Origin of the sequence: Streptomyces sp. NBC_00872, from assembly GCF_045161915.1 — a bacterium.
Lineage (GTDB): Bacteria > Actinomycetota > Actinomycetes > Streptomycetales > Streptomycetaceae > Streptomyces.
The window spans coordinates 3,906,988-4,829,733 of record NZ_CP108806.1 but is presented as its reverse complement, the minus strand read 5'-3'; the positions used below and the strand labels follow the sequence as shown (position 1 = coordinate 4,829,733).

Here is a 922,746-nt window from a genome sequence, read left to right as displayed (position 1 = left end):
ATGGCGGTGGTGAGCCAGGCGTCCTCGCACCAGGCCCCGGTGGGCGTGAGCGCCCCCTCGAAACCCAGTTGCTCGGCCGCCCTGGCGATCTGGGTGAGATAGCCGAGGGTGGCGGGCCGCTGGCCCCCGGCCGCGCCGGCCGGGAGACCGTGACCGCCGCCCACGACATGCCGGCTGTCGCCGTAGGTGGGCAGGAACCAGTGAAAGGTGAGGTTCACGAGTGTCTCCGATGGTGGGGATGACCAGATGGGGAGGGTGCGGACAGAGGCGGTGACCGAACAGGCGAGGGGCCGGGGAAGAGAAACAGGACAGAGGAGCGGGACAGAGGAGCGAGACAGGGGAGCGGGAGCCGGGGAGCGGGAGCCGGGCGGACCGGCCGCCGACGCGGTCGGCTCAGAGCAGCCCGTGGCGCGGTGGCCGTGTGCCGCTCAGCACATACCGTCCGATGTGCTGCACCTTCCAGCGGACCGGATCGTGCAGCGTGTGCGTACGCGCGTCACGCCAGTGCCGGTTCAGATTGAGGCTGTCCAGGGCCGCGCGCGTGCCCGCCACCTCGAACAGGGCGCTGCTCGTCCCGACCGCCGCCTCGGCCGCCTGGACCTTCGCCGCGGCGACCGCGATCGACGCCTCCGCGGCACTGTCGTCGGTGAGATCGGCGGACGCCGCGTCCACCGCGTCCGCAGCGGCGTTGAGCAGCGCCTCCGCCGCCCGTACCCGAAGGGCGAGTTCACCGAACCGCTGGATCAGCAGCGGGTCCTCGGCGGCCGTCTCGTAACCGCTCTCGAACCACGGCCGGCTCTTCGTACGGACGAACGCGACGGCCTCCGCGAGCGCCCCCGACGCGATGCCGACGTCGATCGCCGCGTGCAGGAGCTGCGCCACGGCCCCGTGCAACTGCGGACCCTGGAAGGTGAGATGGTGCGGTACGACCCGGTCGGCCGGGACCACCACATCCGCCAGCCGGACGGTCCCGCTGGCGGTGGTGCGCTGCCCCATGCCGTCCCAGTCGTCGAGGACCGTCACCCCCGGGGCGTCGCGCGGTACGTACGCGACATGCAGCGCCTCGTCCTCGGCGCGGGCCAGGACGGGGATCCAGTCGGCGAACAGCGCGCCGGTGGAGTAGTGCTTCTCACCGCTGAGCAGGTACGAACCGGTCCCGCCCGCGTCGCCCGCCCTCGCTCCGCCCGCCGCGTCCGCCGCGCCCGACCCGTCCGCCGCGCCCGCCCCGTCCCGCAGCGGCGTCAGACGCGTACGGATGTCCTGGACGTGTTTCGTGCCCGCCTCCGACTGCGCGTTGCCGAACCGGCGCCCGGCCAGCACCTCCCCGAAGAAGAACTCCCGCTGCGCCGGGCTGCCCTGGCGCCGCAGCACACTGACGTACACGAAGTGGCTCTGCGGTATCTGCGCCAGACTCGCGTCACCGGTGGCCAGGAGACGGAAGATCTCGGCGAGCGTGCGCGCGGAGACATCCGCGCCGCCATGGGCGCGCGGCACGGTGACCCCGAGCAGACCGCTGGCGGAAAGCCGGTCGAGCTCGGCGCGGGGCAGCCTGCGCTCCCTGTCCCGCTCGGCGGCCTCCGCCCTGAACTCGTCGGCCAGTTCGCGGGCCAGGGCGAGCGCCTCCGCGTCGTCGGCCACCGTACGGACGGTACGGGCAGGTGCGGCGGTCATGGCAAGGCCTCCAGGAGGTACGGGCCGGCACACCTCGGCCGGAGACGGCCCCGGCACACCGGACGGATGGTTCGGACGACCACGAATACCGGATGGGGCCTCGGCGGAATCCACCGTGGAAGCCGTGGACGCCGTGAAATCCGTGGAATCGGCCGCGTATTGACATATGGCCATTCCGTGAAATCAGGAAGACCGGGAAGGCCGGAAAAACCGCGAGAGCCACGAGGACCGCGAGAGCCACGAGGACCGAGGCGCGCGGATCACCGTGAGGAGGGAATCCGCGGCGTGAATCCCGGCATTCGGATCGGTCACGCCGTCACCCTCGGGCGGCACCCGCACAACGGGCGCCAGACCATCGCTGACCTGGGAGTATTCTCAGCGTCCCGGCCGACAGAGGGCGCTGGAAACGCGTACGAGATCGACGTGCCGACGCCGGGTGAGATCTTGCTGCCCTGGCCTCAAGACGTCACCCCTTCCGAACGGTCGTCGCCGTACCGGCGGCTCTTTCGTCGCCACCCTACCGGCGGCCTCCTCCACGCGTCCATCAGGCATCTTCGAGCCGGTGATAGGGTTTCCCTTCCATCGGGTACAGAACGAGTACCGAACGAAATTCAGCGGGATCTCCGTGCGAATCGAGCAGCTCGAATACATCGCGGCCGTCACCCGCCTCGGCTCCCTGCGCAGGGCCGCCGAATCACTGCATCTGTCGCAGCCGGCCCTGAGCGAGACGATCCGCAATCTGGAGCGCGAACTGGGCGTGGACATACTGGACCGCAGACGGTCCGGCGCCAAGGTCAGCGACGAGGGCCGCGAACTGCTGCCGCACATCATCGGAGTCCTCGACGCCGTCGACAAACTGCGCCGCGCGGCCGACGACCAGCACCACACCAGCCGGATGATCAGGCTCGGTACGGTCAACGCCGCGACCGTACCGCTGCTCGTCCCCACCATCCGGGAGTTCCGCGCCTCCCACCCGGAGACCCAGGTCGAGGTCGTCGCGGCGCAGCAGGAGCGGATTCACCGCGAGCTGATGGAGGGCGGACTCGATCTCGGGCTCGTCAACTATCTCCAGGGCGACGACCGGCCACCGGGCTTCCACTCCACCGAGCTGCTGCGCGGCCGTCCCGTGGTCTGTGTACGCGCGGACAGCCCGCTGACGGCGCTGCCGGCGGTCGGTGTGGACGATCTGCTCGCCGAGTCGCTGATCATCATGCGCTCCGGCTATGTCATGCACCGGTTCGTCCACCGCATCCTCGAAGGCCGCAACCCCGCCTTCTCGTACTCGACCGACGGAGCGGAGATGGGCAAGCTGATGGTGGCCGAGGGCCTCGGCGCCACGGTCCTGCCCGACTTCAGCGTGATCGGCGATCCGCTGGAGCGGTGCGGCGCGATCACCTACCGGCCGCTGGCCGGCGACAGCACCGAGGTCCTTCTGCTGCTGCAACGGCCCTCGGCGAACTCCGTGCCCCGGGCCACACAGGACCTGTACCAGACCTTCGTACGGAGCGCCGACGCCTACCGCGCCACGCACGCGACCGGCTGAGACACGCCGGGACGCGCCGGGACGCGCCGGGACGCGCCGGGACATGCGAAAAACAAATATCCGAAAAATCTTCCGCGCGGTGTCGAGAACCCTTCACCGGCTCCGACGTCCCCTGTGAGAGTTGCCCACGAGGGGCACGACGCGACGGAGGAACGACATCATGAAGTATCTGGTGATGGTGCAGGGCTCCCAGGCCGACTACGACGGGATGGCCGGCAAGGCCTCCGCGCACAGCCCGGCCTGGAGCGAGAAGGACCTCCAGGCGATGTACGTCTATATGGGGGAGATCAACAACGATCTGGCCGAGACGGGTGAGCTGGTGGAGGGCAACGGGCTGGCGGAGCCCGCCCTGACCCGGCATGTGAGCCTGGACGGCGACGGCCGCCCGGTGATCACGGACGGCCCGTACGGCGAGACCAAGGAACTGCTCGCCGGATACTGGGTGCTGGACTGCGAGAGCCTGGAGCGGGTCACCGAGATCGCCGTGCGCGTCGCGCGGTGCCCCGAGCCCGCGGGCGTCCCCGCCTACCCCGTGATCATCCGCCCCATCCCCGACGCCGGCGGAGGCGATGTGTGAGAGGCACGACCGGGATCGAGGACCTGCTGCGCCTGCACGCGCCGCAGGTCCTCGGGGCCCTCGTACGGCGGTACGGGCACTTCGGCGCCGCCGAGGACTCCGTACAGGAGGCGCTGCTCGCCGCCGCCGGGCAGTGGCCGGAGCGGGGCGTCCCCGACAATCCGCGCGGCTGGCTGATCAAGGTGGCCTCCCGCCGTCTCATGGACCAGTTGCGGGCGGACACGGCACGGCGCGGGCGTGAGGAGACGGCCGCCGCGCTGCTGCCCCGGGACGCCTTCGTGACGCCGCCGCCCGGGGAGAGCCGTGCCCCGTCCGAGGACGACACGCTCACCCTGCTCTTCCTGTGCTGTCACCCCGGGCTGACGCCGGCGGCGCAGATCGCACTCACCCTGCGGGCGGTCGGAGGTCTGACCACGGCCGAGATCGCCCGCGCGCATCTGGTGCCGGAGGCGACGATGGCGCAGCGCATCAGCAGGGCGAAACAGAAGGTCAGGGGTGTGCCCTTCGGACAGCCGGGGCCCGAGGACCGCGACCGGCGGCTGGCCGTCGTCCTCCAGGTGCTCTATCTGATCTTCAACGAGGGGTATACGGCGACCTCCGGCAGCGATCTGCACCGCGCCGATCTCGCCGCCGAGGCGATCCGGCTGACCCGTGCGGTACGCCGGCTCCTGCCCCGGGAGGGCGCGGTGACCGGGCTGCTGGCGCTGATGCTGCTCACCGACGCCCGCAGCGCGGCGCGCACCGGGCCGCACGGCGAGCTGATCCCGCTCGACGAGCAGGACCGCGCCCGCTGGGACCGGCGCGCGATCGCCGAGGGCACCGCCCTGGTGGAGGAGGCCCTCACCCAGGGGCCGGCCGGTCCGTACCAGGTGCAGGCGGCGATCGCGGCGCTGCACGACGAGGCGGCGCGCGCCGAGGACACCGACTGGCCGCAGATCCTCGCGCTGTACGACAATCTCGTACGCCGCGCGCCCGAGCCGATGGCCGAACTGGGCAGGGCCGTCGCGGTCGCCATGGTGCGCGGCCCCCGGGCGGGGCTCGCCGAAGTGGCGGGGCTGGCGGACCGGTTGGCGGGCCATCACCGGCTCGACGCGGTCCGGGCCCACCTCCTGGAGCGGACGGGGGACACCGAAGGCGCGCGAGCCGCCTACCAGTTGGCGGCCCAGCGCACACTCAGCGTGCCGGAGGCGCACTATCTCAGAACGCGCGCCGCGCGGCTGGCGCGCTGAGTCCCCACGCGCTGAGCCCCGTCCCCGGCTCATACGTTTCGACTCATACGTTTCGACAGCTTCGACAGCTTCGACAGTTTCGAAAGCGGAGTCCGCTCCGCCCACGAAGTCCATGGAACGGAGACACATGGGACAGCTCGACAACAAGACGGCGCTCGTGACCGGCGGTTCCGCCGGTATCGGTCTCGCCGTCGCCGACCGCTTCGCCGCCGAGGGCGCGACGGTGTACGTCACCGGCCGCCGCAAGCCCGAACTGGACGCGGCCGTGGACGCGGTCAACGGCCGGGCGGGCGGTGAGCGGGCCATCGGCATACCGGGCGATGTCTCGGACCTGGACGATCTCGACCGGCTCTACGCGACGATCAGGGAACGCAGCGGCCGGCTGGACGTCCTCGTCGCCAACGCGGGCGGCGGTGAGTTCGCCCGGCTCGGGGAGATCACCGAGGAACACTACGACCGCACCTTCGACATCAACGTCAAGGGACTGGTCTTCACCGCCCAGAAGGCGCTGCCGCTGTTACCCGACGGCGCCTCGGTGATCCTGCTCTCCTCCACCAACGGCTCGCGCGGCGTGGAGGCGATGAGCGTCTACAGCGCCACCAAGGCCGCGATCCGCAGTCTGGCCCGCAGCTGGGCGGCCGAACTGGCCGGGCGGGGCATACGGGTGAACGCGATCAGCCCCGGTCCCGTCGAGACGCCCGGTATCGACGGGCTGGCCGACCGCGGCCCCCGGCTCCGGCGACGGCTGAAGGACAGCTTCGCGGCGGGGATACCGCTGGGCAGGATGGGCCGGCCGGAGGAGGTCGCCGCCATGGCCCTCTTCCTCGCCTCCGACCAGAGCTCGTTCACCACCGGAGCCGAACTCTTCGTCGACGGCGGCCTGGCCCAGACCTGACGCTGCGGCCGCGCCTGCGACTGACGCTGCCGCTGGCGCTGGCGCCGCGCCCGGCACCGGCCGGACCGCTCGCGAGCGCCGCTCAGATCTGCTCCCGCGTGCCGTCCAGGCGGCGCCGCAGACCGTACGGGTTCTCGTCGGAGAGGGCGGGGGGCAGCAGATCGGCGGGTACGTCCTGGTAGCAGACGGGGCGCAGGAAGCGGCGGACGGCCAGGGTGCCCACCGAGGTGGAGCGGCTGTCCGAGGCGGCGGGGAACGGGCCGCCGTGCACCATGGCGTGCCCGACCTCGACCCCCGTGGGCCAGCCGTCGAAGACGATCCGTCCGGCCTTGGTCTCCAGGATCGGCAGCAGCGCGCGGACGGTGTCCAGATCACCCGTACGCCCTTCCCCGGCGCGCCCTTCGCCCGCGCGCCCTTCCGCCGTACGCCCTTCGCCCGTACGCGCTTCCCCCGCACGCGGCTCTCCCGTACGCGGTTCCCCCGGGCGCGCTTCCCCCGCGCCGTGGTGGACCGTGGCCGTGAGCTGCCCCCGCAACGCCCGCGCGACCTCGACGAGCCGGCCGGGATCGCGGCAGACCACCACCGTCGCGGCGGCGCCGAACACGTCGTCGTGCAGCCCCGGCCGCGCGAGGAACAACTCGGCCGGGGCGGTGAACAGCCGGGCCACACAGGTGTTGGCGCCCTCGCCCGGCCGGCCGGCGGCCCTCTCCCGTACGCCCTCGACCGCCGCGAGCGCCGCCACGGCGCGTTCGTAGGCGTCATGGACACCACGGCTGAGCATCGTCTCGCCGGTGTACGCGGACACCTCCTCGCCCGCGGCCGTCAGGAACTCCGTCAGCTCCGGCCCCTCGACGGCCACCAGCAGCCCCGGTTTCGTACGGAGCTGCCCCGCCCCCGTCGTCAGCGACGCGACGAAGCCCCGGGCGAGCGCGGCGGCCCGGTCGCGCAGCGCGGAGGGGAGCAGAAAGACCGGATTGACGCTGCCCATCTCGGCGTACACCGGGATCGGTACGGGCCGGGCGGCGGCCGTACGCAGCAGCGCCGTGCCGCCCGCCCGCGAGCCGGTGAAGCCGACCGCCCGGATGCGCGGATCGGCGACCAGCGCCCTGCCGATCTCGACGGCGGAGCCGAAGAGCAGCGAGAAGACTCCTGCGGGCAGCTCGCTCTCGCGTACGGCGGCGGCCACCGCCGAGCCGACCAGTTCCGAGGTGCCCAGATCGGCGCTGTGCGCCTTGACCACCACGGGACAGCCCGCGGCGAGCGCCGCCGCCGTGTCACCGCCCGCGACCGAGAAGGCGAGCGGGAAGTTGCTCGCGCCGAACACCGCCACCGGCCCCAGCCCCACCTGACGGGCCCTCAGATCGGGGCGGGGGCGCGGCGTGCGGTACGGCAGCGCCCGGTCGATCCGTGCCTCCACCCAGCCGCCGTCCCGTACCTCGGCCGCCAGGAGCCGCAGCTGATCGGTCGTACGGTCCCGTTCGGCGCGGATACGGCCGGACGGGAGGCCGCTCTCCGCCATGGCCCGGACGGTCAGCTCCTCGCCGAGCGCCTCCACCCGGTCCGCGACCCGCTCCAGGAAGGTCGCGCGGCGCTCGGGGGAGGTCGCCCGGTACGCCGGAGCGGCCTCTTCCGCCAGCTCGCAGGCGCGGGCGACGTCCTCGGGGGCCGCGGAGCCGTAACCGGGTTCCAGCACCGTGTCCGTACGGGGGTCGACCGAGGCGATGACCGGCTCCCGGCCGGTGCGCCGCTCGGCGCCGAGGAACATCGCTCCTGTGAGGGGCATGGCTCGCTTCCTTCATGGACTCCCCCGGCTCTCCCCGGGCTTTCCGCTCCCCCGTATCCCTTCTCCCCTTTCTTCTTTGCCCCCTTTCCCTCCTTTCCCTCCTTGGTGGTCTCCTTCGCCTTCTTCGCCTTCTTCACCAGCTCCGACGTCCCGCCTCCAACGACCTCCTTCCTGTCTCCAGCGGCCCGCCTTCTCCCCCGGCACAAGCCGCTCCACCACCTCGCCCAGCGCGTCACAGGCCTGCTCGATCCTCAGCCGGACGTTCCGCTGCTCGGTGATGATCGCCGCCAGCAGCAGCGAGGTCAGCGCCGCGGACCCGTTGAGCGCCTGAAGGCCGATCATCCGCTCGATGAGGTTGTGATGGGCGAACCCGCCGACCGGATCGGTCGACTCGGAGATCGTCAGTACGGAGACGAACAGCACATACGGCGCGCTCCCGGGCAGCTCGAAGCGGAGAGCCGCCCAGATCAGCACCGGGAAGACCAGGAACAGCAGGGTCAGCGAACTCATGATGGCCAGGGGTGTGAGCACGGCGGCGGTGATCACCAGAGCCGTCACCTCGGGCCAGCGGTGGGTCGGTACGGGCAGCCGGAACCTGCGCAGCGCGAGCAGGAAGGGAGCGACCACCAGCACCCCCATGGCGTCGCCCGCCCACCACGCCGACCAGATGGCCCAGAAGTCCCCCGGGGCCAGTCTGCCGGCGAGGACCATCGCCCCCGCGCCCGCCGTCGCGCTGATCAGCATCCCCACCAGGGCGCCCAGGAACACCAGGGCGACCCCGTCCCGCAGCCGGTCCAGCTCCGGACGGAACCCCACGCGCCGCAGCATCAGACAGGCGCAGACCGGGGCGAGGGTGTTCCCCGCCAGGATCGCCACATCGGCGGGCACGAAGGGGCCGAGCGTCACGATGCTGAAGAGGGTGCCCAGAGTGATCCCCGGCCAGACGTCGAGACCGAGCAGGAGCAGAGCGGTCAGGGCGATACCGGTGGCCGGCCAGAGGGGGGTGACGGTCGCGCCCTCGATCCGTACCTGCTTCAGCAGCCCGAGCTGCCCGCCCGCGTAGTAGGCGACGGCCACGCCGAGGATCCGCAGAACGGTCAGGGACAGCCGTCGGAACGCCTCACCGCTCGCTACAGCAGCCATCGGACAGTGCCTCCCGCCCGGGTCGGCCGTGCCCCGCACCGCCGGCGCGGCACGTCACCCGGTCCTGTGCGCGGTGGCGCCGTCGGGCAGCGGCGCGTCCGGGACGACGGTGTGCGGTCCGGCCGCGTCCGGCGACCCGCGGGACGGGACGGCCGTCCGGGCGGCCCGGGAACCGGTCCCGACCGGCGATGTACAGGTCTCGACCGGTGACGTACAGGTCTCGACCGGTGACGTACAGGTATCGACCGGTGACGTACAGGTCTCGACCGGTGACGTACGGGTATCGACCGGTGACGTACGGGTATCGACCGGTGATGTACGGGGTGCGCGGGGCGGCCCGTCATGGCGCAGGACGAGGACGGCGGCGTCGTCCGTGTGACCTGTCAGCTCGGCCACCTTCATCACCTCGGCCGCCAGCTCGCCGGGATCGGCGCCGGCCCCGGCGGCGACCACCTTGGCCACCCGGGCCAGCCCCTCCTCGACCGGGAAGGTGGGCCCCTCGATGACACCGTCCGTGAGCAGGACGTAGGCTCCCGCGCTCGTCAGACCGCGGCGGGTCACGGGGTACCTCTCGCCCGCCACGATGCCCAGCGGGGGACCTCCCGCGTCCTCGGCGTATCCGGACCAGCCGTCGACCGTCGCCCACACCGAGGCGACATGGCCGGCGCGAGCGCTCCGGATCTCCCATCGCACCGGATCGAAGCGGAGGAACGTACAGGTCGCGAAGAGGCTGGAGTCCGCCGACAGCAGCAGATCGTTCGCCAGGCTCAGCACCTCGCCCGGGTCCCGCGCGGTGGTGGCGACCGCCCGCAGTCCGATCCGGACCTGTCCCATGAACGCCGCCGCCTCGACATCGTGGCCCTGCACATCGCCGACGCAGAACGCCAGCGATCCGTCGGAGAGCGGGAAGCCGTCATACCAGTCACCGCCGATGTCCAGGCCGTCGCGGGAGGGCGCGTACCGGGCGGCGGTCCGCAGCCCCGGCACCGCGGGCAGCCGGGCGGGCAGCATGTCCCGCTGCAACGCCTCGGCCAGCTCCACCCGGGCGTGCTGGAGCTCCGCCCCCTCCCGCGCCTGGGCGGTGAGGCGCCCAAGTGTGCTCAGCAGATCCTCGGCGCTCGTCGAGCGCGGGGGACGACGCCGGGTCATGCACCGCCTCGCTACGGAGTAGCCATGTGTGGCCTTGTGGCCCCTGGGGTCCGTGCGGCTGCACAAACCCCGCATTCATCATATTTCCGGTACGGGACTCGTGCCGGACAGCGGATGCGGAACCGTCGGAGCCGTCGGAGCCGTCGGACGACTCGTACTGTCCGCCGCGCCTCCCGCGCCCAGCAGCGTCGCGGGTGCGTCGGCGGCCCGTGGTTCGAGCACCGGCATATGCGCGCGGGTATGGCGGACCACGAGGGAGGGAAGGGCGGTGCGCGCGAACCGGGCCGCCCGCAGCCACGGCTGCCCGTAGACATTGCGGGCACGGCGCTCGACCCCCGCCGCGAGCCGGTCCACCGCGGGGCCCAGCGGATAGGTGCGCCCGGCCGGCCAGGGCAGCCGGGAGCGCAGCTCACGCAGCGCGGCCACCTGCTCGCCGCCCCTGACCATGTCGGTGTCGGTCCAGCTCAGATAGCCGACCCCGATCCGTACGCCATGGTGCGCGACCTCGGTCCGCAGGGTGTGCGCGAAGGCCTCCACCCCGGCCTTCGACGCGCAGTACGCCGTCATCATCGGCGCGGGGGCGAGGGCCGCGAGCGAGGCGATCTGGAGGTAGTAGCCGCGTGAGTCCAGCAGCGCCGGGAGAAAGGCGTGGGCGGTGTTGGCGCTGCCGATGAGATTGACCTCGATGACACGCCGCCACACGTCGGGGTCGCGGTGGCGGAAGAGACCGCTCGCCGCGACCCCGGCGTTGGCGACCACCACATCGATCGTGCCAAAACGTTCCTGGACGCTCCGCGCCGTACGGACCATGGCGTCCGCGTCGGTCACATCCGTGTGCCAGTGCGCCGCCTCGCCGGTCAACGACGCCGCGACACGGGCGAGTTCGGCCTCCTCCAGACCGACGAGGGCCAGTCGCGCGCCACGCGCGGAGAGGGTGCGGGCGAGCTGCTCGCCGACACCGCGCGCGGCGCCGGTGACGACGGCGGTACGGCCGAGAAGCGGCGGGTGTCCGCGCATGGGTGAGCGTTCTCCAGTCGGGGTCGGTGGACCCGTCGGGTCGGTGGACCGCCCCCCGGCGCCGGGGGACCGGTGGTGGGGGACGGCGTTCCGTGCGGGGGCACGACGGCGGTCACGACGGCGGTACGGGGCGCCCCGTACGACGACGGCGGCGATCCGTGCGGCGGATCGGCGATCCGTACCGCGTGCGGCGGGTCGGCGATCCGTACCGCGTGCGAGGACAGCGGATCCGTACCGCGCACGAAGGGATTCCGTACCGCGGTGGGATTCCGTACCGCGGTACGGGGAAACGGTCAGGCGCGTCGCAGCGCCAGGACCGCGTTGTGACCGCCGAAGCCGAAGGAGTGGCTGACGGCCCGGTCGATCCGCTGGCGCAGCGGCCGCTTGGTCACACAGTCGATGTCGAACCCGGCCGCCGGCGCGTCCAGATTGGCGATCGGCGGGATCACCCCGTGCTGGAGCGTCAGCACGGTCAGCCCCGCCTCGATCGCGCCGGCCGCGCCCATGCAGTGCCCCAGCACGCCCTTGGGAGCGGTGACGGAGGGCCGGTGCGGGAAGACCCGGCTGATCAGGGCGGCCTCGGTCGCGTCGTTGAGCGGCGTCGACGTGCCGTGCGCGTTGACGTGCTCGACCTCGCCGGCGTGCCATCCCGCGTCCCGCAGCGCCGCCTCGACCGCCCGCTGCGCGACGGCGCCCGAGGGATGCGGGCTCGTGGGGTGATGGGCGTCGGTGGTGGCCCCGGCGCCCGCCAGCAGCGCCCGTGGCCTCGCGCCGCGCGCCCGCGCGTCCCTCTCCCGCTCCAGCACCATGATCGCGGCGCCCTCGCCCATGACCAGCCCGGCGCGGTCCGCCGCGAAGGGCCGGCACAGCTGGGCGGGGTCGACCCCGGGACCGGCCAGGGCGGCCACGCCCGAGCGGGCGAACCCGGTCATCGCGAGCGGGCAGATCATCGCCTCGGTGGCGCCCGCCACCGCGATGTCGCACTGCCCCGCGGCCAGCAGATCACGTGCCACGGAGAGCGCCGTCACCCCCGAGGAGCAGGCCGTGCACGGCGCCATGCTCGGCCCGGTGGCCCGCATCCTGACGGCGATCTCGGCCGCCGGCATATTGGGGATCGTGAGCAGGACACCCGCCGGCGAGGTGGCCTCGGGACCGCGCCGGTCGAGCGCCACGGCCTGTTCCGCCACGCTCGCGGAGCCCCCGCTGCTGGTCCCGACCACGACGGCGACCCGCGTGCCGTCCCAGGACTCCGGGTCGAGCCCGGCGTCCGCGACCGCCTCGGCCGCGGCGATCAGCGCGAGTTTCACATATCTGCCCATACGGAAGGCCGTACGCCCGCCGACCGCGGCGGCGAGATCGATACCGTCGACCGTACAGGCGAAGTCGACGGCACAGCCCCGCAGTTCCGGGAGCGTACGGGCCGACGAGACCCCGGCGCACACCCCGTTCCAGGTGGACTCGGTGTCGTTCCCGACCGGCGTGATCATGCCCAGACCGGTGACGGCGACGGCGGTTCCGGTCATCGGCCGGCGGGCGGGTCCGCTCATCGGCCGACGCTCACGGCCGCATCGTCGAGGAACGCGGTGATCTCGGCCAGGGTGGCGCCCTTGAGGAGCGTGTCCGAGTCCGTGTCGATACCCAGCGTCTCCTTGATGATCACGGCGAACTCGGCGACGGCGAGAGAGTCCATCTCCAGGCTGTCCATGGTGGCCCCGGGGACGATCTCGGCGGCGGGCACCTTGAAGGTCTCGGTGAGTACCTCGTTGATCCGCGGGTGGATCTCGCTCATGGCGTGTCCTTGCGTTGTTGGTGGGAGGGATCGGTTCTGGAGGTCGGTGGATTCAAGCGGGTACGGAGTGCCAGGCGGCCTGCGCGTCGTCGTACGCGTCGACGTAACGGGCCCCGGCGATGGGCCAGTCGGCGAGCATCTCCTCGGGCAGGGCGAAGGCTTCGACCAGGGTGGGCGCGTGACCGGCCAGTTCGGCGATGAGCCGTTCGACGGCCTCGGGAAGCCCGTCGACATGGCGTGGGGCCAGCCGGCCCGCGGCCAGCAGATCGCCGCTGTTCCGGTCGATCCACTGGAGCGCGAAGAGCCGGTGCAGCGAACGCAGCAGATCATGGGCGGCGGTGCCGGGCGCCAGCTCGGCCGCCGCCGCGGCGAAGGCCTCGCCCGCGCGGCGGTGGGCATGGGCCTCGACGGCCCGCAGCGCGGCACCGGAGGCGGTGTTCCAGCGCGCCAGCGAATCGCCGCGCGGTGCCTGGCTCATCCGGCGGCGGGCACGCGCCAGCCACACCTCCTCGACCCCGGCGAGAAGAGCGCCCAGGAAGCGGGGGTCGGAGAGTTCGCGGGTGGCCACCGGTCCGTCCTCGTCGGCGCCGTCCGCGCCGCCGTACTCACCGGGGCCACGGCGCCCGGGACCGCCACGTCCTGATCCGTCACGTCCTGATCCGTCACGTCCCGGGACGCCGTAACCCGAGCCGCCCTGCCCGGAGCTACCGTGCCCTGGGCCGCCGTGCCCGGAGCCACCGTGCCCTGGGCCGCCGTGCCCGGAGCCGTCCGACTCCGGTGACCCGGCCGCGAACAGGATCTCGGCCGCCGCCTTCGCGTAGATCGCGAGATTGTCGCCCTCCGCCGTGATGGCGCCCTCGGCCCCGGCCATCAGCTCGGCCAGACCGTTGCTCTCCAACAGCCCCTGCGCGCCGCACCGTTCCCGGCACTCCAGGATGACCGCGCGCGCCTGCCAGGTGATCCAGCCCTTGGCGACGGCGACCGTCCGCTCCGTCTCGCCCTTGCTCTCCTCGGTGTGCGCCACCCACGCGTCCAGGGCGGCGCGGTGCAGCAGGCTCATCGCGTAGACCGTGGCCAGGGCCGAGACCAGCGGGCCGTGGTGGCTGCGGTGGGCGAACACCGGTACGCGGTCCACCGCCCTGGCACCCGAGATCAGCCGGTGTCCGCCGTACCGCACGGCGAGCGCCAGGGCGACCCGCGCCCCGCCGAGGGCGCCCGCGCTCATCGAGAGCTTGCCCGTGGTGACCCGGCCGATCGAGGTCAGAAAGCGCCGCCGGCGGTTGCTCTGCTCACTGGTGAACACGCCGTCCGCGCCGAGCCGGCCCTGCGCGCCGCCCAGCAGCGCGTCCCGTGCCACGAAGACCCGGTCGAACGAGGTCAGGGAGTGGTCGACCGGGCTGCCGAAGAGGGCGGGCAGTCCGCGCACCCGTACCCCGGGGAGTGCGCGCTCGCCGTCGGTCAGCGGGGTCAGGAAGAGAAAGACACCGTGGTCGGCGCCGTCCACGAGCAGCCGGGCCGCCACCACACCCGACTTGGGGCCGCCGACCGGGCTGGTGTTGGGCATGAACTTCTGCGCCCCCGCGTGCGGGGTGTGCAGGACGAAGCCGTCCCTGTCGCGGTCGTAGACGGCCGTCGTCTCCAGGGCCGCCGCGTCGTTGCCGTGCGCCACCTCCGTACAGAGGAAGGTGCCCACCCTGCGCAGCGCCAGGAAGTCCGCCAGATCCCGGGCCGGTTCCTGGTCCCGTCCGTCCGCGCCGGCCGGGGTGGCGTGATCGAGCAGACTGCCGAGAAAGAGGTTGTAGTGAATGCCGGCCACGGTCGTGAGGCAGGAGTCGACCGGGCCCAGCCACTCGTACAGCGCCGCCAGCCGGCGGGGGTCGGCCGCCAGCGCGAGCGGGCTGTCGAGCGAGTCGTTGAGCGTACGCAGCCGCGCGTACGCCAGGGCGACCCGCGCCCGGGGAGAGGCGTCCGCCGGGCGGCGGAACGGTTCCGCCGCCACCAGCCGTCGCCAGGGTCCGTGCACGCGGGAGAACTCCTCTCCGAACAGCACACGCGTCAGCCGGGCCGCCGTGGTGTCCATCGAGTCCGCCGGGGCCGTCGGGTCCACGGCGCCCGTGGACTCCACACCGTCATGGTCGATCAGTACGCTCACGCGAAAAGAACGATCAAGGAGTGGCGAAGAAACGACTCTTCCCCACCCCGAACCTCAAAACATTCATTCGAAAGGCCCCCCTGGGGCGCCTTCGCCGTCCTCATGCGCGGCAGAACGCCAGGGCCACGTTGTGCCCGCCGAAGCCGAAGGAGTGGCTGATCGCGGTCTCCACACAGTGCCGCCGGCATTCCTTGGTCACACAGTCGAGATCGAACCCGACATCGGGCGCGTCCAGATTGGCGACCGGTGGAATCACGCCGTGTTCGAGGGTCAGCACCGTCGCCACCGCCTCGATCGCCCCCGCGGCCCCCAGCGTGTGCCCCACCACCCCCTTGGGCGCGGTGACCGGTGGCCGGTGCGGATAGACCCGCTCGATCAGCGTCGCCTCCATGGCGTCGTTGAGGTGGGTGGACGTCCCGTGCGCGTTGACGTGCTGGACGTCGCAGGCGCTCCACCCCGCGTCGCGCAGCGCCGCCTCGACCGCCGCCTGCGCGCCCCTGCCGTGCGGTTCCGGCGCCGTGGGGTGGTACGCGTCCGTGCTGGCGCCCGCCCCGGCCAGCAGCGCGCGCGGCGCCCGGCCCCGGGCCCGCGCGTCCGTCTCCCGTTCCAGTACGACCATCGCGGCGCCCTCACCGAGGACGAAGCCGTCCCGGTCCGCGGCGAACGGCCGGGACGCCGAGGCGGGGTCGTCCGTACGTGTCGACAGCGCGCCCATCCGCGCGAAGGCCGTCACCACCAGGGGCGTCAGTACGGATTCGGCTCCGCCCGCCACCACCACGTCGCACTGTCCGCCGGTCAGCAGATCGCGTCCCAGCGCGATCGCCGTGGCACCGGAGGCGCAGGCGGTCACCGGCGCCAGGCTCGGCCCCCGCGCCTTGAGCGCGATGGCGACCTCCCCGGCGGCGGCGTTCGGGATCATCATCGGCACCAGCAGCGGGGAGACCGACTGCGGTCCCTGCTCGCGCAGTTTCAGCGCGCCGTCGACGAGTACGGAGACCCCGCCGACCCCCACCCCGAGCACCACGCCCACCCGGCCGGGCTCCCAGGCCGCGGGGTCGAGTCCGGCGTCCGCCACCGCCTGCCGGGCGGCGATCAGCGCCAGCTTCACGAACCTCGCCATCCGCCATACCGAGCGCCCGCCCACCGCGGCGTCCACATCCAGATCGTCGACCGCGCAGGCGAAGTCGACCGGGATGCCCGCCAGTTCCTCCCGCCGCCGGGCGACGGACCGCCCGGCGCGGAGCCCCGCCCAGAAGGCCCGCTCGTCGCCGCCGGCCGGGGTCACCACCCCCAGTCCGGTCACCGCCACCGGGCCGGCGCCCTGTCCGGGCTCCCGGCCGAGGGCCGTCCCGTTCCGCTGCGTCATGATTCGTTCCTTCCGTCGTGGGCCGCGGCCCGTGGAGTACCGGGCCAGCGGAGCGCCGCCGTGCCCCAGGTGAGACCGCCGCCGAAGGCGGTGAGCAGCACGCGGTCGCCCGCGCGCAGGCGCCCCCGGGCCTGTGCGTCGGCCAGGGCCAGCGGGATGGAGGCCGCGCCGGTGTTGCCCACCCGGTCGAGATGTATGACACAGCGGTCCGCGCCGATCCCCACCCGCCCGGCGACCGCCCGCAGGATCCGCGCGTTGGCCTGGTGCGGTACGAAGTGGTCGACCTGGGCCGCGTCCCAGCCCACGGTGGTCAGCAGGGAGCGGCAGGAAGCGGTCATCCGCTCGACCGCGTGCTGGTAGACGGCCCGGCCCCGCATCCGGAAGAACTCGTCCCCGTCGGCGGGCGGCCGGTCCGCGGCACGGGCCCGTGACCCGCCCCCGGCCACGGTGATCAGGTCGTATCCGGCGCCGTCGCTGCCCAGGTCGAAGGCGAGCAGTTCGCCGGGGGCGCCCGCCCGGCCCGCGCCGATGAGCGCGGCCCCCGCGCCGTCGCCGAAGACCACGCCCGACGCGCGGTCCCGGGGGTCCAGCCAGGTCGAGTACACATCGGCGCCGACGAGCAGCACCCGGTCGTACAGTCCGGACACCACCAGGCCCCGGCAGACCGCGAGACCGTAGACGAAGCCGCTGCACACCGCGCCGATGTCGAACGCGGGCACCGGCCCGAGACCCAGCCGCGCCGCCAGCGCGGGGGCCGTGCCGGGACAGGGATGGTCCGGTGTGGCCGTGGCCAGCACCACGGCGTCCACATCCACCGCGGGACCGGCGGCGGCGCCGGTCACCGGCCCGGCACCTGGCCCGGCACCCGGTCCAGGCCCGGGACCGGTCACCCGCCCGGTCCCGGAGCCCGTCCCGGGACTTATCGCGGGACCGGTTCCCGGCCCGCCCGCCGGCCCGGAGTCCGCCCCCGGCTCCGTCACCGCCCCCGGCCGCGCGACGCCGAGCAGCCGCCGGGCCGCCTCGTACGCGAGATCCCCCGTCGACACCCCGGTGCCCGCCCGGTGCCGACTCGCGATACCGGTGCGCGTACGCACCCACGCGTCGTCGACCCCCCAGGCGGCGGGCAGCGCCTCATTGGGGACCGGTTCCCCGGGAACCCATCCGGCGACGCCCTCCAGCACCGCCGTACGCACCCGCTGGGCCTCCCGGGGCTCCGGGGCGCGCGGCGCCAGCCGCTCCGCGCGCCCGTACAGTGCGTATCCGCTCGCCACCCTCGGCCCCCATCCGGTAGACACTCACATTGACCGGATGCCAAACGCCGTGGTGCACAAGCGAGTTACTGCACCATATGGGGGACCAGTCGCACAGATTCCCAGCCGGGCAGGGAAATCCGCGCCGCCGAGGTGCCGATCCCATTCGGCACGGGCGGGATCCACCGGGTGATACCGGCCCGGTCGTGGAGCAGGTCCGACTCCTTGTACCGATGACAGTCCCGGTGCCATACGAGAATGCCCGAGAGCCAGTTCTCCAGCTCCTTCACATAACCGTCGAGCACCCGTCGCGCGTCGTCGTCGAGGTCGAAGTCGTCATACAGCACGGGCAGTTCATCGGCGACGACATGCTGGAACTGGCTCATCCGCGACTTCATCAAATCGTCGACGACGGCGAGAGCGGTCGGGTAGTCGCAGTCGAAGAAGTTCTGCACGACGAGGACACCATTGTGGATCTCGCCCTCGAACTCGATCTCCTTCTGGTACGAGAAGACATCGTTCATGAGGCAGGCGTAATCCTGCGCCGCGTTCTCCAGGGACCTCATCGGCCCGGTGCGGTAGATCTCCGGCGGCACCACCCGGCCATGGCTGAGCCGGGACAGACTCATCGTCATGTTCGAGCCGAAGGTCTGCCGCCGCATCTCCATGTAGTCGACGGGGTCGGGGATCCGGTGCTGCACCTGGTTGACCAGCTCCCAGTGCCAGCTCGCGATCATCTCCTCGACGGCGTCACGGAAGGTGCGCCGGGCCGCCGTGTCCATCGGACCGGCCGTACGGATCCAGAGATCCGCCAGTCCCCGCTCCAGACCGGTCGTCGGCACCGGCACCTCGTCGGTCTCCACCGGCATGAAGAGCAGCAGCCGCTCGTTGCAGGCCTTCGCGCCCGCCACATCGCGGGCATTGCCGTAGACCACCGGGTAGTAGTCGTCGCCGTACGTCCCCCAGGTCAGCCAGTCCGAGGTCAGATCGAGCGCCTCCGGCGCGGCGTCCGGATGGATGCCGGCGGCGCAGAGCGGCAGATCGATACGGCGCAGCCGCTCCTCGTCCCAGACGTCCGAGCCCGGGATACCGGGCTGCGCCTCCAGGATCCCCATCCGGTGGGACCACTCGACGACATGCTCGCGCGAGTGGTCGAGGTGCGGGCTCAGGGAGGCCTCGAACGGCATATGGAAGTCGGGCAGCCTGGACGGTCCGACCTTCTGGAACAGCCGATGGCTGTAGCCGCGCAGCCGCGCCGGGGTGCCCGCGCCGATCGTTCTCGCGATATCGGCCGCGGCCGTGCCGAGACCGACCGGGGTCATCGAGAACGACGCGCCGGGCGACGGGACGCCACCGGGCAGGGGGTCCCCCGGTCCGGCACCGCCGCCGTTCATATAGCGGCTGGAGCGCATGTGCCACTCATGGCCGCCCGACTGCCAGTCCTGAAGGCCCTTCACATAGGCCAGGGTGTCCGCGCACAGCTCCGGGGCCAGGCCCTTCTCCGCGAAGAGCGGCCCCAGTTCGGTCAGCGCGGTGTGCTCGAACTGCTGGACGCGCGAGGTGAGCAGATCGTTGACGGCCTCGGCCGCCTCCTGGGTCGTACAGCCGAGGAAGGTCTCCAGGACGAGCACGCCATTGCTCAGCTCGCCCTCCTCCTCGATCTCCCGCTGGTACGAGAAGAGGTCGTTGCGCAGATGGACGCCGTCGGAGAACGTGTCCTTGAGGACGCGCAGGGGACGGGAGCCGGCGATCTCCGCGGGCACCTCGGCGCCCGCCGCGTACTCGATGAGCCCCGCCGACCACGGCGCTCCGCCGACCTTGCGGCGCATCTCGATGTACTCGACGGGGTTGGCGATCCGCTCCGCGTTGATGTTCGCGAGCTCCCAGTCGGACTCGTTGAGCAGATTCTCGGTGCTCTCCGCGAACCGCTCACGCCATCCCATGGACATGCTGGGGACCGTACGGGCCCAGAGATCCGCGAGCCCCGCCTCGACCGGATTGGTCGGCTCGGGGAATCCGGCGGAGAGATCCATCGGCATGAAGGCGGCCAGCCGCTCCAGATACGCCTTGCCGCCGGCCCGGTCCTGGGGCCGTTTGTAGACCTCCAGGAAATGGTCGTCGAAGAAGAACACCCACACATACCAGTCGGTGACCAGGGAAAGCGCCGGACCGTCGCAGTCCGGATGGGTGTACGAGCAGAGCAGGGCGTAGTCGTGGGAATCGAGGTCGTGCTCCTCCCAGATCCCCGACCCCTCCAGCATCCCCATGTCCCTGGCCCATTTCTTGGAGTGCTCCCTGGCCTCCTCCAGATGGGGATTGAGCCGGGCCGGATAGGCCATATAGAAATCCGGCAGTTCAAAGGGCTGTGTCACGGGCGAGCGGCCTTTCCCGAAGGTTCCGGAATATGTCCCTGCACCGGAATGAGCCGGTCAGGAACGCCGACACCACGTGGACCGCCCCCCTGTCCTGTCACCCGGTCGGCCCAGATCTACCCGTCCTCCGGTTGCGCCATCCGCACCACAAATTAGTCATATGAACACACTGGCCGTGTGCGGTGTACGTGCGTCACGCCCGGGACAGGGTGATCATCGGGGAATGAGCACCACAATCCGGCTCGCACAACAGCCCGAGGCCGACGAGCTGCTCGGCCGCAGTCCGCTGGCCGCGCTGATCGGCATGCTGCTGGACCAGCAGGTTCCCATGGAGTGGGCGTTCTCCGGCCCCCGCACCATCGCCGTACGCATGGGCGGTGACGATCTCGACGCGCGGCAGATCGCCGCGTACGACCCCGAGGCCTTCGTGGCGCTGCTCTCGGAGAAGCCCGCCGTACACCGTTATCCGGGGTCCATGGCCGGACGCGTACAGCAGCTCTGCCAGTACCTGGTCGAGCACTACGACGGCGACGCCACCGCGATCTGGCGTGATGTCGCCACCGGCACGGAGGTACGGGAGCGGCTCAACGCGCTGCCCGGCTTCGGGACCCAGAAGTCCCAGATCTTTCTGGCCCTGCTGGGCAAGCAGTACGGCGTACGGCCGGAGGGCTGGCGGGAGGCCGCGGGCGCGTACGGCGACGAGGGCTCCTACCGCTCGGCGGCGGACATCACCGGACCCGAATCGCTGGCCAAGGTCAGGGCGTTCAAACAGGAGGCCAAGCGGGCCGCGAAGGCGGCGAAGAGCCCCGGTCCCCCGGACAAACGCTGAGCCCCGCGGCCCTCGACCGGTCACGGTCCGCCCCTCCCCATCCGGTGTGACCTGCGACACATCAGTTCACAGACGGCGCGTCGCTCGCTAATTTTCCTCACGCTCGCTCACATCCGTTCTCGCCGGAAGGACCCTTGTGAAGGCAACTCCCCGCAGTCTCGTGGCTGTTGCGGCCGTCACCGCGCTGGCCGCGCCGCTTCTGCTCACCGCCTCCCCCGCCGTCGCACGAGCTCACCACCCGGGCAAGGAGGCCGCGAAACTCTCCAAGAAGCTGGTGCGTGAGTCGTCCGCCAAGGACGCCTACAAGCACCTCAAGGCGTTCCAGGCCATCGCGGACTCCGCCGACGGCCACAGAGCCGCCGGCACCCCCGGCCACGACGCCTCGGCCGCCTATGTCCACGACAAGCTCAAGAAGGCGGGCTACCGCGTCTCCTACGACACCTTCGACATCACCTATATCGAGACGCTCGCCGAGAAACTCTCGGTCACGACACCGACGCCCCGCGATGTCGCCATAGTGGCCATGTCGTACACGAAGTCCACCCCGGAGGGCGGCACCCGGGCGGCCCTCGCCGCCGTACCGGTCGACGCGACCACGGGCTGCGAGCCCGCCGACTACGCCGCCGGGGCCTTCACCGGCAAGATCGCGCTGATCCAGCGCGGCGGCTGCGACTTCGCCACCAAGCAGCGGGAGGCCGGGGCGGCCGGCGCGGCCGGCGCGGTCATCTACAACAACACCGCGGGCTCGCTCAACGGCACGCTCGGCGGCCCCGACGCCGGGGTGATCCCCACCGGCGGTATCACCCAGGCCGAGGGCGAGGCGCTCGCCGCCGAGGCCGGGGCCGGCCCGGTGACCATCTCGCTGGAGCTCCGGCAGCTCCAGGAGGAGCGCACCACCCGCAATGTGATCGCCGAGACCAAGGGCGGCGACGCCGACCGTACGGTCATGCTCGGCGCGCATCTCGACTCGGTCACCGAGGGCGCCGGTATCAACGACAACGGCACGGGCTCCGCCGGGCTGCTGGAGGTGGCCCTCGAACTCGCCGAGACCCATGACAGGCCCACCAACAAGGTGCGCTTCGCCTGGTGGTCGGCGGAGGAGCTGGGGCTGCTCGGCGCCGAGTCCTATGTCACCCGGCTCACCCCGGAACAGCGCGCGGACATCGCGCTGTATCTGAACTTCGACATGATCGGCTCGCCCAACGCCGCCCAGTTCGTCTACGACGGCGACGACTCGGACGCCACGGGAGCAGGACCGGGCCCCGAGGGCTCCGCCCAGCTGGAGAAGGGCATCAACGACTTCCTCGACCGCCGGGGCGTCCCGCACGAGGGCACGGACTTCGACGGCCGCTCCGACTACGGCCCCTTCATGGAGGCGGGCATCGCCTCCGGCGGCACCTTCACCGGCGCCGAGGGCATCAAGAGCGAGGCCCAGGCCAGGAAGTACGGCGGCGAGGCCGGGGTGGCGTTCGACAAGTGCTACCACTCCGCCTGCGACAACCTGTCCAACATCAATATGAAGTACTTCGGCGCCAACATCGGTGTCATCGCCAACGCCGTCGGCACCTACGCGCACGACCTGAGCTCCCTCTCCGCCCCGGCGCGGAAGGAGTCCGCCCCGGCGCGCGGCAAGGCCGAGAGCGCCCCTGCCGAGCACCGCACCCACGGCCGCGGCCACGCGCCCACGTCGTGACGGAGCACTGAACAGCCCGGCATGGCGCACTGAACTGCCCGGCGCGGCGCACCGACACGGCGCACCGAACTGCCGACACGGCGCGTCTACGCCGTGGGCGTGGAGCCTCCGCGCCCACGGCGTTCCGCTTCCGAGCACGCCGCCGCGTCACCGGATCGGCCGCGTCAGCCGCGGCCGATCCGCGGAGACCGGGCGGACGAATGGGTTCCGCTCACACTTTGCTCCCGCTACGACACGGATTGCCACCTTTGTACTCCGACGCCATGGCTGCGCCCGGAGCCGGTCGCCCGGTAGGCTTTCCGTGTGATCTTCAAGCGCATCGGTAACGGGCGGCCGTATCCCGACCACGGCCGGGAAAGCACCCGGCAGTGGGCGGATGTCGCGCCGCGCCCGGTCCGCCTCGATCAGCTCGTGACCACCAAGGGCCAACTGGACCTGGAGACGCTGCTCGCCGAGGACTCCACCTTCTACGGAGACCTGTTCGCGCATGTCGTGAAGTGGCAGGGCGATCTCTATCTGGAGGACGGGCTGCACCGCGCCGTCCGCGCCGCGCTGCAGCAGCGCCAGGTGCTGCACGCGCGTGTGCTGGAGCTGGATCTGGGCTGACGGCGGGGCCGTACGGGTGATGACTGCGCCTTTCAGGGCCTTTCACACCCCGGACAGCTCAACCCGTTGATCATTTAGTAGGACCTGGTCATTGGTGCGCACTACGCTGCGCACATGAGCATGCTCACTCCCCCCGGCCTGGGCGGTAAGTACCGCATCACGGGTGACAAGTACCCACGGATGAGCCGCCCCCGGCACCGCCGCAGGCTGGTACTCGCGGGCACCTCCGCAATCGTCGCCCTCGGCCTGGCCGGCTGGGGGACCATGCAGCTCATCGATGTCTTCTCGGGCGAAGCGGGCAAGAAACTCACCGCCGCGGGCCGGAAGCAGAGCTGCAGTGCCTCCACGGCATCGGCCCTGGCCCTGCCCAAACCGGGCCAGATCAAGGTCAACGTCTACAACGCGACGCCACGCGCCGGTCTGGCCAAGACCACGGCCGACGAGCTGAAGAAGCGCGGCTTCCTCATCGGCAAGGTGGGCAACGCCCCGGCCAAGTACGACAAGAAGATCCCGGGCGCCGGGATACTGCTGGGCTCGAAGTCCTCCTGGAACAAAGAGCTCACCGTGCTCGGCACCCAGCTGAAGGGCGCCACGACGAAGACCGACGCGCGCAAGAGGACGGACGTCGATCTGCTCCTCGGAGCGACCTTCACCAGCCTGAACGTCCAGAAGGACGCGGAGGAGGCGCTGGCCACGCTGGTCAGCACGACGGCAAAGGACTCCGGCTGCGCCGCGGACCCGGCCCAACAACCCCGCAACTCGGTACCCCAACCCCAGAAACACTGAGCCCGCCCCCTTTCTTGGGGGCTCGGTTCGCCTCCGGGCGCTTGCTGTGTCCATCAGCGGCCTCCGGCCGCGGGCGATGCCGACGGTCGACCGTGCTCGGTCCGCTCGTACCTCACGGACCTGCGCGCGCTCTCCCTTTCGACACCGACGCGCCCCTTCGGCTCACACACCTTCTTTTTCGGGGCTCGGTTCGCCTCCGGGGCGCTCTTTGTCGATGCCGACGGTCGACCGTGCTCGGTCCGCTCGTACCTCACGGACCTGCGCGCGCTCTCCCTTTCGGCACCGACGCGCCCCTTCGGCTCACTCGCCGGCGGCCGTGCGTAGCCGGTACGTCTTCGCGCCCAGGGCGGACGGGGTGACCGGGGCGGACAGGGTGCGCGCGCCCCGGAGACGAACCGAGCCCTAGAAAGAGGCAGTCCCGTAGAGGCGGTCGCCCGCGTCGCCGAGGCCCGGGACGATGTAGCCGTGCTCGTTGAGCCGCTCGTCGACCGCCGCGGTCACGACCGTCACCGGCGTGCCCGTCAGTTCCCGTTCCATCACCTCGACGCCCTCGGGCGCCGCGAGCAGCACCACGGCCGTCACATCGTCCGCGCCGCGCTTGATCAGCTCTCGTATCGCCGCCACCAGCGTGCCGCCCGTCGCCAGCATCGGGTCCAGGACATACACCTGGCGGCCCGAGAGGTCCTCGGGCATCCGGCTCGCGTAGGTGGACGCCTGGAGCGTCTCCTCGTTGCGGATCATCCCGAGGAAGCCCACCTCGGCGGACGGCAGCAGCCGCACCATCCCGTCGAGCATGCCGAGGCCCGCCCGGAGGATCGGCACCACCAGGGGGCGCGGGTAGGAGAGCTTCACACCCGTCGTGGCCGTCACCGGGGTCTCGATGTCGACCTGCTCGGTCCGTACCTCCCGCGTGGCCTCGTACGCCAGCAGGGTGACCAGTTCGTCGGCGAGCCGCCGGAAGGTCGCTGAGTCGGTGCGCCGATCGCGCAGCGTGGTGAGTTTGTGCGCCACCAGCGGGTGGTCGACGACATGAATCCGCATGGCGACACAGTAACCGGGGGCCAAGGCCGTACGCGCTGCCACCAAGGCCTGGGCATCAACCCCCGCTCACGAGGGAAGGAGCTGAGGACCAAGCCTGGGGCGGGGAGGCGTCGATGCCGGACCGGAATCAGCGGGAGCAGGGTCAAGAACAGGAAAAAGACCAGGAACGGGGGGTCCCGCGGGATGAGGACGAGGACGAGGCGGCGGAGCGCCGTCGGCGGCGCGCGCAGTTCCTGCGGGAGCTGAATGAGGCCAAGGCCCTGCGCGAGCGCGTGAAGCCCCGCCGGGCCCGCGCCGCGCGGATGCGCCAGCAGATGCGGATGCGCACCTTCCGCTGGTAGCCACGCCGGTCCGCGGAGGGGATGTGCGGGCGGCGCGCGGGCGCGATGTGCGGGCCGAGTGCAGGGGGCCGAACAGGGTCCTAATAAAATGGCCTGACGACGCAACGGTGGAAGACCTCTCGCGAAGCGCTCGTTTCTGCCACGATTCCGAGTAGGCGGGGCAGAGCAGCGCACCGCCGGATCGTCACACCTCTGACCAGTGGGAGAGTCACGGTGTACTTCGCCGCACTGCTCGCGCGCACCGAAGACGGGTGGGAAGCGAGCGATACAGAGCTCGACGATGTGGAGACCCTGTCGGACCTGACCGACCTGGCCCGTGAGGCCTCGGTTGACGAGGACACGGTGCTCGTCTTCATCGAACAGGAGGATGCGTGGTTCGGCATTCTCCGTGTGGAGGGCGAGGAAGACCCTCGTATCTATGTCTCCGACGCGGCCGCGGCCGCACGCTCCTCGTACGGGGAGATCCTCATTGATGAACTGCTCGGCAGGGATGACGACGACCCCGCCGACGACCTCGACGCGCTGGACCTCGACGGTACGGAGGACGGCGAGCCGGACGAGAACGACGAGGAGGACGACGACAACGACAGCCCCGTGAACGACGGGGAGACCGTGCCGGCGGGAGCCGTCGGCGACCGTGAGATTCTCAGCGACCTCGGGCTGTCCGAGGCGGATCTGCTGGCGCTCGACACCGATGCGATGGCCGAGATCGCGGAGGCTCTGGGAGCCGCCGAGGTGCTGGAGACCGTCCGCTAGTGATCGGGTACGACCCGGTGCCGGAACCCGGCCCGGTACGCGATCCCGTGCGCGATCCGTGGCGGGCGTCCATGCGCCTCGCCCTGGACGAGGCGGCACGGGCGGCCCGCTCCGGTGATGTGCCGGTGGGCGCCGTCGTGCTGTCACCCAACGGCACGGTGCTCGCCACGGGCCACAACGAACGCGAGGCGACCGGCGACCCGACCGGCCATGCGGAGATCCTGGCGATCCGCAGGGCGGCCGGGAAGGTCGGTGCCTGGCGGCTGACGGGCTGCACGCTGGTGGTGACCCTGGAGCCGTGCACGATGTGCGCGGGAGCGCTCGTACTGTCCCGGGTGGACCGGGTGGTGTTCGGCGCGCTCGACGAGAAGGCCGGCGCGGTCGGCTCACTCTGGGACGTCGTACGGGACAGACGGCTCAACCACCGGCCCGAGGTGATCCAGGGAGTGCTCGCGGACGAGTGCTCCGCACTGCTGACGGCGTTCTTCCGCGAGCGCTGACCCGACGGTCCGTCCGGACTTCCGCGGACCCGGATTCCACCGGCCGGCTCCCCGTCGGCCGTCCCCGACTCCCCTCCCCCGCCCCATCGATCGCCGCGGCGCGATACCGATTTCGGTCCACGGCCCACTGTGGGCTAAGCTCTCTCCCGGTAGCGTGTCCGAGCGGCCGAAGGAGCTCGCCTCGAAAGCGAGTGTGGGGAAACTCACCGAGGGTTCAAATCCCTCCGCTACCGCTCTCACACCCTCCCGACCTGCGGAAACGCGGCCGGGAGGGTGTTTTGCATACGGCACGGCAGCCAACAGAAGCACAACTGCCCCGCACACGAGGCGCATTGCACCTCCCCAAGACGATCCCCGGGCCCGACCACGTCGCCGACGATCCAGTCCGCCATCATGACGAGCCACCTCAGGTACAGCCGCACCGCCCGCGCGGGGAACCCGCACGGCTCCACCCGGGCCAAGTCACCAAAGACCACCCTCGTCAGTTCAGCCATGTGATGTGATGGCCCAAATGCCAGCGCCAGCCATGCGAGGGATCGACCACATTGTTCTTTCCGGCCGCCTGTCAACAGAGCCTCGATCAACGTCTCGGGCCGATCCCACTAACTGAAACCAAGGCCCCCCGCAGATAAAAGCCCAGTTCAACAAGTGTCGGCCCCGCGCCTGCGGGGGTGTTCCTGCGGCGCCGGCCAGGTAGGCGCCTCCGGCGATGTCGGCCCCGCGCCTGCGGGGGTGTTCCACCCTCCAGGCAACAATCGAGACGGCCCAGGGCGTCGGCCCCGCGCCTGCGGGGGTGTTCCTGGGTCACCCTCAACCGGTACGCCCGCGGAGAAGTCGGCCCCGCGCCTGCGGGGGTGTTCCCTCCGTCGCGGATTCGGTGGACTGGTCGTGCGGGTCGGCCCCGCGCCTGCGGGGGTGTTCCACCGCTGCTGGCCGGGCTCTCGCCTTACGTGGTGTCGGCCCCGCGCCTGCGGGGGTGTTCCCTCCCAACGCGCCACCGCAACGCGCTTCACGCCGTCGGCCCCGCGCCTGCGGGGGTGTTCCGCACGCGGTCGCCTGGAGGTTGGCGCGTACGTCGTCGGCCCCGCGCCTGCGAGGGTGTTCCGAATCAGGGCCTGGCAGACCCGGATCGAGAAGGTCGGCCCCGCGTTCCGACCGAGCCGCTGCTCACGGTGTGGATACGTCCGTACCAGTCCCGGCAGAGGCCGATCAAGAAGGACTCAACGGGTTGGAAACGGTGCGGTATGTCCGCTTCTCGGGAGAGCCGCGTAGGTGAAACGGGTCGCAGAAGCGGGCTCACATCCCTCCCACTACCACTCCCACCACCCTTCCGACCTGTGAAAACGCAACCAGGAGCCCTTTCCTTCGCTTCACGGGAGTGCCGGCTTCACGGCAGAGGGACCCAGAGGAGGCTGCCGGAAGGTCGGCGCCCGACTGGACAGAAGTCCTACTCCTAGTGGGATAATGCCTGGTATGGCTATCGAGCATGCGCCTCCGGACGAGACCACCGTCAAGAAGTCCGTCACTATCCCCAGATCGCTTGCCCGCCAAGTAGAAGCCCGCACCGGCGCCCGGGGTTTCTCGCGCTTCGTCTCCGACGCCGTCGAACACGCCCTCGCCCTGACCAAAACCAGGGAAATCGTCGAGGCGTACGAGGACGAGCACGGCTCCTTCACTCCCGAGGAGATCGAGGAGGCCCGCCGGACATGGCACGGCGAGTAGCCGCGGCGTTCCCCCGCGCCCTCCTCGTGCTCGATGCACAGCCACTGTCCCTCCTGGCCGACCAGGATCGCAAAATGGCGCTGATGCTCAAGGTCGCAGAAGCCGAGGGATACGCGGCCGCCATCTCCACGGTCAGCATCGCCGAAGTCCGCCGCACCGGACAGGCCGCGAACCACCTGCACTGGCTCCGCTCCCGGCTCACCGTCATCCCCGCAACCGAGACCATCGCCGACCGCGCGGCAGAACTGCTGGAGGACGCCGGCCTGGACGGTCACGAAAACGTCGTAGACGCGCTCGTCGTCGCCACAGCAGCCTGCTCGGAGGGCCCGATGAAGGTCGCCTCCACCGACGGTTCCCACATTCCGAAGCTCTGCCACGCGGCATCCCTAGGCCGCAGGAACCCCGTGGAATGGGTCCGTGTCTGACCGGTCCGACCTTGCCCGCGCCACGAAGGGTGCGACGCGCCGCTCCCCGTAGGCGGAGCACCGCGCGTGCGGCAAGAACACAACCAAGTCACACCCCTGACGCATCGCCCCCTCCCGGGTGGGGATCCACCCCTTCGGCCCTTTCGAGGCCCACCGCGTGGACAGATGGCAGCGATCAGTCAGAGGTGCCGCTGAGCCCAGACAGCGAGGTGCGGACGGCCTTCGCGTCATAAAGTGCCCCCCGCCACTGCGAGGCCAGAACCCATGCGACATGGCACGCCCAGTCGTCAGGCCAGGGCAATCCCCGCGCATGCAGGGCAACAAGAACCTGCTGGACACCGACGAAATCTCACCGAGAGACTACGCCGGGCATCAAACCGAAGGCGACTGCGTGCCTGCGAACCGCACGGCGATCCGGTCATCGGCGGTTGCGGGCCGAGAGGATCAGTCCATCGAAGTCAACCGGCCGCCAGCGGTCTCGGCCAGCTGTCCGGACCGCCCAGCCCTGTTCGTTGGAGGCCGGTTCGACGAGGACTGCTTGGCCGTCGCCGATGCGGGTGGCGAGGAGTTCCCAGAGGCGGTCACGGATACGGCGGCTCGGGTTGCCGACGAAGACGCCGGCGTTGACTTCGACCATCCAGCGGGTGAGGTGGCCGCGGAGCCCGTCGGGGGCGGCGATCAGGACAATGACGGTCATGAGGTCTGCTCCGGAGGCTCCGGTGACTTCGGCGGCTCCGGTGAAGGTGGTTCCTCGAACTCCGGTCCGATGATGGCGATGTGCTGCTCGCCCATACCGGCCTCGGTCAGGTCCACCGGGGCGGGCCCATCCAGTTTCGCCTCGGCGGGTTCGATGGGAGGCGAGGCATCCGCCGAGCCGTGCGGTGCGTCGGCGGCCCAGTTGACTCCTGCGGCGACCGATCCGAGGCGTTCGTCCCACAGTTCGCTGGTTTCCGGAGTGTCGAAATCGATGCCCGGTGGATTCAGCAGTGCTTTGACGTCGTGCACGATGCGGCCCAGGAGCTTGGTTTCGGCGATCTGGTCGCGGAGGCCGATACGGGCATCCCGTTCGTCTGTGAGGCCTTGGGCGGTGAGGTCGAAAGCGAGAGGGATGGTGTATTCGGCCTTGTAGAGATCGGCGATGTCGAGGACGAAGGAGATCGCGGAGCCGGTGTGCACGAAGCCGAGGCCGGGGCCGGCTCCGAGGCCGACGATGACGGCGTGGCAGATACCGTAGAGCGCGGCGTTCGCGGCGGACAGGAGACGGTTCAGGTCGTCGCCCGCGGCGAAGGCGTCTCCGGCCTTGTAGACACGGCCGTCCCAGGGGACGCCGCTGCGACGTGAGTGCTCCTGGTAGAGCTTGCGGAAACGGGCACCTTCGCGGCCCCGGAGCTGCTGCATGGTGGCCTTGGAGACGTCCTCGCCCGGGAACCGCATGCCGTACATGGCACGGGCGACGTTGAGGCGTTCCTTGGGCCGGGTGACGAGCCATGCCTGGCGGTGGAGAAGGCCGGCGCTGCGGCTGGGGCCGAGCCCGGCCGCGTACATCCGTACGCCCTGTTCGCCGACCCAGCAGACCGCCGTGCCGGAGTCGGCGAGGAGACGGATCGCGCCGTGGGTGACGCGGGTGCCGGGACCGAGCAGCATGACGGCGATCATGGCGGCCGGTACCCGTACGGTCTCGCGTTTGTTGACGATGACGACGGCGTTCTCGTCGCGGTCGAGGTGGCTTCGCTCGACGTAGACGCTGGATACGCGGTCCACGATGCGGTGGAGGTCGTGCGGGTCGGCCTTCCACCAGGGTTCGGCCATGGTTCAGCCCTTCTCTGCGGGGACGGGAGCAAGGGTGAGGAGGCCGCAGCCGTATGCCTTGGAGGGGCCGATCCCCTCCAGGAGGCGGGCGGTGAACGCCGTCGGATCGGTGACGCGAAGGCGGCCCTCGAAGGTGGCGCTGCGAAAGGTGACGCGGGGGCCTTTGCCGCTCTTGGTGAAGGAATGGCGTTGCCGGTCGGTGATACGGACCTCACGGAATGGATTGATGTTCTGGGATGCCGCCACAGGCGTACCTTCCGGGGTGCGCGGGTCGAGACCTGGAGCGGCGGGGTCGGTGCGTGAGGCGGGGATGTCGAAGCCCCAGCGCTCGGTGCGGTCGAGGAACCAGCCGAGCTGAGCGGCGACGGTGCGGTGCCCCAGGCGGAAGCCGCGTGCGCGCTTGCTGTCGATACGGGCGGCCAGGCGGGCGGCCTGAGCGGGGGTGGGAGTGTTCGGCATCTGGGTGTTCTGGACGGGGCTGGCAGTCAGGCGGAAGGCGAACTCACGTCCGGCGGCGATCTGCCGCAGCAGGGGGGCGTAGTCACGGACGGCGGCATGCTCCCCGTCCGCGTCGGGCCAGCCGGCCTGTTCGATCACGTGCGTCCAGTCGGGCTTGGAACGGGTGAGGACGAACAGATGGGGGCGGCGGGGGTCGTCGGCATCCAGTCGCCACAGGACGCGTTCACTGCCCGCTGGGCCCGGGATGCCGCCCGTGACAGCGCCGTGCATGACACGTGGATTGGAAAGCAGTCGGCGACTTCCCGCGCGGAGCGGGTTGATGCGGATACGCGAGAGATAGGTCATGGCGGTCACCAGCCCAGCAGGGCGAAGGGGTCGTGTCCGGCGTCGTCGTTCGCGCCGTCGGAGGTGTCATCGTCCGTTCGCGGGAACCCCGTGGGAATGCTCAGCCAGTCGTGCCGTACGCGCCGGCTGGTGAAGGTGCGGGCCTGCGGGTGGAAGGAGACGGGGGCGTCGTGCAGGACGTCGTCACCGTGCGGATCCTCGACGGTGACGGAACGGTCCACCCGAGCTGGGTAGAGGGAGCGGCCCAGGTTGCGCTCACGGCCCCGTTGGGCGGCGTACTGTTCGCGGGCTCGTCGGGACGCTTGCCAGGGCTCCTCCCGCAGCACGTCCTCGATGCTTCCGTCGCGCAGGCCGCAGGAGACCGGCTGGGTGGGCGGGCACGAGCGGCGGCCCAGCGCGAGCGGGTACGCGGGTGCGCGTACTGCCACGTCGAGTGCGGTGAGCAGGGTACGGGGGCCCGCCACGGCGGCGAGGAACACCGCGTCCTGGAGGTAGTAGCGGGTGGTCACGTGGGTGTTCTTGGCGGGCGAGGTCGGCTTTTGGATCCCCTTGGCGCTCACACCCGCCTGGGGCAACGGGCGGCCCCGGTAGTCGCTGACGGTGTGGTAGTCGCGCAGCAGGGCTCCGGGCTGGTCGACCCGGATCCCCAGGCGCAGGGGCAGGAGTGCGTCGAGGGGATCCTCGCGGGCGAGTCCGGAGGCTGCCGCGAGCAGGCCGATCACTCCGGACTTGGTGGGTTCGGGGCCGGTCTCGCGACGGTTGAAGGCGCTGCGTGAGCCCCATGACTGAAGCGGTCCTGCGAGGCGGAGCAGCAGTACCGCCTGCCCGCCGCTCTGACGGACGGAGGGTGCCCCGGGGGTGAGGGACGTCATCGGGCGGCCTGCTTGAGGGGGTCGGTGAGATGGGCTCGCAGGTCGCCGAGGAGCCGAGGGAAGGAGAGGGCTTCGCCGAAGGTGTGCTCGAGCAGCTTCGCGGTGTCGCCGGTGGTGTCGAAGGTGTGGCACACGGCGGTGAAGTCGGGCGTGTCGCCCCAGCAACTGGCAGCCCTGGCGTGCTCGTGGGCCAGCCGGCTCGCGGAGGCCGCCGCGATTCCTGTGGAGCCGGTGACCGGTTCCTCGAAGGCGGAGACGAGGTTGACGGGCTGGTCGGAGCGTACGGTGACGGCGACGAGGCTGGGCAGGGTGCGGTGCGCGAAGGAGTTTCCGTATCCCGAGGGAATGGAGCGTGCGAAGGAGGTCATGAACTCCTCGACCGCGGTCACTGCCGCTTCCTGGTCCGTGAGATTGTCCACGAGCTGGTGCAGGCCGACGGATGCGTAGCGGTAGAGGGTGGCGGAGTTGAAGCCGATGGTGCCGATCATGCCGGCGCCGGTCTCCTCGCCTTTTTCCTGTTCGTCGTCCACTGCGGTGAAGTAGTCGAACTCCAGCTCCACCGCGTGAGTGGAGAGGGCGTGGGCGACCTGGGTGGCCGCGTCCACGTTGAGCGCCGGGATGTCGGCGACCATGCGTCCGAAGAGGGCGACATCCATGGGGTGCCCGGTACTGAACTCCTTCTGGACGGAGAGCTGTTTGATCTCGGCAGTCAGTTCCTCCTCGTCCAGGGCTACCAGCTCGGTGGCCCTGTCCCCGACCAGGGCCGCGACGGCGTCGAGTTGACGGCGGCCGTAGAAGAACAGGTAGGCGGTGTCGCCCTCCTTCTTGCCGGCGCTGATCTTCAAGGGCGCCAGGAGCGCGCCCGCCAGACGGCTCGCCGCCTCCGCATCCAGGTCGGTCATGGCAGCGATCCGCTTGGCGAGCGCGCCGCCGATCCGCCGGGTACGGGTCGCGAGGTCCTGCGCGGGAAGGCGCTCGGTGAAGTGGGTGCGGGTGGCGCGCTTCCATGCCTGGGAGGAGACGCGCGAGCGGCGTACCCCGCCGAAGTACGCCTCCTTGGGGTTGCCCTGGTCGTCGCGGTTCAGATTGGCCGGCGGCACGGTCTGCAAGATGTGAACGTCGACGTAGGTGCGGGGTGCGGGCAGCGCCATGAAGTCCTCCATCAGTTGGTCGGTGGGTACGGCAAACGGGCGGTCCGTATGGACCGCTACGGGTGAGGCCCATACGGGCAAGCGATACGGACACCAAAGCCCGGAAGCTGAAGCCGGATGTCAGCTCTGTCCGGTCAGCGGGCTTTCGCTGGAGTCCCTGCCCACTCGGGCACTCCACTCGTGGTAGGCGAGGCCCCAGTCGCGGCGGACTCCCTGCCGGGATTCGGCGTAGTGCCAGCGCCTGATGTCCTGGAGCAGGCGGTCGTAGTCGAGCGGCTGCTCCACAGCTCGGAGCTGAGTGACCAGTCCGCGCAGCCGGTAGACCAGGGCGGCCACGGACGAGGTGTGGACGGCAGCGGCGACGCGGCGGTCAACAGCCTCCTCGCTGAAGCGTTCGCTGCGGTGCAGGGTCCGCAGAGCGGTCCCTAGGTGGATGCCGGGCTTGTGCATGGGCCGGCTCTGGCTCTGCTGGTGCAGTCCGTAGAGCGACAGAGCCGCGTGTTCCGCTTCCAGCTCGGGTGTCACCTCCCCGTCGACGGGGCTGGTGTAGAAACGCCAGAGTGCGGGGACGGTACCGGCCGGCCGTCCCAGGCCGGAGCGGAGAGCCGCCAGGTCCTCACCGGGCGCGTCCATGGGCACCTTGGTTCTGTGATCGGTGCGCCAGGCACCTTTGTCGTTCACGCGCTGGGCCCAGTAACGACGAGCGGGAGGAACCGGGACACGGGCAGTGCTGGTCTGCGGAGTGGTGGACACAGCGGTCCCCCTTCGGTCGGAAGGCCATCAGGCGGAAATGGGGCCAGGAGTACTCAGCGCTGCGGCTCACTCGTCCTTGCACTGAGCTGCCGACGGGTGAGGATCGCGTCTACGCGGGCGCGGAAGCCGCGCTCTGCGCTGCTGAGCCGGTACACGTACTCCTTGCCGTCCCTGCTCACCGTCCGGCCGACGAACAGTGCGGGTGTGGCCGTGGCGAAGACCTGCTCAGCCACCTTCAATGTGGCGACTCCGGCCTGCCGCTCCCACGCTTCAAGCCCGCGCTCGGACTGGTCGAAGTCCTCTCCGGTCTTTCGCAGGCCGGCCAGCAAGCGCCGGACGACCGGGTCGAGGGCGTGCAGCAAGGTATCGCCGGGGCGCTGTCCCTTGTCCCAGGGAATCGGTTCACTGCCGGCGGCCCGCCGCAGGTCCGCAGAGAGGTTGTTGACCGCTCCGGCCAGCTTCTCCGCCTGGTCCACCGCTTCCAAGAGGGTGCCGTAGATGACGCCGTCCGGATCCAGCGCGGTCAGCGGCAGCGGGATCTCGTCGAAGAAGACGTCCTCGATGACGGCGGACTGGTTGCCGTAGGTGACACCGGTCAGCTCGATCTGGAGCGGGTAGGTCTGCGGCATCCGGTCCATCACCTCGCCGAGGCGGCTGAGGAGCAGGCTGGTGTGAAACCCTGCACGGGTGGAAGTCGTTTCACGGCTTTCGGTGACACCACCGACGGCCAGTAGCGCTTCAAGCCCGCGCCAGCCCGCTCGTCCCGGCTGATGCCGACGCGGCCGGTAGGCCGGGGCCGCCGTGATCTTGCCGGACTTCCTGGTACGGGAAGCGGCGCGGTCGGTGATCCAGGTGGTGTGCGGCTCATCGGCGGGGGTGGGCGTGAGTCGATCGCCTGCGGCGACGACGACCCGGGTGACCCGCAGCCCTGCCGGAGTCTCCTCGGGGACCATCCGGATACGGCGCGACTGCCAGGTCCACAGGTCCAACAGCCCGCGGGCGGAGCGCGTCTGCCAGGTGGGCGTGCCACAGGAGAGGGTGTCTTCGATTCTGCCTTCTCCTGCGCGCCGGAGCCACTGGGGCAGATCGTCCGACAAAGGCACCCGCCCGAAGGGGATGTTCAGCAGGAGGGTCTCGTACAGAGTCCTTCCCCTGGGCATGACGACGCCCAACTGCCCAAGGGGCCCGGTCGGGTTGCCTGTCGTCTTCCCGGATTTCGCCTGCGGGTCTCCCACAACGCCGGTCTTGATGGCCGCCGTGTCCCAGCAGTGCGTATGTACGAGCCAGCGAGCGGCCTGCGCCGGCGTCAGCTCAAGGAGATCACTTTCCGTACGAGAGGAGAACAGGGGCACATTGTTCCCGGTCGCCGCCGTCGCGACCAGCAGTGCCGATCCCTTGGTCTCCCCCTTCACCGTACGCAGTCCGGCCACCTGCCCGAAGGGGGCAACGGGATCGAACAGGTCGAAGAGATGGCGATTTTCGTCCAGATACCCGGCCAGCTTCTGCCGCTGCTCGGGAGTGAAGGCCCCGGACCGGAACATGACCGTCCACGTGGCGGCATCCGCAGGCCATCCAAGAGCGTGCACCACGACAGGCAGCAGCAACTGGCGGAAGATCGCTGGCTTCTGGGTCGGCAGATCGACCACGAGGTCCTGTAACCGGTCCGCCTCCAAGAGGAGGCGCCTGAGACCGACATCCTCAACCGGGCCAAGACTCGGCGCGCTTGAATCCGCGGAACCGTCCGCGACCCGTACGGACAACCATGGCTCGTCCAGCAAATTGAACAATCCGGTTCCCCCAAGCCCTTTCTCATCTCGCGACGCAGCAGCAACTTTACACATTCGAATACGACTTGAGAGGAAAAAGGGGAAGTTACCGAATCATTGGCCAAAGGTCTATATGGTTCCGTGAACAGCCAGGCAGATTCTCTTACCGCCCGGCTGAGGTGCCGTCCCCGAAAGGACGTTCTCGTGCGAGGCGGGCACGGAGGGTCCTTTCCCTCACACGTTCTTATCCTCTGGTCCCCGGGACCGCGCCTTCCTCCACCAGTCCCAAGTCCCTCTCGTAGCGCACTCCCCGGTCGGCGAGAACAGTCCGGCGCTGGGCGTCGAGGACGAGCGCCGGGCTGTAGCAGAACCGGGGATGACCGAGCCAACCGGGCAGCGGGGCCAGTTCCTGGGCCACTGCCGCCGTGTAGCGCGGGGGAAGCCGTACCGTCCCGCCAAGAACGTCGTCCAGCAGAGCGTCCGGCACATCTCCGTTCATCGTCAGGGGACGTCCTGAGAGCGTCCGGTACGTCTCACCGTCCTTGAGCACCACGATGACCTCCGCGCCGGCCTCACCGTCACGAACGACGGCGTCGAGATCGGTATCACGGCCCGCGCCTGGCACCGAGGCGTAATGCAGGCCCGACAAGGTGCCCCCTTCTCTGTCGCCGCGCCGGGTCAGGAGATATCCGGCCGCCGCCTCGATGCGCTTACGCTGCTCGTCCTCCCACCGCAGACGAGCCGCTTCCACATCCCCCCGCCACGCCGGCGGCACTCCCTCCTCGCCGGCCCCGTAACCGGCTGCGACCAGTTCGGGCACCTGCCCCGGAATGCTCCACCCGTTCGCGCCGTCCGCGGCAGTGAACAGGTGCGCGGCCGTACGGAGTAGCAGATGTCGTCCGTAGATGAACTCGGACCCTCCCAGAAACCGCGGCGCAGGACGGTCGAGTGCCACGGCGATGTTCTCGGAGCCGGCCATCTCCGGCGTGCCGTCCGCACCGGCGAAACCGGTGATCACCACGCGTGGCTCGGCCAGTCGGCCGCCGCGCTCGGTCCCCTGGTGCCGATGCAGGCGGCCAACACGCTGGAGGAGCAAGTCGATCGGGGCGAGATCAGTGATGAGGAGGTCCGCGTCGACATCGAAGGACTGCTCGGCGATTTGAGTGGCGACCACAATCAGCCGCGCCGGTCGGGCCGATGGCTGGTCCTTCTTCTGTGCGCCGAGCAAGCGCAGGCATTCAGCCGTCCGATCGGCGCGCGGACCGACCGCGATGCGCCCATGCAGCAGGAGCACATCATCACCGAAGCTCTTACGGAGTTCGGAGTAGAAAGACTGCGCACGGTCGACGGTGTTACGGATCACCAACGCGCAGCCACCGTCGGCAAGCGCGCGGCCGAGGTACGTGGCGACCGCTGCATTGGCCTCCGCCATTGCCGCTTCCCGCTGTTCAGGTACTGCTCTCGGGCCGGGGACCGTCTCCGCCATGAGTTCGACCGTGATGTGCAGGTCGTCACGCCAGCCCTCGCATGTATCGACGTCGAAGCGCGGACCGGAGCCGTCCTGTGCCATCCAGGTAGCACTGACCGAGGGATAGCCACGCGGCTCGGGCAGCCCGTCGGCCGTGAACTCCTCACGGGACGCGGCACCGGACAGATAGGCATCGATCAAATCGCGACGCTGCTGAGGAGGGAGAGTTGCGGACAGCAGGACCACGGGTACCTCCGCCTGGCCAAGCCATCGAAGGCCCTCCATGAGGAACTGCGACATGTAGATGTCCGAGGCATGGACCTCGTCCAGCACGACGACCTTCCCGGCCAGCCCCGCCATACGCAGCATCACGTGTTTGGTCCGGGTCGCCGCGAACAGCAACTGGTCGATGGTCCCCACTACGAACGGGCACAGCAGTCCGCGCTTGGCACCCAGAAACCACTCCGCGGGCCCCCGTTGCGACGACCGCACCGGGTGCCCTCGCTGCGTGGCCACGCCCTCCCCGTACAGATCGTCGTCCCCGCACTCGCCGTACTCGTCGATCCCGCCGAACCTGCTCTCGGGACCCTCCGTCCCTCCGTCCAGCAGGTCCCGCCATTCCTTGTTGAACATCCGCTTGCCATGAAGCAGGGCGACCTGTGAAGCCAGCTCTTCGTCCACAGCGGCGGCCCACGTTCTGACCTGCCCGAACATCGGATCGCTCGTGGACTGTGTCGGCATGCCGACGAACACGCCGTCCGCGCCAAACTTCGCCGCCAGGATCTCAGCCGCCATCAGCGCGGCCTTCGTCTTCCCCTCCCCCATCGGCGCCTCGACGACCAGCAGGCCAGGGGCCTGCATCCGCCGCGCCGCCTCCATGACCATCGTCTGAGAGACGCGCGGCCCCTCCCCGAACCGGTCCTTGAATGCCTCCGGCCCCGGCTCAGCCAGGCGACCCCAGCCACCGCGGAGACGCAGCGCGACCCAGGCGCGACCCGCTCGGTCCCGCGCACGGTCGATGGTCACCCTCGCCAACGTGTCAACACCTCTGAAGTGCTTCTCGTCGCTGGCGATCCAGTCCGCCATCACGATGAGCCCGCTCACATGCAACTGCGCCGCTCTCGAAGGCACGCATGACGGCTCGACATCAGCGAGGTCACGAAAGCCCAGTTCCTGGGTGAAGCGCTGGACCAGGGCCGCCTGCGCCTCGGGCCAACGCCCGCCGCCGGCCAACTGCCCCCGTGCCCTGGGCGTCGGCTTCGTGGTGGTCCAGTCGGGGAAGGCACCGTGATGACCCGCCGCCAACGGCCATACCCAGTCCACATGTTCATCGCGCCAGTCGGCACTCGACAGCAGTCCTCGCAGCAGATATCCGCCCGCCCGGTCATGCCGCCACGTGCATCGCGAGATCGCGGAATCAGACCATCCCAGTCCGGCCGCCCGTACCGCCTCAGCCCCCTTGGGCCACATCCGTTGGAAAGCGGGCGTCGCCTTCCCACAGTCATGAACCCCGCACAACCAGGCAAACAGCCGCCGCCCCCGACCCACCCCACCGGCGATCCCATCCAGGTTGCGCCTGGTGGACGGTGCGAGAAATCCGTCCCACATGCGCTCGGCGACCGCCGCCGTGTCCAGAAGATGCGACAGGAGGAGGTTCATCGTCCCGCCGGCTTTCTCCTCAGACTTCCCCCACAGCACACCGAGGAGGTCGTCGCAGCCCCTACCCGATTCCAAGTCCTCTCCGGACACCGCTCCCCCTCTGCTCAGTAAGCTGGTTGGGCAGCCTAGGTGCCAATACTGACAATGGGTGGGGATTGACCGCGTTTGCTCCCTTCTGCTCGCTACCGACACAACGCCAACCGACGCCTCCGCAAAACCCCACTGAATGAAACTGGCGCCCCCTCCGAATAAAGACGCAGGTCAGCAAGCGTCGGCCCCGCACCCGCGGGGGTGTTCCCGGGATTGCCGCCGAGACCATGTGGAACGTCTGGTCGGCCCCGCACCCGCGGGGGTGTTCCGGCGCGGGAGGCCCGGCGGCAGAGCGGGAGTACGTCGGCCCCGCACCCGCGGGGGTGTTCCGTACGACGTGTTCTGGCTCGTCGGCGACCCGGCGTCGGCCCCGCACCCGCGGGGGTGTTCCTCCCCTTCCGGCCCTTGGCGTGTGCACGCTAAAGTCGGCCCCGCACCCGCGGGGGTGTTCCGCCGAACGACCTTCGGTACGCGTTCCTCTTCGAGTCGGCCCCGCACCCGCGGGGGTGTTCCCCCCCGCCGGGTGCCCGCCGATTCGGCCGGCACGTCGGCCCCGCACCCGCGGGGGTGTTCCTCTCTGCGTCCGTCAACGGCCTTTGCTCACTCAGTCGGCCCCGCACCCGCGGGGGTGTTCCCTCCCCCGCACCGCCGCCGACCAGTACCGTGCCGTCGGCCCCGCACCTGCGGCGGTGTTCCTTCGACCGGCTGCACCACCATTGCGCACTGCGCGTCGGCCCCGCACCCGCGGGGGTGTTCCTCCCGTACGCGGTCTGCCCGCCCTCGCAACGCGGTCGGCCCCGCACCCGCGGGGGTGTTCCGGCACGCCACGCCTCGGTCTCCTCCACGTCGTGGTCGGCCCCGCACCCGCGGGAGTGTTCCTTGTGAAGAGCCGCTGTACCTCCCCGGCGAGGAGTCGGCCGGCACCCGCGGGGTGTTCCCGCTGGCACGTGGACCAAAGTCACCCAGGCAGCGTCGGCCCCGCACCCGCGGGGTTGGTCCTCGCCTCCGCGACGAGGCACTGCGTGTCCGGCGGTAGTCCGCGCAGGGTGTTCCCCACCTACAGACCAGAGTGGTAGTGACGTCGGGTCGGCCCCGTGCCCGAAGGGACATCCCCCGCGACGTGCCCGAGATGCCCGAGATGCTGCCGCCAGCTTCGCGCGTACACGGTTGACTCCACCGAACCCCTCGGCCCGGCTGATATATCGATGACGCCAAGACCGAGCCACCCGAGCCGGCCCGCCACTGATCCGAGGGCCCGGGAATAGCCATCAAGCAATGGGGCAAGTCCAGGCCCTCAGCCCGCGTCACCCCACACATCAGTTACACAGTGCGACCATCCGTGAGGATCGATCCACACCCATCAAAAGCAATATGGAGGAGCCTCCAGCGGTATCAGGGGTACAGAAGCGACGGCCGTCACCCAGCCGGATCAACCGCCGGGAACGCAGGCGAAAGACGCCGACGGAGCCATACACGCCGTGCGGCAGGCACGTGTCGCGTGGGAAGCGGCAGAGGTCGGTTGCGCAGGGCGCGGCAGGTCGCGGCGGGACAGAGACCGGGTGGTATGTCCCGCCCTCGGGGAAAATCGCAGGTGAAACGGGTCACGTGAGCGGGTCGAATCCCTCCGCTGCTGGTCTTGGGAGGGGCCCGGTGCAGTGCGTCGGGGGGCTTTCGGTATACGTACGGGTACGGCCTCCGAGCATTGGCGTTCATACGGTTAGACTCTCGCGCGATTGCACTGGGGACGGCAGGGGAGGAAGCGACCCATGGGGCAAGTGAGAAAAATCGTGCTCTACGCGCTCGCCGTGTTCGTGCTGTACACGATCATCACGTCCCCGGCTCGGGCCGCCGATCTCGTCCAGGTAGGGTTCGAGGGCATTTCGAGCGCCGCCCAGGGCGTCGGTGAGTTCATGTCCGAACTCATCAAGTAGCCGAAGAACGGCCGGAAGACGGCTGTACGAACCTGCAACCCCCGCGCCGCACGAAAGCGGCCGTACGGGAGCACCCTGCGGCCAGGCCCGTCCCCCAAGGAGTGCCCCTTGATCCGCCACCTGGTCCTCTTCAAGCTCAACGAGGGCGTCTCACGTGACGAGCCCCGGGTGATCGCCGGCGCGCAGGCCTTCGAGAAGCTCGGTGAGCAGATCCCCGAGCTGGAGTTCTGGGAGTGCGCCTGGAACATCAGCGATCGGCCGATCGCCTATGACTTCGCCATCAACTCGGCGGTCTCCGACCAGGATGCGCTCCAGCGCTATCTGGGCCACCCGGCCCATCAGGCGGGCGTCGGCCAGTGGCGGGAGTTCGCCACCTGGGTGATCGCCGACTACGAGTTCTGAGCCCTCCGCCTCCCCTGCCCCACACCTTTTCGGTGTGGGGTTTTTGGCTATTTCGCCTCAACTTGCCGTCAACACGGTTTTAACCGGTGCTTGCGCATAGCGGACATGTCTTGTGATGCTATGACCGCTTTTGACGGATGAGTTGACGTAGTCGACCACAAAGGGGTGGCGTGACCGTGCCGGCCAGTACAGCGCCTCAAGTGCCGCCCCAGATCGAGACCGAGCCACGCCCCGCCGCGCAGAGCCGGGGCGCGGACACCAGGGCGCTGACCCAGGTGCTCTTCGCCCAGCTCAAGGACCTGGAACCGGGCAGCGAGGAACACACCCGGGTGCGGGGGGCGCTCATCGAGGCCAATCTGCCGCTGGTCCGCTACGCCGCCGCCCGGTTCCGCAGCCGCAACGAGCCCATGGAGGATGTCGTCCAGGTCGGCACGATCGGTCTGATCAACGCGATCGACCGGTTCGATCCGGACCGCGGTGTGCAGTTCCCGACCTTCGCGATGCCGACGGTCGTCGGTGAGATCAAACGGTACTTCCGCGACAACGTACGGACCGTCCATGTGCCGCGCCGCCTCCATGAGCTGTGGGTCCAGGTCACCGGCGCCACCGAGGACCTGACGACGGCCCACGGCCGCTCTCCCACGACCGCCGAGATCGCCGAGCGGCTGAAGATCTCCGAGGACGAGGTACTGGCCTGTATCGAGGCGGGACGCTCATACCACGCGACCTCGCTGGAGGCCGCCCAGGAGGGCGACGGACTGCCCGGCCTGCTGGACCGCCTCGGGTACGAGGACCCCGCGCTCGCCGGCGTCGAGCACCGCGATCTGGTCCGCCATCTCCTCGTACAACTGCCCGAGCGGGAACAGCGCATTCTGATGCTGCGTTACTACAACAATCTGACGCAGTCGCAGATCAGCCAGGAGCTGGGCGTCTCACAGATGCATGTGTCAAGACTGCTGGCCAGAAGCTTCGCCCGGCTCCGATCCGCAAATCGGATCGAGGCGTAACCCGGGCGGCTGGACCGCTCGACACCCCCTCCCCGGCCCAAAAGCTGTAAACCCTCCCTTTCCCGGGCAGATCCGGTCCCTACTTGTCGACAAGTCACTACAGCGTGTTGCCGACATGTGACATTCTGCTGGAACCGCGTTTGCCGCAGTCCCGCCGCCGGTATTCAGGTGGAGGCTGCGTTCCACCGACGGGAGCGGCCGACGCGACCGTCCGCGACCTCAAGGGGGTGGCATGTCCGTAGAACAGGGCAGCTCGAAGGTGCTCACGCTCACGAAGAGCGCTCCCGCGCCCGATGCTCTCGACCATGTGGCGCAGCCGCGTGTGTCCCAGCCGGAAGCCATCGACACCCGCACTCTGTCCCGCTCCCTGTTCCTGCGGCTCGCCGTGCTCGACCAGGACAGCCCGGAGCGCACTTACGTACGTGACACCCTCATCGAGCTGAATCTGCCGCTGGTGCGGTACGCGGCGGCGCGGTTCCGCAGCCGCAACGAGCCGATGGAGGACATCGTCCAGGTCGGCACGATCGGCCTGATCAAGGCGATCGACCGGTTCGACTGCGAACGCGGCGTGGAATTCCCGACGTTCGCGATGCCGACGGTCGTCGGCGAGATCAAGCGCTTCTTCCGGGACACCTCGTGGTCGGTGCGGGTGCCGCGCCGGCTCCAGGAGCTGCGTCTCGCGCTGACCAAGGCCAGCGACGAACTGGCACAGAAGCTCGACCGCTCGCCGACCGTTCCCGAACTCGCCTCCGTACTGGGCGTGTCGGAGGAGGACGTCGTCGACGGCCTCGCCGTGGGCAACGCGTACACGGCGTCCTCGCTGGACTCGCCCTCGCCCGAGGACGACGGCGGGGAGGGCTCGCTCGCGGACCGGCTCGGCTACGAGGACATGGCGCTGGAAGGCGTCGAGTACCGCGAGTCGCTCAAGCCGCTGCTCGCCAAACTCCCGCCCCGCGAGCGGCAGATCATCATGCTCCGGTTCTTCGCGAACATGACGCAGTCACAGATCGGCGAAGAGGTCGGCATCTCGCAGATGCATGTCTCGCGTCTGCTGACCCGTACGCTCTCGCAGTTGCGTGAAGGGCTCATCTCGGACTGAGGCCCGGGGACCCCGCCCTTCGTCCGGTGGGCCGGACGAAGCTCCGGAGAGTTTTCCGGACAACGCTCCGGGCGGGGTTCCGAATCGACGATCCGTCCGTCGAACCGCCGGCGGACCATCGGCCGACGCGACGAACCGCCGACAGATCATCGGTCGGCGCGAACGATCGGCGCGAATGGCCCACGTGCACGGCCGGTGCGAACGATCAGCGTGAACGGCCGACGTGAACGATCAGCGTGAACGGCCCACGTGCACGGCCGACGCGAACGGTCGTAACGGCTCAGCCGAGGGCCAGCCAGCCCACGACGGCCAGGACCACGACCACCGCGACGATGCCGACGATCAGTCCGACCTTCGGCCCGCCCTGCTGCTGAGGCGGCTGCCTGCGCTGCGGCTCGCCGTCGTCGACGAACGCACGGAACATCTGGGTGCTGCCCGCGGGGTCGGGAGTGCCCTCGGGGCCCTGTGGGGCATGGGGGTTGTGTGCCATACGGCAGGACCCTAGCGAACACCGGGACCCGGCCCAACCCCGGGCCCGCCGCCAACTGCCCCGTATTCCGCGCCGGACGCGCCACTCGGACACCGAACGCCCGTTAAGTCCTCGAACGCCCGTTCATGGATTCCCGGACGCCGCCGCCTCGACCTCGGATGCCGCTGCCTCGACCTCGGACGCCCCGCCCCAACCCGGACGCCACCACCTCGCCCCGGACGCCTCCGCCTCGACCTCGGACGCCTCCGCCTCGATCCCGGACGCCCCTCCTCCCCGTCGAGGACCGCTTTTCCCAGGCCGGGAGCCGCCGCGCCGGGCATTGACCCGCGCCATGCGAAGCCTTTTGGGTTCCTTTACTCCACTCGGCCCGATTTCATTTGCCTGTAGCAACCAATGGCTTCTATGGTTCTATGGTTGCCCCAAGCAACAAGATGTCGGGAGGGTCCCATGGCCGCACAGAGTCAGTACGCGGAGCTGGCCCGTCAGCTCAGTGCCGTCAGCGCTGTCAAACGGAGTCTGGCGCGCATCCTGCCCGCCGACTGCCCGGGAGGCTCGGCCGCCGTACTGACCCTGCTGGAGCGGCACGGCGAGATGCGGATGAGCCGCCTCTCGGAGCTGCTGGCCGTCGACATGTCGGTGACCAGCAGGCATGTCGCCCATGCCGCGCAGCGCGGCTGGCTCGAACGGTCCGCGGACCCCGCCGACAAGCGCTCGCGCATCCTGCGGCTGACACCCGCGGGACAGGACCTGCTCGACGAGCTGGCCCGGCGGACGACCGAGATGTTCGCGCGCACGCTCGACGACTGGACCGACGACGAGGTGGGGCAGCTCAACGCGCTGCTGGAACGGCTGTGCCGAAGCTTCGGCGACGGCCGGGACCGGCGCCTCGACGTTCCGTACACCCGTACACCCATGCGGCGGGAAACGCCCGTACGGCACCACACCTAAGACGACGCAGGACTAAGGAAACCAATGGCTACGACCACACCAGCGGGTGTGCGGGGCGGCCACGCCAAGCATGGAGGCGGCCCCACCGTCACCCCCGGCACGCCGATGACACACCGCCAGATCATGGAGGCCCTCTCCGGGCTGCTCCTGGGCATGTTCGTGGCGATCCTCTCGTCGACGATCGTCTCCAACGCGCTGCCCGAGATAATCTCCGACCTCGGCGGCGGGCAGAGCGCCTACACCTGGGTGGTGACCGCGTCGCTGCTGGCGATGACGGCGACCACTCCCCTCTGGGGCAAGCTCGCCGACCTCTTCAGCAAGAAGCTCCTGGTCCAGATAGCCCTGATCATCTATGTCGGGGGATCGGTCGTGGCCGGCCTCTCGCACAACACCGGGATGCTGATCGCCTGCCGGGTGGTCCAGGGCGTCGGTGTCGGCGGTCTCTCCGCCCTCGCCCAGATCGTCATGGCCGCGATGATCGCCCCGCGCGAACGGGGCCGCTACAGCGGCTACCTCGGCGCGACCTTCGCCGTAGCCACCGTCGGCGGCCCGCTGCTCGGCGGTGTCATCACCGACACCTCGTGGCTGGGCTGGCGCTGGTGCTTCTACGTCGGCGTCCCGTTCGCCATGATCGCGCTGGTGGTGCTCCAGAAGACGCTGAAGCTCCCCGTCGTCAAGCGTCAGGTCAAGGTCGACTGGTCCGGTGCCTTCCTCATCAGCGCGGCCGTCTCGCTGCTGCTGGTCTGGGTCACCTTCGCGGGCAACAAGTACGACTGGATCTCGTGGCAGACCTACGCCATGCTCGGCGGCTCGGTCGCGCTCGTCGGGCTCTTCGTCCTCGTCGAGTCCAAGGCCCACGAGCCGATCATCCCGCTGCGTCTCTTCCGCAACCGTACGATCACGCTGGCCTCGCTGGCCTCGCTCTTCGTCGGTATCGCGATGTTCGCCGGCACGGTCTTCTTCAGCCAGTACTTCCAGCTCGCGCGCGACAAGTCGCCGACGATGTCCGGTGTGATGACCATCCCGATGATCGGTGGTCTGTTCCTCTCGTCCACCGTCTCCGGCCAGATCATCACCAAGACGGGCCGCTGGAAGATCTGGCTGGTCAGCGGTGGTGTGCTGGTGACGGCGGGGCTCGGAATGCTCGGTACGCTCCGGGTGGACACCCCGTACTGGCACATGGCCGTCTATATGGCTCTGATGGGCCTCGGCGTCGGCATGATGATGCAGAACCTGGTCCTGTGCACCCAGAACCAGGTCTCCCCGAAGGACCTCGGGGCCGCCAGCTCCACCGTCACCTTCTTCCGCTCCCTGGGCGGTGCGATCGGTGTCTCGGCGCTGGGCGCGGTGCTCGGCAACCGGGTCACCCACTACGTCAAGGACGGACTGGCCGACCTCGGCCCGCAGGGTGCGGCGCTGGGCCACGCCGGAACGGGCGGCGGCGCCATCCCCGACCTGGACACGCTGCCCGTCCCGCTGCGTGGGGTCATGGAGGCGGCGTACGGCCACGGTGTCGGCGACGTCTTCCTCTACTCGGCTCCGGCGGCTCTGGTCGCCCTGCTGCTGACCCTGTTCATCAAGGAGGTCGCGCTGAGGACGCGCTCCGGTGGTGAGGCGTCGGAGGCGGGTGCCGCGGCCGCGGTCTCCGAGGCGGCCGGCGACGGCGCGGTCTCCGAGGCGGCGGGCTCCGAGGCTGCGGGCGGCGGGGTCTCCGAGGCGGCCGGCGACGGCGCGGTCGAGGCGCCCGTGCCTGTCGGGGCCGTCGCGGCACCCGTGGCCGCCGCCGTCGAGGCGCCCGCCGCGGTCGCCGGGACACCCGGGATACCCGGGATACCCGCCCAGAGCACCGGTCCGGCCGAGGCCATGACCGCGTCGCTGTACGGCACCGCCGTACGGGGTGTGGTGCGTACCGCCGAGGGCGCCTCGGTGCCCGGCGCGGCCGTCACCCTGATCTCCCTGGCCGGACGCCAGCTCGCCCGCTCGGTCGCCCAGCCGGACGGCGGCTATGTCCTGGACGCCCCGGGATCGGGCTCGTACGTCCTGATCGCCTCCGCCGACGGATTCCAGCCGCAGGCGTCCACGGTGGTCGTCGGTGACGAACCGGTCGGGTACGACATCCTGCTCTCCGGTACGAGCGGTCTGGCCGGGACCGTGCGCGCGGCGGCCGGCGGGCTGCCGATCGAGGGCGCGATGGTGATCGTGACCGATGTGCGCGGCGATGTGCTGGCCACCGGGAAGTCCGTCGAGCAGGGCGAGTTCTCCTTCGGGGAGCTGGTCCCCGGATCGGTGACCGTCGCGGTGAACGCGACCGGCTTCCGGCCGCTGGCGCTGCCGGTGGAGATCGGCGGCCAGGGAGTGACCCGGATCGAGGCGCTCCTCCGGTCGGGCGCGACGGTCCAGGGCATCGTCAGGGCGGGCGCCGCCCGACGGCCCGCGCCGGACGCCCGTGTGACGCTGGTCGACGCGGCCGGGAACGTGGTCGCCACCGCGACGACCGGGGACGACGGGGCGTACGCCTTCGCCGACCTGGACGCGGGCGAGTACACGGTCATCGCGACGGGATACCCGCCGGTGGCCGGCGCGCTGACGGTGACCGGGCGCGGTGCCGACGGGCACGACATCGAACTCGCCCACCCCGGCGAGTAGCTCCGTCACGAACGGGCCGGACGGAACGGACGGGCTCCGGTGGCGGGGTGGCGGGGTGGCGGGGTGGCGGGCAAGGTACGGCCCGCTCCCGCGCCCACCGGGGCCCGGTGTTCGTTACCAGTGAGCCAGTGAAAAAGAGCAGGGAGGGAAGCGGGATGGGGCTTCGCGGACAGGTGAGGACACGGGACGGCTGGGCCGTCCAGCACGCGATCGTGACCATGACCGATATGACCGGCGCGCAGGTGCTGCGGGCCGGGGCCCGGGAGGACGGCTCGGTACGGGCCGACGTGGCGCTGGCGCCGGGCCCGTACACCGTCGTCGTGACGGCCGTCGGATATACGCCCGTCGCCTCCACCGCACTGGTGACGGCGGGCGGACGGGCCGAGGTCGGCACGGTGGTGCTGGCCAGGCAGGGCGGGGCCGAACTGCCGCCGCCCGGCATCTGGAGCATCGACCCCGCGCACTCGTCGGTGAGCGCGGTGGCGCAGCATCTCGGGATCTCCAGCGTGCACGGACGGTTCAAGGAGTTCGGCGGACGGCTCGATATCGGCGACCCGGCCGACGGCGGGGGCGCGGGCGGAGAAGGCGCAGCCCAAGCAGGCGGAGAAGGCGGGATCGGGGCAGGCGGGGTAGGCGGGATCGGGGCAGGCGGCGGGCATGAGCACGCGCGGGTCGACGCGGTCATCGCCGCGGCGAGCATCGACACCGGCAACGCGCTGCGCGACAAGCACCTCAAGTCCCCCGACCTCCTGGACGTCGAGCGCTTCCCCGAGATCACGTACAGCAGTACGGGACTGACCCCGGCGGGCCCCGACCGCTGGACGGTCCACGGCCGGCTGTCGCTGCACGGAGTCGTACGCGAGGTGGACCTGGATCTGAACTATCTGGGCACCGGGCCCGACCCGTGGGGAGGCGTACGGGCGGCCTTCCGCGCGACCACGGAGCTGAGCCGTGAGGACTTCGCCATGAACTACAACCAGGTGGTGCGGGCCGGTATCTCGGCGATCGGGGCGACGCTGCGGGTGGAGCTGGACATCCAGGCCGTACAGGGCGAGAGCCTGCCGGTGGCGTAGGCCGGGCCCCGGCGGCCGGACATCGTAGGCTGCGGACCATGGCACCCAACATCGCAACCAACACCGCCGTGGACCGCGACGAACTGCTGGAGTTCGTACGCCCCCGGCACCGGGCGATCCTGCTGACCACCCGCTCCGACGGCCGCCCCCAGGGCTCCCCGCTCACCTGTGGCGTCGACGACTCGGGCCGTATCGTCGTCTCCACGTACCCCGAGCGCGCCAAGACGCGCAACGCCAAGCGGGACGAGCGGGTGAGCCTGATCGTCCTGTCGGACGAGTGGGACGGTCCGTGGGTACAGATCGACGGCACCGCGGAGGTGATCGACTCTCCGGAGTCGGTCGAGCCGCTGGTCGAGTACTACCGGAACATCGCGGGCGAGCACCCCGACTGGGACGAGTACCGCGGGGCGATGGTGAAGCAGGGGAAGTCCATCATCCGTGTCACGCCCGAACGCTGGGGCCCGCTCGCGACCGGCGGCTTCCCGGCCAGGCTGGCCCCGCAGTAGCCGCAGGCGGGCAGCCGCCGACGCGGTGGAGGGACTCCTCTCGGGAGGGGTCTCGCTCTCGGGTCGAGGTCCCTGTCGGGAGGGGTCTCAGGCGCGGGCGCGCATCGCCTCGATGCCCGCGACGAGGAGTTCGAGCGCGAACGTGAAGTCCCGTTCGCGCATCTCCGCCACCGTGTCGCCGCCCCGCGCCGCCATGATCTCGTCCGCGTCCTCGAACGACGTCCTGAACCGTGGCTGTTCGCTGATGGCCCCCATCGCCTGCCGGAAGTACTCGTCCTGGCTCAGGCCCGCGTCGGTAGAGCGCTGTACGAAGTGGCCCTCGATCGTGCCGAATCCGTACACGAACTGGAAGACCGCGGACAGGGCGCCCATCTGACCGTGCAGGGCCAGGCCCGTACGGCGCATGACCGACTGGACGGCGGCGGAGAAGGCCGTCGAATGCGGGCCGATGTTCAGATACCTGCCGATGAGCGGGGAGACCCAGGCGTGACGGACCAGCACCGTCCGGTAGCTGACGGCCAGTTCGCGCAGCTGGTCGCGCCAATCGGCGCTCTCGTCCGTCAGATCCGGCACCTGGACCTCGCCGAAGACGGAGTCCAGGGCGAGTTCGAGGAGATCGTCCTTGGTGTCCACGTACCAGTAGAGGGACATGGCGGTCACACCCAGCTCCGCGGCCAGCCGCCGCATGGAGAACTTCGCCGGCCCCTCCGCGTCGAGCAGCCGTACGGAGACGGCGGTGATGCGGTCACGGTCGAGTCCGGCGGGCTGCCCCGTCGACGGGCCGGGTGACGGGTCGGCCGACGGATCCGTGGAGGGCCCGGCGGTTGGCGGGTCCGTGGGCCGGGCGGCCGAGCGTTCGCTCCTGCGGCCGCGGCCCGCGGGCTTACCCTCCAGCCACACGCTGATACGGGTCGGCCGCTTGGCTCGATCGGCTTCCGACACCATGGGTGAGCCTCCTCGGTTCCCTCCGGCCGGACATGACCGGACTCCTGCTGCTGCCCGGCCCCGACCAGGACCGGCTCCGGTGGCCCGGTGACGGGTCGGCCCGCCACCGGGAACCGGAAGCCGGAATCCGGAAGTCCGGCCGGAGTCGATGCTATGCCGCCCCTGAGGGAGAGTCTGCCCGCGCTGCCCCGTTTGTCCACCCGGCCTGCTTCACCTAGCGCGGCAGCTGCGCGTGCGGCCCGGCAGACAGTCCAACTGGCCGCCGGACGTGGCGAGTCCGGCGGCCGGTGAGCCGACGATGAACAGGGCGAGACCCGCGATCAGCGGTTTCTCGCGGCCGTAGCTGTCGGCGGTGGACTTGAGGTCAGGTCGTCTTCTGTGTGAGGTCGTAGAGAGTCGTGCCGTCCACGGTGACCTCCTTGAAGGTGGCCTCGACCCAGGCGGTGACGGCGGAGTTGCCGCCGCCGGGACCGCCGCCCCCGGGGAGGAAGTAGTGGATCTTCCCGTCGGTGACGTACTGCTTGAACTGGGCGAGGGTCGGGGACGGATCGCTGCCGTTGAAGCCGCCGATCGCCATGACCGGTTTCTCGGTGGCGAGTTGGTAGCTCGCGGCGTTCTGGGAGCCGATGGTGGCGGCTACCCAGGTGTAGGCCGAGGCGTTCCGGGTGAGGGCGGCCTCGACCTCGGAGCTGACGTTCTGGCCGTTGAGCAGACCGGCCATACCGCCACCGCGACCTCCCGCGCCGCCGCCGAATCCTTGTGGCATGGCGCTCCGTTGGCCGTTCTGGAGCTGACCGTTCCGGGACTGGCCGTTCTGCTGGGGCGGTTGGGCCTGCCGGCCGCCGGCCGCCGGGGGCTGACCCTGGCCTTGGCCCGTTGCCTGGCCGGGCCCCTGCTGTCCGGGAGCACGCGTACCGCCGCCGGGACCATCGCCCCAGGCGCCTCCACCTCCGCCACCGCCACCACGAGCACCGCCACCGCCACCGCCGAATCCGCCGCGCGCCGAGGCGGGACCCGCGGTGACGATCGAGCCCGCGTGCGGGGTGTTCACCGTGGTCAGCGTGTACGCCAGTGGCCCGGCCAGCGAGGCCGCGGCCCCGAGTCCGGCCGCCGCGAGCGCGAGCCGCCGTCCGAGCCGTACCGCGCAGAGCAGTCCCACCGCGGCCGCCAGACCGCCGATGAGCACCGCCCAGCGCAGCCAGGGCAGATAGTCCGGGGTCCGGCCGAGCAGGACGTACGCCCAGACCGCCGTTCCCGCCGCCGTCACCGCCAGCGTCACCGCCGCCTGCGGCCTGGCCCGTTCCTCCCACAGCACCGTCACACCCATACCGACGAGCGCCGCGACATACGGTGCCAGCGCCACGGTGTAGTACTCGTGGAAGATCCCGGCCATGAAGCTGAAGACCCCGACGGTCATCAGCAGCGAGCCGCCCCAGACGAGGAACGCCGAGCGTGCCGTGTCCGTACGGGCGGTCCGCCGGGTGATGACGAGTCCGGCGACGAGCAGCAGCAGCGCGGCGGGCAGCAGCCAGGAGATCTGGCCGCCGACACTCTCGTTGAACATCCGGCCGATACCGGTCTCCCCCCAGCCCCGGCCGCCTCCTCCGCCACCGCCACCCGCGCCGCCGCCGGGCGCTCCGCCACCGCCGACGCTCCCGGTCTCATTGCCGTTGATCCGGCCGAGGCCGTTGTAGCCGAAGGTCAGCTCAAGGAACGAATTCGTCTGCGAGCCGCCGATGTACGGGCGTGAGGACGCGGGCCACAGCTCCACGATCGCGACCCACCAGCCGCCGGAGACGATCACCGCGAGCCCGGCGAGCGCGAGCTGTCCCAGCCTGCGGCGCAGGGACGCGGGCGCGCACACCGCGTACACCAGCGCGAGCGGCGGCAGGATCAGAAACGCCTGGAGCGTCTTCGTCAGAAACGCGAAGCCGACCGCGACCCCCGCCCACACCAGCCACTTGGTCCGCCCGGCCTCCAGGGCGCGCAGTACGCAGTAGAGGGTGACGGTCATCAGCAGGGCGAGCAGCGCGTCCGGGTTGTTGAAGCGGAACATCAGCGCGGCGACGGGGGTGAGCGCCAGCGCCACGGCGGCGATCAGTCCGGCGGTGGCGCTGAAGCGGCGGCGTACGGCCGCGTACAGCACCGCCACCGTGCCGACGCCCATCAGCACCTCGGGTACGAGGATCTGCCAGGACCCGAGTCCGAAGAGCCGTACGGACAGGGCCATCGGCCAGAGCGCGGCCGGGGGCTTGTCCACGGTGATCGAGTTCGCGGCGTCGGAGGAGCCGAAGAAGAAGGCCTTCCAGCTCTCGCCGCCGGCCTGGACGGCGGCGGAGTAGAAGGAGTTGGCGTAGCCGGAGGCGCTCAGATCCCAGAGCTGGAGGAGCGCGGTGGCCAGGAGGACGGCGAGCAGGACCGGGCGTACCCAGCCGGCGTCCTCGGGCCTGCCCCGCCAGAAGCGGGCCGTGTGGCCGGAGCGGCGGTGATGGCGTCCGTCCGCTGCCGCCGACGACGACGGGAGGCCGTCGGGCTGAAGAGTCATGGTCATCGTGCGTCCCTCGGATCGAGAGCGGCGGGCCGGTCGGAGGAGGAGGCGGCGGCGGAGGAGGACTGGTCGTAGCGGGTGGGCCGGACGTTCGCCGTGGGCCGGTCCGTTCCCGATACCTGGTCCGCTTCGGATGGCCGGTCCGCTGCGGGTGGCTGGTCGGTGCGGCGGTCGGGGAAGACCCAGGCGCGCAGCAGCAGGAAGCGCAGCACCGTCGCCGCGAGATTGGCGGCGATCAGCACGGCGAGCTCGGTGGAGTGCGAGGGGGCACCGGAGGCCGCGTCCAGGGCCGCCAGCGAGCCGCTGGTCAGCGTGAGTCCGATCGCGAAGACGACCAGGCCCTGGGCCTGATGACGGACGGCGCGCTCCCGGCCCCGTACCCCGAAGGTGAGCCTCCGGTTGGCGGCGGTGTTGGCGACCGCGGAGACCAGCAGAGCGATGGCGTTGGCGAGTTGTGGACTCGCCATGGTGCGGAAGAGGGAGTAGAGCAGAAGATAGAAGAGCGTGGAGAGGGCGCCCACGACACAGAAGCCGACCAGTTGCCTGGCGAGCCCGCCGGGAACCCCCCTGATCCGGCGATCCCTCGGGTCATCCCCGAAGGGCCTTGCCAGCCGGTCCAAAGGCAGCGCGCCCACCGCCAGTGCCCGCCCCACCCGCCAGACCCCCTTGAGATCCTCGACCGCCGTGCTGACGATGTGCACGCGGCTGTCGGGGTCGTCCACCCAATCCACGGGCACCTCGTGGATCCGCAGTCCTGCGCGTTCGGCGAGCACGAGCATCTCGGTGTCGAAGAACCATCCGGTGTCCTCGACCATCGGCAGCAGCCGTTCGGCGACCTCACGCCGTATGGCCTTGAAACCACACTGCGCGTCACTGAAACGCGCGGAGAGGGAGGACTTGAGAATGAGGTTGTACGCCCGCGAGATGAACTCGCGCTTGGGTCCGCGCACCACGCGCGACGAGCGGGCCAGTCGGGACCCGATCGCCAGATCGGAGTGCCCGGAGATCAGCGGGGCGACGAGCGGGAGCAGCGCGTTCAGGTCGGTGGACAGGTCCACGTCCATATAGGCGAGGACGGGCGCGTCGGAGTGCGACCAGACGGTACGGAGCGCCCGGCCACGGCCCTTCTCCTCCAGGCGGTACGCCCGCACTTCGGGAATGGTCGCGTCGAGCCGGGCCGCCACCTCGGGCGTGCGGTCGGTGCTCGCGTTGTCGGCGACGGTGATGCGGAAGCTGTAGGGAAAAGTGCGGACGAGATGGGCGTGCAGGCGTCGCACACAGGGTTCGAGGTCCTGCTCCTCGTTATGGACGGGAATGGTCACATCGAGCACGGGAGCATCGGTCACCTCGACCGGGAGATGCTCCCGGGCCGGCAGCGTGCTCCGTGGGGGGTCGGTTCGCATGGCGTCGACACTCGCCGCGGGCGCTGTCACGCCTGTGTGGTGAGGCTGTGCCCTGTCTGTGAGTCGTGGGGGGACTGCCGGAATCCGTACGGGGAGGGCCCCAACCACGCCTGCGGGCAGGGCTGTTGAGCGGGCTGATACCGCGCGGGGGAAGCCGGAAGGCATACGGCGAAGACGGTCCGGCCGGGCACGCTCCGTACGTCCACGGTCCCGCCGTGCGCGGTGACGACCGCCTGGACGATCGCGAGCCCGAGACCGGTGGAGCCGGCCGCGCGGGAGCGTGAGGCGTCGCCGCGCGCGAAGCGTTCGAAGACATGGGGGAGCAGCGCGGGCGGGATGCCGGGACCGTCGTCCTGTACTTCGAGGACGACGGAGGAGCGCTCTGCCAGGAAGCACCCTGCCAGGGAGTTCCCTGCCAGGCCCGGACGGACCAGGCCCGGACGGACCAGGCCCGGACGAGCCAGGGCCGGACGAGCCAGGGCCGGACGGGCCAGGGCCGGTCCTGCGTCGCTTCTGCGGACGCGCGCGGTGACAGTCGTACCGGGAGGTGTGTGCGTACGGGCGTTGGCGAGCAGATTGACCAGCACCTGATGGAGCCGGGAGGCATCGACCTGCACAGTGGCGGCGGGCGCGTCCGGTTCCGGCAGTTCAAGGCGCCAGTGGTGGTCCTGTCCGGCGGCCCGTGCGTCACTGACCGCGTCCACGACAAGAAGGGAGAGATCGGTGTTCTCGTACGAGAGGGGGCGTCCGGCGTCGAGCCGCGCCAGCAGCAGCAGATCCTCGACCAGTCCGGTCATCCGTTCCGCCTCGGACTCGATACGTCCGAGCGCGTGCCGGGTGTCGGGGCCCGGCCGCTCGCGACCGCGCCGGGTCAGTTCGGCGTAGCCCCGGATCGAGGCCAGTGGTGTCCGCAGTTCATGACCGGCGTCGGCGACGAACTGCCGTACGCGCATCTCGCTCTCCTGCCGGGCGGCGAGCGCGGATCCGACATGGCCCAGCATCCGATTGAGCGCGGCACCGACCTGCCCGACCTCGGTGCGGGGGTCGGCCTCGGCGGCCGGGACCCGTTCGAGAGGCGCCACCTCACCGCTGTGCAGGGGGAGTTCGGAGACCCGGGTGGCGGTGGTGGCGACCCGTCGCAGCGGTCGCAGCGCGATACCGACCAGGACGCCGCCCGCGATCCCGGCGGCGAACAGCCCGGCCACGGTGACGCAGATCTCCACGACCACCAGGGTGTTGAGGGTGTTCTGCACTTCGGTGAGCGGTATGCCGACGAGGAAGTCGCCGTTCTCTCCGGTGACGTACTCGATCCGGTAGTCGCCCCGGCCGGGCAGCATGACGGTGTGCGGGTCCTCGTCGCGCGGGACGGTGGCGAGGGCGGCGGTCTCCGCCCGGGTGAGCGGTCGGTCCGCGATCGGCGGCCAGGACTCGTCGGATTCCTGGAGAAAGCTGACCACGGCCCGGCTGATGGTTCCGTCGGCCGCCACCACCGCGCCGACGGTCCCGACGGGCGCACCGCCGCCGCTGACGATCCTCAGCGGGTCCTTGCCACCGAGGACGGCTCCGCCCGGCCCGTCACCACTCGGCAGCCCGTCACCGACCGGCAGCCCGTCACCGCTCGTCGGCACACCCCCGCTGACCTGGCCTTTACCGTTCACCGGACCATCACCGACCGGACCGTCACCGACCGGACCCGCCTTCGGCGGCCCTGAGGCCCGTCTCGCGATGGAGGTCACCTGCGAGTCCAACTGGTCGTACAGATACGAGCGGAACGCGATCGTCGTCACCGCCCCGATGACCGCCGCCACCACCGCGATCAGCGCGACGGCCGAAACCACGAGCCGGGTCCGCAGGGACCAGCGCCGTCGGGGCGCGCCTCTCCTGGCCCCCGCGCCCGTACCTCTCCCGGCCCACGCACCCTTCCCGGCCCACGCGCCCAGGCCTTCCCGGACGCCCGCGCCCTTCCCGGTCCGCGCGCCCTTCCCGGCCCGCGTCCTCGTACTCATCGGGGTGCGTCGGCGGGCTCACCGGGCTTGATCAGATATCCCGCCCCACGCCGGGTATGGATCATCGGCGGACGTCCGGCGTCGATCTTCCGCCGCAGATAGGAGATATACAGTTCGACGACATTGGCCTGACCGCCGAAGTCGTAGGACCAGACGCGGTCGAGGATCTGCGCCTTGCTCAGCACCCGGCGCGGATTACGCATCAGATAGCGCAGCAGCTCGAACTCGGTCGCCGTGAGATGGATGGACTCCCCGGCACGGCTGACGTCATGACTGTCCTCGTCCAGCGCCAGATCGCCGACGACCAGCAGCGACTCACTGCGGACGGCCGCCGCGCCGGACCGCCGGATCAGTCCCCGCAGCCGGGCCACGACCTCCTCCAGACTGAACGGCTTGGTGACATAGTCGTCGCCACCCGCGGTCAGTCCGGCGATCCGGTCCTCCACGGCGTCCTTGGCGGTGAGGAAGAGCACGGGGACCTGGGGCAGTTCACGCCGTAGCCGCCCCAGTACGGCCAGCCCGTCCATGTCGGGCAGCATCACATCCAGCACCACCGCGTCGGGCCGGAAGTCCCGCGCGGAACGCACCGCGCCCGCGCCGTCGGCGGCGCTGCGCACCTCCCAGCCCTCGTACCGCAGGGCCATGGAGAGCAGCTCGGTGAGCGAGGTCTCGTCGTCGACGACAAGGACACGGACAGGACTGCCGTCCGGCCTGAGCATTTCGGTGCGCCCGCGGGGCGAGGTGATGGTCATGCTGGTCAACCCTGCGGAGTGCCTCTGAGAGCCCTCTTTCCGAACCCTGTGAATTCCCTGAGAAAGGTGGGTACGGGCGCCAGGGCGACGCGCACGGCCAGGGCGACGCGTACGGGCGGGGCGTCAGAGAGAGTGGCCAGAACTGTCCGGCCCGGAATCATCCAGCCCGAAGAGCCTGACTCCATTTCCGTGACAGACCGCGCGCAGCCACTCCTCCCCCAGCTCCAGCCGCTCCAGGGCCTCCAGTTGGTGGAGATACGGATACGGAATGTTCGGGAAGTCGGTCCCCAGCAGGATCCGGTCCCCCAGATCCGCCAGCCGTCCCCGCGCCTCGCCGGGAAAGGGCGCGAAGCGCTCGCTGAAGTCCGTGAACGCCATGGTCGTGTCCAGTCTGACCTGTTCGTACCGCTCGGCGAGGGCCAGGAAGTCCGAGTACTCCGGCATCCCGAGATGCGCGACGATCAGCGGCAGCGCGGGGTGGCGTGCCAGCAGCCGCGCCACCGGTTCCGGCCCGGTGTGCTTGCCGGGCGCGGGTCCCGAGCCGCAGTGCACGACCACCGGGACCGCGGCCTCGGCGAGCAGTCCCCAGACCGGGTCGAGCCGCTCGTCGTTCGGGTCGTACGCCCCCACCTGGAGGTGCGCCTTGAAGATCCGCGTGCCGCCTTCGACAGCCTCGCGTACGTACGACTCGACGCCCTCCTCCGGGAAGAACGTGGCCGTGCGCAGACAGTCGGGCGTACGGGCGGCGAACTCGGCGGCCCAGCCGTTCAGCCACCGCGCCATGCCCGGCTTGTGGGGGTAGAGCATCGAGGTGTACGCCCGTACGCCGAACGCCCGCAGCAGCGCGACGCGTTCGTCCTCCTCGTGCCGGTAGGTGATGGGCCACTCCCTACCGGTGAGCGGCCCGGCGGCGTCGAAGTAGGCCCACACCTTCCTGAGCACGCGCTCCGGCATGAAGTGCGTATGGACGTCGACGAGGCCCGGCAGTCCGGCCCGCGCCAGAAACGCCCGTACGCCCGCGCTCTCGTGATCATCCATCCCGGCAACTCCCCTTCCCGCGACCCGACGAGCTCGGACCACCCGACGAGCTCAGAACAGCCCATCCTGCACATCCCCGCCGGACAGCCCGCGCACGGGTACGGTGATCGCGCCCCCGCTGCCCTCCGTACCGCCTCCCTCCCCCGGACCGACGAGCTCCCAGCCGGTCATCAGCCGGGTGTCGAGGACCACGAGCCCGCCGTCCGCCGTGGCGAGATGCAGATCGGGCCCGGCGGCGGCGACCAGCCGCCCCACGACCTGCCCGCCCTCCACCAGTTCACTCACCACACCGGTCGCCGGGGGCAGCCCGTCCAGCCCGAACACCCCGGCGTGGTCCACCGCCGTGAACGCCACCCGCTCCAGCGACTGCGGCCACCCCTCCAGCGCGACGGCCCGCCCGTACAACTCCTCGATCTCGGCGGCCCGTTCCGCCCGCGGCGGCAGCGCGGACCGTACGGCCCGCTTCCGCGCGTACGGGATACGGTCCGGCACCCCCAGTGCCGTACGCAGCAGCTCCTCGGTCCGCCGTGCCGCCATCAGCGGCCCCCGCCCGAGCCAGCCGAACACCACGGCCCCCTGCTCCAGCAGCCGCGCCGGCCCCCGCTCCTCGGCGGTGATCCCGACCTTGACCATCCCCGGCCCGAACCACGCGAGATAGACGCGATAGGTCCGCGGATCATCGGCGACGGTATCGGCGGCCACGGAATGGGCCCGGTCCAGCCGCGCGCACTCGGCACACAACCCGCCGGTACTCCGTCCCCCGATCACCGCTCCCAACGGACACACATTCCCCCGGGCCCCCGGACATCCGCGCACCCCGACGACCCGGAACCCCAGCTCAAGCCCCCGCTCCAGCCCCCTTACCCGCCGCTCGCTCCCCCGCCCCCACACCAGCCCGGCCCCGTCCCCGCCCCACCGGATCCCCCGGCAGACCCAGCCCCCACGACGTCGCTCACTCACCACCACAACGCTCCACACACAAGACGCACGCCGGCCGGCCCCGATCAGTCGCCGGAAGCACCCCAGAAGTAGATCTCCCGCGGCTCCCCCCGCTCATCGTGCAGCACCGCGCACCGCCCCCGCCAACGCGCGTACGCGAAGGCATCGAACTCCGGCACATGGGCACGCGTGGGCTTCGACGTACCCAGAACCCGGAGCGCCTCCTCCTCGGTCACCGGTTCCAGCGTGTTGTAGTCCGCGTACTCGCCGGGACCGAGGATCCGGAAGACATCCAGGATCGAATGCGTCCCGGCCTCCTGCACGATCTCGTCCGCCCACAACTCCTCGAAGCTCTCCGGCCACGGATCACTTCCATGCACCCAGTAGTAGTCCCGCTCCTCGAACACCTTGCGCCGCAGATCCTCGAACGCCGCTTCCAGATCCTCCTGATAAGGCACGGTGTAGTCCCACCCCGACGCACCCAAAACAAGCCCCTCCTCATCCCCACGAACCGAACAAGAAGGACGCTAACAACCCCCACTGACAACGCCCCCGCCCCTTCGCCGGTGTACGGGGCAACGCGAGGCCCCCCGGACTTCTCAGGACGCCGACAGCGCGCGCCACGCTCGTACGGCCACCCCGCGAGCCGCCTCTTGTACCTCTCACCTGCCGCGGTGGTCCGCCCTGCCGCAGTGGTCCGCCGGTGGGCCGTGCGCGTATCGGTCAGAAGGGAGGTTCGAGATCGCCACGGCCATCGCTATGTGGCCCCCAGTCCCAGGGCTCCTCCCGGAAAGACTCAGGGCCGGGGACGTCGTGGCCCCATGCTTCGAGTGCCTTCCGGGCAACACGCCGGTTGGGGTCGTCGCTGCTGGTGTCCAGGATGGCGCGCGCGTGCACGGCGAGGTGATCGCGGTGCTCGGCGAGCGCGGGGTGCTCGGCGAGGATGAGCGCGGCGACAACGGCGGCTTCGCGCACGTCCTCGTGGCTGTCTCGGAGGAAGGGCGCGACGGCCCGGTAAAGCATCGGGCGCAGGTCCCGGAAGGCCGCCACGATGGTGCCGGGGGTGAGGAAGCCAGGGAAGTACTGCTCCGTGCGGCCCACAATCTCGTCGGAGGCGTCGTAGGCCGTGGAAACCAACCAGTTCAACAGCGTCGCGCGGACGGGGACGTTGCGATAGGGCCGGAGGGTCATGGCCGCCGGGTGGGTGAGGATGCCGGCGACATACATGGCGACGGGGGCGGTGGCCTCGTAGATGGTGTTCTGGTGGCCGACCAGCTCACCCAGCTCCGACAAAGCGGAGACCTGAACCTTGGGATCGGGCTCCAACAGCCGTGCCAGAACCCCGGGAAGGTCCTCACCGCTCCCGAAAGCCGTCTGGAGCGAATCCCAATCAGTCTCCGCCAGGACTACCTGGTAGGGCGGCAAGTCAGGCTCGTGGGGCGCCCCAGCGTTGGGAAGGCCGTGGTTCACAGGCCAAACCTAGACCAGACTTCTGACACGATCCCGTCCGGGAGCTCCCCGCGCACGCCACTACGCGCCCGCAGTCGGCGACGGCGCCCCCTCCATTCCCGGTGCCGGCCGATCCCCCCGCCGGAGGCATTGCCTTGACCGCGGGCCGCTCTACGCGGTGTTCGCCTCATGGCCTCCAGGCCCTATCCACGTGTGGACGCGCGCCGGGCCTCGGGTCATCCCGTTGCGGAATACTCGCCACACATGCGGCTCGCTCTTGGCCGCCCTGAAGGTGCACCCGAAGGTGGCGCGACGCATCCTGCGGCATTCGCAGATCGCCATGACGATGGAGGTCTACGCCGAAGCGAGCGAAGAGGAAGTGCGCGCCGCGATCGGCAAGCTGTCCGACGCCATGGGCGGTACCGGCTGACGCGGTTGCTGTACTTCACTGCTGTACGGCACGACAAAGCCCCCTCCGGAATGATCCCGAGGGGGCTTCGACCTGCTGTGCACTCGGCAGGATTCGAACCTGCAACCTTCTGATCCGTAGTCAGATGCTCTATCCGTTAAGCTACGAGTGCTCGGCGTTCCGGGCTTTTCTTCCCGGTCGGCGTTGCGGGAACAACATTACATGACCCGTGGCGCCAGGTGAAATCCATTGTCCATACCCACCCTGACCTGCGGAAATGACCCGAATCGACATCGGTGGCGGGCGCGGGGCGAGGGCTGGAACGGCCGAAGCCCCGTCCTGGTGGACGGGGCTTCGGTGATCTTGCGCGGAGGCGGAGGGATTTGAACCCTCGATGGGCTTTAAGGCCCAAACCGCATTAGCAGTGCGGCGCCATAGACCGGACTAGGCGACGCCTCCAGCACACCCGCGCGGGCGCGAGTGGTGCGTGCAGATGATGACACAGCCAGGTGGGGTGTCACCAATCGCTCCTCACGGTACTAGGCGGGTGGGGCACAGAGCAAAGCCCTTACGGGTGCGCAACGCCGGAGCTTGACGCGCGTTAGAGATGCCGGGACGCCGTCCCCGGATCCGTAACCCGTTCAGGAGCTGAGCTTCCATGCCGCGTCGCCTCGTCCTCACCGCCGCCGCCTCCGTGGCCGCGTCCGCCGCCGCGCTGGGCGCCCTAGCGCCCGCCGCCTTCGCCGGCCCCTCCGACCGCGCCTCCGCCGCCGTACCGGCCTCCTCCTCCCCGCGGCTCACGCCGGCTCCGCTGCCGCCGCTGAAGGCGCCCTCCGACCGGATCACGATCACCGTGTCGGACACCGGGACCGCGGCGGCCGACGGGACGTTCAAACTGACGTGCGGGCCGACGGGCGGGACACATCCCCGGGCGCGGGCCGCCTGCGACCGGCTGGCCAAACTCTCCGGCGAAGGGCGGGACCCGTTCGCGCCGGTGGCCCCCGGCGCCATGTGCACCATGCAGCACGGCGGCGACGCCACCGCCCGTATCGCCGGGACCTGGCGCGGCCACCGCGTCAACGCCGCCTTCAACCGGAAGAACGGCTGCGAGATCGCCCGCTGGCGCACGCTGGAGCCGGTCCTCCCGAACGCCAAGTTCTAGACCTCCGCTGCTGGCCGGCGTCCTGTGTTGGCCTGTGTGTTGGCCTGTGCCCTGTGTCGGCCGTGTCCTGGAACGGCTACGGCGGGTCGCGGATCGCAGCTCACAAGTCGCAGGTCGCGGGTCGCCCGTTCTCTCTCGGGTCGCCCGTTCGCGGGTCGCCCGTCGCCCCCGGTCCCGGCCGTCCCGACCGTCCCCGCCCCGGAGCCGGCCCGGAATCACCCGGTCCCGTGAGTGGCCGATGACACTCAGCTAGGACCAGCCCCGGCCGAGCCCGTTCCGGGATCATTCCGGGGTCATTCGCACACAACCCTCATCAAGCTCCGACTCATCCGCCGCCGCGGTCACCTCCCCAGCCCTTAGACTCCCTCCAGTGACATGCCGGGACCCGAGAGGCAAGATGGGTGCGGCCGTCAGCAAGGTGCAGTGGGTCAGGGAGGAAGCGTCGTCGTGAGCAGCAGGCCATCCCGAGGCGCTGCTCGCCTCGCGGCGATACTCGACGCACTCCCCGACGGCTTGGTGCTCGTCAACGCCAACGGCACGGTCGTCAACGCCAACACCATCGCGCTCGAAATGTTCGAGACCCCCGGCACGGCGCTCGTCGGCCGCGGGCTGCTCGATCTGCTGCCCGAGTTCGACTCCAAGCTGATCCCCGGCTCGATGCGCCGCCCCGACGCGGCGGACGCGCGCGGCCGTACGAAGCCGACGCGCATGGTCGCGCGACGTACGGACGGCAGCGAGTTCCCGGCCGAGGTCACCAGCGCGAGCCTGGAGGACGGCAGGGACGCGTACAACGACTCGCACAGCTACACCGGCGACGAGCTGCTGATGCTGGTCGTACGGGATCTCTCCGGCACCATGGACACCGAGGCCGAGCTGGCCCGCTCCCAGCGCCAGACGGAGATGATCCTGCGCGCCGCCTCGGAGGGCGTCGTCGGTACGGACACCGATGGCCGGGTCGTTCTCGTCAACCCCGCCGCCGCGCAGATCCTCGGCTTCCGCGCCAGCGATCTCGGCGGCCATCAGCTCCATCCGCTGATCCTGCACTCGCGCGCGGACGGCGAGCCGTTCCCGTACGAGGACTCACCGCTCGCCGACACGCTCAGGTCGGGACGGAAGCACCGGGTGCGCGGCCAGGTCCTGTGGGCGAAGAACGGCAAGCAGGTCCCGGTCGATCTGACGACCGCGCCGGTACGGGACGGCGACCAGCTCGTCGGCGCCGTGATGACCTTCACCGACCGCCGTCCCTTCGACGACCTCACCAAGCAGCACGCCACCGAGCTGACGGAGGCGACGGAACGGCACACGGCCGAGCTGACCGCCACGACCGACCGCCTCACCGCCGAGCTGACCGGTACGACGGACCGTCTCACCACCGAACTGGCGGAGGCGAACGAACGGCACGCGGCCGAGCTGGCGGACCGCAGCGACCGGTACGCCGCCGAGATCGAGGAGCTGACGGAGCGGTACGGGGAGCTGGCCGGCCGGCACTCCCAGCTCACCGCCGTACTCGGCGAGTCGCTGCGCGGCCCGCTGGAGGAGCTGCGCGGCGAACTGGGCACGCTCGCCGCCGACCCCGCCGGCCAGCTCTGGCCCGAGGCGAACCAGATCCTGCACCACCTGGCCGCCGGATACGCCCGGATGACGACGCTCGTGGACAACGTCCTCGGCTATCAGCGGCTCGACGCCGGCACGGAACAGCTCGCCAAGACGAACGCCCTGCTCGACGGGGTCGTCGCGGCCGGTGTGGAGGGCGCGATCGAGCTGATCGGGCCGGGCCGGGCGCAGTTCGCGGTGCACGCGCCGCCGATCGAGGCCGAGGTGGACGCGCCGCGGCTGGCGACGGCCCTGGCGCATCTCGTCGCCGATGTGGCCGGGGTCGACTCGACCGGCCGGGCCCGGCTGGTGCCGGGCGGTGGCTATGTCGACTCGACGATCGTGGTGGCCGCCGCGCAGCGCGGTGATGTCGTACGGATCGAGGTACGGGGACCGTTCGCCGGTGGCGATCCGGTACATGAGCCGATTGTCCGCGGGATCGTACGAGCACACGGTGGCGTGTTGCAGACGCACGAGATGCCGGGCCTGGGCGGCAGCGCGTACGTACTGGAGCTGCCGCTGGGTGAGGGCGCCGGTACGGTTCCGCCGCCCGCGCCGGTGTCGGCGGGCGCCCAGCCCGCGCTGCCCGCGCAGCAGGGTCCCGGAACACAGCAGCAGGGTCCTGGAACGCAGCAGGCTCCCGGGACCTCGGGCGGCGGCAGGCGGCGCGCGCGGCGGGCGTCCACGGACGCGTTCCTGGAAGGTCCGGGCGAGGACGCCGGGGAGCCCACGGGACGACGGCGGGCGCGCGCGGCCGAGAACGGCCCCGGTGGCACCGGTGCCACCAGTGGCTCCGCCGTGGAAGCACACTCCGCCGTGGACGCACAGCAGGGATCGCAAGGGCAGCAGGGACAGCGAGGGCAGCAGGGTCCGGGGCTGATCCCGGCACAGAATGCCGGCGCGACCGGAGCCGGCTCCGAGGCCGGAACCGGTGGCGGGGGCGGAACCAGTGGCGGGGGCGGTGGTACGGGGCGTCGACGCGGGCGGCCCAGCCCGGCCGAGGACACCTCGGCCGGTGGCGCCGCTGGCGCGGTGCCCACCGCCGGACCGGATACGGCGCCGGGCACCGGGCCGGCCGTCGGGTCGGCCGTGGCGCTGCCCGCCGCCTCGCCCTCCGAAGGGTCGGTCGTCACCGCCGCCGAGGGCGCCCGTCCGACGGGCCGGGCGGCGCTGGGCCAGGCCGTACCGCCGCAGGGTGTGCCGGTGGACGCCGCTGCCGCGGGTACGGGACGCCGGGCGCGGCACGGCGGGCAGAGGGCGCTTCCCGCGCTCCCCTCCGGCCCCTCCGCCGCCGGCCCCTCCGCTGCCGGCGGCTCCGGGCAGGGGGCACCCGCGCCCGCGCCCGCGCCCGCGGTCGGCCCGGGGGAGTCCATGGCGTATCCGACGGCGCCTTCCGCGCCGTTCGCGCCGCCCGCACCACCCGCGCAGATCGCGCCCCCCGTACCGCCCGGACAGTCCGTGCCGGCCGGACAGTCCGTACCGCCCGCGCCGTCCATGCCGGTCGCACCGGCGGCGCCGGGCGCGCCTGCGGCCCAGGTCCCGGGCCCGGTACCGCCTCCGGCGCCCGCCGCGATGCCCGCGCCGCTGCCCCCTGTCCAGCAGGTCCCCGGGCAGTCGGTTCCCGGACACCAGGTCCCCGGACACCAGATTCCCGGTCACCAGGTCCCCGCCGGCGCCTCCGGCGCGCAGCAGCCCGCCGGACGCCGTGCCCGCCGGGCGCTGGCCCCCGCGCAGGAACGGCATCCCGAACGGCCCGCGCCCGCGGAGTCCGAAGGCGCCCGCAGCGCGTTCGCCCTGCCGCCCGCCGCCGCCGACCGCGCTCCGTCGCACGCCCCCTCCCCGGCCATGCCGGGCAGGCCGGGCACGCGTGCTCAGGACGCCTCGCTTCCGGGCCGCCACGATGCCGTACGTACCGAACCGGACGCCGACCACACCCCGCCGCAGGCGCACCCGCTGCCCTCGGGGCGGCGCCGCGGCGCCATGGACACCCAGCACCCCGCGCCGCCCACCTGGCCCGAGAGCGCCGGAGGCGCCGGGAACGGCGGAGGCACCGAGGGCGCGGATCTTCGTACGAGCAGCGGCACCGGTGCCATGCCCGTCGACCCGAACGGCTGGGGGAACCCCGGCCTCGCCGTTCCCGTTCCCGGACAGAACGCGCCTGGACAAGCGGCGCCCGGCCAGGCAGTCCCGGGGCACGCGGTCCCGGGCCATGAGGTCCCGGGGCAGGCGGTCCCCGGCCAGGCGGTTCCCGGTCAGGGCGCGGACCCCGTCTCGAACGGGCCGGGAATGCCCACCACTTCGGGCTTCGGCATGATGACCGGACCGCCGGGATGGCCCGACGAGCCCCGTACGTCCGCGAGCGCGGACGGCCGTACCAGCGGTGACACGGGCAGCATGCCGTCCGCTCAGGCACCCCCGGCAGCCCAGGCCCCGGGCGTTCCGACCACCCCGGGGGCTCCCGTTCCGGGCACTCCTGGTGCTCCGGGCGACTCCGCCGTCACGGATCCTCGGCGTGGCGCTCATCAACCGCTGCCGCCCGCGCTTCCTCTCCCCGAGGAGACCCCGTTCTCCCCGGACTCCACCCAGGGCCGTGCCTTCAGCGTGCGTACCCTCGGCCAGGGCGTGCCCTTCGCACACCAGCCGCCACAGCCGTCACAGCCTCACCAGGCCCCGCAGCCCCACCAGCCACAGGGCCAGAATCCTCAGGGCCAGCATCCGAACCAGGGCCAAGTTCACGGCCAGGGCCAGGGCCAAGGCCAGAGTCAAGGCCAGGGTCAGTCCCTCGGTTCGGGCCAGTCCCTGGGCTCGGGACGACGCCGCAAGCTCGGTACGCCGCCCGCCGACAGCGACGACCGCGCCGAGGCGAACGCCCTGCCTCACTCCCACTCGCCGTCCCACCCCCAGGCCCATCCGCAGCACCAACCGCAGCCGCAGTCACCGGGCCGGCCCCACCACTCCGGCGCGCAGAACCCGCCGCACTCGCCGAACGCTCCCCAGCCCGGCTCCCCCCAGGGCGGCTCCCGGCTGCCCTCCGCCCACGCCGAGGGCCGGTCGTACGCGATCGGCGCCCCCGACGAGGGCGCCGAGGGTCCCGAGCCGCTGGACGGACCCGGCGGCGCGGTCGAGGTCGCCAACCGCCCCCAGCCCCGGCCCGTCGACGACGAACTCCCCCCGGAGCCGCTCGACAACCCCCGTCGACTGCTGGTCTGGCCCGCGCCGGACGTCTCCACCCAGCAGGCGCTCAGCGACCGTGGCTACCGACCGGTGGTCGTGCACTCCCGCGAGGAGGTCGACGCCCAGATCGCCGCCTTCCCCGCGGCGCTCTTCGTCGACCCGCTGACCGGACCGATCACCCGTACCGCCCTCCAGTCGCTGCGCCAGGCCGCGGTCGCCGCCGAGGTCCCCGTACTGGTGACGGCGGGTCTGGGCCAGGCGACCCGGGAAGCGGCGTACGGCGCCGACCCGGCCGTACTCCTCAAGGCCCTGGCCCCGCGCGACAGCGAACAGCATCCGTCACGCGTGCTGTTGATCGAGGAGCACGTGGAGATCGCGCTCGCGCTGACGGCCACCCTGGAGCGGCGCGGTATGCAGGTCGCGCGCGCGGGCACCGACGACGAGGCGGTCGCCCTCGCCTCCCAGATGCGGCCGAACCTCGTGGTCATGGACCTGATGCAGGTACGGCGGCAACGCGCGGGGATCATCGACTGGCTGCGCGCGAACGGCCAGTTGAACCGGACCCCCCTGGTCATATACACCTCGGCGGGAATCGACCGCGCGGAACTGCCCCGGCTCGCCTCGGGGGAGACCGTGCTGTTCCTCGCGGAGCGCTCGACCAGCACCGAGGTCCAGTCCCGAATCGTCGACCTCCTCGCGAAGATCGGTACGAACTGAAGATCGGTACGAACTAGCTCCTGCCCCGTCAGACCAGGCGATGGATGGTCACCTTCCCGGTGTCCGTCCCGGCGGCCAGGAGAGCGCTCCCGTCGGGCAGGGACACAGCGGAGGCATACGATCCGGCGAACGTCTCTTCGAACGGTTCGCCGGACAGCAGGTCCCACTGGCGCACCACGTCCTGGTCCGCGGTGAACAGCCGCATCCGGCCCGACACGGTCGCCGTCGCGATCCGCACGGATTCCCCCGCGGTCGGAATCGGCGGGCCGATCTCTTCTCCGGTCTCGGCGTCCCAGCGGCAGACGACCTCGCCCTCCTCCACCACACCGACGATCAGTGGTCGCCCGTCCTCGGTGTAGGCCGTGGTCAGCATGTTGATGTGGGGAGCGTCGATCTCCGCACCGAACTGCAACTCGCAGAGGTCCCCCTGCCAGCGCCGTACTCCTTCGTAGTCCCCCGTCACGATCAACGTGGGGCCGCCGCGCAATGTCGCCAGGGTCACGACAACCGCATCTCCCACATGCTCCAGCGGAGGGGCCAGGGGGGCGGCCGTGACCGGGTCCCACAGATGCAGGCCGTTCACCCCCATGCCGGCCAGCAGAGGCCGCCCACCGCTCGTCGGTCCTCCGGCGACATCGTAGATCCGGTCCTTCCCGACCACGTCGGCCAGAAGCCGCCCGCTCGCTCCGTTCCACAGGCAGAGCCCGTTCTCGTCCCCGGCCGCGATACGCACGCGCCCGCCCTTGAGCACCAGCGCTTCCAATTCGAATGTTTCGGTGGAAGCGTCCTCGGGGACCTGGAATTCGCGCGTCGGACGGCCGGACCCGACATCCCACCGGGTCAGTCGCCCTGCCGCAGCGGTCACCAACTCCGCCCCACCCGCGGGTGAACGGTAGACCAACGGGAAGACCGGCCCCTCGAAACCGGCGATCTCGATCCCGGACCCGACCCTTTTCGAACGCATCCCATCCTCATCGACGCCCCACGGCTTCGGTCGAGTCGAGCCGCTCCACACCCCCGGATCAACAATCCTGGGGTGATCCAACCGAGGGTGATCCAACCGATCCAACCACCTCAAAGATCAGTTCGTCAGGAGTTCTCGACCCGGGTGACGTCCAGTTCCCCGTCGGCGTACTGCCTGCGGATCACCTTCTTGTCGAACTTCCCGACGCTCGTCTTCGGCACCGCCGCCACCACCGCCCACCGCTCCGGAAGCTGCCACTTCGCGATCTTCCCGGCGAGAAACTCCCTCAGCGCCGCGTAGTCCGCCGTCGCGCCGTCCCTGAGGACGATCGTCGCGAGGGGCCGCTCGCCCCACCTCGCGTCCGGTACGGCCACGACCGCCGCCTCCGTCACCTCCGGGTGAGCCATCAGCGCGTTCTCCAGCTCCACGCTGGAGATCCATTCGCCGCCGGACTTGATGACGTCCTTGGCGCGGTCGGTGAGCGTGAGGTAGCCGTCGGGGCTGATGACCCCGACATCGCCCGTGCGCAGCCAGCCGTCGGGGCTGAACTTGTCCTCGGGCCTGATCGGTTCGCTGCCCGCGCCGCCGTAGTAGGCACCCGCGATCCATGGGCCGCGTACCTCCAGCTCACCGGCCGACTCCCCGTCCCAGGGCAGGAAGTCGCCACTGGGCCCGGCGAGACGGGCCTCGACACCGGCCGGGAAACGGCCCTGGGTGATGCGGTACGGCCACTCCTCGTCGGCGGTGAGACCGGCGGGCGGGTCGGACATCGTGCCGAGCGGCGACGTCTCCGTCATGCCCCAGGCGTGACAGAGCCGTACACCGAGCTTGTCGTACGCCTCCATCAGCGACGGCGGACAGGCCGAACCGCCAATGGTGACACGGGCCATGGAGGTGAGATCGCGGGGGCGCGCGGTGACCTCGGCGAGCAGTCCCTGCCAGATGGTGGGGACTGCGGCGGCGTGCGTGGGCCGCTCGCGTTCGATCATCTCGGCGAGCGGGCCGGGCTGGAGGAAACGGTCGGGCATCAGCATGTTCACGCCGGTCATAAAGGTGGCGTGGGGCAGGCCCCAGGCGTTCACATGGAACTGCGGTACGACGATCAGGGTGGTGTCCCTGTCCGACAGCCCCATCGACTCCGCCATATTGACCTGCATGGAGTGCAGATAGATCGAGCGGTGCGAGTAGACGACACCCTTGGGGTCCCCGGTGGTGCCGGAGGTGTAGCACATGGCCGCGGCGGACCGCTCGTCCAGCTCGGGCCAGTCGAACGTGGTGGGACGGCCGGCGATCAGCTCCTCGTACTCGTGCACCCGCGCGGACGCCCCGTCGAGCGGCGCGCGGTCGCCGGGACCGGAGACGACGACATGCTCGACGGTCGGCAGATGGGGGAGGAGCGGGGCGAGGAGCGGCAGCAGCGAACCGTTCGCGAACACCACGCGGTCGGCGGCGTGATTGACGATCCAGACGAGCTGCTCGGGCGGGAGCCGGAGATTGAGGGTGTGGAGGATCGCGCCCATGGAGGGGATCGCGAGATACGCCTCGACATGTTCGGCGTTGTTCCACATCAGCGTGGCAAGACGCTCGTCGGGGCCGACGCCGAGTTCATCGCGCAGGGCGTTGGCGAGCCGTGTCGCGCGCTCCCCGACCTCGGCGAAGCTGCGGCGCTCCGGCTCGTGCCCGCCGGTCCAGGTGGTGACCTGTGACGCTCCATGGATGGTCATCCCGTGGTGCAAGATGCGGCTCACAGTCAGCGGTACGTCCTGCATGGTGCTCAGCACGGCGTCCTCCCGGTAGGCGCTAGCGCTCCGTCGCGCTATGGGTTGCGGAGATTCTGCGCACGTACCGCGCGGTATGTCACTAGCCGGGAGTAGAAACGGCGAGGTCTGTGGGTATCCAGGGCTGCGCGTCTGCGGGGCTGCGGGTCTGTTGTCGGTGAACGGTTGTCGGTGAACGGATCTCGGGTGAACGGACAGGCGGGGGCGTACGCGGTGGCATAGGCGTACGCGGTGGCGTAGACGGACGGGGCGTCAGCGGACCGGGGAGAGATCCGGGTCCTCGCGGAGCTTGCCGAGCGCACGGGACACCGCGCTCTTGACCGTACCGATCGAGACCCCGAGCACCTCGGCGGTCTGGGCCTCGCTGAGATCCTCGTAGTAACGGAGGACGACCATCGCGCGCTGACGGTCGGGCAGTTTCATCACCGCGCGCCACATCGCGTCGTGCAGCACCTGCTGGTCGGCGGGGTCCGGCTCCGGCAGGCCCTCGGGCTCGGGCAGTTCCTCGCAGGCGAACTCGTCGATCTTGCGCTTGCGCCACTGCGAGGTACGGGTGTTCAACAGAGCGCGGCGGACATAACCGTCCAGGGCGCGATGGTCCTCGATCCGGTCCCAGGCGACATACGTCTTGGTGAGGGCCGTCTGCAACAGGTCCTCGGCGTCGCACGGGTTGGAGGTGAGGGAACGGGCGGCCCTCAGCAGCACGGGCCCCCGCGCCCGTACGTACGAGGAGAACGATGCGTAGGCCGGGCGGGCCGGGTGAGCCTGGTAGGTCGGGTGAGCCTGATGGGGCAAGTGAGCCTGATGAGTTGGATGGGCCTGATGGGTCGGATGGGTCGGATGGACGGGACGCGGCGCGGCCGACGCGTACGGTGCGGGCGGCGCGTGCTGTACGTAGGGCTCGTACGGCGCGTACGGCGCGGGCGGAACCGGCTTGGCGGCCGTCGAGGCGCTCGTGCAGACAGGCGTGGTCATGGCTCCACGCTAGAAGTGAGCCCCACCTCGGGGGATCGGCCCCAGGTCCCGAAGAGATGTCCGCCTCAGGGTGTAGGGGTGGTGCCGGCTCCACCTCCTGTAGGTGGAGAAGGGATGAGGGAGGCCATCAGGGTCGACCCGGGCCACGAGCCGTACGGCCACGGCGCGGGCACCTGCCCAGGCACCGCACAGACACCCGCACAGACACCCGCGCGGACAGCCGCGCGGACAGCCGCCGGGCACCGCCCAGGCACCGCCCAGGCACCCGTACAGCCGGGCGCTCCCGCCCACACGACGGACTGCGCGACGGCACCGAAGTGCCGCCGCGCAGAACACCGTTCACCCCTCAGTCACGCCCCCCGTCGGGCCGTATGTCACCAGTGGCTGGCGAAGTTCACCGCGATGTTCTCGTTGGACTGGTCGATGGTCGTGAAGCCCGCACCGATCACGTTGGCCGTGTTGTTCTGGTTGGACGCGCCGGCTCCGGTCGCCACCTGCTGCGTGGTGGTCGAGTTGCCGAAGTTGTGGCCACCCACGCCACCGCCGGCCAGCGTCGCGACGCTCGCGTTCCACTCGTTGTCGGAGAAGGCGTCGTCGTCGGCCTGGGCCACACCGGTGAAGAGCGCGGCGGCGAGGGGCAGCGCGGCGACAGCGGCGAAGGCACGAGCGGTACGGAAGCTTGCCATGTCAGTTCCTCCAGGAACGAAGTACGGGTGTTTCCAAGGCAGTTGGCCGACCACCTCGGCGTTGTGACGACGTCGCGACCTCAGAATTGCCCACCGCATCCCTCGCGAACCACCCCGGAGTCACTGATTCCCTCGCAAGCGTGAGGACAAGTCGATAAACCCCTATGCGCCCCCAAAACCGCAGTTCACCCCTCAAGGTATCGACAAGTCCCCACAGCAAGGAGAAGAAGAGCGGCCCCGCAAGCTGGTCCTGGAGGAGGTGAATCGTTTCACCGTCACCCTCACCGACGGTACGGACGGCCCATCCCCCCTTCCCTTCTTCGAACGCTTGTACGAACATAGAAACATGGCCACTACCGCCCGGCACCCCGCCACCCTGGCCCTCGCTCATGCGCTGTCCGCCGCCGAACGTGGGCTTCCCGTCATCCCCCTGTCCCCCACCAAGCTCCCGGCCCTGCGCTCCCCCCACCGGGACGAGCCCGAACGGATCCGCTGCCGTGGCGAGTGCGGGCTGCTGGGCCATGGCGTCCACGACGCCACCACCGACCCCACCGGCGTACGCGCTCTCTTCGCCGCCGCACCCTGGGCGACCGGTTACGGCATCGCCTGCGGGCGTCCACCGCACCAGCTCATCGGCATCGATCTCGACGTGAGCCCGCAGAGGGGGACGGGATCGGCACCGGAACGGACACCAGGACCGGCGTTCGACTCGACGCCGGGCATACCCCCGGACCTGCCGCCGGCCCCAGGCCTGACGCCGGGCATGCCCCCGGACCTGCCGCCGGCCCTGACGCCGGACCTGCACGGGGGCAGGTCCGCGGACCTGCCCCCAGGCCCCATCCCGAGCCCCACCCCGGACGCGCCTCCGGACCCCATCCCGAGCCCCACCCCGGACTCGATGGCCGCGCTCCAGCAGTTGGCCCTCCAGCATCTGTTCACGCTGCCGGAGACCGTGGTCGTTCTGACACCCAGCGGTGGCCGGCACATCTGGCTGACGGGCCCGCCGAACGTCGTCGTGCCCAACTCCGCCGGCCGGCTCGCCCCCGGCATCGACGTACGCGGCGCGGGCGGCTATCTGGTGGGACCCGGCTCGGTCACGGCCCGCGGCGCCTATCGGCCGGCCCCGGGTACGGAGGGCCTCGCACCCGCGCCCTGCCCCCGCGCGCTGCTGCGTCTGCTCACACCTCCGGCCCGCGCGCACCACCGCCGGGACCAGCCCGCGCGGGGCGACGGCCTGGTGCAGTTCGTACGAGCGGCACACGAGGGTCAGCGCAACACCCGGCTCTTCTGGGCCGCCTGCCGCGCCTACGAACACGGTTTCGGCGACGCACTCGTGGAACCGCTCGTCGACGCCGCCGTACGAACGGGTCTGGCCGAACACGAAGCGCGCGCCACCATCGCCTCAGCGGCCCGCCTCACGACCCGCCCATGACGCTGCCGTCGCTGCCGTCGCTGTCGGCGCTGAGATCAGCGACGAGATCAGCGACCTCACGGGCGGTCCACGAGCCGGCCGCGCCGGGGCACGCGGCGAGATAGCGCGCGACGGCCGGCATGTCCCAGGCGCCCGCCTCCAGCAGTCCGCGCGACAGGACCCTGAGGTAGGAGGCGGAAGGCCTGTTCCAGCTCAGATCGTGCACACCCCATGGAGCGGTGAACGTGAGCATCGGCACCCCGTCCATCGTTCCCGGGCATACGAGGGTTTCGTACCGCCCGGTCCCGAGCTCCGCCCTGCCCCGGCTCAGCGCCTCCGACAGATCCAGCTCGGCCCCCGGCCGCCGGTACATCTCCTGTGCGGCGATGTCCGAGAACTGCTCGGCGGACACCAGGTGCGCCCTGGCGAAGACCCGCCCCGAAGCCCCGGGGTCGTAGAACGCCCTTCCCCCCGTCCACACGGACGACTCGGTCGCGAAGTACACGACTCCCTTGAGCTCTACCGGCACCGAGGCCATGGGCAATCTCCGGTCCCGACAGCCCGGATACTCCCGAGCCGCCCCCGCCGGCCGACCGCCGGCGATATAGCAGGAGAGCCGTTCAAGATCCATATTGGATCCGTACGCCACGTACCAGACCCGCTCCGCCAAACCCTCACCACTTTCAAGCCCCTGAACACCGACATAGGGACCGACCACAGCCCCGCCCATCAACCCACAACCCCACCCATCGAACACCTCGCCCCCCTCCACACGCCCCCAAACCCGGAGGGCGCGCCTCCATCCCGGAGGCGCGCCCTCTGACCAGCTACTTCTACTTCTACTTCTCTGACGTGGTCCACCTCAGGCCCAGATCCTGAGGATCTGACCGGATACGGGCCACATCAGCCGGCTGAATCAGCCCGCGCGACGCGTCTTGACGCCGTCGACCTCGAAGTCGTAGATGTTGTGATTGATCCGGAGCCCGTCGACAGCGCCGATCCACATGAAGTCGCGGCCCTTGCCGACCGCGGCGGTGTAGATGGTCGGCTTGGCGCCGCCGTCGTTGAGCGAGGCCTTCACCTGCGCGAAGGTGCACTGGGCGGCCTGAGTACAGGCGGTCTCGTTGCCCGTGAGGTACCAGAAGCCGGTCGAGGTGGCATCGAGGAACGGGCTCCAACGGTCCGTCACCGGCGACGCGTCCGGCACCCACACCAGCGTGGAGTAGTTGTCGGCCGGATGCGCGCTCACATTCGGATCGATCTCGAACCGGATGTTCGGCATGTTCTCCGCGCCCCCGTAGCCGACGTTCTCGCCGGTCTGGAAGACGCGGAACCCGACCTTCTTCAGGCCCAGCACCGGATCGCCGAAGAAGTCGACCTCGTTGCCGAAGTCGACCTTCTCACTCGGAGGAGTCAGCGAGGTGGAGTCGTCCGCCACCTCGATTCCCAGGCTGCCCCGTCCATAGGGCGGCCTGGCGGAGGGTCCCTGCACGCCGAACGAGCCGAACGGGCCGTCCCTCAGAGCGGCGACGGGAGAGCCGATCGTGTTACGGGTGATCACACCCCAGTGTTCTGAGCGCGATCGATTTCCGTCTCCGGCAGCAGACGCCGATCCTGGGACGGTCGAGGCGACGATCGCGGCCAGCGCTGCAACCACAAGCGCCTTTGTCCGACTCACGCCAAAGCGAGCGTTCACACTCACTCCTTCCGAGCAATTGAAGGGCCAGACACACGCCGACACCCGGCCGACGCGACGGACGCCACCGTATCTGACCCTCAGTAGCCACAGCAGCCGCGACATACTCATACATATAGGATTATTTAACCCCCCAACGCACTGACCAGCTCGAAGATACATAACTCTCAGTGCCGAAACACTCCGTCAAACAACCCAGCCCGCCACCCCGGACGGCCACCTCTTCCACGCGACCCGCGGCGAACGCGTCCGCTCCACCAGGTACTGCGAGATCCACAAAGAGGCCCACGAACAGGCACACACGCCGGAATCACCCTCGGGATCAAGGCCGGAGTCGAACCCCCGAAGCAGCGACGGGTTGCCCTCTACGCCTCATCTTCTTCCAGACCGAAGCTCTCCGGCAGGTCCCTCATAGCGGCGCGCACATCAGGTCGCGACTCATGCTCCGCCACTTCCCGGAAGAGCGCCGCCAGTCTCACACGGTCGGCCGGTGGAAGTTGATCAAACGCGTAGGCAAGATCCTCAAACCATCCGGTGGCAAGGTCGGGGTCCACTTCTTCGTCACTCGTCATGTCGATGCTGGTGATCAGCCGGGCCAGGACGGTGGCGAGCGTGGTCAACAGTCCGTCATTCACTGCCCGTACCCCTCCTGCGGTTCGACGAGCGCAGCGTACAGAGGCGCCGGCGCGGGCAGTGGAAGCGATCGGCCTTGGGAAGCTGCGATCATTTGCGGCCGGTTTGGACGCGTGATTCTCCGCATGCTCGATCACGGCTTCTGGGGGACGACTGGGGGACGAACACTGATCCAAAGCGGTCCACAGGGAAGAAGCAGTAGGACAGGACTCAACGCAAAAGAGGTATCTCCCAGTCGGAGACACCCCTTCTGACCAGCATCTACGCTGACATGCGCGGTGGGTGTGGGATTTGAACCCACGGTGACATCACTGCCACGACGGTTTTCAAGACCGTTCCCTTAGGCCGCTCGGGCAACCCACCTCGGCCCCGTCCACCAGGGGCGGAGCGCCTACAGCCTACCGGCTGCCGGATCTCGCCGTGCCGCACTGGCCAGAGGATGGCCACGCCCCACGGATCTCACGTACGAGTCTCACTGTCACGCCGAGCCGAGGGCAACAGAAGGTCCCGCTCGGGATGGTTGTCACCGGTGACCTTCCCCTGCACTCCGAGATCCACCCGAGCGGCCTCATGGAACTGGTTGATCTCCCGGAAGACGACACGATTGCGCTCGCGCCACTCCTCCAAGGCGCCCACCGTCTTCCCGGTCGCCTGCCAGTCGACGGCAAGGGCAGCAGCATTCAACTCATGCGCGGCCTCCACCACCTCGTCCCCGCCGAGCAACATGATCTGCTCGAACGACCGCCCGCGGTGGCGCTCAGCCTCAGCCAACTCCGCGACCATCTCCACCTCGGAGTGTTCACTCCGTCGAAGCCCTTCCCTGTGCTCATAGAGCCGCACAGCAAGGAAGATCCCCGCCCGGACCCGGTCTACATAGCCGCTGTAGGCGTCAAGCTTGCGGTCGTCTCACCGCGTAAGCAGCCCCCGCCGATGCCAGCCACGCTCCACCACGTAGTTGGTGCGGTGCGTCGTCAGCGTGCCCAACAGCACGACTGCGTCGGTTACGAGTTGCTCCGGGTCCCCAACCCATCCCCCAACCAACAGACTCATCGTCTCCTTCAAGGCCTCCTGGAACTTGACGAGCCGCGCGGCGGACGTCGTATCCGCGAGAAAAGCGTGGCGCCCCGCTGTCCCTGTTGAACAGCGACAGCGGGGCGCCAACTCGCAGGTGCTCGTGGCGCACGATGATGCGGGTGCCGACCGGACAGCCTCCCGGGCTGGATGCTGGGCCTGCTCGGTCAGGGCTCGAGTCGCGTGACCGGTTGCGCATTCTTCCCAATGGCTACCGATCGAGCATTCAACCTCTCAGGATCGAGAGGCCGAAACTCGCTAGCTACCGCCATCGTTTCGGAATATTGGCGATCTGAGAAAGCAGATCCCAGTCCATCGGCTTGGCCTTCGGGTCCTGCCAATGAGCTCCATTGGCAACCCACAGAGCTCTGTAGTTTCGAGCCTTCTCCAGATCTTCATCCTCGAGCCCTGACTCCATTCCGCAACAGTTACAGATCACGCTTTGAGGAAAGATGTCCACCCACGTTGACACATCCTCAAAGTCGTATCCGCACACACGGCAGAAATATTCACTCCCGCCATTCATCGCCACTCCTGTGAAATATTGGAAATCTGCAACAGCAGATCCCAATTCGCTGGCCTTTCATGGCGGATGTGCCACTTAGCGCCGCCACCAAGCCAATATCCCCGGTACTCCCGAATGCTCGATACAATCACATCCGATATATCCGATTCATTTCCGCAGCAAGGACAGACGGCTGCCGTCGGCCACCCTCTCTCCCAGAAAATCTCGTCGTCAAATCCGCAGACGCGGCAGACGGATTCCTCTTCAGGGCCTGGCGGCTGTCCCCATGCCGGTGCCTCTTCTGTCATTTCCCTCACCCCACCCCGTCCCCCGCATGCGAACCAGCGTTCCCTTTGCTCCTGGGCCCTCAGGTAACCCTCGAGTGTTGGCTACCTCCCCGTGTCAAACCCCCGCAGGTTATTCGGGCTCTTGGGCGCCGGCCTATTCATGCTCTTCGGCAGACCCCCTCCATCGTATGCCACGAGGGTATTTCTTCTCACTTCGCAAACAACGTAGCCGTTCGCATTTCCACTCCTATCCAGGCGATCCCAGATGCGATATCCCTGGGGAGGTTGAGGGAGAGTTGCGGGCCCCCTCAGCAGATGTGCGTGTTCCACGTACTCTCATGGGGTTTTCAGCTCGGGGAACTCGGTTTTGTGAAGCGACCAGTGGTACGCCGCGTTCGTAGCGTTTCCGCGCCTTCTGCTCGCAGCCCAGATATGACCGACTTCACCTGAAGCGCGCTGAGTCTTGATGAACGCTTCGACAGCATGTGCGCCATTCTTTCCTCATTTTCCGGCGGTGGCTCCCCACTCGACGACGGGGATGGCAGCGGCGCAGGAAAGCCCGCTGTTCCAGGCGTCTCCTTCGGCTCCGTACCAGCCGCAGTGATCAGGCCGGCCCATTCGCCGCTCACGGGAACGAGGCCGACCACGTCGAGAGTGAAGTGTCCGGCCCCGCTAAGGATGTCCCAGAAGCTGATGTCGCCCTCGGCTACGGCGTCCGCGAACGCGTCCTCATCTCATGGAGTTCAGCCGGGTCTACGGCGAGAGCGAGACGGGGGTGGTTTCCGTTGGCTCGGTCCATCTGGACCATTCCGAGTCGGCGCACCGGGTCCGTCCACTTCTGCTGAGGCGGGACGTCCGGCTGCCGACCGGAATCGGACAGGATTCATGTTCCGTCTCTGTCGATCCGGTCCCTGTCTCAGACCGCGTTTGAGATCTGCCGTGTCCCTTTGTTGGAGGGGTCGTTGAGCACGCTGTGAGCGGTGCTGGGGGTGGGTATCCGTCGGACTTGACGGATGAGCATTGGGCGTTGGTGGAGCCGTTGCTGCCGCCAGCAAGGGTAGGGCCGAAGGGCGGACGGCGGGAGAAGCATCCGCGGCGGCCGTTCGTGGACGCGTTCTTCTACGTCGTGCGGACCGGCTGCGCTTGGCGGCAATTGCCGAAGGATTTCGCGCCGTGGCCGACCGCCTACTGGTACTTCACGTGGTGGCACGACGACGGAACGGTCGAACGCATCCACAACGCACTGCGCGGCCAGACCGCGCCCGCTTGTGCGGCAGCCGCCCTCGTATGCAACGCGATCACACCGGCCCGACCGCCGCAGCATCTACCGAGCCAGGAAACGCGCGACCTCCTGATTCAAGGACGGCGGCAGATCGCTCAGTTCCGAGACGATCACTCCCAGCTTCTGGCCGAGCTCGGGCCTCTCTTTCCAAACGGCTGGACTTCTCGTCAGAACAGCGGACAGCAGGTCGCCCTCGTACATGTCGCCCTCGGTCATCGGATCGTCCCGCAGCACTTCCAGCGCGAGCGGCAGAAGAAGGGCGAGCCCCACGTCCTGCCCGATCAACAGCCGCATGTCCTCGACGGTCAGCTCGCCGATCGGCCGACTCCGAAGGGCATGCACCATTGCCACAAGTCGGCTCGCATCGGTCGGCGGGGCCGGCCAGGGATCGCGCTCAAGCGCCTCCAGGGAGCAGTCACGTTCTACGAGTCGAGTCACCGGTCGATCGTCCCACGCCGCAGATCTCAAACGCGGTCTCAAAGAGCGTTTTGTCCCGACAGGGGTGCTTTATTGCGATTCAGGAAGCGGACAGCTTGGGTTCGGCTGAGGTAGTGGGCGTCTGGTGTGGCAGGTGGGGTGGTTGGAGCCCTTCGATGGTCCGCTTCCGTACCTTCGCTCCTGTCTGATCCCAACACGCCCCCGGTCAAACCTGTTTGCGCCCTGTGACGGGACGGCGGGCACCGCTACTACAGAAACATGCCTCGCAGACAGCGGCCGTATCCGAGTGACCTGTCCGATGCCCGTTGGGGACTGCTGGAACCGACTCTGACAGCCTGGCGGACCGAACGGAGAGGGAAGGGCCTGGACATCGGCCGGCCGCCCGAGCATGACCTGCGCCGGATCATGGAAGCGATCCTCTACGTCGACCGGACCGGGATCCCGTGGAGGTATCTGCCGCACGACTTCGCCCCGTGGGAAACCGTCTACGGATACTTCGCCGCCTGGCAGAAGGACGGCGTCTTCGACCAGCTCAACGGACTCCTGCGACGGCTGGTTCGGGAGGCAGAAGGCCGCGACGCCGAGCCCAGCGCCTGCATCGTCGATGCCCAGAGCATCAAGACCTCAGCCAACGTGCCCGCGGCCGGCCAGGGCATCGACGCGGGCAAGAAGATCGCAGGCCGCAAACGTCACATCGGCGTCGACACACTCGGCCTCCTGCTGGCCGTGCTGGTCACAGCCGCCAGCGTCTCCGACAACGCCGGCGGCATCCACGTGCTCTCGAATATCGCCGCCGCCCACCCCCGCATCACCAAGGCCTGGGCCGACACCGGCTACCGCACCAGGGTCATCGACCACGGCGCCCGCCTCGGGATCGACGTCGAGGTCACCCGCCGCGACCCTGCCCAGAAGGGTTTCAAGGTGATTCCGCGACGCTGGGTCATCGAGCGAACCTTCGGCTGGCTCATGCACCACCGTCGCCTCGCCCGCGACTACGAGACCCACCCGCACCGCTCCGAAGCCATGATCAAGGTGGCCATGGTCGACCTAATAAGCCGACGGCTCACCCGCGAATCGACCCCGAACTGGCGCGACACCTGAGCACACCAAGTCAGGAGGCGGGGCCCTGAGCAGGGCACTGCCAGTCGGCCGAGTCGATTGCGCTCCCCTCCGCGTTGCTGAGGTGGAAGCAGTTGCCATTGACCCACACCGTGACCGATTCGGGCCGATGATCGACCCGGAAAGGTTCGTCCCCACGCAGAGTCCCGGACCATGAACCATCCGCTGCAGGCGAGTGGGTGACAACGACCCATGTCTCCTTCGGGAGAATCTGGTGCGTCTCCGCCCAGGGCTCCACGGTCAGCTCCAGTGCTGCCTCACCACCATTGCTGATCAGCAGTCGAGCTGTTCCCCCCACTGCCCATTCCCGGCATCCCTCCTTGCCCCTACGGGCGATCCCGCACGCAATCACAGACCCTACGGACCCACGCGACCCGATCGTCACACAAGCACGATCACCTGAAGCCGCCTGGCCGCCCGAACTATCAAACAGCCTTGCCAGGACAAAACGCTCTCTCAGGCGGTTCGGTCCGATTCACTCACTGCGCCGGACGATCCCGTTTCCCGCGAGCAGTGGACAAAGCCGTTGGACAGAGATCACGCGAGCGGCAGACTTGCCACATGACCGCATCGGATCCCAAGGCTGACCTTCGCTTTTACCTGCAGTCCGCCCGCGATGCCCTGCTGTGGAAGCTCGAAGGGCTCTCGGAGTACGACGTCCGCCGCCCGCTGACGCCTACGGGCACCAACCTCTTGGGTCTGGTGAAACACGCCGCCGGCGTGGAGCTGGGGTACCTCGGTGAGACCTTCGGACGGCCGTCCGGCGAAGTGCTCCCCTGGCTCGAATCCGATAGTGAGCCCAACGCGGACATGTGGGCCACCGCCGACGAGTCACGAAGGCACATCGTGGAGCTCTACCGCCGAGCGTGGGCGCACGCGGACGCGACGCTCGACGCGCTGGCGCTGGACACGGTCGGCAGAGTGCCATGGTGGCCGGGCGGCAGGGACGAGGTGACGTTGCATCATGCCGTGGTGCGTGTGATCGCTGACACGCACCGGCACGCGGGGCACGCCGATATCGTCCGGGAACTCGTCGACGGTGCCGTGGGGATGAACAAGGGCAACGACGGCATGGCGCCGGGCGACTCGGCGTGGTGGGAGAACTATCGGAGCCGACTGGAGCGTGCGGCTCAGGAAGCCGGCCGAGACACGTAACCTCGGACCGGTCACCCGCGGCAGCGTCCGGCATCCACCCGTCGGATCGTAGGTCCGGCTCGGGACCAGCTCATTCGGACGGGCAGTGACGGCGACTCGCTCACCAGTCCCGCCACTGGTCCGTGAGTTCGTACCGACCAAGTCCACGTCTGGCGGTCAGGGCGACGACATCAACGCCCTGCTCGGTGAGGGCCTTATCGATGTAGGCACACAACCGCTCGCGCTCATCGGTCTCGAAGGCGCAGCCGTCGTGCGACTCGTTCACCGCGTTCAGGGCCAGGACGACGCGCTCCACTACGCCGAAGACCTGTGCGTCGTCCGCTTCGGCGAGCGTGGGCAACTCGGCCTCGAACGTGTCGAGGACGGCGTCGGTCGCCGACAGAAGCTCATCGGGGAACAACTCGGCCATGCCCGCGCAGCCGGGATCCAAGGTGCCCGCCGCAAGCTCCGCGGCCTCCTCGGCCATGCCCCTGCGCCAGTTCGTCGTCGGTCTCTCAGCCATGGAACGGGACCGTACAGCGCGGGTCTGACAACGCTTACCGGGCGCCGGGGACGGCCTTGCCCCGCGCTTCAAGGTGAACTCCACGGTCGGCACACTCAAACGCCCTTTACGGTCTCTTCCCAGCATCCGCACAACCAACCCCCGGTGTCAGCTGTCTTGATCTCCGGCGCCCGCTCGTACGGCGTCGACGACACAAGGACCGAGGGAACGAAATGAGACCTGCTCGGCGCTTCGCGCCCACGCTGGCCACCACTGTGGTGCTCGCCACGACCGGCGGTCTGCTCGCCGTGGCCGCTCAGGCTTCCGCGGCCACGACCTGCGCGTCCCCGGTCTTCAAGCGGCAGTTCTTCGCGAACACCAGCTTCTCCGGCACGGCCAGGAAGACGGACTGCGACAGCGCGATCGACCAGAACTGGGGCACCGGCGCGCCCGCTTCCGGGCTGCCGAAGGACAACTTCGGTGTCCGCTGGTCCGTCACCCGCGACTTCGGATCCGGCGGCCCCTTCGCCCTGCCCGTCGCCACCCAGGACGGCATCCGCGTCTACCTCGACGGGACCCGCAAGGTCGATCTCTGGAAGAACGTCTCCACCACCCAGAAGAAGACCGTCAACATCACCATCCCCTCCGGCAAGCACTCCCTCCGCGTCGACTTCGTCAACTGGACCGGAGGCGCCGCCGTCAAGTTCGCCTACCAGCCCCGGACAACGGCCACCGTCGACAAGGTCAAACCCCTCGTGCCGACGGGACCGGCGCTCTCGTACGACGCCGTGACCGGCAAGGCCAAGCCGACCTGGGCGAAGAACAAGGAGATGGATCTCGCGGGCTACCGCGTCTACCGCCGTCTCAAGGGCGCCTCGTTCGGCGGCAAGCCCCTGGCGACGACCACCTCCACGTCCTACACCGACTCCACCGTTCCGAAGACCGGGGACGTGTACTACTACGAGGTACGGGCCTACGACAAGGCCGGCAACGAGTCGGCGGGCACGGCCGACAAGGGCGTCACCACCGTCGACCGCACGGCACCGGCGCGGGTCGCCGGCCTGTCCGCGCTGGGGACCACCGCCGGCAACGCGCTCACCTGGCAGCCCTCTTCGAAGGACGTCGACCACTACGAGGTGTGGGCCGCGCCCGCGGGGCGGCAGGACCCGGACGGACCCCAGCCGGTCTTCGGTACGTCCTACACGGATCCCGTCGCGGACGCGGGAACGCCCTACACGTACACCCTTCACGCCGTCGACTCCTCCGGGAACATCTCCCCCGCCTCCGAGCCCGTGACGGTCACCCGCCCCGCGGCGTCCGCGGTGTCCGCTCCTTCCGCGCTCCGGGGCGAGCCCGTCGACGCCTTCACCCGTCTCACCTGGACCCCGGCGGACGGTCCGGACACGACGGTCACCGGGTTCCACGTCTACCGTCGCACCACCCCCACCGGTGCCTGGGCCCTCGTGGGCAGTGCCGGGGCGTCCGCCACGTCGTACGACGACCGCTCCGCCCCGAAGGGGAGCGCGTACTACTACGTCGCCGCCGTCGGCCAGGAGGGCGGCGAGTCGGTGCCCTCCGCGCAGACCGTCGTCGACCGCCTCACCCCGGCCACCACGACCGGGCCGCTCGCGCCACAACTGACGGTGATCTCGACGGGGTCCACCCGTTCCCCCATCACCATCGGGATCAAGCCCGGGGCGGGTGACGAGGGACGGCTGCTGAGCGGCTACTCCTGGGACATCTCCGGCGCCTGCGGCGACAGCGGTCCGGGCCGGATGACGAAGACGTCCACCATCACCTGGACCCCTCCGTACAACGGGCCGTGCATGGTCACCGTCTTCGCCGTGGACGTCTACGGACGCATGGGCGAGTACGGCTCCTGGAAGGAGTTCATGGTCGGCCGCTGACCCTTCCGTCGAAGGGCACAAACAGGGAGGCGGGGTACCGGATTCGGTCCGGTACCCCGCCTCACCTCTGCTTCACGTGAGCTGCCTCACCTCTGCTTCACGTGTGCTGGTGGTCAGCTCTCGCCCTTGCGCTCGCCCAGGGTGACTTGGGCCGTGGACTCCTTGCCGTCGCGGATATAGGTGAGCGTGACCTTGTCGCCGGGCTTGTGGGTCCAGATCTGGCCGATCAGGGTGGGGCCGCTGTCGATCGGGGTGTCGTTGAACTTGGTGATGATGTCGCCCGCCTTGAGGCCGGCCTTGGCGGCCGGACCGTTGGGGGTGATGGCCGGGGTGCCGCCCTCGCCCTGCGGGGAGATGGTGGCGCCCTCGCCGCCCTCGGTCATCGTGACCGTGGCACCGATCAGCGGGTAGACCGGCTGGCCCGTCTCGATGAGCTGTTCGGCGACATTCTTCGCCTGGTTGATCGGGATGGCGAAGCCGAGGCCGATGGAGCCCGCCTGGGACTGGCCCAGGCCGCCGCTGCCCGCCGACTGGATGGCCGAGTTGATGCCGATGACCGCGCCGCGGGAGTCCAGCAGGGGGCCGCCGGAGTTGCCCGGGTTGATGGAGGCGTCGGTCTGGAGGGCGCTCATGTACGAGTTGCTGGCGCCGGAACCGTCACCTGAGGCGACCGGGCGGTTCTTGGCGCTGATGATGCCCGTGGTCACCGTGTTGGAGAGGCCGAACGGGGCACCGATGGCGATCGTCGAGTCGCCGACCGCGACCTGGTCAGAATTGGCGAGCGGGAGCGGGGTCAGACCGGGGGGCGCCTTCTTCAGCTTCACCACCGCCACGTCGTACCCCTCGGCCCGGCCGACGACCTCGGCGTCGTACTTGTCGCCGTTCGAGAATGTCGCGGTCAGGTCACCGCCGTTCGCCGCGGAGGCCACCACATGGTTGTTGGTGAGGATGTGGCCTTCCTTGTCGTAGACGAAGCCGGTGCCCGTGCCGCCCTCGCCGTTGCCGCCCTGCGCCTCGATGGTGACCACACTCGGCAGCGACTTCTTGGCCACCGCCGCGACCGTGCCCGGCTCGCGCTTGATGTCGTTGGGAGCGTCCGCCGCAGTGACCGTCGTCGAACCGGCCCCGTTCTCGTCGTTGCGCTCCGCGCCCCAGTAGCCGACCCCGCCGCCGATACCGCCCGCGATCAGCGCGGCGGCCAGCACTGCGGTGATCAGTCCGCCCTGGCGCCTGCGCGGCCGCCGGGGCTCCTGGCCGGGCATGGGGGCACCCCACTGCGGGCCGTCGCCACCGCCTCCGGAACCATCGCCACCGCCTCCGTAGGAGGAACCGTCGCCGCCTCCGTAGGCGGCGTACGAGGGGATCACGGGCGGGGGCGGGGGCCAGCCGGCGTCCGCCGCGTGCCCCGGCTCGGGAGCGCCCTTCGGGGCGCCCGCGGGGGCACCGCCCGGTGTCCCGTCCGGATGGTCAGCCTGAGCGGCCGCGGGCGGCCGCGTGTCTACGGGCGCCTGTGCGTCCGCGCCAGGCTGTCCCACACCAGGCTGTCCCACACCGGGCTGTCCCACACCGGGCTGTCCCACACCGGGCTCGCCAGGCTGGGTCGCGCCAGGCTGTGCGCCCGCGTGCTGTCCGTCCCCGTACGCGCCCCCCTGCGAGCCTGTCCGCGGGTCCGTCTGCGCCGTCGGCTCCTGCCACGCCTCTCGCGGACCGGACGCGGGTGTGCCCTGGGGAGCGGCATCCGGCACGGGAGGTACGGACGGGCCGCCGGGGGCCGCAGTGCCCTCGTTCTCAGTGCTCACAGCTCTTTCTCCTCGGTTCCACATCAGTCTTCGGCAAGAGTTCCGCAGAGTTCCGCCGTGCGAGTCAGTTCCGCCGTGCAAGTTTCCGTGATTGCGCAAGTATCTGCGGTCAGCTTTTCCCACGGCACGTCAGACCACTGTAAGCAGGACCTGTGTGTCTGTCCGCCATCCTTTATTTCGGACAAAACGATCGCACCTTGATCCGACCGGCCGGAGAACCGCATCCGTTCACCTACCTACCCCGCCACGATGACACCATGACGCGGTGACCCAAGCACGACAGCACAGCATCCAGGTCGTCGCCCACCGCGGAGCCTCGGAGGACGCGCCGGAGCACACCCTGGCCGCGTACACCAAGGCCATCGAGGACGGCGCCGACGCACTGGAGTGCGATGTACGGCTCACCGCCGACGGGCATCTCGTCTGTGTCCACGACCGCCGGGTGAACCGCACCTCCAACGGACGCGGTGCCGTCTCCGCCCTGGAGCTGGCCGATCTCGCGGCGCTCGACTTCGGCTCCTGGAAGGACAGCGAGGAGAGCCCGGACTGGCGGGACCGCGAATTCACCTCCGTACTGACGCTGGAGCGGCTGCTCGGACTGATCGCGGACGCCGGCCGGCCCGTCGAGCTGGCCATCGAGACCAAACATCCCACCCGCTGGGCCGGACAGGTGGAGGAGCGGCTGTTGCACCTGCTCAGGCGCTTCGGTCTGCACGATCCGGCACCGGACGACTCGGCCGTACGGATCATGAGCTTCTCCGCCCGCTCGCTGCACCGGATCGCGGATGCCGCGCCCGCGCTGCCGACCGTCTATCTGATGCAGTTCCTCTCGCCCCGGCTGCGCGACGGACGGCTGCCCGCCGGCTCCCGGATCGCGGGTCCCGGGATGCGGATCGTCCGTAACCACCCCGGCTACATCGAGCGGCTGCACAAGGCGGGCCACCGTGTCCATGTCTGGACGGTGAATGAGCCGGAAGACGTCGATCTCTGTGTGCGTCTCGGCGTCGAAGCGATCATCACCAATCGCCCCAAACAGGTTCTGTCCCAGCTCGGCCGACTTTCCTGACACCCGGTACACACCGCCCAGGCACGCCGTCCGCGCGCCGTGCACATCGGCTGACAAATCCATCCGACTCGGACGTGCCGAACAGTGACGGGTGGTGCACGGGGAGTGCACCGGCGCGTTCGATGCGTATTCGAGCGTTACGAGTGCGTCAACGGCCCTCGCTTGGCCGGTTTCCGGTCCAGGCCAATGGGGCATCCACACCGTGGCGTGGGGCGAAGGAGGTCTCGGGGGTGGCGTTTGTGGTGGCACAAGAAGTGCCCACGTCGTCGTGCATGGCCGTTCCCCATGGCCCTGCGGGCGTGGGGGAAGCACGACACCGGATGCGGGAGCAGTTGAGCCGCAGCGGGGTGTCGGCGGCGGTGGTCGACGATGCCGTACTGATCCTTTCCGAACTGGTCAGCAACGCGTGCCGGCACGGCAGACCGCTGGGGCATGAGCAGATCGGCGACGGCGACATCCGTGCGGAGTGGCGCGTCGACAAGGCGGGACGGCTGATCGTCGAGGTGACGGACGGCGGTGGCCCGACGCGGCCCATTCCCGCGACCCCCTCGGTCACGGCCCGCGGCGGACGCGGACTCAACATCATCTCGGCGCTCGCCCAGGAGTGGGGCGTACGGGACAGCGAGTCCGGAGAAGTCACCGTGTGGGTAGTCGTCGCGGCCGTGCACCGGCGCAATGATTACGCTACGCGCGTCACAGGCCCGGACACAGGCGTCAACGCGAGCGCCGGCGCAAGCGCGAGTGCGAGTGCGAGTGCGGGCGCCGGTGGCAGCGCGGGCGTGAGTGCGGGCGCGGGGCGCGACAGACTGGGCGAGTTGGACGGGCTCGACGGCCTTGAGGGGCTGGACGGCCTGGACGGGCTCGCCTTCGCGGATCCCTACGACGACGCGAGCTGATGAGTGGCTGATGAGTGACCGGGGCGGCCGGATGTGATCCGGCTCGGTGAGCGGACGGTATGAGCCGCCTGAGCTGACGGTGTGAGCCGCCCCGGAGCGGGAGCGCGGGTACGGGAAGGGTGCCGCGCCAAGCCTTCGCGCGTCGCGTCGCGCCCCCCGCGCTGTCCGTCCGTACGGCTAGGCTCGCGCCGACATCGCACCGCCGCTACGGGAGAAAGCCACACCATGGCCAAGAAGCGCCCCCAGACGAAGGCCGCCACGGCGCAGCTCAAGGACGGACCGATCCCGGTGGTGGGGGCCCGCGAGCCCTGCCCGTGCGGCTCGGGCCGCCGCTACAAGGCCTGCCACGGCCGGGCCGCCGCGCACGCCGTGACCGAGCTGGTCCAGCGTCCCTTCGAGGGCCTGGCCGGTGAGTGCGACTGGGTCGCGCTGCGCGAGCTGGTGCCCGCCGCGACCGCCGGACTGACCCTCAAGGACGGGCTGCCCGAGGGCGTACCGTCCGTGACGCTCGCGACCGTACTGCCGATGGCCTGGCCTGCGCTGCGCCGCGACGACGGCTCCGTGCTGCTCGCGCTCCAGAACGACACCTCCTCCGGCGATCTGAGCCGCGATCTCGCCGACACGCTCCGGCGCGCGCTGACGGCGGAGCCCGGCAATCCCGTGGCCGCGCAGCGGGTGCCCGCCGACGGGCCGCGGCTTCAGGATCTGCTCGACCCCGAGGCCGCTTTCACGCCTGTCGTGCACGCCGGGTTCGAGTTCTGGGTGCCGGACGCCGAGAACGCCTCGGCCGAGGTGAACGCCTCCCTGGAGCGCGCCAACGCCGCCGCGATCCCGACCGTACGGCTCTCGGGCACGGACGCCGCGTACTGGTGCGAGACGCCCGAGAAGAACCACCTCCGCTGGGTCATGCCGTATCCCGAGGAGCGGTTGCTGGACGGGCTCGCCCGGCTGCATGTCGCGGGCACGTCGAGCCTCGGTGAGGGAACCCGCCTGGTCGGCTCCTTCCGGGCGCACGGGCTGACGGTGCCGGTGTGGGACCTGCCGAGCGCGATGGGCGCGGAGGAGTGCGAGAAGCCGGCGACGGAGTTCGCCGAGCGGCTGTCGGCGGCGCTGGCCGTCGACACACCGCTGACGGGGGACGAGCGACGGGCGCGCGGCGGGCTCACCAACCGCCAGGTGACGCTGAGCTGACCAGCGAATCACCGCCCGATCGCGGGACGGTCGAAGTGCCGGATCGCTGCCGGATCGCTGCCGGATCAGTGCAGAACCACTGCCGGACCACTGCCGGACCACTGACAGTGTCTTCGGCGGTGAAGGGCTCCCGGCGGAGCGGTGACACCAGTCACACCATCCGTCACACCGTCCCGTACCGGCAGGTAATTCATTGTCCGAATACACCGGATCGAATTTGCTAACTGCCGATCTCTTGTTACCGTTCTAGAAGCCCGGTCGCTGGTGCATCCCCCGTCGCCAGCGACCGGGCGTCCGCGTTCTCGGGGCCGACCGGTACGTCAACGGTCCACCGTGGCCCACGAGTTGCTCCCCGACCTCGGCAGCAGAGGTCCGGACTCCCCGCCATTGCACCCGCCGGACGGCTTCGGTGAGGCCGCCAACTCCACGATCACCGTGTATTCCGCACGAGTTCCCCGGGACCGCTCACGGGGCGTCCGGCAGGTCGCGAGCTCATCCGCGGCCCCGGCCACGCAGTGTGTATGTACGGTGCGTCCGCGCCCCATCAGGCTGAGCACGGCGCGCAGTTCACCGCCGGACGCGTTGCGGTATCCGGTGCGGGCCCATGTGTCGCGTCCCTCGGTCAGTACACATGTCCGCGCCTCGATCCCTTCGGGAGAGGCGACTTCAGGCCCATATCGCTCGGCCGTACACACCACCGCGTGCCCGCCGGGAGTATCGCCCGCCATATCGCCGGATACCGCCAGCCGTATCGCCCGCCACAGGCGTCCCGTCCGTCACGGAGCCCGCCGCGGCAGACCCCTCGGTTCCGGACACAGTCGGAAGGGCCGGGGTCCGGCGGAAGGGCCGCGGTCCGGCTCGCACCCGTAGGCCCGGCTCGCACCCGTACGGGTGACAGCGGGCGCCGGCGCCGTACCGCTTCGGACGCGGCGGCCCTGACCCGGGAACCCGGAACCCGGGAAGCTCGGCACCGTACGGGCCGGGCTGAAGTACCCGGCGCGACGCGCCCCGGGACGGGACGCGTCGACCGCCGTCAGTACGCGAGCCTGCTGCCGCCGTCCGGCGCGCTCGTGCTCGCCTCGACGAGCGCGTCCACGACCGCCTTCACATCGGGCAGCCAGGGCGCCGCCGAGCCCGCCAGAGGCGCCCGTTCCCAGCGGACCTGTCCGCCCGCCGCCTCCGACGGAGGCAGCGCCAGATAGCCGCCCTCGCCGTGGAACCGCAGCGAACTGGGCACCCACGCCTTGGCGTAGAGCAGCTCACCGAGCTGTTCGAGGGTGTACGGAGCCACCAGCAGCGACCAGCGCGTGGGGGTCGCGACGACCGGTCCGAGCCGGATGTCCATCCGGTCCAGCTCCACGAGCGCCCGCGCGCCCGCGACGGCCGGCAGGCTCACCGCGCAGGGCGCGCTGCCGCCGGTGGCCAGCACGATCGGGGCCGTGGGCCGGTTCCGCCACCACCAGCGCACCATGCGCTCGTCGGTGGTCGCCGCGAGCAGACCGGGATCGAAGGGGTGTGCGCCGGGTACGACGCAATCGGGGTCGGGGCAGGAGCAGCCGAGTCCGCGTGTCCCGCGTCCGCCGACCGCCGTGAGACCGGCGCCGGGGAGTACGGGCCATCTCCACGCGGTGGCGCAGATGAGCGCCGCGTCGAGTTGGGCAGGCCCACCCTTGCGCCGGAGCCTGCGTCGCCTTCCGAGGATCTCGCGCATGAGCGCTCGTTCCTTTCCGTTGAACGCCGAGGTCCACATGACACTGACACCATGTGTGTGCATCACTTCACCGTGCGTATCACTGTGCGTAGTCACCGCGCGCACTTTCGACGCATGGCCGCCCCGTACCTGAGGCACGCACGGTCCCTCCCCGCCCGCCGGCGCATCACGCCATTCCTGGGCCGGGCACGGACCGTCTTCGTCGAGCATGTGGCGAGGGGTGGCGTGCGCATGGCGCTTACTGTCCCGCTCTGTCCCGCTGTACTTTTCTCGCCACTCCGGGGGATGAGGTGTGACCTACGGCGGTTAAGACGCCCGGTCCCGCCGACAGGTTCCGGGGCGGTCCCAACTGCCCCTGTCCGTCACCGTTTACGTACCCACCACGTTCGGAATGACGCTCCACTCGGGCCGAACTCGAACTCGTCCCTGAAGGACCCCCTGTTGAGCGCCCTCAGTCGATCGCAAAACCTGGTCAGGGGGGTCATTTTTTTGCCAACTTGAACGTCTCAGGACACCGGCCATTCCACCGGGACAATGCTGGACATTGCCTAAGTTGTACGTGTACATGTGGATACATGGGTAGCCGCGCGGAATGACCTAGGGGTTTGCGATGCTATTGAGTGAAACGCACCCGTCGGAAAGCCGACTGTCATGAGCGCCCCGAACATGCCGAAAGTGGCTGGAATCGATTCCACGGTTCCGGCCCCCGCGCACACTGGCCCGCCCCTGGATGACCTTCCCTCCGCGCCCGGCGCGCTGATCCGGGACCGGCTGGCCGGCTGGGTCTCCGATCTGACCACCCTGCACGAACTCACCGAACGTCTGGCCGGAACCAGCTCACTCGACAGCGCGCTCAAGGAACTGCTGCGCGCCGGAGCCGCCCTCGTCGGCGCACGCCGAGGGCTGGTCGTACTCGAACCGGCCGACGGTCTGGGCCCCGGTACCACCCTCGGACTCGGACTCACCCGCGCGGATCTCGGCCATCTGGAGACCGTGCCGCGCCGGGCCTCCTCGTACGGCAGGCTCCTGGACGGCCCCGCCGCACGGACCGAACCGGTGGCCGTTCCCGATCTGTTCCGTGACACGGAGGTGGACCCGCGCCAGCGCGAGGTCGCGGTACGGCTCGGCTACGGCGCGAGCTACGCCGTACCGCTGGTCGCCGGCACGGGAGCCGGCGCCGTGTCCGGGCGGCTCGGGGCCGTCGTCTGGCTGTACGACGAACCCGCCGAACCGGTGGAACGGCAGCGCCATCTCGTCGGTCTCTACACGCGGTACGCGAGCGCGCATCTCGCCCGGCTGCTGGAGCTGGAGCGGGCCCGTACCCGCGCGGCCACCATCGCCGAGGAACTGCTCCCCAGCCGGCTCCCCCGGATCCCCGGCATCCAGCTCGCCGCGCGCCACCGCACAGGCCCGTACGGCGGCGGCGACTGGTACGACGCTCTCCCGCTGCCCGAGGGCGCCGTGAGCCTGTCCGTCGGCTCGGTCAGCGGCTCCGGGCCCGGCGCGGTGGCCGCGATGGGACGGCTGCGCGCCTCGACGCGCGCGTACGCCGTCATGGAGGGCGAGGACCCCGTCGCCGTGCTCTCCGATCTGGAGCTGCTGCTGCGGCTGACCGAGCCCGCGCGTACGGCCACCGCCCTGTTCGCGTACGCCGAACCGGCCCAGGGCAAGATCCTGCTGGCGGGGGCCGGGCACGCGCCGCCGCTGATCGTCGGGGACCGGCGTACCGAGTTCGTCGAGACGTCGCTGTCCGCCCCGCTCGGCATGCTCGCCTGCTGGGAGGCGCCCAGCGTGGAGGTGTGGCCCGCGCCCGGCGAAACGGTGCTGCTCTACACGGACGGGCTGCTGCGGCGCACCGGCGATCCCATGGACCGGGCCTACGCGCGGCTGCACGGGGCGGCGGCGAGCGTCCCGCCGTCCGCCAGGAACGATCCGGGAGCGGTCGCCGACCATGTACTGCGGACCGTGCTCCCGGGCGGGCCGGACACCGGGAACGCCAGGGGCGCGGGGAATCCCGACAGCGTGGAGGACGTGGTCCTGCTCGCCGCGCGGTTCGACTGATCTCGTCGGGGTCTCACCCCGTCTCGCCCCATCTCGCCCCGTCTCATCCGGTCTCATCGGGTCTCATCGGGTCTCATCCGGTGCTGATGGATTCCTCACAGGGTCACCGGGCGGTCTTCCCCCCGCACATACGATGGAAAAGATGGTCTGGATTCATAGCCTTATGAGGAGAAGACGTGGCTGACGAGCTCACCCAGGAGACCCCGGCAACCCCGGAACCGGAGACTCCGGAAACCCCGGAGGCCGAAGAAGAACCGATCAAGACGAGGAAGAACGGTTTGACCCCGGGCGTGTCCGACGAGCTCGCAGAAATCATGAAGTCCGGCTGGGCCGACACCGAGTTGCACGGCCTGGAGCCGATCGCACAGGCGTCCCACACCGCCGCGCGCCGCGCCGCGCTCTCCGCGCGCTTCCCCGGCGAGCGCCTGGTGATCCCCGCCGGCAATCTCAGGACCCGGTCCAACGACACCGAGTACGCCTTCCGCGCCTCCACCGAGTACACGTACCTGACCGGCGACCAGACCCACGACGGCGTTCTCGTACTGGAGCCGAAGGACGACGGGCACGACGCGACGGTCTATCTGCTGCCGCGCTCCAACCGGGAGAACGGCGAGTTCTGGCTCGACGGCCAGGGCGAGCTGTGGGTCGGCCGCCGGCACTCACTCGCCGAGGCCGAGCAGTTGCTGGGCATCCCCGCCAAGGACGTACGCAAAGTGGCCGCCGCCCTCAAGGAGGCGACGGGCCCGGTCCGTAACGTCCGTGGGCACGACGCCTCCGTGGAGGCCGCGCTGACCGACAAGGTGACGGCTGAGCGCGACGAGGAGCTGCGCGTCTACCTCTCCGAGGCGCGCGCCGTGAAGGACGACTTCGAGATCGGCGAACTCCAGAAGGCCGTCGACTCCACCGTGCGCGGCTTCGAGGACGTCGTGAAGATCCTCGACAAGGCGGAGGCGACCAGCGAGCGCTACATCGAGGGAACGTTCTTCCTGCGCGCCCGCGTCGAGGGGAACGACATCGGTTACGGCTCGATCTGCGCGGCGGGACCGCACGCCACCACCCTGCACTGGGTGCGCAACGACGGCGACGTACGCTCCGGCGATCTGCTGCTGCTCGACGCCGGTGTGGAGACGCACACCCTCTACACGGCCGATGTCACGCGCACGCTGCCGGTCAACGGCCGCTACAGCGAGCTTCAGCGGAAGATCTACGACGCGGTGTACGAGTCCCAGGAGGCCGGTATCGCGGCGGTGAAGCCCGGTGCGAAGTACCGCGACTTCCACGACGCCTCGCAGCGTGTCCTCGCCGAGAAGCTCGTGGCGTGGGGTCTGCTCGAAGGGCCGGTCGAGAAGGTCCTGGAGCTGGGCCTCCAGCGCCGCTGGACGCTGCACGGCACGGGGCACATGCTCGGTCTGGACGTGCACGACTGCGCTGCCGCGCGCAGGGAGGTGTACGTGGACGGAACGCTGGAGCCGGGGATGTGCCTCACCGTCGAGCCGGGGCTCTACTTCCAGGCCGATGATCTGACCGTGCCCGAGGAGTACCGCGGTATCGGTGTCCGGATCGAGGACGACATCCTCGTCACGGAGGACGGGAACCGCAATCTGTCGGCGGGGCTGCCGCGCCGGGCCGACGAGGTGGAGGCCTGGATGGCGGGCCTCAAGCAGGCCTGACGGCTGAAGCGGATGCGACGGACCTGACGGACTCGACGGACCGGACGGACCCGGCGGACTCGACGGACCGGACGGACTCGACGGCCGGGCACGGAGGGCGCGCTGCTCGGGCTCACATGGCTCTGAGCAGGGCGTCCTCCCGCCATTTGAGGATCTTGTCGAAGCTGACCACCGCGCCGTGCCCCGGTTTATTGCGGAAATGCACATGATCAGCGAGTTGTTCGATCAGGCCCAGTCCTCTGCCGCTCTCGGCGGTGGGGGCGGGCGGGGGCGCGGGGCGGCGGACCACCCGTCGGGCAGGGAAACCGGGGCCGGAATCGGCCACTTCGATACGGCATCGCTCGCCGTCCAGATACGCGGTCACCCGGTATGCCCCGGGTGCCCCGGTGAAACGTCCGTCCTCGTCGTCCCCGCTGTCCTCACCCGTACCGCCGTGCTCGACGGCGTTCGCACAGGCTTCGCTGAGGGCGACCGAGAGATCGAAGGAGATGTCGGGGTCGACCCCCGCGGTCTCCATGGCACCGAGCAGAAGGTGACGGGCGAGCGGAACGCTCGCGGCTTCGCGCCGCAAGTGGAGAGACCACCAGATGCTCATGCTCCAGCCTTTCTGGCTGCGGCTCGACATACCGATACGTATTGCCCCCCTTGGGGGGTCGTAAGCACGCGGTTGACGTGATAGCCCCCATTCGGCGGACGCGAACGTGGCGCATGGCGGTGTATGGGACAGAGGACGACCTTCCGGACCTGCCCTATGGCACCCGGAGGCGCAGTGCGATGATGGCCCGGCCATGTCTGCTCGTCTCGTACGCGCCGGAGCCGCTCCGCGGCTGCTGAGGGCCGCGGTGTTCACCGCGGTCTGTGTCGTGCTGTCGGCGACCGGACATGTACTGGCCTCCTGTGCCCCCGTCCCCTGGTGGACCCTGCTCCTCGGCTTCCTCGCCGTCTTCGCCGTCGCGGCGCCACTGGCCGGACGCGCGCGTTCGACACCCTCCATCGTGCTGGCCCTGACGGTCGGACAGCTCGCTCTGCACAGCGTGTTCGGCCTCGGTCAGCGGCATCTCACGGTGCCGGCGGGGACCGACGACACGTTGATCAGACTGGCCGCGAAACTGGTCTGCGGCGCGGGCCCGGCCTCGCTGAGCGCTGTCGACGCACAGCGGATCGTGGCCAACGCGGGGCTCAACCCGGCGGGTTCGGGCATGGGCATGGGCACGGCAGCCGACGCGGGCACGGCAGCGGGCGCGGCCACGGTCACGGGTTCCGGGGCGATGGCGGGGGCCCATCAGCATCTGATGGCCGCGATCGGGGCAGCGGGCTCTTCCTCGGCCACCGGTTCGGCCGCCGGGCACTCCGCCGACGGGTTGCTTCCCTCCCTGCCGATGGTGCTCGGGCATCTGCTGGCCGCCCTCGCGACCGGCTGGGTGCTGCGCCGCGGGGATCTCGCGCTGGTCCGGCTCACACGGCTCTCGGCGCACGGGATCAGCGAGATGACGGAGAGTGCCTCACTGCGCGCCCTGCGTGCGGCCCTGGCGCTCGTACGGGCCCTGCGCGCCGGGCTGTCCGGCGCGCACGCACCGAAGGCACGCGCTCCCCGTACCTCGTACGCCGCTCCTCCGGTGCCCGCCGGGGCGACACTCCAGCACACGGTGATCAGGCGCGGCCCTCCCACGGCCCTCGCTCTCGCAGCCTGACGCGACGTATCTCTCCCTCCCTCACGTCCACAGGCCTCACGCGCGCTCACGTACCCAAGTGCTCACGCCGCCGCGTCCGCAGGGACACGGCCCGTACGCACAGGTGCGTGTCCGCATGACGGCCGTGGCGGACGGGGGTGAGGTCGCGCCGCCGTCGCGCGTCCGCGCCACGGCGCATCTGCCCGATCACCTTCTCCCCACACCGTGGAGTGTTCCGTGTTCTCAACGTTCTCCGCCTTCTCCTCAGGGTCCGCGGCCAAGAACCTCACTCGTCTCTCCGTCGCCGGTGGCGTCGCCGCGACCGCTCTTCTGCTGCTGGCGGGCCCCGCCTCCGCTCATGTCAGCGTCCAGCCGCAGGGCCCGGCCGCCAAGGGCGGCTACGCCACGATCAACTTCAAGGTCCCCAACGAGCGCGACGACGCCTCCACCACCAAGCTCGAAGTGAACTTCCCCACCGACCACCCGCTGGCGTCCGTGATGCCGCAGCCGGTGCCCGGCTGGAAGATCGACGTCACCAAGAGCAAGCTCGCCAAGCCGCTGGAGCTGCACGGCAACACGATCACCGAGGCGGTCTCCAAGGTCACCTGGACCGCCGACGGCGGCAAGATCGGCCCCGGACAGTTCCAGCAGTTCCCCCTCTCCGTCGGACAGCTTCCCGAGGACGCCGACCAACTGGTGTTCAAAGCCCTCCAGACGTACGACAACAAGGAGGTCGTCCGCTGGATCGAGGAGCCCAAGGAAGGCGCGGCGGAGCCCGAGAGCCCCGCGCCCGTACTGAAGCTCACCGCGGCCACGGGCGACGAGCACGGCGCGGCGGCGGACCAGGCCGGCACCGGGGCGGCCTCGGATCACGACGACACGAAGACCGCGGACGCGCCCCATGACGTGACGACCGACGTGACGACCGGGACGGCCTCCGCCGACAGCAGCGACACCACCGCCCGGGTGCTGGGCATCGTCGGCATCGGCGTCGGTGTCGCCGGGGTGGCCTTCGGTGTCCTGGCCGGCCGGCGTCGTACCTCCTGACGCGCCGCCCGACCCGCTGGCCGATCCGCTGCCCGATCCGCTGCCCAATCAGTTGCCCAATCAGTTGCCTGATCCGTTGCCCGACCGCGCTTTTCCGGCATACGCCTGACGTACGGCCGCCCTGCGGCTGACGCGTGAGGCTCCATGTAACCGAGGCGCCCGAGGCACGCGGGGCCGGAACTTCCCGGCCCCGCGTGCCCGGTGCCCGTACTCCCCGACCAGGAACTCCCTTCATGCGCAAGAAAACCCTGCCCTCGGCCGCCGCCCTGGCGGTGGCCGCCGCACTCGCCCTGACCGCCTGCGGCAGCGGCGACGACTCCCCGAAGTCGATCGCCGATGTCTCCGTCCAGCAGAAGACCGAAGCGGCGACGGTGCTGGACCAGCCCTTCGAGAAGCCGAACCTCGTCCTCAAGGACACCAAGGGCGAGGACTACGACTTCCGCGAGCGGACCAAGGGCAAGCCGACACTGATCTACTTCGGCTACACCAACTGCCCGGACGTCTGCCCGCTGACGATGAGCAACATCGCCATCGCCAGAAAGTCGCTCCCCAAGGCCGACCAGGACAAGCTCCAGGTGGTCTTCGTCACCACCGACCCCGAGCGTGACACCTCCGCCGAACTCGCCAAGTGGCTCCCCAGCGCGGGCGATCCCTCCTTCGTCGGACTCACCGGTGACTTCCCCACGATCCAGGCGGGCGCCCGTCAACTGGGGATCGGTATCGACCCGGCGAAGAAGGAGAAGGACGGCAGCGTGGTCTCCATGCACGGCGCGCAGGTCATCGCCTTCTCCCCGAAGACCGACGCCGGTTATCTCCTCTACGGCGAGGACGCCTCCGCGGACGACTACGCCAAGGATCTGCCGAAGATCGTCAAGGGCGAGACCCCGTGAACCGCCGTACTCCGCTCGCACTCGCCCTCGGCCTCACGGCCACGCTCACACTGGCCGGCTGTTCCTCCGACGGCGGTTCGTCCGGGCCGCCCGAACTCTCCGTCAGCAGCGGCTATATGCCCCAGCCCGTCAGTGACCTCGCGGCCGGATTTCTCACCATCACCAACAGCGGCGGCGCCGCCGACAAGCTCACCTCCGTCACCGGCGACCTCTCCGACGACATCACCATCCACAAGACCGAGAACCAGAAAATGATGAAGGTGGCGTCCTTCGACATCCCGGCCGACGGCGAGTTGGATCTCGAACGCGGGGGCAACCACATCATGTTCATGGATATCAAGCACCGTCCCCGGCAAGGGGAGAACGTCAGCATCGAACTGCACTTCGAGAAGGCCGACCCCATCACGGTCGAACTTCCCGTGAAGGAGACCACCTACAACCCGGCCCAGCAGTGAGGGACTGAGACGTCATGACAGCCACCGCCCCGCGCCTCGGGCAAGCACCCGGGCAAGCGATCCTGACGCGACTGCTGCTCGTCACCACGGTGCTGCTCGGCACCGTCTTCACCGTGCTCTCCGGCACGGCGTCGGCGCATGCCGCGCTGACCGGGAGCAGCCCCGAGGACGGGGCGGTGGTCGCCTCCGCTCCCAAGGACATCACCCTCACCTTCTCCGAACAGATCGCCATGGGCGACAACTCCATCCGTGTACTCGATCCCGGCAACAAGCGCGCGGACACGGGCAAGATCCGCGATCTGAGCGACACGGGCAGCGTGCGCTACGGCGTCGGCCTGCGGACCGGACTGCCCGACGGCACCTACACCGTCGCCTGGCAGGCCGTCTCCGCCGACAGCCATCCCGTCTCCGGCGCCTTCACCTTCTCCATCGGAGCGCCCTCCGAGACCACCGCCACCGTGCCCGCCGAGGAGGCGGGCGGCGGACTCGTCGGCACGCTGTACGGCGCGGCGCGCTATGTCTCGTACGCCGGATTCATCCTGCTCGTCGGCGGCGCCGCCTTCGTACTCGGCTGCTGGCAGCGCGGTGCGTCCGTACGGCCGCTGCAACGGCTCGTCGTCCAGGGCTGGCTCGCCCTCACCGCCGCCACACTCGTCCTGCTGCTCCTGCGCAATCCGTACACCGGCTCCGGCGAACTGGGCGACGCGTTCGATCTCGACGGACTCCAGGACGTCCTCGCGACCAAGACCGGTGCGGCGCTCGTCTCCCGGCTGCTGCTCCTCGGCGCGGCGGCGCTCTTCGTCGCCGTCCTCTTCGGCGCGTACGCCAAGAGGGAGTCGCCCCGTGACGAGGAGGAGCGCAAGGAGAGAAAGGACCTCACCTTCGGGCTCGCCATGGGCGGCACGGTCGTCGCGGCCGGAATCGCCGCCACCTGGGCGCTGTCCGAGCACGCCTCGACCGGGATACAGACCGGTCTCGCCATGCCGGTGGACGTCCTGCACCTGCTGGCCGTGGCGGTCTGGCTCGGCGGGCTCACGGCGCTTCTCGTCGCCCTCTACCGGGCACCCTTCATCGACAGCGCGGCCGTACGACGCTTCTCCCGCACCGCCTTTCTCAGCGTCGTGGTGCTCGCCGCGACCGGGCTCTACCAGTCCTGGCGTCAGGTCGGATCATGGTCGGCGCTCGGGGAAACGGCATACGGACAGCTCCTGTTGGTCAAGGTCGGACTCGTGGCCGTGCTGGTCGGAATCGCTTGGTTCTCACGGCGGTGGACGGGGCGGCTGGCGGAGGTGGAGGCGGGCACCGAGAACGCGGCGGAGGTGGAGGCGGACACAGAGCTCGGGGCGAAGGCCGGGGCAGAGGTCGGGGCAGACATTGAGGCTGAGGTCGAGGCGGAGGCGGAGGCGAAGACCGGGGGGAGGACCGGCTCCGACACCGTCACCGCGACGGCCGTGGTCGGTGACAGTCAGAGAGCTACCCAACTGGCCCGGCAGCGAGCCGCGCTGGCGAGCGCACGCCAGAAGCGCGTCCGCGACGCCGATCCCGCGCGGACCGGACTGCGCCGTTCCGTACTGGCAGAGGCGGGGATCGCCGTGGTGCTCCTCGCCGTCACGACCGTGCTGACGTCCACCGAGCCGGGCCGTACCGCCGAGCTGGAAGCGGGCCGCACGGGCGGCACCGTGGCCGACGCCGCCGCGAGCGCGGAGCCCGTCGATGTCCGTATGCCCTTCGACACCGGCGGCCAGAACGGCAAGGGCACCATCCGGCTGACCCTGGACCCGGGCCGCTCCGGCGCCAATGTGATGCACATCTATGTGGACGGCGCCGACGGGAAGCCCCTGGACGTGCCGGAGGTGAAGGCCGCCTTCACACTCACGGCGGAGCGGATCGGCCCGCTGCCGATCGTCCCCGACCGATTCGCTCCCGGACACTGGAGCGCGGACAGCGTGCAGATCCCGATGCCCGGTGACTGGCGGCTTCAGGTGACCGTACGGACCTCCGACATCGACCAGACGACCGTCGACAAGAACGTGAAGATCGGCTGACCCATCGTGAGCGAGACCCGACAGGACCAAGACAAGCGGAACGACCGGGACCCCCGGGACACCTCCGGCGGCCGGGACGCCCGGGACGACCGGGACCTCGGCGAGGACGGCCGGGACACCGGGGGCGACGGCCGAGGGCGGACGGACGGCCCGGCGGACGGCCCGGCGCGCGCCGGTATCTCCCGGCGGCGGCTGATCGGCACCGCGAGCGCCGCCGGGGCCGCCGGACTCGCGCTCGGAGCGGCGGGCGGGGCCGGTGCGTACGCGGCGACCCGCCCCGAGCCGGCGACGGCGCTGACCACGCTCGGCGCGGAATCCGTCCCCTTCCACGGCGCGCACCAGCCCGGTATCACCACCCCGATGCACGCCCGAGGCCATCTCATCGCCTTCGATCTGGCCCCGGGAGCCGGCCGGAAGGAGGCCGCAGCGCTGCTGCGCCGCTGGTCGGAGTCGGCGCGCGCGCTGATGGCCGGCGAGCCGGCCGGGGGGCGGGGCGCCGACGGCGACACCGGTATCGCCCTGAACGCGGGGCCTTCCTCGCTCACCGTGACCTTCGGTTTCGGCCGTACCTTCTTCGACCGTACGGGGCTGGCCGACCGGCGTCCCACCGCCCTGGACCCGCTGCCCGCCTTCTCCTCGGACCAGCTCGACGCCCGGCGGAGCAACGGCGATCTCTGGATCCAGATCGGTTCGGACGACGCCCTCGTCGCCTTCCACGCCCTGCGGACGCTCCAGAAGGACGCGGGCGGGGCGGCGCGGGTGCGCTGGCAGATGAACGGTTTCAACCGTTCGCCCGGCGCGACCCCGCATCCGATGACCAGCCGCAATCTGATGGGCCAGATCGACGGCACGGGCAACCCCAAGCCGTCCGAGCCGGACTTCGACCGGCGGATCTTCGTCCCGGCGGCCCCGGCGGCCGGCACCCCGGCCTGGATGGCGGGCGGCTCGTACGCCGTCGTACGGCGTATCCGTATGCTCCTCGACGACTGGGAGAAGCTCCCGCTCGGCAAGCAGGAGCAGGTCATCGGCCGCCGCAAGTCCGACGGCGCCCCGCTCACGGGCGGTACGGAGACGACGGAGCCGGACCTCGACCGGCTGGGAGCCGACGGCAAGCCCGTCATACCCGCCAACGCGCACGCCAGGATCTCGACGCCGGAGGCGAACGGCGGGGCCGCGATGCTGCGCCGCCCCTTCTCCTTCCACGACGGGATCGGCGCGGACGGGACCCCTGACGCGGGGCTGCTCTTCGTCTGCTGGCAGGCCGATCCGCTCAAGGGGTTCGTACCCGTGCAGCGCAAGCTCGACCGGGGGGACGCGCTGTCGGCGTTCATCCGCCACGAGGCGAGCGGACTGTTCGCGGTGCCCGGGGGCGCGCGGCAGGGGGAGTACGTGGGCCAGCGGCTGCTGGAGTCCTGAGCGGGCGGCCGGAATCCGCCGAGGAGCCGTGAGCCGCGTCGGGCCATTAGGGTGACCGTATGTCGGCCACGCGCTACACGTATCTGGGCCCCGAGGGCACCTTCACGGAGGCCGCCCTCCGTACGCTCCCGGAAGCCGCCACCCGCGAGCTCGTCCCCATGGTGTCCGTACCGACGGCTCTCGACGCCGTACGGAACGGCGATGCCGCGGCGGCACTCGTACCGATCGAGAACTCGGTGGAGGGCGGTGTCACGGCCACGCTCGACGAGCTGGCTTCCGGCGCGCCCCTGATGATCTACCGCGAGGTGCTGCTGCCGATCACGTTCGCCCTGCTCGTACGGCCCGGGACCGCACTCTCCGACGTGAAGACGGTGACCGGTCACCCGGTCGCCCAGCCGCAGGTGCGCAACTGGCTGCGGAACCAGCTTCCGGACGCGGTGTGGGAGTCGGCCGCGTCGAACGCGGACGGGGCGCGGCTGGTGCAGGAGGGCCGCTTCGACGCGGCCTTCGCGGGTGAGTTCGCGGCGTCCACGTACGGTCTGGAACCGCTGGTCACCGAGATCCACGACGCGGAGAACGCGGAGACGCGCTTCGTCCTGGTGGGCCGGCCCGCGCGCCCCTCGGCGCCGACCGGCGCGGACAAGACCTCGGTGGTCATCTGGATGGGCGACGACCACCCGGGCGCGCTGCTCGAACTGCTCCAGGAGTTCGCCGTACGCGGGGTCAACCTGATGCTGATCCAGTCGCGGCCGACCGGCGCGGGGATCGGTAATTACTGCTTCGCCGTGGACGCCGAGGGACATATCTCGGACCGGCGGGTGGGCGAGGCGCTGATGGGACTGAAGCGGATCTGTCCCAAGGTGCGCTTCCTCGGCTCGTATCCGCGGGCGGGGGTGTCGGCGGCCGATGTGTCGACACTGCGACCGGGGACCTCGGACACGGAGTTCATCGAAGCGGCGGAGTGGCTGGCACGCAGCCAGGACGGCCGCGCCTGACGGCGGGGTGCCTGACCGCAGGGCGCCGACAACAGGGCGCCTGACGGCGGGGTGCCTCGGGGTGCCCGTGCGCCTGTGGACACAGTCCAGAGTTATCCACAGGCATGCTTCTCGACCTGGGGACAAGTCGACAACCGCAGCCGCCCGGGTCGACAAATCGCTCCGGTCACCGATGTCCGTCCACAGGGGTCACCAGGGCCCGCGTCAGCCCAACTCCAGCGATCAACTCGTTGGGGCGGGCAATTCCCACCCGAATGAGTGTGTGAAGCGGGTTTACGAGGGAATTCCGCACCGCATCCCCGGCCCACAGAACGCCTATTTCCGCAATCCACAGACCACCCACACAGCCTGTGGATAACTTGCGTGACCCTGTGTACCTCTGTGGACAACGCTCGGCGTCCGGCACTCAAGTCACCTTCGCCGTAAGGGAAGTGGGTCAAGCGGACGAGCACCGAGTGCCTCGTTCCGGCGAATTGAACCTTCTTTATTGACGAACGACGGGCAACCGGCGCGGGATTTTCCGACAGGTTTCTCAATTGCGGCAATTCAGACAAAGAGCTACGCCTGTTGATATCGGGTGGGGCGGTGTCGGCGCGCACCGGTAGCCTGGTGGGGTGATTGACCTTCGCCTGCTCCGTGAGGACCCCGACCGTGTTCGCGCCTCCCAGCGCGCCCGTGGAGAGGACGTCGGCCTTGTCGACGCCCTGCTCTCCGCCGACGAGCGGCGCAGGTCGTCCGGCGTCCGCTTCGACGAGCTGCGCTCCGAGCAGAAGTCCCTCGGCAAGCTGATCCCCAAGGCGTCCGCCGAGGAGAAGGCCGAGCTGCTCAGGAAGGCGGAGCAGCTCAAGGCCGATGTCAGGGCGGCCGACGCCGAGCAGCACGACGCCGACGAGGAGGCGAGGCGCCTGCTCCTCCAGCTCGGCAATATCGTCCACCCCGACGTCCCGGTGGGCGGCGAGGAGGACTTCGTCGTCCTGGAGACGCACGGCACGATCCGGGACTTCGCGGCGGAGGGTTTCGAGCCCAAGGACCATCTGGAGCTGGGCGAGTCGCTGGGCGCCATCGATGTCGAGCGGGGCGCCAAGGTCTCCGGCTCGCGGTTCTACTATCTGACAGGCGTCGGCGCGCTGCTGGAGCTTGCCCTCGTCAACGCGGCGATCGGGCAGGCCACGGAGGCCGGCTTCATCCCCATGCTGACGCCGGCGCTGGTCCGCCCGCGCGCCATGGAGGGCACGGGCTTCCTGGGCCAGGCCGCGGAGAACGTGTACCACCTGGAGAAGGACGACTTCTACCTGGTCGGTACGTCGGAGGTGCCGCTCGCCGCGTACCACATGGACGAGATCATCGAGGCCGACAAGCTTCCCCTGCGGTACGCGGGCTTCTCGCCGTGCTTCCGCCGCGAGGCCGGTACGTACGGCAAGGACACCCGGGGCATTTTCCGGGTCCACCAGTTCGACAAGGTCGAGATGTTCTCGTACATCGACCCGGCGGACGCGCAGTCCGAGCATCAGCGGCTGCTGGAGTGGGAGAAGCAGTGGCTGACCGCTCTGGGGCTGCCTTTCCAGGTGATCGATGTGGCGACCGGTGATCTGGGCGCCTCGGCCTCGCGCAAGTTCGACTGCGAGGCGTGGATCCCGACGCAGGGCAAGTACCGCGAGCTGACCTCCGCGTCGAACTGCGACGGTTTCCAGGCCCGCCGGCTCTCCGTCCGGATGCGTGACGGCAAGCAGATCAAGCCGCTGGCCACGCTGAACGGCACGCTCTGCGCCGTACCGCGCACGATCGTGGCGCTCCTGGAGAACCACCAGCAGGCCGATGGTTCGGTGTGGGTGCCCGAGGTGCTCCGTCCGTATCTCGGCGGCCGTGAGGTGCTGGAGCCGATCGCCAAGTGAGCACCGGCCCCGACTCCGCGTCGGCGACGGCGCCGCTTCCGTCGTCTTCGCCGCCCTCTTTCCCGTACAGACTGGTCGCGACCGACCTCGACGGCACATTGCTGCGTGCCGACGACACGGTGTCCGTACGCACCCGCGAGGCGCTCGCCGCGGTCACGGCGGCGGGAGCCGCGCACATCATCGTCACCGGGCGTGCCGTGCCCTGGACGCGGCACATCCTGGACGACCTGGGTTACGAGGGCCTCGCGGTGTGCGGCCAGGGAGCGCAGCTCTACCACGCGGGTGAGCACCGGCTGCTGACGTCGGTGACGCTGGACCGGCAGCTGGCCGGGCTGGCCCTGTCCAAGATCGAGGCGGAGACCGGCCCGCTGGCGCTCGCCGCGAGCCGGGACGGTCTCGACGGCGAGGTCCTGATCGGCCCCGGTTACCGGGTGCTGGACGACGAGCTTCCCGCGGTCTTCGTCGACGACCCGGCGGAGATGTGGGCCGCGCCGCTCAACAAGGTGTACATCCAGCACCCGGAGCTGGACGACGACGCCTTGGCGCGGGTCGCGCGGGCGACGGCCGGCACTCTGGTGGATGTGGTGATGGCGGGGGCCGGAGTGGTGGAGATCCTGCCGCTGGGTCTGAACAAGGCCACCGGACTCTCGCTGGCGGCGCGCCGCCTCGGCGTCACGGCGGCGGACACGATCGCCTTTGGCGACATGCCCAACGACATCCCGATGTTCGCGTGGGCGCGGCACGGTGTGGCGATGGCGAACGCCCACGAGGAACTGAAGGCAGTGGCGGACGAGATCACTGCGTCGAACGGCGACGACGGTATCGCGGTGGTGCTGGAGAGACTGCTGCTCGGCTAGGTCCTGTCCGGTCGATCTTCGTGGATCAGCCCGGGGCGTCTGGCGCGGTGCATCGCAAGGCGGAGGATCGCCCGTGTACTGGATGTACTCGGGTGACTCCGACAACGCGGCGAGGTGCCGTGCCAGGCGTTCCGGGCCCACGAAGATCGACCGGACAGGACCTAGGCCCCGTCTGACACATCCCGCAGATCCCGCCCGAACACAGGCTGGTTCACGGGTCAGCCGTACGGGTCACGGGTCACTTGCCGTACGGACGGCTCGGTCAATCCTCCGGGAGGGGCGGCCCGCGCGGATGCGCGCTCGAAGCGGCCGCCCCTGGGCAGCGCGCCGGCGGCAGCACGGAGCAGTGATGGCTACTCCGGTGCCTGCGCGGTGCTGCCCTGCTGGGAACTCGACGGACTCGGAATCCCAGTCGTCGCCGTGTTCCGCTCCCGGTCCTGGAGGTGTGTTCCGACAGAACCACCGCCAGAACCACTGTGCCCCGGGCGGCGATCCGCCGCCACCGAATATCGGCGATGTGGACCACGTCCGCCCGCGGGGGTACAGCGGGAAATACAGCGGACGGACGTGGACCACGGCGATGGATCAGCGAGGGACGGCGCTGAATCAGCGGCGGCTACGGCTCCGGCGCAGATCCCTCAACTGGTGGACGACATCGTCCATCCGGGCGTCCACCCGGTTGATGTCCGCGGACATCTCGCACAGCCGGTTGCTGATGGCTCCGACCACCTGGTTGGTGGCATCGAGCCGTCGGTCGAGGCTGTCGAGCCGGTACGACATCCGGTTCAGCACCGGCCCCAGTTCCTGAAGCGCGACACCGACCCCGCCGAGGCACGACTCGGCATCGGTCACACGCCGGTCGAGGCTCGCGTACCCCTTGCGCAGATCGTCCTCGGCGTCGAGGAGATACATACGGACGCACCGGGCGATGTCGCTGTCGCGAAGAAGCATCGCGATGTTGAGCACGGCGCGGCGGGTGTAGAGGGTGAGGCTGGAGCGCCGCTGTGGATAACTTTTGGCCTCCCCGGATGAGAGTGACATCTTGTCACTCTGATATTCGCGCAGGTCAGAGCCTCGCACCACATGCATTCCATTCGCGGACAGCTCCTCGCGATGCCGCGCGGTCAACTGCCTGATGACGCCTGTGGATACTTCGAAGTAGCGCGCCACGCCCTCCGTCGTGATGTGTACGCCGTCCGGCAGCAGCCGCAACGCCTTGACCTTGTCGAGCGCCTCGACCCGCCCCATGACGCTGTCGCGCATCGAGCGCGATTCGAGCAGGGCACCTTCTGGTGGCATGTTCATGCCTTCCATGTGTGAACCGATGATGGCGGCCCTCTCCCCGGGCTTCAGGGGCGGAGGTCGGCTCACAGTGGCTACTCACTCAATGACCGGTGCGGCTTTCGATCCGGCACCGGCAATCCCCGGCTTCACGAACGCTCGACGTCACGGACTCCAGTTGCCTCCACGCACGCTGAACAACGAGCCGATAAACGTACCGTTACGCGGCCGAGTCACGAGCACGAGGCGGCGGCAGCTCCTGTCCGCCGGGCAAGGGCCCGCCGGGCAGGGGCTGCCGCCGCCGGTGCGGCTCCCGCCTACTCCTCGCCCGCGAGCTTCAGTGTCCGGAGCTTCTGGCCCGCGTACCAGGTCGCCACCACCGAGACCCCCGCCAACAGGCCCACCGCCAGCGGCAGGCCGACGTCCGAGGTGACCGTGCCCTCACCGGCGATCCGCTGGGCGAGCGCGAGCGCCCACTGCTGAACGCTGAGCGTCCGCGCGCCCGCCACCAGGCTGCCGAAGAGCGTCTCCCAGACCAGGGCGTAGACGAGTCCGATGACCACCGCGTGGCGGCTGACCGTACCCAGCAGCAGGAAGAGCGCGCTGTACGCGATCGAGGCGACGAGCGCCGCGACCGTGTACGCGACCGCGATCTGCTGGCCGTTGCCGTTGAGCACGTATCCGGCGATGAAGGTGGGGACCGCGGAGAACGCCATGGTCACGGCTATCGCCACGATCAGCTTGGTGAAGATGATCGACGACCGCTTCACCGGCTTGGAGAGCAGATAGACGATCGATCCGTCGTCGATCTCGGGTCCGATCGAGCCGGTCCCCGCGATGACACCGATCAGCGGCACCATCGTGGCGAGCGCGAAACCGCCCAGCACATCCACCGCGACCTGGTCGTCCGCGCCGTTGAGCATCCGGACCGCCGCCGCGATCAGGATCAGCAGCGCGGGCAGTACGAAGAGGATCGCGGCCCGGCGCCTGCCGAGCAGGGCCCGGTAGGTGAGCCGGGCGACTGTGGGGTTGTACATGACGTCACAGCTCCTTTCAGGCCGCTCAGGCCGCTACGAGATAGGAGAAGACCGACTCGAGGGACTCGTCCGAGGGCGAGACCGTGAGCAGCCTGATGGAGTGCTCCCGGGCGACCCTCGGCAGCAGTTCGGTGAACCGGCCGAAGTCGACCGCCTGGATGCGCAGTGCGCCTTCGGCGAGGTCCACCTCGATACCGGCCGTCGACGGGTCGGCGATCAGTGCGGCGGCGAGCGCGCGGTCGTCACTGGACCGTACGAGGTAGCGGTGCGGCCGGTCGGTCATGAGACGGCGGATCTTGCGGAAGTCCCCGGAGGCGGCATGGCGCCCGGCCACGATCACCTCGATGTGCGAGGCGAGCTGCTCGACCTCCTCCAAGATATGGGAGGAGAAGAGAACGGTGCGGCCCGTGGCGCCCATACGCCGCAGCAGATCCATGAGCTGCATCCGCTGACGCGGGTCCATCCCGTTGAACGGCTCGTCCAGAAGCAGTACGGACGGGTCGTGGACCAGCGCGGACGCCATCTTCACCCGCTGGCGCATGCCCTTGCTGTAGGTGGCGATCCGGCGGTCCTGCGCGTACTCCATCTCGACCGTGGCGAGCGCCGCACGCGCCTCTTTCGCACCCAGCCCGTGCAGTTCCGCGTTGGCCACGACGAAGTCGAAGCCGGTGAGGAAGTCGTACATCGCCTCCCGCTCCGGCACGATGCCGATCTCCCGGTAGACGGACTCGTTGCGCCAGATCGGCTGCCCGTCGAGGGTGACGGTGCCCGTGGACGGCGCGAGGAAGCCCGCCATCATATTGATGAGGGTGGACTTGCCGGCGCCGTTGGGGCCCAGCAGTCCGGTGACCCCGGGGCCGATCGTCATGGTGACGTCGTTGACGGCCACCACATTGCCGAACCAGCGCGAGGTGTGCTCGATATCGATGGTGGTCACAGCCCGACCTTCCGGTAACGGCGCATGAGAACGGCGTACGAGCCGAGCACGAGCGCGAGGACGACCAGCAGATAGACCACGCCCACGCCGGCCGAGGGGCCCGCCTCGCCGGGGAAGGCGGAGGTGGCGCCCAGGAAGGCGGTCTGTACGCCGTCGATGAGCGTGACCGGCGAGAAGAGGCCGAGCCACTTGACGGCGCCGGTCGCGTCCGAATTCCATGCGATCGCCTGGAGGGTGGAGACCGCGCCGTACGAGATGGTCAGGGTGGCTATCACGGCGGCGACGCCGAAGCCGCGGCGCGGTGTGAGAGCGGCCAGCACCAGCCCGAGTCCGCCGAAGAGCAGGGAGAGCAGCGCCACCGATACCAGCCCCTGACCGAATCCCTTGCTCTGGTCCGCGAAGTCCATCTTGGCCAGCAGCGAACCGGCGTAGAGGATGACGAGCGGCGCCCCCGTCAGCACGAAGAGGGCGGAGGCCATCGCCCCGTACTTCGCGAGCACGTAGTCGACGCGCTCGATCGGACGGGAGAAGTAGAGCGGCACGGTCTTGAAGCGCAGATCGCGGGAGACGGACTGCGGGGCCTGGGAGGCCAGATAGAGACCGATGACGGCCTGGGTGAAGATCGCGTAGCGGGTGTAGTCGAGGGGCAGGGTCTTGAGATTGGTCGCGATGGCGACCGCGACGATGATCGCCGCGGGCAGGCACATCACCGCGAAGAGGATCATCGGCAGGACCTTGGACTTGGCCGAGCGGCCGAGTCCGTACGCGCCGCGCAGGGACTGCGAGTAGAGGGAGCGGCGGGCGTAGGCGCGGCCGAGGCGCGGCCCGTCGTAGTTGCGGTATCCGATGTTGTGGATCCGGGTCGTCCCGGCTCCGGCCCCGGCCGCGGAGCCAGCCGCGGAGCCGGACCCGGCCGCCGTACCGTTCTCGGTCTCAGTGCTCATCGTGGGCGCCTCCCTTCACCGATGTGTGCTCCGTCTCGTGCCCGGCCGGCTGTGCGGCCTGCTGGGGGCGGAAGACCTCCGCTATGTGATGGCGCCGCTGTTCCATCCGTACGAGCCCCAGCCCGAGTCCGGCGACCGTGTCGCGGACGACGTCGTACGTCTCCTCGCCCTTGGCCTCGATCAGCAGGATGTGGCCCGCGCCGGGAAGCCCCTCCTCCATGCCCGCGTGGAGGGTCAGCCCGGCCGTGGTCAGGGCCTCGCGCAGCGCCAGCGTGCCGTCGGGGTGCGCGTCCGTGTCCGTGACCTCGACCGCGAGGGTCGTGGTGATCTGCGTGAAGTCACTGGTGGAACTGGAGCGGAGCAGCGTTCCGCCGTCGATCACGACGACATGGTCACAGGTGCGTTCGAGCTCGCCCAGGAGGTGCGATGTGACCAGGACGGAGATACCGAAGTCCGTGTGGACTCGGCGGATCAGACCGAGCATCTCGTCGCGGCCGACCGGGTCGAGGCCGTTGGTCGGCTCGTCCAGAAGGACGAGCTGGGGGTCGTGGACCAGCGCCTGAGCGAGCTTGACGCGCTGCTTCATACCGGTCGAGTAGCCGCCGATGGGGCGGTACCGCTCCTCGTAGAGGCCGACATGGCGCAGGGTGTCCGCGGTGCGCTCACGGGCCGCGGTCGGTGGGAGTCCGGACATGCGCGCCATATGGACGACGAACTCGGTGGCCGAGACGTCCGGCGGCAGGCAGTCGTGCTCGGGCATGTATCCGACACGCTCGCGGATGGCGCTGCCGCTGGTGGCGACATCGAGCCCGAGCACCGTGGCCCGGCCTTCCGTGGCGGGGGAAAGACCCAGCAGGATCTTGATCATGGTGGACTTGCCGGCCCCGTTGGCGCCCACCAGACCGGTCACACCGGGTCCGATGTCCAAGGAGAGCCGGTCAAGCGCGGTTACCCGGGGGAACCGCTTACTCAGGCCTTCTGTCGCGATCACAGTCACGGTCCGACCGTAGTGGCGAAGGCAACAGGGGGCGTCAGACCTGGCGGCTGTATCGGTGTCCGTCTCCAGATGTAGGGACCCGTAAGGGGGACGTAAGGGCAACGGGTGCGGGACGTAAGGGCAGCGGGTGCGCCGGCCGGTCGTCCGCGCCGATCCGCGGTCGGTCCGCCGCTGATCCACAGCCGATCGGCGGCCCGTCCACAGGCTGTTCGCGTCGGTCCACAGGCTGTTCGCGTCGGTCCACACCTGGGTCCACAGCGGTTGTCCACAGGTAGGACCCGGCGCTTGACGCCGTCGTCGGCCATGGTCACATTCATCACTGTGGCATTCATCTGTGTCACGTTGCGAACACGTACCGCACACAGCCTGGTGGGAGGCGATGCAGTGACGGATCGACGGACCGCGGAGCTGCGGGGATTCAGGGACGTCCAGCGTCTGGCGTACGAGTGCGCGGAGGCCGTCTCCGCACGGCTCGGGCCGGGGGTGACGGAGCGCGGGGCCGCGCGGATGCAGCGTGCGTGGCTGCGCGCCCGTGGGGTGCGCGACTGGTTCCATCTGCCCTTCGCCTGGTTCGGGGACCGTACGGCGTTCGTCGGCTTCCGGATACCGCTCCAGTTCTTTCCCACCGGCCGCCGGCTGGAAGAGGGGATGCCGTACATCCTGGATCTCGCGCCCATCCACCGGGGCTTCACGGCGGATGTCGGCTACTCGGGCTGTCTCGGTCCCAACCCCCTGCACGACCGGCTGCTCGCCGATCTGCGGACGCACCGCGAGCTGATCCTGCGGGAGGTGCGCGAGCGGCGGACGCTGCGCGAGATCTACGAGGACGTGGACCGGCTCATGATGCGGCAGGGCTATGCCAACCGGCATCGGGCCTACCCCTTCGGTGTCATCGCCCACAAGGTCGACCGGGTGAAGGAGCGCCGCTGGTCACCGCATGTCCTCGGGTTCGGCACCCAGTCGCTCAAGGGGCTGGCGGGCGACGCGCTGCGTGGTCACCGGGACGGCTGGTCGCCGCTGTGGAGCCCGTACAGATTCTCCGACCACCCGCCCACGCCGGGGCTGTGGGCGGTCGAACCCCACCTCGGATTCCGGGGTACGGGCGCGAAGTTCGAGGAGATCCTGGTGGTCACCGACTCCCGGGATCCGGAGCAGAGCGCGTTCTGGCTGGATGACGATCTGCCGCATGTGCGGCGCTGGGCGGAGGCCGTATGAGTACGGGACCGAAGGGGGCGCGGGAGCGCCGGGTGCGGACCGGCGGGGTGGAGCTGTGCGTCGCCGAGCTGGGCGATCCGGCCCGGCCGGCCGTGCTGCTCGTGCATGGCTATCCCGACAGCAAGGAGGTCTGGTCCGAGGTCGCGGGGCGGCTCGCCGAGAACTTCCATGTGGTGCTGTACGACGTACGCGGACACGGCGGATCGACGGCACCCGCGCCCCTGCGCGGCGGCTTCACGCTGGAGAAGCTGACGGACGACTTCCTGGCGGTGGCCGACGCGGTGAGCCCGGACCGGCCGGTCCATCTGGTCGGCCACGACTGGGGTTCCGTACAGGCCTGGGAGTTCGTGACCGTGGCGCGGACCGAGGGGCGGATCGCCTCGTTCACCTCGATGTCGGGACCTTCGCTGGACCACCTGGGGCACTGGATCAAGCGGCGGGCGAAGCGGCCCACGCCACGTGGGGTGGCTCAGCTGCTCGGCCAGGGAGCCAAGTCCTGGTACGTCTACGCGCTGCATACGCCCGTGCTGCCCGAGCTGGCCTGGCGGGGGCCTCTCGGCAGGCGGTGGCCGGCGATCCTGCGACGGGCCGAGAAGCTCCCCGGTACGTCCTATCCGACGTCCTCCCTGCCGAGGGACGCCGCGCACGGTGCGTGGCTCTACCGGGACAATGTCCGCGCCCGGCTGAGCAGGCCGCGTACCGACGCCTACGCGCACGCGCCCGTCCAGCTCATCACTCCGACCGGCGACGCCTTCCTGTCGGAACGGCTCTACGACGATCTGGAGCGGTGGGCCCCGGGGCTGGTACGGCGCACACTGCCCGCCAGGCACTGGGTGCCCCGCACCAGACCGGACCAACTGGCCTCCTGGATCGCCGGCTTCGTCCTGGCCCACGAGAACGGCGGGCACCGGCCCGGGAGTACGGACGGCGGGGGCGGTGCGGGCGGTACGGGCGCGCGTACGGGTGCCGGTACGGGAGCGGCGCCGGGCGGAGCGTACGAACAGCGTTTCGGGGGACAGCTCGTCCTGGTCACGGGTGCGGCCGGCGGTATCGGGCGGGCGACCGTCTTCGCGTTCGCCGAGGCGGGCGCGCGGATCGTGGCCGTCGACCTCGACAGGGAGGGAGCGGCCAGAACGGCGGAGCTGGCCCGGCTGATCGGAGCCCCGGAGGCCTGGGCCGAGCAGACCGACGTCGGTGACGGGCAGGCCATGGAGAAGCTCGCGGAGAAGGTCGCCACCGAGTACGGCATCGTCGATGTCCTGGTCAACAACGCGGGGATCGGGCTGTCGGGTGCCTTCCTCGACACCACCGCCGAGGACTGGAAGAAGGTCCTGGACGTCAATCTGTGGGGCGTCATCCATGGCTGCCGCGTCTTCGGCAAGCAGATGGCCAGGCGCGGCCAGGGCGGCCATATCGTCAACACCGCGTCGGCTGCGGCCTATCAGCCCTCGAAGGCGCTGCCCGCGTACAGCACGTCCAAGGCGGCGGTGCTGATGCTCAGCGAGTGTCTGCGGGCCGAACTGGCCGGGCAGGGCATCGGGGTCTCCGCGATCTGTCCCGGTTTCGTCAACACGGGCATCACCTCCACCGCGCGCTTCACCGGCGTCTCCGCCGAGGAGCAGGAGCGGCGCAGAAGGAAGACCGCGCGGCTGTACGGGCTGCGCAACTATCCGCCGGAGAAGGTCGCCGACGCCGTGCTGCGGGCTGTCGTACGGAACCAGGCCGTCGTGCCGGTCACCCCCGAGGCCCGGGGAGCCCGCCTGCTGTCCCGCCTCGCGCCCGGGGCGCTGCGCGCGATCGCCCGCGTGGAGCCGCCGCTGTGAGCGCCGGGAAGCGAGCGGGGCGGAGGAGGTACGAGTCCGGCGAGGAGAGCGAGGAAGGCAGGGAGGCCGTGAAGACCGGGAAGAACGGGGTGGCCGGGAAGGCGGCCGGGAAGGCGGGGACGGCCGGGGAGGCGGCCGGGGAAGCCCGCGAGGCAGGAGAAGCCGGGGAAGCTCCGGAAGCCGGGACGGCCGGGGAGCACTACGCCATCGTTCCGCGCCGGGTGTCGTTCGACTGGCACGGGACTCCCCTCCACTGGATACCGGACGAGCCCACGGCCACCCATGTCATCAATGTGCTCCATCTGCTGCTGCCGGCGGGCGAGCGGTGGTTCGTGAAGGTCTTCAAGGAGGGGCTGCCGCTGGTCACCGACCCCGAACTGCTCAAGGACGTCAAGGGGTTCATGGGGCAGGAGGCCACGCACAGCGTGCAGCACTCCTCCGTACTGGACCATCTGACCGAGCAGAAGCTGAGCACCGAGGCGTTCACACGGCGCGTCGACTTCCTCTTCGAGAGGCTCCTCGGTGAGAAGCCGCCGTGGGGGATCCCCTTCCCCGCCGGGAAATGGCTGCTCTACCGGCTGGCGTTCGTCGCCGCGATAGAGCAGTTCACAGCGGTGCTCGGTGACTGGGTGCTGCGCGCGGAGGGGCTGGACCGGGCGGGGGCCGACGAGGTCATGCTCGATCTGCTGCGCTGGCACGGCGCGGAGGAGGTCGAGCACCGTGCCGTGGCCTTCGACATGTACGAGCACTGCGGCGGCCCGGCTCCCGCTCGCTACGCCCGCCGTGTCGGCACCATGTGCATCACCGCGCCCGTACTGCTGTGGCTGTGGATCTGGGGCGCCGCGTATCTGATCCGGCACGACCCCGGGCTCGCCGGACGGCCGCGCTATTCGCCACGTGAGCACAACAAGGCGATCGACAAGGGGCTGCTGCCCCCCTGGCGTGACCTGGGCGCGGCGATACCCCGCTACCTCCGCCGGTCGTACCACCCCTCGCGGGAGGGTTCACTGCGCAGGGCCGTCGAGTACCTCGCGCATTCCCCCGCGGCCCGTGCGGCGGCGGGCGCGGCGGGCCGGTCGGCGGCGGGGCGGAGGCGATGAGAACATCGCGGCCTTCATCACGGCGGCCACCGAACGGGAGCTCCATACAAGGACCTTGGACGCGTCCTCACCTCAACCGACGGACAAGGCGGCCATATTGATCAAATAGGTTAAGCGGTCGGCTCATTGTCCACAGGATCAGCAAATCCCCTGTGGATAACCTGAGTTGGCTGTGGATCAAACCTGTGAACCACGGCTACTTGGAAATAAGTGGCGGTGTGCCGACACCACGGCCACGCTGTCCGTATGAACGGAGTACCCGACGAACGACGCACGGTGAAGGTGTCGAAGTATCTCTCCAAGCATCTGCGCCATCAGCCCGAGCGGATCGGTATCGCCCTGGACGCGAACGGCTGGGTGGCGGTCGACGAACTGATCCGCGCGGCCGGCGAGCACGGCTTCCGTATCACCCGCGCCGAACTCGACCATGTCGTGGCCGTCAATGACAAGCGGCGCTTCACGGTCGACGGCGACCGCATCCGCGCCAATCAGGGCCACACCGTCACGGTCGACCTGGAACTGCCCCCGGCGGAGCCGCCCGCGTACCTCTACCACGGGACGGTCGCCCGCCATCTGGACGCGATCCGGGCCGAGGGGCTGCGCCCCATGTTCCGCCACCATGTGCATCTGTCGCCCGACCGCGAGACCGCGACCCGGGTCGGCGCCCGCCGCGGCAGGCCCGTGGTCCTGTCGGTGGACGCGGGGGCGATGCACCACGACGGGCTGGTCTTCCATGTCAGCGCCAATGGCGTCTGGCTCACCGACGCCGTACCACCGCGCTATCTGCGCTTCCCCGGCTGACGGCCGACCCACTGACCGGCCGACCGGCCGACCGACACCGGCTGACCGTGGGACGCCCGGCCCGACCGCTCCCGCCCCTCCCCGGACCCTTGCGGGCACGGCTGATTGAAGTCCCGGACGATCGCCGCCGACCCCAGCTGGTCCGGCACCGAACAGGTACGGGACATCACGCTCAGCGGCGACGGCCTCGTGCTCGGCCGGACCTGGGCGGTGGACGGCCGTACCATGCGCGCCCGGCTGGAGTGGCACCGCCGCTGAGGCGGGCGGAACGCCGGACAGAACGCCGGACGGAACGGGTGGGGCGGCGGGCTGCCGGAGAGCGCCGAGGCCGTAGCGGGCTGCCGGATAGCGCCGAGGTCCGGGGCCGGGTGCCCCGGACCTCTCAGCCGGTCAGCTCCGCGTCACGCGGCGAGACGGGTGGCCAGCGCCTTGGCCTTGGCCTCGGCCTCGGCGAAGGCCTTCGTGCGGGACTCCTCGAAGAGCGGGACGAGGTCCTTCATCGAGTCGTAGGCCGGGGCGAGGGTCAGCTCGGGAATGATGAATTCGACGTCCAGGCCGAGCTTGTCGCGCAGGACCAGCTCCAGATACGGCTGCGCGTAGTCGTTGCCGTGCTCGGGGGTGCCCGGCGCGTAGGAGCCGCCGCGGCTGGAGACGACGACCACGGGCTTGCCTGCGAGGGTCGGCTGCTCGGTCAGAACGTTGCGGCCGATGGTGATGATGTGGTCGAGCCACGCCTTCAGGCCGGAGGTGACGCCGTAGTTGTACAGCGGCGCGCCGATCACGATCGCGTCGGCGGCCTCGCTCTCCGCCAGCAGCTCCTCGCGCAGGGCGAAGGCCGCGCTCTGCTCGGGGGTGCGCTCGGCGGGGTCGACGAACGACGCGTAGTACGTGAGGGCGTCGAGGTGGGGCACCGGGTTCGCGGCGAGGTCACGGTAGATGACCTTGCCCTCCGGGTGCTGGTCCTCCCATGCCTTGCGGAACGCGGCGGTGACCTTGCGGGAGTGCGAGCCTTCGCCGTTCAGGGAGGAGTCGATGTGCAGCAGTGTCGCCATAGTGATAACCGATCCGATCGGAGGTTTAGTAAGCAGGTTCTCTTTTACCGGAAAACCCTTGATAGCACAGTCGCTTACCTTACTGCAGCTCCGTATCCCGAACGGGTACCATGGCCCCATGACAGAGCCTCGGGACGTGACGGTGGAAGGCCCGGCGCAGGGCTCTGGGTGCACCGAGCCCGAAGCGGGGATCACCCGGGTCTTCCAGATGCTGGGCAAGCGCTGGTCCGGGCTGATCATCGCCGCGCTGATGAACGGGCCGGGACACTTCGTCGAGCTGCGCCGCGCGGTCCCCGGCATCAGCGAGCGGATGCTGTCGGACCGGCTGGCCGAGCTGGCCGCGCTGGATCTGGTGATCCGCGAGGTGGACCCCGGCCCGCCGCTGCGCGTCAGCTACCGCTTGGCGGCGGCCGGCCTCGCCCTGCGGCCCGCGATGAGCGAGCTGACGCAATGGGCGAACGCCCATCTGCCGGATGAGGGATCCAACTGCCCCAAGGAGTTCCAGGGCTGAGGAATTCCTGGGCCAAGGAGTTCCAGGGCTGAGGACCGCCCGCGCACGGCCGCGGTCCCGCGATCCGTGCGCGTTGCGGCCCGTGTGCCGCCTGTGCGCGTCGCGTCATCCGGCCGCCGTGTCCACGGTCACTTGACCGCCGTGCTGAGGTGGTCGGTCGTCCCGGTCAGCGGCTGCACCCGGCAGTCGCGGAAACCCGCGTCCTTGAGCCGGCCGAAGCACTCCTCCGTCGTGCAGCCCTTTCCGCCGCGTTGGTCCACCAGCATGTGGAGGCTGACGATCAGGGCGCCGACGCTGTCCCGCCGGTCCTCGCCGACCAGCGTGTCGTAGATCAGCACCGCCCCGCCCTCCGGCAGCGCCTCGTACGCCTTGGCCAGCAGCATGCGGCCCACCTCGACATCCCAGTCGATCATGACGTGCCCGAAGACGACGGCGTCGGCGGCCGGGAAGCCGGACGTACGGAAGTCGCCGCCCGCGAACGAGAGCCGGTCGTCGAGGCCGCCGCGGGCCACCGCCTTCTCGAAGGCCGGCCCGGACGTGGGCAGGTCGAAGCCGATCCCGGTGAGGTGCGGTTGCGCGCGCAGCAGACGGATGGAGCCGGACGGCAGGACGTGGACGACAGTGGCGTCCAGGGTGCCGAGGAAGGCCAGGCGGTCGTCGTCCAGGAGTTCGCCCGGGGGACGAGCGTGATCAGGCTGAAGCCATGGCCGACGACCTCGTCGTAGCGGCCCGTAACCCCCTCCCACGCGGCGCCCTCTCCCGTGGCGCTCGGCCGGGTGACCCTGCCCTGCGGGAAGAGGTGTCCCGTGGCGCCGTCTCCCGGGCGGTGCCGCAGGCCGTCGGTCAGCGGTCTGATCTCCAGCACCAGACCGTCCGAGCCGCCCACCGCGGTGCTGTCGGCGGGCACCGCCCGTCAGGTGGACACCTCGGGGGCCGTCCTGCTGGCGGCCCCGTCCGGGGTGACCGCGCAGCTCACCTTCGGTCTTGAGCACGCCTATATGTCGGCGTACCAGGTGCGCGGCAGTGAGGGCCACATCACCGTGGACCGGGCCTTCACCCCTCCCGCCGACCGTGTCCCGGTGCTGCGGCCGGCGCGCGGGTCCGAGGTGGAGGAGCTCCGGCTCTCCCCCGACGACCAGGTCGGCAACACCGTGGACGTGTTCGCGGAGGCGGTACGGGCCGGGGTCCACCACGACCCCGACTGCCTCCGGCAGGCGCGGTTGCCGGAGACGGTCCGTGAGACGGCGGACGGGGTGCGGGCGGGAAGATCAGGTCTTGACCTCAACTCAACTTGAGGTCCTAGGGTTCCGTTGCCCAGCGTCCGATGACAACGCAAGGAGATTCCTTTGAGTTCCGGCGTCGGTACGGCGGCGGCACCGCGGGCGACCCGAAAAGAATGGCTGGGGCTGGCGGTCCTCGCGCTTCCCACCATGCTCATCGCCATGGACCTGACCGTGCTGCATCTGGCACTGCCCACCCTCACCGCCGATCTGCGGCCCGGCAACACCCAGTTGCTGTGGATCGTGGACATCTACGGCTTCCTCATCGCCGGCTTCCTCATCCCCATGGGCGCGATCGGCGACAGGATCGGCCGCAGGCGGCTGCTGCTGATCGGCGCGGTCGCGTTCGGAGTGGCCTCGGTGCTCTCGGCGTTCGCGGTCAACGCGGCGATGCTCATCGCCGCCCGCGCGCTGCTGGGCATCGCGGGCTCCACTCTGATGCCTTCCACCCTCTCCCTGATCCGGATCATGTTCCACGATCCCAAGCAGCAGGGTGCCGCGATCGGGGCCTGGACCGGCTTCTTCGGCCTCGGCACGGTGATCGGACCGCTGGTCGGCGGAACGTTCCTGGAGCTGTTCTGGTGGGGCTCGGTCTTCCTTCTCGGCGTCCCGGTCATGGTGCTGCTGCTCGTGTTAGGCCCGATCCTGCTCCCGGAGTACCGGGACAAGGCGGTCGCCCGTCCGGACCTGATCAGCGCGCTCATGTCCATCGTCGGGATCCTCGCCCTGATCTACAGTCTCAAACGGATCGCCGCGGACGGCCTGAGCGTCGAGTCGGGCATCGCTCTCGTCGTCGGCGTGGTGCTGGCGGCGTTCTTCATCGTGCGCCAGCGCCGGCTCACACAGCCCCTGGTCGACCTCGCGCTCTTCCGCAACAGCCTGTTCGGCACCGCCCTCGGCATGCTCGTACTGGCCACCCTGCTCTCCGCGGGCTCGCAGTTCTTCGTCCTCCAGTACCTCCAGCTGGTGCGCGGGCTGACCCCGCTCCAGGCCGGGCTCTGGTCGCTGCCCACCACCGTCGCGATCATGATCGGTGCCATGGGGGCGCCCGCCCTCGCGAGCCGCGTGAAGCTGAGCACGCTGCTCGCCGGCGGTCTGGTGGTCACCGCGGCCGGCATGGTGGTGCTGACCCTGGTCAGCGGTCCCTCCGACCTGTATCTCGCGGTGGCGGGGGCGGCCGTCATCGGCCTCGGGCTCGGGCCGATGGTCTCGCTGGGCACCGGACTGATCGTAGGAGCGGCCCCACCCGAGCGGGCCGGTGCCGCGTCCGCGACGGCCTCGACCGGCACCGAGCTCGGCAGCGCGCTGGGCGTCGCCGTGATCGGCAGCGTCGGCTTCGCGGTGTACCGGGCGAACCTGACCGACACGCTCCCCGAGGGGCTGCCCGCCGGCGTCGGCGAGGCGGCCAAGGACACGCTCGCCGCCGCGGTGGAAGTCGCCGGGAAGCTGCCGGCCGCCGATGGCTCCCGGCTGTTGTCGGTGGCCCGTGACGCGTTCGTACAGGGTCTGCAGACGACCGCGATCGTCGGTGCGGCGCTCTCCGTCGTACTGGCCGTGGCGTCCGCGGCCATGCTGCGCAACGCCCGGATGCCGGGCCCTCCGCCGGTCGCGGAGACGGACGACACCGCGAAGTCCTTCGAGAAGGCGGACAACTGACATGCTGGAAACGAACTCCGCGGCCGACGCGGTGCGGACCCCCGTGGGTGTCTGGACCGGTCGGGCGCACCACGGCGCCCAGGCCGACCCCGCCTTCACCATATCGTTCGCGCCCGATGGCACGGTCGCGCTGCGCACCCCCGCCAGTGTGGGCACCGGGGTCTGGAGCGCGGGAGAGCCCGGCCGGTTCTCCTACGAGCTCACCGAGATCTTCACTCCGGCCGCCGGCCGGTCGGACCGTGTGCGGATCCAGGTCGAGGCCCACCTCGACGGCGGATACCGCGGGACCGGCACCGCCGAGACGTACACCTCGGACGGCGTGCCGGTGGACACCACCGCCTCGGCCGAGTTCACCGGCGACCGCCTCGCCGACGGGCCGGCGGCCTGGCACGACGTGATAAGCCTGGGCGCGCGGATCCGCGGGCGCACCCTCTACCCCGGTGACGAAGGATACGAGGAGGCCGGCTCCGGCTGGTTGCTGACGGTCCGGCACCGGCCGGCGGTGGTCGTGGTCGCCGCCGACGCCGATGATGTGGCCGCCGCCGTCCGGTTCGCGGCGGAGGCGGGACGTCCGGTCGCGGTGCAGTCGACCGGGCACGGCAAGTCGGTGCCCTCGGACGGCGCCGTGTTCATCGCCACCGGGGAGCTGCGCGAGCTGTCGGTGGACCCGGGTAAGAGCACCGCCAGGATCGGAGCCGGGCTGCGGTGGGGTGCGGTGGTCGCCGCGGCGGCCGAGCACGGACTCGCGCCGCTGTGCGGCTCGTCCGCGCAGGTCGGCGTGATGGGCTATCTGACCGGCGGCGGGCTTCCGCTGGCCTGCCGCACCTACGGCTTCGCCGCCGACTACGTCCGCTCGCTCGACGTCGTCACCGCCGACGGCCTGCTCCGCACCGTCTCGCCCGACCAGGAGCCCGACCTGTTCTGGGCCGTGCGGGGCGGCAAGAGCAACTTCGGTGTCGTGGTCGCGGCCGAGATCGAACTGCTGCCGCTGCGCACCGTCTACGGCGGTGAGCTCTCCTACGCGGGCGAGGACTCCCGGCACGCAGCCAAGGTGTTCGGCGCCTACCTCGCCTGGCTCAAGGAGCAGCCGGACGAGATGTCGTCCTCCGTGTCGCTGCTGCGCTTCCCCGATCTGCCGCAGATGCCCGACGACGTCCGCGGCCGTTCGCTCGTGCAGTTCCGGGTGGTCTACACGGGGGACGAGGAGCAGGGCGCGCGGCTGTTGGAGCCGTTGCGCGCGCTCGGCCCGGAGAAGGACACCTGCCGTGCCATGCCGTACCCGGAGATCGACGAGATCTACCCGGACCCCAAGAACCCGGTCATGGCGCACATGCGCGGCGCGCTGCTGCACGAACTGGACGACGAGGCCGTGAAGGAGCTGGTCTCGTTCATCGACCCGTCGGCGCCCGGGGGCCCGTTCCCCGGCCTTGAGATACGCCACCTGGGCGGGGCGCTGGACCGGTCGCCCCGCCGCTCGCACGCGGCCGGCACCCAGGGCGCGGCCTTCAGTGTGTGGACGCGGATGCCGGCTCCGCCCGAGCGGGCCGACGCGGTGCGCGAGATCTCCGACGGGGTGCTCGAACGGCTCCGGAAGTGGGACACCGGCGCCGTGCTCCCGGGGTTCCTGTTCGACCACGACTCGACTCCCGAGCGGGTCAGGCGGGCCTACACCGAGGCCGACTACCGGCGGCTGGCCGAGCTGAAGGCGGAGTACGACCCGAACCGCCTTTTCCGTATCAACCACACCATCCTTCCGGTCGGCGACGGTGACCTCACCCGGTCCTGAAACGGCGCGGGCAACCTCGCCAACCTGGCGCCGGTGGACGGGCGGTTCACCTTCGTGCACGGCGACATCGGCGATTCCGCTCTGCTGGACCGGGTGGTGCCGGGGCACGACGTGGTGGTGAACTTCGCGGCCGAGTCCCATGTGGACCGCTCGATCGGGGGGGCCGGCGACTTCATGCGCACCAACGTGCTCGGTGTGCAGCGGCTCTTCGACGCCTGTCTGAAGGCCGGGGTCGGGCCGCCCGCCTCCTGGGCTGGGCGCCGAAAACCTCTGTCCGGCAGTCACTGCGAGACATGTGGGAGGCCGCCACCGAACACTGACGGTCCGGTCCCCCGCTTTCCCGGCCCGGTGCCGAAGCACCGGCTGAGTCCTGGCCCCCGATCGAAGCGACGTAGGCTCACCGCCATGGGCCTACGTCTCAGTACCGTGATCCTCCCCGTCGACCGCTGGCACGCGGGAGGCCGTTCGAAGTGGCAGACGGCCGAGGACCTCGGTTTCCACGCCGCCTACACCTACGACCACCTGTCCTGGCGGGTGCCGTTCCGGGACGGGCCCTGGTTCGGCGCCCTGCCCACACTCACCGCCGCCGCCGCTGCCACCCGGCGGCTGGGCCTGGGCACCCTCGTCACCTCAGTCAAGCCCCCTTCACCCATCACGTACTGACCTGCGGAAAAGCGGCAAGGGTGCAGGAAGTGCTGACGCAGGCGCTCAGATCGGCTCGACGGCGATACGAAGGTGGCAGAGTCGGCGCAGGTCATCGGTGTCGCTCGTGATGACAGTGACGTCGCCGTGCTCAAAGTGAGCCGTGGCCGCGAGCATCGCATCGATGGCGTATTTGTGGCCGTGCAGGCTTTCGGCGGCGAGCAGCTTGCCGGCCGCACGTGCGATCTCCTCTGTGACAGGGCGCACCTTGGTCAGGGAGACCGCATGGTCGAACGCCGCCTGCGGCACCTTCGGGTCACGTGCCTCCACCAGCGTGGCGGCGCTCGTCACGACGAGCAGGTCCAGACTGCGGGCGACGTCCAGCCACACGGTCATGTCGCGGTGTCGCCGGGAGAGCTTGGAGAGGGCCTCGCTGTCGAGAACGAGAGTCCCACTCACGCGGCGTCCGCTGGAGCGGAGTCACCCCGGTGAGCGGCGTGGTGGGCGCGGATGCGCTCGGCCTTGGCCGACACCTCGGCCGGGTCGACAGGGCCGTGCTCCGCTTCAGCGACAGCGATGTACTCGTCGATGGCTTCGCGCTGGAGTTGCCGCTGCACCGCCTCCTCGATATAGGAGGAGACGCCTTGTTTACCGGCGCGCGCGCGAATCGCCTCCAAGGTCTCGGCGCGCAGGGAGACGCTGGTGACTCGGGTCTTGCCAGGGCGTGGCGTATCCATAGGTGAAGTGTAGTACATGGCCTATTAACTTGCTGGTGCTCGGTTGGCGTGACGGCCGTTCCGTGCCCTTGTGAGATCGCTACCGGCGGCCGGCGGCAAGCCCGCTGAGGCGGTCGCCGATCACGGAGACGCCCGGACGGGGCTCGTTCTCGTAGTACCAGGGCTTGCGTCGGCGCAGCAGTGCCTCGCCGTGCTCGCTCCAGGTGAAGCCGGGCTTCCGCAGGAGCTTCCGGAACACCACGTCGGTTGTCTCCGGGTGGGCGGCGGCCAGTCGGCGGATCGGCAGTGGCGTGATCGACTCCTCGCGCAGGTACGTGCGGAGCAGGTCCTGGTGCTGCCTGCTGCCCGCGAGGGCCGGGTCCGCGAAGAGGTCACGCAGCATCCCGTAGTCCGCGTAGAAGTTCAGGCCGTCGACCTCGTCGTAGATGACGCCGACGGTGTCCGAGTCCGCCAGTTCTCGTGGCAGTTCGAAGAAGGGCAGGTCCAGGCGGGGGAGACGCCTGCTCCGGGCAGGGCCGGGCTCTCCGGCGACGGCGGCCTCCTGGCGGTGGCGGTAGTAGGCGTTGAGGCGGTCCTCGGCTTCGGCAGGCGGAAGGACCAGCTCGTCGCCGCCGCAGAACTCGATGAACGCGGCCCGGTCCTCTCGCATCCGCTGCCATCCCTGCTCGATCTTCTCGGGGTTGCGGAAGACAAGCTCGGGCCGACCGGTGGCCAGTTCGATCGCCGCCCGGGCGATCTCGGTGGCGCTGGACCTGGGGTAGTACGACATAGCCCCGGATACCAGCCATGCCCCCTCGGCCGAGTGAACGGGTACCAGGCAGGTGTGGAGGAATCCTCCCTTGGACACTCCACGGAACGCCGCCCGCCCGACATTGGAGTACGTGCGGTACTCCAGGTCGTCGACCAGGTTCAGCAGGACAGCGGCATCCCCTTCCTTGCGCTGTATCTTGAAGATGCCCTCGACCGGGTCACGCCAGCCGAGCAGTATCTCCCGGTCGGCCGCGGTCAAGTCCTTCCGCCCGGCGACGAACCGGTCCACCACGGTCGAACCGTCCGGCAGGCGGTACTGCAGAATGAAGTGGTCGGTGATCCGGATCGCCGCGCCCTCGTCCAACCGCCGCTCAGGCCCGGCGGCCTCCAGCAACAGGGGCGTCAACCACCGGTCGAAGCGGGCGCTCTGCGCGAAGGCGACCAGCTGCCCTTTCAACTCGGCACTGCGCTCGATGAGGTCGGTGAGCGACGGTTCACCGGCGCCCCGATCCGCGCCCTGTACGGCGTCAGCCACGTTCAGCCCCTCCAAACAGGCCAGTTCCGTGTGAAGTGTCGTGAAGTGTGAGGCGCCCGGTCTCATCCGGCCCAGTGACGGTACGCCTCGATCCACTCCGCCCTCGGGGGCTGGACGGGGCAACTCCAGCTCCAGGATCCCGATCGACTGCCGCATACCACCGCGAGAGCACACGGCGACGATCCTGCCGTCCGGCGTGAGGTCGACGCCCCGCACGGTCACCTTGACGCCGAGCACAGCGGTCGTGAAGGGCACGACGAGGTGCTCCTCAAGCATGGTGAACAGACCGGTGAGCTGCTCGTCCTCGTTGTAGGCGTCGACCGTCGCCTCTTCGATCATCGCGTCGAGTTCGGCCTCGCCCAACGTGCCCATGGATCAACACTAGCGACGACCGGGGCGACGCCGGGCTGCTTCCAGCACCTTTCCCCCGGGACCGCCGTGGTGCCGACAGCCCGCGTATCGTCTGCGGCATGCGTCTGAGTACGGTGATCCTCCCCATCCACCGGTGGGGCGAAGGGCAGAAGATCTGGCGGCGGGCCGAAGATCTCGGGTTTCACGCCGCGTACACCTACGACCATCTGTCCTGGCGGAGCTTCCGGGACAAGCCGTGGTTCGGGGCGCTGCCCACGTTGACCGCCGCCGTGACAGTGACCGAGCGCATCCGGCTTGGCACCCTGGTCACCTCAGTCAAGCCTCGTTCAGGCATCACGGGCTGACGTGCAGGTTCGCTCGGGGCGTTGGCGTTTGCAGACGGGGTGCCCTGTCACGGACTAGCGAGTTGCTGTCGCAAAGAATTGCGTCTCATTCAGTCTGGCCCACGCGGCGGAGGCATCCTCTGCAGGGAAAAGCCGTCGCTTCCGTGGACTCCACGCGGCGAGGTCACGCGCCACGTCGGTCGGGTTGCGGGGAGGGCCACCTCCTCGGGTCGCCAGGAAGTGCACGCTGGCCAGCAACTCCATACCCTCGGGATACTCGTAGCCGACGAACGCCTGGCTGAGCTGAGCCCATGCCTGCTCGAACTCGCTGTCCCCGTCCACGGCCTCCTCGGCCTCCTCGGCCGCGCCTGGTCGCAGGCCGATGTCAGCACGTGCCCCGCCGGTTCCATCGCCGAAGCCGATGACTTGATGGCCTTCCAGCGCTGCGATCGCTCGATCCAGGCCGCTGGAGTAAGGGCCGTAATGTCCGGCTTCGAATTGCAGGCCGAGATTGATCCCAGCGCCTTGCAGGAGATAAGCAATCTTGTGAAACTCCAGCAGCGATGCCTTGGGCACCTCGGTGATGCCTGCGGCCCAAGCGCTGGCGATGTACCGCCGCACTGCTGTCAGAAACCTGGCTCGCTGCTGATTCAGCTCCGGGACGGATGTCGCGGTAGGCATATCCTCGGCAGGCGGAGTACCAAGACCGTAGAGGCGGATATCTGCATCGAGCCCCTGAAGCTTGTCGATGATCAGGGCTCGCACCTCGGGCCACGGCAAGCCGCCGTTCCCGCAGCCGAGTGGGGGCACCGCAACGCTTGTGATCTTCAGCTCACCGACCACACGGACCAGATCGTCCAAGCCGGCGCGGATGTCCTCCATGCGTGACGGTTGGCGCCAGTGCCTCTTGGTGGGGAAGTTCAGCACCCAACGTCCGCCCGGCAGAGCGACAGGCTGGACGATGCCCGGTCGGACTTCGCCCGCCTTGCAGGCGGCAGCGTAGGCGTCGAAGACTTCGGGGAAGGCGCGCTTGAACTGCAAGGCGATGCCCTTGCCCATCACACCTACGGTGTTGACGGTGTTTACCAAAGCCTGTGCATCGTCGCGGAGCAAATTCCCGTGAGTCTCGGTGATCATTGCTGTTGCCTCCCCTCATCCATCTTCCAGGATGGCAGGTAGTGCTGTCGTGTCAGGTCTAGAAGTACCACTCGGGTACGACAGCGATCTGTGGTCTGTGGTCGGCGGGCGCGATGATCGCCGTGACCTTTGCTGCCATGGCTGATGTCAGGACCACTATGCCCACGACTGCGGTCCAGGGGAGGGCCCGGTGGACCAGAAACTCCGCCATCCGACGCTCGCGCCGCGACCCGTCTGTAGGGGTGTTTTTCCAGATGAGAGCCGCCATGACCTCCCAGTCGATATGTGAGGGGAGCAAGAGTGCCCGGTCCGTGTATTTGGCCGTCGTGAGGGCAGCGTTGCGGTCCGTGGCAGCCCAGGCAAGGTGGTGCCGCTGGACTTGTGACACACGGGACACCAAGTAGACGAGCTCATCCTGCCGACCCGAGTAGGTCTCCACCCCGCCTTTGTAGATGCGGTACAGCATCGGCGACCGCGGTGCGAAGTAGAAGGGCGCGTAGTCGGCGACCACGCCGCCGGGTCCGGCTGGCACGGCCTGACTGCGGCGGCGCTCCTTGATGCTCAAGTCGGCGCACTCGACTGTTCCGGTGGGTTTGTGCTGGTCTGCAACAAGCCCGGAGGCCGCGATCCCCGCAAGGTTCTCCACATGGGTGAAGTGCAGGATGCGGGGGTCGGCGGTGTCAATCATGGGGTCGTCATCTTAGTGCTCACGCCCGATACGTGGCCTGAGGGTACCGGCCTCTCGTATTGTCGGCCTCATGCGTCTGAGCACTGTGATTCTGCCGGTCTACCGCTGGTCTGAGGGTCGGGAGGTGTGGCGGCGGGCCGAGGAGCTCGGCTTTGACAGCGCGTACACCTACGACCACCTGTCGTGGCGAGCCTTTCGGGACCGGCCATGGTTCGGGGCAGTCCCGACACTGACGGCTGCCGCGGCGGTTACCGAGCGGCTGCGGCTGGGGACGCTTGTCACCTCGCCGAATTTCCGGCATCCCGTGACCCTCGCCAAGGACCTGATCTCCCTCGACGACATCTCGGACGGGCGGATCACGCTGGGGATCGGCGCCGGCGGCACCGGCTTCGACGCCACGGCGCTCGGCCAGGAACCATGGAGCCCGGCTGAGCGCGCCAACCGCTTCGGCGAGTTCGTCACGCTGCTCGACCGCCTCCTGACCGAGGACTCCGTCTCCTACGAGGGCGACTACTACTCGGCGCGCGAGGCCCGTACCATCCCCGGCTGCGTCCAGCGCCCCCGGCTGCCCTTCGCGGTGGCCGCCACAGGACCGCGCGGACTCGGTCTCGCCGCGCGGCACGGACAGGCGTGGGTGACCACCGGCGACCCGAAGCTGTACGAGACGGGCACCCCCGAACAGTCCGTGCGGGCCCTGCGCGACCAGATCGACCGGCTCGCGGACGCCTGCGCCGGGACCGGCAGGGACGTGGAAGCACTCGACAAGATCCTGCTCACCGGATTCACCCCGGACCGAAGCCGTCCGCTGGAGTCCGTCGACGCCTTCGTGGACTTCGCGGGCCGCCATATCGCGCTGGGCTTCACCGAGATCGTGATCCACTGGCCGATCCCCGGCTCGGACTTCGCCGCCGACCAGGGCGTCTTCGAGAAGATCGCCACCGAAGGCGCCGCGCAACTCGGCTGAAGACAACTCGGCTGAAGACAACTCGGCTGAAGACAACTCGGCTGAACGCCGGCCCGAAGCGGCGCGGTCACGCAGCGCCCAACACGCCCTCCCCCGGAAGAGGTTCGGCGGCCGGCCTCTCAGATGTGCGCCCCTCCGCACGCCCGTGCGCGACCGTACGGGAGAATGGCGCGGTGACCTCCCCTGCTGACTCCCCGCTGCCCGCCCGGCCCCGGCTGATCGCCACCGATCTCGACGGCACCCTGCTGCGCGACGACAAGTCCGTCTCGGACCGTACGATCGCCGCGCTCAAGGGCGCCGAGGACGCGGGCATCGAGGTCTTCTTCGTCACCGGGCGCCCGGCCCGCTGGATGGGGGTCGTCAGCGAGCATGTGCACGGCCACGGCATGGCCATCTGTGCCAACGGCGCCGCGGTGGTCGATCTGCGCGCCGACGGAGAACTGCTGAAGGTCCGTCCGCTGGACCGGGAGACGGCGCTGGACGTCGTACAGACCCTGCGCGACGCCGCCCCGGGGACGGCGTTCGCGGTCGAGATGACCAACGGGATCAACTACGAGCCGACGTACCCGCCCTTCCTGGAGGACCCGGGCGCGACCGTGGCCACCGCGGAGAAGCTCCTCCGCGAGGCGTACGAGAAGATCGCGGGCCCGGTCGTCAAGCTGCTCGCCCACCACCCTGACCTGACACCCGACGGTTTTCTCACCCTGGCCCGTACGGCGGCGGGGGACCGGGCCACCATCACCCGGTCGAGCCCCACCGCCCTGCTGGAGATAAGCGCCCTGGGGGTGAGCAAGGCCAGCACGCTCGCGCTCTGCTGCGCCGAGCGCGGTGTCTCGTCCGACGAGGTCGTCGCCTTCGGAGACATGCCCAACGATCTGGAGATGCTGACCTGGGCCGGGACCTCGTACGCGATGGGCAACGCCCATCCGGACGTGCTGGCCGCCGCCTCCGGACATACGGCCACGAACAACGAGGACGGCGTCGCGATCGTCATCGAGCGGATTCTCGCGCGGCTCTAGGTCCTCTCCGGCAACCTCTGCCCCCGTCGCGGCACCGGGGCCGGCGACGGGCCGTGTCAACCGCGGGACCCGGCGCCGCCCATCGCCGCCCATCGCCCGGCGCCGCCCATCGCCGCCCATCGCCCGGCGCCGCCCATCGCCCGTCGCCGCCGCGTCACAGGGGCGCCTCCCAGATCACCGTCGTACCCGCCCTGCCCTCCCCGATCCCCGGCTCGCACGTGCTCGATCCGCCCAGCGACTCGGCCCGTCGCGCGAGGTTGCGCAGCCCGCTGCGCCGTCCTCCGTCCGGGATGCCCACACCGTCGTCAGCGACCGACAGCCGCACCGCCGCCCTGCCGTCGGGAAGCCGGGCGGCGGCGTCGACGACCACTTCGATACGGGTGGCCCGCGCGTGCCGGAAGGCGTTGGACAGGGCCTCGCGGAGCGCGGCGATCAGATTCCGCCCGGCCAGTTCGCCGACCGCCGAGTCGACCTGTCCGACAAAGCGGTGGGTAGGCCGGAAGCCCAGCGGCACGGCGGCCATATTGATCTCCCGCAGAACGCGCGTCCGCACACCGGCCGGTGCCTCGGCCGGTCCCTGCTGAAGCGCGAAGATGGCCGTACGGATCTCCTGAATGGTCACATCCAGCTCGTCGACCGCCTTGTCGATGCCCTGGTGCACCTCGGGAGCGACCGTTCCGCGCTGGGCGCTCGCCAGCGTCATCCCGGTCGCGAACAGCCGCTGGATGACCAGGTCATGGAGATCCCGCGCGATCCGGTCCCGGTCCTCCAGGACGGCCAGCCGCTCGCGGTCATGCTGCGCGTCGGCCATCATCAGCGCCAGCGCCGACTGGGCCGCGAACTGGTCGGCCAAGGTGTGCTCCCGCTCCCCGAAACGGCGCGCGCCCCGTGCGCGCGGCATCACCAGGGCGCCGAGCACCCTCCCGTCGGCCCGCAGCGGCAGCAGCATGCCGGGGCCGAAATCCCCGGCCAGACCCGGTGTCACACGCGGGTCGGTGGCGAGGTCGTCCACGAAGAGCGGCTCGCCGGACAGGAGCGTCCTGGCGACGAGGTTCTCGGGCGGAACGACATAGTTCCGCTTGACGGTCGGATGGGCGTCGGAGACGGCCACGACCTCCAGTCCGCCGTCCTCCGTGCGCAGCAGCACCACACCGATGACCGAATCCGCCAGCCTGCGGATCTGTTCGGCGACCACGGAGAGCGCGTCCGCCGCGTCACCACTGGTGAGCAGGGCGGTGGTGACGGCGACCGAACCCTCGATCCACCGCTCGCGCTGTCTGGCCGCCTCGTACAGCCGGGCGTTGCCGATGGCGTTGCCCGCCTCGGTGGCGAGGACGCGCACCATGTGCAGGTCGTAGTCGCTGAACTCACCGCCGCCGGGCTTCTCGGCCAGATAGAAGTTGCCGAGGGTCTCGCCCTGGGCGCGGATGGGAACACCGAGGAACGTCCGCATCGGCGGATGTCCCGGGGGAAGTCCGGCCGCGCGCGGATCGACGGTGAGATCGGCGAGCCGGATCGGCTCCTTCCCTCTCATCAGCACGCCGGGAAGGCCGGTGCGTCCGTCGGGCGTGTGACCGATCAGCCGGGCCACGTCATCGCCGACGCCATAGGTCACGAAGTCGGAGAGGCTGTCGCCCGTCTCGTCGAGGACTCCGATGGCGGCGAAGCGGGCCCCGGCCAGTTCGGCCGCGGTCTCACAGATCCGGGCGAGCGTGGTGCGCAGTCCGTGGCCCGTACCCACGGAACACATCGCCTCCAGCAGCTGCGGCACTCGCGCGGTGTTCTCGACGGACAGGCCCTCCAGGCTGCTGGCGGCGCGGGTGACCGCGTCAAGAGGGCCCAGTGGCTCGGGCACTTTCATAAGCCAGAGCGTAGTAACTCCTATTTGATAGGGAAAGTCCACTTACGCGCGCCACTCCTGACCACGGCGACCGGCTGGACACCATCGACAGGCTGGACAACGGCGACCGGCCGGGCCTCCGCCTCCCCGTCCGCGATCAGCCGGTCATGAGCCGGTCACCGGCCCGCTCACGCTCCAGCATCCGCCGCAGCGGACCCTCCTCGGCCGCCAGCTCGGCGTAGGGGCCCCGCTGTACGGGACGGCCCCCGTCGAGGACGATCACCTCGTCGACCCCGTCGAGCCCTCGCAGACGGTGGGTGATCAGCAGGGTCGTACGGCCCTCCGTCGCCTCCAGCAGATCGGCGGTGAGCGCGTCCGCCGTGGCGAGGTCCAGATGTTCGGCGGGCTCGTCCAGGACCAGTACCGGGAAATCGGCGAGAAGGGCGCGGGCCAGCGCCAGACGCTGCCGCTGTCCGCCGGAGAGCCGGGCGCCGTGCTCGCCCACCAGGGTGTCGAGCCCGGCGGGCAGGGCATCGACCCAGTCGAGCAGCCGGGCCCGGCGCAGGGCCTCGCGCAGCTCGCCCTCGGTCGCGTCGGTACGGGCGAGCCTCAGGTTCTCCCGTACGGAACTGTCGAAGAGATGCGCGTCCTGCGCGCACAGCCCGACCATGCCCCGGACCGTGTCCCCGTCGAGCGCGGCCAGATCCGTGCCGCCGAGTCGGCAGTCTCCCTCACGCGCGTCCAGGAAACGCAGCAGCACCTGCGCGAGCGTCGTCTTGCCCGATCCGGAAGGCCCGACGACGGCGACCCGCTTCCCGGCGGTCAGCGTCAGATCGAAGCCGCTGAGCGCGTCCCGCCGCTGCCCCGCGTACCGCGCGGACAGTCCCCGTACCTCCAGCGGGAACGGCGATACGGGAGCGACGGCCGGCCGCTCCGGCTCCTGTACGGGGACGGGGGCGTCCAGCACCTCGCACACCCGCTCCGCACCGCGCCTGGCCCGTTGCCGGTGGCGCACGGCGAGCGGCAGCCCGGTCACCGCCTCGAACGCGGCGAGCGGGGTCAGGACGACCACGGCCAGTTCCACGCCGTCGAGGCGTCCGTCGCGTACCGCCTGAACGCCCACGAGCGCCGCCGCGGCCACGGTCAGTCCGCAGACCACCGCGGAGAGTCCGCCGCCGAGCGCGTTGGCGCCGGCGCCGCGTGCGGCGATGGCCGTCAGTGTTCCGTCCGCCTCGCGTACCCGCCGCATACGGCTCCGCAGTGCCCCCGCGACGGTCAGCTCGGCGGTGCCCCGGAGCAGATCGGTGACTCTGGTGGCCAGCACTCCCCGTGCCGGGGCCAGCCGCCGTTCGGCCCGCCGGGCGCCCGCGCCGGTCACCAGCGGCACGCCGACCCCGGCGGCGAGCAGCCCGGCGGCCAGTACGGCACCCGCCTCCGGCAGCAGCCACGCGGTGAATCCGACGGCCCCCACCCCGACGAGCAGCGCGGTCCCGACGGGGAGCAGCCACCGGAGCCAGTAGTCCTGGAGTTCGTCCACGTCCGCGACCAGCCGGGACAGCAGATCCCCGCGGCGGGTCCGGCGCAGCCCGGCGGGTGCGATGCGCTCCAGCCGCCGGTACACCGAGACCCTGAGGTCGGCGAGCATCCTGAGTACGGCGTCGTGCGACACGAGGCGCTCGGCGTACCGGAAGACGGCCCGGCCGATGCCGAAGGCGCGGGTCGCCGTCACCGCGACCATCAGATAGAGGACGGGGGGCTGCTCGGAGGCGCGGGAGATGAGCCAGCCGGACACCGCCATGAGTCCGACGGCGGAGCCGAGGGCGCAACTGCCGAGGACCAGCGCCAGTACGAAACGCCCGCGCAGCGCCCCGGCGGCGGCCCTCATCCGCGCGAGCGGATCCCCGGACGCCCCGGCTCCCCCACCGGTCGTACCGGCCCCGCCCGCCGTACCGGAATCGGCGGGTACGGCATGTCCACCGACGGCGTAGCCCCAGGCCTCTTCCCCGACTCCCCCGACTCCCCTGGCTTCCCGGGCTTCCCCGGCTTCCACATCGGCCTGTTCGTCGACGGAAGCCGCTGGCGCCGGCACAGAACCAAGACCGCCGCGTTCCCCCGCCGATCCGCCTTCCCCCTCCGATCCGGCCTCCGCCGCCGATCCGGCCTCCGCCGCCGATCCGGCTTCCGCCGCCCCCCGATCCGGCAGCGCGACCACCCGGTCGGCCACCGCGAGCAGCGCCGGTCTGTGGACGACGAGCAGCACCGTACGGCCCACAGCCAGCCGCCGTACCGCCTCGACGATGCCCGACTCCGTCCCGCCGTCGAGCGCCGCCGTGGGTTCGTCCAGCAACAGCAGCGGTCGGTCGGCGAGAAAGGCCCTGGCCAGCGCGAGCCGTTGCCGCTGACCGGCCGAGAGCCCGGAACCGTCCTCGCCGAGCAGGGTGTGCGTGCCCTGCGGCAGCGCCGCCACGAACCCGTACGCGCCCGCCTCCCGCAGCGCGTCATTGACCGCCGCGTCGTCCGCGTCCGGCCGGGCCAGCCGTACGTTCTCCGCGATCGTGCCCGCGAAGAGATACGGCTGCTGCGGAACCCACGCGATCCGCTCCCGCCAGCGGTCCGGATCGAGGGACGACAGATCGCGGCCGTCCACCCGCACCCGGCCCTCGTCCGGTGCGGTGAAGCCGAGCACCACCTGGAGCAGCGTGGACTTCCCGACACCGCTCGGGCCGACCAGGGCGACGGTCTCCCCCGGCTCGACCGTCAGCGAGGCCGCGTCGAGCGAGGGTTCCGTACGGCCCTGATGGCGGACGGTCACACCGTCCAGCTCCAGCCGTGGCGCACCCGTGCCGTGCGCCTCCCCCGTACCGCCCGCCGGCGGCCCGGTCTCCAGGACCGTGAAGATCTCCTCGGCGGCCGACAGTCCCTCGGCCGCCGCGTGATACTGCGCGCCCACCTGACGGATCGGCAGATAGGCCTCCGGCGCCAGGATCAGCACCACCAGCCCCGTGTACAGATCCAGATCGCCGTGCACGAGCCGCATCCCGATCCCCACCGCGACCAGAGCCACCGACAGCGTCGAGAGCAGTTCCAGCGCGAAGGACGACAGGAAGGCGATACGGAGCGTACGGAGGGTGGCCCGCCGGTACTCCGAGGTGATCGCGCGGATCGACTCGGCCTGGGCCTTGGCCCGGCCGAAGACCTTGAGGGTCGGCAGGCCGGCGACCACATCCAGGAAGTGGCCCGACAGCCGGGAGAGCAGCCGCCACTGCCGGTCCATCCGGGCCTGGGTGGCCCAGCCGATCAGCACCATGAAGAGCGGAATCAGCGGCAGAGTCAGCACAATGACCGCCGCGGAGACCCAGTCCTCGGTGACGATCCTCGCCAGGACCGCCACCGGCACCACCACGGCCAGCCCCAGTTGTGGCAGATAGCGCGCGAAGTAGTCGTCCAGAGCGTCCACACCGCGGGTGGCGAGCGCGACCAGTGAACCGGTGCGCTGTCCGCTCAGCCACCCGGGACCCAGTGCGGTCGCCCGCTCCAGCAGCCGTCCGCGCAGTTCCGACTTGACCGCGGCGCTCGCCCGATGGGCCGCCAGCTCGGTCAGCCAGGAGACCAGAGCGCGCCCGATGGCGACCGCGGCCAGCAGAAGCAGGGGAGTGCGCAGCTCGGAAGTGCCGAGTCCGCGCTGGAACGCCCCGACCACCACCTCGGCGATCAGCATCGCCTGGGCGATCACCAGCCCCGCACCGGCCACCCCCAGCGCCACCATGGCGATCAGAAAGAAGCGGGTGGCACGGGCATACCGCAGCAGACGCGAATCGATTGGTTTCACGTGAAACACCCACCCCAGCGCATCGGACTCAGCCCTCGTACGTATCGGCGGTTACGCATCGGCTATGTGCTGCGTTCCGATCCGCTTCCGGAACACCCAGTAGGTCCATCCCTGGTAGAGCAGCACCACCGGAGTCGCGATACCCGCGCACCAGGTCATGATCTTCAAGGTGTACGGGGTGGACGACGCGTTCGTCACCGTGAGATTCCATGCCGGGTCCAGCGAGGACGGCATGACATTCGGGAAGAGCGTCAGAAAGAGCATCGCCACCACGGCCACGATCGTCACGCCGGAGAGCGCGAACGACCAGCCCTCGCGCCCCGCCGCGATCGCCACGATCGCGGCGACCAGCGCCACCACGGCCACGCCCAGCGCGACCAGACTCTTGCCGTCGCCCTTGTCCGCCTGGGTCCAGAGCAGAAAACCGAGCGCCAGCACGGCGGTCAGTACCCCGAGTACGACCGCCAGCCTCCTGGCCCGGACCCGGATGTCCCCCACGGTCTTGAGCGCGGCGAACACCGTGCCATGGAAGGTGAAGAGAGCCAGGGTGACCAGACCGCCCAGGATCGCGTACGGATTGAGCAGATCCCCGACGTCACCGATGTACTCCTTGTGCGCGTCGATCTTGACGCCCCGCACGATATTGCCGAACGCGACACCCCACAGCACGGCGGGGAGCAACGACGTCCAGAAGATCGCGTGTTCCCAGTTGCGCTGCCAGTTCTCCTCGGGCCGCTTGGCCCGGTACTCGAAGGCGACACCGCGCACGATCAGACAGACCAGGATGAGCAGCAGCGGCAGATAGAAGCCGGAGAAGAGTGTGGCGTACCACTCGGGAAAGGCCGCGAAGGTCGCCCCGCCGGCACTGAGCAGCCAGACCTCGTTGCCGTCCCAGACGGGCCCGATGGTGTTGATGAGGACCCGCCGTTCCTTACGGTCGCGGGCCAGCAGCTTGGTGAGGACTCCGATGCCGAAGTCGAACCCTTCGAGGAAGAAGTAGCCGGTCCAGAGGACGGCGATCAGGACGAACCAGACGTCGTGGAGTTCCATAGCCCTAGCTCCTCAAGTCCTCAGTACGAGAAGGCCATCGGCCGGTCGGCGTCCGTGGGGTCGCCGCCGATCTTCGTGGGGGGATTGAGGTCGGCGTCCGTCAGCTCCGGCGGGCCGGCCTTGACGTACTTGACCAGCAGCTTGACCTCGATGACCGCGAGCACCGCGTAGAGCAGGGTGAAGACGGTCATCGAGGTGAGCACCTCGCCCTGGGAGACACCGGGGGAGACCGCGTCGGCCGTGCGCAGCACTCCGTACACGACCCATGGCTGGCGTCCCGTCTCGGTGAAGATCCAGCCCCACGCGTTGGCTATCAGCGGGAAGAGCAGGGTCCAGAGGGCGACGATCCAGTACCACTTGGCGAGCTTCGGGCTGAGCGCCTTCTTCCGGAAGAGCACAAGGTTCGGCACCTCGTCCTCGCCCGTCCGCAGGGCGGGTGGCAGCAGGAACTTCCTCCGGGTCAGCCAGAGACCGAGCAGACCGATGGCGAAGGATGCCATTCCGAAGCCGATCATCCAGCGGAAGCCCCAGTAGGCGACCGGGATATTGGGCCGGTAGTCGCCGGGACCGTACTTCTCCTGCTCGGCCCTGTTGACGTCGTTGATGCCGGGGACATGCGAGCTGAAGTTGTTGTTGGCGAGGAAGGACAGCAGCCCGGGGATCTCGACGGCCACGGTGTTGTGGCCCTTCTCGACGTCTCCGTAGGCGAACAGCGAGAAGGGCGCGGGCGACTCGCCCTCCCACAGGGCCTCCGCCGCCGCCATCTTCATCGGCTGCTGCTTGAACATGACCTTGCCGAGCGAGTCACCGCTCACGGCGGTGAGCATCCCGGCGATCGCGACGGTGACAAGGCCGAGGCGGAGCGAGGTCCGCATCACGGGTATGTGCTTCCCACGCGCGAGATGGAAGGCCGCGATGCCGACCATAAAGGCGCCGCCGACCAGGAAAGCGGCCGTCAGGGTGTGGAAGAACTGGGTGAGCGCGGTGTCCTGGGTCAGCACTTTCCAGAAGTCGGTGAGTTCCGCCCGCCCGGCTTCCTTGTTGATGCGATAGCCGACCGGGTGCTGCATCCAGGAGTTGGCCGCCAGGATGAAGTACGCGGAGAGAACCGTGCCGATCGAGACCATCCATATACAGGCCAGATGGATCTTCTTCGGCAGTTTGTCCCAGCCGAAGATCCACAGTCCGATGAAGGTCGACTCGAAGAAGAAGGCGATCAGCGCCTCGAAGGCGAGCGGAGCGCCGAAGATGTCACCGACGAATCGCGAGTAGTCGGACCAGTTCATCCCGAACTGGAACTCCTGCACGATGCCGGTGACGACACCCATCGCGATATTGATCAGAAAGAGCTTGCCCCAGAACTTCGTGGCCTTGAGGTACTTCGGATTCTCCGTGCGGACCCACGCGGTCTCCAGGCCGGCGGTGAGCGCGGCGAGCGAGATCGTCAGCGGGACGAAGAGGAAGTGATAGACGGTGGTGATGCCGAACTGCCATCGCGCCAGGGTCTCCGGCGCCAGAGCGAGGTCCACGTCGTCTTCTCCTAACATCGCCGTGGTCACAGCGGCAGCTTGTCCCGTTCGCCCTGGACATACCGCGAGGAAACGGGACACGCTTGTGAACGCGTTCACATTCACAAGCATTATGTCGCACATGCTTCCGGACCTTCGCAGGGGGGGTCGGCATGCGTAGGGGCGGCCTCGAAGAGACCGCCCCGGACCGGCAGCACCGCACCGGCTACAGCAACATCACCTCGGCTACAGCTCCTTGCGGAACGCCTCCGCCGCCTGGAGGAAGATGTCATTGGCCTCGTGCTCGCCGATCGTGACCCGTACCCCTTCGCCCGCGAAGGGCCGTACTACCACACCGGCCGCCTCACAGGCCGCCGCGAAGCCGAGCGTGTGCTCGCCGAGCCGGAGCCAGATGAAATTGGCCTGGGTCTCGGGCACGGTCCAGCCCTGGTCGACCAGGCCCTTGTAGACCCGCGCACGCTCGGCGACCAGCGCGCCGACCCGGCCCAGCAGTTCGTCCTCGGCACGCAGGGAGGCGATCGCCGCCTCCTGCGCGATCTGGCTCACACCGAAGGGGACGGCGGTCTTCCGGAGGGCGGCGGCCACCGGTTCCCGGGCGATCGCGAAGCCGACGCGCAGACCGGCCAGCCCGTACGCCTTGGAGAACGTACGCAGCACGGCCACATTCGGGCGCTCGCGGTAGATCTCCACACCGTCCGGCACCTCGCTGTCCCGGATGAACTCGCGGTAGGCCTCGTCGAGCACCACCAGCACATCGCCGGGAACACGGTCGAGGAACCGTTCCAGCTCGGCGCGGCGCACCACCGTGCCGGTCGGATTGTTGGGGTTGCAGACGAAGATCAGCCGGGTCCGCTCGGTGATCGCGTCGGCCATGGCGTCCAGATCGTGCACCTCGCCGGAGGTCAGCGGCACCTCTATGGAGGCCGCGCCGGAGATCCGGCTGATGATCGGATACGCCTCGAAGGAGCGCCAGGCGTAGATGATCTCGTCACCGGGGCCCGAGGTGGCCTGGACAAGCTGCTGAGCCACACCGACCGAACCGGTGCCGGTCGCGAGATGCGTGACGGGCACGGCGAAGCGGTCCGCCAGCTCGTCCATCAGACCGGTGCAGGCCATGTCCGGGTAGCGGTTGAAGACGCCCGCGGCCGAGATCGCCCGCTCCATCACGCCCGGCAGCGGCGGATACGGGTTCTCGTTGGAGGACAGCTTGTACGCGGCGGGCCCTCCGCCGGACGCGGCCGGCTTGCCCGGCTTGTAGGTGGGGATGCCGTCCAGCTCGGCGCGCAGCTTGGGGCTCGTCTCACTCACCGCAGGTCCTCCTCGGCCGTTCACGGGTCCGTACAACTTCTATGACGACTTCAACGACGACTTCAATGCTGTTCACCTTATGAGGATTCGCGGCTCCTGCGAACCGCGTCCGCCGGACCGCCTCCCGGACCGCCGCAGGACCGCCGTGAGACCGCCGTGAGACCGCCGCAGAAGAGGGGGCGCACTCGCTTCCCTGGCGCGCGCCGGTGGCTCGCTCCGTGGCGCGCGTCCCCCGTAGAGGTGAGTTGAGACCTCTTCGAAACATGGGCCCTACGACAGGCCCATGCGGCTCGTTGCATGGCAGAACATCGCTAGACCTGTTAACTCCCTTATGTTCCAAGGCCATCAACCATCTTCAACCATGCAAAAACGTGCCTGCCCATAGGTGATTGTGCGACCGGACCCACCGCCCGCCCGAGCCCTACTATCGGCTCGCCATGACAGCAGCAGGGAAACACCAGGTGAGCCGGACGGACACATCCCGCCGGGGAAGCCGGCAAGGTCGGGCGGGCATCCGGGATGTGGCCGCCGCAGCCGGTGTCTCCATCACGACTGTCTCGGACGCGCTCAACGGCAAGGGACGCTTACCCGACGCCACACGACGCCATGTCCGGGAGGTCGCAGAACGCCTCGGCTATCGACCGTCCGCCGCCGCCCGAACCCTCCGTACCGGCAAGTCGGGCCTCATCGGCCTGACGGTCACGACGTACGGGGATGAACCTTTCACCTTCACCGAGTTCGCCTACTTCGCCGAGATGGCCAGGGCCGCCACCTCCGCGGCGCTCGCCCGCGGTTACGCCCTCGTCATCCTCCCCGCCACCTCCCGCCATGACGTCTGGGCGAATGTCGCTCTCGACGGCACCGTCGTCATCGATCCCTCCGACCACGATCCGGTCGTCACCGAACTCGTCCGCCAGGGTCTTCCCGTCGTCTCCGACGGCCGGCCCGCGGGCACCCTTCCCGTCACCGCCTGGGTCGACAACGACCACGAGGCGGCCGTCCTCGATCTGCTCGACCATCTCGCCGCGGCCGGCGCACGCCGGATCGGTCTGCTCACCGGCACCACCACGGACACCTACACCCGGCTCTCCACCACCGCCTATCTGCACTGGTGCGAACGCGTCGGCCAGGACCCGGTCTACGAGTCCTATCCCGCCCACGACCCGTGCGCCGGGGCCGTCGCCGCCGACCGGCTGCTGGCCCGCCCCGACCGGCCCGACGCCGTCTACGGGCTCTTCGATCCCAACGGCACCGATCTGCTCGCCGCCGCACGGCGGTACGGACTGCGTGTACCGGACGATCTCCTGCTCGTCTGCTGCAGCGAGTCCACCGTGTACGCCTCGACGGAACCGCCCATCACGACGCTCTCGCTCAAGCCGCGCCGTATCGGCACCGCCGTCGTCCAGCTCCTCATCGACGCCATCGAGGGGCTGGAGACGGACCGGCCGGTCGAGCAGGTCATACCGACCGAACTGATCGTCCGCACCTCCTCCCAGCGACGCCCTCCGCGCACCACGGTCAGCGCGCCCCGCTCTCCCGCGGGCGACTGACCGGTGGCGCTGCCCGGTGAAGGCCCGGACCGTTCGCATTTCGGGCGATCAGCGCGAAACCCGCCGCTGAACCCGAGGTGCGATCGGATTCACCACCCCTGGTGCGTCACACAGGACGACCTGCATTCCTATGATGGGCGCACGACACCACGGACCTTCCCTCACCACCGGCGGGCTCACCGCCACCGGACGGACGGCCCGAGAGGTGTACGGCGGTACGACGGCGGTGGAGGGGTCGATGACACAGGGGGCCGGCCAGGGACCCGTGGTGCGGACGGCGACATTGCGCGACTTCCGCGTACCGCCGTACGCACAGGTCCCCGTGCAGTCCGGACTGCCCGGACAGCCCGGCCCCACGGCCGGAGCCATGTCCGGGCACCCCGGTAACGCCGTCCCCGACGACGAGCCGCCGGAGGGCTACACCCCCACCGAGCGCGACCTCCCGGTGATCAACCGGGGGGACACGGTGCAGGTACAGCTGGCCCCCGCCGCCGAGTTCCCGGGGGACGGCCTCGGCCCGCTCTATGTCGTCGGCGATGTCCACGGCTATCTCGACGAACTCCTCGCCGCCCTCGCCGAACAGGGGCTGATCGACGCCGACGGCCACTGGAGCGCGGGCAGCGCCCGCCTCTGGTTCCTCGGAGACTTCACCGACCGCGGTCCGGACGGCATCGGTGTCATCGATCTCGTCATGCGGCTCTCCGCGGAGGCGGCGGCGGCGGGCGGCTACTGCAAGGCGCTGATGGGCAATCACGAACTGCTGCTCATCGGTGCCAGGCGGTTCGGCGACACCCATGTCAACTCCGGTGCGGGTACGGCCACCTTCCAGGCCGCCTGGCTGCTCAACGGTGGTCAGCGCACCGATATGGAACGCCTCCAGGACGTCCATCTCCAGTGGATGTCCCGGCTCGACGCGGTGGTCGAGGAGGAGGGGCATCTGCTGGTGCACTCCGACACGACGGCCTATCTGGACTACGGATCCACGATCGAGGACGTCAACGACACCATTCATCAGATCCTCACCCGCAATGACGCGGACGAATGCTGGGATCTGTTCCGCAAGCTCACGAAACGCTTCGCGTTCCGCGACGAAGGCGGCCCGCAGGCCGTCCAGGAACTGCTCTCCAAGTACGGCGGTCAGCGCATCGTCCATGGCCACAGCCCCATTCCCTATCTGCTGGGCGAAGTCGGCACCGAAGATGTCTCGGACGGCGGGACGGACAGCGGTCCGGTGGTGGAAGGGCCACATGTATATGCCGATGGACTTGCCATCGCGATGGACGGCGGAGTGACCATGGCGGGAAAGCTGCTGGTCGTCAGGCTTCCCCTGAAAAACTGAAACACCGTCGCGCGGGTGATTTCCGCAAACCCCCTGTCATCGCGCGCCGGAAGAGCTCTACCATCGGTTTATCCGTAGCAGGCTCTCCTCCGTTTTCGCCAACTGCCCGTTCCACGCGGGCGAACCGGCCCTACGGAGCATCGGGGGATGCACATGAACAGCGCTCCGCACCTGCTGAGCGAGGATCGCGCGGATTTCGAGCGGATCCTCGACGATGTGCTGCGCAACGCGCACGACCGGCCGGATCTCACCTCGGTCGGGGAGCGGCTCAACACCGAGCAGCTACGCACCATGGCCCTGAACGCCACGGCGCCGATCACCACGGCGGCCGCGGCCGAGTACGAGCACTACAGAAAGATCCGCGAGGAGTCACGTTCGCCGGGGCCCTCCGTCCCGGTCCGCGATTCCGTGCTGGAGCCCGACGCGAGCGGGCCGACGGGATCCGGTGCGGGGCTGACGGCTGTCGTCACCGTGCTGCTGCCGGTGCTCGGGGGCACGGCCGCGGTGATCTTCCTGCTCGTCGGCTATCTCCTCAAAGCGCTCAGCCGGCCACCCGCGTTCGCCGACAGCCTGGTCGCCGTGGGCTGGTTCTTCGGCGCCGTCACCGCGATAGGCATCCTGGCCGCCGCGACCGGCCTGCTGATCACGGCCCTGCGCAACAGTTCGACGCAGCTTCCGGCCGAGGAGCCGACGGGCGGTGAGCTGCCCGACGAAGTGGCCCGTGCGCGGGAGGCCTGGCGCCATGCCCTGCTGGAGCGCGGCCTTCTGCCCTTCCTGCGCGCCGCACTGGCCGACCCGAGCACGGATCCGGCCGCCCCACCACCCAGGTCGATCAAGCACCTGCCCAAGATCGGCTACAGCCGGCCGGACTTCACCAGCCCGGACGAAGGCGCCACCACCGGCCAGCGTCCGAGCTTCACCAGCCCGGACTTCACCAGCCCCGACTTCGGCGGCCCGGACCATCCCCCGGAGTGAACCCGCCCGAGCGGCGGGGGCCCAGAAGACCGCCCCCGCCGCTCACGCGAACCGCGGGGGTCAGTCGGCCAGCGGCAGATACACCCTGTTGCCGCTTGCCGCGAACTCCTTGGACTTCTGTGCCATACCCGCCTCGATCTCCGCGGTTCCGATCGCGCCGTCCTCCGTAGCGGCGTCCGTCACCCCGGTGCCCGCCATATCACCGCCGTGTCGCTGCCTGATGTCCTGCGAGATCTTCATCGAGCAGAACTTGGGGCCGCACATCGAGCAGAAGTGGGCCGTCTTCGCCGGTTCGGCCGGGAGGGTCTCGTCGTGGAACTCCCGGGCGGTGTCCGGGTCGAGGGCCAGATTGAACTGGTCCTCCCAGCGGAACTCGAACCGGGCGTCGGAGAGGGCATCGTCCCAGTCCTGCGCCCCCGGGTGCCCCTTGGCGAGGTCCGCCGCATGGGCCGCGATCTTGTAGGTGATGACACCGGTCTTGACGTCGTCCCGGTTCGGCAGACCGAGATGTTCCTTCGGGGTGACGTAGCAGAGCATCGCCGTCCCCCACCAGGCGATCATCGCCGCACCGATCCCGGAGGTGATGTGGTCGTACGCCGGAGCCACATCGGTCGTCAGCGGGCCGAGCGTGTAGAACGGCGCCTCCTCGCAGATCTCCTGCTGAAGGTCGATGTTCTCCTTGATCTTGTGCATCGGGACATGGCCCGGCCCCTCGATCATCGTCTGTACGCCCAGCCGCTTCGCGGTCGAGTTCAGCTCCCCGAGCGTACGCAACTCGGCGAACTGGGCCTCGTCGTTGGCGTCCGCGATGGACCCCGGCCGCAGACCGTCGCCCAGGGAGTACGTCACGTCGTACGCCGCGAGGATCTCGCAGAGCTCCTCGAAGTTCTCGTACAGGAACGACTCCTTGTGGTGCGCCAGACACCAGGCCGCCATGATCGAACCGCCCCGCGAGACGATGCCCGTCTTACGGCGCGCCGTCAGCGGCACATACCGCAGCAGCACCCCGGCATGGACCGTCATGTAGTCGACGCCCTGCTCGGCCTGCTCGATGACCGTGTCCTTGTAGATCTCCCAGGTCAGCTCCTCGGCCCTGCCGTCGACCTTCTCCAGCGCCTGGTAGAGCGGCACGGTGCCGATGGGCACGGGGGAGTTGCGCAGCACCCACTCACGCGTGGTGTGGATATTGCGGCCGGTGGAGAGGTCCATCACCGTGTCGGCGCCCCAGCGCGTCGCCCAGGTCATCTTCTCCACCTCCTCCTCGATGGAGGAAGTGACCGCGGAATTGCCGATATTGGCGTTGACCTTCACCAGGAACCGCTTGCCGATGATCATCGGCTCGATCTCCGGATGATTGACATTGGCCGGCAGTACGGCGCGGCCCGCCGCGATCTCCTCGCGGACGACCTCCGGGGACACGTTCTCGCGGATCGCGACATACTCCATCTCCGGGGTGATGTCCCCGCGACGGGCGTACGCGAGCTGCGTCACCACCTGCCCGCTCCGGCCCCGGCGCGGCTGACGCGGCCGGCCCGGGAAGACCGCGTCGAGATTACGCAGTCCCCCGCGCGGCGCCGTGTGCTTGAGTCCGTCGTCCTCGGGGCGGACCGGCCGGCCGGCGTACTCCTCCGTGTCGCCCCGCCCGATGATCCAGTTCTCCCGCAGCGGCGCGAGACCCCGGCGTACATCCGTCGTGACGGTGGGATCGGTGTACGGCCCCGACGTGTCGTACAGCGTCACGTCCTGGCCATTGGTGAGATGCACCCGGCGGACCGGCACCTGAAGGTCGGGGCGTGAACCCTGGACATATCCCTTGTGCCAGCCGATGGACCTCTGAGCCTCGTTCGGATCTCCCGAATCGGAGGCAGGCGTGTGTGCGTCCTGAACGGTCATGAGACCTACTCCCTACGCCGGCATTACCCGGTAACAGGTTCAGCGGTCGGCGCAGCTCAGGGGTCTCGGGGATGCTCCCCGGGACTACACAGTCAGCGCCCTCTCAGCCCGGTGCTCCGAGCTCCCGCGTGTGCAAAAGGTGACACCACGCTAGCGTCATATCCGGCGTGCTGAACAGAGGGCCTCTCGCTTCTTGCGATGATCGGAGGGTGACCTCACCCCAGCAGACCCACGAATCACATGGACACTCGCACAGCCATGGCCCCGCCGCGCCGGTCTCCCAGCACCTCCGCAAGGTCATCGCCGCGGTCCTGATTCCGTTCGCGACCGCGGTGGTCGTCGGGCTGGCTGTTCTCTGGCCGGGTGGTACGCCGGCGCATGAGCGCACCGGTGTGGGCTTCGACCGGCAGACCGAGCAGGGTCAGGTGGTGCAGATCGAGCGGGTGGACTGCAAGGACGTGAACGCCGCCCAGATCCCGTCCACCGGCGACATCTCAAAACCCCAGGGGCGCGAGGCGGAGCGGGCGGAGAACGGTGACTGCGCCAAGGCGACGATCGAGGTCACCAGCGGCAAGGAGAAGGGGCACACCTTTATCGAGGTTGTCCAGCCGGACGCGCCGCGACAGTTTCACGTGAAACAGGGCGTAGTGGTCGCCTACGCACCCGACGCGCCCCGCGATCTCCAGTACTCCGTGACGGATGTGAACCGCAAATTCCCCATGGCTCTGCTGGCGGGGATCTTCGCCCTGGCGGTGGTCGTGGTGGGGCGGCTACGCGGTGTCATGGCCCTGGTCGCACTCGCCGTCTCATTCGCCGTGCTGACGCTGTTTATCCTGCCCGCGATCCTTCAGGGCTCGAATCCACTGGTCGTGGCAGTGGTCGGAGCCAGCGCGATCATGCTGCTCGCGCTCTATATGTGCCACGGTCTGACAGCCCGTACCTCGGTCGCGGTCCTCGGCACGCTGATCTCGCTGCTGCTGATCGGACTGCTGGGATCGCTCTTCATCGGCTGGGCGAGCCTGACCGGTAATACCGATGACAACACCGGACTGATCCATGGCCTCTATCCCGAAATCGATATGAGCGGTCTGCTGCTGGCGGGCGTCATCATCGGCTCACTCGGAGTCCTCGACGATGTGACCGTCACCCAGACCTCAGCGGTCTGGGAGCTGCACCAGGCGGATCCGTCGATGGGACCACGTGCCCTCTACCGGGCGGGTATCCGGATCGGGCGGGACCATATCGCCTCGGTGGTCAATACGCTCGTCCTCGCCTACGCGGGCGCCGCGCTGCCCCTGCTGCTGCTCTTCTCGATCGCGCAGTCAGGGGTGGGGACGGTCGCGAACAGTGAACTGGTGGCGGAGGAGATCGTCAGAACCCTGGTGGGCTCGATCGGTCTGGTCGCATCCGTACCGGTGACCACGGCGCTGGCGGCGCTGGTGGTCTCCGCCGACCGCGCGGGGGCGAAGGGCTCGCCCCTGGCCCCGCCGAGGGCCCCCGTGGAGGCCCTGCCTTCCGTAACGCCGTACCCGGCGGCTGGTGGGACAGCGGGCGCCCGGTCGGCGGGTCCGGCGGGCCCGGCGGGTCCGGCACACCCGACAGCCCTGACAGGCCCGGTGGGCGCCTCGGATCCCGAGGGCCCGGAAGCGGCGCCCTCGCTGCCCGTACAGAGCGCATCGGCGCGCAAACTGGGCGGCGGCAAGGGCCGACGCCGTAAGAAGTAGTCCCTCGGCCGTCCCGGCCCGGAAAACGCCGTCCCGTCCGGATATTCGTTCGGCGGGAAAGGATCACCCGGACGGCCCCGTTCCATCCGGCTCAGCCGGCGTTCTCCTCAGCCAGAATGCGGCCGAGCGCCTCCTCGAGATTGCCCTCGAAGTCACCGAGCGTGCGCTCCTGACCGAGCGGAACCAGTCGATCCGTACGGTCCAGGAAGGCCACCAGCGGCGCGGCACTGACCCGGAAGAGCGCGTGATCGTCTCCGACCTGGAGCCGGATATGGACATCGGAGAGGTCCTCGGGCTCCGTGGGCGCGATATGCACATCGCCGTCACCGCTGGGCGTATTGATCCCGTCGAGCAGCAGCTCACGGCCGAAGGTCCAGGTGACAGGCGCGTCGCCGGGCAGATGGAATGTCATGCGCACGGCGTAGGGATCTCTCATCTCGTAGTGGAGTTCCACCGGGATCCGGAACGCCAGCTCCTCGGAGACGAGGAAGCTCATCAGGACCTCGGCCTGCACCGACTCGCGCATCGTGTACTCCGGAGTAGATGAAACAGTGGCTGGGAATGATCCCCGTTGACCCTCTTGACGCAATCGTCCTGTAAGCGCTAGCAGATCACAAGGAGTAAGTTTTCAGATACAGACAGAGAAGGCGAGCGGACTGAGCAACAATCCGGTCTCTCTGTGTAATCACTCGACCGTCGAGAGCTGTTGCTTCCGTTCGCGGAGTGGCACAGAAGCAGCCACGATCGCCTCCGTGATCCGAAACGGACGGGCGCGTCGAGCGTGTCGCGCCGACGGCCGATCGAGTCGGTGATCTTGCACCGGTCGCTGAACCGCCCCGCCGGGGAGAGAACACTCCGATACGTGGCGGGCAGCGGGAGCGCGGTCTCACGCGTGAGCGGTTTCGCGGGCGCTCCGTCCGGATGCGGAAGGGAGCCTGTCGGCCCGAGCGGGCGCGTCGGCCGAAGCGGCGCGGCGCGCGAGGCACCGGACCGATCAGGGTCGGAGCTGCGCGTCTTGTAGCCGTGGCCAAGGTCACCCCCAGGCATGCCGTCGGGCGAGGGCCCGCCCGCGGGGGCCGCCCCCGCGCGCCCGCCGCACCCCTGAGGGGGACCGGGGAACGGTGGGATTTGTCACTCTAGGGGCAGGCCGCTCACCGGGATGGTTTCCGGTTCACCTTTCCCTCGCGCGAGTTAACGGCCGTACGCGCGGTCTGGCCTGCCGGTCGCCGCCGGCTCCTACCAGTCACCCCGTGAGGACGAGGAGGACATGAACTTCCGTACGACATAGATGAGTCCGCCGACGAGTGCCACAAAGATCAGCAGCTTGAAGAGCACTCCGATCACGAACGTGACCACACTCATGATCAGTCCGCCGAACACCACGAGGGCGATCACAGGCACCGCGATCCACTTCACCCACCAGGGCAACCCCGTGAGTAGCTCCCGAACCGCCATCGTCCTTACCTCGCTTCACCGAGTGACTCGCGTACCTGCTGTGCACCATCGATGCTAGAGCCGCGGGGACCGCGGCGGAGCCCGCGCGGCCCCCGCTCTCCCCTGATGCGACCCTGAGGCGGCCCTGAGAAGACCGGTCGGTTCCTGGGGAGGACAGGGCCGGTTCCCGGGGAGGACAGGCGGGTTCCCGGGCGGTCCGGTCAGCCCTCGGGGGGTGAGAACACCACCATCACCCGCAGGTCCTCCGTGATGTGGTGGAACTTGTGCGCGACTCCGGCCGGCACGTACACGACGCTGCCCCGGCCGACCTGGGTCGTCTCCATTCCGACGGTGATCGAGGCCCGGCCGCTCACGACGAAGTACACCTCGTCCTGCCGGTGCGGCAGCTGCGGGTCGATCTCACCGGCGTCCAGGGCGTAGAGACCCACTGACATGTTGCGCTCCCGCAGAAACTGCAGATACGCCCCGTCGTTGGCGGCACGCTCCGCCTCCAGCTCATCCAGTCGGAATGCCTTCATGCCACGATCAGACACATGAAGAATTTCGTAGTCAAGACGATCGCCAACGCGGCCGCTCTCGCGGTGGCGATCTGGCTGGTCAAGGACATCACTCTGACCGGTGACAACACCGGCAAGCAGGCCCTGACACTGGTGCTCGTCGCCCTGGTCTTCGGGCTTGTGAACTTCATAGTCAAGCCGGTGGTGAAGCTGCTGACGCTGCCGCTGTTCATCCTCACCCTCGGGCTGATCACGCTGGTGGTCAACGCCCTGATGCTGCTGCTGACCTCGTGGCTCGCGGACAAGCTGGATCTCAGCTTCCATGTCGACGGCTTCTGGACCGCCGTGCTCGGCGGGCTGATCATCTCGATCGTGTCGTGGGCGCTGCACATGGTGCTCCCCGACGACAATGACTGACCGCCCCCTGACCGGCCCGGCCGGTTCCACCGAGGCCACCGCCGGCCCCGCCGCCGAGCTCGCCGCCGATGCCACCGCCGGCGCCACGACCGGCCCCAACGCCAGCTCCGCCGTCGGCGCCACGGCCGGCGCCACGGCTTCTCCGTACCGCGTCTGTTTCGTCTGCACCGGCAACATCTGCCGCTCCCCCATAGCGGAGGCCGTCTTCCGCGCGCGGCTGACCGAGGCCGGTCTCGACGGGCTGGTCGAGGCGGACAGCGCCGGAACCGGCGGCTGGCACGAAGGGGACGGCGCCGATCCGCGCGCCGTGGCCGTACTGGACGCGCACGGCTATGAGAACGATCACACCGCACGGCAGTTCCATGCCTCGTGGTTCTCCCGTCTCGACCTGGTGATCGCGCTGGACGAAGGCCATCTGCGCGAGCTGCGCCGGCTCGCCCCCACCCCAGCCGACGCCGCGAAGGTACGGCTGCTGCGCTCGTACGACGCCGCCGCCGAGCCGACCGGCGATCTGGGCGTGCCCGATCCGTACTACGGCGACATCACAGGCTTCGAGGAGTGTCTGGAGCTGGTGGAGGCGGCGAGCGAAGGGCTGCTCGCCGCCGTACAGGACACGATCGAGGAGGCTGCCGCATGAGCGGGAACGGAGTGAGCGACGTGAGCGGCGGGGACGGCGTGGCCGCCGGGGACAGTGTGTCCCGTGGGAACAGCCCGGCCCTCGGGGACGGCACACGGGCGGTGCGGGCGGGGCTGCCCGACCCGGTGACCTACGAACCGACCCTGCCGGGACCGGTCTTCGCCGCTCACTACCATCTGCCCGGCGAACCGACCGGCCCGTACACCTACGGCCGGGACGACAATCCGACCTGGACCCATCTGGAACGCGCCATCGGTGAGTTGGAGGCGCCGGGGGAGCCGGTCGAGACAGTCGTCTTCGCCTCCGGGATGGCCGCGATCTCCGCGGTGCTCTTCTCACAGCTGCGGGCCGGCGACACGGTCGTGCTGCCGAACGACGGCTATCAGGCGCTGCCGTTGCTGCGCGAGCGCCTTGAGGCGTACGGCGTGACGGTGCGGACGGCGCCGACCGCCGGCGACGCCCAGCTCGGTGTTCTCGACGGTGCCCGGCTGCTCTGGATCGAGACCCCGTCCAACCCCGGCCTCGATGTCTGCGACATACGGCGGCTGGTGCGGGAGGCGCATGGAGCCGGTGTGCTGGTCGCCGTCGACAACACGCTCGCCACCCCGCTCGGCCAGCGGCCCCTGGAACTGGGCGCGGACTTCTCGGTGGCCAGTGACACCAAGGGCATGACGGGCCATGGCGACATCCTGCTCGGCCATGTGACCAGCGCCGATCCGGAGCTGGCGGCGGGAGTACGGCGCTGGCGCAAGGTCGTCGGGGCGATCCCGGGGCCGATGGAGGCCTGGCTCGCGCATCGTTCGCTGGCCACGCTCCAGCTCCGGGTCGACCGCCAGTGCGCGAGCGCGCTGATAGTGGCGCAGGCGCTGCTGGAACGTTCCGAGGTGAGCGGGCTGCGCTATCCCGGGCTGCCGAGCGACCCGTCGTACCCCGTCGCCTCACGGCAGATGCGGCGTTTCGGCTCCGTGGTCTCGTTCGTGCTGCCCGACCGGGAGTGGGCCGAGCGCTTTCTCGCCGGGCTGCGGCTGGTGGACGACGCGACCAGCTTCGGCGGCGTACGGTCCACGGCCGAGCGGCGCGGCCGGTGGGGCGGCGACGCCGTACCGGAAGGCTTCATCCGGTTCTCCGTGGGGGCCGAGGATCCCGAGGACCTGGTCGCGGATGTGCTGCGTGCCCTCGACGAGGCGACCCGCTGACGTCCGCGGCGCGTTCGCGGAGGGCGTTCGCGGAGGGCGTTCGCCGGATACGGAGCCGGAGCCGGAGCTGGGTACGGACGCCGGATACGGACGGGGAACGGGGATACGGGGGCGGGGATACGGGCGGGCCGGGGCGGGTACCAGGACAGGTGTCGTGGCGGGTGCCCGCACGGGGGCCCGAGGAGTGTCCCGTTCGAACAGACGGTCCGAGCCTCCCCCCTCATGGCTCGGACCGTCCCAGGTTCCACGCGCGGAGAACCAGTTCCACAAGGCTAGTTGACTCTGCGTCAGTGTCCAATCACAGTAACGACAGCAACCTATCGACTTATTTATAGTTGCGGTCCGAAGACGCTGCGGGGGCGCGGTACGAGACGGGAGTGCGGGACATGGACCTGGCCCTGCTGCGTACCTTCGTCACCGTGCACCGCGCCGGCTCCTTCACCCGCGCCGCGGCGCTGCTCGGTCTCTCCCAGCCCGCGGTGACCAGCCAGATCAGAGCTCTCGAACGGCAGCTCGGCCGCCCGCTCTTTCTGCGCCAGGCCCGCGGCGTGACCCCCACGACGATCGGCGACGAACTCGCCCACCGCGCGGCGCCGCATCTGGACGCGCTGATCGAGATCGCCGAGACCGGGCTCGACGAGGAGTCCGGCGTACGGACGCTCCATCTGGCGGGGCCGCCGGAGTTCATGTCCGTGCGCGCGCTGCCGGCGCTCACCCCGCTCACCGCCCATGGCCTCACACTGCGCATCTCGTTCTGCGCCAACGCCGAGGAGACCCTGGAGGGGCTGGCCGCCGGACACCACGATCTGGCCATCACCACGGCCCGGCCCCGAGGCGAACTGCTGACATCGACTCCGCTCTGCGACGAGGAGCATGTGCTGGTCGCGGCGCCCCGCTGGGCGGCACGGCTGGGTCATACGGTCCTGCGCGAGGGCCATGTGGTGCTGGAGCGGCTCCCGGTGGTGGAGGTGCATGAGTCGCTGCCGCTCGTGTCCCGCTACTGGGCGTCCGTCTTCGACTCCCCGCCGGCCGCCGCGGGCACGGTGATCGCGCCCGATCTGCGAGCCGTGCTGGAGTGCGCGGCGGCGGGCGCGGGACTGGCCGTACTGCCCCGCTATCTCTGCGAGGGCGCGCTGGAGCGGGGAGAGGTGGTCGCGCTCCTCGATCCGCCGGTGCCCCCGCTGCGCACCTATTTCCTGGTCGTGCGCACGGGCACACTCGCGCTGCCCCCGGTCTCGCGGGCGCACGAGTGGCTGCTGCGTGCCGCGGTGGACTGGTGACAGCGTGGCCGGCGGGAGTTTCAGAACGGGTGCCACGGGCGAACCTCTTCCCATGACCGAACGGCCCGTGGTCAAGCGCACCGCACGCGCCATCCTGCTCGACGGCGACGACCTGATCCTGATCAAACGCACCAAGCCAGGGGTTGATCCCTACTGGATCACACCCGGCGGCGGGGTCGAGACGACGGACGACACCGTCGTCGAGGCGCTCCACCGTGAAGTCCACGAAGAACTGGGCGCCAAGATCATCGATGTGGTGCCGTGCTTCGTCGACACCGTGGAACACATCGCCGACGGCGGCGTGACCGGCGTCAAGGTGCAGCACTTCTTCGTCTGCCGGCTGGAGTCGATGGACATCTCGCTGCGGCACGGTCCCGAGATGGACGAGCCCTGCGGGGAGTACGAGATCGTCCGGGTGCCCTTCAGCCGGGTCGGGATCGCCGCCGTCCATCTCGTACCGCTCTCGCTGCGGCACTATCTCGACGGCAACATTGAGGGCGTGCGCGCGATGCACGCCCCCGACCTCGGCTGAGGATTCCGGTCCCGGCCCGCCTGGGCGCCGACCCGCCTGGCGCCGGCTCCCGCCCCCTGGCTCCGGCTCCCGGCGCCGACTCCCGACGGAGCGCTGCCAGCGTGCGGTCGGCGTGCGGGTCCGGGGCGGGTCCGGCCGGACTCAGTTGGCGGCGGCCACCAGCTCTTCCAGGGAGTCGTGGCGGATCCGCTCGGACGGGATCCCGGCGCCCTTGAGCGCGTCGAGGCCGCTGCGGATCATCCCCGGCGGACCGGACAGATACGCGTCGTACTCATGCCAGGGACCATGCTCACGCACCGCCTCGGGGAGCTGTCCCGTCAGACCCAGGGTGGGTCCCTCGGCGACCACCGGGCGCACGGAGAGCCAGGAATGCTCACTCTCCAGTCGCAGCATCGTCTCGATGTCGTACAGATCCTGATCGCTGCGCGCGCCGTAGAAGACCTCGACCGGGCGCCGGTGGCCATGCTCGGCGACATCCTCGACAAGCGCCTTGATGGGCGCGATACCGGTGCCTCCGCCCAGACAGAGCAGCCCGTTGTGGCTGCTGTGGTCGACGGTCATCGAGCCGGCCGGCGGGCCGAGACGGAGCACATCGCCGGGACCGGCGCGATGGACCAGGGCGTTGGAGACCCAGCCCGCCGGGACGGCCTTGACATGGAAGGAGAGCAGTCCGTCCGGGCGCGGTGCCGAGGCGAAGGAGTAGTGCCGCCAGACCCGGGGCCACCACGGCGTCTCCAGGCTGGTGTACTGCCCCGCGAGAAAGGGGTACGGCTGGTCGGGCCGGACGGTGACGACGGCGATGTCGGCGGTGCGCAGCTCGTGCGAGACCACTTCGGCCTGCCACCAGGCCGGGGCGTGCAGCTCGTTCTCGGCGGCGGCGTCGATCATGATCTGCGAGATGGTCGTGTACGTCCTGACCCAGGCGCCCTCGGTCTCTTCGTCCCAGATGGCGGACGCGTAGCGGGTCAGCGCGCCGATCAGGGCCTCTCCCACGGCCGGATAGTGCGTCGGCTGGGTGCCGTACTTGCGGTGTCCGCGGCCCAACTGGCGCAGATAGCCGGTCAGGACATCAGGGGTGTCCATGTGCTCGGCGGCGGTGAGCAGCGCCTTGAGCAGGCGGTCGCGCTGGGCGTCCATGGCCGCGGGGAACAGATTGCGCAGATCGGGGTGGCGGACGAAGAGCAGCGCGTAGAAGTAGGAGGTGAGCTGGTCGGCTACGGGCGCGACCTCCTCCAGGGTGCGACGGATGAGGATCGCGTCGGGGGACGCGTTGCGGTCCTCCGGGAAGAGAGAGGCCGCGGGCGCCGCCACGGACGGCTGCGTGGCGGGCGCCACGACAGACGGCTGTGCGGCAGGCGCGGTGACGGACGGCTGTGTGGCGGGCGCGACCGGAACCTCGGGAGGCAGCGCGGCCGATACCGGGACCTCCTGCGGCAGCGGAGCGGCGACCCGGGGCCCGGTGGCACCGGTCTCGGCACGGCCGGTCTCGACGGGCTCCGGCTGAGCGGCAGAGGTCTTGACGGCCTCCGGTTCGGAAGCGCGCGACTCCGTGTCCGGATGCCCGTCCGGCTCCCGCCGCATCGGATCGGCGGGCGGAGCTGTGTTCTCCTGTGCGGCCGTGGGGCGTGCCGGGGGAGGCCCTACGGGCTCCGGCCGGCCGACGGCGGACCGTACGGCGGCCTCCGCGGCCGCCTGAGAGACGGGCCCTCTCTCACTGCCCGGCTCGGCCGCGGTGACGGGGCCCTCCGGGACCGGCGGATGCGCGGCCGGTCCGTCACCGCCGTGGGACCCCTTGGCACGCGGGCGAAAGGCGGCGGGGACATCGTCCACCGGCGCCGGCGGGCGGGGGACGGTATCCGTACGCGCGTCACGCCCTGCGGGGCCTTCGTGCGGCGGGCGCGCGGGACGCGTCGCCCCGGAACCGACCGGGCGTATGGAGGCGAGTGAGCGGCTCGGCATGCGTATTCGCTCCCGGCCGGCCGGCTGTGCCGCACCGCCGGCCGCGCCGCTTGCCGGGCCGGAGTCACCGCGGCCGTCGGCGCTCGGCGCCCTGCGGGGGGCGAACCAACCGCCCTTTCCGCCCTCTCCGGAAGTGCCGTTGTCGGCCGACGTGGTGGTCGGAGCGTCCATGGTGTGCCTCGCCTCGAACATCTTTCGGTCGGTCTGCGCACTTCCGCTGGTCCGGAATACGCTAGCAATTCCCCGCTCGACTAGGACTGTTGGCTTCCCACATTAGCCTCCGCCACGCTCCTGGTCCCTGCCGTCGCAGCATGACAGGGAACAGCGACGGAGGGGACAAAGAGCGTGAAGTCCGGCCATCCACACCGGATTTACCGTTATGCTGCTTTGCTCCCGTGCCCATTCGCGGTTTCCAGCCGTGCTTCCCGCAGCCCCCCGGGGTCAGCGTATTACTGTCGGCGGCACGCGAGTCACCGCGTAGGGCATACCAGTTCATAGGCCTCGCGCAGATCGCCTCCGCTGTACGTGTGCGTGGCAAGCCCCGACAGATGGTGGTCCGCATTCACCGCCACCGCCCTGGGCACCGCCGCAAAGATCTCGGCGTCCGACATGGAATCACCGTACGCAACGCAGTCGTCCAGGCTTACCCCGAACTCTGCACAGAGCCGGTCCGCGATCTTCACTTTGGCCGCCGGGTTGAGAATGCCCGCCCGGTCGATCGGCTCGGTGAAAGGCAGAACCGGCCAGCGTGAACCATGGGCGGCATGCGCGCCCCAACCCAGCAGCCGTGTGACAAAGAAGTCGGGCGAGAGGGAGATAACGGCACAGTAATCTCCTTGCCTTCGGATATCCGCCCAGACCTCACGTATTCCGGTCAGCCAGGGCGCACCCTCGAAGGCCGCCGATACCTGCTCCGTGGTCAGATCGGCCCATAGCTCCCGCGCCCGTACCGCGAACTCGTCCGGCGCCATCCCCCGTGAGAGAAAATCGCTCTCCAGCCTGGCGATCTCGACGCTCAGCCCGAGCTGCCGGGAGATCTCCACAGCCGCGGCCGAACCGCGGATGAGTGTGCCATCGAGGTCGAAGAGATGCAGTCTGCGTACGCTCGCCATGTACGCCGAGGTTAGTACGTGCGGTTACTCCCCTCGTCAGACGCCCTTCTGCCGACCGGACGGCACCGTGTTTCACGTGAAACACCTCAAACGCCCCCTCCGCCGGGCCCTCCTTGTCATCCATGTCGCTACGTCCGTGGGCTGGCTGGGGCTCACGCTCGGTCTGCTGACACTCGGCGTGACCGCCTTCATCACCAACGACCCGGCCACCACCCGGACCGCTTACCGGGCCATGAAGATCCTGGTCGACCGGCCGGTCATTCCGGTGGCGTTGCTCGCCCTGATCAGCGGACTGGTGCTCTCACTCGGTACGCCCTGGGGTCTGGTCCGGTACTGGTGGGTGTGGATCAAGTTCTGGCTCACGCTGATCACCTTCGGTGCGACGGTCTTCGCCCTGCGGCCGGTCATCCATGAAGCGGCGGCTACCGGAGTACCCGACAGCAGCCTGGTCGCCGCGCCGTCGGTGGCCACCTCCGCCTATCTCCTGATGACCGCGATCTCGGTACTCAAGCCGTGGGGGCTGACCCGGCACGGGCGACGCCTGCGGGCTCTGCCGACTTCCCGCAAACCGGTGGACGAACGATCATCGGCTCCGACAGCCTGATCCCCATGCCGACATCACTCTCCGTTCTGCCCATCCGCCGTCTGACCTTGGGCGACCTCATCTCCTGTGCGGATCTCGCCGAGGACCGTGGCTGGGCCCGGGAGGAGCACAGATGGGGCCTGCTGCTGGCAGCGGGCACCGGATACGGCATCGATGATCCCGAGGGCAAGGGCCTGGCGGCCGTCTGTGTGATCACCTCGTACGACCCCTCGGGCGCGGGCCGGGGTCTCGCGGCCATCGGCATGATGCTTGTCGCCGGACGCCATACCCGGCAGGGGCTCGGACGGCGGCTGATGACCCATGTGCTGGGTGAGGCCGCGGACACCCCGCTGATGCTGCATGCCACGGAGTACGGCCGACCGCTCTATCAGCAGCTCGGCTTCACGGACATCGGCGCGACCGAGACGGTCGTCGGGCGCTTCCGGTCTCCGGAGACCGCGCCCTCGGTGAAGACACGGCCCGCTGCCGCCGGCGATCTGCCGGCGATCGTTCGCCTGGACACCGAGGTCTTCGGAGCCGACCGCACCCATGTGATCGCGCGCCTGCCCGCCTTCGCGGACCGGCTCAGAGTCGCGGAGGACAGCTCCGGGCTCATCGGCTACGCGGCGGCCTGGCCCACTCCGGAGGCGCATGTGATCGGCCCGCTGGTCGCCGCGGACACGGTGACCGCGAAGTCGCTGATCTGCTCACTGGTGTCCTCACTGACCGCCGCCCCCGACCGGCCAGTACGTACGATGATCGATGTACGCCATGAAGAGCTGCTGGCCTGGGTGAAGGAGCACGGTCTGGAGCAGGCGGCCCGCACCACGACGATGGTCCATGGCATCCCGGATCTGCCCGGTGACTGGACCAGGCGGTTCGCACCGCTGAACCTGGCCACAGGCTGAGTCACGTGTCGGTCCGCCTTCGGCCCTCGCTCCCCCTCCGGTCCGGATTCCGGTCGGTATTGCGATGGGATTCCGGTGGGGACCATCGAAAAGCCCCAGCCTCACGCCCTGCCCTCCGGCGTAATCTGCGGATCATGAGCGACCTGGAGATACGGCCCGCGGCCCCCGACGACCTCCCCGCCATCGTGGCGATGCTCGCGGACGACCCGCTGGGCGCCCAGCGCGAGTCCCCGGACGACCTCACCCCGTATATCGCGGCCTACGAGCGCCTGGCCCGCGACCCGAACCAGCGGCTGATGGTGGCCGCGCGCGAGAGCCGGGTGGTCGGGACGCTCCAGCTCACCATCGTTCCCGGACTCTCCCGACGCGGTGCTCTCCGCTCGATCATCGAGGGCGTACGTGTCCATGCTGACGAACGCGGCAGCGGACTCGGCACTCGGTTCATCGAGTGGGCGATCGATGAATCCCGCCGCCAGGGCTGTCAGCTGGTCCAGCTCACCTCCGACGCGAGCCGCACCGATGCCCACCGCTTCTACGAGCGGCTGGGCTTCAGCGCCTCCCATGTGGGCTTCAAACTCCAGCTCTGACGGACGGCACCAAGGAGCGGGAGGGCTCGATCGTCCAAGGAGTCCGCCATACACCGGAACGGCCGCCCTCGCCTGTTTCACGTGAAACATCCGGCTTGTTTCACGGCGTCATACCGCGTCACGGCGTCATACCGCGCCAGCCTCCCTTGTCCACGCCGCCGGGCACATCCGCCTCGGGGTCATACGGCTGACGGGTAAAGACAAACGAACCGAGGTCGAGATGGTCCGCCGAACCATCCGCCCGACGCACCACCCGCAGGGTCTCCCCCGCGTAATAGCCGTCGAGCCCCATCCAGGTGCCGTCCGGCTGTACGACAAAACGTGAGCCTCTTCCACTGCCGCGCAGCGGATGCAGCTCCACGCCTCGCTCCGCCGCCAGCTTCAGCCCGAAGGCATGGGTACCCCAGTACCACGGACCGGTCAGCTCCAGCAGCCCCTGATCGGCCTCCGGCAGCGGGCGCCAGGGCTCGGGGATCCGTGGCTCGGCATCCGCCACGATCCCGATGAGATCCGCCGCGACCATCCCGGTCAGCGGTCCCGAGGTGGCATTGGCGAGCACCACCGCCGCCACCCCGTCCTCCACACCGACCCAGAGGGCGGCGAGAAAGCCGGGCAGCGAGCCCATATGCCCAGCCAAGCCACGACCGCCCTGGCGGGCCAACTGCATACCGAGCCCATAGCCGCCGTCCCACTGACCGGCCTCCGGTGGGGCGGACGGTGTCCGCATCTCCCGTACGGACTCCGGACTCAGGACCTTCGCATCACCCTCGGCGAGGAACCCCGCGAAGCGGCAGAGATCGGCCGCGGTCGACCAGAGCTGACCGGCCGGAGCCATCAACCCGAGATCCATGGCGGGCTCGGGAAGCATCACATCCGCCCACGGATGCACGGCCCAGCCTCCGGCGTGCGGGGCGACAGGCTGTGTGGTCGTACGGTCCATGCCCAGCGGCTCCAGAATCTCCCGCCGCAGCACCTCCTCCCAGGACGCGCCCCGCACCGCCTCGATCAGCGAACCGAGCAGGGTGTAGCCCGGGTTGGAGTAGTGGTGACGGCGCCCCGCAGGGTGGAGTACGGGCCGCTCGCCCAGGACATCGGAGAGTTCCGGGCGTCCCGTGCCCGGTGTCCGCTCCCACCAGGGCGCCGGGCTTTCGGCGGCCAGTCCCGCGGTGTGGTCGAGAAGCTGGGCGATGGTGACCTCTCCCACGCGGGTGCCCCTACCGGTGCCCACACCGGCTCCCCTACCGCTGCCCGTGCCGGCTCCCGTACCGCTGCCCGTGGACGTGTCCGTGCTGATGCCGGCGCCCGCATCCGGGAGGTGCTTCTCCAGGGGGTCATGGAGATCGAGCAGTCCCTCGTCGCGCAGCCGCAGCACCAGAACGGCGGTGAAGGTCTTGGTGATCGATCCGACGCGGTACTGGGTGTCCGCGTCCGGGGCGTGCCCGTCCACACAGCTACGGGAACCCGACCAGACCATCCGTCCCTCGCGTGCCACCGCCGCGACCAGTGAGGGCGCGCGCCCCTCGGTCTGTGCGAGGGCGATGCGGTGCAGCAGGGCTCGCCGGGTGCCGGGCAGCAGCTCTTCGAAGGGTGATGTCATGCACCACATCTACCGGTGCCGTCCGACGGAGTCGACTTCATTTCACACGGCGTCGAAGCGCCCTCCGCCCGCCCCCGAAGAGCCGATACCGGACGAGTCGACGCGCGTTGCGCGGGGCTTGCGGGCCGGCCCGTATACGTACTCCTACGTACGTCCGAGTCGTACGTCCAAGTCGTATGCCCGGGGAAGGCTGACCGTGGATCTTCGCTACTGGCTGCCGCGCGCGGTGGATGTGGCCGAGCAATGGGGCGAGCGGTTCGGTCCCTTCGAGGCGCACACCGCGCACCAGGTCGGTGACGAGGCGTTCGCCGACGCGTTCGAGCGGTTCGCCAAGCGGATGGAGGACAACTACCCGTTCTTCCATCCCCGTTACGCCGGGCAGATGGTGAAGCCGCCGCATCCCGCCGCCGTCGTCGGCTATCTCACGGCGATGCTGTTCAACCCCAACAACCACGCGGCGGAGGGCGGCCCCGCGACCACGGAGATGGAGCGCGAGTGCGTCGCCGCGCTGGCCGGGATGTTCGGTCTGCCCGCGCATGTCGGGCATCTGACGACGAGCGGCACGATGGCGAATCTCGAAGCGCTGTACGTGGCCCGCAGACTGCATCCGGACCGCGGGGTGGCCTACAGCTCGGAGTGCCACTACACGCATGAGCGGATGTGCGAGGTACTGGGCGTCGAGGGCCACCGGGTGGCGGTCGACACGTACGGCCGCATCGATCTGGACGCCCTGGAGAGCCTGCTGAAGACGGGCCGGGTCGGCACGGTGGTGGTGACGACGGGCACCACGGGGCTGGGGGCCGTGGACCCGGTGCACGAGGTGCTGCCCCTGGCCCGGCAATACGGGGCCCGGGTGCATGTCGACGCGGCGTACGGCGGCTTCTACGCGCTGCTCGGACGGGCGGACGAGCCCGAAGGGATCGACCCGAGGCCCTGGCGGGCGCTGGCGGAGTGCGACTCGATCGTGGTGGACCCGCACAAGCACGGGCTTCAGCCCTATGGCTGCGGGGCGGTGCTGTTCCCCGACCCCCGCGCCGGCCGGCACTTCGCGCACGACTCGCCGTACACCTACTTCACCGACGCCGAGGTGCATCTGGGCGAGATCAGCCTGGAGTGCTCACGGGCCGGAGCCGCCGCCGCGGGACTGTGGCTGACCCTTCAGCTCCTCCCGCTGACCCCGGACGGATTCGGGGCGATCCTCGCGGCCAACCGTCGCGCGGCGCTGCGGTGGGCGGATCTGCTGGAGGCGTCGGACGCCCTGGAGCTGTACCAGCGGCCCGATCTCGACATCGTCACCTACTTCCCGGCGACCCGGCCGGCCTCCCTGTCCGCCGTCGACGCGGCGTCCGGACGACTGCTGCAAGGCGGCATGACCGCTCACAAGGAGCCGGTCTTCCTGAGTGTGCTCCGTACGGACGCCGAGGCGTTCGTACGCCGGCATCCGCGGATCATCCGCGACGCCGATGCGGCACGGGTAATGCGCAGTGTCCTGATCAAGCCGGAGGCCGAGCACTATCTCGACCGCCTGCACACCCGGGTGGAGCAACTCGCCGTCCGCGGCGAGGAGCGGTAGCGCACGGCCCCCGCACCGCCTTCCGGAGGGAATCGTTGTCCACGTTCGAAAGTCCGCCGCGTGGTGTCCTGCGCCGTCCTGCCAGGCCGGACACCGATGAGCTGGCCGCGTTGCTGGCCGCGGCCTTCCACGACGATCCGCTGACCCGCTGGATCATTCCGGACAGCCGGACCCGGGCGGAACTGCTGCCCGGCCTGTTCCGTGTCTTCGTCGACGTCTCGCACGACTACGACGGAGTGGCCCTCTCCCCCTGCGGCGACGCGGTGATGCTGTTTCTGCCGCCAGGGGCCTCGAAGGAGGTGGACGCGCGCGGGGACGAGCTGGAACAGCGGTTCACCGACGCCCTCGGTGAGTACGCCGAGGCGCTGGGGACCATCGTCGGGCTCCAGGCCGAGCGCCATCCGGCCGGCCCCCCGCACTACTACGCGTCGTTCGGGGCGGTCCGCCCCGAACGGCAGCGGAACGGCCTGCTCTCCGTTCTGCTCCAGGAGCTCATCGACCGCGCCGACCGGGAGGGCCACCCGGCGTACGCGGAGGCCAGTTCACCCGGTGGCGAGGCGCTCTGCCTCCGGCAGGGTTTCGTTCCGCTCGGCGGCGACATCACGCTGCCGAACGGCGGTCCGTCGCTGCGTCCGCTGTGGCGGGACCCGCGGTGAGGGGCGACAGGCACATCCACTTCTGGACCGCGGCCGAGGTGGCGCGCGGCGAGGTGCCGCGGCGGCATCTTCCGCATCTGCGGGCGGTCCTGGAGTGGAGCGGCGACTTCCTGGTGTCCGGCCATCCCGAGCTGGGCCGGAGCGGCCCGGTGTGCCCGTACACCCAGCCGTCGCTGCGCAAGCAGCTCTTCCATCTCGCGGTGCCGGCCGGGGCGGAGGGCGCGGATCTGTCCTCGGCCGTCGGCTCGCTGCGTGCCTGGTACGAGAAGCTCTCGGCCGACCTGGACGAGGAGGACCAGGAGCTGCTGACCCTGCTGCTGGTGCTGCCGGGCTTCGACCCGACGGACTCGGGCGAACTGGACGAGCTCCAGCGCAAGGCCAAGGACGAGTTCGTGGCCGACGGCCTGATGATCGGGCAGTTCCATCCGGTGTGCGAGGAACCGGGCCTGTGGAACTCCCTGTTCCGTCCCCTGCGGGCTCCCGTGCCGCTGCTCGCGGTCCGTAAGCTCCTCGTCTTCGACCTGCCCTTCCTGCTCGGCGACGATACGCACATGGACCACTATCTGCGCCGGTTCGCCCCGGACATCCCGGCCCGGGTCCGCGGCCAGTTGGTCAGCCGCGTGGTGTCCTGAGCAACGCCCCCCACCCCTCACCACCCGCCCACCACGCACCCGGAAAGCCCGACGCCCGTCCCCAGCTCCTGGGGACGGGCGTCCTCCGCCGGCAGCGCGCCCACCGCGCAGCGGCCCGCACCGGTTCAGAGGACGCTCCGGTTCGGAGGCCGGTGCGGTTCGGAGGCCGGTGCGGTTCGGAGGCCGGTGCGGCTGATACCGGCCCCGCGAACTCCCTGTCACAGGCGGCTCAAGAATTCACCGGCCTCACGTACAACCCCCGCGCCTGGGTGACGGTCTCCTGATCGCTGGCTCCCTCCGCGTACCGCGGGAGTACCCGCACACAGCAGCGCCTACGATCCGCTCCGCCCTCGTAGGGGCCACACCCGCCACACCCTCCGTACCCGGCGCACCCTCGCCGCCCCTGCCTGGAGCCCCCTTGCGCAGAAGCACCCTCCTGCTGGCCGCCACCCTCACCACCGGTCTGCTCACCGCCCTGCCCGGCACCGCGACCGCCGCCCCCTCCGGGCCGGCCAGTGACTTCAACGGCGACGGCTACCGCGATGTCGCCATCGGCGCGTTCGCCGCCCAGGTCGGCTCCGTACCGAACGCCGGGGCCGTCGTCGTCCTGTACGGCTCGCGCTCCGGCGTCTCGGCCGCCAAGAAGACCGTGATCACCCAGAACTCCGTCGGCGTCCCCGGCACCGCCAGGGACGGCGACCGCTTCGGCAGCAGCCTCGCCGCCGGCGACCTGAACGCCGACGGTTACGCGGACCTCGTCGTCGGCGCCCAGTTCGAGAGCGTCGGCGACCGCGCTGGCGTCGGCTCCGCCACGGTCATCTGGGGCGGCAAGTCCGGTCTGACCGGTGGCTCGGCCCTGCCGTCGCCCTCCGGCCTCACCGAGTGGGGCGGCTACTCCTCCGGCGTCGCGACCGGCGACTTCGACGGCGACGGCAGGACGGACGTCACCATCACCGGCCAGAGCCGCACCGGTCTGTACAGGGGCCCCTTCGCCCGCAACGGCAAGCCCGTGAGCCTGACCGTCGTGGACGAGCTCGGCTCGACGTACGAGGTGATCGCGGGCAACCTGAACGGCGACCGCGCGGCCGAGCGTGTCTACCCGTTCGCCGTCGACGGTGACGAGGGCGGCGACATCCGCTACTTCAGCCACGACCCGGGCGACGAGTCCCACCCCGGGTCGGACTACGCCCAGACCCGGCTGCCCGGGGCCGATGGGCACCAGGGCGCCGTCGGCGACATCAACGGCGACGGCTACGGCGACCTCGTCCTCGGCGACCACGAGGACCCGCGCAGCGCCAAGAAGGCCGGTCACAAGGGCGGCCAGATCACCGTCTGGTACGGCGGCGCGAACGGTCCCGCCCCGACGCAGAAGCCGACCGTCGTCCACCAGGACACGGCGGGCGTGCCCGGCACCGGCGAGACCGAGGACCTCTTCGGCTCGGCGCTGGCCGTCGGCGACATCAACGGCGACAAGTACGCCGACGTCGCCGTGGGCGTCCTCGGCGAGGACAACGGCAAGGCCAGGGACTCGGGTTCCGTGACGATCCTGTTCGGCTCGGCCACCGGACTCAAGGGCTCGGGCGCCAAGACGTACACACAGAACACCGCGGGCGTCCCCGGCACCGACGAGTCCAACGACGCCTTCGGCCAGTCGGTCCGCCTGACCGACCTCGACAAGGACGGCAAGGCCGATCTGATCGTCGGCGCCGGCGGGGAGAACGGCTACGGCGCGGTCACCGTCCTGCGCGGCAGCGCCTCGGGCCTCACCACCACCGGCGCCAAGTCCTTCACCGCGCGCGATGTCGCCCTCAAGGGGGGCGCCGACTTCGGCTGGGTGATCGCCCAGTGACATACCGCCGGCTGGCCGTCCTGCTCGCGGCCTCCCTCACCGCCCCCGCCGCACAGGCGGCCACACCCGCGAAGCCGTACGACTTCAACGGCGACGGCCGGGCCGACCTCGTCGTCGGCGCGTCCGCCACGACGACCGGCTCGGTCACCGTCCTGTACGGCTCGGCCGCCGGCCTCACCACCAAGGGTGCCACGCCGTACACCCAGAACACGGCGGGCATCCCGGACACCGAGGAGAAGTCCGACCGCTTCGGTGGCCGCACGTCCCTGCTGGACCACTCCGGCGACCGGCGTGCCGAGCTGTCCGTGTAGGCCCGGATGAGAACTCGGGCGACGGCGCGGTGTGGTCGCTGCGCGCCACGCCCACCGGCCCGGCACCCACCGGCGCGGCGAGCTTCGGCCCGTCGTCCACCGGCATCACGACCTCCGGCACACCGGGCTACGGATCCCCACTCGGCGGCTGACCCCGCCCCACCCGCCTTGCCAACCACCACCGTCACCCCGGCGGCGGTGACCGGCAAGGGCGGCCAGGCACCGGACGCCATCACTCGCGGTCGTGTCCGAGACCGTCGTGCCTGAGACCGTGAAGCCGCAAATGAGATCCCGCGAACTCGTGTAGCTTCTCGCGTCTCATGTCACGACACAGCCCGCTGACCTGGTGCCGTGCGACCTGTCTCACCGTGCGGCATGGCAGATTCGTCTCACGAGACGTGGCCATTTCCTCAGCGCAGACGGCAGACTCCGGCGGTGACCTCGAACTCCCCGCGCCCCGTTCCACACGAAGCAACTCCCGCCGACCCTGTTCTCTATCCGGATCTTGCGGCTGCCGGCAGTCTGGCCGTGGCCTTGGCACTGACTGCTGCCGAGCAGGGGCTGGACCTGGATACGGTGCTGAGCGACGATTCGGATCCGCTGCGGACAGCCGGCGTGACCAGCACAGCTCCTGACCGGGAACCGTGCTGGATCCTCATCGGGTCGGAGAGCCGTTGGTTCAACATCAATGGCCTGCGTCAAGGCGTTCAACTGCTCTCGGGCTCGACCTCCGATCTGGAAGAGCTGGCCCGAGCCGCAGCAGGTTGGCGAAACGGGGCCCGGCTCCGCGAGATCGAGAAGGCTGCTCCCTTCATCAAGGTGAGCGAACTGGCCGAAGCTCATGAACGCGGTCCAGCCGAAGCGGTCACCGTGCAGTGGCGGCTCCTCTTGGAGGACTTGCACCAGGAGGCCGATCGTCTCGACCTCGCCCGCCAGACACTTGCGCTCGCCGAGACGGCGTCGGCCAAACCGAAGCTGCGGCGGTTGTATCCGTTCACCAGCCACTGGTCACTTCACTTCACGACCTGCACCGGGTTCCCGTACTCATGGGACGTGCCGTTTGTCGATCCACTGAGCGGCGGACGCTATCGCGTCTGCGGTCCCTCCCGGGGGATAGTGATCGGCGAGGCAGACACGGCTGAGCACGCGATTTCCTTGGTGATAGGCGGTCTGCCGACCGACTGCGGTCCGGCTGTCGCTGGCACCGCCAACGATCTACGTCATCAGCGGTTGGGCTGATCAGATCACCCGTCCGGGAGCCGCCCGCCCTCTGTCTGAATCCATCCGTGGATGCCCTCGATGGCGTTGAGGAGATCCTGGAAGGTGCGGAGATCACGATGCTGTTGTCGGACCTGGCCAGTTGCCACGTCCCCGTACTCAAGTTCAGTTTCACCGCTACTCCAGACGATGAGCACGGCGATGTCGTCATCCCTTTCGAGCGTCATCCAGGTACTGGTCTTGGTTCGGCCATCTGCGGGCGACTGCTGGACGTCACCTGTGATCCCGCAAAGAGTCCATCTGGCAGGCAGAGGGCTGCGACATGGCTTTCGCGGAAGGCTTGCCGGTAGAAGGTCAGCTCAGCCGTTCTGCTCGTCGGTCAGGCCGCCCGTAGTCGCCCAGAGACGGTGCTGTGGTTGGTGGTGGCGCTTCCTCGGACAGCAGGCTCCAACCGAGATGCGCCGTGAGGAACGTGGCGATCTCATCCGCACCGGCGGACTCCGCAGGCAGGTCATCCGGCCGGGGCCGGTAGAACCCAATCAGTTCATCCCGCAGCCGAGCAGTAGGGGGGTCCTGGGTTCCGAGGGTGGTGTAGCTCCGGGCGAATCGTCGGCCCAGCTCCGCTGCCGTCGCGAGCCGCTGCCCCGGGCACCGACTTCCGCAGCCCACCACCAGCCCCGTCAACCCACTCGACCTCGACCAGATCCAGGTCCACCAAGACGAACGAGACCGAGTGAGAATCCGCCGGCTTCAGTGCGCCAGGACATCTGGCCAGTCTCACGGTGATGTCGTATCCGACATCCATCCGACATCGACTATGAGATTCCAATATGGGAGATGAGGTCCTACAAACTCTGTAGGATCTCGCCGCGCGTGTCATAAGGCAGTGCTCTGACCAGCGGCCCCTGAGCTGTCTCAGCTCCGGCCCGCGTGCAGGAGTCTCAGCTTCGCGGCATTTCCTCAGGACCCATCCGTCTGACCACTCGCGCTGAGTCACGGCTTGCTCGATGCGGCTGGCGATGTCCTTCGTCGAGGCCGCGTCCAGGGGCTTCGGAAGTCTGCCGAAGGTGCCAGGAGGGGCGTCGAGCGAGCAACGACGCCAGTTGGTGCACTCGCCTCAGCGAATCGCGGCCTCGAACCGTACTGGTCCAAGTCAGTGCAAGAGACGGACCGTGGGGGCCTCGACGCTGGTGGCCATCATGGCGTCACAGTGACGGCAACCCAAGCCAACAGGGCGAACCATGTTGCTCTGGATCGACGTTTCGCCGGACTCACCGTGTTCGCCGCAGTATGAGCCCAGATGAAGTCGCACCCACGGCGCCCGCGTCAAGGCTATCGACGGGCGGTCGTGCTTGGAGTCCCTAAAAGGAGTCCACCAGAAATCGATGATCGCTCTCAACCTCAACCGCTCGTCCTCGATCGTGGAATCAAACGCCGCGATTCGGGCTGCGGTGAAGTGCTTTCCGTGCTGATCGTCGGACGAACAGACGGCCCGTTCCTCAGCGCGTTCGAGGAAGGTCGTGCGATCGGTCCGCTCGCAGATGAAACAGTCCAAGTTCACGGCGAGCCTGCCCTGCCAGTGCACATTATGAAACCCGTCGCCACGGCTGAGGCCGACGAGCTCCGCGGTGACCTCAATGCTCCTCAACATCGCGCGATCGTCCCACGCCTCTGAGTCCTGCCGTTCACCAGCCCCAGGCGGGGCCACCCGCAGGGCCAAGGGGTCAGCGAGGCCGGGCCGCGATCTGCCGGCGTGCGGCTCTCCAGTGATCCTCGAACTCCTCCGAAGTCAGCAGCTCCGGATCGTGCCCCTCCCACTCTGAGATGGGCAGTTCAGCTGTGATCCCAAACCTGCTGTCGTACTCATCGAGTCGGCCTGCGTCATAGGCCCGCTGCCACTCGGCGAGGGAGGCAGCCGCGATCGGGGTCAGCTCGGGCCCTTCGAGTTCGACCTGCCGGATCACCCAGCTTTCGGCGTCGACCTCGAAGTAGAACCAGGTGTCTTCCTCGTCCCAGTAGCAGCGCATCCATGTGGTCACCGGCCCATGATGGCGAAGATCTGTGCCTGCTCGCTGGGGCAATGTCAGAGCCATGTTGGAGGATCGGGCCATGCTGATTGCAACTGATGAGGCGGGGCAGGTGGTGAAGAAGCCCACGAAGCCGGCGATAGGCCGGATGGTGGCCAACCTCCAGCGCGGGAACGCGCATCTGGTCCTGGAGCGCGTGGAGGAGGACATGGAGGGCAGTTGGTATGTCCAGGTGCTGCTGCGCGACGACAACACGTACCAACTCGAATTCCGGGACGGCATAGCGGCCGAGCACTATCAGACGCGAACCATCTCCCAGGAGAAGGTGCTGACCGCCATGCTCAGCTGGGCGGCCAACAAGACGGACTGGAAAGACGGCTTCATGTGGAACAACATCGGCTCGCAGTTCGCAGCGGATGACGCTCAGCATCAAGGCTGATTCAACCTCGTGCAGACGGCCCCCATGACCTTCTTGCCGAAGGGGGTCAGTTTCATGGCCCGGCCACGTTCCGCACGTTCCAACAGCGTCTTCCCGAGGTCACGTTCAAGGCGATTGATCTGAATCACCAGGGCCGACGGGTGGATGCTCAGGGCCTTGGCCGCCTCACCGATCGTGGGGTAGGACGACGCGGCCGCGAACCGTTCGAGTCGCTGCCAGGCGAAGGCGCCGGTGAGGGCCTTGCGCAGAATTGCGGGGGTGCTGGCCGCCTGCGCGGTCACCTGCAGGGCAGTCTTGTGGCTTCCGCCGCCGCGGGGGCGAAGAGGGATCTTGTGGATGTGGGCCCAGCGGGCCATGTTCGCAGTGCTCATGCCGGTCTCGCGGGCAAGGTCGGGCAGAGTGCGTCGCCGAACGACGTACTGCTCGATGAGCCACGCCCGTTCGATGGTTCCGCGACGCTTGTAGTCCTGGGGGCCATCGCGGATCGGGATGCCGTACTCGCGGGCGAGAGCTGTCAGCATCTGGCGGGAGAAGCCGGTGTGTTCGGCGATCTGCTGAAGCGAGCGGTGTTCATCCAGGTAGAGGCTGGTGAAGGTCTCCTTCGGTACTTCTTGGCGTGCTTTGAAACGGATGAGGCCGGTCGCCTTGGCGGTGGCCTCGGTCGGTGGGAGAGCCGGGGCAGGTTGTTCATCCAACATGAGGCGGATGACCTCGATGCTGGTGCCGAAGGTCTCAGCCGCCTGCCGGACGGGACTCTTGTGCTGCCGGACGAACTGGTGCAACTTGGCCACGTCGATGCGGTCCAGATCAGGTCCAGGAAGAGCGAGTCCGCTCAGCAAGGTCAGGGGCGGCTGCCAGGTCGCCGGCTCTTCATGAATGCCGTGGGCAGCCAAGAAGGTGCGGGCCTCCTCGTTCAACACGTCGGCCAGATAAGGAGTTTGGATGGTGGCGAAGCGGGCGGCCTCGGCCCTGAACCGTGCCTCGTTGATGCTGGAGTGGTCGGGGGCGGCTTCAGCGGGAAGGCCGCTGATGCGCTGAAACAGCTGGCAGCGGACGACGCGCTCACGGAGTCCGTTTCCGGGAAGTGCGCCGGTGCGGCGGCAGATGTCCCGCCAATGCTCATGCGGCAATAGCTGGGCGTAGTCCAGGCTCCGCCGCCGCTGGTAGTCGATGGGAACCTCGGTCGCATCGAGGTGATCGGAGAGTCGGACCAATGCGGCAACGGAGTCCGCCCAATGCGGCTGGTCGTCCAGCATCTGCAGGATGCGGGAAATACCGATGCCGTCGGTGACCGAACCGAGGTGCTCAGCGGCATCCTCCAGGCGGACCTTGCTGTCGATGACCAGCAGGGAGGCGGCCAGGACCGGAGCGAGGATGCGGGGATAGACGCCGTCGGGAGGGGTGAGCCGGACCGTCCAGGACGGCCAGAACATGCTGGGCATCTTCCGTGCCCGATCTTCGATCTCCCGGACCGTCCTCTTCGGGAGCCGGGGCATGTCAGTGGGGGTGCGGTAGCGGAGGTGTTCGCTGGGTCGGAGCGATGGGGCGAGGGCGGACAGATTCACCGCGCTCAGGACGGGACTCAGGCCACGACCCCAGCTGTCGATGCTGGTGGCGCTGATCTGCCAGAGCTCCTCACGCATCGCCTCCAGCAGGCCACGCAACTCGGTCCCCGCCCGGTGGACATCGGGCTGTCCGAGAACGTGCAGGGCGATGCTCACCGCGACGGCTGTACTCACGGCTCGCGGCGGGGCCATGAAGCCGGGCCGTTCCACTGCTCTCAGGGCGAGTTGGGAGCCGGGATCGACGGTGAAGTAGTCCTCGGCGAGGTCCGCCGGCACCAGATTCCTGAGGTCGTGTGCGGGCAGGTCTGCCAGTACCCGCCCGCCGATCGCCCGGACGTCGGCCAATGCTGCCCGGGACGGCTGCGGGTCGAGTGCGTAGGGACCGAAGTCTGCGATGTCCGTCTCGATGACGTTCATCAGCAGCTCCTGGGCCCTGAGGACGGGATGCGCCGCAGGCAGTCGGAGCGTACGGGTCTGTGAAAGATCGAAGCCGCAGCCACCGGTGACGGGGTTGCCGGTATGGGCGGCTGGGTTGCCGCAGCCTCCCGGGTGGGGAACAACCTGCCCGGAGCGGGGCCGCTGACGGGGGACGCGCTCGCACTGAGGGCAGCAGTCCGCCAGCAGCCGGCCGTGCCGAGGACAGGCGAAAGCCCAGCCCAGACGCCAGAACAATTGCCAGCGGCCACCGGTCTCCCGCAGGCAGTCGGGGCAGAACCGCGAGCCCCCGCCGCGGCCCCAGAGGACACGGCGATTCACGTACCGCTGCTCGAAATTGATACTCACGGCCCGTGAGTCGAAATGGGCGAGCGTCATGCCCCTGACGATCTGTTCGTCCAGCCCGCTCGCGTGCGTGATGGCCGCGATCTGTTGCTCGTTGAGCAGAATCGTCCAGTCCGAGGGAATGCCCCGCAGGTGATTCCCCGACCGGTCCCTGACCGGGAGTCCCAGGTGCCGCAGCACCTCGCCGAGCTGCGCATCCAGTCTCCCTGCCAGTGCCTCCAGCCAGGAATCGAGTGCCTCGCCTGCCAGGGGCCGCATCCGAATCGGCAGGGTCCGGACGGTGTCGTTCATGCCGCCGGGCGGCGCTGGGATCGCGGCCGGCTCGTCAGGTGTCGTTTCTCCAACGCCGCTTCGAGCTCTTTGCGGGCCGCCTCGGATGCCTCATCGTTCTTCACTCCGTCGAGCAAGTCACGACTGAGGCGCTCGGCGCCACTGCGGACCGCCCGCTGGCAGCCCCGGTTGATCAGTGTCATGAGGGAGCCGATGTGTCCAGTGCTGCGGGCGAAGAGGTAGTCGGAGAGGTCGTCCGCGAGCATCCCAGGATGCTTGTCGGCCAGGACGACGCGCTGTTCGAGGGCCAGCAGCATCTGCCGCCATTCCCGCCGGCCGGCCTCGGACTCGATCGTGAAGGGCCGCATGCCCAGCCGGGTGGTGCGGCGCCCAGTCTGAGCCAGTGCCGTATTCCGCCGGGAGTCGCCCTCGCTGAACAGGCCCTTGCCGGCGAGGCCCACGCCGATCATCACAAGCGTCACGGGGAACTCGTTGGCGATCCATTTGAGGTGGTTGCTGACCTCGATGCCGTTCTTCTGATTCCACTTCAGGAAGTGCAGGTCATCAAGAGCGAGCAGACGGACCTCGCAGGACACCACGCAGTCCAGGGCCCGCTGGCCGAACTGGGCGGTGGTCCCGCGGTTGCGCCCGGGATGGCCGAAGAACTCCAGCAGGGACCGGTTGAGATCCTTCATCCCGGTGTTGCCGGTCAGCCCGACCCGGCAGACCGGGAGGCGCTCATTCCCCGCCGCGGTGAAGGCGCCCCGCTCGGCGATCTCCCTACGATGGAACTCGCCAAGGAAGGCCAGCACCGAGGTGGTCTTCCCGAGTCCGGGGAATGCGTCGACCGCCACGGCGCCCTTCGCCTTGTCGCCGTCCTGCACGTTGCTGTCGACGATGTCCCACAAGTCGTCGTGCAGTTCCGCCAGCTGAGGCGTCTTGATCGGCCCCAGGTTCGCATGCCACTCCCGCAGCAGCCGATCACGCTCAACTCTCGCCTCCTCGCCCAGGGCCTTCACCTGGCGGCGAGTCAGTTGTTCGGGCTGGATCCGGCGCGGGGTCTCGGCGAACGCCTTCCAGTCCTCCTTGCGCGACAGGGCCAGATTGCCCAGGCCCGGCGGGGAGTCCGTACTCACACATCCTCCAGAGCGTCGGCGTAGAAGTCGTCCTCAGCGGCGAGATCTTCCAGATCGGCCTCGTCGTCATCGCCCATCTCGACGCTCTCCGGCAGCGGTTCCCCCGCCGGCTTCTCCAGAACTTCGGCCTGCCCGAGGGCTCTGCGTACGGAGGGAAGCGAGACGACCGTCTCCTCCTCGGTCGGAGGCAGCTCGATGGCGGCCTGCTCACGCGAGAGCCGCAGGACCATGCGCCGCTCTGCGAGGGTGGTGCCCAGCCCAAGGTTCCACCGCTCCAACAGATCAGCCACGGCGAGCCGGTCATCAGGGAAGCGGTACTTCCCAGCGGCCAGCTGCCGGGCGAAAATCAGTGAGTCCTCACTCAGCGGCATCCGCGCCGACGGCGCGTGTTCCCACGTCAGGGTGTGCCACTCGCGGGTCGAAGGGTTGCGGAAGTAGATCCGGGTGATGTCGTCCGGGTCGACCTGGAACGGCCAGCCGTTCTTCACCGGGCCGTCGTAGGGGCTGCGGATACCCGCCTCCGGAAGGCCCGGCCCGCTGTAGCGTCGGCGGCCGATCTCGACGCCATAGTGCTGGACCGTGCGCCACTTCGTCTGCAGGAACTCGAAGCCAAGGTCCCGGTCACGGGGGACCTCGATGTAGCCGGCCCTGGCCATGCCGTGCTCGAACATCTTCGCCGGGGACATCCTCAGCCCAGGCACCCCAGGATCGACCAGACCCGCGTGCGGCCGGCAGTGATAGACCGTCGCCGTCCACTCCCGGACGATGGCTTCCAGCTCGTCGAGGAAGAAGAACGCGTCGTCCTCCGGGCTCTCGCCCCGGGAGTGGATGTCAGGGCCCTTGTAGCCGGGCAGTATCTGCAACAGCCCCTCGCGCAGGGTGCGGAAGTAGCGCTCAACCGGCCCTTTGTCCCGTCCCGTTCGCAACCGTGCGGGCTGGATCGAGATGCCCATCCGACGGCAGACGCTGGTCAGATGTTCCGAGACGTAGACCTTGCCGTGATCGACAACCAGCGTCTCGGGAACCAGCGGAGGAGACGCGAGCCCCGGACCGACGGCCCCATCGACGTCGACCAGGACGGTCCGGGGGATGCCGTGCTCGGGCCAGACCGCGTGCCGTGGCCAGTCCCGCCCCGCAGGCCGCGGGCGGAATGACTGGAAGAGCACCGCGCTGACGTCCACCGCCTTCGTGGAGACTGGCGTGACCCGGATCCCGGTGAGGCAGCGGGTGTACCAGTCCATCGCGACCGTCAGCTCGGCCTGGACCCACTTGAGTGTGAACGGGTCGAACGCGAACACATCCAGCCGAGTGGAGTCCATCAGCAGATACTCACCTGGCCGCGTCGGCCGCAGCTTCCCGTAGACGCCCTCCGGCCGACCAGCGATGTCCCGGTTGCGTTTCGTACTCAGCCGGAATAGTGGATGTCGCCGTTCCAGCTCCTCCAGCAGTCGAAACGCCGTCGCCCGGCTCGGCATCTTCACCGCATCTGGTCCGAACCGCGCGATCACCCGTGCCCGGGTCCGCTCGATCACCAACGTGCGCGACGGCTTCGACTGATCTGTGTGCTCGACCATGACTTCCAACGCGGTCTCCACCCACCGCTCATCGGCCGCGATCTCCGACCTCCGAGCCGGTCCCTTCTTGGGGGCAAGCCCAGCCTCTCCGTGCTCCCGGAATTCGGCGATCCAGCGCTTCAAGGTGCGGAGGCCCATTCCGAGTTCGGCGATCTTCGACGCGTATCTGGCCTCCAACGGCCTCTCCGGCGAGTACTCGGGGCGAGGTTCGTCAGCACGCGCGAGTTCTGGGCTGCCGGACCGGTAACCCGTCAGCACCTCGCGGACATGCTCAGCCCGATCAAGGACCTTCCTCTTCTCCGCCTCGTCAAGCTGCGCGAGGACTACGGAGGCGATCTCACCCTCGTCGTCTGCCGACGGTCCCGGACCGTCGGGACTGATGGCGGCGCGGTCTGAGAACAGCAGCTCCTTGAGCGACAGCCGCAGAAGTCGCCCGTGGGCGTCCTTCAAGACCACTTCGTTGCCCGCTGTGGTCGCGGCCATCTCCACCACCTCGACGGTCTCTCCGTCGTAGCAGAAGCGCGTACCGACCCCGACCCGAGCCCCCGCCCTGCTCATGCCACCCACCTCAGAACATGGGAAGGGCTGAGCGGTCGATCGAGATCGGTAACGAGAGACTGCGTCCAGAGCAAATGATGGACAGCAGAACGCACTTGAGGCTCCGGGCGATCCGGCAGACAGCACGTAGCCTGCCCCAAAGAGACACCATCGAGGTCAGCTCCCCGCAGCTCATCCAGAACCTTGGGGCTGAACAGCCAGTCCCTTCGATAGCCCGCCAGGAACCGGATGTTTTCCAGCTCCACGGTCGGATGCTCGCTCCAGACTTCGTACTTCCATCCCCGCGACTCCACCGCTCGCCGAGTCCAGCCAAAGGTGAACTCCACCTCCGGCTTGGACAACCGGTGCAGCGGCTTGACGTCGACGACCACCGGGACCTGCCCGGTGAGCAGGAGATAGTCCGGGATGTGCTTCCGGACCCTCCCCTCCAGCACCGTCTTCAGCAAGAAGGGCTGGGCCACGATGCCGCGTACGGACCGATCGAAATCAGCGAAGAGCAACCGCGACAGCTCCAGTCGCGACTCGTAGATCACGTGATCGCGCATAGTCGCCGACCAGTAGGTGCCCGAGTAGTGCTTCTGGCCCTTGTACCAACGGAACGTCCGCCAGGGCTGAGCCGACTGCAGGAGGCCGATGGGCGCCAAGTCCCACTCTTCGTCCTCGGTGGGAGGGCCATCTGGCCGACGAACGCTCACCGTCACAGCCGCACTGTCCACCCCACACCCCCAGCCCACGGGCAATAGCCCATGTAGCCAAGGGTGTCAGCGCCGCATCGTCGGGCGGAATGCTCCAGAGCCTCCGTCACTCGAAAAGGTGACGGCCTCGACCAGCAAGTCTCACGGAGACGGCATAAGTGCCGCCGATATGCCATCGGAGCTGAGATTGTGCCGCGAAATTTGAGACCCTACAAAACTCGGGCGTCAGGTCTGCGCCATGTCCACGAAGCGGGAGTAGTGGCCCTGGAAGGCCACGGTGATCGTGGCTGTCGGGCCGTTACGGTGCTTGGCCACGATCAGGTCGGCCTCGCCCGCGCGGGGGGACTCCTTCTCGTAGGCGTCCTCGCGGTGCAGCAGGATCACCATGTCCGCGTCCTGCTCGATGGAGCCCGATTCACGCAGGTCGGAGACCATCGGTTTCTTGTCCGTGCGCTGCTCGGGGCCACGGTTGAGCTGTGACAGCGCGATGACCGGCAGCTCCAGCTCCTTGGCGAGGAGCTTGAGGTTTCGCGACATGTCCGAGACCTCCTGCTGGCGGCTCTCGGCGCGCTTCGAGCCACCGGACTGCATGAGCTGGAGATAGTCGATGACCACCAGCTTGAGGTCGTTGCGCTGCTTGAGGCGACGGCACTTGGCCCGGATCTCCATCATCGAGAGATTCGGCGAGTCGTCGATGTAGAGCGGGGCCTGGGACACGTCCGGCATACGGCGGGCCAGTCTGGTCCAGTCCTCGTCCGTCATCGTGCCGGAGCGCATATGGTGCAGCGCCACTCGGGCCTCCGCCGACAGCAGACGCATCGCGATCTCGTTGCGGCCCATTTCGAGCGAGAAGATCACGCTGGGCAGATTGTTCTTGATGGACGCGGCACGGGCGAAGTCCAGCGCGAGCGTGGACTTGCCCATCGCGGGACGGGCGGCGATGACGATCATCTGGCCGGGATGCAGGCCGTTGGTGAGGGAGTCGAAGTCCGTGAAGCCCGTCGGCACACCCGTCATCTCCCCGCTGCGGGAACCGATGGCCTCGATCTCGTCGAGCGCGCCCTCCATGATGTCGCCGAGCGGCAGATAGTCCTCGCTGGTCCGCTGCTCGGTGACGGCATAGATCTCGGCCTGGGCGGAGTTGACGATCTCGTCGACGTCGCCGTCGGCCGCGTATCCCATCTGCGTGATCTTGGTGCCCGCCTCGACCAGCCGGCGCAGCACCGCCCGCTCATGGACGATCTCCGCGTAGTACGACGCGTTGGCCGCGGTCGGCACCGACTGGACGAGTGTGTGCAGATACGAGGCCCCGCCGACGCGGGTGATCTCCCCGCGTCGGGTCAGCTCGGCCGCCACCGTGATCGGGTCGGCCGGCTCGCCCTTCGCGTAGAGGTCGAGGACGGCCTGGAAGACGGTCTCGTGCGCGGGGCGGTAGAAGTCATGCCCCTTGATGATCTCCACGACATCGGCGATGGCGTCCTTGGACAGCAGCATGCCGCCGAGGACGGACTGCTCGGCGTCGAGATCCTGCGGCGGAACCCGCTCGAAACCCGTGGATCCGCCGTCCCAGACCCCGGTGTCACGCCCACGCTCATGCTGCTCGTCGCGGCCTCGGCCCTCACCACGGCGCTGCCGGGAGACAGGCAGACGGTCACTGGGACCGGCATCGGTCCAAGGGTCGTCCAATGGCTCGGGAATGCTCACCGGCCACCTCCTCACGTCCGCGCCGCGGACCTCGCCGTGCCACTGTTTCTACGGCACGACACTGACAAAACGAGAGGCCTGACTCCGGTTCCGGCGCGTCGGACGCCGGTCCACGGTAGGCCCGTCTGCACCGTCAGCCAATCTGGTTATCCACAGGCCATGTGGACGACGGATCAGATGCTGTGGAGAACCCCCGCGAACCTGTGCACGGACCGGGGGACAGCACTGTGGACAAAGTCATAGCGACCTCATCGCACCCCACTTGAGCTGGCCTTTTTCCATCCACCGGCTGTGGGGGAGAAAAACTTTCCCGACTGGACCAAGATCAGAACAAACAGCGCACAGCAGAGCCCTCACCGAGGAGACAAGTAAGGACTGCAAGTTGATTGCGCCGCTTACCTGTGGAAGATTAGATTGACCGCATGACACAGGCCCCCGCGGGATCCAGAACCCTACGGCGACGGCACGATCGCGAGATCCTCGCACTCGCCGTTCCCGCCTTCGGCGCTCTTGTCGCCGAGCCGCTCTTCGTGATGGTGGACAGTGCGATCGTCGGCCATCTCGGCACCCCGCAACTGGCCGGGCTGGGCATCGCTGCCGCTCTCCTCACCACCGCGGTGAGCGTCTTCGTCTTCCTCGCCTACGCCACCACCGCGGCCGTCGCCCGTCGCGTCGGCGCCGGCGATCTCCCGGGCGCCATCCGTCAGGGCATGGACGGTATCTGGCTGGCCCTGCTTCTCGGCGCCGCTGTCATCGCCGCCACCCTGCCCGCCGCACCCTGGCTCATCGGCCTCTTCGGGGCTTCGGACACCGCCGCCCCATACGCCATCACCTATCTGCGGATCTCCAGCCTGGGTATCCCGGCCATGCTGGTTGTACTGGCTGCGACCGGCATACTGCGCGGGCTCCAGGACACCCGGACCCCGCTCTATGTCGCCATCGGCGGATTCGGCGCCAACGCTGCGCTCAACGCCGTCCTTGTCTATGGTGCCGGTCTCGGTATCGCGGGCTCGGCCTGGGGCACGGTCATCGCCCAGTGCGCGATGGCCGCCGTCTATCTGGTGGTTGTCGTACGAGGAGCGCGCCGGCATGGCGCCTCGCTGCGCCCGGACTCCGCGGGGATACGGGCCAGTGCCCAGGCCGGCGTGCCCCTGCTGGTCCGTACGCTCTCGCTGCGCGCGGTACTGATGATCGCCACCGCGGTCGCGGCACGCCTGGGCGACGCTGACGTGGCCGCCCACCAGATCATCCTGTCGCTGTGGAGTCTGATGGCCTTCGCGCTCGACGCGATAGCGATCGCGGGCCAGGCGATCATAGGTCGCTATCTCGGGGCCGACGACATCAAGGGCGCCCAAGAGGCCTGCCGTCGCATGGTGCAGTGGGGAATCGTCTCCGGTGTGCTGCTCGGCGCTCTGATTGTGCTCGCCCGCCCGCTGTTCATCCCGCTCTTCACCGGCGACCAGGTGGTCCGGGACACCCTGTTGCCTGCCCTGCTGGTCGTGGCCGTCTCCCAGCCGGTCGCGGGCATTGTCTTCGTACTGGACGGCGTACTGATGGGCGCGGGGGACGGCCCCTATCTGGCCGGGGCGATGTTGGTGACACTGGCGGTCTTCGCACCGGTCGCTCTACTCGTCCCCGCTCTGGGCGGTGGTCTGACAGCACTCTGGTGGGCGATGGGACTGATGATGGCGGTCCGCATGCTGACGCTCTGGCTGCGCACACGCTCCAGCCGTTGGCTCGTCACGGGTGCTACACGCTGACGCGGTGCACCAGCGCTGGTCGCCGTTTCACGTGAAACATTCAGGAGCGAGCCATCCAGGGTGCCCGTTTCACGTGAAACATCAGCGACAACAACAGCGACAACAGCGAGAGGGCCGCACCCCTGACGGGATGCGGCCCTCTCCATGCTCTGCCGAGCGCAGCGCTTACGCGGCGATGACCTCGATGCCGAGCTTCGCGGCGACCTCGGGGTGCAGACGCACAGACACCTGGTGCGAGCCCAGGGTCTTGATCGGCGAACCCAGCTCGATACGGCGCTTGTCGACCTCCGGGCCACCGGCGGACTTGATCGCGGAAGCGAGGTCGGCCGGAGTGACGGAACCGAAGAGACGACCGGCGTCGCCAGAGCGAACAGCCAGCCGCACCTTGACGGCTTCGAGACGGGCCTTGATCTCGTTGGCCTGCTCGATGGTCGCGATCTCGTGGATCTTGCGGGCGCGGCGGATCTGCGCCACGTCCTTCTCGCCACCCTTGGTCCAGCGGATCGCGAAACCGCGCGGGACCAGGTAGTTGCGAGCGTAGCCGTCCTTGACGTCGACGACGTCACCGGCGGCACCGAGGCCTGAGACCTCATGGGTGAGGATGATCTTCATGAGTCGGTCACCCTTCCCTTATCGCGCGGTGGACGTGTAGGGCAGCAGCGCCATCTCACGGCTGTTCTTGACGGCCGTGGCGACATCACGCTGGTGCTGCGTGCAGTTGCCGGTGACGCGGCGGGCACGGATCTTGCCGCGGTCGGAAATGAACTTCCGCAGCATGTTCGTGTCCTTGTAGTCCACGTACTGGGTCTTGTCCTTGCAGAAAGCGCAGACCTTCTTCTTAGGCTTGCGCACAGGCGGCTTCGCCATGGTGTTTCTCCTGTGTGATCAAGAAGTGGGGTACGAGCCCGCCCTAGAAGGGAGGCTCGTCCGAGTAGCCGCCGCCGGAGCTTCCGCCCCAGCCGCCTCCATTGCCCCCGCCGCTCTGCGGCTGCTGGCCGCCGCCGGCCGGCGCGCTGGTGGCCCACGGGTCGTCGGCGGGAGCACCGCCACCGCCCTGCTGGCCTCCACCACCGGGGCCGCCGCCCCAGTTGCCGCCGCCGCCCTGGCCGCCGCCGTAGCCGCCCTGGCCACCACGGCCGGTGGTCTTGGTGACCTTGGCCGTGGCGTTCTTGAGGCTGGGGCCGACTTCCTCGACATCCAGCTCGTAGACCGTGCGCTTGACGCCCTCGCGGTCCTCGTACGACCGCTGCTTCAGCCGGCCCTGCACGACGACGCGCATGCCTCGCTGAAGCGACTCGGCGACGTTCTCCGCCGCCTGACGCCAGACCGAGCAGGTCAGGAACAGGCTCTCGCCGTCCTTCCACTCATTGGTCTGACGGTCGAAGGTGCGAGGAGTGGACGCGACGCGGAACTTCGCGACCGCCGCACCGGACGGGGTGAAGCGCAGCTCGGGGTCGTCGACGAGATTGCCGACGACCGTGATGACGGTCTCGCCTGCCATGGGTGAACCTCTCGGCGGGGATTGCTTCTGGCTGCTTGCTGCTACTCGGACCCGATGACCTCTGAGCTAGATGCTCAGTGGGTCTCGGGACGGAGGACCTTGGTCCGGAGGACCGACTCGTTCAGGTTCATCTGTCGGTCGAGCTCCTTGACGACCGCAGGCTCGGCCTGAAGGTCGATGACCGAGTAGATGCCCTCGGGCTTCTTCTTGATCTCGTAAGAGAGACGACGACGGCCCCAGGTGTCGACCTTCTCGACCTTTCCGTTGCCCTCACGGACGACGGAGAGGAAGTTCTCGATCAGCGGGGAGACAGCGCGCTCCTCGAGATCGGGGTCGAGGATGACCATCACCTCGTAGTGACGCATGTGGAACCCACCTCCTTTGGACTCAGCGGCCACGGTCGTTCCGTGGCAGGAGGGTCGTGATGCGTGAGCAACGGTATCGGCCGCCACTGACAATCCGGCTCGCGGTACGAGGGATTGTGTGCTGGCCTGGGCAGACACCGGTGCAGACCGTACAGACTACCCGCACTGCGGCTTCCGCTTGAAATCCGGCCGCCCCCGGCCGCAATCTGTACACATCGGGTGTGTGCGACGCTACGATGCGCCGCCTTCCGGCTATGGCCAGGAGGTGCCACATGGCACAGGCAATGCGACCGAACTCCGCCACCTCCCTCTTCTCCACGGACGGCAAGCGTCATCCCCGCCAGGACGCGCTGGTCGCGGTGACGCTGACACTGGGACTTCTCGCTTTTTTCTCGGCCTTCTTCTACAACCTGCATCTGCTCAGCTCATGGGCCGGACTGATCGGGATCCTGACGGGTGCGTACGGGCAGTTCATCTCCGTCACGACCCGTGAACGCTTCCTCAACATCCTCGGGCTGGGAGCCTCCGCGGTCGGCTTCTTCCTCGGAATGTCACACGGCGGACTGTTCGGCGGAGTCATCGGCTGACGGCCGCTCCGTACACGGCCAGACCGGGCGCTCCATCGGCGCAGTAGGCTTCGGCGCGAGAGCCGGAGCCCCTGTATCCATGGGGACACACCTGCCGAGGAGCGCCCCGCATGAGCCTTACCCTGAGGACCATCAGCCGAGAGCAGCATCTGGCGTACATCCAGAGCCTGCCCGCGGCGAGTCATTGCCAGGTCCCGGCATGGGCTGACGTCAAGACGGAGTGGCGCTCCGAGAACCTGGGCTGGTTCGACAAGAACGACCAGCTCGTCGGCGCCGGACTGGTGCTCTACCGTCAGCTCCCCAAGATCAAGCGGTATCTGGCGTATCTGCCCGAGGGCCCGGTGCTCAACTGGTACGCCCCCAACCTGGACGACTGGCTCCAGCCGATGCTGGCGCACCTCAAGCACCAGGGCGCCTTCTCCGTGAAGATGGGCCCCCCGGTCGTCATCCGCCGCTGGGACGCGGGCGCCATCAAGTCCGGCATCCAGGACCCGGACGTCAAGCGCCTGCGCGATGTCGAGGCCACACACATCGAGCCCCGCGCCTTCGAGGTGTCCGACCGGCTGCGCAAGATGGGCTGGCAGCAGGGCGAGGACGGCGGCGCCGGCTTCGGGGACGTACAACCGCGCTATGTCTTCCAGGTGCCCCTGGCCAACCGCTCGCTGGACGATGTCCTCAAGGGCTTCAACCAGCTCTGGCGGCGCAACATCAAGAAGGCGGAGAAGGCCGGCGTCGATGTCGTCCAGGGCGGCTACGACGACCTCGCCGAGTGGCAGCGGCTCTACGAGATCACGGCCGAACGTGACCACTTCCGGCCGCGCCCGCTCTCGTACTTCCAGCGGATGTGGTCCGTGCTGAACGCCGAGGACCCCAACCGTATGCGTCTGTACTTCGCCCAGCACGAGGGCGAGAACGTCGCGGCGGCGACGATGCTGATCGTCGGCGGCCATGTCTGGTACTCCTACGGCGCGTCCGCCAACCACAAGCGCGAGGTCCGGCCCTCGAACGCGATGCAGTGGCGGATGCTGCGCGACGCCTACGCGATGGGCGCCACCGTCTACGACCTTCGCGGTATCTCCGACTCGCTCGACGAGACCGACCATCTCTTCGGTCTGATCCAGTTCAAGGTGGGCACCGGCGGCGAGGCCGTCGAGTACATCGGCGAGTGGGACTTCCCGCTCAACAAACTGCTCCACAAGGCGCTCGACATCTACATGTCGCGCCGTTAACCGCGATGATGGGCCGCGGACACGTGCGGTGGACATTTCCGTAAAGCCCTCAAGAACCCCAAGACCACTCATACCCTTCATACACCGCAGCCCCGAGAAAGGTTCCGGACCGGCATGGCGCTCTCCCTCTACGTCGACACCGCGCGCTGGCGGGCGCACCAGAAGTCGGTCATCGAGCAATTCCCGGGGCTTGTCCCGGTCTGCAAGGGCAACGGCTACGGCTTCGGCCATGAGCGCCTCGCCGACGAGACCACACGCTTCGGCTCCGACACGCTGGCCGTGGGCACCATCTACGAGGCCGCCCGGATCAAGGACTGGTTCAGCGGTGACCTCCTTGTGCTCACCCCCTTCAGGCGGGGCGAGGAGCCGGTTCCGCTGCCCGACCGCGTCATCCGCTCCGTCTCGTCCGTCGACGGGGTCTTCGCGCTGGTCGGCGCCCGTGTCGTCATCGAGTGCATGTCCTCCATGAAGCGCCATGGCGTGAAGGAGGAAGAGCTGGGCCAGCTCCACGCCGCCATCGAGGACGTACGTCTGGAGGGCTTCGCCCTGCACCTTCCGCTCGACCGTACGGACGGCTCCGACGCGGTCGAGGAGGTCATCGGCTGGATGGACCGGCTGCGCGCGGCACGGCTCCCGCTGCACACCATGTTCGTCAGCCATCTGCGCTCCAGTGAGCTGGCCCGGTTGCAGCAGCAGTTCCCGCAGACCCGTTTCCGCGCCCGTATCGGAACCCGGCTCTGGCTCGGCGACCACGAGGCCACCGAGTACCGCGGCTCCGTCCTGGACGTCACCCGGGTCGTCAAGGGCGACCGGTTCGGCTACCGGCAGCAGAAGGCCGCCTCGGACGGCTGGCTGGTGGTTGTCGCGGGAGGTACGTCCCACGGCGTCGGCCTGGAGGCACCCAAGGCCCTGCATGGCGTGATGCCCCGCGCCAAGGGCGTCGCCCGCGCCGGTCTGGCCACGGTCAACCGCAATCTCTCCCCGTTCGTCTGGGCCGGGAAGCAGCGCTGGTTCGCCGAGCCCCCGCACATGCAGGTCTCGATCCTGTTCGTGCCCTCGGAGGCCGACGAGCCCAAGGTCGGCGACGAACTGGTGGCCCATCTGCGCCACACGACAACCCAGTTCGACCGCCTCGTCGACCGCTGACGCCAGGCCCGCCCGCGGCCCCCGGCGCCCTCGCAGCACCGCCCCTCGCGGCACCGCGCTCAGAGCGCCCTCACAAGCGCTCTGAGCGTCTCAGTGGAGTCCGGAGCGCCAGGAAGCCTTCGGAAAGGCGCAGGGGAGCCCGGAGGAGCCGGAGCCTGGGAAGCGCGCGGCAAGCCCGCACCGAGCCGCTCTCAGGCCGCTCCGGGCGGCCGCATCCCCCACTCGACGCGCGGTGCCTCCACCGTCTGAGCCGTCTGCTCCGTCGAGCGGCGGGCCTGTCCGAGTACGAACACGTCCTTCGCGCCGTCCAGCACACCGCCCGAAGGGTCGTCCGTACCGTCCGTCCGTACACCGTCCCGCTCGGGCAGCAGGGCGTCCCGTACGACCAGCGCGCACAGATACAGCGTCCCCGCCAGATGCAGGGCGATGGCGAGCTGGTATCCCTCCGTGGGCAGGCCCTTGTGGGCGTCACCGCTCGTCGTGTACGCGAGGTACATCCAGATGCCCAGGTAGTACATGACCTCGCAGGCCTGCCAGATCAGGAAGTCCCGCCAGCGCGGCCGTGCCAGGGCGGCCAGCGGAATCAGCCACAGTACGTACTGCGGCGAGTAGACCTTGTTGGTGAGGATGAACGCGGCGACGACAAGGAAGGCGAGCTGCGCGAAACGCGGCCGGCGCGGGGCCGTCAGGGCCAGCAGCCCGATGCCCGCGCACGCCAGCACCATCAGCACCATCGCATAGGTGTTGACGGTGTCGACCTCCAGTGACTTGCCCGTGCGCTGTGTGATGATCAGCCAGAAGGACCCGAAGTCCACCTGCCGCTCCTGGCTGAAGGTGTAGAACTTCTTCCACCCCTCGGGTGCGAGCACCATCACCGGCAGATTCACCGCCAGCCACGCGCCCGCCGTGCCCAGCAGGGCCGTGCCGTACTCCCGGAACCTCCCGGCCCGCCAGCACAGCACGAACAGCGGTCCCATCAGCAGAACGGGATAGAGCTTGGCGGCGGTCGCGAGCCCGATGAGGATGCCGAAGGCCAGCGTCCGGCCGCGGGACCACATCAGCATCGCCGCGGCGGTGAGCGCCACGGCCAGCAGATCCCAGTTGATGGTGGCGGTGAGCGCGAAAGCGGGCGCCAGAGCGACCAGCAGGGCGTCCCAGGGGCGGCGCCGGTGGGTGCGTGCGACACAGACCGCGATGACCGCGGCGCAGATCATCAGCATCCCCGCGTTGACCATCCAGTACATCTGCTCGCGGTACTGGATGGAGCCGCCCGGCGTGAGCCAGGAGGCGACCTCCATGAAGAGGCCGGTCAGTACGGGGTACTCCAGATACGGCATGTCGCCGTTCAGCCGGTCGAAGTACGGCACCAGGTTGTCGGCGAAGCCACGCCCCAGATAGAGGTGCGGAATGTCCGAGTAGCAGGCGTGGGTGTACTGCGAGCTGGCGCCCCGGAACCAGGCCCATTCGTAACAGGGCATCTTCTGTGCCATGCCCAGCGCAAACATTCCGATCGCCACCAATGCGACGACACGTACGGGCGTGAGCCGGCTGCTGCCGAGCCAGGCCCAGCGCCCGATCGGGCCCCCGATCAGCTCACTGCCGGCCGCGGCGATCTCGTCCCGCCGGGTGGGGGACACGACCGGCCGGTCCTGGTGCACGGTTGTCTCTTCTGCGCTGGGCATGGCGCCCATCCTGCCGTACGGGGCCGTGAACGCGACGAGGGCCGCCGCACGGTACGCACAGTGGGTCTGTGCGTAACCGGTGCGACGGCCCTCGATCAGGCACGTCGGACGCTGCCAGGGGCAGGATCGTCGGTCGGGCCGAGCGGCTGTCCTCCCGCCGCCCCCGGCCGGCTAACCCCCCGAGCCTCCGAAGAAGCCACCGCTGCCGTCCTGGCCGCCCGGATCGGCGCCGGTCGCCGGCGGTGATGAACTCGGTCCGCCGTTGCCGCCGCCGTTGTCACCGCCCTGATTGCCGCCTTGATTGCCGCCGCCGTTGTCGCCGCCCTGATTGCCTCCGCCGTTGTCGCCACAGCCGAAGATCTGCTCACAGGTGTCGCTCGGGCTGGGCGGGGCCGAGGACGGCGTCTCGGACGGCGTCTCGGAGGGGGTCTCCGACGGCGTCTCGGACGGGGTCTCGCTCGGCGTCGGGGTCGGGCTGGCGGCGCCGCCGCCGTACCAGCTGCCGCCGATGGGCTCGGGCTTGGGGAAGGCCTTGGCGGGCACGTTCTTCAGCGCCTCCGCCATGTAGTCGTGCCAGATCTCGGAGGGGAACGACGCACCGTGGATCGATTCCTGATCACCGGTGCCGTACATCTCCAGGAACTCGCGCTTCTTGTTGTTCGCGTCGTCGTCCATCCGGTACATGTCGATGGCGGTCGAGAGCTGCGGGGTGTAACCCACGAACCAGGCGGACTTGTTGCCGTCGGTGGTACCGGTCTTGCCGGCCACCTCACGCCCCTCCAGCCGGGCGTTCTTGCCCGTTCCGTCCTCCACCACGGTCTTCAGGACATCCGTGACATTGTCCGCCACCGCGGCGGAGAACGCCGTCTTCGCCCCCTTGTCGTGCTGGTAGACGGTCCCGCCGCCCTTCTTCACCTCGGTGACGGAGTACGGGTCGCGCTGCTTGCCGCTGGACGCGAAGGTGGCGTAGGAGGCCGCCATGCGGATGGCGCTGGGGTCGGAGATACCGATCGAGAACGACGGCACGTCGGACTTGTTGAGAGAGCTTTCCAGCAGGCCCGCCCGGATCGCGTAGTCCCGCACCACCGGGATGCCCACGTCCATGCCGAGCTGGACGAAGGGGGAGTTGGCTGATTCCCGCATCGCCTCACGCAGATCGATGTCGCCGTACGACTCATCCCCGTCGTTGGTCTGGAGCCACTCCTTCCCTTCCTCGTTGGTCCAGATCGAACCGTCGTAGTTCTTGATCTTCAGCTTGTTGTCGCCGTTGTAGATCGTCTTGTCCGGCGAGACGGGAGTGCGCTGGTCCGGGCCCTGGTCCAGGCCTCCCTGCGGATCACGCACACCCTTGTCCATCGCGGCGGCCAGCACATACGGCTTGAAGGTCGATCCGACCTGCGCGCCCGTCTGGTCGGCGTTGTTGGTGAAGTGCTTGACCGCGTCCTGGCCGCCGTAGATGGCGACGATCTTCCCGGTCGCGGGCTCGACGGAGGCACCGCCGAACTGGACGTGCGTGTCGGTCTTCGGCCGCTTCTTGGGGTCGATATTGGCGTCGTAGACCTTCTCGACCGCCTTCTGGAGCTGCTGGACCTTCTTCTTGTTGAAGGTCGTGTGGATCTCGTAGCCGCCCGTGGCCAGCTGTTCGGCCGTGGTGCCCTGGTCGTTGTTGTTGACGAAGTAGGCCTTCGCCAGGTCCACCAGATAGCCGATCTGTCCGCTGAGCTCGCCGTTCTTCTTCGGCGGGTCCGGCATCGGGAAGCTTGTGTACTTGGCACGCTCTGCCGCGTCGAGGCGCTTGTCCCTGACCATCTCGTCGAGAATCCACGACCAGCGCTCCGTAGCCCGCTCGGTGTTCTTGGCGGCGGTGGCCTCCGGGTCGATCTCGGACTGTCCGGCGGGGTCGTAGAGCGTCGGACCCTTGAGGAGCGCGGCGAGGAAGGCGCACTCGCTCGCGTTCAGCTCCTTGGCGTCCTTGCCGTAGTACGTACGGGCCGCGGCCTGGATGCCGCTGGCACCGCGTCCGTAGTACGAGGTGTTCAGATAGCCCGCCAGAATCTCGGGCTTGTCCATGTCCGTGCCGACCTTCATGGAGATGAACAGCTCTTTGAACTTACGGCTGAACGTCTGGCTCTGGTCTCCGAGGCGGGCGTTCTTGACGTACTGCTGGGTGATGGTCGAGCCACCCTGCGTGTCACCGCCCATGGCCATGTTGAACAGCGCCCGGCCCATGCCCATGACATCGATACCGGGGTCTTCGTAGAACGACTTGTTCTCGGCGGAGACGACCGCCCACTGCATCGCCTTGGGGATGCTCTCGATCCCGATGATCTGCCGGTTGACCTCACCACCGGTGGCGACCATCTGCGTGCCGTCGTCCCAGTAGTAGACGTTGTTCTCGGCCTTCGACGCCTTGTTGTCGTCGGGGACCTGGACCACGGCGTACGCGATCGTCCCCGCGGCGAGGACGGAGCCGAGGAAACCGATGGAGAGGGCGGTGGTCTGCTTCCAGGACGGCACCCATCGGTGCCAGCCGTATTTGCCGTAGCGCGGATAGTCGATCAGCCGTTTCTTGCCCGGCTGGCCACCGCGGCCGGGCCCTTCGGCCCCTCCGCCCCCGCCACGCCGGCCACCGCCGGGTCCACCACGGCCCGGCCCCCCGGCATCCGGCGCACGTCGGCGGCCGCCCCGCTGGGCGGCACGCCTGGCGGCGGCACGCCCGCCGTAGGCGGTCTCCTCCTCGTACGAATCGGAGTGCGAAGCCGAAACGGTTTCCTGGGAAGGGGCAGCGCGGCGGCCTGATGGCTGCTGGGCCGCACGCCTGGCCGCGGCACGTCCGCCACCCTGCGGCTGCGGTTGTTTGCGACGGTGCTCGCTCATCGAACGACTACTCCTCGGGCAGGCGCGGACGCCTGGAAGCGGCAGTTGAGTTCCGGTCCCCCCGAAATGAATACGGACCAGCCCGGTTGGGAGCTCATCCGGCAGACAGCCGGTAAGCCGACAGTCTTGACGCTCAGCCGCGTCGTTCGGTTCCCAGTGGTCTGCATGCCGCACAGACTACGCACGGCCAAAACCTTCCGAGAGCCGAAGTTCGTCTCAAATCAGGCAAGTTGCTTCCTGAGAATTGTCAATGTGACGCCGTTCACCTTGACCCCACTTGTCCCAACTGCATCTCCGTTCTATCGTCAGGATGTATCGAGTCGATACATCAGAACGCCATAAGGGTCCCGGACGGTGGAGGAGGCGAAGGGTGAGCAGACGCTCGGGCATCCTTGAGTTCGCTGTCCTCGGTCTGCTCCGCGAGTCCCCCATGCACGGCTATGAGCTGCGAAAACGGCTCAATACCTCGCTGGGGATCTTCCGGGCCTTCAGTTACGGGACGCTCTATCCCTGCCTCAAGACGCTGGTCGCCAACGGCTGGTTGATCGAGGAGCCGGGCAGCGCCCCCGAGGAAGCACTCGCCGCCTCACTGGCGGGGCGCCGCGCCAAGATCGTCTATCGGCTGACGGCGGAAGGTAAGGAGCACTTCGAGGAACTCCTGTCGCACACCGGTCCCGATGCCTGGGAGGACGAGCACTTCGCTGCTCGGTTCGCCTTCTTCGGCCAGACGGAGCGCGAGGTGCGGATGCGGGTGCTGGAGGGGCGGCGCAGCAGGCTGGAGGAGCGTCTGGACAAGATGCGCGCCTCCCTGGCCCGTACGCGTGAGCGCCTCGACGACTACACGCTTGAGCTCCAGCGCCACGGAATGGAGTCCGTGGAGCGCGAAGTGCGCTGGCTGAACGAGCTCATCGAGAGCGAGCGGGCGGGACGGGACCAGCGACGGTCCGGCCCCGAGGGTCCCGCCGCACAGGAAGACACACCGGGGAAAGCGGATGGCCTGCCCCGGCACCTGGACGCCGCGTCTCCCGGGGGCATGTCCCCGGGGCATCCAGGACCGCCGGATCCGTCCGCGGACACCACCAAGTGAGGTCCTGCACCTCCGCAGGGTCTCATCATGAACACTGAGATCGAACAGGGAGCAACCGGAATGGGTTCGGTTCGCGTAGCCATCGTCGGCGTGGGCAACTGCGCCGCCTCGCTGGTGCAGGGCGTCGAGTACTACAAGGACGCCGACCCGGCGGGCAAGGTACCGGGTCTGATGCACGTCCAGTTCGGCGAGTACCACGTGCGGGACATCGAGTTCGTGGCCGCCTTCGACGTCGACGCGAAGAAGGTCGGCCTCGACCTCGCGAACGCCATCGGCGCCAGCGAGAACAACACCATCAAGATCTGTGATGTGCCGACCACGGGCATCACCGTCCAGCGCGGCCACACTCTCGACGGTCTGGGCAAGTACTACCGCCAGACGATCGAGGAGTCCCCCGAGGCACCCGTGGACATCGTCCAGACCCTCAAGGACAAGCAGGTCGACGTCCTCGTCTGCTATCTGCCCGTGGGGTCCGAGGCCGCCGCGAAGTACTACGCGCAGTGCGCCATCGACGCCAAGGTCGCCTTCGTCAACGCCCTTCCGGTCTTCATCGCCGGCACGAAGGAGTGGGCGGACAAGTTCACCGAGGCCGGGGTCCCGATCGTCGGTGACGACATCAAGTCCCAGGTCGGCGCGACCATCACGCACCGCGTCATGGCGAAGCTCTTCGAGGACCGGGGCGTCGTCCTGGACCGCACGATGCAGCTCAACGTCGGCGGCAACATGGACTTCAAGAACATGCTCGAGCGTGAGCGTCTGGAGTCCAAGAAGATCTCCAAGACGCAGGCCGTCACCTCCCAGATCCCCGACCGTGACCTGGGTGCGGACAATGTCCACATCGGCCCGTCGGACTATGTCGCCTGGCTCGACGACCGCAAGTGGGCGTACGTCCGCCTCGAAGGCCGCGCCTTCGGCGATGTCCCGCTGAACCTGGAGTACAAGCTCGAGGTCTGGGACTCCCCGAACTCCGCGGGCGTCATCATCGACGCCGTGCGTGCCGCGAAGATCGCCAAGGACCGCGGCATCGGCGGCCCGATCCTGTCGGCGTCCTCGTACTTCATGAAGTCGCCGCCGGTCCAGTACTTCGACGACCAGGCGCGCGAGAACGTCGAGAAGTTCATCAGGGGCGAGGTCGACCGCTAGCGGTCGCTTTCCCGTACGAGCCACGCGCTGTACGCGGAGCCATATGAGAGGGGTCACCGGACGGCTGTCCGGTGACCCCTCTCATGTGTCCCGTCCAGGCGTCCCGCCGAAGTGCCCCACGGAGGCGTGTGTGACGCTGACTCACATGCCTGTCCGACGTGATCTGCGTGTACTCCTGCGCGTCAGCGCTTTCCGTCGGCTGCTCGCGGTCCGTCTGCTGTCCCAGGGCGCCGACGGAGTCTTCCAGGTCGCGCTCGCCGCCTATGTCGTCTTCTCGCCGGACAAGCAGACCTCGCCCGCCGCGATCGCCTCCGCCATGGCGGTCCTGCTGCTGCCGTACTCACTGGTCGGCCCGTTCGCCGGTGTGCTGCTCGACCGCTGGCAGCGCCGCCAGGTCTTTCTGTACGGCAATCTGCTGCGGGCCCTTCTGGCGAGCTGTACGGCGCTGCTGATCCTGGCCGCCGTGCCCGACTGGTGCTTCTATGTCTCGGCGCTGTCCGTGACCGCCGTCAACCGGTTCGTTCTCGCAGGCCTTTCGGCCGCCCTGCCTCAGGTCGTCGACAAAGACCGTCTCGTCCTCGCCAACTCCCTCTCCCCGACCGCCGGCACGCTTGCCGCCACCGCGGGAGGCGGGCTCGCCTTCGCCGTACGGCTGACCGTCTCGGACTCCGACGCCGCCGTGATGCTGCTGGGCGCCGTCCTCTATCTCTGTGCCGCGCTCACCTCGCTGCTGCTGGCACGCGAACTCCTCGGTCCCGAGCAGTCGGTCATACCGACACGTCTGGGCGCCGCCCTGGCCTCCACCGCACGCGGACTCGCGGGCGGACTCCGGCATCTCAGGGAACGGCGGGCCGCAGCCGGCGCACTGGCCGCCATGACGGTGATGCGCTTCTGCTACGGGGCGCTCACCGTGATGGTGCTGATGCTCTGCCGGTACGCCTGGACCGACCGGGACTCCGACGGGCTGGCGCTGCTCGGACTCGCTGTCGCTGTTTCCGGAGCGGGCTTCTTCGTCGCCGCGGTGCTGACCCCGTGGACGGCGGGCCGACTCGGACCGTATGGCTGGATGGCGGTGTGCTCGGGCGCGGCCGCCCTTCTCGAACCCGCCCTGGGACTGCCCTTCGCTCCCGTGCCCACACTCGTGGCCGCGTTCGTTCTCGGTCTGATCACGCAGGGAGCGAAGATCGCCACAGATACGGTGGTGCAGACCGCGGTGGACGACGCCTTCCGGGGCCGGATCTTCTCGCTCTACGACGTCCTCTTCAATGTGGCCTTCGTCGGCGCCGCAGCGGTCGCCGCACTGATGCTGCCCCCGGACGGCCGGTCGGTACCGCTCGTGCTGACAGTCGCGATTCTCTATGCGGCCGTCGCCGTGGCCCTGACGCGCGGAAGGCGATGTTTCACGTGAAACATCGCCCCCCAAGCACACGCGGCGCGGGTCATGTTTCACGTGAAACATGACCCGCGCCGCGTTGGCGGCGGCTCATCACACCGCCCAGCCCGCATCCTCTACTTCTGGGTCGCTTTCTGGGTCGCCCACCACTCCTTGAGGGCGGCGACAGCCGCGTCGTGCTCCATCGGCCCGTTCTCCAACCGCAGCTCCAGCAGGAAGGTATAGGCCGCACCGATCACCGGACCTGGACCCACACCCAGAATCTCCATGATCTGGTTGCCGTCCAGATCGGGCCTGATCGCATCCAGCTCCTCCTGCTCCTGAAGCTCGGCGATGCGCTCCTCCAGACCGTCGTACGCACGGGAGAGCGCGCTCGCCTTGCGCTTGTTACGCGTCGTGCAGTCCGAGCGGGTCAGTTTATGGAGCCTGTCCAGCAGCGGACCCGCGTCGCGCACATACCGCCGCACCGCCGAATCGGTCCACTCACCCGTCCCATAGCCGTGGAAGCGCAGATGCAGCTCCACCAATCGCGAGATGTCCTTCACCAGATCGTTGGAGTACTTGAGCGCGGTCAGCCGCTTCTTGACCATCTTCGCGCCCACGACCTCATGGTGGTGGAAGGAGACCCGGCCGTCCTTCTCGAAGCGCCGCGTTCTGGGCTTGCCGATGTCATGCAGCAGAGCGGCCAGTCGCAGTACCAGATCCGGCCCGTTCTTCTCCAGGTCGATGGCCTGCTCAAGAACGGTCAGCGAGTGCTCGTACACATCCTTGTGCCGATGGTGCTCATCGCTCTCCAGCCGCAGGGCCGGCAGCTCCGGCAGCACCCGGTCGGCGAGCCCGGTGTCGACGAGCAGCGCCAGCCCCTTGCGCGGATACGCGGAGAGAACCAGCTTGTTCAGTTCGTCACGCACCCGCTCGGCGGAGACGATCTCGATCCGGCCGGACATCGCCGTCATCGCCGTGACCACATCCGGGGCCACCTCGAAGTCCAGCTGCGCGGCGAACCGCGCGGCCCTGAGCATCCGCAGCGGATCGTCGGAGAAGGACTCCTCGGGGGTACTGGGGGTACGCAGCACCCGCGCGGAGAGATCCTCCAGCCCGCCGTGAGGATCGATGAACTCCTTCTGCGGCAGCGCGACGGCCATCGCGTTCACCGTGAAGTCCCGGCGTACGAGGTCTTCCTCGATGGAGTGCCCGTACGACACCTCAGGTTTGCGCGACGTCCGGTCGTAGGCCTCCGAACGGTAGGTCGTCACCTCGATCTGGAAGCGTTGATCGACGCCCTCGACACGGGCGTCCTTCTGGACGCCGACCGTGCCGAAGGCGATCCCGACCTCCCAGACCGCGTCCGCCCATGGCCTGACGATCTTCAGAACGTCCTCGGGCCGGGCATCGGTGGTGAAGTCCAGATCGTTGCCGAGCCGGCCGAGAAGGGCGTCCCTGACCGAACCGCCGACCAGAGCGAGACCGAATCCGGCATCCTGGAATCGGCGCGCCAGATCATCGGCGACGGGGGAAACCCGCAGCAGTTCACTGACCGCGCGGCGCTGCACCTGGCTGAGTGCACTGGGACTGACTTCATTGGCGTTCGGCACAACAGAAAAGGGTACGTGCCGTGGCTGCCGCGAGCGGCCCAGTTTCGGGCTCCCCGGCCTCCGATGCGGGGGATTCCGGCTGCGCATGAGATTCTTCCGATCATGTGGAGCAGTCCCCAGCACTTCGCCACAGCGCACATCGTTACCATGCGTGGACGCAGGAATCGACAAACCACCGACGGCAGCAAACGATGACGAGGGACGGGCGAGCGCGTGGCGGAGGCGGCAGACTTCCAGGGGATGGTTCACTCTCCTGCCCGCCGGTGGCTGCGGCGCACAGCCTCCCTGATCGCCGGAGCGCCGCTTCTGGCGGGCCTGGTGGCCGGTACAGCGGCTCCCGCGGCCCACGCGGACGCCGGCGCGACGGCAGCCGATGGTGCCCGTACAGTCGCTGTGGCGCTCAACACGCTGACCCCCGGCGCGCCGGTGCAGGGCGACACCCTCACGATCTCCGGCACGGTCACCAACAAGGGCAAGGGGACCATCACCGACGCCCAGGTGGATCTCCGGGTGGGTTCGCGGATCTTCGGCAGGACCGCGATCGACGACGCCTCGGCCCGCTCCGCCGGCACCACGGCTGACACGGCCCCGATCGACGGCAAGTACAAGGTCACCGTCCCGAAACTCATCTCCGGGATCCCCCAGGACTTCACCCTCTCCGTACCGGTCAACAAGCTCGGGCTCGACGACGAGGGCGTCTACCAGCTCGGTGTCTCACTGACCGGTCAGACCTCCTCCGCTCCGTACGCGCACCTCCTGGGCATCCAGCGCACCTTCCTGCCCTGGCAGCCCGAGGCCACCGAGAAGAGGACCGAGCTCACCTATCTCTGGCCGCTGATCTCGTCGACGCACCTCTCCGCGGAGACCGGCTCGGACGATCAGCAAACGCCGGTCTTCGAGAACGACGACCTCGCCGAGGAGCTGGCCCCCGGCGGCCGGCTGGAGCAGATGGTCTCCCTCGGTAACCAGCTTCCCGTCACCTGGGTCATCGACCCCGATCTGCTCGCGACCGCCGACGCGATGACCCGGAACTACCGCGTCAGAAGCGGGAGCACCACCGTCCCGGGCACCAACCAGGCGATGGCCCTCAAGTGGCTCAACGACCTGGAGAAGGCCGTACAGGGCCGTAAAGTCGTCGCCCTGCCGTTCGGGGATCCGGATCTGGCGTCGCTGGCCCACCGCGGCAAGGACGTCTCCGGCGCGCTCAGCCATCTCCAGCCCGCCACCGATGTGGCCGGTAAGACCGTGGAGACCGTCCTCCATGTGAAGCCGTCCGTCGACTTCGCCTGGCCCGTGGACGGAGCGATCGACCCTTCGATCGTCGATGTCGCGACCTCCGCGGGCGCCCACCACGTCATCACCCGCGGCGACAGCCTTCAGGACAACCTCTCGTACACCGCCAGCGCCGCACGGCCCATCGGTGGCGGGACGACGGCCGTGGTCGCCGACACCCGGCTCTCCACCGCCTTCCAGGGCGATATGACGGTGACGGGCAGCTCGACACTGGCGGTGCAGAAGTTCCTCGCGCAGTCGCTGGCCCTGACCCTTCAGGAGCCCGACGACCAGCGCAGCATCGTGGTCGCCCCGCAGCGGATGCCGACGGCGGCCCAGGCCCAGTCGATGGCGCGTGCGCTGCGCGGCCTGGACACCGAGCGCTGGACGGAACCGTCCGATCTGATCACCGCGGCGGCGGCCACGCCCGACGACGACGCCACCACCAAGGTCCCCGCCTCCGGTCGGTACCCGAAGAAGCTGCGCGACCAGGAGCTGCCCACGCAGGCGTTCCTCGACATCCAGAGGACACAGAGCCGGCTGGACAACTTCAAGGCCATCCTGAGCTCACCGGACCGGGTGGCCGCCCCCTTCGGCAACGCGATCGGCCGTGCGGTGTCGACGTCGTGGCGTGGTGACCGGGACTCGGCGCAGCAGTACCGCGGCACGGTGGAGCGCTATCTGCTGGGCCTCACCGACGAGGTGCAGCTCATCCCGAAGTCGGTCCTCACCTTGTCCGGCCGCAGCGCGACCATCCCGGTGACCGTGCAGAACAAGCTGGTGCAGGGCGTCCAGAACCTGACGCTGCGCCTCACGTCCGAGAAGCCGACGCGCCTCAAGCTCGACGGCGGCGCGCGGATGGCGGAGCGGCCCATCAAGATCGACGGCGGGCACAGCCAGTCGGTGAAGTTCACCGGAGCGGGCAACGCCAACGGCCCGGTCCTGGTGACCGCGCAGCTCTACACGGAGGACGGCAAGCTCTACGGCGGGCCCATGACCTTCCAGGTCAGGGTCTCCGAGATCACGCCCACCGTGATGCTCGTCATCGCCGGCGGTGTGCTGCTGCTGGTTCTCGCCGGTGTCAAGATGTACAGCCAGCGCAAGCGGGCGGTGGCCCGTAAGGCCGCCGCCGGGCCCATGGACGACGGCACCGGCACCGCCGACGGAGCCGCTGCCGACTCCACGGTGGGTCCGCGCGACACGAAGGACACGGACGCCGCACGGGCCGTGGAGGACACGGAACCCGAGCAGCCGAGTGACCCGACACCGGACACCGCACCAGAAAGCGCGGACGCGTCGGGCCCGGGTGAGAAAGTGGACCGTTGAGCGATGTCGTGGCCGGTCGGCCGGGGACGATGAGGTGGGGTAACCATGAACGCGCCGTACGACGGTGACCGCGGACAGGGCGCGGGCGGCGATCCGGCAGGCCAGGTTCCGCCTTCCGCGCCGCCTGCCCAGGATCCCTATGTCCAGGACGCCTACAACCAGGACCCCTACTGGGCGCAGGACCTCTCCGCGCAGGATCCGGTGACCGAGGCGCTGTACGACCGCGCCTCGCACCCGCCTCCGCCCCCGGGCACCTATCCGGATCCGCAGGCGCTGTACCAGCAGCCGCCCGCGCAGCAGTACGCCCCCGACCCCCGTATCTGGGCGCAGACCCCGCCGCCCGAGCCCTCCGGCCCCTCCCGCCGTCTGCCCTACGGGGACGACCCGAGGACCACCCAGTACACGGGCGTCGACGACCTCGTCTCCTGGGCCGGTGACGAGATTCCGGAGCAGGACGCGTTCGCGCATCTCTACCGCGACCAGCAGGGCACGGGACAGACGCTCACCGAGCCGGAGCCGGTGGCCGCGCCCGCCCCGCCCCCCGCCAAGAAGCAGGGCAAGGCCGCGGGTCTGCTCAAGTCGAGTGCGGTGATGGCCGCCGGCACGCTGGTGTCCCGGCTGACCGGCTTCGTACGGAGCCTGGTGATCACCGCCGCCCTGGGCGCCGCGCTGCTCGGTGACTCCTTCACCGTCGCCTACACCCTGCCGACGATGATCTACATCCTCACCGTCGGCGGCGGTCTCAACTCCGTCTTCGTACCGCAGCTCGTACGGGCGATGAAGAACGACAAGGACGGTGGCGTCGCCTACGCGAACCGGCTGCTGACCCTCGTCATGGTGGCGCTCGGGGCGATCGTGGCCCTCGCCGTGTACGGGGCACCGGTGCTCGTCCGGCTGATGTCGGACACGATCGCCGGCGATCCCGCCGCCAACAACGTGGCCGTCACCTTCGCCCGTTACTGCCTGCCCACGATCTTCTTCATGGGTGTGCATGTGGTGATGGGCCAGATCCTGAACGCCCGGGGGAAGTTCGGCGCGATGATGTGGACTCCGGTCCTCAACAACATCGTCATGATCGCCACGTTCGGTCTCTTCATCTGGGTGTACGGCACCGCCGCCGACTCGGACATGACGGTCAAGAGCATCCCGGCGGACGGGGTGCGGCTACTGGGCATCGGTACGCTGCTCGGCCTCACCGTCCAGGCCCTGGCGATGATTCCCTACCTCCGTGAGACCGGGTTCCGGTTCCGCCCCCGCTTCGACTGGAAGGGCCACGGCCTGGGCAAGACGGTCAAGCTGGCCAAGTGGACCGTTCTGTTCGTCCTCGCCAACCAGGCCGGCGTGCTCGTCGTCACCCAGCTCGCCACCGCCGCCGGCGAAGCCTCCGGCAAGGACGGCACCGGCATCCTGGCCTACAGCAACGCCCAGTTGATCTGGGGCATGCCGCAGGCCATCATCACCGTCTCGGTCATGGCCGCGCTGCTGCCCCGTATCTCCCGCGCCGCCCACGACGGCGACCCGGGCGCGGTGCGCGACGACATCTCCCAGGGGCTGCGCAATTCGGCGGTCGCGATCGTCCCGATCGCCTTCGCGTTCCTCTCGCTCGGCGTCCCTATCTCCGTCCTGATGTTCTCGTCCAGCGGTCTGGAATCGGCGCGGTCCATGGGCTTCATCCTGATGGCGTTCGCCCTCGGGCTGATCCCCTACTCCGTGCAGTACGTGGTCCTGCGAGGCTTCTACGCCTACGAGGACACCCGGACCCCCTTCTACAACACCGTCATCGTCGCCGTGGTCAACGCCGCGGCATCGGCCGGCTGCTACGTGGTGCTGCCGTCCCGCTGGGCCGTGGTCGGCATGGCCGCCTCGTACGGTCTGGCCTACACGGTCGGTGTCGGTATCGCCTGGCGCAGGCTGCGGAACCGGCTGGGCGGGGATCTGGACGGCGGCCGCGTCCTGCGTACGTACGCCCGGCTCTGCCTGGCGTCCGTTCCCGGAGCCCTCGCGGCCGGTGGGCTCGCCTATGTCGTCCTCAACGCTCTCGGCGGTGGCGCTATGGCCTCGCTGGTGGCACTGATCGGCGGTGGCATCGTCCTGCTGGGCATCTTCTTCGTCGCCGCGAAGAAGATGCGGATCGAAGAGCTGAACTCCATGGTCGGTATGGTGCGCGGACGCCTCGGCCGGTAGAACGGCGCGGCCGAGCACAACCATCGTCGGCTGCCGCGTGTCGTGCATAGCGTCCGACTGTGGGCACAATTGGCTTGGCTGTTGGATAGCGCGCAACGGATGGGGAGGCAGGAGCGACGGTGGCGGAACGTAGCACGGCTGCCGTCGACGTGGCCGACAACAGCGGTGATGAGCCGCTGACCGCCAAGGCGGACAAGGCCACGGCCGACGGGGTGGCGAAAGCCCAGGACACTGCGGAGAAGTCCGCACCGGACACGGGCAGCGAGCAGCGGAGCACCGTGCCGGGCATCGCGACGCCCGAGCTGCACAGCGGCCACAAACTCGCCAGACGCTACCGCCTGGAGGAGTGCGTCACCCGTCTGGACGGTTTCAGCAGCTGGCGTGCCGTGGACGAGAAGCTGCGCCGGGCCGTCGGCGTACATCTCCTCCCCGCCGACCATCCGCGGGCCCGTTCCGTGCTCGCCGCGGCCCGCTCCGCCGCACTGCTCGGTGATCCGCGCTTCGTCCAGGTCCTGGACGCCGTCGAGGAGAACGACCTCGTCTATGTCGTCCACGAGTGGCTGCCGGACGCCGTGGAACTCACCGCCCTCCTCGCCTCGGGCCCCATGGAGGCCCATGACGCCTACCAGCTGGTGAGCCAGGTCTCCCAGGCCATGGCGGCCGCCCACCGTGAGGGTCTCGCCCATCTGCGGCTGACCCCAGGAGCGGTCCTGCGGACATCCACCGGCCAGTACCGGATCCGCGGTCTCGCCGTGAACGCCGCGCTGCGCGGGATCCGCGCCGACCGGCCGCAGCGCACCGACACGGAGGCCATCGGCGCGCTTCTCTACGCCGCGCTGACACAGCGCTGGCCGTACGAGACCGATGCCTACGGTCTCTCCGGCCTTCCCAAGGGCGTCGGGCTGATCGCCCCCGACCAGGTACGGGCGGGAGTCCACCGCGGTCTCTCCGAACTCGCCATGCGGGCCCTCATCAACGACGGCGCCACCGCGTCCCGCCAGGAACCGCCGTGCACCACCCCGGACGAGCTGGCCGCCGCGGTCGCGGAGATGCCCCGTATCCGGCGGCCGGAGCCCACCTTCACCGCCCCGCCCGAATACCAGCGCACCACCTACCAGCAGGGCACCTACGGGCGTACCCAGGCAGGCATGGGAACGGCACCCACCCCGCCGGTGACACTCCCGCCGCCCCCGCTCCAGGGACGTACCGGCAAGGCCCTCAAATGGACCGTCGCGGCGCTCCTCATCGCCGCCCTGGGCCTCGGAAGCTGGCAGGTCGCCGACCGTCTGCTGGACGGGGGCAACACGGGGAACGACGCCCCTCCCACCGAGACCACCACCGGAGACGGGGACAAGGCGGCCAAGCCCGTAAAGCCGCTCCGGATCGCCGGCGCGACCGAGTTCATGCCGAGCGGGGCCGGGATAAAGCCCGAACTCGTACCGAACGCCATCGACGGGAAACCCGCCACCTCCTGGGTCACGCTCCAGTACAGGGGCTACGCCAACTTCGGCAATCTCCCGAATCGCAAGGACGGCAGCGGGATAATCGTTGATCTCGGCAGGGTGCAGGACGTGTCCGGCATCGACCTCGACATGTACCGCGCCGGTCATACGGCGGAAGTACTCGCCGCCGGCCCGGACGCATCGGCTCCGACCGGCCTCTCGGACTTCCCCCAGCGGCTCACCAAGCTGGAGTCGGTCGGAAAGACCCTGAAGCGCGCGCTCGACAAGCCCGTGCGAACCCGATACGTATTGATCCACATCACCGAACTGCCCAGCGACGGATCCGCTTCTCTCTTCCGGGGCGGTATCTCGGAGATCAAGATCACCGGCTGACCGGACCAGGGGAGCCGACCGGACCAGGGGAGGGGGCTCACCGTTGGACGACGTCGCACTCGGCGATACAAGTGACCAGGACCTGCTGAGCGCTCATGTCGCAGGCGACCCTCATGCCTTCGGTGAACTGGTACGGCGCCACCGCGACCGGCTCTGGGCCGTCGCCATACGGACGCTCGGCGACCGGGAGGAAGCGGCGGACGCGGTGCAGGACGCTCTGGTCTCCGCCTTCCGGGCGGCCCATACCTTCCGCGGTCAGTCCGCGGTGACCACATGGCTGCACCGGATCACCGTCAATGCCTGTCTCGACCGGGCCCGCAAGGCCGCCTCCCGCAAGACCTCTCCGATGGACGACACCGAGCGGCTGGAGCAGCTCCTGGAGCCGCATGAGTCGGCGGAGGCCCCTGCCGAGCGCCAGGACCTCCACCGTGAGCTGCTGACAGCGCTGGCCAAACTCCCCGTCGACCAGCAGGCGGCTCTGGTGCTGGTCGATATGCAGGGCTACCCGGTGGCGGAGGCCGCCGCGATCCTGGGTGTCCCCACCGGAACGGTGAAGAGCCGCTGCGCCCGCGGCCGGGCCAGACTGCTCCCCATGCTCACCCATCTCCGAGGAGACACCGGGCATAACAGCGATCTCGGCAGGGGAAGGAACCGGACGCCAGGGGGATCCGTCCCACCGGCATCGGCACCAAGGGATTCAGGACCAAGTGATCCCGCCGGAGTGAAGGGCGGAGGTGGGCGCGCATGACATCGACGACCGATATGGCTCAGCACCCGGATGTCTCGGAGATCTCCGATCTGACGGAAGGCCTGCTCCCGCCGTCCCGTGCCGCCGCTATAAGGGATCATCTCGACGGCTGCGCGCTCTGCGCCGATGTCCATGACTCACTCGAAGAGATCAGGGGACTCCTCGGAACCCTGCCCGGACCGCCCCGGATGCCCACCGATGTCGCGGAGCGCATCGATGCCGCACTGGCGGCGGAGGCACTCCTGAGCGCCACCGCGCCCGACGAAGCCGCGCATGCCGCGCATGTTTCACGTGAAACATCGCGCCCTTCCGAGGCCCACGCCGCGCCGGACGCTTCTTCCACATCGGACGCCTCCTCCACATCAGTGGAGATCTCGGCCCCGGACGCCCCGCAGGCCGAGGCCGCACGGACAGACCGCCCTGCGGGACGCCCGAGGGCGGCCACCGGCCCCGGCCGTACCGCTCCGACCCGCCGTCGCCGCCGTACCGTCGTTCTGGGGGCTGTCTTCGGTACAGCCGCCGTGGGTGTGAGTGTTCTGCTGCTCCAGTCGCTGAATTCGGGCACCGACAGCATCGATAAACAGACCAGCGCAGGGATCAGCTCCACAAAGAGCGATGACCGGGAGTTCACCGAGGAGCGGCTCCAGAACAGCGTGGACGCCCTGCTGGCCTCCGGCTCGGCAGCGGACCCGGGAAAGAGGCGGCCGGGAAACCAACAGGATGGTTCCCCGGCTGAGCGGAACGCCTCGAACTTCCCTCTGCTCCACCCCACGCCCGAGGTGCCGTCCTGTGTTCAGCAGGGCATCGGCCGTACCGAGCCCGTCCTCGCCGCCCAGGAGGGCAGGTATCAGGGCAGCCGTGCCTATCTCGTCGTCCTGTCCCACTCCACCGACATCAGCCAGATCCAGGCGTATGTGGTCGATGCCACCTGTGTGGACAAGCCTTCCTCGGTCAAGGGGAAGGTCCTGCTGACGCACGCCTACCCGCGCCGCTGACGACACCTGCCGTGCTGCGGGGAGCCTCGGGAATGCGGGACCCGTAGGATCCGTTGGATGGGGTGCAAGTCGTTGATCCGGCCCCAGTAGGCAGTCTGCAGAGACGAGGAAGAATCCCGTGAGCGACGTCCGCAATGTGATCATTATCGGCTCCGGGCCCGCCGGCTATACGGCCGCGCTGTACACCGCGCGTGCATCGCTGAAGCCGCTGGTCTTCGAGGGCGCCGTCACCGCTGGTGGTGCGCTGATGAACACCACCGATGTGGAGAACTTCCCGGGGTTCCGCGACGGCATCATGGGCCCGGACCTGATGGACAACATGCGGGCACAGGCGGAGCGCTTCGGTGCCGAGCTCGTCCCGGACGATGTCATCTCCGTCGACCTCACCGGTGACATCAAGACGGTCACCGACACGGCGGGTGCGGTACACCGGGCGAAGGCCGTGATCGTCACGACCGGCTCCCAGCACCGCAAGCTCGGCCTGGCCAACGAGGACACTCTCTCCGGTCGCGGCGTCTCCTGGTGTGCCACCTGCGACGGCTTCTTCTTCAAGGATCAGGACATCGCCGTGGTGGGCGGTGGCGACACCGCGATGGAGGAAGCCACCTTCCTTTCGCGCTTCGCCAAGTCCGTCACGATCGTCCACCGCCGGGACAGTCTGCGTGCCTCCAAGGCCATGCAGGACCGCGCCTTCTCCGACCCCAAGATCAAGTTCGCCTGGGACAGCGAGGTCGCGGAGATCCACGGCGATCAGAAGCTCTCCGGTCTGACCCTCCGCAACACCAAGACCGGCGAGCTCTCGGCTCTCCCGGTGACCGGTCTGTTTATCGCGGTGGGCCATGACCCGCGGACCGAGCTGTTCAAGGGCCAGCTCGATCTGGACAGCGAGGGCTACCTCACCGTCGACGCTCCGTCGACACGGACCAACCTGTCCGGTGTCTTCGGCGCCGGTGATGTCGTGGACCACACCTACCGTCAGGCGATCACTGCCGCAGGCACCGGCTGCTCCGCGGCTCTCGACGCCGAGCGCTTCCTCGCCGCGCTGAGCGACAGCGAGCACGCCGAGCCGGAGAAGACCGCCACCGTCTGAACCTCTGTACCGACCCACACCCCACAAACCGAAGGAGGCCGCCGTGGCCGGCGACCTGAAGCATGTGACCGACGAGTCGTTCGAGCAGGATGTCCTCAAGAGCGACAAGCCCGTACTGGTGGACTTCTGGGCCGCCTGGTGCGGACCCTGCCGCCAGATCGCGCCGTCCCTCGAGGCCATCGCCGCGGAGCACGGTGACAAGATCGAGATCGTCAAGCTCAACATCGACGAGAACCCGGCCACCGCAGCCAAGTACGGCGTCATGTCCATCCCGACGCTGAACGTCTACCAGAACGGCGAGGTCGCCAAGACCATCGTCGGTGCCAAGCCCAAGGCCGCCCTGGTGCGCGACCTGGAGAGCTTCATCGGCGAGTAAGCGGCGCCGGCCGACGGCCGGCTCCAATGTTTCACGTGAAACGGGCCCGTTCCCCCGACTGGGGGAACGGGCCCGTTTCCGTTCCGCTCGGAGCGTTCAGAGCGGGCGGAGCGCCGGTTCCTTCTTCACCGCGCCCAGCAGCCGGTCCAGCGCCAGCTCCACATCCTCTTTCCAGGAGAGCGTCGTACGCAGCTCCAGCCTCAGCCGAGGATGTCGTGGATGGGGACGTACGGTCTTGAAGCCCACCGCCAGCAGATGATCCGCGGGCAGCACACAGGCCGGCTCTTTCCAGCGGGCATCGCCGAACGCCTCGATCGCCTTGAACTCTCGCCGCAGCAGATCCTTGGCCACGGTCTGCACCAGCACCCGGCCGAGCCCTTGCCCCTGATAGCCCGGCTTGATCCAGGCGGTCATGAGCTGAGCCGCGTCCGGAGAGACAGGACTCGTCGGAAAGGCCATCGAGCGCGGCACATATGCCGGGGGTGCGTAGAGCACAAAGCCCACCGGCAGATCGTCGACATAGACGACACGGCCACAGGATCCCCACTCCAGCAGGACAGCCGAGATCCAGGCCTCTTTCTCCGTCTCCGATCTGCCGGCTCTTACCGCGGCTTCTCCGCTGACCGGATCGAGCTCCCAGAAGACACACGCACGACAGCGCTTGGGGAGATCCGGAAGGTTGTCCAGCGTGAGCGGTACGAGCCGACGCCCCATGAAGGCTGTTCTCCACTTCCTTCGCCTGCCGAGCCACGGGCGGCTGTCAGTGCACTCCACTCCCGAAGCAGGCCACCGGCGAAGCCGCCGATCACCCCAAGGCTCAACCCTGCTGACACCAGTTGACTGCGACTCACCGATCGCATGGCCCTCGTTCTCCTTCTGAGGTGATCAAGGTGGATGCGCCATACCAGAACGCATCGTATCCACCCAGAGCTACCTGGCACACCGAGGGACAGCAAAGGGCGGGCTGTGTTCCGGTAAGCATGGAACACGGCCCGCCCGACAGCAGCGCGAGAACCTCAGCTCTCGTCGTCGTCCTCCCCGGTGTCCCCGGAGAGTCCCTTGTCCAGGACGCGCCCTTCGCCGGGAGCGAGGGTGCCGAGAATCCGTTCCAGATCGTCCATCGAGGCGAACTCGACAACGATCTTTCCCTTCTTCTGCCCCAGATCGACCTTCACCCTGGTCTCGAAGCGGTCCGAGAGACGCGATGCCAGATCGGTGAGCGCCGGCGACAGCCGGGCACCAGCCCTCGGTCCCTTCGCCTTGGGCGTGCTCTGCGGACGCGAGCCCATCAGCGTCACGATCTCTTCGACAGCACGCACCGAGAGCCCCTCGGCCACAATGCGATGCGCCAGCCGGTCCTGCTCCTCGGAGTCGTCCACCGACAGGAGAGCCCGCGCATGACCGGCCGACAGCACTCCGGCCGCGACCCTGCGCTGCACGGGGGGAGAGAGCCGGAGCAGCCGCAGCGTATTGGAGACCTGCGGACGGGAGCGCCCGATCCGGTCGGCGAGCTGATCATGCGTGCAGTTGAAGTCCTTGAGCAACTGGTCGTACGCCGCGGCCTCTTCCAGCGGGTTGAGCTGGGCGCGGTGCAGATTCTCCAGCAGCGCGTCGAGCAACAGCTTCTCGTCGTCCGTCGCACGGACGATCGCCGGAATACGCTCCAGACCCGCCTCCCGGCAGGCCCGCCAGCGCCGCTCACCCATGATGAGCTCATAGCGCTCCGGTCCCACCTGCCGTACGACGACGGGCTGGAGAAGACCCACCTCCTTGATGGAGGTGACCAGCTCGGCCAGGGCGTCCTCATCGAACACCTCACGCGGCTGACGGGGGTTCGGCGTGATGGAGCCGATCGGCACCTCGGCGAAGTGCGCCCCGGCGCTCGCTACGGGCTCGGGCGCCTCCTCGGACTCCTGTATGACCCTCTCGGCCTCCGGTGCCATGGCGGCCTGCGGCAGTGAGGTCACCTTGGCGGCGGCCACACCACGGTCCGCGGTCAGTACCGGAGCCGCTCCGGGAGGCGCCTGGGCCACTCCTGGAGCGGGCACCTGCTTCTCCTGCGGAGCGGCAGGGATCAGCGCACCGAGCCCACGCCCCAACCCTCTACGTCGCTCGCTCACTGGATCCCCTCCGACATACTCTGCTGACTGTTCTGGCTGCCCACATGGGCCTGCTGGGCGTCATAGTGCACCCCGACCCCCCTCAGTGCGATTTCGCGGGCGGCTTCGAGATAGGACAGGGATCCACTGGATCCCGGATCGTACGTCAGCACCGTCTGGCCATAGCTCGGTGCCTCCGAGATACGTACGGACCGAGGGATGCTCGTCCGCAGCACCTCCTTGCCGAAGTGACTCCGTACCTCTTCCGCCACCTGTGAGGCGAGCCGTGTCCTGCCGTCGTACATGGTGAGCAGGATCGTCGACACATGCAGCGTGGGGTTGAGATGCCCCCGCACCAGGTCGACGTTCCGCAATAGCTGACCCAGCCCCTCCAGCGCGTAGTACTCGCACTGAATGGGGATCAGCACCTCTGCACCGGCGACCATCGCATTGACGGTCAGCAGACCGAGAGAGGGCGGGCAGTCGATCAGGATGTAATCCAACGGCTGCTCATACGCCTCGATCGCCCGCTGAAGTCGGCTCTCCCGTGCCACCAGCGACACCAGCTCGATCTCCGCACCGGCGAGATCGATGGTGGCGGGGGCACAGAAGAGACCTTCGACGTCCGGGACCGGCTGGACCACCTCGGAGAGTGGCTTGCTCTCCACCAGGACGTCATAGATCGAGGGGACCTCGGCATGATGGTCGATACCGAGCGCCGTGGAGGCGTTGCCCTGAGGATCGAGGTCGATCACCAGCACGCGCGCGCCATGGAGCGCTAGAGAAGCGGCAAGGTTGACCGTGGTGGTGGTCTTCCCAACGCCGCCCTTCTGATTGGCAACGACCATGACACGCGTCTGCTCAGGACGGGGCAGACCCTCGCCGGCTCGGCCCAGTGCCTCTACCGCCAGCTGGGCAGCGCGACCAATGGGGGTGTCGTCCATCGGGGGCGGTGTTTCACGTGAAACATCCTCCCCCGCCGACTCGGTGCGGGGACCGGGGACCGGATCGGTCATCGGTCCCGCGATGTTGGCGTCGGACCGCAAGGATTCACTCTCCTCGACTTCAGACTCGCAATGAAGAGAGCCTGCCATGCTTTCGGGGTCGCGAACCAGCGAGGCCCGTGGTTCTGTGGATGAATCCACATCTGTGGACAACCCCGTGCCCCTTACGAGGGGCTTTCGTCCGCGTGGAGTGGAAGCCTCGCGGCCACGGCCGATGATTCCCTGCAGCAGTGAGCGACGTTTCACGTGAAACACGATGCACGCGCCGCAGGTCCAGATCGTCACGACACTCCGCACTGCATAGGCAGGGCAGCTTGTATGGAGCACCACCGGTAGACGGCGCAGACCGGTACGGCTCAGCGGCGTCGCCGCACACGACCTGCTCGGGCGGCCTTGGCCCGCTTCGTCGCGAACCTCACCCCACCGGGACTCTCCCCGACCTCGACCCGCACCACGGTGGCCAGCGGATCGACGATACCCTCTCCGACCTGGAGCACCGAGGTCTCCACGACACCGAGCTTGCTCAATGCCGCGCGGGCTCCCTTGATCTCCTCCTCGGCCGTGTCGCCCTTGAGCGCCAGCATCTCGCCGTACGGACGGAGCAGCGGCACCCCCCAGCCCGCCAGACGGTCCAGCGGAGCCACCGCACGCGCGGTCACCACATGCACCGGCTGAAGCGTGCCGAGGACCTCCTCGGCACGGCCACGCACCACGGTCACATGGTCCAGGCCCAGCAGCTCGACCACTTCCTGAAGAAAGTTGGTCCGCCGCAGCAGCGGCTCCAGCAGCGTGATCTTCAGATCCGGCCGCACCAGGGCCAGTGGAATCCCAGGAAGGCCCGCCCCCGAACCGACGTCGCAGACCATCACGCCCTCGGGCACCACCTCGGAGAGCACCGCGCAGTTCAGCAGATGCCGCTCCCACAGCCGAGGTACCTCACGTGGACCGATCAGACCGCGCTTGACCCCCGCGTCCGCCAGCAGCTCCGCATAGCGCACGGCCTCGGGAAAGAACTCACCGAAAACCGTACGCGCCGCGTCCGGTGCAGGGGGAAGCTCTGCTGCCTCCGTCACGGGAACCGTCCTTCCATACCGAACCACCGACCGGTGGCTGACTATCAGGCTGGCAAAAATCGGCCCCGCCTGCGGAACAGACGGGGCCGGAAAGCGATGGACCGATCAGGCCGGGAGCACCACGACGAAGCGCTGGGGCTCCTCGCCCTCGGATTCGCTGCGCAGACCCGCGGCGGCGACCGCGTCATGCACAACCTTCCGCTCGAAGGGTGTCATGGGGTTCAGCTTCACCGGCTCGCCGGTGCTCTTCACCTCGTCCGCGGCCTTGGCACCCAGCTCGGCCAGCTCGGTGCGCTTCTTGGCCCGGAAGCCCGCGATATCCAGCATCAGCCGGCTGCGGTCCCCGGTCTCCCGGTGGACCGCGAGCCGTGTCAGCTCCTGAAGCGCCTCCAGCACTTCACCGTCACGTCCCACCAGCTTCTGCAGATCCCGGCCGCCCGAGTCGCTGATGATCGAGACCGCGGCCCGATCGGCCTCGACGTCCATGTCGATATCGCCGTCGAGATCAGCGATATCGAGCAGACCTTCGAGGTAGTCGGCCGCGATCTCCCCTTCCTGCTCCAGGCGGGTCAGGGTGTCGCCCCCCTCGGCGGCGGAGATGGTGCCTTCCGTCACGGATGGACTCCTTCTTACTTCTTGGACGGGTGCTTGGGCCGCTGCTGGCCCTTATTGCGCTGCCCCGACTTGGCTTGGCGTGCGGAACCGGCGGCAGGCTTGCCCGTCGGCTTGGACTTGGTGTCCTGCGGCTCGTCCTTCTTCTGCAACGAGGTCTTCGCCACGTCGTCGGCGGCCTCGGAGTCCTTGGCCTCGGCCGGCTTCTCCATACCCGGGTGGGCAGCGGCGGCGGCCTGTCGCTGTGCCTTGGTCTGGCGCTTGGGCTGCCGCCTCGCCGCAGCACCGGACTCGGCCTCGGCGGAGGTGGTCTCGCTCTTGATCACGGTGCCGTCGGCCTGGACCGCCAGACCCACCTTGGCCAGGCCCGTGACGAACTTGCGCTCGTTGTCGTTGCGGTCGGGCCCCTTGGCCACGATGGCCTTCACGACATTGCGCTTTCGACGGGACCGGACCTCGCTGTGGGAGGTGATGCTCTTGAGCAGCCGCTGGAGGTACTGGTCCTGCGCCTTGCTGCCCGGCGTCGGGTTCTGGTTGATCACATACATCTGCTGGCCCATGGTCCACACGTTGGTGGTCAGCCAGTAGACGAGCACACCAACGGGGAAGTTGATACCGGTGACGGCGAAGATCAGCGGGAAGATGTACATGAGCATCTTCTGCTGCTGCATGTACGGCGTCTTGACCGTCAGGTCGACGTTCTTGGTCATCAGCTGGCGCTGGGTGTAGAACTGCGATGCCGACATCAGAACGATCATGATCGCGGTGACCACACGCACATCGGTCAGCGAGGCGCTCAGGGACGCGACCTTGTCACTGCTGTCGGTGAACTTGGCGGCCAGCGGGGCGCCGAAGATATGCGCCTGACGCGCGCTGTCCAGCAGCGACTGGTTGATGACACCGATCGTCTTGCCGCTCGCGATGCTGGAGAGCACGTGGTACAGGGCGAAGAAGAACGGTGACTGCGCCAGGATGGGAAGACATGAGGAGAGCGGATTGGTACCCGTCTCCTTGTACAGCTTCATCATCTCTTCGGACTGACGCTGTTTGTCGTTTTTGTAGCGCTCCTGGATCGCCTTCATCTTCGGCTGGAGCACCTGCATATTCCGGGTCGACTTGATCTGCTTCACAAAGAGCGGAATCAGACAGATCCGGATCAGCACCACCAGGGACACGATGGACAGTCCCCAGGCCCAGCCCGTGTCAGGGCCGAAGATCGTCCCGTACAGCGCGTGGAACTGGACAATGACCCATGAAACAGGTGTGGTGATAAAACTGAAGAGACTGGCAATCGTGTCCACTAATCAGGCTCCTTGAGCTTTGGGCGAGGTCTCTGCGGCTGGACTGGGAGTTTCGGGGGCCGATCCCCCGGAAGGCACGCCAGCGGCGGAGTGCCCGCCCCTACTGCCGCGCCACGCATTGCGCAGCAGTTCGTGCCACCGTGGGCGCTTGCGCGATGGGACATGGTCCACACCGCCCGGCGACCACGGATTGCACCGCAGAATGCGCCAAGCGGTCAGCGCCGTGCCTTTCACCGCGCCATGCCGGTCGATGGCCGTATATCCGTAGTGCGAACACGACGGGTAGTACCGGCAGACGGGCCCCAGCAGCGGGCTGATCGTCCACTGGTACAGCTTGATAAGAGCCAGCAGCGGGTACTTCATCGCGTGCCCCCTCCCAGCAGCCGCCGGAGAGCGGCATCCAGGTCTCGGGCCAGTTGTGCATGGTCGGCGTCACCCGCTCCGGGCAGCGCCCGTACGACAACCAGGCTACCGGGGGGCAGCTCGGGCAGTCGTTCGCGTATCAGATGACGAAGTCTGCGCTTCACCTGGTTACGTACGACGGCACCGCCCACGGCCTTGCTTACGACGAAACCCGCACGCGTCGGGGAGGCGCTCTCCCCAGGCGCGTGCGGGTCCATTGCACCGCTACGTAGATGGACGACAAGAAGCGGGCGTCCGGCCCGGCGTCCTCGGCGTACCGCGGTCGCGAACTCCTCGCGCCGCCTCAGCCGATTCTCGGTAGGCAGCACGTCATGACCTGACGGCGATCAGGCGGACAGACGGGCGCGACCCTTGCCACGGCGGGACGCGAGAATCGCGCGGCCGGCACGGGTACGCATCCGCAGCCGGAAGCCGTGGGTCTTGGCGCGACGACGGTTGTTCGGCTGGAAGGTGCGCTTGCTCACTCGGGGGCTCCAGAGATGATGGGTGTGATGGCGGGACATCGCCTGGCTGTCACCGTGCGCCCACGATTAGCTCGCGTTTACGCCCGAGTGCACCGCTTCACAACCACAGATCGTGATCTTTGCCCATCGGAGGCAGGCGGCAGCAGCCATCGACAACTCGACCTGGTCACGGTACGCGCGGCTACGCCATCCGGTCAAACCAGCTCCATGCCGGGCTCCATTGTGCACAGGCTGTGGACAACAACTTGAACCGCGTGGGCCGCCGTGACTACCGTGGCTGAACTCCGGCTTCATTTCCTGCCGGTCTTCCCACCCCGTCCCGAGAACCACACATTCGTGGGACCTGCGAGAGAGCGTGCCTTGTGGCTGATGTACCTGCCGATCTTGCCGCAGTGTGGCCACGAGTGCTGGAGCAACTCCTCAGGGAGGGCCAGCAGGGCGTCGAGCCCAAGGACAAGCAGTGGATCGAACGCTGCCAGCCTCTGGCACTCGTCGCCGACACCGCGCTGCTCGCCGTCCCCAATGAATGGGGAAAGCGCGTCCTGGAGGGGCGGCTCGCCCCGCTCATCAGCGAGACCCTGAGCCATGAGTGCGGCCGGCCCATCCGGATCGCCATCACCGTCGACGACTCGGCGGCCGAGCCCACGCCACCGGCCCCGGCCGTACCTCAGCAGCACCGGTACCAGGGGCCGCTCCACGACGAGCAGCGGCAGGGCGATACATACGACTCCTACGGGCACCGCCCGTCGGACGACGGCATGCCCTCGGTGCGCCCCGCCTACCCGGACTACCAGCAGCAGCGCCCCGACCCCGGCGCCTGGCCGCGTACCCAGGAGGACCTGTCCTGGCAGCAGCCCCGGCTCGGCGGCTACCAGGAGCACGATCCGTACGCCACCGTGCGCCCGCAGCAGCCGCACGACTACCGGCAGCCCCAGGGGCTCGATCCCTCGCCGTACGAACAGCGTCCCGACCGGCGTGATCTCCAGGAGCCGCCATCACCACGCCACGGCGGCGGACCCGGCGGCGGACCCGGGGGAGGGCCCGGCGGTGGTCCGCACGGCGGTCCCCGCGGTGGAGCGCCGGGACCGCTCGGCGCCCAGCCCGCCCCGGCGCCGGGCCCCGGCGAGCCGCATGCCCGGCTCAACCCGAAGTACCTCTTCGACACCTTTGTGATCGGCGCGTCCAACCGGTTCGCGCACGCGGCGGCGGTCGCCGTCGCCGAGGCGCCGGCGAAGGCGTACAACCCGCTCTTCATCTACGGGGAGTCCGGGCTCGGCAAGACGCATCTGCTCCATGCCATCGGGCACTACGCACGCAGCCTCTACCCGGGCACCCGCGTCAGATATGTCAGCTCGGAGGAGTTCACGAACGAGTTCATCAACTCGATCCGTGACGGCAAGGGCGACACCTTCCGCAAGCGCTACCGCGATGTCGACATCCTCCTGGTCGACGACATCCAGTTCCTGGCGAGCAAGGAGTCGACGCAGGAGGAGTTCTTCCACACCTTCAACACGCTCCACAACGCCAACAAGCAGATCGTGCTGTCCTCGGACCGGCCGCCCAAGCAGCTCATCACCCTCGAGGACCGGCTGCGCAACCGCTTCGAGTGGGGGCTGACCACCGATGTGCAGCCGCCCGAGCTGGAGACGCGTATCGCGATCCTCCGTAAGAAGGCGGTGCAGGAGCAGCTCAACGCGCCTCCGGAGGTGCTGGAGTTCATCGCCTCCCGGATCTCGCGCAATATCCGCGAGCTGGAGGGCGCGCTCATCCGGGTCACCGCGTTCGCCTCGCTCAACCGGCAGCCGGTGGATCTGGGTCTCACCGAGATCGTGCTCAAGGATCTGATCCCGGGCGGTGAGGACTCCTCCCCGGAGATCACCGCCGCGGCCATCATGGCGGCGACCGCCGACTACTTCGGTCTGACGGTGGAGGACCTCTGCGGCTCCTCCCGGAGCCGGGTGCTGGTGACGGCCCGCCAGATCGCGATGTACCTCTGCCGGGAGCTGACCGATCTGTCGCTGCCCAAGATCGGTGCGCAGTTCGGCGGCCGTGACCATACGACGGTGATGCACGCGGACCGGAAGATCCGGGCGCTGATGGCCGAGCGCCGCTCCATCTACAACCAGGTCACCGAGCTCACGAACCGCATCAAGAACGGCTGAGGACGGCCGCCGCGACCGACGCCTGACACGCCTGACACGCCTGACACGCCTGACACTCCTCACCGCCTTACACGCCTGACAGGGCTGGCTCAGCCGCCGCGCCGCCCGCCGGCGAAGGGCGCCCGGGACACCGTCCGAGACGGTCCCGGGCGCCCTTTGTCATGCCCCGAGGCACCGCCGCGGGCCCCTCGCGTCCTGTCCCGAGCCTCCTGGCGACCTCGCCGGCGCGTCGGTCTCGCTCCAGGGCTGTTCGAATCAGCGCCGGCCCGAGGGTCTTCTCCACAGATCGGGGAGCGATCTTCCGTCCACAGCCTGGGGACCACGAAGTTGTTCAGACTGTGTCCACAGGCTCCGCCATCGGAGAACCATCAGGCCAGGTCAGGCCCCTGTGGAATTGTGGCTGACGCCGCTCCACAGACTGTGGACGAAAAAATCTTCCACAGGGCGCGGCCGCGGTTGTCCACCGGCGGCCCACAGGCAGGCGCCCGTTGCCCACAGCCTGTCCACATCCCTGTCCACTGTTCGGCAACGAAACGCCCGGGATCGCTGAGTCGAGTGAAAGGCGTCACACCAAGGAGGCGGATTGGGCTGTGGGGAACCTGGGTAAAGCTGGGGACGGGTCTGGGGAGAAGTCCCTGTGTCCTGTGCATCGAATGTGCAGAACTTTCGCGCGTCCACAGAATCACTGAGTTGTCCACCGTGCGCGCCCACAGGGTCGGTGGACAAAAAAGTAGGCCTGACCTGCGGAAACGACGTTATCCACGGTTTCCACAGGCCCTACTACTACTCCCACTTAGAGTTACCGGGGAATCTGCTTGGAAGCGGGTCCTGTGCACAACTCGGCCCCCGAGCCTCCGGCGCCCGTCGCCTCGACTTGACCCGCAGCAGCGCCGAGTGTCGGCGCCGTACGTCAGACTGGTCCCCGGCATCACAGCCGACGACGAAGGCCAGCAGGGCGAGCCAGCAACAGCAGGAGGCGGTTCCGGTGAAGATCCGGGTGGAGCGCGATGTACTCGCGGAGGCGGTGGCCTGGGTGGCCCGCAGCCTCCCGGCCCGTCCGCCGGCGCCCGTACTTGCGGGCCTTCTGCTGAGGGCGGAGGACGGCGCTCTCAGCTTCTCCAGCTTCGACTACGAGGTCTCGGCACGGGTCTCGGTGGACGCCGAGGTCGAGGAGGACGGCACCGTCCTCGTCTCCGGCCGGCTCCTCGCCGACATCTGCCGCGCCCTGCCCAACCGCCCCGTGGAGATCTCCACGGACGGTGTCCGGGCGACCGTGGTCTGCGGCTCCTCCCGCTTCACGCTCCACACACTTCCTGTGGACGAGTACCCGGCGCTGCCGCAGATGCCCACGGCCACCGGCACCGTCCCTGGCGAGATCTTCGCCTCGGCCGCCTCCCAGGTCGCCATCGCCGCGGGCCGTGACGACACGCTGCCGGTGCTGACCGGCGTACGGATCGAGATCGAGGGCGACACGGTCACCCTGGCCTCGACCGACCGCTACCGCTTCGCGGTCCGTGAGTTCCTCTGGAAGCCGGAGTCCCCGGAGATCTCCGCGGTCGCCCTGGTGCCCGCCAAGACGCTGCTGGACACCGCCAAGGCGCTCACCAACGGCGACACGGTCACCCTGGCGCTCTCCGGGTCCGGTGCCGGTGAGGGGCTGATCGGTTTCGAGGGCGCCGGGCGGCGCACCACCACCCGGCTGCTCGAAGGCGATCTCCCGAAGTACCGCACGCTGTTCCCCACCGAGTTCAACTCGGTCGCGGTGATCGAGACCGCCCCGTTCGTCGAGGCCGTCAAGCGCGTGGCCCTGGTCGCCGAGCGGAACACCCCGGTGCGGCTCAGCTTCGAACAGGGCGTGCTGATCCTGGAGGCCGGTTCCAGCGACGACGCACAGGCTGTGGAGAGGGTCGACGCGCAGCTGGAGGGCGACGACATCTCGATCGCCTTCAACCCGACCTTCCTGCTGGACGGTCTGAGCGCGATCGACTCCCCGGTGGCTCAGCTCTCGTTCACCACCTCCACCAAGCCGGCGCTGCTCAGCGGCCGGCCGGCCGTCGACGCCGAGGCGGACGAGGCGTACAAGTACCTGATCATGCCGGTACGCCTGAGCGGCTGACCCCACAGGTGAGTGGCCGGGTCCGGGCGTAGGCTCGGATCCGGGTACGCAATCGCCTCAACGCTTAAGGAATCCCTGATGGAGCTCGGTCTCATCGGTCTCGGCAAGATGGGCGGCAATATGCGCGAGCGCATCCGCCGCGCGGGCCACACCGTCATCGGATACGACCGCAATCCGGACCTTGCCGATGTGCACAGCCTTCAGGAGCTGGTGAGCAAGCTCAAGGGTCCTCGGGCCATCTGGGTGATGGTGCCGGCCGGTGCCCCGACCCAGGCGACCATAGACGAACTGGCCGCGCTGCTGTCCCCCGGCGATGTCGTGGTCGACGGCGGCAACTCCCGCTGGACGGACGACGAGAAGCACGCCGTCGAGCTCGGTATCAAGGGCATCGGCTTTGTCGACTGCGGTGTCTCCGGCGGTGTCTGGGGCCTGGAGAACGGCTACGCGCTGATGTACGGCGGTACCCCGGAGCATGTGGCGCAGGTGCAGCCGATCCTCGACGCGCTCAAGCCCGAGGGCGACTTCGGCTCCGTGCACGCCGGCAAGGTCGGCGCGGGCCACTTCGCCAAGATGGTCCACAACGGCATCGAGTACGCCATGATGCAGGCCTATGCCGAGGGCTGGGAGCTGCTGGAGAAGGTCGACTCGGTCACCGATGTCCGGGAGGTCTTCCGCTCCTGGCAGGAGGGCACGGTCATCCGTTCCTGGCTGCTGGACCTGGCGGTCAACGCCCTGGACGCGGACGAGCATCTGGACCGGCTGCGTGGCTTCGCGGAGGACTCCGGCGAGGGCCGGTGGACGGTCGAGGCGGCCATCAACCACGCGGTGCCGCTGCCCGCGATCACCGCGTCGCTGTTCGCGCGGTTCGCCTCCCGGCAGGACGACTCGCCGCAGATGAAGATGGTCGCGGCGCTGCGCAACCAGTTCGGCGGTCATTCGGTCGAGTCGAACGAACCGACGAAGTAGCGGAAAAGCGGAAAAGCGGAAGAAGCAGAGCACCGAGCCGGGGGAGGCCGACGCACACCCATGCATGTCACGCACCTGTCGCTGGCCGACTTCCGCTCCTACGCCCGGGTCGAGGTCCCGCTCGATCCGGGCGTGACCTCTTTCGTGGGGGCGAACGGGCAGGGGAAGACCAATCTGGTCGAGGCCGTCGGCTATCTGGCCAGCCTCGGCAGCCACCGGGTGTCGTCCGACGCCCCGCTGGTGCGGATGGGTGCGGAGCGCGCGGTGATCAGGGCCGCGGTCACCCAGGGCGAGCGTTCGCAGCTGATCGAGCTCGAACTGAATCCCGGCCGCGCCAACCGCGCCCGTATCAATCGGTCCTCGCAGGTCAGACCGCGTGATGTGCTGGGGATAGTACGGTCCGTGCTGTTCGCGCCGGAGGATCTGGCGCTGGTGAAGGGCGATCCGGGCGAGCGCCGCCGGTTCCTCGACGAACTGATCACGGCGCGCTCTCCCCGGATGGCTGGGGTGCGCTCCGACTACGAGCGGGTGCTCCGACAGCGCAACACCCTGCTGAAATCGGCGGCGATGGCGCGGCGGCACGGCGGGCGTGGCATGGATCTCTCCACGCTGGACGTATGGGACCAGCATCTCGCGCGCGCGGGGGCGGAGTTGCTGGCGCAGCGGGTCGATCTGATCGCGACCCTTCAGCCGCTCACGGACAAGGCGTACGAGCAACTGGCGCCCGGGGGCGGTCCGGTGGCGCTGGAGTACCGTTCCTCCGCCCTGGACGCCGTCGCCCTCGACGCCACCGCGGCCGGCCTCGCGGCCTCCGGCGCGGACCCGGTCCCGGGCGTGGACATCGGCGTGGGTGTGGACACGCGCGCCGCCGCCGCGTCCGCGCATACGCGCGACGAGCTGTACGCCCAGCTTCTGGCCGCCCTGGCCGGAGTGCGCAAGCAGGAGATCGAGCGCGGAGTGACGCTGGTCGGTCCGCACCGCGACGACCTGGTGCTGAATCTGGGCCGCATGCCCGCGAAGGGATACGCCAGCCATGGCGAGTCCTGGTCGTACGCGCTGGCGCTGCGGCTGGCCTCGTACGATCTGCTGCGCGCCGAGGGCAATGAGCCGGTGCTGGTGCTGGACGACGTGTTCGCCGAGCTGGACGCGCGGCGGCGGGAGCGGCTCGCGGAACTGGTGGTTCCGGGTGAGCAGGTGCTGGTGACCGCGGCGGTGGACGACGATGTCCCCGGGGTGCTGGCGGGCGCCCGCTTCCTGGTGGCCGATGGCGCGGTGGAGCGCGTATGACCGGCCTCGGAGGCTCGGAACCGCCCATGGAGCTGCCCACCGGGCCGCCCGGCACGGCGCGGCCGCCGGTGCCCGAGTCCTCCGGTGTGGACCTGGCGCGGGTCGCGCTGCGCGCGGCCAAGGAGCAGGCGCGGGCGCGCGGAGCCGCCGTACAGCAGAAGAAGCAGGCCCGGTGGGGCGGCGGGCTGCGGTCGGGCGCCGGGGCCGACGGACGCGATCCCCTGCCGCTCGGCGCGGCGATCAACCGGCTGATCACGGAGCGGGGCTGGGAGACACCGGCCGCCGTGGGCGGGGTGATGGGCCGCTGGCCGCAGATCGTCGGCGAGGACGTGGCGAAGCACTGTGTGCCGCAGCGGTACGACGAGGGCAAGGACGAGCGGGTCCTGACGGTCCAGTGCGATTCGACGGCCTGGGCGACGCAGCTGCGGCTGCTGGCGCCCCGGCTGGTGGCCCGGCTGAACGAGGATCTGGGCCATGGCACCGTACGGATGATCAAGGTGCTGGGGCCCGGCGGCCCGCCGCAGCGGTACGGACGCCTGCGCGCGCCGGGCAGCAAGGGACCGGGCGACACCTACGGCTGATCGCCGCCCCAAGGGCCGGCCGCACCGGCCGACCGCACGGACCGGATGTCCGGCCGCACGAACCGGCCGCATGGATCGGTTGCGAGGACCGGCTGTCGAGGACCGGCGCAGGGACCGAGCCCGGGTCGGCCGCCCTGCCGCGCTGTGGGGCCGACGCCCAGGGCTTCCGGGCCGCCCGCACGGCTTCCCGCCCGCACGGCCTCCCGTCGTACGACCTGCCTCCCGCCGTACGCCGTACGCCCTGCTGAGAGCCGCCGCGCGCGGCCTTACCCGTACGGGTGAGTGAGTGAGTGGATCAGCTTTGACGTGAGGAGGGGAACCCTTCCTGACGTGGGACAAATCCCGTCCCCCTTCGGCCTCTTTCCGGCCCCCCGCCCCGCTCCCGTCCGGCCCCGCCGACCTGCGAGAGCGCCCGGGGAAACCGCAGTGTCCCTCACCGTAGTGGGAGGTTGACAGCCCGAAGCGCCCTATGCCCGTGTGAGCCTCTTGGAGCCCCTTCCCGAATATGGGGAGTCGGCGGGCGCTCATTCAGGGCGGCACATGCGGACTCAGGTACCGGCAAACCCCCATTCGGGTCGGCGCTACCGGTAGACTGATGGGAAATCCCGCTGCGCTTGCGGGAACCGTCAACAGATGCTGACACAAGCCGAACGACGCAGCCGGTCCCCGCTTGCTCGGAGAACGGCCTGTGCTGTGCCAGAAAGGGCGCTTCGTGGCCGATTCCGGCAACCCCAATGAGAAGACTCCGTCCATCGCCACTGGTGAGAACGGCGAGGTCACCGCCTCGTACGACGGCAGTGCCATCACCGTGCTGGAGGGCCTCGACGCGGTCCGCAAGCGGCCCGGTATGTACATCGGCTCGACCGGTGAGCGTGGACTGCATCACTTGGTGTACGAGGTCGTCGACAACTCCGTCGACGAGGCCCTGGCGGGGCACGCGGACACCATCGACGTCACCATCCTCGCCGACGGCGGGGTGCGCGTGATCGACAACGGCCGCGGTATCCCGGTGGACATCGTTCCGTCCGAGAACAAGCCGGCCATCGAGGTCGTGCTCACGGTGCTGCACGCGGGCGGCAAGTTCGGCGGCGGCGGCTACGCCGTCTCCGGCGGTCTGCACGGCGTCGGTGTCTCGGTCGTCAACGCCCTGTCGTCGAAGGTCGCGGTCGAGGTCAAGCGCGACGGTTACCGGTGGACGCAGGATTACAAGCTCGGTGTGCCGACGGCCCCGCTGCTCCGCAACGAGGAGACGGGCGACTCGGGTACGTCGGTCACCTTCTGGGCAGATTCGGACATCTTCGAAACGACGGAGTACTCCTTCGAGACGCTGTCCCGCCGTTTTCAGGAGATGGCCTTCCTCAACAAGGGCCTGACCCTGACCCTGACGGACGAGCGCGAGTCGGCCAAGGCCGTCGTCGGCGCCGACGTCGCGGGCACGGACGTCGCCGAGGGCACGGCGGAGGAGCCGGCCCGTACGGTCAAGTACTACTACGAGGGCGGCATCGTCGACTTCGTGAAGTACCTCAACTCGCGCAAGGGCGAGCTGATCCACCCGACGGTCATCGACGTGGAGGCCGAGGACAAGGAGCGGCTGCTCTCCGTCGAGATCGCGATGCAGTGGAACGCGCAGTACAGCGAGGGCGTCTACTCGTTCGCGAACACCATCCACACGCATGAGGGCGGTACGCACGAAGAGGGGTTCCGGGCCGCTCTGACGGGCCTGGTCAACCGGTACGCGCGCGAGAAGAAGTTCCTGCGCGAGAAGGATGACAATCTCACCGGTGAGGACATCCGCGAGGGTCTGACGGCGATCATCTCGGTGAAGCTGGGCGAGCCCCAGTTCGAGGGCCAGACGAAGACCAAGCTGGGCAACACCGAGGCGAAGACCTTCGTCCAGAAGGTCGTCCACGAGCATCTGACGGACTGGTTCGACCGCAATCCGAACGAGGCGGCGGACATCATCCGCAAGTCGATCCAGGCCGCCACGGCCCGGGTCGCCGCCCGTAAGGCGCGCGACCTCACCCGTCGCAAGGGCCTGCTGGAGAGCGCGTCGCTGCCCGGCAAGCTGAGCGACTGCCAGTCCAACGACCCGTCCAAGTGCGAGATCTTCATCGTCGAGGGTGACTCCGCCGGCGGTTCCGCGAAATCCGGCCGCAACCCGATGTACCAGGCGATCCTGCCGATCCGCGGCAAGATCCTGAACGTCGAGAAGGCGCGGATCGACAAGATCCTCCAGAACACCGAGGTGCAGGCGCTGATCTCGGCGTTCGGCACGGGTGTGCACGAGGACTTCGACATCGAGAAGCTCCGCTATCACAAGATCATCCTGATGGCGGACGCCGATGTCGACGGACAGCACATCAACACGCTGCTGCTGACGTTCCTGTTCCGCTTCATGCGGCCGCTGGTCGAGGCCGGGCACGTGTATCTGTCGCGTCCGCCGCTCTACAAGATCAAGTGGGGCCGGGACGACTTCGAGTACGCGTACTCCGACCGCGAGCGCGACGCCCTGGTCGAGCTGGGCAAGCAGAACGGCAAGCGCATCCGCGAGGACTCGATCCAGCGCTTCAAGGGTCTGGGCGAGATGAACGCCGAGGAGCTGCGGGTCACCACCATGGACATCGACCACCGCGTGCTCGGCCAGGTCACCCTGGACGACGCCGCCCAGGCCGACGATCTGTTCTCGGTGCTGATGGGCGAGGACGTCGAGGCGCGGCGCTCCTTCATCCAGCGCAACGCCAAGGACGTCCGCTTCCTCGACATCTGAGTCGGTCACAGCCGACGGATCTCAGCTCACGGATTCGAAAAGGCCGAAAGGAACACTGACCAGCAATGGCCGACGAGAACACCCCTGACACCCCTGACACACCCGCCGTCCCCGATCCCGGCGCCCCGGAGACCGCCACCGCCGTGGAGGGCCTGACCGTCCGCGTCGAGCCGGTCGGGCTCGAGACGGAGATGCAGCGCTCGTATCTCGACTACGCGATGTCCGTCATCGTGTCGCGCGCGCTGCCGGACGTACGGGACGGGCTCAAGCCCGTCCACCGGCGGGTGCTGTACGCGATGTACGACGGCGGCTACCGGCCCGAGAAGGGCTTCTACAAGTGCGCCCGTGTCGTCGGTGACGTCATGGGTACGTACCACCCGCACGGCGACTCCTCGATCTACGACGCGCTGGTCCGGCTGGCGCAGCCGTGGTCGATGCGGATGCCGCTGGTGGACTCCAACGGCAACTTCGGTTCTCCGGGCAACGACCCGGCCGCGGCCATGCGGTACACCGAGTGCAAGATGATGCCGCTGTCGATGGAGATGCTCCGGGACATCGACGAGGAGACCGTCGACTTCACGGACAACTACGACGGCCGTAACCAGGAGCCGACGGTCCTGCCGGCGCGGTTCCCGAATCTGCTGATCAACGGCTCGGCCGGCATCGCGGTCGGTATGGCCACGAACATCCCGCCGCACAATCTGCGCGAGGTCGCGGCCGGTGCCCAGTGGGCGCTGGAGCACCCCGAGGCCACGCACGAGGAACTGCTCGACGCGCTGATCGAGCGGATCAAGGGCCCGGACTTCCCGACCGGCGCGCTGGTGGTGGGCCGCAAGGGCATCGAGGACGCGTACCGCACGGGCCGCGGTTCGATCACGATGCGCGCGGTGGTCGAGGTCGAGGAGATCCAGAACCGCCAGTGCCTGGTGGTCACGGAGCTTCCGTACCAGACCAATCCGGACAATCTCGCGCAGAAGATCGCCGATCTCGTCAAGGACGGAAAGATCGGCGGCATCGCGGATGTCCGCGACGAGACGTCCTCGCGTACGGGCCAGCGGCTGGTCGTCGTCCTGAAGCGGGACGCGGTCGCCAAGGTCGTACTGAACAATCTGTACAAGCACACCGATCTTCAGACCAACTTCGGCGCGAACATGCTGGCGCTGGTCGACGGCGTGCCGCGCACGCTCTCCCTGGACGCGTTCATCCGCCACTGGGTGACGCACCAGATCGAGGTCATCGTCCGCAGGACGAAGTTCCGGCTGCGCAAGGCCGAGGAGCGGGCGCACATCCTGCGCGGTCTGCTCAAGGCGCTCGACGCGATCGACGAGGTCATCGCGCTGATCCGGCGCAGTGACACGGTCGAGACCGCGCGTACGGGCCTGATGGGGCTGCTCGCGATCGACGAGATCCAGGCGAACGCGATCCTGGAGATGCAGCTCCGCCGGCTGGCGGCCCTGGAGCGGCAGAAGATCGTCGCGGAGCACGACGAGCTCCAGCTGAAGATCAACGAGTACAACGCGATCCTGGCCTCGCCGGAGAAGCAGCGTCAGATCGTCAGCGAGGAACTGGCCGTCATCGTCGACAAATTCGGCGACGACCGGCGTTCGAAGCTGGTGCCCTTCGACGGTGACATGTCCATCGAGGACCTGATCGCCGAGGAGGACATCGTCGTCACCATCACGCGTGGCGGCTATGTGAAGCGTACGAAGACCGACGACTACCGCTCGCAGAAGCGCGGCGGCAAGGGCGTACGGGGCACGAAGCTGAAGGAAGACGACATCGTCGACCACTTCTTCGTCTCGACGACCCACCACTGGCTGCTGTTCTTCACGAACAAGGGCCGGGTCTACCGCGCGAAGGCGTACGAGCTGCCGGACGCGGGCCGGGACGCCCGGGGTCAGCATGTGGCCAATCTTCTCGCCTTCCAGCCGGACGAGCGGATCGCCGAGATCCTGGCCATCCGGGACTACGACGCGGTGCCGTATCTGGTCCTGGCGACCAAGGCGGGTCTGGTGAAGAAGACCCCCCTGAAGGACTACGACTCGCCCCGTTCGGGCGGTGTCATCGCGATCAACCTCCGGGAGACCGAGGCGGGCGCCGACGACGAGCTGATCGGCGCCGAACTGGTCTCGGCCGAGGACGATCTGCTGCTCATCAGCAGGAAGGCCCAGTCGATCCGGTTCACCGCTACGGACGATGCCCTGCGTCCGATGGGGCGAGCCACATCGGGTGTCAAGGGGATGAGTTTCCGCGAAGGCGACGAACTGCTGTCGATGAATGTCGTCAGGCCCGGTACGTTCGTCTTCACCGCCACAGATGGCGGGTACGCGAAGCGAACCGCCGTGGACGAGTATCGCGTCCAAGGTCGTGGTGGACTCGGAATCAAGGCCGCCAAGATCGTGGAGGACCGCGGATCGCTCGTCGGCGCGCTGGTGGTGGAGGAAACGGATGAGATCCTTGCCATCACCCTCGGCGGCGGTGTGATTCGCACGCGAGTCAACGAAGTCAGGGAGACGGGCCGTGACACCATGGGCGTCCAACTGATCAATCTGGGCAAGCGCGATGCCGTCGTCGGGATCGCGCGTAATGCCGAGGCCGGCCGCGAGGCGGAAGAGGTCGACGGGACCGATGACCCGGGGACCGATGAGGCGGGTACGGCCGAGGTCGTCGCCGAGGACAATCCGTCCTCGGCCGGGGAGCACGAGGAGTAGAGCGTGAGTGGAGCCACGGGCGCCGGATCGGCCGCTTCCGGAGCGAACGTTGCCCGTGGCCCTGCCACGGACTCCCAGGGGGTAACGGTGACCGATACCCGGGGGCACAAGCCTCCGTACGAAACCTATGGCGCTGAGCAGTCGCAGCCGACCGCGCAGCCCTATCACCCGCCGCAGGCGTATCCCTCGCCCGGCGGGGGAACGCAGGGCGGACAGCAGGGGCCGCCGCAGGGCATGGCAGGGGCGTCCGCGCCCCTGGCCGGTGGTACGGCCGCGACCACGGCCGTACGCCGTCCGAGGACGGGCGCGCGGACGACTCCGCGGACGCGCAAGGCCCGGCTGCGGGTGGCGAAGGCAGATCCGTGGTCGGTGATGAAGGTGAGCTTCCTGCTCTCCATCGCACTGGGCGTCTGCACCGTCGTCGCCTCCGCGGTGCTGTGGATGGTCATGGACGCGATGGGCGTCTTCTCGACGGTCGGCGGAACGATCAGCGAGGCCACGGGCTCGAACGAGAGCAACGGCTTCGATCTCCAGTCGTTCCTGTCGCTGCCGCGGGTGCTCATCTTCACGTCGGTCATCGCGGTGATCGACGTGGTCCTGGCGACGGCGCTGGCGACGCTCGGCGCCTTCATCTACAACCTGTCGGCCGGCTTCGTGGGCGGTGTCGAGCTCACGCTCGCCGAGGACGAGTGAGCGACGGGTATCGATTTTGGGGCTGGCCCTGGAGTGCGCTAATCTTCAGGGGCAGCGCGGGGCTATAGCTCAGTTGGTTAGAGCGCATCCCTGATAAGGATGAGGCCACAGGTTCAAATCCTGTTAGCCCCACCGCGACAATCGGGTCCGTACGGAACGCCTCCGTATGGGCCCGATTGCATTTCGTAGTTCTTCCGATCGACTGCGATTTCCGCCTGATGAAGGCTGGAGTGGGGTCGCGGACAGGTCACCGATCGGTATCGGTCGGTGTGTATAGTCGGGCGCCAGAAGTCCCCTACGTCAAGGAAAGACGAGGTCGCGCGGTGAAGAAGCTTCTCCTGATCGCACTGGCCGCCATTGGCGGGCTCCTCGTGTACCGCCAGATCCAGGCGGATCGCGCCGAGCAGGATCTGTGGACGGAGGCGACCGACTCCGTGCCCGCAGGTTCGGGTGTGTGAGACCAACAGTCCTGATATGGGAGCCCCGGCCGCCGAGCGGCCGGGGCTTCGTGCTGCCGGGGGCTTTGCGCGGCCGGGGCTTCGTGCTGCCGGGGGTTCGGGCGAGGGGCTTTGTGGTTCCGGGAGCTGAGTGCCGGGAGCCGCGTATCAGGGCTATGTATCAGGGCTTCGTATCGGGGCTTCGTATCAGGGCTTTTCGCGGGTGGGGCTTTGTGCTGATGCGTTCACTGGCGTGAATCCTTCGCTTGCGTGAGCAAAGCGTGTGGGTGGGCCGGTGTGGGGGGACAGCGGCGGGAACGCCGGGGCAGGATGGACGCGCGTCGCGCCCGCCGCGGCGCGCGAAGGCCGAGAGGGCGAGGGGAAGCGCGTGAAGTGGCAGCGCAGCAGGGGCCGGGTGGCGTCGGCCGGGGCGGCGGTGATGTGCGCGGCGGCGGCGGTCTGCGCCGTGATGGCGCTGCCGGGGCAGTCCTGGGCGGCGGTCGGCGAGCCGAGCCCGTATGTCTTCGATCCCGGGGCACGGCGGATCGAGGGAGCGGCGACCACGAGCGACGCGCGGCCGCTGGACCCGGGCGCCACCTACCGGGACTCGATCCTGCCCGGCGGCAAGCTCGTCTACCGGCTGAATCTCGACGCTACGACGAACGCCTATGTTTCGGCGGTGGCCGTGCCCCAGCTCGGTACGACGGTCGCCTACGGGGACAGGATCAAGGTTTCGCTCCAGGACCGCCGGGGCGGTGACTGCAGCTCCAACGACGCGCAGTTCGGCTCGGCCGGCCGGTTCCCCAGGCCGCTCGCGGCCTATGCCTACCGGATGATCGAGGCGGGCGCGTACTCCTGCCAGGAGGCCGGTCCTTACTACGTCGTCATCGAGCGGACCAGCGATGACACCTCCACGCCCGAGCCGTGGGAGCTGGAGATCCGCCATGTCTCCGAGCCGGGGCTCACGACGGCGGGTGGCCCCTCCGAGGCGCCTTCGGAGTGGCCGAGCGCCTCTCCCGGTCCGGCTGAGGGCGCGCCGAGGGAGCGGGAGGGCGGTACCAGCTTCTTCGACGCGCAGGGGCTGGCCGACGGCGAGTGGACGACACGGATCGAGCCGGGCGAATCGCTCTTCTACAAGGTGCCGGTGGACTGGGGACAGCAGCTCTTCGCCGGCGCCGATCTGGGCAGCTCCGACGGCAGAGGCTTTGTGACAGGCGCTCTGACCATGTCCCTCTACAACCCGGCGCGGGGACTCGTCGACAGCACCGGCGCGATGTCGTACAACGGCAAGCAGAAGACCACCGCGCTCGATCCGCTGCCGCCGGTGGCGTACGAGAACCGCTTCGGCTCCCGTACGGGGGACAAGGAGATGCGGTTCGCCGGCTGGTACTACCTGAGGGTCAGTCTCAATCCCCAGGTGGGCGAGGAGTTCGGGGACAAGCCGTACGGGCTGACGGTGCAGGTGAACATCGAGGGCCGGGCCACCGCCGGACCGGGGTACGACGGGCCCGCGGGCGACTTCGCGCTGGACGGCGGCGGCGGGGCGGGCGGTCCTGGCGGCGCGAGGAGCGACGGCACGATGGTGCTGGTCGCGGTCGGCGGGATCGGCGCGGGCACGGTGCTGGTGCTGGGGCTCGGGGTCTGGACGCTGCTCGCGCGGCGGCGCGCGGGCCGGGGGCCCGGCCAGGGCCCGGGGGCGGGCACGGTGGAGATGCCGGCGCAGCACACGCTGCCCACCCAGCCGGCGCCGCCTGCGCAGTCGACGCCGCCTACGCAGTCGTACGGGCCGCCGTCGGCCTGGTAGCGGGAAACCCGGCAGCGGGAAACCCGGCGGCGGGAAACTCGGCGGTGAGAAGAACGGCCGCCGGTCAGATCTGGATCTGGGTCAGCGCCCAGAAGCCGACGGCGAAGCAGGCCAGCGCCACCAGCAGTACCGGGACCGTCACCTTCGGGGGCGGTCCCGGCCGTTTCCTGGGGGCATGGTGGGCCGGAGCGCGCACTGCCGCGTGCTCGTGCGGAACTGGCTGCGGCTGAAGTGGAACCTGCGGGCTCTGAGCGGTGTATGGACGAGTGTGAGCTTGTTCGTGCCAGACCGCCGCCGTCCGAGCCTGAGAGAGGTCGGGCGGCGCCGGGTGAAGGGGGGAGACCTGATGCGCCGGCATGGAGGTGGGGGGAGTGGGCGGCTGCGCCGGGTGCTGCGGTTGCGGGTACGGGGGCGCGGGAGCCTGCTGCCGCGGCTCGGGCGGCCGCGGCTGAGCCGGTGGCTGCCGCTGTGGCTGTTCCTGGGGCAGTTCCTGGCTGCGGTCGGGCGGTGGGGGGAGATGGAAGCTGCCGGTCTCCGACATGGAGGTGGGGGTCGGAGTGACGGGCGTGGAGGGAGGAGGGAGCGAGGGCGACCGCTGTACGGACGCCTGCCCGCCGGTCCGATGGGCCGCACGGGGGTCGGTGTACGGATCGGCGGCGTGCGGGCCTGTGTGCGGGCCGGACTGGGGACCGGACTGGGGGTCCGTGTGGGGAGCCGCCGGCCGCCGGGCCTCCGGCAGGACGAGCGGCGGAGGCTCCATGACAGGCCCGTCGGGGCCGAACGCGGAGGGGAGCGGTCCGATCTGGTCGAAGACCTCGACCAGTTCGTCGTCGATGTCCGGCTCGGGCAGCAGTTCCACGGCCGACGTCAGCGCCTTGCGCGCCCCCGTGGCCGTACGGAACCGCGCGTGCGGGTCGGGCTGGAGCAGGCCGGCCAGGACCTGCCACAGCGGCTCGGGGATGCCCTGGGGCGCCCCCGGGGTCCCATGGGCCAGGAAGAGCTCGACCAGGGCCTTGGAGTCCGGCTTCTGTCCTTGCAGCAGATAGAGCGCGACGAGACCGACGGCGAAGAGATCGGCGGGGAAATCGGGCTCGGCGCCCGTCAACTGCTCAGGAGCGAAGTAACCGGGCGTGCCGACCACATAGTTGGTCTCCGTCAGGCGCGGCTCTCCCTTGCGCATGGAGATGCCGAAGTCGGAGAGCCGCAGATGCGGCCGGGCCGTACCGGTCGCTTCCAGCAGGACGTTGGCCGGCTTGATGTCGCGATGCACGACCCCCTCCGCGTGCACCGCGGCCAGCCCGGACAGCAGTTGGTCGAGCAGGGTGCAGACGAAGCGGGGCGGCAGCGGTCCGTAGTCGCCGATGAGATGCGCCAGCGATCCGCCGCTCACCAGATCCATGGTGAACAGCACCTTGTCGTCGTCGGCGGCCCAGCTCGCCGGGGCGAGGACATGGGGATGATCGATTCTGAGCGCCTGTTCCCGGACGAAGCGCAGAAGGGTGTGCGCGTCGCTCTGCTGGAGGACCTTCGCCGCCACATAGCGCCGGCGCCGGTGGTCCCAGGCACGCCAGACGGCGCCGACACCACCGCGTCCGACCGGGTCGATCAGCTCGTACCGCCCCGCGAAGACCTCACCCATTGCGCCGCGCTCGCTCCCAGTCGTCTCGTCCGGCGGCCCGCCGCCCCCGGCCCCGCTCCGGTTCTAGCTCTGATGTGCCTCGTAGTGGGCGACCGCCTCGGCGGTGCGCCCGGCGCCGTAGACCCTGAGGAACTCTGCCAGTTCGGGCTGGGTCGGGGCGAGGGAGTCCGCCGCGTCTATGATGTCGCCGGCCGCCGCGACCGACCGCAGCAGGGACTGGATCTCGCGGACCACCCGGCGCACGGTCGGCGCGCCCGAGCTGTTCGTCGTCTGGCTGGTACCGGTGAGGACCGAGCCGCCCTGCGACTTCTTGATCTCTTCCATCCGGTCGGTGGCCTCCCCCGCGCTGACGCTTCCGTCCGCGACCTGACCGGCCAGATCCTGCAATGCCTGGACGCGTTGGACCACCGCCGGATTGCCGATCTTCGCGCGTTGACCGCTCATCAACTGGGAGAGCATCGGCGCGGACAGCCCGAGGACGGCGGCGAGCCTGGCCTGGTTCAGGCCAAGATCGTCGATGAGCCGGCGGAAGAGCGCCCCCAGTGGCTCTCCGTACCAGCTTCTCTGGAGTTCTCTGGCTCTCGCGGTCGTTTCCTGCTGTGCGGCGTCCATGTGCGTCTCCCCATCGCTTCCCCATCGCAGCGGCTTCGCTGCTGCGAACCTCGTGGGGCATCTTACGGAGCGTGGTCGCGCACGGGGAGTCCCAATCCTTTTGCGGGATCCCGGGGAACACCCGGTACTCTGGTCCCGGTGCTGGACGAGCCACGCGCCACCGCTCGTCCGTACCCGACCCGTCCCGGGGCCTTAGCTCAGTTGGTAGAGCGCTGTCTTTGCATGGCAGATGTCAGGGGTTCGACTCCCCTAGGCTCCACTTCTTTTACCCCCTCTGACCTGCGGAAACGCAGTCGAGGGGGTCTTTTTGTCCCCATTTTCCGTACTGACGTGCCGACGCGGTGATGCTCGGTGAGGGGACCGCGGAGGCGATCCGGGGCCGGGTCGGTACGCGGGGCGACGGGCGGCCGCCGCGCTGTCGCCGCAAAAGCTGGCGACTTCTTTTGCGGAAGGTCAAGATGTCTTGAACGCTGCGGCAGCAGCATGGGGGTTCCTCCCTCCCATGACATGACCATGGAGTGGTGCTGGTGGAAGCGCGTGAAATGAGGGTCCTCGGGCTGTCCGCCGCCGAGGAGCACGTCTACCGGCACCTGCTGCGCAATCCCGGCGCTCAACTGGACGACGTTCACATCCTGTTGCGGCACAGCGTGGACACCGTGCGGGCGGCAGTGGACCGTCTGCGCGCGTTACAGATCATCAGGGAGGACGGCGGCGCGGCGTGGGCCGGTGAGCCGCAACTCGTCGTCGCCAGGCTCGCGGACCAGCGCCTGGAGGATCTTTACGGGGAGATACGCGTCCTCACCCATCTCGGGCCGATCATCGATGCCCTGACGCGCGACATGCCCGTCACGGCGGCTCCGGAGACCGTACCCACGGTTGAACGGATCTCCGATCTGAAGGAGATCCGCACCCGCCTCGACGAACTCTCCTTCTTCGCCCGCACCGAAGTGCTCTCCGCCGAGCCCTATGACGCGCTCAGCGTCGAGAACATCGAGCACGCACGGCCCCTGGACATGCGATGCCTGCGACGCGGCGTCATCATCCGCAATCTGGTACGGCCCGCCGCACTGGAGGACCCGCCGACCGCCGCGTATCTCACCGAGCTCGCCGCGGCCGGCGCTCGGATCCGGGTGTCGGGCGAGCTGACCGAACTGATGCTGGTGTACGACCAGCACACGGCGCTGGTGCCGATCGATCCCAAGGACACGTCGAAGGGCGCGCTGTGCGCCCGGGAGACGGGGCTCGTCACCACCATCATCCGGCATTTCGAACGTCTCTGGGACTCCGCCGACGAGTTCAGCTCCCTGACCGGTCCCGCCGAGCCCGCGGGCGCGGAACTCTCGGAGACCCAGCGGAAAGTGCTCGTGTCCATGTGCTCGGTCGGTACGGACGAGGCCGGAGCCCGTGCCAGCGGGATGGCTCTGCGTACCTACCGGCGTCATATCTCCGCCCTGATGCAGATGCTGGGTGCGGGGAACCGGGCGCACGCCGCCCTCCTCGCACGCGAACGCGGCTGGATCTGACGCCGGTCCGCGAAGCGCCACCGCCCCTCCGGGCCGTACCGCCCCACGCTTGAGGTCCGCTCATGGAACCGGCGACGGCCTGTCGGCCGCCGCCGGTCAGCGAGGACTTCGGTCCAGTTACTCGGAGCACTCCCTCGACGGCCCGCCTCCGTCACCCTGCCAGCCGTTCGCCGGGCCCTTGCAGTCGTCTCCCAACGGCGGGCTGTCAGCGACAACGCTCACCCCGGCCGGTCCGCCGGCCTGCCCCAGCGCCAAGGACACCCCGGTCATGGCCAGCGCGGCGACGGCCGCTCCCGCGAGCGCTCTGCGCGCCGCTCCAGCGATCATCCTCACAACGTCCCCCTCGTCGTCCGAACGGCTTCTCGCTCCGGCCACGCTGTGCCCCGGTGGACCAGCCTTGCCGCAGCAGCAACACGGAGTCTGGCATGCGGCAAGGCCGCCGGACGCGCTTGTCCCAGGCAGCCTCCTGCCAGTCGCGCGGCAGCATCCTGCCCGCCGCTTCCTGCGAAGGACCGGCCTCGGGGTGCCGGGGCAGCCGCTGGCTCAGCAGTAGACGTCCGCGGTCTCGGCGAAACGCTTGAACGCGGCCTTGGTCCCGGCTCCGGGGATTCCGTCGATCGGGCCGGTGTAGTCCCATGCCCTCGCCAGCACTCGCTGCAGCGCCATCACCGTGCCCGGACCGACGATGCCGTCGATCTCGCCCTCGTATCCCCAGCGCGTGAGGTACCGCTGCATCGCCTTCCAGCTCTCCGTGCCCAACGCTCCGTCGATGGCGCCGTTGTAGTCCCAGCCGTATTCGAGGAAGCACTGCACCTTCTTGGCCTCCGCGGTGGTCAGCCCGAGGTTCACCACGGCGAGCGGGGCGATCTCCGAGGCTGTCGACTGCTGCTGCCGCGCGATGGGTACGGTCGCCGCGAAGCTCTCACCACCCAGGCCTCCGGCGGTGAGTCCGAGAACCGCGGTGGCGGTGACGAGAGCTCTCGACATGGCATTGGGTCGCATTCGTCGATCCTTTCCTGCGCACATCCGTGGCCGGCCGTAGGCGTCATGAAGGTGCGCGCGTCTGTGGACGGTTGATCCGGAAGTCGCGGGTCCGGTGCCGCGGCGGGCACGTGTCCGTACGAGACGGTCACGTGCGGCGGCAGCGGCGGCACCCTGTTTCCGGACTCAGGAGTGGAGTGGCAGCTCGGCCGCTGCCGTTCCGGTCGGGAGGGTGGCATCGACCGGCCGCGGGCCGGAAGGTGTTCAACGGCCGTGACCGCAGCGGGCGTTCGCGATCCGCTCGTGGCACCGGGCTCTCCGGCGACCAGGTCTCTCGGCCACCGGCGTTCAAGCGTTGACCGGCAGCGGTCGAACCCGTCCGTCCGGCCGTCCGACCGTCCGACCGGCAGCGGTCGACCCCGTCGGCCGACGCGTCCCGCCCCAGCCACCGCCCCACCCACCGTGCGACCCGGAGTCGGGGGGCCGCCTCGTTTGGACACCTTTGACACGCCCAAGAAGGCGGAAGCACTCTGCCCCCGGCTCACCCGCGGAACTCCGCGGGATCCGACACCGGAAAGGACCGCCATGCGGAAAAAGAGGCGTCTCAGAGCATTCGCCGCCACAGGAGCCCTGGTCACAGCTCTTCTCGGAACGGGAGTCGCCGTCGCGCCGAGCGCCTCCGCCGCGCTCTACACCTGCACCAAGGCCGGCAACATCGTCTACCCGTCGTACTACCTCAGGATGCCCGTCAACTCCGGTGGAGCCGGTGAGGTGGACTGTCTCCTTCCCGTGGGCAGCACCGGACCGGCCGTGGCGGCCCTGCAGCGCACACTCAACCGGTGCTATTCCGCCGGCCTGGAGGTGGACGGCGTGTACGGAGCGCTGACGAAGGCTGCCGTGGCGAAGGCCCAGCGCGGTGCGGGGGTGACCGCGGACGGGGTGTACGGGCCGTACACCGCCGCGAACATCAGGCACGCCACCTGGTCGAGGGACGTGCCGGACCACTTCCTGGGCTGCCGTCAGTACAGCCTGAGCTGATCACTTGCCACCGCCCGGCCGTGCACCGGAGTCTCCTCATCCGACGGGACTCCGGTGCACGGGCCGGCGGTCCGACACCGTCGTACCGACTCACTGGAGAAGACATGACCATGTCGAAAAGGCTGAAGAGCGCAAGGGCGTTCGCTGCGGCGGGGGCCCTGTGAGTACGGTCCCGAGACGCGCGGGAAGATGTCGTGGGGCTGGTACAGCATCGAGACCGGCGCACGCGTCAAGTGCGCCCGCCTCTGAACGAGCCCCTGCCCCTGACCGCTGACCGCTGACCCCTGACCCCTGACCCCTGAGCGCTGAGCGCTGAGCGACGGATCCCCGCCCCCTTGGCCGACGGACCGGCCCGGACGTCACCGGGGCCGCGTGGCCGGTATCCGGTGCTCGCGCAGGTTCCGGGTGAACTGCTTGGGCGTGGACCGCCCCGCGAAGAGGTCTCCGACCTCGCTCCGCAGGGCCGTGCGCCAGGACGGGTGGACGGCCTGTTCCCAGTTCAGGCCGAACGCCGGTGCCGCACGGACCAGTTCGTACTGGAAGCGGGTGAACTCGGGGTGGGGCGACGCCCCGAGTCGTCGCGCGGCGTCAGCCGTGACGGGAACTTCGCCGGCCTTCAGAAGGGCGTCGGTGTGATCCGGGGCCGAGAAGCTCTTCAGGAAGTCGAGGGCTCCACCACGGTGGGCTCCACCGCGGTGGGCTCCACCGCGGTGGGCTCCACCACGGTGGGCCTCACCGCTGCGGCCGGTGAGGTCGCTGACCGAGAGATAACCGGCCGGAGTGCCGACCAGGTTCTTCGGGTCGCCTCTGCCGTCCTCGACGGCCGGGAACGGGAACCAGCCCAGATGCCGTCCGGCGAACTCGGGGAACCGTTCGACGAGGGCGGCGTGCTCGCGTGAGTCCATCAGGTGCATGGCCGCCCGCCCCCGGGCGAACCGGGCGGTGGCCGTTCCCTCGGTGTAGGAGACGGTGGCGAAGTCATCGCCGAAGGCCCCGGCGTCGGCCAGGGACGTCACCTCCTGCGCGGCCCGCAGGACCACGGGGTCGCCCCAGCGGGTGTGGTCGCCCGCCTGGATCCGGCGGAAGACGTCGGGGCCGCCGAGGCGTTCCACCAGGTACGCCAGCCACATCACCTCCGTCCAGGTGTCCGAGCCGCCCAGTGCGAACGGCGTGATGCCCGCCCTCGTGATACGGGAGGCCACCAGCCGGAGCGTGCTCCAGGCGGACGGCGGACGCAGGCCGAGACCGGCGAAGAGCGCCTTGTTGTAGAAGAGCAGCACGGGCCGGGTGCCGCGCACAGGGACGCCGAACGGACGCTCGTTGACGTAACTGCCCGTCAGGGCCGAGGGAAGGAAGCTCGGCCCGAGCTCCGGGTTGTCCAGCATGATGTCGTACAGGTCGGTCAACTGGTACTCCTCCGCCGCGGTACGGATGGCTCCGCTGCCCCAGTGGAAGAGGAGATCGGGGCCCTCGGCGCTGCCCAGCGAGGCACGCAGTTCGGCCTCGTAGGCGTCGGCCGGTATCCGGCGGAGTTTCACGGAGGTGCCGGAGGACTTCGCCGCGGCGGACCTCCCGAAGCGCTCGGCGGCTGCTTCGAGGACGGCGGTGGCACCGTCTTCGGGAACGAGGACCGTGAGCGCGTCCGAGTCGGCCGACGGCCCGTCCGCGCCGCAGCCGGCGAGACCGGTGGAGACCAGGGCGGCGGCGCCGGTGCGGAGGAACCGCCGCCTGTTGGGAGACAGCATGGGCGCAGTGCCTTTCCACGAGGGCTGTTCGAGGGCTGTTCGCCGCGCCGGAGCCCGTACGCGGCGATGCCCGGTCCGGGCGTACGCGGTGGGACGGACGGGACGACGGGACCGGGCGACGGGTAGGGACGGGGCCCGGCGCCGGCAGCGCGACACCGGGCCCCGCAGGTTCACCGGGAACGGGAACGAGAACAGGAACGTGAACGGGAGCGGTCAGAAGCCGTAGGACGCACAGCCCGGGGCACTCCAGTACGGCGACGGGTCGTGGGCCAGGTGGGTGTGGTCGTTGTGACCCTCGTATCCCTGGCCGAGGATCTCCGAGAAACCGGAGGTCTTGCCCTTCACCGCGAAGGCGCAGCGAGCGGCGACGGTGCCGGCCGTGAGGTCCGCGGCGTCACCGTAACGGTGGCGGCTGGTGGGCTCGCTGTCCGGCGGCTGGCAGGCGTCGGAGCGGAATCCGCTGCTGACGGTGATGGGATTGTCGCCCAGCTTGTGCCGGATGGCCTCCAGCTTCCACATGGTCCTCAGCGCGTTGCTCTTGGCGGTGGCCGCGGTGACGGCTCCGCCCGCCCAGGTGGTGTTGCACCGGTTGAGCTCGGAGTAGGCGAAGTGGATGGGGGTGCAGTCGCTGTCCGACAGCTGGTTGATCTTGGTGATCGTCTGGGTGCCGGCGACTCCGTCCGCGGCCAGGTTGTAGGCCTCCTGGAATCTGCGGACGGCCGCCTCCGTGCGTGCCCCGTAGACGCCGTCGTACGACAGGCGTTCGCCGGAGGTCACCCAGCCCGCGACGCGGATCTGAAGCTGTCTGACGTCCTCGTTCGACTCGCCCGGCTGGAGGGGCAGGTTGGACCATGTCCGGCACGCGACCGCGTGCGCGGTGCCGGCGGTGGCGCCGACACCCACGATGATTCCCGTCATGAGCATGACAGTGGCGAGTAGAGAGTGCAGAGCTCTCCTGAGCATGCCGATCTCCTCGGTCGATGGATTCGTACGGGCCCAAGGCCCTGATTGGCGGGGCCAAACATAGGCAAGGGCCGGATATCGGGAAACCGGCGGACTGAACACGGTCGGACTGCTGTGGCACGTCGCCACATGCGTGCCTGCCGACCCGGGCCAGGCCCTGTCCGGCGGATCTTCGTGGGCCCGGAACGCCTGGCACGGCACCTCGCCGCGTTGTCGGAGTCGTCCAAGTACGTCCGGACCGGCAGGAGGTTGGCAGGATCTTGCCACTGCCCTGCAAGCTCCTGCCTCGTGCGACCGGCGCCTCTCCGCCCGTACGGGAGCAGACTCCTAGTGACGCCGGCCGGCCGAGGCATCACCGCCGGCCTGCCCTTCCGCGAGCAGCCTCTCGCCCTTCCCTCTATTCATCTGGAGAGCTCTATGTTTTTCACCCGTCCTCGGCACGTCCTGCGCGGGACCGTGCCCGTGGCTCTGGCCTCCCTCATGGCCCTCGGGCTCAACGTCGCCGTGACCACGCCCGCCTCGGCCAACATCAACGACGGCTACATCTCGGGATCCGGGGCCTTCGCGGACGACTGGGACGACGAAGGCACCCTGGCCAGGGGGTACCCCGGCACGTACTCCAACGCCACCTGCCTGTGGCAGAAGGTCCTGTACGCCGACGGTTACCTGCTCAACTCCGAGGTCGACGGGGTCTTCGGCACCACCACGGAAGCGGCCACCTACAACTGGCAGCGCGCCCGCGGACTGGAGGCCGACGGCATCGTCGGGAAGCTCACGTTCGCCAAGGCGGGCGACAAACTCCGCGATCAGACCGGCGACGGCAAGGTGGAGACATACGACGGGACCAAGCTCGACATCACCGTCGTTCGTAACTCCAGCGGACGCTACGAGTTCTCGGAAGGCATCTCGACCCACGTCGCCTCCTACACGAATCGGACGTGCGCCTGAGCTGCCCGTCCGGCCATTCGGCGGACCGTTCGTCCGAGTCCGCGAACACCGACCGCCTCAAGCACCGCGCCGCCGGAGCCCGCTTTCGGGCTCCGGCGGCGCGGTGCTGGGCACGGACGATCGTGAACGTCCACAGGCACGGGGCGAGGCCCGTCACACAGCGATCCCCGGAGCGTCCTGCCCGGGATTCCCGTCGGCGACCTGCGCCCCAAAGCGCTGCCAGCCCTCCGCACAGGCACGGGCCACCAGTTGAAGCGACTCCCGAGAGTGGCTCGCGGCCGCCTGCGCGATCGAGTCAGGCCGTTCCATGAACGCCAGAGTCGAGGTCGCCAGGCGCAGCAGTGTCCGGCCCTGATCGTTGTACCGGAGGGACGGATCCCGCAGCAGCTGCTCCAACCGGGGCCGCAGGATGTCGGCCGACGCCGCGGCCGGAGCGTCCTTCGGCTCCGCCGCGAGCCTGCGGCGTACATCCAGTGCCGTCCCCACGGAGATGCCCGCCCGGCGGGCGACGGCCCGCAGGCTCGCCTGCGGCTCGCGCACCATGATCTCCTGGGCCCGCTCCCGCCCCGCCCGGGCCGAGAGCGGACGGCGCCGTCCGTCCCGGCCGATGCGGAAGCCGGCCGCGGTCGTCCCCTCGGGGGCCGTCCGCGCGCGCAGCGCGGCGACGGTTCGCGGCGCGACGCCGCACACCGACGCTATCCACCGGTCGGACCGCTCCTGATGTGAGGCGAGGATGCGTTGTACGGCGGCGGCGCGCTCGTGTCCGGCCAGGGGCAGTCCGTGCGAGGCGTTGAGGCGTACGGCGGCCACGAAGGCCTCGTCGTCGGATCCCTCGAACCACCGCACGGGGACATGCTCCAGGCCGTGTGACCGTGCCGCGGCCACACGGTGCCGACCGTCGACCACCCGCATGGTCGCCCTGTGGATCAGAACGGGCGGCAGTACGTCCAAGCGCTCGGCGAGCAACCGGACGTGTGCCATGTCCAGGCCTCCCAGCCGCGGTGAGTCTCCCTCGGCCAGGGCGGTGATCGCGACCGTTGCCACACCATGGTCCGTCATCGCCGAAGCCCCGCCCGCGCCGCGGGCGTCATGGTGCGGATCGCTGATGTCGCGCGTTGTCATCGGGCTCCCCCAAGAGACCTCGGCCGTTCGGACAGGCGTGAAGTCGAACCCTTAGGAACCCTGCCAGCCGCAGGTGCCCGGTTGAAGCGGCGCGGGTGGCAGCTTGCAGCCACCCGCCGACAGCCTCTTGCCACATCCCTCCGGAGGAAACGGCCCACCGGCCCCGCCGGGTCACCGCCTACTCGGCAGTGCCGCGCTGCCTGCGCAACGGCCCGGCGACCCGCTTCCGCGGGGCGCGGGTGACGTTCGCGCACCGGGACGCGCGGGCCGTCGGTGAGCGGCAGGCGAGCCTGGTGTACGGGGTGTTCCTCCATACGCACCGGCAGTACCGGCTGACGGCCGATCATCTGGTGGCGCACTTCGCCCGGTGGCCCGCCGATGAGCCGGCCGGGCTCATGGTGGGAGCTTTCTCCGCCTGTGGGGACGCCGCCTACCGCGCGCACGGCGATGCTCTGGTGGAGCGGCAGGCCGCGCTGGCCGGCCCGGAGAGCTGGCCCTGGCTGAGCTGGCTGGCCTCGACCAGGGCGGAACAGGGCCGGGTACGGGAGGCGCACGAACTGGCGGGACGGGCCTTGGCCCTGTATCCCCGCTCGGGTTCGGCCGCGCACGCCCTCGCGCACGCCGAGCATGAGCTGGGCACCGGCCACGCGTCCGTCGAATTCCTGGACCGGTGGCTCGCGGTCGACCCGCAGGCGGTGCAGTTACGGCATCTGAACTGGCACGCCGCGCTGCAGTCGATCGCCTGTGGCGACTTCCCGGACGCGCGCCGGCGCGCGGACGCGGCGCTGGCGCGTACGGATGTCGGCATGCGGGCCGCGACGAACTGGCGTCTGCTGCTGGCCGGGCAGACACCGGCCGGTCAAAGCGATCCGGAGCATGTACGGGAACTGCTCGCGGCGCCGGGCGGGATGGCGGAGATCTTCCACACCTTCAACCTCGCCCTGGCCCTGGCCGTGGAGGCCGCGACCGAGGACCTGCACATCCTGGCCCGCCGGGCCGCCGCCGACGAACGCCCCGACTACCGCGAAGTCCTGGCCCCCGTGGTCCAGGCGCTGGCGGAGGTCACCGCGGGCCGCCCCCGTGCGGCGGTGGACCTGCTGAGCGGTCTGGGCGAGAAGGCGGAGCGGATCGGCGGAGTGCGGGTGGAGCGGGAGATCATCCAGGACACCCTCGCCCGTGCCCTCGTCGACGCGGGCGAGCACGCCCGCGCGGCCGGTCTGCTGCACCACCGCACCGCCACCCGCCGCCACCACACCTACGAGGACCTCCTCCTCACCGCTGCCGCGCCGGCCACGGCGGCCGGGCCCCGCTGATCTCCCACCGCCGGGTCAGTGCACGGTGGGGCTGCGGCGTTCGAGGAGGACGACGTCGCGCCACCGGCCGTGGTGGCGGCTGACGCGCTCACGGGTGCCGATGACACGGAACCCGGCGCGGCGGTGCAGGGCGAGGCTGGCGGTGTTCTCCGGGAAGATGCCGGACTGGACGGTCCAGACGCCGGCGGCGTCGGTGGAGGCGAGCAGAGCGTCCAGCAGCGCCGCGCCCACCCCGTGGCCGCGGGCGCCGGGGTGGACATAGACGGAGTGCTCGACCACCCCGGAGTACGCGCGCCGGTCGGAGACCGGCGCCACGGCGGTCCAGCCGAGCACCCGCCCGCGGTCGCCGAGGGCGACCAGCCGGTGCTCCGGAAGCTTGGCGGCGTCGAATTCCGCCCAGGTGGGCGCGGCGGTCTCGAACGTGGCGTTCCCCTCGTCGATGCCGAGCTGATAGATCGTCAGGACCTGCTCGGCGTGTTCGGGCCGCAGGGCCGCGATGCGCATCTGTGTCGTCGCGGTTGTCGCGGTCACGCTGCCGCCTCGGTGCCGAGGCCGGCGAGTAGGCCGCCGACGCGCCGCTCGGAGCCGACCGGACCTGCCTTACGCGGCGCTTTCAGCGGCGGTCGCGCCAGGGACACCAGCCGGATTGGCCGAGCGGGCGCGATCCGGCGTGACCGAACGTCCCGTATCCGCGTGCCCGGGTTTGACGGCCTGGGGGCGTCCCGGCCTGTTGACGCAGGTCGGGACGGACTTTCCGCTGTTCCGCCGTGGTGGTCGCGGTCGTGCTTTCGCGGGGGTGTCAGGGGACGCGGTTGGACCGTACGAGTGGTGTTCATCCGAAGAGCTGCGCGAGAACGGCGTCGCTCCGTGGATTTTCGAGATGCGTACACATCATGAGGAAGGTATGTAGATCGCCCAACCCGAAAGCGAGGGGTCATGGCCGCCTTCAAGGTCAAGAAACTGTGGACCGTCTTCATCACCGCCTTCTTCGCGGTGCTCGCCTCCCTGGGGCTGACCAGCCCCGCCGCCGCTGCCGGCAGCGCCGTACAGCAGCCGGTCGAGCAGCCCGTGCCGGCGCCGGTCGCCGCGCAGTCCGTCGAGCAGGGTGAGGCGGCACCCGTACGGGCAACCGTACCCAGGCCGGCCGCGCCGTCACGCGACCGGTCGCTGCCGCCCACGATCAAGCAGCGGATCAACGCCGAGGCGCACGGGTCGTCGCCGTCGGTCCGCCAGCTGCCCGCGGACACGACGGGCGCGGTCGACTCCGAAGCGGCCCGTGCGAACGCCCATGCCGCGGACGCGGCACTCGTCGCCGCGTGACCGGGCCGAGTTTCCGCGTACACGCGGTGCGCGCCGGACACGGCAGACCCGCCAGGCACGGCAGAACCGTCAGACCCGTCAGACCCGGCAGACCCGAACAGCGCATGGACCCGCAGCGTCATCAGGCGCAACGTCATCAAGGGCAGCGTCATCAGGCACGGCGTGATCAGGGACGGTCGCCCCGGCGACGTGCCTCCTCCTCCGCCTGGCGAGCCTTCGCCTGTACCTCGGGATCGAGCGGATCGACCACATGGCTGCCGTCGACGGACGTCAGCGGGCCGCGCTCCGAGACCTCGGTAGCGGCGGGAGGTTCCACCAGCCAGTCCGGGTTCGCCTGCTTGTCCCACCACTTCCACGCGGCGAAGGCGCCACCGGCCAGCACACCGAGAGCCGCCAGGCCCTTGGCCAGCCGTCCGGCCCTGGCCCGCCGCTCATGCTTCCTCACCAGCTTCTGGATGTCCTTCGCCGTGATCTGTCCGCGCAGAGCGGCCAGGGCTGCCGCCGAACGCGCCGCGGCCTGCTCCGCGACCGGCTGCGCGGTGGCCATCGCATGCCCGACCTTCGGCACCGTGTAGTCCGCCGCCTGACGGGCGGCCTGGCGAGTGCGCAAGGCGGCACGGTGAGCCGCCACATCGACCTTTGGGGGCACCCTGGGCGCCACATGGGCGCCGTACTGAATACGAGCCTGCTGAGCGGCCTTGGTCATTGTCGGGGCGAGCCTCACGCGCGCCTCATGTGCGTACAGAGCGGCCTGCTCCTTGGCCGTACCGGCATAGGGGGCCACCGCTTCCGCGGCGTGCTGCACGCTCTCCTTCGCCGAACCGGTAGCGGTGCGCACGCTGTCCATGCGGGTCACAGGATCATCCTCCTCGGTGGCGTTCCGTATTTCGCCTATCCACCCTTTTCGAGATCATGCCTGCTGGACTCCGTCTCGGCATGCGATGCGGGCATCCGGGTCATGGAGGACGACGCGCGTGCGATTCCCCAGACGTGTGGGCGGTCGAGCCACGCGCGGCTTCGGCATGTTCCCCTCCGGGCCTGACCCTTCCCGGCCTGACCTTCCCGGCCTGACCTTCCCGGCGTGACTTCGCCGCCGGGCCTTCCGCGCGCCGTGCTTCCGGCGCGGTTCCGCCGTGTCTGCCGCGGTTCCGCCGGACTGTCGTCGTGTCTTCCATGGCGCCTTCCTCCATCGTGCCTCCATCCGGCCCCGAAATCGCCCCAAGACGGGCGCAAACCCCCGTCAAGGGCAGCGGCCGGGCATCCCAGGTGTCTTCCGTGCGAGGATCGTGAGAGTCAGAGCAGACTTACGGAAGGCAGATCGTGGCCGAGCAGCTTTACGCCACCCTGAAGACCAACCACGGCGACATCGAGATCCGGCTTCTGCCGAACCACGCGCCGAAGACGGTCAAGAACTTCGTCGAACTCGCGCAGGGCGAGCGGGAGTGGACCCACCCGGAGACCGGTAAGAAGACCACGGACCGGCTGTACGACGGCACCGTCTTCCACCGTGTGATCAGCGGTTTCATGATCCAGGGCGGGGACCCGCTGGGTAACGGCACCGGCGGCCCCGGCTATGAGTTCGGGGACGAGTTCCACCCGGACCTGGCCTTCGACAAGCCGTACCTGCTGGCCATGGCGAACGCCGGCCCGGGGACGAACGGCTCGCAGTTCTTCATCACGGTGGCGCCGACCGCCTGGCTGACCCGGAAGCACACCATCTTCGGCGAGGTCAGCACCGAGGCCGGCAAGAAGGTCGTGGACTCCATCATCGGCACCCAGACCAACCCGCGCACCGACCGTCCGGTGCAGGACGTGGTGATCGAGTCGGTCGTCGTCGAGACGCGCTGACCGCTCACGGACTGCTCGGTTCCCGGGTTCCCGGGAACCATCCCGCCCTGCCCGTCCGTAGTGGTTACATACCGGACGGGCGGGGCGGTGCGCTGTGCACCGCGCGCCGACCCGCCGTACGCCGTCACGAGGACCGAGGGGATCGATGGACCACCCGCCAGGCGGCCATGGAGGCCAGGATCAGCCCGCCGTCAGTGAGGGCCTGCCCGACTGCTACCGGCATCCGGGCCGGGAGACGGGTATACGGTGCACCCGCTGCGAGCGTCCCATCTGTCCCGAGTGCATGGTCGACGCCTCCGTGGGGTTCCAGTGCCCGGAGTGCGTCAGGCAGGGCTCGGGTTCCGGGCGCGGTCCGGCGCCGCATCAGCCGCGTACGCTCGCCGGCGGCACGATAGCGGCCGATCCCCGGCTGATCACCAAGATTCTGCTGGGTCTCAATGTCGCGGTCTTCGTCGCCGTGCTCGCCGTGGGCGATCAGTACCGGCTCGTCGAGGACCTCGATCTCGTGGGCAGTGTCTACGATCCCGCGGCCGACCAGTTCGTCGGTGTCGCGGACGGTCAGTGGTACCGCTTGCTGACCTCGGTCTTCCTGCATCAAGAGGTATGGCACATCGCCTTCAACATGCTGAGCCTGTGGTGGCTCGGCGGGCCGCTGGAGGCGGCGCTCGGCCGGGCCCGCTTTCTGGCGCTCTATCTGCTCTCCGGACTCGCGGGAAGCGCCCTCACCTATCTCGTCGTCGCGCCGAACCAGGGCTCGCTCGGCGCCTCGGGCGCCATCTTCGGACTGCTCGGCGCCACCGCCGTACTGATGCGCCGGCTCAAGTACGACATGCGACCGGTCTTCGCGCTGCTCGTGCTGAACCTGGTGCTCACCTTCACCTGGCCCAATATCGCCAAGGAAGCGCATCTCGGCGGCCTGGTGGCGGGCACGGTGATCGCCATCGCCATGGTGCACGCGCCCCGTGAGCGCCGGGCGCTGGTGCAGTACGGCACCTGTGCGCTGGTGCTGGTGGCGACGGTCGTGATGGTCGTGGTCAGGACCGCCACGCTGCCCGTGGTGCTCTCGCTCTGATCCCGGCCTTCGGAAGGGCCCCGGCGGCCTCCGGAAGGCGACCGCCGCCGGTGCCGAGGGACCGCTGTGTTCCGAGCGTGACGCCTTGGGGACTGCCCGTACTCCACAGTTGTCCACAGTGTGTGTCGAATCTTGTGCATCCTGTGGGGAACATGCGTACCCCTTGTCGCCGGTGTGGGTTTGACCAGCGGAGACAAGGGGTGAGCACGTCATCAGAATGGGCGATGTGATCACACCGGTGTCAACGGCCCGTGGAGTTATCCACAGATCGTCTGACCTTTTCCCCTGCTGTGGACAACGCTGTGGATAAGTCAGGGCAGAGCTTGACGGCCGGGTGGTGGACCCGCTACTTCCACTGGGTCGAGACACCGAAGCCGGCGGCGATGAAGCCGAACCCGACCACGATGTTCCAGTTTCCGAAGCTCTCCAGCGGGAGATCGCCCTCGGTCACATAGAAGACCACGATCCAGGCGAGCCCGATCAGGAACATGGCCAGCATGACCGGGGCCACCCAGCTCCGGTTGGTCAGCCTTATGGCGGTCGCCTGCTTCGCGGCCGGAGGCGGCGTGAAGTCGGCCTTCTTGCGGATACGTGACTTCGGCACGAGGGACTCTCCTGTCGATGCGCTGCGTGACCGCGCAGGGAACTGTAACGGGCTGCCGGGGCGGAGAGCAGGGGGAACACCACCGCCCCCGGGCGTCCGTTAGCGTAGTGCTTCCGCGGCGCCTAAGGAGATAAGGGTACGTTGAGCAATTCTGCCGACTCTCCCCCAGGGCCGGTCCGCCGTCCGGCACGGCGGCCCGTCCGGCTGCTCACGGCTGCCGTCTTCGCGCTCGCGGGGCTCATCTTCGTCACCAGTTTCAACACGGCCAAGGGCACCAACATCCGTACGGACGCCTCGCTGTTGAAGCTCTCCGACCTGATCCACGAGCGCGACCGCAAGAACGCCGAACTGGGCGACACCACGGCGGCGGTACGGCGCGAGATCGATGTGCTCGTCGGCCGTGACGACGGTTCCACCGAGGCCGGGAACGCCAGGGTGCGGGCGCTGGAGAAGGCCGCAGGCACCGAGAAGCTCACCGGCCGGGCCCTCACCGTCACCCTCGACGACGCCCCGCCGAACGCCACGGCCAACCCCGGCTACCCCGAGCCCCAGCCCAATGACCTCGTCATCCATCAGCAGGACCTCCAGGCCGTCGTCAACGCTCTGTGGCAGGGCGGCGCGGAGGGCATCCGCGTGATGGACCAGCGGCTGATCTCCACCAGCGCGGTGCGGTGCGTGGGCAACACGCTGATCCTCCAGGGCCGTGTCTACTCCCCGCCGTACAAGATCACCGCCATCGGTGACCAGGACAGGCTCCGCAAGGCCCTCACCGACGCGCCGGCTATCCAGAACTACCAGCTCTACGTGAAGGCGTACGGACTCGGCTGGAAGATCGACGAGCACGGCGAGGAGACGCTGCCCGGCTACACGGGCACGGTGGATCTGCACTACGCGGACCCGGTCGAGTAGCCCCTCGGGGACGGTTCGGTCCGGCGGGGCGGGCGGGGCGGGGCGTGTGGCGTCCGCGGCCGGGGTCTGTGACCAAGAGCAACCCCGAACCTGTGTGCACCTGCCTCATGCGCCGCCCATGTGTCCCTGCCGCCCTTTAGTCTGGTGCCGTACCGCCTCGGGGCGGCGGCGAACGGAAGGGACAGCATGTACGGCTGGATCTGGCGGCATCTGCCGGGCAACGCGTGGCTGCGTGCGGCGATCTCGCTCGTATTGGCGCTGGCGGTCGTCTATGTGCTGTTCCAGTACGTCTTCCCCTGGGCGGAGCCGCTGCTGCCCTTCAACGATGTGACGGTCGACGGATCGGGGGCGGCCGGATGAGCGCGCGGATTCTCGTCGTCGACAACTACGACAGCTTCGTCTTCAACCTCGTGCAGTACCTGTACCAGCTCGGCGCCGAGTGCGAGGTGCTGCGGAACGACGAGGTGACCACCTCCCACGCCCAGGACGGCTTCGACGGCGTTCTGCTCTCCCCGGGACCCGGCACCCCCGAACAGGCCGGTATCTGTGTCGAGATGGTGCGCCACTGCGCCGCGACCGGAGTGCCCGTCTTCGGCGTCTGCCTCGGGATGCAGTCGATGGCCGTGGCGTACGGCGGTGTCGTGGACAGGGCCCCCGAGCTGCTGCACGGAAAGACGTCCCTCGTCACGCACGAGGGCAAGGGCGTGTTCGCCGGGCTGCCTTCCCCGTTCACCGCGACCCGCTACCACTCGCTCGCCGCGGAACCGTCGGAGCTGCCGGCCGAGCTGGAGGTGACGGCGCGGACGGCGGACGGGATCATCATGGGCGTACGCCACCGTGAACTGCCCGTCGAGGGTGTGCAGTTCCACCCGGAGTCCGTCCTCACCGAGCACGGCCATCTGATGCTGGCCAACTGGCTGGCGCGATGCGGTGATCCGGGGGCGGTGGACCGGTCGGCGGGTCTCGCGCCGGTGGTGGGCAAGGCGCTCGCGTGACCGCACTCCGCCCTGAGCACGAGGCCGGTCACGGAGGCTCGTACGAGCAGGGAGCGTACGAGGACTCCGGCGCGTTCGAGGCGGCGGTGGAGGGACTGGCGGACCCGCTGAGCGATCCTCTTCCGGGACAGCGGGCTCCGGAGCCGACGCCGACTCCGGTGTCGACTCCGGTGCCGGGGCCGGGGTCAGGACGTCGTCGGCGGGGGCAGGCCCCGAGCCGGACCGCCGGGAACGGTGGCGTACCCGGGCCCGTACCGGGGCAGGGGGCCGCCACCGCGTCTGTACCGGGACAGGGGGGTGCGCCCGGGTCCGTACCGGGGCAGGGCGGTGCCCCCGAGCCGGCGGCGGGGCAGACGCCGGGGCCGCGGCACTCGCGGCGGGTCCCCGCCGAGGAAGCCGCCGCCGATCCTGAGTCGGAGTGGTCGGGCGACTACTACCGCCAGTACGCGGCCGAGACCCCGTCGGGGGCCCCGGGAGCGGGCGGGGAGTGGTCCGGCACCCCTGCCACCCCCGCGCACTACACGGACGGCAGGACGGCCTCCGGGCCACTGTCTCCGCCGTCCCCCGCGCTGTCCCCCGCGCCGTCGCCCTCCCCCGCACCTTCGCCGGTCCCAGCTCCGGCCCCTGCCGCGTCTCCCTCGTCGCCTCCGCTACCGCCGTCGGCATCGGCGTCGGCGTCGATACCCGGGGACGCTCCCGGTGCGGTACGGGACGACGAGACGGTCGCTCTCCGTACGGCGGACACGCGTCGCGCGGTCGAGCCGGGGCCCGGGGCGGATGAGGCCGCCACGGCCGTGATCCCGGTGGTGGTGGCACCGCAGGCGGAACCACAGGCGGAACCGTCGGTGGAACCCGTACTCCCTACGGGCGGCCGTGCGGAGCGCCGTAAGGCCGCCGCGAAGGGCGGTCGGGGCCGTAAGCGCCCCGAACCGGTGCCGGCGGGGTCCGGGGCCGGGGCGGGGCCCGAGCAGGGCTCCGGCGCGGCGACATCCGCCCGGCCGCTCTCCCGGGTCGAGGCACGCCGGGCCGCGCGCGCCGCCAAGGACAGTCTGGCCGTCGTCGCCAGCCGTGCGGTCGGTGAGCTGTTCATCACCTTCGGCGTGCTGATGCTGCTGTTCGTCACGTACCAGCTCTGGTGGACGAACATCCGGGCCGATGTCTACGCCGGCAAGGAGACCAGCAAGATCCAGGAGAGCTTTGCCACGGACCGGCAGCCCGGGGCCTTCGAGCCGGGGCAGGGGTTCGCCATCATGCACATCCCCAAGCTGGATGTCGTGGTCCCGATCGCCGAGGGCATCAGCAAGGCGAAGGTCCTCGACCACGGCATGGTCGGGCACTACGCGGAGGGCAGCCTGAAGACGGCGATGCCCTCCGACAAGCAGGGCAACTTCGCGGTGGCGGGTCACCGCAACACCCACGGCGAACCGTTCCGCTATATCAACCAGCTCCAGCCCGGCGACGAGATCATCGTCGAGACGCGGGACGCCTATTACACGTACGACATGACCAGCATCCTGCCGCAGACCGCACCGTCGAATGTGAGCGTGATCGGTCCGGTGCCGCCCGGTTCCGGTTTCACGGGCCCTGGGCGTTACATCACGCTGACGACCTGCACCCCGGAATTCACCAGTACCTACCGGATGATCGTGTGGGGCAAGATGGTGGAGGAACGGCCACGCAGCGAGGGCAAGCCCGACGCTCTCGTCGGCTGAGGCCGACCGGGATCGCCACAGGGACAGACAAGGCCGGGCAACAGGGACGGGGACGGGGCGCGGTGGCTGCGAGTACCGACAACGGGGAACAGACGGGAAGACCGCCGCTGCCGGACCGGGAGCAGGCGTCGGACGGCGTCCCGGAGGCGGACAGGCTCCCGGCCACGGCCACGGCTCCGCGCCGCCGGTTCCGTAGCCCTCTCGCGGCCGTGGTCAGCGTCTGCGGCGAACTGCTCATCACCGCCGGGGTCGTGCTCGGCCTCTTCGTCGTCTACTCGCTGTGGTGGACGAATGTCCTCGCCGACCGGGAGGCCGCCCGCCAGGGCGACGACGTACGCCACAACTGGGCCCGGGAGGGCACCGAGAGCGGCAGCCCCCGGGCGTTCGACTCCGAGGACGGGATCGGCTTCCTCCACGTTCCGTCGATGGGCGGCGGGGAGATCCTGGTCAAGAAGGGCACGGGCACCTCGCTGCTGAACGACGGTGTCGCGGGCTACTACACCGAACCGGTCAAGTCCGCCCTCCCCTGGGACAAGAAGGGCAACTTCACGCTGGCCGCGCACAGGGACGGCCATGGCGCGAGGTTCCACAACATCCACAAGATCAAGACCGGTGATCCGGTCGTCTTCGAGACGCGTGACACCTGGTACGTCTACAAGGTCTACAAGGAGCTGCCGAAGACCTCCAAGTACAACGTGGAGGTGCTCAGCCCCGTCCCCAAGGAATCGGGGAAGACCAAGCCGGGCCGCTATCTCACGCTGACGACCTGCACGCCCATCTACACCTCGGACTACCGCTACATCGTCTGGGCCGAGCTTGTCCGTACGGACAAGGTGGACAAGAACCGGACGCTCCCGCCGGAGCTGCGCTGACCGTCGCTCAGCGCCGAACGACGCGCTGAGAGTCGGCCTCAGCACTCCGGTGCGGCGGCGTGACAGGCCCTCCCGGGCCCTCCGGGACAGCAGAGAGCCCCGGCACCCTCCAACGGGTGCCGGGGCTCTCTGCTGGGCTCTGCGCCCCTGTGGCTATCCGCCGGAGGGGCCGCCGAAGAAGCCTCCGTTGTCGCCGCCTCCGTTGTTGTTGCCCTGCCCGTTCGTGTTGACGTTGACCGGGGTGTTCTTGGGCACCTGCTGTCCCGCCTGCTGTTCCTGGCCGAAGATCCGCGCGTTGTCGTCGTTCGGACCCTGGACATTGCCCAGTTGCAGACCGGCGCCCTGAAGGATCTGCTTGGCCTCGCCGATCGTCTTGAAGCGCAGATCCGGCACGGCGGTGAGCTCCGGCTGCGGCGGGCCCTTGGAGACATCCAGGGTGACCGTGGAGCTCTTGTCCGCCTTGCTGTTCTCCTGCGGGTCCTGCTTGACGACCGTGCCCGCCGGCTGGGTCGAGTCCACGTCGTTCCGCTCGACGACGAAGCCGAGGCCTTCGAGCTGGAGCTTCGCCGCGTCGAACTGCGTGCCGACCACCGGAGCCACGGTGTTCTGGGTCGTCTTGGCGATCTTCAGCGTGACCGTGGCGCCCTTCTCGGTCTTCGAGCCGCCCTCCGGGTCCTGTTCGAGGACCGTACCGGGGTCCTCGTCCGACTCGACCTGCTCGGTCTCGACGTTGAAGTTGTCGTCCTCAAGTATGGAGGTCGCGTTCTCGACGTCCTTCTGGGTGACGTCGGGGACCTTGACCTGCGGTGCGCCCGCCGAGACGACGACCTGGATGGTCTCGCCCTGGTCCATCTTGCCGTTCGCCGGGTTCTGGCTGCAGATGGAGCCCTTGGGCACCTCGCACCGCTCGGAGCCGGACTGGGCGACCTTCACGCTCGCGTTGTCCGCGAGTGTCTCGGCCTCCTGGAGCGTCTTGCCGATGAGCTGCGGGACCGGCACCTGAGTGGTGTCGTCGTTGCCGCTGAAGAACGCCCTGCCGATCAGTATCGCGCCGATCAGCACCAGGACGCCCGCCACCACCAGCAGTATCGTCGAGGTGTTCGATTTCTTCTGGCGGCGCCGGTCCGGGCGGTCGTCGTATCCGCCGCCGTATCCGCCCTCGTCCGGGCTCATGGGCGGCAGCATGGTCGTCTGGCCGGCCGGGTCGTTCTGGCGCAGCGCGGTCGTCTGCTGGCCGTCATGGCCGCCGTAACCGCCGCCGTAGCCCACCGAGCCCATGGCGGCCGTGGCGGCGACGGGCTGCCCGTCGAGGCAGGCCTCGATGTCCGCGCGCATCTCGTCGGCGGACTGGTAGCGGTAGTCCGGGTCCTTGACGAGGGCCTTGAGCACGATCGCGTCCATCTCGGGCGTGATCTCGGGATCGAAGACGCTGGGCGTCTGCGGCTCTTCCCGTACGTGCTGATAGGCGACGGCGACCGGGGAGTCCCCGATGAAGGGCGGCCGGACCGTCAGCAGCTCGTAGAGCAGACAGCCGGTCGAGTAGAGGTCGGAGCGCGCGTCGACCTGTTCGCCCTTGGCCTGCTCGGGCGAGAGGTACTGGGCGGTGCCGATGACGGCGGACGTCTGGGTCATCGTCATACCGGAGTCGCCCATGGCGCGGGCGATACCGAAGTCCATCACCTTGACCTGGCCGGTGCGCGTCAGCATGACGTTGGCCGGCTTGATGTCGCGGTGGACGATCCCGTTGCGGTGCGAGTACTCCAGCGCCTGGAGGATCCCGATGGTCATCTCCAGCGTGCGCTCGGGCAGCAGCCGCCGTCCGGAGTGCAGCAGTTCGCGCAGGGTCGAACCGTCGACGTACTCCATCACGATGTACGGGATGGAGACCCCGTCGACATAGTCCTCGCCGGTGTCGTAGACCGCGACGATCGCCGGGTGGTTGAGCGAGGCGGCCGACTGGGCCTCTCGGCGGAACCGGGCCTGGAAGGACGGGTCGCGGGCGAGATCGGCCCGCAGCGTCTTCACGGCGACGGTGCGGCCGAGCCGGGTGTCATGCGCGAGGTAGACCTCCGCCATGCCACCACGGCCGAGCACCGAGCCCAGCTCGTACCGGCCGCCGAGGCGACGCGGCTCTTCCATAACTGTTCCAGCCCTCTCCGTCAGTCCCGACCGCACCGGTGTGTGGTCCGGCGGTGTGCTGTTCGCGCCTACGCTACCGGGCACGCCGTATGTGATTGACCCATAGCGGTGACCTGATATACGACCGGTATCGCAAAGTGCGTCTACGGGACGTGAGCCGTGACCGGCGTCACTTCCTGCTGTCGATGACCGCCTTCATCACGTTCTTCGCGATGGGCGCCGCGAGACCGCCGCCGGAGATGTCGTCCCGGCTGGCGTTGCTGTCCTCGACGACGACCGCGACGGCGACGGGGGAGCCGCTGTCCGTCTTGGCGTATGAGATGAACCACGCGTACGGGTTCTTGCTGTTGTTCTCGCCGTGCTGCGCGGTACCGGTCTTGCCGCCGACCGTCACGTTCGGGATCTGGGCGTTCTTTCCGGTGCCCTCGTTGACGACCGTCTCCATCATGGTCTGGAGCATCTGCGCGTGCTCCTGGGTGAGGGGGCGGCTCATCTCCTCGGGCTCGGTCTTGCTGAGCACGTCCAGATTGGGGGCGCGCAGCTGGTCGATCATGTACGGCTTCATCAGCTTGCCGTCATTGGCGACCGCGGCGGCGACCATGGCCATCTGGAGCGGGGTGGCGCGGGTGTCGAACTGGCCGATGGAGGAGAGGGCGGTCTGCGACTCGTTCATCTCCTCGGGGAAGAACGAGGCGTTGGAGCGGACCGGGGTGAACTGCTCGGCGTTGAATCCGAACTTCTTCGCGGTGTCCAGCATCTTGTCCTTGCCGATGTCGGCGCCGAGCTTGCCGAAGACGCTGTTGCAGGAAACACGCAGCGCCTCCCGGAGGGTGGCGTCCTTGCAGGGGATGTTGCCCTCGTTCTCAAGCGGCGTCGTGGTCCCCGGCATGATCCAGGGGAGCGGGGAGTCGGTCGGCTCGTCTATGTCCGTGACCTTGCCGTGCTCCAGCGCGGCGGCGGCGGTGACCACCTTGAAGGTGGAGCCGGGCGGGTAGGTCTCGCGCAGCGCCCGGTTCTGCATCGGGTCGTCGGGATTGTTCTTCTTGTCCAGGGCGACCCAGGCCTCGGTGTCCTTGTCGCTGTTGCCCGCGAACTTCGACGGGTCGTAGCTGGGCGTGGAGGCCAGCGCCAGGATCTTGCCCGTCTGCGGGTCGATGGCCGCCACGGCGCCCTTGGCGTCCCCGAGGCCGTCGTAGGCGGCCTTCTGGGCGGCGCCGCTGAGGGTGGTGACGACATCACCGCCCTTCTTCTTCTTGCCCGTGAACATGGCCATGGTGCGGTCGAAGAAGAGCCGGTCGTCGTTGCCGGTGAGTATGCCGTCCTCAAGCTTCTCGATCTGGTTGGCGTCGAACGCCTGCGAGGCGAAGCCGGTGACGGGGGCCCACATGGGGCCGTCGACATAGGTGCGCTTGTAGGCGAAGTCGCTGTCGTCCGTCTTGACGGAGCCGGTGATGGCCTTGCCGTCGACGATGATGTTGCCGCGCTCGTTGCTGTAGCGCTCGATGAGCACACGGCGGTTGAACCGGTGCGAGTTCAGCTCGTCCGCGCGGACGTACTGGAGCCAGTTGTCCCGGATCAGCAGGGCGAGCACGAGAAGCCCGCAGAAGATCGCGATGCGTCGCAGCGGCTTGTTCACGGTCGGACCACCTGGGTCATCTCGGCGTCGGGTGACGGGGCGGGGGCCGGCGCGGGCCGGCGCGCGGTGTCGCTGATGCGGATCAGGATGCCGATCAGCGCCCAGTTGGCGAGCACGGAGGAGCCGCCGTACGCGACGAACGGCATGGTCATACCGGTCAGCGGGATGAGGCCCATGACCCCGCCCGCGACGACGAAGACCTGGATGGCGAAGGCGCCGGAGAGACCGATGGCGAGGAGCTTGCCGAAGGGGTCACGGGCGGCGAGGGCGGTCCGTACGCCACGCTCCACGATCAGCCCGTAGATCAGCAGGAACGCCATCGTGCCGGCCAGTCCGAACTCCTCGCCCACCGTGGTGAGGATGAAGTCGGCGTTGGCGGCGAAGCCGATCAGGTCGGAGTTGCCCTGGCCGAGTCCGGTGCCGAGCGTGCCGCCGGAGCCGAAGGACAGCAGGGCGTCGCCGATCTGCTGGCAGGCGCCGGTGGGGTCCGTCTGGTAGCAGTCGAAGGGGTCGAGCCAGGCGTTGACGCGGGACTGGACGTGCGGTTCGAAGGAGGCCACGCCGACCGCTCCCGCGACCGACATCAGCAGACCGAAGACGATCCAGCTCGTCCGCTCGGTGGCGACGTACAGCATGATCACGAAGAGACCGAAGAAGAGCAGCGAGGTGCCGAGGTCGGTCTCGAAGACCAGGATCAGGATCGACATCGCCCAGATGGCGAGGATGGGGCCCAGGTCACGGCCGCGGGGCAGATACATCCCCATGAAGCGCCTGCTGGCCAGGGCCAGCGCGTCGCGCTTCACCATCAGATAGCCGGAGAAGAAGATCGCGATGATGATCTTCGCGAACTCACCGGGCTGGATGGTGAAGCCGCCGATGCTGATCCAGATCTTGGCGCCGTTCACGGCGGGGAAGAACATCGGCAGGATCAGCAGCACCAGGGCCGCGGCCATCGAGATGTACGTGTAGCGCTGAAGGATGCGGTGATCCTTGAGGACCATCAGTACGGCGACGAACAGCGCGATGGCGATGGCCGAGTACATGAGCTGCTTGGGCGCGTCCGGGCTGTAGGAGCCGAAGAGCGCCTCCGCCCGGCGGATCAGCCGGGGCGACTGGTCCAGCCGCCAGATCAGTACCAGCCCGAGCCCGTTGAGCAGGGTGGCCAGCGGCAGCAGCAGCGGATCGGCGTACGGGGCGAACTTGCGCACCGCGAGATGCGCGATCCCGGCGAGCAGGGCGACGCCGAACCCGTAGCCGAGCATCCCGGCCGGTACCTTGCCGTCGAGGGCTAGCCCCACGTTCAGATACGCGAACACCGGGATGACGACGGCGAAGGCGAGCAGTCCGAGCTCGGTGTTGCGGCGGCTCGGTGCTTCGATCGCGCCGATGGTGGTCGTGTTGGTGACAACGCTCATGGTGGTGAAAGGCCCCCTACGGCCGGCTACTGCTGCTTTCCGCAGTTCGAGGCCACTTTCTGCTCCTCCTCCGAGAGGCTGGGGCCCGGAGTGGGAGTCGCGGCTTTCGGCTTGATGGTGGTGGTCCGGCCGGAGGTGTTCGTACCGGTCGTGCCGCCGGCCTGGCCTTCGCCGGTGACCACATTGGCCTCGCGGTCGGCCTGACGGCGCTGCTCGTCCTTCTTGCAGGCCGACGCCTGGGTGGCGAGTTCCTGGATCTTGTCCCGCCCGTTGGCCAGGCTGCCTTCCGCGATGGTCTCCTCGACCTGCTTGCGCTGGTAGGGCGGGAGGTACTTGAGTTCGATCTCGGGGTGGTCCTTCTCGATCTCCGAGAGGGAGAGCCAGGCGAGATCCTGGCTGATGCCCCGGTAGAGCGCCACATGCTCGGCGTTGGAGCCCACGTAGTACTGGGTCTGCGTCCAGCGGTAGCCGCCGTACAGACCGCCGCCGACGACCGCCAGCGCGAGCACGGAGTAGAAGGACCTCTTGAGCCACTTGCGGCTGCCGCGCGGCTTGGCGAAGTCCTCGTCGCTGTACGCGCCGAAGCCACCCTCGGGGGGCATGCCCCCGTAGCCGGCGTCCTGGCCGCTGCCGGGCGGGCCGAAGCCGCCGCCCGCGGTCTGCGGGGGTACGGAGCGGCCGAGACCGGCGGCGCGGCCCGCGGGGGTCTGCATCGCGGCGGCGTTCTCCGCGGAGCTCAGCGGGAGCTGGTTCTCGGCGACCGCGCCGACGACGACCGGGGTGTCGCTGAGCCGGCCGGCCAGGGTGTCGTTGGACTCGACGTCCAGGACGTCGGCCACGATGCAGGTGATGTTGTCGGGGCCGCCGCCGCGCAGCGCGAGCTGGATGAGCGCCTGTACGGTCTCCTGCGGGCCCTGGTAGCTCGCGAGGGTCTCCTCCATCGTCTGGTGGGAGACGACGCCGGAGAGGCCGTCGGAGCAGATCAGATAGCGGTCGCCGGCGCGGACCTCACGGATGGAGAGATCCGGCTCGACATGGTCGCCGCTGCCCAGCGCGCGCATCAGCAGGGAGCGCTGCGGATGGGTGGTGGCCTCTTCCTCGGTGATCCGGCCCTCGTCGACCAGCCGCTGCACCCAGGTGTGGTCCTGGGTGATCTGGGTCAGGACGCCGTCGCGCAGCAGATAGGCGCGGGAGTCGCCGACATGGACGAGCCCGAGCCGCTGGCCGGTCCAGAGGAGAGCGGTGAGCGTCGTCCCCATGCCTTCGAGCTGGGGATCCTCCTCGACCATCACCCGGAGCTGGTCGTTGGCGCGCTGCACCGCCGTGCCGAGCGAGGTGAGGAGGTCGGAGCCGGGCACGTCGTCGTCGAGCTGGACGAGGGTCGAGATCACCTCGGAGGACGCGACCTCACCGGCGGCCTGGCCGCCCATGCCGTCGGCGATGGCAAGCAGCCGGGGTCCGGCGTAGCCGGAGTCCTCGTTGCCCTCCCGGATCATGCCTTTGTGCGATCCGGCGGCGAAGCGCAGAGACAGACTCATGCGCACCTCGCCCGTCGGCTCGCCGGTCGACTGTCGCGCCAGCCGGTCTCGAGCCACACTGCCCACCCTCCGGTCGGGAGCCTGCTCCGGTCCGCTGTCGGGACCGCCGCGGCTCGCTCGCTCCGCTCGCTCATTGTCGTACTACTTCCGCAGCTCGATGACGGTCTTGCCGATGCGGATAGGAGCGCCCAGCGCGATCGGTGTCGGTGTCGTGAGCCGGGTCCGGTCGAGATACGTGCCGTTGGTGGATCCGAGGTCCTCGACGATCCACTGGCCGTCGCGGTCCGGATAGATCCTGGCATGCCTGCTGGACGCGTAGTCGTCGTCCAGCACGATCGTCGAGTCGTGCGCGCGGCCAAGGGTGATGGTCTGCCCCTGGAGAGCCACCGTGGTGCCGGTGAGGCTGCCCTCGGAGACGACCAGCTTGGTGGGCGCGCCGCGGCGCTGCCTGCCCCCCTGCTGCTGGCGCTGCTGGGGCGGCGCCGCCGGCTGGCGGGCCTGCTGCGGGCGGGCGTCGCCGCTGCGGCGTGAGCCGCGCTGTGTGACGCGCGTGCCGAACAGATCACTGCGGATGACCTGGACGGCCACGATCACGAACAGCCACAGAACGGCCAGAAAACCTAGCCGCATGACCGTCAGGGTCAGCTCTGACATTGCCCCCGCTTCACCCTTCGGCTTGCCTGTAAACGATGGTGGTGTTGCCCACGACGATCCGCGAGCCGTCGCGGAGCGTAGCGCGGGTGGTGTGCTGTCCGTCTACCACGATGCCGTTGGTGGACCCGAGGTCCTGGATCGTCGAGGGCGTACCGGTCCGGATCTCGCAGTGCCGGCGGGAGACGCCCGGATCGTCGATCCGGACGTCGGCGTCGGTGCTGCGGCCCAGCACGAGCGTGGCGCGGGAGATCTGATGGCGGGTGCCGTTGATCTCGATCCAGCGCCGTACCTGGCCGTGCGGCAGCGCGCCGGGACCGGCCCCGGGGGAACGGCCCGCGGCGGGCGCGTGGCCGCCGGGCGGCGGCGCGGCCGGCATGGGAGGTGCGGCGGCGGGCGGATAGCCGTAGCCGCCGGCGGCGCGGCCAGGAGGGGCCGCGGGCGCGGCGTAGCCGACGGGTCCGCCGAGCGGGCCGGGGCCGCCAGGCGCGCCGCCGGGCGGCTGCGACTGTGACGTACTCGACGCCAGCGTGCGGCTGCGTACCCGGTACAGACCGGTGTCGAGGTCCTCGGCCTTCTCCAGATGGACCTTGATCGGGCCCATGAAGGTGTAACGCTGCTGCTTCGCGTAGTCGCGGACCAGCCCGGACAGTTCGTCACCGAGCTGTCCGGAGTAGGGGCTCAGACGCTCGTAGTCGGGCGCGCTGAGCTCCACGATGAAGTCATTGGGGACGACCGTCCGTTCACGGTTCCAGATCGTCGCGTTGTTGTCGCACTCGCGTTGGAGGGCACCCGCGATCTCGACGGGCTGGACCTCGGACTTGAACACCTTCGCGAAGGTGCCGTTGACCAAACCTTCGAGACGCTGTTCGAAACGCTTCATGACTCCCATGGGGCACCTCCTCCGTCGTTGCCGTCCTGGTACTGCTTACTGATCGTATCCACGCGTCGGGAAATCGGCTGGTTCCCCTTGTCTGCCCCGTCGATGAGTGTCACCTCTCACACGGATCGTAGAGGCGGCCTCATGACAGTGTCCCGCACCCGGGGTGCTCTCAGGAGGAGTGGGGGGCGACCGCTGTTCGTTCCCTGTTCCAGGGGCGCGATGCCCAAACAAACGGATGTGAACCCACCCTCTCCACCGTGCTAATCTTCTGCATGTCGCCAGGGGCGCACACCAGCAGGTGAGGCACCGGACGGCACACCCAATGCGCGGGTGGCGGAATAGGCAGACGCGCTGGATTCAGGTTCCAGTGCCCGAAAGGGCGTGGGGGTTCAACTCCCCCCTCGCGCACCACAGAACCCCCGCTCCGGAGAGATCCGGAGCGGGGGTTCTTCGTTGTCCGGCGTGTCTGGGTCTGTCGGGCCGTGTCCGGGCTTGTTCGGGCTTGTCTGGGCTCGTGAGGGAGCCGGCCTCCGCCGCTGTGAGGTGGGTTACTTTCGCGGCTCGTGTCCTGCCGGGGCTGTGCTCAGGCGGCGTGGCGGGCGGCGAGGGCCTTGGCCCTCCGGGTGGCCTGCTCGGTGGCCCTGGCGCGGGACGCCTCGGCCAGCGGGACGAGTTCGGCCATCTCCGGCCTTGAGGAGGCGAGGGTCAGCTCCGGGACGATGAAGTCGATCTCGGTGGCGCCGAACATTCCGGTCAGCACCTTCTCCAGATAGGTCTGGACGAACTCGAAGTCCTCGCGCGGGGTGCCGGGGGCGTACGAGCCACCGCGGCTGGCGACGATGGTGAACGGCGTGTCCGTCACCGTGCTGTCGGGGCCCGAGTTGTGGCCGACGATGATCACCTGGTCCAGCCACGCCTTCAGGGTGGACGGGATCGTGAAGTTGTACATCGGCGCGCCGATGAGGACGGCGTCCGCCTCGGCCAGTTCGGCGGCCAGTTCGGCGCGCAGGGCGTCCCCCGCGCCCGCCGACACGGCGGCCACGTCCAGGTGGGGCAGCGGGGTGGCGGCCAGATCGCGGTAGACGACCTTGCCCTCCGGGTGCTGCTCCAGCCAGGACTTGACGAAGGTGGCGGTGAGGTCGCGCGAGGCGGAGCCTTCGGGGAAGACGGCGGAGTCGATGTGCAGAAGCGTGGCCATGACGTTCTCCAGGTGGTGCCGTACAGATGAGTAGCGATCGGAAATTCCGTTCGCACCTATGAATAACACAGTCGCTTACTTTTTTTCATCACGTCTCGGTAAAACCGTACGCGGGACGCGGGGCGTATGGCGTGGCGAGCGCTCCGGTGGCGTGGCGAGCGCTCCGGCTCTTTCCGGGACGGTCCCGCTCCCTGCCCGCTCCCGTGCGGGAGTACCGTCATCCGCGGTTCATCTCATATGACTGCGTATGACTGCGGCGGGTACGGCGAGTACCGGGCAGGGCGAGTACGGGGGAGGCGGCACGCCATGGGCGATGTCGGGTCGGCGGGGGTTTCCGGGAACGGCTTCGGGAACGGTTCCGGGGGCGGCTTCGGGGACGGTTCCGGGGACGGGCGCGCTCAGGTGGGCCGTATACCGGTGGTACCGGGTTTCGCGACGCGTACGGCGACAGGCGCCGGAGAGGGCGCGCACGGCGCGCGGGAGCGGACGCCCAAGGAAGTCGGCAAGTCGCTGCGGACCCGGGTGCCGCGGTCCTCGCACGATTCCGTCGTGTTCGCCGCGGGGCGGCCCGACGCGGTGCGCGCCGTGGAGGAGTCGAGCCGCGGCCGGGTGCCCGGACTGACGCCACTGCGGGTCGGCCGGATGGCCGCCACCCCCTTCGCCTTTCTGCGCGGCGCCGCCGGACTGATGGCCCAGGATCTGGTGGGCACCCCGGTCACCGGGGTCGGCGCGCAGATCTGCGGGGACGCGCACGCGGCCAACTTCGGTCTGTACGGGGACGCGCGCGGCCGGCTGGTCATCGACCTCAACGACTTCGACGAGACCGTGTTCGGACCCTGGGAGTGGGACGTCAAGCGGCTCGCCACCTCGCTGGTGCTGGCGGGCCGCGCGGCGGGCGCGGACGAGGACACCTGTCGCCGCGCGGCGTACGACACGGTGGGCGCCTACCGGCGCACGATGCGGCTGCTGGCGAAGCTCCCGGCGCTCGACGCGTGGAACGCGATCGCCGACGAGGAACTCGTCTCGCACGCGGACGCGCGCGATCTCGTCGGCACGCTGGAGCGTGTCTCGGAGAAGGCCCGCAACAACACCAGCGCGCGGTTCGCGGCCAGGTCGACCGAGGCCGTCCCCGACGGGAGCGGGTCCGTCGGCGCCGCCTCGCCGCGGAGGTTCGTCGACGCGCCGCCCGTGCTGAGGCGAGTGCCCGACGAGGAGGCCGCGGCGGTGGCCGCCGCGCTGGAGGAGTATCTCGGCACGCTGCCGGAGGACCGGCTGCCGCTGCTCGCGCGGTACGCGATCCACGACGTGGCGTTCCGGGTGGTCGGCACCGGCAGCGTCGGGACACGCTCGTACGTGGTGCTGCTCATGGACCACCGGGGCGAGCCGCTGGTGCTCCAGGTGAAGGAGGCACGGCCCTCCGCCCTGCTGCCGTATCTGCCGGTCGTCGGGTTCGAGGCGACGGAGGTCGCGCACGAGGGGCGCCGGGTGGTGCTCGGACAGAAGCGGATGCAGGTCGTGAGCGACAATCTGCTGGGGTGGACGACCGTACAGGGCAGGCCTTTTCAGGTACGGCAGTTCAGGAACCGCAAGGGGAGCGTCGACCCGGCGGCGCTGTCGGCCGACCAGATGGACGACTACGGACGGATGACCGGCGCGCTGCTGGCCAGGGCCCACGCGCACAGCGTGGACCCGCGGCTGATCGCCGCCTACTGCGGCAAGAACGAGGAGCTGGACGCGGCGGTCGCGGCCTTCGCCGTGGTGTACGCGGACCGCACGGAGGCGGACCACGCCGACCTGCTGGCGGCCATCAGGAACGGGCGCGTGGCCGCCGAGCCGGGTGTGTGACGGCCCGGCGGGGCGTGTGACGGCCGGGGACGGCGCGGGGGCCCCGCGGATCGCCCGTACGCTGGGCGGGTGATACAGGTCCGGTGATACAGGTGGCCGGGTGATGCGGGACGCCCCTGGGGAGCCGACGATCCGTAACGACGACGAACGGGATGTACGAGACGTGCCGGATGCGACGGAATCCACGGTGGCAGCGGGCGGGAGCGACGCGGCGGGAGCGCCGGCGGCCGGGCCGGACCCGGCGGAGGCCGCGGGGACGGAGCCGACGGGCGCGGCGGATCCGGAGACGGGTGCCATGGGCGCGGCGGACGCCGGGGCGGACGCGGACGCCGCTCGGCCCGAGGCGCGGCTGGAGAAGGCCGTACGCGCCGCCGAACAGGCGCTCATCGAGTTCGAGATCGCGCTGGAGACCTTCCGGATCGAGGTGGAGAACTTCTCCCGGCTGCACCACCAGCGGCTCGGTCCCATGTACGCCCGGCTGGACGAGCTGGACGCGATGATCGCCGAGGCCCGCGCCGCCAGGACCGGCGACCCCGAGGATCTGCGCAAGGCGCGCGAGGCCCGCGCGATGGTGCAGCCGATGCCGGGGGTCGAGGAACTGTTCCACGACTGGATCGACTCCGACGGTCTGTCGGCCGAGGCGGCGGCGATGCTGACCGAACAGCCCGTACGGCCGCCCAAGCGGGTCCGGCCGAGCGACGAGGCCCGCAAGCTCTACCGCGATCTGGTGCGCAAGGCCCACCCCGATCTCGCCCGGGACGACCGCGAGCGCGCCCGCCGTGAGGAGTTCCTCACCCGCGTGAACGCCGCCTACGGGCGCGGGGACGAGCCGTTGCTGCGGGAACTGGTCGAGGAGTGGGCGGCGGGACCCGCGCCCAAGGCGCCGCCGCTGAGCGAGAGCGAGGAGCTCTACGCCCGGCTGGACTGGCTGTCGCACCGCAAGGAAATGCTGACGCTGGTCGCCAAGGAGCTGGAGGAGAGCGCGATCGGGGCGATGCTCAGGATGGCGCCCGACGACCCGGACCGGCTGCTGGAGGAGATCGCCGAGCAGTTGCTCGCGGAGGTCTCCGGGCGTGAGACGGAACTCGCCAGGCTGGTGCAGTAGGTTTTTCGGAGGCCTGTGGCCGTGGTCCGTGGCCCATCGCCCACGACCCACCGCCCAGGTCCGTCACTCACGGCCCATGGCTCACGGCGCATGGGCCGGCTCACGGATCCTGTCCCGGTCCCCGTCCCGTACGAGAGAAGGCACCATCCATGAATTTCGCCTCACTGCCCTCGGTCGATGTCGCGGCGGTCCCGTCCGACGGACTGGTGCTGGACGTCCGGGAGGACGACGAGTGGGCGGCCGGCCATGTCGAGGGCGCGCTGCATGTGCCGATGAGTGACTTCGTGGCGCGCTTCGGCGAGGTGACCGAGGCGGTGGCCGAGGGCCGGAAGGCCTATGTGATGTGCCGGGTCGGCGGTCGCTCCGCACAGGTCACCCAGTATCTGGTGCAGCAGGGCGTCGACGCGGTGAACGTGGACGGCGGGATGCTCGCCTGGGACGGCGCCGGGCGTCCGATGGTCACGGAGAACGGCACCCCGGCGTTCGTGCTCTGAGCCAGGCCATCTGCCTGAGCTCGGTCTGAGCTCGGTCTGAGCTCTGTCTACGAGTGGCCATCCGACCGGGAGCCGCTGGGGAAACCCCGTTCGAGACCAGACCCGCGGGCCCGGCCCGTAGGGTGTCAACCCTGTGGGTGACTGACCGGTGGGCGGGATCGGGGCGGGATGGATTCGTACGACGACAAGGGCGGGACAGCCGGGCAGCCGCCCGGCGCCGGGATAGCCGGCCTCTCCCTTCCCGGCCAGCTGGCGGCGGTCGTGGTGCTCGTGCTCGTCGGGCTGCTGGCCTGCACCCATCTGGCCATGATCTTTCTTCATGTCGCCCCGTCCAACACGATCACCAAGCAGCACGGCAAGGCCGTCGACGAGTGGGTCTATCCGGAGTTCGAGCAGAACTGGAAGCTCTTCGCGCCCAACCCGCTCCAGCAGAACGTCGCCGTCCAGGTAAGGGCCGAGGTCACCAAGGCCGACGGCGCGCGGACGACCACCGGTTGGATCGACCTCTCCGCCGAGGACGGCGAGGCGATCCGCGGCAATCCCCTTCCCAGCCATGTCGAGCAGAACGAACTGCGCCGCGGCTGGGACTTCTTCGTCGGATCGCACGACGACAAGAACCGCCCCAACGGTCTGCGCGGACAGCTCTCCGAGAGCTATGTCCGCCGCATCGTGATGCTGCGTCTTGAGGACGATGACCTGGGCGGTCCGGTGGAGCGTATCCAGATCAGGTCCGCCGCGAGCGCGGTGGCGGCGCCCCCGTGGAGCACCGAGAAGATCAATACGCGACCGGTCTACCGGCTTCTTCCCTGGTGGACGGTGAACGCCACCGACCTTCCCCTAGGCGTACGCAACGGCCGTACGGAGGCGGGGCAGTGAGCGAGGGGCAGGGCGAGGGGCAGAACGAGGGGCGGAGCGAGCGTCTCGTCGAGGGGCAGGACGGGCGCCTTGAGGACCCGCCCGGCGTGCGGGAGGACCGGCCCGGCGTGCGGGCGGCGAGCAGGCCTCTGCTCGCCTGGGGGGCCGCCACCCGCGCGGTCCAGCGCGTCACCGCCTCCTCCCTCGGCCCGTACCAGAGCGCGGTCGTCCGGATCGGGTTCGCCGGCGCCTGGCTGCTGTTCCTGCTGTGGGAGCTGCCCAACCGCCGCGAGCTGTACGGTCCCGACAGCCCGTGGAGCTGGGACATGGCCCAGCAGCTCATCGCGCGGAACGGCGCCTTCACCGGGCTGATGTGGTCGGACAGCACGGTCTGGTTCGAGATCGTCTTCGCCGTCGCCGTGCTGTCCAGCGCGCTGCTGCTGGTCGGCTGGCGCACCCGCACCATGTCCGTGATCTTCATGTTCGGTGTGCTGTCGCTCCAGAACCGCAGCATCTTCATGGGCGACGGCGGGGACAACGTCATCCATCTGATGGCGATCTATCTGGTGCTGACCCGCTGCGGTCAGGTCTGGTCGCTGGACGCCAGGCGCGCGGCGCGTACGGCGGCCGGGGCGGCAGCCGGTGCCGTGTCGGGGGCCGGGGCTGTGGCGGGAGCCGGGGCCGGGGCGAGGGCCGGGGCCGGGGCCGTACGGGACCGGGTCGGGCCGCTTCTCTGGGGCTGTCTCGGGGTCTTCCTGCTCATCGGCACGGTGACGGACCGGGTCCAGGGCGCCGTGTGGCTGCTGGTCCTCTTCTGGGGTGTGTGGATCGCGCAGGCTCTGTGGTGGGCGGTGAACCGCTACGAGCCGAACGGCGAGCCGCGCGCCCTGCTGGACGTCCTCGCCAATCTCGTCCACAACGCCGCACTCGTCGTGATCATGGCCGAGGTCTGTCTCGTCTACGCCACGGCCGGCTGGTACAAGATCCAGGGCTCACGTTGGCAGGACGGCACCGCGCTCTACTACCCGCTCAAGCTGCACTACTTCGCGCCCTGGCCGGAGCTCTCCGGACTGCTCGCGTCCAGCGGTGTGATCGTGATGCTGCTGACGTACGGCACGGTCGCCGTGCAGGTCGCCTTTCCGTTCGCGGTCTTCAACCGGCGCGTCAAGAACGTGCTGCTGGTCGCGATGATGCTGGAGCATGCGGGCATCGCCGTACTGCTGGGACTGCCGTTCTTCTCGCTGGCGATGATCGCCGCCGACGCGGTCTTCCTGCCGACGAACTTCCTGAGATGGCTCGGTGACCGGCTCACGGGACTGTGGTACCGGCTGTTCTCCCGGCCCCGGGAGCGGGACGGGGGGCGGAAGCACCTGCCGGAGCAGCGACGCGACAGCCCGGAGCAGCAGCCCCGTACTCTCGTCGGGTGAGCAGTGAGACGGCGGCGGACCTGGAACCGGCTCGGACCGAGGACCTGGAGCCCGTTCAGTACGACGAGGGCTTCGGCCCGGAGATCGGCGTCGGGCCGCATCCCGGGCCCTGGCCGCGGGACGAGCGGTACGACCCGGCACTGCTGGCGGCCGGGGACCGGCGCAATGTGGTGGACCGCTACCGGTACTGGACGCGCGAGGCGGTCGTCGCCGATCTCGACACCCGGCGCCATGACTTCCATGTGGCGGTGGAGAACTGGACCCATGACTTCAATATCGGCTCCGTGGTCCGTACCGCCAACGCCTTCCTCGCGAAGGAGATCCATATCGTCGGGCGGCGGCGCTGGAACCGGCGCGGCGCGATGGTCACCGACCGGTACCAGCATGTGCGCCATCACTCCGGCGCCGCCGAGCTGACGGCGTGGGCGGCGGCCGGGGGACTGCCGATCATCGGGATCGACAATCTGCCGGGGTCCGTACCGCTGGAGCGGACCGAGTTGCCGCGCCGCTGTGTGCTGCTCTTCGGCCAGGAGGGCCCCGGTCTGACCGAGGAGGCCCGCGAACACGCCGCGATGGTCTGCTCGATCGCGCAGTTCGGCTCGACCCGCTCGATCAACGCCGGAGCCGCCGCGGCGATCGCCATGCACGCCTGGATCCAGCGGCACGCGGGCATTCCGGACGCCGGCGTCTCCGACGCCGGCACGCCGGGGGCGGCCGGACCGCCCGCCCTCTGAGGGGCGGGCGGACGGTCACCGGTGGGGGCTGGTCACCGGTGCGGGGTCAGGCCTGGCGCCTGACCTCCACCACCCGGAAGCGGTTGGCCACGAAGGCCGCGTCGCACAGCGCCGCGTTCGCCGCGGGGTTGCCCCCGGAGCCATGGAAGTCCGAGAAGGCCGCTGTCTGGTTCACATACACCCCTCCCGTGAGATTCAGCGAGAGCTGTGCGGACTCCTCCAGACAGACCTCCTCGACCGCGCGCTCCGTCTCCGGCGAGGTCGTGTACGCGCCGACCGTCATCGCGCCCTTCTCGCGCACCGTGCGCCGCAGCAGCTCCAGCGCGTCGTCCGTCGAGTCCATGGCGACCGCGAAGGACACCGGGCCGAAGCACTCGGCGAGATACGGAACCTCGGCGTCCGCCTCGGGTCCGCCCTCTCCGGCCTTCTCCCAGGACTTGCGGGCGCCGTCGGCCTTCACGATCGCGGGCGTACGGACCACCGCGTCCGGGAAGTCGGGATGGGCGATCTCCCGGGAGGCGAGCGCGATGTCGCCCAGCGAGGCGGCCGCCTCCAGACGCGCCTTCACATCGGGGTTGACCAGGGCGCCCAGCAGCGCGTTGGCACGGGCGTCGTCGCCCAGCAGACCGCTCACCGAGGCCGCGAGATCGGCCACCACCTCGTCGTACGACTTCTCGCCCGCGTCCGTCGTGATGCCGTCCCGGGGGATCAGCAGATTCTGCGGGGTGGTGCACATCTGGCCGCTGTAGAGGGAGAGCGAGAAGGCCAGATTGGAGAGCATCCCCTTGTAGTCGTCGGTGGAGTCCACGAGGACGGTGTTGACGCCGGCCTTCTCCGTGTAGACCTGCGCCTGGCGGGCGTGGGTCTCCAGCCAGTCGCCGAACGCGGTCGACCCGGTGTAGTCGATGATCCGGATCTCCGGGCGCACGGCCAGCGACTTGGCGATGCCCTCGCCCGGCCGCTCCACGGCCAGCGCGACCAGATTCGGGTCGAACCCGGCCTCGGCGAGCACCTCGCGGGCCACCCGTACCGTCAGGGCGAGCGGCAGCACCGCGCGCGGATGGGGCTTGACCAGCACCGGATTGCCCGTGGCCAGGGACGCGAACAGGCCCGGATAGCCGTTCCACGTCGGGAAGGTGTTGCAGCCGATCAGCAGCGCGATGCCGCGCGGGGCCGCGGTGAAGGTCTTGCTCAGCGCGAGAGGGTCGCGCTTGCCCTGCGGCTTGGACCAGTCGGCGGCGGCCGGGGTCCGGGTCTGCTCCGCGTACGCGTACGCCACGGCCTCCAGGCCGCGGTCCTGGGCATGCGGCCCGCCCGCCTGGAACGCCATCAGGAAGGCCTGCCCGCTGGTGTGCATCACCGCCTGGGCGAACTCGTGCGTGCGGGCGCTGATCCGCGCCAGGATCTCCAGACAGACCAGGGCGCGGGTCTCGGGCCCCGCCTCGCGCCAGGCGCCCATGCCCGCGCGCATGGCGGGCAGCAGGACGTCCGGGTCCGCGTGCGGATACTCGACCTCCAGCGCCGGTCCGTACGGCGAGATCTCGCCGCCCGTCCAGCCGTCCGTGCCCGGCTGATCCAGCTCGAAGCGGGTGCCGCGCAGGGCCTGGAAGGCGGCGAGACCCTCGGCCGGCGCGCTCTCGCCGTACGCCTTGGGGTGCTCGGGGTGCGGGGACCAGTAGGCGCGGCTGCGGATCGCGTCAAGGGCCTGGTCGAGCGTGGACCGGTGCTTGTCTGAGAGCTGCTGGGGGCTGAGCTGGGCGGCCATGACGGACCCACTCCTCGGTCGGGCGATGCGGTCGGGACAGGGACATGAAGGGACAGACAGAGTTAGAGTAACCGAACGATCGGTCGGGACAAGAGGGCCCGGCGAACCTGTGGACAACTCACCTGCGGAGAACCCCATGGCCCTTTCGAGGCCCGCTCATACGGGAGGATTGCTTCCATGACAGCAATCGAGCCCGGCCGCGTCGTCGCGGTCGTCGGCACCGGCACGATGGGGCAGGGCATAGCCCAGGTGGCCCTGCTCGCCGGCCATCCCGTACGGCTCTACGACGCCGTGCCGGGCCGTGCGGAACAGGCCGCCGCGTCCCTCTCCGGGCGTCTGGACCGGCTGGTCGAGAAGGGCGGGCTCGACGCCGCGGCGCGCGACGCCGCGACCGCCCGGCTCCGTCCGGCCGTGGAGATCACCGAGCTGGCCGACGCCGCTCTGGTCGTCGAGGCCGTTCTGGAAGAGCTCTCCGTCAAGAAGGAACTGTTCGCGGCCCTGGAGGACATCGTCGCCGACGACTGTCTGCTCGCCACGAACACCTCCTCCCTCTCCGTCACGTCCGTCGCCGGTGAGCTGCGCCGCCCCGGCCGTCTGGTCGGGCTCCACTTCTTCAATCCCGCCCCCCTTCTGCCGCTCGTGGAGGTCGTCAGCGGGTTCGCGACGGACGACCACTGCGCGCGGCGCGCGTTCGAGACAGCACGCGCGTGGGGCAAGACTCCGGTGCGCTGCGCGGACACCCCGGGCTTCATCGTCAACCGCGTCGCCCGCCCCTACTACGCCGAGGCGTTCCGGGTGTACGAGGAGGGGGCCGCCGACCCCGCCACGATCGACGCGGTGCTGCGTGAGTCCGGCGGCTTCCGGATGGGCCCCTTCGAACTGACCGATCTGATCGGCCAGGACGTCAACGAGGCCGTCACCCGGTCCGTATGGGAGTCCTTCTTCCAGGACGCGCGGTTCACGCCCTCGCTCGCGCAGCGCAGGCTGGTGGAGTCGGGGCGGCTGGGCCGCAAGTCGGGCCGGGGCTGGTTCCCGTACGGCGAGGACGCCGCACCGCGCGCCGGGGCGCGGACGGAAGGGCCCGCACCGGCGCCCGTGTCCGTCGCCGTGCACGGCGGACTCTTCGCGGCCGACGCGCTCCCCGGTCTGATCGAGGAGGCCGGTATCGAGGTCCTCCGTAAGGACGACGCCGTCCCGGGCTTTCCGGGCTGGATCGAGCTCTCCGGCGGTACGCGGCTGTTCCTGGCGGACGGTTCGGCCGCCGACGAGGCCGGGATGCCCGTCATCCACTTCGATCTCGCGCTGGACTACCGCGCCGCGACCCGGATCGCCCTGGCACCCGCCGCCGGGGTCGATGGGGCGGCCCTGAGCGAGGCCGTCGGCCTCTTCCAGGCCCTCGGCAAGGACGTCAGCGTGATCGCGGACATCCCGGGCATGATCGTGACCCGTACGGTCGCGATGCTCGTGGACCTCGCGCTCGACGCGGCGGCGCGCGGGGTGGCCGCCCCGGACGACATCGACACCGCGATGCGACTGGGCGTCAACTATCCGCGCGGCCCGCTGGACTGGGGGGCCGGACTCGGCGCGTGGTGGGTCCTGGAGACGCTGGAGTCGCTGCACGAGGAGTACCCCACCGGCCGTTACGCCCCCTCCCAGGCACTGCGCCGCCTGGCCGCCGCACAGGAGGAGGACGACGCGTCATGACGACCGCCAAACGCGACACCTACACGCCCGAGACCCTGCTGACGGTCGCGGTCCGCGTCTTCAACGAGCGCGGTTACGACGGCACGTCCATGGAGCATCTCTCCAAGGCCGCCGGGATCTCGAAGTCCTCGATATACCACCATGTCGTGGGCAAGGAGGAACTGCTGCGCCGTGCCGTCAGCCGCGCCCTGGACGGGCTCTTCGGGATTCTCGACGAGGACGGGGCGGTCCAGGGACGGGCGATCGCGCGGGTGGAGTACGTGACCCGCCGTACGGTCGAGGTGCTGATGGCCGAACTGCCCTATGTGACGCTGCTGCTGCGGGTCAGGGGCAATACGCAGACCGAGCGCTGGGCGATGGAGCGGCGCCGGGAGTTCGACCAGCGGGTGGCCGATCTGCTCAAGGCCGCCGCCGCGGACGGGGATCTGCGGGCCGACATGGACATCAGGCTGGCGACCCGGCTGCTCTTCGGCATGGTCAACTCCCTGGTGGAGTGGTACCGGCCGCACGCGGTCGGGGGCCATGGCCCTGACGAGGTGGCGGAGGCGGTCGTACGGATGGCCTTCGACGGACTGCGCACGGAGCCCGCGGACACACGCAGCGGCGAGTAGACCGACCCTAGGTCCTGTCCGCCGGACAGGGCCTAGAGCGTCGGGCCGGTGGCCGTTCCCGGTCCGAGGTCCGTTTCCTCGAACACCAGCAGGGTGCGGGTGGACAGCACCTCCGGGATGGACTGGAGCCTGGTCAGGACCAGTTCGCGCAGGGACCGGTTGTCCGGCGCGTGCACCAGCAGCAGTACGTCGAAGTCACCGCTGACCAGGGCGATGTGCGCGGCCCCCGGCAGCTCTTCGAGCTGTTCGCGCACGGTGCGCCAGGAGTTCTGCACGATCTTCAGGGTGATGTACGCGGAGGCGCCCTGACCCGCGCGTTCATGGTCGACCCGGGCGCTGAAACCGCGTATCACCCCGTCGTCGATCAGCCGGTTGATCCGGGCGTACGCGTTGGCCCGTGAGACATGGACCCGCTCGGCCACGGACCGTATCGAGGCGCGGCCGTCCGTCTGGAGGATCCGGAGGATGTCGTGGTCGATGGCGTCGAGCGGGCGCGGCGGCACAGGGGGCGGCGGAGAGGGCTGCTTCTTGCCGCCGCCCCGGCCGGCGTCGGCGGGGGCGCGTCCGGCCGTGTCGGGTCCGGTCTCGTCGGCGCCTTGGTCCGTGCCGTCGGCCATTTGTTCAGCTGCCATGTCCCCCCACCTCTCCGCCATGGACGACCTGTGACCATCCCAGGCTGTGGAGAACCGTTTGTCCACAGGCTGAAGCCGCCTGTAGCCAAAATGCCTCAACGACCGAACAATCGGTAGGTGAGGCGTGCCACACCGGGCACCCCGTCGCCCGCCCGCTCTCACGAGGAGGTGCACGCGTGAAGAAGAGCAGTACGGTCCAGGAACTGCCTGCCGCGGCCCACCGGCCCACCCCGCCCCCGGCGTGGCAGCCGCGTACCGACCCCGCACCCCTGCTCCCCGATGCCGAGCCGTATCGCGCGCTGGGCACGGACGCCGTGGCCGGGGCCGATCCCGGACTGCTGCTGCGGCTCCATGCCGAGTTGGTCAGTGGCCGCAGGTTCAACACCCAGGCCACGGCCCTCACCAAGCAGGGCAGGCTGGCGGTCTATCCGTCGAGCACCGGCCAGGAGGCCTGCGAGGTCGCCGCCGCGCTCGTGCTGCGCGAGCAGGACTGGCTCTTTCCGAGTTACCGCGACACCCTCGCGGCCGTGGCGCGCGGACTCGACCCGGTCGAGGTGCTGACGCTGCTCCGGGGCGACTGGCACACCGGTTACGACCCGTACGAGCACCGGGTCGCGCCGCTGTCCACCCCGCTCGCCACCCAGCTCCCGCATGCCGTCGGTCTCGCGCACGCCGCCCGGCTCAAGGGGGACGATCTGGTCGCGCTGGCCCTGGTGGGCGACGGCGGCACCAGTGAGGGCGACTTCCACGAGGCGCTGAACTTCGCGGCCGTATGGCGAGCCCCGGTCGTCTTCCTCGTACAGAACAACGGCTTCGCGATCTCCGTGCCGCTCGCCAAGCAGAGCGCGGCGCCGTCCCTCGCCCACAAGGCCGTCGGGTACGGAATGCCGGGCCGGCTGGTGGACGGGAATGACGCGCTGGCGGTGCACACGGTGCTCGCCGAGGCCATGGCCCGTGCCAGGAGGGGTGAGGGACCGACGCTCGTGGAGGCCGTGACATACCGCGTCGAGGCTCATACGAACGCCGATGACGCGACCCGCTACCGCCCCGACGACGAGGTCGAGACCTGGCGCGCGCACGACCCGGTCCGTCTGCTGGAGCGTGAGCTGACCGCGCGCGGGATCCTCGACGAGGACGGCGTCCGGCGGGCCGCCGAGGCCGCGGAGGCGATGGCCGCGCGGTTGCGCGACCGGATGAACGCAGAGCCGGTGCTCGACCCGATGGATCTCTTCGCGCATGTCTACGCGGACCAGACCTCCCAGCTCCGCGAGCAGGCGGCCCAGCTCCGCGCCGAGCTGGCGGCGTCGGCCGAGGAAGGACAGGGTGAGGCGCGATGACCACGGTCGCGGTGAAGCCCGCCACGATGGCGCAGGCCCTGCGGCGCGCGCTGCGCGACGCGATGGCCGAGGACCCGTCCGTCCATGTGCTCGGGGAGGACGTCGGCACGCTCGGCGGGGTCTTCCGGATCACCGACGGGCTGGCCGCGGAGTTCGGGGACGACCGCTGTACGGACACTCCGCTGGCAGAGGCGGGCATCCTGGGGGCGGCCGTCGGGATGGCGATGTACGGACTGCGGCCGGTCGTGGAGATGCAGTTCGACGCCTTCGCGTATCCGTCGTTCGAGCAACTGATCAGCCATGTGGCGAAGATGCGCAACCGCACGCGCGGTGCCATGCCGCTGCCGATCACCGTGCGGGTGCCCTACGGCGGCGGGATCGGCGGGGTCGAGCACCACAGCGACTCCTCCGAGGCGTATTACATGGCGACGCCCGGCCTCCATGTCGTCACCCCCGCGACGGTGGACGACGCGTACGGACTGCTGCGGGCCGCGATCGCCTCCGACGATCCGGTCGTCTTCCTGGAGCCGAAGCGGCTCTACTGGTCGAAGGCCGCGTGGTCGCCCGACGAGCCGGCGGCGGTCGAGCCGGTCGGCCGGGCCGTGGTCAGACGCCGGGGCAGCAGCGCCACCCTCATCACCTACGGCCCGTCCCTGCCGGTCTGTCTGGAGGCGGCCGAGGCGGCCCGCGCCGAGGGCTGGGATCTGGAAGTGGTCGATCTGCGCTCCCTGGTGCCGTTCGACGACGAGACGGTGGCCGAATCCGTACGGCGTACGGGCCGGGCGGTGGTCGTCCACGAGTCCACCGGATTCGGCGGCCCCGGCGGGGAGATCGCCGCCCGGATCACCGAGCGTTGCTTCCACCATCTGGAGGCGCCGGTGCTGCGGGTGGCGGGATTCGATATTCCGTATCCGCCGCCGATGCTGGAGAGGCACCATCTTCCGGGAGTGGACCGGGTGCTGGACGCGGTCGCGCGGCTCCAGTGGGAGACGGAGAGCTGATGGCCCAGGTGCTGGAATTCAAACTGCCTGACCTCGGTGAAGGGCTGACCGAGGCGGAGATCGTCCGCTGGCTGGTGTCGGTGGGGGATGTCGTCGCCATCGACCAGCCGGTGGTCGAGGTCGAGACGGCCAAGGCGATGGTCGAGGTGCCCTGCCCCTACGGAGGCGTGGTCACGGCGCGCTACGGCGAGGAGGGCACGGAGCTGCCGGTCGGGGCTCCGCTGCTGACGGTGGCGGTGGGCGCCTCGGAGCCGGGTGATGTGGACCCGGCGGCCCAGATGCGGCCGGTCGCCCCGTCCGCGCCCGTCGTGGCACCGCCCGCCGTGGACCCGGCCGTACAGCCTGCCACCCCCAGGGCAGCGGGCTCGGCCGGCTCGACGGGCCAGTCGTCCGGTGACGCGTCGGGCAATGTGCTGGTCGGATACGGCACGGGAGCGCCGGTGGCGCGCAGGCGCCGGGTCCGTCCGGTCCGGAGCACGGCGCCCGCCGCGCTTTGTCCCCCCGGCGGCGCCCGGACCGCCCCCGCCGCCGGTCCGGTCAACGGCGCGGCGGGACCGGTCCCGGTCGTCTCCCCGCTGGTGCGGCGGCTGGCCCGTGAGCACGGCGTCGATCTGCGGGCGCTGACGGGCTCGGGACGGGACGGACTGATCCTGCGGTCCGATGTCGAGCAGGCGATCCGGCACGGTGTCGCACAGCCGCGGACCCTGCCGGAGCTCCAGCCCCAGCTCCAGCCCCAGCCGCAATCGCGGGAGCGGGCGCAGGCGTCATCCGTGACGGCCGCTCCGGTGGCGGCCTCCCGGCAGTCGCCGGTGTCCGCCCAGGACGGAGCGGTCCGGGTGCCGCTGCGCGGGGTGAGGGGCGCGGTCGCGGACAAGCTCAGCCGCAGCCGGCATGAGATCCCGGACGCGACCTGCTGGGTCGACGCGGACGCCACGGAACTGATGGCGGCCCGTACGGCGATGAACGCCGCCGGGGGCCCGAAGATCTCCCTGCTCGCGCTGCTGGGCCGGATCTGCACGGCGGCCCTCGCCCGTCATCCCGAGCTGAACTCCACCGTGGACATGGCAGCCCGGGAGATCGTGCGCCTGCCCGCGGTGCATCTCGGCTTCGCCGCGCAGACCGACCGCGGGCTGGTCGTCCCCGTCGTACGGGACGCGCACACGCGCTCCGCCGAATCGCTGAGCGCCGAATTCGCGCGGCTGACGGAGGCGGGCCGGGCGGGCACCCTGACACCGGGCGATCTGACGGGCGGGACCTTCACGCTCAACAACTACGGGGTGTTCGGCGTCGACGGTTCCACGCCGATCCTCAACCACCCCGAGGCCGCCATGCTCGGGGTCGGCCGGATCGTGCCCAAGCCCTGGGTCCACCAAGGGGAGTTGGCCGTGCGCCAGGTGGTGCAGCTCTCGCTCACCTTCGACCACCGGGTCTGCGACGGCGGCACGGCGGGCGGCTTCCTGCGCTATGTGGCGGACTGCGTCGAGCGGCCGGCGACGCTGCTGCGCACCCTGTAGTCCCTTTGGGCAGCCCCTCCAGCGGGACATTCCGGGTGGCGGAGACCGGCACGCGCCGAAAACCCTGAGAACTTCGGCCTTCGTGCGGAGGCCATGAGCTTCGAACGGGTGATCGCGGCTCATACTTCTGCCATGACCGCCTATGACGCCATCGTGCTCGCCGGAGGAGCCGCCAAGCGGCTCGGCGGGGCCGACAAGCCAGGGGTACGGGTCGGGGGCCGGGCACTCCTCGACCGTGTGCTGGCCGCGTGTGACGAGGCCGCCCGGACCGTGGTCGTGGGCGGCAGACGGCCCACCGCGCGGCCGGTGCGCTGGGCGCGTGAGGAGCCGCCCGGCGGTGGCCCCCTGGCCGCGCTCGACGCGGGGGTGCGGTGCGTCGAGGCCGGCACCGTGCTCGTACTCTCCGCGGATCTGCCGTTCCTCGGAAAACCGACCGTGCGCAGACTGGTCGAGACGCTGGACACCAGCGGCCGGGAGGCGGCTCTGCTCACCGATGCCGACGGCCGTGACCAGCCACTGGTCGCCGCCTACCGCGCGGAGCCGCTCCGTCGTGAACTCGCCCTGCTCGCGACCGAGTACGGCAGTCTCCGCGGGCTTCCGCTGCGTCTGCTGCCGGACGAACTCGAACTCGCCCGCGTCGACGGCGATCCCCTCGCCTCCTTCGACTGCGACACCTGGGAAGACATCTCCACGGCTCGGGCCCGGATCAGGGAGCATGGAACCGTGCTGGACGAATGGATCACCGCAGTCAAGGACGAACTCGGCATCGAGCTGGACGTGGACATCGGTGTCCTGCTCGATCTCGCCCGCGACGCCGCGCATGGCGTCGCCCGGCCCGCCGCGCCGCTGACGACCTTCCTGGTCGGCTATGCGGCGGCCAGGGCCGGTGGAGACGGTCCCGAAGCCGTCGCGGAGGCCGCGCGCAAGGCCACGGCGCTCGCTCTGCGCTGGGCGGAGGAGGCGGAGGGCGGCGACGGACCGGAGGCCAAGGGGGCCGACGCCGGATGACCGCCCGGGACCGCGAGGCCGACGGAATCGACGGAATCGACGGGATCGACGAAGCCCTGGCACTGGTCGCCGGGGACCCGCCCGCGCCGTATGGCGCGGGCGGGTACACCGGCTCGACGCGTGGTGCGGCCCGGGGCGGCGCCCCACACCGGGGCGGCGGTACGGACGGGGATCATGGACCGGGCCGGCCCGAGGGCACGGATCAGGAGCGGGGGGAGCCCGGCGCCGCTTCCGGAGCCCCGGCTGTGACACCGGGCGCGGCATCGGCGTCGGCCGCGGCGGCCGGTCCTGCCCGCGCCGCCGCCCCCGGCAGCCGGGCCGCGTCGGACCGGCACCGGGCCGAGCCATGGGAGGCGGCCCGCGCGATCGCCGTACGGTCAGGACGCTCGGCGCGCGGGGCGTCGTCCGCCCCGGCCCACCGTGTACCGCTCGACCTGGCCCTGGGCGGGGCACTGGCCGAACCGCTGACCGCCCTCACCGATCTGCCGTCCTTCGACACCTCGGCGATGGACGGCTGGGCGGTGGCGGGACCGGGGCCCTGGACCGTACGGAGCGCACACGGCGCGTCCGAGCAGAGCACCTCCGACGGCCCCGTCAAGGACCACGGCATTCTCGCCGGACAGGGAGAGGCGGCGGCGCTTCCCGACGGGGCAGCGGTACGGATCGCCACCGGCGCCCGGATCCCGCCCGAGGCGACCGCGGTGGTGCGCAGCGAAGACGCCCGGATCGACAGCGGTGGTCATCTCCATGCCGAGCGCGAGGTGGTCCCCGGCCAGGACATCAGGCCACGCGGCCAGGAGTGCCGCTCCGGCGACCGGCTGCTGCCCGCCGGTTCTCTGGTGACCCCCGCCGTACTGGGTCTGGCCGCGGCGGCCGGATACGACGAGCTGCTCACCGTTCCACGGCCCCGGGTCGAAATACTGGTCCTCGGCGACGAACTGCTCATCGAGGGGCTGCCCCACGACGGACTGATCCGCGACGCCCTGGGCCCGATGCTCGCGCCCTGGCTCCGCTCTCTCGGCGCCGAGGTTCTCGCCACCCGCCGGATCGGCGATGACGCCGACGCGCTGTGCCAGGCGATCACCGGCTCCGACGCCGATCTCGTCATCACCACCGGCGGCACGGCCGGAGGGCCGGTCGATCATGTCCATCCGGTGCTCCGGAAAACGGGCGCCGAGCTGCTGGTCGACGGTGTCGCCGTACGGCCCGGCCACCCCATGCTGCTGGCCCGGCTGGCATCGGGACACCATCTGGTGGGCCTGCCCGGTAATCCGCTCGCCGCGGTCTCCGGGCTGCTGACCCTCGCCGAACCCCTGCTGCGGTCGCTGGCGGGACGGGCGCCCCGGACTCCGTACCGCGCACCGCTGCGTGATCCGGTGCAGGGTCATCCGCACGACACCCGTCTGGTGCCCGTCGTCCACCGCGACGAGGGGCTCGTACCGCTTCACTTCAACGGTCCGGCCATGCTGCGCGGAATCGCCGCCGCCGATGGGCTCGTGGTCGTACCACCGGGTGGCGCCCCGACAGGTCAGGAGCTGGAAGTGCTGGACCTGCCATGGACGGCCGGCGCCGATGGAGGGTGTTTCACGTGAAACTTCCCGGTCATGATGCGATGGCCAGGCAGGCCGACGAGCATCTGGTCACCGCCCGGGTGAAGCTTCCGCGCCGTACGGTCGTCCGCCCGCTGCTCCAGGTCAGCCGACGGCTGCTGATGGCGCTGTTCGTGCTGGCTCTGACGGTCTTCATCGTCTATATCGACCGGCAGGGCTATCACGACAATTCCGATGAATCAGTCGATTTGCTGGATGCCGTCTACTACGCGACCGTGACGCTCTCCACGACGGGTTACGGGGACATCGTCCCGTACAGCGACAGCGCGCGGCTGGTGAATGTGCTGCTGGTGACCCCGCTGCGCGTGGTCTTTCTCATCATCCTGGTCGGTACCACTCTTGAGGTCCTCACGGAGCGCACCCGGGAAGAGTGGCGGCTGAACCGCTGGAGGTCCAACGTGCGTGACCACACCATCATCGTCGGCTATGGCACCAAGGGGCGGTCGGCGATCCAGACGCTCTGTGCCACCGGGCTGAAGAAGGATCAGATCGTCATTGTCGACCCGTCGAACAAGGTGATCGAGGCGGCCAACGCGGAAGGGTTCGTCGGGATCGTCGGCGATGCGACCCGCAGCGATGTGCTGTTGCGCGCTGAACTCCAGCGCGCCCGCCAGATAGTTATCGCCACTCAGCGCGATGACACAGCGGTGCTCGTCGCGCTGACGGCACGCCAGCTCAACCGCGGGGCGAAGATCGTGGCCGCCGTGCGGGAGGAGGAGAACGCACCGCTGCTGCGCCAGTCCGGCGCCGACGCCGTCATCACCAGCGCCAGTGCCGCCGGCCGGCTGCTCGGGCTCTCCGTGCTCAGCCCCAGCGCCGGCACGGTGATGGAGGATCTGATCCAGCAGGGCAGTGGCCTCGATCTCATCGAACGCCCCGTCATAAAGTCCGAAGTGGGCCGGAGCGTAAGGGAGACGGACGACCTGGTGGTGAGCGTGCTGCGTGGCCACCGTCTGCTCGGCTACGACGATCCGGCCGCCAGTCCGCTCCAGCTCACGGACCGTCTGATCACCATCGTCCGGGCCCAGAGCCCCACGGCCCAGGACAACTCCCACCCGTCGTAGCGTCAGTTCGCCTACGGGACAGCTCTTGGTTGCGAATCGTCGTTCCCACGTGTCTCAGGACTCTCAGGACCGGCCGGGGCGGCGGGGCGGGAGTAGCCTCGCGCTCATGTATGCGATCACGATTCCGGAACCCGGTGGTCCTGAGGCGCTTGTCTGGGCCGAGGTGCCCGATCCCGTACCCGGCGAGGGCGAGGTCCTCGTCGAGGTCGTGGCGAGCGCCGTCAACCGCGCCGATCTTCTGCAACGGCAGGGCTTCTACGATCCGCCGCCCGGCTCCTCCCCCTACCCCGGTCTGGAGTGCGCGGGGCGGATCAGCGCGCTCGGTCCGGGGGTCGCGGGCTGGGCCGTCGGCGACGAGGTGTGTGCGCTTCTGTCCGGCGGCGGGTACGCGGAGAAGGTCGCCGTACCCGTCGGTCAGCTTCTTCCCGTACCGAAGGGCCTGGACCTGGCGACGGCCGCGGTGCTTCCCGAGGTGACCTGCACCGTCTGGTCGAACGTCTTTATGATCTCGCATCTGCGGCCCGGCGAGACGCTGCTGGTGCACGGCGGGGCGAGCGGTATCGGCACCATGTCCATCCAGCTCGCCAAGGCGGTGGGCGCGCGGGTCGCGGTCACGGCGGGCGGTCCCGAGAAGCTGGAGCGCTGCGCCGAACTGGGCGCGGACATCCTGATCGACTACCGCGAGCAGGACTTCGTCGCGGAGATCCGCAAGGCCACGGACGGCGCCGGCGCGGATGTCATCCTCGACATCGTCGGCGCGAAGTATCTGGACCGGAATGTGAAGGCCCTGGCGGTGAACGGCCGGCTCGCGGTGATCGGTCTCCAGGGCGGAGTGAAGGGCGAACTCAATCTGGCCGCCCTGCTGCACAAGCGCGGTGCGATCACGGCGACCTCGCTGCGGGCCCGTCCCCAGTCCGAGAAGGCGGCGATCGTCGCGGCCGTACGGGAGCATGTCTGGCCGCTGATCGCCAACGGTGACATCCGTCCGATCGTGTACCGGACGCTGACGATGCCGGAGGCGGCGGAGGCACACCGCCTGCTGGATTCCGGCACCCATATCGGCAAGGTGCTGCTGCTCGCGCCGACCGCCGGCTGACCGCCACCTCGGGCTGACCGCCACCTCGGCCTAGGCGACCTCGGCCGACCGCCACCGGGAGATCGCTGCCCCGGGGCCGGCGGGCCGGCTGTCACCCCCGGCCCGACGAGCTCGGCCCACGGGCCGCGTCCCGTCCCGGCCCGGTGCGCCTTCGGTGTACCGGGCCGTGAGGGCCGGGGACCGGCCGGGGTCTACAGATACGGACCGGAGCGGAGCGCGCCGTGTCCCTGCTCGCCGTCGTCGTCCTGGACCGAGCCCGGCGGCAGCGCGCGCCGCATCTGTTCGAGCTGAGCCCTGGCGGCCATCTGCTGGGCGAACAGCGCCGTCTGGATGCCGTGGAAGAGACCCTCCAGCCAGCCCACCAACTGGGCCTGCGCGATACGCAGCTCCGCCTCGGAGGGGATCGCGTCATCCGTGAAGGGGAGCGAGAGCCGCTCCAACTCGTCGACCAGCTCGGGGGCGAGCCCGTCCTCCAGCTCCTTCACGGAGCCGGCGTGGATCTCCTTGAGCCTGACCCGGCTCGCCTCGTCCAGGGGAGCCGCCCGCACCTCCTCCAGGAGCTGCTTGATCATGCTGCCGATGCGCATGACCTTGGCCGGCTGTTCGACCATCTCCGTCACGGGAATCTCGCGCCCCTCGTCGGCACCGCCACCACCGCCGCCGCCGAGTGCCATTCCGTCCTGTCCCACCACGAGGACATGGGGGCTCTCCTGCGACCGTTCGTTACTCGGCATCTCCATACGGCCCATTGTCTCGCACATGTGCGTCACCACATGGTGTGCCCCCGTACGAAGACCATCCACCTTCGTACGGGGGCACGATTTCACCGGGTGCGCCGCTCCGGGCCGGCCGGTTGTGCGGCTATGTGGCGGCCCGGCGACCCAGTGTCCGGTGCGAGCGGGTGACCAGCGCCGCCAGGATCGCGGCACCCAGCGGGACGGCGATCAGCAGGGCGGCCAGCGTCGCCCAGGGGATGACGACGGGTACATAGGGCGCCGTGACGACTCCCCAGCCCTCGTCGAGCGACTGCTGGTACCACTTCAGTTCACCGCGGCGCTCCGTGAGCCGCAGTCCGATCGCGGGGAGGACCCCGGCGGCCGAGCCGAGCAGCACACCCATCGCCGCCACCACCGCGCACTGGAATCCGCTGAGCGTCCTGCGGACCCGCGCCGGGGCTCCGACCGCGGCGAGCGTCTTGAGATCGGCCTCGGCGTCCGCCTGGGCGAGACCGGTGGCGATACCGGCCGCACCGATGGTGACCAGCCCGGCGAAGACCGTCAGCGCCAGCAGCACGATGCTGTTCTCGCTGGTGAACCCGGACTCGATATGGAGATTCACCTGGCTGCCGGTCTTGGCCAGCTCGGCGTCCAGCTTCTGCTTCTGGGTGTCGCTCGGCAGGACGCTGGACGAGTAGTACGCGCCGAGCGGGACGGTGCTGATTCCCGCGGCCTTCGCCGTGGCCGGGGTCATGATCACCGCGAGGCCGTACGCGTTCGGATTCCCCTTCACCTGGTGCGCGGGGATCGACTTGACGGTGCCGGGCAGCGGCAGGCCCTTCCCGCGGGCCGTCTCCGCCGCCTCGGTGTCCGTGATCAGCAGGATGTCGATCTTCCCGGCCGCGTTGACGTTCCGCTTGTCGAACGAGACGACCCGGCCGTCCGCCAGCGCCTTCTCCGCCCCCGGATCCTTGATACCGAGGATCTTGAGCAGAGTGGTGTCACCGATCAGCACTCCGGCTTCGACACCGCCGTAGACCGTGTCCTGTTCGCAGCGCCAGTCCTTGGCGAGCTTGCGCCGCTCGGCCTTGCTGAACTTCTCCGAAGGGTCGTCCGGCCCCGTGGACCAGAGCGGACACTGCTGGGCCTTGGGGACGACCAGTTCGTACCGTCCGCAGCCGTCGTCGCCGCCGTACATCGAGCAACTCGGCTTTCCGATGGAGATACGGTCCACATCGGCCCGCAGATCGACGGGCAGATTCTTCTGGACGGCCGTGCGCACGGCCGGAACGTCCCGGCCGCCCTCCTCGTCGATCATCACCGAGATCGCGCCACGGGGGAGCTGCGGTTCGTACGCGGCCCGGTTCTGGGCATCGCTGCTCGCGGCATATGTGGAGACCGCCACCGTGCCCGCGACCGCGGCCAGCACCGCCGCCACGGCGGGCGCCGTGCGGCCCCTGTTCCGTACGGCGTCCCGCAGCGCCAGCCGCGGCGAGAGCGGGAGCCAGCGGCCGAGCCGGCCGAACAGACCGACCAGGGCCGGAGTCAGCGCGACCACGCCCAGCTCGGCGATGGCGCTGCCGCCCGCGACGATCGCGAACTGGTCGGTCATCGTCGAGCCGTACAGCGCGATCACCGCTCCCAGCGCGACCGCGATCAGCCCGAGAACCGGCAGGACCCTGCTGCTTCCTCGCACTCCGCGCCGGCCGGTGAGCGAGGCCAGCACGGTCTGCCGGGAGGCGGTCACGGCCGGGACGATCGCCGCGAGGAGACCGGTGAGCACGGCGAGCAGCGCGATACCGAGCAGTTCCAGCGGCCGGATGTCGAAGCCGCCGAAGCGCTGGCCCAGGTAGTCCTCAAGGACGGGACGCAGCACATAGGTGAGGCCCAGACCGAGGGCCGTACCGATGACGGCCGAGGCGACACCGATCACCAGACCGCCGCCGAGAACGATGGCCCGGATATGGCGCCGGTCACCGCCGTTGGCACCGACCAGACCGAGCTGACGGCGCGAGCGCCGGGCACCGACCGCGAAGGCCGGGCCCGCCAGCAGACAGATCTCCAGCATGGCGAGTCCGACGATGGTGCCGATCGCGGCCAGTTCCGTGGCGTTGGCGACCGCGCTCTCCGCGTACCGTTGCTGGTCGTCCTGCTGATACAGCGGCACATCCGCGTCGGCGGGCGGGTTGAGGGCCACGGCACGGGAGGTCACCAGAACGCCATGGGTATTGGCCTCCTTCACCATGTTCCACGTGAAACCACCCGGAACGCGTACGAGTTGGGTGGTGCTCGGGTTCGACCCCGGCAGCCCGTCGGCCTGGAGCGCCTTGTCGAGCGGGGCCAGAAACGCCCCGGGGAGCGCGTTGACCTGGTCGGTCTCCAGGGAGTCGGGCAGTTCGTACGCGCCGACGATCCGGTACACGTTGCCAAGTCCACGGGCGGTGAGCTCCGAACCCACCCGTAGCCCGCTGACCTCCAGGAAGTGGCTGGTCGCCGCGACCTCGCCGGCCCGCTCGGGGAAGCGGCCCTCGTTGAGGCGCATGATGCCGTCGGCGATCGGGTCGGCCGCCTTCAGTTCGCGGATCTCGGTCTGGAGCAGTCCGTGCGTGGTACGGAGCTTTCCGACTCCCGTCGTGTCCTCAAGGACCGTGGCGCCCGCCGGAACGGCCTTGGAGATATCGCCGGGGCCATCGGGCCAGGGCCCGTTCTGGTGGTCGGCGACCGGTGTGTAACTGTCGGCCTCGGGGTTCTGGTAGAGCGGGTCTCCGCCGAACCCCGGGTCGGCGATCTGGGCATCGGCCTGGCCGAGCGTGCGGTCGAGCTGCTCCTGGGTGGACAGTTCGGCACTGCGCAGGGTCAGATCGAAGGCGCTCACCCCGAGGATGGGCAGCGCGATCATGGACAGGACGAGAAAGCTGCGTCCCTTGGAGCGCCAGGCGTCGCGACGGGCGATCCGCAGCGCCGCGCGCCAGGAGTGGTACCAGGTCTTCACAGTTCGGCCGCCTGGCCCGTGAGCAGCGAGTCCGCCTGGCTGCGGAGGGTCTGGTCGACCACCGAGCCGTCCCGCAGGAAGACCACCCGGTCCGCCCAGGCCGCGAAGCGCGGTTCATGGGTGACCAGAACCCCGGCGGCGCCCGCGTCGCAGCGCGTACGCAGCAGGGCGAGCACGGACTCACCCGTCTCGGAGTCCAGCGCGCCCGTCGGCTCGTCGGCGAGGACAAGGCGCCGGTCGCCGACGAGCGCGCGGGCTATCGCCACCCGCTGCTGCTGGCCGCCGGACATCTCGTCAGGGAACCGGTCGGCGAGCTGCTCAAGACCCATCTCCGCCAGTGCGGCCACGGCCTCGGTGCGCGCCTTGCGCGCGGAGGTTCCGTCGAGCTCACGGGGCAGCGAGATGTTCTCGGCGGCGGTGAGGGCGGGGATGAGGTTGTAGTCCTGGAAGACATAGCCGATGCTGCGGCGGCGCAGGGCCGCGAGCTGCTTGCGGCCGACGGTGGTGATGTCGGTGCCCTCGACGATGACACGGCCCGAGCTGGGGGTGTCCAGGCCGCCCGCGATGGTCAGCAGCGTGGATTTTCCGGAGCCCGAGGGGCCCATGACGGCGACCAGTTCGCCGGGGAACACATCGAGGTTGATACCGCGCAGGGCCTGGACCTCGGTGGCGCCGCTGCCATGGACGCGGGTCAGCTCCTGGAGTCGCAGCACGGGCTGCTGTGACGGTTGTGCGTTTTCGGGCATGAAGGATCCCCCTAGGGCGGTACACGCACATACGCGTGTGGGGTATGTGGGTCGGGTGAGGTCGAGTGAGGTCGAGTGAGAAGGGTGAGGAGAGTGAGGCGTGGCGGGAGGTACGGCGGCGGGCCGGGCCGGGGCCGAGTCGTCCCCCGGTCGGATCGGCGCCTGCCGGGGCGTCCGCCCGCCGGGTCTACTGCCTGTCGGCGATCACCCGGCTGCCGGCATCGAGTGAGCCGTCGTCAGGGCCGCCCGCAGGGCTGCTCGTGGAACTGCCCGCAGAGCTGCTCGTGGAGCTGCCCGCAGGGCCGTTCGCGGGGCTGCCCGCAGAGCTGACCGCGGGGCCGTTCGAAACGTCGGCCGACGGGCTGTCCGACGGCCGGCTGTCGGGTTCCGGCAGCAGCGCGAGCCGGATCAGCCGGGCTTCACAGTGGTCGAGCCAGCGGGCCTCGGCCTCGGTCAGGAAGATGAGCTGTTCCAGGACGAGCAGCCAGGCCACTTCGTGCCGGTCGGCCGGGACGGCTTCCAGGGCCTGGGCCTTGAGCCGGGTGTAGTCCTGCATCGCCTGAATGGTGTGGCGGCGCTGCGACTGGATGACTTCCCGGATGTCGACCCCGGGCACACCCACCGCCATGGCGAGCTTGATCGCCAGCTCGTCACGGGGCGGGCTGGTGCGGTCGACCGGTGTACGGAACCAGGCCTTCAGCTCCGCGCGGCCCGCGTCGGTGATCACATAGAGCGCGTGGCCCGCACGGTCCTCGCCGTCCTGGGTGACCATGCCGTCGCGCTCCAGACGGCTCAGGGTCGTATAGACCTGGCCGACGTTGAGCGGCCAGGTGGCACCTGTGCGGGACTCGAACTCCGTACGGAGCTGAGAGCCGTAGCGAGGGCCGCGTTCCAGGAGGGCGAGAAGCCCATGGCGAATCGACATACTCAGTATGTATACCGGGTATGGCGTAGCTCGCAAGCGACCTGAGGCGGACCAGGTGAGTACGCCATAAGGATGATGCGGACCGATGCGGACGTGGACGCGGGGGCGCGGGCAGGGGCGGGGACAGGGGCGGGAGAGGGGCTCAGCGGCGGCGGAGCCGCAGTCCCAGAAAGCCCAGTCCCAGGCCGATCAGAGTGATTCCCGTGCCCAGGGTCAGTACGGGAACCGTCCGCGCGGCGGGGTCGGCGACGGTCCGGTTGGCGGATTCACGGGCGGCCGCGGGCGGGCGGCGCCGGGGCGCCTCGGAGTCCTCCGGCGGATGGACGAACTCCTCCAGCGGCTCGTCCGCCGCGTGTCCGTCCGTCCTCGGGTCGGTCTGGTCGTCCGTCCCGTCCGTACCCTCCTTGCCCCCGCCCGGCTCGGTCTCCTCGTTCCCCTCGCTCTCGCCGCGCTGGGAGGGTGACGCGGGCTCGGACGGCGTGGTGCGGGGGCGGGTGGCAGACGGTGAGGCGGGGGTCCGGGGCGGACGGCTGGGGTGCGCGGAAGGGGCGGGGTCCGATTCAGTCTCCGGATCGCCGTACGCCTCCGCCTCCCCGTCCGCCTCCGGGTCCGTCTCCCACCCGGTCCCGGGATCGGCCTCCGGGGCGCCGTCGTCCGTGTGCGGGCTTCCGTCGCCCGGTGGCACCGCCTCGGCTTCCTGCGGTCTCCCGGGGCGTGGCCGTCCCTCCCCGGCCGGACGGCCGGCCAGTGCGACGGCCGACTCGCCGGAGACCGTCGGTCCTGTCCCGGGCGGGGCGGACTCCTCGGCGTACGCGCCGGGCGCGGCCATCAGCAGCGACGCGACCGCGATCGCGCAGGGGGTGCGGAGCGTAGGAGTCACCGACTCAGCGTCACATGTAATGACAAATCCGGCATCTCGAAACGTTCCCGCGATGGAACGAGGCGGAGGCGACGCCGGGCAAGAGTCGAACGCGACACGAGCGAGGCCCGGTACGCGTGTCGTACCGGGCCTCGGCCTTCGGTCTGTGCGGATCCTGTGCGGGTCCGGTCCCCCGAACCGGCCCGCGCGGCCCGCGACTACCCCGCGTACCCCGTGGAGATCGTCAGTTCGAACTCCTGGCCGTCGGGCGGCACTGCGGCCCCCGGCCTCGGGTACTGGTCGATCACGATGTCCTTCGCCCAGGACCCGTCGTTGTCCGTCTTCACCGGCGCCCACGACCAGCCCGCCTCACGGAGGCAGTCCTTCACCGAGAGGATGTCCTTGTACCGCAGATCGGGGGCCGTCACCTTTGACGGATCCAGTCCGTCCTCCGAGGCGTCCGTGCACTCCGACACGTCGATGGTGCGGTTGCGCTCCGGGCCCCGGTACCCCTCCTGGGTGGAGGCGCCGCTGCCGGTGTCCCCCGTGCCGTCGCCGGTGCCCGTGCCGTCACCCTGGTTGAGCGAAAGTGCCGCTATCAGACCGCCGATGGCCAGCAGCGCGACCACGATCGCACCCACGATGACCGGCATGTTCCGTCTGCCGCCACCGCCACTGCCATGGCCGCCGCCGTGACCACCGCCATGGCCGGCGCCGTGCGCACCGTGGCCCCCACGCCCACCGGGCGCGGTCGAGGGCTGGGACGACATCATGTACGGCGGCGGGGTCTGCGCCATCGGCTGCCCCGGCCGAGGGGCCGGATACGCCGGGACCGACTGCGGATAGCCGTAGCCCGGACCGGGCGCCTGCGGCGCCGACGGCGGGGCGGGCGTCGGCGGCCCGTACGACCCCTGGTTGTACGGCGTCCGCACGCCCTGCGGCGGCGGTGGCGGCGCCTGGCCCGACTGGTCCACCGGCGGGAAGACCGCCGAGCCCACGCCCGAGCCCGAGCCGCTGCTCTGCGGAGCGCCCGGCACGATCACCGGAGTGCCCGACTGGCCGGCGGTCAGCACACGCGCGCACTCGTCACCCATCGCCGACGCGCTCGGGAAGCGCTCGTTCGGGTTCTTCTTCAGCGCCCGCGCGACCAGCGCGTCCATCGCCGGAGTGACCGAACGGTTGATGGTGGACGGAGCGACCGGCTCCTCCTGCACATGGGCGTACGCGATCGCCAGCGGCGAGTCCGCGTCGAACGGCAGCCGACCGGTCAGAAGCTGGAAGAGCATGATGCCGACCGAGTACAGATCGGAGCGGGCGTCGACGGCGCGCCCCAGCGCCTGTTCGGGCGAGAGGTACTGCGGTGTTCCGACGACCATGCCCGTCTGCGTCATCGAGGTGACCCCCGACTGCATGGCGCGCGCGATACCGAAGTCCATCACCTTGACGACGCCGCGCTTGGTCATCATCACATTGCCCGGCTTGATGTCCCGGTGCACCAGGCCCATCTCATGGCTGGCCTCCAGCGCGGCCAGCACATCGGCCGTCACCTTGAGCGCCTTGTCGGCCGGCATCGCGCCGTACTGCGCGATGTCCCGCTGGAGCACGGAGCCGAGCGGATGCCCCTCGACGTACTCCATGACGATGTACGGCATCAGCGCGCCGGCCAGTTCGTCCTCGCCCGTGTCGAACACGGAGACGACATTGGTGTGCGACAGCTTGGCCACGGCCTGGGCCTCGCGCCGGAACCGCTCGCGGAAGGACTGCTCGCGCCCCAGTTCCGTGTGGAGGGTCTTGATGGCGACCTGGCGGTCGAGCGCCGTGTCGTACGCGAGGTATACGGACGCCATCCCGCCTTCGCCGAGCAGGTCGCGAAGCTGGTAACGGCCGCCCGCGACCGAACCGCCCGCGTGACGGCCCCGTGCGCCATGCTGGCTCATGACTGTGCTTCCCCCTCCGGCGCGCGGACGCGGTCCGCAAGAAGTGGACGCGATGGTGCTCACGCGGTGATCCCGTTATTACGCGCCAAGTCTGCCCGAGGGCGGAGACACGTCAAGCCGGGTGCCCGTTCCGTGACCGTACGCACAACAAGCGTCTCGGAAGCGTTACCGGAAATGGGTGGAACAAGGATGGAATTTGCGTGGGTATCGCGTGGCCCGGTTTCATGGCCGGTCCACCGTGGACCGGCGTGTCATACGGAGGCTGTAGCGTGATGTGGCATAGCCACCCCTGAGACACCCACCCCCGAGAAACACCCTGAGAAACACAGGCATACCGCGGACCGCGCACGTGGTCGTGAAGCGGACAGAAACGACGGCGAGGACTGATGGCACCCGAACCCGAAGCAGGCGGCGGAGTGTCGGATGCCGCGGACTCCTGGGGCGATGGCGGCCTGGTCGGAGGGCTGGTCGGCGACGGCCGCTACCGGATGACCCACCGTCTCGGCCGTGGCGGCATGGCCGAGGTGTTCGCGGCGGAGGACGTACGGCTCGGGCGCACCGTGGCCGTCAAGCTGCTCCGCGCCGATCTCGCGGAGGACCCGGTCTCCAAGGCCCGGTTCACCCGTGAGGCGCAGTCGGTCGCCGGGCTGAACCACCACGCGGTGGTGGCGGTGTACGACTCCGGCGAGGACACGGTCAACGGACAGACCGTGCCGTACATCGTGATGGAGCTGGTCGAGGGCCGCACCATCCGCGATCTGCTGGTCAGCGCCGAGGCCCCGCCGCCCGAGCAGGCGCTGATCATCGTCTCCGGAGTGCTGGAGGCGCTCGCCTACTCGCACCAGCACGGCATCGTGCACCGCGACATCAAGCCGGCCAATGTGATCATCACCGACGCCGGCGCGGTGAAGGTGATGGACTTCGGCATCGCGCGCGCCCTGCACGGCGCGCAGTCGACGATGACCCAGACCGGCATGGTCATGGGCACCCCGCAGTACCTCTCCCCCGAGCAGGCGCTCGGCAAGGCCGTCGACCACCGCAGCGATCTGTACGCCACGGGCTGCCTGCTCTACGAACTCCTCGCGCTGCGGCCCCCGTTCACCGGTGAGACCCCGCTCTCCGTCGTCTATCAGCATGTCCAGGACATCCCGGTGCCGCCCTCCGAGGTCTCGGACGCGGCGCCGCCGGAGCTGGACGGCCTGGTGATGCGCTCGCTCGCGAAGGAGCCGGACGACCGGTTCCAGAGCGCCGAGGAGATGCGCGGGCTGGTCCAGTACGGCTTGCAGATGCTCCAGCAGCAGGGGAGCCACACGGGCACCTGGAACACCGGCGCGTTCGACGCGCACATCGGCGGCAGCACCCCGGCGATGGGCATGGCCGCGACGACCGCGATGGGGCACCCGCCGCACGGCGACACCTCGCAGAGCCCGATCCTGCCGCCGATGAATCCGCACGACGGCGGGTATGACGGCGGGCACCACGGCGGGGGCGGCCGGGGCAAGATGTGGCTCTTCGTCGCGCTCGCGGTGATCGCGATCGTGGCGGGGGTGGCCTATGCCGTCAACGGCATGAGCGACACGGGCAATGGGACCAAGTCGGACAAGACCACGACCACCCCGACCCAGGAGACACCGAGCGACGAGGGTCCCACGCCGTCGGACGAGCCGAGCGAGACCCAGGAGACGGACGACTCGTCGGGTGGCGGCGATGGGTCGAACTGGCCGGTGCCCGAGGAGCCGAAGCCCAGTCTGACCCCGTCCGACAAGCCGACGGACACCCCGTCGAGCAGCGATACGGGTACGACGGACGGTGGCGGCGGCACGAGCGACGGCGGGACGACCGGCGAACCGCCGTCCGAGCCGGCTCAGTCCCCGCCGCCGGAGGGCGGCGACGGAGAGCCGGGTGGCGGGACGCCGGGCGGCGGCGGGACCCCGGGCGGTACCGACACCGGAGCGGACAGCGGCGGTCCGCTCGGCGCCACCACCGGCGGCTGAGGCACCCGTAGCTGAGGCACTGTCAGCTGAGGCAGCGACGGCTGAGGCGCACCGGTTGAGACACCGGTAGCTGAGGCAGGACGGGCCGAGGCACCTGTAGTTGAGACGCTGTCAGCTGAGGCGCCATCAACGGCTGATCACTCTTCCGGGGCGCCCCGGGATCCCGGCCCCGGGGTCCCGGGGCGCCCCGCGTCGCGTCCGCCGGTCCCGGGGCGGGCGGGGCGGGGCGTCATTCCGCGAAGGCCTCGCAGACCGCGTCGTACTCCCTCGTCCACCACACCGCGAGGGCCGACACCGCCGCGAACAGCGGGTCGGCCCTCCGGTCGTCGAGCTGATAGCGCCAGCGCAGCACCCAGAAGTCGTTGAGCCGTTCCCACCACACCCGGTGGACGGCAGCGGCCAGTTCGGAGGCGGCGGCTCCGGCCGCGCGGCGGTAGGCGCGCGCGTAGGCACGTACCTTCGGCAGCTCCAGCTCGCCCGTCGGCCGTACGAAGAAGATCGCCGCGGCCCTTACGGCCTCCTCGGCCCGTGGCTGTACGCCGAGCCGGTCCCAGTCGACGATCGCGGCCGGCTCCTCGCCCCGGTAGAGCACATTCAGCGGATGGAAGTCGCCGTGCACCCAGCCCGTGGCCGGTTCGGCTCCCGGGCGCGGACGGCGGTGGGCATGACGTTCCAGCAGGTCGCGGCGTTCGACGAGACGGTGCTCGGCGAGGGCGTCGAAGGTGTCCCGGGGGGTACGGCCACGGGCCAGCGCCAGCAGTTCGTCGATCAGCTCGAAGGTGTCGGCGGGGTCCGGGCTGTCGTAGAGGCTGTCGTACGCGAGCGGCGCCGGGTCCGGCTCCATCACCCGCTCCAGACAGGTGTGCACACGGCCGAGGAGCCCGCCGAGGTGCCGTGATTCGTCGGCCGTGAGCTGGGTGCCGTCGCGATGGCGCCCCTCGACCCAGGGGTGCAGGGCGTAGCAGCGGCCCTTGATGACCGAGACGGTGTCGCCGTCGGCGTTCTCGACGGGCGGCGCGACGGGCACGCCGAGCGCCTGGAGCCGCTGGGTGGCGCGGTGCTGGCGGGTGATGGCCGGGTGATCGCCGTCGAGATGGTGCTTGAGGAAGTAGGAGCCGTGCGTGGTGCGGACCCGGTAGCCGTGGTTGAGCAGCCCTTGGGCGACGGGTTCGCAGGACAGCGGCTCGCCCGTGTTCCGGTAGCGGCGGAGCAGCGCACGGACGGGGGGAGCGGTGTCTCCGGCGCGGGCGCCCGGGATCGCGGGAGCCGGAGGTAACGCGGGGCTTACGGGCACTGCGGGCACTGCGGGGCTTACGGGGATTGCGGGGATTGCGGGGCTTACGGGGATTGCGGGAACAGGGCTTGCATGGCTGGCACGAGCGGCAACGGGCTGAGGGATGACAACGGTCGCAGCAGGCGCAGCGATTTCATATGAGCGCGGCACTTGTCAGATGTTAGATCACGCAGCGTGTTGGCTATGTCGCTCTCGGGAGTAGTCGAGCGTATGTACGGTGACAAACTGCGGTACAAGCCGCATATACACCGGATCGAACGGTTCTCCGTCCACCCGGTGCGGGCCCCCGCCGAACAGTTCCAGCTCCGGAGCCGTCGGCTGGATGATCTCGGCCGTACCGGTGAACTGCACCGACCAGCGGTCCGGCTCGTCGCTGCTGAAGTTGTCCGCGCCGTACGCCACCACTCCGCCGCCGCAGGCCCGGTGGTAGCCGTGACCGGCGTGCATACGCAGCAGGACCGAGTTGCCCGTCACCACATGGCGAGCGGGGGCCACGAACGGCATGGCCCGCATACTCGTCGCGACGCGTCCGTACGACACGCGGTTGAGCAGCTCTATGGCGCGGATTTCCTCGGTGGACATGTTGTCCACTCTCCGTCACGGAACTGCCTCGTCAACAGAGGACGCGGCCCTTCAACCGAGGGACGTTGGTCCCGGTTGGGACAGGGTCCGACGCGGTAACCCCCACCGGACGGGCGACCCCGTCGCCCCGCCGGCCCCGTCGTACGGCCGGCCCCGTCGTACGGCCGGCCCCGTCGTACGGCCGGCCCCGTCGTACGGCCGGCCCCGTCGTACGGCCGACCCCGTCGTACGGCCAGCCCCGTCTCGCGGGCGACCCCGCCGCACCGCAGGCCCCGCACCGCCGGCTCTGTTCGGCTCAGTTCTTCTCGGCCTGGAGGCGCGCCACATACGCCGCCGCCTGCGACCGCCGCTCCATCCCCAGCTTGGAGAGCAGGCTGGAGACATAGTTCTTGATCGTCTTCTCGGCGAGGTGCAGCCGTTCCCCGATCGCGCGGTTCGTCATGCCCTCGCCTATCAGATCCAGGATCCTGCGTTCCTGGTCGGTGAGCGAGGCCAGCTTGTCGTCGCCCTTGGGGCCGCTGCCGTTGCGCAGCCGCTCCAGCACCCGGGCCGTGGCCACCGGGTCGAGCAGCGAGCGCCCCGCCGCCACGTCCCGTACGGCCGTCAGCAGCTCGTTCCCGCGTATCGCCTTGAGTACATAACCCGAGGCCCCGGCCATGATCGCGTCGAACAGCGCCTCGTCGTCGGCGAACGAGGTGAGCATCAGGCACTTGATGCTCTCGTCCCGCGAGCGGACCTCGCGGCAGACCTCCACCCCACTGCCGTCCGGCAGCCGTACGTCCAGCACGGCCACATCCGGGCGCGTCGCCGGGATCCTGGCCATGGCGTCCGCCGCCGTGCCCGCTTCCCCTACGACCTCTATGTCGTCCTCGACGGAGAGAAGTTCGTAGACCCCTCGGCGGACGACTTCATGGTCATCAACGAGAAATACAGTGATTTTTCCTTCTTGGTGCACAGAATTCAGTCTCACACACTCACCCCTTCCCTGCCGCAGATCAGCGGGATAACGTGCCGTTGTTCCGGCGGCCTGCAAGGCTGTGACCAGTGGTTGTTCCAGACTTTGTCGATTTACTTGGAAATCCAAGCAAAATTGCAGGTCAGATGGGGTTTCGCAGTAATGCGGCCCACTGGGTAACGTGCCTGTGACAGAGCGCTCGCCGGGGCACCTGTCACGCCTGTCCCGACCGCGTCGCACCCACCCCGTGCCCGTGGCGGGTCCAGGCGAGCCGCACTGGTTCCCGGCGGATCCCGGGGGCCGGACAGACGGAGGAGCACGCACGTGACCGTGGAGAGCACTGCCGCGCGCAAACCGCGACGCAGCAGCGGCACCAAGCGCGCCAGCGCGAAGAGGACGCCGCAGCCACAGAGTTCCGAGCCCCCGCTCGTACAGCTGCTCAGCCCCGAGGGCGAGCGCGTCGAGCACCCGGACTACCAGATCGACCTGACCCCGGACGAGCTGCGCGGGCTGTACCGGGACATGGTCCTGACCCGCCGTTTCGACGCGGAGGCCACGGCGCTCCAGCGCCAGGGCGAGCTGGGACTGTGGGCATCACTGCTGGGCCAGGAGGCCGCGCAGATCGGGTCGGGCCGCGCGCTGCGCGACGACGACTATGTCTTCCCGACCTACCGTGAGCACGGTGTCGCCTGGTGCCGGGGGGTCGACCCCACCAATCTGCTGGGCATGTTCCGCGGTGTGAACCACGGCGGCTGGGACCCCAGCACCAACAATTTCCATCTCTACACGATCGTGATCGGCGCGCAGACGCTGCACGCCACGGGCTATGCCATGGGCGTCGCCAAGGACGGCGCGGACTCCGCCGTGATCGCCTACTTCGGGGACGGCGCCTCCAGCCAGGGCGATGTCGCCGAGTCGTTCACCTTCTCCGCGGTCTACAACGCGCCGGTCGTGTTCTTCTGCCAGAACAACCAGTGGGCGATCTCCGAGCCGACCGAGAAGCAGACCCGGGTGCCGCTCTACCAGCGCGCGCAGGGCTACGGCTTCCCGGGCGTCCGGGTCGACGGCAATGACGTACTCGCCTGTCTGGCCGTGACCCGCTCCGCGCTGGAGCGGGCCCGCCGGGGCGAGGGGCCCACGCTGGTCGAGGCCTTCACGTACCGCATGGGCGCTCACACCACCTCCGACGACCCGACCAAGTACCGCGCGGACGAGGAGCGCGAGGCCTGGGAGGCCAAGGACCCGATCCTGCGGCTGCGCCGGTATCTGGAGGGGGAGGGCCAGGCGGACGAGGCGTTCTTCACGGCCCTGGACGAGGAGAGCGAGACGCTCGGGAAGCGGGTACGAGAAGCGGTACGGGCGATGCCCGACCCGGACCCCATGGCGATCTTCGACCATGTCTACGCCGACGGGCACACGCTGGTCGACGAGGAGCGTGCGCAGTTCGCCGCGTACCAGGCGTCGTTCGTGGACGCCGACCCGGCCGCCGACGCCGCGATCGCCGCGGCGGGTGTCACCGGTGCCGCGGGTGTCACGGGTGCCGCGGGTGCCGCGGGTGTTCGAGAAGGGGGTCGCTGATCATGGCCGTACAGAAGCTTCCGATCGCCAAGGCGATCAACGAGTCGCTCCGCAAAGCCCTCGACACCGACCCCAAGGTCCTGATCATGGGTGAGGACGTCGGCAAGCTCGGCGGTGTCTTCCGGGTCACGGACGGGCTCCAGAAGGACTTCGGCGAGGGCCGGGTCATCGACACCCCGCTCGCCGAGTCGGGCATCGTCGGCACGGCCATCGGTCTGGCACTGCGCGGTTACCGCCCGGTGGTGGAGATCCAGTTCGACGGTTTCGTGTTCCCCGCGTACGACCAGATCGTCACGCAGCTCGCGAAGATGCACGCCCGCGCGCTGGGCAAGATCAAGCTGCCCGTGGTGATCCGTATCCCGTACGGGGGCGGCATCGGCGCGGTCGAGCACCACAGCGAGTCGCCCGAGGCGCTCTTCGCGCATGTGGCGGGTCTGAAGATCGTCTCGCCGTCCACGGCGTCGGACGCGTACTGGATGATGCAGCAGGCCATCCAGACCGATGATCCGGTGATCTTCTTCGAGCCGAAGCGGCGCTACTGGGACAAGGGCGAGGTCAACACCGAGGCCATCCCGGGCCCGCTGCACGGGGCGCGGGTGGCGCGTGAGGGCTCGGATCTCACGCTCGCGGCGTACGGTCCGATGGTGAAGGTCTGTCTCGAAGCCGCCGCGGCGGCCGAGGAGGAGGGCAAGTCGCTGGAGATCGTCGATCTCCGCTCGATGTCCCCGATCGACTTCGACACGATCCAGACGTCGGTGGAGAAGACGCGCCGGCTGGTCGTGGTGCACGAGGCGCCCGTCTTCTACGGCTCGGGAGCGGAGATCGCCGCCCGGATCACGGAGCGGTGCTTCTACCATCTTGAAGCACCGGTGCTGCGGGTCGGCGGCTATCACGCGCCGTATCCGCCGGCCCGGCTGGAGGACGAGTACCTCCCGGGCCTGGACCGGGTGCTCGACGCCGTCGACCGCTCGCTCGCGTACTGAGGAGTGCCGTGACCATGACTGCTGATACTTCCACCGGCCCATCGGCTGCCGGCGCCCCGGACCGCTACCGCGAGTTCAGGATGCCCGATGTGGGCGAGGGCCTGACCGAGGCCGAGATCCTCAAGTGGTACGTACAGCCGGGCGACGCGGTGACCGACGGCCAGGTGGTGTGCGAGGTCGAGACGGCGAAGGCGGCCGTCGAACTGCCCATTCCGTACGACGGGGTGGTGCACGAGCTGCGTTTCGAGGAGGGCACGACGGTCGATGTCGGCGTGTCCATCATCACGGTGGACGTGGCGCCGGGGAGCGGTGAGCCCGCTCCGGCGGCGGCGCCCGAGCCGTCGCCGCCCGCGGCTGTGACGGCTGCCCCGGCCGCTACGCCCGCTACGGCCGCTACGGAGCCGACGGGCCGTCAGCCGGTGCTGGTCGGCTACGGAGTGGCCGAGTCGTCGACGAAGCGCCGCCCGCGCAGGGGTGCTTCCGTACCGGGGCAGACCACGGGAGGCGCGGCCGCCGCGGCGGTCCAGGCGGAGCTGAACGGCCGTGCGACACCGGTCGTGGGCGCGCCCGCCGCCGGACGGCCGCTGGCCAAACCGCCCGTGCGCAAGCTCGCCAAGGATCTCGGAGTGGATCTGGCGACGGTCACGCCGTCGGGCCAGGACGGGATCATCACCCGCGAGGACGTGTACGCGGCGATCGCGCCGACGGAGCTGGTGGGCGAACCGCTGGCGCCGACGGCACCGGCTGTGGCACCGGCGCCGACGGTGGTACCGGCACCCGTGGCACCGGCCGGCACCGGCCGGGAGACCCGTATCCCCATCAAGGGCGTACGGAAGGCCACGGCGGCGGCCATGGTGGGCAGCGCGTTCACCGCGCCGCATGTCACGGAGTTCGTCACCGTCGACGTGACCCGCACGATGAAGCTGGTCGAGGAGCTGAAGTCCGACAAGGACATGGCCGGACTGCGGGTCAATCCGCTGCTCCTCATCGCCAAGGCGCTGCTGGTCGCCATCAAGCGCAACCCCGAGGTCAACGCCGCCTGGGACGAGGCCAACCAGGAGATCGTGGTCAAGCACTACGTCAACCTGGGTATCGCGGCCGCCACCCCGCGCGGACTGATCGTGCCGAACGTCAAGGACGCGCACGACAAGACCCTGCCCCAACTGGCCGTGGCGCTGGGCGAACTGGTCTCCACGGCCCGTGAGGGCAGGACCACGCCGGTGGCCATGCAGGGCGGCACGGTGACCATCACCAATGTCGGCGTCTTCGGCGTCGACACGGGCACGCCCATCCTCAACCCGGGCGAGTCCGCGATCCTGGCGATCGGCGCGATCAAGCTCCAGCCCTGGGTCCACAAGGGCAAGGTCAAGCCCCGCCAGGTCACCACCCTCGCGCTCTCCTTCGACCACCGCCTGATCGACGGCGAACTGGGCTCCAGGTTCCTCGCGGACACGGCGGCGATCCTGGAACAGCCGAAGCGCCTGATCACCTGGGCCTGACCCGCCCACCCCGCGACACCACCGTCCGGCCCCGAACCCCCCACCACGGGTTCCGGGGCCGGACCCGCGCGCGCAGTACGGGCCCCGGCCACAACCTCGTATGCACGGGGACCTCTGGGTCGACCAGGCAATCTGACGAGCCTGCCCAGCTCCGGAACTCGCCCGAAGGGCTCCGGCTAACGGCCTACGAGAACCTCGCCCAGCCGGGTACGGGCCGCACCGGAGAGTGCGTGGTGCAGGGCTTCGGCCCGGGATTGGACCAGTCCGCCTCGGTATGCCTCCGGCAGTCGCTGCCAGACGTCCACGGCCATGTCGGCTGCCGCCGTGGAGTCTCCGTCCGCTTGGAGGCAGGTTGCGGTGTCCATGGCAAGCAGGGCGCGGGTCATGACGGACTGGGAGCGGCTGAGAGCCAGGGAGGCTTCCTGCTCGGTGTACGCCTCAAGTGTCCTGCCCATGAGGGTGAACGCCTGGGAGAGATGGACGTGGTGCTTCTGCCGGGGATAGCCGAACCAGGTGTCGGCCGACTGCGCGGTGTCGAGGTTCTCGGCGATGCCGCGCGCGTCGGCCACGGCCCGGAGCGCGGCCTTGTGGTCACCAGCGGCGGCGAGTGCTCGCGCGGAGACCGCGGCGGCCAGCGCCGCGGCGGCGGTCGGCGTCCGGCCGGCTTCGACACGGGCCCGGGTGGCCAGCGCGGCGGCGGCATCTGGCGCCCCATAGTTGAGGGGGACCATCGCGTGCCGGGCCAGGACCCAGGCGAGCATGTGACGGTCACCGGACTCGCGGGCCGCTCGTGCGGCGGTGGTGAACCAGCCGTGGGAGTCGCGCTGGTCGCCTCTGTCGTGCTGGATGATCGCGACCAGGCCGGTGATTCCGGCGGTGGTACGGGCCAGTGCCGCGCGGGCGTCGGCGGGGTGAGGGCGGCCGAGGACCTCGCGCAGGAGATTCAGGTCGTCGCGCATTCGTGCGAGCACAGCGCTCGGCGGACGCCCCTGGTAGCCGCTCCGATGGCGCTCGAACGCCTCATTGAGGTAGGCGAGGTCACCGGCGTCGGAACCGGACAGCCCGACGTCGATGCCTCGACGTGCTTCCGCGATACCGGGCAGAGCGACGCTCCCTGTCGCCAGCCCCGCCGCGCCCAGAAACTTCCTTCGGTTCACCGCCGTACCCTCCTCTCCCTCATCGCCGGCCGCCCGGCGCTCAAGCCTGCGTCGGCGCCTGGAAGCCGCTACTGCCCGGACGATCTCTTCCACCGGCCGCCCGTATCCGTCTGCCAGCAGTTGGTGCCACCTCGGGACGGGCAGACGCCGTTCGGTCTCCCAGCGTTTCAAGTTCTCCGGGTCGAACCACTTGCCGTCCTGGGCCTTCTGCAAGACCAAGGCCTGTTCCTCGCGGGTGAGATCTGCCGCCTCGCGAAGTCCTCTCAGCATGGCGCCGATGCCATCTGGTGCCATCATGCCCGCCCCCCAAGCGTCTGACCGTCCACTGTCCGATCCTGGCACCCCTGGGCGGCCCCGCACGGAAAACGCACCCGCTTGCGGCACCAGAGATGGCGTATCGGGGGCGAGTTGACTGTGCACGTGCATGCGGGCGATCGGACGACATCGCATTCTTCCCACCGTGCGGTACCCCCATGCTCCGCGTCTCCGGCTGCTCCGCGTCTCCGGCCCGACCGGTCCTCGGACAGCCCCTTCCGCAGTCTTGTTCTGGAGAGAGGAATCACCATGAACGACGGGAACCGTACGGAAACCAGCGGCGAGGACGAACTGCTGCCGGTGGAACTCGGCGATGTCGTCGAGCTGACCGAAGGCCAAGGCCGCGGGCAGAGCGAGGACAAGCGCCGCGCCTACAACTGCTGACGTCCCCGGTGCCCGGCCTCGGGAACCCGGTGCCGGGCACCGTACTCAACGTGTTCCCCAGGGAGACCTCATGACCTTCGGTGGTTTCAGCAGCACCGGGGACGACTGCCCTCGACCTGAAGGTGCCGTGCCCATCAGTGCCGGATCCTCCGTCTGGAGGCTCGGCGACGCTCCGGCTCGTTCCGCCACGGCACGCGGCGGGTACCGGCGTGTCCTGCTTCTGGGCTGGTGCGGTGCCACGCCCGCCGAACTGCGCCGCCTGGCCGATACCGCGCTGCCGGCCGACATCGCCTGGCGGTGGCCCGGTGCGTACACAGTTGTCGAAGAGACCCCGGCCGGAGTGGTACTGCACACGGATCCCGCCGCCGCTCTGCCCCTCTACGCGACCGCCTGGCGGGACGGTTGGGCCTGGTCCACCTCCGCCCGCGTGCTCGCCCGTCTCATCTCGGCGCCCGTGGACGCCCGGCGGCTCGTCTGCTCCATCCTCACGCCGTCGGTACCGGCGGTGGCAGACCGGCGCACCTTCTTCGACGCTGTGGAGCAACTGGCACCGGGCAGCCGGATCGAACTGCCTGTTGACGGCGGCAGCCCGCGGTGCACTGTCCGATGGCGTCCTGATCCTGTTCCCGGCCCCCCGCACCATCGCCTTCGAGAAGTTCTGTCGGCGGCGGTGACCCTGCGGACGGAAGCCGGCCACGACGTGTCCTGTGACCTGTCCGGCGGCCTGGACTCCACCACGGTCGCGGTCCTCGCCGCGACGTCCCTGCCGGGTGAGCGCCGCCTCGACGCCGTCACCGTCCATCCCGAAGGTGACGAGAGCGGAGCGGATCTCCACTACGCCCGGCTCGCGTCCGCCGCGTATCCGGACCGCATCGCCCACCATCTCCTCCCGCTGGCCGCCGAGCATCTGCCCTACACCCGGATCACCGCCGTACCGGCCACCGACGAACCCGCCCCCTCGACCCTCACCCATGCCCGGCTGACGGGTCAGTTCCGCTGGATGCGCCGGCGTCTCGGCAGCCGGACCCATCTGACCGGCGACGGCGGTGACAGCGTCCTGTTCCAGCCGCCCGCCCACCTCGCCGATCTCGTCCGCCACGGCGAATGGCCCCGGGCGGTGCGTGAGGCCTTCGGCTGGGCCCGTCTACGCCACTGCCCGGTCGCACCGCTCCTGCGCGATGCCGCGGCCATGGCCCGGATCAGCCGCCAGGATGCCCTGACCGATCTCGCCGTATCACTCGCCGATCTCGCCGACACCCCGGCCTCCCGGGTCCGGCCCACCGCCGACCGCGGCGATGTCCGCTGGTTCACGCTCCTGCCGATGCCTGACTGGGCCGATCCCGCGGCCCTGCGGCTTCTGGCCGACGCTGCCGGCGGGGCGGCCGACACAGAAGACACCCTGACCGGTCTGGACGCCTCGGTCCGGATCCTCGTGGACGAGGTACGCGAGGTCGCCCGTACCGCCGTCTCCGATGTCGGGCTTGCCGCCACCTGCGGCATCGAACTGCACAATCCCTTTCTCGACCCGCGCGTGATGGACACGGTTCTGCGGACCCCGATCGAACACCGTCCACCGGTCCACGGATACAAACCGCTCCTCGGCCGTGCGATGCGGCACCTGCTGCCGCCCGCGGTCGCCGGCCGTACCACGAAAGGCAGCTTCGACGCCGATCACTACGCGGGACTGCGCGTCAATCTGCCCGAACTCCTCAGTCTTGCGGACGGTCACCTCGCCCACCTCGGGCTCATCGACCCGGGCCGGATGCGTCGGCATCTGCGTGAGGCCGCCGCGGGCATCCCGATGCCGCTGGCGACGCTCGAACAGGCGCTGAGCGCCGAAGCGTGGCTACGTGCGCACCACGAGAACCCCGGACCGGTATGGAGCGATACGCCGACGAGGAGCACGCATGACTGATCTGCCCTGCTTCGCCACCTCCCCGAACCATGTCCGTGCCGTGGATTTCGGTCATGTCCTGGTCCTCATCGACTACCGGACCGGTCGCGCCCGGTGCCTCCTGCCCGCCGCCACAGCCCTGTGGCAGAGCGCCGCCCGCACCGGACGCCTGGACGTCATGGCTCCCGCGCTGGCCGCACGGCTGCTCGCCGACGGTCTGCTGGTGCCTACGCCGGGTCCGACGCCATGGCCCGCCCCGGTCACCGCCCGCTCCGCTCCCGCGAGTTGGGGAAGTGCAGAACACCCGGCCGGAATCAGCCGTCCTCCGCGTGCTCACCATCGGTCGGGCGTCGCCGCGGCTACCGCTTTGGCGTCCGTCCTCGCCGTCAGGAGGGCGGGACCCGCGGCGACGGCCATGCACCGCGTCATGGCAACGCTCGCAGCGGCCGCGTCAATCTGCCACCGCGCCGCCACCACTGCCCAGGTGAACGCGGCGGTCCTCGACGTTCGGCACATCGGCTGGTACTCCCCGGGCCGTACCGCCTGCTTGGAGGAGTCCGCCGCCGCCGTCCTGCTGCTGGCCTCACGGCGGCTCGCTGTCACGTGGTGCCATGGCGTCGCGCCCGACCCCGTACGTCTGCATGCCTGGGTACAGACTGTGGACGGTATTCCTGTCGGCGAACCGCGCTCGACGTTCGCCTGTACGCCAGTTCTCACCATCGGAGGCCGTCATCAGCGCCAGCCCTGACCCGATCCTGTGGATCGGCAACGAGATCTGTGCACTCGGCCCCTACCGTGCCGACCTGGTCGAGACCTACTGGCGCTGGGAGCAGGACCCGGCTCTTCTCGTCGGTTACGGACGCCAAGGACCCGAGTCCCTGGAAGCCCGTACCGAGGGCATGGTTCATCAACTCCGCGGTGACAACATCCGGTTCACCGTCTACGACCTGACGTCCGGGAGCCCGGTCCCGTCGGGTGTCACCACGCTCCTGCCCGATCACGCCGTACGGACCGCCGAATACGTGATCATGCTGGCTCCCGAGGCGCGGGGACACGGTCTCGGCACTCGGGCGACCCGGCTCACCCTCGACTACGCCTTCCACATCACCAATCTCCGGATGGTCTGGCTCAAGGTCCTCGCGCCGAACACGGCGGGTGTCCGCGCCTACCAGAAGGCCGGCTTCCGCACGGCGGGAACGCTCCGCGAGGCCGGATACTGGCTCGGGCAGGTCTGCGACGAGATCATCATGGACGCCCTCGCGAAGGACTGGGGCGGCCCCTCCGTCGTCGTGCCGCTGCTGCCCGAGTAGTCCCGTGGTCCCGGCGGCGCAGGTCCAGCACCGCTTCCAGCACCAGCTCCAGGGCCGGGTGAACGCGGTGGTGTTATTTCTTGCGGATCGCTGCCGCCAGGGCCGGGGAGTGGTATGCCGTCGAGCGGCCCGAGAGCCAGGACTCCAGGTCGGGGGGCTGGGGGCGGGCGCCGCCCAGGAGGTAGAGGACGACCAGGAGCAGCGCGCCGGTCACCGTGATCGCCAGCATGATCGTCACGGTGAGATGGAAGCCCCGCGCGAGCCCGGTCGTCAGGGCGGCGTGCAGCAGGACGGGGCCGACCAGGAACGCCGCCTCCGAGCGGAGCAGTTCGACCAGGGCGAAGGTCGGGCCGATCTGTGCCGACGGTACGGAGAAGCCCGCCAGGAACAGCCCCGGCGTCACGCCCGCGCCCGCGCCGAAGCCCAGGAAGAGCGCGGCGACGGGGACGACGGCCGACGCGTTCGAGGTGGACGCGGCCAGCAGCACGGCGGCGCCGATGGCCACGCCGACCGTCCCCGACAGTGCCAGATACGGTGTCCAGCGGGTCGCCACCAGCCGCCGGAACAGCACCGCCGCGACGAACACCCCGACGATCTGCGGTGTGACGAGCATGCCGACGCGCAGCGGCGAGTAGTGCGCCTCGTCGGTCAGGTAGGCCTCGGTCAGCTCCAGCAGAGTGGTGAAGCACGCCCCGACGAGCATCGCGTTGACCGTCCCGACGACCGGCAGCGTGTTGCTGATGGGCCGTACGGGCATCAGCGGATTGGCCTTCCTGTACTGACCCCCCACCAGAAAGAGCCCGCAGATCAGTCCGCAGACGACCGGCAGATAGAACTCGGGGTCAGCGAACGAGCCCCGCGTCAGCCAGGAGACCCCGAAGAACGGCAGCGCCGTGGTGCCGAACGCCAGCGGAATGGCCAGCCAGTCGAACCGCGCCCGGCGCGCCGGCGGCTCGTTGGCCTCGAACGACAGAGCGCCCACGGTCAGTCCGATCGCCGCCAGCGCGGCGAGCCCCGCGAACAGGGGCCGCCAGCCGCCCAGGCTGCCGACCAGCCCGCCCACCAGCGGCCCGAAGGCCACCATCCCGAACAGGCCGAGGCTGACCACGGCCGCCGTCGTCGCCAGTCTCCCGATCGGGTGACCCGTGACCAGCGGTGGCAGCGCGCAGACCAGCAGCATCCCCGTACAGAGCCCCTGGACGATCACCCCGGTCGCGAACAGCCCGATCCCCGGGGCACTGAGCGCCAGCACGGAACTCACCACGAAGCCGGCCTCGCAGATGAGATAGACATGTCGGCGCGCCACCCGCTGTACGAGATCCGCGGCGGCCACCGCGCCGAACGCGTACGCCGCGTTGGACATACCGCTGGTGAGCTGCAACTCGAACCGTGTCGCGCCGAGTTCCCGCAGAAGCCGCGGTTCGATCAGGGTCGTGGCCGTGGTGAGGATCAGAAACGGGCTCAGCGCCAGCAGCACGAGGGCGACGGCGGCGGGATAGCGCCCGGCCAGCGGGACCCGGTCGAACAGATGCGGTGGGGATGGGCTGGACCGCAAGGACGCCTCCGGGGCCGGGGTGGTGAGGGCCGCGAACCCGGTCGGACCCGGGCACCGGCGCCGGGCCGTCCCTGTCCCGTCTCTTGTGCCGTCCCTGGGGCCCTGGGGTGCGACGCCGTCCTCGTGGCGGGACGCTGTCCTCGTGGCGCGAGGCCCGAGGTCTCGCGACGCCCGAGGTCCCCCGGGCCGCCGCCTCAGCGTACGGCCGTACGCTCCGCCGCCCGGACTGACACGCCCGCCCCGCGTGGTCCGTACCGTCCCCCCGCGTGGTCCGTACCGTCCCCCCGCGTGGTCCGTACCGTCCCCCCGCGTGGTCCGTACCGTCCCCCCGCGTGGTCCGTACCGTCCCCCCGCGTGGTCCGTACCGCTCCCCCCTGCGCGGTTACGCGACCGTCGCGTGCGGGGCCACCCCCGTGAGCCGCTCCGACTCGGCCCACAGCCGCGCGTTGGCCGCGGTGTCCAGTGCCCTGCGGGTCGTACGGGCCGTTGCCGTGGGGCCGACCAGTCCGAACCGTCCGCTCGGACCGTAGTAACCGCCCGCCACCGCATCGGCGCTGGTCGCGGCGTACAGCAGCGGTTCCGTCCCCTGTTCCGGCGCCTGCGACGGCAGGAAGTTGAGGGCCGACAGCAGCCCCTGCCCGCGCGACGGCTTGTCGCGGCCGAGGTTCGGACCCGTCGTCTGGAGATTGGTGAGGGTGTAGCCCGGGTGCGCCCCGGTGCTCAGCAGCGGCCAGCCGCGCTCGGCGGCGATCACGGCGAGCTGCTGGGTGAGCATCAGATCCGCGAGCTTGGACTGCGCGTAGGAGAGGCTGGGGCTGTAGCGGCGGCGCTCCCACTGGAGGTCGTCGAAGTGGATCCGTCCGTAGTTGGCCGTGCCGCTGCTCATGGTGGCCACGCGCGGCGCCGGGGCGGCGAGCAGCAGCGGCAGCAGCCGTACGGTCAGCGCGAAGGGGCCGAGATAGTTGGTGCCCATCTGGAGCTCGAAGCCGTCGGCGGTCGTCATCCGGGTGGGCGGCGCCATCACCCCCGCGTTGTTGACCAGCAGGTCGAGCGGTGTGCCGTCGGCGATGAGCCCGTCCGCGAACTCCTTCACCGAGGCCAGGTCCGCCAGATCGATCCGGCGCACTTCGAGCTGGGCGTGCGGGTGCTCGGCGAGGATCTCGGCGCGGGCCTGCTCGCCCTTGGCGACGGTACGTACGCCCATGACGACACGCGCACCGGCGGCGCCGAGACGGCGTACGGCTTCCTTGCCGGTGCCGCTGTTGGCGCCGGTGACGACGGTGAGCTTCCCGGTCTGGTCGGGGACGACATACATGGTGGCTCCAGGGTGAGGTCAGTGAGGTCAGTGAGGTCAGTGAGGTCACTGAGGTCAGTGAGGTCAGGTGAGGGGAGGGGCGGGGCCGGGTCAGGGCTCCGAGTAGACCGGCGGTCTGTTGTCAGCGAAGCTATCAGACCGCTGGTTCGATAACAACAGACCGGGGGTCTGTAGTCTGGGGTCATGACCATGCCCTTCCAGCGCGCCCGCAGTGACGAGCAGCGCGCCGCGCGCAGACAGGCGATCCTCGACACGGCGACCGCGATGCTCGGTGAGATGTCCGTGGCGCAGGTGAGCCTCAATGAGCTGAGCCGGCGCGTCTGCCTCGCCAAATCCAATGTGCTGCGCTACTTCGAGTCCCGGGAGGCCGTGCTGCTCGAACTGCTCGATGTCGCCTCGCGCGAATGGCTGGAGCATCTGGACGGCGCGCTCCCCGCCCTGGTCGACGCCGCCGCCCCGCTCCCCGGGCGTGCCGACCGGCTCGCAGCCGCGCTCGCGGCCTCGCTGGCGGACCGTCCCGTCCTCTGCGACCTGGTCAGCGCGCAGGCCGCGGTGCTCGAACGCAATGTCTCCCCCCAGGTCGCCGCGGAGTACAAGCGCGCCGCGCTCGCGAACATCGGTGTCCTGGTCCGGCTCCTGCGCGTCCATCTGCCCGAACTGAGCGAGCCCGACGCGGTGCGGTTCGGCGGCGCGGTCATGCTGACGACCGGCGCGGTATGGACGCACACCCAGCCCTCGGCGGCGATGCTGGCCGCGTACGAGGCCGACCCCTCGCTCGCGACCATGCGGTTCGACTTCACCGAGACGCTGCGCGAGATGTTCGAGGTGCTGCTCACGGGCCTGCTGGTACGAGCCTCACGCTGACCCGCCGGCGGTGACATCGACCGCCGCCGCGCCCACGGTCGGCCGGTCCGGGCGCCCGGCCCGCGGTTCGCCCGCGTCGGCGTGAGCGCAGGCATGAGGGCCGGCGTGAGGGCCGGCGTGAGCGAAGGCGTGAGGGCCGCGCCGGAGTGCTGCTTCCGTGGCGCGGCCCTCGTCCCCCCGGACGCCGGAGGTCGGTCGCCGGAGATCAGTCGCGCTGCGCGTCCGCCGGGAGCGTACGCAGCTTCATCGTCTTCGCCGTCGACGAGCCGAAGCCGTAGTCGAGCAGCTTGGCGGCGTCCTTGTAACGGTCCGCGCCGTTCAGGACGACGCCGACGAGGGTCTTGCTCCCGCGCGTGGCGGCGAACACCAGGCAGGGGCCCGCGGCGGTGCCGGTGCCGGTCTTGATGCCGATCGCGCCCTTGTACGAGCCGAGCAGCTTGTTGGTGTTGTACCAGGTGTACGTGCGCTTGCCGCCCGTGCTGGTCGGCGCGGTGCTCTTGTACGAGGTGGCCTTGACGACCGCGCGGAAGTTCGCGTTCTTCATGGCGTACTGCGCGATCTTCGCGAGGTCGCGCGGGGTGGTGTAGTTCTTCCCGCTCTGCGAGATGCCGTCGAAGGAGTCGAACTTGGTGTTCTTGAGCTTGAGCGAGGTGGCCTTCGCGTTCATCTTCGCGATGAACGACTTGGTGCGCGCGGCGGTCGTCGAGCCGGTGCCGAAGGTGTCGGCGAGCGCGTACGCGGCGTCGCAGCCGGAGGGCAGCATCGTCCCGTACACCAGCTGGCGCACGGTGACCTTGTCGCCGGTACGCAGATCCGCCGTGCTGGCGCCCTGCTTGGCGACGTAGTCGCGGTAGGCCTTCTTGACGGTCACCTTGCGGTTGAGGTCGACGCCCTTGGTGGTGAGCACCACCGCGGCCGTCATGATCTTCGTCGTGCTCGCCATCTGGCGCCGGGTGTCGGCGGCCTTGCCGTAGACCGTGGCGCCGGTCGCGTTGTTGAGCACGAACCCGCCCTTGCCTCCGATGGACGGGGCGGCGGCGGCCTGCGCGGGCGCGGCCAGGGACGAGACGGACAGCAGCGCGCCGGCGGTGAGGGTGACCGTGACCACAGCGGCTCTGCGTGCGCCCAGGAGGGTGGACATCAAAAGAAACGCTCCGAATCCGCGAATGCGTTGAAATGCGCCAGAACGGGACCACTTTGAGAGAAGCGCCCCGTCTTGAGACTCACGAGCACCCCGGATGGATGCACGCGAATGCCATGGAACGCGCCGTCGGACGCGCCCCTTTCGCCCCGTCCGTATCCCGGACGCGCCTGCCCGTGCGTTTCTGTTGTATCTAAGCTGTGCGCATGCCTTCCGCCGCTGCCGCTCCCGCCGTTCCCGTGAAGCGACCGCCCGCCGCAGACCGTGTCTACAGCCATATCAAGGAAGCCGTACTCGACCGCCGTTACGAAGGCGGCACCCTGCTGACGGAAGGGGAGCTGGCCGAGGCCGTCGGGGTGTCCCGGACGCCGGTGCGCGAGGCTCTTCTCAAGCTGGAGGTCGAGGGGCTGATCAAGCTCTACCCCAAGAAGGGCGCCCTGGTGCTCGCCGTCTCGGCGCAGGAGATCGCCGATGTCGTCGAAACCCGGCTGCTGGTCGAGGAGTTCGCCGTACGGAAGGCCGTGCCGGCCTCCGCGCGGCTGATCGAGCGGCTGGAGGAACTGCTCGACGAGCAGCGGCAGCGCGCCGTGGACGGGGATCTCGCCGCCGTCGCCGCCACCGACCGCTGCTTCCACGCCGAGATCGTGCGGCACGCGGGGAACCAGATCCTCTCCCGGCTCTACGACCAGCTCAGGGACCGGCAGTTGCGGATGGGCGTCGCCGTCATGGAGGCGCACCCCGACCGTATCGCCAAGAACATCACCGAACACGCGGACATGCTCGACGCCATCAGGACCGGTGACGCCGACGGCGCCGCCGCCTGTCTGCGCCGTCACATCAGCCGGGTCAAGGTGCTGGTCAGGGGTGAGGCACGGTGAGTGCTGCCGCGGGCTCCCCCGCCCTCACCCTCCCGGGCGACCCGCCCGGCGGCCGTCGCGCCGCCTGGGTCTGGGGCATCGGTGTCGCCGTCTACTTCGTCGCCGTCATCTTCCGTACCAGTCTGGGCGTGGCCGGCCTCGACGCCGCCGACCGCTTCGACGTCAACGCCTCCGCGCTCTCGACGTTCTCCATACTCCAGCTTCTCGTCTACGCGGGCATGCAGATACCCGTCGGCCTGATGGTCGACCGGCTCGGCACCAAGAAGGTGCTGACCATCGGCGTGGTGCTGTTCACCGTCGGACAGCTCGGCTTCGCGCTCGCCCCCTCGTACGGCACGGCCCTCGCCGCCCGCGCCCTGCTCGGCTGCGGTGACGCGATGACGTTCATCAGCGTGCTGCGTCTCGGCACCCGCTGGTTCCCGGCCCGGCGCGGGCCGATGATCGGACAGGTCGCCGCGCTCTTCGGCATGGCGGGCAATCTCGTCTCCACCGTCTTCATCTCCCGGACCCTGCACGGTCTCGGCTGGACCACCACCTTCGCGGGCAGCGCGCTGGCGGGTGTGTTCGTCCTCGTCCTGCTTCTGCTCTTCCTCAAGGACCACCCGGAGGGCCATGAGCCGCCCCCGGCCGAGCACGCGGGCGCCGCCTACGTGCGGAAGCAGATCGCCGAGTCATGGCGTGAGCCCGGCACCCGGCTGGGGCTGTGGGTGCACTTCACCACGCAGTTCCCGGCGATGATGTTCCTGCTGCTGTGGGGCATGCCGTTCCTGGTCGAGGCACAGGGACTGTCCCGGGCCGTCGCGGGCGAACTGCTCACCCTCGTCGTTCTCTCCAACATGGCCGTGGGCCTGGTGTACGGGCAGGTCATCGCCCGCCACCACCGGGCCAGGGCCCCGCTGGTCCTGGGTACGGTCGGGGCGACGGCGCTGTTCTGGGCCACGACGATCACGTACCCCGGCGACCATGCCCCGACCGGCCTGCTGATCACGCTCTGCGTGGTCCTCGGCGCCTGCGGGCCCGCGTCGATGATCGGCTTCGACTTCGCCCGGCCCGCGAACCCGCCGGAGCGTCAGGGCACGGCCTCCGGAATCGTCAACATGGGCGGTTTCGTTGCCTCGATGACGACGCTCTTCGCGGTCGGCGTCCTGCTGGACGCGACCGACGGGAACTTCCGGATCGCGTTCTCGTCCGTCTTCGTCCTCGAAACGCTCGGGATCGTGCAGATCCTGCGGCTGCGGGCGCGGACGGCCCGGCGGGAGCGGGAACGACTGGTGGCGAGCCGGGTGGAGGCCGTGCACGTACCGGCGTGAGGACGGTCCGGACCGGTTCGGGACGGTCGGGTCCCGGTCGGATCCGGCGTCCGTGTGACGCGTCCGGTGTCCGTGTGACGGCCCGGTGCCCGTGTGACGTGAGGGCGGCGGGTACGTACGGCGTGCGGGCCGGTACGTACGGCGACGGCCGGCGGACGCGGCCCGCCTCACGGCGATCGGTGTCCGGTGTCCCGGCCCAGGGTCCCGGGTCCGGAGTCCGGTGCCGGTACGGCGGCGGCGCCGCGACGCGTCCGACGCCCACTCGCACCCGACACGCCCGGCGGCCCACCGCGACCCGAGGCGCCAACGCCCCGGCGGGTCACAGCCTCAACGCCCCAGTGCCCCAGTGCCCCGGCGGGTCACCGCGTCAACGCGTCACCGCGAACTCGCGCAGGATCGCCGCCGCCAGTTCGTCATCGCCGTCGATCTTGATCCGGTCCGCGACCGCCGAGGCGCGCACCCGGCCGCACGCCAGCCGGAAGTACGTCTCCCAGTCCATCGCCAGCGTCACCAGCGGGCCGAGCGAGGGCGAGCCGTCGATCGAACCGCGGCCGTCCGCGTTCACCCGGACCGTGCGCAGGAACTCCACCGGACCGCTCACATCGATGACGACCGCCGAGTTCGGCGGCGCGCCCGCGTCCTTGGCGACCACCTTCGGCAGCGCGGCCAGCAGCGCGTCCCGGGCGATCAGGGCGCCGGGCGAGTCGAGATTGCCGGGCTTGTTGAGCGTCGTCCGCAGATCCTGCTCATGCACCCAGACGTCGAACGCCCGGCCCCGCCAGGCCGTTTCGAGGGTCTGCTCCTTGCCGAGGGGCGCCCGGACCATGGTGTCGGGGGAGCGGCTCTCGTTCCGGATCTGCCGGTTGCGGCGGATGATCGTGTACTCCAGCTCGGAGGTCATCTCCGGTGCGGTGTGGTGCCGCCGCACATCGACCTGCATCTCCATGTAGCGGGCGAACTCGCTCTGCACATGGTAGAGATCGCGCGGCAGTGAGTGGATCGGCCGCGGGTCCCCGAGCAACTCGTTCTCCATGCCGATGACATGCGAGACGATGTCTCGTACGGACCAGCCGGGACACGGCGTGCGCCAACTCCACTCGCCCTCGACGAGCGGCTGCACCAGCTCGGCTATGGCCTCGATGGAGTGGGTCCAGGCATCGGCGTAGTTTTGAAGGCTGGGATGTACGGTCACGGGACCCCTCGGCGGTTCTGCGGTACGCGGGCTGGCTTGCTGGGCTGGCTGCGGGCTGCGTGGGAGGTTCGGCAGCTAAGTTACGCTGCCCGATGGCACCCCGGCAGTGCTTTCGTGTGACGATCGTAGGCCCGTGTTGACGGCTCGAATGCCAGGACGGTGGTACTGTGCGCGCCTCGCTCATCCAGATCGCAGTAGATCCGTACGAATCGGTCGACTCGCGCAGACAGCGCGCCGCGGCCCTGGTACGCCAGCAGCGGGGCACCGCTGACCTGGTGGTCCTTCCCGAACTGTGGCCGGTCGGCGCCTTCGCGTACGAGTCCTTCGAGCGGGAGGCGGAGCCGGTGGACGGACCCACCTTCTGGGCGATGTCGAAGGCGGCGAGCGACGCGGGGGTCTGGCTGCACGCCGGCTCCTTCGTGGAACGGGACGCCGAGGGCGCGCTCTACAACACCTCGCTCGTGCTCTCGCCCGCCGGTGAGCCGGTCCGTACGTACCGCAAGATCCACCGTTTCGGCTTCGACAAGGGCGAGGCGACGATGATGAGCGCGGGCGAGGAACTGGTCACCGTGCCGCTCACGCTCCCCGGTGCCGGACAGGACGGGCGTGACGGCGGTGCCGGACAGGGCGCGGAGGAGACCACGCTCGGCCTGGCCACCTGCTACGACCTGCGCTTTCCCGAGCTGTTCCGGGGGCTGGTCGACGCGGGCGCGCGGCTGCTCGTCATCCCGGCCGGCTGGCCGGCCCGGCGCCGCGAGCACTGGACGCTGCTGGCGCGGGCGCGGGCGGTGGAGAACCAGTCGTACGTCCTGGCCTGCGCCACCGCCGGGACGCACGCGGGGGTGGAGCAGTCGGGGCACAGCATCGTCGTGGACCCCTGGGGCGAGGTACTGGCGGAGGCGGGCGCGGACGAGGAGATCGTGACGGTCGACCTCGATCTGACGCGCGTGGCGACGACACGCGAACAGTTCCCGGCCCTCAAGGACCGTCGCCTGGGCCTCACGCCCCCGCCCCGCCCGCGCGCCTGACGCGGACCAGCGCCTGACGCGGACCGCACGCACGCATGCACGGGCGGGCGGGCGGTCCGGTCCGGTCCGGTCCGCACGGGCGATCCGGTTCGGTCCGGGCCGGTCCGCCCGCCCGCACGCGGGGACGGCTTCGTAAGGCCGTGATCCGGCGTTCATCCGGGGATGGCACCCTATGTTCCATGAACGACGCGACCCCCGCCCCGGCCTCCGCCACCGCCCCGGCCCCGTCCCGCCGCGCTCGCGTGCGGGCCCCCGAGCTGATCGGCAAGGGCGGCTGGCTCAATACGGGCGACACCTCGTACACCCTCGCCGACCTGCGGGGACGCATCGTCATTCTCGATTTCTGGACCTTCTGCTGCATCAACTGTCTGCACGTTCTCGACGAACTGCGGGAGCTGGAGGAGAAGCACCGGGACACCGTGGTGATCATCGGTGTCCACTCGCCTAAGTTCGTCCACGAGGCCGAGCACCAGGCCGTGGTCGACGCCGTCGAGCGGTACGAGGTCCACCACCCCGTGCTGGACGATCCCGAGCTGGCGACCTGGAAGCAGTACGCCGTACGGGCCTGGCCCACGCTGGTGGTTGTCGATCCCGAGGGGTATGTCGTCGCCCAGCACGCGGGTGAGGGGCACGCGCACGCCATCGCGCGGCTGGTCGAGGAGCTGGAGGCCGAGCACGCCGCGAAGGGGACGCTGCGGCGGGGGGACGGGCCCTACGTGCCCCCGGAGCCGGTCGCGACCGATCTGCGGTTCCCCGGGAAGGCGCTGGTGCTGCCCGGCGGGAATCTCCTCGTCTCCGACTCCACCCGCCATCAGCTCGTCGAGCTGGCGCCGGACGGCGAGACGGTCGTGCGGCGGATCGGCAACGGCGAGCGCGGCTTCGGACCGGACTCGTTCAGCGAACCGCAGGGGCTCGCCCTGCTGCCCGACGGCAGGGTGATCGTCGCGGACACCGTGAACCACGCGCTGCGCGCCTACGACCCGGCCACCGGCGCGATCGAGACCGTCGCGGGGACCGGCAGGCAGTGGATGCAGGGCTCACCGTCCGCCGGGCCCGCCCTGGAGGTGGCTCTCTCCTCGCCGTGGGACGTCGCCTGGTGGGCCGGGCGCGTGTGGATCGCCATGGCCGGGGTCCATCAGCTCTGGACGTACGACCCGGCCACCGGGACCGTCGAGGTCGCGGCCGGTACCACCAACGAGGGGCTGGTGGACGGGCCGGCCGCCGAGGCGTGGTTCGCCCAGCCGTCGGGGCTCGCGGCGACTGAGGACCGGCTGTGGATCGCCGACTCGGAGACCAGCGCCCTGCGCTATGTCGAGCGTGAGGAGGGTGAGGAGCGTGAGGAGGGTGAGGGCGGTGCGGACGGGGGCGGTGCGGACGGCGGGTTCGTGATCCGTACGGCCGTCGGCACCGGACTCTTCGACTTCGGACACCGGGACGGCGCCGCCGCACAGGCGCTGCTCCAGCACCCGCTGGGCGTCACCGCGCTGCCCGACGGCTCCGTCGCCGTCTCGGACACGTACAACCACGCCCTGCGCCGTTACGACCCGTCGACGGGCGAGGTGACCACGCTGGCGACGGATCTCCGTGAGCCCAGTGACGCGGTGCTCGTCGGTGAGGACATCGTCGTCGTCGAGTCCGCCCGGCACCGGCTGACCCGGCTGCGGCTGCCCGACGAGGCGGTACGTGTGGAGGCCGTCGCCCATCGCACGCGGCGGGCGGCCACCGATGTCGCCCCGGGCGCGCTCCTGCTGGACGTGGTCTTCACCGCGCCGGGCGGCCAGAAGCTCGACACGCGCTACGGTCCCTCGACCCGGCTGCTGGTCTCCGCCACCCCGCCCGAACTGCTGGCGGACGGCGGCGGTGCCGGTACGGATCTCAGCCGTGAACTGGTACTGGCCGAGGGCGTCACGGAGGGCGTGCTGCATGTCTCCGCGATGGCGGCGTCCTGCGACGACGACCCCGCCAACGAGTACCCGGCCTGCCATGTCCATCAGCAGGACTGGGGTGTTCCCGTCCGTGTCACGGAGTCGGGAACGTCCCGTCTGGGTCTCGTACTGGCCGGGCTCGACGCGTAGGTCCGCACAGGCCTGGACGGGGCCGGGTGACCGGGCCGGCGAACCGGCGGTCCGGCGGTCCGGTCCGGGTCCGGCGGCCCGGCCGGTCAGTAACCGGTGCGGTGGTCGTCCCGCTCCACGACGGTCGGGGCGACCGGCGGTATGACGGCCCGCCGACGGCGGGCGATGCTGGTGAAGGTGGCGATACCGATCAGGCCGACCGCCATCATGATCAGACCGACCAGATCGAGGTTGACGCTGTCGACCTCCCAGTCGGTCGCGAAGGTGAGGATCGCTCCCACCGCGAGCAGAACGATGCATCCGCCTAGGCCCATGAATCCCGCCTCCTGTGTGAGTGGTGGTCCTTCCGGGCCATGTGCGGGTACCCCGGTTCGGCACCACCATGCGGGAGCCGTCCGTCAGCCGTCCGTCAGCCGTCCGTCGGCGGCGAACCGTCAGCGGTGCCCGTCAGCCCTCCAGGAACGCCACCAGCGCGTTCGCCAGCAGATACGGGTCGTCCGCGCCGCAGAGCTCGCGCGCGCTGTGCATGGAGAGGATCGCCACTCCGATGTCGACGGTCTGGATTCCGTGCCGGGCCGCGGTGATCGGGCCGATCGTCGTACCGCAGGGCATCGAGTTGTTGGAGACGAACGACTGCCAGGGCACACCCGCCTTCTCGCAGGCCGCGGCGAACACGCCCCGGCCGCTGCCGTCCGTCGCGTACCGCATGTTGACGTTGACCTTGAGGATCGGGCCGCCGTTCGCGCGTGGCTGGTGCGTCGGGTCGTGGCGCTCGGCGTAGTTGGGGTGCACGGCGTGGCCGGTGTCCGACGACAGACAGACCGTGCCGGCGAAGGCCCGCGCCCTGTCCTCGTACGTACCGCCGCGGGCGAGCACCGAGCGCTCCAGCACCGTGCCGAGCAGGGGGCCGTCGGCGCCGGTGTCCGACTGCGAGCCGTTCTCCTCGTGGTCGAAGGCGGCGAGGACGGGGATGTACGGGAGCGACGGTGTGCCGGAGCTACCGTCCCCGCCCGCCCCGGACGCCCCGGGCGTTCCGGCTCCCGCGGATCCGCCGGAGCCGGTGGCGACGGCCGCCAGCGCCGCCGTACCCGCGTGCACCGACAGCAGATTGTCCATCCTGGGCCCGGCGACCAGCTCGCGGTCGCGCCCGAGATAGGCGGGCGGCTCTATGGCGTGCGGCATCAGGTCCCAGCCCGTGATGTCCTCGGCGGCGACCCCGGCCTCCTCGGCCACGAAGCGGATCAGATCGCCCTCCTCGGGCTCCCCGAGGCCCCAGATCGGCTGCATGTGCCGCTGCCGGTCCAGCTTGAGACCGTCGGTGTTGACCGAGCGGTCGAGATGGACGGCGAGCTGCGGTACGCGCAGCAGGGCGCGGTCGATGTTGACCAGCCGGTGCGAGCCGTCCCGCAGGGTGAGCCGGCCCGCGAGCCCCAGATCCCGGTCCAGCCAGGTGTTGAGCAGTGTCCCGCCGTAGATCTCGACCGCGATCTGCCGCCAGCCGTACGAACCGGTGTCGGGCAGTGGCTTCACCCGCAGATTGGGAGAGTCCGTGTGGGCGCCGACGATCCGGAAGGGGGTGTGCGGCGGGGCGCCTTCCGGTACGAACCAGGCGATGATCGCCCCGCCCCGGAGCACGAACCGCCCGCCCGCGGACCCGTCCCAGGCGTCCGTCTCCAGCACCTGCCGGAAGCCGGCCTTCTCCAGGCGCTCCGCGGCATTGGCCACCGCGTGGTACGGCGACGGGCTGGCCGCGAGGAAGGACATGAGGTCGTCGGTGTGGCCGCGGTCGAAGCGGGCGGAAGTGCTCATGGGGTTCACCATAACGACGGCCCAGGACACCGGGCCCGTCACCGGCTGCAACGGCCTCCGCCGGGGCGGGACAAGCTCCGCACATGGGGAGAACCGGCACGGACGAAGGGCCGACGGGGGGTCGAAGGACGGTCGAGAGACGGTCGAACGACGGGCGGGGGAAGGAGGTGCCGACGGAAGGGAGCGGCCCGAGCGGACCACTCGCGCGGCGCCTTCCGTGCCGGGACCGGGCGTCCGGTACGGAAGGCGCCGTAACCGGTCGTCCGGTACGGAAAGGGGGCACTCCTCCCGGGAGAGGGTGCCCCCTTCGCGCCGCGCCGCCCACGGGGCCCCGCCCCGCGGACGGCCGGCGCTACTTCCGCGCCACGCCCTGGACTCCCTAGAACGCCGCCTCGTCCAGCTCCATGAGCGAGTCGTCCACGGACTCGGCCAGCGCGCGCTGCGTCGAGACGTCCGGCAGGACGTTCGCCGCGAAGAACTTCGCCGCCGCTATCTTGCCCTGGTAGAACGCCACATCCTTCGTGGCGGCCGTCTCCAGCTTCTCCGAGGCCACGGCCGCGCCGCGCAGCAGCAGATAGGCGACGACCACATCGCCCGAAGCCATCAGCAGCCGCGTCGTGTTGAGCCCGACCTTGTAGATGTTCTTGACGTCCTCGCCGGTGGCGGTGAGATCCGTCAGCATCCGGCCGACGATCGCCTCCAGATCGGCGGCGGCCTTCGCGAGCGCTTCGCGGGCCGGGGCCAGTTCCGTACCGCCGGTGCCGACGGCGAGGAACTTCTTGATCTCCTCGGCCAGCGAGTTCAGCGCCTGGCCCTGGTCCCGGACGATCTTCCGGAAGAAGAAGTCCTGCCCCTGGATCGCCGTGGTGCCCTCGTAGAGGGTGTCGATCTTGGCGTCCCGGATGTACTGCTCGACGGGGTACTCCTGGAGATATCCCGAGCCGCCGAAGATCTGGAGGGACTGCGCGAGCTGTTCGTACGAGCGCTCCGAGCCGTATCCCTTCACGATCGGCAGCAGCAGGTCGTTGAGCCCGTGCAGCGCCTTGGCGTTCTCGCCCTCGGCCTCCTTGACGGCGATCTCGTCCTGGACGGAGGCGGTGTACATGACGAGGGCGCGCATGCCCTCCGCGTACGCCTTCTGCGTCATCAGCGAGCGGCGCACATCGGGGTGGTGCGTGATGGTGACCTTGGGCGCGGCCTTGTCCATGAACTGGGCCAGATCGGGGCCCTGGACGCGCTCCTTGGCGTACTCCAGCGCGTTGAGATAGCCGGTGGAGAGGGTGGCGATGGCCTTCGTGCCGACCATCATCCGGGCGAACTCGATGATGCGGAACATCTGGCGGATGCCCTCGTGCTTGTCACCGATCAGCCAGCCCTTGGCGGGGTGGCGGTCGCCGAAGGTCAGCTCGCAGGTGTTGGAGACCTTGAGGCCCATCTTGTGCTCGACGTTCGTGGCGTAGACGCCGTTGCGCTCGCCCAGCTCGCCGGTCTCCGGGTCGAACTCGTACTTCGGCACGAGGAAGAGGGACAGGCCCTTGGTGCCGGGTCCCGCGCCCTCGGGGCGGGCGAGCACGTAATGCAGGATGTTCTCCGACATGTCGTGCTCACCCGAGGTGATGAAGCGCTTCACGCCCTCGATGTGCCAGCTGCCGTCCTCCTGCGGAACGGCCTTCGTGCGGCCCGCGCCGACATCCGATCCCGCGTCCGGCTCGGTGAGGACCATGGTGGAGCCCCACTGCTTCTCCACGGCGATCGCGGCGGCCTTCTTCTGCGTCTCGTTGCCCTCCTCGAAGAGGATGCCGGCGAAGGCGGGGCCCGACGCGTACATCCACACGGCGGGGTTGGCGCCGAGGAGCAGCTCCGCGTAGGCCCAGATCAGGGAGCGGGGCGAGGTGGTGCCGCCGATCTCCTCGGGCAGGCCGAGACGCCAGTACTCGGAGTCCATATAGGCCTGGTAGCTCTTCCGGAAGGCCGCGGGCACCGGTGCCGTGCCGGTCTCCGGGTCGAAGACCGGAGGGGTGCGGTCCCCTTCCACGAACGACTCCGCGAGATCGTTCTCCGCGAGGCGTACGACCTCTTCGAGGATGCTCCTGGCGGTCTCCACGTCCATGTCCGCGAACGGTCCCGTGCCGTACAGCTTGTCGCGCCCGAGCACCTCGAAGAGGTTGAACTCGATGTCGCGGAGATTCGACTTGTAGTGCCCCATGGCGACGACTCCGTAGGTGAGGATCGGTGAGGAAGGACGAGGAGGCCGGGGGCGTGGTCGCCTGCGGATTCCCCGTATACACGCGTACCGGTAAGTAGCTCCGATGATGCTACCCATCGGTAATAAGATGCAACCCCGATCGGGTTTCTGTGACGAGGTCGACGGGGCTTCCCGGGGCGGTATTCCTCAGTACTCTTGCGGTCATGTACGGCTACGACCAGACTCCGGGCGCTCAGCAGCAGTACGTGCACCCGCCGCAGCAGCCGCCACCGCAGCAGCATCAGCAGATGGGCGGTGCCGGCGCGGGCATCGGTGGGTACGGCGAGCAGCCGCTCTATCCGGAACCGTCACCTCCGTCGCTCGGTGACGCGGTGCGCGCGTTCACCACGGGGTCGCTGTCGGCCGAGGACTTCCAGCAGATCTTCGCGACGTCGAAGGTGTACTGCCCGCGGGGGGACAACCCCGGGTTCCTGGCGCTGCACAACACGCAGCAGCCGGTGATCCCGATGTTCAGCACGCTCAAGGAGCTGCGGCGGTACGCGGGCAAGGAGTCGAAGTACTTCGTGATCACGGGCGCGGAGGTGATCGATCTGCTGCCGACGGGGTACGGATTCGTGCTCGACATGGAGGGTGACCACCGGATGGTGTTCGACGCGAAGGCGGTCGAGCAGATGGTGGACTTCGCGATGCGCCGTATGTACGGCTGAGCCGTATGCGCGCCTGAGCCGTATGCGCGGCTGATCCACGCGGCCGGCCGCCGCTCCGTCCGACGCCTGCTTCGAGGCCCGTACCGATCCGGTACGGGCCTCAGTCGTGCCCGGGGGCGGTACTGGGAGGCGGCCGGGGCCGGGCGGGAATGAAGGGAGCCTTGTCAGATGTTCACTGTTCAACTAAATTGGGACAGGACAAACCGAGGAGGCCCCCATGCCCGCTGTGACCGTCGAAAACCCGCTGACCCTGCCCCGGGTGGCGGCTCCGGCCGACGCCGTGGCCCGTCCCGTGCTCACCGTCACGACCGCGCCCGGTGGGTTCGAGGGCGAGGGCTTCCCGGTGCGCCGCGCGTTCGCGGGGATCAACTACCAGCACCTCGACCCGTTCATCATGATGGACCAGATGGGTGAGGTGGATTACGCGCCGGGCGAGCCCAAGGGCACGCCGTGGCACCCGCACCGCGGCTTCGAGACCGTCACGTATCTGATCGACGGGACCTTCATCCACCAGGACAGCAACGGTGGCGGCGGTACCATCCAGAACGGTGACACGCAGTGGATGACGGCGGGCTCGGGGCTGCTGCACATCGAGGCTCCGCCGGAGTCGCTGGTGATGTCCGGCGGGCTCTTCCACGGGCTCCAGCTCTGGGTGAACCTTCCGGCGTCCGACAAGATGATGGACCCCCGGTACCAGGACATCCGCGGCGGTCAGGTCCAGCTCCTGACCTCGCACGACGGCGGCGCGCTGCTGCGGGTGATCGCGGGTGAGCTGGACGGACACCAGGGTCCCGGCATCACGCACACACCGATCACGATGATCCACGCGACGCTGCGGCCGGGTGCGGAGGTGACGCTGCCGTGGCGGGAGGAGTTCAACGGTCTCGCGTACGTCCTGGCGGGCCGCGGCTCGGTCGGCACGGACCGGCGGCCGGTCCGCATGGGACAGACGGCGGTCTTCGGCGCGGGCGGCTCGCTGACGGTGAGGGCCGACGAGTCGCAGGACTCCCACACCCCCGACCTGGAGATCGTGCTGCTGGGCGGCCGGCCGATCCGTGAGCCGATGGCGCACTACGGTCCGTTCGTGATGAACAGTCACGCGGAGCTCCAGCAGGCCTTCGAGGACTTCCAGGCGGGCCGCCTGGGCACGGTCCCGGCGTCCAACGCGTAACTCCCGGGGGGCGCCCGCCCCCACCCCCTCCGCCGTGCGGCAGCACCACACCGCACGGCGGAGGTGTGCCTGCGGCTGGCTTTCTTCGCCTGAGCTGTGGATATAACTTGCAGGATATAGCTCACGCGAAGCATAATTTCTGAGTGAGCTGGGAAATCATCCTGTGTAAAGAAGTCCACGACTGGTACCTGGACCTCGCTGAGAAGGAGCCCGAGTCCGCGCATCTGGTGGAACAGGCAATCGACCTGCTCGCCGAAAGGGGCCCGACGCTCGGTCGGCCCCTGGTCGACCGGGTCAGCCGCTCCCGGCACCACAATATGAAGGAATTGCGTCCCGGCTCCGTCGGCAGCTCGGAGATCCGCATGCTGTTCGCCTTCGACCCCGCTAGACAGGCCCTGATCATGGTCGCCGGAGACAAGAACGGCTCGTGGAACACCTGGTACGACCGCAACATCCCCGTCGCGGACGAACGGTTCGACCAGCACCTGGACGATCTGGACAGCATCGGCGGCGTGAACGGCTGAGAGCCGACAATCGAAGAACGACCGCATATGTACGCGTGAGCAGCTGGAGAGGACTGATCATGCACAACTGGAAGGACACCAAGGCCGAAGCCGCTGCCGTTCACGAGGCGAACGGCACCCGGATCAGCGATGAGCGGAAGGCCGCGATCCGTGCGGAGATGGAGAACCGGATCCGTGCCTACCGTCTCGCCGAGATCCGTGAGGAGCAGGCGCTGACACAGACCGATGTCGCCAAGGCCATGGGTACGACCCAGTCCAACGTCTCCCGCTTCGAGCGGGGCGAGCTGGGACGCTCGGAGCTGGCGACGATCGCCGCGTACGTCGAAGCCCTTGGCGGCACGCTCCGGCTGGTCGCCGACTTCGGTGACCGCCAACTGCGCGTCGGCTGACACGCGTCCGATCCGCGACGGTCCGCCGGATTCAGCGCCTTTCGACGACCACCGGTCCACACGGCCGGGGCGGGCCCGGTGGGCGCCTGCGCCGAACAGAGCATTCGCGGGGGACAGGGGGGTGGGGGCGTGGTCGGGTAGGGGGGTGGAGATGTTTTCGCCGTCCGTCCTCCCCGAGAGCGCCCGGCGCCTCGCCGCGTGGTGTGCGGTGGCGCTGGTGGTCTCCGGGGTGGGGGCCGTGGGGATCTGGCTGACCATCACCTTCAAGACCGCCGTCACGCCCGTACTGCTCGCCATCCTCGGTACCGCGCTGCTCGGGCCGTTCTACCGGCGGCTGCTCGCGATGCGGCTCAACCGGTCGCTGGCCGCCGGGCTGACCTGTGTCGCTGTCGTGGCCGTGGTCGGCGGGGCGGGGTACATCGTCGTCAGCGCGCTCGTGGACAGCGGTGACCAGATCGTCTCCTCGCTCAAGCAGGCCGGGAAGGACCTCAGCAAGCACTTCGGCGCGGCCGGCACCTCGCTGGACGATGTGGTCGGCAACGCCAAGACCCTGCTCGGGAAGTTCGGCGCCACCGCCGCCTCCGGGGTGCTCACCGGTATCAGCGTCGTCGGCGAGCTGATCGCCACCGCCGTGCTCGCGCTGCTGCTGATGTTCTTCTTCCTGCGGGACTCCGACAAGGTGGCCGACTCCCTGCGCTCGCTCGCGCCGAGCGAGACCGGGGAGACCCTCGAAGCCATGGCGCGACGCGCGTTCGGGGCCGTCGAGGGCTTTATGCGCGGCACCACCGTCATCGCCCTGATCGACGCGGTCTGCATCACCGTCGGTCTGCTGTTCCTGGAGGTGCCCGGCGCCGTCGGGCTGGGCGCGCTGGTCTTCGTCGGCGCGTACATCCCGTATCTCGGCGCCTTCCTCTCCGGCACCGTCGCCGTGCTGGTCGCCCTCGCGGACCGCGGCTGGGTGACCGGGCTCTGGGCGCTCGGGGTGGTCCTCGCCGTACAGGTGCTGGAGGGGCATGTGCTCCAGCCGATGATCCAGAGCCGTACGGTCCAGATGCATCCGGCCGTGGTCATACTGGCCATCACGGCGGGCGCCAGTGTCGCCGGGATTCTGGGGATACTGCTCGCCGTACCGCTGACGGCCGCCGCGTTCGGGGTGTTCTCCGAGCTGCGGACCCGCTACGGCCCCGCCTCGTAGGTCCCGGACACCCCCGCCTTTCCTTCGGCCGCCGCCTCCAGGGCCTCGTTCCCGCACTCGTACAGCTCGAACCAGATCGACTTGCCGTCGCCGCGCGGGTCCACCCCCCACGCGTCCGCCAGCATCTCCATCAGCACCAGCCCACGCCCGCTGGACGCCAGCTCCCCCGGCCGTCTGCGGTGCGGCAGATCGTCGCTGGTGTCCGCGACCTCGACCCGCAGCCGGCGGTTCCCCTGCTCGCCGACCGCCTCGGCGAGCAGCAGCGCGTCGTTGTCCGTGTGGACCAGCACATTGGTGAGCATCTCGGAGACCATCAGTTCGGCGGAGTCGATCTGCTCCCCGGACGTCCAGTCGTGCAGCAGATCGCGCACCTGCCTGCGCGCGCCCGCGATCCGCTCCGGTTCGGCCTGCGCGACGGTCAGCGCGGTCCGCCGTGTCGTCCTGTGGACCCCACGGGCCGGCGCCCGGTCCCGGGAGAGCAGCAGCAGCGCGATGTCGTCCTCGCGGCGGTCCGCGAGCGGTCCGGTCGTGTAGTGCGAGGTGGGGCCGTGCACGGCCTGGACGAGCGCGTCGGCGAGCTTCTCCAGCGACTCGCCGCTGTGCTCCTCCAGGACGGGCCGCAGCCGCGCCCAGCCGGTCGCCAGATCATGTCCGCCGGTCTCGATCAGCCCGTCCGTGCAGAGCATCAGCGTCTCGCCGGGCTCCAGACCGAGCCGGGTCGTCGGATAGTCCGAGTCCACCTCGATCCCGAGCGGCAGTCCGCCCGCCGTCTGCCGTACGACCGCCGTCCCGTCGGACGTGCGGATCACCGGGTCCGGATGGCCCGCGCGGGCGATGTCGAGGGTGCCGGCCTCCGGGTCGACCTCCAGATAGAGACAGGTCGCGAAGCGCGGACCGGCCAGTGAGTACTCGTCCTCGCTCAGCTCCGCCGGCGCGCCGCCGGTGCTCCCGCCCGGCCCCGGATAGTGCTGGAGCCCGGCGAGGAAGCGCGAGGCGCGGGAGAGCACCGCGTCCGGCCGGTGTCCCTCGGAGGCATAGGCGCGCAGGGCCACCCGGAGCTGCCCCATCAGCCCGGCCGCCCGTACGTCGTGCCCCTGGACGTCCCCGATGACCAGCGCGAACCGGCCGCCGCTCCAGCCCTCGGCGCCCCGTCCGCCTCCCCCCGGGCCCCGGCCGCCTCCGCCGGAGCCGCGTCCGCCACCCCCGTCGGGCCCCGCCGTCCCGCCCGGCAGCGGGATCATGTCGTACCAGTCGCCGCCGATCTGGAGCCCGCCGCCGGTCGGCACATACCGCGCCGCCACCGTCATCCCCGGGATCTCCGGCCCGACCGTCGGCATCATCGTGCGCTGGAGGCCCAGCGACAGCTCACGCTCGGTCTCGGCGAGGCTGGCGCGGGCCAGCGCCTGTGCCAGCATCCGCGCCACCGTCGTCAGCACGGACCGCTCGTCGGGCGAGAAGGCGACCCGGTGCTTGAACGCGGCCATCCAGCACCCCAGCGTGCGCCCCGACACGACCAGCGGGAGATACGCCCAGGAGCGCCGCCCGAAGCGGCGCACATAGTGCCAGGTGGCGGGGTAGCGGCTCGCGTACGCCTCCGGTGACGGCAGATAGATGGCCCGCCCGCTCCGTACGGCCTCGGCCGCCGGATAGTCCGTGTCCAGCGTCATGTCCTCGAAGGGCGCCGCGACCCCGGGGTCGTGCCCGTGGTGGCCGATGATCGTCAGCCGCTCGCCGGAGACGCCGAAGACCGCCAGCCCGTCCGGTGAGAAGCCCGGCATGGACAGGGAGGCGGCGACCCGCAGCACCTCGGCGGTCGAACGGGCCTCGGCCAGCGCGCGGCCCGCGTCGAGCAGGAAGGCCTCGCGGGAACGGCGCCAGTCGCCGGTGACCGAGCCGCCCTCGACGGCGGTCCCCGGGCGCACCTCCGCGACCTCCTGGATCGTGCCGTACAGCTCGACGTACGGCGGACCCTCCGGCTCCCGTCTGACGACCGTCTTGGCCCGGGACCGTACGGTGCGGAGCACGTTGCCCTTCGCGTCCATGATCCGCAGCCTGGCCTCGGCGAGCGTGTGCTCGGCGATCGCGAGATGCACGATGCTGTTGATCTCGTTCCAGTCGACGGGGTGGAACCGGGCACGTGCCGCCGCCAGCGTGAGCACCACGGGCTCCGCGGGCAGCCCGAGCAGCCGGGCGGCCTCCGCGTCGAAGGTGACCGTCCCGGAGGCGTTGTCCCAGCGCCACAGACCGGTCGCGAGCGCGGACAGGACATCCTCGGTGCGCATTGTCCCACTTTATGAATATCCGAGGAGCGAACGCCACCGAGGGGCGGAGCGGCCGGGCGGTAACCTGTTGTGCGGTACGGCTTCGTCCTGTTGTGCTGTACCGCGGATCACACCGGCCGCCGGAGTCCGGCGAGGCCGGCCCCGGTCCGCAGCACCTGACGCACCGCAGCACCTGACGCACCCGACGTGCCAACGCCGGACGTACCAACCCCGACGTGCCAAGACCCGACTTGCTAAGACTGGATGAAACGACGATGCATCGGTACAGGTCCCACACCTGCGGCGAGCTCCGCGCCTCTGACGTCGGCACCGACGTCCGGCTGAGCGGCTGGCTGCACAATCGCCGAGACCTGGGCGGCATCCTCTTCATCGATCTCCGCGACCACTACGGTCTGGTCCAGCTCGTCGCCCGGCCCGGTACGGCCGCCAACGAGGAGTTGTCCAAGCTCACCAAGGAGACCGTCGTCCGGATCGACGGCACGGTCTCCGCGCGCGGTGCGGAGAACGTCAACCCGGAGCTGCCGACCGGCGAGATCGAGATCGAGGTCTCCGAGGTCGAGATCCTCGGCGCGGCGGGCCCGCTGCCGTTCACGATCAACACCGAGGACGGCGTCAACGAGGAGCGGCGCCTGGAGTACCGCTTCCTCGATCTGCGCCGCGAGCGCATGCACCGCAACATCATGCTGCGGACGGCCGTGATCTCCGCCATCCGGCACAAGATGACCGCGCTCGGCTTCAACGAGATGGCCACCCCGATCCTCACCGCGACCTCCCCCGAGGGCGCCCGTGACTTCGTGGTGCCCTCCCGGCTGAACCCCGGCAGGTTCTACGCGCTGCCGCAGGCCCCGCAGCAGTTCAAGCAGCTGCTGATGATCTCGGGCTTCGACCGCTACTTCCAGATCGCGCCGTGCTTCCGCGACGAGGACGCCCGCGCCGACCGCTCGCCGGGCGAGTTCTACCAGCTCGATGTCGAGATGAGCTTCGTCGAGCAGGAGGATGTCTTCCGCCCGATCGAGAGGCTGATGACCGAGCTGTTCGAGGAGTTCGGCGGCGGCCGTCATGTCACCTCCCCGTTCCCCCGGATCCCGTTCCGCGAGTCGATGCTGAAGTACGGCAACGACAAGCCGGACCTGCGGGCGCGGCTGGAGCTGGTCGACATCTCGGACGTCTTCGAGGGCTCCGAGTTCAAGGCGTTCGCGGACAAGCACGTGCGCGCGCTGCCGGTCCCGGACACCGCCGACCGGCCGCGCAAGTTCTTCGACGGGCTCGGTGAGTACGCCGTCGAGCACGGCGCGAAGGGCCTGGCCTGGGTGCGGGTCGGCGAGGACGGCTCGCTGAGCGGCCCGATCGCCAAGTTCCTCACCGAGGAGAACGTCAAGGTCCTCACCGAGCGCCTCGGTCTCACCCCCGGCCACGCCGTCTTCTTCGGCGCGGGCGAGTTCGACGAGGTCTCCAAGATCATGAGCGCCGTCCGGGTCGAGGCGGCCAAGCGCTCCGGGCACTTCGAGGAGGGCGTCTTCCGGTTCTGCTGGATCGTCGACTTCCCGATGTACGAGAAGGACGAGGAGACCGGGAAGATCGACTTCTCGCACAACCCGTTCTCGATGCCCCAGGGCGGTCTGGCCGATCTGGAGACCAAGGACCCGCTGGACATCCTCGCCTGGCAGTACGACATCGTCTGCAACGGCATCGAGCTCTCCTCCGGCGCGATCCGGAACCATGAGCCCGACGTCATGATCAAGGCCTTCGAGATCGCGGGCTACGACCGCGAGACCGTCGAGCACGAGTTCGCGGGCATGCTCCGCGCCTTCCGTCTCGGCGCCCCGCCGCACGGCGGTATCGCCCCGGGCGTGGACCGTATCGTCATGCTGCTGGCCGACGAGCCGAACATCCGCGAGACGATCGCCTTCCCGCTCAACGGCAACGCCCAGGACCTGATGATGGGCGCCCCGACGGAGCTGGCGGAGTCGCGTCTGCGCGAACTGAACATCGCCCTGCGCAAGCCGGCCGCCAAGTCCGGCGAGTAGGCCCTGTCCGGCGGGTAACCCCGCGAGCGCGGGCGGTATACGGACGCCGGCGGTATACGGAGAAGTGGCGAGAGGCCCGGCACCGAAAGGTCCCGGGCCTCTTCCCGTACCTGGACCCGTTCTCCCGCCGATGCAACCCGATCGGTGCGCCGAGGCGTTTCACAGGCGTGGGAAACCGAACAGGACGGCGGGGGCGCGACGATGGATCCGGGCGAGGGCGACTTCGAGGCGTTCGTCGCCGCCCGGGGACCGCGACTGCTGCGGGTGGCGTGGCTGCTGACCGGGGACGCGCATCTGGCGGAGGACCTGCTCCAGAGCACCCTGGCGAAGGTGTGGCCGAAGTGGTCCCGTATCGCCGGGGACCGGCCGGAGGCCTATGTGCGCAAGGCGCTGGTGCATCTGCACGCGTCCTGGTGGCGGCGGCGGTGGCGCGGCGAGCTGCCTTACGGGGAGCTGCCGGAGACGGCCGGGGCAGTCGACGCGTACGAGCATGTGGATCTGGAGCAGTCGCTGGCGGCGGCGGTACGGGCGCTGCCCGTGCGGCAGCGCGCGGTCGTCGTCCTGCGGTACTTCGAGGATCTGAGCGTCGAGGACACCGCCGAGACCCTGGGCTGTTCCCCCGGCACCGTGAAGAGCCAGTCGGCGCGGGCGCTGCGTTCCCTGCGGGCGTCGCTGCCCGCGTCGGTGGCGGGCGGTGAGCGCCATGGGTGAGCCCGGGGCCGGTACCGAGCCCGGATACGGCGACGGGGACGGGGAGGAGCGCGAGCAGGAGCAGGAGCTGAGGATTCTGCTGGAACGGGCCGTGCCCAGGCTGCCCGCCCCCGAGGAGCGGCTGCGCCGGGTACGGGAGCGGGTCCGCCGGGCCCGGCGCCGGCGCCGTACGGGGGGAGCCGCGGCGGCGGCCGTGACCGGGCTCGTACTGGCCGGAACGTTCCTACCGGGTGTCCTGCGCGGTGGCCCGCAGCCGCAGCCGCAGCCGCTGCCGCCCGCCGCCCCCGGGCCCTCGGTGACCGAATGGCGGGATTCGGCCGGGCAGGACCCGACCGGACGGCCGGACCGGGCCGCGAGCCAGGACCCCACCGCGAGCCCGACCCCGACCCCGACCCCGACCCAGGAGCCGCCCGCCCCCGGGGACCGGTACCGGTTCGAGCCCGTCGCCGGTCTGATCCTGCGGCTGCCCGAGCACTGGCAGGCGCTGGACATGCCGGAGGACGGCGCGCTCAAGCTGACGGCCCTGGGCTATGTCTCGTCCGAGCCGCTGACCGCGTACGGACGGCCCTGCGTGCGGAAGTCGAAGGACGCGTGTCTGCCGGTGCGGTCGCTCCGGCCCGGCGGCGCCCTGGTCACCTTCGAACCGCTGAACGGGCTCGCGACGCCGGCCAAGGTCCAGCGGCCCCCGGTGCTCCACGCGTCGGACGACCCGTCCCCGGACTGTCGCGTCATCGGCGGCACCCGGCAGTTCACCGGTCTGCTCGGCGACAAGGCCGTCCCCGCCACGGCCGTCGCCGTCACCCTCTGTGTCTCCGGCGACGCGCCGGGAACCGCCGAGGACGTCAGCGCGATGGTCACCGGCGCAGACTTCGGCAAGGGAACCGGGACGGCCTCCCCGCCGACCCGACCGCCCAGCTTCCCCTGAACGAGAAATGAGAGGCCCGTCTATGTCCGTCCGCTCTCTCCGTCCCGCTCGCAGAGGACCGCGGCCGGTCGCCGCGGTGCCGGTCGCCGCGCTGCTCGTCACCGGTCTGCTGCTCACCGGCTGCGCGGGCACCGCGGACACCGCCGACAACGTCGGGTCCGCGCCGGGCGGGACGGCCACGGGGAGCCCGGACACCGCCGCCTCCGAAAGCCCCGCCGGCGCCTCCGCGCCCGAGCCGCAGACCGTCGAGCCGCAGGAGATCTCCGGCCTCGGTCCCGAGACCCGCGCCCGGATCCCCGAGACGACCGGTCAGGCCGTGGTGGTGCGGGGCGCCGACATGGACTCGGACAGTTCCGTCGTCATGGTCTACGAGCGGGACCCGGTCACCGGCTGGCGGCGGATCTCCGACCGGTGGCCCGCGCACAACGCCCGGGAGGGCTGGACCGACGACCATGTCGAGGGGGATCTGCGTTCGCCCATCGGAGTGTTCGATCTGACCGACGCGGGCGGCAAACTGCCCGACCCGGGCTCGAAGCTCCCCTATGACCGGGGGCGCGCCTTCGAGGCGGAGGGCACCGGGTTCGAGGGCGAGTCGCTCGAAGGGACCTTCGACTATGTGATCGCGATCAACTACAACCGGGTGCCCGGCACCACCCCGCTCGACTGGACCCGGCCGCTCGGCCAGGAGAAGGGCGGCGGTATCTGGCTCCATGTGGACCACGGCGGCCCCACCCAGGGCTGTGTCGCCCTGCCGCGCTGGCGCATGAGGGAACTGCTGCGCACGCTCGACCCGGCGAAGCGGCCGGTGGTGGTGATGGGCGACGCGGCCTCGCTGAGCCTGTGACGCCCGTGACGCCCGTGACGCCTGTGCCGCCTCTGATGCCTGTGACGCCGATGGGGCCGGCGGGCGGGGTGCCGGCGCTGCTCGGCCTACTGCTCCGAGGGTGCCGGAGCCGCCGGCTCCTCGCCGCCGAAGCGCTCCTTGTACGCCGCCAGGTCCTCATCGGTGATCTTGGCGAAGAGCACCGGCGGCACGGTGAACGCCGTACCGGCCGGGACCGCCGTCAGGGACCGCGCCTCCTCGGCCGTCACCCAGCTCGCGGTGTCACCGGTCAGCGCGAACGCCTCGCGCATGGCCCTGGCGGACGCCGGGATGAACGGCTCGGAGACGACCGCGTAGAGATGGATCAGATTCATCGCCGTACGGAGCGTGAGCGCGGCGCCCTCCTCGTCCGTCTTGATCTCCAGCCAGGGGGCCTTCTCCTCCAGATACGAGTTGCCCGCGGACCACAGGGCGCGCAGCGCCGCCGCCGCCTTGCGGAACTGGAGCGACTCCATGTGGCCCTCGTACTCCGCGAGCAGCCGCGCGATCTCCTGGCCGAGCTTCTCCTCCGCCTCGCCGGCCGCCTTCCCGGCGGGCACGGCGTCGCCGAAGCGCTTGCGCGAGAAGGACAGGACGCGGTTGACGAAATTGCCGAGGGTGTCGGCGAGGTCCTTGTTGACCGTGGAGGTGAAGTGCTCCCAGGAGAAGGACGTGTCGTCCGACTCGGGCGCGTTGGCGATCAGGAAGTAGCGCCAGTAGTCGGCGGGCAGCAGATCCAGCGCGGCATCGGTGAAGACGCCCCGCTTCTGCGAGGTGGAGAACTTGCCGCCGTAGTAGTTCAGCCAGTTGAAGGCCTTGACGTAGTCGACCTTCTTCCAGGGCTCACGGGTGCCGAGCTGGGTGGCCGGGAACATCACCGTGTGGAACGGGACATTGTCCTTGGCCATGAACTCGGTGTACCGGACGGTGTCGTCGGCCTCGTACCACCACGACTTCCAGTCGCGGGTCTCGCCGTCCCGAGCGGCGTCCGCCCACTCCTTCGTCGCGCCGATGTACTCGATCGGGGCGTCGAACCAGACGTAGAAGACCTTGCCCTCGGCGGCCAGCTCCGGCCAGGTGTCGGCCGGGACCGGTACGCCCCAGTCCAGGTCACGGGTGATCGCGCGGTCGTGCAGGCCCTCGGTCAGCCACTTGCGCGCGATGGACGAGGCGAGCTGCGGCCACTCCGCGCCGTTCTCGTCGATCCAGGCCTCGACCTCGCCCGCCAGCTTCGACTGGAGCAGGAAGAGATGCGTGGTCTCACGGATCTCCAGCTCGCTGCTGCCGCTGATCACCGAGCGGGGCTCGATCAGATCGGTCGGGTCGAGGACCCGGGTGCAGTTCTCGCACTGGTCGCCGCGCGCCTTGTCGTAACCGCAGTGCGGGCAGGTGCCGACGATATAGCGGTCCGGGAGGAAGCGGTCGTCGGCGATCGAGAAGACCTGGCGGATCGCCCGCTCCTCGATGAAGCCGTTCTCCTTGAGCCTGCGCGCGAAGTGCTGGGTGATCTCGCGGTTCTCCGCGGACGAGCTGCGGCCGAAGTAGTCGAAGTTCAGCTCGAAGCCGTCGTAGACCGCCTTCTGGGCGTCGTGCTGCTCGGCGCAGAAGACATCGACCGGGACCCCCGCCTCCTTCGCGGCCAGCTCGGCGGGGGTGCCGTGCTCGTCGGTGGCGCAGATGAAGAGGACGTCGTGGTCACGCTGGCGGAGGTACCTGGCGTACACGTCCGCCGGGAGCATGGACCCCACCATGTTGCCCAGGTGCTTGATCCCGTTGATATACGGAAGGGCGCTGGTGATGAGGTGTCGAGCCATTGCAGGCTGCTCCCAATTCGCTACACGGAGTGACCAATTGGTCTACGGAATGTCAATATCGTATCCGACCCTCCGGACCCGGGTCGCCCGGCTTATGGGGGTGGGGGCGGGGGCGGCGGCCGGGGAGAGCTTTGCGAAACACCCCGTGGCATAGACAGGCCCATCCTGGGAGGAGAAGGGCATCATGCGCGAGGCGGGGCACGAGGCACGCGAGGCGGGGCACGAGGCGAGGGACGACAGCATGCGGGTACTGGTCGCCGAGGACGAGGAGGTCCTCGCCGAACTGGTGGCGACCGGACTGCGGCGCGCGGGATTCGCCGTCGACACCGTGTACAGCGGGGACGCGGCCCTCGCCTATCTCGGACTGCACGACTACGACGTCGTCGTCCTCGACCGCGATCTGCCCCGCGTCCACGGTGACGATGTCGCGCGCAAGCTGGTCGCCGAGTCGTCCCGTACGCGCATTCTGATGCTCACCGCGTCCGCCTCCATGGAGGACCGGGTCGAGGGGCTCGATCTCGGCGCCGACGACTATCTGGGCAAGCCCTTCGACTTCCCCGAGCTGGTCTCCCGGGTGCGCGCCCTGCGGCGGCGCAGCGCCAGGCCCGTACCGCCGCTGCTGGAGCGGCACGGCGTACGGCTCGACTCCGTACGGCGGACGGTCTCGCGGGACGGGCGGGCGCTGGATCTGTCGCCCAAGGAGTTCTCGGTGCTCCAGATCCTGCTGGAGGCGGACGGCGCGCCGGTCTCGGCCGAGGAACTGCTGGAGCGGGCCTGGGACGCGCACGCTGACCCCTTCACCGGGGCGGTACGGGTCTGTCTGAGCAAGCTGCGGGCCAAACTCGGCGAACCTCCCCTCATCCGCACGGTGCAGGGTGTGGGATACGCGCTGTGAAGACGACCGCGCTCGCCCTGGCCCCCCGTTCCACCATCCGCACCCGGATAGCGCTCGTCTACGGCGGGGTCTTCGTCGTCCTGGGCGGCTGTCTGCTGACCGTCGTCAATCTGCTCGCGGGCGCGGGCACCCAGAACGAGGCCCAGGAGATGGTCGCCCGGGTGGTGCCCGCCCAGGTGGGGCCCGCGCTGCCGGTCTCCTCGGTGCGCGGACTGATCAGCGAGCAGCGGATCGCGCCCCTCACCGTCTACCGGCTCACCGACAATGTCACCGACGCGGCCTCCGACGAGATGCTCTTCTGGTCGGTCGCCGCGCTGCTGGTGATGGCGGCGTGCGCGGTGGTGGTCGGCTGGTGGACGGCGGGGCGGGTGCTGCGGCCGGTGCACACGATGACGGCGAAGGCCCGCCGGCTCTCCGAGCACAATCTCCATGAGCGGATCGGGGCGAGCGGTCCCGACGACGAGCTGAAGGAACTGGGCGACACGCTGGACGCGCTGCTGGCGCGGCTGGAGAAGGCCTTCGACAGCCAGCGCCGGTTCATCGCCAACGCCTCGCACGAGCTGCGGACCCCGCTGGCGACCCAGCGGACCGCGATCCAGGTCGGTCTCGACGACATGTGCTCGCCGGACGAGCTGGCCCGTACGAAACAGACCCTGCTGGACAACAACCGGCGCAGCGAACAGCTCATCGAGGGGCTGCTGGTGCTGGCGCGCAGCGAGCGCGAGGTGGACGACCAGGAGCTGGTCGATCTGGGGGAGGCGGTGACCGAGGAGGCGGCCCGCTTCGGCCTGGACCGGGTCGTGTCGGTCATCGGCGGCGGGACGGTACGGGGGAACCGGCTGCTGCTCGGGCAGCTCGTGGGCAATCTGCTGGCCAACGCCGTGACGTACAACGTGCCGGACGGGACGGTGGACGTCGAGGTCGACGGCACGGCGCTGGTGGTGCGGAACACCGGGCCCGTGGTGGCGGAGGACGGCATCCCGGCGCTGTTCGAACCGTTCCGGCGCGGGGAGGGCCGGGACCGGATGGGCCGGGGCGCGGGGCTGGGGCTGTCCATCGTGCGCTCGATCGCGGTGGCGCACGGAGGGAAGGTCACGGCGGTACCGGGCGGCTCCGGCGGCGGTCTGGAGGTCACCGTGACACTGCCGCCGGCCGCGTCGGGGTGACGCGGGCCGACGGCAGCGGGGGCGCGGTCAGCTCCGTACGGGCGGCTGCGCGTGCTTGCGCGTGCTTGTACGGGCGGCTTGTGCGGGTTTGTGCGTGTTCGTACGGGCGGCTTGTGCGGGCTCGTACGGGCGGTCTGCCGGGGGATCAGTTTGTGCGGGCCGCCTGCCAGGCGGTGAGCAGCTCGCCGTAGAACGTGGCGTCGGGCAGCTCGCTCGGAACGGGGCCCGCGTGCAGGAACCCGACGTTCCCGGTGGCCGCGTCCGCGCCGAGCCTGCGCGCGAAGTCGAAACCCTTGGCGTCCTCCTCGCCGAAGGCCACGATCTGCCAGAAGAGCGGCAGTCCGGCGGCGTCGGCGAAGGCCTGCTCGGCGGCGCGTACGGCGTTGGGCGGGCCGTCGGTCTGGAAGATCACCAGCGCGGGCCCGGTGGAGCCGGACTTCTCGTGGAGCGCCACGACCTCCTCGACGGCGCGGTCGTAGTGCGTGCGTCCCATCCGGCCGAGGGCGCCGTGCAGTTCGGTGACCTTGCCCTCGTACGAGTCGAGGCCGATCTCGCCGGTCCCGTCGATCTCGGTGGAGAAGAAGACGACGGGCACGGTCGCGTTGTCGTCGAGGTGCGCGGAGAGCGCGAGTGCCTGTTCGCCGAGGTGCTGGGCGCTGCCGTCCTTGTAGTACGGACGCATCGACCCGGACCGGTCGAGGACCAGATACACGGTGGCCCGCTCGCCGTTGAGACCGAGCTTCTTGAGGGCGGCACCGGCGGCCTTGTAGTGCTCGGTGAGCCCGGGGGCACGGGACTTGACGCGGGCGAGCGAGAAGGCGGCGCGCCCGTCGCCGGAGGCGGAGGCGGCGGTCGCGGCTGTGTTCACGGTGGTGGTCGCGGCGACGGTCTCGGCCCCGGAGACGGCTTCCTCGGCGGCCTCGGGCGTGGGGACGGGCTCCGTCTCGGCCACGGCCACGGCCGCGAGCAGGGGCTCCGGCTCGGTCACGGCCGGAACCTCCGCCGCCGGGGCGGGTGTTGCCTCGGGCCTGGGCTCCGGTGCCGGTACGGCCGTGGGCTCCGGTGTCGCCTTGGGCTCGGCCTCGGTCTCGGCCGCGAGCGTCGGAGCGGCGGTCTCGGCCGCGACGGCCGTCACTTCGGCTTCCGGTGCGAGCAGGGGCTCCGGCTCGGTCACGGCCGGAACCTCCGCCGCCGGGGCGGGTGTTGCCTCGGGCTCGGGCTCGGGCGCGAGTGTCATGGGGTCCGGTTCCGCCGACGACTGCGCCGGGACCGTCACCGTGACCGGGGGCTTCGGGGGCTCCGGGGCCTCGGGCGTGTGCGCGCGGGACACCTGGGACGGCACGCTCGCATCCGGTTCAGGCGCGCGGGGGTTGTCGAACGCCGCGGCCACCAGGTCCGCCGCCGCTGCCTCGACCGACGGCGCCGGTACGGTCGCGCCCTTGTCCGCCGAGGCGGTCGTCGCGGTCGCGGCCGTGGCGGTCGTCGCGGCTGCGGCCGTAGCGGTCGTCTTCGCCGTCACATCGGCCGCGTTGGCCGGGTCGGCCGTGTCCGCCACGTCGGCCGTGCCGGTCCCGTGGGCCGCTTCCGCCGCCTCCGTACCGCCTCCGGCCTGCGACGGCACCGAGGCCGTCGACTCGTTACGCTCCTCCGCACGGTCGCGTCCGAACACCTTGCGCAGCAAGCTCCGAATGCCCATGGGCGAGGCCTTTCAGATCAGTTGGGTGCGGTGTCCGCCGCCGGGGAATAAGGCGCATCCCTGGCCAGGGCGGATACGTAAGGTTAGCGGCCGCCCCGATGATCTACGGCAGGGGCGGCCTTCGCGGGCCGCGCGGGCCCACGTATGGGGGAGGACGGTACCGGCCTCCCGTCGCGCCCGGCGCCCTCTTCCGCGCCCTCTGCCGTCGTCCGGCCCGCACCCCGCCCGTATCCGCCCCGTACGCGGCGGGCCATTACCCTCCCCAGACCACGCGGTCGTTCCCCGTTCATGTTTCGTTCATCGTGAGGCCGCCGTCGTGCTGTGCGTCCCCCCTACCGTCACGGCCGAGACATCCCGACAGCCTGTCGGCCATGTCGGCGCGGGGCGCGCGCCGAATCACCACACCCACGGAGGCGAAAGTGCGCAAACTGCTGCCCTTGCTGAACTCACACCCGGGCGGTCGGTCCGCTCTGACCTGCCGTTACCGCTGCGGCGACGCGTGTTTCCACGAGGTCCCCAACACGAGCGACAACGAGTACGCGGGCGACATCATCGCCGGTGCCCTGTCGAGACGTTCGATGATGCGCACCGCCGCCGTCGTGACCGTCGCCGCCGCCGCGGGCACCGCGGTCGTCGTCGGCGGCCCCGGTGAGTCCGTCGCCAACGCGACCCCGCTGGGCGGCAAGGGCCATGGCCACACCCCCGCCCCGGACGGCGCCCGCGGCCTCCGCTTCGCCCCCGTCGCGCCCAATGTCGCCGACCAGGTGACGATCCCCGCCGGCCACAGCCAGAGCGTGCTCATCCGCTGGGGCGACCCGATCCTGCGCGGTGCCCCGGCCTTCGACCCGGACAGGCAGACCGCCAAGGCGCAGGCCGGCCAGTTCGGTTACAACAACGACTTCCTGAGCCTGCTGCCGCTGAAGGGCGAGCGCGGACGTCAGGTACTCGTGGCCAACCACGAGTACACGGACGAGATCCTGATGTTCAAGGGGTACAGCGCGGCGGCCCCGACCCGCGAGCAGGTGGAGATCGCGTGGGCCGCCCACGGCATCTCCGTCGTCGTGGTCGAGGAGGACCGCAGGAGCGGCAAGCTCACCGCCGTCACCCGTCATGAGCTGAACCGCCGTCTCACCGCCACCAGCAAGTTCGAGCTGACGGGCCCGGCCGCGGGGAGCGAGCTGCTGCGCACCTCCACCGACCGTACGGGCAGCCGCGTCCTCGGCACGCTCAACAACTGCGCGGGCGGCACCACCCCCTGGGGCACCACGCTCCACGGCGAGGAGAACTTCAACCAGTACTTCGCCAACGCCTCCAGCCCCACCGATCTGCGGTACGGCATCGGCACCGGCGCCACCGAGCGCAAGTGGGAGCTGTTCGACAAGCGCTTCGACCTCAAGCAGGAGCCCAACGAGGTCCACCGCCACGGCTGGGTCGTCGAGCTCGACCCGTACGACCCGGACTCGACGCCCAAGAAGCGCACCGCCCTCGGCCGCTTCAAGCACGAGGCCGCGCAGCCCCGTCTCACCGCCGACGGCCGCCCCGTCGTCTACATGGGCGACGACGAGCGCTTCGACTACCTGTACAAGTTCGTCTCGTCGAAGCGGATGAAGCAGGGCAGCAGCCGCGCCGCCCACCAGCACAACCTGACGCTGCTCGACGAGGGCACGCTGTATGTCGCCAAGCTGACCGGTGACAGCCCGGCGGGCGAGTTCGACGGCACGGGCAAGCTCCCGAACGACGGCGAGTTCGACGGTTCCGGCGTCTGGATCCCGCTGGCCACCGGCGATGTCTCGCACGTGCCCGGCATGACCGCCGACGAGGTGTACGTGTTCACGCGCCTCGCGGGTGACAAGGTCGGCGCCACCAAGATGGACCGTCCCGAGGACGTCGAGCCGTCGCCGCGCACCGGCCGTGTCTATGTCGCGCTGACGAACAACACCGACCGCGGCAAGGCCGGCAAGGCGGGCGCCGACGAGGCCAACCCCCGTAACGCCAACAAGCACGGGCATGTCCTGGAGCTGGCGGAGAACTGGGACGACCCGGCGGCGGACGGCTTCGCCTGGCGGCTCTTCCTGGTCGCGGGCGACCCGAAGGACCCGTCCACCTACTTCGCGGGCTTCCCCAAGGAGAAGGTCAGCCCCATCTCCTGCCCCGACAATGTCGCCTTCGACCCGCACGGCAACCTGTGGATCTCGACGGACGGCAACGCGCTCGGCACGCACGACGGTCTGTTCGGTGTCGCGACGCAGGGCGAGCGGCGCGGTGAGCTGAAGCAGTTCATGACCATGCCGAACGGCGCCGAGACCTGTGGCCCGGTCATCCAGGACCGCCGTGTCCTGGTCGCCGTGCAGCACCCGGGCGAGATCGACGGCGCGACCGTCGAGAAGCCCGCGAGCGCCTGGCCGGACGGACCGGGCAAGATCGTCCGTCCGTCGGTCGTGGTGGTCTGGCGCAAGGACGGCGGCGACATCGGCGTCTGACCGACGCCCGCCGTTCGACTCCGTTTGACTCGGTACGGCTACGTACGACGCGGTACGGCTACGCACGACTCGGTACGGCTACGTACGGCTACGTACGCGTCCTGAGCCGTACGGTTCGCGTACGACTCCGTACGGCCCCTGAGCCGTACGGCCTCTGAACCCGTCCGGCAAGTCGCGGGGTGGCGCCGTCTCGGACCGGCGTCACCCCGCCTGCCAGGTGCCGCGGCGGAACGCCGTGAACTGCTCCGCGGGATCACCGGTGTACGACCACGGCACCAGCGCCGCCCGCGACCCCAGCAGTCCGAAGAGCCGGCCCGCCTCCTCGTCCAGCCCGGCCAGACAGGCCGCGTGCGTCAGATAGTTCAGCTCCCCGATCTCCTCGGGGAGGACCGGACCGTCCGGCCGCCCCCCGATCCACCGGTCGAAGGTGCGCCGTACCTCCGTCACCGCCAGCTCATGGTGCCAGTGCTGCCCGAAGTCCCGTACCGGTCTGCGTCCCCCGACGCGCTCCGTGACATAGCGGTACTCCTCCACGCGCGCGATCTGCACCAGCACCGGCAGCGGGGAGCCGGGCGGCGCCGCGCCCGCCGCGTCCCTGGCGAAGTCGTACATCCGGCCGTGCGTGCCGTGCCAGCGCGCCGAGAGGTAGCGCAGCAACTGCGTGTGCCCTTCGGTGTTGTACGGGTCGCGTCGGCGCAACTCGTCCCACCAGCGCCGCAGTTCGCCCCTGCTCACCCCGTCGTCGTACAGCCGGGCGACGGTCAGCAGCGATATCCAGGGCAGCGGATCGACGGGACGGATCTCGGCCGCCCGGAGACAGATCAGCACCGTGGCGTCGAGCCGCCCCCGGTCGATGCCGACGCCGCGCCCGGCGGCGATGGCCAGGCTGAAGGCCCGTACCACCTCGGTCGCCGCCCGGAGCACCGCCATGTCCGGGTCGTCGGGCTCCGCCGTACGCCAGTTCTCCACGGCCGAACTGCCCGCCGCCGCGTGCGCGAGCAGCCGCACCCGGTGCGTGCGGCGCGGCCAGTCGTCACCGGTGGCGCGCAGCAGATCGCGGACGCCCTGCCAGCGGCCGATGACGATGTCGTGCCGTGCCTCGGTCAGCGGCCGGTCGCCGAAGTCCGGATCGAAGTCCGGCGCGCTCTCCTTGCCCGCGGGCTTCCCCGTGGGCTTTCCCGGTGACGTGCCCCCGGACTTGCCCGGAGGGTTCCCCGGCGACCGGCGCCTGGTGGCCCGGTGACGGTGTTCCGCCATGCCTGTGCTCCCCCGTTTCCTGGTCCCGCTTCTCGGTCCCGCTTCCCGGTCCCGCCGCTCAGAAGTCCGTCGCCAGTGCGCCGCCGGCCTGCACGGGCTGCTCCGCGCCCGAGCCGGGGTACGGCCCGTCGTCGTCCGGCGCGCGTGAGGCGTCCAGCCGCGCGGGTCGGTAGTACGAGCTGCCCCGGTGCCAGTACCAGACCATCGGCACCAGGCCCACGGCCAGCCCGCCGACCCCGATCGTGACCGCCACCGTGGTCAGCTCGCTCAGCGACTCGTAGAACATCCAGAACATGAACAGCGCGCCGAGCAGCGGCCAGAGCCCGGCGAGGAGGAAGTCCCGTACCGAGCGCAGCAGCGTCTTGCGGTACGCGACGACGGCCGCGATGCCCGCCAGCCCGTAGTACACACAGATCTGGAGCGAGATCGCGGTGACGGCGTCGGAGATGATCTCGGTGACCGAGCCGAGCGCGGAGGCCGCCGCCAGCATCCCGAGCGCGACGGCGCCGACCACCGCGATCGCCACCCAGGGGGTGTTCCAGGTGCGGTGCACCGTGCCGAGCACGCGCGGCATCGTACGGTCGCGGCCCATCGCGAACAGCGAGCGCGTCACCTGGATGAGAGTGGTCTCCAGGGTCGCGACGGTGGACATCATCACCGCCACGATCAGCAGCTTGCCGCCGACGCCCGGCCAGATCTCCTCGCCCAGCACCGCCAGTACGTTGGCGCTGCCGCCCTGGATCTGCTCGGCGGAGAGGATCACGTTCACGGCGATGGTGAACGCCTCGAAGACCAGGAAGACGATGCCCATCCCGACGAGGGCGGCGAGCCCGGCGGTCCTGCGGCTGTTGCGGGTCTCCTCGCTGAGATTGCTGGTGACGTCCCAGCCCCAGTAGTAGAACGCGGCGACGAGCGCGCCGGAGGCGAAGCCGGACGGCCCGTCGAAGTGACTGAACCCCAGCCAGGACCAGTCGAAGGCGCGGGCGGCGCCGTTGTGGGCGACGGCCGCCACGACGAAGAGCAGAAGGACGGCCAACTCCACGCCGGTGAGCAGGAGCTGGGCCCGTACGGTGAGCCGGGCACCGCCCAGCACCACCAGCAGCATGATCAGGAACCAGCCCGCTCCGACCAGCAGCGCGAGTCCGGTGTCATGGGCGAGAGCCGGGTCGAAGACCGCGAGCGTCATGGCGCCGGCTGGCAGCGAGCCGGCCACCATGAAGATCGTCGCGGAGACGACCAGCGCCCAGCCGGAGAGAAAGCCGAGCGCGGGGTGGAGCGTACGGCCGACCCAGGAGTAGGCGGCGCCCGCGTTGGCGTCGAGCCGGCCGAGTCTGCTGTAGGCGAGGACGATGCCGAGCATGGGTATCGCGCAGTAGAGCAGTGCCGCCGGACTGGCCAGGCCGACGGCGCCGACGAGTACGGCGGTGGTGGCGGCGAGCGAATAGGCCGGCGCGCTGCCCGCGACCGCCATGACCACTGTGTCGAACGTGCCGAGGACATTGGGCTGGAGCCCTCTGCCGGGGTTGCTGCGCATGGCGTTCACTGCTTCCGTAAGGGAAATCGAGCGCATCGTAGTCGCCGGTATGCGGGGTGATGCCACGATTGGGTTGCGGAGTTGTTTCGTTGGAGGAGGGTCGGCGGCGGTATGGCGCCTACTCTCGATGTATGGCTTCTGTGGCTTCTGAGGTACCGGGCGAGGGGACGACCGGAGGGACCGTACGGGTCGACAGCTGGATCTGGTCCGTACGGCTCACCAAGACGCGCTCCCAGGCCGCCGCCGCCTGCCGGGCGGGTCATGTGCGGGTCAACGGCGAGCGGGTGAAACCCGCGTACGCCGTCAGGACGGGCGACGAGATCCGGCTGCGGCACGCGGGGCGCGAGCGGATCGTGGTGGTGTCACGGACCGTACGGAAGCGGGTGGGCGCCCCGGTGGCGGTGGAGTGCTACGTGGACAACAGCCCGCCGCCCCCGCCCCGCGAACTGGTGGTGCCGGTGGCCCTGCGCGACCGGGGAGCGGGCCGGCCGACCAAGCGCGACCGCAGGGATCTGGACCGGTTGCAGGGACACTGAGCGGCCTCGGGCGGCGCGGGCGCCGCAGTCGGGAGCTGCCGGATTCCGGTGTGTTTGCGGACCGGAGACGAATTCCTGAGGACGTCGTTCTCCTAACGCCCCTTGCCCCCAAGGCCGTTGTGGGATTCGTCCAACTCCCCGCCCGACTCCTTTGAGTCATCACCGTTGCACGGAAAGTAAAATCCGTACTTCAGGGAAGGTCCTTCCCATGAACCTCGACGGTGAGCAGCTCGACCAGTACGACCATCGCAACCGGCACGACCAGCACCTGACGTTCCGCCTCCCCAGCCACCCGCGCAGTGTGGGCCGCGCGCGCGAGACTCTGCACGCGCACTTCGACCTGCCCGAGGAGCCCGGCGCGACCGCCGCCCTCCTTTTGTCGGAACTCGTCACCAACGCGCTGCGCCATGGCAGCCCGCCCGGCCGGGAGATCGCCGTCACCCTGCGCCGCGGGGACGGGCTGCTGAGAATGGAGGTCGAGGACGCCGGGGATCTGCTGCCACGGCCACGCGATCCGGGCCTGGACGACGAGTGCGGACGGGGGCTCGCGCTGGTCGCCGCGCTCGCCGACGACTGGGGGGTGGCGCCCCGGCAGGGGCCGGGGAAGCGGGTCTGGCTGACGCTCAAAGTGCCCGATCGGTGAGTGCCGTCCATGACCGGGGGGAGGCGGTCGCGCGCGCCGCCGTCACCTCATGACGCGGCGGCGGCGAGTGCGGCGGGGGGCGAGTGCGGCAGGGGGCGAGCGCGGCAGGGGGGCGAGCGCGGCGGGGGCGAGCCCACCCTTCGCGTCCCCCGCCGGCCGGGCGGCCGCCGGCGGGGTCAGCCCTGGTATCCCTCGACCTCACTCGGCGGACGGACCGCCGCCTCGTCGGGGTTCTCGCCGAACTCCGACTTGGCGCGGCGCTGACGCAGCAGATCCCAGCACTGGTCGAGCTGTACCTCGACGGCGCGCAGCCGCTCCTGGTCCTCGTCGCCGAGCCCGAGGTTCCGTGTCGAACGGTCGCGCAAGGAGCGCTCCTCGGTGACGAGGGAGCCGATGGTGTCGAGGATCTTGTCGTTCTTGCCGCCCGCGTTCATAGTTCCGATCCTCCCGCCGTATCGGGCCCCTCGCACCTTCGGCGGGCACCGTCACCGTCGCGGTCGCGGTCACCGTCGCGCGGGGGCGCGCAGATCGAGTTCGACGAGCAGGGCCCGGTGGTCCGTGTCCGCCAGATCCAGGAAGCGGGCCCGCCGTACGGAGAAGTCCTCGCTGATCAGTACATGGTCGATCTGCGCGCCCAGGGGCCGGGGAACGGCGGCGGGCCAGGACGGGGTGCGGCCCGCGCCCGCCAGAGCGGCGCCGTCCCGCAGCTCGCCGTCGTCGAGGACGGCGCGGAAGGCGGCATGGTCCCGGGTGGCGTTGAAGTCGCCCGCCAGGATGAGGGGAGCGTCCCGGTGCGCGGCGGCGTAGGTACGGATACGGCCCAGCTCCCGGCGCCATGAGCCGACCCCGCCGGGGATGGGCGGCAGCGGGTGGACGAGCTGGAGCTGTACGGCACGGCCACCGATGACGGCTTCCGAACCGGGCATGGAGAGCGTTCCCTCGATGCCTTCGGTGTCGGTGAGCGGGAGAGCGGACAGGATCGCCGAGCCCTCCGCGTGGCCGGCCTTGACGATATGGCGGTACGGATAGTCCGCCCGCGGAATACGGGTGTTGAGGAGCTGGGCGCAGATGTACTCGCACTCCTGGACGAAGACCAGGTCCGGTCTCTCGCGGCGGACCGTCTCGATCAGCCCGAGCGTCGCCTGTCCGAACTCGACGTTGGAGGTGAGCACTTCGATCCGGGCGACGGCCGCCTGTTCCGGTCCTGAGGCCAAGGCCGAGGCGCTGGCCTTGTCGCCCGCCCCGGCCTGGGAACCGTACGGCAGTCCGTACCACCCCGCCACGGCGAGCACCACCAGCGCCCAGACCAGCCCGCCGCGCCAGCGGAGCAGGGCGGTGAACACGGCCGCCACGCCGATGGGGAGGAGCGACCAGGGCAGGAACGCGAGGAGCTGGGGGACGGGGGTGACACCGTCGACGCCGATCGCGCGACAGCCGACGAGCGCGGTGGCCGCGGCGAGGGAGAGGCCCGTCGCCCAGATCAGCAGCCGTTCGGGGGCGGGGCGCGCGAGGGGCGGGGGCGGGTCGTCGAGCGGGTCGCGTGCGACGGTTCTGCTGCTCGCGGTGTCCAAGGGCCCGGCCTCTCGCTCGCACGATCTCCTCCGCCCTGGCACGCGGGGCGTCACGCTCAGCGTACGGATGCGTACGGATGCGTACGGACGCGTACGGACGCGTACGGACGCGTACGGACGCGTACGGACGCGTACGGACGCGTACGCGCGTACGGGGACAGTGACCGTGGCCACTGTTCCCGTACGCGCGTACGTGGTTTGGGGGATGGGGCGTTGGAGCGTTGGGGCGTTGACGTCAGCGGACCGTTGGATCGCGGACCGTCAGGTCGTGGACCGCCAGGTCGCTGATGGTCAGGTCACGGAGGGTCAGGTTCTGCCGGTCGATCCGGTGCCGGCTCCGCCGGCTCCCGTGCCCGGCGCGGCGCCGAACGGGCCGCGGTCCGTGGCCAGCGCCCAGATGATCCACGCGGCCAGGGCCATGCCCACGACCGCCCAGACGGGCTGGTACGGCAGATACATGAACTGCGAGACGAGGATCAGCGAGGCGACCGCTATACCGGCGTACCGCGCCGGCCGGATACGCATCAGAATCGCCAGTCCCACGAGGGCGACCAGGATTCCGAGGGCTATGTGCAGCCAGCCCCATGAACTGAGGTTGAACCCGTAGGCGTAGCCGGAGACGCTGTTGAGGATCCGGTCCCTTCTGACCGCGGCTGCCCCTTGCAGAATGGCTGTCGCTCCCATGACCACCATGAGCACACCGGCGAAGAAACTGCCGCCGACGGCATAGGCGGCCCTTCGTTCGGTATGGGCGCCGGTCCCCGCGCCGTATCCGGTGCCGGTCCCCGTGCCCATTCCTGTGCTTGCGCCTGTGCCCATGCCCGTGGTGGGGGGCCTCTGTGCTGTGTTCTGGCTCATAAGCCCATGGTGCTCCAAATGGAGCAAAAGGGACATTTGGGTGGGGGTGATCGGTATAAAGATTCAGTAAAGCCCAGATTGGACGAGGTCAGGGGCGGGACAGGTCAGGGGCGAGACAGGAGGGACAGGCGTGACAGGCGGGCGTGACAGGGGAGTCGGGACAACGTCAGGGGCGGGACCGGGGCGGGGACACCGTCAGGGGCGGTCCGGTGTCCCCGCCCCCACCGGTACGGGCGTGCGCCCAGGGGGAACCGGCGGCGCTCGCCTGCGTCGGCCCATGAGCCAGCCGATCGCGGCCAGGGCGAGCCCGGCCGCGAGGATCCACCAGGCCGCCGTACGGAGGGAGGCGGTCAGTGCGTCGTAGATGGCGGCGGCGGCCGAACGGTCACCGTTGTCCGGCAGATTCCCCAGACTGGTCGTACGGGCCACCGCCACGACGACGCCCAGGACCACCGCGCCCGCCGCGAACGCGAGACCGACGCCGATCAGCGCCCGGTGCCGGCGCCGGCGTACGGAGAGCAGCAGGGCCGCCGCGGCGAGCACGACCGTCGCCACGGCCGGCCGGACCCCCGCCGCCTTGAGCCCCTGGGCCACATCGCGCCAGACGCCGAGCCCGTTGGCCTTCAGGACGGTGATCTCGCTGTGCCGTACGGGGATCCGGTCGGCGTACGGCACCCGGTCGGCCATCAACTGCCGTTTCACCTGTTGGGTGACGGGCGCCAGATCGATGGACACGGCATCGCCGCCGCCGCTGGCCAGGACCTGCTGCGCGGTGGTGTGCGCGGCGCGGGCGGCCGTCGTCCACGCGTTCTTGAAGGCCTCGGTGGTGGAGAACGACAGCACGGCCTCGTGCAGCAGCTCGCGTACGCCCGACTGGAGCGGGCCCACGTCGATCTGCGTCATGACCTGGTCGGTCACCCGGTCGGCGACGGCGCCCTGCACGGCCGGGTCGGAGGCGAGCGGCGCCATCGTCGAGACGAAGCGGCCCGTGTCGCCGATCTCCAGATCGGCCCAGGCCGCGATCGCGCTCAGCGGGGTGAGGACCGCGAGCAGGACGATCAGCGCCGTGGAGAGATAGCTCCGCACTCCTCAAGGGAACGCGGCGCGGGCGCCCGGCGCGAGCGGTGCGCCGCCGACCCGGTGAGCGCCGGGGGTGACGGGGGTGACGGGGGGACGACGACGCCGGGTTGACGGGTACGACGGGCGGGTGTGCGCTGGAGGGGTGGGGGCGCGGGGAAAGGCAGGGGGCGCCGGGGGATTCCGGGGGATTCCGGCGGGGGGTGAAGCGGGGGGACGTGAAGCCGGGGGACGAGGGAAGGAGCGCCCTGTCATGGCCACTCAGGCACCGACGCGGCCGACGCGCCGCCGTGTCTCCCCACTGGAGCGGTTCCAGCTGTCTCCGCACATCCTGGGGATACCGCTTCTCCTGGGCATCATCTACGGCGCGTACGCCGCGTACATCGCGCGCGGCGGCGGACCGGCCACCTACGGACAGCTCGCTCTGGCGCTGATATCCGGCGCGCTGCTCGCCCTGCTGATCTTCGGTCTCCTCCGGGTGCAGCACGCCCTGATGCGGGAGGTGCGCGCCGCGGCCTGGGGCGTGCTGGTCGGCGGGTCGATGGGCTTCCTGTACAGCCTGACCGGGCACAGCGTGCTGCTGTCGTCGGGGATCGGGCTCGCACTCGCCGCGGGGACGGTCATCATCACGTTCTACGCGTTCTATATGCGAGAACCCTGACCTCATGCGAGAACCCTGACCTCTTCCCTCTTCCTTGTTCCACCGCGCGGCCCGCCAGATCTGATCTGGCGGGCCGCGCGGTCGTGTCTCGCGCCTGAGGGGTGGGACGGAGACGGGGGACACAGAGACGGGGGACGGAGACGGGGGACGGAGACATGACAGAGACGTGGGAGACGTGCGGCGGGAGGCCGGGGAGGGAGGTGTCCCGTGCGGCGGTCCGTACATCGCGCGCAGGAGGCGCTGCGCGTGGCGGTGATCATCGGCAGCACGCGCGAGGGACGGGTCGGTGACGCGATCGGCCAGTGGTTCATGGAGCGGGCGGCCCGGTGCGACGAGCTGGAGCTCTCGGTCGTCGATCTGGTCGACTTCGACTTTCCCGCGCGCTATCCCGACCGGCCCACCGCGCGGATGGCGGAGTTCACGCGGGAGGTCGGCCGGGCGGACGCGTTCGTGGTGGTCACCCCGGAGTACAACCGCTCGTTCCCGGCGTCCCTGAAGCAGGCCATCGACTTCGCGTACGACGAGTGGCGCACCAAGCCGGTCGCGTTCGTGAGTTACGGCCATGGCTCGGGCGGGCTCTACGCGGTCGAGCAGCTGCGTTCGGTCTTCACCGAGCTGCACACCGTGACCTTGCGCAACGGCGTGACCATCGACCTCTCCGAGGACTCGCCCGACGGCGAGCGGCGGGACCGGGCGGCGGGTCTGATGCTCGACCAGCTCGGCTGGTGGGGCCTGGCGTTACGGGAGGCCCGCGCCCAGCGCCCGTACGCGTCCTAGAGCTTTCCCCACCGCGCGACCACACGCACCGCACGACCACACGCACGGCACGACCACACGCACGGCACGACGACAGGCAGGACGACAGGGAAGATGATGACGAGTACTGATCTCGCGATCGAGACCGCAGGGCTGGTGAAGGTCTTCGGAGAGAACCGCGCCGTGGACGGGGTCGATCTCGCCGTGCCGGCGGGCACGGTCTACGGCGTTCTCGGTCCGAACGGCGCGGGCAAGACGACCGTGGTGCGGATGCTCGCCACGCTGCTGCGCCCGGACGGCGGCGAGGCCCGCGTCTTCGGCAAGGACGTACGGAAGGAAGCCGACGCGGTACGGAGCAGGGTCAGCCTCACCGGTCAGTACGCCTCGGTGGACGAGGATCTGACCGGCACCGAGAATCTGATGCTGCTCGGCAGGCTCCTGGGGCATACGAAGACGGCCGCGCGGGTGCGCGCGGAGCAGTTGCTGGCGGCGTTCGGCCTGGTCGAGGCGGCGGGCCGGCAGGTCAAGAACTACTCGGGGGGTATGCGGCGCCGTATCGACATCGCCGCGTCCATTCTGAACACACCGGATCTGCTCTTCCTGGACGAGCCGACGACGGGCCTCGATCCGCGCAGCCGCAATCAGGTGTGGGACATCGTGCGGGCGGTGGTCGCTCAGGGCACGACGGTCCTGCTGACGACGCAGTATCTCGACGAGGCGGACCAGCTGGCGTCCCGTATCGCCGTCATCGACCACGGCAAGGTGATCGCGGAGGGTACGAAGGGCGAGCTGAAGGCATCGGTGGGCGCCGGTTCCGTGCATCTGCGGCTGCGGGACGCCGAACAGCGGCCGGAGGCCGAGCGGGTACTGGCACGCGCGCTCGACGCGTCCGTGCAACTGGACCCGGATCCCGTCGCCCTGACCGCCACGGTCGACGGCCGGGGCACCGAGCGCGGTGCGGCGGAGCAGGCCGGGCGGGCCCTGGCCGAGCTGGCCCGCTCCGGAATCACCGTGGACACCTTCTCGCTGGGTCAGCCCAGCCTGGACGAGGTGTTCCTGGCCCTCACCGACAAGAAGCAGCGGCGCGACGAGACGCGTGACGAGAAGCGTGACGAGAAGGAGGGGGCGGCGGCATGACCACCGTGGCCACGAAGTCCACCGAAGGCGATTCCGGCGATCTCGGTCTGGCGGCCCCCAGGGCGGAGGATCTCGCCGCTCTGCTGGTGAGCAAGGACCGCCCGCCACGGCCCACCGCGCTCTCCGCCTCGCTCACCTTCGGGTGGCGGGCCATGCTCAAGATCAAGCATGTGCCGGAGCAGCTCTTCGATGTCACCGCCTTCCCGATCATGATGGTGCTGATGTACGCGTACCTCTTCGGAGGGGCGCTGGCCGGTTCGGTCTCCGCGTACATCCAGTTCCTGCTGCCGGGCATCCTGGTGATGAGCGTCGTGATGATCACGATGTACACGGGAGTCGCGGTCAACACCGATATCGGCAAAGGCGTCTTCGACCGCTTCCGTACCCTCCCGATATGGCGGCCCGCGCCGATGGTGGGCTATCTCCTCGGCGATGTGGTCCGCTATGTGATCGCCTCGCTGGTGATGCTCGCGGTCGGCATGATCATCGGCTACCGCCCGCACGGCGGGGTGGCCGGTGTCGCGGCGGGCCTGCTGGTGCTGCTGGCCTTCGCGTTCTCGTTCTCGTGGATCTGGACCATGTTCGGTCTGATGCTGCGCAGCGAGAAGTCCGTGATGGGCGTCAGCATGATGGTGATCTTCCCGCTGACGTTCCTGAGCAATGTCTTCGTCGACCCGAAGACGATGCCGGGCTGGCTCCAGGCCTTCGTCAACAACAGCCCGGTGAGCCATGTGGCCACGGCGGTGCGCGAGCTGATGGAGGGCGACTGGCCGACGGAGGCCATCGCGTGGTCACTGGGCTGGGCGGTGGCACTGGTGGTCGTGTTCGGCTCGATCACGATGCGCCTGTACAACCGAAAGTAGAAACCCCCACGCCCACACCCACACCCACACCCACACCCGCGCCCACGGCCGGACGAGGGCCGGGCGGGCGGTTGAGTTCGGCCGGGGGCGGTCAGAGGTGCCAGGTGATGGGGGTGGGGGTGCGGGTGGGGTGGTAGGTGCAGGTGGCGCCGGTGGAGATGGTGGCTCTGAGGTGGGCGGCGAGTTCGGGGTGGAGCGTGTCGAGTTTGCGGAGGGTGTCGCGGATACGGGCGGTGACCGTTTTGCGGGCGCGCTCGGCCTCGTCGCCCAGGCGGCGGGTGCGTCCGCCGAGGCCGGCGGCCCGGCGTAGTTCGTCGAGGAGCGCCTGACGTTCCCGTTCGCCCGTGGCGGCCCCCGTTCTGTCTCCACGGGCGTCCGCGCGGTCTATCTCGGCGTCGAGTGCCTCAAGACGCCGTCTGTACGCGGCCTTGGCCTGCTCGTCGAGCACCGGATCCCCGCCGAGACGGCGCGCTTCCACGGCCGCCCGGCCCGCCTCGGGAGCCAGCAGTTCCACGGCGGGAAGGTCGCTGCCCGGCCGGCCGAGCAGCGTATGCAGATCGCGCAGGCCTTTGGCGTCCGCCACATGGATACGCCGGCCCGCCAGGGCCAGTGCCCATACGGTGCCGTCCCGCCGGAACTCGCCCTGTCCGACGGGCGGGGCGGGCGGGGCGGATGGGGCGGGCGGGGTGGGCAGGGCTGTGGTCCCGGGGGCGGGCTCCCGGTTCGCGCGTAACGGGTCCGTCCCCGGGCCGGTGCCGGTCACCGCCGCGCGCGTCGGTGACCGGACGGTCAGCCCCAGCGCCTCCGCGTCGCGGGCGGCCCGCGCGTCCAGCGTCGCCGCTCTCGCCGCGTCGCCCTCTCCGGCGCGGCCCCGCAGCGCCCGCGCCAGTGCGGTCCGCGCGCGCAGGGACCACGGTCTGGCCTGGAGACGCTCGGCCGAGTCGAGGGCCGCCGTGAGCGCCGTCACCGCCTCGTCCCACCGCCCGCCCGCCAGGGCCAGCGTGCCGAGCCAGAGATCGACGGGACCGCCGAGGTCGCAGCCGTACAGCGAGACCACCCACTGCCCCGCGTACGGAGCGAGCGCCTCCCGCGCGCCCGCGATCAGCGCCGCGTCGCCCGACGCGGCGGCCGTCTGGGCGCGGAAGCGCAGCCACAGCGGCGTGTAGACACGGGGAAAGGGCTCGGGACCGTCGGAACCGGCCGCCGCCTCCAGCTCACGCAGCACCCGCAGCGCCTCCGCCGTGTCCCCGCGCTCCACCGCCGTCAGCCCCGCCAGCAGCCCCGGATACGGATAACCCGCCTCCCCCAGCGTGCCGACCACGCCCTCCGCCTCGTCGAACCGCTCCCGCAGCAGCTTGAGCGCCCAGTCGAGATGCGCGGCGAGAAAGCCGAAGGGCGTGTGCTGGTGCCGCATCTCCAGCGCCTCCGCGAGATGCTCCTCCGCTTCGTCGAAACGGCCGGTGAGCCCGGCGACCAGACTCCGGTCGACGGCCTTGCCGAACTGGAAGCGGCGCAGCCCGGTCCGCTCCGACAGGGCGGCGAACGTACGCAACTGGTCCAGGTAGCGCGGATCGCCCAGCTCCAGCAGCGTCACCCAGCGCATCGCGGTCGCGTGCAGCTCCATGTCGACGTTCCCCGTACGCCGGGCGACCGCGGCCATCTCGTCGGTGAGCGCGAGCCGTTCCTCGGAGGTGCCGAGCCCCCAGATCGTGTCGTGCCGCGCCCAGAGGGAGAAGGCGAGCGCGTCGTCGTCCTCGTCGTCCCGGGCCAGGGCCGTGGACCGTACGGCCAGCTCCTGCGCGAGCCGCTCGGGTGTCAGCTCCGCGGGATCGCCACCGCCGTCGATCAGCACGCGATAGGCCTCCCTGAGCAGTTCGGCCGTATGCCGCTCGCGCCCGGGAACGCTGCCCTGCTGATGCAGGGTGATCGCCACCCGGGCCAGCAGCTCGGCGTCCCCCAGCGCGCGGGCCGGCGCCACCGCCCGTTCGAGATACCGCCAGCCCTCCTCCTCGTCCCCGCCGTGCCGCAGCTCGCCCCCCAGCTCCAGCGCGATCAGCACGGCGCGGCGCGGATCGCCCGCCCCGGGGCGCGGATCGCCCTCCCCCGCCGTCTCCGCGATCTCCAGCGCACGCCGGTAGTGGACGAGGGCCTCCTCGCCCGCCAGTCTGCTGGAGGCGTCCCGCGCCGCCGCCAGCAGAAGATCGACACGGCGGTCCCGCGCCAGCGTGTCGCCCGCCAGATACGCGTGCCGGGCCAGATCGGCGGGGAAGACCTTCTCGCCGAACGCCGAACCCCCGAGCGCCCCTCCGCCGGGGCCCCGGCCGTTAAGCCCCGGACCGCCGAACCCCGGACCGCCGCCCGCTGGACCGCCAAGCCCCGGACCGCCAAGCCCCGGACCGCCAGGCCCTGGACCACCAGGCCCTGGACCACCAGGCCCTGGACCGGCGACCGTTGGACCGGCGGGTGCGGGACCGCCGCCCGCTTGACCGCCGGGTGCGGGACCGCCGAACCCCGGACCACCACCCCCCGGACCACCGAAGCCGGGACCGCCGAAGCCGGGACCGCCGAACGCCGGACCGCCGAGTCCCGGGCCTCCGGGCGCCGGACCGCCCAGTCCCGGACCTCCGGGCGCCGGACCCGGACCGCCCGGTGGCGGATCCCCGTCCAGCGCCCGGACCACCGCCCCGTGCCGCCGCCGCGCGTCCGCCTCGTCCAGCGATTCGTACAGCGTCTCCCGGACGAGATCGTGCGCGAAGGCGAACCGCCCCGCGCGCCGCGCCACCACCAGCCGGGCCGTCACCGCGCGGTCCAGCAGCCGGTCCACATGCGGTACGGGCGCGGCCGTGGCCGCCGCGAGCACCTGCCGGTGGAACTCCCTGCCCAGCACCGCCGCCGCCGTCAGCAGCTCGCTCACCGGCTCCGGCAGCAGCGCGAGCCGCCGCCGCACCGCCTCCCTGACCCCCGGCGCCATGGCGCTCACCGGCCCGCCACCGCGCCAGAGGCGGGCCGTCTGCTCCACGAAGAACGGATTGCCGCCCGTGCGCCGGTGCACCTCGTCGACCACGGCGGGCTCGGGCTCGCGCCCAGCCGTGTACGCCAGCAGCGCGCCCACCTCGTCCCGGTCGAGCCCGGTGAGCGTCACCGTGGCCGTCGCCCGCGCGACCAGCGGCAGGATCAGCCGGTGGAGCGGATGGTCCGCCGCCTCCACCTCGGCGTCCCGATACGTCCCGACCAGCAGCAGCCGCTCGAACCAGGCGTGCTGCGCGGCGAATTCGAGCAGCTTGAGCGAGGCGGTGTCCGCCCAGTGCAGATCGTCCAGGACGACCACCACGGGCCGGTCCTGCGAGACGGTCACCAGCGCGGTCGTCACCGCGTCGTACACCGGGAACGCGTCCTTGGCCCCAAGGGCCGCGAGGGATCCGTTGGCACCGCCCGCGCCGGGGCCACCGCCTGCGCCGCCCGCGCCACCACCCGCGCCCGCGCCACCGCCCGCACCGGGGCCACCGCCCGCGCCGATTCCACCACCCGCTCCGGTGGCACCGCTCGCGCCCTCGTCCTCGCCCGGTGCCTCGCCGAGCAGCACCGTCAGCCGCCCGCCCGCGGCCTTCTCGGCCTCCGCCCACTCCTCCTCGCCGGTCCCGCGCCGCAGCCCGCGCACGACCTGCACCCATGGCCAGTACCCGGGCGCGCTGTCCGAGTCCCAGCACGAGCCGCCGACCACCAGCGCCCCGCGCCGCCGCGCCTCCTGGGCCGCGTGCGTGACGAGCGTGGTCTTGCCGATCCCGGGCTCGCCCGTGACCAGCACAAGGCCCCCACGGCTGTCCGTCGCCCGGTCGATCTCCGCCCGGAGGACGCCTGCGGGGTGGTCACGCCCGATGAACGCAGGGGTCATAAGGAAACAATAGGAGGCACCACTGACAACGCCCCCTGAGCTGCGAGGGCGTGGGCGTCTGCCGACCGACCGACGGGCCCGGACGTGCTCGTCCGGGCCCGGGGCCCTACATGAGTTTCCCGAGAAGCTGCTCGAAGGGCACGACGTCATCGAGGTCGTCCAACTCGCCCGCGCCGCCCCTCTCGCCCGCCCCGTCCAACTCGCCCCTCTCGCCGTCGCCGTCCGCCCCGTCCGCCCCGGTGTCTCCTCCCCGTACCGGCACGACCGTCCCCAGCAGCCGGGCGAACTCGCCGCCCGCCCGCTCGATCCGGGCCGGCAGCCCGCCCGCGTAGGCGTCGGCCCCGGCACCCCAGTCGTCGGTCGCCGCGAAGACCGCCGTCGGCAGGGTCAGCGCGTGCAGGTACGTGAAGAGCGGGCGCAGCGCGTGCTCCACCACGAGCGAGTGCCGCGCGGTGCCGCCGGTCGCCGCGAGGAGTACGGGGGTTCCGGCGAGCGCGTCCGGTTCGACCAGGTCGAAGAACGACTTGAACAGCCCGCTGTAGGAGGCGGCGAAGACCGGCGTCACCACGATCAGACCGTCCGCCCCGGTCACCCGGTCCAGCGCCGCGCGCAGCGTGGCCGACGGGAACCCGGTGACCAGGTTGTTCGCGATGTCGACGGCCAGCTCGCGCAGTTCCACGACCTCGACCTCCGCCTTGCGGTCGGCGGCGGCCAGTTCGCGCGCGGTCGCCTCCGCCAGCCGGTCGGCCAGCAGCCGGGTGGACGACGGCTTGCTCAGCCCGGCCGAGACGGCGACGAGCTTCAACGCCCCCATGGTCAGACCTCCTTGGCAGTACGTTCAGTGCGTTCAGTGCGTTCAGTGCGTTCAGTGCGGTCAGTGCCGGCGGTGTCGTCGGCGCCGTCGGTACGGTCGGCACGGGCGGCGACCGCCGGGTGGACGGGTCCGTCCGGGACCCCCGCCGCCCGCAGGCTCGCGAACTCCTTGCGCAGTACGGGTACGACCTCCTCGCCCAGCAGGTCGAGCTGTTCCAGCACGGTCTTCAGCGGCAGGCCCGCGTGGTCCATCAGGAACAACTGGCGCTGGTAGTCGCCGAAGGAGTCACGGAAGGACAGCGTCTTCTCGATGACCTCCTGCGGGCTGCCGACGACCAGCGGGGTCTGCTCGGTGAACTCCTCCAGGGAGGGCCCGTGCCCGTACACCGGCGCGTTGTCGAAGTACGGCCGGAACTCCCGTACCGCGTCCTGCGAGTTCCTCCGGATGAACGCCTGGCCGCCGAGGCCCACGATGGCCTGTTCCGGGGTGCCGTGCCCGTAGTGGGCGTACCGCTTGCGGTAGAGCCGGATCAGCTTCTGGAAGTGCTCCTTGGGCCAGAAGATGTTGTTGGCGAAGAAGCCGTCTCCGTAGTAGGCGGCCTGCTCGGCGATCTCGGGCGAGCGGATCGAGCCGTGCCAGACGAACGGCGGGGTGCCGTCCAGCGGGCGGGGCGTCGAGGTGAAGCCCTGGAGAGGGGTACGGAACTTGCCCTCCCAGTCCACGACGTCCTCGCGCCACAGCTTGTGCAGCAGCGCGTACTTCTCGATCGCGAGCGGAATGCCCTGGCGGATGTCCTCACCGAACCACGGATAGACCGGACCGGTGTTCCCGCGCCCCATCATCAGATCGACGCGCCCGTCGGCCAGGTGCTGGAGCATCGCGAAGTCCTCGGCGATCTTCACCGGGTCGTTGGTGGTGATCAGGGTGGTGGAGGTGGAGAGGATCAGCCGCTCGGTGGTGGCGGCGATATGGCCGAGCATCGTCGTGGGCGAGGAGGGGACGAAGGGCGGGTTGTGGTGCTCGCCCGTGGCGAAGACATCGAGCCCCACCTCCTCGGCCTTCCGCGCGATGGCGACCATCGCCTTGATCCGCTCGTGTTCGGTCGGCGTACGTCCCGTGGTCGGGTCGGCCGTGACATCGCCGACCGTGAAGATCCCGAACTGCATCGCGCTTACCTCTCGCCTCTCGAAGGGTGGATTGGTTGAATCTTAAACTGCCACCTGTAACGACTACCCCCCGCCCCCTATTCCGCCCGGCAGCGCTCGGGGGGCGCCATCGGTGCGCCGGAGGCGGGTCGGCGCGCTCATGCGGATGCCCCCGGGCGGGCGGGGGCTCAGGTGAGGCGGTACGGCAAGGGCGGTACGGCAAGGCGGTACGGCCCGGCCGGCAAGGTGGTGCTCAGGGCGGGGGCTGGGATGTGCGGTGGCGGCGCCGCAGGCCAGCCGCAAGCGGCCGTCGCAGGTCAGCCTGAAGCGGCCGTCTCAGGGCAGCCGAAAACGGCCGTCACCGGCGGCGTGGCGGGTGTGGCCGTACGCTGGAGCCGGTGACGGCCGTGCCTGTGTCGCGTGCCCGACCGCGTTCCCGTACCGGGCCGAACCCCGGAAGTGCCCCGGCAGGAGGTCTGTGATGAGCGACAGCGACAGCGACGACAACGAGAGCTGGAAGGAGCGCGGAGTCGCCCTCCGCGTCTTCTTCTACATCTTCGGGACGCACCTCTTCGCCGGGTTCATCTGGCTGCTTTTCTACGTCGGTGAGCACGCCCAGAAATGAGGTCGCTCAGCCCGTCGGGCCAGTGACGGCCAGCGTGACGGCCCGCGTCCCGGTGGGTGGCTCGCTCCGGGCGCTCGGGCCGCTCCGACCGCTCGGGGCCGGGGGCAGGCGCAGGCGCGGGCGCGGCGGCGGACGGAGGGGTAGCAGCGGGCGGAGGGGCCGGGGGCTCCTCCGCCGGGGGCGCCGCCCGCTTCTGCGGATTCCAGAGGGACCGGCCGAAACTGTATGTCGCGATTCGTTCCCTGTGCTGTCCGTTGAGCAGGTGAATCACTGCGAATCCCACCGCGATCAGGCCCAGGATCACTACCACGCTGATCCAGTTGCTCATGACGCGTTCGCCTCCTCCAGTCAAACGTACTCCCGCGAAGGTCGCGCGGCCGTTCAGGAGGCTTGGTACCCTCTCAGGCGGCGATTAGGTTAGGCTCGCCTAAGTGTCATTTGGGCTGAATCCACCGGATCCGCTGAGTCCGTCGCGGGAGTTCCAACGAGTCCCAACAAGGTGGTTGGTGGCGCGACCCGCCCCGCAGGCGTTTGGCGCGCGTCCACTCCATCCGGACCATTCAGTCTGTTCGTCGCGTTCCGTTCCGTCCGTCCCGCCCCCCACCCCGAGGTAGAGCAAGCCGTGTCCGTCCCGTACCCGCTCTCCGCAGCGCCCCGGTCCGCCGATCCGGCCGACTTACCGCCCGCTCCGGAGGGCGTGTCGGAGGGCATGCCGGAGGGCGCGTCAGAGGGGGAGACGTCTTGCCATGTCACCCGGTCTGGTGAACTGGCCATACGACACATACCACTTGCCAGGGTGAAGGCCGCACTCGAATCGGGCCGGTTCCTTGGCACAGCCCATATGGGCGGCTACGGCCAGGAGTTCGCGATGCGCGCGTTCGTCCGTCGGCTGTGAGCCGGACGGGCGGTGCGGCGTGCCCGCCCGTCCGTCCGGTTTCCTCCCCTCGCTCTCCCCCTCGTCGTTCCCTCCCGAGACCCCGGAGCCGTGTCATGACCGTGCCCCACACCACCCTGCCCGCCGAGGGGCGTTCCGCCGCCGACGGGCGCTCCGCCGAGGGGCGCTCCGCCGTCGACGCGAGCGCCGTCGACGCGAGCGCCGTCCTGGGGCGGCAGCGCGCCCGGGAATCCGCGGCCCGTACGTACGCCCGCTCGTTCCCGATCGTCCCCGTCCGCGCCAAGGGCCTGACGGTCGAGGGGACCGACGGCCGCCGCTATCTCGACTGCCTCTCCGGCGCGGGGACACTCGCCCTCGGCCACAACCATCCCGTTGTGCTGGAGGCCATCCGCCGCACGGTGGACAGCGGGGCACCGCTGCATGTCCTCGATCTGGCGACGCCGGAGAAGGACGACTTCACCGACGCGCTCTTCGCCACCCTGCCGGGCGCCTTCGCGGACCGCGCGCGGATCCATTTCTGCGGGCCGGCCGGTACGGACGCGGTCGAGGCGGCGCTGAAGCTGACGCAGACGGCGACCGGGCGGACCGGGGTGCTCGCGTTCACCGGCGCGTACCACGGGATGACGGCGGGCGCGCTCGCCGCGACCGGCAGTGTCGCGGTCAAGGAGCGGGTCGCGGGCGGCGGGGCGGAGGTGACCCGGCTGCCGTATCCGTACGCGTACCGCTGTCCGTTCGGGATCGGCGGCGAGCGCGGCGCGGAGCTGTCGGCGACGTATACGGAACGGCTGCTCGACGACCCGGCGGGCGGTGTCGTACCGCCCGCCGCGATGATCCTCGAAGTGGTCCAGGGCGAGGGCGGCGCGGTGCCGGCGCCGGACGGCTGGCTGCGGGAGATGCGGCGGATCACGTCCGAGCGGGAGATCCCGCTGATCGTGGACGAGGTGCAGACGGGGGTCGGCCGCACCGGCGCGTTCTGGGCGGTGGAGCACAGCGGGATCGTGCCGGACGTGATGGTGATGTCGAAGGCGATCGGCGGGAGTCTGCCGCTGGCCGTGATCGTGTACGACGAGCGGTACGACGGCTGGCTGCCGGGCGCCCACACCGGGACGTTCCGGGGGAACACGCTGGCGATGGCCACGGGCGCGGCGACGCTGCGGTATGTGGCGCGGGAGGGTCTGGTCGAGCGTGCGGCGACGGTGGGCGCGCGGATGACGGCACGGCTGGAGGGGCTGCGCCCGGAGCTGCCGGTGATCGGTGACGTACGGGGACGCGGTCTGATGATCGGTATCGAACTGGTCGACCCGGAGGGGCCGTTGGACTCCTGCGGGGCGCGTCCGGCCGCGCCGGAAGTGGCGGAACGGGTTCGCGCGGCGTGTCTCGACCGTGGCCTGATCGTCGAGTTGGGCGGACGGTTCGGCTCCACGGTACGGCTGCTGCCGCCGCTCGTGATCACGGACGAGCAGACGGAGGCGGTGCTGGACCGACTGACGGACGCGATCGCGGCGGCGTCGGGGGCGGGGGCGGTGTCGGGGGCCGGGGCCGGGTCCGGGGCTGTGCCCGCGCCCGCGCCCGTGCCCGCGCCGGTGTCGGCGCCGGTGCCGGTGCGGCGGGGGCGGCGCTCGTGACGACGGACGGGGGGCGGGTGGACGTGGCGGTACCGGAGGTCCCCGCGCCCGGAGCGGGGCGGGACGCGGGGCCGGGTGAGGACCCGGATGCGCGGCCGGGTGGGGAGCCGGGTGAGGACCCGGGCGCCGCACTTGGTGCCGGGTTCATGCCGGGTGTCGGTGTCGTGGACGACTTCGTACGTGCGGTGGGGCGGCCGGGTGGCGCGGGCGGTCCGTTCGGCGCGGGCGGTCCGGTCGGCGCCGGGGATACGGCCCTGTCGGGCGGAGTAGGCGGCGCCGAGGCGCTGGGGCCGCTCCTGGACACCGTCCTGAACGCCCTGGCCGAGGGCGCGCGTCGCCGAGGCGGACCGATCGCGGCGGGGCGGCCGGGGGAGATGGCGGAGGCGGTGGCGGAGGCGTTCGGGGAGGGGGCGGGGGTGTCTTTCCCCCACCCCGCCCCTTCCCGTAACCAGGGGCTCCGCCCCTGGACCCCGGAGCCGGGGCCGACAGGCGGTGCGGCCGTGCTGCCGCAGGCGTCCGGGGCCGGGCCTGCGGGGCTTCAGCCCTCCGCGCCCGCAGGCGGGGCCGACGCCCCACCGCAGCAGGTTCCCGGGACCGGGCTCCCGGCCGCGTCGGGGCTGGGACCCGAGGGCCTCGGCCCGGCGGGCGGGGCGGCCGTGGTGCCGCAGGCGGCAGGGGCCGAGCCTCCGGCCCCGGCTTCGGGGCCGAAGCGGCCCCAGCTCCCCGCCCCGGCGGGCGGGGCAGTCGTGCTGCCGCAGGCGGCCGGGGCCGAGCCCCCGGCGGCGTCGGGGCCCAGGCCCGAAGGTCCCGGCCCCGCAGGCGGGGCGGCCGTGGTGCCGCAGGCGCCCGGTACCGGGCTTCCGGCCGCGTCGGGGCCGGGGCCTCAGCCCCTTGCCTCGGCAGGCGGGGTCGTCGTGGTGCCGCAGGCGGCAGGGGCCGAGCCTGCGGGGCTTCAGCCCTCCGCGCCCGCAGGCGGCGCCGACGCCCCACCGCCGCAGGTTCCCGGGATCGGGCTTCCGGTCGCGTCGGGGCCGGGACCCGAGGGTCCCGCGTCCCAGCTTCCCGCTCCGGCGGCAGGGGCCGAGCCCCCGGCCCCTGCCCCGGGGGCCCAACCCCCCGCCCCCGCCGCCGGGGCGGCCGTGGTGTCGCAGGCCTCGGTCTCGTCCGGGTTGGGGGCCGGGGGCTCCGCGCTCGTGTCCGGCGGCGGCGTCGTCGGGGAGTGGTCGGTGCTCGCGCGGCTTACCGCGTTGCTTGCCGAAGGGAGCGCCGATCCCGCCGACCCCGCCTGCGCCGCCCATCTGCACTGCCCGCCCCTCGCCGTCGCCGTCGCCGCCGATCTCGCCGTCTCCGCGCTCAATCCCTCCCAGGACTCGTGGGACCAGGCGCCCGCCGCGACCGCCCTGGAGACCTTGCTGCTTAAGGAGTTGGCGCGGCTCGTCGGGTATGACCCGGAGCAGGCCGCCGGGGTGCTGACCTCCGGGGGTACGGAGTCCAACCTCATGGGGCTGATGCTCGCCCGGGACCGGATCCTCGGCGCCGCCACCGGGCGCCAGGTGGAGATGACCGGGGTGCCGGACCTCGCCCCCGGTCCTGCCCCCGGTCACGCCCCCGCCCCCGGCAACGCCCCCAGCCCCGCCCCCCGGCCCCGCATCCTCGCCTCCACCGCCGCGCACTTCTCCGTACAGCGCGCCGCCGCCCTCCTCGGTCTCGGTGAGGACGCCGTGCTGCCCGTCCCGGTCGATCGTCAACTCCGTATGGATACGGACGCGTTGGCCGCCTCCCTCGACGGCTGCGTCCGGCGCGGCGAACTGCCGGTCGCGGTCGTGGCGACCGCCGGGACCACCGACACCGGCGCCGTCGACCCGCTCCGCGCCTGCGCCGCGCTCGCCGCCGCGCATGGCGCGTGGCTGCATGTGGACGCCGCGTACGGCGGCGGCGCCCTGCTGTCCGACCGGCTCGCGCCGCTGCTGGACGGTCTCGCCCTCGCCGACTCCGTCTCGCTCGACTGGCACAAGCTCGGCTGGCAGCCCGCCGCAGCCGGGGTCTTCCTCGTCCGGAGGTCCGAGACATACGCGTCGCTCGCGCGCCGTGCCGTCTATCTCAACCCGGCCGACGACGAAGAGGCCGGCTACCCGAGCCTGCTCGGGCTCTCGCTGCGTACGACCCGCCGCGCCGACGCGTTCAAGATCGCCGTGACGCTGCGGACGCTCGGCAGGGAGGGACTCGGCCGACTGGTCGACGCCTGCCACGATCTGGCGGTGGCGGGGGCCAGGACCGTACGGGCCCACCCCCGGCTCGATCTGCACGCCGAACCGGTGCTGACCGCCTTCCTCTTCCGCTACCTGCCGTCCGACGCGGCCGACGCGGCCGACGCGTCCAACACCGCCGACGCCACCGACGCCGCCTACGAGACGGAAGTCGACGCGATCAACGCCTCGCTCCGCCGCCGCCTCCTGCGCGAGGGCCGGGCCGTCGTCGGCCGTACGGAGCTTCCCGGGGAGGGCCCCGGCCGCGTACGCCTCAAGCTCACCCTGCTCAATCCGCACACCACCCCCGCCCAGGTGGACCGACTCCTGCACGCCGTCGTGGCGGCGGGCCGCGCCGAGGAGGACGCGCGGCGCTGAACCCGCCCCCCGGTCACTGAACGACCTGTCCGAACGACCCGTCCACATCGGAGGCCCACGATGACGAACGACCACGCCCGCACCGCGTCCATACGTACCGACCCGACCGTGTACGACCTGCTCGGCATCGGCATCGGCCCGTTCAATCTGTCGCTCGCCGCGCTCTGCGACGGCGCCCCGGACCTGCGTACGCTCTTTCTCGACGCCAAGCCCGCCTTCTCCTGGCACCCCGGGCTGCTCATGGAAGGCACGGTCCTCCAAGTCCCCTTCCTCGCCGACCTGGTGACGATGGCGGACCCGACCAGCCCCTGGTCCTATCTGAACTATCTGCGCGAGCACGACCGGATGTTCCCGTTCTTCTTCTCCGAGCGGTTCCACATACCGCGCCGCGAGTACGACCACTACTGCCGCTGGGTCGCCGGGCGCCTGCCGTCCTGCCGCTTCGACGCGCGCGTCACGGAGCTGGACTGGGAGGAGGGGGAGGGCGCGGGCGCGGGGGTGTTCGCCGTCACGCACCGCTCGGCGGACGGTTCGCTCTCGCGGGTACGGGCGCGGCAGGTGGTGCTCGGCGTCGGTACGCAGCCGGTCGTCCCGGAACCGCTCCGCCCACTGCTCACCGCCCCCTCGTCCACGCCGCCCGGGGCGCCCACGGCGACCGCGCCGACCGTGCCGTCCGTGCCGTCCCCGACCGGGCAGACCGCGCCGTCCGCGCCGACCGGGACACCCGCGCACGACAGACTCGTACTGCACAGCGCCGACTACCGCACCCACCGGACACGGCTCGCCGGACTTGACGACGTCACTGTCATCGGCGCCGGTCAGTCCGGCGCCGAGGTCGTGCTCGACCTTCTGCGTCAGCAGGACGGCGACGGCCGGGGCGGTCCGTTCGTCCGCTGGATCGCCCGTACCCCCGCCTTCGCGCCGATGGAGTACTCCAAGATCGGCCTTGAGCACTTCACGCCCGACTACATCCGCTACTTCCGCGCCCTGCCGGAACAGCGCCGGGACCAGCTCGTACGGGAACAGTGGCAGCTCTACAAGGGCGTCAGCGAGGAGACGCTCGCCGAGATACACGACGAGCTGTACGAGCGGACCATCGGCGGTACGCAACCGCGCGCCGCGCTGCACCCGGGCGTCACGGTCGAGAACGCGGAGGCCCTGCCGGGACCGAGGTCGGAGGGGGGACCGGGACCCGAGGGCACGACCGGCCCGGCGGACGGCGGCGGCTATCTGCTGACGTGCCGGCACACCGAGCAGGACGAGGTCTTCGAGGTGCGCACCTCGGCGGTCGTGTCGGCCACGGGATACGCGGCGGCGCGCCCGGACTTCCTGGACACGCTGGCGAAGCTGGTGGTCTGGGACGAGAAGGGCCGCTACCGGATCGACGGCGAGTACCGGGTGGCGCTCGACCCACGCGTGACCGGCGCGCTGTACGTCCAGAACGCCGAGCTGCACACGCACGGTGTCGGCGCCCCCGATCTCACCCTCGGCGCGTGGCGGGCGGCGACGATCCTGAACGCGGCGGCGGGCCGCACGGTGCTACGGGTCCCCGAACGCGCCGCCTGGACGACGTTCGGAGTACCGACAGCACCCGGAGCCCCCGGGACACCGTGAGGACCCCGAACACCCGGAACGCCCGGAGCACCGCCAGCACCCGGAACGCCCGGAGCATCGCCAGCCCCCGGAACACCGAGCGCGGCCAACGCCCCACCGCGCCAACGCCCCCCGCGCCCCCCGCGCCACCGCGCCCCGCGCCACCCAACTACCGGGCGGCCGAGGCGAAGCTCTTCTCCATCGCGTCCAGGATCTGGCCCGCGCCGGTGTAACCGATGCCCAGCATCCACAAGTTGTCGTCGACCTCGAAGGCCATGTTCTTCTTCACCGCGTCGAGGTTCTTCCACAGCGGACCGCCCACGGTGTCCGTCTCCTTGGCCTTCTCCGGGTCGCCGTAGGTGGAGTGGAAGATGACATCGGCGTCGGCCTTGTCGATCTGCTCGGGGCTGACGTCGAGCGAGAAGCCGGTGGTGTCCTGGTTGGCGGGCCGGCCGACCTGGAGGTCCTTGAGGAGCGAGCCGACAAAGGTGTCGTTGAGATAGAGACGGGTGTCCGCGCCCTCCACGAACCGCACGAAGCCGACCTTCGTCTCCTTCGCCTTCGCCGCCCCGCCCAGCGTCTCCGTCAGCCGCTTGACATGCGCCTCGTAGTCCGCGACCACCGCCGCCGCCTCGTTCGTCCTGCCGAGCGCGTCCGCGTGGAGCTGGAAGTTCTCCCGCCAGGTCGGCCCGGTGGTGTCGGTGAAGACGGTCGGGGCGATCTTCGAGAGCGAGGCGTAGTTCTTCTCGTCGCGGACCTTGCTGCTCAGGATCAGGTCCGGCTTCAGCGCGGCGATCGCCTCAAGGTTGGGCTCGGCGATCAGACCGACCGGCTTGATGTCCTTGAGCCGGTCGGCCGGGAGGTACGTCGAGAAGGGCGCCTTGGCCACGGCGCTGGTGGCGCCGACCGGCGTCACCCCGAGCGTGACCGCCGAGTCGAGCGCGTCGGTGTCCAGCACGACGACCCGCTCCGGCGCGTGAGCGATCTTCACCTCGCCCATCACCGTCTTGACGGAGTGCGTGTCGCCTCCCTTGCCGGTGTCGGGCGCCGTGCCGGTGCCGGACGCGTCCTGGTCGCCGGCACCGCCGACACCGCCGTCACCACCACCATCACCGCCGCCGCACGCGCTGAGCGATACGGCGAACGCGAGGGCGGCGGCCGCGACGGTGATACGGCGGCGGGCAAGGGCCGTTCGGGACACGGTGGACACGATGAGGAGGCCTCCCTGGCAGTGGCAGAAGTAAGGGCAACCTAACCCTAGCGGGCCCCTGACCCCTCGTCACGGTCGCACCACGGCGTGCAGCGGTCGTACCACGGGTGTACAGCGGTCGCACCACGGACGTACAGGGGTACGCGTACAGCGATGCCAAGGGCGGCCCGGTCAGACGGAGTTGACGAGACCGAGCAGCGTGCGGGACAGCTCTTCCGGCCGGGTGAAGAGCGCTTCGTGGCTCCCCGGAGTCCGCACGACGGGTACGTCCCCCAGCCGCTCGGGAAAGCGCGGAACCCATCCGTACTCCCCGGGCGGCAGCGAGTGATCGTCCGCGCCCACCACATAGGCGCTCGGGACATCGACACCGCTGGGCGTCATGTCGGCGGTCGGCGCGTCCGTCACGGTCCGGTAGGGGTGCGGGCGGAGCAGCTGGTGCACGACACGTGCCGTCGCCTTGTCCGCGTCCTGCATCAGGCTCGACGCGAAGAACTCGAACGAGGGGGTGACCGTATTGTCCCCCGACGCACGGCTCAACTCGTCGAAGACGGCCCGGTGCTCCGGCGGCAGGGCATCCCGGAGCGACTCGCCCGCCCGGGGCACGAACGCGCTGTAGAAGATGACCTGTTTCAGTCTCCTGACGAGCCGCCGCTCCGCTCCGCCGATGACGTAACCGCCCCAGCTGTGGGCCACGACCGTCACATCCGTCAGGTCCCGGCGCTCGACCTGGTCGACCAGCGCGTCGGCGCAGTCGGCGAGCGTCACACCGCGCGGGTCGTCGTCGATGCCGAGCCCGGGGCTCGTCGGCGCCAGTACGCGGTGACCGGCCGCCCGCAGCCGCGCGGCCACCGGCTCCCAGGCCCAGCCGCCGTGCCACGCCCCATGGACCAGCACAAATGTCTCGGACATCACTTTCGAGGCTAACAGCCCCATTTCATCCCACACTGCCGTACGGAAAGCGACGGAATCGTCACACCGCGCGTCCCGCCCGCCCCGGCGTGAAAAGTTTCCGCCCGACCCGCAACCTCCGCGTGGGACGGACGTCTGTCGGGGTGGAGGCGCCTCCACCCGTCCGTCCATCTGCCTGTCAGATGTCCGTCCACCGCCGAGATGATTCGAGGAACGGTATGTCCGCACGTCACACCGCTGTACGCAGCGCCTTCCAGGGCCGGTTGAAGCTGGTCCTGGGTACGTCCGTGGCGGTCGTCGCGCTGGCTGTCGGCGGAGTCGTGACCGCCGCCCAGGCCGACTCGCCCAAGCCTGTGCCGAGCAAGCCCGCGCCCGTGAAGCCTGTGCCCGCCCCGGCCAAGCCCGCTCCGGCCAAGCCCGCGCCCGTGAAGCCTGTACCGGCCCCGGCCCCGGCCAAGCCCGCGCCCGCCAAGCCGGTACCGGCCTCCGCACAGCCCACCCCCGTACCGAGCACGCCCGCGAAGCCTGTTCCCGCTCCCGCCCCGGCGAAGCCCGTACCGGGCAAGCCCAAGCCCGTGCCGGCCCCCGCGAAGCCCGTACCGGGCAAGGCCACCCAGCCGTCCCCGGTTCCCTCCCCGGTGAAGTAGCACTTCCCCGTGGAGTAGCACTTCCCTCAGGGGCCGCCGGGTGACGACCCGGCGGCCCCACCGGCTCGTTCCCCGTCCAGGAGACCCATGAGGACTGCGATAGCGACTGCGACTGCGATAGCGACCGCGACTGCGACCGCGACGTACCCGGCGCCCTCCGCCGCCGCTCCCAAGGCGGACGGCGCGCTGCGCCGGGCCTGGCGCCTGCTGCTGCGCAGCCTCTCCGAGAGACGCGACCTGCCGACCGCCCTCACCGGACCGCCCTGGACGACGGCCGCGATCGACGACCTGTACCACCACCGCCGGCTCCAGCTCGTCCGGCTGGCACTGCTTCTCGTGGACGACCTCCCCACGGCGGAGGACGTCGTCCAGGACGCGTTCGCCGCGCTCTTCCGGCGGTACGGCGAACGCCTCACGGGCCTGGACGACCCGGAGGCGTACGTCCGTACCTCCGTCGTCAACGGCGCGCGCTCCGTCCTGCGCCGCCGCAGGACCGTACGCGCGTACATACCGGAACGGGAGAGCCACGCGCCCCCGGCCGAGGAGGACGTACTGCTCCGCGAGGAGCACCGGGAAGTGCTCGTGGCGCTGCGCCGCCTCACCAGGCGCCAGCGCGAAGTGCTCGTGCTGCGGTACTGGTCCAACCTCACCGAGGCGCAGATCGCGGACACCCTCGGGGTCTCCCGCGGCACGGTCAAGTCCACCGCGAGCAGGGCGCTCGACGCCCTCGGCAGAGAGCTGGAGTTGAGGGCCCGATGAGCGACCAGGACCTGTTGGAACGGCGCCTGCGGGACGCCCTGGAGGCCAGATCCCGTACGGTCGGCCTCCCCGACCTGCGCCGCCCGGCCCCGCCGTCGGCCGGTGCGGCCCGCCGGCCGCCGGTCAGGGCCGCCGCGTTGACGCTGCTCGCGCTGGCGGCGGCCGTGGCGTGCGTCCTGCTCGTCCTGCCGGGGGAGCGCCCCCAGGAGGGCCCGGCCGGCCCCGTGCCCCCGCCGGTGTCTCCCACCGCCACCGACCCGGCGCCCGTGCCCCGTACGGCCGAGCCCCGGTCCCAGCCCTCACCGGAGCCCGGCACCGACGGAAGGCCCGCCGGTCAGCCGGCCAAGGGGCAGCCGGCCAAACCGGCCAATCCGGCCAAAGGCCAGCCGGTCACAGGTCAGCCGGTCACGGATCAGCCGGGCACAGGTCAGCCTGTCGCGGGGCAGCCGGTCAGGGCACCGGGGAGCGGGTGACGGTGATCCGGAGGAACGGGACGGACCCCTGTGGTCAGCCCTGGTCGCCCGGCACCAGCAGACCGACCATTCCCGCGAAGCCCTCCGCGCCATGACCGTCCTCGACCCGGCGCTTCATCAGCTCGAAGTACGGCGTCAGCAGCTCCGGGCTGACCCCCTGCTCGTGCGCCGTGCCCACAAAGGTCTTGATCCCCGCGACCTGCATGGCCAGGCTGGAGACGACATCCGAGGTGTAGTCGCCGCTCTCCAACTGCCCGGCGATCTGCTCGACGGACGCGGCCATCGCCGTCAGCCAGCCGGAGAGCAGCGGCGCGAACTCCTTCAGTGAGATCTCCTCCTCCCCGAGCACCAGGGCGAAGGCGTGCGTGACACCCGCGAGCGTGCCGTACATCCCGCTCAGCAGCGCCACGTCCTGAAGCGCCGCGTGTCCGGCGTCCGTACCGACGAAACGCGTACCGACCGGCACCGCCAGGGCCGCCCGGTGAGCCCCGAACACCTCGTGCGACCCGCTGTAGAAGACATAACCGCCCGCCTCCGGAACCCCGATCATCGGCGGTACGGCCATGATTCCGCCGCTCAGGAACCGGGCCCCGCGCTTCTCGGCCCACGCACCGCGCGCCCGCGCCTGAGCGGGGGTCCCGGTGGTGATGTCCACCAGGTCCTTGCCGGACAGATCGACGCCCTCCAGCGTCGCGCCGACCGAGGCGTCGTCCAGCAGACAGGTCACGACCAGCGTGTTCGCCGCCACCGCCTCGGCGGCGCTCGCCGCGAGCGTGGCCCCCTCGGCCACCAGGGGCTCGGCCCGGCTCGCCGTACGGTTCCAGACGGTGACGGAGTACCCGGCGGCGAGCCAGGCACGAGCAAAGGCGGAACCCATGTCGCCGAGGCCGAGAAGCGTGAGGGAGGGGAGGGAGGGGAGGGCGCGGGAAGCGGAAGCAACGTCAGAAGTGTTGTGCGTCATGGCGATTAAGCTCGCCAATAACGCGGGGACCAGCAAGTACGCACTTCGAAGTGGGCGCTTTCCCCGAGGTATGTGACCAGGTCGGACCGGGAGAGGAGCGGATGGGCACGATGGTGACTGTCGGCAGGCCGGGCGCGCCCGACGCGTATCACTGCGGGATCGACGCGGCCATGGACGTGATCGGCGGCAAGTGGAAGGTCCTGATCCTCTGGGCGCTGGACGAAAGCCCGCGCCGCTTCGGCGAGTTGCGCCGGATGCTCCCCGGCGTGACGGAGAAGGTCCTCACCACCCAGCTCCGTGAGCTGGAGACGCACGGAATCGTGTCCCGTGAGGTGTACGACGAGGTGCCTCCACGCGTCGAGTACGCGCTGACCGAATCCGGCGTCGCCCTTGGGTCCGCGCTCCAGCCCCTCAGCCTGTGGGGGCGGGAGCACGTCCTCGGAAAGGTCCGGTGAGTCCGTGACATCACCGGACCTTGGTCAGCCGGTCAGGGCCTCGGCCTTGACGGCGGCGATGAACGACGACCAGTCGGTGGGCCGGAAGAGCAGCGTGGGCCCGGTGGGGTTCTTGGAGTCGCGGACCGGGATGTCGGCGTACCCGTCCGCGACTTCAAGGCATTCGCCCTGCTGGCCCGAGCTGTAGCTGGACTTGCGCCATCCGATGAAACGGTCGCTGCTGTTCATGCCTGAAGGCTTTCGGCTTTCACCGACTCGATGAACGACGACCAGTTGGTGGGTTGGAAGAGCAGCGTGGGCCCGGTCGGGTTCTTCGAGTCACGGACGGGGATGCTGGCGTATCCGTCCGCTACTTCGAGACAGTTGTCGTTGTTGCCCGAGCTGTAGCTGGACTTGCGCCATCCGACGAACTGCTCACTGCTGCTCATTTTCGTATTCCTTCGCTATGGCCCTGACCAAGGCCAGGGACTCCTTGTGAGGCAAAGCATCACCCAGGGCCAGGCTGTAGGACACCTGACACCTGTTCACCAACGCAGGATCATCCATCAAGTACCCCGTGTGGTAGCCCTCGACATAGGCAACCGGTGCGGCATCTTTGAAGCTCATCAGGTAGACCAGGCCAGCCTGTAGGGCGTGCTCTCCCGCCCCGAACGGCAGCACATGCAGCCGCAGCCGCCCCACCTCCGCCATGTCTGCGATTTTGCGGAGTTGTTCGGCCATGACCTGCGCGCCGCCGACCTTCCGCCGGAGGCATGCCTCGTCCAGCAGGGTCCACACTACGGGGGCCAGCGGGCCGTCGAAGAGCTGAGCGCGACCCTTGCGAGCGACTACCTTCTCGTCAAGATCTTTGGCCCGAGGGTTCGGGTCGTAGACGCTGAACACCGCCCGCGCGTAGGCCTCCGTTTGAAGCAGGCCAGGGATGAGTGTGGAGCCGTACTCCCTGATTTCCGTCGCCTGTTGCTCCAACTCCGCCACCACGGCGAAGTAATCCGCGTACTTGGGGTCCAGATCCTTCAGCCACCGCGCGAAGAACCCGTCCGTACCCAGCGCCGCGTCGATGCGCTTCGCGTCGTCGGGGTTCGGCAGGCGACGTCCTGCCTCGAAGTGGCTGATCAGCGTGGCCGAACACACCACGATCTCGCTCAACATCTCCTGGGTCATGTCCGCTGCTATCCGACGCAGCTTCAGCTCCTCGCCGTACTTCTGCCGAGGGGTACGCGGCTTGCTGGCTTCCGCCATGCCATCAACTCCTTCATCTGATGCGACCGTTGTCAACCCCCCACGGCTAGCCAGCGTAGCGCCAGACCTACCACTCTGTGAGTAATTCGTCACAGAAAGCGAAACCGGCAGGTGGCAAGCGGGTGGAGGAAGCGTTGACATGAGGGTGAATCGGCAACGGAATCAAACGGACGACGCCGTTGTGCTGCGGTGGAGCAGTCATCCGAGGTGCGTCGCCCTCGCGCGGCTGGAGTTGCGCAAGGCACTGGCCGACTGGGGGTTGGCGGCGTTGGAGGACTCGGCCCTCCTCGTGTTGTCCGAGCTGCTCACGAATGCCGGGCGGCACGCCCAGGTCGTACCGGAGCAGACCATCGAGACGCACTACTTCCGCAGGCCGGCCGGTCTGCGGATCGAGGTGCACGACGCGTCGCCGGAGCTTCCGCGCAGGCGTACGCCCGAGGCGGACGCGTCCGACGGGCGCGGGCTGGTGCTGGTGAGCGCGCTCGCGGACGAGTGGGGGGTCGCAGAACGCTGCGGCCCGGGAAAGATGGTGTGGGCGGCCTTGTCGCTCCCGGCGCCGGGCGAGGGCGAGGGGGCTTGCGAGCGTGAGTGAGCGAGGCGGCATGGGCGTGGGGACGGAACGGTCTGCGGAACGGCCTCCCCTGGGGGTGTTCGCGCGGCCGGATGTGGTGCCGTACATCACGCGGTGGTCGTCGGAACGGATCCTGCCCGCCGTGGTCCTGGCCGATGACCGGGGCATCCGTTACGCGGACGAACTGCCGCACGACCGGGACGCGCGCGGGATCCTGTGGAAACGGGTCGGACTGAGCCCGGGGAAGGGCCGGCCGGTGTTCGGGGACGTCCACTTCCTGCGGCAGCGGCGGGCGATGCGGAAGCTGCTGTGCCAGGTCTGCGGGGGTCCGGCGGACCGTACCGAGGACGGGACCCTGTGGCTGGTGGGGGAGGACGCGGACGACCGGGAGACATGGTCGGCCGAGTTCATCACCGGGCATCCGCCGCTCTGTGTGCCGTGCGCGGTGACATCGGTACGGGCCTGTCCGCATCTGCGCCAACGCTATGTGGCGTTACGGGTGCGGGCGTTCGAACTGGGCGGGGTGCAGGGGGCGTTGTACCGCCTGCACGGTCATCTGCCCGTGGCGTACTCCGCCGACGGCGTGCCGTTCGACAGCTGGCGTGTTCACTGGGTGCTGGCCGCGCAACTGATCATGAGGCTGCGCGCGTACACGCTGGTGGACCTGGCGGCGGAGCACGCGGCGCATATGAGACGGACGGTGCGGCCCCGGACGTAGGGGTTGTCGACGCAGGCCGGCAGCTTGTCCATATCGCCTCGAAGAGCCGTGTGTTCCACGTGTGTTCTATGTGACGCGTATGGCTTCAGAAATGAGGGGACTCTCTCAGGGCCGTAATCATCCGGATCCGTTGGCCGGGACCAGCAGTTGGGTCCCGGCTGATGCGGATCTGCCGACCGTGAAGGGTTTCACCTCGTGGCTGACCTGTTTCGTAAGCTCCTCGTACCCGGCCTTCTCGCTCTGGCGTCCTCCGTGCTGCCGTCGACCGCTGTGGCGGCCGCCGCACCCGCCGATGTGGCCCCGGGCCCGGCCGTCGGCACCATGTGTCTGGCCAGTGACTACCCGAGAACTCGCATAGTCAACGTGGAGTCGTGCAACTCCTCCGGGCCTCGCCAGCACTGGACCATCAGCGGCGAATCGATCTCGCAGTCCCAGTACCCCGATATGTGTCTGGCCAGCAACTACCCGAAAACCCGCATAATCAACGTGGAGCCGTGCAACTCCTCCGGGCCCCGCCAGCACTGGACCGTCAACGGCGAATCGATCTCGCAGTCCCAGTACCCCGAAATGTGCCTGGCCAGTGACTACCCGAAAACCCGCCTGACCAACGTGGAGCCGTGCAACCCTTCCGGGCTCCGCCAGCACTGGACCGTGCAGGGAGAGCAGATCAGCATGACCTTAGTGTGACCTTCTGATCCACTTCAGCGGCCTCCCGCCCCCGCCGGCAGGCGCCGCCCCGCCGATGCGCGCGGCGGCGCCACCGCGAACGAGATCAGGTACCGCGTCATGCATGGCTCCCGTGGTCGTCGGCCTCCATCGGCCGCCTCTCACCTAGGGCGAACGCCTCCCTGGGCAAGCCTGATCCGGGCGAGGTGGAGAGGATCGTGCAAGAGCTCGCGCGGATCGGTCTACTGTGCGCCGGCATCTGGCGCTTCGATGGAAGTGAGCATTTCCGAGACCGTTCCGACACGCATGGGAGCACGCTGATGCCGCTCGACCACTACGTCACGCTCGGCCGATCGGGGCTGCGGGTCAGCCCGCTCGCCCTCGGCGCGATGACCTTCGGAGAGGATCCCGGAGGCGCCGGATGCGGCGTCGAGGAGTCGGAGAGGATCCTGGCGACCTATCTGGACCGCGGGGGCAACTTCATCGACACCGCGAACTTCTACACCAACACCCATTCGGAGAAGATCCTCGGTGACTGGTTCGCGGCCCGTCCCGGGCGGCGCGACCGCGTGGTCCTGGCGTCGAAGTTCTTCGCCAATCTCTTCCCCGGGGACCCCAACGGCGGCGGTGCCGGCCGCCGCTCGATCATCGCCCAGCTCGACGAGTCCCTGCGCCGGATGCGGACCGACCATCTGGACCTGTACTGGCTGCACAACTGGGACCGGCACACACCGATCGAGGAGACGCTGCGCACCCTGGACGACCTCGTGCGGGCCGGCAAGATCCGCTACGTCGGCTTCTCCAACACCCCGGCCTGGGTGACCGCGCAGGCGCAGACCACGGCGCTGCTGAAGGACTGGACCCCGCTGATCGCGCTCCAGGTCGAGTACTCGCTGCTGGCGCGCACCGTCGAGGGTGAACTCGCGCCGCTCGCGCGTGATCAGGGCATGGCGCTGGTCCCCTGGAGCCCGCTGAAGAACGGCTTCCTGTCGGGCAAGTACCGGCGGGGACACGAGGTCACCGACTCCGCCCGTACGGCCTTCGTGGGCGGTCCCGACGAGGACGAGTACGTGGTCATCGACGCGGTCGCGGCGGTCGCCGACGAGCTCGGGACGACGTCCGCGGCGGTCGCGCTGGCGTGGCTGCGTGCGCGTGAGGGCACCGTCGTACCGATCGTCGGCGCGCGGCGCGTGGACCATCTGGAGAGCAACCTCGCCTCCCTGGAGGTGACCCTCACCGCCGAACAGCTCCACCGGCTGGACGAGGTCTCGGCCCCGGCCCTGAACTACCCGGCGCCGATGCACGGGGCGCAGCGGACCATGCTCCAGTTCGCGGGGACCACCGTCGACGGCGAGACGTCCACCGTGTATCCGCCACTGCTCCAGAGCGCCGTCCGCTACTGAGCGACGTCCCCGACTGAGCGACGTCCGCTACTGAGGCCGCGCGAGGGCGCGGGCGCGGGTCATCTGGTCGGGGTCGGTGAGGGTGAGGCGGCCGACGTGGAGACGGGTGTGGCCGTACATGACGACGCCCAGGTCAACAGTGCGGTCGACGTCCAGGGTCCAGACGGCGTGCGGGAGTTCGAGCGTGCCGGGCTTGGGGACGGTGCGGGCGCTCCACCCGACGGAGATGAGCCAGCAGGCCTCGGCGAACCCTTCGGTACCGGTCGACCCGTACATCAGGTCCGGCCGGTGCCGGGCGGCCACGTCCATCAGACTCAGACCGGGCACACCGGGGACGGGCACATCACCGACGAGGGCGGTCTCCCCGTACCGGCCGCTGGTCGTATAGCCGACGACGCCGTACCGGTCGGGCCACCGGTGCAGCAGCCGCACCACCGTCACCCGCCCCTCACCACCCACACTCCACGCCACACCCGCGCTCCCGTCACCCGTCCTCGATACCGGTGAGATCGGAGCTGCCGGGGTCGCCCTGAAGGTGTGTGTCCGGTTTCCAAGTCACCATGAACCAGGACATCAGGGACATCGGCGGTACGCCCGGTGAGCGATTGCGCGCCGAGGGGCCGGGCCACGGTCGTTTGCGCGGGCTGCGTGAGCGGCGAGAGCTGCGTGGGCTGCGCGGGTCGGATCAGGGGAGGGTCGGATCGGCGGCGCGTCGGATTGAGGGCGCGTCGGATTGGGGACGCGTCAGATCACCGGGGGGCGGCCCAGGGCCGTCATGCGGCCCACTGTGCGCCAGCGGATCGGGCGGCGGGTGCCGCAGGCGGTGCGTACGCCTTCGAAGAAGCCGCCGAACCAGGCGCGCAGGCCGCTTGCCGAGCGGGTGCGGGCCAGGGTGAGCAGGATCCATGTGCCGAGATACAGCGGGATGAGCAGCGCGGGCAGATGGCGGCGGGCCAGCCAGACGCGGTTGCGGGCGGTCATCCGGTAGAACTCCGCGTGCCGGGAGGGCGCGGTGCGCGGGTGCTGGAGCACCAGCTCCGGTTCGTACCGGATCGTCCAGCCCGCGTCCAGCGCACGCCACGCGAGATCGGTCTCCTCGTGCGTGAAGAAGAACTCGTCGGGCCAGCCGCCGGTCTCGTCCAGCATCGCCATGGACAGCGCGTGACCGCCGCCCAGGAACGTGGTCACCTCCCCGCCCCGCATCGGGTCGTCCACCCGCAGCCTGGGCACATGCCGGCGCGCGGTGAAGCCGGTCTCGTCCGCGATACGGAAGCTGATGATGCCGAGCCGCGAATCCGCCTCGTAGAGATCGGCGACGCGGGAGATCACATCGGCCTCGATCAGCAGACCGTCGTCGTCCAGATCCACCAGTACGTCGATGTCCCCGCTCTCGCGGAGCTTACGCAGAGCGACATTGCGACCACCCGAGACGCCGAGATTTCGCTCCAGTTCCACCCCGACCACCCCGTCGGGCAACTCGGGCAGCGGGGCGCCGTTGCCGACGACGACGATCCGGGCGGCGGGCTCGCGCTGCTTGGCGACGGAGTCCAGCAGGGCACGCAGCTCGACGGGCCGGGTTCCCATGGTCAGCACGGCCACACCCACACGTGGTCGGGACACGTCCAGATCACCCCAGCTCTCGGTAACGGCGGAACTCGATGCTAACCGTCGGGGGCCATCCCACGGCTACTGCAAGGTATCCCTCTCGACGCCATTAGTTCATCTTTACTCTCGGTGGTCGCCTGTTCCCGTCATGCGTTCCTGTGATCGGCCCCCCGGTCTGTCACTCCGTGTGATGGGCGCGCTTCGTTGTGTGCGGGGTTCGGGAGCGCTGGTGTGTGCCTCCGCCGGCCGCCCCCGCCCGGTAACTCCCGTATGCCGTAAGCCCGTAGGGCCCTCGTCACATCCGTCGTACCGCCATGTCCTTGATCAGGCCGCTGTGGGAGACTTCCCGCATGGCGGTGGTGGTCGGTGGTGGAGGGTGAGCGAGCCGCGTTCCGCGCCTACCATCGGACAGCTCGTCCTCAGCAAGCAGCTCCAGTCCCTCCGCGAGAGCGCGGGGCTCAGCCGTGACGAGGCCGGCAAGCTGCTGCGTGTCACCGCCGCGACCATACGGCGCATGGAGATGTCCGAGGTCGCGCTCAAGATCCCGTACGTCGAGATACTGCTGTCCGCGTACGGTCTCCCCGACGACGAGCGCGCCACCTTCCTCGAACTGACCGAGGAGGCCGTCAAGCCCGGCTGGTGGCAGCGGTTCCACGATGTGCTGCCCGACTGGTTCGGCGGCTATGTGAGCCTTGAGGGCGCGGCCAAGACCATCCGCTGCTACGAGCCGCACTTCGTGCCAGGACTGCTCCAGACCGAGGACTACGCGCGTTCCGTCATGGCCTTCGGCGAGGTCGGCAAGTCCGATCCGGAGCGGATCGAGCGCCGGGTCGCGCTGCGGATGGAGCGGCAGAAGCTGCTTACGCGCGCGGAGGCCCCGCCGGTCTTCTGGGTTGTCATGGACGAGACGGTCTTACGGAGACCCGTCGGTTCCGCCGCCGTCATGCGGACCCAGATCGACCGGCTCCTCGACGTGTCCGAACTGCCCAATGTGACGCTCCAGATAGCCGAGTTCGCCTCGGGCCACCACCCGGGTACGTACAGCCCGTTCGTCCTGTTCCGTTTCTCGATACCCGAGCTGCCGGACATCGTCTACATCGAGTATCTGACCGGCGCGCTCTATCTCGACAACGCCCGTGAGCTCTCCGAGCACAAGGAGGCGATGGACCGCATGGTCGCCCACGCGGAGTCCGCCCGCCGGACCAAGGAGATACTCACCGACTTCCGCAAGGAGCTGTGAGGCCCGGCCCGGCTCCCCTTCCCCTTTCTTCTGTCTTGTGCGTTCGCCACGCGCGGTGCGCACGAGGTGCGCGCGAGGTGCTGCGAGGTGCGCGCGACGGATGTGACAGATGCGACAGGCGTGACAGACATGACGCACGCGACAGGCGTGACGCACGCGACACACGCCCCCACAGGCTCAGACTCACCACCACGGAGTTAACGGAGTTCCGATGACGGCAGGCACCCCCAAGCCCCAGGTCGACACCAGCAAGCCCCACCCGGCGCGCGTGTACGACTATCTGCTCGGCGGCAAGGACAACTACACGGTCGACCAGGAGATAGGGAAGAAGCTCCCCGATGCCTCGAAGCAGGACGCGCGGCTGAACCGGGCCTTCATGCACCGCGCCGCCGCCTGGGTCGCCCGCAGCGGTGTCGACCAGTACCTCGACATCGGTACGGGCATCCCCACCGAGCCCAATCTCCACCAGATCGTCCAGGAGGCGGTCCCGGCGTCCCGGGTCGTCTACACCGACAACGACCCGATCGTGCTGCGTCACGCGGAAGCGCTGCTGATCAGCACGCCCGAGGGGGCCACCGACTACATCCAGGCCGATGTGCGCAGGCCGCTGGAGATCCTCGACCACGCGCGCGGTGTCCTGGACTTCGGCCGGCCCATCGCCCTGTCCCTGATCGCGCTGATGCACTTCATCCCGGACGAGGACGACCCGTACGGCATCACCCGCACCCTGGTGGACGCCATGCCGGCGGGCAGCCTGTTCCTGTTCTCGCACGGTACGGCCGACTTCCAGCCGGAGAAGCTGGTGGGCCATGTCAACGACACGTACGGGAAGGGCGGTATCTCGCTGCGGCTGCGCACCCGCGCCGAGGTCGAGCGGTTCTTCGACGGGCTCGACATGGTGGAACCCGGGCTGGTGACGGCGCCGCGCTGGTACAAGGACACGGCGGCGCCCGAGGACGCGCACAGCTCGTTCTATGTGGGGGTGGCCCGTATCGGCTGACGGAGGTCAGTCGTGGCGTCGCTGTCGGTGGCGTCGCCGACAGTGAGGCCGCCGACAGCGACGCCGCCGATCCAGACGCTGGTGATCGCGCTGATGTAGCGCGCCCCGCAGCGGTCCGAGGGCACCACGAGCTGGCTTCCCGCCGACTCCAGGCTCTGTCCGTCCATGGTGGTGGCCAGCAGGATCGGCACGTTCCCGAAGTCGGCGTCCATCTCCGCCCAGGAGAGCACCGTATGGTGCCCGTCCCCGCCGGTGACGGCGAGCAGGAAGCGTGAACGGTCCTTGCGCCGTCGGGCGTCGAAGGCCGGTTTCGCCGAGTCGACCACTTCGCGGAGCAGCGGCCCCTCGAAGGTGTGGTGCCGTGGTCCGGCGCTCGCGCAGTGGAAGACGACATCGGCGCGGTGCTGCTGCCACCGCTCGCGCAGATCCGCGACGGTCAGTGAGACGGGACGCTCGACCTCTCCCCTGAGCAGCAGGGAGACGGTGCGGGGTGGTGGGGTGACGGCGCCGGTACCGGAATTGGTGTCGGTGCCGGTGCCGGTACTTCGACTGGTGCCGGTACTGGGACTGGTGCCGGTGCTGACGCTGGGTCGGCTCATCGGATTCCCCCTCGGGAGGCGGCTGCCACAGTTGGTGTGCCCAGCTGCCGGTAGGGGGAATCTCGGATACGAGCCAACAGTGCTTCTTTGCCTCGCTGATGTGAGCTGGGAGAGCGGGTTGGGGTGGCAGACGCGATCAGGCGTCACGCGTCAGGCGTCAGGTGTGAGGTCTCCCGTGTCACGCATTGCGTTGGTGCGGTCTGTCGACATGGACGTGGGTCGACTTCACCCGGGCCGTGACGGACGCCCCCACCTGGATGTCCAGTTCCTCGACGGCCTCGCGGGTCACGAGCGACACCAGCCGGTGCGGTCCGGACTGGATCTCCACCTGGGCGACCACATCGTCGAGCGTCACCGCCGTCACGATCCCGGCGAACGCGTTGCGGACCGAGGTCAGCGGTTCATCGGGGACCGGATGCAGCCCCACCGCCCGCTCCTTGGCGAACGCGGCCAGGCCCACCCCGTCGATCACCCGGTTTCCCGAACTGTCCCGCTCCATGGCCACTTGACCGCTGTCGGCCCAGCGGCGGACGGTCTCCGAACTCACGCCCAGCAGTCCCGCTGCCTGGCCAATGCTGTACGACGGCATTCCGGCACTCTAAGCCGTGGCGTGGTGGACGCGGCGGGACGCGGAAGGGCCCGGCCGGTTTTCCCCCGTCGGCCGGGCCCTCCACGCGCCGCTCCACGGCGCTTCCCCCGTTCCCCCGTGTCCCCCCGTGTCCCCCCGTGTCCCCCCGTGTCCCCCCGTGTCCCCCCGTGTCCCCCGTTCCCCTACACCGGTGTCACGGCGTCACGGCGTCGGTGCGTGTCAGTCCGTGACCTCGATGCGTCCGTTGGCCTCGGTGGTCCTGGCGGGGACCTGGGCCGGGACCGCGCCCGCGCCCGTTCCGCCGGGCCCGCCCGTCCTGCCCGCCGCCAGGCCCTTCAGCAGCTCCGCGAGGTCGACCCCCGTGGTGGCGCTGAGGAGTTCGACGCCCTGGGCCACGTTGTCGGCGACCGTACGCGCGAGCTGCCCGGCGCCGTCCGTCGAGATCACCGTCATCTTGTCGACCGCGCTGAGCGGCTCGGACGCCTTCGCGACCACCGAGGGCAGCACCTCGACCAGCATCTGGAGGACGGCCGCGTCGCCGTACCGTGCGAACGCCTCCGCCTTCTTGTGCATGGCCTCCGCTTCCGCCGCGCCCTTGGCGCCGATCGCGGCGGCCTCCGCCTCACCCTCGATCCGTACGGCGGCGGCGAGCGCGGCGCGGTGCGCCTTCTCGCCCTCACCGGTGAGACGTGAGCGTTCGGCGTCGGCCTCGGCCTCCTTGACCAGGGCGATACGACGCGCCTCGGCCTCCTGTTCGGCCTGGTAGCGGGCCGCGTCGGCGGGCTTACGGACCTTGGTGTCGAGTTCGCGGTCGGTCAGCGCGGCCTGGCGCTGGGCGACCTTCTCCTGCTCGGCGAGCACGTCCTGCTCGCGCGCCGCCTGGGCCAGCGGGCCCGCCGCCGCCGCGCGCGCCGCCGCCTCGTCCGTCTCGGCCTTGATCTCGGCCTGCTTCAGATAGAACGTCCGCTGCGCGATCGCGATCTCTTCCTCGGCCTTCAGCCTGGCCTGCTCGGCGGCCCGGCGCGCCACGGCCTCCGCGATATCGGCCTCCTGCTTGGCGCGGGCGGCCTCGGGACGGCCGAGGTCCTCCAGATACGAGCCCTCGGTGGTGATGTCCTGGATCTGGAACGCGTCGAGCATCAGCCCCTGCCCGGACAGGCTCGCCTCGGCCTCCTCCGCGACCTGCCCGGCGAAGGCCGCCCGGTCCCGGATGATGTCCTCCACCGACATCCGGCCGACGATGGAGCGCAGCGCGCCGGAGAGCACCTCCTGCGTGAAGCCGACGATGCCGCCCTGCTGTCGCAGGAAGCGCTGCGCCGCGGCTCTGATCGAGTCCTCGGTGCCGCCGACCTTGACGATGGCGACACCGTCGAGGTTGGCCTTCACCCCGCGCAGGGTGACGGCGCCGCGCACGGCGACCGGGATGTGCCGGCTGGACAGGTCGAGCGTGAACTTCTGCTGGACGAACGGCACGACGAACACTCCGCCGCCGACCACGACCTTCTGGCCGCTGGTGTCCATGGACACCCGGCCGGTGGCCGGGTCGGTCGACTGCTTGCCGCGGCGGCCGGTGACGATGAACGCCTGGCTGGGCCCCGCGACCTTGTACCGCGTGATGACGGCCAGTGCCAGCAGGGCGACGAGTACGACGACCCCCAGCACGGCGATGACGACTGGACTCATGGTGGCCTCTCCCTTGCCCCCCGAGGGACAGCAGTTCTGACAGCGGTTCGAATCGGTGCGCGTGGAACGGTCCACGCGCCGCGTTGGTGCACGGGGGTGTTGGCCGGCCCGGCCGCGGTGGGTGCGGTGGTCGGCGCGGGCGGTGTGGTTGGTGTGCTCGGTGTGGCTGGCGTCACCGGCACGGTGGCCGCCGTCGGACCGGGTGACGACCCGTCACCCCGGCGGACGGCCGATCATCTGGCGACCGGTCACCCTGGCGGACGGCCGCTTGGTAGCGACGCGTGGTCCGGCCCGCCCGGTAGCGACGCGCGGTCCGGCCCGACCGGCCGTGACGCCCGGATCAGCGGTCGACCGGACGTACGGAGACGGAACTCGACGAGAGCGTCGCCTCCACCCAGATCTCCGCCCCGTACGCCACCGGTTGCTCGCTCTTGGCGGAGTACTTCACCGTCTGGCCGCCGAGCCGCAGCAGCACCTCGCCGTACCCGGTGGCCGGGATCGCGGTGACGACCGTGCCCGCGGTGCCCACGAGATCGTCGCCCCGAGGGGTCGCCACGGTCTGGTCACGCATCAGCGCCTTGCTGAACCGCCAGGTCAGCCATCCCGCCCCGGCACCGGCCGCCGCCCCCGCGACGGCGGCCGGTACCGTGCCGAGATCCGTGGTGCCCTGGACGATCGCGCCGCCGAAACCGAGCATCGAGACGAACCCGGCGATGACCGGCAGCGACAGCAGCCCGTCGAAGAGGCCGTTGAGCATCCCGACCCCGCCGAAGAGCCCTTCCAGAATCCCGTCGAAGATCAACGAAAGGACGAGCAGTACGATCCCCGCGATGCCGAGACCCAGAAACAAGGTCATCGGATCCCCCCTCCCCCACTGCCCCGGATCCCCCGCGGTTTCCCTCGGGCAGGGCGCCATGTTCCCATCCATGGACGTCTGTGCGCATTGCCGTATTCCGGCAGTCTTAACGCGTTCTTAATGCCGACTGCCGACTGCCGACTGCCGACCGCCCGCCGCCGAGTGCCGACCGTGACCACACACCTGTACTCACGCCCGCGGACTCAGAATGGTTTCGCCGGCCAGTCGAGCAGTCTCGCCCCGATGACGGCCGTCTGGAGGGTGTAGCGGTGCATGGGATCGGCGGGATCGGCGCCGGTGAGCTTGTGGATCCGCGCCAGTCGGTAGGTCAGGGCCCGGACGCTCAGCGACAGCCGGCGCGCGGCCTCCGCCGCCACACATCCCGCGTCGAAGTAGACGGCGAGGGTCTCGATGAGCGGCTGGGCCCCGCCCCGGGCGGACTCCAGCGGACCGAGGGTGCCGAGGACGAGTTCGGTCATGGCCTGCCGGTCGCGGGTGAGGACCGGATAGACGAGCAGATCGGCGGCGTGCAGGACGGGGGCGTCCAGGGCGAGCCGGGCGGCGAGGTCGAGGACGTTCAGGGCCTCCTCGTACGACTGGACCACCCCGCCCACCCCGGGCTGCGGACGGCCGATGGCGACCCGTCCGCCGTCCGTCGCCGCGAAGGCCTGCTTGGCGAAGTAGGTCAGGACCTCCCCCTGGTCGCCGGGCGCGACACAGACCAGCCGGCCGGCCTTGGTGGTGAGCAGCACGCTGCGGTCACCGAACCGGCCGATCAGGGCCTCCTCGACGGCGCGCGGGACGGGTTCCTCCTCGTCGTACGGGACGGCGCCCTCGGCGACCGCGACGGCGTGCGCGTACGAGAGCCGGAGCCCGAACCGCTCGGCGCGTTCCGCCAGACGCCCCAGATCGCTGCGTCCGTACAGCAGGTCGTCGACGAACTCCCGGCGCGCGGCGGCCTCCTGCCGTATGGCGAGCCGCTGGGCCCGTTCGTACCCTTCGGCGAACGCGTCGACGGCCTGCTCGACGGCGGCGAGGACACTGTCGACGGTGCCGCGGGCGGAGACCGAGCCGGAGCCGGGGGCGGAGCCGTAGCCGTAGCCGGGGGCGGGAACTGAGCTGTGGCCCGGGGAGGAGCCGTGGCCCGGGGTGGAGCCGCGGTCCGAGGCTGAGCCGGCGGCCGTATCCGGGCCGGTAGCCGTATCCGGGCCGTTGAACGTATCCGGGCCGGTGACCGACGCGGCGGGCGACCCGGTGACCGACCCGGTGACCGACCCGGCGGCCGGACTTGGGCCGGTGGCCGAGGGTGCGCCGGGGCCCGTGGCTGTGCCGGGGCCCGAGGTGGCGGCGGGGCCCGAGGTGGCGGCGGTGGCGGGCCAGTGGGCGCGGGCCTCGGCGAGATGGGCGACGACGAGGGCGCGCAGCCCGAATCCGGCTTCGGCGGCCTGCCGTCCCAGCTCCCGGCGGGCCAGCAGTTCGTCCCGGGTGAGCCGGCGGCCTGTCGAGGCGACGGCCGCGAGGAGCTTCGCGTACCCCGTCAGATACTCGTCGGGTACCGCCGTCTGTCCCGTCACATCCACTCCCGTCCTGACCGTTCGCATCTGTCCGAGCCCCCCGTTCGCGCCCGTCGCGGTCGCCGCCGTGGTCGCCGTCGCGGTTGCCCTCGTGGCCGCCGTCGCCCGCCGGGGCGGGTCGCCGTCGCCTCGCCTTTCTAACCCATGGCGTCCGAGGCGCCCATGGCGCGCCGGTGCCGCTGACGTGCCGGACGGGTGCGCGAGGGGAGGATGGCGGGACACTTCGGGAGGTAAGTGACCATGTCGGCGATCGGTCGTGCGCTGTCCATCGCGGGGTCGATGGCCTGGGAGATCACCTGGGCGCTGATCCTCGGCTTCGCGCTCTCGGCGGTGGTGCAGGCGGTGGTGCGCCGCTCGACCGTCGTACGGCTGCTGGGCGACGACCGTCCCCGTACGCTCACCCTGGCCACGGGCCTGGGCGTGGCCTCGTCGTCGTGCTCGTACGCCGCCGTCGCGCTGGCGCGCTCGCTCTTCCGCCAGGGCGCGAACTTCACCGCCGCCATGGCCTTCGAGATCGCCTCCACCAATCTGGTGGTCGAACTGGGCGTGATCCTGGCCCTGTTGCTGGGCTGGCAGTTCACTCTGGCGGAGTTCGTGGGCGGGCCGGTGATGATCGTGATCATGGCGGTGCTGTTCCGGGTCTTCCTGCGCGAACGGCTTCTCGCGCGGGCACGGGCCCAGGCCGGGCGGGGCCTCACCGGCTCCATGGAGGGCCACGCGGAGATGGACTCGTCCGTACAGCGCGAAGGATCCTTCGCCCGGCGGCTCCTCTCCCCCGAGGGCTGTACGGCGGTGGCGCACGTCTTCGTCATGGAGTGGGCCGCGATCCTGCGCGATCTGGTGCTGGGCCTGCTCATCGCGGGCGCGATCGCCGCCTGGGTCCCGGACTCCTTCTGGAGCGCCTTCTTCCTCGAAGACCACCCCCTGGCCGCGAAACTGACGGGCCCCCTGATCGGCCCGCTCGTGGCGATCGCCTCGTTCGTCTGCTCCATCGGCAATGTGCCGCTGGCCGTGGTCCTGTGGAAGGGAGGCATCAGCTTCGGGGGCGTGATCGCCTTCCTCTACGCCGACCTCCTGATCCTCCCGATCCTCAACATCTACCGGAAGTACTACGGCCCGCGCATGACGGCCCTCATCCTCGCCGTCTTCTTCACGGCGATGGCGGCGGCGGGCTACGCGGTCGAGTTCCTCTTCGGCGCCCTGGACCTCGTCCCGGACCACTCCCACGCCAGAGTCCCGGACGAGGGCGTCTCCTGGAACTACACCACCGCCCTCAACATCGTCTTCCTCCTCCTCGCCGCGACCCTGATCCACCGCTTCCTCCGCACGGGCGGCCCGGCGATGCTCCGCGCGATGAACAAATGACGCGCTGGACACGTGACGCGCTGGACACGTGACGCGCTGGACACGTGACGCGCTGGACACGTGACGCGCTGGATAAAAGACGCGCTGGACAAGCGACCAGGCCGCCCGCGCGACGGCAGACCGGAATCGGGAGGCGGCGAGGACTCCGACGCGATTACGGTGCACGCCATGAGCGTGGGCGGGGTGTCATCGCGGCCGTTGCTGCTGGTCGATGTGGACGGGCCGTTGAATCCGTACGCCGCGAAGCCGCACCGGCGGCCCGAGGGCTATCGGACGCACCGTCTGATGACTCCGCGCTGGGAGGCGGCCGAGCGGCGACGGCTTTCCGCGTGGGGGAGGCCGGACCAGCGGCCCAAGCCGTTGCGTGTGTGGCTCAACCCCGGCCACGGTCCTGCCCTGGCGGCCCTCCCCTTCGAGCTGGTGTGGGCGACGACCTGGGAGGAGGAGGCCAACCGCTATGTCTCACCGGTCCTGGGGCTGCCCGCTCTTCCGGTCATCGCCTGGTCCTCACCCCGGCCGGAACCGGGCGGCGGTGTGTTCTGGAAGACTCCGGAGATCGTCGCCTGGGCGACGGGACGGCCGTTCGCCTGGCTGGACGACGAGATCACCGACGCGGACCGCGACTGGGTGGCCGCTCATCATGCCGGGCCGGCCCTGCTGCGGCGGATCGATCCGAGGGTGGGACTGCTGCCGGAGGATTTCACCATGCTGGAGGAGTGGGCCCGGTCCTTCGGGGCCCCGCCCGTCGGGGCTCCGGACCTTCGGGGCCCGGATCTTCGCCGTTGTGGCGCCGCGGGCGGGGGGTCAGCCGGCCAGGCGGCCGCCGAAGTCGCTGTACGTGGTCGGGCGGGACAGGGCGGCGGGGCCGAAGGCGGTTGAGCCCGTGGCGGGGAAGGACGCGGACGGGGCGCCCCGGAGGTAGGTGACGGCTCCCGCGTCGTTGTCCTCCTGGGACGCGACGACGGAGAGATCCGCGTATCCGTCCCGGTTGATGTCCGTGGCGAGGAGGCGCGCGCCGAAGCTGTCGATGCCCTCGGTGGTGCCGGGGACGCCCGGGGTGTCCTGGGAGAGCGCGCGGGCGCCCGTGCCGGTGATGCCCTTCGCCGAGCCGCGCAGCAGGATCACCTCACCCGCGTACAGCTTCCGGTCGGGGTCGGCGCCGAAGGACTGGCCGGGAACGCCCGCCGCGAGATCTCCGTAGCCGTTCTTGTCGAAGTCGCCGATGGCCACCGAGGCGCCGAAGGCGTCCCCGTACTCACTCACGCCGGGGACGCCCGCGCTGTTCTCGGTGAGGGTCGTGCGGCGGGTGGAACTGGGGCCCGAGGCGGCGCCGTAGACGACCGAGACCTCGCCGCCCTTGGAGCCGCTGGGCTCGTTGACGGGCTCGTCGGGATTGCCGATGGCGATGTCCCCGTAACCGTCCTTGTCCAGATCGCCGATGGCCGCGTTGGTGCCGGCCGGCAGGGTGCCTCCCTTGACCAGTCCGGTGCTGGAGCCCTTGTAGAAGACGGAAGGGCCCAGGATGTACTTGTCGAACTTCCGGCCCTGGACGACGAGATCGGCGGCGGAGTCCTTGGTGACCCGGCCCGCCGTGAGGAAGGGGTTGTCGACGGGGGAGGAGTAGGTGGTCAGCTTCCCGCGGGCGCCGGACTTGGCGAACGGTCCCCGTACGAGACGGATCTTCCAGGACGGGCTGGTGTCGCCCTGCGCGCCGATCGCGAGATCGGGCTTGCCGTCTCCGGTGAAGTCGGCCGCCGCGATGCTTGCCCCGAAGTAACTCCCGTACAGCGGCTGCGGGTTCGGTACGGTCGTGGCGCCGCTGAGGCCCTTCGCACCGCCCCAGACGATCACGACCGTACCGGCGGCCTGCCCCTCGGCGGTGTCCTCCTCGGGTGCCGAGACGGCCAGATCGCTGTATCCGTCGCGGTTGAGGTCGGCGGCGGCGAGGGCGTTGCCGAAGTAGTCACCCTTCTCGGCGCTGCCGGGGACGCCCGCGCTGTCCTGGCTGATGATCGTACGGCGGGTGGGGTCGAGCCCCTTCGACGTGCCGTACACCACGGCGACATACCCCGCGGCCGCCTGGGTGCCGACCTTGCCCATGGCCGCGGCGATCGCGAGGTCGCGGTAGCCGTCGCCGTTGAAGTCGCCCTGGAGCCCGGAGGGCGCGGCGGAGGCGCTGCTGGCGCCCGCGACCAGTGTTCCGGCGGCCAGCGTCGCGGCGGCCAGCGCGGTCGTCGCGGCTGTGGCGAGGGTGGTGCGGAAGGTTCTGGTGCTGGGCATGAGGTCGTCGTCTCCTACACGGCATACGGGGTGCGTGCGGGGGCGGGAGCCGCCCGACGGCACCCGGAGCTGAAAGGGAGACTTCCGATGGGGCGGGATGGTTGTACGGGCCCGTCGGTGCGGGCGTCGGTGCGGGCTGCCGTCGGTCCGGGCGTCGGTGCGGGCCGTCCGTGCGGGCTGCCGTCGGTCCGGGCTGTGGGTCCGGGCTGTCCGGGCGGGCCGTTGGTTCGGCCGGTCGTTGGTCGGGACTGTCGGTCCGGGCGGGCCGACGGGGTCGTCGCGCTGTGCGGCACGGCGGCGGGCCGGCCGTCGGTTCGGGCAGCCGTCGGTTCAGGCCGTCGGCTCAGCCGGTCGGTCCGGCGGGCCGTCCGTTCGGGCCGTCGGTTCAGCGGGTGCGGTGGGGGCCGAGGTCCCTCAGGACCGTACCGAGTTCGTCGCGGGTCAGGGCCGGTGCGGGGAGCCCGCCGGCCGGTTCCGTCCGCAGGCCGTCGAGGCTGAGGCGGAGATAGCGGCGCCAGGCGTCGGGGGCGGTGGCCGCCAGCGCGGGTACCGTACGGCCCAGCGCGGCCAGGACGAAGAGCACATCCTCGGTGGTGATGTCGTCGCGCATCGTGCCCTGCCGCTGGGCGCGTTCCACCAGCAGCCGGACGGTCTCGCGGTTCTGCTCGTGGAGGGCCTCCAGCGAGGGCACGCCCGGGATCCCGGTGGTCATCAGGTCGTTGGCCCCGCGGTCGTCGGCCAGGCCCGCGAAGATGGAGACGAAGTACGTGGTGAGGCCCGTCCAGGCGTCCTCGCACTCCCGCGCCTTCTCACCGGCGCGGAACGTCTCGGCGAGCGTCTCGTGGAAGACGGCCTCTACGAGCGCCCCCCGGTCGGGGAAGTGACGGTACAGCGTGGCGTTGCCGACCCCGGCCCTGCGGGCGATCTCGTCCAGGGACGCGTCCAGACCCTGCTCGGCGAAGACCTCCCGGGCGGCCTCGGTCAGCAGGACGCGATTGCGCCGGGCGTCGCGCCGCAGCGGCGCCGCGGGCTTCCGCTCGCTCGCTCCCGTCACCGGCTCACCGCCTCCCAGAGATCCGTACCGCCCGTGCGTACCGCCTGCGCGTACCGCCAGCGCGTCCCGTCTGTGCGTACCGTCCGGGCGTCCCGCTGGTCGGTTCGGTGGTCGGTCCGCTGGTCGGTCCGGTGGTCGCCGATGCTACCCGCGGGCGGGCGGTCAGGGATTCCTCCCTGACCGCCCGGATGTCCACGGGGAGCGCCTGAGCGCCTGAGCGCAGGACGGCGGACGTCAGCCGCCGGATCTCAGCCGCCGGACGTCAGCCGCACGCACCCGAGTTGAGAGTGAAGGCGGTAGGTGGCGGATTGCTGCCGGTGAAGGTGGCCTGCAAGCCGAAGCTCACCGAGCCGCCGGGGGCGATCGCCTTGTTCCAGCCCGCGTCCTTGGCGGTGACGGCGGAGCCGCTCTGGGAGACCGTGGCGTTCCAGGCGTTGGTCACCCGCTGGCCGCCCGCGTACGTCCAGTTCAGCGTCCAGCCGTCGATCGCGGCCGTGGAGGTGTTCTTCACGGTCACGGTGGCGGTGAAGCCGTTGTTCCAGGCGCTGTCGATCCCGTACGTGACCGCGCAGCCGGAGGCCGGATCGCCGCCGTCACCGCCATCGCCGCCGTCACCGCCATCGCCTCCGTCTCCGCCTTCGGGGGTTTCGGCGGCGAACTGGGTGAGCCAGGCCAGCGGCGCGTTCCAGTTGACCGCCACTTCATTGGTGGAGTACGAGCCGATGTCGTCGATGTAGCAGGCGGCGGGGTCGCAGCCGGACAGTTCCTCCTGTGCGACCGGGTCCTGGAGCGCGGCGTTGGGGCCGCCCGCGATGGACCCGGCGGGCGGGTTGGGCAGCGAGGCGTCGTACTGGTTGGCCCAGAAGCGGTGGTGCTGGTTGCGGGACGGCTGCTCGCCGTAGCCGCTGACGTACGACTGCCCGAGGGTGTTGCGGCCGAGCAGGTAGTCCAGCGCCTCAATGCTTCCGGCGCGGTACCGCTGCTGTCCTGTCAGCCCGTACGCGACGGCCATGACGATGCCGTTGTTGGCCACCTGGCCGTTGGAGCCCCAGACGTACGCGGTCGGGGGGAGCGGTACCGCGTACCCCTGGCCGGACATGGTGGCCAGGTGCGCGTCGGCGGCGGTGGTGACGGAGGAGCGGATACGGGCGGTCTCGGCGGCGGGCAGTCCGGTGGGGACGGTGGCCAGGACGATCCGGCCGAGGGCGGCGGTGTCGGCCCAGCCGAAGCCGAAGGAGCTGAAGGCGCCGGGGGAGGTGTGCCAGGGGGAGGCGGTGACGGCGTCGCGGTACGCGGCCTCGCCGGTCGTCGCGTACAGTTCCGCGCCCGCCCAGTAGAACTCGTCGCTGACCGTGGCGTCGCCGTACGCTCCGCCGCCGTTGCCGTCGGAGTCCGGCGCGATCAGACTCGGGTTGGCGCGGGCGGCCGACCAGGCGCGGCGGGCGGAGTCGAGACAACGGGTGGCGAAGGCCGCGTCGTACGGTGCGTAGACGCGGGCGCACTGGGCGGCGGTGGCGGCGAGGTTGAGGGTCGCGGCGGTGGAGGGGCGGTGCAACTCGCGCTGTTCGGCGTCCAGTTCGGGGCGGGTGGGCAGGCCCGTCCAGTTGGCGTCGTGGATCTTGTGGAATGCCATGCCGGCGAGCGGTTTGCCCTCCGGGACCTGCATCCGCATCAGGAAGTCCAGCTCCCAGCGCGCCTCGTCCAGGACGTCGGGTACGCCGTTGCCGCGCTCCGGGACGCGGAGGGTGGAGTCGCCGAGCGCGGCGTCGGTGCCGGCGCGGTCGGCGCGCTCGAAGGAGTTGACCAGCAGCCAGGCGGAGAGCCCGCCGTTGACGACGTACTTGCCCTGGTCGCCCGCGTCGTACCAGCCGCCCCGTACATCACGGCTGTAGTCGCAGACGCCCGCCTGGCACGGCACGCTGGTGTCCCCCTTGTTGGGCGCCACCCCGAGATGCCCGGCGGGACGGGCGTAGGCGGCGCCGCCGGCGAGCGACGCCTCGATCGCGATGCCGCTGCGCTGCTGGTAGAAGAACGACATGGCGTCCGAGCGCAGACCGTTGTAAAGCCCGGCGCGGATGTCGAAGGGGTGGCTGGTCTGCCCGTCGACGAGGAGGGTGTATCCGGTGCCGGTGCCGGTGTACGAGGAGAAGTCGACGAGGTGGGTCGAGTCCCCGGAGGCGGTGTCGCCGCCGCGTACGGTGGTCGTTCCGGAGGCGACGGTGGCGCCGGTCGCGCCGCGTAACTCCCAGGCGGTGGGGGCGGATGCGGTGGTGACGACGGTGGCGCGCTTGGGCCCGTCGGGGAGATAACCGAGCTGATTGACCCGCACGGCGATAGCGGCGGCGGCTTCCACGTCCGCGCCGGGCGGTGCGGCTTGGGCGGGCGTGGCCACGAGCGCGGCGGCGGCCAGGACGACGGACAACACCCCGACGAGCCCGCGCCGCAGGGCGGACGGCGGGGACGGGCGCGTGAGCACAGGCATGACGATGGTCACCTTTCGTGTGCGGGCGAAGGGCGGAACGTGATGGGAGCGCTCCCAATCCGGAGACTTACATGCACACGTCACCCCGTCAATGCTTTACGCGGGGGTGGGGGTGGCGGCGGGGGGCGGGCGCGGCGCAGGGCGGCGACGCCGGGCGGTGGCGCGGCGGACGCGCCGGGCACGGTGGCGGGACGCGTCGGCCTGAGGGCGTCCGGGGGTCAACCCCGCAGGCGCGGGGACCACAAGTCCTACGCGAAGTGGCAGAAGAAGCGCGGGGGACCAACCCCGCAGGCGCGGGGACCATACTTCTTGAGCTGGGCTTTTATCCTGCCGATGGGCTGGCTTTGCTTAGTTTCGGGGAAACCGGCATAGCCGCTGTTTCTCCTCGAACCGGGCAGTCATTCCGCTTGGCCTCCGCTCATTCTTTCACCCGGTGCCGGATGTCCGGTGATTGCCTCGGTCGTACGGGCGCCGCCTGTCGCGCCGCCTGGCCTTTTCGCCGCCCTGCGACCGTTTCGGTGGCCGCGCCTGCGTCTAGGCGGCGCTGGCCGCCGCCTCCACCGCCGTCAGGGCCGCCGCCCAGGGGTATGGCTTTTTCTCGCCCGGTTGGTTCGGTACGAAGGCGCCCGGTCCGTACAGCACGGTCACGCCGGCGCTCCTCAGTGTCTCTATCGACCGCTCGAACTGCGGGTGTTGTACGTAGGCCGCGTTCACGCAGGGCATCGTCACCAGCGGGATCCGTTTGCCGATCCCCTCTGCTACGACGCCCACCACGAACTTCTCCGTCAGTCCGAGCGCCCACTGATTGATCGTGTTGAGCGTGGCGGGCGCCAGGAGGATGGCGTCTGCCGGCGGCCATACGTCCGGCTCGCCCGGAAGCTTGTACTCCGATCGGACGGGGGCGCCCGTCAGCTCCTCCAGCTCCGGAAGGCTCGTGGCCAGCCATCGGGCTGCGGTGGGTGTCAGCCCCAACCGCACGTCCCATCCCCGGGAGTGCGCGTCTCTGATCACGGAAGCGATGTCCAGCACGGGCGGTGCGGCGCTGCCGAAGAGGTACAGCGTCCTCGTACTCGTCATGCCGTCCAGTCGACCACATACGAACGCCCCGGAACCGGACGGATGCGGGGGCGGACGTGAGTACCGTTCCAGATGACGAGTCAGGAACGGAGACCACTATGCCCTCGCTCGACGACGACCACACAGGCGCGCGCATCAAGCGTGAGCGGAAACTGGCCCACCTCACCCAGCGCCAACTCGCCGCCCGCATTCCGTTCTCGTACAGCCTCCTCAACCAAGTCGAGTGCGGGGCCCGCCCCGCGTCCCCCGACTTCGTCGCGGCGGTGGCACACGCCCTGAGAGTCGACGTCACCGCGTTGACGGGTCAGCCCTACGTGACCGAACTGCAGCAAGACCGCCTTGCCGAGCTGGTCCGCCCGATCCGCGAGGCCTTGGACCTCTACGACCTCGGGGTCGATGACACGATCACCGTCCGTCCCGTTCCGCAACTCCTGGCGGCGGCGGACGACCTCTGCGCTCAGGTCCGTGCCACTCGTCTGCGTAACGCGGCCCGCGCGCTGCCGGCCGTCATTGCCGAACTCACCTCCACGGCGTGGCTCACGCCGTCCACCGAACTGTGGCAGGCACTGGCCTCCACCTACCGGACCGCGCACGACGTATCGGTGAAACTCGGCTACTACGACCTGTCCACGGTCGCTCTGGACCGTATGGACTGGGCAGCTCAGCGGGCCTCGGACCCGTGCCTCGCAGCCATCCGCCAGTACATGCGCGCTCTCGTCTACTTCCGGGAGGGCGAGTACACCATCGGTCAGCGCCTTATCTCAGTCGGCCACCACGTCCTTGCCCAGGCCGGTGACGCCCGTGAGGCGCAGGCCGTGGCAGGCCAACTCCACCTGGGTGCCACGGTCATCGCCGCGAGAGCCCGGAACAAGTCCGCGCTCGCTTCGCACATCGGCCAGGCCGCAGAAATCGCCGATCGGATCGGAGACGCTTCGGATGTCCACTGGCTGTCGTTCGGGCCCACCAACGTGGCCTTGCACAAAATGAGTGCGGCGGTCGAGATGCGTCACTACGAGGATGCGCTTGGCCAAGCGGGTGGCATTCACCTGCCGGCCGATCTGGCGACATCGCGGCGGGCCCACTTCCTGATCGACCGGGCGCGATCGGAAATGGAGACGGGCCGGGCGGAGGCAGCGCTCGACACCATCGTCAAGGCGCGCCGCGCTGCTCCGGAGCAGACCCGATATCACCCTGGGGCGCGGGAGACGATCTCCGGTCTTGTGCACCACTCGCGCCGCACGCCCGACACGCTCACGAACCTTGCCTCGTGGGTTGGCCTGTAGTGCTCACAGCGCTCACAAATCTGTGAGCGTTGGGCCATCGCACGGCGGTCACCCTGGACTCATCCGATCACCGATGAGCCGGGGACGGACATTGAGGACGCGCTGCTCGACGCGGCCACCGCCCGCATTCAGCTCTCGCGTCCCCCATGAGTCCCGGCGGCCGTCCCGACGGCCCCGGGCGGCCAACGCGCGAGGAGCGTCGACATGCCTGAATCCACAGCCGGAACAACCGCGCCCGATGCCGAATCCCGACCGCTCGATTTCACCACGACGGTGAAGACCGCGCGGCCTGTGGTCGACTCGGATGCTCACTTGCCGGGCGAGGACGTGGAGACGGCGGTCCTCCGGTGGAGTCGTCACCCGAGATGCGTGGCGCTGGCGCGGCTGGAGTTGCGGAAGTCGCTGGCGGGCTGGGGGCTGTCCGAGCTGGAGGATTCGGCGGTCCTGATCGTGTCCGAGCTGCTCAGCAATGCCGGACTGCACGCGGGGGTGTCGCGGGGACAGGGCATCGAGACGCGCTACGTGCGTAGTTCGGGGGGTTTGCGGATCGAGGTGCACGACGGTTCGCCCGTGCGTCCCCAGCCTCGTACACCGGACCCGGAGTCGTGCGACGGGCGTGGGTTGTTGCTGGTGGATGCCTTGGCGGATGAGTGGGGGGTGGCTGACCGGGATGGGCCGGGGAAGGTGGTCTGGGCGGAGTTGGCGCTCCCGGTCGGGCAGTCTGGTGAGGGTGGTTGCTGGTGATGCCACCGGTGGACAGGCCTCCGGTCGGGGCGTTCCCTCAGCCTGATGTCGTGCCGTATATCGCGTGCTGGTCTTCGGAGCACCGGCCCGGGGGTGTGGTGATTGCCAGAGGTGCGGGGATCGCCTATGCGGATGAGGGGCCGTATGACCGTGACTCGATGGGTGTCCTGTGGCGACGGATCGGGTTGAGTCCGGGGAAGGGGCGACCGGAGTTCGGGAAGGTGCATTTCCTACGGCAGCGCCGGGCGATGCGGAAGCTGCTGTGCCAGGTCTGTGGTGGCCCGTCGGACCGTACGCGTGAGGGGACGCTGTGGCTGGTGGGGGAGGACGTGGACGGCCCGGAGTTGTGGGAGCCCGGCTATGTCACCACCCATCCGCCGGTGTGTGTGCCGTGCGCGGTGATGTCGGTGGGGGTGTGTCCGCACTTGCGTGAGCGGTATGTGGCACTGCGGGTACGGACGTTCGCGGCGCGGGGCGTGCACGGGGCGCTGTACCGGCCGGGTGGGGCGTTTCCGGAGGCGTACGACGCGGACGGGGTCACGTTCGAGGACTGGCGGCTCGGGTGGGTGCTGGCCGCTCAACTGATCATGGAGTTTCACGAGTTCACGGTGGTCGACCTGGACGTGGAACACGCGGCGTACCTCAAACGGACGCAGGCGCGATGCGGTTTCTCCGACGACCGCCGCCGATCCTGACAGCGGACGCCCCAGTTCCTGACGCGCTCCTATCGCTGTTTTTTGCGGTCGCGGTAGAGACCGCCTGATAAGCCGACGACCGATCCGTCGGCCGTGTCGTTTCGAGAGTGGTACGTGCGCGCTGTCGGGTACGCCGTTGGCATTGAACGCGACGAAAATGGTGGGGTGAAACGGACCACGCCACCGACCTGCGTCCGAAGGTCGGTCAAGGTCAACCAACCGAGGTCGGACAGCCGCGTGCGGGAGCAACGAGTGGCGGCCGTCGGCCACCCGGTGCCGGAGGGCCCACCCCGGCTTGCGCGGGGACCACACGATGGAGCGGATCGCCCGGGGCATCGCGAAGGGACCACTCCCGCCTGCGCGGGGACCACAGGAGGCCGTGGCTCTCCGCGTCGATATGACCCTTGCGCAGTACAACCGAATCGAGAAGGCGCACGCCAGCCCGTTGCTTGACACGCTGGTCCGTGTCGCCGACGCGATCGGTGTACCGCTCAGTCTCCTGGTGCGTGAGGAGTTCCGGCCGGGCACTGGGAGCGCGGACCGGCCGGGCCGGTAGGGCAGATCGGGAGCCGACGACTCCCGACCTTTTGTCGGAGTGTCCGGCTACGACGATCCGTCGCCGCAGCGTAGGCACGGGATGGTGACGGGCCCGTTGCTGGTGACCATCACGGTGGGCCCCGGACCCGGGCACTGGCGGCGCCCGGACCGGCGAGCCCTGATGGTGCGCCATAGGCGTCGGCACTCGCGGACCGCGGCCATCTGCTGGTCGCGTTCAGATGCGCTCATACCAGCACCATAGGGTCCAGCCGGGTCAGTTCGGGCCCGATTCGCACTCCACCTCACAGTCGTTGTCCCCGCAGGACGGCACGTGCTGGCAGTCGGCTCCGGCCACGGCCTTCGGGCCGACCTGCCACAGCTCGGCATCCACTGCGAAACCCGCCAGCTCGATCGCGGCCTGGGTGGACGCCAGGATGCCGGGGACGCCGACATGCGTCGGGCTCGGCGGCTGGGGGATGTGATGGACGAAGCGCCCGCCGAGCCGGGCGTTCAGCTCGGCATAGACGCGGGTGTGGAGGATCAGGGCATGCCAGCCCTCATCGACCACGGGCGACGGCGCCATACGGCGCCCAGTCCGTCCAGCGGCGGTGGCTACGAACTTAAGGGCCTCCAGCGTGATGCGCTCGGCGAGGGGCTGTTCCATGCCGGGGTTGGCGCGCAGCACGGTGGAGACGACGCCCGTGAACTCCTCGGGTGTCAGCAGGGCTCGGGCGTCCCGTGTGGCGGGTGCCTGGCTGGTGATACTCATGGTTGCGTGCCTCCTGTTTTCGGATGGGTGGTGGAACCCGCCCCGGCCGGGGTTTCCTGGCCGGATGCGTCCGGCCGGGGCGGGGGTCAGTGGGGGCCGGCTGGTCTGTGTGGCACCAGCAGCCGCAGCGGAGGGTCAGCGCTGCCGGAGCCGGGGGCGGCGGCTGCTCGATGCGGATCTCTCCGGGCCCGTAGCACCGTTCTGTACGTCCCCTCGGCACTCCGGCGTGGTGTAGTGCGTTGTGCGCGGCGCAGGGCTGGTCACTGGAGTGCCTCCAGTTCGGCGGGTGCGGTGAGTTGCGCCCACAGGCCGAAGCCGTCCACGGACACGCCGGATGACTCGGTAAGGCGGCTGATGATGAGGGCGCCGGGGCCGTGGACCTGGAGGATGGGCAGCGGGTGCTGGCCGGTGGCGGTGATCCGGATGCGGCGCCCGGCGGTGGAGATGGTCATTTCTATGACGTCGGGGCGGCGGGCGGTGAGGCTGCCGAGGACGGCGACAAAGAGTTCGTTGGCGATGAGGGGGGCGTCGTCGTGGTCGAGGCGGCTGCGGATCCAGTCGCGGACCTGCGCGGCTTCTGAGGGATGACCCTTGTAGGCCTGCCGCCAGGTATGCCCCGATTCGGACATGACTGTCCCCCGGATTTCGTCGCTATCTGAGTACGGATACTGTCTTTCTGTACTCAGATTGTCGCCAGAGTTGGCGCAGGTCAAGCGGATCGCGAGAGTATGTGTACTCAGATTGACTCGACCATTTGGAAGGTGGTGCGGTGGTGGCACAGCCCGAGTACCTGCGGATCGCCGCTGACCTGCGGCGCCGCATCTCCAGCGGCGAGTTCGGGCCGGGCGACCAGCTGCCGACCCTCCCCGCCCTGTGCGAGGAGTACCGCGTCTCCGACACCACGATCCGCAACGCGATGCGGCTCCTCGGCAACGAGGGCCTCATCGAGACCCGCGCCCGCGCGGGCACACGCGTCCGGCCCCGGCCGCCCGTACACCGCATGGCCGCCGACCGCTACCGGACCACACCCGGCGCCAAGGCGACCCCGTACACCCGGGACCAGGGCATCGCCTGGTCCGAGTACCGGCTCGACAAGCGGTTCGAGAAGACCGAGGCCACTGCGGAGCTGGCCGGGCTCTTCGAATGCGAGCCCGGCGAACGGCTGTTGGCCCGGCACTTCGTGTTCTACGACAACGACCAGCCCACCCAGATGAGCACCAGCTACGTCCGCTGGTCCGACGTCGCGGGCACCCCGATCTCCGACCCCATCAACGAGCCTTGGCCCGGCGGCACCCGGGCGCAGATGCTCAGCCTCGGCATCACGGTCACCCGGATCACCGAGTCGTTCACCGCCGCAATGCCCACGGACCTGGAGGCCCGGACGTTGCGCATCGGCGCGGGCGTGCCCGTCCTGCGCTACACGCGCCGGCACATCGCGGACACCGGACGGATCGTCGAAGTCGCCCACCCGATCGTGCGCCGCGGCGATACGACCGTCGTGGACTTCGCGATCGACCTGGACGAGTAGCCCCGGACATGCGAAAGCGCCCCGCCCTCCCGGAGGAGAGCGGTGCGCCGCGCGTTTGTCAGGCACCCGTGCGCATGTGGTCGCGCACCAGATCGTGCACGTCCTCTTCCGCCGGCGGGATCCTCGCGTGCTCCATCCGACGCATCGGCCGGTCCACGGTCCACGAGTACGCCCGCACCAGCCCGCGCAGCCCCGTCAGCTCGCTGCGGATCTCATTGTTCTCCCGATCCAGGCGCTCCGTGGTTTTCTCCAGGATTGCCAGATCAACCTGCCGCTGAGCCGGGGCCGCGGCCACACGCTGCGCCTCGCGCTGATCGGCCGCCGTACGGCGCGCGGCCCGCGCGGGCGCGGACCATCCCCGCCTGCGCGGGGACCACGTGCAGCCGTCCCGATCGGCGTCCGTCCATTGCGGACCACCCCCGCCTGCGCGGCGGCGGCCTGGTCGGCGAGGGCCGGACCACCCCCGCCTGCGCGGGGACCACATGAGGGTGGCGGGCATGTGCACGCAGTCGCACGGACCACCCCCGCCTGCGCGGGGACCACTACGCGCCGTCGTACTCGTGGAGCGTCACGTCCGGACCACCCCCGCCTGCGCGGGGACCACCCTTTCTGAGCTGCGGTGTTAGAGGGGCTTTGCCGTTGCTTGACCAAAGCTCGTCCGCATAGCTCCATGGTGTCAGAGCCGTGTGGTGAAGTCCCATCACCAGGGAAATGCGCTGGCGAGGTGGAACGGTGCTTCCGCGTGGCCAGGGGCTGGACCGAGCGCCTGCCTGGTCGCGCGATAGCCGGCCGGCGCGGTCGGGAAGTTCATTGGCTGGGGCCGCTGCCGGTCCCAGGGTCTGGCGATTATGAAAAGGAAGAGCCCCGGCCGCGTGTGCGGTCAGGGCTCCTCTCTCACCGCGTCAGTCCTTCGGCGGGACGATGAAGCCTCGCAAGGGGCGCGGTTCGTCGTCGGCGTCGGACTGCTCCGCTTCGGCCCGCTTCATGGCCGCCACGAGTTCCGCGTACCGCGGGTCGATCCACTCCATGGCGTGCTCCTTCCGTCGGGCACGGAGCCTACGCGCCTGATGGCTTGTCGGGCTTCGGCTTCTTGGGGATGAGCGCGATCGGGCCGCAGCCGCCCGGCCGGGTGTGCCAGGTCCGCGCGCCGATCGTGATCCGGTTGTCGTCCGGTCCCCGCCACAGTTCCTCGTCGGGCTCGTATCCGGCCTCGGCCATCATGTCGACCGCACGTCCCGTCCCCGGGAGTGCGCGTCCCTGATCACGGAAGCGATGTCCAGCACGGGCGGTGCGGCGCTGCCGAAGAGGTACAGCGTCCTCGTACTCGTCATGCCGTCCAGTCGACCACATACGGATTGCCCTGAACCAAGTTGAACCGTGGAGGAGTCCCCGCTTCTTGGTAGGGTCGGGGCTACTAGAAACGGGGAAGTGTCCCCAGTTCTTGAGGAGGCTCCATGCGCGCTGACCAGATCGTTGAACTGACCTCCGCTGCCCCCGACTTCTTCGCCGATCCCTATCCCGCCTACCGGGTGCTGCGCACCCAGGCGCCTGTGCGGCGGTTGCGGATGCCCGGTGGGGAGGCCGTGTGGATGGTGCTCGGGTACGACGCCGTCCGGGCCGCACTCGCGGATCCCCGGTTGCGCAACGACATCCGGCACTCGGCCGAGTTCGAGAGCGACGGCGGGTACGCGATCGGCCGCAACATGCTCCAGGTCGACCCGCCCGACCACACCCGGCTGCGCGCCCTCGTCTCGCGTCAGTTCACCGCGCGCCGGATCGCCGCACTACGTCCGCGTATCGAGCGGATCTCCGCCCGGCTCCTCGACGCCATGGCCGCGGCGGCCGGTCCCGACGGACCCGTGGAACCCGTGGGAACTGCCGGACCCGGTGGACCCGGCGGTCCCGTCGATCTCGTCGGCGCCTACGCCTTTCCGCTCCCGATCACCGTCATCTGCGAACTCCTCGGGGTGCCGGTCGCGGACCGGGACGCGTTTCACGACTGGTCCGGCAAAGTCGTCGCGTTCGACGACGCGGAGGGCGCCGCCGCTGCCGCCGCCTCGATGACCGCCTATTTCACCGGGCTCATCGAGGAGAAGCGGAGCCTCGACACCGGGGCGGACGGCGGGGAGGACACCCAGGGCGGGGAAGACACCCAGGGCTCGGAGGACACCGACCTTCTGCACGCCCTCGTCCGTACCCACGACGAGAACGGTGACCACCTCTCCCCCGACGAACTCCTCGGCATGGCCTTCCTGTTGCTCGTCGCGGGCCATGAGACGACCGTCAACCTCATCTCCAGCGCCGTCCGCCTCCTCCTGACGCACCCGGACCAACTCGCCGCCCTGCGCGCGGATCCCGGGCTGCTGGAAGGCGCGATCGAGGAGACGCTCCGCTACGAACCGCCCGTACAGATCGCCGCCTACCGCTACACCGCCGAGCCCCTGACCCTGGCCGGCACCCCCATACCCAAGGGCGAGCGGGTGGTCATCTCCCTCGCCGCCGCCCATCGTGATCCGGCGCGCTTCACCGACCCCGACCGCTTCGACATCCGTCGCGACCCGGCGGCCAACCGCGCCCAACTCGCCTTCAGTCATGGGATCCACCACTGCCTCGGCGCCCCGCTCGCCCGCCTCGAAGCCGCGGTCGCGCTGCCCGCGCTGCTGGACCGCTTCCCGCGGCTCGCCCTCGCCGACGCCTCCGCCGCCTCCGAGTGGCGCCCGAGCCTCCTGCGCGGACTGCGCCGGCTTCCGGTGCGCTGGTAGCGCGTAGCGCGCCCCGCGGCAGCGCGCGCCCCGCCGCGCCGGAGAGGAGGAAAAAACCGCACACAGGAGAGCGGGAAAAAAACCGCACATTGGCGGCCCTCTCCCTGGGACTATGACAACTCCGTTGACTGACAGTAGAGTTGGCGACTTATCAGGGGCTTATCTGGGACGCCGGATTCAGGGTTGGTGTCGGGGGGACACAATGACAGCGGGAAAAGTGGTGTGTGAACCGGTCTTAAGGCCCGCGGCCTGGGCGTTCCCACTGAAGGCGTTCCCACTGAAATGATCATATCCAACGAGATAGGCGCGTCTCGTGCCGTGGGTGCCAGGGATCAGGAGAGCTTCGCGGCGGGGCGTACGTCCGTGGCCGCCCACACCGGGGGCAATCCGCACACCGAAGAGCACGCGATCGTCATAGACGCCGTGGCGAAGGCGGCCATCGCGCGGATCGTCCCGCGCGTCCCCGTCCGGAATCTGCCCGCCGCGGCGACGGAGGAACTGGTCGGCCGCGGCGACGCTCTCGCACGGATCCGTGAGGCACTGGACTCCGGTGCGGGAGCGGGTGTCATCACCCAAGTCGCCACGCTGCGCGCGCTCGGCGGGGTGGGCAAGACATCGCTCGCCCTGCACTACGCCAAGAGCCGCCTCGACGAGTACGACGTGGTCTGGTGGATCGCCGCCGAGACCGAGGAGCAGACCAGTTCCGCGCTCGCCGATCTGGCCGTCTATCTCCATCCGGGCTGGGCTCTGGGAGCCCTGCCCAAGGAGCGCACCGAGTGGGCGCTGCGCTGGCTGCACCATCACTCCGGCCGCTGGCTGCTCGTCTACGACAACGCCGAGAACCCGATATCCCTCAACCCCTCCATCGGCCGGCTGCTCGGCCGCGGCCATCAGCTGGTGACCAGCCGGACGGCGACCGGCTGGCACGCGCGGGCCCGGGTGATCGGCCTGGACGTGCTGGACCGGACGGACTCCGTCGATCTGCTCTGCCGGGTCGCCCTGCCCGACCGCCCGGCCGACGCCGAGGAACGGCGGCAGGCGGGCGGGCTCGCCGACGATCTGGGACATCTGCCGCTGGCGCTGGCACAGGCTGCGGCCTATCTGCGGCAGACCAGGATCACCTTCGCCGACTACCGGTCGAGGCTCAGTACGACGCCGGACGCCCTGTGGCAGGCACAGGCGGTCGACAGCGAGGTCGCCGAGACCATCCGCCGTATCTGGCAGACGAGCCTCCCGTCGATCCGCAGCCGTAAGCCGTTCGCCGTGGAACTGCTGAACACGCTGGTCTGGTACGCGCCGGAGGCGCTGCCCCTGGACGTTCTGCGGCCGCTCGAAGCCGACGGCCACCCCGTGCCGGACGCGCTGGCCGTGCTCGCCGGCTACGGCCTGATCACGCTGGGCCCGGAGACGGTCACCGTGCACCGGCTGCTCCAGGCGGCGTTACGGGCCGGGGTCCCCGACGCGGGATCGTGCGAACAGGCCAAGCTGGTCATGGCGCGGGCACTCACCGAAGAGACGCGGGCACTCGCCGAAGAGACCTCGACGGGTGCGCCGGACACGCAGACCGGATCCGAGGACACGGATACGAAGGCGGCATCCGAGCAGTCGGATACGGAGACCGGGTCCGGGGCGCCGGACACACAGACCAGTTCCGAGGCGCCGGACACGGAGACCCGGTCCGAGGAGACTCAGCGGCGCTGGCTCGCCCTGCTTCCGCACATCCGGTCGCTGGCGGCCACCGACCCCTCCCCGGTGCCCGAGCCCCGTGTCATCGAGATGTACCGGCGCGCGGCAGGCGAACTCGTCGCCCGCGAACAGAAAGTGCTCGCCCTCCCGCTTCTGGAGGCCGTGGTCGACGGGCGGACCCGCTTGCTGGGGGTCGACCATCCCGAGACCCTCGACAGCCGCGACAGCCTGGCCGAGATCCACAGCAAGGCGGGCGACCCGGCTCGGGCGGTCATGCTCTGCCAGGACGTCTGGCTGGACCGCGTCCGTATCTTCGGCGCGCTCGATCCGTCGACGCTCACCAGCCGCAACAACCTGGCCTATGCCTACCGCAAGGCGGACGACCCCATTCGTTCGGTGCGGGAGTTCGAGGCCGTGGCCGCGCAGCGTGCCGAGGTTCTGGGACCCGACGACCCCGCCGTCCTCGCGAGCCGTAACGCACTCGCCTACGCGCGCCAGACCGCGGGACAGCACAAGGACGCCGTGCGGGAGTTCGAGGCCGTCGTCGGGGACCGCTCACGTGTGCTGGGGGAGGACCACCGCGACACTCTGGCCAGCAGGAACAATCTCGCGTACGCCCATCTGGAGGCGGGCCACCACGCTCTGGCACTGGAGCTGTACGCGCAGGCCGTCGAGGACCGCACCCGGGTCCTCGGCCCGGACCACCCGGACACCCTGACCGGCAGGGGCTGGCTCGCCGACGCCTACAGCGAGGCGGGCGACGGCCGGCGCGCGCTCGAACTGTACGAGTCCGTGACGGCGGACCGTACCCGGGTCCAGGGCGCCGACCACCCCGTCACCCTGAAGAGCCGGAAAGATCTGATCTACGCGCTGAACAGGGCCAAGGGCCCGGCGGCGGCACTGCCTGAGGCCAAGGCGCTGCTGGCCGACTGCGTCAGAGCCATGGGCCCGGACCACCCCGACACCCTGGACGTCCGTGACGACCTGGCATTCGTCCACCGGGAGGCGGGCAACTACCGCGAGGCCCTCTCCCTGTACACACGACTTGCCGCGGACTACATCCGGGTCAGGGGCGCGGAACATTCCGAGACCCTGCGCGCGCGGAGTGTGCTCGCCTACGCGCGCCTGCTGTCGGGCGACAGCCGACAGGCCATCAGGGACTACGAACTGCTGCTCGCCGACCGTCGACGGGTGCAGGGCGCGGATCATCCGTCCACGCTCGCCGCCTGCTCAAGCCTGGTGAGGGCCCACTGGTGGATCAGCGACTACCGGCAGGCCATATCCCTGTGCGAGACGCTGATCGCCGACCGGATCCGGGTGCTGGGGCCGGCCCACCCCGATGTGTTCGGCAGCCGGAGACAGCTCGCGCTCTCACGCGTCATGGCAGGCGATCACCGCACGGCGGTGAGTGAGTTCGTGACCGTGGTCGCCGATCTCACCGAGGCTTACGGCCCCGAGCACCCGGATGTGCTCTCCGCCCGGTACTCCCTCGGCTGGGCCCACGAGAACGCGGGGAACCACCGGGAGGCCATCGGACTCCTGACGGCCCTCGTCGAGGACTGCGTACGAGTACAGGGCCCTGACCACTCCGGTGTGCTGGGTGCCAAGCAGGCTCTCTGCGAGAACCTCCGGCTGGCAGGACAGCCACGGGAGGCGATCGGTCTCCTGGAGGAACTGCTGGCACAGCGGACACGGGTGCAGGGCCCCGATCACCCCGATGTGCTGGACACCCGGAGCGAGCTCGGCCACGCCATCAGATCGGCGGGCGACCACCGGCGGGCGCTGTCGTGCTACGAGGAGCTGGTCACCGACCGCACCCGGGTCCAGGGCGCCGGTCATCCCGACACGCTCGACAGCCGGAACAGCCTGGCCTATACGTACCAGCTCGCAGGCGACCACGGACGAGCCATCACCGGGTTCGAGTCCCTGCTCGACGACCGTGTCCGTCTCCAGGGCAGTGACCATCCGGCCGTTCTCGTCGCCCGCGAGAACCTGGCGTACGCCTGCGTGGACAGCGGACACCACCAGCGCAGCTTTTCGCTCTACGAGCGGTCCGTCCAGGACAGGACGCGGATCCAGGGTCCGCGCCATCCCGGCACACTGGGCGTACGGAACGCTCTGGCGAACGCGTACCGAAGGGCGGGAGAGTTCCGACGGGCCGTCGTCGAGCTGGAGTCGGTGGTCGCCGATCTGCTGGAGGCGCAGGGCGCGGATCATCCGGCGACTCTCTCGGCACGTCAGGATCTGGCCACCACCCACCGCAACGCGGGCGATCACCAGAAGGCCGTCTCGCTCTACGGACAGCTCGCGGCCGATCACGCCCGTATCCAGGGCGCCGATCACCAGAACACGCTGGGCGTCCGTACCTGGCTGGCCTTCACCCACCAGCTCGGGAAGGACTACGAGCGGGCGACCGCCGAGTACGAGGCGCTCGTCGACGACTACCGCAGAGTCCAGGGCGCGGATCATCCGGCCACTCTCACCGCCCGCGAGAATCTGGCCTTCGGCTGCCGTATGGCTCGTGAGTACAAGCGAGCCATCTCCCTGGAGAGAGAACTCGTCGAGGACTACGGCCGGATCTTCGGCCCCGATCATCCCGACACGCTCGACGCCCGGAAGTACCTCGCCTACAGCCTCCAGTCGTCCATGGATCTCAGCGGCGCGATCGACGTACTCGAATCCCTGCTGGCGGACCGAATACGGATCCTGGGCGAGGAACACGGGGAGACACTGGACGCGCGGGCCGATCTGGCCGATGCCCGCTGGGACGCGGGTGACTATCCACGGACGGTCGAGGCCATCGAGGGTCTGCTGGCGGACCGGACCCGGCTGCACGGCGCCGACCACCCCGACACCCTCTATGTCCGGAGCCAGCTGGGCTACGCCTACCGCGCGGCGGGGCAGTACGGCCGCTCGGCCGAGTTCCAGGCGGAAGTGGTCGCCGACCGGGTCCGGGTCCACGGGCCGGACCATCCCGCCGCACTGAACAGCCGTGCGGCGCGGACCCGTGTGCTCGGGCTGACAGGCCGGTACCGGACCGCGATCGGCGAACTCACCGAGCTGGTCGACATCCGTACCAGGATCAACGGCGCGGACCATACCGACACCCTGGACACCAGGACCGAGCTCGCCTTCTGCTTCGGTCAGGCCGGTGACCTCCGCAAGGCGGTGGAACTGCTGACGGACGTGGTCTCCGTCTGCCGCCGTACGTTCGGGAACACGCACCGAGAGACCCTGCGTGCCCTTGGCCGGCTCGCGCTCGTTCACACACAGACCGGTCGGCCGGGTCGGTCCGTGGAGATCTGTGAGCGACTGGTGGACGACTACACCCGGCTGCTCGGACCCGACCATCTGGATGTGCTGGACAGCCGTGAAGCCCTGGCGTACGCACTCCTGCAGAACGGTGAGCCGGAGCGGGCCGCGACGCTGCACGAGGCGGTCGTCGCCGACCGCTCGCGCGTCCTCGGCCTGGGGTATCCGGGCACCGTGGACGCCCTGGCCCGGATCCACCGGGAGGGGGACGGGGAGACGGACGGCGGTTTCATCACCACGGTCGTCGCCTCCGTGAACCGGCCGCGCGACGGGTTTCCCACCACGGTCGAGTGCCTCGCGCGTGCCTACGGCGAAGCGGGCGACTGGGCCAAGGCCATCGGTCTGCTGGAGGCCGTCTGCGCGGGCCGCGCGCGGTTGTTCGGCGCCGGTCATCCCGACACGCTGGAGAGCCGGACCGAACTGGCCGTCCTCCGGGCGCGGTCGGGCGAGGACGGTATGGGACCGGTCTTCGAGGAACTGCTGACGGCCTGGGAACGGGTGCTGGGGTCCGACCACCCCCGGCTCGGCACTCTGCGGCTCCAGTTCGCCCAGCTGAGCCCCGCCTGGGTCCCCAGGGTCACGCTGCTCGCCGAGGCGCGCGTCGGGCATCCCGCCCCGATCGAGATGCGGCTGGAAAGGCCCGGGGACACGACGGCCGGGGAAGGGCGCTCGTCCGCCCCCGCCACCGCCCCCGACGATGAGGCCGACGCCCCCGCCGACGCCGACGGAACAGGCGCCGACGCGGAAGCGGACGAAGGGGTGGAGACGGGCGAAGGGGCGGAAGCGCAAGGTCTGCCGCCCCTGCTGCTGGTGGTGGGAGTCGAGTCGCAGGCGACGGTCGAACCCCCGGTCGCGGAGTATCTGCCGGGCTCGGCGCCGCCCCGCTTCGACTTCACGGCCGCCGAACCGGGAGCCCACCGTATCCGCTTCACCGTGTACGACCTGGAGTACGGGGTCGTACTCCAGGACCTGGAAGCGAACTTCGACGTTCCCGCCGCTCCGTAGTATCCGGGCACCCCAGGAAGAGACCGCCGGTATGCCTCAAGACGCCACCATCGAGATACGGCACAATCCCTCGCTGCACTACGCGGCGCTGCCGCCGCGCCGCCACGGCCGGGGCCGGCCTACGCGCGGCAAGGATCCACTCGATCTCAATGTGACGCTGCGTCATAACCGGCTGGCCGACGAGCTGCTCCTAACGGCGTGGATGTCGGGCGAGCGCACTCCCAGGACCGGGACCCATCACGCCGTTCTGCCGATGACCGGCCAGGCCGCACTGCGCGGAGCCGCGAGACTCCGGACCGTCTGGCAGAAGCGACTGGTGCGCTATCAGCCCGCCGTGTACGACACCGACGGGTACGACAGCGCTCCTGTCGGCGGCTTCCCGCTCGCCGACTCGGCCGATCTCTCCGGCCTGGCGTCCGTGACCGGGCCCCTGACCGACGAACTGGCCGCGGAGGGCTTCGACCTGTTCGACCGTCTCCTGGACGGCACCAGTCCCGAACTCAACTCGCTCCGGGCCTTTCTGACGGATGTGCTCGGCGGTGAGAGATCGCTGCGCGTCAGTTTCGACTCCGACATCTATCTCCCCTGGCCCATGCTGGCCATCGACCCGGAGACGGGTGACAACCCGTGGCAGGCGTTTCTGGGCCACCGGCACCAGGTCGAGCAGACCGGACACTCGTATGTGGCGTCCCAGAAGCAGTGGAAGCGCCGGGTGCCGCAGCCGGTCACCAGCCTTCACACCGACTCCACCCTGGAATCGGTGGGCCGGGCGCCCGAAGTCCGCAAACTTCTCGAAGAGCGTTCCAGCCTGACGGTGTGCACCGAGTCCGGGCCGTTCCTGGAGGCTCTCAGCGGAGCCGTCCTGGACGACGACGTGATGTATTTCTGGTGTCACGGCCACTTCGTGTCCAACGGCTCGGCCCATCCGCATCTGGCTGTCAGGCTCTCGGACGACCGTGACATCGACGCCGAACTCGTCAAGCGGCACCGCCGTCGCCATCGGGAGGGCACCGGGCGCTTCGCGCCGTTCATCCTGCTCAACGCCTGCCACACCGGGCAGGCGGCGGACGCGCCCGAGCTGGAGCACCTCGGCAAGGCGTTCGTCAGTCTGGGGGCGGAGGGTGTGCTCGGACCGCAGATCGAGATCCCCCAGGTGTTCGCGACGGAGTACGCGTACGCGTTCCTGGAGCTCTATCTGACGGGCGAGCACACCGCCGGTGAGATCACACGGACGCTCGTGCACCGCTTCGCCGAAGAGTTCCACAATCCGCTGGCCCTCGCCTACTCGCTGCACTGCGGCATCGACAGCACCCTGGAGATGGCCTCTTGAGACGGACAGCCGTCACGCCACGGACAGCCGCCAGGCCACAGACACAGAGACGGCCACGGACAAAGGCACGGCCACGGACACCGGCACCGGCACCGGTGCGCCCGGTGGAGGTGGATCTCGACGAACGCGGCAGGCTCCTGGTCCCGGGCACCGGCACCATCGTGGCCGCCAACCGCGTCGGCGAGTATCTGGCGCGGAACCTCCGGATCCCGGAGCGCGCCACCGACATCTATGTGTATGTGCACGGCTGGCAGACCGCGCCCGGGACGGCTTCGCGTACGGCGGCGCGTCTCGTCCAGCAGGCACAGGCGCTGCGCGCGGCCGGCCGGGAACGGTATCCGGGCGTCGCCCGGGGATTCCGGCCCTGGGTCGTGGTGGTGCGCTGGCCGTCGTCCAGCGTCTCCACGCTCGGCGGATTCCGGCGGATCCGCGAGCGGGCGCACGCCATGAGCGCCCTCGGGACCGGCCACGCGCCCTTTGTGCTCGCCCATCTGCTGGGCTATCTCGACGTACACCGCGCCCATCCCGAGAACCCCGCCGTGCTCACCAACCGCTCCGGCCAGTATCTGCACCTGGTCGGCCACTCGTTCGGCGGCAGGTTCCTGTGCGAGGCCGTGCAATGGGCCACGGAACGGCCCGTACAGCCGCGTGTCCTCGGCTGGAGCACGCCCGTCGATCCCCGCCGGCCGTTCACCGTCGACAGCGCGCTGATCTTCCAGATGGCCGCGCCGCGCGACGCCTTCGTCCGTCACTTCGCGGCGCTGTTCCCCTCGGGCGGCGCGCCGGGGGCGCCGCTGCGCGGTCCGCTCGTACTGACCCACTCCCGCTGGGACCGGGCCACCGGCTTCTGGCATCTGCGGGCGGAGGGAGAACCGGGGATCGGCCACTCGGGCACCGGAGCGACACCGGTCCCCCAGTCCACGATCCGGATGCTCACCACGCGCACCGCGTACGCGCGGCGGGCACTCGACCACCGGATCGTGAACGTGGACGCCGGCTGGCTCTACCGCGGTGGCTGGAAGAACAAGCTGTCGCCCTCGGGGGCGCACTCGGACTTCCAGCACCCGGAATCCGCCCATCTGCTGCTGACGCTCGCCTCCCTCTCGCGCTGACGCTCGCCTCCCTCTCGCGCTGACGGGCCACCGGCCGCCAGGCCGCCGACGGGCGGGCCGCCTCCGGTGTTCAGCAGAGGCGGCGTCAGTAGAGGCGGCCGTCAGCAGAGGCAGCCCATGCCGTTCGGGCGGGGGTCGTGCCAGGCGTGGTGGCGGGTGGTTTCCCGGGAGACCAGGGTGGGGGCCGTCGGGTTGGGGGCGGGGTCGCCGTCCTTCGCGGGGGTGGCGGTGAAGGGGGCCAGGAGTGCGGGGACCGTGTGCGGTGTGCCCGCTGTCACCACCGTCCGTACCGCCGCCGCGGCCCTGATGTCCTGGAGCGGGTTCCCCTCGACGAAGACCAGGTCGGCGAGCATTCCGGGGGCGAGTGTGCCGAGTTCGGAGGAGACGCCCATGCGCCGCGCCGGGTTGGCCGTGGCGGTGCGGAGGGCCTCGTGGGGGGTGAAGCCGCCCAGGACCAGGGCGCGCAGATTCTGGTGGAGGGAGAGGGCCGGGTCGTCGAGCGGGGCGTCCGAACCGGCGATGACGGTACCGCCCGCGCGGTGGATACGCAGGAGCATGTCCACGCCGCCCGCCAGCAGGGCCCGGTTCAGTTCGGCGGTCGGGCCGCCCGCCGCGTCGGCCTTGGCCACCAGGGCCGTGTAGTCCCACGGGGGCAGGAGCCGCCGGGTGCGTTCGTCGGTGACGAGTGAGCGGTCGTCGGCGAGCAGGACGGAGGAGTTCAGAAGCGTGGAGGTGACGGGCATCCCGGCGGCGGTCAGTACGGCGACGGCGTCCTGGTACGCCCGGCCCAGCCGGGTCTGGGTCTGCGAGTAGCCGACGCGGTTGCCGCCGCCCGTGTGCTCCATGGCGTCCATGCCGTAGCCCGCCTGCGGGTAGGCGTAGTGCGAGGTGACCGGCAGACCGCGCTCGTGGGCCTGCCGGGTGACGGCTCTCTCCAGCGGCGCGGGCAGCCGGATATAGGTCTTGACGAGATCGTAGGAGAGCCCCGTGACGCGTGCCATCTCCAGCCGTAGCTGCTCGGCGTCGACGACGGGCCGGACGTTGTTGTAGAAGACCCGGGCCCCGTCCAGGGCCTCCCCCGTACCGAAGAGACGCGGACCGACGCGCGCGCCCGACGCGAGGGCCTCCCTCGTCTCCACCATCTGATAGGCGGGGTCGGCCGGCGACAGGACGGTGGTGATGCCGTACGACAGCAGCAGGCGCCCGGTGCGGTCGCCCCACTGCCGGCCGCGCATGTGCCAGTGCACATGCGAGTCGATCAGACCCGGCATCGCGGTCAGGCCCGAGAGGTCCACGATCTCGTCGCCGCGGCCCCGGCCCGCCGGGCGGATCTCGGCGATCCGGTCGCCCCTGACGACGATGTCCACCTTCTCGCGCAGCCGGTCACCGCGGCCGTCCCAGAGGGCCCCCGCCCGCAGCACCACGGTGCGGGTGCCGATGGGACGGCGGTAGGTGAGCGGTACGGATACGGTCCGCGGGGTCCCGCCGGAGACCGGGACGCTCCGCGGCGTGCCGTTGCTCAGATAGTGGAGCCGGCCGCGCGCGTCCACCGAGAGCGAGTCGGTGACCTCCGTGGTGATCTGCTCGGGCGCGCCGGTGATCTTTCCCGTGGTGTCGACGGGCACCCGCCAGGCCGTGCTCTCCATGGCGAAGACGAAGTGTCTTCCGTCGGGGGTCCACACGGGCCCGTCGTCGCCCCGGGTCGCGATCGACCGGTGGGGCGCCACGGGCTCCGAACGGGTCGTACCGGTGGTGAGGTCCACGGAGAGGATCTCGCTCATCCCGGCCCGGTTGCGGCGGGAGTACGGCTTGTTCGCGGCGACGGCGAGCCGCGTGCTGTCCGGGGACCAGGTGGGGCGGCCGGGCTGGAAGACGACGGGCAGCACCTGCCGTACGGTTCCGGAGGCCACCTCCAGCACCCAGGTGCCGCCGTTCTCGTCCTGGTAGGCGATCCTCGTACCGTCGGGGGACCAGCGCGGGGTCAGCTGCGCGCCCGCCAGCCGGGTCAGCCGTACCGGCTCGCCTCCGGAGAGATCCTGGCGCCACAGGGCGGCGGTGCCCGAACGGTCGCTCGCGTAGACGACGGCCGTGCCGTCGGGCGACCAGTCCGGGTCGGAGTTGAAGAAGCCGTCGTCCACCAGCTTGACGGGGGAGCCGGAGGCCGCGCCGGTGCCCGTCGCCGCCACCCAGAGCGCGTTCAGCGCGCGGAAGACGATCCGCTTCCCGTCGGGGGAGACGACCGGACTCGCGATTCCCTTGACCCGCTGGGGAGTTGTCGAGGTGAAGTCTCTGACCCGGTGGTGCCAGGACGGCCGGGAGAGGGTGACCTTCGCGGTGAAGTCCACCGTACGAGGAGTGCCCCCGCCGCTCAGCCGCAGCCGCTGTATCCGCCCGTTCGCCGTGTAGAGCACTTCGTCGGCCGAGATCCAGGAGGTGCGCAGGGCATGGACGTCGGCGCCGGTCACGACGGCCCGGCCGTCGACCATCAGCTCGGCGCGGGCGCCCGCGATCTGTACGTAACTCAGCCGGCGGCCGTCCGGGCTCAGCGCCGGACCGAAGATCTTGGCGTCGCCGCTCGCGGTGACCAGCCGGGTGCGTGCCCCGGTCGCGATGTCCACGGAGTCGACGGCCGTGTCGTTGACCGTGCAGACGACCCGGGTGCCGTCGGACGACCAGGAGGGCGTTCCCTCCTCGTCGTCGCCGGAGGTGAGCCGGGTCAGTCCGCCGGTGGCCGGGTCGAGCAGCCACAGGTCGTTGCTGCCCGACCGGTCGGAGGCGAAGACGATACGGCCGCCGTCGGGCGAGTACCGCGGCTCGCGGTTGTCGTAGGCGTCGTCGGTGAGCCGGGTGAGCCCGGTGCCGTCGGGCCGTACGGACCAGAGCTGGTAGCTCCCGTCACGGAAGGAGTGGAAGACGATGGCGCGCCCGTCCGGGGCCCAGTGCGGCTGGGTGGCGTCCTGGAGGTCACCGGTGAGCCGGACGGCCTCGCCGCCGTCGACCGGCACCACCCAGATCGCGCTGACCAGGTCGATGGCGAGACGGGTGCCGTCGGGGGAGAGCGCGGCGGCCATGTTCGTGCCCTCGAAGAGGGTGAGCGTACGGGTCGCCCGGCCGGCTCCGTCCCCCGCCGCGTCGCCGTCCCCGTCGCCCTCGCCGTCCTGGTGCGGTCCCGGGGCCGCGGCGGTCGCCAGGCCCGTGCCCGCTCCCGTGGCGGCCAGCGCTCCGGCGGCCAGGACACCGCCTCCCACCAGGACGCGGCGCCTGCTCGGGCGCGCGGAGGCGGGGCGGCCGGCGGTCGGGGAGCCGTCCGCCTCGGTGTCCGCCACGGTCTCCGCCTCGGTCTCCGCCTCGGTGTGCGCCTCGGTCTCCGCGTCGGTGTCCGGGCCGCTGTCTGGACCGCTGTCCGGGCCGGTGTCTGGGCTGATGTCGTCCATGACGTCCTTCGGATTCTCTTCGGGGAACAGGGCCTACGCCTACGGGCACACGGCGTGCAGGAAGCGCGTCAGCCGGACGATGCCTTCCTCGATCGTGTCCGGGTCCAGATAGCTGCACGCGAGGCGGAGTTGACGGTCACCGCCGTCGCCCAGATAGAAGTGCGACATCGGCGTCCACAGCACACCGAACTCCCGGGCCGACCGTTCGAGCAGCCGCTCGTCCGCCGCGACGGGCAGCCGGACCCGTACGAAGAAGCCGCCCCGCGGGCGGTTCCAGGACACCCCGGCGGGCGCGCCCGTGCCCGGACCGAGCCCGCGGTCCAGCGCGTCCAGCAGCAGGCGCAGATTCCGCTGGTACAGCTCCGCCTTGGCGCGGACGACCGAGGCCAGCGATCCGCCGTGCTCCAGCAGGATGCCGCCGATGACGGCCTGCGAGAGCGGCGAGGTGTTGACGGTCACCATGCTCTTGAGCGTGGCGAGTTCATCGGCGAGCAGTCCCGTACGGCCCGAGGCGTCGCGTACGGGCTGGTCGGCGACGACGTATCCGACCCGGGCCCCCGGCATGCACACCTTGGCGAACGTACCGAGATGGACGACCCGTTCGCCGCCGGGCAGCGCCTTGAGCGGAGGCAGCGCGCCCGGCTGCTCCGCCGTGAACGCGTAGGCGTTGTCCTCCAGTACGAGGAAGTCCTCGCGCTCGGCGACGGCGAGCAGCCGGTGGCGGGCCTCCAGACTCATGAAGCCGCCGGACGGGTTGGAGAAGTCGGGCGCGGCGTACAGCGCCCGGATACGGCGTCCCGCGCGCCGGGCGGCCCGGCACACCTCGTCCAGCTGGGCGAAGTCGATCCCGCCCTCGGTGCCGCCGCCGGTGCCGCCGGTGCCGTCGGCGCCGCCGGTGTCCTCCTCCGTGTCGTCGACCGGCACCAGGTCCACACCGAGCACCGAGGCCGCCCCGGAGAGCCCGACGAAGCAGGGATTGACGACCGCGACGAGATCCGCCGGCGACGCGACGAGCGCCCGGAGCGCCAGCAGCATCGCCTCCTGGCAGCCGACCGTGATGACCAGGGACTCCGGCGGTACGTCGATGCCCTGGTCGGTACGGAGGGCGTCGGCCACCAGACCGTTGATCAGGCCCCGGCTTGGCCCGTACTGGTAGAGCAGCCGCTCGGCCTGCTCGGGTTTCAGCCCCCGCTCCTCCTCCAGATGGCGCAGATAGCGGGCGGTGTGGCGGGCGGTGTCGATCTCGGCGAAGAAGCTGGTGTGCGGGGCGCCCGGGGCGAAGGAGATCGCGTCGGGGAAGCGGCCCATCACCTCGTTGAGGAAGTTGATCGACCCCATGGCGGGGGAACCGAGCGAGCCGTGCAGGGCGTCACGGCGCAGTACGGCTCCCGCTCCGGCGGCGGCTCCCGCTCCGACTCCCGCCCCCGCCGCGGCTGGCGCTCCGGCTCCGGTCGCGGGCCTGGTCCCGTTCGCCTTCTCGTTCGCGGTACCCGTCCGGATGGTCACCGTACGGCCTCCTTCGCGGCCGACGGTCCCGTCGTGAACCGGCCCACCTTGTCGAGCACGTCCTCCCCGTACAGCCGCTGCGCCTGCGCGAGCGAGAACTCCGCCATATACGAACGGAACGCGTCGACGGGCTCCTCCGAGAGACGCAGCATCCGCCGGTTGGCGAGCACGGCGGGCGCCGCGAGCCGCGCCACCGCCTCTTCCACCGCGCGGTCCATCGCCCTGGGGTCGACGACCTCGTCCACCAGCAGCCGCGCGTCCGGCTCACCGGCCCAGATCTTCCGGCCGCCCAGCACCAACTGACGGGCGACCCGGGCACCGGTCAGCCGGCCCAGCCGGAAGTTCGCCGCGCCAGGCACGATGCCCTCCTGGGCCGCGGGCAGACTGAGATACGAGTCGGCGGCGGCGATCACCTGGTCCATCACCAGCAGCAGCTGGGCCCCGCCGCCGATCGCGAAGGTGTCGACCGCCGCCACCCAGGGCTTCTCCGTGCCATGGGCCGGGAAGGTGTCGGGCCGCCCCTCGGTCGAGAGGCCCCGGTACATCTTGCTGATGTAGCCCAGCTCGCGCTGGAGCAGGAAACCGGTGAACGAGATACGGCCGTGGTGGAGATCGGCGAGATTGACGCCCGCGCTGAAGATCCGGCGGCCCTGGTACCGCGGATGGGTCATGGGCCCGCCGCGCAGCACTCCCACCCGGATGCCGTCGTCCAGGAGCACGAGGTCGACGGCGATCTCGAACTGGGCGATCAGCTCGTTGTCCTCGGCGTTGAGACAGGACTCGTTGTGGAAGGTCACATGGCCCGCGTCACCGCGCCGCTCCACGGTGACCTTGCCCAGTTCGGCCCGGCCGGTGGCGCGGAAGTCCGGCAGCAGTCCGCGTGCCCGGGGTGTCGGGTCGCGCAGGACGTCGACGAGATGCCCGCCCGCTTCCGGCAGCCGCAGGATCTCCCGGAAGAAGATGCCCTGGTCGATCTCCCGGCCTTCCTTCTCCGCCTGGGTGTGGCGCAGTTCCTCGTCCAGCTCGGCGCGGGTGGGCACCAGACCGGGGAACGCCTCGGCCGCCGCCTCGGCCAGCGCGGTGAGCCCGAGCCGCCTGGTACGTCCCGCGGTCAGCCGGTCGTAGACCCCGGCGGCATGCGTACGGAGGAAGGAGGCGCGCAGTCCACGGCAGACGCGGTGGATCGCGGCGGCCCGGCCCTGCTCGTCCTCGGAGCGTCCGGAGCGCGACGGGAGGGCGGCGAGCGGGGCCTCACGGGTACGGATCTCCACGGCCAGGGCCTGGGCGGCGGCGGTGAGGCCGTCGCCGCTCACCGGGCCCCCGTCCCGACCGGGTCGCGGCGGCGCAGGCTGCGGTCGCAGGCGGCCAGATGCGCGCCCAGCGCCTCCTCGTAGCTGAGGGTGGCGTCGAACAGCAGCCTGCGCCGGATCGACCATTCGCGTCCGGGCACGGCCGACAGCTCCTCGGACACCACCGCCGCGCGCTCCAGGGCTTCCTGGGGATCCGTCACCGTCTCGTCCACCAGATCCAGTCCGGCCGCCAGCTCCGCGTCCAGCCAGGGGCGCCGCAGCAGCAGCCGCCGGGCCCTGGCCGTACCGATCTGCTGGGCCAGCCGGTGTACGGCGGTGCTCGGCCAGGCGCCGTCCTCGCCGCCCGCGAGCCGCAGCCGTACGGTGCCGTCGGCGATCCGGTGGTCGGCGATGAGCAGGGTCTCCAGCGCGGGTCCCGTGCAGACGCCCGTCACCAGGGCCAGCGTGGGGCGGTCGGCCGTCTCCAGCCGTCGCAGTGCGCGCTCCCAGGTGTTGACGAGATGGATACCCGTACCGACGGGCGAGCCGCCCGCGACAGGCGAGACTTCCGCCCGCCCGCCGGAGCCGCCCGCGACAGGCGAGCCGCCCGCCCGCTCGCCGGAGTCCGTACCGTCCCCCCGGTCACCCGGGCCGTAGCCGCTGCCCGTGCCCGTGCTGGTGCCCGTGCCGGTGCCCAGCAGGAGCAGCACCACTCCGCTGTCGGCGCCCTCCGCCTCCTCGGCCACGGCCTTCACCCTGGCCACCAGTGCGGGAGTCAGCTCCTCGTCCCCGCCGACCGTCAGGACCGCGGCGGCCCGGTCGCGTATGCCGGACACAGTCATGGTTCCTTCATCCTTCGCGTAAGGGGTCACCACTGGACCAACGCCGTCTCGATCGTGGAGCCGGGGCCCATCGTCATCAGCACGCCGTAGTCACCGCGGCGCACCCGGCCCTCCTCCATCAGCCGCTCGTAGGAGAAGAGAAAGGATCCGCTCGACAGATTCCCGTAGTCGCGCAGCACCCCGGTGGTGTGGCGCACGGCGTGGGGGCTCAGCCCCAGATTGACCTTGACCGAGTCGATGACCTTCTTGCCGCCCGAGTGCACCAGCCAGTGGGCGATGTCGGGGCGCCTCAGACCGGTGCCGGCGAGCAGCCGGCCGACCACCTCCTCGGCGTGCGCGCCGACGACATAGGGGACGTCGCGGTCCAGGAAGAAGCTGAACTTGCCGTGCGTGTCGTCCCAGTCGTAGCGCATCGCCTCCACCGCGTCGGGGATGATCCGGCTGGCGAACTTCAGCAGCGTGCCGGTCGGCGGGGCGTCCTCCTCGGGAGGATCCACGGCCGCCGGGTCGGTGACCATCGCGATCGCCGCGGCACCGTCCCCGAAGAGGCTGTTGACGACGGCGGTCCGCATGGTGCCGTCGAAGACGTACGCGGCGGAGCAGACCTCCGCGCAGACCATGACCGCGGCCTGCCCGGGGTTGGCCGCCGACCAGGACGCGACGGCGTTGAGCGCGTTGAGCCCGGCGTTGCAGCCCATGCCCACGACATCGAGTCTGCTCGCCGAGACCGGCAGCCCCAACTCCTTGATCAGCAGGGCCGAGAAGCCCGGGGTGAGCAGTCCCGTGGTGGTCACACAGCACAGATAGCCCACGTCGGCGAGGCAGAGACCGGCCCGTTTGAGGGCCGTCTCCAGCGCGTGGGCGGCGATCCGTACCCCCTGCTCCTTGTGCTTGGCGAGCAGTTCGCCCTGGGTCTCGGTGGCGCGGGTGCCGTCCGCGAGTTCGGGCGGCAGCGTCAGATAGCGCCGTTCTATCGCGCTGTTGAGGAAGACGGACCGGATGCGGGGGTCCTCGATCCGGAAGAGTTCCAGCATCTCCCGCTGGGTGTACGAGTTGGCGGGGGTGGCGGTGCCGAAGCCGACGACGGCGGGCCGGGGCCCGGCGTTCGCCGTACTCAGCCGCGCGCCTTCCGTACTCAGCCGCGCGCCTTCCGCCGCTGTGGGCGAAGCGCCCGTCGCGGCCGTGGGCGAAGCGCCCGTCGCGGCCGTACGTGAGCCTTCCGCCGCGCGCGCGGTCCCCGTCGTCACGCCCCCACCCCCAGCTCGTTGGTGGCCAGTTCGATCTGTTCGGCGGTGTGCAGGGCGGAGACGGCCATCCTGATCAGACCGCTGCCCTTCGCCACGGTGGGGAAGAACGCCGGGGTCACGATGATGCCCGCCTTGCGCAGCCGCCCCGCCGCCAGCAGCGCGTCCTCCTCGTTCTCGAAGAACGCCCCGCGAATGGGGGAGCGGGTGCCCGCGTTGAACAGCGCGCCGCCGGTGCGGGAGTCGAAGAGTTCCGTGTTGCGCCACAGGTCCCGCTGGAGCCGCGCGACCGTACCGTCGAGATGCAGCTCCGCCGAGACCCGGCAGGCGCTGACGACGGGCAGGGCGATGGGGCCGCCGAAGATCAGCGGATTGCCGAACTTGCGGAGCTGTACGGAGTCCTCCTCGCTGTTCAGCACCACGAAGCCGCCGTTGCTCCCGCCGAAGGCCTTGGCGAGGGAGCCGACGAGCACCACCGACGCGGGCAGTCCGCCCGGCAGGCCGCGGAACTCCTCGTACGCGAAGCCCGCCCCCCGCGCCCCCGTGATCGACACCCCGTGCGCGTCGTCCACGTAGAGATATCCCCCGGCCGCCGCGCACAGGCCGTACAGCCCGCGTACGTCGATCAGACCGCCCATGGATCCGACGCCGTCGACGAGCACGATCGGGGTGCGCCCGGCCTCCTGGACCGCCGCCAGCCTGGCCGCCAGCTCCTCCGGCCGCTCGCAGTCGAACCGGTCGACGGTGCCGATCTGTTCGAGTACACCGCGCAGCACCTGGAGGGAGGCGTGCGCGGTCCGCTCGATGAGGAACGCGGCGCCGTTCCTCGCGATCGGGTAGCTGGGCAGCACACCGCTGCCCAGCAGCGGCAGTACGCCGAGATGGACACTGCCGACGGCGGTGAAACAGGTGGCGTGGCGGTCGCCGTAGATGGCGCCGAGCAGGCTCTCCAGGGCCTCCAGATCCTCGTAGCGCATCCGGGTGCGTGACGAGGAGAACTGCACCCCGACCCGGCGGAGTGTGGTGACGGCGGCCTCCACCAGCGCCGGGTGGGTGTCGAGGCCGAGATAGGAGCAGGAGATGAACTCGACGGCGCGTGAGCCGTCGGCGAGGATCACCTCCTTGCCCTCCCGGGCGGCGAAGACATGGCTGGTCAGATCGGCGGCGATGGCCCGGGTCAGCGCGTCCGACGTCTTGTCGACGCGCGTTGATACCCAGTTGCTTCGTTCGGTCGTACGCGGCATCGGATATCTCCAGTGCTATCTGGGGATGGTGCTGAGGGCGTCACGCCACCCGGTCCGCGCGGTCGCTCCGTCGCGTCCTCGCGGTGGTCCGACGGCGTATCCGTCGGCCGACGGCGGTCAGCCGGCGGACCGCTCCACGAAGAACGGTGTCTTGCCTCGTGCGGTGTGGTGGAACGCCGAGCCGTCGACCCGCTCCAGCGTCAGGCCGCGGTAGGAGGGCGCGGTGAAGACCCTCCCCATGTGGTATGCGCCGTGCAGGGCGGCGACGGCGTCCTCGGCCGTGACCCCCGCCGGCGTACGGTCGGAGAGCAGCAGCCTGATCGAGAAGCCGGGATCGTGCTGGACCACCTGGAACTGGCAGTCGGCGGGGTCGGTGATACCCAGCGTCCCGAGCCGTTCCATCACGAGGTCGCGGGAGATGGTGGTGCTGTCCACGTTCATGGACTGGCCGACGCGTCCCGTGAGGGTCAGCTGCCGGGCGGCGCTGCCGCACAGGCAGGGCTCGGTCTCGATGTACCCCTCGTCACCGACCTGGTAGCGCAGCAACGGCATCCCGGAGTCGGTGAGCGTCGTGACGACGACCTCGCCGACGCGTCCGTCCGGCTGGATCCGCTCGGCGTCCGTGTCGATGACCTCGACGACGAGGACGTCCTCGTGGAGATGGTGGGTCGAGCCGCTCTGATAGGCGCACTGGTAGCCGATGGGACCGGTCTCGCTGGTGGAGTAGGAGAACGAGCGGACCGTCAGATCGGGCCGGATCTCGTCCAGCCGGCGCTCCCTGCTCTCCCCGAGGATCTCCCCGATGTAGAGGAAGTTGGTGACACAGCGCAGGAGTTCACGGGTGGTGTCGCCGGTCAGGAGCTGGGTGCCGGCGGAGGGCGAGCAGATGACGGTGTCGACCCGGTGGTCGCGCAGCACCTCGGGCGTCTCGGGGGAGGCGAGGGCGCTGCTGCCCATCGGGAAGGCCATCGCGGGCAGCAGCTCGGTGACTTCCTGCGCGAAGCCGAACGCGCCGTTCAGCTCGGCGGGATAGAGGAAGTTGGCGACGCGCCGGGGACGCGGCCTGAGCGCGGCGCGTACACCGCGGGCGCCGAGACAGGAGACCCGCCGGCTGAACTGCCAGGAGTGGTAGATCATCTTGCGGAGTCCGGACGTCCCGCTGGAGCGCAGGACGAGCCCGGAGGAGGCGTTACCGAGGACGAGGTTCTCCGAGGCGGGCGGACAGGTCTCCTGGAGATCGGCGGGGGAGAACAGCGGCAGCTTGAGCAGATCGCGGGCCACCCGGAGATCGAGCGCTCCCGGCCAGCTCGCGGCCACCCGCGGATTCTCCCGGAGGGCGTTCACGGTCACCGCGAGATTGCGCTGCTGGATTTCTTCGAGCCGGGCCCGTGACAGGGTGTCGAGATTCTCGGCCAGTTCGATTCCGGACGGTCCGCTGGACGGGCCGCCGGGGACCATGTCATGGAATCTCTTTGATGGATCGGTCTCCCGCAGCATATTCTCCCCCGCGCGATCGGTTATTTCGGAAACAGCCGCCCCGGTCAGGGGCGGCTGTCGATTGCCGTGCGATATCCGGGCCAGTCCGGCGTGCGTCTGTCGTTGAAGGCCGCGACGCCCTCGGCCCAGTCGGCCGAGAGCGCGACGGTGTGCCAGGCGGCGTCCTCGGCGTCGAGGCCCGCCGCGAGGTCCTTGCCGTGTCCCAGCCGCAGGGCACGCTTGGCCGCCCGGAGCGCCACGGGTGAGTTGGCGGCGTAGGTACGGGCGAGGTCGAGCGCCCTGGCACGGGCCTGGCCCGCGGGCGCCAGGAAGTCCACCAGCCCCAGGTCGTAGGCCTCGGCGGCGGGCACCCGGCGTCCGCTGAAGACGAGATGCGCCGCGGTGGCCGCGCCCACCCGCCGGGGCAGGAGCTGGGTGCCGCCGCCGCCGGGAATGACCCCGACGGTGGTCTCGGGCAGACCCACGGTCGCGCCGGGGTCCGCCACGATGACGTCGCAGGAGAGCGCGATCTCGTAGCCGCCGCCCAGCGCGTAGCCCGCGACCGCGGCGATGACCGGCATCGGAAGCGCCAGTACACCCGCGTAGACCGCGCGGCTGCCGGGGCGGGCGGCGGTCCGGTCCGCCTCGCTGTAGTCGCGGCGTTCCTTGAGGTCGGCGCCCACGCAGAAGGCGCGTTCACTGCTGGAGGTGATCACGGTGACGCCGACGGACGGGTCGTCCGCGAGATCCGCGGTGGCGGCGGCCAGGGAGGCCCCCAGCTCGGCGGAGACCGCGTTCATCCTGTCGGGACGGTTCAGTACGAGCTCCGCCACTCGGCCACTGTCGAGCCGGTGAACGAGGATGTACTCTCCGTAGCGGAGCCCGGACATCAGCCCCAGCCCAGATCGTCGCCGGAGCCCGGATCGCCGGAACTCGGACCGGCGGAGTCCAGATGGTCGGAACGGAGGCCCCACCCGAGAATTCCGGCCCGCGCGGGACCACTGGCGGAACGGTTCGCGGAATGACTCGCGGAATGACTGGTCACGCGCTGCACGATTTAATTCCCCCCTAAACCCATCAGTGCCTACGCATCGTAAATGTGCCAGGTGGTGCGGGACGCCTCCAGCGTGGCGACATGTCGCATCGCCGCCAGGCGGAAATATGTTGGGTGGAAAGTACATCCAATCGCCCAAATGGATATGATTCGGATTGTTCGGATGTGAGGTAGCGAGATGATGGAGCCACTGCAACCGGCCGACAGCTCCCCGTTTCCCGGCGACGACAGGATCACCGAGGCGTACGAATATGTTTGCGGTTCCGGGAATGCTTCCTTAACGGGACTCGCCGAGGCTCTCGATGTCGGAGAGGCCGAGGCGGCACGGCTGGCCGACCGCCTCGCGGAGTTACGACTGCTCCGGCCGACCGACGACGGGACCTACGCCCCGGGGTCACCGCGGATAGCCGGAGCCTGGCTCATCGCGCCTGCCGTACGGCAGTTGGAGGACCGTCAGCGCCGGATCATACGGCTGATGACGGAGTTGGACACGCTCACCAGGATCTATGAACAGAGCCCCGCGGAGCGGCGGAGCCGCCCGCAGATAGAGGTTCTGCCGGAGGTCGCGGCCGTACGGAAAGCGCTGACGGAGCTTTCCGCGGGAGCGCGGCAGGAAATCCTCACCTCACAGCCGGGCGGCGCGCGGCCGGCCGATGTACTGGACGAAGCGCTGGAGCGCACGGAATCGGTGCTGCGACGGGGAATCTCGATGCGCACGATCTATCAGCACACCGCTCAGTTCAGCAAGGTCACGGTCGACTATGTGAAACATGTGACGCCGCTCGGGGTCGATGTCCGTATGCTCAGCGACGCGCTGATGCGAATGATCGTATTCGACCGGGAAATCGCGGTCCTCCCGTTGCACGGCGATCAGGACGGAGCCGTGGTCGTCGGTGAGCTGAGCATCGTGGATTTCGTGGTCCACACGTTCGAACGGGCCTGGCCCGCGGCCCGTCCGTTTCCTGTCTCCTACGACCGGGGGCAGGTCAAGGGGACGTCCGTGGAAATCCAGCTCTCCATTTCGCGGTTGCTGGTCGAAGGCCTTGAGGACAAGGTGATCGCCCGCCGCATGGGTATGTCGCTGCGGACGTGTCAGCGCCATATATCGGAGATCATGTCGCGGATCGGTGCCCGTAACCGTATGCACGCCGGATATCTGCTGGGCCGGGTCATAGACGGCCATGACTGAACACCGGCGTGATGCCGGAATCCCTCGCGACGACGGAATCCCTCGCGACGACGGGATCTCCCGCGGCGTCAGGACTTCTGCCCCTCTGGCCGCGGCGGGGCGCCCGCCGGTGTGATGGACCGGATGAGGGCGATACCGCCGACGAGCAGCACCACCCCTGCCAGCAGACCGACCGCCATACCGGAGTGCGCGGGCCTGGGGAGCCAGGACAGCGAGGTGCTGACCGCGAGCCCCGCCGCCATGTTGCCGACGATCTCACCGACCGCCGTGACCACACTGACCAGGGCGAAGACATCGGTGAGCTGACTCTGGGGCACGGTCTCGGCCGCCTCCACCTGGATCTTGGGAAAGGCCAGGGACTCCGCGATCGCGAACAGCGTCAGTCCCGCGAGGACCAGCGGCAGACTGGCGGTGAACGACAGCACCAGCCCCGCGCCGCCCGCCAGCGCGACGGCCGGATACAGCGCGCCGCGCCCCAGCTTGGCGAAGAACGGCAGCAGGGCGAGCTGGATGGCGATGATGGCCAGCGGCTGATAGCTCAGGAACAGCGTGCGGTGCTCGGCCAGTTCGGGGTTGACCACCTCGTACAGCAGCACCATCGAGTAGAGGAAGCCCATCGCGAAGTAGATCGCGAAGGTGTAGCCGAGGACCACCGACGCGGCGGGGTTCCTGAGGACCGCCAGCCGTCTGCGCATCCCTCCCGGACCCCGGGGCGGGAGCGCGAAGTCCAGCCCGCGGGCGAGCAGTCCGACCGTGAGCCCGACGCCCACCTCCACGGCGGCCAGCGCGAACAGCGCGGGAACGCCCGTCCTGCCGATCGGTCCTGCCGCGAGCGGGGCCAGCACATAGGCGGTGTTCAGCAGGATGAAGAAGATCTGGAAGACCTGGGCACGGCGGTTCTCACCGGCCGCGCTCATCAGGAGCGAACGCACCGCGGGGCGTGAGATGCCCACCCCGAGGCCGGCCAGCACCGCGAAGAGATAGAGGGCCGGGGCCGTGGTGCCGATCGCGACCGTGGCCACACCGGCGGCCTTCAGCGTGGACGCGATCGTCAGGATCCAGCCCGGATGGACCCGGCTGAACACGACCGGCGTGAGCACCGCGCCCACCAGCGCCGACCCGACATGGACGGAGAGCGCGAAGGAGAAGACGGACGGGACGATCCGGCCGCCGTGCAGCACCGTCACCGGAAGCAGTGTCAGGACGATCGCCAGACCGAGGTTGGAGAACAGGCTGAAGCCCAGGCCCGCTCCGACGGCGGGCGGATGCGAGGCCGCCTCCGACGCGTCCGCCTCTGTCGTGGTCTTCGTCATTCTCACTGTCCTCGACGGGTCACTTCGTGGGTCACGGCGGGCGCCGCGGTCCCGGACAGCAGCCGGCCGACCCAGGGGAAGAAGGCATCGGCGAGCTGGGACCTGGCGGGTTCGGGCATGGAGGAGAACTCGGCCATGGCGGTGCCCCACTCGCCGAGTACGGGACCATCCTCGGTCAGCAGCCAGTCGACACAGAGATAACCGGCCTGGAGATCCGCCACGATCCGCTCCACATCGCCCAGTACGGCGGCGACGTCGGGGTTGGCGCTCGCGTTCCCGCCCTGGGTGAGATTGGCGAGATAGGCACCCTCGGCGGGTCTGCGCAGCATGCTGGCGGCGAACTTCCCCTCGACCATCGCCACCCGCAGATCCCCCGTGTTGGGCAGATACTCCTGCACGATGTAGCTCTGTCCCGTCTGGGAGACGATGTCGACCGCGGCGCGGAGCTGCTCGTAACTGTCCAGCTTGAGCACCCCGAAACCGATGCCCATCTCGCGGGCCTTGAGGATGTACGGGCCCTCGCCGATCTCCTTGCGGATGACGTCCAGACCCTTGCGCGCGTACCGGCCGAAGGGCAGCGCCACCGTGCGGGGCGTCCGGATCCCGAGCGTCGCCGCCCGCGCCAGAATGGCCAGTTTGTCCCGCTCCAGGCACTCGGGCCCGAGGAGCGACCGGTTGAGCAGGACGGAGTCGCTCGCGTCGATCGTGCGGTAGATCCCCCGCAGGAAGTGCGTGGCCTGCGGGTCACCGCTGACGTCGTCGACGATGTACGCCTGCCGGGTCTCCAGCAGATCCACCCCCGCGTGCCACAGCCGCGGCCGGTCCGCGCTCGCGGGCACCAGTTCGTTGGCCGCGATGAACCGGAAGGCGAAGCCGTGCCGGGCGCAGGGTTCCGCCCAGCGCTCCGTCATCTGTGCGGTGATCTTGTCCACATACTCCGGCAGATAGTCGTCGGGGTGGCAGATCCAGGTCACCAGGCGCTCGGTCGGCACGATCGCATACTCCTACGGGAGACCTCATGGACTGATCGCGGCGGCGGTGCGCCCCCGCCGGGGACGCGGCACAGCGGCCCCTCACTCTCGCAGCAATCCCCGGGCGCGCTCCCGTGGTCAGGGGCTCGGATCTTCGCCTTGCGCCGATACGACAGGGGTGGGCCGGGGACAACTTCCGGTCCGGAACCGTGCGTTCCGCCCTTTGTTTCGCGTTTTACGAAAGCGCAGGTCAGAGCTGACGGGCGACATATCCGACGCGTCAGCGTTCAACCCGTTTTCGATGACGTAGAGATCAAAAATATGAAACTTCTGAGTTTCATTACCCAATAAAGATGGTTGAGATGTGAACGTTTGCCCGGCTCTCGATCAATCGATGCATCGCGTCCTCGGACGCGCCGCGTGCGGACGGCTGTCGTCCGTACGCTCGAAAGTGAGGTCAGGCACTCGTGGACATACCAAGACCCACGCGGACGCGTCTGCGTCCGCTCGCCGCCGGCGTCGCGGGACTGGTGGCGCTGAGCGCGCTGTCGGTGCTCGGGGCTCCGGTCGCCTCCGCCGCGACGGACTCGGACTCCCCCGTGGTCCGGTCGGGCGACGGATGGACCGTTTCCCGGGCGGCCGGCGGATATGTCGTGTCCCTCGAACTGGACACTCCGCTCCCCGTCAAGGGTGACGCGCCCGAACTCGTCGCGGACGGAACGGACTTGGGTCCGGCCGCGGAGTCCGCGGACGGGCACACCCTGACGGTCACGACCGCCGACGACTCGGTGGCCGCGGCCAAGGAGATCACCTGGCAGTGGTCCAGCGGCGGCGACAGCACCGCCACCGGACCCACCAGTCTGCTGTCGCCGTCGGCCCAGGCCAAGGCACAGCGGCTCACCGAGTCCAAGGCGCTCGTGGAGGACCCGGGGCCGGACACGTCGGCCGACGATCCCACCACCATCGGCAAGGGCTCGTACACGATCGCCGACTACGACTTCGGCGCGCAGTCGATCGCGCTCACCGATATCGGCGGTATCCGCGGTGAGTTCCAGGGGCGCGTCTATCTGCCGACCGACGGCAAGCCCCACCCGGTCGCGGTCTTCCTGCACGGCCGCCACAGCTCCTGCTACAACCTCACGACCCTGCGCGGCGCGAGCGGCTGGCCCTGCGCGCCCGGCACGGCGCCGATCCTCAGCTACGCCGGTTACGACGCCGCCGCCGAGGCGCTGGCGGCCGACGGTGTGACGGTGGTGTCGATCTCGGCGAACGCCATCAACGCCAACGACAACCAGCTCTCGCCGGACAACGGCGCGGCCAGCCGCGGCCAGCTCGTCCTCGACACCCTGACCATGCTCAAGAAGGCCAACGCGGGCGAGCCCGTCGTCCAGCACGACGCGGTGACCGACAAGGACGTCACGCTGGAGCAGGCGCTGACCGCGGGGAAGACCACCTACCCCGGCGGCACGGTGACCGCCGCCCAGCTCGTCGGCTCCATGGACTTCAGCTCGATCGGGCTGATGGGCCACTCGCGCGGCGGCGAGGGCGTCGTCTCGGCGGGAGCCCTCAACGCGGCCCTGCCGGACCCGTGGCAGATCAAGTCCGTACTGCCGCTGGCGCCGGTCGACTTCACCCGCACCACGCTGCCGGACGTGGTCACCACCACGCTGCTGCCGTACTGCGACGGCGATGTCTCCGACCAGCAGGGGCAGCACTTCTACGCGGACTCGCGGAGCGCGTTCTCCGACGATGTGCTGCGCTCCAACTTCTGGGTCATGGGCGCCGACCACAACTTCTTCAACTCGCAGTGGACGCCGCCCTCCCCGGGCGGTTCCGACGACTGGTCGAACACCGCGGACCCGGTGTGCGGTACGAGCGCCGCGGCCCTGGCCTCCGGCAAGAACATCCGGATCACGGCCGAGCAGCAGTACAAGCTGGGCGCCGCGTACATATCCGGGTTCTTCGAGGCGACGCTGCGCGGCCGGACCCAGTTCCGGGGCTACTTCGACGGCTCGCAGCTCACCCCGCCGTCGGTGGCCGCCTTCGCGGACGTCCGTACGGTGGCGCAGCAGCCGTCCTCGGCCCGCCGTGACATCACCTCCTTCAAGACCACCAGCCCGCTGACCGGCACCACCTCGACGGCCACGGCCGTGATCTGCGCCAGCAAGTCGGGGCGTACCGTTCCGCAGCCCTACCCGCTCTGCACCAACCCGGGCAGCACCCTCAGCAACCAGCAGCTGCCGCACTGGACTCCGGCCTCGTTCGCACCGAACGTGCCGCTGAACGTGATGACGCATCTGACCTGGACGGCGACGACCGGCGCACTCGGGGTGACCCTTCCGTCCGCCCAGCAGAACGTGTCGGGCTACGACGAGATGACCGTGCACATGTCGCCCGACGAGAGCGTCGTCACGGGCACCGACATGACGCTGAGTGTCACCGACTCCGCCGGGCACAGCTGGAGCAGCCCGGTCTCCGCCCTCAACCCGTGGGGCGTCACCAAGATGCCGGCCAGCGGGGCGACCCAGCTCGGCAAGATCGTCCTCCAGCAGGTGGCGGTCCCGACCGCGACCCTGGCCGGGGCCGGTCTCGATCTGAAGCACATCACCAAGGTCACCTTCACCGGTGCGACCGGCGCCGACGCCACCGCGGCCGGCGGTGTCTATCTCTCGGATCTCGTCTTCGAGAACAAGAGCCTCGGCAAGCCGAGCCCGCAGGGCCGTCCCGCCGTCAACATCGCGTCGACCAGGACCGAGGAGGGCAACGGCCCGGGTGCCGCCCAGGCCGCGGTCTATCTGTCGCGGGCCGCCGCCACCCCGGTCTCCGCCTATGTCACGGTGGTCGGTTCGGCGACCGGCAAGGTCGGACTCGCCATGCAGAAGGTCACCTTCGCGCCCGGTACGACCTGCCAGGTGGTCGACATCCCGGCGTCGGGCGACACCGCCGCCGGAGCGACCCCCTCCACCGCCTACAAGATCGGGGTCTCCAACTCCACCAACGCCGTCCTCGGCAGCGGGGACTTCGGCACCATCACGGTCCGCGAGGACGACGGACTGACCGGGACGGCCACCCCCGCGCCCGTGGTCGGTGCCCAGGGCGACGTCTGTGCCGAGTACACGGCCCTCTCCCGGCCGGGCGCGCTGAGCGTCAGTGACACGAAGCCCGAGCCGGGCGCCACGGTCACGGTCACCGGGAGCGGCTACCGCGACGGCGAGAGCGTGGCGTTCACGCTCGGTTCCGCCGTACTCGGCAGCGCGGTCGCCGCGGCCGACGGCACGGTGTCCTTCCAGGGCGCCGTCCCCGCGGACCAGCCCTACGGAAGCGCGAAGGTCAGCGCGGTCGGCGCGGGCTCCGGCTATACGGCGACGGCGAGTGTGGAGGTCCTCGCGACCACCACGACGGCGCTCGCCCTCAGCCCGGCCGCACCGGGGATCAGCCAGGCGGTCACGCTGACGGCGAAGGTCACCGGCACCGGATCCGACGGCGGCACGGTCACCTTCCGGGACGGCACCACCGTTCTCGGCACGGCCGCGGCCACCGGCGGCACGGCGTCCCTGCGGATTCCGGCCGGCTTCAAGGCCGGGACCCACACCTTCACCGCCGCCTTCGGCGGTACCGCCTCGGCCGACACCTCGGCGTCGGACGCGGTGCAGCTCGTCCTGACCAAGGGCCGCAGCGCCATCGCCATGGCGCTGACGGTCAAGTCGGTCAGCTACGGTCACGCGGTCTCGGGAGTCTTCTCGGTGGCCGGCGCGACCAACGGCTCGGTGAAGGTCTCGTACGGGACCGGCTCACTGACGGCGAAGGTCGGATCGTCCGGAGCGGGCACCTTCAAGCTGCCCGCCTCGCTCACCGTCGGCGCGCACACGGTGTCCGTGCAGTACCTGGGCACCGACTTCGTGGAGCCCAGCGGGGTCGCCTCGCAGAAGCTCACGGTCGTGAAGCAGAAGACGGCGACATCGCTGACGCTCTCCAAGACCAAGCTGGCGCACGGCAAGTCCGAGTCGGTCAAGGTGTCGGTGAGCGGCCACAGCGCCGCGGCCTATCCGACCGGCACGATCACGGTGACCGCCAAGGTGGGCGGCAAGTCGACCACCACCAAGGTCTCTCTGACGGCCGCCAAGAAGGGCGTGATCAGCTTCACGGTCAAGCTGCCGAACGTGAAGGGCACGGCCACGGTCACGGCCGTCTACGCGGGGGACAAGAACTTCTCCGCCAGCACCTCGGCCAAGAAGCAGGTGAAGCTGACCTGAGCCGAGCGGACCGGCCCGGCCTGACGCCCGCCCCGACAGGGTCCGGCTGACGGCGTAGGGGACGAGTGGGGGGAGGAGCCGGCCGGCGCCTCCCCCCGCTTCCGCGTCGATGCCCGGTACTTCCGCGTCCATGCCCGCTGCCGGCCGGAGGGCCCCGGCGCCGGGCACTGTTGCCCACCCCCGTGGGGCAGCGGCGCCCAGCGCCCGTGATGCCGGGCGCGGCCGGGGAACGGCCTCGATGTGCTGCGCCAGCGTTCTCGATCCTGCTCCCTGCGCCGCGCATAAGTCAACTAAAGTTGATTGCCCGGTGGACAGTTGACGGCGATTCACCGTCCGACGCGCGTGATTACCCGCTCACTCGCCACGATCGTTTAATTCTGTACGACGGCAAGATCCCCGCTGACGGCCGAAGAGTCCTATGATCCGGGCCATGGCCACCGATTCTCCACGCTCAAGGGCGTCGGCTCTTCGACCAGGCGAAGGGGAGGAGCCGACGGGCTCCCTGGACTTCGCGGCTCGCTTCCGGCGTGTGATCTCGGTGATCTACCCGAAGGATCTGGGCCGTCCCTGGCGCGACTCGGAGATCGCCGAGGGAACCGGCCTGAGCGGCACCTATATCGGGAATCTCCGCAAGGGCACCCAGAAGCCCAGCCTGGAGAACGCGGTGAAGATCGCCAAGTTCTTCGGTGTTCCGCTGAACTACTTCAGCGACTCCGCCACCGCCCAGGCCGTGGAGCGGGATCTGCGGAAGATAGAGGCGCTGCGGGACGCCCGGGTGGAGCGCATCGCGATGCGGGCGGCCGGGCTGCCCCCCGAGATGCAGGACGCCGCCCTCACGGTGGTGGAGCAGCTGCGCAAGGCGGTCGGACTGCCGGAGACCCCCGACGCCTCCGGGCCTTCCGGGGCCCCCGGGGGTTCCGAAGCCTCCGAGGCCCCGGAAGCGTGACCGAGTACCAGCAAACGCCGTTGGGGCACTGGCGGCCGGCTGATGGGAACGACGTGCGAGATCTTGGACGTACCCGCCGTCGGATGCGGGCCATGGTCAGACAGCTGGATCTGCCGGAGATGAGCACGGTGGAGGAACTCTGCGCGGCGGTCGCGGAACGGGCGGGGCGTCCCGTACGGCTGGTGCCGCGGCGGATGCGGCTGGGCGAGCCGTCCGGGTTCGTCGAACGCCGCGCGGACGCCGATGTGATCCATTTCGAGCAGGAGACCTCGGGGCTGCACCAGGCCCACATCATCTGCCATGAACTCGCGCATCTGCTGTGCGGGCATCTCGCCGAGCCCCCGGACCCGGACGAGAGCACGGCCGAGGTCGAACTGCCCACCATCGACGCCGACATGATCCGGCTGGTGCTCGGCCGCTCGCACTACGACGGCGCGGCGGAGGAGGAAGCGGAGATCCTGGGGGCCGAGTTGACCCGTACCCTCGTACTGGCGCCCGGCGCCGGGACCACATCCCAACTGGCGCCCGCGCTGGAGCACCGTAAAGGGCAGCATGTCTGACATATCTGTCGTAACAGGATTATCCGCCGCCTCCGTATGGCCCGCCTCCGTACTGCCCGCCGCCACCGGTGTGTCCGGCACCTCCGGTGTATCCGGCCTGGCCGAGGCGTCGTTCGTGTCCGAGACACCGTTCAACATCGTCTATCTCGGTATCGGCACGGCGGCCTGGGCCGTGGCCGGGCTGAAGATACGGGCCTGGCGGCGGGACCCGTCCCCGGGGCTGCTCGTCGTCGCCCTGACGATCGCGGCCCCCGCGACCGCGTTCGTGGTGGCCGCCCCGGTGCTGTACCGGCTGATCGACCGGATCGCGCACCGCGGCAATCTGGCGACCCTGCTGGTCTATCTCGGCATCACCTGTTTCTCCGCGGGCGCCGTGGTGCTGGCCCGTATGTGGACGCCCCCGAAGGAGCGCGCCGACGACCGGGTGTGGGACGCGGCGGGCGCGGCCACCTGGCGCCAGGTGCGTACGCGGCTCGCGGTGTTCGCCGTGCTGGTGCCGGTGATGACCGTCCTCTTCCTCACCGGGGGAGCCGACGGGCCGGAGACCCCGCTCACCTTCGACACCACCTTCGCGACGATCCCGGAGATCGCGCTCTTCCTCGTCCTCTACCAGGCCCTGTTCGGCTTCGCCCTGCTCGACATCAGCCGGGTCTGTCTCGGACACGCCTCCCGGCTGCCGCTCGGCCCGCTGCGCAAGGGCATCCGGCTGATCGCCGTCGGCGGGCTCGTCGCCTGCGGCTATGTCGTGTGCAAACTGATCGCGATCGGAGCGGCCTTCGCGGAGACCGGCGGGGCGGAGTGGCTGAGCACGGCCCTCGGTCCCGTGTTCGCCGCGCTCGGGGCCGTGCTCATCACCGCCGGCTTCGCCGGGCCCGCCGTCGCCGCCTGGAGGCACCGGCGCCGCGACTACCAGGCGCTGCGTCCGCTGTGGGACCTGGCGTACCGGGCGGACGAGCGGCTCGCCCTGGAGGAGCCCGCGTCGCCCTGGACCGAGCGGCTGGCCTTCCGGGATCTGGAGTGGCGTACCGCCCGGCGCGGACTGGAGATCCGCGACGGTCAGCTGACGCTGCGCCCCTGGGTCGATCCGGTGGTGGTCACCGCCGCCACCGCCACGGCGGAACGGGCCGGGCTGGACGACGCCGACCGCGCGGCCCTGATCGTCGCCACCGCGCTGCGGTTCGCCGTCGACGCGCTGAACGCCGGGGCTCCGCCGCGTCCGCGCGAGGACCAGGTGCCCCTGCCAGGACTGGACGCGGAACCGGCCGAGGAACGGGCCCATCTCGTACGGGTCGCCCGCCATCTGCACGCGCCCCTGACCGGCGAGGCGCTGGCCGTCGCCACCGCGGCCCGATGACGGCGGAGACGCGTGGCGCGCACCACGCCCGTACCGCCTACGCGCGGCTCGTCCTGGAGACGATGCCCGAGGAGTCACGCCTCGGACTCACCCTGGGCTTCATCCGTACCTTCGGCATCCCGGAGATCGCCCGTGTGCTGTACGGCACGGGCCGGATGACCAGCGAACCGCGCGCCCGCGCCAAGGCGACCGGGGTCGCCATGTTCACCCTGATCGGACAGGGGCTGAACAGCCCGGAGGGGCGCGGGACCGTCGAGGCGCTGCGCCGGATCCACGACCGGCCGGACATCACGCCCGAGCTGATGCACTACGTCCTGGCCTGCTTCACCGTGTGCCCGCTCCGTTTCATCGACACCCACGGGCAGCGGGCGGTCACGGACGCGGAACGGGAGGCGGCGTACGGCTTCCATCTCGGCCTGTCGGACGCCCTGGGCCTGTCCGAGCCCCCGGGCGGCGGCCATCGGGACGGGGTGCGTCTGGACGGGGTGGAGGAGTGGATGCGCGGCTACGAGGCCGACCGCTTCGCCCCCACCGAGGAGGCCCGCGCGCTCTGGCGGTCCGCCAGCCGGGGCCTGCTGGCGGCGCGGCTCCCGGCCCCCCTGGCGGCGCTCGCCCCGACGGTGGCCGCGTCCCTGCTGGACGCCCCGCTGGGCAGGGCCCTCCAGGTGCGCCGCCCGCCCGCCCCGGTCCGCGCCCTGGTGATCCGCGCCCTGCGGTCCAGGGCGCGGGGCCGTGTCGCCGGGGGCGGCGGGTGATCCCGGGCCCGGGGCGGGTGTGCTCCGGGCCGGATGCACCGGAAACGTGAGGTGCCCGGAACCGACCGGTTCCGGGCACCCGCGCAACAGGTGAGCCGCGCCTCAGATCGTCGCGGTGTCGATCACGAAGCGGTACCGGACATCGCTCTCCAGGACCCGCTCGTACGCGTCGTTGATCTCGCTCGCCCCGATCAGCTCGATCTCCGCGCCCAGTCCGTGCTCGGCGCAGAAGTCCAGCATCTCCTGGGTCTCCCGTATTCCGCCGATGCCCGAACCCGCGAGGGTCTTGCGTCCGCCGAGGAGGGAGAACAGGTTGAGCGAGACGGGCTCCTCGGGAGCGCCCACGTTCACCAGCGCGCCGTCCGTCCTGAGCAGCGAGAGGAACGCGTCGAACTGGAGGGGCGCGGAGACCGTGGAGAGGATGAGGTCGAAGGTGCCCCTCAGCTTCTCGAAGGTCGCCGCGTCACCGGTCGCGTAGTAGTGGTCCGCGCCCAGCCGCAGACCGTCGTCCTGCTTGCGCAGCGACTGGCTGAGCACGGTCACCTCGGCGCCGAGCGCGTGCGCGATCTTGACAGCCATATGGCCGAGACCGCCCATACCGAGGACCGCGACCTTCTTGCCGGGACCGGCGTTCCAGTGCCGCAGCGGTGAGTACGTCGTGATGCCCGCGCACAGCAGGGGCGCCGCGACATCGAGGGAGAGGCCGTCCGGGATGCGGAGGGTGAAGTTCTCGTCGACGACGACCTGCGAGGAGTAGCCGCCGTAGGTGGGCTCGCCGTTCTTGTCGAGCCCGTTGTACGTGGCGACATTGCCGTCGAGGCAGTACTGCTCAAGACCCGCCCGGCAGTTCTCGCACTCGCGGCAGGAGTCGACCATGCAGCCGACTCCTACACGGTCGCCGACGGCGAACTTGGTGACGCCGGGGCCGACCTCGGCGACGACACCGGCGATCTCATGGCCCGGGACCATCGGGAAGATGCTCCCGCCCCAGCCGTCCCGGGCCTGGTGGATGTCGGAGTGGCAGATCCCGGCGAACTTGATGTCGATCAGGACGTCGAATTCGCCCACCGGGCGGCGTTCGATGGTGGTGCGCTCCAGCGGAGCCTTGGCGGCGGGAGCGGCGTATGCGGCAACGGTGGTCATGCCTGGGTCTCCTGGAAAGTCTTGCGTACCCGCAACCGTGTTGTCCGGGCACGCTCACCAGCCTGGACCGCGGGCTCCCGATTACCCAGGTCACCGCTTTACGTACGTCCAGTGTTCGTACTACCGGTGGGATCAGGCTGATATGCGTACGACCAGGAATACTGGAGGCATGGACGATCAGACGGTCCCCTCCCGGTCCCCCCTGGCGGGGCCCCTCGACCGGCGGGCGGAGCTGGCCGAATTCCTCCGCACCAGACGGGCCAGGCTCAAGCCGGAGGACGTGGGGCTGCCCGACATCGGCCGGCACCGGCGCGTACCGGGCCTGCGGCGCGAGGAGCTGGCCCAGCTCGCCGGGGTGTCGGTGGCGTACTACATCCGCCTTGAGCAGGGCAACGGGCGCAATGTGTCGAGCGAGGTGCTCGACGCGATCGCCCGCGCCCTGCGGCTCACGGACGCGGAGCACGCCCATCTCGTCCATCTCGCGAGCCCCAAGCCCCAGAAGAAGCGGCAGGCGTCCACGCGGCCCCAGCACGTCCGGGGCGCTCTGTGCCAGCTCCTGGAGTCGATCGAGGGCGTCCCCGCCTATATCGGCGGCCGGCGCTCCGAGATCCTCGCCTGGAACCGGATGGCCGCCGCGCTCTTCGGGGACTGGGGGGAGCTGCCGGTCCGGGAGCGCAACTGGGCGCGGCTGGTCTTCCTCTCGCCCGCCTACCACGATCTGTTCGTGGACTGGGACACCAAGGCCACCGACATGGTCAGCTATCTGCGGCTGTACGCGGGCTGCCATCCGGACGACCCCGAGCTGTCGGCGCTGGTCGGGGAGCTGTCCGTGAAGAGCGAGGTGTTCCGGCGGCTGTGGGCCACGCACGACGTGAAGGAGAAGAGCCACGGCGTGAAGCGCATGCGGCACCCCCTGGTCGGCGAGCTGACGCTCTCGTACGAGGCCCTGACCCTGCCGGACGACCCGGAACAGTCCCTGGTCGTCTACCACGCCGAACCGGGCTCCCCCTCCGCCGAGACCCTGCGCCTCCTCGCGAGCTGGGGCCCCGACCCCACCCACCCGGAACCCGCCACCCGCACCTGACCGTGCCGTGTCCGCTCGCCCCTTTTTCAGCGGGCGGCGGCGGCCAGGGAGAGGAGGAGGTGGGCCGACTCGGGGTGGAAGTAGTCCGAGTGGGCCCCCGCGACGGGGAGCGTGCTGCGGTAGAGGCGGCTGGCGTTCACATTGATGATCCTGGCCGGGGGATCGGGGAACTCGTACGGGACGGTCGTGGGCCGCAGCAGTGTCGTGTGGATCGGGCCGGCCGCCTCGGTCGCGCCACGGAAGCCCACGGCGTTCGCGCCCTTCTCGCCGATCCGGTGCCATCGGCCCAGCGCGCGGTCCCGCGGGGTGAACGTCAACGCGATCGGCGCGTTGAGCATGTTCCGCTCCAGGAGGGCCGAGAACGGCGGATGGGCGAAGGCGTCGGCCGGGACCGCCATCTGGAAGACCGTGAGGCTGTCCACCGTCCACGGGTAGTTGTCGTCCTGCCAGGGCCAGGACAGTGTGTCCGGGCCGTCCAGCAGACGTTCGCTCGTCTCCATGACGGCGGTGGTGAGGAGTCTGCCGCCGAAGGAGTGGCCGACACAGTGCAGATACTGCCCGTGGATGTTCCGCAGGATGTCCGGGCCGGGATCGGGCAGCGTACGGCGGTCGTTGAGATACCCCAGCAGCCCCGCGAGCACCCGGCCGGCCCGACCCTCGCGTGATATGGCGGCGGCCCGGTCCCTGACGGTGCTGTAGCCGCCGAACGAGGGCCACCGTACGCAGATGTAGTGCGGCCGGAATCCGTCGAGTTCCGGATACCGCGCGGGCTGTCTCTCGTACAGCTCCGTGAGAAGTTCGAAGAGCCGCCTGGCGGATTTCCGGGACTTCCTCTTCGAGGTGCGCCAACCGTGCACGTACACGAAGATGTCCGTCGCGCCCTCGTCCAGGTGAAGGCGCTCCTCCAGTACGGCGCCGATGTCGTCACGCGGCACCGCTGACTTTCCGTCGGGGGCCAGCAGATTCCCCTGTGCGTCCAGATCCAGCAGATCCACCAGGGGTCTGGTCGGTCTCGCCGGTCTTCCGGGTCTCGCCGGTCTGACCGGTCTGGTCGGTCTCATCGATTCCCCGCCTTCACCGGAGCGGCGTCCTCGGGAACGGCCGCTATATGGTTGTCCATCCCGCGGAGGAGCGTGAACGCCAGTCCGAGCGGTGTCGCCTGTTCGTCGAGATAGCGCCGCGCGAGATCCCGTGCAATCGGGGCGACGCGGGTGCCCGGCCTGAAGAACGCCTCGAAGAAGCGGCAGGCGTAATGGCTCGCGAACTTTCTGGGAATGTCGACCTGCGGTCCGACAAGACAGCCGACCCCCAGATTCAGCAGCGCCAGCCCCAGCCCCTCGTGCAGCGCCGGTGCCGCTCTGCCGCCCGCGCAGACCATCATGAAGCAGAGCGGGCTGGCCATGCGCTCGCTCCGCTCGCTGCGCCAGTACTCGAAATCGGAGGAGCGGATGGGTTCGTCGTCGGTGAGGACGACACGCGCCTCCGCCGGGCCGTTCGCCCCGAAGGTGAGCGCGCTGCCGTGCGCGGCGAAGAGCAGGACGTGCTCGTTCACCCCCGGATCGCAGAAGGCCTCGGCCACCTCGTCCTTGCGGGTGCGCAGCGCGATCTCGGAGTGCCGCTCCATCAGGCCCCGGACGTTGTCGATGACCGGCGGGGTGTCCCCGGCCTTCTGGATACGGGTGTCGAAGTGCAGCCCCGAAAGCAGCGCGCCCCCCTCCTCGTTGATCACATGGTGGTATCCCTCGGCCCGCCCGATGCTGTGCTCGATCAGATGCGTGTAGCCGAGAAACCCGCTGGGCTCCCACTTCGCGTCCCTGCCGTTGAGTCTCGTCGCCGGATCCGGTGGAAGGTAGAGCATTCCCCAGGGGATGAAGACGTCCGCGGAGTGGACCGTGATGACCTGTTCCCCCTGCCGCAAGGCGCCTTTCAGGGATTCCCACAGTCTCTTCAGGCCGTCGTCGCCCTCGGTGAAGAGGAATTGCAGCAGCTTGTGGCCGGCCCTGGCCAGTTTGAGACCGACGGGCCGCAGCAGTTCCTGGGCGAACGCGGCGCCGAAGGAGTCGACCGGAAGGCTGTCGTAGTAGTACTCCTTGCGGGTTTCCGGGATCCGGTACCGCACCACGTCGTCGAACCAGCAGGAGAGCGCGGTCTGCACCGCCACGGCGATCTCCGAGGGCTTACGGCGCATGATCCCCCGCCATTCGCCGTTCCCGTCGTAGGGGACGGCGTCACCGTGCATACGCACGGTGAAGGAGTCGGGCGCGCTGGTGCGCTGTTCGAAGAACAGATGGATGGTCCGGTGGGCCACCCCGCCGTTGTCTCTCGGTACTTCGTGGAAATTGTCGAACCTGTCGAATTCGGTGGTGAAGGATATGTCCCGCGTCATCGTGAGGGTTCCAGGTCCTCCGCGTCGAGGGCGGGCAGTTCGGCCGTGAGTTCCTGGATCACGGCACCGTCGGCACGGCGCAGGACATCGATGAACAGCTTGACCGGTCCGGCGGAGGTGGGGGTGATACGGAAGTCACCCGGCGCGGTCCCCCGCGCGTCCGTGAGACGCAGATGCATCAGCGAGGGGCTCACCTCGGCCGACGAGGCGTCCATGCGGACGGTGATGTCCAAGGGGCGTTCGTCCGTCGCGTCCGTGGCCGGATCAGGCTCCCAGGGCTCGTCGAGCGGCTGGAGAAGGAAGGTCAGGGTGATCGCCGCGCCGGGACGGGTGGGCAGCGCGCCGTCGGGGACCCGCAATCGGGCCCGATGCCCGCGTTTGCGGGGACGGTTGGCGCCGGGGGGACGGCGGGTGCCGGAGGGGGTGCCGCCGTCCGAGGGGGTTCCGGCGCCGGCGCCGGAAGAGCTGTCGGCTGGTCGGCGTCCGGGGGCGCGGACTCGGCCGCGCCGGAGGCCGGAGCGGACGGCGATGACCGCTCGGGCGGCGACGGTAACCGCGAGAACTCCAGCGCCGACGGTGTCGGCGGCAACTGTTCCATCCGCGACCAGTCCAGGGCCCGCTCCGTGAGCGGCCCCCGGGAGAGGATCTCCGGAGCGGTGAGCTGGAGCAGCGCGCTCCAGGGGCTGAGCGGGCCCGAACGGTCGAGGGCGTACACCTGTCTGCCGGGCGAGGAGAACGCCCACAGGCGCGAGGCCGCGGCGACCCTGCCACCGGCGAGCGGAGAGTCCAGGAACAGGCCCGACCGTCTTGGAGCGCTGAGCATCGCGAGGTGCGGTTCACCGCTGAGCGCCACCGCGTCCGGCGCCGTGACCGGCAGACCGCCGGCCGAGTTGCGCCAGGTGATGTCGAGGCAGCTCAGCCCGGAACGCCGACGCCACTGCGGAAAACCGCCGCTGCCGCCGGCGGCCCTGCCCTGCCCGGTGGTCTGCTCGGCGGCGTCGGTACGGCAGAGATCGACCATGAGGGTGACGGATTCCGCCAGGGAACGGCTCAGTTCACCGACCACTTCGCTCAGGGGCACGGTCGCCCCCGGTGAGAGGGTCAGCAGCAGATCGAGCCCGCCGTCGCCCATCCGGGCTACCCCGTGCGCGGCGATATAGACGAGCAGCATGTTGTCGCTCTCGTCCACGACCGTTCTGAGGTTGTTCCGTACGTCCTCCCAGGAGCCGGGCTCCTGGAGCAGATGGGTGCTCGACCGCGAGAAACCGCAACCGCTGCGCAGCAAGGCGTTGTAGAACGTACCGGCGTCGTCCGACGGGCGGACCGGTTTGAAGCCGCGCCCTGGCGGAGTGACACCGGCCGCCGGGCCGGGGCCGGGTGTGGAGCCTGGCATGGTGCCGGGTCCGGGTCCGGGGTCGAGGTAGGGCGCCGCGAGTCCGAGAGCGAGGGCATGCCGCTGGGTGCTCTCCCTGCGCAGGGATACGGCGGCCAGCCGCGCGGGCAGATAGGTGGACTCCTGCTCGTTCAGGGCCCTGTTCAGTACGAGGGAGGGCCGGTAGCCGGCGGCGTTGCGCAGACAGGCGCCGTGGTAGCCGCCGCTGCGCAGCATGGACGCCAACTGGCGGTGCAGGGAACCGAGATGGAGCGCCCGCTCCCCGGAGTTCATACCCGCGCGCAGCAGTGTCACCAGATGGCTGGTGAAGACGGAGGTCGAGTACGTGTTGACCGCGTAGCCCAGCGCGCTCGTCCCGACGGCGGAGAGGACGGCGATTCCCTCCCGGGCCAGCCGGTCCAGAGCGCGTCTGATGCCACGGGGACGCACCTGGCCGGGCTTGGGCCCGGAGGAGAAGCAGACATCGAGAATGAGCAGACGGTCGGCCCGGCCCGGCGACGGCGACGACGCCATACGGTCGGCGACATCGAGAGCCGAGATCCAGGTGCCGAGGTCGGTACCGTCGGAGTTCCGGTCGGCGAGGAACAACTCGCCGTCCGTCAGGGCCCCGTGACCGGTCCAGTAGACGATGAGGGGGCCGTCCTCCGCCGCCGCCCCGGCGACCCGGTCGAGCACCTCGTCACCGTTGTCCGAGAACACCACATCACAGTTCTCGGGATCGATCGCGCCGATCAGCGGGTCCGCGAGGACGTCCCGTACCTCGGCGACATTTCTGCGTATACCCGGTGGCAGCGACAAGGAGGGGTCGTTGTACGACGCCCCCTCGACTAAAACCGCCCGTGCCGATGCCGATGCCGTTGCCACGTCGCCCCCCAGAACCCCGTCGCGGCAGAGTAACGCTCGCCGGGCGGACGCGTGGCCGATCCCTCGGAATCGGTCAGCGGGTCGGGGATTCGGGCCTGACCGAGGAGTACAGCAGCTTCCCTTTGCCGAGCGGCTGTTCCTTGACCTCGCCTCTCCACAGCAGCAGGCCGTGCCGCCGCTCCCAGCGGGCCGCCACACCGGCCCGTACCAGCCACTCCGCGGACAGCGGCAGCGGATACAGCGCCACCCACGGGGACCAGAAAAGGGCACCGAGCAGCGACGGCACGAAAAACAGAAGGAGGGACGACCGGTCGACGAGGTGGTGCCGCACGGTGTCGTCGCCGGGCAGGACCGCTTCGGGATCGTTCAGCGGCACTGCCGTCTCGAAGGTCCGCACCTCGCTGATCGGTGTGAACCGGGTGGCCCCGACGAGCGCCCCGCAGACGCAGGCGCTGAGCAGGAAGAGGAAGCCCAGCCGCCCGGAGGTGTCGTCCGCCGCCGGAATCCCGCGCACGCCGAAGGCCACCGGTGCGCTGATGACTGAGGCGCACACCGCCATCGTGACGCCCATCAGCTGATGGTGGACATATCTGACCATCGATTTCCCCCCCGTGGCCCCGACGCGGAGGGTCGCCCCGCCCCGGCATCCCCCGTCCCGCACCGCGACCGCCGGTCCGGGCCCCGTGCCCCTACCGGTCCCGGTGAGGGTTGGCCGCGCCGTGGACCGTACCGCCCGCCCGTGCCGGACGCCGTCAACCGTAGTTCGGGGCCGTCCGGCCCGGCCACCCGCCGATCTGAACGGTCGGTGAATGCCGGGAGGCCCGGGTGGGATCGGAGGGCCCTCCGCGTCACGCGCCCCGGGCCGCCGTGTCCCGTCCGCGGGCGGGGTGGTCAGCCGACGCAGAGGACGAGCAGGCAGATCCGGTCCGGTGACTCCGTCGAGGGCGCGGGGTTCGGGGGCGGTGTGTCCGCCGTGGGGTTGTCGGTGGGGGAGGACGGTTCGGCGGGCGGCGGCGTGGTCGTCCGCGGGGGCGCGGGGTTGGTGGTGGGTGTGCCGGCGGTCGCCGCGGGTGTGGTGCGCGGCTTCGGGTTCGTCGTCGCGGTGGGGCGGGTGGCGGTGGTCCCGCGCGGGCTCTTCGTCGTGGTGCTGGCCAGCACGGTGGTGGTCCTGCGCGGTGGGCCGGTGATCGCGGACGGGTGATCGCCTGTGCCGGAATCGCGCGGATCGCGGGCGCGGGGCCGTACGGATGACGAGTCGGTGTCGGTGGCGTCCGCCAGGGTCGTGGCCGTGGCTTTCGGCTCCGGCGTCGAGGACGCCTGCGCGTCGTGGCCGGTGGAAGGGCGGGACGGCAGCACGGCGAGGGTCAGACCGCCCCCGACGAGTGCGACGGTGGACGCGACCGCGGCCCGGCGCCGCTGTTTCTTCCAGCGTGCCAGTTGGCGGCGCCGGGCGGCGCGGCCCTCCGTCGCGGGGGCGGTGTGCTCGGAGCCGCTCGGCGGCCCGGCGTCCGACACGGCCGGCACACCCTCCGTCGCGGTCTCGGACACATTGCCGGGGCCTGTCTGTCCCGCTTCGAGGTGAGGCGAGTCGTCATACCCCGTCAGGGCCGGGATCAGGGCCGAGGCCGGGACCGGGGCGGGGGGCTCCGGTGTGCGCCATGTCTCCGCCGGCGTCACGGTCGTCAGCGCCGTGTCGCGGTGGAGTTGATGGCCGGGAGGGGCGATGTCCGGGGCGTACGCGCCGCACCCGGGGCACACGAGAGCACCGTTGAGCGTCCGACGGCACGAGGAGCAGTAGTCCATCCGCGATCTTCCTGTGCTGGCTGCGCCACCAGGGACTCCGGCGACCTGTTCACGTTCGCACTCAGGATCGAACGGGCAACAACGTAACGGCACCTGCGGGAGGTCGTGCGTCGACCGTGTGTTGCTCTCGCGAAGATTGTTCGCCGGCACCCGTGTCCGGCGCCCGCGCGGTCGCCGTTCACCACCTGGCCCGATGCCGCCCTCGCTACGATCGTCGGCGTGTGCGCGAACATCATGGTCGCCGAAGACGACGTGAAGCAGGCCGAACTGGTGCGCCGCTATCTGGAGCACGAGGGACACACGGTCACGGTCGTCGAGGACGGCCGTGCGGCTCTTGAGGAGGTCCGGCACAGAGAACCCGACCTGCTCGTCCTCGATGTGATGATGCCCCGGGCCGACGGCCTCGACGTGGTGCGGATCCTGCGTGCCGAGTGCCGGGAGGTGCTGGTGCTGATGCTGACGGCCCGCAGCACCGAGGACGATCTGCTGCTCGGCCTGGATCTCGGCGCCGACGACTACATGACCAAGCCGTTCAGCCCTCGTGAGCTGATGGCCCGGGTACGTACGCTGCTGCGCCGCAACCGGCGTCCCGCCGGTCCCGCTTCCGGCGGACCCATATCCGCCCCCGCCCCCGTCCCCGCCCCCGGCGCCGTCCCCGCCTCCCGTCCCGCGCCCGCCGCCGTCGAGGACGAGGTGCTGTCGGTGGGCACACTCACGGTCGATCCGGCCCGGCACGAGATATCGGTCGGAGGGCTGCCGGTGGTGTGCACGCCCGGCGAGTTCCGCATCCTCGCCGCGATGGCGGCGGAGCCCGACCGGGTCTTCACCCGGCAGCGCCTCCTGGAGGAACTGCACGGCTTCGACAAGTACATCAGCGATCGCACCGTCGATGTGCACATCATGCATCTGCGCAAGAAGATCGAGCGCGCACCGAGACGGCCGGTCCGGCTGCTCACCGTGTTCGGCGTCGGCTACAAGCTGACCGACCCCGCGAAGGGCGCACGCCATGCTCCGTCCTGACGAGCGGACACGGCCGCCGCTCCGTAAGAGCCTGCTCGGCCGGCTGCTGACCGTATCGGCGCTGGTGGCCTCGTGCTCGGTAGCCGCCACCGCCTGGCTCGCGGTGCAGACGACCTCCGGCGCGATCCGCCAGGAGCAGGGGCAGAACCTCAGCTCCGACGCCAAGATCTACAACACCCTGCTGGGGTACGCGGCCACCCACCCCGGCTGGGAGGGCGTCGACGGCACCGTGCGGGAACTGGCCCGGCAGTCCCAGCGCCGGATCGCGCTGACCACCCAGGACCGGCGGACGCTCTTCGACTCCGCCGACGACCCGTCGGCCGGCGCTTCCGCCGGAGCCTCTTCCCGGAGCTCTTCCGGGAGTTCTGCCGGGACCTCCTCCGGTCCTTCGTCCGCCGCCCCGCTGCCGGCGCAGGCCTCGGCGGTCGTCGACCCGCTGTCCGTCGACACCCTCCTGGTGCCCGATGCCCCCTCCGCCGGCGCGGACCGCGTAGATCCGCGTGCTGTGGGGCCGTTCCTGCTGCCCGCGAAGGAACGTGCCGGCCTGCGGCAGGCCATGGCCAGGAGCGTGGGGTGTCTCAACAGGGTGGGTATCGCCGCGGATGTGGTCGAGAGCCCGAGCGGGCGGCCCCATGTCCAGTTCGTGAGCAACGACACCGACCGCTCCATGGAACTCAAATGCCTGTCGGTCGAGTCGAGCGGTCCCACCACGACCGAGAAGAAGGCCCTCCACTCGCTCAATCAACTGGCCGACGCCTGTCTGAAGCGCCAGGGACGTACGGGCGTGAAACTGAATCTGGACCTGTCCTGGGACCGGGGATACGGACAGGACGTCGCGGACCCAGGCCTACCGGTCGCGCGCCCCGCGTCCGGGGGCGCGATCAGCGGGGGAGCCGTCAGCGAGAGCGTCCTCGGCGAGGCCGGCATCAGCAAGGAGGCGGCGGCCGAGCGGCAGGCGGCCGAAAGAAGAGCGGCCACGGCACGAGCGTACGAGGACAAGCTGGCGGCGGCTGCCCGGGGCACGCGCACGGGCCCCGTACCCGTGCCCGTGGCCCGCGACAGCGGGTACGACCGGGCCATCGCCTCCTGCGTCGGCAGCGCCCGCCGCGAACAGCTCACGGCCTATGTCGCCGCGCCCGCACTGCTGTTCATCGACGACCCCGGCGCCGCCGGTGTGCCCGGGTTCGATCTCTCACCGGCGAACACCGCTCGTATCGTCGGGGTCACGGCCCTCGTCCTCGCCCTCACCGTCGGCGCCTCGGTGATCGCCGGAGCCCGGCTCGTACGCCCGCTGCACGCGCTCACCGGCGCCGCGCAGCGGATGCGGGACGGCCTGGACTCGGCGCCCGTGCCGGTCGGCCCGGACAACGAGATCGGACGGCTGGCGGCGGCCTTCAACGACATGGCCGTACACCGCGCCAGGCTTGAGGAGCAGCGCAAGGTGATGGTCAGTGATGTCGCGCACGAGCTGCGTACCCCGCTGAGCAATATCCGCGGCTGGCTGGAGGCGGCCCAGGACGGTCTGGCCGAGCCGGATCCGGCGTTCGTCTCCTCGCTCCTGGAGGAAGCGGTGCAGCTTCAGCACATCATCGACGATCTCCAGGACCTGGGGGCGGCGGACGCGGGTGCGCTGCGCCTGCATCTGGAGCCGGTGTACGTCTCGGATCTCCTCGGCCAGGTCGCCGCGGCACACCAGGGTCTGGCCGAGACCGCGGGCGTCACACTGACGGTCTCCGGGACGACGCCCGGTCCCCTCCGCCCGTCGCCCGATCCCGTTCGCCCGTTGCCCGGTCCCGTTCAGCCGTCGCCCGGTTCCGTTCAAGCGCCGCTGCACGCCGACCCGGTCCGGCTGCGCCAGGCCGTCAGCAATCTGGTGTCCAACGCGGTACGCCACACTCCGCCCGGTGGCACGGTGACGCTGCGCTCGTACGTCACCGGCTCCGGCGACGAGGTGGCCCTGGAGGTGTCCGACACCGGCAGCGGTATCCCGGCGGAGGACGTCCCCCATGTGTTCGACCGCTTCTGGCGGGCCGAGAAGTCCCGCAACCGGAGCACCGGCGGCAGCGGCCTCGGCCTGGCGATCGTCCTCAAGCTGGCCGAGGCCCACGGCGGCACGGCGAGTGTGGAGAGCACCGAGGGGCGTGGCTCGGTCTTCACCGTGCGGCTGCCGGCCGGGCCCCCCGGCCCTGATGCGATGACCATGACGTCCTGACAGCTTCTTCACAAGTGGTCGCCAGTCTTGAGTCCTGCCCGGAACCTGGTGCGACTCGGCATCCAGGTATCACCAAGGCCGGGCTGGAACTGGAGCCTTACATGCCCCGCCACAACCGCCTGCGTTCCGCTGTCCTGACCGCCGTCGCGGCCGGCGCGCTGCTCGTCCCGGTCTCCGCTGCCGTCGCCTCCGACAAGACCCCGGCGCCGTCGGCGTCGGCGTCGGTGACCGAACGGCCGACCACGGCCGACAAGGACGCCGAACGGAAGAGGGCCGAGGCCGCGAAGGCCGAGGCCGCCAGGGCCGAAGCCGCCAAGAGGACCGGGACCTCGAAGGACCTCTCGCCCGAGGAGATCAGGAAGGCCGAAGCCGCGAAGGCCGCGTCCGTCGGCAATGCCCCGCGGGGTGGTGTCGACGCGGGCGAGGCCCCGGCCGCCGGCAGCACCGGCGTCACCACCCTCGTCGGCTCGGCCGCGGGCGCTCTGCTGCTCGCGGGCGCCGGCACCTTCGTACTGCGCCGCCGCTCCGCCGAGCGACGTGAGGTCTGACCGGCACAGCGTCTGACCCGGCACAACGGTGGCGCCGTCCTTCGCCGGGCGGCGCCACCGCGTATTCACCAAGTCCGATCCGGCCCAGCCCAGCCCAGCCCAGCCCTGCTCCGGAGCCCGCTGTGTCCCCTGCGCACCACCCGGTACGGCGCTTCGGCACCCCGCCGGCCCTTTCCCCTCTCGCCCTCGTCGTACCCGTGGTCCTCACCGTGCTCGCCGTGCTCACCGGCTGCTCGGCGGCCCCCGATCCGGCTGTCCCGGCCTCCGCCCCCGCAGTCGGCACCGCCTCGCCCGGCGCTCCGGAGACCGAGCGGCCCGCGGCTCCCACCGAGGTCGCCATCCCCTCGATCGGGGTCACCAGTTCGCTGATGGAGCTCGGTCTCAACGCGGACCGAACCGTCGAGGTACCGCCGGCCGAGAAGGGCATGACCGCGGGCTGGTACACCGGCGGTGCCGTGCCCGGTGAGGCCGGTGCGGCCGTCATCATCGGCCACAACGACACCCGCTACGGCAAGGCCGTCTTCCACGACCTCAAGAAGATCGCCAAGGGCGCGGACATCACCGTCACCAACGACCGGGGAGAATCGGCGCACTTCACCGTCACGGGCACCGAGAGCGTCGGCAAGGACTCCTTCCCCACCGAGAGGGTCTACGGCCCGACCGGGGATCACGCCCTGCGGCTGATCACCTGCGACGGCGACTTCGACGCCCAGGGGCACCCGGTGAACAACCTCATCGTCTACGCGACGCTGGACTGACTCCTCAGCGGGAGCTGTCGTCCGGCGGGGCCGCGGCGCGGCGGAATTCGGCGTTGATGCGCTGGGCCTCTTCGAGCTGGTCCTCAAGGATGACGATGCGGCAGGCGGCCTCGACGGGGGTGCCCTGATCGACGAGTTCCCGCGCACGGGCCGCGATCCGCAACTGGTAGCGGGAATAGCGGCGATGACCGCCCTCGGAGCGGAGCGGGGTGATCAGACGGGCCTCTCCGATGGCACGGAGGAAACCGGGCGTGGTGCCGAGCAACTCGGCCGCCCGGCCCATCGTGTAGGCGGGGTAGTCATCGTCGTCCAGCCGGCCGCCGAGTGAATCATCCGCTGTCATCCGCACCTCTTCCCGGGAACGCGTCGAGGGGCCCGGCGCCGTACAGCACCAGGGCCCCGAAGGAAATTGAACACCATCGACATTCGGGCACACGCGATGAGGGCCCGACCGGCGCGCGCCGGTCGGGCCCTCATCGCTGTTCTGGTGTCGGCCTACGGTCTCTCCGACAGGCCCTACAGGCCCTTGTCGCCCGCCCCGGGGTCAGACGGGACCGGCGCCGAGCATCGCGGACGCCTTCTGGAGCGAGGTGAGAGGGCGCGCGGGTGCGGCGGCCTGGGGAAGACCGCGGCAGGTGAAGCCGAGGAGCGTCATGGCCCGGATGACTTCGCCGGCGCTGAAGTCACGGCGGTCCTGGCGGGTGATGACCTGGCCCACCTGCATGGCGGGGTACTGACGGCGGCCGATGATCACGGACTCGCCCACCACCGGCTCGGGCTTGACGGTCCTCATCGATTCCAGCACCCCGCTCTTGGTCAGATCGAACGGGAATCGGGCGATGACACAGCGCATGATGCCTCACAGGGAGCAGCAGGGAGAAGCACGGAGAAGCAGGGGGAAGAGGGGTGTTCCAGGTCCTGTCCGGACAGGACCTTAGGCCGCCGCGTTGACGGTGGACCGGCGCTCGGGCGCGCGCCGCGCGGAACCGCCGCGGCGCCGGCCCCGGGAGGTTCCGGCGCTCCGCTTGGGGCGTTCGACCACCGGGGAGGTGATGACGACCGGGACGCCCGACGGGGTCCGGGCGCCGGTGATGCGGGTCAGGGCCTCTTCGCCCGAGCGCACCTGGGTGATCTGCGGGCGGATCCCCGCGTCCGCCATGAGGCGGTCCATGTCACGGCGCTGGTTCGGGGTGACCAGGGTGACGACGCTGCCGGACTCCCCGGCCCGCGCGGTACGGCCGCCGCGGTGGAGGTAGTCCTTGTGGTCGGTGGGCGGGTCCACATTGACGACGAGTTCCAGGTTGTCGACGTGGATGCCGCGCGCCGCGACGTTGGTGGCCACCAGCACGGTCACGTGCCCGGTCTTGAACCGCGTCAGGGTACGGGTGCGCTGCGGCTGGGACTTGCCGCCGTGCAGGGCGGCCGCCCGTACACCATTGCTCAGCAGATGCTCGGTCAGCCGGTCGACGGCGTGCTTGGTGTCGAGGAACATGATCACCCGGCCGTCGCGGGCGGCGATCTCGGTCGTCGTCCGCAGTTTGTCGGCGCCGTGGACGTGGAGTACGTGGTGTTCCATCGTGGTGACCGCGCCCGCGGACGGGTCGACGGAGTGGACCACCGGGTCGGTCAGATAGCGGCGCACCAGCAGATCGACATTGCGGTCCAGGGTGGCGGAGAACAGCATCCGCTGCCCTCCGGGACGTACCTGGTCGAGCAGCGCGGTGACCTGGGGCATGAAGCCCATGTCGGCCATCTGGTCGGCCTCGTCGAGGACGGTGATGGCGACCTCGTTCAGCCGGCAGTCGCCGCGGTCGATGAGGTCCTTGAGCCGGCCCGGGGTCGCGACGACGACCTCGGCCCCGGCGCGCAGCGCCCCGGCCTGCCTGCCGATCGACATCCCGCCCACGACCGTGGCCAGCCGGAGCTTCACCGAGCGGGCGTACGGGGCGAGGGCGTCGGTGACCTGCTGCGCCAGCTCGCGCGTCGGCACGAGGACCAGGGCCAGGGGCTGACGCGGTTCGGCGCGCTGTCCCGCCGTACGGGCGAGCAGCGCGAGACCGAAGGCGAGCGTCTTGCCGGAGCCGGTCCGTCCGCGGCCGAGGGCGTCCCGGCCCGCGAGGGTGTTCGGCAGGGTCGCGCCCTGGATCGGGAACGGTACGGTCACGCCTTCGGCCTTCAGCGCGGCCAGCAACTGCGCGGGCATGCCGAGATCGGCGAACGCCTCGACGGCGGGCAGCGCGGGCGTGATCGTCACGGGCAGGGCGAACTCCCCCTGCAACGCGGCGGGTCGGCGGCCGGAACCGCCCGAACGGCTCGGGCCGCCCGAACGGTTCGGAGCACCGGAACGGCTCGGGGCACCGGAACGGCTCGGAGCGCCGAAGCGGCTACCGCCCTTTCCGGAGCCGGAGCCGGAGCCAGAGCCGGAACCGAAGCCGGAGCCGCCTTTACGGGTGCGGGCGAAGCGGTCGTTCGTGCGTGTGCGGTTCATACGGAACCTTCCTCGACGCGGCACGTATCAAGGAATTCCCGGAGCGATGAACAGCACGGAGAATTGCGAGAATGAGCCGGGTGAAATGCGAAATCGAATCTGACCGGTGAAAATCCTGGGAGCCGGGTGAAGAGGCGGCGGCACGTCGGCCGCGCCGGCTCTGAACGGACTCGCGTCCGGAGCGTGGGGCGGAATATCCGCCCGAAGAGGGAGGGCGTCCGGATCCCCGCCGGGAAATGATGATCGGCGAGGCGGAGCGGCGCCACCCTGAAATGCGCGCGGCCGGGGCCCGCACCCCCAAGGATGCGGGCCCCGGCTGCGAAGTGCGCGTACGGGGTACGCGCCACGGTCGGCGTCAGGCGAGAACGATGTTCTCGGCCGTCGGGCCCTTCTGGCCCTGCGCGATGTCGAAGGTCACCTTCTGGCCTTCGAGCAGCTCGCGGAAGCCCTGGGCCGCGATGTTCGAGTAGTGGGCGAACACGTCCGCGCCGCCGTCCTCCTGCTCGATGAAGCCGAAGCCCTTTTCCGCGTTGAACCACTTGACGGTTCCAGCAGCCATGTCGAATCTCCTTTGGGGCAGTTCGCCGGAATCCGCACCGTGCGGACTCCGCGTCGCCGCGATGATCGCCCCACCCGGAAATGGCCGGAAATACAAAAGTGCTCTCACCGGCATGGACACCGGGTGAGGGCACTTGAAGTTTTGGGAACCACAACTGCAACTGGGTTCGACAGTAGCACGCTGAGATCGGCGCCGCGTGGCCGATTGTTCGGCTCTGCCTCTTGTATGAGATACCCTCACCCCGCCTTGCGCCGATTTCTCATCTCGCCGTCACAGATATTGGCTCGCCCCGGGTGAAGTGTTTTTGCGGGCCGCGCACACGGAAGTACCGGAGGGGCGGCGGTCCCGATTCCGGCCGGGCGGCGTCGATGATCTTCGTCGGCTGTTCATCCGGACGCCGTTCCGTGCTCGCTCGCAGGTGGGACGATCCTGCCTCGACACACTGTCGTGCAACGGAGAAAAGATGCCCCCGAAGAGAACCTACGCCGTGCTCGTAGCCGTAGCTGTCGCCGCCGGCACGCTGGCCGGCACGGGCGCGGCGAGCGCGCACCAGGACTGGCGGCGGCCGGTCGCCTTCGACCGCACCGCCACCTACCCGGTCTTCCAGAACCGGCCCGTCGGCGAGGACCCGGCCACCCCGACCGTCGCCGAGATCTCGGCGACCAGCGAGGACGGCCGGACCCTGGTCTACACCGACGCGTTGGCCCGGCGGATCGGCTTCCTCGACATCAGCAAGCCCGACAAGCCGCGCGGGCTCGGAACGCTGTCGCTGGCCGAACTCGGCGACGCCGAGGACGAGCCGACCTCGGTGGCCGTGGTCGGCCAGTACGTCCTGGTGGTGGTCAACACCAGCCCCGGCTACACCGACCCGTCCGGCCGGCTCGACGTCATCTCGCTGCGCGACCGCCGGCGGGTGGCGACCTACGACCTCGGCGGCCAGCCCGACTCCATCGCGATCAGCAAGGACAAGCGGTACGCCGCCATCGCGATCGAGAACGAGCGCGACGAGGAGGCGACCCCGCCCGGAGGCGAGGAGGGCGACCTGCCCCAGCTTCCGGCCGGCTTCGTGCAGATCGTCGACCTCAAGGGCGACTCGCCGAAGCAGTGGCGTACCCGGGCCGTGCCGCTGACCCAGGCGGACGGGAAGGCGCTGCCCGCCCTGGTCGCCGCCGGGATCACCGAGCCGACCGACCCGGAGCCGGAGTACGTCTCCGTCAACAGCCGCGACCAGCTCGTGGTGACCCTCCAGGAGAACAACGGCGTCGTCGTGCTGGATCTGCCCACGGGCAGGATCACCAAGGCCTTCAGCGCCGGTACGGCGTCGGTCGACGGCATCGACACCGTCGAGGACGGCACGATCTCCCTGACCGGCTCGATCACCGACGTACCGCGCGAGCCCGACTCGGTCGGCTGGATCGACGACCGCTACGTGGCGACCGCCAACGAGGGCGACTGGCGCGGCGGCACCCGCGGCTGGTCCATCTTCGACAGCCGGACCGGCAAGGTCGTCTGGGACGCGGGCAACAGCTTCGAGAGGCTCGCCGTACGGTACGGGCTGCACAACGAGGACCGCGCCGAGAACAAGGGCACCGAGCCGGAAGGCCTGGCGATCGCCGAGTTCGACGGGGTGCGCTACGCCTTCGTCGGCTCGGAGCGGTCCAACTTCGTCGCCGTCTACGACCTGAGCCGGCCCACCGCCCCGGTCTTCCGCCAGGTGCTGGCCACCACCAACGGCCCCGAGGGGCTGCTGCCGATCCCGTCCCGCGACCTGCTCGCCGTCTCCAGCGAGGAGGACGACGCCTCGGCCAATGTGCGGGCCTCGGTGAGCCTCTTCCGTCTGGGCAAGGACACCCCCGCGTTCCCGAGCGTCGTCTCGGCACCGGACGCCACCGGCGCGCCGATCGGCTGGGGCGCGCTCGGCGCGCTCTCCGCCGTACCCGGCAAGTCGCACCAGCTCTACAGCGTCACCGACGCGGCGTACTCCGACACCCGGATCCTGACCATCGACACGGCGCGGCAGCCGGCGGTCATCACCCGCTCGCTGACCGTCAAGGGGACCGACGGCCGGCCGACCGGCTATGACGCGGAGGGCGTCTACGCCCGGCCGCAGGGCGGCTTCTGGCTCGCGGTGGAGGGTACGACCGGCGCGGGCAACAAGCTGGTCCGGCTCGACGGGAGCGGCAGGACCCAGCAGGTCGTCCCGCTGCCGGCGGACGTCGCCGCGGGCCTCGCGGGACAGGGCTTCGAGGGGGTCACCGCGACCACCGACCGCCGCGGCCACGAGGTCGTCTGGGCCACGCTCCAGCGTGAGGTCAAGACCGACCCGGCCGGGATCGTCCGGCTCGGCCGCTACGACGTCGAGGCCGGCACCTGGAGCTGGTACGGCTACCGCATCGGCAGCACCACCACCCCGGGCGACTGGATCGGCCTCTCCGAGATCACCGTGGTCGGCGACAAGCTCGCCGTCATCGAGCGGGACAAGCTGAACGGCCCGTCCGCCAAGATCAAGCGCGTGTACACGGTCGACCTGCCGAAGTCCGCGGCGCCGTCGGGTCCGCTGCGCGTACTGCCGAAGAAGCTCGCCCACGACGTGCTGCCCGACCTGCGCGCGACGAACGGCTGGACCCAGGAGAAGCTGGAGGGGCTGACCGTGGCCGGTGACGGCGGGGTCTACGCCGTGACCGACAACGACGGTCTCGACAACGCCACCGGTGAGACGGTCCTGCTGCGCCTCGGCTCCAGCAAGAAGATCTTCGGGCGCCACTGATCCGCCACTTATCCACCGCTGATCGAACACATCGAATACATCGAACGTATCGATCACTGATCCACCGCGGCGCTCATCGGCGCCGCCTCGGACGACGGAACACCGAACGGCCGCCGGCGGATCGCCGGCGGCCGTTCGCACACCCCGGGCCCGGCCCGGCTACGGCGACGCCACCGGCTCGGCCGGCACGTCGGCGTCCGTGTGGGCACCGGGGTGGGCATCGGGGTGGGCGAGGCCGAGGTGGTCCCGCAGGGTGGTGCCCTCGTACTCGGTGCGGAACACACCGCGCTCCTGGAGCAGCGGGACCACGGTGTCGGCGAAGACGTCCAGCCCGCCGGGGGTGATGTGCGGGACGAGGATGAACCCGTCGGCGGCGTCGGTCTGCACGAAGGAGTTGATGGTCTCGGCGACCGTGGCCGGGGAGCCGACGAAGGACTGGCGACTGCCGGTCTCGATGACCAGGTCCCGGATCGACCACTTGTTCGCGGCCGCCAGCTCCCGCCACTCCCGGGCGGTCGCCAGCGGGTCGCGGTACATCCGCACCTGGGCGCGACCGCGGGCGATGGTGTGCTCGCCGAGGTCCGGGTCGATCTCGGGGAGCGGGCCCTCCGGGTCGTACGCGGACAGATCGCGGTTCCAGACGAATTCCAGATGCTTGATCGCGGTGGCGCCGCTGACCTGCTGGCGGCGTACCTCGCGGGCCAGCTCCTCCGCCTCGGCGTCCGTGTCGCCGAGCACGAAGGTCGCCGCGGGCAGGATCAGCAGCTGGTCGTGGGTGCGGCCATGGCCGGCGAGACGCCTCTTGACGTCCGTGTAGAACGCCTGCCCTTCGTCGAGAGTGCTGTAACGGCTGAAGATCGCGTCCGCGCTCGACGCCGCGAACTCGCGCCCTTCCTCGGAGTCGCCGGCCTGGAAGATGACCGGGCGTCCCTGCGGGCTGCGCGGCACGTTGAACTGTCCGGCGATGTCGAAGTGGGGGCCCTTGTGCACGAAGGCTCCCGCCCGCGCGTCCCGCAGGAAGGTGCCGGACTCCTGGTCGGCGGCTGTCTCGTCGCCCCGCCAGGAGTCGAACAGCTCGGTGGTGGTGCTCAGGAACTCCTTGGCCCGCGAGTAGCGCTCGTTCTGCGGCAGGAAGCCCCCGCGGCGGAAGTTCTCGCCGGTGAAGGCGTCCCACGAGGTGACGACGTTCCAGGCGGCGCGGCCGTTCGACAGATGGTCGAGGCTGGCGAACTGGCGCGCCACCTCGTAGGGCTCGTTGAAGGTGGAGTTGATCGTGCCCGTCAGGCCGAGACGTTCGGTGACGGCGGCGAGGGCGCTCAGGACGGTGAAGGTGTCGGGCCGCCCGACGACGTCCAAGTCGTAGATCCGGCCGCCCTGTTCCCGCAGCCGCAGTCCCTCGGCGAGAAAGAGGAAGTCGAACTTGGCGCGCTCGGCGGTCCGCGCGAAGTGGACGAACGAGCTGAACTCGACGTGGCTGCCGGCCTGCGGGTCGCTCCATACGGTGGTGTTGTTGACGCCGGGGAAATGCGCGGCGAGGTGGATCTGCTTCAGCGGCTTGGCGGGCTTGCTCATTGCTCGTACGGTCCTTCCGGCTCAGACGGCGGCGTAGCGGTTGGCGGGGCGGGGCAGTCCGAGCAGTCCGCGCAGCGTGCTCGCCTCGTACCCGGTACGGAAGGCGCCGCGGCGCTGGAGTTCGGGCACCAGGCGGCGGGTGATCTGCTCCAGGTCGTACGGAAGGGCGCCGGGGCGCAGCCGGAAGCCGGTCAGCCCGGCGTCCCGCCATTCCTCCAGCAGGTCCGCGAGCTGCGCGGGCGACCCGGTGAAGACGCGGGCGTCGCTGCCGTACTCGGCGCCGGCGCGTTCGTCCAGACGGGCCTTGCGGCCGGCGGCGGCACCGGGGTCCTCGTCGAGGAAGACCACCAGGTCGCCGAAGACGTGCACGGTCTCGTCGGCGCGGCCGGCGGAGGCCTGCGCCGCGCGGATCTCGGCCAGGACGGCGCGGGCGTCATCGGCGTCGCCCGGGGTGACGAATCCGAGGTCGGCCGAGCGTGCGACCAGTTCGTACGGGACGGTCGCGTGCGCCAGCGCGGTGACGAGCGGCTGCCCCTGGGGCGGGCGCGGGGTGATCGAGGGGCCCTTCACGCTGAAGTGCGCGCCCTCGAAGTCGATGTAGTGCAGCTTGTCGCGGTCGATGAACCGTCCGGTGGCGACATCGCGGATCTCCGCGTCGTCCTCCCAGCTGTCCCAGAGCCGGCGCAGCACCTCGACGTAGTCGGCGGCCTCGTCGAACAGCTCCTTCACCCAGGGCCTGCCCGCCGCCCCGGCCAGGTCCTCGGTCCGCAGGCCCGGGACCGTACGGCGGCCGAAGTGCGCGGCCTCGTCGGCGCGTCCGGACACCCTGACCTGGATTCCGGCCCGTCCGGTGCTCACATAGTCGAGGGTGGCGATCGCCTTCGAGAGATGGAAGGGCTCGGTGTGGGTGACCACGGCGGTCGGGACCACGCCGATGTTCCGGGTCAGCGGCGCCACCCGGGCGGCGGTCAGCACCGCGTCGAGACGGCCCCGTACCTGGTCGGTGCGCTCGTCGGGCTCGACCTGACGGGAGGTCTGGAGGCTGAGTGAGTCATCGATGGTCACGAAGTCCAGCAGCCCCCGCTCGGCCTCGGTGACCAGGTCGGTCCAGTAGCGCGCGGTGAGCAGTTCGGCGGGCCGGGCTTCGGGCTCCCGCCAGGCCGCGGGATGCCAGCCGGCGCCGTCGAGGGCGACGGCCAGGTGGAGGGGTGCGTGTGCTGCTCGGGGCATGGGCGTACCGCTTCCTGTGAGCATGCCGAAGGACGTCCGCGCCCGTGCTCGGTCGGGGTGGAGGATCGGCGAAAGGGGAGGTCGGCGAGAGGGGAGGATCGGCGAAAGGCGAGGGAAGAAGGCCGGGCGTTCCGGGCCCGCGAAGACCGGCCGGACGGGGCCTGGCCGGACAGGGCCTGGACGGACAGGCCTAGACGGTGAAGTGCCGCGCGGCGGCCGGTTCGTACGCCGGACAGAGCGCGGCGGCGACGCGCTGGAGATCGATGTGCCGCCGCGAGTACATGGCGGTGGTGACCAAGGGCCGCTGAGGAGTTCCCCGCACTGCCGTCACCTCCATCCCGTCCGTCCCGGCCGGCTCGCGCCGTCCCGGGCCCGCTCGCGGAACCGTCTTCGGCTCCGCCGGGCCGTCACCCGGAGCGCTCCGCCGTGTGGCGGGGGCGCCGGTCAGCAAGCCAGGGCCTGACGCCGGCACTCATGACCCGCCGGCACCGTAACCCGGCTCCGGTCTCCGGCTCCGGCACAGTCCTTCAGGGTGGAACACACTTCCTCACCGCTGTGTTCCCGCTTTCCCGCCGCACGCGGAATTTCCTGGAAGGCCGGATGGGTACCCAGCCGCCGTACGTACGACCAGAGGCGGTCACCGGCGGAGACGCGCCGCAGGGCGTCGACGTCCAGGTGGACGAGCGCGACCCACAGATCCACATCCGCCGCCGTCAGCGTCTCGCCCAACAGGTAAGGGCGGGAGGCCAGTCGGCGCCCCAGGAGATCCAGCGCCGGGCCCTGGGCGAGGCCCTCACCGAGGCCCCCGCCCAGGCCGCCACCGAGGCCCTCACCGAGGCCCTCACCGAGGCCCTCACCGAGGAGTTCGCGGACGGCGTCGATGTCGGCGGCCAGGGCGGCGGGCCGCAGGCGGGGCAGACGCGCGTCGTCCTGGTCGGTGAAGTGGACGGCGAGGTCGTCGAGGATGTCGGGGGTGTGGTTGCTCACCACCCGTCCGCTCCACAGGTCGCACAGCGCGGGCACGGTCAGCGGACCGTCGTAGTGGTGCCGGGTGGTCTCGTAGGCCGTGCGCAGCGCCGTGAGCGCGTCGGAGCCGTCGGACCGGGACGGAGAGCCGCCGGACCGGGACGGAAGGAGTGTGGTGCTGATCGAGTCCTTGAGCCCGAGCAGACCGAGGGTGATCGAGACGCGCAGTGAAAGCGGACAGCCCAGCGAGAGATACAGATGGTAGCGGTGCGCGACCGGGTAGTAACCACCGCCGGGACCGGCGCCGATACGGTCGCGGAAACGCGGGGGTGTGCCGGGGTGGGGATCGCGAAGTGCCGACGGGAAGGACGTCTGTACAGAGGTCTCGGACATGGCTCTCTCCATGGATGCGGTGGAGCCCCGGTGGCTTCTTCGGCGCCGGTGGCCGTACGGAAGGAGGGTCCGGCGGCGCGCGGCAGCACACAACGCCCGGACCCGGGAAGGCGATCGGGAACGGTTCGGCTAGGACGGGGGCATACGGCCGACTCGCCCGCCCGGCCAGCCGGCCAGCCGGCCAGTCAGCCGGCTCAGGCGACCGGGCATGCGGTCGGCTAGGACGGCCGGAGCGCGGCCGGCTCAGACAGCCGGCACGCAGCCGTTGCGGAGCCGCAGCAGATCGATATGGCGACGCCTGGTCAGCAGGCGCGGACGCGGCAGCGGCACCGACCGGAAGGTCCGACAGACGCTCTTGCTCTTCTTCGCTGTCCTGCGCATCTCCGCCGGTCCCGTCCTCGGGCCTCGCGGAACAAGCGAGACCGCACTTGCCCCACCGCCCGGGTGGGACCTGGTCGTCACCCGGGGCACCCCGTCGCGGTGGAAGGGTTGCCTGCCAGCGGGCCGGGGCCGGTGACCCACCCGAACAGGGACTCCGCGCGGGTGAGCGCTGACAATCGTGACCGTCGCCAAACAGTCTGAGCGCGCTCCGTTGGACCGTCAAGGAGTCAGAACAAGGCAGAACGGCCAGATTTGGGCGGCCGGCCGGGCCCGTCGGGCGGTCCGGAGAACAGGGAAACCTCGGCCGCCGGTCCGGGACCCGGGACGCCCGTCCACATTTCACGGAACACCCGCCGCGCACCGGGGGAATCAGTACTCAAACCCTCAATCGCCGCATTGGCGCTCTAGGGGTGTGCATCACACGCTAAGGTTCACTTCGCACATGGGGAGTGTGCCGTGGATCACATCGCACGATCGGTCGGCCCGTGTAGCGGGCCCGGCGCGGTCGCATGGCTGGGGGGCCGCATGCTGGAGATGGTCAAGGGTGGCAATGTCGGACTGGACGCCCTGAGCGAGGACATCAGTTCAGTGGTCCTGAGCTTGGCATGGCGCAGCGCGACAGGGGACGGGGACGCTGATGTCTCCCTGCTGCTGGTGGGTGGGGACGGGAAGGTGCGCAGTGACGCGGACTTCTTCTTCTACAACAACCCGGCATCGGCCGACGGCAGCGTGCAGTTGCTCGGCAAGACACCGACGGCCGACGGCAGCGAGGACCGGATCACCCTCGATCTGAGCGCCATGTCGTCGGGTGTGGAACGCGTCGTCCTGGCGGCCAGCAGGTATGGCGGCGCGCGGTTCGGTGATCTGGACGAGCTGCGCGTCACACTCGCCGACCGTACCGGCGGGCCCCTTCTCACGTTCTCCATCGATGACGCGGGGGTGGAGAGCGCCTTCATCTTCGGTGAGCTGTACCGGCGAGGGGAGGGGTGGAAGTTCCGGGCCGTCGGCCAGGGGTACGAGAGCGGTCTGGCGGGTCTGGCAACGGATTTCGGCATCGATGTGGACGACGCGTCCGAGGAGGAACCCGAAGCGCCGGTGGAGGACGCCGCCCCGGTGCCTTCCGCCGCCGTGCTGGACACTCCGGCCACGGAGCTTCCCGCGACGCCGCCCGCGCCGCTGACGGCCCCCGAAGTCGCCGGTTTACCCGAAGCCGCCGGTGTACCCGCGCCTCGGCGTCCCCGTACCGCCAAGAAGAAGGTCGTACTTCCCAGGACGGGCGGGAAGTCACTCGCCGAGAATGACGCGTGGCGACGTGCCCGGCTCTTCCCCGTCCCGTCCCTCAAGAGCGACCGGGAAAGGGAGACGCGGGCGACATCCGTCCTTCTCTCGGTGATGGCCCAGGTGCCGGAGTTCGGGCGCAGGCTCACCGCCGCGTTCGGCGCTCCCGCCGGCCGCACGGAGACCTTCACGGAGGTCTCGCTGCCGCATGGGGACACGCCCAAGCGCCCCGATGGCGTCATTCGCGTCGAGCGTGCCGGGAAGTTGTGGACCGCCTTGGTGGAGACGAAGACCAACGGCAACGCGCTCAAGACCGCACAGGTGCAGGACTACATGGACATCGCGTCGAGGCGCGGCTACGACGCCGTGATCACCTTGTCGAACGACGTGGCTCTGGACGGCAGGCCCTTGGTGGACGTCAAGGTGGACGGCCGGCGCAAGCACAAGGTGGCGCTGTGGCACCTGTCCTGGGCGGAGGTCGCTCACCAGGCGCAGATGCTGATCCGCCACGAAGGCGTCGGCAACGCCGCGCACGCGTGGCTCCTCCTCGAACTCCTGCACTATCTCCAGCACGAGAACTCCGGCTGTCACGGTTTCCAGAACATGGGGCCCGCCTGGGTACCCGTACGCAAGGGAATCGACGAGGAGACACTCTGTCAGGGCGACCCGCACGCCATCCAGGTGGTCGAGAGCTGGGAACGCCTCGTCCGCCAGGTCTGTCTGCGGCTCGGCGGTGAACTGGGCCAGAAGGTTCTGCCCGTACAGCGGGCCAAACGCGGCACCGACCCGCATACCCGCCGTGTCACTCTGGCCGACCGGCTCTGCGAGGACGGCCGTCTGCACGCCGAACTCCGTATCGACGGCACGCCGGCTTCCCTGTCCGTCGCCGCGGACCTGCGCACCGGCAAGCTGCGTACCTCCATCGACATCCCTGCCCCGGAACAGGGCTATCCCCTCACCTGGGTCAAGCGCCTGGTCCGCCAACTCGCCGAAGCGCCGGCCGACCTGCACATCGAGACGCTCATCGAGGGCCAGGGCGCGGGCCCGCGCGGCACCTTGGAACGGCTCCGCCCCGAGCCGGCGGACATCCTCCCGCGAGACGGCGCGCAGATCACCGGCTTCCGGTTGTCCCTCTTGAAAGGCATGGGCAGCACTCGCGGCAACACCGACTCCGGTTTCATCCGAAGCGTCGACGATGCCGTGGACCGCTTCTACACCGGCGTTGTCGCCCATCTTGAACGCCGCCCGGCCAAACGCCCCCAACTCGCTGAAACCACCGCTGGATGACCAACGTGTCGGCGACTCCCACCCATTGGTTCGGAGCGACGAGGCTACGGCCGGTGCGGCGCTGACATCGTCTAGCGCCGCGGAACCCACGGCGCCGGAGTTCATGCCGCCGTCACACCCGACCCTTGTCGCCCGCTCGGACCGTCGTTCATGATCTGCGGCATGCCAGCGGACATCCGTGCGAACCACGAACCGGTCCCGCGTCTGCCACGCCCGGTCCCGCGACTGCCACGACGGGTACGTATCGGATACGGGCTCGGCTCCCTGTGCACCGGCACCTTCGCCACCGTGCCGGGTCTGATCCTGCTCTACTACCTCACCAACGTCCTCGCCGTGCCCGCGGCCGTCGCGGGGGCGGCGGTCTTTCTGCCGAAGGCCTGGGACGTCCTGATCAATCCGCTGGTCGGAGCGGTGTCCGACCGCAGCGGGCTGCGCGGCGGGCCGCGCCGTCCGTTCCTGCTCATCGGCGCCTGCACCCTCCCTCCGCTCTTCGCGCTGATCTTCGCCGCGCCCCCGCTGCGGGAGGCGGCCGCGGCCGGATATGTGGCGGTGCTGTTCCTGCTGGCCGCCACCGCGTACGCCGTCTTCCAGGTGCCGTACGTGACGATGCCCGCCGAGATGACCGAGGATCCGGCCGAACGCGCACGGGTCCTGGGCTGGCGAGTGGGCTTCCTCGGTGTCGCGATCCTGCTGTCCGGGGCGCTCGCCCCGGCGATCGCCCACGCCGACGGCGACAGTCCGGCGAGCTACCGGACGATGGGGGTCGCCGTCGCGATCCTGCTCGCCGTGGGCATGTTCGGCGCGTGGTTCACCACCCGGTGGGCCCCGGCGGCGGCCCGCAGCGAGGCCGAGCCGTCGCTCCGCGCCCAGTTGGCCGCCGCCCGCTCCCACCGGCCGTTCCTGTTCCTGGCCGGCATGTGGAGCCTCCAGGCCCTGGCCATCGGCGTGATGCTCGCGGGCGTCCAGTACTTCGCCACGTACACCCTCGGCTCGCCGGGCGCCGTCACCCCGCTCTTCGCCTGTCTGATCGGTCCGCTCGCCCTCGTCACACCGCTGTGGAACCGGCTCGGCCGCCTGCGCGGAGTGAAGGAGGCCCAGTGGTGCGCGTCCCTGCTCTTCCTCGCCGGAGCCATGCTCCTCGCTCTGACTCCGGCGGTCGGACCCGCGGCAGGCTACGGGGCGGTCGCGGTCATCGGTGTCGCCTACGCCGGGCTCCAGTTGCTGCCGCTGACCATGCTCGCGGACACCCTCGCCGCCGATGTCGTCCGTACCGGCAAGCGGCGGGCCGCGACATTCACCGGGCTGTGGACGGCCGCGGAGACCCTGGCCTTCGCGCTGGGCGCCGGGGTGTTCGCCCTGGTCCTCGCGGTGACGGGGTTCCGCTCCTCCGACGCGGACCACCGCGTGGACCAGCCCGAGGCCGCCCTGACCGGTATCACCGCGGGGATGAGCGCACTGCCCGCCGTGCTCGCCGCGGCGAGCCTCTGGCTGCTGCACCGCTACCGCGAGGACGGAACGGAGTCCGTGTCTCCGGAGAGCGAGTCCGCGCCCGTGCACGGCGATTCCGCGCCCCCGGAGCCGGAGTCCGCGCCCCCGGAGCCGGAGTCCGCGTTCCCGCAGACCGAGCCGGCGTCCCGGCACACCGAATCCGCGCCCCCGCACACCGAATCCGCATCCCCGCACAAGGAGACCGGCCGTGCCGACTGAACCCGCCCGTGCCCTGCCCACCGGCCGTTCCGCGGCCGAGGTGCTCGCCGAGCTGCGCGTCCTGCGCGAAGCCGACGCGCCCACCCGGGGCGGGCGCACCTTCGCCTACGTCTACGACGCGGGCCTCGACGGCCTCGACGAGCTGGCCGCCTCCGCGTACACGGAGTACGCGGCCGTCAACGGCCTCGACCCGACCGTCTTCCCCAGCGTGGCCCGGCTGGAGAACGACCTGGTGGGCGCGGTCGCGACGCTCCTTGGCGCACCCGGCGCCCAGGGCACCTTCACCAGCGGCGGGACGGAGAGCATCCTGCTCGCCGTCAAAACGGCCCGGGACCACGCGCGTTCGGTACGAGGGGTCACCGCGCCGCAACTGGTCCTCCCGTCCACCGCGCACGCCGCCTTCCACAAGGCCGCCCACTATCTGAGCCTGGAGACGGTCGTCGTCCCCGTCGACCCGGTCACCTTCCGCGCCGACGCCGCCGCCGTGGCCGCGGCACTCACCGACCGCACCGCGCTCGTGGTCGCCTCGTCACCCTCGTACGCGCACGGGGTGATCGACCCGGTGGCCGAGATCGCCGGGGCCGCCGCCCGGCGCGGGGTGCTCTGCCACGTCGACGCCTGTATCGGCGGCTGGCTCCTGCCCTATCTGCGGCGCGCGGGACGTGAGGTGCCGCCGTTCGACCTGTCGGTTCCCGGGGTCACCTCGCTCTCCGTGGACCTGCACAAATACGCGTACGCCGACAAGGGCGCCTCGGTCGTCCTCTACCGGGACGCCGGACTGCGCCGGTACCAGTACTTCGCCCACGCGGGCTGGCCCGGCTACCCGGTCGTCAACCCGACGGTCCAGGGCACGAAGTCCGGGGGCCTGCTGGCCCAGGCGTGGGCAGTTCTCCAGCATGTCGGTGACGACGGCTACACCGCGCTGGCGGGGCGGGTCGCCGAGGCTTCGGACCGGCTGCTGGCGGGCCTGCGCGGGACCGACGGCGTACGGGTACTGGGGGAACCGGCCGCGGGACTCGTCGCGTTCACGGTTCTCGGCGGGCCTGCGGACGGTGACCCCGACCTGAGCCTGCTGCTCCACCTCGCCGACGAGATGCGCGAGCGCGGCTGGTATCTACAGCCTCAGCTCTCCTTCGACGGGCTGCCGCCCAGTCTCCATCTCACCCTGACCCCGGCCACCGCCGGCCAGGTGGACGCGCTGGTGGAGGACCTCGCGGCCGCACTCCGCACGGCCCGTACGCTGCCCCCGGTCACCGTGGACCCGGGCCTCGCCGACCTCGCCGCGGGACTCGACCCGGCGGCACTCGGCCCGGACGAGATCGCCACGGTCCTGGCCTTCGCCGGACTCGGCGGCGACTCGCGACTCCCCGGCCGGATGGCCCCGGTCCTGGTGCTGCTCGACGCGCTTCCGAGGCCGCTCAAGGAGCGGCTCCTCACGGAGTTCATCGGCTCCGTCTTCCACACAACTCCGGTCCGGGGCCCGGACCGGGGCTGACTCGGTCGGAACACCGTTCCCCCCAAGCCGCGCTGCCTCAAAGGTGTTGGCCGCGCCCCGCCGATCCGGGATGATCCGCGTGTCCGGAGGCGGGAGGCGAGAGGCCGGAGGCGGGGGAGGACCGATGGGCGATGTGTTCGCGTGTGCGGGGTGCGGCGCCGTGCTGACCGCCACCCTGTCGCGGGTCGCGCTTCCCGTCCACGCCCACCACAGGTACGGGCACGAGATGCTCCCCGCCCTGATGGAACCGGGGACGTACGCGGTCGACCCGGAGCCCTTCGGGCCGCCATGGCGGCCGTGGAGCGAGGTCGGGGCGGATGAAGCGGAAGCCCGCGGTGTCTTCGCGCCGGTTCACTCCCTTTCCTTCGGTGCGCCCGGGGGGATTGTCGTCGCGCCGGGCGACACGCGCGGCACCGACCTGTTGCCGGAGCGGTGTGACGGCTGCTGCATGGGGGTGGACGGGAGGGACGGCCCGAATCTGGCGTGTGTGCGATGCGGGCGGCCGGTGGCGACCCGTATCGACGACTGTTCGCTGTGGCAGGCGGTGCGGCTCGCGCCGGAGTCCGTGCGCCGGCTTCCCGCCGAGGATCCGGCCGGCCGGACCGTCGACCGGGAGGCGCCGGCGGAGGAGTGGCGGGGTACGCCGCCGATCGAGCCGCCCGGCAGGTGGAGCCCACGGTGGGAGGCGGCGGCCGGGGCCGCTCTGGCCCATCTGCTGGCGGTCTCGGCGGGCACACCCGTGGTCGTCCCCGACGGTCTTGTCACGGATATGTTCGGCCGCGCGCTCGAAACGCTGCTCCCGCCGGGACCGTCCAGGCCACCGGCGAAGAGAGCGGCTCTGGCCGGACCGGGCCTGCCCGCCCCGGACCCCGCTCCCGACATCGCCCTCGTCCCGCGACATCCACGGACGGGGAAGGCGTGGCAGCCGCCCGGCACCGCGGCAACCGTGCCGCTGGCCGCCGACGTATGGACCCATCTGGCCTTCCACCGCGAACGGTTGCTCGTTCCCGTGTCAGGCGGAATGCCCGACGGTGTCTTCCGCGACGATCCCCTGCCGCCGTACCCGAACCAGTTGTTCCGGCCGGACTGGGACGTGTTCCTCCACACGCTGGCACGGCTGCCCGCCGTCCGTCAGCCGTGGCTGCGCGGGATCTACGACCGTTCAGCCTTCCTGAGCAGGTCGAGTCATGGATCCTGACTCAGGACGAAGCCGTCGGCTCACGGACGCGGTGGGTCAAGCGGAGTGTGCTGTCGACCATGACGATCTACTGGCTGCACGGCGACCACGCCCTGACCTTCCAGTCGTGTTACGCGGCGGCCGAACTGCGCCGGTGAACGCGGGGTCGGCGTCGCGGGCCGGCGTCGCGGGGTCGGCGTCGCGGGGTCGAAGTCGCGGATCGCCGGGCGCGGTCGCCGAGTTGGCGGCCAAGCGGCCGAGCGGCCCAACCTGCCAACCCGCCCGAAACGCCTGATGGCGACAACGCCGCGGCCGGCTCTCAGCCGCGGCGTTGTCGCCGGGCGGCTCTGGTGCGCCGCCCTTGTCGATCAGCTTGATCAGCCTCGGGCCGAGGTGACCTGGGGCGACGCGGCAGTGACGGCCTGGTGCGAGCCAGGGGCCGTCTGAACGGGCGGGTCCGTCCGGCGATCGCGCTGCGTGGCGAGCAGGATGATCGCGAGAACGACCTGGACCGCCAGGATGAACGCCTGCGTGACGGGCGACTCGACGGTCAGTACGGCCATGGTCGCGTTGAAACCGAGGTGAACCGCGATGGACGCCGCGACTCCGGCACGCTCGTAGGCGTAACCGGCCAGCAGCGCCACCGGGAGGACGCTGAGCGAGAACATCAGGCCACTCCAGCCGAACAGACCGAACTCGGCCTGGACGGTTCCTTCGATGAAGAACAGCGGCAGATGCCATACCGCCCAGACGGCACCCAGCAGGAGGCCGGCCTGAAGACGGTTCATGGACGCGCGCAGGCGCGGATATGCCGTGCCGCGCCAGCCGGGCTCCTCGGACAGCGGACCGGCGATCAGCATGCTGACGAAGAACGGGACGATTCCGCCGACGGTCGAGATCAGTTCCCTGCCCTCGGTCAGGCTCACCCCGGCACCGCCCAGGAAGTCCGCGAGCAGCGCGCCCGCCACCACGGTCGCCGATGCCAGCGCCAGCAGGGGCAGCGCCCACAACAGCCGTGCGCCCTGCCGGAACTTCACCGTACGAGCCGGTACGGGTTCCCCGCGGCGGGTGCGGCGGACGCGGACCGCGATCGCGCCGAACACCGGGCCGAAGCCACCGAGCAGATAGGGGACGGCGGTGGGGGAGCTCGTCGGCGATCCGCCGAGTGCGATCGCGATCAGCCAGAAGGTCCAGGTCGTCGCGAAGGTGACGGCGAAGAAGAGAGCGAGACCGCTTTGCCGGCCGCTGATGTCGCCGGCCCCGGCCTGCCGCAGCTCTTCGCCGCTTCCGGTGGGTCCGGTCCCGCTCTTCCGCTGGAACATGTCCGCCGCCCTTTCCGCCGAGGCGCTCTCTGCGCCATGTCCATGACGCTACGGACGGCGGGAGCGCGGCACATTGGGCGTACGGCCCAGCTGGGGGGTGGTGTTGGGTACACCCCCGCTGACCGGTCAGGACCCGCTCTCGCCGACTGGTGTCAGAGGCGTGCGGTTGGATGAGGGCGTGACTGCGTACGACGTCGCTCGACGACTTCCCGCCATCGATGACCTGCGGAACCTGTGCCGTTCCTTGGCGGTGCTCGACGCGGTCCTCAGCCCTGACCGCGAGTACCGGTACCGGTACTACTCCTTCGACTCCGCCTGGGCCGACGGTGAGACCGCGACGCCGGAAATGGTGTCGTCGTTGAACGCTCAGACCGATCTGTCCGACTTGGCTGGGGAAATCCATGAGATCGGCTGTCCGGCGCCGGTTCGCGATTCGGCATGACCGTTTCACGCATCCGCCGGAAGTCCTTGCCCAAGATGCGTCGGCTCCAGGCAGCCCCGGCTTCTTGTTACCATTCGGCCAAGTCCGCTCGCATTCCACTTGACGAATGACTTCGTTACCGAAAACACTACCGGGTTGCCGAAAACGCTACCGGAGCGGGTAGGTCATCTCTTGCCCCTCGCCGCATTTATCTGCGAGTGCTGCAGAAATTATCGAAGGGTTGACCAGCACTGCCGTGAGCGCGGAGACATGTGTAACGGGAACTGGCTGGTCGTTTTCATGATAGAGTCTTGATGAATTCACAGGACGCCACGAAAAAAGGGGAATGGCGTGAATACCGAGAAGGTTACGGCTCGACGTCTTACGGCCGGGGAGGTTTCAGAGTTGGGCCTCCAGGACGGCATCTTCGTCTCGGCAGAGACGGATGGCCTTCCTCTCGACTGCTACGCCCCGGCTTTCCTTACGGAGCCGGGTAAGAATTTCGAGGGAGGGTCCTTCACGGCGAGGACGGTCTTCGGTGAGGAAATCCACGTTCTCGCGGACAATGCCGAAGAGCGCGGGATCTGGGTCGCCGACGAGGCGGGGGAGGAGATCGAGGTTCTCCAGAGCGCCGGCGTCCTCCTGAATCTCGCCCTCTTCGTGCCCAACGGGAACAAGGAATCCCTGGATTCGCTCTACACCGCCGCGCGGGACGCGTTCGGCGTGGGGATCGTTCAGCGCTGGAGCGAGGAAGTCGTCGCGGTGCCGGACGTCAAGGTCGACCTGTACGAGGAGCCGACCCGGGGGCGTAAGAACACCAGCAGTCAGAACCGCGACCGCCGCGCCCTGGACATCTACCCGACCCGAGTGCGGTTCCTGGAGCCCAGCGAAGGCTGGAAGTTCATTGTCGAACCGCACAAGGAAGTCGTCGACGAAACACCGACGATCTGACCTGTCGGCAGCCTGGAGGCCACGCCGGCGGCATAAAACCCCCTCTCGGTGGCGAATTCAAGGGGGCGTAGCAATCCCTGGTCGAGCGGCTGTTGTCAGCGGCTCAACTGTTGTCGGTGGCTCAACCGGACGCTCGGCCGGGTCTCCCGGCCGAGCGTTCACATGCGCGGGGAGGGGCCGGGGCGTCGGCTCCTCCCCGCCGCCGTATCCGCGCCCTCCATCCACGGGATGACATGGATCACCAAATTGATCCGTACAGGGAGCACAACTATCCCTCTATGGGGCAATTGTCCGCCGCGTGAGAGTGGTGCGCCGCACCGGTCGCCTTCCTAATGCGTTTCCGACGACGGTGTTTCCGGTCATACGATCACCGGCGAAGCCCTGCGTGGTCGCTGCCGCAGCGGCTGCCTCAACACTCTCTGGAACCCGCTTTTCGAACCTGCTTTTCGAACCCGCTTTTCGGACCCGCGAAGGACTCCGTTGAAGATTCGCCGCATACTCGCCACGGCCGTCGCCGCGGCCGTGACCACCCCCGTCGTCCTGCTCTCCGTCACCCCCGCGCTCGCCGACGCCAAGCCGTCCGCCGCCTCGCGGGCGCAGCAGCAGGATGAGCGGGCGAAGCCTTCCATCGAGGAACTCGAGAAGGCCGCCGAGAAGGCGCAGAAGGAGTACGACGACGCCGTGGCCGCGGTCGACGCCGCGCTGGTCGTCCTCGAAGCCGCCATCTCCCAGGACGCGCCCCTCTTCGTCGCCGCGAAGAACGCCAGGAAGGAGGCGGCGGACGCCGCCACCGCCCTGCAGAACGCCGACAAGGCGCTCACCGACGCCGAGGCCGCACTCGCCGCGCTGCCCGGGACCGCCACCGCCGAGGAGAAGGCGGCCGCGGAGAAGGCCGTCGCCGACGCCGAGGCCGCCGCCCTGTCCGCACAGGACGCGAAGACCGCCGCCGACGAGAAGGCCGCGGCGGCCGGCGAGGCCTCCGACGACGCCCGCGTCGCCGCCGTTCGGGAGTACTCCAAGATCCAGGGTGCCAGGGACAAGGCCCTTGAGGCGAAGAAGGCCGCCGACAAGGCGCTCGCCGACGCCAGGGACGAGGCGGAGCCGGACGAGCCGGAGTGCGTCTTCGAGGGCAAGCTCAAGACGGTCGTCACCGGCCTGCCGTCCAAGATCGTCGCGGGCTCGACGACCGACTTCTCACTCCGTGTGACCAACGGTACGGACAAGACGCTGGACAAGGTCTCCCCGCGCGTCTACTTCCACGCGACGGACAAGAGCGGCTACAACGTCATCGACGACGCCTTCCACCTCCAGTGGTCGACCGCCGCGTCCCCGGCCTGGAAGAACGTGGAAGAAGGCAGCGGCGCCGGCTCCATCAGTCCGCTGAAGGCCGGCGCCCACGCCGAGGTGAAGCTGCGCCTGAAGGTCGACGCCAAGGCTCCGGCCGGGGACGGCCTCGCCTTCGTCGCCGGTGACTACGTGAACGACGACGAGTCCTGTGGCGGCAACCTCTCCACCGAGTACGCCTTCGAACTCCTCGCCGCCGGCAGCTCCGCCGGTGACGTCGACGACGCCGAGCCCGGCAAGACGGCGCCGCAGACCCCGGACAACAAGCCGCAGGGCGTCACGTCCACCACCCCGGTGAACTCCGGCGACTCCGTCGCCAACGGTTCCCTCGCCAGCACCGGCTCCCCCTCGGCCCTCCCGCGGATCGCCGCGGCGGCCGGCGCGGCGATGGCCCTCGGCGCCGTCGTGGTCTTCGTCGGCCGCCGCCAGAAGGCCGGCTCCGCCTCCTGACGCTCCGTCAGGACTGTCGGGACCGTCAGGACCGTCAGGACCGTCTGACGCGGCCTCATCCGGCCGCGCCATGAGAAAGGGCGCCCCCTTCCCAGGGGGCGCCCTTTTCCGGCGGTGCCCCTCTCCGGCGGCGCCCTTTCCGGCGGTGCGGGCCAGGACCGCGGCCGGTCGGCGGATCAGATGAGGCCGGCGCGTATGGCGTAGGAGACGGCGTGGGCGCGGTTGCGCAGCCGCATGCGCTTCATCAGGCCGTAGAGGATGTACTTGACGGTGCGTTCGGAGTAGGACAGCCTCGTCGCGATCTCGTAGAGCTCCTTGCCCTCGGCGACCAGACGCAGTACGTCCACCTCACGAGGGCTGACTCCGGACGCCGTCAGGCCCCGTGGGGCGAGGACCTCCCGCTGGGTCCGCCTGACCTGTTCCATCAGGGTGCCCTGGAGGGTGGGCGGGAGGCTCCCACCGCCGTCCGCGATGGTGAGCAGGGTCTGGATGAAGGCCGCCGGGCTGAAGGAGTCGTGCCACAGTACGGCGCGGACCCCGCGGTCGACCGCGGTCGAGACATCGGCCTGCCACTGCTTTCCCACCACCATGGCGAAGCGCGCGTCGGGCTTGTCGCACAGGCCGCCCAGCAGGTCCAGGGAAGAGGCGTCGGCGATGTCCACGGCGACCACGATGACATCGGCTTCCTGGACAGGAGCCCCGACAGGACCCAGTGGGACCTCGCGGGTGCGGCGGTCGTTCCGAAGGCAGCTGACCAGCCCCGCGCGGACGATGGCGTCGGATGAGTGAATGGCCACGCGCACCGTGTCCGTGAGTACCTGTTGAGGCATTCGCCCTCTCCATCTGGGACTCAAGTGGTTCATGCGCTTCAGGAGGCGATGGTGCCATGTGTGGTTGCGCCGATCCGCTGCCCTGGGGCGCCGGTCCGTTAAGGACAGGGAAATCTGTCACCAGCGGGATCGGCCGGGGCCGGGGCCGCGGCCGGGTTCTTGAAACAGGGCCCCGGCGACCCGGACCCGCACGGCTCCGCGGGGCCGAGGCGCGGTCAGCGGCCGTCCGCGGTCAGCGGACCGCCGGCGAGTACGGCCGTCACGACCTCGGTGCGGGACCGCATACCGGTGCGTGCGAACAACCGGGACAGCCGGTTCGCGACCGCGTCCTCGCTCAGCCGCAGTACGGTGGCGATCTGGCGGTTGGTGAGGCCCTCGGCGAGCAGGGTGGCCAGCAGGTGCTCGTTCTCCGCCGTGGCCCGCTTGCGACCGGGCACGACCAGCCCGGTCTCGCGCATCGCGGCCCTGGTGCGGAAACGCCACAGCGCGGCGCCGGTCTCGCCGAACAGTTCGTACGCCTCGTGCAGCAGCGCCGCCGGGCCCGCGTTCGCGCGCGCGGCGGCTGTGAGCGTCACCGCCGTTTCGAATATCTGGCCGCGTTCACGGGCCAGTCCGACCGCTTCGAGCAGACGCCCGCGGGAGTCCGGGAGGTCCGGCCGCAGGACCCGGACGGACGTCAGCAGGTACAGCAGCCGTGTCCGTCCGCTGTCCATCCGCTCGACCAGCCGCTCAAGGCGCTCCAGGCAGGCCACCGCCTCACGGGTGTGTCCCGCTTCCGCGTGCACCTCGGCGAGGGAGGCCCACAGCTCGTCGGTGCCGTAGACGGATCCGCGGTCGTCCGCCGCGCCCAGCCCGCGCCGCAGTGTCTCCTCGGCGCGGCCGAGGTCGCCGACGGTCCGCAGCACCTCGGCGTCGGTGTGGTCCAGGATGTGTTCGAGAGGCCCGTCCACCTGGCCGCGCGCGCTGCCGATCAGGCGGCCGGCGCTGGTGACGCGACCCCTCGCGAGGAGAACGGCCGCCGTTCTGGCGGGGATCAGATGGTGCCCGGGGATCACGTTCAGCAGCCCGTCGTCGACCAGGAGCCGACGTGCCAGCGGGAGCGCCTCGTCCCACCGGCCCTCAAGGTGCCGCAGGAGGAACAGGCTGCAGGGAGGGAGCAGTTCCACCGCCAGGCCCCGGGCGGCAAGCAGGGCCGTCGCCCGCCGCAGGTCGCCGGTGCCGAGCAGCACGTCGAGTTGGGCGATGACCATCGCGAACGCCTTGCTGTGCGGCAGGTCCGGCACCTCCGGCGTGGTCAGTACGCGCATGAACCGGTCCGGCCGGCCCAGCACCAACTCCGCGACTCCGCCGAACAGTTCCAGCAGCGCGTGGCTGTCGGGGGTGGTCTGCCATATCGGCTCGGTCTGCGAGAGCAGGGTCAGCGCCTCCCGCCATTTCTCCAACTGCCACAGTGCCTGGACGCGGCCGGACACGGTGGCCACGGCGGGCAGCGGCAGTCCGTCCCACCAGGACGCGGCGCCCATCCGGGACAGCGCCGGCCAGTCCTTCTCCGCGCCTGCCGACGCCACCAGCAGGGTGGCCGCCTCGTAGAGGGTCAGCGGGTCGAGGCCCTCGGCCGGGGCGGACACGATCCCCTCGGCCGCCGCCCGAGCCGTGGGGTAGTCACCGCAACCGTAGGCGGCCTGACCGCACCGCAGTACCGTCAGATCACGGGCGGACGGCTCCTCGATGAGGCGCACGGCCCCCAGGTACCACCGCAGCATCCCCCGGCGGTCGAGGTCGGGGTACAGCGCTCTCGCGGCTGCCGTCAGTTCCGCCACCGCGCGTTCGGGGTCGACCAGGATTCCCGCTTCGGCGATCCGGTCCGGGAGATAGGTCTCCGCGTCCGCCTCGTCGAGGATCGCCGCTGCCGGTGTGTCGTCGTGCGCGGCTCCGGTGGCCGCCGCTCCTCCGCCCGCCGCTCCTCCGCCCGCCGCTCCTCCGCCCGCCGCTCCTCCGCCCGCCCAGAGCGCTCCCACCGCGGCGGCGGACAGCCGGCTGCGCTCCAGCGGCCCCAGCCGCTCCCGGACGGCGTGTGCCAGCAGCGGTACGCGGAACGTCCACCCCCGGGACGCGGCTCCGTCCTGTCCGGGCAGTTCGTCCACGATGCCCTCGTCCACCAGACCGCGGATGCCGTGCCCGACAGCCGTGGCGGACAGCCCCGTCGTTGCCGCGAGCAGCGCGGCGGCGGGCCGGCCGAGCGGCCACAGCACGCTCAGCGCCGAGGCCACCGTCCAGCAGGGCTCGCCCAGCGACCGCAGGGCCAGGACGTACCTGTCGCCGTCCGGCAGCACCGGCGCCGGTGTTCCCGCGCCCAGGAAGGCGTGCCCGTCGGCCATGCGTATCGCGCCCTGGCCCGCCCATTCGACGAGCAGGGCGTCGACCGCCCCGGGAATTCCACCGCTCAGCCGGTGCACCCGCCGTACCAGTCCGGCGTCGGGCACCGCCCGCAACCGCCGCGCCACCAGGGCGGTGACGTCCTCCGGTCCGAGGCGCGGCAGAACGATGGTGTGTGCCGCCCGGTTGCGGGCCAGCCGCTCCACGGCCAGGTCGGCCAGGTCGGCCCGGTTGCTCCGGTCGGCCCGGTTGCTCCGGTCGGCCCGGTTGCTCCGGTCGGCCAGGTCGGTCCGGTCGCTCCAGTTGGCCCGGTCGGTCCGGTCGGTCGGGGAGGGCCGCGGGGGTCGGGACGTACTGTCCGACGCGGTGTGCCGCACCGCCGTGACCAGCAGCCGGGTACGGGGCAGAACCCGCTCGAAGTCGACTCCGCCGAGCAGGGCGAGGGATTCGGCGTCGGCGTGCTGAGCGTCGTCGACGACCACGGCCGTGCGCGTCGGCTGCGCCAGAGCGGCGGCGAGCGCCTCGGCCATCGCCGTGCTGTCGCCCTCCTGCACCGCGGGCAGCGCCGCCACCGCCGGTTTGGGTGCCTGCCGATGCCTCGCCGTGGCGGTCCGGTGCTCCTCCAGAGCCATGACCAGTCGCAGTGCCAGGAGCAGCGGCCGCTCGCCGTCATCGGGAACGCAGGTCACCGACAGGACCGCGACCCCTTCGGCACGCAGCCGCTCGGCGGCGGCGCGCACGAACGCGCTGCGCCCGACGCCCCGTTCCCCCCGGACGAGCACCAGGCCCGGCCCGGTCGGATCGCGGAGACCGTCGTCGACTTCCCGCGACTCGCTCTCCCGGCCGAGCAGGCCCTCGCCCGTTCCGTGGAAACGCGCGGACGTGCCGCCGAAGACCAACTCGGTGTCTCTCCGGGCAGCCACTGACTCCACCGTATCCTCGATCGACACACGTACCCGGCGGGCGGCCCGCTTCGGCCCGGCCCGGCCGACCGGCCCCCGTCCAGGATCTTGCCATCATGACCAACGTGCCGGAAAAGACGGTGGCTTGTTCGGGAAGTCCCCGCGAACCCGCGGTCGGTCCAGTGCGAACCCGCGGTCCCGTCGGCGAACCCGCGGTCGGTCCAGTGCGAGCCCGCGGTCCCGCCAAGCCGTTCGACGTGAAGAACGGGGGCAAACGAGGAGTCGTCGTGGAGCGGTACCGTTCACCTCTTGTCGCCAGGCAAGGCGAAGTCGAGGACGTGGCGGACGTGTTGCGTTCCGCCGGTGCCGTGGCGCGGACCCTGCTGATCACCGGCGGGGCCGGCACCGGTAAGACCGCCGTGCTGGGCGAGGCGTGGCGGGCGGCGGCCGAGGAGGGCGCCAAGGTCCTGCGGCTCGGCTGGGAGGACGCGCGGGGCCCGGCGGGTACGGCCGCCCTCGCGGACGCCGTCTGCGGCGTACTGGCCAAGATCCAGGACGGTCGCCACCTGGTACGCGTCACCGTGGTGCGCCGGGCGCGATCGCGGACCGTCGGCCGTGGCGGCGAGGTGGCCCTGCTCTCCACCCTGGGCGAGATGCTGGCGGACGCGGCTCAGCACGTCCCGTTCGCCCTGATCGTCGACGACATCCATCGGATGCCGGATCCGACGGCCTCCGCTCTGGGGCTGCTGCTGCGCGCGTTCCGCCCGGCGGGTGTGCCGGTGGTGATGGCCGGCAGGCCGACGGGCCCGGGGCGGGCCGGCGGTGCGCGGCTGCCCGCGACGGCCGACCGGGTGCGCGCCGCGGCCGACCGGGTGCTCGAACTGCCGCCGCTGTCCTCGGCCGAGGCCGGCGAGCTGATCGCGCGGCGGCTGGGCCGCCCCGTCGAGCCCGACCTGGTGACGGCGGTGCTGCGTTCGCTGGGCCCGCTGGCGGGGAGCCCGGCGGCCGTACTGTCGGTGCTCGCCTCGCTGGAGGAGCGTGGCGGCCTGCTCGAACTCGACGGCCGGATATGCCTGATGGTGCCGGAGGGCGGGCTGCTCCTCACCGCGGACGCCAGGAAGCTGGACGCCAGGAAGCTGGGCGCCATGGAGCTGGGCGCCATGGAGCTGGGCCGGCTCGGCTGGCCGGACGCGTCACCGAATGCCGGGACGGTCGGGATGGCGGCCGTACTCGCCCGTCTGGCCGAGCGGGCCGAAGTGCGGCTCGACGACCTGCACCGGGTGCGGCCGCTGGGCGGGCTGCCCGAAGCCGTCGGCCGTGCGCTGGACGACCTGGTCAGGGACCGGGTGGTGACCGTGGACCGGGACGGCGCGATAGCGTTCGCCGTTCCGGCGCTCGCGGCGGCGCTGCTGACGCTGCCCGACCACCGGGACGTGCGGTCGCTGCACGCCGCGATCACCAGATCGGTGACCGATCGGCTGGGCGCCGCCGCGACGGGTGCCGCCCACCCGCGGCTGGCCGGCCATGCGGCGGCGGCGGGGCCGGCGCTCGACGCCGCGCTCGCGGTGCCGCTGATGCTGGCCGCGGCCCGCAGCGGCGCGAGGCCCGACAGCTCCTGGGCGGCCCGCGGTTACCACTCGGCGTTGCGGCACCTGCCGCCGCACGACACCAGAACGACCGGCGTGCTGCGCGAGTCCGCGGCGCTGGGCCTGCGGTACGGCGACCATCTCGGCGTACTCGAACTCGGCGGGCCGCTGCTGGCCTGCCTCGACGGGCCGCACGGCGGGGACCGGGGCGGTCTGGAGTGGGTCACCCGGGCATGGGCCCTGTCGGCGCTGCACGAGCATCGGTCCCCGCACACCGACGATGCCGACCCCCGATACGGCGCGGCGCTCGGACGGGTGCCCGCCGCCGCCGTGCTGGCGGGGCTCGGCGGACTGTACGGGATCGGCCCGCTCACGCCGACGACATTCCGGCCGGGTCCGGCGTACGGCCGCGCCCCGGACGCCGACCGAGTCCCGGGCGCAGACTGCGTCCCGGGCGCCGGCCGAGTCCCGGACGCCGACCGGGTCCCGGACACCGACCGCATCCCGGACGCCAGCTGCGTCCCGGGCGCCGGCCGAGTCCCGGACGCCGACCAGGAGTCCGGGTCCGGGGCGGTCCCGTCGCCCGCTGAAGTGCGGCTGCTGGCAGCCGCCGTGGGCGGCGGCGCCGAGTTCGAGCGTGCCCGGCGGGATCTGCCGCGGGACGCCCTGGGCGAGGCGGTCCTGGGCGAGGCGGCCTTGGGCGAGGCGGCCCTGGACCGGCTGCGGAACGCCGCCGCGTACGGGGACCTGGCCGGTGCTCTTGAGGCCGTGCTCGGTGAACGTTACGTCGGGGCGGGGCAGAGCACCGCCGTCCAGTACCACGCCATGGTGTCCGCGTACCTGGCGGGGCACTGGGACAGCGCGCTGTCAGGCGCCCGTCGGATCGAGACGCGGGGCCGAACCGACGGCGCGGCCGGCGTCGGACAGCTGGCCCGCGCGCTCGCGGCCGAGATCCAGCTCGTGCGCGGGGAGTTCGGACGCGCCCGCGAGTGGCTGGACCTGATCCCGGAATCCGTCGTCCATCCGCTGGTGGCCCGCGCGCGACTGGGTGTCGGGTACTGGTCGGGGCAGGGGGACGAGGCTCTGGAAGAGGCCTGGCGCGATGTGCGGCGGGCGCGTGAGAGCGGACTGCTCGCGGGCGTCGACAGAGTGTTGCTGCGGATCCTGTCGATCACACTTGAGGGGAACGACCCGGCGGCGGTGCGACGGACCATGGAGGAAATGGAGACACTGCACGAGGAGTCGGCCTCGCCCATGACACGCGAGGTGGTGCTCCTCGGACGCGGCATGGCGCACGGCGACGCGGACAGCGCGCTGGCCGCGTACCGGTTGACGCGGCAGCGGGTCGACGTGCTCCTGCGGGTGGACTGCTGCGGGTGCTTGGCGGAAGTCGGCGACGACCCCCAGTCGTGGCTGGCCGAGGCGACGCGGAGCGGGCACGCGCTGGGCATGGGGCGGCCCATCCGTAGCCGGCTCGGCGCGGCGGCGCGCCGACGGAATGTTTCCCTCCCCAGGCGCCGGGCGGCCCGGGAAGGGCGGAGCGAGCGGGACGCGCGGCTGATCGCCATGGTGAGCGAGGGGTCCACCAACCGGCAGATCGCCGCCCGGCTGGCGTGCAGCGAGAAGACGGTGGAGCAGCGGCTCACGCGGCTGTTCCAGCGGACCGGGTGCCGTTCCCGGGTGGAGCTGGCCGCGGCCTGGCTGGACGGCAGTCTTGCCCGGCAGGGGCTGGTGCCCGATGCCGGGCCACGCCGGCACGGCGGGGACGGGACGGCGCTCCCGACCGGCTGAGCCGCGGACGACCGGCCCAGCCGCGGACGACCGGCCCAGCCGCGGACGACCGGTCGAGTCGTGGACGACCGGCCCAGTCGCGGACGAACCGGTCGAGTCGTGGACGGCACGGGCGCCGAACCGGGGAGCGCGGCGCGCGGACGGCCTCAGTGGGGCGGTCAGGGCTCGGGCTCGGGCTCGTCCTCGGCGATGCGCGGCCTGCGCAAGTGCACGGTGTCGAAGGCTCCCGCCCCGTGATACGTGAACCTGACCGTTGGGCTTTCGTGGTATCTGGCCCAGTCCACTCTGGGGTCGCGTTCGGCGCCGTGGCGGAACGTCAGGTGCCCCGGTGCGGGAAGGGGACGGGGGGTGTAGGGGGCATGGGCCGGGTACGGCGGTATCTCCGGGCGGTACGCCCCTTGCCGCGCCGCGGCCCCTTCCGCGCTGCCGCTCGTCAGCACGATGGTGACGCCGACGATGATCAGCAGGAGCCCGGGTACGGTCGCGGGCTTGATGTGCTGTCCCATCAGCCACCACGCGGTGAGCGCGGCCACGGGGGTCTCCAGCAGGAGCAGGATGCTCATGGTCGTCGCCGATGTCCTGCCGAGCGCGAAGTTCAGCGCGCCGAGCCCCAGCAGCTGGGGGAGGACGAGCAGCCCGAGCAGCGACCACTGTGTCGCTCTGTCGAAACCCGTCAGCGAGATGTCGGCCAGCCAGCAGACCACGAGGAGTTCCACACCGCAGACCAGCGAGGTGAACGTCGAATACAGCGGTGTGCTCACATCCGCGCGCGACCGTTCGCTCAGCGCGGTGTACCCGGCCTGAGCGAGGGCCCCGGCCAGGGCGAGCAGGTCGCCCAGCAGCGCCGTACCGCCGGACTCGATGTCGAGACCGGCGGCCGCGGCCGCTCCGACCACGGAGAGCGCGAGACCCGCCCATGTTCTGCGAGATGTCCGGGCGCCCTGACCCGCGGCGATGAGGGCCTGCCAGACGGGCTGGGTGGCGACGAGGGCGGTGGACATGGCGACCGAGGTCAGCCGGGTGCTCGTCATGAACGCCGCGAAGTGGAGAGCGAGCGCCGTGGCCGCGAGGAAGCCGAAGACCAAGGGCCGCCACTGCTCCCGGCGCAGCAGGGCGCGCTCGCCGCGCGCGACACGTACCACCTCGCGACGGCGCAGCAACAGGAGGAAGGGCCCGAGTACGGCGAAGCCCAGGCAGTTGCGCCAGAAGGCCATGGCGAGCGGCGAGGCGGAACCGGCGGCGGTCAGCGGGGCGGTGGCCGAGATGGAGACGACGGTGACCACCATCGCCACGACGGACAGCGGGTCGATCTTGGTTTTCACGCTCTCGTACCGCCGTGCGCGGTCGGCCGGACCGCCGCGGTTGCCGGGTCGGCCGGGCGATCGGTCATGAGAGGTGGCCGAGCGAGATGAAAGCGTAGTTGCGGGAACTGGTGGCCGAACCCGGACAGTCCTTCGGAACGCACATGGAGATCCCGGTATCCGTTCCCCGGGCGGTGGATTCCGCCCGATGTCTTTTCATTGCCGATCGAGAACTCCAACCGCCCGTGAATACGGGGTGACGTGCGGTCGCGGGATCGGCCGGTGCTTTCCGAGTCTTCCATCGCCGCATTGACTCCGATTGAGCGTGGTTGGTTCGGGCCTGACGGTGTTCGTCAGAGGGAGGGGAGGGAGCCTTCGGTGAGGCTTCTTGATCGAACGAGATCGTAAGTGACAGTTGATGTGCGACCTGCACGGTTCAACGGCCTTCCAGCGCACACGTGATGGGCGGCGGAAGCTCCAGCTCCGGACGGCGATCAAACCGAACCCCGTTGGTTCGCCGAGGGCGCGTGGTGCCGGGCGTCCGCCGTTTTTCCTGCTCAGAAGCCCATTTCCCGGAGCGGCTGATTGAGGTCCGACCCGTCACCGGTGTGGAGAACAGTCACCGTCGAAGCCGGAAGCCGGCGATTTCTCCGACCGCGCTTCGCGGCTACGCCGGTCCGAACTCGGCCCGTCTGTACAGCGTGCTGTGGACGGACGGGCAATTGATATTCCGTGAGATGGTGCTCGACAGCTCGACAGCTCGACAGCTCGACAGCTCGACAGCTCGACGGCTCGACGGCTCGACACCGGGCAATGGACTCCGGCCTACTGGGAAACGTTCGCCGCGTCGAATACCGGTAGGCCTCGGTGGTCATTTCCACGCACGGTTCACCGCTGACGTCACTGCTTCGAGTGATGCCCAGGTCGCACTGGCATCGATGCCGATGCCCCACAGCACCTGGCCTTCGACGGCACATTCGACGTACGAGGCGGCCTGGGCGCGGGCGCCTTCGGTCATCGCGTGCTCGCTGTAGTCCAGCACGCGGACGCCGATGCCGATGCCGGCCAGAGCGTCGACGAAGGCGGAGATCGGGCCGTTGCCCTTGCCGGTCAGGATGACGCGCTCACCGTCGACGATTGCCGCGACGGTGAGCGCGTCCGTGCCGTCGGTGGAGATCGAGGCCGGGGCGGAGCGCAGCACGAGGCGTCTCCGGGTGTTCGGCGAAGTGTGCAGGTATTCGTCCTGGAAGACGGACCAGATCTGGCCGGGTGTGACCTCGCCGCCCTCGGCGTCGGTCTTGGCCTGGATGATGCGGGAGAACTCGATCTGCATCCGGCGCGGCAGGTCCAGCTTGTGCTCGTTCTTCAGGACGTACGCGATACCGCCCTTGCCGGACTGCGAGTTGACCCGGATGACCGCCTCGTAGGAACGCCCCACGTCCTTCGGGTCGATCGGCAGATACGGCACCGCCCACTCGACCCCGTCGACCGCGACACCCCGCGCGGCCGCCTCCGCCTCCCGCGCGTCGAAACCCTTCTTGATGGCATCCTGATGAGAACCCGAGAACGCCGTATAGACCAGATCACCCGCATACGGGTGGCGCGGATGGATCTCCATCTGATTGCAGTACTCACTGGTCCGGCGGACCTCGTCGATCTGCGAGAAATCGATCTGCGGATCCACACCCTGCGAGAAGAGATTCATCCCCAGCGTCACCAGATCGACATTCCCCGTCCGCTCCCCCTGCCCGAACAGACACCCCTCCACCCGGTCCGCCCCGGCCATCAGCGCCAGCTCCGCCGCCGCCACCGCCGTACCCCGGTCATTGTGCGGATGCACCGACAGGCACACGAACCCACGCCGCGACAGATGACGCGACATCCACTCGAAACGGTCCGCATGCGTCGACGGCGTCGAACGCTCCACAGTCGCCGGCAGATTCAGAATGATCTCCCGCCCCGCCTCCGGCTGCCACACATCCATCACGCCCTCACACACCTCCAGAGCGAAATCCAGCTCGGTGTCCGTGAAAATCTCCGGACTGTACTGATAACCGAACACCGTCTCCGGACCCAGGATCTTCTCCGCGTACTCCATCACCAGCCGCGTACCGTCCACAGCGATCTGCCGGACCTGCCCCCGCGTCCCCCGGAACACCACACGCCGGAACGTCGGAGCCGTCGCATTGTAGAGATGCACCGTCGCACGATGAGCACCACGCAACGACTCGACCGTACGCTCGATCAACTCCTCCCGCGCCTGCGTCAGCACCGAGATCGTCACATCCTCCGGAACCGCACCCTCCTCGATGACCGACCGCACAAAAGCGAAATCCGTCTCCCCCGACGAGGGGAAACCGACCTCGATCTCCTTGTAGCCCATACGCACCAGCAGATCGAACATCTCCCGCTTACGCACCGGCGACATCGGATCGATCAACGCCTGATTACCATCACGCAGATCCGTCGAAAGCCAACGCGGAGCAACGGTGACCCGCTTGTCGGGCCAGGTCCGGTCCGGGATGTCCACAGCCTCATACCGGCCGTACTTATGAACAGGCATCCCCGACGGACGCTGAGTATGCGTCGCGTTCGTCACGGGCGTGGCGCCCCGGACGGACGCGAAGGAAGGATCGGACATGCGTGTGGAACTCCTGGTGTGCTCGTCGGCGGTGGTGAACGGTCTGAGCCGCGCGGACGGGATGTCCGGCCGCGGACGGGATTGTCCGGCCAGGACGGGGCCCGGCAGTACCGCACTCGGACGCGGACGGGGTGGGGTGCCCCGGGATCACACGCGACCCGTCGGTCAATTCTGAGACGGGGCCGCATCCGCGAGGAACGGCGCGCGCCTTCGTTGCCTTCCGGTACAGGGCCCTGTGCCCTCGCGTCCTTGCCGAGACCGCCGTGCCCCCTTGTCTGTCGCGGAAATCCCGCGTTTGTCGTCGGCCCCCTGCGGATTCGTCCGTGATCAGTAACAGCGGGTCTTGTACGGGCGTTCGTATGTCTTCATGGGTGCACGGCATCGGCGGAGACAGCAAAGGGGCGGGCGGACATGGCAAGGCACAAGGGAAGGGGATGGCACGGCCGGCTTCTCGCGGCGGCGCTCGGAGTGACAACGCTGGCGGCCGCCACCTCGGTGTGGACCGCGCAGGCCAACCCCGTCGGAGGGCGGCAGCCGCAAGCGCGTGTCTCAGCGCCGGACGCCGGGCCCCAGGACCGGAAAGTGGCCAAGGTGGCGGCGGACATCGCGCACGCCTCGGACCGCGGCGCCCGGGGCGTCAACATCACCATCGACGACGGACCGGACCCGGTCTGGACGCCGCAGGTGCTGCGACTGCTGAAGGACAGCGGTACGAAGGCCACGTTCTGCATGGTGGGCACGCAGGCCGAGGCGTACCCGGACCTGGTCAAGGCGGTCGTGGCGGCCGGGCACCGGCTGTGCAACCACACGGTCTCGCACGACACCACCATGGACAAGCGGTCCGAGGCCTACCAGTCCCAGCAAATCCTCGATGCCGAACGCATGATCACCAAGGCGTCCGGAGGCGTCCGGCCGCAGTACTACCGGGCCCCGGGCGGTGCCTTCACCCCGTACAGCCGGCAGCTCGCCGCGTCCCGGGGGATGCGCCCGCTGGGCTGGAACGTCGACTCCAGAGACTTCGAGCGCCCCGGCGTGGACACCATGGTCGCCACCGTCAAGAAGGAGATCTCCGACGGGCCGACCGTCCTCTTCCACGACGCGGGAGGCGATCGCTCCCAGACCGTGGCCGCCCTGCGCGAGGTGCTGCCCTGGCTGAAGGAACAGGGGTACTCCTTCGGCTTCCCCGTCCGGTAGGTAAGGCTCACCGGTACCGACATCCACCCCGGACCCCCGCCACCAGCCCGGTTCGCCCTTCGCCGACCCGCCCTTCGTCGGCATCGCCATCATCTCGGCTCATGCCCATGCCCATGCCCCACGCCGCGCGGTGGGCGCTACCGGTCGTGCAGGACGGTGGGGCGGGTGACGGGTACGAGGGTGAGGAGGCCGTCGAGGCCCTTGTAGTCGTCGGGGTTGGTGGTGAAGAGGGGCAGTTCTTCGGCGATGGCGATGGCGGCGATCATGAGGTCGGCGACCCTGCGCCGCGGCTTGCGGCCGGTGCTGATCACGGCTGCGCAGACTCTGCCGTAGAGGCGGGCGGCCTCGGCGTCGAAGGGGATCGGATCGAACTCGTTCTCGGCGCGTTGCAGGATGTCGAGGCGGCGGGCGCGTTCCGCGTGCTCGTCGTAGTCGCCCTGGTCCTCGTTCCTGCGTACCTCGTGGGGGCCCGCGGAGAGTTCGGCCAGGGTGATGGCGCTGATCGCGACCTCGGCAGGGAGTTCCCCGGGATCGAGCCACTTGCGCAGGATCACGATGTTGGTGTCGAGGAGGCCCTGCGCGTATTCAGCGGCCATAGGGGTCGTCCGTCTCCTGCTCGGCCGTGGCGTCCTGATCGGATCGGAACGCCTCCAGGGAGACGTCCGACGCGGTGCGGGACATGGCGGCGAACTCCGAACGCGGCACGAACCGCCGGCGCCTGCGCAAGGGGATCAGCTCGCCGATCTGATGCCCGTCGCGAGTGACGGTGAAGGACTGCCCGCCCTGGACGGCGTCCATGATCTCTTTGGAACGGCTACGCAGATCGCGCTGGGTGATCTCGGGCTGCGCTGTCATCGCTCCAAGGTAGCACCCTGTAGCACCGTGTGCTCTGGAGTTCGTCTGTGGGGGTGCGCGAGCCGCCGGCGCGGAGGGGCGGGCGGCCGGCCCTCGGGGCGGCGCACCACCGGCAGCCCTGCGGCATCACCTGGCGAAGCCCTACCGGGGGTCCGCCTTCTTCCACGGTTTGACCCCGAGCTTTCCGGTGGTTCCGAGATCGAGGTCCGGGGTCACCGTCACCGGGTCGGCGCCGGCCTTCGCCCGGACCCGTACGTAAGGGACGTTCACCGGCGTACCGGACTCGGTGGTGTTGCGCCAGACCAGGCCGGCGGTCGCCGACTCGCCGGGGCTGAGCGTGACGGGCCGGGGCTGCTCGTCGGGGCCGGCGCCGGTGGTGATCTCGCCGCTGCCGTCGAGGATCTTGACGCCGTCGACGGGCTCGCGGTCGTCGTCCAGGAGTTCCAGCAGCGGGTAGCCCTCGACGGTGTAGGGGCGCGTGCCGCAGTTGTCGAGGTGCAGACCCACGACGCGCAGTCCCATGGCCGCGTCGCCCTTGTCGGCGCTGACCCGGATCCCGGAGGCGGGGCATGTGCCCGGCTCGGCCGGCGCCTCGCCCGCGGGGACCTTGGTCACGTCGAGCACCTCGGCCCGCGTTATCCGCGGCGCGCCGGGCGGCAGGCCCCCGGCCCGGACCGTGCCCCGCACGGTCTTCCCGGGGCGGACGTCGCGCACGGTCGCGCTCTGGTTGGTCACGGCCCCGCCGTCACCGCTCATGAAGGTGAAGACAACGGAGTAGGTCAGGGTCTCGGCGCCCTCGTTGGTGACCTCGTAGGCGGCGACGACCCCCGAGTCCGTGTCGGGGTCGGTGCCGAGGCTTTCGGCGGAGACGGGGTAACTGCGGGTGGGCGAGGGGGAAGCCGACGGGGAAGCCGACGGGAGGGTCAACGAGGTGATCCGTACGCCGTCCTTGCCCGGATCGTCGACCTGCGCGCGGGTCGGCGGTACGGCCGCGCTCGCGACGGTGTTCCCGGCGCCCGCGCTCTCCGTCCCGCAGGCCGTGAGCAGCGGAGCGATCGCGGCGAGAACCGCCAGGAAGGGCGCGGTCGCGGCGAGGCGTGGGCGAAGAGGGGTGGGTCGGCTCATCCGGTCATCTCATCAAGTCATTGACCCTGCACGCGTGATGGGGGTCACAACGCGGGTCACAGGGGTGCTACAAGATGGGCGGTCGCGCAGGGGTGGACATGGCCTGGGCGGTACCCGGACCGGAGGCGCGGTGCGCCAGGGCACGCGAGCCCGGCAACGTCCAAACGAGAGGCCCTAGGGGGTCTCCGGGCGCCGAGTGGTGAAACCGTCCAGGACGCGCGCGAGCGCCCGGTCGAAGACGGCGTCCAGATCGATCGGCCCCGAATCCTCCGCGAACGCCGCCGCCAGCCGGGGGTAGCGGCCGGAGGCGATCTCGCGCCCCATGTAGGCGATGCGTACGGCGTGCTCCTGCTCCGCCGACCAGGGCAGGGACTTGGCGCGCTCGGCGGTCTGCAGCTCATTGGCGACATAGGTGGTCACGACGCCGTTGACCATCGCCACCAGCTCCATCTTCTCGCCGTAGGGCACGTCGAGAGTGTCCAGACAGGTGAGGCTGTATTCGAGGTACCGCATCGCGTTCGGGCTGAATCCGTAGACCGCCGACATCAGCCGCGCCATCCAGGGGTGCGCCCGCATCATCGCGCGGGCCCGGTGCGCGAGGGCGGTCAGGTCGGCCCGCCAGTCCCCGGACGGCTTCTCGGGCAGGTCGTACTCACCGGCGACCCGGTCGGCCATCAGCTCGTACAGATCCTCCTTGCGCGGCACGTAGTTGTACAGCGACATCGTGCCGCACCCCAGTTCGGCGGCGACATGACGCATGGTCACGGCGTCGATGCCGCCCGCGTCGGCGACACGGACGGCCGCCGCCGCGATATCGGCGCGGCTGAACGCCGGTTTGGGACCGCGGCCGGACCGCTCCGGACGTGCCCAGATCACGTGGGGTTCAGCAGGTCGCCCCGCCATCGGTCATCACCTCGTCCACCATCTTAGTTACGTACAACGTACGTAGTGAGATACGGTGGGCCGCATGACAACTACGTACGACGTACTTAGTGAAGGTCTGGAGAAGCGGTTCGGCGTCGGCCGTGTGCAGGCCCTGCGCGGGCTGGATCTCGCCGTCGCCGAGGGCACCGTCTGCGGGGTGCTCGGACCGAACGGCGCGGGCAAGACCACCGCCGTACGGATTCTGACCACCCTCACCACGCCCGACGCCGGCACCGCACTGGTCGCCGGACATGATGTGGTCCGCGAACCGGGCGCGGTGCGCCGGTCGATCGGCGTCACCGGCCAGGACGCCTCCGTGGACGCCGAGTTGACGGGCCGCGAGAATCTCCGGCTCTTCGCCCGGCTGCTCCGTATCAGAGGCGCCGCGGGCCGGGCCCGCGCCGATGAGCTGCTGGAGCGCTTCGAGCTGACGGACGCCGCCGACCGGGCGGTACGGACCTACTCGGGCGGGATGCGGCGGCGGCTGGATCTGGCCGCCGGTCTGCTGACCCGTCCCCGGGTGCTCTTCCTCGACGAGCCGACCACCGGACTCGACCCGCACAGCAGGAACCAGATCTGGCACGCCGTACGCGAACTCGCCGACCGGGGCACCACCGTTCTGCTGACCACGCAGTATCTGGAGGAGGCCGACCGGCTGGCCGACGACATCGTGCTGATCGACCGGGGCCGTGCCGCCCATCGGGGCAGTCCGGCCGGGCTGAAGTCGCTGATCGGCTCGTACGCGGAGGTGGTGCTCGCCGGGGAGACGGCGGGCCGGACCGCCGAGGAGGCGCTCATCACGGCAGCGGGTGTGCTCGACCGGCTGACCGGTGCGGAGCCCGTGCTCGACCGGCAGCGCCGTACGGCGGGAGCCGTGGCGACGGACCCCGCGCTGACCCTGCCCCGGCTCGTCAGGGAACTGGACGCGGCGGGTGTGCCGGTGGCCGACGCGAGTCTGCGCCCGCCGACACTCGACGAGGTCTTCCTGCGACTGACCGGCCGCGCCACCGGCCGGCCGGAGGACGGGGCCGCCGCTCACGCCACGGACCGGCCGGTGGGCGCGGACCGGAGCAGGGCTACGGACCGGCCGTCGGACAGGGTCACGGACCGGGACCCGGCCGTCGACCCGGCCGCCGACCCGGCCGTCGGCCGCGACTCGGACCGCGGCGCGGACATTCGCCGTCACCACGGAAAGGGGTACGCGGCATGAGCGCCGTCGTGTACGAGACCGGGACCGTCCTCGGACGTCATCTTCAGCGGATCAGGCACGCGCCGGGCGTGGTGATCCTCACCCAGACCATGCCGATCAACATGCTGCTCTTCTTCGGCTATGTCTTCGGCAGCGCGCTGGCGACGCCTGGCGAGCAGTACCGCGCCTTCCTGGTGCCGGGACTGCTCGCCTCGACGGCCGCGGGCGGCATCATGACCGGGATGTTCCAGGCCGCACAGGACGTACAGCGCGGAGTCATGGACCGGTTCCGGACGTTGCCGATGAGCAGGGTCGCCGTACCGCTCGGACAGACCGCCGCGGATCTGCTCACCACCGCCGTCGGGATGGTGCCCCTGATTCTGGTGGGGCTCGCGGTGGGCTGGCGGATCGACGGCTCGGTGCCCGGCGCGGTCGGCGCCTTCGGGCTGCTGCTGCTCTTCCGCTTCGCGGCCAACTGGCTCGGCACCTGTCTCGGACTGCTCATCCGGAATGAGGAGGTGGCCGGTCAGCTGGGCGCCGCGACCTTCGTCCTGCCGCTGCTCTCCAACGCGTACATCCCCACGGCAGGGTTGCCGGACTGGCTGCGTACGGTCGCCGAGTGGAACCCGATCAGCGCGCTCGCCACGGCCGTCCGCGTTCTGTGCGGCGATACGGCGCCGACGGCGGGCGCCGCGTGGCCGGTGGCGCATCCGGTGGCCGGATCGGTGCTCTGGTCGCTGGTGCTGCTCGTACTTTTCGTACCGCTCGCCGTACGGCGGTACGCCGACAGCCGGGAGTGAGCGACGGAACGGGCAACCGAACGGGCGACGGAACGGGCAGGGGGGACCGGGAAGTGGCCAGGGCTGGGCAGCGGTGCACGGGTGCCGGGCAATGGTGCACGGGCGCCCGGCAACGGTGCCGGACCGGGGCGGCCGATGCGCTCCTCGGGATCCCCGTTCCCTTGATCACCGGAATGTCGTGCTCCGCGCCCTGGGCCCTAAGCTGTCCCACCCGCTGTCGTGGGCGGGCCGGAGACGAAGGGGGCGCGGGTGAGACTGGGCGTCGGCTTGGGGGACGGGGATACGGCGGAGGGCGAACTGCGGTCCCTGCACACCTGGCTGCTCGCGGAGCCCGCCGCCCGTCGCCACGCCCGCCCCGTACTCGACACGGCACGGCCGCACCGGGCGGGAGCTCAGGGCGATGTGATCGACCTGATCTCGTTGGTGGTGAGCAGCGGCTTCAGCGCCGCCTCGCTCGCCCTGTCCCTGGCCGCTTGGCGCGCGACACGGCCAGGGCAGCTGGTCGTCACGGTGGAACGCCCCGACGGCGCCAGGGTCACCATCTCCGACTCCTCGCCCGAGGAAACGCGGCGCCTGCTGGAGTCCCTGACCGACGGTGGCACCGACGGCGGGACCGAGGCCGGCACCGAGGGCGGGACTAACGGCGGGACGGACGGTCGAGACGACCGGACCGGCGGTCAGGACGACCGGACCCGTACCGACGCGCAAGGGGACGGGCGTGGCGAACCCGCCTGACCCCGCGACCTCGCACGCGGTGCTCATAGGAGTCGGTGCCTTCGACACGCTCCACGATCTGCCCGCCGTCGAGAACGGGGTGAGGACCCTCGCGGATCTCTTCGCGCAGCAGGACATCTGGGGGCTTCCTCCGGAGAACTGCCATCTGGTCCTCGACCCACAGACGCCGCGTCAGCTCTCCAAGTCCGTGGCGGAGGCGGCGGAAGCCGCCAAGGACACCCTGCTCGTGTACTACGCGGGGCACGGGCTGATCGAACCGAGGACGGGCCAACTGCACCTGGCCGTCGGGGACAGCGACCGGATGTCCGTGCACGACACGGCCGTCCCTCACGAATGGATCCGCCGGTCGATCGAGCACAGCCCCGCCGCCCGGCGGATCCTCATCGCCGACTGCTGCTACAGCGCGCGCACCTTCGGCACCCAGTCCGCCGGCGCCGAACTGGAGGTCGAGGGCACCTATCTGCTCGCAGCCGCCGCCGAGAACGCGGTCGCGGTGTCTCCGCCCGGCGAGCGGTTCACCGCGTTCACGGGCGAACTGATCAGACTGATCAAGGACGGTGTCCTGGAGGGCGGCGAATTCCTCGATCTGGACACGATCTACCAGCGGCTGCGGGTGGAACTCGGTCTGAAGGCGCTGCCCGAGCCGCACCGGCTCTGCCGTGACAGTCTGGGCAAGGCACCCTTCCTTCGCAACACGGCTTTCCGGCCGGTGGCCGCGACCGCGCAGCGCGGCTGGGACAACTGGACCTCGGCACAGGCGACCGCCGGGGGCCACGCCGAGTCGACCGCCACCGAGTCGGAACCGTATGTCCGGCTCGCCAGCCTCCGGAGCCTGCTCGACCAGCTCATCACCCAGGTGTCGCCCGCGCGGAGCCTCGCCGACACCCTTCAGTCCGTCGCCGACGGCGTCGTCGCGGGACTCGGATACGAACTCGCCGCCATCAATCTGGTCCGCCCGGACGGTGACCTCGTGGTCGCCGCCTTCTCCGGCAGCCCTGCCGCCGAGGCCCTGATCACCGGCAGAGTGGGCTCGCGCGCCTCCTGGGACCGCCGCCTCACCATGGGTGAGCTGTGGGGCTCCCTCCGCTTCATCCCGCACACCGAGGGCTGGGTCCTCGACAACGACGACGTACCGCAGTGGCACACCGAAGGACCGGCACCTCAGTTCGAGGACGAATGGCACCCCGCCGACCGGCTGTTCGCACCGATGTATCTGCCGAGGGAGGGTGAGGAGGAACTCCTCGGCGTCATATCGGTCGACCGGCCGCGCAACGGGCGCCGCCCTGGCCCATGGGGCCGGGAGGCACTCCAGGTCTACGCGGCCCATGCCGCGGTCGCCGTCAGCAACGCCCGGCTGCGCGGGAACATGCAGCGGGCCCTGGTGCGCCTGGAGCGGGAGCAGCAGGCGCTGCGCGCGAGTGAGGAGTCGTTCCGGCAGGCGTTCGAGTACGCGCCCAGCGGCATGGCCATCGCCGAGATGGGGGGCGATCAGCACGGCCGGATCGTGCGGGCCAATGACGCGCTGTGCCGGCTGCTCGGCCGGCCCGCGTCCGCGATGCGCCGGTACTCGTTCTCCGATCTCGTGCACCCCGAGGACATCGGGACCCTGCTCCGCACCTCGGCCGAGGGCGGCCGCGCCGAATTGCGCCTCAAGCGGCGCGACAGCTCGCGCGACGGCTCGTACGTCTGGGTGTCCATGCGTAACTCCGTTGTCGCGGACACCGTGGACGGGCCCCGCTATCTGCTGACCCACGTCGAGGACATCGAGGACCGCAGGGCTCCGGGCGGCATCGGCGGCATCGGTGGCACCGGTGGCACCGGCGGCGTCGGGGGCACCGGGGCTGCTGAAACGTACTGACAGATCCACGTCGCGGTGCTTATGATCCCCGGGATGATGAACTTCTCCTCGCACAGATCGGGGGAATCGTCCGCGCAAGGTGAGTGCTGATGGCACATCACTTCGCGAACACGATTCCGGCCCACCTGCTGATGTGGCAGCGCGTGCGTGAGTACGCCGTGCCACCGTCCATGATCGAGACCGCGACCGCACGGCGTGCGGTCGGCGACTGGGCCGGGGCATGCGCCGCCGCCCGGGTCGACGTCGATCTCGATCTGCGCGCCGTGCGCGACCGCCACGGCACCGGTCTCCTCACCCGCCTCCGTGCGGATCTGCGCCGGCTGGCGCCGGATCTGCTCCGCTGGCACATGCCCCGGATCGCCCCCGACGGGCGGCTCCGGCCCGGCCTGACCATCTCCCTGGCCCGTTACGGGAGTTCCGGCGCCACGCCGTTCCAGCTGGTGGCGCGGACACCGCCGGCCTGGGCGGACGCCGGACAGCGGATATCCCTGGCCCTGTGGGAGGAGTCCGGGGACGGCGCTCCCGGGCACCGGCCGCGTACGTACTCGTATCCGCACCCGCACCCGCACCCGCACCCGCATCCCGACCGGCGTTTCCGGCTCGACCTGCACCGGCATCTCTGGGATTCCGAGCGGAGCGGCGAACTGGCGCGGCGGTGCGGTGCGGGCGTGGCACTGTCCATGGCGTCGCCCGGCCTGCCCCGCACACCGGCCCGGCCGGGCGTGCCGGACCTGTCCGATCGGTCCGCCGTCCACGACTGCTCGTGGGCGTCGGCACGGTGGGCCGCCGAGGCCGAGCTGCTGTTGGGGGCCGAGGGCCGCCCTCGCGGGGCCTTCACCGTGCGGCTCGGTGCGCGGAGCCGCGCCGTGCTCGAACTCGTCGCCCCCGACGACAGCCATACCCCGACGTTCCGGCCGCTGCGGGAAACGCTGCCGCCACAGGAGGTCGCGGTGCTTCCGGTGCTGCCGGAGGCGGCGGCCCGCGTCCTTCCGGACCTGGAGCTGCTGCGGGCCGGGCTGATCGCGACCGATCGGCTGCATCCGCTCGTCGCCAAGGCATTGGCGGTGTCCGGCCCAGCGGCGGAGTCCGGCTCAGCGCTGTCGTCCGGCCCAACGGTGTCGTCCAGTTCGGCGGTGTTGTCCAGTTCGGGGCCGGCGGCCGGGTCCGTCCGCCGGCCCGGCGATCCGCACCGGGTGGAGTGCCGGGGTGAAGACCACCGGATAGCGCTGCGGGACGGGACACTCACGGCGATCGATCACGACCCGGCACAACTGCGCCGGGAAGAGCTGCTGGTGGCGCTCGGCGGCCCCGCGCTGCCCTGCCTGCGGGCGATCGACGAGGTGCACCGTAACCCCGAGGCACTGCCCGCGGTCCGGGAGCGACTGGGCCACGGTGACATCGCCGGGGCCCTGGCCGTGGTCGAGGGGCTGCTCGGTCCCGGTGCGGTCCTGCGCGAGGGGCCGCTGCGGGAGGAACTGGAGTCGGCCGCGGCCCGCCGCGTCGACCACGGGCTCTTCCGCTCGGGGTTGGTCGCCGTGCATCCCGGTGCCGGTTCGGCGGCGGGCGGAAAGGCCTCGGACCCGAGGCACGCGGAGGCGGGCCACCGCCCCCGACTCGACCACCGTACGCCTCCCGCGATGCGCCTCAAGCAGAGCAGCCGGGCCCGGCCCCGTACGGGCATGAACCTGAGTGCCGGCTGACCGGCCGTCCCATCTGAGTCCGGTGCTCGCACGGCGCATTCCGCGCCGCACGCCCCTGTCGTCCGGGACGGGCCGTCCCGATCCCTCATCCCACCCAAGGTGATGCCCATGCCCTCCAGTACCTTCCTGCCCGCTCCGGCTCCGGCTTCCGTACCTGCTCCCGCGCCTGTTCCCGCTCCGGCTCCCGCTCCCGTTCCCGGGGCCGGCCCGGTCCCGGCCGCCGACGCTTCAACACCCACCTCCGTCGGCCGATCCGGAACCGACACCCAACTCGTCGGCACCCAACTCGTCGGCACCCAACTCGTCGGCACTCAACTCGCCGGCGCCCAACTCGCCGTCGCCGACGACCTCCTGGCCCTCCTGCGCACGACCACCACCGAGCCGCGCCCCGACGAGCAGCTCGAAGCGCTCACCCTGGCCGTCGCGGCCGACCTGCCCGTGCTGCTCTGGGGCGAGCCGGGCATCGGCAAGACCGCCGCCCTGACGCAGCTCGCCACCTCCCTCGACCTGCCGCTGACGACCGTGATCGCCAGCGTCCACGAGCCGACCGACTTCTCCGGGCTGCCCATCGTCGGCGACGACCCGGCGGTGCAGGGGGTGCCGATGGCGCCGCCGCAGTGGGCCGTCGAACTGGTACGGGCCGGGCGGGGGCTGCTCTTCCTGGACGAACTCTCCACCGCCACCCCGGCCGTCCAGGCCGCGCTGCTCCGTGTCGTCCTGGAGCGGAAGGTCGGTGCGCTGAGTCTGCCGCCGGACGTACGGATCGTGGCCGCGGCCAATCCGAGCGCGTCGGCGGCGGACGGATGGGAGCTGAGTCCGCCGCTGGCCAACCGGTTCGTCCATCTGTACTGGGTGCACGACCGGGAGGTGGTGGTGCGCGGACTGGGCGGGGTCTGGCCCCGGGCGGAGCTGCCCCGGCTGGCGCCCGAGCGGCTGCCGGAGGCGGTGGCTTTCGCCCGGCGCGCGGTCTGCGGTTTCCTGGCGGCCCGTCCGACGCTGATCCACCGGTTGCCCAGCACGGAGACGCGGCGCGGCGGGGCCTGGCCCTCGCCCCGGAGCTGGGAGGCCGCGTTGGCCCTGCTCGCCTTCGGCACGGCGGCCTCCGTCTCCCGGGAAGTGCTGGCACTGCTGGTGCGGGGCACGGTGGGGGACGGGCCGGGACTCGAACTCCTCGCCCATCTGGACCGGATGGACCTGCCGGACCCGGAGTCGCTGCTCGCCGATCCGGCCTCCGCCGAGCTGCCGGAGCGTGGCGATCTGCGGCAGGCCACGCTGGAGGCGGTGGTGGCCGCCGTCGGGGCGCGGCCCGAGCGGGCACGGTGGGAGGCGGGCTGGGCGGTGCTGGTCCGGGCGCTGGAGACCGGCGCCCCCGACCTGCTGGTCGCTCCCGCCACGGCGCTGGCGTCGCTGCGGCGCGACGACTGGGAGGTGCCGGAGGCGGTGGAGCGGCTGGTCGGGGTGATCGGTCTCGCCCGGCGGGCGGACCGGTCGGTGGGGCGGGTCGCGGCGGCGGCCGACGCCCGGCGTGCGACGGGGGTACGCCGATGACGGGGGGCGCGAAGCACCCTCTGCCGCGCCCCGCGTCGACGGGAGGCGCGAAGCAGCACCCTCTGCCGCGCCCGATGGCCCGGCCCGCGCCGCCGCGCCCGGTGCGGGCCACCGTACCGAAGCCACCGGCCGGCTCCGGCACACCGTACGGCTCCGGCACACCGTACGGCCCGCCCGGACTGCCGCTGGACATGGAGAAACTGCTGGCCGCCCGGCTGCACGCGGTGAAGGTCCGGCCCTACCTCGCGAGCGCGCTCTTCGCGCTGCACGTGGTGGAGGACCGGTCGGTGCCGACGATGGCGGTGGACGCACACTGGCGCTGCTACGTCTCCCCCGGCTTCGTGGCGCGCATGCCGGTGGAGGAGCTGGCGGGCGTCTGGGTGCACGAGGTCTCCCATCTGCTCCGGGACCACCACGGGCGGGGCGAGCGGTATGCGCGGGAGCACGAGGAGTACGGGCCGGGCGCGCGGCTGCGGCGGAACATCGCCGCCGACTTCGAGATCAACGACGACATCTACGGTGACGGTCTGCCGCTGCCCGCCGGGGCGGTGCTCCCGTCGCTGCTGCGGCTGACCGACGGGCTGCTGATGGAGGAGTACCTGCGCACGGCGTCGATGTCGGGGCTCACCGGTGATCTGGCCTGGCTGGACTGCGGCAGTGGGGCCGACGGGCAGGAGCGGCCATGGGAGCTGGGACCCGACGGGGCGCACGGGCTCAGCAAGCAGCAGCGGGACGCGGTCCGCTTCCGGGTCGCCGAGGGGATCAGGGGCCGGCCGGGCGAAGCTCCGGAGGGATGGCGCCGGTGGGCCGACGAGGTGTTCCATCCACCGCAGCCATGGCGGAAGCTGCTGGGGGCGGCGGTCCGCTCCGCGGCGAGTGCGCCGGGGGCGGGCGAGAACCACAGCTACCGGCGTCCGTCCCGGCGTTCGGTCAGTGTCCCCGGCGTGCTGCTGCCGAGCCTGCGCCGTACACCGCCCCGGGTCTGCGTCGTGATCGACACCTCCGGGTCGGTGAGCGATGCCGAGCTGGGCAGCGCGCTGCTGGAGGTGGCGGCGATCTCGCGGGCGGTGGGCGGGCGGCGCGACCTGGTGTCGGTGATCTCCTGCGACGCGGCGGCCGGGGTCGCCGTCCCGCTCTGCCGCGCCGAGAACATCGAACTGGTCGGCGGTGGGGGAACGGATCTGCGCTCAGGTTTCGCGCGGGCCCTCCGCTCCCGCCCCCGCCCGGACGTGATCGTCGCCCTGACGGACGGTCAGACACCGTGGCCCTCGGCGCAGCCGCCCTGCCGCACCGTTGTCGGACTCTTCCCCCGTCAAGCGCGCGCGGTGGACGAGGAAAACCCCGACTACACCCCGGACACCCCGCCGCCCTGGGCGCGTGTCGTCACCATTCCCTGAGAATCGGGCAACGCCCGGATCGTCTCAGCGGATGCCGTAAGTCCGGTGGTACGGCGATTCCGCGTCGGTGGCCCGGAGGAAATGTGGGGCGCGAGCCGGCCCACCGGCCGTACGGCGGATTTCGCCGGCTCCTGCCCCGCAGGAACGGCAGTCCCGGTCGAGCGCGTCCTTGATGCCTTGCGCCTTGATCTCGTCCTGGCGGCAACCGCACCCGCGGGTCGGCCAGTACGTTCCAGTACCAGGCCGGGTGGGCCGGCGCCCCGGCGGCGGAGGCCGTCACCGCGTAGACGCCGTCCTGCTCGATCCGGATCAGCGGGGTCTTCCTGACCTTGCCGGACTTCGCGCCCCTGCTGGTCAGGATGACCACCGGACGGCCCTCCAGCGTGCCGCCCTCGCGCCCGCCGGTCGCCTCGTACCGTGCCACCTGCTCCCGAACGCGCTCGCTCGGGCTGGGCTCGTACTCCATGTCGGCGCTCCTCCGCTCTCAGCCCGCGACCAGGTCGAACTCATTGCCCTCGGGGTCGGCGAAGGTGGTCCAGCGCACCGTGCCCTTGTCGACGTCGTTCAGCGGGGTCGCGCCGAGTGCGGTCAGCCGCTCCGACTCGGCCTCGAACTCGGTGGTGACCAGGTCGAGATGGAGCCGGTTCTTCACCGACTTCGGCTCGGGAACCTGGTGGAAGCTCAACCTCGGCACGCCCTCCGCCGGGTCGATCGCGGCGAACTCGGCGCTCGCGCCGGGGGCGACCTGCCGCCCCAACGCGTCCGCCCAGAAGCGGGCCAAGTTGGCGGCGTCTGCGGTGTCGACGCTCAGGCTGTACAGGGTGCTACTCATGATCGTTACTCCTCGGGGTGAAGCGGACTCATGATTTGAGGTCGGGTGGGGGAGTCGGGAGCAGGGAGTCGGGATCCGGGAGCAGGATCCGGGCTCCGGCTCCGGGATCCGGGAGCCGGTCTCCGCTCTCCGGGGCTCCGGGCTCCGGGCTCCGGGCTCCGGGAGTCTGCTCAGATCGCGGTCCGGCCGCCGTCCACGGCGACCGTTGCACCGGTGACGTAACTGGCCTTCGGCGAGGCCAGGAAGGCGACCACCTCGGCGATCTCGGCGGGCTCGGCGGCGCGCTTCATCGCGGTGGTCGCGCCCAGCGCGTCGAACAGTTCACGGCCTTCGGGCCGGGTGTAGACCGGGCCGGGGGCCACGGTGTTGAAGCGGACACCGCGGGCGCTGTACTCGGCCGTCCAGCTCTGGGTCAGCGAGGCCAGCGCGGCCTTGGTCGCGCCGTAGGCCGCACCGGTGGCGAGGCCGAGACTGCCGGCCATGCTGCCGATGTTGATCACGCTGCCCGACCCCCTCGCGGCCATCGCCGGGGCGAAGGCGGCCACCAGGAAGAAGGGCGCGCGGACGTTGCCGTCGAACATGGCGTCGTAGTCGGCCGGCTTCAGCTCCTCGGTCGGCGCCCAGAACGACACCCCGGCGTTGTTGACCAGTACGTCGATCTCGCCCACCTCGGCAGCCAGCCGGCTCGCGCCGTCCGGGGTGGTGAGGTCGACGGCGACGAACCGGGCCTGGCCGCCGGCCGCGGCGATCTCCGCCACGGTCTCGGCGCCGCGCTGAGTGCTGCGGCCCGCCACGACGACGGAGAGGCCGTCGGCGGCCAGCCGGTTGGCGATGGCCCGGCCGATGCCGGAGGTGGCGCCGGTGACCAGCGCCCGACGCGCGGTCAGGGGGCGGGAGTCGGAGGCGGCGCTCTGTGCGGACATGGAAGGCATGGAAGACTACCTTTCGAGAATAGAAGTCAGACAGGTCTGTCTGGCAAGAAGAAGGTAGACAGACCTGTCTGGCTATGTCAACGCCAAAGGTCCTCCTTCCAGACAGACAGATCGGTCTGTTAGGGTGGGGGCTATGTCTGAAAAGCTGCCTTCTCCCAAGGAACGCAGTGCTGCCGCGCGGGCGCGACTGCTGGCGGCGGCCAACGAGTTGTTCTACGCCGAGGGCGTGCAGTCGGTCGGGATCGATCGGGTCATCGAGCGCGCCGGGGTCGCCAAGGCGACGCTCTACAGCGCGTTCGGAAACAAGGACGGCCTCGTCAGGGCCTATCTCCAGGCCCGCCACGCGGCCACCGCCGAGCGGATGGAGCGCGAGCTGCGAGCGCGCTACGACACCCCGAAGGAGCGTCTGATCGGCGCCTTCGAGGTGCAGGGGCTGTCCTTCACCGAGCCGGGCTTCCGTGGCTGCGCGTTCGTCAGCGCCAGCTCCGACGCCCCGCCCGGAGGCGTGGTCGACCGGGCCGCCCAGGACTACCGCGCGTGGCTGCACGACCTCTTCCAGGACCTGGCCAAGCAGGCCGGCGCCACCGACGCCAGATCACTCGCGCAGCAGATGGTCCTGCTCTACGACGGCGCCGGCATCAGCGCCTGGATGGACCGCGACCCCAGCGCCGAAAACGCGGCCCGCGCCCTGGCGGCCGTTGTGGTGAACGCCGCGATCCCGGATTGAGCCGCCCCCTGGCCGGGTCGACAACAGCGCCCGGTGGCGGCCGGAAGCGGGTGATCCCGCTGGTCATCCCACCGACGGAGCGAGGGCACCCGGTTACCTTCGGCCGACGGAGCGAGGGCGCGCCGTTACCTCTGGAGGGCGCCCCGTTCCCTCAGCGGATGAGTGAGCGGACGGTGGGCGCCAGCCGCAGGAGCTGGGGGGCCGCGGTCTGCGCCCGCTCGATGTCCGGAAGGATCTCGTCCCGTACGAGGGGATGGGCCATCGCATCGGCGAGGTGGCGGCGGTGAGCGTTCTCGTTCGGGTACGAGGTGAAGAGCGCGACGACGTTCTCCCCGGTGCGGACCGGGAGCCTGGGAAATGTGTTGGCCGCCGTCTCCGTGGTGAGTACGGCGAATGGTGCGGGCCCGGTCTGCCGCAGCAGCGGGACGAGACCGTCCTGGATCAGTCCGATGCCGTCGTGGGTGTTCGGAGGGAAGTGCCACAGGACGGCGGCCACGATCCGGTCCGGTGCCGTGGCGCCTGGCCGCCGCCGGTCGGACGGGGTCACCCGTTCGGACGGGGTCACCGCGAAGCTTCGCCAGGCCGGCAGGGGCCGCAGCAGCAGGACATTGTCGGAATCGACCATGGTGGCGTTGGCCTGTGGGCCGTGCGCGGCCCAGACCGGCCCGCCGTAGAAGGCAGACAGGGCCTCCCGCCGGGTCTCCATGTCGGTGAAGCCGCGCAGCCAGACGAAACGGTCCGGATCGTCGAGGTCGCGGAACTGACCGAGGACGATCATCCCGGTCTCTTCCTGCGTTTCGACGAACTCCCGGTCGAACAGCTCGATGAGCTCGTCCCGCCGGCCTGGGCGCAGGGTGTACTGGCGCAGCTCGATCACAGCGGGGTGGGTGGCGGGGTCGGTTCTGGGCACAGCGGATTCCGTTCTTCTCACACTTCGAGCCGTTCTTCTCACGCTTCGAGGCGGGTGGACCGACCTCGGTCAGACGGTAGGGCCCGGGTGTGCCAGTACCTGTCAGTGTTTCGGAGCAGAATCCTCGTATGTCTGCCGACCGGTTGCTGTCGATGCTGCTGTTGCTCCAGACCCGTGGCCGTATGTCGGCACGACGGCTGGCCGATGAGCTGGGGGTCTCCGTGCGTACCGCCTACCGCGACCTGGACCGTCTGCAGGCCACCGGGGTCCCGGTCTACGCCGAGCAGGGCCGCACCGGCGGCTATCAGCTGCTCGACGGTTACCGCACCCGTCTCACCGGGCTGAGCGAGCGCGAGGCCAGGGTGCTCTTCCTCGCGGGACTGCCCACACCCGCCGCCGATCTGGGGCTCGCCGAGGAAGTGGCCGCGACGCGGCTGAAGTTGCTGGCCGCTCTGCCCGCGGACATGCGCGAGGAGGCGACGCGGACCGACGCGGTGTTCCACCTGGATGCTCCGGGTTGGTACCGGGAAGCCGAGGCGACCCCGTATCTGCCCCTGCTCGTGGACGCGGTGTTCAGCCGGCGAGCGGTGGACGTGCGGTACCGCCGCTGGCGCGAACCGCAAGAGGTGGACCGCCGGCTGTATCCCTATGGCCTGGTGCTCAAGTCCGGCACCTGGTACCTCGTGGCCGCGGCCAAGGGCCGGACCGCCACCTACCGGATCACCCAGGTCCTCGACGCGGTTCTGAGCGATGAACGCTTCGAACGGCCGGAGGACTTCGTCCTGGGCGAGTACTGGTCGTCCTACCTGGACGGCTTCCAAGCGCGTCGTTATACGGGCACCGCCACCATCCGGCTGTCGCCGAGGGGACGCGAGCGCCTGGCTGCCAACGTCCCCCCTGAGGTGGTACGGGCATTCGCCGCCACCGCGACCGCGGTCGGCGATGACGGCTGGAGCGAGGCCGTCATCCCGACCGAGAGCACCGAGCACGCGTGCGGGGAACTGCTACGGCTCGGTATCGACGTCGAGGTCGTCGCGCCGCAAGAACTCCGGCAGGCCATGGCTGCCACGGTGCACGCACTCGCCCGGACCTATGGACACATAGCCCCGGCGGGACCGAGGCAGGGATATCCGACCGACCGGGCGCAGACATGACGTAAGAGGCCTGAACAGGTCTGAACAACACGGAGACCCAGGTCGGGGATCATGTCCTTGACCCGGGCCTTTGGCGACGGAGCGGGTGACGGGACTCGAACCCGCGCTCAGGTCTTGACTTGCCGCCTCTTCCGGCCTCGTGGAGAAAAAAATCCCCTGATCCAGCGGCCGGCAGGGGAAGGGCGCATCGATCACCCGTCAGCCGGGTCCGCGTCCCCCCTGCCCAAGGGCGGCAGGCTGCTTTGCGTCGATGGAGAATAGACCTCGCCGGGTTTCGGGAATTCAACGGCCGGCGACAGACGCAGTTCTTTGGATTCCGCGGAGTAGGCGTACAGGCCAAAATCACCCAACCCCGACGATCCGCACTGCCCTTCCCGGATGTTGACGGAAACCCATACATCCCCTCCCGCAGGAATAGTGTCCACCTTCCAGGAAAACCCACACACCTCTCTGGTTTCGCTTTCCTCTATCAGGCTGCTCAGTTGAAGCTGTGCCCCCGCCGAAATAAGGCCCGTCCCGTCTTTCTTGAAGTTGATCCAGTCCCCTCCGGGATTGCTCCAGGCGCCGACGACCTGCCCTTCCGTCGGGACGGGGAAATCTCCTTCGTCCGTGCAGCCGGACACACTCATCACGAGGACCGCAGCGAGGATGGCGACAAGCGGGGATTGCCGGCTTCGTCTAGTGCGGCACATATACTTCCTCAATCCAGGTGATTTTCAAGTCCATGTCTGTCTGACCATCAGGCCAGATGAAGCAGGACACCCCGAGTAGTTCGTATTCGAGAGTGTAGGAACCGAGCGCAAGGCTTGCGGGGCCGGCTCCATAGATTCCTGCGGTGAAGAACCCCGTGGCGTCCGTGAGCCCCTCCCATGCTTTTTCGGAATCGTTCCGCTTGGCGTGAGACGTGCTGAACGCCCCATCGGCCCTGTACACGCTGTCCAGCGGCCTGTCCTGCCATGCCGGTTCTGCCATTGGCGCGTGCCCGCCGGTCGCCGTGCCCGCCGGTCACCGGGCCTGCCCCTCACCGGGCCCGCCCGTCACCGAGGCCGTGCCGCGTGCGACGGCCGTGACTCCCTTCGCTGCGTCCTGCGTCCTGCGTCCTGCGTCCTGCGTCCTGCGTCCGGCTCGCCGCGGACCGCTCGCTGCGTTCGGCGCGCACCTTCTGTGTGAGTGCTGTTTGCCCGTTGTACGCCTTTTCCCTGTCTGATGGCGCACGGTCGTGAACGCGACGGGTGTTGTCCCGTGCGTCCGCGGCCGTCTCACTCCGCACGCTCCGGTGTTCGGTCAGACAACGTTGTCTTCTTCCAGGGCGGACTGTGCGGGCATTTCGCGACGCTGGAGAGGTTACGTGCCCATCACATCCCAAGCCCCCTTGCCCCGCGGGGTTCCCCCGCGGACCGCCCGCCGACGTCATCGGCCCCTGCACGCGACGGTCGCCGTGCTGCTCACCGGCGCACTCGGCTTCGGCGCGCTGGCCGGTGCCGGCGCGGCCTCGGCCGTGCCCGTCGCGTCCACGTCCGCGGGGACGTCCGGCGGTACGGACTACACGAAACTCGTCGATCCGTTCGTGTCGACCGCCGGCGACGACGGCAACGACCTGCCGGGCGCCCAGGCGCCTCACGGTCTGGCCAAGGTCAACCCGCTGACCACGCCGAACCGCAACCACACCGGGTACGACTACAACGAGGACCACATCGCCGGGTTCACCTCGACGAACCTCGACGGCGTCGGCGGCTCGGGAGGCGGCGGCGACCTGCTCGTCGTCCCGACCTCCGTGCAGTACGACAGCCGCCCCGCCACCGGCACGTACGCCCACCCGTACAGCCACGACGACGAGACCGCGACGCCCGGCTACTACCAGGTGGGCCTCGGGGCCCTCTCCGGCACCGGGTCGTCGGTGAAGCAGGACTCCGGCACCATCAAGGCCGAGATGGCCGCGACGACGCGCACCGCGCTCCAGCGGTACAGCTTCCCCGCCGGCTCGAACCCCCAGCTCGTCCTCGACCTGGCGAACAACTTCACCAGCCGCACCCGCTCGACCATGAAGGCGACGACGCTCCCTGACGGGACCACCTCGATCACCGGGCTCGTCGCGGGGTCGTTCAACGGCGCCTCGTACCAGCTGTACTACAACGCCACCACGAACGTCCCCGTGACCTCCCTGAAGAGCTGGGGCAACGACGGCAGGCTCAGCGACGCGACCACGCGGGACGGGTCCGACACCGGCGCCGTCCTCGGGTTCGACAAGTCCGCCGGGGACGACATCGAACTGCGCGTCACGCTGTCCCCGATCAGCGCGGAACAGGCCGCGATCGACCAGCGCGCCGAGGTCGGCGGCCTCACCTTCGACCAGGCGCGCGCCCGGACGAAGGCCGAGTGGAACAGCGCGCTCGGCGCCGTCGCCGTGCGCTCCTCGGCGAAGTCCGACCCCGGGTCGACGCTCACCAAGGAGTTCTACACGCACCTGTACCGCATGTACGCGCTGCCGGTGAACGCCACCAGCACCAGCGGTACGTACCGCGGCGCCGACGGAGCGGTGCACAAGGCGAACGGCTTCACGTACTACGACGGCTGGTCCACCTGGGACGACTTCCGCAAGTACTCCGTCGAGGCGTACATCGACCCGGCCACCTACCGGGACATGGTGCAGTCGCTCGTCGTGCTCTTCGCCGACGCGCGCACCTCCGGCAAGAGCCTCGGCAGCCTCACCCACTCGGTCCCGACCGTGCGCTGGGAGCGCTCGGCCGTGCTGGTCGCCGACGCGCTGTCGAAGGGCTTCACGAACTTCGACCGGCTCGACGAGGCGTACCCGGCGCTGCTGTCCTACTCCGGCTTCTACACGGGGGCGCAGCTGCGCCAGGGATACGTCACCGGGGATCCCGGTACGACCGTCCAGCGCGGCTACGACCAGTGGGCGCTCTCCGTCATCGCCGACGCGCTCGGCAAGAAGGCGGACGCGAAGAAGCTGCGCACCCAGTCGACCATGGCGATCGACAACCTCGTGAAGTCCGGCGCCTGGACCGCGGCCGACGGCACCGAGGTCGGTCTGCTCACCCCGCGCGCCGCGGGCGGTGACTGGCAGAGCGCCGACTACGAGAGGTTCGAGGCGGCCGGCCTCTACCAGGGCACGCTGTGGCAGTACCACTGGTACGACGCGTACGACATGGGCGGCCTCATCGAGGCCATGGGCGGCCCGAAGGCCGGGAAGGCCGCCGTCAGGCACATGTTCGGCGAGGACTCCACCGCCGACGACGGCTCGACCATGCTGCACTCCAACGCGAACGAGATCGACCTCCAGGCCCCGTACCTGTTCAACTACGTGGGCGAGCCGAGCCTGACGCAGAAGTGGGTACGCGCCATCTACACCGGCACGACCTGGAACCGCTACATCGCGACGGGCTCCACGAACGAGGCCCCCAGCTCCGGCGGCCAGTTCACCCCGCCGGTCAAGACCCAGGTCTACAAGCTCTCCCCGAACGGCTTCCTGCCGACCATGGACAACGACGCCGGCACCATGTCGACCATGTTCGTCGGTGCCGCCCTGGGCCTGTTCCCGGTGACCGCCGGTTCCAGCCAGTTCCAGATCGGCAGCCCGTTCTTCGACTCCACGACGATCACCTACGCCAACGGCTCCCGGTTCACGGTGAAGGCCGACGGGGTCTCGCGGAGCAACTACTACGTGCAGAACGCGACCCTCAACGGCAAGCGGTTCGACAACACGTGGCTCGACTACTCCCAGATCATCTCCGGCGGCACCCTGGACTTCACCATGGGCTCCAAGCCCTCCCGGTGGGGCGCCCACACGAAGCCCGCGTACTCGCTGAACACCGACTCGGGCGACACGGGTGACGGCGGTACGGGTGACGGCGACACGGGTGACGGCGGTACGGGAACGGAGAAGGGCGACACCGTCGTCTCCGCCCGGCCGGGCACCGTCGGCACCGCCGCGGACGGCACCGTCGACGGCAGTGTGAAGCTGACCCTGGACGGACCGGCGTCGTTCGCCGCCCGCAAGGGAACGAGCCTCACCAGGACCGGGGCGGCGACCGTGACCGGTCTGCCGGGCGGTGTCACGGCGGACCTCCGCGTCAGCGGCTCGCGCACGGCGACGCTGTCGCTCACCGGCACCGCGAAGGTCGACGCGCGCTTCGGCATCACGTTCCACGACACGGCCTTCGCCCACGGCGTGCGGGCCTCGACGGTGGGCGGCACCGGGATATCCCCGACCGACCCGCTCGTCATCTCCGCCGCCGCGGTGCATCGCGAGGCCCTCGGCGCACTCGTCGACCAGGCGTCCCTGGTGCGCGGCGGCAACTACTCCGACGGCTCCTGGAGCCTGTTCCGGTCGGCGCTCGAACGCGCGCGGACCGTCCTCGCGGACACCGCGTCCGCGACCGGCACGATCATGGCCGCGGACGACGCGCTGCACTCCGCCATCGACGCGCTCACCATCGACGAGGGCGGCTACGCGGTCCTCCAGGCCGAGGACCCCGACCAGAAGGAGGGCCCCAGCCTCATCAGCGAGCGGAACAACTCGGACGGCAACCTCGGCGGCGTCACCGAGGGCTCGTGGGAGCGGTTCACCAAGCTGGACTTCGGCGGGGTCGCCCCGCAGAGCGTCTCGGTCCGCTACGCGAACTCGCAGGCGACGAACGCCGAACCGAGCAGCGTCGACATCCACGCCGGCGCCGCCGACGGTCCCGTCGTCGCCACCGTCCAGCTCCCAGGAACCGGCGGCTGGCAGTACTACAGCACGGTGCAGGCGCCCGTCACCGACCCGGACGCCCTGCTGGACGCGGAGAGCGCGACGTTCGTGTTCCACGCCCCGTCCGGCCAGCAGTGGGTGTCGAACTTCGACTGGTACCAGTTCTCGCCGTACGAGGTCTCCGCGTCCCCCACGACCACGCTCGCCACGCTGACCGCGGTGAACCCCACCACGACCGGCGACGGCTCGCTCCCGCTCAACCTCTCGAACGGCATCTTCGAGAACGTGACGAACGGCGCGTGGGCGCGGTGGCAGGACACCGACCTCCGCGACGGCGCCGACACCGTCACCGTCAGCTATGACAAACCCCAGTCGCGCGCCGCGTCGGACTCGCACATCGAGCTGCGCCTCGGCTCGAAGGACGGCCCGAGGAGCGTCGACATCCCCCTCGACTACAGCGGATCGGGCTGGGGAACCATCGCCACCACGAGCGTGCGGCTCGACCCGGGCGTCTTCACCGGCGTCCAGGACGTGTACGCGGCGTTCGTCTCCAGCACGCAGACCACCGCCCAGCCCTATGTGGCCAACGTCTACTCGCTGACCCTGACGCAGGACGCCGGCGCCCCCGTGGGCTTCGACGCCACCGCGTTCCGCTCGAACAGCGGCGGCGGGCTCAAGAGCGAGCCGGTCGGCTGGACCGGCTCGGGGTCCACCACCGACCTCGGCGGCACCTACGACGGAGCCTGGCTCGACTACGGGGACATCGACTTCGGCGGCTCCCCGAAGAGCACCGTCACGATCACCTACGTCAACAACTCCGCCCGCTGCGGCACCGGTTCCGCCGTCCAGCTCTATCTGGACTCCTTCGACGCGGCCGACCCCGGCACGCCGTACGCGACCGTACCGCTGCCGGTCACCGGAAGCGCGTGGTCGTCAGGAGGGACGACGAGTCTGACACTGCCCAAGGCGATCACCGGCACGCACGCCGTCCATCTGCGGTTGACGACGAACCCGGACTCCTCGCACCCGTACGTCGCGAATCTGGGCCGGATCACCTTCGACCACGTCGACACGCCCGTCGTCACGGACAAGTCCGCCCTGCGCAACGCGATCGAGCGGTACGAGGGACTCTCCGGCGACGCGGAGCGCTACAACGCGATCGACTTCGGTGTGTACGAGCGCGAACTCGCCGCGGCGCGCGCCCTCGTGGACACCGACGACGCGACGCGGCTCGAAGTCGACACCCGGACGCGCAGCCTCACCCTGGCCGCCGAACAGCTGGTCCCGGTGGCGAGGCTGCGGCTGGAGGACCTGGTCACGACCGCGTCGGCCCTCGACAACGACCGCTACACGGACACGTCGTGGAAGGCGTTCACCAAGGCGCTCGCCGAGGCGAGGACCGCGGTCGAGGACGACACGGCCACGGACGCGGCCCTCACCGCGCGGTACGGGACCCTCCGCCACGCCCTGTCCGCGCTCACCACGAAGCCCAGGACGGCGCCCGCCGCGCCTGACGCGGTGTCGGCGACGTCGTCAGGCTCCAGCGTGACCGTCGCCTGGTCCGCGCCCGAGGACACCGGCGGCTCACCGGTCACCGGCTACCGGGTCACCCTCGGCGACGGCCACCAGGTCGAGATCCACGATCCGGACAGCCGGAGCACGACGTTCACCCGGCTGCGGGCCAACAGGTCGTACACGGCACGCGTCCAGGCGGTGAACGCGTTCGGCGCCTCGCGCCCGAGCGCCGCCACGGCGCCCGTGGTGACCGGCGGCGGCAAGCCGCAGAAGCCGGCCGTGACGGGGGTGATCACCGACGGCAAGCAGGTCCGTGTGACCTGGCGGGCGGCCGGCGACGGCGGATTCCCGGTCATCGGCTACACCGTGGCCCTCGGCGACGGGACCACCGCGCATGTGCCCGCCACGACCGGCACGGCACTGCTCACGACCACGGGCAAGGCCAAGGCGCACACGGCCACCGTGACCGCGGTCACCCTGGCGGGAACCTCGGACGACTCCCGCGCGACCGCCACGGCGACCGCTGCGGCGGATGCCACCGCGACCGCCGCACCGGACGCCTCCGACCCGGCGTACGAGCCGTCCCCCTTCCCGGACGACACGCTCAACGCGGCCTACGCGTCGGACAAGTGGCCGGGCACCGGCGACGGGACCGACTACTTCTACGGCCTGCTCAACGGCATCGAGGACCTCGGCGCCGACATCCTCGGAGCCGACGCCAAGGTGCCGAACGGCACCGCGCTCACCGCGGAGAACGACCGGATCGCGGTGGGTGTCAACAACGCGGCGACACAGAAGGAGGTGGACCGCGCCGAGGTCGACGCGACGAACAGCGCCACCGTCACGATGGCCGACGGTCTCGGCTCCCGGCTCGGCCAGATCTACCGCGACGCCCTGGACGGCGGCCGGCTGCCGAAGACCAGCGCACTGTTCTCCCGCGTCACGAAGGACCTCGACAAGGTCGACGCGGCGAAGGACCACTACGCCTACCCGCGCCCGTATGTGCGGCTCGGGTTCGTCGGCGACGGCGGCGGCATCTACGAGTCGCAGGACGGCTCGTACGGCAGCCTCGCCACCAGCGGCTCGTACCCGAGCGGCCACACCTACGGCGGCTACGAAGCCGGAACCATCCTCGCCACGCTCCTGCCGGAGCTGGCACCGTCGATCCTCGCGCGCACCTCGGAGTACGGGGACAACCGCATCGTCCTCGGGTTCCACTACCCGCTCGACGTCATGGGCGGGCGCATCGCCGGACAGGCCACCGTCGCGCACCGATGGGCGGACCCCGACTTCGCGAAGCTGCTGACCCAGGCCCGCACCGAGATGGAGAACGTGCTGCTCGCGCAGTGCGAGAAGGAGGGATACGGCGACACGCTCGCGGCCTGCGAGGGCGACTCCTACGGCGGTCTGAGCACGGCGCAGCACGTCGACCTGTACACGCGGCGCCTGACCTACGGGTTCTCCCAGGTGGGGAAGTCCGGGCAGGCTCTCAGGACACCGTCCGACGCGGCGGCCCTGCTGATCACCGCGTTCCCGGACCTCACCACCGAGCAGCGCACGCAGATCCTGGAGCAGACCGCGACGGACTCCGGGTACCCGCTCGACCTCACGGCGGACGGCGGAGCGAGCTGGGAGCGGATCAACCTGGCGGCGGCGATGTCGGCGCGCGTCGTCGTCAACGCCGACGGGTCGGTCACGGTGAGGAACTACGCGGACGCCACCAAGGCCGCTGTCGCCGACGCGAAGGCGATCACCGTCGGAGGCGTCGCGATCGACGGCTTCGACCCCGCCGTGTCCACGTACGTCGTCGACTGGCCGAAGAACAAGAAGATCCCGGCCGTCTCCGCCGTACCGGCCCGGTCCGGCGCGCGGGTGAAGGTCACCGACGGCAGTCCGGTCCTCTCGTCGACCGGATCCCGGTTCACCACCCGCACGATCAAGGTGACCTCGGCCAACGGTTCGGTCACCCGGACCTACACGGTCGGGTTCCAGCTCACGGACCGCGACGACCGGCCGCTCACGGCCGGCGGCAAGGGCCGTGACGCCGGTGACGCCGCGATCGCGGGATCCGGCTTGTGGCCCCACTCGGGCCTGTTCGGCATCGGAGGCATCGGAGGCATCGGGGGGATCGGAGGCATCGGGGTACGTTCGGTCGGCGGCGCCTGACTCCGGTCACCGGTGTGGACGGGGCCCAGGTGATCCCCAGGGCGCTGGGCACGACGTAACCGCGAGAGGCGCACCGCCGACGACGACCGGCCCCTTCGGGCGAACCCTGGTGTTCGCCCGGAGGGGCCGTCGGCATAGCCGCGTCCAGCACGCCACCGCCGTCCGCGAGGCCGGCACCGGGTGCGCCGACGGCACGAGCCGACGGCGCTCGTTTCTACGCGGTGAACGTGGTCGCAGGCCGACGAGCCTCCAGGACGACCGCCGTGCCGGCCACGGATCGGTCCTCGTGCATGGTGATCACTTGGCCGGGCCGAAGGTGCTGCCACCGCGAGGCGTCAAGAGGAGCAAGCCGTACCGAGGCCTGCCCACCGGGCTCCAGGAAGGGCGTGAACTCCACCCAGAGCCGGGCGATGTCGAGGACCGGTTCGCCGGCCGGGGTCCGGTTTCCGATGTTCCACATCGGTCGCAGGACGCCGGCCCCGGAGATGGGCGTCCGCCGTCGCGCTTCGGAGGCCGGGCGGAGGGCGAGATCGGCTCGGATGGGGGACGTCCATGCCCACATTCTGGACCGGTCTCCTGCCGCTGACCCTGAAGTCGTACCGGCGCAGGGGCTGTTTCCCTGGAAAACAACGAAGCCATTGGTGAGGATGGTCAGATGGGGACGGCACGTCACATGCGGTGGGGCTGGTTGGCGCTGACGGTGGTGGCCGTGGGGGTGGCCGTCACCATAGCCGTTCGGGCGGGAACCGGGGATGTGGACCCGGGCGGGCTGGTGGTCGGGCTGGTCAGCCTGGTGCTGGCGATAGCGGGCCTGCACCAGGCGGTGTCCTCCCAGGCATGGCAGGACACCGACACCGCCGGACTCGCCGACCGCCTCGCCGGCATCATCAGGGAACGCGAGGAGGAAGCCCGCCACAGACTCCTCGGCGGCAGCGACCGCACCATCAACGTCGAGTTCACCTTCCTGCCCTCCCCCGCCCACCCCGCCACCGGCGCGGCGCCCCAAGGCACGTTGGAAGAAGTCGCCGCCTACTACCGTGATCTCCGGTCAGGCCGCCTCGTCATCACCGGCGCACCCGGAGCCGGCAAGACCGTACTCGCCCTCCACCTCATGCTGCTCCTCCTCGCCGACCGGGCGCCGGGCGGCCCCGTTCCCGTACGCCTGTCGTTATCCACCTTCGACCCCGACCGGAACAAGCTCGACACCTGGCTCGCCGACCATCTCACCCGTACCTACCAGCTACGCCCGACCGCGGCCGCCGCCCTTGTCACCGACCGACTGATCCTCCCCGTGCTCGACGGGCTCGACGAGATGGACGCCGACGAGAGTCCCGGGCTCGACGAGATGGACGCCGACGAGAATCCCGGGCACGGCTCCCGCGCCGCGGCCGCTCTGGAGGCCATGAACAGCTACCTCCATGGCACCACCAAGGGCCAGCTCGTCCTCACTTGCCGCAGCGCCCCCTACGTCGCTCTCGAAGACGCGGCTCTGTGGGCAGAGGACGCCTCCCGTATCGACATCGCCCGCGTCAGCCTGGCCGCGACCGAGACGTTCGTCGCCGCCCGCACCCGCACCCTGGCCCGCTGGACACCCGTTCTGAACGCCCTCCGCGCCGACCCGGCCGGTCCACTGGCCCTGGGCCTGTCCACACCCTGGCGGCTGACCGTAGCCCTCGCCGTCTACGACGAACGTCACCCCGACGGTCGCTGGGTCCGTGATCCCGGGGATCTCCTTGAGCGCGCCCTGGGGACCCCCGAGCAGATCCGGGACCACCTGCTCGATCTGTTCATCCTCGGCGCCTCCCCGGCAGGCGGTACGACAGGGCCCTACACCCGGCAGCAGGTACGCACCTGGCTGACAGTCCTCGCCCGCTACCTGCACACCAACACCACCGGCGTCCGCGTGGTGGCCGGACGGCAGCTGTCGGGCACCGACCTCGTACTCCACGAACTGTGGCCGCTCACCGGCCACCGCCGCGCCCGCACCGTCCACGTCCTGCTGACCGTCGCGGTGTGGGCCGTCGTCGACCTGCCCGCCGTCCTGCTCGACGCCTGGCACGTGTACGCGGTGAACGTGGCACTCATGGTGGCGGCCGGTCTTCTCATCGGAGTCCCGCCCTGGCCCGTACCGTCCCGGCTGCAACGAGTAACCGCCCGGACGCCTGCTGAAAGACGCCAGCTCGTGAACGGGCTTGTGGGCGGGCTCTTCTGGGGAGTGCTCGTGGTCGTGGCCGACTTCGGGAATGTCGTCGGGCTGGTGACCGGGCTCGTATACGGATCGGTGGTAGGGCTCGCCGGTGGTGCGATGGTCGGCGCCGGACTGGCGGGTGTGCTTTCGGACGCACACAAAACTCGCAGGTCACACGGGAACGCGTCGCCGCGCGGCATGGTGCGGGACGACCTCGTGACCGGGTTCGCGACCGGCCTTGTGGTCGGGCTCGCGTTCGTCCCCTTCTATTGGTTCGCCCTGGGCCCCGAACTCGCGCTCGGGGCGGTACTCATCTACATGCTGCTGTTCGGTCTCGGCGGCGGGCGTGCGCTCGCGCTCCTCTACAACCGCCTGTTCAGATGCGGTTACCGGGGCGCGCTCGACGCGCTCTTCAGGCCCTGGCGTGCGTTCGGACCCCTGTTCAGGACCGGCGCCGGCCCGGCCCTCGGCGCCGCCGGTGTCCGCTACGTAGCCTTCCTGCTCTGTACCCGCCGCTGGTGGTCCGACGAACCACTGCCCTGGCGCCTCGGCCGTTTCCTCGACTGGTGCTGCGACGCGGGTCTGACGCGCACCGCCGGGATCGCGTACCAGTTCCGCCACCGCGAGCTCCAGGACTTCCTCATCCGCAGCGACGTCCACCACGACCCGCTGAACCGCCCCACTTCCGCGCGAATGACACGACCCTGAGCTTGTGGGGCGAGCAGCCGCGGAGCAGGCGGGTCCGACCGGGCTCCTTGTACGGTCGCCTCAGCCGTCGGCGGCGCGGCGGCGGTTCAGTCGCGAGCCGAGGCAGAAGGCGGCGGCGCCCGCGGCGAGAATGCCGACGGCCGGCAGAATCAGGTCCTCGGTGTCCCCGCCGGTATCCGCGATGGTGCCCGTCCCCGTACCGTTGGCGGCGTCTCCCGTCGGAGACGACCCCCCGGCCGCGGAGGCCGCCGTAGGCGTGGCGCCCGGGGCTGTCGTGCCGTCGCCATCCGTGCCTGAGCCGCCGTCCGTGCCCGGTCCGCCGTTCGTGCCCGAGCCGGTACCCGTCTTCGTGATCTTGAACGACCCGGCGAAGTTTTCCTGCCCGCCGTCCAGCGTGCACGGCACGGAGAGTTCGAGGGCCTCGCCGCTCGCCTTCTTCCCGACGACGTTCAGGACGATGTCACCGACGGTGATCCGCGCGGTGCCCGGCCGGGTGAAAGCGGGAGTGAGCGCGGCGCCGGTCGCCGTGATGCCGAAGGAACCGGATGCCGGGATGTTGGTCCTGGTGATGTCGAGAGGCACTCCGATCTGCCTGTCGCCCTGTGGCGCGTCCACCTTGATCTTCGCGTCCACCGTGCCCTCAACGGTTTTCACACCGATCCGGCCGATCCACGGTGTGATGTCCGCGGCCACCGTCGTTCCCGCGCGGATGGCGATTTTCTTACTGGGTTGGCCGAGCGCGACCGACGCCGGGAGATTCGCGTCGATCCGCGCCGTGATGTGCTGGTCTTCGATCCACGGAACGTCGCATGTGTACTTCAGCGTCAGCGAAACCGGTTGTGCGACCGCGGTTCCGGCTCCGAAAACCCCCATGACCCCGACGGCGGCTCCTGACGCCGTGACTAACCCAAGGGCGATCCTCACCCCGGGACTTCCCTTCCCGCGCCTGTCAGTCATATGCCACCTCCGTGACGTGGTCCGCTGCGTTTTCCATCGGTACTCGATTATGGAGCTTCTCCGGAACGACACGCTGTTCCGGTCGGTGAAGGTTCCGGGTCCGTCCTGCCCGCTGAATTCGATCGGCGAGAGGGGTGGTGCGCGTGGAACAATTGGGCGAGGCGGTCGTGGAGTTGAGCGTGACGGAATTGGCGGACCGCGCCGGCCCGGCACAGCACACCTCGGAGGTGGGCGTCGTCCAGGAAAGCGATCAACGTTCCAGGGCAGCCGACCTGCCGGCGGCAGCCACACGCGCGACAGGGCCACCCACTGCCCCCAAGCGGTGAAACCCGACGGCGTCCGCGAGGCCGTCGGTGTGGGCGCGGAGGAACTCCCCGGGATCGCTCACCGTATCCGCCGGGGACGGGACCGCTGGTGGATCAGCGTCGGCCCTTTCGGAGGGCTGCCCCGCCCTCACGTCCGCCCTTGAACCGGGCTGAAACCGCCAGGTCGAATTACTCACTCGAATGAGTGGTCAACCTTTGGTGCCGGCGTCCGGGAAGGGGAGGGGTGCCACCCTGGGCTCACGAGTCATTGCTCGTGGACCGGGTCGCGGTGGGTATTCGATTCGCCCATCGCACAAGAAAATGCGAGGTCTTCGCGTGCCGGAAGAATCCATTATCCACAGCAAGGCCCGGCATTACTACACCGTGTTCCATCACGAGCGGGACGGGTGGGTCGGCGAAACCGACGTGTACGCCTGGGTGGGCCGTACGACGCGGGAGTTCAAACTCACTCCAGGAACCGCGCCCGCCGACGCGCTGCGGAGATCCCTTCTGGAGTACTGGAGGAGATTGTTCGTCCCTATGGACACAGACGGGGACGGCGTCGTATCACGCGATGAATTCCTGGCCGGGTTCGTCAGCCTGGGGGACAAGCCGGATGATTACGCGCGGATTGTCACGCCGTCCGCCAAGGTCTTCGTGGCCACCGCCGACGTCGACGGAGACGGCGAACTCGACAAGTCCGAGTTCAAGCGTCTGTTTCAGTCGTCTTTCGCGCTGAGCGACGAAGATATCGACGTGTCGTTCGGCGACATCGACACCGACGGCTCCGGTTCCATCTCAACTGATGAGCTGAGAGCCGCCATTCGCGTGTTCCACAGCAGTACTGATCCGAACGACCGAGGTCACCGCCTTCTGGGAGCCCTGCGTTCCTGAGTCGACAGAACCGGACAGTGTCCTCTCCTCCGGCTCCGCCGGTCCCACTTCGACCCGCGCTCAGGAACAACACGCCAGGAGAAAAGACCGTGACCACCCATCTGCGGACAACCAGGGCCCCGCTGGTGACAGCGCACGCCAAGCGCATCGTGGACGAGACCGGTGTACTGAACAATCCGTACTTCCGAACGCTGGTGGACGGAAGCATGTCATTGGAGAACTTCCGCACAAGCCAGGAGCAACTAGGTTTCGCCGTCACCTACTTCGCCCGCCCGATGGCTGTGCTGGTGTCCCGGATCGAGCACCCCGCGGACCGCGTCGGCATCCTGGGCAATGTGGTGGAAGAACACGGCGGATTCCGCCCGCGGGAATTCCATCACGAGACCTTCCGCCGATTTCTGGCGAGCATCGGCAGCGACACCGTACGGCTGAACGGCCTGAAGATGATGCCGGCCGTCCACGCGTACAACAGCGTTCTCAGCGCGGTGTGTACATGGGAGGACCCGCAGGTAGGAATCGGCTGCATGGGCGCGATCGAGTACGCATTCGCCTCGGTGTCGGCGATCACGGGCAGCGCGGCGGTGAACCGCGGTTGGGTCGCCCCAGCCGACCTGACGCACTACGGCCTCCACTCCGAAATCGACGAACAACACGCGGAGGACTTCTTCCTGCTGCTGGAACCCCACTATCAGAACCCAGCCGCACGAAGCAGAATCGACCAGGGCCTCGGCCTGGGCGCGTACGCGCTGAACCGCCTCTACAGCGATCTGTCCGAACTGGGTCCTTCACGGCAAAACTGATCACGGCGGAGTCCACGCCGGTCATACGGCGGGCGTTGAGCCAGGTTGTCTGTCGATACGGTGTGCGGAGCGGGACCTGGTCCTATCCTGTGCCCCTGTGCCCCTGCCACAACGCCGCGCACCGGTGCACGGCGACGAAGGGTGGCAGGCGGTGCAGTGTGCGCCTCCACTCACGTGAGCCCGTTCAAAGGAACCCGCATGAGCCAGATGCCTGGCGCCGTCAGGTCCGTCCGCGCCCTGCTTCTCACGGTGGGCGCGGGGAACATTCTCGCTGCCCTGTGGCTCGTAGTGGCCGCTGCCACCTTGGAGACCGGTGCCATGGGTGGACTGATAGTTGGCGTGCTCCTCCTTGCGGCGCTTCCGTTCGGGATGCTCGCCGCAGCCGCGATCGTCGTTGCCGCGAAGTGCCCCAACGGCGGCAAGGGCGTCCGCATCGGCGCAGTTGTCGTCGGCTCACTGGTCATCGTCGGCTCATCGATCATCACCAGCACCGCGATCGACGCGAAGCTGCCCAACGGCGCGTGGGGCTTTGGTGTCGCGGCCGGCGCCCTCGTGATCGTCCTCTTGACCAGGCAGAACACCAGGGACTGGTTCGACCGGCCGCGCCACTGAACTGATACATGTTCAGGCCGGTCCGGGTGCCAGGTGACGAACCGTGTCACCGGCCTCGCGGCGGAAGCGTGGGTTCGGAGCAGCCGCTCGGGCGGTTTGCTCCGAACCCACGGGCTGGTCAGTTGACGGTCAGGACCGCCGTGTTGTTCGTGAGGTCCGGGTCGAAGCCGAAGGGATACTCGCCGAACTCCATGCTGCTTGCGCGGCGGCGGCAGTCGACCGAGGCGCGTGAAGTGGCGCCCTCCCGCTCCGGGACCGGTGCGTGAACCCCCCGGGCCCCCCGGGGTGATGACGACGCGCGCTCTCTGACGCCGTCCCGCCGTACATAGACTGGGGCCCATGACCTCAGCGAGGGAGGAACGCCCGCGCGCGCTGCTCGCCGGGGCTTCACGTCGATGGGTACGGCTGCTGCCGTGGGGCGTTGCGTTCCTGCTGTTCTTCGCCCTGCTGCCCACCACCATCCAGGTGCTCGGTGCCGACTACGGCCTGAACGGCGGCATCGCGAGCGGGCTGGCCGTTGTGCAGACGGCACCGCTGCTGCTCGCCGTCGTCCGTCCGCTGCGGGCCTGGTACATGGTCTTCGCCGCGGACGTGGCCGGGGCGCTCGTCCTGCTCGCCGCCGACTTCGAAGAGCGGCTGGTGTGGCCGTTCCCGCCGATGGAGATCGTCGGGTACGTCGGCCTCTGCCTGGCCCTCGGCCTGCGCGAGCCGCGCCGGACGCTGCTGCTGGTGTGGCTGGCGACGGCGGGCGCGGGCGTCGGCCTGGAGTTCGCCGCGCCCCACGGCACGCGCGGCAACGGCACACTGCTCACCATCCTCGGCGCCGTCGCACTCGTGCTCGCCGCCGCGCTCCGCGAGCGGCACGAGGCGCAGCGCGGGCTGGCCGAGCAGAAGACGATCAGCGAGGCCGAGCGCGGCCGGCGGACACTGCTGGAAGAACGCGCCCGTATCGCGCGCGAGCTGCACGACGTGGTGGCGCACCACATGTCCGTCATCACGGTGCAGGCGGACACCGCCGCGTACCGCCTCGACAGGCTGCCGCCCGACGTGCGGGAGGAGTTCACGTCCATCGCGGCGACCGCGCGCCGGTCGCTCGGCGAGATGCGACGGCTCCTCGGTGTGCTGCGGAACGAGGAGGCGCACGGCGAGCTCGCACCCCAGCCGGGCCTGGCGCAGATCGGGCAGATGGTGGAAGCGACGGCGAGGGCAGGCCTGCCGGTGGAGTTCACCCCCTGCGCCACCGATGTGCCCGAGGCGGAGGCCCTTGCCGCGTACCGCATCGTCCAGGAGGCCCTCGCGAACGTCGTGCGGCACGCGCCGGGTGCTCCGACGCGGGTGTCGGTGTCGGAGTCCGGCGCGGAGTCCGGCTCGGAGTCCGGCGCGCGGCTCACCGTCCTCGTCGTCAACGGGTCGCCGCCCGAGCCGCCCGCCGCGCCGCTTGAGGCGGGCGGCACCGGTCACGGGCTCGTCGGCATGCGCGAGCGGGTGCGGCTCCTCGGCGGCACCCTCGACGCGGGGCCGCTGCCGGACGGCGGGTTCCGGGTGGCCGCCCAACTTCTCCTGAAGGAAAAGGACTTCACATGACGATCCGTGTCATCGTCGTCGACGACCAGGCCATGGTGCGTGCGGGTTTCGCCGCGCTGCTGGCCGCCCAGAGCGACATCGACGTGGTGGGCGAGGCCCCCGACGGCGCGCAGGGCGTCGAGCTCAGCCGGCGCACCCATCCCGACGTCGTGCTGATGGACGTCCGCATGCCCGAGATGGACGGTCTCGACGCCGCGCGCCGACTCCTCACGCCCCCGCCGGGCGTGACACACCTGCCGCGCGTCCTGATGCTCACCACGTTCGACGTCGACGACTACGTCTACGAGGCGCTGCGGGCGGGCGCGAGCGGATTCCTGCTCAAGGACGCGCCGCCGGCCGACCTCATCACGGCCGTACGCGTCGTCGCCTCGGGCGACGCGCTGCTCGCCCCCTCCGTGACGCGCCGCCTGATCGCGGACTTCGCCCGGCAACGTCCCGCCGCCCGAGGCAGGTCCACGCTGCGGCTCAAGGCCCTGACGGAACGCGAGACCGAGGTGCTCACCCTGGTGGCCCGCGGCCGGTCCAACGCGGAGATCGCGGAGACGCTGGTGTTGGCCGGGCAGACGGTGAAAACGCATGTGAGCCGCGTCCTCACCAAGCTCGACCTGCGCGACCGCGCCCAGGCGGTGGTCTTCGCGTACGAATCGGGGCTGGTGGCCCCGGGCGAGTAGGACGACCCCTCCCCGGGGCCGCCCCCGGCACCCCGAGCACATCGCCGTCGGAGGCGGAGGGCCCCGGCCCCTGGGGCGTGTCCTCGACGTTCCGTCCGCCCGGCGGGGGCTGGTCCGCACACGCGCCGCGTTGCCGGGATCATCCACGTACGGCCGGGCCGTTCACAACGCCGGCCCTCTGCCTCGCGATCACACGCACCAGCCCCGCCTGGCCCGCCCCCCGGGCGGACGACGCCGCTCCGAAGACACGCCCTGGTGCTCGTACGGGTCCGAGCAGGATGCCCGTTCCGGCGAGCAGGCCGGGTCCGTGCCCCCGGGCCCCGGGCGGTCGTCCTCCGCCCCAGGGCCCGCCCCGCCTCCACCCCCTACCGGGGTAGTACATCCACCTTGGCTCCCGGGTATGACGCCCGGCGCGCGGCCGTCCCCGCACACTCCACCCCGTCAGCACGAGAAGATCGCGAGAGGGCGGAACATGCGGCTACGCAGAGGCAAGCGGCAGAAGGCGGACGACCAGCCGGAGGCGGACGACCGGCCGGAGGCCCCGGCCGCCACACCCGGTCCCGCCGTCGGACTGCGCGGTGTCCGGCGGCAGTACGGCCGCGGCGCGGGCTCCGTGCACGCGCTCGCGGGCGTCGACCTCGCCCTCCCGCGCGGCTCGTTCACCGCCGTCATGGGCCCGTCCGGGTCCGGCAAGTTCACCTTCCCGCAGTGCGCCGCCGACAAGCAGTCGCGCGAGGGCATCACCGCCGACCATGTGGTCACGGACCCGGCCGGGCTCCCGGTGGACGCGGCGGCACACGCCGCCCGCGCGCCGGGCGTGGACGCGGCCGTCGGCCTGCTGAACACACAGGTGCTGGTGCCGGTCGGCTCCGGCGGGTTCACATCACTCCAGGGCGCGGCGACCCAGGGCGTGACCGGCTCCGGCGCCGGACTCGCGAAGGTGCGGGACCTGGACATCCGCGAAGGCGGCCTCCGCCGGCTCGGCAAGGACCGTATCGCCATCGACAAGACCCTGGCGGCCTCGGCGGACGCCGGCGTCGGCGACCGGCTCCCGCTTTACCTCCCCGACGGCACCACGGCCCGCCCCGAGATCGTCGCCCGCCTTGCGATGCACCGCACCGCGGTGACATCAGCCGCTCCGCGACGGGCGCCGGCCCCGCCCTGCGGGCGGACGACGCCACTTTGAAGACACGGCCTCGCAGCCCTCGCCGCCGTCAACACCCTGGTGATGACGGTCCTTGACCGCCGCCGCGAGCTGGACACACCGCACCTTGTCGGCTTCACCCGGCGCCAGGTGCCGGCGATGCTCCGCCGGGAGGGCCTGCTGGTCTCCGCGGTGGGCGTGGTCCTCGGTTCCGCGATCGCCGCGGCCACGCTGATCCCGATGACGCGCGGTACGACCGGCGAGGGGCCATACGTGCCCCCGCTGGCATACGGATCCTTCGCGGCGGCCGTCGGCGCCCCTGCCCTGCTCGCGGTCACGCTGCCGGCGCGAGCGGCGCTGCGCCACCGGTCGTAGCTCACGCACGCCGCTGCCCGTAGCCCATGCACACGGTCCGCAGCCCATGCACACAGGGCGGGAGCCGGCGCGATGCCGGGCTCCCGACCCCTTACTTGCTCAGCAATGACGGAAAGGACGCACATGACCACGACCCTGGCTCCCCCGGTCCCCATCGGGAAGGCAGCCGTCGGGGCCCTCGGCATGCTGGCAGTCGCCACCGGTGCCCTGGAGTCGGTGGTGACGCCGACGCTCCCGCTCCTGCAACGCGAGCTGGACATGAGCCCGGCCGAAGGGGCGTTACTCAGCATCGTGCTCCTCATCACCGGCGCGCTCGTCACACCGGTCGCAGGCAAGTTCGGCGACCGCTACGGCGGGAAACGGGTCCTGATCCGGCTGATGGCGGTGGTCTGTGCCGGTGGTCTGGTGTCCGCGCTGGCGCCGAACCTGCCGGTGCTGCTGCTCGGCCAGATACTGCAGGGGGCGATGGTGGGCGCGCTACCCCTGTCGTTCATCCTGGTGCGCGGACACCTCCCCGCGGGAGAGTCGAAGGTGGCCATCGGGGTGGTCAGCGGGTTGTTCGTGGGCGGCGGGATGGCGGGAACGCTGTCGGCCGGGCCCGTGGCGGAGGGGCTGTCCCGGCACTGGATGTTCGCGCTGCCGACGATCGCGGTCATCGGGGCCACCGTGCTGGTGAACAGGCTGATGCCGCATGATCCGCCGGGCCGGCCGGGTGACGCCGGAGTCGACTGGCCCGGTCTGGTTCTCCTGAGCGGGACGCTGGTCACGCTCATGCTCGTGCTCGCCCTGGCGCCCGGCATGGGCTCGCGGCCACTCGTTCTCGGCTCCCTCATCGCGGTTCTGGCCGCCTTTGTGACCGGATGGACAGCCGTCGAGCGTCGCGCGACCTCGCCGATGGTCGATCTGCGTCTGCTGGCACGGCCCGAGGTGTGGAAGTCGTGTGTGCTGACGTTCGTGATCTGCGTCGGTACCTCGGTGCCGGTCCATCTCGTACCGCAGCTGTTCGCGGTGCCCGCCGACGAGTACGGATTCGGGGCCAGTGCCACCGAGATCGGCTTCTTCCTGCTGCCCGGCGCCGTGGCCGCGTCACTGGCCGGGCCGATCGGCGGGCTCGGGGCGCGGCGTTACGGCTCGCGTGCCGTGGTCACCGCCGGGATCGTCATCATGGCGGCCGCCCTGATCTCCCTGGCAGCCGTACACACCGAGGTCCGGCACCTCGTCGTCGGCAAGGCGCTGATCGCGCTTGCCAATGGCCTGTGCGTAACGGCGCTGGTGACCAGCACCGCCACATCCGTCGATCAGAGTGACACCGGCATCGCCACCAGCCTGGTCCTGGTGACTCGCGTGATCGGCTTCGCCGTGGGTGTGCAGGTCAGTGGCGCGCTTCTCACCGCCGGGACCCCCTCCGGGTCGGACGTACCGGCCGAATCGGCCTTCGTCACCGGCTTCGTCATCGCCGGCGTCGTCACGGCGCTGTCCCTGCTTGTCGCCCGCACCATGAGCAAAGGAGTCAAGGAATGACCCTCACCGATCAGTTGACGGGCGTCCGTACCACGCCGAGGCGCGAGGTCCTGATCTCCGGGGCCGGCATCGCGGGTCCCGCCCTCGCGTTCTGGCTGAACCGCCGCGGATACGCGGTCACGGTGGTGGAGAAGGCGGGCACACTCCGCAGCGGTGGTTACCCCATCGACGTGCGCGGCACCGCACTGGAGGTGGTCCGGAGGATGGGGATCCTGCCCCGACTGCGGGACGCGCACATCGACCTGCGCCGACTGACCTTCCTCGGCGGGGACGGCGGCGAGGTGGCGTCGGTCCACCCGTATACCGTCACCGGCGGTGTCGCGGGACGGGACCTGGAGGTGCGGCGCGGGGATCTGACCGACGCTCTCCGCACGGCGGTCAGTGACGACGTGGAGTTCTTGTTCAACGACTCCGTCGACACCCTCGACCAGTCCGGCCACGGGGTCGACGTCACCTTCAGCGGGGGCGGCAGGCGTACGTTCGACATGGTGTTCGGCGCGGACGGTACGCACTCACGTACCCGGGAGATGCTGTTCGGCCCCGAAGAGCGGTTCCACCGGTATCTCGGACACTGCTTCGCCGTGTTCACCATGCGCAACACCTTCGGGCTCTCCCACGAGACCGTGATGTGGAACACCCCGGGCAGGGCCGCGGCGCTCTATGCCGTGGGGGACGACGACGAAGTGCACGCCTTCCTGGACTTCGCCCGGCCGGAACCGCCGTATGACGCCTTCCGGAACCCGGAAGCCCAACGGGACCTGGTCGCCGCGGCCTTCGCCGACGCGGGATGGGAAGTCCCGGGCATGCTCGCCGCCATGCGTGACGCGGATGACCTGTTCTTCGACGGGGTCAGCCAGATCCGCGTGCCCCGCTGGTCCAGCGGCAGGGTCGCGCTGGTGGGCGATGCCGCGTACGCGCCCTCGTTCCTCACCGGACAAGGCACCAGCCTCGCGCTCGTCGGCGCGTACATGCTCGCCGCCTCCCTGGCCGGCCGGGACCACACCGCGGGCTTCGCCGCCTACGAACAGGACACCCGTGAGTTCGTGACCGTGAACCAGGGGCTGGTCGGCGAGGGCGGAGCCACCCTCTTCCCGGCCACCGCCGAGGCCCTGGCACAGCGCGACGAAAGGCTCCGCGGTCTCCGCACCATCCCCGCGGCGCAGGGACGGCCGGCCCACTCGGCCCTCACCCTGCCGGAATTCATGCCCATGACCTGAGCCCATGACCTGAGCCCGGCCCCTGAGCCCGGCCCCTGAGCCCGGCCCCCGGCCCCGGCTCCGGCCCCGGCTCCGGCCCCCGCTCGGTCCGGTGCGCTTGTGGTGGGGCAGAGAGCTGGGACCTGCTCGGCTTCCCGCCGGCGAGCGGCGGCGCCGGGTTGGGATCCGCACCTCGCCCCCCACGGCCGCCGATGGATCCTCCGCCCCCTAAGGTGCGGAGTGGACCCGTTTGTACTGTGCGGACCTGAAAATTTGAAAGGAAAGCCGTTGTGAAGACCTTTACCCTGCCCGGCACCGACATCCTCGCCCCGAACGTCGTGCTCGGCCTGATGCGTATCGCCGACAAGTCCGACGAGGACATCCGCGAACTCGTCCGCACCGGGCGCGACGCGGGCATCGACTTCGTCGACCACGCCGACGTATACGGAAGCGAGCTTCACGAATGTGAACGCCGCTTCGCCGACGCGATGGCGCTGAGCCCGTCGCAGCGCGACGAGATCACGATCCAGACCAAGGCCGGAATCGTGCCGGACGGCCCGTACTTCGACTTCTCCTACGAGCACATCGTCAAATCGGTCGAGGGCTCACTCGCGGCCCTGCGGACCGACCGCATCGACATCCTGCTGCTGCACCGCCCCGACGCGCTTGTCGAGCCCGAAGAGGTCGCCCGCGCCTTCGACGAGCTCGAATCCTCGGGGAAGGTGCGCGCTTTCGGTGTCTCGAACCAGACCCCGCGCCAGATCGACCTGCTGCGCAAGTACGTGCGCCAGCCCATCGTGGCCAACCAGCTTCAGCTCTCGATCACACACGGGCCGATCATCTCTCAAGGGGTCTCCGCGAACATGCTCGCGGAGCAGCAGTCGGTCACCCTCGACGGCGGAGGGATCGTCGACTACTGCCGTCTGAACGACATCACCATCCAGGCGTGGTCCCCCTTCCAGGCCGGTTTCTTCACGGGGGTCTTCCTCGGCTCGCCGGACTACCCCGAGCTCAACGCCGTTATCGACCGTCTTGCCGGCCAGTACGACGTCCCCGCCATCGCGATCGCGACCGCCTGGATCACCCGCCACCCCGCTCGGATGCAGGTCGTGCTGGGCACCACCAACCCGGAGCGCGTCGCGGGCGCCGCCCAGGGCTCCGAACTCCCACTCACCAGGGCCGAGTGGTACGAACTGTTCCGCGCCGCGGGCCACATCGTTCCCTGAATCCGGCTGGTCGGCACCACCTGATCATCCGGAACCGGGCCGCACCGGTGGGTGCGGCCCGCGACTCATTCTCAAGACGAGGTGTGCGGAACGCGCGGTTCAACCCCGAACGTGCCCGCACCGTTCGGCGGCTACCGAACTCCGCCCGGTAGCCGCCGAACCACCCTGAAGCCCTTCGCCCCGCGCACCGACGCCCTGGTACTTCGGCGCTCACGCACCGATGCGACGGAGGAGACGGGGACTCTGCGCCGGACTGACATCACGCTCGCCCCCCTCACGGTCATGATCCGTGAGGCCGCACCCGAGCCGACGACCATGGGTGATGGGCAGGCCCGCATCTTTGACGAGTAGGTCGGCGGAGCGGTTTTGGCCGGTGTCCTGCCCGGTTTGGGATCGAGCATGATCAGTGGGCTGTGAGCTGGTCGGCAACTCGGGCAGGCTGTGTCCTGCCCGGATATGGACGAGGGGCTTCCTGGTCTTGGTCGACGTGAACCCCGCAAGTTCTACCGAGCACGGGTCATGTGCTTGCGATGGTGGCTTCGCACGGGTTGGTCGACTGCGCTCGGTTCGTCCGGCGTGCGCTCGGTGCGGCCGGAGGGCTTGCGTCGGAAGACCATGGCGACGATGGCCCCTTGCCGTGATCTCGTAGACGCCCGTGAGCTGGTCGATGACGCGGATGCCGGTATCCGGGCCTCGCGGCTGCCTCCTTGCCCGGAGAACTCCTGATCAGTACGACGTCGCCGGGCCTCAGCATTGCGTTGATGTGCTGGGGCAGGGAGGGGCTGCGGTCGGTCGTGGTGGCGTTTGCTCCGCCTTCGCGGACGGCGGTGGTCAGTCGTGTGGCGTGTTCGCCGCCGATGCCGATGGTCAGGGCGATGCCGGAGGCCAGGACTTCCGTGGCGATCTTGTCGTGCCATGCCTCCGTTTCGGGGCCGAGTTCGGCCATTTCGCCGAGGACCGCGATCTTTCGGCGTTCCGTTCCCGCGATGTCCGAGAGGGCGGTGAGTGCGGCGATGACGGATTCGGGTGAGGCGTTGAAGGCGTCGTTGATGATGGTGATGCCGTCGGGGCGTTCGAGGATTTCCATGCGGCCTCCGGACGAGAGGCGAGCCTCCTGGAGGCCGGAGACGATACGGGGGAAGGGGACTCCGGCGGCGATGGCGGTGGCGGCTGCGGCGAGGGCGTTGGTCGTGTTGTGGCGGCCGTGGACGCGAAGGGCGACGCGGGCCTCGCTGGTGCCGTGTCGCAGGGTGAAGGCGGGGCGGCCGTGTTCCACGGTGATGTTCACGGCCTGGACGTCGCAGCCGGCCGCAGTGCCGAAGGTGATGACGCGGGCCTGTGTCTGCCGTGCCATGGCGGCAACGAGCGGATCGTCCCCGTTGAGGACGGCGACGCCGTGCCGGGGGAGAGCGCGGACGATCTCGGCTTTGGCGTCGGCGATGGCCTGCGTGCTGCCGAATTCCCCGATGTGGGCGGAGCCGACTCCGAGCACGGTGGCGATGGCCGGGCGGACCAGGCCGCACAGTTTCTCGATGTGGCCTTTGCCGCGGGCGCCCATTTCCAGGAGGAGGTAGCGGCTGTCGGGCATCACCCTGCTCACGGTGACGGGGAAGCCGATCTCGTTGTTGAACGACTTCTCGTTGGCGACGGTGGGCCCGTCCAGTGCGAGGACGTTCTCGAGGATGTCCTTCGTACTGGTCTTGCCCGCTGATCCGGTCAGCGCGATGACCGTGCCCGTGTAGCGGGCGGCGACGGCCCGCGCGATGTCGCCCATCGCGTCCAGGACGTCGGGAACGAGCAGGGTCGGCGCGGGGGTCGGGCGGGTGGCGATGACGGCCACGGCTCCGTCGCGTACGGCCTGTTCGGCGAAGTCGTGTCCGTCGAAGGTGCGGCCGGTCAGGCAGGCGAAGAGGCCGCCGGGGGCGATGTGCCGGGAGTCGAAGGAGAGCGGGCCGGTGACGGGGGTGGCGGGATCGGTGACGTGGTGGAGGGTGCCTGCGGTCGCCTCGGTGATTTCGGCGAGGGTCAGGGGGATCACTGGAGGGTGGCTCCTTGTGCGTGGGGGCCCAGGACGACTCCGCGGCCGGCGAAGAACCGGTCGAGGTCCGTCCAGGGGACGTGGTGGAACTCCTGGGACTGTCCGGGCAGCCCGGAGGGGTTGTGCAGAAGGACTCCCCGTCGGCCGGTGCCCACGGCGAGGACCAGGTGTCCGCCGCGCTGGGGCGGTGCGGGATCGAGGGTCCGGATGGTCTTGTGGACCGAGAGCAGGACCACATGCCCCCGGGCGATCTCCGTGCTGATGTCGGCCGCCGTCAACTCGGGCCGTACGTCCGCGTACAGGTCCCAGCGTCGCGCGACCCAGCGGGCGAAGGGAGCGTAGATCAGTCCCTTGACCTGCTCGTCGGTCTGTACGTACGCGCCCGCTTCCAGTGCTTCGCGCAGCAGCGGGACCGAGGGCGGGACCTCGTGTCCCCAGTAGTCCAGTGCCATCCGCAGGCACGCCATCCCGCACATGCGCGGGGCCCAGAAGGCGTATTCCTCACGGGTGTCGGCTCCGGACTTGGGCCACAGCGGGTCGTCGGCCGCCGCTCTGGTGCCGGTGATGAATTCGGGTACCAGTGCGGCGGATTCCCACTGCGAGTAGTACGGGACACGGTGAATCAACGGGGAGCCTGTCATGGCCCGACAGTCTGCTACGGCACGTAGGCGGGCTTGGTGAACGCGGTGTCCAACACGCGCAGGATCATCTCCTCGTACGGGATGCCGGCCGCTGCCGCCATCGTGGCGAGATTGCCGTTGGGCGACAGACCCGGCACCGTGTTGATCTCCAGCATCGGGGTCCGCCCGTCGGGAGAGACCAGGAAGTCGACGCGGGAGACTCCGTGCGCGCCGATCCGCCGGTGCGCGCGCAGAGCCAGTTGCGTCAGACGTGTGGTGACCAGATCGGGGAGCGGGGCAGGACACGTCTCGCGCCGGAGCGACAGGTCGTGCTTGGCGTCATAGTCGTAGAACGGACGGTCGGTCTCGACCGCGTGGACCGGCAGGGTGTCCAATTCCCCGTCGGTCTCCAGTACGCCGACGGTGCAGGGCGTTCCGGGGACGTACTCCTCGATCATGTACCCGTCGTACGGCCGCTCCCGGGCCTGGGTGAGCAGGTCGCGCAGCTCGGTGCTGTTGCGGGCGATGCCAGCCGCGAGGCTGCCGCCGCCGGAGACCGGCTTGAGGAAGAGCGGATAGCCCAGTGTCAGCGCTGCGGTGGAGATGGTGGTCTCGGTGGACCACGAGGGGGAGATGTCCACCCAACGCGGGGTGTCGATCAGATCCGACCGCATCAGCTCCTTGAACCGCATCTTGTGCATCCCGGTCGCGGACGCCAGGACCCCGGAGCCGGTGTAGGGGATGCCCAGCAGATCCAGAGCCCCCTGCACTTTGCCGTCCTCGCCGCCGAGACCGTGCGCGGCCAGCAGCGCCACATCGATCCGGCCGCACAGCGCGGCCAGATCCAGGTCCGTCAGATCGATCAGCTCGGCGCGCACGCCTTGCGCGGACAGGGCCTTGCAGGCCGCCTCGCCGGAGACGATCGAGCCCGCGCGTTCCGGTGAATCACCGCCGTAGAGCACGCCGACGCGCAGGGCGGAACGGTCAGGCCGTACGGGGTCGTCAGACCGTACGGCGTAGTCGGGTAATACGGACATGTACGCTCCCTCGGGATTGAAGTGCGCTCCGACGTGGGGCGTCCCGGCGAGGCCGGCGTATCCCGCTTACGCGATGGAAGGCTGCGCGGGAGGTACCGCGCCGGAACGCTGAAACACCGCTCGATTTCCGGGCCGGAGCGGAAGAGCTGGGACGGGGGCGGGCGGCGCCAGACCCGGTCGATGGTGGCGGCGGCCTGCCTCCGGTCGGCGAACACGCCGTGGTGTGGTGGACGGGAGGCGATCACGACGCGTCCTCCGGCCCGGCTTCCGGCAGGGCGAGCGACGCCCACACCGTCTTCCGCCCGCAGGAGCCGGGCCGGTATCCCCACCGGTCGGCGAGTGCCTGGACGAGAATCAGGCCCCGGCCGCCTTCGTCAACCTCGGTGGCCTGCCGTATGGCCGGGTGCCCGCCGTTGTCGTCTTCGACCTCCAGCACCGCGTCGCCGTCCCGGATCGTCAGGATCACGGTTACGCCGCCCGGGTCTCCATGGCGGATGGCGTTGACGACCAATTCGGTGGCGATCAGTCCCATGTCGTCCGCGACCTCGGGGACGCCCCACAGCCGGAGGGTGGCGACGACCGCGTGTCGTACGGGGGCCACGAGGTGGAGCTGCGGGGCGATGTCCACGCAGATCGCCCGCCGGATCCCGGTGTCGGCGGGCGCCGTGTCCTCGGTGGGGAGGGTCGCGGTCACCGTTGCCACCGCCTCTGCCGGACAACGGCATTGAGGTGCCTGAACGGGGCGTACTGCTGGGTGTGGTGGTCCGTCTGTGCGGTTCCCGCGCTGTGTCGCTCGACCATCTCCGGCATGACAACAAGCTTCGACGCACCACGAACTGAGGACCCGGACAGTTTGTCAGGGTCCTTTGTTCCCGCAGATCAAGGCAGTTGACGAGCCGTCATTCCGTGGCTTACACGGCTTCCGTGACGCGGGCGATCGTGTCCAGCACCGCTCCCCATGGCAGGTCCCGACCGGAGGGGGTGGCGCGTGGCTCGTGCAGGGGCCAGATGTCCGGGCCGTAGACGAGGTGAACGTCGGCCTCTCGTAGCGCGGCGATATGGCCCCGCCAGGCGGGGTGGCGGGCGTGAGAGGCGTTCACCCTTGGGAAGACGACGACCGGTAGCCCCAGGGTGCCGATGGCTTCCCCCACCTGCGTCAGCGCCTGGTTGTCTGCGATACCCATCGCGAGTTTGGCGACCGTATTCGCGCTGGCGGGGGCGACCACGTAGCAGTCCACGCTCGGGTGCGGCCTTGCCTCGCCGGGCAGCCGGGGTTCGTCTCGTACGGGTAGGCGGGTCAGCTTCTCCAGCCGGTCGACCTCACCGTTCATCCGTAGCCACCGGCCGGCCGTCGGGGTGAGCGTCACGGCGACCTGCCACCCGCGTGCCATGGCCGGTTCCACCAGCCCGGTGCGCAACGCTTCGACTCCGCCGGCACTCGTGCCCACGACCCCGAGGACTCCGCGCTTCTTGGTGTTCACTCCACCGCCCTGCATCGTTGAGCCATCATGAACAACTCCGACGAACGAGCGCTGCCAGCGACCGGGGATTGCTTGATCAGGTCGCGCAGCGTGTCCCGTACACGGGGATTGTTCCGTACGAGCTGAGGCGACGCGTGCTCGGCTGTGCGCAGCTCCGCGAACGCGCTGTCGCCGTGGCCTGCCAGTGAGAGGGCACGGGCGTGGTCGATGCGGTGGGAGACGCCGCGCTCCGGGGGCATGTGGTCCACATCGATCTGGCCGTGTTCCACGACATACGAGATGTTGTCGAGGTCCAGCTCCGCCGACAGCCGGTGCAGCAGGACATTCGTCGGCCCGAAGCTGGTCTGCCAGTGGTTCTCGTCGGAGCCGAGCTGGTCGGCGAGCGCCTCTGCTCTGTTCAGGAGACTCGTCGCCGTGGCACGGTCCTGATGCCGGGCCGCTGCGATGGCAGCCCGTAGATAGATCATGCCCAGCAGGCTCAGGGCGGCCGGATCGGTCTCATCGACCCGGGCCGACAACCACGCCGACGCGGTGTTGCCCAGTTCCATGGCGTCGTCGTACCGGCCATTGGCCAGCAGGGCATGTGTCCCGGATCGCGCGGCGGACGCCAAGACGAGTGGGTCGCCGGATTCGTCGGCGGCCCGCATGGCTCGTTCGGCGGCGAGCCACGAGATGTCGGACTCACCGATCTTGGCGAGCGTCGTGGCGGCGAGGTGGTGCACCCGGGCGGAAACGGCCCAGCAGTCCCGGCGCTCCGCGGCGGAGCGCGCGGCGCGGTCCTCAAGCTCCTGGGCGGTCTGAAGGAGGCCGGGGAGCCCGGCGATCACCTTGCCGAGCCGGCCGGACTGGTAGTCGTCCCAGGTCTGTTCCACGAGCTCGGCGGTCGGGCCGGGACTCGGGAGCTGTGCCTCGGCCTCCGGCCCGAACAGCAAGCGGGAGAGACGACGCGGACTCATCAACGCGTCCCGCACGGCCGGGACATCGTCCTGTTCCCTGTCGTCCTCCATGAGCACGGGTTGGCCGACCAACTCCCCGAGCGGCACGCGGAGCACACGGGCCAGCTCGGTGAGCATGTCGATACGCGGCGGCTTGCGCCGACCGGACTCCGCTTTCGCCAGCCAGTCCGTGCTACGGCCGACGAGCCCGGCCAGTACCTGCTGCGTGTAGCCACGGCGTCTGCGGTGGAAGGCGATCCGCTCGCCGATGCTCAGGTGATCTCCGAGACCACGCATACGTGTTGCCTCCCGCGATGTAGGGGCGTTCCCCACGATAGCGACGCGGCAACGTGATGGACGGGGCCGGAGTTTCGGACGATCCTTGCGCTGCACGAGCTCAGCGTGAGGGCAGTGGTGTGTGGAGGCACGGACGATCTGTCCGGGACTGAGTGATCAGTGGAAGCTACTGGTTCTGACGTTGTCGGGGAGCTCGCAGGCGGGACGGGCGTGCCGGGCGGCACTTCGTAGCTCCGGGCGCAGTTCCCGCGTCATGATGGGCGGGTGACGGTGAGCGAAGAGGATCTGCTGGCGCTGCTGCGTGAGCTCGATGATCCGGAGCGGCTGGAGTGGCCCCGGCATTACGACCGCGGTGAGAACGCTGTCCTGCTCGGAAGACTGGTGTCCCGGCTCGAAGACGACTTCGCGGTTCGCTGTACGGCTGAGCAGGACACTCAGGAATCCAGTGAGTACGGACGCGTCGTCGTGCCCGCGGAAGCAACGGTGTGCGGGACGCGGATCGTCGTCTGCGTGAGCAAGTTCGGCTCCTTGGCTCTCATTTGTGCCGAGAACCCAGGAGTCTTCCTGGGTACGGACGAGGCCCAGGCAGAGGGGGAGTTGGACGCCGCCGATCTCGCCAAGGTCAATCGAGCGCTGGTCGACCTCGGGTATGTGGTGGTTCCCGAGGAACTGCTGGAGTGCGACTACGACGGACCGAGCCGACTACCCCGTCACGTTCAGCGGCCTACCTGGTGGCAACGCTTCTTCGGCTATTTCTGACTGATCACGCTCCGAGGGGCAGGCTGGTGCCGGGTACTCGCCGCCGACTCCGGGCCCGGTGTGGGCTACGGGCATATCCAGCAGTACAAGCCCTGCTCCTGAGCCACGGCTCGCTCCGCGAGGGAAGCCAACCGCCTGAGAAAGTCGGCGAGATGGTCCGCGTCAGGCGGTGTCGAGAAGCGACCTGAGCGGGCCCAGCCTTGGGCAACGTCCTCCAGAAACTCCCGGTCGAGGCTCGCGAGTGCGTCACGGAAGGCATCCGTGAGCGGTCGGCATCCTGATCGTCCGCGGCGGCGTAGTAACCGAAGAGAGCTCCCATGCACCCGATCATGACACCCACTGCGACCGGTGACGGTGGAAGCGGAGGGCCCCTGGCCGGCGGTGATGCCGCCCAGGGGCCCTTACGGCTGGCGGGAGTTCAGCCGGTGCCAGCCGGTGTCAGGCAGTGTTAGTCGGTGTTAGTCGGTGTCAGTCGGTTTCGGACGAGGGGATGTAGGCGCCGGGAACGTCGTTGGGCGCGTGGATCTTGTTGTCGCCCGGGTAGGGCTTGGACCAGTTGTGGCTCTCGTACCAGGTGAGGCGGTCCATCTGCGCGGGCGGCGCGTAGTCGGGCACGGCATGGGGCCCGGTCAGCCGCTGGTGCGACTTCCAGTCGTTCCACTCGTTCGCGAGCGCCGTCATACTCGCCGGGACCTTCGTCGCCGGCACGGCCGCGGCCTGGGGGTTCTGCGGGGCCGGGGTGTCCACGCCGCACGAAGGCGCGGTCTTCACGCCGTCGGTCAGCGGGATGCGGTTGGGCAGCGCGGTGAACGGGGTGAGATCGGGCTTCTTGGTGAACGCCGAGGCCATCGGGGTGGCCGCGCTGTCCTTCTGGTTCATCGGGCGGATCCCGAGGATCTGCTCGATGGTCCGGATCATGGTGATCTGGGAGTAGTAGTGGCTGTCGACGACGCCGTGCTGGGCGTAGGGGCTGATGATCTGGACCGGCGCGCGGTGGCCGTCGACATGGTCGAGGCCGGCCTGGGAGTCGTCCTCGGCGATGAAGATCGCCGAGTCCTTCCAGTACTTGCTGTGCGAGATCTCGTCGACGATCCGGCCGACCGCGAGGTCGTTGTCCGCGACCTGGGCGGCCGGGCTGACCGGGCCGCCGGTGTGGTCGCTGGAGAGCCAGAACATGTTCAGGTTCGCCGGCCCGTTCTTCTTGAAGTCCTGCTTCCAGATCTCGGACCGGTAGACGTCCGGGACGCTGGTGTCGTACTTCGGGAAGGCGGGCACCGACACGTCGTTGAGCGACGGTATCGGCGAGGACGAGGTGAGCGTGTAGGCGGACCGCTTGCCGGACGCCTTCATGTCCTTGGCGTCGCAGTACAGGTTCTGCCAGCTCGCGTCGGCCGGCTTGGACAGGAACTGGTGGAACTCGCCGAAGTTGCGCACCGATTTGCCGGCGGCCTGCGCGCCGGTCCAGATGAAGCCGGACTTCTGGTGGCCCAGCGCGTCGTCCTCGGTGTCGTAGCTGCGCAGGTACTCACCGGCCGAGGACTCGGTGTACTCGGGGTTGTCGGCCTGCATCAGCCAGTTGTGGCCCTCGGCGGAGTTGGTGCCGACGTCGTAGGTGTTGTCGTACAGGCCGAACTGCTCGGCCAGCGCGTGCTGGTTCGGGGTGACGTTCTCACCGAACTGGGCCAGCGTCGCGTCGCCGTCGCCCTCGGGGATGTCGCCGAAGACCTGGTCGTAGGTCCGGTTCTCCTTGACGATCAGGAACACGTGCTTGATCGTCGAAGGGTCACCGATCTTCACCGGTACCGGTACCGGCTTGGCCTTGCTCTTGCCGTTGGCCAGCTTGACGGAGTTGTCGGTCCAGCCGTTCTGCTTGAAGACCTTGTTCGTCTGGGACTTGATGGTCCTGTCGTCCGGGAGCGTGAAGTGCGTCAGGCTCGCGGTGGTGTCGTGGGTGCCACGTCCGGCGGCGGTGGTGGGACGGCGGGCGTCGATACCGCGCGTGTTGGAGACGACTATCTCCTTGCCGACGGTCGCGATCTCCGCGGGGAAGTAGTCGGTCGGCAGCAGGCCCACGTAACTGACCGGCTCCTGCGCGGACTTGTACTTGTAGACGGCGACCGCGTTGGCCCGGCCGAGCGTCACCAGCAGGCGATTGTCGCTGGTGAGCGTCACCGCGTTGGGCTCGTACCCGACCGACGCCTCGGGCCACGGCTGGGTGGAGATGGTCTGGACGACCTTGTCCTTCGCGGTGTCGATGACCGAGACGGTGTTGTCGGCGGTGTTGGTGACGAACACCGTCTTCTTCTTGGCGTACACCGCGGTCGGGTGCAGACCCACAGTGATGCTCCTGGCCGCGGCGGACGGGTTCGCCAGGTCGATGACGCTGACCGTGCCGGTGGTGGTGGCACCCGTCACCGGGCTGGCCGGCACCTGTGTGCCGTAGGAGTTGATCGTGTCCTCACCGGGACCCGCCGGACGCCCGCCCTCGTTGCTGATGTAGAGCTTGTCGCCGACCTGGACCATGCCGCGCGGGGCGTTGCCCGTGTTCCAGCTCTGTTCGATGGCGCCGGTCGCCGCGTTGATGGCGACCACCCGGTTCTGCCCGTTGACCACGGAGTAGACCGTGGAGCCGTCGGCGGAGAACACCGCCGCGGACGCCAGAGCGCGCTTGGAGCCCTGTGCCGGGATGGAGACGGTGGCCGGGTCGGACAGGCTGCCGTCCGGGTTCACCGTGAACTTGGTGTAGCCGTCGGCCCGGCCCAGCCACAACTGCTTGCCGTCGGGGGAGTAGGTGGGGCCTTCCTGGCCCACGTCACTACCGCTGATCTTCAGGTCGGCCCCGGCGCCGCTGCCGATGACCTGCTGAACCTTGTAGTTCTTCAGGTCGATGATGTTCAGCACCATCCCGCCGTCGGTGACGGAGGCGGCCATGTGCTTGCCGTCCGGGCTGATGGTGGACGACATGATCTTGCCGCCGTTGACGACCAGGCGCTTGCCGTAGGGGGCGAGGTACTGGTCGCTGGAGATCAGCTGCCCGTTGGTGGTGGTCTGCCCGACCTGCACCGTCCCGAAGGAGTCGGTCTCGGCGAACGCGGTGCCGGCGGCCGCGACGGCCAGTACGGTGACCCCGGCCGTCATGAGCGGTACCCGGCGGCCGATGCGTCTGTTGCCGAGATAGACGGCGTCGTCCTTCTCCGGCCGGATGCGGCGGCGTGCTACCTGCATCAAACTTTTCCTTTCGAGGTGGAAAGCAGTTCGACGTTGCTGTCGAACTGCCACAGCGGGTTCGGTGTGTCCCCGTAAGGGGTCCGCACCAGGAAGTAGCCATTGACTTCCTTCGGTCCGTCGCCGTCGGCGACGAACCGCCCGTCCGCGGTGAGGTCGAGTTGATAGATGGCTTGCCCGGTGGCCTCGCTGTCGGGCAGGTGCCACGACACGACGCAGCGCCAGTCGTTGCCCGCGCCCTCGGCGTCGTGGTCGACGTTGCCCTTGGTGCACGCGGCGCTGGACTTCAGCTGCGCCTCGGTGACGGCGGGACGGTGGAGCTCGTCGGCCTGCATCCGGTAGAGATGCGCGAACGCCGTGGCCAGCGAGTGCTCCACCTTGGCCTGCTGGATGCCCGAGCCCGAGTAGGTCGCGGTCGTCACCGCGGGAAGGACCGCGATCGTCACCGCGAGCAGCCCGGCCAGCGGCAGGACTCCGGCGGTGAGTGCGCGGCGCGGCAGGCCGTCATCGGTCGCATTGGTGAAGTCGCGCCGCAGGAAGAGCAGATAGGCCAGCACCGTGGCGGTCACGGCCCACACCAGGCTCACCACGATGCCGATCAGGAGCGGGCCGAGTTGCCGCGGGCTGGTGAACAGACCGTTCCACGCGATGAAGGCGTAGCCGGGCAGGGCCAGGCGCACGGCCGCCGGCAGCGGCAGCATCTGGGCCAGTTGCATCGCGAGCGCGACGAGCGCGGGCAGCAGCAGTCCCATCGGGGAGCGCCCCAGCGTGACGGACCCGAGAAGTCCGATCCCGGCGAGGGCCAATGTCGGGGCGAGCACGCAGGCCCAGGCGAGCAGCACGGTGCCCGCGGCGCCGCCGGGCGTCATGAGATGGTCGTCCAGGCCGACCAGCGGATGGTTGCCCACCGCCGCGAGCCCGCCGACCACGCTGGACGTGACCAGGCCGATGACCAGCAGCAGGATGACGGTCAGGCTGGCCAGTACCTTCGCTGCGAAAATCCGCTGAGGCGACCTTACGGCCACCAGCAGATGGCGCCAGGTGCCGAGGCGGTCCTCGGCGGCGAAGACGTCGCCCGCGACCACCGACGTCAGCAGCGGAAGGGCCCAGGTGCCCGCGAAACCGAGCGTCACCAGCGGGCCCGCCCAGCCCGTGGCCTGCATCCAGCGGCCGAAGAGAGTGTCGACGGGCAGCGAGGTCTGCTGGCTCACCGCGACGACGAACAGTGCCGGCGCGATCCAGCAGGCGAGGACCAGCAGGCGGATCCGCCATTGCGAGACCAGCTTGACCAGTTCGAAGCGGTAGACGCGCGGCACCGGGATACGACGGGCGCCGCCATTCGGGTGGTCCACGAGGGGCGCGGGTGCGGTCGCGGTCATCGGGAGTCCTCCTGCTGCTCGGTGAGGGCGAGGAACGCGGCCTCCAGCGGCGATACGACGGGTGCGAGCTCGCGCAACGCGACGCCCGCCGTGACAAGTCGCACCACCAGTTCGTCCACCGCCGGCACCAGGGCCCGCACGACGAGCGCTTCGACGTCGTACCGCGACTGAGCGTCGTCGACGACCAGGATTCCGGCGGTCTCGACGGCGACGCGGCGGGCGGCTCGGGCATCGGAGGTGATCAGCCGGTAGTCGAGTTCACGGTTCTCGGCCGCCAGCTTGCTCAGCGGGCCGGAGAAGACGACCTGCCCGGTGGCGAGGATGGTGACCTCCGAGCACAGTTCTTCGAGGTCGTCCATGCGGTGGCTGGAGAGCACGACGCTCACTCCCTCCGCCGCGAGTCGGGTGAGCACCCGGTGCACGTGTCTCTTGCCGGCGGGGTCCAGACCGTTGGACGGCTCGTCGAGCACGAGCAGCCGGGGCTTGGTGAGCAGGGCGGCCGCGAGACCGAGCCGCTGACGCATCCCGAGCGAGAAACCGCGGGTCTTGTCGTCGGCGACAGCGGTGAGCCCGACCTGATCGAGGGCGTCGTCGATCCCCGCCGTTCGTGCGTCGTGAGCGCGAAGCGCGGCCAGGTTCTGTCTGGCGGTGAGCGACGGGTACAGACCTGGGCCGTCCACGAAACCGGCGACGCCGTCAGGAGCGGCGAGCGCCCGTCCGACCGGCGTACCCAGGACCTCCAGTTGGCCCGCGTCGGCGACGGCCAGGCCCAGCAGCAGGCCGAGCAACGTTGTCTTCCCGGCACCGTTCGGGCCCACCAGGCCGTGAATCTGACCTGACGTCACGTCCAGATCGACGCCGTCCAGTGCGACGACGTCGTCAAATGTCTTGGTGATCCCACGAGCCCGGATCGCGTTGAGTGTCTCCATGAGTCCCTTCCTTCACGGCCCTCACGGACGCTAGGCGGGCAGCGGAGCATTCGAACGGAAACCGAGTTGAACAGACGGAGAACGGTTAACTGCCACTCCGCTGCGAGGTGGTGGTGACGGCGGCGCCGGACAATTCGATACCCACCCGTATCGCTGTCCCGTCGACCTGCGTACATGGCGGCTCGTCTGCCGTGAAAAACTACCGACCGTGTGGAATCGATATGATTGCGCCGAATGTAGAAGAAAGGCGGTTTGGTTCGTTCTCCGCGAGGTCACCGCTACGGCGGTCGTCGATCTCCGCGCCGAAGTGCTGGACCCCGCCGCGTGGTTCGTGGAGAGTGGTGCGGGCGGATTACGCCTGCACTCCCTGCCTGCCGACGCATGACGATCATCCGCGCGCCGCCCGCCGCCCGCTGCCTGACCCGGGAGCGGTGCGCCGAAGTTCAACCGTGGCGCATCACCGCATCACCGCTTCAGCGCATCACCGCATCCTCCAGCGACTCCGACGTACCGATTGAGCCATGCCCGAACTCACCTGTCCCCGCTGCCGGCACCAGGGGCAACAGCACCGCTGGTGGGCACACCGCCACGACGGCGTGATATGCCCGCGTTGCCATCTCACCGAACGGATCACAGAGGTCCTCGACGACGGGACCGGCCAGGTCTCCCCTGCCCTGCTGCCCCTGCACGAGGCCATCCGTACCCAGCCCCGTCCGGACGCCGGGCTGGTGTGGCTGGTCGGCAACCGGCACATAGCCCCCCTGCTGGCCGATCTGGCGACCGGCCGGTTGCCCCTCAGCCATGAATCCCTCAACGGCCATCCCTCCCCCCAGTCCGCGGCGCACCTGCGCGACCTGCTCGTCCAGCACGAGATCCTTGAGCAGCGCGACCGCTACCTGGTCCAGTTCGAGGCCTGGCTCCTGCGAACCCTCGCCTCCGTCGAGCCGGCCGAAGACCGGCAGCTCGTCGGCCGATTCGCCACCGGACACCGCCTGCGACTGCGGGAACGCGCCACTCGGGAGCCCCTCACGCCGGGCCTGGTCGACCGTCCGCAGCACGAGATCAACTCCGCGAAGGCCTTCCTGGCCTGGCTGCGCGAACACGACGCCACCCCGGCCACATGCACCCAGGCCCATATCGACACCTGGATCAGCACGGGCAGTACGAGCCGCCAGGGCACCCGGGCCTTCATCACATGGGGCGCCGGGGACGGAGCGTTCCCCCGTGATCTCAGCGTGCCGTACAACCTTCAGGTCACCCGCCGGCGGAAACCCGCACGCGGCACGTTCAGCCATGAGCAACGCCTGCGACTGCTGCGCGACATACTCGATCCCGCGACCGACTACATTCTCCGCGACCGTGCGGCCTTCATCATCCTGATCCTGTTCGCCCAGCCCCTGGCTCACATCACCGCGCTCACCATCGACGACCTGGCCCTGAGCAACCACGAAGTCCGTATCGGCATCGACCGGCCGCACGAACCGCGCCTGGTGCCCGATCCGTTCGCACCGGTCCTGCGCGACCACGCCCTCAACCGGGGGCCCCGCAACGTCGAGGCCAACCGCAGCAGTCCCTGGCTCTTCCCGGGCAACCGCCCCGGCCAGCACATCCATGCCAAGCACCTGAAGAACCACCTGAGCCGCTACGGCATCGAGGTCACCAGAACCCACCTTGCCGTCCTCCGGACGCTGGCCCAGGAAATGCCACCCGCCGCCACCGCGTCGAGCCTCGCGGGCGACGCTCACTGAACCGGGTTCGCCACCCGTTCCATCCGTCGAGCCGCCCTCGTAGGGCCGTGCCGACCTGATGATGGCGTGCGCAGTCCCCGCGCGGGCCACGCGGAACGGGGTGGTCGGGCCCCGGCGCGCGACAGCCCTTGGCGCTCAGCCGGTGTGCGATTCCAAGGCATCGACGATCTCCGGCCAGAGCTGGCGGGGGCGGTCATGGCCCATGTCGGGAATCAACAGGAGTTCCGAGCCCCGCACCAGCTCCGCGGTGCGTCGCCCACCGCTGGGATCGATGAGCGTGTCGTCGAGGCCGTGGACCACCAGGGTCGAGATCCGGAGCTGGCGAAGAGCGTCGGCGCGTGAGCCGGCGAGGGTCATTGCCGCGAGCTGGCGTGCGAGACCGGCCGGGTAGTAGGCGCGATCGTAGCTTCTGGCGGCCAGTTCGCGAACGGTTGCGGGGTCGCCGTAACGCTTGGAGGCCCACACCAGCTCCCTTTCCGCCGCTGTGATGTATCCCTCGCGGTCCGACGGCTTCGGGCTGGAGAGCACCGCTCGGGCCTCGGGGCTGGACCGACCGTATTCGGGTTCGCCGGTCGAGGACATCATCGACGTCAAGGACAGCACCCGCTCGGGCTGTGTGACCGCCATCGTCTGGGCGATCATGCCCCCCATCGAGGTTCCGACCACATGCGCCCGTTCGATGCCGAGCGCCGTGAGCAGACCGAGGCCGTCGTCGGCCATGTCCCGAAGGGTGTACACGAGCATCCCCAGGGCGGAGGGAATATCGCCCGAACTCACCTTGGCGATGAACTGGCCCATATCGACGGGGTGATCGTCGAACTTCGTGGACAGCCCGCAGTCACGGTTGTCGTAGCGGATCACGTAGCGGCCACGCTGAGCCAGCGCACGGCAGAAGTCGTCGTGCCAGGCGATCATCTGGGCACCGAAGCCCATCACCAGCAGGACAGGCGCGTGGGAGGGGTCACCGAAGGTCTCGTACTCGACGGACACCTTCGGCGAGACTTCAACGTTTGGCATGGCTCGGAGTGTCCACCATCGCCTGCCGGAACGCACACCGTGGGAGGCACCGAAGCCCTACCCGCGACGGCCACAACTGACCGGTCCGCACCCGCCGGGGCCGGGATGCGCGTCATGCCTGCCGGGATCGACGGCGCCAGGGTCAGAGGCTGGAGAGCAGGCCGTCGAGTGGGGCCGGGACCTGGCCGGGGTCGAGGGCCTCGACGAGTACACGGCCGTAGTGGATCTTGCGCCCCTTCTTCGTTCCGAGGAAGCGCCTGAACTGCTGCTGCGGGGCGCGGCCCTGCTGCGCGGGCTGGCGCAGGAAGGTCTGTAGGGCACGCAGGTCGCCTTCCGCCCGGACGAGCTCGGCTACCCGTGTCACGCCCAGTACGCGGATGAGCTCGTCTTCCAGATCTGCCGCGCAGACGAAGAAGCCTTGCTGTGGCGCACCGACCCGTTCGAAGCCGCGTGCGTAGTAGGGACGCTCCGCCTCGTCGCACAGTCCCGTGAGGCGGAGGTCCAGACCTGGTGAACCGAGGAGCCGGGCGTAGCGCCCGACGCTCATCGCACCGCCGATCGGCAGGACGCAGACCCCTTCGGCCGCCAGGTTCCGGCCGCGGCTCTTCGCCAGTGTGTTGACCGCCGCGACGTCGCTCGGCCCTTCGAGCAGGACGGCCGCCCGGACGGGCAGCCGCGCGGCCATCTCGCGCGCGGGGTCGCCGGGGCCACCCGCCGCCCACGCGGTGACCGCGTCCCGGAACGCCCCCATGTCAGCCATGCGACGAGTCTCAGCCCGTTCCGGCCGAAGCGCGAGGGAATTTCCGCGGGTACGGCGGCGTCGGCCCGTACGACCAGGGCGAAGCCACCGTGCCCCAGGAAGGAGACTGTTGCGCGAGGGGCTGAGCCGCATGGCAGTCGAATCGACGCGCACAGTGATCGAGGATCCAGCCAACCTGACCGCCGGTGTCGGGGCGTCATCGGATGTGAGCGAGTCGGGCGGGGGACGGGCCGGTACGGCTGTTACCGCCGGAACTATCCGCGTGCGGGACGCCGCGGCGCGGTCTGCGTCGCCAGGACGGCTGCCTGGACGCGCCGTTCCACGCCGAGTTTGGCGAGGAGCCGGGAGATGTTGTTCTTGACCGTCTTCTCCGACAGGAAGAGGCGTTTGCCGATAGCGGCGTTGGTCAAGCCTTCGCCGATCAGGTCCAGGATCTCCCGCTCCCGTGGGGTGAGACCGGCCAGTGCCGACGGCTTGTCTTCCTGGGCGGGCTCCTTCCCGCGCAGGCTGCTCATCAGGCGGGTCGTGGTGGCCGGGTCGAGCATCGACTGGCCGGAGGCGACGGTACGGATCGCGGCGACCAGGTCGTTGCCCTTGATCTCCTTGAGGACGTAGCCCGAGGCCCCGGCCATGATCGCGTCGAGGAGGGCATCGTCGTCGTCGAAGGACGTCAGCATCAGGCAGGCGAGACGGGGCATTCTCGACCGCAGCTCCCGGCAGACCGTGATGCCGTCGCCGTCGGGCAGCCGTACGTCCAGCACGGCGACGTCGGGGCGGAGCGCCGGCCCCCGCGCCAGGGCCTGTTCCGCCGTCCCCGCCTCGCCGACCACCTCGATGCCGGCCTCCGCGTCCAGCAGGTCGTGCACACCTCGCCGGACCACCTCGTGGTCGTCGAGCAGGAAGACCCGGATCGGCTCCTGCGGTGAGGAGTCCTGACTGTCTGTCATCGTGGCCCTTCGCGGTCTCGGGAGTACGTTGCCCGGCACTGCCCATAGTGGACCGTCCTGCGGCGGCCGACCAGGGCGGGCCGGTCCACGGCAGTCCGCGGGTGCGTGAAGGCGTCGGGTGCGTGAAGGCGTCGGCGACGGCCCCCCGGTCGGCAACGCGCCCCCCGGTCGGCAACGCCCCCCGGTCGGCGACGGCCCCCCCCGGTCGGCGACGGCTCCCTGTGCCGGCGACGGCCGCTCCGTCGGCGGCGGCCCGTCGGGATCCACCCACCGACGGGCCGTCGCGCCGAAGACCTCAGCCGTGTGGAACCACGGCCACCGGGCACGCGGCGTGAGCGATCACCGAATGGGCCACGTGGCCGAGACGGGCCCCGAGGCGGGACGTGCGCTCCTGTCGGCCGAGTACGAGCAGAGCCGCGCCCGAAGCCGCCTTCACCAGCCGGTCCGCGGCCCGGTCCATGACCGCGTCGGCCGTGACGGGGACATCCGGGTACTTCTCCCGCCATGGCCGCAGTACGGCCGCCAGGTCATCGCCACGCTCCGTGGCCAACAAGTCCTGGGACAGCGGTATTTGGACGGCGGCGATCGAGTAGGCCAGCGGCAGGCCGTACGCGTGCAGGACGTACAGGGGCGTGCCCCGGCGGCGGGCCGCTTCGAAGGCGAACCTGATCACCTCGTCACAGGGGTGCGCCAGGTCGATTCCGAGGACGACCCGGCCCGGCGAGGTGGCGCCGGAGGGCGGGTCCGCCGTGGTGCCCGGGTGGGGCGCCGGCCGTACGAGAACCACCGGACGCGCGGCGTGGGCCACCACGTCCGAGGCGACGGAGCCGGCGAGATACCCGGCCGCACCGCTCAGGCCCCGCGACCCGAGCACCAGTGTCTCGGCCTCCTCGGCCGCTTTCAGCAGGGTGGGGACCGGGGGTCCTTGGATCAGCTCACCGGTCGGACGGGTGCCGGGGAACCTTGCCGTGAGGTGTTCCTCGGCCTCCCGCAGGGAGCGGCCCGCCCCGTCCTGCCCGGCGGCCGGGTCCGCCGCGGAGCCCGACGGGTACGGGACTCCCTCCCAGGCATGTACCAGCCGCAGGGGAAGGCCGCTCGACGCGGCTTCCGCGGCGGCCCATTCGGCAGCTGCGAGACTCTCCGGGGATCCGTCGACGCCTACGACCACGGGGTGAAGCATGGTGTACCTCCTGGTGGATTTCACGATGAACGCGTGCGGTCAGGCCGTCAGACCAGCCAGCGGTGGTCCCGTACGACCGGGAGGTTCTGCCATACCCCGCCCAGCCCCCATGTACGGCCCGTCGCGGCGACGGCCAGGGCGATCATGACGACCGCGTACACGAGGTGGTAGTCGACGACCGGGTTCGAGGACATGCTCGGCGCGCCGTCCGACAGGCTCTTGGCGGGGGGCCATTCGGCCGCCCACATCAGCGCCATCATCACCGTGCCGGCGGCGGCGGTCAGGCGCAGGGCGATGCCGCTGGTGAGGGCGAGGCCGATGCCCAGGAGCCCCAGCATGAAGAGCCAGTCGGCCCAGGTCGCGCCGGCCCAGGAGTGGAACGTCGATTCGAGCGGTCCCGCGGCGACGCCGCTCAGGAAGCCCTTCGTCGGGGAACCGCCGTTGATCCAGGCGCCCTTGGACGGGGTGGCGTACCCCCAGCCGAACGCCTTGTCGAAGAAGGCCCAGAGGAAGACGAACCCGAGCAGGATGCGTGCGGCGGCGGCGATCCGCGCGAACGTTCCGCCGGCGGCCAGGGGCTCGGCGGTGTGGTCCGTCGTGGTGGAGTGTGTGGCCCCCTTCAGCGAGAGGAGGCGGAATCCGGTGTGACGGGGGCTCTGGTGAACGGCCATGTCTGTCATCCCTTTCAGGGGCGAGCGGCGCGGTGAACAGGTGTCGTGTCCGTCGTGCGTTGGCCTGTGGGGTCCGGTCCGGTGTGTGTCCTCAATCTCCCGCGGCGGGCGCGGGTGGTGCTGCTGCCGCTCGGGTCCCCTCCGGAGGGCCGAACGTCCCTGCGCCGGGGACCGGTTGGGCCCGCCGGACCTGGCGCGTCGGTCGTCCAGGTCCAGTCGGCGACCTCGGGCAGGTCGGTGCCGTGTGCGCGGATCCACGCGTGGTGGCGGATCCACGCGTGGTGGCGGGTACGGGCGGGTACGGGCGGGTACGGGTGTCGGCCGTGGCCTGCCGTACGGCGACCGCACGGACCCCGAGGCCGGGGACCCGGTCGATGACGTCCATCACGAGGCGACAGCGGTCCAGGCCGTTCGGCCCTCGTCCGGCGGGCGGAGGCTCGCGGGCGGCCCGGGATTGCCACGCGGTTGGTCCCGGCCGGCACATGAGGGCCGTTCGGCCCTCCGGCCGTACCCGGACAGCCCTGGAAGGGATGTGATCGCGGGTCGGAATCTGGTGGGACTCCCACCGTGCCGAGAATCCGCGACAAGGAGACACGAGCGATGACGACGAAGGCCACCACCCTGGTGGGCTCCCTGCCCACCGCCCATCGTGAGCGGCTCATGCACGTCGCCCGCGAGGTCAATATCCCCCAAGGCACCCGGCTCTTCGAGGAGGGGCACCGCGCCGACCGCTTCTGGGTCGTGCGTACCGGCTGCGTCACCCTCGACATACATGTGCCGGGCCGTCGCTCCCCCGTGATCGAGACCTTGGGCGCGGGGCAGCTCGTCGGGTGGTCCTGGCTGTTCGCGCCGTTCGTGTGGCATCTGGGTGCGGAGGCCATGACCCCCGTACGCGCATGGGAGTTCGACGCCGTCGCCGCACGTCTCCTCTGCCAGGACGACCCCGTCCTCGGCGCCGCCGTAGCCCTGTGGGTGGGCCAGGTGGTCTCCCTCCGGCTGCACACCACCAGGACCCGGCTGCTCGATCTGTACGGCCCCTACGGCAGCGGACCCGCCCCCTGAGCCGACGTCCGCGAGGGGTGACCGCCGCCCCGGCCTGTCCGCCTGTTCGAGAACGAGGGAACTGCCATGGCCGCCGTCGGCGCCTTCTCGGAACGGCATCCGATAAGGGTGTTCCTCGTGGACGGCCATGAGGCGGTCCGGCAGGGGCTCGGTGATCTGCTCGACGCCGAACCGGACATGATCACGGTCGGTACGGCGGACTCCGTCGAACAGTCCCTGGTCCGGGTCCCCGTAACCCACCCCGATGTGGCCGTGGTGAACGTCCGGCTGACCGAGGACATAGTCTCCTGTCGCGCTCTGCGCTCCGCCGAGCCCGCGCTCTCACTGCTCACGCTCGCCTCGTTCGACGACGACACCGCGCATCTGCACGCCGTCCTGGCCGGCGCGTCCGGCTCCGTACTGAGGCAGATCAGGGGGACCCGGCTCGCCTTCGCCGTACGCTCCGCCGCCGCCGGCCACTCGACGCTGGACCGGACGGCCACCGCGCGACTGCTGGAGGGCCTGGCCCTTGAGGGAAGGGACCACCGTACGAATGGCCTCTCGGCCCGGGAGCGCCACCTCATGGTCCTGATCGGGGACAGGCTTACCGACCGGCAGATCGGCCGGCGGTTGTTCCTGTCCGAGGAGAGCGTGCGAACGCAGATCGCGCGGCTGCTGACCGGTGGGGTACCGCGCAGGCACGGCCTGCCCTCGGCGCTCCCTCCCCGGCAGTCGGTCCCGCCGCTCTGAGGGGGACCGTACGGACAGCCCCCGGCACAGCTCCGGAGGACCGGGGACAGCCGAACCGTCAAGCGGCGGACGCGTCCCGCAGCGGCACGTGCCACACCAGTCGGGCGCCGCCGGCCGGCGGGGTGTCGTGGGTGAAGGTGCCACCCAGTTCCTCCGCCCGCCGCGCGATGTTCTTCAGTCCGCTGCGCGCCGCCCCCGGCGGGATGCCGGTGCCGTCGTCCGCCACGCTCAGCGTCAACCGGCCCTCCCTCACGCCGACATGGACGTCCACCGTGCGCGCCGCCGAGTGGCGCGCGGTGTTGCTGAGGGCCTCCACCAGCACCGCGATCAGGTGATCGGCGATGTGGTGCGGGACCTCGGTGTCGACGAGCCCTTCGATACGCACCGCCGGGCTGAAGCCCAGCGCGGCGGCCGCTCCGTCCACCGCGGCCGCCACCCGGGCGCGTACCCCGCCGTCCGCCCCGCCCGACCGCTGGACGCGCAGGCCGAAGATGGTCGAGCGGATGATCTTGATGGTGTCGTCGAGGTCGTTGACGGCGCGCTCGATGCGTTCGGCGGCTCCGGGGTGCTGGTCGAACTTCTGGGCGCTCTGGAGGGTCATACCGGTGGCGAACAGCCGTTGAATGGCCAGGTCGTGGAGGTCGCGGGCGATACGGTCGCGGTCCTCCAGCAGGGCGATCTGCTCGGCGTCGCTGCGGCGTTCGGCCAGTTCCATGGCGAGCGCGGCCTGGCCGGCGAAGCCGAGCAGCGGTGCCGACTGCGTACGCGCGAACGGTTCGCGCCCCGTGGTGCGGGCCAGCAGCAGCACCCCGCGTACCCGGTTCCCGGTGCCCAGTGGGACCGCCACGGCCGGCCCCATGCCCGCCCAGCGGGACTCGGAGCCGATGACCCGCTCGTCCGTGGCGATGTTCATGCTGAGGACGGGCTCCGCACTGGTGAACGCCGCGCTGATGAAACCGTCCTGGACCTCCGGCGCGGGGCCCCTGTGGGTCTGGGCGTCCTGCCCGACCACCAAGGCGGTGCGGAGGTCGCCGGTACCCGCGAGAGGTTCGGCCACCAGCCCCAGGTCGGCGGAGAGTATCTGCCGGGCGCGTTCGACGATCAGCTCCAGCACCTGCGCACGCGGGGCACCGGAGAGCAGGCTGTTGGTGACCTCGGCGCTGGCTGTCAGCCACTGTTCCCGATTGCGTCCCTCCTCGTAGAGGCGCGCGTTCTCGATCGCCACACCGGCCGCGACCGCCAGGGTCGACAGGACCGACTGGTCCTCCGCGTCGAACTCGCGGGCGCTGCGCTTCTCCGTCAGGTACAGATTCCCGAACACCTCGTCCCGCACCCGGATGGGCACACCGAGGAACGAGTGCATCGGCGGATGGTTGACGGGAAAGCCGGAGGACGACTCGTGGCCGCCCAGCTCCGCCAGCCGCAACGGCTCCGGGTGGCGGATCAGCTCACCCAGCAGGCCGTGTCCGCTGGGCAACTCGCCGATCCGGGAGCGCAGTTCGTCGTCGATGCCCACGGTGATGAACTCCGACAACCGCTGCTCGCCGCCGATCACCCCGAGCGCGCCGTACTCCGCGTCCACGAGCACGACGGCCGCCTCGACTATGCCCCTCAGCACCTGCGGGAGGTCCAGCTCGCGGCCGACCGAGAGCACCGCTTCGAGGAGGCTGTGCACCCGGTCCCGCGTGCCGCGTACGGCTTCGATCCGGACCTGGAGCTCCTCCAGCAATTCGTCCAGCCGCAACCGCGGAAGCCCCTGGTCCGTCGTGCCGTTCCCGTCTGTCCGCACAGATCCTCCAGCCACTCGCCCATCGCCCGGTGGAACACGGCACGCGCCACGATAGACGGCCCCCCGGCGACCAACGCGGCCCACCATGTGCCCACCGCGCTGTCCACCCCCTTGCTGCCCACCCCTGCGCTGCTCACCCTGGACGGGCGGTGGGCGAAGGGCGGCGGGCGGAGGACGCCGGCCCCGACCATGAACGGATGTTCAACGCCTGCCAGGACGGCCTGCCTGGCGCCACGTCGGTCGTGCGGGCGCTCTAGGAGTGGGCGTTTCCTCCTGTCAAGTGGTGCGCAAGCGGTGCGAGGGGCCAAGAGAGATCTAGACAACAAAGAACCCCCGGGCCGTTGGCCTGGGGCTTTTGTGCGGAGCGGGTGACGAGAATCGAACTCGCGCTCTGAGCTTGGGAGTCACCCGGCGCTTCATCGCCGCGGGCGCCCCTGACCAGCGAGAACCTTGTGTCAGACCCGGCACCGTGTTGATCTCCAGCATCGGGGTCCGCCCGTCGGGAGAGACCAGGAAGTCGACGCGGGAGACTCCGTGCGCGCCGATCCGCCGGACGATGGGCCCCCACGGCACCTGGGTCCTACCACTCCACGAAGACCTACACGCTGCCCGCACCCTTCGCTGGCTTCAGCGGCAGCGGCGGAGTCATGGCCATCACCGTCAAGAACAACGGCGGGAATATCTCGCAGAAGGTCACCTACAAGAAGGGGCCTGAACCCAAGCCTGATCTGAAGAAGTGTGAGGACCTGTTCTCCCAGATGGAGAGTTACATGTGCGACGAACTGACACGCAACGCGCGGTCCGACGACGTGAAAATGATCCAGGGCTTGCTGCGACCGTGGGCGTGGTACGACGGACTGGTCGGGCGCCACAAGGGGAGTGACACGACGGCAGCCCTGTCTATGTGGGGTGCCAAGGTCTGTCCCAAGGTCTTGCTGGGCAAGTGGGTACATTGACGAGCCGTGCGGCGGAGGTGTTTCCGGAGCCGACGGCTATGGGGGGGTATGGGCAACCGACGGCTGCATGTATGTCTCGGCACCGTGGTGGGGCTGGCTCTTGCGGTGCTTACGGCCATGCTTCTCGGCAGGGCATTGAGCGCCTGCGACGTTGGAGTGAACAATGCGGCGAACAGCACCTTCCTGCTCTTCCTCTTCATTCCATGCCTCTGGGCTGTCCTGCTCCTGGGCTGGGTGGCGGTGGGCGCCCTCCTGGGGAACCGACCGCTCCTCCACGCTCTCGCCCTCGTGGTGGTACTCCTTGGCCTTTCCTGGTGCGCCATCTCGCTTTTCTGGAGTGGCATCACATATGACTGTCCCAGCGGCGTACCCCCGTGGTGGCCAGGCTTCCTTCCCGCCCCCGGGTTCTGAGTAAGGGCCGGGGACCGGCGCTGTGGCTTCGCTCCGTTTCCAGCCGCCGCCGCTTCAAGTGGTGTAGGCCGCCGACGAGGTGCCCGTGGCCGGAGCCGGATGCGACGCCGCGGACCTGGGTCGCTCCGCGGTGGACGACGACACGGTCGGGGCCGTCCTCGGAGGAGCCGACTTCTGTCCGCTCGCCGACGACGCGGCAAAGCTGCCCAAGCGGCTGCTCAAAGCCATCAGGGAGACGGCGGCCGAGGACGATGATCCGCAAGAACCCGTGCCGGATCCGCGGCGCCGGCCGTGAGGAGGCGGACGAGCGCCCCGTCGCCACGGTCGCTCAGGTCTTCGCCCTGGCCGATGTGATCGGACTGCGCTGGCGCCTGATGGTGCTGCTCGGCGCGTTCGCCTCGATGCGCCCGGAGGAACTGGCCGAGCTGCGACGAGGTGACGTCGACCTGGACGCCGGATCGGTGTGGGTACGGCGTGCCGCACCCGAGTTGAACACCGGCCGCCGCGTCGTCGGTGACCCCAAGTCCCGTGCGGGGAAGCGGGAGATCGTGCTGCCGGCCTTCGTGCACGTCGATGTACGGCAACACCTGGACTGGTTTGCCCAGCCCGGCCCGGACGGGCTGGTGTTCGTCGGCGAGAAGGGGGCCGCGTTGCGGGGGACCACCTTCGGCCGCAAGTGGCGCAGGGCGCGCGACAAGGTCGGCCTACCCGGGGATTTCCGCTTCTACCCGCCGGCCCTGGCCCGGGACAGCGGCCGCCTGAGGTGTCATCGATGATGCGGACGCAGCCTGGCAGAGGAGTGTTTTCGCTCGTGAGGGCTTTGGGTGCCGAAATGGGTAAGAAGCCGCTCAATCGAGTGAACTGTCAGAGGTTTATTTTTGGCACCCACCGCGATGTCGCAGCTTGCTGGCCGGACCGTTACCGGGACCGAAACCATGTGATCGACGGCGGTGTCGACACGGTGTCCCGTCTGGGCCACGCTGTGTGCCGGTGGCGTGCCTTGCGCGTACGCCGTGCTCGCCTTGTGAGAAGCGAACGAGGGGTGTGCCGCGTGGGGGACGATACCTTCGACGACCGGCTGAGCCGGAATCCGATTGCCGTCGTGGGGCTCGCGGGGACGTTTTCCTCGGCCCGGGACGTACGGGAATTCTGGCGCGACATCATGATCGGCACCGACCGCACAGAACATTGCGATCCTGATCCCTTCGCCAGGACACGACCTACTGCCACCACGGTGGATGCCACCGGACGACGCCGACTTCCTGAGCACCGCCCACGCGAGCGGGTGGCTGTCGCGTCCGCCGGCGTTCCCACAGCGTCCTGAGAGAAGAATTTCGCCATGCGGGATGACAGTGGGATCTCCGACGCCTACAGCGACGAGAACGTGCTCTTCCACGTCCTCAGGCACATGGGGTGGGGCGATCTGGTGAACCTCGGGTACTTCACCGTTCCCACCCTGCCCGCGCTGTTGGGCGGGTTGGCCTTCTTCCAACGGCGTCTGGCCCGGCGGTCGATGTCGCTGCTGCGGACGTCAGCCGGGCAACGGGTGCTCGACGCCTGCTGCGGACGAGGCCGTACGACGGCCGCGCTGGGTCAAGTCGGCTGCGACGTCCTCGGATTGGACGTCAGCGACGGGCAGATCAGCCAGGCGCGGACGCGTTTCGGGCGCTTTCCGAATGTCGCGTTCGCGGTTGCCGATGTGACCGCTCTGCCTCCGCGGGCAGTTGGCCGGGACCTTGGTGACGGCTCGTTCGATCAGGTGCACTGTCTCGAAGCGGCCTTCCACTTCGGTCCGGCAGGCCGGCGGGCTTTCCTGTCCGAAAGCTTTCGCGTTCTGCGTCCCGGTGGCCGGCTTGTCCTTGTCGATTTCACCTGGCGTACCGCGGACCCGCACATGATCCAGGATCTCGACCCGGCCGGCCTGGTACGCGGGGCCTGGCAGTTCGAGGAATTCGAGCCCCTGGACAGCTATCTCAAGCACGCCCTCGCGGTCGGCTTTCGCGTGGAGAACGTCCTGGACTGGTCCAGCGCCGTCACCGACCGTTTCGCGTGGGTGAGCACCTGGGCCGCGACCATGGCGGGGTCCCGCGCGGGCCGGGAGACGTTGTGCCTGCGCTGGCGGGGTCTTCGGGAACTCAGTGCCCGCGACTGGCAGTACTTCGTCAAAGCCGTCCACGCCCACCGGGCGGTAAGCACAGCCACCGGGTACAACGCATTGGTCCTCGACAAGCCCGCGTGACGGGAAACCGTGACATGCCGCGTCCGGGTGGCCCCAGGACGGTCAGGACAGTGACCGACCAGCAGGTGGGCGCCACGCACCGGTCGGCACGGGCGACGGCGAACGATGTGTCGGCGTTTCATTGTGCGTGGACGGAGCGAACGGTGACCTTGTCTCCCACGTGGTTCACCTGGACGTAATACGGCTGCCCCGATGCGACGCGGGCGGTCCGCAGGTCGGCGTTCACCTCCACCGTGGACGGATGCACCCCGGCCAGACGACCGACGTGCTCCTTGACGGCCATGAGCTCAAGGTGATCACTGGCCCGGGAGCCCGGCGGCAGGCCCCACGCGTGCGCCACCGTGCCTCGCAGCCAGTCCACCTCGTCCACCTCCCCCGCGTGGAGTGTCGTCGTCCCGTCCACGGTCCTGGTCAGCCCCGGCCCGTTGAGGGGACGAGCGTTGGCCAGGAACTCCCGGCGCTCGACCGGCGATACACGGGAGAGCAACCCGATCGGCAACAGAACGCAGACCAGCCGCAGCACCGCCGCGACCCGTCCGTCCACACAGAACTGGACCTCGGTCGCAGGCAACGGCCCGAGGCCCGCCTGGCCGGAGCCGAAACCGGTGAAGCGGGCCTCGACCTCGATCTCACCGGCATCCGGCAGGGCTTCGAACAGCTCCAGCGAGTCCACCCGGAGCGGAAATCCGACCTTGCCGTCACCGATCTCCGCTACCCATCGCCACAGGCTGTTGTTCGGGATGGCCTGCACCCCCGCGTCCAGCAGCCCCTGACCCAGGCACCCCTTCGGCACCGTTCCGCGCCCGGCATCGAGGATCGCGGAGGAACCGGTGGACCCGGTCGCCCACGAGGTCAGGTACTGGAACGACGGGCCGTGGAAGAGTTCGGCCGACTCGTACGGGTCGGGCTGGACCACGGCGTCCGGCAGCGCGGCGAACCTGTCCGGCCGGGTGTCCGGCCAGTCGCCCACCAGTACAGTGGCCCGCGCCACCTCCTCGTACCGGGACAGCGCGGGCATTCCCGCTTCCCGCCACATCAGCAGTTTCACCGCGAGCCCGGTCGGCCCGGGTTCCACCTCGGTCCGCAGCCGGACGGGTTCGGTGAGCGGTATCCAGCGGCGAAGACGAACGTCGCGCACGGCGACCACGCGCTGCCCGGTGTAGTCCGCCGCGGCCTGGGAAAGCCTGTCGACCACGGACATCATCGGCATCGCGGGGAGCGTCCAGGTCGGACAGTGGTCAGCCACCCAGGTATCGACGCCGGGATCGAGCAGCGTGTCCACCACGGACGGCGAGCCGTCTCCCGGCACGACGCGCATGCCGATCCCCCGGGCGTGGTAAATGCATGTGTCGTCCCCCCAGAGCCGGGCTTCGGCGATCGCATAGCGTCCACGCGCGTCCTCGCCGGCTTCCAGGATGTCCATCTCCACCCTGATCAACCGGTTGGCCGGGGTGATCTGTCCGCGGTACTTCCAGATCACCTCGACACCGAGCATGACGGGCTCGAACCGGGGCCGCGGTACGCCCGTGGTGAGTCCGCGCTCGATCAAGTAGAACTGGAGAAGTTGGCACATCGCCTCGATTCCGAGTGAGCCCGGCTGAACCGGGTCCTGGAAGAAGTGCGCCTTGAAGAACCATTCGCCCGCGTCGACGTCCTTCTCCGACCGCAGTCGCCCGAGCCCGGCGTCGCCTCCTTCCGGCCAGTAACCGGTGATCCGGTCGAGCATCAGCAGCATGGGGCCGGGCAGCCGGGCCGGACTGCCGAAGTAGCGGTCGGGAGACATCGTGAGGTCGACCGTCCGGTCGCAGGGAGCTTCCAGAGCGGCCAGGTCCCTCTCGGACACGGGCAGTCCGGTCTGGTTGTCGAAGGCCGACGACGGGAAGTACCCGAACACGGTCGACAGCGAGAAGACCTCCGCGTCGTCGGCGAAACAGCGCACCCCGAACGACATGATGATCATCTCACCGCTCCGTGAGACGGTGGTCAGGTCCGCCTCGGTGCGCACGGTCCCTGTCGTCGGCAGGATCTCGCCGGTGACTGTTCCCGTCCCGTCGAGGTTACGGAAGAGCAGATCGGTCTCGGTGGTCAGTGGGGCGCCGGTGTAGCCGGCCAGCCACCCGCACGGTTGCAGCGCGATTTCCATGAGCACGGCGAACGGCATGACGCCGCCGTTCTGCTCGAAATACCACGCCTGGTCGGGCACGTCGTACTCGGCAACCACGCTGCTGCCCTGCCGCATGGCGCCCTGCGGATCGTCCACCGAGACGACACGGGTCATGAAGTGGTAGGGCGGACCGGGCAGTCGTGCGATCCTCCGCGTGCTGTCGAAGGGTGCGGCCGCGGCGCCGAACGCCTCGCTCGGCCTTCCCCACGCGCCAGCCAGCAAGGAGGGGTAGTCGAAGGCGAACCCGTCGGACACGGCTGCCGCCTTCGAGCCGCGGTAGCCGACCAGGCCGCCGAGCGAAGCGAGCGGGAGCGGGGTGCCGTTCGTCTGCTCCACGTGCTCTCCCAGCCGCCGCCAGTGCGACAGCGGCCAGTCGGGTACCAGTCGGAGTGTGATGTTCTGACCGTGAAATGCCTTGATCCCGTCGACGGTGCCCAGCACGTCGGCGTACAGCGTCGGCACCGGCCCGGCCGAGAGGCCGTGCACGAACACCTCGTACACGACCCGCTTGCTCGCCGGGGTGGCCTGCCCCCGGCACCGGACGGTGTACGGCCGCTCGTCCGCCACCTCAAAGCGCCAACCGTCCCTGGCGACGGCGAAGCCCGTGGCCGCCAGGTAGAAGGCCATGGCCTGCAGCCCGCCCTGGAGCATCAGGGTTCCTGGCATGCAGGGATCATTCTTGAAGTGCCCGTCGAAGAACCAGTCGTCCGGCGAGACGGGCGTCTCGGCGCGGAGGTAGCCGCGTCCCCACGGGCCGCCGGCCGGGTCGAACGCGGTTACCTCCTGGAGCAGCAGCAGCCGGCCGCTGTCGATACGAGGCGGGCGCACATGCGCCCTGGTCGCTTCCCAGCCGGGGCCGAAGCAGTCCGCCGGCCGTCCGTCGGCGAAGGCCAGCACCTGCTGGGCGGTGAAACTCGATGGAGCGCCGGGCACCGCCGGAGCGTCGAGGGGAACGTCATCGGCCGGTGAGGAGTCGGCGGGGTCCCAGCGCACTCCGTCGGTGCTGTCGAGTTCGGCCTTGGTGAAGAAGCCGGCCTGACCGTCGCGGACGCTCAGCCGGAGCTGGTCTCCGACGTAGCAGTCGTAGCGGAAGAAGAAGAGGCGGACACCGTTGTGCTGGGCGTGCCGCTCGATGTGGATCTCGTACCGCAGTGTCTCCCCCGCCTCGGGCTGACCGCCGTAGTACGTCAGCTCGCATCCCAGCAGCCGGTAGGCCCGCTCGCCTCGGTTGACCAGGTCGATCCCGAGCCAGCTGATCAGCAACAGATCCGCCTGGCCCGCCTCGATCATCAGGGCCGCAGGAATCCGTCCGGTGGCGTCGAGATACCAGCTGTCGAGGCGGATGTCCGTCTCGGTCCAGATCGTGCCGGTGGCGTGCTCCGGGCCGAGTTCGACCAGTGCCGCGGGTACGGCGTCGATTCCGGTGACCCGGTCCGCGAGGAGCATCGGCGGCTCGGGCATCCGCGTCTGCACCGGGTACTCGTCCTGCGCGGCGAACTTCGGACCGAAGAGGGTGGAGATCCGCTGCGCGGCGAGGTGTTCCAGTCCGGCCCGGTCGAACTTCGGTCCTGGCAAGGACTCCGGCGACTGGGAACCGGTTGGTATGGCCGGCGGCGGAGCGGCCGGGCGCACCGGTGGTGGGGGCGGAGACGGAGGCGGTGGCGTGGTTCCCGCCGCGGCGTTCGCCAGTGCCGTGAGCATCTGAGCTCTGGTCTGGAGGAACCTCTGGTGCGACAGCATGTGCTGGGCGACGACGTCCTGGTGCAGCGCGATCACGCGGTGGCTGTGCTGGGCGACCAGCGCGTGCGTGGTCGTCGGCTGCGACACGGCGGGGGCGGGGGCTGGGACGGCGGGGGCGGGGGCGGGGACGTCGGGGACGGCGGGAGCGTGTTCCGCGTCGGCGATGACGGGCGGACCGGTCTCGTACGCCAGAGCCAGGGCCGGGGCCAGTTGAGGGGCTCGCGGCATGATCACCACCGGTTGTCCGACGGAGGGCAAGCCGATCTCCCGGTGTGCGGGCACCTTCATGGTGGGTTCGCCCTTTGCTTGTACGGGTGCCGCCGCCCGGAGCTGTTCGAAGAGAGCGTCCGCGCGGACGGGCACCCCGGCGACGACGAGTTCGGCCACGGCGAGGCACAGCTGCCGCAGTCCCCTGCCCTGCGGGGCGTCGAGCGCGACGGCCACATGGTCGCGGTCGCCCAGGATGCGCTTGATCCATCCGGTGCACAGGCCACGGGGCCCGTGCTCCACGAAAACCCGGACTCCGTCGTCCCATGCCCGCTCGATCGTGCCCGCGAAGTCGATCGTGCCGACGCCCTGCGCGGTGACCGCGTCAGCCGCCCGCCCGGCCGTTGGGGAGTACGAGTCAGTGGTGGCCCCGCTGTAGAACCGCACCCCTGGCACGTCGGTGGTGGGACGGTGGTGGAGGTTCCACCACCGGTCGCGGACCTCGGCCAGTTCGGGGGCGTGCGCGGCCAGGTCGTATTCGATCGGGATGACGTGGGCGGCGCCGAGCCGCGACATGACGAGGCCACAAGCCCGCGACTCGCCGCCGACCACGCACACGCCTGGGGCGTTGATCGCCATCAGGTGGACCGCGCGTTCGCCCGCGAGTTCGGCGCGGACCCGGTCGACAGGGGCGGTGACCAGGTAGCTCGACCAGCGATCACCCCGTACGCCGAGGCGTTCCCACGCACGGCGTACCGCCCGGAGTTCACCGGTGAGGTCTCTGGTGAAGATGCCGCTCTCCCAGGCTTCCCGCCGGAGGTCCGCGACGTCCCGCCACGCCCCCAGAGCCACGAGGGCGGCCGACTCACCGGAGGAGTAGCCGATGGCGGCGTCCGGTCTCAGCCCGAGCAGCCCTCGGGTGACTTCGGTGTGGACGGTGGCCAGTTGGGCGGCTCCCCAGATCTGGTCGAACACCAGCGGCTCCGATCCGGGCTTCGGCGGCCGTACGGCGGCTGACCCGAAGGCGCCCGTGGCGGCCTCGCTCACCGAGGGCAGGGCCAGCGTCACTTCGCGGCCCATGCCTGGGTAGGCGGCCGAGCCGTTGGTGAACACGAACGCGATCTGTCCCGGCACCGGAAGGTCCCGGTAGAGCACGCCGGGTGGCTTGACGCCGCCATCGGCGAGCCAGCGCCTGGCGGCGTCCCGCTGCGAGGAGAGAGCCTCCTCGGCCACGAAAGCCAGCCGTGCGGGACCGTCCGAGGACTCGGCTCCGGCGTCCAGCGCGGCCAGGACCTCCTGCCGGTCACGGCCGGAGAAGACGTGCAGTCGTGGCGCCGGTCCGGTCATCCAGGGCCCGGCGTCACCGGCCCGCAGCCGGACACTCACCGGGGGTGCTCCCAGCGGCGACACCACGACCGCCGCGGTACGCAGATCCGGATCGGGTTCAGCGCGGCCCCCCACCCTGGGCATCGCGCGATGCCGAAGGGCTGTCGCCGCGACCGCGACCCCCAGCAGTCCCTGAGCGGCATGAGCCCGGCCGAAGAGCCCGGCCGGATCGAACCCGGCCGGATCGAACCCGGCCTCCGCGCCGTCACCGACGACCAGATCCGGCCGCGCGGTGGGTTCGTCGTCCAGCAGGGCGAGCACGGTATCCCCGTCACGGCGGGCGTCCTTGAGGCGCTTCAGGACCACCACTACGGCGGCGTCGCCCGGAGCGGTCTCACGTCCCAGCTCACGCAGTGCCGTCCGGTGGACCGGTTCACAGGACAGGTCCACCGCACCGACGAGCGCGGCGTCGGCCTCGCCGGTTCTGATGGCGCGTGCCGCGATGTCCAGCGCGACCAGGCCGGATGCCTCCTCGGCCGACACCGTGAATCCGGGGCCGCCGAGGTCCAACTGGGTGTTGACGCGGTTGGCCGCGAGGTTGGGCAGGCTTCCGACCACTCGCTCCGAGACCATTGGCGAGGAAAACGCGTCCCGCAACCGGGCGATCAGTTCGGGATCGGTGCGGTGCCCGGTCTCTTCGAGCCACGACGGAACCCGCCAGCGCGCGGCCGCACCGGCGATCTGTACGTCCACGCCCGTTCCGACGAGCACCATGGTCCTCTCACGTGACAGGGCGATGTCCCGTACGGCTTCCCGTGCGGCCTCCAGCACCAGGAGTTGTTGGGGACTGGCGTCTTTCACAGCCAGTGGAGGGAAGCACAGGCCCGGCAGGGCCACGTCGAGTTCCGTCGCCGGTCCGCGCCGCTCGCCGTCGAGCACCGCGCGGCGGAAGTCCTCGGCGTCGGGCCCGTCGCCGACGCGGGCTCCGATGGACACGATCGCCACCGGCTCAGGGGAAACCCGCGGGGTCGGCGACGCCGTTGCCCGGGTGCCGGCGACACCGTCCCATGCGTCGATGATCAGATGAGCGTTGGCGCCGCCGAAGCCGAAGGCGCTGACGGCGGCGCGGCGAAGCCCCTGCCACTGCTCGGACGCGCCCAGTATCCGCAGGGGAGTGCCGCTCAGTTCGGCGAGCGGTTCCTCGGCGCCGAGCGTCGCCGGGCGGATGCCCGCCCGCATCGCGCCGAGCACCTTGAGCAGCCCACTGGCGCCGGCCGGCGCCAGCAGGTGGCCGACATTGGATTTCACAGAACCGATGGGAACGTCGGTGCTGTCCGCGAAGACGCGGGACATGCTGCGTGCTTCCACCGCGTCCCCGACCGGTGTACCCGTCGCGTGGCACTCGACGAGCGAGACGGTTTCCGGTGCGATCCCCGCCATGGCGAAGGCCAGGCGCATCGCCCTCTCCTGGCCTTCCTCCGCCGGACTGAGCAGCCCACGGCCGCGCCCGTCGTTGGACAGCCCGATGCCCCGGATCACCCCGAGAACGGGCACCCGGGCGGCGAGCGCGTCACCCAGCCGCATCAGGGCGACGAATCCGGCGCCCTCGCCGTGCAGCAACCCGTCGGCGTCGCGGTGGAAGGGACGGCTGCGGCTGCTCCGGCTCACCGCGGACAGTCCGCAGAACCCCACGTGCAGAAACAGGTTGTCGACCCGGTTGACCGCTCCGGCCACCATCACGTCCGCCGTGCCGTCGTGCAGGCGGTCGCAGGCCAGCTTGATCGCGTACAACGACGAGGCACAAGCGGCGTCGAGCGCGAACGCCCCCGCCCCGAGCCCCAGCGCCTTGGCCGCGAAGTGCGCGGGAAACCCCGAGGAGAACCGGTTGCGCGCGTCGGGCCTGACCCGCCGTCCCCCGGTCAGCAGGGACGGCGCCCCGTCGGACAGCCACACGTGCTCGGCGAAGGCTGAGCCCGCGCTTGTCGGGTAGGACAGGTTTCCCAGCACCAGTCCGGCGCGCGGCAGCGGCCCGTCGTGTCCGGCCTCCCGCAATGCCTGCCGGGCGCCGTGCAGCACCCAGTGGAACAGCGGGTCCAGACCCAGGATCTGTTCCGGATCCACGAGAAACCCGTTCGGGTCGAACGCGGTGTCGAAGCCCCGTACGTAACCGCCGACGTCGGTCCAGGAACGGTCGAGGTGATCGTCGACGGTTCCCATGGCCCACCGGTGGGGCAACCGCCACCGGCCGTCCGGAACCGGCGTGAGGCTGCACCGGCCCGCGACGATGTTGTCCCAGAACGTATCCGGGTCGAGTGCGTCGGGGAACACACACCCCCGGCCGACGACGGCGATCGGTTCGAATCCCATACCAGTCCCACTTCACGAACACGGATGGATACCAGCGGCAGGGGGGCTCAGGAGGGGCGTCGCACCAGTTCCACGCCGATCAGCTCCACCCTGGGAGTCCCGTCGTGGTCGATGAGCGCCAGATCACACCGCGCCCCCGTCTCGTGCACCTTCCGGGCCCGCACCACGCACCGCACGGTGTCCGTGACCGGGCCGCCCCGGTGCACCCGGCACTCCGCGACCGCCATCGGCAGTGAGGCGTCACCGAGGACGTCTTCGGCCCACAGCAGCGCGAGTTGCAGACCACCGTCGACAACAGCCGGATCCAGGTGCCAGTTGTCACCGCTCCAGCCGAGCTGACGCAGACCGGTCAGGGTGGCCACCGCTCCCTCGGCGCAGATTCCGTGAACCGAACGGAGGGCCTGGAACCCCGGTCCGTGGAAGAGCACCCGGCCGTCGTAGATCTCGTCGCGCGCCAAGGGGACCAGCCCCTCCGGGGTGTCCCAGCTCTCCCTGCTCGGGGCGCTCGCCTCAAACCCCAGGACTGCCCGGAAGTGCGGCCTGCCGTCCTCACCGAGCAGTTCGGCCTCCAGGTCCGACGGCGCTCCGGCCATCGCGGGACGCCCCTGGAGGGGGAGCCGGTGCCCCTGGGAGTCCAGTTGTCCCAGGGCGACCTTGCTGAACACTCGGAGGTCGCGCAGCACTACGCCGTCGGCGTCCGGCCGCCACGCCTTGGCGGCGCCGGTGAACCAGTCGAGAACCATCGCCACCGGCAGCACCGGCACTCCGTCGATGGCGTGTTCCGCGAGGTAGGGGTGGGTGCGTGAGTGGATCCGCACCTCCGCCTTTCCCGGCTCGGTGACACCGGCCGTCGAACCGAGGCCGTCACCGGCCGCGACGACCACCCTGGTGTCGGCGGCCGGATCACCCAGCTCCGCGGTGAAGGCGGCGGCACCTTGCCAGGTGGGGATCACAGCGACACCGGCCCGGCCGAAGTGCTCGGCCAGCGCCGGGGTGACCATTCCTCCGCGCCACGGACCCCACGCGATGGAACGCACCAGGCAGCCGGGCCGCCGGACACGTTCGACTGAGGCCACCTGGTTGAGCACCTCGTTGGCCATCGCGTAGTCACTCTGTCCGACGTTGCCGAAGACCGAGGCCACCGAGGAGAACAGGACGATCGTGTCGAGGGGGTCGGCCGCGGTCGCCTTGAGCAGCGCGCGCAAGCCGCCGGCCTTGGTGGCCAGGACCTGGTCGAACTGCTCGTCGGTCTTGTCGGCGATCAGCTTGTCGGCCAGCACTCCCGCACCGTGCACGATCCCGGTGACCGGCCCCCACTCCCGGCGTACTTCCTCCAGTACGGACGTCAGCGCCACGCTGTCCCGGACGTCCACCCGCACGTACCGGACCTGGGACCCCGCGCCCTCCAGCGCCGCCAGCGTCGCTCGTACCTCACGTGCCGCCAGGATCCCGCGGGCCTCCGCGGCGACCGCGGCGGGAGAGGTGTCCCCGGGGCGCCGCGCGAGCGTACGGGTGAGCGCCACCTCGTCGGTGGCCGTCGCCAGTCCCTCGGGTTCTGCGGCCGGATCGGTGCGGCCGAGCAGCACGATCCTCGGCCGGTGAGTCCTGGCGAGATCCAGCAGTGCGGCGGCCGTCACCCCGCGCGCGCCACCCGTAGCCACGATCACCGAGTCCGAGCCGATATTCGCGGTCGAGCCGGGCCCCGACGGCGCGGGCACCGCGCTGAGTGTGGTGCGGGTGCCGTCGGCACGGAGTCCGACCTCCGTCGCGGGGCCCCCATTGAGCAACTCGCCGACTATCGCTTCTGCGACGGCGTCGGCGTCGCGTCCTCCGCGCTCGCAGTCGATCGCCTTGACCGAGGCGGCGGGCCATTCCTTGGCCGCGGTCCTGGCCAGCGCGGCGATACCGCCGAGCCATGAACGGTCGGCCTGGCGACCGTCGAGACCGAAGTCACCACCGGTGTCCTGCACCGTGACGAACACCCCACCGTCAGCGGCGAACCGCGCGGCGACAGCACGCGCCAACCGGAAGGCGCCCCGCTGGAGTTCCAGCGCCTCTTCTGGCGAGTCGATCTCCGCGAGGCCGCCGAGGTGTACGACCCCGCGCGTGCCGGGGGCGGGGCTGGTCACGACGGTCGCGCGGATACCGTGGCCGGTCAGTTTGGCGGCCACCAGTTCGGCGGTTCCTGAACCGCCGTCAATCACCGCGAGGGGTCCCTCACCGAGACCGGCCATCGCGAAGCCTGGCGCGGGAGCGTTCAGCGCGCGAACGGTGAGCCTGCTCAGCACGACCTGTTCGGCGGGATCCCGGCGTACGACGGGAGTCTCCGGGACGGCGACGGTGTTGGTGTCCGGGGCCGCGACGGTGTTCTGGACAGGCCTGGGGCTGGTGCTCGTGCCGGTGGTGAACGCGTCGACGATCTCCCGCAGCGAGCGGAGCTTCCCCAACTCGGCGACGTCACCCTCCGGCAGATCACTCACCCGCTCACGCATGGCGGACAGAATCTCCACCCGCTTGATCGAATCCACCCCCAGATCCGACTCCAACTCCATGTCTACGTTCAGCATCTCGACCGGATAACCCGTCCTCTCCGCCACCACCGACAACAACAACTCCTCGAACCCCACCGGGACGCTCTCCGGGGGCGCGGTGACCGGTGGCGATGGAGTTACGGGGGTGGATGAGGGAGTGGGGGACACGGAAGGCGCGGGCGACGGAAGCACCACGGGTGCCGCGGCAGGCGGCGGAACCTCATGAGGCGATGCCACCTCGGGCAGTGTGGGCGGTACCGCCGGCGCGGGCGGCATCAGACCCGTAGGAGCAGGCGCGCCACCGTCGCTCCGCGCCCCCAGCATCGCGGCGAAGGTCGTCTCCGTCATGCTCAGAAAGGCCATATGACTGTCGATCAGCATGCGATGGACGGCGGCGTGGGCTTCTGCCGTGTGCCGCTGCGCACTCTCGATCATGGAGAACCAGCCGGCATCCGCAGTGGACGGTACGGACACAGCGGCCATGGGAGCCGGCACCGCTGACGGGACAGACACAGCGTTCACCGGCCCTGGAACCACGGGCGGCACGGACGTAACAGCCGCAGGCGCGGCGGTGGTCATCGGTATCGACGTATCCGCCACGGGTATGGACACCGGCTGCTGCCGGGGCGGATTCGGTGGGGGCAGCGCGGGGGCCCCGCCCACGGGCGGGTAAGGCTGACCGTAGTTGGCTCCGTTGAGCTGGACAGTCATCTTCGGCTTGCTCTCCTTCGCTGCCGGCTCGGGCGGCGCGTAGGGCGCCCACAGGTCCTCGTAGTCCAGCTCGGTACCACGCACGGCAAGGCGGCCGAGGGCGTCCTGCAAAGTGGTGATTCCGTTGCGTCCGGTACGGTCCAGGTTCACCACCAGATGCTCGCGGTCGCCGAGGGTCTGCCCGACCAGGCCCGTCAGCGTGGCGCCGGCGCCCACCTCGACGAACGTCCGCACCCCTGCGCCGTACATCGCCTCGATCTCGTCGCTGAACAGCACCGGCGAGGCCAGGTGATCGGCGATCCTGCGCCGGATCTCCCCGGGTGACGAGGGATAGGTCGAGGCGTCGGCATTGCCGTACACGTCGATCCGGGGCTCCTCGACCGTCAGTTCGGACAGGAACGCGGACAGCGGTTCGCTCGCCGAGGCGACGACGGGGGAGTGGAAGGCGGTCGCGGTGTTCAGCCGTCGAGTGGTGATGCCGTCCGCGGTGAGTCTCCGCTCGACGGCCTCGACCGCTTCGGTCGCACCGGAGACCACCACCTGGCTCGGAGAGTTGTGGTTGGCCACCCAGACGTCCGGGCCGCTGCTGGTGACGACGGCCTCGACCTGGGCCAGGCTTGCCGTGACGGCCAGCATCACCCCCGAGGTGGTCGCCGCTTCCCGCATCAGCTCACCACGCCTGTGCCCGAGGCGCACCAGGGACTCGGCGTCCAGTACGCCCGCGGCATGCAGGGCCACCAGCTCGCCGAAGCTGTGTCCTGCCACGCAGTCCGCTTCGAGGCCGAGGCCGCGCACCACAGCGAGCAGCGCGAGGCTGTGCACCGCCAGCGCGGGCTGCGCGTACTCGGCGGTGGTCAGCAACGCCTCTTGGGCGGCCCGTTCCGCGTCGCTGAAGACCGGCGGCGGAAAGACCAGCCGGTGCAGCGGCCGGTCACCCAACTCGACGCTGCCCAGCCGGTCCCAGATCGCCTGGGCAGCCGGCGACAGCATGGCGACATCGGCCCCCATCCCGACGTACTGGGCTCCCTGGCCCGGGAAGAGGAACGCGATTCTCCCAACGGAGGCCGGGCCGACGGCGTAGTGGACACCCGTCGGAGTGGTGAATGGCCGGCCGGGCTGCCGCCGGATCAGGGCGGCGGCCTGTGCGACCTTCTCCGACAGGTCGCCGGTGTCCGAGGCGACGACGGCGAGCCGCGCAGCGTCGCTCGCCCGGAACCTCGCCTGGCTCTCCCGGGCGATCTCGGCCAGCGAACGGCCGCTGTCGCCCTTCTGCTCCAGCAGGGAATCGGGCGACGGGCCACTGAACAGCACCAGCTCCGTGGGGGCGGTACGGGTGCGCCACGCCGTACGACCGGCGGACTGCCCTGACGGCGTGTACTCCTCCAGCGTGACGTGGAAGTTGCTGCCGCCGAAGCCGAAGCTGGAGACCGAAGCCCGGCGCGGATGCCCGGCGGACCGCACCCAGGGGCGCGTCCGGGTGTTCACGTAGAAGGGGCTGTCGCCGGTCGCCAGCGCGGGATTGGGACGGTCCACCTTGATCGTCGGAGGCAGCACCTTGTGGTGCAGGGCAAGGACGGCCTTGAGCAGTCCCGTCGCGCCCGCCGCGCACTTGGTGTGACCGATCTGCGATTTGACCGAGCCGATCGCGCACCACTGCCGGTCCTTACGGTCGGACTCGTCGTACACCTGGCGCAGCGCGGCGAACTCCGCGGCGTCCCCGGCGGCGGTTCCGGTGCCGTGCCCCTCCACCAGCTCGACGGTCCCCGGGCCGTAGCCCGCTTCCTCGTAGGTACGCCGCAGGGCCCTGGCCTGTCCCTCGGCCAGCGGCGCGTAGATCGCCGTGCTCTTGCCGTCCGAGGAGGTGCCGATCCCCCGGATCACCGCGTAGACCCGGTCGCCGTCCCTCTCCGCGTCGGCGAGCCGCTTCAGCGCGTACATGGCGATGCCCTCGCCGAGCATCGTGCCGTCAGCCGCGTCGGAGAATGGCCGGCAGTCACCGCTGGGAGACAGCGCGGGCGTCTTGGAGAAGCACATGAACATGCCGATGTCGTTCGCGGTGTCGACGCCACCGCTGATGACCAGGTCGGACCGGCCCAGCGACAGCTCGCTGACGGCGGTGGACAGCGCCGCGAAGGAACTGGCGCACGCGGCATCCGTGGTGTGGTTGGTGCCGTGCAGATCGAACCTGTTCGAGATCCGCCCGGCGACGACATTGCCGAGCATTCCGGGGAAGGTCGACTCGGTCCAGGGGGTGTAGTGCGCGGTGATGCTGTCGCAGACAGCCTGCGCCTCGGCCTCCGCGATGCCGTTCTCCCGCAGGGCCTTGAGCCACACCGGACGCTGGGTCCGCGCGCCCATGTGCCCCATCAGTTCCATCGCGGCCGCGCCCAGGATGACCCCGACCCGGTCACGGTCCGTCCCCGCCAGTCCGCCGGTGTCGGCGAAGACCTGCTCAGCCACCATGAGCGCGAGCAGTTGCGCGGTGTCCGTCGCCGACAACGTGTTCGGCGGGGTACCGAAAGCCAACGGATCGAAACCGACGTCCGGCAGGAACGCTCCCCGGCGGGCGTACGTCTTGTCCGGCGCGGTGGGATCGGGGTCGTAGTAGTCCTCCACCAGCCAGCGGCCGGCCGGGACGTCGGTGATCAGGTCCCTGCCCGCCACCACGGTGCGCCAGTATTCTCCGGCATCCGGCGAGCCGGGCAGCAGCGCGCCGATACCGATCACGGCGATGGGAACCTGCCGGCGGCGAGTGTCTGACATGCTCTCTCTTCCTTGGCGGCCGATGCGGTCAGGCAAGGCGGTACGGCGTGAAGGCGAACGCCGAGGGCGGTACGGGGACGCCGTGGGTGCGAAGCTGGTGGGCGCGGGTGGTCACAGCGGCGCCTTCAAGCAGGTTGAGCGCGATCTGCACCACCGAACGGTTCGCCGGTTCGGCCAGGAAACTGCCCGCGGCCCACCGGTTGAACGCGCCCATCGCCGGACCGCACCAGATCTGGTAGTCGGTGCGTCTGGCCGTGTCCCCGGTGATGGCCCAGCGGCTGGAGTTCCCCAGATACCAACGGAAGACCAGTGCCATACGGTGCTTGGGGTCGGCCTCGGCGCGGGCGATCTCCGCGGGGTCGCGCTGCTGCCAGAACTGCCGGGTCAGTGACCAGACTTCGTCGATCGGGGCGCGCAGTACATCCCGTTCGATCTTGGCGCGCAGCCGCACCGGCAGCTCCTCCAGTGACGGATACCCCCGGTACGCCTCGTAGAGCTGAGCTGCTCTCGGCCCGAACATGGTGCCACGGCGCAGTACTTGGAGCTTGACGCCCAACTCGAACATGTCGGCGGCAGGCGCCATGATCACATCGGCCACGTCCGCGTCGGCCAGCATCGCCTTGGCCTCCTCGGAGATGCCGGCTTCCGTGGCGACCTGGTTCACCGACCCCGTCACGACGTAGGCCGCCCCGAGCGCGAAAGCGGCGGCGACCCCGCCCGGGGTCCCGAGCCCGCCGGCAGCGCCCACCCTGACCGCCCGCGGGTAGCCGAAGCGGCGGGTCAGCTCGTCACGGAGGAGAAGGATTCTCGGCAGCAACGACCCGAGGGGCCGGTTGTCGGTATGCCCACCGCTGTCGGACTCGACCGTGATGTCCTCGGCGACCGGCACCCGTGCGGCCAGTTCGGCCTGCTCGGCACTGATCTCTCCCCGCTCCACCAGCGGGCGCAGCAGGTCCGGCGGGGCCGGCGAGAGGAACGCCGCAGCGACCTGGGGCTGTGACACCTTGGCGAACAGCCGCGTACGCCGGACGATTTGCCCGTCCGGGTCCTGGCTCAGCCCTGAGGCCGAGCACAAGACCACGGCCGGGGTCAGTCCCATGAAGGCCGACGCCGATATGCAGGGGACGGAGTGCCGCAGCAACAGCCTGGCGACGCGGTACTCCAGTTCGGGCTCGCTCGGGGAGTGGATCAGGTTGACCCCCCAGTTCGACCGGCCCGCCAGCTCGATGGCCAACTCCCGCACCGCGCGCTCGACCTCGGGAAAGCCAAGACCTCCGGCCCCGAAGAATCCGAGCATCTCGGACCGGGCCATCGCTGTGACCATTCGCGTCGTCGCGATGCCGTTCGCCATCTCCCCTGCCACATAAGGGAAACGGACGCCGTGCGCCTCGCAGAAGGATCTTTCTCCCAGCCATTCGGGATAGAGCGGCGGCAGCGTACCGACAACCTCGCCTGTGGGCCACCGCCCCACCACCAGGCCCAGCTCCCGGCCGGTGGAATCGGCGACGATGTGCAGTTGTTCCCGAATCCGCCGAACGCAGGTCGCGATGTCCTCCGAGGTGAAGCCGGGTGCAGATGTGACGACCGAGCCAGGATGGGCTGAGACGGACACTGGCGGACTCCATCAGGATGTGTATCTTGCGTGAACCAGAATGTGCCTCGACAGCGTTGCGGGCAGCGGGGTTCGCTCATCACCACCGGGAACTGGACGCCGTCGTCTGCTTCTTCGAGCGCACGCCGGCCAGCAGATAGTCCAGGTCCACTCGGATCCCGGACAACATCGGCCCGAGCAGAGTGCGCACCCGGGTGTCGTCGAAACGCCGGCGGTGGCTCAGATACGGCGTGAATCCGGGATAGAGGTCCGCCACGGTTTCCAGCGGGGACGGGTCACGTGGCCTCTTCTCGACCAGCTTCACCCTGATGGGCACGAGTTGCTCCATCGCCGCGGTCATGGTCGTGGCCGGCACGTCGTGGTCGTGGACGACGTGATACGTGTCGACCTGCCCGGAGGGCTTCCCGCTCGCCAGCCGCACCATGACCCTGGCCGCGTGTTCCACCGGCATCAGGTTCAGGTGCCCGAGAGGATGACCGGGCACGCGCACCACCGGCCGGTTCCCTTCCGGGATACGCGGGCCCCCGAGGCCGATCCCAGGGAGGTCGACCCTGCTCAATGACGCCTGCGCGATCTGATCGATGAACTGCAGCGGGTGCTTCGGCAGCTCCGGGTGCGCCGGCAGGTCGGTGACCAGGACACTCGGCCGCAGCACAACGACCGGACGGCCATGCGCCACTGACCATGCGCGCACAAGGACCTCGGCCTCATACTTGGACTGCTCGTAGCCGTTCTCAAAGCCGTACGCGTCATCCAGTTCGTCCTCGTAGATCACCCCGTCGCGTCGCGCTCCGCCCACGAAGGCGGTTCCGACGTGGTAGACGATCGGTCTCCGGCAGCCGGCGGCAGCCAGCTCCAGCACCTGCCGGGTGCCCTCGACGTTGACGCGGCGGAGCTGCGCCAAGTCACCGTCGAGGTTGATGTCGGCGGCGCTGTGCCAGATCACGTCCAGTTCGTCGGCCAGCCGCTGGAAAACGGCGGTGGGAAGACCCAGCCGCGGCTGTTCCAGATCGGTCTCCACGACCCGGAGTCGGTCGGGCAGCTCCGCGATCAACTCTGCGGGAGCGCCGGTCAGTTCCAGGAACCGGGCGATGCGCTCGAAAGCGCCGCCCGATCCGGCGTGCGCGAGGACGGTCAACGAGTGGTGCCGCCCGAACAGCTCACGAACGAGACGTAACCCGAGGAACCCGGTCGCACCGGTAAGAGCAACGTGCACTTTCGGGGCTCCAAGCCTCAGGGGGACGGGCATCAGGCCGTCGTCTTCGATGAAGCAGGGTGGACACGGTCCGCTCGGACCCTTGCAGGACACCCTTGGCCGTGGAGATCCAATGGATCACGAGAGCGTTGCACGTCAATCAGGATCCCTGAAAATCACCCCAATGGTTGGATGGGATAGATCTTTCACTCGAAAGAGTTAGGGGCCCGACAGGGTTCAGGGCTCACCGCAGCGCCTTCGGCGCCGAGCTGACGCTTCTTCCTGGCGATGATCCTTACGTACGCGAGCCGAGCGTCCGCTTCCGCAAGTCGGCCGGCATGGCGGCCTGCCGGCGGGGGCGGGCAGGGCCGCCTCGACGCGTTTCCGGACGGTGCGCACAGGCTGAGGCCGCTGTGGACGCATACGGTGCACTGGGTGCCGGAGTGCGCTCACCTGGCCCGTCCGAACGGTGAGGCTGCGTCGTCGCGAGCCGGCCTCCACCGGTGGTGGCCGACGCGGAGGTCGTGCTGTCCACAGGGACTCCAGGCACGCTTTCGGGCCCCTGCGGTCCACCGCGATCCGGACCGTCCCCGCTGGATGCCACAGTCCGCCATGGCGGTAGCGGCATCTGTCGCTTCCCCCGAGGAAGCCGCTTGTGAAGACCTCACCCTGCTCCACGGAGCCCCAACTCCACCGGGAAAAGCCGACGTTCGACTCAGTAGCGCCCTCTCGTCGGCCGACACGCTACAAATCTTCTTCGCCTTGCACATCGTGCGGAGAGCATGCTCTATCGCATTCGCGATCTCATAACGGCTTGGGCTGGAGTGGCTCAGGTCACCGGATCCGTGTCTCGTCCTTTCGGGAACCGCATCCGTCTGAGCGGTCGCGCAAGTGCGGCTGGATCCGCCACCACCAGATGGGGCACGCGGAGGGCCCGCCCACACCCCGAGAGGTCTGGACAACAAAGAAACCCCGGGCCGCTGGCCCGGGGCGTTCTGCTGGAGCGGGTGACGAGAATCGAACTCGCGCTCTGAGCTTGGGAATCACCTGGTACTGCATAGGCTTACCCGCCTCTGGCCTGGGGAAACGCGTCCCTGGGGGCGTGCCGCAGTGGCTTCGTTCGGGCCCCTGCTGACCGCTGTTCACCGTCCTGACTGGCAGGTAGTGGCACGCCCATCTTTGGGTGGTCGGGTGAGACGCTGGTGGTCGGCCGAGAGCTGAGCGGGAGCGGCCGCGTTCGGTACGGCCGCGGACCCCCGGTACGGCAGCGGGGCCCGGACCGTGCGTCGCGGCCCTGGCCCTGCCCCGTGCGGTGCCGCCCTGTGACAGTGGTGCGTCAGCTCTGTGCGGTGTCGTCGCCCGTCTGCCTGGCGCCCTCGGCTGCGCCTGCCTTCTCGCGGATCTTGCGCACCAGCTCCGCCTTCCGGTCGGCTGCTCCCTGACGGTCGAGGTTGCGGTGCGGACCATTGTTCTGCCGTTCGGCGCGGGACAGCCTCTTGCGCTGGCCGCCGCCCATGCCCACAGGGTTGTTGATGTTCTTGCTCACAGTCATAGGTTCTCCCGGAAAGATGTGAAGTGATCTACGGATTCATCGGTGGGGGACGGGCGCGGCGACGTCGAGGGACGTCAGCAGGGGCCCATCACGCTCTCACACGTAAATCCGCGTCCTGGCCTTCGGCCGAGTATGCGCCGTGCACGGACATGCTGGTCATGTATCGGTGCAAGCACGAGACATCGATCCCGAACTCCCCGATCGCCCGCGCCCCGACCGTGCCCTCCATGGTCTCCAGCCGCGGGGCAATCGTGTCCAGCGCCCGGACACCTACGGCAGGAACCCTTGTACCGTTCGGCAAGAGCATCCCGGATGTCGAGGGGCTTACCGGCCTTCAGCGCGTGACGATCCCCGGGGCGGGTCCCCGGCTGGGCCGCAGGACTGCTGGCGCGAGGCCCGCGCTGGTAGGGTTGGGTCGCGCTTGCAGAGAGCCTGGGCCCGTGCCGGACAAGGTACGGGCCCAGGTCCGTTCAGGGCGCCGAAACGAGGAACCCCCAATGAAGGCGAAGCAGTCGGCCTCCGGTCGCTTCGGACCCGGCAGGTCCGACCAGGGGAGGGCCCCGCGGGGCGAGCTCTCGGTGCCGGGGACACGGGCGCCTGGCCTGCCGCCGGCCGGGTCCTTCGCGGAGCTGGAACTGCCGGTCGAGCTGATGGGGGTGCTGGCGGGGCTCGGGGTACAGGAGCCATTCCCGATCCAGGCGGCCACCCTGCCGAGCGCGCTGGCCGGCCGGGACGTCCTCGGCCGCGCGCGGACCGGCTCGGGAAAGACCCTCGCCTTCGGGCTTGCGCTCCTCGCACGTACGGCGGGCCGGCGTGCCGAACCGAAGCGCCCTCTCGCGCTGGTCCTGGTGCCGACAAGGGAACTCGCGCAGCAGGTGAGCGAGGCGCTGACTCCCTACGCGGAGGCGCTCGGGCTACGCTCGGTGACTGTGGTCGGCGGGCTCGCGATCAGCCGGCAGGTGGCGGCGCTCCGGGCGGGTGCCGAGGTCGTGGTGGCGACGCCGGGACGGCTGGCCGATCTCGTCGCCCGGCGGGACTGCCACCTGGACCGGGTGCGGATCGCGGTGCTGGACGAGGCTGACCAGATGTGCGACATGGGTTTCCTGCCGCAGGTCTCGGAGACCCTGGACCGGATGCCCCCCGGCGGGCAGCGGATGCTGTTCTCCGCGACGCTCGACCGCAACGTCGATCAACTGGTCAGGCAATATCTGAGTGAGCCGGTGTTCGCCACGGTCGACCGGGCGGAGGGCTCGGTCGCGACGATGGAGCACCACGTACTGAACGTCCATCCCGCCGACAAGTACGCGACAGCCACCGAGATCGCTGCTCGGGACGGGCGGGTGCTGATGTTCCTGGACACCAAGCACGGTGTGGACCAGTTCACCCGCCACTTGCGGAGCAGCGGCATACAGGCGGGAGCTCTGCACAGCGGGAAGTCACAGCCGCAGCGCACGCACACGCCGGCCCAGTTCAAGGACGGCGAGATCACGGTGCTGGTGGCCACCAACGTCGCTGCCCGTGGCATCCACGTCGAGCACCTGGACCTCGTCGTCAATGTGGATCCGCCCTCCGACCCCAAGGACTACCTCCACCGCGGCGGGCGCACCGCGCGTGCCGGGGAGTCCGGCAGCGTAGTCACGCTTGTCACGCCCAGCCAGCGCCGGGACGTGAACCGGATGATGTCGGACGCCGGGATCCGGCCCACGGTCGCTCAGATTCGCTCCGGCGAGGAGAGACTGACCAGCATCACAGGCGCGAAGCGCCCGCCGGTGCAGGACGGGGCGAAGACCGGCAACGCGGCATTCCGGGGTCTGGGTACCCGCGCGGGCCGCCCGCCGAAGGAATCGCGCAAGGCCGCGGAGGCGCGCACGATGGCGGAGGCCCGCAAAGCCGCCCGAGCGCGCAAGGCCCACTGACGGGCGGTACGGCCGCCGCGGTCGGGAGACACAAGGAGGCACCCACTGCCTCGCATCGAGTGGAGCGTCAAGGAGTGCCGATGACGAACAGGGTCCAACGACCCCAGGAGGACGCCGAGTTCGAGTTCATCCTGGCGAGGGCGGACGTGCCGGTGCTCGCGTACTTCCACGGGGTGTGGCCCAAGGCCGCGGCAGCATGCAAGGAAATGGATCCCCTGGTGCGGGAGGTGGCCAACGCCTATCAGGGCCGACTGATCGTCGTGCGGGCCGACATCGCAAGGTGCCCCAGCCCCGTACGGCGGTACGGCGTCACCGGCGCGCCCTCCTTCGTGCTGATCGATCGGGGCGAGGCGATGGCGGCCGGGAGCGGTCCGATGTCCAGGACCGCGCTCGGGGAGTTCCTGGACGCCCACCTGTGAGCAGGCCGCATACCGGCTGGCGAGGTTGTGCCCGCAGCGACCGGCCCGGGCACCCTCGCGGCCGCAGATGTACAACTCTTCACCGAAACCGGCGAGTGCCCTGGCGAGGTCCTGGTGCTCGCGCAAGGCGGCTACCCGTCGTGGCTGGAAGTCTGCCCATCGAACTACGAGACCGAAGTGAACCTGGGCGCCACGCGTCGGTGGCTCAGCCAGCCCCGTGATCACGGAACGCCGGCGTCCAGCTCTCTCGAATCAGGACCTCACCACGATTCAACCGACATCACGAGTTCAAGTTCGGTAGCGGACGGGCCTGAGTGACCGCAACTTCCGGGTGCTGATTGTCGGCGCCGGCACTTGGTGCGGGGGAGCATCCGTATCACCGATTGACCGCCAGATGCGGTGCGCAAGTGGTGCGCGGTCCTCGAAATGGTCTAGACAACAAATAACCCCCGGGCCGCGGGCCTGGGAGTTTGTCGTAGAGCGGGTGACGAGAATCGAACTCGCGCTCTGAGCTTGGGAATCAGCGGTGCTTGAGCCGTTGAAGGGGCTATGACCTGCGCTTTCCCGTGAGGAAGCTTGGATTGCCATGGTCTCTGGAAGCTGTACCTGACCGCTGCTGTCCGCTCTGCTGGGCACGGATGGGGCACGAGGGTAGCGGTGCAGCGGACCCTGCCAGGGGGTGTGCTCGGGGTGGGCTGTCGGGTCAGAGAGGGATGATGCGGACCTGGTTGCCGCAGAGCTTGGTCATGTCGTCGCTGTCGGAGGTCAGGAGGGCGACGGGTTTTTGCTGACGCAGGGCGACCTCGGCGACCGTGGCGTCGATGGCGTACTTGTGTCCGTGCAGCCCGGCGCCCTTGAGGAGTTCCGCTGCTGCTTTCGCCGCTTGTTCGGTGACCGGCTCCACCTTGACGCGGGACAGAGCCCAGTTCAGGCGAGGCATGTTGGTACGGGAGTGGCTGACTTCCACGATGGTGTTCGCCCCGATCACGAGGTCGGCTCCCATGTCGTGAAAGACCTGAAGCATGGCGAGGAGCTTGCGGTCCTGACCGATCCAGGCGGAGAGCCCTTCCGAGTCCAGGACAACGGTCTCGATGCGCTCGCTCACGCGGCGTCCGCGCCCTTGGAGGTGCCGGCGGAGCCGAAGATCTTCGCGCGTGCCTCGGCGAGCTCCTCGTCGCTGAAGGGTCCGTGCTCTTCCTCATGGCGGCGGAGGTCCTCGCCCAGAAGCTGGTGCCGGATCTGGCGGGCTACGGCCTCCGCTACGTAGCCGGAGACGTTGTCCGTGAGCTTGCGAAGCTCCGCCACCTGGTCGCTGGGGAGGGTGACGGTGATGCGAGTCGTTGAGGACATGATGGCATCATACTGGAGTATGCGCGTGTTGGCGTGTGCTTCGGGTGCGATCCTGCGGGCTCCAACGGTGAAACGGGGCGTCGTGGTCGGGCTGTCCGTGGTGGGGGAGGCGCCGGTCCGATTCCGCTGGTGGGCAAGCAAAAGGGCCCCGGTCACTGACCGGGGCCTTCGTCCAAGAGCGGGTGACGAGAATCGAACTCGCGCTCTGAGCTTGGGAATCACCCGGTACTGCATAGGCTTACCCGCCTCTGACCTGGGGAAACGCGTCCCTGGGGGCGTGCCGCAGTGGCTTCGTTCGGGCCCCTGCTGACCGCTGTTCACCGTCCTGACTGGCAGGTAGTGGCACGCCCATCCTTGGGTGGCCGCATGAGACGCTGGTGGTCGGCCGAGAGCTGAGCGGGAGCGGCCGCGTTCGGTACGGCCGCGGACCCCCGGTACGGCAGCGGGGCCCGGACCGTGCGTCGCGGCCCTGGCCCTGCCCCGTGCGCTGCCGCCCTGTGACAGTGGTGCGTCAGTTCTGCGCGCTGTCGTCGCCCGTCTGCCCGGCGCCCTCGGCTGCGCCTGCCTTCTCGCGGATCTTGCGCACCAGCTCCGCCTTCCGGTCGGCGGCGCCCTTGCGGTCGAGGTTGCGGTGCGGACCATTGTTCTGCCGTTCGGCGCGGGACAGCCGCTTGCGCTGGCCGCCGCCCATGCCCACAGGGTTGTTGATGTTCTTGCTCACAGTCATAGGTTCTCCCGGAATGTGTGAAGTGATCTACGGATTCATCGGTGGGGGACGGGCGTGGCGACGTCGAGGGATGTCAGCAGGGGCCCATCACGCTCTCACACGTAAATCGGCGTCCTGGCCTTCCGCCGAGTATGCGCCGTAGCTCCGGGCGCAGTTCCTGCGTCAGGATGGGCGGGTGACGGTGAGCGAAGTGGATCTGCTGGCGCTGCTGCGTGAGCTCGATGATCCGGAGTGGCTGGAGTGGCCGCGGCATTACGACCGCGGTGAGAACGCTGTCCTGCTCGGAAGACTGGTGTCCCGGCTCGAAGACGACTTCGCGGTTCGCTGTACGGCTGAGCAGGACACCCAGGACTCCAGTGAGTACGGACGTGTTGTCGTACCGGGGGATGCAACGGTGTGCGGGACGCGGATCGTCGTCTGCGTGAGTAAGTTCGGCTCTTTGGCTCTCGTCTGTGCCGATAATCCAGGAGCCTTCTTGGGTACGGACGAGGCCCAGGCAGAGGGGGAGTTGGACGCCGCCGATCTCGCCAAGGTCAATCGCGCGTTGGTCGACCTCGGGTATGTGGTGGTTCCCGAGGAACTGCTGGAGTGCGACTACGACGGGCCGAGCCAGCTGCCCCGTCACGTTCAGTGGCCTACCTGGTGGCATCGCTTCTTCGGCATCTTCTGACTGATCACGTCCCGAGGGCCAAGCTGGTGCCGATGAGCCACCCGTCCGCCCACATGCAGCCGGTATTGAGACTTTTGGCCTTCATTTTTGCGCCATGTCGCAATAACTCACGTCCGCATGACCCAGCTCAGAGGGAATGCGTCTCGCCATTCGAGAAGCCTGGCGCGGAAAGGCTCCCAGGTGGCACGGAAAGCCGCTCAAACGTGGCTCCTGCCAGCAGATAGGGCTAGCGGAGGGCTGGTTCACCTGAAAATGGTCTAGACAACAAATAACCCCCGGGCCGCTGGCCTGGGGGTTTGTCGTGGAGCGGGTGACGAGAATCGAACTCGCGCTCTGAGCTTGGGAATCACCGGTGCTTTGTTCGCTCCCTTGCAGGTCAGCCAATTAGGTGCCTCCTGGGCCTGACCTGTGGAGCAGCCGCCAAGTGCTGCAATTGGCCGTGGTTTACCGCTTCTACTGGTGCGGCAGTGGTGCGAGACAGGTGCCCCTTCTCTGTTGCCGTCGCGGAGGTGACAGAGAGTATCGGTGCCGGGCATGTTCTTTCGGCCGACGGATCAGTGTTACGTAGCGGCTGTCGGCTGAGGCCGCTCGAAGCGGCGCCGTCTCGCTCTCGGACCGGTGTGCGACCCTCCTGAGTCGATGACGACCCCCGATCGCCCCGGCCGAGCTGGCGGCGCAGACCGGCCTGTTGCGAACCCTCCCGGGTGGATGACGACAGGCGATGACCGGCAAGATCATCATGCGGAAGGCGCTGTTGCGAAACCTCCTGGGCTGATGAGGCCCCGAGCTGGGCACACAGCCCGTTGCTCTGGTCGGGATGTTGAGAACACCCTCCTGGGTTGATCACGACGAGGAACTCGCCGAACGGGACTACCTCGCCGACCAGTTGCGAACCCTCCCGGGTTGATGACGACGAGGCGCCGTTGCACAGGAGCTGGCGCAGGTTCCAGTTGCGAACCCTGCTGAGTTGATGACGACGGGCGCCCACCGCCACCCACGCCCTGGTCGCCGGCACGTTGCGAGCCCTCCTGGGTTGATGACGAGCCGGAGGAGCGGTACGACGTCCGGCAGTTGAAGACGTCGTTGCGAACCCGCCTGGGTTGATGACTACGTGATTCGCTCCGTGGCAGCAGCAATCCACGCGGGTCGCGAACCCCCCTGGGTTGATGACGACCCTGTACCGCGGCGCGTTCGGCGCCACGGAGCCAGCGTTGTGATCCCTCCTGGGTTGATGACGACAGCCCCCTCACCCTCACCGGCGTGACCTGGGCCAGCCGTTGCAAACCCTCCTGGGTTGATGACGACAACCGTGCCGGAGGCCGCCGCGCTGCGCTGCTTCGGGTTGCGAACCCTCCTGGGCTGATGAATACGAGGTAGGACTCCCATCCGCCGGCCTGGATCTGCGCGCGTTGCGAACCCTCCTGGGTTGATGACGACATCGGCAGAAACCGGTCCGACGGAGGTGCGTACACGTTGCGAACCCTCCTGGGTTGATGACGACCGCTCGGAGATCTCCCGGCCGCCATCGGGCTCTACCGGTTGCGAACCCTCCAGGATTGATGGCGACGACACCCGGACCTGCACCGACTGCGGCGCCCACCCGTTGCGAACCCTCCAGGGTTGATGACGACCCGCGCGGCGCTTCCCCCGGCCCTGCTGGATCATCCGTTGCGAACCCTCCAGAGTTGATGACGACTCCATGGCGACCGCGTGCCAGGCGCCGTCAGGGCCTCGTTGCTAACCCTCTCCAGGGTTGATGACGACCTGCTGCCGACGCGCGGCGGGCTGCTGCCGAAATGTTGCGAACCCTCCTGGGTTGATGACGACCGCAATCGAGTCCGGCCGCCGGCGTGTGAAGACCGCGTTGCGAACCCTCCTGGGTTGATGACGACCCTGTCCCCGCCCCGGCCAGAACCTCCCCTTCTACGGGTCGTCATCAGCCCTGGAGGGCTCGCAACCGGACGCGTGTGCCGCGGGCGACCGCTGGCACCGCCGTCGTCATCAGCCTTGGAGGGCTCGCGGGCCTTGGCCCTTGCGGGTGGACACCATTCGTATTGTTATGCGACAAGTGTCAGGGTTGCTGACTGCTGCTCGTAGTCGATCGGGGCTCGCTGTCCGTTCGCCGAGTGCCGGCGGCGGGTGTTGTAGCGGGCGATCCACCGAAAGACAGACAGGCGGCAGCCGCGGACGCCGTCGAAGCGGCGGGCGCCCCTGAGCGTCTCGCGTTTGAGGGCCGCGTTGAACGACTCGGCGAGGGCATTGTCCGCCGATGTGCCCACCGCGCCCATCGACTGGGTCACCCCCAACTGAGCGCAGACGGACGCGAACTCACGGGACTTGTACTGCGCCCCGTGATCACTGTGAAAGACCGCTCCGGCCAGAGAACCGCGGGTGGCTGCGGCGGCTCGGAGGGCGTCGCTGACCAGCGAGGTGCGCATGTGGTCGGCGATGGACCAGCCCACCAGGCGGCGCGAGAAGCAGTCGATCACGGTGGCCAGATACAGAAACTCGCCGTCGCCCACCGGCAGATAGGTGATGTCGCCGACGTACTTGGTGTTCGGCGTGGTGGCGGTGAAGTCGCGCCGCACCAGGTCCGGCAGGGCAGCGGTGGACGGCGCGGGCAGCGTGGTGACCTGGCGTCTGCGCAGCCGCAGGCCGGCGATGCCGTGCTCGCGCATCACCCGCCCGATGCGTTTGTGGTTGACCTGGATGCCGGCCTCGCGCAGTTCGGCGGTGATGCGGGGGCGGCCCCAGGTGCCGTCCCACTCGGCGTGCACGGCCCGGATCCGCTCAGCCAGTACGGCATCGTCCTGCTCGCGGGCGGCCCGCGCCTGACGGCCGGCCCGCCACTTGTAGAAGCTGGAACGGGCCACTTCCAGCACGTGGCACAACCGCTGCACGCCCCAGGCGCGGTGGTGGTCCTCGATGAAACGGCAGCGGTTCACCAGTTCATCTCGGCGGCGAAAAACTTCGTCGCCTTGCGCAGGATGTCCCGCTCGACCGCGAGCTTCTGGTTCTCCTTGCGCACCTGTTTCAGCTCCGCGCGCAGGGCCGCGATCTCGGCCTCCATCTGCTGTTTCGTGGCCTCGCCCACCGGGATGTCCTTCGTGTTGCCGTTGCTCGTGCCGCTCTCGCCGCGGCGGGCCCGCTCGGCCCGCACCCAGTTGCGCAGCGTCTCCCGGCTGATCCCCAGATCCTTGCCGATGCCCTCGAAGGTATGACTCGGATCCGACAGGTACAGCGCGACCGCGTCCGCCTTGAACTCGGACGAGTAGACCTTCATCACCATAAAAGATGCCTCTACCCAGCCCCTGGCGGGGCCGGGATCAGAGGTGTCCACCACTCGGGGACAGGTCCCCGCAGCGTCAGTCCGCCGGTCCACCACCAGCACTCGTCCGGGGTTGTCATCAGCCTGGGCGGGCAGCCGGGCGGTTGTTATCCGCTCCGTGACTTGCGGTACGGCTGTAGGGCGGGATGCGGGTCCTCAGGAGAGACTGCTGGGCAGTGAAATACATACAACCCCCAAGTCATTGCCCTGGGGGTCTGTCGTGGAGCGGGTGACGAGAATCGAACTCGCCCTCTGAGCTTGGGAATCACCCGGCGCGTGATGGCCACGCAGGACGCTGATCAGCGGAAACGCAGTGTGGAGTGCGCCTGTCCGAGGGGCGGACAGGGCCCGTAGTGACCGCTGTTTACCCCTACGAGTGGCACGCGGTACCCTGAGAGGCCGTGGGTGGGGTGATCTCTTGCAGGATGCATGCCGACAGGGGTGGCCGGTCTTGGACCGGCGTGGGGATCCGCCTGGGGGTGATGAGGACGCATGTTTCGCCGCATGTGCCACCAGGGCGTCGCGGTGTAAACCCCTGTGGGTTGATGACGACCCGCGCTGATCGCCACATCCACCAGCACCGGCTGCGTGTTGCGAACCCTCCTGGGTTGATGACGACGACATGGTCACCGCCTCCGGGTCCCTGCTGTCGTTGCGAACCCTCTTGGGTTGATGACGACCGATCGTCACGATCTACCCCTCACCCGCTCGCGGGTTGCGAGCCTTCCTGGGTTGATGACGACACTCGTGGCGCGCGGTGCGGCGTACGCGGCGGAGTAGTTGCGAACCCTCCTGGGTTGATGACGAGCCTCACCCGAGCCGTAGAGCAGATGGGGCACATCCCGTTGTGAACCCTCCTGGGCTTGATGACGCGCTTCTTCCACGGCGGAGACCTGTCCCGGGCGATGCGGTTGCGAACCCCCTGGGTTGATGACCGCCCCGCGAGATCGCCGCCCGCCACCAAGCCGCATACGGGTTGTGAACCCTCCTGGGCTGATGAGGATTAGGAACGCCTCCTCGACGAGATCCGCCGTCGCCCCCGCTTGCTAACCCTCCTGGGTTGATGACACCGTCGATTGTGGAAAGGATCACGGAGCGCCTAGACCGGTTGCGAACCCTTCTAGGTTGATGACGACCGGCACGGTCGCGGACCTGGTGTACGGATACTCGGCCGAGTTGCGAACCCCTCTGGGGTGATGACGACCCAGCCCGAGACCGATGAGCACCGCGCGGACCGCATGTTGCGAATCCTCCTGGGTTGATGAGGACTGGCAATTCGGTATTACGTTGTTGCCCCTGGCGGGGTGATGAGGCGTATTGCTTGCAAGGCAAGGCGCGTACGTTGTTACCCCTTGCGGGGGTATGAAGGTTATGGAGGTTTCAAGTTTCGTGCCCCGGTTGGGGCTTGATTGTATCCCTGGACTTACTGGTGGACTCTTCCGAGGCCGTTCTCCGGGTCGTATTCGGCGTCGATGACGTTGACCTTGAGCTTGTCGTCCCAGGTTGTCGCGGTCTTGCCGGCGATAGGGATCAGGAGGTCTTCTGCGAGAAGGCGGCCTGGTCGTTGGCCGTTGTCGGTGGCGAGACGGCGGGCGTATTCGTCTCGGTCGGCTTTGAGGACGGCTTCTTTGCCGTCGAACATGGCGTCGAAGTCGTCCTTGAGTTCGGAGCGGTCACGAAAGGGTTCGGTCCAGGTCAGGAAGGCTTCGCTGAATCGCTCCTTGGACAGTTCGAGTTCGGCGCGCCACTCTTTGCCCCAGGAGCCGGCGGTGTCGGCGTAGATCTCGTTGAGCCAGGTGGTGCTGAGCGCCTCGTCAATCACTTCCTCGTGGTGGCGCTGGAGGATGTTCCAGGCCAGTGCGACCGGTGTTTTCGGGTAGACGCCGTCGGCGAAGAGACCGGGTTCGTCACTCCGGGGCATGTACTGGGGCGCGTGGACGATGACGTCGGCGGGTGGCCTGGAGCCGCTGCGGTTGACGCGGCCGAAGCGCTGGCAGAGTGCATCCATGGGGGCGCAGGCGGTGTGGATGCTGTCGAAGTCGACGTCGAGGGAGACCTCGACGGTCTGCGTTGCTACGAGGATGCCGCCCTTCCTGTCCTTGTGTCCGTTCTTGTAGCGGTCGCGGATGCGGTCTTCGATAGCGGCGCGGTGATCGCGTCGGTATCGGGAGTGGAGCATGATGGCCGCGTCCGTGTCGCCGCCGTGGATGCGCCGGGAAATGCTTCCGAGCTGGCGGTAGAGAGCGCGTGCCGTGGGCCGGTTGTTGGCGACGACGAGAAGGGCTTCTCCCGCTTCGAGCCGGCCGGTCATCTCCGTGAGAGCCGCGTCTGAGCCGAGGGGGTGTCGTCGTACGGAGAGGCGGTGCCGACGCGGGAAGACGGTTCCTTCGGGGGGCTCGATCAGGTGTACGTCCCGCGCGAGGGCCGTGCGGATGGCTTCTTGGAGCGCGTCGGGGAGGGTGGCGGAGACGATGGCGAACCGGCCTCCGATGTGTTCCCAGAAGCTCATCATGGCGAGGATCATGCCGAGGCGTTGTGGATCGTAGGCGTGGAGTTCGTCAAGGATGAACAGGGAGTTCGCTGTGTCGAGGAGAACGCTGGAGTGCCCGGGGCCGGCGAGAGTGCCGCGCAGGGGTTGGTAAGGGGTGCCGACCCGGATCAGCTCCCGGAAGAGGCGGGTTGCGTTTTCCTGGGCCAGCGATTTGCGGGCGGCGGCGAGGGCCTCGGCGTCTGTGGCGCATTCGTCTTCCAGCGCGCGGGCGAGGTAGTAGGAAGCAGCGTGGGAGTGCGAGACGCCGATTTGATCTTTGGCTTGGAGGTCGTTTTCGAGGCGGCGGACCATGGCGTTGATCGCTGCCAGGTAAGGCAGGAGGTAGAAGATGCGGGGTGTGCCCTGCCCGGCATCGGTCATCTCCTGGAGGTTCCGCAGGGCCCACAGGAGTGCCGCCTCTGTCTTCCCGGAGCCGGTCCAGGCGCGGATGAAGATGTGACCACTGGTGGCTGCGGCTTCGGTTTGGTGCGGACGGAGCTGGAAGCCCTTGGCTGTGAGGCGGCGTTCGAGGCGCTCCTGATATTCGGGGGTGAGCGGGTGGTTCCTGTGTACGGAAGTGTGGGCGGAAGCCATGCGGTCTGCCATCGTCACTCCGCCTTGCAGCAGGACTGCGGTGAGGCCGTCGGCTTCGTCTTCGGGGGAGCGGGCCCATTCCCACTGTTCGAGGAGTTCACCGAAGAGGGTGTGCGCGTCCCGGATGAGGATTTCGGGGGTGAGGGCGGGGCGGGGGCCGCGGGGAATGAGCCCGGCCTTGATGGCTGTGGCGTGCAGCCAGATGGCCAGGTCTTGGACCGCGTCCGCGTTGATGGGACCGAACTTCTTCGTGAAGTCTTCCGCGGTGTCGCGCCCGTACAGGGGGAGGAGCGAAGGGCGGCGGCCTCCATTGCCGGTGATCGGCCGGTGGTGGGTGACGACGCCGGCGGCGATCCACAGGATCTCTGCTCTGGGGAGGGCTGAGAGCACGGTGGGGAGGAAGCCGAGGGAGAGAACTTCGTGTCGTTCGCCCCATACCTGAGCTGGTTCGGAGGTGTTGCCGATCTGCCGCTGGTGGCCGTGTGCGGCTTTGCCTGGGTCGTGCAGGAGGCCGCTGGCCGATAACCAGGCGGCGAATCGCTGGGGTAGGACGGCGATCCGTCCGATGCGGGCATTGACCGTGTTTGACCGGTGGAGCGTGGCCAAAGAGTGGTCCTTGAGCAGTTCGCCTTCGGTGTCTCGGCTGCGTGGGCTTTTCGCTCGCAGGGGGCGGGCGTCGTACATGTTTTTCCTTATGCGGATGCGTGGACGGGATGGACCGGTGGGAGCAGGACGAGGGCCTGGTCGGCTTCGGTGGTGTAGTCCGCTGTGATGGTGGCGTGTGTTCCGGTACGGGCGTAGCGGTAGGCGTCCCATTTGGTGCGGGCGCGGTTCAGGGCGATGGCGGTGGGGAGCCGCAGCTGTTCGCCGTTGTTGATGGTGTCGGGGTCGGGTGCGGTGCTGTGGGGGATGAGCGCGTGACCCTGTCTGCCCGTGTTCTCGGGGGTGAGGTGCACTCGACGGGTACGGGCGGTGGCCAGGTCCTGTGACCGTCCGAGATGGAGCGGCCAGACCGGCTTACGGATTGCGGTCTCCCACATGTCCAGGTCCGTGGTCAGCCAGGTGGTCAGGGTGATGCCGGTAAGGAACTCGCGCTCTTTGATGGTGGCGTTGCGGCTGGCTGTTTTGGCCGCGGCGGGGTGATAGGTCTCCAGGTCGGTGCCGGAGCCTTCCGCGGTGAAGGTCATGGCGAAGCGCGTGCTCTCGGGGACTTGGTCCCAGGTGCCGACGGTGGCGGCGAGCATGCCGGCGACGGTGCTCGGTGGAGGGCAGGGCAGGCCGACCTGGATGCCCTGGTAGAGCGGATTGCGGAAGCTGGCCACGGGGGCGGTGACGGTGATTTCGAGGGCTTCGACGCTGGACATCGAGGTCTCGTCTCCTGACAGTCTTGGTTGGGAACCCTTGCGGGCGCATGAACGGTCGAATGGCTAGTCCTGGAACCAGATGTCGTGTTGTCCTGCCTCGATCTCCTTGGCGAGAGCCCTCAGAACCACGCGCGGATGATCGATGATCAGGCGGTCTTCCTTGATGAGGTCGTCCAGATCGGTGCGGGCGATCTCGCGCTGGTCGCCGAGGAAGCCCGGAGCCCAGCCAAGGTGGACCTTTTCGCCGATGAGGTCGGACCAGGCGTCCATTTCTTCACGGAGAGTCTCTGCGAAGAACCGGATCTGGCCGTCGACCGGTGCGAGGAACCGGGTGAACGGCTGGTTCCCGCCCTGGATCGGAGCGAGAAGGATCAGAGCCGGGGTCCGGTCTCCGTAGTGCGCGGCCTGGCTCGCACCACCGTGCATGGCTGTGAGAGCACGAAGGAGAACGGCGACGCGACGGCGGCGCTCTTCGATGGGGAGAAGGATCCCGGCGGTTCCGCGGCGGGTGACCTCGGTGCATCCGGCCTGGATGGCCTCCCGTGCGGCTTCGTTCGAGAGCGCGGCCTTACGGACGTTCCCTTCCTGTTCGAAGAACCCGACGCGCTGCATGTCGAGGCGGAGATCACCTTGAAGGGCAGCGGTATAGAACTCGTGCTCGTGGAGGATGGGGTTCGCACCGGTCGGCAGACCTCGGCTCATGGTGCCGAAGTCGCGGGTGGGGCGCTCGGGAGTGATGGAGACGAAGGTGCCGGTGGACAGGACGGTGTCGCGCATGTGGGTGGAGGTCTTGGTCGCCACCATGTAACCGAAGAGGTCATCGTCCGTGTGCCGGTCGGGTCGGCCGCAGGTGTACGCCTGCTGCTTGGTGTCCTCGTTGCCGTTGACGATGACCGGCGAGGGAGAGTCCGTGTCCGGGAAACTGTCCCTGACCATGCGGCGGAACCACTGGGCCGAGCCGTAGGGGTAGATCTTGCCGCCGGTGCGGTGCTGCTTGACGGGGGTGACGTTGCCCTGGTCCGCGGTGCCGCGGCCGTTGTTGGGGGCGCCAGCCTGGATGTCGAGTACGGCTTTACCGGTGAGGTACATGGTCAGTTGCTCTCTTCCTGGTCGTTCGTGTCGAGGGTCGTGAAGTCGTCGTCGGTGGTGGTCTCGTCGGTGGCCTCGACCGTGGCTCCGCGGGCGCAGAGTTCCTCGAAGACGGCCACGAAGAGCAGTTCGCGGGCACTCCATGAGGTGTTGCCGGAGTCGAACAGGACGCGCCACTGGGGGACGGTGACGAAGGGGTCGTTCGCGGAGTCGGCGGGGCGTTTCTTGGCCCAGTCGGCGATCTCGTTCCTCAGCCACCCCTTGAGGTCGTTGGGGCGGCGTGTGGCCACGACGAACTTCTTGAGGCGTTTGTCGTCGTGTGCGCTGACGACGTCCGCGATGCGGCGGGCGACGGTTGTGACGTGGCCGACGTCCTTTTCGAGCACGTGCAGGACCTCCGTGAGGTAGGCGCGGATGAGGGGGGCGAGGTGCGGCACTGCCGCCGGGATGCTGCCGGTGTCGGTGATTCGGTCGCGGAGCCAGCCGGTGGCTTTGGACGGGATTTGCTCCGGGCGGTTGAACGCGCGCCAGGCGAGCATGCGAAGCCCGGGGACCTTGGCGGTGGCCTGCGTATGAGCGAGGTAGCGGAAACCGGTACGGCGGTTGGTGTCCGAGGCGGTGGAGCGAAGCCACTCGGCGAGGGGCTGTTCCATGGCCTCGATCCGGAACTTCATGTCCCGGGTGCTGTTGCTGAACTGGATAGCCTGTACGCCTGCGGAGATGCGGCTGTCCCACCAGCGCAGAGCCTTAAGGGCCGCGAACTCGACGGCGAAGGAGCCCCCGTCCCTCTTGAGGTTGCGACGGGTGATCATGTTCCGGACATTGGGGGCGATGGCGCTGTGGGCGACGCGCCTCATGAACTTCTCGTCCCAGGAGTGGACGCCGTAGAGGACTCCTCCGCCCGCGGTGAAGACATAGGGCAGGGCGTGGAAGCTCGTGACACAGGGGAAGCAGAGCGGGGTGCCCCGGTGGTCGGGGGCGGTGGTGTTGCGGTGCTCGATGCTGGCGCCGAGAGGAATGTCAACGTTTCCGTACCAGGCGCAGGCAGGCCGTCCGCACAGTGAGCAGGGCACCCCGGGCCACTTGTCGGCAGGCGGCATGGTGCGCCAGGCAGTGAGCCCTTCTGGGGTGCGCTTGGTCTTGTAGTGAAGGGCACAGTTGGGCCAGAGGATGTAGGAGATGCCCATGAGGTACCAGCCGGCATTGCCTTTGGCGATGGAGCTGGTCGCGATGAGGTCGCTGATCATGCGCTCGACGACCCGATCGAACTGGTCGCCGGTCACCTCCTCCGGGTGCGCCGCTTTGGCGATCGCCGCGATGGCGTAGGCGCCGGCGCGCTGGAGAGGGTGCGGAGTGAGCCGGAGTTCGTCTTGGGCGGAGACCCTCTTCATCAGGCCGTCACCCATCCGAATCCGGCGGAAGTGGCCCCGCCGATCCCGGTGGACCACAAAGCTTGAAGCGCCGCCGGGGCACCGGAAACGTCGATCTCTACCGGTGCGCCGGTCTTCTTGCCCCGGTGGATGGTGCTGGAGGCGTCGCTGCCGTGGCCCACGACGGAGAAGGAGCGCTTCGGTCCGATCCAGGTGATTGCTTCCAGGGTGACCGAGCCGTATCCGAAGGTCTCTGCCTTGCGTCGGAGGCTGTGGCTCAGTGCAACATCAAATCCGGGATCGCCGGGGAGAACCCACGATCCCCAGACCTGGCGGCCGTCCGGTGACCGAGTCGCCTCGCTCTTGACCGTGATGGGGTTACTGGTACGAAACCTTGCCCGGCCAGAGGCGAAGGCGGGCGGGGCGATTCGCGTGACACCCTCGACGTTCAGCGCCACCCCACCCCAGTCCAGGATGGGAATCATCGTGAAGTCCTTGGCGAGTGCCTCGATGATCTCGTCAACTGGACTGCCGAACTCGACAGTGCCGACGCCGCCGGCGACATAAGCGCCGCGAACGCGGCGGGGCTTGGGGAACTCGGGGGCGCCGTAGCCGAACGGCGCGATTCGATGAGGGCCCCATCCGGTGTCGTGGACCTTGGCTCCGAGCTGTGGTGCCTGACGGCTGAGCGCGGCGTAAACGATGCCGCGGCCAGGTGCGATGACCTGGTCCCACGGGATTTCTTTCGCCCTTGTATTGACGTGTACGCGCAGGCGCATATCTCCCCCTTTCTGCTGGTCAGCGGCACGCGTGTGTCCGCAAAGGCCGTTGATATCGGTACGGGCTTTTCCTTCTCCGAGCCGACTGAGGCGGCATGTCTATCACACGCGAGTCCCCTTCGGAGAACGTGAATCAACGGTCTACCAGCAGCCACTGACAGCGAGTCGGAAACGGTCTTTGGGTGGCCAAATGAGTTCACAAACGATCGCTTTGGGGTTCTGTCGGAGAGGTGCGGTAGCGTCTGTGGAAGTCGCGCCGGGCTAGTTCTCGGGAGCACAGGACGACTTGAAAACCTCACACGATTCATCGCCCTGCTGGAGGGCCTACCTGTGATGCATGGCGGTCCACATTGCCTGGTGACAAAGCAGCTGGGACGGAAGTGATTTCGAGTGCCGTAGCCTCGTCGCCGGTGAAGAGGGGAGCGAACGTTGACCCGCACAGGCGCACGCTCGACATGACGGACGTCCTCTTCATCAATTCATCAATCTTGTGCTCGGTGCCAAGAGGAGGACCGCCTTCGGGTCCCAGGCCGCTCCGGGATGTGCTGCCGTCATCAGCCCTGGAGGGCTCGCAACTGATTGGGTGCGGCCGTCCACTGGAACTCCGTGATCGCGTGGTCATCAGCCTTGAAGGGCTCGCAACGCAGGGAGGATGAGACGGCCGTTGTGTGTGACCCGAATCGTCATCAGCCCTGGAGGCTCGCAACTCGAGAACGCGGCGGACCAGCATCCCGTCCGGTCGGCGTCGTCATCAGTCCTGGAGGGCTCGCAACCACCTGTCCGAGCCGCAGTACGTCGCCAAGGCGGTCGTCATCAGCCTTGAAGGGCTTACAACAGGTCGGCCTGCCGGTAGAGGCGGACGACGACGCCCTGCGGTCATCAGCCCTGGAGGGCTCGCAACGTGAGGGAGTTGAAGGTCCCGGAGGCGGTCACAGAGGTCGTCATCAGCCCTGGAGGGCTCGCAACGTGCGGCGGGCTCCGAGGCGCGGCCAGCCAAGCCGGGTCGTCATCAGCCCTGGAGGGCTCCCAACGAGAGCCGCACCGTCCTATGGGGAGAGGCCCCTCCCGTCGTCATCAGCCCCGGAGGGCTCGCAACAGGACGTAGCGGGTGTCGTCACTGGGCTGCGTCGCCTTGCCGTCATCAGCCCTGGAGGGCTCGCAACCCCTGGAACAGCGCGCCTGGGCCGAGCAGCAGACCGGGCCGTCATCAGCCCTGGAGGGCTCGCAACGTGGTGCCGGTGGGTGGTGGGGCGCTCCCGGTTGCTGGTCGTCATCAGCCTTGGAGGGCTCGTAACGCGATGGTGCGCAGCTCGCACCAAAGGATTCCGTCCTCATCAGCTCTGCAGGGTTCGCAACCGGAGGTGTGTCGGCTGGCCGCACTACCAGCACGGCTTTGGGCGGTCGTCATCAGCCCCGGAGGGCTCGCAACGGGTGCGGCCGGTCCATCCGTTCCTGGACAACGCGGTGTCGTCATCAGCCCTGGAGGGCTCGCAACCAGGACCGCCGGGACTGGCTGGGCAGCGAGCACGGGGTCGTCATCAGCCACGGAGGGCTCGCGACCTTGGGATCCTTGCTGTTGACGCGCACTGCCTGGGGTCGTCATCAGCCTTGGAGGGCTCGCAACACGTAGACGACGGGCGGTTCGGCCTGGAAGTCGAGGTCTTCATCAGCCCTGGAGGGCTCGCAACTCGTATGGCCCGCCGAGGACAAGACCCACAAGGACGTCGTCATCAGCCCTGGAGGGCTTGCAACCGGACGGTTGTCATCCGCTCGGTGATGTGCGGTACGGCCGCAGGGCGAGATCCGGGGCCTCGGGACAGACTGTTGGGCAGTACTGGTGCCAGGTACAGGTATGTCGGATACCCAGCGGCGGTTCGTTGTCTCAGCTGATGCCTGGCTGCTTCGAATGCGGCGACGCCGCCCCTTCCTCGGCGAGGCAGTGAACGAGGGTCGCTCCCGCTGTGCCGACGGCCTGCATCATCGTGGACAGTATGGACTGCGGCAGGGCCCCTTGGCCGAGGCCGCCGTCCCGGACTATCGCTTCCAGCTCACGGCGTGGCCGCTCGCCGGCTGCCAGGACGGGATGGCGGAGGATCTCGCGCGCAGCGTATGCGTCGCCTGCCTGTGTGGTGTCGCTGACGATCGCGTTGTGCAGGGGGCGGGTCTGGGCTTCGCAGCCTTCCGGTGCCAGGTCGATCGCTGCGAGTACCAGCCTCACCCGGAACATCCGCAGGTGCGGCGGGATCGGCTCCAGGGCATCCCCTACGGCGCGCGTCACAGCGGTGAACGCTTCTGCCGTGGTGCGTCCCGCCAGGTGGTCGGCGTAGTGGCGGAGGATCTGCGCGACGGCTTTCTCCCACGGTTCGGTGATGGTGGCCTTGTCGATCAGGGAGTTGGCTGTGTCCGTGTCGGCTGTGTGCAGGCTGGCTACGACGTGTGCTTGCCTGCTGTCGTGCAGCCGCTCGGGGGCCTTGTCGTAGGCGGTCGCGTGTTCTGCCGCTTGGAACCACTGGCCGGTGGCGACAAGGAGCCGGGTGCCGTCTTCGAGCAGGAGGGTGCGGAGCCAGGGCCGGATGTGGTTCAGGGTCGCGTCGGTGGTGAAGCCCGTGAGGTCGATGGGGTGGCCGTGGACGGTCACTGTGCCGCCATCGTGTATGGCGCGGTGCACGCTTATCAGCTGCTGGTAGGCGGCATGCGGTTCTCCTGCCCGGGCGGTCAGGCGTATGAGGTTGACGATCGGCTGGAGGCAGGCGATGGCGCTGTCCCCGGTGAGGGGCCATGCCGGCTGGAAGAGGTGGAGCTGACGCAGGCACAGGTCTGTCGCCAGGTCGGTTAGGCCGCGGTCGGAGGCGATCAGTGCGGACAGGTTCCAGGTGGCGCACGCGAGGTTGATCCGGTCGAGGAGGGGCCCGTCCTGTGTCGACTTCTCCGCACAGGTCTGTACCTCTTCGACCCGGGCGGCGAAGCTGGGGTAGACGAGGTGGGACCGGCTGACCAGCGGGAACCGCCTGACGAAGCGGTGGAGCTCTGCCTGTGGGCGGGGCGCGGTCACGGTAGCGGCCTTTCCATGGAGTCGGCGGGGTGCAGGATCGCGCTACGTGCCGCGTGAGCGAGAACGCTCTGGGCGCGGGCGTGCAGGCCGATCCGGTTCCAGTGGAAGATCACGTGGTACGAGATGACCTCGCGCAGGCCGCGTTCGAGGGTTCCGTCCCGGGCGGCTGCGCCGAGGTCTCTTCCCGCGTGCCGGAACGCTCGGACCCAGTCGGCGGCGGGCTTGAGCGTGCGGTCTGACTGGAGCATGGGGCCGGTGGGGCTAGTGTCGGCGAGCAGCAGTTGCCGCAGGCTCCCCGCCATGGCGTGGACTTTGGCCGCCGGTACGTCGGGGGGAAGGGGCCGTTCCCTGGTGACGCGGTGCCAGACGTCGCCTTGCTCGTACCACTCCAGGCCGGCCGCACGCATCAAGGTGGCGCACAGCAGCAGCGACAGCTCCCTGCGGCCCAGCTCGCCATGGCCTGTGGCGAGGACGGCGCGGCTGTCGGCGTGGAACAGGGTGTGGGCGATGGTCATGCTGGTGTCGCCGCCGAACGCTGCGGCTTCGGGCTCGTAGATGCCGGGCCACCAGCGGTGGACTCGCCCGTCGACAGTGAGTTCGTCCAGCGTGTCGGCCAGTGTCGGGGGAAGCTGCGTCCCGGGGGCCGGGAGCAGTCGCATCCGCCAGCACGGGTGCTTCCGGATGAACCACCAGCCCGTGATCATCCCGTCCTGTTGGGCCAGGTCCAGGACAGGGGCGATGTGGTCGGCGGCGGTCTGCTCGGCCTTGTTCCAGTTGGTGAACTGGACGTACAGCTGACGCCACGCCGGGGGCCCCGCCTGCTGGGCGAGCGCGCGCTGTCCGGCCTGCTGGTAGATGGCGACGGCGGCGTCCAAGTCGGCGGGTTCGAGTCCGGCTTGGGCTGCGGCGGTGTTCGTGCCGACACCGGCCAGGACCTCCAGCACGGCATGCAGGGTCGCTTCCAGGCGGGCGGGTTGGTTCAGTCGATCAGCAGACATGCGTCCCATCCCGAGGCTGGCGCTGCGTTGCGGGCTGCGGTGGTCAAGGCGAGGGCGGTGCCCGCGGCGCCTTCCAGGAGGCCGGGATCGGGGCCGGGGCGGGCGTGCCGGGTCAGGGCGGCGGCCAAGCGGGGCAGGACGGCGCGCAAGGCCGGGGTGGCGGCGTCGTGGGCGGCGCGCCAAGCGGTCTGGTAGACGCCGGCCCAGCCGTGGCACAGGCTCGTGTCGGCGATCGTGGACAGTTGACCGGGGTCGGTCAGGCAGCGGGCCATGGCGTCCTCGTACCGGTGCTGTCGCACGGTGTCATGGCGGGCGATGGCGGCGAGTTGTCCCGCGCGGGCGATGCCGGGAGTTCCGTAACACCAGCTGGGGCGGGCCGGGCCGGTCTGTCCGGGTGCGCCCGCGTGGAGGTCGCCGAGGTGGAGGTGTTCGGGCCACCAGGATCCGCCGGGACCGTCCTGCCGCCACGCGTCGAGCCAGCCGAGGATGGTGTCGATGGCGTCACGGTGACCGTCGACGGTCAGGCCCTGGCGCAGGGCGCGGGCGAGCAGCAGCAACGGGCCTGTGATGCCGTGGGCCGCGCCCAGGTTGGCATGCCCGCCGGGGAACTGCCGAGACTGGGCGAGGTTCGGGTCATGGCCGACCCACCAGCCGGGCAGCTCCCCGTGATCGCTGTCACGGTTGGGCCGGGTCAGCGCCACGAGATAGGAGAGGACACGTTCCATCGCGTTTCCGGTCGGGGCGCGCCGCAGGAGGTAAGTGCCAATGCCGGTCATTCCGTAGAAGACGTCGTACTCGTGGAAGGTGGGCCGGTGTCCGCTGCGCAGACGAATGTCAGCGGCATCGGCACGGCGGTGAGCGAGATCGGTGACGTGCCGGTCCATGGTGACCGCGGTGTCGCGGTAGCGGGCCGAGCCGGCGGTGACGGCACAGCTGAACATGAAGGCAACGGCGGGGGCGCCCAGGTAGAGACCGCTGGTGTCGGCGGCGCTGACGTCGGTGGCGACGGCGCTCTTGACCCAGGTGTGTGCCTGCTGCCAGGTGCCGTTGCCGGTACGGGCTCGCTCGATGTGGAGCAGGGCGCTACCGGCCGCGCCGACGGCCAGGGACTGTGCGGCCCAGGGCTGGTCGTCGGGTGGGGGTGCGGGGGTGGTCAGGTGCCGGGCGAAGGAGTCGGCCGCGGTTGCCGGGCTGGTTGTGGTGGTCACGGCCGGCTCTCCCGGTGGCGCAGGGCACAGGCTCGGACGAGTCGGCCAATGAGGCGTTCGCGGTCGGTGTCGACGGGCAGCGTGCGGATGTAGTGCTGGTGGATGAGGGACATCAGCACGGTGTGAGGGTCGCGTTGCCGGGCGAGCTGCTCGCGGTACATGTGCAGGGCAGAGGCGCGCTCCTGCCAGGCGGCGGCCACGTCCGGGCCGCCGGGGGTGGACCGCAGTGCCGCCCCGTCGGGGTGGGTCAGGGCGAGGGTTTGGCGCAGCAGTGCCCGGTCCAGCGGGCCGTGCTCGCGGGGCAGGTGGCGGGTCAGCCAGTCGGCTGCCTGGTCCGCGTCGCCGGTGAACCGCGTCACCAGGTCGTACATGCTCGCGGCGGTGAGAGCGTGGCCGGTATGGCTGTCGTCGGACGTGATGCGTATCTGCGCCAAGCAGGCGGCCGAGTCGGCAGCGAATACCGCGTGCGCCGCATCGAGGGCGGGGCCGTGACCGTAGCGGCCGGTCTGCGGCCGGTAGGTGACCAGCTCCAGACGGGAGGCCAGGCGCTGGTCGTGCAGGGCGTCGGCCCAGTCGTGCAGGGTGGCGGAGACCGCGCCGTAGTCGTCCGGAGCCGGCAGGTGCAGGTACAGCGCCAGGTGCTGGTCGGAGTCGGGCCGTGTGGTGTCGCGGTGACGGCGGAACCACCACCGTGGCGGGTCGGTGAACTGGGCGAGCAGGCCGGGCAGGTGTCCGGTCAGGATCTCGCCGAAACGCTGTGGGTGAGCGTGGAGTTGAGCGTGCAGGATCGACGCCCGTCCCGGCATCAGAGCCCTGGTGGTCGCGGCCGGTACCGTGAACGCGGGTGGCCCGGAGCGGAGGCCCGCGGCGTTCGCCGGCTTCAGGGGGATCAGCAGTTCGTGCGGGCGGCCGATCCAGGCGCGGTCCTCCGGGCCGGGGGTTTCGCGCAGCTCGATACGGCGGGTGCTGTCCAGCCGGGCCCGCAGCACCGCCCGATGCAACCGCTGAGACAGGTCGATGGGCAGCTGCTGGTCGTACTCGACCAGGGCCACGCGGTCGGGCACACGGAACCTGTCCCGCCAGCGGTGCAGCGCGGTCTCCCAGTCGGGCATCGGGACACCGCGGCCGGGCAGGTCCTCGGCGGCCAGCAGCCACCGAGCGGGCGCGAGGACGGTCCGCTTGTACCGCACGCGTGGCAAGTACGGCAGGCGCGCGGCGGCGCCGAAGTTGAACGCCTTGTACACGGCGCAGCGGCTGGTGGTGATCTCCGCCAGAAACCGGGCGAGGGGCGGTGTGTGGACCGAGGCTTCCAGTGCGTGCGGGACGCGCGGCTCGATACGGCGGCCGGAGGACATCTGCACGAGGTAGAACTGCCGGGCGTCCGCAGTCACTGCCAGGTCGGCCAGCGGGATGACACCGGGGCCGGGCGCATGGTGCTCCCCCAGCGGGATGACGTGCGGCAGCAGCCGCATGGCGCGGGTGACGTTCTCGTTGCGGCGGCGGCGCGGAGGGAACGACAGCTGTGCGGGGATCGCTCCGGGGCCGGCGGTCGCGTAGCTGGACGCAAGAGCGGACTGTGCCTGGGGCGGAAGCAGATGGGCGAAGCGCCCGAGCATGCTGCTGCCCGGACGGGGTGCCCCGGTGATCAGCAGCCGGTAGTCGGAGTGCTGGATGGCGTCCAGCGACGCGGCGTGGATCTCCATCGAGACCTCCGCCCGCGGAACGGGGACGAAGAGTTCGGCGTCGCCGGCCGCGAGTTCGGAGACCGTCGCCTTGGTGAGGACGATCTCGGGGTTGTCGTCGAGCATGGCCTGCTGGAGCAGGGTGAGGATGGTCTCGTCCCGCTCGACCAGTTGGCGCGGGGCGCGGGTGCGATCCGCGCCAAGGTAGTCGGCGGGGAGGCCGAGACCGCTGTCGGCCACCAGGTCCAGGACGGGCACCATCGCCCCGGCTCCGTATCGGGCGCGGAACCGTTGGTGGTAGTCCCGCCACTGCGGATAGCCGTACGGGTGTGGCGTCAGCCGGTACATGACGGTGGCGGCTTCGGCAGCTTCGCGCACCAGGTGCTCGGGGATCTGGACGTCGCAGTCCAGGACGGTGTCCACCAGCAGCGGCACGCGGGCGGTGGCACTCACGTCCTGCATGCTCCGCGTCAGCGGGGCGCCGGGTGCCCACGGGGCCGCGGTGTCCGGGTGGTTCACGCCGTCCCGGATCGACCCGAGCCGGGATGCCAGGTCTGCGATGTCGCGAATGCTGGCCGCGTCCGCCTTCTCCAGCTGATCGCACACGTAGGTGAGTGTGTCGGTGCACGTCATCGGCGGCCAAAGGCTGCTGATCAGGATGTGCTTGGACAGAAGGCCGGCGAGGAGGCTGGAGAGCTGCTCCGGGCGGGCGGCCGGGAACAGCTCGGCCAGGCCGCGCAGCAAGGAGCTGAACGGGAGGGGCGTTGCGGCTGCGGTGAGGGCAGCGGCCACGGGACGGGTGCGGCGGATGGACAACTCGACCGGAGCCAGGAGCCTGGTGTGCGCGTCGGACGGCAGACCGGGTACGACGTGCCGGTCACCGCGCCGCTGGCCCGCGTTGTTGGCGACGACGTCCAGCCGGGCAAGCAGTCCGGGGGACTGTTCGAGGCGGGTGACGACGTCGGTGAGCCAGTCGGCGTCTGCGCGGAGCACGGTCCGCTGCTTGTCGCTCCACGCCACACGCGTGGCCCGGCCGACCTGCGCGGGGACGACCCCGGCGAACACACCGAACGGTGTGGCCCGGTGGTTCCAGCGCAACAGGTACGAGGCCAGCGACAGGACGGCTCGGCGTACACGCCGGGCATCGGTGTGTTTGCCGTCCAGGATCGCGGCGACCTGCTGGAACAGGATGGGGCTGGCAGCGGCCAGCGCGTCGGGCACCTGGTCGCACCACACCGTGGCCAGCCATGCCCGGCCCTGCGTGGCCGCGTCGTCGCCGTACAGGTCCAGGTCGGGCAGGGGTATCGCACCGGCAGCGGTGGAGGCACGTAGCAGTGCGCCGTGCTGCCACTCGTAGCCGATGGATGATCCGTGTGCCACAGGTTTCTCCTCCTCGTATGGGACGCGCATACGGGTGTCGTCGGGGCGACGGCCGAATTCGGCCGCCGCCCCGACGACGGAGGGCCCGTCAGGAAGGGTCCTCGATGAAGGAGTTGCAGGAGCTGGCGCCGTTGGCGCAGGTGTTGCCGCAGCCGTCGCTCGTGGAGCACATGAGCTTGCGACCTGGGTGCTCGGCGATGACGACGCGCACGTCCAGCTGGAAGTCGTCGTCGAGCAGATCCGCGGCCGGCGGCTCGGCCAGCATGGTTGTGGTCATGCGATCACTCTCCCTTTCTCGATGGGTTGGTGCATGAAGTCCTGGCCCGGCACCGCGTACTACGCGGCCGACCAGGAGACCGAGATCCGGCTGTGCTTCTTGTCGATGACCCGATCGCCGGGAATCCGGTCATCAGGGGTGCCGGCCGGGTAAATGACGACCTGCGGGCCGGGTCCCCCACGGTGCTCCTTGCCCCAGGCGCGGAGGCGGTCGGCGATCTCGTCGGCGAACGATGCGCCGTCGGGGCCGAAGGCGTGGACGCCGTACTCGACGTTCTTGTCGTCCGGGGTCCGGCGCACCAGTACGTAGGCGAAGTTCGGGCCACGGACCGCGGCCATGGAAAAGCCCTTGTTGCTGGGCTCGACCACGGCGCTGTCCGAATCCTGGTCGACGGACATGACGCAGAACCCGGGCGTCATGGTCGCCAGGTACATCTGGAGCGTGCCGATGAGCTCGGTGCGGCCCACGGTCACACCGGTCCACGTCTCAGCGCGCGGGGTGCGCAGCACACCCTCCAGCGGGGAGGGGTCCACGGTAGGCCCGTCATCGAACCGAAGACTGACCCCGTCGCCCAAGGTCAGCCGCTGTTCGTCGTGGGCGCCCTCGCCCTGCATGGGGACGAAGCCGCACACGTGAGCGCTGGAGCTGACCAGACGGTCGCCCTGGCGGACGAAACCGTACGTGCGTGTCAGGTTCCGGATACGCAGCGGGACGACGAGCCGGCCGCCCTCGGTCAGCTGCTCGCGCCAGGCGGGCGGGATATCCCAGGCCCCGACGGTCACCACGATGGCGTCGTACGGGGCGTACTCGGGAACGCCGCCGGACGCATCAGCAGTCAGGACGCGGACACGGGAGTAGCCGGTCTCGGCGAGGAAGCGCGTGGCGCGGGCAGCGGCGTCGGCGTCGATGTCGACCGTGGTGACCTGACCCGTGTTGCCCACCAGCTCAGCGATGAACGCGGCGTTGGGCCCGTTCGTGCCGAATTCCACGACGTTGTCGCCAGGGCGGATGTCGGCTTGTTCCAGCTGCATCGCCTGGACCTGCGGAGCGGAAACCGAGCTGGTGTCATGGCCGTGCTCGTCCTGCTGGGTGATCACAGCGTTGTAGGTGCTGTAGGCGTCGTCGAGCGACGCCTCCGGTACGGCCAGGTGCCGGGGCACCTTGCGCATGGCGGCCTCGACGCCGAGCGACACGATCGTGCCGTCCTGCTTGAGCTGGTCTACGGTCTTGTTGCGGAGTTTGGTGGCCTCGTTGGGATCCACGGTCGCATGGGTCATAGAAAGGTTCCTTACGCGGTGTCTCGCGCAACTGCGCGGGCTGACAGGTGTCCTGGCCTCTCGGTCGGCTGCGACGCTAGCCAGGAAGTCGTCTCTGGGGGACGGTTACGCGCCGCCGGAAAAGGGGCCTCCGGGCTTCGGCCGAAAGGCCGTTTCGTGGCTGGTCACTGGTGTTCTTCTTTCTTTCGTTCGGGCGATCGGGCGGGGGAGGAGACGGTGGAAGGAGGCTCCTTCCTGTGTGATTCGTCCGGTGCCGCGCTGTGGTCCGGGTCCGGCTCGATGCGCTCGGATTTAGACAACAGGACCGTGCTCAGATTGTGCGTGCGTCTGCTTTTCAGTTCGTAATGCCTGGCCATGGACTCGATCAGGTCCAATGAATCAGATGGTGAGAGCGCGCTGGCGCCAATCAGGCTGAACGCGAATTCGTACTGTGCCACCGCTGCTGGGTCGTCAACCAACTGGCCAGACGCGAAGCATTTCAGATAGGTCAGTGTTGGTGCGTCAGAGAAGGCCATCAGTTTCAGGGCGCCGTCAATTGCTGGGTGTCCGCCGGCTACGAATGGCAGTACCTGCACGACGATGCGGCGCCGACGTCCCAGCTCGGCGATGTGGCGCAGCGCCTCCGCCATCACCACAGGGCCGCCGATCATTCGCTGGAGGACAGCCTCGTCAAGTACCATCCATACGGTGGGCTCGGGGTGCTGGAGCATCTTTGCGCGTTCGAGCGCTGGCATGAAAAGTTCATTGATTGCCTCCTCCGCTGCCGTTGGCAGGCCGGAATGGAGGACTGCCTGCCTGTAGGCTTCTGTCTGCAAGATATCGGGAATGTACTGCGGGGCATACTCCTGAATACGGTTCGCGCTCTGCTCGGCCTTGACTGCTTCAGCGCTTTGGTCCGGCTGCCGTAAATCCTTCAGCGTCGTACAGACTCGGAAGAAATACCCTCCGGAGTCGAGGAGTTCGTCGAGCTTGAGCGCGATTTCGGGCCGCATTCTGCGCGTACCTGACTCCAGCATTCCGATGAAGGCACCGGTCAGGAACAGCAGCCGCCCCACCTCGCTCTGCGGCATTTCTTTCTTTTCGCGGTGGTATCTGAGTTCTGCGCCGATCAGGGCATGGACTGACGGTGCCGTGTCCAGCGGCTTGGGCTGCACGAAACTCCTCGGATTTACGAACGATGACAGGGCGGTGGAGCAGATCTCCGCAGGGCCAAGAGGCCGGCCGCCGCGCCCTGAAAGCACGGCGGGCTGCCGGAGCACATGTCGTACCAATAGGCAGGTGCCGCGCTTCGGCATGGGGGTGGATGCGTGCCGGCTCCGTAATGAAGTGCCCACCGCGACGGAGGCCGCAGCGCGGTCGTCCGCCTACCGGCACGGCCACAAGCGGGATGCGGTGGACCTGGATCGCGACGTCGGCCTCCGCGAGGAGAGGATCGGCGAGCCGGTCGCGGACGAACTCGTAGCCGCACGCCTCCTGCGGGGGACGTACCTGCACGCGCAGTTGCGGGTGGAGGAGCGGCCCGCCCGGTGTAGGGCTCATGGCGACGTTGCCTTCACCAGCAGATCCACTAGATCCAGGACAGCAAGGGCGAGCCGCCGCGTCTGCGCCCGCGCCCGCAGGAAGTCGCGAGGCCGGGCCTCGATCTCGACGGTTCCGAGCCGTTCGGCCACCTGGGCGACTTCGGGATGGGACTGCCGACCAGCGATGTCGAGAAGGAGCGGGAGCATCATTCTGAGTCGCACGTTGGCCTGGTTGGTCTCCTCGGCGTCCGGATCAGCGTGCTCGCCGAGCACCGCTTCCAGAGACTCAAACAGATCGTCAAGGACGGGCGTTTCTGGGGGGAGGGTCGGCCAGAGTCCCGCGAGGCGATGGTGCAGGCCGACGGTCAGCGGAGCCAGAGGCCCCGTCCGTCTCGCGACCTCCGTACGGGCGGGAGTACCGAAGCCGGCAACCGGTCCCACGGCCGTCACCCCGGACACGAGGGCACTTCCAGTGGGATCGTGCACCAGGTTTCCGCGCCACCGGCGCTGGTTCCCCAGCTCCCGCCGGCCTCCTCCACCAGGCTCTCGACGAGTACGAGGCCGCGCCCCGACACCGCGTTGTCATTGGCGTGCCTAGGTGTGGCACGGCCCGGCATCCCGTCGACGACGGTGACGCTCAGGAAGCCGTCCCCTACGGCAAGGTGCAGATCGATCTCCTTGGTACCGCTGTGCGTCATCGCGTTGGTGAGGAGTTCGGAGATGAGCAGCAACACCGTGTCGGTCAGCGCCTCAAGACCGCAGTGCCTCAGTCTGGCGGCAGCGATACGGCGTATGGCTCCTACCTGGCATGCGTCCTCAGCGCGGGGCGGTCCGCCATCGCGGCAGGGAGCGACCTCGATGTGCTCGTTCATCACTTCCCCGTCGCGGCGGTGGACCGCGCGAGGTGTCCGTACGGCTGTCGTCGTCATCACGTCCTCTTGGGAGGAGCGCAGGACCGACCCAGTGGTGGACACGGCCCTGTGTGCTTGTTTGGGCACCCTCGGTGAGGGGCTTCAAGCGTTGCAACCGCTCCCCGACGGATCTACCCCCAATCCGCCCTCGGCTTGAGAGGCGCATTTGACGGCTTCCTCTGCCATCCCTCGGGCTTCCCTCGGACTCACTAAGTACCGTCTGAATCGGGCAGCTTGATGGGGACAGCGTTCTACCGTCGGGGCAGTGACGTGCTCTGCGGACGGAATCGGAGGCACTCGTGTTGTTCTTCCGGCACGCTCTTGAGGCGCGTGGCGTACGAAGTCCGGAGGATTTCCTCCTGGAGTACAGAAAGGTCGCCGGCGAGATTGGCGCCGAGGTCCCTGCCCTGAAGACCGTCGAGGGCTGGATCTACGAAGGCCGCAAGCCGCAGCGAGCGTTCCGGCCGACCGTCGTCCAGATGCTGAACCACAGCATCGACGACCTCTGGACGGATGTGGCCGCGGAAGCCGCGGCGAGCTTCGCTCCTCTGACCGGCGCGTCACCGACCGAACTCCAAGCCGATTCCGGCGTGGACCTGAATGAGATGAAAAGGACGGGCACCATGGCTGTGCGACGCGCGAAGGAGTTCCTCCTCGGTAAGGACCGTCAGACGGTGGGCGACGACACGCTGGGCCTTCTCGACGACGAGGTGACGCGTCTGGTGACCGCGTATCCGCGGGAACCTCTCGCATCGATCTGGGATGACCTGCTGGAGACCCAGGACCAGGTCTTCCGGCTCCTGGAGGGCGGCAGAGTCCGGCCGTCGCAGCTGCGTGACCTGAACTTCAAGGGCGCTGTGCTGTCGTTCCTCGTGGCCAAGGGCTTCAACGACATGGAGGTGCCGCACCAGGCCATGACCATGACCCGGGTGGCGGCATCCTGTGCCAAGGACGCCGAACACCCCGGGCTCATCGCCCTCACCGACGGTCTCAAGAGTCTGATCGCCTACTGGGCGGATATGCCCGGGGACGCCTACCACTACGCGAGCAAGGGCGCCGAGACCTCCGCGAATCTGCAGGGGACCGTAGGTCTGTGGCTCCTCGGTCTGCAATCCCGCGCCGCAGCACGCCTCGGCGATGCGGAGACGGCGTCCATCGCCAACCGTGAGGCCACGGAGAGGCGGGAGCGTGTGGTGCCCGACGATCTGGACCAGCTCGGCGGGCTGTTCACCTACGCGCCCGAGAAGCAGCTCTACTACGAGGTGGAATCGGAAGCGCTCCTGGGCCACGGCGATCAAGGACTGATCACGCAGGCGGAGCGCGCGGTGCAGGGATTCGCCGATCCGAGCGAGCCCAACTGGGCCTTCGGGGATCTGGCCGGGGCGCAGTGCGACCTCGCGCTGGTCCGGCTGTTCAGCGGCGACGTCGACGGTGCGGCTGAAGCCATTCGTCCGGTGCTGGACCTGCCTCCATCGCACAGGAACAACGGCATCGTCGTGTCCGCAATGCGCGTCCGCCAGGCACTCACAAGCAACCCTGCGCAGAGGGCCGTTGTCGCCCGCGATCTTCGCGCGGAGATCGAAGCCTTCCCGGCCCATCGGCCGGCCCTGCCCCGCGGGTAGAGTCCGGAGCATGTACCCGGTCACGCGATCAAGCACCCGGATCGGCCTCCGGGAACTCACCGTCGATGACATCGCCGCCGTGTTCGCCATCTACGGCAGTGCCGAGGCGGTCGAGCATTTGTCGTTCGAGCCACGCACGCACGAGCAGGTCGAACAGATCGTGATCCGCTCGATCGCGTCGGCCGCGGCGGAGCCGCGCGGTGAGTACGCGCTTGCTGTCGTGGAGCGGAAGACGGACGAGTTGATCGGGTTCGGCCGGATCGCCCTCGATCCCCACCAGCAGCGCGCGGCTACTTTCGGCTTCGCGCTGCACCCGAACGCATGGGGTATCGGGTACGGGCTGGAGACCGTACGTCTCCTGCTCGGCCTCGGGTTCGAGGACCTGGACCTGCACCGAATCTGGGGAGCGCGGTCCCCGCTCAACACAGCGTCGGCAAGGACTATGGCGGCTGCGGGCATGGTGGAAGAGGGCACCATCCGCGAGCACATCCTCAAGAACGGCCGATGGCGTGACTCCGTGGTGCACGCCATCCTCGACCGCGAATGGGCAGCGCTCTCCGCGGAGTAGCCGCTCGCGCCGCGCAGCTCGCTCCTGGCTTGCCAAGGACGAGTAGGCCAAGGGGCATCGGAGAATGACCGACGAGGACGCCACTTCGGGAAGCACGGGAGGCTGGCGCTGTTCGACTTCCGGACCACTGTGAGGAAGCCGGTCGGCCTGTCGTGCGTGAGGTTGTCGAGGGCCGTGCGCAGCCACAGGTTGCGCACGGCTGGCAGCCGGTCCAGGGTGTGCTGGAACGTTCCCCGGTCGGCCCGGAACAGGTAGTTGTGGTGCGGCGGGAGTGGGCCGTCGCGGAGCACGTCCTGGGGTATGTCGCCCGACGCGGGAAGCGGCACTTCTCATTTTGGGCCAGGCACGCACGTGGTCTGGCTGCCAATGGGCGGAAGCAGGCGGCGGCGAAGGCTCTGATGAAGGCCGAGGACGATCTTGCCTCGGCCAGCGAGGACGTCAGGGAGCCCTACCGCACGTTCTTCTTCGCGGAGGCGTCGCTGGCCCATGAGACGGCGTGCACGCTGAGGGACTGCGGAGACCGGCAGGGCGCGATCCGACAATTCCGTCGCAGCGTGCGGACACGTGGAGCCGCGTTTCGCCGTACGCACGCGGTGACGCTCGGATACCTCGGCGCCACGCAGATCGCGAGCGGGAGCGTGGAGGAAGCATGCGCAACCTGGGGCGGCGTCCTGGACGCGATGGAGGAGGGTATTTACTCCGGACGCGCACGGCAGGCGGTCGTGGATATGCGCCAACTTGTCTCTCCGTACCGGCGCCGTGGCATCCCGGTGGTCGCCGAGTTGGACGCGCGGGCTGCCGCATATCTCGCCCGAGTAGATTGACCCCGTCGCCACGGAGAATCGAAGGGGAGTGCGGATCGCGTGACGAAGTCACTGGAGATCAGGCCCATCGCCACCGTGGTCGGCGGACGCACCGAGCCCATCGACGACCACTGGACGGGCACGGCCATCATCCGCCTGAACCCGGACTTCCCCGTCGAGGTCGTCCGGGGTCTGGAGGAGTTCTCCCACCTGCTGGTTGTCTGGCACTTCCACAAGGCGTCGCCCGACGACGTCGCTCTCCACGCCCGCAGTCCCCGCAACAATCCCGAGTGGCCGTCCACCGGGACGTTCGTCCACCGCAACCACCGCCGGCCGAACCAGCTCGCCCAGTCCTTCCCCCGGCTGCTGAAGGTCGACGGCCTGGACCTGCACGTCACCGACCTGGACGCGATCGACGGAAGCCCGGTCTTCGACCTTGCTCCCTACTTCCGGGAGATGGGCCCGCGTGGGGAGGTACGCGAACCCGGCTGGCCGGGCGAGATGCTCACCGACTACTGGGAAGACACGCAGGACTGACACCACCACCTCGCTCCCGAGGCACATCCATGCCTCTTCGCGCATGCGGTTTCCGTGTCAGCGGCTCCGGCTGCTTCGGGCGCTGGGCGGGGTGGGGGACGGTGGAGGGTTGTAGTTGGGCGGCTGGATGGCCGCAGTGCTCTGGAGCCGGGGCACGCCGCGCTTCGCAGATCGTGGTGGTGTCGCGGCGGCGGGGAGTTTGGCGTTGTGGCGGAGGCGCCAGATGAGGACATCGCTGAGGGAGTCGGCAGTATGCAATTCCCTTGTTTCCACAGCCTTGTGGAGAAGGGCGGTGGTGTCGTGTCCGGCGTGCTGGGCTTCGGCGAGGGTGGCGGCGAGGGCGGGCCAGTTCGGCTCGCCCTGGATGCGGTCGGCGTGTTCGGGCAGAACGGCGCGGAGGGTGTCGGCGTAGCGGGCCCTGGTGTGGGGCGGCAGGTTCTGACCGTGTGCGCGCATCTCGGCCATGGGGGTCTGTGCGGCGGTGCGGTAGGCGGCGCGCAGATGCTGGGCGGCTTGGTGCGAGGCGGCGGCTTGCTGGGTGTGGCTGCGGGCGGCGTGCCAGTGGGCGGCGGCGATGGCGAGGAAGATGAGGGTGTCGATGATCATTGCGCTGGTGGCGCCGTCCTCGCCTCGGCCGAGGGAGGGGCCGGCGCGGATGATGTCGCGGGCGGCTTTGCGCAGAGCGCGGTAGTGGGTGCGCTGGGCGTGGATGTGGGAGCGGGTGGCGCGTTCGAAGGAACGGGCCGCTTCGTGCAGCTCGGTTCGGGTCTGGGCGGCCGAGGTCTTGGCGAGGGCGTCGAGGAGTTCGCCTGTGCCGACCAGTTGGGCGGCTGCTGCGCCCTCGTCATCGCCGTTCAGCAGGTCAAGGGCCTGGGTTGCCGTGGCGACGGCGTTGCGACGGGCGTACGAGGGTCCGCGCTGGGGTGTCGGTGCGGTGCCGGTTACCTCGTCGTGTGGGAGGTTGCTAGCGGTGAGGCGTTGGCGGATGCGGGGAAAGGAGAGGTCGGGGGCGAGTTTGGCGCCGGAGAACCAGATGGGATCGCGGTCGGCGTTGCGGTCGCCGACGATGGCGACGGAGTAGCCGATGGGGTCGCCTGACGGTGCGATGCGCATTTTGACGCGTACACCCTCTTCTGCGAGTCGAGCGAAGAACTCGTCCTCGCTGGCGGCTCCGGCCAGGGCGGCGCGCACGTGTCCGCGCAGACGCTCGCGGGCGGTGAGCTGGTGTCCCCAGCGAGTGGCTTTCTCTTTCTCGGCACGGGTGGGGCGTTTGGCGGCGGTGTGGTCGCCCCGCTCGGCCCGGAACAGGCCGAGTTCGGTTTCGATGGCGACGAGTTCTTTGTTGACGCGGCGGTAGTCGTTCCAGTTCCGTGCCGGCGTGAGGTCGCCTCGGACCTTGGTGGCGACGATGTGGATGTGGTCGTCTGCGTGGCGTACGGCGATCCAGCGGCATCCGTCGGGGTCGCCTTCGGGGGCGATGCCCGCTGCTGAGACGACTCGGCGGGCGATGGCGGCCCACTCGGTATCGGTGAGGACGCGGTCGGTGGGGGCGGCGCGTACGGAGCAGTGCCAGACATGGCCGTCCGGTGCGCGGTCACCTGCCTGCTTGACACGCAGGTCCATGGCCTTGGAGAGCTGGGCGCGGGCGGCGTTTTCGTCGGCCGAGCGTCCTGGGTCGGGGGCGAAGCCGTCCCAGGAGGCGACCAGGTGGGGATCGGTGTGTTCGTTGGCCCGGCCGGGGCCGTAGAGGTAGTTGATGACGCCGCGCGTGTTGCGGCCGGGCTTGACGATGTTCGCGATCACTTACGCCGCCTTCGCGGACACCGCTCGATCCGCGGTCTCGTCGAGATCGGCCAGTGTGGCGCGGACCTGCGTCAGTGTGTGCTTGGCCTCGGCGAGGACTGCTGTGTCCACAGGGTGTGCGGAACCGTTCGCGTTGAGGCGGTGGGCGATCTGGTTGACGTTGGTGCCGAGCTTGGCGACCTGGGTGCGCAGAGCGGCGAGTTCGTCGATGTAGTCGTCGAGTGGGGTGCGCTGGCCGGGCAGGGTGAGGTCGCCGTGGACATGGGCCATGACGACGGCGCCGACGTAGTGGGCGCCCGCGATGTTCAGCGACCGCGCCCTGGCGAGGATCTCGGTCTTTTCGCCGACGCTGTAGCGGACGTCGACGCGCTCTTTGCGCTGGCTTGTGTCGCGCTTGCGGCGGCGGGCGACGCGGTGGAGCGCGGCTTCATCGGCGGCGCGTGACAGCGATCGGGCGGTGGTGTCGCAGGGCTTCTCCTCCTCGGGCGCCCCCTGGTGCCCGAGTTCCTCCGCCACCCCTGGGGCGGAGACAGCGCTGGACCGGCCGGTGGACGGTCCAGCGCCATTCCTTGCTCCGCCTGTGTCCGGGGCCGTGATCACCTGCTCGGGTCCGGCGGGCAGTTCGTTGTGCTTGTCGTGCATGGGGACTCCTGTGAGCGGTGGTGGGGTGGGGACCCGCCGTTCCCGTACTAATGCGCAGGAGTGGCGGGCTGAGGTGTTGTCGGCTGCGGGGGTTCAGGCGCTGCCGGTGGTGGCCTTGTCGAGTTCCATGTCGAGTTCGGCCTGCAGCAGGTCTTTGATCTCGTCCAGGCGGCTTCGGGCGATACCGAACCCCTTGTCGCGGATCGCTTTCTCGATGTTGCGGCGTGAGACGCGGCCGGCCCGTCCAAGGGGGGCTGTGCGTCCGATGTCGATGGCCTGCTCCAGGGAAATGCTTGGCTGTTTGCCTCCCGGCTTGCCGGCCTGGTGCGCGGTTTTGGCCACTGGATTCGGAGACGGTTCCGCCACGTTGCTGGCGTCTGCGGCGGGTGCCGGTTTCGTGGCGCTGTCCTTGCCTACCTCCGTGCGTTTGTGGCTGGCCTGGGGGTTGTGGCGCTCACTGCTGTGGCGGTTGGGGGTGGTGGGGCGGCGGGCGACGAGGAGGTAGAGGTGGACGGCTCCGGCCAGGGCGAGTGGAGCGATGGCGGAGATGACGCCGACGGTGAGGTCGTCGAGACGGAGCCCTGTGTCGTGGGCCTGCTGGTTGAGGCGGATGGCGTGCAGGACGTTGGCCCAGATGCTCGTGGCGGTGGCGATGCCGACCAGGGCCGAGACGTAGAGGCGGGCGGGCAGCGGTGCGGTGCGCAGGATGAGCAGGGCGCCGATGCCGATGGCGATGAAGCCGTCGATGACGAGGGGGAAGGCGTAGGTGAGTGCCCGGTTGATGTGGCTGGCGGTGGCCATCTGGCGCAGGGCGTCGTAGGAGAGCGCGAAGGCTGCCACGGCCAGCAGTGCCACACCCGTGCGGATCGCGGCGGCCAGTGGCGCCGGGGCAGCGGGCGAGGCGATGGCGGTGGTGGGTGAAGGCAAGGGTGGTGCTCCAGGAATGCGTCGGGGCGGCTGACGTGGCCGTGGTGTGGGGAGATGGGAGACTCGTCGCGACTCGTTGCGTGCCTGGTCAGGGCAGGTACGGGTGCGGCGGTGATGTCGGGTCGACTCGTTGCCGGCCCGCGACTCGTCCCCGCGCTGACCTGCGTCGAGACGAGTCGCGACGGGTCGTGCCGGGTCAGACGCCGATTGTGAGTTCGGGGCAGTAGCGCGCCCAGGCGTCGGTGAACTGCAGGTGGGCGAAGCCCTTGGCCTGGACGTCGCCGTGGAAGCGGCGGTTGGCCGAGCTGATGCCGTAGTCCCTGAGCAGGAGTTGCAGCCCGCGAGGCGTGAGGCCGTTGGCGGTGTACTGCGGCCAGGGGGTCTCGTCGTCCTTGTTGAGGATGTCGAGGAGGCGGCTGGTGCGGATCACCGGCGGGTTGCCCTCGGTAGCGAAGGCGCGGCGGATGTCGACGAGCAGCCGGATTCCCAGGCCACTGGTGTCCTGGTCCTGGCGGGCCTCATGGCCCGTCATGGCCAGGCAGGCGGCGCGGGCGAGGTCGGGCCATGGTCCGCCAGCGAGGTCGGCGACGGCGATCAGCGGCTGCCAGGTGTCGGCTGCGCGGTCTTCGACCGGCATGGCCGGGGTCAGCTCCATCGCGTCGGCGTGGAGTGGGGCCAGCCATGCCGCGAGCCGGTCGCGTAGTGCGTGGAGGGCAGGGGTGTCACGGAAGGTGCGGAACTCCGCGACCCTTTCGCCGGGCCTGCGGCGGCGCATCCGGATGACGACGGAGCGGTCCATGATCGTGTCGGGCAGGTCGCCGATGCCCGCGAGGGCTGCCATGGCGAAGGTGGGGAACTTCGCCACTTCGTGGTTGGGTCCGGAGACCCGGAGGGTGGGCCGGTTGCGCTGATGTCCCGCGTTGAGCAGGCCGCGCATCTCCTCGTTCTTCTCCGCGACTTTCGTGGATCCGAAGAGGGTGTCGGCTTCGTCGACCAGCAGGGTCGGCGGGGTCTCGGTGATGGACCGGAAGACCGCGGCGGCCGATGCGTTGACCGTGATGAGCGGGTCGTGGACGGTTTCGGTGATCACGTCCAGGAGCCGCGATTTGCCGCACCGTTTGGCCGGGCCGACGACGGCCAGCCTCGGCGCGTGCTGCCACGCGGTCTGCAGATGGGTGGCAGCAACCCACAAGGTCACGGCCGTGACGGCTTCCTCATGCGGCAGCACGACATACCGCCGGACCTGCGCCCGCAGATCAGCCAGCACCTGCTCCCCCTCGGAGACCAGAGCGGGACCGGGCTCATCGGCAGGCGGCTCCGCGGGAGTTGGCGTGGGCGGTGCGGGTTCGGTCGGCTGGCCGGGTATGGCGACGGTTGGCCATGCGACGGGCGTGGCGGGGAGGGATGGCGTGTTCGGCTGGGGGTCGGGCATACTGGTTCTGCTCCTCTGCTTGCGGGCCATATGGGACGGCAATCCCGGCCTCGCGGGTTGATCGCTAGGGATGGCGGTTGAGAGGTTTGCGCTTGGCCCCCCGGCACGGCTGGGGGGCTTTTCGCGTCCTGTGGTGGGGTTCCTTGGCACTGCGCTGGTGGGACTACCAGCATGCCACACGGATTGCCGATCGCAGAAGCGTTTTGCGTACCGCAGAACGCATGCTATCGTTTTACCTGTTCCTGCGAACGGCAGAGACTCGCTACAAACGGAAGGATGTGGTCGCGGTGGACGAAAGCTCCCAGCAGGGCGTGCTGATCAGCGGCGAGGAGAACGTCGCGGTGCGGATCAAACTGGAGCGGGAAGCCCGTGGCTGGAGTACCAACTCGCTGTCCGACCGCCTGAACGAGGCCGGCTTCGACATGAACCCGTCCGCGGTCTGGCGCATCGAGAACCGCAAGCGCCGCATCAACGTGGACGAGGCGATCGGCTTCGCCGAGGTGTTCGGCGTCGACCTGCGCAACCTGGTCGGGCCGCCGCAGCTCGCCGCCAAGGCCCGAGCCATGGAGCTCATCGACGCCGTCGTCGACGCTTTCCGTCAGACGCAGCGCGCCAGCGCGGCCTTCACGAAGGCCCGGGTCGCCCTCGACGCCTACCTCGTCGAACACCCTGACATCCGCGAAGAGGCCGACGTGATGGTCTCCAACGCCATCGCCCAAGCCGCCGACAGCCACCTGCTGGAGGCTTACGGGCCAGCGCCGGGGGACCATCCGGCCGACGGAAACGGCCCCAGCGGCGACGCGTAGCCCAACCTCCGCCCTGGCCCGCAGACCCCAGGGGCGGACGCCCGTACACACGACCGCCATCCCACACGATCAACCCCGCAGGCCGGCATTGCCGTGCCACACGCCTGCGAAGGAAGGACCCCGCCTTGCCCCGGCCGGCGATACCCCATGCCTCCACGCAGCCCCCGCGCACCGCGAAGGAGGTGACACTCACCGCCGACTGCCTCCTCACCGTGGACGAGGCAGCCGAACGCCTCGGCACCGGCGTCCGCTTCGTCCGCCGCCTCGTCGCGGAGCGCCGCATCGCCTTCGTCAAGGTCGGACGCCATGTCCGCGTCTCCCGGAGCGTGCTTGACGCGTTCATCGAGGCCAACACCGTCCAGCCCGCCGTCCGTCGGACCCGTGCCCACTACGGGAGGGCGGCCTGATGGCGAGGCAGAAGGTGGCGAAGCGCCGCTTCGGAGCGGTGCGGCAGTACGCGTCGGGGCGTTGGACGGCCAGCTACGTTGACCCCACCGGGCTGCGGCGGCGCGCGCCGGAGACCTTCGCGACCAAGACGGACGCGGACATCTGGCTGTCCCAGATCGAGGCGGATCTCACCCGAGGTGACTGGACCGACCCGGATGCCGGGGCCGTCAACTTCGAGGAGTACGCCTTGCGCTGGGTCGACGAGCGTAAGCTCGCGGCCACCACGGAAGAGCTGTACCGTCGCTTGCTGCGGCTGCACATCCTGCCGACCTTCCGGCAATGGGACCTTGACGAGATCACTCCTCCCCGGGTTCGTGCCTGGCGAGCCGAACGTCTGGAGACCCTCAAGGCAGACACGACGGTCGCGAAGGCGTACAGGCTCGTGAAGGCGATTCTGCAGACGGCGGCCGACGATGAGCTGATCCGGCGTAACCCGTGCCGGATAAAGGGGGCGGGCAAGGAGTCCGCCGACGAGCGGCCGGTGGCCACCGTGGAGCAGGTGGACGCCCTCGCCGACGCGATGGGTCCACGCTGGCGGCTGATGGTCTACTTCGCCGCCTACGCCAGCCTGCGGCCGGAGGAGCAGGCCGAATTGCGGCGGCCCGACGTAGTTCTGCCGGACGAGCCTCACGAGCCCGATCCGCGCGAGCGGCGCGGCGTCGAGCAGCACGAGCCCGTCCTGCTGCGTATCAGCCGGGCCGCGCCCGAACTGACCACCGGCCGCCGGGTGACCGGTGACACCAAGTCCGAGGCGGGGAAGCGCACCGTTGTGCTGCCTGGCTTCTTGTATGTCGATGTCCGTCGGCATCTCGACTGGTTTGCGGCCAAGGAGCCCGACGGACTGCTGTTCGTGGGCGAGCGGCGGCCTCCTTCCGTCGTTCCACGTTCGGGCGGAAGTGGCGCAGGGCCCGGGACAAGGTTGGGCTGCCGCCCAACTTCCGGTTCTACGATCTGCGGCACACCGGTAACACCCTCGTCGCTCAGTCCGGCGGCACGCTCAAGGATGTGATGGTGCGTGCCGGGCAGTCGTCGGAGAAGGCGGCGCTGATCTATCAGCACTCGCCCATGGACCGGCAGAAGGAAGTCGCTCAGGGCCTCGACGCGCGCGTACGGGCCGCGCGGAAGGACGCCGTCAGCAACCACGGCGACGGACGGTCCGCCTCGGACAATGTCCCAAGTGGTGCGCCAGTGGTGCGCCACGCCTGACCCCCTCCGACACCCGCCTCGGGGGGCCGACGCAGTGCCGTGTCGGCCCCCCGAGCGGTTGCTAGAGCCGGTGGAGGCGGCACCCAGGGGGCGGTTGAGAGTCCACTTTTTACCCTCAACTCCCCAGGTCAGAAGAGGAGTCGGTGTGTTCGTGGCCGCCGCTTCCAGTACTCTGGCCGGCCGAGGCGCACGTGACGCGGGTCACACGAAGTCGATCTCGCCATTCGAGACATTCATCGAACGAATAAACGAAGCGCCTGGGGTTGCCTGCGTGGGCGGGGTGTTCCGCCTCCCAAGTGGTGCGCAAGTGGTGCGAGGGGGCGTGAGAGGTCTAGACAACAAACAAGGCCCGGGTCTATGACCTGGGCCTTCGTCGTGGAGCGGGTGACGAGAATCGAACTCGCGCTCTGAGCTTGGGAAGCTCATGTTCTACCATTAAACTACACCCGCGAGGCGGCCGGTGATCGGCTTCGCTTCGTCGGACACTTTACCTCATCAGGGACCCCGGGCGTATTGCGCCGCGGGGTTTCTGTGGTGTTCGGGGGTGGAAGTGGGGGTGGCGGGCGGGAGTTGGGGCGTAGGGTCGGGGCGGAGTGCCGGGGCGGGGGGTGCCCTCTTGATCCCCTAGTGTGGGCGTTCGTCCGCGTTTGTTGGGGAAGGGACCTGATGGACTTGATGGAGCGCACCGTCGTCCGCTGTGCCGAAGGGCATGTGTTCAGTACTACGACGTTCCCGATGCAGCAGCTCGACACCGCCAGGATCGGGCCCGGTCGGCTCATCCGGTGTCCGCGGTGTGCGCGGTTGCGGCATGCCGTGCCCGTGGAGCCGGTGAAGGCGGTCGTGGAGTCGGAACAGCGCTGACCCTGGTCGGCACAGGTGTGCGAGCCCGCCCGGTTGGGGTGGGCTCGCACGCTCTGCGTATCCTCGGGGCGTGCTTCTCTCAGACAAGGACATCCGGGCCGAGCTCGATTCCGGACGCGTGCGCATCGAGCCGTACGAAGGCTCGATGGTGCAGCCCTCCAGCATCGATGTGCGGCTCGACCGGTTCTTCCGGGTGTTCGAGAATCACCGTTATCCGCATATCGACCCCGCCGTAGAGCAGGCCGATCTGACGCGGATGGTCGAGCCGGAGGGGGACGAGCCGTTCATCCTGCACCCCGGGGAGTTCGTGCTCGCGTCGACGTACGAGATCATCTCGCTCCCCGACGACATCGCCTCCCGGCTGGAGGGGAAGTCCAGCCTCGGGCGACTCGGGCTGGTGACCCATTCGACCGCCGGCTTCATCGACCCCGGGTTCTCCGGGCATGTCACGCTCGAACTGTCGAATCTGGCGACGCTGCCCATCAAGCTCTGGCCCGGTATGAAGATCGGGCAGCTCTGTCTCTTCCGGCTCAGCTCGCCCGCGGAGTTCCCGTACGGCTCCGAGAGGTACGGCTCGCGCTATCAGGGGCAGCGGGGGCCGACGGCGTCACGGTCCTATCTGAACTTCCACCGGACCCAGGTCTGACATGACCGGGCGCCGGGAGAATCTGTCGTACGAGACGTTCGGCGTGGCCGTCCGCGAACTCGCGCAGACGATCGCGGACGACGGTTACGAACCCGACATCGTGCTCAGCATCGCGCGCGGTGGCGTCTTTGTCGCCGGCGGGCTCGCCTACGCCCTGGACTGCAAGAACATCCATCTGGTCAACGTCGAGTTCTACACAGGCGTCGGCACCACCCTCGCCATGCCGGTCATGCTGGCGCCCGTGCCCGACGTCGTCGACTTCTCCCACAAGAAGGTCCTCGTCGCGGACGACGTCGCCGACACCGGCAAGACGCTCAAGCTGGTCCGCGACTTCTGTGTGGACCATGTCGCCGAGGTGCGCAGCGCGGTCATCTACGAGAAGACCCAGTCCCTCGTGAAGTGCGAGTACGTCTGGAAGCGCACCGAGGACTGGATCAACTTCCCCTGGAGCGTTCAGCCGCCCGTCGTACGCCGAGGCGAGTAGGGGCGGGACGAGCGGTCCGCGGCGAGTAGGTCCGCGGCGCGGGCGCGGCGGAGGGCCCCGTCCGGGGCCCTCCGGGGCAGAGGGTCAGATCGTGCCCAGCTTCAGCAGCGACAGCAGCGCTATGAGCTGGATCGCCGACGCCCCCAGCGCCTTCGGCCACGGCAGATCGTGCGACTTGCCCACCATGATGGTGAAGAGCGCCCCCGACGCGAGCCAGGTGGCCCAGCCGAGGAGTTGTACCAGGGAGTTCTCGCCGCCCAGGAAGAGCGCGAAGACCAGGCGCGGGGCGTCCGTGATCGACATGATCAGCATGGACAGGCCCACGGTCGGCTGCCAGGCGCCGTCGCCGCCGAGCTGGCGGGCCAGCGTATGGGTCACCGCGCCCAGGATCAGACCGCCGAGGACCAAGGCGACGGCCGTCGTCAGGACGTACGGGATGGCGGTGGTCAGTGTCGCGTTGATGGCGTCGTCACGGGCCGTGTCGAAGCCGAAGAGCGCCAGCAGACCGTAGAGGAACGTGACGACCAGCGCGGGGCCCCAGACCGGGTAGTCGCGCATCTGGAGGAACGTCGCGCCGGGGCGCAGCACGATGCCGCTCAGCAGTTCCTTCCAGCGCAGCCGCGGGCCGGCGGGGGCCGGGGCGGCACCCGCGTGGTAGGTGGCGCCGTCGCCGTACGGGTCGTCACCGAGGCTGAACGCCTGGGTGTGGCCCGGGTTGTTGGCGTACGGGTCGCCGTGCTGGCCCGGCCGGCCCTGGGGGGTGTGCGGGGGCTGCTGGGCGTACGGGTCACCGAAGTACTCCGGCTCGCCGTGCCCGCCACCGCCACCGTGTGCGCCGTGCCCGCCACCATGTGCGCCATGCCCGCCATGTCCGCCGTACTGGCCGCTGCCACCGTTCGTCGGAGGCCATTGCTGCTGCCCGTACGGAGGCGCGGCCTGGTGCCCGCCCCCGTAACCGGGTGGCGGCGCTGCCTGCCGTCCGTACGGCTGCTGCCCCTGCCGCTGCGGTTGTTGTCGCGGGGTGCGGTTGTCCCGGCCGCGTCCGATCCTGAATCCAGCCACGCAATCGAACGTACCTGGTCTCGACCGGCGGGACGGCGGGGGCGGCGGAACGAGCGGGCCATTGCGGCCGAGCTGTGACATCCCCTAGGGGGACCCTGGGGGGTTTGCCCCAGCTGCCCCGGGGGTCTACCGCAGGAAGATCGATGTGCTGAACGTGATCAGCGGACGGTTCGTCATGCCCCCGGTCGTTCCTGCCCTGTCGGCGGTCCCGCTCGTGCCGGCGGTCCCGCTCGTGCCGGCGGTCCCCGTCGTGTCGGTGGTCCCGCCGTCCCCGGTCGTACCGGCGTCCGTCGACGCGTAGAGCGCGATCAGATCCGTCGCCTCGCCCCGGTGGGTACGGGTCACCAGGTCCGGGCGCTCGTCCCCGGTGAAGTCGGCGGAGAGGAGAAGGTCGGTGACGGTCCTGCCCTTGCCCGACGGGGCGCCCGACGAACCGGTCGCCGCCCCCGGGAGCACGGGCGCGGGCGGCGGTTCCACCGCCTTGAAACGGTACGGGCCTCCCGGGCGCCCCGGACCGTCGGGACCCCCGAGCAGCAGCTTGCCCTGTGCGGCCGTACCAGGTGTCCGGGCGCGGGCGGAGTACACGAGGTCGTCGTAACCGTCGTCGTCGACATCCGCCGTGGGCGCGGGCGCTTCGAGGACCGGGCCGCCGCCGGGGATCGGTGCCGAGGCGCCGCGCGGGGCGCCGGTCCGGGCGAAGGGGCCCCGCAGGAAACTGACCTGGCCCGCGCTCGCGGTGACCGCGAGATCCACCTTTCCGTCGCCGTCGAAGTCGCCGCAGACGGGGTGGTCGGGCCATTCGTTGCCGAAGCGCGCCTTGCCGGGGATCCGGAGGACCACCGCCCTGCCGCCCAGTCCGGTGGGGCCGCCGAAGAGGATCTGGAGCGGTACGGGCGGCATACCGTTGCCGTCGTACGGCGGGTCCGTGGCGATGATCAGATCGCCGAAGCCGTCCTGATCGAGATCGCACGCCGCCTCGGCGTCGAACGCGGCCGGGAGCACGCCCGCCACACGGGCACCGTGCGTACGTGGACCGATGGTCTGACGTACGGCGGGGTCGACACCGGCGCCGGTCCCGGAAGCCCCGGCCCCGGAAGCCCTGGTCCCGGAAGCCCCGGTCGCTGCCCTACCGCTGCCCTTGCCCCCGCCCGCTCGCGCGGCCGTTCCGTACACGATTCCGATGCCCGCGTCGTCTCCGTACGAGTCGCCCGGCGCCTTGACCAGGTCGTTCAGTACGAGATCACGGTGGCCGTCGCCATTGAAGTCGTCCGGCAGGCGGCTGCCCCGGCCGAGCGGGACCGGGCGGCGCGCGGCACCCGCCTCGCCGGTGAGCGGGGCGGTGTCGCCGTTCTTGGCCTTCGTCCCCTTGCCCCCGCCGTCGGCCGGGTCGGACGAGGCCGTACACCCCGCCACCAGCACCGCCGTACAGACGAGGGCGCAGACACCGGCGTGCCTCGCAGCTCTTCCGGCCCTCGTCGCGACGCGTATCCGCACGATCCGCACGACCGACCCCACCCCATCCGTCTCATCCGGCCCATTCGCACGTCCGGTCGCGGTGGCCGGTCGTCGGCCACACATGATGCTCTCGTTCAACCGGGGAACGAAAGCAAACGAACATGCGAAAGCAAACGAACATGTACGGCCGACACCCCGGGAAGCGGCGCCCCGGCAAAGCGGCGCCCCGGCAAAGCGGCGCTCCAACGGAAAGAGCCGGACCCGCTCCCAGACAGGTCCGGCTCGTTCCCGCAGGCGGAGGCGGAGGCGTCACCTACCTCGCCGGCTCAGGCTCCGGGTCCGGCGCGCTCTCCTGCTCGTCCGACCCCGCCGGGCCCGCCGGCGTCCGTACCGAGTCGAGCAGCAGCTGCGCCACATCCACCACCTGGAGCGACTCCTTCGCCTGACCCTCGTTCTTCTTCCCGTTGACGGAGTCGGTCAGCATCACCAGACAGAACGGGCACGCCGTCGAGACGATGTCCGGATTCAGCGAGAGCGCCTCGTCCACCCGCTCGTTGTTGATGCGCTTGCCGATCCGCTCCTCCATCCACATCCGCGCCCCGCCCGCGCCGCAGCAGAAGCCGCGCTCCTTGTGGCGGTGCATCTCCTCGTTCCGCAGGCCGGGCACCTTCGCGATGATGTCGCGCGGCGGTGTGTAGACCTTGTTGTGGCGGCCGAGATAGCAGGGGTCGTGGTACGTGATGAGCCCCTCGACCGGCGTCACGGGCACCAGCCTGCCCTCGTCGACGAGATGCTGGAGCAACTGGGTGTGGTGGATGACCTCGTACTCACCGCCGAGCTGCGGGTACTCGTTCGCGATGGTGTTGAAGCAGTGCGGGCAGGTCGCGACGATCTTCTTCGACGACTTCGGCTTCTTCGCCGTTCCGCCCGCAGTCCCGTCCGCCGTCCCGCCCGCAGTCCCGTCCGCCGTCCCGCCCGCCGTTCCGTCCGTCGTCCCGTCCGTCGTCCCGTCTTCATCGTCCTCGCCGAACGCCATGTTCAGCATCGCGACGTTCTCCTGGCCGAGCTGCTGGAACAGCGGCTCATTGCCCAGACGGCGGGCCGAGTCGCCCGTGCACTTCTCGTCGCCGCCCATGATCGCGAAGGACACGCCCGCGATGTGCAGCAGTTCCGCGAAGGCCTTGGTGGTCTTCTTGGCCCGGTCCTCCAGGGCGCCGGCGCAGCCGACCCAGTAGAGGTAGTCGACCTCCGAGAGATCCTCGACATCCTTGCCGACGACCGGTACCTCGAAGTCGACCTCCTTGGTCCACTCCAGACGCTGCTTCTTGGCGAGCCCCCAGGGGTTGCCCTTCTTCTCCAGGTTCTTGAGCATCGTCCCGGCCTCGCTGGGGAAGGCGCTCTCGATCATCACCTGGTACCGGCGCATGTCGACGATGTGGTCGACATGCTCGATGTCGACCGGGCACTGCTCCACACACGCACCGCAGGTGGTGCAGGACCAGAGCACGTCCGGGTCGATGACGCCGTTCTCCTCCAGCGTCCCGATCAGCGGGCGCCCGGCCTCCGCGAGGGCCGCGGCGGGCACCCCGGCCAACCGCTCCTCGGAGGCCTTCTCCTCGCCCTCCGCGTTCTTGCCGCCACCAGCCAGCAGATACGGCGCCTTGGCGTGCGCGTGGTCGCGCAGCGACATGATCAGCAGCTTGGGCGAGAGCGGCTTGCCCGTGTTCCAGGCAGGGCACTGCGACTGGCAGCGGCCGCACTCCGTACAGGTGGAGAAGTCGAGGATGCCCTTCCAGGAGAAGTGCTCGACCTGGGAGACACCGAAGACGTCGTCCTCGCCGGGATCCTCGAAGTCGATCTCCTGGCCGGCGCTGGTCATCGGCGGCAGCGCGCCGAGCGCCGTGGAGCCGTCGGCCTCGCGCTTGAACCAGATGTTCGGGAAGGCGAGGAACCGGTGCCAGGCCACGCCCATGTCGGTCTTGAGCGCGACCGTGATCATCCAGATGAAGGACGTCCCGATCTTGATCATCGCGACCAGATAGACCAGGTTCTGGAGGGTGCCGAGGCTGAGCCCCTTGAACGCCGCGACCAGCGGATACGAGACGAGATACGCCGCCTGGTACGAGTCCGCGTGGTGCAGCGCGCCCTCCAGGCCGCGCAGGACGAGGATCGCCACACCGATGATGAGGATGACGGCCTCGACGAAGTACGCCTGGCCGAAGTTGGAGCCCGCGAAGCGTGACTTGCGGCCGGCGCGGCCGGGGAGCGAGAGCTGGCGGATGACGATCAGCGTCAGGATGCCGAGGGTGGTCAGCAGACCGATCAGCTCGACGAAGACCTCGTACGGAGTCCAGTCACCGATGACCGGCAGCAGCCAGTCGGCCCTGAAGAGCTGCCCGAAGGCGTTCACCAGGGTCAGTACGAGCGAGAAGAAGCCGACCGCGACGAACCAGTGCGCCACCCCGACGACACCCCAGCGGTTCATCCGGGTGTGACCGAGGAACTCCTTGGCCACCGTCAGGGTGCGCTGGGCGGGTTCGTCCGTGCGCGTGCCCGCGGGGACGGCCTGGCCGAGCTTCACGAAGCGGTAGATCTGCGCGATGGCTCGGCCGAACAGCGCGACACCGACGACGGCGAGTACCAGCGACACGGTGATCGCGGCGAGTTGCATGTGGTGGCTCCTCGGGCCTGCGAGGGTGGGAGAACCGCTACTCTACTAAGCGGTAACTTAATCGGTCCGTGGCTGAGGTTACCCACTTATCCCGCCGCAATGTAGCGGCGCAGCCGGTGATCTGTGTCGCTCGGTGCCCGGCGCTCGGTCCCGGTGCTCGTAGTCCGCGCTCGGAGTCAGTGCCCGGGGTCCGCGCCCGGTACCAGTCTCCACCTGGCTCCCGGTCCGCGCCCGGGGCTCACTCCCCGCTCGCGTCCCCGCCTCGGTCCGGTGCCCCGGCGGGCGCCCCCACCGGCGTCCCGACCGGGTGTCTGACCGTGCCGGGCCCCTGGCTGCGCCGGGCGTGCGGGAGGCCGGCGTCCGGTCGTACGGCGCCCAGCCAGTAGGCGTCCGACCGGGAGTACGGCAGGGCGAGCCGGCGCGGAAGCCGCCGCGGCAGGCGCCGGGAGGGCCGCGCGGACCGCCAGGGGAGCCGCCGTCCGGGCCGCTGGACGCGCCCCTTGTAGAGCGCCGGGAGCGTATGGGCCAGGATCGCCAGATCGAGTCCGAGCCAGTGGTATTCCACATAGTGCTGGTCGAGCAGCGGTGCCTCGTCCCACGGCAGGGGTGAGTGCCGCCGCACCTGTGCCAGTCCGGTCAGTCCCGGCCGTACGAGCTGTCGCCACGGCGCCGCGCCCGCCGCGGAGCCGACCTTCAGAGGCGCGGGTCCCACCAGGGACAGGTCGCCCCGTACGACATGGGGGAGCCGGGAGAGCAGATCCAGCCGGAATCGCCGGGTGCCCAGGGAACTCAGGATGAAGGGCCGTCCGTTGAGTCCTGTGCGGTAGTCGCGCCGGAAAACGCCGTTGACCGGCCGGGACAGTGCGAGGACGAGGGCGGCTGCCGTGAGCAGGGGCGCGGCCAGCACCAGAAGGGCCGAGCCGAGCGTCAGATCCAGAAGGCGCTTGGGTTCCAGGCGGTGCTGCGGGCGCCACGTCATGCGTCGCTTCAAGGTCACACCTGACCGTTTCTGTGCGTTCTGTTACTTTCCGGATTCTTTGAGGCTTACATGGCTTTTGATTCATTCGAGGTATTTGATACAGAACGATCGCATGGAGAAGGGGTGTGAACCGGGGGCAACCCGCCGGGCACAAGGCGTCCGCACCTTAGTTGAGTCGACTCGACTCAGGTCCTTTGACTCCATGGGATCTGTGATGCATCCTTGAGCCTGTTCCACTCAAGTCAGTTGGAGGAATCGAAATGGCACGTGCGGTCGGCATCGACCTGGGCACGACTAACTCCGTCGTCAGCGTTCTGGAAGGCGGCGAGCCCACCGTCATCACCAACGCCGAGGGCGCCAGGACCACGCCGTCCGTCGTCGCCTTCGCCAAGAACGGCGAGGTGCTCGTCGGCGAGGTCGCGAAGCGCCAGGCGGTTACGAACGTCGACAGGACCATCCGGTCGGTCAAGCGCCACATGGGCACCGACTGGAAGATCAATCTCGACGGCAAGGACTTCAACCCCCAGCAGATCTCGGCCTTCGTGCTGCAGAAGCTGAAGCGGGACGCCGAGTCGTACCTGGGTGAGAAGGTCACCGACGCGGTGATCACCGTCCCCGCGTACTTCAACGACTCGGAGCGCCAGGCCACCAAGGAGGCCGGCGAGATCGCGGGCCTCAACGTGCTCCGTATCGTCAACGAGCCGACGGCCGCCGCCCTGGCCTACGGACTCGACAAGGACGACCAGACCATCCTGGTCTTCGACCTCGGTGGCGGCACCTTCGACGTCTCGCTGCTGGAGATCGGCGACGGCGTCGTCGAGGTGAAGGCGACCAACGGTGACAACCACCTCGGTGGTGACGACTGGGACCAGCGCGTCGTCGACTTCCTGGTGAAGCAGTTCGCCAACGGCCACGGTGTGGACCTGTCCAAGGACAAGATGGCTCTCCAGCGTCTCCGCGAGGCCGCGGAGAAGGCGAAGATCGAGCTGTCGTCGTCCTCCGAGACGACGATCAACCTGCCGTACATCACGGCGTCCGCCGAGGGCCCGCTGCACCTGGACGAGAAGATCTCCCGCGCCCAGTTCCAGCAGCTCACCGCCGATCTGCTGGACCGCTGCAAGACCCCGTTCCACAACGTCATCAAGGACGCGGGAATCCAGCTCTCCGAGATCGACCACGTGGTGCTGGTCGGCGGCTCGACCCGGATGCCCGCCGTCGCCGAGCTGGTCAAGGAACTGACCGGCGGCCGCGAGGCCAACAAGGGCGTCAACCCGGACGAGGTCGTCGCCATCGGCGCCGCGCTCCAGGCCGGTGTCCTCAAGGGTGAGGTCAAGGACGTCCTGCTCCTCGACGTGACCCCGCTGTCCCTGGGTATCGAGACCAAGGGCGGCATCATGACGAAGCTCATCGAGCGCAACACGACGATTCCGACGAAGCGCTCGGAGATCTTCACCACGGCCGAGGACAACCAGCCGTCGGTGCAGATCCAGGTCTACCAGGGCGAGCGCGAGATCGCGGCGTACAACAAGAAGCTCGGGATGTTCGAGCTGACCGGTCTGCCGCCCGCCCCGCGCGGTGTGCCGCAGATCGAGGTCGCCTTCGACATCGACGCCAACGGCATCATGCACGTGGCCGCGAAGGACCTCGGCACCGGCAAGGAGCAGAAGATGACCGTCACCGGCGGCTCCTCGCTGCCGAGGGACGAGGTCAACCGGATGCGTGAAGAGGCCGAGCAGTACGCGGACGAGGACCACCGCCGCCGCGAGGCCGCCGAGACGCGCAACCAGGCCGAGCAGCTCGTCTACCAGACGGAGAAGTTCCTCAAGGACAACGAGGACAAGGTCCCCGGCGACGTCAAGACCGAGGTCGAGGCGGCCATCGCCGAGCTGAAGGAGAAGCTCAAGGGCGAGGACACCGCGGAGATCCGTACGACCACGGAGAAGCTCGCGGCCGTCTCCCAGAAGCTCGGCCAGGCGATGTACGCCGACGCCCAGGCGAGCGCCGCCGCGGGCGGTGCCGACGGCGCCGCGGGCGCCGGGCAGACCCAGGCCGACGACGATGTCGTCGACGCCGAGATCGTGGACGACGAGAAGCCCAAGAAGGACGGTGCGGCGTGACCGAGGAGACCCCGGGCTTCGACGAGAAGCCCGACGTCCCCTCCGGCGCCAACCACGACGACGCCACGCCGAACGCCGCCGAGCCGGACTCCGTGAAGGGGCCGGGCCCGGCGGCCTCGGCCGGGGACGTACAGGAAGTAGCCCTGAAGGCACAGCTCGACCAGGTCCGGATGGCGCTCAGCGAGCGCACGGCGGATCTCCAGCGCCTTCAGGCGGAGTATCAGAACTACCGCAGGCGGGTGGAGCGGGACCGCGTCACGGTCAAGGAGATCGCCGTCGCGAGTCTGCTGACCGAGCTGCTGCCCGTGCTCGACGACATCGGCCGGGCGCGGGACCACGAGGAACTGGTCGGCGGCTTCAAGTCGGTGGCCGAGTCGCTGGAGACGGTCGTCGCGAAGCTGGGGCTCCAGCAGTTCGGCACGGAGGGCGAGCCCTTCGATCCGACGGTCCACGAGGCCCTGATGCACTCGTACGCGCCGGATGTCACGGAGACGACGTGCGTCGCGATCCTCCAGCCTGGGTACCGGTTCGGCGAGCGGACGATCCGGCCCGCCCGGGTCGCGGTGGCCGAGCCCCAGCCCGGGGCCCAGCCCAAGTCCGCCGACGAGCAGGCGGAGTCGGCGAACGACAAGGAGAGCGGTGGCCCGGACGAGGGCTGACGCGGAGTCGGACGGCGGTGCGGTGCCGGACGGCGTCGCACCGCCGGACAGCGGTAGCGGTGTGGGTGGCGGAGAGGAGGGACGTCGGGAATGAGCACGAAGGACTTCGTGGAGAAGGACTACTACAAGGTTCTCGGGGTACCCAAGGACGCCACCGAGGCGGAGATCAAGAAGGCGTACCGCAAGCTCGCCCGCGAGTTCCACCCGGACGCCAACAAGGGCGACGCCAAGGCGGAGGAGCGCTTCAAGGAGGTCTCCGAGGCGAATGACATCCTCGGCGACCCCAAGCGGCGCAAGGAGTACGACGAGGCGCGCGCCCTCTTCGGCAACGGCGGGTTCCGGCCGGGACCCGGCGCCGGAGGGAACGGCTCGTTCAACTTCGACCTGGGCGATCTCTTCGGCGGCGGCCAGGGCGGTACGCAGACGGGCCCCGGCGCCGGCGGCTTCGGCGGTGGGCTCGGGGATGTCTTCGGCGGCCTCTTCAACCGCGGCGGTACGGGCACGCGTACGCAGCCGCGCCGCGGCCAGGACATCGAGTCCGAGGTGACGCTCAGCTTCACCGAGGCGGTCGACGGGGCCACGGTCCCGCTGCGGATGTCCAGCCAGGCGCCCTGCAAGGCCTGTTCGGGCACGGGCGACAAGAACGGCACCCCGCGGGTCTGCCCGACCTGTGTGGGCACCGGACAGGTCTCGCGCGGCAGCGGCGGCGGGTTCTCGCTGACCGATCCGTGTGTGGACTGCAAGGGCCGTGGGCTGATCGCCCAGGACCCCTGCGAGGTCTGCAAGGGCAGCGGGCGTGCCAGGTCCTCGCGGACGATGCAGGTCAGGATTCCGGCGGGCGTCAGCGACGGCCAGCGGATCCGGCTGCGGGGCAAGGGCGCTCCCGGTGAGCGCGGCGGCCCCGGCGGCGATCTCTATGTGGTCGTGCATGTGGACGCCCACCCGGTCTTCGGCCGCAGGGACGACAATCTCACGGTCACCGTGCCCGTCACCTTCACGGAGGCGGCGCTCGGCGGCGAGGTGAAGGTGCCGACCCTGGGCGGTCCGCCGGTCACACTGAAGCTGCCCGCCGGCACGCCCAACGGCCGGACGATGCGCGCCCGTGGCAAGGGCGCCGTACGCAAGGACGGCACCCGCGGCGACCTGCTGGTCACGGTCGAGGTCGTGGTGCCCAGGGATCTCGGCGCACAGGCACGTGACGCGCTGGAGGCCTACCGCAAGGCGACCGCGGACGAGGATCCGCGGGCGGAGCTGTTCCAGGCGGCGAAGGGAGCGTGAGTCCCGTGAACGGTGCGGACAGGGCGGACATGGACGGTCGGCGGCGCAATCCCTACCAGCTCACCGAGGAGACGCCGGTGTACGTCATCTCGGTGGCGGCCCAGCTCTCCGGGCTGCATCCGCAGACCCTCAGACAGTACGACCGTCTCGGTCTGGTCTGCCCGGACCGCACAGCGGGCCGTGGCCGCCGTTACTCGGCCCGTGACATCGAACTGCTCCGTCAGGTGCAGCAGTTGTCGCAGGACGAGGGGATCAATCTCGCCGGTATCAAACGGATCATCGAACTGGAGAACGAGGTCGCGGCGCTCCAGGCCCGGGTCGCCGAGCTGTCGGCCGCGGTGGACGGCGCGGCGGCGGCGATGCGGCAGCGCGAGGCACAGGTGCATGCCTCGTACCGGCGGGATCTGGTGCCGTATCAGGATGTGCAGCAGGCGAGCGCGCTGGTGGTCTGGCGCCCCAAGCGACCGACGGACTGAGCCCCTTCGGACCGACGCACCGACGGACTGAGCCCCTTCGGACCGACGGGCTGCGCGGCTTTGGGCGCGCGGACCCGAAGGGCTCGCGGAGGGCTCGTGAAGGGCTCTGCGCTCAGAAGCCGTGTGGAGCCTTGTGGAGGGCCCTCACCCATCGGGTGGGGGTCCTTTTCCGCTTCCTCGCTGTGCGCCCGCGTACGGGGCGCACAGCACCTTTCAGTGCCCCCGTACCCCCGTGCCCCCCGTACCTCCGCGGGCGCCCCGCGTGTCCTCAGCTCTCCTCGTGGTCCAGGATTCCCGACTGCGCCACCAGATAGCCGAGTTGTGCGCGACTGCCACTGCCGAGGGTCGTGGCGAGCTTGGCGATGTGCGCGCGGCAGGTCCGTACGTTCATCCCCAGCCGGCGCGCGATGGCCTCGTCCACGTATCCCTCGACCAGCAGCTTCGCTATGGACCGCTGGATGCCAGTGATGCCGTCCGGCGTGGGCTCGTAGGCGACCTGCTCCGTCAGGGGCGTGGCGCGCCGCCAGAGCTGTTCGAAGACCTGCGCCAGATAGTCGACGAGCCCCGGATGACGCAGTTCCAGCGCGATCTGCCGGTCGGAGCGCGCGGGTATGTAGGCGACCGTGCGGTCGAAGATGATCAGACGTTCGATCAGTTCTTCCAAGGTCCGGATCTCGACCTTGCCCTCCGCCAGCCGCTCCGCGTACGCGAGCGTGCCCTGGCTGTGCCGGACGGTGTGCTGGTACAGCGTGCGCAGACTGATGCCGCGGTCGACCACGTCGCGGCCCCGCTCCAGGGCTTCGGCCAGCGCGTGTTCACTGCGTCCGCCGCCGGGCTGCACTGTCAGTACTTCCGTACGGCACTCGGCGGTGGAGAGGTCGAGCGCCGCGTTGATACGGCTCAGCCCCTCCAGAACCGTGATCGCGTGGGTGGTCGGCGGGTCCTGTGCGCTGATCGTCATGAACGGCTCGAAAGAGTCGGTCAGTTCGACGGCGAAGTGCCGCCGTTCCTGGATCTCACGCTCGATCGGATGGAGGCGCTTGGCGAGCGCCGCGGACGGTGGAACAGGGCGAAGCCAGTCGGCGTCGTCCGGATCGGGGTGCAGAAGTGCGAACTCCATGAGGCATGGAGTCCCCGCCGCCTCGCTCCGGGCTATGCGTCCGGAGCGCAGCGCACTGGCGTAAAGCCGTCTGCCGTCATCACACATATCGGTGACGGCATGGGGATGTGTCGTTTTTGAGTCGTTCGCGGGCAAATCTCCACCCCCCAGGGTCCTGAACATACAAGAACATGATGCCTCGTCCCGGTGGTGTTGACGTGCCCGGGTGAGACATCGTCTACATGGCGGGGGAGAGGAATCCATCAAGTGAGGACGAAGCCGACTATGTACAAGAGAATGCTTCGCGCGGTGGTTGCCACTGCTTTCTCTGCGGCTCTGGCCTATGGCGCGCTGGCTGTCGGGGGGGACATCAGCTGGGACTTCACGCCTGCCGGAGCCACGGTCCAGAGTGTCCAGGTTCTGGAGTCGGGTGACATCAGCTGGGACATCGCTCCGAAGGGCACCGGTTCGGACGTGGCGCCGGCGCCTGTCGGCCGGGTCCCCGCATCGGCCGACCCGAGCGCGTGACCGTCCCGCCGGATGACCGGGTCTTCCGGCGCGAGATGGCCTCGGCCTACCGGTCGGGGTGGCACTTCATCGATCTTGTCACGGCAATTCCTCACCGTGGCGACTCGCTGATGGTCACCCTGTTCGGAGAGCCGATCGTCGTCGTACGCGAGGAGGACGAGGACGTCCGTGCCTACCGCTGCCTCCGGAGGCCGCGGGGGGCTCCGCAGCCGGTCCGGTGTGCCATCCGATACGACATGATCTTCGTGAACCTCGACCAACGGGACCACCAACTGGTCGAAGCCAAGACCACCATCGCCACCCCCCGCAGCGCCTGAGCGATTCCCCCGTCGTTGTAAATCGCTCCGGCGCTTCCCCCACACAACGGCGCCATCGTGGACCTGAAACACGATGGCGCCGTTGTGCTGTCCGCGTTCGGTAGGGACGCGGCCGTACGGTCGGGAGGCGGCGGTCCGGCCGGGAGGCGGCCGTCCGGTACGGCATGCGGCCGTCCGGTGGTCAGGGCTTAGGTATTACGGCTTACGCGCTCTCACACGCGGCCGAGCGCCCGGTCCAGGGTGATCTCGATGACGACGCGGTCCGGATTGGGCGCGGGAGTGCGTCCGTACCGCTCCGCGTAGCGGCTCACCGCGTCCGCCACCAGCTCCGGCTCCGTACGGACCGTGGCGCGGCCCTCCAGCGTCGCCCAGTGGCCGCGCTTGACCTGGCACACCGCCACCCGCGCGCCCTCCGGCCCCGCCGCCAGGACATTGGCGACCTTGGTGCTGTGCTTGTTGGTGATGATCCGCGCGAGCCCGGCCTCCGGGTCGTACGTCACGCCCACCGGCACCACATGCGGAGTGCCGTCCGGGCGGAGGGTGGTCAGGGTGCACACATGCTGCTCGCGCCAGAACGCGAGAAAATCGGCGCTGGGATCGCGTACGTCGATGGACATACCGGAAGCCTAGGTCTGACGGGGGTGAAACCCCTGGGGGCCGGACTCCCGGTTCAGGCTTGAGTGAAATAGACTCAACTTTGCGCATGTTGCTTCAGTCAAAGTCGCAGTCGAAGTCGAGATCTGCGCAAGACGTGACAAGGAGGAGAGTGGGCACGTGGACGCCGAGCTGACCAACAAGAGCCGGGACGCGATCAACGCCGCCACCAACCGCGCCGTGGCGGCCGGACATCCCGATCTGACCCCCGCACATCTGCTGCTCGCGCTGCTCGAAGGCCAGGACAACGAGAACGTCACCGATCTGCTGGCCGCCGTGGGGGCGGACCAGGTGGCGGTACGCTCCGGTGCCGAGCGGGTGCTCGCCGCGCTGCCCAGCGTGACCGGATCCACCGTCGCGCCTCCGCAGCCCAACCGCGAGACGCTCGCCGTCATCGCGGACGCGGCTCGGCGGGCCAAGGAACTCGGGGACGAATATCTCTCCACCGAGCATCTGCTCATCGGTGTCGCGGCCAAGGGCGGACAGGCCGGGGAGGTGCTGGACCAGCGGGGCGCCGATGCGAAGAAGCTGCTGGACGCGTTCGAGAAGGCAAGGGGAGGGCGCCGGGTGACCACACCCGACCCGGAGGGCCAGTACAAGGCCCTGGAGAAGTTCGGTACCGATTTCACCGCCGCGGCCCGTGAGGGCAGGCTCGACCCGGTCATCGGCCGGGACCAGGAGATCCGGCGTGTGGTGCAGGTGCTGTCACGCCGTACGAAGAACAACCCGGTGCTGATCGGTGAGCCCGGCGTCGGCAAGACCGCCGTGGTCGAGGGGCTCGCGCAGCGGATCGTCAAGGGCGACGTGCCGGAATCGCTCAAGAACAAGCGGCTGGTTTCGCTGGACCTCGGTGCGATGGTGGCCGGGGCGAAGTACCGCGGCGAGTTCGAGGAGCGCCTCAAGACCGTCCTTTCCGAGATCAAGGCGAGCGACGGACAGATCATCACTTTCATCGACGAACTGCACACCGTCGTGGGCGCGGGCGCCGGCGGCGATTCGGCCATGGACGCCGGCAATATGCTCAAGCCGATGCTGGCGCGCGGTGAGCTGCGTATGGTCGGCGCGACCACGCTGGACGAGTACCGCGAGCGGATCGAGAAGGACGCGGCGCTGGAGCGGCGCTTCCAGCAGGTGCTGGTCGCCGAGCCCACCGTCGAGGACACGATCGCGATCCTGCGCGGGCTCAAGGGCCGGTACGAGGCGCATCACAAGGTGCAGATCGCGGACGCGGCCCTGGTCGCCGCCGCCGCGCTCTCCGACCGCTACATCACCTCGCGTTTCCTTCCGGACAAGGCCATCGACCTGGTGGACGAGGCCGCGTCCCGGCTCCGGATGGAGATCGACTCCTCGCCCCTGGAGATCGATGAGCTCCAGCGCGCCGTCGACCGCCTCCGGATGGAGGAACTGGCGCTGAAGAACGAGTCCGACCCCGCCTCCAAGCAGCGGCTGGAGAAGCTGCGCCGCGATCTCGCCGACCGTGAGGAGGAACTGCGCGGTCTCAACGCCCGCTGGGAGAAGGAGAAGCAGGGCCTCAACCGCGTCGGTGAGCTGAAGGAACGTCTCGACGATCTGCGCGGCCAGGCCGAGCGGGCCCAGCGCGACGGCGACTTCGACACCGCCTCCAAGCTGCTGTACGGGGAGATCCCGGGCCTGGAGCGGGAACTGGAGGAGGCCGCGGCGGCCGAGCAGGAGGCGGCCAAGGACACCATGGTCAAGGAGGAGGTCGGCCCGGACGACATCGCCGACGTGGTCGGCTCCTGGACCGGGATCCCGGCCGGGCGGCTGCTGGAGGGCGAGACGCAGAAGCTGCTGCGTATGGAGCAGGAGCTGGGCACGCGGCTGATCGGCCAGACGGAGGCGGTACGGGCCGTTTCCGACGCGGTACGCCGTACCCGCGCCGGGATCGCCGACCCCGACCGGCCCACCGGGTCTTTCCTCTTCCTCGGCCCCACCGGCGTCGGCAAGACCGAGCTGGCCAAGGCCCTCGCGGACTTCCTCTTCGACGACGAGCGGGCCATGGTCCGTATCGACATGAGCGAGTACGGCGAGAAGCACTCGGTGGCCAGGCTGGTCGGTGCCCCTCCCGGCTATGTCGGCTACGAGGAGGGCGGCCAGCTCACGGAGGCCGTGCGCAGACGCCCGTACTCCGTCGTCCTGCTGGACGAGGTGGAGAAGGCGCACCCCGAGGTCTTCGACATCCTGCTCCAGGTGCTGGACGACGGCAGGCTCACCGACGGCCAGGGGCGGACGGTGGACTTCCGCAACACCATCCTGATCCTGACGTCGAACCTCGGCAGCCAGTATCTGGTCGAGCCGACCACCAGCGAGGAGACGAAGAAGCAGCAGGTCCTGGAGGTGGTGAGGGCCTCCTTCAAGCCGGAGTTCCTGAACCGTCTCGACGACCTGGTGGTCTTCTCCGCCCTGACGAAGGACGATCTGGCGCATATCGCCAAGCTCCAGATCGACCGGCTGGCCCGCCGTCTCGCCGAGCGCCGGCTGGCTCTGGAGGTCACTCCGGCGGCCCTGGAATGGCTGGCCGACGAGGGCAACGACCCGGCCTACGGCGCCCGCCCCCTGCGCCGTCTCGTCCAGACGGCCATCGGCGACCGCCTCGCCAAGGAGATCCTCGCGGGCGAGATCACCGACGGCGACACGGTCCGCGTGGACCGCTTCGCCGAGGGCCTGATCGTCGGCGCGGCCACCCCGGACCCGGACCCGACGGAACCGGCGGGACCGGCGGAGCCGCCGCAGCCGACCGGCAAGACGCTGTAGCGGCCAGTGCCGCTGCGGCTGCCGACAGGCCCGTCACCCGCCCGGGTGGCGGGCCTGTTCGTGTCCGCGGACACGAACTAACATCGACTCGGCGCCTATATTGCGGTTCACTTGTTCACAAGGCGGTTTAAGGGGGTGGCGGGTCCATGCTGCTGAGCTTTCGTGTCGCCAACCACGGCTCTCTTCGTGAACCCCAGGAGCTGAACTTCGTACCGACGTACGGGGAGGACGACCGGCCGGCGGTGCCGGTGGTGGCGATCTTCGGCGCGAACGCGTCGGGGAAGTCGACGGTGGTGGACGCGTTCGAGTTCTTCAGAGGCGCGGTGGAAAAGTCGCAGGCCCGGTGGCTGCCGGGCGCTCCGGTGCGGCGGCGGCCCTTCCTTCTCGATCATGAGAGTCGTCACGAGCCGTCGTCGTACGGGGTGGATCTCCTGCTGGAGGGCGTGCGGTATGTGTACGGCTTCAGCGTCACGGACACGGAGGTTGCGGAGGAGTGGCTCTACGCCTACCCCAAGGGCCGCAAACGCGTTCTCTTCGAACGCGACCGGATGAACATGACGTACGGTGCGACGCTGACCGGTGAACGGGTGGTCGTCGAGCGGATGATGAGGCCGAACAGTCTCTATCTCTCGGCCGGAGCCCAGTCCTCGCATGGGCAACTCGGTGCGGTGTGGAGCGCCGTGAGCGGCTCGTCCGTCGTCGGTGACGGGGTGCGGCAGGCTGTTGTGAAGGCCGGCGCGGTGGTTGCCCTCATGTACGAGACATTCGCGCGAGGGGGACTGCCTCTCCTCGGAGGGGATGTGCTTGCCGTGGCGGATCTGGGCGTGCACGGCATCCGCCGGGGAGCGGAGAGGAACGCGGAGTTCGAGGCGATTAAGGCTCGGCAGGCGGGTAAGCCGACGTGGGAAGAGATGCCGGAGGACTTCAAGAAAGCGGCATCGCAGTCGATGGAGTTCGTCCACCGGGTCGGTGACGATGAATTCGCCCTGCCGGTGGACGCGGAGTCGACCGGTACCAAGACCTGGCTGACCATGATCACCAACGCGATCACGGCGATTCTGCGGGGACGTTCCCTGTGGGTCGACGAGATCGACGTCAGCCTCCACCCTCTGCTCACCGCCAAGCTGCTCACGCTCTTCCAGAACCCGGAGCTGAATCCGCTCGGCGCCCAGTTGGTCTTCACCACCCACGACGCCTCCCTCCTCGGCACGATGCTCGGGGACCAGGTGCTCCGCCGGGACCAGGTCTGGTTCGTGGAGAAGGACGCCGGGACCGGCGCTTCGACGCTGTATCCGCTCACCGACTTCAAGCCGCGCAAGGGCGAGAACTTCGAGCGCCGCTATCTGGCGGGCAGCTATGGAGCGGTGCCGCTGCTGCCGGAGACGGCGTTCGAGGACATGCTCAAGAAGTACTGGGGGGCTCATGGCGAGGTCGTTTCCGCGTGAGGGATCGGGCCGCCGGCGCGGCCCGGTCCGGCGTTCCGCGCGCACGATGCTGATCGTGTGCGGCAGCAAGGAGACCGAGCGACAATATTTACAAGGGTTACGCGACGATCTCCGTAACCCCGCAGTCTCCGTCGTCGTACGCGGCAAGCCCTGCTCTCCGACGCAGCTCGTGGCGTACGCGCGTGGCCAGCGGGAGCTGAACAAGGGCGGGTACGACGAGGTGTGGTGCGTCTTCGACGTCGACGAGTACCAGGATGTGGCCGAGGCCGCCCTCGCCGCCCGCCGGCACAACATCAAGATCGCCGTCTCCAACCCGTGCTTCGAGCTGTGGCTCCTGCTCCACTTCGCGGACCATCGCGCCCACGTCGGCACATACAAGAAGCTGCTCCCGCTGCTGGAGAAGCACGTGCCCGGCTACGACAAGACCCGGGTGGACTTCTCCCGATACCGGGACGGGGTACCGCAGGCGGGGGAGCGGGCCCGGAAACTCGATCCGTCCGGGGCGGAACACGCTCTGAATCCCTCGACGGGCGTCTGGCGGCTCACGGACCGGATGGCGAACCCGTGACCCGCTGAGGGGTGGCCGGGGTTGCCAGGGCCCTCGGGGGATGGGGGAGGATGGCAGGAACCGTACGAAGGGAAATACACGGTGAGCATCGACCCGTCCTCGATTCCGAATTTCGGGGGCCAGCCCCAACCGCAGGGTGCAGGACCGGCGGGCCCCGTCGTCCCTGATCAGGATCTGGTCAAGCAGCTCCTCGAACAGATGGAGCTGAAGTACGTCGTCGACGACGAGGGTGACCTCGCGGCGCCGTGGGAGGAATTCCGTACGTACTTCATGTTCCGCGGTGAGGAGGACCAGCAGGTCTTCTCGGTGCGGACGTTCTACGACCGGCCGCACCCCATCGCGGACAAGTCCAAGGTCCTGGACGCGATCGACGACTGGAACCGTCGCACGCTGTGGCCCAAGGTCTACACGCACATCCACGAGGAGGGTGACGGTCCGCCCACCGTCCGGCTCATCGGCGAGGCCCAGATGCTGATCGGCATGGGCGTCAGCCTGGAGCACTTCGTGTCGTCGACGGTGAGCTGGGTGCGGGCCTCGATCGAGTTCGACAAGTGGCTCGTGGAGCAGTTCGGCCTCCAGCCGGGTGACGAGAAGCCCGAGGACGCCTGAGCACGCTCGTCCCGCCGCTCAGCCGTACGACAAGAGCCCGGTCAGGGCCGTGATCACCGCGATCACGGCTCCGTCCGGGCTCTGCGCGTCAGGCCTGGGGCGTGCGGGCCGCGCGTGCGGACACCCGGTACCGGTGGGCCGTCAGTGGCGCGCGAACGACGTCCGCAACCGGTCGGCGGCCTCCGCCAAGACGCTCTGGCGTTTGCAGAAGGCGAAGCGGACCTGGGTGCGGCCCGCGGTGGGGTGGTCGTAGAAGACGGAGTTGGGGACGGCGACGACACCGCAGCGGTGGGGGAGCTCGCGGCAGAAGGTGAGGGCGTCGGTGCCGGGGGCCAGATCGCTGATGTCGGTGGTGATGAAGTAGGTGCCCTGGGGCACGTAGACGTGAAAACCGGCGTCGGTGAGGCCTTTGGCGAGGACGTCGCGCTTGGCGCGGAGGTCGTCGCGGAACGCGGTGAAGTACGTGTCGGGCAGGGCCAGTGCCTCCGCGATCGCGTACTGGAACGGTCCCGAGGCCACATAGGTCAGGAACTGCTTGGCGGACCGCACCGCCGTCACCAGCTTCGGCGTTCCCGTCACCCATCCGACCTTCCAGCCGGTGAACGAGAACGTCTTGCCGGCGGAGCTGATCGTCAGGGTGCGCTCGCGCATGCCGGGGAAGCTCGCGATCGGTACGTGCTCGCCCTCGAAGACGAGATGTTCGTAGACCTCGTCGGTGACGACGAGCAGGTCCCGTTCGACGGCGAGTTCCGCGACGGCCGCCAGTTCCTCGCGTCCGAGGACCGTGCCGGTCGGGTTGTGCGGGGTGTTGAGCAGGATCAGGCGGGTGCGGTCGGTGACGGCGGCGCGCAGTTCGTCGAGGTCCAGGTGGTACGCGCCGTCGCGGGGGCGCAGGGTGACCGGGACGCGTGTGCCGCCCGCCATGCCGATACAGGCCGCGTACGAGTCGTAGTACGGCTCCAGGGCGATCACCTCGTCGCCCGGCTCCACCAGCGCGAGCAGCGCGGCGGCGATCGCCTCGGTGGCGCCCGCCGTGACGAGGACCTCGGTGTCCGGGTCGTACGTCAGACCGTGGAAGCGCCGCTGGTGCGCGGCGACGGCCGTACGCAGTTCGGGTACGCCGGGGCCCGGCGGGTACTGATTGCCGCGCCCGTCGCGCAGCGCCCGGACCGCGGCCTCCCTGATCTCCTCGGGGCCGTCGGTGTCGGGGAAACCCTGGCCGAGGTTGATCGCTCCGGTCCGTACCGCCAGCGCCGACATCTCCGCGAAGATCGTCGTGCCGCCGAGCCATTCTTTGGTCATGACGGCCATCCTGTGCCGAACCTCTGGAGTTGCTCAAGTCAGCTTTGGGCCCCCGACGCCGAGGGGACACCCCAGTCACGCACCGAGTTCACGGACGAAGCGACGAAGTAACGAAGTGACGAAGCGGCGACGTGACGAAGCAGCCAAGCGGCGACGCGGCGACGTGACGACGTGACGGGGTGCGGGCACGAAGGCACGGAAGAAAGCCGGTCACCGCGGAGCCGGCCGCGCGACGGGGCGCGGGGGGCTCCGCCACGGGGGAACAGAAGGACGGTGGGATCGATGACTGGTCTGGGGATTTTGGTCGTCGCGGTCATGGGGACGATCGCGTTCGTCGGGCTCGTGGCGAGCGTGGGCAACCGGGACACGCCGCGCAGGCGGCGCCGTCGCGCGGCGCGTGCCACGACCAGGAGCCGCGCCACGGCCGGCGTCTCGACGAAGAAGCGCGCCAAGCGCCGCTCCACGGGCAGTTGGTGGGCCGAGGGCGGTGGGGCGGGCGGCTCCGCAGGGGGCGGATCCGCTTCGTGCGGCGGCGGCGGTTCCTCCTGCGGAGGGGGTTCGTCGTGCGGCGGTGGCGGGGGGTGCGGCGGCGGAGGCGGCTGACACGGGGCAGCCGGTCCGCGATGCCGACGATGCCCGGCGGGGAACGAACTCCCGCCGGGCATCTCCCTGTTGACCGTTTGGGGGTCCTTCCCCACCGGTCTTCGTCGCTTTTGTTGAACAGTTGAACTGTAGGGCCCCCGAGCGGATGGAAAACCCCGCCAAGTTGGGTAAAAGCCCTGTGAGCGCCGCGTACTTCGTGATTCCCTCGCTGTTGAGAGCTTCCAGCCCTCGGACCTCACGCGGAGCCGAGCCGGCGATCTCCCCCCACAAGTTCCCGCTCATCGTCCGGGTCGTCCCGGTCCACCCGTCAAGCGTGTTAGCGGAGCCTGCCCATGCTCACCAATCTCAATACGGCCTACACCGACTCCCGTGCCGCCGATCTGGCCTGGGCGTTGGGCCGGGACCCACTCCCCGCCCTGGCCGTCCTCGACCTCGAACTCGACGGCGCCGGACTACAGCTCCGCCTGCTCGGCGCCTCCCACCAGGTGTTACTGGAGGAGGAGCGAGGCATCTGCTCCGAGACCGTGGCCTGTATCCCGGGCAGCAGCACACCGCTGCCGCTCGGTGTCTCCAAACGGCTCGGGGACTGGGAGTACGAATTCGCGGCGCGCGTCGAGACGCTCTCGCGCGGCTCGTTCGCGGGGCGCGCGCAGGAGTTGCTCGCGCTGGTCGCCGACCACCCGAACGGGCTGGCGGGCATCTTCCCCGGCGCTCCGTACGCCTTCACCGCGATGCTGGCGCAGCGCGACGAGGGCCAGGTGCACTGGCGTACCTGGCACGCGTACCCCCAGGAGGGGCAGCTGGTCGTGACGCGCACACGAGTTGGCGTCCGTATGCCTGCGGTGCTGTAGTTACACCCGTGTGGGTGACAAACCGCAATGAATTCGTGACGTAGCGTTACGGACATGATCGAGCAAGCCGCGTCCTCGCCGTCCCAGGGTGAGAAACGGCTGCCCGTACGCGCGGATGCCGGGCGTTTCCTGATCCTCGCGGTGGTCTTCATCTGTGCCGCGTGCGGACTCGTGTACGAGCTGGAGCTGGTCGCGCTCGCCTCGTATCTGATCGGGGACTCCGTCACCCAGGCGTCCGTCGTCCTGTCGGTGATGGTCTTCGCGATGGGCGTCGGCTCGCTGCTCGCCAAGCGGCTGCGCTGCCGGGCGGCGGTCGGCTTCGGGCTGCTGGAGGCGGCGCTCGCGCTGCTGGGCGGCTGCTCGGCGCTGGTGCTGTACGGGAGTTTCATATGGATGGGCGAGTCCCGCTACGCCCTGGTCGGCTTCTCGCTGGCCATCGGCATCCTCATCGGCGCCGAGATCCCGCTGCTGATGACGCTGATACAGCGGTTCTCCCGGCAGAGCGCGGAGGGGACGGTCGCCGATCTGTTCGCCGCCGACTATGTGGGCGCGCTGGTCGGCGGGCTCGCCTTCCCGTTTCTGCTGCTGCCCTGGCTCGGACAGCTCACGGGCGCGCTGCTGACGGGCGCGGTCAACGCGGTGGCGGGCGGCGCCCTGGTCCTGTGGCTCTTCCGGCGGGATCTGACACCGCGTTCGCGCTGGCTGCTGGTGGCCGTCAATGTCCTGGTCCTGTCGGTGCTGGCCACCGCGGCCGTGCTGGTCGACGACTTCGAGCGGGCGGCGCGGCGCGCGGTCTACGGCGACCAGGTGCGGGTCGCCGTCCATACGGACGTCCAGGAGGTCGTGCTCACCGGCGGCCGGTACGGACCGCTGGATCTCTATCTGGACGGGCGGCTGCGGGTCAGCGGGCGTGACGAGTTCCGCTATCACGAGGCCCTGGTGCACCCCGCGATGCGCGGGCCGCACGCGCGCGTGCTGATCCTGGGCGGGGGCGACGGACTGGCCGCGCGCGAGGTCCTGCGGTACGGGGACGTGCGCGCGGTCACCGTGGTCGAGCTGGACCCCGGGGTCGTCCGGCTGGCCCGTACGGATCCGGCGCTGGCCGCGCTGAACGGGCACGCGTACGACGATCCACGGCTGCGGGCCGTCTACGCGGACGCGTTCACCTGGCTGCGGGAGGCCCCGCGGCGGACCTATGACGTGGTGATCTCGGATCTGCCGAACCCGGGCATCACGGCCAGCACGAAGCTGTACTCGGAGGAGTTCTACGGTCTGGCCACCCAGGTGCTCACGGACCGCGGCCGGCTGGCGGTGCACGCCGGGTCGCCCACGGCCCAGCCGCGTACGTACTGGACGGTCGACGCGACACTGCGCGCGGCCGGTTTCGGCACCACTCCCTACAGCGCGACGGGCTCGCCCTCCGGTTTCACCGCGGGACCCGACCGGGTGAAGGACGGCACGCCCGCCCTGTCCGACTGGGGCTTCGAGCTGGCCGAGCTGGGAAGCCGTCCGAGACTGGGCCTCGCGGTGGACGCGCCCCGGCTGCGGTCCCTGGGAATACCGCTGCTGGCGGCCGGCGCACGGGGGGTCGAACGCACACGGATACCGGATCTGCCGCCGTCGACGCTGGTGCATCCGCGGTACATGGAGTGAGAGGTGCACGGAGTGAAAGCGGGTGGTGAGGTGTGCGATGGGACGGGTGGAGCGGTGTGCGGTGCGGTGTGGCGCGCTGTGGTGAGGCATGTGGCGGGGCGGCGAATCCGCCCCGGACGGAGCCTAGGTCTGTCCGGTGGGCAGCTTCCGGCGCCCGGTCTGAGTAGGCTCGGTTTCCATGGAGCATGAGGTGTTCGTTCCGGTGGTGGCAGAGGCTCTCCGGCAGACGCTGAGGGACCCCTCGCGGGTGGCCCGCTGTGTCCCGGGGCTCCAACAGGACGCGGACGAGTCGGCGGGGCCGCTCTCCGGTCGTCTCAAGGTCCGGATCGGCGGCCATACGATCACCTATCGGGGCACGCTGACGCTCGCCGAACGGGACGGCGTCTTCACCGCCGAGGGTGAGGGCGCGGAGGCCCGTGGCACGGGCTCCGCCAAGCTGACGCTCGCGCTCCGGCTCACGGAGGCAGCGGACGGCACGACGCTCACCTTCACGGGTGGATCACGCGTGGAAGGCCGGCTGGCGGAATTGCCCGGAGAGACGGTGACGGCGGCGGCGCACCGGCTGCTGGACCGCTTCGCGGCGCGGCTGGGCGAGGTGTCGGTCCCACCGGAGACACCGGAGACACCCGAGGCGTCGAAGGCGCCGGAGACAGAGGACACCTCTGGGGTGGACACCTCCGGGGTCATGAAGGCCGCCGACACCGACCGGGAGCCGGGCAGCGCCGATGGACCGGACGCCGTCGAACCGGACGATGTCGTCGACCAGAAGGACAGTGTCGCCGAGGAACTCGAAGACGACCTGGACGACGACGAGCTCACGGACGACGAACGCACGGACGACGAGCTGGACGACGACGAACTGGACGCCTCCTCCTTCGAGGTGGACGTACCGCCGTCGTCCCTCGACGGGGAGACCATCTCCGGTGAAGGGGACTTCCTCGTTCCCGACGAGCCGCCCGCCGAGGCCGCGCACGCGCGGCGCACCATGATCGGCCGCAGCGCCGAGGAGGTCGACCACGCGCCGCCGCGCGGACGGTACGCGCCCGTGCCCGCCCCCGACTCCGGCAGCGCGGGTGCCACGCTCCGGTGGGTCGCGCCGGCCGCCGCACTCGCGCTCGCCTCCGCCGTGGTGGTCGGACGCGCACTGCGCCGCCGCAAGTAGTGTCGGGGTGTGAGTAGCAGCGAAGAGAGCATCCGACTGGCGGCGGGCGACGCCGAGTTGACCATCACTCCGGAGAACGGCTGCCGGATCAGCAGTCTGCGGATCGGCGGGACGGAACTGCTGCGCCAGGGCGCGCGGTACGGCTGCTTCCCGATGGTGCCGTGGTGCGGGCGGATCGAGAACGGACAGTTCCGCAACGGCGGTGTGGTCCATCAGATGCCCCTCAACTCCCCGCCCCACGCCATCCACGGCACCGGCCGGAACACGGCCTGGCGCACGGCCCGGGTCGGTGGGAGTGAGGCGGCGTTCACCTATGACCTCGTCGACCCCTGGCCGTACAGCGGCCGGGTCACCCAGACCTTCGAGCTGACCGAGGACGGGCTGTCGCTCGCGCTGGGGGTGGAGACGTACGACACGTCCTTCCCGGCCCAGGCCGGCTGGCACCCCTGGTTCCTGCGCAATCTGGGCGGGAGCGACGCGCGTATCGACTTCGACCCCGCCTGGCAGGAGGAGCGCGGCAGCGACCATCTGCCCACCGGCCACCGGGTGACACCGCGCCCCGGCCCCTGGGACGACTGCTTCGGGATGCCCGACGGTGTGGACGTCACGCTCACCTGGCCGGACGAGCTGGAGCTGAAGGTCACGAGCCGGACGGAGTGGGTCGTGGTCTACGACGAGCAGGCCGAGGCGGTCTGTGTGGAACCGCAGTCGGGCCCGCCGAACGGGCTCAACACCCTGCCCCGGCTGGTCACCCCCGTCGAGCCGCTGGAGATCACGGCGAACTGGAACTGGCGGCGGCTCTGACGGCCCGGAGTACGGCCGGGGTACGGCTCGGGGCGGGCGCCGGTGACCGCATAAGCTCATCGCCATGACTGACGCACGGGCTGAGCTGCTGCAACTGATCAAGGACAAGGCCGTGGTCCACGGCAAGGTCATCCTCTCCTCGGGCCGTGAGGCCGACTGGTATATCGACCTTCGCCGGATCACCCTGGACGGTCATGCCGCGCCACTGGTCGGTCAGGTCATGCTCGACACCACCGCCGAGCTGGACTTCGACTGTGTGGGCGGGCTGACGCTGGGCGCCGACCCGGTGGCGACGGCGATGCTGCATGCCTCGGCCGCGCGCGGTGAGCGACTGGACGCGTTTGTCGTCCGTAAGGCGCAGAAGGCGCACGGTCTTCAGCGCCGGATCGAGGGCACGGAGGTGAAGGGCCGCCGCTGTCTGGTGGTCGAGGACACCTCGACCACCGGCGGTTCCCCGCTGACGGCTGTCGAGGCGGTACGTGAGGCCGGCGGCGAGGTCGTCGCGGTCGCGGTCATCGTGGAGCGGGGCGCGGCTCCTGTGATCGCCGAGGCGGGGCTTCCGTATATCCGTGTCTATGGGCTGGATGAGCTGGGTCTGGCCTGAGGGCCTGTGGGCCGGGTCCGACCCGACCCGACCCGACCCGACCTGGCCCGGCCCGGCCCGGCCCGGTCCGGTCCGGTCTGAGGCCGGGGTCCCTGTGACATCGAGGTCCTGGCGCCGCACAAGCGGCTAAGCGGCTCTGAGCTGGGCATTCCACGCGGCCCTGGCTGTTTCACGTGAAACAGCCAGGGCCGCGCCGCTATGGGGAAGGACTCCGGACGCGACACCTGGCGTACGGCGGATGTGGTGCTCCGGGTGGAGCCCGTACCGGAGTCTGGAAGGATGGGGGAGACGATGACGTCGCCCCCAGGTCAGGGACCCCAGTCAGGGACAAGCACCTCACACCCGCACATCACAAGGAGCGGCCCGATGCCCATCGCAACCCCCGAGGTCTACGCCGAGATGCTCGACCGGGCGAAGGCAGGCAAGTTCGCCTACCCGGCCATCAATGTGACCTCGTCCCAGACCCTGCACGCTGCGCTGCGCGGCTTCGCGGAGGCCGAGAGCGACGGCATCATCCAGATGTCCACCGGCGGTGCGGAGTTCCTGGGTGGTCAGTACAACAAGGACATGGTGACCGGCGCGGTCGCCCTCGCCGAGTTCGCGCACGTGGTCGCCGCGAAGTACGACATCACGGTCGCGCTGCACACCGACCACTGCCCCAAGGACAAGCTCGACGCCTATGTCCGTCCGCTGATCGACATCTCCGCCGAGCGGGTGCGGGCCGGACGCAACCCGCTCTTCCAGTCGCACATGTGGGACGGTTCCGCCGAGACGCTGGCCGACAACCTGGCCATCGGTGAGGAACTGCTCGCCAAGGCCGCCGCCGCCAAGATCATCCTTGAGGTCGAGATCACCCCGACCGGTGGCGAGGAGGACGGCGTCAGCCACGAGATCAACGACGAGCTGTACACGACGGTCGAGGACGCGCTGCGCACCGCCGAGGCGCTCGGTCTGGGCGAGAAGGGCCGTTATCTGCTGGCCGCGTCCTTCGGCAATGTCCATGGCGTCTACAAGCCGGGCAATGTGGTGCTCCGTCCCGAGCTGCTCAAGGACCTTCAGGAGGGTGTGGCCGCCAAGTACGGGAAGGCCGCCGGCAGCCAGCCGTTCGACTTCGTCTTCCACGGCGGCTCCGGGTCCAGCGCCGAGGAGATCGCCACGGCGCTGGAGAACGGCATCGTGAAGATGAACCTGGACACGGACACCCAGTACGCCTTCACGCGTCCGATCGCGGGGCACATGTTCACCAACTACGACGGTGTGCTGAAGGTCGACGGCGAGGTCGGCTCGAAGAAGACCTACGACCCGCGCACCTGGGGCAAGCTGGCCGAGGCGGGCATGGCCAAGCGTGTCACCGAGGCGTGCGGGGCGCTGCGCTCGACGGGCACGAAGCTCAAGTAGGCCGCGGCACAACCGGTAGCTCCCGCGCGCAGACTCCTGCGTGAACGCCCCGCGCGGAGACTCCCGTACGAAGGCCGTGCTCGGGCCCGGCACCTTTCCCGGTGCCGGGCCCGAGTCATGCCGCCCCGTGGAGATTTCGTCGGCCGGGTCGCTTGTGGGCTCCGGGGCGAGGATGATCCCCGTATGGAGATCAGGCTGTCCTCGGCCCAGGGCCGCTGGATCATTCTGACGACGGTGCTCGGTTCGAGCATGGCCCTGCTCGATTCCACCGTCGTCAATGTCGCGCTGCCCCATATCGGGAGGTCGCTCAACGCGGATCTGGCATCGCTTCAGTGGACCGTCAACGCGTACATGGTCACGCTGGCCGGGCTGATCCTGCTGGGCGGGTCGCTCGGCGACCGGTACGGGCGGCGGAAGATCTTCGTACTCGGAGTGGTCTGGTTCGCGCTCGGCTCGCTGCTCTGCGGGATCGCGCCGAATGCCGCCATCCTGATCGTCGCGCGCGCCTTGCAGGGGATCGGCGGCGCGCTGCTCGTACCGGGCTCGCTCGCGATCATCCAGGCGAGCTTCCATCCGGACGACCGGGCACGGGCGGTCGGGCTCTGGTCCGGGCTCGGCGGGGTCGGGGCCGCGATCGGCCCGTTCGTGGGCGGCTGGCTGGTCGACGGTCCGGGCTGGCGCTGGGTGTTTCTGCTGAATGTGCCGCTGGCGGCGATCTGTGCGCCGGTGGCGCTGCGGCATGTACCGGAGTCCAGGGACCCGGCGGCGCACGGCCGGTTCGATGTGCTGGGCGCGGTGCTCGGCGCGGTGGGGCTGGCGTTGATCACCTACGCGCTGATCGGCAAGGACATCTGGTCCGGGCTGATCGGGGTGGGGGTCGCCGTGGCGTTCGTGACGGTCGAGCGGCGTCGTCCGGAACCGATGCTGCCGCCGTCGATCTTCCGCTCCCGGCAGTTCACCGCGGTCAATCTGGTGACGCTGTGCGTGTACGCGGCGTTCGGCGGTTTCTTCTTCCTCGCCGCGCTCCAACTCCAGGTGGTGGTGGGGTACTCGGCGCTCGGCGCGGGGGCGGCCCTGCTGCCGACGACGATCCTGATGCTGCTGTTCTCCGCGCGCTCAGGGGCGCTGGGGGAGAAGACAGGGCCGCGGCTTCCGCTCACCGTGGGACCGCTGCTGTGCGCCGGGGGCATGCTGCTGATGCTGCGTGTGGACCGGGGCGCCTCATACCTTCCGGATGTGCTGCCCGCGCTGCTGGTGATGGGGCTGGGCATGGTGACCCTGGTCGCGCCGCTGACGGCGACGGTCCTGGGCTCCGTGGACACCGCGCGGGCTGGTCTGGCCAGCGGTATCAACAACGCGGCGGCCCGCGCGGCCGGCCTTCTCGCGGTGGCGGCCCTGCCCCTGCTGACGGGCATGGGCCCGGAGGCGTACCGCTCGGCGACCCAGTTCGGCGACACCTTCCGCCGCGCGATGCCGATCTGCGCGGGCATCCTGGTCGTGGGCGCGCTGATCGCCCTGGCGACGGTACGGAACCCGAAAACGGCCGGCGAGCAGCCCGAATGCAAGGTCCACTGCGGTCTGACGGCACCCCCGCTGGAACCGAGGACGCTGGGACGCCCCGCCGACGGAGGGACCACGGACCGCCCGGCGACGGAGGGGTGACGCGGCAAGGCAGACTGTACGTATGGCCATCCATAAAGACCTTCTGGGGGGACCGCCTCCCACTCAGCTTCCTGATGATCCCGAGCCGCGTGAGCTGCTTGCCAACGGGACGCCGCCCGCCGAGGTCGCCGCGAAGTATCCGGCGTCGTCGCTGGCCTGGGCGCAGCTCGCCGACGGCGCGTTCGAGAACGGCCGGGTCGTCGAGTCGTACGCGTACGCCAGGACCGGTTACCACCGCGGGCTCGACTCCCTGCGCCGCAACGGCTGGAAGGGGCACGGTCCCGTGCCGTGGGAGCACGAGCCGAACCGTGGCTTCCTCCGCGCGCTGCACGCGCTCGGACGGGCCGCGCAGGCGATCGGTGAGCAGGAGGAGTACGAGCGCTGCTCCACCTTCCTGCGCGACTCCTCGCCGCTGGCGGCCGACACCCTCGGCTGAGCCGGGGGCCGGCGCCCTCGGCCGACAGTGGCGGACACCCTCGGCCGACAGGTGGCCGCGCGCCACGGCCGATACGCGGGCGAGACTCTCGGCCGGCAGGTGACCGACGTCCTCGGTCGGCAGGTGACCGACGTCCTCGGCCGGCAGGTGCCGACGTCTCGGTCGACAGGTGCCGCGCGCCATGTCCGCGTATGAAGTCATCCGGTTGAGAACGGAACCTTTCGAAGGCCCCGCCCGTCTGCCAGGGCGCGGGCCTTCGGTCGTCTGTACGATCGCACGCCCCGCGGATCCACCGTTCGCACCCGCCGGCCCGGGGCACTCCAGCCGTATCTCCCCTCGGCGCCGGTCTCACCAGGGGAGAAGTCCCGTCTTGGGCAAGCGCGCCATCACCCGTCGAGGCGGCCGTCGTGGCCGCAACCGCGGTCGCCGCGGCGACCGCCGCCGCCAGCTCGGTCCGCTGGCCCTCGGCGGGCTCGGCCTGGCGGGCGTGATCGTCCTCGGCGGCGCGGTCTTCGCGTTTCTGCCGGGCGGCGACGAAGGAGCCTCCACGGCCGGCGAGGTCGCCGACGTACTCGTGGACCCGTCCCGGACCGCGTCGGCGCCCCCGAAGCGCCCGTCCGCGTCGTCCTCGTCGCCCGCGCCCGGCGCCGGTTCCGGTGAGGCGAGCCCCTCCACGTCCGTGACGCCCTCCGCCCCCCGCTCCTCCGGCCCGCCCCCGCCGCCCCGTGTGCCCGCCTCAGGACCCGGCACCTTCACCACCGCGCGGACGGAGGGCGGCAGGGTCGGCTCGGGGCCGCTGCGCCGCTACCGGGTCCAGGTCGAGAAGGGGATCGACATATCCGCGGCGGAGGCCGCCGCCGAGATAGAGCGCATACTCGCCCACCCACGCGGCTGGGCCGCGCACGGCCGGGGCTCCTTCCAGCTCGTCTCCTCGAACGCCGACTTCGTCATCCGTATCGCCACCCCGGCGACCGCCGACCGGCTCTGTCTGGCCCAGGGGCTCAACACCCACGGCGAGCTGAACTGCGAGACCGTCGACGGAGTCGTGGTCAATCTGCGCCGCTGGGTGCTGGGATCGCCCACCTTCGACGGGCCGGCCGCCCACTACCGGCATCTGATCATCAACCACGAGGTCGGCCATGAGATCGGCCTGCGCCAGCACCTGGGCTGCTCGGGCCCCGGCCGGCTCGCGCCGGTGATGATGCAGCAGATCAAGGGGCTCGACGGCTGTGTGTCCAACGCCTGGCCGTACGACAAGAACGGGAAGTACATCACCGGGCCGACGGTCTGAGCGCTGACGGTCTGAGCGCCGGGAGTCCGTGAGCTGGGAGTCCGAGCGCCGGGAGTCCGAGCGACGACGGTACGAGCTGTCTGAGGGCTGACCGGCCTACGGGCTGACCGGGCTGAGGGCTTTCCGGCAGTGGTGCCGGGCCACCGGGTGGTGCCTCCAAGGCCCGAGCGAGGGCCCCGGCGAGCGGCCCCACGTCCGACCTCCTCCGCCCCTTGGCCTGACCCCGGGCGCGGGACCCGGATTATGATGCCGGGAGGGGACCGGGGCTCCGTAACCACACGGAAAGGGGCGGACCGCTACCCGGCAGCCATATCGAGGAGACAGCGATGTCGTACGCCCCCGATGCCCCCGGAGCCGGTTCGGAAGCCCCGAATCTCGACTTCGCGGGGACCACCCCGTACGAGGACTACGTCCAGGCCGACGTCCTCACCCACTTGCAGCACCTCCGCTCCGATGACCCCGGCGAGATGGTCTTCCTCGTCACCACCCAGGTCATGGAGCTGTGGTTCACCGTCATCGTCCATGAGTGGGAGACCGCGTCCCGCGCGCTGCGCGAGGACCGTACGCGCGTGGCGGTCGACGCGCTGAAGCGCTCCGTACGGGAGCTGGAGGCGCTCAACGCCTCCTGGCGGCCGCTCGCCCAGCTCACACCCGCGCAGTTCAACTCGTACCGCGGCGCGCTCGGCGAGGGCTCCGGCTTCCAGTCGGCGATGTACCGGCGGATGGAGTTCCTGCTCGGCGAGAAGTCCTCGTCGATGCTCGTCCCGCACCGCGGCGCCCCGCGGGTCCACGCGGAACTGGAGAAGGCGCTCCAGGAGCCCAGCCTGTACGACGAGGTCCTGCGGCTGCTCGCCCGGCGCGGGCTGCCGGTGCCGGCGGAGGTGCTCGACCGCGATCTCGCACGGCGGTACGAGCCGTCGCCCGCCGTCGAGGAGATCTGGGCCGGGATCTACGCGGACCCCGACCAGCACAGCGAACTGATCCGGCTCGGCGAGGCGCTGACGGACGTCGGTGAGCTGGTCTGGCGCTGGCGCAACGACCATCTGGTGGCGACCCGGCGCGCGATGGGCTCCAAGACCGGTACGGGCGGCTCCGCGGGCGTCGCCTGGCTGGAGAAGCGCGCGGCGAAGAACGTCTTCCCCGAGCTGTGGACGGCGCGCAGCCATGTCTGAGTCCGCGATGCACGAGTCCGCACCGGCAGGGTCCGCACCGGCCGAGCCCGCCGTGTCCGAGTCCACCGTGACGGAGTCCGCCATGTCCGAGTCCCTGGCCGCACCCGCCGAGTCCTCCGCCGCACCCGCCGAGTCCGCTGCCGCACCGGCCGAGTCCTCCGCCGTACCGGCCGGGCCCCTGGTCGCTGAGACCGGGTCCCCGGCCGTACGGGTCCGGTCCCTGGGCGCGCGGGCCGCCGCGCTGGACGCCGCCGATGAACTGGCCGGCCGGCGCGAGCTGTTCGCGCTCGACGACGACTCCGTCTATCTCGACGGCAACTCGCTGGGCGCGCTGCCCCGCCATGTCCCCGAGCGTCTCCAGGAGGTCGTCGGCCGTCAGTGGGGCGAGCTGCGGATCCGCTCCTGGACCGAGAGCGGCTGGTGGGAGGCGCCCGAGCGGATCGGCGACCGGATCGCGCCGCTCGTCGGCGCCGGTCCTGGCCGGATCGTGGTCGGCGACTCCACCAGCGTCAATGTCTTCAAGGCCGTGGTGGCGGCCGTACGGCTCGCGGGCCCCGGACGGGACGAGATCCTCGTCGACGCCACGACCTTTCCCACGGACGGGTACATGGCCCGCTCCGCGGCCCGGATGACCGGCAGCCGGATCGTGCCCGTCGCACCGGCGGAGCTGCCCGGCGCGCTCGGGCCGCGTACGGCCGTGGCGCTGGTCAACCATGTCGACTTCCGTTCCGGCCGGCTGCACGATCTGCCGGGGATCACCGCGGCCGTGCACGAGGCCGGGGCTCTCGCACTCTGGGACCTGTGCCACAGCGCGGGCGCGCTGCCGGTCGGACTGGACGAGCACGGTGTGGATCTCGCCGTGGGATGCACCTACAAGTATCTGAACGGCGGGCCAGGGGCACCTGCCTTCCTCTATGTGGCCGAGCGCCATCAGGACCGCTTCGACTCCCCGCTGCCCGGCTGGAACTCGCATGCCGATCCGTTCGCGATGACCGGGGACTTCGCGGCGGCGGAGGGAGCCGTACGGGGCCGGGTCGGCACCCCCGACATCCTCTCCATGCTGGCGCTGGAGGCGGCCCTCGACGTCTGGGCCGGGGTGACGGTGGAGGCGGTGCGCGAGAAGAGCCTCGCGCTCACGGACTTCTTCCTGGAGTGCGTGGAGGCGTACGCGCCGCCGGGCCGGGTCGCCTCGCTGACCCCCGCCGCCCATGCCGAACGCGGCAGCCAGGTCGCCCTGCGCTGCGCCGAGGCGCCGCTGGTCATGGAGACGCTGATCGCCCGGGGGATCGTCGGCGATCTGCGCAGACCGGACGTGCTGCGCTTCGGATTCACCCCGTTGTACGTCGGTTTCGCCGATACGGAACGGGCGGCGCGGGTGCTCGGGGAGGTCCTCCGCGAGGTCCCGGCGGGGCCGCTCGCGTAGCCCCCGGACCGGTGCGGGGGCCGGGGCGGGACCCGCACCGGGACTCGGGGTGTGATCGACCCCCTCCAGGGCTGATACCGTCCCCGCTGATCAGGTCAATTCGGCCCCCGTACCGAAAGGTTGGCGCAAGATGCCGGACCCCGCCGCGCACGATGCCGTCGCGCGTGACGCCGCAGAGACCGAGTCGGTCTTCGCCCATCCGGTCGTCCGGCCCGATGCCAGCGCCGCGTACGGCGACCACCCTGATCAGGTGATCGACTTCTACGCTCCCCGGGCCAACCAGGAGCGGGTGCCGCTCGTCGTCGTCCTGCACGGCGGCGCGTGGCGGGCGCCGTACGACCGCGGGCACCTCACCCCGTTCGCGGACTTCCTGGCCCGCCGGGGCTTCGCCGTCGCCAATGTCGAGTACCGGCGGGGTCCCGCGATTCCGCGGCAGGACGCCGGCGCCCCGGTCGCGGGACGGTGGCCGGAGACCTTCGACGACGTGGCCGCGGCGATGGACGCGCTGCCCGCGCTCGCCGCGGAGGCCCTCCCGCAGGCGGACGCCCGGCGGACGGTGGTCACCGGGCACTCGGCGGGAGGCCATCTCGCGCTCTGGGCGTCGGCCCGTCATGTGCTGCCCGAGGGCTCGCCCTGGCGGCTGCCGGAACCGCCGCCGCTGCGCGGAGTCGTCGCGCTGGCGCCGATCGCGGATCTGGTGCGGGCCGTGGAACTGGATGTGTGCGGCGGGGCGATCCATCAACTGCTCGGCGGCGAGGAGGAGTTCAAGCGCCGCAGGGAGAGCGCGGATCCGGCGGCGCTGCTGCCGACGGGGATCGCGACCGCCGTGGTGCAGGGCCGTACGGACCTCACCGTGCCCTACGCCGTCGCCGAGGAGTACGTGGCCGCGGCGGCCAGGGCGGGCGAGACGGTCGGGCTGACGCTGCTGGAGGACGTCGGCCATTTCCCGCTGATCGACCCGACGGCGGACGCGTGCGCGGTGGTGGCGGAGGAGATCGCCCAGCTCGCGTGGTGAGAGCGGCGGGAGCGCGTGGGCCCGGCGTGCACGCCGGGAGCGCGCTTCCGCGCCCGTAGCGTCCACCGCTTCACTGCTCCACCGCTCTGTCGCGCCCGCCGGACCTGCCCCGGCCGCGTACCGGCGACGCGCCTCGCGCGGTACGGCGGCGCGCGGCGCGTCCCGTACGGGCAGCCGACCGGCGCGACCGACCGATGCGGCGGCCCGGTCCGGCCGCGGGCGGTCCCGAGCCGCGTGGGCCGGGTGCGCGTGTCACGGGCCAGGGCGCCCCTGCGCCCGCCTGCGCCGCCCCCCTGCGCCCCGCGCCTGCCTCCCGCGCCCGCGCCTGCCTCCCGCGCCCGCGCCCGTGTCGTCCCGCGCGTGAGGCGTCGCACAACGCGGGTCGCGGTTCGCCGCTCCACGGCCGGTGGGAGCGTGTAGTACCTGCGACGGACGGAAAAGGATCCGCTTCCGTGGTGACGACCCCCTCCGCCCCTGCCCCTACCGTGGCAACGTGACCGAGACAGATACCGGGAAGACCCGGAGCCCCGAGTTCCGTCTGGCCGAGGGAGCGTTCAGCAGCCTGCGCCAGGACCTCTTCCACGATGCCTTCGCCTACCGCCCGCTGGCACCCATGCGGACGGACGGCCCGATCACCCGCCGGCTGCCGGGCCGGATACGTGAGCGCGCGGTCTGGACCCCGCACGCCGTGGTCGTGGCGGGTGCCCTGTTCGTCGCCTTCATCGGCTTCGTCGACGGCTCCCTGCGCGAGCTCCTGCCGGTGGTGCCGGTCGTGCTGACGCTGGTCAGGCCGGTCGGCGCCTGGTGGCTGGCCCTGGGGCTGTCCGCCGTGCTGAGCGTCCTCAGCTTCGGCCATCTGCCCTGGACCCCCAGCGGCTTCGCGGGCTATCTCCTGGTGATGACGGTGGTGGCGGCCCGTACCCGGCCGCGTGTCGCCGGGTGGATGTGGGTGGTCACGGCGGCGTACTCGCTGTTCGGTTCCGTCTTCCTCGACCGGTACGGGAACGGCGGCTCCAACGCCGCGCCCATGCTCTTCGTCTCCGCGCTCGTCCTGCTCACCGTGAGCATGCTGCATGTCCGCCGGGAGGCGGAGCAGGAGGTCGCAGCGCAGCAGAGCGTCACCGCCGTCGAACGAGACCGGCGCACGCTCCTGGAGGAGCGCACCACCATCGCCCGTGAGCTGCACGACGTGGTCGCGCACCATATGTCGGTGGTCGCGATCCAGGCCGAGGCGGCCCCGTACCGGGTGGAGAATCCGCCGCCCGAGCTGGAGCAGGCCTTTGTCACGATCCGGGAGAACGCCGTGGCCGCGCTGACCGAGCTGCGCCGCGTGCTCGGGGTCGTACGGGCCGAGGACTACCAGGCTCCCGACGCCCCGCAGCCCACCCTCGCCGATCTCGACGGGCTGCTCGGAAACGTCAGGGACGCCGGTCTGACCGTGGAGAAGACGGTCACCGGGGCGGTGCGCGAGCTGCCGCAGGGCGTGGAGCTGTCGGCGTACCGCATCGTGCAGGAGGCGCTGAGCAACGCGCTCCGGCACGCGCCGGGGTCGACCGCGACGGTCGAGATCGCCTATGTGCTCGGCGGTCTCGGTCTGCGGATCGTGAACACCGCGCCACGGGGCCTGGTCAAGCCGTCGCCCGGCGCCGGGCACGGCATCACCGGGATGCGGGAGCGGGTGTCCATGCTGAACGGCGAGATGACCGCGGACCTCACCGAGGACGGCGGCTACGAGGTCGCGGCCTTCATCCCGGTGGCAGTCGAGCGGGACGGCGAACGGGACGCGGAGCGGGACGGAAAGCGCGACGGGACACGCGACGTGAAGCGCGACGTGAAGCGCGACGGAAAGCGCGACGGGAAGCGGGCCTCGGAGCGGGACGGGGAAGCGGCATGACGATCCGGGTTCTGATCGTCGACGACCAGGTGATGGTCCGTGAGGGCTTCTCGGTGCTGCTGAACGCGATGCCGGACATCGAGGTCGTGGGCGAGGCCGTGAACGGCCGCGAGGCGGTCTCCCAGGTCGCGGCCCTGCGCCCCGACGTCGTGCTGATGGACATCCGTATGCCGGAGCTGAACGGCATCGAGGCGACCCGTGAGATCGTCACGGCGGACGCCGACGCGAAGGTGCTGGTGCTGACCACCTTCGACCTGGACGAGTACGTGTACCAGGCCCTGCGCGCCGGGGCCTCGGGCTTTCTGCTCAAGGACGCGTCCGCGCGGCAGCTCGCCGACGGCGTACGGGTCGTGGCCTCGGGCGAGGCGCTGCTCGCGCCGACCGTGACCCGGCGGCTGATCACGGAGTTCTCCAAGCTGGCGGAGGCCCCGAGGGCGCCCGCGATGGCCCGGATCGGGGATCTCACGGAGCGCGAGACGGAGGTGCTGGTCCTGATCGCCCAGGGTCTGTCCAACGCGGAGATCGCCGAGCACCTCGTGGTGGCGGAGTCCACGATCAAGACCCATGTCAGCCGCATCCTGGTGAAGCTGGGACTGCGGGACCGCACGCAGGCGGCGGTGTTCGCGTACGAGGCGCGGCTGGTCACCCCGGGATGAGCCCGAGCCGGGGCGAGCCCCCGAGCCGGGGCGAGCCTCCGGGCCGAGGTGAACCTTTGGGCGGAGGTGAGCCTCCGGGCGGAGGTGAGGCCGGAAGCCGGACCGGATGGCGTTGGGCGAGGCGGCACTGGGCCGGGGCGGCGCCGGGCCGAGGCGGCGAGTACCGCGCGCATCGCGCGGCGGCCCCCGCTCTGTCCACAGGCTGTGGACAGAGCGGGCCGGGCCTATCACGTCGCTCAGGTCAGCAGGTCCCTGCGCCGCAGGCCCGCCAGGCCCGCCGCCGTCAGTGCCGCCGCGACCGCGGTCAGTACGAGGACCGGGGGCCAGGTCATCTCCGCGCCCGGGAGCTTGGGCAGATGGCCGAACGGCGACAGGTTCATCGCCCACCGCGGGAGATCGAGCGCCGGGCCGAGCCAGCCCAGGGCCAGGGCGAGCCCCGCGACCGCCCAGCCTGCCACGGCCGCCCGGGGGAAGACGCCGTACAGCAGGACCACCAGCGCGCCCAGCACCCAGATCGCGGGAATCTGTACGAGCGAGGCGCCGAGGATTCCCGGCAGGTCCTGGCCGTATCCGAGGGACAGGCCGAGACCGCCCAGGAGCATGATCAGGACGGCTCCGCCGAAGGCGATCAGCAGATGGCCCGCCGCCCAGCGCAGCCTGCCGACCGGACCCGCCAGCACCGGTTCCGCGCGCCCGCCGGTCTCCTCGCCGTACAGCCGGAGCACCGAGGAGACCACGTACAGCGCCGCGACCATGCCGAGCATGCCGGTCATCGCGGCGAGGAACGAGTCGGTCAGCCCCTGTCGGCCGCCCATGCGCTCGAAGATCTCCCTGGCCTGCTCGTTGTCACCGACCAGTTCCGCGGCGCCGCCGGTGATGGACCCGAAGATGAGCCCGGCGAGCAGAAAACCGGCTCCCCAGCCGAGGACACCGCCGCGCTGGAGCCGCCACGCGAGCGCGCCCGCCGTGCCGAGCCCGCCGTGCGCCGGTCCGGGCCGGGCGGGCAGGAAGCTCATCCCGATGTCGCGCCGGCCCGCGAGCGTGTACGCGATGACGGCCTGCACGGCGATCGAGCCGAGCGGGATCAGCAGCACCCACCACCGCTCGTCGGCGAACGCGCGGACGTTCTCGGCCCAGCCGAGCGGGGAGAGCCAGGTCAGGACGGAGGAGCCGGAGTCGCCCGCGGCGTCGCCCGCGGCCTTGAGCACATAGGCGGCGCCGATGACCCCGGCCGTCATCCCCTTCGCGAGACGCGCGTTCTCGGTGATCTGCGCGGCGATGGCGGCGGTGCAGGCGAAGAGCATGCCGACGGCCGCGGTGGCGAGACCGAGCGCCAGCGCGCCGGCGAACTGCCCGTCGCCGCCCCCGGCGCCGGGACCGCCCCCGGGACCGCCTCCCGTCCCGTCCGTGGTCCTGGCGTAGTTGGCGACCACCGCGGTGATCACCAGGGCCAGCGCGGCATTGGCGGTCAGCGCCGTGAGCAGGGCGGCGGTCAGCGGTGCCCGGCGGCCGACCATCGCCGAGGAGAGCATCTCCTGACAGCCGGTCTCCTCCTCCTCGCGGGTGTGCCGTACGACGACGACCAGGCTCATCACGGCGGCGAGCGCGGCCCCGAAGCCGACCATGCGCCAGCTCGTGAGCCCGCCGAGGGAGTCGCTGAAGACAGGGCCGTAGAGGGCGCGCACCGAACTGTTGGTGGTCATGGACCGTGCGACGTCGGCCCGCTCGGCGGCGGTGTCGTACAGCGCGGAGAAGGACTGTGCGACGGACATGAAGGAACCGCCGATGACGAGCACCCAGACCGGGATCATGATCCGGTCGCGGCGCAGCGCGAGCCTCAACAGCGCGCCGGTGCCCGCGAGTTGCCGGGAGCCGCTGGCACGGGTCACCGGTACGGCGACGGCGGTGGCGGTCATCGCGGCACCGCCGCGTCGGTCTCACCGGAGGTGGTGGAAGTGCCGGAAGTACTGGAAGTGGTGGGAGTGCCGGACGTCCCGTCGACGTCGGTGCCGTTGGTGCCGGCCGCGTCGGGGCCGGGGCCGGTGCCGGGGCCGTCGGGGCCGTCCGCCGCGTAGTGACGCAGGAACAGCTCCTCCAGCGTGGGCGGTGTGCTGGTCAGCGAGCGGATACCGGACTCGGAGAGCGAGCGCAGCACCGCGTCCAGCCGATCGGTGTCGACCTGGAGCCTGACCCGGTGCCCCTGGACGTCCAGGCCGTGGACGCCGGGGAGCCGGGCCAGTCCGCCGGGCGCGCCGACGAGTTCCGCGCTCACGCTCGTACGGGTCAGATGGCGCAGCTCGGAGAGCGAACCCGACTCGACCGTCACGCCCTTCCGGATGATGCTCACCCGGTCGCAGAGCGCCTCGACCTCGCTCAGCACATGGCTGGAGAGAAGCACGGTCGTGCCCCGCTCGCGCTCCTCCTCGACGCAGCTCTGGAAGACCTCCTCCATCAGCGGGTCGAGTCCGGAGGTCGGCTCGTCGAGGATCAGCAGATCCACGTCGGAGGCGAACGCGGCGACGAGCGCGACCTTCTGGCGGTTGCCCTTGGAGTACGTACGCCCCTTCTTGGTGGGGTCGAGCTCGAAGCGCTCGATCAGCTCGGCCCGCCGCGCCGGGTCGAGCCCGCCGCGCAGCCGCCCGTACAGGTCGATGACCTCTCCGCCCGAGAGGTTCCGCCACAGCGTGACATCGCCGGGTACGTAGGCCACGCGCCGGTGCAGTTCGACCGCGTCCTGCCACGGGTCGCGGCCCAGGAGCCGCGCCGCGCCCGAGTCGGGCCGCAGCAGCCCGAGCAGGACCCGGATGGCGGTGGACTTGCCCGCCCCGTTGGGACCGAGGAAGCCATGGACCTCACCGGTCTCGACGGCCAGGTCGAGGCCGTCCAGCGCATGCGTGCGGCCGAACGACTTGTGCAGTCCGGCGACGCTGATTGCCTTCGTCATGCTTCGGAAAGTACGCTACTTTCAGAAACTTGTGAAGTTAAGGAAGCGTAAAAAGGGTCACGTTAAGATCGGGAGAATCGGGAGCGCCGGGGCGGGCGCCGAGCACGGGAGACGATGGGGCGATGAGCAGCGAGAGCCGTGAGAGCCGCGAGAGCCGTGAGGACCGGGGAGGCCGTGAGGGCCGGGAGACCGGTGCGGGCGCTGCGGGCGGCGAGAGCGGTGCGGGCGGCGAGAGCGGCGACGCGCGGCCGGAGAGCGGTCCGCGGCGCGACGAGCAGGCCGTGTCCCGCTTCGTCGAGCGCTTCGCGGCCGAGATGACCGAGGCCGGGATGCAGCGCACGGCGTCCCGGGTGTTCGCGGCCCTGCTCGCCTCGGACGACGCGAGCATGACCTCCGCCGAGCTGAGCGAGCGGCTGAGCATCAGCCCCGCCGCGGTGTCCGGGGCGGTCCGCTATCTGACCCAGGTCAGCATGGTCAGCAGGGAGCGCGACCCGGGTTCGCGCCGTGACCGCTACCGGCTGCACAACCAGATCTGGTACGCCAGCCTCACCCAGCGGGACTCGGTGCTGACCCGCTGGGAGCAGGCCCTGCGCGAGGGCGTGGAGTCGCTCGGCAGGGACACCCCGGCGGGCGCGCGGGTCGCGGAGACCGTGGCCTTCTTCGAATTCCTCCAGAAGGAACTGCTGTCCCTGCTGGACCGCTGGAAGGAGCACCGGGAGACGCTGACGCCGAATCCGGGCAACGCCTCACGACGGCCGGAAGACGCCTGACGGCGGAAGACGCCTGACGGCGAACGATGCCTGACGGCGGAAGGCGAGGCGCGGACTTCCGCTGTCGCGCGCGCCTACGGTCCGCGCGCGCCCACGGTCCTACGGTCGGAGCGGTGCTCGCGCCTACGGCCTCAGCGGCGCCGAGCTCGGCAGGGTCAGCTCCCACGCGCCCGGCCGCAGCGTCCATGTCCGTGTCCGCACCGGCCCCGTCACCCGCGCGTCCGCGCGATAGCGGAAGTCCGCGCCCGAGACCGTCACCGAGAGCGCGCTCGCCGTGACCGGCTCGGGTGACGCGTACGTACGGATCACCACCTCGGCCCGGCCGCCGCGCGAGCGCACCGTCACACCCTCGACCGGCTCGTCCAGATCGTTCAGCACAACGCCGTCCGCCTCGACCCGCAGCCGGTGGGCCTGGCCCCCGAGGGCGTGCGGAGCCGGTCGTACCAACGTACGCACCAGCGACCGGCAGGCGTGCCACACCGACGCGGCCACCAGCGCCCCGCCCGCCGTGGGCAGGGCCGGCAGGGCCGGGATACGGAGATCCCCCAGCACCACGCCGTCGCTGTCGTCGACCAGCAGATCGAGACGGCGCACCACCCCGTCCAGCACGGCGCGCGCCGCCGCGACCGCGCCCGTCGGTACACCCAGCGAGTGCGCCAGCTCCACGGAGACCCCCACCGGCACCAGCGAGAGCGCCCCCGAGGCCAGCTCCCGCTCCCGGTGGAGCAGGGAGACCGTACGCAGCAGCGCGCGGTCGTCGCCGATCACCACGGGCCGTCTGCCGTTCCGTCTGGCCAGCGCCCGCGCGAACTCCTCGGGACCGTCGGGGAAGCAGAACTTCACCGAGGCACCCGCGCTGAGCACGTCCTTCGCGATTCGCACCGATTCGCCGTCGGTCCGGCTGGCGACCGGGTCGATGACCACCAGAAGCTGCTGCGCGCCGCTCTCCGCGGGCTCTGGAGCCAACAGCTCGGTCCTTCCTTCGGGTAGCATCTTTGTGCAAGAGCCCCTTGCGCTATTGCGCCAGGGGCTTCGTCTATTCCGGGGCACCGGTTCGACGGTCAGGGCCGACTCGTACAACGTCGTGCGAAGTCTTACGGCATACGTGGGTCTTGTGGGTCTTACGGCATACGTGAGCCACATGGACGGCGTGCGCGGCCCCCGACCTTGGACATGCCCCGCCCGGAAGGGGTGTACGCCTGTGCCCGCACTTGTGCTGCTCGGTGCTCAGTGGGGTGACGAAGGCAAGGGAAAGGCCACCGACCTGCTCGGTGGATCCGTGGACTATGTCGTGCGCTATCAGGGCGGCAACAACGCCGGCCACACGGTCGTCGTGGGCGACCAGAAGTACGCACTGCATCTCCTCCCTTCCGGGATCCTCTCCCCGGGATGTATCCCGGTGATCGGCAACGGAGTGGTCGTCGACCCCGCCGTCCTGCTCTCCGAGCTGAGCGGGCTCAACGAGCGTGGTGTCGACACGTCCAAGCTGCTGATCAGCGGTAACGCTCATCTGATCACCTCGTACCACACCACCATGGACAAGGTGACGGAACGGTTCCTCGGTTCGCGGAAGATCGGGACGACGGGCCGGGGCATCGGGCCGACCTACGCCGACAAGATCAACCGGGTCGGTATCCGGGTCCAGGATCTCTACGACGAGTCGATCCTGATCCAGAAGGTCGACGCGGCCCTCGACTTCAAGAACCAGATCCTCGCCAAGCTCTACAACCGGCGAGCCATCGAGTCCGGCAAGATCGTCGAGGAACTGCTGACCTACGCGGAGCAGCTCAAGCCGTACGTCTCCGACACTACCCTGGTGCTCAACAACGCCATCGACGAGGGCAAGGTCGTCCTCTTCGAGGGCGGGCAGGGCACGCTCCTGGACGTCGACCACGGTACGTATCCCTTCGTCACCTCGTCCAACCCGACGGCGGGCGGGGCCTGTACGGGCTCGGGCGTGGGGCCGACGAAGATCAGCAGGGTCATCGGCATCCTCAAGGCCTATACGACGCGCGTGGGGGCCGGACCGTTCCCGACCGAGCTGTTCGACGCGGACGGCGAGGCGCTGCGCCGTATCGGCGGCGAGCGCGGTGTGACGACGGGGCGCGACCGGCGCTGCGGCTGGTTCGACGCGGTGATCTCGCGGTACGCGACCAGGGTCAACGGTCTGACGGACTTCTTCCTCACCAAGCTGGACGTGCTCACGGGCTGGGAGCGGATCCCGGTCTGTGTGGCGTACGAGATCGACGGCAGGCGTGTCGAGGAACTCCCGTACAGCCAGACGGACTTCCATCACGCGAAGCCGGTGTACGAGTATCTGCCGGGCTGGTCCGAGGACATCAGCAAGGCGAAGAGCTTCTCCGACCTGCCGAAGAACGCGCAGGCGTATGTGAAGGCGCTGGAGGAGATGTCGGGCGCGCCGATCTCGGCGATCGGTGTGGGTCCGGGGCGTACGGAGACGATCGAGATCAACTCGTTCCTGTAGGACGGCCGGTGGTGACGGCCGGGAGTGGCGGCCGGTGTTGAAGGCCGGGGGCGGCGGCCGGGGGCGGCGATTGCCCGCCCCCGGCCGGTCGGTGCGGCCGGGGGGCCTGGTCAGTCGCCCTTGGTGTAGGTCAGTGACTCCCCGCCCGCCGACTCCCGGCGCAGGCTGCCGTCCGGCAGGATCGTCAGCTCCGTCGGATTCCCCGGGGTGCAGGCCGACATGGGTTCGCCCTCGGTCACCTTGGAGGGGCCGATACGGAGCGGGGCGTCCGGGTCGGGGTCGGGGGCCGAGGCGAGCGGCGCCTCGAAGACACAGCGGTAGCCGCCGCCCTCCTGGGCCGGGCCGTCCGCCGTCAGGGAGAGGACCGTTTCGCCGACCTCGCCCTGCTGGATGACGAGCCGGCGGGTGCTGTAGCCCGCGGCGGTGTCCAGCCCGCCGGTCCAGGTGCCGAGATACTCCTCGGGCACCGCGCCCTCCGCCGCCCCGTCCGTGGGTGAGGCGCTGTCGGACGGGGACGGCCGCGGAGTGGCGTCCACCGGCGGCTTCGGGTCGGCGGAGCCGCTCACCCGCGCCTGTCCGTCCTCCTGTGTACCGCCGCCGTTCATGAGCGCGTACACCGAGCCGCCCGCGGCGATCGCGACGATCAACGCCACCGCGATCAGGGCGGCGGTGCCCCGTGGATTGCGCTTGGGGCGCTGCTGCTGCGGCGGCACCGGGGCGGGACCGTACGGCGGGGTGTGACCGAAGGGCGTGACCTGCGCGGGGGGCGTGGCGGCGCCGTACGGAGAGGGCGGGCCGGGCCGGCCGTACGCGGGAGGCGCGCCGTAGGGCGGCGGGGTCGGCCCGTACGGCGGGGTCGGTCCGAACCCCGGCTGGGGCCCCGCGGGTTGAGGCTGCGGTTGCGGTTGCGGCTGTGGCTGGGCCTGCGGTCCCCGGACCGGGACGGGCGCGGCGGGCGCCGCCGGTGCGTGCTGTACGAGAACCGGCAGGGGCGCGGTGCCCGGAGCCGCACCCGGCGCGGGCGCTGTGGGCGTGGGCGCTACCTGGGTGGGCGCTGCCTGGGTGGGCGTCGCCGGTGGTGCCGTCGTGCCGGTCGCCGCAGGGAGGGCGCGGGCCGCCGGTACGGGAAGGGCCGGCTGCGGCGCCGGAGGCCGCTGCTGTTTCTGCTGCTGCCTCTGGTGCTGTTCCTGCTGTTCCCGCTGTTCGGCCGGTGCTTCCGCGGGTGCTTGTGCTTGTCCGGGTACTGGTACTCGTTCAGGTGCCGCTGCCGCCTGTGCCGGCGCGGGCACCGCTGCCGCCGCCTGCGCGAGGCCGGGAGCTTGTGCTTCCGCCTCCGCCCGCGACTCCGCCTTTGCTCGCGCCGGTACCGGCACCGGTGCTTCCGCGGCCGGTGCGGCGATCTCGTCCTGCCCCGGTGTCCGTATCCGTCCCGTCGGGTCCTCGTACTCCAGCAGCCGCACCGCGTGCTGGCCCAGTCGCGCGAGCAGTCCGCCCGGCAGCCATGGTTCCCCGCCGGGACCCGCCCCCGCGTCCGCCGCCTCGCCCACCCGGGCCAGGATGTCCTTGGTGGTCGGCCGTGCGGCCGGTTCCTTCTGGAGACAGGCGTGCACCAGCACCGCCAGATCCTGGGACAGCCCCGACAGGTCCGGAGCCTCCTGCGCGATCCGGTACATCAGCGCGTGCACTCCGCTGTCCGCCGCGCCGAACGGCAGCCGCCCCGTCGCCGCGTACGCCAGCACCGAGCCCAGACAGAACACGTCGCACGCCGCCGTCACCCGGTCGCCGCGCACCTGTTCCGGCGCCATGAACCCGGGGGACCCCACCAGCGCGCCCGTCCGGGTCAGACCCTCCTCGGTGACGGTCTCCAGCGCACGGGCTATGCCGAAGTCGATGACACGCGGCCCGTCGATCGTCACCAGTACGTTCGACGGCTTGAGATCGCGGTGGATGAGACCCGCGGCGTGGATGTCCTGGAGCGCGTGCGCGAGACCCGAGGCGAGTATCCGTACGGAACGCTCCGGGAGGGGACCGTGACCACCGGACACGACGGTCTGAAGGCTCGGCCCCGCCACATAACCGGTGGCGAGCCAGGGCACCGGCGCCTCGGTGTCCGCGTCGAGCACGGGCGCCGTCCACGCGCCGCCGACCCGCCGCGCCGCGGCCACCTCCTGCCGGAACCGGTCGCGGAACTGCTTCTGTTCGGCCAGCTCCCGCCGTACGAGTTTCACCGCGACCGTACGGCCGCGGTCGGAGCGCGCCAGATAGACCCGGCCCATACCGCCCGCGCCCAGCCGGGCGAGCAGGCGGTAGGCGCCGATGTGCTGCGGATCTTCTGCTACGAGCTTCTCCATGGCCGCGCGGCCCCTCCCGTACGTGCGACGTGCGGTACCCCGCCCAGGATCATCTCGCATGAGACGGGCGGAGTTGTCGAGTATCCCGACTATCTCGAACGCCGTTTCACCGCGTACGCGGGGGTCGGTTCACTCCGGCCAGGCGGAGTTCTCGATCACGTCCACGAAGTCCGTCCGTACGAACCCCGGGGAGAAGCGTGCCAGCACATCCGCGTTCATCGTGCCGAAGGTCGAGTCGGGCCGGTGCTGGAACCCCTCCGTGAACGCCCGCAGGATCCGCCGCTTGAAGTCGGGCCGCGGATGCGCGGCGACGACCGCGTCCCTGACGGCCTCCGGCACGGCGTCGAGACCCATCCCCAGCACGTCGAACTCGACGCCCGCCGTCACCAGCGCCACCTCGGGCTCCAGGTGCGCCGGGACCTCCGGTGTCGTGTGCAGGGCGATCGCGGTCCAGATGAGCCGCGCGCTCTCCGCAGGCAGCCCGTGGTCGAGCAGGAAGTCACGGGCCGCGTCGGCGCCGTCGATCTCGAAGCGCTGCCGCGAGCCGCGGTAGCCCTCGGTGAGACCGAGGTCGTGGAACATCGCGCCGATGTAGAGCAGTTCGGGGTCGTACGACAGACCTCGCCGCCGGCCCTGGAGGGAGCCGAAGAGGAAGACCCGGCGGGAGTGGTCGTACAGCAGGGGGCTCTCGATGTCCCGTACCAGCTCGGTCGCCTCCTTGACGAGGCCGCTGTCGGGGATCTCGATGTCGGCGATGCGCTCGGTCATGACGGATTCCTTTCGGGAGGGGCCACGGGCCGTGAGGCCCGCGAAGGGACCGGGGGTGCTCCACGGGCCGTGAGGCCCGCGAAGGGACCGGGGAGCCCGGGGGCGCGGGCCACCCCGGCGCCGGGGCCCGATGCCAGGGTTCGATACCGGGCCCTGATTCCACTGTCGCCCCGGCCGCCCCGCCGGTGCCATGTCTCCATGGACGTACATCCCACACATCCGGCCATGGATCCGGACTACCGTCGATGTCATGCGGCACCAGGAACGGAATGTCACACGGGATCTCACACGGAATGTCGCGCGGTACGGGGAACGGAAGGAAACCGTCGTGAAAGAAATCGTCGTGTTCGTCTACGACGGCGTCCGGCTGATGGATGTCGCCGCGCCGCTGGAGGTGTTCGGTACGGCGGCGGGGCTCGGCGGCGCGTACAGCACGGCGGTCTGCTCGGCCGACGGCGGACCGGTGATCACCTCCACCGGCACCCGGCTCTCCGCGGACATGGCGGTGGCCGGGGCGGGCGGCGCCCATACGCTGGTCGTCCCGGGCTCGGACGAACTGCCGCTCCCGCTGCCTCCGCCGGCCGGGCTGCTCGACGCGGTCTGCGCACTCGCCGACCGGTCCTCGCGGACCGCGTCCGTCTGCACCGGGGCCTTCGCGCTGGCGGCCGCCGGGCTGCTGGACGGCCGGCGGGCGACCACCCACTGGCGGCACGCGGCCACGCTGGCCCGGCGCTTTCCGGCCGTGACCGTCGAGCCGGACGCGATCTTCGTACGGGACGGCCGTACGTACACCTCAGCCGGGGTCACCGCGGGCATCGATCTGGCCCTGGCGCTGGTGGAGGACGACGAGGGCGCGGATCTGGCCAGGGAGGTCGCCCGCGATCTGGTGGTGTTCCTGCGCAGGCCGGGCGGGCAGTCACAGTTCTCGGTCGCCGCCCGTACGCCGAGTCCCCGGCACGACGCGCTGCGCGGACTGCTGAGCGAGATCGCGGCGGATCCGGCGGCCGACCACTCACTGCCCGCGCTGGCCCGGCGCGGCGGGATGAGCGCGCGCCATCTGACCCGGCTCTTCAACGAACAGATCGGCAGCACCCCGGCGGTGTATGTCGAGTCCGTACGGCTGGAGGCGGCGAAGGCGCTGCTGGAGGCGGGGGAGACGGTGACGGGGTCGGCCCGGCGCAGCGGCCTCGGCAGCGACGAGTCACTGCGGCGGGTCTTTCTGCGCCATCTCGGCGTGACCCCGTCGACGTACCGGGCGCGGTTCCGCACGACGGCCGGGACGCGGTGACCGGTCCCGGCGGATGACCGACCGGACCGGTGCGCGGCGGGTGACCGGTCCCGACGGGTGACCGGCCCCGGCGGATCACCGGTGCGCGGCGGATGACCGGCCCCGACGGATGACCGGTGCGCGGCGGATGACCGGCCCGGACGGATGACCGGTGCGCGGCGCGTGACCGTTGTGCACCCGCCCGGCGTGCCGTCCTGGGCCACGGGCGCCCGACACCATGCCGATCCGAGCCGCTCAGTCCATACACCTTGGCCATACCGGCCCCGGCCTGGCGCTCTCTACCCTGGCCCGCATGATCCCCCATGCCGACCCGACGACGGGCGCTGCCGTGAAGGCCGCGGACCGCGCGCACGTGTTCCACTCCTGGTCCGCCCAGGACCTGATCGATCCGCTGGCCGTCGCCGGCGCCGAGGGCTCGTACTTCTGGGACTACGACGGCCACCGCTATCTCGACTTCACCAGCGGTCTCGTCTTCACCAACATCGGCTATCAGCACCCCGCCGTCGTCGCCGCGATCCAGGAGCAGGCCGGGCGTCTCGCCACCTTCGCGCCCGCCTTCGCCGTGGACGTCCGCTCCGAGGCCGCGCGTCTCATCGCCGAGCGCACCCCCGGTGATCTCGACAAGATCTTCTTCACCAACGGGGGCGCCGAGGCCGTCGAGAACGCCATCCGGATGGCCCGGCTGCACACCGGCCGCCCCAAGGTGCTCTCCGCCTACCGCTCGTACCACGGCGCCACCTCCACCGCGATCAATCTCACCGGCGATCCGCGCCGCTGGCCGTCCGACACCGGCTCGTCCGGTGTCGTCCGCTTTCACGCGCCGTTCCTCTACCGCTCGGCCTTCTACGCCTCGACGGAGGCCGAGGAGTGCGCCCGCGCGCTGGAGCATCTCGAATCGGCCATCGCCTTCGAGGGCCCGGCCACCATCGCCGCGGTCATCCTGGAGACCGTCCCGGGCACGGCCGGTGTGATGGTGCCGCCGCCCGGCTATCTCGCGGGCGTACGGGAGATCTGCGACCGGCACGGCATCGTCTTCGTGCTCGACGAGGTGATGGCGGGCTTCGGGCGTACGGGCGCGTGGTTCGCCGCCGACCACTTCGATGTCGTACCCGACCTGCTGACCTTCGCCAAGGGCGTCAACTCGGGCTATGTCCCGCTCGGCGGTGTGGCCGTCTCCGCGGCCGTCGCGGAGACCTTCGCGACCCGCCCCTACCCCGGCGGGCTGACCTATTCCGGCCATCCGCTGGCCTGCGCAGCCGCCGTCGCCACCATCCGGGTGATGGAGGACGAGAAGGTCGTGGAGCACGCGGCCCGTATCGGTGAGACGGTCCTCGGCCCCGGGCTGCGCGAGCTGGCGGCCCGGCACCCCTCGGTGGGCGAGGTGCGCGGTACCGGTGTCTTCTGGGCCCTCGACCTGGTCAGGGACAGGGAGACCAGGGAGCCGCTCGTGCCGTACAACGCGACGGGCGCGGCGAACGCGCCCATGGCCGCCTTCGCCGCGGCCTGCAAGGCGAACGGTCTGTGGCCCTTCGTGAACATGAACCGTACGCACGCGGTCCCCGCCTGCAACATCACCGAGGCCGAGGCGAAGGAGGGGCTGGCGGTCCTGGACCTGGCGCTGACGGTCGCGGACGAGTACACGGTGTAGAGACCCGGCCGGGCCCGGTGCAGACCCGGCCCGGCCGGGCCCGGTGCAGACCCGCCGGGCCCGGTGCAGACCCGCCGGGCCCGGTGCAGACCCGCCGGGCCCTGGGCAGACCCGCCGGGCCCTGGGCAGACCCGCCGGGCCTGCGGAGCCGGTCGGAGCGGGTCGCAGCGGGTCGGAGCCGGTCGGAGTCGGCCACACCACACCCGTCCCACCCCGCCCTCCGGCACCCCCTGGCTTAAGGTGTCGGGAGCCGGATGAGGGGACGAACCATGCCCGCCAGCGGAGCCGTGACCCGCAGTACCTTGCGGCAGCAGATCGCGGACGCGCTGCGTGACGAAGTGCTGGCAGGGCGTTTACTGCCGGGGCAGGAGTTCACCGTCAAGCAGATCGCCGAGCAGTACGGAGTCTCCGCCACCCCCGTCAGGGAGGCGCTGGTCGATCTCTCCGCGCAGGATCTGCTGGACTCGGACCAGCACCGCGGTTTCCGCGTCCATCAGTTCTCGATCGACGACTTCCGCGGCATGGTCGAGGCGCGCTCGCTCATCGTGGACAGCGTCTTCCACAGGTCTGCGGGCGAACTGCCGGCCTTCAAGGCGCAGAGCGCGGAGCTGGTGTCCGTACGGCGCCGGGCCGAGGAGGCCGCGCGTGCGGCCAGGGGCGGGGATCTGAACGTCCTCATCGGCTACGACCTGCGGTTCTGGCGTGAGCTGTGCGCGCTGGTCGCCAATCGCTATGTCGCCGATTTCCTGCACCGGCTGCGGGTACAGACATGGGTGTTCGCGGTGCCCTTCCTCCGGGACGAGGGCGAGGGCGGGAAGTGGCTGTGGAACGGGCATGAACAGCTCGTCGACGCGCTCGCCCTGGGCGACGCCGCGGCGGCGCGCGCCGTGATCGCGGAGTACGACGACCACGCGCTCAAGTGGGCCGACAGACTGGAGAGTTCGCGGCGGTGAGTGGGGACGGGGGACGCGCGGACGGTACGCCCGGGGCACGCGCGGCCGGGGCACGCGCGGCCGGGGCGGACGCGCCGGCGGCAGCGGGCGTCGGTGACGGCGCGGGCGCGGGGAGCGTGGCGCTGAGCGTTGTCGTACCGGCGTACAACGAGGAGGCGCGGCTGGGCCCCACCCTCGACGCCATCCGCGCCCATCTCCGCGCCGATCCCGACCGCTGGGGCGAGTGGGAGCTGATCGTCGTCGACGACGGTTCCACGGACGGCACGGCCGCGATCGCCGCCGAGGCCGCCGCCCACGAGCCGCGTATCCAGCTGCTGCGGAGCGACGGCAACCACGGCAAGGGCCATGCCCTGCGGCTGGGCGTACTGGCCTCGTACGGCCGGCGCGTCCTGGTCACCGACGCCGATCTCGCCACCCCCATCGATGAACTGGACCGGCTCGACAAGCAGCTCACGGCCGACGGCGACGGCGCGGCGATCGGCTCGCGCGCCCATCCGGACGCGAGCATCGAGGTCCGCCAGCTCGCGCTGCGCGAGTGGCTGGGCCGGCTCGGCAACCGGCTGATACGGGTGGTCGCGGTCGACGGCATCAGCGACACCCAGTGCGGTTTCAAGCTCTTCGACGGCGAGCGGGCGCGGGCCGCCTTCGCCGGTTCCCGGCTGGACGGCTGGAGCATCGACGTCGAGATACTGCGCCACTTCCGGCGCGCCGGCTGGCCGGTGACCGAGGTGCCCGTGCGCTGGGCGCACCAGCCGGGCTCGAAGGTACGGCCGCTGGACTACGGCAAGGTCCTGCTGGAGCTGGCCCGGCTCAGGGCGGGGGAACGGGCGGGCGACCGGGCGTCACAGCGCCGGAAGGAGACCCGGGCGGACGGCCACCCGGACGGCCACCCGGACGGCCGGGCGGACGGCCGCGAGGGGGGAGTCCGCGGGGGCCGCGGGGCGCGCGGGCACCGCCGTACGGATCTCGCCGTCGCCGGGCTGTTCCTGCTCGCCTCCCTCTTCCTCTACAAGGGCCTGTGGGCCGATCTCGACCACGCCTATCTCGCCGACGCGGGGTCGGACCAGAACCAGTGGGAGTGGTTCTTCCGGGTCACCGCCGACAATGTCGTCCATCTGCGCAACCCGCTGTTCACGACGCTCCAGAACTTTCCCGACGGTGTGAACCTGATGGCGAACACCGTCATGCTCGGGCTCTCCGTCCCGCTCACACCCGTCACGCTCGCCTTCGGTCCCACGGTCACCTGGGCGCTGGTCCTCACCCTCGGTCTGACGGCCACGGCCGTCTCCTGGTACCGGCTGTTCGCGCGCCGGCTCGTCCGGGACCGCCGGGCGGCGGCGCTCGGCGCGGCGCTCGCCGCGTTCGCGCCCCCGATGATGTCGCACGCCAACGCGCACCCGAACTTCCTTGTCCTCTTCATGATTCCGGTGATCATCGACCGGGCGCTGCGGCTGTGCGTGGCCAGGGACGACGACAACGAGGAGGCCGAAGGGCGCCGTGTCCTGCGGGACGGCGCGCTGCTGGGGCTCTTCGTCACGTATCAGATCTTCCTCGGTGAGGAACCGCTGCTGCTCGCCGTGATGGGCATGCTGCTCTTCGCGCTGGCGTACGCCGTCGTGCGGCGCGAGGTGGCGCGCGCGGCGCTGCGGCCCCTGCTGCTGGGCCTGGGATACGCGTTGCAGGTCTGTCTGCCGCTGCTGGCGTTCCCGTTGTACTGGCAGTTCTTCGGCCCGCAGAGCTACCACAGCGTTCTGCACGGCGACAACGCGGGCAACAGTCCGCTCGCCTTCCTGGAGTTCTCCGGGCGCGCGCTGTTCGGTGACGAGACGACCGCCGACGCGCTCGCGATGAACCGTACCGAGCAGAACGCCTTCTACGGCTGGCCGCTGATCGCCCTGGCCTTCGGGATCGTGGTGTGGCTGTGGCGGCTGGCCGTGGTCAGGGCACTGGCGTTCACGGCGGTGGCGGCGGCGCTGCTCTCCCTGGGGCCGAAGGTCCGTATCCCCTTCACGGACATCGTGCTGACCGGCCCCTGGCGGGCGCTGGCCCATCAGCCGCTCTTCGAGTCGGTGATCGAGTCGAGGGTGGCGATGATCTGCGCGCCGGCGCTGGGCGCGCTGGTGGCGCTGGCGGCGGACCGGCTGGCGGTCCGCAGGGCGGAGGCGGACGAGGACGCGGGGGCGCACGCGGGCGTGGGCGCGGACGTAGGCGCGGGGACGGACGCGGGCGCGGGCTCGGAGGCGGTACCGGGTCCGGGGCCGGGCGACCGGGCCGGGGCCCGATGGCGCAGACACCGGCTCGTCGGCCTCGCGGCGGTGGCCGCGGCGCTGATCCCGATCGTCCCGACGGCGCTGCCGGTACGGGACCGTCCGGACGTCCCGCAGTTCATCGCCGACGGGATGTACCGCGCGTACGTCTCCGAGGGCGAGACCGTCGTACCCGTACCCCTGCCCGACCCCGGCAACGCGGAGGCGCTGCACTGGCAGTCCGCGACGGGCCTCGGCTTCTCGGTGCCCGGGGGCTACTTCAACGGGCCCTGGGGCGAGAACCGTACGGGCATCTACGGCGCCCCCGCCCGCTACACCTCGAATCTGCTGCGCGATGTCCGCTACAGCGGCCAGGCCCCGGTGATCGGGGCCAACTGGCGGGCACAGGCGCGCTTCGACCTCGCCTTCTGGCACGCGGGGGTCGTGGTGCTCGCGCCCCAGGCCAACGACGCGGCGCTCTACGAGACGGTGGAGAAGCTGCTGGGGCGGCCGGGGAAGCGGATCGGCGGGGTCTGGATCTGGGATCTGCCGCCCACCGGGGGAGCGGGAGCGGTCAGTACCGGATGATGGCCGCGCGACACGGACAGGACGGGTGTCGGACGGCGGGCGCGAGGACCGAGGCGAACGGCTTCGAATCGGCCTGACGCCCTGTCATCGGCCCGTGCCCCGCCCCGTACCGGGGGTCTCCGTCGGCAGGGACGCGTGAGGGAGGGCCGACCGGGGCCCTTCGCTGGACGTGCCCGTCGCATTACGCTGTCCCGACCATCGCGCGCACGCGTACGACCCGTTGGAGAGCGAGCCTCCCTTGGCCTGTGACCTGTGGTTGGTCCCCCTCGTCGATGTGCTGTGCCACAGCCCCGACAATCCCTTCGCCGAAGAGATCGCCGTATACGACAAGGCGCTCGGCGACGCCGGGCTGCCGTCCGTTCCCGTCTTCGCCTATATGCCCGGCCTCTCGGGGGATGTCGCCCCGGTCGCCGGCTTCGACTACGACGCGCTGCACTTCCTGCGGCGCGCGTATCTGCTCCAGCTCTGCGGCCTGGCCGTCACGCCGGTCGGTGAACTGGGCGGTGACTACGAGCAGTTGCTGGAGATGTTCGAGTCGACGGCCCAGCAGTCGCATCTCGTCTGGCACTACGACCACGCGGGCGCGTATGTCCCGGTGGACTACGACGCGCCCCTCTCGAACGAGGAACTCCTCGCGGGCGGCGGCCCGCTGGGCTCCACGCAGGGTCTGCTGCGTGAACTGGAGATCGTCGCCCCGGCGATCGGTATCGACCCGGCCAACCCCCCGTCCGCCCCCGCCCCGCCGGAGCGCCCCACGTCCTTGGAGGAACCGGCGACCTCGATCCCTTACGACGACGGCCCGTTCGCCAGGGAGCGCCATGTCTGGCTGGGCCTGCACGCCGCGGCGACCAGAAGTCTGGGCCAGGGTTCAATGATCATCTTCAGTTGACGAACGGCCGATGTGGGCGGGGCCGGCGAGATCCACGCCGGCCCCACTGTCCCCGGCCCTACTGCCCCCGGCCCCACTGCCTCCGGCTTCACTGCCCCCGGCCCCACTGCCCATGGCTCCACTGCACCTGGCCCTACTGTCCCCGGTAGGCGCCATCGCCCATCCGGGCGGCGGGCGCTACCGCGGTTCCGGCGGTCGCTGCCTCGGCATGTTCGGCCGGGTGCCCGGGGGCAGGGGAAAGCGCCCGGGGGGCGGTACGGAACCCTCCCCCCGTACCCCGCCCATCGGCATCGACTGCATCACCAGCGGCGCGGGACCCGAGCGGAACTCGATCATCCAGTCCGCCGTCTCGGCCCGTACCAGCTCGGTCACGTCCTCCGTGAACCGCCGCAGCACCGCCAGACAGCGTTCCGCGGCCTCGCTCGCGGTGCCCTCGGTCGGCCCCAGGACCTCCCGTACACACTCCGAGGCCCAGTCGAACTGGAGCGTCTGGAGTCTGCGCTGGACCCCCTGCGCGGTCGCGACCGCGCGCATCCAGCCGGACGTCAGCCCGAAGTACCGGTCGCACGCCAGACAGGCGGCGCCCAGCAGCAGCGAGACATAGCCCCAGCCCGCCGCCCCCGCCAGCGCCCCGGTGAGGTCCAGCAGCGGCAGGGCGGCGCCCGCGGTCACGCCGAGGGCCGTCGCGCCCCGCAGGACACGGGCGGCGCGCCGTTTCCGTAACCGGGTGCTCAGATACCAGTCGACGGTGCGCAGCGCGCCGGTCTCGACCCAGCGGTAGAGCTCGTCGAGCCGTTCCGCGGGCTCTCCCCAGTCGCCGAGCGGGAACGGCCCCCCGACCAGATCGCCCTCGGTCTCGCCGCCGTGCGGCACGGCACCACCGGCACCACCGGGAATACCGGCACCCCCGGCACCCCCGGCACCACCGGACGAGGCGTCCTCCTCCCGGGCAGGGCCTCCGGGCTGCATCTCCGGCTGGCTCACCTGGGCACTCCTCTGCGGTCTGCTGTGACTTTGTGTGGGCGGCCGGTCGACGATCGGTCGGTTCTGCTTCCCGGTTCTCGGGCGGACGGCGTACGAAGACGGGCGGACGACGGACAGGCGACGGACAGGCGGTGGGCGGACGGTGGGCGGACGGGCGGCGGGCGATTCCGCGCATGCATTCCTACCGCCGAATGGTGGGCTGTGTGTCCGAAATCCCGGTATTTACCCCCACGTGTGGGCCTTGAACAGGTGGAGGAGCCGCAGGGCTCTCACTCGAAAGAGTTCGTTCCGGTGGGGTGGAGCGGGCTGCCCGGTGACCACGTAGGCTCGCCTTACAGAGGAAATCGTCGTCGAATGCCAGGAGTGACCGTGATTCCCGGTGGTGGTCAGCCCAATATGCAAGAGCTGCTCCAGCAGGCCCAGAAGATGCAGCAGGACCTCGCTCGGGCACAGGAGGAGCTGGCGGCGACCGAGGTCGACGGCCAGTCGGGCGGTGGTCTGGTCAGGGCGACCGTCAACGGCTCGGGCGAACTGCGCGGTCTTGTGATCGATCCGAAGGCCGTCGACCCCGAATCCGCGTCTTCCTTGCAGGAACTGGGGGAGACCCTCGCGGATCTCGTCATCGCCGCCGTCCACGCGGCGAACGAGAACGCGCAGCAGCTCCAGCAGCAGAAGCTCGGTCCGCTCGCCCAGGGTCTCGGCGGTATGCCAGGCCTGCCCTTCTAAGACCTCCCGACACCAACTAGCGTACGTACCCGGGCCCGTACCCGCGGCCGGTACGTACTCACCACAGCAGGGGAAGGCAGTCCGTTGTACGAAGGCGTCGTTCAGGACCTCATCGACGAACTGGGCAGGCTGCCCGGCGTCGGGCCCAAGAGCGCGCAGCGGATCGCCTTCCATGTCCTCCAGGCCGAGCCGACCGATGTCCGCCGCCTCGCCCATGCCCTGCTGGAGGTCAAGGACAAGGTCCGGTTCTGCGCCGTGTGCGGCAATGTCGCCCAGGAGGAGCGCTGCGGGATCTGCCGTGACGCGCGCCGCGATCGGACGGTGATCTGCGCCGTGGAGGAACCGAAGGACGTCGTCGCCATCGAGCGCACCCGCGAGTTCCGCGGTACGTACCACGTGCTCGGCGGCGCGATCAGCCCCATCGAGGGTGTCGGCCCCGACGATCTGCGGATCCGCGAACTGCTGGCCCGGCTCGCCGACGGCACGGTCACCGAACTGATCCTGGCGACCGACCCCAATCTGGAGGGCGAGGCCACGGCCACGTACCTCGCCCGCATGATCAAGCCGATGGGCCTGAAGGTCACACGCCTGGCCAGCGGTCTGCCCGTGGGGGGCGACCTGGAATATGCCGACGAGGTCACGCTCGGGCGTGCCTTCGAGGGGAGACGACTTCTCGATGTCTGACGCAACGCTGCACGCCGCCCATCAGGACCCGGACGACTTCGCGGTCCAGATCGCCGACCAGATCGAGAGCTTCATCGTGGCCGTCACGGAAGTGGCGAAGGGCGATGAGCCGGACAGCGCCGTACCGTTCCTGCTGCTGGAGTTCTCCCAGCTCATCCTGGCCGGCGGCCGGCTGGGCGCACACGAGGACATCCTCCCTGAGGAGCGCTACGAGCCCGACCTCGGCCCGGAACCGGACGTCGACGAGCTGCGCGAGCGTTTCGCGGTGATCCTCGAACCGATCGATGTGTACTCCGAGGTCTTCGACCCGTACGAGCCCCGCAAGGCGCCCGTCGCGGCCCGTATCTCCGACGACATCGCCGGGGTGATCACGGACCTCCGCCACGGTATGGCGCACTACCGCGCGGGCCGTACGACCGAGGCGCTGTGGTGGTGGCAGTTCTCGTACTTCTCCAGCTGGGGCTCCACCGCGTCCGCGACCCTGCGCGCCCTCCAGTCCCTGGTCGCGCATGTCCGCCTGGACCAGCCCCTCCCGGCCCTCGACGGCCTCGACACGGACCAGGACCTCGGCGAGGACGCCCTCGCGGAGGAGGCGGGCAAAGTGATGGCGGAGGAGATCGCGGGCCCCCTGGGCCTCCGCACCGTCAGGTAGTCCACCGGCAGGTGGTCCACCGGCAGGTGGTCCATCGGCCCGTCGGCCCGGTGCGCGTCGCGTGGTCCACCGGCCTATCGGCCGGGTGCGTCGCGTGGTCCACCGGCCTATCGGCCGGGTGTGTGTCGCGCTCCCGCGTGACGTGGGCCACGTTTCCGCGTGCCGTGAGACATCGGGGGCATGCATCCTCACCGAGCGACCGGCGACCGGTGTTCGATGATCACTGAGTGAGCGGGACATCTCACGATGTGATATGTCCGAGTCGTCGTGCGGTCGCTCGTTAAACTGAGCCGACAGTAGTGATGGACCGAGCGAGGAGCGCACGTGGGCCTTGTCGTGCAGAAGTACGGAGGCTCCTCCGTAGCCGATGCCGAGGGCATCAAGCGGGTCGCCAAGCGAATCGTCGATGCCAAGAAGAACGGCCATCAAGTGGTCGTCGTGGTTTCGGCGATGGGCGACACGACGGACGAGCTGATCGATCTCGCCGGACAGGTATCCCCGATCCCTGCCGGGCGTGAGTTCGACATGCTGCTGACCGCCGGAGAGCGGATCTCCATGGCCCTGCTGGCGATGGCGATCAAAAACCTGGGCCACGAGGCCCAGTCGTTCACCGGCAGCCAGGCGGGCGTCATCACCGACTCGGTCCACAACAAAGCGCGCATCATCGATGTCACGCCGGGCCGGATCCGTACCGCGCTGGACGAGGGCAACATCGCCATCGTCGCGGGGTTCCAGGGGGTGTCCCAGGACAAGAAGGACATCACCACCCTGGGGCGCGGCGGGTCCGACACCACCGCCGTGGCGCTCGCCGCCGCACTGGACGCCGAGGTCTGTGAGATCTACACCGATGTGGACGGTGTCTTCACCGCCGACCCCCGGGTCGTGACGAAGGCCCGGAAGATCGAGTGGATCTCCTTCGAGGACATGCTGGAGCTGGCCAGCTCCGGCTCCAAGGTGCTGCTGCACCGGTGCGTCGAGTACGCACGCCGCTACAACATCCCGATCCATGTCCGTTCCTCCTTCTCGGGGCTTCAGGGCACATGGGTCAGCAACGAGCCGCAAGGGGACCGCACGGTGGAGCAGGCCATCATCTCCGGTGTCGCCCATGACACCTCCGAGGCGAAGATCACGGTCGTCGGCGTCCCCGACAAGCCCGGCGAGGCCGCGACGATCTTCCGAGCCATCGCCGACAACGAGATCAATATCGACATGGTCGTCCAGAACGTCTCCGCCGCGGCGACCGGACTGACCGACATCTCCTTCACGCTGCCGAAGACCGAGGGCCGCAAGGCCATCGACGCGCTGGAGAAGACGAAGTCGACGATCGGGTTCGACTCGCTGCGCTACGACGACCAGATCGCCAAGATCTCCCTCGTCGGCGCGGGTATGAAGACCAATCCCGGCGTCACCGCGAGTTTCTTCGAGGCGCTGTCGGACGCGGGCGTGAACATCGAGCTGATCTCGACCTCCGAGATCCGGATCTCCGTGGTCACCCGCGCGGACGATGTCATCGAGGCCGTACGGGCCGTGCACACCGCCTTCGGTCTCGACAGCGACTCCGACGAGGCCGTGGTCTACGGAGGCACCGGACGATGAGCCGTCCGCACACGGACCGGCCGCACACCGGCCGGTCGCACCGCGCAGGCCGTCCGCACACGGACCGGTCGTACATGGGCCGGTCGCACACGGGCCGGTCGTACACGGGCCAGTCGCACACAGGCCGGTCGTACGGCGACGTCGGGGGCAGGCGCGGGAGCGCCGCGCCATGAACGGCCGGCCGACGCTCGCGGTCGTGGGTGCGACCGGGGCCGTCGGCGCCGTCATGCTCCAGATCCTCTCCCAGCACGCCGACGTCTGGGGCGACATCCGCCTGATCGCCTCGCCGCGCAAGGAGGGCCGCAAGCTCTCCGTGCGGGGCGAGCCGACCGAGATCGTCGGCCTCACCGAGGACGCTCTCGAAGGCGTCGACGTCGCGGTGTTCCTCGTACCGGACGAGGTGTCCGCCCGGTGGGCCCCCGTCGCCGTGGCCAAGGGCGCTGTCGTCGTGGACAGTTCGGCCGCCTTCCGGATGGACCCGGAGGTGCCGCTGGTCGTCCCCGAGCTCAATCCCCACGCGGTACGGTCCCGTCCGCGCGGAATCGTCGCGAGCCCTGCCTGCACCACGCTGTCCATGATCGTCACGGTGGGCGCCCTGCACGCCGAGTTCGGTCTGCGGGAGCTGGTGGTCTCCTCGTACCAGGCGGTCAGCGCCGCCGGCCAGGACGGCATCACCGCCCTGCGTGAACAGCTCTCCCTCGTCGCCGGTACGGAACTGGGCACGCACCCCGGCGATGTGCGCCGCGCGGTGGGCGACACCACCGGCCCCTTCTCCGCCCCGCTGGCGCTCAATGTGGTGCCCTGGTCCGGCGAGCCCCAGGACGGCGGCTGGTCCTCGGACGAGATGGCGATACGCGACGAGACCAGAAAGGTCCTGGACCTGCCCGGACTGCGGGTGACGGCGACCTGTGTCCATGTGCCGGTGATCACGGCGCACTCGCTCACCGTGCACGCGCGCTTCGAGCAGGAGATCACCGTCGACCGGGCGCACGAGATCCTGGCGACCTCACCGGGTGTCGTGCTGTTCGACAACCCGGGGGCGGGCGACTTCCCGACGCCCGCGGATGTGGTGGGGACGGATCCGACCTGGGTGGGGCGAGTGCGGCGGTCGCTGGACGACCCCCGGGCGCTGGAGCTTTTCGTCTGCGGCGACAATCTCCGTAAGGGCGCGGCCCTCAACACCGCTCAGATCGCCGAGGCCATCGCCCTGGAACTGTCGAAGCCGTAACCCGCCACATCCTCAGGTGTGGCTCAAAAGTCGACGAAAACCAGAAGCCGTTGAACCCTAAAACTTTGTAGGATCTGTGAACGTCCCGTGGTCAGGTTCATGGTCACACCGCTTGAGCTGGGACGTTGTCTTGTTCGACGATGCCCGTCCGTCTTTCCCGCGCTTTCCTGCGAGAGCGCCGCAACCGCCGACCGGCCGGGAAGCGTCTCTGCGGTCACCCCTTCGCGGTGTCGCGAGAATTGGGGCATAGGGGGAGATCGGGTACGTATGACGGCAATTGGTGCAGCGTCAAATGGGGTGACGTACGCGTACAACCCTGACGGGGGGAAGCGTGTCCAACAGGCGTGGCAGAGGTTCTCGACATCACAGCGATCGCCCCGGTACGCGGCGCGGCGGTGCGCCCGCTCCGGCGGCCCCGCACACCCGGCGGTATGCCGGTGATCGCCCCTATGCCCGCAGCGCGCCCGGCCCGTCTGCCGTCCCAGCGCGAGGGCGCTGACGGCGCGATGGCAGCGGGTACCACCGTCGATCACCTCACCGAGACCTATCGCGCCCACTACCGGTCACTGCTCGGTCTCGCCGCCCTTCTGCTGGACGACACGGCCTCCTGCGAGGATGTCGTCCAGGAGGCGTTCATCCGGGTGCACTCCGCGCGCAACCGCGTACGGGAGCCGGAGAAGACGCTCGCGTATCTGCGGCAGACGGTGGTGAATCTCTCCCGGTCCGCGCTGCGCAGACGCATCCTCGGTCTCAAGCTGCTCTCCAAGCCGATGCCGGACATGGCGAGCGCGGAGGAGGGCGCGTACGACCAGCTGGAGCGGGACGCGCTGATCAAGGCGATGCGCGGATTGCAGCGGCGGCAGCGCGAGGTGCTGGTCCTCCGGTACTTCGCGGACATGACCGAGGCGCAGGTCGCCGAGACTCTGGGAATATCACTGGGTTCGGTGAAGGCGTACGGCTCGCGCGGCATCAAGGCGCTGCGCGTCGCCATGGAGGCCACGGCATGAGTGCGCGGAAGGACCGGCGTGGCTTCGGCCGTCTGAGCCGTGCGAACGGCCGCGGCGAGGGCCGTGGGAACGAGCCGGACAAGCCGGCCGGGCCGGACGCGCCGTTGAACGACCTGACTGGAAACGGAATTGTGAACAACGGGCCGGATAACGAGCTGAGCGGCCTCGGTCATACGGGTGCCGGCGGCAGCGGTGGAAGTGGCAGTGCCAGTGGCCGGAGCGGTATCGGTCGCGGTGCCAGTGACGACGTCGGCAGCGGCGGCGGTGGCGGTGGCGGCGGTGGCGGCACGGGGAGTACGGGCAGCCGTGAGCCGGGCGGTGATGCCGGCGGAGACGTCGGCCATCTGAACGCCGACCTGGGCGGCGAGCCGGGCGATGAGCCGGGCGGCGACCTGGGCGGCGACCTGGGCGGAAGCCTCGACGGCTTCGACATGGACGAGCTGGCGCTGCGCCGGCTGCTCCATGACGCCGTGGACGAACTGCGGCCGTCCGAGGGAGCCCTCGACCATCTCCGCAAGGCGGTACCGACCAGGCGGGCCAGAAAGCGCCAGGCCGTCGTCGGTATGGCCGCGGCCGCGCTGCTGTTCGGCACGGCGGTTCCCGCGTTCGTCCATGTCGCCAACTCCACCGGCACGGCGGACGACCACTCGGTCAACGCGGGCCATGGCGAACAGGCCCAGGGCGGTACGGGCGCGAGCAAGGACTCCAGCGGCGCGGGGAAGGATCCCCACCAGCCCGCCGACCATGTGTCCCCCGACACGGACGACCCCGACAAGGTGGCCGAGCCGGAGAACACCGCCTCGGGCGGTACGGCCGAGGGCGGCACCACCGGTACGGCCGACCCCGACGGCTCCCAGTCCTCGTCCCTGCCCACATGCGCGCCGGGCCAGCTCGGGGTCACCGTCGCCGAAGCCGGCGCGCCCGACTCCGGCGGCAAGGTGTACGGCACCTTCCGCGTCGCCAATGTCTCGCGCACCGACTGCTCGGTCACCGGCCGGGGCACGGTCGACTTCCAGACCGGGGGCGCGGCCGACAAGGCCAAGATCACTGTCGTGGCGCACACGGCGGGTGACGCGGCCACCGGACTGCCCGACCCGTCCCTGGAAGCGGCGGCGGTGACGCTGACGCCGAACAGCGCGTACGAGGTGCGGTTCGCCTGGGTACCGGCCGAGAGCTGTCCGACCACCGGTGCCTCCCCGGACCCCACGCCGTCGGGCGACAGCTCGGCGGGCACCGGTACGGGCGGTGGTACCGGTACGGGCGGCCCCGACACCGGAGCGGGCACGGGAACGAACGCGGAGCCTCAGCTCCTGACCGAGGGCGGCACGATGGACGGCAGTGTCTCCGTCGTGCACACCCCGGAGCCGGGTGCGCCGGTCGCCGAGGCGACGATCCCCAACGCCTGCGCGGGCACGATCTACCGGACAGGCGTCCTGAACGCGCCGTAGCGTGCCGGCCGCCGAGGTGACGCTGGGGCTGCGGGCTGCGGGCTACGCGGCGGTTTCCAGCCCCAGCGCCCGGTCCTTGACCGCCTCCGCGTCGCGACGGAACAGCCGGAACCACATGAAGATCACAAAGCCGACGAAGGCGAACCACTCACCGGTGTAGCCGAGGTTCTGGAACGCCTTGAGGTCGAGCCCCGTGTTCTGCGGTGTGGCGGCGGGCACGGGCAGCAGTCCGTCCGACGCGTGGGTCACGGTGATCCACGCGTCGTACACCTCGTACGGCACGACATTGACCAGCGACGCCGCGCTGATCATGGCGAGCTGTCCCTGGGGCAGACCCCCGCCCGCCCGCACCCCGTCGGACCCCACGGACTCGGAGGCCTGGAGCGCCCCGGTCACACTGACCTCGCCGGCCGGTGGCGCGGGCGCCTTCCTGCCCTCCGCCAGCCACCCGCGCACCACGGGCAGCGCCTTGCCGCCGTCCGTACGCAGCATGGTCAGTACATACGAGCCGTTCCTGCCGTCCAGCTCCCGGTCCGGAACGAGGAACTGCTCTCCGTACCGCCCCGTCGCCGTGGCATGACGACCGGACGTCTCCTGATCGACGGGCAGCAGCGTCTGTACCGCCGCCGCGGCCCGCTTCCCGGGGTCGGGCCGCTCCTGTGCGGCCTGGTGGGTGTCGACACGGTCCTCGAAGCGGCCGAGCTGCCAGGTCCCCATGAAGACGCAGAAGGGGATCGCCAGCAGGACGAAGGCATTGATTCCCCACCAGCGCGGAGTCACCAGGAATCGGTACACCCCTCCACCGTACGGAACGCCCCCCGACCCCCACTTCCCGGGTCCCGCTCCCGGCCGCCCGCCGGGCCCTGGGCCGGTCCCGGTCTCCCGGGCCCGGCCCGCGCGTCCTCCGCCTCGCTCTCCCCTTGTCTCTTCCCCTCTACTTCCTCTCTCCCTCTCTACTTCCTCTCTCCCTCTCTACTACTTCACTACTTCAGGTGTCTCATCGCGAAGTCCAGCTCCAGCCGGACCTGCTTGATCCGTTCCTCCACGACCAGTGATCCGTGGCCCGCGTCATAGCGGTACACCTCGTGGACCGCGCCGCGGGCGGCCAGCCGGTCCACATAGTTCTCCACCTGGCGGATCGGGCACCGCGGGTCGTTCACACCCGCCGAGATATAGACAGGAGCCCGGACCGCGTCGACATAGGTCAGCGGCGACGACGCCTCGAAACGCTCCGGCACCTCCTCCGGCGTACCGCCCAGCAGGGTGCGGTCCATCGCCTTCAGCGCCTCCATCTCGTCGTGGTACGCCGTCACATAGTCGGCGACCGGCACCGCCGCGAGCCCGACGGCCCAGTCGTCCGGCTGGGTGCCGAGACCGAGCAGGGTCAGATAGCCGCCCCAGGAACCGCCCGCCAGGACCAGCTTCGCCGGATCGGCCAGGCCGGAGTCCACCGCCCACCGCCGGACCGCCGCGATGTCCTCCAGCTCGATCAGCCCGACCCGGTGCTTGAGCGCGTCCGTCCACTCGCGCCCATAGCCCGTGGATCCGCGGTAGTTGACCCGCACGACCGCGAACCCGTGGTCGACCCAGGCCGCGGGTCCCGCGGCGAACGCGTCACTGTCGTGCCATGTCGGACCGCCGTGGATCTCGAAGACCGTCGGGAACGGCCCCTTCCCCGCCGGTCGCTGCACCAGCGCGTGGACCCTGCCACCGGGACTCTCGACCCACGCGTCCTCCACCGGCACCGACGCGGGCGCCGTCATACCCGGCGGATCGAGCACGACCCCGCCCGCCGTGGACCGTACCCGCGGCGGCTCGGCCGCGGACGACCAGAGATACTCCACGCTGCGGTCCGGCCGGGCCGTCGCCCCCGACACCGTCCCCGCCGGGGTCTCCACCTCGATCAGCGCGCTCTTGGCGAAGTCGTAGCGCCACAGCTCGCTGCGGCCCTCGAAGCTGTGCACGATCAGCAGCTCCGACCCGTCCGGATACCACTCGGCGCTGATGTCCCCGGGCAGCTCGACGGCGAGATCGGTCTCCACGCCCGTCAGCGGATCCCAGACGATCGGCTCCCAGCGCCCCCGCCGCTGATGGCCGACGAGCAGCCGGTAGTCCCCGGCCACCGGCGCGAAGCCCAGCACCTCCAGCCCGAGCTCGCGCGTACCGCCCTCGGTGTCGTCCAGCTCCGCCACCGTCGAGCCGTCCAGCCGCAGCACCCGGAGCGCCGAGTGCATCGCGTCCCCGTGCTCGGTGTGCTCGATCGCGAGCAGTGTGCCGTCGTACGACAGATCCCCGACCCCGGCCGACTCCCGGTGCCGGTAGATCTCGACGGGCGCCTCCCCCGGCCGTACGACATGCAGCGTCGAGCCGTCCTCGTCGGTCGACCGCCCCACGACCGCCGTGCCGTCCCGCCCGAGCGCGAGCCCGGCGGGATAGGAAGGAGCGAGCCCCGGTGCCGCAGGCTCGTCGAGCGCGGAAGTCCCGGCTCCGGCGCCGCCTTCGGCCCCTGCCCCGCCCCCCTCACCGACAGCGCCGGCCTCGCCGCCGTCCTTCTGCCCGGCACCGCTCCACCCGGGCGTGAACGGCTGGCGCATCCAGACCCCGAACTCGTCCCCGTCCGTGTCCGAGAACCACCAGATCCACTCGCCGTCGAGCGACAGCACCCCGTCCGTCGTCCCGTTCGGCCGGTCCGTCACCTGCCGCTGGGCGCCCGTCGTGCGATCCCACGCGTACAGCTCATACGTCCCCGTCGCATTGGACACGAACAGCGCCCGCTCCGGCGCGTCCTCCGCCCAGTCCGGCAGCGAAACCCGCGGCGCCCGGAAGCGCTTCTCCCACTCCGGCATCGAACCGGCCATCTGATTCATGCACCCATTCTGCGCCGGAACCCCGACATCCCGTCGGCGTCCCCCTCAGCCTGTGGATAACTCCCGTCCGCCGGGCAGGATCCTCGTGGCGATGGCGGTCAGTTCCGCCTCGGCCTGATCCCATGTCACGGTCGGCCCCGGTCCGAGAGCGGCGAGACCGTCGGCACCGGGACCGTCGACGCCGGGATCTTCGAGGTGTGAGGCGATCTCCCGGAGGGCACAGAAGTAAAGAGAGGTGCCCTCCTCCCGGAGTTTCCGGAGTTCCCGAGAGTGGGAAGGTCCATCCTCTGAATTCCGTATCAATCGCACGGTTTCCGTGCCGCCCGATTGTGCGGCCGCACGGTGGACGGACCCCCGGAATATGAAGCCTGCCGCCCACGGTGAATTGTACGAACGCACTTCGGACATACGCATAACTTATGTCTGGTGGGTACTTATCTCACGAAAGATGTTTTCAATACTCTCTCATTTACCCCAAATGTTACTCAATTTTGGGACAGGCAGGAATAAACGATGGCTGCTCCACCTAGGCTCTGCGCCGGTCGTTCATGCATGTACGACGAACTGCTCGCCGTGCACACGATCCTGCGTCGGGGCACCGCCCTCGTGTCCGAATCATTCGGGCGCCTCGCCGGCGGTGAGCCCGTCGGTGTCAAGGCGCTGGTCAATACCGCTCGCTGGCTGATCGAGTCCATCCGCCGCCACCACGCGAGCGAGGATGTGCTGTTCTGGCCGGCGCTGCGGGAACTCGTTCCCACCGATGCCGCCAGGATCGACGGACTGGGCTTCGCGCTCGAAGCGCTCGATGCCGAACTGCACGAACTCGACAGGACGGTCGACGCGATCGCCGCCCAGCAGGTCACGGGCGAACGGGACGCGGCCCTGGTCGTCGTGGGCCAGGCCGCGCTGTCCGGGCTGCCGTCGGCGCAGCGGGTCCAATCCGTTCTGAACAGGCATTTCGATGACGAGGAAGCCGTATTCAAGGTATTGATCCCGCAGATCCCGGACGACGAGATCGCCCGGCTGCGGGCGGCGATCGTCGGCGGAGCCCCGCATACCGGACCCCATCTGGTGTTCGGTCTGATGGAGGACCCGGAGGAAGTCCCGGGCTATGCGCCCCTGGTGAGCAATTTCCCCGCGGCCATGCGCTGGATGCGTCCGGTGCTGATCACGCGGTACCGCTCGTCGAAGAGGGCGCTGGGAGTTCCCACGTAGTCCACGCCGCCCGCCGCCCGCCGCCCGCCGCCCGCCGCCCGCCGCCCGCTGCCCGCGTAGCGTGACCGGTGGTGGTCCGGGCCGGAAAGTGGTCTTGTCGGACGGTCGTACGGTACGGGATAGTTCTACAGCACTGTAGATACCTCTGGCCGCCGACGCCGTGACACGGTACCGGCGGCCATGAAACGGTCCCGTCCGATCCCGGGAGAGAGCAGATCTGATGTTCGGCTTGAGCGAACTGGCCCTGATCCTCATCGTCATCGTCGTTCTGCTCGGCGCCAAGAAGCTGCCTGAGCTGGCCCGTTCGGCAGGCAAGGCCGCGCGGATCCTCAAGAGCGAGACGAAGGCGCTGAAGAAGGAGGGCGACGGCGACGGCGGGCAGACCCCGGGGGCGGGGTCGGCGTCCGGGGCGGGGTCGGCGGCCGGGTCGGAGGCCGCCGCGTCCGGGCGTCGCGTCGTGACCGGCACGATCGTCGAGCGGAACGACCCACCCGCGCGGTCCTGACCCGCCGGGGCCCGCGACATCGCTCCACGAGTCCGGCTGCCGCTGCTCGCCGACGCTTCGGGACCGTCCCCGACCCCGACGCCTAGACTGAACCGTCGGGTTCGGGTCCGGGCAATTCGGGTCGAAGGACCGCGCGGGACGGGAGAGCGATCGTGACGGCAGAAGTCGGCGGCTCCGGAGACCCGTCCGCCGAGGTGCTCGCGGAAGCGGCTGCCGCGTTCGGGCTGCTGGCGTCGTCGGCGCGGCTGCACATCGTATGGGTGCTGGCCCAGGGCGAGAGCGATGTCACCGGACTCGCGGAACGGGTGGGCGGCGCGCTCCCCGCCGTGAGCCAGCATCTGACCAAGCTGAAGCTGGCCGGGCTCGTACGGTCGCGCCGTGAAGGCCGCAGACAGGTCTACTTCGTCGACGATCCCGATGTCGTCACCGTGGTCCGGCTGATGGTCGGACAGCTCACCGACCGGGCGGCGCACGCGCCGGTGCGCCACGCGCCGGTCCGCCACATCTGATCGCGCGTGGCCTGGCCGCATGGCTGATTCCGCGCGTGTGCGTGCGCGCAGGCGTGTGCGCGGGCGTGACCGGGAACCGGTCGTCGGCTTCCGGTCGTCGGCCCCTCCGCTCTCTGTCTCTATGCCTGTCCGTCGGTGTGTCAGAGGATCCGCGTCAGAGGACCCGTGTCACGAGATTCGCGCGAGGGGACCCGCGAGGGGACCGGTGTCACGGGCTCGCCTGGTCGAACCCGTACCGCAGTGGCTGCTCCTGTACGCGCGGATCGCGCCGGTACACGTACAACGCCTCCACCTGCGCCCCGCCCGCCGGTCCGTCCACCTCACAGGGGTACGTCACCTGCACCACGGCGGGCCGGTCGGTGACCCGCATCCGTACCCCGTCCGCGGGGCCCCCGTCGAGGACCGCGGTCTCCCATTCCGTTCCGCTGTGATCGTGATCGCCCATGCGCATGCCCATGCGGACACTTTAAAGCGTGCGCAACTTTTGACCTATACGGCTTTTTACGGGGGGCGCGGTCACCGAAGTCAGCGTAGTGCGCTCCCCGCCCGCCACTCATCCCAATTGAGATTCCAGTCCCCGTATCCGTTGCCCGCCGCCACGGTGTCCGTGGATCCGGTGACGCGCACGACGTCACCTGGGATGACCTCCTCGTAGAAGCGCCGCGCGGTGCCGTCCGTCGCGAGCCCGACACAGCCGTGGGTGACGTTCCGCCGGCCCGCGTAGGTGTCCGCCTTCGGGTTCTGGTGGAGATAGGTGCCGGAGGTGGTGAGGTGGACGGCGTAGGCGTAGTAGCCCTTGTACGCGTCGCCGTAGCCGACCGTACGGGAGTCCATCAGCACCCGGCGCTGCTTGTCGGAGACGACCATGGTGCCGTTCCAGGTGTCCATCCCGGGGGCGCCCGCGGTGATGGGGACGCGCCGGGTGGTGCCGTCCTTCTCGACGGTCATGGTGTGGGTGCGTACGTCGACGGTGGCGATCAGCGAGCGGCCGACCGTGAAGTGCCGGTCGAGGTCCGGGCGTCCGGAGCCGGCCCGTACGGTCACTTCCGTACCCGGCTTCCAGAAGTCGCGCGGCCGGTAGTCGACACGCGGTCCGTCGAGCAGATTGCGGTCCTTGACCCAGCTCCAGGAGCCGGTGACACCCGTGGTCGTCCCGACCGTCAGCAGCCGTTCCACGGCGGCCCGTTCGGCGGCCGGGACCGGACGGGCGAAGGTGACGGATATCGGCATACCCACACCGACGGTCTGCCGGTCGGCGATGTTGATCCGTACGCCCTTGAGCGTGTCCTTGAGGGTGTCCTTGAGCGCGTCGCCGGGCTCCGCCGGTTCCGGAGCCGTTGAGGGCGTCGGGTCCGCCTCGGGACGCGCCCCGCGCGCTTGGTTCGCGGCGGCGGGCGGCTTCCGGTCGCCCGCGCCGGGCCGCTCCGCGGTACCGGCACCCGTACTCGCCTGGGCCGAACAGCCCGCAAGCGTGAGCGTGAGCACGCACACGGCTGTCGCGCCTACAGTTGCCGCGCTCATGGCTGTCGCCCTCACGGCTCTTGCCCTCACGGCTGTCGCGCTCACGGCGCGGACGGGACGACTGGTCCTGACTTCCGAGGTCATGGAATTCCCCCTGTTGTGTTTCGATGTACGCGACCTGTACGCACGACGGGGCCGACCGGGTTGCACACGAGACCAAGAAGTTCGGTACCGGTGGAGAGCGGCGGGGCGGGGGCATGACCGAGGACGAGTTCGACGCCTTCTACGCGTCCGTGTTCCCTCGGCTGACGGGCCAGTTGTACGCCCTGACGGGGGATCACGGCGAGGCGCAGGACGTGGTCCAGGAGGCGTTCGTACGGGCCTGGGACCGGCGGCAGAGCTTTCTGGCCGACGAGGCGCCCGAGGCCTGGATCCGTACGGTGGCCATGCGGCTCGCGGTGAGTCGCTGGCGCCGGGCGCGCCGCTGGCTGGAGCTGGTACGGCGTGATCCCGCCCCGGACCGTACGCCGGGCCCGGACCCCGAGCGCACCGCACTGGTCGCGGCGCTGCGGCGGTTGCCGGAGGCCCAGCGCACAGTCGTCGTCCTGCACCATCTGTGCGACCTGAGCGTGGAGCGGGTAGCCTCCGAAACCGGCGCCCCTGTCGGAACCGTCAAGGCCCGTCTGGCGCGCGGGCGGGCGGCGCTCGCCCGGTATCTGTCCGTGGGCGAGGCCGATGAGCAGGGTGAGAAGGAGGACGGCCGTGTCCGATGAACTCACCACCACGCTGCGGGAACTGGCCCAGGAACACGAGACACCCCCGTCCCTCCCGGGCGCGGAGATCCGGCGCCGCGCCGTACGCCGCCGGGCGCGCCGCCGGGGAGCGGCACTGGCGGGTGGCGCGGTCGCGGTGGTCGGGGTCGTCGTCTTCGCCCTGACCGCTGACGTCGGTGGCCGGACCGAGGAGCGTGCCGCTCCGGCGACGAGCGGCGGGAGCGGCCAGGAGTCCCCGGCGTATACGGGAGGCACGGGCACGGCGTCCTCCGCGTCCCCGGCGTCCTCCGCGTCACCGGCGTCCTCCGCGTCGCCGGCGACGGCTTCCCCGGTGGGCACGGCCGATCTCGGGCGTCGGCTGCTGACCGTCGCCGGCCGTGAGCTGCCCATCTCGTCGGGCACGGCCGAAGGCCCCACACCCCGGGGCCGGATGAGCGTCGTCGCCAAGTACCGCACCAAGCGGATGCCCACCGACGGCATGGGCATCGGCAAGGAGATGGGCGGTGAGTACGCGGTCACACTGCCGTGGGTCATCGAGCTCCGCACCCCGGAGAACGGCAGGAACTACATCGTCGCCATGACGTACGACGAGGACGCCCCCGGCCGGCTGGACGCCACCCACGGCTGGATCGGCCTGCGCTCCGTCGACGCCGAGTGGCTGTACGGACAGCTCAGGCCGGGCGCGGTCCTCACCGTAGAAGGCACCGCCACGGGCACCGCCACGGGCACCGCCACGGGCACCGCCACGGGCACCGCCACGGGCACCGCCACTCCAACGGGGAGCACACCATGACCCCTGAGCCCGACCAGGGCGATCCGCGCGAGCGCGGGAAACCCTTTCTCTATGTCGTGGTCTGCGCGGCGGGCGTCGCGCCCGATGTCACCACGCTGATCGCCGCCGCGCAGGAGCGGCGGTGGGACGTAGGTGTCATCGCCACCCCGAGAGGTCTGGCCTTCATCGACGCGGAGGCGATCACGGCGCAGACCGGCTACCCGATCCGTTCGGCCTGGCGCGGTCCGGGCGACCCGCGTCCGCTGCCGCCACCGGACGCGATAGCGGTGGCGCCGGCCACGTTCAACACGATCAACAAGTGGGCGGCGGGCATCTCCGACACGCTGGCCGTGGGCATCCTGTGCGAGGCGTACGGCATGGGCGTCCCCACCGCCGTACTCCCGTATCTGAACGCGGCCCAGGCCGCCCACCCCGCGTACCGGCAGAGCCTCGCCCGGCTGCGCGAGATGGACGTCCTGATCGGAACGCACACGCCCCACCAGCCGGGTTCGGCCACCGCCGCGACCCAGTTCGATTGGGAGGAGGCCCTGGACCTGCTCGCGCCGAAGCTGGACGACACGCGCTGAAGCCTGAGCGCGGTGCGGCACAGCGCGGCACAGCGAGGCGTGGCGCGGCACGGCGCGCAGCTCACGAGGCGGGGCGGGCGAGGCGAGAGGGCGGAGGCAGGCCGGGCGAGGGGGCAGGCGGGCCGGGCGGAGGCGCGATCAGACCTGGGCGAAGCCGCCGTCGACGAAGAGTTCGGCTCCGGTGGTGAAGGAGCTCTGGTCGGTGGCGAGGAAGAGCGCCATGGCGGCGACCTCCTCCACCTTGCCCATCCTGCCCAGCGGGATCCGGGCGGTGAAGTTCGTCTCGAACTCCTCCCTGGCCTGCGGGTCGTCACCGACCAGGCCGTGGATACCGGGGGTCTCGATGGGGCCGGGGCTGATGGCGTTGACGCGGATGCCCCGCCCGGCCAGCTCGGCGGCCCAGCTGCGGGCGAGATTGCGGATCGCGGCCTTGGTGGCGCTGTAGACGCTCATCGCCTCGATGCCGAGCGAGGCGTTGATCGAGGAGAGCAGGATCACCGAGGCGCCGTCGGGCAGCAGGGGCAGTGCCTTCTGGGTGGTGAAGACGAGTCCCTTGACGTTGATGTCGAAGGTGCGGTCGTAGTGTTCCTCGGTGATCTTCCCAAGGCGCGCGAACTCACCGCCGCCCGCGTTGGCGACGAGGACGTCCAGCCGGCCGCTGCGTTCCTTGATCGTCGCGTAGAGCCGGTCGAGATCGTCGAGGTCCGACACATCGCTCTGCTCGCCGACCGCCCGCCCACCGCCGGCCCGCCGATTGATCCCCTCCACGGCCGCGTCCAGCTCGGCCTTGCGCCGCCCGGTGACATACACGGTCGCCCCCTCGCCGGCCAGCCGCTCCGCGATCCCGAGACCGATACCGACGGAACCGCCGGTCACGAGGGCCACCTTGTTGTCGAGCTGTCCCATGACAAAACCATCCTTTGAGGGAACTGTTTTTGTTACGACAGAAGGTATGGGACAAAAAGGACGAAACAAAGCCCGCCGCAGGGCAGCATGCCGCGCCGCAACTGTCCTCGGTCGACCGGGACATGGCCGCTCACCCCCGTGCCCGCCCGGCGGCCCCGGGCCCGTGGCGGATGGCGAGCGGCGACACCGGCACTGACACCGGCTCCGCAGGTCGGCGGACCGGTTCACCTGCAAAAATTGTCATGGACTGGACCCTCATGTCCGGCGTACTGTGCCTCGGCCGCGATCTTTCGCGAGCCGTTCCGTTTCTCGCCCGTGGGGGGCCGTCCTCGTCATGTCCGCATCCAGTGATCTGCGTTCGCGTCCGCTGCCGCCCGGAGGGGCGCCCGTGTTGTCGCTCGGACTCCTGACCGCAGCCGTCGCGGGGCTCGCTCTCGTGGCCCTCAGCGACCTGTACAGCCTGTTTGCCGGAGCTCGGCTCTGGGCGCTCATCGACGGGGACGGCGGCTTCGTCGAGGCTCCGCAGCAGAAGCTGGAGGCCGCCGCCTCGCTGTACGAGACGGCCGGAAGGTACCAGGTCACCGTGTACCTGCCCTGCGCGATCGTCTTCGTTGTCTGGTTCTTCCGGATGCGCCGCAACACCGGACTGCTGGCACCGGACCGGTTCCGCAACGGACCCGGGTGGGCCATCGGAGCCTGGCTCATCCCGCTGGTGAACCTCTGGATGCCGTACCGCATCGCCCTCGACATGTGGGGGGCCGCATCTCAGATGCCGGCCGACGGCGAGCGGTACCGGGCGCGGACCTGGCCGGTGAACCTGTGGTGGGGTCTGTTCGTCTTCGGCCTGCTGTTCAACCGGTACGCCGGGACGAAGTACGACGACGCCGAGACGCTGACGGAGATCAGGGACGGGGTGGTGCAGTACATGACCGCCGACGTTCTGCACATCGCCGCCGCCGCTGCCGCCGGATACTTCGTCGTCCGACTGACCGCCATGCAGCGACTCAAGGCACTCCAGGGCCCGTTCAGGGAGCCGGTCGCGAAGGACGAGCCCGAAACCGGCGCGGTCGCGATGGACGGCACCTTCACGACCGATCCGGACCGGTAGCCACACGAATTGGTCACGCACGGCACATCAGGGGCAGTGAGTCACATGACTCACTGCCCCTGACCTGGTACCTCACCGTCGGGGTGGCCGGACGTGAACCCACGACCTTTTCGTCCCGAATGAGGGTCAGTCGGGATCGACACCGGCCTGATCGCAGTTTTGCCTGGTGAGGGCGTTGGACTGGCGGGGTCTCTCGGGTGGCCTTGAAGGGCTTGGGGGAGCGGGTTGCTCCCAAATGGCTCCCAGGGATGTTGCCGCACAGGGAGCACCCGGAAGTGGGGCACAGGGCACAGGACACCCGGACTCGACTTGTCGGGGACGCCCACGGGCTCCGGCCCCGGCACCGGGCACGACCCGCCTGCTCACCGCGGCCGAACAACAGCGGTTCCGCACCTGGATGAACTCCCTCTCAACCGGGGCGGACTGGCGGGCTGCGGCGGCCCGGCCGGTTCGTCTTTGCCCAACGCCCTTTCTGTCTTTCCGCGGAAGTGAGCTCTATCGGCCTCGGCGGCCTTGCATCGGGTAGGCTCCCCGTCAAGCCTGGTCCGGACCACCGGTAGCACCGGAGGAACCAGCCGAGGGCGACGACTTTTTCACCGTCCGGGGGCACGTCAGCACCGTGCCCACCAGCGGGAACTCCACTCATTTCCGCACGATGCCCGTGCCACCCATACGTCCGGAGCTCTCCGCATGCCCAGTCAGCCGTCCCTTGCCGCGCTCCGCGGCTTCTACTGCGAGCACACCCCCAGCAAGAGCCGCATCCTCGCCCTGGTCGACCACCCCGCAGGACCCCCCTCGCTTCAGGCCGTCCTCACCTGCCGCCGGCCCGAACTCGCCTACCGGGCCGCCCTGATGCTTCAGCGGGCCATCCGCTCGTCGGCCGACACCTGGGACATCGGACCGGTGGAGGAACTGTGCATTCAGCTCCCCGATGCCCCGGCCGCCTCGCTGCGCAATGCCGTCGACCATGCGCTTGTCGGCAGTTGGCCGACTGCCGTCGACCGCTGCCTGAGGTGGGAACAGATCCCCCGCGACCGTTCCGACGGTGTGGGGAAGGCCGCTGACGCCGAGGGCGATGATGCGGAACGACACGCGTCGCATACCCCGCAGGACGCTCGGCTCATTGATCTCGCCGGGCCGGTCATCCGGGTCACGTTGCTACGCGAGTTTCACGTTCACGACCAGCAGGCCGTGCTGAAGGCGGCCACTGATGAGGGCTGGGAACCGCTACCGGCCGACGACCTGCTGGATGACGATCCGCAGGACCTCGTCGGAGCCGCCATGTGGCTCGCTGAACTCGGTGAGATCGAAGGCGCGGACACGATCACCGATGACTGTCAGGGAATGAGGCTGCGCACCGAGGCGGGGCACGAGGTGGCGGAGTGGAGCCCGGCCCCGGTGGTCGCGGACTTCGGCCCCGGCTGGCGGCACGGGGCAGCCGCGCGACCCGCCCGCCCGGACAAGCAGTCGGACGACGAGGAAGTGCCGGACTTCGCAGTACTGTTCAAGACGGAGCCGCCGCATTGCGAGGACCCGGAGTGCGAGGACGAGCGGTGCCTGTGGCAGCTCACCCCCCGAACCGCCGACGTTCTGTACACGGCGTTGTGTGTGCTGGCCGACCAGGCGTACGACGACGCGGAGGAAATCGGCGACAGCCCCTTGGTACGCGGGGAACTTGAGGGGAACTGGGGTGTGTTCACCCAACTGCCGAAGCTGACCTTCCGAGCTGATCTCCAGTGGCGCCGCCGTTTCGCCCGTGCTGTTGATGACCTCGCTGACGACCTCGAACACGGCCGCTGGCCGCAGCCCACCTGCACTGCGGAGGAACTCGCCCTCCATCTGGCGATCGGCGACGCGCGCGATCGTGTGGACGAGCTCGACGACGCCGATGAGCAGGAGAAGCTGCCCGCCCACCGCGACGACTTCGACCTCGACATGTGCTCCGAGGTGTTCTTCCAGGACACCGACGTACTGATGCTCTACAGCGACCGCTTTGACGGCATTGAAGACCCTGACGGCGATGCGAACCGGGAGCTCGGGGTTGGTGACCTCCGTACTGCTGCCTGGTTCGACCCATTCCAGAATGTCCCTGCCCGTGACCCCCATCGCGGGTTTCGCCGCTGACCACGGTCCTTTCTGATCGGACGGGCCGCATCGACGGCTCGATCTCGGCTTGCCGCCGGGGACGAGGAAATGGTCATGGTCCGGCGCGGGGCTGGGATCCGTATTGTCCAGCCCCCCGCGCCGGGGCGCCCGTCAAGGGTTGCTTCGGGTTAGGTCCTGTCCGGCGGATCTTCGAGGATCAGCCCGGGGCGGCTGGTGCGGTACATCGCAAGGCGGAGGATCGGCGTCGTCGTCGACGGACCGGACGTACGTGGACGACTCCGACAACGCGGCGAGGTGCCGTGCCAGGCGTTCCGGGCCCACGAAGATCCGGCCGGACACGAGGCGGGGTGCGCCGAAAGCTGGCGTCGCGCGGCGGCCCAGACGCTCTCGAACTGCTCGGCCGTCAGTTGCTCCGCCACATGGCCCTCCCATTCGGACAGAGGCGACTCGGCGGTGATTCCGTACCGCGAGTCGGAGTCTGTGTCCTGGGCATCGGCGAGAGGTCGCAGTTCAGGCCCTTGGAGTTCGGCCTGGCGGCTGACCCAGCCGTCGTCGCCGACCTCGAAGTAGAACCAGATGTCTTCCTCGTCCCAATAGCTGCGGAACCACATCGTCATGGGTCCATGATGCAGCGCCGTGCGTGACGAGCTGCTCATCGGATCCCGGTGCTCGTCTCACAATGTCTGACAAGGGCCCGCGGTACGTGGTTCCGAGCCGGGTCACCACTCCTACGGTGGATCCGGAGCCGTGCTTCAAATTGCCGTTCAAGCTCTTTGACGCGTTGCCCCAGCCGCTCGATGCGTGACCTTGAGGAACTGGCGCCACTCTCGCGGTTCGAGTCCCAGCCAGCGTTCGCGCCATATGTCGGGGATGTGACCCGGTCACCGGGCGGGCCTGGGCGCTGAGGCAGGCGGTGACGGAGACGGGGCTGGCGGTGGCGGCCAGGGGCGGTGCCTCGCGGCGTGGGCCCAGTTGGTGGCGGCGCTGGTGGCCGAGCGCTGCCCCGACCGGTCGGTACCGCCGTTGGCCGGTACCGCCGCGATCGGGGCGGCCTGTGCATCTGTCGGCCACCGCCATCGAGGAGGGCCGGGACCTGTCCTCGATGACGGCTTCCTGGCTGGCACCGCCCATCGTCTGCCGCCGGTCTGGCGGCCCGGCCTTACTTCAGGTGCCGGTCCAGGAACCGGTTCCCGTCCTCCAGCTCGAACCATGGTGTGCCGGTGTGCCCTCCGGGATTGGCGTGCAACGTCTTCTCCTTGCTGCCGAAGGTGTCGAACAGGTCCAGGGCCCGTTGCCGGGGGTTCCCCTCGTCGTCCCACTGCAGCAGGAGCAGCAGCGGAACGGTGATCTGCCGGGCCTCCTCGCGCTGGGCACGGGGCACGTATCCCCCGGCGAAGAAGCCCGCGGCCTCGATGCGCGGCTCGGCCACCGCCAGGCGGATGCCGAGGGCCATCCACCCGGAATATCCGACCGGGCCGCCGATCTCGGGCAGTGTGAGGAGGGCGTCCAGGGTGGTCCGCCATTCCGGGACCGCGTTTTCGACCAGCGGGCCGATGAAGGACTCGAAGATCTCGTCGACCGGCTCGCCGGCCCGCATCGCCCGCCGGAGGTCGGCTCGGGCCTGTTCGTCGGCGGCGGAACGGGGACGGTCACCGCACCCGACGGCGTCGATGGTGGCCACCGCGTAGCCGCGCGCCGCGGTGTACCGGGCCCGGGCCACCAGCCGGGGTTCCGCCTTGGGCAGGCCGTTGTTGTGGGCCATCAGGACCAGCGGGGCCGGTGCGGCGGATTCAGACATCCACAGGGTGCCGGGGATCTCGCCGAGGGTGAATTCGCGTTCGAGGACGCCGTCGTCGAGACGCTGTTCAGAAGTGAAGTGCACGGTCGTGCCTTTCGGGAGGGCGTTTGAACGGCGCTCCCGGACGACCTGTCTAACGTCCGACCGCGAACCCGGAGGGGAGCACCCATGTCGATACTGCGTTCACGGGTACCACCTCCTCGTTCTCTCGCACGGCCTCCGGGAAAGTAGCAGTGGTCGCCGTGGTCCGCCAACGGGTTTTCGCGGAGGCTCCGTGGCCGCACCTTTGCCAACGTCCAGGCCGGGGAAGACGTCGGTGTCGCTGGTGTCGATCACGTCGTGGTTCCGATCACGTCGTCGTTCCTTCGGCGCTGTTCACCGGTCTCGCCTCGGCGCCGATCGCCACAGCACAGTCCCAACGTCTCTCGGTACACATGAGCCGCCCCGGCGGGCGTGCTCATCAGGTCGAAGACCAGCCGGCGCGTCCCACGGAGGGAGCGGGATTTCGGCGATCCGCTACCACTCGCGGATTTAGGGGAAGTACGCGCCACCTGCGCCTGCGCGGTCTCGGCCCGCGGTCTCGGCCCGCGGGCTCAGCCGAGGGCGGCGACCAGCAGGGCGAAGGCGGCGATGATGACGGCGACGCGGACGTAGTGGAAGCGGTCCCAGCGGTTCATCTGCTGCTTCCAGTCGGCCGGCAGGCCGTCGGCGGTCCACGTCTTGGCCCGGTTGTTGATCGGGACGAGCAGCAGGATCGACATGACCACGCTGAGGATCAGCAGCGCGGCGGCGGTGACGACGAGGCCGGCGCCGTGGTGGTGCCATCCGGCGATGGCCCAGATTGCGGCGAGGACGAGCGAGCCGATGTACCAGAACGGCATCACGGCGCCGAGCAGCCGGGCTCCGTGCGTACGGCCGCGCAGGCCGTTGCCGCCGGGGAGGCCGTCGAGGATCGGGTTGACGAAGAAGGCGACGGAGAATTCCACCCCCACCATCACGCCGACGGCCACGGTGGTGAAGACCTCGAGTGCATTGAGCATGATGACCCCTCCTGGGATCTAGCATTGCTAGATGATGAGGCAACGCTAGTACTGCTGCCGCTCGATTGTCTAGCGGTGCTAGGATCGGATCATGTCGGTACAGGAACGCAAGGAGCGCGAACGGGCGGGCCGCGAACGTCTCATCGTGGCGACGGCCCGCGAACTCGCCGAGCGGCAGGGCTGGGACGCGGTCACCACCCGTCGGCTCGCCGAGCGCATCGAGTACAGCCAGCCCGTCCTCTACAGCCACTTTCGTGGCAAGCGCGAGATCATCGGCGCCGTCGCCCTTGAGGGCGCCGCCGAGATGGCCGCGGCGCTGCGGGCCGCGACCTCCGCCGCCGACGGCCCGCGCGCCCGGGTCACCGCGCTTGCCCGCGCCTACCTCGACTTCGCCGAACGCAACCCGGCGGTCTACGACGCCATGTTCCAGCTCGACGGCGGCCTGGCGTTCGCGAGGGAGGACACCCCGGAGCCGCTGAAGGACGCCTTCGCCGCCCTGCTGGAAAACCTCGGTGAGGTCGCCGGGGACGGCGTTCACCCGGCGCTGTTCACCGAGGTGTTCTGGGCGGCCCTGCACGGGCTGGCGACCCTGACCCGGGCGGGACGGCTGCCGCCGGGGGATGCCGAGCGGAGGGTGGAACTGCTGGTGGACCGGCTCGCCATGGTCTGACGCATCGTCCGGGCGGACGGGCAGCTGAGGTCTTGCGGCCCGGCTGTCGGCCTACGGCATCGCTTCTGACCACTTGCGCCCACGCGACGGAACCGCAGATCGCCGGGCCCCGCACCCCTGACGGGCCCCGCACCCCTGACGGGCCCCGCACCCCTGACGGGGCACCGCCCCGACCGCGTCACCGAAGCCAAGCGAGCGAAGGTGAGCGGCCATCGCGGACCCCGGGTTCGTGCGGGGCGGGGCGACGCGGTGCGGTGCGGTGTAGGGCGACGCGGTGCGGTGCGGTGCGGCGCCAGAGCATGCCGCCCACTGGCGCGGAACGGTTTCGCGACCCGGCTGTTCACCCCTGCGGTCTCGGGCTGGTACCCGAAGAAGGCGCCAGGCGTCGGCCCGGTCGCTGGCGCCGCGCCCCTCGGGCCGGGACGCCGGGCCACGGTTCGGCGAACAGCGGTACAGGGCTACAAAGTGTTCCGGAAGAAAGCGCAGGGGTTGGGTTGTTGACGGTCACTGTTAGTCGCAGCGGTTGCTGTGTTTTGCTGCTGTACTTAGACGATGTCTCACGTGGCTGTGTCGTGAGCTGCGGCATCATTGTTCTTTATGGGTGCTGATCTGTCGCAGCGGCTGGTTCCTGACGGGTTATGGGATCTGGTCGCGCCGTTGCTGCCGTCGTTCACGCTGCGTCGCCAGGGTGGCGGCACGTCGCCGCTGGACGAGCGGGCGGTGTTCACCGCCGTGGTGTACGTGCTGACCAGCGGGTGTGCGTGGCGGCATCTGCCGCCGACTTTCGGTGTCTCGCCGGCCACCGCGCACCGCCGGTTCACCGCCTGGACGAAGGCGGGTCTGTGGCGTCGGCTGCACCGGGCGGTGCTGGACGAGCTCGGCGCGCGTGGCGAGCTGGACTGGACGTCGGTGATCGTCGATGCCGCCTCGGTACGGGCGAAAAGGGGGTTCGCTGACCGGCCCGAACCCGGTCGACCGCGGCAAATCCGGCAGCAAGCTGCACGTGCTGTCCGAGGCCCAGGGCATCCCCCTGGTGGTCGGCGCCTCCGGGGCGAACACGCACGACAGCCTGGCCCTCAAGCCACTCGTGAAGGCGATACCGGCCGTACGATCCCGGCGCGGACCGCGCCGCCGGCGCCCCGGCAAGCTCCGCGCCGACAAGGCGTACTACTCCGCCGACACCCTGTCCTGGCTGCGCGAACGCGGCATCATCGCCCGCATCGCCCGCCCGGGCATCGAATCCCCCGAACGACTCGGACGCCACCGCTGGAAGATCGAGAGGTCCATCTCCTGGCTGTTCGGCTACCGCCGCCTCACCGTCCGGTACGAGCGCAAAGGAAGCCACTTCCTCGCCTTCCTCGGCCTCGCCGCCGCCCTGACCTGCTACAAGAAACTCGCCAAACTCACCACGTGAGACATCCTCTTATAGTTCTGTGTCCGCTGATGGTCGGACTCACCCACAAAGGGTGATGGACCGTCGTCAGAAAGTCTCATGCGGCAGCGTCTCGCGCTATCGGTTCTTCTCGCGTCTTCTCGCCTGCTGCCCCTGCGTGCTTCGCTTCTGCCGCCTTCTTGTCTCTATCCCGTTTATCTCTATCCTGCCCGCCCTTGTGCCGCCGAGGTTTGCTTCTCTGCTGGGGTGCGCTTGCCCTTCAAGAACGCCGACTTCAATAGCGGCTTGTCCTCCCTGAGCTGGTCGGGGCTCGTCCCCTCGACGGTCTCATCGGGTGTGAAGGCATTATCGAGCGCGTCCCGCAAGTCTTCGGTCTCTCAAGTCTTCGGCTTCTATGGGTGTTTCGTACATGAATGGGTGTGTCGTACATGAATCCAGCACCGTCGGGAATCTGTTTGAACTCGTAGCTCTCCCGATAGGCCCGCGGCAGCGCCGTAACCACCGCACCCGCCGAGAAATTTCGGAACTGCGGACTCCAGCCCTGGCCCTGGACTTTCGCCTCACCGGTCACCGCCAGAGCCACCACCACAATGCGACCGATCCCGGGAGCACGGATCATGGGTGGGAGCGATCGAAGGGACGACCACTCGTTCGGGCGCCGACACGGGCCCGACCCGCACCGTGAGGGATCTGGAATGAGAGACTTTGCTGGGGCCAAGTGGGGCTATGTGACACGCAGAATCAACGACCGGGACGCGACCGTACCCGGTGGGTCGGTTCGCGAACCGCAGCTCGGGGATCTCGTGGTTGCCACCGTGGCCCACCTCGGCGAGCTTGACCATCTGGAGGACGTCCACGGTCGGCGCGTCCGTCTCTACTCGGGCGACATTGTCGTGGGTGCGTACGGCAACCGGTATGCCACGGACTTCTACGAGGGTTACCTGCCGACCGGGCCCAACGTTCATCTGCTGACGGCGGGCGGCCTGGTGGGAACGGTCGCCTCGGCGCATACGCGACGGCTGCCACCGACCGAGTTGAAGGTGATCGGCACGCTGAACGACCGGTCCGGGATGCCACTGTCGCTGGAACACTACGCGCGGACGCCGTCGCCGCACACGGCGCCGGAGTGGGGCACTGTCGTCGTGCTCGGCTCGTCGATGAACGCGGGCAAGACCACGACGGCGTCGGCCATGGTGTGCGGCTGGACGCGAGCCGGACTGGCCGCCGGTGCGGGCAAGGTCACCGGTTCCGGCAGCGGCAAGGACCGCTGGATGTACATCGACGCGGGCGCCAGCACCGTAGCCGAGTTCCTCGACTTCGGCATGTCTTCCACGTTCGGCTATCCGGTCGAGCGGCTGCGGACCACGATGGTCGCCATCCGCGATGCCCTGGTCGACGACGGTGCGGACGCGGTCGTCCTGGAGATAGCCGACGGACTGCTGCAGTCCGAGACACGGGCGCTTGCCGAGTGCCTGCCCGGATTCGCCCACGGTGTGGTACTGGCGGCGGCCAACGCGCTGGACGCCGTGGCCGGGGTGACGATCCTGCGGGGACTGGGGGTCCCGGTCCGCGTGGTGAGTGGCCTCGTCACCGCCAGCCCCCTTGCCTCCCAGGAAGCATCCGCCGCCACGGGACTGCCGGTCCTGTCCCCGCCACAGCTGGCGAACGGCGCGGCCCTGGACCTGGTGCGTGCACCGGTCCGGCAGACCGCCGCCACGACGGGACCCTTCGCCGACGCTGCTGCCTGGGGCTGATGCCCTGTGATCCCGGTGATCGTCTACATACCTGACGGGCGTCCCCGGCCTGGGCAGTTGTGCGAAGCCTCCTTGGACGTCCTTGAGTTGCGGCCGGCCGAAGTGGTGCTGCCCGAGGCCACGGTCCGTGACGAGCGCGGCGAGCGGCTGTTCGACGGCTCCACGTTGATGTTCGAACCCGCGGCCGGTGGCGGCCCCCTGGCTGACGCCGCCGCAGACCGGCAGGCCCGAGCATTCGGCGTGACCAACACGGCCTTCCACGTCCAGCGTGCCCTGCGGTTCGCTTCAGCCCTGCTCGGCCACCCTCTCCCTCACCTGCTGGTCAGAATCGGGATGCACAACCAGCCCCGCCGCTGGCACGGAGGGCATTACCGGCTTCCCAGGCCGTCACTCACGGACGAGCCCGCCGCTCTCAGCTGTGCGGGTGAGGTCCATCTGGGGGGCGGCGCGGGATTCATCGCGGCACCGGATGGCAGCCGGTATTTCCATGCCCCCGCACACAACGTCGCGATCATCTGTCACGAGGTCGGCCATCATCTGTGCCGGCACACCGCGGACTTCCGGCTCAACCGGCTGCGTCCTCCGGCGCAGCAGACCAACCGGAAAGTCGCCCTGGACGAAGGCACAGCAGATGTCCTCACGGCCATCCTGCTGGGCACCCCGGACATCTACGGCTGGCACCGCGGGGCCATCGCCGAGTGGGACCAGCGGCGCCGCAAACTTCAGCCCCGGTGGACAATGGCGCACTTCTGGGGCGGGCGGGAACAGGACCCGCACGCCGACGGCACCGTATGGGCATCGGCATGCTGGTCCGCTCGTGAGCGGGTCATCGCCACGGGTGCCGACGCGGCGCGCTTCGACGCGGCGCTGCTGCGCGGCATGGAGTCGGCCGGAGCCGACCCCGCCCGGCTGGCCAAGGACGCCTTGAAGCCGACCAAGGACGCCTTGAACCAGCGCAGCCAATTCTCATGGCTGCTGTCCGCGATCACGCGTGCCGATCCCGGACTCGCGCCGGTGGTGCTGACCGCCATGGCCGAGCACGGCATACGCCCCGGCGCGAGCAACGCGGCTCTCAAAGACGCCGCCCGCGCGGACCTGACCGGGGAGGTGGGCAGATGAGTGGCCGTCTGACCGGGGAGGTGGGCAGATGAGGGACCGCCGTGCCGATGTGGGAATGATGCGACACCTATGGCGATTCCGGTCCTACGGCCGCCCGCACCTGGGCACACTCGTGCTCGGCGTGGGGCTGCGTATCGGAGAACTGATCGCCGACCTGGCCGCACCCTGGCCGCTGGCGCTGGTCATCGACAACGTACTCAGGGGCCGGACCAGCGGCCCACTGGTCTGGCTCACGGGCATCGTGGGCGACTCCCCGCTGGCCATGCTCACCGTAGCCGCCGTCGCACTGCTGCTGATCACTCTCGCCTCGGGGGCCTTCGACTACCTCGGTGACCGTGTGATGAACAGCGCCGGAGAGCGCATCACGGCGGAGATCCGCACGGACGTCTTCGCCCATATGCAACGGCTGCCCATGAGTTACCACGACCGGCAGGCCGCCGGGGAACTGACGAGCCGCGTCGCGGTCGACACCACCCGGATTCAGGACGCTCTGGTCGACCTGTTCTCCACACTGCTACCCGGACTTCTGGCCTTCGCGGGCTACGCCACCGTCATCCTCTCCGTCGACTGGCGCCTGGGGCTGATCGCGATCGGAGGCGCCCCGTTGATCCTCTTCACGGCCGCCCGCTACACCCGGTTGACCCGCCAGACGGAACGGCGGCAGCGCGCCGCCGAAGGACACCTCGCCGCCTTCGTCACCGAGTCCCTTCAAGGCATCCGCACCATCCACGCCTTCGGCCGCCAGGACCTGCACGACGCGCATTTCGCCACCAGCAACGGCACCACCCTCGACGCCGGCCTGCGCAGCGTCGAACTGCGCGCCCGATTCACTCCACTGCTCGAAGCCGCCGCCGCGGTGGCCACCGCGGCACTGCTGTGGGCGGGCGGCCTCGGTGTTGTGAACCACTGGTGGACCGTCGGTCTGCTGGTCGTGGTGACCAGCTACCTCAAAGACATGATCAAGCCCATGCGGTCGATGTCCCGCCTTTCGATCACCTTCCCCCAGGGCGCGGCCTCCGCGGAACGCGTCGCCGCCATCCTCGACCAGCCACCGCCGCCCCCGACATCGCGCCGGCGCCTGCCCGACCGCGCCACCGGCCGAATCGACCTGCGCGACATCACCCTCGACTACGGCCGCGGCCCCGTCCTGCACCACTTCGACCTCACCGTCCACCCCGGCGAACACCTCGCGCTGCTCGGACCCAACGGCTCCGGAAAATCCACCGTGCTCTCCCTCATCGCCGGGCTCTACCCGCCCACCCGCGGCCACTTGCTCCTCGACGGCCTCCCCCTCGCCGACATCCCCGCCATCTGGCTGCACCGCCAGATCGCGGTCGTGCTCCAGGACACGTTCCTGTTCTCCGGCACCATCGCCGACAACATCAGCTACGCTCGCCCCGACGCCGACCCGCACGAGATCGCCCAGGCGGCGGAGGCGGCCCTGGTCACCGAGTTCACCGAACGTCTGCCCGACGGCCTGGGCACCAGGCTCGCCGACCGAGGCGCCGGACTCTCCGGCGGCCAGCGCCAACGCGTCGGCATCGCCCGCGCCATGCTTGCCGACGCCCCCGTCGTGCTGCTCGACGAACCCACCACGGGACTGGACAACGCCGCCGAAGAACTCGTCGTCCACGCGCTCGGCCGCCTGGTCGAGAGCCGAACAGCGATCATGACCACCCACCGTCCGGCCCTCACCCGCCTCGCCACCCGCACCATCCACCTCCACGACGGAGCCCTGCGCATGTGGCACAGCCCGGCCTCGGCCTCAACGTCGGCCCGCCGAAAGGCCACGCAGACAACCCGACGGACTGCCTGAGGAGTCCAGCCCCTGACGTGCTTGAAGCCGACCTCTTCGTCCCGAATGAGGTTCGGACCGAGCCGCCAGCAGTTATTCAGGAGAAGTTGCAGGTCAAGGGTCCGGTCTGAGTGGGGTTCGAGGGGCTTGAGTCGGTTTCGCGAGGAAGATCGTCTCCCAAATTTCTCCCATCCGGTCCGGCGGCGAATCTGTAGCCGCCTCCGCTTGTCGGGTTGCGCCAGAGAATTTGCATGCTGGGGATGTCACTCCTCGGTAGTGGCCTGGGTTCGGCGGCGTCGGCCACCCGCTTCCCTTTGCGGCAGCATCGACGACGTCTCCCAGCTGCCCGCCCTGGAACGGGCACGGGAGCACATTTGCGACGACTGAGCCATGCGGTGTCAGACAACGTCGCGTGAGGCGCCCGGAGAGATGATGTGGAGCTGCCGTTTAGGGGATTGATCGCTGGCAGGATTCGATGTGTCCGAGCAGCGTGCACGTATGTGCGATTCGAAGGGGCAGTGGGTGAAGGGCAGCAAGGCCAGAGGGCCGGAGGTCAGTGGGAGCGTTCGCCGGGAGCTCTGGAGGCTGGCAAACGGCATGTGCCAGATGTGCCGACGGGAGCTGGACCCTGGGACTGCCGGACGCACTCCAACGGCTCAGACGGCGCACAATGTAGCGCTCAGCGACCATGGGCCCCGAGCGAACCCCACCCTGCCGATCCAGGCCAGGAACGCCGTTTCGAACCTCCTCTTGCTGTGCTCGACCTGCCACGACATTGTCGATAAAAACAATGGGAAGGCGTACACCGTTGAGGAGCTGTTCAGGCTCAAGGCGAAGCATGAGACCTGGACCGCCGCGCTGAGGAAGGCCGGACAGGCGTGGAGGATGAGCTACAGCAGCGTCGACTACCTCAACGTGCCGAGGGTTGCGATGCTTCCGGGCGGGGATGTCGTGCAGCAGGCGGCTCAACGTGCCGGTCTCGATCCGACGCGGCCATTCTCTGGGCAGGGGTTCGCCCCCGGGATGTTCGTCGGGACGGTGCGTCCCGTCTTCGAGTCGTGGCGAGAGCACGCCGTTCCTCTCGATGAAGTGCGTCCGGAGGCGATCCAGCAGGGGATGTATGTGGCGTTCAACGCGCCGATGCGTAGCCACAATGTGTCCAACCGGCCGTTTCCTCGGCCGCTTACTGGAGCATGGCAGGACGACCCCTACCTGTCCTTCCGCTTGGGCGGACGTCGGATAATGATCCGGTACGACCCGCAATGGCTCACCACTAGCACCGCTGGCACGGACTTGGTCAGCGCGGCAGCGGAGCAGGTCGCCTATGCAGGGATTGGCCTTGTCGTGGGTGAATCGACTGATGCGATTCGGATCTCCGCGCTGTTCTTCGGGAAGCCGCAAACCGCAGAAGGGGCGTTCATGAAGTACGTCATTCAGGGCGAGGGCCAGATCCCGAGGGCGGCGACCGTCGATGACTTCGATAGGGGATTGTCGTCGCGCGAGTCAGGATCCCGGCTGTCAGGTGCTCCTCGTGACCCGAGCAACGACGATGTCACCGTGGCACTGCACTTCAACGAACTTGAGGTTGACCCAGGGCAGATCCAGCGAGAGACGTTCCGGCAACTGATGCGCGTGGTGCCGGAGTTCCGGCGTGATCTCACGGTGGCTGTGGGAACTCTCTTCACCCACTCGGGGCTGACCGGCCTGCCGAAGCCGCTCGACATCGCAGCGGCCCACTTGGCGGGTGAGCCCAAGGTGTGGTCGACGCACTCCATCAGCGGTCTGGGCACTCTGTTGGCGCATGTGGAAGTGGCCTTTGCCCTCGTCCGCGGCGTGCGTAGAGGCCAACTCGATGACTTGCACCAAGCGCTCCTGGCCGGTTCGGAGAGCTATCTCGGGGCGGTCGAGGTGAACCTTCGCCGACCGACACACCAGTACTTCTACGACGCGAGCCCCCGCTATCGGCTCATTGAGGCAGATCTCCGGCTGCTGTACAGCGCCCAGGAGTACTACGGGGAACTCGGCGACTGGGATCACAGACCTCACGAGCTGCTTGATGAGTGGGAATCGGAGCAGATCTTCAAGAGCGTGGCCTGGGAGGAGGACAAGGAACAAAGCGCTGCTGACGAACGTCAGGCTGAGGAAGAGACGTCCGAGTGGATGGCCATGATCAACCGGGGCGAGGCAGCGGCGGATTGATAGACCCGGACCGTGTAGGCACACAGCAACTCTCCGCCCACACCTTGCCGTAGACAGATCCGAGGGATCGTGGCCACCGGTGGCCGGTGGGCACGGTGGCCTGCCGGACGGGCACGCCGAGTAGCCCGCGGGCTATGGCTCGCAGTGTGGCGGCCGGGGTCCGGCCAGACGGAGATCTGACAGGACTTGGTGAGCCAGTTCGAAGGGCTGGTTGCGGGGGCCGTGAGGTACGGAGGTGGCGGATGCGAAGCTGCGCTGTGCTGCGAGAACTCTGGGCCCGACCAGGCCGGTGAGCCGGTGGTGCCGCCAGAGGGGAGTGGGCCGGCGGGCATCGACCACGATGAGGTGGGGCCGACGCCAGACAACCAGCGCCCAGGCTCCCCCGCCGGAGTCCGAGCCCGAGTCGGCCCAGGCCCCGACCAGGGGCGCATCCTCGGCGGCGCCGACTGCTTCGAGTGCCACCAGCGAGGGGTTGCTGAAGCGGCCGGTGACATGGAGCAGGAGTCGTCCGTGGCGGTGTACGTGGCGCCCCTTCTCGGCGAGGGACCATACGGCGTCAGCGAGGGGATCGTCCTGGACGACGTCCGACGCGACATCGAGCACGGCGGCCTGGTCGACGGCCGGGCCGAAGGCTGTGTCGAGCAGCGCCGTGTCTTCCGCGATGTACGCGGAGTCCACTGCGGGAAGCAGGGGGGAGCAGCCGCCCGAGCGGTCGAGCTCGGGAACATCCTTGGCGAGGACTCCGATCTGCTCGTTGCCGCAGCCACCCTGCATGACGTGGGGTACGCGCCTAGGCTGGCCCTCACTGGCTTCCATCCCCTCGATGGCGCCCGGTCCCTTCGGGACGAGCATGGGGCCGACGACCGGTTGGTGCGGTTGGTGGCGAACCATTCGTTGGCGTTGCTGGAAGCGGAGGAACGCGGACTCCGGGACGTGCTGTAGGCCGAGTTTCCGCTGATCGACGACCAGCGGCTTGTGGACGCGCTCGTCTGCTGCGATATGACGACCACCCCTGATGGCGAGGTCACTTCTGTCGAGGCTCGGCTGGCCGAGATCACCGCCAGTTACGGTGCTGAAAGTCTGGTGAGGCGATTCATCCGACGGGCGGCGCCGGACATCGTCGCCGCCGTGGGGCGGGTGGACACGGTGTTGGCGACTCAGCCCAGGTGGGGGTAGGTGCCGGCGAGGTAGTCGCCAATCTGCCGGCGCATGCTGAGGTGGATGTCGTACTGGTCCAGGTCGAATGGCTGGACGTAACGGACGCCGTCGGCTTCGTCGTTGATGGTGGGCTCACCGCCCACCGGGCGGCCGATGTAGGTGTTCTCGTACCGGCGGCGGATCTCACCGTCGGTATAGGCACGATGTGGTTGGGGTTCGTGTAGACCCCGAGAAATCCGGTGATCTCGGCGATGATGCCAGTCTCTTCGAGACATTCGCGGACCGCGCACTGTGCCGCCGTCTCGCCGATGTCCTGGGCACCACCCGGCAGGGCCCATTGGACTGTGTCTCGACGGCGCTGGAGCAGGATGGCGCCGCTGTCGTCGACGACGAGCAGGTTGTTGGCAGGAACGAGCATGTTCGCCTTGGGGGCCTTGGGGTCGCTGTAGTACTCAGTCCTGCCCACTTCCGCGCCAACGGTCGCAGCGACTTCCGGGACGCCATCGACGTCATCGCCAAAGGCAGCGACTGGGCTGCCCTGATGACCCGGGACCGATTCCCCCTCAGCCAACTGCCACAGGGGCTGACGGCCCTACGAGGCGGATCCCACCGGCGTCCGTTCAAGGTCCTGCCGGCATTCGACACCTGATGGAAAGGTGCCCATGCCGTGGCAGTCACAGCGCCATCGCTGGCCCACAAGATCCAGGCCGACGGGGCGAAGTTCGCCGCGAACGCCTCACGCACCGGCTCGAACTAAGGCACTGGCGTTTGACCTCCTGCTCCGAGGGAGCGCGCTCTCCCTTGGAGCAAACCGTCACGCATTAGGCTGCGGGATGTGCAGCACCTCCTCGTTCTCTTCGACCTCGACAACACCCTCGTGGACCGATGGGGAACGCTCGCCGACTGGGCCGCCGAGTTCGCCGCTCGGCACGGTCTGGGGGACGAGGAGCAGGCGCACATCCTGGGCATGGTGGCCGAGCGGGCCTATCCGTCCACCTTTGACGCGATGCGCACCCGGTACCGGCTGCCTGTGTCGACGGCGGAGTTGTGGCGCGCGTACTGCACCGACATCGCGGCCTTGGTGTCGTGCGCGGCCGAGGTCCTCGACGGCTTGGACGAGCTGCGTGCGGCCGGCTGGCGAGTTGGGGTGGCCACCAACGGTGCGCTGGACATTCAGCGCGCCAAGCTGCGGGCCACGGGTATCTCCGACCGCGTGGACGGCGTCTTCGTCTCCGAGGAGGCTGACGCGCGCAAACCGCAGACCCGGCACTTCGCCCTGGCGGCGGCCCGCTGCGGCGCCGTGCTGGGCGACGGTGGCTGGATGGTGGGCGACAACCCGGTCAACGACATCGGCGGCGGACGCTCCGCGGGGCTGCGCACCATCTGGATCGGCAACGGCCGCTCTTGGTCGGCAGACGATCCCGAGCCGGACCACACGGTGCCGCACGCACGCGCCGCCATTGACCTGCTGCTTCTGCACTCCGCCTGCCACACGAGGACCACGACATGACGTACACCATCGGGCTGCTGCACCCCGGCAGCATGGGATCCGCCTTCGGCGCCCAGCTGCGCGCCCGCGGCCACCTCGTGCTGTGGTGTCCCGACGGACGCAGCGACACAACCCGCCGCCGGGCTGAGCACGCGGGCCTCGAAGCCGAGGCACTGCCCGAGCTCGTTTCCCGCTCCGACGTGCTGCTCTCCCTGTGCCCTCCCGCAGGAGCGGAGGAGACCGCCGCCCAGGTAGCCGAGTTCGGCATGGCCGGCGCGGGCACGATCTATGTTGAAGCGAACGCCGTCTTGCCAGCGCGAGTGCACCGCATCGCCGACCGCCTGACCTCGATGCCAGTCATCGATGCCGCAGTGGTCGGATCGCCTCCGGTGGGCGGCAAGTCCCCGACGCTTTATTTGTCCGGCCCCGGCGAGAAGACCGACAGGATCGCCGAACTCTTCGCCGGCACCGACGTGCAGACCCATGTTCTGGGCGACAGCATCGGCCAAGCCTCTGCTCTCAAGCTCGCGTACTCCAGCTATCAGAAGGTCTCCCGTGTGTTGGCCGCCGTGGCATACGGGGCGGCGGACACATACGGTGTCGCGGACGAGCTGCTGGTGATCGCGGCGAAGCGCACCCGCAGCTACCTCGTGGAGACCGACTACATCCCCAAGGCCGCTGCCCGTGCCTGGCGTTGGGGCCCAGAACTTGAGGACGCGGCGGCTCTGCTCGCCGACGCGGGGCTGCCGGACTCCCTCATGCGCGCCGCCGCGGCGACGCTCGCCCGGTGGGACGGCAACAGAGACGAGCGCCTGGATATCGCCGAGGCCCTGGAAGCCCTGCGCGTCGAGGGGGACCTGGACAACCCGAGTTGAGCAGGGTGTATCCCGCTGGGTCTGTCAGGAGCGAGGTGACGTGGTGCGGACGACGTCGTCGATCCTCTGTGCGGCTTGACGGGGTGCCGTCGCATCCGTGTCCACGCGCAGCTCCCACTGAGCCCGGGGATGAGCCGCGAGATCGGCCTGAGTGGAGTCCCACGCGGCCAGCCGGGCCGCCGTGTTGGTGTCGCCACGCTGGAGTGAGCGTTGGGCGGTGGTCTCCTTGGAACACCACAGCAGAACGCGTACCCAGTGTGCCGGGAAGAGGGCGGTTACCTGCTCCATCCCCGCCATCTGGCCGAGGTGGACGACGGTGGTCCTGTCGCCCTCCATGGCCTGGTCGAGGCCGGGCCGGTCGACCACATAGATGTTGCCGTAGCGGTCGTTGCGGTAGATGACATCGCCGCGTGCCTCCAGTTCGGCCAACTGCTCCGGTGCGCCCATCCGGTAGCCACCGGTCTTCCCGTTCCCGATCTTCAGCCGGGCGAACGGCACGTACCGCGCATCAAGTTCGGTGAGTGCCGCCGTGATCGTGTCCTTGCCTGCCGCCGGCGGCCCGTACAGCAAGATGCCCTGTCTCACGGGAACATCGTCCCGAAGACCTGGCGCACCTGGTCCGTGAGCGATATCGCGGCGCCAAGCCGGTTGTCGACAACGAAATGCGGGACGACGGGCCGGAGTTCGAGGTCGATCCCGGTGGCGTACGTGTCCCAGTTCTGGAGTTTCCAGCTGTCCCGGCCAGCGGACCGGAAGCTGATGTACTCGTGCATCGTGTCGAGGTCGCACTGGATCCAGACCACGGCGACAGTGACGCCACGCGCTTCACAGCGGTTGATCAGGCGCCGCATCCACCGAGGGTCGGTGGTCTCGGAGATGAAGGGCGCGGAGAGCACGGTGCTGATCGCGCAGTCGATGTTCGCGTACGCGGTCTCCAGCAGGCACTGGTACTCCAGCGGGCGGACCTTCTCCCGGTAGAGGTCGGTGTGCCGGTCGTTGGGCTCGCTGCCCATTTCAACAAGGAGGCGCTCGACGAGCGGGCGCGTGATCGGGTCCTTGTCGAGGACGGGCCATCCGGTGAGCTGCGATACGAAGCGGGCGAACTCCGACTTCCCGCTGCCCGCGTAGCCTCCGACCATCATCAGCGTCGGCCGGTTCGGATCACCGCCGGTGTGACGCCGCTTCCAGGCGTCGATGACCCGCTGCTGGACGCCCAGGCTGTTGGCGTCCTCCGCGCTCGGTGCCAGCTGGTGCAGGGCCCGTTCAACGGCCAGGACATGGGCGCCGTTGTGCGGCTCGCTGGACGCGGTGAACTTGAGTTTCGTGGCCTCGTCGGGAAGCGCGTTGCGGAAGCCGAGTTCGGGCTCGGTGGCGCGGTACAGCAGGCAGTACGCGCGTCGGTAGTGCGGTCCGGGGTAGACCTCACCCTGCTCGTGCTGCCACAGCGTCTGGAAGTTGGCGGCCGGCACGGTGAGCCCCGCAGTCCGGGCCACCTCGCGCAGCTGCTCGCCCGCGCCTTCGAGCGTCAGGCCGTGAGCTTCGCGTTGCTGTCTCAGCATGTCCGGGCGCCACCCCGGGCGACTCTTACCCACCGCGCCTACCGCCTGCCCATCCCTGGTCATGATCCGGAGCCTAAGTCTGCCTGTCGTGAACCCGTGTGTAAGCGGATGTTGAAAAGTCAGACCAACCGGCCATGAGCAGCTTCGGCAACAGCTTGTGATACTCCGCACACCCCCGAACCGCTGTCATGGTCACACCGACGCGGTCGTCGTATACCCGCCTCGGTCTCCAGTATCCGTACGAGATCGGAAGGGTCTCCGCAATGGCTGTCGATGTTGCTGTCCTGCTGATCCTCGGCATCGTGATCGTCTTCATGTGCCACGGCGGTGGGCTCAGGGCGGGTCACGCCGTGGTGTGTGCGGTTTTCGGCCTCTATTTCGCCGGGACCCACAACGTCGGCCCGTTCGCGAAGGACGTCACGGCGTCGATCGCGGGCCTGCCGTCGGGGCCGAGGCTGTGAGCGCCCCGCCGGCTCGGCGCTCGTCCAGCTATTCGAATGACTCCAACGAAGAGAGGCGACCTGCGCTTGATGGCGGGATGGCGGTACGGGAGGCCGAGCGCCGGTACGGTCCGTTCGGCCGTGCGACCGTCAAGCCGTACTCCAGCACGCGGCGGGCGGTCGACGGCGGCTCTCTGCTGAAGTTCTACGTGGGGGTTGACCCTGAGGGCCGACGGCAGCGTGAGGCGGAGACGGTCTGGCGTGCGGCTCACTGGGGTCTCTCGGTTCCGGAAGTCCTGGCCACAGGGAGGTGCGAGGCCGGATCTTGGTCGGTTTTCCGCATGCTGCCGGGCGTGCCCTGTGGCGTGCGTACGAGCCGGGCGATCGAGGAGTACGTCGGCCACGTTCTTGACCTGGCGCACAGCATTCACCGGTCCTCGCCCGGTGTCACACCGGGGCCTGGTTGGAGCGGTGAACGAGGGCGCCCTACGCCGCAGCACCAGTTCCTGCTCGGCCAGCTCTCCCCGCGCTGCCGACTACGGCCGTGGTGGGCAGCGCTGGCCGAGGCCCTCCAACCGCTTGAATCGCATCCCGTTGTCCACCTTCATGGTGATCTCAAGCCCGAGCATCTCTTGGTCGACGATCACCAACTGGGCGTCGTCGACTGGGAGGCGAGCGCCTGCGGGCCCGCTGTCGTCGACTACACCGACGTGGTGTTTCACCTCGTACGTGACCTGCTGTACACGGGCGTGAAGCCCGGCAGTGTGCCGATCGATCTCATCACCCAACTGCCGTTCAGCGGGCCTGCTCTGGCCTGGCGCCTGCTGCTCTGGCTCGATCGCCGTCGCCCTCAGGACATCGACCTCCTCGTGGCCCGCGACATCCACCGACTTGCCACCGAGGAGCACGCCGCAACCGGCTACGCGTCGTTGGCTCGGGCGGTCTCGGACCTGCGCGCTGCCGGCGTCCCTCGCTGAATCCTCGCTCGCTGCTCACCCAGGCGTTCACGCCTGCGCTCATCCACCTTCTGCCCACCCCGGAACGGGAGTTCGCGATGCCCCGTACGAGCACGATCATCGGCAACAGCCACCTTGTCATCGACACCGCCATGGCCAGTCCGGACGTGACGGCCATCGTCGAACGGAAGGGCCTCGGTCACCCGGACACTCTGGCCGACCACCTCGCCGAGCGGCTGTCCCGCGCCTACAGCCACCACACCGTCGCACGCTTCGGCGCTGTGCTGCACCACAACTTCGACAAGCTCGCCCTCCTCGGGGGCGCGAGCGAGGTCCGGTACGGCGCCGGCCGGATGACCGCCCCCGTCAGGGTGCTCGTCAACGGTCGTGCCGCGCCCAGGTGCGGAGGGGAACGGATTCCCGTCGTGGAGATCGTGGAGGCCGAGGTGCGGGCGTTCTTCGCCGAGCGGCTTCCCGAGGTCTCGGACCACCTCGACATCGTCTTCAACATCACCAGCAATTCGAGCCCGGGCGCCGTCCTCACCGGCGACGAGGTGCCCGACCGGACGCGCTGGTTCAGCCCGAGGTCGATCGAGGACCTGCGGGAGCGGCGGGTGCGACTGTCCAACGACACCTCGCTGGGAACCGGCTGGGCTCCCGAGAACGTCTTCGAGTCGTTCGTCCGCGAGCTGGTGAACCACTTCTCCGGGGACAGTGAGTTCACTCTCACCCACACCTGGTGCGGCTCGGACGTCAAGCTCATGGGGTACTGGGACGGGGAGCAGGCCGACGTCGTGCTCTGCGTTCCGCAGAAGTCGCGGTTCGTCGCGAGCCGGGCCGAGTACGTGCGGAACGCGGAGAGCGTGCTCGCCGAGTGCCACAGGCTCGCCGCCCTCCATCTCCCCGGCGCGGAGGCGCGGTTCCGGCTCAACGCGCGCGACGTGCCGGAGAAGGACGAGCTGTACCTCACGTACACCGGCAGTTCGATCGAGTCCGGAGACGAGGGAGTCGTCGGCCGCGGTAACCGGGTCAACGGGCTCATCACGCCACTGCGGCCGATGAACCTGGAGGGCGCCAACGGGAAGAACCCCGTCTACCACGTGGGCAAGCTCTACAACATCGCCGCCCGACGGCTCGCCGAGCAGCTCCACGAGGCGACCGGGGAGCATGCCGAGGTCCATCTGGTGAGTGCCACCGGGCAGCGTCTCGACCAGCCCTGGCGCGTCCTCGTACGCCTGTCGTCCCCGGACGCCGAGGTGGCCAAGGTGCAGGCGCTGGTGGAGGAAGCGCTGAGCAGGTTCCCCGCCCTCACCGACGAGCTTGTTTCTGAGGGGATCGTGCTGAGCTGATGGTGAAGCGGACGCTTGGAGAGGTCTCCCCGGAGTGTCGGCGGCGCCTGAGCACCCACTACGGTTCCGAAGCCGCTGGGTGGCTCGACGCGGTGCCCACTCTGCTGGACCAGGCGGCGGAGCGCTGGAAGCTCACGCTCGGCGCGTACCACGACGCCGGACACGCTTCCGTGATAGCCACGGCCGACACCGTCGACGGGCGTCCGCTGCTCCTCAAGGTGTGGGCCGATCCCACTCGGTTCCGCAACGAGGTCACCGCCCTGCGCCTTTGGGCGGGCGGTGCCGCGACGGGCGTCGTCGAGGCAGCCGACGACCTGGCCGTGGCGGCCCTGGAGATGGTCGGAGGCCGCCCCGGCGGCAGTGAGCGGCCGGCACGCGAGTTCCAGACGGTGGCCGCCGCGCTCCACGGCCTCCACACCTTCGGTCGCCACCGTCGCCGACCGCGTGACCTGCCTACCCTGGCCACATACCTGCACCAGGATGTACGGCCGCGAGTGCGGCGCAGACTGAAGGCCGTCGACGTCAGGCCGTGGCGCGACCTCGTGGACGTGCTCCTCCCCGAGCTCATGGCCTTGGAGGAGGACGACGGCCGCACGACAGTCCTGCACACGGATCTCTACTGCGAGAACGTGCTCTTCGACCGGCTCGGGCACCCCCGCCTGATCGATCCCCTTCCGATGGTGGGCGACGCGGCCTTCGACTGGGCTTTCTGGACCGTGTACTACGACCTCGGGCACGGCACCGACGCCCGCCTGGCCGCAGCCGTCCGGATCTCCCGTATCCCCGTTCCCGTCCTGGCGCCCTGGTGCCGAGCACTGGCCCTGGACGGTCTCCTCTACTACCTGGAAACCGGCGATCCCCGCGCACCGCGGATGGCCGACGTCCTCGCACGGCTGTCGGCGCCAACCCCAGGGAACCGATCATGACGACTTATGTCTTCCGCCACGGACCGACCGAATACAGTCGGCGCTACCTCGTCAACGGTGACCCGGCCAAACCCGTGCACCTGAGCGAGGACGGCCGCCGAGCGCTGGCCAAAGGCTGGAACAGCGTGCCCCTCCACAGCGTCAGAACGTGGACGGCCAGCGCATTCCCCCGTGCCCAGCAGACCGCGAACCTGTTGATGGCCGTTCCCGGGCCGGAACTGATCATCGACCCGCACCTGAACGAGCTCGACTACGGCGTATTCGAGGGAAAGCCGTTCCTCGAATACGCCGCCTGGCTCGACGGACACGGCGCCGACGAGCGACCGCCCGGCGGCAGCGAGTCGCAGAGCGAAGGCATTCACAGGATGCTCACGGGAGTCCTCGCGGCCTTGGAGCACCCCGGCCCTCGCGTGCTCGTAGCTCATGGCCTGCTGATCTCCGTACTCCTGTGGCACCGCGCACGGACTCCAGGCCAGGCCATGCCCCTGTTCTTCCCCGAGGCCCCGTACGTCCAGCCCGTCGCCATCTCGGCCGAGGAGCTGCCGGCATTCATCGGAACGCTGATGAACGATCTTGAAACTGGTGCTCAGCGCCGTGCCGCAGATACCAGTGACGGGAGGATATTTCGGATCGGCGAGGGCTCGGCGGTTGCTACCGTCGATCGCGTATCCCACCCGCCGGATCAGAAGGATCTTCCTCATGCATGATGCCCGCGCCCTAATCGAAATGGGTGCCGAAGCGGTTCGTCGGCTCGCTCGTCGCGGCTACTCTCTGGACCTGTCCGAGCTGGAGTCCCTCCAGTCTCGGCGCAACCAGAACATCCGCTCGGCCGACGAGCTGCGGGCAGAGTCCAAGCGGACGGCGAGTGAGGTCCAGCAGACGGCCAAGCAGGGCGGCGACATCTCCAAGCTGAAGGAGCGCGCCCGCGAGCTCAAGGACCAGATCCGGGACATCGAGACTGGCCAGGTGCAGGTCGAGGAACAGCTCCGCGACCTCCTCCTCAGCATTCCGAACCTGCCGGACGACGCGGCCCCGGACGGCGACTCCGAAGACTTCGCGGTCGAGATCCGGCGGGTCGGCACTCCGCCGGCCTTCCCGTTCGAGCCGAAGGACCACGTCGACCTCGGTGAGGCCATTGGCATCCTCGACTTCGCTCGGGCGACGAAGCTGTCCGGACCGCGCTTCGCAGTCTCGCGCGGCGCCGGAGCGGCGCTGGAGCGTGCCCTGGCGACGCTCTTCCTCGACCTGCACACCCGTCGGCACGGATACGTCGAGCACGCGGTCCCGTACCTGGTCACCCGCAAGACGATGACCGGCACGGGGCAGCTGCCGAAGTTCGAGGAGGACCTGTTCAAGACCGGCGTCGCCGACCGCGAGCTGTTCCTGATCCCGACGGCCGAGGTGCCGCTGACCAACCTCTACGCGGACGAGATCATCCCTCCGGCCGAGCTGCCGCTGGCGCTCACCGCGCACACGCCGTGCTTCCGGTCCGAAGCGGGCTCGTACGGTCGCGACACCCGGGGGCTGATCCGTCAGCATCAGTTCGCCAAGGTCGAGATCGTCCAGATGGTCGACCCGGCAGACACGGACGCCACGCTGGAGACGATGGTCGGCCACGCCGAGGCATGCCTGAAGGAGCTCGGCCTCGCCTATCGCGTTGTCAAGCTGGCCGCCGGCGACACGGGCTTCTCCGCCCAGCTCACGTACGACATCGAGGTCTGGATCCCGAGCCAGAACACGTACCGCGAGATCTCCTCGGTCTCCAACTTCGGCACTTTCCAGGCCCGCCGGGCCAACATCCGGACCCGAGGCGAGGATGGCAAGCCCAAGCTCGTCGCCACCCTCAACGGCTCCGGCCTCCCCGTCGGCCGCACCCTGGCCGCTCTCCTTGAGCAGTGCCAGCAACAGGACGGCTCCATCGTCCTGCCCGAATCGCTCGTCCCGTACCTCGGCTTCCGCCGTATCTCGGCGGACGGAAAACCGGAGGCATAACGTGCTCGTCGGCGTCTGCGACTTCCCTGGTAGCTACGCCTTTCCACCCACCGGCTACGGCGGGATCGAACGATGGCTGTGGGCGGTCGCCGTAGGCGCCCGAGCCGCAGGCGCCGACGTACATCTTCTGGGGCCGGGCTGGCTCACGGACCTGGAGAACGACTGGGTCCGTCGGCCGGTCCGCCTGGAGGACCTCACCACCGGATCGCTCGCCGAGCGCGAGCTCCGCAGCACCGGATACGACCTCCTGGTCGTGGGGCACGAGTACCCGTCCCTGCCGGCCTGGACGCGTACCTGGAACGAGCTGGACTGCGATGTCGCCACCTTCCAGCACTCGCCCGTTTTCCAGCACGCCGACGCGGCTTTCGACGGCAAACGGTCACGGCTCTACTGCTACTCGCCCGAGATGATCGAGCGGTATGCAGACCACCGGCCGATCCCTGAACTCGCTGTACACCTCGGTCTGGACGAGGAAGAGCCGACGGCCGTCGCCGGTGACGACCTCATGTGGCTCGGCCGCATAGACGAGGAAAAGGCGCCGCACATCGCCGTCCGAGCCGCACAGATCCTCGGCCGCCGGATACAGATCGTCGGCCCCGTCTTCGACGAGACATACGTACGACGCCACGAGCGTCTCCTCAGCGCGAACCACGTGAAGTGGGCCGGCGAACTCGGCGGCCCCGCCAAGACCGCCGCCATCCGCGACGCCTCCGTCTTCGTCTACACCTATGCTCGTACGTATGTGGAGGCTGGCGCCGCCGTCTTCGGCGAGTCCCTCCGCGCCGGCACCCCCGTGGCCGCGCTCACGTGGCGCGAGGGAACCTGCGCCGAGGCGGCCCTGTGCGATCGGACAGGCGTGATCACGGGGGCTGACCCCGACGAGGACGACGAGGCAGCAGCGGAGCTTCTCGCCCTGGCGATCGAGCAGGCCGAGGGCCTCAAGCACACGGAGGTCCAAGAGGTCGGGATGCACCGCTTCGATCCGGCCCGCCACTTCACCGCGATGTCGACTCGGTCATGCTGACGAGCGGTTCCAGAGAGCTCGTACTCGGGTCGTCGGCCTGTTCGGAGGTCCGCTTGCCTGCGGTCCTACGCCAAGTCCTCGGAGCACAATGGGAGTTCACCGTCTCCGACGGCCGGATCGCGATCGAGCATGCACACAGAGGATCGCCGTACTGTCCGCCTCGTCGGACCCCGTCCTGGGAAGAGCTACTGGCAGGGCTGAAGGCGGGCTTCGCGGCCCAGGGTGTCCCGCAGGACGCTTGCCTGCCAATTCGGTGGGGCCGCGAGACCGAGCTGACGATCTCGGCCGTCCAAGCCCTTGACCCCCTCCTCAAGGACGGCCGTCCGCTGACCTACCGCAGCGGCTTCCTGCCCCAGCCTGTTGTCCGTTTCACCGGGCAGCGTGACGCATCGGGTGACCTCCGGGAAGGATTCCTGACCTCGTTCGTCAACGTTTCCCGCGTCCAGCCGATTCAACGCATTGACGAATACGGTGTGATCTTGGACGGCTGGCTCGGTGTGTTGTCGCGATTGGGTTTCCATGCGCGCCACATCAGCGTCCAGGGAAAACTGGCAACATGGCGGCGCCGTCAAGTCGAAGGCATCACTCTTCGCTTCAGTCACCTCGACCTCACTCTTGGCGACATCGTCCTCCTTTGGAATACCGACAACCCTGAGCGTATGGCGGTAGACCTCGGCACCGGACTGGAACGGTTGGCCTGGGCACGTACGCAGCTGGGGTGGAGAGATCTCGTCTTCGGCAGGTTCGCGACCTTGGCGCCCCCACCAACCCTGGACGCCGTCCGTACCGCCACTCTCCTCCTTGGACACGGCATTCGTCCGGCCGCGCGCGGGGCCGGCGGAATCACACGCCGGGTGATCGGAACGATCAACCCTGATTCGGCGCGGCTGGGTGTCAGCTCTCTGGTTCGCGCCTCGTATCGCTATTGGCGACTGTTCGGCGAGCCGAATGTCCCATGGCCGACCGTGGCCATGGCGATCGAGGAGGAACTGGGCATCTGAAGGAAGAATTCCGGCGAGGTCCAGCTCGCTTGCCGGGGAAAATTTGTCTCTCTTTACATCATTTAGCCGGAGGTGGACGGGAAAGGTCCCGATTCGCCGGACCCGGTGTATTGGGTTACCCCCCCCGCCATCTGGCCGGTGACGACGGTGCTCTCGCCGAGCGGATCGGCGACACCCTGGTCGGCCTCGGTTGGCGCATGTGGCCCACGGCCCGCCACACCCTGCTGTACGTGAGCCCGGACGGGCTGTGCGGCGCCGGGTGGGTCCTCGCGACCTACCCGTTCGAGCTTGGTGGCTGCCTGTTGCCTGGCAACTGAGCGTTCGCCCGCATGCCGTCTCCGCTCCGGCGGAGTGGAACGCGTACTTCACCACGGGTGTCCCGTACGAGGTGCTCGCCGATCTCCTCGTCGCGCTCGACGCCCGTGAGGCGCCGGACGTCGGTTGTGCGGGGCCCGAGACGGTCGTCAACGCACTCAGCGCGCGGGGCCGGGCCGCGACGTAAACCGGCCCCACACCACCGCCATCGCCCCCGGGTTCTCCTCCAGCGTCTCCCTGGAGATGCTGCCACCGTCGATCGAGGACGCCGATCCGCTTCCCGACCAGGTGGGTTGGCAGGCATGGGCGCAACCCATTCTCAGCGCCCCGTATTTGTGGTGCGCCAGCTTCAGCGCCGGCGTCCCGCATGACCTGGTCGCCGCTTCCGCCTCCTCGCTCGCCTCACCGGACCCAGTGCCCCGCGGCACGTTGCCCGAGAGCGCCGAGGGCCGGCTCGGCGTCACCGGTATATGTACTCAACGATCTTCTACGAGCAAGGGCGGCCGCCGCACACCTGCAGTAGCGCCGACGTTGCTCGCTGGGCTCAGGGTGCTACGCCTACCGGGGGCGCCGCTTCGGCGGTACTGGTCCGGGGATGACGTCGAGGCCCATATGTTCCTTGAACAGATGCACCAGGTTGGCTCCGTCGAGGAGTTCGAGCCGCCCGTGCTCGTTGGCGAACGCCTCGCTGGCCCGGCCGAACCAGGAGGTCGTCACCAGGATGCCTTTGGCGGCCCGCTTGTGTTCCACGACGCCCGCGAGCGCGGAGACGGTCTCGAACGGCACTACGTTCTTGGTGCGCTTGGCCTGGATGATGCACAGCCCCTTCATGACGGGGTCGGTGTTCATCGCGACGGCGTCCACACCCTCGTCCTTCGACGGCTGCGTGTTGACGCTGTCCAGACCGATGGCTTCGAACAGTTGCCTGATGAGGTGCTCGAACTCCGTGGGCTTCAGATCCATCAGCACCGGCCGGCTGTCCAGCCCCGCCACGACGTCCATGCTGTCCATGAGGCGGAACTTGGACAGGTCGAACGTGACCAGTGGGCGTACGGGCTCCAGTTCGTACGGGTTCGGCGAGATAAGCGACCGCAGCCGCTTCAAACAAGCCCGCGGATCCACTTGGGTCAGGACCAGCTGACTGAACTCGGCCCGGTCTGCTTGGAGAGTGATCAAGCACGGATGGACGTCACGCCCTGTGGCGCGGTCGATGGTGGCCACATGTCCGTTCAAAGCGATGGACCGGACTACACCTTCCGTGTCGGAGGCAAGGAGCTCGTGCACGGTGCGCAACGCGGTCTGCGCAAGGACTGACGCGTACAGTTCCTTGCGCTCTTTCTCCGGGCGTGGAACGGGCGTGATCTCGTCGCGCGTCTTTACATACCGGTAGGCGCGGGCCGCAGGGACCACATCCTCCAGCGGAAGGTCGATCTCGACCAACAAGTCGCCGGTGTCCGCCTGAAACGAAACCTGATTGGCCTTCGGGAACCCGTGTGGATACACGGAGGCGGCCAAGACCTGGTTGACGAACCACTCGACAGCATCGACGTCTCGGTCTTGATAGGCGCTGCGGCGCTCCGCAAGACCAGTGTTCCATTCCTCGGCCCGAGCAGCTTCTTCCTGATTCCGTTCCTTGTGACGCGCACGGGCCTTCTCCAGCCTCTCCGCGCGTTTCTTCTCGTCGCGGGCGTGATCCCGCAGCGCTCTGTCGAACCGCTTGCGGGCGGCTTCGACCTCCGCGTCGTGTCCACGACGTCCGAATCCCAACGCACCGAGCAACCCCCGAGGCGCCTCCGGCTCGTACTCTTCCCAGCGGGGCAAGGGTGCCGCTTTGGTAGAGCCCTTGGGCGGGACGAATGGTGAGGGGACGAAGTCCTGTTTGAGCCGCTCGAACGTCAGCGGCTGCCCATCCAGTACAGATGAGCGCAGCAGCCCTGCAAGTTGGTCGGCGTCATGCTCGGCCACGCTGGTGCGGTCCACCGCCTCCTGAGCGCGGGCCGCTTCGTACGCCAGTTTCTCCGCACGTGCCTTCCTCTTGGCCTCGGCCTCAGCGGCTTTTCGGGCCTTCTCCCGTTCCCTGGCCTGCCGCGCGAGTTCCCGTGCGTATGGATCATTCCCGCCCGCCACTGCTTGCCCCCAGCTCAGTGCATGATCAATCGAAATCTGCAGCAGTATCTCGCACCGGGCCGATGGCGTCGGGAGGCACTGGCTGATTGCAGATGGTCCCTGCTGCGGGCGCGTTCACTTCCCATCGGACACAAGATCGCCGTTCCTGTACGGAAGCGTGCCGGAAGGACGCGGTTGAGGTGAGCGGTTCAGCGCGGCACACTCGCCCCGATGAGCGACAGCACACAGTCGGGCAGATGGGACGGGCCCTGGTACCGCGTCCGGACGGACCAGTTCGAGGCCGCATTCCTGCCGAATGCCGGCGATGACCTGGAGGCGGTGAACAACGTCGATGTCTTTGTGGACCTCAAAGACGGCTCCCGGTGGAGCGCGACCATCATCACCCTCGATCAGATCGAGATCCTGATGACGAGATGGGCCGCAAGCGGGGAAGCTCTGGGAGGCCGTTACTTCTGGTGCTCGGACGGTCTTATCGTCCGCGACACCGGCATCAGCAGCATGACCCGGGTACTTGTGGGCCTGGTCGAGAACGGTGAGTTCACGCAGATCCTTCAGCGCCTCGATGACTGACAAGCGTCCCGCGGACGCCGCAGTCTGCTCCTGAAACGATCAGTTAAGCGTGAGGTCCGTATCCACGGGTCCGCTGGGGAGCCGATTCTTGCGGCCGGCTCCCATACGGCCTCCGGAAACCACTCAGGGGCCTGACCCGCTAAGCGGATCAGGCCCCTGACCTGGTGTTTCGGCTGTCGGGGTGGCGGGATTTGAACCCACGACCTCTTCGTCCCGAACGAAGCGCGCTGCCAAGCTGCGCTACACCCCGATGTCGCTCGTGTGGCGGCGACATCGATTACTTTAGCCCACCGCTGGCCGGAGACGAAATCCGGTTTCGGGGTGGCGGCGGGGGGTCAGGGGCGGGACGTGAGGGTGAGGAGGGTTGCTTCGGGGGGGCAGGCGAAGCGGAGGGGGGTGTAGCGGTTGGTGCCGCAGCCCGCCGAGACGTGGAGGTACGAGGTGTGGCCGGCGGAGTCGTGGGTGGAGAGGCCCTTGACGCGGTCCGTGTCCAGATCGCAGTTGGTCACCAGCGCCCCGTAGAAGGGGATGCAGAGCTGGCCGCCATGGGTGTGGCCCGCCAGGATCAAGGGGTAGCCGTCGGCGGTGAAGGCGTCCAGGGAGCGCAGATACGGGGCGTGCACCACGCCGATCGAGAGGTCCGCGTCCGGCTCGGGGCCGCCCGCGACCCGCTCGTACCTGTCCCGCTTGATGTGCGGGTCGTCCACGCCGGTGAAGGCGATCTCCTGGCCGTCGATCTTGAGCCGGCCCCGGGTGTTGTTCAGGCCCACCCAGCCCGCCGCGTCGAAGGCGTCGCGCATCGGCTCCCACGGGTTGTGCACCGCGGAGACGGCGGGAGCGTTGCCGTTCAGACCGTGGCGCCCCTGTGCTTTCTCGAAGAGGTAGCGCGCCGGGTTACGGAGCTTCGGCCCGTAGTAGTCGTTCGAACCGAAGACATAGACGCCCGGGAACTCCATCAGCGGACCCAGCGCGTCCAGCACCTCCGGTACGCCTTCCGGGTCCGAGAGGTTGTCGCCGGTGTTCACGATGAAGTCGGGGCGCAGCCCCGCCAGCGACTGGAGCCACCGCTGCTTCTTGTGCTGTCCGCTCACCATGTGGATGTCGGAGACCTGGAGGACCCGAAGATCACGCATGCCACGCGGCAGCACCGGGACGGAGATCCGTCGCAGTCGGAACGAACGGGCTTCGAAACCGGCGGCGTAGGCGAGGCCGGCCACGCCGACTGCCGCGATTCCCAGGGGTACTCCGTAGCGTGCGCGCATACGCCCATCGTCGCAGACACCGTACTGACGCGTAATCCGTGGGCGGCTACGACGGTGCACCTGCCACACTTGGCCCCATGACCAGCCTTAAGTCCAAGCTGAAGGAAGACCTCACCGAGGCCATCAGGGCGCGCGACGAGCTGCGCTCCGCCACGCTCCGGCTGACGCTCTCCGCGATCACCAAGGAGGAGGTCTCGGGCACCAAGGCGCGCGAGCTCTCCGACGACGAGGTGCAGAAGGTGATCGCCAAGGAGGCGAAGAAGCGCCGTGAGGCGGCGGAGGCCTTCACCCAGGGAGGGCGCCCGGAGCAGGCCGAACGGGAGCGGGCGGAGGGCGTGCTCCTTGATGCGTACCTGCCGAAGCAGCTCACCGACGAGGAACTGGGCGCCATCGTCGCGCAGGCCGTCGAGGAGGCGAAGGCGACCGGAGCCGAGGGCCCGCGCGCGATGGGCGCCGTGATGAAGATCGTGAACCCCAAGGTCGCGGGCCGCGCCGAGGGCGGCCGCGTCGCCGCCCTCGTCAAGCAGTCCCTCGCGTGAGGCCGTACGCCTGAGGCGAGCGAGGTACCACTTCAGGTAGAGGTACCACTTCAGGTACCTGAGGACTTCAGGTACCTGCGGCCCTGGGCGTCTGAGGCCCGTGAGGTGTCCGGGGCCTGTGAGGTGTGCTGAGACCTGGTGTCTGCGAGGTGCCCTGAGGTCCGGGGGTGTCTGGGGCGTCGGGGGCGTCCGGGGCGGCGTCCGGGGCCTGATGGTTCACATCTTCACATGGCTCCTCTGCGCGTGAGCTCGCCGCTTTCCCCTGAGCTCCGGCCCCCGTCCCACGTCCCGCCCGCCCCGCCGCCTTCCACCGCGTATACAAAAGGGCGCCCGGTCCGTGATTTCTCACCGACCGGGCGCCCCCTCATACGGCACACGTCATACGTCATACGTGCCTACGGGAAGTTTCCGCCGCCGTCCTGGCCTTCGCTTCCGTTCCCGCCGCCGTCCTGGCCGCCGTTTCCGTTTCCGCCGCCGTTCTGGCCGCCGGTCAGTACGCCCGGCGGGAACGAGCCGCCCGGTCCGCCCGTGCCCGTGCCCTGGTTGTCCCCAGGCCTGCCGTCCTGCCCGCCGTTGTTCTGCCCGCCGTTCTCCTGGCCCGCGTCGTTGCCCGGCTTGTTCGGGTCCTCCTCCGGGGCCTTCGGCGCGTCCGGGATGCTGATCTCGTTGAAGCCCGGAGCCTCCCGGCCGTCCAGCGCGCCGGTCATGGCGTCCTTCCAGATCGGCCCCGGAACCTCACCACCGAAGACCTTGTCGTGGTACTCCCCGCCGATGGTGATGTCGACCATCTTCCTGGAGTGCCGCGGGTCACCGACCCAGACCGCGCCCGACATGTTGGGCGTGTAGCCCACGAACCAGGCCGCGTAGCGGAAGTCCGTCGTACCGGTCTTGCCCGCGCTCGGCCGGCTGCCGAGGCCCGCCTGCTGCCCCGTACCGTCCTCCACCACGCCCTTCAGCAGCGTGTTGATCGTGTCGGCCGTGGTCTCGGACATCGCGCGTTCGCACTTCGACTTCGGCACCGGCATCGGCTTCTTGTTCGGGCCCTGGATGGACTCGATCGCGATCGGGGTGCAGTACGTACCGCGGCTGGCGAAGGTGGCGTAGGCCGACGCCATGGTCAGCGGCGACACCTCCTGCGTGCCCAGGGTGATCGACGGAACCTGCTGGATCTTCTTCCCGTCGGCCCGCTTCACGCCCATCTTCGCGGCCAGCTCGGTCACCGGGCAGACACCGATCTGGCTGATGAGCTGCACGTAGTACGTATTGACCGACTTGGCGGTCGCTTCCTTCATCGAGTACGGCCCGACCTCGGACTCGTTCTCGTTCTCGACCGGGACGTCCTCGTCCGTCCACGGCCCGTTGCAGGTCTGCACCGGGGTCGGGTACGTCATCTCGTACGGGGAAGGGAAGGTCTGCGTCGCCGGGACGCCCCGCTCCAGCGCGGCCGCCGCGACGATCGGCTTGAAGGTGGACCCCGGCTGATAGCCCGCGCCGCCGCCCATCTTCTGGTCGACGGACAGATTGATCTGGGTCTCGTTCTTCCCGAAGCCGTACGGCCTCGACTGGCCCATCGCCAGGATCTTGCCCGTGCCCGGCTCGACGATGGTCAGCGCCGTCGCGACCGCGTCGCTCTGGAAGACATGGTCCTTGACCGACTCCTGCGCCGAGTTCTGCGCCTGCGGATCCAGGGTCGTACGGATCGTCAGCCCGCCCTGGTTCCAGACCTTGGCGCGCTCCTCGCGGTCCTTCCCGAAGACGGGGTCGTTGAGGAAGACCGAGCGTACGTAGTCGCAGAAGAAGCCCGCCCCGCTGACCGCCGTGATGCAGCCGTTCTTGGGCCGGCTCACATTGAGCTTGATCGGTGTGGCCTTGGCACGGTCGGCCTCCGCCTGCGAGATGTCGCGGACGTCGGCCATCCGCTGGAGCACGGTGTTGCGCCGCTTGGTGGCCTCCTCCTCGTCATTGACGGGGTCGTAGCGGCTCGGCGACTGGACGATGCCCGCGAGCATCGCCGCCTCCTCCACCTTCAGATCCTTGGCGGGCTTGGAGAAGTAGCGCTGGGCGGCGGCCTCGATGCCGTACGCCTGCTGCCCGAAGAAGGTGATGTTCAGATAGTTCTCCAGGATCTTCTTCTTGCCCAGCTCCTCCTCGACCTGGATCGCGTACTTCAGCTCCTGGATCTTGCGGCCCAGGGTCTGCTGGGTGGCCGCGGCGACCTTCTCCGGGTCGTCTCCGGCCTCCTCCACGAATACGTTCTTCACATACTGCTGGGTCAGGGTCGAGGCGCCCTGGGCGACGCCGCCCGACTGGGCGTTGCGGTTGAGTGCCCGCAGCACGCCCTTGAGGTCGACGGCCCCGTGCTCGTAGAAGCGCGAGTCCTCGATCGCGACGATCGCCTTCTGCATGTACGGGGAGATGTCTTTGAGCGGTACGACCGTACGGTCGCGGGAGTAGACCGTGGCGATACGGCCGCCCTTCGAGTCCAGGATCGTGGTGCGCTGGCTCAGCGGCGGCGTCTTGAGATTGGCGGGAATCTCGTCGAATCCCTCGACCGTTCCCTTGGCGGCGAGCCCCAGCGCACCGAAGGCCGGCAGGGCGATTCCTGCCAGCACCGCTCCCGCGAGCACGCTGACACCGAGGAACTTGGCGGCCTGCTGGGTCCCGGTCAGACCCCCGCCCGAGCGCTTCTTTGGCATGAGGGCAGCCTACGTTCTCATTCGCCGGACACGCGTCAAGGCTCTGGCCTAAGCTGTTCTCAACTGTCACAGCCACGCGGTTGCGCATCAAGCCTCGTACATGAACTTCCGGTGAACCCCGAAGCACGGGAAGCGATGTCCGATACACCCTCACCTGCTATCTGATGCCCGTTGTGACTCAAGTGAAATGCCCGGCTATGCCGGATGGGTCGGTTATGCCCTTGGGTCACTCCCCTGGGTGATCTGCCGCGTACGCATAGTCCGTTCGGACCATTCAAGATTGGGCCCGAAGGGGGTGTTGCGCTGTCCCCGCCTTCCGTAACGTCCTCAACTGGCAACGGTGAATATGCCGCTGCCGCCGTGGGGGAGCCTCAATTCGGGAGAGGACGGCGCCAGCATGGGCTGGGTAACCGACTGGAGTGCGCAGGCAGCCTGCCGCACTACCGATCCAGATGAACTGTTTGTGCAGGGTGCGGCGCAGAACAGGGCCAAGGCGGTGTGCACCGGATGCCCGGTGCGGACGGAATGCCTGGCCGACGCGCTGGACAATCGCGTCGAATTCGGCGTGTGGGGCGGGATGACCGAGCGGGAGCGTCGCGCACTGCTGCGCAGGCGCCCGACCGTCACTTCTTGGCGGCGGCTGCTTGAGACCGCGCGCACGGAGTACGAGCGCAGCGCGGGCCTGCTGCCCGTGGGCTTGGAGGATGACGAAACGTACGAGACGTACGCGGCGGTCGGGTAGCGGCCACGCCGCCACGGTCGACACGCCGACGAGCCGCCAGGGTCGACACGCCGACAGGGGGTAGGCGCGGTCCGGTCTGAGCTCATGGCCGACGCTCGGTCCGTTGTGGCTCTGGTCCGTCGCGGTTCCGGTCTGTTGTGGTCCGGTCCGTCGTGACTCCGGTCCGTTGGGCTTTGGACCGTCGTGGTTCCGGGCTGTCATGTCTCCATCCCTGCAAGGTCCCTGGGGGACTGCTGGGAAGTCATCAAGCAGGAATTCGTCAAGCAAGAAGTCTTTGAGCAACTGGTTCAGGACGTTCCCGAGGGAAGTTCCCGAGGGAATTCCTGCGAGGCCGCCGCGGCTCGATCAGCCGCGCCGCCCATGCGACGTCTCCGCCGCTCAGGTCGTAGCACGACCATTCGCGAGACGATCACCGATGGCCCTGAGCCCTGCGAGGTCGTGAACATCGCCCGGCAGGGCGGCCACTTCGGCCACCGCCACCTCGGGATGGAGCGCGGTGAAACGGTCACGCGTCCGCTCTTCACGCGCGAGCATCTGCATACGCTCGGCGTGCAGGCGCAGCAGACCCGCGGTCAGTTGTTCCACACTTGTGACAGAAGTCTGCCCGGAAGTGCTCACTGCGGACGGGTCGGACGGGTCGGACGATGCCGACGGGTCGGATGGTGCTGATGTGGGCGGCGGCTCGGACGGGGGGGATGCGGGCGCGGTGGGGTCGGGCGAGTGATGTACGGCGGCTTCTACGGCTTCGTGCGCCTCGGCGGCTTCGGGAGAAAAGCCGTCCGGGGCAGCACTGCCACGACCATGAGCTTTCCCAGCCATCTGATCCACAATGCGGCCCTCTTCAAGATTTTCTGCCGCCGCCCGCGCCCGCTCGGCCGACAGCCGGGCGGCGCCGCTGCCATGGACACGGTTGAGGACCAGTCCGGCCAGCGGCATCTCCTCGGCGGCCAGCCGCTCCACGAAGTACGCGGCCTCCCGAAGCGCGTCCCGTTCCGGCGCCGCGACCACCAGGAACGCCGTCCCCGGAGCCTGGAGCAGCCGGTACGTGGCGTCGGCGCGGGTACGGAACCCGCCGAACATCGTGTCCATCGCCGTCACGAACGTCTGCACATCGCGCAGGAACTGCCCCCCGAGGAGCTTTCCGAGCGTGCCCGTCATCATCGACATGCCGGCGTTCAGGAACTTCATCCCGGCCCGGCCGCCCATCTTCGCCGGAGCCATCAGCAGTCTGATGAACTTCCCGTCGAGGAAGGAGCCGAGGCGCTTCGGCGCGTCCAGGAAGTCCAGCGCCGAGCGCGAGGGCGGGGTGTCGACGACGATCAGGTCCCACTCGTCGCGGGCCCGTAGCTGGCCGAGTTTCTCCATCGCCATGTACTCCTGTGTGCCCGCGAAGCCGGCCGACAGGGACTGGTAGAAGGGGTTCTCCAGAATCGCGCGGGCCCGCTGTCCGTCCGCGTGCGCCTCGACGATCTCGTCGAAGGTCCGCTTCATGTCGAGCATCATGGCGTGCAGTTCGCCGGGGCCCTCGATGCCCTTCACCTGCCGCGGGGTGTTGTCGAGCGAGTCGATGCCCATGGACTGGGCCAGCCGGCGGGCCGGGTCGATGGTGAGGACCACCACCTTCCGCCCGCGCTCCGCCGCCCGTACGCCCAGGGCCGCCGCGGTCGTCGTCTTGCCGACACCCCCGGAGCCGCAGCACACGATGATGCGGGTGGCCCGGTCGTCGAGCAGCGGATCGATCTCCAGCGGGGCGGCTGCCGGATCCAGCGTCATGAGAAGGCCTTCCCGAGTTGCCGTAGCTCCCTCGCCAGCCGGTAGAGACCGGCGAGGTCCATTCCTTCCCCGATCAGCGGGAGTTCGTACGTGGGCAGTCCGAGCTTGGTCAGGACAGCCCTCTGCTCCCGCTCCAGCTCCACCCGCTGGGCGTGCTCCGCGGCCTGTTCGAGCAGGGGACCGACCAGCTTCGTCGGCGCGCTCACCCCGGCCGCCGTGAGCGCCTTGGCGACCTCCTTACGACGGTCGCCCGACGCGGCGCGGACGGCGGCCTCGTCGAGGAGATGCGGTCGCACCATGTTGACGATGACCTTGCCGACCGGCAGTTCCGCGGCCTGGAGCTCGGCGACACCGTCCGCGGTCTCCTGGACCGGCATCTCCTCCAGCAGCGTGACCAGATGCACCGCCGTGTCGGGCGACTTGAGGACCCGCATCACGGCCTGCGCCTGATTGTGTATCGGGCCGATCTTCGCCAGCCCCGCCACTTCGTCGTTCACATTCAGGAAGCGGGTGATACGGCCGGTGGGCGGGGCGTCCATCACCACGTAGTCATAAGTGAAACGTCCCTGCTTGTCGCGGCGCCGCACCGCCTCGCACGCCTTGCCGGTCAGCAGTACGTCCCTGACCCCGGGCGCGATGGTCGTGGCGAAGTCGATCGCGCCGATCTTCTTCAGCGCCCGGCCCGCGCTGCCGAGCTTGTAGAACATCTGGAGATAGTCGAGAAGGGCGCGCTCGGCGTCGATGGCCAGCGCGTACACCTCGCCGCCGCCCGACGCGACGGCGATCTTCCGCTCCTCGTACGGAAGGGCCTCCGTCTCGAAGAGCTGCGCGATCCCCTGTCTGCCCTCGACCTCGACGAGGAGTGTGCGCTTGCCCTCCGTCGCGAGGGCGAGCGCTAGTGCGGCGGCGACCGTCGTCTTACCGGTACCGCCCTTGCCGCTGACGACCTGGAGCCTGCTCACGTATTCGAGCCTAACCAGTAGGGCTCCGGGCTACGCACGAGGCCGCCGCGCGGTGCGGCTACAGTCGGCCCATGACCAAGTGGGAATACGCGACCGTGCCCCTTCTCGTGCACGCGACCAAGCAGATTCTGGACACCTGGGGCGAGGACGGCTGGGAGCTCGTCCAGGTCGTTCCCGGGCCGAACAACCCCGAGCAGCTGGTGGCTTATCTGAAGCGGGAGAAAACCGCATGAGCGGAGCCGTCGAGGCCGCCCTCGCCGAGCTGGGGCTGAAGCTGCCCGAGGTCGTACCGCCGCTGGCCGCCTATCAGCCGGCGGTCAGGACAGGTGCGTACGTCTACACCGCGGGGCAGCTCCCGATGGTGGAGGGCAAGCTTCCGGTCACCGGCAAGGTGGGCGCCGAGGTCACTCCGGAAGAGGCCAAGGAGCTCGCCCGCGTCTGCGCGCTCAACGCCCTGGCCGCGGTGAAGTCGGTCACCGGCGATCTGGACCGTATCGCCCGTGTCGTCAAGGTCGTGGGCTTTGTCGCCTCGGCCTCGGACTTCACCGGGCAGCCGGCCGTCCTGAACGGCGCGAGCGAACTGCTCGGCCAGGTCCTCGGCGAGCGGGGCGTGCACGCGCGCAGCGCCGTCGGGGTGGCGGTGCTGCCGCTGGACGCTCCGGTCGAGGTCGAGATCCAGGTCGAGCTGACCGAGGACTGAGGCCCGCACATATCCGTACATTCCTCGGAGATCCCGCTCGGTGCGCGTGTGGACGCGGACCGGGCGGGATCTTCTGTCGGCGGATGGGACCCCTGTCGCAGGGCGTACGGGGCGTGAACGTGTCGCAGGGCGTATGGGGCGTGAACGTGTCGCAGGGCGTATGGGGCGTACGGGGCGTGGCCGGCCTGTGTGGTCGGACCACACACGTCTCATGGGTGCCCCTCGAACATCACCGCTTCACCGCATAGCATCCGGCCATGCCCAATGGTCAGTGGTACCCGCCCGAATGGCCCGTGCGGATCCGTGCCCTCGCCGCCGGTGAGATCACCGCGGCGACTCCCCGGCGGGCCGCGACGGTGATGCTCCTGCGCGATGGTCCCACCGGTCCGGATCCGGTGCCGAGTCCGGGACCGGTTCCGGGGCCAGGCACTCCGGGCGGCTCCAGCACTCCGGCCGGCGCCGACGGTACGGCCGGCTCCGACCGTACAGTTGGTTCCGACCGTACGGTTGCTTCCGGCCGCCCGGGACCCGCCGTGCACATGCTGCGACGGCGCGCCTCCATGGCCTTCGCCGCAGGCGCCTACGCGTACCCGGGCGGCGGAGTCGATCCACGGGACGACGACCGGCTCGTCGGCTGGGCCGGTCCCGGCCGTGACGTATGGGCACGCCGCCTCGGTGTTGACGCCGCCTCCGCGCAGGCCATCGTGTGCGCGGCGGTGCGGGAGACCTACGAGGAGGCCGGAGTCCTGCTCGCGGGGGAGTCCGCGGAGAGCGTCGTGGGCGACACCACGGGCGACGACTGGGAGGCCGACCGGGCCGCCCTGGTCGACCGCGAACTGTCCTTCGCGGACTTCCTTGACCGCCGCGGGCTGGTGCTGCGCAGCGATCTGCTCGGCGCGTGGACCCGCTGGATCACGCCGGAGTTCGAACCGCGGCGCTACGACACCTGGTTCTTCGTGGCGGCGCTGCCGACCGGTCAGCGTACGAGGAACGCCTCCACGGAGGCCGACCGTACGGTGTGGATCAGACCGGCCGAGGCGACGGCGGCGTACGACAGGGGCGAGCTGCTGATGATGCCGCCGACCGTCTCGACACTGCGTCAGCTCCAGTCGTACGGTACTGCTGCCGAAGCGCTCGCCGGTGCCGAGGGCCGCGATATGACGCCCGTACTGGCCACGGCGCGGCTGGAGGGCGGGGAACTGGTGCTGAGCTGGCCCGGACATGACGAGTTCACCAAGCGCGTCGACCCCACCGGAGGCCCCTGATGACCGATGCCGCCGCTCTCCCCGGTCAGCCGCGCGGCGGGGTGCTCTCCGGCCCGGCCACCGCCCGCGCCGTCAATGTGCTGGCCCCCAACCCCTCCTCGATGACCCTGGACGGCACCAACACCTGGATCGTCTCGGAACCGGACTCCGAGTCGGCCGTGGTCATCGACCCGGGCCCGCTGTACGACGCACATCTCCGAGCGGTCATCGCCGTCGCCGAGAAGGCGGGGAAGCGGATCGCGCTGACCCTGCTCACCCATGGCCATCCGGACCACGCGGACGGCGCGGCGCGCTTCGCCGAGCTGACGGGCACGCCGGTACGGGCCCTGGACCCGGCACTGCGGCTGGGGGACGAGGGGCTGGCGGCCGGGGACGTCATCACCACCGGCGGTCTGGAGCTACGGGTCGTGCCCACGCCCGGCCACACCGCCGACTCGCTCTCCTTCCATCTGCCCGCAGACCGCGCGGTGCTGACCGGTGACACCATCCTCGGCCGCGGCACCACGGTGGTGGCCCATCCCGACGGCAGGCTCGGCGACTATCTCGACTCCCTGCGCCGGCTGCGCTCGCTCACGGTCGACGACGGGGTCCGTACGGTGCTGCCGGGCCACGGTCCCGTACTGGACGACGCGCAGGGCGCGGTCGAGTTCTATCTCGCCCACCGCGCCAACCGGCTCGCCCAGGTCGAGACAGCCGTCGAGAACGGCTATCACACGCCCTCGGAGGTGGTCGCCCATGTCTACGCGGCCGTCGACCGCTCCCTCTGGCCGGCGGCCGAACTCTCCGTGAGGGCGCAGCTGGAGTATCTGCGCGAGCACGGGCTCATCTAGAGCCTGTCCGGTCGCCCCGACACGACGGGCCGGGGAGCGTCCGGATATGCGGAAGGGCCCTTCCGAGGCGAGGTGGAAGGGCCCTTTCCGTGTCCGGCGCTGTCGCTGTCGCTGTCGCTGTCAGCGCGAGCGCTTCGCGAGGCGCTCCACGTCCAGCAGGATCACCGCGCGCGCCTCCAGCCGCAGCCAGCCGCGCTGCGCGAAGTCGGCGAGTGCCTTGTTGACCGTCTCACGGGACGCGCCGACGAGCTGGGCCAGCTCCTCCTGTGTCAGGTCGTGCACGACATGGATGCCTTCCTCGGACTGCACACCGAAGCGGCGCGACAGATCGAGGAGCGCACGGGCCACCCGGCCCGGCACGTCGGAGAAGACCAGGTCGGACATCTGGTCGTTGGTCTTGCGCAGCCTGCGGGCGACGGCGCGCAGCAGGGCCGTGGCCACCTCCGGGCGCGCGTTCAGCCAGGGCTGCAGATCGCCGTGGCCCAGACCGAGGAGCTTGACCTCGGTGAGCGCCGTCGCGGTGGCGGTGCGCGGGCCGGGGTCGAAGAGGGACAGCTCACCGATCAGCTCGCCGGGGCCGAGCACGGCGAGCATGTTCTCGCGGCCGTCGGGGGAGGTGCGGTGGAGCTTGACCTTGCCTTCGGTGACCACGTAAAGACGGTCGCCGGGGTCGCCCTCGTGGAAGAGCGCGTCACCGCGCGCGAGCGTCGCTTCACTCATCGAGGCGCGCAGCTCTGCCGCCTGCTCGTCATCGAGCGCCGCGAAGAGCGGGGCACGCCGCAGAACGTCGTCCACGTGTTCTCTCCTTGTCGACCTGCTCAGGGAACCGTGGTCCCCACCTGCGCGGGGACCGTCGTCCCCATGATGCCGTACGTGCCGCTTCTTCTCGGGTGGCTTGGCACCCCTGGACCGTTCGGCCCTCCACCGGATTCCGCTTGTCCGAAACCATGCGATCGGTCACAAGTTTGACGTACGTACGTCCGGAAGCGTGCCCCCGGGGCCGATTCGAGTGGTGATCGGCCATGGCCGGGGCGGATGTCAGTGCGGGGCTTTACGCTGGCCGGGTGTCGAATCCGCCGATGACAGCGCAGGCCAAGGGGGCTGAAAGAGTGTCCACGGAGCCCAATTCCGCTGTGGGCGAACAGCCCTCGGCGAAACCGAAAAAAGCTACAAAAGCGAAAAAAGTCAAGCCGGAGTCGCGACTGGCGATGATCCGCAGGGCCCGGCGGATCAACCGCGAGCTGGCCGAGGTCTATCCGTACGCCCATCCCGAGCTGGACTTCCGGAACCCGTTCGAGCTGCTGGTCGCGACGGTCCTGTCCGCGCAGACCACCGATCTCCGGGTCAACCAGACCACGCCCGCGGTCTTCGCGAAGTATCCGACGCCCGAGGACATGGCCGCGGCCGCGCCGGAGGAGCTGGAGGAGATCATCCGGCCGACCGGCTTCTTCCGGGCGAAGACGAAGTCCCTCATAGGGCTCTCCACGGCTCTGCGCGACCGTTTCGACGGCGAGGTGCCCGGCCGGCTGGCGAATCTCGTCACCCTGCCCGGCGTGGGGCGCAAGACGGCGAACGTGGTGCTGGGCAATGCCTTCGGGGTCCCCGGTCTCACGGTCGACACGCACTTCGGCAGGCTCGTCCGGCGCTGGAAGTGGACCGAGCAGGAGGACCCGGAGAAGGTCGAGGCGGAGATCGCGGCGATCTTCCCGAAGAGCGAGTGGACGATGCTCTCGCACCGGGTGATCTTCCATGGGCGCCGTATCTGCCACTCCCGCAAGCCGGCCTGCGGTGCCTGTCCGATCGCGCATCTCTGCCCGTCGTACGGCGAGGGTGAGACGGACCCGGAGAAGGCGCGGAAGCTGCTCAAGTACGAGATGGGCGGCTATCCGGGCCAGCGGCTGAACCCGCCCCCCGACTACCCGGGCAAGGCGGCCCCGCCGATGGGCGCCGTATGAGCGACGCCTTACGCGCGCTGCCGTCGCGGCGCCGAGGGCGGAAGGGCCCGGTCGTACGGGTGGACGGGGCGTACGACGGTCCGTGCGTACGGGGCGGTCCGCGCGTACGGGACGGTCCGGCCGTACGGGCGGGGGCCGGGCGGGACGGTCCGGTCGTACGGGCGGAACGATCCGACCGGCGGAACGCGTTGAGGGACAGGGGAGCGACAGGGGTGCGTATGACACGAACGGACAGGACCTACGGCGATTCGGTCACGGAGGTCGCCGTCACCACCGACGGGCTGCCCGACTGGCTCACACCCGTCGAGCGCGCCGCGCAGACCGTGGCGCCCGAGCAGCTCAGCCGCTTTCTGCCGCCGGCGAGCGGCGACGGACGGCAGTCCGCCGTCCTCGTCCTCTTCGGTGAGGGCCCCCAGGGCCCTGAGCTGCTGCTGATGGAGCGGGCCAGCAGCCTGCGCTCGCATCCTGGCCAGCCCTCGTTCCCCGGTGGCTCTCTCGACCCCGAGGACGGCGATCCCGCCACCACGGGGCCACTGCGGGCGGCGCTGCGCGAGGCCGAGGAGGAGACCGGTCTCGATCCGTCGGGGGTCCAGCTCTTCGGCGTGCTGCCGAGGCTCTACATCCCGGTGAGCGGCTTTGTGGTGACGCCGGTCCTCGGCTGGTGGCGCACCCCCACCCCGGTCGGCGTCGTCGACCCCGCCGAGACGGCCCGTGTCTTCACCGTGCCCGTGGCGGATCTCACGGATCCGGCCAACCGCGCGACCGCCCACCACCCCAGCGGACATCACGGCCCGGCCTTTCTGGTGGGATCTGCCCTGGTCTGGGGTTTTACCGCCGGAGTGATCGACCGGATTCTGCATTTCGCGGGATGGGAGCGTCCATGGGACCGGTCGAAGCAGGTCCCGCTGGACTGGCGCGCATGACAGGCTGACCCTCAAGCTGTGCCCTTCCGGGGGCGGTGACCCTTCCGGGGCTCTGTGACCGTGGCGATTTCCGCCACCGGCCGCGGGGCCCTTGCGCTGACCGGGCCACCGGTGTGCTGCCGGGCCTCGGCCGGGCGGCGGTCGGGGGTCCGTACGCCGGAGGGGCGGCAGCCCGCACCGCCGGCCGGGCGGTGCGACCGAGACGTATCTGCGAGGCTAGCGAGGCTATTGACGGTGAACGTGCTGGACATCCTGCTGCTGCTCGCCGCCGTATGGTTCGCGATCGTCGGATACCGCCAGGGATTCGTCGTCGGCATCCTGTCGGTGATCGGCTTTCTCGGCGGTGGTCTCGTCGCGGTCTATCTGCTCCCCGTGGTCTGGGGCAGGCTCACGGCGGACTCGGAGGTCTCGACCACGGCCGCCGTCGTGGCCGTCGTCATAGTGATCGTCTGTGCCTCCGTCGGCCAGGCCTTCACCACCCACCTCGGCAACAAGCTGCGCCGTCACATCACGTGGTCGCCCGCCCGCGCCCTGGACGCCACCGGCGGCGCGCTGGTCAATGTCGTGGCCATGCTGCTGGTCGCCTGGCTGATCGGTTCGGCCCTCGCCGGGACGTCACTGCCGACGCTCGGCAAGGAGGTCCGCGGCTCCAAGGTGCTGCTCGGGGTCTCCCGGGTGGTGCCCACGCAGGCGTCGGCATGGTTCACGGACTTCTCCTCCGTACTGGCGCAGAACGGCTTCCCGCAGGTCTTCAGCCCCTTCGACAACGAGCCCATCACCGAGGTCCGGCCCCCGGATCCGGCGCTCGCCGGCAGCCCGGTCGCGGCCCGTGCCCAGAGCTCGATAGTGAAGGTCGTCGGTACGGCGCCGAGCTGCGGCAAGGTCCTCGAAGGCTCCGGTTTCGTCTTCGCCGACCGCCGGGTCATGACCAACGCGCATGTCGTCGGCGGCGTGGAGGAGCCCACGGTCCAGATAGGCGGTCAGGGGCGGCTGTACGACGCCAAGGTCGTCCTCTACGACTGGCAGCGCGACATCGCCGTACTGGACGTGCCGAACCTTCCGGCGACACCCCTTGAGTTCACCGACGCGGACGCGGTGAGCGGCGACGGCGCGATCGTCGCGGGCTTCCCGGAGAACGGCGCGTACGACGTGCGCTCCGCGCGCGTGCGCGGCCGTATCAACGCCAACGGCCCGGACATCTACCGCCGCGGCGAGGTGCGGCGCGATGTCTACTCGCTGTTCGCGACCGTACGGCAGGGCAATTCCGGAGGCCCGCTCCTCACCCCGGAGGGCAAGGTGTACGGAGTCATCTTCGCCAGGTCGCTCGATGACCCGCAGACCGGCTACGCCCTGACGGCCGATGAGATCCGCGACGACATCACGCTCGGCAGGACCGCCAACCAGCAGGTCGACACCGACCAGTGCGCGCTGTAGGCATCAGCTTCCGGGGTTCCGGGCTCCAGGTCTGTCCGCCCGGACAGACCTGGAGCCCCCTCGTCCGACCTGTTTAGCCGCGTTGATGGCGGAGCCGGGCGGAAACCCAGCGTGCCCTGCGGCGGAGAATCAGGGAAATGCCGAGGCGCGCATCATGCCCCTGACCTTCCTGGCCGCCCCCTTTGTGGGTGATCGGCCCAGCGGCCGAGCGGCGGTTGCGTGCGGCGTCACCGTAGTCGTGCGTCCAGCCCATACCCCGACGTCTGCCCCTGCCCCATGGTCGGTAACCGTACGCGAGAGGGCCAATTGGCCTATGCGCGAGGCAATTGGCTGTTCGTAGGACAAGCGTTCAGAGGGTGACCATATCGGCGCAGTGAATCAGTCGTCCGGGTTACGTCTTCGATCCCCGTCCGCGGTCCCTGCCGGCAGCCCCTGTCAGGGGTCCCTGGCTTCGGCCCCCGCCAGCGGTCCGGCCGGCCGTCTCCTAGCGGTCCGGCCAGCGGTCCGGCCAGCGGTTCGGCCGGCCGTCTCCTAGCGGTCCGGCCAGCGGTTCGGCTAGCGGTCCGGCTCGGGATCCTTGAGCCAGTTGATGAGCTCCGCGGAGAACGCCGCCGGGTCCTCTTCATGGGGAAAGTGCCCGAGCCCATCGAACAGCCGCCACCTGTAGGGCGCTTCCACATACTCGGCCGATCCCGCCGTACTCCGCGTCCTCATCGCCGGGTCGAGCGACCCGTGCAACTGGAGCGTGGGCACCCGCACCGGCCGCTTCATCCGCCGGTTGAACTGAATGCCGTCGGGCCGTGCCATCGACCGCACCATCCAGCGGTACGGCTCGATCGAGCAGTGCGCCGTCGAGGGGATGGTCATCGCGCGCCGGTAGACGTCGATCGCCTTGTCGTCGGGGAGCGCGGGCCCGGACCAGTCCCGGATCAGCCGGCCCACCAGCGCCGCGTCGTCCGCGACGAGCTGACGCTCCGGCAGCCACGGCCGCTGGAAGCCCCAGATATAGGAACCGGCCCGGCTCTGCGCGAAGTCGGAGAGCATCGCCGAGCGCCAGCGGCGCGGGTGCGGCATTGAGGAGACCGCGAGCCTGCGTACCAGCTTGGGCCGCATCACGGCCGCGGTCCAGGCGAGATAGCCGCCCAGGTCGTGCCCGACGAGCGCGGCGTCGGGCTCACCGAGGGAGCGCACCACACCGGTGATGTCGAGGGCCAGATTGGCGGGGTCGTACCCCCGGGGCGTACGGTCGCTGCCGCCCACGCCCCGCAAGTCCATGGCCACCGCGCGGTAGCCGGCGTCCGCGAGCGCCGTGAGCTGATGCCGCCAGGTCCACCAGAACTGCGGAAAGCCATGCAACAGCAGTACCAGCGGTCCCTCGCCCAACTCCGCGATATGGAAGCGGGCACCATTGGCCGCCACATCCCTGTGTGTCCAGGGACCAGTAAGACGGACGGCAGAGGTCGGCGACGTACCGGAGAGCGGCGTTGCGCCGGAGGGCGACGTCGAGCTGGCGGAGGACGTCGAACCGGGGTGATCAGACGCACCAGAGGCACCAGAAACACCGGAAGCACCAGAAGTCGCAGAAGTCGCAGGCGAGCCGTGGGCCTTGCCCGGGTCGGAATCAGCGGCGGTCATGCAGACGAGCGTGCCACAGACTTGACGCGCTTCCCCACCGTGCGCGGGTGAGGCTTGACATTCCCGAGCACGGCGGCCGTCTCCTTGGCCGAGGCGATCGACTTCTCCGGCGGCTTGACCTTCTTGAACTTCAGCAGCGCGAGCCCGGCGGCCAGTGCGGCGAGCACCAGAAACGCTCCGCCGACGATCAGGAACGACCAGGCGAGACCGAGCCCCAGATTATGGATCCCGTACGCGGCGGCGAAGCTCAGCACCGGCAGTGAGAACAGGGCGAAGACGCCCGCGATGGTGATGGCGGCACCGCCCATCGCACCGCGCTTCACATCCTGTCGGAGCTCGGCCTTGGCCAGGGCGATCTCGTCGTGCACCAGCGCGGACATCTCGGCGGTCGCCGAGGCGACCAGTTGACCGATACTGCGGTCGGTACTGACGGGCTGGACCACGGTGCCGGTCCGGACAGCGTCGGCGACTTGCGTGCCGGGGTCGCTCATCGGTGACTCCCTCTTCTCGCTTCTCCGCCACGGACTTCTCCGCCGCGGATCCGATGTCCGATCATGCCGGACTGTCGCCCTTATCGCGCGCCGCCCCCGCGTGTTCAGCCAGCCGACGGTGCTCCGCGGCCTTCGCCTCGTAGAGCGCGGCCATCCGCAGGTGGTACGCCGGATCGTCCTGTTCGTAGATGTCGGGGATGCCGTCCAGATCCTCGTCCCGCTCCTCGTCCTCGTACAGCGCGCGATAGGTCCGCACCCGCAGCTTGAGCAGAATGCCGGATATGACGGCGGCGATCAGCGAACCGGTCAGTACGGCCGCCTTCACCTCGTCGGTGAGCGCCGGGTCGGACGAGAAGGCCAGCTCGCCGATGAGCAGCGAGACCGTGAAGCCGATCCCGGCGAGCGAGGCGAGGGCGAAGACATCGGGCCAGGCCAGGTCGTCGTTCAGCTCGGCCCTGGTGAAGCGCACCGCCAGCCAGGTACCGCCGAAGATACCGACCGTCTTGCCGACCACCAGCCCCAGCACGACACCGAGGGTCTCCGGCCGGTGGAAGACCTCACCGAGCGCCCCGCCGGAGACCGGGACGCCCGCGGAGAACAGGGCGAACAAGGGCACGGCCAGACCGGCCGAGACAGGGCGTACGCGATGCTCGATGTACTCGCCCGGGGAGTGCTCCTCGCCTTCGTCCTTGTGGCAGCGCAGCATCAGCCCCATCGCGACACCGGCGATGGTCGCGTGCACGCCGCTGTTGTACATCAGCCCCCAGATGACCAGGGCCAGCGGGACATATACGTACCAGCCCCGCACCCCCTTCCGCAGCAGCAGCCAGAAGACGACGAGGGCGACGACGGCGGCGCCGAACGCCACGAAGTTCAGATCGCTGGTGAAGAAGACGGCGATGATCAGGATCGCGAACAGATCGTCGACGACGGCGAGAGTGAGCAGGAAGGCGCGCAGCGCGGAGGGGAGCGAGGTGCCGATGACCGCGAGAACGGCGAGCGCGAACGCGATATCGGTGGCCACGGGTACGGCCCAGCCGTCCCATGACCCGCCGCCGACCGCGTTGACCAGCACATAGACCAGCGCCGGTACGGCCATACCGGACAGCGCGGCGATCACGGGGAGCGCGGCGGCTCTGGGATCGCGCAGTTCCCCCGCGACAAGCTCACGCTTGAGCTCGATACCGGCGACAAAGAAGAAGACGGCGAGCAGCCCGTCGGCGGCCCAGTGCTCCACGGAGAGGTCGAGGCCGAGCGCGCCGGGTCCGAGATGGAAGTCGCGTACGGATTCGTAGCTCCCGCTCAACGGGGTGTTCGCCCAGATCAGGGCGGCGACGGCGGCGACGAGCAACAGTACGCCGCCGACGGTCTCGGTGCGCAGCGCGTCCGCGAGATAGTTCCGCTCGGGCAGTGACAGGCGTCCGAGGAACTTACGGGTGGTGGCCGTGGGCGCTGGCACGGGTGAAGACCTCCGGGGCGGTTCGGCGGACATGACGGATCACATGCCGACCAGACTTCCCGGCGCACCCAGAATCTTGCTGTGTTGTTGTCGCGACGCCCACCTTACCGGGGTGCGCAGGGGACGTATCAGGTGATCTTCACTTTATGCGTGGACCGGGGCGAGCACCGGTCGGGACAGACGCCCGGCGGGGCGCCGGGCACGCGCTGTGCCTGACGCCCCGCTCCGGATGACTTCGCTCAGTCCTCGCTGGACGCGCTGGGCAACTGGCTCTGGATCAGATCCATGACGGAGGAGTCGGTGAGGGTGGTGACATCTCCGAGCGCGCGGTTCTCCGCGATATCGCGCAGCAGCCGCCGCATGATCTTGCCGGAGCGGGTCTTGGGAAGTTCCGCGACGGGCAGGATCCGCTTGGGCTTGGCGATCGGGCCGAGCGTGGTGCTGACGTGATTGCGCAGTTCGGCGACGAGCCCGTCGTCGACGGTGGCGCTGCCGCGCAGGATGACGAAGGCGACGATGGCCTGGCCGGTGGTCTCGTCGGCGGCGCCGACGACAGCGGCCTCGGCGACCTTGGGGTGCGAGACGAGCGCGGACTCGACCTCGGTGGTGGAGATGTTGTGCCCCGAGACCAGCATGACGTCGTCGACACGGCCGAGCAGCCAGATATCGCCGTCGTCGTCCTTCTTGGCACCGTCCCCGGCGAAGTACTTGCCCTCGAAGCGTGACCAGTAGGTGTCGATGAACCGCTGGTCGTCGCCCCAGATCGTACGGAGCATGGAGGGCCACGGCGCGGTCAGGACGAGATAGCCGCCGCCTCCGTCGGGCACCTCGTTGGCCTCGTCGTCGACGACCGTGGCGGAGATACCGGGCAGGGCGCGCTGGGCGGAGCCGGGCTTGGTCTCGGTGACACCGGGGAGCGGGGAGATCATCATGGCGCCGGTCTCGGTCTGCCACCAGGTGTCCACGATGGGCGTCTTGCCGGCGCCGATGTTCTCCCGGTACCAGATCCAGGCCTCGGGGTTGATCGGTTCGCCGACCGAGCCCAGCACACGCAGGGAGGTCAGGTCGAATTTGGCGGGGATGTCGTCGCCCCACTTCATGAACGTACGGATCGCCGTGGGCGCCGTGTAGAGGATCGTCACCCCGTACTTCTGGATGATCTCCCAGAAGCGGCCCTGATGGGGGGTGTCGGGGGTGCCTTCGTACATGACCTGGGTGGCGCCGTTGGCGAGCGGACCGTAGACGATGTACGAGTGGCCCGTCACCCAGCCGATGTCGGCGGTGCACCAGTACACGTCCGACTCGGGCTTGAGGTCGAAGACCGCGTGGTGGGTGTAGGCGGCCTGGGTGAGATAGCCGCCCGAGGTGTGCAGGATGCCCTTCGGCTTCCCCGTCGTGCCCGAGGTGTAGAGGATGAACAGCGGGTGCTCCGCGCCGAACGCCTGAGGGGCGTGCTCTGTGGACTGCCGGCCGACGATGTCGTGCCACCACACATCGCGGCTGTCGTCGAAGGCCGTGTCCTGGCCCGTGCGCCGTACCACCAGCACATGCTCGACCTGCGGACACTTGGTCACGGCCTCGTCGATGGCGGGCTTGAGCGCGCTCGGCTTGCCCCGGCGGTAACCGCCGTCGGCCGTGATGACCAGCTTGGCGTCGGCGTCCTGGATACGGGAGGCGACGGCGTCGGCGGAGAAGCCGCCGAAGACCACCGAGTGCGCGGCCCCGATCCGCGCACAGGCCAGCATCGCGACGGCGGCCTCGGGGATCATCGGCAGATAGACCGCGACCCGGTCGCCCTTGCGCACACCCAGCTCGGTGAGGGCGTTGGCGGCCTGGGACACCTCGTCCTTCAGCTCCGCGTAGGTGATCGCGCGGCTGTCGCCCGGCTCGCCCTCGAAGTGGATCGCGACCCGGTCACCGTGGCCGGCCTCCACATGGCGGTCGACGCAGTTGTAGGCGACATTCAGCTCACCGTCCGCGAACCACTTCGCGAACGGCGGATTCGACCAGTCGAGCGTCTCGGTCGGCTCGGTGACCCAGGTGAGCCGCCTCGCCTGCTCGGCCCAGAAGCCAAGCCTGTCCGCCTCGGCCCGCTCGTACGCCTCCGCCGTCACATTGGCGTGCGCGGCCAGCTCGACGGGCGGCGCGAACCGCCGCTCCTCCTTGAGCAGATTGGCCAGGCTTTCGTTGCTCACGACATCTCCCTTTCCCAGGGCGTCCTATGTGTCCCGGGCCTAGCTCATCAGGCGGATGCCCGGGTGACAAGGGTGTTCCGGAAATTGGTTTAGACCTATGTGTCAGGCCCCTGTGTGGCGCCAGCCCCGGTACGGTCTCCCGTACGCCGGTGGGTGGCCCTCCTCCCCCGGGCGGGTGGGTGGGGGAAGGGGGCCACACACTCTCACGGATGCGGCGGGGGAAGGGTTCAGGCGCGCGACTCCTCCAGCGCGGTCGGTGCCACCGGGTTGAAGACCTTTTCGCCGACTCCGCCGCTCCCGGCGCCGGTCGCCAGCAGATAGGCCTGGGCCTCGCCGACATGGAAGTACATCCCATGCAGCTCCAGTGTGCCGTCGGCCAGTCTGCGAGCCACCGATTCATGGGCCCGCAGATGCTCCAGCTGCTGGACGACATTGGTGAGACAGAGCTGCTCGATCGCGTCCGCCGGCAGCCGTCCGGAGATCCTGGCCCAGGAGTGGCTCCGGCTCCTCATCCGCTCCAGGCTGGGCAGACCGTGGCGCAGCCAGCGGCGCAGCGGTGTCGCGGGCTCGCCGTCGGCGGCCCGGGGCGCGTCGTCCAGCAGGGCCTGCATCGCCCCGCACCCCGAGTGTCCGCAGATGGTGATGGAGTCCACCCGCAGCACATCGACCGCGTACTCGATCGCGGCGGCCACCGACTCGTCCCCACCGTCCGTACCCGGCAGCGGTACGAGATTGCCCACGTTCCGCACGGTGAAGAGATCGCCTGGACCACTTGATGTGATCATGCTGGTGACCAGCCGGGAGTCGGCGCAGGTGAGGAAGAGCTGAGACGGCCGCTGCCCCTCGCGCGCCAGCCGTGCCAGCTCTTCGCGCACCAGCGGAGCGGTGTTCCGCTGGAAGGAGCTGAGCCCGCTGGCCAGTTGGAGAATGCTGGACGTACGCCCGCTTCCTCCGGGACTTCCCCGTCCGGAGCCGGTACGCGCCTCATGCGCCTCGCCCGGCTGCAGAACACTGTCGGAACCGGAACACAGAGGGCGGCCATACCCGTCCCCTGGCCGGCATCCCCCGGACCCCGTGCCGCCGGATTCCGTGGCACTGGATTCCGTGGCACTGGATGCGGTGGCACCGGATCCCGCGCTGTCGAATCCCGTACCACCGGACTGCACCTCGCCGGGCTCCGTACCGCCGGCCCCGCCGGTGGCCAGGAGCTCCGTACCCATGGTTCCCATGCCGGACTCCCCCGCTCCGGACAGGCGGCCCCCCGTATATACCGGGACCGCCTGCTCCACGGTCGTCTGCTCCACGGCCGTCCATCCCGCGCCGGTGTGTCCAGCTCCGGTGTGTCCGGCGGCAGTTTGTCCAGCGCCTGTGTGTCCAGCGCCTGTGTGTCCAGCGCCTGTGTGTCCGGCGGCGACGCACGCCGCGGTGGCCCGCTCCGCGTCGGGATGCCCGTCGCAGTGGTGATTGCGCCAGGGGGTCCAGGGACGGCAGCAGGCATGGAACTCACTCGTGGAGTCCGCGATCCGGTCGCCACCCCGGCCGGTGAACTCTGCCGTGCCGCCCCGGGCGATATGCGCGGCCCGCCAGTCGTGCAGTGTCTCGTGGGCCGCGTGATCCATGAAGGACCCGTCCAACTCGACGACACAGTCCGCGCCCTGCGGCACCTGATGCAGCATCCGGCTGAGCCTCGGCACGGCCAGGAACGTCAACTGGCCGCGCGCGTGCACGCGATGGACCCCGCTCCGCTCCTCCGTGGTGATCCGCGTCCTGGTCAGCCGGTGCAGCGAGACCGCGACCGCCACCCCGATCCCGATGACGACGCCTTCCAGCACCCCGGTGAGCACGACGGCGGTCAGTGTGACGACATACACCAGCAGCTCGCGATTCCGTCTCACGTTGCGCATATGCGTGAGATTCACCATCTGGACCCCGACGAACATCACCAGCGCGGCCAGCGCCGCCAGCGGGATCAGATCCAGCACAGGCACCAGCAGCAGAGCCGCGACCGCGATCCACAGGCCGTGCAGCATCGCGGAGTTCCTGCTGACACCGCCCGCGGCCACATTGGCGGCACTGCGCACGGCGACGCCCGTGATGGGCAGTCCGCCGAGCGCGCCGGAGACGAGATTCCCCGCGCCCTGTCCGGCCAGCTCCCGGTCGAGCCGGGCCCGGGGGATCTGGACGGCCGGCTCCTTGCGGGCGGCCACCAGCTTGTCCACGGCGACCGCGGAGAGCAGGGACTCGACGCTGCCGACCAGGGTGACCGTGAGGACGGCGGCGAGCAGCCCGAGCACGGGTCCCTCGGGAAGCTCGGGCAGGGCATGGCTTCTCCAGGAGGGCAGATCGACACGCTCCAGTCGGATTCCGGCGAGGGCGGCCAGGGTGGTCGCGACGGCCACTGCCGCGAGCGCGGCCGGGAGCTTCCGTACACCCCGGCCCACACGCCCCGGAATCCGCGGCCATACGAGCAGCACCGCGATGGTCAGAATGCTCACGGAGAGCGCGCCGGGATGCAGATTTGCCAACTGGGCGGGCAGCCCCAGCACATTGTCGACGGCGGAACTCTGGGGTGAACCGCCGAGCACGATATGGAGCTGGGCCAGGGCGATCGTGACACCGATGCCCCCGAGCATGCCGTGCACGATCGCCGGGCTGACGGCGAGCGCGGACCGGGCGACCCGCAGCGCCGCGAGAACGAGCTGTGCGAGCCCGGCGCAGATGGTGATGGCGCAGGTGGTGCGCCAGCCGTACCGCTGGATCAGATCGGCCGTGACGACGGTGAGCCCGGCGGCCGGACCACTGACCTGGAGCGGTGCCCCGCCCAGCCGGCCGACGACCAGACCGCCGACCGCCGCGGCCACCAGCCCCGCCTGGAGCGGTGCGCCCGTGGCGAGCGCGATGCCCAGGGAGAGCGGCAGCGCGATCAGAAAGACGGAGATCGAAGCGGAGAGGTCCGCCCCGGCGATCCGGAAGCCACCGCCGTCCGGAGGTGGGTCGTGCGGCCTCCGGAAGCGTGCGATGCGAGGGAACCGGGCCGTGGGCTGGGCGCGGCTCGTCCGAGAGCTCTGATCGGTACGAGAGATGACACACGTGGACATATTTTCCGTCTCCTCCGGGGCGGCGCGGACGCGGCCATGGGGCGCTGCCGAGAGGCATGGCATGCGGCATGGGAATGCGCAGCTCAACTCTCGGTAAACGAATCGTAATGGAGAGTAAAGATTGTGGCAGGACTTTCCGGGCAAATGGCGCAATCATTCACCTGTCCTGGTGATTAGTGATCTTGTACGGCTTGTCGTTTCTTCATTTCTTCAGCCTTGATGCGACGGTGTCCGCGCTCGGCGCCGTGCCGGCAGTCGCCGCTCGGCACTTCGGTACTGAAACCTGAAGGAAGAGGGTGGGCGGATGCTGGCCGCCACAAAGAGAACCGCCTTCGGCGCCGCCGTCACGGCGCTCGCCGTCGGCGTTGCCGGATGCTCCGGATCGGGCGGGGACGGAGCCCGGGCGCGGGCCCCCGAAGCCAAGAAGGGGCCCGCCGCCCCCAAGGCCGTGGTCAAGCTCATCGGTGACGGCTCGACCGCGTTCACCGGTGCCCAGCCGAACCTGGCGAAGCCCGAGCGGCTCAAACCGGGTGAGAAGCCCCCGCAGTTCGTGGTGTTCTCGTGGGACGGCGCCGGCGAGGACAGCCAGAAGCTCTTCTCCCACTTCCGAGAGCTGAGCAAGAAGTACAAAATGACCATGACGTACTTCCTGAGCGGCGTCTATCTGCTGCCCGAGGAGAAGGCGGAGAAGTACCGGCCGCCCCAGCACTCGGCGGGCAGCTCGGACATCGGTTTCAACGACGTCAAGGGGATCAAGGCCACCCTGCGGGAGCTGCGCGCCGCCTGGCAGGAAGGCAATGAGATCGGCACCCACTTCAACGGCCATTTCTGCGGCGACGACGGCGGCGTCGGCACCTGGTCCGTCGACGAGTGGAAGAGCGAGATCAACCAGGCCAAGTCCTTTGTGAAGAATTGGAAGACCAACGCGGGACTGAAGAGCGAGGCCCCCCTGCCGTTCGACTACGACAAGGAGATGATCGGCGCCCGCACACCCTGCCTGGAAGGGCAGAAGAACATGATGAAGGCGGCCCGGACGATGGGCTTCCGTTATGACTCCAGCGGGATCAGCAACCAGGTCTGGCCCAAGAAGACCGAGGGCATGTGGGACGTCCCCCTTCAGCTCGTCCCCGTGCCGGGGCGTGACTTCGAGACCCTCTCGATGGACTACAACTTCATGTACAACCAGTCGGGAACGGTCCACGGCGACCCGTCGCAGCACACGTACTGGGGCAACCAGATGCGTGACGGCCTGCTCCAGGCCTTCGACCGCGCCTACAAGGGCAACCGCGCCCCGCTGATCATCGGCAACCACTTCGAGTCCTGGAACGGCGGCACCTACATGCGCGCCGTCGAGGAGACGATCAAGAAGGTCTGTGTGCAGAAGGACGTACGGTGTGTGTCCTTCCGTCAACTCGCCGACTGGCTGGACGTACAGGACCCGGCGCACCTGGCCAAGCTGCGCGGTCTCCGTGTCGGTCAGGCGCCCAAGGGTGGCTGGGAGAAGTTCCTGCCCACGGCGGCGGCGGGCTCGAAGGCCTCCGCGAGCCCGTCGTCCCAGCCGTCCGCCCACTCCGGCAAGCACTGACCGGGCAAGCGCCGAGCATGCGAGCACTGACCGTACAAGCGCTGACCGGGCAGGCGCCGGCCGCGTAGGCACTGGCGGGGGCAGGTGCCGGCCGGGGAAGTGCCGACCGCGACCCGCCCGGCCCCGGCCCCGGCCGTGCGGGCCGGGGCTGGACCTCATGACGGGATGACAGGTGCGGCGCCCAGCGACAGCGCCGCGCCGCTCTTTGGGTGCCGCCACTTTGAAGACACGGCGAAGACACGCCCTAGGACGGCTGACGTACGGCCAGGGTCTCGTTGAGCACGAAGGCGGGATCGACCTGGGCTGCCAGGTCGACGCCTGTCTTCGCGTTGCCCCAGCTCTGCGCGTTCTTGAGATGGAAGTGGACCATCTGCTGTGTGTACCGCTCCCAGTCGCGGCGCTCGTACGAATCCTCCGCCGCGTCCTGGAGCGTCTGGAGCGCACAGCGGTTGTCCGCCTCCAGCAGATCGAACGGGCGCGGTCGGCCCTTCTCCATCGCCCGGACCCAGTCCGAGTGGCCCACCGCGATGAGCAGATCGTCGCCCACCTCCGTACGGAGGAAGTCCAGATCGTCCTCGCTCTGGATCTTGTTGCCGACGACCGCCAGCGAGACACCAAAGTCCCGTGCGTACTCCTTGTACTGGCGGTAGACGGAGACACCCTTGCGCGTCGGCTCGGCCACCAGGAACGTCAGGTCGAACCGGGTGAACATCCCGGAGGCGAAGGAGTCCGAACCGGCCGTCATGTCGACGACCACATACTCCTCGGGGCCGTCGATGAGATGGTTGAGGCACAGTTCCACCGCGCCGACCTTGGAGTGGTAGCAGGCCACCCCGAGATCGGACTCGGCGAACGGGCCGGTGGCCATCAGCCGGATCTCGCCGCCGTCGAGCGCGAGGGACCGGGCGCAGGCCTCGTACACCGGGTTGTTCTCGCCGACCCGGAGGAGCCGCGATCCCTCACCGGGCGGAGTGGTCTTGATCATGGCGTCGGCGGAGGCGATCCGTGGATTGCTGCCGCGCAGATAGTCCTTGATCAGCGGAAGGTGCGCCCCCATCGCGGGCAGCGCGGCGGCCTCCGCCTCGTCGAGGCCGAGCGCGACCCCGAGATGCTGGTTGATATCGGCGTCCACCGCGATGACGGGGGCCTCGTTGGCGGTCAGATGGCGGATGAAGAGCGAGGACAGCGTCGTCTTGCCGCTGCCGCCCTTGCCCACGAAAGCGATCTTCATGTTCACGTAGGGTAGTCGAGGACTTGCTCAAGGTGATGGTTTCGTGCGGGGAAGACCACTCCAAGGTGGGGTGCATGGCATGGGCGTAGCCTCCCTACTTATGAGTACGACAGCCTCTGACGGCTTTTTCGCGCCGCGGCCGGAGGATCCCCTTGCCGCGCTGGCCGCCCTGCCGGGAGTCCCCGAGGCGGTGGATTCCGTACGCCGAGCGGTGGACCGTGTCTACAGCCACCGTGTGATGCGCCGCCGCAGTGACGAGGTCACCTCGGAAGCGGCTCTGCGCGCGGCGCGTGGTTCCGCGGCGCTGTCCGGCGCCGACTGGGCGCTCGAAGAGGTGCGCAGGCGCAGTGACTTCAGCTCCGGTGCCGAGGCCCGTACGGTCGGCGCGGCCCTGCGGTTGAACGCGGAGGCCGGTCAACTCCTTTCCATCTGGGTGCAGTCGCCGCTGCGCGTGCTGGCCAGGCTGCATCTGGTGGCCGCGGGCGGCTCCGGCGTCCCGGACGGAACGGTGGGCCGGCCCCGGCTGGCGGGCGAGCCGGTCGTGGAGATGCCCGGTAGCGACATGACCGGGCCGCCGGCCGAGGCCCCGCTGCCCGGCGCGGACGAGGTGGCGGGACGGCTGGACGGGCTGTCGGCGCTGATCATCGCGGCCAGTACCGCGCCGGCGCTGGTGACGGCCGCGGTGGTGCACGGCGAACTGCTCGCGCTGCGCCCCTTCGGTTCGTACAACGGTCTGGTGGCACGGGCCGCCGAGCGGGTGGTGCTCATTGGCAGCGGTCTGGACCCCAAATCGGTCTGCCCGGCGGAGGTCGGACACGCGGAGCTGGGACGTGCGGCGTACGCGGCCGCCTTTGACGGTTATCTCTCGGGCACCCCGGACGGCATGGCGGCGTGGATCACCCACTGCGGACGCGCGGTGGAGCTGGGTGTCCGGGAATCGACGGCCGTCTGTGAGGCGCTCCAGCGAGGCGCGGCCTGATCTGTCCCGACAGGGCTGCGGCGGCACCGTCATGGCGCCGCCGCTGGCATGTCCACCGAGTTACCAGGCGTCCTCGTTGTGTTGCCCATCAGGTCGGGTGCTTTGCCCGTCACCTGGTGTGGCTGGCCCGTAATCGACGGGTCGACGTCGCGTGGGTTCCCGGTGTCCATGCTTCGGTCCGTGGGGCCTTATGCGTTAACTGGTGATCCTCTCGGATGTCCTTGGTCTCGCGGGCCGTTGAATCCTTTCTACTCCTGCGCGGAGCAATGCGAAACCCTTGGCTTTACTTCTTTACTTTTAGCTTCAAACAAGGATGAAACGGTCATGCGTGTGACGGTTTCCGGCGAGGTGGTTGATCGGGGCGATTTCCGCTCGGACGCGATGGCCGCCGCCCACGCGCGGTTGACCGGTCACGCGAGGGTGGACTGGCGGCGCCGGCTGGCGTACCAGACCAGCCCGGCTGTCGCTGCCGCCGCGCCCACGGCCGCCGCCGCTACCAGTGCCGGGCGGGGCGGCATGGAGAAGGCGGGCAGTCGCTGCTTGAGCCGGACGGGCCGGTTGAAGACGAGAACCGGCCAATCCCGAGCCAGTGCCTCACGGCGTAGCGCGCGGTCCGGGTTGACCGCGTACGGGTGGCCGACCGACTGGAGCATCGGCACGTCGGTGATGGAATCGCTGTACGCGTAACAGCGGGACAGGTCGTACCCCTCGGACTCGGCGAGTGCCTTGATCGCCTCGGCCTTGGTCGGGCCGTACGCGTAGTACTCCACCTCGCCCGTGAAACAGCCGTCGTCACCGACGACCATCCGGGTGGCCACCACCCGGTCGGCTCCGAGCAGCTCGCCGATGGGCTCGACGACCTCCGCGCCGGAGGTGGAGACGATCACCACATCGCGGCCCGCGATGTGATGGTCCTCGATGAGGGAGGCGGCCTCGTCGTAGATGATCGGGTCGATCAGGTCGTGCAGTGTCTCGGCGACGATCTCTTTGACCTGCTGGACGTTCCAGCCTTTGCAGAGCGCGGAGAGGTACTCCCGCATCCGTTCCATCTGGTCGTGATCGGCGCCTCCCGCGAGGAAGACGAACTGCGCGTATGCGGTGCGCAGTACGGCGCGGCGGTTGATCAGACCGCCTTGGTAGAAGGACTTGCTGAAGGTCAGCGTCGATGACTTCGCAATGACCGTCTTGTCCAGGTCAAAGAAGGCTGCTGTGCGCGGCAAGGAGTGGTTTTCCACGACGCCGAGCATATGCGCCCACCATTCGGCGTAAGCTCGGGCGCGTGGGTTTGCCTGAGAAGGCTGTCGGGTACACCATGGAAGTCACGGATCGTTCGCGACCGTGCTAACCCGGTCCGGCTCCTCCCCCCCCGAGTCGGCCGTGGGGACGACCCCCGCTCTCCCCCCCGGCGGGGGTCGTCGCATGTCCGGACGCGTTTTGGGCTCTCCAGCACGCCGTCCCCCTCTCCTCGATGGCTCTGTGCGGCGGCCTCTCCCCATGTATATGCGTCACTGTGCGTAGCCGATGCGCTGCTCTCCGGAAGTCACCGGTATGAGCGAGCGGGATATTCACAACTGGTGAGTTGTCCACAGTTTTCGAGCAAGATCCACACGATTTCCCGTTCCGCTGCACGGTGATTCCCGTCATGAAGTTCACGGAAGCCGGAATCGCCGATACCGGATGAGTGCGAGATCGCGAGAGGCGTTCGCAGTTCCGGATCGAGGCGTGGATAGATAGGGGGCGGAGATCGTGGCTGGATCCATGACATCCGACCGGTCGCATGTGACCGAAGGACGCGGGACGGGACCGCTGATCGTCACCGAGGATGTGGAGCTGCTCGACGATCTGCTGCGGTTGTGTGCCGCGGCGGGCGCGGAGCCCGAAGTGCACCATTCGGTGCCGGAGCGCGCGGAATGCTGGGACGACGCGCCGATGGTGCTCGTCGGGGACGACGCGGCGGCCCGCTGCCGCGGTGCCACCCGCAGACGGGGCGTGATGCTCGTCGGGCGGGATCAGGACGACCCCGACGTATGGCGGCGGGCGGTGGAGATCGGCGCCGACTGTGTGCTGCGGCTGCCCGACGCGGAGAGCTGGCTCGTCGACCGGATCGCGGACGCCGCCGAGGGCGTGGGCAGGCAGGCGCTGACAGTCGGCGTGATCGGCGGGCGCGGCGGCGCCGGGGCCTCGACGCTGGCCTGCGCCCTGGCCGTGACCGCCGCGCGGAGCGGCCGGCGCACGATGCTCATCGACGGAGATCCCCTCGGTGGCGGGCTCGATGTGCTGCTCGGCGGGGAGCAGACACAGGGCAGACGCTGGCCGGATTTCGCGGCGTCCAAAGGGCGGGTCGCCGGCGGAGCGCTGGAGGAGTCGCTGCCCCGCCTCCATGAGCTGCGGGTGCTGAGCTGGGATCGCGGGGACTCGGTGGTGATCCGGCCGGAAGCCATGCGGTCGGTGCTCGCCGCCGCCCGCAGAGGCGGTGGCGTCGTGGTGGTGGATCTGCCGCGCCGGGTCGACGAGGCCGTGGCGGAGGCGCTGGCGCAGCTCGATCTGGGGCTGCTGCTGGTGCCGGCCGAACTGCGGGCGGTCGCGGCGGCCCGCCGGGTCGCCTCGGCGGTGAGCATGGTGCTCCAGGATCTGCGGGCGGTGGTCCGCGGTCCGTACGCGGCCGGGCTGGATGAGCGGTGGATCGCCGACGCGCTGAGGCTCCCGCTCGTGGGCGAACTGCCCCTGGAAGCGGGTCTGTCGCAGGACCAGGACGGCGGAGCGCCGCCGGGCTCCCGGGCGCGCGGACCGCTGGCCACGTTCTGTACGGCCTTCTGGGAGCGGGCCCTGGCCGGGGACGGGAGTGTGGCGTCATGACCGCGGGCACGGCCGGGGTCGGGCTGCTCGACGCCGTACGGCAGCGGCTCGCGGCGAGCGGGGCGGATCCGACGCCGGCGAGGGTGGCCGCCGCCTTACGGGCCCAGGGGCGGCTGCTGGGGGACACGGAAGTGCTGGGCGCCGCCGAGGAGTTGCGGTGCGAGCTGGTGGGGACGGGGCCGCTGGAGCCGCTTCTCGCCGACCCGTCGGTGACCGATGTGCTGGTCTCCGCACCCGACCGGGTGTGGGTGGACCGGGGCGGCGGGCTGGAGCTGACCACCGTGTCGTTCGCGGACGCCGCCTCCGTACGGAGGCTGGCGCAGCGGCTTGCCGCGGTGGCCGGGCGGCGACTGGACGACGCGCGGCCCTGGGTGGACGCCCGGCTTCCCGACGGGACCCGTATGCACGCGGTACTGCCGCCGGTGGCGGTCGGCTCGACGTATCTCTCGCTGCGAGTGGTGCGGCCCACGGCGTTCTCACTGGGTGAACTGACCGAGGCGGGGACGGTGCCACCAGGCGGTGAGCGGGTTCTGCGGGCGCTGATCGAGGCGCGGCTGTCGTTTCTGATCAGCGGCGGCACGGGCACAGGAAAGACCACTCTCCTGTCCAGCCTCCTCGGTCTGGTCGGGCCGCGCGAACGGATCGTACTGGCTGAGGACTCCGCGGAGTTGAGGCCCGACCACCCGCATGTGGTGCGGCTGGAGGGCCGGTCGGCGAACCAGGAGGGCGCGGGACTGGTGGAGCTGCGGGATCTGGTCCGGCAGGCACTGCGGATGCGGCCGGACCGGCTGGTCGTCGGCGAGGTCAGAGGCCATGAGGTCACCGAATTGCTGGCTGCTCTGAACACGGGCCACGAGGGCGGCTGCGGCACCGTGCACGCCAATACGGCGGCGGATGTGCCCGCGCGGTTGGAGGCCCTGGGGACGGCGGCGGGCCTCGACCGGGCGGCGCTGCACAGCCAGTTGGCCGCCGCGCTCTCGGCCGTGATCCATCTGGTGAGGGATCGCGACGGGCGCCGGAGGATCGCCGAGGTGCATGTGCTGGAGCGGGACACCGCGGGGTTGGTGGCGCCGGTGCCCGCGCTTCGCTGGGGCGCCGAGGCCTTCGCGTACGAGCGGGGCTGGCCACGGCTGCGGGCGCGGATCGGCGGTGCGCTGTGACGGCCGTGTGGACGGCGCTCTGGGTGGGCGCGGTGGCCCTGTGCGCGGGGGCCGCGGCCTGGCTGACGGTCGGGCACGCGCGCGGGCTGCGCCGGGCCGTCCTGCTGTTCGGGGACGGCGGGGGCGGCGACGGGCTGGGCGACACCGGGCCGGGGGTTCCTCGGTGGCGGCGCTGGACGGCCAGGGCATGGGGGCGGGTGCGAAGTCTGGGGCGGGAGTGGCTCTGTCTGCCGCCCGCACTGGTGCTCGCCGTGCTGGGGGACTCGGTGCTGTCGCTGATCGGGGGCGCACTGGCGGTGCCGCTGATGAGGCGGAGCCTGCGGTCACGGGGGCGGAGGAGATCGCGGGAGCGGCGGGCCGACGGGGTCGTCGCGCTGTGCGGCACGGCGGCGGGCGAGCTGAGGGCCGGTCTCCAGCCCGCGCAGGCCCTGCTGGTCGCCTCGGGGGCCACGGGCGGGCTGGGAGGCACTGAGGCCGCCGTGCTCGCCGCCGTGCGGTTCGGCGGCGACGTACCGGACGCCCTGCGCCTGGCGGCCCGAGAGCCGGGCGCTGACGGGCTCGTGGGGCTCGCCGCCTGCTGGCGGGTGGCCGTGGACGGCGGGGCGGGGCTCGCCGCGGGGCTGGACCGGCTGGAGGCGGCGCTGCGGGCCGAGCGGGAGCGACGGGAAGCGTTACGGGCCCAGCTGACCGGCGCCTGGTCGACGGTCGCGCTGCTCGCGGTGCTTCCGGCGGTGGGTCTGCTGCTGGGTTGGGCTCTGGGCGCGGACCCGCTGCGGGTGCTGCTCCACACCCCGGCCGGCTGGGGACTGCTGGCGGTGGGCGGAGCGCTGGAGGGCGCGGGCCTGTGGTGGGCCGTCCGGATCGTGCGGGCGGGGGAGGCGTCATGAGCCACGACGTCGTCCACAGGCTGTGGGCAGTGGTCCCGGCCCTCGCCGCCCTCGGCTGCGCCGTGCTGGCGGTGGCGGCTCTACGGCGCGAACGGCGCGTACGCGGGAGGCTGGCGGCCCTGCTGGCGGTCGAGGACGGCCTGTCGGCGGTCGAGGTCGGACGCCGGCGAGCACGGCCGCAGATCGGGGCCTGGGCGCGGCGCTGGGGCCCGCCGTTCTGCGCGGCCGTCATCGGCTGTGTCCTGGTCGGTGGGGCGGCCGGCCTGCTCGTGGGGCTCGCGGGGGCGTACGGGGTACGGAGATGGCTGCGCACCCGGAAGCCGGACGACGGCACCCTGGCCGGTGAGACCGTCCGTCAACTGCCGCTCGCCGCAGATCTGCTGGCAGCCTGCCTCGCCGCGGGGGCCGGTCCCCGTGAGGCGGCGGAGGCGGTGGGTGAGTCGCTGGGCGGGCCCGTGGGGGACCGGCTGGCGCGGACGGCGGCCGAGCTGCGGCTCGGCGGCGAACCGGCGGAGGCGTGGGGACGGCTCGGGGCGATACCGGGCGCGGCCGGGCTGGCCCGCTGTCTGGAGCGGGCGGCGGCCACGGGCGCGCCGGCCGCGGAGCCGGTGTCCCGGCTGGCCGAAGGCTTCAGGGCGGAGCGGTCACGAGCCGCCCTGGCCAGGGCCCAGCGGGCCCAGGTGTTGATCACCGCGCCGGTGGGGCTCTGCTTCCTGCCCGCCTTTCTGACGGTGGGGGTGGTGCCGGTGCTCATCGGCCTCGCGAGCGGGCTGCTGAAGGGCAACTGAGATTCCTGCGGGCCGGTAATGCGAGTGGATCTTCTTTCAGCTCTTTGAGCTTTCAGGTCTCTGAGCGATCTCTACGGGGAGGCAGACATGTGGATGACTGTGCGACGGACAGGCCGGACGATCCGGACGGCACTGATGACGTGGATCGGATGGACAGGACGAACCGGACTGACGGGCCGCGTGAACCGGTGGGGACGGATGAGGCGGGCATGGCCGGGGCGGCTCCGCGCTGACACGGGGATGGCCACGTCCGAGTACGCCGTGGCGACCATCGCGGCCTGCGCGCTCGCGGCCGTGCTCTACAAGGTGGTCACGAGCGGGTCCGTCTCGGCCGCGCTGGAGTCGGTGATCGGGAAGGCGCTCCATGCGCAGATCTGAGGCCGTGCGTTTCGAGCGGGGGTCCGTGACGGCGGAGGCGGCCGTGGCCGTGCCGGCGTTGGTGGTGTTCACGATGGCCCTGGTCTGGGCTCTGACGGCGGCCTCCGCGCAGATCCAGTGCGTGGACGCGGCACGGGCGGTGGCGCGGGCCGCCGCCCGGTCCGAGCCAAGGTCCGCGGCGCTGGAAGCAGGGCGCTCGACGGCCCCCGACGGCGCGAGGGTCACGCTGGAGCGCGAGGGGGATCTGTGGCGGGCGCGGGTGGAGGCCCCGACGCCGGGGACGGGCGGACTGGGCGTGACGCTCACGGCGGAGGCCGCCGCGTCGGCCGAGGACGCCCTGGACGCCTCTGGAGACGGCATGGGAGGCCCGGTGCCGGCCGTGGTGGTGCCATGACCAGGGACCGGGGCGCGGCGACGGTGTGGGCGGCCATGGCGGCCACCACGATGTGCGTGGTGTTCGCGGTGGTGCTCGCCATGGGACAGGCGGTCGTCGCCCGCCACCGGGCGGCTGCCGCGGCGGATCTGGCGGCCCTCGCTGCGGCCGATCACGCGCTGCTCGGGCAGACGGACGCCTGCCGCCGGGCGGCCGCCGTGGCATCGGCACAGGGGGCGGAGGTGGTGAGGTGCGGGCTGAGCGGGGGCATCGCGGATGTGACGGCTCGGGCGCCCTTCGGACCGTACGTCCCGACGGTCAGGGCCCGCGCGGGCCCGCCGCTCGCGACACCCCCGCCCGGAGCCGGGGAGGCCGTGCCATGAGATGACGGCTGCTCGGCGGCGGGCCCTCGTTACGAGTACGAGCCTCCGCTGCCCGACGGCTGCTCCACGGAGGGCGCGACCGTCTCGGCCGCCGCCCCTGAGACCGCCGGGGCGGCCAAAGTCCTCGGGGCTGCCGAGACCACCGGGACCGCTGGGGGCGCGGGGTCCCGCGGACCGTCCGGGTCCCGGGGGCTCTCCGGGGCGTCCGGATCCGGGGCCGAGCTGAGCAGCTCGGTCAGGAGCCGAACGGCTCCCCGCTTGTGCAGGGGATCGTTGCCGTTGCCGCACTTGGGGGACTGGATGCAGGACGGACAGCCGGCGTCGCACTCGCAGGAGGCGATGGCCTCGCGGGTGGCCGAGAGCCACTCCCGGGCCGTCCGGAAGGCCCGTTCCGCGAAGCCCGCGCCGCCTGGATGGCCGTCGTACACGAAGACCGTCGGCAGCAGGGTGTCCGGGTGGAGCGGGACGGACACCCCGCCGATGTCCCAGCGGTCGCAGGTGGCGAAGAGCGGGAGCATCCCGATCGAGGCGTGCTCGGCCGCGTGCAGCGCGCCGCCGAGCTGCTCCGGATTGACCCGTGCCCGGTCGAGCTGGTCCTCGGTGACCGTCCACCACACGGCCCGGGTGCGGAGCGTCCGTGGCGGCAGATCGAGCTTGCTCTCGCCGAGCACCTCGCCGGTGATGAGCCTGCGGCGCAGAAAGGAGACGACCTGGTTGGTGACCTCGACGGAGCCGTAGCAGAGGCGTCCGTCGCCCCAGGGGATCTCGGTGTCGGTTTCGAGTACGGAGATGGCGGTGGTGTCACGGGCGGTGGTGGAGTACGGCGGGGCGGCCTCCTCGACCAGGGCGACCGAATCGGCCAGATCGAGCCGCTTCACCAGATAGGTCCGGCCCTGGTGGAGATGGACGGCGCCGTCGTGGACCGCGGTGTGGGCGGCGGCCTCGTCGACCGTGCCCAGCAGCCGGCCGGTCGCGGCCTCGACGATCTGGACGGGACTGCCGCCCTCACCCCGGATGTCGGTGAGGTCGGCGGCCCGCTCCCGGCGGGTCCAGTACCAGCCGGAGGCACGGCGGCGCAGCAGTCCGGCGGTTTCGAGCTGCGGCAGCAGATCGGGGACGGCCGGGCCGAAGAGCGTCAGATCGTCCTCGGTGAGCGGGAGTTCGGCGGCGGCGGCGCAGAGATGGGGGGCGAGGACGTACGGGTTGTCCGGGTCGAGGACGGTGGATTCGACAGGCCGCTGGAACAGCGCCTCGGGGTGGTGGACGAGGAACGTGTCCAGCGGATCGTCCCGGGCGACGAGGATGGCCAGCGCTCCTTGCCCGGCGCGGCCGGCGCGCCCCGCCTGCTGCCAGAGCGAGGCGCGGGTGCCGGGGTAGCCGGCGATGAGGACGGCGTCCAGCCCCGAGACATCGATGCCCAGCTCCAGGGCGGTGGTGGCGGCGAGACCGAGAAGCTCGCCGGAGTGCAGCGCGTTCTCCAGGGCGCGGCGCTCCTCGGGGAGGTAGCCGCCGCGGTAGGCGGCGACCCGGCGGGCCAGGGAGCGGTCCACCTCGGCCAGACGTTCCTGGGCGATCACGGAGATGAGCTCGGCGCCGCGCCGGGAGCGTACGAAGGCGACCGTACGAACGCCCTGGACGGTCAGGTCGGTGAGGAGGTCGGCGGTCTCCGCCGTGGCCGTACGGCGGACGGGAGCCCCCTTCTCGCCGTGGAGCTCGGTGAGCGGGGGCTCCCAGAGGGCGAAGACGAGTTCGCCGCGCGGTGAGGCGTCGTCGGCGACCTCCTGGACGGCCAGCCCGGTGAGCCGGCCGGCGGACACGGCGGGTTCCGCGGCGGTGGCCGAGGCGAGCAGGAAGACCGGATTCGCTCCGTAGCGGGCGCATACACGGCGGAGTCGCCGCAGCACCTGGGCGACGTGTGAGCCGAAGACGCCGCGGTAGGTGTGGCACTCGTCGACGACGACATAGCGCAGGGAGCGCAGGAAGGAGGACCAGCGGGGATGGGACGGGAGTATGCCCCGGTGCAGCATGTCCGGGTTGGTCAGCACGTAGTTGGCGTACTGCCGGACCCATTCACGCTCTTCGACGGGGGTGTCACCGTCGTAGACGGCGGGACGTACGCGGTTGCCGAGCGGCTCGGCGAGCGCTCTGACGGCGCGGCGCTGGTCGGCGGCGAGCGCCTTGGTCGGCGCGAGATAGAGCGCGGTCGTGCCCCGGCCGTTGGCGGCCTCCGAGCCGTCGAGGAGCGTGGACAGCACGGGAGCGAGATAGGCGAGGGACTTGCCGGAGGCGGTTCCGGTGGCGATGACGACCGATTCGCCGTCCAGGGCGTGCTCGGCGGCGAGCGCCTGGTGGGCCCACGGATGGTCGATCCCGGCCTGCTGAATGGCGTTGATCACTTCTGGTCTGATGCGATCGGGCCAGACGGCATGACGTCCCGCCCGCGGGGGCAGGTGCTCCGTATGGGTGATGCGCGCAGCCCGGCCCGCTCCCGCGGCGAGCCGGTCGAGGACCGTACCGGGGGAGGGTCGCTCGCCCCCGGTCGCGGGGGGCCCGCTGGGGCATGGATTCCTGGCCATCGGCATCGAGTGTGTCACTGGTGTGACGGACAATGGGCTCAAGGCGTCGTGCGCGACTGCTGGTAAGTGATTGAATGCCATCGCGGCTGGCGATACGTCCCCTGGCTCCGTAGGGGAGACCCGAGGGGCGACCGCTCGATAGCAAGGTGCTGGAGGATCCGTGGACCTGTCCCTGTCGACTCGCAATGTGTCCGGCCCTGGTGGCGACCGTACGGTCGTCGAGGTCGGTGGCGAGATTGATGTGTATACCGCGCCCAAGCTGCGCGAGCAGTTGGTCGAGTTGGTGAACGACGGCAGCTACCACCTGGTTGTCGACATGGAGGGTGTGGACTTCCTGGACTCGACCGGTCTCGGCGTGCTCGTGGGTGGCCTGAAGCGAGTGCGGGCCCATGAGGGCTCGCTGCGTCTGGTCTGCAACCAGGAGCGCATTCTCAAGATCTTCCGGATCACCGGCCTCACCAAGGTGTTCCCGATCCACACCACGGTCGACGAGGCCGTGGCGGCCACCGACTGAGGTCGGCCACAGCCTTCCGGAAGAGGGGCAGAGGCACCGGGCGTTTCGCCCGGATGCCCTCGCTCGTGAGTTCGCACGCTCGTACGTTCGAGGGGGATCGCATGGCCACCGTTGAACTGCGCTTCAGCGCCCAGCCCGAACACGTCAGGACGGCCCGTCTGGTGGCGGCCGCCGTGGCGCGCCGGGCCGGGGTCGACGAAGCAGTGTTGGACGAGGTCAGACTCGCGGTCGGTGAAGCATGCAGCCGGGCGGTCGGGCTGCACCGTAGCCATGGCATCACCGCCCCGGTGAGAGTCGTGCTGACCGAGGACGAGAAGAACTTCTCCATCGAGGTCGGCGACGGCGTCACCGGCACAGGCGGCGGTGCCGCTGGTGGTGCGGCCTCGGACGCGCCCGAGGGGGCGTCCTCGGGCGATCTGTACGACGGCGACGCCGAGGGCGAGGACGAGATGGGGCTCGCGGTCATCAGCGGCCTCGTCGACGATGTGGAAGTCACCACGGGAGACGACGGCGGGGTCATCCGGATGAGCTGGCCGACGACGACGGCCGTCACGCTGTCCTGATCGGACCGCCATGTTGCCCTGGCCGATCCGTCACGCTGCCCTGGTCGAACTGTCGCGATGCCCTGATCGAATCGCGAGGATGTTCTGATCGGACTGTCGGGACGCATTGATCGAATTTCGCCATTGCCCCACCTCGAAAGGCCCTGCTGAGCAGGGCCTTTCTTATTTCGCAGAAGATCGTCGATCATTTTATCAATGTGTTTATACCATTACGTGTTTTCGGTGTGACCATTTGTGTGCGGATAAGTCAAGGTCGATTACATGTGGCGTGCTCTGTTTTGATCAGGTTCTGCTCCCTACAATCCGTCCATCTTGAACGCTGAGCGTCAAGGAGGACGAATGGCGGGGCACTTCCATCCACAACTGTCCGAACACCCCACTTCTCTCGCGGCCGCGATACTCACGGACGACAATCGGCTCATCGTGATCGTCATCGCGGTTGTCGCGCTGGCGGCTCTGTTCGTCGCCCAGCTCCTGGTGCGCCAGGTCCTGTCGGCCGGCGAGGGCACGGATTCGATGAAAGAGATCGCGGCGGCCGTACAGGAAGGCGCGAATGCCTATCTGGCCCGGCAGTTGCGTACCCTCGGCGTCTTCGCCGTCGTGGTGTTCTTCCTGCTGATGCTGCTGCCGGCGGACAACTGGTCGCAGCGCGCGGGACGTTCGCTGTTCTTCCTGGTGGGTGCGCTTTTCTCGGCGGCCACCGGTTACATCGGCATGCGCCTTGCCGTACGCAGCAATGTGCGGGTCGCCGCGGCGGCGCGCGAGGCGACACCGGCGGAGGGCGAGCCGGAAAAAGATCTCACGGCCGTTTCCCACAAGGCCATGAAGATCGCATTCCGTACGGGCGGTGTGGTCGGGATGTTCACGGTGGGCCTCGGTCTGCTCGGTGCCTCCTGTGTGGTCCTCGTCTACGCCGCCGACGCGCCCAAGGTGCTGGAGGGCTTCGGACTCGGCGCCGCGCTGATCGCCATGTTCATGCGAGTCGGCGGCGGGATCTTCACCAAGGCCGCCGATGTCGGCGCGGACCTGGTCGGCAAGGTGGAGCAGGGCATTCCCGAGGACGATCCCCGTAATGCCGCGACCATCGCGGACAACGTGGGCGACAACGTCGGGGACTGCGCGGGTATGGCCGCGGACCTGTTCGAGTCGTACGCCGTGACGCTGGTCGCCGCGCTCATCCTCGGCAAGGCGGCGTTCGGGGACTTCGGGCTCGCCTTCCCGCTGATCGTTCCCGCGATCGGGGTGGTCACGGCGATGATCGGTATCTTCGCGGTGGCCCCGCGCCGCTCCGACCGCAGCGGTATGAGCGCCATCAACCGCGGCTTCTTCATCTCCGCGGTGATCTCGCTCGCCCTGGTGGCCGTGGCGGTCTTCGTCTATCTGCCATCCTCGTACGCCGGACTGGACGGAGTGGACGACCAGGAGATTCTCACGCACAGCGGCGATCCGCGCGTGATGGCCCTGGTCGCGGTCGCCATCGGTATCGTGCTCGCCGCCCTGATCCAGCAGCTCACGGGCTACTTCACCGAGACCACCAGGCGCCCGGTCAGGGACATCGGCAAGTCCGCCCTGACCGGTCCCGCCACCGTGGTGCTCGCGGGCATCGCCATCGGTCTGGAGTCCGCCGTCTACACCGCGCTGCTGATCGGCCTGGCGGTGTACGGGGCGTTCCTGCTCGGCGGTACATCGATCATGCTCGCCCTCTTCGCGGTGGCGCTGGCCGGCACCGGGCTGCTCACCACCGTGGGCGTCATCGTCGCCATGGACACCTTCGGCCCGGTCTCCGACAACGCCCAGGGCATCGCCGAGATGTCCGGCGACGTCCAGGGCGCGGGCGCTCAGGTGCTCACCGACCTCGACGCCGTCGGCAACACCACGAAAGCCATCACGAAGGGCATCGCCATCGCCACGGCCGTACTCGCCGCGGCGGCACTCTTCGGCTCGTACCGCGACGCCATCGCCACGGCCGTCGCGGATGTGGGAGCCGTCGCCGGCGAGCTGACGCTCAGTCTGGACATCTCCCAGCCCAACAATCTGGTGGGGCTGATCCTCGGCGCCGCGGTCGTCTTCCTCTTCTCCGGACTGGCGATCAACGCGGTGTCGCGGTCGGCCGGTTCGGTGGTCTACGAGGTGCGGCGGCAGTTCCGCGAGCATCCCGGGATCATGGACTACACCGAGAAGCCGGAGTACGGGCGCGTGGTCGACATCTGCACCAAGGACGCGCTGCGCGAGCTGGCCACACCCGGTCTGCTCGCCGTCCTCACCCCGATCGCGGTGGGCTTCTCGCTCGGGGTCGGGGCGCTCGGCTCGTTCCTGGCCGGCGCGATCGGCACCGGCACCCTGATGGCCGTCTTCCTGGCCAACTCCGGCGGCGCCTGGGACAACGCCAAGAAGCTGGTCGAGGACGGGCACCACGGCGGCAAGGGCAGCGACGCCCATGCCGCGACGGTGATCGGGGACACGGTCGGAGACCCGTTCAAGGACACGGCGGGTCCCGCCATCAACCCGCTTCTCAAGGTGATGAACCTGGTGGCGCTGCTCATCGCGCCCGCGGTCGTGCAGTTCAGTTACGGGAGTGACGCCAGCGCGGGCATCCGCGCCGTGGTGGCCGTGCTCGCGCTGGCTGTCATCATCGGGGCCGTCTATGTCTCCAAGCGGCGCTCGGTGACGGTGGACGGCGGGGACGGCAGCGGCGGGGACGGCCCTGGCGGCGGAACGGAGAAGTCGCCGGACCCGGCCGTGGCGTCATGACGGCCGGTCGGACGGCGCCTCGGGGCCCGTGATCGTACGGGCCGCGGCCCGTGACCGTATGTGTCGGGGGCCGTGGCCTTGTAGTGGCCTGTAGGGGGTGTGCGGGCGGGCGGCGCGGAGGGACGCGCCGTCCGCCCGTCGGCGTTCCCGGGAACGCACGGTGCGCGTGAGGTGTCTCTCCCTTGGTGCAAATGGCTGCAATGGTGCACAGACCGCGCGACCTGGACACGGTTGTCGCCCACTTGGCGTGTATGTTCCGGGGCCGAGAGCCTTGGAAGGGACCATCCGGTGAACAAGAAGCTTGTGGCCGCGCTGTCCGGCGGTGCGGTACTGCTCATGACGCTGTCCGGTTGCAGTGACGACAGCGAGAGCAAGGTGAACGACTGGGCCAAGAAGGTCTGCGACCAGGTTCAGCCCGAGCTGAAGAAGATCGGGGCCGCCAACACCTCCATCCAGCAGGCGACCTCGGACAGCACCAAGCCCATCGATGTCCAGAGGACCGACTCCGCGGCCTTCCAGTCCATCTCCGGCGCCTACAAGGCGCTGGGCTCCGCCGTGAACAGCGCGGGCGCCCCGCCCGTCACCGACGGCGAGAAGACTCAGCAGGAGGCCGTCAAGGAACTCAACGCCACCTCCACGGCGTACGCGGGTCTCCAGCAGAAGGTCGACGAGCTCGACACGAAGGACCAGGCGGACTTCGCCGACGGTCTCAAGGGCGTCGCGGACGAGCTGGACAAGCTCAGCAGGAGCGGCGACAAGGCGCTCCAGAAGCTCCAGTCCGGCGCCGTCGGCAAGGCGATGGCGAAGCAGACCGGGTGCCAGAAGACACCGCCGACCAGCGCCGGGGCGACCGGCTCGTCGGTGAACGGCGGCTAGGAACCCTCAAGAAACATCGGGATTCTCCGGCAGGAAACATCAGAATCCTCCGGAATCCGTCGGAAACAGCCAGAGACAGTCGGAAACCGTCCGTATCGTCGCCGCCGTCAGGCGATGGGCGGCGGTCCGCGACATCCGCTCTTGGACGCTCTCGAACACGACACCGCGGCCCGGTCCCCCGAACGGAGGGACCGGGCCGCGGGCCGTTGTCAGTGGGAGCCGCCACAATGGGCGGGTGAGTACGACCAGCCTTCCCGCGCCCGACCACTCGCCCCGACTCCGTGCGGCACTGCTCGCCGCCGATTTCACCGTTGACGGCCTGCTCGACCTGCTCGGCGCGCCCGCGTACGCCGCGCTGGCCCGCAGTGAGACCGTGCCCGCGCTGCGCGCCACCCGCGGCGACACCCCGCTCGAAACGCTCGTACGGCTCTTTCTGCTCCAGAAGCCGGTTCCGGAGGAGCGTGCGGCGGCCGCGCTGCCGTTGGAGGAGGCGCTGGCCGACGGCTGGCTCGTACGGGACGGGCAGGACGGACAGGAGGCCCGGCGGGACGGGCAGGAGGTCCACGCGACGGTGGACGTCCGGCCGTACGGCGGGCCGGAGGGCCAGGACTGGTTCATCGTCTCCGACCGGGGGCTCGCCGTCGGGGGTGCGTCGGGCGCGAGCGGCCATGACGAGGGGGTCGTGCTCGGAGTGGGCGGGGCCTCCACGACCCTGGCGGGGATCACCGTACGGACACCCGTCGAGAGGGCACTCGACCTCGGCACCGGCTCCGGTATCCAGGCCCTGCACGCGGCCCAGCACGCCGTACGGGTCACCGCCACCGATCTCAATCCGCGGGCCCTCGGCTTCACGCGGCTGACACTGGCACTCTCCGGCGCGCCGGAGGTCGAACTGCGCGAGGGCTCGCTCTTCGAGCCCGTGGGGGACGAGACGTACGACCTGATCGTCTCCAACCCGCCGTTCGTCATCTCGCCCGGCGCCCGGCTGACCTACCGGGACGGCGGGATGGGCGGGGACGATCTGTGCCGCACGCTCGTCCAGCAGACCGGCGAGCGGCTGCGCGAAGGGGGATTCGCGCATTTCCTCGCCAACTGGCAGCACGTGGAAGGGGAGGAGTGGGAGCAGCGGCTGCGTTCCTGGGTGCCGGCCGGCTGCGACGCCTGGATCGTGCAGCGGGAGGTCCAGGACGTGACGCAGTACGCGGAGCTGTGGCTGCGCGACGGCGGCGACCACCACGAGGACCCGGAGGAGTACGCCGCGCGGTACGAAGCGTGGCTGGACGAGTTCGAGGCCCGCAAGACCAAGGCGGTCGGCTTCGGCTGGATCACGCTCAGGAAGACGGGCGCCGAGCGGCAGTCGATCGTCGTGGAGGAGTGGCCGCACCCGGTCGAGCAGCCGCTCGGCGAGACCGTACGGGCCCACTTCGAGCGGCAGGACTATCTGCGCGCGCACGATGACGCGGGCCTTCTGGCCGGCCATTTCCTTCTGGCGCCCGAGGTCGTCCAGGAACAGGTGGGGCTGCCGGGTGCCGAGGATCCCGAGCATGTGGTGCTGCGGCAGCACCGGGGTATGCGGCGGGCCACGAAGGTCGACGCGGTGGCCGCAGGGTTCGCCGGGGTCTGTGACGGGAGGCTGAGCGCCGGACGGATCCTGGACGCGATCGCCCAGCTCATGCAGGAGGATCCGGTACTGCTCAGGGACCGGACGCCCCAGGCGATCCGGCTGCTGGTGGAGGAGGGTTTCCTGGAACCGGCACCGACTTCGCTCTGACATGACCGCCGTGCGGACCGCCGCCGCGCGACGTGCGCCCAGGTGCCGACAGGGCCTGTCGGCCCGCCCCTGGGCGCTGCGGCCGTCCGGCGCGCGGTGGCACATCCGGGTGCCGTGGCCGTCCTGCGCTCCGCAGCACTTCCGGGTGCCGCAGCCCCTCTCTCGCGCGGTGGGACAGGACCGATTGCCCGTGCCCCGCGCCCCGCGCGGGCGCGTGCGTCGCAGTCGTCCCACCGGGGCCTGTGCAGGGCACGGGGCCCGTGAACGCGTTCGTGGCGTTCACCAGGAGTTCGTGCCGCTGACGCCCTGAGGTGCCAGCCTCAGGCCCTGAATCCTTGGTGCCCCGAGGCGGGCGCCACGCGCGGAGCGAGGTACGGGCATGGAGAGCGGGCCGGCGGTATTCGCGGGAGCGGTATTCGCGCTGTTCGGTGCCGGACTGCTGCTGTGGACGGTGGCGCGCGTGCTCCACCGCGCACCGGTGGCCCACGGAGTGCGGCCTGCGGCGTCCATCACGCTCGCGACACTCTCGGGCGTGGTCTTTCTCGCCCTCGGCGTGTGGTGTTTCAGTCGTATCTGATCCTCTTCCCCGGAGCGGGACCAGCACTGCCGCGTCATGATCGAACAGACCCGCGCGGAGTGCCGCCGGGCCGCCGGACCTGCACCGTACGGGTTTCGGCACCCTCGGACACGACCGTCCCGGAGCGCCTCGGCCGAAGCACGGCCGGTGCGGTCCGACGCGACGGGCATGGGGGTCCGGGCGGCAGGAATGGCTGGAGTCGGGTTACCGTTCGAGTGGCCGTTGCGGGCTTTCGCCGTTTGACACGGGGGCGGGTTGTACCGTCACACTCCGCAGCGAAGCAGCGTCACCGCTGGGCCGTCCGCGCCCGGCCGTGCCGTCCGCGCCGTACTGCCGTACGGGCCCACCGAGCGTCGACCGGAGAGAAGAGCGAAGTTGTCCCCGACCAGCGAGACCGCACACGGCGGCCGCCGACTCGTCATCGTCGAGTCGCCTGCCAAGGCGAAGACGATCAAGGGGTACCTCGGCCCCGGCTACGTCGTCGAGGCGAGCGTCGGGCACATCCGCGACCTCCCGAACGGCGCCGCGGAGGTGCCCGAGAAGTACACCGGTGAGGTGCGCCGCCTCGGTGTGGACGTCGAGCACGACTTCCAGCCGATCTATGTCGTCAACGCCGACAAGAGGGCCCAGGTCAGAAAGCTCAAGGAGCTGCTGGCCGAATCCGACGAGCTCTACCTCGCCACCGATGAGGACCGCGAGGGCGAGGCCATCGCGTGGCACCTCCAGGAAGTTCTCAAGCCCAAGGTCCCGGTCAAGCGGATGGTCTTCCACGAGATCACCAAGGACGCGATCCGGGCCGCCGTCGCCAACCCGCGTGAGCTGAACACGCGGATGGTCGACGCGCAGGAGACCCGCCGTATCCTCGACCGTCTCTACGGCTACGAGGTCTCGCCGGTCCTGTGGAAGAAGGTCATGCGGGGCCTCTCCGCGGGCCGTGTGCAGTCCGTGGCCACCCGGCTCGTCGTCGAGCGGGAGCGCGAGCGCATCGCGTTCCGCTCCGCCGAGTACTGGGATCTGACCGGTACGTTCTCCACCGGACGGGCCGGAGACGCCTCCGACCCGTCCTCGCTCGTCGCCCGGCTGAACGCGGTCGACGGCAGGCGTGTCGCCCAGGGCCGTGACTTCGGTCCTGACGGACGGCTCAAGTCCGACCAGGTGCTGCATCTGGACGAGGCCAACGCGCGGGCGCTCGCCGCCGCACTGGCGGACACCGCCTTCACGGTCCGCTCGGTCGAGTCCAAGCCGTACCGCCGCTCCCCGTACGCCCCGTTCCGTACGACGACTCTTCAGCAGGAGGCCTCGCGCAAGCTGGGCTTCGGGGCCAAGTCCACGATGCAGGTCGCGCAGAAGCTGTACGAGAACGGCTTCATCACCTATATGCGTACGGACTCCACGACCCTCTCGGACACGGCGGTCTCGGCGGCCCGCGCGCAGGTCACGCAGTTGTACGGGGCGAGCTATCTGCCGGACAAGCCGCGTACGTACGCGGGCAAGGTCAAGAACGCGCAGGAGGCGCACGAGGCGATCCGTCCCTCGGGCGACCGTTTCCGTACTCCCGCGGAGACGGGTCTGACCGGCGACCAGTTCAAGCTGTACGAGCTGATCTGGAAGCGGACGGTCGCCTCCCAGATGAAGGACGCGGTCGGCAACAGCGTCACCGTCAAGATCGGCGGGACGGCAGGCGACGGCCGGGACGCGGAATTCTCCGCCTCCGGCAAGACGATCACCTTCCACGGCTTCATGAAGGCGTATGTCGAGGGCGCGGACGACCCGAACGCGGAGCTGGACGACCGTGAGCGCCGGCTGCCGCAGGTCGCCGAGGGCGACGCGCTCACCGCCGAGGAACTGTCGGTCGACGGCCACGCGACCAAGCCGCCGGCCCGTTACACCGAGGCCTCGCTGGTCAAGGAGCTGGAAGAGCGCGAGATCGGCCGTCCGTCGACATATGCCTCGATCATCGGCACCATCCTCGACCGCGGCTATGTCTTCAAGAAGGGCACGGCGCTCGTCCCGTCCTTCCTCTCCTTCGCCGTGGTCAATCTGCTGGAGAAGCACTTCGGCCGGCTGGTGGACTACGACTTCACGGCCCGGATGGAGGACGACCTCGACCGTATCGCGCGGGGCGAGGCCCAGGCCGTGCCGTGGCTGAGGCGTTTCTACTTCGGGCAGGGCGACGACAACGCGGGTCTCGCGTCGGGCGCAGGCAATGGCGACGGGGACCACCTCGGCGGTCTCAAGGAACTGGTCACCGACCTCGGAGCGATCGACGCGCGCGAGATCTCCTCCTTCCCCGTCGGCGACGGCATCATGCTGCGCGTCGGCCGGTACGGGCCGTATGTGGAGCGCGGGGAGAAGGACGAGGAGGGCCACCAGCGCGCCGATGTGCCGGAGGACCTGGCACCCGACGAACTGACGGTCGGATACGCGGAGGAACTGCTCGCCAAGCCGAGCGGTGACTTCGAGCTGGGCGCCGATCCGGTGACCGGTCATCAGATCGTGGCGAAGGACGGCCGGTACGGTCCCTATGTCACGGAGATCCTGCCGGACGGCACCCCGAAGACCGGCAAGAACGCGGTCAAGCCCCGTACCGCCTCCCTCTTCAAGTCCATGTCCCTGGACACGGTCACGCTCGACGACGCGCTGAAGCTGATGTCGCTGCCGAGGGTGGTCGGCAAGGACGCCGAGGGTGTCGAGATCACCGCGCAGAACGGCCGGTACGGCCCGTATCTGAAGAAGGGCACGGACTCGCGGTCGCTGGAGCGCGAGGACCAGCTCTTCAGCATCACGCTGGACGAGGCGCTGGCGATCTACGCGCAGCCCAAGCAGCGGGGACGGGCCGCGGCCAAGCCGCCGCTGAAGGAGTTGGGCACGGACCCGGTGAGCGAGCGTCCCGTCGTGGTGAAGGACGGCCGTTTCGGGCCGTATGTCACGGACGGCGAGACGAACGCGACCTTGCGGACCGGGGACAGCGTCGAGGAGATCACCCCGGAGCGCGGGTACGAGCTGCTCGCGGAGAAGCGGGCGAAGAGCCCGGCCAAGAAGACCGCGAAGAAGGCGGCCAAGGCTCCGGCGAAGAAGGCTCCGGCCAAGAAGGCGACGACGGCGAAGAAGGCCGCGGCGAAGAAGACGACGACCGCGACGGCGAAGACCGCGGCGGCCAAGAAGACGGCGTCCGCGAAGACGGCTTCCGCTCGGACGTCGTCCGCCGGTACGGCGACTGCCCGGACGGCGTCCTCCGCGGAAACGGACGAGTAGGGCGCGTACGGCGAGTGGGCGGGCTGGACGCGTACGGCGAGTGGGGCGGCTGGGCGCGTAGAACGGCTTGGGCGCGTTCGGCGGGTGGGGCGAGTGGGGCGAGTGGGGCGCTGACAGGGCAGGTCCACGGGCCCTGCGGGGTGTTCGGGCGCGGGCGCGGCGCATCGTCATAGGACGATGCGGGGCGCTGTAGGGCTTTTCGGGCGTTATGGGGTCAGATGACGACCGACCCGGACGTATGTGCGCCCACGTGTTCGGACAGCGGCTCCAGGGAGTCAACAGCTCCGGATAGGCTGGGCGGATGACGCGAGCCGAGCAGCCAACGGTCGTGAGCCCCACCTCCGACTCCGACGCACTTGCCGCAGACTCACGAGAGCGTGCCGTGCGGTCCCTGCTGCGCCTTCCTCCGCTCAGGCGGTTGTGGGGGGCGCAGTTCGCCGGCGGCATCGGCGACGTACTCGCCGTACTCGTGCTTCTGCTGCTGTCGTTGCAGGCGGCGATCGCCGAGGGCTCATTCGGTGCGGGATACCGGGGCGCGGCGTTCGCCGTCGCGGCCGTGTTCGGCGCACGGGTCCTGGCCACGCTGCTGTTCGGAACGGTCCTTCTCCGACCGCTTTCGGGGCTGCTCGCACCGGGTAGCGGGGCACGGCCTGTGCCGGTGACCGGGACCGTCGGCACAGGTGCGGCTGGTGCGGTTGGTGCGGCCGGCGGAGACTCCGACGCCGTTGGTACCGCCGGTGCCGCCGGGGCCGCCAAGAAGTCCGCCAAACCGGCGAGGGACGGTGGTCCGCTGGACCGTCGCTGGACCATGATCGTCGCGGATGTACTCCGTCTCGTGCTGCTCATCATCGCGCCGCTGTGGCTCGAATGGTCGCCCGACCGCGCGCTCCCGATCCTCCTGAGCACGGTCTTCGTCCTCGGTGTCGCCGAGAGGTTCTGGACGGTCGCCAAGGAGAGCGCCGCCCCCGCCCTGCTGCCGGCCCCGCCGCTGGAGGGTGCCGCGGTACGACCGCTTCCCGACCACTTCGACGCGCTGCGCCGGCTCTCCCTGCGTACGGCCTTCGCCGCGGTGCCCGTCGCGGCGGCCGTCCTGCTCGTCGCCACGCTGGTCGGCAATCTGCTCGGGACGGGCATCGACTGGTTCTCGCTGCATCAGGCGGCCCTCGGCTCGTATGTCGCGGCGGGGCTGTTCGCCGCGTCCGTGTCCACCCTGTACTTCCTTGAACTGCCCGACGGCCATACGCCCCGTCCGCGCTCCCCGATCGAAGGGCTGCGGCGTCCGTCCGCCGCAGGTGGCGCCGGGGGCCGGGACAAGGGACGTACGGGCGCTCTTCCGCTGCTGGTCCTCGCGTGCGGCGCGATCGCGGGAGCCGTCGCGTCCGCCGTCGCCGTCTCCGTACTCCACGCCAAGGACCTGGGCGGCGGTCCCGTCGCCTTCGCCCTGCTGGTCCTCGCGCTGACCGGCGGCACGGGACTCGGTATCCGCCGCGCCCAGAAGGTGCTGCCCGCTCTGTCGCGGCGACGCCTGTTCGCGCTGGCCATCGCGCTCACCGGCATCGCGCTGCTGGCGATGGGACTGGTGCCGGACACGGCGACTGTGCTGTTCATCGCGCTGTTCGCCGGCTTCGGGGCCGGTGTCGTGGCGAGTACCGGACACGCGCTTATCGACCTGGAGGCGGAGGAGTACCGTCGTAACCGAGTCACCGAACACCTTCAAGCCGTCGTAAGGGTCTTTGTCGCAGTCGGCGTGGTCGTCGCCCCCCTCGTCGCCGCGGCCATCGGCCCGCACCGCCTCGCCAATGGAACCTTCGTCTTCGCGCACGACGGCGCGGCCTTCACGCTGATGCTGGTAGGCGCGCTGTTGCTCCCGGTCGCGGCGGTCGTCCTCGCCAAGACGGACGACCGTTCCGGTGTCCCGCTGCGCCGTGACCTGCGGGACGCGCTGCGCGGGGGCGCGGATCCGGTTCCGGCCCCGGCAGCCGCGAGCGGGTTCTTCCTGGCGATCGAGGGCGGCGACGGCGCTGGCAAGTCGACCCAGGTCGAGGCGCTGGCCGAATGGATCCGTGCCAAGGGCCACGAAGTGGTGGTCACCCGCGAGCCGGGCGCCACGCCGGTCGGCAAGCGGCTGCGCTCGATCTTGCTGGACGTGTCGAGCGCTGGTCTGTCGAACCGCGCGGAGGCACTGCTGTACGCCGCCGATCGCGCCGAGCATGTGGACTCGGTCGTACGCCCCGCCCTGGAGCGCGGCGCGATCGTCATCTCCGACCGCTACATCGATTCGTCCGTGGCCTACCAGGGCGCGGGGCGGGACCTCTCGCCGACCGAGATCGCCCGTATCTCGCGTTGGGCGACGGACGGTCTCGTACCGCACCTCACCGTGCTGCTCGATGTCTCGCCGGAGACGGCACGCGAGCGGTTCACGGAGGCCCCGGACCGGCTGGAGTCCGAGCCGGCCGAGTTCCACCAGCGAGTACGGTCGGGCTTCCTCACCCTGGCCGCCGCCGATCCCGCCCGTTATCTCGTCGTGGACGGCGGGCAGGAGCCGGAGGCGGTCACCACGGTCGTACGGCACCGGCTCGACCAGATGCTGCCCCTCTCCGAGGCCGAGGTGAAGGCCCGCGAAGACGCGCGGAAGGCCGCCATCGAGGAGGCCCGGCGCAAGGCGGAGGAAGAGGCCGCGCGCAAGGCGGAGGAGGAGCGGCTGGAGCGTGAGCGCGAGGCGCAGCTCGCCAAGCTCCGGGCCGAGGAGGAGGAGCGCAAGCGCCGCGAGCTGGAGGAGGCACGGCAGCGCGAGGCCGAGCGGCAGGCGGAGGAGGCCAGGGTGCGTGCCGAGGAGGCACGGCGGCTGGCCGAGGAGGAGCGTAAGCGGCGGGAGGCCGAGGAGCGGGCGTACGAGGCGGAGCAGGCGCGGCTCAGGAGGCAGGCTCAGGAGGAGGCGCGGCTGCGCGCCGAGGCCGAGGAGCGGCGCCAGGAGAAGCAGCGCAAGGCGGAGGAGGCCTTGCTGCGGGCCGAGGAGGCACGGCGGCTCGCGGACGAGTCGGCGGGAGCTGCGGGGACTGCGGGGACTGCGGGAGGTTCCGCCGGAGGATTCGCTGCTGGTTCAGCCGACGGCTCCGTTGCCGAGTCCGCGATCTCGCCGAATGAGATCACGGTGCCCACGGCGTTCGTGAAGAAGCCGATGGACGCTCCGAAGCCGGCGGACGCTTCGGACGCGGTGACCCAGGAGGTCCCGGCGGTACGGCCTGACGACGCGCAGGCGGCGGGGGCGCGTGACGCCGAGGAGACGAGGGTCATTCCGCGCATGCCGGAGCGGCCCGAGTGGTCCGAGCGGTCCGAGCGGTCCGAGCGGTCCGAGCGGTCGGCATCGCCCGACCGGGAGGCCGGTCGGGCGGCGGACGAGACGGCTGTGCTGCCTCAGGTGCCGTCGGCGCCGGTACGGGACGGGGAGCGGCGGGGCACGGTCGAGGTCCGGGACGCACAGGAAGCGCGCGCGGTCGATGAGACCGCCGTACTTCCGCCCGTACGGAACAGTGATCCCGCCGACCGGGTGCCGCGGGGCTACTTCCGCGAGGACGAACCGGCTCCGCCCGCCGACGGCGGCAACGAACGCACACGCGAGCTGCCGCAGTTCCCTCCGCAGGGCAGTGCCGAAGGGGAGCCGGAGCAGCAGCGCCCGCGCCGCCGCTCGGACTGGGCGGAGGAGACTCCGCTGGACGATCTTCCGAGCCTGGCGGACGAACTGCTCGGCCCGCACGAGGGCGACGACGAGACGGACAGCAGGCGCCGTCGCCGCTGAGCCCTGAAGGCCGCTGAGCCCTGAAGTGGGGGAGGGACTGTCAGACCCTGCCCCCACAATGGAATCGGAGCCAATGGAATCGAAGCGGCACAGGGCGCTCCGAGCGGCACGGCACGCATGGGCACGGTAAGGCGCCCACGCGCGCGGCTGGGCAGGAAAGAGCAGGGTAGGGCAGCGGACGGCAAGGAGCGGTGACGGCGTATGACCGTATGGGACGACCTGGTCGGGCAGGACCGCGTCCATGTGGCGCTCTCCGCCGCCGCCCGTGACGCCGACGCGCGGGTGACGGCCGAGGCCTCGGGCACCCCGCCGCCCGAGGCCTCGAAGATGACGCACGCGTGGCTGTTCACCGGGCCGCCGGGCTCGGGCCGTTCCACCGCAGCCCGCGCCTTCGCCGCCGCGCTCCAGTGCGTCAGCCCGGACCGCGCGCTCGGCGGAGAGCCGGGCTGCGGGTTCTGCGACGGCTGCCATACGAGCCTGATCGGCACGCACGCCGACGTCGAGGTGATCCGTACCGACCTGCTCTCCATCGGCGTCAAGGAGACCCGTGAGCTGGTGCGCCGCGCCCAGCTCTCCCCGGCCGGAGGCCGCTGGCAGGTCATCGTGCTGGAGGACGCCGACCGCCTCACCGAGGGCGCGGGCAATGTTCTGCTGAAGGCGGTGGAGGAGCCGGCGCCCCGTACGGTCTGGCTGCTCTGCGCGCCCTCCCTGGAGGACGTTCTGCCCACCATCCGCTCGCGCTGCCGCCATCTTGTCCTGCGTACGCCGGCGGTGGACGCCGTCGCCGATGTGCTGATCCGGCGCGACGGGATCGAGCCGGAGGCCGCCCATGCCGCAGCCCGTGCCACCCAGGGACATATCGGCCGCGCCCGTCGCCTCGCCACCGACGACCGGGCCCGTGCCCGCCGTGCCACCGTGCTCAAGATGCCCCTGCGCGTGGACGACATCGGCGGCTGTCTCAGGGCCGCCCAGGAGCTGATCGACGCGGCGACGGAGGACGCCAGACAGGTCGCCGAGGATGTGGACGCCAAGGAGACCGAGGACATGAAGGCCGCGCTCGGCGCTTCGGCGGGCGGCCGGATGCCCCGGGGGACGGCGGGGGTCATGAAGGAACTGGCCGACCGCCAGAAGCGGCGTTCCACCCGTACCCAGCGGGACAGCCTCGATCTCGCCCTCACAGACCTGACCGGTTTCTACCGCGATGTGCTGACGCTCCAGTTCGGCTCGCGGGTCGCGCTCGCCAACGGGGACGTACGGGACGCGCTGGACCGTGTCGCCCGAGCCTCGACGCCTGAGCGGACCCTGCGCCGGATAGAGGCGATCAGCGCCTGCCGCGAGGCGCTGGACCGCAATGTGGCGCCGCTGCTGGCGGTGGAGGCGATGGCGGTATCCCTACGGGCGGGCTGACAGCGCGGGCGCTGACTGTGCGGGCAGGCGCGGGTAGGAGCGGGCGGGCCGCGGGTGGGCCTGACGTGCTGGCGGTGCTGGCGGGCTGATAAACGGTGTACTCACCCGTACGAGTACCGACGGGCGGTATACGCCATCCGGCGGCTAGGCTCCCGGAATGGACAACAGGCGCCTGCTCCGTGTCTCCGCCACCGCCCTGGCCGCGGCCGGTCTGCTGATCTTCGGTTGTACGCCGACCTCGGGCACATCGACCTCGGGTACGACGGACTCCGGCACGTCGGCCTCGGGCACGAGAGCCTCGAAGCCGGATCCGGCGGCCCTGAAGAAGTTCTACGACCAGAAGCTCGCGTGGCGCGCGTGCGGAGCCCCCGGTTTCCAGTGCGCCACGCTGAAGGCCCCGCTCGACTACGCCAAGCCGGACGGGACCGAGATCAAGCTGGCCGTCGCCCGTAAGAAGGCCACGGGTCCCGGCACGCGGCTGGGCTCGCTCCTGGTCAACCCGGGCGGCCCCGGGGGCTCGGCGATCGGTTATCTCCAGGGGTATGCCGGTATCGGCTATCCGGCTCCCGTCCGGGCCCGGTACGACATGGCCGCCATCGACCCGCGCGGAGTCGCCCGCAGCGAACCGGTCGAATGTCTCACCGGTGCGGAGATGGACGCGTACACGCAGGTCGACCAGACTCCTGACGACCAGGCCGAGACCGGGCTGCTGACCGAGTCCTTCAAGAAGTTCGCCCAGGGCTGCGAGAAGCGTTCGGGCGATATCCTCCCGCATGTCTCCACGGTCGAGGCGGCCCGTGACATGGACATCTTCCGCGCCGCGCTGGGCGACAAGAAGCTGTCGTACGTGGGCGCCTCGTACGGCACCTTTCTGGGGGCGACCTACGCCGAGCTGTTCCCGGAGCGCACGGGCCGGCTCGTCCTCGACGGCGCGATGGACCCGTCCCTGCCGGCCCGAGATCTGAACCGCGATCAGACCGCCGGCTTCGAGACGGCCTTCCAGTCCTTCGCCCAGGACTGTGTCAAGCAGACGGACTGTCCCCTGGGCAGGACCTCCGCGGCCGAGGTCTCGACCCGGATGAAGGCCTTCTTCCTGACTCTGGACGCCAGGCCCGTCCCCACCGGCGAGAGCCGCCAGCTGGGCGAGTCCCTCGCCACGACCGGTGTGATCGCCGCGATGTACGACGAATCCGCCTGGCCCCAGCTCCGCGATGCCCTGGCCGCCGCGATGGACGGCGACGGCGCCCCTCTTCTCGCGCTGGCCGACTCGTACTACGAGCGTGACGGCGACGGCGCGTACGCGAACCTGATGTACGCCAACTCGGCCGTGAACTGCCTGGACCTCCCGCCCGCCTTCACCGGCCCCGAAGAGGTCACCCAGGCGCTCCCCTCCTTCGAACAGGCCTCCCCGGTCTTCGGCCGGGGCCTCGCCTGGGCCTCCCTGAACTGCTCCTACTGGCCCACCGAGGCCACCGGCACCCCGCACCGCATCGAGGCGAAGGGCGCGGCCCCGATCGTCGTGGTAGGCACCACCCGCGACCCGGCCACCCCGTACAAATGGGCCCAGTCCCTGGCCGCCCAGCTCTCCTCCGGCACCCTGCTCACCTACGACGGCGACGGCCACACGGCCTACGGCCGGGGCAGCGACTGCATCGACACGGCGATCAACACCTACCTCCTGGAGGGCACACCCCCACCGAACGCCAAGAAGTGCTCCTGACCTGCGACAAGACCCCCACCCCAGGCATGTACGGAGCACCCCCCGAAACTGTGTAGACTTGGCGGCGCCGCAGACCGCACCATGGTCCACACGGCACGCCGCCTTAGCTCAGTTGGCCAGAGCAACGCACTCGTAATGCGTAGGTCTCGGGTTCGAATCCCGAAGGCGGCTCCACGGAAAACCCCAGGTCAGACTTCTGGCCTGGGGGTTTCTCTTTTGTTGACCTTGGAATCTTCGCAATTCGGGTGAGGCGCGGGCCGGGGCGAGGCAATCCGTGCGACGGTGCCTCCCCCGGCGTCTTATGATGCGCTGGGTCCCAGGCTTCAAGCGGTGTAAGTCCAAGCCGCGCTGCCCGCGAGGGCAAGCACTGCGGCGCATACCACCGCGCGTCCGCGGGACTTTGGTCCCCAGCCGCGCCAGATCAGTGACGTGGTGAGGAACTGCAGGGCGGTCGCATAGATCAGGACTTCGAGTGCGATGAAGAAGGAGACGGTCCACCTTCCACTCATCGCGGAACCGACACCATGGCCGAGCACTGCGGCGACGCCACCGAGCAGGGCCGCTCGGATACCTTCACCGGCCGCCTGGCTGCTTGTCTCTCCTCGACGTACTCGTGACGACTTCGACATCAATTCCCGTGCGACGAACCCGAGCACGATGATGCCTATCGCCGCGACGAGGCTTGCGACCGCTGTCGCCGAAGCCAATCCGTCGACGACGGACGCCGATTCCTTCATGGACATGTATTTGCTTTCCCGAGAGAGATGGAGGTTCATCAGGTGCCCCGCGGCCGGGGCCGCGGGGCACCTGCCGTGGTCAGATCCCCTTACACGCGGCCTTGATTGCCGGGTAGCCGAGGATGACGGCTGCCGCGTGCCGAACTGTGCCCTTGACCTTCTTGCCTCGCCGCATGGCGCGGACGTAGCTCACAAACCGTCGAATGCCGACGTTCCTGATGACTCGGATGGCACGAATGAGCCGCAGGCTGGCTCCAGCCGGTGTGAAGCTGGCCAGGAAGGCGGCGACGGTGGCGACACAGATGGCGAACTTTTTCCACTTGGACCAAGACCACCATTTCCCGTTCAGATCATACATATTGACCGGGTCGGCCGGATAACCGTAGGTGTTGGCACCGCCGTCGGCGATCGGGTCCGACTGCAGGAACCGGCCGGTGGTGGGGTCGTAGACGCGTGCCCCCATCAAAGTGAGCATCAAGGCGGGCGAGGGCGTCATCGTGGCCAACGACGTCGGCAATCGTGACGGGACGGCGTTCCCCGACCCTGATGTGCTGGACATCCACCGGCAGTCGCGTCACCATGTCGCGTTCGGCTACGGCATCCATCAGTGCCTCGGTCAGCCTCTGGCCCGGGTCGAGTTGCAGGTCGTGTACAGCACGCTCTACCGCCGTATCCCCACCTTGGATCTGGCCGTTCCCTTCGAGGAAGTGCCCTTCAAGGAGGACATGACCGTCTACGGCGTCCACTCGCTTCCCGTCACCTGGTGAGGAGTTCACCCCATGCGCGTTACCGTTGATCAAGAAAAGTGTGTCGGTGCCGGCCAGTGCGTCATGCTCGCACCCGATGTCTTCGACCAGCGCGACGAGGACGGCGTTGTCGTACTGCTGACGGAGACTCCCGCCGCCGAGCTGCACGCGGATGTCCGTATGGCCGCGCAGGTGTGTCCGGCGCTGGCCATCGACCTCGACGAGTCGTAGCCGCCGCACGCGCGCCGCCCGACCCGGTCATGGGGGTGGGCCGGAGCGGTTGCTCCGGCCCACCCCCCTGCGGATGACTCAGATCTGGTGGCTCCCGTAGTAGCCGCCGATCTTGTCGTGATAGCCCGCGTCCCCGCTGTGCCTGTCCTTGTCGAACTCGGGAGCGTTCTTGATCTGCTCCTTGGTCCGGTCGATGTAGATCTTCTCTTCGGCCGTGTCGATGGCGCTGACGAGGCCGGCGGGCAGCAGGACGTGCTTGCCGAAGATCCATACACCGGTGTCGACCACGATGTGCGAGGCGCCGACGTCGTCGGAGTGCTTGTCGACCTTGCCGATGCTCCCGTCGGTCGCCTCGACCTTGTAGCCGGTCAGGCTGCTCCCGGCGGTATGGCCCGTCGTCGGCTGGTAGCCCCACATGTTCTCACTCACGAAATATCTCCTTCGTCAACGATTCCTGGACGGAATGCATCATCACGGTCGAGCTTCCGTGAATTGTTCTAGCCCTCGTGTGCCCGCCGTTGCCCGTCGTATTCACCGACCGGTGGACGCGGCATATGAATGTCGGCGGGCCGGGGCGTCCACCGTGGTGGAGGCGTGGTTCCCGATGCCGCACGACAGGCACCCCGGCCACGAATACCTCCTACCCCCGAATGGCGCGCTCACCTTTCCGGGCGCCTTCGGACACATGGAAAAGCGGGGTGGGCCCGGACGAATTCGTCCGGGCCCACCCCACACGTGTCACGGTCGGACAGAGCGTCTACCAGCGGTACCAGCGGCCTCGCTTGCCGCCGGTGGCGGCAGGGCGAATCACGAATCCGAGTACCCATACGACGAGAATAATGACCGCGATCCACCACAGGGCCTTGAGTGCGAAGCCCGCACCGAAAAGGATCAGGGCGAGCAGAAGAACGAGTAGCAGGGGAACCATAGTTATCAACCTCCAGGAGACCGTGTGCCCTGAAGTTCCCCCGCCATGCGTTCGCATCACATAAAGTCCACGCCTGTTTCCGGCCGCGGGATCACCGGGAATCCGGTGACGGTCCGCCAGGTTTGAGGACGGCGTTCGCGGTGAGAAGAAAGGCTTTTCAGGCGGCCCCGGACGCCGTTTTGGGCCGCCCGTACGGGTGTGGTCCGCGCCCCCGCCCGTTCTGCCCCCGCCCGTTCTGCCCCTGCCCTTTTCGCGCCCCCGCCTTTCCGCGCCCCTGGCTTTTCCGCCCCCGTCCCGGTCCCGTGTGGGAGGTCACGAATCGTGGATGGTGGTGAGGCCGGCGAGGCCCGAGATGGTCAGGACGGGCTCCAGGAGGGGGTTGGCGATGAGTTCGATCCGGTCGGCGTGGGGGAACAGCACGCTGAGTCCCGCGCTGTCGAGGTACTCGACACCGGTGAGGTCGAGGACGAGGGGGCCGGTCGTGCTGTCGAGGGCGGCGGCCAGGACGTCGGTGTTGCTCATGTCGATCTCGCCGACCGCGGTCAGCAGGGCGGTGCCGTCGGGCCGTCGGCCGGGGGTGAGGGTCAGGGGCGTGGTCATCAGGGGATCCTCGCGTGCATGTCGACGGTGGTGCCGGACGGGCCGGGGGTGACGGTGACCTCGTGCATCAGGGCATGCATCAGGCTCATGCCCCGACCGCGGTGGGCGTTGAGCTCGGGCTCGGGGGTCTTCCAGCGGCCCGTGTCGGAGATGGTCAGATGCAGGTCGTCGACGAGTGCCTCTGCTCGGAAGTGGACGGGATTGCCCGGGGCGTCGCGGTGGCCGTGCTCGATGGCGTTGGCGCACGCTTCGCCGGCGGCGACCAGGACGTTCTGCACGGTGTGAGGGGGGAGGTCGCACTGGTCGAGCCAGCCGCGCAGGGCTTTGCGGACGGGGGCGAGCTGGGCGGACTCGGCGGGGAAGGACATCTCCAGCGGGGCGGGGTGGCGGTACAGCAGCAGGGCGACGTCGTCGTCGTATCCGTCGGCGGGGGCCAGCCGGGCCATCACATCGGTGGCGAGGTCGTCGATGGCGGTGTTCCGGCCGTCCTGAAGTGCCTTGCCCGCCTGGTCGATACCCGCGCTGAGCGGGCGGCGACGGCGTTCGACGAGGCCGTCGGTGTACAGCAGCAGGGTGGAGCGGGCGCGGATGGTGCAGCCGGCGTCGGGGCGGTCGGTGCCGGGACGGACGGCCAGGGGCAGTGAGCGTCCGCCCTCCAGGAGGCGGGTGGTGCCGTCCGGATGGACGAGGATGCCGGGCGGATGGCCGGCGCTGGAGTACGTCAGCTGTCCGGTCTCGGCGTCGAGGACACCGCAGAAGACGGTGGTGCAGACCGCGCCGGGGACGCCGGCGGTGAACCGGTCCAGGGCCATCAGCATCTGGGCGGGGCGGGCGTCCTGAAGCAGCAGGGCGCGGCAGGCACTGCGCAATTGCCCCATGACGGTGGCGGCTTGCAGGCCGCGGCCGACGCAGTCGCCGACGACGATGCCGATACGCCCGTCGGGGAGGGAGATGGTGTCGTACCAGTCGCCCCCGACTTCCAGGGGCTGGGTGGCGGGCTCGTAGCGGACGGCGAAGCCGTCGGGCAGGTGGGAGGGGCCGAGGATGGCGCGCTGCAGTGCGATGGCGGTCTCGCGCTGCTGGTCGATCTGGTGGGCGCGGGCCAGGCCCTGCGCGAGATGACCGGCCAGCAGGGACAGCAGCAGCTGGTCCTCCCCGGTGAAGGGCCGGTGCTCACCCAGATCGATCCACAGGACGAGCGGGCCGTCGGGATGCTTCAGGAGGATGCCGGCCCCCGGGGGGTCGGCGACCGGGGTGAGCGCCGAGTGCCGGCGCAGACCGGTGAGCGTCCGGCGCCTCTTCTCGGGCAGATTCCGCCAGGTGAGGTCCGGGTCGGTGGCCGTCATGGTGGGTTCGTCGCCGTGCTCGAAGACCGCGGCCATGACCCTCCGGGCGTGCCAGAGCTTTTTCAGCTCACGCAGCGCGCCGTCCAGCGCCTCGGACAGGCTGGTGGCCCGGGACAGACACGTTCCCAGGGCGGCCAGGGCGCTCTCACGCTGGATGGCGTAGTGCTCGGCCGTCACATCGCGGAAGGTGCCGACGATCACCGTGCGGCCGGTGTCGGGATCCTGGACCTGGTTGAAGGTGGCGCTGACCCAGATCCGGTGTCCTTCGCGGTGGGTGAGGGGGACGGTGTAGCTGCCCTTCGGGTGGCCGAGCAGCCGGCCGAAGGCGCTCCGTACTTCTTGATGGGCCTCGGGATCGGTGTCGCCGTCCGGCCACCACGGTTGCAGTGGCGGGTACGGCAGGCCCTCGGGGCCGTAACCGAGGATGTCGGTGAAGGCCGTGTTGATCTCGACGACCGTGCCGTCCTCGTCGCAGACGAAGAAGGCCTCCTGGAGGGAGTCGACCAGCGCGGTGCGCCAGCGGGCGTGGTGGCCGCGCAGTCGCGCCAGCTGGATGTTCGCCCTGGCGCGGGCGAGGAGTTCGGCGGCGGCGAACGGTTTGACCAGATAGTCGTCGGCGCCGGCCTGGAGGCCCTCGATGGATGCCTCCTGTCCGGCCCGAGCGGACAGCAGCAGCACCGGCACCGAGGCGGTCCGCGGGTCACCCCGTAGCGCTTCGACCAGGGCCAGGCCGTCCAGACGGGGCATCATGACATCGCTGACCACCAGGTCGGGAGCCTCGGTACGGATCGACTCCAGCGCCTCCTGCCCGTCGTGGACGGTGCTGACCGTGTAACCGGCGCCGCGCAGCAGACGGGTGAGGTACTCGCGCATGTCGGCGTTGTCGTCGGCGACCAGCACCCGGGCCGGGCTCCCCGCGCCGGGCCCCGGTCCGGGTGTCCGCGAGGGGGCCGCGGGCGCCGAGGAGGCCGCTTCACCGGGCAGCCACCGCAGGGCCTCCTGCACGAAGGGATCGGCGGTGATGGGCGCCGCGTCCGTGCTGCTTTCCCGGAGGACGGCGCCGGCGGGCAGATGCGCGGATCCGAACGGCAGCCGAATGGTGAAGCAGGTGCCCCGACCCTCGGTGGATACGGCGGTTATGGTGCCGCCGTGCAGGCCGATCAGCTCCTTGACCAGGGCCAGGCCGATGCCGCTGCCCTCGTTCGAGCGGGAGCGGGCCTTCTCGATACGATGGAACCGTTCGAACAGCCTGGTCATCTCCTCGGCCGCGACGCCGATCCCGGTGTCCTCGACCGTCACCTCCGCCACACCGTCCACGGCGCGCACGCCGACCCGGACCGAGCCGTCGAAGGTGAACTTGAGCGCGTTGCTGAGGAGGTTGAGGATCACCTTCTCCCACATGCCCCGGTCGATATGGACGGGCTCGGGCAGCCGTGCGCAGTCGACGTGGAAGTCCAGACCGGCCTTGTCGATGGCGGAGCGGAAGACACTGGCCAGCTCGCCGGTGACCGCGGCCAGGTCGACCGGTTCGTAGCTCGCCTGCATACGGCCGGCCTCAAGGCGGGAGAAGTCCAGCAGCGTGTTGACCAGCTTGCCCAGCCGCAGCCCGTTGCGGTGGATGACATCCAGCTCCTCACGCACCTCCGCGTCCGCGTCGGCGAGCCGTTCGCGCAGCTCCTGAACGGGGCCCGTGATCAAGGTGAGGGGGGTGCGGAACTCATGGCTGATGTTGGAGAAGAACGTCGTCTTCGCACGGTCCAGCTCCGCCAGTTCCTCCGCCCGGCGCTGCTGTGCCTGGTAGCTGCGGGCGCTGGCCACCCCGGTGGCGACATGACCGGCGACCAGGTCCACGAAGCCGCGGTAGCCCTCGGCCAGGGACCGGTAGCGGTTCAGGCCGGCCACCATGAACCCGTACGGTGTGCCGCCCTGCTGGAGCAGCGGCACCACCAGGGCGCGGGCGGGTGGCTCCTGCCACGCCCCGGTCGGCAGGTCGGAGAACGCGTCGCCGTCCAGCGGTACCACCACCGACCGGCCGCCGGCGGCGGCAGCCGTCGGCCACACGCTCCCGGAGGCGGCGGGGAGGATCTCCGCGGCGGCGGGATGGCCCGCCGCGATCCCGGTGGCGGCGGTGAGCCGGGCGCTGCCGTCGTCGTTGAAGAGATAGGTCAGCGTGAACGGCAGGTCGTGCGGGTTCCGCTCCAGCTGCCGGCCGGCGAAGTCGAGCATCTCCTGCTCGGTGCGCACCACGCTCGGGTCGGAGCCGAGATCGCGCAGGGTGGCCATCCGGCGCTCGCCGATGACCCGCTCGGTCTCCTCGGCCCTTCGTACCGCCGGACCGATGGCGCGTTCCACACTGAGGCGGCCTTCGCCGGCGTCACCGAGGCGCAGGGTCATCGTGCGGACGATCGCATGGAAGAAGAGGGCGGGGCCGCAGGGCGTCCACGTGTCCCTGCGCGCCGGATCGAGCAGGAAGTCCAGCACCGCGTCCGGCTCGGCGGGCACGAAGCGGAACTCGCTGTGCTCCCACTTGTCGTCGACACCGCGGCTCCAGCGCTCGCGCAGCTCGTCCTCGCTCAGGCCGGGCAGTACGGCCACGTTCGCGCCGAAGCTGCTGAAGAGGAAGCCGTTCACGGTGACCGGGTCCTTGCCCGCGAGATAGTGCTCGCGGAGCGTGTGCCCGGCGCCCTCGCCCTCCTCCAGCCTGCGGTCGAGCTGCTGCGAGGCGAGTCCCACGGCCAGTTCGCGGGCGCACTCCAGGGCGCTGCGGCCACGGCACTGGACACCGGCCGGACGGGTCCTTCGCCCGGAGCGGGAGAGGTGGTCATGGCACCAGTTTGACAAACTCCTTGTTATCGCGGTCTGCGCAGGTGGTGGATCAGGAAGGCGACGCTGCGGGCGACCAATGGGGCCGGGTCGGCGTTGAGGAAGATGTGTTCGGCGCCCGGGACGGGGACGACTTCCGCGTCGTTGCCGGCGGCGCGGAGGAGTTCGGCCAGGCGCTCGCTGTGGGCGAAGGGGACGACGGTGTCGGCGGTGCCGTGGATCAGCAGGAAGGGCGGTGCCGGTGTGTGCGCGTAGGTGACGGGGGAGGCCGCCGCCGCCGGGGTGCCGCCCAGGAAGGTGACGGCGGGGTTGCCGGGGTCGGTCCACTCCGTCAGCAGTGACTCCAGATCGGCGACGCCGTACCAGTCCACGACCGCCGCGACCGTCGTGTCGCCCTCCGCGATCCCCTCCGTACCGTCGAGCGCGGGGCCCGCCGCGCCGGTCAGTCCGGCCAGCGCGGCCAGATGGCCGCCCGCCGACTCGCCCCAGACGCCGATCCGCGTCCCGTCGATCCCGAGCGTCCCCGCGTAGTGGCGCAGATAGCGGATGGCCGCCTTGACGTCGTGGAGCTGGGCGGGGAAGGGGGCTTCGCGGGCATGGCGGTAGTCGATGGTGGCGACGGCCAGTCCGGCCCGCAGCAGGGAGCCGAAGAGGAGATCCGCGCTCACGGTCGGCGGCGGGTAGCGCCGGTCGCCCTCCATCCAGGCGCCGCCGTGGATCCACACCACCACGGGGACGGGCCCGGCCCCCGCCGGTACGGACAGGTCGAGCAGACGCGGCCGGTAACCGGAGTTGGTGGCATAGCTCAGCCCGTCGTACCGGCGCACGCCGTCGGCGCCGGTGGCGGGAGCGGCCGGTGGCAGCTGTACGGGCGCCACGGCGAGCTCGGGCGGCGGCCAGGTGATCGGACCGGGTTCGGATTCCACGGCTGCTCCAGTTCTCGGTGGACGGGATTCTCGGTGGACGCGAAGACCGGCGGGCCCGGACCCGGGCGTAAGCCTCAGGCCTCGACCAGTACGACGTCCAGTGTCCGTGGGCCGTGCACGCCTTCCACCCGTTCCAGTTCGATGTCGCTGGTGGCCGAAGGGCCCGAGATCCAGGTCAGCGGACGGGTCGGTACGAGCCTCGCCACCGCGGCCGGCACCGAGGCGACGAGCTGCTCAGGAGCGCGCACCACACAGAGGTGGTGGTCCGGGACCAGGCTCAGTGCGCGGCGGCCCTGACCCGGTCCGCCGTCCAGCACGATCGTGCCCGTCTCCGCGACGGCGACCGCGCAGCCGGTCACCACACTGTCCGCCTCCTCGCAGGCCCGGGGGCTGAGCGGCGGGGCGTCACCGAGGCGCTCGACCGAGGCCTCGGCGAGCCACCGCGCCGGCAGCCCATCGGGGACGATCACCGTACGAGCGCCCCGCCGGGCCAGCACCGAGGCCACCGTCCCGGGCAGTTCGGCGGGACGGCAGCGGTACACGGTGGCCCGGTACTCGGTGAGCCGGTCCTGGAGCAGATCCAGCAGCCCGGCGGGATCGTCCGGGGCGTGCGCGGTCCGGTAGCCGCGGGCAATGGGGACGTCCTCCGGGCGCTCCTGGCGGGGGACATCGCCCAGGGCCGCGCGGATCCGGCCGAAGACCAGGTCCCGGCCGCTCGGGGACGCTCCTCGTCCCGTCGGCGCTCCGCTGCTCATGCCCGCTCCTCTTCCGTACGGTTGACGTCGTCCGTACCGTCGGCGCGGTCCGCACGGTCGGCGCGGTCCGCACGGTTGGCCCGCCACCAGTCGCGGAACGGCTCGGCGGGCATACGAGGCAGATCGCGGGAGCCGCTCCAGGCACCGGCGCCCGGTCCTGGCAGCCGCCGGGGATGCAGCCGCCGGGTGCGGGAGGCGGCGCGCTCGGCCGCCGCGAGTACGGCGGGACGGTCGAGGACCCAGCCCGCGGCGCGTATGGCCGCCTTCTCCAGCCGGTGCCCCGCACCGCCTTGGTCCGCCACCCGTTCGCGGAGATGGACGAGGACCTCGGGGATGTCGATGGCGACGGGACAGACCTCGTAGCAGGCGCCGCACAGGGAGGAGGCGTAGGGCAGGGACGCGTCCAGTTCGGTGCCGGTGCCCCGGAGCTGCGGGGTGAGGATGGCGCCGATGGGACCGGGGTAGGGCGAGCCGTACGCGTGGCCGCCGGCCCGCTCGTACACCGGGCAGACATTGAGACACGCCGAGCAGCGGATACAGCGCAGCGCCTGGCGTCCGACGGTGTCGGCCAGGGTGTCCGTACGTCCGTTGTCGAGCAGGACCAGATGGAATGCCCTCGGCCCGTCGCCGTCGGTGGTGCCGGTCCACATCGAGGTGTACGGGTTCATCCGCTCGGCGGTGGAGGAGCGCGGCAGGGTCTGGAGGAAGACCTCCAGATCGCGCCAGGTGGGCACCACCTTCTCGATGCCCACCACGGAGATCAGTGTCTCGGGCAGGGTCAGACACATCCGGCCGTTGCCCTCGGACTCCACGACCACCAGCGTGCCCGTCTCCGCGACCATGAAGTTCCCGCCGGAGACGGCCACTTTGGCGGTCAGGAACTTCTCCCGCAGATGCAGCCGCGCCGCCTCGGCCAGCTCGGCGGGATCGTCGGTGAGCCCCTCGGGTGCCGGGCGTCCCCACCGGCCCATGGTCTCGCGGAAGATGTCCCGGATCTCGGCGCGGTTCTTGTGGATCGCGGGGACCAGGATGTGGGAGGGGCGGTCGTCGCCCAACTGCACGATCAGTTCGGCGAGATCGGTCTCGTAGGCGGTGATGCCCTCGGCGGCCAGGGCCTCGTTGAGGCCGGTCTCCTGGGTGGCCATGGACTTGACCTTGACGACCTCGGTCTCTCCGGTGGCCTTCACCAGCTCCGCCACGATCCGGTTGGCCTCGGCGGCGTCCGGTGCCCAGTGCACCACCCCGCCCGCCCGGGTGACCGCCGTCTCCAGCAGCTCCAGATAGTGGTCGAGATGGCGCAGCGTACGGTCCTTGATCGCCGCGCCCGCGGCGCGCAGCTCGGCCCAGTCGTCGAGCTCGGCGACGGCCTGCGCGCGCTTGGCGCGGATGGTGCCGGTGGCCCGGGTCAGATTCGCCCGCAGCCGGTCGTCCTGGGTGGCCTCGGCCGCCGCGCGGGGAAAGGCGGGCATCCCCAGATAGGTTCCGCTCATCGCGGGGTTCCGTTCAGCGCGGGTGTTCCAGTTGTCGCAGAGGTTCCGGTCATCGCAGGGGTTCCGTCCGGGTGGAGGCGAGTATGTCGGCGAGGTGCAGCGGACGCAGCTCACTGCCCCGGCGGCGCAGCATCCCGTCCAGATGCAGCAGGCAGGAGTTGTCCGCGCCGCACAGCACGCGGGCGCCGGTGGACTCGGCGTGACGGATCTTGTCGGCGCCCATGGCCGCCGAGACATCGGGATTCTTGACCGCGAAGGTGCCGCCGAAGCCGCAGCACTCCTCCGCCCCGGGAAGTTCCACCAGCTCCAGGCCCTCGACCGCCTCCAGCAGCCGCCGGGGCCGGTCGCCCAGACCCAGCGTCCGCAGTCCGTGGCAGGACGGGTGGTAGGTGACGGTGTACGGGAAGTACGCGCCGACATCGGTCACGCCCATCACGTCGACCAGGAACTCGGTGAACTCGTAGACCCGGCCGGCCAGCGAACTCGCCTGGTCCGCGAGGCCGTTGCCGCGTCCCTCGGCGGCGGCGCGCGCCCCGAGCCGGGGATAGTTGTCGCGGACCATGGCCACACAGGAGCCCGACGGGGCGACCACATAGTCGTATCCCTCGAACGCCTCGGCCATCCGGCGCACCAGCGGCTCGGTCTCCCGGCGGTAGCCGGTGTTGTACTGGGGCTGGCCGCAGCAGGTCTGCTCGAAGGGGAAGTCCACCTGGACGCCGATCCGTTCGAGGACGGTGACGGTGGCGATCGCCGTGGCCGGATGGACGGCGTCGTTGACACAGGTGGGGAACAGGGCGACACGCATGGTGCTCATCGCTCGGTCATTCCTTGGTCGCTCCGGCGAGCATCCCGGACACCAGCGTGCGCTGCGAGAACAGGAAGAGCACCAGAACGGGCAGGATGGCGACGAGAATCGCCAGGGACAGCTCCGGGATGGTGATGTTCAGTCCGGCACCGGCCACCGGGTTGAACGACGGAGTCGAGGTCAGCAGTTGGTTCAGCCCCACCTGGACGGGGAACTGCGAGCTGTTCGGCAGGACGAGATAGGGCAGGAAGAAGTTGTTCCAGTTGGCCACGAAGCTGAAGAACGCGACCAGTCCGATCACGGGCTTCGCCAGCGGCAGCGCGATTCGGGAGAAGAGCTGCCACTCCGTGCAGCCGTCGATCCGCGCGGCCGAGAGCAGATCCCTGGGCAGGCTGCTGCCGAAGTAGATGTACACCAGGTACACGCCGAACGGGTAGAAGGAGAAGGGCAGGATCACCGACCAGACGGTGCCGATCAGATGGAAGCGGTTGAGCTCCAGGAAGATCGGCAGCACCAGGGTGGCCTGCGGCATGATCATCGTGACCAGGGTGACGGTCAGCAGGGTCTTGCGGCCCCGGAACTTCGTCAGCGCCAGCGCGTAGCCGGCCGGCACACTGACGGCCAGCGTCAGGATGAGCGAACCACCGGAGTAGACCGCCGAGTTGCGCAGCCAGGTGCCCATCGCGCCGTCCTGGAAGCCGAACAGATGACTCCAGGCGGTGCCGATCTGCCCGAACGAGCCGAACGACAGCGGGTTGTCGCGCACGATCTCGCCCGCGGTCTTCGACGGCGCGAGCAGCAGCCAGACCACCGGCAGTACGAAGAACACCAGCAGCACGGCGAGCAGCAGGCCCACGACCAGGAAGGAGACGGCCCGGGAGGGCCGCACACGCCGGCCCGTGGCCGACGGTGGACGGGCCGGCGTGTGGGCCGGAGGGAGGGCCGGGGGAAGAGCGGTCTGTGTCATTTCTCGTCCAACGTGAACAGGTTCGACCGGGCGACCAGCAGACCCGCGGCGATCAGCCCCAGTGCCAGCAGGAAGACGGAGATGGCGGCGGAGCCGTTGAAGTCGCCCTGCTGGAAGGCGTAGACATACGCGAGCTGGTTGGGCGACCAGGTGGGGCTCACCCTGCCGAGGCTCGCGGTCTGGAGGAGCTGGGGCTCCACGAAGAGCTGGGTGCCGGTGGCGAAGGCCATGATCGTCATATAGACGATCCACTGCCGGATCATCGGGATCTGGATGTGCCAGGCGGTACGCCAGGGTCCCGCGCCGTCCATCCGGGCGGCCTCCAGCACCTCGTCCGGGATGTTGTTCAGCGCCCCGTACATCACGACCATCCAGCCGCCGGCGCCGGTCCAGAAGGCGATCAGCATCAGGATCAGCGGCAGATTGCCGGGCGCGAGCACGGCCGCGAAGCTGTGCATGCCCATGCTGTTGAGCAGCCAGGACACCGGGCTGACGTCCGGGTCCAGCATGAACAGCCAGACCAGCACGCTGGCGACCCCGGCGAGGGCGCCGGGGACGTAGTAGAGGAAGCGGAAGAGCGCCGAGGTGCCCGGCCGCACCCTGCTGCGCAGGATCACCGCGACGAGCACGACCAGCACGACGAGGACGACCAGCCACATGACCAGATAGATCAGCATATGGGTGAAGGCCGGGACGAAGCGGTAGTCCTGGGCGACCTTCACGAACTGGTTGATCCCGGTGAACTGGCCCTGGTCGTTGGTGAGCGCCAGATAGAACGAGTAGCCGGTCGGGAAGACGCCGAACGCGAGCAGCAGCACCGCGTATCCCGCGACGAAGAGGTAGCCCGCGAGGCCGGGGCCCCTCCGCCGCGGCACGCTGCCGCGGCGGAGGGTGGAGACGGCGACGCGCTCGGTCTCCAGCAGTGTCATTCGTCGACCACCTGGTACCCCTCGGCCTTCGCCTGGTTGCTGATCTCCCCCTGCCAGGCCGGCAGGGTCTCGACCAGGCTCTTGCCCGAGGTCAGGGCGGGCAGGACGATGCTGGACCAGGCGGTGGCGTCCGAGAACTTGGTGTTCGACCAGCCGGTCCACACCTCGTCCGCGGCCTCCTGGAACGGCTTGCTCACATCGTTGGCGAAGTAGTCGCTGTTGACCGGGTTGGCCAGCCACGCCTCGGCCGCCTTGGTGTAGGCGGGGTAGGTGGGCGCGGACGCCTGGTTCTCGTCGGAGGTGGTCAGCCAGGTGGCCAGATCCGTGGACGCCTTGAGGTTGGCGCTGTGCGAGGAGACCATCCACACACCGCCGCCGACATTGCCGGTGCTGACCGTGGTCTCACCCTCCCAGGTCAGCGGGGACGCCACGGCGATCTGCTTGGCCGGGGTCTTGAAGGCGGTCTTGAACAGGTACTGGCCGTACCAGGACGGGCCGTACGCCATCGCGACCTTGCCGCCGCTGTCCTTGGCGAAGCCCTGGCTGAAGAAGCCCTTGGTGGTGACGGCCTTGGCGGAGATCAGTTCGTCCAGCAGCGTCGCCATCCGGACGCACTTCTCGTCCTTCAGATCGCTGCGCAGGGTGTCCGGCTTCACCAGACTGAACGCCGGGCACTGGCCGGACCAGAAGTACGACTCGTGGGAGTTGGTGTCACCGACCGAGCCGACCAGATAGCCGGGGTGCTCCTTGGCGATCCGCTTCCCCAGGGCCTCGTACTGCTCCCAGGTGGTGGGGACCTCGTACCCCCACTTGTCCATGAGCGACTTGTTGTACCAGAGCACCACCTGCGCGATGTCGTTGCGCACGCAGTAGGTGTGGCCGTTGAACTGGCAGGGGGCGAGGGAGCCCTTGGCGAAGCCGTCCAGTGTGCTCTTGGGCACGAGCTTGTCGTCCAGGGGCGCGGCGAAGGGCTGCGCGCCCGGCTTGGTGGGCTCGGACGCCCACGTCATGTCGGTGGGCGAGCCGAACACCACATCGGGCCAGCCGCTGCCGGTCCGGTCGAAGAGCTGCACCTTCGACTGGAGATACGTGGAGCCGTCGGCGCCGCCGTCGTAGGTGACGATCTCCATCGGCACGTCCGGGTGCGACTTCTGGTACGCCTGCACCGACGGCAGCCGGGTGGAGTCCGCCCACACCGTGATCTTCGATCCGTCCTTCTGCGCGGCCGGCTTGAACGCCGATCCGGAGGAGGAGGACGAATCGGTGGAGGTGTCGGCGCTGGCACACCCCGCCAGCACGGCGGCGGCGGTGGCCAGGGAGAGCGCTGCGGCGGCGGTGCGTATCGCGGTGCGGCGCCGGCCGGCTCTCGGAGATCCGGAAGACCTCATCGTCTTGCCTTTCTTGTACTCGCGCTCGTTCGCGCGTGGGACAGGTAACGCGCCGGATGGGGGCGCCGGGTGCGGTGGCCGGGCGGACGGATGCCGCCCGGCCACCGCCCGGTCAGCGCGGCTGCTCGACGAAGCGCTGGAGTTCGCTTCCGTAACCGAAGTCGAGCGGGAGGGCTATGCCGGGCGCCGTGGGGGCGTGGACCAGGCCCTGAGCGTCCACATGGCGCTCGCGGACGACCTTCGTCGCGGTCACCAGGGACTCGTAGTAGGTGGTGTTGGAGATGGCCATGCACAGGTGGTGGTTCGGGATGTCCGAACCGTGCACCTCGGCACGGAGCCGGTAGGCGTCGGCGAGATGCGCGGTGCGCATGGCACCGGTGATCCCGCCCCGGAGGGTGGTGCCGGCCCGCACCCCGAAGGTGGCGGCGCCGGCCTTGATGAAGTCCGCGGAGTTCATATGCGCTCCGTCGGAGGTCTCGGCGACGAGCAGCGGTACGTCCACCGCCGCCGCCAGCCGCTGGTACGCGGAGATGCTGAACTCCCGCATCGGCTCCTCGTACCAGAGGTAGTCCGCCTCGGACAGCGCGCGTCCCAGCCGGATCGCGTCGGGCAGGTCGAAACCGGCCGACCCGTCGTACATCAGCGGCACCGAGGGACCGACGTGGTCGCGCAGCGCCAGACACAGCTCGGCGTCGCGGCGGACATCGCCCCAGGCGTGCAGCTTGATACCGCGGTAGCCCAGCTCCAGGCACTGGTCCGCCACATCGAGGAACTCCGCGACGCTGGAGAACGTCGAGGTGGAGGCGTAGGCGGGGATCGACTCCCGGAAGCCGCCGAGCAGGCGCCAGACCGGCTGGCCGTGGTAGCGGCCGGCCAGGTCCCACAGGGCGGTGTCGACCAGGCCCAGGGTGGGGAGCGGGAGTTCGTGGATACGGTCCAGCTCCCACACCCGGTGCCACAGCCATTCCCGCTGGAACGGGTCGGCTCCGACCAGCTCGTCACGGAAGACCAGATCGACCAGGTCCCGCAGGGTGGTGAAGGCTCCCGGCCGGGCGAACACGGCCACCCCCTCGGCCCCCTCGTCGGTGCCGATGCGCAGCACCGCGCCGTCCCCCACCGGAGCGCTTCCGCTCAGCCCGTTCCGCCAGCGGAAGGGCGGACTGGCCGCCGGAACGTCGATGCGGTGTACTTCGACTTCGGTGATCTTCATCCTGGCTTTCGTTTCTGTGTGAGCGTGCCGGCCCGGTGGGGGCGTGTACGGTCCCGGGCGGGCGTACGGGGTGCGGGTCAGAACTCGCCGTACACCTGGAGCCCGTAGATGCTGCCGCCGTTCCAGCTGGAGCCGGTGACGGTCAGCCGCACATAGCGGGCGGTGACGGGCTGGTCGGCGAACGAGTAGTTGGCCGCCGATGTGGTGTTCGCGGAGGTGTGGTCCTCGAAGACGGACCACGCCGTCCCGTCGGTCGAGTACTCCAGGCGGTACTGGTAGCCGCTGGGAAGCTCGAAGGTGGTCACCACACTGGAGACCTCGGTGTCCCGGCCGAGGTCCACCTGGATCCAGGAGGGGTCGGGCAGTCCGAGGCCCTGGGCCCAGCGGGTGGAGAGATCTCCGTCGACCGCCTTCTCGGGGGTGTGGTCCTCCGAGTACGACGAGGCGGTGACCGGCTTCCGCAGCGCCAGATCGTTGTTGGCGGGCGTGGTGATGACGGCCGCCGCGCTGGGCTCGGAGGTGTTGAGCACGGCGTCCCGGGCCACGACGGTGAAGGTGTACTCCTTCTCCGGGGTCAGCCCGGAGACCCGCAGTGTCGTGGCGTCGGTGAGGGCGATCCGCTTGCCGTCCTGGTAGACGGCGTAGCCGGTCACGCCGGTGTCATCGGTCGCGGCGGACCAGTCGAGGTCCACCAGGCTGGGCAGCAGCGGGGTGACGCGGGGCTGTCCGGGGGCCGAGGGCGGCGTACGGTCCGAGCCGGGCGCCCGGGGGGTGCCGTAGACCTGGAAGTCGAAGACACTGCCGCCGTTGCCGCGCGATCCGGTGACCGTCAGCCGTACGAAGCGGCCGGCGACCGGCTCGGCGGTGTGGAAGTAGCTGGTCATCGCCGAGGTGTCGGCGGAGGTGTGGTCCTCCAGCGTCTTCCAGCCGATCTCGTCCGGCGACACCTCGACGCGGTACTTGTAGCCGCTGCTCTTCTCGAAGGTGGTGATCGCGCCGTTCACGTCGTACTGGGCACCGAGGTCCACCTGGATCCAGGAGGGGTCGGGCAGTCCGAGGCCCTGGGCCCAGCGGGTGGAGAGATCTCCGTCCACGGCCTTCTCGGGGGTGTTCTCCTCCGAGTACGACGAGTAGGTGACCGGCTTCTTCAGTGCCAGGTCGCCGCCCGTGGGCATGGTGACCTTCACCTCGCGGCTCGGCCGGGACTCGTTGCCGGCCGCGTCACGTGCGGTGATCTTGAACTTGTAGGCCGTGCCCGCCTTCAGACCGGGGATACGCACCGAGTTCGTTCCGGTGGCGTTGACGAGCTTGCCGTCCTGGTGGACGGAGTAGCCCGTGACGCCCTTGGCGTCGGTGGACGCGGCCCAGGTGAGGTCGGCCACGGTCGGGAAGTCGGTGACCACGGCCGGGGTGCCGGGCGCGGTGGGCGCCTCGCGGTCGGTGACGGCCGGGCCCGGGTCGAGATGGCGGTAGCGCGGTTCGAGACCGGCGTCGGCGATGACCGAGGCCGGGAGCTGGTCGCAGTCGCCGACGGTGATGTTGCCGTTGACGTCGTTGTTCTTGCTGAGGTACTGGACGCTGAAGTTGGGGTTGCTGGTGTAGTTGCCCGTCGCGGTGTTGTCCTCCGCGTGGTTCATCAGCAGCCACTGGTAGGACACGTCGCAGAACGCGTTGCCGGTGTTGCGCCAGTAGCGGCTGCCCTCGTCGTGGTAGACCGCGCCGTACGCGTGCTCCGGAACACCGTGGATGTAGTTGCCGGAGACCTCACCGCCCGGATTGGAGCTGAGGGTGTACACACCGCCGCCGTCCGCCTGCGACTTCATGATGTCGCCGATCTCGTTGTCGGTGACGAGGGTGTTGCGGCTGGTGGTGGGGGTGTCCCAGACGGGTATGCCCGCGTTGTTCGGGTAGGCGCTGTTGCCGCCCTTGTCGGTCAGCCCCCAGCCCCAGCCCACGGAGATACCGCTGTAGGGCAGGTCGTAGACCTTGTTGTGGGTGATCACCGTGTGGTCGGTGTAGCCGGCCAGGATGCCCAGCGAGCCGTTGTACACATCGGCGGCCCTGGTGACGACGTTGTTGTCGACCGTGACGTCCTTGGTGATGTCCCGCCGGTCGTCGGGGTGCGCGTCCCCGGCCTCGACCCCGCCGATCTGGATACCGGTGGCGGCGATCTGCCGGAAGACATTGCCCGTGACGTCGGTGTCCTGGGTCCCGGTGTTGAGATTCAGGCCCACGGCGCCGAGGTGGGTGAAGGTGTTGCCGCTGAAGCCGATCCGCCGGCCGTGGGTCACATTGACCGCGCCGGGCGTCTTCTGCCAGTTCAGCCGGGTGGAGTCGAAGTCGGGGTTGTTCTCGCCGACCATCCGGAAGCCCGCCTGGCCCTCGATGTGGCCGTCGGGTGAACTGGGCGCGAGCCACGTGGAGTAGGAGAAGGTGATGCCCTCGAAGGAGACGTCGGTGACCGGCTTGCCCCTGGTGCCGTTCAGATCGACCAGGTCCTGTACGAGCGGCACCGTGACGGTGGCGGCGGACAGGTCCTGGCCGTCCTGGGGCATGTAGTAGACCTCGCCCCGGCCCTTGTCCAGATACCACTCACCGGGGGAGTCCAGCAGCTCGCGGGCGTTCTCCAGCCAGGTCGGGTTCTGGATCTCCTGGCCCGACTGGAGGTTGGCGTTGCGCCAGCAGGGCTGGCGCATCGTCATCGCGGTGCCGGAGACCGACGCCACGGGGCAGCGCATCATCTTCCAGCCCCACTTGCTGATGACTTCCAGGTCCTGGGGGCGCTGATAGCCGCTGATGGCGCTGTCGGTGAAGGTGTAGCCGGTGGACGTCTTGCTGAAGCCGGGCGGGTTCGTCGCGCCGCGCGCCCGGGTCTGGAGCTCGCCGTTCACATAGAGCTGACGGGTGTCGAGATCGCCGACGGACGCCTTGAAGACCTTCCCCGACGCGTCGGCCGGGGTCCAGCCGGTGATCCGCTTGCCGCCGCTGATCACCGGCCGCGCGCCGGGCGCGGCCTCGTAGACGACCCGGTGCCCGTCCTTGCCGGAGTCCTGGGCGGTGAGGCTGAAGGTACGGCTGAGCTGGTACGTACCGGACATGAGCCGTACGTGGACATCGCCGCGGACCTTCTTCCCGGCCTCACGTACGTAGTCCCGCGCGTGTTCCAGCGTCTTGAACGGACGCGCGGCGGTGCCGGAGCCGGAGTCCCGGCCGGACGGTGAGACATAGACGTCCAGGCCCGACGCGCGCGACGGGGACGCCTGGGCCGGCACGGCGGCCAGGGGAGCCGCCGCCGCGGCCAGGGACAGGGCGGCTATCAGTGTTCTTCGGAGCGGTACGAACGCGCTCCTGCGAGCAGACGGAACAGACACGGAAATCCAATCGCCTGAAGGAAGTGACAGTGGGGGAACCCGGTCGTCCTCCGGGTCCCCCCGGCGTTGGGCGGCTCGGTCCGCGAGCCGTGGCACCGATGCGGTGCGGGTTGAACCGATGGGGGTGCTGCTGTGTGGTGCTGGTGCTGGTGCGGCACCGGTGCGGGTGTTGATGGGGCGCCGGTGCCGCGCCGGTTCACGAGGCGGATGTCTCCGGGGACAGGGGTTCGTCCCCGGCGCTCCTCGGGGGCCGTACGGACGCCCCGGAGGCACCGGAGGTGCCGGGCGCGGCGCGGCCGTCGAGGTTGAACAGCCGGTCGCGGATCTTTCGTTCGAACTGGCTCTGTGTGGTGGCGATGTGCTCCACCATCAGCTCCCCGGCGAGATCGGCCTCCCCCGCGGCGACCGCCTCGGCTATGGCGAGATGCTGGCGTGCGGCGACCTCCAGCGACCCGGGCGCGTCACCGTGGAAGAGCAGCACGTCGGACTGTGACGCCAGGCGCCGCACACCGGCGACGCTCGATCTGAGGAACACGTTGTGCGCGGCGGCACCCACCGCGTCGTGGAACGCCTCGTCGGCCTTGGCGAAGGCGTACCCGTCGGCCGCCCGGCCCGCCACCAGCGAGGTCTCGGCGCACTCCCGGACGGCCCTGACCTCGATCGGGGTGGCGAGGGTGGCGGCCCGGCGGGCCGTCTCCGACTCGATCACCGTCCGGTAGTCGAGGAGCATCAGGACGTCTTCCATGCTCGTCGGCCGGAAGTGCGAGAGATGGTCGTCCACCAGCCCGCCGGCCGAGTCGGCGACGAAGATCCCCGCGCCGCGCCGCACACTCAGCCGGCCGATGGCGGCCAGGACCTTCACCGCCTCGCGGGTCACATTGCGGGAGGCGCCCAGGATCTCGGCCAGGCCCTGTTCGGTCGGCAGCCGGTCCCCGGAGCGCAGATTCTGCTCGGCGATGTAGTTCAGGAGCTGCTCGGCGACCAGCTCGTACCCCGGCCGGTAGGGACGCGACGCGTCGTCATCCCCTTCGCCAGGGCCCTGGGATGGAGCTGCCATGGTGTAACCCCCGTTTTCCATGTTCGGATTAATCAGGTTCATCGGCGGGGGTAACTATGACATCCATGTTTCGTGTTGAGAAGAGTCCGGACGAAACTTCGTTCACCGACCCTCTGTAGCGGTACTTATCGCCTTAAAAGGGATGTCTTATCCGCGACTATTGCGTGGAAGGGATCAGATCCTTATGGTCCTGCCTGTCGGATGAAGCAGATCCTTGAAGCAGATCCATTGCGATGGAGAGTGCGGTGGCGCCGGGACGGGCGCCCGGCGCGGCTGCCGAAGGGACCCGCCGTCCGGCGCGAGCCGCGGCCGGAGCGCGGGCCGTGCGGCCCGGCGGTACCCACGCGGCGGGATGTCCGAGCGCGCCTCTGTGCGCATGTCCGAGCGCGCACCCGAGCGCACACCCGTGGGAGATACGGCGATGAGACTGGCACGGCACGGCAGGGCGGGAGCCGAACAGCCCCTGATATCGGGAGCCGACGGGGTGTGGCGTGATCTGCGCCCGGTCGTCGGCGATCTGACGCCCGCCACCCTTCGTACGGTCCTGGACGGCGTCGACCTTGACGCGCTGCCGGTGGCCGGGACACCCGGCCGGTTCGGCCCGCCGCTGGCCGGCATCGGGAAGATCGTCTGCGTCGGTCTCAACTACCGCGCGCACGCGGCCGAGACCGGCGCCGCCATCCCCGAGGAGCCGATCGTCTTCCTCAAGTCCCCGGACACCGTGGTCGGCCCCGACGACCGTGTGCTGATCCCGCGCCGCTCCGTGAAGACCGACTACGAGGTCGAACTGGCCGTCGTCATCGGCCGCGAGGCCCGCTATCTGCCCGACGAGAGCGCCGCGGCGGCCTGTGTGGCCGGCTACGCGATCAGCAACGACGTCTCCGAGCGCGAGTTCCAGCTCGAACGCGGCGGCCAGTGGGACAAGGGCAAGAACTGCGAGACGTTCAATCCGTTCGGTCCCTGGCTCCTCACCGCGGACGAGGTGGCCGACGTACAGACGCTCGGTCTGCGGCTCTCGGTCAACGGCGAGCCGCGCCAGAACGGCAGCACCGCCGACATGATCTTCGGCGTGCACGAACTGGTCCGCTATCTGAGCCACTTCATGGTGCTGCGCCCCGGCGATGTGATCAACACCGGAACGCCCGCGGGCGTCGCCCTGGGCCGTCCCGGCGGGCCCTATCTACGAGCGGGAGATGTCGTGGACGTGGAGATCGACGGCCTCGGCCGCCAGCGGCAGATATTCGGGGAGGCCTGACATGGGCGCTCGTCACATCGGTGCTCGTCACACGGGTGCGTTCGACGGACTCGGCGCCCTGGTCACCGGCGGTGCCTCCGGTATCGGCCTGGCCACCGCCCGGATGCTCGCCGCCGAGGGGGCGCGGGTGGCCGTGCTCGACCGGGCGGCGCCCGAGGAGGTGCCGCAGGTGACGTCGGAGGCGGCGTCCGAGGGCCAGGGCCTGGTGTACGTCCGGGCCGACATCGGCGACGACGCCTCGGTCGTGGCCGGTGTCGGGGAGGCCGTCGCGGCCCTCGGCGGGCTGGACGTACTGGTCAACAACGCCGGGATCGGCGCGCAGGGCGGTATCGAGGACAACGGCGACGACGAGTGGCACCGCGTCCTCGACATCAATGTCGTCGGGCTGGTGCGCGTCACCCGGGCCGCGCTGCCCGCACTGCGCGCCTCCGCCCACGCGTCGGTCGTCAACATCGGCTCGATCGCGGCGACGGCCGGACTGCCGCAGCGCGCGCTGTACTCGGCCACCAAGGGCGCGGTGCTCTCGCTGACCCGGGCGATGGCCGCCGATCTGCTGCCGGAGGGCATCCGGGTCAACGCCGTCAATCCCGGTACCGCCGACACACCGTGGGTGAGCCGGCTGCTGGAGCGGGCCGACGACCCGGCGGCCGAATACGCGGCGCTGGCGGCGCGGCAGCCGCACGGCCGGCTGGTCGGCGCCGACGAGATCGCCGCCGCCGTCGTCCATCTGGCCTCCCCGGCCGCCGCCTCCACGACGGGCACCGCCCTGGCCGTGGACGGCGGTATGGACGGGCTGCGTCTGAGAAAGGAGGGCTGAGTCGTGCAGCGCTTCGCCGCCGTGATCCGGCTGCGCCCCGAGAAGGAGCCGGAGTACCGCGCACTGCACGCCGCCGCGTGGCCCGGTGTGCTCGCGGCCCTCAAGCGGGCCAACATCGGCAACTACTCGATCTTCCTGCGGGACGGTCTGCTCTTCAGCTATCTGGAGTACACCGGGACCGATTACGCGGCCGACACCGCGGCGATCGCCGCCGATCCGGTGTCCCGCGAGTGGTGGGCGCTGACCGACCCGTGCCAGCAGCCGCTGGAGGGGGTGGCCGAGGGGGAGTGGTGGGCCTCGGCGGAGGAGATCTTCCACCTCGACTGAGGGCGCGCTCCCTCCCCCTCCGTTCCTCCGTTCACCCATCCACCGTCCGTCCGCCATCCGCACTCCGCCGACCCGAAGGATCAAAGAACGGTGCGCATCGACGCTCATCACCATCTGTGGGACCTCGGAGTGCGTGACCAGCCGTGGACCCGCGACGTGCCCGCCCTGCGCCGGACCTTCACCGCCGCCGAACTGCGCCCCGCGCTCGACCGGAACGCCATCGACGCCACCGTCGTCGTCCAGACCATCCCCGTACCGGACGAGACACCGGAACTGCTCGCCCTGGCGGCGCGGGACCCGCACGTCCGGGCGGTCGTCGGCTGGACGAGCCTGACCGATCCCGGTATCGCCGACCGACTCGCGGAACTGCGCGAGGGGCCGGGCGGCTCCGCGCTCGTCGGCATCCGGCACGGCGTCCAGGACGAGACCGGCCCGGACTGGACGGACCGTCCCGAGGTCCGCCGCGGTATCGAGGCGGTCGGCGCGGCGGGTCTCGTGTACGACCTGCTCGTGCGGCCCGACCAACTGCCCGCCGCCGTACGGGCCGTACGCGAGCTGCCCGACGTCCGCTTCGTCCTGGACCACGCCGGCAATCCGGTCGTCAGGGCGGACGGCCTGGAGCAGTGGACCGCGCTGCTGACCGATCTCGCGGACTGCCCCAACGTCGCCGTGAAACTGTCCGGTCTGGTCACCAGGACGGAGGAGGCCCCCGCGCGGGCTCTGCGCCCCTACGCCGACGTACTGCTCGCCACCGTGGGCCCGCACCGCCTCATGTACGGCTCGGACTGGCCGGTCTGTCTGCTCGCGGCCGAGTACGACGATGTCCTGGCCGTCGCCGGGACGCTCACGGACCGGCTGAGCGCCGACGAGCGCGAGGCGGTCTTCGGCACCACGGCCGCGCGCTGGTACGGGATCGCCCCGTGACGGCCCGCCGGCTCGGCCGTACACATGTCCGCGTCAGCCCCCTGGGATTCGGCGGCGCCCCCCTCGGCAATCTCTACACCCCGATCGACGACGACCAGGCGCGGGCCGCGGTCGACGCCGCCTGGGACGCCGGTGTGCGCTACTACGACACCGCCCCGCACTACGGCCTCGGACTCTCCGAACGCCGGCTCGGCGTGGCGCTCGCGCACCGGCCGCGCGTGGAGTTCACCGTCTCCACCAAGGTCGGCAGGCTGCTCGAACCCCACCCCGCGCCCACCGGATCCGATCTGGCCGCGGGGGGCTTCGCCGTACCGGACACCCTGGTCCGCCGCCCCGACTACTCGCGCGACGGCGTCCTGCGGAGCCTGGAGGGCAGTCTGGCCCGGCTCGGTCTGGACCGGGTGGACATCGTCTACGTCCATGACCCCGACGCCCATCTCGACGCGGCCCTCCACCAGGCCCTGCCCGCCCTGACGGACCTGCGCGACCAGGGTGTCATCGGCGCCGTCGGCGTCGGCATGAACACCGTCGCGCCCCTGCTGCGGTTCGTCACCGAAGCGGACGTGGACGCCGTGATGGTGGCCGGCCGCTGGACCCTGATTGACCGGACCGCCCGCCCGCTGCTCGACGCGTGCGCGGAGCGCGGTGTCTCCGTGGTCGCGGCGGCGCCGTTCAACTCCGGTCTGCTCAGCCGCCCCTGCCCTCCCGACGACGCCTCCTTCGACTACGGCCCGGCACCCGAGGCCCTGCTGCGCCGCGCCCGCCGCCTCGCCGGCGTCTGCGCCGACCACGGCACCGTCCTCCCCCACGCCGCCGTCCGCTTCCCCCTCCGCGACCCCGTCGTGGCCGCCGTCGTCGCCGGCTTCCGCTCCCCCCAGGAGGTCACCTCCGCCGCCCACTGGTCCGCCCACGACCTCCCCGCCACCACCTGGTCGGCCCTCGATTCGGCCGGCTGAGCGACGCGCGTTCAGCCCCGGGGCGGGCGGGCAGGGCGGTTGACCCATGTGCCTGGGTCATCGGGCGGCCGAAGCTCTTGGTGTCCGGATCGGGCGGACGACAAAAGCTTCGGCCGCCCGGTCCCGTTCTCGGGAAAGGAACAGATATGAAGCGTCTCGCTTCTTTCGCCGCCGCCCTGGCCGTCACGGCGGTCACGGCGATGGGAATCGGCACCGCCCAGGCCGTGGCCGCCGGCAGTGACCAGCTCACCCGGGCGACCGCGTCGTCCGCCGCCGTCGCGGCGGTGGACGGCTATCCCAACCTCCGGGGCAGGTACGTCACACGGGGCGGCTGTCTGGAGGCGGGCCAGGAGGGAGTCGCCCGCGGCCACTGGACCGGATTCCAGTGCGCCAACGGCACCTTCTTCTGGATCCTGTGGACCGACTGATGGCACGCGTCGCCCTGGCCCTGAGCGGGCTCACCGTCGCGCTGGCCGCCGTCGCGGGAACGGGCGTGGCGATGACCGGGGCCGCGGCCGCCGACCGGGTCCACGTACAGCCGAAGGACGAGGCAGGGGCCGGCACCCCGGCGCCGGACAATCCCGTCCTGCGTGGCCAGTTCTTCAAGCTGGCCGAGTGTCTTGAGGCCGGCCGGAGGGGAGTCGACGGCGGGCAGTGGTCCTGGTACCAGTGCGCGAGCGGCGGATTCAAGTGGTACCTGTGGACCGACCGCTGAACCGCCGCGTATGACCGGCCCGTGACGCGGGATCAGGGAAAAGAGGGGGGACGGGGACGGGGGATCACCCGGAGCCCAGTCCCGCGTCACGGGCCCGCACGATCGCCGAAGCGCGGTCGTGCACCTGAAGCTTGGCGAAGATCGCTCCGACATGGTTGCGCACGGTCTTGTCCACGACGAACAGCCGCTGCGCGATCTGCCGGTAACTGAGCCCGGCGGCCAGCAGATCGAGGATCTCCCGCTCGCGCGCCGTCAGGGTCGGGAAGGCCTCCTTCGCCGGTGAGCCGCCGACCGCCGCGAACAGGGAGCCGAGGCGCTCGGCCATCCGGGGACTGAACACCGCCCCGCCCCTGCCGACCGTATGGAGCGCGTGCAGGATCTCCTCCCGCAGCGCGCCTTTGAGGAGATAGCCACGGGCGCCCGCACGCATCGCCGCCAGCAGGTTGTCGTCGTCCTCGGACATCGTCATCACCACCACCCGGGTCTCCGGACGGGCGGTGAGGAGCCGCCGGGTGGTCTCCAGGCCGGACAGGCCCGGCAGGCCGAGATCCATCACCACCAGGTCGGGGGCCGTACGGGCGGCTTCCACGAGCGCGTCCTCACCGGTGGCGGCCTCGGCGACCACGGTGAAACCGTCGTCCAGGTCGACCGCCGCCGCGAGCCCCTCGCGGAAGAGGGGATGGTCGTCGACCAGCAGGACCCGCCGGACGGACGGGCGCGCCCCACCGCCCCGGCCGCCGTCCTGGCCGCCACATTGGCCACCGTCCTGGTCGCCGCTCTGGTCGGCGGATCGCGCGGGCTGTTCACCCATGGTGCCCTGTTCCTTCCCGGTGCCGCTGCTGATGGTCGTGCTGGTGGTCGTGCTGGTGCGGGACGGTGACGGGCAGGACGGCCCGCACCGTGGTGCCCCTCGGACCGCTGCTGATGGCCGAGGTGCCGCCGATCTCCTCGGCCCGTTCGGTGAACGAGGCCAGGCCCGTCCCGGGCACGGCGCGGGAGTCCAGTCCGCTCCCGTCGTCGGCGACGGCGACCGTGAGCGCGCCGGTACCGACGCCGAGGGTGACCTGGACATGCCGGGCCCCGGAGTGACGTACGGCATTGGTGATCGCCTCCGCCACGATGCGGTAGGCGGCCGTCTCCACCGCGGGGGCCAGTGCCGGCAGCGGGGTCCGCGGGGTGGCCACCGTCACCTGTACGTCCTCGCCGCTGAGACGGTGCGCGAGAATCCGGGTGGCGTCGAGCAGACCGCTCTCCACCAGGATCGCGGGGGTCAGTCCCGCGGTGATACGGCGCACTTCCGTCAGCGCCTCACGGAGCCCCTCGGCGGCTATCCGCAACTGCCCGGCCGCCGCCGATTCCATCGCGCCGCAGGCCTGGGCCGTTCCCAACCGCATCTGTACGGCGGCCAGTTGAGGGCCGAGCCCGTCATGGATCTCCCGGCGCAGCCGTCGGCGTTCCTCCTCCCTGGCGAGCACCAGCCGTTCCCTCGCGCCCTGTGCCTCCTCGCCCAGCCGCAGGGCGGCCAGCGCCGGTCCCGCCTGATCGGTGAGCAGGGACAGCAGATCACTGTCACGCTCGGCGGGCGTGCTCGCTCCATCGCGCGCGACCGTCAGACGGCCCACCGTCTGCCCGTGGTGGCGCAGTACGAAGACCTGCCCGAGGTCCGTGGGGGGAGTGCCGGCGCGGGCGAGCCGCCGCGGCCCCGAGCGGGTGTCGACCTCGATCACCGCCCCGGACAGCCCGAGGTCCTCCACGACGCTGCGGCAGATCTGCTCGGGTACGTCGCCGGGGTTCGGGGCCTCGCGCAGCCGGACCGCCAGGGCCCGCGCGGCCTCGTGCGGCCGGGCCCGCGGCCCGTAGAAGACACGCTCCACCGCCAGCGACGCGCGGCGTGTCACGGAGCGGGCGGCCCCGCCGGCCACCAGGGCGACGCCCGCGACACCGAAGGTCGCCGCACCCCGCGCGGCCGGGTACGCCACCCACACCGCCACGGCCGCGCACATCGCGGCGTTGGCCAGCGCGGTGAGCACGAACGCGACGGACAGCCGGTGGCTGGTCGCCCGCTCCAGCCGCCACAGACCGCCGCGGGCCGCCGCCAGACACATCATGGCCATCCACAGCGCGCTCCCCGCCGTGGAGGCGGCGACGGCCCAGCCCTCTCCTGGCAGGGATCCGAGCAGCAGGAACGCACAGGCGGGGTAGACGAGGGCGAGGAACGTCCACAGCCGCCGGTCCCCGCCCGCCGGAGCGGTACGGGCCCGCACCAGGCATACCGTCACCACCAGCGAGGTCACCACCAGGCGCACCCAGAAGAGGACTTCCTCCCCCAGGAGTTGCAGCGACTCGCTGTCCCTCCCGATGCCGGTATGGGCCCAGGGACTGATGAACCCGTTCACCACCGGCACACCGAGCGCCCACACCCCTGTGTGTCCCACATGGACGGCGCAGATCCCGGCCGCGAGGCCGCGCCGCCACCGTACGGCGGACCGAGGGGGAAAGGGCGAGGGAAAGATCCACAACGGCAGCAGCAGTACGGTCAGCGGCCGGGCGAGTGCTCCGACGGCCCTGAGCAGGATCACCACCGCGGCCACCGGCGCCGGGGCCGTTCCGCCGTCGTACACGACGAAGAGCACATCGGAGGCGACGGTGGGAAGGATCCACCAGACGCCCGCGGCCAGCAGCACGCCGCCGGCCCGGCGCGCGAAACGGTCGGCCAGCAGCAGCACACCCACGGCGCAGACCGGCAGACCCACCACCAGCCGGGTGATCTCGGCGGTGGCGCGCGGCAGCGAGTAGACCGCCGACAGCCGCTCCCCACCGGCCGAGGCCAGCACCACGAGCCATACGGCCAGACCGCCGAGCAGCAGTGATGAGGCGGCTCCCGCCGCCCTCGCCGCTTTCGCCGCCCGTATATGCGTACGGGCGGCGGCCGGCGCGGGGCCGGTGCTCACAGCCGGGTGACGATGAGCGACCAGTACCCGGTGCTCCAGTACGCCCAGCAGACCGGGTCCTTCCACTTCCGCGCGCGTACCCCCGCCTTCCCGGCGGCCTCGCACTCCTCCCGGGTGGGGTAGTCCTTGACGCGCTCCCTCTTCGGCTCCGCCAGGGCGGCGGGCGTTGTCGCGGTGGACGTTGTCGCGGCGGAGGGTGTCGCGGCGGAGCCGGCCTCCGTACTCACGGCGATCAGGGCGGCGGTCGCCACCACCAGGGGAACGACGAACCTTCTCGGTGAACAACGCATGGGCATCCCTCTCTCACCTGACCGTCCGCCGGCGGACGGCACGCCTCACCCGGGCGTAGGGGATAACGACCCACCGACGACGACGTTTCAGTCCTGGCCCGGCGACGGGAGCGTGTTCGGAGGGGAGCGAGTGGGGAGCGTGGTCAGGGGCGGAAGGTCCGGCCCCGCGCCGTTCCTTCCACGGTGCGTACATAGACCTGGGCGACCTCGGCGACCGGGGTGCCGGCGGTGTCGTCCATGCCCAGGCTCCGCAGGGTTTCCGTGATCCAGCCGGGGCTGATCAGATTGAGGCGCAGACCGCGCGGGAGTTCGCTCGCCGCGTTGCGGACGAAGCCCTCCAGCCCGGAGTTGATCAGCGCGCCCAGCGAACCGCCCGGCAGCGGGGCGGAGAAGGTGCCACCCGTCAGGGTGATGGACCCGCCGTCCCGCAGCTGCCGCGCGGCACGTCGGGCCAGGGCCACCTGACCCAGCAGTTTGCCGCGCGTCCCGGCGGCCATCTCCTCGTCGGTGACCGAACCCAGGTCCACCAGCGGGCCGTTGGCGGCGCAGCACACCACCGCGTCGAGGTCCCCGACCGTCTCGAACAGCGCGTCCAGGGAGGACGGATCCTCCAGGTCCGCCCGTATCCGGCCGCCGCGCGAGGCGCCGATCACCTCATGGGAAGCGTCGCTCAACGCGCCGGAGACCGCGCTGCCGATCGTCCCTGTCGCACCTATGACGAGAATTCTCATTCCGCCGATCCTGCCACTGTCCGCCGATCCCGCCGTCGGAAGACCGGCAAGAGCGGCAAGACCGGCAAGGCCGGCAAGGCCGGTGCGGCGGCCCCCTCCGTCAGGAAACGGGAGCCGTCACACCGGCCTCGGTGTGTGCGGGTGGTGCCGGTCAGTCGCTCACCGGCGGTTGCGCGCCGCCGCCGCGGCCCCGCCCGTGATCACGAAGCTCGATCCGGGCTGGGTGACGATATTGCCGTCGCCGGAGTTCGTGATGGTCACATTGGTCAGCGTCGCGTTGCCGCGAGCGCCGCTCATGGCCAGGATCCCGGCGCCGTTGTTGGACTTGTCGATCTTCACATTGCTGATCGCGACATTCGGCATATTGCCGCCACCCGTCTTGAACTGGATGCCGTCATACGTCGAGTCGTAGATGTCGGTATCCCGGATCGTGACTCCCGGGATATCTCTGGCCTGCGGGAACAGTGTGATGGCGCCGAATTCCTGATCCTCGTTCCAGAAGGCGCCGCCGGTGCGGTGGAGGGCGTTGTTGGCGATCAGGGTCTGCCCGGAGAAGGGCAGGGGGTCGTGGTCCGTCGCCAGCATGATGCCCGGGTAGTTCGCCGTGTCGTAGATCAGATTGTTCTCGATCTTGTTGCCGTAGCCGCCGTAGACCGCGATACCGGTCGCCCGCCAGGGCAACTGCACGGTGTTGTTGAGGAACTGGTTGTCGTGCGCGATGTTCACCGAGGGGTCCTTCACATACCGGTTGGCCCAGACGGCCAGCGAGTCGTCACCGGTGGTGCGGAAGGAGGAGTTGAACACCCGCGAGTTGCTTGTGCCGTTGGTGAAGTTGATGCCGTCGGCGTAGGTGTTGCGGATACGCATCCCGGTGAACTCCAGGCCGTCGCCGGGGCCCCACAGATCCGGGATGTTGTCGTAGTCACGGCCGACCCAGACACCCACGTTGGCGTGCTCGATCCAGACGTTGGAGATCTTGGTGTCCTTGCCGAAACGCCCGTTGAGACCGACTCCGCCCTCGGCGCCGCCGGGGCCGCCCCGGATGGTGCCGGAGCCGAAGATGGCGATGTCGGATATCTGGGTGTTGTTGTCGATGTCGAAGCCGAAGTTGCCCTCGTGCGGGTGGTTGATGCTGCCCACGGCCTGGTGCGGCTCGGTCAGGGTGTAGAGCTGGGAGTGCCACATGCCCGCGCCGCGGATCGTGACATTGCTGATGCCCACCTGGTTGTACTGCCCGCGGTTCAGCGGGTCGTCGGTGAGGATCTTCTTCTCCTGGCGCCACTGGCCCGCCGGGATCCACACGCAGGAGATGGTGCCTTCCTGGTCGGCGGTCACCGCGCGCTGGATGGCTTCCGTGTCGTCGTTCCCGTCGTCCGGGATCGCGCCGTACGCCGTGATCGAGGTGCACTCGGCGGGCTTGCTCGCCGGGGGCGCGACCTGCTCCAGGTCGATCAGGTCGATGATGTAGAAGGCGGCCGAGTCGTTCGCGTCACGCTGCAACCGGAACTTCGTGCCGACCGGGTATGTCGTCGACAGCAGCGCGTGCGACTCGTCGAACAGCCGCCGGGCGTCGGCCTGGGGCGTGTTCGTCAGGGCCTCGGGGCCGTCGGTGTCGCCGTACAGCCAGCTGTACTTCGACGAGAGCGTCAGCTTCCGGACGAAGGTGTCGTTGGCGTAGAGGCTGATGGTGGCTTCCGCGCCGCCGCCGCCCGCGGCGTCGGGGATGGAGTTGCGCACCACGATCGAGTTCGCCGGGTTGGTCGAGGTGAACTCCACGAACTGGCCCGTGCTGCCCAGCCGCACCGACTTGCGCCCGGAGGACTCGGAGGCGAAGTTGGTGTGCCCGAAGGTGCGCAGCGGGTCGGCCTCCAGCAGGGTGCCCTGGTAGCGGCCGGACTCCGCCTCGTACTCGGTGTACGGGACCGCCGCCCCGCGCCCGACCACGATCGAGTGCGTGAAGGTGTTGTTGGTCTCGCTGGTCTCGGTGACGGTGTTGGTCGCGTCGGCCGTGGCGACGATGGTGGCTCCGCCGTTGGTGGCGGTCCAGGTGCCGTTGACGCTCACATTGGCCGTCGCGCCGGCGGCGATCGACGGGGTGTCGGTGTTGAGCGTGGTGCCGCCCACCGCCACCCGCGTGACCGTGGTGGCGCCGGTCGCGGTGGTGCCGCGGTTCTTGACCGCCACGGTGAAGCGGACCGGCGCGCCCACGGCCGGATTCTGCGGGCTGGACTCGATGCCGAGCACCTGGAGGTCCGGGCCGGGGCTCTGCGCGACCACGAGCTGCGAGGTCGCGGTGAGGCTGTTGTTGGCGTTGTCCTGCTCGATGACCGTGTCGGTCGGGTCCACCACCGAGGTCACCGTGTAACTGCCCATCGCACGCCGGCCGATATCGACCGGGACCGTGGCCGAGGCACCCGCGGCGAGCGCGCCGACCGGAGCGCTGCCGGCCACCGCTCCGCCCACGCTGACATTGACCGTGGTCGCGGCCGAGGCGGCCGAACCGGCGTTCCGTACGGTCGCGTTCACCCTGATCGTGTCGGTCTCCACGGGGGAGGCGGGGGTCCACGACAGCGCCGAGACGGTCAGATCCGGGTTGGGCGCGGGTGTTCCGAGGACCTGGAGCTCGGCGACCTGTCCGCCGCCCGCGCCGGTGTTGCTGAAGATCTGGAGCTGGACGTCGGAGGCGCGTCCGGTGACCGGGATGGTCACGGAGTTCTGGTTGGTCGCCGGGTTGAAGGTGTAGTTGGCGCGGCCCGACAGCGAGGTGAAGCCGGTGGCGGCCTGGTCACGGCCGAGGACCTGGATGTTCTGCGTACGGGTCCCCCACGCCGAGTCGGGGTTCAGCTTGACCACGATTCCGGTGATGTCGGCGTTGGCACCGAGCTTCACCGTCAGCGACGACGGGTGGCCGGCGCCCTCCCAGTACGTGCCGGTGTTGTCGTCGTTGGCGTTGCGCGCGACGAAGGTGAACACCGAGGACGACGCCTCGATCGGCTTGCCGAGGGCCAGGTTGGTGCCGGTGGGCTCCTGGCCGTCGCCTCCGTCGCCTCCGTCCCCTCCGTCGCCGCCGTCGTCACCCTCCGGGCCGTAGATCTCGAACTCGGAGACCTGCCCGGCGGGCCAGCCCGTGTTGCCGGTGATGTTCAGCCGTACGTAACGGACGCTCGCGACGGTGAAGTCGATGGTGACGGTGTTGCCCGCGGCCGGGGCGAAGGACCGGCCCTGCGAGGTGGACAGGGTGCCGAAGGTGATCCCGTCGGTGCTGCCCTGCACGCTGAGGGCCTGCGTACGGGCTTCCCAGGTCGTCGGCAGCTTGAGCACCACCCCGTCGACCTCGGTCTCTTCGCCCAGGTCGACCCGGATCCATGCCGGGAAGGTGTTGTTCGGTCCCTCCCAGTACGTCGCCTGGTTGCCGTCGGTGACGTTGGAGGCGGGATGGCTTCCCTCGGATCCGCTCGCGGAGGCGGTTCTGCCGAGGGCGAGGTTGGGGCCGTCGGCCGCGGAGGCGGAGACGGGCAGAAGCCCGACGGAGATCATGGCGGCCACGACCGCGCCGATGATCAGCCGCCAGCGGAGCTGTTTCCGTTTCATGGTGTCCTCTGTTCGTCGGAACGAGAGAGCGGCGGCCCGCGGGTCCGGGCCGGCCGTGCGACGCGCGGGACCCGCGTCACGCGTCTAGCGGGTGCGTGGGGCATGAGGTGCGTGCGGTACCTGGTGCGAGGCGTACGTGGTGCGGGACGTACCTGGTGCGGGACGTACGACGTGGGGGAGCGAGGCGAGCGAGGCACTGCCGTGAAGTTGCACAAGTAGCGCAAAAAAATTGAGCTAGTTATCCAGCTTTTTGCGAGTCAAAGGTTCCAATCATGTCACCGGTTTGTCAACGGTTCTCGCACGCCGACCGGTTTCTTGGCGCGACCAGGCCGCTCCGCACGGCCGACACTCGTCGAAAGCACCTGGCCGAACGGTCGGCGTGAGCGGACGCGCTCCTACAACTCGGAGCAACGGAACCGCCCTTCGACGCCACCCCGGCGTGGTGGCCCGGAGCGAGCAGGCGCACGCCTCGTATGCCATCCGGTTTTACGGTTTGTCCGGTGCGGCGGGCGACCGTGTCGCTACAGTCTCCTGGGACGTGGGACACGTAGCGGTGGGGCGGTTTTGTGGGACGGCGATTCTTCATCGCGTTGGGGAGCGGCCGGTACTGCCACCTCTCCCAGGACGAGCAACTGGGCTCCGTAACCGGCGACATAAGCGTGATGACGGAGCTGTTCGCGGCCTTCGGATACCAGCCGGTGCTTCCCGGACTCGGCGAGTACGACGGAGCCGACCAGATCCGGCAGAAACTGCGGCACTGGTCGGCCGACACCGTCCTCACGGGTGACGACGTGGTCGTCCTGTACTTCGCGGGCCACGGCGCCGTGGAAGCGCACGACCGGCACTATCTGTTCTGCTGGGACTCAGCTCCCGACGACCTCGCCGCCACGGCCCTGGCCACCGAGGACCTGGTGCGCATTCTGGGCAAGGGGGAGCTGCGGCATCTGCTGTTGATCCTCGACACCTGTGCGGGCGGCGCGGGTGGCGCGGAGGCGGCCGCGGTCGCCCTCCAGCGGCTCGCCTACCGCAATACCGGCAGCGCGGACGCTGGCGGACTCGCGGCCTCCGCCGGACTGTGGTTTCTGGCCTCCGCCCGCCGCAAGGACATCGCCCAGGACGGTGGGTTCGTGACCGCGCTGAGCGAAGCGGTGACGACGACGACCGGGCGTACCGGACAGCGTCAGCAGTATCTCGATCTCACCGAGTTGGTCAAGGCGGTCAACGAGCGCTTCGAGGCGGACGGTCTGGGGCAACGGGCCGAACTCGCCAGCGGCCTTGTGACAGGACTGGCGCCCTTCCTGCCCAATTCCGGCTACCACCCCGAGTTACCGCCGATCGGCACCGATCTCGAAATCCAGCGCCGGGTCGCCGAGCGGGATCTCACCGAGCACTTCGGACCACGCTCGCGCGGTGTGGAATTCGAGTCGGAGCAGGGCCTGTACTTCAGTGGACGGGTCACTGTGCTCACCGAACTGGTCGACTGGCTGACGGCGAAGGACGGCGACGGGAGAGGCCGTATCGTCACCGGGAGTCCGGGCTGCGGGAAATCGGCCGTCCTCGGCAGGATTGTCGCTCTGGCGGACGGCCGCTACCGGTCGAGGCTCAACCTCTCCGGTGTCGATCCGGCGACGGTCGTGCCCGAAGGGTGCGTGGCGGCCGCCGTACACGCGCGGCACAAGCGGCTCGAAGAGGTGGTGGAGCGGATCGGCTCCGCTCTTGGCACCCAGGCGGATGGCGCGGCGGCGCTGCTTCAGGAACTCACCCGGCGTGGCCGCCAGGGGCCCCCGCTGGTGATCGTTGTGGACGCCGTGGACGAGGCGGGATCGGACACTGCGGCGGACGCGGGCGGTCACGGCGAGCCCCGCCGTATCAGCCGTGAACTGCTGCGTCCCATGTCGGAGATCCAGGGCGTACGGCTTCTCGTGGGGACACGCCATGAACTCGTCGGCCCTCTGGGCCCCACCTTCGGGCATATGGACCTCGACCGGTCCGAGTACCGCGCTGGCGACGAGGACGTGGCGGGATATGTCACCCGGGTACTGCTCGCGGCCGAGGAGCCCGAGATACGCACTCCCTACCGTGGACTGCCCGACCTGGCCGGTACGGTCGCCCGCGGGGTCGCGGCCAAGGCCGCGGGTGTCTATCTCTACGCCAGGACCACCGCGCGCACACTGCGTTCGGATCTGGCCCCGGTGGATGTGCGCGGCCCCGGCTGGGCGGAGAAGCTGCCGAGCGAAATTGGCGGGGCCTTCGACGACTACCTCGAACGCTTCGGTACGGACGAGCCGAGGGTCCGCCGCATGCTGCTGGCGCTGGCCTTCTCCGAGGGCAAGGGCCTGCCTCGTGGCCGGGTCTGGACCGAGCTGAGTTCGGTGATCTCGGGTGTCCCCTGTACGGAGGCGGACGTCTCCTGGGCGCTCGATGTGGCCGAGGCGTACATCGCGGAAGTCATCGACGACGACCGGCGGTCGGCCTACCGGCTGTACCACAAGGCGCTCGCCGAGCACCTGCGCGCGACTGCGGACCGTCCCTCCGAGGACATTCAGCGCTCGGTCGTCGAAGCCCTTGTCTCGCTCGTGCCGGTATCCGCCGATGGCCGCCCCGACTGGTTCGCGGCAGTGCCGTATGTGCGCCAGCATCTGGCCACGCACGCTGCCGCGGCCGGCATGCTCTCCGGGCTGATGGAGGACCCCGGATTCCTGCTCGCGTGTGAACCGCTGGCGCTGCTGCGGGCCTTCGTGTCCGTCGAGGGCGCGGAGGCGCGGCGTATCCGCGGCGCATACGAGCAGGTCGCGCACCGGCTCACCGCCGATCGCCCACTCGGAGAACGAGCCGCCGACCTGCAACTGTCCGCGCGGCGGTGCGAGGCGGACCAGCTGGCCGACCGCATTGGCGGACTCGGGGTCTCCATGCCCTGGTCGGCGAGCTGGGCCTGGTGGTCCACCAGCGGAGTGCACCGGCTGCTCAGTGGCCACACCAAGGCGATCCAGTGCACGGCGGTCGGAGAGCTCGACGGTAGGCCCGTCGCAGTGACCGGCAGTGTGGACGGAACAGCGTTGGTGTGGGACCTCGTCTCACAGCGGAAGATCGGCGAGGCGCTGCCGGTGGGCGTCGCGGTGAGCGCCATCGCCATTGGTGACCTCGGCGACTACACGGTCGTCCTCACCGGTGGCGAGGACGGCAGCGTCAGGATCTGGGACCTCTCCGCGGGCCAAGAGTACGGCCGGCCGCTCATCGGGCACACCAACCGGGTCAAGAGCATCGCCGTCGGCACTCTCGGCGACCACCCGGTGGTGCTGACGGCGAGCGCGGACGGCACGGCCCGTATCTGGGACCTCGGCAGCCGGAAACAGCTAGGGAAGGCGCTCAGCGCGCACCGGCGTACGGTCAACGACGCGGATCTGGGAGAGCTGGACGGACGTCCCGTCGCGATCACTGGTGGCGACGACCAGGCTGTGTACGTATGGGACTTGAGCGGACTGCTCGACGGGGGCGATGCGCGCGTCGACGGCAGCCCGCTGCTGGGATCGGCGGGCGCGGTCTCCGCGGTGAGCGTGGCGCGGCGCGGCAACCGGACGGTGGCCCTCGTCGGTGACTCGACAGGTCTGCTGAGCTGCTGGGATCTGCGGGACCGGCGGCAACTGGGTGAGCCGGTCGCGGCCCACAACTCCTATACAGCCAGCGGCGTCTATTCGGTGGTTACCGGACAGTTCAAGGACCGAGCGGTCGTGCTGACCTGCGGCGCCGAGGATGTCCGGCTGTGGGACCTGGACAGCCTTCAGCAGATCGGACAGCCACTGCGCGGCCATGTCGAGTTCATCACGGCCGCCGCGCTCGTCGACCGGGCGGATGCCTCCCTTGCCGTCACTGTCAGCTGGGACCGCACCGCCCGTATCTGGGACCTCACCACGGAACAGCCGGAGGAAGGGCATATCCGCGAGGTGGCCGAGATGGCGTTCTGCGATGTCCAGGGCCGTCCGATGCTGATCACGGGAGCGGAGGACGGTACCGCCAGGTTCTGGGATCTGCGTACCCGTCATCAGGCGGGACCTCCCATGGAAGGGCACTCCGGCGCGGTCCAGGCCGTCGCGCTCCATACGAGCGGTGGCGGGCGGGTGATCGCGGCGACGGGCGGTGCCGACACCACCGTTCGCCTGTGGAATCCGTTCTCGGGCCAGGCGCTGGGGGTCCTCACGGGTCACACGAATGTGGTGACGTGCGTGGCCGTCGGTGAGCTGGACGGCGAGCCGGTCGTCGTAAGCGGAAGTGAGGACGGCACGGTCCGGATCTGGGGCGCTGCGTCCGGAGCACCGCTCGGGCCACCGATTGCCGGGCACATCGGCGGAGTACGGCACCTCGCTCTGAGGCAGACGGGACCGAACCTCGAAATCGTGCTCGCCACATCGTCGGGCCATTGCTACTACCGGGAGGTGGCAGATCTCGGGAGGCACGCGCATCTCTCGCTGCAGGACTACACGCCGTCAGCCAGTGCCGTGGGCGTCGCGTTTCACGGTGATCGTCCGGTAGTCCTGTGTTCCCTTGAGGGCAACAACGTGCACATGCTGGATGTGACGAGCATGTCCATGGTTGCGGGGCCGTTCCACGGCCACACCGAGAGCGTCGTGTCGTCCGCCCTCGGCCGGGTGGGTGGTAAGGCGGTCGTGGCCACCAAGTCGGAGGACCACACCGTTCGTCTCTGGGATCTCATGACGGCCTCGATCCTCGGACCACCACTGGAGGGGGACAATCTCTTCGCCGACGCCGCGCCAGTGTTCGGCCAGGTCGACGCGGTTCCCGTGACGGTGGTCGCGCACCGCAGGGTGGTGCGGATCTGGGACGTGGCGTCCGCACGCCCCCTGGGTGAGCCGCTGTGCGGTGTCGACTGGAGCGTGCGGTCGGTAAGCATTTTCAGGTCTGCCGCTGGCCATGATGCCGTCGCCGTCGAGGGCTACGACGGTGTGATCCGTACCCACGATCTGAACGACGGTCTCCAGGTGGCGGATCCGGTCACCGCGATGGCCAGCTTCGGCCACGGCATGACGACGGCGCCGGGGCTTAAGGGAAACGTGCTTGTACGCGGTGGCTGGTTGGGGACGGAGGTGTGGAGTCTGGAGGACAGAAAGCGTATCGCCACACGCCCAGGCTCCTCGATGGGACCGCGCTTGCACACGATGGACGGCAGGAATGTGGTGGTGTCGGTGGGGGGCGACTACGAGCTCCATGCCTGGGACCTGGAGACACAGATCCCCGTCTGCAAGACGATGACCGGTCACACGGCGACTGTGATGACCGTGCGGACATGGGCCTTCGAGGGTGCGGAACTCGCGGCGAGCGCGTCCGTCGACGGCACGGTACGGCTGTGGGACCTGCGCACCGGATTACCCTGGGGCGAGCCGCTTCCCGGCCATGAGGGGGGTGCGTTCGCGATCGAGATCGCACGCCTGGACCGGGACATCCTCGTCTCCGGCGCGGGTGACGGGCGTCTGCGCTTCTGGGATCTGGCCGATCGCCGGGACACCGGTGTGGAACTCGACACCTTCCCGTCCTCTGTCACCGCGATCCGTGTCGCGCACATTGGCGGCGGTCCCATCCTGGTCGCCGGTGACCGGTACGGACAGATGAGGCTCTGGGACACCCGGTCCCCACGCTGGAATCTCGCACTCGACATCGGCAGCGGAATCCGCGACATCGCGCTCGACGAGAACGGACGGGTCTGTGTCGCGACCGACATGGGCGTCGTCGCCCTCCGCGTCAATGCCGCAGGACAGACGAAGGAGTTGAGCGCCGAGTGACCCGCGTCGTTCTTGTCCACGGCATTGCGCAGGAGCTGAAAGGAGCGGACACACTCCTTGCCGACTGGTATCCCGCGCTGTGCGACGGGCTGGCTCTGGCGGACGGTGTAGGGGTGGCCCGGCAGGAGGTCGCCATGGCCTTCTACGGTGATCTGTTCCGCCCGTCCGGCCATCGCGCCCTCGGGCTGCCCGAGCTGGACGCATCCGACGTGCAGGACGGACTGGAGCGGGATCTGCTGCTCCAGTGGTGGGAATCCGCGTCCGCGTACGAGACTCGGGTCGCCGGCTCCGATGCGACCGCACGCGTGCGTACGCCGTACCTCGTCCAGCGGGCGCTCGACGCGCTGAGCCACTCGTCCTTCTTCGCCGGACTCAGCGAACACCTGATGATCTCCAGCGCGCGCCAGGTGCGGCGTTACTTCAGCGAGCCCGAGATACGGGCCGCCGTCCAGGACCGGCTTGCCCGGCAGGTGACGGTCCGGACCGAGGTGATCGTCGCGCACTCGCTGGGCTCGGTGATCGCGTACGAGGCGCTGTGCGCCCGTCCCGACTGGCCCGATCTCACGCTGGTGACGCTCGGGTCCCCGCTGGCGGTGCGAGGAGTCGTGTTCGACCGGCTCGCCCCGCCACCCACCGGCGGGCTGGCCCGCTGGCCGATCCCCGTGAAGGCGTGGATCAACGTCGCCGACCGGGGTGACGCCGTCGCGCTGGTGAAGCGGCTCGCACCGTCGTTCGGCGGGCGGGTCGCTGATGTCACCGTGCACAACGGGGCCAGGGCCCATGACGTACGCCCGTATCTCACAGCCCGTGAGACCGGCCAGGCGATCGGCCGGGCCCTCAAGGGCCGCTGACCGGGGGAGCCGGGCCGGTACGGGGTGGGTCCGGCGGGTTACGGGGTGTCAGGGGCGGCCGAGCGCGCGGTACTCCCAGCCCGCCGCGCGCCACTGGGCCGGGTCGAGGGCGTGGCGGCCGTCGACCATACGGCGCTGTCCGACCACCTCGCCCATGGCGTGCGGGTCGATCTCGCGGAACTGGGACCACTCGGTCAGCAGCAGCACCACATCGGCGCCGGCGGCGGCGGTCATCGCGTCCGTCCCGTAGCCGAGTTCGGGGAAGGCGCGGCGGGCGTTCTCCGTGGCCGCCGGGTCGACGACCGTGACATGGGCGCCCGCGCGGTGCAGCGTCCTGGCCACGTCCAGCGCCGGGGCGTCACGTATGTCGTCGGAGTTGGGCTTGAACGCCGCGCCCAGCGCGGTCACCCGGACACCGGCGAGTTCACCGCCGGTCAGTTCGCGCACCAGGTCGACCGTACGGGCACGGCGGCGCTGGTTGATGCCGTCCACCTCGCGCAGGAACGCGACGGCCTGGCCGACGCCCAGTTCCTCGGCGCGGTGGGTGAAGGCCCGGATGTCCTTGGGCAGGCAGCCACCGCCGAAGCCGAGCCCCGGCTTCAGGAACCGGCCGCCGATGCGGTCGTCGTACGCGAGGGCGGTGGCGAGACCGGTGACATCGGCGCCGGTGGCCTCGCAGACCTCCGCCATCGCGTTGATGTACGAGATCTTGGTGGCGAGGAACGAGTTGGCCGCGACCTTGACCAGCTCGGCGGTCGGCAGATCGGTCACCACCACCGGGGTGTCCTGGGCGATGACCGGCGCGAAGGCGGCCCGGAGCTGCTGCTCGGCCCATTCCGAACTCGTACCGAAGACCAGCCGGTCGGGTCTCAGGGTGTCCTCCACCGCGTAGCCCTCGCGCAGGAACTCCGGGTTCCAGGCCAGTTCGACGTCCGTACCCGCCGGGGCCACCCGCTGCACCAGCTCGGTCAGCCGGGCCGCGGTGCCCACCGGCACGGTGGACTTGCCGACCACCAGCGCGCGTCTGCGCAGATGCCGGGCGAGCGACTCGACCGCGCTGTCGACATAGGTCAGATCGGCCGCGTACGAGTCCTTCCGCTGCGGAGTTCCCACACAGATGAAGTGGACGTCGCCGAACTCGGCGGCCTCCTCGGAGCTCGTCGTGAAGCGCAGCCGCCCGGAGTCCAGGGCCTTGGCGAGCAGTTCCGGCAGGCCGGGTTCGAAGAAGGGCACCTCGCCCGAGCGCAGCCGCTCGATCTTGACGGGGTCCACGTCCACGCCCAGGACGTCGAAGCCCAGGATGGCCATGCAGATCGCGTGTGTGGCTCCGAGATAGCCGGTGCCGATGACGGTGAGACGAGGGGATGGGGTGGTCATGCCGGCCTCCAGGAGCGGTCAGGCGGTTGGGCGATGGGGACGGATGGGGCGGATGGGGCGGGTGGAGCGGGTAAAGCGGGTGGATCGGTCGGTTTCCGCTGCCTCCTGCCGGATTTCATCGGTCAGGAAGCGCAGTCGACATTGGCGAGGCCCTCGGCCGCGCCGGTCACCTTGTTGTCGCAGGTGACCTTGTTGCCGTCGGACGTGAGGTTGAAGCCGAAGCCGGGCCCGTCCACCTGCGCGACATTGCCCTTGAAGGTGTTCCCGGTGCCCCAGCCCTTGATGATCTGATGGGTCTGGAAGCCGTCCTCCAGGGCATGGCGCCCGGTGTTGCCCTGGACGAGCCAGCCGTTGCCCTTCACATCGACCCAGGAGTCGTTGTGGTCGCCGCTCAGCTTCGAGCCGTCGAAGGTGTTGCCGATGACCTTGCCGCCGGTGGTGCCTTCCTTGATGTCGATGGACTCGGCGGTGGTGCCGCTGATGCGGTTGCCGATCACCGTGTTGCGGTCGCTCGCGTCCGGCTCGCAGCCGGTGACCGTGCACCAGTTGGACTCGGCCGAGCCGATGTAGACGCCCTCGCCGAACTTTTCCTTGCGCAGCCCGGTGGAGCGGATGGTGTTGTCCCGCACCACGTTGCCGGAGCTGAAGTTGCGGAGATGGATCGCCTCGTCACCGATCTGCTCGACGGTGAGACCCTGGATGACCGTCCCCTGCACCCGGTCCGCCATCACGCCCTTCTGGCCGTTCCGTACGGTGAAGCCCGCCAGCCGCCAGTAGCTGGCGCCGTCGAGATGGACGGCGTAACCGCCCTTGATGTCTTCGCCGTCGATGACGGCGCCGGGGCCCCCGCACAGGAATACGGGCTGCTCGGCGGTGCCGGGCGTCGCCGCGGTGAACTCGCCTCGGTAGACGCCGTCGGAGAGCCGGATGCTGTCCCCGGGCCGCGCCTGTTCGAGAGCCTGCTCCAGCGAGGGGGCGTCGGTCACCGTGACCGAGGCGGGCGGGCAGTCGACCTCGGCGGTCGGCGCGGGCGAGACCGCTCCGGTGGCGCCGGGGGTGTCGGTCACCACCGGGTCGGGCTCGGCCGGGTCGCTGGGCAGGCTCCCGGGCCGGGTGGAATAGGTGGCATTGGGTCCCGCAGTGGTGGCCCCCACCGTCACCTTGGCCCCCGAGCCGTCGTCGCCCCCGCCGATGGCCACGGCGAGTGCGATCAGGGCGACCACGAGCGCGCCCCCGGACAGCCAGACGGCGGGTCCGCCGGGAAGCGCGGCCCGGCGGGGCGGCTCCGGTGAGTGCGGCGGCTCGGCGGGGGGCGGAGCCTGGGGCGGGGGCGGCGTGGATGACATGGTCGGTAACTCCGGCTTCGCGGGAACGTTGTGGGGGGACCAGGACCGGCCCCGGGGGACCGGCGCCTCGTTCGGACATGAACGTCGGTCGGGAAGTGCGTCTCGCTCGGGACGTGCGTGTCGGTCGGATACGGACACCGATCGGTCCAGGACCAGGACCAGGACCGGGACCAGGACCAGGTCCTGGACCGGGCCAAAGCCTGGACCGGTCCAGGACCAGGACCAGGATCAGGGCCTGGACCGGGAGCGGGCCGGGCCTGGCGCCGCCCGAGCCGCACCGCGCCCCGGCCGGCCCAGGTCCCGGGCCGGCCCGGCGGTCGCTACGTCGGACCGGGCCCGGCCGTCATCGCCGGAACCCTGTGGCGTCCCGTCGGCCTGTTCCCGTTGCTCGCCGCGTTGCCCACCTCGGTGGCGGGCGCGCTGGGCAACGGCTTCTTGTCCGCGTACGGGTGGACACCCAGGCGCTCCACACCGCCCCGGCGGCTGCTGCGCCGGGCACCCAGCAGCGCGGAGAACAGGATCAGCAGCAGGATGGACACCCAGAGCAGCGTCATCGGACTCGCGTAGTGCTTGAACTTGACCCAGAAGGCACTGGTGTCGTGCCAGGCGAAGGTCTGGTTCTCCTTGACCGTGACACCGCCGTGGGCCCGGCTGGTGTCCACCGCGCTCGGGCCGACCCCGGCCACCACGTTGTACGAGACGGTGGACTTGTCGATGTCGCCCACCAGGGAGATCCCGTGGTTGGTCGCTTCCTGGACGGTGTTGCCCCGTACCTCGGCCTGCGAGTCGCGCACATAGACACCCGTCTCGGTGCCCTCGATGATGTTGCCGGTGACCGTGGCCGCCGACACCCCGTCGCGTACGGAGATCCCCTGCCGCGTCTGACCGGTCAGGTGGTTGCCGGTGATGGCGACCTTGGTGGCGTCCTCGCGGGCCACGATGCCCATGTCGCCGCCGTCGACCTCGTTGTTCTGTACGCCGACGTTCTCCCCGCCGAAGACCTCGATGCCGTACCGGCCGTTGTCGCGCGCGGTGCTGTCGGAGACCGAGTTGGAGCCGTAGCTGCTGATCGACTCACCGGAGGCGGAGGGACCGTTGGCCAGCGGCCGGCCGCTGAGCGTGAAGCCGTTGCCGCCGTTGGACAGCGCCTTGGAACCGGTCACGCGGACCTGCTGGGTGGCACGGGACAGGACGAAGCCGTCGCCGCCGTTCCCCTGGGAGACGGTCCGGTCGACGACCACATTGGTGACGCCGCGGTGCAGCACCACCCCGTCCTCCAGGTTGTTGATCACCTTGGTCCGGATGATGTTGGCACCGGTGGCACCGGAGAGGAACAGACCGTACAGATTCCCCGAGATGGTGGAATTGGTGATCTCGGCGGACACATAGGACAGATCGGGTACGGAGAACCGGCTGTCCGGTGTGGCCAGTTCACCGGCGGGCTGGGCGATCACCCCGCCCGCGTGGGGTGTCTGCTCCGACTCCTGCTCGGCCTTGTCGTCGGCCGCCGCCAGCTCGCGCCGGTTCAGATCCTGCTCGCCGTCGTCGTACTTGATGTTGCCGGTGTCGGGCCGGTCCGTACCGGTGAGACTGAGACCGCCGGTGCGTCCGCTCCAGAACCCCAGGTCGGAGACCTGGGCATGGGTCATGGAGAACTGGCCGCCGATGGCCCGCACATAGGCCCGCCCGTCCCGTACGTCCGTGTCGGGCTTGTTGGCGCTGGGGTCCCAGCTGCTGATCCGCATCGGTGCCTGCGGGGTGCCCTCCAGGGTCAGCCGCCCGCCGAACGAGACGATGGAGACGAAGCCCCTGCTGTTGCTCGCCAGCCGCAGGGTCAGTCCGCCGGGGCTGGACAGCTTCAGCTTCGCCCCGGCGAGCAGATAGATGTTCTCGGTCAGCAGATACGAGCCGTCGCGCTTGCTGCGGACGAAGGTCTGCGGGGCGAACTTGAGCAGGTCGGCGACCCCGTACGGCTGGGTGCGCGGGGTGAACACCAGTGTGTAGCCGCCCGCGGTCTCCAGCCGGTACGGCCGCGTCCACTTGTCGCCCTTCAGCGGGGCGACGGCGGCCACCGCGCGGACCTGGTCGAGCCGGTGGTCCTCCGCGGCGACGAGCGCGGTCTCGTTCTCCGCGTCCTCGGCGGTGGTGACCTGTCCGCCGTCCTTGCCGTCCCCGCCGTCGCCCGGCGCGGCGAAGGACGCGGGTGCCGGCGCGGCGACGAACAGGGCCACGGCGAGGGGCAGTACCGCCGCGAGGCGTGCGCCACGCGCCGTACGTGCCGTACGCGCGGTACGCGTGGCGCGCTCGGTAGGCGCCGTACGTGCCGTGCGCGTCGTACGGAGGTTCCGCCAGGAGAACCGTCTGTGCTGATGCGTCATTTCTGGACCACCCCTGCCCGGGAAGCGGCGTCGGCCGGAGCCCCGCCGGAAGCCACGCCGCCCGGCATCGAGGAGGCGCCCGGAATCGCGCCCGCCCGCCCCGAGTTGATCAGCGAGGCGGAGTCCTGTCCCGCGCCGCCCACGCTCGTGCTGGTACGGGTCAGCCAGCCCTGCTTGTTCATGGTGAGGAAGGCGTACAGCTTGATCGGCAGCGAGATCATGATGACCACCAGCGCCAGCAGCGGCAGCAGGAAGATGTCCTGCGGATATCTGCGCAGATGGGAGTAGCCGCGGATACCGCGTCCCGCGATGAGCCAGATCAGTACGAGCACGATCCCGCGCCCGTTCATCTCCAGCCGGCTGAAGAGCAGATAGCCCAGCGCCATCCCCATCGTCACCGGTGTCAGCAGGATCTGGAGCACGGTGATCTTGGTGACCAGCGGCACCCGCCAGAGCCAGCCCTTGTACACGGCGGTCAGATAGCAGCGGTAGGAGTTCCGGCTCCAGCGCACCCGCTGCTTCACAAAGGCGGACAGCGACGACGGGAACATCGACAGTGCCCGCGCGGACGACTGGTGCACGGTCTTGTACCCGGACGCCAGTACCAGCCAGGTCAGCCGGCCGTCGTCCCCGGCGACACAGCGGCGGCCGAGGAAGAACTCGTTCTCCAGGTTCTCCAGCACCGGCTCGATCGCCGAGCGCCGGTACGCGGCCGTACGGCCGGAGAGACACGCCACCGCGCCCGCCCGCCCCATGGCCGGAACGTAGTCGTAGTAGCGGAGGTTGACCAGCCAGTCGGCCACCCGCCGCCAGACGCTGGTGCCCCGGAGATAGACGTTCTGCTGGGTGCCGACCCCGCCGACCTCGGGATCCACGAACGGCATCTGGACGGCCGCCAGCAGTCCCGGCTGCCAGCGGGTGTCCGAGTCGACCAGTACGACGAGTTCGCTCGTCGCGGCCCGGATGCCCACACCGAGCGCCGACCGCTTGCCGCGGTGCTCGAACGCCAGCACCCGCACCCGGGGGTCCTCCACCTGCGCCAGCCTGCGCAGGACCTCCGTGTCCTCCACGTCCGGCACGATGATGATCTCGGCCGGGTCCTGGTTCAGCCAGGTCTCCAGACAGTCCATCAGGATGTCCGGGTCCTCGCGGTAGGCCGGGACCACGACCGAGACCGTGGTGCGGAACTCGTTCACCACCGGTCTCGCGAAACGGGAGAGCACCGCACGGTAGAGCCACAGCGCCCAGACGAAGGCGCCCGCGAGCCCCAGCGGCATCACCTCACGCCACGATGTCTCTCCTACCGCCGTGACGATCCATGACCATATTTCGTCGAAAAAGCCCGACACCTAACCGTGCCCCCCACCCCACATGGCGATTGATTTGAGTCAGATATGCGCGTGCCGCGCAACTGTACGGGAGAATCTAGGGCCAATGGGAGTAACTCTTCACACCTGAAACGCAGGGTTCACTCACTCTTCTCCGGATACCTCCACGAGTCCGTCACGGTTGGTGAGCGTAACCGGCGCAACTGGCCGGAATGCGCCCCCCGGGAGACCGGCGGGAGGCGGGAGGCGGGAGCCCAGGAGGAGTCCGGAAGGGCCCGGGGCGAGGTCAGGCGACTTCGTCGAGGCCGGGCACGATCATGAGCGGCGCCGCGGTGTCCGGCAGCACCAGAGGCTGTTCGGTCCAGATGCACTTTCCGGTGGCCGTGTAGCGGGTGCCCCAGTGCTCGGAGAGCGCGGCGACCATCTGGAGCCCCCGGCCGCCCTCGTCGGTCTCGGCGGCACGCCGGATACGGGGGGTCGTGGGGCTGCCGTCGTAGACCTCGCAGACCAGCGTCGTGCTGTGCAGCAGGCGCAGCCGCACGGGCCCCCTGGCGTGCCGTACGACATTGGCGATCAGTTCGCTGACGAGCAGTTCGGTGGTCGTCACGAGGTCTTCGAGATGCCAGGCGGCGAGCTGTTCGCCGACATACTTCCGGGCGGTGCCGGCGGACTGCGGGTCGTCGGGCAGGGTCCAGGTGGCGACGGCGTCGGCGGCCAGCCGGTGGGCGCGTACGACGAGCAGCGCGGCGTCGTCGGCGTTCTGCTGGTCGGCCGGGAGCAGGTCGGAGGTGAGGGTGTCGCAGAGCTCGTCCAGATCGCCGTCGGGGTGCTCGCCGAGGAGCCCGGCGAGGCGGCTCATCCCGGAGTCGATGTCACGGCAGGCCGACTCGACCAGCCCGTCGGTGTAGAAGACGAGGAGGCCGTCCTCGGGGACCGTCAGCTCCACCGTCTCGAAGGGCGGTTCGGCCGCGCCCAGCGGTGGGTCGGGGGCCGAGTCGGGGAAGGACACCGTGCCGTCCGGGCGGACCACGGCGGGCGGCGGATGACCGGCGCGGGCGAAGGTGCAGACGCCGCTCGTGGGGTCGTACACCGCGTAGAGGCAGGTGGCGAAGGAGTCGTCGTCGAGCCCGGAGATCAGGTCGTTGAGGTGGTTCAGGATCTCGTCGGGCGGCAGTTCGAGGTCGGTGAGGGTCCGTACGGCGGTACGCAGACGTCCCATGGTGACCGCCTCCGGCAGACCGTGCCCCATGACGTCGCCGATGACGAGGGCGACCCGGCAGCCGGAGACCGGTATGACGTCGTACCAGTCGCCGCCCACGTCCATGCCCTGTCCGGCGGGCAGATAGCGGGCGGCGGCCGTGACGGCGGGCAGCTCGGGCAGGGTCTGCGGGAGCAGCGTGCGCTGGAGCTGCTGGGCCCGGCTGTGCTCCGCGTCGTACAGCCGGGCCCTCTCCAGCGCGTGCGAGACCAGACCGCTGACCGCCATCAGCAGTGTCTGTTCCTCACCGGTGAAGCGGTGCGGCTCGTCGAAGGCGATCACACAGACACCGACGGCCCGCCCGGAGACGATCAGCGGCAGGAACGCCCAGGCCTGTTTCCCGATCACGCCGGGCCGGTCCGCGTGCTCCGGATAGGTCCGTACGTACTCCTCCGGCGTGGCGCAGAACCAGGGCGCGCGGGTGCGCAGCCGGTCGGCGCCCGGCGACCGCACCGACATCGAGGCGCCGTCGACCTTGTTCAGGAACGCCCGGGGGTAGCCGACGCTCCCGACGATCCACATCCGGTCGTCCTCGTTGACCTGGATGATCAGCCCGGAGGCGCCGAACGGCGGCAGCACCCGCCGGGCGACGGCGTCGGTCACATCCTGGGTGGTGATCGCTTCGGCCAGATCGGCGGTCAGCTCCTGGATACGGGCCGCCCGTTCGGCCGCCTGCCGTTCGGCGGCCACCCGGTCGGCCTCGCGCTGTCTGGCTTCCGTGATGTCGGCGAAGTAGCAGGCCAGACCGTCGGGGACGGGGACGAGCCGGATATGGAACCAGCGCCCGGTGTCCGGCCACTCCGCGTCGAAGCCGGCGGCGGTCGTGCCGGCGGCGGTCTCACGGCAGCGGGACTCCAGGCCGGGCACCCGCCGTACCACCGGCACGTCCCACAGCACGGCGCCGACCAGCCGGCGGCGGGAGGAGTTCAGCAGGCGCTCCGCCTCCACATTGACGAAGGTGATCCGCCACGCGCCGTCCAGGGACATGAATCCGTCGCTCATGAAGCGCAGCGCACGGCGGATGGCGTCACGGCCGATGCCCGACTCGGTGCTGTCCCATGCCGTGCCCACGACGCGGGAGGGTTTTCCGTCCCCGTCGGACTCCGCGCGGCCCCGGATATGAGCCCACATCAGGGTTCCGTCGTCGGGGCGGAGCACCCGGTACTCCAGGTCGATCAGTCCGGACGTGCTCACCGCCTGGTCCCACTCGTTGGCCACCCAGACCCGGTCGTCGGGATGGATGATGCTCATCCAGGTCTCGGTCCGGCCGTCGTAGGTGTCCGGGTCGACGCCGAACGTCTCCAGCAGGGAATCCTCGACATGGAGATGTCCGGAGGGCGCGTGCAGCTCCCAGGAGCCGATACGTGTCGCCCGGAGCACGTCCTCCGCCTCCGGGGTGTCGGGATCTGCCGGAATGTCCGGCAGCCCCGCCACGGGTATGGCCGGCGCTCCCGCCCCCGGCGCGTCCGGTGCTCCCGCTGCTCCCGCTTCCGGTATGTCCGGCCCCGGTATGTCCGGCGCTTCCGCGTCCGTAACGTCCGGTGCTCCCGCTCCCGCTTCCGCTTCCGTAACGTCCGGCGCCCCCGGCACGGCATGCCGGTCCGGGGGCGTGACGCGGGTTTTCCCGTCCCGTCGGAGGCGTTCGGCGGCCCATCCCGCGACGGCCCGCAGCGTCTCCAGTTGCGCGGCGGTCGGCTCACCGGGGGTGATCGTCACCACGGAGAGCGCTCCGAACGTTCTCTTCCGGGAGATGAGCGGTGTGGACGCCATACCGCTGCCGGGCCCGGCGACGGTGGGCAGCCATACGGTGGCGCTCTCACGTACGGCCTTCGCCGGAGCCTTCGGGGCGCCGTCCGCGATCCCGTCCCAGGCCCGGGTGAACGACCTGGGAAGGCCACTGACGGCCACCAGGTACATGCGGTGGGTGTTCGCCGATCCACGGAGATGGATGACCCCGCCGAGGCCGCCGAGCTCCGCGACCGCCTGCTGGAGGGCGAGCCGCAGCACCTCGGTCTCGGGGAGAACGGCGTCCACGGCATTCAGCAAAGCCAGCCGCTCGTTCATATGCGCCAATCATATACAAATCGGATGAGAAGCGTGCTTGTGGGTCCATGGTGTCCCCTGCCCCGCACAAGCACCACTCCTTACCCGGCGCGCCCACCCGGCCCGGCGCGCACCAGAAGGCCTGGTCGGAAGGCCCGGCCGGGCCTTCCGCGCCTCCTGCTCCAGGCCTGTCCAGGCCCGCCCGGCTCCGCCCGGGTCCGCCCGGAGCCAAGGACCTAGCTGATCAGCTCCCTGCCCGACTTGACGGCGTCGGTGCTGCCCTTGACGACGCCCTTGGCGGCGGCCACCTTCCTGCTCACTTTGTCGCCGATGACGCCCTCCACCACCGGGCCGGCCTCTTCGCCGACGGCCGACGCGGTCTTGGCGGTGCTGCTCAGGGTGTCACCGAGATCGGCCGCCTGGGCCGCGGAGGGCATGACGGCGGCGAGGAGGGCGGAGCCCGCCACGGCAAGGAGAAAACGATGCGAGTTCATGATCGGTACAACGCGCGGGGGCGCTGTAGGGCACGCGAGTGGCGCCCGGCGGACAGCGGCCCCCGCGGGCCGGCGACGTGGTACCGGTCAGGTGGGGATGGGCTTGGTCCGGGTGCAGTTCTTCCATTCGACCCAGGGCCGGGCGCCGCCGCTCTGCGGGCCGGTGGCATAGGTCGGGTTGCCGGTGATGGTCTGTGTCTTGCTCTCATGGGTGATCTCGATCCCGAAGAGCTTGAAGCCGAGGGAGAACTGCCCCATGGAGACACCGAAGCCGATGCCGAGCGAGGCGTTCCACCAGTCGGTGTTCGCTTTGTAGTCGAGCTTGCTGAGCTTGCCCTTGTCGTGCAGGAGGCGTTCCAGTGGGCTGGCGTCGGGGCCCGGTACTTTCGCGGCGTCGGAGGGGGAGGGCAGTGGGTTGTCCGCAGGGTCGCCGTTGCCGCGGAGCCAGTCCTCGACGGCGGTGCTGTCGGCGTCGTTGTCGAGGATGAGTTCGGCCGATTCGGTGTGTATCTCGGATTCCGTGCTTCCTCCTCCGCCGCCGACATCGATGGTCACGGGACCCGCGTTGGCTCCCGCCTCGCCCTTGAAGCCGCCGCCGTCGCCGGCTTCCTGGCTGGTGGTGATCACCAGCTTCTCCGGGTGGTGCGGGGTGTCGTCCTCCTCTTCCTGGTCGTAGGCGGCGGCGTCGTAGGTGACCGCGACCTGCTGCATCCTCTCGCCGGTGGCCACGCCTCCCGCGCCGGCTATGCCTTTGACGGTGAAGGTGTAGATGAAGGTGATCTTCCCGGCGTTCTGGCCGGTGTTGTGGCGCATGACCACGACGTCCTCGGTCATGGTGCCGGACAGCACCTCGCCGGAGATCTTGCCGAGATCCTTCGGGCCGTCGCTCTTCCCGGCGTCCTTGCCGCTCTTGCCGTTGCTCTTGAACTTCCCGCCGAAACTCACACTGCCGGACGCCTCGGTCGTGGTCTTGGTGATGTCGACGTCGGGCGCCAGCTCCGGTTCGAGATCGGGTTTCTTGGAGGCCGCGTCCTGGGCGCAGGCTCCCATCGCCGCCCCGGGGTTGTAGCCGCTCTGGTAGCGGCACCCGTCGTTCGCCCTGAGGTACGCGGCGAACTTCTGCGCGTCGGCGAGATTGGCCTCCAGGTCCGCCTGGGGGTTGTCGCTCTTGTTCCCGTTGAAGAGCCACTGTCCGCCGTTGCCGCTGCCCCCCATGTACGTACCGCTCAGCTTGGCGCTGCCGCCCCAGTCCTTCAGACCCGGGATACCCGCGGAGATGCTGGCCGTGACCCCGCCCGCGGTGTCGGTGACCCGCTCCAGGGTGACGGTGCCGTCCGACCACTGCTGGAGCTTCACCGTCTCCGAGGCGCTGATCTTGATGAAGACCACCTGGATGACGACGGTGTCCTTGGTCTGGTCCTGCGAGAGCAGACACCTCGCGGGCTCGAACGGGTCGTCGCCTGGCACGAAGGGATCCCCGTCCCCCTCCCCGCCGCCCCCGCCACCGTCGCCCTCGCCTCCACCGTCGCCCTCGCCGTCCGCGTAGTCGCCGGAAGCGCAGGCGTCGGACCCGCTCAGCGGGTGGAGTATCCGGCAGACCGCGCTCTTCAGCCCGGTCGCCGTGTCGGCGGGCACACTCACACCGACGATCGCGGCCACGACCAGCGACACGACCCCGACCATCGCCGCGTACTCGGCCCCGCTCTGCCCGCGGTCACTCCGTCGACGGCCGCCCCGTCTCCGGGCACGCCCACGCCATGCAGGGAACCTGTCGGCGCCCATCATCGGTTCTCCTCGCCCATGCGTCACGCCACGATCCCCCGACCCGACAGCCATCTAAAGATGGGTCCGGGCCCAGAACACAGGGCCCCTGGGCCCAGTTGAGGGTTGACCCGAGAGCTTGGGTGACGAGTGCCCCTACCTGCGGGAACGTGCAGGTTTCGGTGCGGGGACAGGCCGGTGCCGAGGGTCCGCGGACGGTCATCGGCGTGCCGCGCGGCGGCGGTCCCACGGAGACCGACCGGGCGGGACCAAGCCCTACCGGTGCTACTAGCGTGGACCCGTGAACACGAACACGAACGCGAACCGTAATGGCGCCTCCGCGGATACGACGATGCCCGCCGTCGCGTACCGCGAGAGCCTCCCCGTCGAGGACCCCCGGAGCCTGGAGGACGTCGAACTGCCCGTCCCCGAGCCCGGTCCGCGCGATCTGCTCGTACGGGTGGAGGCCGTCGCCGTCAATCCGGTGGACTACAAGGTCCGTCAGAACACCGACCCCGGCGGGAAGCCCAAGGTCCTCGGCTGGGACGCGGCCGGCACGGTCGTCGCGGCCGGTGACGAGGTCGAGCTGTTCCGGGTCGGGGACGAGGTGTACTACGCCGGTGCGGTCGACCGGCCCGGGGCCAACTCCCGCTACCACGCCGTGGACGAGCGCCTCGTCGGCCACAAGCCCACCACGCTCACCTACGGCGAGGCCGCCGCGCTGCCGCTGACCGCGCTCACCGCGTGGGAAGGGCTCTTCGACCGGATGGGGCTGCGCACCGGAGCCCTGGAGCAGACCGGGGCGCTGCTGGTGACGGCGGCGGCCGGCGGGGTGGGCGCCATGGTCGTACAGCTCGCGCGGGCGCTCACCAGTCTCACGGTGATCGGCACCGCCTCACGCCCGGAGACCGTCGAGTTCGCCCGCCGGATGGGCGCCCAGCATGTGATCGACCACCACCGGTCGCTCGTCGACCAGCTCAAGGAGGTGGCTCCGGGCGGGATCGACTACATCTTCGGCACGACCGCCACCGACCGGAACATCAAGGCGTACGCCGAGATCCTCAACCCCTTCGGGCACATCGTGTCGATCGACGACTACGCCTCGCTCGACATCGGTGTGCTCAAGCGGAAGAGCGTGTCCTTCCACTGGGAGTTCATGTTCACCCGCTCGATGTTCCGCACCCCCGACCGGCTGAAGCAGGGCCATATCCTCGCGCAGGTCGCCCGCCTCGTAGACCAGGGAACCCTCACGACGACCGCCCACCGCGAGCTCGGCCCCGTCAACGCGGCCAACCTCCGTGAGGCACACCGGATCCAGGAGTCGGGCACCTCGATCGGCAAGATCACCCTCAGCGGCTTCTGATCAGGCCTCGACCCCCCTGAAACATTTCCGGCGGCTCATCGCGTCAGTCAGATGTAGGGACGTGAGATGCGGGGACGGGGAACCGCGCGGCGAACGGCCGCGCGGACCTGGGGACCAGGATCGGGGAAGAGTATGCGGCCCGTGGGGCTGTTAGGACGCATCGCGGGGGACGGCGTACATACCTCCCGTGCCGATGACTTCAGAGAGTTCGCGGCCGGCCGCACCAACCATCTCTTCCGTTCCGCATGCCTGCTGACCAGCGGCGACGTTCATCTCGCCGAGGATCTGGTGCAGGAGACCCTGGGCCGGATGTATGCGCTGTGGGGCCGGGTCTCCCGGATAGACAACCCCGCGGCGTACGCCCAGACCGTCCTCGTCCGTACCTTTCTCACCCATCAGCGGCGGCGGTCGGCCGGCGAACGGCCTCTCGGGGAGATCCCCGACACGGCCGCCCACCCGGGCGACGATCCCGCCTTGCGTGTCGCGCTCCTCGACGCGCTCGGGCGCCTCACGCCCAAGGACCGTGCGGTGGTGGTACTGCGGTACTGGGAGGACCGCAGCATCGATGAGACCGCGGAGGCGATGAACGTCAGCCCCGCCGCCGTACGCACCAGATCCGTGCGTGCGCTGGCGAAGCTGCGCGAGCAACTGGGTGGCAGATTCGCCGAGTTCGCCGACCGCTGACAACTGATTCTGTCCGGCTGAACGAGCAGGAAGCGGGGTCGAACCATGCCCTCCGACAACCATTTCGACCGAGCCCCCGACGGGCCCTTCGATGAGGGGCCCTTCGAGGACACACTCGCCGAGGCGATGCAACGCACCGGTGGGACCTTCACCCTCCAGGACCGGACCGGCCTGGTGAACAACGCTCTGACGCTTGGCCGCCGCAGGCTGGCCCGGCGCCGTACGGCCGCGGTCACGGGCAGCGTGCTCGCCCTGGCGGCCGTCGGGATCGGCGGCGGGTACGGAGCCGGTCTGCTCGGGGACCCGGCCGGGAAGACCGAGTGGGGGGCGGGGCCCGCCGGGGCCGAGAAGACCGAGCGGGGGGCGGGACCCGCCGAACCCGAGAAGGCGCAGGGGCCCGCCGAACCCGAGAAGGCGCGGCGGGTGTCGGAGCCCGGAGCGACACCCACCGGCCCCGCGGTGGCGGGCGGCGGTATCGCCGCGATTCTCACCCGGCTGCTGCCCGCCGGAGAGCTGACCGAGATACAGGAACGCGGGATCGGCGAGCTCGGCGGGCCCGGCCTGACGGGGGTCTTCGATGACGGGAAGGGCAAGGCGGCGCTTTCGATCGGGCTGTCCCGCGCCAACGGCCTGAACGGCACGCAGGACGTGACCTGCCCCGACAAGGTCTACGTGCCGTACGACCACTGCACGAGCGTCAAACGGCCCGACGGCGGCCGGCTCATGATCTTCCAGGGGTATGAATACCCCGACCGGCGCGAAGAGACGAAGAACTGGCGGGCCGTACTGCTCACCTCCGACGGCTTTCTGATCGACGCGAGTGAGTACAACGCCCCGGCGGAGAAGGGCGCGGAGATCTCCCGTACCGACCCGCCGCTGAATCCCGCGCAGTTGAAGGCTCTGGTCACTTCGGACAAGTGGCGCGGAACGCTGGAGCGGCTGCCCCCGGCGCCACCGGCGGACAACAACCCCGAGGACGGCGCCGGCGGCGTCGTGCAGGAACTCCCGGGCGGCGTCGACGCGCGGGACATCCTTGTCACGCTGCTTCCCCGCGGGCTGAAGGTGACCGGTCGGGGCGGTGAGGGGCCGGAATTCGGCTATGTCGTGGTGGACGACGGCGCGGGCCGGACGCTGGTGCAGATCAATGTCCAGCCCGGGAGTTCGGACCTCGCCGACGAATTGTTCACCGAGGCCACCACGCTGCCGGACGGCACACTGCTCCAGACCAAGAAGGGGCCGGGCGACAAGGGCGTCCCCGGCGGGGTGATGTGGACCGCAGACACCCTGCGGCCCGACGGTCTGCGGGTCGTGATCTCCGCCTTCAACGGCGGTGACCAGCACAGCCCGCCCACCCGCGCCACACCCGCGCTCACCATGAAGCAGCTCACCGCGATCGCCACCAGCCCGAAGTGGCGCGCGAACTACTGAGCCCTGCCCTGGGCCCTGTCCCGCTCACTTCGCGTCGGAGTACCGCTCCACCGTCGCCATCGTGAACGAGAACCGCACCGGGGTCTCCCCGAAGGCGATCCGCCCGGCCAGCTCACCGGCCTCGCGGATCGCCGCCTCGACCTCCGCAGACTCCTCCCGCGGGCAGTGCACGATCACCTCGTCGTGCTGGAAGAAGACCAGCTCGGCCCGCATCCCCGCGGTCGCCCGGCGCAGCGCCGCCAGCATCAGCAGGGCCCAGTCGGCCGCGCTGCCCTGGACGACGAAGTTACGGGTGAAACGGCCGCGCGCCCGTCCGTTCGTCGACGCGTACCCGGGGGTGAAGTCCGTGCCGCCGCCGCCCGTCTCATCCACCGCGTGCTCCGTCCCCACGGGTATCTCCTGGGGAATCCCGGCCTCGCCGTCGTCCTCGGCCCCGACCGCCCGCGGGCTCGTCCGCCCCAGCCAGGTCCGTACGATCCTGCCCTCCTCGCCCGCCCGCGCCGCCTCGTCCACATACGCCACGGCCAGCGGGAACCTCCGGCGCAGCGCGGCCAGATTCTTCAGCCCGTCGCCGGAGGTCTGTCCGTAGATCGCCCCGAGCAGCGCGATCTTCGCATGGGTCCGGTCACCGGAGAACGCCCGGTCGGAGAGCGCGGTGTACAGATCGCCGTCGTGTCCCGCCACCTCCATCAGCCCCGGATCACGGGAGATCGCGGCCAGCACCCGCGGCTCCATCTGATCGGCGTCCGCCACCACCAGCCGCCAGCCCTCGTCGGCGACGACCGCGCGCCGGATCACCCGGGGGATCTGAAGCGCCCCGCCGCCATTGGTCGTCCAGCGTCCGGAGACCGAACCGCCCGGCAGATACTCCGGCCGGAAGCGGCCGTCCCGCACCCAGTCCTGGAGCCAGCTCCAGCCGTGCGCCGTCCAGATCCGGTAGAGCTTCTTGTACTCGATCAGCGGCTTCACCGCCGGATGGTCGATCTCGGCCAGCTCCCAGCGCCGGGTCGACCGCACCTTGATCCCGGCCCGCGCGAAGGCCTTCACCACATCCGCCGGCAGATCGGGCCGCACCCGCCGTCCGAAAGCCTCCGACACCTCGCTCGCCAGCTCGGCCAGCCGCCGGGGCTCGCCCCCGCCCGCGTACCGCTCGCCGAGCAGCTCGTGCAGCACATCCCGGTGCACATCCGCCCGCCAGGGCAGCCCCGCGCGGTGCATCTCGGCGGCGACCAGCATCCCCGCCGACTCGGACGCCGTCAGCAGCCTCATCCGGCCGGGGTGCTCGGCGGCCGTATGCCGGCGCAGCTGCTCCGCGTACACATCGAGGAGCCCCTCGAACGGAATCCCCGTCCCCGCGTGCGGTTCGAACAGCGAGGACTGCGAGCCGGGCTCCGCCGAGCGCGCGGGCGGATCGGGCGGCACCGGCGCGTTCCGCAGCCGGGCCCAGGCCGCGGCGGCCGACCGGGGCTCCCCGAGCCGTCCCTCATGGCCGAGCAGCAGCAGCTCCGCCACCTCGATGTCATAGCACCGCTCGATCCGCACACCCGCCGCGAGCAGCCGTGGATAGACCTCGGCGGTGGACCGCCACACCCATCGCCCGACCTCGGGCAGCCGCGCCTGGACCGCCGCGACGAGATCGGACTCACGTACCACGGGTCCCGCCGCGCGGCCGTCCTCGCCCAGCGGAGCCAGCAGCGCGCCGCCGCCCTCCGCCGGTGCCAGTGCCCATCTCCCCGTCATGGACAGAGTCTCGCAGTCCGGTCGGACATCGCCCCGGCACCGGCTCGGAAGGCGGGCCCGGCCCGACGACGGGAGGATCGGACATGTGGCCATGACCACCATGACCACGGCCCGCACGGACACGGAAGGGATGCGGATATGGAAGCGGCTGTGTTCGAGAAGTTCGGCGGCCCGGACGTCCTGCACATCCGGAACGTCGACGAACCGCACGCCGGACCCGGCGAGGTCCGGGTGGCGGTCCGGGCGGCCGGCGTCAACCCGATGGACTACAAGATCCGCCACGGATGGATGGAACAGCTCTTCTCCACCCGGCTGCCCGCCATCTCCGGTTCCGAGTTCGCCGGAGTCGTGGACGAGACGGGGGAGGGCGTCACCGAAGTGGCCGTCGGCGACGAGGTGGTGGGGTGGACCGCCACCGGCGCCTACGCCCAGTACGCCCTTGCCGAGACCGTCGTGCCCAAGCCGCCCTCCCTGGGGTGGGAGGAGGCCGCGGCGATCCCCGTCGCGGGCGAGACGGCCCGCAGGGTGCTCGACCAGCTCGCGGTGCGCCGGGGCGAGACCCTGCTGGTGCACGGCGCGGCGGGCGGGGTCGGCTCCGTGGCCGTACAGCTCGCGGTGGCCCGCGGCGCGACCGTGATCGGTACGGCGTCTCCCGCCAACCACGACTACATCCGCTCGCTGGGCGCCCTTCCGGTCACCTACGGCGAGGGCCTGGTCGAGCGTGTCCGCGCGGTCGCGCCCCAGGGTGTGGACGCGGTCTTCGACGTGGCGGGCCGGGGCGCGCTGCCCGATTCGATCGCGCTGCGCGGCGGTACGACGGACCGGATCATCACCATCGCGGACCCGGGAGCGGCCGACCACGGCGTGATCTTCTCCGCCGGTGTCGCCGCGCCCGGCAGCAAGCGCGCCGCCCTGGCCGAGAACGTCCGTCTGGCGGCGGAGGGCGGTCTGCGGCTCCGGGTCGCCAGGACCTTTCCGCTCGCGGACGCGGTGAAGGCCCAGGAGACGAGCGAGAAAGGCCATGCGAGCGGGAAGCTGGTGATCACGCCCTGAGGCCAGGGACAGGCGACGTGGCACAACGGGCTCCTCTCATGCGGCGTAGATTGCTCTCAGTAACCCTTTGATTTCCGAGAGTAACGATGCCCACTGACAGTGGACTTGTGCACGGCGTCTTCGACCCCGGCCGGTCCTGGCTGCCCCTGACCCGAATCCCGCTTCCCCACAAGCCGGAGGCGGCTCCCAGGGCGCGCCGTCACACCCGCGAGGTGCTCGCCTTGCGCCGCGTGGACGCCGAACTGACCGCCACCGTCGAACTGGTGGTCAGTGAACTCGTCACCAACGCGGTACGCCACGGCGTCTGTCTCTGCGGCTGCACCCGCGGCCCGGTCTCCCTCACCCTCCTGCGCACGGAGAACCGGCTGCGGGTGGAGGTCGCCGACCCGTCCCGCACGCCCCCGAGATGGCCGGCGGGGCCGTGGCCCACCGGCGTCGACCTCTCGGACCCGGAGGAGGGCCGGGGCCTGCTACTGGTCACGGCCCTGGCGGCGGACTGGGGCGACCACGCGGGCCCGGTACGGGGAAAGGTGGTGTGGTGCGAGTTCACTTGCCGGTAGCCGGTAGCCGGTAGCCGGTAGCCGGTAGCCGGTAGCCGGTAGCCGGTAGCCGGTAGCCGGTAGCCGGTAGCCGGTAGCGGCTTCACCTGTCGAGCCGGTACCGCTTCCGCCTGCCGGTTGTCGGTTGTCGGCGGACGAGGCTCTCCGGCACCTCCCGGGCCCGGCCCGCCCTCGCCCCCGGCCCGCTCCCGACCCCGTCCCGCCACGGCCCCCCGGACCGCCGCCCTCAGTTCTCCAGCGTGCGGACCACCCGCGCCGGGTTGCCCACCGCCAGCACCCCCGCCGGAAGGTCCTTCGTCACCACCGATCCCGCGCCCACCACCGTGTTCTCGCCTATCGTCACCCCCGGACAGACGATCACCCCGCCGCCCAGCCAGACGTTGTCGCCGATCGTCACCGGAGCGGCCCGCTCCCACCCCGCGCGGCGGCGCTCCGTGTCGAGTTCATGTGCAGGGGTGAGCAGCTGCACATTCGGACCGATCTGCACGTCGGAGCCGATGGTGATCGGTGCCGCGTCCAGGAAGACGGCGTTGAAGTTGACGAACGTACGGGCGCCGATACTGATGTACTCGCCGTAGTCGCACTGGAACGGGGGCCGGATCCGCACATCCTCGCCCACCGAACCGAGCAGCTCCGCCAGTATCTTGGCGCGCTCGTCCGGCGGGGCGCCGCCGTCCGCGTTGTACGCCGCGCAGAGCGCGAACCGGCGCTCGGTGTCCGCGCCGAGCTCCTCGTCGTCCGGGACGTACCACTCGCCGGCCAGCATGCGCCGCTTGTTCTCGCCCATGGGTGTCCTTTCCCGTGCCGGAGACAGCCACGGTAGCCCGGTGTCCCGCCCGGGGAGTACGTTGTCCACAGCCTGTGGACAACGCTGGCCGCCCCGATCCGGCACCGGCCCCGGTCCGCCGTCCGCACCTGGGATCATCGGAACCATGAGTGACACGGATGCCGCGGACGCGGACGCGGGTGCCGGGACCGTCGAACGGGCCCTGCGCGCCGTGCTCTCCACGCGCGGCGGCGAGCGGGGCGAGGGCCTCGACTCCGGTGCCTCGCTCCTCGCCGCCGACCCGGGGGCCGACGCCGAACTGCGGCTGCGCGGCGTGGGGTTCGTACGGCTGGCCTGGGAGCGCGGCTGGCAGCCCGCCGATGTCGTACGGCTCGTACGGCGCGACCTCGACGACGCGCATCTGCGGCTGCTCGCCGAGCTGATGGCGGCGGAGGCGCGGCGGTACGAGCGGCAGGCGCCGCGCTGGGCCGCGCAGCTCACGGAGATAGATGAGGAACTGGGTTCGCGGCCCTACCGGGCCGACCGCTTCTCGTACGCCACCGCCGTGCTGGAGCTGTATCTGCTGCTCGTCCGGCTGCCCGCGATCGAGCCGGTGGGGCCCGTGCCCGGTACGCCCGTACATCTGCCGTCCCCGGACGGCGAGCCGCGCATGCTCACCCGGATCCGGGCGCTGCTGGCCAAGGCCGAGGCGACCGGCTATCCGCAGGAGGCGGAGGCGCTCACCGCCAAGGCGCAGGAGCTGATGGCGCGGCACAGCATCGACGAGGCGGTGCTCGCCGACCGGACCCACCGGGGCGATGTGCCGGGCGCCTGCCGGATAGGGGTGGACGCCCCGTACGAGACGGCGAAGGCGATCCTGCTCGACGCCGTCGCGTCGGCGAACCGCTGCCGCGCCGTGTGGAACAGCGCGTACGGCTTCTCCACGGTCGTCGGCTTCGAACCCGACCTGGAGGCCGTCGAACTGCTCCACACCTCCCTGCTGGTGCAGGGGACGGCGGCGATGACCCGCGCGGAGGCCGCCCAGCGGGCGGCGGGGCGCAAACGGACGAAGACGTTCCGGCAGTCGTTCCTGATGGCGTACGCCCACCGCATCGGCGAACGCCTGGCCGAGGCCACGGCGCGGACGACGCAAGAGGCGGCGGCGGACACGGAAGGCGGCGGGCTGCTGCCGGTGCTCGCGGCGCGCGATGTGGCGGTGGCCGACCGTACGGACCGGATGTTCCCGGAAACGGTGGCGACCCGCGTCCGGGGAGCGACGGACGCCGAGGGCTGGCATCACGGCACCTCGGCGGCGGACGCGGCGCACGTACCGGCCGGCGCGGGCGACGCGGCAGACAAGGACGGCAAGGACCCCCGCGCCCGTATCCGCCCCGGCCGATAGCGCGCACACGCGCACACGCGCACAGCCGTACCTCCGCGGATCGTCACCAAGGGCACCGCCCCGAAGGCCGGTCCTCCTGGGAGGACCGGCCGAGCCGCGTTACCGGCCGGGGCTAGGACGTCGGCAGGTTCGTCGGCAGATCCTCGGGGAGTCCCTCGGGCAGTGCTCCGCCGTCGGTCTTCGCCAGCGTGTCCTTCTTGCCCTTGTCCCAGGAGACCACCAGCGTCTTGCCGTCGTTGGACTCGATCGTCCCCATCGTGCGGTCGGTGTTCCCGTCGGCGCAGGTGAGGGAGAGCATCGGCTCGCCCATGTCCTCCACCGAGCCCTGGCAGACATGGCTGTCGGCGACGAGCGCGACCTTGCCGGCCTTCACGGACAGCGCGACGGCCTTGCCGTCGGTCAGTCCGGCCCAGGTGCCGTCGACGGCGCTCGCACCGTCCCCGCCCGCGCCCGCGTCCGTACTCGAATCCGTAGCCGGATCCGAAGCGGAGACCGAGCCGTCGGCCGTCGCGCTCGGCGCGTCGGCGCCGCCCTTGTCCTTGGCCGAGTCGCTGCCGCTGTCACCGCCGCAGCCGGTGAGCGTGAGTGCGAGTGAGGTGACGAGGCCGGCCGTGGCGACGCCGGCGCGTACGAGCTTCTGCACGTTCAAGTCCCCCTTGTCGGTTACCGGACCGCGCCAAGCTACCAGGACGACTTGCGCACTCCCGGCAGATATCCGGCGTGCGCCTGGGCGCGCAGCCGGACCCTCGACAGCCCGAACTTCCGCAGATGTCCGCGCGGCCGGCCGTCCACACTGTCCCGGTTCCGCACCCGGGTGGCACTCGCGTCGCGCGGCTGACGTCGCAACTCCCGCCAGGCCTCGATCCGTTGCTCCTCGGAGGTGCCGGGGTGCCGCAGGATCTCCTTGAGTTCGGCGCGCCGTACGGCATACCGCTCGACGATCACCTTCCGCCGCTCATTGCGGACGATCTTGCTTCTCTTGGCCATCAGACCTTCACCCCCCGGGCACGGATACGGGCCACGGCGGCCTCGATACCGATGGTGTCGACGGTCTTGATCGCCTTCGCGCTGAGCGTGAGCCGTACATACCGGCCCTCGCTCGGCAGCCAGTAGCGCTTGCGCTGGATGTTGGGGTCGAAGCGGCGTGAGGTGCGCCGGTGCGAGTGGGAGATCCGACGGCCGAATCCGGGCTCGGCCCCGGTCAGCACACAGTGGGCGGACAAGGTCACACTCCTTTCTCTTTGGAAATGGAAACCATTTCCATATACTAGCCCCATGGCACGCAACGAACTACGACCGATCATCAAGCTCCGGTCCACGGTGGGAACCGGGTTCACCTATGTGACCCGCAAGAACCGCCGTAACGACCCCGACCGCATGACCCTCCGTAAGTACGACCCGGTCGCCCGTCGGCACGTCGACTTCCGTGAGGAGCGCTGACCGCGAGATGAAGCCCGGAATCCACCCCGCCTACCGACCCGTCGTCTTCCGTGACAAGGCGGCCGACTTCGCCTTTCTGACCCGCTCCACCGCGACCGGCGCGAAGACGGTGGTCTGGGAGGACGGCGTCACCTATCCCGTCATCGATGTGGAGATCTCCTCGGCGAGCCATCCCTTCTACACGGGCACCGCGCGCGTCCTCGACACCGCCGGCCGCGTGGAGCGCTTCGAACGCCGCTACGGCCGCCGATCCGGGGCCCGTTAGTGGAAGGCGTCGACAACGGACTCCCCGGCGGCGACGGACTCCCCGATGGCGACCGGCTCGGCGACCGGCTCGGCGGCCGGTCCGGCGACCCGTTCGACGGCCGGCTGCCCGTCGTGATCGTCTGCGGGCTGCACACCGACGCCCGCAGGGCGACCGTGCGCCGGCTCCTGACCGCCGTGCCCGGCAGCGTGGCTCTCCACCACGATCTGTCGACGGCCACGCGGGGCACCGTCGTACGGACGGTCCGCGACGCCACGGGAACGCTCTCCACGGGAGAGGCGCCGCTGGTCAACGACTGTGCCTGCTGCGCGCTGCGGGAGGATCTCGTACCGGAGCTGGAACGGCTCGCGGACGGCGGGCTGACCCGGCTCGCCGTCGTGGAGCTGTGGGACTCGGTCGAGCCCCGGGCGATGGCCGAGGTCGTGGCGGCGCACGGAGAGCGTCTTGTGGTCAGCTCCGTGCTGACCGCGGTCGACCCGGCGCTGCTGCTGCCGTATCTCGGCAACGGTGACGATCTCGCCGACGCCGGACTCGCGGCGGCCGCCTCCGACCAGCGGACCGTCGCGGACACCTGGGCCCGGCAGCTGGAGTACGCGCCGGTGCTGGCCCTGGCCGACAGTCCGCTCGCTGACGACGAGGACCGCGCGCTGCTGGCCCAGCTGCACCCCACCGCGCGACGGGTACGGATCGACGGCGAGGGAGCGTCCCTCGGGGAACTGGCCGCCGCCGCGCTCGCGGGGTTCGACATCGAGGCCGCCGCCGCCCGTCAGCATCCGGCGTGCGCGCTGCTGCCGCAGGACGCGGACGAGTGCGGTGTCGGTACGTACGTCTGGCACCGCGCGAGGCCCTTCCACCCGGAGCGGCTCTACCAGGCGCTGGAGGAGCTGACCTGTGCCGCGGCCCGCAGCCGTGGCCGCTTCTGGCTCGCCGACCGTCCCGACACCCTGCTGGCCTGGGACGCGGCGGGCGGGGCGCTCTGTGTGGAGAGCGCGGGTCCCTGGCTGGCCGCGCTGCCGGACGCCGCCTGGGAGACGGTCCCGCCGTCGCGCCGGGCCGCCGCCTCCCTGGACTGGCATCCCGCGCACGGGGACCGCTGCCAGCACCTGGTGTTCACCTCGCCCGGTCTCGACCGGGAGGGGATCGAGCGGCTTCTCGAATCCTGTCTGCTCACCGATACCGAGTACGCGGCGGGCCATGCCGCCTGGAAGCGACTACCGCCCGCGTTCGACTCCTTGCTGGAGGTCTGATGTCCACCCGTCGTGGGGATCGCAAACCGCCCGCCTCCCGGCCCAATCCACTGGACCGCGCGGGTATCACCTATATCGACTACAAGGACACAGATCTGTTGCGGAAATTCATCTCGGACCGCGGCAAGATTCGCAGTCGCCGGGTGACACGCGTGAGCGCTCAGCAGCAGCGGGCGCTGGCGCGCGCGGTCAAGAACGCCCGGGAAATGGGGTTGCTGCCGTACCGCCCGGTGTGACGCCGATCCCACCGGGGCCCCTCCTGAGCAGGTCAGGAGGGGCCCCGCCATGTCGTACCGGTCCCATACGTGGAGACTGGAGCGGGGAATTGGGATCCGAATGACCGTGAAACGCGTCTCTTCCCAAGAGCACGGGGGGATTCGCTCCGGACGGCCGTCTCGGTGCGGTGTCTGTAATCAAAGGACCACCCCGCGTGCACGTGCATTTGCTCATGCATCAGCACATGAAACACAGCTATGATCCGAGACAGTTGACACCTGCACCTTGCAACTCGGGGAGCGATCTGTGCACCACGTGTACAACGGCATAACGGCCACAAAGCTTCACGGAGTCGTCTGGCAGAAGAGCATGCACAGCAACTCCCAGGGGTCCTGTGTGGAGTTCGCCAAGCTGCCGGGCGGGGAGGTGGCGGTGCGTAACTCGCGCTTCCCAGACGGTCCCGCACTCGTATACACGCCCGCGGAAATCGAGGCCCTGCTGCTGGGGGTCAAGGACGGGGAATTCGATCACCTGACGGCGGACGCCTGAGGCGGACGGCCGAGCCGGGCGTCCCGTACGCGCAGGAACGATCCTGCGCGTACCACGCCCGGCAGTCGGGTCCCTCGGGCGTGCCTGTGCGCCGTTACGGCAACGGCGTGTTTCAGCCACCGGGCCCCACGGGGTGATCCCGGCGAGGTGGTCCGGTTGGTCCGGTCACGGTTGGTCTGGTCCTGGTTGGTCCGACCGGGTGCCGGTGGTCCGGTCTGTACGGAGTCATGGGACAGCGCGCGCGACCGCGCGCCGACGCGAGACCGTCCCTGACCGCGCGCCGGCGCGGGAACACGAGCCGGCGCGGGGGTCGCGGGTCCGGACCGGGCCGCGCGACGGGCCGTCCCCGACCGGGCGGGTCCGGACCGGGCGATTCCGGACCCGGCGGGGTCAGTCCCGGCGCAGCTGGAACAGCGCCCAGACCACCTTGCCGTGCAGCGACCCCGCCAGCGGGTGCCATCCCCAGGTGTCGCTGAACGACTCCACCAGGAACAGTCCGCGCCCCGACTCCGCCGCGCCGTCCTCCTCCGTCTTCCGCGCCGTCGGCCCCGCGTGGCTGGGGTCACGTACCGCGCACACGAGCCGTGACGTCCACCGCATCAGATGCAGCCGTACGGGCGGATCGTGCTGCTCCCGCGGGGTGTCCGCGGGCAGGGCGTGGCGCAGCGCGTTGGTGACGAGTTCGGAGACGACCACCGCGACATCGTCGAAACGGTCGTCCAGCTCCCACTGGTTCAGGGTGGCGCGGGTGAACTGCCGCGCCCCGCGCACCGCTTCGTAGCGGGCGGGCAGAGCGCACGACGCCGAACCGGCGGCCCCCGCGGGATCGATCGGAGGAAGTCCCTGCCTTAACGGCTCGAGCATGGTCGATCCATTCATCCCCATGCGGGCACTCCCGGGATTCGCGGCCGTAGCGATACTGCGGTGGTCCAGCGTCACATCACGTCAAACACGAACGAGTACGCAGGTGCGCGAGGCCCATGGTTCCCAATGCGTAGGGCAGATGCAAGGGCAGATGCACGTGCACGTGCCGGACTTGACCGATCCCGTACCGTTTCTGGCATGTTTCTTCCTGTGACCAATTTTGCTCTCTACGCAAAGCCTTCTTATTTCCGTAATCGAATGAGTACGGGCTGAAGCGTTTTGATGGCAGAATCCGGCACTTGGAGTTCGGGGGTGCTCCGGGGAGAACCACATGCGATGGGGAGGGTTGGAGACGTGACCGCAGCCGAATCGGGCGGTTCCGTGGTGCGGCGCATCCTGCTTGGCTCACAGCTGAGGCGGCTGCGCGAGACGCGCGGCATCACACGTGAAGCCGCCGGCTACTCGATCCGCGCTTCCGAGTCCAAGATCAGCCGTATGGAGTTGGGACGGGTGAGCTTCAAGGCCAGAGACATCGAGGACCTGCTGACCCTCTACGGGGTCGCCGACGAGGGCGAGCGTGCCGCCCTTCTCGGCCTCGCCCGGGAGGCGAATGTCGCGGGGTGGTGGCACAGCTTCGGTGATGTGCTGCCCGGCTGGTTCCAGACCTATATCGGGCTGGAAGGCGCCGCCTCACTGATCCGCATCTATGAGGTGCAGTTCGTCCACGGTCTGCTCCAGACCGAGGCGTACGCGCACGCCGTGGTCACCCGCGGCCAGCCGGAGGCGCCGCGCAGTGAGGTCGACCGCCGTGTCGCGCTCCGGCTGGAGCGGCAGAAGGTCCTCGTCTCCGAGCGGGCACCGCGCTTCCACGCCATTCTCGACGAGGCCGCGCTGCGCCGCCCGTACGGCGACCGCTCCGTGATGCAGGGCCAGTTGAAGCACCTCATCGAGATCTCGGAGCAGCCCAACATCACGCTCCAGGTGATGCCGTTCAGCTTCGGCGGGCACGCGGGCGAGAGCGGTGCCTTCACCATGCTGAGCTTCCCCGAGTCGGATCTGTCCGACGTCGTCTTCCTGGAGCAGCTCACCAGCGCGCTGTATCTGGACAAGCGCGAGGAGGTCGCTCAGTACGAACGGGTGATGGCTCGGCTACAGGTGGACAGCCCGGGACCGGAGGAGAGCCGAGATGTCCTCCGCGGACTGCTCCAACTGATCTGAGACATCAGTACGATGACCTCACATCTGGAGTTTGCACCTGCAGTAAGGGATCGCATGTCCTACTTCACCGATCTGGCCCACCAGTACATCGACGGCGAGTGGCGGACCGGCAGCGGCTCGTGGGACATCATCGACTTCAATCCGTACAACGGGGAGAAGCTCGCCGCCATCACGATCGCGACGGTCGCGGAGGTCGACGAGGCGTACCGCGCCGCCGAACGCGCGCAGCGTGACTGGGCCGAGACGAATCCGTACACCCGCAGGCTGGTCTTCGAGCGTGTGCTCAGACTGGTCGAGGAGCGCAGGGACGACATCGTCGAGGCGATCATCGACGAACTGGGCGGGACACGCGTCAAGGCGGAGTACGAGGTGCGTACCGCCCAGGAGTTCCTCCGCGAGGCCATCCAACTCGCGCTGCGCCCCGAGGGCCGGATCCTGCCCTCCCCGGTCGACGGCCGGGAGAACCGCGTCTACCGGCTGCCGGTGGGTGTCATCGGAGTGATCAGCCCCTTCAACTACCCGTTCCTGGTGACGATCAAGTCCGTGGCGCCGGCCCTGGCGCTCGGCAACGCCGTGGTGATCAAGCCCAACCAGAACGCGCCCGTGGTCGGCGGCGGACTCATAGCCAAGCTCTTCGAGGACGCGGAGCTGCCCGCCGGACTGCTCAATGTCCTGGTGACGGACATTGCGGAGGTCGGCGACGCGCTGATCGAGCACCCCGTCCCCAAGGTGATCTCCTTCGCGGGCTCCGACCGGGTCGGCCGCCATGTCGGCGCCGTCGCGGGCGGCAACTTCAAGCGGGCCATCCTCGAACTGAGCGGCAACAGCGCGCTGGTCGTCCTCGACGATCTCGACGAGGCGGGACTCGACTACGCGGTGGACGCGGCGGTCGCCAGCAGATTCATCTACCAGGGGCAGGTCGGTATGGCCGCCAACCGGATCCTGGTGGACCGAAGCGTCGAGCGCGAGTTCACCGAGAAGTTCGTGGCGAAGGTGACCGCGCTCAGGACCGGCGACCCGCGCGACCCAGAGACCCAGATCGGCCCGGTCATCAACACGTTCCAGGCGGACGCCCTGACGGCGCTGGTGGAGCAGGCGCTCGCGGAGGGCGCCACGGCGCTCGTACGGGGGCGTACGCGCGGCAATCTGGTGGAGCCGACGGTGCTGGCGGGGCTGGCCGAGGACTCGCCGCTGATGCGGCAGGAGATCTACGGTCCCGTGGTGCTGCTGATTCCGTTCGACGGGGAGGAAGAGGCGGTACGGCTCGCCAACAACACCCCGTACGGACTGAGCGGTGCCGTGCACACCTCGGACCTGGAGCGCGGTGTCGCGTTCGCCAAGCGGATCGTCACCGGCATGATTCATGTCAACGACTCGACCGTGCTGGACGAGCCGCTGGTGGCGTTCGGCGGGGAGAAGTTCTCGGGGCTCGGCCGGCTGAACGGTGACTCGACGGTCGAGGCGTTCACGACGCAGAAGTGGATCTCGGTGCAGCACGGCCGTACGACGTTCCCGCTCTGACGTGACGCTCCCGCTCCGGTGGCGGCGCGGGGCCGAGGCCCCGGCCGGCCCCTGAGCGGCGGGTCATAATCTGGAGGAATGTCAGCGATCCGTTTGCTCGTACTCTTCGCGGTCCGTCAGCACGGGCGGGCCCACGGCTATCAGGTGCGCAACGACCTGGAGTACTGGGGCGCCCACGAGTGGTCCAACGCCAAGCCGGGCTCGATCTATCACGCGCTCAAGCAGATGGCGAAGCAGGGCCTGCTGCTGGCGCACGAGGTCGCGCCGAGCACGGCGGGCGGGCCGCCGCGTACCGAGTACGAGATCACGGACGCGGGCCGGACCGAGTACTTCCGGCTGCTGCGGGAGTCGCTGACCTCGTACGACCAGCGGATGGATGTGCTGTCGGCGGGGCTCGGCTCCATCGTCGACCTGCCGCGCGCCGAGGTCGTGGAACTGCTCAAGGAGCGGGTGGCCGGCATCGAGGCATGGCGCTCCGCGGTGACCGAGCACTATGTGCCCGAGGAGGGCCCGGAGCAGCTCGGCCACATCGGCGAGATCATGAATCTGTGGGTGCACTCGGCGGACACGGGGGCGGAGTGGACGCGGGGCCTGATCAAGCGCATCGAGGACGGTGCCTACACCTTCGCGGGTGAGGGCGAGCCCTTTGTGGGGGTGCTCGCCGAGGGCCAGGAGAACCCCTACGCGACAGGGATTCACGATGACGGGGATCTCGACTGATGGTGACGGGGATCTCGACTAATCAAGTTTGACCAATCGAGGAGTGAGGACATACTCTTCGTGTCCCGGTAGTCAAATTTGATTACTGACGATGGGGAGGCGAGGAAATTGGCTGACGCGACGGATGCGGCCGATGTGATCGTCATGGCGGGCGCCCGGAAGCGGTACGGCGGGAAACGGGCCCTGGACGGATTCGATCTGACGGTGGGACGGGGCACGGTGCACGGCGTGCTCGGTCCGAACGGCGCGGGCAAGACCACGGCTGTGCGGATCCTGACCACACTGCTGCGGCACGACGAGGGGCTGGTGCGCGTGGCCGGCTTCGACGTACGGACGCACGGCCGGGAGGTACGGCGCAGGATCGGGCTGCTGGGACAGCACGCGGCACTCGACGAGGACCTCGGCGGCCGGCAGAACCTGGCGATGTTCGGACGGCTCCACCATCTCGGCGCGCGGCGCGCGGGAACGCGGGCGGACGAACTGCTGGAGCGGTTCGGTCTGCTGGACACCGGACGCAAGCCGGTGAAGCAGTACAGCGGCGGTATGCGGCGCAGGCTCGATCTGGCGGCGTCGCTGATCACCGACCCTGAGGTGCTGTTCCTGGACGAGCCGACGACCGGGCTCGATCCGCGCGGCCGGGCGGAGGTGTGGAGCGCGGTGCGCTCACTGGTCGGCGGCGGTACGACCGTACTGCTGACCACACAGTATCTGGAGGAGGCCGACCAACTGGCCGACCGTATCTCGGTGGTGGACAGCGGCCGGGTCATCGCCGGGGGAACGGCGGACGAACTCAAGGCCAGGACGGGCGGCGACCGGATCGATGTCGTCCTGCGCGACGCGGACCGGCTGGCGGACGGGGCCCGGACCCTGGCGCGTACGGCGGGTACGGACGCGGTCGGCACGGACAGGGACCGGCGGCTGCTCAGCGCGCCGGTGACCGACCGGATGGGGGCTCTCACGGAGACCGTACGGGCCCTGCATGAGGAGGGGATCGAGGCGGAGGACATCGCGCTGCGACGGCCCACGCTGGACGAGGTCTTCCTCCACCTCACGGGCGAGGGCAAGCCGGAGGAGCGGGAGAACGGGAAGGCAGGGGACGGCGCCGTCCCCCACGAGCGGCGGGAGGTGCCGGCGTGACGACGGTGAACGCGACGGCTCCGGCGCCCATGGACACGGCGGTCGGCAGGCTCCGCTGGGCACTCGCCGACTCCTGGACCATGACCGGACGCGAACTCGCCCGCTGGGCGCGCCAGCCGGTCCAGGTCGTCGTCGGGCTGGTCTTCCCGGTGATGCTGCTTCTGATGTTCGGCTATCTGATCGGCGGCGGCCGGGGGATCGAGGGGGAGTACGTCGAGTTCCTCGTTCCCGGCATGCTCGCCCTGACCATGGCCTTCGGCATCGAGTCCACGATGCTCGCGGTCACCCAGGATCTCAACAAGGGCGTGGTGGACCGGTTCCGTTCGATGCCCATGGCGCCGTCCGCGGTGCTGGTGGGCCGCAGCGCCGCGGACATGCTCCAGTCGGCGCTCAGCCTGGCCGTGATGACCGGCGTCGGCCGCCTCCTCGGCTGGCGCTGGCACGACGGAGCCGCGTCCTTCCTCGGCGCCATGGGACTGCTGCTCCTGTTCCGGTTCGCGATGCTCTGGGCCGGAATCCATCTCGCGATGGTGGCGGGCCGTCCCGAGATGGTGCAGGCGGTGCAGATCCTGGTCTGGCCGGTCGGCTTCCTCTCCAACGCGTTCGCGACACCGGAGTCCATGCCGGGCTGGCTGGGCGCGGTCGTGGAGTGGAACCCGATGTCGGCGACGGCCACCGCGGTGCGTGATCTCTTCGGCAACCCGGCCGCGGCGGGCGGCTCCTGGGCGGCGGAGCACGCCGGACCGCTGGCGGTCCTCTGGCCGGTGGCACTGCTCGCGGTGTTCTTCCCGCTGGCGGTACGGAGGTTCGCCCGGCTCAGCCGCTGAGCGATGCGCGCGCGGCGCGCGGGGCGGCGCGCAGGGTGGTACGCGGACGAGTGCGCGGGCGGTACGCGGGAAAGCCCCGCCCCCGGAGCGGAACCGGGGGCGGGGCGGCACCGTATGTACGTCAGTGGTGGAAGGCCGTCGCGGCGGCCTTGTCCCGCTCCAGGGGATGCGGCTGGCGGCGCAGTTCGGGGAGCACCGCTTCCAGATCGGCCATGAGCAGCGCGGCGAGATCGGCGGAGAAGCCGTTGCGGCAGACGATCCGCAGGACGGAGAGATCCTCGCGGTTGGCGGGGAAGGTGTACGCGGGCACGAGCCAGCCGTGCTGGCGCAGCCGGGCCGAGACGTCGAAGACGTCGAAGTTCTCGATCCCGGGGGCGATGGTGAAGGCGAACACGGGCAGTTCGTCGCCCCGGGAGAGCAGCCGGAAGGCGCCCAGCCCCTCGATCTGTCCCGCCAGCTTCGTGGCGATGTCCCGGGCCGTCTGCTGGACGGCGCGGTAGCCGTCACGGCCCAGCCGGAGGAACGTGTAGTACTGCGCGGCCACCTGGGCGCCCGGACGGGAGAAGTTCAGCGCGAAGGTCGGCATGTCGCCGCCCAGATAGTTCACCCGGAAGACGAGTTCCTCCGGGAGGTCGGCGGGCGAGCGCCACAGCGCCCAGCCGACGCCCGGGTAGACGAGCCCGTACTTGTGCCCGGAGGTGTTGATGGAGGCGACGCGCGGCAGCCGGAAGTCCCAGACCAGGTCCTCGTCGAGGAAGGGCGCGACCATCGCCCCCGACGCCCCGTCGACATGGACGGGGATGTCCAGCCCGGTACGTTCCTGAAGGGCGTCCAGCGCCGCGCACACCTCGGCGACCGGTTCGTACGAGCCGTCGAAGGTGGAGCCCAGCACGGCCACGACGCCGATGGTGTTCTCGTCGCAGAGAGCGACGGCGGCCCGCGGATCGATATGGAAGCGGTCGCCCTCCATGGGCACCGTCCGCGCCTCCACCTCCCAGAAGTCGCAGAACTTCTCCCAGCAGACCTGGACATTGATGCCCATGACGAGATTGGGCCGGGCGCTCGCGGGATAGCGCTTCGCGTTGCGCTTGGTCCAGCGGCGCTTGAACGCCATTCCGGCGAGCATGCACGCCTCGCTGGACCCGGTCGTCGAGCAGCCGACGGCCGCCGCGGGGTCCGGGGCGTTCCACAGGTCGGCGAGCATCACCACACACCGCCGCTCCAGCTCGGCCGTCCGCGGGTACTCGTCCTTGTCGATCATGTTCTTGTCCCGGCACTCCGACAGCAGCACCGTGGCCTGCGGCTCCATCCAGGTGGTGACGAAGGTGGCGAGATTGAGCCGGGAGTTGCCGTCGAGCATCAGCTCGTCATGGACGAGCTGATACGCGACATTGGGCGGGATCGGTCCGTCGGGAAGGCGGTGCACGGGCGGGGCCGAGGTCATTCCGCTGATCGGATCGGCTTCCCCGTAGAAGGGGTTGAGCGACAGCCTCCGCTGCTCGGCGCGCTCGGCCTCGGGGACGCCGGCTCGTCTGTCCGCGCCTCGGTGGAGTGGCATCGGCGGTTCTCCTCGGGGGCATCAGCGCGGCCGGTTTTCCTTATTTATGCCCGAAATGTAACCGTGGCGCATCCGAGGGGCGGGCCAAGGGACCCGGGTGGAACCTGGAGGAGCGGACAGGCGTTGATAGCTTGTGCGCGGCCGACCACGCCGAATTGACGATCGACCGACTATCGACACAGGAGTCCGGAAACCGTGACCACCCTTGCGCTCGGACCAAGCTGGCTGGACCCGGACTATCTGATCGGGACCTTCGGGCTCATCGGTGTTCTGGCCATCGTCTTCGCCGAGTCCGGCCTTCTCATCGGTTTCTTCCTGCCGGGTGACTCGCTGCTCTTCACCACCGGCCTGCTGGTGACGGCGGGCACACTCGACTACCCCCTCTGGCTGGTCTGCGTTCTCGTGGTGTTCGCCGCGATCATCGGTGACCAGGTCGGCTATCTCTTCGGCCGGAAGGTCGGGCCCGCGCTCTTCAAGCGCCCGGACTCCAAGCTCTTCAAGCAGGAGAACGTCGAGAAGGCGCACGAATTCTTCGAGAAGTACGGCCCCAAGTCGCTGGTGCTGGCGCGCTTCGTGCCCGTCGTGCGGACGTTCACCCCGATCATCGCCGGTGTGAGCCGGATGAACTACCGCTCGTTCATCATCTTCAATGTCATCGGCGGCACGCTCTGGGGCGCGGGGGTCACGCTGCTCGGGGCCGCGCTCGGCAAGATCGAGTTCGTCACCCAGCACATCGAGATGATCCTGATCGGCATCGTGCTGATCTCGGTGCTGCCGATCGTGATCGAGTTCCTGCGGGCCCGCTCCAAGTCCAAGAAGGCCGCCGCGCCGGCGGAGGAGCACCAGGGTCCCGGTATGTCCGCCCCGGAGGCCCCCGGTGCCCCGGGTGGCGGCCAGCGCGGCCGCCACGCCAAGCGCTGACCCGACGGGCGCCGCCCCGGCCGCCGGCCTCGCGGCCGTAAGCCTGGGCCGTACGGCCCGTATGTGACCCCGTACCCGAGTCTGTGTCCGAGCTAGAAGCCGCGCGTCCGCTTGGCCGCGCGGCGGCTCGACGCCCGGCCCGCTCCCGGCACCGTGAGGAACAGCCGGGAGATCTCGCCGCCGAGGTTCACCCCGATCGCGATCGCCAGGGCCAGCGCCGCCGCCTTGGAGAGCGAGGTCAGTCCGCGGTCCGGATTGTTCTGCGCGATGCCCAGCAGTCCGAAGTAGGTCGCGGAGCCCGGCAGCAGCGGCCCGATCGCCGCCGTGACATACGGCAGCGCCGAGGCGAACTGGTAGCGCGAGAAGAGCTGTCCGAACAGCCCCACCAGACCGGCCGCCACTGCCGTCGCCGCCACCGGCGAGATCCCGCCCGTGTCGTGCAGCGCCGCGTAGACGACCCAGGCGATACCGCCGTTGAGGGACACCATCAGCACGGTGGAACGTTCCTGCTGGAGCAGGATCGCGAAGGTGAAGCTCAGCACCACGGCCGCCAGGATCTGCACCACGGGACGCTCCGCGGTGTGCGGCGCGGCGTCCGGGTTGAGCTGGGCGTCGAGCTGCACCCCCAGATACAGCACGGTCAGCACCCCGATGATGATCGCGATGAAGAAGTACATCACCTCAAGCAGTCGCGCCGACGCGGTGATGTAGTAGCCCGTCAGCCCGTCCTGCACCCCCGCCACCAGCGCGCGTCCGGGCAGCAGCGCGAAGAGTCCACCCGTGATCACGGCGGAGGGCCGCACCTCCCACTGCGCGGCCGAGCCCACCAGCGTCAGCGCCACACCCATCGCCGCGGGCGGCATCGCGGCCACCACGAACTGGTAGAACTCCGGCAGCCCGCGGCCCGCGCACAGCCAGGCCAGCCGGTCTCCGAGCATCGCGCCCAACGCCGCCGCCACGAACACCAGGAACCCGCCGCCGACCAGCACGGACGCGGAGCCGGCCAGCACCCCGCTGGCCACTGTCAGCACCCATCCGGGGTACGGATGCCGGTTGCGCCGGATCTCCGCCAGCCGCCGGTACGCCTCCTCCAGCGTGACATCCGTGTCCCCGCTGGTGATGTCGTCGATGAGCGTGAAGACGGCGGAGAGCCGGGTGTAGTCGGTGCCCCGCCGCCGTACCGTCCGGCTGGCCGTCACGGGATCCTCCACCAGCGACGGCTGATGGGAGATCGACAGCAGGGTGAAGGTGACATTGGGCTCGCAGCGGTCGAGCCCGTACGCCCGGCTCACCGCGAACATCGCGGCCTCGACATCCTCGGCGCCCTCGCCGCCGGCCAGCAGCAGCTCGCCGATACGGAGCGTCAGATCCAGCACGCGCGGTACGGCGGGCCCGTTGTCGTCGTGCCGCTGCACGGTCTCCGGTACGGGCCGTTCCCCGGCCGGCATCCGCAGCAGGGTGCGCATCCGGTCCTGCCAGGGAGCGCCCTTGGCCGGCGGGACCGCGGGGACGGGGGCGGGGACACCGGAGGGTATGGCGACAGGGGGGCTGACCGGCGCGGCGACGGGGTGCGGCTTACGGGCCGTACGGCCCGGCCTGCTCGCGGACCCGTCCTCCCGCCGTCCTCCCGGCCTGCCGAAGGCCGAGCCACCCGGCCCGGTCTGCTGGTCCGTACTCAGTCCCTCGGGAAGCGCGAACTCCGACGTCGGACGGCCGTCCTCGGGGGGCGGCGGCCGCTCCGTCCCGTGCGGCGGGGTGAAGGCACTGCGGGCCTCGTCCGGCTGAGGCTTACGCTCCTCGGGGCCGTCCGGCTCGGCCACCACTGTCGACGCCGTCACTCACTGGCTCCCTGTCGTACTCGCTCTCGTGTGCCGCTTCCGCCGATCCATCCGTAGCTCCGCGTCTGCCCAGTATGAGCACGGACATGACGAGCCACACCCGCACCCGCACCCGCACGCGCATCCGCACCTCACCTCCGCACCTCCGCACGCGTGTCGCCGCACGTGTCACCGCACACGTCACCGCACCTGTGTCCGCACACACGGACGGGCGGCGCACCTCCCGAGAGGTACGCCGCCCGTCGTCCGTCCGGCCGTCAGGCCAGGTCACACGGAGGAGAAGCGCGTGCTCAGTGCGCGCCGCCCTGCGCCTCAAGCCGCTTGTACGAGGCCTCGATCTCGGCCTCGGCCTCGGCGCGGCCGACCCACTCGGCGCCCTCGACCGACTTGCCGGGCTCCAGGTCCTTGTAGACCTCGAAGAAGTGCTGGATCTCCAGGCGGTCGAACTCCGAGACATGGTGGATGTCACGCAGGTGCTCCACGCGCGGGTCCGAGGCCGGGACGCAGAGCAGCTTGTCGTCCCCGCCGGCCTCGTCCGTCATCCGGAACATACCGATGGCGCGGCACTTGATGAGGCAGCCGGGGAAGGTCGGCTCGTCCAGGATGACCAGCGCGTCCAGCGGGTCTCCGTCCTCACCGAGGGTGTTCTCCACGAAGCCGTAGTCGGCCGGGTAGCTGGTCGAGGTGAAGAGACGACGGTCAAGGCGGATCCGACCGGTCTCGTGATCCACCTCGTACTTGTTCCGCGAACCCTTAGGGATCTCGATGGTGACGTCGAACTCCACGGGTGGCTCCTCCATGATCAACACATATCTCCGGTGGTACCGCGTCTTCGCGTAGGAGGACCCCCGGACCGGCGGTCCGAGGACCGCTTCTGGGCCGGGGTGCCATGCTCGTGGCAAGACGCAGTGATTAAGTGTCCCCCACGCAGCAGTGTGATCGCGAAAGGGGCTGGTCAGCCGTGCTTGAGCCGAAAGTGTGGCAGCTCACGACGGGTTCCGTGGTGGCCGGCCTGGCGCTCGTGGCGGTCGCGGTGGCCGTGGCCGGCCCCTGGGACTCCGGTCAGCGTAAGGCCGAGCGGGAGTGGGCAGCCGCCCAGGGCCGTACGGGTGGCACACATCACGACCCGACCGCTCCCCGTACGCCCTCGCCCGCCCCCAGCGCGCCCGATGTGCTCTCCGTGCTCACCGCCCCGGACGCGGATCCGGCGGATCTGTCGGCGGGGCTCGGGAAGACGCTCGGGCCGCTGCTGGACGACGAGGCCCTGGGCCCGTCGCGTACGGCCTCGGTCGTCGACGCCACCACCGGCGAGCCGCTGTACGGGAGGGGCGCGAACACCCCGATGACCCCGGCCTCCACCATCAAGATCGCGACCATGACCGCCGCGCTCTCCGCGCTCGGTCCCGCCCATCGCATCGCCACCACGGTCACGGCCACCCCGGACGCGAGGACGCTCACCCTCGTCGGCGGCGGGGACGCCACCCTCGACCGTGACGGACTGCGCGACCTGGCCGAGGACACCACCCGCGCGCTGCGCGACCGCGGGGTCACGAAGGTCGCGCTGCGCTACGACGCGTCCCTCTACTCGGGTCCCCGGGCCCACCCCATCGGCCCCAACGACAACATCGCCCCCGTCGACGCGCTGATGGCCGGGCAGGGGCGGCTCGACAAGTCCGCCGGCGGGCCCGCGCCGCGCAGCGGCGATCCGGCGGGCGACGCCGCCGATCTCTTCGCCCAGCTCCTGCGTGAGGAGGGGGTCCGCACCACCGCGGCCCCCACCGCGGTCAAGTCCGCCAAGCCCGCCAAGCCCGCGAAGTCGGTCAAGCCCGCCAAGCCCGGCACGGACGCCAAGGACGCCAAGCCCGGCACGGACGGCAAGGGCGCCAAGGACACGGTGGTCGCCAGGACCTACTCCCAGCCGCTCTCCGCGCTGGTCGAACGCGCGCTGACCGAGAGCGACAACGACATCGCGGAGTCCCTGGCCCGTCAGACCGCGCTCGCCGCGGGCCGCCCCGCGAGCTTCGAGGGCGCCGGACAGGCCGTCCACGCCCAGCTCGAAAAGCTCGAACTGCCCCTCACCGGGGCCCGCTTCGCCGACGGCAGCGGTCTGAACCGCAAGGACAGGGCCAGCGCCGCGCTGCTCACCGCCCTGCTGGCCCGCGCGGCGGACCCGGCCCACCCCGAGCTGCGTCCCGTTCTCACCGGACTGCCCGTCGCCCGGTTCAGCGGCACCCTCAGAAGCCGGTACCAGGACGCCGCGCCCGCCGCCGGACTGGTCCGGGCCAAGACCGGCACGCTCACCGGGGTGAACACCCTGGCGGGCACGGTCGTCGACGCCAGGGGCCGGCTGCTGGCCTTCGCGTTCATGGCGGGCTCCACCCCCGAGCCCGCAGGAGCGCAGACGGCCCTGGACAGGCTCTCGGCCGCCCTGGTCCGCTGAGAGCCCTCCATCCCGCCCCCTCGTCCCGCCCCGTACGCCCCTCCGACGGCCCAATGGGCTCCCTGGCCTCCGTCACGGCCGGTCTCCGGGCAGGGTCTCCGGGCAGGTCTCCCGCTCTGATTCCGGGGCCTCCGCGATCCCGTAGGGGACGGTATGAGGGAAGATCCGGGCCACGGACACCTCACCGCTCCGCGGGCCGAGCACGTACGGTTGACGCATGACGAGCATCGGTGGTGCCGAGATGGTCGACTGGAATCTCGCGGTGGCGACGGCGACCCGCCTCGTACGGCCGGGGCCCGAGGTGACCCGGGACGAGGCGCGTGAGATCGTCGCCGAACTGCGCAGGCATGCCAAGGCCTCGGAGGAGCATGTCCGCGCGTACACACGGATGATCCCCGACGGCCACGAACCACCGGACACCCCGGTCCTGGTCGTGGACCGGGCCGGCTGGGTGAAGGCCAACGTCGCGGGGTTCCGCGAGCTGCTCAAGCCCCTGTTCGACAAGATGCTGGAGCGCCGCGCCAGCACCCCCGGCGGCGCCGTGCTCGGCGCGGTCGGCGGCAAGGTGACCGGTGTCGAGCTGGGCATGCTGCTGTCGTTCATGGCCTCCCGGGTGCTCGGCCAGTACGAGACGTTCGCCCCCGCCACCCGTGATCTCCCGGCGGGCGAGCACAGCGCGGGACGGCTGCTGCTCGTCGCCCCCAACATCGTCCATGTCGAGCGTGAACTGGACGTCGATCCGCACGACTTCCGGCTCTGGGTGGCGCTCCACGAGGAGACCCACCGTACGCAGTTCACCGGTGTGCCCTGGCTGCGGGACCATCTCCAGGGTGAGATCCAGTCCTTCCTGGACGAGACCGAGGTCGACCCGATGACCGTGCTGGAGCGGCTGCGCGAGGCCGCCCAGTCGCTCGCGGGCGGCCGTCCCGAGGGCGAGGAGGACGAGCACGGCAGAAGCATCGTCGAGCTGGTCCAGACACCGGGACAGCGCGAGATCCTCAGCAGGCTGACCGCCGTGATGTCCCTGCTCGAAGGCCACGCCGACTATGTGATGGACGGCGTCGGCCCCGATGTCGTGGCCTCCGTCGCCGAGATCCGGGAGAAGTTCCAGCAGCGCAGGGCCCGTGGCGCCAGCCGGCTCGACCAGGCGCTGCGCAAGCTGCTCGGCCTCGACGCCAAGCTGCGCCAGTACCGGGACGGCGAACGGTTCGTACGGTCCGTCGTCGAGGAGGTCGGCATGACCGGCTTCAACCGGGTCTGGACCTCACCGAACACGCTCCCGACCAAGGCGGAGATCGCCAGTCCGGCGGACTGGATCGCGCGGGTGCACCGCAGGCCGGATTCCTGAGCCCGATCCGGCTCCCGGCAGAAGAACGCCACATGTATCACCCATCCGAGGGACCGTGAGTGAGGGATAGGCGTGCAATGCTCGGGTAATGGCTCGGTTCTGTCACCATCGACGCACTCTGAGTGACGCTCTCCGTCCGTACACCGACCGAGGCACCCCCCAAATAACATCACGAAGGGCACCGGATATGGGTCCCCATCCTGCGGTCGCGGCGATACGCCTGGCGGTCCGCCGCGTACTCCACGACGTCCTGACCGATCGCGCGGAAAATCCCCCCACCACCCCCCGCTCCGCCGCCACGCCCACCAGCGGCGGGCGGCCGCTCGTGCTGGTCGCCTGCTCCGGCGGTGCCGACTCCATGGCGCTCGCGTCCGCCCTCGCCTTCGAAGCCCCCAAGCTCTCCGTCCGGGCCGGTGCCGTCACCGTCGACCACGGTCTCCAGGCCGGCTCCGATCTGCGCGCCGCCGAGGTCGTGGCCCGTCTCGGCGCCATGCGGCTCGATCCCGTCGAGTCCGTCGCCGTCACCGTGGGCCGCGAGGGCGGTCCCGAGGCCGCCGCGCGCGACGCGCGCTACGCCGCCCTGGACGCCGCGGCCGAGCGCCATGGCGCCGCCGCCGTCCTCCTCGGCCACACCCGCGACGATCAGGCCGAGACCGTGCTGCTGGGCCTCGCCCGCGGCTCGGGCACCCGGTCCCTGTCCGGCATGGCGGCCGTCTCCGGGACGGCCGGCCGCTACCGGCGTCCCTTCCTCCAGCTCGACCGCCAGACCGCCCGCAAGGCCTGTCTGGTGCAGTCGATCCCGGTCTGGGACGACCCGCACAACAGCGATCCCGCCTACACCCGTTCACGGCTGCGCCACGAAGGCCTGCCCGCGCTGGAGAAATGCCTCGGCAAGGGCGTCGTCGAGGCCCTTGCGCGTACGGCGCAGCTCTCCCGCGACGACGCCGACGCCCTCGACGCCTGGGCCGCCGACGCGGACCGCGCCGTACGGGACGAGGCGGGGCTGCTGGATTGCGCCAAGTTGTACGCGCTGCCCCCCGCCGTCCGCCGCCGTGTGCTGCGCCGGGCGGTCATCGCCGCGGGCGCCCCCGCCGGATCGCTGTTCGCCCGTCACATCGAAGAGGTCGACCGCCTGATCACGGGCTGGCGCGGCCAGGGAGCCATCAACCTGCCCGGCCGCGTGGAGGCCAGGAGGCAGGGTGGCAGACTGGTCGTCCGGCAGGGCTGAAGCGCGGAAGCACTACGGCTGTGTCTCCCGGGGCGCGAGTCCCGGACCCCCGGCCGACAACGAAAGTGATACGGGTGGACGACAAGGACATGGGCAACGACCTCCAGTCGGTGCTCATCACCAAGAAAGAGATCGACGCGAAGCTGGCCGAACTGGCCGCGCGGATCGACGCGGAGTACGCGGGCAAGGATCTGCTTCTCGTCGGGGTCCTCAAGGGCGCCGTCATGGTCATGGCGGATCTGGCGCGCGCGCTGTCCACCCCTGTGACGATGGACTGGATGGCCGTCTCCTCGTACGGAGCCGGCACCCAGTCCTCCGGTGTGGTCCGGATCCTCAAGGACCTGGACACCGACATCAAGGGCAAGCACGTCCTGATCGTCGAGGACATCATCGACTCGGGTCTGACGCTGTCGTGGCTGCTCTCCAACCTCGGTTCACGGGAGCCCGCCTCGCTGGAGGTGTGCACCCTGCTCCGCAAACCGGACGCCGCGAAGGTCGCGATCGATGTGAAATGGATCGGCTTCGACATTCCCAATGAGTTTGTCGTCGGATATGGCCTGGATTATGCGGAGAAGTACCGCAACATGCCTTTTGTCGGCACACTCGCACCGCACGTCTACGGCGGCTAGACCACATCTGGATCCCGTCCGGCGCGGAAAGGCTCCGTAGCCGCCGGGAACCCCAGCGCTTGTCGCGCCGTTGGAGCATGGGAAGACGGGTTTGTCAGCCGTCCCGTGCCATCGCGGGCCACAATGCTGGGGTACCGTCCGAAGAACAGTCTTTTCTCACAGCAGCATTTACCTACGGGCAGGAGGGACGGGGCGACTTCGCTCCGTATGGATGGACGTGAAGCGATACTTCCGTGGGCCGGTCATGTGGATCGTGCTGGCCGTCCTCGCCGTGGTCGTGTTGATGCAGGTCGTCGGCTCGTCGGGCGGCTACAAGACGGTGGACACCGGTGAGGTTGTCCAGGCGATCGACAAGAACCAGGCCGAGCAGGTCAAACTGACCACCGGCGACGAACAGATCATCAAGGTCGACCTCAAGAACGGTGTGAAGGTCAAGGGCAGCGACAAGATCCAGGCCAGCTATATCGGCAGCCAGGGATCCGCGCTGGCGGGCACACTTCAGACCAAGTTCCAGAACGGCGACATCAGCAAGGGCTATACGGTCTCGCCCTCGAAGCAGAGCCCGTTCGTCTCGGTGCTGCTGTCTCTGCTGCCCTTCGTCCTGATCGTCGTGGTCTTCCTGTTCCTGATGAATCAGATGCAGGGCGGCGGCTCCCGGGTCATGCAGTTCGGGAAGTCCAAGGCCAAGCTCATCACCAAGGACACCCCCAAGACGACCTTCGCCGATGTGGCGGGATCCGACGAGGCGGTCGAGGAGCTCCACGAGATCAAGGAGTTCCTCCAGGAGCCGGCGAAGTTCCAGGCGGTCGGCGCCAAGATCCCGAAGGGTGTGCTGCTCTACGGCCCGCCCGGTACGGGCAAGACACTGCTCGCCCGCGCGGTCGCGGGTGAGGCCGGTGTGCCGTTCTACTCGATCTCCGGTTCCGACTTCGTCGAGATGTTCGTCGGCGTCGGTGCCTCCCGGGTGCGCGACCTCTTCGAGCAGGCCAAGGCGAACGCCCCGGCGATCGTCTTCGTCGACGAGATCGACGCCGTCGGCCGGCACCGCGGCGCGGGACTGGGCGGCGGACACGACGAGCGCGAGCAGACCCTGAACCAGCTCCTCGTCGAGATGGACGGCTTCGACGTGAAGGGCGGCGTCATCCTGATCGCCGCCACGAACCGGCCCGACATCCTCGACCCGGCGCTGCTGCGCCCCGGCCGTTTCGACCGGCAGATCGCCGTCGACCGCCCGGACATGCAGGGCCGGCTGGAGATCCTCAAGGTCCACCAGAAGGGCAAGCCGGTCGCACCGGACGTCGATCTGGGCGCGGTCGCCCGTCGTACGCCCGGCTTCACCGGCGCGGATCTGGCGAACGTGCTGAACGAAGCGGCGCTCCTGACGGCGCGCAGCGACAAGAAGCTCGTCGACAACCACGCTCTGGACGAGGCGATCGACCGCGTCGTGGCGGGCCCGCAGAAGCGGACCCGGATCATGTCCGAGAAGGAGAAGAAGATCACCGCGTACCACGAGGGCGGACACGCCCTGGTCGCCGCGGCGTCTCCCAACTCCGACCCGGTGCACAAGATCACGATCCTGTCCCGCGGCCGGGCCCTGGGCTACACCATGGTCCTGCCCGACGAGGACAAGTACTCGACCACGCGCAACGAGATGCTCGACCAGCTCGCCTACATGCTGGGCGGGCGCGCGGCCGAGGAACTGGTCTTCCACGACCCGACCACCGGCGCGGCCAATGACATCGAGAAGGCCACCGCCACGGCCCGTGCGATGGTCACGCAGTACGGCATGACCGAGCGGCTCGGCGCGATCAAGTTCGGCGGCGACAACACGGAGCCGTTCCTCGGCCGGGAGATGGCGCATCAGCGCGACTACTCGGAAGAGGTCGCGGCGCTGGTCGACGAGGAGGTCAAGAAGCTCATCGAGACCGCGCACAACGAGGCCTGGGAGATCCTCGTCGAGAACCGTGACGTTCTCGACAATCTGGTTCTGGCGCTCCTGGAGAAGGAGACGCTCAACAAGGACCAGATCGCCGAGGTCTTCGCGACCGTCGTCAAGCGTCCGGCCCGCCCGGCATGGACCGGCTCCTCGCGTCGTACACCCTCGACGCGGCCGCCGGTGCTCTCGCCGAAGGAGCTGGCGCTGACCAATGGCGCGGCCGGTGCGAACGGCGGAATGCCCGCCGGGACCAATGGCGACACCTCCACCGAGGCCCTCCCCGAGGAGCGCCCCGAGAGCTGACCCCGGACGCCTCCACCGGCCCGGAATGGATGCCGCGCCCCCCAGGTTTTAGCCTGTGGGAGCGCGGCATTCTTATGCGCGCCCACAAGGACGGCACAGGAACGAGGCACACATGACCGACCCGGTGACGCTGGAGGGCGAGAGCCCCGTACGCGAATTCGACGAGAAGCGGGCCGAGAATGCGGTGCGCGAGCTGCTGATCGCGGTGGGGGAGGACCCGGACCGTGAGGGACTGCGCGCGACCCCGGGCCGGGTGGCACGCGCGTACAAGGAGATATTCGCCGGGCTCTGGCAGACCCCCGAGGATGTACTGACGACGACGTTCGATCTCGGCCACGACGAGATGGTGCTCGTGAAGGACATCGAGGTGATGTCTTCCTGTGAACATCACCTTGTCCCCTTTGTCGGTGTCGCCCATGTCGGCTATATCCCGTCGGCCGACGGGAAGATCACGGGCCTGTCGAAGCTGGCGAGACTGGTGGATGTCTATGCCCGCCGGCCGCAGGTCCAGGAGCGGCTGACGACGCAGATCGCGGACTCGCTGATGAAGATCCTGGATCCGCGCGGGGTGATCGTGGTCATCGAGTGCGAGCACATGTGCATGACCATGCGCGGGGTGCGCAAGCCCGGCGCCAAGACGATCACTTCGGCGGTCCGCGGCCAGTTGCGCGTTCCCGCGACCCGGGCGGAGGCCATGAGCCTGATCATGGCTCGCTGACCCGGCTCACCGGCCGGTCTTCTCGGCCGCCGGGCGCGGGACGCCGGCGGACACCCGATGGCCGGCGGACACCCGATGAGGGTGGATCAGACCGGACCCGCCGGCGCCGTGCCGTGTTTGTCGTGGTCGTCGTCCTCCGGGCCTTCGGGGAGTTTGCAGACGCGCTCCAGGAAGAAGGCCGCGATGATCACCGCGAGGCCCGCCAGTACGGAGAAGCCGGCGTAGAAGGCCTGGTCGCGGCGGGAGGGGATGTCGAGATGGCTGAGCAGATAGACGCCCGTACCGCCGTAGATCCCGGAGACCAGGGCCGCCACCAGGGCGCTGGCCTGGCCGAAGACCACCGCGCGGGCCGCCATCAGAGGGTCGACGCCCTTGGCGTCCGGGCGCCGCTCGCGCTGGGCGCGTAGCCGGGAGCGCAGGGAGAGCGCGGTCGCCGTGAGCACGACGGCGATCACGGCGAGGACGATGGGTGCCGCGAGCGGCACGCTCGGCAGGGTGCCGAGCGAGTCCCAGAGGCGGGCTCCGGCCCAGGAGAGCACACCGGCCACCACGAACAGGCCGGCCAGGACGCCGATCCGCAACTGCTTCACCGAGAGAGCCGCCCTTCGCCTTGCCGTACCGACCCGCTGAGCCTAACGACTACTCGGGCAGGCGGAGTTCCAGATCGTCCCGGGGGCGCACACCGCCGTAACCGATCGACGAGAGCAGCTCGGCGACAGCGCCATGGCCGGGTACCTGTGCCTCCGGCTCCACGTCGTGCCAGGGGGCGAGGACGAAGGCCCGTTCATGGGCCCGGGGGTGGGGAAGGGTGAGCTGCGGATCGTCCGAGACGACGTCCGCGTACGCGAGGATGTCCACATCGATGGTGCGCGGCCCCCACCGCTCGTCGCGTACCCGGTCGAAGGCCTCTTCGATGGCCTGGCCGCGCTCCAGCAGGGAGGACGGCGGCAGAGTCGTTCTGATCACGACCACCGCGTTGAAGTACGCGGGCTGGGAGCCCGGTTCGACCCCCCACGGTTCGGTCTCGTAGACCGGGGAGACCGCCTTGACCCGCAGTCCTGGGGTGTCCTCCAGCGCGTCGATGGCGCCCTGGAGCGTCTCCAGCCGGTTGCCGAGATTGGAACCGAGGGAGACCACGGCCCGTTTCGGATTGGAGAGGGTGGTGTCCGCCGCGTCCACCCGCGCGACCACGGAGGCGGGTACCGGCTGCGCGGTCGGGTCGCTCTGCGACCCACTGGCTGAGAACAGGGTCATACTCGGCTCCGGGTGATGGTGATGGTCACATCGTCGAAGGGGACGGTGATCGGGGCGTCGGGCTTGTGGACGACCACCTCGACCTCCTGGACGCCGTCGTGCTTGAGGCACCGCTGGGCGATGCGCTCGGCGAGGGTCTCGATCAGAGCGACCGGCTCTCCCCGGACGATCTCCACGACCTCCTCGGCCACGATTCCGTAGTGCACGGTCTTCGCCAGGTCGTCGTCGGCGGCCGCGGGACGGGTGTCGAGGCCGAGCACCAGATCCACGATGAAGGTCTGCCCCTCTTCGCGCTCCCGGGGGAAGACGCCATGGTGCCCACGGGCCCTGAGGCCGCGCAGCGCGACACGATCCACGCGAATCACTCCTGCTGTCGTTGGTCTCGGGCACCTGTCCGGTCAAGGGCGGCACCGTGCCCTCGTTTGAATCTACCCGCGAGCGCCGACACCGTTCCCCCGCGGGGGACGGGCGGTGTGTCACACGGCCCGTGGTCACCCCTGTCCACCAGCACTGTCCACCACCCCCGTCCACCGCTCCCGGCGTCCGTTCACGAGGGCCGCCTACCCACTTACGCGGGTGTCTCGTCCTCCGGTTCGTCATCGGTTTCGGTCAGAACGGGTGAACCGTGGTGCGACCAGATCTTCCAGCCCTCGGGCGTACGCCGGAACACATTGGTGGCGACGACGAGCTGGCCGACGAGCGGTCCCAGCTCACCGCTCTCCTCGGCGGGGCCGCCGCTGAGGATGTTCTCGGTGCAGGTCACCAGGGCGGTGTCGGCGGCGACGGAGACCGTGACATCGGTGAGGAAGAACTGGATGTACTCGGTGTTCGCCATGATCAGGGCGTACGAGCGCAGTACGTCGCCGCGGCCGGTGAGGACCGGCCAGCCCGGGTGGACACAGGAGATCTCGTCGTCCGCGCCGCCGTCCAGCCAGAGCCCGGACAGCGAATCGAGGTCGCCGCGCTCCATGGCCTCGTAGAAGGTCGTGTTCGCCTGCTCGACCTGCTCGTTGTCCGTGAGGGCGGTCACGCGGCGCCCTCGACCGCGCGGGCCATGCGGACCGCGTCGGCCGTCGCCCGTACCTCATGGACCCGGACCGCCCAGGCGCCCTGGTGTGCGGCGATGGCGGATACGGCCGCGGTGGCCGCGTCGCGTTCACGGGCGGGTGGCGGGGCGCCTTCGCCGCCGGCGAGGACATGGCCGAGGAACCGCTTGCGGGAGGCGGCGACCAGCAGGGGGCGGCCCAGGGAGCGCAGCTCGGGAAGATGGGCGAGGAGTGCCAGATCGTGTTCGGCCCGCTTGGCGAAGCCGAGCCCGGGGTCGATGACGAGGTACTCGGGGCCGATACCGCCGGCGATCACCGCGTCCATCCGCGCGCGCAGCTCGGTGACGACGTCCGCGACGACGTCCGTATAGACGGCGCGGCTGTTCATGTCCTGGCTGAAGCCGCGCCAGTGCATCACCACGAAGGGCACCCGGGCGGCGGCGACGGCGGGCACCATGGCCGGGTCGGCGAGCCCGCCGCTGACGTCGTTGACGAGGGCGGCGCCGGCCGCGACGGCCTGTTCGGCGACGGAGGCGCGCATGGTGTCGACGGAGACGGTGACGCCTTCGGCCGCCAGGCCGCGTACGACCGGTACGACGCGCCTGAGCTCCTCGTCCTCGTCGACCCGCGTGGCGCCGGGCCGGGTCGACTCACCGCCGACGTCGATCAGATCGGCGCCCTCGGCGACCAGGTCGAGGCCGTGCTTGACGGCGGTGGTGGTGTCGAACCAGCGTCCGCCGTCGGAGAAGGAGTCGGGTGTCACATTGACGACCCCCATGACCGCGCAGCGGTCCCACTCCGGCAGACCCTCGACGGTGCCCCGTCCACGCAACGTACTCATATGCCCACCCTAGGCCCTGTCCCGTCAGGAGCCCGGGGGATCTTCCCGGGCCCGGCTCGGAAGGGCGTACGGCGAGGGGCCGGGCGGGGGTGCCGGACGCGTGCCTGTCGTGTCGTGCGTCCGGGCGGGGTGAAATCCGGCGGAGCGGACGGCCCGTCAGCCGATTGGCGGGTATCCATGGGGTGTGCCGCGGCCGAGTCGGAACCGATTCCGATTTATCCCCATCTAGCGTCGCAGACATCTCTTCCCGTGGCTCCGCGAGAGAGTGTGGTGTCCGTGTTCGCCCCATCTGTGCGGCATCGGATATTTCGCGACCTCCAGGACGGAGCTCTCGGGGGGAAGGGTTCCTCCGCGTTCCGGAAAATCTCACGGGAGAAAGCTCGGTGGTCATGGGTCTTACCAGCCGTAAAGTCCTCGCCCTGGCCGTCCTGCTGGCCGTGCTGCTGTTCTTCGCCACGGTCTGGCTGTGGCCGCGGCTGTCGGCGCGTACGCCGCGTGCCGTGTTCGGCCGAGTGGGTCTGCTGTTCGCCACTCAGGTGAGCCTCTTCATGGCCGTCGCCCTGGTGGCGAACCAGTACTTCCTCTTCTACGGTTCCTGGCGGGACCTCTTCGGCCAGGAGCAGGAGCTGGGGGCGGTCGTCGGCCGGGCGGGCAACGGCAAGAACATCACGGTCATGGACACCCAGCGGTCACCCGTGCCGGGCAGCAAGCAGCCCACGGTGGCCGGCCAGATCCAGAAGATCGCCATCGGCGGCCCGAGGTCGGGGATCGACAGCACCGCGTATGTCTATCTGCCGCCCGAGTACTTCCAGCATCACTTCTCGCGGCTGTCCTTCCCCGCCACGGTGGTGCTCACCGGCTATCCCGGGGTGGCGGAGAATCTGATCAAGGGCCTGAACTATCCGAGGACCGCCTGGGAGCTGGCCAGGAAGGGCAAGATGCAGCCGATGGTCCTGGTGATGCTGCGGCCCACCGTGTCGCCGCCGAGGGACACCGAGTGCGTGGACGTGCCCCGCGGTCCGCAGACCGAGACCTTCTTCGCCAGGGACCTGCCGCTGGCGGTGTCACGGACGTACCGCGTCAAGAGCGAGCCGCGCAACTGGGGCATCATCGGCAACTCCACCGGTGGCTACTGCGCGCTGAAGATCGCTCTGCACCATCCCGAGCGGTATTCGGTGGGCGCGGGGCTCTCCGCGGACTACAAGGCGGCCGAGGACCCGACGACCGGTGATCTCTTCCACGGCGACCAGCGGCTGAGGAACCGGGCCGATCTGCTCTGGAGCCTGGAGCATCTTCCGCAGGGCAATTCGTCCCTGCTCGTCACCAGTTCCAGGAAGGGCGAGCGCAATCTCCGGGCCACCCGGGAGTTCATCAGCAAGGTCAGACCGCCCGCGCAGGTGTCGTCGATCATCCTCGACAGCGGCGCGCACAACTTCAACACCTGGCGCAGGGAGATCCCGTCGGCGCTGGAGTGGATGAGCGGCCGGCTCAGCGCTGACTGAGGCTGATCGTCTCCAGCTCCACCTCGGTACGGGGGATGTCCTGCGCGTCCGCGTCGATGGAGCGGCGCAGCGCCTCGTGCAGCCGCGCGGGGGTGAGGACCCCCAGGAACCGTCCCGTCTCCTCCTTGTCGATGACCGCGATCCAGCCGGCGTCGTGCTGGAGCATCGTGGCGAACGCCTGCTTGAGCGAGGCGCCGAGGGGCAGCCAGGCGTCCATCCGGCGGGCGTGTTCCCGTACGGTCCCGGCGGTCGAGGCGCCGGTCCGGTCGGTGGAGATCCAGCCGTGCAGATTGTCCTGGGAGTCCAGGACGACGGCCCAGCGCGCGCCCTCCTCGGCGAGCTTCGCCGCCGCGCGTTCGAGCGGGTCGTCGAGATGGAGGACGGGCGGCTGTTCCAGATCGCCCTCCTCGATGGGGGTGACGGAGAGCCGCTTGAGGCCGCGGTCGGCGCCGACGAAGTCCGCGACATACGGGGTGGCGGGGGTGCCGAGCACCGCGGCGGGGGCGTCGAACTGTTCGATCCTGCCCTGTCCGTAGACGGCGATACGGTCGCCGAGACGGACGGCCTCCTCGATGTCGTGCGTGACGAACAGCACAGTCTTGCGGACGGCTGCCTGGAGCTTGAGGAACTCGCTCTGGAGATGGTCGCGTACGACGGGGTCGACCGCGCCGAACGGTTCGTCCATCAGCAGGACGGGCGGGTCGGCGGCCAGGGCGCGGGCGACTCCGACGCGCTGGCGCTGGCCGCCGGAGAGCTGCTCGGGGTAGCGGTCGCCGTAGACGGACGGGTCGAGGCCGACCAGATCGAGGAGCTCGGCGGCACGGCTGCGGCCCTTGGCGCGCTGCCAGCCGAGGAGATGCGGAACGGTCGCGGTGTTCTCCAGGACCGTCTTGTGCGGGAAGAGGCCGACCTGCTGGATGACATAGCCGATACGGCGCCTGAGCTGGACCGGGTCGATGGCTGATATGTCGTCCCCGTCGAGGAAGATCCGCCCCTCGGTCGGCTCGATGAGCCGGTTGACCATTTTCATGGTGGTGGTCTTGCCGCAGCCGGAAGGTCCGACGAGCGTGATCAGTTCGCCCTGGGAGACCTCGAAGGAGAGGTCGTCGACGGCGGTCGTACCGTCCGCGTACCGCTTGGTGACGTGCTCGAATCGGATCATGGTTCCCCATTGTGCGGCGTGTTGTGTGAAGGCCATGTTGCTGGAATGTGGCGGGCTTCCGCGAATGTCAGTGGTCGGGGATAAGGTCGCCGGACAGTAGGAACCAGCCATACGTTCGGACAGACGGGGGAGGTGGAACGCGTGAAGACACAGAGCTGCCTGGCGGCGAACGACTGGATCTGCGGCGAATATCTCCGCTCCCGCAGCCAGGAGCTGATCGATGCCACGGTCCAGCATGTGTGGATCACCGCCGTCTCCGTCGTGATCGGAGTGCTGGTGGCCTTTCCCCTGGCACTGCTCGCGCGGAGCAGGCCCTCTTTCGCGGGACCGGTGCTGGGGCTGACGACACTGCTCTACACGATTCCCTCGCTGGCGATGTTCTCGCTGCTGCTTCCGGTCTTCGGGCTCTCCGCCGGCCTGGTGATCACGGGGTTGGTTCTCTATTCACTGACCATTCTTGTGCGGAACATCATGGCGGGGCTGGATTCGGTGCCCGAAGAGGCACGGGAGGCGGCCCGCGGGATGGGGTACGGACCGGCGCGGATGCTCTGGGAGGTCGAGCTCCCGCTGGCGCTGCCGGCCCTGATGGCGGGTCTCCGGATAGCCACGGTGTCGACGATCGCGCTGACCACGGTCGGTTCGATCGTCGGCAGGGGCGGTCTGGGCAATCTGATCGAGGACGCGCTGTCGAGCTTCTTCAAGGCCCAGGTGCTGGCGGCCTCCGTGCTCTGTGTGCTGCTGGCGGTCGTGGCGGATCTGCTGCTGCTCGGGGCGCAGCGGCTGCTGACGCCCTGGACCCGGATACGGACGACGCGTACGGCGGGTCCTTCGGACGGGCCGGGCCCGGCCCGCCCTGAGAGCGCCGGGGCGGATGCCGCGGGCGCGGGCGACCCGGTCAAGGCGGTGGGCTGACATGGGTGTTCTGGGAGACGCCTGGAGCTGGCTGACGACCGGCGCGCACTGGGAGGGCGACAGCGGTGTGTGGCACCGGCTGACGGAGCACATCTATGTCAGCGGGGTCTCGCTGGCGCTGGCCTGCGCGATAGCCCTGCCCCTGGCGCTGTATCTGGGGCACATCGGCAAGGGCGGCGCGCTCGCGATCAATATCTCCAATGTGGGCCGGGCGATCCCCGTCTTCGCCGTGCTCGCCCTGTTCATGGTCTCGCCGCTGCGCAACGCGGGCTCGGTGCCCACGGTCATCGCCCTGGTGCTCTTCGCCGTGCCGCCTCTGCTGACCAACGCCTATGTCGGTATGCGGGAGGTGGACAGCGCGGTCGTCGAGGCCGCCCGGGGGATGGGCATGTCCGGGCGCCAGCTCTTCGCCCGGGTCGAGCTGCCCCTCGCGTACCCGCTGATCATGACCGGTCTGCGGTCCGCCGCCGTCCAGGTGGTGGCCACCGCCACCATCGCGGCGATGGTCGGTCAGGGCGGGCTCGGCCGGATCATCACCGCCGGCTTCAACACGTACAACACCCCGCAGGTGGTCGCGGGCGCACTCCTCGTCGCGCTGCTCGCTCTGCTCGTCGAAGGAGTGCTGGTGGCACTGGACCGGGTCATCGACCCGGCTCCGTCCGTCGCCACCGGACCCTCAGTGCCGGCCGGGTCCTCCGGACCCTCCGGACCGTCCCGATCCTCCGGTGACAGGACCCCGTCCCGCACGACCGCGTGACGACCGACCCAAAGGCTTCTTGGAGATGGTGAACCTCATGAGCAAGACCTCGCGCATCGCGGGTGCGGTACTGGGCGCGGTGGCTCTGACCACGTCGCTCGCCGCATGCGGCGGCGACAGCCTGGAGAACGGCAAGGCGGACTCCGGCTCCACGGCCGGCTCCGGCTCCGCGAAGAAGGGCTCGCTCGTCATAGGCGCGGCGGCCTTCACGGAGTCCAAGGTGCTGGCGGAGCTGTACGCCCAGATCCTGGGCGACGCCGGCTACTCGACCTCCGTGACCACGGTGGAGAACCGTGAGCTGTACGAACCGTCCCTGGAGAAGGGCGAGATCGATGTCGTACCGGAATACGCGGCGACGATCACGGAATTCCTCAACGCCAAGGTGAACGGCGCCGACGCGGCACTGGCGAAGCCGCTCGCGTCCAGCGACGCGGACGCCACCGTCGCCGAGCTGAAGAAGCTCGCCGAGCCGCTCGGACTGAAGGTGCTGCCGGTCGGCCAGGCCGTCGACCAGAATGCCTTCGCGGTCACCAAGGAATTCGCCGAGAAGAACAGCCTCAAGACCCTTTCCGATCTTGGAAAGTCCAAGATCAAAGTAAAGATCGCGGCGGGTGACGAGTGCGAGGTGCGGCCGTTCTGCGCGCCGGGCCTGAAGAAGACGTACGGCATCGATGTCGCGGGGATCGACCCCAAGGGCGTCGGCACTCCGCAGTCCAAGCAGGCCGTCAAGGACGGTGTGGACCAGGTGGTTCTCAGCTCCACCACCGACGGCACGCTCGACAGCTTCGGACTGGTCGTCCTGGAGGACGACAAGAAGCTCCAGAACGCCGACAACGTACTGCCGGTGGTCAATGCCAAGGACGCGGGTTCCCAGGAGATAGCCGATGTCCTGAGCAAGCTGACCGCCGCGCTGACGACCGACGATCTCGCGCAGTTGAACCTCAAGGTCGATGCCGAGCGCGCCAAGCCGGAGGATGTCGCGAAGGAGTATCTGGAGTCCAAAGGTCTGGTCAAGAAGTAGCCGCCGAACGGCGGCCGCGAGGCCGCCGGAAGGTAAGTGACGGCAGGCAAAACGGAGTTCTGTAGAGGAAAGAGGGGAAAGGGATCGGCACCCCGGGTAAACGGGGTGGGACCGATTGTTCGACCGGCCCCCCAATCCGTCTCCGCACACGGTAAATTTCAGGCCATGCCACGTGGACGCCACCGCCATTCCCCACCTCTCCACAAGCTTCTGCCGCCGTCGGCGGTCGCCGGAGCCGCGGTTCTCTGCGCCGCGGGCACCTGGCTCTTCACCGAGCCCGTGGTGCTCCGCGGTCTGGTCGCGGCCACGGCGGCCGCGGCCGTCAGCGGCGCGGTCCTGATGCGTGCCTGGGACCGCTCCGCCGGCCGCCGGGTCGCCGAGCTGACCCGCGCGCGGGAGAGCGATCAGTGGCGGACCGAGGAGCGCACGGCCGAGCTGGAGGCCGATGTCGAGGAGGCGCGCGAGCTGCGCCTCAAGCTGGAGGCCAAGCTGCGCTCCAAGAGGGTCGAGCTGGCCAAGCTGCGCGGTGAGCACGCGGCGCTGCTGCGCCGGTACGCCACGGCGGAGACCGAGCGCGCCACCGCGCTGGAAGGGCGGCGTCAGCTCGCCATCGAGGCCGCGGTCGTGCCCAAGGCCCTGCCGGCGGCGGGCGGTACGCCCGTCGCGGGGGTGTATCTCAGCGCGGCGCGGGCCCTGGACGAGCTGTCGCGCAACGGCGCGGCCCAGCGGGCGAGGCGTGAGGCCGACGCGGCGGCGGCCCACGAGCGTGAGTCCGTGGAGCGCGCCGCGGCGCGGGCGGTCGAGCAGGCCATGGAGCCGGAGTCGGCGGAGTCGCGGCGGAATCAGGTACCGGAGGCCGGGGCCGAGCAGCACGGCCGCTCGGCGTCCACGCTTCCCGCCACCCGGACGGCGACCCCGTCCGCGATCGTTCCGTACTCCCCGCAGCGCGGCCCGGTGCGCCGGCCCGAGGGCGGTTTCGACTTCTTCGGTACGCAGGCCGGGCACGGACATGGGCACACGCAGGCCGCGCCGGGTGCCCGGGGCGGGCAGGAAGGCGGCCAGCACAAGAAGACGGCGGACCCGGCGGGCGACGCGGAGTCCACGGGCGAGGCCGACGGCGAAGGGCCCGCACCGGCCGCCGAGTTGGCGCGTACGGAGACGACGGAGTCCGTGGCGGCCGAGGATCTCGCCGACGTGGTGGGCGAGGAGGCCCTCGCCGAGCGGCGCGGGTCCGAGGAGCGCGCGGTCGGCCAGGTCATCGATCTGACCGAGCACGACGAGACCGAGCCGCTCGAACTCGGCTCGCTGCGCAACGCGGTCAGCTCCTGACCACGACTTCTGACCACGGCTCTTGACCAAGGCTCCTGGCCACGACGGACACGCGGTGAGGCGCGGGCGTGAGCGCCCGCCTCCCGTTCCCGCCCGGCGGCGGCTACTTGTCGATGTCGCCGACGACGAAGAAGAGCGACCCCAGGATCGCCACCATGTCGGCGACCTGCGTCCCGGGCAGCAGTTCGGTCAGCGCTTGGATGTTGTTGAACGACGCCGAGCGGAGTTTGAGCCGGTACGGAGTCTTCTCGCCCTTGGACACCAGGTAGTAGCCGTTGATCCCGAGCGGGTTCTCGGTCCAGGCGTAGGTGTGCCCCTCGGGCGCCTTGAGCACCTTGGGCAGCCGCTGGTTGATCGGCCCCGGCGGCAGCTCCGCGATCCGGTCCAGACAGGCGTCCGCCAGGGCCAGCGCGTTGTGCGTCTGCTCCAGCAGGCATTCGAACCGGGCCAGACAGTCGCCGTCCTCGCGGGTGACGACCGTGAGCGTGTCCTGGAGTTCGCCGTACGCGAGATACGGCTCGTCCCTGCGCAGATCGAAGTCGACCCCCGAGGCCCGCGCGATCGGCCCGGACACCCCGTACGCGTGGACCGCCTCCCGTGACAGCACCCCGATACCGTGGGTACGGCCCCGGAAGATCTCGTTGCCGAGGACCAGCCGGTCGTACACGTCCATCCGCGAGCGGACCTCGGCGACCGCGTGCCTGGCCCGTCCCAGCCAGCCCGCGGGGAGATCCTCCTTGAGCCCGCCGACCCGGTTGAACATGTAGTGCATCCGGCCGCCGGAGATCTCCTCCATCACGGCCTGGAGCTCCTCGCGCTCCCGGAACGCGTAGAACACCGGGGTGATACCGCCCAGTTCGAGGGGGTACGAGCCGATGAACATCAGATGGTTCAGTACGCGGTTCAGCTCGGCCAGCAGGGTCCTGGTCCAGACGGCGCGCTCGGGCACCTCCATGCCGAGCATCCGCTCGACGGCCATCACCACGCCCAGCTCGTTGGAGAACGCCGAGAGCCAGTCGTGGCGGTTGGCGAGCACCACGATCTGCCGGTAGTCACGCGCCTCGAAGAGCTTCTCCGCGCCCCGGTGCATATAGCCGATGACCGGCTCCGCGCTGCGGATCACCTCTCCGTCGAGCACCAGACGGAGGCGGAGCACACCGTGTGTCGAGGGGTGCTGCGGCCCGATGTTGAGCACCATGTCGGTGCTCTCCGCGGCGCCGCCGATGCCGACCGTCGTCCGGGTGGTCTCCGTCATGGGCGACAGTCTCTCAGACGGTCTCCCATGGGGTCGGCGCGCGGCGGCGACCCGGAGGCACCGAGGGCCTCTCGTTTGGATCAGGCTGGGCTCGCCCAAACGAAAGACCCTGGATCGGGCGGTTCCACGCCGACGGGCTGTATCAGCCAGCCGAAGTCCCCGAGATCGCCGCGCGCCGTCAGCTCCGCCGCCTCCCCGGCCGCCGCCAGCGCCCGTACGTATCCGGCCGGATCGGTGGCGGCCAGCGACAGCGGCGGCCGGGCGCCGCTCACCCCGAGGCCCCGCAGCGCCTCGCGCTGGCCGAGCAGCACGGCGCCGGGCAGCCCGCAGGCGTCGAGCGCCACATGGGCGGTGAGATCGCAGCTCCCGTCCGGTACGGGGGGCACCTCACGGCCCGCGCGGAAACCGGTCAGCGTACCGAAGGGCGGCCGGGCGTCCCGTACATGCGCGTAGTCGACGGCGACCGCGAGCCCCCGCTCCAGCGTGGCGACCGCCGCCGCCCAGGCCTCGTCGCGCGGCCGGCCGATCTCGGCCCGGCTGCCGGGCCCGGCCGACGGCCACCAGCGGGCCAGCCACTCCGCGTCCGGACCCGTGACCGGCTCGCCCGGCTCCTCGGTACCGTCCGGTCGCACCAGGACGTACCGTACGGTCCCGTCGTCACCGGTCTCCGCGATGTCGACGGGGACGTTGTCCAGCCACTCGTTCGCGAAGACCAGCCCGCTCACCCCGGCCGGCGGCTCGTCGCACCACTCGATACGCGGATCCAGGCCCGCGGGGCGCGGGGCGCGCTCGACGGCGTACGGCCGTACGGCGAGCCCGGCGGGGAGCGCGGCCAGGATTCCGGTCAGCAGCTCGCCGCGGCCCGCGCCGATGTCGACGAGCGCCACGTCCTTCGTACCCAGCCGCTCGGCGGTCGCCGTGAGCAGCCGGGCGACGGCGGCGGCGAAGAGCGGGGAGGCGTGCACCGAGGTACGGAAGTGCCCCGCCGGTCCCTCCGGCCGCAGATAGAAGCCGCCGGGGCCGTACAGCGCGTCCTCGGCGGCCATGCGCCAGCGCCGCGCGCGGGGCCCGTACCGTATGCCCCGAACCCCCCGCGACTTACACGTCTCATCCGTCACGGAGCCAAGTCTCCACCTTGGGGAGTACGCTTCCGCCGACCGGATCGACCCTCCGGTTGACCCGTCCGCCGTTTCCGCTTACCTACGCTGGGTTACGTGCAGCGCTTCTACGACTTTCTCCGCAGACACCCGACGGGCGTCGACAGCTTCTGGGCTGTCCTGCTCTTCGGGTTCTCTCTGTTGTGGGTGGTGCAGCAGGTCGTGGGTGTGGGGCCCCGTCTGGTGGCCATCGTGGTGGTCGCGCTGCTGAGCCTGTCCGTGGCGCTGCGCCGCCGCGCACCCGAGAAGACGCTGGTGCTCGTACTGGGCCTGGGGGTCGCCCAGATCGCGCTGGACGTGGAGGTCAACCCGGCCGATTTCGGGATGCTGGTGGTGATCTACACCGTCTCGGCCCAGGGCGGCCCGCGCTGGGCCTCCCAGCTCGCGCTGACCGGCGGACTGCTCGCCGCGCCGATCTCCCAGGTGCGCTGGCCCGAGGACGGAACGAGCACCGCGGGCCGGGTGGTCGTGGCCATCATCATGAGCGTGCCCTTCGCCCTGGCCTGGGTGCTGGGAGATTCCGCCCGTACCCGCCGCGCCTACTTCGACCAGTTGGAGGAGCGCGCCACCCGGCTGGAGAAGGAGCGCGAGGCGCAGGCGAAGGTGGCGGTGGCCGCCGAGCGCGCCCGTATCGCCCGTGAGCTGCACGATGTCGTCGCGCACAATGTCTCGGTGATGGTCGTTCAGGCGGACGGCGCGGCCTATGTGCTGGACGCCGCGCCCGACCAGGCCAAGGAGGCCCTGGAGACCATTTCGAGCACCGGCCGGCAGGCGCTGGCCGAGATGCGCAGACTGCTCGGCGTGCTGCGCACCGGCGACACCAAGGAGGGCGGCGAGTACGTACCGCAGCCCGATGTCGGCCAGATAGAGGATCTGGTCGAGAAGGTGCGGGGCGCGGGCCTCAGCGTGGACTTCAAGATCGAGGGCACTCCGCGGCCGCTGCCCAGCGGGGTGGAGCTGACCGCGTACCGCATCGTGCAGGAGGCCCTCACCAACAGCCGCAAGCACGGCGGACCCGATGTCGGCGCCAGTGTGCGGCTGGTCTACTTCGACGACGGGCTCGGACTGCTCGTCGAGGACGACGGCCGGGGCGCGGCGCACGAGGTGTACGAGGACGGCGGGGCCGACGGGCGCGGTCACGGGCTGATCGGGATGCGGGAGCGGGTCGGGATGGTGGGCGGCACGCTCGACGCCGGACCGCGTCCGGGCGGCGGCTTCCGGATCAGCGCGCTGCTCCCGCTGAAGCCGGCGCACTGATTCCCCCTACCGGACAAGGAACCCCGAGATGTCGATCCGCGTGATGCTCGTCGACGACCAGGTGCTGCTGCGCACCGGTTTCCGTATGGTGCTGGCCGCGCAGCCGGACATGGAGGTCGTCGCGGAGGCGGGCGACGGCGCGGAGGCGATCGAGAATCTCCGCGCCACCACCGTGGACGTCGTGCTGATGGACGTCCGGATGCCCCGGCTCGACGGTGTCGAGGCGACCCGCCGTATCTGCGCTCAACCGGGCGCGCCGAAGGTGCTCATCCTGACCACCTTCGACCTGGACGAGTACGCCTTCTCCGGGCTCAAGGCCGGGGCCAGCGGCTTCATGCTGAAGGATGTGCCGCCCGGCGAACTGCTGAGCGCGATCCGCTCGGTGCACAGCGGTGACGCGGTGGTCGCCCCGTCCACCACACGGCGGCTGCTCGACCGCTTCTCACCGATGCTGCCGACGAGCACCAAGCCGCGGCACAAGGAGCTGGAACGGCTCACCGGCCGCGAGCGCGAGGTGATGCTGCTGGTGGCGCAGGGTCTGTCGAACGGGGAGATCGCGGGGCGGCTGGTGCTCTCCGAGGCGACCGTGAAGACCCATGTCGGCAGGATCCTCACCAAGCTGGGGCTGCGGGACCGGGTGCAGGTGGTGGTACTGGCCTACGAAACGGGCCTGGTCCGTGCGGGGTCGCCTCCAAGCTAGGGGGCCGCGCTTCTGGGGCCCGTTTCGGCGGGGGCCGGTTTCCATGCGCGGGTCCGTCCGCGTGACGGGTCCGTCCTCAATCGCCGGACGGGCTTGTTTTTGGCCCGCAGTCGGAGCACCGGCGGGAGGGGGTCGGGGTCGTAGGAGGTGCGTGTTCGGACACTAAAGCGTGATTTGTGCCGCTTACGAGACCCGCACCCAGCAAACCGGTCCGCACGCGGCGTAAATCATGCCGTCCGGACATGTACCTCCGGAGGCCCCGGCACCCGCACCCCCCACCCACCGGCCCCCGCGCCGCAGGCGCGCACCGCCCCCGCCGCAGGCGGCCCCCGCCGGGAGGCGCACCGCACCCCGGACTACGACCCCTAGCCCGCAGGCAGTCGCGTCGTGAAGTCCGTGACCGCCGCGCGGACGTCCTCCGCCGTCCACTCCAGCCCCGGCTCCGTCACCGTGACCTCCGTGTAGGAGAGGCCCGGAGGGCCGGACGGTGCCGCCGCCCAGACGCGGAACAGCGCCGTCTTCGTCTCCTCCGCCTGCCGCACCGCCGCCTCGTTCAGCGCCTCCGGCGCGTACGGCAGCCAGACCTGGAACTGGTGCGTGTGCGGCGGGTCCGGGTGGACGCGGAACCAGGGCGCCGCGGACGCCGCGAAGCCCTCCGCCAGCGCCGCGGCCACCACCCGCGCGTGCGCCACGTACGACGGCAGCCGCGGCAGCTCGCGCTCCAGGCCCACCAGGGCCGACAGCGCCGCCGGGAACTGCTGGAAGAGCTGGCCCCCGTAACGGTGGCGCCAGACCCGCGCCTCCTCCACCAGCTCCCGGGGACCGGCCAGCGCCCCGCCGGAGAGTCCGTCCAGGGACTTGTAGAAGGACACGTACACGCTGTCCGCGAGACCCGCGATCTCCGCGCGCGTACGCCCGAAGTGCGGCTCGCACTCCCACAGGCGCGCGCCGTCGAAGTGCACCACCGCGTCCCGCTCGCGCGCCGCGTCCACCACCGCGACCAGTTCGTCCCAGGACGGCAGGACGAAGCCCGCGTCCCGCAGGGGCAGCTCCAGCATCAGCGTGCCGAACGGATCGGCCAGGTCCTGGATCTCCTCGGCGGTCGGCAGCCGCGGCTCGGTGGTCGGGTGGACCATACGCAGTCCGCTGACGGCCGACAGCGCACCGCCCTCGTGGACCTCGGGGTGTGCGAGCGGATGCAGTGCCACCGTCCCGTTCCCCGTGCGCCCCGCCCAGCACCGCAGCGCCACCTGCTGCGCCATCGTGCCCGTGGGGAAGAAGGCCGCGGCGGGGAAGCCGAGCAGTGAGGCCACCCGCCGCTCCAGCTCGGCGACGACCCCGTTCCCGTACAGGTCCGTCCATTCGTCCAGATCGTGGACCGATCCCGCGTCCGCCGCCAGGGCGGCGAGCCGCTCCCCGAGCCGCTGGTTCATACCGGGCCGTGTCAGCACGCGCTCGGACGCCTGCCAGGCGGCCAGCCTGCGGCGGCGCATGGTGTCCGCCGTCTTCTCGTCCGTCTTCCCGCCGTCGGCCGGTGCCTGTTCGGTCCGTTCGTTCGTTTCTTCCATGGCTCGCATCATCGCCCACGTGCCGCCGCCTGCCCACAGCCTGTGGACAGCCAAGTGGCGGGGCGGAACGCTGGCGTAGCATGGCGAGAAATCGTCCGGTACCCCCCGCGGACTGGAACGGAAGGCCCCGCCGCGTGAACCCAACACCACAGGAACCCTTCGATCCCCGGGACCGCCCCGCCCGGCTCAGCGTCGGTGTCGTGGGAGCGGGCCGGGTCGGTCCCGCGCTCGCCGCGTCCCTCCAGCTCGCCGGACACCGCCCGGTCGCCGTCTCCGGAGTCTCCGACGCGTCCGTACGGCGAGCGGCGGCCCTGCTCCCCGACATTCCGCTGGTCACCCCCGCCGAGGTCCTCGCCCGCGCCGAGCTGGTGCTGCTGACCGTTCCCGACGACGCGCTTCCGGGTCTGGTGGAGGGGCTGGCGGAGACCGGTGCCGTACGGCCGGGACAACTGCTCGTCCACACCTCGGGGCGGTACGGCGCCAAGGTGCTGGACCCGGCCCTGCGCGCCGGTGCCCTGCCGCTCGCCCTGCACCCCGTGATGACCTTCACCGGCTCCTCGGTGGACGTCCAGCGGCTGGCCGGCTGCTCCTTCGGCGTCACCGCCCCCGAGGAGCTGCGCCTGGCCGCCGAGGCCCTGGTCATCGAGATGGGCGGCGAGCCCGAGTGGATCGCCGAGGAGTCACGTCCGCTCTATCACGCGGCGCTCGCACTGGGGGCGAACCACCTGGTCACGCTGGTGGCACAGTCGATGGAGCTGCTCCGTACGGCCGGGGTCGCCGCCCCGGACCGGATGCTGGGCCCACTGCTGGGCGCGGCTCTGGACAACGCCCTGCGCTCCGGCGACTCCGCCCTGACCGGCCCCGTCGCGCGCGGTGACGCGGGCACGGTCGCCGCGCACGTCGCCGAGCTGCGCAAGCACGCCCCGGGCGCCGTCGCCGGATATCTCGCGATGGCCCGTACGACCGCGGACCGCGCCCTGACGCACGGACTGCTCAAGGCGGAGCTGGCCGAAGACCTCCTGGACGTCCTCGCCGACGGGGACAGCCTCGGAGACACCCGCGGCGGTGGCGCCCGATGACGATCGCCCTCGCCGCCACCCGCGCCGAGCTGGACCGGCTGCTCGATCAGCACACGGGCGGTCCCACCACCGTCGCGATGACCATGGGCGCGCTGCACGAGGGGCACGCGAGCCTGATACGGGCGGCCCGCGCCCACGCGGGGCCCACGGGCCTCGTCGTCGTCACCGTCTTCGTCAACCCGCTCCAGTTCGGCGCGGGGGAGGACCTCGACCGGTATCCGCGCACGCTCCAGGCCGATCTGAAGATCGCCGAGGCGGCCGGCGCCGACGCGGTGTTCGCCCCGTCCGCCGACGAGGTCTACCCCGGCGGCGCCCCTCAGGTCACGATCGCCGCGGGCCCCATGGGCGAGCGGCTCGAAGGCGCCTCACGCCCCGGCCACTTCGACGGAATGCTCACCGTCGTGGCCAAGCTGCTGCACCTCACCCGGCCCGACGCCGCCTTCTTCGGCCGCAAGGACGCCCAGCAGCTCGCGCTGATCCGCAGGATGGCCCGCGATCTGAACTTCCCGGCCGAGATCATCGGCGTACCGACGGTCCGTGAGGACGACGGTCTCGCGCTCTCCAGCCGTAACCGCTATCTCTCCCTGCCCGAGCGCCGCACCGCTCTCGCCCTCTCCCGGGCCCTCTTCGCCGCCCATGACCGTCTCGGGGCGCTGTACGCGCTGCGCGCCCGCGCCGAGTCCGCCCCCGCGCCGGGTGCCCGCGCCGCCGCGCTCTCCGCGCTCGGCGAGGCCCGGCTGGCCGCCGACGCCCATGCCGTGGCCGTCGCCGGGACATCCACCGCGCGGACCCGCCCGTACGGAGCTGACGCCGTACGGGCCGCCGCCCGCGCCGTGCTCGACGAGGCGGCCCGCGCCACCCCGCCCCTCACCCTGGACTATCTGGCCCTCGTCGATCCCGCCGACTTCACGGAGGTCCCCGACGACCACACCGGTGAGGCCATCCTCGCCGTCGCCGCGCGCGTCGGCACCACGCGGCTGATCGACAACATCCCCCTGACCTTCGGAGCCCCCAAATGACCGGAACCGGAATACGGCTGACCGCCCCCGCACCGGGCTGGGCCATCGACGCCGACGTGGTCGTGGTCGGCTCCGGTGTCGCCGGTCTCACCACGGCTCTGCGCTGCACGGCCGCCGGGCTCCGTACGGTCGTCGTCACCAAGGCCCGCCTCGACGACGGCTCCACACGCTGGGCCCAGGGCGGTATAGCGGCGGCGCTCGGCGAGGGGGACACCCCCGAGCAGCATCTCGCGGACACCCTGGTCGCGGGCGTCGGACTCTGTGACGAGGAAGCGGTCCGCACCCTGGTCACCGAGGGCCCCGCGGCCGTAGGGAGACTGATCGGCACCGGCGCGCACTTCGACACCTCCGCCACCGGTGAGCTCCAGCTCACCCGCGAGGGCGGCCACCACCGCCGCCGTATCGCCCACGCCGGAGGCGACGCGACCGGCGCCGAGATCTCCCGCGCCCTGGTCGAGGCGGTACGGACCGCCTCGCTCCGCATCGTCGAGAACGCGCTGGTGCTCGATCTGCTGACGGACGAGCACGGCCGTACGTCGGGCGTCACCCTCCATGTCATGGGCGAGGGCCAGCACGACGGCGTCGGCGCGGTCCACGCCCCCGCGGTGGTGCTGGCCACCGGCGGTATGGGCCAGGTCTTCTCCGCGACGACCAACCCGGCCGTCTCCACCGGTGACGGAGTGGCACTGGCGCTGCGCGCGGGCGCGGAGGTCTCGGATCTGGAATTCGTGCAGTTCCATCCCACGGTGCTCTTCCTCGGCGCCGGGGCCGAGGGACAGCAGCCCCTGGTCTCCGAGGCGGTACGGGGAGAGGGCGCCCATCTCGTCGACGCCGACGGCGTACGGTTCATGCTCGACCAGCACGAACTGGCCGAGCTGGCACCCCGCGACATCGTCGCCAAGGCGATCACGCGCCGGATGCGGGAGCAGGGCGCCGAGCACATGTATCTGGACGCCAGGCACTTCGGCGCGCGGATGTGGGAGAGCCGCTTCCCCACGATCCTGGCGGCCTGCCGCAGCCATGGCATAGACCCGGTCACGGAGCCGATACCGGTGGCGCCCGCCGCGCACTACGCGTCCGGCGGCGTCCGTACGGATCTGCGCGGACGCACCACGGTGCCGGGGCTGTACGCGTGCGGGGAGGTCGCCTGCACGGGAGTCCACGGCGCGAACCGGCTGGCGTCCAACTCCCTTCTGGAAGGGCTGGTGTTCGCCGAGCGGATCGCGGCGGACATCGCGACCGCGCCACGGCGCCCGGCGGAGCACCGCTCTCCTCAAGCGGGTGTCACGGGCCCGGCCCCCGCCACCAGCCTTCTGCCGCTGATCGCCCCCGAGGCCCGGACCGGAATCCAGCGGATCATGTCCAAGGGCGCGGGCGTCCTCAGATCGGCGCGGAGCCTGGGGACGGCCGGTGAGGCACTGGAGACCATCTTCCAGCGCGCCCTCCAGCCGGACACGGCCCGGTCCCAGGACATCGCCGGGTCCCAGGACGACTCCCAGGACACCGCCCCGCCCCGGAACGGCCTCGGCGGCCCCGACGGCTTCAACGGCCTCGGTGACAAGGCCGCCGTGCCCGGTGTCGAATCCTGGGAGACCTCCAACCTCCTCTGTGTCGCCCGCGTCCTGGTCGCCGCCGCGCTGGAGCGCGAGGAGACCAGGGGCAGCCACTGGCGCGAGGACCACCCCGAGCGCGACGACACCGACTGGCGCCGCCATCTCGTCGTCCGTCTGATGCCCGACCGCGGGCTGGCGATCCGGCGCACCGAAACGGCCGCCTTCCCGCCCGTCAGCCCCGCACCCGCACCCGCACCCGCCCCCGGTCCCGTGTCCACCGCCGGCCCCGCACCCGCCCGTCCCGTATCCCCACATCCCGCCGACGCCCCCAGGGAGCCGTAAACCGTGAGCACGCCCGAAGACAGTCCACGCCCCGAACCCGTGGACGTACCGCTGATCCAGATCGGTGCCCCGGCACCGGCCGCGGGAGGCTGCGGCGACGGCTGCGGCTGCTCCGGCGGCGAGGAGGGTTTCGGCCCCGCCGATCTGGAGTGCGGTCTCGACCCCGCCCTCGCCCGGCTTCTCGCCGACGCCGGTCTCGACCCCGTACTCGTCGAGGACATCGCCCATGTGGCCATCGAGGAGGACCTCGACCACGGCGTGGACGTGACCACCCTCGCGACCGTCCCCGAGGACGCCGTCGCCACCGCAGACTTCACCGCGCGCCAGGGCGGTACGGTCGCGGGCCTGAATGTGGCCGAGGCCGTTCTGTCCGTCGTCTGCACGGAGGAGTTCGCGGTGGAGCGGCATGTCGCCGACGGCGACCGCGTCGAGGCCGGGCAGAAGCTCCTCAGCGTCACCACCCGCACCCGCGATCTGCTCACCGCCGAGCGCAGCGCGCTCAATCTCCTGTGCCGGCTGTCCGGTATCGCGACCGCCACCCGCGCCTGGGCGGATGTGCTCGAAGGCACCGGCGCCAAGGTCCGCGACACCCGTAAGACCACACCGGGCCTGCGCGCGCTGGAGAAGTACGCGGTGCGCTGCGGCGGCGGTGTCAACCACCGGATGTCGCTCTCCGACGCGGCCCTGGTCAAGGACAACCACGTGGTCGCGGCGGGCGGTGTCGCCGAGGCGTTCAAGGCCGTACGGGACCGCTTCCCCGACGTGCCGATCGAGGTGGAGGCCGACACCCTGCACCAGGTGCGCGAAGTCCTGGACGCGGGCGCCGATCTGATCCTGCTGGACAACTTCACCCCGGCCGAGACGGCGGAGGCCGTGGGCATCGTCGCGGGCCGCGCGCTGCTGGAGTCGTCCGGGCGGCTCGCCCTCGACAACGCCCGTGCCTACGCCGAGACCGGCGTCGACTTCCTCGCGGTCGGGGCGCTCACCCACTCCGCCCCGATCCTCGACATCGGTCTCGATCTGCGCGAGGTCGAAGCCTGATGCTTCTCACCATCGACGTCGGCAACACCCATACCGTTCTCGGTCTGTTCGACGGCGAGGAGATCGTCGAGCACTGGCGTATCTCCACCGACGCGCGGCGTACCGCGGACGAACTCGCCGTACTGCTCCAGGGTTTGATGGGGATGCACCCGCTGCTCGGCGAGGAGCTGGGCGACGGGGTCGAGGGCATCGCGATCTGCTCGACGGTGCCCTCCGTCCTGCACGAGCTGCGCGAGGTGACCCGCCGCTACTACGGCGATGTCCCCGCCGTCCTCGTGGAGCCGGGCATCAAGACGGGTGTGCCGATCCTGATGGACAACCCCAAGGAGGTCGGCGCGGACCGCATCATCAACGCGGTCGCGGCGGTCGAGCTGTACGGCGGCCCGGCGATCGTCGTGGACTTCGGTACGGCGACGACCTTCGACGCGGTCAGTGCCCGGGGTGAGTACGCGGGTGGTGTCATCGCCCCCGGCATCGAGATCTCGGTCGAGGCGCTCGGCGTCAAGGGGGCCCAGCTCCGCAAGATCGAGCTGGCCCGCCCGCGCAGTGTGATCGGCAAGAACACGGTCGAGGCGATGCAGTCGGGCATCCTGTACGGCTTCGCGGGCCAGGTCGACGGTGTGGTGGCGCGGATGGCGCGTGAACTGGCCGAGGATCCCGGGGAGGTCACCGTGATCGCGACCGGCGGACTCGCCCCCATGGTCCTCGGTGAGGCCTCAGTGATCGACGAGCACGAGCCCTGGCTGACCCTGATCGGTCTGCGCCTGGTGTACGAACGGAACGTCTCCCGTATGTGAGCCCTGCCCGGTCCGCCATGAGCATGTGCCCTGCCCGGTCCGCCGCCCCGCTCCGACCGGGAGCGGACCGGGAGCGGACAGGGAGCGGACCAGGCGGCGGACCGGGTGTGCGGGCGTACGGGCGGCCTACCCCGTTCGGCGGGCGGGCCGCGCCAGCGGAGAGGCGTTAAACGGATTTTGTCCCTTTGGCGCGTAGTGTCGCCGCATGCCCACGCCATACGGATCCCGCGGCGGCATGGCGTTCGGTGCCGAGGAGCTGCGTGTGCTCCGACGCGCCCTCGCCGTTGCCCTTCATCCCGTCCCGCTCCCGAACGAGGACGTCCAGGCCTGCCTGCGGCTCGCCGAGTCCGTGGACGAGGCGGTACGGGAGGCGGGGAGGCTGCGGGCGTTCCTGGTGGCCGATCTCGCCCGGTACCGGGAGGCGCTCCCCGGCTCCCTCACCGGCTATCTGGAACTGCTCCAGGACGCCCTGGCGTCCGGCTACGTCCCGCTGCCGGACGATCTCGCGGCGCTGCGCGCCCTGCGCGGCAACCCGGTCGCCGCGGCCCTGCTCGACCGCTGTCAGCGGCTCGCGGAACGGTCCGTACGGGCCCGTCTCGCCGCCCGCTCCACCGTCGCCGGCGGCACGGTCGCCGCCATGACCCCCGCTCCCCGTACCCGGCTTCTGGCGCTTCCCGGGGGCCTCGCCTCCGGCGGACCGGAACGGCCCGGCAGGTCCGGGGAGTCCGGGGAGGGCGGAGAGTCCGGGGAGTCCGGGGAGCCGAACGAGCCCGAGGAGCCCGCGGACCCGAACGTCAAGGAGCCCGGGAAGGAGCCCGGCGAGCCGAAGGAGCCCCGGAAGAAGCCGGGACCGCGGCAGCCGCCCGCCCCCGGCCGGCCGATGCCCAAGCCGTCCGAGGTCTTCCCGCCCCGCCGCCGTCCCGCGCCCCCGCCGGAGGAGCTGGCCGCCGGATAGCTACTCTGGACGGCATGGACTACGTATCCGCGCTCGTACCGCCCGTGGTGATGGCCGCCTTCTTCATCGGCCTGGTCGTGACGATCGTCAAGAGCCAGGGCGGCCCCAACAAGGCCAAGGAGGACGCGGCGGTCGACGCGGTCCTCGCCCGCGCCGAGTCCGCCCAGCAGCAGGGCCGCACCCCCGGCACCCCGGGCGCCGACGGCGTCTGAACCGCGAGCGCGGACGGCGTGCGAGCCGTCTGCGGGGAGCGCCTCCGGCGCCCCACGCGCACTTCACCGTATGACCTGGACGTACGACTGATTCCCAGTCGTACGTCCTTTTTGTTACGTCAATAACCGGCCATTCGGACATCTCGCACTATGGTGAAGGCGTGCCCCGTCAATTGGGAGACCTGGAAGACGCCGTCATGACACGCGTCTGGCAATGGAACCGTCCGGTCACCGTCCGGGAAGTCCTCGAAGACCTTCAGCGGGAACGGTCCATCGCCTACACCACCGTCATGACCGTAATGGACAATCTCCATCAGAAGGGCTGGGTACGCAGGGAAGTCGAGGGCCGCGCCTATCGATATACAGCGGTCTCCACCCGTGCCGCGTACGCGGCGGCGTTGATGAACGAGGCGTGGTCGAAGAGTGACAACCCGGCGGCGGCACTGGTCGCCTTCTTCGGCATGATGTCGTCCGAGCAGCGGCAGTCACTTCAGGACGCCGTCCGTATGGTCCGGGCCGACGGTCCGGAAGGTGACCCCGCGGAAGGTGCCGGGACTGAGGGCGCCGAGGGGCCCCCGGGGGCGGGGCGATAGCGTCCGGTCATGCTCACAGCCCTTCCGCTTCCCAATGCCGAAGCAAATGCCATCACCGTCCGGCGGGCCAGGACCAGGGATGTACCGGCTGTCCGCCGTCTCGTCGACCCTTACGTGAGCGAAGGCATCCTGCTCGACAAAGCGCCGGTGACGCTTTACGAGGACATCCAGGAGTTCTGGGTCGCGGAACGCGACGAGGACGCGAGTGTCATCGGCTGCGGTGCCTTGCATGTGATGTGGGAAGACCTCGCCGAAGTACGCACACTCGCCGTGGATCCCGTGGTCAGGGGTGCGGGAGTAGGGCATCAACTACTTGACAAGCTGCTGGAGACGGCCCGCTGGCTCGGAGTGCGCCGGGTATTCTGCCTCACCTTCGAAGTCGAGTTCTTCGCGAAGCGCGGCTTCGTGGAGATCGGTGAGACACCGGTGGACGGAGATGTCTACCGAGAGCTGCTGCGTTCCTATGACGAGGGCGTTGCCGAGTTCCTCGGTCTCGAACGGGTGAAGCCGAACACCTTGGGCAACAGCCGGATGCTTCTGCACCTGTGATCGCCCGGACTCCTGTGCCGATCCCTATGTCCGAATCGCGCACGTTTCCCGTCTTCTTGCGCGGCTGAACCTCTGCCGGGGGTTTGTGTTTTCCTGAGAAAAGCGGTTTCCTTTCCGCGTACTGCATTTTCGATGAAAGGAAATCCGGTGGCACAGAAGGTTCAGGTCCTTCTTGTCGATGACCTCGACGGCGGCGAGGCGGACGAGACGGTGACGTTCGCTCTGGACGGGAAGACCTACGAGATCGACCTCACGACAGCCAATGCGGACAAGCTGCGTGGGCTCCTCGATCCGTACACCAAGGGTGGCCGGCGTACCGGTGGCCGCGCCGCGGCCAGCCGCGGCAAGGGCCGTGTCGCCACGGGCGGGAACAAGGACACCGCGGAAATCCGCAAGTGGGCGAAGGAGAACGGCTACAGCGTCAACGACCGCGGCCGTGTTCCCGCCGAGATCCGCGAAGCCTACGAGAAGGCCAACGGCTGAGTATTCGTACGAAGCGTATTTCCGCGCGAAGTGCGCGACAACCGGGCCCGGTGGCACTCAGTCGCCGCCGCGTCCACGAGCCGTACGAGATCGGGGGCACCCCCACCACTGCCCCCGTTGCCGCCCCGCCCGCACAGAGCGAGCGCCGGCAGTGTCGACTCCGTCTCGAGTCCGGGCTCGGGGGGCCGCAACCACACAGCGGCCCCCTGTGCGCTGGGACCGGGCCACCGCGGTGGCGCGGGGGCGGTGATCCGCCCGCCGACGCCGAGAGCGGTCAGCCCCAGGGCGATCCCGCCCCACTCCAGCCAGTCGAGCAGTCCCGGCAGCTCGTCCGCGCTTCCCGCGGCCACCAGCACTCCCATGCGCCCGCCGAGCAGCGCCACCGGCCCCGTCGGGCCGATCCTCCGCAGTACGGCCGCCCCCGCGTCCGCGGGCAGCTCCAGCACATCGAAGCGGAGCCCGGTCGGCAGCAGCACCGGCGGCCCGGCCTCCGCCGCCCAGCCCAGTTCGTCCTCGTACCACCGCGCATGACCGCCGTCGTACGGACCGTCAACGCCGGGACGGGGTACGCCCGGCCCGTGTTCGAGCGGGCCGCGAGGGGGCGGGACACTGAAGGCCATGACCGGAGCAACTCCCGAGCCGTGCCCGGAGTTACGCTACGTCGGCGCCTCTTTGCACAGCGTGTCCAATGCGGGGGCGTGCGGGCGCATTCAAGAGCGCAAGGGTGTTCGCCCGTAGCGGAGGGAACGGGGGTGCGCCGCATGGACTGTCACTGCTTACGGGTAAGACATTCCTAGTGGGAAGGGGCGACACGCGGTCCCGGGCGTCTCGCGTTCGCCATCGGCGTACTGATGGCGAGGGTATCTGCCTGGCCTGCGGGAACATCGTCTCGCACCATCGGGTTGGAGCTGTTGTCCGGTGTTCGGGGCTGGGAGCCTGGGACAGGTAGTCGGCAGTTGGAATGAGCGGTCCCCGCTTGCGGGACTAAGCTGCGGAAGGACAGGGAGGGGACCGACCCCTTTACTGCCTGACCGCTCTGAGGAGCGATTAACGATGTTCGAGAGGTTCACCGACCGCGCGCGGCGGGTTGTCGTCCTGGCTCAGGAAGAAGCCCGGATGCTCAACCACAACTACATCGGCACCGAGCACATCCTCCTGGGCCTTATCCACGAGGGTGAGGGTGTCGCCGCTAAGGCCCTGGAGAGCCTCGGGATTTCGCTCGAGGCGGTCCGCCAGCAGGTGGAGGAGATCATCGGCCAGGGGCAGCAGGCCCCGTCGGGCCACATCCCCTTCACCCCCCGTGCGAAGAAGGTCCTGGAGCTTTCGCTCCGTGAGGCTCTTCAGCTCGGCCACAACTACATCGGTACGGAGCACATCCTGCTCGGCCTGATCCGCGAGGGCGAGGGCGTCGCCGCCCAGGTCCTCGTGAAGCTGGGCGCCGATCTCAACCGGGTGCGGCAGCAGGTCATCCAGCTGCTCTCCGGCTACCAGGGCAAGGAGGCCGCCACAGCGGGCGGTCCTGCCGAGGGCACGCCCTCCACGTCCCTGGTCCTCGACCAGTTCGGCCGGAATCTCACCCAGGCCGCTCGTGAGTCCAAGCTCGACCCGGTCATCGGGCGCGAGAAGGAGATCGAGCGGGTCATGCAGGTGCTGTCCCGCCGTACCAAGAACAACCCGGTCCTCATCGGCGAGCCCGGCGTCGGCAAGACGGCGGTCGTCGAGGGACTGGCGCAGGCCATCGTCAAGGGCGAGGTGCCCGAGACCCTCAAGGACAAGCACCTCTACACCCTCGACCTCGGCGCGCTCGTCGCGGGCTCCCGCTACCGCGGTGACTTCGAGGAGCGTCTGAAGAAGGTCCTCAAGGAGATCCGCACCCGCGGCGACATCATCCTGTTCATCGACGAGCTGCACACCCTGGTGGGTGCCGGCGCCGCCGAGGGCGCGATCGACGCCGCGAGCATCCTCAAGCCGATGCTGGCCCGTGGTGAGCTGCAGACCATCGGTGCGACGACGCTCGACGAGTACCGCAAGCACCTGGAGAAGGACGCGGCCCTGGAGCGCCGCTTCCAGCCCATCCAGGTCGCGGAGCCGTCGCTGCCGCACACGATCGAGATCCTCAAGGGCCTGCGCGACCGTTACGAGGCGCACCACCGCGTGTCCATCACGGACTCCGCGCTGGTCGCCGCCGCGACGCTCGCCGACCGCTACATCTCGGACCGCTTCCTGCCGGACAAGGCGATCGACCTGATCGACGAGGCCGGCTCCCGGATGCGTATCCGCCGGATGACCGCGCCGCCGGACCTCCGCGAGTTCGACGAGAAGATCGCGGGTGTCCGCCGCGACAAGGAGTCCGCGATCGACTCCCAGGACTTCGAGAAGGCCGCCTCTCTCCGTGACAAGGAGAAGCAGCTCCTGGCCGCGAAGACCAAGCGGGAGAAGGAGTGGAAGGCCGGCGACATGGATGTCGTCGCCGAGGTGGACGAGGAGCTGATCGCCGAGGTCCTGGCGACGGCGACGGGTATCCCGGTCTTCAAGCTCACCGAGGAGGAGTCCTCGCGCCTGCTCCGTATGGAGGACGAGCTGCACAAGCGCGTCATCGGGCAGAAGGACGCCATCAAGGCGCTCTCGCAGGCCATCCGCCGTACGCGAGCGGGTCTGAAGGACCCCAAGCGCCCCGGTGGTTCGTTCATCTTCGCCGGTCCGTCCGGTGTCGGTAAGACCGAGCTGTCCAAGACGCTCGCCGAATTCCTCTTCGGTGACGAGGACGCGCTGATCGCTCTCGACATGTCGGAGTTCAGCGAGAAGCACACGGTGTCGCGGCTCTTCGGTTCTCCCCCCGGATACGTGGGTTACGAAGAGGGCGGCCAGCTCACCGAGAAGGTGCGCAGGAAGCCGTTCTCCGTCGTCCTCTTCGACGAGGTCGAGAAGGCCCACCCCGATATCTTCAATTCCCTTCTGCAGATCCTGGAGGACGGTCGGCTGACCGACTCCCAGGGCCGGGTCGTGGACTTCAAGAACACGGTCATCATCATGACGACCAACCTCGGGACGCGGGACATCTCCAAGGGGTTCAACCTGGGCTTCGCGGCCCAGGGCGACACCAAGACCAACTACGAGCGGATGAAGAACAAGGTCAATGAAGAGCTGAAGCAGCACTTCCGGCCCGAGTTCCTCAACCGCGTCGATGACACGGTCGTCTTCCACCAGCTCACCGAGGAAGACATCATCCAGATTGTCGACCTCATGGTCGCCAAGGTGGACGAGCGTCTGAAGGACCGGGACATGGGCCTTGAGCTCAGCCCGTCCGCCAAGTCGCTGCTCGCCAAGAAGGGTTACGACCCGGTCCTGGGCGCCCGGCCGCTGCGCCGGACGATCCAGCGCGAGATCGAGGACATCCTCTCCGAGAAGATCCTCTTCGGAGAGCTGCGTCCCGGTCATATCGTGGTCGTGGACACCGAGGGCGAGGGTGAGGCGAAGGCCTTCACCTTCCGCGGCGAGGAGAAGTCGCCTCTGCCGGACGTTCCTCCGATCGAGCAGGCGGCGGGCGGCGGTCCGAACCTGACGAAGGAAGCCTGAGGTTCGTCTGCGCCACGGGCTGAGTGACTGAAGGGGCTGCCCCGGACCGTTTCCCACGGTCCGGGGCAGCCCCTTGTGCTGTGCGGGCGCCCCGGGGGCGGGTCGGCGGCGCGCCCTGGCGAACCGGGCCCTTGGTCCTGAATCGGACGGCCCTTCGGCCCGGTGGCCGTGATGTGCCGCACAGCCGATTCCGGTCCTACGAGCCGGGATAGTGGCGGCGGTGGGCATCGGGCGGGACTTTCGGCCCGGTGCCGGGCGGGTCCTTCGGCGGTCCGGTGCGGTCGGCCCATCCGGTCAGATGAGATGCCGGTTTTCGCCCCGTTTCACCTGCGGCTAAACATGTTTATATCGGCACATAAAGGCACGTCTTGCTTGGGGGTGGTGGGTGGCCGGGCGAGGGATCGGCCGGGGCGTTTCTACGTAGAGATGTCGTAGATGGGGTGTTTTGGGATGCGAGGGGGTCCGGGTTACCAAGGTGTGGTCAGCCCGGCGCGCAGGTGCCGGGTCCCTTGATGCCCGGAGGTTCCCCGAATGTCGCAGCGCAAGCTGTCCCGTCTCGCCCGCCCGTCCGTCCTTCGTACCCGTGCCGGTGTCCTGGCTGCCGGACTCGGAGTGTCGTTGGCGGCCGGAACCGGGGCGGCGTTCGCCGCGACCGGCGGCGAAGCCCCCGCCGCTCCGGCCGCCTCCACGGCCGCCGTCCAGCACCAGGCCACCGTGCAGGCCAAGACGGCCTCCAAGGCCGTCGCCAAGGCCGGCGACGCGAAGGCGAAGGAGTCGAAGGCCGCGGCGAACGCCAGGACGGCCGCCTCCTGGATCGATCCGGTCGTCAAGTACACACTGAGCGCGAGTTTCGGCCGCGGCGGCAATATGTGGGCCGCGAAGCACTCCGGCCAGGACTTCGCCGTACCGATCGGCACCGCGGTCCACTCCGTCCACGGCGGCACGGTCGTCAAGGCCGGCTCCTACGGCGCCGGTGACGGTCCCGCGTACGGCAACGCGATAGTGATCAAGCACGCGAACGGTACGTACTCCCAGTACGCGCATCTCTCGAAGATCAAGGTCTTTGTGGGCCAGTACGTGAAGACGGGCCAGCTGATCGGTCTGTCCGGCAATACCGGCAACTCCACCGGCCCGCACCTGCACTTCGAGATCCGTACGACCCCGAACTACGGCTCGGCCGTCAACCCCGTGAACTTCCTGCGTTCGGTGGGCGTCAAGGTGTGACCTGGGGCCATGGGCCGGTCCGTGTCATGGATCGACCCGCGTTACGGATTGACCCGATGGGCCCGGCTGATCAGTTCGGTGGAGACCTCGAGGATGGCTTGACGCTTCTCCTCGGGGTCTCCTTCGACTTCCCGGAGGGCGAACTGGCCGGTGTGCATGGTGAAGAGCGCGCTGATGCAGCGGACCCGGTCCGTCAGGGACGCCTCGGGGTCCTGGATCAGATCCATCAGGTCGATCATGCGGCTCTTGAACGTCTCGCCGATGCTGAGATCGCGCACCGTCGCCTGGTTCTCCTGCATGAACCGGAAGATCGGTGTCGCCTGTGCCAGCGCGTCGCTGTAGCGGCGCAGGATCTGCTGCTTGGTCTCCAGTGTGTGCGGCTGGGTCCGGCCCCAGGCGATCAGCTCGTCGATCGGGCGGGTCAGATCCTGGAAGAGGCTGATCAGGATGTCTTCCTTGGTCTTGAAGTGGTAGTACAGCGCGGCCTTGGTGACATCCAGCCGCTCGGCGATCTCCCGCAGTGAGGTCTTCTCGTACCCCTGCTCGGCGAAGAGCTCCAGCGCGACGTCCTGGATGCGCTGACGGGTGTTACCCCGCCGCGGGTGCTGTGTGCTGCCCATGGTGCTCTCCCGACGATTGGCTTACTTGACGCCCGGCAAGTAAGGGGTCTACCTTCCCCAGTGTAGTCAGCTTGCCGGGCGGCAAGTAAGTGTCAGGGGAGTGCAGGGGAGTGGGGAACATGAGTCGGACCGGGAAACAGACAGGGAAGGGCACGCCGACCGACGGTGTCGAAACGGCGCCGAAGCCCGACGGGGCGGCCAAGGACGGGCCTCAGCCGCGCAGTGTGCGTGTGGTCCTGCTCGCGCTGATGATCGCGATGCTGCTGGCCATGCTGGACAACATGATCGTCGGTACGGCGATGCCGACCATCGTCGGTGAGCTGGGCGGGCTGGAGCATCTGTCCTGGGTGGTCACCGCGTACACCCTGGCGACCGCCGCCTCCACCCCGATCTGGGGCAAGCTCGGCGACATGTACGGACGCAAGGGCGTCTTCCTCGCCTCGATCGTGATCTTCCTGATCGGATCCGTGCTGAGCGGTATGGCCCAGGACATGGGGCAGCTCATCGGTTTCCGCGCCGTCCAGGGCCTGGGCGCCGGCGGTCTGATGGTCGGTGTCATGGCGATCATCGGCGATCTGATACCGCCCCGGGAGCGGGGCAAGTACCAGGGGATGATGGCCGGTGTGATGGCGCTCGCCATGATCGGCGGACCGCTGGTCGGCGGCACCATCACCGACCATCTCGGCTGGCGCTGGAGCTTCTACATCAATCTGCCGCTGGGCGCGGTGGCGCTGGTGATGATCACCGCCGTACTGCATCTGCCCGCCAAGGACCGGTCGCGGGTCAAGGTCGACTATCTCGGCGCCGCGCTGCTGACCGTCGGCATCACCTCGATCGTGCTGGTGACCACCTGGGGCGGTACGGAGTACGCCTGGGGCTCGGCCATGATCATGGAACTGATCGCGATCGGGGTCGTCTCGCTCGTCGGCTTCGTCGTCGTGCAGACCAAGGTCGCGGAGCCGATCATGCCGCTGCACATCTTCCGCAGCCGCAACTTCACCCTGATGTCGGTGATCGGGTTCCTGACCGGCTTCGTGATGTTCGGCGCGGTGCTCTTCCTGCCGCTGTTCCAGCAGTCCGTCCAGGGCGCCTCGGCCACCAACTCCGGACTGCTGCTCCTGCCCATGCTGCTGTCGATGATGCTCGTCTCGCTCATCGCGGGCCGGGTCACCACCAGCAGCGGCAAGTACAAGATCTTCCCGATCATGGGCGGCGGGCTGATGACCGTCGGGCTGTTCCTGCTCGCGCAGATGGACACCGGCACCTCGCGGCTGACCTCGGGTGTCTATATGGCCGTCCTCGGCGCCGGCATGGGCTTCCTGATGCAGATCACCATGCTGGTCGCGCAGAACAGCGTCGAGCTCAAGGACATGGGCGTGGCCTCCTCCGCGACCACCCTCTTCCGTACGCTCGGCAGCTCCTTCGGCGTCGCCATCATGGGCGCGCTGTTCACCAGCCGGGTGCAGGACGAGATGGCCGGCGCGGGCGGGGCGGGCGCCACCCAGCAGTCCGCGCAGCTCGACGCGGCGAGCCTGGCGAAGCTGCCGGACGCGGTGCGCGAGGCGTACCAGGTCGCGGTCTCGTCCGGTACGCACGCCGCCTTCACGCTCGGTGCGGCGGTCGCGGTGATCGGATTCGTCGCGGCCTTCTTCGTCAAGGAGGTCCCGCTGCGGGGCGCCGGACCGGCGCCCGCCGAAACGGCCGCGGTGCCGGCCGGCAAGGTTCCGCAGTCCGCCTGATCCCCTCCCCGTCTCCGTGGCCCGACGGCCCCGGTCCGACGGCCCGACGGCCCCCGGCGCACCCGCGCCGGGGGCCGTCGCCGATTCCCGTCAGGGGATCTTGAGCGTCAGGGGAGCTTGAGTATCGGGAAGCTGCCCGTGGCCGTCGGGGCGTGTTCCGGGAGCCAGAGGACCGCGATGGCGCCGCCCGCGCCTCCTGTCCTCGCGAGGTCCGCCGCGCCACCCGTCCTCGTGAGCTCCGCCGCGCCTTCGGGACCCGCGTTGCGGAAGGTCAGCCGGGCCCCGAGGACCCGGGCCTGGCCGGCCGCGATGGTCAGGCCCAGACCGTGGCCGTGGCCCGCGCGGTCGGTGGCGCCCGTACGGAACCGGCTCGGGCCCTCACGCAGCAGCGCCCCGGGAAATCCGGGGCCGTGGTCCCGTACGCGTACGACCCGGCCCTCGACCGTGACCTCGACGGGTGCCCGGCCGTGCTCGGCCGCGTTGGCCAGCAGATTGCCGAGGATGCGTTCGAGCCGCCGCGGGTCGGTGTTCACCCGGGACTCGTGCACCACCTTGACCTCGATCTCGGGGTTCAGCAGCGCCACCCGGCGCTCGACGAACTCACCGAGGGCGATCTCCTGGAGTTCGGCGCGCTCCGAGGCACTGTCGAGCCTGGCCACCTCCAGTACGTCCTCGACCAGGGTCCGCATGGCCTGGGCCCGGTCCCGTACGAGTTCGCTGGGGCGTCCCGGCGGCAGCAGTTCGGCCGCCGTGAGCAGGCCCGTCACCGGGGTGCGCAGCTCGTGCGCGATATCCGCGGTGACCCGGCGCTCGGCCTCGATCCGTTTGTTCAGGGCATCGGTCAGCGCGTCCACCGCGCGGGCCAGATCGTCCGTCTCGTCCCGTACGGCTCCGCCGACGGCGTCCCCGACCCGTACGTCCGTGTTGCCCTCCGCGACCCGGGCCGCCGCGCTCGCGGCCCTGCGCAGCCTGCGGGAGAGCTGCCCGCCGATCAGCACCCCCAGGGCGCATCCCCCGAAGACCACCGAGACCGAACCGATGATCAGGGAACGGTCCAGATCCTTCATGATCGTCGCGCTGCGGTCGGCGAACTTGTTGTGCAGCGAGAGCACGGCGCCGTTGCCCATCGGTACGGCGGCCCAGACATCGGGCACCCCGTGCGCGTTCTCCTGCACATAGGTCGCGCGCCGGCCCTCTCTCACCTTGGCGCGCAGATCGTACGGGAGCGCGGGGTCGTCGACCTTCGTGCCGAACTTGGGTTCCTTGGTGGAGTCGTACATCCGCTCCGCGAACAGCAGCCGTTCGAGCTGCACCTCACGTGCGTTGTCGAGCATCGAGACCCGGGCCGAGTTGTGCACCACCAGACTCAGCGCCACCGCGACCAGCGCGCCCACGGCCGCGATCGCGATACTGATCTTCCATCTGACGCCGGTGCGCAGAGCGAGCCGTCTCATGCCCTGAGCTTGTAACCGAAGCCGCGGACCGTGTCGATCCGGTCCTGACCGATCTTGGTGCGCAGCCGCTGGACATGGACGTCGACCACCCGGGTGTCACCGCCCCAGCCGTAGTCCCAGACCCGCTCCAGCAGTCTGTCGCGGGAGAGCACGGTCCCGGGCGCGGCGGAGAACTCCAGCAGCAGCCGCATCTCCGTCGGTGTCAGCGCCACCGGCGCACCGGCCCTGCGCACCTCCATGCCCTCCGTGTCGATCTCCACATCGCCGAAGGTCAGCACTCCGCAGACGGCGGGGCCGTCCTGCGCGTTCCCCTCACCGGCCGCGGGTCCGCCCGCGTGGCCGAAGCGGCGCAGTACGGCCCGGATCCTGGCGACCAGTACCGCCCCGTCGAACGGTTTGGTCACATAGTCGTCGGCGCCGGCCTCCAGGCCGAGCACCACGTCGATGGAGTCGGCGCGCGCCGACAGCATGATCACGGGGACGGTCGACTCGTCGCGGATACGACGGCACAGGCTGACGCCGTCCAGACCGGGCACCATCACATCGAGCAGCGCGATCTGCGGCCGTTCGGCGCGGAACGCCTCCAGACCGGAGAGTCCGTCGGGCATGGCGGTGACCACGAAGCCGACGCGTTCCAGCGCGAGCTGGGTGGCCTCGCGGATGACATCGTCGTCCTCGACGAAGAGCACATGGGTCCCGGCCATCGTCCGGTCCTCAGTTCTCGCCCGGCACGGTCGGCTCGGGCGTGCTCACGCCGCCGCCCACCGCCCTGCTGTAGCTGTTGCGCACCCGGTAGCGCTCGCTGAACTTGGCGTCGCCCCAGCTGTAGGTGACGACGTCCTCCCCGGAGGGGTAGGTCACCGGATCGCCCTTCGCGTACACCTGCCGGGTGACGACCAGCGCGCCGCGGTCGATCGTCGCGTAGACGGCGGGCTCCTCGTTGGTGAAGACGTTCCTGTACCGGCCGTCCTCGGAGCGGTACACATACGTACCGATACCGACGGCGTCACCGCAGGTCATCACATTGATCACGACATCGGGCGCGGTACCGCCGGTGAGTTCTCCGTACGAGGTGTCCACCGGATAGACGTCCTCGGCGCACGGTTTGAGATCGGCCTTGATCCTTCTGCCGACCTTCGGATCCTGTCGGAGCAGCGACACGGCGTCGACGGTCTCCGCCGGTGACGGCACGGACGTCGTGGGGGTGGTCGGCAGGCCCCGCTCGACCGGCATGGACACCGCGGCGCCCTCGTCCCTGGTCCCCGTACCACCGGTCGCGCAGCCGGCGGTGAGCACACAGAAGGCGGCGAGCCCGGCCATGGCCATGGCAGCCGCCGTGAATGTTCCGCCCCCCGGCCGACCGGGGCCTTTCAGGCCGCGCACCTCGCCCGCTCCTGTTCCCGTCCCTGTCCCTGACGCCCGTCGTGGCCGTCGCGGCCGCCACGGCTGTCGCGACGACTTCGGCCGTCACCCCTGTCCCGACGCGGAGCACCGCGCTCCGGCGCGCGGGCGCGCAGCTCGGCGCCCGCCGCTTCCCTGCTCGCCAGCTCCCTGGTCTCCAGCTCCTCGCGGAGCCGGGCCAGCGCCCGGTGGAGCGTGCTCTTCACCGTACCCGCCGACATCCCGAGCGCCGCGGCCGTCTCTTCCGTACTCATCTGCTCCCAGTGTCGCAGCACCACGACACTGCGTTGCTTGGGTGCCAGGATCCCCAGGATCTCCATCAGCAGGGCGCGGTCGGCGTGCTGCTCAGTGCCGTCCTCGACGCGCGCCTCGGGGAGCTGTTCGGTGGGGATCTCGTCGAGCTTGCGCGCACGCCACCACTCCGTACGGGTGTTGATCATGACGCGGCGCAGATAGGCGTCGGCGAGTGACTTGTCGGCGATGCCGTCCCAGCGGCCGAAGGTGCGGGCGAGGGCGGTCTGGAGCAGGTCCTGCGCGTCGACGGGGTCGGGCACCAGACGCCGGGCGCTGCGCAGCAGGGCCTCCTGGCGGGTCCGTACGTACTCCTCGAATCCGAGCACCTCGCCCTGCGCCATGCCAACCGCCTCCGACCTCTGAGCATCCGTGCCGATCGCCTACGGCAGGGAAATTACGGAGCGCTTGTCACGGAGTTGTGCGTGACAGCCGTCGGCAAACGCACGGCTGTCCATCGGTTGTGTAACGGCCGGCCGGTGGCGCGGAGGGGAACGACCGGTTATGCGCCGTTTGGGTACGACGGCCGGTGCGCGGCGGCGCCGGTACCGGCCGTCGTGGTCGTTTCTGCCGGCCGGTCGGGATCAGCTCTGCGGGAGCCGGTAGACACCGTTCTCCAGGGGCTCGACCAGCCCGTCCGCGACCAGTCCGTCCAGCGCCCTCGCCCGCTGCACCGGCTCGTCCCACACCGCGTCCAGGGCCGTCTGCGGTACCGGACCGACCGCGTCGCGCAGGACGGCGAGAAGCCTGCCGCGCACCTGGCGGTCCGTACCGGCGTAGGTCTGGCCGCGCCGCGGCGCCCCTTCGTGCGCGGGTTTGCCGGACAGCCGCCAGGCGCACCGCGCGGCGATCGGACAGCGCCCGCACTCCTCGTTCTTCGCCGTGCAGATCAGCGTGCCCAACTCCATGGAGGAGGCGGCCCAGCGCGCCGCCGTCGCCGCGTCCTCGGGCAGCAGGGCGCGGGCCAGCTTGCGCTCGGCGGCCGTGGTCGCGTTCGGCGGGTACTGGACACCGGCCACGGCACGGGCGAAGACCCGGCGCACATTGGTGTCGAGCACGGCGTGCCGCTGTCCGTACGCGAACGAGGCCACCGCCGCGGCCGTGTACTCGCCGATCCCGGGCAGCGAGAGGAGCTGCGCGTGCTCGCGGGGTACGTCACCTCCGTACCGCTCCGTTATCGCCTGCGCCGCGCCGTGCAGCCGCAGCGCACGGCGCGGATAGCCGAGCCGGCCCCAGGCGCGTACCGCCTCGCCGGGGGCCTCGGCGGCCAGATCGGCGGGGCGCGGCCAGCGGGCGAGCCACTGCTCGTACACCGGCAGGACCCGGCTGACGGGGGTCTGCTGGAGCATGAACTCGCTGACCATCACACCCCAGGCGCCCGCTTCGGGGCGGCGCCAGGGCAGATCGCGCGCGTTCGTCTCGAACCACGCGATGACGGGGGTGTGCAGGACCGCCGGGTCGACGGCCACCGCCGAGGTCCCGGAGGCGGGTGAGCCGGGTGAGCCGACCGGGGCGGGCGAGCTGGCCGAGGCGGGGGATGCGGGCAAGGCGGGGGAGCGGGGCGGGACGGGCGAGTCGGAGGAGGCGGGGGGTGTGGGGGAGGCGGGGGAGGCCGTGGAAGTCGCGGAGTGCGGGAAGGTAGCAGTCATGGCACCACCGATCCTGGCACGTCACGGAGCGTTGACGGTGCAGCGGCCGGGCGAGCGCCGGAGGTTGTCGCACGCCCGCCTCCGGGTGGGCTAGACGGCGTTTCGAAAGTGGCGCCGGGCGTTACCTCCGAAACATGCCCTGGTCCCGGGGTGTCCGTATGGACATTGTCGGGGAGTCGCCGGTGGCCCCGGTGTCCCCTGTGTCCCCGGAGTCGGCCTGGGCGGGTCCGTCGGCAGGGACCCGCAGGACCGGCCGGGCGGCGCGGGCCGTGCGGGCGAGCCGGTCGCCGGGCCCGGCGAGCCACCGGACCGGGCTCGCACCGCTGGTACGCATCGTCCCGACGAGGAGCCCCACCGGGCGGGCCGCCGCCGGCATCACCAGCGTCGCCACCGCCGCGCCGAGGACCAGCCCCACCGCCACATCGTGCGGGTAGTGGACCCCGACGAAGACCCGCGAGAACGCCATCAGCAGAGCCATCGGCACGGTGAGATACGCGAGCCGGGGACGGGCGATCAGGAGAGCCGTCGCCGCGGCTCCGGCGATGGTGGAGTGGTTGCTGGGGAAGGACCAGTCACCGACCGGCGGGCAGGTGATGAGCGGCTCCCCGGCCCCGGCGACCGCGCGGCACGGCCGCTCCTCCTCCAGTACCGACTTGGACAGTTCGCTGCACACATAGGCGATCGCGGTCGCGAGCGGGGCGAGTACCGCCAGGGCCAGGGCCCGTGAGCCGGCCCGTCTCGCGAGCCACCAGACGGCCACGAAGAGCAGACCGAACACCAACAGCCCCGCCTCCGTCCAGAGTTCGGCCAGATGCTGGACCCAGGAAGGGGTGGTGCGGGCGAAGTCGGTGATGTCGCGATAGAGATCGCTCGTTGCACTGCCGTTCATGTGATCAACGTACAGATGTTGTCCGATGGTCACATGACTCCATGGTCAAGGACGCAGTCCTGACGGAAGGAAGGGGCGCCGTTGCGGTCAAAAGTGCTGTCGCTGAAGGCCGTTCCGGGATGATGATCCGTAAAACTTGCCGAGAGAGGCGGCATGTGGGGCGGGAGTTGGCTCTGAACTCTCGTACAGTTTGCGCCGTGGGATCTTTGCGCAATCCGGTCGGGCCGCTTCCCTCCACCATCTACTGGCGACGGAGGGCGGTAGCGGCGACGCTGGCCGCGCTGCTCGCGTTGCTCGTCGTGTGGTACGTCAGCTCCAGCGGGGGCGGTGGCAAGCCGGCGGGCGACACCTCCGACGGCGCCAATCCCGCGACGTCCATCACCCCCGGGCCGTCCGGGTCGGGACCCGCCATCAGTGAACAGCCGGGCGGGCGCGAGGAGTCGGACGGCTCCGGCGGGAACGGCGGTGGCGGCGACGGCGGTACGGACTCCGGCGCCGACGGCGGCAAGAACGGCGACCCCGCGGACACCGGGGGCGCGGGCGGCTCGGCGGGCACGGGCGCGGGAGGCGCCGCCGGTACGGGAGGCGCGAACGGTACGGTCGGTGGTGCGGGAGGCGCGGGCGGTGCCGGTGGCACGGCGAACGGCGGTACCGGCGGCGGTAGTACGGGCACCGGCGACGGCAGCACCACCTCGGGGCGGGCGGTCGGCGCGGGCTCCGGGCTCCCCGACTGCGCTCCCAACTCCCTCGCGCTGACGCTCGCCACCACCAAGGTCGCCTACGCCCCGGGTGAGAAGCCCGCGTTCCGTCTGAACGTGAAGAACACGTCGGGCACCACCTGCAAGGCGGACTTCGGGCCGAAGGCGATGGTGCTGACGGTCACCAACGCCGAGGACGACGAGGTCTGGTCCTCCGCCGACTGCCCGAAGACCGGCGCGCAGTACTTCGAGGTCCCCGCGGGGCAGACCGTCACGCGCACCGTGCGATGGGACCGCAGGCAGAGCGCGCCGCAGTGCGCCACGCCGCCCGCGGGGGCGGTCGGTCCCGGAACGTATCTGGTCGAGGCCGAGACATCGCGGGCCTCGGTGAAGCAGGGACAGCAGTCCATCCGCCTGGAGAAGGACTGAACGGACTGCACGGACTGAACGGTCGGCCCCGGTACGGACGGCGGCCGGCCCCGTACGGACTGCGAACGGCGGCCGGTCCCGGTACGGACGGCGAACGCCCCGGCCTCATCGGCCGGGGCGTTCCCGTTCCCGTTTCCGCTTCCCCGTTCCGCTTGCGTCCCGAGCCGTCCGGTCGGTCTGTTCCCCTCGGCCCGGCTCGCTCCCGCGCGTACGGGCGCTCGTACCGGATCAGACGTACCGCTCCAGGATCGACGACTCCGCGAGCCGCGACAGGCCCTCACGGACGCTGCGTGCCCGCGCCTCGCCGACACCGTCCACCGTCTGGAGATCGCCCACGCTCGCCGCCAGCAGCTTCTGGAGCCCGCCGAAGTGCTCGACCAGCCGCTCGATGATGGCCCCAGGCAGCCGCGGCACCTTGGCCAGCAGCCGGTAACCACGCGGCGAGACCGCGGAGTCGAGCGTCTCGGGCGCCCCGCTGTAGCCCAGCGCCCTTGCCACGGTGGGCAGTTCCAGCAGCTCCGAGTGGCTCAGCGAGTCCAGCTCGCCGAGCGCCTCGTCGACCGTACGGGCCCGCTTCGCCGTCGGCTCGGGCACATAGTCGCGCGCGACCAGATCCCGCTCCGGCTCCACACCCGCGATCAACTCGTCGAGCTGGAGCGAGAGAAGCCGGCCGTCGGTGCCCAGCTCCACCACGTACTCGGCGATCTCCGTGGCGATCCGGCGCACCATCTCCAGCCGCTGGGCCACCGCCGTCACGTCCCGGACCGTCACCAGGTCCTCGATCTCCAGGGCGGAGAGCGTGCCCGCCACCTCGTCGAGACGGAGCTTGTACCGCTCCAGGGTCGCCAGCGCCTGGTTCGCCCGGGACAGGATCGCCGCCGACTCCTCCAGGACCCGGCGCTCCCCGTTCACATACAGGGCGATCAGGCGCATCGACTGCGATACGGAGACGACGGGGAAGCCGCACTGCTTGGACACCCGGTCCGCGGTGCGGTGCCGGGTGCCGGTCTCCTCCGTGGGGATGGAGGACTCGGGGACCAACTGGACGCCGGCCCGCAGAATCTTGGTGATGTCCTTGTCGAGGATGAGCGCGCCGTCGAGCTTGCACAGCTCGCGCAGCCGGGTCGCGGTGAACTCCACGTCCAGCACGAACCCGCCGGTACACATCGATTCGACGGTCTTGTCCATGCCCAGGACGATGAGACCGCCGGTGTTTCCGCGCAGGATCCGCTCCAGCCCGTCGCGCAGGGCCGTGCCCGGCGCGACCGCGCTCAGGGAGGCGCGCATCAGCGCTTCGTTGCCGGAGCCCGCGCCGGACTTTCCGGGCGCTGATGCCCGGTCGTTGGCTGCCACTGCACTCCTCCGGCTCGTACGGATGGGCGAGACCAGGGCAAAGTCTACCGGCGAGCGTTGTCGTCCCGTGGGGCCTCCGCACGACCCCGGCGCGGCAGCACCCTGAGAGCATCGCCCATGTCGGCGACTTCTGTGACCTTCATACCGGCGGGGATCTTCCCCGGATCGGTCGGTACGAGGGCCTGGGTGAAGCCGAGCCGATGGGCCTCGGCCAGCCTGCGCTGCACGCCCGTGACCCGTCTGACCTCGCCGGCGAGGCCCACTTCGCCGATCGCGACCAGGTTCTTCGGCAGCGGGGTGTCGCTGGCCGCGGAGGCCAGCGCCAGAGCGATCGCCAGGTCGGCCGCGGGCTCGGAGAGCTTCACCCCGCCGACCGTGGCGCTGTAGATGTCCCGTTTGCCGAGCGCGCTGATCCGGCCGCGCTGCTCCAGCACGGCGAGCATCATCGAGACCCGGGAGGTCTCCAGACCGGAGGTGGTGCGCCGGGGGGAGGGGATCTGCGAGTCGACCGTCAGCGCCTGCACCTCGGCGACGAGCGGACGGCGGCCTTCGAGCGTGACCGTGAGGCAGGTGCCAGGGACGGGCTCGTCACGCCGGGTGAGGAAGAGACCGGAAGGATCGGTGAGACCGGTGATCCCCTCGTCGTGCAGCTCGAAGCAGCCGACCTCGTCCGTGGCCCCGAACCTGTTCTTGATACCGCGCACGAGCCGCAGCCGGGCGTGCCGGTCGCCCTCGAAGGACAGCACGACATCCACGAGATGTTCGAGCAGCCTCGGCCCGGCGATCGCGCCGTCCTTGGTGACATGGCCCACGAGCAGGGTGGCCATACCGCGCTCCTTGGAGGCCCGGATGAGCGCCCCCGCGACCTCTCTGACCTGGGCCATCCCACCGGGCGCGCCATCGATCTCGGGCGAGGCCACCGTCTGCACGGAGTCCAGGATCAGCAGGGAGGGCTTGACCGCGTCGAGATGGCCGAGGACGGCGGAGAGATCGGTCTCGGCGGCGAGATAGAGATGGTCGTGGATGGCCTTGATCCGGTCCGCGCGCAGCCGGACCTGGCTGGCGGACTCCTCACCCGTCACATAGAGCGTGCGGTGTTCGTCACTGGCCGCCTTCGCCGCGACATCGAGCAGCAGCGTGGACTTGCCGACACCCGGCTCGCCCGCGACCAGGACGACGGCGCCGGGGACGAGACCGCCGCCCAGTACCCGGTCGAGCTCGGCCACGCCCGTGGAGCGCGCGGTGGCCGTACGGACGTCCACCTGGCCGATCGGGAGCGCGGCGGTGGAGACCCGGCCGGCCGCGGTGGTCCGTACAGCGGGCGCGCCGTACTCCTCGACGGTGCCCCAGGCCTGGCATTCGGGGCAGCGGCCGAGCCACTTGGCGGTCGTCCAGCCGCACTCGGTGCAGCGGTAGGACGGCCGGTCCTTTGCGGATTTCGTACGGGCAGCAGCCATGGCGTCACCGTATAGGGCGCCACCGACAGCGCTGACATCGCCGAGTCCGGTGACGGCGCCGGCCCCGGCGGCCCCGGAGATCCGGCCGATCCGGCCGATCCGCACCGGAACTCCTCGAATCGCGCTCCTGTTATCACCTTTTGGGCGATAGATTCACCCGTATGAGTTAAATGTGCTCAAGGTGTGTGAAAGGCGTGGGCCGCGCTGTCTACCGTCGCCAGGTGATGAGCAGCAGCCCCGAATCCGCCCCGCACACCACCGGCGCACACCGCGCGGCTCGTCGTGCGCCCCGTTCGGTGGCGCAGCGCCCGCCCGCGCGCTACGAGCAGTATCTGGACGGCCTGTTCACGTACTGCCTCTCCGTGCTCTGTGACCACGACGACGCGACCGAGGTGCTCGGCGGCACCCTGTCGATCGCCGAGCGGCAGTACGCCCGGTGCCCCTCTGACGCGGGGGAGCGCAAGGCGTGGCTGTACGCCCTCGCCCGCTGGGCATGTCAGCGCAAGCTCACCGAACAGCGGCGCAACCGTCCGGGGGCGCACGCGGCGCAACGCACGCCGGAGCCCACACCGGCGGGCGAGGTCCCACCGGAGACCGCCGCGCGCCGACGGCGCGAACTCGCCCTGCTGGCCTGGCCCGAGGCCGCCGGTACGACACCGGAGCAGCGCGAGATCCTGGAGCTGGCCGTACGGCACAGGCTCGGCCCGCGCGAGGTCGCCGCCGTGCTCTCCATGCAACTACCGGCCGCCCGTGAGCTGCTGGCCTCCGCCGCCTGCGAGGTGGAGCGCACCCGTGCCGCGCTGGCCGTCGTGGACAGTGGTGACTGCCCTTCCGTCGCCCGGCTCACCGGTGACAGCCAGGTGCTGCTGTCCGCCGCGCTCCGGCGTGAACTGGTCCGGCATGTCGACGACTGCCCGCGCTGCCGCCGTACCGCCGAGCGGGCCGAGGCGGTGGGCCCGTGGCCGGGATCACGCACCGCGCCGGTCCCGCCCGGCGGAACGGTCCCACCTGCCACGCCTGCCGCGCCGGGTGGGCTGGGCGCGGCTGTTCCGCCGGGTGGGACCGTTCCGCCGGGCGCGGCCGTCCCGTCCGGTGCGGGCGCTTCCGTACCACCGCGTACGCCCGTCCCGCCCGCTTCCCCGCCCGCTTCCCCGTCGCGCGCGGCCTCGCCCGCCGTCCTGCCCCTCGTCACCGCGTCCAGGACCGCCGCGTACGACGCGATGGCGCGCGTGCCCCGGGCCCGTACGACGGCGCCGCGCTTCGGCCGCGACGGATTCCCGATGGATCCCAAGGACCGGTCCGCGCGCCGGGACCGGCTGCGGGCTCGCGCGGTGACGACCACGGTCGTCGCGACCGTCGTCGCCGCTCCCGTGCTCGCGCTCTGGGCCGCGTACCGGGGCGCGCCGACGACGGGCGAGGGCCACGAAGGCTCCTCGGTCAGCGCCGGGGCGGTCGGTGAGGGGGAGGCCGACGGGCGGCCCGGCCCGGACGGGCGGCCGTACGAGCACTACGAGAACACCGGAAGCGCCGCGACCGGATCCGGCGCGGGCTTCGGCGGCGGCCGTGCGTCGGACATCTTCGTGGAGGTCGTCAGCGACGGTACGGCCGTGCCGTCCTCGCTCCCCGGCCGGCCCGCCCCCGGCCGTATCTCGGTCGAGGCGCGGCCGGCCGACGGTATGACGACGATCACGCTCAGGGCGTCCGGCGGGGCGCCGGTCGCCTGGACCGCCGGGACCACCGCCCCCTGGCTCCGGCTCAGCAGCCACTACGGCATGCTCACGCCCGGCGAGTCCTTCACGATCCGGGTCTTCGTGGACCACCGGCGTGAGCCGTCCGGACCCTGGAGCGCGCGGATCGCGGTGTATCCGACGGGTTCGACGGTGAAGATCTACGGCTATGGCACCAGGCCGGCGTCCCCCGGCCGGCCGGGACGTCCCGGCCACCACGAGGGCCGTCCCGCTCATCCGGGCCACCACGGCCACCCCGGGCGTCCGGGCCGCCCCGAGGGCCCCGGGCGCCCAGGACACCCCGGGTCCGGGCCCGGCGGACCGGCGTCCCCCGGCACCCCGGATCCCTCAGGCCCCGGTCCGTCCCGTCCCACCGATCCCACGCCCTCGGGCCCCGGCACCGGCCCCGGGTCCGGGGATTCTGTCCCCGTCCCCGGCGACTCCGCGCCGTCGGACCCGGATCCCTCGGTCCCCGCGGACCCACCCGCGACGACGCCGAGCACCGCGGGCTGACCGGCGACCCGCGCTGCTCGGCGACGACCACGGCCCGCGCCCGGCGACCCGCGCTGACGACGACCGCCACCCGCACCCGGGACGACCGGCGACCGGCGAGGAAGACCGACGGCCGGCGGCAGACCGCCGACGGCCGGTGTCCGGACCGGTCAGGCCCTGACGGGGTCCGCCGGATGGGGTGCCACCAGCGGAAGCTCGCTCGCCACACGCCGTTCGCAGAGCTCCGCCAGTTCGTCGTACGCCGCCTTGCCCATCAGCTCGGTCAGTTCCGGCCGGTACGTCTTGTACACCGGCTCGCCCGCGCCGTGCGCCGACGTGGCCGACGTGCACCACCAGTGCAGATCATGGCCGCCTGGACCCCAGCCGCGCCGGTCGTACTCACCGATCGACACCCGCAGCACCCGTGTGTCGTCGGGCCGCTCGATCCAGTCGTACGTACGCCGCACCGGAAGCTGCCAGCAGACGTCCGGCTTCGTTTCGAGCGGTTCACGCCCCTCGCGCAGCGCCAGGATGTGGAGCGAACAGCCCGCCCCGCCGGCGAACCCGGCACGGTTCTGGAAGATGCAGGAGCCCTTCCAGCGCCGCGTCTGGCGCTCGCCGTCCTCGTCGGTCTGCGTCCAGCCGGCCTTCGTGCCCTCCCCGTGGAACTGCCACAGCTCCGGGGTGAGCCGCGCCACGTGCCCGGCCACCCGCTTCTCGTCGTCCTCGTCGGAGAAGTGCGCGCCCAGCGTGCAGCACCCGTCGTCGGCGCGGCCCGCCTGGATGCCCTGGCAGCCGCTGCCGAAGACACAGGTCCACCGTGAGGTGAGCCAGGTCAGATCGCAGCGGAAGACCTGCTGCTCGTCGGCCGGATCGGGGAATTCGACCCAGGCGCGAGCGAAGTCGAGGCCCTTCTCGTCGGGGACCGGGGCCGCTTTCCCGGCATTCCGCTTGTTCCGTGTGTTACGGACTTCCCGGGCCTCCTCCGGTCGCTCCTGCTTGTTCGGTCCGTTGGCTTTGCCCGGCTTCGCCTTTTTCGTCTTTGGCACAGCTCCAGCGTATGCGCGCGCTCGCAGTAGCGTTCCGTTCATGAGACTCGGAGTCCTCGATGTCGGTTCGAACACCGTTCATCTGCTGGCGGTGGACGCCCACCGCGGCGCCCGCCCGCTGCCCGCCTATTCGCACAAGGCGGAGCTGCGACTCGCCGAGCTGCTCGACGCGGAGGGCGCCATAGGGGCCGAGGGTGTCGACCGGCTCGTGGCGACCGTCGCCGACGCGGTCCAGGTCGCCGAGGACAAGGGCTGCGAGGCGGTGCTGCCGTTCGCGACCTCCGCCGTACGGGAGGCCTGCAACGCCGATCAGGTGCTCGGGCGTGTCAAGAGCGAGACCGGTGTGGAACTCGAAGTGCTCTCCGGTGAGCAGGAGGCCCGGCTCACCTTCCTCGCCGCCCGCCGCTGGTTCGGCTGGTCCGCCGGGAAACTGCTGGTCCTGGACATCGGGGGCGGCTCCCTGGAGATCGCCTACGGACTCGACGAGGAGCCGGACGCCGCCGTGTCCATGCCCCTGGGCGCGGGCCGGCTGACGGCCGGCTGGCTGCCCGGCGACCCGCCCGACCCGGTCGATGTGAAGGCCCTGCGCCGTCATGTACGCGCCCAGATCGCCCGTACGGTCGGCGAATTCGCGCGGTTCGGCACACCGGACCATGTGGTGGCGACGTCCAAGACCTTCCGCCAGCTCGCGCGGCTCGCCGGGGCCGCGCGCTCCGCCGAGGGCCTGTACGTACAGCGCGAACTGAGTCGAACGTCACTGGAGGAGTGGGTCCCCAAGCTGGCCGCGATGACCTCGCTCCAGCGCGCCGGGCTCCCGGGGGTCTCCGAGGGGCGGTCCTCCCAGCTGCTGGCCGGAGCGCTGGTCGCGGAGGGTGCGATGGACCTGTTCGGGATCGAGGTGGTGGAGATCTGCCCCTGGGCGCTGCGCGAGGGCATCATCCTGCGCCGACTCGACCAACTCCCGACCACGTAGGGGGTGCCCTTACGCTGTCTCCGTGGCAGAACCAGTGGTGCGGGTCCCGGACGCGAAGGTCGCCCTGTCGACGGCCTCCGTCTATCCGGAGTCCACGGCGACGGCTTTCGAGATCGCCGCGCGCCTCGGGTACGACGGTGTCGAGGTCATGGTCTGGACCGATCCCGTCAGCCAGGACATCGAGGCGCTGCGCCGGCTCTCGGACTATCACCGGGTGCCGATACTGGCCGTCCACGCGCCCTGTCTGCTGATCACACAGCGGGTGTGGTCGACCGACCCGTGGGTGAAGCTCCAGCGGGCGCGGGCGGCGGCCGAGCGGCTCGGCGCCTCCACGGTGGTCGTCCATCCGCCGTTCCGCTGGCAGCGGCAGTACGCGCGCGACTTCGTCACCGGCATCTGGCGGATGGCGGACGAGACGGACGTGCGGTTCGCGGTCGAGAACATGTACCCGTGGCGGTACCGGGACCGCGAGATGCTCGCGTACGCGCCCGACTGGGATGTCACCAAGGACGACTACCGGCACTTCACGGTCGATCTCTCGCACACCGCGACCGCCCGTACCGATGCCATGGGCATGATCGACCGGATGGGCGACCGGCTGGGGCACGTCCATCTCGCGGACGGCAAGGGGTCGGCGAAGGATGAGCACCTCGTACCGGGGCGGGGCACCCAGCCCTGCGCCGAGCTGCTGGAACGGCTGGCGGGCACCTCGTTCGACGGCCATGTCGTGATCGAGGTCAATACCCGCCGGGCGATGTCCTCGGCGGAGCGCGAGGCCGATCTGGCGGAGGCGCTGGCCTTCACCCGGCTGCATCTCGCGCGGTCCGCGGCGCGGCCAGGAACACGCTCCGAGGTGCCGTCCGGAGCGCCGTCCGGAGCGCGGTCCGGAGCGCGGTCGGCGAATTCCGCGGCGGTCCCGCCGGCCACGCCCGCGAAGGGGCCCTCGCCGACACCGACACCGGAACCGCCGCCGACCGCCGCCGCTCCACCCCAGACGCCATCCCAGACGCCACCTCAGACGCCACCTCAGACGCCACCCCAGGCTTCGTCCCCCGGTCCGTCTCCGGGGTCGTCCACGGCGCGGGAGTCACGAAAGTCCCGTACCCCAGGCTCCTCGGGAGTGCGCCCTTCATGATCGGCAAGGCCCCATGACCGACATGGCCCCGCGCCGTCGTGGCCGTCCCGCCCGCAAGGACACGGACTCGGGCCCCAGCGCCCAGCAGAAGATCCTGGAGTCGGCCCGCGCGGAGTTCGCCGAGCGCGGCTACGACAAGACGTCCATCCGCGGCATCGCCAAGGCCGCGGGCGTCGACCCCGCGCTCGTCCACCACTACTTCGGTACGAAGGACGAGGTCTTCGCGGCGGCCGTCGAGGTCTCCTTCGAACCGGCGCTGATGGTGCCCGTGCTGCTGGCCGACGGTCTCGACGGCATCGGGGAGCGGCTCGCCCGCTACTTCATCGGGGTCTGGGAGAACCCGGTGACCCGTGCGCCGATGCTGGCGATCATGCGCTCCGCCCTGACGCACGAGGCCGCGGCGAAGGTGCTGCGTACGTTCGTCCTGCGCCGGCTGCTGGAGCGGATCGCGGAGGAGCTCGACGTACCGAATCCGACGTTCCGCGCCGAACTGGCCGCCTCCCACATGATCGGGATCGCGTTCCTCCGCTATGTGATCAAGGCGGACCCGCTGGCCTCCGCGGACTCCGAGGAGATCGTCAAGATGGTGGCGCCCACACTCCAGCGGTATCTGACCGGAAACTGAGACCGGAAACTGAGACCGGAGACTGCGGCCGGAGACTGAGGCCGGAAACCGAGGCCCCGTTCCGTACAGGCGGGTGATCGTTCCGTATACCGGACAAGACGTCCAGATCTTGGAGCGTGGGCGTAGGCTCTGAGACAGCCATTTCCGCCGAAGGATCCGTGCCGTCCGCTGACGACGGGTCTGCTGAAGGAGCGAGCGACGATGCCCGAGCTGAGGTCCCGCACTGTCACCCACGGCCGCAATATGGCGGGCGCACGCGCCCTGATGCGGGCCTCGGGCGTAGCGAGCGCGGACATCGGCAAGCCGATCGTCGCGGTGGCCAACTCCTTCACCGAGTTCGTGCCGGGACACACGCATCTCGCGCCGGTCGGCCGGATCGTCTCCGAGGCGATCAAGGCCGCGGGCGCCGTACCGCGCGAGTTCAACACCATCGCCGTCGACGACGGCATCGCGATGGGCCACGGCGGGATGCTCTACTCCCTGCCGTCCCGCGATCTGATCGCCGACTCGGTCGAGTACATGGTCGAGGCGCACTGCGCGGACGCGCTGATCTGCATCTCCAACTGCGACAAGATCACCCCCGGCATGCTGATGGCCGCGATGCGCCTCAACATCCCCACGGTCTTCGTCTCCGGCGGCCCGATGGAGGCCGGCAAGGCGACGCTCGTGGACGGTACGGTCCGCAAGCTCGACCTGATCAACGCGATCTCGGACGCGGTCAACGAGAGCGTCTCGGACGAGGACATCCTCCGTATCGAGGAGAACGCCTGTCCGACCTGCGGCTCCTGCTCCGGCATGTTCACCGCCAACTCGATGAACTGTCTGACCGAGGCCATCGGCCTCTCGCTGCCCGGCAACGGCTCGGTGCTCGCCACGCACACCGCCCGCAAGGCGCTCTACGAGAACGCGGGCCGCACGGTCGTCGAGATCACCAAGCGCTACTACGAGCAGGACGACGAGTCGGTCCTGCCGCGCGCCGTCGCCACCCGCGCCGCCTTCGACAACGCCATGGCACTGGACATCGCCATGGGCGGCTCGACCAACACCATCCTGCATCTGCTCGCCGCCGCCCAGGAGGCCGAGCTGGAGTACGACCTCGCCGACATCGACGCCGTCTCGCGGCGCGTTCCCTGTCTGGCCAAGGTCGCGCCCAATGTCGCCCCCGGCGGTACGTACTACATGGAGGACGTCCACCGGGCCGGCGGTATCCCCGCCATCCTCGGCGAGCTGTACCGCGGCGGTCTGCTCAACGAGGACGTGCACACCGTCCACTCGCCGAGCATCAAGGACTGGCTGGAGACCTGGGACGTGCGCGGCGGCTCGCCGTCCGACGAGGCCGTCGAGCTGTGGCACGCGGCCCCCGGCTGTGTCCGCTCCGCCGAGGCCTTCTCCCAGTCCGAGCGCTGGGACACGCTCGACACGGACGCCGCGAACGGCTGTGTGCGCGATGTCGCCCACGCCTACTCCAAGGACGGCGGTCTGGCTGTCCTCAAGGGCAATCTCGCCGAGGACGGCTGTGTCGTGAAGACGGCCGGGGTCGACGAGTCGATCTGGACCTTCGAGGGTCCCGCCGTCGTCTGCGAGTCGCAGGAGGAGGCCGTGGACAAGATCCTCCGCAAGGAGATCACCGAGGGCGATGTGATTGTCATCCGTTACGAGGGACCGCGCGGCGGCCCCGGGATGCAGGAGATGCTTTACCCGACCTCGTATCTGAAGGGCCGCGGTCTCGGCAAGTCCTGCGCGCTGGTCACCGACGGCCGCTTCTCGGGTGGTACGTCGGGTCTGTCCATCGGCCACGCCTCGCCGGAGGCGGCCTCGGGCGGCACGATCGCGCTGGTCCACGACGGCGACCGGATCCGGATCGACATCCCGAACCGCTCGATCGAACTGCTCGTCGCCGAGGACGAACTCGCGGCGCGCCGCGAGGCGCTGAACGGCGTGTACGCGCCGGCCGCCCGCGAACGCAAGGTCTCGGTGGCGCTGCGCGCGTACGCGGCGATGGCGACCAGCGCGGACAGGGGCGCGGTGCGGGACGTGACCCGGCTGGGCTGATCCCGCCCGCCTGTCGATCCGCCCATCCCAGTCCGCGATCAGCCAGTCCGCGATCCGCTCATCTGCTGATCCGTCTACGTACACCTGCGCCCCGGATCCCGCTCAGGGACCGGGGCGCCCGGCTGTCACTCCGCGGCGTGACAGCCCACCCCGTGGCGTGACGGTCACCAGCGCGCGGGGTCCCGGCTGTCGACCGCGAACACGGAGCCGTCGGGCGCGCTGGCGAGGACCTTCCCGGGGAGGGTGACCGGTGTGGGCAGCGCCCCGGACAGCGTGTCCCGTCCCTCGCCCATCCGTGGCTTCGTCTGCCCGGCCAGCACCCCGCGCTCCGCGTCCACGGCGAGCAGCCGCCCGTCCCCCGCGCTCATGAAGAGCCACTTGCCCGCGGCCGTCGGGCGCGACGCCCGGGTGACGGACGTTTCGAGCCGCCAGCGCTGGCCGGGCCCGGCGGCCGTACCGTCGCTCGTGTCGACCGCGAGCAACGAGCCCGTGTAGCCGACGACATAGACCATGTCACCGGCGACCGTGGCCTGCGCCTGGTCGACCGGCGAGGGCAGCGGGACACGCCGTACGGCATGGCTCGACGCGTCGAGCCTCACGACGGCGTCGGTCATGTCATTGCTGCCGTTGGAGAGCAGGAAGAGCGTGCCGTCCGACACCCCGGCCGGGGTCAGCGTGCCGGCGAGCCGCTTCTCCCGGAGCAGGGCACCGTCGGCCGGATCGATGACGCTCACCTCGGTGGCCGTGCCGTCGGGCGACGGGGTGACGGCGAACAGCGGACCGTCGGCGCCACCGCCCGCCGTCCAGACGGAACCGGTCCCGCCGCGCCGTTCCTCCCAGCGCTCGGCGCCGGTCGCGCTGTCCAGCGACCGCACCAGCCCGTCGTACGAGACGAGCAGTACGGAATCGGCGGCGTGCCGGACGGTGGCGTACGAGGAGATGTCGACGCTCCAGCGCTCGGCGCCCGAGCCCGGGTCCAGGGCCTCCAGACGGCTGCCGCCGGGCGTGATGACATGCAGCAGCCCGCCGGAGAGGACCGGCGCCGCGCCCTCGTCGGCGTCCGTCGTGGCGCGGTCGTCCCGTACGGACCAGGCGACCTGGCCGTCGGCGGGGCTGATCCGGGCCGCCTTGACCCCCGGAGCCGTGCAGTAGACACCGGAGTCGGCGCCCTTGCCCTCGGCCGAGCACACGGGCATACGGTTCGCGCCCTTGCCGTTGCCCAGCTCGATCTGCCAGGGGCCGGACACCTCGTCGGCCCGTCCCGCACTCGGCGGGGCGAGGTCGGCGCCGTCGTCCATCGCCGCACGTGCACCGGCGAGACCGGTCACGGCCAGCGCGACGACCGCCACCCCGGCCGCGACCCAACGGGCGCGCGGGAGACGGCGGCCGGGGGACGGTACGGTCCGGGGCCGTGTCGTACGGAACCGGTCCCCGGCGTGATTGGTGGGAGCCGAGTCCGCGCTCCCCGCCGCCTCGGGCCAGCGCCGCTGCGCCGGTATGAGCGACCTCGCCCCCTGCGCGCCAGTCACCCCGTGCACGCCCGTCGCCCCGTGCGCGCCATGAGTATCCAGCGGCTCCGGTATGCCCTGCGCGGAGGTGCGCAGCGCGGCCATCAGCTCGTCCGGCGTCGGACGGTCTTCCGGCTCCTTCGACAGACACCGCGCGACCAGAGGCAGCAGGCTCTCGGGGACCCCTGCCAAGTCAGGCTCGTTGTGGACGACTTGATACGCGACGACATAGGGGCTGTCGGAGTCGAAAGGGCCGCGCCCGGTGGCCGCGTGGACCAGCACCGCGCCCATCGCGAACACATCGGCGGCGGGACCGACTTCGCGCGGGCGCTGGAACTGCTCGGGCGCCATGAACGGCGGTGTCCCGATCAGCTTTCCCGTCTCCGTCCGCAGATCACTGTCCGTCGGGCGCGAAATGCCGAAGTCGATGACCTTGGGGCCGTCCGGTGCCAACAGGACATTGCTCGGCTTGAGATCGCGGTGCACCACACCGGCCCGGTGAATGTCGCGAAGACCTTCGGCGAGTCCCGCGCCGAGTCTGACCAGTTCCCGGGCGTTCAGCGGACCGGTCCGCTTCACCCGCTCCGAGAGGGTGGGGCCGTCGATGAACAGCGTTGCCATCCAGGGGCGTTCCGCCTCCGGATCGGCGTCCACGACGGGCGCGGTGAAGGCTCCGCTCACCCGGCGCGCCGCCGCGACCTCCTGCCGGAACCGGGCTCTGAACTCGGGATCCGAGGCGTGGTTGACATGGATGACCTTGACAGCGAGCCGCAACCCCGAAGCGGAGGTGGCCAGATGGACCTCACCCATACCGCCGGAGCCCAGGGCTGCTTCGAGCTGGTAGCGACCGGCGTAATCCGGACGTTCCGCTTCCGGGGCCGACCCCGTATTGCGCAGCGGTGGCACCGCCCACCCCCGTGTATTCGTGCGCGAGCGCGACGCACGGAGCCTAGTCGATGATGCGTGCGATCCAGCCATCGGTTGCTAGCCTGCCGAGCAGATCGCGCACCTTCAATGGGGGAGGACCGAATGGCAGTCGAAGAGGTTGAGAGCGCGGCGGAGGACGTCGCGGAAGCGGCGATCGAGACGGTCGCGGCCACGCGCTATCCGATCGCCCCGGGCTATCGGGTGAACGTACGCAGCGGACCGGGCACGAACTACCGGCTCGTCCGCGTCCTTTCGTACGGGGCGAGCGTGCCGATCAACTGCCAGAAGCCGGGAGAGTGGGTCACGGGGCCGTACGGCACCACCAATATCTGGGACAACATCGCCAACGGCCAGTACGTTTCCGACGCCTATGTACACACGGGCAGCGACGGCTACGTCACCGTGCGCTGCACCTGATGCCCGGGGTGAACCGCCCATGGGGATAATCGACCCGTGAGCGACCACTCCGAGCAGCACGAGCAACCCGAAGCCACCGCGGCCGCGACCGTGAAACCGGACGACGACGGGCGTGGCCGTGGTGGTGACGGCCGTGATCGCGACGTCCGCGGCGACGGCGGCCACGGCGGCCGTGGTGGCCCGGAGCCCGAGGCCATCCGCTTCTTCGGTACGACCTGGGTCGCCCACGACGGCGGATACGCGGCACGGCGTGTCGCGGTCGCCGCCGGCTCTCTCGTCACCGGCCTCGCCGCCTGTTTCGTCCTCCGCTTCGCCTACCAGGGCTTGGAGATCGCGGAGGTGGGCTCCTTCGTGGGCATGCTCGTCGTCGTGATGTTCGCGGTGTGCGGCGCCATCGCCTTCCGCGCGACCTGGGAGGGCTTCACCCGCCGCCCCGCCGACCCCGGCCGCGAGGAGTCGCTGCGCGGGCTCCGCGCGATCGGCTTCATCGGCTCGCTGGCCGCCTACTTCCTGCGCTCGCTGACCGAGGCCCCCGGCGAGGGACTGCGCCGACGCGAGTACGAGGCCGCCCTCGTCCAGTACGAGCGCCGCCGCACCGCCCGCACCGGCAACCCGGCCGCCCGCCGCGCCGCCAAGGGCGCGAAACGCGGGCACCGATAGAACCGCCACGCCCCGGCCAGCAGGATGGGGCGTATGACCAAGCGAGCACTCTCCTTCGACGCCGTCGCCGACCAGTACGACACCTCCCGTCCCGGGTATCCGCCGGCGCTCTTCGACGCCATCGAGGAACTCACCGGCCGCCCCCTCGGCGGCGCCCATGTCATCGACGTGGGCGCCGGCACCGGTATCGCCACCCGTCTGCTGCGCGAGCGCGGTGCCCATGTCATCGCCGTGGAACCGGGACCCGGCATGGCGGACCGGCTCCACCGCACCCTTCCCGAGGTCCCGCTCGTCCGGGGGTTCGGCGACGCCCTGCCCTTCGCCGACGGCAGCGCCGACCTCATCACCTACGCCCAGTCCTGGCACTGGACCGACCGGGACCGCTCCCTGTCCGAGGCGCTGCGCGTCCTCGGACCCGACGGCGCGCTCGCTCTCTGGTGGAACGTCTCGGACGCCGATGTGCCCTGGATCGCCGCCCAGGACGCGCGTATCCGCCAGTGGGCCGATGACGGCGCCCATGGCGCCCACGGCACCGTCCGGGGCAATCGCCACCTGCCCGACGGGCTGCGTTTCGACGAGCGCCGGGTGCCCTGGACCCGGCGTGTCACCCTCGACACCCATCTCGACAATCTCGCCACCCACTCCGTCTTCCGGATGCTCGGTGAGGAGAACACGGCCCGCTTCCTCGCCGAGGAGCGCGCGCAGCTGCTCACCGTCTTCCCGGACGGGCTCGTCGAGGAGGCGTACGCCGTCGAACTGACCGTCACCCATCGCACCCCCGCACCGTCCGCCGCCTGAAACCCGCCCGTACCACCGCCTCCCGTACCGCCCTCTCCGGGGACCGCCGCCGCCCTTGACGACGCGGTCTCCGGCCCACACTATTCATCACATGATGAATTCTTCTGGGGCCGCCGCCATCCATGCGCATGGCCTCACCGTCCGACGAGGCGACCGCACGGTCCTGCGCGGTCTCGGCTTCTCCGTACCTCCCGGTCAGATCACCGGTCTGCTCGGCCCCTCCGGCTGCGGCAAGTCGACCCTGATGCGCGCCGTCGTCGGCACCCAGGCCAAGACCACCGGCACCCTCGATGTCCTCGGCCGGCCCGCCGGCGACGCCGCACTCCGCGCGCGGATCGGCTATGTCACCCAGGCGGCCTCCGTCTACGACGATCTGACGGTCCGCCAGAACCTGGACTACTTCGCCGCCGTGCTCGACCCCGGCAGGTCCCGCCGCGACGCCCGCCGCCAGACCGTCACCCGTGCCATCGAGGACGTCGACCTCGCCTCCCACGCCGACTCACTGGCCGGCCGGCTCTCCGGCGGCCAGCGGGGCCGGGTCTCCCTCGCCGTCGCCCTGCTCGGCACCCCCGAACTCCTCGTCCTCGACGAACCGACCGTCGGCCTCGACCCCGTCCTCCGCCGGGACCTGTGGGACCTCTTCCACCACATCGCGGCCGAGCGCGCCGCGACGATCCTCGTCTCCTCCCATGTCATGGACGAAGCCGAACGCTGCCACCGGCTCCTCCTCATGCGCGACGGCGAGATCCTCGCCGACGACACCCCGGACGCCCTGCGCGCCCGTACGGACTCCGAGACCGTCGAAGCGGCCTTCCTCCATCTCGTCGACCAGGCCAACGCACTCCAGGGGAGCGCCCGATGACCACCACGACCCCCACCACGGCCCGCACCGGCACCGGCATCACAGGCAGGACGGGCAATCCCACAGCACCCGTCTCCGCCGCCCGCACCCTGGCCACCGCCGCCCGTGTGCTCCGCCAGCTACGGCACGACCCGCGCTCGATCGCGCTGATGATCCTCGTCCCCTGCGTGATGCTCTTCCTGCTCCGCTACGTCTTCGACGGCAGCCCGCGCACCTTCGACGCCATCGGCGCCTCGCTCCTCGGCGTCTTCCCGCTCATCACGATGTTCCTGGTCACCTCGATCGCCACCCTGCGCGAACGCACCTCGGGCACCCTGGAACGCCTGCTCGCGATGCCACTGGGCAAGGCCGACCTGATCGCCGGCTACGCCCTCGCCTTCGGTCTCCTCGCCATCGTCCAGTCGGCCCTCGCCACCGGCCTCGCGGTCTGGGCCCTCGGGCTGGACGTCGTGGGATCCGCCTGGCTCCTGCTTCTCGTCGCACTCCTCGACGCCCTGCTCGGCACAGCCCTCGGACTCTTCGTCTCCGCCTTCGCCGCCTCCGAGTTCCAGGCGGTCCAGTTCATGCCCGCGGTGATCTTTCCCCAGCTCCTCCTCTGCGGTCTCTTCACCCCACGCCCGGACATGCAGCCCGTGCTCGAGGCGATCTCCGATGTCCTGCCCATGTCGTACGCCGTCGACGGTATGAACGAAGTCCTGCGGCACCCCGACATCACCGGTGACTTCGTCCGCGACGTCCTGGTCGTCGCGGGCTGCGCCGTACTCGTCCTGGCCCTGGGCGCCGCCACGCTCCGCCGCCGCACGGCATAGGGGAAACCGCCCCCGCCCGCCCGGACGGCGACGCCGTACCGCCCATCGGACACCTCACGCCCACCCCCGGGCCCCGGTGCGAGGATGGGAAGCGGACGACAGCACTGCCCATCCCCACCGGCGAGGTGACCCCGAAATGCCCCAGACAGTCGCAGTCCTCGGCACCGGCAAGATCGGCGAGGCCCTGCTCAGCGGCATGATCCGGGCCGGCTGGCGCCCCGCCGATCTGCTGGCCACCACCCGCCGCGACGACCGCGCGAAAGAGCTGCGCGACCGCTACGGCGTCGAGACCGTCACCAACGCCGACGCCGCCAAGCGCGCCGATATCCTCATCCTCGCCGTCAAGCCGCAGGACATGGGCAAGCTGCTCGACGAACTCACCCCCCATGTCACCGCCGACCGCCTGATCATCAGCGCCGCCGCCGGTATCACCACCGCCTTCATCGAGGAACGCCTGGCCACCGGCACCCCTGTCGTACGCGTCATGCCCAATACCCCCGTTCTGGTCGATGAGGGCATGTCCGTCATCTCCGCCGGCAGCCATGCCCTCGCCGTACATCTCGCCCACGCCGAAGAGATCTTCGGCGGCGTCGGCAAGACCCTCCGCGTCCCCGAGTCCCAGCAGGACGCCGCCACCGCCCTCTCCGGCTCGGGCCCGGCCTACTTCTACTTCCTCGTCGAGGCCATGACCGACGCCGGCATCCTCCTCGGCATTCCCCGCGCCCAGGCCCATGAGCTGATCGTCCAGGCCGCCATCGGCGCCGCCATCATGCTGCGCGACAGCGGCGAGCACCCGGTGAAGCTCCGCGAGGCCGTGACATCCCCCGCCGGCACCACCATCAACGCCATCCGGGAACTGGAGAACCACGGTGTGCGCGCCGCCCTCATCGCCGCCATCGAGGCGGCCCGGGACCGCAGCCGCGCCCTGGCCTCCGGCACCGGCTGACCTTCGCTCCGGCGTACCGCTCCGGCGGGGACCGCGTGGGTCCCCGCCCACCCGAACGGCTCAGCCGGCCGGAAGCAATCCCATCGCCCGGCAGGCAGCGTCGACCACCGGTCGGGCCATCCCCCTGGCCCGGTCCGCTCCTTCCTTCAGTACTCCGTCCACATAACCGGGATCTGCCGCCAGCGCCGCGTGCCGCTCCCGCAACGGCCGCAGCGCCTCGACGACCGCCTCCGCGGTGTCCTTCTTGAGTGCGCCGTACGACTCATATACACCGGCCAGGTCGTTCGGGTTCCCGTTCTCGCACGCCGCGAGGATTTCCAGCAGATTCGCCACCCCCGGCCGGGTCTCCCGGTCGTACTCGACCACCCGTCCACTGTCGGTGACGGCCCGCATGATCTTCTTCCGCACCACATTGGCCTCGTCCAGCAGATAGACGATCCCGGCGCCGGACTCGTGCGACTTCCCCATCTTCGACGTCGGATCCTGGAGGTCCATCACCCGTGCGGCCACCGCCGGCCGGGTCGCCTTCGGCACGGTGAACGTGTGCCCGTAGCGCTGGTTGAACCGCACCGCGAGATCCCGGGTCAGCTCGACATGCTGGGTCTGGTCCTCACCGACCGGCACCTCGTCCGCCCGGTAGGCCAGGATGTCTGCGGCCATCAGTACGGGATACGACAGCAGCGAGAACCGCACACTCTCCCCGGACGCCCGAGCCCGTGCGCTCTTCTCCTTGTACTGGATCATGCGCCGCAGCTCCCCGTCGGTGGCCGTGCACTCCAGCAGATACGAGAGCCGCGTGTGCTCGTCCACATGGCTCTGGACGAACACGGTGCACAGAGCGGGGTCGAGACCGGCCGCCAGCAAGAGCGTGGCGGCCTGCCGACTGAGTCGGCGGACGCGGGCAGGATCGTGTTCGACGGTCAGGGCATGCAGATCCACCACACAGAACAAGGCCTCGGCCTCGTGCTGATCGACCTCGGCCCACCGCCGGACGGCCCCGAGGTAGTTGCCCAGCGTCAGATGTCCGGTCGGCTTGATCCCGCTGAAGATCCGAGTCATCTCTCATCACCCTCCTGGTCGGAGCCGCGGCTTGCGGCGACCGGACTCCCGAGGGGGAGAAAACAAGAACGGCCGCCGAGGCGGCGGCCGTTGAGCGCATGCGTATCTGCCGGCCGCCGTCAGGCGGCCCACCACTGAAGCGGATGCGCATGCGTTGTCATGCCCCCAGAGTAGCGGCCGACCCACGAAGTTGACATGCCAAACACGGATCCGTAATGTTCTCCGGGCTGTCCGACGTGAGCACCGGCCCAGGTCGGTCCCCGGACGGTCATTCCGCAGGAGTCACTACAAGCGTGCGACAGCTCGTCGCATTGTTTTGCGTGCGTCTTTGCGAAATGAGGAATCCGCGTTCGAAGGAGCGCGACAGCCCCGATTGGTCTCGGGGCCGGGGATTCCGCTAAAGTCTCACTCGTCGGAACGGCCCAAGGGCTGTGACGGCAACCCACTCTGACTGGGAATCAGGCCCGAAAGGATCTGCTAGAGTCGGAATCGCCGGAAAGGGAAACGCGAAAGCGAAGAACTGGAAAGCAGCCCCGCTCCGACGGGGAATCGGACACGAAAGAGTCTGATAGAGTCGGAAACGCAAGACAGCAAGACAAGCAACAAGAGAACAACAGCAGGACCGAAGGGAAAGCCCGGAGGAAAGCCCGCGAGGGTGAGTACAAAGGAAGCGTCCGTTCCTTGAGAACTCAACAGCGTGCCAAAAGTCAACGCCAGATATGTTGATACCCCGTCCTTCCGGGATGTGATGTTCCGGTGGGTTCGGGTTCCTTTGAAGTAACACAGCGAGGACGCTGTGAATCACCGGTCTTATTCCGGCTGGTGGTTCCGCTCTCGTGGTGCTGACCCGATTACGGGTAATCATTCACGGAGAGTTTGATCCTGGCTCAGGACGAACGCTGGCGGCGTGCTTAACACATGCAAGTCGAACGATGAAGCCTTTCGGGGTGGATTAGTGGCGAACGGGTGAGTAACACGTGGGCAATCTGCCCTTCACTCTGGGACAAGCCCTGGAAACGGGGTCTAATACCGGATAATACTTTCTCCTGCATGGGAGAGGGTTGAAAGCTCCGGCGGTGAAGGATGAGCCCGCGGCCTATCAGCTTGTTGGTGGGGTGATGGCCTACCAAGGCGACGACGGGTAGCCGGCCTGAGAGGGCGACCGGCCACACTGGGACTGAGACACGGCCCAGACTCCTACGGGAGGCAGCAGTGGGGAATATTGCACAATGGGCGGAAGCCTGATGCAGCGACGCCGCGTGAGGGATGACGGCCTTCGGGTTGTAAACCTCTTTCAGCAGGGAAGAAGCGTGAGTGACGGTACCTGCAGAAGAAGCGCCGGCTAACTACGTGCCAGCAGCCGCGGTAATACGTAGGGCGCAAGCGTTGTCCGGAATTATTGGGCGTAAAGAGCTCGTAGGCGGCTTGTCGCGTCGGATGTGAAAGCCCGGGGCTTAACCCCGGGTCTGCATTCGATACGGGCAGGCTAGAGTGTGGTAGGGGAGATCGGAATTCCTGGTGTAGCGGTGAAATGCGCAGATATCAGGAGGAACACCGGTGGCGAAGGCGGATCTCTGGGCCATTACTGACGCTGAGGAGCGAAAGCGTGGGGAGCGAACAGGATTAGATACCCTGGTAGTCCACGCCGTAAACGTTGGGAACTAGGTGTTGGCGACATTCCACGTCGTCGGTGCCGCAGCTAACGCATTAAGTTCCCCGCCTGGGGAGTACGGCCGCAAGGCTAAAACTCAAAGGAATTGACGGGGGCCCGCACAAGCAGCGGAGCATGTGGCTTAATTCGACGCAACGCGAAGAACCTTACCAAGGCTTGACATACGCCGGAAACGGCCAGAGATGGTCGCCCCCTTGTGGTCGGTGTACAGGTGGTGCATGGCTGTCGTCAGCTCGTGTCGTGAGATGTTGGGTTAAGTCCCGCAACGAGCGCAACCCTTGTTCTGTGTTGCCAGCATGCCTTTCGGGGTGATGGGGACTCACAGGAGACTGCCGGGGTCAACTCGGAGGAAGGTGGGGACGACGTCAAGTCATCATGCCCCTTATGTCTTGGGCTGCACACGTGCTACAATGGCCGGTACAATGAGCTGCGATGCCGTGAGGCGGAGCGAATCTCAAAAAGCCGGTCTCAGTTCGGATTGGGGTCTGCAACTCGACCCCATGAAGTCGGAGTTGCTAGTAATCGCAGATCAGCATTGCTGCGGTGAATACGTTCCCGGGCCTTGTACACACCGCCCGTCACGTCACGAAAGTCGGTAACACCCGAAGCCGGTGGCCCAACCCCCTTGTGGGGAGGGAGCTGTCGAAGGTGGGACTGGCGATTGGGACGAAGTCGTAACAAGGTAGCCGTACCGGAAGGTGCGGCTGGATCACCTCCTTTCTAAGGAGCATCTAGACCCTTCGGGGTCGAGAGCCACTTCGTCGGCGCATGTCCGACGGTGGTCAGCTCATGGGTGGAACGTTGACTATTCGGCACAGTCGGTCCTGCGGGGCCTGTTAGTACTGCTTCGGCGTGGAACACAGGGTCTGGGGGTTGGTTGTGCCGGGCGCGCTGTTGGGTGTCTGAGGGTGCGAGCGTTGCTCGCCCTTCATGTGCCGGTCCCGGTGAACTTGTCCCTTGGGGGATGGGGTGGCGGGTGGCTGGTCGTTGTTTGAGAACTGCACAGTGGACGCGAGCATCTGTGGCCAAGTTTTTAAGGGCGCACGGTGGATGCCTTGGTACCAGGAACCGATGAAGGACGTGGGAGGCCGCGATAGGCCCCGGGGAGCTGTCAACCGAGCTTTGATCCGGGGGTGTCCGAATGGGGAAACCCGGCAGTCGTCATGGGCTGTCACCCGCTGCTGAACACATAGGCAGTGTGGAGGGAACGAGGGGAAGTGAAACATCTCAGTACCCTCAGGAAGAGAAAACAACCGTGATTCCGGGAGTAGTGGCGAGCGAAACCGGATGAGGCCAAACCTGTGACGTGTGATACCCGGCAGGGGTTGCGTTTCAGGGGTTGTGGGAGTTCTCTTGATCGGTCTGCCGGCCGGTCGGCGAGTCAGAAACCGTATGGGTAGGCGAAGGACATGCGAAAGGTCCGGCGTAGAGGGTAAGACCCCCGTAGCTGAAATCTGTACGGCTCGTTTGAGAATCACCCAAGTAGCACGGGGCCCGAGAAATCCCGTGTGAATCTGGCGGGACCACCCGCTAAGCCTAAATATTCCCTGGTGACCGATAGCGGATAGTACCGTGAGGGAATGGTGAAAAGTACCGCGGGAGCGGAGTGAAATAGTACCTGAAACCGTGTGCCTACAAGCCGTGGGAGCGTCGCCGTGTGTGCTTGCACATACGGTCGTGACTGCGTGCCTTTTGAAGAATGAGCCTGCGAGTTTGCGGTGTGTTGCGAGGTTAACCCGTGTGGGGTAGCCGTAGCGAAAGCGAGTCCGAATAGGGCGGTTTAGTAGCGCGCTCAAGACCCGAAGCGGAGTGATCTAGCCATGGGCAGGTTGAAGCGGCTGTAAGAGGTCGTGGAGGACCGAACCCACCAGGGTTGAAAACCTGGGGGATGACCTGTGGTTAGGGGTGAAAGGCCAATCAAACTCCGTGATAGCTGGTTCTCCCCGAAATGCATTTAGGTGCAGCGTCGTGTGTTTCTTGCCGGAGGTAGAGCACTGGATAGGCGATGGGCCCTACCGGGTTACTGACCTTAGCCAAACTCCGAATGCCGGTAAGTGAGAGCGCGGCAGTGAGACTGTGGGGGATAAGCTCCATGGTCGAGAGGGAAACAGCCCAGAGCATCGACTAAGGCCCCTAAGCGTACGCTAAGTGGGAAAGGATGTGGAGTCGCAGAGACAACCAGGAGGTTGGCTTAGAAGCAGCCATCCTTGAAAGAGTGCGTAATAGCTCACTGGTCAAGTGATTCCGCGCCGACAATGTAGCGGGGCTCAAGCGTACCGCCGAAGTCGTGTCATTGCAGTATGTACCCCCAACGGGGACTGTGATGGGTAGGGGAGCGTCGTGTGCCGGGTGAAGCCGCCGCGTAAGCGAGTGGTGGACGGTTCACGAGTGAGAATGCAGGCATGAGTAGCGATACACACGTGGGAAACGTGTGCGCCGATTGACTAAGGGTTCCTGGGTCAAGCTGATCTGCCCAGGGTAAGTCGGGACCTAAGGCGAGGCCGACAGGCGTAGTCGATGGACAACCGGTTGATATTCCGGTACCCGCTTTGAAACGCCCAGTATCGAATCCATTAATGCTAAGGCCGTGAAGCCGTCCTGGAGCCTTCGGGTGAAGGGGAGTGGTGGAGCCGCTGAACCGAGGTGGTAGTAGGTAAGCGATGGGGTGACGCAGGAAGGTAGTCCAGCCCGGGCGGTGGTTGTCCCGGGGTAAGGGTGTAGGGCGTTGTGCAGGTAAATCCGTGCAACATGTGTCTGAGACCTGATGCCGAGCCGATTGTGGTGAAGTGGATGATCCTATGCTGTCGAGAAAAGCCTCTAGCGAGTTTCATGGCGGCCCGTACCCTAAACCGACTCAGGTGGTCTGGTAGAGAATACCGAGGCGTTCGGGTGAACTATGGTTAAGGAACTCGGCAAAATGCCCCCGTAACTTCGGGAGAAGGGGGGCCACACTAGGTGATCACTCTTGCAGTGTGAGCTTGGGGTGGCCGCAGAGACCAGCGAGAAGCGACTGTTTACTAAAAACACAGGTCCGTGCGAAGCCGTAAGGCGATGTATACGGACTGACGCCTGCCCGGTGCTGGAACGTTAAGGGGACCGGTTAGTCAATCTTCGGGTTGGCGAGGCTGAGAACTTAAGCGCCAGTAAACGGCGGTGGTAACTATAACCATCCTAAGGTAGCGAAATTCCTTGTCGGGTAAGTTCCGACCTGCACGAATGGCGTAACGACTTCTCGACTGTCTCAACCATAGGCCCGGTGAAATTGCATTACGAGTAAAGATGCTCGTTTCGCGCAGCAGGACGGAAAGACCCCGGGACCTTTACTACAGTTTGATATTGGTGTTCGGTTCGGCTTGTGTAGGATAGGTGGGAGACTTTGAAGCTCATACGCCAGTATGGGTGGAGTCGTCGTTGAAATACCACTCTGGTCGTGCTGGATGTCTAACCTGGGTCCGTGATCCGGATCAGGGACAGTGTCTGATGGGTAGTTTAACTGGGGCGGTTGCCTCCTAAAGGGTAACGGAGGCGCCCAAAGGTTCCCTCAGCCTGGTTGGTAATCAGGTGTTGAGTGTAAGTGCACAAGGGAGCTTGACTGTGAGACCGACGGGTCGAGCAGGGACGAAAGTCGGGACTAGTGATCCGGCGGTGGCTTGTGGAAGCGCCGTCGCTCAACGGATAAAAGGTACCCCGGGGATAACAGGCTGATCTTCCCCAAGAGTCCATATCGACGGGATGGTTTGGCACCTCGATGTCGGCTCGTCGCATCCTGGGGCTGGAGTCGGTCCCAAGGGTTGGGCTGTTCGCCCATTAAAGCGGTACGCGAGCTGGGTTTAGAACGTCGTGAGACAGTTCGGTCCCTATCCGCTGTGCGCGTAGGAGTCTTGAGAAGGGCTGTCCCTAGTACGAGAGGACCGGGACGGACGAACCTCTGGTGTGCCAGTTGTTCTGCCAAGGGCATGGCTGGTTGGCTACGTTCGGGAGGGATAACCGCTGAAAGCATCTAAGCGGGAAGCCTGCTTCGAGATGAGGACTCCCACCCCCATGAGGGGTTAAGGCTCCCAGTAGACGACTGGGTTGATAGGCCGGATATGGAAGCCAGGTGACTGGTGGAGTTGACCGGTACTAATAGGCCGAGGGCTTGTCCTCAGTTGCTCGCGTCCACTGTGTTAGTTCTGAGACAATGAACGGCTGTGTGTTATCCGGTTGGTTGTTGTTTCATAGTGTTTCGGTGGTCATGGCGTGAGGGAAACGCCCGGTTACATTCCGAACCCGGAAGCTAAGCCTCACAGCGCCGATGGTACTGCAGGGGGGACCCTGTGGGAGAGTAGGACGCCGCCGAACAATTATTGCGAAGTGCCCTGTGCCGGTTATCCGGTACGGGGCACTTCTGCGTTCCAGGACTTTTCTGACGGCCGTATCGCAATGACTGCGTTCGGAGCCTGCGTCTAAAGTCGGAGCATGCGCTACGAATTGATCATTTTCGACAATGACGGCGTCCTCGTCGACAGTGAGCCGCTCTCCAACACGATCCTGGCCGCCTACCTCACCGAGTTGGAGCACCCCACGTCGTACGAGGACTCCCTGCGCGACTACATGGGAGCTGCCGTGCATCGCGTCCACGATCTCATCGAGGAGCGGACGGGCCGGCGTCTCCCCGTGGACTTCGACGACACGCTGCACGCGCGTGTCTTCGCCGCCTTCGAGCGGGAGTTGGAGCCGGTCGAGGGAGTGGTCGAGGTGCTGGGGAAGCTGGCCGTCGACGGTGTGCCGTACTGCGTCGCCTCGTCGGGGAGCCATGAGCGCATCCGTGTGGGCCATCGCAAGACCGGCCTGGACCGATGGTTCGAGGACCGGGTCATCTTCAGCGCCCAGGATGTCGGACGGGGCAAGCCGGCGCCTGATCTCTTTCTCCATGCCGCCGAGCGGATGGGTGTCGCCCCCGCGCGATGCGCCGTGGTGGAGGACAGCCCCCTTGGCGTCGCCGCGGCCAGGTCTGCCGGGATGGATGTCTACGCGTTCACGGCGATGACACCTGCCGAGAAGCTCGTGGGCGCCACCGCGTACTTCTCCACCATGGCCGAACTGCCCGGTCTGCTTGGCCGACCCACGGCGTGACCTGCGTCCTGATTCGCGCCTGATCCGCGCCTGATCCGCGCCTGGTTCGCTGCCTGATCCGTTACGCGATCCGTTGTGTGATCCATCTACCCATAGGTAGCGGATCGCCCTACGCTGTCCGGCCATGACAGATGCGGCGGACGCGACGGACGCTCGACTGCGGCACGGACGTGTCTCCCTGGCGCTGAGTTTCTTCGTCCAGGGGGTGACCTTCGCACTCCTCGTGACACGTATCCCCGCCATCCAGGACCGGTACGGGGTGTCCGACGGGCTCCTCCCCGCCTTTCTCGCCGCTGTTCCCGTCCTCGCCGGCGTCGGCAGTGTCGCCACCGAGAAGCTGGTCGCCCGGGTACGGCCGAGGGTGGTACTGCGCTGGGCTCAGCCCGTCGTACTGCTGGCGCTGCTCGGCGTCGGAGCCGGTGACGCGGTCTGGCAGCTCGCCCTGGCCCTGGCGGCGTTCGGGCTCGCGGTCGGTGCGCTGGACGCGTCCATGAACATGCTCGGCGTCAGCCTGCAACGCGCCTACGGGCGCAGCATCATGCTCGGTTTCCATGCCGTGTACAGCCTGGGCGGTATCGCCGGGGCCTCGCTGGCCTGGGCCGGCGCCCACTGGGATCTTTCGTTGCTGGTGTCGTATCTGCCGGCGGTGGCCGTACTGTTGCCGGCCGCCCTGCTCGGAAGCCGTTGGTACGCGGACACCGACCGGGATCCGGTCGACAGCCGGGACCCGGCTGCCGACGGGGATCCCGCTCCTGTCGCGGGACCCGTGGTCTTCAAGCTGCTGCTGCCGCTCTGTCTGGTGATGTCCTTCGCGTATATCGGCGACTCCACGGTGTCGAACTGGAGCGCGAAGTATCTCCAGGACGTGCTGGGTAGTTCGGAGGAGCTGGCGACCGTTCCGTACAACGCCTATATGGTCACCACACTGCTGGGGCGTGCGGTGGGGGACCTGGGGGTGCGGCGGTTCGGGCCGGTGGCCGTCGTGCGGTGCGGGACTCTGCTGGCGGGGGTGGGGTTCGCGGTGGTGGCGCTGGCTTCCGGCGCGTGGATCGGCATCCTCGGGTTCACGATGCTGGGGCTCGGGCTGTGTGTGATCGTGCCGCAGACGTTCGCGGCGGCGGGACGACTGTTTCCCGCCTCCAGCGATGCCGCCGTCGCGCGGCTCAATGTCTTCAACTACGTGGGCTTTCTGATCGGATCGCCGCTGGTGGGAGCGCTCGGGGACCTATGGAACTACCGCGGCGCGATGCTCGTACCGATGGTCATGGTTCTGGTGACTCTGGTGTACGCCCGCTCGTTCGGGACGGATCCGGCCCGATACGGTGGCGGGCATGAGCGGTCGCGCACGGCTGATGTGGGATGACGCGGTTACGGGATACGACTTCGGGTCCAGCCATCCGATGGATCCGGTACGGCTCTCCCTGACCATGGGGTTGGTACGGGCGTATGAGCTCGACAGAGCGGTGGAGGTGAGGACCGCGCCCGTGGCCGGGGACTCGACCCTGCGGCTCGTCCACCAGCAGGAGTACGTGGACGCCGTGCGGCGGGTCTCGCTGGATCCGCGTGCCGCCGACGGGTCGTACGGCCTCGGCACGATGGACGATCCGGCCTTCGCGGGGATGCACGAGGCGTCGGCGCTGATCGCCGGGCTGTCGGTCGGTGCGGCGGAGGCGGTGTGGAGCGGGGAGGCCGCGCACGCCGTGAACTTCGCCGGTGGGCTGCACCACGCGATGCCGGGGGCGGCGTCCGGCTTCTGCATCTACAACGACGCGGCGCTGGCGGTCGCCCGGCTGCTGGAGCTGGGCGCGGAGCGTGTCGCGTACATCGATGTGGATGTGCACCACGGGGACGGTGTCCAGGCGGCGTTCTGGGAGGACCCGCGTGTGCTGACGATCTCGCTGCATGAGCATCCGCGAACGCTCTTTCCGCAGACGGGCTGGCCGGAGGAGACCGGCGGCGGTGCGGGTGAGGGCAGTGCGGTGAATGTGGCGCTGCCGGCGGGGACGGGGGACGAGGGCTGGCTGCGGGCGTTCCATTCGGTGGTGCCCGAGCTGCTGGCGGACTTCCGGCCGGAGGCGCTGGTGACGCAGCATGGCGCGGACACGCACTTCGACGATCCGCTGGCGCATCTCGCGGTGTCGCTCGACGCGCAGCGTGCGGTACAGGCGTCCTGCCATGAGCTGGCACACGAGTATGTCGACGGCGGGCGGTGGGTCGCGCTCGGCGGCGGCGGTTACGCGGTGGTTGATGTGGTGCCGCGGTCCTGGACCCATCTCGTGGGGATCGCGGGACACGCGCCGGTCGAACCGGAGTCGGTGGTGCCGGAGTCCTGGAAGAACGAGGTGTACGCGCGGACACGGCAGTTGGGGCCGGGGCGGATGACGGACGGGCGGACACCGAGCTGGCAGCCGTGGGAGGCCGGGTACGATCCGGCCGACCGGCTGGACCAGTCGATCCTGGCGACACGGAAGGCGGTCTTCCCGCTGCGGGGGCTGCTGGCCTGAGGGCTTCGGTCATCCGTCCGGTCGTCTGTCCGGTCGGCCGTCCGTCACGTCATGTCCGTTACGCCAACTGTGCGGTGAATGCGGGGTTCCCGCCCCGGGCAGGTGCCTGAGGCGGAAGTATCGGCAGGGTGTTGAGCACCGGAGCGCTGCGGGCGCATCTGCTGGCGGCCAGGCTGGCCGGTCCCGTGGCCACCTCGCGCGAGGACAGTCTGCGCAGCTACCGTCTCTTCGCCGCCCGCGATCCACGGGTCATGCTCGGACTCGATCCCGAACGGGCATGGGATGAGCGGGAATTGCTCGGTCTCATGGCCGACAGGTGCGGGGTTTCGAGCGATCCCGGTCAGGTGACGGGCACTGATGTGATCGACCCGGAGCGGACGCTGAGCGCGCTGGACGCGTTCGCCGAACGGCTGCGTGTGGCCGCGGCGCACGGGGCTCCGGTACTGCTCGGGACGGGACATCCGGACCGGTTGCTCGGTTTCTACGCGGGCCTGGCAGACGCTTTGTCGGCGGCGGGATGTCTCGTCCTCACTCCGGCGCAGGGGCGATGTATCGACATAACGACCCGGTTCGGCGTACGCACGTGCAATCTCGACTACGTACGGGGCGTCGCGCTGGTGCGGGAACCCGGCGTGCGATGTGCAGGGCGTGAGCCCGGCGTACATACCCACTCGCCGCTGCCGGTCCGGGTGGCTCTGGAGGGTCTGGCGGAGTCCGGTGGGCCCCTTCCCGGGCTGGTCGTCGGAGACCATGGATGGGTCTGCGGAGCAGGTCAGCTGGGCATTGAGGCCATCGGGCTCGCCGATACGGACGATCCCGCGCTGTTCGTGGGGGAGGCCGAGGGGCGCGTGTCCGTAGCCGTTCCACTCGACGACACCGTGCGGCCTTCTCACTACCTGCCGCTGACGCGCTATGTACTCAATCGAGCGTGTCTGTCACAGTAGGCCGCCGAAGGCTGCTCCTCTTCCCCACTCGCATCACCCGCCCCTAGTCTGGATGTGAGCGCACAGCGACGAAGAGTTACCGGAGGGGAAGCCGGTGGCCGTCGGGTGCGGAAGGTACAGGTGGGTCATGGCTGCTGGCAGCGAGAGGCCTCTCAACGAGGTCAAGTTCCTTACCGTGGCGGAAGTCGCCTCGGTGATGCGAGTGTCGAAGATGACCGTGTACCGCTTGGTGCACAGCGGTCATCTGCCGGCGATCCGGGTGGGCAGGTCATTCCGGGTTCCGGAGCAAGCGGTTCACGAGTATCTCCGCGAGTCCTTTGTGGGGGTTGAGTCCGCCTAGGGCGTCCCTCGGATTACGTCCCTCACTCGGCGACGGGTAGGCTAGGCCGACGTAGGTCGTGTGGGCCCAGACGCCCCGCACCGAGTGAAGAGAAGTGAGCGAGGGTAGTCGTGGGCTCTGTTATCAAGAAGCGGCGCAAGCGGATGGCCAAGAAGAAGCACCGCAAGCTGCTCAAGCGCACCCGCGTTCAGCGTCGCAACAAGAAGTAAGCGGCGCTGTTCGCGCATTCGCGGCCCTTCCACCGACCTGGTGGGAGGGCCTCGGTGTTTGTCGGTAAAAGTGCTGTGCGACGCGTCGTACGGTCACCGTCGCGCAATAACGACCAGCTACGGTGACGCGTAGGGACACTTTTTCCAGTGGAAGGCGCTGATCGTGGGCAAGGTCGTGCTCGTGACGGGAGCGGCCCGGCAGCTCGGCGGCCGTTTCGTACGGCGTGTTCAACGCGACCCCGGTGTCGACCGGGTGATCGCCGTGGACGCCGTCGCTCCCGCGCATCAGCTCGGCGACGCGGAATTCGTCCGTGCCGATATCCGCCGGCCCGCCATCGCGCGGGTGCTCGCCGAGCATGCCGTGGACACGGTCGTGCATATGGATGTGACGGGTACTCCGCTGGGCACGGGCGGCCGGGCCGCGGTCAAGGAGACCAATGTCATCGGCACGATGCAGCTTCTCGGTGCCTGTCAGAAGTCGCCGTCCGTGAAACGGCTCGTCGTCAAGTCCAGTACGAGTGTGTACGGATCCGCGCCCCGCGATCCGGCGGTTTTCACCGAGACCACACCGCCCAAGTCGCTGCCGAGCGGCGGCTTCGCCAAGGACGCGGTGGAGGTCGAGGGGTATGTCCGGGGCTTCGCGCGCCGCAGACCCGATGTGGCCGTCTGCGTACTGCGTTTCGCGAACATCCTGGGGCCCGCGGCGGATTCTCCGCTCGCCGAGTATTTCTCCCTGCCGGTTCTGCCGACGGTTTTCGGTTATGACCCGCGGCTCCAGTTCGTCCACGAGGACGATGTCATCGATGTGCTGATGATCGCCGCGGACGAGCCGCGGCGCTCCACGCTCAACAGCGGGACCTTCAATGTCGCCGGCGAGGGCGTGCTGCTGCTGTCGCAGTGTTCCCGGCGGCTGGGGCGGCCCACGGTGCCCGTGCTCCTGCCCGCGGTGACCTGGGTCGGCACGGCGCTGCGTACGGTCGGCATGACGGATTTCTCGCCGGAGCAGATCAGGCTGCTGACCCATGGCCGGGTGGTCAGTACGGACCAGATGCGCGAGACACTGGGCTTTGTCCCGACGTACTCGACCGCGGGGGCCTTCGCGGACTTCGCCCGGAGCCGGGGCGCCGGGCTGCTGCCGCCCGAGGCTGTGGCCCGTACCGTCGACCGGCTCTCCACTCTCGTCAGCAAGGAGCGCACCTGACATGGCTGATGCCAAGGTCATCCCCTTCGGTGATGAACCGAGGTCGAGGCGTGGCTCCGCGGGTGGCCGGCGGCAGCACGCCAAGGACGCCGCCGCGAAGCGCTCGCAGGGGGCCGGGCCGGGCTCCGGTCCGGCGCAGCCGGGTTCGGGTCCGGGTCCGGCGCACGGTTCGGGTCCGGCGCGTACGACGGGTCCGCTGAAGCCTGTTCCTGAGCCCGGGGCGGAGGCGGGGCAGGGTGAGCGGGACGAGGGCGACGGCGGCTCGGCCGGTGGACTGTCCGGCTCCGCGGCAGCGGCGGCGGCCGCCGCGGTCGGCCAGGCGCTCCAGGAGCAGGACGGCGGCGGCGACTGGGAGCGGCGGATCGCGGGTGGGCTGGCGTTTCTGCGCCGACGGCTCACGGGGGAGTACGAGGTCGACGAGTTCGGCTACGACAAGGAACTCACCGATCACGTCCTCATGTCGCTGATCCGGCCGCTCTACGAGAACTACTTCCGGGTCGAGGTGAAGGGCATCGAGAACATCCCGTCGGACGGCGGGGCGCTCGTGGTGGCCAACCACTCCGGGACGCTGCCGCTGGACGGGCTGATGATGCAGGTCGCCGTCCATGACAACCATCCGGCGGAGCGGCATCTGCGGCTGCTCGCCGCCGATCTGGTCTTTATGCTGCCCGTCTTCAACGAACTGGCGCGGAAGGCGGGGCACACGCTGGCGTGCGCGGAGGACGCGGAGCGGCTGCTCCAGCGCGGTGAGGTCGTCGGGGTGATGCCGGAGGGCTTCAAGGGCATCGGGAAACCGTTCGGTGACCGCTACAAGCTTCAGCGCTTCGGGCGCGGCGGATTCGTCTCGACGGCGCTGCGGGCGCGGGTGCCGATCGTGCCCTGTTCGATCGTGGGCGCGGAGGAGATCTATCCGATGATCGGCAACGCGCGGACGCTGGCGCGGCTGCTGGGCATCCCGTACTTCCCGGTCACGCCGACGTTTCCGTGGCTGGGCCCGCTGGGGCTGCTGCCGCTGCCGACGAAGTGGACGATCCAGTTCGGCGAGCCGATTCCTACGGACGGCTATCCGCCGGAGGCGGCGGAGGATCCGATGCTGATGTTCAATCTGACGGATCAGGTCCGCGAGCAGATCCAGCACACGCTCTACAAGCTGCTGGTGCAGCGGCGCTCGGTGTTCTTCTGAGGCGGTCGGCGACGATCTTCTGACGTGCTCGACGGGCTTGACGCTTGACGACGGGCCCTGACGGGCTTTGACGGGCAGACGGCTCGGTAGCGGTGGATGTCAGGCGCGGTGTTCCCTCGGGGAGCACCGCGCCTGACTCATGCCGCGTGGATCACTCCGCGTCCTCGGCCCTGATGCCCAGTCCTGGCAGCAGATCCGGCAGCAGGGGCGGGATGGTGACATCGGGCCCCGGACGCTCGGCGCCGTTCTGGTTCTCGGACGGCGACGGGGTGGCGCTGTTCGGCGGAGGGTCGAACAGTCCGCCCGTACTGCCGCCGAGCAGACCTTCCTCGGACTCGCTCTCCGAGTGCCGGCCCGGCGGGTGCGGCTGATCGCTGGGGTGCGAGCCGCCTCCGTTCGTACTCGGTGAGCTGGGTGAGGGGCGGTCGGGTCGGCCGGTGCCGGTGGAGTCCTGTGTGGCGCCGGGATGGGTGGTGGTGCCCTGGTGTTTCTCCGGGGCGCGGGGCAGCAGCGATTGGAGCGGTGCGACCTCTTCGTCTATGGCGTCGAAGACCGAGCTCACTTCCTCGCTGACGTCCGTGAGCTGGACGGGCAGCCGTTCGCGCAGTCCGTTCCAGGTCTTGCGGTGCGAGGCCGAGAACGAGGAGAGCGTGGCGATCGGGCCGAGCGAGCCGTCCCGTTCGTATGCCTGATGGAGCAGGCGGTGGCCCTCCGACGCGTCGTGCTTCATGCCGCTCAGGGTGCGCCGGATCTCGGCCATGGATTCGTGGTCGAGCCGGCCGGAGCGGCCCCGCTCCATCAGCCGCCGGGCTTCGCTGAGCCGGGTCGAGGCATGGTCGAGGTACAGCTCGCCGCGGTCGGACTCGCCGTCCGCCAGATTGAGCTTGAAGTCCTCCATGCCGCGCTTCAGCCCGTACAGCGAATCACCGGGCAGGGCGTCGGAACTGGCGGCCGCGACCCCGCCGAACGCGCCCGCTGCCACGCCGACCGTGAGCCCGCCGGCCGCGAGGCCCTTGGACCAGCGGGATCTGGGGCGCAGTCTCCGGAGCCGGGAGGCCCGGTGGGCGCCCCGGCCGGAGGTCCGCTGTTCGGGCACCGTAGGGCCCGGAGACACCCCGCCGCCGGCTGTGCCCTCCAGCAGCATGGCCTCCATGGCTGCCACGAGCTGGGCTCGCTGCACCACTTTGACCTCGGGGTCCAGCGTGGGTTTCGGCAATTCGCCGAGGCCCTTCGCCAGAGCCAACAGCCGCCCCTGTTCGGCCGGTTCGGCCGACTCGGCGGGCTGTTGTCCGGCCGCCGCGCCCTGGACCGTCTGGTCTTCCAGGGCCTGGGCGAAGGCGTTCGCCCGCCGGTGTGCCGAAACGTTCGCGATCACTGGCGGCACCTCCTCTCGTCATGACGATCGACTCCCCTGGGGGTCCGGAAGGTTGCACGCCTTGAGCACATCCACACAAGTGAGTGAGTGGCTGCGGGCATGGCGTGACCGCAGGGAGCCTGCACCCGCACAACGAGCGGCGCGGCACTTGGGTTACGCGCGAAGGATGATCCGACCAGTGCGTCATCGAGGCGTCACCGACGGTGAGTTGAGGCCGTCGTGAGAGGCACGGAGGGTGTACGAGGGGGGTGTACGTGGGGGTTACGGGATCGGGATGGTGGGGGAGGCGGGCGAGCGCGTGGAGGGACGGCGGCGGTCAGCGGGCGTCTTCCGGGAGGAGCCGGGCCAGCGTACGGACGGCTCGGTACTGCAATGTCTTGATCGCTCCTTCGTTCTTGCCCATCACGCGGGCCGTCTCCGCGACCGAGAGGCCCTGGAGGAAGCGCAGGGTGACGCACTCCTGCTGCTGCGGATTGAGTTTCCGTACGGCTTCCAGCAGCGCCGCGTTCGAGAGGGACTCCAGGACCGAGTCCTCCGGGCTGCGCTCGACCTCGTTGGCGTCGAGCATTTCGCCCGTGGTCACTTCCAGCCGGAAACGGCTCGACTTGAAGTGGTCGGCGACCAGGTTGCGGGCGATGGTGACCAGCCAGGCGCCGAAATCGCGCCCCTGGTAGGTGAAGGTGGAGATACGGCGCAGGGCGCGCAGGAACGTCTCGCTGGTGAGGTCCTCCGCGGTCGCCTTTCCGCCCACGCGGTAGTAGATGTAGCGGTAGACGGTGTCGCTGTACTGGTCGTACAGCCGGCCGAAGGCCTCGGCCTCACCGGCCTGGGCGCGCTCGACGAGTTCCATCATGCGGGCGCTGTCGCTGTCGGCGGTGGGGCGGCGTGCGGAGGTCGAGGCGGCGGTGCCGCCGCGGCTTCCCCGTCTGCCGACCGCCGCACCGCCGTTCGCCAGGGCATAACAAGGACCGATAGGGCCGCTCACGGCAGGGGCCGTGGCGGCGAGGGCGGGGACGGCGTACGCGGTGGGGACGAAGCCGCGCAAGTGGTCGAGGACCGTTGCGCGCAGCGTAGCCAGGCCCGAGGCGTCAACCCCGACGTGTGGGTACACGGGACTCCCAGAGGCAGAGCTTCCATCACGTGCAGTGCGGGACCGTTCACTCGTCGTGGCGACGTGTGGGGTCCGGTATGCGTCTGAGGAGAATAACGCTTCGTACAGGCAGTGCTACACCCAGTTGCTCAAATCATCGATTACGTCGCTTCCGTGACGCCTAGGCGGCGTATCAAGTAGCACATCGTGACCGTTTATTGATCAGATTGAGTCAAGATCTGTTTGGTGTCGTGATGGGTTGTGCCTGAGTGGCGACCTGGTGACTGGCGGCCCGGCCGCGCGGGTAGAACGGCGGGATCGGCCGCGTACGGGGGGCGGTCCGGGGGTACGCGGGGCCGGCGGGGCGGCACGGCGGCGGGACGGCCGGGCGGGTGACGGCCGGGCGTGCCGGAGTGCGAGGAAGGCGCGGGCCGGTGACCGGCGGCGCTGAGCGGCTGGGCTCAGCGGCGGTGACCGGCTGGGCTCAGCGGCGGCGGCGGTGCAGGGCGACCGCGGCGGCCGTACCGCCCGCGAGCGCGCCCACCCCGGCTGCCGCGGGGATGCCGACCTTGGCCGCCTTGCGGCCGGTCCGGTAGTCGCGCAGTCGCCAGTCGAGCCGGCGGGCGTGCTTGCGGAGCTTGCTGTCCGGGTTGATGGCGTACGGATGGCCGACCAGCGAGAGCATCGGGATGTCGTTGTGCGAGTCGCTGTACGCCGCGCAGCGGTCCAGGTCGAAGCCCTCACGGGTGGCCAGGGCGCGGACGGCCTCCGCCTTGGCCGGGCCGTGAAGCGGTTCGCCGACGAGCTTGCCGGTGTAGATACCGCCGACCGACTCGGCGACGGTGCCAAGGGCCCCGGTCAGACCGAGCCTGCGGGCGATGATCGTCGCCGTCTCGACGGGCGCGGCGGTGACCAGCCAGACCTGCTGGCCGGCGTCGAGGTGGGCCTGGGCGAGGGCGCGGGTGCCGGGCCAGATGCGGTCGGCCATGTACTCGTCGTAGATCTCCTCGCCGATGGACATCAGCTCGGCGACCCGGTGGCCCTTGACGATGGACAGGGCGCTGTCGCGGGCGTCCTGCATATGCTCGGGGTCCTCGACCCCGGCCAGTCTGAACCAGGTCTGCTGCCAGGCGAACCGGGCCAGCTCCCGCCGCTGGAAGAACTTCCTCTTGTAGAGGCCGCGGCCGAAGTGGAAGAGCGCGGCGCCCTGCATCACGGTGTTGTCGAGATCGAAGAAGGCTGCGGCGCGCGCGTCCCCGACGACGGGGAACTCCGGTGTCTCGTCGCGGGAGGCCGGGGGCTTGTGCGGCTCCGGGGCGTGCGGCTCCAGGGTGTCCTGTGCCTGTGTGGACTTCAGTCCTGCCTCGGCTGCGGCCTCGCCCGCGAGCACGCTCCGGGCGGTGGCGGAGCGTCTACGGGGGGTGAGCCATCCCAGTGCGGCCATAGCGTGAGCATAGCCAGTCTGTTCGGAACTGCCCGACGGGTGGGGATGCCATGGGGTGAACTCTGCGGGACCGGTGCGTTAATCGGGGGATCAAGGGCCGCCTGTGGATGACCGGGCACCTCGGATCCCGCTCGGGAGCAGAATGGACCGCATGAGTCCTCTGCTGCGGCGTACGGCCGGGAACACGAAGAACGAGAAAACGAAGAAGAAGGCCGAGGAGCGGGTGGTGACACTTGTCTCGAAGCCGGGATGCCATCTCTGTGACGATGCGCGCGCGGTCATCGAGACGGTGTGCTCGGAGACAGGAGCATCGTGGGAGGAAAAGGACATCACGCAGGACGAGGCGCTGCATCGCGCCTACTGGGAGCAGATTCCGGTGGTGCTGGTGGACGGGGAGCAGCACACCTTCTGGCGGGTGGACGCCGACCGGCTCCGCCGGGAACTGGGGGCCTGACTGAAAAGACGGTTACCATCGTGGGCGCTTTGCCGGGCTCCCTCAGGGGAGAGCGGTCCGGGTCGCGGTGCGGTGCGGACGCTGTCGCCGGAGGTCCGGGGGTCGGTCCCGGAGGGGTTCGGGGAGCGGTCTCGGGGGCCTATTCGTAAGGAGTGTGTGCGGCTTTGGCCCCTTCGTGTGTGCAACGGGTCGATGCGGTCGCCGGTTCCGGGGTCGCCGGATCGGGATGCGTGACCCCGGTCACTTTGCTCGGACAAAGCGGACACTATCTTTGTGCACGCGTTCACAAAGACATAGCCTGCATTCGACGGGGCGGTCCTGGGACATACGACCGCCTGCAGCCTCGCTCATCCCGCAGGAGCACCGTGGCAACTGGCCGAACTCACCGACCGGCGACCCGTAGCCGAGGAATCCCCGAGGCCACCGTCGCCAGGCTTCCGCTGTATCTGCGGGCGCTGACCGCTCTGTCCGAGCGTTCCGTACCCACGGTCTCCTCCGAGGAGCTCGCGACCGCGGCCGGGGTGAACTCCGCCAAGCTGCGCAAGGACTTCTCCTACCTCGGCTCGTACGGGACCAGGGGGGTCGGGTACGACGTGGAGTACCTCGTCTACCAGATCTCCCGTGAGCTGGGGCTCACCCAGGACTGGCCGGTCGTCATCGTCGGTATCGGCAATCTCGGCGCCGCGCTCGCCAACTACGGCGGGTTCGCCTCCCGAGGCTTCCGGGTCGCCGCGCTCATAGACGCCGACCCCACGATGGCCGGCAAGCCGGTCGCCGGAATGCCGGTCCAGCACTCGGACGAGCTGGAGAGGATCATCAGCGACAACGGCGTGTCCATCGGGGTGATCGCGACCCCCGCGGGCGCCGCCCAGCAGGTCTGCGAGCGGCTGGTCGCCGCCGGGGTGACCTCGATCCTCAACTTCGCGCCGACCGTGCTCTCCGTTCCCGACGGGGTGGACGTACGGAAGGTCGACCTCTCCATCGAGCTGCAGATCCTCGCCTTCCACGAGCAGCGCAAGGCAGGCGAGGAGGCCGCGACCGAAGCGGCCCTGGCCGCCGCGGCGGAGCGCGAGGGAATCACCGAGGGCGCGGCGGACGGCGGCGCCGCGCATCGCAAGGGACCCGACGGGGACGTTCCGGCGGTGATGCCGGCATGAGTCTTCTCGTCGTCGGACTGAGCCATCGCAGCGCGCCGGTGAGTGTGCTGGAGCGGGTGTCGCTCCCCACCGGCACGCAGGTCAAGCTGTTGCAGGACGCGCTCGCCGCGGAGCCGGCGACCGAGGCCGCCGTCCTCGTCACCTGCAACCGCATCGAGCTGTACGCCGACGTCGACAAGTTCCACGCCGGAGTCGCCGAGCTGTCCACGATGCTCGCCCAGCACAGCGGGGTCGGGCTGGAAGAGCTGACTCCCTATCTCTATGTGCACTACGAGGACCGCGCCGTCCACCATCTCTTCTCGGTGGCCTGCGGTCTGGACTCAATGGTCGTCGGCGAGGGCCAGATCCTCGGTCAGATCAAGGACGCGCTGGCGCTGGGACAGGAGCTGCACACCGCGGGCCGGCTGCTGAACGACCTGTTCCAGCAGGCGCTGCGGGTCGGCAAGCGGGCCCACAGCGAGACCGGTATCGACCGGGCCGGGCAGTCGCTCGTCACCTTCGGTCTGGAGCAGTTCGCCGCCGGCCGGGCCGTGGAGGCCTGGGCCAAGGACAAGCGCGCGCTGGTGATCGGCGCGGGCTCGATGTCCTCGCTGGCCGCCGCCACCCTCGCACGGGCCGGTGTCGAGGAGATCGTCGTCGCCAACCGTACGGCCGCGCGCGCCGACCGGCTCGTACAGATCCTCAACCAGCCGGGAGGCACGGGCGTGACCGCCCGCGCCGTGGCCATGGGCGCCGTCGCCGACGAGGTGACACGTGCCGATGTCGTCGTGTCCTGTACCGGCTCGACCGGTGTGGTGCTGACCGCCGACGCCGTCGAGGCCGCGCTGGACGGGCGCAGGGCTCCACTGGCGCTGCTCGATCTCGCCATGCCCCGCGATGTCGACGCCGCCGTGCACCGTCTCGGCGGGGTCAGGCTCGTGGACATCGAATCACTGGCCGAGGCGTCGGCCGACGCCCCGATGGCCGCCGATGTCGATCAGGTCCGCACCATCGTCTCCGACGAGGTGGCCGCCTTCGGCGCCGCCCAGCGCGCCGCGCGCATCACACCGACCGTGGTCGCGCTGCGCGCCATGGCCGCCGATGTGGTGAACAGCGAGGTCGCGCGCCTCGAAGGCAGGCTCCCCGATCTCGACGACAGACAGCGCGCCGAGGTCACCAGGACCGTGCGCCGGGTCGTCGACAAACTCCTGCACGCGCCCACCGTGCGGGTCAAGCAGCTCGCCAGTGAGCCCGGCGGCGCCGGGTACGCGGACGCGCTGCGTGAACTCTTCGACCTCGACCCGCAGACGGTCGCCGCCGTCAGCCGGGCCGACCTGAATGACACCGACGGTGTAGGCAGAGGGCGAGTATGACCGAGAAGGCACTGAGGCCCGAGAAGGCCCTGAGACTCGGAACCAGGCGCAGCAAGCTCGCCAGGGCCCAGTCCGCGCTGGTGGCGGACGCGGTGCGCGAGCTGTCCGGCCGGGCGGTGGAGCTGGTCGAGATCACCACCTACGGCGACACCTCCCGCGGGAATCTCGCGCAGATCGGCGGTACGGGCGTCTTCGCCACCGCTCTGCGCGACGCGCTGCTGAGCGGCGAGGTCGACCTGGCCGTGCACTCCCTCAAGGACCTGCCGACGGCCCAGCCCGACGCGCTGACGCTGGCCGCGGTGCCGCGCCGCGAGGACCCGAGGGACGTGCTGATCGCGCGGGACGGGCTGACCTTCGCGCGGCTCCCCTCGGGTGCCCGTGTCGGTACGGGCTCGCCGCGCCGTGCGGCCCAGCTCAACGCGTACGCGCGCGGCCACGGCCTCACCATCGAGACCGTACCGATCCGCGGGAACATCGACACCCGGATCGGTCAGGTCCACGGTGGGGAACTCGACGCAGTCGTGCTCGCCGCCGCCGGACTCCAGCGGATCGGCAGGATCGACGAGGTGACCGACTTCCTTCCGGTCGACACCGTCCTGCCCGCCCCCGGCCAGGGGGCCCTCGCCGTCGAGTGCGCCGCGGTCAACGTGGACCTCGCCGCCCTGCTCTCCGGACTCGACGACCCGCACACCCGGGTCGCCGTGACCGCCGAGCGATCCCTGCTCGCCGCCCTGGAGGCCGGCTGTAGCGCACCCGTGGGTGCGCTGGCCGACCTGCTGGCCGACGGACAGGTTGTCAACGAAATGCGCCTGCGCGGCGTCGTCGGCACGACCGACGGCTCGACGCTGGTGCAGTTGTCCATCACCGGTCCCGTACCCACGTCGCTCGGCGACGCCATCGCGCTCGGGCGCGAGCTCGCGTCCGAGATGCTCGCCAAGGGTGCGGCCGGTCTTATGGGGGAGCGAGCACATTGAGCCCCACCACCTCTGACCTTTCGGCCTACTCCGCATCGGGGCACGTCACCTTCCTCGGTGCGGGACCCGGAGATCCGGGTCTGCTGACACTCCGCGCCGTGGAGGCGCTCTCGGGAGCGGATGTACTGATCGCCGAGCCTGATGTGCTCGAAATGGTACGCAGCCATGCCAGGGCGGGAGTGAGCACCCCTGCACTGACGGTTGTCGACGATGCGTCAACAGCCGCCGGAATTCCCCCGATCCGGGATGCGGCCAATCTTGTCATGGAGGCCGCGCGGGGCGGAAAGCGGGTCGTCCGTGCGGTCACCGGGGACCCCGGGCTCGACGGCGACGCGGGCACGGAGATGCTCGCCTGCGCCTCCGCCGGCATTCCCTTCGAGGTCGTGCCCGGTATCGCCGCCGCGGTCGGTGTTCCGGCGTACGCCGGGGTGCCGCTGCGCGACGCGCAGGGCACGGACGTACGGCTCGTGGACGCCAGGACCGCCAGCGACCGCTGCTGGACCGAGGTCGGCGCGAGCGACGGCACGGTCGTCGTCTCCGCCACCCTGGAGTCGGTCGCGGGCGCCGCGGGTGAGCTGATCGCGGCGGGCCGCAAGCCCGACACCCCGATGACCGTCACCGTCGCCGGTACGACCACGCGCCAGCGCACCTGGACCGCCACCCTCGGCACCATCGCGCAGACCCTCAAGCAGGCCAAGGTGCTGCCGTCCCCGGAGGGACACCAGCCCGTCATAGCCGTGGTCGGTGAGCGCAGTGCCGCCGCGCAGCGCGACCAGCTCGCGTGGTTCGAGTCCAAGCCGCTGTTCGGCTGGAAGGTGCTCGTGCCGCGCACGAAGGAGCAGGCCGCGTCGCTCTCCGACCAGCTCAGGTCGTACGGCGCGGTCCCGCACGAGGTGCCGACCATCGCGGTCGAGCCGCCGCGCACGCCCCAGCAGATGGAGCGGGCGGTCAAGGGCCTGGTCACCGGCCGCTACGAGTGGATCGCCTTCACCTCGGTCAACGCGGTGAAGGCGGTGCGGGAGAAGTTCGAGGAGTACGGGCTCGACGCGCGCGCGTTCGCCGGGATCAAGGTGGCGGCGGTGGGCGAGCAGACCGCCGCGGCGCTGGTCGACTTCGGTGTGAAGCCCGACCTGGTGCCCTCGGGCGAGCAGTCCGCCGCCGGGCTGCTGGAGGACTGGCCGCCGTACGACCCGGTGTTCGACCCGATCGACCGGGTGTTCCTGCCACGGGCCGATATCGCCACCGAGACGCTGGTGGCCGGGCTGATCGAGCTGGGCTGGGAGGTCGACGACGTCACGGCGTACCGCACCGTGCGCGCCTCGCCGCCGCCGGCCGACACCCGCGAGGCCATCAAGGGCGGCGGCTTCGACGCCGTGCTCTTCACCTCGTCCTCGACCGTACGGAACCTCGTCGGTATCGCGGGCAAGCCGCACAATGTGACGGTGATCGCGTGTATCGGCCCCGCGACGGCGAAGACCGCCGAGGAGCACGGTCTGCGGGTCGACGTCCTCGCCCCGGAGCCGTCGGTGCACAAGCTGGCCGAGGCGCTCGCCGCGTTCGGCATGCAGCGCCGCGAGGCGGCGCGGGAGGCCGGTGAGACGGTCACCAGGCCGAGCGAGCGCAGGCCCGGGAGCCGCAGGCGGCGTACGACGACCTGAGGGCGGTACGAGCCAGTGGGGGGTCCGGCCGTTCCGACGGCCGGACCCCCCACCGGTGTTTCCGGTCGTGGTGTCGGTAAGGCGGTGGGGCACCCGGAGCTATGGTCGAAGGTGGTCCGACGGCCGGCCGGGTGCCGACCCGGCTCCGGGTTCCGGCCCGGCCCCGACGAAGCGGATCACCCGAGAGGCACCAGAGGCGGCAGACGATGACTGTGTACGGATCCTTCCCCGGCTCGCGGCCCCGGCGGCTGAGGGTGAACCCGGTGATGCGGCGGATGGTCGCGGAGACCCGGCTGCACCCGGCGGATCTCATCCTCCCCGCCTTCGTACGGGAGGGGATCGCCCGCCCCGTCCCCATCGCCGCGATGCCCGGTGTCGTCCAGCACACGCTGGACACCCTGCGCAAGGCGGCGGTGGAGGCGGCCTCGGCGGGCGTCTCCGGGATCATGCTCTTCGGTGTCCCCGAGGACGCCAAGAAGGACGCGGCGGGCACGGCGGGCACGGACCCCGAGGGCATCCTCCAGGAAGCGATCCGCGCGGTGAGGGCGGAGACCGGCGACGAGCTGATCGTCATGTCCGACCTGTGCCTGGACGAGTACACCGACCACGGCCACTGCGGTGTGCTGGACGTGGAGGGCCGTGTCGACAACGACGCGACCCTCGAACGGTATGCCGAGATGGCGCAGGTCCAGGCGGACGCGGGCGTCCATGTCGTCGGCCCCAGCGGCATGATGGACGGCCAGATCGGTGTGGTCCGCGAGGCCCTGGACACGATCGGCAAGGAGGACGTGTCGATCCTCGCGTACACGGCGAAGTACTCCTCCGCGTTCTACGGTCCCTTCCGTGAGGCCGTGGGCTCCTCGCTCAAGGGCGACCGCAAGACCTACCAGCAGGACCCGGCCAATGTCCGGGAGTCCCTGCGCGAGCTGGCGCTCGACCTCGAAGAGGGCGCCGACATGGTGATGGTCAAGCCCGCCCTGCCGTATCTGGACGTCCTGGCGCGTATCGCCGCCGAGGTGGACGTGCCGGTCGCGGCGTACCAGATCTCCGGTGAGTACGCGATGGTCGAGGCGGCGGCGGAGAAGGGCTGGATCGACCGTGACGCGGCGATCCTGGAGACCCTGACGGGCGTCAAGCGCGCGGGCGCGAACATGATCCTGACGTACTGGGCGACGGAGGTCGCGCGGAAACTCTGATGTCGGAGGCTGCTGGTAGAACAGGGCGCACCGATGCCGGACCCCGGAACCTCGGGGCCGGACCCCAGAACCTCGGGAGCGCCCCTTGTCCTACGTGCAACACGTCGAGCATTTCTACGGATTACCCGTACTGACCGTTCCGCCGTACACACCCGCCACGGCGCTGCCCGACGCCGCTTCCGTCGCCTGGCGTCTCTACGTCGGGCCGTATGTGAACGACGAGGACTACGAGGCCTATTGGGACCGTTTCATCAGCACGGTGGAGCTGGAGAAGGTGCGGGCGCTGGTCTTCGCCCATGGCGCGCACTATCTGTCCAACGAGGTGCTCATCGATCTGAGCTCCCGGCTGACCGGTCTCGAAGCGCTCTTCCTCAGCGACCTGGAGGACGACGAAGAGATGATCTCCACGATGTACCAGTCGGATCTCGCGCCGCTCCTGGACGCGTTTCCCGGTCTGCGGGAGCTCGTCGTCCGTGGCGGGGAAGGGCTGGGCTTTCCCGTGACCGGTCACGCGGGGCTGCGGGCGCTGCGCGTCGAGTCCGGTGGGCTGCCTCCCGAGGCGGCGGCGCAGATCGCCGCGGCCGATCTGCCCTCGCTGGAGCGGCTGGAGCTGTGGCTGGGCGAGGACGACTACGGCGGCGGCACCACCGTCGAGCAGCTCGCCCCGCTCCTCGCGGGTGAGGGCAAGCCCGCTCTGCGCCACTTGGGCCTCCAGAACAGCCCCATCCAGGACGAGTTGGCCGCCGCGGTGGCCTCCGCCCCGGTCGTGCCGCGGCTCACCTCGCTGAGTCTGTCCATGGGCACGCTCTCCGACGAGGGCGCGGAGGCGCTGCTGCACGGGCAGCCGCTCACCCACCTCGAGGAACTCGATCTCTCGCACCACTTCCTCAGCCACGACATGATGCTGCGGATATGGACGTCGCTGGAGCCCGCGGGGGTCCGGGTGAACCTGTACGGAAGGAAGGACGCGGAGGACGACGGATGGGAGGACGACGAGGAGTTCGGTACCGGCGGCCGGTATGTCGCGGTGGCCGAATGACCGCCGCGCCTGAACCTCGCCGTACACGCCCTCCGTACCCGCGCCCGCACCCGTCCCGAAAGGTCCACGATGTCGAACAGTCCTGAATCCCAGGATCCGGAGGACCTCCGGATCACCCGCCTGAACGTGGGCCGTGAGACCTCCTGGGTGCAGCCCGACCGGCGGGTGCCGTACGGACATGTTCTGTACGCCGCGGGCACGTTGGGGTGCGCTCCCGCCGCCATCGTGTCGAGGCTGACCGCACTGGGGTACGCCGACTTCGAGCTTCCCGGCACTCCGCTGCCTCTCACGGCCGACAGGGACGACGCTCTGCTGATCAAGGAGGAGGGGTACAACCTGTCGTGGCTCGAACTCGGCAAGCCCGTGTCGCTGCGGCACATACTCGCCGCGGCGGGGCGGGCGGGCCGGAGCCCCGCCGATGCCGCCCGTCGGCTGACCGCCTTCGGCTACGCGGTCCCGGCCGGCCGGCCGCTGCCCGAATCCCCGGAAACCCGGGACCTCGCGCTGATCCGTACGGACGGCAGGGGCGACGGGGAGTGGCTGGAGTGGGGCGATGAGGTGCCCGCACACCATGTGCTCAGCGTGGCGGCGGTGCTCGGGTACAGCCCGCACCAGGCCGCCATCCGTCTGATCGGGCTCGGCTTCCGGCTGCCCTACACCCCTGAACCCGGGGACGAGCGGATCCTCGGATACGGGACCGGCCACAGGATCTGGCCGTCCCCGTACTCCGCCGTGCCGAGCGGGCATGTCCTCGATGTCGCACGGGAGACGGGCCGGCCGCAGGCCGCCGTCGTCGCCCGGCTGGCGGAACTGGGCTGCCGGACGGACGCGCCCCTGCCCGACACCCAGGAGAAGGACGACCTCCTTCTCCTCAGCCAGGAACTCGACGGCCGTGCGCCCTGGTTGCCGGTCAACGGTGCCGTCGGGGTGCAGTTGCGGCACATACTGCGCGCGTCCCTCGCGACGGGACGGACCCCGGCGGAGATCACCGAGAGACTGGCCACGCTGGGACACTGGCTGCACGGTAACGCGAAGGTGCCCGCGGTCGCGGACGTGGCGGACATCCGGCTGCTGGAGACCGTCGACCGCTCGTTCCTGGACAACGTCCACCTCGAACACGTCCTGCGCTCCGCGAGTCTGACGGGGAGAAGCCCGGCGGAAGTCGCGTCGCGGCTGACCGCCCTCGGCTACCAGCTGCCGGACGAGGTGGACTACCCGGAGGTGCGGGGCAAGGTCGCGGCCTGATCGGGGCCCGGCCGCCGTTCACGCAGGTCTTCGGTCGGTCAGGGACGCCACCGGATGAGGGCGCCGGGCACGGGGGACACCGGGCATGGGGGACACCGGAACGTCTGTCATAAACTTTGACCTGGTGAAACGAACTGTCTCTGGAACGTGTTCCTGGGGTGGACCGGCGGGGAGATCGAGGGGGAACAGTCTGTGGCGACGACCGAGGCCGAGGCTTTCGCGGAACTGCTCAGGAAGCTGAAGGACCGCTCGGGGCAGAGCTACGGAGTCCTCGCGGGGAAGCTCCATGTGAGCACGTCCACGCTGCACCGCTACTGCAACGGCGATGCCGTGCCCGCCGAATACGCCTCCGTCGAGCGGCTCGCGAGGCTGTGCGGGGCAAGGGCCGAGGAAGTCGTCGAACTGCACCGGCGGTGGATTCTGGCGGACGAGGCCAGACGGCGGGGGCGGTTGGCCGCGACGGCTGTTCCCGCCGTTGATCCTGATCCTGCTCCCGCCGCAGCCGCTGCCGCAGCGACTCCTCCAGCCCCTGCCGCAGCCGCTGATCCGGCTCCGGCTCCCGCTGCGGCCCCTGCGGCTGAGTCCGAGGTCGTCGAGTCCGAACTCACCGGGGACACGTCCGTCATCGACAGGCCAGGAGGCTCGCGTACCGGGCCGCGGATCAAACGCCTCTGGCTCGTTCTCGCCGCCGCCGCGGTCGTCGCGGTCGTCGTTCCCGCGGTGATCCTCGGAAGCCGGGCCGGACTGGCGTCGGGGGACGATTCCGTCACCGCCGGTGCGACGGACGACCCCGGCAAGCCGGCGGGCGCGGGCAGTGGTCCGCACTCCGCCTCACCCGAGGCCAAGTCGCCGTCCGCGTCGCTTTCCCCCACCGCCTCCGTGTCCCGCTCGGGCGGCACGAGTCCGTCGTCCTCCCCCGGCTCCGGCCGGACGCCCGTGGCCGGCCCTGGCTCCGGCTCCGGCTCCGGCTCCGATCGGGACGCGGCCGGCGGCGCGGTGCCGGTGACGGTGTCCACGCGCCCGTACGCCTTCGAGGACCCGTGCAGTCAGCACTACCTCATCGACCGCCCGCCGACAGAGGTCCCTCCGCCGCCCACCGAGCAGGACGCGCCCGGCTGGGTCAACGCGCTCGGCGGGGTCGCGAGCGAGGGCCAGTACATCGAACTCACCGTGCAGGGCACCGGCAGCGAGACGGTCGTGCTCCAGGCGCTGCACGTACGTGTCGTGAAGAGCGGGGCCCCGCTCGCCTGGACCGACTACGTCATGGGGGTCGGCTGCGGGGGCGGTGTCTCCACGAAGTCCTTCGACGTCGACCTGGACGCGGGCAGGCCCAGTTCCGTACCGAGGGCCGGGCAGCGGGACTTCCCGTACAAGGTCAGCGAGTCGGACCCCGAGGTGCTGTACATCTCGGCCCGTTCGAGCGCGCGTGATGTGAGCTGGTACCTGGAGCTGGAGTGGTCCAGCGGCGAACGGCACGGCACGCTCCGGGTGGACGACCGCGGCAGGCCGTTCCGTACGAGCGGGGCGACGGGACGCCCCGCGTACGAATATCCGCCGGGCGGTACGGAGTGGCTGACGGCCGCCACAGGCTGAGCCCCAACGGGCCGACCGCCGCCAGGCGGTCGGCCCGTCACAGGAACAGCGTCTAGAGGCGCTCGGGGGCCCGGATGCCGAGCAGGGCGAGCCCCTGCTGGAGCGTGCGGGCCGTCAGGTCGCACAGGAACAGACGGTTCTCGACCTGGGCCGGGGTGTCCGCCTTCAGGACCGGGCACTGGTCGTAGAACGTGGTGAAGTGCGACGCGAGCTGGTAGAGATACGCCGCCAGCTTGTGCGGCTCGTACGAGGACGCGACCTCGGACAGGACCTCACCGAACTCGTCCACATGCAGACCCAGCGCCCGCTCCGCCGGGGCCAGGGCCAGCTCCGGACGGGCGGCGGGCTCGGTGTCGCCCGCCTTGCGGAGGATCGACTTGATACGGGCGTACGCGTACTGGAGGTAGACCGACGTGTCGCCGTTCAGCGAGACCATCTGGTCCAGGTCGAACTTGTAGTCCCGTACCGCCGATGTCGACAGGTCCGCGTACTTCACCGCGCCGATACCGACGTACCAGCCGTTCTCGGTGATCTCCCGCTCGCTGAGTCCGGCCTTCTCGGCCTTCTCCCGTACGACCGCCGTCGCCCGCTCGACCGCCTCGTCCAGCAGGTCCTCCAGCCGTACGGTCTCGCCCTCACGGGTCTTGAACGGCTTGCCGTCCTTGCCGAGCACCGTGCCGAACGCGAGCTGGACGGCGCGCACCTCGTCGTTCAGCCAGCCGGCCCGCCGAGCGGTCTCGAAGACCATCTTGAAGTGCAGCGACTGCCGCACGTCCACGACATACAGCAATGACGTCGCGTCCAGGTTCCGCACCCGGTCGCGGATCGCGGAGAGGTCCGTGGCCGCGTAGCCGTAACCGCCGTTGGACTTCTTGACGATCAGCGGGACCTGATTGCCGTCGGGCCCCTTCACGTCCTCGAAGAAGACGCAGAGCGCGCCCTCGGAGCGGACGGCGACGCCCGTCTCCTCCAGGATGCGGCAGGTCTCCTCCAGCATGTGGTTGTAGCCGGACTCGCCCACCACGTCGGCGTCGTGGATCTCCATGTCCAGCTTGTCGAAGACCGAGTAGAAGTAGATCTTCGACTCGTCCACGAAGCGCTGCCAGAAGGTCCGCGTCTCCTCGTCACCCGCCTGGAGGGCCACCACCCGGTCGCGGGAACGTGCCTTGAACTCCTCGTCGGAGTCGAAGAGGACGCGCGAGGCCTTGTAGAGCCGGTTCAGATTCGACATCGCGGTCTCGCCGTCGATGGCGGCGGCCGTCCCCGGGCCGTCCGGGCCGTCGTCGCTCGCCGTGCCGTCGGAACTCGCCGTGCCGTCCGGGCTGTCCGGGTCTCCCTTGTGGTCCAGCTCGTGCGGGTGCTCGATCAGATACTGGATGAGCATGCCGAACTGGGTGCCCCAGTCGCCGATGTGGTGGCGCCTGATCACCTTCTCGCCGGTGAACTCCAGGATCTCGACCATCGCCGCGCCGATCACGGCCGAGCGCAGATGGCCTACGTGCATCTCCTTGGCCACATTCGGCTGCGCGTAGTCGATCACGGTCGTGCCGGGCCGCTCCGCGTACGGCACACCGAGCCGGCTGTCCGCCGCGCGGGCCGCGAGGGTCTCGATGATCGCCCGGTCCGTGATCGTGATGTTGAGGAAGCCGGGTCCTGAGACCTCGGCCTCCTTGATCACGTCAGGGGCGGTCCCCTCGGCGGTCAGCGCGGAGACGACCCGCGTCGCCAGCTCGCGCGGATTGCCCTTGAGCCGCTTGGCGAGCGCCAGCAGACCGTTGGCCTGGAAATCGGCCCGGTCGCTTCGGCGCAGCAGCGGGCTCGCGGGACCGGCCTCCGGCAGAGCTGCCGAGAGGGCGTCCGCGATGCGCTGATCGACGGTCGAAGCGAGGGAAGTGACCGAGGCCATGGGCTGGTGCCGTTCCTGTCGGGTACGGAGGGAAGTCCTGCCCAGTATCCCATGGGGCTACAAGCCATTTTCGCTCTCCCGGGGGGACCTGGGAGAATGGCAGCCGCCGGAATGTTTGGGCGTACGAGAAAGAAGAAGGACGTGCCGATCGTGGCTCAGAGCACCGAGATCGACTGGGTCTCCCGTTTCGCGGACGATGTCATCGCCGAGTCGGAGCGACGTGCGCCTGGCAAACCGGTCGTCGTCGCGTCCGGACTCTCCCCCTCCGGCCCCATCCATCTGGGGAATCTCCGGGAGGTCATGACTCCCCACCTGGTCGCGGACGAGATCCGCAGGCGCGGTTACGAGGTCAGGCATCTGATCTCCTGGGACGACTACGACCGCTATCGCAAGGTCCCGGCCGGTGTTCCCGGTACGGACCCGTCCTGGGCCGAGCACATCGGCAGGCCGCTGACGTCCGTGCCCGCACCCGCGGGGTCGGCGTACCCGAACTGGGCCGAGCACTTC

760 protein-coding genes, 10 tRNA genes, 3 rRNA genes, 21 pseudogenes, 2 CRISPR repeat arrays and 3 riboswitches (2 of these 799 cut by a window edge) are annotated in these 922,746 nt (G+C 70.0%); of the genes and pseudogenes, 437 read left to right on the top strand and 357 right to left on the bottom strand.

Annotated elements, in window-relative coordinates:
- The 3 genes from OG214_RS20650 to OG214_RS20640 all read right to left on the bottom strand — a co-directional run.
- On the bottom strand, positions 1 to 218 hold the beginning of the coding sequence (locus tag OG214_RS20650) for an LLM class flavin-dependent oxidoreductase (RefSeq protein ID WP_405985566.1). Its footprint begins 931 nt before the window's first position; only the first 218 of its 1,149 coding nucleotides appear in the window; the start codon lies at positions 216 to 218; the stop codon falls past the left edge of the window.
- A gap of 175 nt (positions 219 to 393) precedes the next feature.
- The gene (locus OG214_RS20645; protein ID WP_405985565.1) at positions 394 to 1,671 is read right to left on the bottom strand and encodes an acyl-CoA dehydrogenase family protein; all 1,278 of its coding nucleotides are present in this window, start codon (positions 1,669 to 1,671) and stop codon (positions 394 to 396) included.
- Between the two features lie 375 nt (positions 1,672 to 2,046).
- A complete protein-coding gene (locus tag OG214_RS20640; protein WP_382850965.1) occupies positions 2,047 to 2,223 on the bottom strand; it encodes a putative leader peptide in 177 nt (58 codons plus the stop codon).
- Between the two features lie 73 nt (positions 2,224 to 2,296).
- On the opposite strand from OG214_RS20640, the gene OG214_RS20635 reads away from it, so the two are divergent.
- The 4 genes from OG214_RS20635 to OG214_RS20620 all read left to right on the top strand — a co-directional run bounded on the left by OG214_RS20635 (position 2,297) and on the right by OG214_RS20620 (position 5,915).
- Positions 2,297 to 3,214: a LysR family transcriptional regulator gene (locus OG214_RS20635; RefSeq protein ID WP_363081728.1), complete on the top strand. Its 918-nt coding sequence runs from the start codon at positions 2,297 to 2,299 to the stop codon at positions 3,212 to 3,214.
- A gap of 160 nt (positions 3,215 to 3,374) precedes the next feature.
- A complete protein-coding gene (locus tag OG214_RS20630; protein ID WP_363081729.1) occupies positions 3,375 to 3,791 on the top strand; it encodes a YciI family protein in 417 nt (138 codons plus the stop codon).
- Positions 3,788 to 5,020: an RNA polymerase sigma factor gene (locus OG214_RS20625; RefSeq protein WP_405985564.1), complete on the top strand. Its 1,233-nt coding sequence runs from the start codon at positions 3,788 to 3,790 to the stop codon at positions 5,018 to 5,020. The genes OG214_RS20630 and OG214_RS20625 overlap by 4 nt, the downstream gene beginning before the upstream one ends.
- Before the next feature lie 127 nt (positions 5,021 to 5,147).
- A complete protein-coding gene (locus OG214_RS20620) occupies positions 5,148 to 5,915 on the top strand; it encodes an SDR family NAD(P)-dependent oxidoreductase (protein WP_405985563.1) in 768 nt (255 codons plus the stop codon).
- Between the two features lie 82 nt (positions 5,916 to 5,997).
- On the opposite strand, the gene OG214_RS20615 is transcribed toward OG214_RS20620, so the two are convergent.
- From OG214_RS20615 to OG214_RS20600, 4 genes and pseudogenes are all read right to left on the bottom strand, one after another.
- Positions 5,998 to 7,698: an aldehyde dehydrogenase (NADP(+)) gene (locus tag OG214_RS20615; RefSeq protein ID WP_405985562.1), complete on the bottom strand. Its 1,701-nt coding sequence runs from the start codon at positions 7,696 to 7,698 to the stop codon at positions 5,998 to 6,000.
- A gap of 12 nt (positions 7,699 to 7,710) precedes the next feature.
- A complete protein-coding gene (locus tag OG214_RS20610; RefSeq protein ID WP_405985561.1) occupies positions 7,711 to 8,841 on the bottom strand; it encodes an MASE1 domain-containing protein in 1,131 nt (376 codons plus the stop codon).
- A gap of 324 nt (positions 8,842 to 9,165) precedes the next feature.
- Positions 9,166 to 9,990, bottom strand: a pseudogene (locus OG214_RS20605) (PP2C family protein-serine/threonine phosphatase); the annotation flags it as partial.
- A gap of 78 nt (positions 9,991 to 10,068) precedes the next feature.
- The gene (locus OG214_RS20600; RefSeq protein ID WP_405985560.1) at positions 10,069 to 11,007 is read right to left on the bottom strand and encodes an SDR family oxidoreductase; all 939 of its coding nucleotides are present in this window, start codon (positions 11,005 to 11,007) and stop codon (positions 10,069 to 10,071) included.
- Between the two features lie 75 nt (positions 11,008 to 11,082).
- Here OG214_RS20600 and OG214_RS20595 point away from each other — a divergent pair, with 75 nt between their 5' ends.
- Positions 11,083 to 11,334, top strand: a complete 252-nt coding sequence (locus tag OG214_RS20595) for a hypothetical protein (protein ID WP_405985559.1) — start codon at positions 11,083 to 11,085, stop codon at positions 11,332 to 11,334.
- On the opposite strand, the gene OG214_RS20590 is transcribed toward OG214_RS20595, so the two are convergent.
- The 6 genes from OG214_RS20590 to OG214_RS20565 all read right to left on the bottom strand — a co-directional run bounded on the left by OG214_RS20590 (position 11,301) and on the right by OG214_RS20565 (position 19,936).
- Positions 11,301 to 12,530, bottom strand: a complete 1,230-nt coding sequence (locus tag OG214_RS20590; protein WP_405987561.1) for a beta-ketoacyl-[acyl-carrier-protein] synthase family protein — start codon at positions 12,528 to 12,530, stop codon at positions 11,301 to 11,303. The genes OG214_RS20595 and OG214_RS20590 overlap by 34 nt on opposite strands.
- Before the next feature lie 20 nt (positions 12,531 to 12,550).
- Positions 12,551 to 12,796: an acyl carrier protein gene (locus OG214_RS20585; RefSeq protein WP_363081736.1), complete on the bottom strand. Its 246-nt coding sequence runs from the start codon at positions 12,794 to 12,796 to the stop codon at positions 12,551 to 12,553.
- A 52-nt stretch (positions 12,797 to 12,848) separates the two neighbouring features.
- Positions 12,849 to 14,876 carry an acyl-CoA dehydrogenase gene (locus OG214_RS20580; RefSeq protein WP_405987560.1) on the bottom strand — a complete coding sequence of 676 codons (2,028 nt, stop codon included), beginning with the start codon at positions 14,874 to 14,876 and terminating at the stop codon, positions 12,849 to 12,851.
- Positions 14,877 to 15,048: 172 nt separating this feature from the next.
- On the bottom strand, positions 15,049 to 16,314 hold the full coding sequence (locus OG214_RS20575; RefSeq protein WP_405985558.1) for a beta-ketoacyl-[acyl-carrier-protein] synthase family protein: 1,266 nt from the start codon (positions 16,312 to 16,314) through the stop codon (positions 15,049 to 15,051).
- Complete coding sequence (locus tag OG214_RS20570; RefSeq protein ID WP_405987559.1) at positions 16,311 to 17,495, bottom strand: beta-ketoacyl-ACP synthase 3; 1,185 nt, start codon at positions 17,493 to 17,495, stop codon at positions 16,311 to 16,313. Before OG214_RS20570 ends, OG214_RS20575 begins: the two co-directional genes overlap by 4 nt.
- A 155-nt stretch (positions 17,496 to 17,650) precedes the next feature.
- Positions 17,651 to 19,936: a family 2 encapsulin nanocompartment cargo protein terpene cyclase gene (locus OG214_RS20565; RefSeq protein ID WP_405985557.1), complete on the bottom strand. Its 2,286-nt coding sequence runs from the start codon at positions 19,934 to 19,936 to the stop codon at positions 17,651 to 17,653.
- A 223-nt stretch (positions 19,937 to 20,159) separates the two neighbouring features.
- Between OG214_RS20565 and OG214_RS20560 the strand changes: the two genes are divergently transcribed.
- The 4 genes from OG214_RS20560 to OG214_RS20545 all read left to right on the top strand — a co-directional run bounded on the left by OG214_RS20560 (position 20,160) and on the right by OG214_RS20545 (position 23,850).
- The gene (locus OG214_RS20560; protein ID WP_363081739.1) at positions 20,160 to 20,765 is read left to right on the top strand and encodes an HhH-GPD-type base excision DNA repair protein; all 606 of its coding nucleotides are present in this window, start codon (positions 20,160 to 20,162) and stop codon (positions 20,763 to 20,765) included.
- A 136-nt stretch (positions 20,766 to 20,901) separates the two neighbouring features.
- Positions 20,902 to 22,458 carry a M28 family metallopeptidase gene (locus OG214_RS20555; RefSeq protein ID WP_405985556.1) on the top strand — a complete coding sequence of 519 codons (1,557 nt, stop codon included), beginning with the start codon at positions 20,902 to 20,904 and terminating at the stop codon, positions 22,456 to 22,458.
- Positions 22,459 to 22,761: 303 nt separating this feature from the next.
- Entirely contained in the window at positions 22,762 to 23,064 is a 303-nt protein-coding gene (locus OG214_RS20550) for a type II toxin-antitoxin system VapB family antitoxin (protein ID WP_023540426.1), read from the top strand.
- Positions 23,065 to 23,178: 114 nt separating this feature from the next.
- Positions 23,179 to 23,850, top strand: a complete 672-nt coding sequence (locus OG214_RS20545) for a LytR C-terminal domain-containing protein (RefSeq protein ID WP_363081741.1) — start codon at positions 23,179 to 23,181, stop codon at positions 23,848 to 23,850.
- A 402-nt stretch (positions 23,851 to 24,252) separates the two neighbouring features.
- Here the strand turns inward: OG214_RS20545 and upp are convergent, their stop codons facing one another.
- Positions 24,253 to 24,891 (bottom strand): uracil phosphoribosyltransferase, encoded by a 639-nt coding sequence (upp, locus tag OG214_RS20540; RefSeq protein ID WP_363081585.1) that lies wholly within the window; start codon positions 24,889 to 24,891, stop codon positions 24,253 to 24,255.
- 113 nt (positions 24,892 to 25,004) lie between these two features.
- On the opposite strand from upp, the gene OG214_RS20535 reads away from it, so the two are divergent.
- The 6 genes from OG214_RS20535 (at position 25,005) to OG214_RS20510 (ending at position 28,635) form a co-directional block, all read left to right on the top strand.
- Positions 25,005 to 25,232: a hypothetical protein gene (locus OG214_RS20535; RefSeq protein ID WP_363081587.1), complete on the top strand. Its 228-nt coding sequence runs from the start codon at positions 25,005 to 25,007 to the stop codon at positions 25,230 to 25,232.
- A 213-nt stretch (positions 25,233 to 25,445) separates the two neighbouring features.
- Positions 25,446 to 25,988 (top strand): hypothetical protein, encoded by a 543-nt coding sequence (locus OG214_RS20530; protein WP_363081588.1) that lies wholly within the window; start codon positions 25,446 to 25,448, stop codon positions 25,986 to 25,988.
- 71 nt (positions 25,989 to 26,059) lie between these two features.
- Positions 26,060 to 26,488 (top strand): tRNA adenosine(34) deaminase TadA, encoded by a 429-nt coding sequence (gene tadA / locus OG214_RS20525; RefSeq protein ID WP_363081613.1) that lies wholly within the window; start codon positions 26,060 to 26,062, stop codon positions 26,486 to 26,488.
- A gap of 148 nt (positions 26,489 to 26,636) precedes the next feature.
- Positions 26,637 to 26,721, top strand: a tRNA-Ser gene (locus tag OG214_RS20520).
- 417 nt (positions 26,722 to 27,138) lie between these two features.
- Positions 27,139 to 27,593: a CRISPR direct-repeat array (repeat unit 28 nt; unit sequence GTCGGCCCCGCGCCTGCGGGGGTGTTCC).
- A 368-nt stretch (positions 27,594 to 27,961) separates the two neighbouring features.
- Positions 27,962 to 28,210, top strand: coding sequence for a hypothetical protein (locus OG214_RS20515; protein WP_365905176.1), 249 nt, complete (start codon positions 27,962 to 27,964; stop codon positions 28,208 to 28,210).
- Positions 28,195 to 28,635, top strand: coding sequence for a DNA-binding protein (locus OG214_RS20510; protein ID WP_405985555.1), 441 nt, complete (start codon positions 28,195 to 28,197; stop codon positions 28,633 to 28,635). The genes OG214_RS20515 and OG214_RS20510 overlap by 16 nt, the downstream gene beginning before the upstream one ends.
- Positions 28,636 to 29,053: 418 nt before the next feature.
- On the opposite strand, the gene cas2e is transcribed toward OG214_RS20510, so the two are convergent.
- The 8 genes from cas2e to cas3 (OG214_RS20470) all read right to left on the bottom strand — a co-directional run bounded on the left by cas2e (position 29,054) and on the right by cas3 (OG214_RS20470) (position 39,007).
- Entirely contained in the window at positions 29,054 to 29,332 is a 279-nt protein-coding gene (gene cas2e / locus OG214_RS20505; protein ID WP_365905178.1) for a type I-E CRISPR-associated endoribonuclease Cas2e, read from the bottom strand.
- On the bottom strand, positions 29,329 to 30,444 hold the full coding sequence (cas1e, locus tag OG214_RS20500) for a type I-E CRISPR-associated endonuclease Cas1e (protein WP_405985554.1): 1,116 nt from the start codon (positions 30,442 to 30,444) through the stop codon (positions 29,329 to 29,331). The genes cas2e and cas1e overlap by 4 nt, the downstream gene beginning before the upstream one ends.
- Positions 30,445 to 30,447: 3 nt before the next feature.
- Positions 30,448 to 31,248, bottom strand: coding sequence for a type I-E CRISPR-associated protein Cas6/Cse3/CasE (gene cas6e, locus OG214_RS20495; RefSeq protein WP_405987558.1), 801 nt, complete (start codon positions 31,246 to 31,248; stop codon positions 30,448 to 30,450).
- Positions 31,249 to 31,253: 5 nt separating this feature from the next.
- Entirely contained in the window at positions 31,254 to 32,120 is an 867-nt protein-coding gene (gene cas5e / locus OG214_RS20490) for a type I-E CRISPR-associated protein Cas5/CasD (RefSeq protein ID WP_405985553.1), read from the bottom strand.
- Positions 32,117 to 33,271, bottom strand: coding sequence for a type I-E CRISPR-associated protein Cas7/Cse4/CasC (gene cas7e, locus OG214_RS20485; RefSeq protein ID WP_405985552.1), 1,155 nt, complete (start codon positions 33,269 to 33,271; stop codon positions 32,117 to 32,119). The genes cas5e and cas7e overlap by 4 nt, the downstream gene beginning before the upstream one ends.
- Positions 33,272 to 33,391: 120 nt before the next feature.
- On the bottom strand, positions 33,392 to 34,024 hold the full coding sequence (casB, locus tag OG214_RS20480; protein ID WP_405985551.1) for a type I-E CRISPR-associated protein Cse2/CasB: 633 nt from the start codon (positions 34,022 to 34,024) through the stop codon (positions 33,392 to 33,394).
- A gap of 53 nt (positions 34,025 to 34,077) precedes the next feature.
- Positions 34,078 to 35,865, bottom strand: a complete 1,788-nt coding sequence (gene casA, locus OG214_RS20475) for a type I-E CRISPR-associated protein Cse1/CasA (protein ID WP_405985550.1) — start codon at positions 35,863 to 35,865, stop codon at positions 34,078 to 34,080.
- 169 nt (positions 35,866 to 36,034) lie between these two features.
- Positions 36,035 to 39,007: a CRISPR-associated helicase Cas3' gene (gene cas3, locus OG214_RS20470; RefSeq protein WP_405985549.1), complete on the bottom strand. Its 2,973-nt coding sequence runs from the start codon at positions 39,005 to 39,007 to the stop codon at positions 36,035 to 36,037.
- Between the two features lie 180 nt (positions 39,008 to 39,187).
- Positions 39,188 to 39,886: a CRISPR direct-repeat array (repeat unit 28 nt; unit sequence GTCGGCCCCGCACCCGCGGGGGTGTTCC).
- Between the two features lie 887 nt (positions 39,887 to 40,773).
- Here cas3 (OG214_RS20470) and OG214_RS20465 point away from each other — a divergent pair.
- The 4 genes from OG214_RS20465 to OG214_RS20450 all read left to right on the top strand — a co-directional run bounded on the left by OG214_RS20465 (position 40,774) and on the right by OG214_RS20450 (position 43,446).
- Positions 40,774 to 40,938 carry a hypothetical protein gene (locus tag OG214_RS20465; protein WP_363081596.1) on the top strand — a complete coding sequence of 55 codons (165 nt, stop codon included), beginning with the start codon at positions 40,774 to 40,776 and terminating at the stop codon, positions 40,936 to 40,938.
- A gap of 108 nt (positions 40,939 to 41,046) precedes the next feature.
- Positions 41,047 to 41,340 carry a Dabb family protein gene (locus OG214_RS20460; RefSeq protein WP_363081597.1) on the top strand — a complete coding sequence of 98 codons (294 nt, stop codon included), beginning with the start codon at positions 41,047 to 41,049 and terminating at the stop codon, positions 41,338 to 41,340.
- Positions 41,341 to 41,516: 176 nt separating this feature from the next.
- Complete coding sequence (locus OG214_RS20455) at positions 41,517 to 42,347, top strand: RNA polymerase sigma factor SigF (RefSeq protein WP_363081598.1); 831 nt, start codon at positions 41,517 to 41,519, stop codon at positions 42,345 to 42,347.
- A 232-nt stretch (positions 42,348 to 42,579) separates the two neighbouring features.
- A complete protein-coding gene (locus OG214_RS20450) occupies positions 42,580 to 43,446 on the top strand; it encodes an RNA polymerase sigma factor SigF (RefSeq protein WP_363081599.1) in 867 nt (288 codons plus the stop codon).
- Between the two features lie 280 nt (positions 43,447 to 43,726).
- Here OG214_RS20450 and OG214_RS20445 read toward each other — a convergent pair whose 3' ends face one another.
- Entirely contained in the window at positions 43,727 to 43,936 is a 210-nt protein-coding gene (locus tag OG214_RS20445) for a hypothetical protein (protein WP_363081600.1), read from the bottom strand.
- Positions 43,937 to 44,383: 447 nt separating this feature from the next.
- Between OG214_RS20445 and OG214_RS20440 the strand changes: the two genes are divergently transcribed.
- The 4 genes from OG214_RS20440 (at position 44,384) to OG214_RS20425 (ending at position 49,109) form a co-directional block, all read left to right on the top strand.
- Positions 44,384 to 44,884, top strand: coding sequence for a MarR family transcriptional regulator (locus OG214_RS20440; RefSeq protein WP_363081601.1), 501 nt, complete (start codon positions 44,384 to 44,386; stop codon positions 44,882 to 44,884).
- A gap of 24 nt (positions 44,885 to 44,908) precedes the next feature.
- The gene (locus OG214_RS20435; protein WP_405985548.1) at positions 44,909 to 47,530 is read left to right on the top strand and encodes an MFS transporter; all 2,622 of its coding nucleotides are present in this window, start codon (positions 44,909 to 44,911) and stop codon (positions 47,528 to 47,530) included.
- A 155-nt stretch (positions 47,531 to 47,685) separates the two neighbouring features.
- Complete coding sequence (locus OG214_RS20430) at positions 47,686 to 48,603, top strand: YceI family protein (protein ID WP_363081603.1); 918 nt, start codon at positions 47,686 to 47,688, stop codon at positions 48,601 to 48,603.
- Positions 48,604 to 48,641: 38 nt separating this feature from the next.
- The gene (locus OG214_RS20425; RefSeq protein WP_363081604.1) at positions 48,642 to 49,109 is read left to right on the top strand and encodes a PPOX class F420-dependent oxidoreductase; all 468 of its coding nucleotides are present in this window, start codon (positions 48,642 to 48,644) and stop codon (positions 49,107 to 49,109) included.
- Between the two features lie 87 nt (positions 49,110 to 49,196).
- On the opposite strand, the gene OG214_RS20420 is transcribed toward OG214_RS20425, so the two are convergent.
- The 9 genes from OG214_RS20420 to OG214_RS20380 all read right to left on the bottom strand — a co-directional run bounded on the left by OG214_RS20420 (position 49,197) and on the right by OG214_RS20380 (position 60,165).
- Positions 49,197 to 50,054 carry a TetR/AcrR family transcriptional regulator C-terminal domain-containing protein gene (locus OG214_RS20420; RefSeq protein WP_405985547.1) on the bottom strand — a complete coding sequence of 286 codons (858 nt, stop codon included), beginning with the start codon at positions 50,052 to 50,054 and terminating at the stop codon, positions 49,197 to 49,199.
- Between the two features lie 364 nt (positions 50,055 to 50,418).
- On the bottom strand, positions 50,419 to 52,599 hold the full coding sequence (locus OG214_RS20415) for an ArnT family glycosyltransferase (RefSeq protein ID WP_405987557.1): 2,181 nt from the start codon (positions 52,597 to 52,599) through the stop codon (positions 50,419 to 50,421).
- Positions 52,600 to 52,601: 2 nt separating this feature from the next.
- Positions 52,602 to 54,005, bottom strand: a complete 1,404-nt coding sequence (locus OG214_RS20410) for a glycosyltransferase (protein ID WP_405985546.1) — start codon at positions 54,003 to 54,005, stop codon at positions 52,602 to 52,604.
- Between the two features lie 26 nt (positions 54,006 to 54,031).
- A complete protein-coding gene (locus OG214_RS20405) occupies positions 54,032 to 55,843 on the bottom strand; it encodes an ATP-binding protein (RefSeq protein WP_405985545.1) in 1,812 nt (603 codons plus the stop codon).
- Between the two features lie 164 nt (positions 55,844 to 56,007).
- Entirely contained in the window at positions 56,008 to 56,763 is a 756-nt protein-coding gene (locus tag OG214_RS20400) for a response regulator transcription factor (protein WP_363081609.1), read from the bottom strand.
- A gap of 123 nt (positions 56,764 to 56,886) precedes the next feature.
- Entirely contained in the window at positions 56,887 to 57,801 is a 915-nt protein-coding gene (locus OG214_RS20395; RefSeq protein WP_405985544.1) for an amidohydrolase family protein, read from the bottom strand.
- Positions 57,802 to 57,852: 51 nt separating this feature from the next.
- Entirely contained in the window at positions 57,853 to 58,761 is a 909-nt protein-coding gene (locus OG214_RS20390; protein ID WP_382850904.1) for a DUF2797 domain-containing protein, read from the bottom strand.
- Between the two features lie 44 nt (positions 58,762 to 58,805).
- The gene (locus tag OG214_RS20385; RefSeq protein WP_363081611.1) at positions 58,806 to 59,198 is read right to left on the bottom strand and encodes a hypothetical protein; all 393 of its coding nucleotides are present in this window, start codon (positions 59,196 to 59,198) and stop codon (positions 58,806 to 58,808) included.
- A gap of 265 nt (positions 59,199 to 59,463) precedes the next feature.
- The gene (locus OG214_RS20380; RefSeq protein WP_405985543.1) at positions 59,464 to 60,165 is read right to left on the bottom strand and encodes a hypothetical protein; all 702 of its coding nucleotides are present in this window, start codon (positions 60,163 to 60,165) and stop codon (positions 59,464 to 59,466) included.
- 244 nt (positions 60,166 to 60,409) lie between these two features.
- Between OG214_RS20380 and OG214_RS20375 the strand changes: the two are divergent.
- Positions 60,410 to 60,619, top strand: a pseudogene (locus OG214_RS20375) (site-specific integrase); the annotation flags it as partial.
- A 78-nt stretch (positions 60,620 to 60,697) separates the two neighbouring features.
- On the opposite strand, the gene OG214_RS20370 reads toward OG214_RS20375, so the two are convergent.
- Both OG214_RS20370 and OG214_RS20365 read right to left on the bottom strand, forming a co-directional pair.
- A tRNA-Arg gene (locus tag OG214_RS20370) sits at positions 60,698 to 60,770 on the bottom strand.
- A 196-nt stretch (positions 60,771 to 60,966) separates the two neighbouring features.
- Positions 60,967 to 61,057 (bottom strand) — tRNA-Ser (locus OG214_RS20365).
- Between the two features lie 199 nt (positions 61,058 to 61,256).
- On the opposite strand from OG214_RS20365, the gene OG214_RS20360 reads away from it, so the two are divergent.
- Positions 61,257 to 61,760 (top strand): SSI family serine proteinase inhibitor, encoded by a 504-nt coding sequence (locus OG214_RS20360; protein ID WP_405985542.1) that lies wholly within the window; start codon positions 61,257 to 61,259, stop codon positions 61,758 to 61,760.
- A 447-nt stretch (positions 61,761 to 62,207) separates the two neighbouring features.
- Entirely contained in the window at positions 62,208 to 67,244 is a 5,037-nt protein-coding gene (locus tag OG214_RS20355) for a PAS domain-containing protein (protein WP_405985541.1), read from the top strand.
- Between the two features lie 28 nt (positions 67,245 to 67,272).
- Here OG214_RS20355 and OG214_RS20350 read toward each other — a convergent pair whose 3' ends face one another.
- The 4 genes from OG214_RS20350 to OG214_RS20335 all read right to left on the bottom strand — a co-directional run bounded on the left by OG214_RS20350 (position 67,273) and on the right by OG214_RS20335 (position 71,647).
- A complete protein-coding gene (locus tag OG214_RS20350) occupies positions 67,273 to 68,208 on the bottom strand; it encodes a WD40 repeat domain-containing protein (RefSeq protein WP_405985540.1) in 936 nt (311 codons plus the stop codon).
- 125 nt (positions 68,209 to 68,333) lie between these two features.
- Positions 68,334 to 69,989 carry a long-chain fatty acid--CoA ligase gene (locus OG214_RS20345; protein ID WP_405985539.1) on the bottom strand — a complete coding sequence of 552 codons (1,656 nt, stop codon included), beginning with the start codon at positions 69,987 to 69,989 and terminating at the stop codon, positions 68,334 to 68,336.
- Positions 69,990 to 70,238: 249 nt separating this feature from the next.
- Entirely contained in the window at positions 70,239 to 70,781 is a 543-nt protein-coding gene (locus tag OG214_RS20340) for a SigE family RNA polymerase sigma factor (protein WP_363084102.1), read from the bottom strand.
- A gap of 554 nt (positions 70,782 to 71,335) precedes the next feature.
- Entirely contained in the window at positions 71,336 to 71,647 is a 312-nt protein-coding gene (locus OG214_RS20335) for a hypothetical protein (RefSeq protein WP_363084100.1), read from the bottom strand.
- A 346-nt stretch (positions 71,648 to 71,993) separates the two neighbouring features.
- Here OG214_RS20335 and OG214_RS20330 point away from each other — a divergent pair, with 346 nt between their 5' ends.
- On the top strand, positions 71,994 to 73,079 hold the full coding sequence (locus tag OG214_RS20330) for a bifunctional DNA primase/polymerase (RefSeq protein ID WP_405985538.1): 1,086 nt from the start codon (positions 71,994 to 71,996) through the stop codon (positions 73,077 to 73,079).
- Here the strand turns inward: OG214_RS20330 and OG214_RS20325 are convergent.
- The 5 genes from OG214_RS20325 to OG214_RS20305 form a co-directional block, all read right to left on the bottom strand.
- Entirely contained in the window at positions 73,063 to 73,596 is a 534-nt protein-coding gene (locus OG214_RS20325; protein ID WP_405985537.1) for a histone deacetylase, read from the bottom strand. The two genes, OG214_RS20330 and OG214_RS20325, sit on opposite strands and share 17 nt — an antisense overlap.
- 378 nt (positions 73,597 to 73,974) lie before the next feature.
- Positions 73,975 to 74,619 carry a hypothetical protein gene (locus OG214_RS20320; RefSeq protein ID WP_363085743.1) on the bottom strand — a complete coding sequence of 215 codons (645 nt, stop codon included), beginning with the start codon at positions 74,617 to 74,619 and terminating at the stop codon, positions 73,975 to 73,977.
- Between the two features lie 500 nt (positions 74,620 to 75,119).
- Positions 75,120 to 75,389: a hypothetical protein gene (locus tag OG214_RS20315; RefSeq protein ID WP_405985536.1), complete on the bottom strand. Its 270-nt coding sequence runs from the start codon at positions 75,387 to 75,389 to the stop codon at positions 75,120 to 75,122.
- A 274-nt stretch (positions 75,390 to 75,663) separates the two neighbouring features.
- Positions 75,664 to 75,750 (bottom strand) — tRNA-Ser (locus tag OG214_RS20310).
- Between the two features lie 96 nt (positions 75,751 to 75,846).
- The gene (locus tag OG214_RS20305) at positions 75,847 to 76,227 is read right to left on the bottom strand and encodes a hypothetical protein (protein WP_405985535.1); all 381 of its coding nucleotides are present in this window, start codon (positions 76,225 to 76,227) and stop codon (positions 75,847 to 75,849) included.
- A 1,996-nt stretch (positions 76,228 to 78,223) separates the two neighbouring features.
- On the opposite strand from OG214_RS20305, the pseudogene OG214_RS20300 reads away from it, so the two are divergent.
- Positions 78,224 to 78,475: pseudogene (locus OG214_RS20300) on the top strand (transposase); the annotation flags it as partial.
- Positions 78,476 to 78,574: 99 nt separating this feature from the next.
- Here OG214_RS20300 and OG214_RS20295 read toward each other — a convergent pair.
- Positions 78,575 to 78,970, bottom strand: coding sequence for a contact-dependent growth inhibition system immunity protein (locus OG214_RS20295; protein WP_405985534.1), 396 nt, complete (start codon positions 78,968 to 78,970; stop codon positions 78,575 to 78,577).
- A gap of 258 nt (positions 78,971 to 79,228) precedes the next feature.
- Between OG214_RS20295 and OG214_RS20290 the strand changes: the two genes are divergently transcribed.
- Complete coding sequence (locus OG214_RS20290) at positions 79,229 to 80,071, top strand: IS5 family transposase (RefSeq protein ID WP_331746049.1); 843 nt, start codon at positions 79,229 to 79,231, stop codon at positions 80,069 to 80,071.
- A gap of 579 nt (positions 80,072 to 80,650) precedes the next feature.
- Entirely contained in the window at positions 80,651 to 81,244 is a 594-nt protein-coding gene (locus OG214_RS20285) for a DinB family protein (protein WP_363084506.1), read from the top strand.
- A 100-nt stretch (positions 81,245 to 81,344) separates the two neighbouring features.
- Here the strand turns inward: OG214_RS20285 and OG214_RS20280 are convergent, their stop codons facing one another.
- Positions 81,345 to 81,746, bottom strand: coding sequence for a hypothetical protein (locus OG214_RS20280; protein ID WP_405985533.1), 402 nt, complete (start codon positions 81,744 to 81,746; stop codon positions 81,345 to 81,347).
- Between the two features lie 212 nt (positions 81,747 to 81,958).
- On the opposite strand from OG214_RS20280, the gene OG214_RS20275 reads away from it, so the two are divergent.
- A complete protein-coding gene (locus OG214_RS20275; RefSeq protein WP_405985532.1) occupies positions 81,959 to 83,632 on the top strand; it encodes a fibronectin type III domain-containing protein in 1,674 nt (557 codons plus the stop codon).
- Between the two features lie 113 nt (positions 83,633 to 83,745).
- Here the strand turns inward: OG214_RS20275 and OG214_RS20270 are convergent, their stop codons facing one another.
- Positions 83,746 to 85,431, bottom strand: coding sequence for a trypsin-like peptidase domain-containing protein (locus OG214_RS20270; protein ID WP_405985531.1), 1,686 nt, complete (start codon positions 85,429 to 85,431; stop codon positions 83,746 to 83,748).
- 265 nt (positions 85,432 to 85,696) lie between these two features.
- On the opposite strand from OG214_RS20270, the gene OG214_RS20265 reads away from it, so the two are divergent.
- From OG214_RS20265 to OG214_RS20255, 3 genes are all read left to right on the top strand, one after another.
- Positions 85,697 to 86,497 (top strand): glycerophosphodiester phosphodiesterase, encoded by an 801-nt coding sequence (locus tag OG214_RS20265; protein WP_365905208.1) that lies wholly within the window; start codon positions 85,697 to 85,699, stop codon positions 86,495 to 86,497.
- 320 nt (positions 86,498 to 86,817) lie between these two features.
- Positions 86,818 to 87,393 (top strand): ATP-binding protein, encoded by a 576-nt coding sequence (locus OG214_RS20260; RefSeq protein ID WP_405987556.1) that lies wholly within the window; start codon positions 86,818 to 86,820, stop codon positions 87,391 to 87,393.
- Between the two features lie 225 nt (positions 87,394 to 87,618).
- On the top strand, positions 87,619 to 88,584 hold the full coding sequence (locus OG214_RS20255) for a DUF5926 family protein (RefSeq protein WP_363084500.1): 966 nt from the start codon (positions 87,619 to 87,621) through the stop codon (positions 88,582 to 88,584).
- Between the two features lie 1,033 nt (positions 88,585 to 89,617).
- On the opposite strand, the gene OG214_RS20250 is transcribed toward OG214_RS20255, so the two are convergent.
- A complete protein-coding gene (locus OG214_RS20250; protein WP_363083156.1) occupies positions 89,618 to 90,295 on the bottom strand; it encodes a bifunctional DNA primase/polymerase in 678 nt (225 codons plus the stop codon).
- 651 nt (positions 90,296 to 90,946) lie between these two features.
- On the opposite strand from OG214_RS20250, the gene OG214_RS20245 reads away from it, so the two are divergent.
- Complete coding sequence (locus OG214_RS20245) at positions 90,947 to 92,356, top strand: PP2C family protein-serine/threonine phosphatase (RefSeq protein WP_382850848.1); 1,410 nt, start codon at positions 90,947 to 90,949, stop codon at positions 92,354 to 92,356.
- A 176-nt stretch (positions 92,357 to 92,532) separates the two neighbouring features.
- Positions 92,533 to 94,026, top strand: a complete 1,494-nt coding sequence (locus OG214_RS20240; RefSeq protein WP_363083157.1) for an aminopeptidase P family protein — start codon at positions 92,533 to 92,535, stop codon at positions 94,024 to 94,026.
- Between the two features lie 112 nt (positions 94,027 to 94,138).
- Here OG214_RS20240 and OG214_RS20235 read toward each other — a convergent pair whose 3' ends face one another.
- Positions 94,139 to 94,621: an ATP-binding protein gene (locus tag OG214_RS20235; RefSeq protein ID WP_363083158.1), complete on the bottom strand. Its 483-nt coding sequence runs from the start codon at positions 94,619 to 94,621 to the stop codon at positions 94,139 to 94,141.
- 193 nt (positions 94,622 to 94,814) lie between these two features.
- Here OG214_RS20235 and OG214_RS20230 point away from each other — a divergent pair, with 193 nt between their 5' ends.
- The 9 genes from OG214_RS20230 to OG214_RS20190 all read left to right on the top strand — a co-directional run bounded on the left by OG214_RS20230 (position 94,815) and on the right by OG214_RS20190 (position 105,293).
- Positions 94,815 to 95,717: a hypothetical protein gene (locus tag OG214_RS20230; RefSeq protein ID WP_405985530.1), complete on the top strand. Its 903-nt coding sequence runs from the start codon at positions 94,815 to 94,817 to the stop codon at positions 95,715 to 95,717.
- A 216-nt stretch (positions 95,718 to 95,933) separates the two neighbouring features.
- A complete protein-coding gene (locus tag OG214_RS20225; RefSeq protein ID WP_363083160.1) occupies positions 95,934 to 96,743 on the top strand; it encodes a YcnI family protein in 810 nt (269 codons plus the stop codon).
- A gap of 233 nt (positions 96,744 to 96,976) precedes the next feature.
- Positions 96,977 to 97,633, top strand: coding sequence for an SCO family protein (locus tag OG214_RS20220; RefSeq protein ID WP_363083161.1), 657 nt, complete (start codon positions 96,977 to 96,979; stop codon positions 97,631 to 97,633).
- Entirely contained in the window at positions 97,630 to 98,088 is a 459-nt protein-coding gene (locus OG214_RS20215) for a copper chaperone PCu(A)C (RefSeq protein WP_405985529.1), read from the top strand. Before OG214_RS20220 ends, OG214_RS20215 begins: the two co-directional genes overlap by 4 nt.
- Positions 98,089 to 98,102: 14 nt before the next feature.
- Positions 98,103 to 100,133 (top strand): copper resistance protein CopC, encoded by a 2,031-nt coding sequence (locus OG214_RS20210; RefSeq protein WP_405985528.1) that lies wholly within the window; start codon positions 98,103 to 98,105, stop codon positions 100,131 to 100,133.
- Positions 100,134 to 100,310: 177 nt separating this feature from the next.
- On the top strand, positions 100,311 to 101,549 hold the full coding sequence (gene efeB / locus OG214_RS20205) for an iron uptake transporter deferrochelatase/peroxidase subunit (RefSeq protein WP_405987555.1): 1,239 nt from the start codon (positions 100,311 to 100,313) through the stop codon (positions 101,547 to 101,549).
- 59 nt (positions 101,550 to 101,608) lie between these two features.
- Positions 101,609 to 102,544, top strand: coding sequence for a prephenate dehydratase (gene pheA / locus OG214_RS20200; RefSeq protein WP_363083164.1), 936 nt, complete (start codon positions 101,609 to 101,611; stop codon positions 102,542 to 102,544).
- 614 nt (positions 102,545 to 103,158) lie between these two features.
- A complete protein-coding gene (gene serS / locus OG214_RS20195; protein WP_363083165.1) occupies positions 103,159 to 104,436 on the top strand; it encodes a serine--tRNA ligase in 1,278 nt (425 codons plus the stop codon).
- Positions 104,433 to 105,293 carry an HAD family hydrolase gene (locus tag OG214_RS20190; protein ID WP_363083166.1) on the top strand — a complete coding sequence of 287 codons (861 nt, stop codon included), beginning with the start codon at positions 104,433 to 104,435 and terminating at the stop codon, positions 105,291 to 105,293. The genes serS (OG214_RS20195) and OG214_RS20190 overlap by 4 nt, the downstream gene beginning before the upstream one ends.
- A 606-nt stretch (positions 105,294 to 105,899) precedes the next feature.
- Here the strand turns inward: OG214_RS20190 and OG214_RS20185 are convergent.
- The 5 genes from OG214_RS20185 to OG214_RS20165 all read right to left on the bottom strand — a co-directional run bounded on the left by OG214_RS20185 (position 105,900) and on the right by OG214_RS20165 (position 110,483).
- Positions 105,900 to 106,592, bottom strand: a complete 693-nt coding sequence (locus OG214_RS20185) for a hypothetical protein (protein WP_405985527.1) — start codon at positions 106,590 to 106,592, stop codon at positions 105,900 to 105,902.
- 299 nt (positions 106,593 to 106,891) lie between these two features.
- Positions 106,892 to 107,611, bottom strand: coding sequence for an ABC transporter permease (locus OG214_RS20180; protein WP_363081339.1), 720 nt, complete (start codon positions 107,609 to 107,611; stop codon positions 106,892 to 106,894).
- A 25-nt stretch (positions 107,612 to 107,636) separates the two neighbouring features.
- Complete coding sequence (locus tag OG214_RS20175; RefSeq protein ID WP_363081340.1) at positions 107,637 to 108,548, bottom strand: ABC transporter ATP-binding protein; 912 nt, start codon at positions 108,546 to 108,548, stop codon at positions 107,637 to 107,639.
- Entirely contained in the window at positions 108,545 to 109,492 is a 948-nt protein-coding gene (locus tag OG214_RS20170; RefSeq protein ID WP_405985526.1) for an ABC transporter permease, read from the bottom strand. The genes OG214_RS20175 and OG214_RS20170 overlap by 4 nt, the downstream gene beginning before the upstream one ends.
- Entirely contained in the window at positions 109,482 to 110,483 is a 1,002-nt protein-coding gene (locus tag OG214_RS20165) for an ABC transporter ATP-binding protein (RefSeq protein WP_363081359.1), read from the bottom strand. The genes OG214_RS20170 and OG214_RS20165 overlap by 11 nt, the downstream gene beginning before the upstream one ends.
- A gap of 390 nt (positions 110,484 to 110,873) precedes the next feature.
- Here OG214_RS20165 and OG214_RS20160 point away from each other — a divergent pair, with 390 nt between their 5' ends.
- From OG214_RS20160 to OG214_RS20140, 5 genes are all read left to right on the top strand, one after another.
- Positions 110,874 to 111,704, top strand: a complete 831-nt coding sequence (locus OG214_RS20160; protein ID WP_405985525.1) for a M24 family metallopeptidase — start codon at positions 110,874 to 110,876, stop codon at positions 111,702 to 111,704.
- Positions 111,701 to 113,527, top strand: a complete 1,827-nt coding sequence (locus tag OG214_RS20155) for an SDR family oxidoreductase (protein WP_405985524.1) — start codon at positions 111,701 to 111,703, stop codon at positions 113,525 to 113,527. Before OG214_RS20160 ends, OG214_RS20155 begins: the two co-directional genes overlap by 4 nt.
- 206 nt (positions 113,528 to 113,733) lie before the next feature.
- Positions 113,734 to 114,627, top strand: coding sequence for a metal-dependent hydrolase (locus tag OG214_RS20150; protein WP_405987554.1), 894 nt, complete (start codon positions 113,734 to 113,736; stop codon positions 114,625 to 114,627).
- 246 nt (positions 114,628 to 114,873) lie between these two features.
- The gene (locus tag OG214_RS20145; RefSeq protein ID WP_405985523.1) at positions 114,874 to 115,428 is read left to right on the top strand and encodes an RNA 2'-phosphotransferase; all 555 of its coding nucleotides are present in this window, start codon (positions 114,874 to 114,876) and stop codon (positions 115,426 to 115,428) included.
- A gap of 105 nt (positions 115,429 to 115,533) precedes the next feature.
- Complete coding sequence (locus OG214_RS20140; protein ID WP_405985522.1) at positions 115,534 to 115,686, top strand: hypothetical protein; 153 nt, start codon at positions 115,534 to 115,536, stop codon at positions 115,684 to 115,686.
- 143 nt (positions 115,687 to 115,829) lie between these two features.
- On the opposite strand, the gene OG214_RS20135 is transcribed toward OG214_RS20140, so the two are convergent.
- Positions 115,830 to 116,480 (bottom strand): FMN-dependent NADH-azoreductase, encoded by a 651-nt coding sequence (locus tag OG214_RS20135; protein ID WP_405985521.1) that lies wholly within the window; start codon positions 116,478 to 116,480, stop codon positions 115,830 to 115,832.
- A 118-nt stretch (positions 116,481 to 116,598) separates the two neighbouring features.
- Here OG214_RS20135 and OG214_RS20130 point away from each other — a divergent pair, with 118 nt between their 5' ends.
- Positions 116,599 to 116,991, top strand: a complete 393-nt coding sequence (locus OG214_RS20130; protein ID WP_363081347.1) for a helix-turn-helix domain-containing protein — start codon at positions 116,599 to 116,601, stop codon at positions 116,989 to 116,991.
- Positions 116,992 to 117,119: 128 nt separating this feature from the next.
- Here OG214_RS20130 and OG214_RS20125 read toward each other — a convergent pair whose 3' ends face one another.
- Positions 117,120 to 117,737: a methyltransferase gene (locus tag OG214_RS20125; RefSeq protein ID WP_405985520.1), complete on the bottom strand. Its 618-nt coding sequence runs from the start codon at positions 117,735 to 117,737 to the stop codon at positions 117,120 to 117,122.
- A gap of 60 nt (positions 117,738 to 117,797) precedes the next feature.
- Here OG214_RS20125 and OG214_RS20120 point away from each other — a divergent pair, with 60 nt between their 5' ends.
- The 5 genes and pseudogenes from OG214_RS20120 to OG214_RS20100 form a co-directional block, all read left to right on the top strand.
- On the top strand, positions 117,798 to 118,286 hold the full coding sequence (locus OG214_RS20120) for a hypothetical protein (protein WP_405985519.1): 489 nt from the start codon (positions 117,798 to 117,800) through the stop codon (positions 118,284 to 118,286).
- 51 nt (positions 118,287 to 118,337) lie between these two features.
- The gene (locus OG214_RS20115) at positions 118,338 to 119,927 is read left to right on the top strand and encodes an MFS transporter (protein ID WP_405985518.1); all 1,590 of its coding nucleotides are present in this window, start codon (positions 118,338 to 118,340) and stop codon (positions 119,925 to 119,927) included.
- A 1-nt stretch (position 119,928) separates the two neighbouring features.
- On the top strand, positions 119,929 to 121,713 hold the full coding sequence (locus OG214_RS20110) for an FAD-binding oxidoreductase (protein ID WP_405985517.1): 1,785 nt from the start codon (positions 119,929 to 119,931) through the stop codon (positions 121,711 to 121,713).
- Positions 121,714 to 121,737: 24 nt separating this feature from the next.
- A pseudogene (locus OG214_RS20105) lies at positions 121,738 to 121,935 on the top strand (GDP-mannose 4,6-dehydratase); the annotation flags it as partial.
- 183 nt (positions 121,936 to 122,118) lie between these two features.
- Positions 122,119 to 122,370, top strand: a pseudogene (locus OG214_RS20100) (LLM class flavin-dependent oxidoreductase); the annotation flags it as partial.
- A gap of 51 nt (positions 122,371 to 122,421) precedes the next feature.
- Here the strand turns inward: OG214_RS20100 and OG214_RS20095 are convergent.
- The 3 genes from OG214_RS20095 to OG214_RS20085 form a co-directional block, all read right to left on the bottom strand.
- A complete protein-coding gene (locus OG214_RS20095; RefSeq protein ID WP_405985516.1) occupies positions 122,422 to 122,814 on the bottom strand; it encodes a type II toxin-antitoxin system VapC family toxin in 393 nt (130 codons plus the stop codon).
- The gene (locus OG214_RS20090) at positions 122,811 to 123,092 is read right to left on the bottom strand and encodes a hypothetical protein (protein WP_405985515.1); all 282 of its coding nucleotides are present in this window, start codon (positions 123,090 to 123,092) and stop codon (positions 122,811 to 122,813) included. Before OG214_RS20090 ends, OG214_RS20095 begins: the two co-directional genes overlap by 4 nt.
- A gap of 79 nt (positions 123,093 to 123,171) precedes the next feature.
- Complete coding sequence (locus OG214_RS20085) at positions 123,172 to 124,749, bottom strand: hypothetical protein (protein WP_405985514.1); 1,578 nt, start codon at positions 124,747 to 124,749, stop codon at positions 123,172 to 123,174.
- A 98-nt stretch (positions 124,750 to 124,847) separates the two neighbouring features.
- Between OG214_RS20085 and OG214_RS20080 the strand changes: the two are divergent.
- A pseudogene (locus OG214_RS20080) lies at positions 124,848 to 125,087 on the top strand (LLM class flavin-dependent oxidoreductase); the annotation flags it as partial.
- A 60-nt stretch (positions 125,088 to 125,147) separates the two neighbouring features.
- Here OG214_RS20080 and OG214_RS20075 read toward each other — a convergent pair.
- Positions 125,148 to 126,209 (bottom strand): macro domain-containing protein, encoded by a 1,062-nt coding sequence (locus tag OG214_RS20075; RefSeq protein ID WP_405985513.1) that lies wholly within the window; start codon positions 126,207 to 126,209, stop codon positions 125,148 to 125,150.
- A gap of 58 nt (positions 126,210 to 126,267) precedes the next feature.
- Entirely contained in the window at positions 126,268 to 126,897 is a 630-nt protein-coding gene (locus tag OG214_RS20070) for a DUF4433 domain-containing protein (RefSeq protein ID WP_405985512.1), read from the bottom strand.
- Positions 126,898 to 126,967: 70 nt separating this feature from the next.
- Here OG214_RS20070 and OG214_RS20065 point away from each other — a divergent pair, with 70 nt between their 5' ends.
- Positions 126,968 to 127,861 (top strand): LLM class flavin-dependent oxidoreductase, encoded by an 894-nt coding sequence (locus OG214_RS20065; protein WP_405985511.1) that lies wholly within the window; start codon positions 126,968 to 126,970, stop codon positions 127,859 to 127,861.
- A 173-nt stretch (positions 127,862 to 128,034) separates the two neighbouring features.
- Positions 128,035 to 128,880: a Cof-type HAD-IIB family hydrolase gene (locus tag OG214_RS20060; RefSeq protein ID WP_363081352.1), complete on the top strand. Its 846-nt coding sequence runs from the start codon at positions 128,035 to 128,037 to the stop codon at positions 128,878 to 128,880.
- A 154-nt stretch (positions 128,881 to 129,034) separates the two neighbouring features.
- Here OG214_RS20060 and OG214_RS20055 read toward each other — a convergent pair whose 3' ends face one another.
- The 5 genes from OG214_RS20055 to hisC all read right to left on the bottom strand — a co-directional run bounded on the left by OG214_RS20055 (position 129,035) and on the right by hisC (position 138,436).
- A complete protein-coding gene (locus OG214_RS20055) occupies positions 129,035 to 130,741 on the bottom strand; it encodes a GAF domain-containing protein (protein ID WP_363081353.1) in 1,707 nt (568 codons plus the stop codon).
- Positions 130,742 to 130,877: 136 nt separating this feature from the next.
- The gene (cydD, locus tag OG214_RS20050) at positions 130,878 to 134,549 is read right to left on the bottom strand and encodes a thiol reductant ABC exporter subunit CydD (protein ID WP_405985510.1); all 3,672 of its coding nucleotides are present in this window, start codon (positions 134,547 to 134,549) and stop codon (positions 130,878 to 130,880) included.
- A 51-nt stretch (positions 134,550 to 134,600) separates the two neighbouring features.
- A complete protein-coding gene (gene cydB, locus OG214_RS20045; RefSeq protein WP_382850796.1) occupies positions 134,601 to 135,599 on the bottom strand; it encodes a cytochrome d ubiquinol oxidase subunit II in 999 nt (332 codons plus the stop codon).
- Between the two features lie 20 nt (positions 135,600 to 135,619).
- Positions 135,620 to 137,128 carry a cytochrome ubiquinol oxidase subunit I gene (locus OG214_RS20040; RefSeq protein WP_405985509.1) on the bottom strand — a complete coding sequence of 503 codons (1,509 nt, stop codon included), beginning with the start codon at positions 137,126 to 137,128 and terminating at the stop codon, positions 135,620 to 135,622.
- A 225-nt stretch (positions 137,129 to 137,353) separates the two neighbouring features.
- The gene (gene hisC, locus OG214_RS20035) at positions 137,354 to 138,436 is read right to left on the bottom strand and encodes a histidinol-phosphate transaminase (RefSeq protein WP_363081357.1); all 1,083 of its coding nucleotides are present in this window, start codon (positions 138,434 to 138,436) and stop codon (positions 137,354 to 137,356) included.
- A gap of 437 nt (positions 138,437 to 138,873) precedes the next feature.
- Between hisC and OG214_RS20030 the strand changes: the two genes are divergently transcribed.
- From OG214_RS20030 to OG214_RS20020, 3 genes are all read left to right on the top strand, one after another.
- The gene (locus OG214_RS20030; RefSeq protein WP_066951829.1) at positions 138,874 to 139,986 is read left to right on the top strand and encodes a LacI family DNA-binding transcriptional regulator; all 1,113 of its coding nucleotides are present in this window, start codon (positions 138,874 to 138,876) and stop codon (positions 139,984 to 139,986) included.
- A gap of 238 nt (positions 139,987 to 140,224) precedes the next feature.
- The gene (locus OG214_RS20025) at positions 140,225 to 141,325 is read left to right on the top strand and encodes a metallophosphoesterase (RefSeq protein WP_405987553.1); all 1,101 of its coding nucleotides are present in this window, start codon (positions 140,225 to 140,227) and stop codon (positions 141,323 to 141,325) included.
- 147 nt (positions 141,326 to 141,472) lie between these two features.
- Entirely contained in the window at positions 141,473 to 142,300 is an 828-nt protein-coding gene (locus tag OG214_RS20020; RefSeq protein WP_405985508.1) for a hypothetical protein, read from the top strand.
- A gap of 60 nt (positions 142,301 to 142,360) precedes the next feature.
- Here OG214_RS20020 and thiC read toward each other — a convergent pair whose 3' ends face one another.
- Positions 142,361 to 144,193 carry a phosphomethylpyrimidine synthase ThiC gene (gene thiC, locus OG214_RS20015; RefSeq protein WP_405985507.1) on the bottom strand — a complete coding sequence of 611 codons (1,833 nt, stop codon included), beginning with the start codon at positions 144,191 to 144,193 and terminating at the stop codon, positions 142,361 to 142,363.
- Positions 144,186 to 144,331, bottom strand: a riboswitch (TPP riboswitch). Its footprint overlaps the gene before it by 8 nt.
- Before the next feature lie 71 nt (positions 144,332 to 144,402).
- Here thiC and OG214_RS20010 point away from each other — a divergent pair.
- Positions 144,403 to 145,917 carry a YibE/F family protein gene (locus tag OG214_RS20010; RefSeq protein ID WP_363082768.1) on the top strand — a complete coding sequence of 505 codons (1,515 nt, stop codon included), beginning with the start codon at positions 144,403 to 144,405 and terminating at the stop codon, positions 145,915 to 145,917.
- Positions 145,918 to 146,008: 91 nt separating this feature from the next.
- On the opposite strand, the gene OG214_RS20005 is transcribed toward OG214_RS20010, so the two are convergent.
- The 3 genes from OG214_RS20005 to OG214_RS19995 all read right to left on the bottom strand — a co-directional run bounded on the left by OG214_RS20005 (position 146,009) and on the right by OG214_RS19995 (position 147,890).
- Positions 146,009 to 146,443, bottom strand: coding sequence for an SsgA family sporulation/cell division regulator (locus OG214_RS20005; protein ID WP_093594306.1), 435 nt, complete (start codon positions 146,441 to 146,443; stop codon positions 146,009 to 146,011).
- Positions 146,444 to 147,153: 710 nt separating this feature from the next.
- A complete protein-coding gene (locus tag OG214_RS20000) occupies positions 147,154 to 147,372 on the bottom strand; it encodes a DUF5326 family protein (protein ID WP_363082767.1) in 219 nt (72 codons plus the stop codon).
- A 200-nt stretch (positions 147,373 to 147,572) separates the two neighbouring features.
- Positions 147,573 to 147,890, bottom strand: coding sequence for a cupin domain-containing protein (locus tag OG214_RS19995; RefSeq protein WP_365902132.1), 318 nt, complete (start codon positions 147,888 to 147,890; stop codon positions 147,573 to 147,575).
- 15 nt (positions 147,891 to 147,905) lie between these two features.
- Here OG214_RS19995 and OG214_RS19990 point away from each other — a divergent pair, with 15 nt between their 5' ends.
- The 5 genes and pseudogenes from OG214_RS19990 (at position 147,906) to OG214_RS19970 (ending at position 151,931) form a co-directional block, all read left to right on the top strand.
- On the top strand, positions 147,906 to 148,286 hold the full coding sequence (locus OG214_RS19990) for a phage holin family protein (RefSeq protein ID WP_363082765.1): 381 nt from the start codon (positions 147,906 to 147,908) through the stop codon (positions 148,284 to 148,286).
- Positions 148,287 to 148,431: 145 nt separating this feature from the next.
- Positions 148,432 to 148,923: pseudogene (locus tag OG214_RS19985) on the top strand (low molecular weight protein-tyrosine-phosphatase); the annotation flags it as partial.
- Positions 148,920 to 150,119, top strand: coding sequence for a cystathionine gamma-lyase (locus tag OG214_RS19980; RefSeq protein ID WP_405985506.1), 1,200 nt, complete (start codon positions 148,920 to 148,922; stop codon positions 150,117 to 150,119). The pseudogene OG214_RS19985 and the gene OG214_RS19980, both read left to right, overlap by 4 nt.
- 386 nt (positions 150,120 to 150,505) lie before the next feature.
- Positions 150,506 to 151,399, top strand: coding sequence for a LysR family transcriptional regulator (locus OG214_RS19975; RefSeq protein WP_363082770.1), 894 nt, complete (start codon positions 150,506 to 150,508; stop codon positions 151,397 to 151,399).
- Positions 151,400 to 151,451: 52 nt separating this feature from the next.
- Entirely contained in the window at positions 151,452 to 151,931 is a 480-nt protein-coding gene (locus OG214_RS19970; RefSeq protein ID WP_363082763.1) for an NUDIX hydrolase, read from the top strand.
- A 141-nt stretch (positions 151,932 to 152,072) separates the two neighbouring features.
- Here OG214_RS19970 and OG214_RS19965 read toward each other — a convergent pair whose 3' ends face one another.
- Together OG214_RS19965 and OG214_RS19960 are read right to left on the bottom strand one after the other, a co-directional pair.
- Entirely contained in the window at positions 152,073 to 154,061 is a 1,989-nt protein-coding gene (locus OG214_RS19965; RefSeq protein ID WP_405985505.1) for a globin domain-containing protein, read from the bottom strand.
- 299 nt (positions 154,062 to 154,360) lie between these two features.
- A complete protein-coding gene (locus tag OG214_RS19960; RefSeq protein ID WP_363082761.1) occupies positions 154,361 to 155,002 on the bottom strand; it encodes an HAD-IB family phosphatase in 642 nt (213 codons plus the stop codon).
- A 76-nt stretch (positions 155,003 to 155,078) separates the two neighbouring features.
- Here OG214_RS19960 and OG214_RS19955 point away from each other — a divergent pair, with 76 nt between their 5' ends.
- From OG214_RS19955 to OG214_RS19945, 3 genes are all read left to right on the top strand, one after another.
- Complete coding sequence (locus OG214_RS19955; protein WP_363082760.1) at positions 155,079 to 155,606, top strand: DUF2269 domain-containing protein; 528 nt, start codon at positions 155,079 to 155,081, stop codon at positions 155,604 to 155,606.
- Between the two features lie 5 nt (positions 155,607 to 155,611).
- On the top strand, positions 155,612 to 156,493 hold the full coding sequence (locus OG214_RS19950; protein WP_363082759.1) for a GNAT family N-acetyltransferase: 882 nt from the start codon (positions 155,612 to 155,614) through the stop codon (positions 156,491 to 156,493).
- A 134-nt stretch (positions 156,494 to 156,627) separates the two neighbouring features.
- Positions 156,628 to 157,080, top strand: coding sequence for a GNAT family N-acetyltransferase (locus OG214_RS19945; protein WP_363082758.1), 453 nt, complete (start codon positions 156,628 to 156,630; stop codon positions 157,078 to 157,080).
- Between the two features lie 118 nt (positions 157,081 to 157,198).
- Here the strand turns inward: OG214_RS19945 and OG214_RS19940 are convergent, their stop codons facing one another.
- Complete coding sequence (locus OG214_RS19940) at positions 157,199 to 158,677, bottom strand: serine hydrolase domain-containing protein (protein WP_405985504.1); 1,479 nt, start codon at positions 158,675 to 158,677, stop codon at positions 157,199 to 157,201.
- 196 nt (positions 158,678 to 158,873) lie between these two features.
- Between OG214_RS19940 and OG214_RS19935 the strand changes: the two genes are divergently transcribed.
- The 6 genes from OG214_RS19935 (at position 158,874) to OG214_RS19910 (ending at position 164,937) form a co-directional block, all read left to right on the top strand.
- Complete coding sequence (locus tag OG214_RS19935; protein WP_405985503.1) at positions 158,874 to 160,250, top strand: pyridoxal phosphate-dependent decarboxylase family protein; 1,377 nt, start codon at positions 158,874 to 158,876, stop codon at positions 160,248 to 160,250.
- A gap of 35 nt (positions 160,251 to 160,285) precedes the next feature.
- Positions 160,286 to 160,906 (top strand): GNAT family N-acetyltransferase, encoded by a 621-nt coding sequence (locus OG214_RS19930; RefSeq protein WP_365902143.1) that lies wholly within the window; start codon positions 160,286 to 160,288, stop codon positions 160,904 to 160,906.
- Positions 160,903 to 161,538 (top strand): DUF6875 domain-containing protein, encoded by a 636-nt coding sequence (locus tag OG214_RS19925; protein WP_363079917.1) that lies wholly within the window; start codon positions 160,903 to 160,905, stop codon positions 161,536 to 161,538. The genes OG214_RS19930 and OG214_RS19925 overlap by 4 nt, the downstream gene beginning before the upstream one ends.
- 418 nt (positions 161,539 to 161,956) lie before the next feature.
- Positions 161,957 to 163,387 carry a hypothetical protein gene (locus OG214_RS19920; RefSeq protein ID WP_405985502.1) on the top strand — a complete coding sequence of 477 codons (1,431 nt, stop codon included), beginning with the start codon at positions 161,957 to 161,959 and terminating at the stop codon, positions 163,385 to 163,387.
- Positions 163,384 to 163,698: an FG-GAP repeat protein gene (locus OG214_RS19915; RefSeq protein ID WP_405985501.1), complete on the top strand. Its 315-nt coding sequence runs from the start codon at positions 163,384 to 163,386 to the stop codon at positions 163,696 to 163,698. Before OG214_RS19920 ends, OG214_RS19915 begins: the two co-directional genes overlap by 4 nt.
- A 435-nt stretch (positions 163,699 to 164,133) precedes the next feature.
- A complete protein-coding gene (locus tag OG214_RS19910) occupies positions 164,134 to 164,937 on the top strand; it encodes a DUF6193 family natural product biosynthesis protein (protein WP_405985500.1) in 804 nt (267 codons plus the stop codon).
- Between the two features lie 5 nt (positions 164,938 to 164,942).
- On the opposite strand, the gene OG214_RS19905 is transcribed toward OG214_RS19910, so the two are convergent.
- The 3 genes from OG214_RS19905 to OG214_RS19895 all read right to left on the bottom strand — a co-directional run bounded on the left by OG214_RS19905 (position 164,943) and on the right by OG214_RS19895 (position 166,943).
- Positions 164,943 to 165,143: a hypothetical protein gene (locus OG214_RS19905; protein ID WP_363079914.1), complete on the bottom strand. Its 201-nt coding sequence runs from the start codon at positions 165,141 to 165,143 to the stop codon at positions 164,943 to 164,945.
- A gap of 926 nt (positions 165,144 to 166,069) precedes the next feature.
- Entirely contained in the window at positions 166,070 to 166,567 is a 498-nt protein-coding gene (locus tag OG214_RS19900; protein ID WP_266804592.1) for a hypothetical protein, read from the bottom strand.
- Positions 166,568 to 166,640: 73 nt separating this feature from the next.
- Positions 166,641 to 166,943: a hypothetical protein gene (locus OG214_RS19895; RefSeq protein WP_405987552.1), complete on the bottom strand. Its 303-nt coding sequence runs from the start codon at positions 166,941 to 166,943 to the stop codon at positions 166,641 to 166,643.
- Positions 166,944 to 167,025: 82 nt separating this feature from the next.
- On the opposite strand from OG214_RS19895, the gene OG214_RS19890 reads away from it, so the two are divergent.
- Positions 167,026 to 167,382, top strand: coding sequence for a hypothetical protein (locus tag OG214_RS19890; RefSeq protein WP_405985499.1), 357 nt, complete (start codon positions 167,026 to 167,028; stop codon positions 167,380 to 167,382).
- On the opposite strand, the gene OG214_RS19885 is transcribed toward OG214_RS19890, so the two are convergent.
- The 5 genes from OG214_RS19885 to dnaB form a co-directional block, all read right to left on the bottom strand.
- Positions 167,373 to 170,018, bottom strand: a complete 2,646-nt coding sequence (locus OG214_RS19885) for a TniQ family protein (RefSeq protein ID WP_405985498.1) — start codon at positions 170,016 to 170,018, stop codon at positions 167,373 to 167,375. The genes OG214_RS19890 and OG214_RS19885 overlap by 10 nt on opposite strands.
- A complete protein-coding gene (locus tag OG214_RS19880; RefSeq protein WP_405985497.1) occupies positions 170,015 to 171,133 on the bottom strand; it encodes an ATP-binding protein in 1,119 nt (372 codons plus the stop codon). The genes OG214_RS19885 and OG214_RS19880 overlap by 4 nt, the downstream gene beginning before the upstream one ends.
- Positions 171,130 to 173,265, bottom strand: coding sequence for a helix-turn-helix domain-containing protein (locus OG214_RS19875; RefSeq protein ID WP_405985496.1), 2,136 nt, complete (start codon positions 173,263 to 173,265; stop codon positions 171,130 to 171,132). Before OG214_RS19875 ends, OG214_RS19880 begins: the two co-directional genes overlap by 4 nt.
- Positions 173,262 to 173,966 carry a TnsA-like heteromeric transposase endonuclease subunit gene (locus OG214_RS19870; RefSeq protein ID WP_405985495.1) on the bottom strand — a complete coding sequence of 235 codons (705 nt, stop codon included), beginning with the start codon at positions 173,964 to 173,966 and terminating at the stop codon, positions 173,262 to 173,264. Before OG214_RS19870 ends, OG214_RS19875 begins: the two co-directional genes overlap by 4 nt.
- 219 nt (positions 173,967 to 174,185) lie before the next feature.
- Positions 174,186 to 175,664, bottom strand: a complete 1,479-nt coding sequence (gene dnaB, locus OG214_RS19865; RefSeq protein WP_363079912.1) for a replicative DNA helicase — start codon at positions 175,662 to 175,664, stop codon at positions 174,186 to 174,188.
- Positions 175,665 to 176,086: 422 nt separating this feature from the next.
- Between dnaB and OG214_RS19860 the strand changes: the two genes are divergently transcribed.
- Positions 176,087 to 177,424: an MATE family efflux transporter gene (locus OG214_RS19860; RefSeq protein WP_405985494.1), complete on the top strand. Its 1,338-nt coding sequence runs from the start codon at positions 176,087 to 176,089 to the stop codon at positions 177,422 to 177,424.
- 165 nt (positions 177,425 to 177,589) lie between these two features.
- On the opposite strand, the gene rplI is transcribed toward OG214_RS19860, so the two are convergent.
- From rplI to rpsF, 4 genes are all read right to left on the bottom strand, one after another.
- Positions 177,590 to 178,036, bottom strand: a complete 447-nt coding sequence (gene rplI, locus OG214_RS19855; protein WP_363079910.1) for a 50S ribosomal protein L9 — start codon at positions 178,034 to 178,036, stop codon at positions 177,590 to 177,592.
- Between the two features lie 18 nt (positions 178,037 to 178,054).
- Positions 178,055 to 178,291, bottom strand: coding sequence for a 30S ribosomal protein S18 (gene rpsR / locus OG214_RS19850; RefSeq protein WP_003967857.1), 237 nt, complete (start codon positions 178,289 to 178,291; stop codon positions 178,055 to 178,057).
- Positions 178,292 to 178,334: 43 nt separating this feature from the next.
- Positions 178,335 to 178,925, bottom strand: a complete 591-nt coding sequence (locus OG214_RS19845) for a single-stranded DNA-binding protein (protein ID WP_066947110.1) — start codon at positions 178,923 to 178,925, stop codon at positions 178,335 to 178,337.
- 74 nt (positions 178,926 to 178,999) lie between these two features.
- On the bottom strand, positions 179,000 to 179,290 hold the full coding sequence (gene rpsF, locus OG214_RS19840) for a 30S ribosomal protein S6 (protein WP_006604399.1): 291 nt from the start codon (positions 179,288 to 179,290) through the stop codon (positions 179,000 to 179,002).
- Between the two features lie 272 nt (positions 179,291 to 179,562).
- Here rpsF and OG214_RS19835 point away from each other — a divergent pair, with 272 nt between their 5' ends.
- The 3 genes from OG214_RS19835 to OG214_RS19825 all read left to right on the top strand — a co-directional run bounded on the left by OG214_RS19835 (position 179,563) and on the right by OG214_RS19825 (position 182,252).
- Positions 179,563 to 179,877, top strand: coding sequence for a hypothetical protein (locus OG214_RS19835; protein WP_405985493.1), 315 nt, complete (start codon positions 179,563 to 179,565; stop codon positions 179,875 to 179,877).
- Between the two features lie 110 nt (positions 179,878 to 179,987).
- Positions 179,988 to 181,106: a peptidoglycan bridge formation glycyltransferase FemA/FemB family protein gene (locus OG214_RS19830; protein WP_363079908.1), complete on the top strand. Its 1,119-nt coding sequence runs from the start codon at positions 179,988 to 179,990 to the stop codon at positions 181,104 to 181,106.
- Positions 181,107 to 181,220: 114 nt separating this feature from the next.
- Positions 181,221 to 182,252 carry an alanine racemase gene (locus OG214_RS19825; protein ID WP_363079907.1) on the top strand — a complete coding sequence of 344 codons (1,032 nt, stop codon included), beginning with the start codon at positions 181,221 to 181,223 and terminating at the stop codon, positions 182,250 to 182,252.
- A 191-nt stretch (positions 182,253 to 182,443) separates the two neighbouring features.
- On the opposite strand, the gene OG214_RS19820 is transcribed toward OG214_RS19825, so the two are convergent.
- Both OG214_RS19820 and OG214_RS19815 read right to left on the bottom strand, forming a co-directional pair.
- Positions 182,444 to 183,934, bottom strand: coding sequence for a glycosyltransferase family 87 protein (locus OG214_RS19820; protein WP_405985492.1), 1,491 nt, complete (start codon positions 183,932 to 183,934; stop codon positions 182,444 to 182,446).
- A 171-nt stretch (positions 183,935 to 184,105) separates the two neighbouring features.
- On the bottom strand, positions 184,106 to 186,811 hold the full coding sequence (locus tag OG214_RS19815; RefSeq protein ID WP_405985491.1) for a transglycosylase domain-containing protein: 2,706 nt from the start codon (positions 186,809 to 186,811) through the stop codon (positions 184,106 to 184,108).
- A 370-nt stretch (positions 186,812 to 187,181) separates the two neighbouring features.
- Here OG214_RS19815 and OG214_RS19810 point away from each other — a divergent pair, with 370 nt between their 5' ends.
- The 3 genes from OG214_RS19810 (at position 187,182) to OG214_RS19800 (ending at position 190,449) form a co-directional block, all read left to right on the top strand.
- Entirely contained in the window at positions 187,182 to 187,898 is a 717-nt protein-coding gene (locus OG214_RS19810) for a PadR family transcriptional regulator (RefSeq protein WP_363079904.1), read from the top strand.
- Between the two features lie 60 nt (positions 187,899 to 187,958).
- A complete protein-coding gene (locus OG214_RS19805; RefSeq protein ID WP_365902327.1) occupies positions 187,959 to 189,041 on the top strand; it encodes an inositol-3-phosphate synthase in 1,083 nt (360 codons plus the stop codon).
- A 145-nt stretch (positions 189,042 to 189,186) separates the two neighbouring features.
- The gene (locus tag OG214_RS19800) at positions 189,187 to 190,449 is read left to right on the top strand and encodes an MFS transporter (protein ID WP_405985490.1); all 1,263 of its coding nucleotides are present in this window, start codon (positions 189,187 to 189,189) and stop codon (positions 190,447 to 190,449) included.
- Positions 190,450 to 190,550: 101 nt separating this feature from the next.
- On the opposite strand, the gene OG214_RS19795 is transcribed toward OG214_RS19800, so the two are convergent.
- Positions 190,551 to 192,029 (bottom strand): CCA tRNA nucleotidyltransferase, encoded by a 1,479-nt coding sequence (locus OG214_RS19795; RefSeq protein ID WP_405985489.1) that lies wholly within the window; start codon positions 192,027 to 192,029, stop codon positions 190,551 to 190,553.
- Between the two features lie 213 nt (positions 192,030 to 192,242).
- On the opposite strand from OG214_RS19795, the gene OG214_RS19790 reads away from it, so the two are divergent.
- From OG214_RS19790 to trxA, 7 genes are all read left to right on the top strand, one after another.
- Entirely contained in the window at positions 192,243 to 194,627 is a 2,385-nt protein-coding gene (locus tag OG214_RS19790) for a DUF6049 family protein (protein ID WP_363079901.1), read from the top strand.
- A 45-nt stretch (positions 194,628 to 194,672) separates the two neighbouring features.
- Positions 194,673 to 196,811 (top strand): murein biosynthesis integral membrane protein MurJ, encoded by a 2,139-nt coding sequence (gene murJ / locus OG214_RS19785; protein WP_363079900.1) that lies wholly within the window; start codon positions 194,673 to 194,675, stop codon positions 196,809 to 196,811.
- 119 nt (positions 196,812 to 196,930) lie between these two features.
- Positions 196,931 to 198,646, top strand: coding sequence for a protein kinase family protein (locus OG214_RS19780; protein WP_405985488.1), 1,716 nt, complete (start codon positions 196,931 to 196,933; stop codon positions 198,644 to 198,646).
- A 43-nt stretch (positions 198,647 to 198,689) separates the two neighbouring features.
- Positions 198,690 to 199,394 (top strand): RNA polymerase sigma factor SigM, encoded by a 705-nt coding sequence (gene sigM, locus OG214_RS19775; protein ID WP_405985487.1) that lies wholly within the window; start codon positions 198,690 to 198,692, stop codon positions 199,392 to 199,394.
- On the top strand, positions 199,391 to 200,389 hold the full coding sequence (locus tag OG214_RS19770) for an anti-sigma factor family protein (RefSeq protein ID WP_405985486.1): 999 nt from the start codon (positions 199,391 to 199,393) through the stop codon (positions 200,387 to 200,389). The genes sigM and OG214_RS19770 overlap by 4 nt, the downstream gene beginning before the upstream one ends.
- A gap of 118 nt (positions 200,390 to 200,507) precedes the next feature.
- Complete coding sequence (gene trxB, locus OG214_RS19765; protein WP_363079895.1) at positions 200,508 to 201,479, top strand: thioredoxin-disulfide reductase; 972 nt, start codon at positions 200,508 to 200,510, stop codon at positions 201,477 to 201,479.
- A 43-nt stretch (positions 201,480 to 201,522) separates the two neighbouring features.
- Complete coding sequence (trxA, locus tag OG214_RS19760; protein WP_217307651.1) at positions 201,523 to 201,855, top strand: thioredoxin; 333 nt, start codon at positions 201,523 to 201,525, stop codon at positions 201,853 to 201,855.
- Between the two features lie 96 nt (positions 201,856 to 201,951).
- Here the strand turns inward: trxA and OG214_RS19755 are convergent, their stop codons facing one another.
- The 9 genes from OG214_RS19755 to rpmH all read right to left on the bottom strand — a co-directional run bounded on the left by OG214_RS19755 (position 201,952) and on the right by rpmH (position 208,831).
- Positions 201,952 to 202,569, bottom strand: a complete 618-nt coding sequence (locus OG214_RS19755) for a GNAT family N-acetyltransferase (protein WP_363079894.1) — start codon at positions 202,567 to 202,569, stop codon at positions 201,952 to 201,954.
- Positions 202,570 to 202,871: 302 nt separating this feature from the next.
- The gene (locus OG214_RS19750) at positions 202,872 to 203,975 is read right to left on the bottom strand and encodes a ParB/RepB/Spo0J family partition protein (protein WP_405985485.1); all 1,104 of its coding nucleotides are present in this window, start codon (positions 203,973 to 203,975) and stop codon (positions 202,872 to 202,874) included.
- The gene (locus tag OG214_RS19745) at positions 203,972 to 205,048 is read right to left on the bottom strand and encodes a ParA family protein (RefSeq protein ID WP_363079919.1); all 1,077 of its coding nucleotides are present in this window, start codon (positions 205,046 to 205,048) and stop codon (positions 203,972 to 203,974) included. The genes OG214_RS19750 and OG214_RS19745 overlap by 4 nt, the downstream gene beginning before the upstream one ends.
- A gap of 266 nt (positions 205,049 to 205,314) precedes the next feature.
- Entirely contained in the window at positions 205,315 to 206,031 is a 717-nt protein-coding gene (rsmG, locus tag OG214_RS19740; protein WP_363079892.1) for a 16S rRNA (guanine(527)-N(7))-methyltransferase RsmG, read from the bottom strand.
- 105 nt (positions 206,032 to 206,136) lie between these two features.
- Positions 206,137 to 206,646 carry a R3H domain-containing nucleic acid-binding protein gene (locus OG214_RS19735; RefSeq protein ID WP_093594279.1) on the bottom strand — a complete coding sequence of 170 codons (510 nt, stop codon included), beginning with the start codon at positions 206,644 to 206,646 and terminating at the stop codon, positions 206,137 to 206,139.
- A 14-nt stretch (positions 206,647 to 206,660) separates the two neighbouring features.
- Positions 206,661 to 207,944: a membrane protein insertase YidC gene (yidC, locus tag OG214_RS19730; protein ID WP_363079891.1), complete on the bottom strand. Its 1,284-nt coding sequence runs from the start codon at positions 207,942 to 207,944 to the stop codon at positions 206,661 to 206,663.
- Positions 207,945 to 207,947: 3 nt separating this feature from the next.
- Positions 207,948 to 208,307, bottom strand: a complete 360-nt coding sequence (gene yidD, locus OG214_RS19725; RefSeq protein ID WP_405985484.1) for a membrane protein insertion efficiency factor YidD — start codon at positions 208,305 to 208,307, stop codon at positions 207,948 to 207,950.
- Entirely contained in the window at positions 208,304 to 208,675 is a 372-nt protein-coding gene (gene rnpA / locus OG214_RS19720) for a ribonuclease P protein component (RefSeq protein WP_363079888.1), read from the bottom strand. Before rnpA ends, yidD begins: the two co-directional genes overlap by 4 nt.
- Positions 208,676 to 208,693: 18 nt before the next feature.
- A complete protein-coding gene (gene rpmH / locus OG214_RS19715; protein ID WP_003949374.1) occupies positions 208,694 to 208,831 on the bottom strand; it encodes a 50S ribosomal protein L34 in 138 nt (45 codons plus the stop codon).
- 362 nt (positions 208,832 to 209,193) lie between these two features.
- On the opposite strand from rpmH, the gene dnaA reads away from it, so the two are divergent.
- The 11 genes from dnaA (at position 209,194) to OG214_RS19660 (ending at position 224,355) form a co-directional block, all read left to right on the top strand.
- The gene (dnaA, locus tag OG214_RS19710; RefSeq protein WP_405985483.1) at positions 209,194 to 210,993 is read left to right on the top strand and encodes a chromosomal replication initiator protein DnaA; all 1,800 of its coding nucleotides are present in this window, start codon (positions 209,194 to 209,196) and stop codon (positions 210,991 to 210,993) included.
- 985 nt (positions 210,994 to 211,978) lie between these two features.
- The gene (gene dnaN / locus OG214_RS19705) at positions 211,979 to 213,109 is read left to right on the top strand and encodes a DNA polymerase III subunit beta (RefSeq protein ID WP_363079886.1); all 1,131 of its coding nucleotides are present in this window, start codon (positions 211,979 to 211,981) and stop codon (positions 213,107 to 213,109) included.
- A gap of 78 nt (positions 213,110 to 213,187) precedes the next feature.
- Complete coding sequence (gene gnd, locus OG214_RS19700) at positions 213,188 to 214,075, top strand: phosphogluconate dehydrogenase (NAD(+)-dependent, decarboxylating) (protein WP_405985482.1); 888 nt, start codon at positions 213,188 to 213,190, stop codon at positions 214,073 to 214,075.
- A 60-nt stretch (positions 214,076 to 214,135) separates the two neighbouring features.
- Positions 214,136 to 215,362: a DNA replication/repair protein RecF gene (gene recF, locus OG214_RS19695; protein ID WP_405985481.1), complete on the top strand. Its 1,227-nt coding sequence runs from the start codon at positions 214,136 to 214,138 to the stop codon at positions 215,360 to 215,362.
- Entirely contained in the window at positions 215,359 to 215,943 is a 585-nt protein-coding gene (locus OG214_RS19690; protein ID WP_405985480.1) for a DUF721 domain-containing protein, read from the top strand. The genes recF and OG214_RS19690 overlap by 4 nt, the downstream gene beginning before the upstream one ends.
- A 688-nt stretch (positions 215,944 to 216,631) precedes the next feature.
- Positions 216,632 to 218,710: a DNA topoisomerase (ATP-hydrolyzing) subunit B gene (gene gyrB / locus OG214_RS19685; RefSeq protein ID WP_363079882.1), complete on the top strand. Its 2,079-nt coding sequence runs from the start codon at positions 216,632 to 216,634 to the stop codon at positions 218,708 to 218,710.
- Positions 218,711 to 218,775: 65 nt separating this feature from the next.
- Positions 218,776 to 221,421, top strand: coding sequence for a DNA gyrase subunit A (gene gyrA, locus OG214_RS19680; protein ID WP_363079881.1), 2,646 nt, complete (start codon positions 218,776 to 218,778; stop codon positions 221,419 to 221,421).
- A gap of 87 nt (positions 221,422 to 221,508) precedes the next feature.
- Positions 221,509 to 222,114 carry a DUF3566 domain-containing protein gene (locus OG214_RS19675; RefSeq protein ID WP_365902168.1) on the top strand — a complete coding sequence of 202 codons (606 nt, stop codon included), beginning with the start codon at positions 221,509 to 221,511 and terminating at the stop codon, positions 222,112 to 222,114.
- A 58-nt stretch (positions 222,115 to 222,172) separates the two neighbouring features.
- Positions 222,173 to 222,246 (top strand) — tRNA-Ile (locus OG214_RS19670).
- Positions 222,247 to 222,437: 191 nt separating this feature from the next.
- On the top strand, positions 222,438 to 222,572 hold the full coding sequence (locus tag OG214_RS19665) for a DLW-39 family protein (RefSeq protein WP_208857699.1): 135 nt from the start codon (positions 222,438 to 222,440) through the stop codon (positions 222,570 to 222,572).
- A gap of 367 nt (positions 222,573 to 222,939) precedes the next feature.
- Entirely contained in the window at positions 222,940 to 224,355 is a 1,416-nt protein-coding gene (locus OG214_RS19660; RefSeq protein WP_405985479.1) for a hypothetical protein, read from the top strand.
- Between the two features lie 64 nt (positions 224,356 to 224,419).
- Here OG214_RS19660 and OG214_RS19655 read toward each other — a convergent pair whose 3' ends face one another.
- Complete coding sequence (locus OG214_RS19655; protein WP_405985478.1) at positions 224,420 to 225,994, bottom strand: serine/threonine-protein kinase; 1,575 nt, start codon at positions 225,992 to 225,994, stop codon at positions 224,420 to 224,422.
- A gap of 63 nt (positions 225,995 to 226,057) precedes the next feature.
- The gene (locus tag OG214_RS19650) at positions 226,058 to 226,606 is read right to left on the bottom strand and encodes a DNA-binding protein (protein WP_066955535.1); all 549 of its coding nucleotides are present in this window, start codon (positions 226,604 to 226,606) and stop codon (positions 226,058 to 226,060) included.
- A gap of 186 nt (positions 226,607 to 226,792) precedes the next feature.
- Between OG214_RS19650 and OG214_RS19645 the strand changes: the two genes are divergently transcribed.
- Positions 226,793 to 226,865 (top strand) — tRNA-Ala (locus OG214_RS19645).
- A gap of 268 nt (positions 226,866 to 227,133) precedes the next feature.
- Entirely contained in the window at positions 227,134 to 228,129 is a 996-nt protein-coding gene (locus OG214_RS19640; RefSeq protein ID WP_405985477.1) for a helix-turn-helix transcriptional regulator, read from the top strand.
- Positions 228,130 to 228,246: 117 nt separating this feature from the next.
- On the opposite strand, the gene OG214_RS19635 is transcribed toward OG214_RS19640, so the two are convergent.
- Complete coding sequence (locus OG214_RS19635; RefSeq protein ID WP_383035795.1) at positions 228,247 to 228,456, bottom strand: hypothetical protein; 210 nt, start codon at positions 228,454 to 228,456, stop codon at positions 228,247 to 228,249.
- A gap of 216 nt (positions 228,457 to 228,672) precedes the next feature.
- Positions 228,673 to 229,131, bottom strand: a complete 459-nt coding sequence (locus OG214_RS19630) for a peptidoglycan-binding domain-containing protein (protein ID WP_405985476.1) — start codon at positions 229,129 to 229,131, stop codon at positions 228,673 to 228,675.
- Between the two features lie 564 nt (positions 229,132 to 229,695).
- Between OG214_RS19630 and OG214_RS19625 the strand changes: the two genes are divergently transcribed.
- The gene (locus OG214_RS19625; RefSeq protein WP_405985475.1) at positions 229,696 to 230,148 is read left to right on the top strand and encodes a peptidoglycan-binding protein; all 453 of its coding nucleotides are present in this window, start codon (positions 229,696 to 229,698) and stop codon (positions 230,146 to 230,148) included.
- A gap of 359 nt (positions 230,149 to 230,507) precedes the next feature.
- Here OG214_RS19625 and OG214_RS19620 read toward each other — a convergent pair whose 3' ends face one another.
- Both OG214_RS19620 and OG214_RS19615 read right to left on the bottom strand, forming a co-directional pair.
- Entirely contained in the window at positions 230,508 to 231,893 is a 1,386-nt protein-coding gene (locus OG214_RS19620) for an ABC transporter substrate-binding protein (RefSeq protein ID WP_405985474.1), read from the bottom strand.
- Between the two features lie 213 nt (positions 231,894 to 232,106).
- Positions 232,107 to 232,856 (bottom strand): D-Ala-D-Ala carboxypeptidase family metallohydrolase, encoded by a 750-nt coding sequence (locus tag OG214_RS19615; RefSeq protein WP_405985473.1) that lies wholly within the window; start codon positions 232,854 to 232,856, stop codon positions 232,107 to 232,109.
- A gap of 462 nt (positions 232,857 to 233,318) precedes the next feature.
- Between OG214_RS19615 and OG214_RS19610 the strand changes: the two genes are divergently transcribed.
- Entirely contained in the window at positions 233,319 to 233,804 is a 486-nt protein-coding gene (locus tag OG214_RS19610; RefSeq protein ID WP_405985472.1) for a peptidoglycan-binding protein, read from the top strand.
- Between the two features lie 153 nt (positions 233,805 to 233,957).
- Here the strand turns inward: OG214_RS19610 and OG214_RS19605 are convergent, their stop codons facing one another.
- Positions 233,958 to 234,926 carry a ParB N-terminal domain-containing protein gene (locus OG214_RS19605; RefSeq protein ID WP_405985471.1) on the bottom strand — a complete coding sequence of 323 codons (969 nt, stop codon included), beginning with the start codon at positions 234,924 to 234,926 and terminating at the stop codon, positions 233,958 to 233,960.
- Positions 234,927 to 235,165: 239 nt separating this feature from the next.
- Between OG214_RS19605 and OG214_RS19600 the strand changes: the two genes are divergently transcribed.
- On the top strand, positions 235,166 to 236,239 hold the full coding sequence (locus OG214_RS19600; protein WP_405985470.1) for a hypothetical protein: 1,074 nt from the start codon (positions 235,166 to 235,168) through the stop codon (positions 236,237 to 236,239).
- A 15-nt stretch (positions 236,240 to 236,254) separates the two neighbouring features.
- Here OG214_RS19600 and OG214_RS19595 read toward each other — a convergent pair whose 3' ends face one another.
- Complete coding sequence (locus tag OG214_RS19595; protein ID WP_405987551.1) at positions 236,255 to 236,743, bottom strand: GNAT family N-acetyltransferase; 489 nt, start codon at positions 236,741 to 236,743, stop codon at positions 236,255 to 236,257.
- A gap of 432 nt (positions 236,744 to 237,175) precedes the next feature.
- On the opposite strand from OG214_RS19595, the gene OG214_RS19590 reads away from it, so the two are divergent.
- On the top strand, positions 237,176 to 237,559 hold the full coding sequence (locus OG214_RS19590) for a DUF6344 domain-containing protein (protein ID WP_405985469.1): 384 nt from the start codon (positions 237,176 to 237,178) through the stop codon (positions 237,557 to 237,559).
- Between the two features lie 166 nt (positions 237,560 to 237,725).
- Here the strand turns inward: OG214_RS19590 and OG214_RS19585 are convergent, their stop codons facing one another.
- Positions 237,726 to 238,415: a DUF5324 family protein gene (locus OG214_RS19585; protein WP_405985468.1), complete on the bottom strand. Its 690-nt coding sequence runs from the start codon at positions 238,413 to 238,415 to the stop codon at positions 237,726 to 237,728.
- Positions 238,416 to 238,879: 464 nt separating this feature from the next.
- On the opposite strand from OG214_RS19585, the gene OG214_RS19580 reads away from it, so the two are divergent.
- Entirely contained in the window at positions 238,880 to 239,407 is a 528-nt protein-coding gene (locus OG214_RS19580) for a peptidylprolyl isomerase (RefSeq protein WP_363078979.1), read from the top strand.
- Positions 239,408 to 239,552: 145 nt separating this feature from the next.
- On the top strand, positions 239,553 to 240,479 hold the full coding sequence (locus OG214_RS19575) for a rhomboid family intramembrane serine protease (protein ID WP_363078980.1): 927 nt from the start codon (positions 239,553 to 239,555) through the stop codon (positions 240,477 to 240,479).
- Positions 240,480 to 240,825: 346 nt separating this feature from the next.
- Here the strand turns inward: OG214_RS19575 and crgA are convergent, their stop codons facing one another.
- Positions 240,826 to 241,083, bottom strand: a complete 258-nt coding sequence (gene crgA, locus OG214_RS19570) for a cell division protein CrgA (protein ID WP_363078981.1) — start codon at positions 241,081 to 241,083, stop codon at positions 240,826 to 240,828.
- Between the two features lie 141 nt (positions 241,084 to 241,224).
- Between crgA and OG214_RS19565 the strand changes: the two genes are divergently transcribed.
- The 5 genes from OG214_RS19565 (at position 241,225) to OG214_RS19545 (ending at position 245,571) form a co-directional block, all read left to right on the top strand.
- A complete protein-coding gene (locus tag OG214_RS19565) occupies positions 241,225 to 241,992 on the top strand; it encodes a DUF881 domain-containing protein (RefSeq protein WP_363078982.1) in 768 nt (255 codons plus the stop codon).
- A gap of 186 nt (positions 241,993 to 242,178) precedes the next feature.
- Positions 242,179 to 242,352, top strand: coding sequence for a hypothetical protein (locus OG214_RS19560; protein WP_093605146.1), 174 nt, complete (start codon positions 242,179 to 242,181; stop codon positions 242,350 to 242,352).
- Complete coding sequence (locus OG214_RS19555) at positions 242,349 to 242,987, top strand: aminodeoxychorismate/anthranilate synthase component II (protein WP_363078983.1); 639 nt, start codon at positions 242,349 to 242,351, stop codon at positions 242,985 to 242,987. Before OG214_RS19560 ends, OG214_RS19555 begins: the two co-directional genes overlap by 4 nt.
- Entirely contained in the window at positions 242,984 to 244,699 is a 1,716-nt protein-coding gene (locus OG214_RS19550; RefSeq protein ID WP_405985467.1) for a class E sortase, read from the top strand. Before OG214_RS19555 ends, OG214_RS19550 begins: the two co-directional genes overlap by 4 nt.
- Before the next feature lie 62 nt (positions 244,700 to 244,761).
- Positions 244,762 to 245,571 (top strand): class E sortase, encoded by an 810-nt coding sequence (locus OG214_RS19545; protein ID WP_405985466.1) that lies wholly within the window; start codon positions 244,762 to 244,764, stop codon positions 245,569 to 245,571.
- A 153-nt stretch (positions 245,572 to 245,724) separates the two neighbouring features.
- On the opposite strand, the gene pknB is transcribed toward OG214_RS19545, so the two are convergent.
- The 6 genes from pknB to OG214_RS19515 form a co-directional block, all read right to left on the bottom strand.
- Positions 245,725 to 247,710, bottom strand: a complete 1,986-nt coding sequence (gene pknB, locus OG214_RS19540) for a Stk1 family PASTA domain-containing Ser/Thr kinase (RefSeq protein WP_405985465.1) — start codon at positions 247,708 to 247,710, stop codon at positions 245,725 to 245,727.
- Between the two features lie 169 nt (positions 247,711 to 247,879).
- Complete coding sequence (locus OG214_RS19535; RefSeq protein WP_363078987.1) at positions 247,880 to 249,346, bottom strand: penicillin-binding protein 2; 1,467 nt, start codon at positions 249,344 to 249,346, stop codon at positions 247,880 to 247,882.
- Positions 249,343 to 250,761 carry an FtsW/RodA/SpoVE family cell cycle protein gene (locus OG214_RS19530; protein ID WP_363078988.1) on the bottom strand — a complete coding sequence of 473 codons (1,419 nt, stop codon included), beginning with the start codon at positions 250,759 to 250,761 and terminating at the stop codon, positions 249,343 to 249,345. The genes OG214_RS19535 and OG214_RS19530 overlap by 4 nt, the downstream gene beginning before the upstream one ends.
- A 26-nt stretch (positions 250,762 to 250,787) precedes the next feature.
- Positions 250,788 to 252,299: a Stp1/IreP family PP2C-type Ser/Thr phosphatase gene (locus tag OG214_RS19525; RefSeq protein ID WP_363078989.1), complete on the bottom strand. Its 1,512-nt coding sequence runs from the start codon at positions 252,297 to 252,299 to the stop codon at positions 250,788 to 250,790.
- Between the two features lie 141 nt (positions 252,300 to 252,440).
- The gene (locus tag OG214_RS19520) at positions 252,441 to 252,953 is read right to left on the bottom strand and encodes an FHA domain-containing protein (RefSeq protein WP_093604346.1); all 513 of its coding nucleotides are present in this window, start codon (positions 252,951 to 252,953) and stop codon (positions 252,441 to 252,443) included.
- Positions 252,954 to 252,963: 10 nt separating this feature from the next.
- Complete coding sequence (locus tag OG214_RS19515; protein WP_363078990.1) at positions 252,964 to 253,842, bottom strand: DUF3662 and FHA domain-containing protein; 879 nt, start codon at positions 253,840 to 253,842, stop codon at positions 252,964 to 252,966.
- A 315-nt stretch (positions 253,843 to 254,157) separates the two neighbouring features.
- Here OG214_RS19515 and OG214_RS19510 point away from each other — a divergent pair.
- A tRNA-Leu gene (locus OG214_RS19510) sits at positions 254,158 to 254,244 on the top strand.
- A 172-nt stretch (positions 254,245 to 254,416) separates the two neighbouring features.
- Here OG214_RS19510 and OG214_RS19505 read toward each other — a convergent pair.
- Positions 254,417 to 255,031, bottom strand: coding sequence for an NAD(P)H-dependent oxidoreductase (locus OG214_RS19505; protein ID WP_363078991.1), 615 nt, complete (start codon positions 255,029 to 255,031; stop codon positions 254,417 to 254,419).
- 306 nt (positions 255,032 to 255,337) lie between these two features.
- Between OG214_RS19505 and OG214_RS19500 the strand changes: the two genes are divergently transcribed.
- From OG214_RS19500 to OG214_RS19475, 6 genes are all read left to right on the top strand, one after another.
- Positions 255,338 to 256,876, top strand: coding sequence for a DUF2252 domain-containing protein (locus tag OG214_RS19500; protein WP_405985464.1), 1,539 nt, complete (start codon positions 255,338 to 255,340; stop codon positions 256,874 to 256,876).
- Between the two features lie 100 nt (positions 256,877 to 256,976).
- Positions 256,977 to 257,981, top strand: coding sequence for a hypothetical protein (locus OG214_RS19495; RefSeq protein ID WP_405985463.1), 1,005 nt, complete (start codon positions 256,977 to 256,979; stop codon positions 257,979 to 257,981).
- A 149-nt stretch (positions 257,982 to 258,130) separates the two neighbouring features.
- Positions 258,131 to 258,475, top strand: a complete 345-nt coding sequence (locus OG214_RS19490) for a rhodanese-like domain-containing protein (RefSeq protein WP_363078994.1) — start codon at positions 258,131 to 258,133, stop codon at positions 258,473 to 258,475.
- Positions 258,476 to 258,643: 168 nt separating this feature from the next.
- Positions 258,644 to 259,351, top strand: coding sequence for a DUF5819 family protein (locus tag OG214_RS19485; RefSeq protein WP_405985462.1), 708 nt, complete (start codon positions 258,644 to 258,646; stop codon positions 259,349 to 259,351).
- Positions 259,352 to 259,479: 128 nt separating this feature from the next.
- A complete protein-coding gene (locus tag OG214_RS19480) occupies positions 259,480 to 260,757 on the top strand; it encodes an HTTM domain-containing protein (protein WP_405987550.1) in 1,278 nt (425 codons plus the stop codon).
- On the top strand, positions 260,754 to 261,491 hold the full coding sequence (locus OG214_RS19475; protein WP_405985461.1) for a TrmH family RNA methyltransferase: 738 nt from the start codon (positions 260,754 to 260,756) through the stop codon (positions 261,489 to 261,491). The genes OG214_RS19480 and OG214_RS19475 overlap by 4 nt, the downstream gene beginning before the upstream one ends.
- A gap of 46 nt (positions 261,492 to 261,537) precedes the next feature.
- On the opposite strand, the gene paaN is transcribed toward OG214_RS19475, so the two are convergent.
- Positions 261,538 to 263,256, bottom strand: coding sequence for a phenylacetic acid degradation protein PaaN (gene paaN / locus OG214_RS19470; protein ID WP_363078997.1), 1,719 nt, complete (start codon positions 263,254 to 263,256; stop codon positions 261,538 to 261,540).
- Positions 263,257 to 263,433: 177 nt separating this feature from the next.
- On the opposite strand from paaN, the gene OG214_RS19465 reads away from it, so the two are divergent.
- Both OG214_RS19465 and OG214_RS19460 read left to right on the top strand, forming a co-directional pair.
- On the top strand, positions 263,434 to 264,960 hold the full coding sequence (locus tag OG214_RS19465; protein ID WP_405985460.1) for a 3-hydroxyacyl-CoA dehydrogenase: 1,527 nt from the start codon (positions 263,434 to 263,436) through the stop codon (positions 264,958 to 264,960).
- A complete protein-coding gene (locus OG214_RS19460; protein WP_363079000.1) occupies positions 264,957 to 265,571 on the top strand; it encodes a TetR/AcrR family transcriptional regulator in 615 nt (204 codons plus the stop codon). Before OG214_RS19465 ends, OG214_RS19460 begins: the two co-directional genes overlap by 4 nt.
- A gap of 32 nt (positions 265,572 to 265,603) precedes the next feature.
- Here OG214_RS19460 and OG214_RS19455 read toward each other — a convergent pair whose 3' ends face one another.
- The gene (locus tag OG214_RS19455) at positions 265,604 to 266,188 is read right to left on the bottom strand and encodes an Lrp/AsnC family transcriptional regulator (RefSeq protein ID WP_405987549.1); all 585 of its coding nucleotides are present in this window, start codon (positions 266,186 to 266,188) and stop codon (positions 265,604 to 265,606) included.
- 191 nt (positions 266,189 to 266,379) lie between these two features.
- On the opposite strand from OG214_RS19455, the gene pdhA (OG214_RS19450) reads away from it, so the two are divergent.
- The 7 genes from pdhA (OG214_RS19450) to OG214_RS19420 all read left to right on the top strand — a co-directional run bounded on the left by pdhA (OG214_RS19450) (position 266,380) and on the right by OG214_RS19420 (position 274,833).
- Complete coding sequence (gene pdhA, locus OG214_RS19450; RefSeq protein ID WP_405985459.1) at positions 266,380 to 267,540, top strand: pyruvate dehydrogenase (acetyl-transferring) E1 component subunit alpha; 1,161 nt, start codon at positions 266,380 to 266,382, stop codon at positions 267,538 to 267,540.
- Entirely contained in the window at positions 267,537 to 268,541 is a 1,005-nt protein-coding gene (locus tag OG214_RS19445) for an alpha-ketoacid dehydrogenase subunit beta (RefSeq protein ID WP_405985458.1), read from the top strand. Before pdhA (OG214_RS19450) ends, OG214_RS19445 begins: the two co-directional genes overlap by 4 nt.
- On the top strand, positions 268,541 to 270,055 hold the full coding sequence (locus tag OG214_RS19440; RefSeq protein WP_405985457.1) for a dihydrolipoamide acetyltransferase family protein: 1,515 nt from the start codon (positions 268,541 to 268,543) through the stop codon (positions 270,053 to 270,055). The genes OG214_RS19445 and OG214_RS19440 overlap by 1 nt, the downstream gene beginning before the upstream one ends.
- 132 nt (positions 270,056 to 270,187) lie before the next feature.
- Positions 270,188 to 271,063, top strand: a complete 876-nt coding sequence (locus OG214_RS19435) for an NTP transferase domain-containing protein (RefSeq protein ID WP_363079005.1) — start codon at positions 270,188 to 270,190, stop codon at positions 271,061 to 271,063.
- Entirely contained in the window at positions 271,060 to 272,655 is a 1,596-nt protein-coding gene (locus OG214_RS19430) for a molybdopterin-binding protein (RefSeq protein ID WP_405985456.1), read from the top strand. Before OG214_RS19435 ends, OG214_RS19430 begins: the two co-directional genes overlap by 4 nt.
- Positions 272,619 to 273,737: a potassium channel family protein gene (locus OG214_RS19425; RefSeq protein ID WP_363079007.1), complete on the top strand. Its 1,119-nt coding sequence runs from the start codon at positions 272,619 to 272,621 to the stop codon at positions 273,735 to 273,737. The genes OG214_RS19430 and OG214_RS19425 overlap by 37 nt, the downstream gene beginning before the upstream one ends.
- A 106-nt stretch (positions 273,738 to 273,843) precedes the next feature.
- Positions 273,844 to 274,833, top strand: a complete 990-nt coding sequence (locus OG214_RS19420; protein ID WP_363079008.1) for an NAD(P)H-quinone oxidoreductase — start codon at positions 273,844 to 273,846, stop codon at positions 274,831 to 274,833.
- A gap of 191 nt (positions 274,834 to 275,024) precedes the next feature.
- On the opposite strand, the gene OG214_RS19415 is transcribed toward OG214_RS19420, so the two are convergent.
- The 6 genes from OG214_RS19415 to OG214_RS19390 all read right to left on the bottom strand — a co-directional run bounded on the left by OG214_RS19415 (position 275,025) and on the right by OG214_RS19390 (position 283,008).
- Positions 275,025 to 275,573, bottom strand: a complete 549-nt coding sequence (locus OG214_RS19415) for a bacterial proteasome activator family protein (protein ID WP_363079009.1) — start codon at positions 275,571 to 275,573, stop codon at positions 275,025 to 275,027.
- Positions 275,574 to 275,694: 121 nt separating this feature from the next.
- Positions 275,695 to 278,541: an FtsX-like permease family protein gene (locus OG214_RS19410; RefSeq protein ID WP_405985455.1), complete on the bottom strand. Its 2,847-nt coding sequence runs from the start codon at positions 278,539 to 278,541 to the stop codon at positions 275,695 to 275,697.
- Positions 278,538 to 279,287: an ABC transporter ATP-binding protein gene (locus OG214_RS19405; protein WP_363079011.1), complete on the bottom strand. Its 750-nt coding sequence runs from the start codon at positions 279,285 to 279,287 to the stop codon at positions 278,538 to 278,540. The genes OG214_RS19410 and OG214_RS19405 overlap by 4 nt, the downstream gene beginning before the upstream one ends.
- A gap of 187 nt (positions 279,288 to 279,474) precedes the next feature.
- The gene (locus OG214_RS19400; protein WP_405985454.1) at positions 279,475 to 280,212 is read right to left on the bottom strand and encodes a PadR family transcriptional regulator; all 738 of its coding nucleotides are present in this window, start codon (positions 280,210 to 280,212) and stop codon (positions 279,475 to 279,477) included.
- Between the two features lie 142 nt (positions 280,213 to 280,354).
- On the bottom strand, positions 280,355 to 281,092 hold the full coding sequence (locus OG214_RS19395; protein WP_405985453.1) for a hypothetical protein: 738 nt from the start codon (positions 281,090 to 281,092) through the stop codon (positions 280,355 to 280,357).
- 197 nt (positions 281,093 to 281,289) lie between these two features.
- Entirely contained in the window at positions 281,290 to 283,008 is a 1,719-nt protein-coding gene (locus OG214_RS19390) for a protein kinase domain-containing protein (protein WP_363079014.1), read from the bottom strand.
- Positions 283,009 to 283,394: 386 nt separating this feature from the next.
- Between OG214_RS19390 and OG214_RS19385 the strand changes: the two genes are divergently transcribed.
- Complete coding sequence (locus tag OG214_RS19385; RefSeq protein WP_405985452.1) at positions 283,395 to 285,002, top strand: protein kinase domain-containing protein; 1,608 nt, start codon at positions 283,395 to 283,397, stop codon at positions 285,000 to 285,002.
- A 229-nt stretch (positions 285,003 to 285,231) separates the two neighbouring features.
- Here OG214_RS19385 and OG214_RS19380 read toward each other — a convergent pair whose 3' ends face one another.
- The 3 genes from OG214_RS19380 to OG214_RS19370 form a co-directional block, all read right to left on the bottom strand.
- Positions 285,232 to 286,296: a phosphotransferase gene (locus OG214_RS19380; RefSeq protein WP_405985451.1), complete on the bottom strand. Its 1,065-nt coding sequence runs from the start codon at positions 286,294 to 286,296 to the stop codon at positions 285,232 to 285,234.
- Between the two features lie 165 nt (positions 286,297 to 286,461).
- A complete protein-coding gene (locus tag OG214_RS19375; protein WP_363079016.1) occupies positions 286,462 to 286,878 on the bottom strand; it encodes a pyridoxamine 5'-phosphate oxidase family protein in 417 nt (138 codons plus the stop codon).
- A 295-nt stretch (positions 286,879 to 287,173) separates the two neighbouring features.
- Complete coding sequence (locus OG214_RS19370; RefSeq protein ID WP_363079061.1) at positions 287,174 to 287,833, bottom strand: response regulator transcription factor; 660 nt, start codon at positions 287,831 to 287,833, stop codon at positions 287,174 to 287,176.
- A gap of 324 nt (positions 287,834 to 288,157) precedes the next feature.
- Between OG214_RS19370 and pdhA (OG214_RS19365) the strand changes: the two are divergent.
- The 3 genes and pseudogenes from pdhA (OG214_RS19365) to OG214_RS19355 all read left to right on the top strand — a co-directional run.
- A pseudogene (gene pdhA, locus OG214_RS19365) lies at positions 288,158 to 289,309 on the top strand (pyruvate dehydrogenase (acetyl-transferring) E1 component subunit alpha); the annotation flags it as partial.
- Between the two features lie 104 nt (positions 289,310 to 289,413).
- Positions 289,414 to 290,394 (top strand): alpha-ketoacid dehydrogenase subunit beta, encoded by a 981-nt coding sequence (locus OG214_RS19360; RefSeq protein WP_363079018.1) that lies wholly within the window; start codon positions 289,414 to 289,416, stop codon positions 290,392 to 290,394.
- A gap of 14 nt (positions 290,395 to 290,408) precedes the next feature.
- Entirely contained in the window at positions 290,409 to 291,893 is a 1,485-nt protein-coding gene (locus tag OG214_RS19355; protein WP_405985450.1) for a dihydrolipoamide acetyltransferase family protein, read from the top strand.
- A gap of 176 nt (positions 291,894 to 292,069) precedes the next feature.
- Here the strand turns inward: OG214_RS19355 and OG214_RS19350 are convergent, their stop codons facing one another.
- Complete coding sequence (locus tag OG214_RS19350) at positions 292,070 to 293,347, bottom strand: twin-arginine translocation signal domain-containing protein (RefSeq protein ID WP_405985449.1); 1,278 nt, start codon at positions 293,345 to 293,347, stop codon at positions 292,070 to 292,072.
- Positions 293,348 to 293,614: 267 nt separating this feature from the next.
- Here OG214_RS19350 and OG214_RS19345 point away from each other — a divergent pair, with 267 nt between their 5' ends.
- The 4 genes from OG214_RS19345 to OG214_RS19330 all read left to right on the top strand — a co-directional run bounded on the left by OG214_RS19345 (position 293,615) and on the right by OG214_RS19330 (position 296,953).
- The gene (locus tag OG214_RS19345; protein WP_382850561.1) at positions 293,615 to 293,749 is read left to right on the top strand and encodes an albusnodin family lasso peptide; all 135 of its coding nucleotides are present in this window, start codon (positions 293,615 to 293,617) and stop codon (positions 293,747 to 293,749) included.
- 70 nt (positions 293,750 to 293,819) lie between these two features.
- Positions 293,820 to 295,664, top strand: a complete 1,845-nt coding sequence (locus OG214_RS19340; RefSeq protein WP_405985448.1) for an albusnodin/ikarugamycin family macrolactam cyclase — start codon at positions 293,820 to 293,822, stop codon at positions 295,662 to 295,664.
- Positions 295,657 to 296,391, top strand: coding sequence for a lasso peptide biosynthesis B2 protein (locus tag OG214_RS19335; RefSeq protein ID WP_383035870.1), 735 nt, complete (start codon positions 295,657 to 295,659; stop codon positions 296,389 to 296,391). Before OG214_RS19340 ends, OG214_RS19335 begins: the two co-directional genes overlap by 8 nt.
- Before the next feature lie 4 nt (positions 296,392 to 296,395).
- Complete coding sequence (locus OG214_RS19330; protein WP_405987548.1) at positions 296,396 to 296,953, top strand: GNAT family N-acetyltransferase; 558 nt, start codon at positions 296,396 to 296,398, stop codon at positions 296,951 to 296,953.
- A gap of 73 nt (positions 296,954 to 297,026) precedes the next feature.
- On the opposite strand, the gene OG214_RS19325 is transcribed toward OG214_RS19330, so the two are convergent.
- Together OG214_RS19325 and OG214_RS19320 are read right to left on the bottom strand one after the other, a co-directional pair.
- Positions 297,027 to 298,508, bottom strand: a complete 1,482-nt coding sequence (locus tag OG214_RS19325) for an MFS transporter (RefSeq protein ID WP_405985447.1) — start codon at positions 298,506 to 298,508, stop codon at positions 297,027 to 297,029.
- A gap of 382 nt (positions 298,509 to 298,890) precedes the next feature.
- Positions 298,891 to 299,823, bottom strand: a complete 933-nt coding sequence (locus OG214_RS19320) for an SDR family oxidoreductase (RefSeq protein ID WP_405985446.1) — start codon at positions 299,821 to 299,823, stop codon at positions 298,891 to 298,893.
- Between the two features lie 183 nt (positions 299,824 to 300,006).
- Between OG214_RS19320 and OG214_RS19315 the strand changes: the two genes are divergently transcribed.
- Positions 300,007 to 300,687, top strand: coding sequence for a TetR/AcrR family transcriptional regulator (locus OG214_RS19315; RefSeq protein WP_383035877.1), 681 nt, complete (start codon positions 300,007 to 300,009; stop codon positions 300,685 to 300,687).
- A 205-nt stretch (positions 300,688 to 300,892) separates the two neighbouring features.
- On the opposite strand, the gene OG214_RS19310 is transcribed toward OG214_RS19315, so the two are convergent.
- A complete protein-coding gene (locus tag OG214_RS19310; RefSeq protein WP_405985445.1) occupies positions 300,893 to 301,828 on the bottom strand; it encodes a D-alanyl-D-alanine carboxypeptidase family protein in 936 nt (311 codons plus the stop codon).
- A 206-nt stretch (positions 301,829 to 302,034) separates the two neighbouring features.
- Here OG214_RS19310 and OG214_RS19305 point away from each other — a divergent pair, with 206 nt between their 5' ends.
- Together OG214_RS19305 and OG214_RS19300 are read left to right on the top strand one after the other, a co-directional pair.
- On the top strand, positions 302,035 to 302,706 hold the full coding sequence (locus OG214_RS19305; protein ID WP_363079026.1) for a GntR family transcriptional regulator: 672 nt from the start codon (positions 302,035 to 302,037) through the stop codon (positions 302,704 to 302,706).
- Positions 302,703 to 304,016 (top strand): nitrate/nitrite transporter, encoded by a 1,314-nt coding sequence (locus tag OG214_RS19300; RefSeq protein WP_405985444.1) that lies wholly within the window; start codon positions 302,703 to 302,705, stop codon positions 304,014 to 304,016. The genes OG214_RS19305 and OG214_RS19300 overlap by 4 nt, the downstream gene beginning before the upstream one ends.
- Before the next feature lie 367 nt (positions 304,017 to 304,383).
- On the opposite strand, the gene OG214_RS19295 is transcribed toward OG214_RS19300, so the two are convergent.
- On the bottom strand, positions 304,384 to 305,208 hold the full coding sequence (locus OG214_RS19295; protein WP_363079028.1) for a maleylpyruvate isomerase family mycothiol-dependent enzyme: 825 nt from the start codon (positions 305,206 to 305,208) through the stop codon (positions 304,384 to 304,386).
- 167 nt (positions 305,209 to 305,375) lie between these two features.
- On the opposite strand from OG214_RS19295, the gene OG214_RS19290 reads away from it, so the two are divergent.
- Positions 305,376 to 306,236 carry a carbon-nitrogen family hydrolase gene (locus OG214_RS19290; RefSeq protein WP_405985443.1) on the top strand — a complete coding sequence of 287 codons (861 nt, stop codon included), beginning with the start codon at positions 305,376 to 305,378 and terminating at the stop codon, positions 306,234 to 306,236.
- A gap of 179 nt (positions 306,237 to 306,415) precedes the next feature.
- Positions 306,416 to 308,311 carry an NHL domain-containing thioredoxin family protein gene (locus tag OG214_RS19285; protein ID WP_405985442.1) on the top strand — a complete coding sequence of 632 codons (1,896 nt, stop codon included), beginning with the start codon at positions 306,416 to 306,418 and terminating at the stop codon, positions 308,309 to 308,311.
- Positions 308,312 to 308,397: 86 nt separating this feature from the next.
- Here the strand turns inward: OG214_RS19285 and OG214_RS19280 are convergent, their stop codons facing one another.
- From OG214_RS19280 to OG214_RS19270, 3 genes are all read right to left on the bottom strand, one after another.
- On the bottom strand, positions 308,398 to 308,625 hold the full coding sequence (locus OG214_RS19280; RefSeq protein ID WP_365902218.1) for a DUF6458 family protein: 228 nt from the start codon (positions 308,623 to 308,625) through the stop codon (positions 308,398 to 308,400).
- Between the two features lie 133 nt (positions 308,626 to 308,758).
- Positions 308,759 to 310,120: a M18 family aminopeptidase gene (locus tag OG214_RS19275; RefSeq protein ID WP_405985441.1), complete on the bottom strand. Its 1,362-nt coding sequence runs from the start codon at positions 310,118 to 310,120 to the stop codon at positions 308,759 to 308,761.
- A gap of 379 nt (positions 310,121 to 310,499) precedes the next feature.
- On the bottom strand, positions 310,500 to 312,326 hold the full coding sequence (locus tag OG214_RS19270; RefSeq protein WP_363079033.1) for an acyl-CoA dehydrogenase: 1,827 nt from the start codon (positions 312,324 to 312,326) through the stop codon (positions 310,500 to 310,502).
- Between the two features lie 203 nt (positions 312,327 to 312,529).
- Here OG214_RS19270 and OG214_RS19265 point away from each other — a divergent pair, with 203 nt between their 5' ends.
- The 5 genes from OG214_RS19265 (at position 312,530) to OG214_RS19245 (ending at position 316,312) form a co-directional block, all read left to right on the top strand.
- Positions 312,530 to 313,033: an SseB family protein gene (locus OG214_RS19265; RefSeq protein WP_363079034.1), complete on the top strand. Its 504-nt coding sequence runs from the start codon at positions 312,530 to 312,532 to the stop codon at positions 313,031 to 313,033.
- 217 nt (positions 313,034 to 313,250) lie between these two features.
- Complete coding sequence (locus tag OG214_RS19260) at positions 313,251 to 314,204, top strand: pirin family protein (RefSeq protein WP_363079036.1); 954 nt, start codon at positions 313,251 to 313,253, stop codon at positions 314,202 to 314,204.
- Between the two features lie 143 nt (positions 314,205 to 314,347).
- Positions 314,348 to 314,728 (top strand): type II toxin-antitoxin system RelE/ParE family toxin, encoded by a 381-nt coding sequence (locus OG214_RS19255; RefSeq protein ID WP_405985440.1) that lies wholly within the window; start codon positions 314,348 to 314,350, stop codon positions 314,726 to 314,728.
- Positions 314,729 to 314,763: 35 nt separating this feature from the next.
- Positions 314,764 to 315,117 (top strand): helix-turn-helix domain-containing protein, encoded by a 354-nt coding sequence (locus OG214_RS19250; RefSeq protein WP_363079038.1) that lies wholly within the window; start codon positions 314,764 to 314,766, stop codon positions 315,115 to 315,117.
- Between the two features lie 151 nt (positions 315,118 to 315,268).
- On the top strand, positions 315,269 to 316,312 hold the full coding sequence (locus tag OG214_RS19245) for an AI-2E family transporter (RefSeq protein ID WP_405985439.1): 1,044 nt from the start codon (positions 315,269 to 315,271) through the stop codon (positions 316,310 to 316,312).
- Here the strand turns inward: OG214_RS19245 and OG214_RS19240 are convergent.
- On the bottom strand, positions 316,294 to 318,594 hold the full coding sequence (locus OG214_RS19240; RefSeq protein WP_405985438.1) for a SpoIIE family protein phosphatase: 2,301 nt from the start codon (positions 318,592 to 318,594) through the stop codon (positions 316,294 to 316,296). The two genes, OG214_RS19245 and OG214_RS19240, sit on opposite strands and share 19 nt — an antisense overlap.
- 254 nt (positions 318,595 to 318,848) lie before the next feature.
- Here OG214_RS19240 and aspS point away from each other — a divergent pair, with 254 nt between their 5' ends.
- The 4 genes from aspS to OG214_RS19220 all read left to right on the top strand — a co-directional run bounded on the left by aspS (position 318,849) and on the right by OG214_RS19220 (position 323,101).
- Complete coding sequence (aspS, locus tag OG214_RS19235) at positions 318,849 to 320,621, top strand: aspartate--tRNA ligase (protein ID WP_405985437.1); 1,773 nt, start codon at positions 318,849 to 318,851, stop codon at positions 320,619 to 320,621.
- A gap of 201 nt (positions 320,622 to 320,822) precedes the next feature.
- Positions 320,823 to 321,332, top strand: coding sequence for a SigE family RNA polymerase sigma factor (locus tag OG214_RS19230; protein ID WP_363079042.1), 510 nt, complete (start codon positions 320,823 to 320,825; stop codon positions 321,330 to 321,332).
- On the top strand, positions 321,325 to 322,257 hold the full coding sequence (locus OG214_RS19225) for a hypothetical protein (protein ID WP_405985436.1): 933 nt from the start codon (positions 321,325 to 321,327) through the stop codon (positions 322,255 to 322,257). Before OG214_RS19230 ends, OG214_RS19225 begins: the two co-directional genes overlap by 8 nt.
- Before the next feature lie 22 nt (positions 322,258 to 322,279).
- Positions 322,280 to 323,101: a L,D-transpeptidase family protein gene (locus OG214_RS19220; protein ID WP_363079044.1), complete on the top strand. Its 822-nt coding sequence runs from the start codon at positions 322,280 to 322,282 to the stop codon at positions 323,099 to 323,101.
- 86 nt (positions 323,102 to 323,187) lie between these two features.
- Here OG214_RS19220 and metG read toward each other — a convergent pair whose 3' ends face one another.
- Complete coding sequence (gene metG, locus OG214_RS19215) at positions 323,188 to 324,933, bottom strand: methionine--tRNA ligase (RefSeq protein ID WP_405985435.1); 1,746 nt, start codon at positions 324,931 to 324,933, stop codon at positions 323,188 to 323,190.
- A gap of 241 nt (positions 324,934 to 325,174) precedes the next feature.
- Between metG and OG214_RS19210 the strand changes: the two genes are divergently transcribed.
- Together OG214_RS19210 and OG214_RS19205 are read left to right on the top strand one after the other, a co-directional pair.
- Positions 325,175 to 325,828 carry a response regulator transcription factor gene (locus OG214_RS19210; RefSeq protein WP_363079063.1) on the top strand — a complete coding sequence of 218 codons (654 nt, stop codon included), beginning with the start codon at positions 325,175 to 325,177 and terminating at the stop codon, positions 325,826 to 325,828.
- Positions 325,825 to 326,994, top strand: coding sequence for an ATP-binding protein (locus OG214_RS19205; RefSeq protein ID WP_363079046.1), 1,170 nt, complete (start codon positions 325,825 to 325,827; stop codon positions 326,992 to 326,994). The genes OG214_RS19210 and OG214_RS19205 overlap by 4 nt, the downstream gene beginning before the upstream one ends.
- 145 nt (positions 326,995 to 327,139) lie before the next feature.
- On the opposite strand, the gene OG214_RS19200 is transcribed toward OG214_RS19205, so the two are convergent.
- Positions 327,140 to 328,690, bottom strand: a complete 1,551-nt coding sequence (locus OG214_RS19200; protein WP_405985434.1) for a VWA domain-containing protein — start codon at positions 328,688 to 328,690, stop codon at positions 327,140 to 327,142.
- A gap of 419 nt (positions 328,691 to 329,109) precedes the next feature.
- On the opposite strand from OG214_RS19200, the gene OG214_RS19195 reads away from it, so the two are divergent.
- Complete coding sequence (locus OG214_RS19195; RefSeq protein ID WP_405987547.1) at positions 329,110 to 331,170, top strand: PhoX family protein; 2,061 nt, start codon at positions 329,110 to 329,112, stop codon at positions 331,168 to 331,170.
- A 201-nt stretch (positions 331,171 to 331,371) separates the two neighbouring features.
- On the opposite strand, the gene OG214_RS19190 is transcribed toward OG214_RS19195, so the two are convergent.
- Both OG214_RS19190 and OG214_RS19185 read right to left on the bottom strand, forming a co-directional pair.
- Positions 331,372 to 332,427: a hypothetical protein gene (locus tag OG214_RS19190; protein WP_405985433.1), complete on the bottom strand. Its 1,056-nt coding sequence runs from the start codon at positions 332,425 to 332,427 to the stop codon at positions 331,372 to 331,374.
- Between the two features lie 58 nt (positions 332,428 to 332,485).
- Positions 332,486 to 333,961 (bottom strand): APC family permease, encoded by a 1,476-nt coding sequence (locus OG214_RS19185; RefSeq protein ID WP_405985432.1) that lies wholly within the window; start codon positions 333,959 to 333,961, stop codon positions 332,486 to 332,488.
- 131 nt (positions 333,962 to 334,092) lie between these two features.
- Between OG214_RS19185 and OG214_RS19180 the strand changes: the two genes are divergently transcribed.
- The gene (locus OG214_RS19180) at positions 334,093 to 334,497 is read left to right on the top strand and encodes an RNA-binding S4 domain-containing protein (protein ID WP_405985431.1); all 405 of its coding nucleotides are present in this window, start codon (positions 334,093 to 334,095) and stop codon (positions 334,495 to 334,497) included.
- 208 nt (positions 334,498 to 334,705) lie between these two features.
- On the top strand, positions 334,706 to 335,140 hold the full coding sequence (locus tag OG214_RS19175) for an ATP-binding protein (RefSeq protein WP_363079052.1): 435 nt from the start codon (positions 334,706 to 334,708) through the stop codon (positions 335,138 to 335,140).
- A 176-nt stretch (positions 335,141 to 335,316) separates the two neighbouring features.
- Here the strand turns inward: OG214_RS19175 and OG214_RS19170 are convergent, their stop codons facing one another.
- From OG214_RS19170 to OG214_RS19155, 4 genes are all read right to left on the bottom strand, one after another.
- Complete coding sequence (locus OG214_RS19170) at positions 335,317 to 335,574, bottom strand: DUF2630 family protein (protein ID WP_405985430.1); 258 nt, start codon at positions 335,572 to 335,574, stop codon at positions 335,317 to 335,319.
- Positions 335,575 to 335,643: 69 nt separating this feature from the next.
- Entirely contained in the window at positions 335,644 to 336,711 is a 1,068-nt protein-coding gene (locus tag OG214_RS19165) for an endonuclease/exonuclease/phosphatase family protein (protein WP_405985429.1), read from the bottom strand.
- Positions 336,712 to 337,017: 306 nt separating this feature from the next.
- A complete protein-coding gene (locus OG214_RS19160; RefSeq protein WP_363079055.1) occupies positions 337,018 to 337,569 on the bottom strand; it encodes a hypothetical protein in 552 nt (183 codons plus the stop codon).
- A 195-nt stretch (positions 337,570 to 337,764) separates the two neighbouring features.
- Positions 337,765 to 338,655, bottom strand: a complete 891-nt coding sequence (locus OG214_RS19155; RefSeq protein ID WP_363079056.1) for a hypothetical protein — start codon at positions 338,653 to 338,655, stop codon at positions 337,765 to 337,767.
- A gap of 244 nt (positions 338,656 to 338,899) precedes the next feature.
- On the opposite strand from OG214_RS19155, the gene OG214_RS19150 reads away from it, so the two are divergent.
- The 4 genes from OG214_RS19150 (at position 338,900) to OG214_RS19135 (ending at position 342,063) form a co-directional block, all read left to right on the top strand.
- Complete coding sequence (locus OG214_RS19150) at positions 338,900 to 339,307, top strand: hypothetical protein (protein ID WP_363079057.1); 408 nt, start codon at positions 338,900 to 338,902, stop codon at positions 339,305 to 339,307.
- Positions 339,308 to 339,514: 207 nt separating this feature from the next.
- Complete coding sequence (locus OG214_RS19145) at positions 339,515 to 340,084, top strand: NADPH-dependent FMN reductase (protein ID WP_405985428.1); 570 nt, start codon at positions 339,515 to 339,517, stop codon at positions 340,082 to 340,084.
- 93 nt (positions 340,085 to 340,177) lie between these two features.
- On the top strand, positions 340,178 to 341,200 hold the full coding sequence (locus tag OG214_RS19140; RefSeq protein ID WP_363085999.1) for an ATP-binding cassette domain-containing protein: 1,023 nt from the start codon (positions 340,178 to 340,180) through the stop codon (positions 341,198 to 341,200).
- Positions 341,197 to 342,063 (top strand): ABC transporter permease, encoded by an 867-nt coding sequence (locus tag OG214_RS19135; protein ID WP_405985427.1) that lies wholly within the window; start codon positions 341,197 to 341,199, stop codon positions 342,061 to 342,063. The genes OG214_RS19140 and OG214_RS19135 overlap by 4 nt, the downstream gene beginning before the upstream one ends.
- A gap of 91 nt (positions 342,064 to 342,154) precedes the next feature.
- On the opposite strand, the gene OG214_RS19130 is transcribed toward OG214_RS19135, so the two are convergent.
- The 3 genes from OG214_RS19130 to OG214_RS19120 form a co-directional block, all read right to left on the bottom strand.
- Complete coding sequence (locus OG214_RS19130; RefSeq protein ID WP_405985426.1) at positions 342,155 to 345,955, bottom strand: ATP-binding protein; 3,801 nt, start codon at positions 345,953 to 345,955, stop codon at positions 342,155 to 342,157.
- A gap of 106 nt (positions 345,956 to 346,061) precedes the next feature.
- Positions 346,062 to 346,769: an FMN reductase gene (locus OG214_RS19125; protein WP_405985425.1), complete on the bottom strand. Its 708-nt coding sequence runs from the start codon at positions 346,767 to 346,769 to the stop codon at positions 346,062 to 346,064.
- A 2-nt stretch (positions 346,770 to 346,771) separates the two neighbouring features.
- Positions 346,772 to 347,935 (bottom strand): LLM class flavin-dependent oxidoreductase, encoded by a 1,164-nt coding sequence (locus tag OG214_RS19120; protein ID WP_405985424.1) that lies wholly within the window; start codon positions 347,933 to 347,935, stop codon positions 346,772 to 346,774.
- A gap of 460 nt (positions 347,936 to 348,395) precedes the next feature.
- On the opposite strand from OG214_RS19120, the gene OG214_RS19115 reads away from it, so the two are divergent.
- The 4 genes from OG214_RS19115 to OG214_RS19100 all read left to right on the top strand — a co-directional run bounded on the left by OG214_RS19115 (position 348,396) and on the right by OG214_RS19100 (position 355,297).
- Complete coding sequence (locus tag OG214_RS19115; RefSeq protein ID WP_363084836.1) at positions 348,396 to 348,539, top strand: DUF6126 family protein; 144 nt, start codon at positions 348,396 to 348,398, stop codon at positions 348,537 to 348,539.
- A gap of 990 nt (positions 348,540 to 349,529) precedes the next feature.
- Positions 349,530 to 351,059 (top strand): diaminobutyrate--2-oxoglutarate transaminase, encoded by a 1,530-nt coding sequence (locus tag OG214_RS19110; RefSeq protein ID WP_405985423.1) that lies wholly within the window; start codon positions 349,530 to 349,532, stop codon positions 351,057 to 351,059.
- A gap of 1,169 nt (positions 351,060 to 352,228) precedes the next feature.
- Positions 352,229 to 353,683, top strand: a complete 1,455-nt coding sequence (locus tag OG214_RS19105; protein ID WP_405987546.1) for a pyridoxal phosphate-dependent decarboxylase family protein — start codon at positions 352,229 to 352,231, stop codon at positions 353,681 to 353,683.
- A 60-nt stretch (positions 353,684 to 353,743) separates the two neighbouring features.
- Entirely contained in the window at positions 353,744 to 355,297 is a 1,554-nt protein-coding gene (locus OG214_RS19100; RefSeq protein WP_405985422.1) for a SidA/IucD/PvdA family monooxygenase, read from the top strand.
- 148 nt (positions 355,298 to 355,445) lie between these two features.
- On the opposite strand, the gene OG214_RS19095 is transcribed toward OG214_RS19100, so the two are convergent.
- Positions 355,446 to 356,486: an ABC transporter substrate-binding protein gene (locus OG214_RS19095; RefSeq protein WP_405985421.1), complete on the bottom strand. Its 1,041-nt coding sequence runs from the start codon at positions 356,484 to 356,486 to the stop codon at positions 355,446 to 355,448.
- Between the two features lie 171 nt (positions 356,487 to 356,657).
- A complete protein-coding gene (locus tag OG214_RS19090; RefSeq protein ID WP_405985420.1) occupies positions 356,658 to 357,395 on the bottom strand; it encodes an alpha/beta fold hydrolase in 738 nt (245 codons plus the stop codon).
- 218 nt (positions 357,396 to 357,613) lie between these two features.
- On the opposite strand from OG214_RS19090, the gene OG214_RS19085 reads away from it, so the two are divergent.
- The 3 genes from OG214_RS19085 (at position 357,614) to OG214_RS19075 (ending at position 359,274) form a co-directional block, all read left to right on the top strand.
- Positions 357,614 to 358,042 (top strand): hypothetical protein, encoded by a 429-nt coding sequence (locus OG214_RS19085; RefSeq protein WP_405985419.1) that lies wholly within the window; start codon positions 357,614 to 357,616, stop codon positions 358,040 to 358,042.
- 87 nt (positions 358,043 to 358,129) lie between these two features.
- Positions 358,130 to 358,801, top strand: a complete 672-nt coding sequence (locus OG214_RS19080) for a SigE family RNA polymerase sigma factor (protein ID WP_405985418.1) — start codon at positions 358,130 to 358,132, stop codon at positions 358,799 to 358,801.
- On the top strand, positions 358,798 to 359,274 hold the full coding sequence (locus tag OG214_RS19075; RefSeq protein WP_405985417.1) for a hypothetical protein: 477 nt from the start codon (positions 358,798 to 358,800) through the stop codon (positions 359,272 to 359,274). The genes OG214_RS19080 and OG214_RS19075 overlap by 4 nt, the downstream gene beginning before the upstream one ends.
- Before the next feature lie 34 nt (positions 359,275 to 359,308).
- On the opposite strand, the gene OG214_RS19070 is transcribed toward OG214_RS19075, so the two are convergent.
- Positions 359,309 to 360,235: an NAD(P)-dependent oxidoreductase gene (locus tag OG214_RS19070; RefSeq protein ID WP_405985416.1), complete on the bottom strand. Its 927-nt coding sequence runs from the start codon at positions 360,233 to 360,235 to the stop codon at positions 359,309 to 359,311.
- Positions 360,236 to 360,345: 110 nt separating this feature from the next.
- Between OG214_RS19070 and OG214_RS19065 the strand changes: the two genes are divergently transcribed.
- On the top strand, positions 360,346 to 360,690 hold the full coding sequence (locus tag OG214_RS19065; RefSeq protein ID WP_382851163.1) for a winged helix-turn-helix transcriptional regulator: 345 nt from the start codon (positions 360,346 to 360,348) through the stop codon (positions 360,688 to 360,690).
- A 24-nt stretch (positions 360,691 to 360,714) separates the two neighbouring features.
- Here OG214_RS19065 and OG214_RS19060 read toward each other — a convergent pair whose 3' ends face one another.
- The 3 genes from OG214_RS19060 to OG214_RS19050 are packed head-to-tail and all read right to left on the bottom strand — an operon-like array spanning position 360,715 to position 361,929.
- Positions 360,715 to 360,918: a DUF397 domain-containing protein gene (locus OG214_RS19060; protein ID WP_405985415.1), complete on the bottom strand. Its 204-nt coding sequence runs from the start codon at positions 360,916 to 360,918 to the stop codon at positions 360,715 to 360,717.
- A complete protein-coding gene (locus OG214_RS19055) occupies positions 360,915 to 361,118 on the bottom strand; it encodes a DUF397 domain-containing protein (RefSeq protein ID WP_405985414.1) in 204 nt (67 codons plus the stop codon). The genes OG214_RS19060 and OG214_RS19055 overlap by 4 nt, the downstream gene beginning before the upstream one ends.
- Entirely contained in the window at positions 361,105 to 361,929 is an 825-nt protein-coding gene (locus OG214_RS19050) for a helix-turn-helix domain-containing protein (protein ID WP_405985413.1), read from the bottom strand. The genes OG214_RS19055 and OG214_RS19050 overlap by 14 nt, the downstream gene beginning before the upstream one ends.
- Before the next feature lie 139 nt (positions 361,930 to 362,068).
- On the opposite strand from OG214_RS19050, the gene OG214_RS19045 reads away from it, so the two are divergent.
- The 4 genes from OG214_RS19045 (at position 362,069) to OG214_RS19030 (ending at position 365,287) form a co-directional block, all read left to right on the top strand.
- Positions 362,069 to 362,521, top strand: coding sequence for an ATP-binding protein (locus tag OG214_RS19045; RefSeq protein ID WP_363079415.1), 453 nt, complete (start codon positions 362,069 to 362,071; stop codon positions 362,519 to 362,521).
- Positions 362,514 to 363,218, top strand: a complete 705-nt coding sequence (locus OG214_RS19040; RefSeq protein WP_405985412.1) for a hypothetical protein — start codon at positions 362,514 to 362,516, stop codon at positions 363,216 to 363,218. Before OG214_RS19045 ends, OG214_RS19040 begins: the two co-directional genes overlap by 8 nt.
- Before the next feature lie 195 nt (positions 363,219 to 363,413).
- A complete protein-coding gene (locus tag OG214_RS19035; protein ID WP_405985411.1) occupies positions 363,414 to 363,905 on the top strand; it encodes a ricin-type beta-trefoil lectin domain protein in 492 nt (163 codons plus the stop codon).
- A gap of 299 nt (positions 363,906 to 364,204) precedes the next feature.
- Positions 364,205 to 365,287 carry an aldo/keto reductase gene (locus OG214_RS19030; RefSeq protein ID WP_405985410.1) on the top strand — a complete coding sequence of 361 codons (1,083 nt, stop codon included), beginning with the start codon at positions 364,205 to 364,207 and terminating at the stop codon, positions 365,285 to 365,287.
- A 27-nt stretch (positions 365,288 to 365,314) separates the two neighbouring features.
- Here the strand turns inward: OG214_RS19030 and OG214_RS19025 are convergent, their stop codons facing one another.
- On the bottom strand, positions 365,315 to 365,758 hold the full coding sequence (locus tag OG214_RS19025) for a hypothetical protein (RefSeq protein ID WP_405985409.1): 444 nt from the start codon (positions 365,756 to 365,758) through the stop codon (positions 365,315 to 365,317).
- Between the two features lie 273 nt (positions 365,759 to 366,031).
- A complete protein-coding gene (locus OG214_RS19020) occupies positions 366,032 to 366,871 on the bottom strand; it encodes a glycosyltransferase family 2 protein (RefSeq protein WP_363079431.1) in 840 nt (279 codons plus the stop codon).
- 397 nt (positions 366,872 to 367,268) lie between these two features.
- On the opposite strand from OG214_RS19020, the gene OG214_RS19015 reads away from it, so the two are divergent.
- Together OG214_RS19015 and OG214_RS19010 are read left to right on the top strand one after the other, a co-directional pair.
- Entirely contained in the window at positions 367,269 to 368,132 is an 864-nt protein-coding gene (locus OG214_RS19015; RefSeq protein ID WP_405985408.1) for a helix-turn-helix domain-containing protein, read from the top strand.
- A 211-nt stretch (positions 368,133 to 368,343) separates the two neighbouring features.
- Positions 368,344 to 369,132 (top strand): SAM-dependent methyltransferase, encoded by a 789-nt coding sequence (locus OG214_RS19010; RefSeq protein ID WP_363079404.1) that lies wholly within the window; start codon positions 368,344 to 368,346, stop codon positions 369,130 to 369,132.
- Here OG214_RS19010 and OG214_RS19005 read toward each other — a convergent pair.
- The 5 genes from OG214_RS19005 to OG214_RS18985 all read right to left on the bottom strand — a co-directional run bounded on the left by OG214_RS19005 (position 369,105) and on the right by OG214_RS18985 (position 374,433).
- The gene (locus OG214_RS19005) at positions 369,105 to 369,731 is read right to left on the bottom strand and encodes a molybdopterin-dependent oxidoreductase (protein ID WP_405985407.1); all 627 of its coding nucleotides are present in this window, start codon (positions 369,729 to 369,731) and stop codon (positions 369,105 to 369,107) included. The two genes, OG214_RS19010 and OG214_RS19005, sit on opposite strands and share 28 nt — an antisense overlap.
- A 178-nt stretch (positions 369,732 to 369,909) precedes the next feature.
- Complete coding sequence (locus tag OG214_RS19000) at positions 369,910 to 370,320, bottom strand: TOBE domain-containing protein (RefSeq protein WP_363079401.1); 411 nt, start codon at positions 370,318 to 370,320, stop codon at positions 369,910 to 369,912.
- Between the two features lie 219 nt (positions 370,321 to 370,539).
- A complete protein-coding gene (locus OG214_RS18995) occupies positions 370,540 to 372,003 on the bottom strand; it encodes an SPFH domain-containing protein (protein ID WP_363079399.1) in 1,464 nt (487 codons plus the stop codon).
- Positions 372,004 to 372,343: 340 nt separating this feature from the next.
- A complete protein-coding gene (locus OG214_RS18990) occupies positions 372,344 to 372,859 on the bottom strand; it encodes a hypothetical protein (RefSeq protein ID WP_363079398.1) in 516 nt (171 codons plus the stop codon).
- A gap of 203 nt (positions 372,860 to 373,062) precedes the next feature.
- The gene (locus tag OG214_RS18985; protein WP_405985406.1) at positions 373,063 to 374,433 is read right to left on the bottom strand and encodes a helix-turn-helix domain-containing protein; all 1,371 of its coding nucleotides are present in this window, start codon (positions 374,431 to 374,433) and stop codon (positions 373,063 to 373,065) included.
- 240 nt (positions 374,434 to 374,673) lie between these two features.
- On the opposite strand from OG214_RS18985, the gene OG214_RS18980 reads away from it, so the two are divergent.
- Together OG214_RS18980 and OG214_RS18975 are read left to right on the top strand one after the other, a co-directional pair.
- Positions 374,674 to 375,798 (top strand): permease, encoded by a 1,125-nt coding sequence (locus OG214_RS18980; protein ID WP_405985405.1) that lies wholly within the window; start codon positions 374,674 to 374,676, stop codon positions 375,796 to 375,798.
- Positions 375,799 to 375,966: 168 nt separating this feature from the next.
- Positions 375,967 to 376,521, top strand: a pseudogene (locus tag OG214_RS18975) (hypothetical protein); the annotation flags it as partial.
- A gap of 81 nt (positions 376,522 to 376,602) precedes the next feature.
- Here OG214_RS18975 and OG214_RS18970 read toward each other — a convergent pair.
- From OG214_RS18970 to OG214_RS18955, 4 genes are all read right to left on the bottom strand, one after another.
- Positions 376,603 to 378,078 carry an FG-GAP repeat protein gene (locus tag OG214_RS18970; protein ID WP_363079394.1) on the bottom strand — a complete coding sequence of 492 codons (1,476 nt, stop codon included), beginning with the start codon at positions 378,076 to 378,078 and terminating at the stop codon, positions 376,603 to 376,605.
- Between the two features lie 385 nt (positions 378,079 to 378,463).
- Positions 378,464 to 379,132, bottom strand: a complete 669-nt coding sequence (locus OG214_RS18965) for a helix-turn-helix domain-containing protein (RefSeq protein WP_363079393.1) — start codon at positions 379,130 to 379,132, stop codon at positions 378,464 to 378,466.
- A 262-nt stretch (positions 379,133 to 379,394) separates the two neighbouring features.
- Positions 379,395 to 381,614 carry a glycoside hydrolase family 9 protein gene (locus tag OG214_RS18960; protein ID WP_405985404.1) on the bottom strand — a complete coding sequence of 740 codons (2,220 nt, stop codon included), beginning with the start codon at positions 381,612 to 381,614 and terminating at the stop codon, positions 379,395 to 379,397.
- Between the two features lie 534 nt (positions 381,615 to 382,148).
- Positions 382,149 to 382,691, bottom strand: a complete 543-nt coding sequence (locus OG214_RS18955; RefSeq protein ID WP_363079390.1) for a flavoprotein — start codon at positions 382,689 to 382,691, stop codon at positions 382,149 to 382,151.
- 98 nt (positions 382,692 to 382,789) lie between these two features.
- Between OG214_RS18955 and OG214_RS18950 the strand changes: the two genes are divergently transcribed.
- The 4 genes from OG214_RS18950 to OG214_RS18935 all read left to right on the top strand — a co-directional run bounded on the left by OG214_RS18950 (position 382,790) and on the right by OG214_RS18935 (position 385,969).
- Entirely contained in the window at positions 382,790 to 383,974 is a 1,185-nt protein-coding gene (locus OG214_RS18950; protein WP_405985403.1) for a helix-turn-helix domain-containing protein, read from the top strand.
- 204 nt (positions 383,975 to 384,178) lie between these two features.
- On the top strand, positions 384,179 to 384,718 hold the full coding sequence (locus tag OG214_RS18945) for an ATP-binding protein (RefSeq protein WP_405985402.1): 540 nt from the start codon (positions 384,179 to 384,181) through the stop codon (positions 384,716 to 384,718).
- 248 nt (positions 384,719 to 384,966) lie between these two features.
- The gene (locus tag OG214_RS18940) at positions 384,967 to 385,413 is read left to right on the top strand and encodes a hypothetical protein (RefSeq protein WP_405985401.1); all 447 of its coding nucleotides are present in this window, start codon (positions 384,967 to 384,969) and stop codon (positions 385,411 to 385,413) included.
- Between the two features lie 379 nt (positions 385,414 to 385,792).
- A complete protein-coding gene (locus OG214_RS18935; protein WP_405985400.1) occupies positions 385,793 to 385,969 on the top strand; it encodes a helix-turn-helix domain-containing protein in 177 nt (58 codons plus the stop codon).
- A gap of 255 nt (positions 385,970 to 386,224) precedes the next feature.
- Here OG214_RS18935 and OG214_RS18930 read toward each other — a convergent pair whose 3' ends face one another.
- Positions 386,225 to 386,719, bottom strand: coding sequence for a hypothetical protein (locus OG214_RS18930; RefSeq protein ID WP_405985399.1), 495 nt, complete (start codon positions 386,717 to 386,719; stop codon positions 386,225 to 386,227).
- A 260-nt stretch (positions 386,720 to 386,979) separates the two neighbouring features.
- Positions 386,980 to 387,348, bottom strand: coding sequence for a hypothetical protein (locus OG214_RS18925; RefSeq protein WP_405985398.1), 369 nt, complete (start codon positions 387,346 to 387,348; stop codon positions 386,980 to 386,982).
- A gap of 143 nt (positions 387,349 to 387,491) precedes the next feature.
- Here OG214_RS18925 and OG214_RS18920 point away from each other — a divergent pair, with 143 nt between their 5' ends.
- Positions 387,492 to 388,247 carry a GntR family transcriptional regulator gene (locus OG214_RS18920; RefSeq protein WP_363079380.1) on the top strand — a complete coding sequence of 252 codons (756 nt, stop codon included), beginning with the start codon at positions 387,492 to 387,494 and terminating at the stop codon, positions 388,245 to 388,247.
- A gap of 58 nt (positions 388,248 to 388,305) precedes the next feature.
- Here OG214_RS18920 and OG214_RS18915 read toward each other — a convergent pair whose 3' ends face one another.
- The 3 genes from OG214_RS18915 to OG214_RS18905 form a co-directional block, all read right to left on the bottom strand.
- Positions 388,306 to 388,542 (bottom strand): hypothetical protein, encoded by a 237-nt coding sequence (locus tag OG214_RS18915; protein ID WP_405985397.1) that lies wholly within the window; start codon positions 388,540 to 388,542, stop codon positions 388,306 to 388,308.
- A gap of 607 nt (positions 388,543 to 389,149) precedes the next feature.
- Positions 389,150 to 389,275: a hypothetical protein gene (locus tag OG214_RS18910; RefSeq protein WP_363079379.1), complete on the bottom strand. Its 126-nt coding sequence runs from the start codon at positions 389,273 to 389,275 to the stop codon at positions 389,150 to 389,152.
- A 28-nt stretch (positions 389,276 to 389,303) separates the two neighbouring features.
- Positions 389,304 to 389,468, bottom strand: coding sequence for a hypothetical protein (locus tag OG214_RS18905; protein WP_405985396.1), 165 nt, complete (start codon positions 389,466 to 389,468; stop codon positions 389,304 to 389,306).
- A 233-nt stretch (positions 389,469 to 389,701) separates the two neighbouring features.
- On the opposite strand from OG214_RS18905, the gene OG214_RS18900 reads away from it, so the two are divergent.
- The 4 genes from OG214_RS18900 to OG214_RS18885 all read left to right on the top strand — a co-directional run bounded on the left by OG214_RS18900 (position 389,702) and on the right by OG214_RS18885 (position 399,454).
- Entirely contained in the window at positions 389,702 to 391,009 is a 1,308-nt protein-coding gene (locus OG214_RS18900) for a cytochrome P450 (RefSeq protein WP_405985395.1), read from the top strand.
- Positions 391,010 to 391,291: 282 nt separating this feature from the next.
- Positions 391,292 to 397,012 carry an FxSxx-COOH system tetratricopeptide repeat protein gene (gene fxsT / locus OG214_RS18895; protein WP_405985394.1) on the top strand — a complete coding sequence of 1,907 codons (5,721 nt, stop codon included), beginning with the start codon at positions 391,292 to 391,294 and terminating at the stop codon, positions 397,010 to 397,012.
- Between the two features lie 31 nt (positions 397,013 to 397,043).
- Positions 397,044 to 398,342, top strand: a complete 1,299-nt coding sequence (locus tag OG214_RS18890; RefSeq protein ID WP_405985393.1) for a CHAT domain-containing protein — start codon at positions 397,044 to 397,046, stop codon at positions 398,340 to 398,342.
- A gap of 104 nt (positions 398,343 to 398,446) precedes the next feature.
- The gene (locus OG214_RS18885) at positions 398,447 to 399,454 is read left to right on the top strand and encodes a hypothetical protein (protein ID WP_405985392.1); all 1,008 of its coding nucleotides are present in this window, start codon (positions 398,447 to 398,449) and stop codon (positions 399,452 to 399,454) included.
- A 101-nt stretch (positions 399,455 to 399,555) separates the two neighbouring features.
- Here OG214_RS18885 and OG214_RS18880 read toward each other — a convergent pair whose 3' ends face one another.
- The 8 genes from OG214_RS18880 to OG214_RS18845 all read right to left on the bottom strand — a co-directional run bounded on the left by OG214_RS18880 (position 399,556) and on the right by OG214_RS18845 (position 411,379).
- Complete coding sequence (locus tag OG214_RS18880; RefSeq protein WP_405985391.1) at positions 399,556 to 402,888, bottom strand: amidohydrolase family protein; 3,333 nt, start codon at positions 402,886 to 402,888, stop codon at positions 399,556 to 399,558.
- A gap of 39 nt (positions 402,889 to 402,927) precedes the next feature.
- Complete coding sequence (locus OG214_RS18875; RefSeq protein WP_405985390.1) at positions 402,928 to 404,394, bottom strand: PLP-dependent aminotransferase family protein; 1,467 nt, start codon at positions 404,392 to 404,394, stop codon at positions 402,928 to 402,930.
- Positions 404,391 to 405,707 (bottom strand): (3,5-dihydroxyphenyl)acetyl-CoA 1,2-dioxygenase DpgC, encoded by a 1,317-nt coding sequence (gene dpgC / locus OG214_RS18870; RefSeq protein WP_405985389.1) that lies wholly within the window; start codon positions 405,705 to 405,707, stop codon positions 404,391 to 404,393. The genes OG214_RS18875 and dpgC overlap by 4 nt, the downstream gene beginning before the upstream one ends.
- Positions 405,704 to 406,525 (bottom strand): enoyl-CoA-hydratase DpgB, encoded by an 822-nt coding sequence (dpgB, locus tag OG214_RS18865; RefSeq protein WP_405985388.1) that lies wholly within the window; start codon positions 406,523 to 406,525, stop codon positions 405,704 to 405,706. Before dpgB ends, dpgC begins: the two co-directional genes overlap by 4 nt.
- 26 nt (positions 406,526 to 406,551) lie before the next feature.
- Positions 406,552 to 407,664: a 3,5-dihydroxyphenylacetyl-CoA synthase DpgA gene (dpgA, locus tag OG214_RS18860; RefSeq protein WP_405987545.1), complete on the bottom strand. Its 1,113-nt coding sequence runs from the start codon at positions 407,662 to 407,664 to the stop codon at positions 406,552 to 406,554.
- A 104-nt stretch (positions 407,665 to 407,768) separates the two neighbouring features.
- A complete protein-coding gene (locus tag OG214_RS18855; RefSeq protein ID WP_405985387.1) occupies positions 407,769 to 409,013 on the bottom strand; it encodes an aminotransferase class I/II-fold pyridoxal phosphate-dependent enzyme in 1,245 nt (414 codons plus the stop codon).
- 117 nt (positions 409,014 to 409,130) lie between these two features.
- Positions 409,131 to 410,471: a phenylacetate--CoA ligase family protein gene (locus OG214_RS18850; RefSeq protein ID WP_405985386.1), complete on the bottom strand. Its 1,341-nt coding sequence runs from the start codon at positions 410,469 to 410,471 to the stop codon at positions 409,131 to 409,133.
- A gap of 83 nt (positions 410,472 to 410,554) precedes the next feature.
- Positions 410,555 to 411,379 carry an enoyl-CoA hydratase-related protein gene (locus OG214_RS18845; protein WP_363079365.1) on the bottom strand — a complete coding sequence of 275 codons (825 nt, stop codon included), beginning with the start codon at positions 411,377 to 411,379 and terminating at the stop codon, positions 410,555 to 410,557.
- A gap of 342 nt (positions 411,380 to 411,721) precedes the next feature.
- On the opposite strand from OG214_RS18845, the gene OG214_RS18840 reads away from it, so the two are divergent.
- The gene (locus OG214_RS18840) at positions 411,722 to 412,732 is read left to right on the top strand and encodes a helix-turn-helix transcriptional regulator (RefSeq protein WP_363079363.1); all 1,011 of its coding nucleotides are present in this window, start codon (positions 411,722 to 411,724) and stop codon (positions 412,730 to 412,732) included.
- Between the two features lie 68 nt (positions 412,733 to 412,800).
- Here OG214_RS18840 and OG214_RS18835 read toward each other — a convergent pair whose 3' ends face one another.
- Positions 412,801 to 414,045 (bottom strand): hypothetical protein, encoded by a 1,245-nt coding sequence (locus OG214_RS18835; RefSeq protein WP_363079362.1) that lies wholly within the window; start codon positions 414,043 to 414,045, stop codon positions 412,801 to 412,803.
- A 2-nt stretch (positions 414,046 to 414,047) separates the two neighbouring features.
- On the bottom strand, positions 414,048 to 415,037 hold the full coding sequence (locus OG214_RS18830; protein ID WP_363079360.1) for a hypothetical protein: 990 nt from the start codon (positions 415,035 to 415,037) through the stop codon (positions 414,048 to 414,050).
- 446 nt (positions 415,038 to 415,483) lie between these two features.
- Between OG214_RS18830 and OG214_RS18825 the strand changes: the two genes are divergently transcribed.
- The 5 genes from OG214_RS18825 to OG214_RS18805 all read left to right on the top strand — a co-directional run bounded on the left by OG214_RS18825 (position 415,484) and on the right by OG214_RS18805 (position 422,884).
- Positions 415,484 to 419,269 (top strand): Ig-like domain repeat protein, encoded by a 3,786-nt coding sequence (locus tag OG214_RS18825; protein ID WP_405985385.1) that lies wholly within the window; start codon positions 415,484 to 415,486, stop codon positions 419,267 to 419,269.
- A gap of 430 nt (positions 419,270 to 419,699) precedes the next feature.
- Complete coding sequence (locus OG214_RS18820; protein ID WP_363079358.1) at positions 419,700 to 420,215, top strand: helix-turn-helix transcriptional regulator; 516 nt, start codon at positions 419,700 to 419,702, stop codon at positions 420,213 to 420,215.
- Positions 420,216 to 420,307: 92 nt separating this feature from the next.
- Entirely contained in the window at positions 420,308 to 420,775 is a 468-nt protein-coding gene (locus OG214_RS18815; RefSeq protein ID WP_363079357.1) for a hypothetical protein, read from the top strand.
- Complete coding sequence (locus OG214_RS18810; protein WP_405985384.1) at positions 420,768 to 422,129, top strand: MAB_1171c family putative transporter; 1,362 nt, start codon at positions 420,768 to 420,770, stop codon at positions 422,127 to 422,129. Before OG214_RS18815 ends, OG214_RS18810 begins: the two co-directional genes overlap by 8 nt.
- The gene (locus OG214_RS18805; RefSeq protein WP_405985383.1) at positions 422,126 to 422,884 is read left to right on the top strand and encodes an oxygenase MpaB family protein; all 759 of its coding nucleotides are present in this window, start codon (positions 422,126 to 422,128) and stop codon (positions 422,882 to 422,884) included. The genes OG214_RS18810 and OG214_RS18805 overlap by 4 nt, the downstream gene beginning before the upstream one ends.
- A 102-nt stretch (positions 422,885 to 422,986) precedes the next feature.
- Here OG214_RS18805 and OG214_RS18800 read toward each other — a convergent pair whose 3' ends face one another.
- On the bottom strand, positions 422,987 to 424,027 hold the full coding sequence (locus OG214_RS18800) for an NAD(P)-dependent alcohol dehydrogenase (RefSeq protein WP_363085642.1): 1,041 nt from the start codon (positions 424,025 to 424,027) through the stop codon (positions 422,987 to 422,989).
- Positions 424,028 to 424,196: 169 nt separating this feature from the next.
- Here OG214_RS18800 and OG214_RS18795 point away from each other — a divergent pair, with 169 nt between their 5' ends.
- Positions 424,197 to 425,111 carry a helix-turn-helix transcriptional regulator gene (locus OG214_RS18795; protein WP_365902299.1) on the top strand — a complete coding sequence of 305 codons (915 nt, stop codon included), beginning with the start codon at positions 424,197 to 424,199 and terminating at the stop codon, positions 425,109 to 425,111.
- A 26-nt stretch (positions 425,112 to 425,137) separates the two neighbouring features.
- Here OG214_RS18795 and OG214_RS18790 read toward each other — a convergent pair whose 3' ends face one another.
- From OG214_RS18790 to OG214_RS18765, 6 genes are all read right to left on the bottom strand, one after another.
- Positions 425,138 to 426,106: a hypothetical protein gene (locus tag OG214_RS18790; protein ID WP_405985382.1), complete on the bottom strand. Its 969-nt coding sequence runs from the start codon at positions 426,104 to 426,106 to the stop codon at positions 425,138 to 425,140.
- Between the two features lie 62 nt (positions 426,107 to 426,168).
- Positions 426,169 to 427,497, bottom strand: coding sequence for a hypothetical protein (locus OG214_RS18785; protein ID WP_363085639.1), 1,329 nt, complete (start codon positions 427,495 to 427,497; stop codon positions 426,169 to 426,171).
- Positions 427,494 to 427,856 carry a hypothetical protein gene (locus tag OG214_RS18780; protein ID WP_405985381.1) on the bottom strand — a complete coding sequence of 121 codons (363 nt, stop codon included), beginning with the start codon at positions 427,854 to 427,856 and terminating at the stop codon, positions 427,494 to 427,496. Before OG214_RS18780 ends, OG214_RS18785 begins: the two co-directional genes overlap by 4 nt.
- Positions 427,802 to 429,688 (bottom strand): hypothetical protein, encoded by a 1,887-nt coding sequence (locus tag OG214_RS18775; RefSeq protein ID WP_405985380.1) that lies wholly within the window; start codon positions 429,686 to 429,688, stop codon positions 427,802 to 427,804. Before OG214_RS18775 ends, OG214_RS18780 begins: the two co-directional genes overlap by 55 nt.
- A gap of 139 nt (positions 429,689 to 429,827) precedes the next feature.
- Positions 429,828 to 430,325 (bottom strand): hypothetical protein, encoded by a 498-nt coding sequence (locus OG214_RS18770; protein ID WP_405985379.1) that lies wholly within the window; start codon positions 430,323 to 430,325, stop codon positions 429,828 to 429,830.
- Between the two features lie 320 nt (positions 430,326 to 430,645).
- The gene (locus tag OG214_RS18765; protein ID WP_405985378.1) at positions 430,646 to 431,557 is read right to left on the bottom strand and encodes a hypothetical protein; all 912 of its coding nucleotides are present in this window, start codon (positions 431,555 to 431,557) and stop codon (positions 430,646 to 430,648) included.
- Positions 431,558 to 431,776: 219 nt separating this feature from the next.
- Between OG214_RS18765 and OG214_RS18760 the strand changes: the two genes are divergently transcribed.
- The 4 genes from OG214_RS18760 (at position 431,777) to OG214_RS18745 (ending at position 436,095) form a co-directional block, all read left to right on the top strand.
- On the top strand, positions 431,777 to 432,577 hold the full coding sequence (locus OG214_RS18760; RefSeq protein WP_405985377.1) for a response regulator transcription factor: 801 nt from the start codon (positions 431,777 to 431,779) through the stop codon (positions 432,575 to 432,577).
- Positions 432,564 to 434,789: a sensor histidine kinase gene (locus OG214_RS18755; protein ID WP_405985376.1), complete on the top strand. Its 2,226-nt coding sequence runs from the start codon at positions 432,564 to 432,566 to the stop codon at positions 434,787 to 434,789. The genes OG214_RS18760 and OG214_RS18755 overlap by 14 nt, the downstream gene beginning before the upstream one ends.
- A gap of 101 nt (positions 434,790 to 434,890) precedes the next feature.
- Positions 434,891 to 435,337 (top strand): hypothetical protein, encoded by a 447-nt coding sequence (locus OG214_RS18750; protein WP_405985375.1) that lies wholly within the window; start codon positions 434,891 to 434,893, stop codon positions 435,335 to 435,337.
- Positions 435,338 to 435,459: 122 nt separating this feature from the next.
- Complete coding sequence (locus OG214_RS18745) at positions 435,460 to 436,095, top strand: class F sortase (RefSeq protein ID WP_405985374.1); 636 nt, start codon at positions 435,460 to 435,462, stop codon at positions 436,093 to 436,095.
- A gap of 4 nt (positions 436,096 to 436,099) precedes the next feature.
- On the opposite strand, the gene OG214_RS18740 is transcribed toward OG214_RS18745, so the two are convergent.
- From OG214_RS18740 to OG214_RS18725, 4 genes are all read right to left on the bottom strand, one after another.
- On the bottom strand, positions 436,100 to 436,438 hold the full coding sequence (locus OG214_RS18740) for a MerR family transcriptional regulator (protein ID WP_363084186.1): 339 nt from the start codon (positions 436,436 to 436,438) through the stop codon (positions 436,100 to 436,102).
- Between the two features lie 201 nt (positions 436,439 to 436,639).
- The gene (locus tag OG214_RS18735; RefSeq protein ID WP_363085601.1) at positions 436,640 to 436,948 is read right to left on the bottom strand and encodes an SCO5918 family protein; all 309 of its coding nucleotides are present in this window, start codon (positions 436,946 to 436,948) and stop codon (positions 436,640 to 436,642) included.
- Between the two features lie 81 nt (positions 436,949 to 437,029).
- Positions 437,030 to 438,583: a DEAD/DEAH box helicase gene (locus tag OG214_RS18730; RefSeq protein ID WP_405985373.1), complete on the bottom strand. Its 1,554-nt coding sequence runs from the start codon at positions 438,581 to 438,583 to the stop codon at positions 437,030 to 437,032.
- A gap of 355 nt (positions 438,584 to 438,938) precedes the next feature.
- Positions 438,939 to 439,142 (bottom strand): cold-shock protein, encoded by a 204-nt coding sequence (locus OG214_RS18725; protein WP_363085603.1) that lies wholly within the window; start codon positions 439,140 to 439,142, stop codon positions 438,939 to 438,941.
- Positions 439,143 to 439,605: 463 nt separating this feature from the next.
- Here OG214_RS18725 and OG214_RS18720 point away from each other — a divergent pair, with 463 nt between their 5' ends.
- A complete protein-coding gene (locus tag OG214_RS18720) occupies positions 439,606 to 441,909 on the top strand; it encodes an esterase-like activity of phytase family protein (protein ID WP_405985372.1) in 2,304 nt (767 codons plus the stop codon).
- 159 nt (positions 441,910 to 442,068) lie between these two features.
- On the opposite strand, the gene OG214_RS18715 is transcribed toward OG214_RS18720, so the two are convergent.
- The 5 genes from OG214_RS18715 to OG214_RS18695 all read right to left on the bottom strand — a co-directional run bounded on the left by OG214_RS18715 (position 442,069) and on the right by OG214_RS18695 (position 446,451).
- Positions 442,069 to 443,481: an NtaA/DmoA family FMN-dependent monooxygenase gene (locus OG214_RS18715; RefSeq protein ID WP_405985371.1), complete on the bottom strand. Its 1,413-nt coding sequence runs from the start codon at positions 443,479 to 443,481 to the stop codon at positions 442,069 to 442,071.
- 21 nt (positions 443,482 to 443,502) lie between these two features.
- Complete coding sequence (locus tag OG214_RS18710; RefSeq protein ID WP_405985370.1) at positions 443,503 to 444,711, bottom strand: LLM class flavin-dependent oxidoreductase; 1,209 nt, start codon at positions 444,709 to 444,711, stop codon at positions 443,503 to 443,505.
- A gap of 190 nt (positions 444,712 to 444,901) precedes the next feature.
- Positions 444,902 to 445,033, bottom strand: a complete 132-nt coding sequence (locus OG214_RS18705; protein WP_363085249.1) for a putative leader peptide — start codon at positions 445,031 to 445,033, stop codon at positions 444,902 to 444,904.
- Between the two features lie 47 nt (positions 445,034 to 445,080).
- Positions 445,081 to 445,191, bottom strand: a riboswitch (SAM riboswitch).
- Entirely contained in the window at positions 445,156 to 446,070 is a 915-nt protein-coding gene (locus tag OG214_RS18700; protein ID WP_405985369.1) for a glutathione S-transferase C-terminal domain-containing protein, read from the bottom strand. Its footprint overlaps the riboswitch before it by 36 nt.
- A gap of 243 nt (positions 446,071 to 446,313) precedes the next feature.
- Positions 446,314 to 446,451, bottom strand: a complete 138-nt coding sequence (locus OG214_RS18695; protein WP_405985368.1) for a hypothetical protein — start codon at positions 446,449 to 446,451, stop codon at positions 446,314 to 446,316.
- A gap of 38 nt (positions 446,452 to 446,489) precedes the next feature.
- Positions 446,490 to 446,635: riboswitch (SAM riboswitch) on the bottom strand.
- A gap of 350 nt (positions 446,636 to 446,985) precedes the next feature.
- Between OG214_RS18695 and OG214_RS18690 the strand changes: the two genes are divergently transcribed.
- The 4 genes from OG214_RS18690 to OG214_RS18675 all read left to right on the top strand — a co-directional run bounded on the left by OG214_RS18690 (position 446,986) and on the right by OG214_RS18675 (position 453,416).
- Entirely contained in the window at positions 446,986 to 449,016 is a 2,031-nt protein-coding gene (locus OG214_RS18690; protein ID WP_405987544.1) for a TerD family protein, read from the top strand.
- Positions 449,017 to 449,178: 162 nt separating this feature from the next.
- Positions 449,179 to 450,723: an MFS transporter gene (locus tag OG214_RS18685; RefSeq protein WP_405985367.1), complete on the top strand. Its 1,545-nt coding sequence runs from the start codon at positions 449,179 to 449,181 to the stop codon at positions 450,721 to 450,723.
- Complete coding sequence (locus tag OG214_RS18680; RefSeq protein WP_405985366.1) at positions 450,713 to 452,218, top strand: pyridoxal phosphate-dependent decarboxylase family protein; 1,506 nt, start codon at positions 450,713 to 450,715, stop codon at positions 452,216 to 452,218. The genes OG214_RS18685 and OG214_RS18680 overlap by 11 nt, the downstream gene beginning before the upstream one ends.
- A gap of 124 nt (positions 452,219 to 452,342) precedes the next feature.
- Positions 452,343 to 453,416, top strand: coding sequence for a hypothetical protein (locus tag OG214_RS18675; protein WP_405985365.1), 1,074 nt, complete (start codon positions 452,343 to 452,345; stop codon positions 453,414 to 453,416).
- 356 nt (positions 453,417 to 453,772) lie between these two features.
- Here the strand turns inward: OG214_RS18675 and OG214_RS18670 are convergent, their stop codons facing one another.
- The gene (locus tag OG214_RS18670; RefSeq protein WP_405985364.1) at positions 453,773 to 454,717 is read right to left on the bottom strand and encodes a CPBP family intramembrane glutamic endopeptidase; all 945 of its coding nucleotides are present in this window, start codon (positions 454,715 to 454,717) and stop codon (positions 453,773 to 453,775) included.
- Between the two features lie 178 nt (positions 454,718 to 454,895).
- Between OG214_RS18670 and OG214_RS18665 the strand changes: the two genes are divergently transcribed.
- The 3 genes from OG214_RS18665 to OG214_RS18655 all read left to right on the top strand — a co-directional run bounded on the left by OG214_RS18665 (position 454,896) and on the right by OG214_RS18655 (position 457,883).
- Positions 454,896 to 455,159, top strand: coding sequence for a hypothetical protein (locus OG214_RS18665; RefSeq protein ID WP_405985363.1), 264 nt, complete (start codon positions 454,896 to 454,898; stop codon positions 455,157 to 455,159).
- A gap of 330 nt (positions 455,160 to 455,489) precedes the next feature.
- Positions 455,490 to 456,089, top strand: a complete 600-nt coding sequence (locus OG214_RS18660; protein WP_363086210.1) for a hypothetical protein — start codon at positions 455,490 to 455,492, stop codon at positions 456,087 to 456,089.
- Positions 456,090 to 456,569: 480 nt separating this feature from the next.
- Entirely contained in the window at positions 456,570 to 457,883 is a 1,314-nt protein-coding gene (locus tag OG214_RS18655) for a peptidase (RefSeq protein ID WP_405985362.1), read from the top strand.
- A gap of 176 nt (positions 457,884 to 458,059) precedes the next feature.
- On the opposite strand, the gene OG214_RS18650 is transcribed toward OG214_RS18655, so the two are convergent.
- Together OG214_RS18650 and OG214_RS18645 are read right to left on the bottom strand one after the other, a co-directional pair.
- Positions 458,060 to 458,713 carry a response regulator transcription factor gene (locus OG214_RS18650; RefSeq protein ID WP_363084004.1) on the bottom strand — a complete coding sequence of 218 codons (654 nt, stop codon included), beginning with the start codon at positions 458,711 to 458,713 and terminating at the stop codon, positions 458,060 to 458,062.
- A gap of 215 nt (positions 458,714 to 458,928) precedes the next feature.
- Positions 458,929 to 462,012: an AAA family ATPase gene (locus OG214_RS18645; RefSeq protein ID WP_405985361.1), complete on the bottom strand. Its 3,084-nt coding sequence runs from the start codon at positions 462,010 to 462,012 to the stop codon at positions 458,929 to 458,931.
- Positions 462,013 to 462,278: 266 nt separating this feature from the next.
- On the opposite strand from OG214_RS18645, the gene OG214_RS18640 reads away from it, so the two are divergent.
- A complete protein-coding gene (locus OG214_RS18640) occupies positions 462,279 to 465,368 on the top strand; it encodes an AAA family ATPase (protein ID WP_405985360.1) in 3,090 nt (1,029 codons plus the stop codon).
- Between the two features lie 158 nt (positions 465,369 to 465,526).
- Here OG214_RS18640 and OG214_RS18635 read toward each other — a convergent pair whose 3' ends face one another.
- Positions 465,527 to 466,690 (bottom strand): DMT family transporter, encoded by a 1,164-nt coding sequence (locus OG214_RS18635; RefSeq protein WP_405985359.1) that lies wholly within the window; start codon positions 466,688 to 466,690, stop codon positions 465,527 to 465,529.
- Between the two features lie 850 nt (positions 466,691 to 467,540).
- Positions 467,541 to 469,310 carry a 2-isopropylmalate synthase gene (gene leuA, locus OG214_RS18630; protein WP_405985358.1) on the bottom strand — a complete coding sequence of 590 codons (1,770 nt, stop codon included), beginning with the start codon at positions 469,308 to 469,310 and terminating at the stop codon, positions 467,541 to 467,543.
- Between the two features lie 411 nt (positions 469,311 to 469,721).
- Here leuA and OG214_RS18625 point away from each other — a divergent pair, with 411 nt between their 5' ends.
- Entirely contained in the window at positions 469,722 to 470,504 is a 783-nt protein-coding gene (locus tag OG214_RS18625; RefSeq protein ID WP_363080919.1) for a polysaccharide deacetylase family protein, read from the top strand.
- 137 nt (positions 470,505 to 470,641) lie between these two features.
- Here OG214_RS18625 and OG214_RS18620 read toward each other — a convergent pair whose 3' ends face one another.
- The 4 genes from OG214_RS18620 to OG214_RS18605 form a co-directional block, all read right to left on the bottom strand.
- Positions 470,642 to 471,100 (bottom strand): type II toxin-antitoxin system VapC family toxin, encoded by a 459-nt coding sequence (locus OG214_RS18620; protein WP_405985357.1) that lies wholly within the window; start codon positions 471,098 to 471,100, stop codon positions 470,642 to 470,644.
- Positions 471,090 to 471,359 carry a type II toxin-antitoxin system Phd/YefM family antitoxin gene (locus tag OG214_RS18615; protein WP_405985356.1) on the bottom strand — a complete coding sequence of 90 codons (270 nt, stop codon included), beginning with the start codon at positions 471,357 to 471,359 and terminating at the stop codon, positions 471,090 to 471,092. Before OG214_RS18615 ends, OG214_RS18620 begins: the two co-directional genes overlap by 11 nt.
- A 141-nt stretch (positions 471,360 to 471,500) precedes the next feature.
- On the bottom strand, positions 471,501 to 472,484 hold the full coding sequence (locus OG214_RS18610) for a DUF4232 domain-containing protein (protein ID WP_405985355.1): 984 nt from the start codon (positions 472,482 to 472,484) through the stop codon (positions 471,501 to 471,503).
- Between the two features lie 174 nt (positions 472,485 to 472,658).
- The gene (locus OG214_RS18605) at positions 472,659 to 473,387 is read right to left on the bottom strand and encodes a TetR/AcrR family transcriptional regulator (RefSeq protein WP_363080915.1); all 729 of its coding nucleotides are present in this window, start codon (positions 473,385 to 473,387) and stop codon (positions 472,659 to 472,661) included.
- Between the two features lie 64 nt (positions 473,388 to 473,451).
- Here OG214_RS18605 and OG214_RS18600 point away from each other — a divergent pair, with 64 nt between their 5' ends.
- From OG214_RS18600 to OG214_RS18565, 8 genes and pseudogenes are all read left to right on the top strand, one after another.
- The gene (locus OG214_RS18600) at positions 473,452 to 474,618 is read left to right on the top strand and encodes an ATP-binding cassette domain-containing protein (protein WP_405985354.1); all 1,167 of its coding nucleotides are present in this window, start codon (positions 473,452 to 473,454) and stop codon (positions 474,616 to 474,618) included.
- On the top strand, positions 474,615 to 475,397 hold the full coding sequence (locus OG214_RS18595) for an ABC transporter permease (protein ID WP_363080914.1): 783 nt from the start codon (positions 474,615 to 474,617) through the stop codon (positions 475,395 to 475,397). Before OG214_RS18600 ends, OG214_RS18595 begins: the two co-directional genes overlap by 4 nt.
- Positions 475,398 to 475,646: 249 nt before the next feature.
- Complete coding sequence (locus tag OG214_RS18590) at positions 475,647 to 476,132, top strand: effector-associated constant component EACC1 (RefSeq protein ID WP_405985353.1); 486 nt, start codon at positions 475,647 to 475,649, stop codon at positions 476,130 to 476,132.
- Positions 476,116 to 476,742, top strand: a pseudogene (locus tag OG214_RS18585) (caspase domain-containing protein); the annotation flags it as partial. The gene OG214_RS18590 and the pseudogene OG214_RS18585, both read left to right, overlap by 17 nt.
- Before the next feature lie 222 nt (positions 476,743 to 476,964).
- Positions 476,965 to 477,909, top strand: a pseudogene (gene cdgB, locus OG214_RS18580) (diguanylate cyclase CdgB); the annotation flags it as partial.
- A 170-nt stretch (positions 477,910 to 478,079) separates the two neighbouring features.
- Positions 478,080 to 479,690, top strand: a complete 1,611-nt coding sequence (locus OG214_RS18575) for a hypothetical protein (RefSeq protein WP_405985352.1) — start codon at positions 478,080 to 478,082, stop codon at positions 479,688 to 479,690.
- Positions 479,691 to 479,798: 108 nt separating this feature from the next.
- Positions 479,799 to 481,238, top strand: a complete 1,440-nt coding sequence (locus tag OG214_RS18570) for a sigma 54-interacting transcriptional regulator (RefSeq protein ID WP_405985351.1) — start codon at positions 479,799 to 479,801, stop codon at positions 481,236 to 481,238.
- Positions 481,239 to 481,429: 191 nt separating this feature from the next.
- On the top strand, positions 481,430 to 482,635 hold the full coding sequence (locus OG214_RS18565) for a DUF2201 family putative metallopeptidase (RefSeq protein ID WP_405987543.1): 1,206 nt from the start codon (positions 481,430 to 481,432) through the stop codon (positions 482,633 to 482,635).
- Here OG214_RS18565 and OG214_RS18560 read toward each other — a convergent pair.
- The 3 genes from OG214_RS18560 to OG214_RS18550 form a co-directional block, all read right to left on the bottom strand.
- Complete coding sequence (locus OG214_RS18560) at positions 482,622 to 483,101, bottom strand: nitroreductase/quinone reductase family protein (RefSeq protein WP_405985350.1); 480 nt, start codon at positions 483,099 to 483,101, stop codon at positions 482,622 to 482,624. The genes OG214_RS18565 and OG214_RS18560 overlap by 14 nt on opposite strands.
- A gap of 18 nt (positions 483,102 to 483,119) precedes the next feature.
- Entirely contained in the window at positions 483,120 to 483,467 is a 348-nt protein-coding gene (locus tag OG214_RS18555) for a VOC family protein (RefSeq protein WP_363080909.1), read from the bottom strand.
- 170 nt (positions 483,468 to 483,637) lie between these two features.
- Positions 483,638 to 484,390 (bottom strand): SDR family oxidoreductase, encoded by a 753-nt coding sequence (locus OG214_RS18550; RefSeq protein ID WP_365903342.1) that lies wholly within the window; start codon positions 484,388 to 484,390, stop codon positions 483,638 to 483,640.
- A 142-nt stretch (positions 484,391 to 484,532) separates the two neighbouring features.
- Here OG214_RS18550 and OG214_RS18545 point away from each other — a divergent pair, with 142 nt between their 5' ends.
- Positions 484,533 to 485,126, top strand: a complete 594-nt coding sequence (locus OG214_RS18545; protein ID WP_405985349.1) for a TetR/AcrR family transcriptional regulator — start codon at positions 484,533 to 484,535, stop codon at positions 485,124 to 485,126.
- A 151-nt stretch (positions 485,127 to 485,277) separates the two neighbouring features.
- On the opposite strand, the gene OG214_RS18540 is transcribed toward OG214_RS18545, so the two are convergent.
- Positions 485,278 to 486,036, bottom strand: coding sequence for an NIPSNAP family protein (locus OG214_RS18540; protein ID WP_405985348.1), 759 nt, complete (start codon positions 486,034 to 486,036; stop codon positions 485,278 to 485,280).
- Positions 486,037 to 486,164: 128 nt separating this feature from the next.
- Here OG214_RS18540 and OG214_RS18535 point away from each other — a divergent pair, with 128 nt between their 5' ends.
- Positions 486,165 to 487,190, top strand: a complete 1,026-nt coding sequence (locus OG214_RS18535; protein ID WP_405985347.1) for a helix-turn-helix transcriptional regulator — start codon at positions 486,165 to 486,167, stop codon at positions 487,188 to 487,190.
- A 191-nt stretch (positions 487,191 to 487,381) separates the two neighbouring features.
- Here the strand turns inward: OG214_RS18535 and OG214_RS18530 are convergent, their stop codons facing one another.
- Positions 487,382 to 487,819 carry a hypothetical protein gene (locus tag OG214_RS18530; protein ID WP_405985346.1) on the bottom strand — a complete coding sequence of 146 codons (438 nt, stop codon included), beginning with the start codon at positions 487,817 to 487,819 and terminating at the stop codon, positions 487,382 to 487,384.
- 719 nt (positions 487,820 to 488,538) lie between these two features.
- Between OG214_RS18530 and OG214_RS18525 the strand changes: the two genes are divergently transcribed.
- Positions 488,539 to 495,576, top strand: coding sequence for a glycoside hydrolase domain-containing protein (locus OG214_RS18525; protein WP_405985345.1), 7,038 nt, complete (start codon positions 488,539 to 488,541; stop codon positions 495,574 to 495,576).
- Between the two features lie 214 nt (positions 495,577 to 495,790).
- Here OG214_RS18525 and OG214_RS18520 read toward each other — a convergent pair whose 3' ends face one another.
- Positions 495,791 to 496,036: a hypothetical protein gene (locus OG214_RS18520; protein WP_405985344.1), complete on the bottom strand. Its 246-nt coding sequence runs from the start codon at positions 496,034 to 496,036 to the stop codon at positions 495,791 to 495,793.
- A gap of 195 nt (positions 496,037 to 496,231) precedes the next feature.
- Here OG214_RS18520 and OG214_RS18515 point away from each other — a divergent pair, with 195 nt between their 5' ends.
- The gene (locus OG214_RS18515; protein WP_405985343.1) at positions 496,232 to 498,472 is read left to right on the top strand and encodes an NACHT domain-containing protein; all 2,241 of its coding nucleotides are present in this window, start codon (positions 496,232 to 496,234) and stop codon (positions 498,470 to 498,472) included.
- Between the two features lie 60 nt (positions 498,473 to 498,532).
- Here OG214_RS18515 and OG214_RS18510 read toward each other — a convergent pair whose 3' ends face one another.
- Positions 498,533 to 499,345 (bottom strand): DUF6801 domain-containing protein, encoded by an 813-nt coding sequence (locus tag OG214_RS18510; protein WP_405985342.1) that lies wholly within the window; start codon positions 499,343 to 499,345, stop codon positions 498,533 to 498,535.
- A 725-nt stretch (positions 499,346 to 500,070) separates the two neighbouring features.
- Here OG214_RS18510 and OG214_RS18505 point away from each other — a divergent pair.
- The 10 genes and pseudogenes from OG214_RS18505 to OG214_RS18460 all read left to right on the top strand — a co-directional run bounded on the left by OG214_RS18505 (position 500,071) and on the right by OG214_RS18460 (position 509,757).
- Positions 500,071 to 500,628: an EF-hand domain-containing protein gene (locus OG214_RS18505; protein ID WP_365903349.1), complete on the top strand. Its 558-nt coding sequence runs from the start codon at positions 500,071 to 500,073 to the stop codon at positions 500,626 to 500,628.
- A gap of 89 nt (positions 500,629 to 500,717) precedes the next feature.
- Positions 500,718 to 501,428, top strand: a complete 711-nt coding sequence (locus OG214_RS18500; RefSeq protein WP_405985341.1) for a TenA family transcriptional regulator — start codon at positions 500,718 to 500,720, stop codon at positions 501,426 to 501,428.
- Between the two features lie 198 nt (positions 501,429 to 501,626).
- Positions 501,627 to 502,040: a hypothetical protein gene (locus OG214_RS18495; RefSeq protein ID WP_405985340.1), complete on the top strand. Its 414-nt coding sequence runs from the start codon at positions 501,627 to 501,629 to the stop codon at positions 502,038 to 502,040.
- 339 nt (positions 502,041 to 502,379) lie between these two features.
- Entirely contained in the window at positions 502,380 to 503,624 is a 1,245-nt protein-coding gene (locus tag OG214_RS18490; RefSeq protein ID WP_405985339.1) for a sensor histidine kinase, read from the top strand.
- Positions 503,621 to 504,295 carry a response regulator transcription factor gene (locus OG214_RS18485; RefSeq protein WP_363085026.1) on the top strand — a complete coding sequence of 225 codons (675 nt, stop codon included), beginning with the start codon at positions 503,621 to 503,623 and terminating at the stop codon, positions 504,293 to 504,295. The genes OG214_RS18490 and OG214_RS18485 overlap by 4 nt, the downstream gene beginning before the upstream one ends.
- 472 nt (positions 504,296 to 504,767) lie before the next feature.
- Positions 504,768 to 505,481, top strand: coding sequence for a hypothetical protein (locus OG214_RS18480; protein ID WP_405985338.1), 714 nt, complete (start codon positions 504,768 to 504,770; stop codon positions 505,479 to 505,481).
- A 21-nt stretch (positions 505,482 to 505,502) separates the two neighbouring features.
- Positions 505,503 to 505,814: pseudogene (locus tag OG214_RS18475) on the top strand (FtsX-like permease family protein); the annotation flags it as partial.
- A 123-nt stretch (positions 505,815 to 505,937) separates the two neighbouring features.
- Positions 505,938 to 507,335 carry an MFS transporter gene (locus tag OG214_RS18470; protein ID WP_405985337.1) on the top strand — a complete coding sequence of 466 codons (1,398 nt, stop codon included), beginning with the start codon at positions 505,938 to 505,940 and terminating at the stop codon, positions 507,333 to 507,335.
- Positions 507,332 to 508,552 (top strand): FAD-dependent monooxygenase, encoded by a 1,221-nt coding sequence (locus OG214_RS18465; RefSeq protein WP_405985336.1) that lies wholly within the window; start codon positions 507,332 to 507,334, stop codon positions 508,550 to 508,552. Before OG214_RS18470 ends, OG214_RS18465 begins: the two co-directional genes overlap by 4 nt.
- 269 nt (positions 508,553 to 508,821) lie before the next feature.
- Entirely contained in the window at positions 508,822 to 509,757 is a 936-nt protein-coding gene (locus OG214_RS18460; RefSeq protein WP_365903356.1) for an aldo/keto reductase, read from the top strand.
- 517 nt (positions 509,758 to 510,274) lie between these two features.
- Here OG214_RS18460 and murF read toward each other — a convergent pair.
- The 6 genes from murF to OG214_RS18430 form a co-directional block, all read right to left on the bottom strand.
- Positions 510,275 to 511,795: a UDP-N-acetylmuramoyl-tripeptide--D-alanyl-D-alanine ligase gene (gene murF, locus OG214_RS18455; protein WP_405985335.1), complete on the bottom strand. Its 1,521-nt coding sequence runs from the start codon at positions 511,793 to 511,795 to the stop codon at positions 510,275 to 510,277.
- Positions 511,792 to 512,436 carry a C39 family peptidase gene (locus OG214_RS18450; protein ID WP_405985334.1) on the bottom strand — a complete coding sequence of 215 codons (645 nt, stop codon included), beginning with the start codon at positions 512,434 to 512,436 and terminating at the stop codon, positions 511,792 to 511,794. Before OG214_RS18450 ends, murF begins: the two co-directional genes overlap by 4 nt.
- A gap of 14 nt (positions 512,437 to 512,450) precedes the next feature.
- On the bottom strand, positions 512,451 to 513,452 hold the full coding sequence (locus tag OG214_RS18445; protein ID WP_405985333.1) for a D-alanine--D-alanine ligase: 1,002 nt from the start codon (positions 513,450 to 513,452) through the stop codon (positions 512,451 to 512,453).
- A gap of 241 nt (positions 513,453 to 513,693) precedes the next feature.
- Positions 513,694 to 514,146, bottom strand: a complete 453-nt coding sequence (locus OG214_RS18440; RefSeq protein WP_405985332.1) for an ATP-binding protein — start codon at positions 514,144 to 514,146, stop codon at positions 513,694 to 513,696.
- Positions 514,147 to 514,363: 217 nt separating this feature from the next.
- Positions 514,364 to 514,933 (bottom strand): flavoprotein, encoded by a 570-nt coding sequence (locus OG214_RS18435; protein WP_405985331.1) that lies wholly within the window; start codon positions 514,931 to 514,933, stop codon positions 514,364 to 514,366.
- Positions 514,930 to 516,165, bottom strand: coding sequence for a helix-turn-helix domain-containing protein (locus OG214_RS18430; RefSeq protein WP_405985330.1), 1,236 nt, complete (start codon positions 516,163 to 516,165; stop codon positions 514,930 to 514,932). Before OG214_RS18430 ends, OG214_RS18435 begins: the two co-directional genes overlap by 4 nt.
- Before the next feature lie 264 nt (positions 516,166 to 516,429).
- On the opposite strand from OG214_RS18430, the gene OG214_RS18425 reads away from it, so the two are divergent.
- Positions 516,430 to 516,924, top strand: coding sequence for a hypothetical protein (locus OG214_RS18425; protein ID WP_405985329.1), 495 nt, complete (start codon positions 516,430 to 516,432; stop codon positions 516,922 to 516,924).
- Positions 516,925 to 517,392: 468 nt separating this feature from the next.
- On the opposite strand, the gene OG214_RS18420 is transcribed toward OG214_RS18425, so the two are convergent.
- Genes OG214_RS18420 through OG214_RS18410 form a run of 3 tightly spaced genes read right to left on the bottom strand, consistent with a single transcriptional unit; the run spans position 517,393 to position 522,457 of the window.
- The gene (locus OG214_RS18420; RefSeq protein ID WP_405985328.1) at positions 517,393 to 520,149 is read right to left on the bottom strand and encodes an alkaline phosphatase family protein; all 2,757 of its coding nucleotides are present in this window, start codon (positions 520,147 to 520,149) and stop codon (positions 517,393 to 517,395) included.
- Positions 520,149 to 521,528, bottom strand: a complete 1,380-nt coding sequence (locus tag OG214_RS18415) for an ABC transporter permease (RefSeq protein WP_405985327.1) — start codon at positions 521,526 to 521,528, stop codon at positions 520,149 to 520,151. Before OG214_RS18415 ends, OG214_RS18420 begins: the two co-directional genes overlap by 1 nt.
- Complete coding sequence (locus OG214_RS18410; RefSeq protein WP_363079931.1) at positions 521,525 to 522,457, bottom strand: ABC transporter ATP-binding protein; 933 nt, start codon at positions 522,455 to 522,457, stop codon at positions 521,525 to 521,527. The genes OG214_RS18415 and OG214_RS18410 overlap by 4 nt, the downstream gene beginning before the upstream one ends.
- Positions 522,458 to 522,978: 521 nt before the next feature.
- On the opposite strand from OG214_RS18410, the gene OG214_RS18405 reads away from it, so the two are divergent.
- Positions 522,979 to 524,205 carry a hypothetical protein gene (locus OG214_RS18405; protein ID WP_405985326.1) on the top strand — a complete coding sequence of 409 codons (1,227 nt, stop codon included), beginning with the start codon at positions 522,979 to 522,981 and terminating at the stop codon, positions 524,203 to 524,205.
- A gap of 135 nt (positions 524,206 to 524,340) precedes the next feature.
- Here OG214_RS18405 and OG214_RS18400 read toward each other — a convergent pair whose 3' ends face one another.
- From OG214_RS18400 to OG214_RS18375, 6 genes and pseudogenes are all read right to left on the bottom strand, one after another.
- A complete protein-coding gene (locus OG214_RS18400; protein ID WP_405985325.1) occupies positions 524,341 to 525,222 on the bottom strand; it encodes an alpha/beta fold hydrolase in 882 nt (293 codons plus the stop codon).
- Between the two features lie 142 nt (positions 525,223 to 525,364).
- On the bottom strand, positions 525,365 to 525,982 hold the full coding sequence (locus OG214_RS18395; protein WP_405985324.1) for a TOPRIM nucleotidyl transferase/hydrolase domain-containing protein: 618 nt from the start codon (positions 525,980 to 525,982) through the stop codon (positions 525,365 to 525,367).
- 254 nt (positions 525,983 to 526,236) lie between these two features.
- Complete coding sequence (locus OG214_RS18390) at positions 526,237 to 526,929, bottom strand: response regulator (protein ID WP_405985323.1); 693 nt, start codon at positions 526,927 to 526,929, stop codon at positions 526,237 to 526,239.
- A 295-nt stretch (positions 526,930 to 527,224) separates the two neighbouring features.
- Positions 527,225 to 528,109 carry a universal stress protein gene (locus OG214_RS18385; RefSeq protein ID WP_405985322.1) on the bottom strand — a complete coding sequence of 295 codons (885 nt, stop codon included), beginning with the start codon at positions 528,107 to 528,109 and terminating at the stop codon, positions 527,225 to 527,227.
- A 47-nt stretch (positions 528,110 to 528,156) separates the two neighbouring features.
- Positions 528,157 to 528,780, bottom strand: a complete 624-nt coding sequence (locus OG214_RS18380; RefSeq protein ID WP_405985321.1) for a hypothetical protein — start codon at positions 528,778 to 528,780, stop codon at positions 528,157 to 528,159.
- Positions 528,781 to 528,986: 206 nt separating this feature from the next.
- A pseudogene (locus tag OG214_RS18375) lies at positions 528,987 to 529,192 on the bottom strand (hypothetical protein); the annotation flags it as partial.
- A 188-nt stretch (positions 529,193 to 529,380) separates the two neighbouring features.
- Between OG214_RS18375 and OG214_RS18370 the strand changes: the two are divergent.
- Both OG214_RS18370 and OG214_RS18365 read left to right on the top strand, forming a co-directional pair.
- Positions 529,381 to 529,842 carry a Crp/Fnr family transcriptional regulator gene (locus OG214_RS18370; RefSeq protein WP_405985320.1) on the top strand — a complete coding sequence of 154 codons (462 nt, stop codon included), beginning with the start codon at positions 529,381 to 529,383 and terminating at the stop codon, positions 529,840 to 529,842.
- A 66-nt stretch (positions 529,843 to 529,908) separates the two neighbouring features.
- Positions 529,909 to 530,571 carry a response regulator gene (locus tag OG214_RS18365; protein ID WP_405985319.1) on the top strand — a complete coding sequence of 221 codons (663 nt, stop codon included), beginning with the start codon at positions 529,909 to 529,911 and terminating at the stop codon, positions 530,569 to 530,571.
- 58 nt (positions 530,572 to 530,629) lie between these two features.
- Here the strand turns inward: OG214_RS18365 and OG214_RS18360 are convergent, their stop codons facing one another.
- On the bottom strand, positions 530,630 to 532,447 hold the full coding sequence (locus OG214_RS18360; RefSeq protein WP_405985318.1) for a GAF domain-containing protein: 1,818 nt from the start codon (positions 532,445 to 532,447) through the stop codon (positions 530,630 to 530,632).
- 228 nt (positions 532,448 to 532,675) lie between these two features.
- The gene (locus OG214_RS18355) at positions 532,676 to 532,933 is read right to left on the bottom strand and encodes a hypothetical protein (RefSeq protein ID WP_405985317.1); all 258 of its coding nucleotides are present in this window, start codon (positions 532,931 to 532,933) and stop codon (positions 532,676 to 532,678) included.
- A 74-nt stretch (positions 532,934 to 533,007) separates the two neighbouring features.
- Here OG214_RS18355 and OG214_RS18350 point away from each other — a divergent pair, with 74 nt between their 5' ends.
- The 4 genes and pseudogenes from OG214_RS18350 to OG214_RS18335 all read left to right on the top strand — a co-directional run bounded on the left by OG214_RS18350 (position 533,008) and on the right by OG214_RS18335 (position 535,966).
- A complete protein-coding gene (locus tag OG214_RS18350) occupies positions 533,008 to 533,316 on the top strand; it encodes a hypothetical protein (RefSeq protein ID WP_405985316.1) in 309 nt (102 codons plus the stop codon).
- 622 nt (positions 533,317 to 533,938) lie between these two features.
- Positions 533,939 to 534,455, top strand: a pseudogene (locus OG214_RS18345) (tyrosine-type recombinase/integrase); the annotation flags it as partial.
- Positions 534,456 to 534,778: 323 nt separating this feature from the next.
- Complete coding sequence (locus OG214_RS18340) at positions 534,779 to 535,051, top strand: beta-ketoacyl synthase N-terminal-like domain-containing protein (protein WP_405985315.1); 273 nt, start codon at positions 534,779 to 534,781, stop codon at positions 535,049 to 535,051.
- 15 nt (positions 535,052 to 535,066) lie between these two features.
- Positions 535,067 to 535,966, top strand: a complete 900-nt coding sequence (locus OG214_RS18335; RefSeq protein WP_405985314.1) for a class I SAM-dependent methyltransferase — start codon at positions 535,067 to 535,069, stop codon at positions 535,964 to 535,966.
- 118 nt (positions 535,967 to 536,084) lie between these two features.
- Here OG214_RS18335 and OG214_RS18330 read toward each other — a convergent pair whose 3' ends face one another.
- From OG214_RS18330 to OG214_RS18310, 5 genes are all read right to left on the bottom strand, one after another.
- The gene (locus OG214_RS18330; RefSeq protein WP_405985313.1) at positions 536,085 to 543,770 is read right to left on the bottom strand and encodes a beta-ketoacyl synthase N-terminal-like domain-containing protein; all 7,686 of its coding nucleotides are present in this window, start codon (positions 543,768 to 543,770) and stop codon (positions 536,085 to 536,087) included.
- A 47-nt stretch (positions 543,771 to 543,817) separates the two neighbouring features.
- Complete coding sequence (locus OG214_RS18325; protein ID WP_405985312.1) at positions 543,818 to 549,775, bottom strand: SDR family oxidoreductase; 5,958 nt, start codon at positions 549,773 to 549,775, stop codon at positions 543,818 to 543,820.
- Between the two features lie 28 nt (positions 549,776 to 549,803).
- Entirely contained in the window at positions 549,804 to 551,387 is a 1,584-nt protein-coding gene (locus OG214_RS18320) for a PfaD family polyunsaturated fatty acid/polyketide biosynthesis protein (RefSeq protein ID WP_363079952.1), read from the bottom strand.
- Positions 551,388 to 551,466: 79 nt separating this feature from the next.
- A complete protein-coding gene (locus OG214_RS18315) occupies positions 551,467 to 552,636 on the bottom strand; it encodes an SDR family oxidoreductase (RefSeq protein ID WP_363079953.1) in 1,170 nt (389 codons plus the stop codon).
- 1,282 nt (positions 552,637 to 553,918) lie between these two features.
- Complete coding sequence (locus tag OG214_RS18310; RefSeq protein WP_405985311.1) at positions 553,919 to 554,134, bottom strand: DUF6243 family protein; 216 nt, start codon at positions 554,132 to 554,134, stop codon at positions 553,919 to 553,921.
- Positions 554,135 to 554,631: 497 nt separating this feature from the next.
- On the opposite strand from OG214_RS18310, the gene OG214_RS18305 reads away from it, so the two are divergent.
- Both OG214_RS18305 and OG214_RS18300 read left to right on the top strand, forming a co-directional pair.
- Positions 554,632 to 556,050 (top strand): DEAD/DEAH box helicase, encoded by a 1,419-nt coding sequence (locus OG214_RS18305; protein ID WP_405985310.1) that lies wholly within the window; start codon positions 554,632 to 554,634, stop codon positions 556,048 to 556,050.
- An 80-nt stretch (positions 556,051 to 556,130) separates the two neighbouring features.
- Complete coding sequence (locus OG214_RS18300; RefSeq protein ID WP_363085873.1) at positions 556,131 to 556,469, top strand: thioredoxin domain-containing protein; 339 nt, start codon at positions 556,131 to 556,133, stop codon at positions 556,467 to 556,469.
- A gap of 703 nt (positions 556,470 to 557,172) precedes the next feature.
- Here OG214_RS18300 and OG214_RS18295 read toward each other — a convergent pair.
- The 3 genes from OG214_RS18295 to OG214_RS18285 form a co-directional block, all read right to left on the bottom strand.
- Positions 557,173 to 557,574: a PIN domain-containing protein gene (locus tag OG214_RS18295; RefSeq protein WP_405985309.1), complete on the bottom strand. Its 402-nt coding sequence runs from the start codon at positions 557,572 to 557,574 to the stop codon at positions 557,173 to 557,175.
- Positions 557,571 to 557,819 carry a type II toxin-antitoxin system CcdA family antitoxin gene (locus tag OG214_RS18290; RefSeq protein WP_319679026.1) on the bottom strand — a complete coding sequence of 83 codons (249 nt, stop codon included), beginning with the start codon at positions 557,817 to 557,819 and terminating at the stop codon, positions 557,571 to 557,573. The genes OG214_RS18295 and OG214_RS18290 overlap by 4 nt, the downstream gene beginning before the upstream one ends.
- 511 nt (positions 557,820 to 558,330) lie before the next feature.
- Positions 558,331 to 558,546: a DUF6243 family protein gene (locus tag OG214_RS18285; RefSeq protein WP_363082321.1), complete on the bottom strand. Its 216-nt coding sequence runs from the start codon at positions 558,544 to 558,546 to the stop codon at positions 558,331 to 558,333.
- A gap of 175 nt (positions 558,547 to 558,721) precedes the next feature.
- Between OG214_RS18285 and OG214_RS18280 the strand changes: the two genes are divergently transcribed.
- On the top strand, positions 558,722 to 559,216 hold the full coding sequence (locus OG214_RS18280; protein ID WP_405985308.1) for a hypothetical protein: 495 nt from the start codon (positions 558,722 to 558,724) through the stop codon (positions 559,214 to 559,216).
- 2,057 nt (positions 559,217 to 561,273) lie between these two features.
- Here OG214_RS18280 and OG214_RS18275 read toward each other — a convergent pair.
- From OG214_RS18275 to OG214_RS18200, 16 genes and pseudogenes are all read right to left on the bottom strand, one after another.
- Positions 561,274 to 562,505, bottom strand: a protein-coding gene (locus OG214_RS18275; RefSeq protein ID WP_363082323.1) for an IS3 family transposase whose coding sequence is annotated in 2 segments (ribosomal slippage) — positions 561,274 to 562,184 and positions 562,184 to 562,505 — 1,233 coding nt in all. Because the reading frame shifts where the segments join, the coding sequence is not laid out codon by codon here.
- A gap of 1,462 nt (positions 562,506 to 563,967) precedes the next feature.
- Positions 563,968 to 566,352 carry a CRISPR-associated helicase Cas3' gene (cas3, locus tag OG214_RS18270; RefSeq protein ID WP_363082324.1) on the bottom strand — a complete coding sequence of 795 codons (2,385 nt, stop codon included), beginning with the start codon at positions 566,350 to 566,352 and terminating at the stop codon, positions 563,968 to 563,970.
- Between the two features lie 8 nt (positions 566,353 to 566,360).
- Positions 566,361 to 567,032 (bottom strand): CRISPR-associated protein Cas5, encoded by a 672-nt coding sequence (cas5, locus tag OG214_RS18265; protein ID WP_363082325.1) that lies wholly within the window; start codon positions 567,030 to 567,032, stop codon positions 566,361 to 566,363.
- A gap of 63 nt (positions 567,033 to 567,095) precedes the next feature.
- Positions 567,096 to 568,121, bottom strand: coding sequence for a type I-B CRISPR-associated protein Cas7/Cst2/DevR (cas7i, locus tag OG214_RS18260; protein WP_363082326.1), 1,026 nt, complete (start codon positions 568,119 to 568,121; stop codon positions 567,096 to 567,098).
- A gap of 2 nt (positions 568,122 to 568,123) precedes the next feature.
- Positions 568,124 to 569,512, bottom strand: a complete 1,389-nt coding sequence (locus OG214_RS18255; protein ID WP_363082327.1) for a hypothetical protein — start codon at positions 569,510 to 569,512, stop codon at positions 568,124 to 568,126.
- Complete coding sequence (locus OG214_RS18250; protein ID WP_363082328.1) at positions 569,512 to 570,270, bottom strand: CRISPR-associated endoribonuclease Cas6; 759 nt, start codon at positions 570,268 to 570,270, stop codon at positions 569,512 to 569,514. Before OG214_RS18250 ends, OG214_RS18255 begins: the two co-directional genes overlap by 1 nt.
- 1,882 nt (positions 570,271 to 572,152) lie before the next feature.
- Positions 572,153 to 573,322 (bottom strand): hypothetical protein, encoded by a 1,170-nt coding sequence (locus OG214_RS18245; protein WP_363082329.1) that lies wholly within the window; start codon positions 573,320 to 573,322, stop codon positions 572,153 to 572,155.
- Positions 573,319 to 574,320 carry a thiopeptide-type bacteriocin biosynthesis protein gene (locus tag OG214_RS18240; RefSeq protein ID WP_363082330.1) on the bottom strand — a complete coding sequence of 334 codons (1,002 nt, stop codon included), beginning with the start codon at positions 574,318 to 574,320 and terminating at the stop codon, positions 573,319 to 573,321. Before OG214_RS18240 ends, OG214_RS18245 begins: the two co-directional genes overlap by 4 nt.
- Positions 574,302 to 575,528, bottom strand: coding sequence for a lanthionine synthetase C family protein (locus tag OG214_RS18235; RefSeq protein ID WP_363082331.1), 1,227 nt, complete (start codon positions 575,526 to 575,528; stop codon positions 574,302 to 574,304). Before OG214_RS18235 ends, OG214_RS18240 begins: the two co-directional genes overlap by 19 nt.
- A complete protein-coding gene (locus OG214_RS18230; protein ID WP_363082332.1) occupies positions 575,525 to 578,590 on the bottom strand; it encodes a lantibiotic dehydratase in 3,066 nt (1,021 codons plus the stop codon). The genes OG214_RS18235 and OG214_RS18230 overlap by 4 nt, the downstream gene beginning before the upstream one ends.
- Positions 578,591 to 578,678: 88 nt before the next feature.
- Positions 578,679 to 578,867, bottom strand: coding sequence for an FxLD family lanthipeptide (fxlA, locus tag OG214_RS18225; RefSeq protein WP_363086065.1), 189 nt, complete (start codon positions 578,865 to 578,867; stop codon positions 578,679 to 578,681).
- Between the two features lie 59 nt (positions 578,868 to 578,926).
- Positions 578,927 to 580,144 carry a methyltransferase, FxLD system gene (gene fxlM, locus OG214_RS18220; RefSeq protein ID WP_363086066.1) on the bottom strand — a complete coding sequence of 406 codons (1,218 nt, stop codon included), beginning with the start codon at positions 580,142 to 580,144 and terminating at the stop codon, positions 578,927 to 578,929.
- 164 nt (positions 580,145 to 580,308) lie between these two features.
- A complete protein-coding gene (locus tag OG214_RS18215) occupies positions 580,309 to 581,298 on the bottom strand; it encodes a helix-turn-helix transcriptional regulator (protein ID WP_363086068.1) in 990 nt (329 codons plus the stop codon).
- A 199-nt stretch (positions 581,299 to 581,497) separates the two neighbouring features.
- Positions 581,498 to 581,683 (bottom strand): annotated as a pseudogene (locus OG214_RS18210) (DUF6302 family protein); the annotation flags it as partial.
- Positions 581,680 to 582,123 (bottom strand): DUF6415 family natural product biosynthesis protein, encoded by a 444-nt coding sequence (locus tag OG214_RS18205; RefSeq protein WP_405985307.1) that lies wholly within the window; start codon positions 582,121 to 582,123, stop codon positions 581,680 to 581,682. The gene OG214_RS18205 and the pseudogene OG214_RS18210, both read right to left, overlap by 4 nt.
- Positions 582,111 to 582,593 carry an ATP-binding protein gene (locus OG214_RS18200; protein ID WP_363086182.1) on the bottom strand — a complete coding sequence of 161 codons (483 nt, stop codon included), beginning with the start codon at positions 582,591 to 582,593 and terminating at the stop codon, positions 582,111 to 582,113. The genes OG214_RS18205 and OG214_RS18200 overlap by 13 nt, the downstream gene beginning before the upstream one ends.
- Positions 582,594 to 582,874: 281 nt before the next feature.
- Between OG214_RS18200 and OG214_RS18195 the strand changes: the two genes are divergently transcribed.
- The 4 genes from OG214_RS18195 to OG214_RS18180 all read left to right on the top strand — a co-directional run bounded on the left by OG214_RS18195 (position 582,875) and on the right by OG214_RS18180 (position 586,105).
- Positions 582,875 to 584,197, top strand: coding sequence for a hypothetical protein (locus OG214_RS18195; RefSeq protein WP_405985306.1), 1,323 nt, complete (start codon positions 582,875 to 582,877; stop codon positions 584,195 to 584,197).
- Between the two features lie 10 nt (positions 584,198 to 584,207).
- Positions 584,208 to 584,765, top strand: a complete 558-nt coding sequence (locus tag OG214_RS18190; RefSeq protein WP_405985305.1) for a GNAT family N-acetyltransferase — start codon at positions 584,208 to 584,210, stop codon at positions 584,763 to 584,765.
- A gap of 398 nt (positions 584,766 to 585,163) precedes the next feature.
- Positions 585,164 to 585,589 carry a hypothetical protein gene (locus OG214_RS18185; protein WP_405985304.1) on the top strand — a complete coding sequence of 142 codons (426 nt, stop codon included), beginning with the start codon at positions 585,164 to 585,166 and terminating at the stop codon, positions 585,587 to 585,589.
- A 39-nt stretch (positions 585,590 to 585,628) separates the two neighbouring features.
- Positions 585,629 to 586,105, top strand: a complete 477-nt coding sequence (locus OG214_RS18180) for an SAM-dependent methyltransferase (protein WP_363085894.1) — start codon at positions 585,629 to 585,631, stop codon at positions 586,103 to 586,105.
- A gap of 57 nt (positions 586,106 to 586,162) precedes the next feature.
- Here OG214_RS18180 and OG214_RS18175 read toward each other — a convergent pair whose 3' ends face one another.
- From OG214_RS18175 to OG214_RS18160, 4 genes are all read right to left on the bottom strand, one after another.
- Positions 586,163 to 587,908 (bottom strand): relaxase/mobilization nuclease domain-containing protein, encoded by a 1,746-nt coding sequence (locus OG214_RS18175; RefSeq protein ID WP_405985303.1) that lies wholly within the window; start codon positions 587,906 to 587,908, stop codon positions 586,163 to 586,165.
- The gene (locus tag OG214_RS18170; protein ID WP_405985302.1) at positions 587,909 to 588,550 is read right to left on the bottom strand and encodes a MobC family plasmid mobilization relaxosome protein; all 642 of its coding nucleotides are present in this window, start codon (positions 588,548 to 588,550) and stop codon (positions 587,909 to 587,911) included.
- Between the two features lie 93 nt (positions 588,551 to 588,643).
- Positions 588,644 to 589,477 carry a DUF2637 domain-containing protein gene (locus tag OG214_RS18165; RefSeq protein WP_363081937.1) on the bottom strand — a complete coding sequence of 278 codons (834 nt, stop codon included), beginning with the start codon at positions 589,475 to 589,477 and terminating at the stop codon, positions 588,644 to 588,646.
- A gap of 196 nt (positions 589,478 to 589,673) precedes the next feature.
- Positions 589,674 to 590,909 carry a DUF3631 domain-containing protein gene (locus OG214_RS18160; RefSeq protein ID WP_363081938.1) on the bottom strand — a complete coding sequence of 412 codons (1,236 nt, stop codon included), beginning with the start codon at positions 590,907 to 590,909 and terminating at the stop codon, positions 589,674 to 589,676.
- A 221-nt stretch (positions 590,910 to 591,130) separates the two neighbouring features.
- On the opposite strand from OG214_RS18160, the gene OG214_RS18155 reads away from it, so the two are divergent.
- The 4 genes from OG214_RS18155 to OG214_RS18140 all read left to right on the top strand — a co-directional run bounded on the left by OG214_RS18155 (position 591,131) and on the right by OG214_RS18140 (position 593,368).
- Positions 591,131 to 591,715 carry a helix-turn-helix domain-containing protein gene (locus tag OG214_RS18155; RefSeq protein ID WP_405987542.1) on the top strand — a complete coding sequence of 195 codons (585 nt, stop codon included), beginning with the start codon at positions 591,131 to 591,133 and terminating at the stop codon, positions 591,713 to 591,715.
- Between the two features lie 125 nt (positions 591,716 to 591,840).
- Positions 591,841 to 592,122, top strand: coding sequence for a helix-turn-helix domain-containing protein (locus OG214_RS18150; protein WP_405985301.1), 282 nt, complete (start codon positions 591,841 to 591,843; stop codon positions 592,120 to 592,122).
- The gene (locus OG214_RS18145) at positions 592,122 to 593,171 is read left to right on the top strand and encodes a tyrosine-type recombinase/integrase (RefSeq protein WP_405985300.1); all 1,050 of its coding nucleotides are present in this window, start codon (positions 592,122 to 592,124) and stop codon (positions 593,169 to 593,171) included. The genes OG214_RS18150 and OG214_RS18145 overlap by 1 nt, the downstream gene beginning before the upstream one ends.
- Positions 593,168 to 593,368 carry a hypothetical protein gene (locus tag OG214_RS18140; protein WP_405985299.1) on the top strand — a complete coding sequence of 67 codons (201 nt, stop codon included), beginning with the start codon at positions 593,168 to 593,170 and terminating at the stop codon, positions 593,366 to 593,368. The genes OG214_RS18145 and OG214_RS18140 overlap by 4 nt, the downstream gene beginning before the upstream one ends.
- 376 nt (positions 593,369 to 593,744) lie before the next feature.
- On the opposite strand, the gene OG214_RS18135 is transcribed toward OG214_RS18140, so the two are convergent.
- Positions 593,745 to 593,818, bottom strand: a tRNA-Gly gene (locus tag OG214_RS18135).
- A gap of 216 nt (positions 593,819 to 594,034) precedes the next feature.
- Here OG214_RS18135 and OG214_RS18130 point away from each other — a divergent pair.
- The 3 genes from OG214_RS18130 to OG214_RS18120 all read left to right on the top strand — a co-directional run bounded on the left by OG214_RS18130 (position 594,035) and on the right by OG214_RS18120 (position 595,359).
- Positions 594,035 to 594,229 carry a hypothetical protein gene (locus tag OG214_RS18130; protein WP_405985298.1) on the top strand — a complete coding sequence of 65 codons (195 nt, stop codon included), beginning with the start codon at positions 594,035 to 594,037 and terminating at the stop codon, positions 594,227 to 594,229.
- Between the two features lie 70 nt (positions 594,230 to 594,299).
- On the top strand, positions 594,300 to 594,875 hold the full coding sequence (gene dcd / locus OG214_RS18125) for a dCTP deaminase (RefSeq protein ID WP_382854456.1): 576 nt from the start codon (positions 594,300 to 594,302) through the stop codon (positions 594,873 to 594,875).
- Position 594,876: 1 nt separating this feature from the next.
- Entirely contained in the window at positions 594,877 to 595,359 is a 483-nt protein-coding gene (locus OG214_RS18120) for a phosphoribosyltransferase (protein ID WP_405985297.1), read from the top strand.
- A gap of 84 nt (positions 595,360 to 595,443) precedes the next feature.
- Here the strand turns inward: OG214_RS18120 and OG214_RS18115 are convergent, their stop codons facing one another.
- The 4 genes from OG214_RS18115 to OG214_RS18100 form a co-directional block, all read right to left on the bottom strand.
- A complete protein-coding gene (locus OG214_RS18115; RefSeq protein ID WP_363081943.1) occupies positions 595,444 to 596,421 on the bottom strand; it encodes a Yip1 family protein in 978 nt (325 codons plus the stop codon).
- Positions 596,422 to 596,547: 126 nt separating this feature from the next.
- The gene (locus OG214_RS18110) at positions 596,548 to 597,936 is read right to left on the bottom strand and encodes an FG-GAP repeat domain-containing protein (protein WP_405985296.1); all 1,389 of its coding nucleotides are present in this window, start codon (positions 597,934 to 597,936) and stop codon (positions 596,548 to 596,550) included.
- A gap of 253 nt (positions 597,937 to 598,189) precedes the next feature.
- The gene (locus tag OG214_RS18105; RefSeq protein WP_405985295.1) at positions 598,190 to 600,547 is read right to left on the bottom strand and encodes a (Fe-S)-binding protein; all 2,358 of its coding nucleotides are present in this window, start codon (positions 600,545 to 600,547) and stop codon (positions 598,190 to 598,192) included.
- A 238-nt stretch (positions 600,548 to 600,785) separates the two neighbouring features.
- Positions 600,786 to 601,526, bottom strand: a complete 741-nt coding sequence (locus OG214_RS18100) for a sugar transferase (protein ID WP_405985294.1) — start codon at positions 601,524 to 601,526, stop codon at positions 600,786 to 600,788.
- Between the two features lie 260 nt (positions 601,527 to 601,786).
- Here OG214_RS18100 and dnaK point away from each other — a divergent pair, with 260 nt between their 5' ends.
- The 4 genes from dnaK (at position 601,787) to OG214_RS18080 (ending at position 606,056) form a co-directional block, all read left to right on the top strand.
- Positions 601,787 to 603,643 carry a molecular chaperone DnaK gene (gene dnaK / locus OG214_RS18095; protein WP_363081947.1) on the top strand — a complete coding sequence of 619 codons (1,857 nt, stop codon included), beginning with the start codon at positions 601,787 to 601,789 and terminating at the stop codon, positions 603,641 to 603,643.
- Positions 603,640 to 604,302, top strand: a complete 663-nt coding sequence (grpE, locus tag OG214_RS18090; RefSeq protein ID WP_363081948.1) for a nucleotide exchange factor GrpE — start codon at positions 603,640 to 603,642, stop codon at positions 604,300 to 604,302. The genes dnaK and grpE overlap by 4 nt, the downstream gene beginning before the upstream one ends.
- 90 nt (positions 604,303 to 604,392) lie before the next feature.
- Positions 604,393 to 605,580 carry a molecular chaperone DnaJ gene (dnaJ, locus tag OG214_RS18085; RefSeq protein ID WP_382854444.1) on the top strand — a complete coding sequence of 396 codons (1,188 nt, stop codon included), beginning with the start codon at positions 604,393 to 604,395 and terminating at the stop codon, positions 605,578 to 605,580.
- 29 nt (positions 605,581 to 605,609) lie between these two features.
- Positions 605,610 to 606,056 (top strand): heat shock protein transcriptional repressor HspR, encoded by a 447-nt coding sequence (locus tag OG214_RS18080; RefSeq protein WP_363081955.1) that lies wholly within the window; start codon positions 605,610 to 605,612, stop codon positions 606,054 to 606,056.
- A 268-nt stretch (positions 606,057 to 606,324) separates the two neighbouring features.
- Here the strand turns inward: OG214_RS18080 and OG214_RS18075 are convergent, their stop codons facing one another.
- Positions 606,325 to 607,338 (bottom strand): helix-turn-helix transcriptional regulator, encoded by a 1,014-nt coding sequence (locus tag OG214_RS18075; protein ID WP_363081950.1) that lies wholly within the window; start codon positions 607,336 to 607,338, stop codon positions 606,325 to 606,327.
- 341 nt (positions 607,339 to 607,679) lie between these two features.
- On the opposite strand from OG214_RS18075, the gene OG214_RS18070 reads away from it, so the two are divergent.
- The gene (locus tag OG214_RS18070) at positions 607,680 to 608,000 is read left to right on the top strand and encodes a (2Fe-2S)-binding protein (RefSeq protein ID WP_363081951.1); all 321 of its coding nucleotides are present in this window, start codon (positions 607,680 to 607,682) and stop codon (positions 607,998 to 608,000) included.
- A gap of 212 nt (positions 608,001 to 608,212) precedes the next feature.
- On the opposite strand, the gene OG214_RS18065 is transcribed toward OG214_RS18070, so the two are convergent.
- Positions 608,213 to 608,617 (bottom strand): pyridoxamine 5'-phosphate oxidase family protein, encoded by a 405-nt coding sequence (locus tag OG214_RS18065; RefSeq protein ID WP_382854441.1) that lies wholly within the window; start codon positions 608,615 to 608,617, stop codon positions 608,213 to 608,215.
- A 157-nt stretch (positions 608,618 to 608,774) separates the two neighbouring features.
- On the opposite strand from OG214_RS18065, the gene clpB reads away from it, so the two are divergent.
- From clpB to OG214_RS18045, 4 genes are all read left to right on the top strand, one after another.
- Positions 608,775 to 611,426 carry an ATP-dependent chaperone ClpB gene (gene clpB, locus OG214_RS18060; protein ID WP_405985293.1) on the top strand — a complete coding sequence of 884 codons (2,652 nt, stop codon included), beginning with the start codon at positions 608,775 to 608,777 and terminating at the stop codon, positions 611,424 to 611,426.
- 146 nt (positions 611,427 to 611,572) lie between these two features.
- On the top strand, positions 611,573 to 612,871 hold the full coding sequence (locus OG214_RS18055) for an ATP/GTP-binding protein (RefSeq protein WP_405985292.1): 1,299 nt from the start codon (positions 611,573 to 611,575) through the stop codon (positions 612,869 to 612,871).
- Between the two features lie 46 nt (positions 612,872 to 612,917).
- Positions 612,918 to 613,439: an RloB family protein gene (locus OG214_RS18050; protein WP_405987541.1), complete on the top strand. Its 522-nt coding sequence runs from the start codon at positions 612,918 to 612,920 to the stop codon at positions 613,437 to 613,439.
- An 81-nt stretch (positions 613,440 to 613,520) separates the two neighbouring features.
- Entirely contained in the window at positions 613,521 to 614,048 is a 528-nt protein-coding gene (locus OG214_RS18045) for a YbjN domain-containing protein (protein WP_363084583.1), read from the top strand.
- 141 nt (positions 614,049 to 614,189) lie between these two features.
- Here OG214_RS18045 and OG214_RS18040 read toward each other — a convergent pair whose 3' ends face one another.
- Positions 614,190 to 615,350, bottom strand: coding sequence for a pyridoxal phosphate-dependent aminotransferase (locus tag OG214_RS18040; protein WP_405985291.1), 1,161 nt, complete (start codon positions 615,348 to 615,350; stop codon positions 614,190 to 614,192).
- A 282-nt stretch (positions 615,351 to 615,632) separates the two neighbouring features.
- Between OG214_RS18040 and OG214_RS18035 the strand changes: the two genes are divergently transcribed.
- From OG214_RS18035 to OG214_RS17965, 15 genes are all read left to right on the top strand, one after another.
- On the top strand, positions 615,633 to 615,953 hold the full coding sequence (locus tag OG214_RS18035; RefSeq protein WP_363084585.1) for a hypothetical protein: 321 nt from the start codon (positions 615,633 to 615,635) through the stop codon (positions 615,951 to 615,953).
- Positions 615,954 to 616,285: 332 nt separating this feature from the next.
- A complete protein-coding gene (locus tag OG214_RS18030) occupies positions 616,286 to 616,804 on the top strand; it encodes a DUF2617 family protein (protein WP_363084586.1) in 519 nt (172 codons plus the stop codon).
- Positions 616,805 to 616,858: 54 nt separating this feature from the next.
- The gene (locus OG214_RS18025; protein ID WP_405985290.1) at positions 616,859 to 618,457 is read left to right on the top strand and encodes a polyamine aminopropyltransferase; all 1,599 of its coding nucleotides are present in this window, start codon (positions 616,859 to 616,861) and stop codon (positions 618,455 to 618,457) included.
- Between the two features lie 178 nt (positions 618,458 to 618,635).
- On the top strand, positions 618,636 to 619,619 hold the full coding sequence (locus tag OG214_RS18020; RefSeq protein WP_405985289.1) for an SRPBCC domain-containing protein: 984 nt from the start codon (positions 618,636 to 618,638) through the stop codon (positions 619,617 to 619,619).
- 9 nt (positions 619,620 to 619,628) lie between these two features.
- Complete coding sequence (locus tag OG214_RS18015; protein WP_363084589.1) at positions 619,629 to 620,423, top strand: aldose 1-epimerase; 795 nt, start codon at positions 619,629 to 619,631, stop codon at positions 620,421 to 620,423.
- Positions 620,424 to 620,487: 64 nt separating this feature from the next.
- Positions 620,488 to 621,027 (top strand): orotate phosphoribosyltransferase, encoded by a 540-nt coding sequence (gene pyrE, locus OG214_RS18010; protein WP_365903412.1) that lies wholly within the window; start codon positions 620,488 to 620,490, stop codon positions 621,025 to 621,027.
- A gap of 366 nt (positions 621,028 to 621,393) precedes the next feature.
- On the top strand, positions 621,394 to 622,425 hold the full coding sequence (gene fbaA, locus OG214_RS18005; protein WP_405985288.1) for a class II fructose-bisphosphate aldolase: 1,032 nt from the start codon (positions 621,394 to 621,396) through the stop codon (positions 622,423 to 622,425).
- Between the two features lie 183 nt (positions 622,426 to 622,608).
- Entirely contained in the window at positions 622,609 to 624,087 is a 1,479-nt protein-coding gene (locus tag OG214_RS18000) for an MFS transporter (RefSeq protein ID WP_405985287.1), read from the top strand.
- Between the two features lie 22 nt (positions 624,088 to 624,109).
- A complete protein-coding gene (locus OG214_RS17995; RefSeq protein WP_365903415.1) occupies positions 624,110 to 624,523 on the top strand; it encodes a DUF3151 domain-containing protein in 414 nt (137 codons plus the stop codon).
- 370 nt (positions 624,524 to 624,893) lie between these two features.
- Positions 624,894 to 625,814 carry a DUF3152 domain-containing protein gene (locus OG214_RS17990; RefSeq protein WP_405985286.1) on the top strand — a complete coding sequence of 307 codons (921 nt, stop codon included), beginning with the start codon at positions 624,894 to 624,896 and terminating at the stop codon, positions 625,812 to 625,814.
- A 326-nt stretch (positions 625,815 to 626,140) separates the two neighbouring features.
- Positions 626,141 to 626,986 (top strand): tryptophan 2,3-dioxygenase family protein, encoded by an 846-nt coding sequence (locus tag OG214_RS17985; protein ID WP_365903417.1) that lies wholly within the window; start codon positions 626,141 to 626,143, stop codon positions 626,984 to 626,986.
- The gene (gene kynU / locus OG214_RS17980) at positions 626,979 to 628,409 is read left to right on the top strand and encodes a kynureninase (RefSeq protein ID WP_405985285.1); all 1,431 of its coding nucleotides are present in this window, start codon (positions 626,979 to 626,981) and stop codon (positions 628,407 to 628,409) included. The genes OG214_RS17985 and kynU overlap by 8 nt, the downstream gene beginning before the upstream one ends.
- Before the next feature lie 130 nt (positions 628,410 to 628,539).
- A complete protein-coding gene (locus OG214_RS17975) occupies positions 628,540 to 629,424 on the top strand; it encodes an alpha/beta hydrolase (protein ID WP_365903419.1) in 885 nt (294 codons plus the stop codon).
- 493 nt (positions 629,425 to 629,917) lie between these two features.
- On the top strand, positions 629,918 to 631,318 hold the full coding sequence (locus tag OG214_RS17970; protein ID WP_405985284.1) for a histidine kinase: 1,401 nt from the start codon (positions 629,918 to 629,920) through the stop codon (positions 631,316 to 631,318).
- Positions 631,315 to 631,974 (top strand): response regulator transcription factor, encoded by a 660-nt coding sequence (locus OG214_RS17965; RefSeq protein ID WP_363084410.1) that lies wholly within the window; start codon positions 631,315 to 631,317, stop codon positions 631,972 to 631,974. The genes OG214_RS17970 and OG214_RS17965 overlap by 4 nt, the downstream gene beginning before the upstream one ends.
- A 236-nt stretch (positions 631,975 to 632,210) precedes the next feature.
- Here OG214_RS17965 and OG214_RS17960 read toward each other — a convergent pair whose 3' ends face one another.
- Positions 632,211 to 633,890 carry an ABC transporter permease gene (locus OG214_RS17960; RefSeq protein ID WP_405985283.1) on the bottom strand — a complete coding sequence of 560 codons (1,680 nt, stop codon included), beginning with the start codon at positions 633,888 to 633,890 and terminating at the stop codon, positions 632,211 to 632,213.
- Entirely contained in the window at positions 633,887 to 634,918 is a 1,032-nt protein-coding gene (locus OG214_RS17955; RefSeq protein ID WP_405985282.1) for an ATP-binding cassette domain-containing protein, read from the bottom strand. The genes OG214_RS17960 and OG214_RS17955 overlap by 4 nt, the downstream gene beginning before the upstream one ends.
- 122 nt (positions 634,919 to 635,040) lie before the next feature.
- Here OG214_RS17955 and OG214_RS17950 point away from each other — a divergent pair, with 122 nt between their 5' ends.
- Positions 635,041 to 635,688, top strand: a complete 648-nt coding sequence (locus OG214_RS17950; RefSeq protein WP_405985281.1) for a GbsR/MarR family transcriptional regulator — start codon at positions 635,041 to 635,043, stop codon at positions 635,686 to 635,688.
- A gap of 123 nt (positions 635,689 to 635,811) precedes the next feature.
- Here the strand turns inward: OG214_RS17950 and OG214_RS17945 are convergent, their stop codons facing one another.
- Positions 635,812 to 636,657, bottom strand: coding sequence for a diacylglycerol kinase (locus OG214_RS17945; protein ID WP_382854626.1), 846 nt, complete (start codon positions 636,655 to 636,657; stop codon positions 635,812 to 635,814).
- Positions 636,658 to 636,889: 232 nt separating this feature from the next.
- On the opposite strand from OG214_RS17945, the gene OG214_RS17940 reads away from it, so the two are divergent.
- Positions 636,890 to 638,173, top strand: a complete 1,284-nt coding sequence (locus OG214_RS17940) for an adenylosuccinate synthase (RefSeq protein ID WP_363085457.1) — start codon at positions 636,890 to 636,892, stop codon at positions 638,171 to 638,173.
- 110 nt (positions 638,174 to 638,283) lie between these two features.
- On the opposite strand, the gene OG214_RS17935 is transcribed toward OG214_RS17940, so the two are convergent.
- Together OG214_RS17935 and OG214_RS17930 are read right to left on the bottom strand one after the other, a co-directional pair.
- Positions 638,284 to 640,524 carry a serine/threonine-protein kinase gene (locus OG214_RS17935; RefSeq protein WP_405985280.1) on the bottom strand — a complete coding sequence of 747 codons (2,241 nt, stop codon included), beginning with the start codon at positions 640,522 to 640,524 and terminating at the stop codon, positions 638,284 to 638,286.
- A 129-nt stretch (positions 640,525 to 640,653) separates the two neighbouring features.
- On the bottom strand, positions 640,654 to 641,292 hold the full coding sequence (locus tag OG214_RS17930) for an HD domain-containing protein (RefSeq protein ID WP_363081001.1): 639 nt from the start codon (positions 641,290 to 641,292) through the stop codon (positions 640,654 to 640,656).
- A gap of 328 nt (positions 641,293 to 641,620) precedes the next feature.
- On the opposite strand from OG214_RS17930, the gene OG214_RS17925 reads away from it, so the two are divergent.
- The 5 genes from OG214_RS17925 to OG214_RS17905 all read left to right on the top strand — a co-directional run bounded on the left by OG214_RS17925 (position 641,621) and on the right by OG214_RS17905 (position 648,904).
- Entirely contained in the window at positions 641,621 to 642,580 is a 960-nt protein-coding gene (locus OG214_RS17925) for a DJ-1/PfpI family protein (protein WP_363081003.1), read from the top strand.
- A gap of 292 nt (positions 642,581 to 642,872) precedes the next feature.
- Complete coding sequence (locus OG214_RS17920) at positions 642,873 to 644,228, top strand: aspartate aminotransferase family protein (protein ID WP_363081004.1); 1,356 nt, start codon at positions 642,873 to 642,875, stop codon at positions 644,226 to 644,228.
- Positions 644,229 to 644,497: 269 nt separating this feature from the next.
- Positions 644,498 to 645,181, top strand: coding sequence for a GntR family transcriptional regulator (locus OG214_RS17915; protein ID WP_405985279.1), 684 nt, complete (start codon positions 644,498 to 644,500; stop codon positions 645,179 to 645,181).
- Positions 645,182 to 645,297: 116 nt separating this feature from the next.
- Entirely contained in the window at positions 645,298 to 648,015 is a 2,718-nt protein-coding gene (locus OG214_RS17910) for a dolichyl-phosphate beta-glucosyltransferase (protein ID WP_405987540.1), read from the top strand.
- Between the two features lie 238 nt (positions 648,016 to 648,253).
- Positions 648,254 to 648,904, top strand: coding sequence for a hypothetical protein (locus OG214_RS17905; RefSeq protein ID WP_363081026.1), 651 nt, complete (start codon positions 648,254 to 648,256; stop codon positions 648,902 to 648,904).
- Between the two features lie 177 nt (positions 648,905 to 649,081).
- Here the strand turns inward: OG214_RS17905 and OG214_RS17900 are convergent, their stop codons facing one another.
- On the bottom strand, positions 649,082 to 649,888 hold the full coding sequence (locus OG214_RS17900; protein WP_363081006.1) for an SLATT domain-containing protein: 807 nt from the start codon (positions 649,886 to 649,888) through the stop codon (positions 649,082 to 649,084).
- A gap of 369 nt (positions 649,889 to 650,257) precedes the next feature.
- On the opposite strand from OG214_RS17900, the gene OG214_RS17895 reads away from it, so the two are divergent.
- From OG214_RS17895 to OG214_RS17865, 7 genes are all read left to right on the top strand, one after another.
- On the top strand, positions 650,258 to 650,614 hold the full coding sequence (locus OG214_RS17895) for a YbaB/EbfC family nucleoid-associated protein (protein ID WP_363081027.1): 357 nt from the start codon (positions 650,258 to 650,260) through the stop codon (positions 650,612 to 650,614).
- An 84-nt stretch (positions 650,615 to 650,698) separates the two neighbouring features.
- Complete coding sequence (gene recR / locus OG214_RS17890) at positions 650,699 to 651,298, top strand: recombination mediator RecR (RefSeq protein WP_405985278.1); 600 nt, start codon at positions 650,699 to 650,701, stop codon at positions 651,296 to 651,298.
- Complete coding sequence (locus tag OG214_RS17885) at positions 651,291 to 651,950, top strand: DUF5063 domain-containing protein (protein WP_363081007.1); 660 nt, start codon at positions 651,291 to 651,293, stop codon at positions 651,948 to 651,950. The genes recR and OG214_RS17885 overlap by 8 nt, the downstream gene beginning before the upstream one ends.
- A 324-nt stretch (positions 651,951 to 652,274) precedes the next feature.
- Positions 652,275 to 653,546 carry an aspartate kinase gene (locus tag OG214_RS17880; RefSeq protein ID WP_363081008.1) on the top strand — a complete coding sequence of 424 codons (1,272 nt, stop codon included), beginning with the start codon at positions 652,275 to 652,277 and terminating at the stop codon, positions 653,544 to 653,546.
- A gap of 169 nt (positions 653,547 to 653,715) precedes the next feature.
- On the top strand, positions 653,716 to 654,774 hold the full coding sequence (locus OG214_RS17875; protein WP_405985277.1) for an aspartate-semialdehyde dehydrogenase: 1,059 nt from the start codon (positions 653,716 to 653,718) through the stop codon (positions 654,772 to 654,774).
- 344 nt (positions 654,775 to 655,118) lie between these two features.
- Positions 655,119 to 655,781 (top strand): SigE family RNA polymerase sigma factor, encoded by a 663-nt coding sequence (locus OG214_RS17870; RefSeq protein WP_363081010.1) that lies wholly within the window; start codon positions 655,119 to 655,121, stop codon positions 655,779 to 655,781.
- Positions 655,778 to 657,229: a hypothetical protein gene (locus OG214_RS17865; RefSeq protein WP_405985276.1), complete on the top strand. Its 1,452-nt coding sequence runs from the start codon at positions 655,778 to 655,780 to the stop codon at positions 657,227 to 657,229. The genes OG214_RS17870 and OG214_RS17865 overlap by 4 nt, the downstream gene beginning before the upstream one ends.
- A 42-nt stretch (positions 657,230 to 657,271) precedes the next feature.
- Here the strand turns inward: OG214_RS17865 and OG214_RS17860 are convergent, their stop codons facing one another.
- Both OG214_RS17860 and OG214_RS17855 read right to left on the bottom strand, forming a co-directional pair.
- Positions 657,272 to 658,024: an SURF1 family protein gene (locus OG214_RS17860; protein WP_405985275.1), complete on the bottom strand. Its 753-nt coding sequence runs from the start codon at positions 658,022 to 658,024 to the stop codon at positions 657,272 to 657,274.
- Between the two features lie 188 nt (positions 658,025 to 658,212).
- Positions 658,213 to 660,075 (bottom strand): prolyl oligopeptidase family serine peptidase, encoded by a 1,863-nt coding sequence (locus OG214_RS17855; RefSeq protein WP_405987539.1) that lies wholly within the window; start codon positions 660,073 to 660,075, stop codon positions 658,213 to 658,215.
- 534 nt (positions 660,076 to 660,609) lie between these two features.
- On the opposite strand from OG214_RS17855, the gene OG214_RS17850 reads away from it, so the two are divergent.
- The 3 genes from OG214_RS17850 to OG214_RS17840 all read left to right on the top strand — a co-directional run bounded on the left by OG214_RS17850 (position 660,610) and on the right by OG214_RS17840 (position 662,325).
- Complete coding sequence (locus OG214_RS17850; RefSeq protein ID WP_405985274.1) at positions 660,610 to 661,311, top strand: hemerythrin domain-containing protein; 702 nt, start codon at positions 660,610 to 660,612, stop codon at positions 661,309 to 661,311.
- Between the two features lie 220 nt (positions 661,312 to 661,531).
- Positions 661,532 to 661,816, top strand: coding sequence for a twin-arginine translocase TatA/TatE family subunit (locus OG214_RS17845; protein ID WP_405985273.1), 285 nt, complete (start codon positions 661,532 to 661,534; stop codon positions 661,814 to 661,816).
- A 152-nt stretch (positions 661,817 to 661,968) separates the two neighbouring features.
- Positions 661,969 to 662,325 (top strand): ArsR/SmtB family transcription factor, encoded by a 357-nt coding sequence (locus OG214_RS17840; protein ID WP_405985272.1) that lies wholly within the window; start codon positions 661,969 to 661,971, stop codon positions 662,323 to 662,325.
- Between the two features lie 208 nt (positions 662,326 to 662,533).
- On the opposite strand, the gene OG214_RS17835 is transcribed toward OG214_RS17840, so the two are convergent.
- Both OG214_RS17835 and OG214_RS17830 read right to left on the bottom strand, forming a co-directional pair.
- Positions 662,534 to 662,782: a hypothetical protein gene (locus OG214_RS17835; protein ID WP_365903440.1), complete on the bottom strand. Its 249-nt coding sequence runs from the start codon at positions 662,780 to 662,782 to the stop codon at positions 662,534 to 662,536.
- 68 nt (positions 662,783 to 662,850) lie between these two features.
- Entirely contained in the window at positions 662,851 to 663,846 is a 996-nt protein-coding gene (locus OG214_RS17830) for a L,D-transpeptidase (protein ID WP_405985271.1), read from the bottom strand.
- A gap of 197 nt (positions 663,847 to 664,043) precedes the next feature.
- On the opposite strand from OG214_RS17830, the gene OG214_RS17825 reads away from it, so the two are divergent.
- Genes OG214_RS17825 through OG214_RS17815 form a run of 3 tightly spaced genes read left to right on the top strand, consistent with a single transcriptional unit; the run spans position 664,044 to position 665,918 of the window.
- Positions 664,044 to 664,559, top strand: a complete 516-nt coding sequence (locus OG214_RS17825; RefSeq protein ID WP_405985270.1) for a SigE family RNA polymerase sigma factor — start codon at positions 664,044 to 664,046, stop codon at positions 664,557 to 664,559.
- Positions 664,549 to 665,352, top strand: a complete 804-nt coding sequence (locus OG214_RS17820) for a L,D-transpeptidase (RefSeq protein WP_405985269.1) — start codon at positions 664,549 to 664,551, stop codon at positions 665,350 to 665,352. The genes OG214_RS17825 and OG214_RS17820 overlap by 11 nt, the downstream gene beginning before the upstream one ends.
- Positions 665,349 to 665,918 carry a flavoprotein gene (locus OG214_RS17815; protein WP_363081020.1) on the top strand — a complete coding sequence of 190 codons (570 nt, stop codon included), beginning with the start codon at positions 665,349 to 665,351 and terminating at the stop codon, positions 665,916 to 665,918. The genes OG214_RS17820 and OG214_RS17815 overlap by 4 nt, the downstream gene beginning before the upstream one ends.
- 138 nt (positions 665,919 to 666,056) lie before the next feature.
- On the opposite strand, the gene OG214_RS17810 is transcribed toward OG214_RS17815, so the two are convergent.
- Positions 666,057 to 666,824: an SDR family oxidoreductase gene (locus OG214_RS17810; protein ID WP_363081021.1), complete on the bottom strand. Its 768-nt coding sequence runs from the start codon at positions 666,822 to 666,824 to the stop codon at positions 666,057 to 666,059.
- A 334-nt stretch (positions 666,825 to 667,158) separates the two neighbouring features.
- On the opposite strand from OG214_RS17810, the gene OG214_RS17805 reads away from it, so the two are divergent.
- Positions 667,159 to 667,932 (top strand): DUF4328 domain-containing protein, encoded by a 774-nt coding sequence (locus OG214_RS17805; RefSeq protein ID WP_405985268.1) that lies wholly within the window; start codon positions 667,159 to 667,161, stop codon positions 667,930 to 667,932.
- Between the two features lie 690 nt (positions 667,933 to 668,622).
- Positions 668,623 to 670,056: a hypothetical protein gene (locus OG214_RS17800; protein ID WP_405985267.1), complete on the top strand. Its 1,434-nt coding sequence runs from the start codon at positions 668,623 to 668,625 to the stop codon at positions 670,054 to 670,056.
- Between the two features lie 149 nt (positions 670,057 to 670,205).
- Here the strand turns inward: OG214_RS17800 and OG214_RS17795 are convergent, their stop codons facing one another.
- The 3 genes from OG214_RS17795 to OG214_RS17785 form a co-directional block, all read right to left on the bottom strand.
- A complete protein-coding gene (locus OG214_RS17795; RefSeq protein ID WP_405985266.1) occupies positions 670,206 to 670,655 on the bottom strand; it encodes a hypothetical protein in 450 nt (149 codons plus the stop codon).
- 542 nt (positions 670,656 to 671,197) lie between these two features.
- Complete coding sequence (locus tag OG214_RS17790) at positions 671,198 to 671,920, bottom strand: dienelactone hydrolase family protein (protein WP_405985265.1); 723 nt, start codon at positions 671,918 to 671,920, stop codon at positions 671,198 to 671,200.
- A 509-nt stretch (positions 671,921 to 672,429) separates the two neighbouring features.
- Positions 672,430 to 672,876 carry an anthrone oxygenase family protein gene (locus OG214_RS17785; protein ID WP_405985264.1) on the bottom strand — a complete coding sequence of 149 codons (447 nt, stop codon included), beginning with the start codon at positions 672,874 to 672,876 and terminating at the stop codon, positions 672,430 to 672,432.
- 91 nt (positions 672,877 to 672,967) lie between these two features.
- On the opposite strand from OG214_RS17785, the gene OG214_RS17780 reads away from it, so the two are divergent.
- The 8 genes and pseudogenes from OG214_RS17780 to OG214_RS17745 form a co-directional block, all read left to right on the top strand.
- Positions 672,968 to 673,546: a TetR/AcrR family transcriptional regulator gene (locus OG214_RS17780; protein ID WP_405985263.1), complete on the top strand. Its 579-nt coding sequence runs from the start codon at positions 672,968 to 672,970 to the stop codon at positions 673,544 to 673,546.
- A gap of 138 nt (positions 673,547 to 673,684) precedes the next feature.
- Positions 673,685 to 673,927, top strand: a pseudogene (locus OG214_RS17775) (hypothetical protein); the annotation flags it as partial.
- Between the two features lie 216 nt (positions 673,928 to 674,143).
- A protein-coding gene (locus OG214_RS17770; RefSeq protein WP_405985262.1) for an IS5 family transposase occupies positions 674,144 to 674,960 on the top strand; the annotation gives its coding sequence in 2 pieces (ribosomal slippage) (positions 674,144 to 674,487 and positions 674,486 to 674,960; 819 coding nt in all).
- Positions 674,961 to 675,634: 674 nt separating this feature from the next.
- Complete coding sequence (locus OG214_RS17765) at positions 675,635 to 676,693, top strand: DUF1611 domain-containing protein (RefSeq protein ID WP_405985261.1); 1,059 nt, start codon at positions 675,635 to 675,637, stop codon at positions 676,691 to 676,693.
- Positions 676,694 to 676,765: 72 nt separating this feature from the next.
- Positions 676,766 to 677,812, top strand: a complete 1,047-nt coding sequence (locus tag OG214_RS17760) for a hypothetical protein (RefSeq protein WP_405985260.1) — start codon at positions 676,766 to 676,768, stop codon at positions 677,810 to 677,812.
- 28 nt (positions 677,813 to 677,840) lie between these two features.
- The gene (locus OG214_RS17755; protein WP_405985259.1) at positions 677,841 to 679,628 is read left to right on the top strand and encodes an ABC transporter ATP-binding protein; all 1,788 of its coding nucleotides are present in this window, start codon (positions 677,841 to 677,843) and stop codon (positions 679,626 to 679,628) included.
- A 501-nt stretch (positions 679,629 to 680,129) separates the two neighbouring features.
- On the top strand, positions 680,130 to 681,806 hold the full coding sequence (locus tag OG214_RS17750; RefSeq protein ID WP_405985258.1) for an HNH endonuclease: 1,677 nt from the start codon (positions 680,130 to 680,132) through the stop codon (positions 681,804 to 681,806).
- A gap of 693 nt (positions 681,807 to 682,499) precedes the next feature.
- A pseudogene (locus tag OG214_RS17745) lies at positions 682,500 to 682,982 on the top strand (HD domain-containing protein); the annotation flags it as partial.
- Here OG214_RS17745 and OG214_RS17740 read toward each other — a convergent pair.
- Positions 682,964 to 683,430: pseudogene (locus tag OG214_RS17740) on the bottom strand (NUDIX hydrolase). The pseudogenes OG214_RS17745 and OG214_RS17740 sit on opposite strands and share 19 nt — an antisense overlap.
- Positions 683,431 to 683,799: 369 nt before the next feature.
- Here OG214_RS17740 and OG214_RS17735 point away from each other — a divergent pair.
- A complete protein-coding gene (locus tag OG214_RS17735; protein WP_405985257.1) occupies positions 683,800 to 684,474 on the top strand; it encodes an HAD family hydrolase in 675 nt (224 codons plus the stop codon).
- Positions 684,471 to 685,328 (top strand): DUF1932 domain-containing protein, encoded by an 858-nt coding sequence (locus OG214_RS17730; RefSeq protein WP_405985256.1) that lies wholly within the window; start codon positions 684,471 to 684,473, stop codon positions 685,326 to 685,328. The genes OG214_RS17735 and OG214_RS17730 overlap by 4 nt, the downstream gene beginning before the upstream one ends.
- A gap of 24 nt (positions 685,329 to 685,352) precedes the next feature.
- On the opposite strand, the gene OG214_RS17725 is transcribed toward OG214_RS17730, so the two are convergent.
- Together OG214_RS17725 and OG214_RS17720 are read right to left on the bottom strand one after the other, a co-directional pair.
- Positions 685,353 to 685,913 (bottom strand): phosphotransferase-like protein, encoded by a 561-nt coding sequence (locus OG214_RS17725; RefSeq protein WP_405985255.1) that lies wholly within the window; start codon positions 685,911 to 685,913, stop codon positions 685,353 to 685,355.
- Positions 685,910 to 686,950 carry an AAA family ATPase gene (locus OG214_RS17720; RefSeq protein ID WP_405985254.1) on the bottom strand — a complete coding sequence of 347 codons (1,041 nt, stop codon included), beginning with the start codon at positions 686,948 to 686,950 and terminating at the stop codon, positions 685,910 to 685,912. The genes OG214_RS17725 and OG214_RS17720 overlap by 4 nt, the downstream gene beginning before the upstream one ends.
- Before the next feature lie 200 nt (positions 686,951 to 687,150).
- On the opposite strand from OG214_RS17720, the gene OG214_RS17715 reads away from it, so the two are divergent.
- The 11 genes and pseudogenes from OG214_RS17715 to OG214_RS17665 form a co-directional block, all read left to right on the top strand.
- A complete protein-coding gene (locus OG214_RS17715) occupies positions 687,151 to 687,348 on the top strand; it encodes a hypothetical protein (RefSeq protein WP_405985253.1) in 198 nt (65 codons plus the stop codon).
- 77 nt (positions 687,349 to 687,425) lie between these two features.
- On the top strand, positions 687,426 to 688,304 hold the full coding sequence (locus OG214_RS17710) for an aminoglycoside phosphotransferase family protein (RefSeq protein WP_405985252.1): 879 nt from the start codon (positions 687,426 to 687,428) through the stop codon (positions 688,302 to 688,304).
- A 77-nt stretch (positions 688,305 to 688,381) separates the two neighbouring features.
- Positions 688,382 to 689,632, top strand: coding sequence for a methionine adenosyltransferase (locus OG214_RS17705; RefSeq protein ID WP_405985251.1), 1,251 nt, complete (start codon positions 688,382 to 688,384; stop codon positions 689,630 to 689,632).
- Between the two features lie 92 nt (positions 689,633 to 689,724).
- A complete protein-coding gene (locus OG214_RS17700; RefSeq protein WP_405985250.1) occupies positions 689,725 to 690,558 on the top strand; it encodes an aminoglycoside phosphotransferase family protein in 834 nt (277 codons plus the stop codon).
- A complete protein-coding gene (locus tag OG214_RS17695; protein WP_405985249.1) occupies positions 690,555 to 691,265 on the top strand; it encodes a histidine phosphatase family protein in 711 nt (236 codons plus the stop codon). The genes OG214_RS17700 and OG214_RS17695 overlap by 4 nt, the downstream gene beginning before the upstream one ends.
- Positions 691,258 to 692,550 (top strand): serine--tRNA ligase, encoded by a 1,293-nt coding sequence (gene serS / locus OG214_RS17690; RefSeq protein WP_405985248.1) that lies wholly within the window; start codon positions 691,258 to 691,260, stop codon positions 692,548 to 692,550. Before OG214_RS17695 ends, serS (OG214_RS17690) begins: the two co-directional genes overlap by 8 nt.
- A gap of 1 nt (position 692,551) precedes the next feature.
- Complete coding sequence (locus tag OG214_RS17685; RefSeq protein WP_405985247.1) at positions 692,552 to 693,574, top strand: glycosyltransferase; 1,023 nt, start codon at positions 692,552 to 692,554, stop codon at positions 693,572 to 693,574.
- A complete protein-coding gene (locus OG214_RS17680; RefSeq protein WP_405985246.1) occupies positions 693,568 to 694,575 on the top strand; it encodes a hypothetical protein in 1,008 nt (335 codons plus the stop codon). Before OG214_RS17685 ends, OG214_RS17680 begins: the two co-directional genes overlap by 7 nt.
- Before the next feature lie 110 nt (positions 694,576 to 694,685).
- Positions 694,686 to 694,892, top strand: coding sequence for a hypothetical protein (locus tag OG214_RS17675; RefSeq protein ID WP_405987718.1), 207 nt, complete (start codon positions 694,686 to 694,688; stop codon positions 694,890 to 694,892).
- Positions 694,823 to 695,077 carry a DUF317 domain-containing protein gene (locus tag OG214_RS17670; protein ID WP_405985245.1) on the top strand — a complete coding sequence of 85 codons (255 nt, stop codon included), beginning with the start codon at positions 694,823 to 694,825 and terminating at the stop codon, positions 695,075 to 695,077. Before OG214_RS17675 ends, OG214_RS17670 begins: the two co-directional genes overlap by 70 nt.
- A gap of 56 nt (positions 695,078 to 695,133) precedes the next feature.
- A pseudogene (locus OG214_RS17665) lies at positions 695,134 to 695,247 on the top strand (SPDY domain containing protein); the annotation flags it as partial.
- A 201-nt stretch (positions 695,248 to 695,448) separates the two neighbouring features.
- On the opposite strand, the gene OG214_RS17660 reads toward OG214_RS17665, so the two are convergent.
- Positions 695,449 to 696,870, bottom strand: coding sequence for a restriction endonuclease (locus OG214_RS17660; protein ID WP_405985244.1), 1,422 nt, complete (start codon positions 696,868 to 696,870; stop codon positions 695,449 to 695,451).
- A gap of 357 nt (positions 696,871 to 697,227) precedes the next feature.
- On the opposite strand from OG214_RS17660, the gene OG214_RS17655 reads away from it, so the two are divergent.
- Positions 697,228 to 697,587, top strand: a complete 360-nt coding sequence (locus tag OG214_RS17655) for a hypothetical protein (RefSeq protein WP_363081817.1) — start codon at positions 697,228 to 697,230, stop codon at positions 697,585 to 697,587.
- A gap of 176 nt (positions 697,588 to 697,763) precedes the next feature.
- Here the strand turns inward: OG214_RS17655 and OG214_RS17650 are convergent.
- Both OG214_RS17650 and OG214_RS17645 read right to left on the bottom strand, forming a co-directional pair.
- Positions 697,764 to 697,837, bottom strand: a tRNA-Pro gene (locus tag OG214_RS17650).
- An 85-nt stretch (positions 697,838 to 697,922) separates the two neighbouring features.
- Positions 697,923 to 698,849 carry a metallophosphoesterase gene (locus OG214_RS17645; RefSeq protein WP_363081816.1) on the bottom strand — a complete coding sequence of 309 codons (927 nt, stop codon included), beginning with the start codon at positions 698,847 to 698,849 and terminating at the stop codon, positions 697,923 to 697,925.
- A gap of 77 nt (positions 698,850 to 698,926) precedes the next feature.
- On the opposite strand from OG214_RS17645, the gene OG214_RS17640 reads away from it, so the two are divergent.
- Entirely contained in the window at positions 698,927 to 699,388 is a 462-nt protein-coding gene (locus OG214_RS17640) for a GatB/YqeY domain-containing protein (RefSeq protein WP_405985243.1), read from the top strand.
- Between the two features lie 395 nt (positions 699,389 to 699,783).
- Here OG214_RS17640 and OG214_RS17635 read toward each other — a convergent pair whose 3' ends face one another.
- Positions 699,784 to 702,084, bottom strand: coding sequence for a transglycosylase domain-containing protein (locus OG214_RS17635; protein WP_405985242.1), 2,301 nt, complete (start codon positions 702,082 to 702,084; stop codon positions 699,784 to 699,786).
- Between the two features lie 397 nt (positions 702,085 to 702,481).
- Between OG214_RS17635 and OG214_RS17630 the strand changes: the two genes are divergently transcribed.
- Entirely contained in the window at positions 702,482 to 702,826 is a 345-nt protein-coding gene (locus OG214_RS17630) for a WhiB family transcriptional regulator (protein WP_030353248.1), read from the top strand.
- Positions 702,827 to 703,204: 378 nt separating this feature from the next.
- Here OG214_RS17630 and OG214_RS17625 read toward each other — a convergent pair whose 3' ends face one another.
- Both OG214_RS17625 and OG214_RS17620 read right to left on the bottom strand, forming a co-directional pair.
- Entirely contained in the window at positions 703,205 to 704,599 is a 1,395-nt protein-coding gene (locus tag OG214_RS17625) for an ArsA family ATPase (RefSeq protein WP_405985241.1), read from the bottom strand.
- A complete protein-coding gene (locus tag OG214_RS17620; RefSeq protein WP_363083742.1) occupies positions 704,596 to 705,561 on the bottom strand; it encodes an ArsA-related P-loop ATPase in 966 nt (321 codons plus the stop codon). Before OG214_RS17620 ends, OG214_RS17625 begins: the two co-directional genes overlap by 4 nt.
- Positions 705,562 to 705,632: 71 nt before the next feature.
- On the opposite strand from OG214_RS17620, the gene OG214_RS17615 reads away from it, so the two are divergent.
- The 4 genes from OG214_RS17615 (at position 705,633) to OG214_RS17600 (ending at position 708,356) form a co-directional block, all read left to right on the top strand.
- Complete coding sequence (locus OG214_RS17615; protein ID WP_093601778.1) at positions 705,633 to 705,794, top strand: DUF4177 domain-containing protein; 162 nt, start codon at positions 705,633 to 705,635, stop codon at positions 705,792 to 705,794.
- Positions 705,791 to 706,261, top strand: a complete 471-nt coding sequence (locus tag OG214_RS17610) for a RidA family protein (protein WP_363083741.1) — start codon at positions 705,791 to 705,793, stop codon at positions 706,259 to 706,261. Before OG214_RS17615 ends, OG214_RS17610 begins: the two co-directional genes overlap by 4 nt.
- 257 nt (positions 706,262 to 706,518) lie before the next feature.
- A complete protein-coding gene (locus OG214_RS17605) occupies positions 706,519 to 707,526 on the top strand; it encodes an NUDIX hydrolase (RefSeq protein WP_405985240.1) in 1,008 nt (335 codons plus the stop codon).
- Positions 707,526 to 708,356: an MBL fold metallo-hydrolase gene (locus tag OG214_RS17600; protein WP_363083739.1), complete on the top strand. Its 831-nt coding sequence runs from the start codon at positions 707,526 to 707,528 to the stop codon at positions 708,354 to 708,356. Before OG214_RS17605 ends, OG214_RS17600 begins: the two co-directional genes overlap by 1 nt.
- A 120-nt stretch (positions 708,357 to 708,476) precedes the next feature.
- On the opposite strand, the gene OG214_RS17595 is transcribed toward OG214_RS17600, so the two are convergent.
- On the bottom strand, positions 708,477 to 709,151 hold the full coding sequence (locus tag OG214_RS17595) for a Crp/Fnr family transcriptional regulator (protein ID WP_015034542.1): 675 nt from the start codon (positions 709,149 to 709,151) through the stop codon (positions 708,477 to 708,479).
- A gap of 284 nt (positions 709,152 to 709,435) precedes the next feature.
- Here OG214_RS17595 and nth point away from each other — a divergent pair, with 284 nt between their 5' ends.
- The 3 genes from nth to OG214_RS17580 all read left to right on the top strand — a co-directional run bounded on the left by nth (position 709,436) and on the right by OG214_RS17580 (position 712,668).
- Entirely contained in the window at positions 709,436 to 710,311 is an 876-nt protein-coding gene (gene nth, locus OG214_RS17590) for an endonuclease III (protein ID WP_405987538.1), read from the top strand.
- A 218-nt stretch (positions 710,312 to 710,529) separates the two neighbouring features.
- The gene (locus OG214_RS17585) at positions 710,530 to 711,234 is read left to right on the top strand and encodes a CoA pyrophosphatase (protein ID WP_365903565.1); all 705 of its coding nucleotides are present in this window, start codon (positions 710,530 to 710,532) and stop codon (positions 711,232 to 711,234) included.
- A 234-nt stretch (positions 711,235 to 711,468) separates the two neighbouring features.
- Positions 711,469 to 712,668 (top strand): MarP family serine protease, encoded by a 1,200-nt coding sequence (locus tag OG214_RS17580; protein WP_363083736.1) that lies wholly within the window; start codon positions 711,469 to 711,471, stop codon positions 712,666 to 712,668.
- A 73-nt stretch (positions 712,669 to 712,741) separates the two neighbouring features.
- Here OG214_RS17580 and OG214_RS17575 read toward each other — a convergent pair whose 3' ends face one another.
- The 6 genes from OG214_RS17575 to OG214_RS17550 all read right to left on the bottom strand — a co-directional run bounded on the left by OG214_RS17575 (position 712,742) and on the right by OG214_RS17550 (position 721,546).
- Positions 712,742 to 712,921: a hypothetical protein gene (locus OG214_RS17575; RefSeq protein ID WP_363084722.1), complete on the bottom strand. Its 180-nt coding sequence runs from the start codon at positions 712,919 to 712,921 to the stop codon at positions 712,742 to 712,744.
- Between the two features lie 302 nt (positions 712,922 to 713,223).
- Positions 713,224 to 714,303, bottom strand: coding sequence for an alpha/beta fold hydrolase (locus tag OG214_RS17570; protein ID WP_405985239.1), 1,080 nt, complete (start codon positions 714,301 to 714,303; stop codon positions 713,224 to 713,226).
- A complete protein-coding gene (locus OG214_RS17565; RefSeq protein WP_363084724.1) occupies positions 714,300 to 714,794 on the bottom strand; it encodes a phage holin family protein in 495 nt (164 codons plus the stop codon). The genes OG214_RS17570 and OG214_RS17565 overlap by 4 nt, the downstream gene beginning before the upstream one ends.
- A gap of 61 nt (positions 714,795 to 714,855) precedes the next feature.
- Positions 714,856 to 716,253: a Na+/H+ antiporter NhaA gene (nhaA, locus tag OG214_RS17560; protein ID WP_405985238.1), complete on the bottom strand. Its 1,398-nt coding sequence runs from the start codon at positions 716,251 to 716,253 to the stop codon at positions 714,856 to 714,858.
- A gap of 239 nt (positions 716,254 to 716,492) precedes the next feature.
- A complete protein-coding gene (gene acs / locus OG214_RS17555) occupies positions 716,493 to 718,448 on the bottom strand; it encodes an acetate--CoA ligase (RefSeq protein WP_363084726.1) in 1,956 nt (651 codons plus the stop codon).
- Positions 718,449 to 718,675: 227 nt separating this feature from the next.
- Entirely contained in the window at positions 718,676 to 721,546 is a 2,871-nt protein-coding gene (locus OG214_RS17550) for a bifunctional SulP family inorganic anion transporter/carbonic anhydrase (protein ID WP_405985237.1), read from the bottom strand.
- Positions 721,547 to 721,850: 304 nt separating this feature from the next.
- On the opposite strand from OG214_RS17550, the gene OG214_RS17545 reads away from it, so the two are divergent.
- Positions 721,851 to 723,131, top strand: coding sequence for a hypothetical protein (locus tag OG214_RS17545; protein WP_382854246.1), 1,281 nt, complete (start codon positions 721,851 to 721,853; stop codon positions 723,129 to 723,131).
- Between the two features lie 244 nt (positions 723,132 to 723,375).
- On the opposite strand, the gene OG214_RS17540 is transcribed toward OG214_RS17545, so the two are convergent.
- Positions 723,376 to 724,362, bottom strand: a complete 987-nt coding sequence (locus OG214_RS17540) for an ATP-binding protein (protein WP_365903558.1) — start codon at positions 724,360 to 724,362, stop codon at positions 723,376 to 723,378.
- A gap of 100 nt (positions 724,363 to 724,462) precedes the next feature.
- On the opposite strand from OG214_RS17540, the gene OG214_RS17535 reads away from it, so the two are divergent.
- A complete protein-coding gene (locus tag OG214_RS17535; protein WP_405985236.1) occupies positions 724,463 to 725,341 on the top strand; it encodes an oxidoreductase in 879 nt (292 codons plus the stop codon).
- A 410-nt stretch (positions 725,342 to 725,751) separates the two neighbouring features.
- Here the strand turns inward: OG214_RS17535 and OG214_RS17530 are convergent, their stop codons facing one another.
- The gene (locus tag OG214_RS17530) at positions 725,752 to 726,588 is read right to left on the bottom strand and encodes an HAD-IB family hydrolase (protein WP_365903556.1); all 837 of its coding nucleotides are present in this window, start codon (positions 726,586 to 726,588) and stop codon (positions 725,752 to 725,754) included.
- Between the two features lie 511 nt (positions 726,589 to 727,099).
- Here OG214_RS17530 and ssd point away from each other — a divergent pair.
- The 7 genes from ssd to OG214_RS17495 all read left to right on the top strand — a co-directional run bounded on the left by ssd (position 727,100) and on the right by OG214_RS17495 (position 732,166).
- The gene (ssd, locus tag OG214_RS17525; RefSeq protein ID WP_365903555.1) at positions 727,100 to 728,197 is read left to right on the top strand and encodes a septum site-determining protein Ssd; all 1,098 of its coding nucleotides are present in this window, start codon (positions 727,100 to 727,102) and stop codon (positions 728,195 to 728,197) included.
- Positions 728,194 to 729,357, top strand: coding sequence for a TadA family conjugal transfer-associated ATPase (locus tag OG214_RS17520; RefSeq protein WP_405985235.1), 1,164 nt, complete (start codon positions 728,194 to 728,196; stop codon positions 729,355 to 729,357). Before ssd ends, OG214_RS17520 begins: the two co-directional genes overlap by 4 nt.
- Complete coding sequence (locus OG214_RS17515; RefSeq protein WP_405985234.1) at positions 729,354 to 730,244, top strand: type II secretion system F family protein; 891 nt, start codon at positions 729,354 to 729,356, stop codon at positions 730,242 to 730,244. Before OG214_RS17520 ends, OG214_RS17515 begins: the two co-directional genes overlap by 4 nt.
- Positions 730,241 to 731,032 carry a type II secretion system F family protein gene (locus OG214_RS17510; RefSeq protein ID WP_405985233.1) on the top strand — a complete coding sequence of 264 codons (792 nt, stop codon included), beginning with the start codon at positions 730,241 to 730,243 and terminating at the stop codon, positions 731,030 to 731,032. Before OG214_RS17515 ends, OG214_RS17510 begins: the two co-directional genes overlap by 4 nt.
- A 240-nt stretch (positions 731,033 to 731,272) precedes the next feature.
- A complete protein-coding gene (locus OG214_RS17505; protein WP_237540801.1) occupies positions 731,273 to 731,410 on the top strand; it encodes a DUF4244 domain-containing protein in 138 nt (45 codons plus the stop codon).
- Positions 731,397 to 731,804: a TadE family type IV pilus minor pilin gene (locus OG214_RS17500; RefSeq protein ID WP_363080478.1), complete on the top strand. Its 408-nt coding sequence runs from the start codon at positions 731,397 to 731,399 to the stop codon at positions 731,802 to 731,804. Before OG214_RS17505 ends, OG214_RS17500 begins: the two co-directional genes overlap by 14 nt.
- A complete protein-coding gene (locus OG214_RS17495; protein WP_363080477.1) occupies positions 731,801 to 732,166 on the top strand; it encodes an Rv3654c family TadE-like protein in 366 nt (121 codons plus the stop codon). The genes OG214_RS17500 and OG214_RS17495 overlap by 4 nt, the downstream gene beginning before the upstream one ends.
- Positions 732,167 to 732,195: 29 nt before the next feature.
- Here OG214_RS17495 and OG214_RS17490 read toward each other — a convergent pair whose 3' ends face one another.
- Positions 732,196 to 734,823, bottom strand: coding sequence for a DEAD/DEAH box helicase (locus OG214_RS17490; RefSeq protein WP_405985232.1), 2,628 nt, complete (start codon positions 734,821 to 734,823; stop codon positions 732,196 to 732,198).
- 79 nt (positions 734,824 to 734,902) lie between these two features.
- Between OG214_RS17490 and OG214_RS17485 the strand changes: the two genes are divergently transcribed.
- The 11 genes from OG214_RS17485 to OG214_RS17435 all read left to right on the top strand — a co-directional run bounded on the left by OG214_RS17485 (position 734,903) and on the right by OG214_RS17435 (position 752,146).
- A complete protein-coding gene (locus OG214_RS17485) occupies positions 734,903 to 735,256 on the top strand; it encodes an STAS domain-containing protein (protein WP_003967428.1) in 354 nt (117 codons plus the stop codon).
- 101 nt (positions 735,257 to 735,357) lie between these two features.
- Positions 735,358 to 735,819 carry an ATP-binding protein gene (locus OG214_RS17480; protein WP_405985231.1) on the top strand — a complete coding sequence of 154 codons (462 nt, stop codon included), beginning with the start codon at positions 735,358 to 735,360 and terminating at the stop codon, positions 735,817 to 735,819.
- A gap of 339 nt (positions 735,820 to 736,158) precedes the next feature.
- A complete protein-coding gene (locus OG214_RS17475) occupies positions 736,159 to 738,570 on the top strand; it encodes a sodium-translocating pyrophosphatase (RefSeq protein ID WP_363080474.1) in 2,412 nt (803 codons plus the stop codon).
- Between the two features lie 288 nt (positions 738,571 to 738,858).
- Positions 738,859 to 739,446: a small secreted protein gene (locus OG214_RS17470; RefSeq protein ID WP_365903544.1), complete on the top strand. Its 588-nt coding sequence runs from the start codon at positions 738,859 to 738,861 to the stop codon at positions 739,444 to 739,446.
- Positions 739,447 to 739,681: 235 nt separating this feature from the next.
- Complete coding sequence (locus tag OG214_RS17465; RefSeq protein WP_405985230.1) at positions 739,682 to 741,217, top strand: methyltransferase; 1,536 nt, start codon at positions 739,682 to 739,684, stop codon at positions 741,215 to 741,217.
- A gap of 379 nt (positions 741,218 to 741,596) precedes the next feature.
- Positions 741,597 to 741,794 carry a hypothetical protein gene (locus OG214_RS17460; protein ID WP_066950783.1) on the top strand — a complete coding sequence of 66 codons (198 nt, stop codon included), beginning with the start codon at positions 741,597 to 741,599 and terminating at the stop codon, positions 741,792 to 741,794.
- Between the two features lie 375 nt (positions 741,795 to 742,169).
- On the top strand, positions 742,170 to 745,049 hold the full coding sequence (topA, locus tag OG214_RS17455) for a type I DNA topoisomerase (RefSeq protein WP_363080470.1): 2,880 nt from the start codon (positions 742,170 to 742,172) through the stop codon (positions 745,047 to 745,049).
- Between the two features lie 301 nt (positions 745,050 to 745,350).
- Positions 745,351 to 748,845 carry a dTMP kinase gene (gene tmk / locus OG214_RS17450; RefSeq protein WP_405985229.1) on the top strand — a complete coding sequence of 1,165 codons (3,495 nt, stop codon included), beginning with the start codon at positions 745,351 to 745,353 and terminating at the stop codon, positions 748,843 to 748,845.
- Between the two features lie 201 nt (positions 748,846 to 749,046).
- Positions 749,047 to 750,252, top strand: coding sequence for a DNA polymerase III subunit delta' (locus tag OG214_RS17445; RefSeq protein ID WP_363080468.1), 1,206 nt, complete (start codon positions 749,047 to 749,049; stop codon positions 750,250 to 750,252).
- A 157-nt stretch (positions 750,253 to 750,409) separates the two neighbouring features.
- Entirely contained in the window at positions 750,410 to 751,972 is a 1,563-nt protein-coding gene (locus tag OG214_RS17440; protein WP_363080467.1) for an alpha/beta hydrolase, read from the top strand.
- Positions 751,973 to 752,069: 97 nt separating this feature from the next.
- Positions 752,070 to 752,146, top strand: a tRNA-Thr gene (locus tag OG214_RS17435).
- A gap of 149 nt (positions 752,147 to 752,295) precedes the next feature.
- Here the strand turns inward: OG214_RS17435 and OG214_RS17430 are convergent.
- Both OG214_RS17430 and OG214_RS17425 read right to left on the bottom strand, forming a co-directional pair.
- Positions 752,296 to 752,748: a hypothetical protein gene (locus tag OG214_RS17430; protein ID WP_363080463.1), complete on the bottom strand. Its 453-nt coding sequence runs from the start codon at positions 752,746 to 752,748 to the stop codon at positions 752,296 to 752,298.
- Between the two features lie 40 nt (positions 752,749 to 752,788).
- A complete protein-coding gene (locus OG214_RS17425; RefSeq protein WP_405985228.1) occupies positions 752,789 to 753,172 on the bottom strand; it encodes an RHS repeat-associated core domain-containing protein in 384 nt (127 codons plus the stop codon).
- Between the two features lie 7 nt (positions 753,173 to 753,179).
- Between OG214_RS17425 and OG214_RS17420 the strand changes: the two are divergent.
- Together OG214_RS17420 and OG214_RS17415 are read left to right on the top strand one after the other, a co-directional pair.
- Positions 753,180 to 753,476, top strand: a pseudogene (locus tag OG214_RS17420) (cytochrome P450); the annotation flags it as partial.
- A gap of 12 nt (positions 753,477 to 753,488) precedes the next feature.
- Entirely contained in the window at positions 753,489 to 753,686 is a 198-nt protein-coding gene (locus tag OG214_RS17415) for a ferredoxin (protein WP_363080461.1), read from the top strand.
- A 78-nt stretch (positions 753,687 to 753,764) separates the two neighbouring features.
- On the opposite strand, the gene OG214_RS17410 is transcribed toward OG214_RS17415, so the two are convergent.
- The 14 genes from OG214_RS17410 to OG214_RS17345 all read right to left on the bottom strand — a co-directional run bounded on the left by OG214_RS17410 (position 753,765) and on the right by OG214_RS17345 (position 772,281).
- Entirely contained in the window at positions 753,765 to 754,115 is a 351-nt protein-coding gene (locus OG214_RS17410) for a PRC-barrel domain-containing protein (protein ID WP_405985227.1), read from the bottom strand.
- Between the two features lie 328 nt (positions 754,116 to 754,443).
- On the bottom strand, positions 754,444 to 754,614 hold the full coding sequence (locus OG214_RS17405) for a hydrophobic protein (RefSeq protein ID WP_363083857.1): 171 nt from the start codon (positions 754,612 to 754,614) through the stop codon (positions 754,444 to 754,446).
- Positions 754,615 to 754,926: 312 nt separating this feature from the next.
- Positions 754,927 to 755,214: an STAS domain-containing protein gene (locus OG214_RS17400; protein WP_363083858.1), complete on the bottom strand. Its 288-nt coding sequence runs from the start codon at positions 755,212 to 755,214 to the stop codon at positions 754,927 to 754,929.
- Entirely contained in the window at positions 755,214 to 759,401 is a 4,188-nt protein-coding gene (locus OG214_RS17395) for a SpoIIE family protein phosphatase (RefSeq protein ID WP_405985226.1), read from the bottom strand. The genes OG214_RS17400 and OG214_RS17395 overlap by 1 nt, the downstream gene beginning before the upstream one ends.
- An 8-nt stretch (positions 759,402 to 759,409) precedes the next feature.
- Positions 759,410 to 760,309, bottom strand: coding sequence for an alpha/beta hydrolase fold domain-containing protein (locus tag OG214_RS17390; protein ID WP_405985225.1), 900 nt, complete (start codon positions 760,307 to 760,309; stop codon positions 759,410 to 759,412).
- A gap of 74 nt (positions 760,310 to 760,383) precedes the next feature.
- A complete protein-coding gene (locus tag OG214_RS17385; RefSeq protein WP_405985224.1) occupies positions 760,384 to 761,064 on the bottom strand; it encodes a lactate utilization protein C in 681 nt (226 codons plus the stop codon).
- Positions 761,061 to 762,554: a lactate utilization protein B gene (locus tag OG214_RS17380; protein ID WP_405985223.1), complete on the bottom strand. Its 1,494-nt coding sequence runs from the start codon at positions 762,552 to 762,554 to the stop codon at positions 761,061 to 761,063. The genes OG214_RS17385 and OG214_RS17380 overlap by 4 nt, the downstream gene beginning before the upstream one ends.
- Before the next feature lie 49 nt (positions 762,555 to 762,603).
- On the bottom strand, positions 762,604 to 763,359 hold the full coding sequence (locus OG214_RS17375; RefSeq protein ID WP_405987537.1) for a (Fe-S)-binding protein: 756 nt from the start codon (positions 763,357 to 763,359) through the stop codon (positions 762,604 to 762,606).
- Between the two features lie 16 nt (positions 763,360 to 763,375).
- Positions 763,376 to 764,326, bottom strand: a complete 951-nt coding sequence (locus OG214_RS17370; RefSeq protein ID WP_405985222.1) for a carbohydrate ABC transporter permease — start codon at positions 764,324 to 764,326, stop codon at positions 763,376 to 763,378.
- Entirely contained in the window at positions 764,323 to 765,255 is a 933-nt protein-coding gene (locus OG214_RS17365; RefSeq protein ID WP_405985221.1) for a carbohydrate ABC transporter permease, read from the bottom strand. The genes OG214_RS17370 and OG214_RS17365 overlap by 4 nt, the downstream gene beginning before the upstream one ends.
- Positions 765,252 to 766,643, bottom strand: coding sequence for an ABC transporter substrate-binding protein (locus tag OG214_RS17360; RefSeq protein WP_405985220.1), 1,392 nt, complete (start codon positions 766,641 to 766,643; stop codon positions 765,252 to 765,254). Before OG214_RS17360 ends, OG214_RS17365 begins: the two co-directional genes overlap by 4 nt.
- A 112-nt stretch (positions 766,644 to 766,755) precedes the next feature.
- Positions 766,756 to 767,853, bottom strand: coding sequence for an enolase C-terminal domain-like protein (locus OG214_RS17355; RefSeq protein WP_363081709.1), 1,098 nt, complete (start codon positions 767,851 to 767,853; stop codon positions 766,756 to 766,758).
- A 77-nt stretch (positions 767,854 to 767,930) separates the two neighbouring features.
- Positions 767,931 to 770,951, bottom strand: a complete 3,021-nt coding sequence (locus OG214_RS17350) for a discoidin domain-containing protein (RefSeq protein ID WP_405987536.1) — start codon at positions 770,949 to 770,951, stop codon at positions 767,931 to 767,933.
- Between the two features lie 469 nt (positions 770,952 to 771,420).
- Positions 771,421 to 772,281 carry an FCD domain-containing protein gene (locus OG214_RS17345; protein WP_363081710.1) on the bottom strand — a complete coding sequence of 287 codons (861 nt, stop codon included), beginning with the start codon at positions 772,279 to 772,281 and terminating at the stop codon, positions 771,421 to 771,423.
- 421 nt (positions 772,282 to 772,702) lie between these two features.
- Between OG214_RS17345 and OG214_RS17340 the strand changes: the two genes are divergently transcribed.
- The 7 genes from OG214_RS17340 to OG214_RS17310 all read left to right on the top strand — a co-directional run bounded on the left by OG214_RS17340 (position 772,703) and on the right by OG214_RS17310 (position 777,275).
- On the top strand, positions 772,703 to 773,536 hold the full coding sequence (locus tag OG214_RS17340; protein ID WP_363081725.1) for a fumarylacetoacetate hydrolase family protein: 834 nt from the start codon (positions 772,703 to 772,705) through the stop codon (positions 773,534 to 773,536).
- 1 nt (position 773,537) lies between these two features.
- Positions 773,538 to 774,353, top strand: a complete 816-nt coding sequence (locus OG214_RS17335; protein WP_405985219.1) for an SDR family NAD(P)-dependent oxidoreductase — start codon at positions 773,538 to 773,540, stop codon at positions 774,351 to 774,353.
- A gap of 3 nt (positions 774,354 to 774,356) precedes the next feature.
- Positions 774,357 to 774,680, top strand: a complete 324-nt coding sequence (locus tag OG214_RS17330; RefSeq protein WP_383034337.1) for an L-rhamnose mutarotase — start codon at positions 774,357 to 774,359, stop codon at positions 774,678 to 774,680.
- 90 nt (positions 774,681 to 774,770) lie between these two features.
- Positions 774,771 to 775,604, top strand: coding sequence for an amidohydrolase family protein (locus tag OG214_RS17325; protein WP_405985218.1), 834 nt, complete (start codon positions 774,771 to 774,773; stop codon positions 775,602 to 775,604).
- Positions 775,601 to 776,560 (top strand): aldo/keto reductase, encoded by a 960-nt coding sequence (locus OG214_RS17320; RefSeq protein ID WP_405985217.1) that lies wholly within the window; start codon positions 775,601 to 775,603, stop codon positions 776,558 to 776,560. The genes OG214_RS17325 and OG214_RS17320 overlap by 4 nt, the downstream gene beginning before the upstream one ends.
- A gap of 146 nt (positions 776,561 to 776,706) precedes the next feature.
- Positions 776,707 to 776,988: a hypothetical protein gene (locus OG214_RS17315; protein WP_363081715.1), complete on the top strand. Its 282-nt coding sequence runs from the start codon at positions 776,707 to 776,709 to the stop codon at positions 776,986 to 776,988.
- Entirely contained in the window at positions 776,988 to 777,275 is a 288-nt protein-coding gene (locus OG214_RS17310) for a hypothetical protein (RefSeq protein WP_363081716.1), read from the top strand. Before OG214_RS17315 ends, OG214_RS17310 begins: the two co-directional genes overlap by 1 nt.
- A gap of 64 nt (positions 777,276 to 777,339) precedes the next feature.
- Here OG214_RS17310 and OG214_RS17305 read toward each other — a convergent pair whose 3' ends face one another.
- The 5 genes from OG214_RS17305 to OG214_RS17285 all read right to left on the bottom strand — a co-directional run bounded on the left by OG214_RS17305 (position 777,340) and on the right by OG214_RS17285 (position 784,838).
- The gene (locus tag OG214_RS17305; protein ID WP_405985216.1) at positions 777,340 to 778,086 is read right to left on the bottom strand and encodes a response regulator; all 747 of its coding nucleotides are present in this window, start codon (positions 778,084 to 778,086) and stop codon (positions 777,340 to 777,342) included.
- Positions 778,079 to 780,226, bottom strand: a complete 2,148-nt coding sequence (locus tag OG214_RS17300) for a sensor histidine kinase (RefSeq protein ID WP_405985215.1) — start codon at positions 780,224 to 780,226, stop codon at positions 778,079 to 778,081. The genes OG214_RS17305 and OG214_RS17300 overlap by 8 nt, the downstream gene beginning before the upstream one ends.
- The gene (locus OG214_RS17295) at positions 780,223 to 780,516 is read right to left on the bottom strand and encodes a hypothetical protein (RefSeq protein WP_405985214.1); all 294 of its coding nucleotides are present in this window, start codon (positions 780,514 to 780,516) and stop codon (positions 780,223 to 780,225) included. Before OG214_RS17295 ends, OG214_RS17300 begins: the two co-directional genes overlap by 4 nt.
- Positions 780,517 to 780,659: 143 nt before the next feature.
- A complete protein-coding gene (locus tag OG214_RS17290) occupies positions 780,660 to 781,247 on the bottom strand; it encodes a short chain dehydrogenase (RefSeq protein ID WP_405985213.1) in 588 nt (195 codons plus the stop codon).
- A gap of 159 nt (positions 781,248 to 781,406) precedes the next feature.
- Positions 781,407 to 784,838, bottom strand: coding sequence for a CARDB domain-containing protein (locus OG214_RS17285; RefSeq protein WP_405985212.1), 3,432 nt, complete (start codon positions 784,836 to 784,838; stop codon positions 781,407 to 781,409).
- 566 nt (positions 784,839 to 785,404) lie between these two features.
- Between OG214_RS17285 and OG214_RS17280 the strand changes: the two genes are divergently transcribed.
- Together OG214_RS17280 and OG214_RS17275 are read left to right on the top strand one after the other, a co-directional pair.
- Complete coding sequence (locus tag OG214_RS17280) at positions 785,405 to 790,630, top strand: caspase family protein (protein WP_405985211.1); 5,226 nt, start codon at positions 785,405 to 785,407, stop codon at positions 790,628 to 790,630.
- Positions 790,627 to 791,481 (top strand): hypothetical protein, encoded by an 855-nt coding sequence (locus OG214_RS17275; protein ID WP_405985210.1) that lies wholly within the window; start codon positions 790,627 to 790,629, stop codon positions 791,479 to 791,481. Before OG214_RS17280 ends, OG214_RS17275 begins: the two co-directional genes overlap by 4 nt.
- A 48-nt stretch (positions 791,482 to 791,529) precedes the next feature.
- Here the strand turns inward: OG214_RS17275 and OG214_RS17270 are convergent, their stop codons facing one another.
- The 7 genes from OG214_RS17270 to OG214_RS17240 form a co-directional block, all read right to left on the bottom strand.
- A complete protein-coding gene (locus OG214_RS17270) occupies positions 791,530 to 792,858 on the bottom strand; it encodes a UDP-glucose dehydrogenase family protein (RefSeq protein WP_405985209.1) in 1,329 nt (442 codons plus the stop codon).
- A gap of 122 nt (positions 792,859 to 792,980) precedes the next feature.
- Entirely contained in the window at positions 792,981 to 794,204 is a 1,224-nt protein-coding gene (locus OG214_RS17265; protein ID WP_363081723.1) for a right-handed parallel beta-helix repeat-containing protein, read from the bottom strand.
- 320 nt (positions 794,205 to 794,524) lie between these two features.
- Positions 794,525 to 796,582 (bottom strand): right-handed parallel beta-helix repeat-containing protein, encoded by a 2,058-nt coding sequence (locus tag OG214_RS17260; protein ID WP_405985208.1) that lies wholly within the window; start codon positions 796,580 to 796,582, stop codon positions 794,525 to 794,527.
- Positions 796,579 to 797,859: a glycosyltransferase family 2 protein gene (locus OG214_RS17255; RefSeq protein ID WP_363085019.1), complete on the bottom strand. Its 1,281-nt coding sequence runs from the start codon at positions 797,857 to 797,859 to the stop codon at positions 796,579 to 796,581. Before OG214_RS17255 ends, OG214_RS17260 begins: the two co-directional genes overlap by 4 nt.
- 337 nt (positions 797,860 to 798,196) lie before the next feature.
- Positions 798,197 to 801,232: a SpoIIE family protein phosphatase gene (locus tag OG214_RS17250; RefSeq protein WP_405985207.1), complete on the bottom strand. Its 3,036-nt coding sequence runs from the start codon at positions 801,230 to 801,232 to the stop codon at positions 798,197 to 798,199.
- Positions 801,233 to 801,447: 215 nt separating this feature from the next.
- Positions 801,448 to 801,705, bottom strand: a complete 258-nt coding sequence (locus tag OG214_RS17245) for a hypothetical protein (RefSeq protein WP_363085017.1) — start codon at positions 801,703 to 801,705, stop codon at positions 801,448 to 801,450.
- A gap of 87 nt (positions 801,706 to 801,792) precedes the next feature.
- Positions 801,793 to 803,376: a hypothetical protein gene (locus OG214_RS17240; RefSeq protein WP_405985206.1), complete on the bottom strand. Its 1,584-nt coding sequence runs from the start codon at positions 803,374 to 803,376 to the stop codon at positions 801,793 to 801,795.
- A gap of 442 nt (positions 803,377 to 803,818) precedes the next feature.
- Between OG214_RS17240 and OG214_RS17235 the strand changes: the two genes are divergently transcribed.
- The 3 genes from OG214_RS17235 (at position 803,819) to OG214_RS17225 (ending at position 806,941) form a co-directional block, all read left to right on the top strand.
- On the top strand, positions 803,819 to 804,829 hold the full coding sequence (locus OG214_RS17235) for a zinc-binding alcohol dehydrogenase family protein (RefSeq protein ID WP_405987535.1): 1,011 nt from the start codon (positions 803,819 to 803,821) through the stop codon (positions 804,827 to 804,829).
- Positions 804,830 to 804,970: 141 nt separating this feature from the next.
- Positions 804,971 to 805,513: a SigE family RNA polymerase sigma factor gene (locus OG214_RS17230; protein ID WP_363082472.1), complete on the top strand. Its 543-nt coding sequence runs from the start codon at positions 804,971 to 804,973 to the stop codon at positions 805,511 to 805,513.
- Between the two features lie 45 nt (positions 805,514 to 805,558).
- Entirely contained in the window at positions 805,559 to 806,941 is a 1,383-nt protein-coding gene (locus OG214_RS17225; RefSeq protein WP_405985205.1) for a hypothetical protein, read from the top strand.
- 24 nt (positions 806,942 to 806,965) lie between these two features.
- Here OG214_RS17225 and OG214_RS17220 read toward each other — a convergent pair whose 3' ends face one another.
- The gene (locus OG214_RS17220; RefSeq protein WP_405985204.1) at positions 806,966 to 808,681 is read right to left on the bottom strand and encodes a bifunctional 3'-5' exonuclease/DNA polymerase; all 1,716 of its coding nucleotides are present in this window, start codon (positions 808,679 to 808,681) and stop codon (positions 806,966 to 806,968) included.
- A 138-nt stretch (positions 808,682 to 808,819) separates the two neighbouring features.
- On the opposite strand from OG214_RS17220, the gene OG214_RS17215 reads away from it, so the two are divergent.
- The gene (locus tag OG214_RS17215) at positions 808,820 to 809,734 is read left to right on the top strand and encodes an NADP-dependent oxidoreductase (RefSeq protein WP_405985203.1); all 915 of its coding nucleotides are present in this window, start codon (positions 808,820 to 808,822) and stop codon (positions 809,732 to 809,734) included.
- Positions 809,735 to 809,820: 86 nt separating this feature from the next.
- Positions 809,821 to 810,294 (top strand): ATP-binding protein, encoded by a 474-nt coding sequence (locus tag OG214_RS17210; protein WP_405985202.1) that lies wholly within the window; start codon positions 809,821 to 809,823, stop codon positions 810,292 to 810,294.
- A gap of 226 nt (positions 810,295 to 810,520) precedes the next feature.
- On the opposite strand, the gene OG214_RS17205 is transcribed toward OG214_RS17210, so the two are convergent.
- The gene (locus OG214_RS17205; protein WP_405985201.1) at positions 810,521 to 811,081 is read right to left on the bottom strand and encodes a sugar O-acetyltransferase; all 561 of its coding nucleotides are present in this window, start codon (positions 811,079 to 811,081) and stop codon (positions 810,521 to 810,523) included.
- A 145-nt stretch (positions 811,082 to 811,226) separates the two neighbouring features.
- Here OG214_RS17205 and OG214_RS17200 point away from each other — a divergent pair, with 145 nt between their 5' ends.
- On the top strand, positions 811,227 to 812,462 hold the full coding sequence (locus OG214_RS17200; RefSeq protein WP_405985200.1) for a DUF2786 domain-containing protein: 1,236 nt from the start codon (positions 811,227 to 811,229) through the stop codon (positions 812,460 to 812,462).
- Between the two features lie 112 nt (positions 812,463 to 812,574).
- Here the strand turns inward: OG214_RS17200 and OG214_RS17195 are convergent, their stop codons facing one another.
- The 3 genes from OG214_RS17195 to rpmB are packed head-to-tail and all read right to left on the bottom strand — an operon-like array spanning position 812,575 to position 813,685.
- On the bottom strand, positions 812,575 to 813,105 hold the full coding sequence (locus tag OG214_RS17195) for a hypothetical protein (RefSeq protein ID WP_405987534.1): 531 nt from the start codon (positions 813,103 to 813,105) through the stop codon (positions 812,575 to 812,577).
- A gap of 38 nt (positions 813,106 to 813,143) precedes the next feature.
- Entirely contained in the window at positions 813,144 to 813,449 is a 306-nt protein-coding gene (rpsN, locus tag OG214_RS17190) for a 30S ribosomal protein S14 (RefSeq protein WP_363082463.1), read from the bottom strand.
- The gene (gene rpmB, locus OG214_RS17185) at positions 813,449 to 813,685 is read right to left on the bottom strand and encodes a 50S ribosomal protein L28 (RefSeq protein WP_363082478.1); all 237 of its coding nucleotides are present in this window, start codon (positions 813,683 to 813,685) and stop codon (positions 813,449 to 813,451) included. Before rpmB ends, rpsN begins: the two co-directional genes overlap by 1 nt.
- 52 nt (positions 813,686 to 813,737) lie before the next feature.
- Between rpmB and rpmG the strand changes: the two genes are divergently transcribed.
- The 5 genes from rpmG to OG214_RS17160 all read left to right on the top strand — a co-directional run bounded on the left by rpmG (position 813,738) and on the right by OG214_RS17160 (position 816,179).
- On the top strand, positions 813,738 to 813,902 hold the full coding sequence (gene rpmG / locus OG214_RS17180; RefSeq protein WP_405985199.1) for a 50S ribosomal protein L33: 165 nt from the start codon (positions 813,738 to 813,740) through the stop codon (positions 813,900 to 813,902).
- A gap of 7 nt (positions 813,903 to 813,909) precedes the next feature.
- The gene (locus tag OG214_RS17175; RefSeq protein ID WP_363082462.1) at positions 813,910 to 814,167 is read left to right on the top strand and encodes a type B 50S ribosomal protein L31; all 258 of its coding nucleotides are present in this window, start codon (positions 813,910 to 813,912) and stop codon (positions 814,165 to 814,167) included.
- 104 nt (positions 814,168 to 814,271) lie between these two features.
- On the top strand, positions 814,272 to 815,414 hold the full coding sequence (locus OG214_RS17170) for a CobW family GTP-binding protein (protein WP_405987533.1): 1,143 nt from the start codon (positions 814,272 to 814,274) through the stop codon (positions 815,412 to 815,414).
- Positions 815,414 to 815,650 (top strand): 30S ribosomal protein S18, encoded by a 237-nt coding sequence (gene rpsR / locus OG214_RS17165; RefSeq protein ID WP_383034373.1) that lies wholly within the window; start codon positions 815,414 to 815,416, stop codon positions 815,648 to 815,650. Before OG214_RS17170 ends, rpsR (OG214_RS17165) begins: the two co-directional genes overlap by 1 nt.
- A 286-nt stretch (positions 815,651 to 815,936) precedes the next feature.
- A complete protein-coding gene (locus OG214_RS17160; RefSeq protein WP_363082460.1) occupies positions 815,937 to 816,179 on the top strand; it encodes a DUF397 domain-containing protein in 243 nt (80 codons plus the stop codon).
- A 390-nt stretch (positions 816,180 to 816,569) separates the two neighbouring features.
- On the opposite strand, the gene OG214_RS17155 is transcribed toward OG214_RS17160, so the two are convergent.
- The gene (locus OG214_RS17155) at positions 816,570 to 817,064 is read right to left on the bottom strand and encodes an ATP-binding protein (RefSeq protein ID WP_363082459.1); all 495 of its coding nucleotides are present in this window, start codon (positions 817,062 to 817,064) and stop codon (positions 816,570 to 816,572) included.
- Between the two features lie 315 nt (positions 817,065 to 817,379).
- Between OG214_RS17155 and OG214_RS17150 the strand changes: the two genes are divergently transcribed.
- The 5 genes from OG214_RS17150 to OG214_RS17130 all read left to right on the top strand — a co-directional run bounded on the left by OG214_RS17150 (position 817,380) and on the right by OG214_RS17130 (position 822,466).
- Positions 817,380 to 818,261 carry a helix-turn-helix transcriptional regulator gene (locus OG214_RS17150; protein ID WP_363082458.1) on the top strand — a complete coding sequence of 294 codons (882 nt, stop codon included), beginning with the start codon at positions 817,380 to 817,382 and terminating at the stop codon, positions 818,259 to 818,261.
- A 54-nt stretch (positions 818,262 to 818,315) separates the two neighbouring features.
- Complete coding sequence (locus tag OG214_RS17145; RefSeq protein ID WP_405985198.1) at positions 818,316 to 819,782, top strand: aldehyde dehydrogenase family protein; 1,467 nt, start codon at positions 818,316 to 818,318, stop codon at positions 819,780 to 819,782.
- A gap of 78 nt (positions 819,783 to 819,860) precedes the next feature.
- Positions 819,861 to 820,502, top strand: a complete 642-nt coding sequence (locus OG214_RS17140; protein WP_363082456.1) for a PadR family transcriptional regulator — start codon at positions 819,861 to 819,863, stop codon at positions 820,500 to 820,502.
- Between the two features lie 144 nt (positions 820,503 to 820,646).
- Positions 820,647 to 821,639, top strand: a complete 993-nt coding sequence (locus tag OG214_RS17135) for an ATP-binding cassette domain-containing protein (protein ID WP_405987532.1) — start codon at positions 820,647 to 820,649, stop codon at positions 821,637 to 821,639.
- A 29-nt stretch (positions 821,640 to 821,668) separates the two neighbouring features.
- Entirely contained in the window at positions 821,669 to 822,466 is a 798-nt protein-coding gene (locus OG214_RS17130; RefSeq protein WP_363082475.1) for an ABC transporter permease, read from the top strand.
- Positions 822,467 to 822,587: 121 nt separating this feature from the next.
- On the opposite strand, the gene OG214_RS17125 is transcribed toward OG214_RS17130, so the two are convergent.
- Complete coding sequence (locus tag OG214_RS17125; protein ID WP_383034380.1) at positions 822,588 to 824,024, bottom strand: glutamate decarboxylase; 1,437 nt, start codon at positions 824,022 to 824,024, stop codon at positions 822,588 to 822,590.
- 195 nt (positions 824,025 to 824,219) lie between these two features.
- Between OG214_RS17125 and OG214_RS17120 the strand changes: the two genes are divergently transcribed.
- Positions 824,220 to 824,945 (top strand): VTT domain-containing protein, encoded by a 726-nt coding sequence (locus OG214_RS17120; protein ID WP_363085777.1) that lies wholly within the window; start codon positions 824,220 to 824,222, stop codon positions 824,943 to 824,945.
- 92 nt (positions 824,946 to 825,037) lie between these two features.
- Here OG214_RS17120 and OG214_RS17115 read toward each other — a convergent pair whose 3' ends face one another.
- Entirely contained in the window at positions 825,038 to 826,768 is a 1,731-nt protein-coding gene (locus tag OG214_RS17115; protein WP_405987531.1) for a threonine/serine exporter family protein, read from the bottom strand.
- Positions 826,769 to 827,073: 305 nt separating this feature from the next.
- The gene (locus tag OG214_RS17110; RefSeq protein ID WP_046504875.1) at positions 827,074 to 827,568 is read right to left on the bottom strand and encodes an inorganic diphosphatase; all 495 of its coding nucleotides are present in this window, start codon (positions 827,566 to 827,568) and stop codon (positions 827,074 to 827,076) included.
- Positions 827,569 to 827,744: 176 nt separating this feature from the next.
- On the opposite strand from OG214_RS17110, the gene dacB reads away from it, so the two are divergent.
- From dacB to folE, 6 genes are all read left to right on the top strand, one after another.
- Positions 827,745 to 829,223 carry a D-alanyl-D-alanine carboxypeptidase/D-alanyl-D-alanine-endopeptidase gene (gene dacB, locus OG214_RS17105; protein ID WP_405985197.1) on the top strand — a complete coding sequence of 493 codons (1,479 nt, stop codon included), beginning with the start codon at positions 827,745 to 827,747 and terminating at the stop codon, positions 829,221 to 829,223.
- Between the two features lie 217 nt (positions 829,224 to 829,440).
- On the top strand, positions 829,441 to 830,571 hold the full coding sequence (locus OG214_RS17100; RefSeq protein WP_405985196.1) for a zinc-dependent metalloprotease: 1,131 nt from the start codon (positions 829,441 to 829,443) through the stop codon (positions 830,569 to 830,571).
- A 187-nt stretch (positions 830,572 to 830,758) separates the two neighbouring features.
- On the top strand, positions 830,759 to 831,799 hold the full coding sequence (tilS, locus tag OG214_RS17095) for a tRNA lysidine(34) synthetase TilS (protein ID WP_363081701.1): 1,041 nt from the start codon (positions 830,759 to 830,761) through the stop codon (positions 831,797 to 831,799).
- A gap of 89 nt (positions 831,800 to 831,888) precedes the next feature.
- Entirely contained in the window at positions 831,889 to 832,428 is a 540-nt protein-coding gene (hpt, locus tag OG214_RS17090) for a hypoxanthine phosphoribosyltransferase (RefSeq protein WP_363081705.1), read from the top strand.
- A 211-nt stretch (positions 832,429 to 832,639) separates the two neighbouring features.
- Positions 832,640 to 834,667, top strand: coding sequence for an ATP-dependent zinc metalloprotease FtsH (gene ftsH / locus OG214_RS17085; RefSeq protein ID WP_363081700.1), 2,028 nt, complete (start codon positions 832,640 to 832,642; stop codon positions 834,665 to 834,667).
- A 112-nt stretch (positions 834,668 to 834,779) separates the two neighbouring features.
- Positions 834,780 to 835,385: a GTP cyclohydrolase I FolE gene (gene folE / locus OG214_RS17080; RefSeq protein WP_363081699.1), complete on the top strand. Its 606-nt coding sequence runs from the start codon at positions 834,780 to 834,782 to the stop codon at positions 835,383 to 835,385.
- A gap of 86 nt (positions 835,386 to 835,471) precedes the next feature.
- Here the strand turns inward: folE and OG214_RS17075 are convergent, their stop codons facing one another.
- The 5 genes from OG214_RS17075 to folP form a co-directional block, all read right to left on the bottom strand.
- A complete protein-coding gene (locus tag OG214_RS17075; RefSeq protein ID WP_363081698.1) occupies positions 835,472 to 835,975 on the bottom strand; it encodes a DUF3180 domain-containing protein in 504 nt (167 codons plus the stop codon).
- A gap of 49 nt (positions 835,976 to 836,024) precedes the next feature.
- Positions 836,025 to 836,639, bottom strand: a complete 615-nt coding sequence (gene folK / locus OG214_RS17070) for a 2-amino-4-hydroxy-6-hydroxymethyldihydropteridine diphosphokinase (protein ID WP_363081697.1) — start codon at positions 836,637 to 836,639, stop codon at positions 836,025 to 836,027.
- Entirely contained in the window at positions 836,636 to 836,995 is a 360-nt protein-coding gene (folB, locus tag OG214_RS17065; RefSeq protein ID WP_382863125.1) for a dihydroneopterin aldolase, read from the bottom strand. The genes folK and folB overlap by 4 nt, the downstream gene beginning before the upstream one ends.
- Before the next feature lie 212 nt (positions 836,996 to 837,207).
- Positions 837,208 to 837,669, bottom strand: a complete 462-nt coding sequence (locus OG214_RS17060; RefSeq protein ID WP_363081695.1) for a nuclear transport factor 2 family protein — start codon at positions 837,667 to 837,669, stop codon at positions 837,208 to 837,210.
- Positions 837,666 to 838,526, bottom strand: a complete 861-nt coding sequence (folP, locus tag OG214_RS17055; protein WP_405985195.1) for a dihydropteroate synthase — start codon at positions 838,524 to 838,526, stop codon at positions 837,666 to 837,668. The genes OG214_RS17060 and folP overlap by 4 nt, the downstream gene beginning before the upstream one ends.
- A gap of 389 nt (positions 838,527 to 838,915) precedes the next feature.
- On the opposite strand from folP, the gene OG214_RS17050 reads away from it, so the two are divergent.
- Complete coding sequence (locus OG214_RS17050) at positions 838,916 to 840,028, top strand: alpha/beta hydrolase-fold protein (protein ID WP_363081693.1); 1,113 nt, start codon at positions 838,916 to 838,918, stop codon at positions 840,026 to 840,028.
- Here OG214_RS17050 and OG214_RS17045 read toward each other — a convergent pair.
- The gene (locus OG214_RS17045; RefSeq protein WP_363081692.1) at positions 840,015 to 841,190 is read right to left on the bottom strand and encodes a betaine/proline/choline family ABC transporter ATP-binding protein; all 1,176 of its coding nucleotides are present in this window, start codon (positions 841,188 to 841,190) and stop codon (positions 840,015 to 840,017) included. The two genes, OG214_RS17050 and OG214_RS17045, sit on opposite strands and share 14 nt — an antisense overlap.
- Positions 841,191 to 841,331: 141 nt before the next feature.
- On the opposite strand from OG214_RS17045, the gene OG214_RS17040 reads away from it, so the two are divergent.
- The 4 genes from OG214_RS17040 (at position 841,332) to OG214_RS17025 (ending at position 845,209) form a co-directional block, all read left to right on the top strand.
- A complete protein-coding gene (locus OG214_RS17040; protein WP_405985194.1) occupies positions 841,332 to 842,102 on the top strand; it encodes an ABC transporter permease in 771 nt (256 codons plus the stop codon).
- A gap of 1 nt (position 842,103) precedes the next feature.
- Complete coding sequence (locus OG214_RS17035; RefSeq protein ID WP_383034390.1) at positions 842,104 to 842,859, top strand: ABC transporter permease; 756 nt, start codon at positions 842,104 to 842,106, stop codon at positions 842,857 to 842,859.
- Positions 842,860 to 842,896: 37 nt separating this feature from the next.
- A complete protein-coding gene (locus tag OG214_RS17030; RefSeq protein WP_363081689.1) occupies positions 842,897 to 843,880 on the top strand; it encodes an ABC transporter substrate-binding protein in 984 nt (327 codons plus the stop codon).
- A gap of 165 nt (positions 843,881 to 844,045) precedes the next feature.
- Positions 844,046 to 845,209 carry a hypothetical protein gene (locus OG214_RS17025; protein ID WP_363081688.1) on the top strand — a complete coding sequence of 388 codons (1,164 nt, stop codon included), beginning with the start codon at positions 844,046 to 844,048 and terminating at the stop codon, positions 845,207 to 845,209.
- Positions 845,210 to 845,312: 103 nt separating this feature from the next.
- Here the strand turns inward: OG214_RS17025 and OG214_RS17020 are convergent, their stop codons facing one another.
- Both OG214_RS17020 and OG214_RS17015 read right to left on the bottom strand, forming a co-directional pair.
- Positions 845,313 to 846,464: an NADH-quinone oxidoreductase subunit D gene (locus OG214_RS17020; protein ID WP_382863107.1), complete on the bottom strand. Its 1,152-nt coding sequence runs from the start codon at positions 846,462 to 846,464 to the stop codon at positions 845,313 to 845,315.
- An 80-nt stretch (positions 846,465 to 846,544) separates the two neighbouring features.
- Positions 846,545 to 847,510 carry an SAM-dependent methyltransferase gene (locus OG214_RS17015; RefSeq protein WP_405985193.1) on the bottom strand — a complete coding sequence of 322 codons (966 nt, stop codon included), beginning with the start codon at positions 847,508 to 847,510 and terminating at the stop codon, positions 846,545 to 846,547.
- Positions 847,511 to 847,678: 168 nt separating this feature from the next.
- Between OG214_RS17015 and OG214_RS17010 the strand changes: the two genes are divergently transcribed.
- On the top strand, positions 847,679 to 848,878 hold the full coding sequence (locus OG214_RS17010) for a sensor histidine kinase (protein WP_363081685.1): 1,200 nt from the start codon (positions 847,679 to 847,681) through the stop codon (positions 848,876 to 848,878).
- A 28-nt stretch (positions 848,879 to 848,906) separates the two neighbouring features.
- Positions 848,907 to 849,578 (top strand): response regulator, encoded by a 672-nt coding sequence (locus tag OG214_RS17005; RefSeq protein WP_382863101.1) that lies wholly within the window; start codon positions 848,907 to 848,909, stop codon positions 849,576 to 849,578.
- A 365-nt stretch (positions 849,579 to 849,943) separates the two neighbouring features.
- Here the strand turns inward: OG214_RS17005 and OG214_RS17000 are convergent, their stop codons facing one another.
- Positions 849,944 to 851,146 carry a threonine aldolase family protein gene (locus OG214_RS17000; RefSeq protein WP_405985192.1) on the bottom strand — a complete coding sequence of 401 codons (1,203 nt, stop codon included), beginning with the start codon at positions 851,144 to 851,146 and terminating at the stop codon, positions 849,944 to 849,946.
- Between the two features lie 134 nt (positions 851,147 to 851,280).
- Here OG214_RS17000 and OG214_RS16995 point away from each other — a divergent pair, with 134 nt between their 5' ends.
- The 10 genes from OG214_RS16995 (at position 851,281) to OG214_RS16950 (ending at position 859,769) form a co-directional block, all read left to right on the top strand.
- Positions 851,281 to 852,225, top strand: coding sequence for a DUF2520 domain-containing protein (locus tag OG214_RS16995; protein ID WP_363081683.1), 945 nt, complete (start codon positions 851,281 to 851,283; stop codon positions 852,223 to 852,225).
- The gene (gene panC / locus OG214_RS16990) at positions 852,222 to 853,244 is read left to right on the top strand and encodes a pantoate--beta-alanine ligase (protein ID WP_405985191.1); all 1,023 of its coding nucleotides are present in this window, start codon (positions 852,222 to 852,224) and stop codon (positions 853,242 to 853,244) included. Before OG214_RS16995 ends, panC begins: the two co-directional genes overlap by 4 nt.
- Positions 853,241 to 855,139: an L-aspartate oxidase gene (locus tag OG214_RS16985; RefSeq protein ID WP_405985190.1), complete on the top strand. Its 1,899-nt coding sequence runs from the start codon at positions 853,241 to 853,243 to the stop codon at positions 855,137 to 855,139. Before panC ends, OG214_RS16985 begins: the two co-directional genes overlap by 4 nt.
- A gap of 3 nt (positions 855,140 to 855,142) precedes the next feature.
- On the top strand, positions 855,143 to 856,180 hold the full coding sequence (gene nadC, locus OG214_RS16980) for a carboxylating nicotinate-nucleotide diphosphorylase (protein ID WP_405985189.1): 1,038 nt from the start codon (positions 855,143 to 855,145) through the stop codon (positions 856,178 to 856,180).
- Entirely contained in the window at positions 856,180 to 856,977 is a 798-nt protein-coding gene (locus OG214_RS16975; protein ID WP_382863084.1) for a type III pantothenate kinase, read from the top strand. Before nadC ends, OG214_RS16975 begins: the two co-directional genes overlap by 1 nt.
- 235 nt (positions 856,978 to 857,212) lie before the next feature.
- Positions 857,213 to 857,932, top strand: coding sequence for a hypothetical protein (locus OG214_RS16970; protein ID WP_363082720.1), 720 nt, complete (start codon positions 857,213 to 857,215; stop codon positions 857,930 to 857,932).
- Between the two features lie 14 nt (positions 857,933 to 857,946).
- Entirely contained in the window at positions 857,947 to 858,144 is a 198-nt protein-coding gene (locus tag OG214_RS16965; RefSeq protein ID WP_365906436.1) for a hypothetical protein, read from the top strand.
- A 161-nt stretch (positions 858,145 to 858,305) separates the two neighbouring features.
- On the top strand, positions 858,306 to 858,737 hold the full coding sequence (locus OG214_RS16960; RefSeq protein ID WP_405985188.1) for a BlaI/MecI/CopY family transcriptional regulator: 432 nt from the start codon (positions 858,306 to 858,308) through the stop codon (positions 858,735 to 858,737).
- A 9-nt stretch (positions 858,738 to 858,746) separates the two neighbouring features.
- Positions 858,747 to 859,286 carry an amino-acid N-acetyltransferase gene (locus OG214_RS16955; protein ID WP_363082710.1) on the top strand — a complete coding sequence of 180 codons (540 nt, stop codon included), beginning with the start codon at positions 858,747 to 858,749 and terminating at the stop codon, positions 859,284 to 859,286.
- Positions 859,287 to 859,433: 147 nt separating this feature from the next.
- Entirely contained in the window at positions 859,434 to 859,769 is a 336-nt protein-coding gene (locus OG214_RS16950) for an Lsr2 family protein (protein ID WP_066953721.1), read from the top strand.
- Here the strand turns inward: OG214_RS16950 and OG214_RS16945 are convergent.
- Positions 859,748 to 860,389 (bottom strand): SCO3374 family protein, encoded by a 642-nt coding sequence (locus OG214_RS16945; protein ID WP_405985187.1) that lies wholly within the window; start codon positions 860,387 to 860,389, stop codon positions 859,748 to 859,750. The genes OG214_RS16950 and OG214_RS16945 overlap by 22 nt on opposite strands.
- 433 nt (positions 860,390 to 860,822) lie before the next feature.
- Between OG214_RS16945 and OG214_RS16940 the strand changes: the two genes are divergently transcribed.
- Both OG214_RS16940 and OG214_RS16935 read left to right on the top strand, forming a co-directional pair.
- Positions 860,823 to 863,345 carry an ATP-dependent Clp protease ATP-binding subunit gene (locus OG214_RS16940; RefSeq protein WP_066953718.1) on the top strand — a complete coding sequence of 841 codons (2,523 nt, stop codon included), beginning with the start codon at positions 860,823 to 860,825 and terminating at the stop codon, positions 863,343 to 863,345.
- Between the two features lie 531 nt (positions 863,346 to 863,876).
- Positions 863,877 to 864,569 (top strand): M23 family metallopeptidase, encoded by a 693-nt coding sequence (locus OG214_RS16935; RefSeq protein ID WP_363082712.1) that lies wholly within the window; start codon positions 863,877 to 863,879, stop codon positions 864,567 to 864,569.
- Between the two features lie 41 nt (positions 864,570 to 864,610).
- Here OG214_RS16935 and OG214_RS16930 read toward each other — a convergent pair whose 3' ends face one another.
- Positions 864,611 to 865,189 (bottom strand): helix-turn-helix domain-containing protein, encoded by a 579-nt coding sequence (locus OG214_RS16930; protein WP_363082713.1) that lies wholly within the window; start codon positions 865,187 to 865,189, stop codon positions 864,611 to 864,613.
- A 119-nt stretch (positions 865,190 to 865,308) separates the two neighbouring features.
- Here OG214_RS16930 and OG214_RS16925 point away from each other — a divergent pair, with 119 nt between their 5' ends.
- Positions 865,309 to 866,928 carry an MDR family MFS transporter gene (locus OG214_RS16925; RefSeq protein ID WP_363082714.1) on the top strand — a complete coding sequence of 540 codons (1,620 nt, stop codon included), beginning with the start codon at positions 865,309 to 865,311 and terminating at the stop codon, positions 866,926 to 866,928.
- 107 nt (positions 866,929 to 867,035) lie between these two features.
- Here the strand turns inward: OG214_RS16925 and cseC are convergent, their stop codons facing one another.
- The 6 genes from cseC to OG214_RS16895 form a co-directional block, all read right to left on the bottom strand.
- Positions 867,036 to 868,382, bottom strand: coding sequence for a two-component system sensor histidine kinase CseC (gene cseC, locus OG214_RS16920; protein WP_405985186.1), 1,347 nt, complete (start codon positions 868,380 to 868,382; stop codon positions 867,036 to 867,038).
- Positions 868,379 to 869,086, bottom strand: coding sequence for a two-component system response regulator CseB (gene cseB, locus OG214_RS16915; RefSeq protein WP_383034419.1), 708 nt, complete (start codon positions 869,084 to 869,086; stop codon positions 868,379 to 868,381). The genes cseC and cseB overlap by 4 nt, the downstream gene beginning before the upstream one ends.
- Before the next feature lie 10 nt (positions 869,087 to 869,096).
- The gene (locus tag OG214_RS16910) at positions 869,097 to 869,702 is read right to left on the bottom strand and encodes a hypothetical protein (protein WP_405987530.1); all 606 of its coding nucleotides are present in this window, start codon (positions 869,700 to 869,702) and stop codon (positions 869,097 to 869,099) included.
- A gap of 50 nt (positions 869,703 to 869,752) precedes the next feature.
- A complete protein-coding gene (locus tag OG214_RS16905) occupies positions 869,753 to 870,418 on the bottom strand; it encodes a SigE family RNA polymerase sigma factor (RefSeq protein ID WP_405985185.1) in 666 nt (221 codons plus the stop codon).
- A gap of 240 nt (positions 870,419 to 870,658) precedes the next feature.
- The gene (locus tag OG214_RS16900; protein WP_405985184.1) at positions 870,659 to 871,723 is read right to left on the bottom strand and encodes an A/G-specific adenine glycosylase; all 1,065 of its coding nucleotides are present in this window, start codon (positions 871,721 to 871,723) and stop codon (positions 870,659 to 870,661) included.
- A 121-nt stretch (positions 871,724 to 871,844) separates the two neighbouring features.
- On the bottom strand, positions 871,845 to 872,612 hold the full coding sequence (locus tag OG214_RS16895; protein WP_405985183.1) for a phosphatase PAP2 family protein: 768 nt from the start codon (positions 872,610 to 872,612) through the stop codon (positions 871,845 to 871,847).
- 197 nt (positions 872,613 to 872,809) lie between these two features.
- Here OG214_RS16895 and OG214_RS16890 point away from each other — a divergent pair, with 197 nt between their 5' ends.
- A complete protein-coding gene (locus OG214_RS16890; protein ID WP_405985182.1) occupies positions 872,810 to 873,739 on the top strand; it encodes a hypothetical protein in 930 nt (309 codons plus the stop codon).
- A gap of 228 nt (positions 873,740 to 873,967) precedes the next feature.
- Here OG214_RS16890 and disA read toward each other — a convergent pair whose 3' ends face one another.
- Together disA and radA are read right to left on the bottom strand one after the other, a co-directional pair.
- Positions 873,968 to 875,092, bottom strand: a complete 1,125-nt coding sequence (gene disA / locus OG214_RS16885; RefSeq protein WP_093598779.1) for a DNA integrity scanning diadenylate cyclase DisA — start codon at positions 875,090 to 875,092, stop codon at positions 873,968 to 873,970.
- A 44-nt stretch (positions 875,093 to 875,136) separates the two neighbouring features.
- A complete protein-coding gene (gene radA, locus OG214_RS16880) occupies positions 875,137 to 876,549 on the bottom strand; it encodes a DNA repair protein RadA (RefSeq protein WP_363082993.1) in 1,413 nt (470 codons plus the stop codon).
- 224 nt (positions 876,550 to 876,773) lie between these two features.
- Here radA and OG214_RS16875 point away from each other — a divergent pair, with 224 nt between their 5' ends.
- Positions 876,774 to 878,789 (top strand): RNA polymerase sigma factor, encoded by a 2,016-nt coding sequence (locus OG214_RS16875; protein ID WP_405987529.1) that lies wholly within the window; start codon positions 876,774 to 876,776, stop codon positions 878,787 to 878,789.
- 149 nt (positions 878,790 to 878,938) lie between these two features.
- Here the strand turns inward: OG214_RS16875 and OG214_RS16870 are convergent, their stop codons facing one another.
- The gene (locus OG214_RS16870; RefSeq protein WP_363082986.1) at positions 878,939 to 879,817 is read right to left on the bottom strand and encodes a hypothetical protein; all 879 of its coding nucleotides are present in this window, start codon (positions 879,815 to 879,817) and stop codon (positions 878,939 to 878,941) included.
- Positions 879,818 to 879,857: 40 nt separating this feature from the next.
- Here OG214_RS16870 and OG214_RS16865 point away from each other — a divergent pair, with 40 nt between their 5' ends.
- The 4 genes and pseudogenes from OG214_RS16865 to ilvD all read left to right on the top strand — a co-directional run bounded on the left by OG214_RS16865 (position 879,858) and on the right by ilvD (position 884,602).
- A complete protein-coding gene (locus OG214_RS16865; protein ID WP_383034433.1) occupies positions 879,858 to 880,790 on the top strand; it encodes a Ppx/GppA family phosphatase in 933 nt (310 codons plus the stop codon).
- A gap of 22 nt (positions 880,791 to 880,812) precedes the next feature.
- Positions 880,813 to 881,628: pseudogene (locus tag OG214_RS16860) on the top strand (sugar phosphate isomerase/epimerase family protein); the annotation flags it as partial.
- A 310-nt stretch (positions 881,629 to 881,938) separates the two neighbouring features.
- Complete coding sequence (locus OG214_RS16855) at positions 881,939 to 882,550, top strand: TetR family transcriptional regulator (RefSeq protein WP_363082989.1); 612 nt, start codon at positions 881,939 to 881,941, stop codon at positions 882,548 to 882,550.
- Between the two features lie 201 nt (positions 882,551 to 882,751).
- Entirely contained in the window at positions 882,752 to 884,602 is a 1,851-nt protein-coding gene (gene ilvD / locus OG214_RS16850) for a dihydroxy-acid dehydratase (RefSeq protein WP_363082990.1), read from the top strand.
- Between the two features lie 164 nt (positions 884,603 to 884,766).
- Here ilvD and OG214_RS16845 read toward each other — a convergent pair whose 3' ends face one another.
- The gene (locus OG214_RS16845) at positions 884,767 to 887,016 is read right to left on the bottom strand and encodes a protein kinase domain-containing protein (protein WP_405985181.1); all 2,250 of its coding nucleotides are present in this window, start codon (positions 887,014 to 887,016) and stop codon (positions 884,767 to 884,769) included.
- A gap of 123 nt (positions 887,017 to 887,139) precedes the next feature.
- Between OG214_RS16845 and OG214_RS16840 the strand changes: the two genes are divergently transcribed.
- The 6 genes from OG214_RS16840 (at position 887,140) to proC (ending at position 891,529) form a co-directional block, all read left to right on the top strand.
- Positions 887,140 to 887,454: a peptidase gene (locus tag OG214_RS16840; protein WP_363082992.1), complete on the top strand. Its 315-nt coding sequence runs from the start codon at positions 887,140 to 887,142 to the stop codon at positions 887,452 to 887,454.
- A 195-nt stretch (positions 887,455 to 887,649) separates the two neighbouring features.
- Positions 887,650 to 888,114, top strand: coding sequence for a hypothetical protein (locus tag OG214_RS16835; RefSeq protein WP_405987528.1), 465 nt, complete (start codon positions 887,650 to 887,652; stop codon positions 888,112 to 888,114).
- Between the two features lie 24 nt (positions 888,115 to 888,138).
- Positions 888,139 to 888,912 carry a class I SAM-dependent methyltransferase gene (locus OG214_RS16830; RefSeq protein WP_405985180.1) on the top strand — a complete coding sequence of 258 codons (774 nt, stop codon included), beginning with the start codon at positions 888,139 to 888,141 and terminating at the stop codon, positions 888,910 to 888,912.
- 91 nt (positions 888,913 to 889,003) lie between these two features.
- Positions 889,004 to 889,774, top strand: a complete 771-nt coding sequence (locus OG214_RS16825) for an ABC transporter ATP-binding protein (RefSeq protein ID WP_363085692.1) — start codon at positions 889,004 to 889,006, stop codon at positions 889,772 to 889,774.
- On the top strand, positions 889,771 to 890,583 hold the full coding sequence (locus OG214_RS16820; RefSeq protein WP_405985179.1) for an ABC transporter permease: 813 nt from the start codon (positions 889,771 to 889,773) through the stop codon (positions 890,581 to 890,583). The genes OG214_RS16825 and OG214_RS16820 overlap by 4 nt, the downstream gene beginning before the upstream one ends.
- 136 nt (positions 890,584 to 890,719) lie before the next feature.
- Positions 890,720 to 891,529 (top strand): pyrroline-5-carboxylate reductase, encoded by an 810-nt coding sequence (proC, locus tag OG214_RS16815; protein WP_363085690.1) that lies wholly within the window; start codon positions 890,720 to 890,722, stop codon positions 891,527 to 891,529.
- A gap of 60 nt (positions 891,530 to 891,589) precedes the next feature.
- Here proC and trpS read toward each other — a convergent pair whose 3' ends face one another.
- Complete coding sequence (gene trpS, locus OG214_RS16810; RefSeq protein ID WP_405985178.1) at positions 891,590 to 892,588, bottom strand: tryptophan--tRNA ligase; 999 nt, start codon at positions 892,586 to 892,588, stop codon at positions 891,590 to 891,592.
- Between the two features lie 864 nt (positions 892,589 to 893,452).
- On the opposite strand from trpS, the gene OG214_RS16805 reads away from it, so the two are divergent.
- The 11 genes from OG214_RS16805 to OG214_RS16755 all read left to right on the top strand — a co-directional run bounded on the left by OG214_RS16805 (position 893,453) and on the right by OG214_RS16755 (position 905,756).
- Positions 893,453 to 894,980 (top strand): 16S ribosomal RNA (locus tag OG214_RS16805).
- A gap of 303 nt (positions 894,981 to 895,283) precedes the next feature.
- Positions 895,284 to 898,406, top strand: a 23S ribosomal RNA gene (locus OG214_RS16800).
- Between the two features lie 78 nt (positions 898,407 to 898,484).
- Positions 898,485 to 898,601 (top strand): 5S ribosomal RNA (gene rrf, locus OG214_RS16795).
- Together the 16S, 23S and 5S rRNA genes form the textbook arrangement of a ribosomal RNA operon.
- 117 nt (positions 898,602 to 898,718) lie before the next feature.
- Positions 898,719 to 899,375, top strand: coding sequence for an HAD family hydrolase (locus OG214_RS16790; RefSeq protein WP_405985177.1), 657 nt, complete (start codon positions 898,719 to 898,721; stop codon positions 899,373 to 899,375).
- 124 nt (positions 899,376 to 899,499) lie between these two features.
- The gene (locus OG214_RS16785) at positions 899,500 to 900,738 is read left to right on the top strand and encodes an MFS transporter (RefSeq protein ID WP_405985176.1); all 1,239 of its coding nucleotides are present in this window, start codon (positions 899,500 to 899,502) and stop codon (positions 900,736 to 900,738) included.
- Positions 900,707 to 901,879 (top strand): acetoin utilization protein AcuC, encoded by a 1,173-nt coding sequence (locus tag OG214_RS16780; RefSeq protein WP_363083250.1) that lies wholly within the window; start codon positions 900,707 to 900,709, stop codon positions 901,877 to 901,879. Before OG214_RS16785 ends, OG214_RS16780 begins: the two co-directional genes overlap by 32 nt.
- Positions 901,880 to 902,007: 128 nt before the next feature.
- Positions 902,008 to 902,823, top strand: coding sequence for a phosphatase (locus OG214_RS16775; RefSeq protein ID WP_405985175.1), 816 nt, complete (start codon positions 902,008 to 902,010; stop codon positions 902,821 to 902,823).
- A 127-nt stretch (positions 902,824 to 902,950) separates the two neighbouring features.
- On the top strand, positions 902,951 to 903,163 hold the full coding sequence (locus OG214_RS16770; RefSeq protein ID WP_014046653.1) for a helix-turn-helix domain-containing protein: 213 nt from the start codon (positions 902,951 to 902,953) through the stop codon (positions 903,161 to 903,163).
- A 110-nt stretch (positions 903,164 to 903,273) separates the two neighbouring features.
- Positions 903,274 to 903,372, top strand: a complete 99-nt coding sequence (locus OG214_RS16765; RefSeq protein ID WP_003948845.1) for a 30S ribosomal protein bS22 — start codon at positions 903,274 to 903,276, stop codon at positions 903,370 to 903,372.
- A gap of 163 nt (positions 903,373 to 903,535) precedes the next feature.
- Complete coding sequence (locus tag OG214_RS16760) at positions 903,536 to 904,573, top strand: NAD-dependent epimerase/dehydratase family protein (RefSeq protein WP_363083252.1); 1,038 nt, start codon at positions 903,536 to 903,538, stop codon at positions 904,571 to 904,573.
- A gap of 1 nt (position 904,574) precedes the next feature.
- Complete coding sequence (locus OG214_RS16755) at positions 904,575 to 905,756, top strand: lysophospholipid acyltransferase family protein (RefSeq protein ID WP_405985174.1); 1,182 nt, start codon at positions 904,575 to 904,577, stop codon at positions 905,754 to 905,756.
- A 151-nt stretch (positions 905,757 to 905,907) separates the two neighbouring features.
- Here OG214_RS16755 and OG214_RS16750 read toward each other — a convergent pair whose 3' ends face one another.
- From OG214_RS16750 to OG214_RS16740, 3 genes are all read right to left on the bottom strand, one after another.
- A complete protein-coding gene (locus OG214_RS16750; RefSeq protein ID WP_363083254.1) occupies positions 905,908 to 907,131 on the bottom strand; it encodes a DUF5667 domain-containing protein in 1,224 nt (407 codons plus the stop codon).
- A 316-nt stretch (positions 907,132 to 907,447) separates the two neighbouring features.
- Positions 907,448 to 908,242: an ECF subfamily RNA polymerase sigma factor, BldN family gene (locus tag OG214_RS16745; protein ID WP_363083255.1), complete on the bottom strand. Its 795-nt coding sequence runs from the start codon at positions 908,240 to 908,242 to the stop codon at positions 907,448 to 907,450.
- A gap of 463 nt (positions 908,243 to 908,705) precedes the next feature.
- On the bottom strand, positions 908,706 to 909,665 hold the full coding sequence (locus OG214_RS16740) for an HAD-IB family hydrolase (protein ID WP_363083256.1): 960 nt from the start codon (positions 909,663 to 909,665) through the stop codon (positions 908,706 to 908,708).
- A gap of 151 nt (positions 909,666 to 909,816) precedes the next feature.
- Between OG214_RS16740 and OG214_RS16735 the strand changes: the two genes are divergently transcribed.
- The 9 genes from OG214_RS16735 to OG214_RS16695 all read left to right on the top strand — a co-directional run bounded on the left by OG214_RS16735 (position 909,817) and on the right by OG214_RS16695 (position 920,333).
- Entirely contained in the window at positions 909,817 to 910,119 is a 303-nt protein-coding gene (locus OG214_RS16735) for a glutaredoxin family protein (protein ID WP_382861327.1), read from the top strand.
- Positions 910,120 to 910,484: 365 nt separating this feature from the next.
- Positions 910,485 to 911,276, top strand: coding sequence for a redox-sensing transcriptional repressor Rex (locus tag OG214_RS16730; RefSeq protein ID WP_363083258.1), 792 nt, complete (start codon positions 910,485 to 910,487; stop codon positions 911,274 to 911,276).
- Positions 911,273 to 912,628, top strand: a complete 1,356-nt coding sequence (locus OG214_RS16725; protein WP_405985173.1) for a glutamyl-tRNA reductase — start codon at positions 911,273 to 911,275, stop codon at positions 912,626 to 912,628. The genes OG214_RS16730 and OG214_RS16725 overlap by 4 nt, the downstream gene beginning before the upstream one ends.
- On the top strand, positions 912,625 to 913,602 hold the full coding sequence (gene hemC / locus OG214_RS16720) for a hydroxymethylbilane synthase (RefSeq protein WP_405985172.1): 978 nt from the start codon (positions 912,625 to 912,627) through the stop codon (positions 913,600 to 913,602). Before OG214_RS16725 ends, hemC begins: the two co-directional genes overlap by 4 nt.
- Positions 913,599 to 915,260 (top strand): bifunctional uroporphyrinogen-III C-methyltransferase/uroporphyrinogen-III synthase, encoded by a 1,662-nt coding sequence (locus tag OG214_RS16715; RefSeq protein ID WP_365904589.1) that lies wholly within the window; start codon positions 913,599 to 913,601, stop codon positions 915,258 to 915,260. Before hemC ends, OG214_RS16715 begins: the two co-directional genes overlap by 4 nt.
- Positions 915,261 to 915,466: 206 nt before the next feature.
- On the top strand, positions 915,467 to 916,456 hold the full coding sequence (gene hemB, locus OG214_RS16710; RefSeq protein WP_363084442.1) for a porphobilinogen synthase: 990 nt from the start codon (positions 915,467 to 915,469) through the stop codon (positions 916,454 to 916,456).
- 94 nt (positions 916,457 to 916,550) lie between these two features.
- Entirely contained in the window at positions 916,551 to 917,495 is a 945-nt protein-coding gene (locus OG214_RS16705; protein ID WP_363084444.1) for an STM4015 family protein, read from the top strand.
- A gap of 69 nt (positions 917,496 to 917,564) precedes the next feature.
- Positions 917,565 to 918,740 carry a hypothetical protein gene (locus OG214_RS16700; protein WP_405985171.1) on the top strand — a complete coding sequence of 392 codons (1,176 nt, stop codon included), beginning with the start codon at positions 917,565 to 917,567 and terminating at the stop codon, positions 918,738 to 918,740.
- Positions 918,741 to 918,932: 192 nt separating this feature from the next.
- Positions 918,933 to 920,333, top strand: coding sequence for a helix-turn-helix domain-containing protein (locus OG214_RS16695; RefSeq protein ID WP_405985170.1), 1,401 nt, complete (start codon positions 918,933 to 918,935; stop codon positions 920,331 to 920,333).
- 52 nt (positions 920,334 to 920,385) lie between these two features.
- Here OG214_RS16695 and argS read toward each other — a convergent pair whose 3' ends face one another.
- Positions 920,386 to 922,239: an arginine--tRNA ligase gene (gene argS, locus OG214_RS16690; protein WP_405985169.1), complete on the bottom strand. Its 1,854-nt coding sequence runs from the start codon at positions 922,237 to 922,239 to the stop codon at positions 920,386 to 920,388.
- Between the two features lie 141 nt (positions 922,240 to 922,380).
- Between argS and lysS the strand changes: the two genes are divergently transcribed.
- Positions 922,381 to 922,746, top strand: the start of a protein-coding gene (gene lysS, locus OG214_RS16685) for a lysine--tRNA ligase (RefSeq protein ID WP_405985168.1). 1,407 nt of this gene lie beyond the right edge of the window; only the first 366 of its 1,773 coding nucleotides appear in the window; the start codon lies at positions 922,381 to 922,383; its stop codon lies off the right edge, out of view.

What these genes read in the sequence shown, in the direction of transcription:
- OG214_RS20645 (WP_405985565.1), bottom strand. Translation starts at nt 1,671, where the DNA reads ATGACCGCCGCACCTGCCCGTACCGTCCGTACGGTGGCCGACGACGCG.
- OG214_RS20640 (WP_382850965.1), bottom strand. Translation starts at nt 2,223, where the DNA reads ATGCCTGATGGACGCGTGGAGGAGGCCGCCGGTAGGGTGGCGACGAAA.
- OG214_RS20630 (WP_363081729.1), top strand. Translation starts at nt 3,375, where the DNA reads ATGAAGTATCTGGTGATGGTGCAGGGCTCCCAGGCCGACTACGACGGG.
- OG214_RS20620 (WP_405985563.1), top strand. Translation starts at nt 5,148, where the DNA reads ATGGGACAGCTCGACAACAAGACGGCGCTCGTGACCGGCGGTTCCGCC.
- OG214_RS20615 (WP_405985562.1), bottom strand. Translation starts at nt 7,698, where the DNA reads ATGCCCCTCACAGGAGCGATGTTCCTCGGCGCCGAGCGGCGCACCGGC.
- OG214_RS20610 (WP_405985561.1), bottom strand. Translation starts at nt 8,841, where the DNA reads ATGGCTGCTGTAGCGAGCGGTGAGGCGTTCCGACGGCTGTCCCTGACC.
- OG214_RS20600 (WP_405985560.1), bottom strand. Translation starts at nt 11,007, where the DNA reads ATGCGCGGACACCCGCCGCTTCTCGGCCGTACCGCCGTCGTCACCGGC.
- OG214_RS20590 (WP_405987561.1), bottom strand. Translation starts at nt 12,530, where the DNA reads ATGACCGGAACCGCCGTCGCCGTCACCGGTCTGGGCATGATCACGCCG.
- OG214_RS20585 (WP_363081736.1), bottom strand. Translation starts at nt 12,796, where the DNA reads ATGAGCGAGATCCACCCGCGGATCAACGAGGTACTCACCGAGACCTTC.
- OG214_RS20580 (WP_405987560.1), bottom strand. Translation starts at nt 14,876, where the DNA reads ATGGACACCACGGCGGCCCGGCTGACGCGTGTGCTGTTCGGAGAGGAG.
- OG214_RS20575 (WP_405985558.1), bottom strand. Translation starts at nt 16,314, where the DNA reads ATGACGCAGCGGAACGGGACGGCCCTCGGCCGGGAGCCCGGACAGGGC.
- OG214_RS20560 (WP_363081739.1), top strand. Translation starts at nt 20,160, where the DNA reads ATGAGCACCACAATCCGGCTCGCACAACAGCCCGAGGCCGACGAGCTG.
- OG214_RS20545 (WP_363081741.1), top strand. Translation starts at nt 23,179, where the DNA reads ATGAGCATGCTCACTCCCCCCGGCCTGGGCGGTAAGTACCGCATCACG.
- upp (WP_363081585.1), bottom strand. Translation starts at nt 24,891, where the DNA reads ATGCGGATTCATGTCGTCGACCACCCGCTGGTGGCGCACAAACTCACC.
- OG214_RS20535 (WP_363081587.1), top strand. Translation starts at nt 25,005, where the DNA reads ATGCCGGACCGGAATCAGCGGGAGCAGGGTCAAGAACAGGAAAAAGAC.
- tadA (WP_363081613.1), top strand. Translation starts at nt 26,060, where the DNA reads ATGCGCCTCGCCCTGGACGAGGCGGCACGGGCGGCCCGCTCCGGTGAT.
- OG214_RS20515 (WP_365905176.1), top strand. Translation starts at nt 27,962, where the DNA reads ATGGCTATCGAGCATGCGCCTCCGGACGAGACCACCGTCAAGAAGTCC.
- OG214_RS20510 (WP_405985555.1), top strand. Translation starts at nt 28,195, where the DNA reads ATGGCACGGCGAGTAGCCGCGGCGTTCCCCCGCGCCCTCCTCGTGCTC.
- cas2e (WP_365905178.1), bottom strand. Translation starts at nt 29,332, where the DNA reads ATGACCGTCATTGTCCTGATCGCCGCCCCCGACGGGCTCCGCGGCCAC.
- cas1e (WP_405985554.1), bottom strand. Translation starts at nt 30,444, where the DNA reads ATGGCCGAACCCTGGTGGAAGGCCGACCCGCACGACCTCCACCGCATC.
- cas6e (WP_405987558.1), bottom strand. Translation starts at nt 31,248, where the DNA reads ATGACCTATCTCTCGCGTATCCGCATCAACCCGCTCCGCGCGGGAAGT.
- cas5e (WP_405985553.1), bottom strand. Translation starts at nt 32,120, where the DNA reads ATGACGTCCCTCACCCCCGGGGCACCCTCCGTCCGTCAGAGCGGCGGG.
- cas7e (WP_405985552.1), bottom strand. Translation starts at nt 33,271, where the DNA reads ATGGCGCTGCCCGCACCCCGCACCTACGTCGACGTTCACATCTTGCAG.
- casA (WP_405985550.1), bottom strand. Translation starts at nt 35,865, where the DNA reads ATGTGTAAAGTTGCTGCTGCGTCGCGAGATGAGAAAGGGCTTGGGGGA.
- OG214_RS20465 (WP_363081596.1), top strand. Translation starts at nt 40,774, where the DNA reads ATGGGGCAAGTGAGAAAAATCGTGCTCTACGCGCTCGCCGTGTTCGTG.
- OG214_RS20450 (WP_363081599.1), top strand. Translation starts at nt 42,580, where the DNA reads ATGTCCGTAGAACAGGGCAGCTCGAAGGTGCTCACGCTCACGAAGAGC.
- OG214_RS20445 (WP_363081600.1), bottom strand. Translation starts at nt 43,936, where the DNA reads ATGGCACACAACCCCCATGCCCCACAGGGCCCCGAGGGCACTCCCGAC.
- OG214_RS20440 (WP_363081601.1), top strand. Translation starts at nt 44,384, where the DNA reads ATGGCCGCACAGAGTCAGTACGCGGAGCTGGCCCGTCAGCTCAGTGCC.
- OG214_RS20435 (WP_405985548.1), top strand. Translation starts at nt 44,909, where the DNA reads ATGGCTACGACCACACCAGCGGGTGTGCGGGGCGGCCACGCCAAGCAT.
- OG214_RS20430 (WP_363081603.1), top strand. Translation starts at nt 47,686, where the DNA reads ATGGGGCTTCGCGGACAGGTGAGGACACGGGACGGCTGGGCCGTCCAG.
- OG214_RS20425 (WP_363081604.1), top strand. Translation starts at nt 48,642, where the DNA reads ATGGCACCCAACATCGCAACCAACACCGCCGTGGACCGCGACGAACTG.
- OG214_RS20420 (WP_405985547.1), bottom strand. Translation starts at nt 50,054, where the DNA reads ATGGTGTCGGAAGCCGATCGAGCCAAGCGGCCGACCCGTATCAGCGTG.
- OG214_RS20415 (WP_405987557.1), bottom strand. Translation starts at nt 52,599, where the DNA reads ATGACTCTTCAGCCCGACGGCCTCCCGTCGTCGTCGGCGGCAGCGGAC.
- OG214_RS20410 (WP_405985546.1), bottom strand. Translation starts at nt 54,005, where the DNA reads ATGCGAACCGACCCCCCACGGAGCACGCTGCCGGCCCGGGAGCATCTC.
- OG214_RS20400 (WP_363081609.1), bottom strand. Translation starts at nt 56,763, where the DNA reads ATGACCATCACCTCGCCCCGCGGGCGCACCGAAATGCTCAGGCCGGAC.
- OG214_RS20395 (WP_405985544.1), bottom strand. Translation starts at nt 57,801, where the DNA reads ATGGATGATCACGAGAGCGCGGGCGTACGGGCGTTTCTGGCGCGGGCC.
- OG214_RS20360 (WP_405985542.1), top strand. Translation starts at nt 61,257, where the DNA reads ATGCCGCGTCGCCTCGTCCTCACCGCCGCCGCCTCCGTGGCCGCGTCC.
- OG214_RS20350 (WP_405985540.1), bottom strand. Translation starts at nt 68,208, where the DNA reads ATGCGTTCGAAAAGGGTCGGGTCCGGGATCGAGATCGCCGGTTTCGAG.
- OG214_RS20335 (WP_363084100.1), bottom strand. Translation starts at nt 71,647, where the DNA reads ATGGCAAGCTTCCGTACCGCTCGTGCCTTCGCCGCTGTCGCCGCGCTG.
- OG214_RS20330 (WP_405985538.1), top strand. Translation starts at nt 71,994, where the DNA reads ATGGCCACTACCGCCCGGCACCCCGCCACCCTGGCCCTCGCTCATGCG.
- OG214_RS20325 (WP_405985537.1), bottom strand. Translation starts at nt 73,596, where the DNA reads ATGGCCTCGGTGCCGGTAGAGCTCAAGGGAGTCGTGTACTTCGCGACC.
- OG214_RS20290 (WP_331746049.1), top strand. Translation starts at nt 79,229, where the DNA reads ATGCCTCGCAGACAGCGGCCGTATCCGAGTGACCTGTCCGATGCCCGT.
- OG214_RS20285 (WP_363084506.1), top strand. Translation starts at nt 80,651, where the DNA reads ATGACCGCATCGGATCCCAAGGCTGACCTTCGCTTTTACCTGCAGTCC.
- OG214_RS20280 (WP_405985533.1), bottom strand. Translation starts at nt 81,746, where the DNA reads ATGGCTGAGAGACCGACGACGAACTGGCGCAGGGGCATGGCCGAGGAG.
- OG214_RS20275 (WP_405985532.1), top strand. Translation starts at nt 81,959, where the DNA reads ATGAGACCTGCTCGGCGCTTCGCGCCCACGCTGGCCACCACTGTGGTG.
- OG214_RS20260 (WP_405987556.1), top strand. Translation starts at nt 86,818, where the DNA reads ATGCGGGAGCAGTTGAGCCGCAGCGGGGTGTCGGCGGCGGTGGTCGAC.
- OG214_RS20255 (WP_363084500.1), top strand. Translation starts at nt 87,619, where the DNA reads ATGGCCAAGAAGCGCCCCCAGACGAAGGCCGCCACGGCGCAGCTCAAG.
- OG214_RS20250 (WP_363083156.1), bottom strand. Translation starts at nt 90,295, where the DNA reads ATGCGCGAGATCCTCGGAAGGCGACGCAGGCTCCGGCGCAAGGGTGGG.
- OG214_RS20245 (WP_382850848.1), top strand. Translation starts at nt 90,947, where the DNA reads ATGAGCGCCCCGAACATGCCGAAAGTGGCTGGAATCGATTCCACGGTT.
- OG214_RS20235 (WP_363083158.1), bottom strand. Translation starts at nt 94,621, where the DNA reads ATGAGCATCTGGTGGTCTCTCCACTTGCGGCGCGAAGCCGCGAGCGTT.
- OG214_RS20230 (WP_405985530.1), top strand. Translation starts at nt 94,815, where the DNA reads ATGTCTGCTCGTCTCGTACGCGCCGGAGCCGCTCCGCGGCTGCTGAGG.
- OG214_RS20220 (WP_363083161.1), top strand. Translation starts at nt 96,977, where the DNA reads ATGCGCAAGAAAACCCTGCCCTCGGCCGCCGCCCTGGCGGTGGCCGCC.
- OG214_RS20210 (WP_405985528.1), top strand. Translation starts at nt 98,103, where the DNA reads ATGACAGCCACCGCCCCGCGCCTCGGGCAAGCACCCGGGCAAGCGATC.
- pheA (WP_363083164.1), top strand. Translation starts at nt 101,609, where the DNA reads ATGTCGGCCACGCGCTACACGTATCTGGGCCCCGAGGGCACCTTCACG.
- OG214_RS20185 (WP_405985527.1), bottom strand. Translation starts at nt 106,592, where the DNA reads ATGCCACCAGAAGGTGCCCTGCTCGAATCGCGCTCGATGCGCGACAGC.
- OG214_RS20180 (WP_363081339.1), bottom strand. Translation starts at nt 107,611, where the DNA reads ATGTACAACCCCACAGTCGCCCGGCTCACCTACCGGGCCCTGCTCGGC.
- OG214_RS20170 (WP_405985526.1), bottom strand. Translation starts at nt 109,492, where the DNA reads ATGAGCACTGAGACCGAGAACGGTACGGCGGCCGGGTCCGGCTCCGCG.
- OG214_RS20155 (WP_405985524.1), top strand. Translation starts at nt 111,701, where the DNA reads ATGAGTACGGGACCGAAGGGGGCGCGGGAGCGCCGGGTGCGGACCGGC.
- OG214_RS20145 (WP_405985523.1), top strand. Translation starts at nt 114,874, where the DNA reads ATGAACGGAGTACCCGACGAACGACGCACGGTGAAGGTGTCGAAGTAT.
- OG214_RS20135 (WP_405985521.1), bottom strand. Translation starts at nt 116,480, where the DNA reads ATGGCGACACTGCTGCACATCGACTCCTCCCTGAACGGCGAAGGCTCG.
- OG214_RS20130 (WP_363081347.1), top strand. Translation starts at nt 116,599, where the DNA reads ATGACAGAGCCTCGGGACGTGACGGTGGAAGGCCCGGCGCAGGGCTCT.
- OG214_RS20110 (WP_405985517.1), top strand. Translation starts at nt 119,929, where the DNA reads ATGCTGGAAACGAACTCCGCGGCCGACGCGGTGCGGACCCCCGTGGGT.
- OG214_RS20090 (WP_405985515.1), bottom strand. Translation starts at nt 123,092, where the DNA reads ATGGATACGCCACGCCCTGGCAAGACCCGAGTCACCAGCGTCTCCCTG.
- OG214_RS20085 (WP_405985514.1), bottom strand. Translation starts at nt 124,749, where the DNA reads ATGGGCACGTTGGGCGAGGCCGAACTCGACGCGATGATCGAAGAGGCG.
- OG214_RS20075 (WP_405985513.1), bottom strand. Translation starts at nt 126,209, where the DNA reads ATGATCACCGAGACTCACGGGAATTTGCTCCGCGACGATGCACAGGCT.
- OG214_RS20070 (WP_405985512.1), bottom strand. Translation starts at nt 126,897, where the DNA reads ATGATTGACACCGCCGACCCCCGCATCCTGCACTTCACCCATGTGGAG.
- OG214_RS20065 (WP_405985511.1), top strand. Translation starts at nt 126,968, where the DNA reads ATGCGTCTGAGCACTGTGATTCTGCCGGTCTACCGCTGGTCTGAGGGT.
- OG214_RS20055 (WP_363081353.1), bottom strand. Translation starts at nt 130,741, where the DNA reads ATGAAAGTGCCCGAGCCACTGGGCCCTCTTGACGCGGTCACCCGCGCC.
- cydB (WP_382850796.1), bottom strand. Translation starts at nt 135,599, where the DNA reads ATGGAACTCCACGACGTCTGGTTCGTCCTGATCGCCGTCCTCTGGACC.
- OG214_RS20030 (WP_066951829.1), top strand. Translation starts at nt 138,874, where the DNA reads ATGACAGCAGCAGGGAAACACCAGGTGAGCCGGACGGACACATCCCGC.
- OG214_RS20025 (WP_405987553.1), top strand. Translation starts at nt 140,225, where the DNA reads ATGACACAGGGGGCCGGCCAGGGACCCGTGGTGCGGACGGCGACATTG.
- OG214_RS20020 (WP_405985508.1), top strand. Translation starts at nt 141,473, where the DNA reads ATGCACATGAACAGCGCTCCGCACCTGCTGAGCGAGGATCGCGCGGAT.
- thiC (WP_405985507.1), bottom strand. Translation starts at nt 144,193, where the DNA reads ATGACCGTTCAGGACGCACACACGCCTGCCTCCGATTCGGGAGATCCG.
- OG214_RS20005 (WP_093594306.1), bottom strand. Translation starts at nt 146,443, where the DNA reads ATGCGCGAGTCGGTGCAGGCCGAGGTCCTGATGAGCTTCCTCGTCTCC.
- OG214_RS20000 (WP_363082767.1), bottom strand. Translation starts at nt 147,372, where the DNA reads ATGGCGGTTCGGGAGCTACTCACGGGGTTGCCCTGGTGGGTGAAGTGG.
- OG214_RS19995 (WP_365902132.1), bottom strand. Translation starts at nt 147,890, where the DNA reads ATGAAGGCATTCCGACTGGATGAGCTGGAGGCGGAGCGTGCCGCCAAC.
- OG214_RS19990 (WP_363082765.1), top strand. Translation starts at nt 147,906, where the DNA reads ATGAAGAATTTCGTAGTCAAGACGATCGCCAACGCGGCCGCTCTCGCG.
- OG214_RS19980 (WP_405985506.1), top strand. Translation starts at nt 148,920, where the DNA reads ATGAGCGGGAACGGAGTGAGCGACGTGAGCGGCGGGGACGGCGTGGCC.
- OG214_RS19975 (WP_363082770.1), top strand. Translation starts at nt 150,506, where the DNA reads ATGGACCTGGCCCTGCTGCGTACCTTCGTCACCGTGCACCGCGCCGGC.
- OG214_RS19970 (WP_363082763.1), top strand. Translation starts at nt 151,452, where the DNA reads ATGACCGAACGGCCCGTGGTCAAGCGCACCGCACGCGCCATCCTGCTC.
- OG214_RS19965 (WP_405985505.1), bottom strand. Translation starts at nt 154,061, where the DNA reads ATGGACGCTCCGACCACCACGTCGGCCGACAACGGCACTTCCGGAGAG.
- OG214_RS19960 (WP_363082761.1), bottom strand. Translation starts at nt 155,002, where the DNA reads ATGGCGAGCGTACGCAGACTGCATCTCTTCGACCTCGATGGCACACTC.
- OG214_RS19950 (WP_363082759.1), top strand. Translation starts at nt 155,612, where the DNA reads ATGCCGACATCACTCTCCGTTCTGCCCATCCGCCGTCTGACCTTGGGC.
- OG214_RS19945 (WP_363082758.1), top strand. Translation starts at nt 156,628, where the DNA reads ATGAGCGACCTGGAGATACGGCCCGCGGCCCCCGACGACCTCCCCGCC.
- OG214_RS19940 (WP_405985504.1), bottom strand. Translation starts at nt 158,677, where the DNA reads ATGACATCACCCTTCGAAGAGCTGCTGCCCGGCACCCGGCGAGCCCTG.
- OG214_RS19905 (WP_363079914.1), bottom strand. Translation starts at nt 165,143, where the DNA reads ATGACGCTCGAAAGGGATGACGACATCGCCGTGCTCATCGTCTGGAGT.
- OG214_RS19900 (WP_266804592.1), bottom strand. Translation starts at nt 166,567, where the DNA reads ATGTTGAGGAGCATTGAGGTCACCGCGGAGCTCGTCGGCCTCAGCCGT.
- OG214_RS19895 (WP_405987552.1), bottom strand. Translation starts at nt 166,943, where the DNA reads ATGCGCTGCTACTGGGACGAGGAAGACACCTGGTTCTACTTCGAGGTC.
- OG214_RS19890 (WP_405985499.1), top strand. Translation starts at nt 167,026, where the DNA reads ATGCTGATTGCAACTGATGAGGCGGGGCAGGTGGTGAAGAAGCCCACG.
- OG214_RS19885 (WP_405985498.1), bottom strand. Translation starts at nt 170,018, where the DNA reads ATGAACGACACCGTCCGGACCCTGCCGATTCGGATGCGGCCCCTGGCA.
- OG214_RS19875 (WP_405985496.1), bottom strand. Translation starts at nt 173,265, where the DNA reads ATGAGCAGGGCGGGGGCTCGGGTCGGGGTCGGTACGCGCTTCTGCTAC.
- OG214_RS19860 (WP_405985494.1), top strand. Translation starts at nt 176,087, where the DNA reads ATGACACAGGCCCCCGCGGGATCCAGAACCCTACGGCGACGGCACGAT.
- rplI (WP_363079910.1), bottom strand. Translation starts at nt 178,036, where the DNA reads ATGAAGATCATCCTCACCCATGAGGTCTCAGGCCTCGGTGCCGCCGGT.
- rpsR (WP_003967857.1), bottom strand. Translation starts at nt 178,291, where the DNA reads ATGGCGAAGCCGCCTGTGCGCAAGCCTAAGAAGAAGGTCTGCGCTTTC.
- OG214_RS19845 (WP_066947110.1), bottom strand. Translation starts at nt 178,925, where the DNA reads ATGGCAGGCGAGACCGTCATCACGGTCGTCGGCAATCTCGTCGACGAC.
- rpsF (WP_006604399.1), bottom strand. Translation starts at nt 179,290, where the DNA reads ATGCGTCACTACGAGGTGATGGTCATCCTCGACCCCGATCTCGAGGAG.
- OG214_RS19835 (WP_405985493.1), top strand. Translation starts at nt 179,563, where the DNA reads ATGGCACAGGCAATGCGACCGAACTCCGCCACCTCCCTCTTCTCCACG.
- OG214_RS19830 (WP_363079908.1), top strand. Translation starts at nt 179,988, where the DNA reads ATGAGCCTTACCCTGAGGACCATCAGCCGAGAGCAGCATCTGGCGTAC.
- OG214_RS19825 (WP_363079907.1), top strand. Translation starts at nt 181,221, where the DNA reads ATGGCGCTCTCCCTCTACGTCGACACCGCGCGCTGGCGGGCGCACCAG.
- OG214_RS19820 (WP_405985492.1), bottom strand. Translation starts at nt 183,934, where the DNA reads ATGCCCAGCGCAGAAGAGACAACCGTGCACCAGGACCGGCCGGTCGTG.
- OG214_RS19815 (WP_405985491.1), bottom strand. Translation starts at nt 186,811, where the DNA reads ATGAGCGAGCACCGTCGCAAACAACCGCAGCCGCAGGGTGGCGGACGT.
- OG214_RS19805 (WP_365902327.1), top strand. Translation starts at nt 187,959, where the DNA reads ATGGGTTCGGTTCGCGTAGCCATCGTCGGCGTGGGCAACTGCGCCGCC.
- OG214_RS19800 (WP_405985490.1), top strand. Translation starts at nt 189,187, where the DNA reads ATGCCTGTCCGACGTGATCTGCGTGTACTCCTGCGCGTCAGCGCTTTC.
- murJ (WP_363079900.1), top strand. Translation starts at nt 194,673, where the DNA reads ATGAACGCGCCGTACGACGGTGACCGCGGACAGGGCGCGGGCGGCGAT.
- OG214_RS19770 (WP_405985486.1), top strand. Translation starts at nt 199,391, where the DNA reads ATGACATCGACGACCGATATGGCTCAGCACCCGGATGTCTCGGAGATC.
- OG214_RS19755 (WP_363079894.1), bottom strand. Translation starts at nt 202,569, where the DNA reads ATGGGGCGTCGGCTCGTACCGCTCACGCTGGACAACCTTCCGGATCTC.
- OG214_RS19745 (WP_363079919.1), bottom strand. Translation starts at nt 205,048, where the DNA reads ATGGCAGGCTCTCTTCATTGCGAGTCTGAAGTCGAGGAGAGTGAATCC.
- yidD (WP_405985484.1), bottom strand. Translation starts at nt 208,307, where the DNA reads ATGAAGTACCCGCTGCTGGCTCTTATCAAGCTGTACCAGTGGACGATC.
- gnd (WP_405985482.1), top strand. Translation starts at nt 213,188, where the DNA reads ATGGAGCTCGGTCTCATCGGTCTCGGCAAGATGGGCGGCAATATGCGC.
- recF (WP_405985481.1), top strand. Translation starts at nt 214,136, where the DNA reads ATGCATGTCACGCACCTGTCGCTGGCCGACTTCCGCTCCTACGCCCGG.
- OG214_RS19690 (WP_405985480.1), top strand. Translation starts at nt 215,359, where the DNA reads ATGACCGGCCTCGGAGGCTCGGAACCGCCCATGGAGCTGCCCACCGGG.
- gyrA (WP_363079881.1), top strand. Translation starts at nt 218,776, where the DNA reads ATGGCCGACGAGAACACCCCTGACACCCCTGACACACCCGCCGTCCCC.
- OG214_RS19655 (WP_405985478.1), bottom strand. Translation starts at nt 225,994, where the DNA reads ATGGGTGAGGTCTTCGCGGGGCGGTACGAGCTGATCGACCCGGTCGGA.
- OG214_RS19650 (WP_066955535.1), bottom strand. Translation starts at nt 226,606, where the DNA reads ATGGACGCCGCACAGCAGGAAACGACCGCGAGAGCCAGAGAACTCCAG.
- OG214_RS19635 (WP_383035795.1), bottom strand. Translation starts at nt 228,456, where the DNA reads ATGATCGCTGGAGCGGCGCGCAGAGCGCTCGCGGGAGCGGCCGTCGCC.
- OG214_RS19630 (WP_405985476.1), bottom strand. Translation starts at nt 229,131, where the DNA reads ATGCGACCCAATGCCATGTCGAGAGCTCTCGTCACCGCCACCGCGGTT.
- OG214_RS19625 (WP_405985475.1), top strand. Translation starts at nt 229,696, where the DNA reads ATGCGGAAAAAGAGGCGTCTCAGAGCATTCGCCGCCACAGGAGCCCTG.
- OG214_RS19620 (WP_405985474.1), bottom strand. Translation starts at nt 231,893, where the DNA reads ATGCTGTCTCCCAACAGGCGGCGGTTCCTCCGCACCGGCGCCGCCGCC.
- OG214_RS19615 (WP_405985473.1), bottom strand. Translation starts at nt 232,856, where the DNA reads ATGCTCAGGAGAGCTCTGCACTCTCTACTCGCCACTGTCATGCTCATG.
- OG214_RS19605 (WP_405985471.1), bottom strand. Translation starts at nt 234,926, where the DNA reads ATGACAACGCGCGACATCAGCGATCCGCACCATGACGCCCGCGGCGCG.
- OG214_RS19595 (WP_405987551.1), bottom strand. Translation starts at nt 236,743, where the DNA reads ATGCGCATCGCGGCCCTGCGGCCCGAACACGCCGAGCAGGTCCTGACG.
- OG214_RS19590 (WP_405985469.1), top strand. Translation starts at nt 237,176, where the DNA reads ATGGCCGCCTTCAAGGTCAAGAAACTGTGGACCGTCTTCATCACCGCC.
- OG214_RS19575 (WP_363078980.1), top strand. Translation starts at nt 239,553, where the DNA reads ATGGACCACCCGCCAGGCGGCCATGGAGGCCAGGATCAGCCCGCCGTC.
- OG214_RS19560 (WP_093605146.1), top strand. Translation starts at nt 242,179, where the DNA reads ATGTACGGCTGGATCTGGCGGCATCTGCCGGGCAACGCGTGGCTGCGT.
- OG214_RS19555 (WP_363078983.1), top strand. Translation starts at nt 242,349, where the DNA reads ATGAGCGCGCGGATTCTCGTCGTCGACAACTACGACAGCTTCGTCTTC.
- pknB (WP_405985465.1), bottom strand. Translation starts at nt 247,710, where the DNA reads ATGGAAGAGCCGCGTCGCCTCGGCGGCCGGTACGAGCTGGGCTCGGTG.
- OG214_RS19530 (WP_363078988.1), bottom strand. Translation starts at nt 250,761, where the DNA reads ATGAGCGTTGTCACCAACACGACCACCATCGGCGCGATCGAAGCACCG.
- OG214_RS19525 (WP_363078989.1), bottom strand. Translation starts at nt 252,299, where the DNA reads ATGAGTCTGTCTCTGCGCTTCGCCGCCGGATCGCACAAAGGCATGATC.
- OG214_RS19520 (WP_093604346.1), bottom strand. Translation starts at nt 252,953, where the DNA reads ATGTCAGAGCTGACCCTGACGGTCATGCGGCTAGGTTTTCTGGCCGTT.
- OG214_RS19515 (WP_363078990.1), bottom strand. Translation starts at nt 253,842, where the DNA reads ATGGGAGTCATGAAGCGTTTCGAACAGCGTCTCGAAGGTTTGGTCAAC.
- OG214_RS19505 (WP_363078991.1), bottom strand. Translation starts at nt 255,031, where the DNA reads ATGGCCACGCTTCTGCACATCGACTCCGCCGTCTTCCCCGAAGGCTCC.
- OG214_RS19500 (WP_405985464.1), top strand. Translation starts at nt 255,338, where the DNA reads ATGGGCGATGTCGGGTCGGCGGGGGTTTCCGGGAACGGCTTCGGGAAC.
- OG214_RS19490 (WP_363078994.1), top strand. Translation starts at nt 258,131, where the DNA reads ATGAATTTCGCCTCACTGCCCTCGGTCGATGTCGCGGCGGTCCCGTCC.
- OG214_RS19485 (WP_405985462.1), top strand. Translation starts at nt 258,644, where the DNA reads ATGGATTCGTACGACGACAAGGGCGGGACAGCCGGGCAGCCGCCCGGC.
- paaN (WP_363078997.1), bottom strand. Translation starts at nt 263,256, where the DNA reads ATGGCCGCCCAGCTCAGCCCCCAGCAGCTCTCAGACAAGCACCGGTCC.
- OG214_RS19465 (WP_405985460.1), top strand. Translation starts at nt 263,434, where the DNA reads ATGACAGCAATCGAGCCCGGCCGCGTCGTCGCGGTCGTCGGCACCGGC.
- OG214_RS19460 (WP_363079000.1), top strand. Translation starts at nt 264,957, where the DNA reads ATGACGACCGCCAAACGCGACACCTACACGCCCGAGACCCTGCTGACG.
- OG214_RS19455 (WP_405987549.1), bottom strand. Translation starts at nt 266,188, where the DNA reads ATGGCCGACGGCACGGACCAAGGCGCCGACGAGACCGGACCCGACACG.
- OG214_RS19445 (WP_405985458.1), top strand. Translation starts at nt 267,537, where the DNA reads ATGACCACGGTCGCGGTGAAGCCCGCCACGATGGCGCAGGCCCTGCGG.
- OG214_RS19440 (WP_405985457.1), top strand. Translation starts at nt 268,541, where the DNA reads ATGGCCCAGGTGCTGGAATTCAAACTGCCTGACCTCGGTGAAGGGCTG.
- OG214_RS19435 (WP_363079005.1), top strand. Translation starts at nt 270,188, where the DNA reads ATGACCGCCTATGACGCCATCGTGCTCGCCGGAGGAGCCGCCAAGCGG.
- OG214_RS19430 (WP_405985456.1), top strand. Translation starts at nt 271,060, where the DNA reads ATGACCGCCCGGGACCGCGAGGCCGACGGAATCGACGGAATCGACGGG.
- OG214_RS19425 (WP_363079007.1), top strand. Translation starts at nt 272,619, where the DNA reads ATGGACGGCCGGCGCCGATGGAGGGTGTTTCACGTGAAACTTCCCGGT.
- OG214_RS19420 (WP_363079008.1), top strand. Translation starts at nt 273,844, where the DNA reads ATGTATGCGATCACGATTCCGGAACCCGGTGGTCCTGAGGCGCTTGTC.
- OG214_RS19415 (WP_363079009.1), bottom strand. Translation starts at nt 275,573, where the DNA reads ATGGAGATGCCGAGTAACGAACGGTCGCAGGAGAGCCCCCATGTCCTC.
- OG214_RS19405 (WP_363079011.1), bottom strand. Translation starts at nt 279,287, where the DNA reads ATGCCCGAAAACGCACAACCGTCACAGCAGCCCGTGCTGCGACTCCAG.
- OG214_RS19400 (WP_405985454.1), bottom strand. Translation starts at nt 280,212, where the DNA reads ATGTCGATTCGCCATGGGCTTCTCGCCCTCCTGGAACGCGGCCCTCGC.
- OG214_RS19390 (WP_363079014.1), bottom strand. Translation starts at nt 283,008, where the DNA reads ATGAGCCAGCATGGCGCACGGGGCCGTCACGCGGGCGGTTCGGTCGCG.
- OG214_RS19385 (WP_405985452.1), top strand. Translation starts at nt 283,395, where the DNA reads ATGGCACCCGAACCCGAAGCAGGCGGCGGAGTGTCGGATGCCGCGGAC.
- OG214_RS19375 (WP_363079016.1), bottom strand. Translation starts at nt 286,878, where the DNA reads ATGTCCACCGAGGAAATCCGCGCCATAGAGCTGCTCAACCGCGTGTCG.
- OG214_RS19360 (WP_363079018.1), top strand. Translation starts at nt 289,414, where the DNA reads ATGGCCGTACAGAAGCTTCCGATCGCCAAGGCGATCAACGAGTCGCTC.
- OG214_RS19355 (WP_405985450.1), top strand. Translation starts at nt 290,409, where the DNA reads ATGACTGCTGATACTTCCACCGGCCCATCGGCTGCCGGCGCCCCGGAC.
- OG214_RS19350 (WP_405985449.1), bottom strand. Translation starts at nt 293,347, where the DNA reads ATGATGGCACCAGATGGCATCGGCGCCATGCTGAGAGGACTTCGCGAG.
- OG214_RS19345 (WP_382850561.1), top strand. Translation starts at nt 293,615, where the DNA reads ATGAACGACGGGAACCGTACGGAAACCAGCGGCGAGGACGAACTGCTG.
- OG214_RS19340 (WP_405985448.1), top strand. Translation starts at nt 293,820, where the DNA reads ATGACCTTCGGTGGTTTCAGCAGCACCGGGGACGACTGCCCTCGACCT.
- OG214_RS19335 (WP_383035870.1), top strand. Translation starts at nt 295,657, where the DNA reads ATGACTGATCTGCCCTGCTTCGCCACCTCCCCGAACCATGTCCGTGCC.
- OG214_RS19320 (WP_405985446.1), bottom strand. Translation starts at nt 299,823, where the DNA reads ATGTATGTCGTCCCCGACCAGACCGGGAAGCTCACCGTCGTCACCGGC.
- OG214_RS19315 (WP_383035877.1), top strand. Translation starts at nt 300,007, where the DNA reads ATGACCATGCCCTTCCAGCGCGCCCGCAGTGACGAGCAGCGCGCCGCG.
- OG214_RS19310 (WP_405985445.1), bottom strand. Translation starts at nt 301,828, where the DNA reads ATGTCCACCCTCCTGGGCGCACGCAGAGCCGCTGTGGTCACGGTCACC.
- OG214_RS19305 (WP_363079026.1), top strand. Translation starts at nt 302,035, where the DNA reads ATGCCTTCCGCCGCTGCCGCTCCCGCCGTTCCCGTGAAGCGACCGCCC.
- OG214_RS19285 (WP_405985442.1), top strand. Translation starts at nt 306,416, where the DNA reads ATGAACGACGCGACCCCCGCCCCGGCCTCCGCCACCGCCCCGGCCCCG.
- OG214_RS19280 (WP_365902218.1), bottom strand. Translation starts at nt 308,625, where the DNA reads ATGGGCCTAGGCGGATGCATCGTTCTGCTCGCGGTGGGAGCGATCCTC.
- OG214_RS19275 (WP_405985441.1), bottom strand. Translation starts at nt 310,120, where the DNA reads ATGAGCACTTCCGCCCGCTTCGACCGCGGCCACACCGACGACCTCATG.
- OG214_RS19270 (WP_363079033.1), bottom strand. Translation starts at nt 312,326, where the DNA reads ATGGGGCACTACAAGTCGAATCTCCGCGACATCGAGTTCAACCTCTTC.
- OG214_RS19265 (WP_363079034.1), top strand. Translation starts at nt 312,530, where the DNA reads ATGTACGGCTACGACCAGACTCCGGGCGCTCAGCAGCAGTACGTGCAC.
- OG214_RS19260 (WP_363079036.1), top strand. Translation starts at nt 313,251, where the DNA reads ATGCCCGCTGTGACCGTCGAAAACCCGCTGACCCTGCCCCGGGTGGCG.
- OG214_RS19245 (WP_405985439.1), top strand. Translation starts at nt 315,269, where the DNA reads ATGTTTTCGCCGTCCGTCCTCCCCGAGAGCGCCCGGCGCCTCGCCGCG.
- OG214_RS19240 (WP_405985438.1), bottom strand. Translation starts at nt 318,594, where the DNA reads ATGCGCACCGAGGATGTCCTGTCCGCGCTCGCGACCGGTCTGTGGCGC.
- aspS (WP_405985437.1), top strand. Translation starts at nt 318,849, where the DNA reads ATGCATCGGTACAGGTCCCACACCTGCGGCGAGCTCCGCGCCTCTGAC.
- OG214_RS19230 (WP_363079042.1), top strand. Translation starts at nt 320,823, where the DNA reads ATGGATCCGGGCGAGGGCGACTTCGAGGCGTTCGTCGCCGCCCGGGGA.
- OG214_RS19225 (WP_405985436.1), top strand. Translation starts at nt 321,325, where the DNA reads ATGGGTGAGCCCGGGGCCGGTACCGAGCCCGGATACGGCGACGGGGAC.
- OG214_RS19220 (WP_363079044.1), top strand. Translation starts at nt 322,280, where the DNA reads ATGTCCGTCCGCTCTCTCCGTCCCGCTCGCAGAGGACCGCGGCCGGTC.
- metG (WP_405985435.1), bottom strand. Translation starts at nt 324,933, where the DNA reads ATGGCTCGACACCTCATCACCAGCGCCCTTCCGTATATCAACGGGATC.
- OG214_RS19210 (WP_363079063.1), top strand. Translation starts at nt 325,175, where the DNA reads ATGCGGGTACTGGTCGCCGAGGACGAGGAGGTCCTCGCCGAACTGGTG.
- OG214_RS19200 (WP_405985434.1), bottom strand. Translation starts at nt 328,690, where the DNA reads ATGGGCATTCGGAGCTTGCTGCGCAAGGTGTTCGGACGCGACCGTGCG.
- OG214_RS19190 (WP_405985433.1), bottom strand. Translation starts at nt 332,427, where the DNA reads ATGGCGGAACACCGTCACCGGGCCACCAGGCGCCGGTCGCCGGGGAAC.
- OG214_RS19185 (WP_405985432.1), bottom strand. Translation starts at nt 333,961, where the DNA reads ATGCGCAGCAACCCCGGCAGAGGGCTCCAGCCCAATGTCCTCGGCACG.
- OG214_RS19180 (WP_405985431.1), top strand. Translation starts at nt 334,093, where the DNA reads ATGGCTTCTGTGGCTTCTGAGGTACCGGGCGAGGGGACGACCGGAGGG.
- OG214_RS19175 (WP_363079052.1), top strand. Translation starts at nt 334,706, where the DNA reads ATGAACCTCGACGGTGAGCAGCTCGACCAGTACGACCATCGCAACCGG.
- OG214_RS19170 (WP_405985430.1), bottom strand. Translation starts at nt 335,574, where the DNA reads ATGAACGCGGGCGGCAAGAACGACAAGATCCTCGACACCATCGGCTCC.
- OG214_RS19160 (WP_363079055.1), bottom strand. Translation starts at nt 337,569, where the DNA reads ATGAGCCAGAACACAGCACAGAGGCCCCCCACCACGGGCATGGGCACA.
- OG214_RS19150 (WP_363079057.1), top strand. Translation starts at nt 338,900, where the DNA reads ATGGCCACTCAGGCACCGACGCGGCCGACGCGCCGCCGTGTCTCCCCA.
- OG214_RS19140 (WP_363085999.1), top strand. Translation starts at nt 340,178, where the DNA reads ATGATGACGAGTACTGATCTCGCGATCGAGACCGCAGGGCTGGTGAAG.
- OG214_RS19135 (WP_405985427.1), top strand. Translation starts at nt 341,197, where the DNA reads ATGACCACCGTGGCCACGAAGTCCACCGAAGGCGATTCCGGCGATCTC.
- OG214_RS19130 (WP_405985426.1), bottom strand. Translation starts at nt 345,955, where the DNA reads ATGACCCCTGCGTTCATCGGGCGTGACCACCCCGCAGGCGTCCTCCGG.
- OG214_RS19125 (WP_405985425.1), bottom strand. Translation starts at nt 346,769, where the DNA reads ATGGGGGCGTTGAAGCTCGTCGCCGTCTCGGCCGGGCTGAGCAAGCCG.
- OG214_RS19120 (WP_405985424.1), bottom strand. Translation starts at nt 347,935, where the DNA reads ATGCAGTTCGGGATCTTCACGGTCGGCGATGTCACGGCCGACCCGACC.
- OG214_RS19115 (WP_363084836.1), top strand. Translation starts at nt 348,396, where the DNA reads ATGAGCGACAGCGACAGCGACGACAACGAGAGCTGGAAGGAGCGCGGA.
- OG214_RS19110 (WP_405985423.1), top strand. Translation starts at nt 349,530, where the DNA reads ATGACCGTGCCCCACACCACCCTGCCCGCCGAGGGGCGTTCCGCCGCC.
- OG214_RS19100 (WP_405985422.1), top strand. Translation starts at nt 353,744, where the DNA reads ATGACGAACGACCACGCCCGCACCGCGTCCATACGTACCGACCCGACC.
- OG214_RS19090 (WP_405985420.1), bottom strand. Translation starts at nt 357,395, where the DNA reads ATGTCCGAGACATTTGTGCTGGTCCATGGGGCGTGGCACGGCGGCTGG.
- OG214_RS19085 (WP_405985419.1), top strand. Translation starts at nt 357,614, where the DNA reads ATGTCCGCACGTCACACCGCTGTACGCAGCGCCTTCCAGGGCCGGTTG.
- OG214_RS19080 (WP_405985418.1), top strand. Translation starts at nt 358,130, where the DNA reads ATGAGGACTGCGATAGCGACTGCGACTGCGATAGCGACCGCGACTGCG.
- OG214_RS19075 (WP_405985417.1), top strand. Translation starts at nt 358,798, where the DNA reads ATGAGCGACCAGGACCTGTTGGAACGGCGCCTGCGGGACGCCCTGGAG.
- OG214_RS19070 (WP_405985416.1), bottom strand. Translation starts at nt 360,235, where the DNA reads ATGACGCACAACACTTCTGACGTTGCTTCCGCTTCCCGCGCCCTCCCC.
- OG214_RS19065 (WP_382851163.1), top strand. Translation starts at nt 360,346, where the DNA reads ATGGTGACTGTCGGCAGGCCGGGCGCGCCCGACGCGTATCACTGCGGG.
- OG214_RS19060 (WP_405985415.1), bottom strand. Translation starts at nt 360,918, where the DNA reads ATGAACAGCAGCGACCGTTTCATCGGATGGCGCAAGTCCAGCTACAGC.
- OG214_RS19055 (WP_405985414.1), bottom strand. Translation starts at nt 361,118, where the DNA reads ATGAGCAGCAGTGAGCAGTTCGTCGGATGGCGCAAGTCCAGCTACAGC.
- OG214_RS19050 (WP_405985413.1), bottom strand. Translation starts at nt 361,929, where the DNA reads ATGGCGGAAGCCAGCAAGCCGCGTACCCCTCGGCAGAAGTACGGCGAG.
- OG214_RS19045 (WP_363079415.1), top strand. Translation starts at nt 362,069, where the DNA reads ATGAGGGTGAATCGGCAACGGAATCAAACGGACGACGCCGTTGTGCTG.
- OG214_RS19030 (WP_405985410.1), top strand. Translation starts at nt 364,205, where the DNA reads ATGCCGCTCGACCACTACGTCACGCTCGGCCGATCGGGGCTGCGGGTC.
- OG214_RS19020 (WP_363079431.1), bottom strand. Translation starts at nt 366,871, where the DNA reads ATGGGAACCCGGCCCGTCGAGCTGCGTGCCCTGCTGGACTCCGTCGCC.
- OG214_RS19010 (WP_363079404.1), top strand. Translation starts at nt 368,344, where the DNA reads ATGACGGCAGGCACCCCCAAGCCCCAGGTCGACACCAGCAAGCCCCAC.
- OG214_RS19005 (WP_405985407.1), bottom strand. Translation starts at nt 369,731, where the DNA reads ATGAGCCGACCCAGCGTCAGCACCGGCACCAGTCCCAGTACCGGCACC.
- OG214_RS19000 (WP_363079401.1), bottom strand. Translation starts at nt 370,320, where the DNA reads ATGCCGTCGTACAGCATTGGCCAGGCAGCGGGACTGCTGGGCGTGAGT.
- OG214_RS18995 (WP_363079399.1), bottom strand. Translation starts at nt 372,003, where the DNA reads ATGAGTCCAGTCGTCATCGCCGTGCTGGGGGTCGTCGTACTCGTCGCC.
- OG214_RS18990 (WP_363079398.1), bottom strand. Translation starts at nt 372,859, where the DNA reads ATGACCTTGTTTCTGGGTCTCGGCATCGCGGGGATCGTACTGCTCGTC.
- OG214_RS18980 (WP_405985405.1), top strand. Translation starts at nt 374,674, where the DNA reads ATGTCGGCGATCGGTCGTGCGCTGTCCATCGCGGGGTCGATGGCCTGG.
- OG214_RS18970 (WP_363079394.1), bottom strand. Translation starts at nt 378,078, where the DNA reads ATGCCCAGCACCAGAACCTTCCGCACCACCCTCGCCACAGCCGCGACG.
- OG214_RS18960 (WP_405985404.1), bottom strand. Translation starts at nt 381,614, where the DNA reads ATGCCTGTGCTCACGCGCCCGTCCCCGCCGTCCGCCCTGCGGCGCGGG.
- OG214_RS18955 (WP_363079390.1), bottom strand. Translation starts at nt 382,691, where the DNA reads ATGACGAGTACGAGGACGCTGTACCTCTTCGGCAGCGCCGCACCGCCC.
- OG214_RS18950 (WP_405985403.1), top strand. Translation starts at nt 382,790, where the DNA reads ATGCCCTCGCTCGACGACGACCACACAGGCGCGCGCATCAAGCGTGAG.
- OG214_RS18945 (WP_405985402.1), top strand. Translation starts at nt 384,179, where the DNA reads ATGCCTGAATCCACAGCCGGAACAACCGCGCCCGATGCCGAATCCCGA.
- OG214_RS18940 (WP_405985401.1), top strand. Translation starts at nt 384,967, where the DNA reads ATGCGGAAGCTGCTGTGCCAGGTCTGTGGTGGCCCGTCGGACCGTACG.
- OG214_RS18930 (WP_405985399.1), bottom strand. Translation starts at nt 386,719, where the DNA reads ATGAGTATCACCAGCCAGGCACCCGCCACACGGGACGCCCGAGCCCTG.
- OG214_RS18925 (WP_405985398.1), bottom strand. Translation starts at nt 387,348, where the DNA reads ATGTCCGAATCGGGGCATACCTGGCGGCAGGCCTACAAGGGTCATCCC.
- OG214_RS18910 (WP_363079379.1), bottom strand. Translation starts at nt 389,275, where the DNA reads ATGGAGTGGATCGACCCGCGGTACGCGGAACTCGTGGCGGCCATGAAG.
- OG214_RS18905 (WP_405985396.1), bottom strand. Translation starts at nt 389,468, where the DNA reads ATGATGGCCGAGGCCGGATACGAGCCCGACGAGGAACTGTGGCGGGGA.
- OG214_RS18900 (WP_405985395.1), top strand. Translation starts at nt 389,702, where the DNA reads ATGCGCGCTGACCAGATCGTTGAACTGACCTCCGCTGCCCCCGACTTC.
- fxsT (WP_405985394.1), top strand. Translation starts at nt 391,292, where the DNA reads ATGATCATATCCAACGAGATAGGCGCGTCTCGTGCCGTGGGTGCCAGG.
- OG214_RS18890 (WP_405985393.1), top strand. Translation starts at nt 397,044, where the DNA reads ATGCCTCAAGACGCCACCATCGAGATACGGCACAATCCCTCGCTGCAC.
- OG214_RS18880 (WP_405985391.1), bottom strand. Translation starts at nt 402,888, where the DNA reads ATGGACGACATCAGCCCAGACACCGGCCCGGACAGCGGTCCAGACAGC.
- dpgB (WP_405985388.1), bottom strand. Translation starts at nt 406,525, where the DNA reads ATGACTGTGTCCGGCATACGCGACCGGGCCGCCGCGGTCCTGACGGTC.
- OG214_RS18855 (WP_405985387.1), bottom strand. Translation starts at nt 409,013, where the DNA reads ATGCCGCGTACGACCGAACGAAGCAACTGGGTATCAACGCGCGTCGAC.
- OG214_RS18850 (WP_405985386.1), bottom strand. Translation starts at nt 410,471, where the DNA reads ATGGTCCCCGGCGGCCCGTCCAGCGGACCGTCCGGAATCGAACTGGCC.
- OG214_RS18845 (WP_363079365.1), bottom strand. Translation starts at nt 411,379, where the DNA reads ATGTCCGGGCTCCGCTACGGAGAGTACATCCTCGTTCACCGGCTCGAC.
- OG214_RS18840 (WP_363079363.1), top strand. Translation starts at nt 411,722, where the DNA reads ATGATGGAGCCACTGCAACCGGCCGACAGCTCCCCGTTTCCCGGCGAC.
- OG214_RS18835 (WP_363079362.1), bottom strand. Translation starts at nt 414,045, where the DNA reads ATGACGAAGACCACGACAGAGGCGGACGCGTCGGAGGCGGCCTCGCAT.
- OG214_RS18820 (WP_363079358.1), top strand. Translation starts at nt 419,700, where the DNA reads ATGGCCACCGATTCTCCACGCTCAAGGGCGTCGGCTCTTCGACCAGGC.
- OG214_RS18815 (WP_363079357.1), top strand. Translation starts at nt 420,308, where the DNA reads ATGGTCAGACAGCTGGATCTGCCGGAGATGAGCACGGTGGAGGAACTC.
- OG214_RS18810 (WP_405985384.1), top strand. Translation starts at nt 420,768, where the DNA reads ATGTCTGACATATCTGTCGTAACAGGATTATCCGCCGCCTCCGTATGG.
- OG214_RS18805 (WP_405985383.1), top strand. Translation starts at nt 422,126, where the DNA reads ATGACGGCGGAGACGCGTGGCGCGCACCACGCCCGTACCGCCTACGCG.
- OG214_RS18800 (WP_363085642.1), bottom strand. Translation starts at nt 424,027, where the DNA reads ATGACCACCGTTGCCGCATACGCCGCTCCCGCCGCCAAGGCTCCGCTG.
- OG214_RS18795 (WP_365902299.1), top strand. Translation starts at nt 424,197, where the DNA reads ATGGACGATCAGACGGTCCCCTCCCGGTCCCCCCTGGCGGGGCCCCTC.
- OG214_RS18785 (WP_363085639.1), bottom strand. Translation starts at nt 427,497, where the DNA reads ATGACGCGGGACATATCCTTCACCACCGAATTCGACAGGTTCGACAAT.
- OG214_RS18770 (WP_405985379.1), bottom strand. Translation starts at nt 430,325, where the DNA reads ATGGGCGTCACGATGGCGGTGTGCGCCTCAGTCATCAGCGCACCGGTG.
- OG214_RS18765 (WP_405985378.1), bottom strand. Translation starts at nt 431,557, where the DNA reads ATGGACTACTGCTCCTCGTGCCGTCGGACGCTCAACGGTGCTCTCGTG.
- OG214_RS18755 (WP_405985376.1), top strand. Translation starts at nt 432,564, where the DNA reads ATGCTCCGTCCTGACGAGCGGACACGGCCGCCGCTCCGTAAGAGCCTG.
- OG214_RS18750 (WP_405985375.1), top strand. Translation starts at nt 434,891, where the DNA reads ATGCCCCGCCACAACCGCCTGCGTTCCGCTGTCCTGACCGCCGTCGCG.
- OG214_RS18740 (WP_363084186.1), bottom strand. Translation starts at nt 436,438, where the DNA reads ATGACAGCGGATGATTCACTCGGCGGCCGGCTGGACGACGATGACTAC.
- OG214_RS18735 (WP_363085601.1), bottom strand. Translation starts at nt 436,948, where the DNA reads ATGCGCTGTGTCATCGCCCGATTCCCGTTCGATCTGACCAAGAGCGGG.
- OG214_RS18730 (WP_405985373.1), bottom strand. Translation starts at nt 438,583, where the DNA reads ATGAACCGCACACGCACGAACGACCGCTTCGCCCGCACCCGTAAAGGC.
- OG214_RS18725 (WP_363085603.1), bottom strand. Translation starts at nt 439,142, where the DNA reads ATGGCTGCTGGAACCGTCAAGTGGTTCAACGCGGAAAAGGGCTTCGGC.
- OG214_RS18720 (WP_405985372.1), top strand. Translation starts at nt 439,606, where the DNA reads ATGCCCCCGAAGAGAACCTACGCCGTGCTCGTAGCCGTAGCTGTCGCC.
- OG214_RS18715 (WP_405985371.1), bottom strand. Translation starts at nt 443,481, where the DNA reads ATGAGCAAGCCCGCCAAGCCGCTGAAGCAGATCCACCTCGCCGCGCAT.
- OG214_RS18710 (WP_405985370.1), bottom strand. Translation starts at nt 444,711, where the DNA reads ATGCCCCGAGCAGCACACGCACCCCTCCACCTGGCCGTCGCCCTCGAC.
- OG214_RS18700 (WP_405985369.1), bottom strand. Translation starts at nt 446,070, where the DNA reads ATGTCCGAGACCTCTGTACAGACGTCCTTCCCGTCGGCACTTCGCGAT.
- OG214_RS18695 (WP_405985368.1), bottom strand. Translation starts at nt 446,451, where the DNA reads ATGCGCAGGACAGCGAAGAAGAGCAAGAGCGTCTGTCGGACCTTCCGG.
- OG214_RS18690 (WP_405987544.1), top strand. Translation starts at nt 446,986, where the DNA reads ATGGTCAAGGGTGGCAATGTCGGACTGGACGCCCTGAGCGAGGACATC.
- OG214_RS18685 (WP_405985367.1), top strand. Translation starts at nt 449,179, where the DNA reads ATGCCAGCGGACATCCGTGCGAACCACGAACCGGTCCCGCGTCTGCCA.
- OG214_RS18675 (WP_405985365.1), top strand. Translation starts at nt 452,343, where the DNA reads ATGGGCGATGTGTTCGCGTGTGCGGGGTGCGGCGCCGTGCTGACCGCC.
- OG214_RS18670 (WP_405985364.1), bottom strand. Translation starts at nt 454,717, where the DNA reads ATGTTCCAGCGGAAGAGCGGGACCGGACCCACCGGAAGCGGCGAAGAG.
- OG214_RS18650 (WP_363084004.1), bottom strand. Translation starts at nt 458,713, where the DNA reads ATGCCTCAACAGGTACTCACGGACACGGTGCGCGTGGCCATTCACTCA.
- leuA (WP_405985358.1), bottom strand. Translation starts at nt 469,310, where the DNA reads ATGTCCGATCCTTCCTTCGCGTCCGTCCGGGGCGCCACGCCCGTGACG.
- OG214_RS18625 (WP_363080919.1), top strand. Translation starts at nt 469,722, where the DNA reads ATGGCAAGGCACAAGGGAAGGGGATGGCACGGCCGGCTTCTCGCGGCG.
- OG214_RS18620 (WP_405985357.1), bottom strand. Translation starts at nt 471,100, where the DNA reads ATGGCCGCTGAATACGCGCAGGGCCTCCTCGACACCAACATCGTGATC.
- OG214_RS18615 (WP_405985356.1), bottom strand. Translation starts at nt 471,359, where the DNA reads ATGACAGCGCAGCCCGAGATCACCCAGCGCGATCTGCGTAGCCGTTCC.
- OG214_RS18610 (WP_405985355.1), bottom strand. Translation starts at nt 472,484, where the DNA reads ATGAGCCGACCCACCCCTCTTCGCCCACGCCTCGCCGCGACCGCGCCC.
- OG214_RS18605 (WP_363080915.1), bottom strand. Translation starts at nt 473,387, where the DNA reads ATGGCGGGGCGACCTGCTGAACCCCACGTGATCTGGGCACGTCCGGAG.
- OG214_RS18600 (WP_405985354.1), top strand. Translation starts at nt 473,452, where the DNA reads ATGACAACTACGTACGACGTACTTAGTGAAGGTCTGGAGAAGCGGTTC.
- OG214_RS18595 (WP_363080914.1), top strand. Translation starts at nt 474,615, where the DNA reads ATGAGCGCCGTCGTGTACGAGACCGGGACCGTCCTCGGACGTCATCTT.
- OG214_RS18575 (WP_405985352.1), top strand. Translation starts at nt 478,080, where the DNA reads ATGGCACATCACTTCGCGAACACGATTCCGGCCCACCTGCTGATGTGG.
- OG214_RS18570 (WP_405985351.1), top strand. Translation starts at nt 479,799, where the DNA reads ATGCCCTCCAGTACCTTCCTGCCCGCTCCGGCTCCGGCTTCCGTACCT.
- OG214_RS18565 (WP_405987543.1), top strand. Translation starts at nt 481,430, where the DNA reads ATGGAGAAACTGCTGGCCGCCCGGCTGCACGCGGTGAAGGTCCGGCCC.
- OG214_RS18560 (WP_405985350.1), bottom strand. Translation starts at nt 483,101, where the DNA reads ATGGAGTACGAGCCCAGCCCGAGCGAGCGCGTTCGGGAGCAGGTGGCA.
- OG214_RS18555 (WP_363080909.1), bottom strand. Translation starts at nt 483,467, where the DNA reads ATGAGTAGCACCCTGTACAGCCTGAGCGTCGACACCGCAGACGCCGCC.
- OG214_RS18550 (WP_365903342.1), bottom strand. Translation starts at nt 484,390, where the DNA reads ATGTCCGCACAGAGCGCCGCCTCCGACTCCCGCCCCCTGACCGCGCGT.
- OG214_RS18545 (WP_405985349.1), top strand. Translation starts at nt 484,533, where the DNA reads ATGTCTGAAAAGCTGCCTTCTCCCAAGGAACGCAGTGCTGCCGCGCGG.
- OG214_RS18535 (WP_405985347.1), top strand. Translation starts at nt 486,165, where the DNA reads ATGTCTGCCGACCGGTTGCTGTCGATGCTGCTGTTGCTCCAGACCCGT.
- OG214_RS18530 (WP_405985346.1), bottom strand. Translation starts at nt 487,819, where the DNA reads ATGAGTGTGTCCGGCTGCACGGACGAAGGAGATTTCCCCGTCCCGACG.
- OG214_RS18520 (WP_405985344.1), bottom strand. Translation starts at nt 496,036, where the DNA reads ATGTGGAACATCGGAAACCGGACCCCGGCCGGCGAACCGGTCCTCGAC.
- OG214_RS18515 (WP_405985343.1), top strand. Translation starts at nt 496,232, where the DNA reads ATGGGGACGGCACGTCACATGCGGTGGGGCTGGTTGGCGCTGACGGTG.
- OG214_RS18510 (WP_405985342.1), bottom strand. Translation starts at nt 499,345, where the DNA reads ATGGGGGTTTTCGGAGCCGGAACCGCGGTCGCACAACCGGTTTCGCTG.
- OG214_RS18495 (WP_405985340.1), top strand. Translation starts at nt 501,627, where the DNA reads ATGAGCCAGATGCCTGGCGCCGTCAGGTCCGTCCGCGCCCTGCTTCTC.
- OG214_RS18490 (WP_405985339.1), top strand. Translation starts at nt 502,380, where the DNA reads ATGACCTCAGCGAGGGAGGAACGCCCGCGCGCGCTGCTCGCCGGGGCT.
- OG214_RS18485 (WP_363085026.1), top strand. Translation starts at nt 503,621, where the DNA reads ATGACGATCCGTGTCATCGTCGTCGACGACCAGGCCATGGTGCGTGCG.
- OG214_RS18480 (WP_405985338.1), top strand. Translation starts at nt 504,768, where the DNA reads ATGCGGCTACGCAGAGGCAAGCGGCAGAAGGCGGACGACCAGCCGGAG.
- OG214_RS18470 (WP_405985337.1), top strand. Translation starts at nt 505,938, where the DNA reads ATGACCACGACCCTGGCTCCCCCGGTCCCCATCGGGAAGGCAGCCGTC.
- OG214_RS18465 (WP_405985336.1), top strand. Translation starts at nt 507,332, where the DNA reads ATGACCCTCACCGATCAGTTGACGGGCGTCCGTACCACGCCGAGGCGC.
- OG214_RS18450 (WP_405985334.1), bottom strand. Translation starts at nt 512,436, where the DNA reads ATGACAGGCTCCCCGTTGATTCACCGTGTCCCGTACTACTCGCAGTGG.
- OG214_RS18445 (WP_405985333.1), bottom strand. Translation starts at nt 513,452, where the DNA reads ATGTCCGTATTACCCGACTACGCCGTACGGTCTGACGACCCCGTACGG.
- OG214_RS18430 (WP_405985330.1), bottom strand. Translation starts at nt 516,165, where the DNA reads ATGCGTGGTCTCGGAGATCACCTGAGCATCGGCGAGCGGATCGCCTTC.
- OG214_RS18420 (WP_405985328.1), bottom strand. Translation starts at nt 520,149, where the DNA reads ATGCAGGTAGCACGCCGCCGCATCCGGCCGGAGAAGGACGACGCCGTC.
- OG214_RS18415 (WP_405985327.1), bottom strand. Translation starts at nt 521,528, where the DNA reads ATGACCGCGACCGCACCCGCGCCCCTCGTGGACCACCCGAATGGCGGC.
- OG214_RS18410 (WP_363079931.1), bottom strand. Translation starts at nt 522,457, where the DNA reads ATGGAGACACTCAACGCGATCCGGGCTCGTGGGATCACCAAGACATTT.
- OG214_RS18405 (WP_405985326.1), top strand. Translation starts at nt 522,979, where the DNA reads ATGCCCGAACTCACCTGTCCCCGCTGCCGGCACCAGGGGCAACAGCAC.
- OG214_RS18400 (WP_405985325.1), bottom strand. Translation starts at nt 525,222, where the DNA reads ATGCCAAACGTTGAAGTCTCGCCGAAGGTGTCCGTCGAGTACGAGACC.
- OG214_RS18395 (WP_405985324.1), bottom strand. Translation starts at nt 525,982, where the DNA reads ATGGCTGACATGGGGGCGTTCCGGGACGCGGTCACCGCGTGGGCGGCG.
- OG214_RS18390 (WP_405985323.1), bottom strand. Translation starts at nt 526,929, where the DNA reads ATGACAGACAGTCAGGACTCCTCACCGCAGGAGCCGATCCGGGTCTTC.
- OG214_RS18385 (WP_405985322.1), bottom strand. Translation starts at nt 528,109, where the DNA reads ATGCTTCACCCCGTGGTCGTAGGCGTCGACGGATCCCCGGAGAGTCTC.
- OG214_RS18380 (WP_405985321.1), bottom strand. Translation starts at nt 528,780, where the DNA reads ATGGCCGTTCACCAGAGCCCCCGTCACACCGGATTCCGCCTCCTCTCG.
- OG214_RS18370 (WP_405985320.1), top strand. Translation starts at nt 529,381, where the DNA reads ATGACGACGAAGGCCACCACCCTGGTGGGCTCCCTGCCCACCGCCCAT.
- OG214_RS18365 (WP_405985319.1), top strand. Translation starts at nt 529,909, where the DNA reads ATGGCCGCCGTCGGCGCCTTCTCGGAACGGCATCCGATAAGGGTGTTC.
- OG214_RS18360 (WP_405985318.1), bottom strand. Translation starts at nt 532,447, where the DNA reads ATGGTGGGCCGCGTTGGTCGCCGGGGGGCCGTCTATCGTGGCGCGTGC.
- OG214_RS18350 (WP_405985316.1), top strand. Translation starts at nt 533,008, where the DNA reads ATGGCCATCACCGTCAAGAACAACGGCGGGAATATCTCGCAGAAGGTC.
- OG214_RS18335 (WP_405985314.1), top strand. Translation starts at nt 535,067, where the DNA reads ATGCGGGATGACAGTGGGATCTCCGACGCCTACAGCGACGAGAACGTG.
- OG214_RS18330 (WP_405985313.1), bottom strand. Translation starts at nt 543,770, where the DNA reads ATGGGATTCGAACCGATCGCCGTCGTCGGCCGGGGGTGTGTGTTCCCC.
- OG214_RS18325 (WP_405985312.1), bottom strand. Translation starts at nt 549,775, where the DNA reads ATGTCAGACACTCGCCGCCGGCAGGTTCCCATCGCCGTGATCGGTATC.
- OG214_RS18315 (WP_363079953.1), bottom strand. Translation starts at nt 552,636, where the DNA reads ATGCCCGTCCCCCTGAGGCTTGGAGCCCCGAAAGTGCACGTTGCTCTT.
- OG214_RS18310 (WP_405985311.1), bottom strand. Translation starts at nt 554,134, where the DNA reads ATGACTGTGAGCAAGAACATCAACAACCCTGTGGGCATGGGCGGCGGC.
- OG214_RS18305 (WP_405985310.1), top strand. Translation starts at nt 554,632, where the DNA reads ATGAAGGCGAAGCAGTCGGCCTCCGGTCGCTTCGGACCCGGCAGGTCC.
- OG214_RS18300 (WP_363085873.1), top strand. Translation starts at nt 556,131, where the DNA reads ATGACGAACAGGGTCCAACGACCCCAGGAGGACGCCGAGTTCGAGTTC.
- OG214_RS18290 (WP_319679026.1), bottom strand. Translation starts at nt 557,819, where the DNA reads ATGTCCTCAACGACTCGCATCACCGTCACCCTCCCCAGCGACCAGGTG.
- OG214_RS18285 (WP_363082321.1), bottom strand. Translation starts at nt 558,546, where the DNA reads ATGACTGTGAGCAAGAACATCAACAACCCTGTGGGCATGGGCGGCGGC.
- cas3 (WP_363082324.1), bottom strand. Translation starts at nt 566,352, where the DNA reads ATGTACGACGCCCGCCCCCTGCGAGCGAAAAGCCCACGCAGCCGAGAC.
- cas5 (WP_363082325.1), bottom strand. Translation starts at nt 567,032, where the DNA reads ATGTCCAGCGTCGAAGCCCTCGAAATCACCGTCACCGCCCCCGTGGCC.
- cas7i (WP_363082326.1), bottom strand. Translation starts at nt 568,121, where the DNA reads ATGTACCTCACCGGTAAAGCCGTACTCGACATCCAGGCTGGCGCCCCC.
- OG214_RS18255 (WP_363082327.1), bottom strand. Translation starts at nt 569,512, where the DNA reads ATGAAGAGGGTCTCCGCCCAAGACGAACTCCGGCTCACTCCGCACCCT.
- OG214_RS18250 (WP_363082328.1), bottom strand. Translation starts at nt 570,270, where the DNA reads ATGCGCCTGCGCGTACACGTCAATACAAGGGCGAAAGAAATCCCGTGG.
- OG214_RS18240 (WP_363082330.1), bottom strand. Translation starts at nt 574,320, where the DNA reads ATGTCTGCTGATCGACTGAACCAACCCGCCCGCCTGGAAGCGACCCTG.
- fxlA (WP_363086065.1), bottom strand. Translation starts at nt 578,867, where the DNA reads ATGACCACAACCATGCTGGCCGAGCCGCCGGCCGCGGATCTGCTCGAC.
- fxlM (WP_363086066.1), bottom strand. Translation starts at nt 580,144, where the DNA reads ATGACCCATGCGACCGTGGATCCCAACGAGGCCACCAAACTCCGCAAC.
- OG214_RS18200 (WP_363086182.1), bottom strand. Translation starts at nt 582,593, where the DNA reads ATGACGACGACAGCCGTACGGACACCTCGCGCGGTCCACCGCCGCGAC.
- OG214_RS18190 (WP_405985305.1), top strand. Translation starts at nt 584,208, where the DNA reads ATGTACCCGGTCACGCGATCAAGCACCCGGATCGGCCTCCGGGAACTC.
- OG214_RS18185 (WP_405985304.1), top strand. Translation starts at nt 585,164, where the DNA reads ATGAAGGCCGAGGACGATCTTGCCTCGGCCAGCGAGGACGTCAGGGAG.
- OG214_RS18170 (WP_405985302.1), bottom strand. Translation starts at nt 588,550, where the DNA reads ATGCACGACAAGCACAACGAACTGCCCGCCGGACCCGAGCAGGTGATC.
- OG214_RS18160 (WP_363081938.1), bottom strand. Translation starts at nt 590,909, where the DNA reads ATGCCCGACCCCCAGCCGAACACGCCATCCCTCCCCGCCACGCCCGTC.
- OG214_RS18155 (WP_405987542.1), top strand. Translation starts at nt 591,131, where the DNA reads ATGCTATCGTTTTACCTGTTCCTGCGAACGGCAGAGACTCGCTACAAA.
- OG214_RS18145 (WP_405985300.1), top strand. Translation starts at nt 592,122, where the DNA reads ATGGCGAGGCAGAAGGTGGCGAAGCGCCGCTTCGGAGCGGTGCGGCAG.
- OG214_RS18130 (WP_405985298.1), top strand. Translation starts at nt 594,035, where the DNA reads ATGGACTTGATGGAGCGCACCGTCGTCCGCTGTGCCGAAGGGCATGTG.
- OG214_RS18120 (WP_405985297.1), top strand. Translation starts at nt 594,877, where the DNA reads ATGACCGGGCGCCGGGAGAATCTGTCGTACGAGACGTTCGGCGTGGCC.
- OG214_RS18105 (WP_405985295.1), bottom strand. Translation starts at nt 600,547, where the DNA reads ATGCAACTCGCCGCGATCACCGTGTCGCTGGTACTCGCCGTCGTCGGT.
- OG214_RS18100 (WP_405985294.1), bottom strand. Translation starts at nt 601,526, where the DNA reads ATGACGTGGCGCCCGCAGCACCGCCTGGAACCCAAGCGCCTTCTGGAT.
- dnaK (WP_363081947.1), top strand. Translation starts at nt 601,787, where the DNA reads ATGGCACGTGCGGTCGGCATCGACCTGGGCACGACTAACTCCGTCGTC.
- dnaJ (WP_382854444.1), top strand. Translation starts at nt 604,393, where the DNA reads ATGAGCACGAAGGACTTCGTGGAGAAGGACTACTACAAGGTTCTCGGG.
- OG214_RS18080 (WP_363081955.1), top strand. Translation starts at nt 605,610, where the DNA reads ATGGACGGTCGGCGGCGCAATCCCTACCAGCTCACCGAGGAGACGCCG.
- OG214_RS18075 (WP_363081950.1), bottom strand. Translation starts at nt 607,338, where the DNA reads ATGTTCAGGACCCTGGGGGGTGGAGATTTGCCCGCGAACGACTCAAAA.
- OG214_RS18065 (WP_382854441.1), bottom strand. Translation starts at nt 608,617, where the DNA reads ATGTCCATCGACGTACGCGATCCCAGCGCCGATTTTCTCGCGTTCTGG.
- OG214_RS18055 (WP_405985292.1), top strand. Translation starts at nt 611,573, where the DNA reads ATGCTGCTGAGCTTTCGTGTCGCCAACCACGGCTCTCTTCGTGAACCC.
- OG214_RS18050 (WP_405987541.1), top strand. Translation starts at nt 612,918, where the DNA reads ATGCTGATCGTGTGCGGCAGCAAGGAGACCGAGCGACAATATTTACAA.
- OG214_RS18040 (WP_405985291.1), bottom strand. Translation starts at nt 615,350, where the DNA reads ATGACCAAAGAATGGCTCGGCGGCACGACGATCTTCGCGGAGATGTCG.
- OG214_RS18035 (WP_363084585.1), top strand. Translation starts at nt 615,633, where the DNA reads ATGACTGGTCTGGGGATTTTGGTCGTCGCGGTCATGGGGACGATCGCG.
- OG214_RS18030 (WP_363084586.1), top strand. Translation starts at nt 616,286, where the DNA reads ATGCTCACCAATCTCAATACGGCCTACACCGACTCCCGTGCCGCCGAT.
- OG214_RS18025 (WP_405985290.1), top strand. Translation starts at nt 616,859, where the DNA reads ATGATCGAGCAAGCCGCGTCCTCGCCGTCCCAGGGTGAGAAACGGCTG.
- OG214_RS18020 (WP_405985289.1), top strand. Translation starts at nt 618,636, where the DNA reads ATGGAGCATGAGGTGTTCGTTCCGGTGGTGGCAGAGGCTCTCCGGCAG.
- pyrE (WP_365903412.1), top strand. Translation starts at nt 620,488, where the DNA reads ATGACTGACGCACGGGCTGAGCTGCTGCAACTGATCAAGGACAAGGCC.
- fbaA (WP_405985288.1), top strand. Translation starts at nt 621,394, where the DNA reads ATGCCCATCGCAACCCCCGAGGTCTACGCCGAGATGCTCGACCGGGCG.
- OG214_RS18000 (WP_405985287.1), top strand. Translation starts at nt 622,609, where the DNA reads ATGGAGATCAGGCTGTCCTCGGCCCAGGGCCGCTGGATCATTCTGACG.
- OG214_RS17995 (WP_365903415.1), top strand. Translation starts at nt 624,110, where the DNA reads ATGGCCATCCATAAAGACCTTCTGGGGGGACCGCCTCCCACTCAGCTT.
- OG214_RS17985 (WP_365903417.1), top strand. Translation starts at nt 626,141, where the DNA reads ATGTCGTACGCCCCCGATGCCCCCGGAGCCGGTTCGGAAGCCCCGAAT.
- kynU (WP_405985285.1), top strand. Translation starts at nt 626,979, where the DNA reads ATGTCTGAGTCCGCGATGCACGAGTCCGCACCGGCAGGGTCCGCACCG.
- OG214_RS17975 (WP_365903419.1), top strand. Translation starts at nt 628,540, where the DNA reads ATGCCGGACCCCGCCGCGCACGATGCCGTCGCGCGTGACGCCGCAGAG.
- OG214_RS17965 (WP_363084410.1), top strand. Translation starts at nt 631,315, where the DNA reads ATGACGATCCGGGTTCTGATCGTCGACGACCAGGTGATGGTCCGTGAG.
- OG214_RS17960 (WP_405985283.1), bottom strand. Translation starts at nt 633,890, where the DNA reads ATGACCGCCACCGCCGTCGCCGTACCGGTGACCCGTGCCAGCGGCTCC.
- OG214_RS17955 (WP_405985282.1), bottom strand. Translation starts at nt 634,918, where the DNA reads ATGACGAAGGCAATCAGCGTCGCCGGACTGCACAAGTCGTTCGGCCGC.
- OG214_RS17950 (WP_405985281.1), top strand. Translation starts at nt 635,041, where the DNA reads ATGAGCAGCGAGAGCCGTGAGAGCCGCGAGAGCCGTGAGGACCGGGGA.
- OG214_RS17935 (WP_405985280.1), bottom strand. Translation starts at nt 640,524, where the DNA reads ATGGAGAAGCTCGTAGCAGAAGATCCGCAGCACATCGGCGCCTACCGC.
- OG214_RS17930 (WP_363081001.1), bottom strand. Translation starts at nt 641,292, where the DNA reads ATGACCGAGCGCATCGCCGACATCGAGATCCCCGACAGCGGCCTCGTC.
- OG214_RS17920 (WP_363081004.1), top strand. Translation starts at nt 642,873, where the DNA reads ATGATCCCCCATGCCGACCCGACGACGGGCGCTGCCGTGAAGGCCGCG.
- OG214_RS17915 (WP_405985279.1), top strand. Translation starts at nt 644,498, where the DNA reads ATGCCCGCCAGCGGAGCCGTGACCCGCAGTACCTTGCGGCAGCAGATC.
- OG214_RS17885 (WP_363081007.1), top strand. Translation starts at nt 651,291, where the DNA reads ATGTCTGACGCAACGCTGCACGCCGCCCATCAGGACCCGGACGACTTC.
- OG214_RS17875 (WP_405985277.1), top strand. Translation starts at nt 653,716, where the DNA reads ATGAACGGCCGGCCGACGCTCGCGGTCGTGGGTGCGACCGGGGCCGTC.
- OG214_RS17865 (WP_405985276.1), top strand. Translation starts at nt 655,778, where the DNA reads ATGAGTGCGCGGAAGGACCGGCGTGGCTTCGGCCGTCTGAGCCGTGCG.
- OG214_RS17855 (WP_405987539.1), bottom strand. Translation starts at nt 660,075, where the DNA reads ATGCCGGAGTGGGAGAAGCGCTTCCGGGCGCCGCGGGTTTCGCTGCCG.
- OG214_RS17850 (WP_405985274.1), top strand. Translation starts at nt 660,610, where the DNA reads ATGGCTGCTCCACCTAGGCTCTGCGCCGGTCGTTCATGCATGTACGAC.
- OG214_RS17845 (WP_405985273.1), top strand. Translation starts at nt 661,532, where the DNA reads ATGTTCGGCTTGAGCGAACTGGCCCTGATCCTCATCGTCATCGTCGTT.
- OG214_RS17835 (WP_365903440.1), bottom strand. Translation starts at nt 662,782, where the DNA reads ATGGGCATGCGCATGGGCGATCACGATCACAGCGGAACGGAATGGGAG.
- OG214_RS17830 (WP_405985271.1), bottom strand. Translation starts at nt 663,846, where the DNA reads ATGAGCGCGGCAACTGTAGGCGCGACAGCCGTGTGCGTGCTCACGCTC.
- OG214_RS17825 (WP_405985270.1), top strand. Translation starts at nt 664,044, where the DNA reads ATGACCGAGGACGAGTTCGACGCCTTCTACGCGTCCGTGTTCCCTCGG.
- OG214_RS17815 (WP_363081020.1), top strand. Translation starts at nt 665,349, where the DNA reads ATGACCCCTGAGCCCGACCAGGGCGATCCGCGCGAGCGCGGGAAACCC.
- OG214_RS17810 (WP_363081021.1), bottom strand. Translation starts at nt 666,824, where the DNA reads ATGGGACAGCTCGACAACAAGGTGGCCCTCGTGACCGGCGGTTCCGTC.
- OG214_RS17805 (WP_405985268.1), top strand. Translation starts at nt 667,159, where the DNA reads ATGTCCGCATCCAGTGATCTGCGTTCGCGTCCGCTGCCGCCCGGAGGG.
- OG214_RS17800 (WP_405985267.1), top strand. Translation starts at nt 668,623, where the DNA reads ATGCCCAGTCAGCCGTCCCTTGCCGCGCTCCGCGGCTTCTACTGCGAG.
- OG214_RS17795 (WP_405985266.1), bottom strand. Translation starts at nt 670,655, where the DNA reads ATGACGATGTGGTTCCGCAGCTATTGGGACGAGGAAGACATCTGGTTC.
- OG214_RS17785 (WP_405985264.1), bottom strand. Translation starts at nt 672,876, where the DNA reads ATGCTCAATGCACTCGAGGTCTTCACCACCGTGGCCGTCGGCGTGATG.
- OG214_RS17780 (WP_405985263.1), top strand. Translation starts at nt 672,968, where the DNA reads ATGTCGGTACAGGAACGCAAGGAGCGCGAACGGGCGGGCCGCGAACGT.
- OG214_RS17765 (WP_405985261.1), top strand. Translation starts at nt 675,635, where the DNA reads ATGAGAGACTTTGCTGGGGCCAAGTGGGGCTATGTGACACGCAGAATC.
- OG214_RS17755 (WP_405985259.1), top strand. Translation starts at nt 677,841, where the DNA reads ATGAGGGACCGCCGTGCCGATGTGGGAATGATGCGACACCTATGGCGA.
- OG214_RS17730 (WP_405985256.1), top strand. Translation starts at nt 684,471, where the DNA reads ATGACGTACACCATCGGGCTGCTGCACCCCGGCAGCATGGGATCCGCC.
- OG214_RS17720 (WP_405985254.1), bottom strand. Translation starts at nt 686,950, where the DNA reads ATGACCAGGGATGGGCAGGCGGTAGGCGCGGTGGGTAAGAGTCGCCCG.
- OG214_RS17715 (WP_405985253.1), top strand. Translation starts at nt 687,151, where the DNA reads ATGGCTGTCGATGTTGCTGTCCTGCTGATCCTCGGCATCGTGATCGTC.
- OG214_RS17710 (WP_405985252.1), top strand. Translation starts at nt 687,426, where the DNA reads ATGGCGGTACGGGAGGCCGAGCGCCGGTACGGTCCGTTCGGCCGTGCG.
- OG214_RS17705 (WP_405985251.1), top strand. Translation starts at nt 688,382, where the DNA reads ATGCCCCGTACGAGCACGATCATCGGCAACAGCCACCTTGTCATCGAC.
- OG214_RS17695 (WP_405985249.1), top strand. Translation starts at nt 690,555, where the DNA reads ATGACGACTTATGTCTTCCGCCACGGACCGACCGAATACAGTCGGCGC.
- serS (WP_405985248.1), top strand. Translation starts at nt 691,258, where the DNA reads ATGCATGATGCCCGCGCCCTAATCGAAATGGGTGCCGAAGCGGTTCGT.
- OG214_RS17680 (WP_405985246.1), top strand. Translation starts at nt 693,568, where the DNA reads ATGCTGACGAGCGGTTCCAGAGAGCTCGTACTCGGGTCGTCGGCCTGT.
- OG214_RS17655 (WP_363081817.1), top strand. Translation starts at nt 697,228, where the DNA reads ATGAGCGACAGCACACAGTCGGGCAGATGGGACGGGCCCTGGTACCGC.
- OG214_RS17645 (WP_363081816.1), bottom strand. Translation starts at nt 698,849, where the DNA reads ATGCGCGCACGCTACGGAGTACCCCTGGGAATCGCGGCAGTCGGCGTG.
- OG214_RS17640 (WP_405985243.1), top strand. Translation starts at nt 698,927, where the DNA reads ATGACCAGCCTTAAGTCCAAGCTGAAGGAAGACCTCACCGAGGCCATC.
- OG214_RS17635 (WP_405985242.1), bottom strand. Translation starts at nt 702,084, where the DNA reads ATGCCAAAGAAGCGCTCGGGCGGGGGTCTGACCGGGACCCAGCAGGCC.
- OG214_RS17630 (WP_030353248.1), top strand. Translation starts at nt 702,482, where the DNA reads ATGGGCTGGGTAACCGACTGGAGTGCGCAGGCAGCCTGCCGCACTACC.
- OG214_RS17625 (WP_405985241.1), bottom strand. Translation starts at nt 704,599, where the DNA reads ATGACGCTGGATCCGGCAGCCGCCCCGCTGGAGATCGATCCGCTGCTC.
- OG214_RS17615 (WP_093601778.1), top strand. Translation starts at nt 705,633, where the DNA reads ATGACCAAGTGGGAATACGCGACCGTGCCCCTTCTCGTGCACGCGACC.
- OG214_RS17610 (WP_363083741.1), top strand. Translation starts at nt 705,791, where the DNA reads ATGAGCGGAGCCGTCGAGGCCGCCCTCGCCGAGCTGGGGCTGAAGCTG.
- OG214_RS17605 (WP_405985240.1), top strand. Translation starts at nt 706,519, where the DNA reads ATGCCCAATGGTCAGTGGTACCCGCCCGAATGGCCCGTGCGGATCCGT.
- OG214_RS17600 (WP_363083739.1), top strand. Translation starts at nt 707,526, where the DNA reads ATGACCGATGCCGCCGCTCTCCCCGGTCAGCCGCGCGGCGGGGTGCTC.
- nth (WP_405987538.1), top strand. Translation starts at nt 709,436, where the DNA reads ATGACAGCGCAGGCCAAGGGGGCTGAAAGAGTGTCCACGGAGCCCAAT.
- OG214_RS17585 (WP_365903565.1), top strand. Translation starts at nt 710,530, where the DNA reads ATGACACGAACGGACAGGACCTACGGCGATTCGGTCACGGAGGTCGCC.
- OG214_RS17575 (WP_363084722.1), bottom strand. Translation starts at nt 712,921, where the DNA reads ATGGGCTGGACGCACGACTACGGTGACGCCGCACGCAACCGCCGCTCG.
- OG214_RS17570 (WP_405985239.1), bottom strand. Translation starts at nt 714,303, where the DNA reads ATGACCGCCGCTGATTCCGACCCGGGCAAGGCCCACGGCTCGCCTGCG.
- OG214_RS17565 (WP_363084724.1), bottom strand. Translation starts at nt 714,794, where the DNA reads ATGAGCGACCCCGGCACGCAAGTCGCCGACGCTGTCCGGACCGGCACC.
- OG214_RS17550 (WP_405985237.1), bottom strand. Translation starts at nt 721,546, where the DNA reads ATGTCCACGTGTGTCATCTCTCGTACCGATCAGAGCTCTCGGACGAGC.
- OG214_RS17545 (WP_382854246.1), top strand. Translation starts at nt 721,851, where the DNA reads ATGCTGGCCGCCACAAAGAGAACCGCCTTCGGCGCCGCCGTCACGGCG.
- OG214_RS17540 (WP_365903558.1), bottom strand. Translation starts at nt 724,362, where the DNA reads ATGAAGATCGCTTTCGTGGGCAAGGGCGGCAGCGGCAAGACGACGCTG.
- OG214_RS17535 (WP_405985236.1), top strand. Translation starts at nt 724,463, where the DNA reads ATGAGTACGACAGCCTCTGACGGCTTTTTCGCGCCGCGGCCGGAGGAT.
- OG214_RS17530 (WP_365903556.1), bottom strand. Translation starts at nt 726,588, where the DNA reads ATGCTCGGCGTCGTGGAAAACCACTCCTTGCCGCGCACAGCAGCCTTC.
- ssd (WP_365903555.1), top strand. Translation starts at nt 727,100, where the DNA reads ATGACATCCGACCGGTCGCATGTGACCGAAGGACGCGGGACGGGACCG.
- OG214_RS17520 (WP_405985235.1), top strand. Translation starts at nt 728,194, where the DNA reads ATGACCGCGGGCACGGCCGGGGTCGGGCTGCTCGACGCCGTACGGCAG.
- OG214_RS17510 (WP_405985233.1), top strand. Translation starts at nt 730,241, where the DNA reads ATGAGCCACGACGTCGTCCACAGGCTGTGGGCAGTGGTCCCGGCCCTC.
- OG214_RS17505 (WP_237540801.1), top strand. Translation starts at nt 731,273, where the DNA reads ATGGCCACGTCCGAGTACGCCGTGGCGACCATCGCGGCCTGCGCGCTC.
- OG214_RS17500 (WP_363080478.1), top strand. Translation starts at nt 731,397, where the DNA reads ATGCGCAGATCTGAGGCCGTGCGTTTCGAGCGGGGGTCCGTGACGGCG.
- OG214_RS17495 (WP_363080477.1), top strand. Translation starts at nt 731,801, where the DNA reads ATGACCAGGGACCGGGGCGCGGCGACGGTGTGGGCGGCCATGGCGGCC.
- OG214_RS17490 (WP_405985232.1), bottom strand. Translation starts at nt 734,823, where the DNA reads ATGGCATTCAATCACTTACCAGCAGTCGCGCACGACGCCTTGAGCCCA.
- OG214_RS17480 (WP_405985231.1), top strand. Translation starts at nt 735,358, where the DNA reads ATGGCCACCGTTGAACTGCGCTTCAGCGCCCAGCCCGAACACGTCAGG.
- OG214_RS17475 (WP_363080474.1), top strand. Translation starts at nt 736,159, where the DNA reads ATGGCGGGGCACTTCCATCCACAACTGTCCGAACACCCCACTTCTCTC.
- OG214_RS17460 (WP_066950783.1), top strand. Translation starts at nt 741,597, where the DNA reads ATGGAGAGCGGGCCGGCGGTATTCGCGGGAGCGGTATTCGCGCTGTTC.
- tmk (WP_405985229.1), top strand. Translation starts at nt 745,351, where the DNA reads ATGACGCGAGCCGAGCAGCCAACGGTCGTGAGCCCCACCTCCGACTCC.
- OG214_RS17445 (WP_363080468.1), top strand. Translation starts at nt 749,047, where the DNA reads ATGACCGTATGGGACGACCTGGTCGGGCAGGACCGCGTCCATGTGGCG.
- OG214_RS17440 (WP_363080467.1), top strand. Translation starts at nt 750,410, where the DNA reads ATGGACAACAGGCGCCTGCTCCGTGTCTCCGCCACCGCCCTGGCCGCG.
- OG214_RS17430 (WP_363080463.1), bottom strand. Translation starts at nt 752,748, where the DNA reads ATGAACCTCCATCTCTCTCGGGAAAGCAAATACATGTCCATGAAGGAA.
- OG214_RS17425 (WP_405985228.1), bottom strand. Translation starts at nt 753,172, where the DNA reads ATGGGGGCACGCGTCTACGACCCCACCACCGGCCGGTTCCTGCAGTCG.
- OG214_RS17415 (WP_363080461.1), top strand. Translation starts at nt 753,489, where the DNA reads ATGCGCGTTACCGTTGATCAAGAAAAGTGTGTCGGTGCCGGCCAGTGC.
- OG214_RS17405 (WP_363083857.1), bottom strand. Translation starts at nt 754,614, where the DNA reads ATGGTTCCCCTGCTACTCGTTCTTCTGCTCGCCCTGATCCTTTTCGGT.
- OG214_RS17400 (WP_363083858.1), bottom strand. Translation starts at nt 755,214, where the DNA reads ATGACCACGCCCCTGACCCTCACCCCCGGCCGACGGCCCGACGGCACC.
- OG214_RS17385 (WP_405985224.1), bottom strand. Translation starts at nt 761,064, where the DNA reads ATGAGCAGCGGAGCGCCGACGGGACGAGGAGCGTCCCCGAGCGGCCGG.
- OG214_RS17380 (WP_405985223.1), bottom strand. Translation starts at nt 762,554, where the DNA reads ATGAGCGGAACCTATCTGGGGATGCCCGCCTTTCCCCGCGCGGCGGCC.
- OG214_RS17375 (WP_405987537.1), bottom strand. Translation starts at nt 763,359, where the DNA reads ATGCGTGTCGCCCTGTTCCCCACCTGTGTCAACGACGCCGTCCATCCG.
- OG214_RS17370 (WP_405985222.1), bottom strand. Translation starts at nt 764,326, where the DNA reads ATGACACAGACCGCTCTTCCCCCGGCCCTCCCTCCGGCCCACACGCCG.
- OG214_RS17365 (WP_405985221.1), bottom strand. Translation starts at nt 765,255, where the DNA reads ATGACACTGCTGGAGACCGAGCGCGTCGCCGTCTCCACCCTCCGCCGC.
- OG214_RS17360 (WP_405985220.1), bottom strand. Translation starts at nt 766,643, where the DNA reads ATGAGGTCTTCCGGATCTCCGAGAGCCGGCCGGCGCCGCACCGCGATA.
- OG214_RS17355 (WP_363081709.1), bottom strand. Translation starts at nt 767,853, where the DNA reads ATGAAGATCACCGAAGTCGAAGTACACCGCATCGACGTTCCGGCGGCC.
- OG214_RS17350 (WP_405987536.1), bottom strand. Translation starts at nt 770,951, where the DNA reads ATGTCCGGTACGTACCAGCTCAGCCGTACCTTCAGCCTCACCGCCCAG.
- OG214_RS17345 (WP_363081710.1), bottom strand. Translation starts at nt 772,281, where the DNA reads ATGGCAGCTCCATCCCAGGGCCCTGGCGAAGGGGATGACGACGCGTCG.
- OG214_RS17340 (WP_363081725.1), top strand. Translation starts at nt 772,703, where the DNA reads ATGAGACTGGCACGGCACGGCAGGGCGGGAGCCGAACAGCCCCTGATA.
- OG214_RS17335 (WP_405985219.1), top strand. Translation starts at nt 773,538, where the DNA reads ATGGGCGCTCGTCACATCGGTGCTCGTCACACGGGTGCGTTCGACGGA.
- OG214_RS17315 (WP_363081715.1), top strand. Translation starts at nt 776,707, where the DNA reads ATGAAGCGTCTCGCTTCTTTCGCCGCCGCCCTGGCCGTCACGGCGGTC.
- OG214_RS17310 (WP_363081716.1), top strand. Translation starts at nt 776,988, where the DNA reads ATGGCACGCGTCGCCCTGGCCCTGAGCGGGCTCACCGTCGCGCTGGCC.
- OG214_RS17305 (WP_405985216.1), bottom strand. Translation starts at nt 778,086, where the DNA reads ATGGGTGAACAGCCCGCGCGATCCGCCGACCAGAGCGGCGACCAGGAC.
- OG214_RS17295 (WP_405985214.1), bottom strand. Translation starts at nt 780,516, where the DNA reads ATGCGTTGTTCACCGAGAAGGTTCGTCGTTCCCCTGGTGGTGGCGACC.
- OG214_RS17290 (WP_405985213.1), bottom strand. Translation starts at nt 781,247, where the DNA reads ATGAGAATTCTCGTCATAGGTGCGACAGGGACGATCGGCAGCGCGGTC.
- OG214_RS17285 (WP_405985212.1), bottom strand. Translation starts at nt 784,838, where the DNA reads ATGAAACGGAAACAGCTCCGCTGGCGGCTGATCATCGGCGCGGTCGTG.
- OG214_RS17270 (WP_405985209.1), bottom strand. Translation starts at nt 792,858, where the DNA reads ATGACCACCCCATCCCCTCGTCTCACCGTCATCGGCACCGGCTATCTC.
- OG214_RS17265 (WP_363081723.1), bottom strand. Translation starts at nt 794,204, where the DNA reads ATGTCATCCACGCCGCCCCCGCCCCAGGCTCCGCCCCCCGCCGAGCCG.
- OG214_RS17260 (WP_405985208.1), bottom strand. Translation starts at nt 796,582, where the DNA reads ATGACGCATCAGCACAGACGGTTCTCCTGGCGGAACCTCCGTACGACG.
- OG214_RS17255 (WP_363085019.1), bottom strand. Translation starts at nt 797,859, where the DNA reads ATGCCGCTGGGGCTCGCGGGCGCCTTCGTCTGGGCGCTGTGGCTCTAC.
- OG214_RS17250 (WP_405985207.1), bottom strand. Translation starts at nt 801,232, where the DNA reads ATGAACGAGCGGCTGGCTTTGCTGAATGCCGTGGACGCCGTTCTCCCC.
- OG214_RS17245 (WP_363085017.1), bottom strand. Translation starts at nt 801,705, where the DNA reads ATGAACTCGCATCGTTTTCTCCTTGCCGTGGCGGGCTCCGCCCTCCTC.
- OG214_RS17235 (WP_405987535.1), top strand. Translation starts at nt 803,819, where the DNA reads ATGCCCGCCGTCGCGTACCGCGAGAGCCTCCCCGTCGAGGACCCCCGG.
- OG214_RS17225 (WP_405985205.1), top strand. Translation starts at nt 805,559, where the DNA reads ATGCCCTCCGACAACCATTTCGACCGAGCCCCCGACGGGCCCTTCGAT.
- OG214_RS17220 (WP_405985204.1), bottom strand. Translation starts at nt 808,681, where the DNA reads ATGACGGGGAGATGGGCACTGGCACCGGCGGAGGGCGGCGGCGCGCTG.
- OG214_RS17215 (WP_405985203.1), top strand. Translation starts at nt 808,820, where the DNA reads ATGGAAGCGGCTGTGTTCGAGAAGTTCGGCGGCCCGGACGTCCTGCAC.
- OG214_RS17210 (WP_405985202.1), top strand. Translation starts at nt 809,821, where the DNA reads ATGCCCACTGACAGTGGACTTGTGCACGGCGTCTTCGACCCCGGCCGG.
- OG214_RS17205 (WP_405985201.1), bottom strand. Translation starts at nt 811,081, where the DNA reads ATGGGCGAGAACAAGCGGCGCATGCTGGCCGGCGAGTGGTACGTCCCG.
- OG214_RS17200 (WP_405985200.1), top strand. Translation starts at nt 811,227, where the DNA reads ATGAGTGACACGGATGCCGCGGACGCGGACGCGGGTGCCGGGACCGTC.
- rpsN (WP_363082463.1), bottom strand. Translation starts at nt 813,449, where the DNA reads ATGGCCAAGAGAAGCAAGATCGTCCGCAATGAGCGGCGGAAGGTGATC.
- rpmG (WP_405985199.1), top strand. Translation starts at nt 813,738, where the DNA reads ATGGCACGCAACGAACTACGACCGATCATCAAGCTCCGGTCCACGGTG.
- OG214_RS17175 (WP_363082462.1), top strand. Translation starts at nt 813,910, where the DNA reads ATGAAGCCCGGAATCCACCCCGCCTACCGACCCGTCGTCTTCCGTGAC.
- rpsR (WP_383034373.1), top strand. Translation starts at nt 815,414, where the DNA reads ATGTCCACCCGTCGTGGGGATCGCAAACCGCCCGCCTCCCGGCCCAAT.
- OG214_RS17155 (WP_363082459.1), bottom strand. Translation starts at nt 817,064, where the DNA reads ATGGGGATGAATGGATCGACCATGCTCGAGCCGTTAAGGCAGGGACTT.
- OG214_RS17150 (WP_363082458.1), top strand. Translation starts at nt 817,380, where the DNA reads ATGGGGAGGGTTGGAGACGTGACCGCAGCCGAATCGGGCGGTTCCGTG.
- OG214_RS17145 (WP_405985198.1), top strand. Translation starts at nt 818,316, where the DNA reads ATGTCCTACTTCACCGATCTGGCCCACCAGTACATCGACGGCGAGTGG.
- OG214_RS17140 (WP_363082456.1), top strand. Translation starts at nt 819,861, where the DNA reads ATGTCAGCGATCCGTTTGCTCGTACTCTTCGCGGTCCGTCAGCACGGG.
- OG214_RS17135 (WP_405987532.1), top strand. Translation starts at nt 820,647, where the DNA reads ATGGCGGGCGCCCGGAAGCGGTACGGCGGGAAACGGGCCCTGGACGGA.
- OG214_RS17130 (WP_363082475.1), top strand. Translation starts at nt 821,669, where the DNA reads ATGGACACGGCGGTCGGCAGGCTCCGCTGGGCACTCGCCGACTCCTGG.
- OG214_RS17125 (WP_383034380.1), bottom strand. Translation starts at nt 824,024, where the DNA reads ATGCCACTCCACCGAGGCGCGGACAGACGAGCCGGCGTCCCCGAGGCC.
- OG214_RS17100 (WP_405985196.1), top strand. Translation starts at nt 829,441, where the DNA reads ATGACGAGCATCGGTGGTGCCGAGATGGTCGACTGGAATCTCGCGGTG.
- tilS (WP_363081701.1), top strand. Translation starts at nt 830,759, where the DNA reads ATGGGTCCCCATCCTGCGGTCGCGGCGATACGCCTGGCGGTCCGCCGC.
- hpt (WP_363081705.1), top strand. Translation starts at nt 831,889, where the DNA reads ATGGGCAACGACCTCCAGTCGGTGCTCATCACCAAGAAAGAGATCGAC.
- ftsH (WP_363081700.1), top strand. Translation starts at nt 832,640, where the DNA reads ATGGACGTGAAGCGATACTTCCGTGGGCCGGTCATGTGGATCGTGCTG.
- folE (WP_363081699.1), top strand. Translation starts at nt 834,780, where the DNA reads ATGACCGACCCGGTGACGCTGGAGGGCGAGAGCCCCGTACGCGAATTC.
- folK (WP_363081697.1), bottom strand. Translation starts at nt 836,639, where the DNA reads ATGACCCTGTTCTCAGCCAGTGGGTCGCAGAGCGACCCGACCGCGCAG.
- folP (WP_405985195.1), bottom strand. Translation starts at nt 838,526, where the DNA reads ATGAGTACGTTGCGTGGACGGGGCACCGTCGAGGGTCTGCCGGAGTGG.
- OG214_RS17050 (WP_363081693.1), top strand. Translation starts at nt 838,916, where the DNA reads ATGGGTCTTACCAGCCGTAAAGTCCTCGCCCTGGCCGTCCTGCTGGCC.
- OG214_RS17045 (WP_363081692.1), bottom strand. Translation starts at nt 841,190, where the DNA reads ATGATCCGATTCGAGCACGTCACCAAGCGGTACGCGGACGGTACGACC.
- OG214_RS17035 (WP_383034390.1), top strand. Translation starts at nt 842,104, where the DNA reads ATGGGTGTTCTGGGAGACGCCTGGAGCTGGCTGACGACCGGCGCGCAC.
- OG214_RS17030 (WP_363081689.1), top strand. Translation starts at nt 842,897, where the DNA reads ATGAGCAAGACCTCGCGCATCGCGGGTGCGGTACTGGGCGCGGTGGCT.
- OG214_RS17025 (WP_363081688.1), top strand. Translation starts at nt 844,046, where the DNA reads ATGCCACGTGGACGCCACCGCCATTCCCCACCTCTCCACAAGCTTCTG.
- OG214_RS17020 (WP_382863107.1), bottom strand. Translation starts at nt 846,464, where the DNA reads ATGACGGAGACCACCCGGACGACGGTCGGCATCGGCGGCGCCGCGGAG.
- OG214_RS17015 (WP_405985193.1), bottom strand. Translation starts at nt 847,510, where the DNA reads ATGGCCGCCGAGGACGCGCTGTACGGCCCCGGCGGCTTCTATCTGCGG.
- OG214_RS17005 (WP_382863101.1), top strand. Translation starts at nt 848,907, where the DNA reads ATGTCGATCCGCGTGATGCTCGTCGACGACCAGGTGCTGCTGCGCACC.
- OG214_RS17000 (WP_405985192.1), bottom strand. Translation starts at nt 851,146, where the DNA reads ATGGAAGAAACGAACGAACGGACCGAACAGGCACCGGCCGACGGCGGG.
- panC (WP_405985191.1), top strand. Translation starts at nt 852,222, where the DNA reads ATGACGATCGCCCTCGCCGCCACCCGCGCCGAGCTGGACCGGCTGCTC.
- OG214_RS16985 (WP_405985190.1), top strand. Translation starts at nt 853,241, where the DNA reads ATGACCGGAACCGGAATACGGCTGACCGCCCCCGCACCGGGCTGGGCC.
- OG214_RS16975 (WP_382863084.1), top strand. Translation starts at nt 856,180, where the DNA reads ATGCTTCTCACCATCGACGTCGGCAACACCCATACCGTTCTCGGTCTG.
- OG214_RS16970 (WP_363082720.1), top strand. Translation starts at nt 857,213, where the DNA reads ATGGCGTTCGGTGCCGAGGAGCTGCGTGTGCTCCGACGCGCCCTCGCC.
- OG214_RS16965 (WP_365906436.1), top strand. Translation starts at nt 857,947, where the DNA reads ATGGACTACGTATCCGCGCTCGTACCGCCCGTGGTGATGGCCGCCTTC.
- OG214_RS16955 (WP_363082710.1), top strand. Translation starts at nt 858,747, where the DNA reads ATGCTCACAGCCCTTCCGCTTCCCAATGCCGAAGCAAATGCCATCACC.
- OG214_RS16945 (WP_405985187.1), bottom strand. Translation starts at nt 860,389, where the DNA reads ATGGCCTTCAGTGTCCCGCCCCCTCGCGGCCCGCTCGAACACGGGCCG.
- OG214_RS16940 (WP_066953718.1), top strand. Translation starts at nt 860,823, where the DNA reads ATGTTCGAGAGGTTCACCGACCGCGCGCGGCGGGTTGTCGTCCTGGCT.
- OG214_RS16935 (WP_363082712.1), top strand. Translation starts at nt 863,877, where the DNA reads ATGTCGCAGCGCAAGCTGTCCCGTCTCGCCCGCCCGTCCGTCCTTCGT.
- OG214_RS16930 (WP_363082713.1), bottom strand. Translation starts at nt 865,189, where the DNA reads ATGGGCAGCACACAGCACCCGCGGCGGGGTAACACCCGTCAGCGCATC.
- OG214_RS16925 (WP_363082714.1), top strand. Translation starts at nt 865,309, where the DNA reads ATGAGTCGGACCGGGAAACAGACAGGGAAGGGCACGCCGACCGACGGT.
- cseC (WP_405985186.1), bottom strand. Translation starts at nt 868,382, where the DNA reads ATGAGACGGCTCGCTCTGCGCACCGGCGTCAGATGGAAGATCAGTATC.
- cseB (WP_383034419.1), bottom strand. Translation starts at nt 869,086, where the DNA reads ATGGCCGGGACCCATGTGCTCTTCGTCGAGGACGACGATGTCATCCGC.
- OG214_RS16910 (WP_405987530.1), bottom strand. Translation starts at nt 869,702, where the DNA reads ATGGCCGGGCTCGCCGCCTTCTGTGTGCTCACCGCCGGCTGCGCGACC.
- OG214_RS16905 (WP_405985185.1), bottom strand. Translation starts at nt 870,418, where the DNA reads ATGGCGCAGGGCGAGGTGCTCGGATTCGAGGAGTACGTACGGACCCGC.
- OG214_RS16900 (WP_405985184.1), bottom strand. Translation starts at nt 871,723, where the DNA reads ATGACTGCTACCTTCCCGCACTCCGCGACTTCCACGGCCTCCCCCGCC.
- OG214_RS16895 (WP_405985183.1), bottom strand. Translation starts at nt 872,612, where the DNA reads ATGAACGGCAGTGCAACGAGCGATCTCTATCGCGACATCACCGACTTC.
- radA (WP_363082993.1), bottom strand. Translation starts at nt 876,549, where the DNA reads ATGGCTGCTGCCCGTACGAAATCCGCAAAGGACCGGCCGTCCTACCGC.
- OG214_RS16875 (WP_405987529.1), top strand. Translation starts at nt 876,774, where the DNA reads ATGAGCAGCAGCCCCGAATCCGCCCCGCACACCACCGGCGCACACCGC.
- OG214_RS16865 (WP_383034433.1), top strand. Translation starts at nt 879,858, where the DNA reads ATGAGACTCGGAGTCCTCGATGTCGGTTCGAACACCGTTCATCTGCTG.
- OG214_RS16855 (WP_363082989.1), top strand. Translation starts at nt 881,939, where the DNA reads ATGACCGACATGGCCCCGCGCCGTCGTGGCCGTCCCGCCCGCAAGGAC.
- ilvD (WP_363082990.1), top strand. Translation starts at nt 882,752, where the DNA reads ATGCCCGAGCTGAGGTCCCGCACTGTCACCCACGGCCGCAATATGGCG.
- OG214_RS16840 (WP_363082992.1), top strand. Translation starts at nt 887,140, where the DNA reads ATGGCAGTCGAAGAGGTTGAGAGCGCGGCGGAGGACGTCGCGGAAGCG.
- OG214_RS16830 (WP_405985180.1), top strand. Translation starts at nt 888,139, where the DNA reads ATGGGGCGTATGACCAAGCGAGCACTCTCCTTCGACGCCGTCGCCGAC.
- OG214_RS16825 (WP_363085692.1), top strand. Translation starts at nt 889,004, where the DNA reads ATGATGAATTCTTCTGGGGCCGCCGCCATCCATGCGCATGGCCTCACC.
- OG214_RS16820 (WP_405985179.1), top strand. Translation starts at nt 889,771, where the DNA reads ATGACCACCACGACCCCCACCACGGCCCGCACCGGCACCGGCATCACA.
- proC (WP_363085690.1), top strand. Translation starts at nt 890,720, where the DNA reads ATGCCCCAGACAGTCGCAGTCCTCGGCACCGGCAAGATCGGCGAGGCC.
- trpS (WP_405985178.1), bottom strand. Translation starts at nt 892,588, where the DNA reads ATGACTCGGATCTTCAGCGGGATCAAGCCGACCGGACATCTGACGCTG.
- OG214_RS16790 (WP_405985177.1), top strand. Translation starts at nt 898,719, where the DNA reads ATGCGCTACGAATTGATCATTTTCGACAATGACGGCGTCCTCGTCGAC.
- OG214_RS16785 (WP_405985176.1), top strand. Translation starts at nt 899,500, where the DNA reads ATGACAGATGCGGCGGACGCGACGGACGCTCGACTGCGGCACGGACGT.
- OG214_RS16780 (WP_363083250.1), top strand. Translation starts at nt 900,707, where the DNA reads ATGAGCGGTCGCGCACGGCTGATGTGGGATGACGCGGTTACGGGATAC.
- OG214_RS16770 (WP_014046653.1), top strand. Translation starts at nt 902,951, where the DNA reads ATGGCTGCTGGCAGCGAGAGGCCTCTCAACGAGGTCAAGTTCCTTACC.
- OG214_RS16755 (WP_405985174.1), top strand. Translation starts at nt 904,575, where the DNA reads ATGGCTGATGCCAAGGTCATCCCCTTCGGTGATGAACCGAGGTCGAGG.
- OG214_RS16740 (WP_363083256.1), bottom strand. Translation starts at nt 909,665, where the DNA reads ATGGCCGCACTGGGATGGCTCACCCCCCGTAGACGCTCCGCCACCGCC.
- OG214_RS16735 (WP_382861327.1), top strand. Translation starts at nt 909,817, where the DNA reads ATGAGTCCTCTGCTGCGGCGTACGGCCGGGAACACGAAGAACGAGAAA.
- OG214_RS16725 (WP_405985173.1), top strand. Translation starts at nt 911,273, where the DNA reads ATGAGTCTTCTCGTCGTCGGACTGAGCCATCGCAGCGCGCCGGTGAGT.
- hemC (WP_405985172.1), top strand. Translation starts at nt 912,625, where the DNA reads ATGACCGAGAAGGCACTGAGGCCCGAGAAGGCCCTGAGACTCGGAACC.
- hemB (WP_363084442.1), top strand. Translation starts at nt 915,467, where the DNA reads ATGACTGTGTACGGATCCTTCCCCGGCTCGCGGCCCCGGCGGCTGAGG.
- OG214_RS16700 (WP_405985171.1), top strand. Translation starts at nt 917,565, where the DNA reads ATGTCGAACAGTCCTGAATCCCAGGATCCGGAGGACCTCCGGATCACC.
- argS (WP_405985169.1), bottom strand. Translation starts at nt 922,239, where the DNA reads ATGGCCTCGGTCACTTCCCTCGCTTCGACCGTCGATCAGCGCATCGCG.